The 922746-nt window shown below is 42.9% G+C and carries 859 protein-coding genes, 1 tRNA gene, 2 other RNA genes, 28 pseudogenes, 11 riboswitches and 1 other annotated feature (2 of these 902 only partly in view); of the genes and pseudogenes, 531 read left to right on the plus strand and 359 right to left on the minus strand.

Annotated features, from left to right (window positions below; translation table 11 throughout):
• The 4 genes in view from xepA to GYO_RS29280 are tightly spaced (at most 52 nt apart) and all read left to right on the plus strand, a layout consistent with a single transcriptional unit that may run on beyond the window.
• On the plus strand, positions 1 to 407 hold the end of the coding sequence (xepA, locus tag GYO_RS29265) for a phage-like element PBSX protein XepA (RefSeq protein WP_014113494.1). It extends 433 nt beyond the left edge of the window; 407 of the gene's 840 nt are visible here — the last part of the coding sequence; its start codon lies beyond the left edge, outside the window; it ends in the stop codon at positions 405 to 407.
• Positions 408 to 459: 52 nt separating this feature from the next.
• On the plus strand, positions 460 to 729 hold the full coding sequence (locus GYO_RS29270; RefSeq protein WP_014113495.1) for a hemolysin XhlA family protein: 270 nt from the start codon (positions 460 to 462) through the stop codon (positions 727 to 729).
• 12 nt (positions 730 to 741) lie between these two features.
• Entirely contained in the window at positions 742 to 1005 is a 264-nt protein-coding gene (locus GYO_RS29275; protein ID WP_014113496.1) for a phage holin, read from the plus strand.
• A gap of 12 nt (positions 1006 to 1017) precedes the next feature.
• On the plus strand, positions 1018 to 1911 hold the full coding sequence (locus GYO_RS29280) for an N-acetylmuramoyl-L-alanine amidase (RefSeq protein ID WP_014113497.1): 894 nt from the start codon (positions 1018 to 1020) through the stop codon (positions 1909 to 1911).
• A gap of 37 nt (positions 1912 to 1948) precedes the next feature.
• Here GYO_RS29280 and spoIISC read toward each other — a convergent pair whose 3' ends face one another.
• The 6 genes from spoIISC to steT form a co-directional block, all read right to left on the minus strand.
• Positions 1949 to 2086, minus strand: coding sequence for a three component toxin-antitoxin-antitoxin system antitoxin SpoIISC (spoIISC, locus tag GYO_RS43690; RefSeq protein WP_136654612.1), 138 nt, complete (start codon positions 2084 to 2086; stop codon positions 1949 to 1951).
• Positions 2087 to 2171: 85 nt separating this feature from the next.
• Positions 2172 to 2342: a three component toxin-antitoxin-antitoxin system antitoxin SpoIISB gene (spoIISB, locus tag GYO_RS29285; protein WP_003239095.1), complete on the minus strand. Its 171-nt coding sequence runs from the start codon at positions 2340 to 2342 to the stop codon at positions 2172 to 2174.
• On the minus strand, positions 2342 to 3088 hold the full coding sequence (gene spoIISA / locus GYO_RS29290) for a toxin-antitoxin-antitoxin system toxin SpoIISA (protein ID WP_014113499.1): 747 nt from the start codon (positions 3086 to 3088) through the stop codon (positions 2342 to 2344). Before spoIISA ends, spoIISB begins: the two co-directional genes overlap by 1 nt.
• 109 nt (positions 3089 to 3197) lie before the next feature.
• Positions 3198 to 4199: an inorganic phosphate transporter gene (locus tag GYO_RS29295; RefSeq protein ID WP_014113500.1), complete on the minus strand. Its 1002-nt coding sequence runs from the start codon at positions 4197 to 4199 to the stop codon at positions 3198 to 3200.
• Positions 4200 to 4211: 12 nt separating this feature from the next.
• Positions 4212 to 4829, minus strand: coding sequence for a DUF47 domain-containing protein (locus GYO_RS29300; RefSeq protein ID WP_014113501.1), 618 nt, complete (start codon positions 4827 to 4829; stop codon positions 4212 to 4214).
• Between the two features lie 276 nt (positions 4830 to 5105).
• Positions 5106 to 6422 carry a serine/threonine exchanger gene (steT, locus tag GYO_RS29305; RefSeq protein WP_014113502.1) on the minus strand — a complete coding sequence of 439 codons (1317 nt, stop codon included), beginning with the start codon at positions 6420 to 6422 and terminating at the stop codon, positions 5106 to 5108.
• Positions 6423 to 6806: 384 nt separating this feature from the next.
• Between steT and GYO_RS29310 the strand changes: the two genes are divergently transcribed.
• The 4 genes from GYO_RS29310 to GYO_RS29320 all read left to right on the plus strand — a co-directional run bounded on the left by GYO_RS29310 (position 6807) and on the right by GYO_RS29320 (position 11183).
• On the plus strand, positions 6807 to 7757 hold the full coding sequence (locus tag GYO_RS29310; RefSeq protein ID WP_014113503.1) for a ring-cleaving dioxygenase: 951 nt from the start codon (positions 6807 to 6809) through the stop codon (positions 7755 to 7757).
• 100 nt (positions 7758 to 7857) lie between these two features.
• Complete coding sequence (locus GYO_RS43695; protein ID WP_120698821.1) at positions 7858 to 8004, plus strand: hypothetical protein; 147 nt, start codon at positions 7858 to 7860, stop codon at positions 8002 to 8004.
• Between the two features lie 6 nt (positions 8005 to 8010).
• On the plus strand, positions 8011 to 10200 hold the full coding sequence (locus GYO_RS29315) for a glycosyltransferase family 39 protein (protein ID WP_014113505.1): 2190 nt from the start codon (positions 8011 to 8013) through the stop codon (positions 10198 to 10200).
• A gap of 11 nt (positions 10201 to 10211) precedes the next feature.
• Complete coding sequence (locus tag GYO_RS29320) at positions 10212 to 11183, plus strand: glycosyltransferase family 2 protein (RefSeq protein WP_014113506.1); 972 nt, start codon at positions 10212 to 10214, stop codon at positions 11181 to 11183.
• A gap of 173 nt (positions 11184 to 11356) precedes the next feature.
• Here GYO_RS29320 and GYO_RS43960 read toward each other — a convergent pair whose 3' ends face one another.
• Complete coding sequence (locus GYO_RS43960) at positions 11357 to 11533, minus strand: hypothetical protein (protein WP_041520925.1); 177 nt, start codon at positions 11531 to 11533, stop codon at positions 11357 to 11359.
• 158 nt (positions 11534 to 11691) lie between these two features.
• A complete protein-coding gene (htrA, locus tag GYO_RS29330) occupies positions 11692 to 13050 on the minus strand; it encodes a serine protease HtrA (RefSeq protein ID WP_041520926.1) in 1359 nt (452 codons plus the stop codon).
• 171 nt (positions 13051 to 13221) lie between these two features.
• Here htrA and proG point away from each other — a divergent pair, with 171 nt between their 5' ends.
• The 10 genes from proG to GYO_RS29385 all read left to right on the plus strand — a co-directional run bounded on the left by proG (position 13222) and on the right by GYO_RS29385 (position 23851).
• Positions 13222 to 14040: a pyrroline-5-carboxylate reductase ProG gene (gene proG / locus GYO_RS29335; protein ID WP_014113509.1), complete on the plus strand. Its 819-nt coding sequence runs from the start codon at positions 13222 to 13224 to the stop codon at positions 14038 to 14040.
• 379 nt (positions 14041 to 14419) lie between these two features.
• Positions 14420 to 15244: a D-aminopeptidase DppA gene (gene dppA / locus GYO_RS29345; protein WP_014113510.1), complete on the plus strand. Its 825-nt coding sequence runs from the start codon at positions 14420 to 14422 to the stop codon at positions 15242 to 15244.
• A gap of 15 nt (positions 15245 to 15259) precedes the next feature.
• Positions 15260 to 16186, plus strand: coding sequence for a dipeptide ABC transporter permease DppB (gene dppB / locus GYO_RS29350; RefSeq protein ID WP_014113511.1), 927 nt, complete (start codon positions 15260 to 15262; stop codon positions 16184 to 16186).
• A gap of 5 nt (positions 16187 to 16191) precedes the next feature.
• Positions 16192 to 17154: a dipeptide ABC transporter permease DppC gene (gene dppC / locus GYO_RS29355; RefSeq protein ID WP_014113512.1), complete on the plus strand. Its 963-nt coding sequence runs from the start codon at positions 16192 to 16194 to the stop codon at positions 17152 to 17154.
• A gap of 4 nt (positions 17155 to 17158) precedes the next feature.
• The gene (gene dppD, locus GYO_RS29360) at positions 17159 to 18166 is read left to right on the plus strand and encodes a dipeptide ABC transporter ATP-binding subunit DppD (RefSeq protein ID WP_014113513.1); all 1008 of its coding nucleotides are present in this window, start codon (positions 17159 to 17161) and stop codon (positions 18164 to 18166) included.
• A gap of 2 nt (positions 18167 to 18168) precedes the next feature.
• Positions 18169 to 19818, plus strand: a complete 1650-nt coding sequence (gene dppE / locus GYO_RS29365) for a dipeptide ABC transporter substrate-binding protein DppE (RefSeq protein ID WP_080010126.1) — start codon at positions 18169 to 18171, stop codon at positions 19816 to 19818.
• 87 nt (positions 19819 to 19905) lie between these two features.
• Positions 19906 to 20865: a S66 peptidase family protein gene (locus tag GYO_RS29370; protein ID WP_014113515.1), complete on the plus strand. Its 960-nt coding sequence runs from the start codon at positions 19906 to 19908 to the stop codon at positions 20863 to 20865.
• On the plus strand, positions 20862 to 21962 hold the full coding sequence (gene ykfB, locus GYO_RS29375) for an L-Ala-D/L-Glu epimerase (protein ID WP_014113516.1): 1101 nt from the start codon (positions 20862 to 20864) through the stop codon (positions 21960 to 21962). The genes GYO_RS29370 and ykfB overlap by 4 nt, the downstream gene beginning before the upstream one ends.
• Positions 21959 to 22849: a gamma-D-glutamyl-L-lysine dipeptidyl-peptidase gene (gene eepC, locus GYO_RS29380; RefSeq protein ID WP_014113517.1), complete on the plus strand. Its 891-nt coding sequence runs from the start codon at positions 21959 to 21961 to the stop codon at positions 22847 to 22849. Before ykfB ends, eepC begins: the two co-directional genes overlap by 4 nt.
• A 12-nt stretch (positions 22850 to 22861) precedes the next feature.
• Positions 22862 to 23851, plus strand: coding sequence for an ABC transporter ATP-binding protein (locus tag GYO_RS29385; RefSeq protein WP_014113518.1), 990 nt, complete (start codon positions 22862 to 22864; stop codon positions 23849 to 23851).
• A gap of 38 nt (positions 23852 to 23889) precedes the next feature.
• Here the strand turns inward: GYO_RS29385 and pgl are convergent, their stop codons facing one another.
• Together pgl and GYO_RS29395 are read right to left on the minus strand one after the other, a co-directional pair.
• A complete protein-coding gene (gene pgl, locus GYO_RS29390; RefSeq protein ID WP_014113519.1) occupies positions 23890 to 24936 on the minus strand; it encodes a 6-phosphogluconolactonase in 1047 nt (348 codons plus the stop codon).
• Between the two features lie 87 nt (positions 24937 to 25023).
• Positions 25024 to 25884, minus strand: coding sequence for a dimethylarginine dimethylaminohydrolase family protein (locus tag GYO_RS29395; RefSeq protein WP_014113520.1), 861 nt, complete (start codon positions 25882 to 25884; stop codon positions 25024 to 25026).
• Between the two features lie 188 nt (positions 25885 to 26072).
• Here GYO_RS29395 and GYO_RS29400 point away from each other — a divergent pair, with 188 nt between their 5' ends.
• Both GYO_RS29400 and hmpA read left to right on the plus strand, forming a co-directional pair.
• Positions 26073 to 26591, plus strand: coding sequence for an acyl-CoA thioesterase (locus GYO_RS29400; protein WP_041520929.1), 519 nt, complete (start codon positions 26073 to 26075; stop codon positions 26589 to 26591).
• Between the two features lie 246 nt (positions 26592 to 26837).
• Positions 26838 to 28037 (plus strand): NO-inducible flavohemoprotein, encoded by a 1200-nt coding sequence (hmpA, locus tag GYO_RS29405; protein WP_014113522.1) that lies wholly within the window; start codon positions 26838 to 26840, stop codon positions 28035 to 28037.
• Between the two features lie 76 nt (positions 28038 to 28113).
• Here the strand turns inward: hmpA and GYO_RS29410 are convergent, their stop codons facing one another.
• Positions 28114 to 28344: a hypothetical protein gene (locus GYO_RS29410; protein ID WP_014113523.1), complete on the minus strand. Its 231-nt coding sequence runs from the start codon at positions 28342 to 28344 to the stop codon at positions 28114 to 28116.
• A 153-nt stretch (positions 28345 to 28497) separates the two neighbouring features.
• Between GYO_RS29410 and GYO_RS29415 the strand changes: the two genes are divergently transcribed.
• The 9 genes from GYO_RS29415 (at position 28498) to GYO_RS29455 (ending at position 35477) form a co-directional block, all read left to right on the plus strand.
• Complete coding sequence (locus tag GYO_RS29415; RefSeq protein ID WP_014113524.1) at positions 28498 to 29229, plus strand: DUF421 domain-containing protein; 732 nt, start codon at positions 28498 to 28500, stop codon at positions 29227 to 29229.
• A 92-nt stretch (positions 29230 to 29321) separates the two neighbouring features.
• Complete coding sequence (locus GYO_RS29420; protein WP_014113525.1) at positions 29322 to 29849, plus strand: DinB family protein; 528 nt, start codon at positions 29322 to 29324, stop codon at positions 29847 to 29849.
• Positions 29839 to 30354, plus strand: a complete 516-nt coding sequence (locus GYO_RS29425) for a GNAT family N-acetyltransferase (RefSeq protein ID WP_014113526.1) — start codon at positions 29839 to 29841, stop codon at positions 30352 to 30354. The genes GYO_RS29420 and GYO_RS29425 overlap by 11 nt, the downstream gene beginning before the upstream one ends.
• 32 nt (positions 30355 to 30386) lie before the next feature.
• Positions 30387 to 30498: riboswitch (guanidine-I (ykkC/yxkD leader) on the plus strand.
• Between the two features lie 77 nt (positions 30499 to 30575).
• Complete coding sequence (ykkC, locus tag GYO_RS29430; protein WP_014113527.1) at positions 30576 to 30914, plus strand: multidrug efflux SMR transporter subunit YkkC; 339 nt, start codon at positions 30576 to 30578, stop codon at positions 30912 to 30914.
• Entirely contained in the window at positions 30914 to 31231 is a 318-nt protein-coding gene (ykkD, locus tag GYO_RS29435; protein ID WP_003218500.1) for a multidrug efflux SMR transporter subunit YkkD, read from the plus strand. Before ykkC ends, ykkD begins: the two co-directional genes overlap by 1 nt.
• A gap of 70 nt (positions 31232 to 31301) precedes the next feature.
• Positions 31302 to 32204 carry a formyltetrahydrofolate deformylase gene (gene purU / locus GYO_RS29440; RefSeq protein WP_014113528.1) on the plus strand — a complete coding sequence of 301 codons (903 nt, stop codon included), beginning with the start codon at positions 31302 to 31304 and terminating at the stop codon, positions 32202 to 32204.
• Between the two features lie 362 nt (positions 32205 to 32566).
• Positions 32567 to 33664, plus strand: a complete 1098-nt coding sequence (proB, locus tag GYO_RS29445) for a glutamate 5-kinase (RefSeq protein ID WP_014113529.1) — start codon at positions 32567 to 32569, stop codon at positions 33662 to 33664.
• Positions 33665 to 33675: 11 nt separating this feature from the next.
• Complete coding sequence (proA, locus tag GYO_RS29450) at positions 33676 to 34923, plus strand: glutamate-5-semialdehyde dehydrogenase (protein ID WP_014113530.1); 1248 nt, start codon at positions 33676 to 33678, stop codon at positions 34921 to 34923.
• A 128-nt stretch (positions 34924 to 35051) separates the two neighbouring features.
• Complete coding sequence (locus GYO_RS29455; RefSeq protein ID WP_014113531.1) at positions 35052 to 35477, plus strand: organic hydroperoxide resistance protein; 426 nt, start codon at positions 35052 to 35054, stop codon at positions 35475 to 35477.
• A gap of 34 nt (positions 35478 to 35511) precedes the next feature.
• Here the strand turns inward: GYO_RS29455 and ohrR are convergent, their stop codons facing one another.
• Positions 35512 to 35955, minus strand: a complete 444-nt coding sequence (gene ohrR / locus GYO_RS29460; protein ID WP_014113532.1) for an organic hydroperoxide resistance transcriptional regulator OhrR — start codon at positions 35953 to 35955, stop codon at positions 35512 to 35514.
• Between the two features lie 141 nt (positions 35956 to 36096).
• On the opposite strand from ohrR, the gene ohrB reads away from it, so the two are divergent.
• Positions 36097 to 36507: an organic hydroperoxide resistance protein OhrB gene (gene ohrB / locus GYO_RS29465; RefSeq protein WP_014113533.1), complete on the plus strand. Its 411-nt coding sequence runs from the start codon at positions 36097 to 36099 to the stop codon at positions 36505 to 36507.
• 124 nt (positions 36508 to 36631) lie between these two features.
• Entirely contained in the window at positions 36632 to 37735 is a 1104-nt protein-coding gene (locus GYO_RS29470; RefSeq protein WP_014113534.1) for a glycosyltransferase family 2 protein, read from the plus strand.
• A 5-nt stretch (positions 37736 to 37740) separates the two neighbouring features.
• Here the strand turns inward: GYO_RS29470 and guaD are convergent, their stop codons facing one another.
• Positions 37741 to 38211 carry a guanine deaminase gene (gene guaD, locus GYO_RS29475; RefSeq protein WP_014113535.1) on the minus strand — a complete coding sequence of 157 codons (471 nt, stop codon included), beginning with the start codon at positions 38209 to 38211 and terminating at the stop codon, positions 37741 to 37743.
• Positions 38212 to 38345: 134 nt separating this feature from the next.
• Between guaD and GYO_RS29480 the strand changes: the two genes are divergently transcribed.
• Positions 38346 to 38972: a histidine phosphatase family protein gene (locus GYO_RS29480; protein WP_014113536.1), complete on the plus strand. Its 627-nt coding sequence runs from the start codon at positions 38346 to 38348 to the stop codon at positions 38970 to 38972.
• Positions 38973 to 39010: 38 nt separating this feature from the next.
• Here the strand turns inward: GYO_RS29480 and metE are convergent, their stop codons facing one another.
• Entirely contained in the window at positions 39011 to 41299 is a 2289-nt protein-coding gene (gene metE, locus GYO_RS29485; protein ID WP_014113537.1) for a 5-methyltetrahydropteroyltriglutamate--homocysteine S-methyltransferase, read from the minus strand.
• Between the two features lie 127 nt (positions 41300 to 41426).
• Positions 41427 to 41582: riboswitch (SAM riboswitch) on the minus strand.
• Positions 41583 to 41713: 131 nt separating this feature from the next.
• Positions 41714 to 42673, minus strand: a complete 960-nt coding sequence (gene isp / locus GYO_RS29490; protein ID WP_014113539.1) for a serine protease Isp — start codon at positions 42671 to 42673, stop codon at positions 41714 to 41716.
• 222 nt (positions 42674 to 42895) lie between these two features.
• Between isp and rsbRB the strand changes: the two genes are divergently transcribed.
• Complete coding sequence (rsbRB, locus tag GYO_RS29495; RefSeq protein ID WP_014113541.1) at positions 42896 to 43729, plus strand: RsbT co-antagonist RsbRB; 834 nt, start codon at positions 42896 to 42898, stop codon at positions 43727 to 43729.
• Positions 43730 to 43761: 32 nt separating this feature from the next.
• Here rsbRB and thiX read toward each other — a convergent pair whose 3' ends face one another.
• The 4 genes from thiX to thiU are packed head-to-tail and all read right to left on the minus strand — an operon-like array spanning position 43762 to position 47331.
• On the minus strand, positions 43762 to 44526 hold the full coding sequence (gene thiX / locus GYO_RS29500) for an HMP/thiamine ABC transporter permease ThiX (RefSeq protein WP_014113542.1): 765 nt from the start codon (positions 44524 to 44526) through the stop codon (positions 43762 to 43764).
• The gene (locus tag GYO_RS29505; protein WP_014113543.1) at positions 44501 to 46141 is read right to left on the minus strand and encodes an ABC transporter ATP-binding protein; all 1641 of its coding nucleotides are present in this window, start codon (positions 46139 to 46141) and stop codon (positions 44501 to 44503) included. Before GYO_RS29505 ends, thiX begins: the two co-directional genes overlap by 26 nt.
• Positions 46128 to 46727 carry an ECF transporter S component gene (locus GYO_RS29510; RefSeq protein ID WP_014113544.1) on the minus strand — a complete coding sequence of 200 codons (600 nt, stop codon included), beginning with the start codon at positions 46725 to 46727 and terminating at the stop codon, positions 46128 to 46130. Before GYO_RS29510 ends, GYO_RS29505 begins: the two co-directional genes overlap by 14 nt.
• A 1-nt stretch (position 46728) precedes the next feature.
• On the minus strand, positions 46729 to 47331 hold the full coding sequence (thiU, locus tag GYO_RS29515) for an HMP/thiamine ABC transporter substrate-binding protein ThiU (RefSeq protein WP_014113545.1): 603 nt from the start codon (positions 47329 to 47331) through the stop codon (positions 46729 to 46731).
• A gap of 96 nt (positions 47332 to 47427) precedes the next feature.
• Positions 47428 to 47539, minus strand: a riboswitch (TPP riboswitch).
• A gap of 101 nt (positions 47540 to 47640) precedes the next feature.
• Here thiU and ykoG point away from each other — a divergent pair.
• From ykoG to mgtE, 7 genes are all read left to right on the plus strand, one after another.
• Positions 47641 to 48327, plus strand: a complete 687-nt coding sequence (gene ykoG / locus GYO_RS29520; protein ID WP_014113546.1) for a two-component system response regulator YkoG — start codon at positions 47641 to 47643, stop codon at positions 48325 to 48327.
• A gap of 3 nt (positions 48328 to 48330) precedes the next feature.
• The gene (ykoH, locus tag GYO_RS29525) at positions 48331 to 49695 is read left to right on the plus strand and encodes a two-component system sensor histidine kinase YkoH (protein WP_041520930.1); all 1365 of its coding nucleotides are present in this window, start codon (positions 48331 to 48333) and stop codon (positions 49693 to 49695) included.
• Positions 49692 to 50372, plus strand: coding sequence for a PepSY domain-containing protein (locus GYO_RS29530; protein WP_014113547.1), 681 nt, complete (start codon positions 49692 to 49694; stop codon positions 50370 to 50372). Before ykoH ends, GYO_RS29530 begins: the two co-directional genes overlap by 4 nt.
• Positions 50373 to 50463: 91 nt before the next feature.
• A complete protein-coding gene (locus GYO_RS29535) occupies positions 50464 to 50979 on the plus strand; it encodes a PepSY domain-containing protein (protein ID WP_014113548.1) in 516 nt (171 codons plus the stop codon).
• A gap of 83 nt (positions 50980 to 51062) precedes the next feature.
• Positions 51063 to 51200, plus strand: a complete 138-nt coding sequence (locus GYO_RS29540) for a transcriptional regulator SplA domain-containing protein (RefSeq protein WP_003218541.1) — start codon at positions 51063 to 51065, stop codon at positions 51198 to 51200.
• Between the two features lie 107 nt (positions 51201 to 51307).
• Positions 51308 to 51475, plus strand: a riboswitch (M-box (ykoK) riboswitch).
• A gap of 91 nt (positions 51476 to 51566) precedes the next feature.
• Positions 51567 to 51689 (plus strand): hypothetical protein, encoded by a 123-nt coding sequence (locus GYO_RS44230; RefSeq protein WP_014113549.1) that lies wholly within the window; start codon positions 51567 to 51569, stop codon positions 51687 to 51689.
• Between the two features lie 17 nt (positions 51690 to 51706).
• Positions 51707 to 53062 (plus strand): magnesium transporter, encoded by a 1356-nt coding sequence (gene mgtE / locus GYO_RS29550; protein ID WP_014113550.1) that lies wholly within the window; start codon positions 51707 to 51709, stop codon positions 53060 to 53062.
• Between the two features lie 43 nt (positions 53063 to 53105).
• Here mgtE and GYO_RS29555 read toward each other — a convergent pair whose 3' ends face one another.
• Positions 53106 to 53438, minus strand: a complete 333-nt coding sequence (locus GYO_RS29555) for a MerR family transcriptional regulator (protein WP_014113551.1) — start codon at positions 53436 to 53438, stop codon at positions 53106 to 53108.
• A 193-nt stretch (positions 53439 to 53631) separates the two neighbouring features.
• Here GYO_RS29555 and ykzB point away from each other — a divergent pair, with 193 nt between their 5' ends.
• The 3 genes from ykzB (at position 53632) to GYO_RS29570 (ending at position 54655) form a co-directional block, all read left to right on the plus strand.
• The gene (ykzB, locus tag GYO_RS29560; RefSeq protein WP_003218545.1) at positions 53632 to 53787 is read left to right on the plus strand and encodes a protein YkzB; all 156 of its coding nucleotides are present in this window, start codon (positions 53632 to 53634) and stop codon (positions 53785 to 53787) included.
• A gap of 87 nt (positions 53788 to 53874) precedes the next feature.
• The gene (gene ykoL / locus GYO_RS29565; protein WP_014113552.1) at positions 53875 to 54057 is read left to right on the plus strand and encodes a stress response protein YkoL; all 183 of its coding nucleotides are present in this window, start codon (positions 53875 to 53877) and stop codon (positions 54055 to 54057) included.
• 133 nt (positions 54058 to 54190) lie between these two features.
• Positions 54191 to 54655 carry a MarR family winged helix-turn-helix transcriptional regulator gene (locus tag GYO_RS29570; RefSeq protein ID WP_014113553.1) on the plus strand — a complete coding sequence of 155 codons (465 nt, stop codon included), beginning with the start codon at positions 54191 to 54193 and terminating at the stop codon, positions 54653 to 54655.
• Between the two features lie 41 nt (positions 54656 to 54696).
• Here GYO_RS29570 and GYO_RS29575 read toward each other — a convergent pair whose 3' ends face one another.
• On the minus strand, positions 54697 to 55791 hold the full coding sequence (locus GYO_RS29575) for an MGDG synthase family glycosyltransferase (RefSeq protein WP_014113554.1): 1095 nt from the start codon (positions 55789 to 55791) through the stop codon (positions 54697 to 54699).
• Positions 55792 to 55881: 90 nt separating this feature from the next.
• Between GYO_RS29575 and GYO_RS29580 the strand changes: the two genes are divergently transcribed.
• The gene (locus GYO_RS29580) at positions 55882 to 56433 is read left to right on the plus strand and encodes a YkoP family protein (protein ID WP_014113555.1); all 552 of its coding nucleotides are present in this window, start codon (positions 55882 to 55884) and stop codon (positions 56431 to 56433) included.
• 27 nt (positions 56434 to 56460) lie between these two features.
• On the opposite strand, the gene GYO_RS29585 is transcribed toward GYO_RS29580, so the two are convergent.
• Positions 56461 to 57273, minus strand: coding sequence for a metallophosphoesterase (locus GYO_RS29585; protein ID WP_014113556.1), 813 nt, complete (start codon positions 57271 to 57273; stop codon positions 56461 to 56463).
• A 197-nt stretch (positions 57274 to 57470) separates the two neighbouring features.
• On the opposite strand from GYO_RS29585, the gene GYO_RS29590 reads away from it, so the two are divergent.
• Positions 57471 to 59165, plus strand: a complete 1695-nt coding sequence (locus tag GYO_RS29590; RefSeq protein ID WP_014113557.1) for a DUF6044 family protein — start codon at positions 57471 to 57473, stop codon at positions 59163 to 59165.
• Positions 59166 to 59177: 12 nt separating this feature from the next.
• Positions 59178 to 60191 carry a glycosyltransferase family 2 protein gene (locus GYO_RS29595; protein WP_014113558.1) on the plus strand — a complete coding sequence of 338 codons (1014 nt, stop codon included), beginning with the start codon at positions 59178 to 59180 and terminating at the stop codon, positions 60189 to 60191.
• 130 nt (positions 60192 to 60321) lie between these two features.
• Here GYO_RS29595 and GYO_RS29600 read toward each other — a convergent pair whose 3' ends face one another.
• The 3 genes from GYO_RS29600 to GYO_RS29610 all read right to left on the minus strand — a co-directional run bounded on the left by GYO_RS29600 (position 60322) and on the right by GYO_RS29610 (position 65536).
• Positions 60322 to 62157: a DNA ligase D gene (locus GYO_RS29600; RefSeq protein ID WP_041520931.1), complete on the minus strand. Its 1836-nt coding sequence runs from the start codon at positions 62155 to 62157 to the stop codon at positions 60322 to 60324.
• Between the two features lie 3 nt (positions 62158 to 62160).
• Positions 62161 to 63045, minus strand: coding sequence for a non-homologous end joining protein Ku (gene ku, locus GYO_RS29605; RefSeq protein ID WP_014113560.1), 885 nt, complete (start codon positions 63043 to 63045; stop codon positions 62161 to 62163).
• Positions 63046 to 63133: 88 nt separating this feature from the next.
• The gene (locus GYO_RS29610) at positions 63134 to 65536 is read right to left on the minus strand and encodes an EAL domain-containing protein (protein WP_041520932.1); all 2403 of its coding nucleotides are present in this window, start codon (positions 65534 to 65536) and stop codon (positions 63134 to 63136) included.
• A 179-nt stretch (positions 65537 to 65715) separates the two neighbouring features.
• Here GYO_RS29610 and GYO_RS29615 point away from each other — a divergent pair.
• The 4 genes and pseudogenes from GYO_RS29615 (at position 65716) to GYO_RS29630 (ending at position 69598) form a co-directional block, all read left to right on the plus strand.
• A pseudogene (locus tag GYO_RS29615) lies at positions 65716 to 66382 on the plus strand (DedA family protein).
• 259 nt (positions 66383 to 66641) lie between these two features.
• Entirely contained in the window at positions 66642 to 67436 is a 795-nt protein-coding gene (locus GYO_RS29620) for a TerC family protein (protein WP_041521158.1), read from the plus strand.
• Positions 67437 to 67700: 264 nt separating this feature from the next.
• Positions 67701 to 68456 (plus strand): RNA polymerase sigma factor SigI, encoded by a 756-nt coding sequence (gene sigI / locus GYO_RS29625; RefSeq protein WP_014113564.1) that lies wholly within the window; start codon positions 67701 to 67703, stop codon positions 68454 to 68456.
• Positions 68453 to 69598 carry an anti-sigma-I factor RsgI family protein gene (locus GYO_RS29630; protein WP_014113565.1) on the plus strand — a complete coding sequence of 382 codons (1146 nt, stop codon included), beginning with the start codon at positions 68453 to 68455 and terminating at the stop codon, positions 69596 to 69598. The genes sigI and GYO_RS29630 overlap by 4 nt, the downstream gene beginning before the upstream one ends.
• Positions 69599 to 69608: 10 nt before the next feature.
• Here the strand turns inward: GYO_RS29630 and sspD are convergent, their stop codons facing one another.
• Together sspD and htpK are read right to left on the minus strand one after the other, a co-directional pair.
• Positions 69609 to 69803 carry an acid-soluble spore protein SspD gene (sspD, locus tag GYO_RS29635; protein WP_003218568.1) on the minus strand — a complete coding sequence of 65 codons (195 nt, stop codon included), beginning with the start codon at positions 69801 to 69803 and terminating at the stop codon, positions 69609 to 69611.
• Between the two features lie 131 nt (positions 69804 to 69934).
• The gene (gene htpK, locus GYO_RS29640; RefSeq protein WP_014113566.1) at positions 69935 to 70636 is read right to left on the minus strand and encodes a transcriptional regulator HtpK; all 702 of its coding nucleotides are present in this window, start codon (positions 70634 to 70636) and stop codon (positions 69935 to 69937) included.
• Between the two features lie 170 nt (positions 70637 to 70806).
• On the opposite strand from htpK, the gene htpX reads away from it, so the two are divergent.
• The 4 genes from htpX to ykzE all read left to right on the plus strand — a co-directional run bounded on the left by htpX (position 70807) and on the right by ykzE (position 73714).
• Positions 70807 to 71703 (plus strand): protease HtpX, encoded by an 897-nt coding sequence (gene htpX / locus GYO_RS29645; protein ID WP_014113567.1) that lies wholly within the window; start codon positions 70807 to 70809, stop codon positions 71701 to 71703.
• Between the two features lie 174 nt (positions 71704 to 71877).
• Complete coding sequence (ktrD, locus tag GYO_RS29650; protein ID WP_014113568.1) at positions 71878 to 73227, plus strand: Ktr system potassium transporter KtrD; 1350 nt, start codon at positions 71878 to 71880, stop codon at positions 73225 to 73227.
• Between the two features lie 158 nt (positions 73228 to 73385).
• On the plus strand, positions 73386 to 73541 hold the full coding sequence (gene ykzP / locus GYO_RS29655; RefSeq protein ID WP_003232510.1) for a protein YkzP: 156 nt from the start codon (positions 73386 to 73388) through the stop codon (positions 73539 to 73541).
• Between the two features lie 2 nt (positions 73542 to 73543).
• Positions 73544 to 73714 carry a protein YkzE gene (gene ykzE / locus GYO_RS29660; RefSeq protein WP_014113569.1) on the plus strand — a complete coding sequence of 57 codons (171 nt, stop codon included), beginning with the start codon at positions 73544 to 73546 and terminating at the stop codon, positions 73712 to 73714.
• Positions 73715 to 73756: 42 nt separating this feature from the next.
• On the opposite strand, the gene GYO_RS29665 is transcribed toward ykzE, so the two are convergent.
• On the minus strand, positions 73757 to 74779 hold the full coding sequence (locus tag GYO_RS29665) for an acyltransferase family protein (protein WP_014113570.1): 1023 nt from the start codon (positions 74777 to 74779) through the stop codon (positions 73757 to 73759).
• A gap of 252 nt (positions 74780 to 75031) precedes the next feature.
• Here GYO_RS29665 and kinE point away from each other — a divergent pair, with 252 nt between their 5' ends.
• The 3 genes from kinE to GYO_RS43700 all read left to right on the plus strand — a co-directional run bounded on the left by kinE (position 75032) and on the right by GYO_RS43700 (position 77957).
• Positions 75032 to 77248: a sporulation two-component system sensor histidine kinase KinE gene (gene kinE / locus GYO_RS29670; protein WP_014113571.1), complete on the plus strand. Its 2217-nt coding sequence runs from the start codon at positions 75032 to 75034 to the stop codon at positions 77246 to 77248.
• Complete coding sequence (ogt, locus tag GYO_RS29675; protein ID WP_014113572.1) at positions 77245 to 77742, plus strand: methylated-DNA--[protein]-cysteine S-methyltransferase; 498 nt, start codon at positions 77245 to 77247, stop codon at positions 77740 to 77742. The genes kinE and ogt overlap by 4 nt, the downstream gene beginning before the upstream one ends.
• Positions 77743 to 77831: 89 nt before the next feature.
• A complete protein-coding gene (locus GYO_RS43700) occupies positions 77832 to 77957 on the plus strand; it encodes a hypothetical protein (RefSeq protein ID WP_003218585.1) in 126 nt (41 codons plus the stop codon).
• A gap of 33 nt (positions 77958 to 77990) precedes the next feature.
• Here GYO_RS43700 and mtnA read toward each other — a convergent pair whose 3' ends face one another.
• The 3 genes and pseudogenes from mtnA to GYO_RS29695 form a co-directional block, all read right to left on the minus strand.
• Positions 77991 to 79052 (minus strand): S-methyl-5-thioribose-1-phosphate isomerase, encoded by a 1062-nt coding sequence (gene mtnA, locus GYO_RS29685; protein WP_014113573.1) that lies wholly within the window; start codon positions 79050 to 79052, stop codon positions 77991 to 77993.
• Positions 79053 to 79059: 7 nt separating this feature from the next.
• Positions 79060 to 80253, minus strand: coding sequence for an S-methyl-5-thioribose kinase (gene mtnK / locus GYO_RS29690; RefSeq protein WP_014113574.1), 1194 nt, complete (start codon positions 80251 to 80253; stop codon positions 79060 to 79062).
• Between the two features lie 109 nt (positions 80254 to 80362).
• Positions 80363 to 80517, minus strand: a riboswitch (SAM riboswitch).
• A gap of 83 nt (positions 80518 to 80600) precedes the next feature.
• Positions 80601 to 81381, minus strand: a pseudogene (locus GYO_RS29695) (carbon-nitrogen family hydrolase).
• 94 nt (positions 81382 to 81475) lie between these two features.
• Between GYO_RS29695 and mtnE the strand changes: the two are divergent.
• From mtnE to mtnD, 5 genes are all read left to right on the plus strand, one after another.
• Positions 81476 to 82669 carry a methionine-glutamine aminotransferase gene (mtnE, locus tag GYO_RS29700; protein ID WP_014113576.1) on the plus strand — a complete coding sequence of 398 codons (1194 nt, stop codon included), beginning with the start codon at positions 81476 to 81478 and terminating at the stop codon, positions 82667 to 82669.
• Between the two features lie 41 nt (positions 82670 to 82710).
• Positions 82711 to 82811, plus strand: a riboswitch (SAM riboswitch).
• 83 nt (positions 82812 to 82894) lie between these two features.
• The gene (mtnW, locus tag GYO_RS29705) at positions 82895 to 84112 is read left to right on the plus strand and encodes a 2,3-diketo-5-methylthiopentyl-1-phosphate enolase (RefSeq protein WP_014113577.1); all 1218 of its coding nucleotides are present in this window, start codon (positions 82895 to 82897) and stop codon (positions 84110 to 84112) included.
• A complete protein-coding gene (mtnX, locus tag GYO_RS29710; protein WP_014113578.1) occupies positions 84109 to 84816 on the plus strand; it encodes a 2-hydroxy-3-keto-5-methylthiopentenyl-1-phosphate phosphatase in 708 nt (235 codons plus the stop codon). The genes mtnW and mtnX overlap by 4 nt, the downstream gene beginning before the upstream one ends.
• A complete protein-coding gene (locus GYO_RS29715; RefSeq protein WP_014113579.1) occupies positions 84774 to 85403 on the plus strand; it encodes a methylthioribulose 1-phosphate dehydratase in 630 nt (209 codons plus the stop codon). The genes mtnX and GYO_RS29715 overlap by 43 nt, the downstream gene beginning before the upstream one ends.
• A 14-nt stretch (positions 85404 to 85417) precedes the next feature.
• Entirely contained in the window at positions 85418 to 85954 is a 537-nt protein-coding gene (gene mtnD, locus GYO_RS29720) for an acireductone dioxygenase (protein WP_014113580.1), read from the plus strand.
• Between the two features lie 39 nt (positions 85955 to 85993).
• On the opposite strand, the gene GYO_RS29725 is transcribed toward mtnD, so the two are convergent.
• Positions 85994 to 86314 (minus strand): YkvA family protein, encoded by a 321-nt coding sequence (locus GYO_RS29725; protein WP_014113581.1) that lies wholly within the window; start codon positions 86312 to 86314, stop codon positions 85994 to 85996.
• 202 nt (positions 86315 to 86516) lie between these two features.
• On the opposite strand from GYO_RS29725, the gene spo0E reads away from it, so the two are divergent.
• Both spo0E and GYO_RS29735 read left to right on the plus strand, forming a co-directional pair.
• Complete coding sequence (gene spo0E / locus GYO_RS29730; protein WP_003218598.1) at positions 86517 to 86774, plus strand: aspartyl-phosphate phosphatase Spo0E; 258 nt, start codon at positions 86517 to 86519, stop codon at positions 86772 to 86774.
• An 85-nt stretch (positions 86775 to 86859) separates the two neighbouring features.
• Positions 86860 to 87291: a hypothetical protein gene (locus tag GYO_RS29735; RefSeq protein WP_014113583.1), complete on the plus strand. Its 432-nt coding sequence runs from the start codon at positions 86860 to 86862 to the stop codon at positions 87289 to 87291.
• Between the two features lie 27 nt (positions 87292 to 87318).
• On the opposite strand, the gene kinD is transcribed toward GYO_RS29735, so the two are convergent.
• Positions 87319 to 88839, minus strand: coding sequence for a sporulation kinase KinD (gene kinD / locus GYO_RS29740; protein ID WP_072566188.1), 1521 nt, complete (start codon positions 88837 to 88839; stop codon positions 87319 to 87321).
• A gap of 191 nt (positions 88840 to 89030) precedes the next feature.
• Here kinD and mhqR point away from each other — a divergent pair, with 191 nt between their 5' ends.
• Positions 89031 to 89468, plus strand: a complete 438-nt coding sequence (gene mhqR / locus GYO_RS29745; RefSeq protein WP_003232475.1) for a MarR family transcriptional regulator MhqR — start codon at positions 89031 to 89033, stop codon at positions 89466 to 89468.
• Positions 89469 to 89506: 38 nt separating this feature from the next.
• On the opposite strand, the gene motB is transcribed toward mhqR, so the two are convergent.
• From motB to clpE, 3 genes are all read right to left on the minus strand, one after another.
• The gene (gene motB / locus GYO_RS29750; RefSeq protein WP_003218604.1) at positions 89507 to 90292 is read right to left on the minus strand and encodes a flagellar motor protein MotB; all 786 of its coding nucleotides are present in this window, start codon (positions 90290 to 90292) and stop codon (positions 89507 to 89509) included.
• Entirely contained in the window at positions 90264 to 91076 is an 813-nt protein-coding gene (motA, locus tag GYO_RS29755) for a flagellar motor stator protein MotA (protein ID WP_014113585.1), read from the minus strand. The genes motB and motA overlap by 29 nt, the downstream gene beginning before the upstream one ends.
• A gap of 388 nt (positions 91077 to 91464) precedes the next feature.
• Positions 91465 to 93564 carry an ATP-dependent protease ATP-binding subunit ClpE gene (gene clpE / locus GYO_RS29760; protein ID WP_041520935.1) on the minus strand — a complete coding sequence of 700 codons (2100 nt, stop codon included), beginning with the start codon at positions 93562 to 93564 and terminating at the stop codon, positions 91465 to 91467.
• A gap of 367 nt (positions 93565 to 93931) precedes the next feature.
• Here clpE and GYO_RS29765 point away from each other — a divergent pair, with 367 nt between their 5' ends.
• The 10 genes and pseudogenes from GYO_RS29765 (at position 93932) to GYO_RS29805 (ending at position 101327) form a co-directional block, all read left to right on the plus strand.
• Positions 93932 to 94975: a YkvI family membrane protein gene (locus GYO_RS29765; protein ID WP_014113587.1), complete on the plus strand. Its 1044-nt coding sequence runs from the start codon at positions 93932 to 93934 to the stop codon at positions 94973 to 94975.
• A gap of 141 nt (positions 94976 to 95116) precedes the next feature.
• Positions 95117 to 95161, plus strand: a riboswitch (PreQ1 riboswitch).
• A 128-nt stretch (positions 95162 to 95289) separates the two neighbouring features.
• On the plus strand, positions 95290 to 95949 hold the full coding sequence (gene queC / locus GYO_RS29770; protein ID WP_014113588.1) for a 7-cyano-7-deazaguanine synthase QueC: 660 nt from the start codon (positions 95290 to 95292) through the stop codon (positions 95947 to 95949).
• Entirely contained in the window at positions 95942 to 96391 is a 450-nt protein-coding gene (queD, locus tag GYO_RS29775) for a 6-carboxytetrahydropterin synthase QueD (RefSeq protein WP_072182858.1), read from the plus strand. The genes queC and queD overlap by 8 nt, the downstream gene beginning before the upstream one ends.
• Entirely contained in the window at positions 96384 to 97115 is a 732-nt protein-coding gene (gene queE, locus GYO_RS29780) for a 7-carboxy-7-deazaguanine synthase QueE (protein WP_014113590.1), read from the plus strand. The genes queD and queE overlap by 8 nt, the downstream gene beginning before the upstream one ends.
• Before the next feature lie 17 nt (positions 97116 to 97132).
• Positions 97133 to 97630 (plus strand): preQ(1) synthase, encoded by a 498-nt coding sequence (queF, locus tag GYO_RS29785; RefSeq protein ID WP_003218613.1) that lies wholly within the window; start codon positions 97133 to 97135, stop codon positions 97628 to 97630.
• A gap of 392 nt (positions 97631 to 98022) precedes the next feature.
• Positions 98023 to 99219 (plus strand): spore protein YkvP, encoded by a 1197-nt coding sequence (gene ykvP, locus GYO_RS29790; protein ID WP_041520936.1) that lies wholly within the window; start codon positions 98023 to 98025, stop codon positions 99217 to 99219.
• Between the two features lie 15 nt (positions 99220 to 99234).
• On the plus strand, positions 99235 to 99462 hold the full coding sequence (locus tag GYO_RS29795; RefSeq protein WP_014113592.1) for a LysM peptidoglycan-binding domain-containing protein: 228 nt from the start codon (positions 99235 to 99237) through the stop codon (positions 99460 to 99462).
• A 90-nt stretch (positions 99463 to 99552) separates the two neighbouring features.
• On the plus strand, positions 99553 to 100488 hold the full coding sequence (locus GYO_RS29800) for a glycosyl hydrolase family 18 protein (protein WP_014113593.1): 936 nt from the start codon (positions 99553 to 99555) through the stop codon (positions 100486 to 100488).
• 132 nt (positions 100489 to 100620) lie between these two features.
• Positions 100621 to 100759: pseudogene (locus tag GYO_RS43705) on the plus strand (preQ(1) synthase); the annotation flags it as partial.
• Positions 100760 to 101036: 277 nt separating this feature from the next.
• On the plus strand, positions 101037 to 101327 hold the full coding sequence (locus tag GYO_RS29805) for a DUF3219 family protein (RefSeq protein WP_014113594.1): 291 nt from the start codon (positions 101037 to 101039) through the stop codon (positions 101325 to 101327).
• 120 nt (positions 101328 to 101447) lie between these two features.
• Here the strand turns inward: GYO_RS29805 and GYO_RS29810 are convergent, their stop codons facing one another.
• Entirely contained in the window at positions 101448 to 101633 is a 186-nt protein-coding gene (locus GYO_RS29810; RefSeq protein WP_003232446.1) for a YkvS family protein, read from the minus strand.
• A 164-nt stretch (positions 101634 to 101797) separates the two neighbouring features.
• On the opposite strand from GYO_RS29810, the gene ykzS reads away from it, so the two are divergent.
• The 5 genes from ykzS (at position 101798) to pfeT (ending at position 107073) form a co-directional block, all read left to right on the plus strand.
• Positions 101798 to 101992, plus strand: coding sequence for a protein YkzS (ykzS, locus tag GYO_RS29815; protein WP_003218622.1), 195 nt, complete (start codon positions 101798 to 101800; stop codon positions 101990 to 101992).
• A gap of 298 nt (positions 101993 to 102290) precedes the next feature.
• Entirely contained in the window at positions 102291 to 102920 is a 630-nt protein-coding gene (locus tag GYO_RS29825) for a cell wall hydrolase (RefSeq protein ID WP_014113595.1), read from the plus strand.
• Positions 102921 to 103037: 117 nt separating this feature from the next.
• The gene (ykvU, locus tag GYO_RS29830; RefSeq protein ID WP_014113596.1) at positions 103038 to 104375 is read left to right on the plus strand and encodes a sporulation protein YkvU; all 1338 of its coding nucleotides are present in this window, start codon (positions 103038 to 103040) and stop codon (positions 104373 to 104375) included.
• A gap of 50 nt (positions 104376 to 104425) precedes the next feature.
• On the plus strand, positions 104426 to 104923 hold the full coding sequence (gene stoA / locus GYO_RS29835; protein ID WP_041520938.1) for an endospore biogenesis thiol-disulfide oxidoreductase StoA: 498 nt from the start codon (positions 104426 to 104428) through the stop codon (positions 104921 to 104923).
• A 236-nt stretch (positions 104924 to 105159) separates the two neighbouring features.
• Positions 105160 to 107073 (plus strand): metal-transporting ATPase PfeT, encoded by a 1914-nt coding sequence (pfeT, locus tag GYO_RS29840; RefSeq protein ID WP_014113598.1) that lies wholly within the window; start codon positions 105160 to 105162, stop codon positions 107071 to 107073.
• Between the two features lie 37 nt (positions 107074 to 107110).
• On the opposite strand, the gene GYO_RS29845 is transcribed toward pfeT, so the two are convergent.
• Positions 107111 to 107314, minus strand: a complete 204-nt coding sequence (locus GYO_RS29845) for a hypothetical protein (RefSeq protein ID WP_014113599.1) — start codon at positions 107312 to 107314, stop codon at positions 107111 to 107113.
• A 164-nt stretch (positions 107315 to 107478) separates the two neighbouring features.
• On the opposite strand from GYO_RS29845, the gene papB reads away from it, so the two are divergent.
• The 8 genes from papB to splB all read left to right on the plus strand — a co-directional run bounded on the left by papB (position 107479) and on the right by splB (position 116591).
• Positions 107479 to 108573, plus strand: coding sequence for a di/tri-peptidase (papB, locus tag GYO_RS29850; RefSeq protein ID WP_014113600.1), 1095 nt, complete (start codon positions 107479 to 107481; stop codon positions 108571 to 108573).
• A 281-nt stretch (positions 108574 to 108854) separates the two neighbouring features.
• Positions 108855 to 109820, plus strand: coding sequence for a LacI family DNA-binding transcriptional regulator (locus tag GYO_RS29860; RefSeq protein ID WP_014113601.1), 966 nt, complete (start codon positions 108855 to 108857; stop codon positions 109818 to 109820).
• Positions 109821 to 109903: 83 nt separating this feature from the next.
• Positions 109904 to 110749, plus strand: coding sequence for a glucose PTS transporter transcription antiterminator GlcT (gene glcT / locus GYO_RS29865; protein WP_014113602.1), 846 nt, complete (start codon positions 109904 to 109906; stop codon positions 110747 to 110749).
• Between the two features lie 229 nt (positions 110750 to 110978).
• On the plus strand, positions 110979 to 113078 hold the full coding sequence (ptsG, locus tag GYO_RS29870) for a PTS glucose transporter subunit IIABC (RefSeq protein WP_014113603.1): 2100 nt from the start codon (positions 110979 to 110981) through the stop codon (positions 113076 to 113078).
• Positions 113079 to 113176: 98 nt separating this feature from the next.
• Positions 113177 to 113443, plus strand: coding sequence for a phosphocarrier protein HPr (locus tag GYO_RS29875; RefSeq protein ID WP_003218637.1), 267 nt, complete (start codon positions 113177 to 113179; stop codon positions 113441 to 113443).
• Positions 113443 to 115155, plus strand: coding sequence for a phosphoenolpyruvate--protein phosphotransferase (gene ptsP / locus GYO_RS29880; protein ID WP_014113604.1), 1713 nt, complete (start codon positions 113443 to 113445; stop codon positions 115153 to 115155). Before GYO_RS29875 ends, ptsP begins: the two co-directional genes overlap by 1 nt.
• A 90-nt stretch (positions 115156 to 115245) precedes the next feature.
• Positions 115246 to 115485 carry a splAB operon transcriptional regulator SplA gene (splA, locus tag GYO_RS29885; protein WP_003218644.1) on the plus strand — a complete coding sequence of 80 codons (240 nt, stop codon included), beginning with the start codon at positions 115246 to 115248 and terminating at the stop codon, positions 115483 to 115485.
• A 77-nt stretch (positions 115486 to 115562) separates the two neighbouring features.
• Positions 115563 to 116591: a spore photoproduct lyase gene (splB, locus tag GYO_RS29890; protein WP_014113605.1), complete on the plus strand. Its 1029-nt coding sequence runs from the start codon at positions 115563 to 115565 to the stop codon at positions 116589 to 116591.
• Between the two features lie 14 nt (positions 116592 to 116605).
• On the opposite strand, the gene GYO_RS29895 is transcribed toward splB, so the two are convergent.
• Entirely contained in the window at positions 116606 to 117286 is a 681-nt protein-coding gene (locus GYO_RS29895; protein WP_014113606.1) for a GNAT family N-acetyltransferase, read from the minus strand.
• A 134-nt stretch (positions 117287 to 117420) separates the two neighbouring features.
• Between GYO_RS29895 and mcpC the strand changes: the two genes are divergently transcribed.
• Together mcpC and GYO_RS29905 are read left to right on the plus strand one after the other, a co-directional pair.
• The gene (mcpC, locus tag GYO_RS29900; protein ID WP_014113607.1) at positions 117421 to 119388 is read left to right on the plus strand and encodes a methyl-accepting chemotaxis protein McpC; all 1968 of its coding nucleotides are present in this window, start codon (positions 117421 to 117423) and stop codon (positions 119386 to 119388) included.
• A 150-nt stretch (positions 119389 to 119538) separates the two neighbouring features.
• Complete coding sequence (locus tag GYO_RS29905; RefSeq protein ID WP_014113608.1) at positions 119539 to 120405, plus strand: NAD(P)-dependent oxidoreductase; 867 nt, start codon at positions 119539 to 119541, stop codon at positions 120403 to 120405.
• A 39-nt stretch (positions 120406 to 120444) separates the two neighbouring features.
• Here the strand turns inward: GYO_RS29905 and GYO_RS29910 are convergent, their stop codons facing one another.
• The gene (locus GYO_RS29910; protein WP_014113609.1) at positions 120445 to 121245 is read right to left on the minus strand and encodes a CAP domain-containing protein; all 801 of its coding nucleotides are present in this window, start codon (positions 121243 to 121245) and stop codon (positions 120445 to 120447) included.
• A 337-nt stretch (positions 121246 to 121582) separates the two neighbouring features.
• On the opposite strand from GYO_RS29910, the gene GYO_RS29915 reads away from it, so the two are divergent.
• Together GYO_RS29915 and kinA are read left to right on the plus strand one after the other, a co-directional pair.
• A complete protein-coding gene (locus GYO_RS29915; protein ID WP_014113610.1) occupies positions 121583 to 123697 on the plus strand; it encodes a peptidoglycan D,D-transpeptidase FtsI family protein in 2115 nt (704 codons plus the stop codon).
• 164 nt (positions 123698 to 123861) lie between these two features.
• A complete protein-coding gene (gene kinA / locus GYO_RS29920) occupies positions 123862 to 125682 on the plus strand; it encodes a sporulation histidine kinase KinA (RefSeq protein ID WP_014113611.1) in 1821 nt (606 codons plus the stop codon).
• Positions 125683 to 125691: 9 nt separating this feature from the next.
• On the opposite strand, the gene GYO_RS29925 is transcribed toward kinA, so the two are convergent.
• Together GYO_RS29925 and GYO_RS29930 are read right to left on the minus strand one after the other, a co-directional pair.
• Positions 125692 to 126873 (minus strand): aminotransferase A, encoded by a 1182-nt coding sequence (locus GYO_RS29925; protein WP_003218653.1) that lies wholly within the window; start codon positions 126871 to 126873, stop codon positions 125692 to 125694.
• 201 nt (positions 126874 to 127074) lie between these two features.
• Entirely contained in the window at positions 127075 to 127236 is a 162-nt protein-coding gene (locus tag GYO_RS29930) for a protein YkzT (RefSeq protein WP_003218655.1), read from the minus strand.
• A 205-nt stretch (positions 127237 to 127441) separates the two neighbouring features.
• Between GYO_RS29930 and cheV the strand changes: the two genes are divergently transcribed.
• Positions 127442 to 128353: a chemotaxis protein CheV gene (gene cheV, locus GYO_RS29935; protein WP_014113613.1), complete on the plus strand. Its 912-nt coding sequence runs from the start codon at positions 127442 to 127444 to the stop codon at positions 128351 to 128353.
• A gap of 41 nt (positions 128354 to 128394) precedes the next feature.
• Here the strand turns inward: cheV and GYO_RS29940 are convergent, their stop codons facing one another.
• The 4 genes from GYO_RS29940 to GYO_RS29955 all read right to left on the minus strand — a co-directional run bounded on the left by GYO_RS29940 (position 128395) and on the right by GYO_RS29955 (position 131764).
• Positions 128395 to 128859 (minus strand): YkyB family protein, encoded by a 465-nt coding sequence (locus GYO_RS29940; RefSeq protein ID WP_003232406.1) that lies wholly within the window; start codon positions 128857 to 128859, stop codon positions 128395 to 128397.
• 125 nt (positions 128860 to 128984) lie between these two features.
• The gene (locus GYO_RS29945; protein WP_014113614.1) at positions 128985 to 130277 is read right to left on the minus strand and encodes an MFS transporter; all 1293 of its coding nucleotides are present in this window, start codon (positions 130275 to 130277) and stop codon (positions 128985 to 128987) included.
• A 75-nt stretch (positions 130278 to 130352) separates the two neighbouring features.
• Complete coding sequence (locus GYO_RS29950; RefSeq protein ID WP_072182876.1) at positions 130353 to 130847, minus strand: L,D-transpeptidase family protein; 495 nt, start codon at positions 130845 to 130847, stop codon at positions 130353 to 130355.
• Positions 130848 to 130903: 56 nt separating this feature from the next.
• Positions 130904 to 131764: a metallophosphoesterase gene (locus GYO_RS29955; RefSeq protein ID WP_014113616.1), complete on the minus strand. Its 861-nt coding sequence runs from the start codon at positions 131762 to 131764 to the stop codon at positions 130904 to 130906.
• Between the two features lie 141 nt (positions 131765 to 131905).
• Between GYO_RS29955 and fadH the strand changes: the two genes are divergently transcribed.
• The 14 genes from fadH (at position 131906) to GYO_RS30025 (ending at position 141646) form a co-directional block, all read left to right on the plus strand.
• A complete protein-coding gene (gene fadH, locus GYO_RS29960; protein WP_014113617.1) occupies positions 131906 to 132670 on the plus strand; it encodes a 2,4-dienoyl-CoA reductase in 765 nt (254 codons plus the stop codon).
• 63 nt (positions 132671 to 132733) lie between these two features.
• Positions 132734 to 133957, plus strand: coding sequence for an EAL domain-containing protein (locus tag GYO_RS29965; RefSeq protein WP_014113618.1), 1224 nt, complete (start codon positions 132734 to 132736; stop codon positions 133955 to 133957).
• A gap of 235 nt (positions 133958 to 134192) precedes the next feature.
• Positions 134193 to 134516 carry a hypothetical protein gene (locus tag GYO_RS43910; protein WP_162470378.1) on the plus strand — a complete coding sequence of 108 codons (324 nt, stop codon included), beginning with the start codon at positions 134193 to 134195 and terminating at the stop codon, positions 134514 to 134516.
• Positions 134517 to 134580: 64 nt separating this feature from the next.
• Positions 134581 to 134820, plus strand: a complete 240-nt coding sequence (locus GYO_RS29975; RefSeq protein WP_003218671.1) for a YkuJ family protein — start codon at positions 134581 to 134583, stop codon at positions 134818 to 134820.
• A 108-nt stretch (positions 134821 to 134928) separates the two neighbouring features.
• Positions 134929 to 135447 (plus strand): ribonuclease H-like YkuK family protein, encoded by a 519-nt coding sequence (locus tag GYO_RS29980; RefSeq protein ID WP_003218672.1) that lies wholly within the window; start codon positions 134929 to 134931, stop codon positions 135445 to 135447.
• Positions 135448 to 135580: 133 nt separating this feature from the next.
• Complete coding sequence (gene abbA, locus GYO_RS29985) at positions 135581 to 135778, plus strand: AbrB antirepressor AbbA (protein WP_010886502.1); 198 nt, start codon at positions 135581 to 135583, stop codon at positions 135776 to 135778.
• Between the two features lie 138 nt (positions 135779 to 135916).
• Positions 135917 to 136360 carry a cyclic-di-AMP-binding protein CbpB gene (gene cbpB, locus GYO_RS29990; protein ID WP_003218674.1) on the plus strand — a complete coding sequence of 148 codons (444 nt, stop codon included), beginning with the start codon at positions 135917 to 135919 and terminating at the stop codon, positions 136358 to 136360.
• Positions 136361 to 136506: 146 nt separating this feature from the next.
• A complete protein-coding gene (gene ccpC, locus GYO_RS29995; protein WP_014113620.1) occupies positions 136507 to 137388 on the plus strand; it encodes a transcriptional regulator CcpC in 882 nt (293 codons plus the stop codon).
• A 110-nt stretch (positions 137389 to 137498) separates the two neighbouring features.
• Positions 137499 to 137975 carry a flavodoxin gene (locus tag GYO_RS30000; protein WP_014113621.1) on the plus strand — a complete coding sequence of 159 codons (477 nt, stop codon included), beginning with the start codon at positions 137499 to 137501 and terminating at the stop codon, positions 137973 to 137975.
• Positions 137965 to 138858 (plus strand): hypothetical protein, encoded by an 894-nt coding sequence (locus GYO_RS30005; protein WP_014113622.1) that lies wholly within the window; start codon positions 137965 to 137967, stop codon positions 138856 to 138858. The genes GYO_RS30000 and GYO_RS30005 overlap by 11 nt, the downstream gene beginning before the upstream one ends.
• 15 nt (positions 138859 to 138873) lie before the next feature.
• A complete protein-coding gene (locus GYO_RS30010; RefSeq protein WP_014113623.1) occupies positions 138874 to 139329 on the plus strand; it encodes a flavodoxin in 456 nt (151 codons plus the stop codon).
• Between the two features lie 105 nt (positions 139330 to 139434).
• A complete protein-coding gene (dapD, locus tag GYO_RS30015) occupies positions 139435 to 140145 on the plus strand; it encodes a 2,3,4,5-tetrahydropyridine-2,6-dicarboxylate N-acetyltransferase (protein ID WP_003218680.1) in 711 nt (236 codons plus the stop codon).
• 69 nt (positions 140146 to 140214) lie between these two features.
• A complete protein-coding gene (locus tag GYO_RS30020; RefSeq protein WP_014113624.1) occupies positions 140215 to 141339 on the plus strand; it encodes an N-acetyldiaminopimelate deacetylase in 1125 nt (374 codons plus the stop codon).
• 61 nt (positions 141340 to 141400) lie between these two features.
• Entirely contained in the window at positions 141401 to 141646 is a 246-nt protein-coding gene (locus GYO_RS30025; RefSeq protein WP_003218684.1) for a YkuS family protein, read from the plus strand.
• A 35-nt stretch (positions 141647 to 141681) separates the two neighbouring features.
• Here the strand turns inward: GYO_RS30025 and mscT are convergent, their stop codons facing one another.
• Positions 141682 to 142485, minus strand: a complete 804-nt coding sequence (gene mscT / locus GYO_RS30030; protein WP_014113625.1) for a small-conductance mechanosensitive channel protein MscT — start codon at positions 142483 to 142485, stop codon at positions 141682 to 141684.
• A 243-nt stretch (positions 142486 to 142728) separates the two neighbouring features.
• Here mscT and ahpA point away from each other — a divergent pair, with 243 nt between their 5' ends.
• The 3 genes from ahpA to rok all read left to right on the plus strand — a co-directional run bounded on the left by ahpA (position 142729) and on the right by rok (position 144834).
• A complete protein-coding gene (gene ahpA / locus GYO_RS30040; protein ID WP_003245371.1) occupies positions 142729 to 143271 on the plus strand; it encodes a biofilm-specific peroxidase AhpA in 543 nt (180 codons plus the stop codon).
• A 69-nt stretch (positions 143272 to 143340) separates the two neighbouring features.
• The gene (gene ykuV / locus GYO_RS30045; protein ID WP_014113626.1) at positions 143341 to 143799 is read left to right on the plus strand and encodes a thiol-disulfide oxidoreductase YkuV; all 459 of its coding nucleotides are present in this window, start codon (positions 143341 to 143343) and stop codon (positions 143797 to 143799) included.
• A 450-nt stretch (positions 143800 to 144249) separates the two neighbouring features.
• Positions 144250 to 144834, plus strand: a complete 585-nt coding sequence (gene rok / locus GYO_RS30050; RefSeq protein ID WP_014113628.1) for a transcriptional regulator Rok — start codon at positions 144250 to 144252, stop codon at positions 144832 to 144834.
• Between the two features lie 40 nt (positions 144835 to 144874).
• Here the strand turns inward: rok and GYO_RS30055 are convergent, their stop codons facing one another.
• Positions 144875 to 145840, minus strand: coding sequence for a coiled-coil domain-containing protein (locus GYO_RS30055; RefSeq protein WP_014113629.1), 966 nt, complete (start codon positions 145838 to 145840; stop codon positions 144875 to 144877).
• Between the two features lie 135 nt (positions 145841 to 145975).
• Between GYO_RS30055 and GYO_RS30060 the strand changes: the two genes are divergently transcribed.
• From GYO_RS30060 to sipT, 16 genes are all read left to right on the plus strand, one after another.
• On the plus strand, positions 145976 to 146575 hold the full coding sequence (locus GYO_RS30060; RefSeq protein ID WP_014113630.1) for a molybdenum cofactor guanylyltransferase: 600 nt from the start codon (positions 145976 to 145978) through the stop codon (positions 146573 to 146575).
• Between the two features lie 50 nt (positions 146576 to 146625).
• A complete protein-coding gene (locus tag GYO_RS30065) occupies positions 146626 to 147645 on the plus strand; it encodes a MoeB/ThiF family adenylyltransferase (RefSeq protein ID WP_014113631.1) in 1020 nt (339 codons plus the stop codon).
• Between the two features lie 17 nt (positions 147646 to 147662).
• A complete protein-coding gene (locus GYO_RS30070) occupies positions 147663 to 148955 on the plus strand; it encodes a molybdopterin molybdotransferase MoeA (protein ID WP_014113632.1) in 1293 nt (430 codons plus the stop codon).
• Positions 148916 to 149449: a molybdopterin-guanine dinucleotide biosynthesis protein B gene (mobB, locus tag GYO_RS30075; protein WP_014113633.1), complete on the plus strand. Its 534-nt coding sequence runs from the start codon at positions 148916 to 148918 to the stop codon at positions 149447 to 149449. Before GYO_RS30070 ends, mobB begins: the two co-directional genes overlap by 40 nt.
• A complete protein-coding gene (locus tag GYO_RS30080; protein WP_014113634.1) occupies positions 149436 to 149909 on the plus strand; it encodes a molybdenum cofactor biosynthesis protein MoaE in 474 nt (157 codons plus the stop codon). The genes mobB and GYO_RS30080 overlap by 14 nt, the downstream gene beginning before the upstream one ends.
• A complete protein-coding gene (moaD, locus tag GYO_RS30085) occupies positions 149902 to 150135 on the plus strand; it encodes a molybdopterin converting factor subunit 1 (protein ID WP_014113635.1) in 234 nt (77 codons plus the stop codon). Before GYO_RS30080 ends, moaD begins: the two co-directional genes overlap by 8 nt.
• A 224-nt stretch (positions 150136 to 150359) precedes the next feature.
• Entirely contained in the window at positions 150360 to 152117 is a 1758-nt protein-coding gene (locus GYO_RS30090) for an ABC transporter ATP-binding protein (protein WP_041520941.1), read from the plus strand.
• 10 nt (positions 152118 to 152127) lie between these two features.
• Entirely contained in the window at positions 152128 to 153942 is a 1815-nt protein-coding gene (locus tag GYO_RS30095) for an ABC transporter ATP-binding protein (RefSeq protein WP_014113637.1), read from the plus strand.
• 114 nt (positions 153943 to 154056) lie between these two features.
• Positions 154057 to 154752 (plus strand): YknW family membrane protein, encoded by a 696-nt coding sequence (yknW, locus tag GYO_RS30100; protein ID WP_014113638.1) that lies wholly within the window; start codon positions 154057 to 154059, stop codon positions 154750 to 154752.
• A 4-nt stretch (positions 154753 to 154756) separates the two neighbouring features.
• Positions 154757 to 155890: an efflux RND transporter periplasmic adaptor subunit gene (locus tag GYO_RS30105; protein ID WP_014113639.1), complete on the plus strand. Its 1134-nt coding sequence runs from the start codon at positions 154757 to 154759 to the stop codon at positions 155888 to 155890.
• A complete protein-coding gene (gene yknY / locus GYO_RS30110) occupies positions 155891 to 156583 on the plus strand; it encodes an ABC transporter ATP-binding protein YknY (protein ID WP_014113640.1) in 693 nt (230 codons plus the stop codon).
• Positions 156580 to 157773, plus strand: a complete 1194-nt coding sequence (gene skiZ / locus GYO_RS30115) for a sporulation-delaying-protein transporter subunit SkiZ (RefSeq protein WP_014113641.1) — start codon at positions 156580 to 156582, stop codon at positions 157771 to 157773. The genes yknY and skiZ overlap by 4 nt, the downstream gene beginning before the upstream one ends.
• 279 nt (positions 157774 to 158052) lie before the next feature.
• Entirely contained in the window at positions 158053 to 158808 is a 756-nt protein-coding gene (locus GYO_RS30120) for a DeoR/GlpR family DNA-binding transcription regulator (protein ID WP_003218720.1), read from the plus strand.
• The gene (gene pfkB, locus GYO_RS30125; RefSeq protein ID WP_014113642.1) at positions 158805 to 159716 is read left to right on the plus strand and encodes a 1-phosphofructokinase; all 912 of its coding nucleotides are present in this window, start codon (positions 158805 to 158807) and stop codon (positions 159714 to 159716) included. The genes GYO_RS30120 and pfkB overlap by 4 nt, the downstream gene beginning before the upstream one ends.
• Positions 159717 to 159730: 14 nt before the next feature.
• A complete protein-coding gene (locus tag GYO_RS30130) occupies positions 159731 to 161635 on the plus strand; it encodes a PTS fructose transporter subunit IIABC (RefSeq protein WP_014113643.1) in 1905 nt (634 codons plus the stop codon).
• A 143-nt stretch (positions 161636 to 161778) separates the two neighbouring features.
• Positions 161779 to 162360, plus strand: a complete 582-nt coding sequence (gene sipT / locus GYO_RS30135) for a signal peptidase I sipT (RefSeq protein WP_014113644.1) — start codon at positions 161779 to 161781, stop codon at positions 162358 to 162360.
• Positions 162361 to 162395: 35 nt separating this feature from the next.
• On the opposite strand, the gene GYO_RS30140 is transcribed toward sipT, so the two are convergent.
• Positions 162396 to 162665 (minus strand): hypothetical protein, encoded by a 270-nt coding sequence (locus GYO_RS30140; protein WP_003222329.1) that lies wholly within the window; start codon positions 162663 to 162665, stop codon positions 162396 to 162398.
• Between the two features lie 181 nt (positions 162666 to 162846).
• On the opposite strand from GYO_RS30140, the gene GYO_RS30145 reads away from it, so the two are divergent.
• Together GYO_RS30145 and GYO_RS30150 are read left to right on the plus strand one after the other, a co-directional pair.
• A complete protein-coding gene (locus tag GYO_RS30145) occupies positions 162847 to 164466 on the plus strand; it encodes an ABC-F family ATP-binding cassette domain-containing protein (protein ID WP_014113645.1) in 1620 nt (539 codons plus the stop codon).
• A 61-nt stretch (positions 164467 to 164527) separates the two neighbouring features.
• Positions 164528 to 165439: a ketopantoate reductase family protein gene (locus tag GYO_RS30150; RefSeq protein ID WP_014113646.1), complete on the plus strand. Its 912-nt coding sequence runs from the start codon at positions 164528 to 164530 to the stop codon at positions 165437 to 165439.
• Between the two features lie 31 nt (positions 165440 to 165470).
• Here GYO_RS30150 and GYO_RS30155 read toward each other — a convergent pair whose 3' ends face one another.
• The 3 genes from GYO_RS30155 to mreBH all read right to left on the minus strand — a co-directional run bounded on the left by GYO_RS30155 (position 165471) and on the right by mreBH (position 168058).
• Positions 165471 to 166703, minus strand: a complete 1233-nt coding sequence (locus GYO_RS30155; RefSeq protein WP_014113647.1) for an aminopeptidase — start codon at positions 166701 to 166703, stop codon at positions 165471 to 165473.
• 111 nt (positions 166704 to 166814) lie between these two features.
• The gene (locus tag GYO_RS30160) at positions 166815 to 166949 is read right to left on the minus strand and encodes a protein YkpC (protein ID WP_003238865.1); all 135 of its coding nucleotides are present in this window, start codon (positions 166947 to 166949) and stop codon (positions 166815 to 166817) included.
• A 101-nt stretch (positions 166950 to 167050) separates the two neighbouring features.
• Positions 167051 to 168058, minus strand: coding sequence for a cell shape-determining protein MreBH (mreBH, locus tag GYO_RS30165; RefSeq protein WP_014113648.1), 1008 nt, complete (start codon positions 168056 to 168058; stop codon positions 167051 to 167053).
• Positions 168059 to 168341: 283 nt separating this feature from the next.
• Here mreBH and abhA point away from each other — a divergent pair, with 283 nt between their 5' ends.
• The 5 genes from abhA (at position 168342) to ade (ending at position 173566) form a co-directional block, all read left to right on the plus strand.
• Positions 168342 to 168620, plus strand: coding sequence for a transcriptional regulator AbhA (abhA, locus tag GYO_RS30170; protein ID WP_041520942.1), 279 nt, complete (start codon positions 168342 to 168344; stop codon positions 168618 to 168620).
• Positions 168621 to 168809: 189 nt separating this feature from the next.
• Positions 168810 to 170096: a two-component sensor histidine kinase KinC gene (gene kinC / locus GYO_RS30175; protein WP_014113650.1), complete on the plus strand. Its 1287-nt coding sequence runs from the start codon at positions 168810 to 168812 to the stop codon at positions 170094 to 170096.
• A 16-nt stretch (positions 170097 to 170112) separates the two neighbouring features.
• On the plus strand, positions 170113 to 170940 hold the full coding sequence (locus GYO_RS30180) for a gamma-glutamylcyclotransferase family protein (protein ID WP_014113651.1): 828 nt from the start codon (positions 170113 to 170115) through the stop codon (positions 170938 to 170940).
• Positions 170941 to 171011: 71 nt separating this feature from the next.
• A complete protein-coding gene (gene ktrC, locus GYO_RS30185; RefSeq protein ID WP_003222311.1) occupies positions 171012 to 171677 on the plus strand; it encodes a Ktr system potassium transporter KtrC in 666 nt (221 codons plus the stop codon).
• Positions 171678 to 171832: 155 nt separating this feature from the next.
• Entirely contained in the window at positions 171833 to 173566 is a 1734-nt protein-coding gene (gene ade / locus GYO_RS30190; protein WP_014113652.1) for an adenine deaminase, read from the plus strand.
• 33 nt (positions 173567 to 173599) lie between these two features.
• On the opposite strand, the gene rnjA is transcribed toward ade, so the two are convergent.
• Entirely contained in the window at positions 173600 to 175267 is a 1668-nt protein-coding gene (rnjA, locus tag GYO_RS30195) for a ribonuclease J1 (protein ID WP_014113653.1), read from the minus strand.
• Positions 175268 to 175272: 5 nt separating this feature from the next.
• On the minus strand, positions 175273 to 175482 hold the full coding sequence (gene rnpZA / locus GYO_RS30200) for an RNA polymerase subunit omega 1 (RefSeq protein WP_014113654.1): 210 nt from the start codon (positions 175480 to 175482) through the stop codon (positions 175273 to 175275).
• Between the two features lie 382 nt (positions 175483 to 175864).
• Here rnpZA and GYO_RS30205 point away from each other — a divergent pair, with 382 nt between their 5' ends.
• Entirely contained in the window at positions 175865 to 176638 is a 774-nt protein-coding gene (locus GYO_RS30205; protein ID WP_014113656.1) for a Cof-type HAD-IIB family hydrolase, read from the plus strand.
• Between the two features lie 35 nt (positions 176639 to 176673).
• Here GYO_RS30205 and def (GYO_RS30210) read toward each other — a convergent pair whose 3' ends face one another.
• Positions 176674 to 177228 carry a peptide deformylase gene (gene def / locus GYO_RS30210; protein ID WP_014113657.1) on the minus strand — a complete coding sequence of 185 codons (555 nt, stop codon included), beginning with the start codon at positions 177226 to 177228 and terminating at the stop codon, positions 176674 to 176676.
• Positions 177229 to 177337: 109 nt separating this feature from the next.
• Entirely contained in the window at positions 177338 to 177490 is a 153-nt protein-coding gene (locus GYO_RS30215) for a YjcZ family sporulation protein (protein WP_003222298.1), read from the minus strand.
• A 212-nt stretch (positions 177491 to 177702) separates the two neighbouring features.
• Between GYO_RS30215 and GYO_RS30220 the strand changes: the two genes are divergently transcribed.
• The 5 genes from GYO_RS30220 to lpdA all read left to right on the plus strand — a co-directional run bounded on the left by GYO_RS30220 (position 177703) and on the right by lpdA (position 183752).
• Positions 177703 to 178374, plus strand: coding sequence for a YkyA family protein (locus tag GYO_RS30220; protein ID WP_014113659.1), 672 nt, complete (start codon positions 177703 to 177705; stop codon positions 178372 to 178374).
• 421 nt (positions 178375 to 178795) lie between these two features.
• Positions 178796 to 179911 (plus strand): pyruvate dehydrogenase (acetyl-transferring) E1 component subunit alpha, encoded by a 1116-nt coding sequence (gene pdhA / locus GYO_RS30225; RefSeq protein WP_003222294.1) that lies wholly within the window; start codon positions 178796 to 178798, stop codon positions 179909 to 179911.
• 3 nt (positions 179912 to 179914) lie between these two features.
• Positions 179915 to 180892 (plus strand): pyruvate dehydrogenase complex E1 component subunit beta, encoded by a 978-nt coding sequence (pdhB, locus tag GYO_RS30230; RefSeq protein ID WP_014113660.1) that lies wholly within the window; start codon positions 179915 to 179917, stop codon positions 180890 to 180892.
• Positions 180893 to 181006: 114 nt separating this feature from the next.
• The gene (gene pdhC, locus GYO_RS30235) at positions 181007 to 182335 is read left to right on the plus strand and encodes a pyruvate dehydrogenase complex dihydrolipoyllysine-residue acetyltransferase (RefSeq protein WP_003222290.1); all 1329 of its coding nucleotides are present in this window, start codon (positions 181007 to 181009) and stop codon (positions 182333 to 182335) included.
• A gap of 4 nt (positions 182336 to 182339) precedes the next feature.
• Positions 182340 to 183752: a dihydrolipoyl dehydrogenase gene (lpdA, locus tag GYO_RS30240; RefSeq protein ID WP_014113661.1), complete on the plus strand. Its 1413-nt coding sequence runs from the start codon at positions 182340 to 182342 to the stop codon at positions 183750 to 183752.
• 44 nt (positions 183753 to 183796) lie between these two features.
• Here lpdA and slp read toward each other — a convergent pair whose 3' ends face one another.
• On the minus strand, positions 183797 to 184171 hold the full coding sequence (gene slp / locus GYO_RS30245) for a peptidoglycan-associated lipoprotein Slp (protein WP_014113662.1): 375 nt from the start codon (positions 184169 to 184171) through the stop codon (positions 183797 to 183799).
• Positions 184172 to 184593: 422 nt separating this feature from the next.
• Here slp and GYO_RS43315 point away from each other — a divergent pair, with 422 nt between their 5' ends.
• Positions 184594 to 184713: a GapA-binding peptide SR1P gene (locus tag GYO_RS43315; protein WP_003232305.1), complete on the plus strand. Its 120-nt coding sequence runs from the start codon at positions 184594 to 184596 to the stop codon at positions 184711 to 184713.
• Positions 184714 to 184747: 34 nt separating this feature from the next.
• Here the strand turns inward: GYO_RS43315 and speA are convergent, their stop codons facing one another.
• Positions 184748 to 186220 carry an arginine decarboxylase gene (gene speA / locus GYO_RS30250; protein ID WP_014113664.1) on the minus strand — a complete coding sequence of 491 codons (1473 nt, stop codon included), beginning with the start codon at positions 186218 to 186220 and terminating at the stop codon, positions 184748 to 184750.
• A 184-nt stretch (positions 186221 to 186404) separates the two neighbouring features.
• On the opposite strand from speA, the gene GYO_RS30255 reads away from it, so the two are divergent.
• Positions 186405 to 186671, plus strand: a complete 267-nt coding sequence (locus GYO_RS30255) for a UPF0223 family protein (protein ID WP_003221303.1) — start codon at positions 186405 to 186407, stop codon at positions 186669 to 186671.
• A 31-nt stretch (positions 186672 to 186702) separates the two neighbouring features.
• Here GYO_RS30255 and GYO_RS30260 read toward each other — a convergent pair whose 3' ends face one another.
• Positions 186703 to 187341, minus strand: coding sequence for a YktB family protein (locus GYO_RS30260; protein WP_014113665.1), 639 nt, complete (start codon positions 187339 to 187341; stop codon positions 186703 to 186705).
• A gap of 239 nt (positions 187342 to 187580) precedes the next feature.
• Here GYO_RS30260 and GYO_RS30265 point away from each other — a divergent pair, with 239 nt between their 5' ends.
• The 3 genes from GYO_RS30265 (at position 187581) to GYO_RS30275 (ending at position 189158) form a co-directional block, all read left to right on the plus strand.
• Positions 187581 to 187769: a YkzI domain-containing protein gene (locus tag GYO_RS30265; RefSeq protein ID WP_009967148.1), complete on the plus strand. Its 189-nt coding sequence runs from the start codon at positions 187581 to 187583 to the stop codon at positions 187767 to 187769.
• Positions 187770 to 187906: 137 nt separating this feature from the next.
• Complete coding sequence (suhB, locus tag GYO_RS30270; protein ID WP_014113666.1) at positions 187907 to 188704, plus strand: inositol-1-monophosphatase; 798 nt, start codon at positions 187907 to 187909, stop codon at positions 188702 to 188704.
• Positions 188705 to 188729: 25 nt separating this feature from the next.
• Positions 188730 to 189158, plus strand: coding sequence for a GNAT family N-acetyltransferase (locus GYO_RS30275; RefSeq protein ID WP_014113667.1), 429 nt, complete (start codon positions 188730 to 188732; stop codon positions 189156 to 189158).
• Between the two features lie 76 nt (positions 189159 to 189234).
• Here the strand turns inward: GYO_RS30275 and GYO_RS30280 are convergent, their stop codons facing one another.
• Both GYO_RS30280 and nprE read right to left on the minus strand, forming a co-directional pair.
• A complete protein-coding gene (locus GYO_RS30280) occupies positions 189235 to 190149 on the minus strand; it encodes a class I SAM-dependent methyltransferase (protein WP_014113668.1) in 915 nt (304 codons plus the stop codon).
• A gap of 438 nt (positions 190150 to 190587) precedes the next feature.
• On the minus strand, positions 190588 to 192153 hold the full coding sequence (gene nprE / locus GYO_RS30285; protein ID WP_014113669.1) for a neutral metalloprotease NprE: 1566 nt from the start codon (positions 192151 to 192153) through the stop codon (positions 190588 to 190590).
• A gap of 286 nt (positions 192154 to 192439) precedes the next feature.
• On the opposite strand from nprE, the gene GYO_RS30290 reads away from it, so the two are divergent.
• Genes GYO_RS30290 through GYO_RS30305 form a run of 4 tightly spaced genes read left to right on the plus strand, consistent with a single transcriptional unit; the run spans position 192440 to position 195450 of the window.
• On the plus strand, positions 192440 to 194380 hold the full coding sequence (locus GYO_RS30290; protein WP_080010071.1) for a hypothetical protein: 1941 nt from the start codon (positions 192440 to 192442) through the stop codon (positions 194378 to 194380).
• Positions 194370 to 194639: a hypothetical protein gene (locus GYO_RS30295; protein WP_014113671.1), complete on the plus strand. Its 270-nt coding sequence runs from the start codon at positions 194370 to 194372 to the stop codon at positions 194637 to 194639. The genes GYO_RS30290 and GYO_RS30295 overlap by 11 nt, the downstream gene beginning before the upstream one ends.
• Positions 194639 to 195160, plus strand: a complete 522-nt coding sequence (gene ylaC, locus GYO_RS30300; protein ID WP_041521160.1) for an RNA polymerase sigma factor YlaC — start codon at positions 194639 to 194641, stop codon at positions 195158 to 195160. Before GYO_RS30295 ends, ylaC begins: the two co-directional genes overlap by 1 nt.
• Complete coding sequence (locus tag GYO_RS30305) at positions 195157 to 195450, plus strand: zf-HC2 domain-containing protein (RefSeq protein WP_014113673.1); 294 nt, start codon at positions 195157 to 195159, stop codon at positions 195448 to 195450. The genes ylaC and GYO_RS30305 overlap by 4 nt, the downstream gene beginning before the upstream one ends.
• A 40-nt stretch (positions 195451 to 195490) precedes the next feature.
• On the opposite strand, the gene GYO_RS30310 is transcribed toward GYO_RS30305, so the two are convergent.
• Both GYO_RS30310 and GYO_RS30315 read right to left on the minus strand, forming a co-directional pair.
• A complete protein-coding gene (locus GYO_RS30310; RefSeq protein ID WP_014113674.1) occupies positions 195491 to 196102 on the minus strand; it encodes a hypothetical protein in 612 nt (203 codons plus the stop codon).
• Positions 196103 to 196374: 272 nt separating this feature from the next.
• On the minus strand, positions 196375 to 196563 hold the full coding sequence (locus tag GYO_RS30315) for a YlaF family protein (protein ID WP_003221324.1): 189 nt from the start codon (positions 196561 to 196563) through the stop codon (positions 196375 to 196377).
• A 112-nt stretch (positions 196564 to 196675) separates the two neighbouring features.
• On the opposite strand from GYO_RS30315, the gene typA reads away from it, so the two are divergent.
• The gene (typA, locus tag GYO_RS30320) at positions 196676 to 198514 is read left to right on the plus strand and encodes a translational GTPase TypA (RefSeq protein ID WP_014113675.1); all 1839 of its coding nucleotides are present in this window, start codon (positions 196676 to 196678) and stop codon (positions 198512 to 198514) included.
• 56 nt (positions 198515 to 198570) lie between these two features.
• Positions 198571 to 198888 carry a YlaH-like family protein gene (locus tag GYO_RS30325; protein ID WP_014113676.1) on the plus strand — a complete coding sequence of 106 codons (318 nt, stop codon included), beginning with the start codon at positions 198571 to 198573 and terminating at the stop codon, positions 198886 to 198888.
• A gap of 57 nt (positions 198889 to 198945) precedes the next feature.
• Here GYO_RS30325 and GYO_RS30330 read toward each other — a convergent pair whose 3' ends face one another.
• Complete coding sequence (locus tag GYO_RS30330; RefSeq protein ID WP_072183306.1) at positions 198946 to 199155, minus strand: YlaI family protein; 210 nt, start codon at positions 199153 to 199155, stop codon at positions 198946 to 198948.
• 82 nt (positions 199156 to 199237) lie between these two features.
• Complete coding sequence (locus GYO_RS30335) at positions 199238 to 199867, minus strand: YhcN/YlaJ family sporulation lipoprotein (RefSeq protein ID WP_014113677.1); 630 nt, start codon at positions 199865 to 199867, stop codon at positions 199238 to 199240.
• Positions 199868 to 200022: 155 nt separating this feature from the next.
• Here GYO_RS30335 and GYO_RS30340 point away from each other — a divergent pair, with 155 nt between their 5' ends.
• A complete protein-coding gene (locus GYO_RS30340) occupies positions 200023 to 201351 on the plus strand; it encodes a PhoH family protein (RefSeq protein ID WP_014113678.1) in 1329 nt (442 codons plus the stop codon).
• A 2-nt stretch (positions 201352 to 201353) separates the two neighbouring features.
• On the opposite strand, the gene GYO_RS30345 is transcribed toward GYO_RS30340, so the two are convergent.
• Positions 201354 to 201839: a hypothetical protein gene (locus tag GYO_RS30345; protein WP_014113679.1), complete on the minus strand. Its 486-nt coding sequence runs from the start codon at positions 201837 to 201839 to the stop codon at positions 201354 to 201356.
• Between the two features lie 102 nt (positions 201840 to 201941).
• Between GYO_RS30345 and glsA the strand changes: the two genes are divergently transcribed.
• From glsA to GYO_RS44320, 5 genes are all read left to right on the plus strand, one after another.
• The gene (gene glsA, locus GYO_RS30350) at positions 201942 to 202871 is read left to right on the plus strand and encodes a glutaminase A (protein ID WP_014113680.1); all 930 of its coding nucleotides are present in this window, start codon (positions 201942 to 201944) and stop codon (positions 202869 to 202871) included.
• A 97-nt stretch (positions 202872 to 202968) separates the two neighbouring features.
• Positions 202969 to 203250 (plus strand): Fpa/YlaN family protein, encoded by a 282-nt coding sequence (locus GYO_RS30355; RefSeq protein WP_003221339.1) that lies wholly within the window; start codon positions 202969 to 202971, stop codon positions 203248 to 203250.
• 200 nt (positions 203251 to 203450) lie between these two features.
• Entirely contained in the window at positions 203451 to 204662 is a 1212-nt protein-coding gene (ftsW, locus tag GYO_RS30360; protein WP_014113681.1) for a cell division protein FtsW, read from the plus strand.
• A 74-nt stretch (positions 204663 to 204736) separates the two neighbouring features.
• Positions 204737 to 208183, plus strand: a complete 3447-nt coding sequence (pyc, locus tag GYO_RS30365) for a pyruvate carboxylase (RefSeq protein ID WP_014113682.1) — start codon at positions 204737 to 204739, stop codon at positions 208181 to 208183.
• Between the two features lie 61 nt (positions 208184 to 208244).
• Entirely contained in the window at positions 208245 to 208376 is a 132-nt protein-coding gene (locus GYO_RS44320) for a deoxyribodipyrimidine photo-lyase (RefSeq protein WP_079287708.1), read from the plus strand.
• 257 nt (positions 208377 to 208633) lie between these two features.
• On the opposite strand, the gene ctaA is transcribed toward GYO_RS44320, so the two are convergent.
• Entirely contained in the window at positions 208634 to 209554 is a 921-nt protein-coding gene (gene ctaA / locus GYO_RS30370; protein WP_014113684.1) for a heme A synthase CtaA, read from the minus strand.
• Between the two features lie 354 nt (positions 209555 to 209908).
• Here ctaA and cyoE point away from each other — a divergent pair, with 354 nt between their 5' ends.
• From cyoE to ctaG, 6 genes are all read left to right on the plus strand, one after another.
• Positions 209909 to 210826 carry a heme o synthase gene (gene cyoE / locus GYO_RS30375; RefSeq protein WP_003221348.1) on the plus strand — a complete coding sequence of 306 codons (918 nt, stop codon included), beginning with the start codon at positions 209909 to 209911 and terminating at the stop codon, positions 210824 to 210826.
• Positions 210827 to 211056: 230 nt separating this feature from the next.
• Entirely contained in the window at positions 211057 to 212127 is a 1071-nt protein-coding gene (gene coxB, locus GYO_RS30380) for a cytochrome c oxidase subunit II (RefSeq protein ID WP_014113685.1), read from the plus strand.
• Between the two features lie 32 nt (positions 212128 to 212159).
• Entirely contained in the window at positions 212160 to 214028 is a 1869-nt protein-coding gene (gene ctaD / locus GYO_RS30385) for a cytochrome c oxidase subunit I (protein WP_003238747.1), read from the plus strand.
• Entirely contained in the window at positions 214028 to 214651 is a 624-nt protein-coding gene (ctaE, locus tag GYO_RS30390; protein WP_003221354.1) for a cytochrome c oxidase subunit III, read from the plus strand. The genes ctaD and ctaE overlap by 1 nt, the downstream gene beginning before the upstream one ends.
• A 2-nt stretch (positions 214652 to 214653) precedes the next feature.
• Complete coding sequence (gene ctaF, locus GYO_RS30395; protein WP_014113686.1) at positions 214654 to 214986, plus strand: cytochrome c oxidase subunit IVB; 333 nt, start codon at positions 214654 to 214656, stop codon at positions 214984 to 214986.
• A 26-nt stretch (positions 214987 to 215012) separates the two neighbouring features.
• The gene (ctaG, locus tag GYO_RS30400; RefSeq protein ID WP_014113687.1) at positions 215013 to 215906 is read left to right on the plus strand and encodes a cytochrome c oxidase assembly factor CtaG; all 894 of its coding nucleotides are present in this window, start codon (positions 215013 to 215015) and stop codon (positions 215904 to 215906) included.
• A 30-nt stretch (positions 215907 to 215936) separates the two neighbouring features.
• Here ctaG and GYO_RS30405 read toward each other — a convergent pair whose 3' ends face one another.
• Complete coding sequence (locus GYO_RS30405; RefSeq protein ID WP_014113688.1) at positions 215937 to 216299, minus strand: YugN family protein; 363 nt, start codon at positions 216297 to 216299, stop codon at positions 215937 to 215939.
• A gap of 139 nt (positions 216300 to 216438) precedes the next feature.
• Between GYO_RS30405 and GYO_RS30410 the strand changes: the two genes are divergently transcribed.
• From GYO_RS30410 to coaD, 8 genes are all read left to right on the plus strand, one after another.
• A complete protein-coding gene (locus GYO_RS30410; RefSeq protein WP_014113689.1) occupies positions 216439 to 216885 on the plus strand; it encodes a CBS domain-containing protein in 447 nt (148 codons plus the stop codon).
• 84 nt (positions 216886 to 216969) lie between these two features.
• Positions 216970 to 218010: a CAP domain-containing protein gene (locus GYO_RS30415; protein ID WP_014113690.1), complete on the plus strand. Its 1041-nt coding sequence runs from the start codon at positions 216970 to 216972 to the stop codon at positions 218008 to 218010.
• Positions 218011 to 218300: 290 nt separating this feature from the next.
• Positions 218301 to 218699 (plus strand): YlbD family protein, encoded by a 399-nt coding sequence (locus GYO_RS30420; RefSeq protein WP_014113692.1) that lies wholly within the window; start codon positions 218301 to 218303, stop codon positions 218697 to 218699.
• 15 nt (positions 218700 to 218714) lie between these two features.
• A complete protein-coding gene (locus GYO_RS30425; RefSeq protein WP_014113693.1) occupies positions 218715 to 218954 on the plus strand; it encodes a YlbE-like family protein in 240 nt (79 codons plus the stop codon).
• Positions 218955 to 219073: 119 nt separating this feature from the next.
• Positions 219074 to 219523: a regulatory iron-sulfur-containing complex subunit RicF gene (gene ricF / locus GYO_RS30430; RefSeq protein WP_003221370.1), complete on the plus strand. Its 450-nt coding sequence runs from the start codon at positions 219074 to 219076 to the stop codon at positions 219521 to 219523.
• Positions 219524 to 219577: 54 nt separating this feature from the next.
• Entirely contained in the window at positions 219578 to 219850 is a 273-nt protein-coding gene (locus GYO_RS30435; RefSeq protein ID WP_003221373.1) for a YlbG family protein, read from the plus strand.
• A gap of 324 nt (positions 219851 to 220174) precedes the next feature.
• Positions 220175 to 220729 (plus strand): 16S rRNA (guanine(966)-N(2))-methyltransferase RsmD, encoded by a 555-nt coding sequence (gene rsmD, locus GYO_RS30440; RefSeq protein ID WP_014113694.1) that lies wholly within the window; start codon positions 220175 to 220177, stop codon positions 220727 to 220729.
• Positions 220730 to 220733: 4 nt separating this feature from the next.
• Positions 220734 to 221219: a pantetheine-phosphate adenylyltransferase gene (gene coaD, locus GYO_RS30445; protein ID WP_003221378.1), complete on the plus strand. Its 486-nt coding sequence runs from the start codon at positions 220734 to 220736 to the stop codon at positions 221217 to 221219.
• 10 nt (positions 221220 to 221229) lie between these two features.
• Here coaD and spoVV read toward each other — a convergent pair whose 3' ends face one another.
• Positions 221230 to 222456: a dipicolinic acid transporter SpoVV gene (gene spoVV / locus GYO_RS30450; protein ID WP_014113695.1), complete on the minus strand. Its 1227-nt coding sequence runs from the start codon at positions 222454 to 222456 to the stop codon at positions 221230 to 221232.
• 179 nt (positions 222457 to 222635) lie between these two features.
• On the opposite strand from spoVV, the gene GYO_RS30455 reads away from it, so the two are divergent.
• Together GYO_RS30455 and ddcP are read left to right on the plus strand one after the other, a co-directional pair.
• Positions 222636 to 223418, plus strand: coding sequence for a patatin family protein (locus GYO_RS30455; RefSeq protein ID WP_014113696.1), 783 nt, complete (start codon positions 222636 to 222638; stop codon positions 223416 to 223418).
• 1 nt (position 223419) lies between these two features.
• Complete coding sequence (ddcP, locus tag GYO_RS30460) at positions 223420 to 224445, plus strand: protease DdcP (RefSeq protein WP_014113697.1); 1026 nt, start codon at positions 223420 to 223422, stop codon at positions 224443 to 224445.
• Positions 224446 to 224461: 16 nt separating this feature from the next.
• Here ddcP and GYO_RS30465 read toward each other — a convergent pair whose 3' ends face one another.
• Complete coding sequence (locus GYO_RS30465; protein WP_014113698.1) at positions 224462 to 225709, minus strand: nucleotidyltransferase; 1248 nt, start codon at positions 225707 to 225709, stop codon at positions 224462 to 224464.
• Complete coding sequence (locus tag GYO_RS30470; RefSeq protein WP_041520944.1) at positions 225706 to 225891, minus strand: hypothetical protein; 186 nt, start codon at positions 225889 to 225891, stop codon at positions 225706 to 225708. The genes GYO_RS30465 and GYO_RS30470 overlap by 4 nt, the downstream gene beginning before the upstream one ends.
• A gap of 27 nt (positions 225892 to 225918) precedes the next feature.
• Between GYO_RS30470 and GYO_RS30475 the strand changes: the two genes are divergently transcribed.
• From GYO_RS30475 to gerR, 3 genes are all read left to right on the plus strand, one after another.
• Entirely contained in the window at positions 225919 to 226437 is a 519-nt protein-coding gene (locus tag GYO_RS30475) for a YceD family protein (protein WP_014113700.1), read from the plus strand.
• A 21-nt stretch (positions 226438 to 226458) separates the two neighbouring features.
• A complete protein-coding gene (rpmF, locus tag GYO_RS30480; protein ID WP_003154457.1) occupies positions 226459 to 226638 on the plus strand; it encodes a 50S ribosomal protein L32 in 180 nt (59 codons plus the stop codon).
• A gap of 145 nt (positions 226639 to 226783) precedes the next feature.
• On the plus strand, positions 226784 to 227365 hold the full coding sequence (gerR, locus tag GYO_RS30485; protein ID WP_014113702.1) for a sporulation-specific transcriptional regulator GerR: 582 nt from the start codon (positions 226784 to 226786) through the stop codon (positions 227363 to 227365).
• A 57-nt stretch (positions 227366 to 227422) separates the two neighbouring features.
• Here gerR and GYO_RS30490 read toward each other — a convergent pair whose 3' ends face one another.
• Complete coding sequence (locus GYO_RS30490) at positions 227423 to 227905, minus strand: N-acetyltransferase (protein WP_014113703.1); 483 nt, start codon at positions 227903 to 227905, stop codon at positions 227423 to 227425.
• 159 nt (positions 227906 to 228064) lie between these two features.
• Here GYO_RS30490 and GYO_RS30495 point away from each other — a divergent pair, with 159 nt between their 5' ends.
• From GYO_RS30495 to sirC, 53 genes are all read left to right on the plus strand, one after another.
• Positions 228065 to 228961 (plus strand): 2-dehydropantoate 2-reductase, encoded by an 897-nt coding sequence (locus GYO_RS30495; RefSeq protein WP_014113704.1) that lies wholly within the window; start codon positions 228065 to 228067, stop codon positions 228959 to 228961.
• Positions 228962 to 229031: 70 nt separating this feature from the next.
• Positions 229032 to 230651: a bacillithiol biosynthesis cysteine-adding enzyme BshC gene (gene bshC, locus GYO_RS30500; RefSeq protein ID WP_014113705.1), complete on the plus strand. Its 1620-nt coding sequence runs from the start codon at positions 229032 to 229034 to the stop codon at positions 230649 to 230651.
• Between the two features lie 125 nt (positions 230652 to 230776).
• The gene (gene mraZ / locus GYO_RS30505; protein ID WP_003221402.1) at positions 230777 to 231208 is read left to right on the plus strand and encodes a division/cell wall cluster transcriptional repressor MraZ; all 432 of its coding nucleotides are present in this window, start codon (positions 230777 to 230779) and stop codon (positions 231206 to 231208) included.
• Positions 231209 to 231277: 69 nt separating this feature from the next.
• Positions 231278 to 232213: a 16S rRNA (cytosine(1402)-N(4))-methyltransferase RsmH gene (rsmH, locus tag GYO_RS30510; RefSeq protein ID WP_014113706.1), complete on the plus strand. Its 936-nt coding sequence runs from the start codon at positions 231278 to 231280 to the stop codon at positions 232211 to 232213.
• Positions 232214 to 232252: 39 nt separating this feature from the next.
• Complete coding sequence (gene ftsL, locus GYO_RS30515; protein WP_003221405.1) at positions 232253 to 232606, plus strand: cell division protein FtsL; 354 nt, start codon at positions 232253 to 232255, stop codon at positions 232604 to 232606.
• A gap of 5 nt (positions 232607 to 232611) precedes the next feature.
• Positions 232612 to 234753: a penicillin-binding protein 2B gene (gene pbpB / locus GYO_RS30520; RefSeq protein WP_014113707.1), complete on the plus strand. Its 2142-nt coding sequence runs from the start codon at positions 232612 to 232614 to the stop codon at positions 234751 to 234753.
• 134 nt (positions 234754 to 234887) lie between these two features.
• A complete protein-coding gene (locus GYO_RS30530) occupies positions 234888 to 236828 on the plus strand; it encodes a stage V sporulation protein D (RefSeq protein ID WP_014113708.1) in 1941 nt (646 codons plus the stop codon).
• Between the two features lie 175 nt (positions 236829 to 237003).
• Entirely contained in the window at positions 237004 to 238488 is a 1485-nt protein-coding gene (locus tag GYO_RS30535) for a UDP-N-acetylmuramoyl-L-alanyl-D-glutamate--2,6-diaminopimelate ligase (protein WP_041520946.1), read from the plus strand.
• A gap of 111 nt (positions 238489 to 238599) precedes the next feature.
• On the plus strand, positions 238600 to 239574 hold the full coding sequence (mraY, locus tag GYO_RS30545) for a phospho-N-acetylmuramoyl-pentapeptide-transferase (protein ID WP_003238695.1): 975 nt from the start codon (positions 238600 to 238602) through the stop codon (positions 239572 to 239574).
• Positions 239575 to 240930 (plus strand): UDP-N-acetylmuramoyl-L-alanine--D-glutamate ligase, encoded by a 1356-nt coding sequence (murD, locus tag GYO_RS30550; protein ID WP_014113710.1) that lies wholly within the window; start codon positions 239575 to 239577, stop codon positions 240928 to 240930.
• A 60-nt stretch (positions 240931 to 240990) separates the two neighbouring features.
• Positions 240991 to 242091 (plus strand): stage V sporulation protein E, encoded by a 1101-nt coding sequence (spoVE, locus tag GYO_RS30555; RefSeq protein WP_014113711.1) that lies wholly within the window; start codon positions 240991 to 240993, stop codon positions 242089 to 242091.
• 119 nt (positions 242092 to 242210) lie between these two features.
• On the plus strand, positions 242211 to 243302 hold the full coding sequence (gene murG, locus GYO_RS30560) for an undecaprenyldiphospho-muramoylpentapeptide beta-N-acetylglucosaminyltransferase (protein WP_014113712.1): 1092 nt from the start codon (positions 242211 to 242213) through the stop codon (positions 243300 to 243302).
• A 31-nt stretch (positions 243303 to 243333) separates the two neighbouring features.
• A complete protein-coding gene (gene murB, locus GYO_RS30565) occupies positions 243334 to 244245 on the plus strand; it encodes a UDP-N-acetylmuramate dehydrogenase (RefSeq protein ID WP_014113713.1) in 912 nt (303 codons plus the stop codon).
• Between the two features lie 130 nt (positions 244246 to 244375).
• The gene (gene divIB / locus GYO_RS30570) at positions 244376 to 245167 is read left to right on the plus strand and encodes a cell division protein DivIB (RefSeq protein ID WP_003221428.1); all 792 of its coding nucleotides are present in this window, start codon (positions 244376 to 244378) and stop codon (positions 245165 to 245167) included.
• On the plus strand, positions 245164 to 245859 hold the full coding sequence (locus GYO_RS30575) for a DUF881 domain-containing protein (RefSeq protein WP_014113714.1): 696 nt from the start codon (positions 245164 to 245166) through the stop codon (positions 245857 to 245859). The genes divIB and GYO_RS30575 overlap by 4 nt, the downstream gene beginning before the upstream one ends.
• 22 nt (positions 245860 to 245881) lie before the next feature.
• Entirely contained in the window at positions 245882 to 246589 is a 708-nt protein-coding gene (locus tag GYO_RS30580) for a DUF881 domain-containing protein (protein ID WP_014113715.1), read from the plus strand.
• Positions 246590 to 246606: 17 nt separating this feature from the next.
• Positions 246607 to 246972, plus strand: a complete 366-nt coding sequence (locus GYO_RS30585) for a small basic family protein (RefSeq protein ID WP_010334164.1) — start codon at positions 246607 to 246609, stop codon at positions 246970 to 246972.
• 174 nt (positions 246973 to 247146) lie between these two features.
• The gene (gene ftsA, locus GYO_RS30590) at positions 247147 to 248469 is read left to right on the plus strand and encodes a cell division protein FtsA (protein ID WP_014113716.1); all 1323 of its coding nucleotides are present in this window, start codon (positions 247147 to 247149) and stop codon (positions 248467 to 248469) included.
• Positions 248470 to 248504: 35 nt separating this feature from the next.
• Positions 248505 to 249653, plus strand: coding sequence for a cell division protein FtsZ (gene ftsZ, locus GYO_RS30595; RefSeq protein ID WP_003232167.1), 1149 nt, complete (start codon positions 248505 to 248507; stop codon positions 249651 to 249653).
• Between the two features lie 300 nt (positions 249654 to 249953).
• Positions 249954 to 254255 carry a S8 family peptidase gene (locus GYO_RS30600; protein WP_014113718.1) on the plus strand — a complete coding sequence of 1434 codons (4302 nt, stop codon included), beginning with the start codon at positions 249954 to 249956 and terminating at the stop codon, positions 254253 to 254255.
• 192 nt (positions 254256 to 254447) lie between these two features.
• Positions 254448 to 255377, plus strand: a complete 930-nt coding sequence (spoIIGA, locus tag GYO_RS30605; RefSeq protein ID WP_041521162.1) for a sigma-E processing peptidase SpoIIGA — start codon at positions 254448 to 254450, stop codon at positions 255375 to 255377.
• Between the two features lie 62 nt (positions 255378 to 255439).
• Positions 255440 to 256159 carry an RNA polymerase sporulation sigma factor SigE gene (gene sigE, locus GYO_RS30610; protein WP_003221446.1) on the plus strand — a complete coding sequence of 240 codons (720 nt, stop codon included), beginning with the start codon at positions 255440 to 255442 and terminating at the stop codon, positions 256157 to 256159.
• A gap of 139 nt (positions 256160 to 256298) precedes the next feature.
• Positions 256299 to 257081 carry an RNA polymerase sporulation sigma factor SigG gene (sigG, locus tag GYO_RS30615; protein ID WP_003221449.1) on the plus strand — a complete coding sequence of 261 codons (783 nt, stop codon included), beginning with the start codon at positions 256299 to 256301 and terminating at the stop codon, positions 257079 to 257081.
• Positions 257082 to 257231: 150 nt separating this feature from the next.
• Positions 257232 to 258026, plus strand: coding sequence for an ABC transporter ATP-binding protein (locus GYO_RS30620; protein WP_014113720.1), 795 nt, complete (start codon positions 257232 to 257234; stop codon positions 258024 to 258026).
• A 13-nt stretch (positions 258027 to 258039) separates the two neighbouring features.
• Positions 258040 to 258141: riboswitch (TPP riboswitch) on the plus strand.
• A gap of 87 nt (positions 258142 to 258228) precedes the next feature.
• The gene (locus GYO_RS30625) at positions 258229 to 259509 is read left to right on the plus strand and encodes an acetylornithine deacetylase (RefSeq protein WP_014113721.1); all 1281 of its coding nucleotides are present in this window, start codon (positions 258229 to 258231) and stop codon (positions 259507 to 259509) included.
• An 82-nt stretch (positions 259510 to 259591) separates the two neighbouring features.
• The gene (locus GYO_RS30630; protein WP_003221455.1) at positions 259592 to 259837 is read left to right on the plus strand and encodes a YlmC/YmxH family sporulation protein; all 246 of its coding nucleotides are present in this window, start codon (positions 259592 to 259594) and stop codon (positions 259835 to 259837) included.
• Between the two features lie 161 nt (positions 259838 to 259998).
• On the plus strand, positions 259999 to 260835 hold the full coding sequence (gene pgeF, locus GYO_RS30635) for a peptidoglycan editing factor PgeF (protein WP_041520947.1): 837 nt from the start codon (positions 259999 to 260001) through the stop codon (positions 260833 to 260835).
• A 6-nt stretch (positions 260836 to 260841) separates the two neighbouring features.
• Positions 260842 to 261534 carry a YggS family pyridoxal phosphate-dependent enzyme gene (locus GYO_RS30640; protein WP_014113724.1) on the plus strand — a complete coding sequence of 231 codons (693 nt, stop codon included), beginning with the start codon at positions 260842 to 260844 and terminating at the stop codon, positions 261532 to 261534.
• Entirely contained in the window at positions 261531 to 261986 is a 456-nt protein-coding gene (gene sepF, locus GYO_RS30645; RefSeq protein WP_014113725.1) for a cell division protein SepF, read from the plus strand. The genes GYO_RS30640 and sepF overlap by 4 nt, the downstream gene beginning before the upstream one ends.
• Positions 261987 to 261992: 6 nt before the next feature.
• A complete protein-coding gene (locus GYO_RS30650; RefSeq protein ID WP_003221463.1) occupies positions 261993 to 262265 on the plus strand; it encodes a YggT family protein in 273 nt (90 codons plus the stop codon).
• A gap of 60 nt (positions 262266 to 262325) precedes the next feature.
• Positions 262326 to 263099 (plus strand): YlmH family RNA-binding protein, encoded by a 774-nt coding sequence (locus GYO_RS30655; protein ID WP_014113726.1) that lies wholly within the window; start codon positions 262326 to 262328, stop codon positions 263097 to 263099.
• A 93-nt stretch (positions 263100 to 263192) separates the two neighbouring features.
• Positions 263193 to 263687 carry a septum site-determining protein DivIVA gene (gene divIVA / locus GYO_RS30660; protein ID WP_003221468.1) on the plus strand — a complete coding sequence of 165 codons (495 nt, stop codon included), beginning with the start codon at positions 263193 to 263195 and terminating at the stop codon, positions 263685 to 263687.
• A 62-nt stretch (positions 263688 to 263749) separates the two neighbouring features.
• Positions 263750 to 263976: a binding site (T-box leader), on the plus strand.
• 52 nt (positions 263977 to 264028) lie between these two features.
• The gene (gene ileS / locus GYO_RS30665; RefSeq protein WP_014113727.1) at positions 264029 to 266794 is read left to right on the plus strand and encodes an isoleucine--tRNA ligase; all 2766 of its coding nucleotides are present in this window, start codon (positions 264029 to 264031) and stop codon (positions 266792 to 266794) included.
• 145 nt (positions 266795 to 266939) lie between these two features.
• On the plus strand, positions 266940 to 267311 hold the full coding sequence (ylyA, locus tag GYO_RS30670; protein WP_014113728.1) for a sporulation-related RNA polymerase-binding protein YlyA: 372 nt from the start codon (positions 266940 to 266942) through the stop codon (positions 267309 to 267311).
• Positions 267312 to 267416: 105 nt separating this feature from the next.
• Positions 267417 to 267896, plus strand: coding sequence for a signal peptidase II (gene lspA, locus GYO_RS30675; protein ID WP_014113729.1), 480 nt, complete (start codon positions 267417 to 267419; stop codon positions 267894 to 267896).
• Positions 267883 to 268794, plus strand: a complete 912-nt coding sequence (locus tag GYO_RS30680; protein ID WP_014113730.1) for an RluA family pseudouridine synthase — start codon at positions 267883 to 267885, stop codon at positions 268792 to 268794. Before lspA ends, GYO_RS30680 begins: the two co-directional genes overlap by 14 nt.
• Positions 268795 to 268976: 182 nt before the next feature.
• Positions 268977 to 269522: a bifunctional pyrimidine operon transcriptional regulator/uracil phosphoribosyltransferase gene (gene pyrR / locus GYO_RS30685; protein ID WP_003221477.1), complete on the plus strand. Its 546-nt coding sequence runs from the start codon at positions 268977 to 268979 to the stop codon at positions 269520 to 269522.
• A gap of 174 nt (positions 269523 to 269696) precedes the next feature.
• Positions 269697 to 271004 (plus strand): uracil permease PyrP, encoded by a 1308-nt coding sequence (gene pyrP / locus GYO_RS30690; RefSeq protein ID WP_003221479.1) that lies wholly within the window; start codon positions 269697 to 269699, stop codon positions 271002 to 271004.
• A 145-nt stretch (positions 271005 to 271149) separates the two neighbouring features.
• Positions 271150 to 272064, plus strand: a complete 915-nt coding sequence (locus GYO_RS30695; RefSeq protein WP_014113731.1) for an aspartate carbamoyltransferase catalytic subunit — start codon at positions 271150 to 271152, stop codon at positions 272062 to 272064.
• Complete coding sequence (gene pyrC, locus GYO_RS30700) at positions 272048 to 273334, plus strand: dihydroorotase (RefSeq protein WP_014113732.1); 1287 nt, start codon at positions 272048 to 272050, stop codon at positions 273332 to 273334. Before GYO_RS30695 ends, pyrC begins: the two co-directional genes overlap by 17 nt.
• A complete protein-coding gene (locus GYO_RS30705; RefSeq protein WP_014113733.1) occupies positions 273331 to 274425 on the plus strand; it encodes a carbamoyl phosphate synthase small subunit in 1095 nt (364 codons plus the stop codon). The genes pyrC and GYO_RS30705 overlap by 4 nt, the downstream gene beginning before the upstream one ends.
• A complete protein-coding gene (carB, locus tag GYO_RS30710) occupies positions 274410 to 277625 on the plus strand; it encodes a carbamoyl-phosphate synthase (glutamine-hydrolyzing) large subunit (RefSeq protein WP_014113734.1) in 3216 nt (1071 codons plus the stop codon). Before GYO_RS30705 ends, carB begins: the two co-directional genes overlap by 16 nt.
• Positions 277622 to 278392: a dihydroorotate oxidase B electron transfer subunit gene (gene pyrK / locus GYO_RS30715; protein ID WP_014113735.1), complete on the plus strand. Its 771-nt coding sequence runs from the start codon at positions 277622 to 277624 to the stop codon at positions 278390 to 278392. Before carB ends, pyrK begins: the two co-directional genes overlap by 4 nt.
• Positions 278392 to 279327 carry a dihydroorotate dehydrogenase gene (locus GYO_RS30720; protein WP_014113736.1) on the plus strand — a complete coding sequence of 312 codons (936 nt, stop codon included), beginning with the start codon at positions 278392 to 278394 and terminating at the stop codon, positions 279325 to 279327. The genes pyrK and GYO_RS30720 overlap by 1 nt, the downstream gene beginning before the upstream one ends.
• Positions 279296 to 280015, plus strand: a complete 720-nt coding sequence (pyrF, locus tag GYO_RS30725; protein ID WP_014113737.1) for an orotidine-5'-phosphate decarboxylase — start codon at positions 279296 to 279298, stop codon at positions 280013 to 280015. Before GYO_RS30720 ends, pyrF begins: the two co-directional genes overlap by 32 nt.
• The gene (gene pyrE / locus GYO_RS30730) at positions 280012 to 280644 is read left to right on the plus strand and encodes an orotate phosphoribosyltransferase (protein WP_014113738.1); all 633 of its coding nucleotides are present in this window, start codon (positions 280012 to 280014) and stop codon (positions 280642 to 280644) included. The genes pyrF and pyrE overlap by 4 nt, the downstream gene beginning before the upstream one ends.
• A gap of 144 nt (positions 280645 to 280788) precedes the next feature.
• Positions 280789 to 280894, plus strand: a riboswitch (SAM riboswitch).
• A 164-nt stretch (positions 280895 to 281058) separates the two neighbouring features.
• Positions 281059 to 281760, plus strand: coding sequence for a phosphoadenylyl-sulfate reductase (locus GYO_RS30740; protein WP_003221498.1), 702 nt, complete (start codon positions 281059 to 281061; stop codon positions 281758 to 281760).
• 11 nt (positions 281761 to 281771) lie between these two features.
• On the plus strand, positions 281772 to 282836 hold the full coding sequence (gene cysP / locus GYO_RS30745; RefSeq protein WP_014113739.1) for a sulfate permease: 1065 nt from the start codon (positions 281772 to 281774) through the stop codon (positions 282834 to 282836).
• A 48-nt stretch (positions 282837 to 282884) separates the two neighbouring features.
• Positions 282885 to 284033 carry a sulfate adenylyltransferase gene (gene sat, locus GYO_RS30750; RefSeq protein WP_014113740.1) on the plus strand — a complete coding sequence of 383 codons (1149 nt, stop codon included), beginning with the start codon at positions 282885 to 282887 and terminating at the stop codon, positions 284031 to 284033.
• Between the two features lie 12 nt (positions 284034 to 284045).
• On the plus strand, positions 284046 to 284639 hold the full coding sequence (gene cysC / locus GYO_RS30755; protein ID WP_014113741.1) for an adenylyl-sulfate kinase: 594 nt from the start codon (positions 284046 to 284048) through the stop codon (positions 284637 to 284639).
• 98 nt (positions 284640 to 284737) lie between these two features.
• Positions 284738 to 285511, plus strand: coding sequence for a uroporphyrinogen-III C-methyltransferase (gene cobA, locus GYO_RS30760; protein ID WP_014113742.1), 774 nt, complete (start codon positions 284738 to 284740; stop codon positions 285509 to 285511).
• A 2-nt stretch (positions 285512 to 285513) separates the two neighbouring features.
• Positions 285514 to 286299, plus strand: coding sequence for a sirohydrochlorin chelatase (gene sirB, locus GYO_RS30765; RefSeq protein ID WP_014113743.1), 786 nt, complete (start codon positions 285514 to 285516; stop codon positions 286297 to 286299).
• Positions 286280 to 286768: a precorrin-2 dehydrogenase gene (gene sirC / locus GYO_RS30770; protein ID WP_014113744.1), complete on the plus strand. Its 489-nt coding sequence runs from the start codon at positions 286280 to 286282 to the stop codon at positions 286766 to 286768. The genes sirB and sirC overlap by 20 nt, the downstream gene beginning before the upstream one ends.
• 39 nt (positions 286769 to 286807) lie before the next feature.
• On the opposite strand, the gene rqcH is transcribed toward sirC, so the two are convergent.
• A complete protein-coding gene (gene rqcH / locus GYO_RS30775) occupies positions 286808 to 288520 on the minus strand; it encodes a tRNA modification protein RqcH (RefSeq protein WP_014113745.1) in 1713 nt (570 codons plus the stop codon).
• Positions 288521 to 288641: 121 nt separating this feature from the next.
• On the opposite strand from rqcH, the gene GYO_RS30780 reads away from it, so the two are divergent.
• The 17 genes from GYO_RS30780 to spoVM all read left to right on the plus strand — a co-directional run bounded on the left by GYO_RS30780 (position 288642) and on the right by spoVM (position 306199).
• On the plus strand, positions 288642 to 291314 hold the full coding sequence (locus GYO_RS30780; RefSeq protein ID WP_014113746.1) for a calcium-translocating P-type ATPase, SERCA-type: 2673 nt from the start codon (positions 288642 to 288644) through the stop codon (positions 291312 to 291314).
• 82 nt (positions 291315 to 291396) lie between these two features.
• Complete coding sequence (locus tag GYO_RS30785; RefSeq protein ID WP_041520948.1) at positions 291397 to 292272, plus strand: YicC/YloC family endoribonuclease; 876 nt, start codon at positions 291397 to 291399, stop codon at positions 292270 to 292272.
• A gap of 76 nt (positions 292273 to 292348) precedes the next feature.
• The gene (gene remA / locus GYO_RS30790) at positions 292349 to 292618 is read left to right on the plus strand and encodes an extracellular matrix/biofilm regulator RemA (protein WP_003154355.1); all 270 of its coding nucleotides are present in this window, start codon (positions 292349 to 292351) and stop codon (positions 292616 to 292618) included.
• 7 nt (positions 292619 to 292625) lie between these two features.
• Complete coding sequence (gmk, locus tag GYO_RS30795; protein ID WP_014113748.1) at positions 292626 to 293240, plus strand: guanylate kinase; 615 nt, start codon at positions 292626 to 292628, stop codon at positions 293238 to 293240.
• A gap of 3 nt (positions 293241 to 293243) precedes the next feature.
• Positions 293244 to 293447 (plus strand): DNA-directed RNA polymerase subunit omega, encoded by a 204-nt coding sequence (gene rpoZ / locus GYO_RS30800; RefSeq protein WP_003221520.1) that lies wholly within the window; start codon positions 293244 to 293246, stop codon positions 293445 to 293447.
• Between the two features lie 81 nt (positions 293448 to 293528).
• Positions 293529 to 294749 (plus strand): bifunctional phosphopantothenoylcysteine decarboxylase/phosphopantothenate--cysteine ligase CoaBC, encoded by a 1221-nt coding sequence (coaBC, locus tag GYO_RS30805; protein WP_014113749.1) that lies wholly within the window; start codon positions 293529 to 293531, stop codon positions 294747 to 294749.
• Positions 294746 to 297163, plus strand: coding sequence for a primosomal protein N' (priA, locus tag GYO_RS30810; protein ID WP_014113750.1), 2418 nt, complete (start codon positions 294746 to 294748; stop codon positions 297161 to 297163). Before coaBC ends, priA begins: the two co-directional genes overlap by 4 nt.
• Before the next feature lie 26 nt (positions 297164 to 297189).
• Positions 297190 to 297672 (plus strand): peptide deformylase, encoded by a 483-nt coding sequence (def, locus tag GYO_RS30815; RefSeq protein ID WP_014113751.1) that lies wholly within the window; start codon positions 297190 to 297192, stop codon positions 297670 to 297672.
• 4 nt (positions 297673 to 297676) lie between these two features.
• Entirely contained in the window at positions 297677 to 298630 is a 954-nt protein-coding gene (fmt, locus tag GYO_RS30820) for a methionyl-tRNA formyltransferase (RefSeq protein ID WP_014113752.1), read from the plus strand.
• Entirely contained in the window at positions 298617 to 299960 is a 1344-nt protein-coding gene (gene rsmB, locus GYO_RS30825) for a 16S rRNA (cytosine(967)-C(5))-methyltransferase RsmB (RefSeq protein ID WP_014113753.1), read from the plus strand. The genes fmt and rsmB overlap by 14 nt, the downstream gene beginning before the upstream one ends.
• 2 nt (positions 299961 to 299962) lie before the next feature.
• Entirely contained in the window at positions 299963 to 301054 is a 1092-nt protein-coding gene (gene rlmN, locus GYO_RS30830) for a dual-specificity RNA methyltransferase RlmN (protein ID WP_014113754.1), read from the plus strand.
• A 6-nt stretch (positions 301055 to 301060) separates the two neighbouring features.
• On the plus strand, positions 301061 to 301825 hold the full coding sequence (prpC, locus tag GYO_RS30835; protein ID WP_003221533.1) for a protein-serine/threonine phosphatase PrpC: 765 nt from the start codon (positions 301061 to 301063) through the stop codon (positions 301823 to 301825).
• Positions 301819 to 303765, plus strand: coding sequence for a serine/threonine protein kinase PrkC (gene prkC, locus GYO_RS30840; protein ID WP_014113755.1), 1947 nt, complete (start codon positions 301819 to 301821; stop codon positions 303763 to 303765). Before prpC ends, prkC begins: the two co-directional genes overlap by 7 nt.
• 14 nt (positions 303766 to 303779) lie before the next feature.
• Positions 303780 to 304676 carry a ribosome small subunit-dependent GTPase A gene (gene rsgA, locus GYO_RS30845; RefSeq protein ID WP_014113756.1) on the plus strand — a complete coding sequence of 299 codons (897 nt, stop codon included), beginning with the start codon at positions 303780 to 303782 and terminating at the stop codon, positions 304674 to 304676.
• A 4-nt stretch (positions 304677 to 304680) separates the two neighbouring features.
• Positions 304681 to 305334, plus strand: coding sequence for a ribulose-phosphate 3-epimerase (gene rpe / locus GYO_RS30850; protein WP_014113757.1), 654 nt, complete (start codon positions 304681 to 304683; stop codon positions 305332 to 305334).
• 70 nt (positions 305335 to 305404) lie between these two features.
• Positions 305405 to 306049, plus strand: a complete 645-nt coding sequence (locus GYO_RS30855; protein ID WP_014113758.1) for a thiamine diphosphokinase — start codon at positions 305405 to 305407, stop codon at positions 306047 to 306049.
• Positions 306050 to 306118: 69 nt separating this feature from the next.
• The gene (spoVM, locus tag GYO_RS30860) at positions 306119 to 306199 is read left to right on the plus strand and encodes a stage V sporulation protein SpoVM (protein ID WP_003221545.1); all 81 of its coding nucleotides are present in this window, start codon (positions 306119 to 306121) and stop codon (positions 306197 to 306199) included.
• 72 nt (positions 306200 to 306271) lie between these two features.
• Here spoVM and rpmB read toward each other — a convergent pair whose 3' ends face one another.
• The gene (rpmB, locus tag GYO_RS30865; protein WP_003221548.1) at positions 306272 to 306460 is read right to left on the minus strand and encodes a 50S ribosomal protein L28; all 189 of its coding nucleotides are present in this window, start codon (positions 306458 to 306460) and stop codon (positions 306272 to 306274) included.
• Between the two features lie 278 nt (positions 306461 to 306738).
• On the opposite strand from rpmB, the gene GYO_RS30870 reads away from it, so the two are divergent.
• The 13 genes from GYO_RS30870 to ftsY all read left to right on the plus strand — a co-directional run bounded on the left by GYO_RS30870 (position 306739) and on the right by ftsY (position 321804).
• Complete coding sequence (locus tag GYO_RS30870; RefSeq protein WP_003221550.1) at positions 306739 to 307101, plus strand: Asp23/Gls24 family envelope stress response protein; 363 nt, start codon at positions 306739 to 306741, stop codon at positions 307099 to 307101.
• 15 nt (positions 307102 to 307116) lie between these two features.
• Positions 307117 to 308778, plus strand: coding sequence for a DAK2 domain-containing protein (gene fakA / locus GYO_RS30875; RefSeq protein ID WP_014113759.1), 1662 nt, complete (start codon positions 307117 to 307119; stop codon positions 308776 to 308778).
• Between the two features lie 138 nt (positions 308779 to 308916).
• Positions 308917 to 309579 (plus strand): L-serine ammonia-lyase, iron-sulfur-dependent subunit beta, encoded by a 663-nt coding sequence (gene sdaAB, locus GYO_RS30880; protein WP_014113760.1) that lies wholly within the window; start codon positions 308917 to 308919, stop codon positions 309577 to 309579.
• A 23-nt stretch (positions 309580 to 309602) separates the two neighbouring features.
• The gene (sdaAA, locus tag GYO_RS30885; RefSeq protein ID WP_014113761.1) at positions 309603 to 310505 is read left to right on the plus strand and encodes an L-serine ammonia-lyase, iron-sulfur-dependent, subunit alpha; all 903 of its coding nucleotides are present in this window, start codon (positions 309603 to 309605) and stop codon (positions 310503 to 310505) included.
• On the plus strand, positions 310483 to 312531 hold the full coding sequence (gene recG, locus GYO_RS30890) for an ATP-dependent DNA helicase RecG (RefSeq protein WP_014113762.1): 2049 nt from the start codon (positions 310483 to 310485) through the stop codon (positions 312529 to 312531). Before sdaAA ends, recG begins: the two co-directional genes overlap by 23 nt.
• Positions 312532 to 312639: 108 nt before the next feature.
• On the plus strand, positions 312640 to 313206 hold the full coding sequence (fapR, locus tag GYO_RS30895) for a transcription factor FapR (protein WP_014113763.1): 567 nt from the start codon (positions 312640 to 312642) through the stop codon (positions 313204 to 313206).
• A 13-nt stretch (positions 313207 to 313219) separates the two neighbouring features.
• Positions 313220 to 314221, plus strand: coding sequence for a phosphate acyltransferase PlsX (plsX, locus tag GYO_RS30900; protein ID WP_014113764.1), 1002 nt, complete (start codon positions 313220 to 313222; stop codon positions 314219 to 314221).
• 18 nt (positions 314222 to 314239) lie between these two features.
• Positions 314240 to 315193: an ACP S-malonyltransferase gene (fabD, locus tag GYO_RS30905; RefSeq protein ID WP_014113765.1), complete on the plus strand. Its 954-nt coding sequence runs from the start codon at positions 314240 to 314242 to the stop codon at positions 315191 to 315193.
• Positions 315186 to 315926 (plus strand): 3-oxoacyl-[acyl-carrier-protein] reductase, encoded by a 741-nt coding sequence (gene fabG, locus GYO_RS30910; RefSeq protein ID WP_014113766.1) that lies wholly within the window; start codon positions 315186 to 315188, stop codon positions 315924 to 315926. The genes fabD (GYO_RS30905) and fabG overlap by 8 nt, the downstream gene beginning before the upstream one ends.
• An 84-nt stretch (positions 315927 to 316010) precedes the next feature.
• Positions 316011 to 316244: an acyl carrier protein gene (gene acpP, locus GYO_RS30915; RefSeq protein WP_003154310.1), complete on the plus strand. Its 234-nt coding sequence runs from the start codon at positions 316011 to 316013 to the stop codon at positions 316242 to 316244.
• Between the two features lie 139 nt (positions 316245 to 316383).
• On the plus strand, positions 316384 to 317133 hold the full coding sequence (rncS, locus tag GYO_RS30920) for a ribonuclease III (RefSeq protein WP_014113767.1): 750 nt from the start codon (positions 316384 to 316386) through the stop codon (positions 317131 to 317133).
• Between the two features lie 101 nt (positions 317134 to 317234).
• A complete protein-coding gene (gene smc, locus GYO_RS30925; RefSeq protein WP_014113768.1) occupies positions 317235 to 320795 on the plus strand; it encodes a chromosome segregation protein SMC in 3561 nt (1186 codons plus the stop codon).
• A gap of 19 nt (positions 320796 to 320814) precedes the next feature.
• A complete protein-coding gene (gene ftsY, locus GYO_RS30930; protein ID WP_014113769.1) occupies positions 320815 to 321804 on the plus strand; it encodes a signal recognition particle-docking protein FtsY in 990 nt (329 codons plus the stop codon).
• 37 nt (positions 321805 to 321841) lie between these two features.
• Here ftsY and GYO_RS30935 read toward each other — a convergent pair whose 3' ends face one another.
• Entirely contained in the window at positions 321842 to 322327 is a 486-nt protein-coding gene (locus GYO_RS30935; protein ID WP_014113770.1) for an Ig-like domain-containing protein, read from the minus strand.
• 179 nt (positions 322328 to 322506) lie between these two features.
• On the opposite strand from GYO_RS30935, the gene GYO_RS30940 reads away from it, so the two are divergent.
• From GYO_RS30940 to mutL, 108 genes and pseudogenes are all read left to right on the plus strand, one after another.
• Entirely contained in the window at positions 322507 to 322839 is a 333-nt protein-coding gene (locus GYO_RS30940) for a putative DNA-binding protein (protein WP_003238590.1), read from the plus strand.
• 13 nt (positions 322840 to 322852) lie between these two features.
• Positions 322853 to 324193, plus strand: coding sequence for a signal recognition particle protein (gene ffh, locus GYO_RS30945; RefSeq protein WP_014113771.1), 1341 nt, complete (start codon positions 322853 to 322855; stop codon positions 324191 to 324193).
• 105 nt (positions 324194 to 324298) lie between these two features.
• Entirely contained in the window at positions 324299 to 324571 is a 273-nt protein-coding gene (gene rpsP / locus GYO_RS30950) for a 30S ribosomal protein S16 (protein ID WP_003220815.1), read from the plus strand.
• Positions 324571 to 324816 (plus strand): KH domain-containing protein, encoded by a 246-nt coding sequence (locus tag GYO_RS30955; protein ID WP_003220817.1) that lies wholly within the window; start codon positions 324571 to 324573, stop codon positions 324814 to 324816. The genes rpsP and GYO_RS30955 overlap by 1 nt, the downstream gene beginning before the upstream one ends.
• A gap of 121 nt (positions 324817 to 324937) precedes the next feature.
• Entirely contained in the window at positions 324938 to 325324 is a 387-nt protein-coding gene (locus tag GYO_RS30960) for a YlqD family protein (protein WP_014113772.1), read from the plus strand.
• 4 nt (positions 325325 to 325328) lie between these two features.
• Positions 325329 to 325853 (plus strand): ribosome maturation factor RimM, encoded by a 525-nt coding sequence (gene rimM, locus GYO_RS30965; RefSeq protein WP_014113773.1) that lies wholly within the window; start codon positions 325329 to 325331, stop codon positions 325851 to 325853.
• On the plus strand, positions 325850 to 326581 hold the full coding sequence (trmD, locus tag GYO_RS30970; protein WP_014113774.1) for a tRNA (guanosine(37)-N1)-methyltransferase TrmD: 732 nt from the start codon (positions 325850 to 325852) through the stop codon (positions 326579 to 326581). Before rimM ends, trmD begins: the two co-directional genes overlap by 4 nt.
• A 139-nt stretch (positions 326582 to 326720) precedes the next feature.
• Positions 326721 to 327068, plus strand: coding sequence for a 50S ribosomal protein L19 (rplS, locus tag GYO_RS30975; RefSeq protein WP_003220825.1), 348 nt, complete (start codon positions 326721 to 326723; stop codon positions 327066 to 327068).
• 144 nt (positions 327069 to 327212) lie between these two features.
• Positions 327213 to 328061 (plus strand): ribosome biogenesis GTPase YlqF, encoded by an 849-nt coding sequence (ylqF, locus tag GYO_RS30980; protein WP_009967235.1) that lies wholly within the window; start codon positions 327213 to 327215, stop codon positions 328059 to 328061.
• Positions 328062 to 328131: 70 nt separating this feature from the next.
• Positions 328132 to 328900: pseudogene (gene rnhB, locus GYO_RS30985) on the plus strand (ribonuclease HII).
• A 29-nt stretch (positions 328901 to 328929) separates the two neighbouring features.
• Entirely contained in the window at positions 328930 to 330657 is a 1728-nt protein-coding gene (locus tag GYO_RS30990; protein ID WP_041520949.1) for a hypothetical protein, read from the plus strand.
• On the plus strand, positions 330654 to 330935 hold the full coding sequence (locus tag GYO_RS30995; protein WP_014113777.1) for a FlhB-like flagellar biosynthesis protein: 282 nt from the start codon (positions 330654 to 330656) through the stop codon (positions 330933 to 330935). The genes GYO_RS30990 and GYO_RS30995 overlap by 4 nt, the downstream gene beginning before the upstream one ends.
• Positions 330936 to 331108: 173 nt before the next feature.
• Positions 331109 to 332266 carry an ADP-forming succinate--CoA ligase subunit beta gene (gene sucC, locus GYO_RS31000; protein ID WP_014113778.1) on the plus strand — a complete coding sequence of 386 codons (1158 nt, stop codon included), beginning with the start codon at positions 331109 to 331111 and terminating at the stop codon, positions 332264 to 332266.
• A 28-nt stretch (positions 332267 to 332294) separates the two neighbouring features.
• Positions 332295 to 333197, plus strand: a complete 903-nt coding sequence (gene sucD / locus GYO_RS31005) for a succinate--CoA ligase subunit alpha (RefSeq protein WP_003238566.1) — start codon at positions 332295 to 332297, stop codon at positions 333195 to 333197.
• A 60-nt stretch (positions 333198 to 333257) separates the two neighbouring features.
• On the plus strand, positions 333258 to 334151 hold the full coding sequence (dprA, locus tag GYO_RS31010; RefSeq protein WP_041520950.1) for a DNA-processing protein DprA: 894 nt from the start codon (positions 333258 to 333260) through the stop codon (positions 334149 to 334151).
• Positions 334152 to 334337: 186 nt separating this feature from the next.
• On the plus strand, positions 334338 to 336413 hold the full coding sequence (gene topA / locus GYO_RS31015; protein ID WP_014113782.1) for a type I DNA topoisomerase: 2076 nt from the start codon (positions 334338 to 334340) through the stop codon (positions 336411 to 336413).
• Positions 336414 to 336488: 75 nt separating this feature from the next.
• Positions 336489 to 337796, plus strand: coding sequence for an FADH(2)-oxidizing methylenetetrahydrofolate--tRNA-(uracil(54)-C(5))-methyltransferase TrmFO (gene trmFO / locus GYO_RS31020; RefSeq protein WP_014113783.1), 1308 nt, complete (start codon positions 336489 to 336491; stop codon positions 337794 to 337796).
• Positions 337797 to 337863: 67 nt separating this feature from the next.
• Positions 337864 to 338778 (plus strand): tyrosine recombinase XerC, encoded by a 915-nt coding sequence (xerC, locus tag GYO_RS31025; RefSeq protein WP_014113784.1) that lies wholly within the window; start codon positions 337864 to 337866, stop codon positions 338776 to 338778.
• A 12-nt stretch (positions 338779 to 338790) separates the two neighbouring features.
• On the plus strand, positions 338791 to 339336 hold the full coding sequence (clpQ, locus tag GYO_RS31030) for an ATP-dependent protease subunit ClpQ (protein WP_003238555.1): 546 nt from the start codon (positions 338791 to 338793) through the stop codon (positions 339334 to 339336).
• Between the two features lie 16 nt (positions 339337 to 339352).
• Complete coding sequence (gene hslU / locus GYO_RS31035; RefSeq protein ID WP_014113785.1) at positions 339353 to 340756, plus strand: ATP-dependent protease ATPase subunit HslU; 1404 nt, start codon at positions 339353 to 339355, stop codon at positions 340754 to 340756.
• 39 nt (positions 340757 to 340795) lie between these two features.
• Complete coding sequence (codY, locus tag GYO_RS31040; protein ID WP_003220850.1) at positions 340796 to 341575, plus strand: GTP-sensing pleiotropic transcriptional regulator CodY; 780 nt, start codon at positions 340796 to 340798, stop codon at positions 341573 to 341575.
• A 381-nt stretch (positions 341576 to 341956) separates the two neighbouring features.
• Positions 341957 to 342346 carry a flagellar basal body rod protein FlgB gene (gene flgB / locus GYO_RS31045; protein WP_014113786.1) on the plus strand — a complete coding sequence of 130 codons (390 nt, stop codon included), beginning with the start codon at positions 341957 to 341959 and terminating at the stop codon, positions 342344 to 342346.
• Positions 342346 to 342798 (plus strand): flagellar basal body rod protein FlgC, encoded by a 453-nt coding sequence (flgC, locus tag GYO_RS31050; RefSeq protein WP_014113787.1) that lies wholly within the window; start codon positions 342346 to 342348, stop codon positions 342796 to 342798. Before flgB ends, flgC begins: the two co-directional genes overlap by 1 nt.
• Positions 342799 to 342809: 11 nt before the next feature.
• Positions 342810 to 343130 carry a flagellar hook-basal body complex protein FliE gene (gene fliE, locus GYO_RS31055; protein WP_003238544.1) on the plus strand — a complete coding sequence of 107 codons (321 nt, stop codon included), beginning with the start codon at positions 342810 to 342812 and terminating at the stop codon, positions 343128 to 343130.
• Positions 343131 to 343175: 45 nt separating this feature from the next.
• A complete protein-coding gene (fliF, locus tag GYO_RS31060) occupies positions 343176 to 344786 on the plus strand; it encodes a flagellar basal-body MS-ring/collar protein FliF (protein WP_080010075.1) in 1611 nt (536 codons plus the stop codon).
• A gap of 12 nt (positions 344787 to 344798) precedes the next feature.
• Complete coding sequence (fliG, locus tag GYO_RS31065; RefSeq protein ID WP_003220860.1) at positions 344799 to 345815, plus strand: flagellar motor switch protein FliG; 1017 nt, start codon at positions 344799 to 344801, stop codon at positions 345813 to 345815.
• Complete coding sequence (gene fliH / locus GYO_RS31070; protein ID WP_014113789.1) at positions 345808 to 346560, plus strand: flagellar assembly protein FliH; 753 nt, start codon at positions 345808 to 345810, stop codon at positions 346558 to 346560. Before fliG ends, fliH begins: the two co-directional genes overlap by 8 nt.
• Positions 346557 to 347873: a flagellar protein export ATPase FliI gene (fliI, locus tag GYO_RS31075; RefSeq protein WP_041520951.1), complete on the plus strand. Its 1317-nt coding sequence runs from the start codon at positions 346557 to 346559 to the stop codon at positions 347871 to 347873. The genes fliH and fliI overlap by 4 nt, the downstream gene beginning before the upstream one ends.
• A gap of 2 nt (positions 347874 to 347875) precedes the next feature.
• The gene (gene fliJ, locus GYO_RS31080; protein ID WP_003220866.1) at positions 347876 to 348319 is read left to right on the plus strand and encodes a flagellar export protein FliJ; all 444 of its coding nucleotides are present in this window, start codon (positions 347876 to 347878) and stop codon (positions 348317 to 348319) included.
• Positions 348320 to 348330: 11 nt separating this feature from the next.
• On the plus strand, positions 348331 to 348945 hold the full coding sequence (locus GYO_RS31085) for a MotE family protein (RefSeq protein WP_014113791.1): 615 nt from the start codon (positions 348331 to 348333) through the stop codon (positions 348943 to 348945).
• A gap of 12 nt (positions 348946 to 348957) precedes the next feature.
• Positions 348958 to 350421 (plus strand): flagellar hook-length control protein FliK, encoded by a 1464-nt coding sequence (locus GYO_RS31090; RefSeq protein WP_014113792.1) that lies wholly within the window; start codon positions 348958 to 348960, stop codon positions 350419 to 350421.
• A complete protein-coding gene (gene flgD, locus GYO_RS31095; protein ID WP_014113793.1) occupies positions 350418 to 350840 on the plus strand; it encodes a flagellar hook assembly protein FlgD in 423 nt (140 codons plus the stop codon). Before GYO_RS31090 ends, flgD begins: the two co-directional genes overlap by 4 nt.
• A 21-nt stretch (positions 350841 to 350861) precedes the next feature.
• Entirely contained in the window at positions 350862 to 351656 is a 795-nt protein-coding gene (flgG, locus tag GYO_RS31100; RefSeq protein ID WP_014113794.1) for a flagellar basal body rod protein FlgG, read from the plus strand.
• A gap of 39 nt (positions 351657 to 351695) precedes the next feature.
• Complete coding sequence (gene swrD / locus GYO_RS31105) at positions 351696 to 351911, plus strand: swarming motility protein SwrD (RefSeq protein WP_003220876.1); 216 nt, start codon at positions 351696 to 351698, stop codon at positions 351909 to 351911.
• Positions 351908 to 352333: a flagellar basal body-associated protein FliL gene (gene fliL / locus GYO_RS31110; RefSeq protein WP_014113795.1), complete on the plus strand. Its 426-nt coding sequence runs from the start codon at positions 351908 to 351910 to the stop codon at positions 352331 to 352333. Before swrD ends, fliL begins: the two co-directional genes overlap by 4 nt.
• Positions 352334 to 352366: 33 nt before the next feature.
• The gene (gene fliM, locus GYO_RS31115) at positions 352367 to 353365 is read left to right on the plus strand and encodes a flagellar motor switch protein FliM (RefSeq protein ID WP_003220879.1); all 999 of its coding nucleotides are present in this window, start codon (positions 352367 to 352369) and stop codon (positions 353363 to 353365) included.
• Positions 353355 to 354491: a flagellar motor switch phosphatase FliY gene (gene fliY, locus GYO_RS31120; RefSeq protein WP_014113796.1), complete on the plus strand. Its 1137-nt coding sequence runs from the start codon at positions 353355 to 353357 to the stop codon at positions 354489 to 354491. Before fliM ends, fliY begins: the two co-directional genes overlap by 11 nt.
• A 25-nt stretch (positions 354492 to 354516) precedes the next feature.
• A complete protein-coding gene (gene cheY, locus GYO_RS31125; protein WP_003220882.1) occupies positions 354517 to 354879 on the plus strand; it encodes a chemotaxis protein CheY in 363 nt (120 codons plus the stop codon).
• A gap of 14 nt (positions 354880 to 354893) precedes the next feature.
• Positions 354894 to 355553 (plus strand): flagella biosynthesis regulatory protein FliZ, encoded by a 660-nt coding sequence (gene fliZ, locus GYO_RS31130; protein ID WP_014113797.1) that lies wholly within the window; start codon positions 354894 to 354896, stop codon positions 355551 to 355553.
• On the plus strand, positions 355546 to 356211 hold the full coding sequence (fliP, locus tag GYO_RS31135; protein WP_003220886.1) for a flagellar type III secretion system pore protein FliP: 666 nt from the start codon (positions 355546 to 355548) through the stop codon (positions 356209 to 356211). The genes fliZ and fliP overlap by 8 nt, the downstream gene beginning before the upstream one ends.
• Before the next feature lie 14 nt (positions 356212 to 356225).
• Positions 356226 to 356495 (plus strand): flagellar biosynthesis protein FliQ, encoded by a 270-nt coding sequence (fliQ, locus tag GYO_RS31140; RefSeq protein ID WP_014113798.1) that lies wholly within the window; start codon positions 356226 to 356228, stop codon positions 356493 to 356495.
• A gap of 7 nt (positions 356496 to 356502) precedes the next feature.
• Complete coding sequence (fliR, locus tag GYO_RS31145; RefSeq protein ID WP_014113799.1) at positions 356503 to 357282, plus strand: flagellar biosynthetic protein FliR; 780 nt, start codon at positions 356503 to 356505, stop codon at positions 357280 to 357282.
• Positions 357282 to 358364: a flagellar biosynthesis protein FlhB gene (flhB, locus tag GYO_RS31150; RefSeq protein ID WP_014113800.1), complete on the plus strand. Its 1083-nt coding sequence runs from the start codon at positions 357282 to 357284 to the stop codon at positions 358362 to 358364. The genes fliR and flhB overlap by 1 nt, the downstream gene beginning before the upstream one ends.
• 32 nt (positions 358365 to 358396) lie before the next feature.
• Positions 358397 to 360430 carry a flagellar biosynthesis protein FlhA gene (gene flhA, locus GYO_RS31155; protein ID WP_014113801.1) on the plus strand — a complete coding sequence of 678 codons (2034 nt, stop codon included), beginning with the start codon at positions 358397 to 358399 and terminating at the stop codon, positions 360428 to 360430.
• Positions 360430 to 361530 (plus strand): flagellar biosynthesis protein FlhF, encoded by a 1101-nt coding sequence (locus tag GYO_RS31160; RefSeq protein ID WP_014113802.1) that lies wholly within the window; start codon positions 360430 to 360432, stop codon positions 361528 to 361530. Before flhA ends, GYO_RS31160 begins: the two co-directional genes overlap by 1 nt.
• The gene (flhG, locus tag GYO_RS31165) at positions 361521 to 362417 is read left to right on the plus strand and encodes a flagellum location/number ATPase FlhG (RefSeq protein WP_080010076.1); all 897 of its coding nucleotides are present in this window, start codon (positions 361521 to 361523) and stop codon (positions 362415 to 362417) included. The genes GYO_RS31160 and flhG overlap by 10 nt, the downstream gene beginning before the upstream one ends.
• A 1-nt stretch (position 362418) precedes the next feature.
• Positions 362419 to 363489, plus strand: a complete 1071-nt coding sequence (gene cheB, locus GYO_RS31170) for a protein-glutamate O-methylesterase CheB (RefSeq protein ID WP_014113804.1) — start codon at positions 362419 to 362421, stop codon at positions 363487 to 363489.
• 5 nt (positions 363490 to 363494) lie between these two features.
• Complete coding sequence (cheA, locus tag GYO_RS31175; protein WP_014113805.1) at positions 363495 to 365510, plus strand: chemotaxis protein CheA; 2016 nt, start codon at positions 363495 to 363497, stop codon at positions 365508 to 365510.
• Between the two features lie 21 nt (positions 365511 to 365531).
• On the plus strand, positions 365532 to 366002 hold the full coding sequence (gene cheW / locus GYO_RS31180; RefSeq protein WP_014113806.1) for a chemotaxis protein CheW: 471 nt from the start codon (positions 365532 to 365534) through the stop codon (positions 366000 to 366002).
• Positions 366003 to 366020: 18 nt separating this feature from the next.
• Positions 366021 to 366650 carry a CheY-P phosphatase CheC gene (cheC, locus tag GYO_RS31185; protein WP_003220907.1) on the plus strand — a complete coding sequence of 210 codons (630 nt, stop codon included), beginning with the start codon at positions 366021 to 366023 and terminating at the stop codon, positions 366648 to 366650.
• Positions 366647 to 367147, plus strand: a complete 501-nt coding sequence (gene cheD / locus GYO_RS31190; RefSeq protein WP_003220909.1) for a chemoreceptor glutamine deamidase CheD — start codon at positions 366647 to 366649, stop codon at positions 367145 to 367147. The genes cheC and cheD overlap by 4 nt, the downstream gene beginning before the upstream one ends.
• 22 nt (positions 367148 to 367169) lie before the next feature.
• Positions 367170 to 367934 (plus strand): RNA polymerase sigma-28 factor SigD, encoded by a 765-nt coding sequence (gene sigD / locus GYO_RS31195; protein WP_003220911.1) that lies wholly within the window; start codon positions 367170 to 367172, stop codon positions 367932 to 367934.
• 29 nt (positions 367935 to 367963) lie between these two features.
• Positions 367964 to 368467, plus strand: coding sequence for a hypothetical protein (locus tag GYO_RS31200; protein WP_041520953.1), 504 nt, complete (start codon positions 367964 to 367966; stop codon positions 368465 to 368467).
• Between the two features lie 143 nt (positions 368468 to 368610).
• Entirely contained in the window at positions 368611 to 369351 is a 741-nt protein-coding gene (rpsB, locus tag GYO_RS31205; RefSeq protein ID WP_003220918.1) for a 30S ribosomal protein S2, read from the plus strand.
• A 101-nt stretch (positions 369352 to 369452) separates the two neighbouring features.
• Entirely contained in the window at positions 369453 to 370334 is an 882-nt protein-coding gene (tsf, locus tag GYO_RS31210; RefSeq protein ID WP_014113808.1) for a translation elongation factor Ts, read from the plus strand.
• A gap of 145 nt (positions 370335 to 370479) precedes the next feature.
• Positions 370480 to 371202 (plus strand): UMP kinase, encoded by a 723-nt coding sequence (gene pyrH / locus GYO_RS31215; RefSeq protein WP_003220923.1) that lies wholly within the window; start codon positions 370480 to 370482, stop codon positions 371200 to 371202.
• A gap of 1 nt (position 371203) precedes the next feature.
• The gene (gene frr / locus GYO_RS31220) at positions 371204 to 371761 is read left to right on the plus strand and encodes a ribosome recycling factor (RefSeq protein ID WP_003220926.1); all 558 of its coding nucleotides are present in this window, start codon (positions 371204 to 371206) and stop codon (positions 371759 to 371761) included.
• 130 nt (positions 371762 to 371891) lie between these two features.
• Positions 371892 to 372674, plus strand: coding sequence for an undecaprenyl pyrophosphate synthase (gene uppS, locus GYO_RS31225; protein ID WP_014113809.1), 783 nt, complete (start codon positions 371892 to 371894; stop codon positions 372672 to 372674).
• A 3-nt stretch (positions 372675 to 372677) separates the two neighbouring features.
• Complete coding sequence (gene cdsA, locus GYO_RS31230; RefSeq protein ID WP_079287750.1) at positions 372678 to 373487, plus strand: phosphatidate cytidylyltransferase; 810 nt, start codon at positions 372678 to 372680, stop codon at positions 373485 to 373487.
• A 61-nt stretch (positions 373488 to 373548) separates the two neighbouring features.
• Positions 373549 to 374700 (plus strand): 1-deoxy-D-xylulose-5-phosphate reductoisomerase, encoded by a 1152-nt coding sequence (dxr, locus tag GYO_RS31235; protein WP_014113811.1) that lies wholly within the window; start codon positions 373549 to 373551, stop codon positions 374698 to 374700.
• A 6-nt stretch (positions 374701 to 374706) separates the two neighbouring features.
• Positions 374707 to 375975, plus strand: a complete 1269-nt coding sequence (gene rseP / locus GYO_RS31240) for an RIP metalloprotease RseP (RefSeq protein WP_072182690.1) — start codon at positions 374707 to 374709, stop codon at positions 375973 to 375975.
• A gap of 32 nt (positions 375976 to 376007) precedes the next feature.
• Positions 376008 to 377702, plus strand: a complete 1695-nt coding sequence (gene proS / locus GYO_RS31245) for a proline--tRNA ligase (protein ID WP_014113813.1) — start codon at positions 376008 to 376010, stop codon at positions 377700 to 377702.
• Positions 377703 to 377810: 108 nt separating this feature from the next.
• Positions 377811 to 382124: a PolC-type DNA polymerase III gene (locus GYO_RS31250; RefSeq protein ID WP_041520955.1), complete on the plus strand. Its 4314-nt coding sequence runs from the start codon at positions 377811 to 377813 to the stop codon at positions 382122 to 382124.
• Positions 382125 to 382452: 328 nt separating this feature from the next.
• Positions 382453 to 382923, plus strand: coding sequence for a ribosome maturation factor RimP (rimP, locus tag GYO_RS31255; protein ID WP_003220940.1), 471 nt, complete (start codon positions 382453 to 382455; stop codon positions 382921 to 382923).
• Positions 382924 to 382957: 34 nt separating this feature from the next.
• Positions 382958 to 384076 (plus strand): transcription termination factor NusA, encoded by a 1119-nt coding sequence (gene nusA, locus GYO_RS31260; RefSeq protein ID WP_003220941.1) that lies wholly within the window; start codon positions 382958 to 382960, stop codon positions 384074 to 384076.
• A 13-nt stretch (positions 384077 to 384089) separates the two neighbouring features.
• Positions 384090 to 384365 (plus strand): RNase P modulator RnpM, encoded by a 276-nt coding sequence (gene rnpM / locus GYO_RS31265; RefSeq protein WP_003220944.1) that lies wholly within the window; start codon positions 384090 to 384092, stop codon positions 384363 to 384365.
• A gap of 1 nt (position 384366) precedes the next feature.
• Positions 384367 to 384669, plus strand: coding sequence for a YlxQ family RNA-binding protein (locus tag GYO_RS31270; RefSeq protein WP_003220946.1), 303 nt, complete (start codon positions 384367 to 384369; stop codon positions 384667 to 384669).
• A gap of 19 nt (positions 384670 to 384688) precedes the next feature.
• A complete protein-coding gene (gene infB, locus GYO_RS31275) occupies positions 384689 to 386836 on the plus strand; it encodes a translation initiation factor IF-2 (RefSeq protein ID WP_041520956.1) in 2148 nt (715 codons plus the stop codon).
• Entirely contained in the window at positions 386833 to 387111 is a 279-nt protein-coding gene (locus GYO_RS31280) for a DUF503 domain-containing protein (RefSeq protein ID WP_003220950.1), read from the plus strand. The genes infB and GYO_RS31280 overlap by 4 nt, the downstream gene beginning before the upstream one ends.
• Positions 387112 to 387127: 16 nt before the next feature.
• On the plus strand, positions 387128 to 387481 hold the full coding sequence (gene rbfA / locus GYO_RS31285; RefSeq protein WP_019258420.1) for a 30S ribosome-binding factor RbfA: 354 nt from the start codon (positions 387128 to 387130) through the stop codon (positions 387479 to 387481).
• 83 nt (positions 387482 to 387564) lie between these two features.
• Positions 387565 to 388494, plus strand: coding sequence for a tRNA pseudouridine(55) synthase TruB (truB, locus tag GYO_RS31290; RefSeq protein WP_014113818.1), 930 nt, complete (start codon positions 387565 to 387567; stop codon positions 388492 to 388494).
• Positions 388495 to 388512: 18 nt separating this feature from the next.
• On the plus strand, positions 388513 to 389463 hold the full coding sequence (gene ribF / locus GYO_RS31295) for a bifunctional riboflavin kinase/FAD synthetase (RefSeq protein WP_014113819.1): 951 nt from the start codon (positions 388513 to 388515) through the stop codon (positions 389461 to 389463).
• A gap of 156 nt (positions 389464 to 389619) precedes the next feature.
• A complete protein-coding gene (gene rpsO / locus GYO_RS31300; protein WP_003154182.1) occupies positions 389620 to 389889 on the plus strand; it encodes a 30S ribosomal protein S15 in 270 nt (89 codons plus the stop codon).
• Positions 389890 to 390061: 172 nt separating this feature from the next.
• Entirely contained in the window at positions 390062 to 392179 is a 2118-nt protein-coding gene (gene pnp / locus GYO_RS31305) for a polyribonucleotide nucleotidyltransferase (protein ID WP_014113820.1), read from the plus strand.
• A 117-nt stretch (positions 392180 to 392296) separates the two neighbouring features.
• The gene (locus GYO_RS31310) at positions 392297 to 393256 is read left to right on the plus strand and encodes a polysaccharide deacetylase family protein (protein ID WP_014113821.1); all 960 of its coding nucleotides are present in this window, start codon (positions 392297 to 392299) and stop codon (positions 393254 to 393256) included.
• A gap of 39 nt (positions 393257 to 393295) precedes the next feature.
• Positions 393296 to 394525 (plus strand): M16 family metallopeptidase, encoded by a 1230-nt coding sequence (locus GYO_RS31315; RefSeq protein WP_014113822.1) that lies wholly within the window; start codon positions 393296 to 393298, stop codon positions 394523 to 394525.
• 78 nt (positions 394526 to 394603) lie between these two features.
• A complete protein-coding gene (locus GYO_RS31320) occupies positions 394604 to 394861 on the plus strand; it encodes a YlmC/YmxH family sporulation protein (RefSeq protein ID WP_003238478.1) in 258 nt (85 codons plus the stop codon).
• Positions 394862 to 395052: 191 nt separating this feature from the next.
• Entirely contained in the window at positions 395053 to 395946 is an 894-nt protein-coding gene (gene dpaA / locus GYO_RS31325; RefSeq protein WP_014113823.1) for a dipicolinic acid synthetase subunit A, read from the plus strand.
• 2 nt (positions 395947 to 395948) lie between these two features.
• Positions 395949 to 396551: a dipicolinate synthase subunit B gene (dpaB, locus tag GYO_RS31330; RefSeq protein ID WP_014113824.1), complete on the plus strand. Its 603-nt coding sequence runs from the start codon at positions 395949 to 395951 to the stop codon at positions 396549 to 396551.
• Between the two features lie 125 nt (positions 396552 to 396676).
• Positions 396677 to 397717: an aspartate-semialdehyde dehydrogenase gene (gene asd / locus GYO_RS31335; RefSeq protein WP_014113825.1), complete on the plus strand. Its 1041-nt coding sequence runs from the start codon at positions 396677 to 396679 to the stop codon at positions 397715 to 397717.
• Positions 397718 to 397808: 91 nt separating this feature from the next.
• Positions 397809 to 399023: an aspartate kinase gene (gene dapG / locus GYO_RS31340; protein WP_003220974.1), complete on the plus strand. Its 1215-nt coding sequence runs from the start codon at positions 397809 to 397811 to the stop codon at positions 399021 to 399023.
• Positions 399024 to 399053: 30 nt separating this feature from the next.
• The gene (gene dapA, locus GYO_RS31345; RefSeq protein WP_014113826.1) at positions 399054 to 399926 is read left to right on the plus strand and encodes a 4-hydroxy-tetrahydrodipicolinate synthase; all 873 of its coding nucleotides are present in this window, start codon (positions 399054 to 399056) and stop codon (positions 399924 to 399926) included.
• 178 nt (positions 399927 to 400104) lie between these two features.
• Positions 400105 to 401772, plus strand: a complete 1668-nt coding sequence (rnjB, locus tag GYO_RS31350) for a ribonuclease J2 (protein ID WP_014113827.1) — start codon at positions 400105 to 400107, stop codon at positions 401770 to 401772.
• 116 nt (positions 401773 to 401888) lie between these two features.
• Positions 401889 to 402626, plus strand: a complete 738-nt coding sequence (gene tepA / locus GYO_RS31355) for a translocation-enhancing protein TepA (protein WP_003220980.1) — start codon at positions 401889 to 401891, stop codon at positions 402624 to 402626.
• Positions 402623 to 402835, plus strand: a complete 213-nt coding sequence (locus GYO_RS31360; RefSeq protein WP_041520957.1) for a YlzJ-like family protein — start codon at positions 402623 to 402625, stop codon at positions 402833 to 402835. Before tepA ends, GYO_RS31360 begins: the two co-directional genes overlap by 4 nt.
• A 129-nt stretch (positions 402836 to 402964) precedes the next feature.
• On the plus strand, positions 402965 to 405325 hold the full coding sequence (gene spoIIIE / locus GYO_RS31365; RefSeq protein ID WP_014113829.1) for a DNA translocase SpoIIIE: 2361 nt from the start codon (positions 402965 to 402967) through the stop codon (positions 405323 to 405325).
• Between the two features lie 143 nt (positions 405326 to 405468).
• The gene (locus tag GYO_RS31370) at positions 405469 to 406194 is read left to right on the plus strand and encodes a GntR family transcriptional regulator (RefSeq protein WP_014113830.1); all 726 of its coding nucleotides are present in this window, start codon (positions 405469 to 405471) and stop codon (positions 406192 to 406194) included.
• Positions 406195 to 406331: 137 nt separating this feature from the next.
• Entirely contained in the window at positions 406332 to 407543 is a 1212-nt protein-coding gene (gene bcbE, locus GYO_RS31375) for a bacillibactin exporter BcbE (RefSeq protein WP_079288159.1), read from the plus strand.
• Positions 407544 to 407795: 252 nt separating this feature from the next.
• The gene (yfmF, locus tag GYO_RS31380) at positions 407796 to 409076 is read left to right on the plus strand and encodes an EF-P 5-aminopentanol modification-associated protein YfmF (protein WP_014113832.1); all 1281 of its coding nucleotides are present in this window, start codon (positions 407796 to 407798) and stop codon (positions 409074 to 409076) included.
• The gene (gene yfmH, locus GYO_RS31385; RefSeq protein WP_014113833.1) at positions 409073 to 410359 is read left to right on the plus strand and encodes an EF-P 5-aminopentanol modification-associated protein YfmH; all 1287 of its coding nucleotides are present in this window, start codon (positions 409073 to 409075) and stop codon (positions 410357 to 410359) included. The genes yfmF and yfmH overlap by 4 nt, the downstream gene beginning before the upstream one ends.
• Before the next feature lie 53 nt (positions 410360 to 410412).
• Positions 410413 to 411141, plus strand: a complete 729-nt coding sequence (gene ymfI / locus GYO_RS31390) for an elongation factor P 5-aminopentanone reductase (RefSeq protein ID WP_014113834.1) — start codon at positions 410413 to 410415, stop codon at positions 411139 to 411141.
• Positions 411142 to 411221: 80 nt separating this feature from the next.
• Positions 411222 to 411479 carry a DUF3243 domain-containing protein gene (locus GYO_RS31395; RefSeq protein WP_003220996.1) on the plus strand — a complete coding sequence of 86 codons (258 nt, stop codon included), beginning with the start codon at positions 411222 to 411224 and terminating at the stop codon, positions 411477 to 411479.
• Positions 411480 to 411608: 129 nt separating this feature from the next.
• Positions 411609 to 412400, plus strand: a complete 792-nt coding sequence (locus GYO_RS31400; protein WP_003220998.1) for a DUF3388 domain-containing protein — start codon at positions 411609 to 411611, stop codon at positions 412398 to 412400.
• 18 nt (positions 412401 to 412418) lie between these two features.
• Positions 412419 to 413333 (plus strand): cell shape determination protein RodZ, encoded by a 915-nt coding sequence (gene rodZ / locus GYO_RS31405; RefSeq protein WP_041520958.1) that lies wholly within the window; start codon positions 412419 to 412421, stop codon positions 413331 to 413333.
• A gap of 49 nt (positions 413334 to 413382) precedes the next feature.
• Positions 413383 to 413964, plus strand: a complete 582-nt coding sequence (pgsA, locus tag GYO_RS31410) for a CDP-diacylglycerol--glycerol-3-phosphate 3-phosphatidyltransferase (RefSeq protein ID WP_014113836.1) — start codon at positions 413383 to 413385, stop codon at positions 413962 to 413964.
• Positions 413965 to 413981: 17 nt separating this feature from the next.
• Positions 413982 to 415232: a competence/damage-inducible protein A gene (locus GYO_RS31415; protein WP_014113837.1), complete on the plus strand. Its 1251-nt coding sequence runs from the start codon at positions 413982 to 413984 to the stop codon at positions 415230 to 415232.
• 172 nt (positions 415233 to 415404) lie between these two features.
• Positions 415405 to 416451 (plus strand): recombinase RecA, encoded by a 1047-nt coding sequence (gene recA, locus GYO_RS31420; protein ID WP_014113838.1) that lies wholly within the window; start codon positions 415405 to 415407, stop codon positions 416449 to 416451.
• Between the two features lie 168 nt (positions 416452 to 416619).
• A complete protein-coding gene (locus tag GYO_RS31425) occupies positions 416620 to 417795 on the plus strand; it encodes a serine hydrolase domain-containing protein (protein WP_014113839.1) in 1176 nt (391 codons plus the stop codon).
• A gap of 275 nt (positions 417796 to 418070) precedes the next feature.
• Positions 418071 to 419633, plus strand: a complete 1563-nt coding sequence (rny, locus tag GYO_RS31430) for a ribonuclease Y (RefSeq protein ID WP_003221010.1) — start codon at positions 418071 to 418073, stop codon at positions 419631 to 419633.
• A 69-nt stretch (positions 419634 to 419702) separates the two neighbouring features.
• Positions 419703 to 420497 (plus strand): 2',3'-cyclic-nucleotide 2'-phosphodiesterase, encoded by a 795-nt coding sequence (gene ymdB, locus GYO_RS31435; RefSeq protein ID WP_003221012.1) that lies wholly within the window; start codon positions 419703 to 419705, stop codon positions 420495 to 420497.
• A gap of 198 nt (positions 420498 to 420695) precedes the next feature.
• Complete coding sequence (gene spoVS, locus GYO_RS31440; RefSeq protein ID WP_003154135.1) at positions 420696 to 420956, plus strand: stage V sporulation protein SpoVS; 261 nt, start codon at positions 420696 to 420698, stop codon at positions 420954 to 420956.
• A gap of 264 nt (positions 420957 to 421220) precedes the next feature.
• Entirely contained in the window at positions 421221 to 422264 is a 1044-nt protein-coding gene (gene tdh / locus GYO_RS31445) for an L-threonine 3-dehydrogenase (RefSeq protein ID WP_041520959.1), read from the plus strand.
• 12 nt (positions 422265 to 422276) lie between these two features.
• Positions 422277 to 423455, plus strand: a complete 1179-nt coding sequence (locus GYO_RS31450; protein ID WP_014113842.1) for a glycine C-acetyltransferase — start codon at positions 422277 to 422279, stop codon at positions 423453 to 423455.
• 144 nt (positions 423456 to 423599) lie between these two features.
• On the plus strand, positions 423600 to 425129 hold the full coding sequence (gene miaB / locus GYO_RS31455; RefSeq protein WP_003221018.1) for a tRNA (N6-isopentenyl adenosine(37)-C2)-methylthiotransferase MiaB: 1530 nt from the start codon (positions 423600 to 423602) through the stop codon (positions 425127 to 425129).
• Position 425130: 1 nt separating this feature from the next.
• The gene (gene ricA, locus GYO_RS31460) at positions 425131 to 425562 is read left to right on the plus strand and encodes a regulatory iron-sulfur-containing complex subunit RicA (protein WP_003231834.1); all 432 of its coding nucleotides are present in this window, start codon (positions 425131 to 425133) and stop codon (positions 425560 to 425562) included.
• A gap of 259 nt (positions 425563 to 425821) precedes the next feature.
• The gene (gene cotE, locus GYO_RS31465) at positions 425822 to 426367 is read left to right on the plus strand and encodes an outer spore coat protein CotE (RefSeq protein ID WP_003221022.1); all 546 of its coding nucleotides are present in this window, start codon (positions 425822 to 425824) and stop codon (positions 426365 to 426367) included.
• A gap of 132 nt (positions 426368 to 426499) precedes the next feature.
• Entirely contained in the window at positions 426500 to 429076 is a 2577-nt protein-coding gene (mutS, locus tag GYO_RS31470; RefSeq protein WP_041520961.1) for a DNA mismatch repair protein MutS, read from the plus strand.
• 15 nt (positions 429077 to 429091) lie between these two features.
• Positions 429092 to 430978: a DNA mismatch repair endonuclease MutL gene (gene mutL / locus GYO_RS31475; protein ID WP_041520962.1), complete on the plus strand. Its 1887-nt coding sequence runs from the start codon at positions 429092 to 429094 to the stop codon at positions 430976 to 430978.
• 590 nt (positions 430979 to 431568) lie between these two features.
• Here mutL and GYO_RS31480 read toward each other — a convergent pair.
• Positions 431569 to 432003: a regulatory YrvL family protein gene (locus GYO_RS31480; protein WP_079287761.1), complete on the minus strand. Its 435-nt coding sequence runs from the start codon at positions 432001 to 432003 to the stop codon at positions 431569 to 431571.
• Positions 432004 to 432158: 155 nt separating this feature from the next.
• Positions 432159 to 432716 carry a hypothetical protein gene (locus GYO_RS31490; protein WP_014113846.1) on the minus strand — a complete coding sequence of 186 codons (558 nt, stop codon included), beginning with the start codon at positions 432714 to 432716 and terminating at the stop codon, positions 432159 to 432161.
• Between the two features lie 119 nt (positions 432717 to 432835).
• On the opposite strand from GYO_RS31490, the gene GYO_RS31495 reads away from it, so the two are divergent.
• The 16 genes and pseudogenes from GYO_RS31495 (at position 432836) to GYO_RS31570 (ending at position 509548) form a co-directional block, all read left to right on the plus strand.
• Positions 432836 to 433453 carry a TetR/AcrR family transcriptional regulator gene (locus GYO_RS31495; protein WP_014113847.1) on the plus strand — a complete coding sequence of 206 codons (618 nt, stop codon included), beginning with the start codon at positions 432836 to 432838 and terminating at the stop codon, positions 433451 to 433453.
• Between the two features lie 191 nt (positions 433454 to 433644).
• Positions 433645 to 434322, plus strand: a complete 678-nt coding sequence (locus GYO_RS31500) for an MBL fold metallo-hydrolase (RefSeq protein ID WP_014113848.1) — start codon at positions 433645 to 433647, stop codon at positions 434320 to 434322.
• A 111-nt stretch (positions 434323 to 434433) separates the two neighbouring features.
• Positions 434434 to 434705, plus strand: a pseudogene (locus tag GYO_RS31505) (hypothetical protein).
• Positions 434702 to 435568 (plus strand): ACP S-malonyltransferase, encoded by an 867-nt coding sequence (gene fabD / locus GYO_RS31510; protein WP_014113849.1) that lies wholly within the window; start codon positions 434702 to 434704, stop codon positions 435566 to 435568. Before GYO_RS31505 ends, fabD (GYO_RS31510) begins: the two are co-directional and overlap by 4 nt.
• A gap of 504 nt (positions 435569 to 436072) precedes the next feature.
• On the plus strand, positions 436073 to 437047 hold the full coding sequence (locus GYO_RS31515; RefSeq protein WP_014113850.1) for an acyltransferase domain-containing protein: 975 nt from the start codon (positions 436073 to 436075) through the stop codon (positions 437045 to 437047).
• The gene (fabD, locus tag GYO_RS31520; protein WP_014113851.1) at positions 437044 to 439326 is read left to right on the plus strand and encodes an ACP S-malonyltransferase; all 2283 of its coding nucleotides are present in this window, start codon (positions 437044 to 437046) and stop codon (positions 439324 to 439326) included. The genes GYO_RS31515 and fabD (GYO_RS31520) overlap by 4 nt, the downstream gene beginning before the upstream one ends.
• Positions 439327 to 439414: 88 nt before the next feature.
• The gene (locus GYO_RS31525) at positions 439415 to 439663 is read left to right on the plus strand and encodes an acyl carrier protein (RefSeq protein WP_014113852.1); all 249 of its coding nucleotides are present in this window, start codon (positions 439415 to 439417) and stop codon (positions 439661 to 439663) included.
• The gene (pksF, locus tag GYO_RS31530) at positions 439641 to 440888 is read left to right on the plus strand and encodes a polyketide biosynthesis malonyl-ACP decarboxylase PksF (RefSeq protein WP_014113853.1); all 1248 of its coding nucleotides are present in this window, start codon (positions 439641 to 439643) and stop codon (positions 440886 to 440888) included. Before GYO_RS31525 ends, pksF begins: the two co-directional genes overlap by 23 nt.
• Positions 440889 to 442151, plus strand: coding sequence for a polyketide biosynthesis 3-hydroxy-3-methylglutaryl-ACP synthase PksG (gene pksG / locus GYO_RS31535; protein WP_014113854.1), 1263 nt, complete (start codon positions 440889 to 440891; stop codon positions 442149 to 442151).
• Positions 442139 to 442918 carry an enoyl-CoA hydratase/isomerase gene (locus tag GYO_RS31540; protein WP_080010078.1) on the plus strand — a complete coding sequence of 260 codons (780 nt, stop codon included), beginning with the start codon at positions 442139 to 442141 and terminating at the stop codon, positions 442916 to 442918. The genes pksG and GYO_RS31540 overlap by 13 nt, the downstream gene beginning before the upstream one ends.
• A gap of 41 nt (positions 442919 to 442959) precedes the next feature.
• Complete coding sequence (locus GYO_RS31545; RefSeq protein ID WP_014113856.1) at positions 442960 to 443709, plus strand: polyketide synthase; 750 nt, start codon at positions 442960 to 442962, stop codon at positions 443707 to 443709.
• A gap of 45 nt (positions 443710 to 443754) precedes the next feature.
• A complete protein-coding gene (locus tag GYO_RS31550) occupies positions 443755 to 458898 on the plus strand; it encodes a non-ribosomal peptide synthetase (RefSeq protein WP_014113857.1) in 15144 nt (5047 codons plus the stop codon).
• The gene (locus GYO_RS31555; RefSeq protein ID WP_080010079.1) at positions 458882 to 472591 is read left to right on the plus strand and encodes a type I polyketide synthase; all 13710 of its coding nucleotides are present in this window, start codon (positions 458882 to 458884) and stop codon (positions 472589 to 472591) included. The genes GYO_RS31550 and GYO_RS31555 overlap by 17 nt, the downstream gene beginning before the upstream one ends.
• A 15-nt stretch (positions 472592 to 472606) precedes the next feature.
• On the plus strand, positions 472607 to 485389 hold the full coding sequence (locus GYO_RS31560) for an SDR family NAD(P)-dependent oxidoreductase (RefSeq protein WP_014113859.1): 12783 nt from the start codon (positions 472607 to 472609) through the stop codon (positions 485387 to 485389).
• Between the two features lie 118 nt (positions 485390 to 485507).
• On the plus strand, positions 485508 to 501902 hold the full coding sequence (locus GYO_RS31565; protein ID WP_238528875.1) for a non-ribosomal peptide synthetase: 16395 nt from the start codon (positions 485508 to 485510) through the stop codon (positions 501900 to 501902).
• 14 nt (positions 501903 to 501916) lie between these two features.
• Complete coding sequence (locus GYO_RS31570; protein WP_014113861.1) at positions 501917 to 509548, plus strand: beta-ketoacyl synthase N-terminal-like domain-containing protein; 7632 nt, start codon at positions 501917 to 501919, stop codon at positions 509546 to 509548.
• A gap of 42 nt (positions 509549 to 509590) precedes the next feature.
• On the opposite strand, the gene GYO_RS31575 is transcribed toward GYO_RS31570, so the two are convergent.
• The 4 genes from GYO_RS31575 to aprX form a co-directional block, all read right to left on the minus strand.
• Positions 509591 to 510808, minus strand: coding sequence for a cytochrome P450 family protein (locus GYO_RS31575; RefSeq protein ID WP_014113862.1), 1218 nt, complete (start codon positions 510806 to 510808; stop codon positions 509591 to 509593).
• A 238-nt stretch (positions 510809 to 511046) separates the two neighbouring features.
• On the minus strand, positions 511047 to 511403 hold the full coding sequence (gene ymzB / locus GYO_RS31580; protein ID WP_014113863.1) for a protein YmzB: 357 nt from the start codon (positions 511401 to 511403) through the stop codon (positions 511047 to 511049).
• A gap of 78 nt (positions 511404 to 511481) precedes the next feature.
• Complete coding sequence (locus tag GYO_RS31585) at positions 511482 to 512306, minus strand: MBL fold metallo-hydrolase (protein ID WP_080010130.1); 825 nt, start codon at positions 512304 to 512306, stop codon at positions 511482 to 511484.
• 108 nt (positions 512307 to 512414) lie between these two features.
• Positions 512415 to 513743, minus strand: a complete 1329-nt coding sequence (gene aprX / locus GYO_RS31590) for a serine protease AprX (protein ID WP_014113866.1) — start codon at positions 513741 to 513743, stop codon at positions 512415 to 512417.
• 215 nt (positions 513744 to 513958) lie between these two features.
• Here aprX and GYO_RS44075 point away from each other — a divergent pair, with 215 nt between their 5' ends.
• The 3 genes from GYO_RS44075 to GYO_RS31605 all read left to right on the plus strand — a co-directional run bounded on the left by GYO_RS44075 (position 513959) and on the right by GYO_RS31605 (position 515706).
• Complete coding sequence (locus GYO_RS44075) at positions 513959 to 514192, plus strand: hypothetical protein (RefSeq protein ID WP_041520966.1); 234 nt, start codon at positions 513959 to 513961, stop codon at positions 514190 to 514192.
• Positions 514193 to 514471: 279 nt separating this feature from the next.
• Positions 514472 to 515179: a poly-gamma-glutamate hydrolase family protein gene (locus tag GYO_RS31600; RefSeq protein WP_014113869.1), complete on the plus strand. Its 708-nt coding sequence runs from the start codon at positions 514472 to 514474 to the stop codon at positions 515177 to 515179.
• A gap of 74 nt (positions 515180 to 515253) precedes the next feature.
• On the plus strand, positions 515254 to 515706 hold the full coding sequence (locus GYO_RS31605; RefSeq protein ID WP_014113870.1) for an OsmC family protein: 453 nt from the start codon (positions 515254 to 515256) through the stop codon (positions 515704 to 515706).
• Positions 515707 to 515717: 11 nt separating this feature from the next.
• Here the strand turns inward: GYO_RS31605 and ebrB are convergent, their stop codons facing one another.
• The 3 genes from ebrB to ymaG all read right to left on the minus strand — a co-directional run bounded on the left by ebrB (position 515718) and on the right by ymaG (position 516792).
• Positions 515718 to 516071 (minus strand): multidrug efflux SMR transporter subunit EbrB, encoded by a 354-nt coding sequence (gene ebrB / locus GYO_RS31610; protein WP_014113871.1) that lies wholly within the window; start codon positions 516069 to 516071, stop codon positions 515718 to 515720.
• 13 nt (positions 516072 to 516084) lie between these two features.
• Entirely contained in the window at positions 516085 to 516402 is a 318-nt protein-coding gene (gene ebrA / locus GYO_RS31615) for a multidrug efflux SMR transporter subunit EbrA (protein ID WP_041520967.1), read from the minus strand.
• Between the two features lie 141 nt (positions 516403 to 516543).
• Entirely contained in the window at positions 516544 to 516792 is a 249-nt protein-coding gene (ymaG, locus tag GYO_RS31620) for an inner spore coat protein YmaG (protein ID WP_041520968.1), read from the minus strand.
• Positions 516793 to 516881: 89 nt separating this feature from the next.
• On the opposite strand from ymaG, the gene GYO_RS31625 reads away from it, so the two are divergent.
• The 9 genes from GYO_RS31625 to GYO_RS31665 all read left to right on the plus strand — a co-directional run bounded on the left by GYO_RS31625 (position 516882) and on the right by GYO_RS31665 (position 523756).
• Positions 516882 to 517295, plus strand: a complete 414-nt coding sequence (locus GYO_RS31625; RefSeq protein WP_014113873.1) for a YmaF family protein — start codon at positions 516882 to 516884, stop codon at positions 517293 to 517295.
• Between the two features lie 99 nt (positions 517296 to 517394).
• The gene (gene miaA, locus GYO_RS31630) at positions 517395 to 518339 is read left to right on the plus strand and encodes a tRNA (adenosine(37)-N6)-dimethylallyltransferase MiaA (protein ID WP_014113874.1); all 945 of its coding nucleotides are present in this window, start codon (positions 517395 to 517397) and stop codon (positions 518337 to 518339) included.
• Positions 518340 to 518378: 39 nt separating this feature from the next.
• Positions 518379 to 518600, plus strand: a complete 222-nt coding sequence (hfq, locus tag GYO_RS31635; protein WP_003221097.1) for an RNA chaperone Hfq — start codon at positions 518379 to 518381, stop codon at positions 518598 to 518600.
• Positions 518601 to 518796: 196 nt separating this feature from the next.
• Positions 518797 to 519069, plus strand: coding sequence for a YmzC family protein (locus GYO_RS31640; protein WP_014113875.1), 273 nt, complete (start codon positions 518797 to 518799; stop codon positions 519067 to 519069).
• 81 nt (positions 519070 to 519150) lie between these two features.
• Positions 519151 to 519381, plus strand: coding sequence for a hypothetical protein (locus GYO_RS31645; RefSeq protein ID WP_003221102.1), 231 nt, complete (start codon positions 519151 to 519153; stop codon positions 519379 to 519381).
• A 243-nt stretch (positions 519382 to 519624) separates the two neighbouring features.
• Positions 519625 to 520017 (plus strand): class Ib ribonucleoside-diphosphate reductase assembly flavoprotein NrdI, encoded by a 393-nt coding sequence (gene nrdI, locus GYO_RS31650; RefSeq protein ID WP_014113877.1) that lies wholly within the window; start codon positions 519625 to 519627, stop codon positions 520015 to 520017.
• Entirely contained in the window at positions 519977 to 522079 is a 2103-nt protein-coding gene (nrdE, locus tag GYO_RS31655; protein WP_014113878.1) for a class 1b ribonucleoside-diphosphate reductase subunit alpha, read from the plus strand. Before nrdI ends, nrdE begins: the two co-directional genes overlap by 41 nt.
• 17 nt (positions 522080 to 522096) lie before the next feature.
• Positions 522097 to 523086, plus strand: a complete 990-nt coding sequence (gene nrdF / locus GYO_RS31660) for a class 1b ribonucleoside-diphosphate reductase subunit beta (RefSeq protein WP_014113879.1) — start codon at positions 522097 to 522099, stop codon at positions 523084 to 523086.
• A 49-nt stretch (positions 523087 to 523135) separates the two neighbouring features.
• Positions 523136 to 523756, plus strand: a complete 621-nt coding sequence (locus GYO_RS31665) for a hypothetical protein (protein WP_014113880.1) — start codon at positions 523136 to 523138, stop codon at positions 523754 to 523756.
• 63 nt (positions 523757 to 523819) lie between these two features.
• Here the strand turns inward: GYO_RS31665 and cwlC are convergent, their stop codons facing one another.
• Positions 523820 to 524587, minus strand: a complete 768-nt coding sequence (gene cwlC / locus GYO_RS31670) for a sporulation-specific N-acetylmuramoyl-L-alanine amidase (RefSeq protein ID WP_014113881.1) — start codon at positions 524585 to 524587, stop codon at positions 523820 to 523822.
• Between the two features lie 817 nt (positions 524588 to 525404).
• On the opposite strand from cwlC, the gene spoVK reads away from it, so the two are divergent.
• From spoVK to GYO_RS31705, 6 genes are all read left to right on the plus strand, one after another.
• On the plus strand, positions 525405 to 526373 hold the full coding sequence (gene spoVK, locus GYO_RS31675; protein WP_014113883.1) for a stage V sporulation protein K: 969 nt from the start codon (positions 525405 to 525407) through the stop codon (positions 526371 to 526373).
• A 133-nt stretch (positions 526374 to 526506) separates the two neighbouring features.
• Positions 526507 to 527769 (plus strand): GTPase HflX, encoded by a 1263-nt coding sequence (hflX, locus tag GYO_RS31685; RefSeq protein ID WP_041520970.1) that lies wholly within the window; start codon positions 526507 to 526509, stop codon positions 527767 to 527769.
• Between the two features lie 17 nt (positions 527770 to 527786).
• Positions 527787 to 529052, plus strand: coding sequence for a methionine gamma-lyase family protein (locus GYO_RS31690; RefSeq protein ID WP_014113885.1), 1266 nt, complete (start codon positions 527787 to 527789; stop codon positions 529050 to 529052).
• Between the two features lie 109 nt (positions 529053 to 529161).
• The gene (glnR, locus tag GYO_RS31695) at positions 529162 to 529569 is read left to right on the plus strand and encodes a transcriptional repressor GlnR (protein ID WP_014113886.1); all 408 of its coding nucleotides are present in this window, start codon (positions 529162 to 529164) and stop codon (positions 529567 to 529569) included.
• A 58-nt stretch (positions 529570 to 529627) separates the two neighbouring features.
• Positions 529628 to 530962, plus strand: coding sequence for a type I glutamate--ammonia ligase (glnA, locus tag GYO_RS31700; RefSeq protein ID WP_014113887.1), 1335 nt, complete (start codon positions 529628 to 529630; stop codon positions 530960 to 530962).
• 316 nt (positions 530963 to 531278) lie between these two features.
• Entirely contained in the window at positions 531279 to 532112 is an 834-nt protein-coding gene (locus GYO_RS31705; RefSeq protein WP_044059172.1) for an SMI1/KNR4 family protein, read from the plus strand.
• 475 nt (positions 532113 to 532587) lie between these two features.
• Here the strand turns inward: GYO_RS31705 and GYO_RS44080 are convergent, their stop codons facing one another.
• Positions 532588 to 532770, minus strand: a complete 183-nt coding sequence (locus GYO_RS44080; protein WP_238528868.1) for a hypothetical protein — start codon at positions 532768 to 532770, stop codon at positions 532588 to 532590.
• Between the two features lie 128 nt (positions 532771 to 532898).
• Between GYO_RS44080 and GYO_RS31710 the strand changes: the two are divergent.
• The 5 genes and pseudogenes from GYO_RS31710 to xynB all read left to right on the plus strand — a co-directional run.
• Positions 532899 to 533086 (plus strand): annotated as a pseudogene (locus GYO_RS31710) (hypothetical protein); the annotation flags it as partial.
• Between the two features lie 43 nt (positions 533087 to 533129).
• A complete protein-coding gene (locus tag GYO_RS31715) occupies positions 533130 to 533324 on the plus strand; it encodes a hypothetical protein (RefSeq protein ID WP_041520971.1) in 195 nt (64 codons plus the stop codon).
• A 106-nt stretch (positions 533325 to 533430) separates the two neighbouring features.
• On the plus strand, positions 533431 to 533811 hold the full coding sequence (locus GYO_RS31720) for a UPF0715 family protein (RefSeq protein WP_014113891.1): 381 nt from the start codon (positions 533431 to 533433) through the stop codon (positions 533809 to 533811).
• A 943-nt stretch (positions 533812 to 534754) separates the two neighbouring features.
• Positions 534755 to 536146: an MFS transporter gene (locus GYO_RS31725; RefSeq protein WP_014113892.1), complete on the plus strand. Its 1392-nt coding sequence runs from the start codon at positions 534755 to 534757 to the stop codon at positions 536144 to 536146.
• A 42-nt stretch (positions 536147 to 536188) separates the two neighbouring features.
• Positions 536189 to 537790 carry a xylan 1,4-beta-xylosidase gene (xynB, locus tag GYO_RS31730; RefSeq protein ID WP_014113893.1) on the plus strand — a complete coding sequence of 534 codons (1602 nt, stop codon included), beginning with the start codon at positions 536189 to 536191 and terminating at the stop codon, positions 537788 to 537790.
• A 173-nt stretch (positions 537791 to 537963) separates the two neighbouring features.
• Here xynB and xylR read toward each other — a convergent pair whose 3' ends face one another.
• A complete protein-coding gene (gene xylR, locus GYO_RS31735) occupies positions 537964 to 539118 on the minus strand; it encodes a transcriptional repressor XylR (protein ID WP_014113894.1) in 1155 nt (384 codons plus the stop codon).
• A gap of 258 nt (positions 539119 to 539376) precedes the next feature.
• On the opposite strand from xylR, the gene xylA reads away from it, so the two are divergent.
• The 3 genes from xylA to GYO_RS31750 all read left to right on the plus strand — a co-directional run bounded on the left by xylA (position 539377) and on the right by GYO_RS31750 (position 543349).
• Positions 539377 to 540714 carry a xylose isomerase gene (gene xylA, locus GYO_RS31740; RefSeq protein ID WP_014113895.1) on the plus strand — a complete coding sequence of 446 codons (1338 nt, stop codon included), beginning with the start codon at positions 539377 to 539379 and terminating at the stop codon, positions 540712 to 540714.
• Positions 540715 to 540885: 171 nt separating this feature from the next.
• Complete coding sequence (gene xylB / locus GYO_RS31745) at positions 540886 to 542385, plus strand: xylulokinase (RefSeq protein WP_014113896.1); 1500 nt, start codon at positions 540886 to 540888, stop codon at positions 542383 to 542385.
• Positions 542386 to 542641: 256 nt separating this feature from the next.
• A complete protein-coding gene (locus GYO_RS31750; RefSeq protein WP_014113897.1) occupies positions 542642 to 543349 on the plus strand; it encodes a glycoside hydrolase family 11 protein in 708 nt (235 codons plus the stop codon).
• Between the two features lie 419 nt (positions 543350 to 543768).
• Here the strand turns inward: GYO_RS31750 and GYO_RS31755 are convergent, their stop codons facing one another.
• Positions 543769 to 544470: a thermonuclease family protein gene (locus GYO_RS31755; RefSeq protein WP_014113898.1), complete on the minus strand. Its 702-nt coding sequence runs from the start codon at positions 544468 to 544470 to the stop codon at positions 543769 to 543771.
• Positions 544471 to 544909: 439 nt separating this feature from the next.
• Here GYO_RS31755 and GYO_RS31760 point away from each other — a divergent pair, with 439 nt between their 5' ends.
• On the plus strand, positions 544910 to 546322 hold the full coding sequence (locus GYO_RS31760; RefSeq protein WP_041520972.1) for a sugar porter family MFS transporter: 1413 nt from the start codon (positions 544910 to 544912) through the stop codon (positions 546320 to 546322).
• A 151-nt stretch (positions 546323 to 546473) separates the two neighbouring features.
• Here the strand turns inward: GYO_RS31760 and alr are convergent, their stop codons facing one another.
• A complete protein-coding gene (gene alr / locus GYO_RS31765) occupies positions 546474 to 547658 on the minus strand; it encodes an alanine racemase (protein ID WP_014113901.1) in 1185 nt (394 codons plus the stop codon).
• A gap of 405 nt (positions 547659 to 548063) precedes the next feature.
• Between alr and GYO_RS31770 the strand changes: the two genes are divergently transcribed.
• Positions 548064 to 548528 carry a DUF2691 family protein gene (locus GYO_RS31770; protein WP_014113904.1) on the plus strand — a complete coding sequence of 155 codons (465 nt, stop codon included), beginning with the start codon at positions 548064 to 548066 and terminating at the stop codon, positions 548526 to 548528.
• A 27-nt stretch (positions 548529 to 548555) separates the two neighbouring features.
• Positions 548556 to 548990, plus strand: coding sequence for a dUTP diphosphatase DutA (gene dutA, locus GYO_RS31775; protein WP_014113905.1), 435 nt, complete (start codon positions 548556 to 548558; stop codon positions 548988 to 548990).
• Positions 548991 to 549078: 88 nt separating this feature from the next.
• On the opposite strand, the gene GYO_RS43870 is transcribed toward dutA, so the two are convergent.
• The gene (locus GYO_RS43870; RefSeq protein ID WP_014113906.1) at positions 549079 to 549252 is read right to left on the minus strand and encodes a hypothetical protein; all 174 of its coding nucleotides are present in this window, start codon (positions 549250 to 549252) and stop codon (positions 549079 to 549081) included.
• A gap of 266 nt (positions 549253 to 549518) precedes the next feature.
• Positions 549519 to 549782: a spore coat protein CotU gene (gene cotU, locus GYO_RS31780; protein ID WP_014113907.1), complete on the minus strand. Its 264-nt coding sequence runs from the start codon at positions 549780 to 549782 to the stop codon at positions 549519 to 549521.
• 460 nt (positions 549783 to 550242) lie between these two features.
• Here cotU and GYO_RS43715 point away from each other — a divergent pair, with 460 nt between their 5' ends.
• Together GYO_RS43715 and GYO_RS31790 are read left to right on the plus strand one after the other, a co-directional pair.
• Positions 550243 to 550356 (plus strand): hypothetical protein, encoded by a 114-nt coding sequence (locus tag GYO_RS43715; protein ID WP_120698786.1) that lies wholly within the window; start codon positions 550243 to 550245, stop codon positions 550354 to 550356.
• Positions 550357 to 550623: 267 nt separating this feature from the next.
• On the plus strand, positions 550624 to 551463 hold the full coding sequence (locus tag GYO_RS31790; protein ID WP_014113909.1) for a thymidylate synthase: 840 nt from the start codon (positions 550624 to 550626) through the stop codon (positions 551461 to 551463).
• A 153-nt stretch (positions 551464 to 551616) separates the two neighbouring features.
• Here the strand turns inward: GYO_RS31790 and GYO_RS31795 are convergent.
• The 5 genes and pseudogenes from GYO_RS31795 to GYO_RS44325 all read right to left on the minus strand — a co-directional run.
• Positions 551617 to 551829, minus strand: a pseudogene (locus GYO_RS31795) (hypothetical protein); the annotation flags it as partial.
• A 158-nt stretch (positions 551830 to 551987) separates the two neighbouring features.
• On the minus strand, positions 551988 to 552710 hold the full coding sequence (locus tag GYO_RS31800) for a YrpD family protein (protein WP_146881501.1): 723 nt from the start codon (positions 552708 to 552710) through the stop codon (positions 551988 to 551990).
• Between the two features lie 179 nt (positions 552711 to 552889).
• Entirely contained in the window at positions 552890 to 553246 is a 357-nt protein-coding gene (locus tag GYO_RS31805; protein WP_014113912.1) for a YoqO family protein, read from the minus strand.
• Positions 553247 to 553484: 238 nt separating this feature from the next.
• Complete coding sequence (locus tag GYO_RS31810; RefSeq protein WP_014113913.1) at positions 553485 to 553709, minus strand: hypothetical protein; 225 nt, start codon at positions 553707 to 553709, stop codon at positions 553485 to 553487.
• A gap of 176 nt (positions 553710 to 553885) precedes the next feature.
• Positions 553886 to 554038 (minus strand): annotated as a pseudogene (locus tag GYO_RS44325) (Sec-independent protein translocase family protein).
• A 336-nt stretch (positions 554039 to 554374) separates the two neighbouring features.
• Here GYO_RS44325 and GYO_RS31820 point away from each other — a divergent pair.
• Positions 554375 to 554773: a YndA family protein gene (locus tag GYO_RS31820; RefSeq protein WP_041521167.1), complete on the plus strand. Its 399-nt coding sequence runs from the start codon at positions 554375 to 554377 to the stop codon at positions 554771 to 554773.
• 61 nt (positions 554774 to 554834) lie between these two features.
• On the opposite strand, the gene GYO_RS31825 is transcribed toward GYO_RS31820, so the two are convergent.
• Positions 554835 to 555278, minus strand: a complete 444-nt coding sequence (locus GYO_RS31825) for an SRPBCC family protein (RefSeq protein WP_014113916.1) — start codon at positions 555276 to 555278, stop codon at positions 554835 to 554837.
• Between the two features lie 154 nt (positions 555279 to 555432).
• On the opposite strand from GYO_RS31825, the gene GYO_RS31830 reads away from it, so the two are divergent.
• The 11 genes and pseudogenes from GYO_RS31830 (at position 555433) to pghL (ending at position 566002) form a co-directional block, all read left to right on the plus strand.
• Positions 555433 to 555693 (plus strand): hypothetical protein, encoded by a 261-nt coding sequence (locus GYO_RS31830; protein WP_014113917.1) that lies wholly within the window; start codon positions 555433 to 555435, stop codon positions 555691 to 555693.
• Between the two features lie 21 nt (positions 555694 to 555714).
• Positions 555715 to 555903, plus strand: coding sequence for a hypothetical protein (locus tag GYO_RS31835; protein ID WP_014113918.1), 189 nt, complete (start codon positions 555715 to 555717; stop codon positions 555901 to 555903).
• 161 nt (positions 555904 to 556064) lie between these two features.
• The gene (chrA, locus tag GYO_RS31840; protein ID WP_014113919.1) at positions 556065 to 557261 is read left to right on the plus strand and encodes a chromate efflux transporter; all 1197 of its coding nucleotides are present in this window, start codon (positions 556065 to 556067) and stop codon (positions 557259 to 557261) included.
• A gap of 235 nt (positions 557262 to 557496) precedes the next feature.
• Positions 557497 to 559062 (plus strand): spore germination protein, encoded by a 1566-nt coding sequence (locus GYO_RS31845; protein WP_080010080.1) that lies wholly within the window; start codon positions 557497 to 557499, stop codon positions 559060 to 559062.
• Between the two features lie 29 nt (positions 559063 to 559091).
• Positions 559092 to 560183, plus strand: a complete 1092-nt coding sequence (locus tag GYO_RS31850) for a spore germination protein (protein ID WP_014113921.1) — start codon at positions 559092 to 559094, stop codon at positions 560181 to 560183.
• 43 nt (positions 560184 to 560226) lie between these two features.
• Positions 560227 to 561387 carry a Ger(x)C family spore germination protein gene (locus GYO_RS31855; protein ID WP_238528876.1) on the plus strand — a complete coding sequence of 387 codons (1161 nt, stop codon included), beginning with the start codon at positions 560227 to 560229 and terminating at the stop codon, positions 561385 to 561387.
• A gap of 154 nt (positions 561388 to 561541) precedes the next feature.
• Positions 561542 to 562345 (plus strand): hypothetical protein, encoded by an 804-nt coding sequence (locus GYO_RS31860; RefSeq protein ID WP_014113923.1) that lies wholly within the window; start codon positions 561542 to 561544, stop codon positions 562343 to 562345.
• Between the two features lie 4 nt (positions 562346 to 562349).
• Positions 562350 to 562967: a DUF4166 domain-containing protein gene (locus tag GYO_RS31865; RefSeq protein WP_014113924.1), complete on the plus strand. Its 618-nt coding sequence runs from the start codon at positions 562350 to 562352 to the stop codon at positions 562965 to 562967.
• Positions 562967 to 564602 (plus strand): annotated as a pseudogene (locus GYO_RS31870) (YndJ family protein). Before GYO_RS31865 ends, GYO_RS31870 begins: the two are co-directional and overlap by 1 nt.
• Before the next feature lie 92 nt (positions 564603 to 564694).
• A complete protein-coding gene (locus tag GYO_RS31875) occupies positions 564695 to 565009 on the plus strand; it encodes a membrane protein (RefSeq protein ID WP_014113926.1) in 315 nt (104 codons plus the stop codon).
• A 234-nt stretch (positions 565010 to 565243) separates the two neighbouring features.
• A complete protein-coding gene (gene pghL, locus GYO_RS31880; RefSeq protein ID WP_014113927.1) occupies positions 565244 to 566002 on the plus strand; it encodes a gamma-polyglutamate hydrolase PghL in 759 nt (252 codons plus the stop codon).
• A gap of 22 nt (positions 566003 to 566024) precedes the next feature.
• Here pghL and GYO_RS31885 read toward each other — a convergent pair whose 3' ends face one another.
• A complete protein-coding gene (locus GYO_RS31885; protein ID WP_014113928.1) occupies positions 566025 to 566477 on the minus strand; it encodes a YndM family protein in 453 nt (150 codons plus the stop codon).
• 196 nt (positions 566478 to 566673) lie between these two features.
• On the opposite strand from GYO_RS31885, the gene fosM reads away from it, so the two are divergent.
• Positions 566674 to 567096, plus strand: coding sequence for a FosM family fosfomycin resistance protein (fosM, locus tag GYO_RS31890; RefSeq protein ID WP_014113930.1), 423 nt, complete (start codon positions 566674 to 566676; stop codon positions 567094 to 567096).
• Positions 567097 to 567172: 76 nt separating this feature from the next.
• The gene (locus tag GYO_RS31895) at positions 567173 to 567601 is read left to right on the plus strand and encodes a hypothetical protein (RefSeq protein WP_014113931.1); all 429 of its coding nucleotides are present in this window, start codon (positions 567173 to 567175) and stop codon (positions 567599 to 567601) included.
• 395 nt (positions 567602 to 567996) lie between these two features.
• Here the strand turns inward: GYO_RS31895 and lexA are convergent, their stop codons facing one another.
• Complete coding sequence (lexA, locus tag GYO_RS31900; protein WP_003238209.1) at positions 567997 to 568614, minus strand: transcriptional repressor LexA; 618 nt, start codon at positions 568612 to 568614, stop codon at positions 567997 to 567999.
• 150 nt (positions 568615 to 568764) lie between these two features.
• Here lexA and yneA point away from each other — a divergent pair, with 150 nt between their 5' ends.
• From yneA to GYO_RS31930, 6 genes are all read left to right on the plus strand, one after another.
• A complete protein-coding gene (yneA, locus tag GYO_RS31905) occupies positions 568765 to 569082 on the plus strand; it encodes a cell division suppressor protein YneA (RefSeq protein ID WP_080010081.1) in 318 nt (105 codons plus the stop codon).
• An 18-nt stretch (positions 569083 to 569100) separates the two neighbouring features.
• Positions 569101 to 569754 (plus strand): YneB family resolvase-like protein, encoded by a 654-nt coding sequence (locus GYO_RS31910; protein ID WP_014113933.1) that lies wholly within the window; start codon positions 569101 to 569103, stop codon positions 569752 to 569754.
• Positions 569755 to 569817: 63 nt separating this feature from the next.
• Positions 569818 to 570051: a DUF896 domain-containing protein gene (locus GYO_RS31915; protein ID WP_014113934.1), complete on the plus strand. Its 234-nt coding sequence runs from the start codon at positions 569818 to 569820 to the stop codon at positions 570049 to 570051.
• 168 nt (positions 570052 to 570219) lie between these two features.
• Positions 570220 to 572223 (plus strand): transketolase, encoded by a 2004-nt coding sequence (gene tkt, locus GYO_RS31920; RefSeq protein WP_014113935.1) that lies wholly within the window; start codon positions 570220 to 570222, stop codon positions 572221 to 572223.
• A gap of 154 nt (positions 572224 to 572377) precedes the next feature.
• Positions 572378 to 572824, plus strand: coding sequence for a sporulation inhibitor of replication protein SirA (sirA, locus tag GYO_RS31925; RefSeq protein ID WP_014113937.1), 447 nt, complete (start codon positions 572378 to 572380; stop codon positions 572822 to 572824).
• Between the two features lie 85 nt (positions 572825 to 572909).
• Positions 572910 to 573128, plus strand: a complete 219-nt coding sequence (locus GYO_RS31930; RefSeq protein WP_003221221.1) for a YneF family protein — start codon at positions 572910 to 572912, stop codon at positions 573126 to 573128.
• Between the two features lie 73 nt (positions 573129 to 573201).
• Here GYO_RS31930 and ynzD read toward each other — a convergent pair whose 3' ends face one another.
• Positions 573202 to 573375, minus strand: a complete 174-nt coding sequence (gene ynzD / locus GYO_RS31935; RefSeq protein ID WP_024121579.1) for an aspartyl-phosphate phosphatase YnzD — start codon at positions 573373 to 573375, stop codon at positions 573202 to 573204.
• Positions 573376 to 573594: 219 nt separating this feature from the next.
• On the opposite strand from ynzD, the gene ccdA reads away from it, so the two are divergent.
• The 3 genes from ccdA (at position 573595) to GYO_RS31950 (ending at position 575323) form a co-directional block, all read left to right on the plus strand.
• Positions 573595 to 574302, plus strand: coding sequence for a cytochrome c-type biogenesis protein CcdA (gene ccdA, locus GYO_RS31940; RefSeq protein ID WP_014113938.1), 708 nt, complete (start codon positions 573595 to 573597; stop codon positions 574300 to 574302).
• A gap of 88 nt (positions 574303 to 574390) precedes the next feature.
• Positions 574391 to 574753 carry a response regulator gene (locus GYO_RS31945; RefSeq protein WP_014113939.1) on the plus strand — a complete coding sequence of 121 codons (363 nt, stop codon included), beginning with the start codon at positions 574391 to 574393 and terminating at the stop codon, positions 574751 to 574753.
• Between the two features lie 78 nt (positions 574754 to 574831).
• Complete coding sequence (locus tag GYO_RS31950) at positions 574832 to 575323, plus strand: CcdC family protein (protein WP_072566335.1); 492 nt, start codon at positions 574832 to 574834, stop codon at positions 575321 to 575323.
• A 30-nt stretch (positions 575324 to 575353) separates the two neighbouring features.
• Here the strand turns inward: GYO_RS31950 and GYO_RS31955 are convergent, their stop codons facing one another.
• From GYO_RS31955 to sspO, 4 genes are all read right to left on the minus strand, one after another.
• A complete protein-coding gene (locus GYO_RS31955) occupies positions 575354 to 575782 on the minus strand; it encodes a DUF2621 domain-containing protein (protein WP_003221232.1) in 429 nt (142 codons plus the stop codon).
• A gap of 232 nt (positions 575783 to 576014) precedes the next feature.
• A complete protein-coding gene (cotM, locus tag GYO_RS31960) occupies positions 576015 to 576407 on the minus strand; it encodes an outer spore coat protein CotM (RefSeq protein ID WP_079287803.1) in 393 nt (130 codons plus the stop codon).
• 80 nt (positions 576408 to 576487) lie between these two features.
• Positions 576488 to 576634: a small acid-soluble spore protein P gene (locus GYO_RS31965; protein WP_003221237.1), complete on the minus strand. Its 147-nt coding sequence runs from the start codon at positions 576632 to 576634 to the stop codon at positions 576488 to 576490.
• 32 nt (positions 576635 to 576666) lie between these two features.
• Complete coding sequence (sspO, locus tag GYO_RS31970; RefSeq protein WP_003221239.1) at positions 576667 to 576813, minus strand: small acid-soluble spore protein SspO; 147 nt, start codon at positions 576811 to 576813, stop codon at positions 576667 to 576669.
• 225 nt (positions 576814 to 577038) lie between these two features.
• Between sspO and acnA the strand changes: the two genes are divergently transcribed.
• The 7 genes from acnA (at position 577039) to GYO_RS32005 (ending at position 581872) form a co-directional block, all read left to right on the plus strand.
• Entirely contained in the window at positions 577039 to 579768 is a 2730-nt protein-coding gene (acnA, locus tag GYO_RS31975; RefSeq protein WP_014113941.1) for an aconitate hydratase AcnA, read from the plus strand.
• Between the two features lie 72 nt (positions 579769 to 579840).
• Positions 579841 to 580353, plus strand: coding sequence for a redoxin domain-containing protein (locus GYO_RS31980; RefSeq protein WP_014113942.1), 513 nt, complete (start codon positions 579841 to 579843; stop codon positions 580351 to 580353).
• Between the two features lie 79 nt (positions 580354 to 580432).
• Positions 580433 to 580558: an FbpB family small basic protein gene (locus GYO_RS31985; RefSeq protein WP_003244964.1), complete on the plus strand. Its 126-nt coding sequence runs from the start codon at positions 580433 to 580435 to the stop codon at positions 580556 to 580558.
• 64 nt (positions 580559 to 580622) lie between these two features.
• Complete coding sequence (gene sspN, locus GYO_RS31990) at positions 580623 to 580769, plus strand: acid-soluble spore protein SspN (RefSeq protein ID WP_003221249.1); 147 nt, start codon at positions 580623 to 580625, stop codon at positions 580767 to 580769.
• A gap of 36 nt (positions 580770 to 580805) precedes the next feature.
• Positions 580806 to 581057 carry a small acid-soluble spore protein Tlp gene (gene tlp / locus GYO_RS31995; protein ID WP_003221250.1) on the plus strand — a complete coding sequence of 84 codons (252 nt, stop codon included), beginning with the start codon at positions 580806 to 580808 and terminating at the stop codon, positions 581055 to 581057.
• Between the two features lie 83 nt (positions 581058 to 581140).
• Entirely contained in the window at positions 581141 to 581557 is a 417-nt protein-coding gene (locus GYO_RS32000) for a YbgC/FadM family acyl-CoA thioesterase (protein WP_014113943.1), read from the plus strand.
• 15 nt (positions 581558 to 581572) lie between these two features.
• Positions 581573 to 581872: a hypothetical protein gene (locus tag GYO_RS32005; protein ID WP_003221255.1), complete on the plus strand. Its 300-nt coding sequence runs from the start codon at positions 581573 to 581575 to the stop codon at positions 581870 to 581872.
• 31 nt (positions 581873 to 581903) lie between these two features.
• On the opposite strand, the gene GYO_RS32010 is transcribed toward GYO_RS32005, so the two are convergent.
• Together GYO_RS32010 and plsY are read right to left on the minus strand one after the other, a co-directional pair.
• Positions 581904 to 582191, minus strand: coding sequence for a HesB/YadR/YfhF family protein (locus tag GYO_RS32010; protein ID WP_014113944.1), 288 nt, complete (start codon positions 582189 to 582191; stop codon positions 581904 to 581906).
• Between the two features lie 79 nt (positions 582192 to 582270).
• A complete protein-coding gene (gene plsY, locus GYO_RS32015; protein ID WP_003221258.1) occupies positions 582271 to 582852 on the minus strand; it encodes a glycerol-3-phosphate 1-O-acyltransferase PlsY in 582 nt (193 codons plus the stop codon).
• A gap of 166 nt (positions 582853 to 583018) precedes the next feature.
• On the opposite strand from plsY, the gene GYO_RS32020 reads away from it, so the two are divergent.
• The 3 genes from GYO_RS32020 to parC all read left to right on the plus strand — a co-directional run bounded on the left by GYO_RS32020 (position 583019) and on the right by parC (position 588212).
• Positions 583019 to 583426 carry a CoA-binding protein gene (locus tag GYO_RS32020; RefSeq protein ID WP_014113945.1) on the plus strand — a complete coding sequence of 136 codons (408 nt, stop codon included), beginning with the start codon at positions 583019 to 583021 and terminating at the stop codon, positions 583424 to 583426.
• 395 nt (positions 583427 to 583821) lie between these two features.
• Positions 583822 to 585789: a DNA topoisomerase IV subunit B gene (gene parE / locus GYO_RS32025; protein WP_014113946.1), complete on the plus strand. Its 1968-nt coding sequence runs from the start codon at positions 583822 to 583824 to the stop codon at positions 585787 to 585789.
• 2 nt (positions 585790 to 585791) lie between these two features.
• Positions 585792 to 588212, plus strand: a complete 2421-nt coding sequence (gene parC, locus GYO_RS32030) for a DNA topoisomerase IV subunit A (protein ID WP_041520973.1) — start codon at positions 585792 to 585794, stop codon at positions 588210 to 588212.
• A gap of 47 nt (positions 588213 to 588259) precedes the next feature.
• Here the strand turns inward: parC and GYO_RS44235 are convergent, their stop codons facing one another.
• Positions 588260 to 588385, minus strand: a complete 126-nt coding sequence (locus tag GYO_RS44235) for a hypothetical protein (RefSeq protein WP_014113948.1) — start codon at positions 588383 to 588385, stop codon at positions 588260 to 588262.
• 25 nt (positions 588386 to 588410) lie between these two features.
• Complete coding sequence (locus GYO_RS32040; protein ID WP_014113949.1) at positions 588411 to 588764, minus strand: hypothetical protein; 354 nt, start codon at positions 588762 to 588764, stop codon at positions 588411 to 588413.
• A gap of 481 nt (positions 588765 to 589245) precedes the next feature.
• Between GYO_RS32040 and GYO_RS32045 the strand changes: the two genes are divergently transcribed.
• From GYO_RS32045 to uptA, 6 genes are all read left to right on the plus strand, one after another.
• Positions 589246 to 590643, plus strand: a complete 1398-nt coding sequence (locus GYO_RS32045; RefSeq protein ID WP_014113950.1) for an alanine/glycine:cation symporter family protein — start codon at positions 589246 to 589248, stop codon at positions 590641 to 590643.
• Positions 590644 to 590960: 317 nt separating this feature from the next.
• Positions 590961 to 592460, plus strand: coding sequence for a cellulase family glycosylhydrolase (locus GYO_RS32050; RefSeq protein WP_014113951.1), 1500 nt, complete (start codon positions 590961 to 590963; stop codon positions 592458 to 592460).
• A 74-nt stretch (positions 592461 to 592534) separates the two neighbouring features.
• A complete protein-coding gene (locus GYO_RS32055; RefSeq protein WP_014113952.1) occupies positions 592535 to 592798 on the plus strand; it encodes a YnfE family protein in 264 nt (87 codons plus the stop codon).
• A 293-nt stretch (positions 592799 to 593091) separates the two neighbouring features.
• Complete coding sequence (locus GYO_RS32060; protein WP_014113953.1) at positions 593092 to 593496, plus strand: GtrA family protein; 405 nt, start codon at positions 593092 to 593094, stop codon at positions 593494 to 593496.
• 24 nt (positions 593497 to 593520) lie between these two features.
• Positions 593521 to 594411 (plus strand): UTP--glucose-1-phosphate uridylyltransferase GalU, encoded by an 891-nt coding sequence (gene galU, locus GYO_RS32065; protein WP_014113954.1) that lies wholly within the window; start codon positions 593521 to 593523, stop codon positions 594409 to 594411.
• Between the two features lie 70 nt (positions 594412 to 594481).
• The gene (gene uptA / locus GYO_RS32070) at positions 594482 to 595078 is read left to right on the plus strand and encodes an undecaprenyl phosphate transporter UptA (RefSeq protein ID WP_014113955.1); all 597 of its coding nucleotides are present in this window, start codon (positions 594482 to 594484) and stop codon (positions 595076 to 595078) included.
• A gap of 48 nt (positions 595079 to 595126) precedes the next feature.
• On the opposite strand, the gene nrnB is transcribed toward uptA, so the two are convergent.
• The 19 genes from nrnB to GYO_RS32160 all read right to left on the minus strand — a co-directional run bounded on the left by nrnB (position 595127) and on the right by GYO_RS32160 (position 649603).
• The gene (gene nrnB, locus GYO_RS32075) at positions 595127 to 596326 is read right to left on the minus strand and encodes an oligoribonuclease NrnB (protein WP_014113956.1); all 1200 of its coding nucleotides are present in this window, start codon (positions 596324 to 596326) and stop codon (positions 595127 to 595129) included.
• A 170-nt stretch (positions 596327 to 596496) separates the two neighbouring features.
• Positions 596497 to 598032 (minus strand): acyl-CoA carboxylase subunit beta, encoded by a 1536-nt coding sequence (locus tag GYO_RS32080; RefSeq protein WP_080010131.1) that lies wholly within the window; start codon positions 598030 to 598032, stop codon positions 596497 to 596499.
• Positions 598033 to 598042: 10 nt separating this feature from the next.
• Positions 598043 to 598825 (minus strand): enoyl-CoA hydratase, encoded by a 783-nt coding sequence (locus GYO_RS32085; RefSeq protein WP_014113958.1) that lies wholly within the window; start codon positions 598823 to 598825, stop codon positions 598043 to 598045.
• A 17-nt stretch (positions 598826 to 598842) separates the two neighbouring features.
• Positions 598843 to 599745, minus strand: coding sequence for a hydroxymethylglutaryl-CoA lyase (gene ldeG / locus GYO_RS32090; RefSeq protein ID WP_014113959.1), 903 nt, complete (start codon positions 599743 to 599745; stop codon positions 598843 to 598845).
• Between the two features lie 14 nt (positions 599746 to 599759).
• A complete protein-coding gene (locus GYO_RS32095) occupies positions 599760 to 599981 on the minus strand; it encodes an acetyl-CoA carboxylase biotin carboxyl carrier protein subunit (protein ID WP_014113960.1) in 222 nt (73 codons plus the stop codon).
• Between the two features lie 14 nt (positions 599982 to 599995).
• Complete coding sequence (locus GYO_RS32100) at positions 599996 to 601324, minus strand: acetyl-CoA carboxylase biotin carboxylase subunit (protein WP_014113961.1); 1329 nt, start codon at positions 601322 to 601324, stop codon at positions 599996 to 599998.
• 9 nt (positions 601325 to 601333) lie between these two features.
• Positions 601334 to 602983, minus strand: a complete 1650-nt coding sequence (locus GYO_RS32105) for an AMP-binding protein (protein ID WP_014113962.1) — start codon at positions 602981 to 602983, stop codon at positions 601334 to 601336.
• 42 nt (positions 602984 to 603025) lie between these two features.
• A complete protein-coding gene (locus GYO_RS32110; protein ID WP_014113963.1) occupies positions 603026 to 604168 on the minus strand; it encodes an acyl-CoA dehydrogenase family protein in 1143 nt (380 codons plus the stop codon).
• A 97-nt stretch (positions 604169 to 604265) separates the two neighbouring features.
• The gene (locus GYO_RS43350) at positions 604266 to 604400 is read right to left on the minus strand and encodes a hypothetical protein (protein ID WP_014113964.1); all 135 of its coding nucleotides are present in this window, start codon (positions 604398 to 604400) and stop codon (positions 604266 to 604268) included.
• A gap of 84 nt (positions 604401 to 604484) precedes the next feature.
• A complete protein-coding gene (locus tag GYO_RS32115; RefSeq protein ID WP_014113965.1) occupies positions 604485 to 605051 on the minus strand; it encodes a GNAT family N-acetyltransferase in 567 nt (188 codons plus the stop codon).
• Positions 605052 to 605164: 113 nt separating this feature from the next.
• Entirely contained in the window at positions 605165 to 606697 is a 1533-nt protein-coding gene (locus GYO_RS32120) for a glycoside hydrolase family 10-like protein (protein ID WP_014113966.1), read from the minus strand.
• A gap of 154 nt (positions 606698 to 606851) precedes the next feature.
• Positions 606852 to 607244, minus strand: a complete 393-nt coding sequence (locus GYO_RS32125) for a DUF1360 domain-containing protein (protein ID WP_003220186.1) — start codon at positions 607242 to 607244, stop codon at positions 606852 to 606854.
• 154 nt (positions 607245 to 607398) lie between these two features.
• Positions 607399 to 615234, minus strand: a complete 7836-nt coding sequence (locus tag GYO_RS32130) for a non-ribosomal peptide synthetase (protein WP_014113967.1) — start codon at positions 615232 to 615234, stop codon at positions 607399 to 607401.
• 97 nt (positions 615235 to 615331) lie between these two features.
• Complete coding sequence (locus tag GYO_RS32135) at positions 615332 to 631429, minus strand: non-ribosomal peptide synthase/polyketide synthase (RefSeq protein ID WP_014113968.1); 16098 nt, start codon at positions 631427 to 631429, stop codon at positions 615332 to 615334.
• Between the two features lie 56 nt (positions 631430 to 631485).
• The gene (locus tag GYO_RS32140; protein WP_014113969.1) at positions 631486 to 643401 is read right to left on the minus strand and encodes a non-ribosomal peptide synthetase; all 11916 of its coding nucleotides are present in this window, start codon (positions 643399 to 643401) and stop codon (positions 631486 to 631488) included.
• Positions 643402 to 643421: 20 nt separating this feature from the next.
• Positions 643422 to 644621: an ACP S-malonyltransferase gene (fabD, locus tag GYO_RS32145; RefSeq protein ID WP_014113970.1), complete on the minus strand. Its 1200-nt coding sequence runs from the start codon at positions 644619 to 644621 to the stop codon at positions 643422 to 643424.
• Positions 644622 to 645591: 970 nt separating this feature from the next.
• Positions 645592 to 647067 carry a D-alanyl-D-alanine carboxypeptidase/D-alanyl-D-alanine endopeptidase gene (gene dacB, locus GYO_RS32150; RefSeq protein ID WP_014113971.1) on the minus strand — a complete coding sequence of 492 codons (1476 nt, stop codon included), beginning with the start codon at positions 647065 to 647067 and terminating at the stop codon, positions 645592 to 645594.
• Between the two features lie 34 nt (positions 647068 to 647101).
• Positions 647102 to 648079, minus strand: coding sequence for an aldose 1-epimerase (gene galM, locus GYO_RS32155; protein ID WP_014113972.1), 978 nt, complete (start codon positions 648077 to 648079; stop codon positions 647102 to 647104).
• 132 nt (positions 648080 to 648211) lie between these two features.
• Complete coding sequence (locus GYO_RS32160) at positions 648212 to 649603, minus strand: MATE family efflux transporter (RefSeq protein ID WP_014113973.1); 1392 nt, start codon at positions 649601 to 649603, stop codon at positions 648212 to 648214.
• A gap of 286 nt (positions 649604 to 649889) precedes the next feature.
• Here GYO_RS32160 and iseA point away from each other — a divergent pair, with 286 nt between their 5' ends.
• Positions 649890 to 650435 carry a DL-endopeptidase inhibitor IseA gene (gene iseA, locus GYO_RS32165; RefSeq protein WP_014113974.1) on the plus strand — a complete coding sequence of 182 codons (546 nt, stop codon included), beginning with the start codon at positions 649890 to 649892 and terminating at the stop codon, positions 650433 to 650435.
• An 87-nt stretch (positions 650436 to 650522) separates the two neighbouring features.
• Here the strand turns inward: iseA and GYO_RS32170 are convergent.
• The 3 genes from GYO_RS32170 to GYO_RS32180 form a co-directional block, all read right to left on the minus strand.
• A tRNA-Arg gene (locus tag GYO_RS32170) sits at positions 650523 to 650595 on the minus strand.
• Positions 650596 to 650647: 52 nt separating this feature from the next.
• Positions 650648 to 651193 (minus strand): site-specific integrase, encoded by a 546-nt coding sequence (locus GYO_RS32175; protein ID WP_003220317.1) that lies wholly within the window; start codon positions 651191 to 651193, stop codon positions 650648 to 650650.
• Between the two features lie 315 nt (positions 651194 to 651508).
• Positions 651509 to 651739: an excisionase family DNA-binding protein gene (locus GYO_RS32180; RefSeq protein ID WP_014113976.1), complete on the minus strand. Its 231-nt coding sequence runs from the start codon at positions 651737 to 651739 to the stop codon at positions 651509 to 651511.
• A gap of 183 nt (positions 651740 to 651922) precedes the next feature.
• Here GYO_RS32180 and ggt point away from each other — a divergent pair, with 183 nt between their 5' ends.
• On the plus strand, positions 651923 to 653686 hold the full coding sequence (gene ggt, locus GYO_RS32185) for a gamma-glutamyltransferase (protein WP_014113977.1): 1764 nt from the start codon (positions 651923 to 651925) through the stop codon (positions 653684 to 653686).
• Positions 653687 to 653874: 188 nt separating this feature from the next.
• On the opposite strand, the gene yofA is transcribed toward ggt, so the two are convergent.
• Positions 653875 to 654729: a LysR family transcriptional regulator YofA gene (gene yofA / locus GYO_RS32190; RefSeq protein ID WP_014113978.1), complete on the minus strand. Its 855-nt coding sequence runs from the start codon at positions 654727 to 654729 to the stop codon at positions 653875 to 653877.
• 128 nt (positions 654730 to 654857) lie between these two features.
• Here yofA and GYO_RS32195 point away from each other — a divergent pair, with 128 nt between their 5' ends.
• Positions 654858 to 655847 (plus strand): zinc-binding dehydrogenase, encoded by a 990-nt coding sequence (locus GYO_RS32195; RefSeq protein WP_014113979.1) that lies wholly within the window; start codon positions 654858 to 654860, stop codon positions 655845 to 655847.
• Between the two features lie 55 nt (positions 655848 to 655902).
• Here the strand turns inward: GYO_RS32195 and gltD are convergent, their stop codons facing one another.
• Together gltD and gltB are read right to left on the minus strand one after the other, a co-directional pair.
• Positions 655903 to 657384 carry a glutamate synthase small subunit gene (gltD, locus tag GYO_RS32200; RefSeq protein ID WP_014113980.1) on the minus strand — a complete coding sequence of 494 codons (1482 nt, stop codon included), beginning with the start codon at positions 657382 to 657384 and terminating at the stop codon, positions 655903 to 655905.
• Between the two features lie 16 nt (positions 657385 to 657400).
• Positions 657401 to 661963 carry a glutamate synthase large subunit gene (gene gltB / locus GYO_RS32205; protein WP_014113981.1) on the minus strand — a complete coding sequence of 1521 codons (4563 nt, stop codon included), beginning with the start codon at positions 661961 to 661963 and terminating at the stop codon, positions 657401 to 657403.
• A gap of 145 nt (positions 661964 to 662108) precedes the next feature.
• Here gltB and gltC point away from each other — a divergent pair, with 145 nt between their 5' ends.
• Entirely contained in the window at positions 662109 to 663011 is a 903-nt protein-coding gene (gene gltC, locus GYO_RS32210; RefSeq protein ID WP_014113982.1) for a glutamate biosynthesis transcriptional regulator GltC, read from the plus strand.
• Positions 663012 to 663062: 51 nt separating this feature from the next.
• On the opposite strand, the gene proB (GYO_RS32215) is transcribed toward gltC, so the two are convergent.
• The 3 genes from proB (GYO_RS32215) to rtp all read right to left on the minus strand — a co-directional run bounded on the left by proB (GYO_RS32215) (position 663063) and on the right by rtp (position 665583).
• On the minus strand, positions 663063 to 664178 hold the full coding sequence (gene proB, locus GYO_RS32215) for a glutamate 5-kinase (RefSeq protein WP_014113983.1): 1116 nt from the start codon (positions 664176 to 664178) through the stop codon (positions 663063 to 663065).
• Positions 664175 to 665068 carry a pyrroline-5-carboxylate reductase gene (gene proC / locus GYO_RS32220; RefSeq protein ID WP_079288164.1) on the minus strand — a complete coding sequence of 298 codons (894 nt, stop codon included), beginning with the start codon at positions 665066 to 665068 and terminating at the stop codon, positions 664175 to 664177. The genes proB (GYO_RS32215) and proC overlap by 4 nt, the downstream gene beginning before the upstream one ends.
• A 146-nt stretch (positions 665069 to 665214) precedes the next feature.
• Positions 665215 to 665583, minus strand: coding sequence for a replication termination protein (rtp, locus tag GYO_RS32225; protein ID WP_003220337.1), 369 nt, complete (start codon positions 665581 to 665583; stop codon positions 665215 to 665217).
• Between the two features lie 303 nt (positions 665584 to 665886).
• Between rtp and GYO_RS32230 the strand changes: the two genes are divergently transcribed.
• Complete coding sequence (locus GYO_RS32230; protein ID WP_014113986.1) at positions 665887 to 667104, plus strand: cytochrome P450; 1218 nt, start codon at positions 665887 to 665889, stop codon at positions 667102 to 667104.
• A 31-nt stretch (positions 667105 to 667135) separates the two neighbouring features.
• Here the strand turns inward: GYO_RS32230 and GYO_RS32235 are convergent, their stop codons facing one another.
• Entirely contained in the window at positions 667136 to 667852 is a 717-nt protein-coding gene (locus GYO_RS32235; RefSeq protein ID WP_014113987.1) for a 3-ketoacyl-ACP reductase, read from the minus strand.
• A 150-nt stretch (positions 667853 to 668002) separates the two neighbouring features.
• On the opposite strand from GYO_RS32235, the gene GYO_RS32240 reads away from it, so the two are divergent.
• The 3 genes and pseudogenes from GYO_RS32240 (at position 668003) to GYO_RS32250 (ending at position 669727) form a co-directional block, all read left to right on the plus strand.
• Positions 668003 to 668308, plus strand: a complete 306-nt coding sequence (locus tag GYO_RS32240; RefSeq protein ID WP_014113988.1) for a DUF948 domain-containing protein — start codon at positions 668003 to 668005, stop codon at positions 668306 to 668308.
• A gap of 69 nt (positions 668309 to 668377) precedes the next feature.
• A pseudogene (locus GYO_RS32245) lies at positions 668378 to 669150 on the plus strand (hypothetical protein).
• Positions 669151 to 669193: 43 nt separating this feature from the next.
• Positions 669194 to 669727 (plus strand): annotated as a pseudogene (locus tag GYO_RS32250) (GNAT family N-acetyltransferase).
• A 183-nt stretch (positions 669728 to 669910) separates the two neighbouring features.
• Here GYO_RS32250 and GYO_RS32255 read toward each other — a convergent pair.
• From GYO_RS32255 to GYO_RS32285, 7 genes are all read right to left on the minus strand, one after another.
• Complete coding sequence (locus tag GYO_RS32255; RefSeq protein ID WP_014113990.1) at positions 669911 to 670903, minus strand: ABC transporter permease; 993 nt, start codon at positions 670901 to 670903, stop codon at positions 669911 to 669913.
• Entirely contained in the window at positions 670897 to 671643 is a 747-nt protein-coding gene (locus tag GYO_RS32260; RefSeq protein WP_014113991.1) for an ABC transporter permease, read from the minus strand. Before GYO_RS32260 ends, GYO_RS32255 begins: the two co-directional genes overlap by 7 nt.
• 9 nt (positions 671644 to 671652) lie before the next feature.
• Positions 671653 to 672591 (minus strand): ABC transporter ATP-binding protein, encoded by a 939-nt coding sequence (locus GYO_RS32265; RefSeq protein ID WP_014113992.1) that lies wholly within the window; start codon positions 672589 to 672591, stop codon positions 671653 to 671655.
• Between the two features lie 13 nt (positions 672592 to 672604).
• A complete protein-coding gene (locus GYO_RS32270) occupies positions 672605 to 673156 on the minus strand; it encodes a MarR family winged helix-turn-helix transcriptional regulator (protein WP_014113993.1) in 552 nt (183 codons plus the stop codon).
• Between the two features lie 440 nt (positions 673157 to 673596).
• Positions 673597 to 674841 (minus strand): MFS transporter, encoded by a 1245-nt coding sequence (locus tag GYO_RS32275; RefSeq protein WP_014113994.1) that lies wholly within the window; start codon positions 674839 to 674841, stop codon positions 673597 to 673599.
• A 94-nt stretch (positions 674842 to 674935) separates the two neighbouring features.
• On the minus strand, positions 674936 to 676399 hold the full coding sequence (locus GYO_RS32280; RefSeq protein ID WP_014113995.1) for an FGGY-family carbohydrate kinase: 1464 nt from the start codon (positions 676397 to 676399) through the stop codon (positions 674936 to 674938).
• Positions 676400 to 676416: 17 nt separating this feature from the next.
• A complete protein-coding gene (locus GYO_RS32285) occupies positions 676417 to 677442 on the minus strand; it encodes a 2-hydroxyacid dehydrogenase (protein ID WP_080010082.1) in 1026 nt (341 codons plus the stop codon).
• Between the two features lie 93 nt (positions 677443 to 677535).
• A riboswitch (SAM riboswitch) is annotated at positions 677536 to 677627 on the minus strand.
• A gap of 147 nt (positions 677628 to 677774) precedes the next feature.
• Between GYO_RS32285 and GYO_RS32290 the strand changes: the two genes are divergently transcribed.
• Positions 677775 to 679817 (plus strand): molybdopterin oxidoreductase family protein, encoded by a 2043-nt coding sequence (locus GYO_RS32290; protein WP_014113997.1) that lies wholly within the window; start codon positions 677775 to 677777, stop codon positions 679815 to 679817.
• A gap of 106 nt (positions 679818 to 679923) precedes the next feature.
• Complete coding sequence (locus GYO_RS32295) at positions 679924 to 680217, plus strand: hypothetical protein (protein WP_014113998.1); 294 nt, start codon at positions 679924 to 679926, stop codon at positions 680215 to 680217.
• A gap of 176 nt (positions 680218 to 680393) precedes the next feature.
• On the opposite strand, the gene GYO_RS44240 is transcribed toward GYO_RS32295, so the two are convergent.
• Positions 680394 to 680522: a hypothetical protein gene (locus GYO_RS44240; RefSeq protein WP_014113999.1), complete on the minus strand. Its 129-nt coding sequence runs from the start codon at positions 680520 to 680522 to the stop codon at positions 680394 to 680396.
• A 123-nt stretch (positions 680523 to 680645) separates the two neighbouring features.
• Complete coding sequence (locus GYO_RS32305; protein ID WP_014114000.1) at positions 680646 to 681059, minus strand: UPF0715 family protein; 414 nt, start codon at positions 681057 to 681059, stop codon at positions 680646 to 680648.
• A 294-nt stretch (positions 681060 to 681353) separates the two neighbouring features.
• Between GYO_RS32305 and GYO_RS32310 the strand changes: the two genes are divergently transcribed.
• Positions 681354 to 681476: a hypothetical protein gene (locus GYO_RS32310; protein WP_003220370.1), complete on the plus strand. Its 123-nt coding sequence runs from the start codon at positions 681354 to 681356 to the stop codon at positions 681474 to 681476.
• Between the two features lie 56 nt (positions 681477 to 681532).
• Positions 681533 to 681826 (plus strand): YozQ family protein, encoded by a 294-nt coding sequence (locus GYO_RS32315; RefSeq protein ID WP_014114001.1) that lies wholly within the window; start codon positions 681533 to 681535, stop codon positions 681824 to 681826.
• A 151-nt stretch (positions 681827 to 681977) separates the two neighbouring features.
• On the opposite strand, the gene GYO_RS32320 is transcribed toward GYO_RS32315, so the two are convergent.
• Positions 681978 to 683663 carry a methyl-accepting chemotaxis protein gene (locus GYO_RS32320; protein WP_014114002.1) on the minus strand — a complete coding sequence of 562 codons (1686 nt, stop codon included), beginning with the start codon at positions 683661 to 683663 and terminating at the stop codon, positions 681978 to 681980.
• A gap of 312 nt (positions 683664 to 683975) precedes the next feature.
• Between GYO_RS32320 and hpaB the strand changes: the two genes are divergently transcribed.
• Positions 683976 to 685427, plus strand: a complete 1452-nt coding sequence (hpaB, locus tag GYO_RS32325; protein WP_014114003.1) for a 4-hydroxyphenylacetate 3-monooxygenase, oxygenase component — start codon at positions 683976 to 683978, stop codon at positions 685425 to 685427.
• A 64-nt stretch (positions 685428 to 685491) separates the two neighbouring features.
• Here hpaB and exlX read toward each other — a convergent pair whose 3' ends face one another.
• Together exlX and GYO_RS32335 are read right to left on the minus strand one after the other, a co-directional pair.
• The gene (gene exlX / locus GYO_RS32330; protein WP_014114004.1) at positions 685492 to 686190 is read right to left on the minus strand and encodes an expansin ExlX; all 699 of its coding nucleotides are present in this window, start codon (positions 686188 to 686190) and stop codon (positions 685492 to 685494) included.
• 263 nt (positions 686191 to 686453) lie between these two features.
• Positions 686454 to 687131 (minus strand): YoaK family protein, encoded by a 678-nt coding sequence (locus GYO_RS32335; protein WP_014114005.1) that lies wholly within the window; start codon positions 687129 to 687131, stop codon positions 686454 to 686456.
• A gap of 170 nt (positions 687132 to 687301) precedes the next feature.
• On the opposite strand from GYO_RS32335, the gene GYO_RS32340 reads away from it, so the two are divergent.
• Complete coding sequence (locus tag GYO_RS32340) at positions 687302 to 688339, plus strand: polysaccharide lyase family 1 protein (protein ID WP_014114006.1); 1038 nt, start codon at positions 687302 to 687304, stop codon at positions 688337 to 688339.
• A 246-nt stretch (positions 688340 to 688585) separates the two neighbouring features.
• Here GYO_RS32340 and GYO_RS32345 read toward each other — a convergent pair whose 3' ends face one another.
• From GYO_RS32345 to GYO_RS32355, 3 genes are all read right to left on the minus strand, one after another.
• Positions 688586 to 689359, minus strand: coding sequence for an acetoin reductase (locus GYO_RS32345; RefSeq protein ID WP_041520975.1), 774 nt, complete (start codon positions 689357 to 689359; stop codon positions 688586 to 688588).
• A gap of 245 nt (positions 689360 to 689604) precedes the next feature.
• The gene (locus GYO_RS32350; protein WP_014114008.1) at positions 689605 to 690036 is read right to left on the minus strand and encodes a hypothetical protein; all 432 of its coding nucleotides are present in this window, start codon (positions 690034 to 690036) and stop codon (positions 689605 to 689607) included.
• A gap of 154 nt (positions 690037 to 690190) precedes the next feature.
• A complete protein-coding gene (locus tag GYO_RS32355; protein WP_014114009.1) occupies positions 690191 to 690907 on the minus strand; it encodes an NPP1 family protein in 717 nt (238 codons plus the stop codon).
• 256 nt (positions 690908 to 691163) lie between these two features.
• Between GYO_RS32355 and GYO_RS32360 the strand changes: the two genes are divergently transcribed.
• Positions 691164 to 691847: an SOS response-associated peptidase gene (locus GYO_RS32360; RefSeq protein WP_014114010.1), complete on the plus strand. Its 684-nt coding sequence runs from the start codon at positions 691164 to 691166 to the stop codon at positions 691845 to 691847.
• A gap of 398 nt (positions 691848 to 692245) precedes the next feature.
• On the opposite strand, the gene GYO_RS32365 is transcribed toward GYO_RS32360, so the two are convergent.
• The 6 genes and pseudogenes from GYO_RS32365 to GYO_RS32390 form a co-directional block, all read right to left on the minus strand.
• Positions 692246 to 692548 (minus strand): hypothetical protein, encoded by a 303-nt coding sequence (locus GYO_RS32365; RefSeq protein WP_041520976.1) that lies wholly within the window; start codon positions 692546 to 692548, stop codon positions 692246 to 692248.
• A 268-nt stretch (positions 692549 to 692816) separates the two neighbouring features.
• Positions 692817 to 693995 (minus strand): oxalate decarboxylase, encoded by a 1179-nt coding sequence (gene oxdD / locus GYO_RS32370; RefSeq protein WP_080010083.1) that lies wholly within the window; start codon positions 693993 to 693995, stop codon positions 692817 to 692819.
• A gap of 122 nt (positions 693996 to 694117) precedes the next feature.
• Positions 694118 to 694606 (minus strand): DUF4944 domain-containing protein, encoded by a 489-nt coding sequence (locus GYO_RS32375; protein ID WP_014114013.1) that lies wholly within the window; start codon positions 694604 to 694606, stop codon positions 694118 to 694120.
• Positions 694607 to 694932: 326 nt separating this feature from the next.
• Positions 694933 to 695131, minus strand: a pseudogene (locus GYO_RS43915) (hypothetical protein); the annotation flags it as partial.
• 136 nt (positions 695132 to 695267) lie between these two features.
• Positions 695268 to 695761: pseudogene (locus GYO_RS32385) on the minus strand (YozF family protein).
• A gap of 49 nt (positions 695762 to 695810) precedes the next feature.
• Complete coding sequence (locus GYO_RS32390; RefSeq protein ID WP_014114015.1) at positions 695811 to 696725, minus strand: VanW family protein; 915 nt, start codon at positions 696723 to 696725, stop codon at positions 695811 to 695813.
• 378 nt (positions 696726 to 697103) lie between these two features.
• On the opposite strand from GYO_RS32390, the gene GYO_RS32395 reads away from it, so the two are divergent.
• The 3 genes and pseudogenes from GYO_RS32395 to GYO_RS32405 all read left to right on the plus strand — a co-directional run bounded on the left by GYO_RS32395 (position 697104) and on the right by GYO_RS32405 (position 698742).
• Positions 697104 to 697586, plus strand: a complete 483-nt coding sequence (locus GYO_RS32395; RefSeq protein ID WP_014114016.1) for a DUF2975 domain-containing protein — start codon at positions 697104 to 697106, stop codon at positions 697584 to 697586.
• 10 nt (positions 697587 to 697596) lie between these two features.
• Positions 697597 to 697841: pseudogene (locus GYO_RS32400) on the plus strand (helix-turn-helix domain-containing protein).
• Positions 697842 to 697944: 103 nt separating this feature from the next.
• The gene (locus GYO_RS32405) at positions 697945 to 698742 is read left to right on the plus strand and encodes a DUF817 domain-containing protein (protein ID WP_014114017.1); all 798 of its coding nucleotides are present in this window, start codon (positions 697945 to 697947) and stop codon (positions 698740 to 698742) included.
• A 233-nt stretch (positions 698743 to 698975) separates the two neighbouring features.
• On the opposite strand, the gene GYO_RS32410 is transcribed toward GYO_RS32405, so the two are convergent.
• On the minus strand, positions 698976 to 699848 hold the full coding sequence (locus GYO_RS32410) for a LysR family transcriptional regulator (RefSeq protein ID WP_014114018.1): 873 nt from the start codon (positions 699846 to 699848) through the stop codon (positions 698976 to 698978).
• A 100-nt stretch (positions 699849 to 699948) separates the two neighbouring features.
• On the opposite strand from GYO_RS32410, the gene GYO_RS32415 reads away from it, so the two are divergent.
• Complete coding sequence (locus tag GYO_RS32415) at positions 699949 to 700827, plus strand: DMT family transporter (RefSeq protein WP_014114019.1); 879 nt, start codon at positions 699949 to 699951, stop codon at positions 700825 to 700827.
• 317 nt (positions 700828 to 701144) lie between these two features.
• On the opposite strand, the gene ynzI is transcribed toward GYO_RS32415, so the two are convergent.
• The 4 genes from ynzI to GYO_RS32440 all read right to left on the minus strand — a co-directional run bounded on the left by ynzI (position 701145) and on the right by GYO_RS32440 (position 704132).
• Entirely contained in the window at positions 701145 to 701309 is a 165-nt protein-coding gene (gene ynzI / locus GYO_RS32420; RefSeq protein ID WP_014114020.1) for a small membrane protein YnzI, read from the minus strand.
• A gap of 437 nt (positions 701310 to 701746) precedes the next feature.
• On the minus strand, positions 701747 to 702043 hold the full coding sequence (locus tag GYO_RS32430) for a hypothetical protein (protein ID WP_041520977.1): 297 nt from the start codon (positions 702041 to 702043) through the stop codon (positions 701747 to 701749).
• 329 nt (positions 702044 to 702372) lie between these two features.
• Positions 702373 to 703263, minus strand: a complete 891-nt coding sequence (locus GYO_RS32435; protein ID WP_014114023.1) for a CPBP family intramembrane glutamic endopeptidase — start codon at positions 703261 to 703263, stop codon at positions 702373 to 702375.
• A gap of 239 nt (positions 703264 to 703502) precedes the next feature.
• Complete coding sequence (locus GYO_RS32440; protein WP_014114024.1) at positions 703503 to 704132, minus strand: type 1 glutamine amidotransferase family protein; 630 nt, start codon at positions 704130 to 704132, stop codon at positions 703503 to 703505.
• Between the two features lie 340 nt (positions 704133 to 704472).
• Between GYO_RS32440 and bla the strand changes: the two genes are divergently transcribed.
• The gene (bla, locus tag GYO_RS32445) at positions 704473 to 705393 is read left to right on the plus strand and encodes a class A beta-lactamase (RefSeq protein ID WP_080010084.1); all 921 of its coding nucleotides are present in this window, start codon (positions 704473 to 704475) and stop codon (positions 705391 to 705393) included.
• A 28-nt stretch (positions 705394 to 705421) separates the two neighbouring features.
• Here the strand turns inward: bla and GYO_RS32450 are convergent.
• Together GYO_RS32450 and GYO_RS32455 are read right to left on the minus strand one after the other, a co-directional pair.
• Positions 705422 to 705855, minus strand: a pseudogene (locus GYO_RS32450) (SMI1/KNR4 family protein).
• Positions 705856 to 706239: 384 nt separating this feature from the next.
• On the minus strand, positions 706240 to 706860 hold the full coding sequence (locus tag GYO_RS32455) for a lytic polysaccharide monooxygenase auxiliary activity family 9 protein (protein ID WP_014114028.1): 621 nt from the start codon (positions 706858 to 706860) through the stop codon (positions 706240 to 706242).
• A gap of 715 nt (positions 706861 to 707575) precedes the next feature.
• Between GYO_RS32455 and GYO_RS32460 the strand changes: the two genes are divergently transcribed.
• The gene (locus GYO_RS32460) at positions 707576 to 708079 is read left to right on the plus strand and encodes a DinB family protein (RefSeq protein WP_014114030.1); all 504 of its coding nucleotides are present in this window, start codon (positions 707576 to 707578) and stop codon (positions 708077 to 708079) included.
• 937 nt (positions 708080 to 709016) lie between these two features.
• Here GYO_RS32460 and GYO_RS32465 read toward each other — a convergent pair.
• Both GYO_RS32465 and xynA read right to left on the minus strand, forming a co-directional pair.
• On the minus strand, positions 709017 to 709529 hold the full coding sequence (locus GYO_RS32465) for a GNAT family N-acetyltransferase (RefSeq protein ID WP_014114031.1): 513 nt from the start codon (positions 709527 to 709529) through the stop codon (positions 709017 to 709019).
• 104 nt (positions 709530 to 709633) lie between these two features.
• Complete coding sequence (xynA, locus tag GYO_RS32470; RefSeq protein ID WP_014114032.1) at positions 709634 to 710275, minus strand: endo-1,4-beta-xylanase XynA; 642 nt, start codon at positions 710273 to 710275, stop codon at positions 709634 to 709636.
• A 307-nt stretch (positions 710276 to 710582) separates the two neighbouring features.
• Here xynA and GYO_RS43355 point away from each other — a divergent pair.
• Positions 710583 to 710782, plus strand: a pseudogene (locus GYO_RS43355) (ATP-dependent DNA ligase); the annotation flags it as partial.
• 482 nt (positions 710783 to 711264) lie between these two features.
• The gene (locus GYO_RS44090; RefSeq protein ID WP_014114035.1) at positions 711265 to 711513 is read left to right on the plus strand and encodes a hypothetical protein; all 249 of its coding nucleotides are present in this window, start codon (positions 711265 to 711267) and stop codon (positions 711511 to 711513) included.
• Positions 711514 to 711548: 35 nt separating this feature from the next.
• On the opposite strand, the pseudogene GYO_RS44095 reads toward GYO_RS44090, so the two are convergent.
• A pseudogene (locus tag GYO_RS44095) lies at positions 711549 to 711757 on the minus strand (DNA polymerase); the annotation flags it as partial.
• A 115-nt stretch (positions 711758 to 711872) separates the two neighbouring features.
• On the opposite strand from GYO_RS44095, the gene bglS reads away from it, so the two are divergent.
• A complete protein-coding gene (gene bglS, locus GYO_RS32485; protein WP_014114036.1) occupies positions 711873 to 712604 on the plus strand; it encodes a beta-glucanase in 732 nt (243 codons plus the stop codon).
• A 183-nt stretch (positions 712605 to 712787) separates the two neighbouring features.
• Here the strand turns inward: bglS and GYO_RS43360 are convergent.
• The 4 genes and pseudogenes from GYO_RS43360 to GYO_RS43115 form a co-directional block, all read right to left on the minus strand.
• Positions 712788 to 712898: pseudogene (locus tag GYO_RS43360) on the minus strand (DNA polymerase); the annotation flags it as partial.
• A 138-nt stretch (positions 712899 to 713036) separates the two neighbouring features.
• Positions 713037 to 713145: pseudogene (locus GYO_RS43725) on the minus strand (hypothetical protein); the annotation flags it as partial.
• 275 nt (positions 713146 to 713420) lie between these two features.
• On the minus strand, positions 713421 to 714656 hold the full coding sequence (locus GYO_RS32490; RefSeq protein ID WP_014114038.1) for a cytochrome P450 family protein: 1236 nt from the start codon (positions 714654 to 714656) through the stop codon (positions 713421 to 713423).
• Positions 714657 to 714788: 132 nt separating this feature from the next.
• A complete protein-coding gene (locus tag GYO_RS43115; protein WP_014114039.1) occupies positions 714789 to 715421 on the minus strand; it encodes a GNAT family N-acetyltransferase in 633 nt (210 codons plus the stop codon).
• A gap of 70 nt (positions 715422 to 715491) precedes the next feature.
• On the opposite strand from GYO_RS43115, the gene GYO_RS32505 reads away from it, so the two are divergent.
• Entirely contained in the window at positions 715492 to 715860 is a 369-nt protein-coding gene (locus tag GYO_RS32505; protein ID WP_052303542.1) for a TetR-like C-terminal domain-containing protein, read from the plus strand.
• 651 nt (positions 715861 to 716511) lie between these two features.
• Here GYO_RS32505 and pdxT read toward each other — a convergent pair.
• Positions 716512 to 717105, minus strand: coding sequence for a pyridoxal 5'-phosphate synthase glutaminase subunit PdxT (gene pdxT, locus GYO_RS32510; protein WP_014114043.1), 594 nt, complete (start codon positions 717103 to 717105; stop codon positions 716512 to 716514).
• Between the two features lies 1 nt (position 717106).
• Positions 717107 to 717994, minus strand: a complete 888-nt coding sequence (gene pdxS / locus GYO_RS32515) for a pyridoxal 5'-phosphate synthase lyase subunit PdxS (protein ID WP_014114044.1) — start codon at positions 717992 to 717994, stop codon at positions 717107 to 717109.
• Between the two features lie 129 nt (positions 717995 to 718123).
• Between pdxS and pdxR the strand changes: the two genes are divergently transcribed.
• Positions 718124 to 719524, plus strand: coding sequence for a MocR-like pyridoxine biosynthesis transcription factor PdxR (gene pdxR / locus GYO_RS32520; RefSeq protein WP_041520978.1), 1401 nt, complete (start codon positions 718124 to 718126; stop codon positions 719522 to 719524).
• Between the two features lie 353 nt (positions 719525 to 719877).
• A complete protein-coding gene (locus GYO_RS32525; protein ID WP_052303543.1) occupies positions 719878 to 720357 on the plus strand; it encodes an asparaginase in 480 nt (159 codons plus the stop codon).
• 335 nt (positions 720358 to 720692) lie between these two features.
• Here the strand turns inward: GYO_RS32525 and GYO_RS43730 are convergent.
• Positions 720693 to 720818, minus strand: a pseudogene (locus GYO_RS43730) (LacI family transcriptional regulator); the annotation flags it as partial.
• Between the two features lies 1 nt (position 720819).
• Between GYO_RS43730 and GYO_RS43370 the strand changes: the two are divergent.
• From GYO_RS43370 to GYO_RS32550, 5 genes and pseudogenes are all read left to right on the plus strand, one after another.
• Positions 720820 to 721185: pseudogene (locus tag GYO_RS43370) on the plus strand (GH32 C-terminal domain-containing protein); the annotation flags it as partial.
• Positions 721160 to 722152, plus strand: a complete 993-nt coding sequence (locus GYO_RS32535; RefSeq protein WP_041520979.1) for a carbohydrate kinase family protein — start codon at positions 721160 to 721162, stop codon at positions 722150 to 722152. The pseudogene GYO_RS43370 and the gene GYO_RS32535, both read left to right, overlap by 26 nt.
• Positions 722153 to 722403: 251 nt before the next feature.
• Entirely contained in the window at positions 722404 to 722964 is a 561-nt protein-coding gene (locus tag GYO_RS32540) for a sugar O-acetyltransferase (RefSeq protein ID WP_014114051.1), read from the plus strand.
• Positions 722965 to 723048: 84 nt separating this feature from the next.
• A complete protein-coding gene (locus GYO_RS43375) occupies positions 723049 to 723246 on the plus strand; it encodes a DUF8096 family protein (RefSeq protein ID WP_080010086.1) in 198 nt (65 codons plus the stop codon).
• 199 nt (positions 723247 to 723445) lie between these two features.
• Positions 723446 to 723676, plus strand: a complete 231-nt coding sequence (locus tag GYO_RS32550) for a membrane protein (protein ID WP_014114053.1) — start codon at positions 723446 to 723448, stop codon at positions 723674 to 723676.
• Between the two features lie 9 nt (positions 723677 to 723685).
• On the opposite strand, the gene GYO_RS32555 is transcribed toward GYO_RS32550, so the two are convergent.
• From GYO_RS32555 to GYO_RS32565, 4 genes and pseudogenes are all read right to left on the minus strand, one after another.
• A complete protein-coding gene (locus tag GYO_RS32555) occupies positions 723686 to 724063 on the minus strand; it encodes a UPF0715 family protein (protein ID WP_041521173.1) in 378 nt (125 codons plus the stop codon).
• Between the two features lie 598 nt (positions 724064 to 724661).
• On the minus strand, positions 724662 to 724862 hold the full coding sequence (locus tag GYO_RS44100; RefSeq protein WP_041520980.1) for a hypothetical protein: 201 nt from the start codon (positions 724860 to 724862) through the stop codon (positions 724662 to 724664).
• 211 nt (positions 724863 to 725073) lie between these two features.
• A pseudogene (locus tag GYO_RS44105) lies at positions 725074 to 725327 on the minus strand (UV damage repair protein UvrX); the annotation flags it as partial.
• 36 nt (positions 725328 to 725363) lie between these two features.
• Positions 725364 to 725916, minus strand: a pseudogene (locus GYO_RS32565) (SMI1/KNR4 family protein).
• Positions 725917 to 726002: 86 nt separating this feature from the next.
• Here GYO_RS32565 and GYO_RS32570 point away from each other — a divergent pair.
• On the plus strand, positions 726003 to 727439 hold the full coding sequence (locus GYO_RS32570; protein ID WP_146881500.1) for a flavin monoamine oxidase family protein: 1437 nt from the start codon (positions 726003 to 726005) through the stop codon (positions 727437 to 727439).
• A gap of 259 nt (positions 727440 to 727698) precedes the next feature.
• On the opposite strand, the gene csaA is transcribed toward GYO_RS32570, so the two are convergent.
• From csaA to GYO_RS32605, 7 genes and pseudogenes are all read right to left on the minus strand, one after another.
• Entirely contained in the window at positions 727699 to 728031 is a 333-nt protein-coding gene (csaA, locus tag GYO_RS32575; RefSeq protein ID WP_014114058.1) for a chaperone CsaA, read from the minus strand.
• A gap of 64 nt (positions 728032 to 728095) precedes the next feature.
• The gene (locus GYO_RS32580; RefSeq protein ID WP_072183765.1) at positions 728096 to 728821 is read right to left on the minus strand and encodes an AraC family transcriptional regulator; all 726 of its coding nucleotides are present in this window, start codon (positions 728819 to 728821) and stop codon (positions 728096 to 728098) included.
• Between the two features lie 14 nt (positions 728822 to 728835).
• Positions 728836 to 729578, minus strand: a pseudogene (locus GYO_RS32585) (GNAT family N-acetyltransferase).
• A gap of 77 nt (positions 729579 to 729655) precedes the next feature.
• Positions 729656 to 730231 (minus strand): TetR/AcrR family transcriptional regulator, encoded by a 576-nt coding sequence (locus GYO_RS32590; protein WP_014114060.1) that lies wholly within the window; start codon positions 730229 to 730231, stop codon positions 729656 to 729658.
• 5 nt (positions 730232 to 730236) lie between these two features.
• Positions 730237 to 730938 carry an MBL fold metallo-hydrolase gene (locus GYO_RS32595; protein WP_014114061.1) on the minus strand — a complete coding sequence of 234 codons (702 nt, stop codon included), beginning with the start codon at positions 730936 to 730938 and terminating at the stop codon, positions 730237 to 730239.
• Positions 730939 to 731010: 72 nt separating this feature from the next.
• Complete coding sequence (locus GYO_RS32600; protein WP_014114062.1) at positions 731011 to 731493, minus strand: GyrI-like domain-containing protein; 483 nt, start codon at positions 731491 to 731493, stop codon at positions 731011 to 731013.
• 53 nt (positions 731494 to 731546) lie between these two features.
• On the minus strand, positions 731547 to 732485 hold the full coding sequence (locus tag GYO_RS32605; protein WP_014114063.1) for a helix-turn-helix transcriptional regulator: 939 nt from the start codon (positions 732483 to 732485) through the stop codon (positions 731547 to 731549).
• Positions 732486 to 732683: 198 nt separating this feature from the next.
• On the opposite strand from GYO_RS32605, the gene csk22 reads away from it, so the two are divergent.
• Positions 732684 to 733229: a mother cell-specific sporulation protein Csk22 gene (gene csk22 / locus GYO_RS32610; RefSeq protein WP_014114064.1), complete on the plus strand. Its 546-nt coding sequence runs from the start codon at positions 732684 to 732686 to the stop codon at positions 733227 to 733229.
• 25 nt (positions 733230 to 733254) lie between these two features.
• Here csk22 and czrA read toward each other — a convergent pair whose 3' ends face one another.
• Entirely contained in the window at positions 733255 to 733578 is a 324-nt protein-coding gene (gene czrA, locus GYO_RS32615) for a Zn(II)-responsive metalloregulatory transcriptional repressor CzrA (protein WP_014114065.1), read from the minus strand.
• 192 nt (positions 733579 to 733770) lie between these two features.
• On the opposite strand from czrA, the gene GYO_RS32620 reads away from it, so the two are divergent.
• Entirely contained in the window at positions 733771 to 734448 is a 678-nt protein-coding gene (locus GYO_RS32620) for a lysozyme family protein (protein WP_014114066.1), read from the plus strand.
• A gap of 91 nt (positions 734449 to 734539) precedes the next feature.
• Here GYO_RS32620 and GYO_RS32625 read toward each other — a convergent pair whose 3' ends face one another.
• A complete protein-coding gene (locus tag GYO_RS32625) occupies positions 734540 to 735076 on the minus strand; it encodes a DUF420 domain-containing protein (protein ID WP_014114067.1) in 537 nt (178 codons plus the stop codon).
• Positions 735077 to 735213: 137 nt separating this feature from the next.
• Positions 735214 to 735996 carry a VLRF1 family aeRF1-type release factor gene (locus GYO_RS32630; RefSeq protein ID WP_014114068.1) on the minus strand — a complete coding sequence of 261 codons (783 nt, stop codon included), beginning with the start codon at positions 735994 to 735996 and terminating at the stop codon, positions 735214 to 735216.
• A 170-nt stretch (positions 735997 to 736166) separates the two neighbouring features.
• Between GYO_RS32630 and GYO_RS32635 the strand changes: the two genes are divergently transcribed.
• The 5 genes and pseudogenes from GYO_RS32635 to desR all read left to right on the plus strand — a co-directional run bounded on the left by GYO_RS32635 (position 736167) and on the right by desR (position 740787).
• Positions 736167 to 736664: an N-acetyltransferase gene (locus GYO_RS32635; RefSeq protein WP_014114069.1), complete on the plus strand. Its 498-nt coding sequence runs from the start codon at positions 736167 to 736169 to the stop codon at positions 736662 to 736664.
• 63 nt (positions 736665 to 736727) lie between these two features.
• Positions 736728 to 737707: pseudogene (locus GYO_RS32640) on the plus strand (S66 family peptidase).
• Between the two features lie 168 nt (positions 737708 to 737875).
• Positions 737876 to 738934 carry a Delta(5) desaturase DesA gene (gene desA / locus GYO_RS32645; protein ID WP_014114070.1) on the plus strand — a complete coding sequence of 353 codons (1059 nt, stop codon included), beginning with the start codon at positions 737876 to 737878 and terminating at the stop codon, positions 738932 to 738934.
• A gap of 121 nt (positions 738935 to 739055) precedes the next feature.
• On the plus strand, positions 739056 to 740168 hold the full coding sequence (gene desK, locus GYO_RS32650; protein WP_014114072.1) for a two-component sensor histidine kinase DesK: 1113 nt from the start codon (positions 739056 to 739058) through the stop codon (positions 740166 to 740168).
• A 19-nt stretch (positions 740169 to 740187) separates the two neighbouring features.
• Positions 740188 to 740787: a two-component system response regulator DesR gene (gene desR, locus GYO_RS32655; protein ID WP_014114073.1), complete on the plus strand. Its 600-nt coding sequence runs from the start codon at positions 740188 to 740190 to the stop codon at positions 740785 to 740787.
• 34 nt (positions 740788 to 740821) lie between these two features.
• On the opposite strand, the gene GYO_RS32660 is transcribed toward desR, so the two are convergent.
• The 8 genes from GYO_RS32660 to GYO_RS32690 form a co-directional block, all read right to left on the minus strand.
• Positions 740822 to 742411, minus strand: coding sequence for a solute:sodium symporter family transporter (locus GYO_RS32660; protein WP_041520981.1), 1590 nt, complete (start codon positions 742409 to 742411; stop codon positions 740822 to 740824).
• Between the two features lie 186 nt (positions 742412 to 742597).
• Positions 742598 to 743461 (minus strand): LysM peptidoglycan-binding and 3D domain-containing protein, encoded by an 864-nt coding sequence (locus tag GYO_RS32665; RefSeq protein ID WP_014114077.1) that lies wholly within the window; start codon positions 743459 to 743461, stop codon positions 742598 to 742600.
• Between the two features lie 247 nt (positions 743462 to 743708).
• A complete protein-coding gene (gene recQ, locus GYO_RS32670) occupies positions 743709 to 745484 on the minus strand; it encodes a DNA helicase RecQ (protein WP_014114078.1) in 1776 nt (591 codons plus the stop codon).
• A gap of 141 nt (positions 745485 to 745625) precedes the next feature.
• Positions 745626 to 745811: non-coding RNA, 6S RNA (gene ssrS, locus GYO_RS43385), on the minus strand.
• A gap of 231 nt (positions 745812 to 746042) precedes the next feature.
• A complete protein-coding gene (gene azoJ, locus GYO_RS32675) occupies positions 746043 to 746669 on the minus strand; it encodes an FMN-dependent NADH-azoreductase AzoJ (protein ID WP_014114079.1) in 627 nt (208 codons plus the stop codon).
• A 150-nt stretch (positions 746670 to 746819) separates the two neighbouring features.
• Positions 746820 to 747311 (minus strand): TraR/DksA family transcriptional regulator, encoded by a 492-nt coding sequence (locus GYO_RS32680; protein WP_014114080.1) that lies wholly within the window; start codon positions 747309 to 747311, stop codon positions 746820 to 746822.
• A 253-nt stretch (positions 747312 to 747564) separates the two neighbouring features.
• Positions 747565 to 747909, minus strand: coding sequence for a PH domain-containing protein (locus GYO_RS32685; RefSeq protein WP_003220141.1), 345 nt, complete (start codon positions 747907 to 747909; stop codon positions 747565 to 747567).
• A gap of 331 nt (positions 747910 to 748240) precedes the next feature.
• Entirely contained in the window at positions 748241 to 748444 is a 204-nt protein-coding gene (locus tag GYO_RS32690) for a DUF6501 family protein (protein ID WP_003241656.1), read from the minus strand.
• A gap of 230 nt (positions 748445 to 748674) precedes the next feature.
• On the opposite strand from GYO_RS32690, the gene dhaS reads away from it, so the two are divergent.
• The 3 genes from dhaS (at position 748675) to GYO_RS32705 (ending at position 752996) form a co-directional block, all read left to right on the plus strand.
• Positions 748675 to 750162, plus strand: coding sequence for an aldehyde dehydrogenase DhaS (dhaS, locus tag GYO_RS32695; protein ID WP_014114083.1), 1488 nt, complete (start codon positions 748675 to 748677; stop codon positions 750160 to 750162).
• A gap of 100 nt (positions 750163 to 750262) precedes the next feature.
• Entirely contained in the window at positions 750263 to 752161 is a 1899-nt protein-coding gene (locus GYO_RS32700) for a terpene cyclase/mutase family protein (RefSeq protein WP_014114084.1), read from the plus strand.
• The gene (locus tag GYO_RS32705) at positions 752151 to 752996 is read left to right on the plus strand and encodes a superoxide dismutase (RefSeq protein ID WP_014114085.1); all 846 of its coding nucleotides are present in this window, start codon (positions 752151 to 752153) and stop codon (positions 752994 to 752996) included. Before GYO_RS32700 ends, GYO_RS32705 begins: the two co-directional genes overlap by 11 nt.
• A gap of 32 nt (positions 752997 to 753028) precedes the next feature.
• On the opposite strand, the gene GYO_RS32710 is transcribed toward GYO_RS32705, so the two are convergent.
• Positions 753029 to 754366, minus strand: coding sequence for a sodium-dependent transporter (locus GYO_RS32710; protein ID WP_014114086.1), 1338 nt, complete (start codon positions 754364 to 754366; stop codon positions 753029 to 753031).
• Between the two features lie 230 nt (positions 754367 to 754596).
• Between GYO_RS32710 and GYO_RS32715 the strand changes: the two genes are divergently transcribed.
• Positions 754597 to 755562 (plus strand): bile acid:sodium symporter family transporter, encoded by a 966-nt coding sequence (locus GYO_RS32715; RefSeq protein ID WP_014114087.1) that lies wholly within the window; start codon positions 754597 to 754599, stop codon positions 755560 to 755562.
• 49 nt (positions 755563 to 755611) lie between these two features.
• Here the strand turns inward: GYO_RS32715 and odhB are convergent, their stop codons facing one another.
• The 8 genes from odhB to cdaS all read right to left on the minus strand — a co-directional run bounded on the left by odhB (position 755612) and on the right by cdaS (position 767225).
• Positions 755612 to 756865 (minus strand): 2-oxoglutarate dehydrogenase complex dihydrolipoyllysine-residue succinyltransferase, encoded by a 1254-nt coding sequence (gene odhB, locus GYO_RS32720; RefSeq protein WP_014114088.1) that lies wholly within the window; start codon positions 756863 to 756865, stop codon positions 755612 to 755614.
• Between the two features lie 15 nt (positions 756866 to 756880).
• Positions 756881 to 759715, minus strand: coding sequence for a 2-oxoglutarate dehydrogenase E1 component (sucA, locus tag GYO_RS32725; RefSeq protein ID WP_014114089.1), 2835 nt, complete (start codon positions 759713 to 759715; stop codon positions 756881 to 756883).
• A gap of 228 nt (positions 759716 to 759943) precedes the next feature.
• Entirely contained in the window at positions 759944 to 761860 is a 1917-nt protein-coding gene (locus GYO_RS32730; protein ID WP_014114090.1) for a vWA domain-containing protein, read from the minus strand.
• Positions 761861 to 761870: 10 nt separating this feature from the next.
• Positions 761871 to 762761 carry an AAA family ATPase gene (locus tag GYO_RS32735; protein ID WP_003220117.1) on the minus strand — a complete coding sequence of 297 codons (891 nt, stop codon included), beginning with the start codon at positions 762759 to 762761 and terminating at the stop codon, positions 761871 to 761873.
• Positions 762762 to 762848: 87 nt separating this feature from the next.
• Positions 762849 to 763439, minus strand: a complete 591-nt coding sequence (locus GYO_RS32740; RefSeq protein ID WP_014114091.1) for a superoxide dismutase family protein — start codon at positions 763437 to 763439, stop codon at positions 762849 to 762851.
• Positions 763440 to 763532: 93 nt separating this feature from the next.
• Positions 763533 to 764768, minus strand: a complete 1236-nt coding sequence (cwlS, locus tag GYO_RS32745; protein ID WP_014114092.1) for a D-gamma-glutamyl-meso-diaminopimelic acid endopeptidase CwlS — start codon at positions 764766 to 764768, stop codon at positions 763533 to 763535.
• Between the two features lie 381 nt (positions 764769 to 765149).
• Positions 765150 to 766367: a macrolide family glycosyltransferase gene (locus tag GYO_RS32750; RefSeq protein WP_014114093.1), complete on the minus strand. Its 1218-nt coding sequence runs from the start codon at positions 766365 to 766367 to the stop codon at positions 765150 to 765152.
• 234 nt (positions 766368 to 766601) lie between these two features.
• Entirely contained in the window at positions 766602 to 767225 is a 624-nt protein-coding gene (gene cdaS / locus GYO_RS32755) for a cyclic di-AMP synthase CdaS (RefSeq protein WP_072183469.1), read from the minus strand.
• Between the two features lie 265 nt (positions 767226 to 767490).
• Between cdaS and GYO_RS32760 the strand changes: the two genes are divergently transcribed.
• Complete coding sequence (locus GYO_RS32760) at positions 767491 to 768849, plus strand: MATE family efflux transporter (protein WP_014114094.1); 1359 nt, start codon at positions 767491 to 767493, stop codon at positions 768847 to 768849.
• 15 nt (positions 768850 to 768864) lie between these two features.
• Positions 768865 to 769713, plus strand: a complete 849-nt coding sequence (rsbRC, locus tag GYO_RS32765; RefSeq protein WP_014114095.1) for an RsbT co-antagonist RsbRC — start codon at positions 768865 to 768867, stop codon at positions 769711 to 769713.
• Positions 769714 to 769738: 25 nt separating this feature from the next.
• On the opposite strand, the gene bshB2 is transcribed toward rsbRC, so the two are convergent.
• From bshB2 to rarD, 4 genes are all read right to left on the minus strand, one after another.
• The gene (gene bshB2 / locus GYO_RS32770; protein ID WP_003220099.1) at positions 769739 to 770404 is read right to left on the minus strand and encodes a bacillithiol biosynthesis deacetylase BshB2; all 666 of its coding nucleotides are present in this window, start codon (positions 770402 to 770404) and stop codon (positions 769739 to 769741) included.
• Positions 770405 to 770422: 18 nt separating this feature from the next.
• On the minus strand, positions 770423 to 770773 hold the full coding sequence (locus GYO_RS32775; protein WP_014114096.1) for a YojF family protein: 351 nt from the start codon (positions 770771 to 770773) through the stop codon (positions 770423 to 770425).
• The gene (yoyC, locus tag GYO_RS32780; protein ID WP_003220095.1) at positions 770770 to 771048 is read right to left on the minus strand and encodes a protein YoyC; all 279 of its coding nucleotides are present in this window, start codon (positions 771046 to 771048) and stop codon (positions 770770 to 770772) included. Before yoyC ends, GYO_RS32775 begins: the two co-directional genes overlap by 4 nt.
• Before the next feature lie 75 nt (positions 771049 to 771123).
• The gene (gene rarD / locus GYO_RS32785) at positions 771124 to 772020 is read right to left on the minus strand and encodes an EamA family transporter RarD (RefSeq protein ID WP_014114097.1); all 897 of its coding nucleotides are present in this window, start codon (positions 772018 to 772020) and stop codon (positions 771124 to 771126) included.
• 98 nt (positions 772021 to 772118) lie between these two features.
• Between rarD and GYO_RS32790 the strand changes: the two genes are divergently transcribed.
• The gene (locus GYO_RS32790; protein ID WP_014114098.1) at positions 772119 to 772580 is read left to right on the plus strand and encodes an Hsp20/alpha crystallin family protein; all 462 of its coding nucleotides are present in this window, start codon (positions 772119 to 772121) and stop codon (positions 772578 to 772580) included.
• Between the two features lie 32 nt (positions 772581 to 772612).
• Here GYO_RS32790 and GYO_RS32795 read toward each other — a convergent pair whose 3' ends face one another.
• Positions 772613 to 772849 (minus strand): hypothetical protein, encoded by a 237-nt coding sequence (locus tag GYO_RS32795; RefSeq protein ID WP_014114099.1) that lies wholly within the window; start codon positions 772847 to 772849, stop codon positions 772613 to 772615.
• A gap of 85 nt (positions 772850 to 772934) precedes the next feature.
• Positions 772935 to 774269: pseudogene (locus GYO_RS32800) on the minus strand (gluconate:H+ symporter).
• A 353-nt stretch (positions 774270 to 774622) separates the two neighbouring features.
• On the opposite strand from GYO_RS32800, the gene GYO_RS32805 reads away from it, so the two are divergent.
• Positions 774623 to 775012: a tautomerase family protein gene (locus GYO_RS32805; protein WP_041520982.1), complete on the plus strand. Its 390-nt coding sequence runs from the start codon at positions 774623 to 774625 to the stop codon at positions 775010 to 775012.
• 328 nt (positions 775013 to 775340) lie between these two features.
• Here the strand turns inward: GYO_RS32805 and yodB are convergent, their stop codons facing one another.
• A complete protein-coding gene (gene yodB / locus GYO_RS32810) occupies positions 775341 to 775679 on the minus strand; it encodes a transcriptional regulator YodB (RefSeq protein WP_004399427.1) in 339 nt (112 codons plus the stop codon).
• Positions 775680 to 775808: 129 nt separating this feature from the next.
• Here yodB and GYO_RS32815 point away from each other — a divergent pair, with 129 nt between their 5' ends.
• Positions 775809 to 776417 carry a nitroreductase family protein gene (locus tag GYO_RS32815; RefSeq protein WP_014114104.1) on the plus strand — a complete coding sequence of 203 codons (609 nt, stop codon included), beginning with the start codon at positions 775809 to 775811 and terminating at the stop codon, positions 776415 to 776417.
• 43 nt (positions 776418 to 776460) lie between these two features.
• On the opposite strand, the gene GYO_RS32820 is transcribed toward GYO_RS32815, so the two are convergent.
• Both GYO_RS32820 and GYO_RS32825 read right to left on the minus strand, forming a co-directional pair.
• Positions 776461 to 777063 (minus strand): alpha/beta hydrolase, encoded by a 603-nt coding sequence (locus GYO_RS32820; RefSeq protein ID WP_014114105.1) that lies wholly within the window; start codon positions 777061 to 777063, stop codon positions 776461 to 776463.
• Between the two features lie 15 nt (positions 777064 to 777078).
• Positions 777079 to 777999 (minus strand): ring-cleaving dioxygenase, encoded by a 921-nt coding sequence (locus tag GYO_RS32825; RefSeq protein ID WP_014114106.1) that lies wholly within the window; start codon positions 777997 to 777999, stop codon positions 777079 to 777081.
• Between the two features lie 183 nt (positions 778000 to 778182).
• On the opposite strand from GYO_RS32825, the gene GYO_RS32830 reads away from it, so the two are divergent.
• Positions 778183 to 778383 (plus strand): DUF3311 domain-containing protein, encoded by a 201-nt coding sequence (locus GYO_RS32830; RefSeq protein WP_014114107.1) that lies wholly within the window; start codon positions 778183 to 778185, stop codon positions 778381 to 778383.
• Positions 778383 to 779873, plus strand: coding sequence for a sodium:solute symporter family protein (locus GYO_RS32835; RefSeq protein ID WP_003220083.1), 1491 nt, complete (start codon positions 778383 to 778385; stop codon positions 779871 to 779873). Before GYO_RS32830 ends, GYO_RS32835 begins: the two co-directional genes overlap by 1 nt.
• 32 nt (positions 779874 to 779905) lie before the next feature.
• Here GYO_RS32835 and ctpA read toward each other — a convergent pair whose 3' ends face one another.
• Positions 779906 to 781306, minus strand: coding sequence for a carboxy-terminal processing protease CtpA (ctpA, locus tag GYO_RS32840; protein WP_014114108.1), 1401 nt, complete (start codon positions 781304 to 781306; stop codon positions 779906 to 779908).
• A 152-nt stretch (positions 781307 to 781458) separates the two neighbouring features.
• Here ctpA and GYO_RS32845 point away from each other — a divergent pair, with 152 nt between their 5' ends.
• Both GYO_RS32845 and GYO_RS32850 read left to right on the plus strand, forming a co-directional pair.
• Positions 781459 to 782160: a class I SAM-dependent methyltransferase gene (locus GYO_RS32845; RefSeq protein ID WP_014114109.1), complete on the plus strand. Its 702-nt coding sequence runs from the start codon at positions 781459 to 781461 to the stop codon at positions 782158 to 782160.
• 87 nt (positions 782161 to 782247) lie between these two features.
• A complete protein-coding gene (locus GYO_RS32850; protein WP_014114110.1) occupies positions 782248 to 782499 on the plus strand; it encodes a KOW domain-containing RNA-binding protein in 252 nt (83 codons plus the stop codon).
• Positions 782500 to 782581: 82 nt separating this feature from the next.
• Here the strand turns inward: GYO_RS32850 and ldcB are convergent, their stop codons facing one another.
• The gene (gene ldcB / locus GYO_RS32855; protein ID WP_014114111.1) at positions 782582 to 783403 is read right to left on the minus strand and encodes an LD-carboxypeptidase LdcB; all 822 of its coding nucleotides are present in this window, start codon (positions 783401 to 783403) and stop codon (positions 782582 to 782584) included.
• Positions 783404 to 783485: 82 nt separating this feature from the next.
• Positions 783486 to 784187, minus strand: a complete 702-nt coding sequence (gene deoD, locus GYO_RS32860; protein WP_014114112.1) for a purine-nucleoside phosphorylase — start codon at positions 784185 to 784187, stop codon at positions 783486 to 783488.
• A gap of 202 nt (positions 784188 to 784389) precedes the next feature.
• Here deoD and yoyE point away from each other — a divergent pair, with 202 nt between their 5' ends.
• Positions 784390 to 784515, plus strand: a complete 126-nt coding sequence (yoyE, locus tag GYO_RS32865) for a protein YoyE (RefSeq protein WP_003218142.1) — start codon at positions 784390 to 784392, stop codon at positions 784513 to 784515.
• A 38-nt stretch (positions 784516 to 784553) separates the two neighbouring features.
• Here yoyE and yodL read toward each other — a convergent pair whose 3' ends face one another.
• The 3 genes from yodL to GYO_RS32880 all read right to left on the minus strand — a co-directional run bounded on the left by yodL (position 784554) and on the right by GYO_RS32880 (position 785796).
• The gene (gene yodL / locus GYO_RS32870) at positions 784554 to 784868 is read right to left on the minus strand and encodes a shape determination protein YodL (RefSeq protein ID WP_003218144.1); all 315 of its coding nucleotides are present in this window, start codon (positions 784866 to 784868) and stop codon (positions 784554 to 784556) included.
• Positions 784869 to 784928: 60 nt separating this feature from the next.
• Positions 784929 to 785540 (minus strand): phosphatase PAP2 family protein, encoded by a 612-nt coding sequence (gene pgpB / locus GYO_RS32875; RefSeq protein ID WP_014114113.1) that lies wholly within the window; start codon positions 785538 to 785540, stop codon positions 784929 to 784931.
• 79 nt (positions 785541 to 785619) lie between these two features.
• Entirely contained in the window at positions 785620 to 785796 is a 177-nt protein-coding gene (locus GYO_RS32880; protein WP_003241581.1) for a YozD family protein, read from the minus strand.
• 121 nt (positions 785797 to 785917) lie between these two features.
• On the opposite strand from GYO_RS32880, the gene GYO_RS32885 reads away from it, so the two are divergent.
• Positions 785918 to 786061, plus strand: a complete 144-nt coding sequence (locus tag GYO_RS32885; RefSeq protein ID WP_003218150.1) for a hypothetical protein — start codon at positions 785918 to 785920, stop codon at positions 786059 to 786061.
• Here the strand turns inward: GYO_RS32885 and yodN are convergent.
• From yodN to cgeC, 14 genes and pseudogenes are all read right to left on the minus strand, one after another.
• On the minus strand, positions 786058 to 786738 hold the full coding sequence (gene yodN, locus GYO_RS32890) for a germination protein YodN (protein ID WP_014114114.1): 681 nt from the start codon (positions 786736 to 786738) through the stop codon (positions 786058 to 786060). The genes GYO_RS32885 and yodN overlap by 4 nt on opposite strands.
• A gap of 150 nt (positions 786739 to 786888) precedes the next feature.
• On the minus strand, positions 786889 to 787113 hold the full coding sequence (locus GYO_RS32900) for a YozE family protein (RefSeq protein ID WP_014114115.1): 225 nt from the start codon (positions 787111 to 787113) through the stop codon (positions 786889 to 786891).
• A gap of 86 nt (positions 787114 to 787199) precedes the next feature.
• Entirely contained in the window at positions 787200 to 787478 is a 279-nt protein-coding gene (locus GYO_RS32905) for a YokU family protein (protein ID WP_014114116.1), read from the minus strand.
• A complete protein-coding gene (gene kamA / locus GYO_RS32910) occupies positions 787475 to 788890 on the minus strand; it encodes a lysine 2,3-aminomutase (RefSeq protein ID WP_014114117.1) in 1416 nt (471 codons plus the stop codon). Before kamA ends, GYO_RS32905 begins: the two co-directional genes overlap by 4 nt.
• Positions 788891 to 788919: 29 nt before the next feature.
• Positions 788920 to 789747, minus strand: coding sequence for a putative beta-lysine N-acetyltransferase (gene ablB / locus GYO_RS32915; RefSeq protein ID WP_014114118.1), 828 nt, complete (start codon positions 789745 to 789747; stop codon positions 788920 to 788922).
• On the minus strand, positions 789725 to 791035 hold the full coding sequence (locus GYO_RS32920) for a peptidase (RefSeq protein WP_072566440.1): 1311 nt from the start codon (positions 791033 to 791035) through the stop codon (positions 789725 to 789727). The genes ablB and GYO_RS32920 overlap by 23 nt, the downstream gene beginning before the upstream one ends.
• Before the next feature lie 8 nt (positions 791036 to 791043).
• On the minus strand, positions 791044 to 791697 hold the full coding sequence (locus tag GYO_RS32925; protein ID WP_014114120.1) for a 3-oxoacid CoA-transferase subunit B: 654 nt from the start codon (positions 791695 to 791697) through the stop codon (positions 791044 to 791046).
• Positions 791682 to 792371, minus strand: coding sequence for a CoA transferase subunit A (locus GYO_RS32930; protein WP_014114121.1), 690 nt, complete (start codon positions 792369 to 792371; stop codon positions 791682 to 791684). The genes GYO_RS32925 and GYO_RS32930 overlap by 16 nt, the downstream gene beginning before the upstream one ends.
• A 6-nt stretch (positions 792372 to 792377) precedes the next feature.
• A complete protein-coding gene (locus GYO_RS32935; protein ID WP_014114122.1) occupies positions 792378 to 793712 on the minus strand; it encodes an aspartate aminotransferase family protein in 1335 nt (444 codons plus the stop codon).
• Positions 793693 to 793830 (minus strand): annotated as a pseudogene (locus GYO_RS43735) (hypothetical protein); the annotation flags it as partial. The pseudogene GYO_RS43735 and the gene GYO_RS32935, both read right to left, overlap by 20 nt.
• 10 nt (positions 793831 to 793840) lie before the next feature.
• Entirely contained in the window at positions 793841 to 793990 is a 150-nt protein-coding gene (locus GYO_RS44110; RefSeq protein WP_371864098.1) for a YjcZ family sporulation protein, read from the minus strand.
• Positions 793991 to 794033: 43 nt separating this feature from the next.
• Positions 794034 to 794813 carry a spore maturation N-acetyltransferase CgeE gene (gene cgeE, locus GYO_RS32945; RefSeq protein WP_014114123.1) on the minus strand — a complete coding sequence of 260 codons (780 nt, stop codon included), beginning with the start codon at positions 794811 to 794813 and terminating at the stop codon, positions 794034 to 794036.
• Between the two features lie 28 nt (positions 794814 to 794841).
• The gene (gene cgeD / locus GYO_RS32950) at positions 794842 to 796122 is read right to left on the minus strand and encodes a spore maturation glycosyltransferase CgeD (protein WP_014114124.1); all 1281 of its coding nucleotides are present in this window, start codon (positions 796120 to 796122) and stop codon (positions 794842 to 794844) included.
• Positions 796123 to 796187: 65 nt separating this feature from the next.
• Positions 796188 to 796493: a spore maturation protein CgeC gene (cgeC, locus tag GYO_RS32955; protein ID WP_014114125.1), complete on the minus strand. Its 306-nt coding sequence runs from the start codon at positions 796491 to 796493 to the stop codon at positions 796188 to 796190.
• Positions 796494 to 796699: 206 nt separating this feature from the next.
• Here cgeC and cgeA point away from each other — a divergent pair, with 206 nt between their 5' ends.
• Together cgeA and cgeB are read left to right on the plus strand one after the other, a co-directional pair.
• A complete protein-coding gene (cgeA, locus tag GYO_RS32960; protein WP_014114126.1) occupies positions 796700 to 797092 on the plus strand; it encodes a spore crust protein CgeA in 393 nt (130 codons plus the stop codon).
• A gap of 6 nt (positions 797093 to 797098) precedes the next feature.
• Entirely contained in the window at positions 797099 to 798052 is a 954-nt protein-coding gene (cgeB, locus tag GYO_RS32965) for a spore maturation protein CgeB (protein WP_014114127.1), read from the plus strand.
• A gap of 69 nt (positions 798053 to 798121) precedes the next feature.
• Here the strand turns inward: cgeB and GYO_RS32970 are convergent, their stop codons facing one another.
• Positions 798122 to 799270, minus strand: coding sequence for a phytase (locus tag GYO_RS32970; RefSeq protein ID WP_014114128.1), 1149 nt, complete (start codon positions 799268 to 799270; stop codon positions 798122 to 798124).
• Positions 799271 to 799638: 368 nt separating this feature from the next.
• On the opposite strand from GYO_RS32970, the gene GYO_RS32975 reads away from it, so the two are divergent.
• A complete protein-coding gene (locus tag GYO_RS32975) occupies positions 799639 to 800664 on the plus strand; it encodes an SDR family NAD(P)-dependent oxidoreductase (protein ID WP_014114129.1) in 1026 nt (341 codons plus the stop codon).
• Positions 800665 to 800707: 43 nt separating this feature from the next.
• Here the strand turns inward: GYO_RS32975 and msrB are convergent, their stop codons facing one another.
• Positions 800708 to 801142, minus strand: coding sequence for a peptide-methionine (R)-S-oxide reductase MsrB (gene msrB / locus GYO_RS32980; protein ID WP_014114130.1), 435 nt, complete (start codon positions 801140 to 801142; stop codon positions 800708 to 800710).
• Positions 801143 to 801676, minus strand: coding sequence for a peptide-methionine (S)-S-oxide reductase MsrA (msrA, locus tag GYO_RS32985; protein WP_014114131.1), 534 nt, complete (start codon positions 801674 to 801676; stop codon positions 801143 to 801145).
• Between the two features lie 131 nt (positions 801677 to 801807).
• Here msrA and GYO_RS32990 point away from each other — a divergent pair, with 131 nt between their 5' ends.
• The gene (locus GYO_RS32990) at positions 801808 to 802233 is read left to right on the plus strand and encodes a MarR family transcriptional regulator (protein WP_003241533.1); all 426 of its coding nucleotides are present in this window, start codon (positions 801808 to 801810) and stop codon (positions 802231 to 802233) included.
• 51 nt (positions 802234 to 802284) lie between these two features.
• On the opposite strand, the gene GYO_RS32995 is transcribed toward GYO_RS32990, so the two are convergent.
• From GYO_RS32995 to ilvA, 7 genes are all read right to left on the minus strand, one after another.
• Positions 802285 to 803622: an MATE family efflux transporter gene (locus GYO_RS32995; RefSeq protein ID WP_014114132.1), complete on the minus strand. Its 1338-nt coding sequence runs from the start codon at positions 803620 to 803622 to the stop codon at positions 802285 to 802287.
• A gap of 72 nt (positions 803623 to 803694) precedes the next feature.
• Positions 803695 to 803889 (minus strand): protein YpmT, encoded by a 195-nt coding sequence (ypmT, locus tag GYO_RS33000; protein WP_014114133.1) that lies wholly within the window; start codon positions 803887 to 803889, stop codon positions 803695 to 803697.
• Between the two features lie 12 nt (positions 803890 to 803901).
• On the minus strand, positions 803902 to 804465 hold the full coding sequence (locus tag GYO_RS33005; RefSeq protein WP_014114134.1) for a YpmS family protein: 564 nt from the start codon (positions 804463 to 804465) through the stop codon (positions 803902 to 803904).
• A gap of 9 nt (positions 804466 to 804474) precedes the next feature.
• Positions 804475 to 805242, minus strand: a complete 768-nt coding sequence (locus GYO_RS33010) for an SGNH/GDSL hydrolase family protein (protein WP_014114135.1) — start codon at positions 805240 to 805242, stop codon at positions 804475 to 804477.
• Between the two features lie 77 nt (positions 805243 to 805319).
• Entirely contained in the window at positions 805320 to 805901 is a 582-nt protein-coding gene (scuA, locus tag GYO_RS33015) for a cytochrome c oxidase assembly accessory protein ScuA (RefSeq protein WP_014114136.1), read from the minus strand.
• A gap of 151 nt (positions 805902 to 806052) precedes the next feature.
• Entirely contained in the window at positions 806053 to 806304 is a 252-nt protein-coding gene (locus GYO_RS33025; protein ID WP_003218212.1) for a YpmP family protein, read from the minus strand.
• 86 nt (positions 806305 to 806390) lie between these two features.
• Positions 806391 to 807659: a threonine ammonia-lyase IlvA gene (gene ilvA, locus GYO_RS33030; RefSeq protein ID WP_014114137.1), complete on the minus strand. Its 1269-nt coding sequence runs from the start codon at positions 807657 to 807659 to the stop codon at positions 806391 to 806393.
• Between the two features lie 247 nt (positions 807660 to 807906).
• On the opposite strand from ilvA, the gene GYO_RS33035 reads away from it, so the two are divergent.
• The gene (locus GYO_RS33035; protein WP_041520983.1) at positions 807907 to 808902 is read left to right on the plus strand and encodes a sigma 54-interacting transcriptional regulator; all 996 of its coding nucleotides are present in this window, start codon (positions 807907 to 807909) and stop codon (positions 808900 to 808902) included.
• A 20-nt stretch (positions 808903 to 808922) separates the two neighbouring features.
• Positions 808923 to 809564, plus strand: a complete 642-nt coding sequence (gene trhA, locus GYO_RS33040; RefSeq protein WP_014114139.1) for a PAQR family membrane homeostasis protein TrhA — start codon at positions 808923 to 808925, stop codon at positions 809562 to 809564.
• 33 nt (positions 809565 to 809597) lie between these two features.
• Here trhA and GYO_RS33045 read toward each other — a convergent pair whose 3' ends face one another.
• The 11 genes from GYO_RS33045 to GYO_RS33095 form a co-directional block, all read right to left on the minus strand.
• Positions 809598 to 810218 (minus strand): lysophospholipid acyltransferase family protein, encoded by a 621-nt coding sequence (locus GYO_RS33045; protein ID WP_014114140.1) that lies wholly within the window; start codon positions 810216 to 810218, stop codon positions 809598 to 809600.
• Positions 810219 to 810725 (minus strand): dihydrofolate reductase DfrA, encoded by a 507-nt coding sequence (gene dfrA, locus GYO_RS33050; protein WP_014114141.1) that lies wholly within the window; start codon positions 810723 to 810725, stop codon positions 810219 to 810221.
• Complete coding sequence (locus GYO_RS33055) at positions 810722 to 811516, minus strand: thymidylate synthase (RefSeq protein ID WP_014114142.1); 795 nt, start codon at positions 811514 to 811516, stop codon at positions 810722 to 810724. Before GYO_RS33055 ends, dfrA begins: the two co-directional genes overlap by 4 nt.
• Positions 811517 to 811599: 83 nt before the next feature.
• Entirely contained in the window at positions 811600 to 812133 is a 534-nt protein-coding gene (locus tag GYO_RS33060; protein ID WP_014114143.1) for a phosphatidylglycerophosphatase A family protein, read from the minus strand.
• A gap of 17 nt (positions 812134 to 812150) precedes the next feature.
• Positions 812151 to 812765, minus strand: coding sequence for a YpjP family protein (locus tag GYO_RS33065; RefSeq protein WP_041520984.1), 615 nt, complete (start codon positions 812763 to 812765; stop codon positions 812151 to 812153).
• 259 nt (positions 812766 to 813024) lie between these two features.
• Positions 813025 to 813810, minus strand: coding sequence for a class I SAM-dependent methyltransferase (locus tag GYO_RS33070; RefSeq protein ID WP_014114145.1), 786 nt, complete (start codon positions 813808 to 813810; stop codon positions 813025 to 813027).
• A gap of 41 nt (positions 813811 to 813851) precedes the next feature.
• A complete protein-coding gene (gene brxA, locus GYO_RS33075; protein WP_003218231.1) occupies positions 813852 to 814286 on the minus strand; it encodes a bacilliredoxin BrxA in 435 nt (144 codons plus the stop codon).
• A gap of 105 nt (positions 814287 to 814391) precedes the next feature.
• Positions 814392 to 816068, minus strand: coding sequence for a dihydroxy-acid dehydratase (gene ilvD, locus GYO_RS33080; protein WP_014114146.1), 1677 nt, complete (start codon positions 816066 to 816068; stop codon positions 814392 to 814394).
• 290 nt (positions 816069 to 816358) lie between these two features.
• The gene (locus tag GYO_RS33085) at positions 816359 to 817492 is read right to left on the minus strand and encodes a conserved virulence factor C family protein (protein ID WP_014114147.1); all 1134 of its coding nucleotides are present in this window, start codon (positions 817490 to 817492) and stop codon (positions 816359 to 816361) included.
• A gap of 59 nt (positions 817493 to 817551) precedes the next feature.
• A complete protein-coding gene (gene hdhQ, locus GYO_RS33090; RefSeq protein ID WP_014114148.1) occupies positions 817552 to 818169 on the minus strand; it encodes an Mn(2+)-dependent (deoxy)ribonucleoside pyrophosphohydrolase in 618 nt (205 codons plus the stop codon).
• A gap of 12 nt (positions 818170 to 818181) precedes the next feature.
• A complete protein-coding gene (locus GYO_RS33095) occupies positions 818182 to 818664 on the minus strand; it encodes a glutathione peroxidase (RefSeq protein ID WP_014114149.1) in 483 nt (160 codons plus the stop codon).
• A 354-nt stretch (positions 818665 to 819018) separates the two neighbouring features.
• On the opposite strand from GYO_RS33095, the gene metA reads away from it, so the two are divergent.
• The 4 genes from metA to cspD all read left to right on the plus strand — a co-directional run bounded on the left by metA (position 819019) and on the right by cspD (position 821746).
• On the plus strand, positions 819019 to 819924 hold the full coding sequence (metA, locus tag GYO_RS33100) for a homoserine O-acetyltransferase MetA (protein WP_041520985.1): 906 nt from the start codon (positions 819019 to 819021) through the stop codon (positions 819922 to 819924).
• 230 nt (positions 819925 to 820154) lie between these two features.
• Complete coding sequence (locus tag GYO_RS33105; protein ID WP_014114151.1) at positions 820155 to 821303, plus strand: diglucosyl diacylglycerol synthase; 1149 nt, start codon at positions 820155 to 820157, stop codon at positions 821301 to 821303.
• Positions 821304 to 821383: 80 nt separating this feature from the next.
• Positions 821384 to 821530, plus strand: a complete 147-nt coding sequence (locus GYO_RS43745) for a hypothetical protein (protein WP_120698826.1) — start codon at positions 821384 to 821386, stop codon at positions 821528 to 821530.
• Between the two features lie 15 nt (positions 821531 to 821545).
• A complete protein-coding gene (gene cspD / locus GYO_RS33110) occupies positions 821546 to 821746 on the plus strand; it encodes a cold-shock protein CspD (RefSeq protein WP_003153604.1) in 201 nt (66 codons plus the stop codon).
• Positions 821747 to 821797: 51 nt separating this feature from the next.
• Here the strand turns inward: cspD and degR are convergent, their stop codons facing one another.
• Positions 821798 to 821980: a transcriptional regulator DegR gene (gene degR / locus GYO_RS33115; protein ID WP_003218247.1), complete on the minus strand. Its 183-nt coding sequence runs from the start codon at positions 821978 to 821980 to the stop codon at positions 821798 to 821800.
• 155 nt (positions 821981 to 822135) lie between these two features.
• On the opposite strand from degR, the gene GYO_RS33120 reads away from it, so the two are divergent.
• Positions 822136 to 822405 (plus strand): DUF2564 family protein, encoded by a 270-nt coding sequence (locus tag GYO_RS33120; protein ID WP_014114153.1) that lies wholly within the window; start codon positions 822136 to 822138, stop codon positions 822403 to 822405.
• A 28-nt stretch (positions 822406 to 822433) separates the two neighbouring features.
• Here the strand turns inward: GYO_RS33120 and GYO_RS33125 are convergent, their stop codons facing one another.
• Positions 822434 to 822616, minus strand: a complete 183-nt coding sequence (locus tag GYO_RS33125) for a zinc-finger domain-containing protein (protein WP_004397944.1) — start codon at positions 822614 to 822616, stop codon at positions 822434 to 822436.
• Positions 822609 to 823289 carry a ribonuclease H family protein gene (locus tag GYO_RS33130; RefSeq protein WP_014114154.1) on the minus strand — a complete coding sequence of 227 codons (681 nt, stop codon included), beginning with the start codon at positions 823287 to 823289 and terminating at the stop codon, positions 822609 to 822611. Before GYO_RS33130 ends, GYO_RS33125 begins: the two co-directional genes overlap by 8 nt.
• A gap of 83 nt (positions 823290 to 823372) precedes the next feature.
• Between GYO_RS33130 and GYO_RS33135 the strand changes: the two genes are divergently transcribed.
• From GYO_RS33135 to sspL, 3 genes are read left to right on the plus strand one after another with little or no spacing between them, the layout of a single operon-like run.
• Positions 823373 to 824062, plus strand: a complete 690-nt coding sequence (locus tag GYO_RS33135; RefSeq protein ID WP_003218253.1) for a queuosine precursor transporter — start codon at positions 823373 to 823375, stop codon at positions 824060 to 824062.
• Positions 824062 to 824517, plus strand: coding sequence for a reverse transcriptase-like protein (locus tag GYO_RS33140; protein WP_014114155.1), 456 nt, complete (start codon positions 824062 to 824064; stop codon positions 824515 to 824517). Before GYO_RS33135 ends, GYO_RS33140 begins: the two co-directional genes overlap by 1 nt.
• Complete coding sequence (gene sspL / locus GYO_RS33145) at positions 824501 to 824629, plus strand: small, acid-soluble spore protein L (protein WP_003218255.1); 129 nt, start codon at positions 824501 to 824503, stop codon at positions 824627 to 824629. Before GYO_RS33140 ends, sspL begins: the two co-directional genes overlap by 17 nt.
• Before the next feature lie 5 nt (positions 824630 to 824634).
• Here the strand turns inward: sspL and exnP are convergent, their stop codons facing one another.
• The 14 genes and pseudogenes from exnP to kdgR all read right to left on the minus strand — a co-directional run bounded on the left by exnP (position 824635) and on the right by kdgR (position 839271).
• Entirely contained in the window at positions 824635 to 825525 is an 891-nt protein-coding gene (exnP, locus tag GYO_RS33150) for a 5'-3' exonuclease ExnP (RefSeq protein ID WP_014114156.1), read from the minus strand.
• A 99-nt stretch (positions 825526 to 825624) separates the two neighbouring features.
• Positions 825625 to 825771, minus strand: coding sequence for a protein YpzF (gene ypzF / locus GYO_RS33155; protein ID WP_003230761.1), 147 nt, complete (start codon positions 825769 to 825771; stop codon positions 825625 to 825627).
• A gap of 74 nt (positions 825772 to 825845) precedes the next feature.
• Entirely contained in the window at positions 825846 to 826103 is a 258-nt protein-coding gene (locus tag GYO_RS33160; protein WP_003218262.1) for a YpbS family protein, read from the minus strand.
• 64 nt (positions 826104 to 826167) lie between these two features.
• Complete coding sequence (gene dynA, locus GYO_RS33165; protein WP_014114157.1) at positions 826168 to 829749, minus strand: dynamin GTPase; 3582 nt, start codon at positions 829747 to 829749, stop codon at positions 826168 to 826170.
• Between the two features lie 176 nt (positions 829750 to 829925).
• Complete coding sequence (fbpC, locus tag GYO_RS43750) at positions 829926 to 830015, minus strand: Fur-regulated basic protein FbpC (RefSeq protein ID WP_109491777.1); 90 nt, start codon at positions 830013 to 830015, stop codon at positions 829926 to 829928.
• 70 nt (positions 830016 to 830085) lie between these two features.
• On the minus strand, positions 830086 to 830592 hold the full coding sequence (gene bpsB / locus GYO_RS33170; RefSeq protein ID WP_014114158.1) for an alkylpyrone methyltransferase: 507 nt from the start codon (positions 830590 to 830592) through the stop codon (positions 830086 to 830088).
• Between the two features lie 3 nt (positions 830593 to 830595).
• Positions 830596 to 831694, minus strand: a pseudogene (locus GYO_RS33175) (type III polyketide synthase).
• A gap of 72 nt (positions 831695 to 831766) precedes the next feature.
• Positions 831767 to 833083: a xanthine permease PbuX gene (pbuX, locus tag GYO_RS33180; protein WP_014114160.1), complete on the minus strand. Its 1317-nt coding sequence runs from the start codon at positions 833081 to 833083 to the stop codon at positions 831767 to 831769.
• Entirely contained in the window at positions 833080 to 833664 is a 585-nt protein-coding gene (gene xpt / locus GYO_RS33185; RefSeq protein ID WP_014114161.1) for a xanthine phosphoribosyltransferase, read from the minus strand. Before xpt ends, pbuX begins: the two co-directional genes overlap by 4 nt.
• 89 nt (positions 833665 to 833753) lie before the next feature.
• Positions 833754 to 833853, minus strand: a riboswitch (purine riboswitch).
• 142 nt (positions 833854 to 833995) lie between these two features.
• The gene (gene ypwA / locus GYO_RS33190; protein ID WP_014114162.1) at positions 833996 to 835501 is read right to left on the minus strand and encodes a carboxypeptidase; all 1506 of its coding nucleotides are present in this window, start codon (positions 835499 to 835501) and stop codon (positions 833996 to 833998) included.
• A gap of 110 nt (positions 835502 to 835611) precedes the next feature.
• Positions 835612 to 836604, minus strand: a complete 993-nt coding sequence (kdgT, locus tag GYO_RS33195) for a 2-keto-3-deoxygluconate transporter (RefSeq protein ID WP_014114163.1) — start codon at positions 836602 to 836604, stop codon at positions 835612 to 835614.
• A 43-nt stretch (positions 836605 to 836647) separates the two neighbouring features.
• Complete coding sequence (gene eda / locus GYO_RS33200) at positions 836648 to 837238, minus strand: bifunctional 4-hydroxy-2-oxoglutarate aldolase/2-dehydro-3-deoxy-phosphogluconate aldolase (protein WP_014114164.1); 591 nt, start codon at positions 837236 to 837238, stop codon at positions 836648 to 836650.
• A 1-nt stretch (position 837239) separates the two neighbouring features.
• On the minus strand, positions 837240 to 838214 hold the full coding sequence (kdgK, locus tag GYO_RS33205; protein ID WP_014114165.1) for a 2-dehydro-3-deoxygluconokinase: 975 nt from the start codon (positions 838212 to 838214) through the stop codon (positions 837240 to 837242).
• A gap of 37 nt (positions 838215 to 838251) precedes the next feature.
• Complete coding sequence (gene kdgR, locus GYO_RS33210) at positions 838252 to 839271, minus strand: pectin utilization transcriptional regulator KdgR (RefSeq protein ID WP_014114166.1); 1020 nt, start codon at positions 839269 to 839271, stop codon at positions 838252 to 838254.
• Positions 839272 to 839492: 221 nt separating this feature from the next.
• Here kdgR and kduI point away from each other — a divergent pair, with 221 nt between their 5' ends.
• Complete coding sequence (gene kduI / locus GYO_RS33215) at positions 839493 to 840320, plus strand: 5-dehydro-4-deoxy-D-glucuronate isomerase (RefSeq protein WP_014114168.1); 828 nt, start codon at positions 839493 to 839495, stop codon at positions 840318 to 840320.
• A 1-nt stretch (position 840321) separates the two neighbouring features.
• Positions 840322 to 841086, plus strand: a complete 765-nt coding sequence (kduD, locus tag GYO_RS33220; RefSeq protein WP_014114169.1) for a 2-dehydro-3-deoxy-D-gluconate 5-dehydrogenase KduD — start codon at positions 840322 to 840324, stop codon at positions 841084 to 841086.
• Positions 841087 to 841128: 42 nt separating this feature from the next.
• Here the strand turns inward: kduD and GYO_RS33225 are convergent, their stop codons facing one another.
• Positions 841129 to 843054: an ATP-dependent DNA helicase gene (locus GYO_RS33225; protein ID WP_014114170.1), complete on the minus strand. Its 1926-nt coding sequence runs from the start codon at positions 843052 to 843054 to the stop codon at positions 841129 to 841131.
• 103 nt (positions 843055 to 843157) lie between these two features.
• On the minus strand, positions 843158 to 843349 hold the full coding sequence (locus GYO_RS33230; RefSeq protein ID WP_014114171.1) for a hypothetical protein: 192 nt from the start codon (positions 843347 to 843349) through the stop codon (positions 843158 to 843160).
• Positions 843350 to 843511: 162 nt separating this feature from the next.
• On the opposite strand from GYO_RS33230, the gene GYO_RS43400 reads away from it, so the two are divergent.
• On the plus strand, positions 843512 to 843664 hold the full coding sequence (locus tag GYO_RS43400) for a YpzG family protein (protein WP_010327933.1): 153 nt from the start codon (positions 843512 to 843514) through the stop codon (positions 843662 to 843664).
• 52 nt (positions 843665 to 843716) lie between these two features.
• On the opposite strand, the gene GYO_RS33235 is transcribed toward GYO_RS43400, so the two are convergent.
• The 9 genes from GYO_RS33235 to GYO_RS33270 form a co-directional block, all read right to left on the minus strand.
• Complete coding sequence (locus tag GYO_RS33235) at positions 843717 to 844874, minus strand: THUMP domain-containing class I SAM-dependent RNA methyltransferase (protein ID WP_014114172.1); 1158 nt, start codon at positions 844872 to 844874, stop codon at positions 843717 to 843719.
• A 100-nt stretch (positions 844875 to 844974) separates the two neighbouring features.
• An RNA gene (gene rnpB / locus GYO_RS43405) (RNase P RNA component class B) lies at positions 844975 to 845356 on the minus strand.
• A 65-nt stretch (positions 845357 to 845421) separates the two neighbouring features.
• Positions 845422 to 845718 carry a cell division regulator GpsB gene (gpsB, locus tag GYO_RS33240; protein WP_003225629.1) on the minus strand — a complete coding sequence of 99 codons (297 nt, stop codon included), beginning with the start codon at positions 845716 to 845718 and terminating at the stop codon, positions 845422 to 845424.
• A 75-nt stretch (positions 845719 to 845793) separates the two neighbouring features.
• Positions 845794 to 846339: an SLOG family protein gene (locus GYO_RS33245; protein WP_003225627.1), complete on the minus strand. Its 546-nt coding sequence runs from the start codon at positions 846337 to 846339 to the stop codon at positions 845794 to 845796.
• Between the two features lie 88 nt (positions 846340 to 846427).
• A complete protein-coding gene (cotD, locus tag GYO_RS33250) occupies positions 846428 to 846652 on the minus strand; it encodes a spore coat protein CotD (RefSeq protein ID WP_003225625.1) in 225 nt (74 codons plus the stop codon).
• Positions 846653 to 846735: 83 nt separating this feature from the next.
• A complete protein-coding gene (locus GYO_RS43755; RefSeq protein WP_014114173.1) occupies positions 846736 to 846864 on the minus strand; it encodes a hypothetical protein in 129 nt (42 codons plus the stop codon).
• 99 nt (positions 846865 to 846963) lie between these two features.
• On the minus strand, positions 846964 to 848214 hold the full coding sequence (locus GYO_RS33260; RefSeq protein WP_014114174.1) for a ribonuclease H-like domain-containing protein: 1251 nt from the start codon (positions 848212 to 848214) through the stop codon (positions 846964 to 846966).
• A 15-nt stretch (positions 848215 to 848229) separates the two neighbouring features.
• Positions 848230 to 850479, minus strand: a complete 2250-nt coding sequence (mrfA, locus tag GYO_RS33265; RefSeq protein WP_014114175.1) for an ATP-dependent helicase MrfA — start codon at positions 850477 to 850479, stop codon at positions 848230 to 848232.
• Between the two features lie 102 nt (positions 850480 to 850581).
• Positions 850582 to 851088: a PTS sugar transporter subunit IIA gene (locus tag GYO_RS33270; protein ID WP_014114176.1), complete on the minus strand. Its 507-nt coding sequence runs from the start codon at positions 851086 to 851088 to the stop codon at positions 850582 to 850584.
• Positions 851089 to 851225: 137 nt separating this feature from the next.
• Here GYO_RS33270 and GYO_RS33275 point away from each other — a divergent pair, with 137 nt between their 5' ends.
• On the plus strand, positions 851226 to 851645 hold the full coding sequence (locus GYO_RS33275; protein WP_013308008.1) for an Hsp20/alpha crystallin family protein: 420 nt from the start codon (positions 851226 to 851228) through the stop codon (positions 851643 to 851645).
• Between the two features lie 20 nt (positions 851646 to 851665).
• Here GYO_RS33275 and GYO_RS33280 read toward each other — a convergent pair whose 3' ends face one another.
• Complete coding sequence (locus tag GYO_RS33280) at positions 851666 to 852034, minus strand: YppG family protein (protein WP_014114177.1); 369 nt, start codon at positions 852032 to 852034, stop codon at positions 851666 to 851668.
• 186 nt (positions 852035 to 852220) lie between these two features.
• On the opposite strand from GYO_RS33280, the gene GYO_RS33285 reads away from it, so the two are divergent.
• Positions 852221 to 852409, plus strand: coding sequence for a YppF family protein (locus tag GYO_RS33285; protein WP_003225611.1), 189 nt, complete (start codon positions 852221 to 852223; stop codon positions 852407 to 852409).
• Positions 852410 to 852448: 39 nt separating this feature from the next.
• Here the strand turns inward: GYO_RS33285 and GYO_RS33290 are convergent, their stop codons facing one another.
• On the minus strand, positions 852449 to 852820 hold the full coding sequence (locus GYO_RS33290; protein ID WP_003225610.1) for a YppE family protein: 372 nt from the start codon (positions 852818 to 852820) through the stop codon (positions 852449 to 852451).
• A 45-nt stretch (positions 852821 to 852865) separates the two neighbouring features.
• Positions 852866 to 853111, minus strand: a complete 246-nt coding sequence (locus GYO_RS33295) for a DUF5446 family protein (protein WP_014114178.1) — start codon at positions 853109 to 853111, stop codon at positions 852866 to 852868.
• A 198-nt stretch (positions 853112 to 853309) separates the two neighbouring features.
• Between GYO_RS33295 and sspM the strand changes: the two genes are divergently transcribed.
• Positions 853310 to 853414 carry an acid-soluble spore protein SspM gene (gene sspM / locus GYO_RS33300; RefSeq protein WP_003225606.1) on the plus strand — a complete coding sequence of 35 codons (105 nt, stop codon included), beginning with the start codon at positions 853310 to 853312 and terminating at the stop codon, positions 853412 to 853414.
• Between the two features lie 24 nt (positions 853415 to 853438).
• Here the strand turns inward: sspM and GYO_RS33305 are convergent, their stop codons facing one another.
• A complete protein-coding gene (locus GYO_RS33305; protein WP_014114179.1) occupies positions 853439 to 854401 on the minus strand; it encodes a DUF2515 domain-containing protein in 963 nt (320 codons plus the stop codon).
• 40 nt (positions 854402 to 854441) lie between these two features.
• On the opposite strand from GYO_RS33305, the gene recU reads away from it, so the two are divergent.
• Together recU and GYO_RS33315 are read left to right on the plus strand one after the other, a co-directional pair.
• On the plus strand, positions 854442 to 855062 hold the full coding sequence (gene recU, locus GYO_RS33310) for a Holliday junction resolvase RecU (protein WP_014114180.1): 621 nt from the start codon (positions 854442 to 854444) through the stop codon (positions 855060 to 855062).
• Between the two features lie 21 nt (positions 855063 to 855083).
• Entirely contained in the window at positions 855084 to 857825 is a 2742-nt protein-coding gene (locus tag GYO_RS33315) for a transglycosylase domain-containing protein (protein ID WP_014114181.1), read from the plus strand.
• Positions 857826 to 857898: 73 nt separating this feature from the next.
• Here GYO_RS33315 and GYO_RS33320 read toward each other — a convergent pair whose 3' ends face one another.
• The 18 genes from GYO_RS33320 to GYO_RS33405 all read right to left on the minus strand — a co-directional run bounded on the left by GYO_RS33320 (position 857899) and on the right by GYO_RS33405 (position 874123).
• The gene (locus GYO_RS33320) at positions 857899 to 858393 is read right to left on the minus strand and encodes a YpoC family protein (protein WP_014114182.1); all 495 of its coding nucleotides are present in this window, start codon (positions 858391 to 858393) and stop codon (positions 857899 to 857901) included.
• Positions 858390 to 859049, minus strand: coding sequence for an endonuclease III (gene nth, locus GYO_RS33325; protein WP_003225594.1), 660 nt, complete (start codon positions 859047 to 859049; stop codon positions 858390 to 858392). The genes GYO_RS33320 and nth overlap by 4 nt, the downstream gene beginning before the upstream one ends.
• Positions 859050 to 859067: 18 nt before the next feature.
• On the minus strand, positions 859068 to 859766 hold the full coding sequence (gene dnaD, locus GYO_RS33330) for a DNA replication protein DnaD (protein ID WP_003225592.1): 699 nt from the start codon (positions 859764 to 859766) through the stop codon (positions 859068 to 859070).
• 94 nt (positions 859767 to 859860) lie between these two features.
• Positions 859861 to 861153: an asparagine--tRNA ligase gene (gene asnS / locus GYO_RS33335; RefSeq protein ID WP_014114183.1), complete on the minus strand. Its 1293-nt coding sequence runs from the start codon at positions 861151 to 861153 to the stop codon at positions 859861 to 859863.
• Between the two features lie 141 nt (positions 861154 to 861294).
• Positions 861295 to 862476: an aspartate transaminase AspB gene (gene aspB, locus GYO_RS33340; RefSeq protein WP_014114184.1), complete on the minus strand. Its 1182-nt coding sequence runs from the start codon at positions 862474 to 862476 to the stop codon at positions 861295 to 861297.
• Positions 862477 to 862498: 22 nt separating this feature from the next.
• Positions 862499 to 862984: a cell wall elongation/penicillin-binding protein regulator TseB gene (gene tseB, locus GYO_RS33345; RefSeq protein WP_014114185.1), complete on the minus strand. Its 486-nt coding sequence runs from the start codon at positions 862982 to 862984 to the stop codon at positions 862499 to 862501.
• Positions 862985 to 862992: 8 nt separating this feature from the next.
• Positions 862993 to 863163 (minus strand): YpmA family protein, encoded by a 171-nt coding sequence (locus GYO_RS33350; RefSeq protein ID WP_003225588.1) that lies wholly within the window; start codon positions 863161 to 863163, stop codon positions 862993 to 862995.
• A 141-nt stretch (positions 863164 to 863304) separates the two neighbouring features.
• Positions 863305 to 866100: an ATP-dependent DNA helicase DinG gene (gene dinG / locus GYO_RS33355; protein ID WP_014114186.1), complete on the minus strand. Its 2796-nt coding sequence runs from the start codon at positions 866098 to 866100 to the stop codon at positions 863305 to 863307.
• A gap of 125 nt (positions 866101 to 866225) precedes the next feature.
• On the minus strand, positions 866226 to 866609 hold the full coding sequence (gene panD, locus GYO_RS33360) for an aspartate 1-decarboxylase (RefSeq protein ID WP_003225586.1): 384 nt from the start codon (positions 866607 to 866609) through the stop codon (positions 866226 to 866228).
• 1 nt (position 866610) lies between these two features.
• Entirely contained in the window at positions 866611 to 867471 is an 861-nt protein-coding gene (panC, locus tag GYO_RS33365; protein WP_014114187.1) for a pantoate--beta-alanine ligase, read from the minus strand.
• A 1-nt stretch (position 867472) separates the two neighbouring features.
• Positions 867473 to 868306, minus strand: a complete 834-nt coding sequence (panB, locus tag GYO_RS33370) for a 3-methyl-2-oxobutanoate hydroxymethyltransferase (protein WP_014114188.1) — start codon at positions 868304 to 868306, stop codon at positions 867473 to 867475.
• 244 nt (positions 868307 to 868550) lie between these two features.
• Positions 868551 to 869528, minus strand: a complete 978-nt coding sequence (locus GYO_RS33375) for a bifunctional biotin--[acetyl-CoA-carboxylase] synthetase/biotin operon repressor (protein ID WP_014114190.1) — start codon at positions 869526 to 869528, stop codon at positions 868551 to 868553.
• Positions 869513 to 870706: a CCA tRNA nucleotidyltransferase gene (locus GYO_RS33380; protein ID WP_014114191.1), complete on the minus strand. Its 1194-nt coding sequence runs from the start codon at positions 870704 to 870706 to the stop codon at positions 869513 to 869515. Before GYO_RS33380 ends, GYO_RS33375 begins: the two co-directional genes overlap by 16 nt.
• A gap of 4 nt (positions 870707 to 870710) precedes the next feature.
• Positions 870711 to 871844 carry an N-acetyl-alpha-D-glucosaminyl L-malate synthase BshA gene (gene bshA, locus GYO_RS33385; RefSeq protein ID WP_014114192.1) on the minus strand — a complete coding sequence of 378 codons (1134 nt, stop codon included), beginning with the start codon at positions 871842 to 871844 and terminating at the stop codon, positions 870711 to 870713.
• Positions 871841 to 872551: a bacillithiol biosynthesis deacetylase BshB1 gene (gene bshB1, locus GYO_RS33390; RefSeq protein WP_014114193.1), complete on the minus strand. Its 711-nt coding sequence runs from the start codon at positions 872549 to 872551 to the stop codon at positions 871841 to 871843. Before bshB1 ends, bshA begins: the two co-directional genes overlap by 4 nt.
• Positions 872544 to 872957, minus strand: a complete 414-nt coding sequence (gene mgsA / locus GYO_RS33395) for a methylglyoxal synthase (protein ID WP_003225572.1) — start codon at positions 872955 to 872957, stop codon at positions 872544 to 872546. Before mgsA ends, bshB1 begins: the two co-directional genes overlap by 8 nt.
• Before the next feature lie 15 nt (positions 872958 to 872972).
• Positions 872973 to 873776, minus strand: a complete 804-nt coding sequence (gene dapB, locus GYO_RS33400) for a 4-hydroxy-tetrahydrodipicolinate reductase (RefSeq protein WP_014114194.1) — start codon at positions 873774 to 873776, stop codon at positions 872973 to 872975.
• 11 nt (positions 873777 to 873787) lie between these two features.
• Positions 873788 to 874123 carry a nucleotide pyrophosphohydrolase gene (locus tag GYO_RS33405; RefSeq protein WP_003225569.1) on the minus strand — a complete coding sequence of 112 codons (336 nt, stop codon included), beginning with the start codon at positions 874121 to 874123 and terminating at the stop codon, positions 873788 to 873790.
• A gap of 139 nt (positions 874124 to 874262) precedes the next feature.
• Between GYO_RS33405 and GYO_RS33410 the strand changes: the two genes are divergently transcribed.
• Positions 874263 to 875135 (plus strand): YitT family protein, encoded by an 873-nt coding sequence (locus tag GYO_RS33410; RefSeq protein WP_003230635.1) that lies wholly within the window; start codon positions 874263 to 874265, stop codon positions 875133 to 875135.
• 40 nt (positions 875136 to 875175) lie between these two features.
• Here GYO_RS33410 and ypjB read toward each other — a convergent pair whose 3' ends face one another.
• The 36 genes from ypjB to GYO_RS33595 all read right to left on the minus strand — a co-directional run bounded on the left by ypjB (position 875176) and on the right by GYO_RS33595 (position 907004).
• A complete protein-coding gene (gene ypjB / locus GYO_RS33415) occupies positions 875176 to 875970 on the minus strand; it encodes a sporulation protein YpjB (RefSeq protein WP_003225565.1) in 795 nt (264 codons plus the stop codon).
• 68 nt (positions 875971 to 876038) lie between these two features.
• Entirely contained in the window at positions 876039 to 876632 is a 594-nt protein-coding gene (gene lhaT, locus GYO_RS33420) for a lipoprotein heptaprenylglyceryl N-acetyltransferase LhaT (RefSeq protein ID WP_014114195.1), read from the minus strand.
• Between the two features lie 110 nt (positions 876633 to 876742).
• A complete protein-coding gene (locus GYO_RS33425; RefSeq protein ID WP_014114196.1) occupies positions 876743 to 877510 on the minus strand; it encodes a menaquinol-cytochrome c reductase cytochrome b/c subunit in 768 nt (255 codons plus the stop codon).
• Between the two features lie 34 nt (positions 877511 to 877544).
• Positions 877545 to 878219 (minus strand): menaquinol-cytochrome c reductase cytochrome b subunit, encoded by a 675-nt coding sequence (gene qcrB / locus GYO_RS33430; RefSeq protein ID WP_003225560.1) that lies wholly within the window; start codon positions 878217 to 878219, stop codon positions 877545 to 877547.
• A 1-nt stretch (position 878220) separates the two neighbouring features.
• Positions 878221 to 878724, minus strand: a complete 504-nt coding sequence (locus GYO_RS33435) for a Rieske (2Fe-2S) protein (protein WP_003225556.1) — start codon at positions 878722 to 878724, stop codon at positions 878221 to 878223.
• A gap of 142 nt (positions 878725 to 878866) precedes the next feature.
• Positions 878867 to 879313, minus strand: coding sequence for a YpiF family protein (locus GYO_RS33440; protein ID WP_014114197.1), 447 nt, complete (start codon positions 879311 to 879313; stop codon positions 878867 to 878869).
• A gap of 54 nt (positions 879314 to 879367) precedes the next feature.
• The gene (locus GYO_RS33445; RefSeq protein WP_003225551.1) at positions 879368 to 879907 is read right to left on the minus strand and encodes a ReoY family proteolytic degradation factor; all 540 of its coding nucleotides are present in this window, start codon (positions 879905 to 879907) and stop codon (positions 879368 to 879370) included.
• A gap of 71 nt (positions 879908 to 879978) precedes the next feature.
• Positions 879979 to 881250 carry a tetratricopeptide repeat protein gene (locus tag GYO_RS33450; RefSeq protein WP_014114198.1) on the minus strand — a complete coding sequence of 424 codons (1272 nt, stop codon included), beginning with the start codon at positions 881248 to 881250 and terminating at the stop codon, positions 879979 to 879981.
• A 346-nt stretch (positions 881251 to 881596) separates the two neighbouring features.
• Positions 881597 to 882883, minus strand: a complete 1287-nt coding sequence (aroA, locus tag GYO_RS33455; protein WP_014114199.1) for a 3-phosphoshikimate 1-carboxyvinyltransferase — start codon at positions 882881 to 882883, stop codon at positions 881597 to 881599.
• Positions 882884 to 882894: 11 nt separating this feature from the next.
• Entirely contained in the window at positions 882895 to 884010 is a 1116-nt protein-coding gene (locus tag GYO_RS33460) for a prephenate dehydrogenase (protein ID WP_014114200.1), read from the minus strand.
• A gap of 48 nt (positions 884011 to 884058) precedes the next feature.
• On the minus strand, positions 884059 to 885141 hold the full coding sequence (gene hisC, locus GYO_RS33465; RefSeq protein ID WP_014114201.1) for a histidinol-phosphate transaminase: 1083 nt from the start codon (positions 885139 to 885141) through the stop codon (positions 884059 to 884061).
• A gap of 11 nt (positions 885142 to 885152) precedes the next feature.
• A complete protein-coding gene (gene trpA, locus GYO_RS33470) occupies positions 885153 to 885956 on the minus strand; it encodes a tryptophan synthase subunit alpha (protein ID WP_014114202.1) in 804 nt (267 codons plus the stop codon).
• On the minus strand, positions 885949 to 887151 hold the full coding sequence (trpB, locus tag GYO_RS33475) for a tryptophan synthase subunit beta (RefSeq protein ID WP_014114203.1): 1203 nt from the start codon (positions 887149 to 887151) through the stop codon (positions 885949 to 885951). Before trpB ends, trpA begins: the two co-directional genes overlap by 8 nt.
• On the minus strand, positions 887132 to 887779 hold the full coding sequence (locus GYO_RS33480) for a phosphoribosylanthranilate isomerase (RefSeq protein ID WP_014114204.1): 648 nt from the start codon (positions 887777 to 887779) through the stop codon (positions 887132 to 887134). Before GYO_RS33480 ends, trpB begins: the two co-directional genes overlap by 20 nt.
• A 4-nt stretch (positions 887780 to 887783) precedes the next feature.
• Positions 887784 to 888536 carry an indole-3-glycerol phosphate synthase TrpC gene (trpC, locus tag GYO_RS33485; protein ID WP_014114205.1) on the minus strand — a complete coding sequence of 251 codons (753 nt, stop codon included), beginning with the start codon at positions 888534 to 888536 and terminating at the stop codon, positions 887784 to 887786.
• A complete protein-coding gene (trpD, locus tag GYO_RS33490; RefSeq protein WP_014114206.1) occupies positions 888529 to 889545 on the minus strand; it encodes an anthranilate phosphoribosyltransferase in 1017 nt (338 codons plus the stop codon). Before trpD ends, trpC begins: the two co-directional genes overlap by 8 nt.
• Positions 889517 to 891064 carry an anthranilate synthase component I gene (gene trpE, locus GYO_RS33495; RefSeq protein ID WP_014114207.1) on the minus strand — a complete coding sequence of 516 codons (1548 nt, stop codon included), beginning with the start codon at positions 891062 to 891064 and terminating at the stop codon, positions 889517 to 889519. The genes trpD and trpE overlap by 29 nt, the downstream gene beginning before the upstream one ends.
• Before the next feature lie 215 nt (positions 891065 to 891279).
• Positions 891280 to 891663: a chorismate mutase gene (gene aroH, locus GYO_RS33500; protein WP_014114208.1), complete on the minus strand. Its 384-nt coding sequence runs from the start codon at positions 891661 to 891663 to the stop codon at positions 891280 to 891282.
• Positions 891660 to 892748, minus strand: a complete 1089-nt coding sequence (gene aroB / locus GYO_RS33505) for a 3-dehydroquinate synthase (RefSeq protein ID WP_014114209.1) — start codon at positions 892746 to 892748, stop codon at positions 891660 to 891662. The genes aroH and aroB overlap by 4 nt, the downstream gene beginning before the upstream one ends.
• Positions 892748 to 893920, minus strand: coding sequence for a chorismate synthase (aroC, locus tag GYO_RS33510; RefSeq protein WP_003225524.1), 1173 nt, complete (start codon positions 893918 to 893920; stop codon positions 892748 to 892750). The genes aroB and aroC overlap by 1 nt, the downstream gene beginning before the upstream one ends.
• 74 nt (positions 893921 to 893994) lie before the next feature.
• The gene (gene cheR / locus GYO_RS33515) at positions 893995 to 894765 is read right to left on the minus strand and encodes a protein-glutamate O-methyltransferase CheR (RefSeq protein WP_014114210.1); all 771 of its coding nucleotides are present in this window, start codon (positions 894763 to 894765) and stop codon (positions 893995 to 893997) included.
• 238 nt (positions 894766 to 895003) lie between these two features.
• The gene (gene ndk, locus GYO_RS33525; protein ID WP_079287909.1) at positions 895004 to 895453 is read right to left on the minus strand and encodes a nucleoside-diphosphate kinase; all 450 of its coding nucleotides are present in this window, start codon (positions 895451 to 895453) and stop codon (positions 895004 to 895006) included.
• Positions 895454 to 895568: 115 nt separating this feature from the next.
• On the minus strand, positions 895569 to 896531 hold the full coding sequence (gene hepT / locus GYO_RS33530; RefSeq protein WP_003246013.1) for a heptaprenyl diphosphate synthase component II: 963 nt from the start codon (positions 896529 to 896531) through the stop codon (positions 895569 to 895571).
• Positions 896532 to 896556: 25 nt separating this feature from the next.
• A complete protein-coding gene (gene menG / locus GYO_RS33535; protein ID WP_014114213.1) occupies positions 896557 to 897258 on the minus strand; it encodes a demethylmenaquinone methyltransferase in 702 nt (233 codons plus the stop codon).
• A gap of 6 nt (positions 897259 to 897264) precedes the next feature.
• Entirely contained in the window at positions 897265 to 898020 is a 756-nt protein-coding gene (gene hepS / locus GYO_RS33540; protein WP_003225519.1) for a heptaprenyl diphosphate synthase component 1, read from the minus strand.
• Positions 898021 to 898183: 163 nt separating this feature from the next.
• Positions 898184 to 898411 (minus strand): trp RNA-binding attenuation protein MtrB, encoded by a 228-nt coding sequence (mtrB, locus tag GYO_RS33545; protein WP_003225517.1) that lies wholly within the window; start codon positions 898409 to 898411, stop codon positions 898184 to 898186.
• Positions 898412 to 898432: 21 nt separating this feature from the next.
• Entirely contained in the window at positions 898433 to 899005 is a 573-nt protein-coding gene (folE, locus tag GYO_RS33550; protein ID WP_003225516.1) for a GTP cyclohydrolase I FolE, read from the minus strand.
• 187 nt (positions 899006 to 899192) lie between these two features.
• Complete coding sequence (gene hbs, locus GYO_RS33555; protein WP_003153447.1) at positions 899193 to 899471, minus strand: non-specific DNA-binding protein Hbs; 279 nt, start codon at positions 899469 to 899471, stop codon at positions 899193 to 899195.
• A gap of 374 nt (positions 899472 to 899845) precedes the next feature.
• A complete protein-coding gene (gene spoIVA / locus GYO_RS33560; protein ID WP_041520986.1) occupies positions 899846 to 901324 on the minus strand; it encodes a stage IV sporulation protein A in 1479 nt (492 codons plus the stop codon).
• 188 nt (positions 901325 to 901512) lie between these two features.
• Positions 901513 to 902241, minus strand: coding sequence for a YphF family lipoprotein (locus GYO_RS33565; RefSeq protein ID WP_014114215.1), 729 nt, complete (start codon positions 902239 to 902241; stop codon positions 901513 to 901515).
• A gap of 21 nt (positions 902242 to 902262) precedes the next feature.
• A complete protein-coding gene (locus GYO_RS33570) occupies positions 902263 to 902466 on the minus strand; it encodes a DUF2768 domain-containing protein (RefSeq protein WP_003225508.1) in 204 nt (67 codons plus the stop codon).
• A 338-nt stretch (positions 902467 to 902804) separates the two neighbouring features.
• Entirely contained in the window at positions 902805 to 903842 is a 1038-nt protein-coding gene (locus tag GYO_RS33575) for an NAD(P)H-dependent glycerol-3-phosphate dehydrogenase (protein ID WP_014114216.1), read from the minus strand.
• Positions 903843 to 903859: 17 nt separating this feature from the next.
• Positions 903860 to 905170, minus strand: coding sequence for a ribosome biogenesis GTPase Der (gene der / locus GYO_RS33580; protein ID WP_014114217.1), 1311 nt, complete (start codon positions 905168 to 905170; stop codon positions 903860 to 903862).
• A gap of 153 nt (positions 905171 to 905323) precedes the next feature.
• Positions 905324 to 905518, minus strand: a complete 195-nt coding sequence (locus tag GYO_RS33585; RefSeq protein WP_014114218.1) for a capping complex subunit for YIEGIA — start codon at positions 905516 to 905518, stop codon at positions 905324 to 905326.
• The gene (locus tag GYO_RS33590; protein ID WP_014114219.1) at positions 905515 to 906408 is read right to left on the minus strand and encodes a YIEGIA family protein; all 894 of its coding nucleotides are present in this window, start codon (positions 906406 to 906408) and stop codon (positions 905515 to 905517) included. Before GYO_RS33590 ends, GYO_RS33585 begins: the two co-directional genes overlap by 4 nt.
• Positions 906405 to 907004, minus strand: coding sequence for a YphA family membrane protein (locus GYO_RS33595; protein WP_014114220.1), 600 nt, complete (start codon positions 907002 to 907004; stop codon positions 906405 to 906407). The genes GYO_RS33590 and GYO_RS33595 overlap by 4 nt, the downstream gene beginning before the upstream one ends.
• A gap of 77 nt (positions 907005 to 907081) precedes the next feature.
• On the opposite strand from GYO_RS33595, the gene GYO_RS33600 reads away from it, so the two are divergent.
• Positions 907082 to 907213: a YpzI family protein gene (locus GYO_RS33600; protein ID WP_003225499.1), complete on the plus strand. Its 132-nt coding sequence runs from the start codon at positions 907082 to 907084 to the stop codon at positions 907211 to 907213.
• 42 nt (positions 907214 to 907255) lie between these two features.
• Here the strand turns inward: GYO_RS33600 and fni are convergent, their stop codons facing one another.
• The 17 genes from fni to GYO_RS33685 all read right to left on the minus strand — a co-directional run.
• Positions 907256 to 908305, minus strand: a complete 1050-nt coding sequence (gene fni, locus GYO_RS33605) for a type 2 isopentenyl-diphosphate Delta-isomerase (RefSeq protein WP_014114221.1) — start codon at positions 908303 to 908305, stop codon at positions 907256 to 907258.
• A 12-nt stretch (positions 908306 to 908317) separates the two neighbouring features.
• On the minus strand, positions 908318 to 909466 hold the full coding sequence (rpsA, locus tag GYO_RS33610; protein WP_014114222.1) for a 30S ribosomal protein S1: 1149 nt from the start codon (positions 909464 to 909466) through the stop codon (positions 908318 to 908320).
• Positions 909467 to 909700: 234 nt separating this feature from the next.
• A complete protein-coding gene (cmk, locus tag GYO_RS33615; RefSeq protein ID WP_014114223.1) occupies positions 909701 to 910375 on the minus strand; it encodes a (d)CMP kinase in 675 nt (224 codons plus the stop codon).
• Between the two features lie 78 nt (positions 910376 to 910453).
• Positions 910454 to 910630 (minus strand): YpfB family protein, encoded by a 177-nt coding sequence (locus GYO_RS33620; RefSeq protein WP_014114224.1) that lies wholly within the window; start codon positions 910628 to 910630, stop codon positions 910454 to 910456.
• Between the two features lie 44 nt (positions 910631 to 910674).
• A complete protein-coding gene (gene dgrA / locus GYO_RS33625) occupies positions 910675 to 911328 on the minus strand; it encodes a cyclic di-GMP receptor DgrA (RefSeq protein WP_014114225.1) in 654 nt (217 codons plus the stop codon).
• Positions 911329 to 911421: 93 nt separating this feature from the next.
• Positions 911422 to 912774, minus strand: coding sequence for a germination protein YpeB (ypeB, locus tag GYO_RS33630; protein WP_014114226.1), 1353 nt, complete (start codon positions 912772 to 912774; stop codon positions 911422 to 911424).
• A 35-nt stretch (positions 912775 to 912809) separates the two neighbouring features.
• Positions 912810 to 913721 (minus strand): spore cortex-lytic enzyme, encoded by a 912-nt coding sequence (gene sleB, locus GYO_RS33635; protein ID WP_014114227.1) that lies wholly within the window; start codon positions 913719 to 913721, stop codon positions 912810 to 912812.
• Between the two features lie 154 nt (positions 913722 to 913875).
• Positions 913876 to 914532, minus strand: a complete 657-nt coding sequence (gene prsW / locus GYO_RS33640) for a glutamic-type intramembrane protease PrsW (RefSeq protein ID WP_014114228.1) — start codon at positions 914530 to 914532, stop codon at positions 913876 to 913878.
• A gap of 119 nt (positions 914533 to 914651) precedes the next feature.
• On the minus strand, positions 914652 to 915626 hold the full coding sequence (locus GYO_RS33645) for a YpdA family putative bacillithiol disulfide reductase (protein ID WP_014114229.1): 975 nt from the start codon (positions 915624 to 915626) through the stop codon (positions 914652 to 914654).
• A gap of 109 nt (positions 915627 to 915735) precedes the next feature.
• The gene (gene gudB, locus GYO_RS33650; protein ID WP_014114230.1) at positions 915736 to 917010 is read right to left on the minus strand and encodes an NAD-specific glutamate dehydrogenase; all 1275 of its coding nucleotides are present in this window, start codon (positions 917008 to 917010) and stop codon (positions 915736 to 915738) included.
• A gap of 157 nt (positions 917011 to 917167) precedes the next feature.
• Positions 917168 to 917752 (minus strand): genetic competence negative regulator, encoded by a 585-nt coding sequence (locus GYO_RS33655; protein WP_014114231.1) that lies wholly within the window; start codon positions 917750 to 917752, stop codon positions 917168 to 917170.
• 159 nt (positions 917753 to 917911) lie between these two features.
• Positions 917912 to 918691, minus strand: coding sequence for a metallophosphoesterase (locus tag GYO_RS33660; RefSeq protein WP_014114232.1), 780 nt, complete (start codon positions 918689 to 918691; stop codon positions 917912 to 917914).
• 83 nt (positions 918692 to 918774) lie between these two features.
• Positions 918775 to 919218, minus strand: a complete 444-nt coding sequence (locus GYO_RS33665; protein WP_014114233.1) for a YpbF family protein — start codon at positions 919216 to 919218, stop codon at positions 918775 to 918777.
• Positions 919219 to 919279: 61 nt separating this feature from the next.
• A complete protein-coding gene (locus tag GYO_RS33670) occupies positions 919280 to 920032 on the minus strand; it encodes a LysM peptidoglycan-binding domain-containing protein (protein ID WP_014114234.1) in 753 nt (250 codons plus the stop codon).
• The gene (locus GYO_RS33675) at positions 919983 to 920585 is read right to left on the minus strand and encodes a CPBP family intramembrane glutamic endopeptidase (protein ID WP_014114235.1); all 603 of its coding nucleotides are present in this window, start codon (positions 920583 to 920585) and stop codon (positions 919983 to 919985) included. The genes GYO_RS33670 and GYO_RS33675 overlap by 50 nt, the downstream gene beginning before the upstream one ends.
• Positions 920586 to 920611: 26 nt before the next feature.
• Entirely contained in the window at positions 920612 to 922102 is a 1491-nt protein-coding gene (locus tag GYO_RS33680) for a RecQ family ATP-dependent DNA helicase (RefSeq protein WP_014114236.1), read from the minus strand.
• Positions 922095 to 922746: the 3' portion of a YpbB family protein gene (locus GYO_RS33685; RefSeq protein WP_014114237.1), read on the minus strand. It continues 407 nt past the right edge of the window; only the last 652 of its 1059 coding nucleotides appear in the window; its start codon lies beyond the right edge, outside the window — the gene reads right to left on this strand; the stop codon is at positions 922095 to 922097. The genes GYO_RS33680 and GYO_RS33685 overlap by 8 nt, the downstream gene beginning before the upstream one ends.

Genomic DNA, 922746 nt, shown 5'->3' on the forward strand with positions numbered 1-922746 from the left:
ACGTGCGTGTAAATGAAAAAGCCCCTTTGCAGATAGACTTTTCGGAGCTTCAGACAGACGATGGCCGGCTGAAAGTGGAGGCTGGCAAGACGTTTGACTTTGTCTTTCATGAAAATGCCGAGTCCGCGGGTGAGGGTGCCGCTTTACCCGTGGATGGCACCGCACATTTACTCGTTGAAGTATACGGCACAGCGGAAACGAGTGAGGTGAAATTTTGGGGGAAATCAATGTCAGGACAGAAACTTCCGATCAGAGGCGTGAAATCTGATGATGCGTCCTCTGCCTCGAGTACGTTAGGGAAAGCTGAGGCGTGGGCCTTTAATATTAAAGGGTTTAAGGAGATCATCATGGAGATTGCCAGTATCACCGGCGGGACTCTTTCGATAAAAGGAACCGTGGTTTCATAACCATTTCGGCCCTCGGAAGGGAGGTGATCCGCATGTAAAGGAGGAGTGAGTGATGCAGCAAGAGATAGATGTAAATGTGGTTCAGCAGGATTTAGCAGACATGAAAGGTGAGCACAAAGCGCTGGAGCAGAGGGTTTCCGTATTAGAACGAGTGTCTGACCGGCAAGATCAGCAAATCATGACGCTGAACGAAAAATTAAACAAAATTGATGAAAATACAACGTGGATTAAACGCACCATCACAGGTGCCATCATTACAGCAGTATGCACAGGGATCATTGGCGGAGCCATCGCCATTATGTACAACCTGCTGCAGCATTAAAGGGGGATTTTTATGAAAACGTTTGACAAAGGCACGGTCATTAGGACGGTGCTTCTTTTGGTTGCATTAATCAACCAGACCATGCTGATGCTTGGCAAATCACCATTGGACATTGAAGAGGAGCAGGTCAATCAGCTTGCTGACGCTCTTTATTCTGCCGGATCTGTCATTTTCACAATTGGAACGACACTTGCCGCTTGGTTTAAAAACAATTATGTAACAGAAAAAGGGAAAAAACAGCGTGACTTGTTAAAGGAAAACAATCTGACCAAATAAGGAGAGATCTAAATGGTAAACATTATTCAAGACTTTATTCCAGTTGGTGCAAATAACCGTCCAGGCTACGCAATGACGCCGCTTTACATTACAGTGCACAATACAGCGAACACTGCAGCCGGAGCGGATGCTGAGGCGCATGCCCGCTATTTGAAAAATCCTGATACGGCGACAAGCTGGCATTTTACAGTTGATGATACAGAAATTTATCAGCATCTGCCTTTAAATGAAAACGGCTGGCATGCAGGAGACGGAAACGGCAGCGGCAACCGGGCTTCTATTGGGATTGAAATTTGTGAAAATACCGATGGGGATTTTGTACAAGCAACAGCTAATGCCCAGTGGCTCATCAAAACATTAATGTCTGAACACAATATCAGTCTCGCCAATGTCGTCCCTCATAAGTATTGGTCTGGGAAGGAATGTCCGCGCAGACTATTGGATACGTGGGATACATTTAAAGCAGGGATTGGGGGAGGCGGCAGCCAAACTTACGTTGTGAAACAAGGTGACACGCTTACATCCATAGCGAGAACGTTCGGTGTTACTGTTGCTCAGCTGCAAGAGTGGAACAATATCGAAGACCCGAATTTCATCAAGGTCGGTCAAGTGTTAATTGTAAGTGCGCCATCGTACGCTGAAGAACCAGAACTCTATCCGCTACCTGACGGCATTATCAAACTAACAACGCCTTACACCTCAGGAGAACACGTCTTTCAGGTGCAAAGAGCATTGGCGGCCCTTTATTTTTATCCTGATAAAGGAGCTGTTAACAACGGAATTGACGGCATTTACGGACCGAAAACAGCTGATGCAGTTGCGCGTTTTCAGTCTGTTAACGGTCTAACCGCCGACGGTATTTACGGACCGGCGACTAAAGCGAAGATCGCTGCACAATTAAGCTGATCACAGCGCACGGAAAATCCCGGAGTTTCTCCGGGATTTATTTTTTCTTCTTTAACTTTTTTAAAATTCCTGCACTCCGCTCTCTCACCCGAAGCGAATACCCGGAAAGGCCAAACTTTCCGTAATCAACAAACTTCACACGCCTCACCAATTTTTTCACTGTATCACCTGACAATATCCTCTGTTTGTTTTATTATATGTAACCCTTATAAGAAAAGGAATAAGGACAAGAGCTGTTTTCTCTTGTCCTTTTAGTGTGATCATGCTTTTTTTCGTTTATACTCGTCAATCAGCCGTTCGTTTTCTTTGAAGATTCTTGCAGTATGCGGACTGACTTGATAGCTCGCGACACTGGTAGTTGAACGTTTTTTCAGGATTTTAAACGGCTTCGCCGCTCGGGGCTCGCATCCGTTTTGAAATGCGCGTTCCATTATCCTTCACCTTCCTCCTCAATTGGCAGCACTAAATCATATATGCTTGTTAATGATGTGAAAAGCAAATAATCAAATTCCGTGACAATGCTGTCAGACGTCAGCTTGATGACGTAACTCTGTGTCTCGATGGTAAAAGGGGTGAGAACCACTTTTCCGTATTGGTCGTAATAAACATCCTTTCGATCAAGCCGAGTTTGCACGTCAGCCGGATCGTCCATATGCTCGGTTAACCGGTCTTTATCAGCCTGTGTCGAATAGTGACAAAGGGAGGCCGTTAAGTTCATTTTATCGGCATAGGTTTTCAGCAGTTTATCAATACCTTCAGCATATGCTTCTATACTTCCATAATAAACGTGGATCGGTTCGTTTTTCAATAGGTATTGGTATGTTTTCAGCCGATTGAGATACATGTGGAGCATTTCGTTGTTTTCTTCGAGGATTTCTCTTGTGTCTGTTTCGAGTTCGCTGCCGGCCAGTTTTTTGACGTATGCGCTTAAGAAGATGAAAGCGTCAATTAAAGCAAAACTGACGGCGACAATGAGATACCGTTCCCAGTGAGTAAACAGGGAAGAGGAATCATATGTCCAGTATACCATAGCGCCCAGAACAAACAGCAAATACCATGTTTTCCGGATGGCGGACATTTTTTCTTTGACCTTCGATTCGAAACGCCACGTGGCATACACGTATAAGCCCAATCCGCCCATGATGCACCAGACCATGATCTGAAAGAATAAAAGCATACATCAATCCCTCACATCTGAAATAGGTTCTGCTTATTGTATTCGAGAGATACGGCTGGTTTTCCTGTTCCATCAAAAAAACCGCTCCTTTGACAGAAGCGGTGTAACATTAAAAAATCATATTTAAAATAAAGTAGGCAATGGCACCAAGTGTCGCTGAAATCGGAAGTGTGATGATCCATGTAATGAGCATCCGCTTGGCCGTACCCCAGTTTACGCCTTTTACCCGGTGTGACGCGCCGACGCCAAGGATTGATGAAGAAATGACGTGGGTTGTACTGACCGGCAAATGAATAAATGTGGCGCCGAAAATAATAGCTGCACCGGTTAAGTCAGCAGAAACACCGTTTACCGGACGAATTTTCATGATCTTTCCGCCAACGGTTTTGATGATTTTCCAGCCACCGATTGATGTTCCGAGACCCATGGCTGTCGCGCAGGCGAATTGCACCCAAGTTGGAATATCGTTAGACGAAGTATGTAAATTCGCTGTGATGAGAGCCATTGTGATAATTCCCATTGCTTTTTGAGCATCGTTTGTTCCGTGTGTATACGATTGCAGGGCAGCTGTTACAATCTGCACTCTGCGGAATTGCTTGTTCGTTTTCGCCAAATTGCTGTCCTTGAAAATCAGCTTGACGATGCTGTAAAGAATAAAGCCAAGGACAAAGGCAATAATCGGTGAAAAGATAAGTGCTTCAATGATTTTAATGAATCCCTTATAATTTAACGCAGCAAATCCGGCTGACGCAATGGCGGCACCGGCAATAGCTCCGATGATGGCATGGGATGAGCTGCTTGGGATGCCGTAGTACCATGTGATCAGGTTCCAGGCAATCGCAGCGATTAATGCAGCCAAAATTACGACAGAGCCATTTTCTAATGTATAAGGGTCTACAATGTCTTTCGTAATGGTTTTGGCAACACCTGTAAATGTCATTGCTCCGATAAAGTTCATCACAGCCGCCATTATAATGGCATGGCGCGGTTTCAGCGCTTTTGTCGATACTGAAGTCGCAATTGCGTTCGCCGTATCATGAAACCCATTGATGAAATCAAACGCCAGAGCACAAATGACTATTAGTATCGTTAATATTAATAGAATATCCATTTTAACCCCTCGTTACGCGTTTTTCATAATGATGGTTTCAAGATTATTGGCAACACTTTGGCAAGAATCGGCTATTTCTTCAAGCGTTTCGTAAATTTCACGATATTGAATGACTTTGATCGGATCTGTTTCATTTCCGAAAAGATTCTTTAATGATTTTCTGTGCAGGTTGTCACAGCTGTGCTCATACTCTTTAATTTTGATCGCGTGAGGCTGAATATCTTTTAAGCGGTTTTCTGCCAGCAGCTCAATTGTAATTAAAATTTCTTTGGCACATTCTCTGATGTATCCGCTGAATTTATCGATATGCTCGTCTGATGAAGTAATCGAGAAAATCTCCATCATGGCAGAGAAGTGTTCGATTCCGTCGAGCACATCATCCAGGCTGTTTGTCAGCTGAAGGATATCTTCGCGTTCAATAGGAGTGATGAACGCTTTGTTAAGCTCTTTAATCATGACATGAACATGATTGTCACCTTTTGTTTCAAATTCTTTTAACGTATCTGCGAATTCTTTAAGCGTCGTTTGGTTTGTGACCTTAAAGTTCACAAAATATTCGGCAGTTTCGTCTATATTTTTTGCGATTTCTGTTAAAAGGAGTGAGAACTTATCTTTTTTTCTTCTTATCATTAAAAACCCTCCATAGTTTGAATGAGACAATGCACACATCAAATTATTATATAGCCTTTTGTCGAAAAAAAACAGGTTAAGTCGAAAAAAACACGGCTTGACTTTTTCAGCAAATCATGTCCACTTATTTTGGCCTACTTCGGTTTAAAAAAACGACCCAAGTTTGCACAATCTTTCAGCTTAACGTAAAAAGTATATCAAAAGTTGTATTTTTCCTGTCAACTTTTATCTTCTGTTTCACCAAAAAACGGTTCCCTAAACAAGGGAACCGTTTTATCAGCTTGCTTTTCGTTTTTTCATCCAGTAGTAAACAGGCAGTCCGGCAAGGCCGATGAGGATGGATAAACCGCAGCTCAGTGTATCTGTAATGAGTGTGCTTCCTAACACAAAGAATGAACCTGCGATGGCCAAAATCGGCATGAATGGGTATAGCGGAACACTGTAAGCGCGCTTTTCTCCCTTTGTTCGCTTGCGGAGGATAAATACCGCAAAAAAGGCCATCACATAAAAAATGTAGATCATGAAAATAGAGATTTCCGAAAGCTTATCAGGGTTGCTGATCAGCATCAAAATCAAAGCCACGATAATTTGGAAGGAAATCGCAATCCATGGTGTGCGGAACGTCGGGTGTACTTGTGACAATTTTTCAGCAAATGGCAGCTGTTTACGTTCTGCCATCGCAAATGATACACGCGGGAAAGAAAGGACCTTTCCGTTTAAGCAGCCGAAGATGCTGACAATAATCCCGACACTGATCAGCTTTCCGCCAATTGACCCGAACAGCATGGTGGCAGCAGTGCTTGTCGCATTTTCACCAAGTGTGACAATTTCGTTCGCAGACAGGATGTGAAGCAATGCAAAATTAATGAAAATATAGATGGCTGTTACGATTAATAATCCGCCCGTCATTGCGCGTGGCAGCAGCTTTTCGGGATTTTTCATTTCTCCGCCGAGAGCGGCCAGGAGAATCCATCCGTCGTAAGCAAACAATGTAGCCAAAATCGCTGCTCCGAAATTCATATCGGCAATGCTTTCGTTTACTGCTGTGAAGATGTGCTGATCGCCTTTCCAAAGGCCAAAGATGATGATGCATGCAATCGGAATCAGCTTTCCGACCGTTGTCAGTGTTTGGACAAAGCCGCCGTATTTTGTACCGATAATATTAATGACACATAAAAAGAGAACTGCTATAATTCCGATTACTTTTGATAGTCCAGATCCCCAGCCGAAAAGATTGGCCATTAAAGATCCAAAATATAAACCCAGCGCACCGATAATCGCCGGACCGTAAATGATAATCTGCACCCAGCCGCACAAAAATCCCCAAAACTCGCCGTATACTTCCTCAAGGTACGTATAAAGCCCGCCGGTTTTTGGAATCTGCGTTCCGATTTCCGCGATTGTCAAACCGCCTGCCAATGTTAAAATACCGCCTAACAGCCAGGCGAACAGCGCTGTCTTTGAATCACCTGAATAAGCGAGCACAGCGCCAGGCTTCATAAAAACACCTGAACCGATAATGGTTCCGATGACAAGAGTAAGGGCAAACAAGAGGCCTATCTCTTTTTTCAAACCGTTGTCTTCAGTATGCATGTCATTAACCTCCTATGATGTTGAAGCTTCATGAGAAGAATCTTTTTTCATATTGTAAACCCTATTTTAGAAAAGTGAAATAAAATAAATTTTCTGATTTTCGATATTTGCTTTGTTTGTGGTTAGTAAACCTGTGAAAACGTCTGATTTAATAAGTGATAAGCGAATGAATATATGGTTTTTTAGTTAGAAAGTTCGTGTTTTTCGGGCGGGATTTAACCGAAACTGAGGATGCGATGAGAACCCAGCAAAATAACGAACCTTCGCTGAAGCTGATATGTTGACTTTCCCATGCGAATAAAATACCTTGTAATTAGAACAATAAATATACAACTATGATACGATATCTCGAAATCGAGATAAAATGACCTGGAGGGACAGTATATGAAAGTTAATGGCATTCACCACGTGTCGGCATTAACGGCCGACGCACAAAAAAACTTAGATTTCTATAAGAAAGTATTAGGATTAAAACTTGTCAAAAAATCCGTCAATCAGGATGAACCGACAATGTACCATCTGTTCTACGGAGATGAAGTGGCAAATCCGGGAACTGAGCTGACGTTTTTCGAGATCCCCCGCATTGCGCCGTTTCATGCGGGAACAAACAGTATTTCTTCTATTGGTTTGCGCGTTCCAAGCACAGAAGCCCTGCATTACTGGAAAGAACGTTTTGAAGAGCATCAGGTGGCGCATAGCGGCATCACCCAAAGAGCGGGACGTGACATATTGGCATTCCAAGATCATGAAGGACAGCGCCTTGTGCTGACTGCTGATGAGAAAGGAAAAGGATATGGCCTGCCTGTTAAACAAGGCGACATTCCAGAAGAATTTTCGTTTCGCGGGTTAGGGCCGGTTGAACTGACTGTGCCATATGCTGAACCAACCTTACACGTATTGACGAATATTCTTGGATTTACAGAAAACAATCGTGAAACAGTCGAAGGACAAGGAACCGCCGTTATTTTGGAATCTGGAGAAGGCGGTGCTGCAACGGAAATCCATTTAATAGAAAGAAACGATCTTCCCCGCGAGCGCCAAGGCAAAGGAAGTGTTCACCATGTTGCATTTCGGGTAAGAGATGAAGAAGAACTTGCCGGGTGGCACCAGATCATCAGCCGGGAAGGCTTTAGCAATTCCGGCATCGTTGAACGCTACTACTTCAAGGCGCTGTATTTCAGAGAGCCGAACGGCATTTTGTTCGAGTTATCAACTGACGGTCCGGGCTTTATGGTTGATGAAAACCTTGATGAGCTCGGCCAAACGATCGCACTTCCGCCGTATCTTGAGCATCGAAGAGCTGAAATTGAAGCAAAACTAAAACCGATTCAATAAATTGTAATTGATTTGCCTTCCGGCGCTGCCGGAAGGCTTTTTTTAATATCGTCATACATTTTGACATGAACAGGATGGCTTATTTGGGAGGAAATATCAGATGCCGATTGGGAGAAATGGCTTAAACCCCGTTGTATATATGGGCGATTGGCATGAAATGGTCTCGGCAAAAATATTGTCTTTGTTTATTAATAGTTTATTCATATTTGCTTGTTACACTATTTCAAAGTTAGACAAAAAGGAGTGAAAAAAAGTGGAAAAGAAAAAACGCGAGCTGGATATTGTCCTCATCCTCATTTTGCTCGCATCTGCATTCTTAAATATCTATAACATTTGGACGGACGACACGGTGAATCCTTATTACACCGCGGCAGTTACAAGTATGATGCAAAGCTTTCATAATTTCTTTTATGCTTCGTTCGATGCTGCCGGCTTTATAACAGTTGATAAACCGCCTATTACATACCAAATCCAAACGATCAGTGCATTGATATTTGGTATGCATGGGTGGAGCGTCATTCTGCCTCAGGCATTAGCGGGTGTAGGTTCAGTCCTCCTTATGTACTTGCTGATTAAGCCGACATTCGGAAAAACAGCGGCGCGCATTGCCTCATTTGTTATGGCATGTACACCGATTGCTGTAGCTGTAGCACGTACAAACAATGTTGATGCATTACTAGTATTTTTCTTATTGCTGGCCACATGGCTTCTCTTTAAAGCGATCAGAAAAGGAAAGCTGATCTGGCTGTTAGCAGCATTTTTCGTTGTTGGAGTAGGCTTCAATACAAAAATGCTTCAAGCTTATATGATTTTGCCGGCCTTCTTATTGTTCTATCTGATTGCGGCAAACGCCACAATCAAGAAAAAAATCATTTCCTTGGTAAGTGCTTTAGCTGTATTAACAGCCGTTTCCTTATCATGGCCGCTCATTGTTGACAATATCCCTGCAAGCAAGCGGCCTTATATCGGAAGCAGCCAGACCAACTCCGTTTTGGAATTGGCTTTCGGATATAACGGGATTCAGCGGCTGACAGGCCAAAATTCCGGCGGCGGCCAGGGCGGACCAAACGGAGACGCTTCAAAAGAAATGTCTTCTTCTGATAACAGTTCAACACAAAATCAAGCACCGCTTAATCAGTCATCAAGCAGCAGCTCATTAAGTGATGACAAATCATCAAATGGCAATATAACGGCACCTCCATCCAATGGTGAAATGCCAAGCGGCGGTCAAGGAGGCCCTCCAAGCGGCGGAGATGGCGGCCAAGGCGGTCCTGGTGGAGACGGAGGGAAAGGCGGTGCAGGAACCAGCTCGAAAATGCAATCAGGTTCAGGAATGTTCGGAACGGGAACACCTGGTCCGCTGCGGCTTTTCCAACAAGAATTATCTGATCAAATCAGCTGGCTTCTGCCATTTGCGATCTTTGGAATCGCAGGCTTACTGATCGCTGGGGCAAGAGAAAGAAGAAGATTATCTGCAGAGCAGAAGGAAACGGTGTTCTGGGTTGCATGGCTTGTTCCGATTGCCGGATTCTTCAGTGTTGCAGAATTTTTCCATCATTATTATCTCATTATGCTGGCACCGCCGATAGCGGCTCTTGTCGGTGCGGGATGGGTTGCCCTTGTTCACCTGCACCGCAATCAGACAGGCTGGAAATCATGGCTACTGCCGGCAGCGATTATTGCGACAACTGGATTTGAATTGTTTATTCTCAGAAACTACAACGATCAAATTGGTGCAGGCTGGAGCATTGGCGTAGGAATTATCGGCGTGATGTCAGCGATTGCTCTGCTGCTGTTCAAACAGCGCCAAAAACCGATCAGTTATTATGTATCACTTGCAGCTCTTCTCGCATTGCTGGTGATGCCGATTTATTGGGCAAGCACACCGCTTCTGTACGGGGGCAACAGCTCACAGCCTGAAACAGGTCCTCAGCTTGCATCCACCATGAGCGGAAAAGGCATGGGAATGTCTGATGCAACTGTAAATGAAAAACTGATCAAATATTTAGAGGAGAATAACTCCGGAGCTGAATACCTGTTCGCCACAACCGACTCGAACACAGCGGCGCCATATATTATTAAAACGAAAAAAGCTGTCATGGCTATTGGCGGATTCAGCGGTTCTGACCCGGCTATCACGCTGACTCAATTCAAAAAGCTTGTAAAAGAAGGAAAAGTGAAATACTTCTTAGCTTCTGGAAGAGGAAGAGGCGGAAACAATGACATTGTTGAATGGGTTGAGAAAAATGGGAAAGAAGTGTCTTCAGATAAGTGGCAATCAAGTTCTGATCAACAATCATCATCTGATCAGAAAACAGAAAATACTGATTCAGCTGATACTTCAAACAACAGCAAGTCTTCAGGCGAAAACAGCCAAATGGGTGGCGGACCTGGCGGAATGAATCAGTCAGCTACATTATACGAACTACATGCTGATGAATAGGAGGAAAAAGCATGAGCAGACATATTCAATATTCAGTTGTTGTACCTGTGTATAACGAAGAGCTTGTCATTCATGAAACCTATCAGCGCTTAAAAGAGGTCATGGATCAAACGAAGGAAAACTACGAGCTGCTTTTTGTCAACGATGGAAGCAAAGATCGCAGTATTGAGATTTTAAGAGAACACAGCCTGATCGATCCGAGAGTGAAAATCATTGATTTTTCAAGGAACTTTGGGCACCAGATCGCCATTACAGCGGGTATGGATTATGCACTGGGGAATGCAATCGTCGTCATTGACGCCGATTTGCAGGACCCTCCTGAACTGATTTTAGATATGATTGACAAGTGGAAGGAAGGCTATGAGGTCGTATACGCCGTACGGACAAAACGAAAAGGGGAAACCTTTTTCAAAAAACAAACTGCGGCTATGTTTTACCGGCTTCTAAGCAGCATGACGGATATTGATATCCCGATTGATACAGGGGATTTCCGCCTCATGGACAGAAAAGTCTGTGATGAAATGAAGAGATTAAAAGAAAAAAATCCTTTTGTCAGAGGGCTCGTCAGCTGGGTGGGCTTCAAACAGACAGCGGTCGAGTATGTACGTGATGAAAGGCTTGCTGGAGAAACAAAGTACCCGCTGAAGAAAATGCTGAAGCTTTCAATGGATGGCATCACGACATTTTCGCACAAACCGCTGAAGCTGGCGAGCTATGCGGGGATGTTAATGTCAGGTGCTGGATTTCTGTATATGTTTATCGTGCTGTATCTGAAGCTATTCACAGACAGCACGATTACCGGCTGGTCATCACTTATTGTGATCCAGCTCCTGTTCAGCGGCATCGTTCTTCTAATTCTGGGCATGATCGGCGAATATATCGGCAGAATCTACGATGAAGCTAAAGACAGGCCGCTTTACATCGTTCAGAAATCATATGGAATTGAAAATAAAAGACTCTATAGAGACCAGCATATGTCGTAACCTGAAACCCCTGTCCGTGACGGACAGGGGCTTTTTATGTTCTGCGCGATGATCAAAGCAACAGATGCTGATCGTTTGATAGGACTAAGGGATTGTGAACTTGCACTGCGGTTCAGTCATGCTGAAATAAAAACAGCAAAGCTTAAAGATTTCGTCTTCGGCTTTGCTGCATGTCAGCTGTTATATTGAGGGGCTTTTAAGAAACGCATGATCACTGCCGTACCAGTGACGTTTAATAGAATACTGGTACCCAGTACAACTCCCCACGTCAACGTCGATTCAGAGAGAAGAAAGCTTAGCAAGAGAAAAGCCAATCCTGCGCAGATCATACTCAATCCCACGGTTTTCATGTTCATACCTCCTTGCAAACGATGTCTCAAGCATCGGATGAGAATGATGTCAGTCTGTCATATATACGGATGCCTCGGAAGAAAGTTTCATAGAGCAGTTAGGTCTCTAGTCTAATAAAAAAGCCTCAGACCGCTTTTGCGGCCTGAGGCGTTATGTCTTACGAAGTTGTTTCTTCTTTTTGGTCGAGTTTGATTTTTTTCGTCATTTCTTTGCCGTTTCTGAGAATTTTCACTTCAACAGTGTCACCGATGTTTGCGTCCTTATATAAGATATTGCGCAATTCACTGCCTGTATCGATTTCTTTGCCTTTCAGGCTGATGATAATATCCTCCGCTTTCAATCCAGCCTTTTCAGCAGGAGAGCCTGAAGCGACCTCACGGATGTATACGCCCTTATTTAGCTGATTGCCGAACAGGCCGAGTGTGCCTTCTTGGTAGTTTTGCGGCACTTGTTCTAAATCAAGCATGCTGACACCGATATACGGACGTTCAATTTGTCCTTTAGACAGCAATTCTTCTGCAATCGGTTTTACGTCATTGCTTGGAATTGCAAATCCGATGCCCTCTACATCATCTTCACTGATTTTCATACTGTTAATGCCGACAATTTTGCCGGAAGTATTTAACAATGGGCCGCCGCTGTTACCTGGGTTAATTGCCGCGTCAGTCTGTATCACATTAATGCTTGTTTGACCGGCTGATGTTGACATTGAAACCGTTCTGTCCACACCGCTTACAATTCCTTGTGTTACTGTGCGGGACAGGTCTTTTCCGAGCGGATCTCCAATCGCAATGACGGTCTCGCCTGTTCTGAGATCAGATGAATCACCGAAGCTTGCCACTTTTGTTACGTGGTCATCACTGATTTGGAGGACCGCTAAATCTGTTAAGGAGTCACTGCCTACCAGCTTTGCTGTCACCTCAGTGCCGTCATATAAAGAGACCTTCAGTGAAGATGCCCCTTCTACGACGTGGTTATTCGTAATAATATAAGCCTTGCCGTTCTCTTTTTTGAAAATGACACCAGATCCTGAACCGCTTTCTGTATCTTCGCTGGAACCAGATGAACTAGAGCCGAACAAAGAGCTGTTTGACTGAGCTTGAAGATTTGTAATACCGACAATCGCCGGTGAAATGTCTTCCACCATATCTGAGATTTTAGAAGAATCCTCGCTCTTAAATGCAGATGAGCTGCTTGTGCTTGACGTGCTTTTGCCAGATTCAGAGGACGTGCTTTTAGCTGTAACAGATTGTGTTTGCTGCTGGCTGGCTGATTGTTTTGCAGTGTCCTGAGAATCATGGTCGCCAAGCGGTGTAAACGTGTAAATGCCAAGGGCGAGACTGCCGCCGATCACTCCGCCAAGCAGCGGTCTGAACCATCCGAACCCACGTTTTTTCTTCTCCTGATCATGAATGACATTGCGGGCTGAGTAGGAGGTGCTCTGATCGTTCTCTTTCGCTAGAAAGACCTCACTCTCATTGCCTTCCGTTCTGTTTTCGTCACGATAGTTATCCATCATGTTCACTCCGTTTCTCTATTTTCACTAATTTCTTTTTGATTATGATAGGTTTATGACTTGAGTTTATCATAAACAAAAACTGTGGGATAAAAATGAAAAGATTATGGGAAATTGTGAAAAAGTGCGGAAAACGGTACACTTCATATTGTATATGAAAGGACTGAGTCGATGGAACAGATTGGATTGATTGGATATGGCAGCATGGCCGATATGATCGCCAGGCAGCTGTTGAAGCATGAACAAATCAAGGAGCATGAGCTCTTTATTGAAACAAGAACGAAGGGGGAGCGGCTGCAGGCGCTGATGTCAGATTATCCAAATGTATCGGCTGATTCGCTCGAGAACTGGGCGGCAACGTGCCGTTTGATTTTTATATGTGTCCCGCCGCTAAATATGATTGAAACGCTGCGCCGTCTGCACCCGTATGTGAACAGGAATACGCATATCGTTTCCATTGCTGCCGGTGTGCCGTTGCGTCTTTTGGAGGCTGAAACGGAAGCCGGTATATCACGTTTCATTCCTGCGATTACATCCGAAGCAGGAGCGGGCATCTCGCTTGTCGTTCACAGTGAAACACTGACAGCGGATAAAAAAGAACGCCTGAATGAACTGTTATCGGTTTTCAGCCGTGTACGAGAAATCAAAGAATCGAATTTGGATGCCGCCAGCAATTTGACGAGCTCGGCACCAGGGTTCATAGCTGCAGTCTTCGAAGAACTGGCTCTGTCTGCAGTCAGAAACAGCAGCCTGTCCAAAGAAGAAGCCTTTGATTTTCTGATTCATTCACTATACGGAACTGGCAAGCTGCTGATCGAAAAGAAGATGTCTTTCGAGGAAACGCTGGAACGTGTCGCAACGAAAGGCGGAATTACAGGTGAGGGAGCTGAAGTGATACACGCCTCTGTGCCGGACGTTTTTGATGAGGTGTTTGAAAGAACCTTGAAAAAATATAAGCTTCTTACAGAACAGGCGGAGAAACAGACATGAATCCTTTGAAAGAGGATTCTTCAGCGTGTCGACAAAGCCTCGCATTCTTTGTCAGATCTGTGCGTTGGTGTTCACATTCTCAAAGGAACGGCGATGTTCAGGCGTCCTGCCTGAACATCGCCGTCATCACATCCTGTGAAAGGCCTGCTCCAATGCTCGTCCTTCCTAGACTTCAAGGGTTTTCAATCACGCTGAAATGATGACAACATCCCAAAACGAAAACCGTTTTAGGATGTTGTCAACTATCTGTTGAATCCTTAAAAGAGGATTTTTTTTATCATTGAATCGTTGTGATTTCCTTCAGTTATATTGCATTTTTCCTCTTTTTTTAATATAATTTGTTAGAATATTCATAATTTAGTAAAAAAGGAGGAACGTTATGAAACTGTACATGTCAGTAGATATGGAAGGTATTTCGGGTCTTCCGGACGATACCTTTGTGGATTCCGGCAAGCGCAATTATGAACGCGGGCGGCTCATCATGACTGAAGAAGCAAACTACTGTATTGCCGAAGCGTTTAACAGCGGGTGTACCGAGGTGCTTGTCAATGACAGCCATTCGAAGATGAATAATCTGATGGTTGAAAGGCTTCACCCTGAAGCAGACTTGATATCCGGTGACGTCAAACCATTTTCAATGGTAGAGGGGCTGGATGATACGTTTACAGGCGCTTTGTTTCTCGGTTATCATGCGAGAGCTTCAACCCCCGGTGTGATGTCACACAGCATGATTTTCGGCGTCCGTCATTTTTACATAAACGATCGGCCTGTCGGTGAGCTCGGGTTAAATGCATACGTTGCCGGTTATTATGATGTCCCGGTCTTAATGGTAGCCGGAGATGACCGGGCGGCAAAGGAAGCGGAAGAGCTCATTCCGAATGTTACGACAGCCGCTGTCAAACAAACCATTTCAAGATCCGCAGTGAAGTGTTTGTCCCCTGCGAAAGCCGGCCGGCTGCTGACAGAAAAAACCGCATTTGCCCTGCAAAACAAGGACAAAGTCAAACCGCTCACACCGCCTGACAGACCGGTTCTGAGCATTGAGTTCGCCAATTACGGCCAAGCAGAATGGGCGAATCTGATGCCGGGAACTGAAATAAAGCCGGGAACCACAACCGTTCAATTTCAGGCGAAGGACATGCTTGAAGCCTATCAGGCGATGCTTGTCATGACTGAGCTTGCGATGCGGACATCATTCTGCTAAAGGGGTGTTGAGGCTTTGGCGCGATACATGATGAAGCGTTTTTGGGCAATGGTAGCTACGATTTTGGTGATTACCACCCTGACTTTTGTTCTCATGAAGGTCATTCCCGGATCTCCTTTTAACGAGGAGAGAGGTACAAATGAAGCCGTTCAAAAAAATCTCGAAGCCTACTATCACTTAGACGATCCTCTCATTTTCCAATACATCATCTACCTAAAATCCATCATTACATTCGATTTCGGACCTTCAATTAAAAAACCGTCAGACAGCGTAAATGATATGCTGGAACGCGGATTTCCCGTTTCCTTTGAGCTTGGAATGACAGCCATTGTCATAGCCGTGATCTCTGGGCTGGTGCTGGGCGTAATCGCTGCGCTCCGCCGCAATGGCTTTTTGGACTACGCCGCGATGAGTCTCGCGGTACTCGGCATCTCCATCCCGAATTTTATTCTGGCAACATTGCTCATTCAGCAATTTGCCGTCAATCTCAAACTATTTCCCGCTGCCACATGGACGAGCCCGGTCCATATGGTGCTTCCGACCGCAGCGCTTGCTGTAGGACCAATGGCGATCATTGCTAGGCTGACACGGTCAAGCATGGTCGAAGTCCTGACACAGGATTATATCCGCACTGCAAAGGCAAAAGGGCTTTCTCCGTTCAAAATTATCGTAAAACACGCACTCAGAAATGCACTCATGCCCGTCATTACCGTCCTGGGCACACTCGTCGCAAGTATTTTAACAGGAAGCTTTGTCATTGAAAAAATCTTTGCCATTCCGGGAATGGGAAAATATTTTGTTGAAAGTATTAATCAGCGGGACTATCCCGTGATTATGGGAACGACCGTTTTTTACAGCGTCATTCTGATCATCATGCTGTTTTTGGTCGATTTGGCCTACGGTCTGCTGGACCCGCGCATTAAACTGCATAAGAAAGGGTGAAGCGTGTGAATCTCCCTGTACAAACAAATGAACGCCAGCCAGAGCAGCACATTCAGGTGCCGGATGAGTGGTTTGTCTCGAATCAGGAAAAAACTCGAGAAGCCGATTCGGTCAAGCGGCCGAGTTTGTCATACACGCAGGATGCTTGGAGGAGGCTGAAGAAAAATAAATTAGCGATGGCGGGACTCTTTATTCTTTTATTTCTTTTTGTCATGGCAGTTATTGGGCCCTTTTTATCGCCCCATAGTGTCGCGCGCCAATCGCTGACCGAGCAAAATCTCCCGCCTTCAGCCGATCATTGGTTCGGCACCGATGAGCTCGGCCGGGATGTGTTTACCCGAACATGGTATGGAGCGAGGATTTCGTTATTTGTCGGAGTGATGGCAGCGCTGATTGATTTTGTGATCGGTGTCATTTACGGAGGCGTTGCCGGCTATAAAGGCGGCAGGACTGACAGCATCATGATGCGGATTATCGAAGTGCTGTATGGCTTGCCGTATCTCCTTGTTGTCATTTTGCTGATGGTGCTGATGGGGCCGGGACTGGGCACCATTATTGTGGCACTGACTGTGACCGGATGGGTCGGGATGGCGAGAATTGTAAGAGGACAGGTGCTTCAGATTAAAAATTATGAATACGTACTCGCATCGAAAACCTTTGGTGCGAAAACCTTTCGCATCATCCGGAAGAATCTGCTGCCGAATACAATGGGAGCGATCATCGTACAAATGACATTAACCGTACCTGCCGCTATATTCGCAGAATCTTTTTTAAGCTTTCTCGGCCTCGGCATACAGGCTCCGTTTGCAAGCTGGGGTGTGATGGCGAATGACGGCCTGCCTACGATTTTGTCCGGGCATTGGTGGCGCCTGTTTTTTCCGGCCTTTTTCATCTCCTTGACGATGTATGCGTTTAATGTGCTGGGGGACGGATTACAGGATGCGCTCGACCCTAAGCTGAGGAGGTAGCTGTATGGAAAAAGTTCTGTCAGTCAAAAATCTGCACGTTTCTTTTACGACTTACGGCGGGACGGTTCAGGCGGTCAGAGGGGTGAGCTTTGATTTGTATCAAGGTGAAACCTTTGCAATCGTCGGCGAATCCGGCTGCGGCAAAAGCGTTACCTCCCAAAGCATCATGGGCCTGCTTCCGCCCTATTCGGCGAAAGTGACGGACGGCAGCATCCTATTTAAAAACAAAGACCTTTGCCGTCTCTCTGACAAAGAAATGAGAAGCATAAGGGGAGCCGACATATCTATGATTTTTCAAGACCCGATGACAGCATTAAACCCGACGCTGACTGTCGGAGATCAGCTGGGGGAAGCGCTCCTGCGCCACAAAAAAATGAGCAAAAAGGCGGTACGGGAAGAGGTACTGTCCATGCTGTCATTGGTCGGCATTCCTGATCCCGAAGAGCGTCTCAAACAGTATCCCCATCAATTCAGCGGCGGCATGAGACAGCGGATTGTCATTGCGATGGCGCTGATTTGCGAGCCAGACATCTTAATCGCAGATGAACCGACCACTGCCCTTGACGTGACCATTCAAGCGCAGATTTTGGAGCTGTTTAAAGAGATTCAGAGAAAAACGAATGTGTCTGTCATTTTGATTACACACGATTTAGGGGTCGTTGCCCAGGTTGCTGACAGAGTTGCAGTTATGTATGCCGGTAAAATGGCGGAGATCGGCACGAGAAAAGATATTTTTTATCAGCCGCAGCACCCTTATACGAAAGGGCTGCTGAACTCTGTCCCGCGGTTGGATATGGAGGGCGCGGAGCTGATTCCGATTGACGGAACGCCGCCGGATTTATTTTCACCTCCGCCAGGCTGCCCGTTTGCCGCCCGCTGTCCGAACAGGATGATCGTATGTGACAGGATATACCCGGGCAAGACCATCAGATCTGACACGCACACCGTCAACTGCTGGCTGCAGGATCAACGGGCTGAACATGCAATGCTGTCCGGAGGTGCGAAGGATTGATCATGAAAAGGGGGAAGAGGATGAAACGAGTGAAAAAGCTATGGGGAATGGGCCTTGCATTAGGACTTTCGTTTGCACTGATGGGATGTACAGCGAACGAACAGGCCGGAAAGGAAAGCGGTAATGATAAGGCAAAAACAAGCGGGGAAAAGGTGCTGTATGTAAATAACGAAAATGAACCGACTTCGTTCGATCCACCGATCGGTTTTAATAATGTGTCGTGGCAGCCGTTAAATAACATCATGGAGGGGCTGACACGTCTTGGCAAAGAGAATGAGCCTGAACCGGCAATGGCGGAAAAGTGGTCTGTATCAAAAGATAAAAAAACCTACACATTTACGATTCGAGAAAATGCGAAATGGACAAACGGAGATCCGGTAACGGCCGGAGACTTTGAATACGCGTGGAAACGGATGCTTGATCCGAAAAAAGGCGCTTCATCTGCGTTTCTCGGCTATTTTATTGAAGGCGGCGAAGCGTATAACAGCGGGAAAGGGAAAAAAGACGGTGTGAAGGTGTCGGCAAAGGATGATCGAACCCTTGAAGTAACACTTGAAGCACCGCAAAAATATTTTCTCAGCGTCGTGTCCAATCCGGCGTATTTTCCAGTAAACGAAAAGGTCGATAAAGAAAATCCAAAGTGGTTTGCTGAGGCAGATACATTTGTCGGGAACGGTCCGTTTAAGCTGACGGAATGGAAGCATGATGACAGCATCACAATGGAGAAAAGCGACACGTATTGGGATAAAGATACCGTGAAGCTTGATAAGGTGAAATGGGCGATGGTCAGTGACAGAAATACAGATTATCAGATGTTTCAGTCTGGTGAACTGGATACCGCTTATGTCCCTGCTGAATTAAGCGATCAGCTGCTGGATCAGGACAATGTCAGTATTGTTGACCAGGCGGGCCTCTATTTCTACCGGTTTAATGTGAACATGGAGCCGTTCCAAAATGAAAACATCAGAAAAGCCTTTGCGATGGCTGTCGATCAGGAGGAAATTGTAAAGTACGTCACGAAAAATAACGAAAAACCGGCACACGCCTTTGTATCGCCTGGATTTACGCAGCCTGACGGCAAGGATTTCCGTGAAGCGGGCGGAGACCTGGTCACACCAAATGAAAGCAAAGCGAAGCAGCTGCTGGAAAAAGGCATGAAGGAAGAAAACTATGATAAGCTTCCTGCGATTACTCTTACTTACAGCACAAAGCCGGAGCATAAAAAGATTGCTGAGGCGATCCAGCAAAAATTAAAAAATACCCTTGGAGTCGATGTGAAGCTGGCCAATATGGAATGGAACGTATTTTTAGAGGATCAAAAAGCGCTGAAATTCCAATTCTCTCAAAGCTCATTTTTGCCTGACTACGCGGACCCTATCAGTTTTCTGGAAGCCTTCCAAACAGGAAATTCGATGAACCGCACAGGCTGGGCCAATAAAGAATACGATCAGCTGATCAAGCGGGCGAAACATGAAGCCGATGAAAAAACGCGTTTCTCCCTAATGCATCAAGCGGAAAAGCTGCTGGTCAATGAAGCGCCGATCATTCCGGTTTATTTCTACAACCAGGTCAACCTGCAAAACGAAAATGTAAAGGGAATCGTCCGGCATCCTGTCGGCTATATCGATTTAAAATGGGCGGATAAAAACTGACGCCGGCGATTGGGAAAATACTGCTTCTTTATGCGAAGGAGCGGTATTTTTTCTCTTTCTTGCACGTATACGTAGGGTGCAGAGCAAATGAAAGGAGTGATTCAGTTGAATCACAAGCCGCAAGCGCTGAAAAAGGGTGACACAGTCGGAGTGATCGCGCCTGCAAGCCCGCCGGATCCAAAGCAGCTTGACACCGCGCTTTTATTTATAAAAGAGCTCGGACTTCAGGTGAAATTGGGCAAGGCACTGAAAAACCAGCACGGCTATTTAGCGGGACAGGATGATGAGCGGCTGGCTGATCTCCATGAGATGTTCAGAGACGAGGAGGTAAAAGCAGTGCTGTGCGCATGCGGGGGTTTTGGGACAGGACGTATCGCCGCCGGCATTGATTTCAGCTTAATCCGCAAACATCCTAAAATCTTCTGGGGATACAGCGATATTACGTTTTTACATACTGCCATTCATCAAAACACAGGTCTTGTCACCTTCCATGGCCCGATGCTCAGTTCAGATATTGGTCTCGACGACGTTCACCCGCTGACAAAAGCGTCGTATGAGCAGCTCTTCCAAGAGAGGGAATTCACCTATACAGAAGACCTTTCTCCGCTGACCGTGCTTGTTCCTGGAAAAGCGGAAGGCGAGCTTGTCGGAGGAAATCTCTCTTTACTGACGTCTACGCTGGGCACGCCGTTTGAAATTGATACGAGAGGGAAGCTTCTGTTTATTGAAGATATTGACGAGGAGCCATATCAAATCGACCGGATGCTGAATCAGCTGAAAATGGCGGGAAAGCTGACGGATGCAGCCGGAATTCTTGTTTGTGATTTTCACAACTGTGTCCCGGTGAAGAGGGAAAAATCTCTGTCGCTTGAGCAGGTGCTTGATGACTATATTGTATCCGCGGGCAAACCTGCTCTGAGAGGTTTTAAAATCGGCCACTGTTCACCGAGTTTCGCCGTTCCGATCGGTGCGCAAGCTGCTATGAATACAACACAAAAAACAGTCGTGATCGAGGCGGGCGTTTCAGAAGGGGCGCTGAAGACATGAAAATCACGCGAATAGAAACAAGCCGAATCGCCGTACCGCTGACAAAGCCGTTTAAAACTGCGCTTCGCACTGTGCATACGGCTGAATCGGTTATAGTAAGAATCACTTATGACAGCGGCGCAATCGGATGGGGAGAAGCGCCCCCGACGATAGTGATTACAGGAGACAGTATGGATAGCATTGAAAGTGCAATTCACAATGTCTTGAAGCCGGCACTGCTTGGAAAAAGCCTGTCCGGCTGTGAGGCCATTCTGCACGACATCCACCACCTCCTGACAGGAAATATGAGCGCTAAGGCGGCTGTGGAAATGGCGGTATACGACGGTTGGGCGCAGATGTGCGGACTGCCGCTTTATCAAATGCTTGGCGGATACCGAGAAACGCTGGAAACGGATTATACCGTCAGTGTCAACTCACCTGAAGAGATGGCAGCTGATGCCGAGAATTATCTCAACCAAGGCTTTCAAACGCTGAAAATAAAGGTCGGAAAAGATGAAATCGCAACAGATATCGCTCGTATCCAGGAAATCAAAAAACGTGTCGGATCAGCCGTGAAACTGCGTTTAGACGCCAATCAGGGGTGGACGCCGAAGGAAGCGGTAACTGCTATTCGTAAAATGGAGGATGCCGGTCTTGGGATTGAGCTTGTCGAGCAGCCTGTCCATAAAGATGACCTCGCTGGGCTTAAAAAGGTAACAGATGCGACAGACACGCCGATTATGGCCGATGAAAGTGTTTTTACGCCGCGGCAGGCGTTCGAAATTCTTCAAACCCGGAGCGCTGACTTGATCAATATTAAATTGATGAAAGCGGGCGGCATCAGCGGAGCAGAGAAAATCAATGCCATGGCTGAGGCGTGCGGAGTAGAGTGCATGGTCGGCAGCATGATTGAAACGAAGCTGGGCATTACGGCCGCGGCGCATTTTGCGGCAAGCAAAAGAAACATCACACGCTTTGATTTTGACGCGCCGCTGATGCTGAAAACAGATGTCATCAAAGGCGGCATAACATACAGCGGCAGCACGATTGCGATGCCTGACAGACCGGGTCTCGGAATCACCGGAGCTGCGCTTTTGAAAGGGGAAATAGAGCAATGATGCACACTGTCATATCAGCAGTGGCCAACATCTGGACAGCGCCTGATTCACCTCGGTCATCTGATCAAGCGATGCTTCGTCCGACCGTATTGATCAGAGACTGGCTGGAGCGCATGACGTATGATGAGCGGCTTGGATTATGTACAGACAATGTGATCCAAACTCAGGTTCTCTTTGGCGAAACAGTACTGGTGACAGCGGAACAGGGTGAATGGGTTTCTGTGATCGTGCCGAGCCAGCCATCCCGAAAAGATCCACGCGGATATCCGGGCTGGATGAAAAAGAACCAGCTGAAAAAAACAAGTCCCATCCATACACAAAAAGATGTCATGATCAGCAAACCTGCTGCCTTTTTGTACAAAAGCAATGGAGAAAAGGAGATCGAACTGAGCTTTTTGACGGTTCTTCCCCTCATTGCAGAAGAAAACGGATATTTTAAGGTTTCGACCGTTTTTGGGGAAAGGTTTGTGAAGCAAACTGATGCAGTGCCTGTCCGCGAACAGAAAGGGACTGCTGAAGACATCATTCAAACGGGGGCGTTTTTTCTCGGGCTTTCCTACCTGTGGGGAGGGATCAGCGGGTTTGGGTTTGATTGCTCCGGGTTTATGTACAGTATATTTAAGGCCAATGGATACAGCATCCCCCGTGATGCAGGAGATCAGGCAAAGGCGGGGGAAGAAATCCCGCTTGATGATATGAAAGCCGGTGACCTGCTGTTTTTTGCTTACGAGGAAGGAAAAGGAGCGATTCATCACGTCGGTCTGTCCGTCGGCGATGGGAAAATGATTCATTCTCCAAAGACGGGAAAATCAATCGAAATTCTTACATTAAAAGAGACAATCTATGAAAAAGAACGATGTGCGGTGCGCCGCTGTTTTTCAGAATAAGGAGGGAGACAAATGACGCCACTGCCTTTGTTAGAGGTCAGCCAGCTGAAAATGCATTTTGACGCAGGAAAAAAGCGGACAGTTAAAGCCGTCGATGGGGTCACCTTTCAGATTCATGAAGGAGAAACGTTTGGGCTAGTCGGTGAATCAGGGTGCGGGAAATCAACCTTGGGGAGAGTGCTGATGCGCCTTTATCAGCCAACAGAAGGAAGTGTGAAATACCGCGGCAACAACCTCCACTCACTGAGTGAGAAAGAGCAGTTTGCTTTTAACCGCAAGCTGCAGATGATTTTTCAGGACCCTTATGCTTCGCTTAACCCGCGTATGACCGTTCGAGAAATCATTTTGGAGCCGATGGAAATCCACAACCTTTACAATACCCACAAAGCGCGGCTTCTCGTCGTGGACGAGCTGCTTGAGGCAGTAGGGCTTCACCCTGATTTTGGCAGCCGTTATCCTCATGAATTCAGCGGCGGGCAGAGACAAAGAATCGGGATTGCCAGAGCGCTGTCGCTGAATCCTGAATTTATCGTGGCAGACGAACCGATTTCTGCACTTGATGTCTCGGTTCAAGCGCAGGTGGTCAACCTGCTGAAGCGGCTTCAAAAAGAGAAAGGGCTCACGTTTTTATTTATTGCCCATGATCTTTCAATGGTGAAGCATATCAGTGACAGGATCGGTGTGATGTACTTAGGGCACATGATGGAAATTACAGAGAGTGGCACCTTATATCGCGAACCGCTACATCCCTATACAAAGGCGCTTTTATCCTCGATTCCGATTCCAGACCCTGAATTGGAGGACAAGCGTGAGCGCATCCTCTTAAAAGGAGAGCTGCCGAGCCCAGTCAATCCGCCGAGCGGCTGCGTGTTTCGGACCCGCTGTCCGGAGGCGATGCCTGAATGCAGCGAATCCCGTCCTCAGCTTCAGGAAATTGAAGCCGGCCGATTTGTCGCCTGCCATTTGTATCGAAATGCTGAGACGACAGAAAAGGTGAGATAATCAAAAAAGACTGGCTCCGGAGCCAGTCTTTGCTTTTATCATTGATGTAAAAATTTCACACAAACCGGGTAAGGGACAGAGACAGTTGATGGAAGCACTGTCAATCGGCCGGTTTCTTTGTCTCTTTCAAACAGGACAAGGTTGCCTGTTTCTTCATTTGAAGCAACAAGGAATGCTTCCGTTGGATCAAATACAAAGTCCCGAGGCCAGTTTCCTTCTGTCGAAACTCTTTCCACAAAAGCCAGCTCGCCTGAATATTGATTCACTTCAAATACAGCGATACTGTCATGGCCGCGGTTTGCGACGTAAACAAAACGGCCGTCCTGTGTGACATGAATTGCACTTCCCTGGCTGTTATCTGTAAAATCATCAGGGATGGCAGAGACGACTTGGATTTCTCTGAATTCGCCGGCTGTCGGATTGTATTCAAGCGCAACCACTTCATTGCTTAATTCTGTCATCACATAAGCGTATTTTTCTTTCGGGTGAAAAGCGATATGGCGAGGCCCTGCGCCGGGAGCGAAGGAATGGCTTCCGGATTCAGCCAATACGCCGTCTTTCAGCTTATAGGTGTACAGCTTATCGGTCCCTAAGTCAACCGCTACGACATAGTTATGTTCAGGTGTGAACCCTGCGTAGTGTGTATGCGGCTTTTCCTGTCTTTCGTGCGGTCCTTTTCCTGTGTGAGCGGCTTCTGCAGCAGGAGATTGCAAGCTTCCGTCTTCCTGAACCGGAAAAGCGTGTACCTTCCCGCTGTGATAATTGGCAGTTAGTACGAACTGATTTTGATCATCGACGCTTACATGGCATGGCGATGGCCCATCAATTAACTGATGATTCAGAAATGTCAATTCACCGCTGTTTTTATCGATTTGATAGGCAGCAACTCCGCCTTGGCCGTCTGCTTTTTCAATTGAATAAAGAATGGTGTTGTCTTTATTCGGTGTTACATATGTCGGGTTGCCCAGCTTAGCGGCAAGCTTTGGATCGCTAAGTGTTTTTTTCTCAGTATCAAGCTCAAATGAATAAATCCCTTCGCTTCCGCCTTTTGTATATGTTCCGACATATCCTATGTACTTTGTCATGCGATTTCCCCCTTAAAATGATGTCATCTCTATATTAACGTATCTTGATAAAATAAGCTGTTCAAAACATGAAAAAGGGGAATTTCTTCACTCGCCGCGAATCAGCGGCATCGTACAGCATCTGAAGGAGCCGCCTGATTTAATAATTTCTGACAGGTCAATTTCGATGATATGATAGCCTCTTTTCGTTAGCTGTTGATTGACATGGCGGTTGCAAGGGAGGCTGATGATCGTTTTTCTACCGATTGAAAGGACATTGGTGCCAAGCGTAAATTGTTCGTCCTCGGGCACTTCAATGAGATCGTAACGTTTTGCAAGCATATGAACTGCCCCTGGTTCAAGGGCTTTAGGATAAATTAACGCTTCGTTTTCAGATACGATGTTAAATACGCAGTCCAAATGCAAAAATTTTTCATGCAGCTGCACGGGAACGACTGTATATTCAGGTAGCGCCTCTTTTAGCTGGCCAATGGCTGACATGTCGGTGCGCTGGCTGATGCCGACGTAGACGATATCTTCATCGATAATGACGTCACCGCCTTCAATGCTTGTATCAAGCATACGGGTGTAAGAAATGCCTTGGCTGTGAAAAAAATCTTTTATGATGGCTTCTTCCCCTTGGCGAATCGGTTCAGTCATGCTTGAGAGGAAGGCTTTTTCTCCGATGACAAACCCTATGTCCCTGGTGAAGACCTGCTCGGGGAGCCCATCGCGCACGGGCAAAAGAATGACTTCAATGTTGTGTGATCTGAGTGCTTTAATTAAGCGGCTGTGCTGATCTGTGGCGGTTTTGACATGAATATTGTCATCTTCAAAATGTTTTTGGGTTTCGTTTATGACATCTTTTATGGTCATGTGCTCGGGTCTGCATAAAATGACTTTCTGAAGTGTGCCGTATTCCGTTCGGCATACCGTTTTGTGCTGATGTTTCGGGATGGATACGTCCATTGTTTGTCCTCCTGACCGTGTGAAGAATACATTTATTATTCCCTCATCATGAAAATCATTAAACGTTTTAGCAAGAAATCCTGACAGACACAGCATTTTAAATTTTAGACAAATGGCAGAGAATATTGTTTAATAGGAGAATATGAGTGCATTTAACTAAACGATCAGACATCAAAGGGGAGAAAGGTATGGAAACACCGGAAACAAAATTTTGTAAAGAGTCAAAGGTTGTAAAAACCAGCAGGGTGTTCCCGCTTGATACAAACAATCATAATACGCTGTTTGGCGGAAAATTAATGAGCTACATCGACGACATCGCTTCTATTTCCGCGGCGCGCCATTGCAGACGGGAAACAGTAACAGCTTCGATGGACTCTGTAGATTTTTTGAAGCCAATCGGGCAAAAGGATTCTGTCTGCCTGGAGTCATATGTGACATGGGTCGGCACATCTTCCATGGAGGTGTTTGTAAAAGTCATTAAGGAGCACCTGATGACTGGCGAAAGGGAGCTCGCTGCGACATCCTTTTTGACGTTTGTCGCATTAGATTCAAATGGCAAGCCGGTGCCTGTACCGAGAGTTGTACCGGAAACAGAGGAAGAAATTATGCTGCATAATACAGCGGTTCAGCGCGCTAATGAACGAAAGAACCGCAAAAAACACAGCCAAGCGCTTGCAAATGCGCTCGGAACTGAAAAGCCTTGGTAAACGTTAAACCCAAAACTTATGTTGTTTTGGGTTTTTTTGTGCTTTTCACTTTTCTGATGGTGATAATTACAATGGTTAGTCCGTTTTTGCTAGGGGATTTTATAAAAAGCAACAATTGTCACGTTAAATTGATAATTTTGTGACAACTTTATTAAAGATTCATTTTAAATATATCTTTTATTCGTGAGATCATGTATTTTAAAGATATATTTTAAATACATCTTTTTGGAAGGGATTGTTTATACGATGTTAGATAATAAAACAATCGAAATCATTAAAAGCACTGTACCCGTATTACAACAACATGGAGAAACCATTACTGGCCGTTTTTACGATTTGATGTTTCAAGATCATCCAGAGCTTTTGAACATTTTTAATCAAACAAACCAAAAAAAGAAAACACAGCGCGCTGCACTTGCAAATGCCGTTATCGCCGCTGCGGCAAATATTGACCAGCTTGGAAATATCATTCCAGTCGTCAAACAAATCGGCCACAAGCACCGCAGTATCGGAATTAAGGCTGAACATTACCCAATCGTTGGAAAATATTTGCTGATTGCGATTAAAGACGTTCTGGGAGACGCTGCGACACCTGACATTATGCAGGCATGGGAGAAAGCGTACGGAGTAATCGCTGACGCGTTCATCGGAATTGAAAAAGAAATGTATGAGCAGGCGGAGCAGCAAACTGGCGGCTGGAAGGAGTATAAGCCGTTCGTTATCGCGAAAAAAGAGCGGGAAAGCACAGAAATTACATCCTTCTATCTGAAGCCGGAAGACGGCAAGCCGTTACCTGATTTTCAAGCAGGGCAGTACATCAGCATTAAAGTGCAGATTCCTGATTCTGAATATATGCAAATCCGTCAATACAGCCTGTCAGATATGCCGGGAAAAGACTATTATCGCATTTCAGTGAAGAAAGACGGTGTCGTGTCTTCCTATTTACACGATGGACTGCATGAGGGAGATTCAATAGAGATCAGCGCACCGGCAGGGGACTTTGTTTTAGATGCTTCATCTCAAAAAGATCTCGTTCTGATCAGTGCCGGAGTTGGCATTACACCAATGATAAGCATGCTGAAAACGTCTGTTTCCAAGCAGCCTGAACGGCAGATTCTGTTCATTCATGCCGCGAAAAACAGTGAGTATCACGCATTGCGTCATGAGGTGGAAGAAGCGGGAAACCATTCTTCTGTCAAGACAGCATTTGTGTATCGCGAGCCGACAGAGGAAGACCGTGCAGGTGATCTTCAATTTCATGAAGGACAGATTGATCAGCAGTTCCTAAAAGAACTGATTGCCAATACAGATGCTGATTATTATATTTGCGGTTCACAGTCATTTATTACAGCAATGCATAAACTTGTGTCAGACCTTGGATCAGCGCCGGAGTCTATCCATTACGAGCTGTTCGGCCCGCAATTAAGTATGGCACAGTCCGTTTGATCACATAAATGAAACTCTTCTCTTTTCTGAGAAGAGTTTTTTATTGAGATAGAAGAAGGCGGACAAGCGCCTGCTTCTACATCCGGACAATCACTGACCCGCCTCCGCCGCTTGTGCATACACGGTTTTGCTGTTCTTGCATCGTTCTCAGCAATTCATTGTTTATCTCAATCGCTCTGATTAATTGCTCCATTTTCAGCTCTAAACCGGCTAGCCTGTCGAAAGACTGCTGTTGCTTATAGCCGGCGGGATGAGGAGCCGATGACAGATCATAGGGCCAATGGGTATTCGTTTTCTGATGTTTCATTTTGCGCCTCCAATCGATGTCATTTTCTATTATGTTATGTGCCGCCGATCTGCACGTTCGCCTATTTAGAACCGGATAAAAGGGAATAATGCATAGAGGGTCTGCCTCGGGGAACAATAGGCTCAAAATGACCAGCGGATGGAGGTAAGATCGGTGTTGTGGATGGTATGGGCATTTTTACTGAAGCCAATTATCGTATTTTCGATTGCGTATATTCTGTTTCGGCTTGCTGGTAAAAAAGCTGTGTCACAAATGAACAATTTTGATCTGCTTTTGACCTTCGCAATCGGAACCATTATCAGTGAGCCGATTCTTACATCCAGGCTGCCGATGTCGATTTATTACGCGGGCTCTTTTTTGGTGCTTTATCTTCTGATGAGCAAGCTCTCTCTTTCTAATAAATGGCGCTGGCTGCTGGTCGTAAGCCCGACTGTCCTAATCCGAAACGGGGATATTGATGAACGCGGACTGCGTAAAGAAAGGCTGACGGTTAATGAACTGCTCGGAAAACTAAGGGAAAAGGGCTATGCCGATCCGGCTGACATTGATCTTGCCATCATTGAAGAAACAGGAGAAGTAAGCGTCATTCCAAAAGAGGAAGCGAGAGCGGTGCAGGTGCGGGATTTGAATATGGAAGCTGAACGGAATTTTATCCCGATTCCTCTCATACTGGACGGCGAAATCCTTGATCATAATTTGAAATACCTCCAAAAAAACCGAACCTGGCTGTTTGAGAAGCTTGAGGAAAAAGGATACAGCCCAAAACGGCTCTCCTTGATCACGCTTGGCACGATGAATGCCCGCGGTGATATATCGCTTGATTTGAATACCTCAAACGAACCGCAGCATGATCCTTATTTATATAAACCGGGAAATAACAATTAAGATTGCTCTCTATTTTTAACGAGAGCTTTTTTCTTTTTTAAAGGGAATTTTTGTTTGGTGTCAAATGTACCTAGTTAGGAGGGGAACTGAACATGAAGGACTTATTCATTAGAAACGATATGGCACCAACGGTCAGTCTGTTGTATTCAGCAGTGGAAGAAAACAGTCTCCGTCTAGCTTCTATCGTAAGTCACATGACACACAATGAACTTTACTATAAGGGGCGCTGCCAAACAAAAAACAGCACAGCTCAGCTTTTGCACCATATCTCAAATGTTGATATCAGATGGGTCTGGCGTATCAAGGAAAACCGGCTACCAGATCATATTGAACAGGTATACGGCCCGATGACAGATGAAAGCGGACGGCTTCCTGAACCGGAGAATCAGCCCGGATTAGATGAACTCCTGAAAAGACATCAGCATGTGGTAAACGAGCTGAAATCGGTATGTTACACCTTAACTGAAAATGATTTGCATCAGCCGCTTTCTTACGATGGTGACACCGCGACCATACGGTGGGGCATTTGGCATATGGCGGATCATAACCGCTATCATCAAGCACACATTGAAGCCCTCAAAAAAGAATGGAAGCAGGATGTAGCGAAATATGAGCGCTAAAACGAAGCTGCTGACCGATCGAATTCGTTTGCGCTGTATGGAAGATCGGGATCAAGCCTCTTTGTTTGAGCTTTTTAACGATCCTGACGTCATGAAATATTATTCCGGTTTAAAAGATAAAAGGCAAACCCGCGAGTGGATCAATTGGAACAAAAGAAATGAAAAAGGGTACGGCGTCAGTCTGTGGATCGCCGAAGATAAGCGGACAGGGGACTTTTTGGGGCAATGCGGCATCGTTCCTCAGCAGGTCGAAAATCAAACAGTAATGGAAATCGGCTATATGTTTGCCTGCCGCCACTGGGGGAACGGCTATGCGCAAGAAGCGGCTCGGGCCTGCCTGGACTACGGCTTCAACGAGCGGCAGTTCGGCAAAATGGCGGCTTTGATTGACCCTAATAACAAAGCGTCCATACGGGTAGCAGAGAAAATTGGCATGCTTTATGATAGAACGATCAGAAAATGGAATAAACCAATCGCAGTATATGAAAGAAAATCTTACAATTGAAAGATAGAGCTGAGTTTAGTATCATGATGTCAGGTAAAGTTTTCTAGGGTTCCGCGTGTCAATGGACATGGACTGGTCCGAGAGAAAACACATACGCGTAAATAGAGGCGTGTATGCACACGGAGGGAAAAAAGCCCGGGAGAGTCAATCTCATGAGAGACGACTGTCCGGGGTTTTTTTGTTTTCGGAGAATCTTACTGGAAAGAAAGGAATGACTTGAAATGAAATGGGGATTAGTCGTGCTTGCCGCCGTTTTCGAGGTGGTTTGGGTGGTAGGCTTAAAGCATGCTGACTCAGCTTTAACATGGAGCGGCACTGCCGTTGGCATCATAGTCAGCTTTTATCTTTTAATGAAGGCGACAAACAGTCTTCCTGTCGGAACCGTGTATGCCGTTTTTACCGGACTCGGAACGGCAGGGACAGTGCTGAGTGAAATCATTCTGTTTCATGAGCCGATTGGATGGCCGAAGCTTTTGTTAATCGGCGTGCTCCTCATCGGTGTAATCGGATTGAAGCTTGTGACACAGGATGAGACAGAGGAAAAAGGAGGCGAGGCATAATGCTGCACTGGATCAGTTTATTGTGCGCGGGATGTTTGGAGATGGCCGGCGTGGCCCTTATGAATCAATATGCGAAAGAAAAAAGCGTGAAATGGGTGCTGTTGATCATTGTTGGTTTTGCCGCTTCATTTTCCTTGCTGTCGTATGCCATGGAAACCATTCCAATGGGCACGGCTTACGCTGTCTGGACAGGCATTGGCACCGCCGGCGGAGCGCTTGTTGGCATCCTCTTTTACAAGGAGCCGAAAGACGCCAAACGGATCTTTTTTATCGCTTTGATTTTATGTTCAGCGGTCGGTTTAAAAATTCTGTCATAAATTGATTTTTATCAAATCTTCAGTATAATGGATAAATAGTTTAGACTTACAAAGATAAGAGGGATTATTCATGAAATCATATATGACACAGCGGTTGAACGAATACCGTGACGGAAATGAGGATAAAGGGCGTCTTTTGGTCAGCTGTCCCGATCAGCCTGGTATCGTCTCTGCGGTTTCCGCGTTTTTATTTGAACACGGCGCTAATATTATAGAATCCAATCAATATACGACAGACCCTGAAGGCGGCCGATTCTTCCTAAGAATCGAATTCGACTGCGAGGGTATTCGTGAGAAAAAAGAAACACTGCAGGAGGCGTTTGCGTCTGTTGCGGAAAATTTCGACATGACATGGAGCTTAACATTGGCAAGCGAGCTGAAGCGTGTCGCCATTTTTGTCTCAAAGGAGCTTCACTGCCTGCATGAGCTGATTTGGGAATGGCAAACCGGCAACCTGATGGCGGAAATCGCTGTTGTCATCAGCAACCATGAGGAAGCGAGAGAACTGGTTGAACGGCTGAACATTCCATTCCACTATATGAAAGCGAACAAAGACATCAGAGCGGAAGTCGAAAAGAAGCAGCTTGAACTGCTTGAGCAATATGAGATTGATGTGATCGTGCTTGCACGCTATATGCAGATCTTAACCCCTGACTTTGTTTCGGCTCATCCGAATCGCATCATCAATATTCACCATTCGTTTCTGCCTGCTTTTATCGGTGCGAATCCGTACAAACGGGCTTACGAGCGTGGCGTGAAACTGATCGGAGCGACATCTCACTATGTCACAAACGATCTTGATGAAGGGCCGATCATTGAACAGGATATTGAGCGCGTGGACCACCGCGATAATACGGAAGCACTGAAAAACATCGGAAGAACAATTGAACGCAGTGTGCTTGCCCGTGCTGTAAAATGGCATTTGGAAGACCGCGTTATCGTTCACGAAAATAAAACAATCGTCTTTAACTAGACGGCAAGATGCCCGCTCCATGCGGGCTCTTTTTGGTGACAAAAAACCTTGACAAGTGTCCTTTTTCTTTGCATAATATAAAAAAATCATTGAGCGTTGAAGAGGATTAGTAAGCAGACCTTTCTGTGACAGAGAGCAAAATGAACCGCTGAAACATTTTGCCGCATGAAACCTGCCGAACCTGCCTTGGAGTCTTAGGGGGAAAACCTAGGCGCGTAACCTGGCGTTACAGGAAAGCGGAGCGTGCATAAGCGCGTTCAATCAAGGTGGTACCACGGAAACCCATTTCGTCCTTATGAATCAGGATGAAATGGGTTTTTTTTATTGTAAGTTGGCTGGCAAAAAGCCGCGGAGGAGAATAAATGAAAAAACAAAGAATAGTAGTGAAAATAGGAAGCAGTTCGCTCACAAATAGCAACGGAAGCATTGATGAGGCAAAAATCAGAGAGCATGTCCAAGCCATTTCCCTCTTGAAGAAAGCGGGACATGAAATGATTCTGATTACTTCGGGAGCCGTAGCGGCGGGGTTTTCCAGCCTCGGTTATCCGTCCCGCCCCGTTACCATTAAAGGAAAGCAGGCGGCGGCCGCGGTCGGACAAACACTGTTAATGCAGCAATATATGAATCAATTTAAACAATACTCATTGACTCCGGGGCAAATCCTTTTAACGAGAAATGATTTTTCGAAAAGAGAACGGTATCGAAACGCGTATGCAACGATAATGGAATTACTGGAGCGCGGCGTCATTCCGATTATCAATGAAAATGACTCTACATCTGTTGAAGAATTGACATTCGGGGATAATGACATGCTTTCTGCGTTAGTCAGCGGATTGATTCATGCGGACCAGCTCATGATTCTCACTGACATTAACGGACTGTATGATGCCAATCCGAATGAAAATACTGAGGCGAAACGATTTGATTATCTGCCGGAGATCACGCCTGAATTATTGGGATATGCGGGCTCAGCCGGATCAAAGGTCGGCACCGGCGGTATGAAATCAAAGCTATTAGCCGCTCAAACTGCGCTGTCTCTTGGAGTGAAAGTGTTCATTGGAACAGGCAGCGGAGAGAAAAAGCTGGCGGACATTTTGGAAGGCAGGGGAGACGGCACTTATATCGGAGACAAAGAACTATCCTCGGTTAACAACACGAGACAGTGGATTCAGTTCCACTCGCCGATAGCAGGAGAGATCCTCATTGATGCGGGTGCCGAGGAGGCGATGATCCATAACGGAAGCAGCCTGCTGCCGGCTGGCGTAGTGGGCGTAAATGGAAGCTTTCCGAAAGGGGCGGTCGTGGAAGTCAGGGGACCGGGCGGCGTGATCGGCAAAGGCCAAACTCATTACTCCTCCGAGGAGATTATGGAGGCCAAAGGCAAACGAAGTAATGAACTTGATTTTGAGAGAACGTTTGAGGTTATTCATAGGAATGACTGGGTCAATTTAAAAGACTAGGAGGCAGAAAAATGAGTGAAGTTTCTGTAAAAGCGAAGCTGGCGAAAGAAGCAGCAGCCGAAATGATCATGAAAACAACGGTCGAGAAGGATGAGGCGCTCAGTCTCATTGCAAACGGACTCCGCAACGAACTGGACTTTCTCTTGTCGGAGAATGCAAAAGACATTAAGAACGGAAAAGAAAATGGTTTAACACCGGATGTCATTGACCGTCTCACGCTGGATGAGAAACGCATTCGTGACATTGCGGACGCGGTAGAGCTCTTAATCGACTTGGCGGACCCGGTCGGCGAATCTCTTGAAACGATTGAAAAGGAAAACGGCCTGTTTATTGAAAAAATCCGTGTGCCGCTCGGTGTCGTTGGAATGATTTATGAGGCGAGGCCAAACGTCACAGTTGATGCGGCTACCCTCTGCCTGAAGACAGGGAATGCGGTTGTCCTGAGGGGGAGCTCCTCAGCCATTCACAGCAATAAAGCACTCGTCAATGTTATTCACAGAGCACTCGAGCAATCAGCGCTTCCGATCAACGCTGTGCAGCTGATTGAGGATACGAGCAGAGAGACAGCAAAAGAGCTCTTTACGTTAAATGATGGCTTAGACGTATTGATTCCGCGCGGTGGCAAGAAATTGATCGATCTCGTTGTCAGAGAATCAACAGTGCCTGTATTAGAAACCGGAGCAGGAAACTGCCACATTTTCATTGACGAAACGGCCAAACCGCAAATGGCAGAAAAGGTTGTCGTAAATGCCAAAACGCAGCGCCCTTCCGTATGCAACGCGATTGAATCACTCCTGATCCATAAAGCATGGGCGAAGCAACACGGGAAAGAATTGCTGGCTCAGCTAGAAAACGCAGGAGTTGACATTCGCGGTGATGAATTTGTATGTGAACTTCATCCTTCAAGCAAACAAGCGTCAGAAGAAGATTGGGAAACGGAATTTTTAGCGCCAGTCATTAGCGTAAAGACGGTTGAGAACGTCCAAGAAGCTGTGAAGCATATCCAACAATACGGCACCAATCATTCTGAAGCAATTTTAACTGAAGATGACAAGCACGCGGCTTATTTTCAAACGGCTGTCGATGCTGCCGCTGTCTATCATAATGCGTCAACCCGTTTCACCGATGGATTTGAATTCGGCTACGGAGCCGAAATCGGCATCAGCACGCAAAAGCTTCATGCAAGAGGGCCGATGGGACTTCCAGCACTGACTTCTACAAAATTCATTATTAAAGGAACAGGGCAAATCCGCGAATAGCGAGGCAATATTCGATGAAAAAGCTTATCTCTAACGGGATAAGCTTTTTTTGTGCGCAGAAAAATTGACACTGTAAATTAGATTGTGTACAATTTAATTGTATAAAATATATTTAGGGGGATACAAAAATGAGTCAGCCATTATTTACAGCCACTGTTTCAGCGGTAGGAGGAAGAGAAGGAAAGGTGATTTCATCAGACCGCGTTCTCGAGCTCGATGTCGCAATGCCGGGGACACCGAGAGCAAAGAAATTAGAAAAAGCGACAAATCCGGAGCAGCTGTTTGCAGCAGGTTACGCAGCTTGCTTTGACAGCGCACTTCAGCTTGTAGCAAGAACAGAACGAGTGAAAGTGGAGACAGAGGTTACAGCGCATGTCAGCCTGTTAAAGGATGAAGCAGATCAAGGCTACAAACTGGGTGTGACGCTGCAGGTGAAAGGAAAAGGAGTCAGTGCATCAGAATTACAGGCACTTGTGCAAAAAGCGCACGGCGTCTGCCCGTATTCAAAAGCAACCTCCGGAAATATCGATGTTACGCTTGAAGTAGCTGAATAATAGAAAAAAAGAGGATACCTCGTATAAGGTATCCTCAATTTTTTTGATGAAGTGTTTCCAGCAATGTATATAGAGCGGATTTTAACTGTTTCAGGTCCTCTCCGGACAGATTTGAAAGCCCCAGGATCGTCCCTGGAATGTCAGCCGCTTTTTCTTTTAGTAACTTCCCGTCCTCTGTCAGGCTGATCAACACGGACCGCTCATCCTCTTCAGATCTTTTTCTCGTAATCAAACCCTGCTGTTCCATTCGTTTTAGCATCGGAGTGAGCGTTCCCGAATCTAAATACAGCAGCTCGCCCATTTTTTTGACAGTTAGCGTTTCGTGTTCCCATAACAAAAGCAAAACCAAATATTGAGGGTACGTCACATTTAGCTTTTCAAGCAGCGGCTTGTATTGCTTTGTCATTTCCCGCGAGCTCGCATAAAGCAAAAAACATAGCTGATTCTCCAATTTCATATGGTCAAATTCATTTTCCATCTTGTTCACCAACTCTTTTTGTCATTCGTTTCTATTGTATCTGAAAAACTTCACTTTTCCTATTATCGGCAAACATAGTATGTTTAAAAAGATCAGAAAGGGAAATATAACAACTAGATACAAATAAGGAGGTTAGGTAATATGGCACTATTTACAGCAAAAGTAACCGCGCGCGGCGGACGGGCAGGACATATTACATCAGATGACGGTGTTCTTGATTTTGATATTGTAATGCCAAATGCCAAAAAAGAAGGACAAACCGGCACAAACCCGGAGCAGCTCTTTGCGGCAGGATACGCTGCTTGCTTCGGCGGCGCGCTCGAACATGTGGCCAAAGAACAAAATATCGAGATTGATTCCGAAATTGAAGGACAGGTCAGCCTCATGAAGGATGAGAGCGACGACGGGTTTAAAATCGGCGTCACACTTGTTGTGAACACAAAAGATTTGGATCGCGACAAGGCGCAAGAGCTTGTCAATGCTGCTCATGAATTCTGTCCTTATTCAAAGGCAACCAGAGGAAATATTGATGTAAAATTAGAATTAAAATAATGAACGGCATCCTGAGGGTTCTCAGGATGTTTTTTTGTGGGGAAGCATGCGGGGCGGGCATGATCTTTTCGAAGTGTGAATACATGTAATATAGGTGAATTCAGACTAGAGAAAAGGTGAGTACATGAAGAGACCAAAGCTGTCAGTATGTATGATTGTGAAAAATGAAGAACGCCATATTGCCCGCTGTTTAGAGAGTGTGCAGCCTATTGCCGATGAAATCATTGTGATTGATACCGGGTCAAACGATCGTACGGAAGACATTTGCACAAGCTTTCATGCCCAGGTGTATCATCATAAATGGGAGCAGGATTTTTCACAGGCGAGAAATGTCAGCCTGCAGCATGCCAAGGGTGAGTGGATATTGATCTTGGATGCCGACGAAGAATTAGATCCGGACACAGGCAGCCTATTGCCTTCGCTGCTGACTGACAGCCTGCCATCTCTCGGCTGCATGAAGGTTGTGAGCTATACAGGGAAGGAATGGGATGAAAACGAAGCGTTTGAACAAAGGCAGATCAGGCTGATCCGCAATCAGCAAAACATAACGTTTACGGGAAGGGTTTGCGAAAGGCCTGAGGGAGAAGAAGAAAGCAGTATTTTCTCACTTCCATGTATCATTCACCATTACGGGTATTTAGAGCAGGAGGCACAGCAAAAGCTTAAACACAACATGAGCTTATTGAATATGGAATTGCTGACATCCAGTACTGACCCGTCTCTCCTTTATCAGAAAGCAGCTGAGTATGATAGAGGAAACGAACATGATAAAGCCCTCAGGCTGGCAGTGGATTGCATCAAGGAGTATAAAAGAAAAAAGCAAATTCCGCCGCCTGCTATCTATTATTTAAAGTATAAATTATTAATTGACGCAGAACGGTACGAAGAAGCGGAACGGGATATCCATGAAGCGCTGAGACATTATCCGGATTACTGCACGCTTCACTATTATAAAGGAATCATCATGTATCAGCTTAAAAAAGTCAGAGAAGCGATCACAGCCTTTGACACTTGCCTGCAAACCATTAATGAAAACCATCAGTACGTACAGGTGAAAGGAGCAGCCGATTTTAGATCAAGCTGCTGGCTCGGTGTCTGCCATGCTGAATTGCATCAGCATATGACCGCTGTTTTGTATTTGCAAAAAGCGCTGAAAGTCAATCCGAAGTGCGCACGGGCACAGCGGCTTCTCACCGAATTAACAAAGGATCAGGCCGCACATGCCTGATCCTTTTAATATTCTTTCTTATTGGCAAAATCCCGCCATGCCTGGAATGGGGATAAATGCTCCTTCAGGGTCACCTGATAAAAAGGTATGTTTCTTTTTTCTGCCGGTTTATCAATTTCTTCATATATGAATGAATCATCAAATCCGGCTTCAGCAGCGTCTGTGTGCTCCGCTGCATAGTAAACGGCTTTCGGCCTGGCCCAGTAGATGGCGCCTAAGCACATGGGACACGGCTCGCAGCTCGCATATAAAATGCAATCATCAAGCTGATAGGTGTCAAGTGCCCGGCAGGCATTTCGAATAGCTGTCACTTCTGCATGGGCAGTCGGGTCATTGCTTGTTGTGACGTTGTTCTGTCCCTCGGCAATAATGGCTCCGTCTTTCACGATAACGGCTCCGAAAGGCCCGCCAACTCCCGCATTCACTCCTTCACGAGCAAGATCGACAGCCCGTTTTAAGAACTTTTTATGATTCATCCCAAACCCTCCTGTCAATTGAGTGTTATAAGTATAGCCGAAAAAGGGGCAAAGAACATTCTCAAAAAAGTGCAAAATAAACAAAGTATTTGGGGGATTTGCTAAGATAAAAGGAGAATAGAGGAGGGGTAATCATGCTGCATTTATATATTGCCAGACACGGACAGACCCAATGGAACGTAGAAAAACGGATGCAGGGCTGGCTGGATTCTGATTTAACAGAACTTGGACTGTACAACGCCCGCGCTCTTGGGGAGCGTCTGAAGGATATTGAATTGAATCAGGTATACATCAGCCCGAGCAAGCGGACAGAAGAGACAGCAAAAACCGTACTGGGATCGCGGAGGCTCCCGCTGGTTAAAGATCATATGTTCAGAGAAATGTCACTGGGCTCATGGGAAGGGAAAAAACAAGAAGATATTGAAAGGGACGAACCAGATCTTTTTCATGCTTATTTTCATTATCCCGAAGCTTATCGCCAGCAGGGATGTGAAACGTTTTTTGACTTTGAAAACCGGGTAAGGCTAGCTCTCCAAACTATTTTAGACAGCCATTCTTCCGGTAATGTTCTCTTGGTTACCCATTCTGTCTTTATATTAATGCTGTTAAATATCATAAAGGGAAGACGCGTTCATGACATATGGAATTCTGCTTACATACATGATACATCATTGAGCCTTGTGGAATTTGATGAAAATGGAACAGCCAAAATATTAATAGAAGGGGACGGGAAGCATCGGAAACCGATTTCCGCTTTCTAATAGAAAAAACCATCTGCCAAAGACAGATGGTTTCTATTTTATACAAGCTGTGTCTGCTGAGCTCTTGCCTGTTTTGCGGCTTCAACCATGTTTTTCAATGCGGCAACTGTTTCTTCCTGCTGTCTTGTTTTCAATCCGCAGTCTGGGTTTACCCAGAAGCGGTCAGTCGGACAGACGGCAAGCGCGTCAACGATAATGTTGTACATTTCTTCAGTTGACGGTACACGAGGGCTGTGAATGTCATATACACCAAGGCCTAGCCCTTTCAAATACGGATGGTCTTTTAAATAATCTAAAAATCCTCCGTGGCTTCTGCTGTGTTCGATTGTAATCACATCGGCATCAAGATCATTGATTGTATCGACGATGTCTTCGAAGTTGCTGTAGCACATATGTGTATGAATTTGCGTCTCGTTTTTCACGGAAGAAGTGGTTAATCTGAATGCTTCTGCCGCCCAAGTCAAATACTCATCCCAATCTTGGATTTTTAATGGAAGGCCTTCGCGCAGCGCCGGTTCATCCACTTGAATAATTTGAATGCCTGCGTCTTCAAGCGCTTTTACTTCTTTGCGAAGGGCAAGCCCGATTTGGAAGGCGATTTCTTTTCTCGAAATGTCGTTTCGAGGGAAAGACCAGTTTAAGATTGTAACAGGACCGGTCAGCATTCCTTTCACATGCTTGGATGTCAGGGACTGTGCATATACCGTGTCTTTCACTGTCATCGGTTCAATGAATTCAACATCTCCGTAAATGACTGGCGGGCGGACACAGCGTGAGCCGTATGATTGAACCCAAGCGTATTTTGTGAAGGCAAAGCCGGCCAGCTTTTCACCAAAGTATTCGACCATATCTGTCCGTTCAAATTCACCGTGCACTAGCACATCAAGATCCAATTCTTCCTGAATATCAATCCATCGTTTTGTTTCCGCATTGATAAAGTCTTGGTACTGTTCATCAGACCACTCATTTTTCCGCCATTTTTGGCGTGCGCTCCGCACTTCAGCAGACTGCGGGAAGCTTCCGATCGTAGTTGTCGGCAAAAGCGGAAGGCCGAGAGAGTCATTTTGCAGGGCTAAACGTTCTTCAAACGGAATCGGGCGTTTGAAGTCTTTATCGGTTAATTGCTCAAGTTCTTTCTTTTGTTCAGAATTTGCGCCTGTTGCAAACTGTTTGAGCGCCTGAATATCAGCTTTCGCCTGCTGAATCTGTTCGCTGATCGCCGCTTTTCCTGATACTAAACCTTCTTTCAAAGCTGTCAGCTCGGCTAGTTTTTCTTTTGCGTAGGATAATCCGTTCAGCAGATCCTTTTCCAAATGCTCATTAGGGTGCTTCGCTACCGGAACATGCAGCAGGCTGCTGGAAGGCTGAATCCACAGTTCATCAACCTTTGCAATGCTGAGAATATCAAGAACGGCATCGAGACGTTCTTCAAGATCCGCTTTCCAAATGTTGCGTCCGTCGATAACGCCGGCTGCCAGCACTTTGTCTGTTGGGAATCCGTGTGTTTTCAGCTGTTCCAGGTTTCTGCCTTTATCGTGAACGTAATCAAGGCCAATTCCCTGTACCGGGTAAGAGATCAGCTCTTCATAAGCATCAACAGAATCAAAATACGTCTGCAAAAGCACATTCAAGGATGAAAGCTCGTTAGTCATGCTTTCAAATAATTCTTTTGCGCCGCGGACATCTTCGGCAGAAGCTGTAACAAGCGCCGGCTCATCGATTTGAACCCATTTTACGCCTTCTTCTTCAAGCTCTTTCAGAAGCTGTACATATAACGGCACAAGGCGTTTTTGGATCGCTTTTGCTTCAGACGGTTCATAGCCTTTAGCAAGCGTGACGAATGTATAAGGGCCGACAATCACAGGTTTTGTTTCAACGCCGTATTCCTGTTTGATCCGGCGGTAATCTGTGAGCTGTTTGTTTCTTGTCAGGCGGAATTCAATGCTCTCGTCATATTCCGGAACGATGTAATGGTAATTTGTATTAAACCATTTTGTCATTTCACTGGATACGGCGTCTTTTATTCCGCGGGCGATAGCAAAGTATGTATCGGTAGCGTCAGTCAAATGTCTGAACCGTTTCGGAATCCAGTTGAAGCTGACTGCTGTGTCGAGTACATGGTCATACTGTGTGAAATCAGAAACAGGCACAACATCAATCTGCTGGTCAATTTGTGTTTTTGCTGCGGATAAAAATAGGTCGTCGATTTGCTTTAAAAACGTATCTTTATCAGTGCTGCCTTTCCAATACGCTTCAAGTGCTTTTTTCCATTCTCTGTTCAGTCCAATTCTCGGGAATCCTACATTCGATGTTTTGATGGTTGTCATTGTTTCTCCTCCTTTATATGTAAAACACTCTCGTTAACCCGCGGATACAGGCCGCTAAGAGGTTTTCTCACAATAAAAAGCCTCTTTCCCATGAGAGAAAGAGGCTTTTCTGCGTAAAACACTGCCTCTCTCATCTCTCAGACACAATCTGATGGAATTAGCACCGTGCCTTATGAGACATCAGTCTCGGCGCGAAAAGCAGTGCGCCCCATTTCACAATGGAATTACGGTCGGTTGCTGTTGGGGTCAAAAGGCCAATCCCTCGCCCAACTCTCGATAAGAGAAAATGTTATTAATTTTTTGAAAAGTTGAATCATTTGTTGGTAATCTTAACAGTAATTCAAATTCGCTGTCAACATAGAATTTGAAATTTTATTTACAATATTTGGTTTATGTTATATAAGAAAAATAATTTTATAGGGTCATCAAATGTGATTGCTCTGCTCTTTCTGCCAGCTCATCAGGAGCAGTTAAATACAGGAATCCATTGCCTGCCAGCGTTTTAGCAATATCAAGCGGAAGAGTCCTGCGGATCAGCTGTGCATAAACCTCAGATTCAGAAAGCTTTCTTTGAAATGATTCTTCTTCATAGCTTTTGATTAAAGCAAGCGCTCCGCTGACATGGGGAGCAGCCATTGAAGTGCCGGTAAGCTTACCGTACTTCTTGTTAGGAAGAGTGGATAAGATATTTTCTCCGGGAGCCACAAGGTCAATCTCTTTATTCGCGTTAGAAAATTCTGATAATTCTCGCGCTACCGAAACAGATCCGACCGCGATGACTTCATTATAAGCCGCAGGGTAGGAAAGCTCTTCTGTGCGTTCGTCTCCGTCACCCTCATTTCCCGCTGCGCAAACGACAAGCACTCCGTTTTTGACGGCGTTTTTCACTGCTTCTGCCAGCTCTGGCACATCGCTTGGTCCGCCAAGGGACATTGAGATGATATCGACTTTCTGTTCCACCGCGTAGTTAATGCCGTTAATAATCCATTCGTATTGTCCGCTGCCGTTTTCACCGCCAAGAACCTTCACAATCAATAGGCTTGCCTCAGGCGCGACCCCGGTAATGCCGCCGTTTGAATCGTTAGCTGCAATTGTTCCAGCGACGTGTGTGCCATGTCCGTTGTAGTCGGAGATCGCATCTTCCTTGCCGCCGTCATCATCCGTGAAGTTCTTTCCGCCGATGATTTGGTTCTTTAAATCAGGATGGCTTGTGTCGCAGCCCGTATCCAATACAGCAATTTTTACATTTTTGCCTTTTACCCCTTTTGCCCACATTTCTGGCGCCTTAATCACTTTAATGCCCTCAGGAAGCTCGTTTACATCCATGATCTGCTCATTCGTCACATACGGGATCAAGCGGATTTCACCATTCATAAAAAAGCCCTCCTTTTTTATGCTTTCAAGTGGATTCAAGGGTGTTGCCTCATATTATATGAAAAAAACAACCGCTCGGACAGAGCCATTTGAAGCATTTTGAAAAAATAGGATACAACCCAAAGAATTAGTAATTTTCAAAATATTGGATGGCTTCAGCATGTATGACTGGGATTCAGCTGTTAGTCAAGTTATAATAGTGTTGGGGAAAGGAGCAGTGTGATGAAACTGAATGAAAAATTATATGCATTTTTTTCAGAACATGTTGAACAAATGGCCGAGGAATGGATTGAAACGATGGAGGAAAGCGATCCGAATTCGCTTTACGCCTTACATAATGCTTCTGTAACGGAAGAATTGAAAGAGCAGGATAGAGAATTTTATCGGCATCTGAATTACATGTATGTTTTACCGGAAAAACAATTTCTCGAAGAATTTCAAGAGTGGGTCATTGAGCTGACGAACGATCAAAAGCATCTTGACACTCCGGTTCAGTATGTCATTCGGGAGTTTATGAGAAACCGGAGATTATATACGAAGTATTTTGAGAAGTTCGCAGAAGAAAACGAGTCGGCGTTTGAATCGGGAGAGAAACAAAAATGGGCAGATTTGATTGTAAAAGTATTTGATTTTACCATTTATACCTTCGTCGATCACGCTGAAATGAATGCCAAACAGCAATTAAACGCCCAAAGAGAAATGATACTAGAATTAAGCTCGCCTATCATTACCCTGAGCAAATCAACAGCTCTGCTTCCGCTTGTCGGTGACATTGATACAGAACGGGCAAAGTTTATTCTGGAAAACACGCTTCAGGCTTGTGCAAAAAGACGCGTGGAGCATCTGTTAATCGATCTGTCAGGTGTTGTGGTGGTTGATACGATGGTAGCACACCAAATCTTTAAATTGATCGAGGCGCTCAATTTGATCGGTGTTAGGTCAACCCTGTCAGGAATCAGGCCTGAAATTGCGCAAACCGCTGTACAGCTGGGGATTGATTTTTCGAATATTACAATTAAAACCAATCTTGCCCAGGCATTAAACTATCATCAATAAGAAAAAATCCGCTATCCCCGATAGCGGATTTTTTATGAGGCAAAACAGAAAGATATGAGAAAAGATCCTGCGAATAACAAGAGAACGAGGCAAAAGAACAGCCAGTCGCGCCGGTTGACGGTTAGTGTCCGGTAATATGTCCGGTTTCTGCTTCCAGTAAAACCTTTCGATTCCATCGCAAGCGCTGTCCGTTCCGCTTTTCTAATGGCGCTTGCCAAAAGCGGGATGGTATACCGCTTTAACGCGCTGATTTTCTCAATGAAGCCGCTCTCCGCCGCTCCTCCTCTGATCTTGTGAGCCTGCTGGATCAGCTGGACCTCATCCTTTAACAGCGGAAGAAAACGAAAGCCTGCAATGACGCCATATGCGAGCTTTGGTGAGAGCTTGCACTGCTGGACAAGGCTCAGCATAAATAAAATCGGATCGGTTGTAAAAACAAACATCATCGATAAGGCAGAAAAGCACAAAATACGAAACCCGAGAGAGATGCCGACAGATACATTATCGCTGTTGATCGAGATAGGACCAGCTTGAAATAAGAAATTATCCGGAGTTGTCGGAACCTTGCCAAAAACAGCGGCTGTCCATACGCATCCGAATGCCAAAATCAAAAACGGAATCGTAAACAAAAACCATTTTTTCAATGGGATTTTGGCCGCCAATAGAATACCCGCAACAATGATGATATAAAAACACGCAGGAGTGTAAGGATTGTAAATAAACGACAGCATGACAACACAGCAAAAAACGGCGGCCGCTTTCACTGTCGGATTAATGAGATGTAACGGCTGTTTCATCACGCACCTCCTTTTGATATGCCATCCATTCATATAAAAGGGGAAGGGTGAGCTTTGCTTTTTGGACAAGCCCTGTTTCCTGAGAAAATAACTGCGCTGGAGATCCGTCAAAGGCCAGGCCCGTATCGTGAAGCACTAGCACGCTGTCGGCATACGAAGACACAAGCTCCATATCGTGTGTAATCATGAGGACAGCGGTTCCTTCTGCCTTGATACGCTGAATCATGTCCATGCATTCAGCCGCCGTACGGGCGTCCTGGCCAAAGGTTGGTTCGTCTAATAATAAAACCTTTACGTCATGCATGAGCATGGTAGCGACGCTCAGGCGCCGTTTTTGCCCTTGGCTGATTGCAAACGGATGATGATCAGCCAAATGCGCAAGACCGAAACGATGTAGCAGGTGCTGCGCTTTTTTCTCAGTTTCAGCATTTACTTTCTGGCCGAACAGCAGCTCGTCATATACTGTGCCGGCGACGAACTGATGCTCCGGGTTTTGAAAAACAAATCCCATTCGTTTTCGCAGTTCAGTTTCTTTATACGATTGCAGCGGCTTATCATATAGAAGAATCTTGCCGTTTTTCGGCTTCATCAGACGGGCGAGGACGGATAAAAGTGTTGATTTTCCAGTGCCGTTCGGGCCGACAAGCGCCGTCAAAGAGCCTTCGCGCAATGAAAAGCTGATGTTTTTGAAAATCGTCTGCTGTCCTCTTGCGAACGAAAGGCCGCTGATTTCCAGCACACTCTTCCCAGAAGGAGCTTCCTTCTTTTCGGCATGCCCGGCAAAGGGTTCTTTGAAAAGCGTTTCTTTTGATAAAGTAAACGGCATACTGAGTTTTTCCTGCAGGTCACACACTTTTGGAATCGCGATGCCCAACTCCTTTAGGCTTTCCGCTTCGTGCTGAAATAGATCTTTCGTCCGGCCATCGAGCGCTTTTTTCCCTGATTTGTCCAGTACAATCGTTCTCTCAATCCAAGGCGTCCATTCTTCAAGCTGGTGCTCAATGACGAGGAGGCTGAAGCCTTTTTCTTGCTGAAGATCTTTCATCATGTGAACGAATTCCCGAGCTGAATAAGGATCTAATAAAGAAGTTGGCTCATCTAACATAATAAGCTCAGGCTCCATCGCCAAAATACAGGCGAGAGCCACTTTTTGTTTTTGTCCTCCTGACAGTGCAGATATTGTTTTTTCTTTTAAATGGGTAATGCGTAATTTTTCTAATACGGCATCAATCTTCTCCGCCATCTCTTCTTTCGGAACCTGCAGATTTTCTAGCCCGAAAGCGATTTCGTCCTCCACCGTCAGCATGCAAAACTGCTGATCCGGGTCCTGAAAGACGACCCCGGCATGCTGAGCAATTGTTTCGGAGGTTTCAGCACCAGTGACCGGCTTTTGAAATAAAAATACATGTCCGGACTGTATGCCGTCGCAAGCCTCCGGGTAAAGACCGTTTAAACAAAGGGCGAGCGAGCTTTTTCCGCACCCGCTCGGCCCTAACAATAAAGCGCATTCTCCTTTTTGAAGCTCAAACGAAATGTTTTGAAATACCGGTTTCTCGTCTTCTTCATAAGAGAAGCTGAGCTGGTCAACCGTCAGGAGGTCATCAAAGGCTTGCATGTTCTGATGCCTGCTTCCGTTTCTTTTTCAGTTCCTTTCCGAGTGCCATTCCGTTTAACACACCCGTATAAGCGAGAGAGTCACTGATCGCTTTTCCGAGCAGCCCCGCAAGCAACGCGCCGGAAATCAGACGGATGACGAGCATGATAAGAAGATAACCTGGTGAATAGGCTGCATAGCCAGAAACAAAGAGATCGTAGATAAAGCTGGCTACTGAAGATCCCATTCCTGCCAGCAGAAGTACAGGCAGAGAGTATACTTTCCAGCGTGTCGCGAGAAATACAGCCTCAGCCCCGAGACCTTGTACAATGCCGATGACGATGACCATCGGGCCAGACGGATTTCCCAGCAAGCATTCTACGAGAGCGGCAATGATTTCAGAAACTAGCGCCGCACCCGGTTTTCGAATAATGTACGCGGCGATGACAGAAACGATAAACCAAATGCCGTAAATCGGTTCATAGGCGATTGGCCCGAACATACCTGCAAGTACGTTTCCGAAATGCGTGAATAATAAATAAACAACGGCAAAAACGATACTGATAACGGACATGATGACAATTTCTTTTACTTTCCAGCTTTTCATTTTATCCCTGCTTTCTGTTTTTTCTTGATGGACTGTTAGCCGAGAGATTCACAGTCATGGTTACGTGGTTTGTTTGCTGTTCAGCCATGCGGAAAACGGCCTCCAGTGTTCTGAACACGTCATGCGCATCCCCGTCAAGCTCGCTCGCATAATGGACACCTTGTACGAAGGTGCCTTCTGCTTTCGCAATATCGACAGCTTCCATGATCAAGCCCATATAATCCGGCTCATTCATCGGATAAAGCGCAAATTGGCACGGCGCTTCCGCGTTTAGGCTTCGGACAGCATCTTCATTGACACGCTTATCGTTCGCGGAAAGATATGTATCTCCCTGTGTATCGCCCAGGCATCCGATGGAAAACGTGCCGTTCATGACGATGTGTTTTTCGCTGTTCGCCGCATAAAGATAAATGGCTTTGGCAGCGTCGAATACATGATCAATCGATCCGCGCAGAACTGTGCTGATATGGTCGGTTTTCGTCCAAACTTTAGATGTGTCTGTTTTTTTTAGCGCAGACTTGATCACACCGATAAAATCATCCGTCATCGGGTATAAAGAGAACCGAAACCCGGCAATTCTGCTTGTACCACAAATATGATCCATTTCTCCGACCTCCTGTTTTTTTTGTAAAATAAAAAACTGCATATCCTAAGGGAATATGCAGTCATAGATCGATTAAGCGCACAAAAAAATACACCATTCGGTCAACCTGCACTTCCCCACGCTGGTATTATCCAGATCGGGTCATAAGGGATCAAAGCGCGTGTTTGCACGCTTTATCTCAGCCAAAACAGCACCCCTAGTGCTTTCCGTATACAATTTTTTATTTTGACATCATAATAGATGATAAGACTCATTTTGTAAACAATGAAATCATTTTTTTCATATAGGGACAGGAGAGGATGATCAAATTTGGAAAAAGGGCACATATTAATTGTGGAAGATGAAGAGAAAATTGCCAGGGTGCTCCAGCTTGAATTGGAATATGAAGGATATAGCGTCACTATTAAACACGATGGCACAGAAGGACTGAATGCGGCCGCGGAAGGCGGGTATTCCTTAGTGCTTCTTGATGTCATGCTTCCGGGACTTAGCGGCCTGGAAGTGCTGCGCCGCTTGAGAAAAACGGATCAGCAGACACCGGTCATTTTATTAACGGCACGCGACAGTATCCCTGATAAGGTAACAGGGCTGGACATCGGTGCGAATGATTATGTCACCAAGCCGTTTGAAATCGAGGAATTGCTTGCGAGAATCAGGGCGGCGCTGCGCCAAAATGGAACAAAAACAGAAGATATCGGCACCTTTCTTACATATGACGACTTGCGGGTGAACGAAAAAACCCGTGAAGTGAGACGCGGAGACAAAGAGGTGGAATTAACGCCCCGGGAATTTGATTTGCTCGTGTATATGCTGAAGCATCCGCAGCAAGTGCTGACACGGGAGCAGATTCTAAACTCGGTATGGGGATTTGATTATATCGGTGATACAAATGTCGTGGACGTCTACATCAGATACATTAGAAAAAAACTGGACTATCCTTACGAAAAACAGCTGATACATACCGTTCGCGGGGTCGGCTATGCCATTAAGGGGTAAACGATGAAGCTGAAGACCAAGATTCATCTGTACACATCAATATCGCTGTTGATTTTATTAATTTTGGTCCATACCGCAGTCTATCTCATTTTTTCGTCCGCGCTGACCTCAAAGGATGCGGCCCGGCTTGCAGATGAGACGGATAACATTGCCGAAGCGCTGCATGCTGCTGAAACAGAAGGAGTGGCTTTGCAGGACATGCTGCAGGCCTATCTTCCAGCAAACGGCATGGTTCGTGTAGTGAATGGTGACCAAAAAGCCGTCATGACCATGACAAAAGAAAAAGGGTATAAAGATTTTCCACTCTCTTTTCACAGCGGGGAAACGTCAGATGTAAGGAAACATGACGGCAAACTGTTTGCTGAAGCTGCTGTTCCGGTTATTTGGACCGATGGGCAAGTGGTATCTCTTCAGCTGGTTGAAAGGCTGGAGAACACAGAAGAGAGTCTGTTTCTGCTGAAAATCATTTTAATCGCTGCAAGTGCTGCTGTTTGTATCGCTTCTTTTTTTGCCGGCAGCTTGCTGGCCCGCCATATCATCAATCCGATCAGACGATTAATGATGACGATGAAAGACATACAGCGGGAGAAAGCATTCAAAACGATTTCCTTGGAAGGACAGTCGCATGACGAGTTATATCAGATGGGGCTGACATTTAATGAGATGGCGATGATGCTGAAAGAGCATTACGATAAACAGCAGCAGTTCGTTCAAGATGCTTCACATGAATTGAAAACTCCGCTCACGATTATAGAAAGCTACAGCAGCCTGATGAAGCGGTGGGGGGCAAAAAAGCCGGAAGTGCTTGAGGAATCGATAGAAGCCATTCACTCAGAAGCGGTGCATATGAAAAAATTGACCAATCAGCTTCTGGCGCTGGCCAAAAGCCATAAAGGACTTGAGCTTGACCTGAAAACAATCGATCTGATTAAAGTATCGCGCGCCGTCATGCAAACGCTCCAGCCCGCCTATCAGCGTGACATTTTGCTTGAAACAGATAAGGAGAGCCTGCTTGTAACAGCTGATGAAGAACGGATCAAGCAGCTGCTGACCATTTTGCTTGATAATGCCATAAAGTATAGTGAAAAAGCCATTGTGATGTCAGCCGGAACGAGGAATGGACGGCCGTTTCTGTCTGTGAGAGATGAAGGCATCGGAATACCTGAGGAGCATATCCCGCACCTGTTCGAACGGTTCTACCGGGCGGATGAGGCACGAAACAGAAAAACAGGCGGGACGGGTTTAGGCCTTTCCATTGCCAAGCAAATCGCCGATGAACACGGCATTGAGCTGTCTGTCAAAAGCAAGCCGGGACAAGGAACAGCTGTCACCATACAATTCAGAGAACAGAATGGGGGAGGCCGATGAACAAAACAATCAAAGTAGCATCTGCTGCGGCAGCAGCGGTTTTAGCCGTCATCATCTGTGCGTTTCTCATCATTCGGCAAACCCATGAGGATGTACTGTCAAAGGAGGCTGTCGTAAAAAAAGTCGAAGCCTCTTATGAAGGTGAGGTCACGAAAGTAACACAATCAAAGGATAAAAAAACATATGATATGACCCTTGAAAATCCAAAGGGAACTTATTTTATAAAAGCTGACGCAAAATCGGCTGACATTCTTTCGATGAACAGAGTAAAAGCGTTGAATCCATCTGCCTTGACAGAAAACGAAGCCGAGCATCTCGCGCTTAAACGGGTGCCGGGAACCGTCAAAAAACAAACCCAACAGAATCGTGTTGCCACATATACCATTCAAAAAGAAGATGGAGAAACATACGAAGTGAAGGTAGACATGCAGGCAAAAGCAGTCGTGTCTGCCGATCGAATCATCGGTGAAGATCAACCAAAAACACCGATTACGAAAAAAGAAGCCAAAACAATTGCTGAGCGAGAAACGGGCGGGACAGCGGATGACGCAGATCTCGAAAAAAGTGAGGGCACTCTCATCTTTGAAGTGGATGTTGATCTTCCGGATGATAAAGAAGCGACTGTGAAAATAAATGCCTACACGGGAAAGGTTGCAAACATTGTGTATGAAGACTGATGATTTCTCATCAAATTCTCATCTTTCTCTCGTTTTCCTTTCATGTTGAGTGTGTAAACTGTACTCATACAAAACAAAGGAGGAATCACATATGCTTAAGAAAAGATGGATGGTTGGTCTTTTAGCAGGGTGTTTAGCGGCTGGCGGATTCAGCTACAACGCGTTTGCAAAAGAAAACAATGAAAACACACAGCCTGCTTCTTCAAAGACTGATGCACTCACTGAACAGGAAGCGAAATCAATAGCCAAAACGGTTGTTGACGGAACAGTGGACGACATCGACAGAGACATTTACAACGGCAAAGAAGTCTATGAAGTGGAGATCGAAAAAGACGGTGAAGACTACGACGTTTATGTAGATATCAATACAAAACAAGCGCTCAATGACCCGTTAAAGGAGAAAGCAGAACAAGTCGTCATCACAAAAGAAGAAGCTGAAAAAATTGCCTTAAAGCAAACAAATGGTACCGTAACAGAAAGCAAGCTTGACGAAAACGACGGCGCTTACACATACGAAATTGAGATCCAAACGAAACAAGGAACCGAGGAAGAATTTGACATATCCGCAAAGGATGGACGTATCATCAAGCAAGAGATAGACGACTAATCAAAACCCCGCAGCAGCGGGGTTTTTTCATGATAAGAAACCTTCTTTTGGACAATCTAAGTAGAAAAGGAGGCGAAAAACGCATGGAAAAGAAAGAGGAGCAATACATCAATCAGGCTGAATATGTCCCTCATCCGACGAAGGAAGGAGAGTACGCTTTATTTCTTCATGAAACATATCATTTGCTCTCTGAAGATGATGAGACGCAAACAACAGAATAAGGGCTTAGGCCCTTGTTTTGTTCCGTAATTGTGATGAAAGCGCATTAATTACTTTTTTGAGTTGACACAGCTTGTTTTTTTCTGTAATCTCAGTGTGTCAATTCAATTAGGAACTTCGTTAGGTGAGGCTCCTGTATGGAGATACGCTGCTGCCCAAAAATGTCCAAAGACGCCAATGGGTCAACAGAAATCATCGACATAAGGTGATTTTTAACGCAGCTGGATGATTAGATCCTATGCCATACAGTGCTAAAGCTCTACGATTGAAGGCGCCCGCACGCTTTTTTTGCCGTGCTTCTTTCTCCTTCAATCCCGAAGGCTTTTTTTATGCCTTGAAAACGAAACTGATCAAAGGAGGTGCGGAGTATGGACTCTCCCCATTCGAGTCAATCTGAAGAAGTACCCATATACTATGACAGCAAGGCAATTGATTACACGATGAGGAGACGATCTGCCGCACCTTCAGGCGAGGCCGGCACGTCTCCGTAGAGGAGGTACGAGTCCCGATGGTTCAAAACATGACCTATGACGAACTCATTTTACGCATCATTATTTTATTGCGAGACGGGAAAATTAAGGATTTCAGAAGCGTGATTGATGAGCTTCAGCCCTATGATATGGCATTTATTTTTAAGGAAATGCCGGAAAAACACCGTGCCCGCTATTTATCATATTTAACTGTGGATGATATCACTGATATGATTGGGGAGCTGGAACGCGAATATCAGCTTGCCGTCTTAAATAAAGTTGGAAAAACAAAAGCAACACTGTCGATGAACAAAATGGACAACGATGACCTCGCTCAATTGCTAGAAGAAATGGACGAGGAACTGAAGGAACAGCTTTTGTCCAGCATGGAAGCATCAGAGTCAAAAGCTGTACAGCTTTTGATGAATTATCCGGCTGACACAGCGGGACGCATGATGACAAACCGGTATGTATGGATTCCTCAGCATTATTCGGTAAAAGACGCGGTCGTCAAATTGAAAAGCTTTGCTGAAATAGCTGAATCGATCAACTACTTATACGTCATCAATGAAAGCAAACAGCTGGTTGGCGTACTTTCCTACCGCGATTTAATACTGGGCGAGCCTGAAGAAAAGGTGCAGGATCTAATGTTTACCCGCGTCATATCAGCAGACGCTCTTCAGGATCAGGAGGAGGTTGCCCGCCTGATTGAACGTTACGATTTCTTGGCCATCCCGGTTGTGGAAGAAAACAACGTGCTTGTCGGTATTGTAACGGTCGATGATATTATCGACGTCGTCATTCGGGAAGCTGATGAAGACTACGAAAAATTTGCCGCTTCAGGTAAAGACATCACCTTTGACACAAAGGCATACGTGGCGGCGTATCGGCGCCTGCCATGGCTGATTTTGCTCTTATTTATCGGATTGATTTCTGGGAGCATTATCAGTTATTTTGAAGATGCACTGCAGCAGGTTGTCGCGCTGGCGTTTTTCATGCCGATGGTGACAGGGATGACAGGAAATACGGGAACACAATCTCTTGCGGTTGTCATCCGAGGGTTGTCTAAAGAAGAATTGAACAAAAAAACGATTATGCGCCTGATTTTCCGGGAATTCAGAACCAGTATTTATATCGGAGCGGTTTGTTCAGTGCTGATTGCAATTATTTCTATTTTATGGCAGGGGGACGCGTTGCTGGGATTTGTTGTCGCTTCTTCACTGTTCTTCACTTTGATTATCGGCACGATGTCAGGTACGATTATCCCTATTATTTTGCATAAGCTAAAAGTAGACCCGGCGATTGCTTCAGGACCGCTGATTACAACGTTATGCGATATTTTGTCTTTATTAATTTACTTTGGCATTGCCACTACATTCATACACTCATTATAAAATGATAAAAGTCCGTCTCAATTCCGAGTCGGACTTTTATCATTTAACGGTTTTTGTACCGAAAGTGAGCATTAAGCTGCCCCTCCAGCATTTTTTTTCGAACTTGCGGATCGTTTTTTAACAGTTGCTCTTTTTTGCGCATATCCTTTAAAATCTCTGCCGTTTGTACGCCGTCTTCACGCTTATTGGCAATATCCATCAGCCGCTCCACATCGGCAAAAGAATATTTTCTCGTTCCCCTTGAAGAACGCTGCGGATAAATGAGTTTTCGTTCCTCATAATACCTGATCTGTCTTACGGACAATCCTGTCAATTCACTCACAATCCCGATTGAAATCACTTTTTTGTCTTTATAAGAATGATCTTCTGTGGCCATTTTTCCACCCCTGGATGTCTTTTGATAATAGTATATAAAAAGCAAAGCGAAAAAACCTGACGCTTGTCATATTTTCTAACATCAAATAGAAGATTTTTGAAAAAACACGGAAGAAAAATTAACAAGAATAATGCGTAACACACAATCGCGTTTTATCCTTTATGTAACGAATAACTGAGGAGGAAGGATAATCATGGAGGAAGAAAAAGCGGTCTCGCTGGCAAAAGAAATTATAGAGTTGGATATCAAGCGTGATGAAATGCTGGAGACGTTTATGCAGCTTGCCGGAGAACATGCTTTTCAATTATTAAGATCGGTTCAAAACGGACTTTACCGAAAATCTTCGTAGACATAAATTCTTTACATTAGATTCATACCACGTTCATTTAAAAAGAGTATCTTGTGTATAGGATACCTCAAAATGAAGGAGGACGCTATGAGTAATTTATTGAAATCCGCTTTAGAAAAAGAACGACGCCATTATTCTGAAAAACTCTGTCAAATTGGAGTTTATAATAAAGAAGTCATGAACAAAATGACGATTTCTGAGCTTCGGAAGGAATATGCTTATTTCTTTCGAAGCATTCAAAATCACAAAAAATATCCTTATACAAGATAATGTATGAGGATTTTTTTTGCTTTCAGAAGGAATTTCTCGAATTATAGCGAATACGTATAGTAAGGGACTGAACTCTTATTATATGTAAGGGTTTTCATTATTTTTTTATAAAAATCCTATATACGAGGTAGATATGATGAGATTATCGTTTAACGAAGAAGAAGTTGAGCGTGCGATGAATTTGTACAGAGTTTTTGCAAGGGCTTTCAAAAGTGTGTCTGAACATAGTATCCGTGACAGCAAAGAGCACGGCTTTAATCCCACTGAGTTTGCTGTACTAGAGCTCCTGTACACAAGAGGCCCGCAAAAATTACAGCAAATTGGGTCGAGACTTCTGCTTGTGAGCGGAAACGTCACATATGTCATTGACAAATTAGAAAGAAACGGATTTTTAGTAAGGGAGCAGGATCCGAAAGATAAACGCTCCGTTTACGCGCATTTAACTGACAAGGGAAATGAGTATTTGGATAAAATTTATCCGATTCATGCACTGCGTATTGCGAGAGCGTTTTCAGGCCTTTCGCCTGATGAACAGGATCAGCTGATCGACCTGCTGAAAAAAGCAGGCATTCACAGCCAGCATTTGCTGTTTCGTTAACTATTCTACACTCTCTGTTTCAGGGAGTGTTTTTTTTTATGTCATATCATTCTTTTTAAAACATCTACAATCTTCCGGTCAGATATTTCGCCAAGATATCCATTGACATGTTTTTCATATTCTTTCATCTGTTCATTCGATTGAAAAAATGCCGCAATACGCTCCTCTGCTTTCTGTATGTCCCAGTTTCTCATATCTGTGACAAGCTTCCGTTCCTTTAGAAGGTTCAAATTCATTTCCTCCTGTCCCGGCAGCGCATGATAAATAAATACTGGAAGCCGTTTCTGTAAGCATTCGCTAATGGTCACGCCTCCGGGTTTTGTCATGATGCCTGCTGCTTGATCGTATAAACGGTTCATCTCTGCTTTGCTGTGAAGGTAGGGAATCGCCTCAATAAAAGGGTGGCGTAAACTTTTGACATAGCAGTAGAGCTTTTCGTTTCTGCCGCATAATATTTTGTATAAGATGTTTCCGCCTGGCGACAGATCCTGAACCCATTTTAAAATACCCCCGACCCCCATGCTGCCGCCTGTGATAATGATGGTATATGGCGGATGATGCTGACAGGTGTCTGCTGATTCCATTTCAAACATCCGGTGAACGGGAATGCCGGTCAAGTATATGTTTTTCTGATCGATTCCTTCAGACATGAGCTGCTTCTTGACATCCATGATCGGCACAAAATGGTAATCAATATTCTCCCGCCCCCATAATTGATTCACAAAAAAATCAGTATAAACATTCACAACCTTCATATTCGGATATTCCGGCTTTAGCCGGTTCAGCAGATAAGAAGGCAGCGCGTGTGTGCAGAAGGCAATATCAGGCTGTTTTTCTTTTAGGATGTGTCTCATTTGTTGTGTGAACAGCCATTCGTACATGGCATAGCGTTTATCATTCTGATATTTTCCGCAGGCGAGGAGCCTGTAAATGCCGCTGTACGTTTTCGGGAAATATTGAATCCATTTTAAATACGCCTCAGAGGACAGTTTTTCTAACCGTCTATACGTATGTGAAAAGATATCAATTTTCTCAGCTGCCAGTCCTTGAGACTCCAGTTCAGCCTCCAAGGCATCTGCAACATGGTGATGCCCGGTAGATATACTTAAAAAAGGAAAAATGAGAATGTTTGTCATGATGTCCTCCTAAAAAAATATGGCAACTATATTTTGGGGAGAACGTTCACAAAATATAAGGGTGTTTTTGATCATAAGGAAGGTGAAGAGATGAAAACCTGTTTCCTTTCTATTTGGAGAGTGGTTGACCCGATTTATTTCTTTTTTTCAAGACTGACCTTGATTGACAAAGATCGAAAAAGCGTCTTTCGAGTCAGGCTGACAAAGTACAAAGGACATCATGTTGTACTGAGCGATGGAACGCATATAAGAAAAAATGATGTGCTTGTTAAAATACACCTGCACAACATTAAGCTGGTCAGGGAGCTGCAAAGCATTGAGAGCGCAGTCAGAAAGGGAATCATTATCTATCAAAAAGTATATCAATCGATGCCGATTCTTTTGGATTACATCAATAATCACAAAAAAAGTGAAAAAATTAAAGGGATTGTGGGCATTACAATGCTTGACAAAGGTGTGGAAAGGCTCGGTTTTGATGTGGTCACCCCGGTCAACCCTTTTTACAGGTGCTTTAAAAAGATCACACATATACCGATTTTTTATCTCACTTCAAAGCAGGTGAGCTTGCGGCGTTTACCGAATACATCCTATTTGTTTATTTCGAAAGAAAAGCTGCAGAAAACCTATCAAAAAAAAGACTGATGCCTTGGTCAGCACAGTCTTTTTTGATTATATCTGATGAAATGTCACTTCAGGGCGGCTACCGACACGGATATTTACACCGGTTTGTCCCAAGCCTTCGCTGATATAAAACGGTTTATCATGGTGATAATGAAGGCCTTTAACCATGTTCATGCGCACAAGCTTGCCCATTTTCGCCAAATGGTACGGTTTTGGCCAGTGAATTTGCCCGCCGTGAAAATGGCCTGAAAGCAGGTAATCATAATGAACATCTTTCATATCCAGAATAATGTTTGGGTCGTGTGTTAATACAAGATGGTAGCCGTTTTCTAGATTTTGATAAGAGCCGGTAATATTACTGCGATTCGTGCTGTAATCATCAATGCCGATAATATTGACAGGCCCTGCAGCCGTCTCGATTTGAACATGTTCATTTTGCAGTGTGATACAGCCGTTTTCCTCTAAAACATGCTTCAAACTCTGAAAGTCCTTTTCTTTCAATACATAATCGTGGTTACCGAAAACCGCGTACATTCCATATGCAGGCTTCAGCTTTTGCAATGCGTTCAAGTAACCTGCCAGCTTCGGGATATTACGTTTCCGATCTAGAAAATCCCCGGTAAGGGCGATGATGTCCACAGGCTGGTCCTTTGTTAAATGATATAGCTCTTCAGGTGAAACAGAAATGTTTTCTAAGTGAAGATCTGATAAATGAAGGATATTTAATTTTTTTCTGGCTGAAAGGCCGTCTTTTTGATCGATTGAAATGGTGTTGACCTTTACATCTTTTGTATTGCGGTTCGCTTTATATATAAATGGCACAGATACGAGTATGGCCAATGAAAGTAAGATTGTAAACAAAATATATCCCCTCCCCACCTATCAGTATAGTAAGTAATCGAGCCTTATGGATAGCGGGAATTAATGGGTAAGAGACAGGTTGAAAAACGGATTGTCATCTGATGAATGTTTTGGAAAGGAAAAGGGATAATAAATTTTGACACATGAGGCAGAACATGCCGGATATGGTGTCAGAATAACAGATGGATGTGTAAGCGATGTTACGATTAATGAGACAACACAAAAAAGAAACATATTATCTCTGGATCGCATTATTTCTCCTTTTGCTGTATGTATCCCCGCTTTTTATTTTAAAGGAAGATGCCCATATTCGCGTCCACGACAATTTAGATTCCAATATCGCTTGGTACAAGGTACTGGCTGATAGCGGAGAAATCATTGGCAAGGTTGACGCGGCCATTCCGCAAATCATTAACGGGCTGCCGCGGGATGCCTTTGGCACTGAGTTGAGCGGAATTGTTTGGCTGCACGCTTTCTTTTCTTCCATGACCGCCTATGCAATAAGCCAGACGATTACAAGGGTTGTCGCTTTTTTTGGAATGTATATGCTGCTGAAGAAACATGTAATTCCGGAGCCAAAAGCGGCTTTCATCCGGATAGGCGTATCACTGGCCTTTGCCTTAACACCTTTTTGGCCTTCGGGAATGCTAAGTACGCTTGGATATCCTTTGGCACTGTGGGCTTTTTTAAATATCCGAAAAGGGGATATCTCTTGGAGAGAGTGGCTGACGCTCGGGTTGCTTCCTTTATATTCAAGCTTTGTCTTAGGCTTCTTCTTTTTCTTGGCAGGAATGGCGTGTTTTTGGCTGTATGATGCCATCACAAATAGAAGATGGAACCTGATTTTTTTAGGCAGTATTGCATTTATGACGAGTATTTATCTTTTCGTTGAATATCGGCTTGTCTATTCGATGCTGTTCTCGCACGCACCGATGCATCGGATTGAATTTATTTCATCAAGGCATGACGTTTGGCATTCTCTCCGTCTATCCGTCAAAAACTTTGTCTATGGGCATAATCATGTGATGACCGTTCATACCGTTGTCATCCTTCCGATCCTGCTGCTCGTATTTGCAGCTGTACTGTTCAAGCGAAACCGGACAAAGTTAGAACATGTTTATCTGTTTTTATGTGTGCTTAATTACGGACTGTCATTATGGTATGCATTTTGGTTCAACAAAATATGGGCGGTGCCAAAGCAGAAATTTGCCTTTTTAGCCGAATTTAATTTTGCCCGTTTTCATTTTCTGCGGCCGCTTGTCATATACGTAAGCTTTGCGCTTGCTTTGTATCTCATTTGGCGGATGGGAAGAGGATGGAAATGGCTTGTATATGCTGCGGTTGCTGCTCAGCTGATGGTGTTGGCGCCTTTTAATGAAGAATATACGTATGGCGTTCACTACAATGCGCCGACATTCCGGGAGTTTTATGCATCCGAGCAATTCAAAGAGATTAAGGAATATATCGGGCGTCCTCAAGATTCGTACAGGGTGGCAAGCATCGGACTGCATCCGTCTATTGCCCAATATAACGGGTTTTACACGTTAGATACGTATAACAATCTATACCCGCTCTCATATAAATATGAATTTAGGAAAATCATTGAAAAAGAGCTGGAAAAAAACGCTCGGCTGAAACAATATTTCGATGAATGGGGCAGCCGCTGCTATCTTTTCGTTGATGAACTCGGGAAACGATATGATTTCAAAAAGAACTCGAAGAAAACGATTAACAATCTTCAATTAAATACAGATGTATTTAAAAAAATGGGCGGGCGTTATATTTTTTCTTCAGTTCCGATCAAGAATGCTGAGCAAAACCATCTTGCGCTCGTTAAGACGTTTGACCATAAAGATTCTGCCTGGCGCATTTATTTATATGAAACAAGATAAGGAGGATATCGATTGAAACAGTCACAGCCAGTATTAACCATCGTCGTTCCGTGTTTCAATGAAGAGGAAGTGTTTCAAGAGACAAGCCGTCAGCTGACAGAGGTTGTAGACAGCTTAATTGAAGAGAAGTTAATCGATGAAGACAGTAAAATTCTGTTTGTCGATGATGGCAGCAAAGACCGCACCTGGGCCTTGATTGCTATGGAGAGCATAAGAAACAAGAAGGTTACGGGCTTAAAATTAGCCTGCAATGTCGGACACCAAAAAGCGCTTTTAGCCGGGCTGCATAAAGCGAAGAACAGGTCAGACTGCGTCATTTCGATTGATGCTGATCTTCAGGACGACATCTCTGTGATCCGGGATTTTATGCTGAAATATCATGAGGGCTGCGAAATCGTTTACGGTGTCCGCCGCAGCAGAAAAACTGATACCTTTTTTAAACGTACGACCGCTTTAGGGTTTTATCGCCTCATGAATAAGCTTGGGATTAAATTAATTTATAATCATGCTGATTTTCGTTTAATGAATAAAAGATCGCTTGAAGAGCTCGCTCGTTATCCGGAAGCGAATCTGTTTTTAAGAGGCATTGTTCCCATGATCGGCTTTAGATCAGCCGAAGTCTTGTATGACCGTAAGGAACGCTTTGCCGGCAAAACGAAATATCCGCTGAAAAAAATGCTATCATTCGCTTTTAACGGGATTACATCATTCAGTGTCGCGCCGATCCGATTCTTTACGATTTTAGGTTTTGTTTTATTTTTCTTCAGCGCTGTGGCAGGAGTTGGCGCATTTATACAAAAGCTGCTAGGCCATACAAATGCAGGATGGGCGTCGCTCATCATTTCCATTTGGTTTTTGGGCGGGCTGCAACTAATGGGAATCGGGATCATCGGAGAGTATATTGGAACGATTTTTTCTGAGGTGAAAAGACGGCCGAAATATGCGGTTGATATCGATTTATATAATGAGCCGCTAAGCCCGCTCCAGCGCCAGGAAAAAGAGCGGTTAGAAAAAAAGTACAGTTGAATGGAAAGAGCTGACTTCATTAGTCAGCTCTTTCAGCGTGCCCGACAAACTTTACTTTTGATACAACGTACTTGAATGATAGGTGGCTAATGACTCGCCTAAACGGCACTTCCATCACATCTGGTGAAAGTCAGCTCTTTTTCTTCAACTGATGTAAAATGGCGTTAAGAGGTTCGTCTTGCGGGTTACGGTAAAAATCAAAAAATGGGCAGCCCTGCTTCTTAATCCGATCAACGACGGTGTCAATTGTAAACATAGCGGGTGTCAAGGAGGTTTGTACCTCGTGCCAATAGAGCGGTGCCGCGACAGTGCCAAGGTCATTCCCTCTTGTCGAATAAGGACAAATAATCGTTTTTCCTTCTGCATGCTGCAAATAATCAAGATACAATTTGCCGTGCCTGTTTTTAATCAAGCGTTCAGTGGTAAATAGCTCGGGAAATGCATTGGTGCAGTACTCAGCGATCAGCTGTGTAAACTGGCGTGTTTCTTCATACGTAAATGCCTCAGGGGACAAGGGAATATAAAGCTGGATGCCCTTGTTGCCGGACAGCTTTGGAAACGATGTGATGCCGAAGGAGTCAAACAGCCGCTTCAACTCATTTGCAGCCTGTACAGCCATGAGAAAGTCATCTCGTGAAGGCGGGTCCAAATCAATCACAATCTCAGCCGGACGCCTGCTTTGAATGGTTTGAAAAGGGACATGAAACTCCAAAGCAAGCTGGTTGGCAAGCCATAATAAAGTGGACATATCCTCGCAGACAATATGTTCATGGCTTCCGTCATAGAAAGATTGAACAAAATCCGGCGCATAGTCCGGCTTGTTTTTTTGGAAAAACGATTCGCTCCTTGAGCCATGCGGATAGCGGATGACCGTGACAGCACGGTTTTTCAGAAATGGGAACAGGTAGTCACTGACTTCAATCATATACTGAATAAAATCTTCTTTAGTTTTTTTATTCTTTTCAAATATGATTTTATCCAGGCTTGTGAACTGAAGCTTTGGATGGACCGATTTGGAGTGGCGTATGACTTGCGCATAAGTACATTCGGTCCAGTCCATATGGAATTCAAAACCGACAAACGATACCTCTCTCAATGTGCCTTGGAGAATCGTTAAGTATTGAACGGTTGCACAAATCGATGGTTCAAGCGTAAATTCGCCTGAAGATGTTTTATGTCCGTGCTGTTCCATAATCTCACGTATGGCGTTTTTTTCCTCATCACGCATTCCGTGTGAGACAGAGGCAATCGGTGTCATTACGCCGTTTTTTAACACAGACACCGTCAGAAATCCATTGTTTGGGTTGAACCCTGTTATACAAACATAAGCTTGTTTAAAGTTTTTATATTTGAGCCAATCGGACGACCGCTTTCTTTCAAGCCATTTGCTGTTTGTTTTCTTCGCTACGATTCCTTCTCCGTCAAATTTCGTAACCATTCTCCAAAGCGGATCAAAATGATCATAGCATGGGATATATTGGATAGTTTCCTTAGCATAAGGGTCTGGAGAAGCAGGAAGCTTTGCCGCAGACATGAGATCGTACAGCGATTTTTTCCGGTCCAGATACGAAAGAGGCGAAATATCTTCTCCGCGGCGCTCTAACAGATCAAAGGCGAGAAAGCAACACGGACGCGCGTTTGCCGATTCCTGAATCTTATCTGGTCTTTTCAAACGTCCCCGCACCTGAATGTGTTCAAAATCTGAACGGCAAGGGTTCACCAAACAGACGATTTCGCCATCAAGTGTCAGCGGAAGATCTTTTTCCATATGCAAAAAGGCGGTTTTGGCGAATTGCGTGATTTCAGGAAAGCTACTGTTAAGCTCCAAGCCATTTCTGCTGGTTAAGGTCACACCTGCTGAATGGATGCGGAGAATACAGCGGTACCCGTCATATTTTACTTCGTAGCGCCATTCTGCTCCTATTGGCGGTGACGAAGTAAGGACGGGCTGCATGGTGAACGCCATGGGCTATGACGTGCCGGAGGCTTTTTTTCTAGTCGTTTTTCGTTTTTTATCTCCGGCTCCTTTCGGTTCAGCGTTTTGTGCTGGTGCGGCTGCCGGGGTTTCCCGGTTCGGCTTTCTGGTGCGGTCAATGCTGGCTTGCAAGGCGCTGACCAGGTCAATGACATCTTCACGAGGAGGCGCTTTATCAGGAGTGACGGCTGTTTCTTTATTTTCAAGCTTGTCGTTGACTCTTTGCAGCAGGGCGTGCCGGTACGTGTCCTCATATTTCTCAGGCTCAAACTCAGCCGTCAGCTCGTCTATTAATGTGATAGCGGTTTGCAGTTCCTTCTCGTTTACATTCGATTGATCCGGTACACCTGGGACATGGGCAGCGCTTCTGACCTCATCCGGATAATGGATAGACTCCATCACGATACAGTTTTCATAAACGCGTAGAATGGCTAGCTGCTGCTTCGACCTGATTGTCATATTGGCGATGCCGATCTTTCCGGTTGAGCGCAGCGCCTCACGCAGCAGGGTATAAGCTTTTGTGCCGTTATCCCCGGGTCCGACAAAGTAGGAGCGGTTAAAATAAATCGGGTCAATTTCCTGAAGCTGAACAAAATCAACAATCTCAACCGCTTTCTCCTCATGCTCCCGCTTTAAGCTTTTTAAATCTTCGTCTGTCAGCACCACATATTTTCCTTTTACATATTCATATCCCTTCACAATTTCATCTGGACCGAGTGTTTTTTCGCAATTCGTGCAAATCTTTTCGTATTTGATTGGCGCGTGATCCTCTTTATGAAGGCTGCGCAGCTTAATGTCTTTATCTTCTGTGGCCGCATAAAGCTTGATGGGGATGTTTACTAATCCAAAACTGATCGATCCCTTCCACATTGTATGCATATCGATAAACCCCTTTTTTTCTTTAGTGTGAAGAGGAGGAGTATGATTCATGTGTAGTAACTTATGGGTGAAAAAACAGCCATCGCTGTTATTGCGACGGCTGTTCGAGAATTAATTGTTCGAGTTGTTCCGGCGGTATCGGCCTGCTGAAAAAGAAGCCTTGTAAATGGTCACAGCCTTTTTCGTAAAGAAGCTGTTTTTGAGCGGAATTTTCCACGCCTTCAGCAATCACCTGCAAAGACAGCTGATGTCCCATGGCAATAATGGCCCCGGTAATTTGCTCTGATTTCGGATGGGTCTGAATATCGTCGATAAATGATTTGTCGATTTTCAGCCTGTGAATCGGAAAGTCCTTCAAATAGCTAAGGGAGCTGTGTCCCGTTCCAAAATCGTCAATACTGATTCTGATGCCTAATTCCGTTAAAGATGACAAAACCTTCTTGGAGTGATCGAGATTGTCCATTGTCATGCTTTCTGTCACTTCCACTTCAAGAAGCTGCGGAGGGAGCTGGTATTTATCAAGCGCGTCCTTGATCAGGGGAATCAGATCTTCAGATTGAAATTGTCTTGCGGAAATATTAATGGCGACAGAAAGGTCATAGCCTTTGTCATACCAAACCCTTGCCTGCTTGCATGCTTCATCTACAATCCACTTCCCGATATCAATAATGAGACCCGTTTCTTCAGCAACACCGATGAATTCTCCGGGCGGACACAGCTGCCCATCGGGTGTGACAAGGCGTATCAGCGCTTCTGCACCTGTCATTTTTTGATTTTTTGCACTGAATTGCGGCTGATAATGCAAGACAAATCTATTGTTATCGATTGCTTCTCTTAGTACCATTTCTTGGTTAAGCTTAACGGTTTCTTTGTTGCCGATCGAAAAAGAATAGTATCTGTATTTGCTTTTGTTTCGTTCTTTAGCGGCATACATCGCCATATCAGCCTTTTTCATCAATTCAAGACCATCCGTCCCGTCTTTCGGTGATATCGCAATCCCGATACTGACAGATATAACAAGCGTGTGATCCTGGATTTTAAATGGTTTTTTGAATTTTTGGATAATTTTTCTTGCTAAAACATCTGCTTCTCCTGTTCTGGTATTGGCGTCCGTCAAAATAATAATAAATTCATCACCACCAAGACGGGCGATAAATCCATTATCAGGGACAACAGATGACAGACGTCTGCCTGCCAGCTGGAGCAGCTGATCGCCGACATTATGTCCTAATGCATCGTTAATCACTTTAAACCGGTTTAAGTCCAGAAAGAATACAACTGTGCTATTGTTCAACGTATGCTCGCGATTCATCACCGCTGTTAAGTGTGAAATGGCATGTCGTCTGTTGGGTAAATCTGTAAGTGAATCATAATGAGCCATTCTATGGATTTCTTTTTCTGCCCTGTGCTGCTTTGTCATGTCCTTGCAAATGACATAAATGCTGTCCAGCTCTTGATTCACCTCAACGGGTATGAGCGTAATATTTAAGTGAAACTGGCCTTTTTCAGTGATAAGATCGCTATCACTGTTAATGGCTTGTTTTTCTTTTTTGACTTGCTCAAAAAGGCGATTAATCTTCTTTGATGTATAATGTCTCCAATCGTGCATGCTAAAGCCAAATTTTCTGATCATGTCTTCACCAGCATGATTGGATGATATAATGTCTCCATCTAATGACAAAATAAAAATCGCATCAATATTGTGGACGATTAAAGACTGAAACCTCTGTTCGTTATCCTTTATGCGTTCGCTCTGTTTAATAAACTTTCGGTCCGCATGGGAACTGAATAATAATAGCGTTTGTATACAGAAAACGATTAACGTAACAAAAATCGACCAATGAAACGTTTGCACCTCCATATGGCTTCCGGGCGGTCCCATGTCCTCGTGGAAAGATGCCGCAAGCATCCCTGTATAGTGCATGCCTGAAATCCCGATACCCATGACAAACGAACTGATGACTTTATAAAACATAAGATGATCAGAATGTTTTTTTAAGGCCAAGTCAAAGAATATTTTTAACGAGACGAAAGATGCCGCAATCGCAATGATAATGGAAACTGTAAAAAGAATCGGTTCGTACATAATCATTACCCGGGAAATGGCAGACATTCCGATATAGTGCATTGATGCTATAGATGCGCCAAGCACAACTGATCCAGTAAGCAGTCTGTAATATGTAAGAATGTTCCGGCTGACAAAATATAATGACACAAATGATCCGGAAACAGTTGCGCCAATGGATGCAATTAAAGGCATGAATTCATATTGCATCGGCATCTCCATATGGACGGCCATCATCCCTACAAAATGCATTGACCAAATACCGAATCCCATAATAAGTGAGCCGGCGATCAGCCAAACTATGCTTTTTAAACCTGTGTTGATAGTGACTTTCCTTGACAGTTCAAGGGAAATGTACGATGCGGCACAGGCAATAAGAATAGATAAACATATGAGCGTTGTATTATATGTAACGTGTATTTCCAAATGGAGATTCCCCCCGTGTCGTGAGTTCCAGTCTTGTTGACCTTCTTTATTATCGGCTGCTTAACCGCAGAGTTCCAGCCTTTAAGACCATAGAAATAAGGTAAGATCTATTTTTAGTTCAGCTGACCGTGAAAAATGTGTTAAAATCATGTTGACGTTTGCCGAAAAAACAAAAATGCATTATACATAAATATGGGAAAAGGGGAAGTGATGGCTATCGAAGAGCTGGTTATGTCATGGATAGAAGCATTTAAAAGCTTATCTTATTTTGGAATATTTCTAGCGCTCTGCATTGAGTTTATCCCTGCTGAAATCGTCCTGCCGCTTGCGGGCTATTGGGTATCTAAAGGTGATATGACACTTTTTGGCGCTGTTTTGGCAGGATCACTTGGAGGAGTGGCCGGCCCGCTTACGCTGTATTGGATAGGCCGGTACGGAGGAAGGCCGTTTCTTGAACGTTTCGGGAAGTATCTCTTTATTAAGCCTGAAGCGCTTGATAAGTCTGATGAATTTTTCAAAAAGCATGGGGGATTTGTAGCCTTCAGCGGCCGTTTCTTGCCAGGCATCCGGACATTGATCTCCATACCGTGCGGAATTGCAAAAATGAACGTTTGGGTGTTTTCGTTTTATACGTTCATCGCCATGCTGCCGATTACATTTGTATATGTTTATCTCGGTGTGAAACTCGGTGAAAATTGGAAGGAAGTCGGCTCTATTCTCGATCAATATATGCTTCCCATCGGGATAGCGATTTTGGCACTGTTCCTGCTCTATATGCTGATAAAAAAGAGGAAGAAACGCACCCATTCCGAACAATTATCTGTATTTTTTAAAAATAAACGTTGACAAAGTATCGCGCTGCGCATATCATTGACGTATAATATCATATTTCTTGAAATCCCAAAGGGGAGTAGCGTCCGGAATGTTTTCCGGAAACAAAGTCGTCATTTCATGGATTGCGATATCCATCGGCTTTGTTGGCATGCCTGAATTCATGTCTAGCAAGACCTTTGCCTTATGTCGGCAAAGGTCTTTTTTGCATGGTCCGGCCGGCATAAGATCGGATGAAGAGAAAGAAAACAACTTTTTTGGGAGGGTATCATTTATGGATGCAGCATTATTATTAGAGTATGGTTGGGTTCTTCTCGTCTTGATCGGGCTGGAAGGGATTTTAGCCGCCGATAACGCGCTGGTTATGGCGGTAATGGTAAAACATTTGCCGGAGGAAAAACGAAAAAAGGCGTTATTTTACGGGTTGGCAGGGGCTTTTGTTCTGCGGTTTGGCTCTTTATTCGCGATTTCTTTTTTAGTCAACGTATGGCAGGTTCAAGCGATTGGCGCGATCTACTTGCTGTATATCTCAGCAAGCCATTTATTAAAAAGATATGTATTTAAGAAAGAAGACACGCATAAAGAGACAAAGCAAAGCGGTTTTTGGCCGACTGTTTTAAAAGTTGAATTGGCAGATATCGCGTTTGCGGTTGATTCTATCTTAGCGGCAGTCGCGTTGGCAGTTACGCTTCCTGGAACATCGCTTCCGAAGATCGGCGGACTTGACGGAGGACAATTTCTCGTTATTTTGGCCGGAGGTATCATCGGCCTGGTGATTATGCGGTTTGCCGCTTCAATGTTTGTTAAGCTATTAAAGGAACGTCCAAGCCTAGAAACAGCAGCCTTTGTGATTGTCGGCTGGGTCGGAGTGAAGCTTGCTTTATATACACTTGCCCATCACGACATAGCGGTTGTTTCTGAGCACTTTATCCATTCTGGAACATGGAAGCTCATCTTCTGGGGTGTTTTAGCGGCAATCGCGGTTTGCGGCTGGTTCATGTCAGGTGGAAAAAAACAGCCGGAGGGCGCACAAAACGAACAAAAAAACAGCAGCCGGGAACGGGCGTAATCTGAAAGACTCTGCTTAAAAAGCAGAGTCTTTTCATGTTTAAAACGTTTTCATGAACGAAATAAAATAACATTTTTATAACAGCTTTGTTACAAAAAACACGGATAAAACCCCCTTAATTCTCTAGAAAGGCACGAAATCATGTATAGTACGTCAGAATGGTTTGTCACAATTGAGACATTGGAAATCAATATTTCTTTTTCTCCTTTGCGAATCCCTATCAAATTAGCTATCATTAATGAGTAGTTATAGGGAGGAACTGAGGTGAAACCAGTGCTTAGCCTTTTGTTTAAATTGGGAAAAAAGAAGCAAACGCTTGAAAAAACTGTTGAAAGTATACAAAAAGGCAATAAAGATCTTCAAAATGAATTAATACAGCAATATAAGCCATTTATCGCAAAGACGGTTTCATCCGTTTGTAAACGATATATAGATGAAAAAGACGATGAGTTCAGCATCGGACTGATCGCGTTTAATGAAGCTATTGAAAAATACTCACCTGAAAAAGGCAATTCTCTGCTCGCATTTGCTGAGCTAATCATAAAAAGAAAAGTCATTGATTACATCAGAAAAGAAGCCAGAAGCGCACAAAATATAAATATCGATTTACAGGAAGGAGACGATCAGGAGTCATCACAAAGCCTGATTGAAGCCGAGCTTTCTATTGATGAATACCGCCGTCAGATTGAGCAGGAGCAGAGGCGGGAGGAAATCATCTATTTTCAGAAGCAGCTCAAAGATTATGGTTTATCGTTTAAAGAACTGCTTGAAAACTCTCCAAAGCATTCGGACGCTAGGCAAAACGCCATAAAGGTGGCAATGACCCTTGTTGAACATGAAGAGTTGGCCGCTATCCTGTATACAAAGAAACAGCTTCCGGTGAAACAGCTAGAACAGCTTGTCTCTGTAAGCCGAAAAACGATTGAGAGAAACAGAAAATATATTATTGCGATGTGTATTATCATTACGGGTGATTATATTTATTTAAAAGATTATCTTAAAGGGGTGCTGCACTCATGAGAAGAGGGATTATAGTAGAGAAAAATAGAAAATTCGTCACGTTGCTGACCCCTGACGGACAATTTTTAAAAGCCAAAAATGATCGCCGCAGCTATGAAATTGGAGAAGAAATCATGCTTCCGAGTGAATCACGCATGGGCAGAAGGGCCAGCTTTTTTGATTTTTTAAAACTGCGCCCTTTCAAAATGGGGATTGTTACGATGACTGCTATTATGCTTTTTATTTTTATAGTTCTCCCTGTTTTTTCTAATAATAAGGCCTATGCGTATATGACAATCGATATCAATCCAAGCTTCGAAATGGCGTTAAACAGCGATTACGAAGTGATTGAACTGACTCCTCTAAATGATGAGGGAAAGAAAGTCGTGAATGATATAGATGATTGGGAGAAGACTGATTTTAAACAGGTGATTGACGATATTATAACCGACTGCAGTGAGCACGGGTATGTAAAGAAATCGAAAGAAATATTGATTTCCACTGTTTATGAAAATACGGAAGACAATACATATAAAAAAGCTGTGAAAAAACAGCTGAATGATGTGACGGAAAAATATAAAACGACATACCGCATGGAATCTCTCGAGTCAGATATGCAGACGAGGGAAAAAGCGAAAAAGAAAGGCGTTTCAACAGGCAGCTACATCAAATCAAATGAAAAAAATGACACTAAAGAGTCAAAAGATGACTCCAGCAATCCATCCGGGGAAGAGGATCAAAAGAATACCGGAAATGAGGATGAAAATATCGATCCAACTGACGCCCAGGACGGCAAGCAAGGAGATAATGAACAGCTGGATGATACGGATTCCGGAGACCAGAAAGAAGATAAAACGGATGAACAGACTGATGATAGTGACAAAGATCAGAATGTAAAGGAATCAGATGAAAACACAAATGCCGAAAAAGATGGGGATCATGAGCAAACCCCAATACAAGATCCTCAAGATAAAGGAAATGAAGACAGCCGCACTGATAAGGGGCAAAGCCAATATCACAGGGACTGGAATAACGGTGAACAAGGCAGAAATCGTTCTTCGTCCAGCAGGGATAACGCTTCTGACCGCCGTAATCCAAACGGCTACAGCAGTGATAATAATTCAGCTCAAACTGAAGATTCGCCGAGTGACCCCGGCGAATAAAGACCTGAATTTATTTAGTTGTGCCATTTAATTGTGATTGTGCTTGCTGCACCAGCCGCTTTGTCATTTCCCCGCCTACAGAGCCGTTAGCGCGTGCGACTGTATCAGAACCAAGGTTCACACCGAATTCTTGAGCCACTTCGAGTTTAAATTGGTCTAGTGCCTGCTCCACCCCTGGAACAACGAGTTTATTTCTGCTCGCCATCTTTTTCATCTCCTTTTTCTATAAAGAAATTCTTAACGCGTACTTAGTTTGAAATGTACGGGGGTTATTTATGCTGGCAATTGTTGTGGAGAATAAGAAACCCCCGGCCTCTAAGCCGGGGGTGACGCAGACTATATAATGTCTGCTGTCATTTTATGTGCGGTTGCCTGAATATGGAACGTCAAAATGGAGAGGACTGTAATGGCGATAATCTGTCTGATTTTAAGCCATTGGCTGTCATTCAGTTCTTCAAAACGGTGGCGGAGACGCTCTGTCTCCTGTTCGACGATCTCCTGCAGATTCGATTCTTTCATAGAAGGCGTGTCTTGGTGATGAACGGCATCAAGCACATATGCACAGCTTTCATAATAAGCAATCGGGCTGATGACATCATCGGATCTGTCTGAGATTGTGTTAAAGGCCACTTTTAAAATAGCCCGTATGTGTTCAAAGTCATAAATGGATTTTAAATCACGTACAATTAAAAGAATGACTGCCTGTTCAACTGAGTATTTTTTGCCCAGCTCAGGGTGTCCGATCAAATCCTTAATATCACGCTTTACCCAGTTTTGAATTGCAGTTGACTTTAACGAAGTCAGCTCACATAGGTTGCCAAGCTCTACGATTTCGTTTGTAGAGAGACCGTATTCTTTTCTCTGCTTTTTTCGTTCGTATCTTGTAAGAAATTCAGGAATTTCAAGATGATTGGCTGCTTTTTCTGCTGACATGTTTGCTGATTGGATGAGAATGTCGAGCGGGCTTATTTCTCCTTTCCCTTTTAGGGAATAGAGCAGCCGCACCATATCGGTTCGAGTGAGTTTAAAAATGTTCATTGTTCACCTCTTTAAAACAATTTGACGCGGATATAAGTCTATGTATGAATTTAAAATTGAAGCGTCAGCAATTACATTAACATCATACGTCGAATTCCTTGCATTTTCAAACGGATGATTTATAATTTAAGTATACGGGTTCTTTTGAACTTAAAATAACGGAGGTTGTCATGGCGAAAAGAATTTTTCTGTTTATTTTAACGAATATTTTAGTGCTTACAACAATCGGGATCGTTTTGTCTGTTTTAAGCTCGGTTACCGGAGTCGGGACGTACTTTACAGCTGATGGCGGTATCGACCCAATTGCGCTCCTTGTATTCAGTTTAGTCGTTGGTTTTGTCGGTTCCTTCATGTCTCTTGCGATGTCCAGATGGATGGCAAAGACGATGATGGGTGTCAGAGTGCTGAATCCGAAAAAACACACGCTCAGCTATGAGGAACAGCAATTGGTTGACCGTGTTCACCGATTAAGCCGCTCTGCCGGTTTAACGAAAATGCCGGAAGTCGGAATTTACCGTTCACCTGAAGTGAACGCGTTTGCGACTGGGCCGTCAAAACGCCGTTCTCTTGTGGCAGTGTCATCAGGGCTGCTGGAGCAAATGGATGATGCAGCAGTTGAAGGTGTGCTTGCCCACGAAGTCGCGCATATCACTAATGGTGATATGGTAACAATGACGCTTTTGCAAGGTATCGTCAATACCTTTGTCGTCTTTTTATCGCGTATCGCAGCATGGATTGCGAGCCGTTTCGTCAAGGAAGATCTTGCGCCGATCGTTCATTTTATTGCAATGATTGTCTTTCAGATTGTCTTTTCCATTCTCGGCAGCCTGGTTGTGTTTGCGTACTCACGCCATCGCGAATTTCATGCTGACAGGGGAGGAGCGGATCTTGCCGGCAAGGATAAGATGATTCATGCGCTTCGGACGCTTAAGAGCTACTCTTCCCGCATTATGGAAGACGATCAGACAGCTGTCCAAACATTAAAAATTAATGGCAAGAAGCGTTCTTCGCTTTTCTCAACTCACCCTGATTTAGATGAGCGAATCAGACGGTTAGAAGCTAAATAATACAAACACATTGTTCCTCTGAGAGAATCTCTCAGAGGTTTTTTATTTTATCCTTTGACTAAAATAATAAAAAAATAAGCAAGTTAAGAAAATGTTTCGTAAAAGCCTTTAAAAATGGGTCCAATATCTTTAGAATAATTACCGTACTTAAAAAGAGAGGCAGAAGGATTTTACATGAAATTAAAGTTTGGAAAATTGATACAGGCATTGTCGCCGGCCCAGCTGATTGCTGTATATTATTTTCTTGCGGTGACGGTTGCAGTTATTTTATTAAGTCTTCCTGTTGCCCATAAACAAGGAGCAGAGTGGTCTTTTATCGATGCCTTGTTTACAGCAGTCAGTGCCGTGAGCGTGACGGGTCTTTCTGTTGTGAATACTGCTGATACATTTAACACAATAGGAATTGTTATTCTTGCGTTTGTTCTGCAGTTTGGCGGAATTGGCATTATGACTTTAGGCACTTCTGTTTGGCTGCTAATGGGCAAAAGAATAGGTTTAAAAGAACGGAAATTAATGATGATCGATCAAAACCAATCACAATTTTCTGGGATCGTTAATCTCATGAAACAGATTCTCTTTCTCATATTATGGATTGAGTTTTTTGGCGGCATGATACTTGGGACATATTTTTTAACCTACTACGATTCCATTCAAGATGCTTACTTACATGGTTTTTTTGCGAGTGTCAGTGCAACCACAAATGCCGGTTTTGATATAACAGGAAGCTCTCTGGTTCCATTTCGGCATGATTATTTTGTGCAATTTATAACACTGTTATTGATTGTTTTCGGAGCCATTGGTTTTCCTGTTCTAGTGGAAGTGAAAGACTTTTTGTTTTCAAAAAACCGAAGATATCCGTTTAGCTTATTTACAAAAATTACAACCATTATGTTTGGCTTACTTGTTTTGTTTGGCTCTATAGGGATCTATGTGCTTGAAGCAAATCATTTGTTTGCAGGTAAATCGTGGCATGATATTTTATTCCTTTCTCTATTCCAATCAACCACAACAAGGAGTGGAGGGCTTGCTACGATTGATATAAGCCAGCTGACTGACCCCACTTTGCTTTTTATGAGTGCGCTGATGTTTATCGGAGCGTCGCCAAGTTCAGTAGGGGGAGGCATACGGACAACGACTTTCGCTCTGAACCTTCTTGCGCTGTTTCATTTTGCCCGCGGCAATAAGTCAGTCAAGGTATTCAAACGGGAGCTGCATCCTGCTGATCTCATGAAGTCGCTTGTTGTCACAATGATGGCGATTCTGCTCGTTTTTGGCTCGACACTCATTCTTACGATTACAGAAAAGCACTCCCTGCTGGAGCTTTTGTTTGAAGTGTGCTCGGCATTCGGCACAACCGGTCTGTCACTTGGAATTACTGCTGATTTAAGCAACGTTGGAAAATGTGTCATTATGATTGTCATGTTTATCGGGCGAATCGGTATCCTGACCTTCCTGTATCTGATCGGAAGAAAGGAAATTGAAGCGAATTATCATTATCCGAAGGAACGAGTGATTATCGGATAGAAAAAACACCGCATGTTTTGCGGTGTTTTTTGATTGCCAAAAAAAAGATGTGTGGCGCCGTTTCAGTTGGAGAACCTAACATCAACAGGTGCAGTTTTTAACGCTCCTGCATCTTTAAGTGAAATAAAATGTTTGAAAAACTGGCGAGGAGGATTCGTATGAAGCGAAAAGCTGAAGTGAATGAAGCCATTAAAAATAACAATACACCTACTGAGAGCATGGACCCAAATTCTTATAAGACACAGTATCATGACGACCCGAACTTTAGGGGTGCAAACCGCAATTCCAAACAGGGTCAGCAAGGAGGCATGTGATTTTGAAGAAAAACCGTCATAGCAGAGATATGCAAAATCATAAAAAGCCTATGAATAAGAAAGTGCTGGAGGAAGAATTCTCAAGTGAACTTGGGGATTACAATGCCGGCAAGATCATCGAAACGCTAGAAGTCACAAAGCCTAAAAAGAAAAAAGAGAAGAAACAAAAATAAAAAAAGACCTCTTAGGCGGCGTCCCGCTTAAGAGGTGCTTTTCTATTTTAAATAAGCATTTTTGCCCGTTCCTCTGACAAATTGCAATAAGTTGGTCATTCTCAGCTCAATGAAGGGCTGAGCAACTGTCTTAACAAAATTGCTGGAGAGTACTGATGTCAGGGCTGCTGTTAAAAGTAAGAGAATCACTAAGCTCTGATAGTCAGTAAGCGAATCCTCAAGCCCGGCCTGTCTCAGCGTTTTAATAATAAACCCATGAAGCAAATACACGTAAAATGTCCGGGTTCCCCATTTCGTAAAGAAGAACCGTTTTTGCGGAACGAGCGCTAAAAAGCTGAAGGTCGCCGCAAAGGCGAGTACATACCAGCCGATTCGGGAAAGTCCGCTTGCCAAGGTAACGTCTCCAAATGAAGAATACGGTTTTGAACCAAACAGAAAAGAATAGTCAAAGTCGATGCCCCAGCAGATGACGAATACGGCGGCAAGTACCCCGATCGCAATTTGTTTGCCTCGTTTTGATCTCAATAAATCAAAATGATGTTTATTTAAATAAAACCCGACAAGGAACATCGGTAAGAATACAAATGTCCGCGACAGGCTCAGCGTGCTGCTGACAAAGTCTAAATAGCCGATCAGCACGGCGATTCCGCAGCTGACAAACAGCGCCCACCGCTTTGAAAGCTTTGAAAAAGGATAAAGCAGCAGGTTCCAAAAAAATAAGCTTACGAGAAACCATAACGACCATTGCGGATCAATCGGATTCACATTTGCCATGCTTTCGTCTTGCATAATGTAGTAGAAGACAGAATAGATGATTTGGAAAATCAAATACGGAATAATCAGCTTGACCGCCAGCTTTTTCACATATCCAGCGCGTTTAAAGCCTTTTGCGAAATAACCGGATACGAGAATAAAGGCAGGCATGTGGAATGTGTAAATGAACTTGTAGAGGTAGAGCATAAAGTTGTTATCATTAATAAAGGAACGAAGAATATGACCGAATACAACAAGGAATATCAATAAGAATTTTGCATTATCGAAATAACTGTCCCGCGATTTACTCATAGCATCACCTTCTCTTTAATCAGTCACTAAGAGATTATTCCCTGCTGGTATATATTTTAAAATAAAAGATGAAAAAGGAATTGAAAAAATGGCTGATTGTTAGGACGATGTAAAGTGGCGGTAAGGATCGTAGAAAATGTCTTCGTTATGTAATCGCGCTGAAATTTTCTGAAATTTATAGGGCAAATGAAGGAAGTTCCCGCATTTTGTAGAAATATTGAGGGATAGGTTTTGAAGAAGGAGTGTACACGCATGGAAACTCTTAGTGTCCAGACAAATTCGGAGCTGCGGGAAGAACTGAAGCGTCTCAAAGAAGAAAATGTCCGGCTGAAAAAGGAATTGAATCAGCATCAAGTGATTGTTAACAATACGCTCGATGCTATTTTTATATGTGATAATGAAATGCGAATCGTTCAGGCGAATGAAGCAACAGAGAGGATGCTTCAAGTTGATTCGGAAGATTTGAAAAAGCGTTCCGTTTTGGATTTTTTGTTTTCAATCCCAAAGGATGAACTGAATCTTGCCGTAAAGAAGTTTTTTAAAAAAGGTTTCCTATGGAAGGAGGTCCCGATCAGGCTTGATGGCGGGGCGACAAAATACATAGAGTTTCTGGCCAAAAGAGGGATTGGCGAGGATTTCTTTTTTGTTGTCATGAGAGACATATCTTCAAAGAAAATTCTGGAGCGGGAATTCTCTATGAATGAACAGCTTTTTAAGGACTTGTTTGACAGAGCTGTTGACGGAATCGTCCTTTTTGATAAAGATGGCGGTTTTATTGATGCCAATTTGTCCTTCTGTAAAAGCTTTGAAATCAATCAAAATGAGCTGTCTCATTTATCGTTGTATGAGTTCATAGACAGCGGCTCACGAAAAGATTTTGATAATATCTGGAAGATACTCAACCGCAAGGGAAAAGCAAAGGGGGAGCTGCCCGTCAAGCTTCGTTCAGGAGTTCAAAAGCTATTTGAATTCACGATTACATCAAACATCATCAGCGGGTTTTATATGTCCATTATGAGGGATATCACAGAGAAGCGGTCTATGGAGCTTCAGCTCTTTAAAAGTGAGGAGCGCTTCAGAGAAATATTTGAAAATGCGATGGACGCTATTATTATCTGGTCGAATGACGGAAGAATCGTGAAGGCGAATCAGTCAGCCTGTAAAATCTTTGAGCTGCCGATGAATTTGCTGTTGAAACGAAGGCTGTGTGATTTTCTCGTTGACTCGCAGCAGAAATACAGCATAACGAAGAGGAAATACGCAAAATACGGAGAGATCAGAGAAGAGCTGCTGTTTCAAATGGGGAATGGCCAGTTCAAAGAACTTGAATTCACTTCAAAGCGGACAATATTAGAGAACCAGCACTTGACGATTTTAAGAAACGTCAGTGATAGAAAGCGGATGGAAAAGGAGCTTCGAGAAAGTGAGCTGAAATTCAGAAAAGTGTTCAACGGCTCAATGGACGGCAATGTATTGTTCGACAATCAATACAGGATCATCGACGCCAACCCGTTAGCAAGCCATATTTTAGGCCTGTCACATGAAGAGATTAAACAGCACAGCCTGTTAGATATTATTTCTTCGTATGAAATAGAAAATCTTGCATCACCGGCAAGGCAGATTAATTTTGATGAAATGGACAACGAAATTCCATTTTTGCTGAGCAGCAGTGACAACAGAAAACTGGAATTCTCATTTAAACGAAATATTATTCAAAATATGAACCTGGCTATCTTTAAAGACGTAACGGAGCGAAAAGAACTGGAGGAACGCCTGCGCAAGTCAGATACCCTTCATGTTGTCGGCGAACTCGCTGCCGGCATCGCTCATGAAATCAGAAATCCGATGACAGCTCTTAAAGGCTTCATTCAGCTCCTGAAAGGAAGTGTGGAGGGAGACTACGCCCTTTACTTCAACGTGATCACCTCAGAACTAAAGCGCATCGAATCCATCATCACCGAATTCTTGATTTTAGCCAAGCCCCAGGCCATTATGTATGAAGAAAAACATGTTACCCAAATTATGAGAGACACCATAGACCTTCTAAACGCGCAAGCTAATTTAAGCAACGTACAAATGCATCTTGATTTAATGGACGACATTCCCCCAATCTACTGTGAACCGAATCAGCTGAAACAGGTATTTATCAATATATTAAAAAATGCCATCGAAGTGATGCCTGACGGCGGAAATATTTTTGTGACGATAAGGACACTGGATCAAGATCATGTTCTCATCTCCTTAAAAGACGAGGGAATCGGAATGACAGAAGATAAATTAAAGCGCCTTGGTGAACCGTTTTATACGACAAAGGAACGGGGAACTGGACTTGGGCTTATGGTAAGCTATAAAATTATTGAAGAACATCAAGGCGAAATCATGGTAGAAAGTGAAGAAGGGAAGGGCACCGTTTTCCACCTCACGCTTCCCGTCAGACAGAATGCTGAAGAAAGAAGGATTGATGAATGAACTACTACACAACAGCGGAAACGCCGCTCGGGGAACTCATAATTGCCGAAGAGGATGGCCAAATCACCCATCTATTTCTCAGTCAGGAAGATTGGATGGATTGGAAAGAAACCGTTCAGAATACAGAGCACAAGGAAACACCTTATCTGGCAGAAGCGAAAAAACAGCTTCATGAATATTTCGCCGGCGAAAGAAAGACATTCTCACTGCCGCTGAGCCAAAAAGGCACTCCTTTTCAGCAAAAAGTGTGGGAGGCGCTGGCGATGATACCATACGGAGAATCCCGAAGCTATGCTGACATTGCCGCTGCGGTCGGCAGTCCGAAAGCGGTGCGAGCAGTCGGACAGGCTAATAAACGTAACGACTTGCCTATTTTTGTCCCGTGCCACAGAGTGATCGGCAAAAACAGCGCGTTAACGGGGTACGCCGGGAGCAAAACCGATATCAAAGCATTTTTGCTGAACATCGAGCAAATCTCCTATAAAGAAAAATAAAACATATGGCACGTTCCCTTTTTTCACGGCCGACATATCATTTTATTAAGTTAAAAAAGTTGGTCTGATGAAAAAGGAGGACAAAGCAATTGAAGCCGAGCCGCTCTGAGAAAATAGCCGTTTTTGCCAAACTGTTTGTGAAACTGCATATCTTATCAAGCGCTCAAAAAGATGAAATCATCAATATCAATAAAAACAAACAAAAAAACCGCTGACTCGGCCCGAAATGAGCAAAGTCCAGCGGTTTTTTAATGAACTTTTTCGCCTCTAAACAGCTGTTCAATTTCTTCTTCGTAGTTACCGGTCATAATCCCTTTTTCTGTGATGATTCCTGAAATGAGGTCATGAGGTGTAATGTCAAAAGCGGGATTAAAGACAGGCACATTGGATGGAGCGGTCCGGACTCCGGAAATCTGTCTTACTTCCTCAGGATCCCGTTCCTCTATCGGGATATCAGCGCCGCATTTCACTTTTGGATCAAATGTAGATAAAGGTGCGGCGACAAAAAACGGAATATCAAAGGCGTTTGCTAAAATCGCGAGACCGTATGTTCCGATTTTATTTGCCGTATCACCGTTCTTTGCAATTCGATCGGCTCCGACGATGACAGCGGAAATTTGTTTTTCCTTCATCGTATGGGCGGCCATGCTGTCTGTGATCAGAGTGACATCAATGCCTCCCTGCATCAGCTCCCACGCAGTCAGGCGTGAACCTTGAAGGACAGGCCTTGTTTCACAGGCATAAATATGCAGTCCCAAATCCTTTTGTTTGGCCAAGTAAAATGGAGCGAGCGCCGTTCCATAGCGGCTTGTCGCGATAGAGCCGGCATTGCAGATCGTCATAATCCGGTCGCCTTTTTTGAAAAGCTGCAAGGCGTTTTGGCCGATCATCCGGCACGTCTCCTCATCCTCGACCTGAATCTGAATCGCTTCATGGACAAGGTTTGTTTTTGCTTCATTTACGGAAATGGCGTTTTCGATTGAACGACTCAGTCTCTCAAGCGCCCAAGATAAATTAATGGCAGTAGGCCGTGAGCTGTTTAAATATTGTTTGATATCTTCCAGTCTGCGGCGGAATTCGGTGACATCATCTGTTTCAATGTCTTTTGCAGCAAGCGCAAGTCCGAAGGCAGCCGTAATGCCGATGGCCGGGGCGCCTCTTACTTTGAGCGTGACGATGGCGTCAAATACATCCTCTTTCGTCGTCAGCTCCAAATATTCTGTCACGTCAGGAAGCTTTTGCTGATTTAAAATGGTAATGGCTGTTTCCTTCCATTCAACAGAACGGGGAACAGCAAATGAATGGGTCATGAATGGATCATTCCTTTACAAGTAACTGAAATAATTCAATAACATCCGTTATCGTTTTGAATTCCGAGCGTTTTTCGATAAAGGCTGTGCCTGTTTCGAGCGCCAGCCGTTTTCTGCCGATTCGTTTATCAAACGGCACGATTGTATCCAGATCAGCCACATGGGCAAGGCCGATCGCGCGGCGGATCAGCTCGCAGCCCGCAAACCCGATCGCCTCTTCAAAAATATGACTGAGCGTATCAGTAAGGTACCCGTCGATTTTGGCGTAAACATCCAGACTGTCCTTTTCCCACGCTTCAGTGAATGTCTTTTGAAATGTTTCCCAGACCTGTTTGACATGGTGATATAACGGCTCTCTGTCACCCCCGTCACGGCCGAGTGCGTTCAAAAATAAGTTGGCAATAAATTGGCCTACATCAAAGCCGATCGGTCCGTAAAAAGCAAATTCAGGATCAATCACCTTTGTTTCATGTTCGCTGGCAAAAATGCTTCCTGTGTGCAGATCACCATGAATCAGCGTTTCTGCCGATGTTAAAAACGACTTTTTCAGCTTAGCGGCTTCGATTTTGACGTTGTCATTATTCCAAAGCTTCTCGACAAAAGGATGAAGCTCTTCTTCAAAATCATTTGTGTCATGGTCAAAGAAAGGGTCTGTAAAGACAAGTCTTTCCGTAATGTCGCACAGCTCCGGATTTGTAAACTGTTTAACAAGCTGTTTTTTTACCTTGGGTTCAAGCGCGTAATCTGATGAATAGAAAAGGGTCTTTCCTAAAAATTCACCGATGTGCTGTGACAGATGCGGATAATGTTCACCCTCAATGAGTCCTTTTCTTACGATTTTCAGGTGAGAGAGATCCTCCATGACGGTAACCGCCATTTCTGTATCAGAATAAAACACTCTTGGAACGAGATGAGGGACATGCTCGCCCTGTCGGATGAGAGCGCTGCTTTCGATTCTTGCGCGATCGATTGTCAGCGGCCAGCTTTCTCCGACGACTTTTGCATAAGGAACCGCCTGTTTAATGATCAAAGCTCTATCATGTTCTTGATCATAAATATGAAAAACGTAATTTAAGTTGCCGTCGCCGATCTCCTGGCATGTCAGCGTGCTTTTGCTTGGAAATAAGCCAAGCTTCACCGCCAACGCCACAGCGGAGCTTTCATTTAACGTTTCGTATAAAGGTGTTTTTGTGACTGCCATTGTCATAACCTCCAATTATGTAATCTCTTGATATGTTTGCAGCTGTATGGTATGGCCGTAAAAAAGCCTCCTTCTCAGAGAGAAGGAGGCTTAACATGTATGTCCGCCTCTCTTATCTCTCAGATCAGATCTGATGGAATTAGCACCGTGCCTTAGAGACGAGCGTCTCGGCGCGAAAAAGATGCGCCCCATTTCGCAATGGAATTACGGTCGGTTGCTGTTGGGGTCAAAAGGCCAAATCCCTCGCCCAACTCTCGATAAGAGAATATATTCACTTGTTAAACAATTCTAATTTATCAGTTGATGAACATAGTAACAGGTGTTTTATCAAGTTGTCAATATATTTTTTAATATAAATCTTTTCTGATATCATCGAAAACAGGAAATGCTCTCTCGTACCTTAACGCTTTCCTTAAGGTCGATTTCAGCTCGGACAATGCCTTCTTCCCGGCCGCCTTCAGCAAGTACACGCCCCCATGGATCAATAATCAGGCTATGCCCGGCAAATTCATTATCTGGATTTGAACCGGTACAATTGCAGGCAGCGACAAAGCATTGATTTTCAATGGCTCGGGCAATAAGCAGGCTTTTCCAATGATCAAGGCGGGGAAGAGGCCATTCCGCAGAAATAAACAGCACGTTGGCACCTTTTATCGTATGTTTTCTGATCCACTCCGGAAAACGGATATCGTAACAGATCAGTCCTGAGCTTTTGACGCCATCAAGCTCAAAGTATCCGTCTTCGGAACCGGCTGATAAATACACATGCTCATCCATCAGCTGAAAAAGATGGGCTTTTCGATACTCTTTAATGATTTGTCCTTCCTTATCCGCGATGTACATTGTATTATAAACATCAGAATCATTTCTGACTGCGACCGATCCGGCGACAATATGAACGCCATGTTTTTTTGCTGTTTTCTTCAGCCAGCTCTGAGCAGAATGCCCGTCTTCATCAGCGAGCTTATCAAGGTTGGCCAAGTCATATCCAGTTGTCCATAATTCAGGAAGAACAAGAACATCAGCATGTTTGCTTTCTTTTTCAATCAAAAATTCAGCCTTTTTTATATTTTCCGAAGGTTTACCGTATGAAATATCAAATTGAAGACAAGATATCGTCCATTTCATCTTTTTAACACCCCAAATTTTTCTTTACTTTTTTCATTTAACCATATATGATGATGGACTATCATTTCAAGATTTTTTTAGAAGGTGAGAATAGATGAAATTTGAACAGTCTCATGTATTGAAAGAATTGCCTAAACAATTCTTCGCTTCTCTGGTGCAGAAAGTGAACCGAAAGCTCGCAGAAGGACACGACGTCATCAATCTCGGACAGGGAAATCCGGATCAGCCGACTCCGGAACATATCGTCGAGGAAATGAAACGAGCCGTTGCGGATCCTGAAAATCATAAATACTCGTCTTTTCGCGGCTCATACAGTCTGAAATCAGCCGCAGCAGCATTTTATAAACGAGAATACGGTATCGATCTTGACGCGGAAACTGAAGTCGCTGTATTATTCGGCGGGAAAGCCGGTCTGGTCGAGCTCCCGCAATGCTTGTTGAATCCGGATGATACGATTTTAGTTCCGGATCCGGGCTATCCTGATTACTGGTCAGGTGTCACACTCGCGAAAGCGAATATGGAAATGATGCCGCTCGTAAAGGACAGGGCGTTTCTTCCTGATTACAGCAGCATCGCGGCTGAAGTAAGGGAACAGGCGAAATTGATGTATTTGAATTATCCGAATAATCCGACGGGAGCTGTTGCTACCTCCGAGTTTTTTGAAGAAACCGTGAGTTTTGCGAAAGAAAACGGGATCTGTGTCGTTCATGATTTTGCTTACGGCGCTGTAGGATTTGACGGCTGCAAGCCGTTAAGCTTTTTGCAGACTGAAGGTGCGAAGGATATCGGAATTGAAATTTATACGCTGTCAAAAACGTATAACATGGCAGGGTGGCGGGTCGGTTTTGCTGTCGGAAACGCTTCGGTCATTGAAGCGATCAATCTTTATCAAGACCATATGTTTGTCAGTCTTTTCAGAGCGACTCAGGAGGCTGCAGCGGCGGCACTGCTAGCTGATCAGACGTGTGTGGCGGAGCAAAATGCCCGATATGAGAGCAGGCGAAACGCTTGGATTGCGGCATGCCGGGAAATCGGCTGGGATGTGACAGCTCCGGCAGGTTCATTTTTTGCATGGCTGCCTGTGCCTGAAGGCTATACTTCCGAGCAGTTCTCAGACCTTTTGCTGGAAAAAGCGAATGTGGCGGTTGCGGCTGGAAACGGCTTCGGTGAATATGGCGAGGGCTACGTCAGAGTCGGACTGCTGACAAGTGAAGAAAGACTCAAAGAAGCCGCTTATCGAATTGGGAAACTGAACCTGTTTACCCAAAAAAGCATTGACAAGATCTGATAACGATGGGATAATTCAAAATAATTTATAAAATCTATATTTTCTTATCAAGAGCAGGCAGAGGGACGAGCCCGATGAAGCCCGGCAACCGACTTATAAAGCACGGTGCTAATTCTTGCAGCTGGCGGCTGAGAGATAAGATTCGGACGAGAAACGAAACCTCTTTAGACGCGATTGCTGTTTGAAGAGGTTTTTTTATATGGATGAAATGAAAGGAGCTCTGGCATGAGTGAGTTATTAGCAACATATCTCCTGACCGAACCGGGAGCCGATACAGAGAAAAAAGCAGAACAAATCGCAACAGGATTGACAGTAGGCTCATGGACAGATCTGCCCCTTGTAAAACAGGAGCAAATGCAAAAGCACAAGGGGCGGGTGATAAAGGTCGAGGAAAGAGAGGGAACTCCTGCATCAGGGAAACAAGCGGTGATCACAATTGCCTATCCTGAAATCAATTTCTCTCAGGATATTCCGGCTTTGCTGACAACAGTGTTTGGCAAGCTGTCGCTGGACGGAAAAATCAAATTACTCGATCTTCACTTCTCTGAAGCATTTAAGCGCACGCTGCCGGGACCGAAGTTTGGCGTATACGGCATCCGGAAGCTGCTGGGAGAGTTTGAGAGACCGCTGTTAATGAGCATTTTTAAAGGGGTTATCGGAAGGGATCTGAGTGATATTAAAGAACAGCTCAGGCAGCAGGCGCTTGGCGGAGTTGATTTGATTAAGGACGATGAAATTTTCTTTGAGACAGGTCTGGCGCCTTTTGAAACAAGAATTACAGAAGGAAAGCAAATATTGAAAGAAACGTATGAGCAAACCGGGCATAAAACGCTGTATGCGGTCAATTTGACTGGACGTACGGCTGATCTGAAAGACAAAGCGAGACGCGCTGCCGAATTAGGAGCAGATACGCTTTTGTTTAATGTCTTCGCTTACGGCTTGGACGTCATGCAAAGCCTAGCGGAAGATCCCGAAATCGCAATCCCGATTATGGCACATCCAGCTGTCAGCGGGGCGTTTACGTCTTCTCCGTTCTACGGATTTTCTCATGCTCTTTTGCTCGGAAAATTGAACCGGTATTGCGGTGCTGACTTCAGTCTCTTCCCATCTCCATACGGTTCGGTTGCGCTTCCAAAAGAAGATGCGCTGGCGATTCACGAAGAATGTGTAAGAGAGGATGCCTTTAACCAAACATTTGCCGTTCCGTCAGCAGGCATTCATCCCGGTATGGTTCCGCTTTTAATGCGGGATTTCGGCATAGATCATATTATTAACGCCGGGGGAGGCGTACACGGACATCCGAACGGCGCCCAAGGCGGGGGCAAAGCGTTCAGAGCCATAATTGATGCGGTCTTAGAAGCCCAGCCGATTGATGAAAAAGCCGAACAATGCAAGGATCTAAAGCTTGCCCTTGATAAATGGGGAAAGGTTGAAGCTGTATGACGACTCGAAAGCCTTTAATTATTTGTGATTTTGACGGAACCATCACGATGAACGACAACATTATAAGCATCATGAAAACATTTGCTCCGCCGGAGTGGACGGCATTAAAAGATGGCGTGCTGTCCAAAACGCTGTCGATCAAGGAAGGTGTCGGACGGATGTTCGGCCTTCTGCCAAGCAGTTTAAAAGAAGAGATTACAAGATTTGTATTGGAAGATGCAAAAATCAGGGAAGGCTTTCGGGAATTTGTAGCGTTTGTCAAGGAGCATGAGATTCCGTTTTATGTCGTAAGCGGAGGAATGGACTTTTTTGTATATCCATTGCTTGAAGGCATTGTGGAGAAAGACCATATTTATTGCAACCATGCTTCATTTGACAATGACTATATTCATATTGACTGGCCCCATTCTTGCAAAGGGACTTGCAGCAATCAATGCGGGTGCTGCAAGCCGTCAGTGATACATGAACTCGCTGAACCGAACCAATATATCATCATGATCGGTGATTCGGTTACAGATGTAGAGGCAGCAAAGCTGTCTGATCTTTGTTTTGCAAGGGATTATTTATTAAACGAATGCCGGGAGCAGAACCTGAATCATCTCCCGTATCAAGATTTTTATGAGATAAGAAAAGATATTGAGAATGTAACGGAGGTACAGGAATGGCTGCAAAACAAGAACGCTGGAGAGAACTCGCTGAAGTAAAACGGGAATTGGCTGAACGAGATTGGTTTCCGGCGACTAGCGGCAATCTGTCTATTAAAGTTTCTGATGAGCCTTTAACATTTCTCGTCACTGCAAGCGGAAAAGATAAACGCAAAGAGACGGATGAAGATTTTCTGCTGGTGGATCAGTACGGAGAGCCTGCCGAAAGCGGGCATTCTCTGAAACCGTCAGCCGAAACGCTTTTGCACACACATTTGTACAATAAAACCAATGCCGGATGCTGCCTGCATGTCCATACGGTAAACAATAATGTGATCTCAGAGCTATACGGAGATCAAAAGAAAATCACATTCAGAGGCCAGGAAATAATAAAAGCGCTCGGCCTGTGGGAAGAGAATGCAGAAGTGACCATTCCGATCGTTGAAAATCCGGCTCATATTCCGACGCTCGCGGCACTGTTTGCCGAAGAGATTTCAGAAGATTCAGGAGCTGTTCTGATCCGAAATCACGGTATTACCGCTTGGGGAAGAACAGCATTTGAAGCAAAAAGAGTGCTTGAAGCATATGAATTTTTGTTCAGCTACCATTTGAAATTGAAAACACTCCAGCACCAGCTGGTTAAATAAAAGGAGGAACTGAAATGGCAACAATTCGAATTCATGATGAGGCAAATACAACGATTGAAAATCAAGAGGAAGTAGCAAGCTTTCTGGACAGTCAAGAGGTTATTTATGAGCAATGGGATATCGCGAAGCTCCCGGAACAGCTTTCAGAGAAATATGATCTGACAGAAGAAGAAAAACAGCAAATCCTTGATACCTTTGAAACTGAAATTAAAGATATCTCAGCCCGCCGCGGCTACAAAGCACAGGATGTTATTTCTTTGTCAGATAGCAATCCGAAACTTGATGAACTGCTTGAGAACTTTAAAAGAGAGCATCACCACACAGACGATGAGGTCCGTTTTATCGTAAGCGGACACGGCATTTTTGTCATTCAGGGCAAGGATGGCACGTTTTTTGATGTCTGTTTAAACCCTGGAGATTTAATCTCCGTGCCTGAAAATATCCGCCATTATTTCACACTTCAGGAGGATCGCAAAGTTGTCGCGGTGAGAATCTTTGTCACAACTGAAGGCTGGGTTCCAATTTATGAAAAAGACAGCGTGAATCAATAAGCAGGAAAAGCCCCGTTCGAAGAACGGGGCTTTTTATATTTATTGCAAACGCCACTTTTCATATTGTGACATTTCTTTTTTAATCAGCATCCAAATCAAACCTAAAACAGCTGCATCGTCAATGATCCCAAGACCGAGTAAAACATCTGGAATGATATCGAGCGGCATGGCGATATATAAGATGGCAGCAGTTAGAAGAAAAAGCGTTTTAACCTGGGAACGTGGATAGTCGCCGTTTCTCCAATCGCGAAGCATTTGAAAAAAAACAGTAATGTGCTGGATACATTTTTTTCGGTTTTTCCTTTTTAACATCGCTTTTCCGCCTGCCGCTCCGAGCATCATTGCTTTCTTTTTCTTCATCGGGCATCCCTCCTGCTTGGCGGTGTGTTTAAGATATTCTTCATCTGGGTATTGTTCTTCTAATCCTATCAATATATCTATTATACCTGAAAAAATAACTTATTTAATGAAAATATGTTTACAAATAAAGTATAATCTGTAATAATGCACAATAACCCAATCAAACTTGTTTCCTATTTCTTAGCGGCGAGGGGTGAAGTGAATGGGCGGTTCTTCTGAACAAGAAAGATTGTTGGTGTCTATTGATGAAAAAAGAAAGTTAATGATAGATGCCGCTAGAAAGCAGGGATTTACAGGGCATGACACGATCAGACACAGTCAGGAGCTGGATTGTTTAATAAATGAATATCACCAGCTCATGCAAGAAAACGAACATTCTCAAGGGATTCAAGGCCTTGTAAAGAAATTAGGCTTGTGGCCCCGCAGAGATGTTATGCCAGCATATGATGCAAATAAATAGCGGCGCTGTCAAATGCATATATAAAGAGAGAGCTTTTCAGAAGCGCTCTTTTTTTCTGGAAAAATTCATATGAAAGAGGGAACTGATGAAAGAACTGGCGATTCTCATTACTGAAATGGTCAATCAATTTCATGACGCTTTTATCTCATTATGCGGAATGTTTGGCATTCATTTAACCGACAAAGAGATGCATTTTTGGGTGATCGGCATTTTTGGCATAATCTTTTTCGGCGTCACTCACGCTGTGTTTTCATGGCTTTCTAAATGGAGCATGACAGCCTTGTCCTTTATCTATACCGTTACAGTGATCATTGTTATCGTATTTGCGATTGAAATTCAGCAAAAAGTGACGGGGAGAGGGAACATGGAGTTTTTAGATGCCACGGAAGGGTTAAAGGGTTTTTTAGTATTCTTTATGTTTTTTTTGCTTCTGAAATTGCTGTTCCGCTTCATCAAAATACTTTTTTCTGGCAGAACAGCAAGCAAGTCGACTGGCAATCCACGGTCACGAAGATAAAAAACCCTCCTGACACGGTCAGGGGGGCTATGAAGCGGATACGGGGAGGGTGATCGTCACCTCTGTGCCTCTTCGCACTTCACTTTCGATATGAATAGAGCCACCGTACATCAGAACGATCCGTTTACATACGACAAGGCCGAGACCGGTTCCTTTTTCTTTAGAAGTAACAAAGGGAAGGAAGATATGATCCAGCATTTCCTGAGAAATCCCTTCACCGTTATCCACAACTTTGATAATGGCCTTTTTATCCAAAGCTCCCACTGAGATCGTCAGTTTGCCTCCTTCAGGCATTGACTCGAGGCCATTTTTTGCTACATTTAAAATCACTTGTTTAATATGATCTTTGGTGCATTTTACGAGCAAAGGCTGCTCAGTTAAATACTGTAATTCGACTTCAACATTGTATAGGTTGCCCTCAGAATAGATGATCGGCATAATTTCACCGATAATATCCTGGAGCGAGTTCAGCTCCCATTTTTCAGCTGTCGGCTTGCCGAGAACGAGAAACTCACTCACAATTTGATTAATGCGCTTTATCTCTTGTTCGATAATGGAGAAGTAAAGCTGATCTTCTTCACCTTTATATTTCTTTTGCAACAGCTGAATAAAGCCGCTTATGCCGGTGAGCGGGTTACGGATTTCATGGGCTGTGCTGGCAGCAAGCGTTCCGATCAGCTCTAATTTTTGCGCCTCATTTTCTGAGCGCTCCAGCTGTGTCTGCCGCTTCAGCAAATAATACAGCACGAGAATAAAAAGGATATTCAGCAGAACAATACTACATGAAAGCGGAAGCACAAGGCTTTTCGTCAGTTCTTCTATTGTAACCGGGTTCGGATATACTTTCATATTCCAGCTGATATCATCCAGATATCCGCTGACAGGTTTCTGATCTATTGCATGTGAGGCCTGTCCGCTCGTAAAAATTATTTTTCCGTCTTGATTCACAACTTCAATATAAACATCAGGGCTAAGTAAGTTAATGAGATTTTTCAGATAATCAATTTGAATAGCTGCGACGAGATAATTTGTCACATTTCGTTTTGAGTCCAAAACAGGGACACAAATTGTAAAAATCGGCTGGCCTGTAATTCTGCTCGAATAACTATCTGAAATGACTGTCTTTTTTGTTTCCTTCGCTTTTGTAAAAAAAGATCTGTCGGCCAGGTTTACTTTCATTTTTAACTCTGTTGTGCTTGCGGTGACGTCTCCTTTGGCATTTAGAAAATAGAGACCGGAAAATCTCGGCTCTGAATCAAAGGTTTTTTCCAAAATCGACTGCATTTTCTTTATATCAACCGGTCTGTCGATGGCGATGGACAAGGAAGTCATTCTCGCCTCTGTTTCTCCGATTAAATAATTGATTTTGTTGCGGTGAAGATTCAGCATTACACTCGCTTCTTGCTTATGTTCTGCAGCTATTGTATCTTTTTCTTTTTCATATACGAAAAAGCTGATGACGATTGCCGGAATCACGACCAGTATAATATAAAGTTTGACTCTCCCGCAGGCGCCTTTTAGTATTTTCAATTTGCATCGCTCCAACATACACCTGATTAGAGGTATTATATCATTGTTTCTTCTTCTTTAATAAGAAAAAATAACCAAAAAAATTAGAAAAGATGTTGAGCAGCTTATAATATAAAAAAGAAGAGAAATATTGGAAAGATTTTTATTGACATTTCGGTCTTTGTTTATTAATGTTTCTCTGTAACGGTTTCTAAAAGGATGATTGAGACATGACAGAAAAATCACTGAAGTTATTTATCGTGCTGTCGCGCGCGTATCGGTCCATTAACGATCATATGAATAAGCATATTCATAAGCATGGACTAAACCCGACTGAATTTGCTGTGCTAGAGCTGTTGTACCATAAAGGCGATCAGCCGCTGCAGCAGATAGGAGATAAAATTCTCTTGGCTAGCGGGAGCATCACATACGTTGTAGATAAGCTGGAACAAAAAGAACTCCTCATTCGGAAAGCGTCTCCTACAGACAGACGTGTGACATTTGCACAAATTACTGAAAAAGGCATCGGTCTTTTGAATGATATTTTTCCTGATCACGCTGCTGAAATTGATGAAATGATCAGCGTATTAAGCGAAGAAGAGGTAGAGATGTGCACGGAAATGTTAAAAAGAGTAGGATTAAACGCAAAACAGTTTCATAATAAGTAAAAAAAGGAAGCCTGATATGTCACAGGCTTCCTTTTTAACTATTTTTCATTTGTTTCCGCTGCGCCTCTCGGCAAGATGAGAACTTCAACACGCCGGTTTTTGCTTCGGCCTTCCGCTGTTTTGTTGGAAGCAACCGGTTTATACTCACCATACCCCTTGGCACTGAATACTTTTGCATCGAGCTTAGGGTTTTCAATCAGTAGCCCCATAAAGTTGACCGCTCTCATGACGCTTAAATGCCAGTTTGATTGGAATTCAGAATTTTTAATTGGCATATTATCAGTATGTCCGCTAATAATGATATTTCTTGGCGGATTAATCACAAGAAGATTTGAAATCTCTTTTGCAAGCGGAACATCTTCCTTACGGATGGTCGCTTTCCCAGAATCAAAGAAGATACTGTCTTTAATCGTAATCAGAAGGCCTTCACTAGTCATCTTCGTTTCCAGCTGATGTTCCAGCTTTTTATCTTTGATGAACTTTTCCACCTGGCTCTTCACATTTTCAAGTTCTTTTTGATCAGCGGCTTTTTCTTTTTCTTTCTTGTTTTTCTCTTTCTCTTCTTTATCCTTTTCAACTTCATCGATTCCGTCTGACTCGTTTTCTGGAGGGGTGACACTGGAGTAGTCCATTACGCCGGTGCCGCCTGTAAAGACTTCATTAAATGATTTTGAAAGCATCTGAAACTTAGCTGCGTCAATCGAGCTGCTCGCGTACAGCACAATAAATAATGCCAGGAGAAGAGTAAGGATGTCGGCGTAAGGGACGAGCCATGATTCATCAACGTGTTCGTCCTCATGCTTCTTCTTCTTTTTTCTCGCCATTTTGCGCCTCTCCTTGTTCTGCAAATTTCAAGCGGTCCTTCGCAGGAAGATACATTAAAAGCTTTTGTTCGATGACTTTCGGTGCCTGTCCTTCTAAAACGGATAAAACACCTTCAATCATGACCTCACGCAGTTTTACTTCTTGTTTTGATTTGCGTTTTAATTTATTTGCGAAAGGATGCCATAATACATATCCCGTAAAGATACCGAGAAGGGTGGCGACAAAGGCTGCACTGATAGCGTGTCCAAGCTCATCTGTATTGTCCATATGAGAGAGGGCGGCAATCAGTCCGATTACAGCGCCTAGTACTCCAAGTGTCGGCGCGTACGTTCCCGCCTGTGTAAAAATAGCGGCTCCGGCTTGGTGCCTGTCCTCCATCGCTTCGACTTCCTCTGTCATGATATCTCTGATAAATTCCGCACTTTGCCCGTCAACAGCCATGCTGAGCCCGTTTTTCAGGAAAGCGTCATCTACATCCTCAATGCTTGCTTCTAAAGCAAGCAGGCCTTCGCGGCGTGCAAGCTGGGCCCATTCAGAGAACATAGGAATGAGCTCCTCTATCGTCAGCTGTTTGTTTTCTTTAAATAACACTCGGAACAGCGCAGGCACTTTTTTAATTTCTTTTGTTGGGAACGCAATAACGACTGCTGAGATTGTCCCGGCGATAATAATTAAAATGGCAGCTGGGTTTGCAAGCGCACTGAAACTGACGCCTTTCAGAACCATCCCCACGCTCAATGCCACAAAAGCAAGAATAACACCTATTAACGAAGTTTTATCCATAGTTTTCACCAAATCCTTTTTTACTAGCTTGTCTATGGTTAATATCGGTTTTGGTGCCCGGAACTTTAGGGACATTGTGAATTTGTTCATGAAATATTCAAGGAAGAGGCATAGTAGGGAGAAATAAACAAAAACGGGCCTTTCGAAATTGAAAAGCCCGAGAGTTTAGCGGTATTGAATTTGGCAGTTTGTTTGCAAGCTGTCCTTCAGACAGTTTTCATATAATAATAGAAATAAATATTCACTGTATATAAACATGTTCCATCCCTCCTTAAGAAAAGTGTAAAGGATGAAGGGAAGTAACGCTTCGGAGGAAGGAACGGTATTTTCTCAGTAAAGAGTATGAATCCGCAAAAAAGCGGCTTCCTAAATAGGAAACCGCTGATTATTATTTCGCTTGCACTTTGATTGTATGATCTTCTGCAATGACGTGAAAACTTGTGATCTCGCTATTGTCAAGCAGCAGATCGGTCATTTTATCCTCAATCCATTCTTGGATGGTTCTTCTGAGCGGACGTGCGCCGAATGATGGGTGGTAGCCCAGCTCAGCGATTATTTCTTTCGCTTCGTCTGTCACACTCAAGCTGATGCCGCGTTCTGACAATGTTTCTTCAAGTTCTCCAAGCAGCAGGCTGACGATTTTGACCAAATGTTCTTTTTCCAGTGAGCGGAACTCAATAATGCTGTCAAAACGGTTGAGGAACTCAGGTTTAAAGAACATGCTCAGTGAATCAATCAATGTTTGTTCTTCGATTACACTGTCATCTGATTGGAAACCGACTTTCGTTTGTTTCTCACCAGCACCCGCGTTGCTTGTCATGATAATCACAGTGTCTTTAAAGCTTACGGTTCTGCCTTGGCTGTCTGTCAGACGGCCGTCCTCCATAATTTGCAGGAACATATGCTGAACGTCAGGGTGTGCTTTCTCAATCTCATCGAGCAACACGATGCTGTATGGATTGCGGCGCACTTTTTCTGTTAATTGCCCAGCTTCCTCATGGCCGACATATCCAGGCGGTGAACCGATGATTTTAGAAACGGCATGTTTCTCCATGTATTCGCTCATATCGAGTCGGATCATAGCGTCTTTTGTGCCGAATAATTCATCTGCCAGCGTTTTAGAAAGTTCTGTTTTCCCTACGCCAGTAGGGCCGACAAAGAGGAAGGAGCCTACTGGTCTGTTTTTGGATTTTAATCCGGCGCGGCTTCGTCTTACCGCTTTTGCCACTTTTTGAACAGCGGCTTCTTGTCCGATCACGCGTTCACGAAGTTTTGCTTCAAGCTCTTTCATTTTTGTTTGTTCATCTGCCTGCAGTTTGCCGACAGGGATGCCTGTTTTTTGTTCAATGATATCCTGAATGTGCTCAGCTTTCACAGTGACAGCGGAATGAGCAGAAGAGCTGTTCAGCTTTTTCTCTAATGCAATTTCTTCATCACGGAGTTTTGCCGCCAGTTCGTAATTTTCTTCTTCCAAGGCTTTTGTTTTTTCGGCTTCAATCGCAGTTAAGCGTTCAGCCGCATCTTCGTCATTCAGCTCATCAATTAACAGATTGGCTTTTGAACCTGCTTCATCTAATAAGTCAATTGCTTTATCCGGCAGGTGTCTGTCCTGAATGTAGCGGGATGATAAAGTCACACATGCTTTGATTGCTTCATCACTGAATGTCACGCCATGATATGCTTCGTATTTGTCTTTGATCCCTTGCAGAATGAGGATGGCCTGTTCAATTGAAGGCTCCTGCACCATAACAGGCTGAAAACGTCTTTCCAGCGCGGCATCTTTTTCGATTTGACGGTATTCTTTCAGTGTTGTCGCACCGATGACTTGCAGTTCACCTCTGGCAAGTGCAGGTTTAAGAATGTTGCCAGCGTCCATTGATCCTTCAGCAGAGCCTGCGCCAACGAGAAGATGAATTTCATCAATGAACAGAATGACATTTTTTCGTTCTTTCAGCTCAGTGATCAGCTGTTTCATTCTCTCTTCAAATTGGCCTCTGATTCCTGTGTTTGCAACAAGGGATGCAACATCAAGCAAGTAAAGCTCTTTGTTTTTCAGTTTGTTTGGAACATCACCTTCAGCAATTTTTAAAGCAAGTCCTTCGGCGATGGCGGTTTTCCCAACACCCGGCTCACCAATGAGAACTGGATTGTTTTTGTTGCGGCGGTTCAGAATTTCGATCACGCGCGCCACTTCTTCATCACGGCCGATGACGGGGTCAATGAGACCTGCTTTTGCACCGTTTGTAATATTTTGAGCCAGCTCATCAAGCAATCCTTTTTTCTCGCTTTGTTTTGCTGCGCTATGTTCTTTCGGCTGGAATGCTTGTTCAAACGGAAAACCGAAAGAGTGAGGACCCATGCTCATTGAGGGTTTACGAGTCAGTTCGTTATAGCAGGTTTCACATAGAACCATATGTTTATGAACGGAATTTATTTGCATGTTAAGGCGAATCGTCGCCTCGTTTTGATGACAATGTTGACAACGCATTTGCCAAAACCTCCTTAAAAGTTTGATCTTCTTTGACCAATGAATGTGAATAAAAAGGTCGTTTGTATTTGACCTTCTTTGACTATTAGTATACGGCAAACTTAACGGCTTTCAAAACAATTTGCTCAGAGCAGTCTGACTATTTGACTAACTTTGACCAATTGGTTTTTAAAAAAGGCCGGTTCATTTTGACCAACTTTGATTAATAGTATACTCTGACCATCTTTGACTTTCAAGTCTTTTGCGTAAAAAATTTTTGATTTGTTTACACAGTAAAACATGTTTTCTTCGTCTTTTCAAGGAACTTGTCTCATAGGTTATAAAAAGGCATATATGGACAAAACTGCGGTTCGTTCGGAGGGGAGAAATGGAACAATCAAAAGGGTCTGCAAGTCAGCTTGCTTTTGTGTATGTCGGTACAGTAGTCGGAGCTGGATTTGCGACTGGCAGGGAAATTGTTGAGTTTTTTCTGAAGTTCGGCTGGTTCGGTTTATTCGGTATTATCATCAGCGGCGGGATGTTTACGTTTTTGGGGGCCAAGCTGATGATCATTTCAAAGCGAATCAATGCCAAGTCATATCAAGAAATGAATATATTTTTGTTCGGTGCGACAGCTGGGCGGATTATCAATGTGTTTATGCTGTTTGTTCTCCTCGGTGTCACATCTGTTATGCTTTCTGGGGCAGGGGCGCTTTTTGAGGAGCAGCTGGGGATGTCTGCTCAGATTGGGATGCTGATTACAATTGGATTGAGCTTAATTGTGATGACTAAAGGGGTAAAAGGCATTTTCGGTGTCAATGTGTTTGTTGTTCCTCTTTTGATCATCTTTTCTATGATTGTGGTGGCCGACTCTTTTATTTTCAGCGAGTCGCGGAACGCAGCTCAGTGGGTCTGGCCACATCGCTGGGACTGGCTGTTGTCAGCGGTTTCTTACGGCGCTTTGAATTTATCGCTTGCCCAAGCGGTTTTGGTTCCACTGGCGAATGAAATGCCATCGGAAAAAGTAATAAAAAAAGGCGCTTTAGTTGGAGGCACGATGCTGACGATTGTGCTGTCCGCGAGTTTTCTGTCATTGTCGACACTCCCGGATGTATTTTTGTATGATATACCGATGGCTCAAGTGGTTTATCTCTTTGCGCGATCTGTCCATTTGATTTATTTGCTCATTATTTTCGGTGAAGTGTTCACATCAGTTATCGGCAATCTATATGGGTTGGAAAAACAAGTGCAGAGCTTTCTGCCAATGAAAAGCAAATATATCTTTGCAGCCATTATGATTACGGCTTATATCACGAGCCAAATTGGATACGGCAAGCTGATTTCAACGATTTATCCTTTGTTTGGCTATGTGAGTTTGGCCTTCATAGGCGCCCTGATTTGCAAAAAGTCTCCCCGGCGGCGCAGTTTGTAACATACATATATAATGAAGCGAGCCGTCATTGCAGAACGATGCTTGAACGGAAAGCTAGGGGCTGACTTTTTTTATTGTCAAGAAAAACAACATTATGGTAAGATAGCAGAAGTGAAAAATTGAAGAAAATCCGTACGATATGCGGGAGAGGTTCTAGCTACACCCTCTATAAAAAACTAAGGACGAGCTGTATCCTTGGATACGGCCTTTTTTATGTTTTTCTAGAGCACCTTCCGAAAAGGTGTTTTTTTGTGTAAATCAGCTGTAGCGATGTCTCTCGCCGAAAGTTTTTATTGCGGAGAAGGAGAGGAATCATGAAAAAAGAAAAAGCAATTGTCGTATTTAGCGGCGGTCAAGACAGCACCACATGCTTACTGTGGGCTCTAAAGGAATTCGAAGAAGTCGAAACGGTGACTTTTCATTACAATCAGCGTCATTCGCAGGAAATTGAAGTGGCAAAATCCATTGCAGAAAAGCTTGGTGTGAAAAACCATTTGCTCGATATGTCACTTTTAAATCAGCTTGCACCGAATGCTCTGACAAGAAATGATATTGATATAGAAGTAAAAGACGGCGAACTGCCATCCACATTTGTTCCGGGCCGCAATTTGGTATTCTTATCTTTTGCGTCTATCCTTGCATACCAAATTGGCGCGCGCCACATTATTACAGGAGTTTGCGAGACAGACTTCAGTGGTTATCCTGACTGCCGTGATGAATTCGTGAAATCTTGCAATGTAACAGTAAACTTGGCGATGGAGAAGCCGTTTGTGATTCATACGCCTCTCATGTGGCTGAATAAGGCAGAAACGTGGAAGCTTGCAGATGAGCTTGACGCGCTTGATTTTGTAAAAAACAACACGCTGACGTGTTATAACGGCATCATCGCAGACGGCTGCGGCGAATGTCCGGCATGCCACCTTCGTTCAAAAGGGTATGAAGAGTATATGGCGATGAAAGGAGAGCGTGCATAAATTGTTATCTCAAATTTATCCGCAGGCCCAGCATCCTTATTCATTTGAATTGAATAAGGACATGCACATCTCAGCTGCTCATTTTATCCCTCGGGAAAGTGCTGGAGCGTGCAGCAGGGTTCACGGGCACACGTATACCGTAAATATAACCGTTGCCGGTGACGAACTTGACGACTCCGGCTTCCTTGTCAATTTCAGCGTACTCAAAAAACTGGTGCACGGAAACTATGATCATACGCTTTTAAATGATCATGAAGATTTTTCTCAGGACGACCGGTATTCGCTGCCGACAACTGAAGTCGTGGCGAAAACGATTTATGACAACGTACAGGCTTATTTAGACACATTGGAGAATAAGCCGAGCTGTGTACAGGTGTTTGTCCGTGAAACACCGACAAGCTACTGTGTCTACCGTCCGAAAAAGGGTGGTTTGAATGGCTAAAGGAATTCCTGTATTAGAAATATTCGGCCCGACGATTCAAGGAGAAGGCATGGTGATCGGACAGAAAACGATGTTCGTCCGTACAGCCGGCTGTGACTATTCCTGCAGCTGGTGTGACTCCGCCTTCACTTGGGATGGGTCAGCTAAAAAAGATATTCGCTGGCTGACGGCTGAGGAGATTTTTGCAGAGCTTAAGGACATTGGCGGAGACGCGTTTTCCCACGTGACGATCTCAGGCGGCAACCCGGCCCTGTTAAAGCAGCTGGATGCTTTTATCGAACTGCTGAAGGAAAATAACATCCGTGCAGCGCTCGAAACCCAGGGGACCGTTTATCAGGATTGGTTTACGCTGATTGATGATCTGACAATTTCTCCAAAACCGCCAAGCTCAAAAATGGTGACAAACTTTCAAAAGCTTGATCACATTTTGACTTCGCTTAAAGAGAATAACAGACAGCATGCTTGCAGCTTGAAGGTAGTCATTTTTAATGATGAAGATCTGGAGTTTGCCAAAACGGTGCACAAACGTTACCCGGGAATCCCGTTTTATTTACAAGTCGGTAATGATGATGTGCATACGACAGATGATCAGTCACTGATTGCACATTTGCTTGGAAAATATGAAGCGCTTGTTGATAAGGTAGCTGTCGACGCGGAGCTGAATCTGGTCAGAGTGCTTCCGCAGCTCCACACCCTGTTATGGGGCAACAAACGCGGAGTATAATAGAAAGGAAGATAAATATGACGACAAGAAAAGAATCAGAATTAGAAGGTGTCACACTGCTTGGCAACCAAGGAACAAATTATTTGTTTGAATATGCGCCGGACGTGCTGGAATCCTTCCCGAATAAACATGTAAACCGTGATTACTTTGTAAAATTCAACTGTCCTGAGTTCACATCTTTATGCCCGAAAACAGGACAGCCTGACTTTGCAACAATCTACATCAGCTACATTCCTGATGAAAAAATGGTTGAAAGCAAATCATTAAAGCTGTATCTGTTCAGCTTCAGAAACCATGGTGACTTCCACGAAGACTGCATGAACATCATCATGAATGACTTGATCGAATTAATGGACCCGCGCTACATTGAGGTATGGGGCAAATTCACGCCAAGAGGCGGAATTTCCATTGACCCGTACACAAATTACGGAAAACCGGGCACGAAGTATGAGAAAATGGCCGAATACCGTATGATGAACCATGACTTGTATCCGGAGACGATTGATAATCGTTAATGAGAAGTCAACAAAATTAGGTAAGGTCACACTTGAAAATGGTTCATTTTATGGGGGAACGTGTGACTTTTATGCAATGAAAAATTGATCGTTCAGAAGTTATTTAAGGCGTACAAATGTGTACGTCTTTTTCTTTTTATGCACAAAAATAAACTATTAACTACGTCAGAAGGCTAGTCAAATCAAAGAAAAAGTGTTTTGTAAATCGCTTGCTTTTTCTGTGCTGGCGAGAGAAACGATTCATTTTCATTCTCTTACAATTTCATTTTGCAGGAAGCTATCACGTTATCTCGCACTTGAACATTTTTTATAGACTGGTACCGCGACATATTATTTTACTTATACATACCAATAAAGTAGACATTAAAAGGTGAAAGAGAGGGCGAAAATGTGTGAAAATTCTTTTCCTCGAGAGTCATCCCATGTGGCTCTATGGTTTACCGAATGGGTTTAGGGAAGCAGGACATATCGTAATGATTTCGGGTCCTGTAAGTCGGGAAAATATCACTGAAATGATAGACGAATTTAAACCAGATCTAATAGTATCTATGGGATGGACACCAGAGCATTCAAGGGAAAAGCAAATCTGGATTCGCAACGCAACTAAAAAGGTGAATATCCCCCTTGTTTATTGGGCAACTGAAGACCCACTGCACACTCAAAACTTTACCATCCCGTTAATTAAAAAGATGAAACCGGATTTTGTTTTCACGGTTACGCCTTCTCTGTGTAAAACTTATGAAAGCATGGGGATTAAAGCAGCCCACTTAGACTTTGCCTATCACGAAAGTATACATCACCAGATTAAACCATTAGCAAAATACAGTTGTGATATAGCAGTGGTAGCTAATGCTTACCCTAATTTTCTTGAAGAACATCCGGAAGTGTTCCGTTCGTCCTCTTTAAAAACGCTTATTCGTCCTCTTATACGAAAGGGTATTCGCATTGATTTTTGGGGGAGAAATTGGGAAAACATGAGTAAATATATAGGAAGAGAAATTCCCCGCAATTGGATCCATGGATACCTTGATTATACTGAAGCGTATAAAGTTTACAGTTCAGCAAAAATCATTATCGGATTGCAAAACTGTGAAAGCCAACTTACGCAACGCACCTATGAGATTCTTGGTTCCGGGGGGTTTTTATTGACATCGGATACACCAGCAGTTCGAGATAAATTCAAACCTGGTCGCGATCTTATCGTTTCTTCCTCACCCAAAGAAACATTGGAAAAGGTTAAATACTATTTGAATCATGATAGCGAGAGAAAAAAGATTCGGATAAACGGTAAAAAGGCTGTAAAGAAAGATTCCTATCGGCATAGAGCTGAGAAAATGATTGAGGTGCTAAAAAGCAGAGGAATCTTAAGAAACGTAGGGGAAACCATTCATTATGTAGATGTCCTCAAAGAAAAATACGAGATTCATCATGTTACTCCCGGTGAAACATTATCAAAAATTGCAAGGAAGTATAATGTTTCCCTTCAGCAGATCATGGAGCTTAATCATTTCAAATCGGATCAAATATATGCTGGACAAATTATTAAGATTAGAGAGAAACGGTCTAGAGATGTAAACAAATTTTTCTAAAGGAGAGTCATATGAATGAAGGGAAAAATACCTAAAACAAGAAATCAAGCGAATAAAGTAAAAAGAACGCCTCGTTATATGGAATTTCCCGTAACATATGAAGTTTATCATGTGGAACCTGGCGATACATTATGGGCGATTTCCAAATCCTTTAATATTCCGGTACAACAACTTATGAATCTTAATAAAATTTCTTCAGATAGAATTTATCCAGGACAAATTATAAAGATAAGAGAAAGATAATCTTTGAGAAACGAAACAAATTGAAATGATCAGTCTTCATTTTTTTATTTGTTGGGAACTTGATATTTTTGGGGGTGAAGGGGTTATGAGATGTTTCAAATGAGCTATTTCTATTCTGGATTAGGTAGCGATTTTATTCAACACGTTGATCAAACGAACGGAGTATTAAATGTCGTGTCTCCTGATTTTTTCTATATCAGAAAAGATGGATTATTACTTCTCCGTTCAGCTGATCCCGATGTGATTAAAACTCTTCATAGAAGAAAATTAAAAGTAGTTCCTTTTCTAAGCAATCATTGGAATCAGGATTTGGGACGATTTGCATTAAAGAACCGAGTGCTTTTGGCTAAACAAATTTCTCATGCAATAGAAGAACTAGATTTGGACGGAGTTAATATCGATATAGAAAACCTTACAGAAAAAGATCGGAAGGCATTTACGGATTTTGTTAGACTGGTAAGAAAAAGTATTCCTGGACATAAAGAGGTATCAGTTGCAGTGGCGGCAAATCCTTTTGGCTGGACGAAGGGCTGGCACGGATCATATGATTACGAAAATTTAGCAAAATATGCAGACTATCTTATGGTTATGGCCTATGATGAAAGCCGCCTTGCTGGGCCTACTGCAAGTGTAGGATGGGTGGAAAGGTCCATTCAATATGCTCTAACCCAAAAAATCTCCCCTCAAAAACTAGTTTTAGGATTGCCATTCTATGGCCGCTGCTGGATGAATGGCGAATCTAATTCCCAAGCCATTCCCCTTTACCTTGTTGACTCATTAGTAAAAAGACATAACGGGACAATTATTTTTGACACAAAGAGTCAATCTCCAAAAGCGGTGTTTACGATCAATCACGACAAGAAGGGTCCATTACCTTCAGGAACATATACATTATGGTTTGAAAATGAACAGTCACTCAGAGCAAAAATAAAAATCGTTCAAAAATATAATCTGAAAGGCCTTGGCAGCTGGAGTCTTGGACAAGAGGATTCGTCAGTCTGGAATAAAGTGTTTAAAAATATATAAGGATTTATAGTTCTAAGCAAAATCCAAGATAATTGTAATGAATCTCTAAATCTTGGACATACTGAAAAGCATTTATTACGGGTACAGGTAAAACAGTGAGGACAAGGGTTGAATTCCAAAGGCCCTTGTCCCATGAACAACTTGATTGAATTAGAGGACCCGCTACATTGAAGTATGGGGCAAATTGATCCGTGGTCCGTACACAAATGACGGAAAGCCTGGAACAAAGTATGAGAAGATGGCTGAGTACTGCATGCATGATGGATCATGACTTGTTAATAATCGTTAATATAGTTTCTTCTGAAAAATGCAGGGGATTTTTTACATAAAAAAGACGAGTGAATTCGGGGGGGATTCCACTCGCCGCTTTCTAATGAAAAGACGGGATGCTGGATGGCAGCTCGTCTGTTTTATTATAGTTGATCGAACATATGTTTGTAAAGGTGTCTTTTCTAAAGAATTGGTTAACATAATAGGTCAGAACAGATTCATTGTAAACGTTCGCTAAGGTATGCTAAGATGCATGAACTATAAAGGAGTGAAATGAAGTGAAGACATTGCGATTAAACGATGTAACATTAGAAATGGCTGCATATCAAAAGGAGAGCGAGCCGAAGCGCAAAATTGCATTTACCCTAAACGTTACGAGCGAGACTTACCATGATATCGCTGTCCTGTTGTATGAAAAAACGTTTAACGTCGAGGTTCCGGAACGAAATCTTGCCTTCCGGGGGGAAATTACAAATTATTCAACGTCATTGACCAACCTGTATGAAGCAGGATCTGTCAGCGAGTTCTATATAGAAATAACGGAAACAGACCAAAACGCCGATTCATAATCGGTGTTTTTGATGTAAAAAAGCTGCCGGCCGGCAGCTTTTGAGAAAGCGAATTTCATATGTAAGGTGTTTAATTGTCCGTCTTGCAGTTTTTGCGAATGAATGTGGAAATGAGGAGGTTTAATAGGAGTCTCTGATGATCTTATAATTTTTATGATTAACAACTGTCAATGAATCTAACTCAAGATCCCGATAGTTATCCATAATCGTGACATCAACGATTACAGAATTCTCATTTACTTTTTCAACAACACCGGTTAATCCGTTTTTAAATTCAATGACGTTTCCAACCTTAGCGATTTTCACAAGCTTCCTCTCCTTTAAACATAATAATGCCTTTTGAAAGTATTTTGCAGTATTTTCATTGAGAAGTAAAGCGATAAGGAGTTTTATCTCCCTAATGAATTGTCCTGACGTTATAAAGATGGTATATTGATTTTCGTCAAAAGAAAGAAAAGGGGGAATTTTCGTTGCGTCCCGAAGAGATTACAGAAATGATTGAACAGCTGCGCACCGGCGCAATAAACGAACTGAGAGTCCAGAAAGAGCATTTCCTGGATTTCAGGGCTGTGTTATCTAAACAAGATGATTTTAAACATTTCCGAGGAATTGCCCAGCAAGGCGGAGATGTTATATTTCAATACTTAGAACAGCCAAGAAGCTGAAGGTTTCTCATACGTGAGAAGCCTTTTTATCATATATGACAGAATACAGGCTCTTTATTACACTCAGTTGTAACAGATGTAAACAAAATGTAAAACGCCAAAAATGGATAAACATGTTTTGAATTGACAAGATTTATAGAATTTCAAGCTGTTTTTCTTCCATTAACCAGCCTGTCATCCGGTATATTCCATCCTGATGCCTCCTTGGGAGAGTTGGAAAATCTTTTTCCGTGAAAATGAATGGATCTCTTGTTAAGGTTATGAAGTGTTTTTTTGAGCACTTTAAGGAGGAAACTGTATGACGACGAAATTCACTGCTCTGGCTGTTTTTCTTCTTTGTTTCATGCCTGCAGCAAAAATTGAACATACACAAGCTTCACTACTGAGCACAAAGAAGACAAAACATGAAGAAGCGAAATGGCTTACACATATAGATCAAGACAAAGACGAATCTTTCCCTTCACTGTCTGCTGATAAGGACCAGAAAAAAATAAAGCCGATCAAGCTATCAGCACACACTGAAAAGAAAGAGAAAGACAAGCCGACCAAAACAACTGAAAAGAAAGAAACATATACACAGTCTGAAAAAGATCTGCTGTCCCGTCTCGTTCACGCAGAGGCTAAGGGAGAATCCTATAAAGGCAAGGTCGCCGTAGCAAGCGTTGTGCTGAACAGAACGGAGAAAAAAGGTTTTCCTGATACAATTAGAGGGGTTATTTATCAGAAAAATGCCTTTGAACCGGTTGCAAACGGAAGCATTAATCAAAAGCCTGATAAAGAATCGATTGCTGCTGCTGAAGAAGCGCTGTCCTCAAAAAATAGAGAAACAGATGCCATATTTTTTTATAATCCGAAAACAGCGTCAGATGATTGGATTCGTTCAAGGAAAATCATAGAAAAAATCGGCAGGCACGTTTTTGCCATCTAAGCATAGAAGAGACAATTTGTCTCAGCTGTGCTTTTTTACATATAAAGAGTAAAAATAAAATAATTTTTGAACTTGTCTCATATGATGTTGGTAGTACAAGAGACAAGGAGAGACATCATGAATCGATTTGTGAAAGGGATCATTCTTTTATCCATTGCCGCCTTTTTCGCTGAATGCCTTGAATTTGTCGTGAATATGATTTTGGCGCGGGAGCTTGGCGAGCACGGGATGGGGCTTTACATGAGTATTTTGCCCACGATCTTTTTAATTATAGTCATCGCAAGCCTGGAACTGCCGATCTCAATTTCTAAATTCATTGCCGAATCAAACCCTAAGCTTCATGAAAGCATGCTGAGGCACGCATTCAGAATGACGGTCGTTTTTACAGCGTTTTCTACTGCTGCTGCCAGTATTGCGCTTCCGTTTATTCCGGTATTTGATACATACCACCCGTTTATTAAAGGGATTGTCATCGGCTTAATTCCTATTGTCGCCTTTACTTCAATCGCCAGGGGCTATTTTATGGGTGTACAAAAAATGGGGAAGATCGCAATCGCCAATGTGCTGAAAAAAATCATCCAGCTCTTGTGCTTATTCCTCTTTTTTCAATGGTATTCATTTGAATTGGATATGGCTGTGCTGATTTCCTTGTTTGTCCTCGTCGTGAGTGATGTGGTTGTGCTTGTTTATTTATATTCACAATTTATCATGGCGAGGCGAGCGGTATCCGGCCAGCAGCACATTCATTTGCGTGGAAAGGATGTAAGAAAAAGACTGCTTGCCGTTTCCATTCCTACAACAGGGCTGCGCATTTTTCATGCGGTTGTCAATGCGATTGAACCCTTTTTAGTAAAAGGAGCGCTTTTGGCTGCGGGCGTTGCCGGGACAGCGGCGATCGATCAATATGGAATGCTGGCCGGTGTGGCTGTGACGATAGGGTCGTTCCCTGCTTTTATTGCCCATTCGTTAATGGTTGTCATGATACCGAGTATCTCGGAAGCTTATGCGCTTTCGCAATATGACGTCGTATTAAAAAGACTGAAGCAGTCGATTTTCATTACGTTTGGCTACGGCATACCGGCCGTCTGGATCATGTTCCAGTTTGCGGGACCGCTCACACATTTGTTTTTTCACTCCCCCGAAGCGCAGTATTACTTGCAGCTGTTGTGGCCTTACTTTCTCTTTCATCTGTTTGTCATGCCGCTGCAGGCGTGCTTAATCGGGATGGGGTTTGTTAAAGAAGCTTTTTATCACAATGTCTGGAGCCATATCGTGGCCCTAAGTATGATGTATGTGCTGGGATCAATGGAGAATTTGCAAATGCTCGGGATTATCCTAGGGATGAACACTGGCATGATTTTGCTGACGAGCCTTCACTATACACAGATTTGCAAAGCGCTGCGGGTATCTGTTTTCCTTACGGGAGGAAACAGAACACCGCGAATTGAAGGATGATAAAGAAAAAGCAGGGGCAAGCTAATTGAAAAGCATGAAAGGAAGATTCCATGTTGACGAAGCGCTTGCTTACTGTATGCCTTATGTTATTGGGGATGATTGCATGGTTTCCTGATGTGGCAGCCGCTGGGGATAAACAGCCTGCAGTTCCCGCTGTTTTTCTTATGAAAACGATAGAAGGGGAGGATATCTCGATCCCGCATAAAGGGCAAAAAACCATCCTGCATTTTTGGACATCTTGGTGTCCGCCCTGCAAAAAGGAGCTTCCCCAGTTTCAATCGTTTTATAATGCCCATCAATCCGACGGCGTAAAGCTGGTAACGGTGAATTTAGTGAACTCAGAACAAAATCAGCAAGCCGTTGAAGACTTTATTAAAGCAAACAAGCTGACGTTTCCGATCGTTCTTGACTCAAAAGGAGAATTGATGAAGGAGTATCATATCATCACGATCCCAACATCATTTTTGCTGAATGAAAAGGGAGAAATTGAAAAAACAAAAATTGGCCCGATGACGGCGGAACAACTGAAAGAATGGACGGAAGAATAGGCTGAGAGCATAGACTCTCAGCTTTTTTCATGTAGTGAAGAATTGGATGAATGTTAATGATAATTATTATCAAGAAGAAATTAAAATAATTATAATTGAAATTCTCATTGCGCATGCTATAATAAAGGAAGACATCAAGAAATAACTGACGATAAAGCTGCCTTTTGGGCGGCAATTTTGTTTTTATAAGAGAAATGATGATGATTTACGTTCTCAATTAGAGAGGAGAATTTGATATGAATGAACAAGTTATCGTTCAACACGATCCGCATGAGCCATTAAAAACAGAGCAGAGAGAAAAAAACTGGGCACAGCATGCAGAGCTTATCGCAGCACTCGTGTCAGGCGCTCTTATTTTGGCAGGCTGGCTCTTATCCGGATATCAAGTATTATCAATAACACTTTACTTGCTGGCTTTTGTGATCGGCGGATTTGCTAAAGCAAAGGAAGGAATCGAAGAAACGCTCGAATCCAAAACGCTGAATGTAGAACTTTTAATGATTTTCGCTGCAATTGGTTCCGCCTTGATCGGATACTGGGCGGAGGGTGCTATTTTAATATTTATTTTTTCCTTAAGTGGAGCTTTAGAAACATACACGATGAATAAAAGCAGCAGAGATTTAACATCTTTAATGCAGCTTGAGCCTGAAGAAGCAACGCTGATGGTCAATGGTGAAACCAAAAGAGTACCGGTATCGGACTTGCAGGCCGGTGATATGATTGTGATCAAACCCGGAGAACGTGTAGCGGCAGACGGTATCATTGAATCGGGCTCAACAAGCATTGATGAGTCAGCATTAACAGGTGAATCAATGCCTGTAGAAAAAAACAACGGTGATGCTGTATTTACGGGAACTGTGAATCGCAACGGCTCCTTGACCGTCCGTGTCACGAAAGCAAATGAAGATTCGTTATTCAGAAAAATTATCAAACTGGTTGAATCTGCGCAAAGCAGTGTTTCGCCCGCACAAGCTTTCATCGAACGATTTGAAAATGCTTATGTAAAAGGTGTGCTGATCGCGGTGGGGCTCTTGTTATTCGTGCCGCACTTTGCGCTGGGCTGGAGCTGGAGTGAAACCTTCTACCGCGCAATGGTGTTTATGGTTGTCGCTTCACCTTGTGCGCTTGTCGCTTCTATTATGCCGGCAGCTTTGTCCTTGATTTCAAATGGCGCCCGCAACGGTATGCTTGTGAAGGGCAGCGTCTTCCTTGAACAGCTGGGCTCTGTGCAAATGATCGCCTTTGATAAAACGGGCACTGTAACAAAAGGCCAGCCTGCCGTTGAGACGATTAGAATTGCAAAAGGATTCAGTGAAGCGGAAGTGCTTGAGGCCGTCTATGCAATCGAAACGCAATCAAGCCATCCGCTTGCTCAAGCAATAACAACGTACGCTGAAAGCCGAGGCGTAAATCAGTCCGGCTACATATCTATAGAAGAAACATCAGGGTTTGGCGTTATGGCAGAAGTGTCGGGCGCGAAATGGAAGATCGGTAAGGCGGGTTTTATCGGCGAGGAAATGGCAGCACAATTTATAAAACAAACAGCATCAGATATCATTCAAAGCGGCCATACGATTGTATTTGTGAAAAAGGATGACCAAATAGCTGGCTGTATCGCACTGAAAGATCAAATCAGGCCCGAAGCAAAAGAGGTCATGGAAGAATTGAACCAACTTGGCATTAAAACGGCCATGCTGACAGGGGATCATGAGGACACGGCTCAAGCGATAGCGAAGGAAGCCGGAATGACAACTGTTGCTGCAGAATGCTTGCCTGACCAAAAAGTGAATGAAATCAAACGGTTAAAAGAAGAATTCGGAACGATTGCAATGGTCGGTGACGGAATCAATGATGCGCCGGCACTCAAAGCGGCGGATGTTGGCATTGCAATGGGCGGGGGAACAGATGTCGCTCTTGAGACCGCTGATATGGTACTCATGAAAAACGATTTGAAAAAGCTCGTAAACATGTGCCGCTTGTCACGGAAAATGAACAGGATTATCAAACAAAATATCGTGTTTTCTCTAGCTGTGATCTGCTTGCTGATTTGTGCAAACTTTTTGCAGGTGATGGAATTGCCATTTGGCGTGATCGGTCATGAGGGAAGTACAATTTTGGTGATCTTAAACGGGTTAAGACTCCTAAAATAAAATCAGCAGTCCAATTGGGCTGCTGGTTTTTTATGTATCAAGCTTTTCCTTCTTTTTTGTCTTTATCGGATCTTTTCGTAACCATGATGAGAGCGAGGATGCAGCATAGGCACCCCGCTGCACAGCCGATGATAGAGCTGTAATAATAAAAATCGACCATCTTCATACCGATAAAAGGAGCGGAAATTCCCAAAACCGTTAAGAGCATAACTGCTTTTCGTCTGAAAAAATTCATCAGCAAAACGGAACAACTCCCTACGCTAGAACTCTACTGTCAGTATACAGGAAGCGGGGCAGGAAATAAAATGGATTGAAAACGAAGGTGCCGCGGAAGGCAAACACCTGTAAAACCTGTTACAATGAAAGACAGAACAAAGCATTGCAAATGGCAGGGAGGAACTAGAAGTGAATAGAATACAACGCGTCTCTTCATGGCTGAAGGAAGCGGGGCATACTGCCGCATTTATTCATACGAAAGAGAATGTTTTTTACTTAACCGGTTTTTACACAGAGCCGCATGAAAGATTAATGGGTTTATTTATTTTCCAAGAAGAGGAGCCTTTCTTTGTTTGTCCTGGAATGGAAGCAAACCAGGCCCGCAACGCAGGTTGGAATCATGAAATCATTGGTTATGCGGATCATGAAAATCCGTGGGAGCTGATAGAGAAAGCCTTGAAAAAGCGAAATATCAGCATACATACACTCGCGGTAGAAAAGGATTCAATCTCACTATCACGCGCAGAACAGCTGAAGCATTCAGTGGGCGGGGCTCAATTTGTTTCAGCAGAAGAAACACTCAATCAATTTCGCCTGATGAAAGACGACAATGAAATTCGTTTGCTGAAAGAGGCGGCAAAGCTTGCTGATTACGGTGTTGAAGTCGGCACAGCCGCTTTGCGTGAAGGCATCAGTGAAGTGGAAGTGCTCGCTCAAATCGAGTATGAGCTGAAGAAAAAAGGAATTCAGGGCATGTCTTTCTCCACAATGGTTTTATTTGGAGAAAAATCAGGCCAGCCTCATGGAAATCCGGGTACAGCCACGTTGAAGAAAGGTGATTTTGTTTTATTTGATCTCGGTGTTATTCTTGACGGTTATTGCTCTGATATTACAAGAACGTTTGCATACAAGACCATCAATCCGAAGCAAGAGGAGATTTATGAGACCGTGCTTCAAGCGGAAAAAGCCGCGATTGAAGCAAGCAAACCAGGTGTCAGAATCGGAGATCTGGATTTAACTGCCCGCGGAATCATTGAAAAAGCAGGGTACGGAGAGTATTTTCCTCACCGGCTGGGACACGGACTCGGGATTTCTGTCCATGAGTACCCATCAATGAGTCAAGCCAACGATACACTGCTGCAGGAAGGCATGGTCTACACGATCGAACCGGGGATTTATGTACCTGAGATTGGCGGCGTGCGCATTGAGGATGACGTTCATGTAACAAAGGACGGAGCGGTTGCTCTGACCCAATATCCAAAGGAATTAATCATACTGCCGTAACTGGAAATAAAAAAGGACTTTGTTCTCGACATCGTCCTTTTTTATCTGCATTAAATAAAAAAATCATCAAATGTTCGAAAGGGTTTAATTTCATGTTTTTGGTTGAGAGGTTTTACTGCAAGACAGCTGCCGCCAAGAACAGTCAGACATAATCCAATTAAAATGAAGAAACCCATATGATCTTCTCCTTTCAGCTAAAAATACAAAATATGTCTGGTATGTTCATATCATATTGTATGAAACGCATTCCAGATCAAGGGAATTTAGAAAGAAGGGAATCTATGGCTAATATTAAAGACATTGCAGAAAAAGCCGGTGTCTCCGTTACAACGGTTTCCCGAGTCATAAACAATCACCCTTATGTCAGTGAAGACAAAAGAAATAGAGTGCTTGAGGCAATGGAAGCATTGGAGTACACGAGGAATATCCATGCCGTGCATTTGTCGAAAGGATTTTCAAACATGATTGGCGTTGTCTTGCCGACGATTAATCTGCCTTATTTTGCAGAGCTGATTGCAGGAATAGCCGACGCAGCCGCGGAATCCGGGTTTCACCTCTCTTTATTCCAAACAAATTATGATGTACAGAAAGAAATCTTTGCGCTGACCCAATTAAAGCAGCGCCAGGTTGACGGGTTAATTTTTTGCTCAAAGGCGCTTGCTGATGAGAAACTCATGGAATGGGAGGGACCGATATTGCTTTGCCAGAATTCAGATATCGGCCGTTTTCCAACCATCAGTATTCCTCACCAACAAGCATTCCGGTACGGCTTGGACTATTTAATTGCCAAAGGGCATAAAAAAATAGCCATCTGTTTGGCAAGAAAAAAAGGCATGAACAGCCATTTTCGAATCAAAGCCTATAAAGAAGCATTGGAAGAGATCGGAGAGGCATTTCATGAAGACTGGGTGGTTGAGAAAGCGATTACAATTAATGATGGCAAAGCGCTTTTTCATAAGTGGAAAAAGTGGAAGGAAAAGCCGACGGCTATTTTCGTTGCCAATGATCAAGTCTCAGCAGGGCTTTTACTTGAAGCAAAGGCCCAGCGGGTATCGGTACCGGATGAGCTTGCCATCTTAAGCGTTGATAACCATGAAATCAGCCAATCACTTGGTATCACAACGATCGATATTCAAACAAAGGAAATGGGAAAGCAGGCGTTTGCCATGCTGGAAAAAAGAATTCAGGGACAGCCTATTGAAAGGAAGGTTCTGGATTACCGTCTCATCGAAAGATCGACTGTTTAGTGAAAGCGTTGAAAAAAGGTTTGACGTGCATTCCGTTCGTTATGTACGATATGAGGTATTGAATGACAAAGGAGCTGAGGATCGTGAATGGGTCCTTCACAGTGAAAAAGGTACTGAATAATAACGTCTTAATTGCTTCTCATCATAAATACAGCGAAGTCGTTTTAATCGGAAAAGGTATTGGTTTCGGAAAAAAACAAGATGATGTCATTGAAGATAAAGGCTACGATAAAATGTTCATTTTAAAGGACGAGAAGGAACAAAAGCAGTTTAAAAAGCTCCTTGACTATGTTGATGAAAAGCTCGTTGATATTTCAAACGATGTCATCTATCACATCAGTAATAGGACAAACCACTCATTAAATGAACATATTCACATTGCACTGACAGACCATATCGCATTTGCGATCAAAAGGCAGCAGCAGGGCTTTGATATGAAAAATCCATTTTTAATGGAGACTCAGTCACTTTATCCTGAAGAATACCAAATCGCCAAAGAAGTCATAGATATGATCAATGAAAAAGCGGGAATCTGCCTTCCGGAAGGGGAGATCGGCTTTATTGCTCTGCATATCCATTCAGCTCTGACAAACCGTCCGCTGTCCGAGGTCAATCAGCATTCGCAGCTGATGGCACAGCTTGTTGAGGTGATTGAAGACTCGTTTCAAATGAAAGTAAACAAGGAAAGTGTCAACTATTTGCGGCTGATCCGGCATATCAGATTTACAATAGAAAGAATCAAAAAAGAAGAACCGACTAAAGAACCAGAAAAATTAATGTTGTTATTGAAAAATGAATATCCGCTATGCTACAATACAGCTTGGAAATTGATTAAAATCTTGCAGCAAACATTGAAGAAACCAGTTCATGAGGCGGAAGCGGTTTACCTGACGCTTCATCTGTACCGATTAACCAATAAAATTTCATAAATTCAGTTTATCCTTATAACGTGTTACTGATCCGATCAGGCATGAGTGATTGAGGGGAAAAAACGGGAAGTCCATTCTCGTTCTTTTGCGCACCCAATTTTGCTCATGCCCTTTTTGTTGTGTAAAAGGGCAAATGTAAACGGTTAAACTGGAAGACTTACGCCTGTGAATTCGTTGTCATGATTTTTAGCTGTAAGGTCAGACTAGTAAAAAGAGGAGGTCAATTCTTATGTTTAAAGCATTATTCGGCGTTCTTCAAAAAATTGGGCGTGCGCTTATGCTTCCAGTTGCGATCCTTCCGGCTGCGGGGATTTTGCTTGCGATCGGGAATGCGATGCAAAATAAGGACATGATTCAGGTCCTGCATTTCTTGAGCAATGACAATATTCAGCTCGTAGCGGGTGTTATGGAAAGCGCTGGGCAGATTGTTTTTGATAACCTTCCGCTTCTATTCGCAGTAGGTGTAGCCATCGGGCTTGCCAACGGTGATGGAGTTGCAGGGATTGCAGCAATTATCGGTTATCTGGTGATGAACGTATCCATGAGTGCGGTTCTTCTTGCAAACGGAACCATTCCTTCCGATTCAATCGAAAGAGCCAAGTTCTTCACGGAAAACCATCCTGCATATGTAAACATGCTTGGTATACCTACCTTGGCGACAGGTGTGTTCGGCGGTATTATCGTCGGTGTGTTAGCTGCATTATTGTTCAACAAATTTTACACAATTGAACTGCCGCAATATCTTGGTTTCTTTGCGGGTAAACGTTTTGTTCCAATTGTGACGTCAATTTCTGCACTGATTCTGGGTCTTATTATGTTAGTGATCTGGCCTCCGATCCAGCATGGATTGAATGCCTTTTCAACAGGATTAGTGGAAGCGAATCCAACCCTTGCTGCATTTATCTTCGGGGTGATTGAACGTTCGCTTATTCCATTCGGTTTGCACCACATTTTCTATTCGCCGTTCTGGTATGAATTCTTCAGCTATAAGAGTGCAGCAGGGGAAATCATCCGCGGGGATCAGCGTATCTTTATGGCGCAGATTAAAGACGGCGTACAGTTAACAGCAGGTACGTTCATGACAGGTAAATATCCATTTATGATGTTCGGTCTGCCTGCTGCGGCGCTTGCGATTTATCATGAAGCAAAACCACAAAACAAAAAACTCGTTGCAGGTATTATGGGTTCAGCGGCCTTGACATCCTTCTTAACAGGGATCACAGAGCCATTGGAATTCTCATTCCTATTCGTTGCCCCTGTCTTGTTTGCGATTCACTGTGTGTTTGCGGGACTTTCATTCATGGTCATGCAGCTGTTGAATGTTAAGATTGGTATGACATTTTCCGGCGGTTTAATTGACTACTTCTTATTCGGTATTTTACCGAACCGGACGGCATGGTGGCTTGTTATCCCTGTCGGCTTGGGACTTGCGGTCATTTACTACTTCGGATTCCGATTTGCGATCCGCAAATTTAATCTGAAAACACCGGGACGCGAGGATGCTACGGAAGAAACAGCAGCATCTGGGAAAACTGGTGAAGCAGGAGATCTTCCTTATGAGATCCTGCAGGCAATGGGTGACCAGGAAAACATTAAACACCTTGATGCTTGTATCACTCGTCTTCGTGTGACTGTAAACGATCAGAAAAAGGTTGATAAAGACCGTCTGAAACAGCTCGGTGCATCCGGGGTGCTGGAAGTCGGCAACAACATTCAAGCTATTTTCGGACCGCGTTCTGACGGTTTAAAAACACAAATGCAAGACATCATTGCGGGACGCAAGCCAAGACCTGAACCTACAACATCTGCTCAAGAGGAAGTAGGGCAGCAGGTTGAGGAAGTCATTGCAGAACCGCTGCAAAATGAAATTGGCGAGGAAGTCTTTGTTTCTCCGATTGCTGGAGAAATTCACCCGATTACTGATGTTCCTGACCAAGTCTTCTCAGGAAAAATGATGGGTGACGGTTTTGCGATTCTCCCTTCTGAAGGTATTGTCGTATCACCGGTTCGAGGAAAAATTCTAAATGTGTTCCCGACGAAACATGCGATCGGCCTGCAATCCGACGGAGGAAAAGAAATTTTGATCCACTTCGGCATTGATACGGTCAGCCTCAAGGGCGAAGGCTTTACGTCTTTCGTATCAGAAGGGGACCGCGTTGAGCCTGGACAAAAGCTTCTTGAAGTTGATTTGGACGCAGTAAAACCGAATGTACCGTCTCTGATGACACCGATCGTATTTACGAACCTTGCTGAAGGAGAAACAGTCAGCATTAAGGCAAGCGGATCAGTTAACAGAGAGCAAGAAGACATTGTGAAGATTGAAAAATAAGGGTATATAGTACGCTGTGCTTGTCAGATGACAAGTACGGCTGTATGATATAATATTGTGAAGTAATAAAGCTTTAAGTTAAAAGGAGAATGATAAAAATGGCACAAAAAACATTCAAAGTAACTGCAGATTCTGGAATTCACGCTCGTCCTGCGACAGTTCTTGTACAAACTGCAAGCAAATACGACGCTGACGTTAATTTAGAATATAACGGCAAAACAGTTAACCTTAAATCTATCATGGGTGTTATGTCTCTAGGTATCGCTAAAGGCGCTGAGATCACAATCTCTGCTACTGGCGCTGACGAAAACGATGCTCTTAACGCTTTAGAAGAAACAATGAAAAGCGAAGGACTCGGCGAGTAATGCAAGAATTAAAAGGGATTGGCGCTTCAGCCGGCATCGCGATTGCAAAAGCGTACCGGCTTGAAGAACCAGATTTAACGGTTGAAAAGAAAAACATCTCTGATTCTGAAGCGGAAGTAAGCCGTTTTGATGAAGCGATTGCACGTTCAAAAGAAGAGCTCGAAAAAATCAAAGAGCACGCTTTGAAAGAACTGGGTCAGGATAAAGCTGATATTTTTTCTGCTCACCTTTTAGTTCTCAGTGACCCTGAGCTTCTGAACCCTGTGAAAGAAAAAATCAGCACTGATTCAGTGAATGCTGAATTCGCTTTAAAAGAAACGTCTTCTATGTTCGTTACTATGTTTGAGTCAATGGACAACGAATATATGAAAGAGCGTGCGGCAGATATCCGCGACGTAACAAAACGCGTAACCGGCCACCTGCTTGGCGTCGAAATTCCGAACCCAAGCATGATCTCAGAAGAGGTTATTATTGTAGCTGAAGACTTAACACCGTCTGACACAGCTCAATTAAACCGTGAGTTCGTAAAAGGATTCACAACTGATATCGGCGGACGCACATCTCACTCTGCCATCATGGCGCGTTCTCTTGAGATTCCTGCAGTTGTTGGAACGAAAGCGGCTACAGACACGATCCAAAACGGCGTGACTGTTATCGTTGACGGTATTAATGGCGATGTCATTATCGATCCTTCTGCGGAAACTGTAAAAGAGTATGAAGAAAAACATAATGCTTATTTGGCTCAAAAAGCAGAGTGGGCGAAGCTGGTCAATGAACCGACTGTCTCAAAAGACGGACATCATGTAGAGCTTGCAGCTAACATCGGTACTCCTGATGATGTGAAAGGCGTTCTTGAAAACGGCGGAGAAGCAGTTGGTCTTTACCGTACAGAATTCCTTTATATGGGAAGAGATCAGCTGCCTACAGAAGATGAGCAGTTTGATGCTTACAAAACGGTTCTTGAGCGTATGGAAGGAAAATCAGTTGTCGTGCGGACACTTGATATCGGCGGAGACAAAGAGCTTCCTTACCTGCAGCTTCCTAAAGAAATGAACCCATTCTTGGGATACAGAGCGATTCGTCTTTGCCTTGAAGAGCAAGAAATCTTCAGAACACAGCTTCGCGCGCTGCTTCGTGCAAGTACATACGGAAACCTGAAAATCATGTTCCCTATGATTGCGACAGTTAACGAATTCAAAGAAGCAAAAGCGATTCTTCTTGAAGAGAAAGAAAAGCTTGTAAAAGCGGGACAGGCTGTATCTGACGATATTGAAGTCGGTATGATGGTTGAAATTCCGTCAACTGCAGTCATCGCTGATCAGTTTGCTAAAGAAGTTGATTTCTTCAGTATTGGAACAAACGATTTGATCCAATACACAATGGCAGCTGACCGTATGAATGAACGTGTATCTTACCTGTATCAGCCATACAACCCAGCAATCCTTCGTTTAATTACACTCGTAATTGAAGCGGCACACAAAGAAGGAAAATGGGTTGGCATGTGCGGAGAAATGGCAGGAGACGAGATTGCGATCCCGATCCTTCTTGGCTTAGGCTTAGATGAGTTCTCAATGAGCGCAACTTCAATCCTTCCGGCAAGAACACAAATCAGCAAATTGTCTAAACAAGAAGCTGAGTCATTCAAAGAGAAAATCTTATCTATGAGCACGACAGAAGAAGTTGTCGCGTTCGTAAAAGAAACATTCAAGTAATGTCCAAAAACCAGACGGCCTCCGGCCTGTCTGGTTTTTTTCATAAGTAAAGGTATAGAAGGGCACAATAACATGGCTAGGAGGGATAGCATGTCAAACCAATTTAACGCAGGAGATACAGTTTACGTGATCTACAGAAATCCGCACGCCGCCAATGTTGCCCATATAAAGGAAGCTGAAATTGTGCACCATCCATACCATGAAGGCGAGCTTTCACTGTTTATTTATGAAACCTATCATCCGTTTGCAGAGGATGATGCTGTATTTGCAAGCTATGAAGAAGCTAAATCACTCTACAAAGAACTATTTGATATCGATCCGTATGAGTAACAAGGAAATCATTACAACTCATATCCTTTCCGCCTTAAGAGAAAAGTAACGTTAGTAAAGGAAAAGGATGTGGCATTATGCAGAACCCATTTGTTCCTCAGCTTGTGTATATTGAACCGAGAGCGCTGGAATATCCGCTGGCCCAAGAATTACAAGATAAATTTGAGAAAATGGGCATTGAAATCAGAGAAACGACATCCCACAATCAAGTTCGTAATATTCCTGGAAAAAACCATCTTCAGCAATATCGCAACGCGAAGTCAACTTTAGTCATTGGTGTCCGGAAAACATTAAAGTTTGATTCTTCTAAACCATCGGCTGAATATGCCATTCCGTTTGCAACAGGCTGCATGGGGCATTGCCATTACTGCTACCTGCAAACAACAATGGGATCAAAGCCGTATATCAGAACCTATGTAAACGTCGAAGAGATTTTGGATCAGGCAGATAAGTATATGAAGGAGCGCGCACCAGAATTCACAAGGTTCGAGGCCTCATGTACGTCAGATATTGTAGGAATCGATCATCTGACACACACGCTGAAGCGCGCCATTGAACATTTTGGGCAAAGTGACCTCGGAAAGCTCAGATTTGTAACGAAATTCCATCATGTCGATCACCTATTAGATGCAAAGCATAACGGGAAAACGAGATTCAGATTCAGTATTAATGCCGATTATGTGATTAAGAACTTTGAGCCGGGAACCTCACCTCTTGATAAGCGGATAGAAGCGGCAGTAAAAGTTGCAAAAGCAGGATACCCGCTAGGCTTTATTGTTGCGCCGATTTATATTCATGAAGGCTGGGAAGAAGGATACAGACATCTATTTGAAAAGCTTGATGCTGCTTTGCCGCAGGACGTTAGACATGATATTACTTTTGAATTAATTCAGCACCGTTTTACAAAACCGGCCAAACGAGTGATAGAGAAGAATTATCCGAAGACGAAGCTCGAATTAGATGAGGAAAAGCGTCGTTATAAATGGGGCCGTTACGGGATCGGAAAGTATATTTATCAGAAAGATGAAGAGCATGAACTTCGGGAAACGCTTGAATCCTATATTGATACCTATTTCCCTAACGCGAAAATTGAATATTTCACTTAAACGGGCTGTTGTGATCAACAGCTCGTTTTTTTATAAAAAGGATTTTTCCATTCCATTAAAACGCCGAAATTCAATGATTCTTTATCGTCTAAATAATTGCTGACTACTCGAATCGGTGAACGGCCGCAATGGAGAAGAAAGGACAGCACAGGGTCTTTTTTCTTGCCCTCCATTACATCTTCAACGTATTGAACAGCGCTGATCTCGTGTGAGTATTTATGATAAAAAGGAATGCGTCCGCCGCCGAGCAGGCGCTCCAGCCGTTTGTAAACAGTCAGCTCATACATCGTATTCATCAGCCATTTTCCGATTCCAAGCTTTCGATAATGAGGAGAAACAGAAATATCTACTACATATAAAGTATTTCCGTAAGGATCATGATTTTTAATAGATCCGTTATCTGTTGCCTGCACCCATGTATGGTCAGGAGATTCAGGCTCAAAATGTATGATAAGGGCAGTCATAGAACCGACAATTCTGCCATTGACCAGCGCGCATAAAGCGCCTTCCGGAAAGGTTTTGATATGGCTGTCAAGCTGTTCCTCCGACCATAGCAATTCCTGTGGGAACGGAGGAGGGAAACATTCTCTTTGAAGAGAAATCAGCCCCTTTACGTCAGTTTCAGTATAGTTTCTGATGGTCAGGGTCTCAAATTTTCTGCCGTTGTGCACATACATTTGTTTTAGTATGATCATCACCCTCCTTATATTGTTTCATTATAACGAAGATTGAATTTTCAGTAAATATATTCCGTTTTTCATATAATTTATTTTTTGATTATTCATTTTTCAAACGAAGGGGCCGATATAGAAATTAGGAGGGGATTGGTTTGTTTAAAAAACTTCACATGAAGATTGCTGTTTTTGTTTCAATCATGTTAATCGTCACAGTTGTTCTTTTAATGCTGTCTTCTTATTTGACGCTAAAACCGATGATTACAGAGGATGGGAAAAATACAACTCAAAACGTGACACAGTCACTTGAACAAAATATTGAATTGCAATTAAAGAGTTATGCCATTTCGTTATCAAGATTGGCTAATGGGGAATTAACTCATACATTTGTAACAAAACCAAGTAAAGAAGCTTCTCGGCTATTTAACGATGACATTAAACAAATCAAAGATAACGATGATTATGTTGCGATGGCTTATGTTGGCACCGCAAAAAAAGAAATGTTTACATACCCGAAAGCCGATTTTGCCGATGATTATGATCCAACAACAAGACCATGGTATAAGCTTGCAGCTGAAACCCCGGGTCAAGTCGTTTGGACGCAACCTTATAAAGATGTCGTGACGGGAGACATGATTGTCACTGCATCGAAAGCGGTCCTTGACGGGCAAAAAGTGATCGGGGTTGCCAGCTACGACTTGAAACTCTCTGCTATCCAGAGTATGGTCAATAAGCAAAAGGTGCCTTACAATGGATTTGCCTTTTTAGCTGATGCCAGCGGCAATCTTTTAGCACACCCGTCAAACCAAGGAAAAAATATATCAAAGGATCAAACACTGAAAACCATTGCATCTGAGAAAAAAGGGATACAGGATGAAAATGGGAAAATGGTTGTGTACCAAACGATTGGGGAAACGGGCTGGAAAGTCGGAACGCAATTTGATACCGATAAATTAATGTGGATTTCAGATAAAATGAATCGGGCGAATCTTTGGATATCACTGATTGCGCTTATCATAACAATTATTCTCAGCTACTTTCTGGCCAAAACGATAACCGGTCCGATACAGCAGCTGATCGCAAAAACGAAGGCAGTTTCCGCGGGCGATTTAACAGTGCACGCAGAATCAAAATCCAAGGATGAAGTCGGTATTTTAACAAAAGACTTTAATCAGATGGTTGAAAATATGAAGGAAATGGTTGAGCAAGTGAGACTCTCTTCAGGGAAAGTATCTGATACCTCTGAGCAATTAACGGCTGTCTCTGCGGAAACAAATGAAACAAGCGGACAAATTGCAAAAGCGATTGAAGAAGTAGCCGCTGGGGCATCAGAACAGGCTTCTGAAGTCGAGACCATTAACGAAAAATCAGAAAGCCTGTCAACGAAAATCAGGCAAATTGCTGAGGAGGCAGGCGGAATTAAAGAACGGTCAAAATCGTCTGAGGATGCAAGCTATAAAGGACTTGACGCGCTCGGCCAGCTGCTGATGAAGTCAAACGAAGCCAACATGGAAACGAAAAAGGTTGAAACGATGTTGCTTGATTTGGAAAATCAAACAAAGAATATTGAAGAAGTCGTTACAGCGATTTCGAATATTTCTGATCAAACCAACTTGCTTGCCTTAAATGCCAGCATTGAGGCAGCCAGAGCCGGAGAAAGCGGACGCGGCTTTGCCGTCGTAGCCGATGAAGTGCGGAAGCTTGCTGAGCAATCAGCCCTTTCTACAAAGCATATCAGCGAGACTGTGAAGCTTATCCAGCTTGAGACAAAAGAGGCCTCTCACGCCATGGTTGAGGCAAGCAGAATGAATGATGAACAAAACAGTGCCATTCATGAGACAGGAGAGGTATTAAACACGATAACCGCGGAAATGCAATCGCTGGTACAAGGCATTGATCACATTTACGAAGAAATTCAAAGAATGAGTGAAGAACAGCTAGCGATTTCTGAAGCCATTCAAAGCATTTCAGCCATATCGCAGGAATCGGCTGCCGCAGCAGAGGAAGTGAACGCATCAACCGATGAACAGCTGATCACTCTTGATAAAGTCAAACACTCAACGGAGACGTTAAAACATGCAAGCCAAGAGCTTATGAACACAATTGCGAAATTCACATTGTAATCCAATTACATTCCCAAAACATGATTTGTTTTGGGGATTTTTTTATTTTAAGAGTATACTATATGATGAATAGATATGGTAGTCTAGAAAATGAAGGAAAAATGATAAATTTTAACTAAAATCAAAACGAAACATCTGGGAGGAATGACCTTGAAGAAAACAATTGGTTTTATCGGCCTTGGAGTGATGGGAAAAAGCATGGCGTCACATATTCTCAATGACGGCCATCCTGTTTTGGTGTACACCCGGACAAAAGAAAAAGCAGACAGCATACTGCAAAAAGGCGCGGTATGGAAAGAAACGGTCAAAGATCTTTCAAAAGAAGCGGACGTTATCATTACAATGGTCGGCTATCCCAGTGATGTTGAAGAAGTGTATTTCGGAAGCAACGGAATTATTGAAAACGCAAAAGAAGGCGCATATCTCATTGATATGACGACATCTAAACCTTCACTTGCGAAGAAGATTGCTGAAGCGGCTAAAGAAAAATCATTGTTCGCTTTAGATGCCCCTGTTTCCGGCGGAGATATCGGCGCGCAAAACGGAACACTCGCAATTATGGTTGGAGGAGAAAAAGAAGCATTTGAAGCCTGCATGCCGATTTTCTCTTTAATGGGAGAAAACATTCAGTATCAAGGACAGGCTGGAAGCGGCCAGCATACCAAGATGTGTAATCAGATTGCAATCGCAGCTGGTATGATCGGTGTTGCTGAAGCGATGGCATATGCTCAAAAATCAGGCCTGCAGCCGGAAAATGTCCTGAAAAGCATCACAACGGGCGCAGCCGGAAGCTGGTCATTATCAAATCTTGCTCCCCGTATGCTGCAAGGCAACTTTGAACCAGGTTTTTATGTGAAACATTTTATTAAAGATATGGGAATTGCGCTAGAGGAAGCGGAATTAATGGGAGAAGAAATGCCAGGCTTGTCGCTTGCAAAATCCTTATATGACAAGCTCGCTGCACAAGGCGAAGAAAACAGCGGAACACAGAGTATATATAAGCTCTGGGTGAAATAAAAAAAGATTGCCTGTACGAAACAGGCAATCTTTTTTTTATTATTTTCCGATGAATTGCTGTGTCCAGATGCTTCCAGACTCAACGTAGCCTACACCGATGTGAGTAAAGTTAGGGTTTAGAATGTTTTTTCTGTGTCCTTCACTGTTCATCCAAGCTTTTACTACTTCTTCTGGTGTTTTTTGGCCTTTAGCAATGTTTTCACCTGCTGTTTTGTAGCTGATTCCGAAAGATTTCATCATGTCAAACGGTGAGCCGTAAGTTGGGCTTTGGTGATCAAAGTAATTCTTGTCTTTCATATCCTGAGATTTTGCTCGTGCAGATTTGCTTAACGTTTCATCAATTTGAAGCGGTTTTAAGCCTTGTTTTTGTCTTTCTGCATTTGTAAGCTCAACAACTTTTTTCTCATATGCACTTACAGATGAAGGTGCAGATGTTGTTGTGTTTGTTTTTTCAGCTGCAGGTGCTTTAGAAGCAGCGTTTTGTTCAGTAGCTGCAGGTGCTTTAGAAGCAGTGTTTTCAGCTGCTTTTTCTGTAGTTTTTTGCGCAGGTTTTGCAGTGTCTGTCTTTTGAACATCCTGAATGTTCATGTTAGATTGCTTCGCATGTTTTTTAAGAAGCTGCTTGATCTCTTTTTCGTTTGCAGCATTTAATGTTTTAATATTTGTGTTAATATGCAGCTTTTTCACTACATCGTTAAGAGACATGTTTTGTACTGTATTCCCTGTTTTTACTGTTACCACATGCTGGCAGGAGAGTTCTTTCGCTGATGCTTGCTGTACGCCCCCGAATGTGAATAATCCAACCGCAGCGGCAGCAGATAAAATAAATGCTTTCTTCATTAGTTCATAACCTCCTAGAGTTGTTTGTTTCTACAAAAAAATCATAACATAGCTTTTTTGTCATAAAGTATCCATTACTTTCCTTTGACAAAGAGAGATTGTCATTTTCGTAACCAATATGCGTTAAACCGCTGAAGTGAAGGGAATCAGCTGTATTTCATGATATTATCGTACAGTTACATAGCTTCCTTTTATTTGAATCGTTAGTTATATTTTAATGTGTTTTTATATTGACAGCTTTTTTTATCCTTTTTTGCTGTAACAACTGTTACAAAGGTGTTACAATTAATCTCAGTATATGTAAATATATTGAATGATTTGAGAGGGGTAACCAGAAGTGACTGAAATAGGACGTGAACCAAAGAAAAAAAGCAAAGGAAACAGGGCAATCAGAATGAACCTTTTTTTCCTTGCTGTCTTTGTTCTATTCACTGCATTAATCTTTAAGCTTGGCGTTGTTCAAATTGTTGAAGGTGAACAGCATGAAGAAAACGCTGAGAAAGCAAATGCAAAAACAGCGTACTATCCGGCGCCTCGAGGGAAGATGTACGACAGAAACCAGAAAGTGGCTGTCGATAACCAGAGCGTGCCTGAAATTGTGTATGTTTCAACATCGAGCACAAAAACAGAAGACAAAATCAAAACAGCGAAGCGGCTTGCTGCTTTAATTCATATTGATACCGAATTTTTGAAGGAAAGAGATTTGCGTGATTACTGGCTCGCATCTCATCCGAAAAAAGCCGCCGCTCTGCTCAAGGAATCTGAAAGCAATTTGAAAGGGGCCCAGGCTTACAAGCTTCAAATTGAGCGTGTACCGGATCAAGAATTGAAGGCGATTCAGCAAGATAACGAAGAAATGGAAATCGCTGCGATTTATACAAGGTTTTCAAGCGGAAATGCTTACGAACCTCAAATCGTAAAAGCGATGAATCCAAATGAAAGCAACAGCAATGGAAAAAACGGAACATTGCTTGATGAGAAGAAAAGCTCCACGCAACGACCAAAAAATGATTTAACATATGATGAAATTTCAATTGTTTCTGAGCATTTAGAAGAGCTTCCGGGAATCGACATCGTAAACGATTGGACACGAAAATATCCTTATGACAAAACCCTCTATTCCGTTTTCGGCGGCGTCACGACACCTGATCAAGGCCTGCTGAGCGACCGGAAAGATTTCTACTTAACAAGAGGCTATGCGAATAATGACAGGGTGGGGAAAAGTTATATAGAGTATCAATATGAAGACTATTTAAATTCCCAAAAGGAAAAAGTGCAATACGTAGAAGACAATAAAGGGAATGTCGTCAGCCAAAAAACCATTGATAAAGGCAGCAGGGGATACGATCTTCAGCTTTCTTTTGACATGGAGCTTCAGGCAGAAGTGGAAAAGATCATTGAAGAAGAAGTGAGAAACAGCCGTGCACGCGGAAACTATATGCTTGACAGAGCCTTTGTCGTGATGATGGACCCGAATAACGGCGATATTTTGTCCATGGCAGGAAAAAAGATAGATTTAGAAACAAACAAAATTCAAGATTATGCGATAGGGGCATTTACAACCCAATATGAAATGGGTTCAGCAGTAAAGGGTGCCACAGTGCTTGCCGGTTATCAGGACGGAATTCCGCACTATAAATATTTTCTCGATGCTCCAATGTATTTAGGAACAAATCTCATAAAAAAATCTTATACCAATATGGGAACGATCAATGAATTAACCGCTCTGCAAAAAAGTTCTAACGTATATATGTTTAATGTTGCCATGCATATTGCGGGTGTAACATACAAGCCGCATGGGTCTCTTCCGGCTGATCAGAAGGATTTACTGAAAATGAGAAACTATTACAGCCAGTTTGGCCTAGGGGTAAAGACAGGTATTGACCTGCCTCAGGAATCAGCTGGTATGCAAACCACACCTGAAACTGTAGGGGGATTAATTTTAGACTTGGCAATCGGTCAATACGATACATACACACCGCTTCAAATGGCCCAGTACATCTCAGTAATCGCCAATGGAGGCTATCGTGTGCAGCCTAGAATCGTCACAAGTATTCATAAGCCAGGAAAAAAAGACCAGATTGGTAAGGCGATTGAACATAGAAAACCTAAAGTGCTAAATAAGATCAACAATTCAGAGAGTGATTTGAAGCAAGTGCAAACAGGTATGAAATTAGTCACTTCTTCAGGGACAGCTAAAAATACGTTTACAGAAGACGTATCAGGAAAAACGGGAACAGCGGAAACATTTTACTACGGCACGAATCGTAATTGGTGGGGGAAAAGCACATACAACCTTACTTTTGTCGGTTATTACCCGTCGAAAAATCCAAAAGTGGCTTTTAGTGTTGTTGTTCCATCAGTAGATGATGATGATAAGATCAATAAAATTATTGCCAAAAGAGCTATACATGCTTACGCAGAGCTCGAAAAGAAACACAGTAAAAAATAAAAAAACAGGGTGCACAACTGAAAGGTTGTGTGCCCTTTCTTTTATTCAAAAATTGACGTTCACCATAAGAATAGAAGGAGAATACTCATTTTCTAGCGAATCATACTAGGTAAAAGTCAATCTGTATATGTCGAAATACGATGATCATGCAAAGGAGGGATTCTGTGGAACAGGATACGCAGCATGTTAAACCATTTCAAACAAAAACCGATATTCATGCAGTCTTGGCCTCTAATGGACGCATCATTTATATATCTGCCAACTCTAAACTGCATTTAGGCTATCTCCAAGGAGAGATGATCGGATCATTCCTCAAAACGTTTTTGCATGAGGAAGACCAATTTTTAGTTGAAAGCTATTTTTATAATGAACATCATCTGATGCCATGCACCTTTCGTATTATTAAAAAAGATCATACGATTGTGTGGGTGGAGGCTGCGGTAGAAATCGTTACGACAAGAGCTGAGCGGACAGAACGGGAAATCATTCTGAAAATGAAGGTTCTTGAAGAAGAAACAGGCCATCAATCCCTAAACTTCGAAAAACATGAAATTGAGCCTGCAAGCCCGGAATCGACTACATATATAACGGATGATTATGAACGGTTAGTTGAAAATCTTCCGAGTCCGCTATGCATCAGTGTCAAAGGCAAGATCGTCTATGTAAACAGTGCGATGCTTTCAATGCTGGGAGCGAAAAGCAAGGATGCTATTATTGGCAAATGGTCCTATGAATTTATTGAAGAAGAATATCATGATATCGTGAAAAACAGGATTATACGAATGCAAAAAGGAATGGAAGTTGGAATGATTGAACAGACGTGGAAAAGGCTTGATGGCACACCTGTTCATTTAGAAGTGAAAGCGTCCCCGACCGTCTACAAAAAACAGCAGGCTGAGCTGCTGCTGCTGATCGATATCTCTTCAAGGAAAAAATTCCAAACCATCCTGCAAAAAAGCCGTGAACGATATCAGCTGCTGATTCAAAATTCAATCGATACCATTGCGGTGATTCATAATGGAAAATGGGTGTTTATGAATGAGTCGGGAATATCCCTGTTTGAAGCGGCTACCTATGAAGATTTAATTGGCAAAAACATATTTGATCAGCTGCATCCTTGCGATCATGAGGATGTAAAAGAAAGAATCCAAAACATCGCCGAGCAAAAAACACAATCAGAAATTGTCAAGCAATCATGGTTCACCTTCCAGAACAGGGTCATCTATACGGAGATGGTCTGCATTCCGACGACCTTTTTTGGAGAAGCGGCTGTCCAAGTCATTCTTCGGGACATTTCTGAGAGAAAACAAACAGAAGAATTGATGCTGAAATCGGAAAAATTATCAATAGCAGGGCAGCTCGCGGCGGGAATCGCCCATGAAATCCGCAACCCGCTGACGGCGATCAAAGGATTTTTGCAGCTGATGAAACCGACGATGGAAGGAAATGAACATTACTTTGATATTGTCTTTTCTGAACTCAGCCGTATCGAACTAATACTCAGTGAACTGCTTATGCTGGCGAAACCCCAGCAAAATGCCGTTAAAGAATATTTGAACTTGAAAAAATTAATTGGTGAGGTCTCGGCCCTGTTAGAAACACAGGCAAATTTAAATGGTATTTTTATCAGAACAAGCTATGAAAATGACAGCATTTATATAAACGGGGATCAAAACCAATTAAAGCAGGTATTCATTAATTTAATTAAAAATGCAGTTGAATCAATGCCTGACGGGGGAACAGTAGACATTATCATAACTGAGGATGAGCATTCTGTTCATGTCACTGTCAAAGATGAAGGGGAAGGCATACCTGAAAAGGTGCTGAACCGGATTGGAGAACCATTTTTAACGACAAAAGAAAAAGGCACGGGGCTTGGACTGATGGTGACATTTAATATTATCGAAAATCATCAGGGAGTCATCCACGTTGACAGCCAGCCGGAAAAAGGCACAGCATTTAAAATTTCATTTCCGAAAAAATAAAACAACGGCTTAAACGCCGTTGTTTATCGTCTGCATTGATTCCCGTTTTTTTAATACAAATAATTCTAAGCGGTCCAGGCCTTCTCTTAGCGTATCCAGCGAGTATGCGAAAGACAGCCTCACATATCCCTCACCATACTTTGAGAATGAGCTGCCCGGCACGAGTGCCACACCTGAATCTTCCAAAAGAGCCATACTAAAATCAAAAGAAGACATTCCAAATGATTTAATAGATGGGAAGATATAAAACGCGCCAGACGGTTTCACGACGTCAAGTCCCATGGAAACAAGACGGTCATACACATAGTCCAGACGTTTTTTGTATTGTTCCCTCATAATTAGGGCGTCGTCAAAGCCGTTTGTCACAGCTTCAAGGGCGGCTTTTTGAGAAATGGATGACGCACACGACACATTGTATTGATGAACCTTTAAAATGTGCTTTGCTATGTCTTTCGGTGCGAATAAAAATCCAATTCTCCAACCGGTCATGCTGTGTGATTTTGACAAGCCGTTAATGACAATTGTTTGATCTCGCAAATGGGTTGCGATGGAGTAATGGGGTCTGTCATATGTTAATTCACTGTATATTTCATCAGACAATACGAAGACATTTCTGCCTTTTAAAAGGGCAGCGATGCTTTTCAGTTCTTCTTCAGATAAAGTCACGCCAGTAGGATTTGACGGATAAGGAAGCACGACACACTTAGTGTTAGGAGTCAGAGCATCTTCAATCAGCCGGGCAGTAAGCTTAAAGCCATGTGACGTAGTATCAACAATGACAGGCTTGGCGCCGCACAAATTGATAATAGGTTCATAGCCTGGATAAATCGGGCCTGGCATAATCACCTCATCACCGGGAGATAAAATCGTCCGGAATGCAGCATCAATGGCTTGGCTTGCACCTGTTGTGATGATGATTTCAGATTCAGCATCATAGTTAAAATCCGCTTTTTTCTTCATATAAAGCTGCACAGCTTGTCTCAGCTCCAGGTAGCCGGCGTTCGGAGTATATGACGTCACGTTTTCATCAATGGCTTTTTTTGCGGCAGCTTTCACGTGATGCGGCGTGAAAAAGTCAGGCTGGCCGATTGTAAGTGAAATTACGTCTTCGTGTTGAGCTACAAGATTTGAGAATTTGCGTATTCCTGAAATTTCAATCTCTCTTGCTTTCGGATTCAGCAAATGTTCCATAATTCATCACCTTAACAAATATAATGAGTTTATCCTATTTTACCACTAGCTGATCATTTGTCACCTTTTTAGCCGATATATTTCGATTGTATGCGCCTTTTTTCTAAACATACCTTTCTTTTCAGAAAAAAAGAAGACAACCAGCGATTTGATTGTCTTTATTGTATCATGTTCTATTATTGTTTATATGTGCCAATTTCATTAATAACCATAATCAAAATGAAGGTCTTCGTGCCAAATCATATACGATGGATGCTCTTCTTGAAGGTCAGCTGATTCTTTCTTCATATGCAGGTAAGTCTCTTCACTGATATCTTCTAAAACAGTCATTTCATTTTCTTTAAATATTACTAAGGTACCCATTATTTACACCCTTCTTTGGAAAAATCCTTGACTATTTTATCACTGTTAGTTGGAAAGTCAATGGTTATTAGGAAAAAAGTTTCTTTTTTAAAGAACCGCGGCTTGACGCTCCCAGAATCGATTTTGAAGAGCCATGCCATTCACTTTTTACAATTTACGCCGATATATACAGTACAATACTGAATGCGAATAGCGAGGGATTGAAGTGTCGTTACAACAATACGAAATTTTATTGGATTCTGGTACAAATGAATTAGAAATTGTGAAGTATGGCGTAGGCGATAATGCTTTCGGAATTAACGTCATGAAGGTAAGGGAAATTATTCAGCCAGTCGAGGTGACATCAGTGCCTCACTCCCATCAGCATGTAGAAGGAATGATTAAGCTCAGAGGAGAAATTCTCCCTGTGATCAGCCTCTTCTCATTTTTTGGAGTTGAGCCTGAGGGATCAAAAGACGAGAAATATATCGTGACTGAATTTAATAAACGGAAAATTGTTTTCCATGTCGGCTCTGTTTCTCAAATTCACAGAGTATCCTGGGAAGCAATTGAAAAGCCCACATCATTAAATCAAGGAATGGAGCGGCACCTTACCGGAATTATTAAGCTCGAAGACCTAATGATCTTTTTGCCTGACTATGAAAAAATTATTTATGACATCGAATCAGACTCAGGTGTGGATACGTACAATATGCATACCGAGGGCTTCGATGAAAGAAGAGCTGATAAAAAGCTTATCATTGTAGAGGACTCACCGCTCTTGATGCGCCTCTTGCAGGATGAGCTAAAAGAAGCAGGGTACAACAATGTTTCTTCGTTTGAAAACGGAAAAGAGGCATATGACTACATTATGAACCTTGCTGAAAATGAAACTGATTTATCAGAACAGATTGATATGATTATCACTGACATTGAAATGCCAAAAATGGACGGACACAGGCTCACAAAGCTGCTGAAGGAAAACCCGAAAAGCTCAGACGTACCGGTTATGATTTTCTCATCGTTAATTACAGATGATTTGCGTCACCGCGGAGAAGTCGTTGGCGCAGATGAGCAAATCAGCAAGCCTGAGATCAGTGACTTGATTAAAAAAGTGGATACGTATGTCATCGAATAAATAAAAACAGCCGATGCCTGAGTGGCACGGCTGTTTTTATTTTAAAAGTAACTCTCGCCAAGCTTTTTAAAAACAGGTTTATGATAAGCTGGCTGCTGGCGATTTGGCACAAGCGGTTTTTCTTTCATGCCGACATATTCTTGCAACAGGTGTTTCGCTTTTGTTAAAGACATTTGAGCTTTAGGATTTCGGTACGATTGATTAAGTGTACCTAAATGCGGAAGATGTTCGAAGTCTTCTTTAGTTGGAGGCATGTGAAAATAGTAGTCTCCGATTGAAATAAGCACGTCCGATTGCTGTTGGCTAAACCTTGGGTTTTTTGAAAAATGAAGCCCTATTTTCTTTCCTTTACCTTCTTTGACAAGCTTTTGCAAAGCCCGTTTTTTCAGCAGGTATAGGTATTTAGGGTTGGGGGCGGTTTTTGCATGGCGGTTCACAGTGTAAACTGCTTTTGAAAGATTTTCTACGGTTGGTTGCAGATCTTTCGTATATGCATGGTCGTCCATTATTTCTCTCCTTTGCTCTTATCAAATTCTATATGATTAGATTATACTTTTTTAAAGTTGAAATGCAAATATTGAATGTAAAAATGCGCTTTTTTCTGAGAAAAAAAGCGCATTTTTAACGTATATTATACAGATCTTGCTTTCTTTTTCGGTTGCTCTTGAAATGCTTCCTGAACATTCACTTCCACAGCCTGTGCGCTGTATTTTGGCAGTGCAACAAAATAAAAAATAAAAACAAGCAGGATGATAACGCCCATGCCGTAATAAAGATAATCAATGTTTGAAACGAACTTAGGGAATAACAGCGCAACTAAGCCGAGTGTTAAAGACTGTGCAAACATCATAAAAGGGTCCTGCAAGCCGCTTACACGTCCCATCAGCTTTGGATGAACAATCTTTGGCATCCATCCTCCGATTGCAATGTTGATCGGTCCAATGCACATTCCCAGGGCAAAAGCTGCCGCATAGTACACCCATAAAATATTCGTGTAGCCGAGAACGAAAATCAGCAAGCCTGCAATGAAAATCGGTATCGACATTAAAAAATGCGGCTTCACTTTTTTAGAGATGATCGTGCCGATTACACTTCCCGCCAGCAGCCCAAACCCGAGTGCGATCGTAAATACCGACGTATGCCACTCATAACGGTCAGGCGCCAATCCGTATTTCATTGTAAACATTGGCAATACGGCGAATCCTCCGTTGACAAATCCGAAAATGAAGAAACCGAATATAAGAGATGCCAGCAGTTTGTTTTTAAAAATATAGAGAATACCTTCCCTAAAATCATTTATTGAATCTTTAACAGAAGTTTTTCTCCAGCTGAATGCGCCGTTTGGCTGTCGGGCTTCTTTCGGAATCCGGCAGCTGCGGATCAGCAGCCCGGAAATGATAAAGCTGACAAAATCAAGAATAATGGCGCCTTCAATACCGATGGTGTTGTACATAACAGCGCCAATTCCGACTCCGAACACCATGAAAATACTAAAAAGCATCTGGTTAAGCCCTGCCGCTTTCGCATAATGCTCCTTCGGCAGGATGGCTTGTACCAAACTGTTTTCTGCCGGAAAGAAAAACTTCGTTACAGCGCTTCTGACAAATAAAATACAGAAAACAAGAGGAATATTGCCGGTAAATAAAGTGAAAAAAAGAACGACAGTCAGGCCGGCTCTGATCCAATCACAGTTTTCCGCTACCTTTTTTCTGTCAAACCGGTCCGCGACAACTCCTACGATCAAAAATACAAATACGGTCGGGAGAGAATACATCAGCTCCGCCAAGGTCGTATATGAAGGCTGGCTGCTGAAGCGGTCCAGCAAGAAAAAAGCAAAGGCCATGTTGCCTACTGTCGTGCCCATTTGAGAAGCGAGTGCTGCGAAAAATAGGCGAACAAAATTACGATTTTTAAATATATCCATAAAAACGCTCCTTACCCTAAAGGTCCCACTTTATCATATTATAAACCGCCTGTTTTTGAAACAAATAAGAAAACATTACCGGTTAATAGTGACTCTTGTTCCGTTTGGCACAATTGAAGCGAGTTCGATTACGTCTTTGTTATGCATGCGAATGCAGCCTTTAGAAACAGCCTTACCAATCGAAGAGGGATTATTCGTCCCGTGTATTCCGTAGTGCTGCTTTGAAAGGCTCAGCCAATAAGCGCCAAATGGGCCGCCGGGATTGCGCTGGCGGTTAATAATATAAAACTCGCCAGTGGGCGTTTGCGTCAGTATTTTACCAACGGCGATGGGGTAGGTTTTCATTACCCGATTGTTTTGGAACAGCGTAAGGGTCTTCGCTCCGATTGAGACTGCGATATGATACGGAATCGTATTAGGGTCCGGCAGGCCGGGTATGACTATGGACTGTCCTGCTGTGAGCCCTGCCTGCAGTGACGGATTAGCCTGGAGTAACGCAGCGGTGCTGATTCTGAAATCAGCCGCGATGCTGTTCAGTGTATCACCTTGCTTCACCTGGTACGTAAGCAGTTTCCTCATCCTCCTTTTTTACTTATAAGTATTGATAAGGAGCCCATCCTGCTACATTAATTTGTGCTTTTTAAGGTAAAGACAGTGATTTCAGGCTTGGCTAGAAACCGCAAAGGCAGTCTGGTCATCCCGAGGCCGCGGTTTACATAAATATGAGTGCTGCCTGTTTGATACATTCCTTCTATGTAGACTTTTCCATATGGAGGCGTAATGATCGGTCCGTAAAAAGGCAGCTGAATCTGGCCGCCGTGTGTATGGCCGGAAAGCTGAAGATTCACCGGATATCCTGTTGTTTTTAAGGCTGCATCAGGTTCATGGACGAGCAGAATGGAAAAAAGTCTGTCGCTTAGCCTTGATAGGATGCCTTCATAATCTGGGTTTCCGAGCATTAAGTCATCAAGCGATGCAATCTCGATTTCACTGCCATCTGCAAGCGACAATGTTTGATAACCATTGCGGTATACCGTAAAACCGCCAGCCGTCATCAGGCTTTTGTAAACAGCAGTTCCATAGCCTCCGTGATCATGATTGCCGTAAATACAAAGCTTGCCGAAGGGAGCATGTAGTTTTCTCAATAATGGAATGACTGCCTGGTGTTGCTGGTACGTATTAGGATTATCGATGATATCCCCTGTAAAAACTATGAGATCAGGTTTAGATTCATTAATTGATAGGATGACAGTTTTTAAATCTTCAAGAGTAAAATAATCACTCAAGTGTGTATCACTGAACTGCACGATTTTAAAACCGTCAAATCCGTGCGGGATGAGAGAGCTTTTTATTGTGTGTTCGGTTGTCTCGATCATATGCGGCTCCAGATATCTGGCATAGCCGTATCCTCCGCCAGCTGTTAAAGCCCCGGCAGCAAGAGTGCCGAACATTCCTTTCAGAAATTGCCTTCTGGACATCTTTTTCATTTCAAACCAACCTTTAATAGAGTTTTTCTATTATAGCATCTGTATCTTGAAAAAATCTCATATCAGCATGTACTGACAGAGCAGGCATATAATGATAGAATAATATTGAATGAACACTCATTCATAACGGGAGGGAGAAACATGGAAAAAAAAGCGGTTATTATTACCGGCGGGTCAAGCGGCATGGGAAAAGCAATGGCAAAAAAACAGGCTGAATTAGGCTGGCACGTCATGGTGACAGGACGGAACCAGGAAGCACTTGAGGAAACGAAAAGAGAAATTGAGACCTTTGAGGGGCAGGTCACTTGTTTTCAAATGGATGTCCGCTCTGATTCCGCTGCTTCAGACATGATTACAGAAGGGATAAGAGCCTTTGGCCGGCTTGATGCGCTGATCAATAATGCGGCCGGAAATTTTATTTGCCCGGCAGAAAAGCTGACGCCCAATGGATGGAAAGCCGTTATTGAGATTGTTTTAAACGGCACATTTTTTTGCAGCCAAGCTGCGGCAAGGTATTGGATCGAGCAGCAGAAGAAGGGCGTCATTTTAAATATGGCCGCCACATACGCTTGGGGAGCGGGAGCGGGGGTCGTTCATTCCGCTGCAGCCAAAGCAGGGGTATTGTCACTGACAAGAACCTTGGCCGTGGAGTGGGGGAGCCAATACGGAATCCGCACAAACGCGATTGCACCCGGTCCGATTGAACGAACAGGCGGTGCGGAGAAGCTATTTGAATCAGAAAAAGCGATGGCTCGCACGCTAAACAGTGTGCCGCTCGGCCGGCTCGGCACGCCGGAGGAAATCGCCGCCTTGGCAGCGTTTATGCTTTCTGATGAAGCTTCCTATATGAATGGAGAATGTGTCACTCTGGATGGGGGGCAATGGCTGAATCCTTATCCGTTTTAAAGCATATTAAACTTTGGATTCAATGTGGTATAATCAGACAAAGATAGAGAAGCAGGTGATAACATGTTGGATCCACTTGATATTTTAACGAACATTGATGATGTCCTCCCATATTACCAGGCGATTTTCAGTGCCGAGGAGCAGAAAATCGTCGGGTATGAGGTGCTGGGGCGTATAATGGCAGATTCGGAAATTCAAAGTCTCGGACCCTTCTTTTTAGATGGGGGAATACCCGAAGAATATAAATTAGAGGTGGATAACAGAATTATCCGCCAGGCTCTAGACCGTTTTTTAGAGGCCGATTCTGATCTGCTGATTTTTATGAATCAGGATGCCAATCTGCTGATGCTTGATCACGGCGAAAGCTTTCTGGAGCTTCTGAAAGAATATGAAGCGAAAGGAATTAAACTTCATCGTTTCGTGCTTGAAATTACGGAGCACAATTTTGAAGGGGATATTGAGCAGCTTTACCATATGCTTGCCTACTATCGTACATACGGAATTAAAATTGCAGTTGATAATATCGGAAAAGAAAGCAGCAACCTGGACAGAATTGCATTACTTTCGCCAGATCTGTTAAAAATCGATTTGCAGGCGCTGAAAGTATCACAGCCGTCACCGTCATATGAGCATGTGCTATATAGCATATCTTTACTAGCGAGAAAAATCGGTGCTGCGCTGCTGTATGAAGACATTGAGGCGAACTTCCAGCTTCAGTACGCTTGGAGAAACGGAGGCCGCTATTTTCAGGGCTATTACTTGTTGTCTCCGTCTGAAACGTTTCTAGAGAGAGATGTATTGAAACAAAGACTTAAAACTGAATTTCACCAATTTATCACACATGAGAAAAAGAAGCTTGAAACCGTCTATGAACACTCTGAACAGTTTTACAGACGGGTTCATCAAGCGGTGACATCTTTGAGAAAAAACAACCTGTCTTCTGATGATGACTTTATTAAAAAGCTGGCGGAAGAGCTGACCGATTGCAGCTTTAGAATTTACATGTGTGATGGAGAAGGCGATCAGCTGACGGGAAATGTGTTTAAACAAGATGGAGAATGGATTTACCAGCCGGAATACGCGGAAAAGAATTGGAGCTGGCGTCCTTATTTCCTGGAGAACATTATGAGAATGAGAAATCTCAGAAAAGGGTTTTTCAGTGATCTGTACAGTGATTTGGAAACAGGTGAAATGATCAGAACGTTTTCGTATCCGATGGATGATCAGATGTATTTATTTATAGACTTGCCCTATTCTTATTTATATGAGCAGGATGGATTGATTTAAGCGGCTGAAAGGCCGTTTTTTTTTATGAATTGAAAAAAATATCAAAAAACGATTGACATTGATACTGAGAATCATTATCATTTAATTATAGAGAGAAGCTACTCTCTGTTCCCCAACCCCTCTATCAGATCAAGATCCGAAAAAGCTTGGCGCTACCCCCGCCAAGTTTTTTTATTTGCCAAAGCATAAGACAATCAATAAAACAATAAACCTAACTAGGGGAAAACGTTGAACAATGGGAGGAACAAAATGTTCTTTCAGCGCCCGAACACCCGTACCAATGCTGCACGGCTGTGCAAGAGATATTAGACGGCAAATGCGGCGAGATGTTCACTCTGAATCATTACATATTGCAAAATTTCAAAAGAAGATTTTGATGAAATTGCAAAAAAAAAGCTTTCCTGACTCTGCGGGCATACCAAAAAAAATCATAATTGTGTGCATGACATTCAAAAAAAGCCTCAAACTAATAAAAAATAGTTTTTTCACTTTTTTTCTTTTCTTAAATTCAGCAGTGAAAATGCCATCCTGTCCGACTTTATGGTATGATGCTCAATAGAACTTGTATTATAATAAATACTTGTTGATTTGAAGTTGCTTTTTGAAAGGAGTCTTTTTTTAGAATGTCACAATTAATGGGTATCATCACACGGCTGCAAAGTCTGCAAGAAACAGCGGAAGCGGCTAACGAGCCAATGCAGCGTTATTTCGAAGTAAATGGTGAGAAAATATGCAGTGTTAAATATTTCGAAAAAAATCAAACGTTTGAATTGACGGTTTTCCAAAAAGGTGAAAAACCTAACACATATCCGTTTGATAATATCGACATGGTTTCCATCGAAATCTTTGAACTTCTTCAGTAAGATTCCTGAAATAGTGGGAACAAGCTTCCGCTTTTGCAAAAGTAATCGAAATAAACGGTAAGGAACATACTTGTTTCATGGTTGTAAATTTTGAAAAGGAGTGTCGCTATGGCTGATTCTTTTCTGTTTTATAATCTTTCAGAAGCACAGATGACCTTTCAAGATGTGATGGAACGGCTTAAAGCCTTTGTTCGAAAGGACCCCCGTTCTTCTTATGTGTTATCGATCGGAACCGATTCACAAGTGTACCGCGATTACACAAAGTTTATTACCGCATTGCATTTGCATCGTACAGGCAAGGGAGCTTGGGGCTGCTTGAAAAATCATACAGTCGACAGACCCATACATAGCCTTCGGGAGAAGATTTCGTTAGAAACGGCGTACAGCCAAGAAACGGCCGCTCATATTCTTGATGGGCACTTAATGGATATTACCGATCTGCTCCTGCCCTTTACCGGTGAGGGGGCGGATCTTACCTTTGAGGTTCACTTGGATATTGGGAAAAAAGGGCTTACAAAAGAACTAATTCAAGAAATGACAGGACGTATCACTTCCATGGGGATTGAGGCAAAAATAAAACCGGATTCATACACTGCCTTCAGCTATGCAAATCGTTTCACAAAATAATTCCGGCTGAAAAGCCAAGGGAAATGTCGAATTATGCGGTTGACGTTTGTTTTCTGATTACTTATTCTAGCGGTAGAGCTGAAAGTAAGTTGTCTTGCTTTCAGAGGTATTCAGTATAAAACAGGGGGCCTGATTGCGAATGAGTCTTATCGGTGAACGATTTACAGAAGAAGAACAAAAACTTCTGCTGAATATCCTGATCAACCATGAGTATGCCATCGAGCTATTAAGCAGTGAGATCAACGATATAGAGACAGGAACCAAAAACGTTGACGGAACCACCTACAAAAAACTTGTAACGCTATACGACCGATTTCGATTTGAAAATTAATGGAGCACCCTATAATTGATACTCGCTCAAAGAGTATCTTTTTTATTGAAACGAAACTTTTCGACAAATACTGATAAAGTTTATATTATTGTAATATAGGGAATGTATTGTTGAGGAAAATGAAAAGGGGTCGAAAACATGATAAGCTTACAATCAGACCAGCTTCTTGAGGCAACAGTCGGACAATTTATGATTGAGGCGGACAAAGTAGCGCACGTTCAAGTCGGCAACAACCTTGAGCACGCATTATTAGTGCTGACAAAAACCGGATACACAGCCATCCCGGTTCTTGATCCTTCCTATCGTTTACATGGTTTAATCGGTACAAATATGATCATGAACAGCATTTTTGGGCTTGAGCGAATCGAGTTTGAAAAGCTTGACCAGATTACTGTCGAGGAAGTCATGCTGACTGATATTCCGCGCCTCCATATAAATGATCCGATTATGAAGGGGTTCGGCATGGTCATTAATAACGGATTTGTTTGTGTTGAAAATGATGAGCAGGTGTTTGAAGGAATTTTTACGAGAAGAGTGGTTTTAAAGGAATTGAATAAGCATATACGCTCATTGAACAAGTAGGCTTCACGGCCTATTTTTATTATATCCCCAGATCAAGAAAGAAAGCGCATACATAATTTAAACCAGAATAGGGCTTGAATCAGAAACAAAGATTTGATTAGAATGGGAGATAAGAAAAACTTATTGATCATGAAAAGGAGGACGACATGCAGCTTCAAGAGCTTCATATGCTCGTAGTTTTAGCTGAGGAGTTAAATATGAGAAAGGCGGCGGAGCGGCTTTTTGTATCTCAGCCGGCTTTATCTCAGCGCTTACAAACAATTGAAAAGGCGTGGGGCACAAAAATCTTTTTAAGATCCCAAAAAGGGTTAACGGTAACGCCGGCCGGTGAGAAAATCATTCAGTTTGCGAATGATGTGACGTTAGAGCAGGAAAGAATAAGAGAAAATATTGATGAACTTGAAGGTGAAATTCACGGCACACTGAAGCTTGCCGTCGCCTCCATAATCGGCCAGCATTGGCTTCCTAAAGTCTTAAAGACGTATGTGGAAAAGTATCCGAATGCAAAGGTCTCACTCATTACGGGCTGGAGCAGCGAAATGCTGAAAAGCTTATACGAGGATCAGGTTCATATTGGCATTATTAGGGGCAACCCAGAGTGGAAGGGCCGTAAAGATTACTTAATGACAGATCACCTGTATTTAGTGGACACTGAAATTTCCTGCATCGAAGATATTGCCCATACAGAACGGCCGTTTATCCAATTTAAAAGCGACAGCACTTATTTTCAGGAAATTCAGCACTGGTGGCATCAAAAATTTAAAACGTCGCCAAAACAGACGATATTGGTTGATCAGATTGAAACGTGCAAACAGATGGCGCTGCACGGAATCGGTTATGCCATTTTGCCGTCTGTTACCCTTCAAAACGAAGATAAAGTCAATAAAATGCCTCTGTTAGACATGAAAGAGCATCCGATCGGACGGGATACATGGCTATTAGGCTATGAACCTGCCTTTGAGCTGAAGCAAGTTCAAGCTTTTGTTCAAGTGATAAAGGATATGCTGGATCAAGAAAATCCATTTTAAAGACAGCGATGTGCTGTCTTTTTTTATTTACACATTGACAATGAAAATCATTATCAGTTAAAGTGATACATATGATATTGAAAATCATTATCAATTGATGAGGTGATAACATGGCTAAAGCCTTGATTACATATGCCAGCATGTCAGGAAATACAGAAGACATTGCCGTAATTATAAAAGAAACGCTTCAGGAATATGAGTTGGATATCGATTGTGTCGAGATAGATGATGCGGATGTGTCTGCTTTGACATCCTATGATTATGTGCTGATTGGCACCTATACATGGGGCGACGGCGATTTGCCTTACGAAGCGGAAGATTTTTTTGAAGAGGTCAAACAGCTTCAGCTTAATGGCTTAAAAACAGCCTGCTTCGGATCTGGAGATTATTCTTATCCGAAGTTTTGTGAAGCGGTCAATTTGTTCAGTGTCATGTTGCAAGAGGCGGGGGCTGCCGTTTACCAGGAAACATTGAAAATCGAACTAGCGCCTGAAACAGATGAAGATGTGGAAAGCTGCCGAGCGTTTGCGAGAGATTTTCTTGCATGGGCAGATTATATGAACAAGGAAAAAATCCATGTTTCATAAAGGAGCGACTGCTGTCACGGCATCGGCATTTCCTGGTTATTTTGTGGCGGTACAAAGAGAAGGCATTTTTCATTATTCTTTGGAGCAGGGCTGGAGAAAGCTTTTTCGTTTGAAAAGCAAAATTCATTGCATCAGTTACATAGGGTCTTACTTATTTGGCGTCGGTGAAAAGGGGACGGTCATTCGCTCGTCTGACGAAGGGAAAACCTGGACGATGTCGAGCTTTCCGACAAATGCAACAGTGTGGGCGATTACCGGCCGAAATGATGGATTTGTCTGTGCCCATGGCAAGCATTGCATTTATGTATCGGATGATTTTGGTGTTTCATGGCGCGTAGCCAAACCTTTTGCGGAATTTGATAACCCCCCTGTAATCCGTTCGTTGTGCCTGCACGGCGGCAGTCTTTTCATCGGCACGCAAATACACGAATATTTTGGGGGCATTTGGGCTTACGATTTTAAACGTGATACTGTCCAAATGGTAAAGAAAGAAGAAAACCGGATGACGGCATCCATGCTTGTGTTCAATGAAAATTGGTTAGTGGCGGCGACGGGGTCTGTGAAAGGAAAGCACGGTGCTGTCACTGTACGGAATATTTTGACTGATGAAGAATTCACCATACAATCCAGCATGATCAGAAAAGAAGAATCATTTCTTGATATTTCAGAGGATGATGGAATTATATATGTCACAACGACGCAAGATGAAAATGGTTATTCGAGAATTTACCAGGCTGATCTCGAAGCCCGAGCGTTAAAATGGTTCGATACCATTAAGGGGCATGGGTGGAGAGTGGCTAATCAGAAAGAGAATTTCTTTTGTGCAGGCTTGTATGAATGTAAATTTGTCCAGCCGTACGAAGTTTCAGCAATGATTCATTAGAGGAGGAATAAGGAATTGGGGAAGATTTTGCTCGTTTATGCAACAATGTCAGGCAACACTGAAGCGATGGCAGATTTGATTGAGAAGGGGCTTCAGGAGGCGGAAGTGGAAGCGGACCGTTTTGAAGCGATAGATATTGATAATGCACAGTTGTTTAACGATTATGATCATATTATTATGGGAACCTATACGTGGGGAGACGGAGATCTGCCTGATGAATTTTTAGACCTTGCTGAAGATATGGATGAGATTGATTTTTCCGGCAAAACATGCGCCGTATTCGGGTCCGGTGATACAGCATATGAATTTTTCTGTGGAGCAGTTGATACGCTCGAAGCAAAAATAAAAGAACGCGGAGGCGAAATTGTGCTGCCTTCGGTAAAAATCGAAAATAATCCAGAAGGTGAAGAAGAGGAAGAATTAATGGAGTTCGGGAGACAATTCGCAAAGAAAAGCGGAATCGCTGTCTGACTCACCCACTGGGAACTGCTAAAGCCGCTGTTCCTTTTTTTCTTGTCTTTGTATCTTTCCTTTGATACAGTAATGAGGTAGAAAATCAGGAGGAGGACTATACATATGAAAATGATGGACGCAAATGAAATTATTTCATTTATTCAAAATAGTACAAAATCTACACCGGTAAAGGTTTACGTGAAAGGTGAGCTGGAAGGAATCAATTTCGGCGAATCTGCGAAAGCTTTTATCAACGGAAACACTGGTGTCGTTTTCGGTGAATGGAGCGAAATCCAAACAGCAATTGAAGAAAATCAAAGCAAAATCGAAGACTATGTGGTTGAAAATGACCGCCGCAATTCTGCGATTCCAATGCTTGATCTTAAAAATATCAAAGCGCGTATCGAGCCGGGCGCGATCATCCGCGACCAAGTTGAAATCGGTGATAACGCAGTCATCATGATGGGTGCTTCTATCAATATCGGTTCAGTTATCGGCGAAGGCACAATGATCGATATGAACGTTGTCTTGGGTGGACGAGCTACTGTTGGTAAAAACTGCCATATTGGAGCGGGTTCTGTACTTGCGGGCGTTATTGAGCCGCCATCCGCTAAACCGGTTGTCATTGAAGACGACGTTGTGATCGGCGCAAATGCTGTTGTGCTTGAAGGCGTAACAGTAGGTAAAGGAGCGGTTGTTGCTGCGGGCGCGATCGTGGTAAACGATGTTGAGCCATACACTGTCGTTGCAGGAACACCTGCTAAAAAAATCAAAGACATTGATGAGAAAACAAAAGGCAAAACTGAAATCAAGCAGGAATTACGCCAGCTGTAAGGAATGGTTTGATAAAAAAGGCGTGGATAATATATCCACGCCTTATTCGTATAGGCAGGAGGAATGAAAATGAAGAAAGAGGAGCTCATCGCAATCCGCAGAGATCTGCACCGTATACCGGAGCTTGGATTTCAGGAGTTCAAAACCCAGCAATATTTATTAAATGTTTTGGAACAATATCCGCAAGACAGGATTGAAATTGAGAAATGGCGAACAGGGCTTTTTGTAAAGATCAACGGAACGGCGCCGGAAAAAATGCTGGCGTACAGAGCGGATATCGACGCGCTTTCCATTGAAGAGCAAACCGGTCTTCCGTTCGCATCAGAGCATCACGGTAACATGCACGCCTGCGGACACGATTTACATATGACGATTGCACTCGGCATTATTGACCATTTTGTTCACCATCCGGTCAATCATGATTTGCTCTTTCTGTTTCAACCGGCAGAGGAAGGACCTGGCGGTGCGGAACCAATGCTTGAGAGCGACGTTTTAAAAAAGTGGAAGCCTGATTTCATCACTGCGCTGCATATTGCTCCAGAGCTGCCAGTAGGCACTATCGCGACAAAAAGCGGCCTTCTTTTTGCGAATACATCAGAGCTTGTCATCGATCTGGAAGGCAAAGGGGGACATGCAGCCTATCCGCATTTGGCCGAGGACATGGTTGTAGCCGCAAGCACACTTGTCACCCAGCTGCAAACGATCATCTCTAGAAACACAGATCCGCTGGACAGTGCCGTTATTACAGTTGGTACCATTACCGGCGGCTCAGCACAAAATATCATTGCGGAAACGGCCCACTTGGAAGGCACGATCCGCACGCTTTCTGAAGAATCAATGAAGAAGGTAAAGGAGCGGATTGAAGATATAGTGAAAGGAATCGAAATCGGGTTCCGCTGCAAAGGGAAAGTGACATACCCGTCAGTGTATCACCAAGTTTACAATACGAACGGACTGACAGAAGAATTTATGTCTTTTGTTGCTGAACATCAACTGGCAACAGTAATCGAAGCAAAAGAAGCAATGACTGGAGAGGATTTTGGCTACATGCTGAAAAAATATCCCGGCTTCATGTTCTGGCTCGGTGCTGACTCTGAACATGGGCTTCATCACGCAAAGCTGAATCCCGATGAAAATGCGATAGAGACAGCGGTTAACGTCATGACAGGTTATTTTTCTGTTTATGCCAATTAAGTATAAATGAAAGAATAAAATTCCATAAAATGAGCACTCTAGTAAACGGAGGTGTTCAATAATGGCTAAAAAAATTGGAATTGAGCAATCGTTATCAGATGTAGAAGCTGCATTAAAAGAAAAAGGATATGACGTTGTAATGATGAAAAGCCCTGACGATGCAAAAGGCTGTGACTGCTGTGTCGTAACAGGTCTTGATAATAATGTGCAAGGAATAGCCGATACGGTAACACAAGCACCTGTCATTACAGCTTCCGGGATGACTGCTGAAGAAATTTGCAGCGAAGTTGAAAGCAGAATTCAGTAAATAAAAACCGAAGCAAAAAGCTTCGGTTCTTTTATTTATTCTGTTTCTTTAGGAAAAGCACGGTCAAGTGCAGTTTTTATTTCCTTTCTAAGCACTCGCTCAACCCGCCACTGTTCCATATTTTCTGTTTTGGCAATGACTCTGATCACGATTTCAGAAGTTCCCAGTTCTTGAATTCCGATGACATTAGGGCCTTCTTTTATTTGCGGGAGAGCGGCTGCTGTCTCATCACATACTTGCTGTAAAATGTGAATCGTTTCATCAATATTTCTTTCAGCCGGCACTTTAATATCAACCAGAGCCTGCATTGTTCCCCGCGAATGATTGCTCACGTTTGTAATGTTTCTGTTTGGGATATAATGCAGGGTTCCGTCAAAGCTGCGGATTTGAGTGGTTCTTAAGCCAACCTGCTCAACAATCCCGTCAAAGGTGGAAACAGTAATATAATCTCCGACATCCAGTTGTTTTTCAAGCAATATAAAAAAACCTGTCACAATGTCGCTGACAAGTCCTTGGGCGCCAAATCCGACAGCCAGTCCGACGATTCCTGCTCCCGCTAAAAGAGCACTTGGATCGTAATGGAACAAATCAAGAACCATGACAAAGAATATAAAAATTAATATGTAAGCAAATATGTTAAGAGTCAGGCTTCGGAGCGTATGTGCACGTCCGATAGACAAGCTGTGCTGCTCCTCGAATTTTGCAAACAGATGTTTAATGATTTTTATGCCTAAAGATCGAACGATAAAATAGAGCAATACCATAATGACGAGTTTAATGAGCAGAATACCGGCATTTGTAATCAGTCCCGCCCAATCGTATTGTTTAATAAAATACATGTTGGAGCTCCTTTTCTGAATTGATTGCTGCACATTGAGATGAGTTACCCTATACATGAATATGTTAAACTCTTTATTCCAAAATATCGAAACCAAAGACATACAAGATTTGTTAAAAATTGACTCTGAAAATCGGCTCCTATATAATGGGCATTGTGATGTTATTAACGAAATATGGGTAAACATCCTTTACTTTCATGTGAGTCCGGCTTTTAAGCCAAACTATAAATTGGAGGGATACATATGGCAGAACGTATGGTAGGTAAACAGGCTCCTCGTTTTGAAATGGAAGCAGTCCTTGCAAGTAAAGAATTTGGCAAAGTAAGTCTTGAGGAAAACATGAAAAACGACAAATGGACAGTGTTGTTCTTCTATCCAATGGACTTCACTTTTGTTTGTCCGACTGAAATCACAGCAATGTCTGACCGCTATGACGAATTCGAAGATCTTGATGCTGAAGTCATCGGGGTTTCAACTGATACAATCCATACTCATTTGGCGTGGATTAATACAGACCGTAAAGAAAACGGCCTTGGCCAGCTGAAATATCCGCTTGCTGCTGATACAAACCATGAGGTATCCCGTGAATATGGCGTTTTAATCGAAGAAGAAGGTGTGGCCCTGCGTGGATTGTTTATTATCAATCCTGAAGGCGAGCTCCAATATCAAACTGTTTTCCACAACAACATTGGCCGTGACGTTGATGAAACGCTTCGTGTTCTTCAAGCGCTGCAAACTGGCGGACTCTGCCCGGCTAACTGGAAACCAGGCCAAAAAACACTTTAATTCTTTCTAAGGACGAAAAAGGGTCTAACATATTCGTTAGGCCTTTCTGTTTAATAGGAGGGAAAAGCAATGAAATTACGTCAGCCAATGCCTGAATTGACTGGGGAAAAAGCTTGGTTCAATGGTGAAGTAACGAGAGAGCAATTGATCGGGGAAAAGCCGACGCTTATTCATTTTTGGTCCATCAGCTGCCATCTGTGCAAAGAAGCGATGCCGCAAGTGAATGAATTTCGTGATAAATATCAAGATAAATTGAACGTTGTAGCTGTGCATATGCCTCGTTCCGAAGATGATCTTGACCTCGGCAAAATTAAAGAAGTAGCTGCTGAACATGACATCACTCAGCCGATTTTTGTCGACAGTGATCATGTTTTAACCGATGCATTTGAAAATGAATATGTGCCTGCATACTATGTGTTTGATAAAACAGGACAGCTCCGTCACTTCCAAGCCGGCGGGAGCGGTATGAAGATGCTTGAAAAACGTGTGAACCGTGTACTGGCTGAAACAGAACAGGCATCTGAATAGTTCTTCATAAAAACCTGATCTCATCAGGTTTTTTTATTTGTGAAAGAAAGCAATCGAAGAAGAGTAAGAAGCTTATTTTTCCAAATTTGGGTATAGGAAATGATGATTTGTTTGATTGATACGCTAAAAAAACAGCTCATTTTTGATGTTTTTCCTCAATTTTAGATAAATTTCATATCCCATAACTCGAAAATTGTAGATATTACACTAAATTTCATTAAAGAAGTAAGTAATATATATATTTTCAACATTATACCAAATGAATTTGAAAGCCCCTCAATCCCTTGTGAATAAAGGACTCTTTTGAAAAATAAAACATTTTCAGAAAATAAGGAATTTTTCATAGAGTAAATATAATAGTAAAATGATAAAATAATAGTTGATAAAATTACTTTTGTAATCTAATATCTTAATTAAAGATGTTAATTTTGATAGGGGGTACATTGAGGAATGTTTAATGAAAGAGAAGCTTTGCGCTTGCGGTTAGAACAATTAAATGAAGCTGAAGTGAAAGTCATTCGTGAATATCAAATTGAACGTGATAAAATATACGCAAAATTAAGAGAGCTAGACAGAAATGGAAGCCCTTCCGAAATCAAAAAGGATTTCCGTTCTGAAAAAAAACCTGACTCTCTGCCGGTTCTCGCTGAGCTTGCGGCTCAGGAAATCAGAAGCTATCAGCCGCAATCACAGCAGCAGTCTGTTCAGCCTCAGCTTCAATCTATTTCCTCTCTTCCTGCCGGTATACCAGACGGAACAACACGAAGAAGAAGAGGGACAGCAAGACCGGGATCAAAAGCAGCTAAGCTGCGTGAAGCTGCCATTAAAACATTAAAACGCCACAATGCGGCGATTAAGAGCTCTGAGCTTCAAAAAGAGATTGAAAAAGAAAGCGGTCTTGAAATCCCTAATATGACAACGTTTATGCAAAGCTTAATTAAAATGTACCCGGAAGTGAAAAAGCCGTATCGCGGTCAGTACATTTTAGAAGGCGAAATTGAATCAGCTGAATCTGCAGAATCAGCAAATGAATAAAGATACAGAAAAACTGCTTGGCATGGCTCAAGCAGTTTTTTTATTGAGTTTTTTTCTGTGAAGGTTTGTTTTCTTTTTCAAGATTAAGCTTATATACCCACTTTTGATATGGCTTTTCTTCAGCGGCTCTGTTTTTCAGCTCTTCGATTGTATGGCTCATGGCTTGGTCTGATGATTGGGCGCGGGCAAGCTGTTTTTGAAGCGCATGTATCTGCTTGGTGACATCATCAAGTATGGTTTCTACATGATTTGGCTGCGTGTAGACCGCTGGAGTTTCTTCTGCCGTTTTTTCTTTTTGTTTCGTGCCGCCATCAATATCGGCAAAATGAGAAGCAATCCAGGCATCGCTTTCATCAAGCTGCCGTTTATACGATATAATAGTTTCGTGAAATAATTTTTCTTTCGTTTTTTCTATTTCGAGCAGCCTTTCTTTCGTTTCTATGATTCGATCTTTCATATGATCAACTTCTATTTTAATATGTTTTAGCTGATATTCTTTTTCTACCATTTGCTCTTTTAGACGGCCATTTTCGGCTTTTATCAATTCGGTTTGCTGTTTTGCCTGAAGGAGTGCGCCTTGTTCCTGCTCAATAGAGGCCTGAAGATGGCTGATTCGTTTATGAAGATTTTTATTTTCTTCTTCAATTTTGATATTAGCAATATGAAGTTTATGTTTTTCTTCTATTTCGGCTTTGCGTTTATAGGTTTCAGCAGAAAGAAGCTCCTGCAAAGCAACGATTTTATCAAGCAGTTCAGCTCTTATTTGGTGCAGGGTTTGGCTGGTATGGGAGGCGTGTTTTTCCTTCGTTGACATTTGTGTTAATTCGGCAGACAGCTGCTGGAGTTTTTCTTTCATATCATTATTTTCTTTGAGAAGCTTGTTATTTTTCTGATGGAAGTAGCTTGCTTCAAGTTCGGCAATTAGCTTATGGCACCTTGATAGCTCTGATTTTAAATAAAGGTTCTCCTGAGACACGTCGTGGAAAAAAGGACCTGATCTTTTCATTCGAACCATCTCCCTCATGATGTTAACACTACAATATGCAAATACTGAACAGCTATTCCTCTTTAATAAACAGACAAGCATTGGCATTGGGGCTGTGCTTTTGCTATGCTTTTAACGAACTAGAGGTGAGATGACATGAAGCATACAAATGTACTGCTGGCAGGAGGAGCCTCACGCCGCTTCGGAGAACCGAAGGCGTTTGTGAATTGGAGAGGCAAGATGTTTTACGAATGGGCTAAAAAGGCGCTTGGAGAACATATGGTTATCATCAGCCGTCCTGAGTTTATTGATAGATTTCAAGAAAACGGTGAAATCGAAGTGTATCAAGATGCTGAGCCGTTTCAAGGAATGGGGCCTTTGGCTGGTATATATACCGCTTTTAAAAAGACAGACGGTGATCTTTATACTGTTCTTTCCTGTGACACGCCGCTGATACAAAGAAGGACGATGCTGGAGCTCAAGCGTCTGATGACTGAGGGTATAGACGCGGTCGTCCCGATTTCAGACGGACGGGAGCAGCCGCTTATTGCAATTTACCATAAACGAATCATGCCCATTCTATATGATCAGCTCTCTGAGAAGAGATTAAGAATATCAGATTTGTTAGGCCGAATTTCGGTTTGTTACGTACAGGCTGAAGAGATCGGGGCAAATCCGGCAGAGTTTATCAATGTTAATACACGTGATGATTTTAGGCGTTTGGAAGAAAAAACGGACTCCTTCAGGTGGGACTGATGGAGCAAAAACATGTTAAGATGACATAAAAGATAAGGAGAACAGGTTTGATGGAGGAGCGTTATTCACGGCAAATCAGATTTAAGCAAATAGGCGAAATAGGCCAGAAAAGAATGGGAGACAGCCATGTGCTGGTTGTCGGAGCTGGAGCGCTTGGGACTGCAGGTGCTGAAGGGCTTTCTAGAGCGGGGGTCGGTACTATTACCATTATTGACCGTGACTATGTGGAGTGGAGCAACCTGCAAAGGCAGCAGCTTTATACAGAAAGCGATGCCAAGCTCCGTATGCCGAAAGCCATGGCTGCCAAAGAGCATCTATCAGCGATTAACAGCGGAATACATATTGAGGCGTATGTTGCCGAAGGAACAGCCGAAACGCTTGAGCCGCTGATTGAAAAAGCAGATGTCGTGATCGACGCGACAGATAATTTTGAAACCCGCATGCTGATAAATGATCTAGCCCAGAAAACAAAGACACCGTGGGTCTATGGTGCTTGTGTAAGCAGTCAGGGGATGTTCATGACGATTATTCCGGGAGAAACCCCTTGTCTGTCTTGTTTGTTTGAGCAAATTCCTGTCGGCGGGGCGACGTGTGATACTGCTGGCATCATTCCGCCCGCTGTGCATATCGTTTCGGCTTATCAGCAGGCTGAGGCTTTAAAGCTGTTAACCGGACAAACAGACGCGATACAGCGCGGTTTTGTGACATTCGATGTCTGGAACAACTCACATATGAAAATTAACGTTGATCATGTACGCCGTGAGGATTGCCCGTCTTGCGGAGCACATGCGGTTTATCCTTATCTCCAAGACTGGAACACACCAAAAGCCGCTGTACTGTGCGGCCGTGATACAGTTCAGGTAAGATCGGAATCATTAAAAAGAATTCCGAAACAGGAGCTCATCAAGCGGCTGAAAACAATCGGCAAGGTCGAGACCAATGCGTTTTTGCTGCATATTTTTTACGAAGATTTCAGAATCGTCATTTTCAATGACGGACGGGCACTGGTGCATGGCACAAATGATGTGAAAGAAGCCAATTCCGTGTTGGCAAGAGTAATTGGATTGTAACAACAGGAGGGGTCAGAATGCTGGAGAAAAGAACACCGATACCGGTAGACGAGGCAGTTCGGCGTGTCAGCTATTTTCAAAAACAAGGGGAAACGGAATGGGTGGCGCTTGAAGAAAGCCTTCATCGATTTTTAGCTGAAGATGTAACAGCGGATCACCACGTACCTGCATTTGACCGTTCGCCATATGACGGTTTTGCTGTCAGAGCGTGCGATACGGCTGAAGCTTCACGTGAGAACCCAGTTCGGTTTGAGGTTATAGATCATATTGGAGCGGGGGCTGTATCTGAAAAAGAACTTGGCCCGTTTCAGGCCGTGCGGATTATGACTGGAGCTCAAATCCCTGAAGGAGCAGATGCTGTCGTCATGATAGAGCTGACTCAACCCTTTGAGGAGAATGGGAAAGCGTTTATGTCTTTAAAACGCCGCTTCCAGCCGGGGGATAATATTTCAAAAACAGGTGAAGACGCTCAAAAAGGGAGTGTTTTATTGAGAAAGGGCACCCGGGTAACACCAGGAGTGTCTGCGCTTTTGGCAACCTTCGGATACGCATCTGTGCCTGTTGTGAGAAAGCCTGTTGTCGGGATTATCGCAACTGGTACCGAATTGCTGAATGTTAGTGATCCGCTGGAGCCGGGGAAAATCCGCAACAGCAATGCCAGTATGGTGTATGCGCAAGTGATAGAAGCAGGCGGATCACCACTTTATTTAGGGAAAATTTCTGATGATCTGGATAAAAGCTTTGCCGCGATCAAAGAAGCAATGAAAAAGGTTGATTTTCTGATTACAACTGGCGGCGTGTCAGTGGGTGATTTTGACTTTTTGCCTGCGATTTATGAAAAACTCGGAGCGGACGTGCTCTTTAATAAAGTTGCCATGCGCCCGGGCAGCGTGACAACGGTGGCGCATGCAAACGATATGCTGCTGTTTGGCCTGTCAGGTAATCCGTCAGCATGCTATGTCGGTTTTGAACTGTTTGTCAAACCGATGATCCAGACTTGGCTGTTCAATGAAAAACCGCATTCAATTTGTGCAGAAGCTGTTTTGACAAAGGATTTTCCAAAGCCGAACCCATTTACCCGATTTGTTCGTGCGTTCGTGTATCACCAGGAAGGGAAGCTGTTGGCGACACCCGTCGGATTAGATAAGTCGAGCTCTGTTACGTCACTTGCAGAAGCAAATGCGTTTATTATCCTGCCGGGCGGCACGAGAGGGTATGAATCAGGCCGAACGGTTCAAGTGCTGCTCATCAGAGAAGAGAATGGAAGTGAATGGCCTTGGTCTGTCCTTTCCCGATCGTCCAAGTTGTAGGATTTCAAAACAGCGGGAAAACAACGTTTATTGAGCGTATTCTTGAAAAAGCCTCTGAACAGGGGCTCAATTTAGGCTGTCTGAAGCATCACGGTCACGGCGGTGAACCGCAAACGTTCACTGAAGGAAAAGACACTGATCGTTACCAAGCGGCAGGTGCTGATGTGACAGCGGTAGAAGGTGCTGGTGTGTTACAGCTGACAGCCCGCCGCAATTGGGATTTGCCGCGGCTGATCGAGTTATATCAGTTTCTCGAAACAGACTGCCTTCTGATAGAAGGCTTTAAAAAAGCGCCTTATCCTAAAATAGTTATACTAAGCGAAAAGGAAGATCTAGAAGCGCTGCAGACTGTAAATACAATCGCCATCATCTATAGAAAAAAAGAGCATATGACAGAGCAGCAGGAATTACCCGTTTTTCATGCGGATGATCCGGTTGCGGTGGATTTTGTGCTCTCACAGCTGAAGGGGGAATCGCATAATGGAACGGTTTGAGGTTACGAAAACACCCATTATTACTGAAGACATCGTCAAAAAAGTGGAGAAACGGGAAGCAGGGGCAATTACTACATTTATTGGCACGGTTCGGGAATGGACAAACGGAAAAAGAACGGTTCGCCTTGAATATGAGGCATATGAACCGATGGCCGTACAGATGCTGGCTCAAATCGGGGCTGAAATCGAAGAAAAGTGGGAAGGCGCTTCAGCGGCGATCACGCACCGCATAGGTGTGCTGGATATCGGTGAAGCAGCGGTCGTGATCGCTGTATCTTCTCCCCATCGAAAAGCTGCTTATGAAGCCAATGAGTATGCGATCGAACGAATTAAACAGATTGTGCCGATTTGGAAAAAAGAAATTTGGGAAGACGGTGAGCAATGGATCGGCGACCAGCTTGAAACAACAGCTTATCCGAACGGAAAACCAGATTTAAGCGAGGGAGAGCAGCATGATTAAAATTCTTTTATTTGCAGGGCTTGCCGAACAGGCCGGCACACAAGCATTGGAAATAGATATGGAACAAGCAACAACAGATGAAATAAAAGTGAGTCTAAAAGAACAATACGGCCTCGAATCTATTGATACAGCTATGATTGCCGTTAACGAAAGCTATGTAAAAGAAAATACCTCCGTATCTTCAGGTGACACGGTAGCTATCATTCCGCCGGTCAGCGGTGGATGAAAACCGGACGGCATTCAGCCATCCGGTTTTTCTGTGTTTTTTTCGCATATCCCCAAGCATCCTCAGCATACAATGATTTTCTGTAAGCGTTTATTCTACATATAAGTGACTCCCTATAAAGTAAGAGACCCACTCCATCATTAGACTGAATTTTTGAAAAACAATAGAAATTTATTTCGGGTATCGATATAGTAAAGATGATAAAAATTGGAAAGGTGCTGGATATGGAGACATTTAAAAGGTTAAAAATGTTTTATTGGCCGTACAGAAAAGTGTTTATGTGGTCGCTTCTGGCCATGCTTTTGATGACTGCGATTACTGTCGTTTACCCGATTATCCTGCAAATTACGATTGATGAAATCGTACTGGGACGGCAGTATCAGCTTGCAACATGGGTCAGCTTAGGATTTATTGCGGTAATGGCCTTGAAAGGAACCGCCACTTTTTTTCATCAATATTTAGGTGATATGTTTGGAATCAAATCCGTTTATCGGCTGAGAAATGGTCTGTATGAAAAACTGCAGCGGCTTTCTTTTTCTTATTATGATAATGCGAAAACAGGAGATTTGATGTCCAGGCTGACAGCTGATGTTGAAGGGCTTCGTTTTTTCTTATCATACGGTCTCGCTGAGCTCATTCGATTCGGCCTGCTGGTCGCCATCAGCCTGTCAGTCATGTTTTACTATTCTGTTCCACTTACGCTTGTGACCATAGCTGTTCTGCCATTTCTCGCTGTTGCGGTATATCAGTTTGACAAAAGGGTCCATCCTGCCTTTAGAGGCATCCGCAAATCGTTTGCGAAACTCAATACAAAAGTCCAAGAAAATATCAGCGGCATCAATACGGTTAAATCTCTTTCAAGGGAAGATTTTCAGATCAGCACTTTTAATAAAGCCAATGCGGAATACAGGGCACAATATTTACAAACATCATCCATTTGGTCTGCGTATTTCCCTTTAATGGAGTTCATCGGGAACATTTGTATTGTAGCTCTCCTCTCATACGGCGGCTACTTGGTCATGCAAAATCAGCTTAATCCCGGCGAGCTTGTCGCTTTTTTCAGCCTCGTCAATTATATGATGTGGCCGATTATGAACTTAGGCTTTGTAATCAATATGTTCTCTCAAGCAAAAGCGTCAGGTGAACGCCTGCTGGAAATTCTGGAAAAAGAAGAAGACATCACAGACCATGCTCATGCTTTGCATAAACAAAAATTAACCGGAAATGTCCATTTCAAAAATGTTTCTCTTGCATACGGAAAAGAACAAACAAACGCGCTGTGCAATGTAAGCTTTGAGGCAAACAGCGGGAAGATAATCGGACTATTGGGCCCGACAGGTTCAGGCAAAAGCTCAGTTACACAGCTCCTCACCAGATTTTACAGCCCTGTTGGCGGAATGATTACCATCGATCACAAACCCATCACAGATTATTCGTTAAAAACCCTTCGCTCCAATATCGGGGTCGTACTTCAAGAATCTTTTCTGTTTTCATCTACGATTCGATCAAACATTTCGTACGGGAGGCCGGATGCCTCAATGGATGGCATCATCGAAGCGGCAAAAAGGGCGCAGGCTCACGACTTTATTATGGAGCTTCCTGATGGATATGACACCATGCTGGGAGAGAGGGGAATGGGACTTTCCGGCGGACAGAAACAGCGTATCGCCATTGCGAGAGCCATTTGTTTGAACCCGAGCGTTTTAATATTGGACGATGCCACAAGCGCAGTAGATATGCAAACGGAGCACAGCATACAGCTTGCCTTAAAAGAAGTCATGAAAAATCGCACAACCTTTATCATCGCTCACCGCATTTCTTCATTGAAACACGCCGATGAAATTCTCGTTTTTGATAAAGGGCGCATTTGTGAAAGGGGAACACATCACGAGCTTCTTGAAAAAGGCGGCTACTATAAAAAGATTTACGATTTGCAATACCGTGATGTCAAAATGATCAATGAGCCGCATCAGGTCGGATAGGGAGGGCCATATGAAACAAGCAAAAAAACAGGGGATTTTGGAGCGTTTCTATTATTCTTCAGATGAAATCATTGAAAAGCCGTTTAACTGGGCTCAAATGTGGCGGCTGCTGAGTTATGTCAAACCTTATCGAAAAACAATTTTGCCGCTTTCCTTTCTCACTGTATTGATTGGGACTGCTGTGAAGCTTGTGATTCCTATTCTGATCGGTGTTTATGTTCTCGATCAAGCGATTACAGCGAGAAACTCGGAGCTGCTGACCCAGCTCATTTTTATCATTAGCGGTTTATATGTGCTCAATTATGCCGCCAATGTGTTAAGAATCAGGTGGATGAATCAGCTTGGCCAGCATGTGATTTACGATTTGCGCCAGCATTTATTTACCCATGTGCAGCGCTTATCCCATCGATTTTTTGATCAGCGGTCGGCCGGATCGATCTTGGTCAGGATTATGAATGATATTAACTCTCTTCAAGAGCTCTTTACAAGCGGAGTCATCAACTTATTGACCGACTTGCTCCTTCTGGCCGGTGTTATCATCATTTTGTTTACACTGAGCCCTGAGCTGACTATCGCCATTATGGTGACACTGCCGATCATGTTTTTTATTTCAACAAGTCTCAGAAAAAAAATACGCCGCTCCTGGCAAACGGTGCGCCTTAAGCAATCGAAGCTTAATTCTCATCTGAACGAAAGCATTCAGGGTATCCGTGTCACGCAGGCATTTACACAGGAAGAAGAAAACATGGCGTATTTTGACGGCGTCAATCAGGAGAACTATCAATCATGGCGGGAAGCAACAAGAAAAAATGCCATGTTCCGTCCGTTGGTAGAAATGACGAATGCGATAGGAACTGCTGTTTTGATTTGGTATGGCGCCACACTCATCATGAATGAAACCATCACGATTGGCGTCTTCGTTTCTTTTGCCTTCTATCTGGGCATGTTTTGGGAACCTATTTCGAGACTGGGCCAGGTTTATAACCAGCTGTTAATGGGGATGGCATCATCCGAACGGATTTTTGAGTTTCTGGACGAACAGCCAAATGTCAAGGAGAAGCCGGATGCCATTCATAAGAAAAAGATAAGTGGGGAGATCAGTTTTGAAGAGGTTGAATTTTCGTATGATGAAAAACGAAAAGCCCTTCACGCGGTTTCCTTCTCTATCCCCGCGGGCTCGACGCTTGCGCTTGTCGGACATACGGGGAGCGGGAAAACGACGATCGCCAATTTAATCAGCCGTTTTTATGATGCTACGGGAGGCACCATTAAAATAGACGGCATTCCGATAAAGGACCTCTCCCTTGCCAGTCTGCGCACTCAAATCAGCATTGTGCTGCAAGATACATTTATTTTCTCCGGGACCATCATGGAAAATATTCGTTTTGGCCGGCCGGGTGCTTCAGACGAAGAAGTGATGAAAGCAGCCAAAGCGGTCGGAGCGGATGAATTTATTTCTGGTTTAGCAGAAGGATACAAAACAGAGGTAGAGGAAAGGGGCAGCGTACTGTCTGCCGGACAGCGCCAGCTCATTTCCTTTGCAAGAGCATTGCTCGCCGATCCAGCTATTATCATCCTTGACGAAGCAACGGCCAGTATTGATACAGAGACGGAGGTGAAAATTCAGCAGGCGTTAAAAACGCTGCTGAATGGGCGTACAGCAGTGATGATCGCCCACAGATTGTCCACAATCCGCGACGCCGACCGCATCATTGTTCTTGATCACGGCAAGAAAATGGAAGAAGGAAACCATGAGCAGTTGCTCGCTAAAGGGGGCATCTATGCCGGGCTTGTAAAAGCGCAATACAGTGCAGCGATAGAATAATATAAAAAGCCTTCAGTTATATATTGAAGGCTTTTGGAAATTTATTAGAAAAACATGAAACTTTTTGATACCTCTCCCGTACTATTTGTTAGATATTCTAGAGGAGGTTTTATAATGGAAACAAATGTAGAAAAAAACAGCGGAATGGCGACTGAAAAGCCATCACTTTTCGGAGTGATCACAAGTCCGTCCGTTCAATTTGAAAGAATAAGAGAAAGACCGGCTGTATGGGGACCGCTTTTTATTGTTGCAGCGATTATCATCGTCGGCGCGGTACTGCAATCACTCGGTACGGATTATAGTGAGCTTTTGAAAAGCGGGGACACTCAAGGGCTATCAGCTGAACAAATTGAAACTGTCGCAACAATAACCAAATTTGGAGGAATGGCAGGCGCTATTTTCGGCGGTATCGCAGCGTTATTTATTGCCCCTCTTATTTATTGGCTCTGTGTAAAAATATCAGGCGGAGTTACGACATACAAAAAAATGCTTTCTCTCGGTCTGTTTGTCTCTTTGATTAGCAGTCTTGGATTATTGGTTAACGGAATTGTTGCTTTTACGACTGACGTGAATCCTCTTTACAGCACGACGTCACTGGCAGGGATTATCCCATCTGACGGAGCTCTCGCCAGCGTGTTAAATACCTTTGAGATATTCAGTATATGGAGCTATGTATTATTGGCAATCGGACTTCACAAAACAGGCGGCATCTCAAAAAAAGCAGGATGGATTTCAGTGATTGTTCTTTTCGGGATTCTGATTGCATTTTCGTTCTTTTCAGGTTTAATCAATTCTGTGGCGGGTGCATAAACTTATGAAAAAAGTCTGGATCGGAATTGGAATCGCAGTTTTAGTCGCTCTTTTTATTGGAATGAATATTTACCGGTCTGCCGCTCCGACAAGCGGCAGCGCTGGCCAGAAGATACAGACGGGAGGCCTCGAAGAAAAAGAAATCTCGTCAACGGTTATGGTTCCCGGCACACTTAAATTTTCAAATGAACAGTATGTGTTTTATGAAGCGGATAAAGGGACATTAGAAGACATTAAAGTAAAGGAAGGCGATAAAGTTAAAAAGGGCACGCCTTTGATCACCTATACAAATGAGCAGCTGAGCCTGGAAAAAGAACAGAACCAGTTAACGGCTCAATCGAATCAGCTTCAAATTGACCAAATACAAGAAAAGTTAAAAGCCTTAGACAGCAAAGAAAAAGAACTGGAAAAACAGGTTGGCAAGAAAGAAGCAGAAAAACAAATTGAATCTGAGCGGACGGAGCTTCAAATGCAGGAAAAAGCTGCTGAGATCGAATTAAAACAAACCGAGCTTCAGCGGCAGTCACTTGCCAATCGGGTGTCAGATCTTCAAGTGAAAAGCGAAATCGAAGGCACCGTTATTTCTGTCAACCAAGAAGCGGCATCCAAAAAATCAGATATTCAAGAGCCTGTCATACATATCGGCAACCCGAAAGACCTTGTCGTCTCAGGGAAATTGTCTGAATACGATACACTGAAAGTCAAAAAAGGCCAGAAGGTCACACTCACTTCAGATGTTATTCAGGATAAAACATGGAAAGGCACAGTTTCCGCAGTCGGACTTGTTCCGGACCAGCAGGAAAGCACTGCGGCACAAGGAACAGAACAAGCGGTCCAGTACCCGCTTCAAGTGAAAATAAAAGGGAATCTTCCAGAAGGAAAGCCAGGGTTTAAATTCATCATGAATATTGAAACAGATAAGCGGAAAGCAAATACGCTTCCTTCAAAGGCAGTCAAAAAAGAAGATGATCAATATTATGTGTATACAGTAAAAGACGGAAAAGCAAAACGAGTGGATGTCAAAATCGGTGAAGTAACAGATGATCTGACAGAAATTAAAGAGGGAATTTCTCAAGATGATCAAGTCATTTTGAATCCTTCTGATCAGGTAACCGATGGAACGGAAGTGAAAGCATAAATGATTCAGCTTTCTAATGTGCGAAAAAGCTACCAGATCGGCAAGGAAACGTTTGATGTTCTCCATTCTATTGATTTGGACATTCATCAAGGGGAATATGTCTCGATTATGGGGCCGTCAGGATCAGGGAAATCGACGATCATGAATATTATCGGATGTCTTGACCGGCCGACTTCCGGTACGTATAAAATAGACGGCGAAGATATTTCTTCATATAAAGATAAAGAATTGGCGGCAGTCCGTAACCGGTCTATCGGTTTTGTATTTCAGCAATTTCAGCTTCTTCCGCGGCTGAACGCAAAAAAAAATGTTGAGCTGCCGATGATTTATTCCGGTATAGGCAAAAAAGAACGGCAAGAACGGGCTGAGAAAGCGTTGGAAAAGGTCGGGTTAGCCGATCGAATGTTCCACATGCCCAATGAGCTGTCGGGCGGACAGAAGCAGCGGGTGGCGATTGCGAGGGCGATCGTGAATGAGCCAAAATTGATTTTAGCTGATGAACCGACCGGCGCGCTGGATACGAAAACAAGCGAGGCGATTATGGATCAATTTACAGCATTAAATGCCGAGGGAACGACAATCGTTCTTGTTACTCACGAGCCGGAAGTTGCAGATTGCACGAATCGGATCGTCATGGTGCGTGACGGAAACATTGTTCCTGCCAGCTCCGGACAAAGGAGTGTGGGAGAATGAGCCTGTTAGAAAACATCAGAATGGCTCTAAGCTCTGTCCTTGCCCATAAAATGCGTTCGATTTTAACGATGCTCGGCATTATCATCGGTGTAGGCTCTGTCATTGTTGTCGTTGCGGTAGGACAGGGCGGCGAGCAAATGCTGAAGCAGTCGATCAGCGGCCCGGGAAATACCGTGGAGCTGTACTATATGCCAAGCGATGAGGAGCTTGCAAGCAATCCGAACGCCTTAGCAGAATCTACTTTTACAGAAAACGATATTAAAGGTTTAAAAGAGATAGAGGGCATCAAACAAGTCGTTGCCTCGACTTCTGAAAGTATGACAGCACGTTATCATGAGGAAGAAACCGATGTTACGATTAACGGCATAAACGATGGATACATGAATGCTAATTCTTTAGAAATCGATAGCGGCCGAACCTTTAATGACAATGATTTTCTCGCGGGGAAAAGAGCCGGAGTCATCTCTCAAAAGATGGCTGAAGAGCTGTTTAATAAAACCTCCCCTCTCGGTGAAGTAGTCTGGATCAACGGACAGCCTGTTGAAATTATCGGCGTGCTGAAAAAAGAAACAGGCTTGCTTTCTTTCGGTTTAAGTGAAATGTATGTGCCATTTAATATGATGAAATCCTCTTTTGGCACAAGTGATTTCAGTAATGTATCATTGCAAGTTGAATCAGCAGATGACATAAAATCAGCTGGAAAAGAAGCGGCACAGCTGGTAAATGACAATCATGGCACAGAGGATTCGTATCAAGTGATGAACATGGAAGAGATTGCTGCCGGGATTGGCAAAGTAACGGCGATTATGACGACGATTATCGGCTCAATTGCAGGGATCTCTCTTTTGGTGGGCGGAATCGGTGTCATGAATATTATGCTCGTATCAGTCACAGAACGGACGCGAGAAATCGGAATCAGAAAATCACTCGGTGCGACGAGGGGGCAGATTCTGACTCAGTTTTTAATTGAATCAGTCGTATTGACGCTTATCGGCGGACTGATTGGGATTGGAATCGGATACGGAGGGGCCGCGCTTGTTTCTGCCATTGCGGGCTGGCCGTCACTCATATCCTGGCAGGTTGTATGCGGGGGCGTGCTGTTCAGTATGCTCATTGGTGTTATTTTCGGCATGCTTCCTGCAAATAAAGCCGCAAAGCTTGATCCGATTGAAGCGCTGCGTTATGAGTAACCTCATGCAACATGCATGAGGTTTTTTTATGTTTAATGGTTTCTACTATGAATATAAAAGACTTTTTTCATTAAAATAAGAAGAAAATGTCGTACAATTGTCCTTATTTTTGTCGAATTTACAGTTTACAAACCCTATAGACATACGTTAATATGGAGAAACGTGAAAGATTTTGATAGTTATTGAATGAATTTGAATGATTTTAGTTGCCTAAATTGAAAAGAGCGTTTACAATGAAATTGTATTCAAAATGAATACGTTTTCATTAGGAGGTGAAGCATGTTAACTCCTGAACGGCATCAATTGATTATTGATCAAATAGAAAAGTATGATGTGGTAAAAATTCAAGAGCTCATAAATCTGACAAATGCTTCTGAATCAACAATCAGAAGAGATTTATCGACACTTGAAGAACGCGGTTTTTTAAAGCGTGTTCATGGGGGAGCGGCCAAGCTTTCCGATATCAGACTTGAACCCGATATGCTTGAAAAATCATCCAAAAACCTTCACGACAAATTGAAGATTGCTGAAAAAGCTGCTTCACTTTTAGAAGAAGGGGACTGCATTTACCTTGATGCAGGCACGACGACTTTGCACATGATTGATTTTATGGATAAAAGCAAAGATATTGTCGTTGTCACAAACGGGGTGATGCATATCGAAGCATTAATAAGGAAAGAAATTTCTTTTTATCTGCTTGGAGGATACGTAAAGCACAGAACGGGCGCGGTTATTGGAGGCGCTTCACTGATTGCCATGGATCAGTACAGATTCGACAAGAGCTTTCTGGGGACAAACGGTGTGCATACAGAGGCTGGCTTCACAACGCCGGACCCTGATGAGGCCCTTTTAAAACAGAAAGCTGTCAAACAGGCAAAACACGCTTACGTCTTAGCAGACCCTTCGAAATTCGGAGAAATTTCATTTTCGGCATTCGCCGGAATAGGCGACGCAACAATCATTACGACTGACGCTGAAGAGCTTACATTCGATAATTACCAAGAAAAAACTGTCGTAAAGGTAGTGAAACCATGATTTACACTGTAACACTTAATCCATCTGTCGATTATATTGTTCACGTTGAAGATTTTACTGTAGGAGGCCTGAACCGTTCCGTATACGATACAAAGTATCCAGGGGGCAAAGGCATCAACGTATCGAGACTGCTGAAAAGACACCATGTACCGTCTAAAGCGCTCGGATTCGTCGGCGGATTTACCGGAGAATATATCAAAACATTTTTGCGGGAAGAGAACCTGGAAACAGCTTTTTCTGAAGTAAAAGGAGATACCCGTATCAATGTAAAGCTGAAAACTGGTGATGAAACTGAAATTAACGGGCAGGGACCGACAATTTCGGGTGAAGATTTCAAAGCCTTTTTAGAACAGTTCCAATCTCTGCAAGAGGGAGATATCGTCGTCCTTGCGGGAAGCATTCCATCTTCACTGCCTCACGATACTTATGAAAAAATCGCAGAGGCCTGCAAACAGCAGAACGCACGAGTTGTTCTGGATATCTCAGGCGAGGCGCTTTTGAAAGCGACAGAAATGAAACCGTTTTTGATGAAGCCAAACCATCATGAGCTTGGAGAAATGTTCGGCACGACAATTACATCTGTTGAAGAAGCCGTTCCTTATGGGAAAAAGCTTGTAGAACAAGGTGCTGAACATGTAATCGTATCCATGGCAGGAGACGGAGCGCTTCTGTTTACGAACGAAGGTGTTTATTTTGCTAACGTGCCAAAGGGGAAATTGGTAAACTCAGTCGGAGCGGGAGATTCCGTCGTTGCAGGGTTCCTTGCCGGTATTTCCAAACAGCTGCCGCTTGAAGAAGCATTCCGCTTAGGAGTGACATCAGGCAGCGCTACCGCGTTCTCCGAAGAACTTGGAACAGAAGAATTTGTCCAGCAGCTTCTTCCTGAAGTTAAGGTCACACGTCTATAGAGGAGGAAACAAAAGTGAAAATAACTGAGCTTTTAACGAAGCATACGATAAAGCTTAATATTGAGAGCAAAGAAAAAGAAAATGTTATTGACGAAATGGTCACTGTTCTTGATAAGGCTGGAAAGTTAAATGACCGACAAGCCTACAAAGAAGCCATTTTAAATCGTGAGAGCCAAAGCTCAACGGGTATCGGTGAAGGAATCGCTATCCCGCATGCGAAAACGGCAAGCGTTATCAACCCGGCGATCGCGTTCGGACGTTCAAAAGACGGTGTCGATTATGAATCATTAGACGGCCAGCCGGCTCACCTGGTGTTCATGATTGCGGCGACTGAAGGCGCGAACAACACTCACCTTGAAGCATTGTCAAGACTTTCAACGCTGTTAATGCGTGAAGAAATCCGCAAGCAGCTCCTTGAAGCTGAGTCTGAAGATGCCATCATCGACATCATTAACCAGCACGATAAAGATGATGACGAAGAGGAAGAGGAAGAAGAAGCGGCACCAGCACCTGCCGGAAAAGGAAAAATCCTAGCGGTGACTGCATGTCCGACAGGTATTGCACACACATTCATGGCTGCGGATGCCCTTAAAGAAAAAGCGAAAGAGCTTGGTGTGGACATTAAGGTCGAAACAAACGGTTCAAGCGGTATTAAACACAAGCTGACTGCCCAAGAAATTGAAGATGCACCTGCAATCATTGTCGCAGCGGACAAGCAGGTTGAAATGGAGCGCTTTAAAGGCAAGCGCGTGCTTCAAGTACCTGTTACAGCAGGTATCAGACGCCCGCAAGAGCTTATCGAAAAAGCGATGAATCAAGATGCGCCGATTTATCAAGGCAGCGGCGGTTCTTCAGCTTCAAACGATGAAGATGGTGCGAGTGGAAAATCTGGCGGCGGCATCGGAAGTGCGTTTTATAAACATCTGATGAGCGGTGTCAGCAACATGCTTCCGTTCGTAGTCGGCGGCGGTATCCTCGTTGCGATTTCATTCTTCTGGGGAATTAATTCTTCCAATCCGGATGATCCTACTTACAACACGTTTGCTGCAGCTCTTAAGTTTATCGGCGGTGACAATGCATTAGGATTAATTGTGGCTGTTCTTGCCGGATTCATCGCAATGAGTATTGCAGACCGTCCTGGTTTTGCGCCTGGTATGGTCGGCGGATTTATGGCTACTCAAGCAAATGCTGGATTCTTAGGCGGATTAATTGCCGGATTCCTGGCTGGTTATATCGTTGTTCTTTTGAAAAAAGCATTCGTCTTTATTCCGCAGTCACTTGACGGACTGAAACCTGTATTAATTTATCCGCTGCTTGGTATTTTCTTAACTGGTATTATCATGCGTTTCGTTGTGAATACACCGGTAGCAGCATTTATGGATTTCTTAACAAACTGGCTTGAAAGCCTTGGTACTGGCAACCTTGTATTAATGGGTATTATCTTAGGCGGTATGATGGCGATCGATATGGGCGGTCCGCTTAATAAAGCAGCCTTTACGTTCGGTATCGCGATGATCGATGCAGGCAACTATGCGCCTCATGCAGCGATTATGGCCGGCGGTATGGTTCCTCCGCTTGGTATCGCACTTGCAACAACAATTTTCCGAAACAAGTTCTCTCAGCGTGACCGTGAAGCAGGTATTACATGCTACTTCATGGGTGCTGCATTCGTAACAGAGGGAGCGATCCCGTTTGCTGCGGCTGATCCACTTCGCGTCATCCCAGCTGCTGTCGTTGGTGCAGCTGTTGCCGGCGGATTAACTGAATTCTTCCGTGTAACGCTTCCGGCACCTCACGGAGGAGTGTTCGTAGCCTTTATTACAAACCATCCGTTGCTTTACCTATTAAGTATCGTGATCGGTGCTGTCGTGATGGCAATTATCCTCGGCGTCGTTAAAAAACCTGTAACAGAGAAATAAGAAAAAAAGCGTCCTGATTCAAAAGGACGCTTTTTCTTTATCCTGCTCGCTGGAGCGCGGTTAAGTTATGTATTTTATTATCTTTTATGATAAAGTAAAAGAAGGGAAACAACTGACATAGCAATCGTCTAGGAGGAAACACTTTGACCGAGGAAAAAAACACGAAAACTGAAAAAACGGCGAAGAAAAAAACCAATACGTACTTGGAATGGGGAAAAGCGATTGTCATCGCGGTTCTGCTGGCTCTCCTGATCCGTCACTTTTTGTTTGAACCCTATTTAGTTGAAGGTTCATCTATGTATCCCACATTACATGATGGAGAAAGGCTGTTTGTGAATAAGACAGTCAACTATATCGGCGAGCTGAAGCGCGGAGATATCGTCATTATCAACGGTGAGACTTCGAAAATCCATTACGTAAAACGATTGATCGGAAAGCCCGGAGAAACCGTTCAAATGAAGGATGACACGCTTTATATAAACGGAAAAAAAGTAGCCGAGCCTTACTTGTCTAAAAACAAAAAGGAAGCAGAAAAACTTGGTGTCAGTCTGACAGGCGACTTTGGACCGGTTAAGGTTCCGAAAGGCAAATATTTTGTCATGGGAGATAACCGGCTGAATTCAATGGACAGCCGAAACGGGCTGGGACTGATTGCGGAAGACCGGATTGTCGGCACATCGAAGTTTGTCTTTTTCCCGTTTAACGAAATGCGTCAAACAAAATAAAAACGCCTTGCTGGCCTTTGGACAGCAGGCGTTTTTTAATTTGAAAAAGAAGCGACCAATGCAATGCATAATACAGTAATGAACACTGAACCGATAATGGCCAGTACACTGAAGAAAAGGTGAACCTGTTTGTTCTCTTTTCCGCGCTTTTCTAAAAGTCGTTTAGAGAAAATGTGCGAAAATATGTAAATTAGGGCTATTCCAATATATAGGCCGATATCTTTGGCGGTAAAGCCTGTTACGGCAAGGTAAAAACCCGTAAAAAAGATCAATAAACAGTATTCAGTAAGTGTTAAAAGCCTCAACGTGTTCCTCCATGAGAGTGTGTAATTTTCCAGCCGGATGCATTCTCTCTGTTCAATTGTAACATAGCCGGCCGGTTTGAGTGTATAAGTGTTTTCTCTCTTGTTTTATCAGGGAATCATTTCTCTTGCCCTGCATTCATGGTATACTTTTATTGATGATAGACATGATGGAGGATAATAAATGATTGCTGTAAATAATGTAAGCTTGCGGTTTGCGGATCGCAAGTTATTTGAAGATGTTAATATTAAGTTTACCCCAGGCAACTGCTATGGGTTAATTGGTGCAAATGGTGCCGGTAAATCAACGTTTCTGAAAGTGCTCTCAGGCGAAATCGAGCCTCAGACAGGCGATGTTCATATGAGTCCTGGCGAGCGTCTTGCCATCTTGAAGCAGAACCATTTTGAGTACGAAGAGTATGAAGTGCTGAAAGTGGTTATTATGGGCCACAAACGCCTGTATGAAGTCATGCAGGAGAAAGACGCCATTTACATGAAGCCTGATTTCTCAGACGAGGATGGAATTCGTGCTGCTGAGCTCGAAGGTGAATTTGCGGAGCTGAACGGATGGGAAGCGGAAAGTGAAGCTGCGATTCTTTTAAAAGGCCTTGGTATCTCAGAAGACCTTCATACGAAGAAGATGGAAGACCTTGGCGGTTCAGAGAAAGTAAAAGTGCTCTTAGCACAGGCATTATTCGGCAAGCCGGATGTTCTGCTGCTTGATGAACCGACGAACCACTTGGACCTTCAGGCGATTCAGTGGCTGGAAGAGTTTCTGATTAACTTCGAAAACACTGTTATTGTCGTATCCCATGACCGTCACTTTTTAAATAAAGTGTGTACGCACATTGCTGACCTTGATTTTAACAAGATCCAAATCTATGTCGGAAACTATGATTTCTGGTACGAATCAAGCCAGCTGGCGTTAAAGCTTTCTCAAGAAGCGAACAAGAAAAAAGAAGAGCAAATTAAACAGCTTCAAGAGTTTGTCGCTAGATTCAGCGCCAATGCGTCTAAATCTAAGCAGGCTACATCAAGAAAGAAACTTCTCGAAAAAATTACGCTGGATGATATTAAACCATCTTCCCGCCGCTATCCTTATGTTAACTTTACGCCTGAAAGGGAAATCGGAAATGATGTTCTTCGGGTGGAAGGCTTAACGAAAACAATCGATGGCGTAAAGGTGCTCGACAATGTCAGCTTTATTATGAATAGAGAAGATAAAATTGCTTTCACTGGCCGCAACGAATTGGCTGTTACTACGCTGTTTAAAATCATTTCCGGGGAAATGGAAGCTGACAGCGGAACGTTTAAATGGGGCGTTACGACATCTCAAGCGTATTTTCCAAAAGACAACAGCGAATATTTCGAAGGCAGTGATCTGAATCTTGTAGACTGGCTTCGCCAATATTCTCCTCATGACCAAAGTGAGAGCTTTTTACGCGGATTCTTAGGTCGCATGCTGTTCTCCGGAGAAGAAGTCCACAAAAAAGCAAATGTACTATCCGGGGGAGAAAAGGTTCGCTGTATGCTGTCGAAAGCGATGCTTTCTGGCGCTAATATTTTAATTTTAGATGAGCCGACCAACCATCTAGACTTAGAATCCATTACAGCGCTCAATAACGGCTTAATCAGCTTTAAAGGCGCTATGCTGTTCACTTCCCATGACCATCAGTTTGTACAGACAATTGCCAACAGAATTATAGAAATTACACCTAACGGCATCGTCGATAAGCAAATGAGCTATGATGAGTTCCTTGAAAATGCTGATGTGCAGAAAAAACTGGCTGAACTATACGCGTAATAAAAGAAGCAGAGATTCCTCTGCTTTTTTTTGATACATAGAGTTGAAAGGAGATCACAGCATGAAATGTTTAGTTGTCGGAGCAGGAGGAGTAGGCGGATATATTGGCGGTCGGCTTGCAGAGAAAGGCAATGATGTAACATTTCTCGTACGCCATAATAGAGCTGAGCAGTTAAAAGAAACCGGGCTTGTCATCCATAGTGAAAAGGGGGATGTATCATTTCAGCCCGCATTAATCAGTGCCGGAGAAACCGGGCATTTTGACATCGTTATCATTGCTTCTAAAGCATATTCACTTGGTCAGGTGATAGACGATGTCAAATCGTTTGTCGATCGCGAATCTGTCATTATCCCTTTCTTAAATGGGTACCGCCACTACGAGCAGCTGTTTACGGCATTTTCAAAAGAACAGGTGCTGGGCGGCTTGTGTTTTATAGAAAGTGCTCTAGACAATAAGGGAGAAATTCATCATACGAGTGCATCGCATCGTTTTGTATTCGGAGAGTGGAACGGTGAGCGTACGGAACGAATAACAGCGCTTGAAGAGGCATTTTCAGGCGTGAATGCAGAAGTCATTATCAGCGGGCATATCGAGAAGGACATTTGGAAAAAGTATCTGTTTATTGCGGCGCAAGCGGGGATCACAACGTTATTTCAAAGACCGCTTGGCCCGATCCTTGAGACAGAAGGCGGACGTCACACGGTCCAAACCCTTATTGCGGAAATTGGCGCTATTCTGCGAAAAGAAGGCGTTCCTGCAGATCCGGATCTTGAAGAAGAGAGCTTCCGTACGATGACAAGCATGTCTTATCATATGAAATCATCCATGCTTCGTGATATGGAAAACGGACAAACGACTGAAGGCGACCACCTGCACGGCTTTTTGCTTGAAAAAGCAAAGCGTTTATCTCTTGCAGCACCTATATTAGAAACGGTTTATGCCAATCTGCAAATGTATGAAGCAGAAAAATAAAAAGGAGGCGAAAAGCCTCCTTTTGTTTTATTTAAAAAGCCCAATTTCCGTTTCTGAAGATAGGCTCTCTTTTTCCGTCTGACGTAATTCCGTCAATATTCATATCCTTAGAACCAATCATAAAGTCCACGTGTGTAATGCTTTCATTTAAGCCTTCTTTAACAAGCTCCTCACGAGACATCTGTTTTCCGCCTTCAATGTTAAAGGCATATGCACTTCCGATCGCCAAATGATTTGACGCGTTTTCATCAAACAATGTGTTATAGAAAAGAATATTTGATTGTGATATAGGTGAATCGTATGGAACAAGCGCCACTTCACCTAAATAGTGAGAACCCTCATCTGTTTCCACCAGTTCTTTTAAAATGTCCTCACCTTTTTCGGCTTTAATATCGATTATACGGCCATTTTCAAACGTGAGGGTGAAGTTTTCAATAATATTTCCGCCATAGCTTAACGGTTTTGTGCTTGATACCACTCCGTCGACCCCGTCTTTTTGCGGAAGTGTGAATACTTCTTCTGTCGGCATATTGGCCATAAACTCATGGCCGCTTTCACTCACGCTTCCAGCACCAGCCCAAAGATGCTTCCTAGGGAGCTTAATTGTTAAATCAGTTCCTTCTGCTTGATAATGTAAAGCGGCATAATGCCTCTCGTTCAAATGGTCAACTTTTTCATGAAGATTTTGATCATGATTAATCCACGCTTGCACCGGATTGTCTTCGTTTACGCGCGTCGCTTTAAAAATTTCTTCCCACAGAAGCTGAATCGCTTCCTCCTCTGATTTGCCTGGAAAAACTTTTTGAGCCCAGCCCGCTGACGCCGCACCTACGACAGTCCAGCTGACTTTGTCCGATTGAATATATTGTCTGTATGTATGTAATGCTTTGCCTGCTGTTTTTTGGAAGGCAGCAATCCGTTTAGAATCTACACCTTTTAGTAAGTCTGGGTTTGACGACACAACAGAGATGAAAGCGGCACCTTTTTTAGCAAGCTCTTCTCTGCCTTTTGCCTCCCATTCAGGGTATTCTTCAAAAGCTTCAAACGGCGCGAGTTCATATTTTAATTTGGCGACTTCGTCATCCTGCCAATTCACCGTGACATTTTTTGCACCTTTTTCATATGCATGTTTCACAATTAAGCGGACAAAATCCCGTACATCTGTTGAAGCATTTACGACTACATACTGGCCTTTTTGGACGTTTACCCCGACCTCTACAGCCAGCTGCGCATATGTATTTAATTTCTGTGAAAATGAATCCATGAATTATTCCTCCTTAAGCTTTTTTCTCATCATATCAAATATGATCCTATAAAGGAAAGAAAGGAGGCCAAAGTGAAAAACCCAAAACAACATGTCTTGGGTCTTTCGATATTACGGATGATTCAGTTTTACAGTGCCGCCTGCAGGCGAATGAGGCATATTTGCTAAAGAAATGCTCATGCCTCCAAGAATAATTCCGCTTAAAATGGCTGCGATCGCTACTCTTCTTCCTAAATCTCTTAGCATCAGTTTCCTCCTTAACGTTTCTCCATTTCCCACAATATGAAGGGAATGAGGAAAAAAGAAGCAAGAAATTTGCTGTATGTGAGATTTTTTTCAGGAAAAGACTATTTAACCGCCTTTTGAAGCTTATCAATCACTTCTAAAGAACGGCCGGTGCCGATTGCGACACATTCAAGCGGGGTTTGCGCCACGTGTACAGGCACGACAATCTCTTCTGTGAGCCATTCTTTAATCCCGTTAAGGAGCGCGCCGCCGCCTGTTAAAATAACGCCGCGGTCAACAATATCTCCGCTTAATTCAGGCGGGCAGTCCTCAAGTGTAGCTCTGATGGCTTCGAGAATATGGAGGAGAGATTCACGCATTGCATCTTGAATTTCATTAGATTGAAGCATAATGGTTTTTGGAAGGCCTGTCACGAGGTCGCGTCCCCGAATTTCCATTGCTTCAGGAACATGCTCAATCAGGGCATGGCCAATTTCCATTTTTACCTGCTCAGCTGTGCGTTCGCCGATCAGTAAATTGTATTTTTTCCGAACGAAAGAAACGATATCCTCATCAAGCTGGTCTCCGCCTATTCTGATAGAGTGGCAGGAAACAACGCCGCCGAAGGAAATAATCGCGACTTCCGTCGTCCCACCGCCGATGTCTACCACCACATTGGCAACCGGCTCATCTACCGGCAAATCCGCTCCGATCGCTGCTGCTACTGGCTCTTCAATTAAATGGACGTTTTTCGCGCCGCAATTTTTCACCGCATCACTGATGGCGCGGCGTTCTACTGCGGTTGAGCCTGAAGGTGTGCAAACGACTACGTTCGGTTTTCTGAACGACATGCCGATGCTTTTTGCGGCTTTTTTCATAATGTGTTTTAGCAGATCGGTTGTCATATCATAGTCTGCGATTACACCATCTTTCATTGGTCTGACAGCGACAATTTTTCCCGGTGTTTTACCGATCATGTTTTTCGCGTCAGCCCCGATCGCAAGAACTGCTTTTGTCGTTGTATCCACTGCGACAACAGATGGTTCATTTAAGATAATCCCTTTATTTTTGCTGTAAACAAGTATATTAGCTGTTCCTAAGTCAATCCCGATTTCAGTTGATTGAAACATGTTTTCACCCAATCTTTATCCTGATTTTATATGATTCTACATTTAAAGTTTCTAAGAAATGAAGCGATTTTTGGGGGTGTGCGTCGGTAAAGAAATGTTTTTGTAAAAAATCGCGGAACTGTGTAACAGAAGTAATACATTTTTCGGTTTTATGGAAAAAATATCTTGTACTTCTTTATAGAAAGCGGGAAACTTTTTCTAAGTTTCGTACGTCTACGATATATTGAGGTACATCCTTAAACATTACATGAGAAAAGAAACATTTAAAGGAAGAAGGGTTTTTATGAAATCAATAGGTGTTGTAAGAAAAGTAGATGAATTAGGGCGTATTGTCATGCCGATAGAATTAAGACGGGCACTTGATATTGCTATAAAAGACAGTATTGAGTTTTTTGTTGACGGAGAAAAAATTATCTTGAAAAAGTACAAACCTCATGGCGTCTGTTTAATGACCGGAGAAATCACTTCAGAAAATAAAGAATACGGCAACGGTAAAATTACGTTAAGTCCTGAAGGTGCACAGCTGCTTCTCGAAGAAATTCAAGCCGCTTTAAAAGAATAATATCATGTTTGAAAAAGGCGGAGCGATATCATCTCCGTCTTTTTTCGTGCCAATTTCTGATTACCGCCCCTAAGATATGACATCATGAACATTAGGTAATGAATGATTTGGGATACTTTACATATTTTACTCAATTATTTGTCGAAGAATGGTACAATAAGTAGAGAAACACAAGCGGCAGGTGGTCATATGAGAAAATATCAAGCTCGTATCATTTCCATCATTTTGGCAATGATTTTTATAATGTTTTGGGATTATTTATTTTATTTTATAGGCAAAAACCCGATTAATTGGCCTGTTGATATTGTGTATACTGCAGTCACGCTGGTAAGTGTCTGGATGCTGGCTTATTATATTGATGAGAAACAGCAGCTGGTTAAGAAAATGAAGGATAATGAATGGAAGTATAAACAGCTTTCTGAAGAAAAAAACCGCATCATGGATAATTTGCAGGAAATCGTATTTCAAACGAATGCAAAAGGCGAAATTACATATTTAAACCAAGCGTGGGCATCCATAACCGGCTTTTCAATCAGTGAATGTATGGGAACGATGTATAATGATTACTTCATAAAAGAAAAGCACGTAGCCGACCACATTAACAGCCAAATTCAAAACAAAGCGTCTTCTGGCATGTTTACGGCAAAATACGTGAAAAAGAGCGGCACGATTTTTTGGGGAGAAGTTCATTATAAACTTTACTACGACCGAGATGACCAATTTACAGGCAGCCTGGGTACAATGTCAGATATTACTGAGCGGAAAGAGGCTGAAGATGAGCTCATTGAGATTAATGAACGGCTGGCGAGAGAATCTCAAAAACTGTCAATCACGAGTGAACTTGCCGCTGGCATTGCACACGAGGTCAGAAACCCTTTAACATCTGTCAGCGGTTTCCTTCAGATTATGAAAACACAATATCCGGACAGAAAAGGCTATTTTGACATCATCTTTTCAGAGATTAAAAGAATCGATTTGGTGCTCAGTGAGCTGTTGCTGCTTGCAAAACCGCAGGCGGTCACATTTAAAATGCATCAGCTCAACGAGATCCTGAAACAAGTCACGACATTGCTTGATACCAATGCTATTCTGTCCAATATCGTCATAGAAAAAAATTTCAAAGAGACAGATGGCTGTATGATTAACGGAGACGAAAATCAGCTGAAGCAGGTCTTTATCAATATCATTAAAAATGGGATTGAGGCAATGCCAAAAGGCGGTGTCGTAACCATTTCGACTGCTAAAACAGCCTCTCATGCAGTGATAAGCGTCAAAGATGAAGGGTACGGCATGCCGCAGGAAAAGCTGAAACAGATTGGCAAACCTTTTTATTCAACAAAAGAAAAGGGAACCGGACTCGGACTTGCCATTTGTTTGAGAATTTTGAAAGAACATGACGGGGAATTGAAAATCGAAAGTGAAGCTGGAAAAGGCAGCGTCTTTCAAGTTGTTTTGCCTTTAACTTCAGACAGCTGAGAGGGGAAAAATGAAGATGAACTCGCTTCTGTTTGTATACGGGACATTAAGAAAACATGAAGAAAATCATCATCTGCTTGCACAATCGGCATGTATCAGTGAGCAGGCCAGAACGAAGGGATGTCTGTTTGCTGCAAAAGAGGGGCCCGCAGCCGTTTATGAAGATGAGGGCTATATATGCGGCGAGGTATATGAAGCAGATGAATTGTGTATACATAAGCTCGATCAATTTTATCAAGGCTATGATAAACAAACGGTGCTTGTAGAAACGGATGCCGGGATCAAAAAAGCGCTTGTTTATTTTATGAACAAAGACGAGTGTGCCGGCTTTCCGATAATAAGCAGCGGCGACTGGAAAGAACATCAGATGATCAGTAAATCGCAAAATCCTGTTTATTATTTTGCCTATGGGTCCTGCATGGACAATGCCCGCTTTCAAAAGGCAGGAGTCGATCACTATTTTCAAGATCCAGTGGGAAGAGCTGTTTTAAAAGGTTATACAACCCGCTTCACCCTAAAAAGGGAAGACGGCTCAAGAGCGGATATGATAGAAGACGGAGGAACAACAGAAGGCGTTTTATATCGTATTCCTTTCTCTGCTCTCTCCTATCTGTATAAAAGGGAAGGCGTTGAATCTCTTACGTATCGGCCGGCATTTGTAGACGTTGAGGCAGGCGGAAGGCGCTACACAGACTGCTTAACTTTTCTCGTCCTCCAAAAAGAAGCGGAAACTGCCCCACCTCAGCACTATCAGATTGAAATTGAACGCGGAGCGGAGCTGTATTTGTCACCGGGGTTTGCTGAAAAGCTCAAGCAGCATATGAATTCGCTTCCAAAAGGGTAACGAAATTAACACTGTTACAAAAGAATATGATAAAATTTGATCAATATGAAGTCAGGTAAAGGAGCACCATTATGAAAAAAGAATTTGCGGTAATTGGACTAGGCCGTTTTGGTGGCAGTATTTGCAAAGCATTAAGCGAAGAAGGCGTCGAAGTTATGGCGATGGATATCGATGAAGATAAAGTCAACGAGTATGCCAAGATCGCATCCCACGCCGTTATCGGTGATTCAACAGACGAATCTGTCCTGAAAAATTTGGGTCTGCGAAATTTTGACCACGTTATTGTTGCAATCGGAGAAAATATTCAAGCGAGTATTTTAACGACTCTCATTCTGAAAGAACTTGGCGTTCATACCATTACAGTTAAGGCACAGAATGATTATCACGAAAAAGTGCTGTCTAAAATCGGTGCAGATCACATCGTCCACCCAGAACGCGATATGGCAAAACGAATTGCACATAACATCGTGTCCAACAACGTACTTGATTATTTGGAGCTGTCTGAAGAGCATAGTCTTGTTGAAATCGTAGCTAACAGCCGTCTGGCTGGAAATACGCTTCTCGATTTAGATATTCGTGCGAAATACGGTATTAACATCGTAGCCATCAAAAGGGGCAAGGAAGTCATCGTATCACCTCTTGCGACGGAAGTTATACATCAAGAAGATATTCTCATCGTCATTGGATCAGTTACAGACATTTCCCGTTTTGAAAAAAGAGTTCTTCATACAAAATAGCAGTAAAACAAGCCGTCCCCAAAGGGCGGTTTTTAATATTATCAGAATATAACAACTTTAATGAAATGAGCGTCAATTTCCTAAAATTTTATTGACTAAGCATAGGCGTTCCGATAGCATATTGTACCATATAATAAAAAAGAGGAGGGGCCTATTTGAATAAAGAAGAGCTGGTCAATAGGCTGAATGCTTCAGCCCGAAGACAAAAAGCTGATATCGTCATTAAGAACGGAAAAATCATGGACGTATATAATCAAGGGTGGATATATGAAGATATTGCGATTACAGATGGAGTCATTGTAGGCCTCGGCGAGTATGAAGGCGAAAATATCATTGATGCAGAGGGACAAATGATTGTTCCGGGTTTTATTGATGGACATGTACATATTGAGTCATCAATGGTTACACCAATAGAGTTCGCTAAAGCGGTACTACCGCATGGCGTGACGACCGTTGTTACCGATCCGCATGAGATCGCGAATGTATCTGGGGAAAAAGGGATTGCATTCATGATTGAACAGGCTCGGCAAACACCGCTGAATATCCATTTTATGCTCCCCTCCAGTGTGCCTGCCGCAAGCTTTGAGCGATCAGGCGCAGTGCTCAAAGCTGCCGATTTAAAGCCTTTTTACGAAGAGGAAGAAGTATTGGGGCTGGCTGAAGTTATGGATTATGTGTCGGTTCAGCAGGCTGAAGAAGATATGGTTCAGAAACTGCTCGATGCCCGTGTAGCAGGAAAGCGGATAGACGGTCATTTGGCGGGTTTATCTACAGACCTCATTAACATATATAGAACCGCATTGGTCTTAAACGATCATGAAGTAACGACGAAGGAAGAAGCCCTTGATCGTATTAGAAGGGGAATGTATGTGATGATGCGTGAAGGGTCAGTCGCAAAAAACACTCTCAATGTGCTGCCGGCGGTGAATGAAAAGAACGCGCGCCGTTTCTTCTTCTGTACGGATGATAAGCATGTGGATGATTTATTGTCAGAGGGTAGTGTGAATCATCAGGTGAAAATGGCGATTCAAGCCGGACTAAATCCGTTTTTAGCCTATCAATTAGGAAGCCTTAACGCAGCCGAATGCTATGGATTAGATACAAAGGGAGCGATTGCCCCAGGTTTTGACGCTGATTTGCTCTTTGTATCTGATCTGGAAAACGTCACTGTCACAATGACGATGGTAAAAGGACAGACTGTTGCTGAAGGCAGCAAAGCAATCTATCAAGATTGTGCTTCAACGGCGGCACCAGAACCAGCACTGCTTGATTCTGTTAAGCTTGCTGCTCCTCTTAACAAACAGAATTTTTATATGCCAATTGATTCACAGCAGCAGATCAATGTGATTCAAATCATTCCAAATCAGCTTGAAACACGATTGATACATGTCGAGGCACCTAATGCTCGCGATTTTGAGTCTGACATTGAGCTCGATTTGTTAAAGATTGCAGTTGTTGAGCGGCATAATGGTTTAAAAGAAATCGGGCTTGGTGTTGTGAAAGGATTTGGATTTAAGAGCGGAGCGATTGCTACAACCATCTCGCACGATTCCCATAATATGATTGCAGTCGGAACAAATGATGCCGATATCACGGCTGCAGTTAATAAGCTGCAGGAAATTGGCGGAGGATTAACGGTCATAAAAAATGGAGAAGAGCTTCATTCAGTTCCGCTGCCGATCGCGGGGTTATTATCCGACCAATCTGCAGAACAGGTAAATCAAAGCTTACTGACGCTGCATGATAAATTGTCGTTAATCGGTTTCACAGGCGGGTTTAATCCATTTTTGACGCTGTCGTTTTTAGCTTTGCCAGTCATTCCTGATATCAAAATGACGACAACGGGATTATTTGATGTAAAGTCATTTCAGCATATTGCATTGCAATAAAAAAGATGCACTCCTAAGAGAGTGCATCTTTTTTTAAACCTCCATAATGATCGGAAGGATCATCGGACGGCGTTTCGTTTTTTCATATAAGAACGGCGCAAGCGTGTCTGTAATCTCATTTTTGATTTCAGACCATTGAGTCGTTTTTCGTTCCATCACTTTTTGTAAGTGGTTTGAGATAAGCTCTTGAGCGTCATTGATCAAGTCGCCAGATTCTCTCATGTACACAAATCCTCTGGAAATCAAATCAGGTCCCGCTGAAATCTTAAAGCCATCCATGTCAATGCTGACAACCACAATGACAAGACCTTCTTCAGAAAGAATTCTGCGGTCACGAAGCACGATATTCCCAATATCACCGATACCGCTTCCGTCAATGTATACTGAACCAGACGGGATTTTGCCAGCAACTGAAGCTTCATCGCCTTTAAGCGCCAATACTTCACCATTATCCATGATAAAGCAGTTTTCTTCAGGGATGCCGCAATCTGTTGCAAGTTTGACATGCATCTTTTGCATTCTGTACTCACCGTGAATCGGCATGAAGAATTTAGGCTTGATTAAACGAAGCATCAGCTTCTGTTCTTCCTGTCCGCCGTGACCGGATGTATGGATATCATTAAGAGGTCCGTGAATAACCTCGGCCCCCGCGCGATACAGCTGGTTGATCGTCCGGCTCACGCTGATTGTGTTGCCTGGGATAGGGGACGAAGAAAATACGACTGTATCCCCAGGATTAATTGAAATCTGGCGGTGTGTGCCGTTTGCAATTCTTGATAACGCCGCCATCGGTTCCCCTTGGCTTCCTGTACATAAAATTGTTACTTTATTGGCAGGCAAACGATTGATTTCGTTATGCTCAATAAATGTATTTTTAGGACAGTTAATATATCCGAGAGTTTGTCCGATTTCGATAGCCGATTCCATACTGCGTCCAAATACGGCAACTTTTCTTCCATTTAATACAGCAGCTTCAATTACCTGCTGCAAGCGGTGGATATTCGACGCAAATGTAGCGAAGATAATTCGACCGTCTACCTTGCGGAAAATGTCATGAATGCTTTCTCCGACACGGCGTTCAGACATAGTGAACTCTGGGTTCTCACTGTTTGTGCTGTCTGAAAGGAGGCACAGAACGCCTTCTTTTCCGATTTCGGCCATTTTCGTCAAGTTTGCTGGCTCGCCGACTGGAGTAAAGTCGAATTTGAAATCTCCAGTATGTACGATGTTTCCTGGCGGCGTCTTTACAACTATACCGTAGGAATCCGGAATACTATGTGTTGTTCTGAAGAATGACACAGCCGTTTTGCGGAACTTTACGATATCATCTTCACCGATAATGTTCAGTTTCGTCTGTCTTAATAATCCATGCTCTTCAAGTTTATTCCGAAGTAAGCCGATCGCGAGTTTACCGCCGTAAACAGGAATATTCACTTGTCTGAGCAGGTACGGAATACCGCCGATGTGGTCTTCGTGCCCGTGGGTGATAAAAAGCCCTTTAATTTTATCTTCATTTTTGACTAAATACGTGTAATCAGGGATAACGTAGTCAATGCCGAGCAGTTCATCCTCGGGAAACTTGATCCCCGCATCAATCAGCACAATTTCATCCTGAAATTGAACTGCATACGTATTTTTACCGATTTCGCCCAAACCTCCGAGGGCGAAAACAGCAGTCTGATCATTTTTTACAAATTTCATACCGCTCATAACTCCAATACTTTAAAATTTTCGCTCTGTTGTTCATATTCTAAAAATGCACCATCAACAGGTGTGATAAACTCAATATTAAATTTCTTCTCTTTCAGCTTTGTTCTGACGTCACGTTCAGATACGCCTTCAACATAAAGTGAATCTGTCTTTTCCCGAACAGGTACTTCGTCAGCCTTTTCTTGATAAAATACCTTATAAATCATCCAAATCTCTCCTTAAATGCCGTATGTTAGACTCGCTTACTCTATTATATTCGAAAACGGAATATAAGGAAAGCCTTGAGCAAAATAAGGATCTCTCGAAAAGTGAAAGATCCCTTGTCAGGCAATGGCTTTCTTGCGGAGCATTCCGTTCCATTGCCTTCTGAGTTTCTTTCTTAATTTGCGCAGCATTTGTCAGTCCCTCCTTTTATAAACATTTGTCCAGAGTTCTTTTATACAAATAGTATACGGAGGTTGAGGAAGACTTTTCGTGGTTATTAATGGAATTTAATATGATTTTTGAATGAAATAGTTTGCTGAATGGCAATCTTTTTGTATGATGAGGGTGGGAATTGCAGATCAAGACGATAAAGGGGAAGTTACAATGGATTCAAAATTAATCTTTTTTGATATTGACGGTACGATATATGATCATGACAAGAATATACCGGATAGTACGAGAAAAACGGTAGCGGAGCTGCAACGCCAAGGGCATCATGTGTTTATTGCCAGCGGGCGGTCTCCTTTTTTGGTTAAGCCGATTTTGGAGGAGCTGGGCATACACTCATTTATCTCCTATAATGGGCAGTATGTTGTCTTTGAAAATCAAGTAATTTATAAAAATCCGCTGTCTGAGGAGGCAATCAGGCGATTATTAAAGCAGGCGGGAGAGGGCAAACATCCTGTCGTGTTTATGGCTGAGGACACGATGAAAGCGACTGTTGCGGATCACCCTCATGTTTTGGAGGGAATCGGCAGCCTTAAAACCGATTATCCAGAAACTGATGACCTTTTCTATGAAGGTAAAGAAATTTTTCAGCTTCTTTTATTTTGCCAGGATGAAGAAGAAAAAGCTTATGCCGCTTTTCCTGAATTTGATTTAGTGCGCTGGCATGAGTATTCGACTGATGTTCTGCCGCATGGAGGTTCGAAGGCGGAAGGGATCAAAAAAGTGATCGAGCGTCTACCGTTTGATATCAGCGATACATATGCTTTCGGCGACGGATTAAACGATCTGCAAATGATTGAGTATGTCGGGACAGGTGTAGCTATGGGAAATGCTGTTCCTGAATTGAAAGAAATCGCGGACTTTGTAACAAAGCCAGTAGACGAGGATGGAATTGCATACGCTGTGAAAGAATTAGGTCTTTTAAAATAAAGAAACGGCTGGCACTGTGCCAGCCGTTTTTCTTTTTAGCGCTCAATCGCGATTGCATTTTCAGGTTCTTTGAAAGGATTCTCCTTATCAATATGATCATAGAACATAACGCCGTTCAAATGATCAATCTCGTGCTGAAACACAATAGCCGGAAATCCTCTTAAACGAATATCAATGTTTTCGCCTTCAAGGGTTGTTCCTTTTACTCTGACGCGAGCATAGCGGGGAACATAACCGGGAATCGCTTCATCAACAGACAGGCAGCCCTCGCCGCTTGTTAAGTAGCTTTTTTCAACAGAATGGCTGACGATCTTAGGATTAAACAAAGCATAGCTGTATAACTTACCGGAAGCATCTTCCGCATGAACAGCGATCATTCGTTTTTTGATATTAATTTGAGGAGCTGCGAGTCCTACGCCTGGACGCAGCCTGTATTTTTCGGCTAATTCCGGATTTTGACTGTTCTTAACGAATTCGATCATGTCGGCCAGCTGCTGTTTTTCTGCATCAGTCGGAGGCAGCTCAACAGGTTCGGCTGTCTCTCTGAGGGCTGGATGGCCGTCACGTACGATGTTTTCCATAGTAATCAAGAAACTTCACTCCTAAAGCTTAATATGTAAATTATATCGGATTTCTTCACAAAGGTGCAACGAAACAAATGACCAGCCGAAGATGGCTGGTCAAGTTCAAGCTGTGTAATTAGCAACAGCCTCCGCCTAAATAAGCAGCTCCGACAATGATTAACAGAATGAATAAAACAACGATTAGCGCAAAGGTGCGGCCGTAGCCATAACCGCCATATCCGTAACCACCATAACTGCAGCAGCCTCCGCCGTAACCATATCCATACATATTACAAAACCTCCTCTTTTAATTACGCCAGAGCCTTTAGAAGTAGGCATAGCGTCTACTATAACCTATGTAAAAACAAAAAAGTTGTATGGTCATCTGTCCTGATTTTTCATTTTTTGATTTGATTTCAGAGCTGCCTCATACAGGTACAGCTATTGCCAAACGTCCCCATGGATTTTATAGTAGAAACTGTCAAGATTGGGGGATTTAACGTGAAAGACGCAATAAAACGGCGGCCTGGAATGAAAATCGGAGCTTTTTGTGCGATGACACTGATATTAACAGGATGCATGGGACAAGACCCGGTTGATTCACTTCATCATTCATTAGAAAAAGCCGCGGAATCTGAAAAGCCGTTTCTAGAAGAACAGAAAACGCTCGAAGAATTAGAGGCGAAGGAAAATCAGCTTTACGATGATGTTATGAAGCTCAATATGGATGATTATAAAAAAATTGTTGCTTTATCTAACGAAGCGCTAGAAAATGTCAGCAAGCGTGAAGAACATTTGAAGATTGAAAATGACAGCATCAAAAAATCGGAATCAGAATTTGAGGAAGCAAAAACGTCTGCTGAACAAATTAAGGATAAACACATAAAAGAAAAGGCTGATGCCGCAGCAAGCCATATGAAGAAAAGATATACATCATACGGCTCCATGTATGAAGAATATAAAAAAGCGCTTCAACTTAATAAAAAGCTGTATATGCAGCTGAAAGATAAAGACTTGGCACGAGATGATCTGGACAAGCAGATCGATAAAGTCAATGCTTCTTATGAAAAGGTCCTTAAATACAGCGGAGAATTTAATGAACAAACAGAAAAATATAATAATGCCCGGGAAGATCTATATGATGCCGCAGGCTATCACGTGAAAAAGAGCTGACTTTGAACAGCTCTTTTTTTTAATAAACGCGACGCCAATTTCATTCAAAATTTTCATTTCTATTGTAGTACAGTGTAGTGGTGTATACTAGTACAGTTTTGGGTACAGCTGGCATCTGTTTTTTTATTGAAAATGTAAAGCGAATACATTTATTGAAAATCAGCGATGAAAACGATTGACGGCTCTTCTTTATTTGGTGTAAACTAATCCATGTTAAGCGGTGTTGTATTAGTTTTTTACAACTTCGAAATAATACAGTTCAAAGCAGAGTGTAACTATCCTACATAAAGGTTTTGGCAAACTGGGGATCGGCTAAAATATATACGACTTACTGCTAATACTTTAGGGTACCCTAAGTTTGTATGTATAAAAGGAATGCACGTCTAATGACTGTTTAAAAGAAAGGAAGAGGTGACTTAGTATGGCTGCAAAAACGAAAAAAGCTATCGTTGATAGTAAAAAGCAATTTGATGCCATTAAGAAGCAGTTCGAAACGTTCCAAATTTTAAATGAAAAGGGAGAAGTCGTGAATGAAGCGGCGATGCCTGATTTAACAGATGATCAATTAAAAGAGCTAATGCGCCGCATGGTATTTACGCGTGTGCTTGATCAGCGCTCTATCTCATTAAACCGTCAAGGACGTCTCGGATTCTACGCTCCTACTGCGGGTCAAGAAGCTTCTCAGATTGCAACGCATTTCGCGCTTGAAAAAGAAGACTTTGTTCTTCCTGGATACCGTGATGTGCCTCAGTTAATTTGGCACGGCCTTCCATTATATCAAGCGTTTCTTTTCTCTCGCGGACATTTCAGAGGAAACCAAATGCCTGATGATGTGAATGCCCTTTCTCCACAAATCATTATCGGTGCTCAATACATTCAAACTGCCGGTGTTGCGCTAGGTCTTAAAAAACGCGGTAAGAAAGCTGTCGCAATCACTTACACTGGTGACGGCGGAGCTTCACAAGGGGACTTCTACGAAGGAATTAACTTTGCCGGCGCTTATAAAGCACCTGCAATCTTCGTAGTACAAAACAACCGCTACGCGATTTCAACTCCGGTTGAAAAACAATCTGCGGCTGAAACAATTGCACAAAAAGCTGTAGCTGCAGGTATTGTCGGCGTACAAGTAGACGGAATGGATCCGCTTGCTGTATACGCTGCAACTGCTGAAGCACGCGAGCGCGCAATCAACGGCGAAGGCCCGACACTGATTGAAACACTTACATTCCGTTACGGCCCGCACACAATGGCTGGTGACGATCCGACTAAATATCGTACAAAAGAAATCGAAAATGAGTGGGAACAAAAAGATCCGCTTGTGCGCTTCCGTGCGTTCCTTGAAAACAAAGGCTTATGGTCTGAAGAAGAAGAAGCAAAAGTAATTGAGGATGCGAAAGAAGAAATTAAACAAGCGATCAAAAAAGCTGATGCTGAGCCGAAGCAAAAAGTAACTGATTTAATGAAAATCATGTACGAAAAAATGCCTCACAACCTTGAGGAGCAATTTGAAATTTATACACAGAAGGAGTCGAAGTAAGCCATGGCGCAAATGACAATGATTCAAGCAATCACGGATGCGTTACGCACAGAACTGAAAAATGACGAAAATGTCTTAGTTTTCGGAGAAGACGTTGGTGTTAACGGCGGCGTATTCCGTGCGACAGAAGGATTGCAAAAAGAATTCGGTGAAGACCGTGTGTTTGACACGCCACTTGCTGAATCTGGTATCGGCGGTCTTGCCCTTGGTTTAGGCTTAAACGGCTTCCGTCCGGTAATGGAAATCCAATTCTTCGGATTTGTTTACGAAGTAATGGATTCAGTTTCTGGCCAAATGGCTCGTATGCGCTACCGTTCTGGCGGACGCTGGACTTCACCTGTAACAATTCGTTCTCCGTTCGGCGGCGGCGTTCATACTCCTGAGCTTCACGCTGACAGCTTAGAAGGTCTTGTTGCACAACAGCCTGGTATCAAAGTTGTTATTCCATCAACTCCTTACGATGCCAAAGGACTTTTAATTTCTGCGATCAGAGACAATGATCCTGTTGTTTTCTTAGAGCACATGAAGCTTTACCGTTCTTTCCGTCAGGAAGTTCCTGAAGAAGAATACACAATTGAGCTTGGTAAAGCTGACGTAAAACGTGAAGGTACTGACCTTTCAATCATCACTTACGGCGCAATGGTTCATGAATCATTAAAAGCTGCCGAGGAGCTTGAAAAAGACGGCATTTCTGCTGAAGTTGTCGACCTTCGCACTGTAAGCCCGCTTGACATTGATACAATCATCGCATCTGTAGAAAAAACAGGACGCGCGATTGTTGTTCAAGAGGCACAAAAACAAGCCGGAATTGCTGCAAATGTAGTAGCAGAAATTAATGACCGTGCGATCTTAAGCTTGGAAGCACCTGTACTTCGCGTGGCAGCGCCTGATACAGTATTTCCTTTCTCTCAAGCGGAGAGCGTATGGCTTCCAAACCATAAAGATGTTCTTGAAACAGCAAGAAAAGTTCTTGAATTTTAATCAAACTGCATAATCGAGAGGGAAGATGAACGTTTTCCCTCTATTATATATCTGTTTTCAATTCTTACGTTGTAAACTTTAAAATTGCTTAATCAAACTAGGAGGTCGAGAACTGTGGCATTTGAATTTAAACTTCCAGATATCGGGGAAGGTATCCACGAAGGCGAAATCGTAAAATGGTTTGTCAAGCCTAACGATGAGGTAGACGAGGATGATGTACTGGCTGAAGTCCAAAATGATAAAGCAGTAGTAGAAATTCCTTCACCTGTTAAAGGAAAAGTATTAGAATTAAAAGTTGAAGAGGGAACGGTTGCAACTGTTGGACAAACGATCATTACGTTTGATGCACCTGGTTACGAAGACCTTCAATTTAAAGGCAGCGAAGAGTCAGATGATGCGAAAACTGAAGCACAAGTTCAGTCAACAGCAGAAGCTGGACAAGACGTTGCGAAAGAAGAGCAAGCTCAAGAGCCTGCAAAAGCAACTGGCGCAGGACAGCAGGATCAAGCTGAAGTTGACCCGAACAAACGCGTGATCGCTATGCCTTCTGTACGTAAATATGCTCGTGAAAAAGGCGTAGACATCCGTAAAGTTACTGGTTCAGGGAACAACGGACGTGTTGTAAAAGAAGATATCGACAGCTTTGTAAACGGAGGAGCGCAAGAAGCTGCGCCGCAAGAAACAGCTGCACCACAAGAAACAGCTGCTAAACCGGCTGCTGCACCAGCTCCAGAGGGCGAATTCCCAGAAACACGCGAAAAAATGAGCGGTATCCGTAAAGCAATTGCGAAAGCGATGGTTAACTCTAAACACACAGCTCCTCACGTAACGTTAATGGACGAAGTGGACGTAACAAACCTTGTTGCACATCGTAAACAGTTCAAACAGGTTGCTGCTGATCAAGGAATCAAGCTGACTTACTTGCCTTACGTTGTAAAAGCTCTTACATCTGCACTGAAAAAATTCCCTGTTTTAAACACGTCAATTGACGATAAAACAGAAGAAGTAGTCCAAAAACATTACTTCAACATCGGTATCGCTGCTGACACTGAAAAAGGCTTGCTTGTACCGGTTGTGAAAAATGCAGATCGTAAATCTGTCTTTGAAATTTCTGATGAGATCAATGGCCTTGCAACAAAAGCTCGTGAAGGCAAGCTTGCTCCAGCTGAAATGAAAGGCGCATCTTGCACAATTACAAACATCGGTTCTGCCGGCGGACAATGGTTCACTCCGGTTATCAACCATCCAGAAGTTGCGATTCTTGGTATCGGACGCATTGCAGAAAAAGCGATTGTTCGTGATGGCGAAATCGTAGCAGCTCCAGTCTTAGCTCTTTCTCTCAGCTTCGACCACCGTATGATCGACGGAGCAACTGCGCAAAATGCATTAAATCACATCAAGCGTTTACTGAACGATCCACAATTAATTTTAATGGAGGCGTAATGTTATGGTAGTAGGAGATTTCCCTATTGAAACAGATACTCTTGTAATTGGTGCGGGACCTGGCGGCTATGTAGCTGCCATCCGCGCTGCACAGCTTGGACAAAAAGTAACAGTCGTTGAAAAAGCAACTCTTGGGGGCGTTTGTCTAAACGTTGGATGTATCCCTTCAAAAGCGCTGATCAATGCAGGCCACCGTTATGAGAATGCAAAGCATTCTGACGACATGGGGATCACTGCTGAGAACGTATCAGTTGATTTCACAAAAGTTCAAGAATGGAAAACTTCTGTTGTAAACAAGCTTACTGGCGGTGTTGCAGGTCTTCTTAAAGGGAACAAAGTAGATGTTGTAAAAGGTGAAGCTTACTTTGTAGACAGCAATTCAGTTCGTGTTATGGATGAGAACTCTGCTCAAACATACACGTTCAAAAATGCAATTATTGCAACTGGTTCTCGTCCTATCGAATTGCCAAACTTCAAATATACTGAGCGTGTCCTAAATTCAACAGGCGCTTTGGCTCTTAAAGAAATTCCTAAAAAGCTCGTTGTTATCGGCGGCGGCTACATCGGAACTGAGCTTGGAACTGCGTATGCTAACTTTGGCACTGAGCTTGTTATTCTTGAAGGTGGAGATGAAATTCTTCCTGGCTTCGAAAAACAAATGAGTTCTCTTGTTACACGCAGACTGAAGAAAAAAGGCAACGTTGAAATCCATACAAATGCGATGGCTAAAGGCGTTGAAGAAAGACCAGACGGCGTAACAGTTACTTTTGAAGTAAAAGGCGAAGAAAAAACTGTTGATGCTGATTACGTACTGATTACAGTAGGACGCCGTCCAAACACTGATGAGCTTGGTCTTGAGCAAGTCGGTATTGAAATGACGGACCGCGGTGTTGTGAAAACTGACAAACAGTGCCGCACAAACGTACCTAACATTTATGCAATCGGTGATATCATCGAAGGACCGCCGCTTGCTCACAAAGCATCTTACGAAGGTAAAATCGCTGCAGAAGCTATCGCTGGAGAGCCTGCAGAAATCGATTACCTTGGAATTCCTGCGGTTGTCTTCTCTGAGCCTGAACTTGCATCAGTTGGTTACACTGAAGCACAGGCGAAAGAAGAAGGTCTTGACATTGTTGCTGCTAAATTCCCATTTGCAGCAAACGGCCGTGCACTTTCTCTTAACGAAACAGACGGCTTCATGAAGCTGATCACTCGTAAAGAGGACGGTCTTGTGATCGGTGCGCAAATCGCCGGCGCAAGTGCTTCTGATATGATTTCTGAATTAAGCTTAGCGATCGAAGGCGGCATGACTGCCGAAGATATCGCGATGACAATTCACGCTCACCCAACATTGGGCGAAATCACAATGGAAGCAGCTGAAGTGGCAATCGGGAGCCCGATTCACATCGTAAAATAATGCTCATATCAAAAACAGCCTTCGCTTAAAGCGGGGCTGTTTTTTTATTTTGACAGCACATGCTGCAATGGTTTAATGATGTCTTCTTTCTCTTTCACACATCCCTCTATTTTCACCACGACATGACGCTCATCAACGACCATAAGGGTAGGGACGGTTTCAATCTCATCTTCCCAGCCTTCTTTGTTAGCATAGACCTTCATTTTATCTATTTGCTCGGGATAATCTTTTTCTAAATCAAGCAGTGCATCGTAATATGGCGCTTCCTGGTCAATTTGGTTCTCATCAGAAAAAAACAGGATTTGTGTATGATGAATGTTGTCAATCCGGCTTTTTTTCACCGGATTGATGGTGGAAAGCGTACAGCCCGATAAAGCAAATACTATTATCAGTATGGGGAATACCGCGCGATATCGCATCTATCTTCTCCTCTGTATAAACAATAGTAAACTAGCTTTAGTTTATCATGAGAGGCAGCGTAATCTGCTCCTTGTTACCTAATTGTTATATAATTGAAACCGTTTTTAAAGTGAGATTACATATCATATCCATCGTTTAAAATAGCAATCTGGGGGTATATAGAATTTATTGCTGCGTTCTTTCATAAAAGTTCAAAAAAACATGAAATCATGTTATGTGTTTTGGCATATGTATCGATTAACGCTGCTGTATGAAAAGAAAATATTATATGATGAAAAATGAAAAAATACGCTATATATAACGACATACAAATTAAATGTGTTATACAGTTTGTTGTTGACATTTTAAATGTGACATATTAATATAATAGCAACAAAAGAAATTAAGCGTTTTCAAATTTCAAAGAAATGGGGAATGAGAGATGGGTACAATTGTTTGCCAAGATTGCAACGAAGCCATTCATTACTTTGAAGATGAGAAAGTGACTACATTATACGGAACATGCTGCGGACAATGTCAATGTCCTGTTGATGAAGAGTAAAAAAAGCATGCGGCTCAAGCCGCATGCTTTTTATTTATTGAATCGCTTTTTGTTCTTTGATGACCCGGATCATGTTTAAAGTTGAGTCTTCAGGTCCTTGAACAGGGAGACCTGCGTCAAGGTTCTTGAAAATGTAGCTGATGTTGTCTTCTGTAATAATTTCACCTGGAATGAAGATTGGAATACCAGGAGGATATACCATTACAAATTCAGCGATAATCCGTCCGGATGCTTCTTTTAAGGGGATGACTTCCGTATTTGCATAGAAAGCATCACGCGGAGTCATTGCCAATAAAGGAATTTCCGGGAGAAGAACTTCAGTTTGCTGATGTGTTACATCTTTTTCTGACATATGATGTGCAATCTCTGTTAAAGCCTCTACAAGCCGGTCTGCATCATTTTGGCTGTCACCAGGGGTGAAAATACACAAAATATTGTACAGATCAGAAAGCTCAACTTCAATATTAAAGGATTCACGAAGCCATTTTTCAACGTCATGACCTGTGAGTCCAAGGTTTTTAACAGAGATAATCAATTTTGTCGGGTCATAGCTGTAAGCTGCTTTTGAAACAAGAATCTCAGAACCGACACAATAAATGCCTTCAATCTGATTGAGGCGATCTCTCGTCTGGTTGGCAAGCTTCAGTGTCTCCTCAGCAAGCTGATGGCCTTCTGTCGCAAGGCGTTTTCTGGCAACATCCAGAGAGGCGAGAAGCAAATAAGAAGTTGACGTTGTTGTCAGCATGCTGAGAATGGATTGCACTCTGTCTTTGGATACAAGGCCCTCTCTCATGTTTAAAATAGAGCTTTGCGTCAGTGATCCACCCAGCTTGTGTACACTAGTCGCTGCTATGTCTGCTCCTGCCTGCATGGCTGAAAGCGGCAATTCATCGTGAAAGTGAATGTGAACGCCGTGTGCCTCATCAACAAGCACCGGCACATCAAACGAATGAGCGAGTTCTACGATGCTTTTTAAGTCGGCTGCAACACCGAAATATGTCGGGTTGATGACGAGAAGCCCTTTTGCATCTGGATGCTCGGTAAGCGCCCGTTTGGCAGATTCAAGTGTAATGCCGTGGGAGATGCCCAACTCATTGTCAATTTCAGGATGAATAAAGATTGGGATCGCTCCGGAAAATACAATAGCTGTCATAATTGATTTGTGCACATTTCTTGGAATAATAATTTTATCCCCAGGTCCGCAAACAGCCATCACCATTGTCATAATGGCGCCGCTTGTTCCTTGAACAGAAAAAAATGTGTGGTCTGCGCCAAATGCTTCAGCCGCCAGATCCTGTGCCTGTTTAATGATGCCTTTTGGCGCGTGCAGGTCGTCTAATGGTTCAATATTGATTAAATCTATGCTTAACGCGTTTTCACCGATAAATTGTCGGAATTCTGGGTCCATTCCTGCCCCTTTTTTATGGCCGGGAATGTGGAATTGAACAGGCTGTCTGCTTGCATGCTTTTTCAGTCCTGTGTATAAGGGTGTTTCATGTTGCGACAATTGTTTTCCCACCTTTGTAATCATACCTATGCATAATAGTGTGTATTAAAATCAGTTTCTCAACCGTTTTTTAGACGTAAAACAAATGAATTATATTATGAACTTGAAAGAATGTAAAGAACAATTTATGATCAAATGAAGATGCTTTCTCCTAAGGGAAGCAAATCTATAAGGAGTGAAGAAAATGGAATACCAATATCCGATGAATGAAGATTGGACAACCGAAGAAGCAGTGGATGTGATCGCGTTTTTCCAGCAGGTTGAGCTTGCATATGAAAAAGGTGCAGATCGTGAAGAACTGCTTAAAGCTTACCGCCGTTTCAAGGAAATTGTACCGGGAAAGGCTGAGGAAAAAAAGATATGCGGCGAGTTTGAAGAACAAAGTACATATTCTCCTTATCGCACGGTCAAACAGGCGAGGGAATCTGATCAGGCGAAGATTAAGATGTAAGAAAAGAGCCGGGGGATACTCCGGCTCTTTTTTATGCTTGTGATACTTTTTGGGTGAAACGGTACAGAAAAGCAAGCTGCTTAAAGGCATCATCGATACGCTGAAGGAATTCATGGTTATTCATATTCAGCACTTCTTCTTTTTGAAGCTGGATGCCGCATAACAGCTCAGCTTTTTTTACAGTCTGCAAACGCTCAAACAGCGTCTTCAGCTGTTCCTTGTCCATTTCAGACTGCTTATGTACTCCCGGTTTTGTGTGATCTGCGGACCAAACGAAGCTGTCAGGGATATTCTTAGTAATGGTTTCCTGATTCGCTTCAAGCAATTTGCCGTATTCTTCTTTAATAGGGGATTCATATATAATCGCGAACCACACAAATACGTGGGTTTCCCATAAACCAATCTGAAAATGCGGCAGTTTTTTATAGCCTCTTTTGCTGTTTGCGAATGCGACCCAGCTGTCAGCAGGGGGATTGACGGATCTTCTTGCGTGCTTGGCCACATGAGGAAACATTTCATCTCCGGTTAAAGCTGATAAAGTTGGGGCAAAATGTTCGCCTAGAGCTGTTAGCTTTGGACGGACCGTCTCTTTTAATACCTCCATGCGCGCGTCTAAGCCTTCTATTGTAAATGTGTTAAAGTCTTCTTCCGTAAAACGCATTTGTGTCATGATTTTCCTCCTTCATGCTAAGTAAACATATTTTATCACAGTTCATACGAGCGTCAAAAAGATTGAGCGCGTTTGAAGAAAGGAGAAATGAGGTAATAAACGAATAGGTAAACACACAATTTTCAGAATCATGTTACGCGTAAATAGAACAATCATACGATATAAGAAGTAATCATTGTTGAATGGCAAAATGGGATGCTTTTTTACAAACAAATGATCTCTGGAAGGGGCGAAAGACAATGAGGCAAGTTGTAAAAGAGGGATTTAAGGAAGAGAAAAACAATCGTGTAGCTGTCTGGAGACTAGAGGTTGATTATGAATTGGCAACCCTATATGAAGCAATGCAAAAAGAAAATGAAGAACAGATTGAACAAAGCAAAAACAAACTTGAGCGACTCAGAAAAGAATGGATTCGTCTTAACGGGTAAAAAGCGATAGTGAAAACGAACCGCATGAATGGTTCGTTTTTACGTGAGAAGGGATATTTTTCATTTTCCTTGCTTTTTCACCGCCGTTATCAGTATCCTATAAAATAAAGGTCTACATAGAAGAGAGGTACGCACGAATGACAAATTGGACGGAAATTGATGAGATTGCAAAGAAATGGGTAAGAGAAGCAGGCACGAGAATTAAACAATCCATGAATGAAAGCCTGACAATTGAAACGAAATCAAATCCGAATGATTTAGTCACCAATATTGATAAAGAAACGGAAAAGTTTTTCATTGAACGCATTCAAGAAACGTTTCCGGGACACCGTATACTCGGCGAAGAAGGACAAGGAGACAAACTCCACTCACTGGAGGGAGTCGTCTGGATTATCGACCCGATTGACGGGACGATGAATTTTGTGCATCAGCAAAGAAATTTTGCGATTTCAATTGGAATTTTTGAAAACGGAGAAGGAAGAATCGGTTTAATTTATGATGTGGTGCATGATGAGCTCTATCACGCATTTAGCGGCAGAGGAGCTTATATGAATGAAACGAAGCTGGCTCCTTTAAAAGAAACTGCCATTGAAGAAGCGATTCTTGCCATTAATGCGACATGGGTAACGGAAAACAGAAGAATTGATCCAAGTGTGTTAGCGCCCCTTGTAAAAAGAGTCAGAGGCACACGCTCCTACGGTTCTGCCGCTTTAGAGCTGGCAAATGTCGCGGCAGGAAGAATAGATGCTTACATCACGATGCGGCTTGCACCATGGGATTATGCAGCCGGATGTGTGCTGTTAAATGAAGTTGGGGGCATCTATACGACCATAGAGGGAGAGCCGTTTACCTTTTTAGAAAATCACAGTGTGCTGGCCGGAAATCCATCCATACATAAAACGATATTTGAAGAGTATCTTCATGCTCAAAAGTAGGCCGTTTGAACAGGATGACCTCTGCTTGTTAGAGAAGCTCGCGGAGGCTCATCCTGTATGGAAAGAGGAGGAGTTTGGGGAGAAAGATGCAGAAAGCTATATGATCTCCTACTCCATGTACAACGGGTCATGGCTTATATGGGAAAAAGACGGTCAGCCTGTTGCCGTCAGCTATCATCTCGAGTGGGCGCCTTCCAACGGAAAGCCGTGGCTTGGAACGGTGCTGATTGACCCGGCTGAAGAAAAAAAGGGGCATGCGAGGATGATCATTGAACAGATCAGCAAATTGCTCGGAGCCAAACATAAAGCGATGTTTGCGGCAGTTCCCATTGACCGGAGTGAATGGATACTGTTTTTGAGCCAATGCGGCTTTGAACAGCTGAAAACGGAGAAAGATGAGACAGGCAAATCATTTATGATCATGGTGAAGCCTTTAGCAGAAGCTGCCGTCTGATAACGGCAGCTTATTTGTTGTATGCCAGTACCATAAAAAGCCTCCCAAAAATTGAGAGGCATCTGATGATAAAAAATTATTTTTTCACCGCATGAATATAATGAATCGTTTCAAACGCTGACAAATCGTCTGTTCGATTGTTGAAGAATTGGTCATTAATATCGTCTGGTGATAGATGTTCATAGATAAGTAAACCTGATGATTCTAACTGAATTTCAATTTCTTGATAAGTGAAACACGATTTCATCGGTTCTCCGCTTGCGGCAGCCATTTTTACCATATGTTCAACTCTATTTGACGTTCCTTTTGCTGTAAAAAGTGTTTCGTCAGCATAATCAAAAACGATAGAGCTTCCTGATGGGACATGAGAAAATAAATTTCTGACCAAGCTTGCATTTTCTTCTCTCGTTAAATAATAAGACACTCCCAGAAGGCTGAAGAATGTTTTTGTGTTTTCAAATCCTTCATCTATAAGAGGCTGATACGAAAACGTTTTGGTAAAATCCATAGGAACAAAGTGAAGATGTCCCGGAATTGTCAGATTTGCATCTTTCAGCTTATTTTTTTTGAATTGCTGTGTAGCCGGATGATCAATCTCGAAAACTTGTAAGCTGTTTTCCAATTCAGGATGCCGAAAACAGAAAGTATCCAGTCCGGCCCCAAGAATGACATATTGTTTTGCCCCCAGCATCAATTCGTTGTGTAAAACTTTTTCACAATACGCAGCACGTGCTAAGGGCGTAGGCGACAGCTGGATTTGGGTAACCCATTTTAATATTTTTTCAGGATCATTTTGCAGACGTTCGGCCATCTCTTTGCTGAAAAACGATATTCCTTGAATCATATTCTCGCTGATGTTTGTAAACTCTTTTTCATTAATGAGGTCTTTTGCAATAAAATCATCAAAAATGAGAGACGTGTCATATCGGCTATGATATGAACGGGCAAAAGCTGAAACCAATGACGTTAAGCTGGACTCATTATTCCTCATGAAATGATCCTCCCATAAAAAAATAAGATTCCCCTGGCCAGGAGAATCTTATTATACCTACAAATATATTAATAGTAAATTATAGCATAAATAAAAATTTTTGTCAATGTTTTTGCTCTTTCTTCGATCGTGTGATCTTCATTTATTTCACCTGAGCCAAGTGTCTGCCGGAAGAATCTCCCTTAGCCCGGATTAATATTGTATACTGCAGCGTTGGCTTACTGCTGCTTTCGCATCTTTGCAGCTGAGCGGGGAAGACAGCATCGCTGCTTCCTGTACTGCACGCTTGCGGCTGTGTACTTCTCTTTTGCAAATCAGCAGCGGCTGCTGATTCTCATGGTATCATCCTTTCGGGGTGAATGATGATGCTTACAACGAAGAGAGAAAGCAAAACATGTAACGAAAAAAAGCCTGAGGGATCTCAGGCTTTTTTTAACATTACAATCCAACAGCATTCCAGGCTGCTTCAACTTTAGCGGCATCAGTTGACCCGTACAGATCACGGGCAGATTGAATAAGAGCTGCCTTGGCATCTTTGAACGTCGAAGAAGGCGTGAGATACGTTGTTAACGCGCGGTAATAGATCTGCTGTGATTTAGAGACACCAAGCTTTGTTATGGTATTGTAAGCGGCTTTATTTGGAATTCCGCTGTTTATGTGTACGCCGCCATAATCGCCTTCATCTGTATTTGGGAGGTTTCTGTAATTGGCGTAATTGTCAGGCTGATCGTATTTTGTTGGATTGGACAGGCTGCGGAGAGCAGGCTGGCTGACTGTAATGTCTTCACCGATATCCCAGTCTTCTGTATCGTTAAAATAACCGAATACGTCAGAGAAAGATTCGTTTAATGCCCCTGGCTGATTTTCATAAATCAGGTTGGCTGTTTCTTGAGTGACGCCATGTGTCATTTCATGTGCTGTCACATCTAATGAGCCGGAAAGCGGAGAGAAGAATGAACCGTCGCCGTCACCGTAAATCATTTGGTCTCCTGTCCATGCAGCATTATTGTACCGAGTGCCGTAGTGAACGGAAGAAACGATTTTACTGCCTTTGTTATCATAGCTGTTCCGTTTAAATGTCGAATAAAAATAATCGTACACTTTACCGAGATTATAGTGGGCGTCAACGGCTGCCCGCTGTGATGAAGATGTGAATGTATTTGTTGTACTTGAGACAAGCGTTCCCGGAAGGCGGCTTTGTCTGTTTTGCAAGTCATATGTGATGATTTGAGTGCCTGTTGGTTTTGAAAGATCTCTTAGAACGTATTTTCCGCTTTCATAAGAGATGTTCAAAGGAACAGTTGCGCCCTTTAGCGTTGTTCCGCTTCCAGTGGCAGCAGCATGTTCTACTTTGTTTTGCTGTTTTACTATACTGCCTGTTTCAGCATCCACTAAGACTTCCCAGTTGGCAGGTTCAGGTTCGATATAGCGAATCGTCACGTCGTAAGCAAGACGATAGCTGCCGTCCTTTGTTTCTACGGCTTTTAACTCGGCTTTATTGCTGTTTTTGGCTGTTCCGTTAGAAACAGCGTCTGGTGATTTGCCGATGGCTTTGAAAGCGAGTGCCAGCGCTTTTTCAGAAGAGACTTTTTGGCTGTTTTCTGTTTTTGCAGCAGATTGATTTTGTAATTCACCATTGACCGCATAGACATTATCGGATTTATCGACGTGAACGATCACTTGTGAATCTTTAATAGGCACTCCGTTGATTACAGGCGCATATCGAAAGTGCTTGTACCCAAGGGCGTCAGTCGTGCTTTCAACAAGCTTCAGCCTTTTGGCAGGATCACCTTTGAAAATGTTGCTGTTCTTTTTCAAAAACTGTTTGACGGCCTTGTCATTTGGTGCAGAGAGCTCTGATTGTGCAATTGCATTTTTGGAGAGGAAATTTGTTTGATTCTCTTTAAGCTGATGACTTTCAGCAGCCTGAACACCAGGAAGGCTGATTGACAAACTCATAAACGAAGCAGCGACAGCAACAGACAATTTCTTACCTAAACCCACAATAAATCCCCCTTTTTGAAAATACTGAAATCTTTATATTGTTATATTAAACTAGCATTCTGGAATACTCAACAAAAACTAACATAACTAGACAAAATTGATAGAATTGTCCTGTGTTTATTTTTGTTAAATAATTTCAAGATGAGTCAAGTGTCATGTGATGGCTCATTGCAAGTGTTGTGTTTATTTACATATCAAAGGAAAGAGAAGAAATGTTCGTTGATTATTGAAACTTTTTGAAAAGCCGGCTGTCTAACCGGATGAGGCCTTAATAAGAAGTAAAGGATTGTTGTTCGTGTTGGAGTTATTCAGTCATTATGTATTGCATTTCGAACGTTATTTTATATTAAGCCGACAAAGCACCTTGCTGATCCAATGGTCAATTGTTGTTCTGGCGGGCTTATATCTATCGGTGCATCATCCTAAAATAAACCGGTACCGCACAATGTTCTTGGCAGGTGTTATATTGCGGATTGTGTTGCTGACGGGGGTGTCTGTTGAACTCATTCACCAGGTGCAAGCAACAAACTTTACCAGCGCTTACATTAGAGAGGACGGAAATGAACTGCTGCCGCTGCTGCATTTTTTGTTATACGGGTATGTTCTGCTGACGGCTTTTCACTATATGCTGATGCTTCGTGATCATGGCGGAAAAGGCATGTTTTATACATTCGATCTTGCCGTTGTCAGTTTGCCGATCGTACAAATGGTATTCAGTTTCTTTTCGTATTGGAAGGAATATCCTGATGGGATCGAGCCGATTGAATTCGTGTTTCTGTTTTTCATCATCATTCTTCCTATTGTTTTGAATGTACTGTTTTTCAAACAGTATTGGAGAACAAATAAGATTTTATTAGGTTTATTTTATACGATGATTATCGCCCTGCTTGTCCTGCTGCTTGCGCCGTATCCCAGTCAAATCTCGAAAGACTATGGTGCAGTGATGCCATATACAATTTATTTGACAATGGCGGGATTTTTGATGAGTTATCATCTGCTCAATAAGTCGGGAAAGATTTATGTGCGCGTGTATAAGTGGCTGACGATGGCTGTTATTGTATTTTTTATCTTGCTCTTAAATCCAATATATAACTTAGGAACAGCTGCTTTCGCTTTATCAAAGCCAGCAAATGTCCATGATTCATTCAATTTTGTAGGAGAACACATTTCATCTGAAAAAGCGGAACAGATTCTAAAGACATTTTTTCCTGCGGATGAGACATTGTATTTGCACGATACAAACATGGATGTGCATTATTTCTACTCATTTGAAAGTATGAGCTATGAGGCAGACGTCGATGAAGTATCCCAAATGATTCGCAATTATCAGTACTTGAAAAAGCCGAAGGGGAAGACGCTGGCTGATCAGGAGTACGTACGGAAGTCCATCGCTTTCCTTGAGCAACACGGACGTGTGTTAAATAAGGATCATATTGAAACAAAAGTATCTAAAGAAGACGGCCAGACAGTCGTTCGTATATTCCTGAAAAATCAATTTCATAAAAAAGATAATGCTGATGATGGCACAGTATTTTATTGGGAAAAGGAAACCTTAATGGGCTTTAGTGAAGACCCTTCGATTTATCAGCTTGATTCTCTTCGACATGTTCATATCACAGAACAAGATATACACGATAAAGTGAAGGGAATGTTTACAGCTTTAAAAATACCGAAACAGCCTTATCAAATCACAGATATTGAAAGCGACAGCCTGCTTGGAAGCTTAGTTCGAGTTGAAACAAAAGATGGAATTGTTTTGAACTTTGAGACCGACTCCGGCTGTTTACAAAATCTTTCGCTTCCTGTGAAAAAGAATATCTCATTGACAAACGGCCGGCTGCTGCAGCAGATGTTATTGGTCTTCGGTGCTGATGTATCAGAAATCAAGAAAAAAAGTAGGCAGAGTGATAAGGTGGTATATTCTGATTCTTCTAATGCGTATGAGTTTTATGAAGATCAAGGGATGCTAAACGTTTATGTTTACAGCGATTCACCCGATAAGGCATTTCCGTATACGTATCGTGATGGAAAATTGGCTTATGAAAAAGTAGCTTCTGCATACCAGGATGTTATTTACAAAAAACGAATGCGTCCGATCATCGTTCAAAGAGGGAATGAATGCTATTATGCATGGCTGATCATTATTCAGCCATTTGGCTCAAACCGCCATGATGCTTATGTGGTGGATGGAGAAACACAAGAGGTGAAAAGTCTTTATGAAACATAAAGAAAAGGAGTCTGTATTTTTAGATTTATATGACCTATATAAAGAAGGAGAGCTAGAGGACGAATCAATGGAATGGATGAAACAGCATGAGCCCCTATACCAAAAGAATGCGGAATCCTTAAAGAGTGAATCTTGTTCAGAGAGAAGCCCGGGTGCTAAAGAAGAGAGCCAAATAAGACATATGAAAGTATACCTGTCTTCCATGTATATCTGTTTCATATTATTGGCCATTTGGATGACGGTGTGGTTTTACTTTTAATGAAGCGTAGGGATTCTATTGAAGATTTGTATCGACAGTATTACCAAGAAATTTTAAATTATTTATATAGAAGGACTCATCACCTTGAAACAGCCAAGGACTTAGCGCAGGACACGTTTTTGAAAGCTCTTAACGGCTTGGCTTCGTTTAGGGGACATTCTTCCATCAGAACGTGGCTTTACACCATTGCACATCACACCTTTGTCAATTGGTACCGCAGGGATGTCAAATACCAATTTACTGATATCAGCAAGAATGAAGGATTAACGCAAACAACTTATGAGCAGCCTGAACAGTATTTGTCGCGGACGGTAAAAAGTGAAACCCTAAGGCAGGAACTCCTCCAGTTAAAGGATCAGCATCAATCCGTTTTGATTTTAAGAGAATTCCAAGAGCTTTCTTATGAAGAAATCGCTGAGATATTAGGATGGAGTCTTTCAAAGGTGAAAACCACACTTCACCGGGCCAGATTAGAGCTAAAGAAAAGCATGACGAAAAGAAGAGAGGAGGAGCGGATATGACCTGCTTTCTAGTAAGAGACCTGCTTCCTCTGTATCTTGAAGGTGATTGTAAAAGAGAAACGGAACACGTCATTAAAGAGCATATAAAGACCTGCAGCAGCTGCAGAGAAATGTATGACATGATGGCTGAGCCTTTTGAATTGGAAGGCGGACTGGCCGTTGTGGAGGCTTTTCTGCTGGAAGAAGAAATGCGGTTTAAACAGAGGTACTACGGTTTGCTAATCGTTAAAGCTGCCTGCTGGTTTGGAGCGGCGGTTGCCGTGATGCTCATCATCAAACTGCTGAAATAAAGAAAAGCGCTTGTCCGGTTCCGGCAAGCGCCTTTTTAGTTTAAGCTTGAGGATGAATCATGTCGTAGATTGCGGCAAGCTGTTCTTGTGACAGAGCACTGAATAATTTTTCAAAAACGTCAGCTTCCAGAGGTGTTGCCCCTGCTTGTACCGCTGCATCTATATCATAGCTGTACACACCGTCTTGTAATACAATTGCTGCTTGAAGAATGTGAATCTTTAAAGAAACAGCGGAGAAAAATTGTTCAAGTGCGAGTGCTTCTTTTTCTGTGAAGCCAAGTTCAATTGCTTTTTCTGTATCAAATTTGTAATGTCCATCTTCGACATACACACATTGTGAAACAACGCTGAAAAATTCTGATGTCGACTCCCAGAGAGTTGCGATTACTTGAGCCTCTTCTTTTGTCATTCCTAACTCGACAGCTTTTTCACTGTCAAAATAATACACACCGTCTTGTTCGTATATACATTGATTTAATAAATCAATGTATGTATTGAGATCTTCATTTGTGATTGTCTGATGCTGCACATGAACATTGGAGTTATCAACCATTGTTTTTGCGCTGGCTGCATCAGGGCCGAACGTTAATAGAGCAGCTGAGGTCATTGCGGCAGTCGTTAGCATCGCTTTTTTTACAAATGTTTTCTTCATGTTTCTTCTCTCCCTTTTATGAATTGTGCTACGAATTCCATTATAGGGATAGATTGGCGTCGGAAAAATAGGTTTTATGGTATTTTATGTATATCGTTGCCGAACTACTTTTTGCCGGTCACATGTGTCATTGTTAGAACGATTGTCTATGTATGAATGCTGTTTTGCACCTTCCCGACTAAGAAACAGGGGAGATAAGACTTAATGAAATGAAAAACACCGCTTCTTTGCGGTGTTTTTTTGATTACAATGTCTTCAGCGGGGCAATGCTTTTAATCAAGCAAGCCTTGCTCGCGCATTTTCTTTTTTAATGTAAATCCGCCGCCCATTACGGCACAAACAAGCACAATGCTGGCGATAATGCCTGCAGCGCTTTTTTCAGCGATAAAGACGCCGATCAGCATAATACTGAAAACTGCTGCAAATGCAAATAATAGTAAAAGCCAATTCATTTTTTTCATGTTTTCCATCCCCTTTTACGTCTTATATTAAGTTTACAGAAAAACGTGACGCTTTTAAAGAGGATGTGTGGTATAATATGAAAGTTATTTAATTTTATTAGGAGATGAAAAAGTGAAACTTCGAAATGATCTTCGCAACATCGCGATTATTGCCCACGTTGACCATGGGAAAACGACTCTAGTCGATCAGCTTTTACATCAGGCTGGTACGTTCCGTGCCAACGAACAGGTTGCTGAACGCGCAATGGACTCTAATGATCTTGAACGCGAACGCGGCATTACAATTTTGGCGAAAAATACTGCGATTAACTATAAAGATACACGCATTAATATTTTGGATACCCCTGGACACGCAGACTTTGGGGGAGAAGTAGAACGAATTATGAAAATGGTTGATGGTGTACTGCTTGTCGTTGACGCATATGAAGGCTGTATGCCTCAAACACGTTTCGTTCTGAAAAAAGCTCTTGAACAAAATCTGAACCCGGTTGTTGTTGTAAACAAAATTGACCGTGACTTTGCCCGTCCTGAGGAAGTTATCGATGAGGTTCTTGATCTGTTCATTGAGCTTGATGCCAATGAAGAGCAGCTCGAGTTCCCAGTGGTATATGCTTCCGCGATTAATGGAACTGCGAGTCTTGATCCGAAACAGCAGGATGAAAACATGGAAGCTTTATATGAAACCATCATTAAGCATGTTCCGGCACCTGTTGATAATGAAGAGGAGCCGCTTCAATTCCAAGTTGCCCTTCTTGACTACAACGACTATGTAGGCCGTATCGGAATCGGACGCGTATTCCGCGGCACGATGAAAGTCGGTCAACAGGTTTCTCTTATGAAGCTTGACGGAACGGCTAAGTCATTCCGTGTAACAAAGATTTTCGGTTTCCAAGGCTTAAAGCGTGTGGAAATTGAAGAAGCAAAAGCAGGAGACCTCGTAGCGGTTTCCGGCATGGAAGATATTAACGTTGGTGAAACGGTCTGTCCTGTAGACCATCAAGATCCGCTTCCAGTGCTTCGCATTGATGAACCGACACTTCAAATGACATTTGTCGTGAATAACAGTCCGTTTGCAGGCCGTGAAGGCAAATATGTAACGGCCCGCAAAATCGAAGAGCGTCTTCAGTCTCAGCTTCAGACGGATGTGAGCTTGCGTGTTGAGCCAACCGCTTCTCCTGATGCTTGGGTTGTTTCCGGACGCGGTGAACTTCACTTGTCAATTTTAATTGAAAATATGCGCCGTGAAGGCTATGAGCTTCAAGTTTCAAAACCTGAAGTTATCATCAAAGAAATCGACGGCGTACGCTGTGAGCCTGTTGAGCGTGTACAAATTGATGTTCCGGAAGAGCATACAGGCTCAGTTATGGAATCAATGGGTGCCCGCAAAGGCGAAATGATTGATATGATCAACAATGGAAACGGCCAAGTCCGTCTCATCTTTACAGTTCCTTCCCGCGGATTGATCGGGTACTCCACAGAGTTCCTATCATTAACACGCGGATTCGGTATTCTGAACCATACCTTTGACAGCTACCAGCCGATGCAGGCGGGCCAAGTCGGCGGACGCCGCCAGGGTGTGCTTGTATCAATGGAAAACGGAAAAGCGACATCTTATGGTATTCAAGGAATTGAAGACCGCGGTGTCATCTTCGTTGAGCCGGGTACTGAAGTATACGAAGGAATGATCGTTGGAGAGCATAACCGTGACAACGACCTTGTTGTTAACGTCAGCAAAATGAAACAGCAGACGAACGTCCGCTCTGCGACAAAGGATCAGACAACTACAATTAAAAAAGCGCGCATCATGTCTCTTGAGGAATCTCTAGAGTACTTAAACGAAGATGAATACTGTGAAGTAACGCCTGAATCCATCCGTTTAAGAAAGAAAATCCTCAATAAAAACGAACGTGAAAAAGCGGCTAAAAAGAAAAAAACAGCAGGATTGTCTTAATCTCTTGCAGAATTTGAAAAGATAGAACCCGCACTTTGCAGGGGAGGGGAATCTTTTTGAATGATGTAAGCGAACGCCTGTCGTTCTTCGCCGCTCTATATCAAGTAGACCGGCAGCCTGCGGCAGGCATGTGGCTGCTGTACGGCACGATTTTTGTGTTGGCTGTTATTGTATTTAAGCTTGGATTTGCTAAACGGCTTCCGGTATTAAAATCAGCAGTGGTGTATGTATTTCTGGCTTTGGGCTGCACTGTTTTGACCTTTTTAGGAGTGTTTTTGCCCGTGGCAGAGGGATTGGTCGTCGCTGCGATGATTTTAATCATTTACAAAATTCGGCTGTATCAGTCGAAAAAGGGACAGTCTGCAAAATCATAAAAAGACTCAGCTGAGAAGCTGAGTCTTTTTTGTGTTGTGTATGGTAAAGCGGCTGCTTTATTTTTTGACTTTTTCTTTTTTTTGCTGTCCCGGGTGAAAAGTGAATTTTCCCGTTTTCAGCCGTTCTTCTGTTTTTTGGGCAATCCGGTCGTGGCATTCCTGGCACATATATGTATGGATTGGGCGGTTTCGAAGCCGTTTCGCGATCAGGGTATCATCATCAATTGTTTCAATTTTATCGCAAATAGAACATTGGACCCTCATCATATCACCTCTTTCACTAATATGTATTATAGCACGGATCAGAAGCTGTCCAAAATAAGAAAAAGCTAAAGCGCGAGGCTATAGCTTAATCATTGTTATTCTTTTTCATATGATGATCAGATTGATCGTTTTGCTCCTTTTCCATTTCCTGCTGCTGCTTTCTGTTTAATTGGTCATTTTGCTGCTTTGTTTGCGGCTCGTCTTCATTGTCAATCACATCGTTAGGCACTTCTGGAAGCACTCGGCCGACAATCGCAGCTAATTCATCTAGTATGCCTGTTACCGGACGGCCTTTACTGATTTCTCTGCTCATTTCATTCAGGCGGCTGACCGTATCTGGGTCAGCAATGACAACTGCGTTGGCACCATATCGATCATTTTTTAAAGCCTGTGCCACAGAATATTTAATCGTTTCCACTTTGCTTCTATCCAAAGTATCATCGACATCAATTCCAACAACGGCATAACCTCCAAGCACAACGGCTGTTGCATCCTTGACATCGGGATTTTTTTCAGCAACGCTGACAAGATGCTTGGCAATATCCGTTCTTGTTCCATTGTCTTTTGTCTCCTGAGTTGTGTCCTTTACGTGAATCGGTTTGGTTTCCTGCTGTCTTGTTGATTCTTTTTCAACATTCTGATCCTGTTTTCCTTGTTGGTAGGCACATGCGGACAGGATAAGCGTCAGCTGTATGAGAATGAAAAGAATTCGCACTTGCGGGTTCCCTCCTTGAAATGCATTCATTAATTTTATTGTTGAATTAACCTTCTATCTTTATGCACAAAAACATATATTTTAGCAGGCATTCACCTTTTTTCATCGTAAGAGAAGCAGGAAGAACTTTGACCCTTATATCAGGAGGCTGAGACTTGAGTAAAATTTATGTGTTAGATACGAATGTGTTATTACAGGATCCTAACGCGATATTTTCTTTTGAAGAAAATGAGGTTGTCATCCCTGCTGTCGTATTAGAAGAGGTTGATTCAAAGAAACGGTATATGGACGAAGTTGGGAGGAATGCAAGGCACGTATCTAAGCTGATTGATGCGCTAAGACAAAAGGGCAGGCTGCATGAGCATGTTCCGCTCGACACGGGCGGCACACTGAGAATTGAACTGAATCATCGTTCGTTTCACCAGCTGCAAGAGATCTTTATTGAAAAGACGAACGATAATCGCATATTAGCCGTTGCGAAAAACTTAAGCCTCGAGGAAGAAACGAAGGAGAATGGCAGACCGGTTATCCTCGTCAGCAAGGATGTACTTGTCAGAGTGAAAGCGGACGCAATCGGACTGCTTGCCGAAGATTTCTTAAATGACCGGGTCGTGGACAATGATGAAATGTACAGCGGCTATAAGGATTTATATATCAGCCAGCAGCTGTTCAACTCTTTTTATGGTAAAAATCAAATTTCAGTAAATGATATAAAACAGCACGCGTTTTATCCGAATCAATTCGCATTAATGAAGGATGAGCTGGGAGGATCCTCCTCTGCAGTCGGAATTGCAGATAAAACCGGAACGGTATTAAAAAGACTCGTATTTGATGATGAACATATATGGGGAATCAGACCGAAAAATGTTCAGCAGACAATGGCATTAGAGCTTTTGCTGCGTGAAGATATTCCGCTTGTCACCCTGATCGGAAAAGCGGGAACCGGCAAGACGCTTTTAGCATTGGCAGCGGGACTATTACAGACAGAAGACTTAGGAATATACAAAAAGCTGGTCGTGGCGAGACCGATTGTTCCTGTTGGCAAAGACATCGGATACTTGCCGGGCGAAAAAGAGGAAAAGCTAAAGCCTTGGATGCAGCCGATTTTTGACAACTTGGAGTTTCTGTTTAATGCGAAAAAACCGGGGGAGCTTGAGGCCATTCTGGCAGGTATTGGCTCAATTCAGGTAGAGGCGCTGACTTATATCAGGGGGAGAAGCATTCCAGATCAATTTATTATTATTGATGAAGCGCAAAATTTGACCAGGCATGAGGTAAAAACACTGCTGACGAGAGTCGGTGAGGGGAGTAAAATTGTCTTAATGGGCGATCCTGAACAAATTGATCACCCATATTTAGACAGTCTGAACAATGGTTTGGCCTATGTGGTTGAGCGGTTTAAAGGACAACCCATCTCAGGCAGCGTGAAGCTGTTAAAAGGTGAGAGATCAGGCCTCGCCCAGCTTGCAGCTGACTTGCTGTAATACTAAATGATTTCGATTTCTTTTATATCGGTGATGGGCTGTTTGTGATCAACTGGATCTTCAAAGTAAATATGAACGGGGCCACCTTCTTGAATCGGCTTGCCTGCCTCACTGAAATGGACAATACTGTTCAAAGCGGTTTCCAGAGGAACGGCGGCCTTTCCCGAACTTGTGACAAATACGCATTGTGTCGCAGAGCTGGGCGGCTCGGCATTTTTCAGCACAGTCCCAAGTTTCATTGCAAAGCTGCCGTTCATCAGTTTTTGCTTCTCGTATTGTTTTTCCGTCTTTAATGTCGGCGGCGCAATCCGGCCCTCTCTGATGACGCGTTCAGGATCAAGATCGGATTCATCCCCGGCTGATTGTAAATGTGAGTCTTGACTTGCCCCTTTGCGGTCAAACGAAAATTTGCGATCATCAAAAATCCATACGCTTGGATCAATGGTGATCGGATATGTAACATTGCCTTTTACTTGTATAACGCTCATGATATAACCCCCTTCTCTCAAAATTATAAAAGTTTTCGCATGAATTGTCACTTTGTGTACAAATTATGTGTATTGAAATGCTCAGGGAGCGAGGGTGGTTGCATGGTATGCCGGCATAATGACGAGCTTGAAGCCTTAGTGAAAGAGGCGAAAAAGGTGACGGACAAGGGGGAGGTAGCCAGCTATATTCCTGCCTTGGCAAAAGCCGATAAACACGATCTGTCAGTGGCGATTTATTATTCCAATAATATTTGTCTGTCAGCAGGTGATGTAGAAAAAACATTTACACTTCAAAGTATATCGAAAGTCCTCTCACTTGCTTTGGTATTAATGGAACACGGCAAAGATAAGGTCTTCAGCTATGTTGGACAGGAGCCGACCGGTGATCCGTTTAACTCAATTATCAAGCTGGAAACAGTGAATCCGAGTAAGCCGTTAAACCCTATGATCAATGCCGGGGCTTTGGTAGTGACAAGCTTGATTAGAGGGAAAACGGTGAAAGAGAGACTTGATTATTTACTTTCTTTTATCAGAAGACTGACAAACAACCAAGAGATTACTTACTGCCGGGAAGTGGCTCAATCCGAATACAGCACATCAATGATTAATCGAGCAATGTGTTATTATATGAAGCAGTACGGCATTTTTGAGGATGATGTAGAAGCGGTAATGGATTTATACACGAAGCAATGCGCGATAGAGATGAACAGTCTGGATTTGGCGAAAATCGGATCTGTATTTGCGCTGAACGGCAGACAACCTGAGACTGGAGAGCAAATCATCCCAAAAGATGTCGCCAGGATTTGCAAAACATTTATGGTGACGTGCGGAATGTACAATGCAAGCGGGGAATTTGCAATTAAGGTCGGAATTCCTGCAAAAAGCGGCGTATCCGGAGGGATTATGGGCCTTTCACCCTACGATTTCGGGATCGGTATTTTTGGCCCGGCATTGGACGACAAAGGGAACAGCATTGCAGGTGTAAAGCTTTTGGAAATAATGTCTGAGATGTACAGGCTGAGTATTTTTTAATTTATCTCATCTGCTTAAATCCTCTTGCATTTTCTGCTGATACCCTTTATGATAAATAGAAGAATTAGGTACTCGCCTGGGGAACGGAGGGATACTTTTGGCTTCAGAGATGATAGTTGACCATCGGCAAAAAGCTTTTGAACTCTTAAAAGTAGACGCTGAGAAGATTTTGAAGCTGATCCGAGTACAAATGGATAACTTAACGATGCCTCAATGTCCTCTATATGAAGAGGTTTTAGATACTCAAATGTTCGGGCTTTCGAGGGAAATCGATTTTGCTGTCCGCCTGGGATTGGTTGATGAAAAAGACGGTAAAGACCTTTTATACACATTGGAGCGCGAATTGTCTGCTTTGCATGACGCGTTTACAGGTAAATAAATGATAAAACTCAAACTTATTAACAGTTTGGGTTTTTTTATAACCGCTAATTTTCTCTCATTAAAGACGGTCTTTTTTTACACATTCCTTCCGAATCGTATAGAGATTCTTCGTCTCGTTTGATAAATTGTAGTAAAATAAAAAAGATAAATACATAAAAACCATAGATAATGGAAGTTAGAAGTAGGGAAGAGGATGTTATGTTAAAAAAAATGCTCAAATCTTATGATTACTCACTGATATTCGCAATTGTTTTACTATGCGGATTCGGTTTAGTGATGGTATACAGCTCAAGCATGATTACGGCTGTCTCTCGATACGGGGTAAGCAGTAATTTTTTCTTCATGCGGCAGCTGTTTGCTTTAATTGCGGGTGGCGCTCTTTTTATTCTCATGGCTGTGTTTCCTTACAAAGCACTGGCCCATCAAAAGTTTCAGAAGATGATACTGCTTGTTTCTGTTTTTGCGCTTATCTCGCTGTTTGTATTCGGGCATGTCGCCGGAAACGCGCAAAGCTGGTTTAAAATCGGCGGAATGAGTATCCAGCCGGGGGAATTTGTTAAACTGGTCGTGATTTTATATCTTGCAGCCGTATATGCCAAAAAACAAAGCTATATCGACCATCTGTTAACGGGAGTAGCCCCTCCGGTTGTCATGACGCTTGTGATTTGCGGGTTAATTGCCATGCAGCCAGATTTTGGTACAGCCATGATTATCGGCCTAATTGCGACGTGCATGATCTTGTGCTCCGGTTTCAGTGGAAAGACGCTGGTGAAGCTTGTTTTGCTGGGCGGCATTGTTTTAATTTTAGTCAGCCCGATTATTTATTTAAATCAGGACAAAATTTTAACTGAAGGCCGTTTGGCACGTTTTGAGAGTCTTGAAGACCCATTTAAGTATGCAAATTCATCAGGTTTACAAGTGATCAATTCTTATTATGCGATCGGCTCAGGCGGCATTTTCGGTCTGGGGCTCGGTGAAAGTATCCAAAAATACGGATATCTGCCTGAATCACACACTGACTTTATTATGGCTGTCATTGCTGAAGAACTAGGTATTTTTGGGGTATTGTTTGTGATTTTTCTATTGGGCTTTATCGTAATAAAAGGGTTTTATATAGCCAGAAAATGCGAGGACCCGTTTGGGAGTCTTCTAGCGATCGGCATTTCGAGCATGATTGCCATACAATCGTTTATTAACCTTGGCGGAGTCAGCGGATTAATTCCGATTACAGGGGTTACGCTGCCATTTATCAGTTACGGGGGCTCTTCTTTAGTACTGCTGCTAGCGAGTATGGGGATATTAGCGAATATCAGCATGTTTGTGAAATATTCAGAGAATAAGAAAAAGAGAGAGCCCTTGGCGCCGAAGGGAATGAAAAAGAAACAGCTCAAAAAAACTGTTTATCTGTAAAAAACAAGTGTGTACAGGGGAAGGGTATTCCGCTATGATAGATTATATTCCATTCGGGTAAGGGGGAGAAACGTTTGTCACAGCAATCGATACAAAAAGTATTAGTAGCAAACAGGGGAGAAATTGCAATCCGAATATTCCGGGCGTGTACCGAGTTGAATATTCGTACAGTTGCGGTCTATTCAAAAGAAGATTCCGGTTCCTACCATCGGTACAAAGCGGATGAAGCATACCTGGTCGGTGAAGGGAAAAAACCGATTGATGCTTATCTGGATATTGAAGGTATCATAGATATTGCGAAAAGAAACAAAGTCGATGCGATTCATCCGGGATACGGTTTCTTATCTGAAAATATCCATTTCGCGAAACGATGTGAAGAAGAAGGCATCGTGTTCATTGGTCCAAAGTCCGAACATCTAGATATGTTTGGTGACAAGGTAAAAGCGCGTGAGCAGGCAGAAAAAGCTGGAATCCCTGTGATTCCCGGAAGCGACGGCCCTGCAGAAACGCTTGAAGCAGTCGAACAGTTTGGACAAACTAATGGTTATCCGATTATCATTAAAGCTTCACTGGGCGGCGGCGGCCGTGGTATGCGGATTGTCAGATCTGAAAGTGAAGTCAAAGAAGCATATGAGCGTGCAAAATCAGAGGCAAAAGCAGCCTTTGGCAATGATGAAGTGTATGTAGAAAAATTGATTGAAAATCCGAAACATATTGAGGTTCAGGTGATTGGTGACAAGCAGGGCAATGTCGTCCACCTTTTTGAGAGGGACTGTTCTGTTCAAAGACGCCATCAAAAAGTCATTGAAGTGGCGCCGAGTGTCTCCCTGTCACCTGAATTAAGAAACCAAATTTGTGAAGCGGCAGTTGCGCTTGCGAAAAATGTAAACTATATAAACGCTGGTACGGTAGAGTTTCTTGTTGCAAACAACGAATTCTACTTTATTGAAGTAAACCCTCGCGTACAAGTTGAACACACGATTACAGAAATGATTACAGGTGTCGATATCGTTCAAACACAGATCCTTGTTGCCCAAGGACACAGCCTTCACAGCAAAAAAGTAAATATTCCTGAGCAAAAGGACATTTCTACAATCGGCTATGCCATTCAGTCACGGGTTACGACTGAGGATCCGCAAAATGATTTCATGCCTGATACAGGAAAAATCATGGCTTACCGCTCAGGCGGCGGTTTTGGTGTCCGTCTTGATACCGGAAACAGCTTTCAAGGCGCCGTGATCACGCCATATTATGATTCACTTCTCGTTAAGCTTTCAACTTGGGCTTTAACGTTTGAACAGGCGGCGGCCAAAATGGTCCGAAACCTTCAGGAGTTTAGAATCAGAGGCATTAAAACAAACATTCCGTTCCTTGAGAACGTTGCAAAGCATGAGAAGTTCCTGACAGGGCAATATGATACGTCTTTCATTGATACAACACCTGAATTATTTAATTTCCCTAAACAGAAAGACCGCGGAACAAAAATGCTCACTTACATCGGCAATGTGACAGTGAACGGTTTCCCTGGAATCGGGAAAAAAGAAAAACCGGCGTTTGACAAACCAATAAACGTAAAAGTAGACATAGATCAGCAGCCTGCCAGAGGAACAAAGCAAATTCTCGATGAAAAAGGTGCTGAAGGGCTTGCAAATTGGGTTAAGGAACAAAAATCTGTCCTTTTAACTGATACGACATTCAGAGACGCTCACCAATCATTATTGGCGACGAGATTCAGAGCGCATGATTTGAAAAAAATCGCGAATCCGACGGCTGCGCTATGGCCTGAGCTATTCAGTATGGAAATGTGGGGAGGCGCGACCTTCGATGTAGCCTACCGATTCCTGAAAGAAGATCCGTGGAAGCGATTGGAGGACCTTCGCAAAGAAGTGCCGAATACCTTATTCCAAATGCTACTTCGTTCATCTAACGCGGTCGGCTATACGAATTATCCGGATAATGTGATTAAAGAATTCGTGAAGCAATCTGCTCAATCCGGTATTGATGTGTTCCGTATTTTCGACAGCTTAAACTGGGTAAAAGGGATGACGTTAGCCATTGATGCCGTTCGGGATACCGGCAAAGTGGCAGAAGCTGCGATTTGTTACACGGGAGATATCCTTGACAAGAACCGTACGAAATATGATCTTGCTTATTATACGTCGATGGCGAAGGAGCTTGAGGCTGCCGGAGCCCATATCCTTGGAATTAAAGATATGGCAGGGCTGTTAAAACCGCAGGCTGCATATGAACTCGTTTCTGCTTTGAAAGAGACGATCGACATTCCGGTTCACCTTCATACGCATGATACGAGCGGCAACGGTATTTATATGTACGCAAAAGCTGTTGAAGCCGGCGTTGATATCATAGACGTGGCGGTCAGCTCAATGGCAGGATTAACGTCTCAGCCAAGCGCGAGCGGATTTTATCATGCGATGGAAGGGAACGCCCGCCGTCCGGAAATGAATGTCCAAAACGTTGAAATGCTGTCTCAATATTGGGAGTCAGTTCGTAAATACTATAGCGAATTTGAAAGCGGAATGAAGTCTCCGCATACTGAAATTTATGAGCATGAAATGCCTGGGGGCCAATACAGCAACCTGCAGCAGCAGGCGAAGGGAGTAGGCCTAGGCGACCGCTGGAACGAAGTCAAAGAAATGTACAGACGCGTCAACGATATGTTCGGCGACATCGTGAAGGTCACGCCTTCCTCTAAAGTAGTCGGAGATATGGCGCTCTACATGGTGCAAAACAATCTGACTGAAAAGGACGTTTACGAAAAAGGCGAACAATTAGATTTCCCTGATTCTGTCGTGGAGCTTTTCAAAGGAAACATCGGCCAGCCTCATGGCGGATTCCCGGAAAAACTACAAAAGCTGATCTTAAAAGGACAGGAGCCGATTACGGTCAGACCGGGAGAACTGCTTGAGCCGGTATCCTTTGAAGCGATCAAACAGGAATTTAAAGAGCAGCATAACTTGGAGATTTCAGATCAAGATGCTGTGGCGTATGCCCTTTATCCTAAAGTCTTCTCTGATTATGTGAAAACGGCAGAAAGCTATGGAGACATTTCGGTATTAGATACGCCGACATTCTTCTATGGCATGGTATTAGGTGAAGAAATAGAAGTGGAAATTGAGCGCGGAAAAACACTGATCGTTAAGCTGATTTCAATCGGTGAGCCTCAGCCTGATGCCACTCGCGTCATTTATTTCGAACTGAACGGACAGCCGCGTGAAGTTGTCATCAAAGATGAAAGCATTAAGTCTTCCGTTCAGGAAAGACTGAAAGCGGACCGGACAAACCCAAGCCACATCGCAGCCTCCATGCCTGGAACGGTTATTAAGGTATTGACTGAAGCAGGTACAAAAGTCAATAAAGGTGATCATTTGATGATCAATGAAGCGATGAAAATGGAAACAACGGTTCAGGCGCCTTTCTCAGGAACAATCAAGCAGGTTCATGTGAAAAATGGCGAGCCGATCCAAACGGGAGATCTGCTTCTCGAAATTGAAAAAGCATAAAAAACAAGAGTGTATATCATTTGATATACACTCTTGTTTTTTATGAAAAAAGCGTAGGGAAATGAAAATTGTGTGGTTTAGAAGAGATCTAAGGCTTGAAGACAATACAGCACTGTCACAAGCCATTTCCTATATAAAACAAAAACAGGCTTATCTGCTGCCGGTCTTTCAGATACTTTGTAGTATGATATGAGCCATAAATATTTCTTAAAGGCACTATCTTTGTATGAAGCATGGCAAAAGGGCTCTATCTGCACATTTTTATCATGAAGCAATACTTATGTTTCGCAGGCTGTGCGGTTTTTTAGCATGATGACAAAAAATACGGAGCGCAGCGAGCCGCTCAATGATCATCAAGTCCAGCGGAGAGGCTGGCCATTGAAACGTATGAAGCGGCAAAAAACATGATACAAAAAAGACCAAAGCGCAGAAAGCTTTGGTCTAGAGTTATTATGATTGTCTTGATTCATAACGGAAGCGTGCAATCAATAATAAGAAGTAGCATAGAACACCAAATAGGCAGGCAATAAAGAACGAGTGGGCAAGTGCAAAGCCCAGAGCCAGTTCAGAGTATACGATCATAATACCGGACAGCGCCTGTAATGTAATAAAAATAAGACATGAGATCCATCCCAAAAAGATCTGCTTTTGATCTTTATAGGAAGTAATAGCATGAACAGCGGCCACAATAATCCATACAAACAACAGCAATGCTGCTGCTCTATGGCCCATTTGCACCCATTCATGGAATTGGGTCGGAAGTCCATTGTTCAGCGGGCTGCACAGCGGCACATCAGGACATGCCAGACTTGATTCGGTATGTCTTACATATGCGCCTGTATACACAACGATATAGGAGTATATTAAAATCCCTATCATGTGAAATTGCATTTTTTTGCCGATTTGAAGCGGCTTAACCAGTTTTCTAACTGATTTGTCGGCTTCAAATATGAGCAATGTCAAAATGAGCACTGAAGCAAAAGAAATCAATGAGATGCCAAAGTGAAGCGCCATAATCAGCGCGTTTGAACCGAATACGACAGCCAATGCGCCAAGCAGTGCCTGTAAAAATAAAAAGATAATAGACATGATCGCGAGAAACGTTGTTTCACGGAAAATCGGTGTGATTTTTCTCCATGACCAAAACGCAAGGCTTAACACAAGGATAATAGAGATCCCGCTTGCGAACCTGTGGCTCCATTCAATAATTGAAGCCGGATTCATTTCAGGGAAAAAACGGCCGTGACACAGCGGCCACTGTCTGCCGCAGCCTTGGCCGGAACCTGTTTTTGTAACGAGAGCTCCCCCGATTAAAACAATAAGCATGACAAATGTTGTCAGAACACCGAGAGCTTTTAATGCTTTATTCATACAATATTCACCTTCTCAACATACTGCTGCGATTTTATATACGTTCCAAGTGTAAGCGAATATGTGTTTTGTGGCAATTCTTAGAGCCTTTTGTTCACAAAAATATAATAGAATGACGGCTATCGGAAAATGTACACTTGATTATTCATGCCGGGTCTGATAGAAATAAGGTAAACGCACTGCCAATTTGGCGATTGCCTTCATCTTTGGTAAAATTCATAAAAAGTTCACAAATAAATTCCTGTTTGTCGTTTAATATTTAATAGGATGTTTTTTTACAAGATGTTATCTTGTATGATAGAGTTGCAGGTTTTTTTATTCTCCTGCGTTAGGTTTGTAAGGGAGGTTTACGTTATGGCTAACTCCAGAATCTTAAATGATACAGCTATAGACGGACAAATTGAAGAAACAACGGCGTGGAAAGATTTTCTGTCCCTTATTAAAATAGGGATCGTCAATTCTAATCTCATCACGACTTTTACTGGAATGTGGCTTGCACTGCATATTTCCGGTTTGAGTTTTTTAGGCAATATAAACACCGTTCTTCTTACATTAATCGGGTCTTCTCTGATTATTGCGGGCTCCTGCGCGATCAATAACTGGTATGACCGGGACATTGACCATGTTATGGAGCGTACGAAAGTAAGACCGACGGTTACGGGTAAAATTCAGCCGAATCAGGCGTTATGGTCTGGAATTTTGCTGGTTGCTTTAGGGTTGATCATGCTGTTGATGACAACTGTTATGGCTGCTGTTATTGGTTTTATCGGAGTCTTTACGTATGTTGTATTGTACACAATGTGGACGAAGCGCCGCTATACGATTAACACAGTAGTAGGAAGTGTTTCCGGTGCAGTGCCGCCGCTTATTGGATGGACGGCAGTGGAAGGAAATATCGGTGTCGTAGCGTGGGTATTATTCATGATTTTATTTATTTGGCAGATTCCTCACTTCTTAGCATTGGCTATTAAGAAAACGGAGGATTACAGAGCTGCAAATATTCCGATGCTTCCTGTCGTATACGGATTTGAAGTGACAAAAAGACAAATTATTGTGTGGGTTGCGTGCCTGATGCCGCTTCCGTTTTTCCTTGGAAGCCTGGGCCTTCCGATTGTCATTCTCGGCTTGCTGTTAAATATCGGCTGGCTGATTCTTGGCTTAATGGGCTTCCGCTCCAAGAATATCATGAAGTGGGCAACGCAGATGTTCGTTTATTCGCTTAACTACATGACAATCTATTTCGTTGCCATGGTTGTCTTGACGCTTTTCTAAAAAATAGATATGATGCTTGTTTTATCGCTTCAAAATAAACGATGACAACTAGTAAATGCCGCCTTGACCTCTTGTTTAATCAGGCGGCTTTACTTTTATACATAGATGGCATTTTGAGTAAAAAAACTCATAATTTAAGAGAAGAGGAAATGTAAGTGCTTTATTGGTGATAGGCTGGATTGCGAATCTGCTTTCCGCCTTTGTATTGACCAGAAAAGGGGTTGGGTGAAATGGTAAAGCATTGGCGTCTTATTTTATTATTAGCCTTGGTGCCGCTTCTATTAAGCGGATGTGGAAAACCTTTTTTATCCACGCTCAAGCCTGCTGGCGAGGTGGCTGATAAACAGTATGACCTGACAGTGCTCAGCACATTGATTATGGTGGTTGTTGTTGCAGTAGTATCTGTTATCTTCTTTTATGTAATTGTGAGATTCAGAAGATCACGGGTCGGTGAGAACACGATACCGAAACAGGTAGAGGGGAACAAAATTTTAGAAATCACATGGACCGTGATCCCGATTTTGCTGCTCATTATTCTTGTGATCCCTGTCGTATTATATACGCTTGAGCTTGCAGATACATCACCAATGGATAAGAAAGGCCGAAAAGCCGAGGATGCTCTCGTAGTCAATGTCCGGGCAAATTTATATTGGTGGGAGTTTGAATATCCTGATTACGGCATTATCACAAGCCAGGAGCTGATTGTGCCGACAGACCAGCGTGTATATTTTAATTTAAAAGCTTCAGATGTAAAACATTCCTTCTGGATTCCTTCTGTTGGAGGAAAACTTGATACGAATACGGATAATGAAAATAAGTTTTTCCTGACATTTGATTCAAAACGAAGCAAAGAGGCAGGAGATATGTTTTTTGGGAAGTGTGCAGAGCTTTGTGGCCCTTCACACGCGCTGATGGATTTTAAGGTAAAGACGATGTCTGCAAAAGAATTCCAGGGCTGGACAAAAGAAATGAAAAACTATAAGTCTACAACAGAGAGCGATTTGGCTAAGCAGGGCGAAGAACTGTTTAAAGAGAAGAACTGTCTGAGCTGCCATGCAGTAGAGCCGAATGATAAGCGTGCAGAAGCAGCGAGAACGGCTCCTAATTTGGCGACCTTCGGTGAAAGGGCAAAAGTGGCAGGGGTGAAAGACGCCAACGAAGAAAATGTGAAGGCTTGGCTGAAGGATCCTGAGAGCATAAAACCGGGTAACAAAATGACAGGAACTTATCCGAAGCTCTCAGACAGTGAAACAGATGCGCTTTATGAATACTTAAAAGGCTTAAAAACGGAAAGCAAGTAGGGAAGAAAGGGAGATATTGGGGGAGGTCACATATGTTGAATGCGCTTACAGAAAAACGGACGCGCGGATCTATACTTTGGGATTATTTGACGACGGTGGACCATAAAAAAATTGCAATTCTTTACTTAATCGCCGGGGGATTCTTCTTTCTTGTCGGGGGAATTGAAGCGATGTTTATCAGAATTCAGCTTGCAAAGCCGGAAAATGCTTTTCTCAGTGCCCAAGCGTACAATGAAGTAATGACAATGCACGGGACGACAATGATCTTTCTGGCTGCGATGCCGCTTTTATTTGCCTTGATGAATGCGGTCGTTCCCTTGCAGATTGGGGCTCGTGACGTTTCATTTCCATTTTTAAACTCGCTCGGTTTTTGGCTCTTCTTTTTCGGGGGCATTTTCTTAAATCTAAGCTGGTTTTTGGGCGGAGCGCCAGACGCGGGTTGGACGTCATACGCCTCACTTTCGCTTCATTCTGAAGGGCACGGCATAGACTTTTTCGTCCTCGGGCTGCAAATATCGGGGCTCGGGACACTGATAGCCGGGATTAACTTTTTGGCCACGATTATCAACATGAGAGCTCCCGGCATGACGTACATGAGGCTGCCTTTGTTCACATGGACGACATTTGTAGCCTCAGCATTGATTTTGTTTGCATTTCCTCCGCTTACGGTCGGATTGGCTCTGATGATGCTGGACCGGCTGTTCGGCACCAATTTCTTTAATCCGGAGCTTGGCGGAAATACGGTCATTTGGGAGCATTTATTTTGGATCTTTGGCCATCCGGAGGTTTATATCTTAATTTTGCCTGCATTCGGTATATTTTCAGAGGTCATCCCTGTGTTTGCCAGAAAGCGTTTGTTTGGGTATTCATCAATGGTTTTTGCCATCGTGCTCATTGGCTTTCTGGGCTTTATGGTTTGGGTGCACCACATGTTTACGACAGGTCTGGGGCCGATTGCAAATGCGATTTTTGCGGTTGCCACAATGGCTATCGCGATACCGACCGGGATTAAGATTTTTAACTGGCTTTTGACGATCTGGGGAGGAAATGTGAAGTATACGACAGCGATGCTGTATGCTGTCTCATTTATTCCGTCCTTCGTGCTCGGCGGTGTGACGGGTGTCATGCTGGCAGCAGCAGCTGCTGATTATCAGTTCCATGATACGTATTTTGTGGTGGCGCACTTTCACTATGTCATTATTGGCGGCGTGGTATTCGGCCTTTTAGCCGGCGTTCATTTCTGGTGGCCGAAAATGTTTGGTAAAATTCTGCATGAGACGATGGGGAAAATTTCATTTGTATTGTTTTTTATCGGCTTTCACCTCACGTTTTTCATTCAGCATTTTGTCGGTTTAATGGGGATGCCGCGCCGGGTTTATACGTTTTTGCCAGGCCAGGGTCTTGAAACCGGCAACTTGATCAGTACAATCGGGGCGTTTTTTATGGCGGCAGCTGTTATTCTTCTGCTGGTCAATGTCATTTGGACATCGGTAAAAGGCGAATATGTCGGAGCTGATCCATGGCAGGACGGACGTACCCTTGAATGGACCGTTTCTTCACCGCCGCCTGAGTATAACTTTAAACAGCTTCCTTTTGTCAGAGGGCTTGATCCGTTTTGGATCGAGAAGCAGGCAGGACACAAATCAATGACGCCGGCTGAACCGGTTGATGATATTCATATGCCAAACGGCTCAATCCTGCCGTTCATCATTTCCTTCGGCCTTTTTGTCGCAGCGTTCGGGCTGTTGTACAGAACCGATCACGCTTGGGGGCTGCCGGTGATCTTTATCGGACTCGGCATCACATTTATTACGATGCTGCTTCGTTCAGTAATTGATGATCACGGCTATCATATTCATAAAGAGGAACTGCCGAATGATGATAAAGGGGTGAAGGCATAATGCAAATTGAAGAAAAATTCACCGCAGAAACCTTTCCAGCTTCTCCCGAAAAAGTAACGCTGGAAGGGAAAAATAAATTTTTAGGCTTTTGGCTTTTTCTTGGGGGAGAGACAGTTTTGTTCGCGTCTCTCTTCGCAACGTTTCTTGCACTCCGGAATTCAAATGCCGGTGATCCGCCTACGACGGAAATGTTCGATGTAACACTTGTGTTTATCGCCACAATGCTGCTATTAACGAGCAGTTTAACGAGTGTGTACGCGATGTACCACATGAAGAACTTTTCTTTCGGCAAAATGCAGCTTTGGCTGGGAATTACGATCTTATTGGGGGCTGGCTTTTTAGGACTGGAAATTTATGAGTTTAAGCATTACACCCATGAGTTTGGCTTTACGATCACAAGCTCTGCGCTCGGTTCCGCGTTTTACACGCTTGTCGGTACACACGGCGCCCACGTGGCATTTGGGCTTATGTGGATCAGCACGCTGATGATCCGTAATGCCAAGAGGGGGCTGAACTTGTATACGGCGCCTAAGTTTTATGTTGCCAGTCTATATTGGCACTTTATTGATGTCGTGTGGGTCTTCATCTTTACCGTTGTATATTTAATGGGGATGGTGGGATAAACATGGTCGGTAAAAAAAGCAGAGGGCATATCAACAGCGACCTTGAATTTAAGAAAAAGAAGCACGCTCAGGAGATGAAATATCAGGTTCTGTCTTTTGGTTTAATGATCGGTCTTACGATTGTTGCATTTCTGACAGTGGCAACGGACGGTGTAGGCAGCTGGTTTACGATTCCTTTCATTATTTTGCTAGCTGCAATTCAAGTCATTTTCCAGCTGTATTATTTCATGCATATGAATCAAAAAGGGCATGAGGCGCCGGCAATGTTTTTGTATTCAGGCATGTTTGTCGCGTTCATCACTGTGCTTGCGTTTGTCACAATTATATGGTGGTAATTTGAACAGCCGCCGGAGGTGAAGAAATGAATCAGCTAGAGGTATTTGGGTTTCGCGCGATGTGGAGCCCTTATCTTTTTTGTATCTTGTTAGGCATTACAGTGCTTTATCTCTATTTTTACAGGCGAATGTCTTCAAAGCCAAATCGAATAACGGGTAAACAGATGGTGTGCTTTCTATCGGCGATGCTGTTTTTATATGCAGCCGAGGGAAGTCCGGTTGATCTGCTCGGACATATTATGTTCAGCGCGCATATGGTGCAGATGGCTGTCCTGTATTTGGTCGTCCCGCCGCTATTGATCGCGGGAATTCCTGCATGGCTTTGGGAGAAAATCATTTTCAGGCCTGCCATTAAACCGGTTTTTTCATTTTTCACGAAGCCATTAATTGCTTTGCTTTTGTTTAACGGCATTTTTTCTTTATATCATGTTCCGCTTATATTTGATACTGTCAAAACAGATTCGTTATACCATACATTAATGACTTGGCTTATCTTTGTGCTTGCGTTTTTGATGTGGTGGCCGCTTGTTCATAAGGTCGAGCGTCTCGGGCAGCTCAGCGGCTTGATGAAGCTGGGATATATTATGGCGGACGGTATGCTGCTTACGCCTGCTTGCGCGCTGATCATGTTCAGCGGCGCGCCGTTATATGCCACCTATACAGATCCGTCTGCGTGGGCTGAGGCAATGAAGCTTTGTGTGCCTGCGGATATGATGGGGCAGGTCCCATTAACAGGACCAGAGATGTTAAATACACTGCCTTTGTTAGAGGATCAGCAGCTCGGAGCAGTTATGATGAAAATCATTCAGGAAATTGTGTACGGTACTTTTTTGGCGATTGTTTTTTTCCAATGGGTGAAGAAAGAAAGGGAAAAGGACGGGCAGGAGGAGCCACCGTATATTCAGCAAACGATATCATAAAAGGTACAGCGAAAATGCTGTACCTTTTCATTACATTTGAACTGTTTTTAACATGTCGGATATGTCCTGAATCAGTGCTTTGCTTTTTGTCACAACCTGTACGGGAAACTCTTCCGTTTCTCCATATTCTACTCCGTGCGGGTAATAATGCTTGCCTAAGAGAGGGGACATTAATTGAATCACGGCGCGGCCGCTTCCAACATCGCCCTCTGCCGCAATGCCCTGTATCCGCAGGTAAAACGTACCCTCAATCGTCGAAAACTTCTTGTCATAGGTGACTCTTTCGTAATCCCATTGACCCGCTCTGACGAGGCCTTTGCTTTCCATCAAGTCGTCTAGCCAGCTGAGCTCAGCCTTTACCCCTTCAAGTCCGCTTTCAGTAAACTTCAACACTGACCCCTCCTTATAAAAATTACCTTTCCTGACAATCATAGTATGAAAGCGTTAAACTTTCAATGAATCTTCTTCTTTTGAAAGTATGCAAAAATTAAATTTTGACGACAATAGCACTAGACTAAAGGAGGTTATACGGATGACAAAAATAAAAGATCTGATGACAGCCGACTTGCAATATTGCACGGTATTAGATAATGTATATGAAGCTGCGGTAAAGATGAAAGACGCGAATGTAGGGGCGATTCCGGTAGTTGATGAGGATGGAGAAACACTGGTCGGCATCGTGACCGACCGCGATCTCGTGTTAAGAGGAATCGCCATAAAAAAACCAAACTCGCAAAAAATCACTGACGCGATGACCGAAAAACCTGTCAGCGTAGATGAAGATGCTTCAGTCGATGAGGTTCTTCATTTGATGGCATCCCATCAGCTCAGAAGGATACCTGTTACAAAAAACAAAAAGCTGACTGGAATTGTCACGCTTGGTGATCTTTCTTTATCTGAGCAAACGAATGAACGTGCCGGCAGCGCCTTATCGGATATTTCCGAGGGGGATAATAGAGAAGAAGGCTTTTTTCATTAACACATAAATCTTTGACATGTTAAATAGGCTGTATTGTAATGAGATGTAAGGCAAGACATAGTGATTCGCTACGGGGGTGATAGATTGAAAAATATCTTGAGAGCGATGGTTATCCTCTTGATTATCTGCGGAACTTATGTTCTGTTTATTCAATATGGATCTGTTCCTGAAAAAAAATCAAATGACAGCGAGCCTCAAGTGTCTAACGAGGAAGCGCAAAGCGGCAAACGAATACATATGCCGACCTCAGGATTATTGTCCTTTATGGGCAAGTCCGCCGATGATGTAATGAAAAAGCTTGGGGAACCAGAACGCATTGACCCTTCAGCTTATGATTACGATTGGTGGGTATACAATCAGGGAAAGGACCAGTATGTCCAAATTGGGGTATTAAACAATAAAGTGGTCACATTATTTGCTACTGGGAATGATATTAACGCGAAGCCTTTCAAAATTGGTGAAACAACCGGAGAAGTATTCAAGACGACCCAGGTGGCACCGTTTGTGAATGTAGAGTATAAAGGAAATTCCTATCGGTTTGAGTTTTCTGAAGAGGATATCAATACCAGGCCGACTGTTAAGGTAGGAAAGATGTATGTCCAGCTGTATATGGACAAATTTGAGGGGAAGCTATCCAGCATCAGGGCGTTTGATGCGCAAACCTTTGTAAAGCAAAGACCTTATGAGGTTGTGTACCGCGGTGAATTAATGAAACCGGAATCTGTTTCAGATGATAAGTGGAAAAAGATCCAAACGACGAGTGAAAAGCAAATACTTGATTTGACGAATGTCATACGCGTCAAACATGGGCTTGCAAAGCTTGAGTGGGATCAGCCGACGGCGGAAGTGGCCTTTGGACATAGCCAGGATATGAAGGAAAATAATTATTTCTCCCATGTCTCTAAAAAATACGGCACGCTGAAAGACCGCTTAGAAGAAGGGCATGTTGACTTTCAGCAAGCGGGAGAAAATATTGCATATAATTATGTGGACGGCCCGGCTGCTGTAGAAGGCTGGCTGAATAGTGAGGGCCATCGAAAAGCGCTTCTGAATTCAGATTATACGCATCTCGGTGTCGGAGTAGACCGAAAATATTACACTCAAAATTTTATTAAGCGATGGTAATGAAAAGCCGCGGAGGAATGGTTCCGCGGTTTTTCTAATTTTCACAAAAGCTTAATGATCTGAATGCATGTGTCGTAGCGTGCATAAGAGCTGCAGCGGAATAAATGTGTTGTTTTCCTTTTCTGACAACATGGCTGCTGAGGAGGCAGATTCCCATTCCTTCAGTAAGGCTCTTTCACGAGTGTATGGGGCAAAGCTGAAAATTCATTCGGGAACGAATATAGGCGAACACAATGCCTGACAAAACGATACATTGTAGTAGGTATCGATTTTCGGAGGGGGTGAGGATTGTGGCGAATCAACATGCCAATCATTCAATCAATGACTTTAAACAATTCGTCAAAAAGCATCCCAAGCTGATAAAAGAAGTACGCAAAGAACAAAGAAGCTGGCAGGACGTATATGAAAATTGGGTCCTCTTCGGGGAGAGCGACCCGATTTGGGATCCGTATCGGGAACCGGAAGAAGCTGCAGAAGCTGTGCCTGAAACAGAGCAAAAAAATGATTTTGTCTCTAAAATGGTGACTGCGGTGAAAAAGATGGATGTCAACCAAATGAACGAACAAATCAATAAAATGAGCCAGTCGATCTCATCGTTGCAAAGTCTTCTTCATACATTTTCCGGGAGCAGCCAGAAGCAATCTCAGCCAGGCTCTGGACAGCATCCTTTTTCTTTTCGAAAGGATTAAAAAAGGGGAGCTCATATGCGCAAAGAGGTTCAGGAATTTATTTTAGCAAACGAAGAACGGAAACGATTCATCAGAGAACAGCCGATATGGTACCGCAGACTTTCGAGAAAACCGGATGATCTGTCCTCCTTTCAGCTTGAGATGATGAACTTTTATGAAAAAACCATACCGCACCGGGTGAACCAATTTACGAACGGGATTCAAATGGCGCAAATGATGATGCAAATGTTTCAAGCGATGCGGACAAAAGATTAAAAGGCCCGAAAGAGGGTCTTTTTTCATGCTGTAAATGCAGGGAGATTGTTTTCGGGCTGCGGTTAAGCATTTTCCAATTGGCTGGTTTCGTGGTAAACTAACAACTGGAGGTGCGTGCTATGTATGCGACGATGGAATCCGTGCGGCTTCAAAGTGAAGCTCAGCAGCTTGCCGAGATGATTCTGCAGTCGGAGACGGCTGAGAACTACCGCAATTGTTACAAGCGTCTCCAAGAAGATGAAGAGGCAGGGCGGATTATTCGTTCTTTTATCAAAATAAAAGAGCAGTATGAGGATGTACAGCGTTTTGGCAAATATCATCCTGACTATAGAGAAATATCCCGGAAAATGAGGGAGATCAAGCGGGAGCTGGACCTGAACGATAAGGTGGCTGACTTCAAGAGAGCTGAAAATGAGCTTCAGTCTATTCTTGATGAGGTTAGCGTCGAGATTGGGACAGCTGTTTCGGAGCATGTTAAAGTTCCGACTGGGAACCCTTATTTTGACGGTTTGTCTTCATGCGGAGGCGGCTGCGGTTCAGGCGGAAGCTGCGGATGCAAAGTGTCCTGACGAGACTGGCCGTCTCGTCTTTTACATATAAGAGAAATCAGGCAGGTGATTGTATTGGAGAATAGGCGCCAGGGCATGATTGTGTATCTGCATTCCCTAAAGCAAAGCAAAATGCTGAGGAAGTTCGGAAATGTGCACTATGTATCAAAACGCTTAAAATATGTCGTGCTGTATTGCGATATGGACCAAATTGAAAAAACAATGGACAAGATTGCGTCTTACTCTTTTGTGAAAAAAGTAGAGCCTTCTTATAAACCGTTTTTAAAATTGGAATTCGAGTCAAAGCTTGATAAAGCAAAAGAATACGATTATAAAATCGGCATATAGCTGTATAAAAAAATCCCCGCAGACTTCTGCGGGGTCCTTCTATTCCTTAACATGTTAAGGAGAAGGCAAAGGGAGAGGAGAAACCGGAGGAAGAACTTATGGGGAAACGTAAGTCTTCTCCGCGGTTGGCAACAACATCCTCTAGATGCTGTTGCTTATAGTATGGACAAGGATCAGTCCGCCTATACACCTGTTTATTAGAATTAGCATTCATTGTTTGAAAGAATGCTTTATGTTAAGATAGGATTGATTTTTTTCTATGTACATAGCGGCGTCCGGCCGAACAAAGAAACAAAATAGCTTTTAGAAAAAGTGGTGTGGAACATGAGAGTAATTTCTGGATCAAAAAAAGGCCGTTCACTAAAGGCTGTGCCGGGAACATCAACTAGACCGACAACCGACAAAGTGAAGGAATCCATTTTCAATATGATCGGCCCTTATTTTGATGGGGGCAGGGGACTTGACTTATTCGCAGGGAGCGGAGGTCTTGGAATCGAAGCGCTTTCACGCGGGTTTGAGCATTGTATATTCGTTGACCGTGATTTTAAAGCGATTCAAACGATAAAATCAAATTTAAAAACGCTGGAGCTTACAAAACATGCCCAGGTATACCGGAATGATGCGGAACGGGCTTTGCACGCTGCGGCAAAAAGAGAAACAGGCTTTCGCGGAATTTTTCTTGATCCGCCGTACAAGGAACAAAAGCTAAAAGCGCTTTTAACGATGATTGATGAATATCAAATGCTGGAAGAAGACGGCTTTATCGTTGCTGAGCATGACAGAGAGGTCGAGCTTCCCGAAACCGTAGGAGATCTTGTGATGGCAAGAAAAGAAACCTATGGACTTACAGGTGTAGCGATTTATAAAAAGAGGGGGTAGTGATGTGGCGAGTATAGCTGTCTGTCCCGGCAGTTTTGATCCGGTGACCTATGGGCATCTGGATATCATCAGACGCGGGGCGCATATTTTTGAACAAGTGTATGTATGTGTGCTGAATAATTCTTCGAAAAAGCCTTTGTTCAGTGTGGAAGAGCGGTGTGAGCTCCTGAGAGAAGTGACAAAAGACATTCCGAACATAACAGTTGAAACGTCGCAGGGACTGTTAATAGATTATGCAAAAAGAAAAAAGGCGAAAGCGATTTTAAGAGGCTTGAGAGCGGTATCTGATTTTGAATACGAGATGCAGGGGACTTCCGTAAACCGTGTGCTTGATGAATCCATTGAGACGTTTTTTATGATGACCAACAATCAATATTCGTTTTTAAGTTCAAGCATCGTAAAAGAGGTGGCGAGATACAATGGCTCGGTATCAGAGTTTGTTCCGCCCGAAGTAGAGCTGGCGCTTCAGCAAAAATTCAGACAAGGATGAGGGTTTTGACTCATCCTTTTTTTGTTCCGTTTGTCAGTCTGTAAGAAAAAATGATAATGTACGTAAACAGCGCGCATAATGTGACAGCAGGTCCAATCTGCACAAGCAGATTCCAGCCGTTTATAAATGCAATTGGCATCTCGCTGCTATTAAGAGATTTAAATACATACTGATACGGATTATGCCATGCCGTGTAAAGCGGTTTCCATAAAAGCATGACGAAGACGGCGGCATAAACGCCCTGCAGCAAACGTGCGATAAAGAATGGTTTAAATCTGATATCGGTTTCCGATAAAATACCTGCCACCTGAGCTTGAACGGAAAAGCCGCTAAACCCGAGAATAAAACTGACCACAATGGCTTTTTGAAGAAGAGAGACATCTGCCTCGCTGACAAGCTTGCTACCTAACGTGATTTCAAACATCCCTGATAAAAGGGGAATGTCCAATTGAGCCGGAAGCTGAAACAAAGTCAGCACGCCTTTTGTGAAAACAGACAGAATATCAGTCAGCTGCACCACGGACAACAGCCGGTTAAAGACAGAAAATAAAATAATAAAGCCGCCAACCATAAGAAGGGTTTGAACAGAAGAGGTCACGGCGTCGCCTAAAATTTTGCCCAGAGGCCGTTTTTCCGCAAGTCTGGCGGTATGCAGAGCGTGTAAAGCATCTTTGATCGAAGGAAAAGGTATTGTTTTCTTCCCCCTGAGATGTTGCTCTTCCTTGCGGCCATAGGAACGCATCGTTAAACCGACAGCCAGATTCCCCAAATAGTGTGCAGAAGCCAATAAAATGCCCAATGACGCGTTTTGAAAGAAACCGACGGCAACAGCGCCGAAAATAAAGAGCGGGTTTGAAGAATTGGTAAACGACGCAAGCCGTTCTGCTTCTACTCTTGAAATCTGTTTTTCCTGCCGCAGACGGGCAGTGAGTTTTGCTCCCGCTGGGTTTCCGGATGCCATTCCCATAGCAAGAACAAAGCCGCCAACACCGGGCACGCGAAAGATCGGACGCATAAAAGGTTCAAGCAAAACACCGACAAACCGCACAATGCCAAAACCAATTAAGAGTTCAGACAGAATAAAAAATGGTAGCAATGACGGAAATACAACCTCCCACCACATAGAAAGCCCGGTTTTAGAGGCTTCGAATGAGGCCTGCGGATGTGAGATGACAGTCGCTGTTAAAAAAAGAAAAAACGAAGCAATCAAAAGTGTATTAATCTTCGACAAGTTCATTCTTACCTCCCCGATGCTAAAAATGCCCAATGACATGTATTCATGATAAAATAATGTATGACACGAAACGGCCAAGCAGTACCTGTCCTCTTGATTCTTTGTACTAATATACGAGCATAGGGGTGCAGTTTAGACCATAGAATTCGGTATACAGGGAATTCAGGCAGGAGGTTAACGCGTTGGCCAAACCTAAAATCGGGTTAGCGTTAGGATCGGGAGGGGCCAGAGGGCTCGCTCATCTCGGTGTGCTTTCCAGTTTACATAAGCACCAAATTGAAGTAGATATGATTGCGGGGAGCAGCATGGGCGCTTTGGTGGGCAGTTTCTATGCCGCCGGCCATGATGTGGCAACGATGAGAAAAGTCGCCAAAGCCTTTAAACGGCGGCTTTATGCTGATTATACGATGCCCAGACTCGGTTTTCTAAAAGGTGACCGCGTCAGGCAGCTTGTACATGCTTATACATTCGGAAAACCGATCGAAGAGCTCCAAATCCCGCTGGGTATTGTTGCGTGTGATTTACAGACAGGAGAAAAGATTGTGTTCCGTAAAGGGTCAGTATCAGATGCGGTGCGGGCCAGCATCAGCATACCGGGTATTTTTATTCCGCAGAGGCTGGACGGACGCCTTCTTGTAGACGGCGCGGTCGTCGACCGAATTCCGGTTTCTGTTGTAAAAGACATGGGGGCTGACATCATCATCGCCTCGGATGTCTCCAGGGTTCGAAAAACCGAAACGGCGGCGCATATTTTTGATGTGATTATGCAAAGTATGGATATACTGCAAAATGAATTGGTGCGACATCAAACAATCGCCGCAGATATCATGATTCGCCCTTCTCTTGAAACATACAGCTCAAGCTCGTTTGCCAATATTGAAGCAATGATATCGGCAGGCGAGGAGGCGACAAACCGAATGATCAGCAAGATAAGACAAGAAATAGAGAATTGGGAGGGCTCATAACTTGCTACGTAAAAAACATTTTAGTTGGATGCTTGTCATCCTCATTCTGATTGCCGTTTTATCATTTATAAAACTTCCATACTATATTACAAAACCGGGAGAAGCGACAGAACTTGCTTCACTGATAAAAGTGGAGGGAGGCTACCCGGAAACAGGGAGTCTGTCCTTAATGACTGTCAAAGTGGGGCCGGCTAATCCGTTTACATATGTGTGGGCAAAGATGCACCCTTATTATGAAATTGTTCCTGATGAGAGCATCAAGGAAGAAGGTGAATCAGATAAGGAGTATATGAAAAGGCAGCTCCAAATGATGCAAAGCTCGCAAGAAAACGCGGTTATAGCCGCCTATCAACAGGCAGGAAAAAAAGTCAGCTATTCTTTTAACGGCATATACGCAAGCTCGGTTGTAGAAAACATGCCTGCAAAAGGGAAAATAGAAGTCGGTGATAAAATCATCAGTGCAGACGGCAAAAACTATCAGTCTGCTGAAAAGCTGATTGATTATATCAGCAGCAAAAAAGCTGGAGATAAAGTCACGTTAAAAATCGAAAGAGAAGAAAAAGTAAAGCGTGTCGCCCTTACGTTAAAACAATTTCCTGATGAGCCAGATCGGGCAGGAATCGGAGTTTCGCTCTATACGGACAGAAACGTCAAAGTGGAACCTGATATTGATTTTGAAATCGAAAATATCGGCGGTCCGTCAGCAGGTTTAATGATGTCACTTGAAATCTATAATCAGCTGACAAAAACAGATGAAACAAAAGGCTACGATATTGCGGGAACAGGTACGATTGATGTTGATGGAAAAGTAGGCCCGATCGGCGGCATTGATCAAAAAGTCGTCGCCGCAGATAAAGCTGGAAAAGACATTTTCTTCGCGCCAAATCAAAATGGCGCCAGCAATTCCGATTATAAAAACGCAGTAAAAACAGCAAAAGATATTGACTCAAATATGAAGATTGTGCCTGTTGATATGATGCAGGATGCGATTGATTATTTGAATAAGCTGAAAGCGAAAAGCACCTGATCCTCAGGTGCTTTTTCTATATATTTAAAAAACGTTGTTCATCCTCGTCATATCGAATCGGTGCATGTCCGTATTCTTGCAGGTCAAACTCAGTTCTTAGCGGCTCTTCTATCGGCATGCTGTAGATTCTGCTTGCTTTTATGTCCAGATCGAGAGCTGGATGGGAGAAAGAGGACAGTTTGCTGACAAGCGGAACAGACAGCGCTTTTTTCTTTTCCGATAAATAAGCCTGTCCTTTTTTCGTCATGCCGAGCAGCCTGATATAAGGCACCTCTTCGTCTTTAAGCAGCTTGTGCATATCCTGTTTTTTCGTTCTGGTTAAAATGTGAGTGTTCATCCGCTGGAGTCTTGTCCACGTATAACGTTTTGTTTTCAGCAGCTCCATAAATTCCTGATAGGAGCTGGCTTTTCTGATCGAACGTAGAATTCTGTGCTCTAAGCCTTCCTCCACCTCGTATACTTGCTGTAATTCCTGTGATGTTACAGTTGAAAGGCTGTATTTTAAGTAAGAAAAATAGCTTTCAGGTGTATGCCACAGTCCGAAAGATTTGCGGTAATGTGCTAATTCACGTGCAGATGCAGCAGGAAGAAAACGAAGGCAGGCATCAAGACTCTGTTCAATCATCGCTTTTCTGATGCTTGTGGCACTTGCGATATAGTTTTCGCCTTCAGGAAGGTCGGCATCATGATAGTCCGAGGAGATGCGTGCTGTAGTACTAGGTTTCATCGAATATCCCCCGGAAAGAATAGAAGTTACATAATGATATCCCAGAATGTTATTTGGTTTTGACAAATCAAGTGCACTTTCGGTATGTAAAATGGAGCTGAATGCGATAGCTGCCGCGGCTGGATAACTGGCACCCTTTTTAAGTTCTTCTTTAATACGCTGATCAAATGTATGTTTATGTTCATCAATAAGCCTTGCTGTTTCTAAAAACGGCTCAATATCACCATTTTCACTCCCGAAAAACAGCGCCTCGCATCCAAGTTTGTTCAGGATGGAAACACTGCCGCGTGCAAAAATGTCCGCTTTTTGCACCGCATAAAGATATGGCAGCTCAATGACAACATCGACTCCGTTTTGCAGCGCCATTTTTGTTCGGGCCCATTTTGATACTACAGCCGGTTCTCCGCGCTGTAAAAAATGTCCGCTCATTACCGCAACAGCCGTGTCGCATCCGGTTTGCCGCTTTGCTGTTTGGGCATGATAAAGGTGACCGTTATGAAAGGGATTATATTCAACCACCAATCCGACAGCTTTCATATTTTTTCCGCCTTTCTTGCTATGTTTAAAAACGTATGGTACATTTGCAAATGAAAACTCTTACGTCTTATTTTTATTTTAAGTGTATGCATCGTATATTCCGCTGTCAACGATACTTCAATGGCAGCATTATGCTGTAAAGAAAAAATATTGACAAAAACAATCTTAAAAGCTATAATCATGTTTGTTGCTTTCATGAGGTGATACAAATGAAATGGACGATTTATCAGCTGCATCAAATGCCGAAACAAAGTTTTGAGTTTGATGAAACAGTTGAGTTAAATGAGCTGACAAAGGTGAATTCTGACATTCGCCGCATTTCTCCCGTTCGGGTGAAGGGCAGAGCGGATATCAAATCCAAACAGGTTTCGTTTGATTTTACAATTTCAGGCGAAATGATTTTGCCATGCTCAAGAACACTCGTTGATGTTCCGTATCCATTTGAAATTTCAACAAAAGAACTGTTTATATTTCATCAGACGGATGATATAGAAGATGATGACGTTCACATTGTTGAGGACGATACTATCGACTTAACTCCGATCGTGAAAGAAGAAATTCTTTTAGAAATCCCTATGCAAATCTTTTGTGAATCTGAACAAGAAAAAGGAGCTGCTCCTCAAGAAGGAAAGGACTGGCAAGTCATTTCGGAGGAAGACAAGAAGAATCAAGTTGATCCGAGACTTGCAGCCCTAGAAAAGCTCTTAAAACAAGATGATGAATCTTAACTCTTTAAGGAGGTGGGAATAATGGCTGTACCTTTTAGAAGAACTTCTAAAATGAAGAAAAGATTGCGCCGTACACATTTCAAACTTAATGTACCTGGTATGACAGAATGTCCGTCATGCGGAGAGATGAAATTGTCTCACCGTGTATGCAAAGCATGCGGATCATACAACGGCAAAGACATAAATGTAAAAAGTAACTAATAAGAAAAGCGCAGGGTGAAAGCCCTGCGCTTTTTCTTTTTCTCTCCCTGCCAGCTTGCGGAAAATTTGTGAGTGCAAATAGTCTATCTAATCTATTACCGGCATATGTATGAGATAAATAAGCTGACATGGAGGGAGATTGAATTTGACCATTACAAGACAAGATGCTTGGACTCAGGATGAGGATTTGCTGCTGGCAGAAGTGGTGCTTCGTCATATTCGAGAGGGAGGAACACAGCTTTCCGCCTTTGAGGAGGTTGGAAGGGCGCTGACCAGAACCGCGGCAGCCTGTGGTTTCAGGTGGAACTCGTATGTGAGAAAACAATACCAGTCAGGCATAGAGCTTGCGAAAAAGCAGAGGAAAGAACTGAGAAAGCAAATCGGCGTTCATTCGGTCAATATGCCGAATTCCGTCAAGCAGACTGCTGCGGCAGCGTCAGAAGGAAAACGAGATTTGTCCATTCAGGATGTGATTCAATTTCTCGAACAATTCAAAGAAGCGCCGTCTGCACAAGAATTTCAGCTCGAAAGGGAAAAATTGAAGGAGCAAATCCAAACGCTGCAAAACGAGCTTGAGGATTTACGGAGTGAAAATCAAACATTGAGGAACCAGCTAGAGATGACAGAAGAGGATTACAAGGCACTGATCGATATCATGGATCGGGCGAGAAAAATGGTTGTTTCAAAAGAAGACGGAAGAATGAAAAAAGCGGCTCAAGAAACGTAATGAAACGGCTTGAAATGAACCGGCCCTAGAGTAAGAATAGGCCGGTTGTTTTTATTTCTATGCAGATTCTCCGGGTGTCATTTCATGATCCATATCAGGATGCCAGATGAGCGGGTTTTCCCCTTTGTCCCGCGCCATATCATATTTAACAGTTTCAAAGTTCATTTTATTCCAAAATTCCGCTGATTTCATTCGCGGATTTGTCCGAATCGGCATTTTGAATGATTTAGCGAATTCAACCAGCGCTGTCCCGTATCCTCTGTTCTGGTAGCCCGGAAGAACCTCAAGCTTCCACAGTTCCAAGTAATCCTGGCGGTTGTCGAAATAAGGATTCGATTTGCCGTTAACTTGATATAGACTCATTCGCGCTACAAGTTTATCCCCGAAATAAATCCCGTAAAAAGGCGAGGTGCTGTCATTTTCAATAATATTATCCTGAAGATCTTCAAGCATTGAAAGCTCCTGAATGCCGTATTCTTTGAATTTCTTGAATTCTTCAAGTGTTTTATAGTTGATGAGCAGACGTTCTACCTTTACCAAACCAATCTCCCCCTTTGTTGTTTCTACATATATTGTAAACGCTTTATTTAAAAAATCCAAATATTTAAACTTTAATTTTAAGCACACGATATCTTTGAGCGGTAATTTCTTCGTACTTCTGCTATGATAATACGTAAATGCTAAATTGGGTGTGACATCATGAAAATTGGAATTATCGGCGGAGGTTCCGTCGGTCTTTTATGCGCCTATTATTTGTCACTTCATCACGAGGTGACTGTTGTGACAAGGCGGAAAGAACAGGCTGCGGCCATTCAGTCTGAAGGGATACGGCTTTATAAAGGCGGAGAAGAATTCAGCGCTGATTGCAGTGCGGACACGAATATCAATTCGGATTTTGATCTTCTTGTCGTGACAGTGAAGCAGCATCAGCTTCAGTCTGTTTTTCCGTGGCTTGAACGGATCGGGAAAACGAACATATTATTTTTGCAAAACGGCATGGGACATATCCACGACCTAAAAGACTGGCGCGTTGGCCATTCCATTTATGTTGGAATCGTTGAGCACGGAGCTGTAAGAAAATCAGATACAGCTGTTGATCATACTGGCTTAGGTGCGATAAAATGGAGCGCGTTCGACGAAGCTGAACCAGATCGGCTGAACATCTTGCTTCAGCATAACCACTCGGATTTTCCAATTCGTTATGAGACGGATTGGTACCGCCTGCTGACGGGCAAGCTGATTGTAAATGCTTGTATCAATCCGTTAACCGCGTTATTGCAGGTGAAAAATGGAGAACTGCTGACAACGCCAGCTTATCTGGCTTTTATGAAACTGGTTTTTCAGGAGGCTTGCCTCATTTTAAAGCTTGAAGACGAAGCTGAGGCTTGGGAGCGGGTTCGGGCCGTTTGCGGGCAAACGAAAGAAAATCGCTCTTCTATGCTGGTTGACGTCATTGAAGGCCGGCAGACAGAAGCTGACGCTATTATCGGATATTTATTGAAGGAAGCAAGCCTTCACGGCCTTGATGCCGTCCATCTGGAGTTTTTATACGGCAGCATTAAAGCTTTGGAGCGAAATACAAACAAAGTCTTTTGAGCTTTTTCTGTAACATGCTATACTCATTTCGGATAACTAACTATTTATTGGAGAAAGGAAGTTCTAGAAGATGCAGCTAACTGAACTTTCCATCAAAAATCAGAATGTGTTTGTACAGCACTATATAGATGGCAAAGAAGAAATGTCTTCTTTTTTTGATTACAGCATTCATAATAAGGACATCTGGCGCGAAAGACTGAAAGACTTATCTTCCCGTTTTTTCGCAAGAGAGGAATTGGCGGCGTACTTAACCTCATACCATAACAAATTCGGTTCAAGTGCCATGCAGTCTGCTATTGAGAAGCTGAAGGACCCGTCAAGTGCCGCTGTTGTCGGCGGACAGCAGGCCGGACTTTTAACAGGACCGCTTTACACGATACATAAAATCATTTCAATCATTGTGTTAGCAAAGGAACAAGAAAAGCAACTGCAAGTGCCTGTCATACCGATTTTCTGGGTGGCCGGAGAAGACCACGATTTGGATGAGATTAATTTTGTTCATACATCTGAAGAGAACGGGCCTGTGAAAAAAAAGCTGCCTCAGTCTTATTGGAAGAAATCTTCGGCAGCGAGCACATCGCTTGATCAGGAAAAATGTGCCGCGTGGATAGATGATGTATTTGCCGCTTTTGAGGAAACTGACCACACGAATGCACTTCTCGACAATGTAAAACGATGTTTAAGGGAATCCGTTACATTCACTGACTTCTTTGAACTGTTGATCGCGGATCTGTTCCAAGAGGAGGGTTTAGTTTTATTAAATTCTGGAGATCCAGGGATTAAAAAGCTGGAAACGGCCATGTTCCAAAAGATTCTTCGGGAAAATGATGAACTCGCCCGCGCGGTTTCAGATCAGCAGGCCTTCATGCGTGAAGCAGGCTACAAGCCGATTATCGAGTCCGGAAAAGAACAGGCGAATCTGTTTTATGAATATGAAGAAGAGCGTTTTTTAATTGAAAAAGACAACGGCCGTTTTGTCATCAATGAGCTTGATCTCGGATGGACGATGGATGAACTTTATACACATATGGAAGAGCATCCTGAGCGCTTCAGCAACAATGTTGTGACGAGGCCGTTAATGCAGGAATACCTCATTCCGACTTTAGCATTTATTGCAGGGCCCGGAGAAATCAACTATTGGGGTGAGCTCAAACAGGCCTTTGCGGTGATGGGCTTTAAAATGCCTCCTGTTATGCCAAGGCTGAACATTACGATACTTGAACGGCATATTGAGAAAAAACTGCTTGAACGGAATATCCCATTACAAGACGCGATTGAACGCGGAACGGAGAATCAAAGAGAGACATACTTTGAGCATCAGATTCCGGAAGAGTTTACCGCAGTGATGGATCAGGCGAAAAGCCAAATTGAAGCGATTCACAAAACGGTCCGGCAGGAGGCGTTAAAGGTTGATCAAAGCATGGAACCTTTACTCCTGAAAAATGCCGCCTTTATTCAGGATCAGCTTCAGTTCTTAGAGCGTACTGTGACGAAGCGAATTGAAGAAAAAGAAGGCTACGTCTTGAAGGATTATGAGAGAATCCAAAATAGTATTAAACCGCTTCTTGCACCGCAAGAACGAATTTGGAATATTATGTATTATTTAAACAGGTACGGTCCAAAATTCTTCACATCATTCAAAAATCTGCCATTTTCTTTTCAAAATCAACATCAAGTTGTCAAACTTTGAAATAAAGTTTTAAAGAACCCTGACTAGTTCAGGGTTTTTTTTTATGGGTAAACAGTGTAAAATGAAGTTGTGGAGAGAAGTGGTGGATAGTGGTGAGTTAAGGAGAGAAAGTGGGGCAAGAGATCATGTTTATGGGTGAATACCAGCATACCATCGATGCGAAAGGCCGCATGATCGTACCCGCTAAATTCAGAGAAGGCCTGGGTGAGCAATTTGTGCTGACTAGAGGGCTTGACCAATGTCTCTTCGGCTACCCTATGCACGAATGGAAACAAATTGAAGAGAAACTAAAAGCACTTCCTCTCACTAAAAAAGATGCCCGCGCGTTTACCCGTTTCTTCTTTTCAGGGGCGACTGAATGCGAACTGGACAAGCAAGGCAGGGTAAATATCGCATCATCTCTATTGAATTACGCCAAACTGGAAAAAGAATGTGTTGTTATCGGGGTTTCTAATCGAATTGAATTGTGGAGTAAAGTAATTTGGGAACAATACACAGAAGAGCAAGAAGATTCATTTGCTGAAATTGCTGAAAACATGATTGGGTTTGATATATAATGATTCTTCGTGTATAACACTCTAAAAACAATTTCAATTCATCCTGATAAAAGGTGGGACCAACACATTATGTTTCAACACAAGACAGTACTTCTTCGTGAAACCGTAGACGGGCTCAATATTAAACCGGACGGTACATATGTAGACTGCACACTCGGCGGAGCTGGGCACAGTACATACTTATTGCAGCAGTTATCCGAGAAGGGGCGTTTAATCGCTTTTGACCAAGACGATATGGCATTACAGCATGCGAAAGAAGCGTTGTCCGATTATAAAGGGCAGCTTATTCTGATTAAAAGCAATTTCAGGTATTTAAAAGAATGTTTGAATGAACAAGGCATTACTGAAGTAGACGGTATTTTATTTGATTTAGGGGTGTCTTCTCCGCAGCTGGATACACCGGAACGCGGATTCAGTTACCATCATGACGCACCGTTGGACATGAGGATGGACCAGTCGGCCACACTTACGGCGAAAGAAGTCGTTAATGAGTGGCGCTATGAGGATCTCGTTCGTATCTTCTTTAAATACGGCGAAGAAAAGTTCAGTAAACAGATCGCCAGAAAGATTGAGGAGGCAAGAATCAAATCTCCTATTCAAACTACGGGCCAACTGGTCGATCTAATAAAAGACGCGATTCCCGCTCCAGCGAGAAGGAGCGGAGGACATCCTGCTAAACGCGTGTTTCAGGCAATCAGAATTGCCGTGAACGATGAACTTAAGGTGTTTGAAGAGGCTTTGGAGCAAGCAATTGAGGTTCTGAAGCCAGGGGGAAGGGTATCAGTCATTACCTTCCACTCGCTTGAAGACAGAATTTGCAAATCCACTTTTAAAGAAAAGTCGTCACTTCCGGAACTTCCTCCGGGTCTTCCAGTCATACCGGAAGAATTTGAACCGGAGTTAAAGCTCATCACACGAAAACCGATTACGGCATCTCAAGAAGAGCTTGAAGAAAACAACCGGGCTCGTTCTGCAAAGCTTCGGATTGCCGAAAAAAGAAAATAACAAAACGCGAAAGCAAAATTAAAAGGAGGTCATCAGCCTATGAGCAATTTAGCTTACCAACCAGAGAAACAGCAGCGGCATGCGATCAGTCCTGAGAAAAAAGTGATTGTCAAGAAAAGGGCTTCCATTACTCTCGGAGAAAAAGTGCTCCTTGTCCTCTTTGCTGCGGCGGTGCTCAGCGTATCGCTTTTGATTGTATCGAAGGCGTATGCGGCATATCAAACCAATATTGAGGTGCAAAAACTTGAGGAGCAAATTTCAGCCGAAAACAAGCAAATTGGTGACCTCGAAAAAAATGTTGCTGATTTAAGCAAACCGCAGCGTATTATGGACATTGCGAAAAAGAACGGCTTGAATTTAAAAGATAAAAAAGTGAAAAACATACAGGAATGATTCAAATGCCAAAAAAGAATAAATTTATGAATAGAGGAGCAGCGATTCTAAGTATTTGTTTCGCTCTCTTTTTCTTTGTCATCCTGGGCAGAATGGCATATATTCAAATAACCGGAAAAGCGGACGGCGAAGTGCTTGCGACAAAAGCGACAGAGCAGCATGAAAAGAAACGGACCATTGAGGCGAGCCGCGGCTCGATTTTAGACCGAAAAGGAAAAGTGATTGCGGAGGACACAGCGACGTATAAGCTGATTGCCATTCTCGATAAAAAAATGACGACTGATGTTAAGCATCCTCAGCATGTCCAAAACAAAGAAAAAACCGCGGAAGCGCTGTCTAAAGTGATAAAGATGGACAAGGCTGACATCCTTGATATCTTAAATAAGGATGCGAAACAAGTTGAGTTCGGCTCAGCGGGCCGGGATATTACGTATTCGCAAAAGCAAAAAATCGAAAAGCTGAACCTTTCGGGTATTTCATTTTTACGGGATACAAAACGCTACTATCCAAACGGAGTATTTGCGTCTAATCTAATCGGCTATGCCGAGGTTGATCAAGAAACAAATGAAATTTCCGGCGCGATGGGATTAGAAAAAGTGCTGGATAAGTATTTGAAGGAGCGGGACGGATATGTGACATATGAAAGCGACAAATCCGGCTGGGAGCTCCCGAACAGCAAAAATAAAATTACAGCGCCAAAAAATGGTGACAATGTATATTTAACCATTGATCAGAAAATTCAAACCTTTTTGGAAGACAGCATGACAAAAGTAGCGCAAAAGTATAATCCGAAAAAAATCATGGCCGCAGTCGTCGATCCGAAAACGGGCAAAGTGCTTGCCATGGGGCAGCGCCCAAGCTTTGATCCGAACACGCGCGATGTGACGAACTACTATAATGATTTAATTTCATATGCGTATGAGCCTGGATCAACGATGAAGATCTTTACACTCGCTGCTGCCATACAGGAGAATGTGTATAACGGCAATGAAAAGTACAAGTCCGGAACATATAAAGTAGGCGGAGGAATAGTAAAAGACCATAATGACGGGGTAGGCTGGGGGGCAACAACATACCATGATGGTGTAGTAAGGTCTTCTAATGTGGCTTTTGCCAAATTGGCTAATGAAAAGCTGGGCTATACCCGTCTTGATGAATATCTTCATAAATTCAATTTCTATCAAAAAACAGGTGTTGACTTGCCGAATGAAGTATCAAGTAAAATAAACTTTAAATATGAATTTGATAAAGCATCGACTGCATATGGTCAAGCTTCTGCTGTTACACCAATTCAACAGCTGCAGGCTGCGACTGCAATAGCAAATGACGGTAAAATGATGAAACCTTACGTCATAGACCATATTGTTGATCCTGATACGAAGAAAACCATTTATCAAAATAAACCTCAGTCAGCTGGTACGCCAATCTCTGCAGGCACCGCTAAAAAGGTTCGTAATATTTTAGGTGATGTTGTTACATCTGATATCGGTACTGGACAGCCTTATAAAATTGAAGGTTTTGATGTAGCTGTTAAAACTGGAACCGCACAAATTGCCGGACAAAACGGTTATCTATCTGGCCGCGATAATTACGTATTTTCTGTAATGGGAATGGCGCCTAAAGATGATCCTCAACTGTTGATCTATGTTGCAGTGCAGCAGCCGCAATTAGAGAATGATGAAACAGGTTCAAATCCAGTTTCTGAAATCTTCAACCCAACAATGAAAAACAGCCTGCACTACCTGAACATCGAACCAACTGAAAAATCTGACTCAGATAAGGAAGAAACAAAAGCGCAGACGATGCCTGATTTAACAGATCAAACGGTTACTGCTGCTCAAAAGAAAGCAAAAGAAGAGAATCTCACACCGATTGTCATCGGCAGTGATGTCGCTGTAAAAGAACAGTATCCGAAAGCGGATGAGGAAGTTCTCACCAATCAGAAGGTCTTTCTGAAGACGGGCGGTAAAATCAAAATGCCTGATATGACAGGCTGGTCGAGAAGAGAGGTTCTTCAGTACGGCGAGCTGTCGGGAATTCATATTGAAGTAAGCGGACAAGGCTACGCTGTCAGCCAAAGCGTCAAGAAGGACAAAGAAATAAAAGGAAAAAACGTTATCAAGGTTAAGTTTAAAAACCCTGATTAAAAAGAAAGAAAGCTTGCCGGGGATTTTCCCCATTATGCAGGCTTTCTTTTTTTATACCTTCAGAGGAGCATCGTTCTACCTGTCCAATTACAGGCATAAAATGAAACAAGCCTAAATAAGGAGTGAACGGTCTCTTGCGCGTCTCGAATGTAACGGTTAGAAAACGTTTATTATTTGTTTTGCTTTTTGGCGTGATCGTGTTTCTGATCATTGATACTAGGCTGGGGTATGTTCAGTTTGTGATGGGCGAGAAACTGACTTCGCTGGCGAAAGATTCCTGGAGCAGGAACTTGCCGTTTGAGCCGGAGAGAGGCGAGATTCTGGATCGGAACGGTGTGAAACTCGCAACAAACAAAAGTGCGCCGACCGTATTCGTCGTGCCGCGCCAAGTTCAGAATCCAATGAAAACGAGCAAGCAGCTTGCGGCGGTTTTAAACATGTCAGAAGAAAAAGTATATAAGCATGTGACAAAAAAAGCGTCAATCGAAAAGATAACTCCTGAAGGAAGAAAGATTTCAAATGAAAAGGCGAAAGAAATCAAAGCGCTTGATTTAAAGGGAGTGTATGTAGCGGAGGATAGTATCCGCCATTACCCGTTCGGCAGCTTTTTATCTCATGTGCTTGGATTTGCCGGGATTGACAACCAAGGGCTCCTTGGACTTGAAGCCTATTACGACGATGATCTAAAAGGGGAAAAAGGTTCTGTTAAGTTTTATACAGATGCCAAGGGGAAGAAAATGCCTGATGAAGCGGATGACTACACGCCGCCTAAGGACGGGCTTGATATGAAGCTGACAGTTGATTCAAAGGTTCAAACGATAATGGAAAGAGAGCTTGATAACGCTGAGGCCAAATATCACCCTGACGGTATGATTGCTGTGGCCATGAATCCGAAAAACGGAGAAATATTGGGAATGGCTAGCAGGCCTGACTTTGACCCGGCTGATTATCAATCGGTCGATCCGTCCGTCTACAATCGGAATCTGCCGGTATGGAGCACGTATGAGCCGGGATCTACCTTTAAGATTATTACACTTGCAGCAGCACTTGAGGAGCAAAAAGTAAATTTAAAACGTGATCAATTTTATGATAAAGGGCATGCGGAAGTGGACGGAGCTAGACTGCGGTGCTGGAAAAGAGGCGGGCATGGGCTGCAGACGTATCTAGAAGTTGTACAGAACTCCTGCAACCCGGGGTTTGTTGAATTAGGCGAGCGCTTAGGAAAGGAGAAGCTTTTCAAATATATCAAAGACTTTGGTTTCGGCCAAAAAACGGGAATTGATCTGCAGGGCGAGGGAACAGGAATCTTATTCCCGCTTGACAGAGTAGGTCCGGTGGAGCAAGCGACGACGGCTTTCGGACAGGGGGTATCTGTCACGCCGATTCAGCAGGTTGCAGCCGTATCCGCCGCTGTAAACGGAGGAACGCTCTACACACCTTATATTGCAAAGGAATGGATCGATCCTGTAACGAAAAAAACCGTTAAAAAACAATCACCAATCGCAAAGAAACAAGTTATTTCTGAGGGGACATCAAAACAAATCCGCTATGCATTAGAGAGCGTCGTCGCAGAAGGCACAGGCCGCAATGCATTTGTTGAAGGGTATCGTGTCGGCGGAAAAACGGGAACTGCACAAAAGGTTAAAGATGGAAAATACCTTGAAAACAACCATATTGTATCATTTATCGGTTTCGCGCCGGCTGACGATCCGAGTCTTGTCGTCTATGTCGCGGTGGATAACCCTAAAGGCACGATTCAGTTTGGCGGAACGGTTGCAGCGCCAATTGTCGGGAATATTATGAGAGACAGCCTGCCGGAGCTTGGTGTGAAGCCTCGGAAAAATCAAATCGAGAAAAAATACCAATGGAACGACACAAAAACAGTAGAAGTTCCGAATGTTGTAGGGATGTCTGTCTCAGATCTTGAGTCACTTTTGGTGAATCTCAATGTAGATGCTTCCGGGAAAGGGAGCAAAATCGTTAAACAATCGCCAGCTGCCGGAACGAAAGTAAAAGAGGGCTCAAAGATACGCGTTTATTTGACTGAAGAAGATGAAAAGGAGGCAGCCGATTAATTCGGGCTGCCTTTTATTTTATTGCAGAAAAAATGCTGATATCTTTCAAGATTAGCTGGATGTATCCTTTTATTTACGCTAAAATATGAACTGTATGCTTAAAATCATTATCACATCAGTTGACGTGACTTTAATGATAAAAAGAACGAACTAGAATGTTGAGAGGTTTGATACGATGAAACTTACAAAGCTGCTTACATATTTAACAACCGAACCTTCTGTAAACGACTCACAAGACCCTGAAATAACTTCAATTGAGATGGACTCCAGAGAAGTAAAGAAAGGGAGTCTTTTTGTATGTGTAAAAGGGTATACGGTGGATGGGCATGATTTTGCGCAAAAAGCAGTAGAAAGCGGCGCAGCGGCTATTGTGGCAGAAAAAGAGCTCGATGTGGATGTGCCTGTCATTATTGTCCGGCGGTCACTGCGTGCGCTAAGCGTTTTGTCTGATGCGTTTTACGGACAGCCGACAAAGAAGCTTCAGCTGATCGGAATCACAGGCACAAACGGCAAAACATCAACGACCCATATGGTCGATGAGATTCTGAAAAAAGCGGGAAAACGCACAGGCTTGATCGGTACCATGTACATGAAAATCGGTGATGAAACACTTCCCGTTAAAAACACGACTCCGGAAAGCGTCACGCTGCAGAAAACGTTTAAGAAAATGAATGACAAGCAAGTAGACACTGCCATCATGGAAGTTTCTTCTCACGCTTTGTCTTTAGGACGTGTTCATGGGTGTGATTATGATATTGCCGTGTTTACGAATTTAACGCAGGACCATCTGGACTATCATAAAACGATGGATGAGTACCGACAGGCAAAAAGCCTGCTCTTTTCTCAGCTTGGCGGGGCTTTCAACCACGAGCACCCAAAGCGTGCCGTACTGAATGCTGACGATGAGGCGAGCGCTTATTTTGAAAAGGTGACCGCAGCGCATATCTCTACATACGGAATTAAAAACAACGCTGATGTGATGGCGAAGAACATCACGATCACTGCACAGGGAACAAGCTTTGATCTTGTGACAAACAAAGGCACTAAGCACATTACAATGTCGCTTGTCGGACAATTTAATGTGTATAATGTGCTGGCAGCTGTTGCAACATGTATCGCAGCAGGCATTCCGTTTGAAACCATCACTGCAGCTGTTGAAGAATTGCATGGCGTAAGAGGCCGATTTGAATTGGTCAATCAGCAGCAGGAGTTTCCGGTTATCGTTGATTACGCACACACGCCGGACAGCCTTGAAAATGTGCTGAAGACTTGCAGAGATATGACGGAAGGAAAGCTTTTTGTCGTTGTTGGCTGCGGGGGAGACAGAGATAAGACGAAACGCCCGAAAATGGCTAAAATCGCTGTGGAGCTGGCTGACGAACCGATTTTCACTTCGGATAATCCGAGAAGCGAAGATCCCCGCGCGATTTTAAGAGATATGGAAGCTGGAGTAGAGAACGAATACTATCACAGCATTGCAAACCGCGAGCAGGCGATCTTTTTCGCGATTGCCAATGCCAAAAAAGGCGACGTTGTTCTCATTGCCGGAAAAGGGCATGAAACCTATCAGCAGATTGGAAGCGAAACTTTCGATTTTGACGATGCTGAAGTGGCGGCGAGAGCCATTGTCGAACTCAATAAAAATAAGACGAATTCATAGGAAAGAGATGTTATGGAATAATGGAGCTTGAAAAGATGTTTCATATGGAAAAAAATCATGAATATGATAACTACGTATGTCGTTTGAAAGAAACAGGAGGAGAAAAGGACAATGCTTGAGCAAGTCATTCTATTTACAATTTTAATGGGTTTTTTAATTAGTGTTCTGCTCTCTCCGATTCTTATTCCGTTTTTAAGAAGATTAAAATTCGGCCAGAGTATTAGAGAAGAAGGACCGAAATCACATCAGAAAAAATCAGGGACGCCGACAATGGGCGGGGTCATGATCATACTTTCTATCATTGTGACAACAATTGTTATGACACAGAAGTTTTCAGAAATAAGCCCGGAAATGGTGCTGCTTCTGTTTGTTACACTAGGCTACGGTTTGCTTGGCTTTTTAGATGATTACATCAAGGTCGTCATGAAGCGCAACCTTGGATTGACGTCAAAGCAAAAGCTGATCGGACAAATTATCATTGCGGTTGTATTTTATGCCGTGTACCATTACTACAATTTTGCGACGGACATTCGCGTGCCTGGAACTGACTTATCATTTGATCTTGGCTGGGCTTACTTTATCCTGGTGCTCTTTATGCTTGTCGGCGGATCAAATGCAGTTAATCTGACTGACGGTCTTGACGGTTTATTATCCGGTACGGCTGCGATTGCTTTTGGCGCCTTTGCTATCCTGGCATGGAATCAGTCTCAATATGACGTAGCCATTTTCTCAGTTGCCGTTGTCGGTGCAGTGCTGGGCTTCCTCGTATTTAATGCTCATCCGGCCAAAGTCTTTATGGGAGATACGGGATCGCTTGCATTGGGAGGAGCTATCGTTACCATTGCCATTTTAACGAAATTGGAGATCCTGCTGGTTATCATCGGCGGTGTATTCGTTATCGAGACATTATCCGTTATTCTGCAGGTTATCAGCTTTAAAACGACAGGTAAACGAATCTTTAAAATGAGTCCGCTTCATCACCATTATGAGCTTGTAGGCTGGTCTGAATGGAGAGTAGTCGTGACGTTTTGGGCTGCGGGACTTTTGCTTGCCGTTTTAGGAATTTACATCGAGGTGTGGTTATAAGTGGAAAATGATCAATTTTTACAGAATCAGCATTTTTTAATCCTTGGGCTCGCGAAAAGCGGGTATGCGGCGGCATCCATTCTTCATGACAAAGGCATTTACGTTGCAGTCAACGACCAAAAGCCTTTTGAAGAAAACGAACCAGCCCAAAAGCTTTCTGAAAAAGGAATCGAGGTTGTTTGCGGAGAGCATCCAGTTTCTCTGTTCGATCAGCATCAAATCACAGTTCTGATCAAAAACCCGGGAATTCCTTATGAAAATATTATGGTTCAGGAAGCGGAAAAAAGAGGCATCCCGGTTTGGACGGAAATTGAGCTCGCTTACTACCTGACAAACGCCAAGTTTATCGGGATTACCGGATCGAACGGAAAAACGACCACGACAACGCTGATTTATGAAATGCTCAAAGCTGACTCGCAAAAGGCACTGATTGCCGGAAACATCGGCACAGTCGCAAGTGAGGTTGCCTATCATGCTGATGGGGATGAATGGATCGTTACTGAACTGTCTTCGTTTCAGCTGATGGGAACACACGCTTTTAGACCGGAAATCAGCCTGATCTTAAACGTGTTTGACGCTCATTTGGATTATCACCATACGCGAGAAAACTATGAAAAAGCGAAACAGAAAGTGTATCTTCATCAGGTTGCTTCAGATAAAGCCATTGTCAACCAGGATGATGAAACTGTCGTGCGTCTGGCTGAAGCAGGAAAAGCCGAAATCATCCCATTTTCAGTCAGCAAAACGCTTGAACAGGGCGCTTATGTAAAAGACGGTATGATTATGTTCAGCGGCGAAGCCATTATTCCTCTGGAAGAGGTTGTGCTGCCCGGCGCTCATAATTTGGAGAACATTTTAGCTGCCATTGCAGTTGTGAAAACGGCAGGAGTGTCCAGCGAAGCAGTTAAAAAGGTGCTGACAAGCTTTACTGGCGTGAAGCACCGTCTGCAATATGTCACAACAGTGAAAGACCGCAAGTTTTATAATGATAGTAAAGCGACAAACATTTTGGCGACAAGCAAGGCGCTTTCAGCTTTTGACAAACCGGTCATTCTGCTTGCGGGCGGACTGGATCGCGGAAATGGTTTTGACGACTTAAAACCGTATATGAAACATGTCAAAGCAGTGCTTACATTTGGCCAGACAGCGCCGAAACTTGAGAAGCTCGGCAATGAGATGGGAATACAACATGTCAAACGTGTCGATAATGTTGAACAAGCAGTATCTGCGGCGTTTGCGCTCTCAAATGAAGGAGATGTCATCCTGCTGTCACCTGCGTGTGCGAGCTGGGATCAATTCAAAACATTTGAAGAACGCGGTGACATGTTTATAGATGCCGTGCATATGCTTAAGTAAGGGCTTGTCTTGGAGTAAATCGGCAGCCCTAATGACTTTAAGCTTGGGGTGTCGATTGCTTTGACTACTAAAAAAACATCGCCTGATTTCTTATTGGTCATCATTACGTTATTATTATTAACAATCGGATTAATTATGGTGTACAGTGCGAGTGCGGTATGGGCGGATTATAAATTTGACGACTCATTCTTTTTCGCGAAACGGCAGCTGCTGTTTGCGGGAATCGGTGTCATTGCCATGTTTTTCATCATGAATGTTGATTATTGGACTTGGAGGACATGGTCCAAGTTGCTGATGGTTATCTGCTTTTTCCTTCTGGTGCTTGTTTTGATACCAGGCGTCGGCATGGTGCGAAACGGTTCAAGAAGCTGGATCGGAGTCGGGGCATTCAGCATACAGCCTTCAGAGTTTATGAAGCTTGCGATGATCGCATTCCTTGCTAAATTTCTCTCTGAAAAACAAAAAAACATCACATCGTTCAGACGGGGGTTCGTCCCGGCACTTGGCATCGTGTTTTCAGCGTTTTTGATTATCATGTGCCAGCCTGACCTCGGAACAGGGACGGTGATGGTCGGAACTTGTATTGTCATGATCTTTGTAGCCGGCGCGCGAATCGCCCATTTTGTCTTTCTCGGGCTGATTGGCCTCAGCGGATTTGTCGGGCTCGTACTATCGGCTCCATATCGGATTAAGCGGATTACCTCCTACTTAAATCCGTGGGAAGACCCGCTCGGAAGCGGTTTTCAAATCATTCAATCGCTTTATGCAGTGGGGCCCGGCGGATTGTTTGGAATGGGTCTTGGACAAAGCAGACAGAAGTTCTTTTATCTGCCTGAGCCGCAAACAGACTTTATTTTCGCCATCTTGTCAGAGGAGCTTGGCTTTATCGGGGGAACACTTATTTTGCTTCTCTTCAGCGTTCTGCTGTGGAGAGGGATCAGAATTGCGCTCGGTGCCCCTGATCTGTACGGAAGCTTTGTCGCAGTCGGCATTATTTCAATGATTGCCATTCAAGTCATGATTAATATCGGCGTAGTAACGGGCCTTATTCCGGTAACAGGCATCACGCTCCCGTTTCTAAGCTACGGAGGTTCTTCATTGACCCTGATGCTGATGGCTGTCGGCGTGCTGCTGAATGTGAGCCGCTACTCGAGGTATTAATGAATGTATTGCCAGGCGTCCTGTTAACAGGAGGCTGGGAAACAATTGATGCGATAACCCTGTCCAACAAAACAGGGTTATCGTTATGTTATAGAGAAACTTAGACTGGGGGAAGAGATATGCGAATTGCAATAAGCGGAGGCGGTACAGGGGGACATATTTATCCTGCGCTTGCTTTTATTAAAGAAGTGCAGCGCCGTCATCCTGATGTGGAATTTTTATATATCGGAACAGAAAACGGACTGGAGAAAAAAATTGTTGAGCGGGAGAATATACCGTTTCGTTCAATTGAAATTACAGGGTTTAAAAGAAAGCTGTCATTTGAAAACGTCAAGACTGTGATGCGTTTTCTGAAGGGTGTAAAAAAGAGCAAGTCGTACTTAGCGGAATTTAAGCCCGATGCCGTGATTGGAACGGGCGGTTACGTCTGCGGGCCTGTTGTCTATGCCGCTGCGAAAATGGGAATTCCGACTATTGTCCATGAACAAAACAGCCTGCCGGGCATCACGAATAAGTTTCTTTCAAAATATGTTAATAAAGTAGCGATTTGTTTTGAAGAAGCAAAATCACATTTTCCTGACGAGAAAGTTGTATTTACGGGAAACCCGAGAGCCTCTGAAGTCGTCTCAATAAAGACGGGCCGATCAATGGCTGAATTTGGGCTTTCTGAAGAGAAAAAAACGGTCTTAATCTTTGGCGGAAGCCGAGGCGCTGCACCGATTAACCGTGCTGTCATTGACATGCAGGATGAGCTGAAAACAAGAGACTACCAAGTGCTGTATATCACCGGTGAAGTTCACTATGAAAAAGTGATGAATGAGCTGAAAAGCAAGGGTGCCGCTGATAATATGGTCACAAAGCCGTTTCTTCATCAAATGCCAGAGTATTTAAAGGCCATTGATGTCATTGTGGCCAGAGCCGGTGCGACGACGATTGCCGAAATTACTGCTCTCGGAATCCCAAGTGTTCTGATCCCAAGCCCATATGTAACAGCGAATCACCAGGAGGTCAATGCCAGATCTCTCGGCCAGCATGATGCGGCGATTGTTCTGAAAGAAACAGAGCTCAACGGTGAAAAGCTGATTGATGCGCTTGACCGGATTGTATTGAATGAGCAAACGTTAAAGGAAATGAGCGAACGGACAAAGTCACTCGGTGTTCCTGACGCGGCTGCCCGTTTATACAGCGTACTCGAAGAATTGAAAAAATAATAGAAAAGCAAATGGAATGCGGAGGTTTACGATGGAGAAAGTGATACAGGAATTAAAAGAACGCGAAGTCGGCAAGGTTCTTGCAAACGAACCGCTCGCGAATCATACAACGATGAAAATCGGCGGACCTGCGGATGTATTGGTCATTCCAAGCAGTGTAGATGCTGTCAAAGATATCATGGACGTTATTAAAAAATATGATGTGAAGTGGACAGTCATCGGCCGTGGATCAAATCTTCTTGTTTTAGATGAGGGAATCAGAGGCGTAGTGATTAAGCTGGGTGCAGGCCTTGACCATCTGGAGCTTGAAGGGGAGCAAGTGACGGTCGGAGGCGGTTATTCAGTGGTCCGTCTTGCTACCTCATTGAGCAAAAAAGGCCTGTCCGGTTTGGAATTTGCTGCCGGTATTCCAGGATCAGTCGGCGGAGCGGTTTACATGAATGCCGGCGCTCACGGCTCTGATATGAGCGAAATCCTCGTCAAAGCACATATTTTGTTTGAAGACGGCACGATTGAGTGGCTGACAAATGAGCAGATGGATTTCAGCTACAGAACATCTGTATTACAAAAGAAACGCCCGGGCGTTTGCCTTGAAGCCGTTCTGCAGCTGGAGCAGAAGGATAAAGAATCAATCGTTCAGCAAATGCAAAGCAATAAAGACTACAGAAAAAATACACAGCCGTATTCAAGCCCTTGTGCGGGAAGCATATTCAGAAATCCGCTTCCGAATCATGCCGGAAACCTTGTTGAAAAAGCAGGCTTGAAAGGATATCAAATCGGCGGTGCAAAGATATCGGAAATGCACGGAAACTTCATCGTCAATGCGGGCGGAGCATCAGCAAAAGATGTGCTTGATCTCATTGACCATGTGAAAAAGACAATCCGTGAAAAATACGAGATTGATATGCACACAGAGGTTGAAATCATCGGCGAAAATCGCTGATTCAAGTTCTGACTGAAGCTGTTCATATGATATACTGTAAGCAAACGACAAACGGCATCCATAGTATGCCGTTTGTTTTGGAATAGACAGACTTTTAACAGCTGTTTCATTTGAATGAGGTGAACAGGCAATGAACCCGGGTCATGACCGAGAAAAAATCGTAAACATTGAAGAACGGATTCCTAAAATTAAAGAGCAGCGGAAACAGAAGGCCAACCGACGTCTCATTTCATTTATTATGCTCTTTTTTATTATGGTGCTGATCATCGTGTACCTGCAGACGCCAATCAGTAAAGTATCAACAATCTCTGTTACAGGGAATGAGAATGTATCCAAAAAGGAAATTATCGAGCTTTCCGATATTAACAGCGGAGATACTGAGTTTTGGAGTTTGGACAAGAAAAAAACAGAAAAGAAGATTCAGCAAAATAAATTAGTGAAAAAAGCGGAGATCAGCAAATCGCTTCCTAATAAAATCAACATTGCGATCGAAGAATATAAAGCGATTGCTTATTTAGAAAAAGACGATGTGTACTATGAAGTGCTTGAAAACGGTTCAGTTCTGCCAAACGAAGTAACGCCGGATGATGCCGGACCGATACTGGTAAATTGGACAAACGCGAAGAAACGGTCTCAAATGGCCAAGCAGCTCGATGCTTTGTCAAATTCGTTAAAACAGTCGATTTCAGAAATTTATTATACGCCTGTAAAAATGGATGAAAACCGTATTAAATTGTATATGAACGACGGTTATGTTGTCACTGCGTCTATTAAAACTTTTGCAGACCGAATGAAAACGTATCCTTCTATCATTTCGCAGCTTAGCAGCAATAAAAAAGGAATTATTCATTTAGAAGTTGCCACCTATTTTGAAGAGTTTGGCAAAAACGATAAAGCTGCTAAAAAGGAAGATGAAAATTGAGGGGTAAATCAGCAGTCCTCCTTTCTTTAATTATGCTTATCGCAGGCTTTTTGATTTCATTTTCTTTTCAAATGACAAAAGAAAACAACAAAAGCGCGGCTGAGACGGAAGAGTGGAAAAAAGAATATGCGCTGAGGGATGAACTCCTGAAACAGGAGAAAGAAAATAAGAATCTTGAAAAAGAATTGTATCAAAAGCAAAATAAAGTCCGTCAGGCGGAAAATAAGCTGAAGAAAGAAAAGACGGAATACTATAACGTCCTCGAAGATACAGAAAAATACAGAATGTATATTGGGGAAGTCGGTGTGCAGGGAGAGGGCGTTGAGGTGACCTTGGAAGATGCGTCGTACATACCGGAAGGGGAGAATGTGAACAGTTACATCGTTCACGAAAGCCATATCTTTCAAGTGGTAAACGAACTGTATATCTCGGGTGCGGCGGCCGTCGCCGTTAATGGCCAGCGTTTGACACATGATTCCTATATCAAGTGCAACGGTCCTGTTGTAACGGTAGACGGGGTGCAACATCCCGCCCCATTTACGATATCTGCCATTGGAGATCCTGATGTCCTGCTGCCTTCGTTAAATATAGCAGGAGGCCTGATCGATCAGCTGTCAATGGATCATATTTCTGTTTCCGCAGAAAAAGAGAAAAACGTACAAATGAAACCGATTCTGAAAACGAAGGAATGACTGAAAAAGCGGGTGAAACAGATTGAAAATAAAGCGTTCCTTCATAAGCATCAGTGTGCTTATGGTCATCTTCGGCCTCATGATAGCTGTTCAGTTTAACTCATTAAAGCACCCTCAAGTCCGAGACACAAGAGATATGTGGGATATAAGGGAAGAGCTGACTTCAGAGCAGAAGAAGCAGGAAAAGCTGCTGGCTGAAATAAACAAATATGATAAACTGCTCAATAGCTATTCGCAAACGAAAGAAATGACAAAAGAAACCGCGCTCAATAATACCTTGCAAACCTTAAAAAAAACAGCCGGCATGACCGATATAACAGGTAGCGGAATTGTCATCACCATTTCCCCGCTTTTTTCTGAAAGCTTAACAGGAGAGCCGATCGAAAATCCGCCTCCGGATTTGCTGAAGAAGCTGATCAATGAACTCAACTCCTTCGGTGCAGAGCATATCTCGATTAATGAGCGAAGAGTTGTGAATCATACCGTCATAAGGGATATAAACGGCACAACGAAAATAGACGGATACGGCCTTGACGATTATCCTTTAACAGTAAAAGTGCTTGCCGAAGATCCGGACATGCTGTACAGCAGAGTGAAGGGGTCAGGACTTGAGGACCTTTTTGCATCTGAAAATTTAGCATTAAAAGCCGGTAAATCTGACAGCAACCTGACACTAAAAGCATATGACAGACCATTAGACGTACAACAGCTGAAACCGCTTAAAGACTGAAAAGGAGGAGAATTGTCATGTGGCTGCCCGTGCTGGGACTGGTGCTCGGAATAACGATCGGACTGATGACAAACTTAACGATTCCGAGTGAATATTCAAACTACTTATCGCTTGCGGTGCTTGCCGCACTTGATACATTAATCGGCGGAATCAGGGCGCATTTACAGGGTACATATGATGAAATGGTATTTGTTTCCGGTTTCTTTTTTAATATTATATTGGCAATAAGTTTAGCTTTTCTGGGAGTCCATCTTGGTGTAGACTTGTATTTAGCAGGTATATTCGCATTTGGAGTCAGATTATTTCAGAATATAGCCGTTATCAGAAGAAATCTACTAACAAAGTGGACTCTTTCTAAAAAAAATAAAAAAAATGTGATATAAAAGAGGATATACATAGGATATAACGAATATTTTCAATAAACATAAAATGTGAAGAGCACATAAGGAATATTCCGTTGTTATTTTTTGTTACACACTTGTAAAGCCACATTCATTGTATTGTTGTTCCGCAAATAATAGAATAGAAATGATCGAAATGTGAGGAGGTGCCATAGAATGAACAACAATGAACTTTACGTCAGTCTTGACATCGGTACGTCCAATACAAAAGTGATCGTCGGAGAAATGACAGATGATTCCCTTAATATTATCGGTGTGGGAAATGTACCGTCTGAAGGGTTGAAAAAAGGCTCAATCGTTGATATAGATGAGACCGTTCATTCTATAAGAAAAGCGTTTGACCAAGCTGAAAGAATGGTAGGTTTTCCGCTTAGAAAAGCTATTGTCGGCGTTAATGGAAATTATATCAATATTCAAGATACAAACGGTGTTGTAGCAGTTTCCAGTGAAAATAAAGAAATTCAAGTTGAAGATGTGCGCCGTGTCATGGAGGCGGCACAGGTTGTTTCAATACCGCACGAACAGCTGATTGTAGACGTCATTCCTAAACAGTTTATCGTTGATGGAAGAGATGAAATCACCGATCCGAAAAAAATGCTGGGTGTGCGTTTAGAAGTTGAGGGCACCTTGATCACCGGTTCAAAAACAATCTTACATAACTTGCTCCGCTGTGTTGAAAGAGCCGGTATTGAAATAACTGATATTTGTCTTCAGCCGCTGGCAGCCGGTTCTGCTGCATTATCAAAGGACGAGAAAAACCTTGGTGTGGCTCTCATTGATATAGGGGGAGGGTCAACAACCATTGGCGTATTCCAGAACGGACATCTCACTTCTACCCGTGTCATTCCTCTCGGAGGCGAAAATATCACCAAAGATATCTCCATCGGATTGAGAACGTCAACAGAAGAAGCAGAACGTGTGAAAAAGCAATTTGGACATGCCTACTATGACGAAGCCTCGGAAGATGAAGTATTTGAGGTAACCGTAATAGGCACCAATCAAAAACAAACATTTACACAGCAGGAAGCAGCGAATATCATTGAAGCAAGAGTAGAAGAAATTCTTGATATTGTTTCAGAAGAGCTTAGCAGTATGGGAATTACCGATCTGCCGGGAGGCTTCGTGCTGACAGGGGGACAAGCAGCAATGCCGGGTGTCATGTCATTGGCACAAGATGTGCTGCAAAACAATGTCAGAGTGGCAAGCCCGAATTATATCGGTGTAAGAGATCCTCAATATATGACGGGAGTGGGCCTGATCCAATTCGCCTGCCGAAATGCAAGAATCCAAGGCAGAAAAATAGGCTTCAAGATGCCTGAAGAAGCGATACAGGAAATTGCAGTCTCATCATCAGAGGAACAAGAGCAGCATCATCACCAAAATGAGGTGCAGCAGCGGCCAAAAGGAAAACAAAAAACACAAGCCGAACATAATAAACAGAGCAAAATGAAAAAACTATTAAGCATGTTTTGGGAATAGATAGATAGTCATTCGGCAGATTAGGAGGATTTAGCATGTTGGAGTTCGAAACAAACATAGACGGCTTAGCATCAATTAAAGTAATCGGAGTAGGAGGCGGCGGTAACAACGCCGTTAACCGAATGATTGAAAATGAAGTGCAAGGAGTAGAGTACATCGCGGTAAACACGGACGCTCAAGCTCTTAACCTGTCAAAAGCAGAAGTGAAAATGCAAATCGGCGCAAAGCTGACTAGAGGATTGGGAGCAGGTGCGAATCCGGAAGTCGGAAAAAAAGCCGCTGAAGAAAGCAAAGAACAAATTGAAGAAGCGTTAAAAGGCGCTGACATGGTATTCGTGACAGCTGGTATGGGCGGCGGAACAGGAACAGGTGCTGCACCAGTTATTGCACAAATCGCGAAAGACTTAGGCGCATTAACAGTCGGAGTTGTTACAAGACCGTTTACATTCGAAGGACGCAAAAGACAGCTTCAGGCTGCAGGCGGAATTTCAGCAATGAAAGAAGCGGTAGATACACTGATCGTGATCCCGAACGACCGTATCCTTGAAATTGTTGATAAAAACACACCGATGCTTGAAGCATTCCGTGAAGCGGATAACGTACTCCGCCAAGGGGTTCAAGGTATTTCAGACTTGATTGCTACACCTGGTCTTATCAACCTTGACTTCGCTGATGTGAAAACAATCATGTCAAACAAAGGATCTGCTTTGATGGGTATCGGTATTGCGACTGGAGAAAACCGCGCGGCAGAGGCAGCGAAAAAAGCAATCTCCAGCCCGCTTCTTGAAGCGGCCATTGACGGTGCGCAAGGCGTCCTTATGAACATCACTGGAGGAACAAACCTCAGCCTATATGAAGTTCAGGAAGCAGCAGACATTGTCGCTTCTGCATCTGACCAAGACGTAAACATGATTTTCGGTTCTGTTATTAATGAAAATCTAAAAGACGAGATTGTGGTGACAGTGATTGCGACTGGTTTTATCGAACAAGAGAAGGACGTGACGAAACCTCAGCGTCCAAGCTTAAACCAAAGCATCAAAACACATAATCAAAGTGTTCCAAAGCGTGAGCCAAAACGTGAGGAGCCTCAGCAACAAAACACAGTAAGCCGTCATACTTCACAGCCGGCTGATGATACGCTTGACATCCCGACATTCTTAAGAAACCGCAATAAACGCGGCTAATGTAAAGGACAAAATCGTTTTCGATTTTGTCCTTTTTGTTTTTCTCCAAGATTTTTCTTCTTGTAAAGTCTTTTTCCCTATGTCTTCCTTCGTATACCAACAAATCGGACTATTAGACCCATTCATATCACGTGACAATTATATCATTTTCATATATATGGAAATCAAATGACATGAAACGACAATATCTGTAATGCGGATTGTCTACAGTTAACGTACAGCGATGTTCTGACAAACAATTCATTTTTAAAAGGAGGGACGACATTTTTTTACAAAGCATTTTGAAAAAGGGGGATAAAAATGAGGAAAAAAACGAAAAACAGACTCATCAGCTCTGTTTTAAGTACGGTTGTCATCGGTTCACTGCTGTTTCCGGGTGTAGCCGGGGCAAGCAGCAAAGGCGCCTCAACTTCTGTTAAACAGGAACTTCAATCTGCTGAATCCATTCAGAACAAGATTTCGAGTTCATTAAAGAAAAGCTTTAAGAAGAAAGAAAAAATGACCTTTCTGATTAAATTTAAAGATCAAGCTGACACAGAAAAAGCGGCAAAAGCGGCTGTTAAAAAAGCGAAATCGAAGAAGCTGACTGCCGCTAAGACGGAATATCAAAAGCGTTCTGCCGTTGTGTCATCTTTAAAAGTCACAGCCAATGAATCCCAGAGAGATGTCTTAACATACTTGAAGAGCCAGAAAAATAAAGGAAATGCAGATCAAATTCACTCTTATTATGTAGTGAATGGGATCGCTGTTCATGCCTCAAAAGAAGTGATGAAAAAAGTAGCGCAGTTCCCCGACGTGGAAAAGGTGCTTCCAAATGAGAAACGACAATTGTTTAAGTCATCCTCTCCATTTAATATGAAAAAAGCGCAAAAAGCTGTCAAAGCAATTGACGGTGTAGAATGGAATGTAGACCAAATTGACGCCCCGAAAGCTTGGGCACTTGGATATGACGGAACAGGTACAGTTGTCGCGTCCATTGATACAGGCGTGGAATGGAACCATCCGGCATTAAAAGAGAAATATCGCGGATATAATCCGGAAAATCCTGATGAGCCTGATCATGAAATGAACTGGTATGATGCTGTAGCAGGGGAAGCAAGCCCTTATGATGATTTGGCTCATGGAACCCACGTGACAGGTACGATGGTGGGATCTGAACCCGATGGAACAAATCAAATCGGTGTAGCGCCAGGCGCAAAATGGATTGCTGTTAAAGCGTTCTCCGAAGATGGTGGAACTGATGCTGACATTTTAGAGGCCGGTGAATGGGTTTTAGCTCCAAAGGACGCAGAGGGGAATCCTCACCCAGAAATGGCTCCTGATGTTGTCAATAATTCATGGGGCGGGGGCTCAGGACTTGATGAATGGTACAGAGACATGGTCAATGCCTGGCGTGCGGCCGATATTTTCCCTGAGTTTTCAGCGGGGAATACGGATCTCTTTATTCCTGGCGGTCCTGGTTCTATCGCAAACCCGGCAAATTATCCGGAATCGTTTGCAACTGGAGCGACTGATATTAATAAAAAGCTTGCTGACTTTTCTCTTCAAGGGCCATCTCCATATGATGAAATAAAGCCGGAAATTTCTGCACCGGGCGTAAATATTCGTTCTTCCGTTCCCGGCCAGACATATGAGGACGGATGGGACGGCACATCAATGGCAGGGCCGCATGTGTCCGCTGTTGCCGCACTGCTGAAACAGGCGGATGCCTCACTTTCTGTCGATGAGATGGAGGATATATTAACCAGCACGGCTGAACCGCTGACGGATTCAACATTTCCTGATTCTCCGAATAACGGATACGGCCATGGTTTGGTGAACGCTTTTGATGCTGTATCAGCTGTTACAGATGGTTTAGGAAAAGCAGAAGGACAAGTTTCTGTAGAGGGAGATGATCAAGAGCCTCCTGTTTATCAGCATGAGAAAGTAACAGAAGCCTATGAGGGCGCGAGCCTGCCGCTTACTTTGACAGCTGAAGACAATGTAAGTGTGACATCTGTAAAACTGTCTTATAAGCTGGATCAAGGTGAATGGACAGAAGTAACGGCTAAGCGGATCAGCGGTGATCATCTGAAAGGGACCTACCAGGCAGAGATTCCAAACATAAAAGGAGCTGCACTAAGCTACAAGTGGATTATTCAGGATTTTGGCGGCCATGTCGTTGAGTCTGACACATACGATGTACCAGTGAAACCAAGCATCACGGTGGGATATAAGCAGGACTTTGAAACTGCACCCGGCGGCTGGATTGCGAGCGGAACAAATAATAGCTGGGAATGGGGAGTTCCTTCAACAGGCCCAAATACTGCAGCATCCGGAGAAAAAGTATACGGAACAAATCTGGCAGGAAACTATGCCAACACAGCAAACATGAATCTCGTGATGCCTCCTGTTAAAGTGCCGGATTCAGGAAACCTGTTTCTTCAATTTAAAAGCTGGCACAATTTAGAGGATGATTTTGATTATGGCTACGTTTTTGTTTTGCCTGAAGGTAAAAAGAATTGGGAGCAGGCTGGTGTCTATAATGGAAAGACATCAAGCTGGACGGACGAAGAAATTGATTTATCCGCTTATAAAGGTCAAAACATTCAAGTGATGTTTAACCTCCAATCTGATGAAAGTATTACAAAAGAGGGCTGGTACATTGATGATGTAGTGCTTTCTGACAAAACAGCCGGAAAAACAGCTAAAAAGAATAAGCTGGGTGTCGAAAAGCCGTCTGGAAAGCAAAAGAAAAAGCCGGTAAATCCGAAAAAAGCCAAGCCATCTGCAAACACAACGGTAAAACATCAGAGTAAGGATATACAGCCTCAAGTTTTGCCGCTGAGGGCACAAGTCAGTGTGGTGGAAACAGGAAAATCAACATATTCAGATCAATCTACAGGGCAGTACACGCTGACGCACAAAGTGGGAGACTATACGCTTATGGCAGAAGCATATGGCTATCAATCGAAAACACAAAAAGTTTCTCTGCAGGCAGATCAGACGACACAAGCTAATTTTACGTTAGAGGAAATGCAGAAGGGCACATTAAAAGGAACAGTCATCAATAAAACGACAGGCGATCCGGTAAAAGGAGCCTCCGTTTATGTTGTAGAGGATGCTGCGGTTGAACCGGCTACGACAAACGACAAAGGCGAATATACGCTTGAGGCCTATGAAGGCGCTTATACGATTAAAGTCGCTGCACCGGGGTATTACAGCGATGAATTCTCCGTTGATTTAAAAGGTGATGTGACAAAAGAAACTGTACTGAAGCCTTTCGTCGGTTATCCAGGTGAGATTGCATATGATGACGGAACGGCGGAGAATGCCAATTCCTATTTTGCTGCCGGTAACGGATGGGCCGTCAAAATGACGCTGGCTGACGGCAAGGAAAAAGGCATGCTTACAGGAGGACTGTTCCGATTCTGGGATACAGAGTTCCCTGATCCTGGCGGCACAGAGTTTAAGGTTGAGGTATACGATGCTACAGGAGAAAACGGAGCACCGGGTAAGAAAATTGCCGGGCCATTTAACGCTGAAGCCCTTCGCAATGGCGAATGGACCAAGGTAGATCTCAGTTCAAAAGGGATTATGGTCGATAAAGACTTTTATCTTGTGTATATCCAGTCGAAACCTGATCCGTATTCACCTGGACTGGCAATGGATGAAACCGGTCAGAATTCCGGCCGCAACTGGCAGTTTATAGACGGAAAATGGCAGCCAGGTGACGAAGCAGACGGCAACTATATGATCCGCGCATTAGTTGATTATGAAGCTGCTGTACCTGAGATTACTTCACCGGCAGACAAATCATATACAAATAAGGAGAACGTCACCGTAAAAGGAAAAGCCTCTCCTGGTACAACGGTACACATTTATAATGGAGAGAAAGAAGCAGGAGAAACGAAAGCTGCTGCGGATGGCACGTTCCAGACAGGCATCACACTCAGCAAGGGCGAAAATGAGCTGACAGCAACTGCATCAACAGACAACGGGACAACGGATGCCTCCAGCCCGATCAAGGTCACGCTTGATCAAGACAAGCCTGAATTAACGCTGGACAATCCAAAGGATGGCGAGAAAACAAATAAAGAAGCGCTGACTGTCAAAGGGTCTGTATCCGATGACAATCTGAAAGAAGTCAAGGTGAATGGCAAAAAAGCAACGGTAACTGATGGTTCATACTCGGCCCGTATTCTGTTGGAGAACGGAAGCAATGAAATCAAGGTGACTGCTACAGACTTAGCAGGCAACAAAACGACGAAAAAGGCTGTCATTGATGTCAACTTTAACCAGCCTGTCATCTCCGAATTGACTCCGGGAGAGGACAAAATCTTAAAAGCCGGTGAATCTGTGAAAATCGCTTTCTCAAGCGCTGAAGATTTGGATGCAACGTTTGTCATTCGTCTGCCTCTGACAAATGCAAGAGCGAGTGTACAAAATGCCACAGAGCTCCCGCTAAGAGAAATTTCTCCTGGGAAATATGAAGGCTATTGGACAGCAACTTCTTCTATTAAAGCAAACGGAGCAAAAGTAGAAGTGATTGTACGAGATGATTATGGAAATGAAACAAGAAAAACAGCGAACGGAAAACTTTATATCAATACTGAAAATTAAGTGTGAAAAAAGCTGCCGTGAAAGGCAGCTTTTTTTATAATCCTCTCATTCATTTCCTCGACAAATTAAGCAGATATCCCTGAAAAATTGTATTTTCCTCTCAACATTAATTGACAGACTTTCCCACAGAGCTTGCTTTATACTTGAAACAAGAAGGGGAACAGCGTGATGCAAGATAGAAAGGAGTCAGATGTGAAAATCTATTTAGATGTCATTTGGCTGTTAAACTTTTGTTTTGATGCGCTTTTGCTTTTGCTCACGGCATTTATTTTAAAACGGCATGTGAAAAAAAGAAGACTGATAGGCGGAGCGTTCATCGGTTCCAGTATTGTCCTTTTGATGTTTACTCCTTTTTCGCCGATCGTTGAACATCCGGCAGGTAAGCTGGCTTTTTCAGTTGTTATTGTGATGGTGACATTTGGCTTTAAGAGATTCCGCTATTTCTTTCAAAATTTGTTTTCCTTTTATTTTGCGACTTTTTTAATGGGGGGAGGAATTATCGGAGCCCATTCTTTGCTGCAGTCAAATTCTGTTGTTCAAAACGGTGTCATGATTACCAATCAAACTGGGTTTGGAGACCCGATCAGCTGGTTGTTTATTGTTGCTGGCTTTCCAGCATTATGGTTTTTTTCTAAGAGAAGAATTGAAGATATTGAAACAAAAAACATTCAATATGAGGAACGAGTAAGCGTACAGGCGGATTTGGGCGGCCAAACGCTTCATGTCAGAGGGCTGATTGATTCCGGTAATCAGCTGTACGATCCGCTTACTAAAACGCCGGTCATGATTATTCACATTGATAAACTGGAACCGATTTTCGGAGCAGCCGAAACGATGATCATTCGAAACACAGATCCATTGGAAGCCACCCAACAGCTCGATGATTCGTTTCGCTTTTTAGATAAACTGAGGCTGATTCCATATAGGGGAGTAGGTCAGCAAAATCAATTTTTACTATGCGTTAAACCGGATCACGTAACGATTATAACAAAAGAAGAAATGGTTTCTGCGGATAAATGCTTAATCGGCATCAGCACAACAAAGCTATCGGCAGATGGAGAGTTTGACGCAATTATTCATCCGAAAATGCTTTCGGGCAAGGCCATCAAACACGTTTCATAATGTTCGCAAATGTCCGTTACTAATCATACTCAAACGACGTGACATTTAGAAGGGAGAGGAAGATGAAAAAACTGAAATTGCGATTGACGCACCTCTGGTATAAGCTGCTGATGAAACTTGGGCTGAAAAGTGATGAAGTCTATTACATAGGCGGGAGTGAAGCTCTGCCGCCTCCATTATCTAAAGATGAGGAGCAGGTTCTGTTAATGAAGCTCCCAAACGGCGATCAGGCGGCTCGCGCCATTTTGATTGAACGCAATTTGCGCCTGGTCGTCTATATCGCCCGTAAATTTGAAAATACGGGAATTAATATAGAGGATTTAATCAGCATCGGTACCATCGGATTAATCAAAGCTGTGAATACGTTCAATCCAGAAAAGAAAATCAAGCTGGCGACCTATGCCTCCCGCTGTATAGAAAACGAAATCCTGATGTATTTAAGGAGAAACAACAAAATCCGTTCAGAGGTTTCCTTTGATGAGCCGCTTAATATTGATTGGGACGGCAATGAGCTTTTGCTTTCTGATGTGCTCGGCACTGACGACGACATCATCACAAAAGACATAGAAGCTAACGTAGATAAAAAGCTTTTGAAAAAAGCGCTTGAACAGCTCAATGAGAGGGAAAAACAAATCATGGAACTACGTTTTGGCCTTGTCGGCGAGGAGGAAAAGACCCAAAAGGATGTAGCGGATATGATGGGGATTTCCCAGTCCTATATTTCTCGTCTTGAGAAACGAATCATTAAAAGATTGCGAAAAGAATTCAACAAAATGGTGTAAAAAAATTTTTACGGGTAATCCCTTGATTCTACAAGGATTTCCCAATTATGACTATTTTTCGGTCTGAACGCAGTGCATATTTTTCCCACCCAAGGAGATACTTAACGTTGTACAGCAGCTCCTGTAGGGAGGGAAAAAAGTGTCGAGAAATAAAGTCGAAATCTGCGGGGTGGATACCTCCAAATTACCAGTACTCAAGAATGAAGAGATGAGAAAGCTGTTTAGGCAGCTGCAGGATGAAGGCGATGATTCAGCAAGAGAAAAGCTTGTAAACGGGAACTTGCGTCTTGTCTTAAGTGTCATTCAAAGATTTAATAACAGAGGAGAGTATGTTGATGACTTATTTCAGGTCGGCTGCATCGGACTAATGAAATCCATTGATAATTTTGACCTAAGCCACAATGTTAAGTTTTCAACATACGCTGTACCTATGATTATCGGAGAGATCCGCAGGTATTTACGCGATAATAACCCGATCCGTGTCTCAAGATCACTCCGGGATATCGCTTATAAGGCACTTCAGGTAAGAGAGCGGTTAATCAGTGAGACAAGCAAGGAGCCGACTGCAGAAGACATCGCAAAAGTTCTTGAAGTACCGCATGAGGAAATCGTATTTGCGCTTGATGCCATCCAGGATCCGGTTTCTCTATTTGAACCGATCTATAACGACGGCGGAGACCCGATTTATGTGATGGATCAAATCAGTGATGAACGCAATAAAGATTCACAATGGATTGAAGAGCTGGCTTTAAAAGAGGGCATGAGAAGGCTGAATGATAGGGAAAAAATGATTTTGAGAAAGCGATTCTTCCAAGGGAAAACTCAAATGGAAGTAGCCGAGGAAATCGGGATTTCCCAAGCGCAGGTGTCCAGACTTGAAAAAGCGGCTATCAAACAAATGAATAAGAATATTCATCAATAATGAAAGAAAAGCCTTTAAAACGATTTTGTTTTAAAGGCTTTTCTATTGATTGCGGGCGGTTTACGTTTTGGAAAAAATAAGGTATCCTAGTTCGTACAAAGTTTTATGAAAATTTAAATAATTATAAAGGCAGTAAAGAGGAGGACCACGATGATTTTGCAGCTTGACAATGTCTCACTAAAACGGAATGGAAAATGGATACTGAGAGATATTCATTGGAAGGTGGAAGAAAAGGAAAATTGGGTGATTTACGGACTGAATGGCGCTGGAAAGACAGCGCTGTTAAATATGCTTTGCTCTTATTATTTTCCAACATCGGGCGAGATGCAGGTGCTTGGCCATGAATTTGGTAAAACGGAGCTTGGGGAGAAACTTAGACGGAAAATTGGCCTCGTCTCAGCGGCTCTTCAGCAAAAATTTTATCCGGCAGATTCGGCATTTGAAATTGCTTTGAGCGGAGCTTACGCTTCGATTGGATTATATGAAACACCAAGTGCAGAAATCAGGGAAAAAGCGATTGGTTTGTTAGAGGACTTGGGAGCAATTGAATATGCCGACCGCCGCTATGAAACCCTTTCTCAAGGAGAAAAACAAAGAGCCTTGATTGCAAGAGCGCTAATGGCTGATCCGGAGCTGCTGATACTGGACGAACCGGTCACAGGACTGGATTTTATTGCCCGGGAAAAGCTGTTAGACACGATTACATACATTGCAAATAAAGAAAATGCGCCATCGATCCTTTACGTGACTCATCATGCGGAAGAAATTTTGCCGGTCTTTGACAAAGCCCTTTTGTTAAAACAGGGAGAGGTCTTTAAATCGGGAGAAATAAAGGAAATGCTTACTGATCAAATACTTTCCGCTTTTTTTGATACGCCAATCCATGTATTATGGAATCAGGATCGGCCGTTTTTAACAAGAGCCGAGCCGATAACGAATGCCTGACAAACACATATCGATTCATCACTAGGGGTGCTTTGCGAAGCTGAGAGAGACTTTGTCTTAACCCTTTTGACCTGATCTGGATCATGCCAGCGGAGGGAAGCGGTGAAAAAACGGAGTACATAGGACTCTGTTTGTTTTTATTAAGCCGTTTCATAACATTTGAAACGGCTTTTTTGATATTAAAGAATAGGAGCGGATCACATTGAATCAACAAATAGACTCTCTGTTAACAAAGGTGGAAGATCAAAAGGAGGAGCTTATTCAGCTAGCAAAAACGCTGATGTCCTATAAAACACCTGCTCCGCCTGCAAGAAATACCGACGGCATTCAGTCCTGGATTGCTGGGTTTTTAAATGAAATGGGATTCTCGATCGATAAATGGGACGTGTACCCAGGAGATCCCAATGTTGTAGGTCTACTAAAGGGAACAGATTCAGCAGATTATCATAGCTTGATCATCAATGGCCATGTAGATGTGGCAGAGGTAAAAGAGGATGAGGAGTGGGAGCATGATCCGTTTCATCCAATTGAAAAAAACGGTCTCTTAATCGGGCGAGGCGCTTCTGATATGAAAGGCGGAATGGCGTGTGTGCTGTTTGCGGTGAAATTGATTCGTGAAGCCGACATTGAACTTCCCGGTGATTTGATTCTGCAATCGGTTATCGGGGAGGAAGTCGGAGAAGCCGGCACGCTTGAATGCTGCAAGAGGGGCTATCATGCTGATTTTGCAGTTGTCGCGGATACGAGCGATATGCATATTCAAGGTCAAGGCGGTGTCATTACAGGCTGGATTGAAATCAAAAGCAGTCAAACGTTTCATGATGGGACGAGGCGGAATATGATTCATGCAGGCGGAGGAACATTCGGAGCAAGCGCAATTGAAAAAATGGCAAAAATCATTGCGGGGCTCGGGGAACTGGAGCGCCACTGGTCTATCATGAAACGTTATCCCGGTTTTAAACCAGGCACAAATACGATTAACCCGGCTGTCATAGAAGGCGGCAGACATGCGGCTTTTATAGCTGACGAGTGCCGGCTGTGGATCACAGTCCATTTTTACCCGAATGAAACCCATGAACAAGTGGCAGCGGAAATAGAAGATTACATTAACCGGCTGAGTGACAGTGATATTTGGCTTAGGGAAAACCGCCCTGTCTTCAAGTGGGGAGGCTCATCTATGATTGAAGACAGAGGAGAAATTTTTCCGGCACTGGAAGTTGACCCTGGCCACCCAGGCGTCTCAGTGCTTACAGCGTCTCATCAGAAAGTGAAACTGGAGCGTCCGGTTATTGACGTTTCTCAATCCGTTACAGACGGAGGATGGCTGTATAATGCCGGCATTCCAAGCGTGATTTACGGACCTGGAGATCTTCACAATGCACACTCCGTGAACGAGGAGGTATCGATTGAGCAGCTGGTAGATTATACGAAAATTATGCTCAATTTTATCATCGGTTGGTGCAGCTGTAAAAAAGAACAGTGACCATGAAAATTTTTTCTTGCTGACAAGGTTCAGCCCGCCCGTTCATATACTTGAAAAAAGGACGGAAAAAGGACGTGATGGAATGATCAGCATTTCAGAATTTCAGGTGAAGGATGTCGTCAATGTCTCAAACGGAAAAAAGCTGGGGAGCATTGGTGATATAGATATCAATGTGACCACTGGCAAAATTCAGGCGATCATACTAGGAGGAAATGGGAAAGTTCTCGGATTTTTTGGAAAAGAAGAGGAATTGGTCATTCCATGGCGAAATATAGTAAAAATCGGGGAAGATGTAATCTTGGTCCGATTAAATGAACCGCATGCATAACCTGCTCGTCTGCCGCGGATTGGCAAATGCCGGAAGTCTGGATTCTTCCGGCACATTTCATTTAGAAATATGCAAATCGGCGCTCAACGAATGCAGAAAGATGTGGTAAAATAAGTGGGAAATTCCGCTTTTTTAAATGTTTGTCGAAAGGTTGGATCATCATGAATACATATCACCCATTCAGTCTTACCACACCCTCGACACTCATGATACAAGACTGGACACAAACGAATCAAAACAACAGAGAAGTCATTGCCGGATTTACTACGAAAAACGGCGGTGTCAGCCAAAAGCCTTTTGAATCGTTAAATACAGGATTGCACGTTCATGACAAAGATGCAGATGTAGTTAAAAATCGTGAATATATTGCCGATATGTTTAATATTGATTTGCAGTCTTGGGTATTTGCTGATCAGACACATGATAATCGCGTTCAGAAAGTGACGCAGAGGGATAGGGGAAAAGGCGCCCGTGAGTATCACACAGCTCTAAAAGCAACGGACGGGCTCTATACAAATGAAAAGAATGTGTTTTTGGCATTATGCTTTGCTGATTGTGTGCCTCTTTTCTTTTATGATCCGGTTAAATCGCTTGTCGGGATCGCCCATGCCGGGTGGAAAGGCACTGTCAAACAGATTGGCAGAGAAATGGTGAAGCAATGGACCGAGCAGGAAGGTTCAAATCTCTCAGATATTTATGCTGTTATAGGACCGTCTATCAGCGGAGCATGCTATACAGTAGACGACCGTGTCATGGATGCTGTCCGAGCATTGCCAGTTTCAGCAGAACGTGCCGTAAATCAGACGGCACAGGCACAATATCAGCTTGACCTGAAAGAGCTGAACCGCCTTATATTGATCGACAGCGGTTTGGCAAATGAACAGATTTCTGTCAGTGGTTTATGCACGGAAAGTGAGCCGTCTCTTTTCTATTCTCACCGCCGCGATCAGGGGAAAACTGGACGGATGATGTCCTTTATCGGAATGAAGGAGGCATAAAAGATCTTGCGTGTTGTTGATAATTTACGACATATAAACGAACGAATAAACGAAGCATGTAACAGATCGGGCCGCAGCTCCGATGAAGTTACGGTTATTGCAGTCACAAAATATGTATCGCCTGAAAGAGCACAGGAGGCAGTGGATGCGGGCATCACCTGCCTCGGAGAGAATCGGGATGCGGAACTGCTCCGCAAACAGGAAATGATAAAAGGGGATCCGGAATGGCATTTTATCGGCAGTCTGCAATCAAGAAAAGCAAAAGCTGTCGTCAATTCGGTTTCCTATATCCATTCCTTAGACCGGCTCTCATTAGCGAAAGAAATTGAAAAACGGGCTGAAGGTACTGTGCAATGCTTTGTGCAGGTCAATACCTCTCTTGAGCCTTCTAAACACGGCATGAAAAAAGAAGAAGTCATTCCATTCATACAGGAGCTTTCCGGTTTCGAACACATCGTTGTGGCCGGACTGATGACTATGGCTCCGCTGACTGATGATCAAGATGAGATCAGAAGCTGTTTCAGAGCGCTGAGAGAACTCCGTGATCAGGTTCAGGAGCTGAAACAGCCGAACGCTCCGTGTACTGAACTGTCGATGGGCATGTCAAATGATTTTGAAATTGCAATTGAAGAAGGGGCTACTTATATTAGAATCGGCTCATCGTTAGTCGGAAATGAAACAGGGGGTGTACAGCAATGAGTATGAAAAATAAACTGAAAAACTTTTTCTCAATGGAAGATGAAGAATACGAATATGAATATATTGAGACAGAGCAAGAATCTCATGAAGAGCATGAGCAAAAAGAAAAACCGGCTTATACCGCAAACAAACCTGCGGGCAAACAGAATGTAGTGAGCTTGCAAAGTGTTCAGAAATCCTCTAAAGTGGTGTTGAGTGAGCCGCGCGTTTATGCGGAGGCGCAGGAAATAGCCGACCATTTGAAGAACCGGCGGGCAGTTGTCGTCAATCTTCAGCGGATACAGCATGACCAGGCTAAGCGGATTGTTGACTTTTTAAGCGGAACCGTTTATGCCATTGGCGGCGATATTCAAAGAATCGGCTCGGATATTTTCCTCTGCACGCCTGACAACGTAGATGTATCAGGCACAATTTCTGAGCTCATATCTGAAGACGAACATCAGAGGTGGTAAAGCGAGATGATCCTTTATCAAGTTTTTTCGGTTTTAAGCTTATTAATCACAATCTACTCATTTGCCCTGATCATATATATTTTTATGTCATGGGTGCCGAGTACAAGGGAAACGGCAGTCGGGCGTTTTTTAGCTTCGATTTGTGAACCATATCTCGAACCATTTAGAAAAATCATCCCTCCGATCGCAATGCTGGATATTTCACCGATCGTAGCTATACTTGTGCTTCGGTTTGCGACAACCGGCTTGTGGGGGCTTTATCGCATGATTGCGTTTTAATGTGACAGTTTGATAGGGGCTTGGCAGCAGCCAAGCCTCTTTACATAGAAGGGAAAGACGATGAGCGATATATATCAGCACTTCAGAAAAGACGAGCGGGCCTTTATTGACCAGGCGCTCGAATGGAAAGGAATTGTCCAGGAGCAGTACAGAATGAAGCTGACCGACTTTTTAGACCCCCGAGAGCAGGTCATCCTTTCTGCTGTTACGGGACAGGCTGACGTTGGGCTTGCTTTTTCCGGCGGCTATGACAGAGCGGAGCGAAAACGGGCGATTCTGTATCCAGAGTACATCACTCCGGAAGAATCGGATTTTGAACTGCAGGCGTTTAACGTCCGTTATGCTGAAAAGTTTGTCTCTGTAGATCATCGTTCTCTGCTTGGTGCATTAATGGGCATAGGCTTAAAGCGGCAAAAGTTTGGTGACATCGTGTTTTCTGAGACATCAGTGCAATTGATTGTCTCAGCCGATACCGCTGATTTTGTGGCGGCACAGCTGACCCAAGCAGGCAAAGCGGCGGTCAGCCTAGAGAAAATTGACTTGTCAGACCTTAACATTCCAGCAGTTGATGTCGAAATAAGAGATGACACGGTTTCTTCTTTAAGGCTTGACGCCGTCTGCGCCTCTATGAGCAGACAATCCCGCCAGAAATCACAGACGCTTGTGAAAAACGGCCTCGTGAAAGTGAACTGGAAGGTAGTTGAAGACCCTTCATACATGGTGGCAGAAGGGGACATGCTCTCTATCAGAGGCTTTGGCCGATGCAGCTTAACAAAAATCGAAGGAAAAACCAAAAAAGACAAATGGAGAGTTACGTTTGAGCGACAAAAATAGTCGGTTTTTCAGTTTTTTTCTCCATCTGTGCGAAATTTGTTTTATAATGTGAACTAGATAACCGTACTGAAATGTAAAAATGGAGGTGGCATCATGCCATTAACGCCAAATGATATTCACAACAAGACGTTTACAAAAAGTTTTCGCGGATATGATGAAGATGAAGTAAATGAATTCCTAGCGCAAGTCAGAAAAGATTACGAAATTGTTCTCCGTAAGAAAACTGAGCTTGAAGCGAAAGTCAATGAACTTGATGAAAGAATCGGACACTTTGCCAATATTGAAGAAACGCTGAATAAATCGATTTTAGTTGCTCAAGAAGCGGCTGAAGACGTAAAACGCAATTCTCAAAAAGAAGCAAAGCTGATCGTTCGGGAAGCGGAGAAAAATGCTGATCGCATTATCAACGAATCTTTATCAAAATCAAGAAAAATTGCCATGGAAATTGAAGAGCTGAAAAAACAGTCTAAAGTTTTCAGAACACGTTTCCAAATGTTGATTGAAGCTCAGCTCGATCTTCTGAAAAATGACGATTGGGATCATCTGCTTGAGTATGAAGTCGACGCAGTATTTGAGGAAAAGGAATAAATTCTCTGATTATCTTGACATTTTCTTAGCTTTTCGAATATAATACGTTCATAAATTCAGATGAAAAAACGGTTGAAAGGGACAGTCATGTTTCCTTCAGGCCTTTATAGCGACCCGGAGATGGTGAGAGTCCGGGATGGCCGGAATCATGTAGATCAGCCCTTAAGTTTCCTTTCTGAACTCACAGTAGGTTAGGACGTTCATCACGTTACGATGCTCGAGAGGAAAAAGCGTATGCTTGCTTTTTCTAAAAGGGTGGTACCGCGAGATAAGCTTTCTCGTCCCTTATGGGATGAGAGGGCTTTTTTTATTTTCTGAAAAAATGCAGTGGAGGAATGAAAATGGATTTTAAAGACACGCTCTTAATGCCGAAAACAGATTTCCCGATGCGTGGAAATTTGCCAAACCGTGAGCCTGACATTCAAAAGAAATGGGAGGGAGAGGATATCTACCGTCTTGTACAGGAACGGACGAAAGACCGCCCGAAATTTGTTTTACATGACGGACCTCCGTATGCAAACGGCGATATCCATATGGGCCACGCGCTTAACAAGATTTTGAAGGACTTCATTGTCCGCTACAAATCAATGAGCGGCTACAACGCGCCATATGTACCGGGCTGGGATACACACGGATTGCCGATTGAAACGGCTCTCACAAAAAACAAAAAAGTCAACCGCAAAGAAATGTCAGTAGCGGAATTCCGCAAACTGTGCGAAGAGTACGCTTGGAAGCAAATCGAGGGACAGCGTGAGCAGTTTAAACGCCTTGGTGTCCGCGGTGATTGGGAAAACCCATATGTGACATTAAAACCGGAATACGAAGCGCAGCAAATCCGCGTATTTGGTGAGATGGCAAAACGAGGCTACATTTATAAAGGCCTTAAACCGGTTAACTGGTCACCTTCAAGTGAATCTGCTTTGGCTGAAGCCGAGATCGAATATCAAGACAAACGTTCAGCATCTATTTACGTTGCTTTCGGTGTGAAAGACGGAAAAGGCGTTCTTGAAAACGGCGAGCGCATCATCATTTGGACAACAACACCTTGGACAATTCCGGCGAACCTCGGAATTTCAGTGCACCCTGATCTTGAGTACAGCGTGATTGCAGTAGGTGAAGACCGCTTTGTCGTAGCAAGTGCTTTAGTCGAAAATGTTGCATCTGCATGCGGATTTGATCAATATGAAGTGACAAGAACGATCAAAGGGAAAGACCTTGAGAACATTATCGCTGAACACCCGCTATATGGCAGAGACTCTCTCGTTATGCTTGGCGAACACGTAACAACTGATGCCGGAACAGGTTGCGTTCATACAGCGCCGGGGCACGGGGAAGATGACTTTATCATCGGCCAAAAATACGGTTTAGATGTGCTATGCCCAGTTGATGCAAAAGGTGTAATGACAAGCGAAGCTCCGGGCTTTGAAGGCATGTTCTATGATGACGCGAACAAAGCGATCACACAGCAGCTTGATGAAAAAGGCGCGCTTGTGAAGCTTGAATTCATTACACACTCTTATCCGCACGATTGGAGAACAAAGAAACCAACCATTTTCCGAGCGACAGCGCAATGGTTTGCGTCTATTAAAGATTTCAGATCAGATCTGCTGGATGCCATTAAAGAAACCAAATGGGTTCCTGAATGGGGCGAGCAGCGTTTGCACAACATGGTTCGTGACCGCGGAGACTGGTGTATTTCCAGACAGCGTGCATGGGGGGTTCCGATTCCGGTATTTTATGCTGAAAACGGAGAACCGATTATTACGGATGAAACCATTGAACATGTTTCTGAATTGTTCAGGCAGCACGGATCAAACATTTGGTTTGAAAAAGAAGCGAAGGATCTTCTTCCGGAAGGCTTTACACATCCTGGCAGCCCGAACGGCACATTTACAAAAGAACAGGACATCATGGATGTTTGGTTTGATTCAGGATCTTCTCATCAAGCGGTGCTTGAAGAGCGTGAAGATCTCGTTCGCCCGGCTGATTTATATCTAGAAGGATCGGACCAATATCGCGGCTGGTTTAACTCATCTCTTTCTACAGCAGTAGCCGTAACAGGAAAAGCGCCATATAAAGGTGTGCTCAGCCATGGGTTCGCACTGGATGGAGAAGGACGCAAGATGAGTAAATCGATCGGTAACGTCGTTGTTCCAGCTAAAGTTATGAAACAGCTTGGTGCCGACATCTTGAGATTATGGGTGTCTTCAGTTGATTATCAGGCGGACGTTCGCGTGTCTGATGCCATTTTGAAGCAGGTTGCTGAAGTATACCGTAAAATCCGCAATACGTTCCGTTTCCTTCATGGCAACCTATTCGATTTTGATCCAAAAACGAATGCGGTGGCTGTCGAAGATCTTCGCGAAGTGGACCAATATATGCTGATTAAACTGAACAAACTGATTGATAAAGTGAAAAAAGCGTATGATGAGTATGAATTTGCGGTTGTGTATCACAGCATCCATAATTTCTGCACAATCGAATTGAGCTCATTCTATCTTGATTTCGCAAAAGATATTGTGTACATCGAGCATGCGGATCATCCGGATAGACGCAGCATGCAGACAGTATTCTATGAAACGCTTCTTGCATTAGTGAAGCTTTCAGCGCCTATCCTTCCTCATACGGCTGACGAATTATGGTCTCATTTAACATTTGTTGAAGAGCAGAGCGTTCAGCTGACAGATATGCCGGAAACAATCACGGTTCCAAACAGCGAAGCGACAGAAGATAAATTTGACCGCTTTATGGCTTTCCGTGATGATGTGCTAAAAGCGTTAGAAACTGCGCGGAATGAAAAAATTATCGGTAAATCATTGGAAGCCAACCTGAAATTGTATCCAAACAAAGAAAACCAAGAGCTCTTGGCTTCCATTAAAGAAAATCTTTCTCAGCTGTTTATTGTTTCTGAATTGACAATCAGCGAAGAAAATGAAGCACCGAACGATGCGCAAAGCTTTGCGACAGGTAAAATCGCTGTCGAGAAAGCCGAAGGCGAAATGTGTGAGAGATCCCGTGTGATTTCAAAAGATGTAGGTGCAAATCCAAAATATCCTACACTTTCACTGCGAAACGCTGAAATCGTTGAAAAATACTATCAAAAATAATGGAAAAGGGGCCCGGCGTAAAAGCCGGGCTTTTTTTGTGCCAAGAGTGACATCGTTTAGAACGGCAGGAAAAATCTTATGGGCTTTAGATCATCATTCACAGGCAACAATATAGGTATTACGTTAAGAGCAGGAGTTGTGATGAATGAATGATCAACTGACCGCAATATATACGGAACTTCTTCTGACGAAAGAAGAATTACAGTCGAGATTATTTGAGTATTCTTGCTTTCAGGCTTCAACAAGCCCGCAAGCAGCAATCAATCATAAACAAAAAGCAACTCTGATCTATCACATTAAAGAAGAGCTTCAAGATGTACTCCTCGCATTGTCCAAAATCGAAAACGGCACTTTCGGATACTGTGAAGAAACCGGGGCTCCCATTCCTCTTTCAAAGCTTGCTGTGCTGCCGACTGCCCGCACAGCAAACGATTTTCTTTACTCTGTCCAATTTGAAAAAAAATCGCTTCCGCTGTGGAAATCAACGGATATCGAATATGGTCAGGCACTGTATTAATAACAGTGTCTGGCCGGTTAATATGCCTGATATTTCTTTACTCCAGTGCTTTTTATTGATAAAATGCATAATGGATTAAAGTAACCGTAAACTGGAGGAACGTTTGTGCTGTATTATGTGATCGCACTACTTATTATTGCAGCCGATCAATTGACAAAATGGCTTGTCGTTAAGAACATGGAGCTTGGACAAAGCATTCCGATCATTGATCAGGTATTCTATATCACCTCCCATCGCAATACGGGTGCTGCATGGGGGATATTAGCCGGTCAGATGTGGTTTTTCTACCTCATTACAACCGCGGTTATTATTGGCATTGTTTATTACATACAGCGTTATACAAAAGGACAAAGGCTTCTTGGCGTGGCCCTCGGACTTATGCTTGGCGGTGCCATCGGCAACTTCATTGATCGCGCTGTCAGACAGGAAGTTGTGGATTTTATCCATGTCATTATTGTGAATTACAATTACCCGATTTTTAACATCGCAGACTCTTCATTATGTGTCGGCGTAATGCTTTTATTTATACAAATGCTGTTGGACAGCGGGAAAAAGAAAAAGGAGCAATACCATGAATCAAATTGATATAACCGCTTCAGAAGAACAAAAAAGTGAGCGGATTGATAAATTTCTGGCATCGACTGAGAATGATTGGTCGAGAACACAGGTGCAGCAATGGGTGAAAGACGGACAAGTTGTCGTGAACGGAAACCCTGTAAAATCGAATTATAAAATTCAGCCGGGGGATCAGGTGACCGTCACTGTGCCTGAGCCGGAAGCGCTCGACGTGCTGGCAGAACCTATGGATCTGGATATTTACTATGAAGATCAGGATGTGCTGGTCGTCAATAAACCTCGCGGAATGGTTGTGCACCCAGCTCCCGGGCATCTTACGGGTACGCTTGTAAACGGCCTTATGGCTCATTGTACGGATCTTTCCGGAATAAATGGCGTGATGCGTCCGGGGATCGTCCACAGAATCGATAAGGACACGTCCGGCTTATTAATGGTGGCGAAGAATGATATGGCGCACGAGTCACTTGTAAACCAATTGGTCAACAAAACGGTCACGCGGAAATATACGGCAGTTGTCCATGGGCTTATTTCTCACGATGACGGAACAATTGACGCTCCAATTGGACGGGATAAGAAAGACCGTCAAAGTATGACTGTGACGCGTGATGGCAAAAATGCCGTCACTCATTTTCATGTGCTTGAGCGTTTTCAGGAGTTTACGTTGGTGGAATGCCAGCTTGAAACAGGAAGAACACATCAAATTCGTGTTCATATGAAATATATTGGATTTCCATTAGCCGGCGATCCAAAATACGGTCCGAGAAAAACGATCGATTTTAACGGACAGGCCCTTCACGCCGGAATTTTAGGTTTTGATCATCCTCGCACTGGCGAATATGTTGAATTTGAAGCGCCGCTTCCGGAGGATATGGCAGAATTAATCGAAAGCCTTAGAAATAACGATTGACAGACTGTTTCTTTTCTGAAATAATAAATGAAGCTGAATAGATTCTTTAAAACAGTCCAGAGAGGCTGAGAAGGATAACGGATAGACGGGATGCGTGTATATGCGCGCACCTTGTCCTAAAACCCCTCTATGCTCTGGCAGGAGGGGTTTTTTCTTCTATATGAACTGTGAGGTGTCACACATTGAATCAAAAAGCTGTCATTCTCGACGAACAGGCAATCAGACGGGCGCTGACCAGGATTGCTCACGAAATGATCGAACGCAATAAAGGAATGAATAACTGCATCCTTGTCGGCATCAAGACAAGAGGGATTTACTTGGCAAAACGCCTTGCGGAACGAATCGAACAGATTGAAGGGAATCCTGTAACAGTCGGTGAAATTGATATTACTCTTTACAGAGACGATCTTTCCAAAAAAACGAGCAACGAAGAACCGCTTGTGAAAGGCGCAGATATTCCAGTAGACATCACAGATCAAAAAGTGATCCTCGTAGATGATGTTCTGTACACCGGAAGAACGGTCAGAGCAGGTATGGATGCGCTTGTGGATGTAGGCAGACCTTCCTCCATTCAGCTGGCTGTACTAGTTGACAGAGGACACCGGGAGCTGCCGATCCGAGCGGATTACATCGGGAAAAACATCCCGACATCAAAGGCTGAGAAGGTTATGGTTCAGCTTGATGAGGTAGATCAAAACGATCTCGTCGCCATTTATGAAAATGAATAATAGATCACCTTTTTAAAGGCAATCCAGAGAGGTTGCAAAGAGGTGCACAACAAAGTCCCGAAAGTATTCGGCAGGTCTTTGTATGCCTCTTTGCGTAAAAATAGCAAAGAGGTTTTTTTATACAGTCATTGAGTCATCCTAAAATGAAAGTTAACAATCAGGGGGAAAATCATCATGAGTAAGAAAAAAGTAAATTTAGGAGTCAGGGATGTCCCGACACCTTTCTCTTGGGTTTCATTCAGCCTGCAGCATTTGTTTGCCATGTTTGGCTCAACGATTTTGGTACCGAAGCTGGTCGGAATGAGTCCTGCTGTGGCACTGGTGACAAGCGGCATCGGGACACTTGCATACCTTCTTATTACGAAAGGGCAAATTCCGGCGTATCTCGGTTCATCCTTCGCCTTTATTTCTCCGATCATACTGGTAAAAGCGACCGGCGGGCCGGGAGCGGCAATGGTCGGGGCGTTTCTTGCAGGGCTAGTATACGGGCTGATTGCCTTATTGATCAGGCAGCTTGGAACCGGTTGGCTGATGAAGATTCTCCCGCCTGTAGTCGTAGGCCCCGTTATTATCGTCATCGGGCTGGGGCTGGCAAGTACTGCAGTAAACATGGCGATGTACGCTGATCCGAACGCGAGTGAATTGGTCTACAGCTTAAAGCACTTCAGTGTCGCAGGAGTTACGCTGGCGATCACGATTATTTGCGCGATTTTCTTACGAGGATTTTTAAGCCTGATTCCGGTTCTGATCGGAATCATCGGCGGATACCTTTTTGCCCTTACTCAAGGGATTGTCAACTTCCAGCCGGTGCTTGACGCGAAATGGTTTGCGGTGCCTGAATTTATCATCCCGTTTAAAGACTATTCACCGTCAGTAACACTCGGCATCGCAGCAGCGATGGTTCCCGTCGCGTTTGTGACAATGTCGGAGCATATCGGCCACCAAATGGTGCTGAGCAAGGTTGTTGGACAAGATTTCATTAAAAAGCCGGGGCTGCATCGCTCCATTATGGGTGACAGCGTGGCAACAATTCTTGCTTCCCTGATCGGGGGTCCGCCGACAACGACTTACGGGGAAAACATTGGCGTGCTGGCCATCACAAGAGTGTTCAGCGTCTTTGTCATCGGCGGCGCAGCGGTGATTGCCCTTTGCTTCGGCTTTATCGGCAAAATCTCAGCACTGATCAGTTCAGTGCCGTCAGCGGTCATGGGAGGCGTCTCCTTTCTGCTGTTCGGAATCATCGCTTCGAGCGGTCTGAGAATGCTGATTGACAACAAAATTGATTATGAAAACAACAGAAACCTTATTATTACCTCAGTTATCCTTGTGATCGGTGTAGGAGGCGCTTTTATCCAAGTGTCTCAAGGAGGATTTCAAGTGTCAGGAATGGCGCTTGCCGCAATTGTCGGTGTCATCTTAAACCTGATTCTTCCGCAGGCGAAGGAAGAGCAGGCTGACACATCTGAACAACATCATATCTAAAACCTTTTAATGAAAGTCCAGAGAGGCTTGGAAGGGTTATAAAGAGAAGGAAGCTTTCAATGCTGCCCTCTATTTAACCATACCCCGAGTCTATCTAAGACCGGGGTTTTTTCAGCCTTAAAGTTGAAACGAGAGGGGAAAGAACATGAAGCATTTAACGACGATGAGTGAACTTAGCACTGAGGAAATCAAAGAATTGCTTCAAACAGCACAAGACCTCAAAAGCGGAAAAACAGACAATTGGCTTACGGGCAAATTTGCAGCGAACCTGTTTTTTGAACCGAGCACGAGAACCCGGTTCAGCTTTGAGGTCGCAGAAAAAAAGCTGGGCATGAATGTGCTGAACCTTGATGGAACAAGCACAAGCGTGCAAAAAGGCGAAACCTTATATGACACTATCCGAACGCTCGAATCAATTGGTGTGGACGTGTGCGTCATCAGGCACAGCGAGGATGAGTACTATAAAGAGCTTGTCAGCCAGATAAACATCCCGATTTTGAATGCGGGAGACGGATGTGGCCAGCATCCGACACAATCACTACTTGATTTAATGACGATTAATGAAGAGTTCCATACGTTCAAAGGGCTTACCGTCTCCATTCACGGCGATATCAGGCACAGCAGAGTGGCTAGATCTAATGCGGAAGTGTTGACAAGATTGGGTGCCCGTGTCCTGTTTTCAGGTCCTTCGGAATGGCGGGATGAAGAAAATCCATTCGGCACGTATGTCTCAATGGATGAAGCAGTTGAGTTTTCCGATGTCGTCATGCTGCTTCGCATTCAAAATGAAAGACATCAGTCCGTTGTCAGCCAGAACGGCTATTTAAACAAATACGGCTTGACCGTAGAGCGGGCTGAGCGTATGAAGCAGCATGCGATCATTATGCATCCTGCTCCGGTAAACAGAGGAGTGGAGATTGATGACAGCTTAGTAGAAAGCGAAAAATCAAGAATCTTCAAGCAAATGCAAAATGGCGTATTTATCAGAATGGCAGTGATACAGCGTGCCTTACAAACCAAAGTGAAAAGAGGAGAAGCAGCGTATGTCATATCTCATTAAAAACGGCTGGATACTTAACGAAAATGGTGAAAAAACAGAAACGGATATTCGAGTGACGGGAGAAATCATCTCCGAAATCGGTCAGCTTGATGCAACGGATGAAGAAACGGTAATTGATGCAAAAGGATTGCTCGTTTCACCAGGGTTTGTTGATCTCCACGTACACTTCAGAGAGCCGGGCGGAGAGAAAAAAGAAACCATTGAAACCGGTGCAAAAGCAGCGGCGCGCGGCGGCTATACAACAGTAGCAGCAATGCCGAATACGCGGCCGGTTCCTGATACGAAGGAGCAGATGGAATGGGTGCAAAACCGTATTAAAGAAACATCATGCGTAAGAGTTCTTCCATATGCATCCATTACGATCAGACAAATCGGTGATGAGATGACAAACTTTGAAGCTTTAAAAGAAGCCGGAGCATTTGCTTTTACAGATGACGGTGTCGGTATACAGACAGCAGGAATGATGTATGAAGCGATGAAACGGGCAGCTGCGATCGACAAAGCGATTGTCGCACATTGCGAAGACAACTCCTTAATTTACGGAGGCAGCGTTCATGAGGGGACATTCTCCAAAGCGAACGGGCTCAACGGCATTCCTTCTGTGTGTGAATCAGTTCATATTGCCCGCGATGTATTGCTGGCTGAGGCTGCAGACTGCCATTACCATGTATGCCATATCAGTACGAAAGAATCTGTCAGGGTCGTACGTGATGCGAAAAAAGCAGGAATCAGAGTGACAGCAGAAGTGTCACCACACCATTTGCTGCTTTGTGATGAGGACATTCCGGGACTTGACACAAATTATAAAATGAATCCTCCTCTCCGCAGTGCAGAAGACAGAGCGGCTTTAATCGAAGGTCTTTTAGACGGAACGATTGATTTTATCGCAACAGACCATGCGCCGCATACAGAAGAAGAGAAAAATACAGACATGAAGCTGGCGCCATTTGGAATTGTCGGCTTAGAAACAGCGTTCCCGCTCCTATACACACACTTTGTCAAAAATGGCAGCTGGTCGCTGAAACAGCTGATTGATTACATGACAATCAAACCATGCGAAGCGTTCGGTCTCCCATACGGAACATTACAAACGGGGCGAGTTGCTGACATTACGTTAATCGATTTGGAAAAAGAAGCAGTTATAGACAAAGAGACATTTTTATCAAAGGGAAAAAACACACCATTTAACGGCATCAGCTGCACCGGCTGGCCGGTCGCTACAATTGCGGCAGGGAAGCTTGCTTATGAGGAAGGGAGACTTGTCAAATGAAGAGACGATTAGTATTGGAAAACGGAGCGGTATTCGAGGGAGAAGCCTTCGGAAGCTTAGAACACAGCATGGGAGAAGTCGTTTTTAACACTGGGATGACAGGCTATCAGGAAATTTTATCTGACCCTTCTTACTGCGGGCAGATCGTAACATTAACGTACCCGCTCATCGGAAATTACGGCATCAACCGTGATGATTTTGAATCCATTACCCCTTTTGTGAAAGGGCTGATCATCAAAGAATTGTGTGAACTGCCTTCCAACTGGCGTTCAGCATACACATTAGATGAGTATTTAAAAATGAAAAACATTCCGGGACTGCAGGGAATTGATACAAGAAAGCTGACAAGAATGATCCGCACGGCAGGCGCGCTAAAAGGAACATTCGCTTCACCTGATGAAGATATCGAAGCAGTGCTGAAAAGACTGAACGAAACTGAACTGCCGAGAAATCAAGTATCCCAAGTATCGGCCAAAACCGCATATCCGAGCCCTGGAAGAGGCAAACGCATTGTCTTGGTTGACTTCGGCATGAAGCACGGCATTCTTAGAGAGCTGAACAAACGAAAATGTGACGTCATCGTTGTGCCTTACAACATTACAGCGGAAGAAGTGCTCCAGCTGAAACCGGACGGCATCATGCTTTCTAATGGACCTGGAGATCCGAAAGATGTGCCTGAAGCGATTGAAATGATTAAAGGTGTTCTCGGAAAAGTGCCATTATTCGGAATATGTCTCGGCCACCAGTTATTCGGGCTGGCGTGCGGAGCGAATACTGAAAAAATGAAATTCGGCCACAGGGGTTCAAACCACCCGGTAAAAGAGCTGGCTACCGGAAAAGTCGCCTTAACATCTCAAAACCATGGCTATACAGTCTCATCCGTCAGCGAAACAGAACTGGAAGTGACGCATATCGCAATTAACGACGATACGATTGAAGGGCTGAAGCATAAAACACTGCCGGCATTTACGGTTCAATATCATCCTGAAGCCTCACCTGGTCCTGAGGATGCCAACCATCTATTTGACAGATTCATCGAAATGATCGAAACAACAGAGAAAGAAGGGGAAGCGGTATGCCAAAACGCGTAGACATTAACAAAATTTTAGTAATCGGATCTGGACCGATCATCATCGGCCAAGCAGCAGAATTTGACTATGCGGGAACACAAGCCTGCCTTGCTTTGAAAGAAGAAGGCTATGAGGTCATCCTTGTCAACTCAAACCCTGCCACGATCATGACAGATACAGAAATGGCTGACCGGGTTTACATCGAACCGCTCACTCCTGAATTCCTGACGCGAATCATCAGAAAAGAGCGCCCGGATGCCATTCTTCCTACTCTCGGAGGCCAAACCGGTTTGAATCTTGCGGTTGAGCTTTCTGAAAGAGGCGTGCTGGAAGAGTGCGGCGTCGAAGTGCTTGGCACGAAGCTGTCTGCGATTCAGCAGGCTGAAGACCGCGACTTGTTCAGAACACTTATGAATGATCTGAATGAACCGGTGCCAGAAAGTGAGATTATCCACTCTCTGGAAGAAGCAGAAAACTTCGTCAGCCAAATTGGTTTCCCTGTTATTGTCCGCCCGGCATATACATTAGGCGGAACAGGCGGAGGCATCTGCTCGAATGAAACAGAGCTGAAAGAAATTGTTGAGAACGGCTTAAAATTAAGCCCGGTGCATCAATGTCTGCTTGAAAAAAGCATCGCCGGCTATAAAGAAATCGAGTATGAAGTCATGAGAGACAGCCAGGACCACGCCATTGTCGTTTGTAATATGGAGAACATTGATCCAGTCGGAATCCACACTGGAGACAGTATTGTTGTCGCGCCAAGCCAAACGCTCAGCGACCGCGAATATCAGCTCTTGCGGAATGTATCGTTAAAACTGATCCGCGCGCTTGGAATCGAAGGCGGATGTAACGTACAGCTCGCTTTAGATCCAGACAGCTTTCAATACTACATTATTGAAGTAAACCCGCGGGTCAGCCGTTCATCTGCCCTTGCATCAAAAGCAACGGGATATCCGATTGCAAAGCTTGCTGCTAAAATCGCTGTCGGCCTTTCATTAGATGAAATGATGAACCCGGTGACAGGAAAAACATATGCAGCATTTGAACCGGCTCTTGACTACGTCGTATCAAAAATTCCGCGCTGGCCGTTTGATAAGTTTGAATCAGCAAACAGAAAGCTCGGCACGCAAATGAAAGCGACAGGAGAGGTCATGGCGATCGGCCGCACGCTTGAAGAGTCATTGCTGAAGGCTGTGCGTTCACTGGAAGCGGATGTGTATCATCTTGAATTGAAAGACGCTGCTGACATTTCCGATGAGCTTCTTGAAAAACGAATTAAAAAGGCCGGTGATGAACGCTTATTCTACTTAGCTGAAGCGTACAGAAGAGGCTACACGGTAGAAGACCTCCATGAATTTTCCGCGATCGATGTCTTCTTCCTGCATAAGCTGTTCGGAATCGTACAGTTTGAAAAAGAACTGAAGGCGAATGCGGGTGATACTGACGTACTGAGACGGGCAAAAGAACTCGGATTCTCTGATAAGTACATCAGCCGTGAGTGGGAAATGAAAGAATCGGAGCTTTACAGCTTAAGAAAACAAGCGGGAATTGCGCCGGTATTCAAAATGGTGGATACGTGCGCGGCGGAATTTGAATCAGAAACGCCATACTTCTACAGCACATACGAAGAGGAAAATGAATCTGTCGTTACAGATACGAAAAGTGTGATGGTTCTTGGTTCGGGGCCGATTCGAATCGGTCAGGGTGTTGAATTCGACTATGCGACTGTTCACTCTGTATGGGCAATTAAACAAGCAGGCTATGAAGCCATTATTGTCAATAACAACCCGGAAACCGTTTCAACAGACTTCAGTATCTCAGACAAGCTGTACTTTGAGCCGCTTACGATTGAAGATGTCATGCACATCATTGACCTCGAACAGCCGGTGGGCGTTGTCGTACAGTTCGGCGGACAAACTGCCATTAACCTTGCTGACGAGCTTTCTGCACGCGGAGTGAAAATCCTTGGGACTTCGTTAGAAGATTTAGACCGTGCGGAAGATCGGGATAAATTCGAACAAGCGCTTGGAGAACTCGGTGTTCCGCAGCCGCTTGGCAAAACAGCGACATCAGTTGATCAGGCGGTAAGCATCGCGAGTGATATCGGCTATCCGGTACTGGTGCGCCCTTCCTATGTACTTGGCGGCCGGGCGATGGAGATTGTTTATCATGAAGAAGAACTGCTTCATTACATGAAAAACGCAGTCAAAATCAATCCGCAGCACCCTGTATTAATTGATAGATATTTAACTGGGAAAGAAATTGAAGTGGATGCAGTATCTGATGGTGAAACAGTCGTCATTCCGGGAATTATGGAACACATTGAACGTGCGGGCGTTCACTCCGGAGACTCAATCGCTGTATATCCGCCTCAGTCACTTACAGAGGACATTAAGAAAAAAATTGAACAATACACGATCGCACTTGCTAAAGGGCTGAACATTGTCGGTTTGCTCAATATTCAATTCGTCTTATCACAAGGCGAAGTGTACGTGCTCGAAGTAAATCCGAGATCAAGCAGAACCGTACCGTTCTTAAGTAAAATCACGGGTATCCCAATGGCGAACATTGCTACAAAAGTCATTCTCGGCCAAAAGCTGGCTGCGTTTGGCTATACAGAGGGCCTTCAGCCTGAACAGCAAGGTGTATTTGTAAAAGCGCCGGTCTTCTCCTTCGCTAAGCTGAGAAGAGTGGACATTACGTTAGGGCCTGAAATGAAATCAACAGGTGAGGTCATGGGGAAAGATTCCACCCTTGAAAAAGCGCTCTATAAAGCTCTGATTGCTTCAGGCATTCAAATCCCTAACTACGGATCCGTGCTTTTAACAGTGGCTGATAAGGATAAAGAAGAAGGGCTTGCCATCGCTAAGAGGTTCCATGCGATCGGCTACAACATTTTAGCGACTGAAGGAACGGCAGGTTACCTGAAAGAAGCTTCAATTCCAGCGAAAGTCGTCGGGAAAATCGGCCAGGACGGCCCGAACTTGCTTGACGTGATCAGAAACGGAGAAGCGCAGTTTGTCATCAATACGCTGACAAAAGGAAAGCAGCCGGCAAGAGACGGATTTAGAATCAGACGTGAATCAGTAGAAAACGGTGTTGCCTGCTTAACATCTTTAGATACGGCAGAAGCGATATTGCGAGTGCTGGAAAGCATGACATTCCGTGCTGATCAAATGCCGGCAGTCAACACAAATCAGGAGGCGGCAGTCACTATATGAAAAAAGCGTATTTGACAGTATGTTCTAACCAGCAAATTGCAGACCGGGTGTATCAAATGGTTCTGAAAGGGGAGCTTGTCCAAGGGTTTACAACCCCGGGACAGTTCCTTCATCTTAAAGTGAGCGAAGCGGTTACGCCTCTTTTGAGAAGACCAATCAGCATCGCCGACGTCAACTTTGAAAAAAATGAAGTCACCATCATTTATCGAGTAGATGGGGAAGGAACAAGACTCTTGTCACTGAAGCAGCAGGGAGAACTTGTGGATGTCCTCGGGCCTTTGGGAAATGGCTTTCCTGTCAATGAAGTCCAACCCGGAAAGACGGCTTTGCTGGTAGGAGGCGGTGTAGGTGTGCCGCCTCTCCAAGAGCTGTCGAAACGCTTGAACGAAAAAGGGGTCAAGGTCATACACGTTTTAGGATTCCAATCGGCAAAGGATGTTTTTTACGAAGAAGAATGCCGGCAGTACGGAGACACGTATGTGGCAACAGCTGACGGAACCTATGGGGAAACCGGGTTTGTTACAAATGTGATTAAACAGAAAAATCTAGAGTTTGACATTCTCCTCAGCTGCGGGCCGACACCGATGCTGAAGGCATTAAAACAGGAATATGCCCATAAAGAAGTTTACCTGTCCATGGAGGAACGAATGGGCTGCGGAATCGGCGCCTGCTTCGCGTGTGTGTGCCATACAAACGAAAGTGAGACATCCTACGTAAAAGTATGTCTCGACGGACCTGTATTTAAAGCTCAGGAGGTGGCGCTGTAATGCTAGAGGTGAAATTGCCGGGACTTGATTTGAAAAATCCGATCATTCCTGCATCAGGCTGCTTCGGTTTTGGAAAAGAGTTTGCGCGTTTTTATGATTTATCTTGTCTCGGAGCAATTATGATCAAAGCTACGACAAAGGAGCCTCGCTTCGGGAACCCGACGCCTAGGGTAGCTGAGACTGGCGCCGGAATGCTCAATGCGATCGGTCTCCAAAATCCGGGGCTGGAAAGCGTTTTGCAAAATGAGCTGCCGTGGCTTGAGCAGTTTGATACGCCGATCATTGCAAATGTCGCAGGTTCTCAAGTCGAGGATTATGTTGAAGTTGCAGAGCATATCAGCAAAGCGCCTAATGTTCATGCACTTGAATTGAACATTTCCTGTCCGAATGTGAAAACAGGCGGAATCGCTTTTGGCACGAACCCTGAAATGGCTGCTGATTTGACGAAGGCGGTTAAAGAGGTTTCAGAAGTACCCGTTTATGTAAAGCTTTCCCCGAACGTGGCAAATATCACAGAAATTGCATCTGCGATCGAAGAGGCGGGAGCGGACGGTCTTACGATGATTAACACATTAATCGGCATGAGGCTTGATTTAAAATCAGGCAAGCCGATATTAGCGAATAAAACAGGGGGGCTTTCCGGCCCTGCCGTGAAGCCGGTTGCCATTCGCATGGTGTATGAAGTCAGCCAAGCGGTCAATATCCCGATTATCGGAATGGGAGGCGTGCAGACGGCCGAAGATGCACTGGAGTTTCTTCTCGCGGGAGCAAGCGCGGTCGCTGTCGGAACAGCAAACTTTGTGAATCCTTTTGCATGCCCGGACATGATTGAACAGCTTCCATCTGTTTTGCGTCAATACGGCTATCAATCAATTGAAGAATGCATCGGAAGGAGCTGGAACCATGAAAAACAACCTGCCCATCATCGCGCTTGATTTTGCATCAGCTGAAGAAACACTTGCGTTCTTAGCGCCTTTTCAGCAAGAACCGTTATTTGTAAAGGTTGGAATGGAACTTTTTTATCAAGAAGGGCCTTCTATAGTTAAACAATTAAAAGAAAGAAATTGCGAGCTGTTTTTAGATTTAAAGCTTCATGACATCCCGACCACTGTAAACAAAGCGATGAAGCGCCTTGCCGGTCTCGGGGTGGACCTCGTCAATGTTCATGCGGCCGGAGGCAAAAAAATGATGCAAGCAGCTCTGGAAGGCTTAGAAGAAGGAACGCTTTCCGGAAAAAAACGCCCGTCACTTATCGCGGTAACCCAGCTGACAAGCACATCTGAACAAATGATGAAGAATGAACTGCTGATCGAAAAGCCTTTGATCGACACGGTCGTGCACTACAGCAAGCTGGCAGAAGAAAGCGGACTTGATGGAGTGGTCTGCTCTGTTCATGAAGCAAAAGCCATTTACCAAGCGGTGTCGCCTTCATTTCTGACTGTCACTCCGGGGATCAGGATGTCAGAGGACGCTGCGAATGACCAAATCCGCGTAGCGACACCTGCAATTGCAAAAGAGAAAGGTTCATCAGCGATTGTGGTAGGACGCTCGATTACCAAAGCGAAAGACCCAGTAAAAGCCTATGAAGCTGTCAGACTCGAATGGGAGGGAATCAAATCATGAAACAAATCATCGCAAAACATCTATTAGACATCCAAGCTGTATTTTTACGCCCGAACGAGCCATTTACATGGGCAAGCGGCATTTTATCGCCAATCTACTGTGACAACCGCCTTACGCTATCTTTCCCGGAGGTCAGAAATGATGTCGCCTCAGGCATCAGCAAGCTTGTCGAAGAGCATTTTCCTGAAGCTGAAATGATTGCGGGAACAGCTACAGCCGGTATTCCTCATGCTGCTCTGGCGGCTGACCGTTTGAATCTTCCGATGTGTTATGTGAGAAGCAAGCCGAAAGCGCACGGAAAAGGCAATCAGATTGAGGGAGCTGTTCAAAAGGGGCAAAAAACTGTCGTTATTGAAGACTTAATCTCCACAGGAGGAAGCGTACTTGAAGCTGCGGCAGCTTTACAAGCGGCTGGCTGTGAAGTGCTCGGTGTCGTCTCCATTTTTACGTACGGGCTCCCTAAAGCGCAGGAAGCCTTCGCAAAGGCAGAACTTCCATACTACTCTTTAACTGATTACGATACGCTCACAGAGGTCGCGCTCGAAAACGAAAATATTCATTCAGACGATCTAGAAAAGCTGAAAACGTGGAAACGAAATCCCGAGTCAAAAGATTGGTTTAAAAAATAAGAAATAAATTTCGGTGATGTATAGAGGCTTCAAAGCCTTGTTGTACTTGAAAACAGGCCACTCGGCCTGTTTTTTTATTAATCCTATAAAAAAAGTCGGGTTGACTTATGTTAGAATTGTGCTAAAATTTACTACAAATCTAAAAACTTATCAAGAGCGGCTGAGGGACTGGACCTATGAAGCCCGGCAACCTGCATAGTTTGTAAGGTGCTACTTCCAGCAAAATGAATTCCATTTTGAAAGATAAGGGCTACATGCTGTTCCTGTCTTTCTTTCCGCCGGATTGAAAGTTTTTTATTTTAAGAGGAAAAAAGGCTGTTTGTGATAACAGCAGCCGCGCATCACATTACAATTGGGAAAAGACAACCGGCAGAAAGCTACTGTTTGTTTGTCTCCGAAAGGAGGAAAGAAGAAATGTTAACGTACGATAATTGGGAAGAACCAACGATTACATTTCCGGAAGACGACCCTTATAAAGGAGCGCTTTCAGTTTTAAAGTGGGCATACGGCCATTACGGCAATCAGCTTGTTTATGCCTGCAGTTTCGGAATTGAGGGAATCGTTCTGATTGACTTAATTTATAAAGTAAAAAAAGACGCAGAGATTGTGTTTCTTGATACAGGACTTCATTTTAAAGAAACCTATGAAACGATTGAACGAGTGAAAGAGCGTTATCCGGGTCTGAATATCATCCTGAAAAAACCAGACCTTACCCTTGAGGAGCAAGCCGAAGAACATGGTGACAAACTGTGGGAAAGAGAGCCGAATCAGTGCTGCTATCTTAGAAAGGTTGTTCCTTTAAGAGAGGCGCTTTCAGGACATCCAGCCTGGCTTTCCGGTCTGCGCCGCGATCAAGGGCCAAGCCGTGCCAATACGAATTTCTTAAACAAAGATGAAAAATTCAAATCAGTAAAAGTATGCCCGCTTATCCATTGGACTTGGAAAGACATTTGGAGATACACATCCCGGAATGAGCTGGACTACAATCCGCTTCATGATCAAGGATATCCTAGTATTGGCTGCGCGCCTTGCACGGCTCCTGCTTTTACCGCAGAGGATTTACGTTCAGGCAGATGGAATGGTATGGCGAAAACAGAATGCGGACTGCATGAATAAGGAGCTGCAAAATGGAACTAGCCGCTATTTTATTTAGCTTGTTTTTCGCGATGAATATTGGTGCAAGCGGCGCTGCAGCTTCGATGGGAGTTGCTTACGGCTCTGGAGCCATCAAAAAGAAAACCTACGCTTTGATCCTATGCGCAGTCGGTGTGCTGGCCGGGGCGGTCATTGGCGGGGGCGAGGTTGTAAAAACCATCAGCTCCGGGATTATCCCCGAGCAGACGATTACACTGACGATTGTTTGCATCATTATTGGAGCCGCTGCGCTGTCGCTCTTTACGGCTAATCTTCTCGGCATTCCTTTGTCGACAAGTGAAGTAACAGTCGGCGCAGTTGTCGGCGTGGGAGTGGCTTACAAAGTATTGTTTGTGAACAACCTGCTGGTCATTGTGTCGTTTTGGGTTTTTGTCCCGCTGTTCGCTTTCGGTTTCACATATTTTGTATCTAAGCTGTTTCGTTATTTTAAGATTGAAATTAAATCTTCTAAAAAGCAAAAAATCCTTGGCATTGTTTTGTTAGGTGCCGGATTTTTTGAAGCATTCTCTGCCGGTATGAACAATGTGGCGAATGCCGTTGGCCCGTTAGTGGCGGCCGGTGTGCTGGATGTAACGAAAGGAACCTTGTACGGGGGAGCTTTTGTTGCTCTTGGCGCGTTGTTATTAGGCCGGCGGGTGTTAGAAACAAACGGGAAGAAAATTACGAGATTCTCAAAAGGAGAAGGCATTCTCTTATCCGGTACAGGAGCCGGACTGGTGATCATCAGTTCTGTATTTGGGATGCCAGTGCCCTTGGCGCAAGTCACGTCATCGTCTATTATCGGAATAGGCATGGCAAAAAACGGTCCGAACGTGTTCCATAAACAAGTTGTTCAAACGATGCTGAAGGTATGGATTGTATCGCCGTTTTTATCTTTATCAATTTCTTATCTGCTTGTATCCTTGTTTTTAAAAGCGGATTATTATTCAATCTTTATCATGGTAAGTGTGCTTTTAGCGGCGGGCGGTGCCGTCAGCCTGACGAAGGCCATACGTAAAGAGAGACGCTCTGTCCACGAACAAGGCGGGGGAATCTGATCATTAATCTGAGTTATTTTATATGTTAACTAGGAGGAAATCGATATTATGAGCTTAGCACCACACGGAGGAACATTAGTAAACAGAGTAGATGAATCATATGATGTGAGCAGCATTCAAAAAGAAATTGAACTTGATTTGATTTCTTTCGCAGATTTGGAATTAATCGGAATCGGTGCATACAGCCCGATCGAAGGCTTCTTTAATGAAAAAGATTACGTATCTGTTGTCGAAAGCATGCGTCTTTCTTCCGGCGTTGTCTGGTCCCTTCCAATCACGCTTCCGGTTGATGCGCAAAAAGCAGCGGAACTGTCAGTCGGTGAAACGGTAAAGTTAACGTATGAAGGAGAAACATACGGCGTTATCCAAATCGAAGACCTATACGTGCCTGACAAACAAAAAGAAGCTGTCAATGTGTATAAAACGGATGAGCAGGAGCACCCGGGTGTTAAAAAGCTTTTCAGCCGCGGCAATACATACGTCGGCGGACCAATCACATTGACTAAAAAAGCTTCAAAACAGTTCCCTGAGTTTACGTTTGAACCGGCGGAAACAAGACGCCAGTTTGCGGAAAAAGGCTGGGAAACCATTGTTGGTTTCCAAACAAGAAATCCTGTTCACAGAGCGCATGAATACATTCAAAAAACGGCTCTTGAAACAGTAGACGGCTTGTTCTTAAACCCGCTGGTAGGTGAAACAAAATCTGATGACATCCCAGCTGATGTGCGGATGGAAAGCTACCAAGTGCTTCTTGACAATTATTACCCGAAAGACCGCGTGTTCCTCGGCGTCTTCTTAGCGGCGATGCGTTATGCGGGACCGAGAGAAGCCATTTTCCACGCACTTGTCAGAAAGAACTACGGCTGCACGCATTTTATTGTCGGCCGCGATCACGCAGGTGTAGGTGACTATTACGGAACATACGAGGCACAGGAGCTGTTTGACACATTTAAACCTGAAGAGCTCGGGATTACACCGCTGAAATTCGAGCACAGCTTCTTCTGTGAAAAATGCGGAAATATGGGAACGGCGAAAACGTGCCCTCACGGCAGAGAACATCACGTCATCTTATCAGGCACTAAGGTAAGAGGCATGCTGAGAGACGGTGTGCTGCCTCCTGCAGAATTCAGCCGCGCAGAAGTCGTAGAAGTGTTAATCAAAGGTATGAAGAAAAAAGAAGAAGCAGGCGTATCTTAAGGAGGACTGGCAGTGACAAATCGCGATATCGTATGGCATGAAGCCTCTATTACAAAAGAAGAGTATCAGAAAAAAAACAAGCACAAAAGCTCCATTCTCTGGCTGACAGGGTTAAGCGGTTCAGGCAAATCAACCATTGCCAATGCAACTGCGAGAGAATTGTTTGAGCAGGGCTACCAAGTCATTGTGCTGGACGGGGATAATATCCGTCACGGCTTAAATAAGGATCTTGGTTTTTCTGATGAAGACCGAAAAGAAAACATCCGCCGAATCGGAGAGGTGGCAAAGCTTTTTGTTCAGCAGGGCACCATTGTGATTACTGCTTTTATCTCTCCTTTCCGCGAGGACAGAGAACAGGTTCGCCAGCTTGTGGAAGCAGGCGAATTCAATGAGGTATACATTAAATGCGACCTCGATATTTGTGAACAAAGAGATCCGAAAGGGCTCTACAAAAAAGCTAGAAACGGGGAAATTCCGTTCTTTACGGGAATTGATTCTCCTTATGAAGAGCCGGAAGCACCGGAGCTCGTTCTTGATTCAGGACAGCATGACCGTGAAGCGTGCAAAAATCAGCTGATCGAGTTTGTCAAACAAAAATTGAGCTAAATGTGATCTGCTGTGTTCTTCTCAGATGCCGGAATGCAAGCGAGAACAACATCACAGCGAATGTTCTGGAAGAACTCGAATAGATCGGGGGAAATACGATGGGGAAAATATATATTGTAGGAGCGGGTCCCGGAGACCCTGATCTGCTCACAATTAAAGCGCTGAAAGCCATTGAAAAAGCTGATGTCATCTTATATGACAGATTAGTAAATAAAGAGATTTTACAATATGCCAAAGAGCAAGCAGACCTGATCTACTGCGGGAAGCTTCCAGATTTTCATACGATGAAGCAGGAAACCATCAATCGATTTCTTGTGAAGTATGCGCAAAAAGGGAAAACCGTTGTCAGACTGAAGGGCGGAGACCCATTTGTGTTCGGCAGAGGAGGGGAAGAAGCGGAATGCCTCTCTGAAAACGGAATTCCGTTTGAAATCATCCCCGGCATTACATCAGGAATTGCGGCAGCCGCTTATGCCGGGATTCCTGTTACTCATCGGGATGCGGGCTCTAACGTCGCTTTTGTAACGGGGCATTATAAAAAAGACGAAGATTTTGAGGAAAAGTGGAAAGCGCTGGCTACAGGAATTGATACACTTGTCATCTATATGGGTATCAAAAACGTGCAGCAGATTGAAAGAAAACTTCTTGAAAACGGCCGGGACGGTTCTACGCCGGCAGCCTTTATTCACTGGGGAACAACGGACAAGCAAAAATCTGTTTTTTGTACAGTTGACACCCTTTCAGAAACGGTGATAAAAGAAGACATTAAAAATCCGAGTTTAATTGTCATTGGAAATGTTGTAAATTATCACTATAAGCTGGAATGGTTTGAATCTGAGCTGAAAAAACAAGATTTAAGCGAGGCGTTGTAAAAATGAAGCAAGCAATTTTATATGTCGGTCACGGCAGCCGGATAAAAAAGGCGCAGCAAGAAGCCGCAGCCTTTTTGGAAGGATGCAAGGCGCACGTCTCTGCGCCTGTACAGGAAATCAGCTTTTTAGAGCTTCAGGAGCCGACAATTGAGACAGGGTTTGAAGCATGTGTGAAGAAAGGCGCCACTCATATCGCAGTGGTGCCTCTGCTTCTTTTAACAGCTGCACATGCAAAACATGATATTCCCGAAGAAATTGCGCGTGCTGCATCCCGATATCCTTCGGTCCGCGTTTCATACGGAAAGCCGATCGGGATTGACGAAGAAGTAGTCAAAGCTGTATATCATCGAATGAAAGACATAAGTGTTCCGTATGAAAATGCCAGAGTCGTGCTCATCGGGAGGGGGAGTTCAGATCCCGATGTAAAAAGAGACGTAACCGGTATTGCCAATCTCCTTCAAAATATGATTCCGGTGAAGGAAGTCATCCCGTGCTTTTTGACAGCATGCGGCCCGAATTACAAAGAGGTTTTTTCAGAACTTAAAAAAGATGACGGCGTGACAACCTTTGTCGTTCCATATTTGCTTTTTACCGGCATGCTGATGAATGAAATCGAACGAGAGGTTCAGACATTAAAGGCTGATAATCCGAATGTCTACCTTTCTTCCTATATCGGTTTCCACCCTCATGTGAAAAACGCATTTTTGAACCGTGTAAGAGAAACTGCCGAAAATCCCGAGGGACAATTTGATTTTGACGGAGGTTCATATGCTCCCGCTGCACATTAGCCTGGAAAAGAAAAAGGTTGTCATTGCGGGCGGCGGCAGCATCGCTCTCAGAAGGCTCAAAACGGTGCTTTCTGAGGGAGCTGATATTACGCTTGTCAGTCCGGATGTTGAACCGGAAATCAAGCAGATGGCAGACAATCGCCGCATCAGATGGGTCAGCCGCACGATTGGAAAAGAAGATTATCTCGATGCTTTTTTGATTATTGCCGCGACGGATAATGCGGCAGTGAACAAAGAAATTGCTCAAACCGCTTCGCCTTTTCAGCTTGTCAATTGTGTCAGTGAAGCTGAGCTTGGCAACGTGTACATACCGAAAATCGTAAAAAGAGGGCATGTCACGGTGTCAGTTTCTACAAACGGAGCCAGTCCAAAGCACACAAAGGAGCTGGCAGAAAAAGTGGATGAGCTGATTGACAGCGATTTTGTCACTGAAGTTGACAGGCTTTATCAGGTAAGAAGAAAGAAATAAGCCAGAGCACACAATGCCCTGGCTTTTTCTTTATGATGCTCAGTTTTTTTTCAGCTTGATGACAGTATCTGCATCAGGTGTGACAAAGACGGTATGCTGGCTGTCATAGGTGACGAAGCCGGGCTTCGCGCCGTTCGGTTTTTTGACATGCCTGATTTTTGTATAATCTACAGGCACTGAACTTGAATCTTTGGCTTTTGAAAAATAAGCTGCAATTGTCGCGGCTTCAATAATTGTTTGCTCATCCGGTTCGCTGCTTCTGATTACAACGTGGGAGCCTGGAATATCCTTCGTGTGAAGCCAAATATCGTCTCTGGCTGCCGCTTTTGTTGTTAAATATTCATTTTGGCGGTTGTTTTTCCCCACTAAAATCGCCAGGCCTGAAGAGGATTCATATGTTTCTAAAACCGGGTTATGCGGTTTTTGTTTTTTCTGTCCTTTTTGCTGCTTAGGGCGTAAATATTTGCCCTCCACAAGCTCCTCCCTGATTTCGCTGATATCTCGAGGAGAAGCGGACGAAAGCTGCTGAATCAGCTGATCAAAGTATTCGATCTCTTCCTGCGCCAGCCTGATTTGCTCCTGGACAACTGCGACCGAATTTTTCGCTTTCTGATACTTCGTGAAGTAGGCCTGAGCGTTTTCAGAAGGCGTTTTGTTCGGGTTTAAAGGAATCGTGATTGTCGGGCTTTCTTCATCGTAATAGTTGATGACCTCAGCCTGTTTATCACCTTTTTTCAGCATATATAAATTAGCAGTTAAAAGCTCCCCGTAAAGCTGAAATTCCTTCGCGTTTTCCGAATACTCCAGTGTTTTCTCTAATTTTTTGATCTTGTTTGCATTTTTCTTCCGTTCATTGACAACAAATCGTTCAAGATCCTGGGCCTGCTGTTTGACCCGGTCTCGTTCAGCTTTTCCGAAGTAAAAACGGTCGAGCAGCTCGCTTAATGAATCAAAACGGCGCGCTTCGCCTTTTAGATGAGTCAGCTCCAGCAGGTAAAAATATTCCTTTCCGTTTACGGTTGTAATGTTGGGAATAAAGCTGTGCTCTTTTACTTCGGCAAAAAGCTCCAGCAATGCTTTTGGCAGTGTGACTTTGTTGGCTAGACCCGCTCTGTGAACCGCTTCTTTGGCAAAGAGCGGAGACACACCTGAAAAGTGTTCAACAATTTGTTTATCCAGCCGTCCTTCTTGAAAACTGAGATGACGTAAAATATCGTCTTCTGTCGCCTCAAGCGGCGAGATTTTGTTCTGGGCTGGCGGAAGCTTATAATCTTGGCCAGGCAGTACTGTACGGTAGCTGTTCATTGACGGCGATAAATGCTTAAGCCCGTCGATGATCACATTTTCTGCTCCGTCTGTCAAAATGATATTACTGTGGCGTCCCATAATTTCTACATAAAGCTTTCGGACGGTTTCATCGCCAATTTCGTTCCGGCTTTTGATATGAAAAATCATAATGCGGTCTAAGCCCGCTTGTTCAATTTTTTCAATAAATCCGCCTTCGATATGCTTTCTCAGCAGCATGCAAAACATTGGCGGTTCGCTTGGGTTTTCATAAGCTTGCGTCGTGATGTGCACCCGTGAATAGCTCGGGTGTGCCGATAATAATAGTTTTTGGTTTTTTCCATTGGCGCGGATGTGAAAAATCACATCGTGCTTATATGGCTGATGGATTTTCGTAATTCGTCCGCCCGTCATTTTCTCGTTAAGTTCGTGTGTCATTCCGTATGTAAACATGCCATCAAACGACATATGCAATACACCCTCTCATTCTTCCTGCATTCGATAATTATAGCATGAAATGGGACGAGTCAGAATAAGCATGCTTATAGAGTGATATCTCTATAAGAGAGCAGGGGAGTGGACGAGCGGAATGAAGTTTCATGAAATGGGACAAACAGATTTACTAGAGGCAACCAATACGTCCATGAAACAAGGATTAACAGAAAAAGAGGTGAAAAAACGCCTCGATAAGCATGGACCAAACGAGCTGCAAGAAGGAAAAAAAACATCAGCGCTTCTCTTGTTTTTCGCGCAGTTCAAAGATTTTATGGTGCTTGTGCTTTTGGCGGCAACGTTAATCTCAGGATTTCTTGGTGAATACGTAGACGCGGTTGCGATTATTGCGATTGTGTTTGTGAATGGCATACTCGGTTTCTTTCAAGAAAGGCGGGCTGAGCAATCTCTTCAGGCTTTAAAAGAGCTTTCAACACCGCATGTCATGGCGCTCAGGGAAGGAAGCTGGACAAAGATTCCTTCTAAGGAACTTGTGCCGGGCGATATTGTGAAATTTACGAGCGGTGACAGGATTGGAGCAGACGTTCGAATTGTCGAAGCAAGAAGCCTTGAAATAGAAGAATCAGCGCTGACTGGGGAATCCATCCCGGTTGTGAAGCATGCCGATAAATTGAAAAAACCGGATGTTTCGCTCGGCGATATTACGAATATGGCATTTATGGGAACGATTGTGACCCGTGGCAGCGGTGTCGGGGTTGTCGTCGGCACCGGAATGAATACGGCAATGGGCAAAATTGCCGACATGCTTGAATCGGCAGGGACACTGTCAACCCCGCTGCAAAGAAGACTGGAGCAGCTCGGGAAGATTTTAATTGTTGTTGCATTGCTTCTGACGGTACTTGTCGTTGCTGTCGGTGTCATCCAGGGTCATGATCTGTACAGCATGTTTTTAGCGGGTGTGTCGTTAGCAGTAGCCGCGATTCCGGAGGGGCTCCCGGCGATTGTAACTGTGGCGCTGTCGCTTGGCGTACAGCGAATGATTAAGCAAAAATCAATCGTAAGAAAGCTCCCTGCGGTTGAAACGCTTGGGTGTGCGTCTATCATTTGTTCGGATAAAACAGGGACAATGACGCAAAACAAAATGACGGTGACACATGTCTGGTCCGGAGGGAAAACATGGAGAGTGACGGGGGCAGGCTATGAACCGAAAGGAAGCTTCACACTGAACGAAAAAGAGGTCAGTGTGAATGAGCATATACCGCTTCAGCAGATGCTCCTGTTCGGAGCGCTTTGTAACAACTCCAATATTGAGAAAAGAGACGGTGAATATGTGCTTGACGGAGATCCAACAGAGGGAGCGCTGCTCACCGCGGCAAGAAAAGGCGGTTTTTCCAAGGAATTTGTTGACTCTCATTACCGGGTGATTGAAGAGTTTCCGTTTGATTCAGCACGGAAAATGATGACTGTCATTGTAGAGGATCAGGACAGAAAGCGGTATATCATTACAAAAGGTGCACCAGATGTACTGATGCAACGCTCTTCCCGTATTTTTTATGACGGCTCAGCAGCTCTTTTCTCAAATGAGAGAAAAGCAGAAACAGAGGCGGTATTAAGACATCTGGCATCCCAGGCGCTCAGAACGATAGCGGTCGCCTACAGGCCGATAAAAGCAGGTGAAACACCGTCTATGGAGCAGGCTGAGAAAGATCTGACGATGCTCGGTCTTTCGGGCATTATTGATCCGCCGCGGCCGGAAGTCAGACAGGCGATTAAAGAATGCCGTGAAGCAGGAATTAAGACCGTTATGATTACAGGCGATCATGTGGAGACAGCTAAAGCGATAGCGAAAGACTTGCGCCTCCTTCCGAAAAACGGCAAAATCATGGACGGCAAGATGCTGAATGAACTTTCTCAAGAAGAACTTTCTAATGTGGTGGAGGATGTGTATGTATTTGCCCGCGTTTCTCCTGAGCATAAACTGAAAATCGTAAAAGCCTATCAGGAAAACGGGCATATTGTGGCGATGACGGGAGACGGCGTCAATGACGCCCCAGCCATTAAACAAGCTGACATCGGAGTCGCTATGGGTATTACAGGGACAGATGTGGCCAAAGAAGCGTCATCCCTTGTTCTCGTGGATGATAATTTTGCAACGATCAAATCTGCGATAAAAGAGGGCAGAAACATCTATGAAAATATCAGAAAGTTTATCAGATATCTGTTGGCTTCTAACGTCGGAGAAATTCTTGTCATGCTGTTTGCGATGCTGCTTGCCCTTCCTTTGCCGCTCGTGCCGATTCAGATTTTGTGGGTCAACTTGGTGACGGACGGATTGCCGGCAATGGCTCTCGGCATGGATCAGCCGGAAGGAGACGTGATGAAACGGAAGCCCCGTCATCCGAAAGAAGGGGTGTTTGCCCGCAAGCTTGGATGGAAGGTCGTCTCCAGAGGTTTTTTGATCGGAGCTGCCACTATTTTAGCGTTTATCATTGTGTATCACCGGAATCCGGAGAATTTGGCTTATGCCCAGACGATTGCGTTTGCCACTTTGGTGCTGGCTCAGCTTATTCACGTTTTTGACTGTCGCAGCGAGACCTCTGTTTTTTCCAGAAATCCGTTTCAAAATCTATACTTACTCGGCGCAGTATTGTCATCAATTTTGCTGATGCTTGTTGTGATCTACTATCCGCCGCTTCAGCCAATTTTCCATACCGTTGCCATCACGCCTGGAGACTGGATGCTCGTCATCGGCATGTCCGCCATCCCTACTTTTTTGCTGGCTGGGTCACTTTTGACAAGAAAAAAATAAATTCATATGATATAATCTTAGGGGTAATAGCATGTCTATTGCCCTTTTATTATGAGAACAGGGAAGAATTGGGTGTTTTAAAATGATACGAAGTATGACAGGCTTCGGCAGTGCAAGCAAAACACAAGATGATCTCTCTGTAAGCGTTGAACTTAAATCTGTGAACTACAGGTTTAAAGAAGTGAACGCTCGTTTGCCAAGGCCTTTGCTATATTTTGAAGATAAGCTGAAACAGACCATTCTGCAGCATATCCAGCGCGGAAGAATTGAGCTTTTCGTATCAGTTGACAGCGATATGCTTGTAGAGAAAAGGCTTGAAATTGATTGGCCGCTGCTTGATGAGTTTGTCGCAGCTGCGGGAAATATGAAGAAGCGGTATCAATTGTCTGCAGAGCCTGATGTAATGGATTTCTTTAAGCTTGACCATGTCGTCCAGATTCATGAAGAACAAACGCAAAATGACAAGCTGGAGGCGTTAATCACCGCTGCTGCAGAGGAAGCGGTAAAAGGTCTCTGTAAAATGCGTGAAAAAGAGGGGCTGCTTTTAGCGAAAGACTGCCTGAAGCATATTGATCAGCTTGAAGAGCTGGTGAAAGAAACTGAATTGCTGGCAGCGGATGTCGTATCTCGTTATCGGGAACGGCTGTACGCCAGAATAAAAGAATGGACTGAAGATGTATTAGACGAGAGCCGGCTTGTAACAGAATGTGCAATTTTTGCAGACCGCTCTGATATTACTGAAGAGATTACCAGGCTGAAGAGCCACTTCGCCCAGTTTCGTGATATATTAGCTGGTGGCGGAGCTGTCGGGCGCAAACTCGACTTTCTCGTTCAGGAGCTGAATCGGGAAGCAAATACAATTGGCTCAAAAGCAAATGATCATCAGATCACAAAGCTTGTCGTCGAAATGAAAAGTTCTATTGAAAAAATAAAAGAACAAGTGCAAAATATAGAATAGTGACTGTGCGTATTGTTTACAGACGGTCTTACTAGGCTAAACTAGAGACGTCTATTTTACAGGGGGAACGTAGAAGATGACGATTAAACTGATTAATATCGGATTTGGCAATATTATCTCCGCTAATCGGATGATTTCGATTGTCAGCCCGGAGTCTGCGCCAATCAAACGGATGATTCAGGATGCAAGAGACCGCGGAATGCTAATTGACGCTACATACGGACGAAGAACCCGTGCAGTTGTCGTCATGGATAGTGATCACATTATCTTATCTGCCGTCCAGCCTGAGACAGTTGCACACAGACTTTCTGTTAAAGAAGAAATTATGGATGAAGGGCAGGGATAATTGCCGCATGAAAGAAAGAGGGTTATTAATCGTTCTCTCAGGTCCCTCAGGAGTTGGTAAAGGAACGGTTCGGCAAGCGATTTTTTCGCAGGAAGACACAAAATTTGAATATTCGATTTCAGTAACCACAAGAAGTCCGCGAGAGGGCGAAGTGAACGGAGTCGATTATTTCTTCAAAACGAGAGAAGAATTCGAGCAAATGATTGCAGACAACAAGCTGCTTGAATGGGCAGAGTATGTCGGCAATTATTACGGCACGCCTGTCGATTATGTTGAACAGACGCTTCAAGATGGAAAAGACGTCTTTTTAGAAATCGAAGTTCAAGGCGCTCTTCAAGTGAGAAATGCTTTCCCGGAAGGCTTGTTTATTTTCCTTGCGCCTCCAAGCCTTTCTGAACTGAAGAACAGAATTGTGACAAGAGGAACGGAAACAGACGCTCTGATTGAAAATCGAATGAAAGCCGCAAAAGCTGAGATCGAAATGATGGATGCTTATGATTATGTCGTTGAAAACGATAATGTCGAAACGGCTTGCGATAAAATCAAAGCAATCGTTCTCGCTGAACATTTGAAGCGCGAGCGCGTTGCGCCTAGATATAAGAAAATGCTGGAGGTTGAATAACCAATGTTAGATCCATCAATTGACTCTTTAATGAATAAATTAGATTCCAAATACACGCTCGTGACTGTTTCTGCGAGACGTGCCCGAGAAATGCAAATCAAAAAAGACCAAATGATTGAACATACGATTTCACACAAATATGTAGGCAAAGCTTTAGAAGAAATTGATGCAGGCCTGCTTTCGTTTGAAAAGGAAGACCGCGAATAGTAGCACAAGTAGCAACCTATATCATGTAGGTTGTTATTTTTTTCCGTGCGGTTTTTGTAAAGTGCAGAGGGGGAGAAGTCATTGCTTAACAATCGAAATGTGTTACTTTGCGTGAGCGGGGGCATCGCTGTTTATAAAGCCTGTGCGTTAACGAGCAAGCTGGTTCAGGCAGGAGCAAATGTCAAAGTGATTATGACTGAATCAGCTTGCCGATTCGTTTCACCGCTGACATTTCAGGCATTGAGCCGCCACGAAGTCTATACAGATACATTTAAAGAACAAAATCCAAGCGTCATTTCTCATATTGATGCCGCAGACTGGGCCGAATTGGTTATCGTGGCGCCGGCTACGGCTAATGTGATTGGAAAACTGGCAAACGGTATCGCTGATGATATGCTGACGACAACATTGTTAGCAGCAACGGCTCCCGTGTGGATCGCGCCGGCGATGAATGTTCACATGTATGACCATCCGGCAGTTAAACGAAATATCTCTGTTCTTTATCAGGATGGCTATCGTTTTATTGAGCCGAGCGAGGGTTATTTAGCATGCGGTTACGTAGGAAAAGGCAGATTGGAAGAGCCTGAAAATATCGTGAAGCTAGCCGAAAAGCATTTTGCTGAAGAAAAAATCGCTCCTTTAGAAGGCAAACATGTGGTCATTACAGCTGGCCCGACACGGGAAGCGATTGATCCTGTTCGATTTTTCACCAATAAATCAACGGGCAAGATGGGATACGCATTAGCGGAGGCGGCTGTCCAGCTCGGCGCACGGGTAACTTTAATCTCTGGCCCTGTTTCGCTGGATCAGCCGAAAGGCCTTGCTCAGTTTATCCCTGTTCAATCGGCTGCGGATATGCGCGAAGCGGTGCTCTCCGTGTATGACTCGAGTGATATTGTCATCAAAACAGCTGCGGTAGCCGATTTTACGCCGAAAACAGTATTTGACCATAAAATGAAAAAACAAGACGGCGGTATGACCTTGGAACTGGAAAGAACGGTCGATATTTTAAAAGAATTAGGCGAGAGAAAGAAGCAGCAGCTGTTGATCGGATTTGCAGCTGAAACACAAGACGTTGAACACTATGCCCGTAAAAAGCTCGCTGCCAAAAATCTTGATATGATAGTGGCAAATGATGTGAAAGCAAATGGGGCCGGTTTTGGTGCTGATACGAATATCGTAACAATTTTTTTCAAAGACGGGCGCAAACGCAAGCTTCCGATCATGTCGAAGCTTGATGTTTCTTTTGAAATCCTTCAGGAAATCGCAGCCCTCTCAAAACAAACCGGAGAGCGCTCATGAATTTTGCCGAAGTCATCGTTGATGTCAGCACCAAAAATATAGACAGGCCTTTTGATTACAAAATCCCAGACCATCTCAAAGGCATGATCAAAACGGGCATGCGAGTCATTGTCCCGTTTGGTCCCCGTAAAATTCAAGGGTTTGTGACAGCTGTGAAAGAAGCATCTGATCTCTCGGGGAAATCTGTCAAGGAGGTAGAGGATTTATTAGATCTTACACCTGTTTTGACAGAGGAGCTTATGAATTTGTCATCATGGCTGTCCGACAAAACGCTGTCTTTTAAAATAACGGCGCTTCAAGCGATGCTGCCTGCCGCATTAAAGGCGAAATATGAAAAAGAATTAAAGATCGCACACGGTGCCGATCTACCACCGCAAGTGGAACGGCTGTTTTCTGAAACAAAGACTCTTCTGTATTCGGATATACCCGATCACGATACGCTGAAACTGATTCAAAAGCATGTTCAAAAAGGCAGCATTGATGTGACGTATAAAGTTGCGCAAAAAACCAATAAAAAAATGGTCAGGCATATTCAGGCAAATGCCAGTAAAGAAGAGCTTAGCAAGCAGGCTGAGGGATTATCTCGCCAAGCAGCCAAGCAGCAGGCGATTCTTCACTTTTTCACCGCTGAGCCGGAAGGGGTGAAAATCCCTGCAGCGGATTTGTGCAAAAAAACGGACGCGAGCTCTGCGACCATCAAAACCCTTATCCAAAAGGGGCTTTTGAAGGAAAGCTATGAAGAGGTTTACAGAGATCCCTATCAGGACAAAATGTTCAAAAAAACAGAGCCGCTCCCGCTGACAGACGAACAGAGCGCTGCCTTTCAGCCAATACGCCAGACGTTGGACAACGATGAACATAAAGTGTTCCTTCTTCACGGCGTAACAGGCAGCGGAAAAACAGAAATTTATCTGCAATCAATTGAGAAAGTACTGGCGAAAGGAAAAGAAGCCATCGTCCTCGTGCCGGAAATCTCGCTGACGCCACAGATGGTCAATCGCTTCAAGGGCCGTTTCGGCTCTCAGGTGGCAGTCATGCACAGCGGATTATCCACAGGGGAAAAATATGATGAGTGGCGTAAAATCCACCGGAAGGAAGTACGGCTTGTCGTCGGCGCCAGATCGGCTATTTTTGCACCGTTTGAAAATCTCGGAATGATTATCATCGATGAAGAGCATGAGTCCTCTTATAAACAAGAAGAAATGCCGCGCTATCATGCGAAAGAGGTGGCGATCAAGCGGGCTGAGCATCACAGCTGTCCTGTTGTGCTGGGCAGCGCTACGCCGACATTAGAGTCATATGCACGGGCGCAAAAGGGTGTGTACGAGCTTCTTTCGCTGAAGCACCGCGTTAATCATCAGGTGATGCCTGAGGTTTCGCTTGTTGATATGAGAGAGGAGCTCAGAAGCGGCAATCGCTCAATGTTTTCAGTTGAATTGATGGAAAAGCTTGAAGAAACGATTGCCAAGGGCGAGCAGGCTGTGCTGTTTTTAAATAAAAGGGGCTATTCTTCCTTTGTGATGTGCAGGGATTGCGGATATGTCCCGCAATGCCCGCACTGCGACATTTCCATGACGTATCATCGTTATGGCCAAAGGCTGAAATGCCATTATTGCGGACATGAAGAGCCTGTCCCGCATACTTGTCCAGAATGTGCAAGCGAGCATATCCGCTTTTTCGGGACGGGGACACAGCGTGTGGAGGAAGAGCTGACAAAAGTGCTGCCAAATGCGAGAGTGATTCGAATGGATGTTGATACGACTTCAAGGAAAGGCGCCCATGAAAAATTATTGTCAGCTTTCGGAGAAGGAAAAGCGGATATTCTTCTCGGAACGCAAATGATTGCGAAAGGGCTTGATTTTCCGAATGTCACACTTGTCGGAGTGTTAAGTGCTGATACAACACTCCATATTCCTGATTTCAGATCGGCCGAAAAAACATTTCAGCTGTTAACGCAAGTCAGCGGCCGGGCAGGCAGGCATGAAAAACCCGGCCATGTCATCATTCAAACGTACACACCGTCCCATTACAGCATCCAGCTGACGAAGACGCACGATTATGAAACGTTCTATCAGCATGAAATGGCTCACAGGAGAGAGCAATCCTATCCGCCTTATTACTATTTGGCTCTTGTGACTGTTTCTCATGAAGAAGTAACGAAAGCAGCTGTTACGGCTGAAAAAATCGCTCACTTTTTGAAAGCAAACTGCGGAGCTGACACGAAAATTCTTGGGCCAAGCGCGTCGCCTATAGCCAGGATCAAAGATAGATATCGCTATCAATGCGTGATAAAATACAAACAGGAAACCCAGTTATCCGCTTTATTGAAGAAGATACTGGAACATTATAAACGAGAAATTGAACAAAAGCATGTAATGATTTCAATTGATATGAATCCTTATATGATGATGTAAGATCTCACGTCTTGGAGGGTAACAAATTGGCAGTAAAAAAGATCGTCACACATCCAGCGGAGGTTTTGGAAACACCGACGGAAAGCGTGACTGTTTTTGATAAAAAGCTAAAAAAACTGTTGGATGATATGTACGACACCATGCTTGAAATGGATGGTGTCGGACTGGCAGCGCCGCAAATCGGCATCTTAAAAAGAGTGGCTGTCGTAGATATCGGGGATGACAGCGGCAGAATTGATCTCGTTAATCCCGAGATTTTAGAGAAAAGCGGTGAGCAAACCGGAATTGAAGGATGCCTGAGCTTTCCTGGCGTCTATGGTGATGTCACACGTGCTGATTATGTCAAAGTACGTGCGTTTAACCGTCAGGGAAAACCGTTCATTCTGGAAGCGCGAGGCTTTTTAGCGAGAGCCGTGCAGCACGAAATGGACCACTTAGACGGTGTGTTGTTTACATCTAAAATCAGTAAATACTATACAGAAGATGAACTAGCGGATATGGAAGGATGATTTGATGACGAGAATCGTATTTATGGGGACGCCGGATTTTTCAGTTCCTGTTTTAAGAACCCTGATAGAGGATGGTTATGAAGTAGTGGGGGTCGTCACACAGCCGGACCGTCCGAAGGGCAGAAAAAAAGTGCTGACTCCTCCTCCGGTAAAAGAAGAGGCAATGCGTAACGGCATCCCGGTTCTTCAGCCGGAAAAAGTAAGATTGAAAGAAGAAATTGAGAAAGTGCTGGCATTAAAGCCTGACCTTATTGTAACAGCAGCATTTGGACAAATTTTGCCTAAGGAGCTTCTCGACAGCCCGAAATACGGCTGCATTAATGTTCACGCGTCTCTTTTGCCGGAATTGCGCGGCGGTGCTCCGATCCATTACTCCATTCTGCAGGGAAAGAAAAAAACCGGGGTTACTATTATGTATATGGTAGAAAAATTGGATGCCGGCGATATGATCTCAAAAGTGGAAGTGGACATTGAAGAAACCGACAATGTCGGAACGCTGCATGATAAATTAAGCGTAGCTGGCGCGAAGCTATTATCTGAAACGGTTCCAAACGTCATTGCCGGCAGCATATCACCTGAAAAGCAGGATGAAGAGAAAGCGACATATGCGCCTAACATCAAAAGAGAGCAAGAGCTGCTCGACTGGTCAAGAACGGGTGAAGAGCTTTACAACCAGGTCCGCGGGTTAAATCCTTGGCCTGTTGCCTATACGACTCTAAATGGCCAAAACTTAAAAGTGTGGGCGTCGAAAAAAACACCCGCACCAACAAAAGCTGAGCCCGGCACAGTCGTTGCGGTTGAAAAGGAAGGGATTATCGTTGCCACAGGTAACGATACGGCCCTGTTATTAACCGAACTTCAGCCAGCCGGCAAAAAACGCATGAAAGGCGAGGATTTTGTGCGCGGCGCTCATGTTGAAGCTGGTGAAAAGTTAGGAGTAAACAATGAAAAAAAATAGTGTTCGTGATATCGCCCTTGAGGCGCTGATCAAACTAGAACAAAACCAGGCATACAGCAACCTGCTACTGAAATCGGTCATTAAATCAAATGAACTGAGTGATCAGGACAGAGGGCTTTTGACTGAACTTGTCTACGGGACATTGCAAAACAAAATCGCGCTTGATTATATGCTCAAACCGTTTATTAATAAGCCTCAAAAAGTAAAGCCGTGGGTGATTCAGCTTCTTCGCCTATCCTTATATCAAATGGAGTATCTGGAGAAAATTCCAGACAGGGCTGCTATTCATGAAGCGGTCGAGATTGCTAAAATCCGCGGACACAAGGGCATTGCTTCATTTGTCAACGGTGTGCTTCGTTCCATACAGCGCGAAGGTGTTCCAACCTTTGACGCCATCGAAGATCCTGTCCGCCGGTTGGCGACAGAGACAAGTCATCCGGAATGGCTCGTAAAAGAGTGGACGGATGCGTATGGATTTGATGCGGCTGAAAAGATTTGCCGCATCCATCTCATTCCGCCGAGGCAGACACTGCGTGTCAATCAAATGAAAGCAGATAGAGCGGATTTGCTTGATCAAATGGCTGCTGAGGGAATCGAAGTTGAAAATGGCGACCTCGCAGAAGACGCGGTGAAGCTCTTGAAGGGGTCAATCGCTGGAACTCATTTCTTCCAAACCGGTGAAGTTTCCATTCAGGATGAGAGCTCCATGCTCGTCGCCCGTGCCCTTGATCCTAAGCCCGGTGAAACGGTGCTTGACGCGTGTGCTGCGCCCGGCGGAAAGTCAGCTCATATCGGAGAATTAATGGAGAACAAGGGAAGCGTTACATCGCTTGATCTTCACAAACATAAAGTGAAGCTGATTAAAGAAGCGGCAGACCGGCTTGGCCTTACAATCATTGACGCGAAAACAATGGATGCGAGAAAAGCAGGAGAAACGTTTGAAAATGGACAATTTGACCGGATATTGGTCGATGCCCCGTGCTCAGGTTTTGGCGTGATCCGAAGAAAGCCGGACATGAAATACACGAAAAAGCCTGACGACAGCGCACGGCTTGCTGAAATCCAGCTGTCGATCTTGAGGGAAATCGCACCATTAGTAAAAAAAGGTGGCACTCTTGTCTACAGTACGTGTACAATGGACCGGACAGAAAATGATGAAGTAATACATGCGTTTATACAAGAACATCCTGATTTTGAACCCGATTTGTCTCTTGAAAAGCGGCTGCCCGAAAAGGTGAGACCCTTTGTTCGGGATGGAAGGCTGCAAATCCTTCCTCATTATTTCGGAACAGATGGTTTCTTTATTTGCAGCATGAGAAAGAAGGGATAACAATGGCAGAACTGAAAAAAACAAAAGCAAGAAAAGAATTGCGGACAGAGCGTCCGTCTATTTATTCTTTTGAATTAGATGAAATCAAACAATGGCTGACAGACAACGGAGAGAAACCGTTCCGCGCGGCACAGATCTTTGAATGGCTATATGAAAAACGCGTATCTTCTTTTGAAGAAATGACAAACCTGTCAAAGGATCTGCGTGAGAAATTAAGCACTCATTTTGTGTTAACAACGCTGAAAACGGCTGTTAAGCAAACCTCCCAAGACGGTACGATGAAGTTTTTGTTCGAGCTTCATGACGGTTATACAATCGAAACCGTTTTAATGAGACACGAGTATGGCAATTCTGTATGTGTAACGACACAAGTCGGCTGCCGTATTGGCTGTACATTCTGCGCGTCAACGCTCGGGGGTTTGAAACGAAACCTTGAAGCGGGTGAAATTGTCGCTCAAGTACTCAAAGTTCAAAAAGCTCTGGATGAAACGGATGAACGCGTCAGCTCTGTCGTGATCATGGGAATCGGTGAACCTTTTGATAACTTTAATGAAATGCTCGCTTTCTTGAAAATCATTAACCATGACAAGGGCCTGAATATTGGCGCTCGCCATATTACGGTTTCTACAAGTGGAATCATCCCGAAAATTTACGAATTCGCTGATCAGCAAATGCAGATTAACTTTGCGATTTCTCTGCACGCCCCGAATACAGAAATCAGAAGCCGTTTGATGCCGATTAACAGAGCATACAAGCTGCCTGAGTTAATGGAAGCCGTTAAATATTATATTAACAAAACGGGACGCCGTATCAGTTTTGAATACGGGCTGTTCGGAGGCGTAAACGACCAGGTTGAGCACGCTGAAGAGCTTGCTGACTTATTGGAAGGAATTAAATGCCACGTGAACTTGATTCCGGTAAACTACGTGCCTGAACGGGACTATGTGCGTACACCGCGTGATCAGATTTTTGCTTTTGAGAAAACGCTGAAATCCCGCGGAGTAAATGTCACAATCCGAAGAGAGCAAGGCCATGACATTGACGCAGCCTGCGGTCAGCTTCGCGCGAAGGAGCGTCAAGACGAGACGAGGTGATGAGGGTTGTTAACAGCCTTAAAAACAGATACAGGAAAAATCCGCCAGCATAATGAAGATGATGCGGGGATATTCAAGGGGAAAGATCAATTTGTATTAGCGGTTGTCGCTGATGGCATGGGCGGCCATCTTGCTGGAGATGTTGCAAGCAAGATGGCTGTGAAAGCCATGGGGGAGAAATGGAATGAAGCAGAGGCGATTCCAGTTGCGCCTTCAGAATGTGAAGAATGGCTCATTGAACAGATTCTTGCGGTAAACAGCAAAATATACGATCATGCCCAAGCCCATGAAGAATGCCAAGGCATGGGGACGACGATTGTATGTGCGCTTTTTACGGGGAAAACGGTTTCTGTTGCTCATATAGGTGACAGCAGATGCTATTTGCTTCAGGACGATGATTTCATTCAGGTGACAGAAGATCATTCGCTTGTAAATGAACTGGTTCGCACTGGAGAGATTTCCAGAGAAGACGCCGAACATCATCCGCGAAAAAATGTGTTGACGAAGGCACTCGGAACAGACCAGTCAGTCAGCATTGACACACGTTCCTTTGACATTGAAGCCGGGGACAAACTGCTTCTATGTTCTGACGGACTGACGAATAAAGTGGAAGGCACTGAGTTAAAAGACATCCTGCAAAGCGATTCAGCTCCTCAGGAAAAAGTAAACCTGCTTGTGGACAAAGCCAATCAGAATGGCGGGGAAGACAACATTACAGCAGTTTTGCTTGAGCTTGCTTTACATGTTGAAGAGGGTGAAGATCAGTGCTAATCGGCAAGCGGATCAGCGGGCGTTACCAAATTCTCCGCGTTATAGGCGGCGGGGGAATGGCCAACGTGTATTTAGCTGAGGATATCATTCTAGACCGTGAAGTCGCAATCAAAATCCTGCGGTTTGACTATGTGAACGACAATGAGTTTGTCAGGCGTTTCCGCAGAGAAGCCCAATCCGCATCAAGCCTCGATCACCCGAATATTGTCAGCATTTACGATTTGGGCGAGGAAGATGATATTTATTATATTGTCATGGAATACGTTGAGGGCATGACGCTTAAAGAATACATAACAGCAAACGGGCCGCTTCACCCTAAAGAAGCGCTGAACATCATGGAGCAAATTGTCTCAGCCATTGATCATGCCCATCAAAATCAGATTGTTCACAGAGACATTAAGCCGCATAACATTTTGATTGACCACATGGGAAATATCAAAGTGACGGATTTCGGAATTGCGACAGCACTAAGCTCGACCACAATCACCCATACAAATTCTGTGCTGGGCTCAGTCCATTACCTATCACCTGAACAGGCGCGGGGCGGTTTGGCAACAAAAAAATCGGATATTTATGCGATTGGAATCGTTCTATTCGAGCTCTTAACCGGCCGTATCCCGTTTGATGGAGAATCGGCAGTCAGCATCGCCTTAAAGCATCTACAGGCGGAAACCCCTTCGGCGAGAAGGTGGAATCCGTCAGTACCCCAAAGTGTTGAAAACATCATACTAAAGGCAACTGCCAAAGATCCTTTTCATCGCTACGAAACGGCTGAAGACATGGAAGCAGATATCCAAACAGCTTTTGATGCCGACAGACTCAATGAAAAGAGATTTACGGTTCAAGAAGATGAAGAAATGACAAAAGCGATTCCTATCATTAAAGATGAAGAGCTCGCTAAAGCTGCTGGCGAAAAAGAAGCTGAATTGACATCCGCCCAAGACAACAAAACAAAGAAAAACGGCAAAAGAAAAAAGTGGCCGTGGGTTTTGCTCACGATATGCATCGTTTTCATCACAGCTGGAATTCTCGCTGTCACCGTTTTTCCGTCGCTTTTTATGCCTGAAGATGTCAAAATACCTGATGTCTCCGGAATGGAATACGAAAAGGCGGCAGACCTCTTGGAAAAAGACGGTTTGCAGGTTGATTCAGAGGTTTTGGAAATCTCAGATGAGAAAATTGAAGAAGGCCTGATGGTAAAAACGGATCCTAAAGCGGATTCGACAGTGAAAGAAGGCGCAACGGTCACGCTTTATAAGAGCACCGGAAAAGCTAAAACAGAGATCGGTGATGTAACAGGCCAAACGGTCGATCAGGCAAAAAAAGCCTTAAAGGACCAAGGGTTTAAACATGTAACGGTGAATGAAGTGAATGACGAGAAAAGCGCTGGCACTGTCATTGAACAGAATCCGTCAGCAGGGACTGAACTTGTACCGAGTGAAGATCCAATCAAACTCACAGTCAGTATCGGACCCGAAGACATTACGCTTAGAGACTTGAAAACTTACAGTAAAGAAGCAGCGTCTGGATATCTGGAAGACAACGGACTGAAGCTGATCGAAAAAGAAGCATACTCAGATGACGTTCCAGAAGGACAGGTTGTCAAACAAAAACCAGCAGCAGGAACGGCAGTAAAGCCGGGAAACGAAGTTGAAGTGACATTCTCTCTGGGACCTGAGAAAAAACCTGCGAAAACAGTGAAAGAAAAGGTCGAGATCCCCTACGAGCCAGAAAATGAAGGGGACGAGCTTGAAGTGCAAATCGCGATTGACGATGCAGATCACAGTATCTCTGACTCTTACGAAGAATTTAAGATAAAAGAGCCGACTGAACGGACGATCGAACTAAAGATTGAACCTGGCCAAAAAGGGTATTATCAAGTGATGGTAAACAATAAAGTCGTCAGCTACAAAACCATTGAATATCCGAAAGATGAATAACAAGGAGGGAAAATATGCCTGAGGGCAAAATTATTAAGGCGCTAAGCGGCTTTTACTATGTACTGGATGAATCAGAGGATTCAGATAAAGTAATACAATGCAGAGGAAGAGGCATTTTCAGAAAGAACAAAATTACCCCTCTTGTCGGTGATTACGTTGTGTATCAAGCTGAAAATGACAAAGAGGGATATCTATTAGAAATTAAAGAAAGAACCAATGAGCTGATCAGGCCGCCAATTTGCAACGTTGATCAAGCGGTCCTTGTTTTCTCAGCGGTTCAGCCTTCTTTCAGCACGGCATTGCTCGACCGCTTCTTGGTTCTCGTTGAGGCCAATGATATTCAGCCGATTATATGCATTACAAAAATGGATCTGATTGAAGATCAAGATACACAAGATGCGATTCAAGCCTATGCAGAAGACTACCGGAATATTGGTTATGACGTGTATCTCACCTCCTCTAAGGACCAAGACAGTTTAGCGGACATCATCCCGCATTTTCAGGACAAAACAACGGTATTTGCCGGTCAGTCCGGTGTTGGAAAATCCTCGCTCCTCAACGCGATTAGTCCGGAGCTCGGTTTAAAAACAAACGAGATTTCTGAGCATTTGGGCCGCGGGAAACACACAACTCGCCACGTGGAGCTGATTCACACGTCCGGAGGCTTGGTTGCGGATACTCCGGGATTCAGCTCGCTTGAGTTTACAGACATTGAGGAAGAAGAGCTGGGCTATACCTTCCCGGATATTAGAGAAAAAAGCTCTTCATGCAAATTTAGAGGCTGTTTACACCTAAAAGAGCCGAAATGTGCGGTGAAACAAGCCGTTGAAGACGGGGAATTAAAGCAGTACCGCTATGACCATTATGTTGAATTTATGACGGAGATTAAAGACAGAAAGCCGAGGTATTAGCATAATGATAAAGGTTGCACCATCTATTCTTTCCGCTGATTTTGCCGCTTTAGGCAATGAGATTAAAGATGTAGAAAAGGGCGGAGCCGATTGTATTCATATTGATGTCATGGACGGCCATTTTGTCCCGAATATCACGATCGGTCCGCTGATTGTAGAAGCTGTCCGTCCGGTAACAGATCTGCCGCTTGATGTTCATTTAATGATAGAAGAGCCGGATCGTTACATCCCAGCTTTCGCAAAAGCGGGCGCAGATATCCTGTCTGTGCATGCTGAGGCATGTCCGCACCTGCACCGTACCATCCAGCTTATTAAAGAGCAGGGTGTAAAGGCCGGTGTTGTTCTAAACCCGCATACGCCTGTACAAGTCATCGAGCATGTTTTCGACGACCTTGATCTTGTTCTTTTAATGACGGTGAACCCGGGATTTGGGGGGCAGAAATTTATTCATTCCGTCCTTCCTAAAATCAAAGAGGTTAAGCGAATGGCGGATGAAAGAGGAAAAAAAGATCTGTTAATTGAAGTAGACGGCGGCGTCAACAAGGAAACTGCTCCGTTAGTTATTGAAGCGGGTGCAAATTTACTCGTTGCCGGTTCAGCTGTTTATGGCCAGTCCGACCGCAAAAAAGCAATTTCTGAAATCAGAGGAAGTAAATAAGCAGCAAAAAAAAGAGCTGGGCGTACAGAGCCTAAGCTCTTTTTCCTGTATGCAGAGAAAGGAATAAGAGATGAAAACAATCAATATCGTTGCGGGAGGCCCTAAAGATCTCATTCCTGATCTAACCGGCTATATGGCTGAGCACATCCTTTGGATCGGTGTTGACAAAGGCACCGTCACTCTTTTAGATGCCGGGATCATTCCTGATGAAGCCTTTGGAGATTTTGACAGCATAACAGAGCAAGAACGTCTCCGAATTCAAAAAGCCGCTCCCGCACTCCATGTGTATCAAGCAGAAAAAGATCAAACAGATTTAGACCTCGCCCTTGATTGGGCGCTGGAAAAACAGCCGGATATCATTCAGATCTTCGGCATTACAGGCGGCAGAGCTGATCATTTTTTAGGCAACATTCAGCTTCTGTACAGAGGTGTAAAAACGAATATAAAAATTAGGCTGATAGACAAACAAAATCATATTCAAATGTTCCCTCCCGGTGAATATGATATTGAGAAGGATGAAAACAAGCGATATATCTCCTTCATACCGTTTTCCGAAGAAATACATGAGCTGACCCTGACTGGTTTTAAATATCCGCTAAATAAGTGTCATATTATGCTCGGTTCAACACTATGTATTAGTAACGAACTCATTCATTCACGAGGTACTTTTTCGTTTGCAAAAGGCATATTAATAATGATAAGAAGCACGGATTAGCATGTGCTTTCATTCATTTGCTGAAATCAATGAACAGGCGGTTACGGGACGTTATAGGAGGGGACAAAAATGAAATTTTACACCATTAAATTGCCGAAGTTTTTAGGAGGAATTGTCCGGGCGATGCTGGGCTCATTTAGAAAAGATTAATGCCCAGGGGTTCAAAGCCCTCTTTCACCACATAAAAACGCCTGCCACTTATCGAGGCAGGCGTTCATTTTGTTATACACGCTCAACTTTACCGGATTTCAAAGCTCGAGCAGATACATATACTTTTTTAGGTTTTCCGTTCACAAGGATACGAACCTTTTGAAGATTCGCGCCCCAAGTGCGCTTAGAAGCGTTCATTGCGTGAGAACGGTTATTCCCAGCTGTTGTTTTTTTACCTGTGATAACGCATTTACGTGCCATTTGTTTCCCTCCTCACTTGCACAAAACATCTACTTTTTAACATTCATATGGTCTTAGATGCTTTCGATATGGATACTTTAAATAATTTACCACAGCTAAAAAACGTTTGCAACTATTGTTTCATCATCTTTCAAGAAAATTCACTTGACATCTTGCAGAAACAGCGGCGCTATAGTATATGTAGAGGGACGGGCAGCAATAGCCAGGTCTTTTCTTTTCATAATGGAAACCATATAGTAGAATAGCTGTAACTCTATGCATTCGAAGGAGGAACTAGTGTGTCCATTGAATTAAGAACGAAGTACGGACAGATTGATATATCTAATGAAGTCATTGCGATGGTTGCAGGAGGCGCGGCGATTGATTGTTACGGCATTGTCGGCATGGCCTCTAAAAACCAGATTAAAGACGGACTGACTGAAATCCTTCGGAAAGAGAATTTCAGCAGGGGTGTCCAGGTTCGCCAAGAAGGAGAACAGATACATATTGACATGTATATCATTGTCAGCTATGGCACGAAAATTTCTGAAGTGGCACATAATGTCCAAACAAAAGTAAAGTACACAGTAAATCAAACCATCGGACTGGAAGTGGACTCTGTTAATATTTATGTCCAAGGTGTCCGAGTGACGAACCCGTAGTTAGGAGGAGTAGGATTGTCTATCAGAACATTAGACGGCAGAACCTTTGCCGAGATGATTCTTGCGGGAGCGCAGAATCTGTCTCAAAATGCGAGTGCGGTTGATGCGCTGAACGTGTTTCCGGTGCCGGACGGCGATACTGGAACAAACATGAATCTGTCGATGACTTCCGGAGCTAGAGAAGTGGAGAAAATGAATACGGATGATATCGGGAAGGTGGGCTCCGCGTTATCTAAAGGACTGCTCATGGGAGCACGCGGAAATTCAGGAGTGATCCTGTCCCAATTGTTCCGCGGATTCAGTAAAAGCATTGAAACCAAAAAAGAAATTAATGCACTGGAGTTTGCCGCTGCGCTGCAAGCAGGTGTTGATATGGCGTATAAAGCTGTCATGAAACCTGTAGAGGGCACCATTTTAACAGTTGCAAAAGACGCTGCGAAAAAAGCGATAACCCTGGCAGAAAAAGAAACCGATATCACAATGCTAATGACTGCAGTGAAAGAAGAAGCAGAGGCGTCTTTAAACCGGACCCCTGAATTGCTTCCTGTCCTGAAGGAAGTAGGAGTCGTCGACAGCGGCGGCAAAGGCCTGCTTTGTGTGTATGAAGGTTTCCTTGCTTCATTAAAAGGTGAAACTGTGCCTCAGAAAGCTGTTCTTCCATCACTTGATGACATGGTCAGCGCAGAGCATCATAAGAGCGCGCAAAGCCTGATGAATACCGAAGATATTGAATTTGGTTTTTGTACCGAAGTGATGGTAAGGCTCGATCAGACAAAACGAGAATTTGACGAAGGTACGTTCAGACAAGACCTCAGCCAGTTTGGTGATTCTCTGTTAGTTATTGCGGATGAATCACTGGCGAAGGTGCATATTCATGCTGAAGAGCCGGGAAATGTATTAAACTATGCCCAGCATTACGGTGAATTAATCAAAATTAAAATAGAAAATATGAGAGAACAGCATACCTCCATCATCAGTCAAGAAAGCAAGCCTGCTGACAACGAAAAACCGCCGGCAAAGCAGCCGTATGGCATTGTAACTGTGGCGATGGGAGAAGGCATTTCTGACTTATTCAAAAGCATCGGCGCTTCTGTTGTAATTGAAGGCGGACAGACTATGAACCCGAGCACTGAGGATATTGTCGAGGCTGTGAAATCTCTAAATGCAGAAACGGTGTTTATCTTACCAAATAACTCCAACATTATCATGGCGGCTAATCAAGCGGCCAGTGTAATGGATGAACAGGTTTTTGTCATACCGTCCAAAACGGTTCCGCAAGGGATGTCAGCCCTGCTGGCATTTAATCCGGATCAAGAAGCTGAAGCGAACGAAGGCAATATGCTCAGCGCCATTCAGCAAGTAAAAAGCGGGCAGGTGACGTATTCAGTCAGAGATACTCACATTGACGGCAAAGACATTAAAAAAGGCGACTTTATGGGGATTCTGAATGGAACGATTATCGGCACTGCTGAAGATCAGCTGTCAGCCGCGAAAATGCTGTTGTCAGAAATGATCGGAGAAGACGACGAAATTGTCACCATCCTATATGGTGAGGATGCGTCTCAGGAAGAAGCTGAGGAGCTTGAAGCGTTTCTTAGTGAAAAGTACGAGGAGATTGAGGTTGAGATCCACAACGGAAAACAGCCGCTGTATTCATATATAATTTCTGCAGAATAGAAGGGCAATTTGCCCTTCTATTCTTATGTCTGCTTTTAAGTGCGGCAGCGCTGTAACGCGCCCGCTTGCCATTTTATATCTGATCAATTAGTCTAGAAGCAAAGCGCTTATAAGCTCTGGTTCATAAGGAGGAATAGCATGAAATACAGAAGCGTTTTTGATATTATTGGCCCGGTGATGATCGGTCCGTCCAGCTCGCATACCGCGGGAGCGGCGAGAATCGGGAGAGTGGCCAGAAGTTTATTTGGCAGAGAGCCTGAGTGCATCATTGTATCCTTTTACGGCTCTTTTGCGGAAACGTATAAAGGCCACGGCACAGATGTCGCGATTATCGGCGGATTGCTTGATTTTGATACATTCGACGAACGGATTAAAACCGCTATACAAATTGCAGAAGATAAAGGAATTGATATAGAGTTTAGGGTTGAAGACGCTGTCCCAGTCCATCCGAACACAGCCAAAATCACCATTTCTGATGAAAAGGGAGAGCTTGAGCTGACGGGTATTTCGATTGGCGGAGGAAAGATTGAAATCACAGAATTAAATGGTTTTGAACTCCGGCTGTCAGGAAATCACCCGGCCATATTAGTTGTTCATAATGACAAGTTTGGCACAATTGCCGGTGTTGCCAATGTTCTGGCGAAATTTTCAATCAACGTAGGACATATGGAAGTAGCCCGAAAGGATATCGGCCAGCTCGCGCTGATGACAATAGAGGTCGATCAAAATATTGACGACCACGTTCTCGACGAGCTGTCGAAACTGCCGAATATTATTCAAGTGACAAAGATTGCTGACTAGCGAAAGGTCAGGAGGAGCCAGCTATGTTTCGTAATGTAAAGGAATTAATTGAGATTACTAAAGAAAAGCAAATATCCATCTCTGATGTAATGATCGCACAAGAGATGGAAGTAACAGAAAAAACAAAAGAAGAGATTTTTCAGCAGATGGATCACAATCTGACTGTTATGGAAGCTGCGGTTCAGAAAGGACTCGAGGGAGTTACGAGCCAAACGGGCTTAACAGGCGGTGACGCCGTTAAATTACAGGCCTACATTCGATCAGGTAAAAGCCTGTCTGGCCCGCTAATTTTGGATGCTGTATCGAAAGCTGTTGCAACAAATGAAGTAAATGCAGCCATGGGAACGATCTGTGCGACACCGACTGCAGGTTCTGCCGGTGTGGTGCCTGGCACGTTATTTGCTGTAAAAGAAAAGCTGAACCCAACAAGAGAACAAATGATCCGCTTTTTATTTACAGCCGGTGCTTTCGGATTTGTCGTGGCTAATAACGCAAGTATTTCCGGCGCCGCCGGAGGATGTCAGGCAGAGGTTGGATCAGCCTCAGGCATGGCAGCTGCGGCGATTGTTGAAATGGCAGGGGGAACACCCGAACAAAGCGCGGAGGCCATGGCCATTACATTAAAAAATATGCTCGGCCTAGTGTGCGATCCTGTTGCGGGGCTTGTTGAAGTACCTTGCGTGAAACGGAATGCAATGGGCGCGTCAAATGCGATGATTGCTGCTGATATGGCATTGGCAGGCATTACAAGCCGCATTCCATGTGATGAGGTTATCGATGCCATGTATAAAATTGGCCAGACGATGCCTACTGCACTTAGAGAAACAGGCCAGGGCGGTTTGGCAGCAACACCGACAGGAAGAGAATTAGAGAAAAAAATTTTCGGAGGAGCGCTAGGTTCAAGTGAAACAACATCAGCAAACTAGTATAGCTAACATTAAGGGTATTGGGCCGGAAACAGAAAAAACATTGAATGAACTCGGTATTTATGACATTTCTGATCTTCTGAATTATTTCCCTTATCGCTATGATGACTACGAGCTGAGGGATTTAGAAGAAGTAAAGCATGATGAAAGAGTTACAGTCGAAGGGAAGGTTCATTCAGAGCCTTCTCTTACCTATTACGGAAAGAAACGAAACAGGCTGACATTTAGGGTTCTCGTCGGCCACTATTTAGTTACAGCCGTATGTTTCAACCGGCCTTATTTGAAGAAAAAGCTTTCTCTGGGTTCTGTCGTGACGGTCTCCGGTAAATGGGACAAGCACCGCCAAACCATCTCTGTTCAGGAGTTGAAGAACGGTCCGCACCAAGAGGATAAGAGCATTGAACCAGTGTATTCTGTGAAAGAAAATGTTACCGTCAAAATGATGAGACGCTTTATTCAGCAGGCGCTGACTCAATATGCAGATGCACTTTTAGATCCTCTTCCGGAAAAGCTAAAAACACGCTATAAGCTGCCGGACTATCAGCAGGCGTTAAAAGCAATGCACCAGCCTGAAACAAGAGAAGCGTTAAAGCTTGCCAGACGCCGGTTTGTTTACGAAGAATTTTTGTTGTTTCAGTTGAAAATGCAGGCGTTCCGAAAGGCGGAAAGAGAGCAGACACAAGGGATACGGCAGCGTTTTTCAAACGAAGAACTCATGAGATTTATCAAAAGCCTCCCGTTTCCCCTCACAAACGCCCAGTCGCGCGTGCTTCGCGAAATAACAGCAGACATGTCTTCTTCATACAGAATGAACCGTCTTCTTCAAGGGGACGTTGGATCAGGAAAAACGGCAGTCGCCGCCATTGCGCTGTATGCCGCGATCCTATCCGGATATCAGGGAGCGCTCATGGTACCGACAGAAATTCTGGCGGAACAGCATGCGGATTCGCTCGTTTCACTATTTGAAAAGTGGGATGTCAGTGTCGCCCTTTTGACAAGCTCTGTTAAAGGGAAGCGGCGAAAAGAACTGCTTGAACGTCTTGAGGCGGGAGAGATTGATATTCTTGTAGGAACCCACGCTTTAATTCAGGATGAGGTGGAGTTTAAGGCGTTAAGTCTTGTCATTACAGATGAGCAGCATCGATTTGGAGTTGAGCAGCGTAAAAAGCTTCGGAACAAAGGGCAGGATCCCGATGTTCTCTTTATGACAGCCACTCCAATCCCAAGAACGTTAGCCATCACAGTGTTCGGAGAAATGGATGTATCTGTCATAGATGAAATGCCGGCGGGACGAAAACAAATCGAAACCTATTGGGTAAAGCATGATATGCTGGACCGTATTTTGGCATTTGTCGAAAAAGAATTAAAGCAGGGCAGACAGGCTTATATCATCTGCCCGCTGATTGAAGAATCAGACAAGCTTGATGTGCAAAACGCCATTGACGTGTACAATATGCTTTCTGAGATTTTCCGGGGGAAATGGAACGTCGGCCTTATGCACGGAAAGCTGCATTCCGATGAAAAAGATCAGGTCATGAGAGAATTCAGCGCAAATCAGTGTCAAATTCTCGTATCAACCACTGTGGTGGAGGTTGGCGTGAATGTTCCGAATGCAACCATCATGGTGATTTATGACGCCGACCGTTTTGGGCTGTCACAGCTTCACCAGCTGCGCGGCCGTGTCGGACGGGGCGAGCACCAGTCTTTCTGTATTCTGATGGCCGATCCTAAATCAGAAACAGGGAAAGAACGGATGAGAATCATGTCCGAGACCAATGATGGCTTCGAGTTGTCTGAAAAGGATCTGGAACTGAGAGGCCCGGGAGATTTCTTCGGGAAAAAACAAAGCGGAATGCCTGAATTCAAGGTGGCGGACATGGTTCATGATTACAGAGCACTTGAAACGGCAAGGCAGGATGCTGCGAATCTTGTGGCTTCTGATGCGTTCTGGAAGGAGCCGGAATATGGTGTGCTGAGAGAGCAATTGCTGAAGAGCGGAGTAATGGACGGGGAAAAATTAAGCTGAGCACCAGAAGTTTTTGGTGTTCAGTCAGAAACAATCGTTGCATTCCAATCTATGAAATTATATACTACTATTAGTACCTAGTCTTAATTGTCCGGATGGTGTTTAGATATGAGAAGAAATAAGAGAGAACGCCAGGAATTACTTCAGCAGACGATTCAAGTAACCCCCTTTATTACAGATGAAGAATTAGCGGGTAAATTTGGGGTGAGTATCCAGACGATACGTTTGGACCGCTTAGAGCTTTCCATACCGGAGCTGAGAGAAAGAATTAAGAACGTGGCAGAGAAAACACTTGAAGATGAAGTGAAATCCCTGTCACTTGATGAAGTTATCGGAGAGATTATTGACCTTGAGCTGGATGATCAGGCGATATCCATTTTAGAAATAAAACAGGAGCATGTGTTCAGCCGGAATCAGATTGCGAGAGGCCACCATTTATTTGCGCAGGCGAATTCCTTGGCTGTTGCAGTCATTGATGACGAGCTGGCGCTGACTGCAAGTGCAGACATCCGCTTTACAAGACAGGTAAAGCAGGGTGAACGTGTCGTAGCGAAAGCGAAAGTGACGGCGGTCGAAAAAGAAAAAGGAAGAACAGTTGTCGAAGTGAACAGCTATGTCGGCGAAGAAATTGTTTTTTCTGGACATTTTGACATGTACCGTTCAAAACATTCATAAAGGTGGAGCATGCATGAGAATATCTGTAGATGCAATGGGAGGAGACCACGCTCCCAAAGCCGTTATTGACGGAGTTATAAAAGGTATAGAGGCATTTGATGATCTCCATATCACACTTGTCGGTGACAAAACAACGATAGAATCACATTTAACAACAACATCAGATCGCATCACGGTGCTGCACGCAGATGAAGTGATTGAGCCTACGGATGAACCGGTCCGCGCCGTGCGAAGAAAAAAGAACTCATCTATGGTCCTTATGGCGCAGGAAGTTGCCGAAAACAGAGCTGACGCCTGCATCTCAGCAGGGAATACCGGTGCGTTAATGACAGCCGGTCTGTTTATCGTCGGAAGAATTAAAGGGATTGACCGCCCGGCGCTTGCCCCGACACTTCCGACCGTTTCAGGAGACGGATTTCTTCTCCTTGATGTCGGCGCCAATGTCGATGCCAAACCGGAGCACCTTGTTCAATACGCCATCATGGGTTCTGTTTATTCTCAGCAAGTGCGCGGTGTCACTTCACCGAGAGTCGGGCTTTTAAATGTCGGAACAGAAGATAAAAAAGGAAACGAACTGACGAAGCAGACGTTTCAAATGTTAAAAGAAACAGCAAACATCAATTTTATCGGAAATGTGGAAGCACGAGACCTTTTAGATGATGTGGCGGATGTTGTAGTAACAGACGGCTTTACCGGGAATGTTACACTCAAAACGCTGGAAGGTTCTGCGTTATCTATTTTTAAAATGATGAGAGAAGTAATGACGTCTAATCTCACATCAAAGCTTGCAGCAGCTGTGCTGAAGCCAAAGTTGAAAGAAATGAAAATGAAAATGGAGTATTCGAATTATGGCGGAGCAAGTCTTTTCGGCTTAAAAGCGCCTGTGATCAAGGCGCACGGCTCTTCAGATTCGAATGCTGTATTTCATGCGATTCGTCAAGCAAGAGAGATGGTCACCCAAAATGTGGCTGCGCTCATTCAGGAAGAAGTTAAAGAAGAAAAAACAGATGAGTAGTCTGGAGGTTTTTACATCATGAGTAAGATTGCATTTTTATTCCCGGGTCAAGGATCACAATTTATCGGCATGGGAAAAGAGCTTTATGAGCAGGTGCCTGCTGCAAAGCGTCTGTTCGATGAAGCGGATGAAACATTGGAAACAAAACTCAGCTCACTGATTTTTGAAGGTGATGCTAAAGAGTTAACACTTACATACAATGCGCAGCCTGCTTTACTGACGACAAGCATTGCTGTTCTTGAGAAATTTAAAGAATCAGGCATTACACCTGATTTCACAGCAGGACACAGCCTTGGTGAATATTCCGCACTGGTTGCATCTGGCGCACTATCTTTCAAAGATGCTGTTTATACCGTCAGAAAACGCGGAGAGTTTATGAATGAAGCAGTGCCGGCTGGCGAAGGAGCTATGGCTGCGATTCTTGGCATGGATGCCGAAGCATTAAAGCAAGTAACCGATAAAGTCACGGAGGAAGGCCACCTTGTACAGCTTGCAAATCTCAACTGTCCTGGACAAATCGTTATTTCCGGAACAGCCAAAGGTGTAGAGCTTGCATCTGAACAGGCAAAAGAGAACGGTGCAAAACGCGCCATTCCGCTTGAAGTAAGCGGTCCGTTCCATTCCGAACTGATGAAGCCTGCTGCTGAAAAGCTGAAAGAAGTATTGGACTCCTGTGATATAAAAGACGCTGGCGTTCCGGTCATCTCAAATGTTTCTGCTGATGTCATGACTGAAAAAGCAGAAATCAAAGAGAAACTCATTGAGCAGCTTTACTCTCCGGTTCGTTTTGAGGAAAGCATTAACAAGCTGATTGCAGAGGGTGTGACGACTTTTGTTGAAATCGGTCCCGGAAAAGTGCTTTCAGGCCTTGTAAAAAAAGTAAACAGACGCTTAAAAACAATTGCTGTATCAGATCCGGAAACGATCGAGCTGGCAATTCAAACGCTTAAGGAGGAGAATGAAAATGCTTAATGACAAAACAGCTATTGTCACTGGCGCATCCCGCGGAATCGGCCGCTCAATCGCCCTTGACCTGGCAAAAAGCGGCGCGAACGTTGTCGTCAACTACTCCGGCAATGAAGCGAAAGCAAATGAAGTGGTAGATGAAATCAAATCAATGGGCAGAAAAGCAATTGCTGTCAAAGCGGATGTATCAAATCCCGAAGATGTACAAAACATGATAAAAGAAACGCTTTCTGTTTTTTCTACGATTGATATTCTAGTTAATAATGCCGGAATCACAAGAGACAATCTCATCATGAGAATGAAAGAAGATGAATGGGATGATGTCATTAACATTAACCTGAAGGGTGTTTTCAACTGCACGAAAGCTGTTACAAGACAAATGATGAAACAGCGTTCAGGCCGGATTATTAACGTATCGTCTATCGTCGGCGTCAGCGGAAATCCTGGACAAGCCAACTACGTGGCTGCAAAAGCCGGCGTGATCGGTTTAACAAAATCTTCTGCTAAAGAGCTCGCAAGCCGCAATATTACTGTAAATGCGATTGCGCCTGGATTTATCTCAACTGATATGACAGATAAGCTTGCAAAAGACGTTCAAGACGAAATGCTGAAACAAATTCCGCTCGCACGCTTTGGCGAACCTGGTGACGTCAGCAGCGTTGTCACGTTCCTTGCTTCAGAGGGAGCTCGTTACATGACTGGCCAAACGCTTCATATTGACGGCGGAATGGTGATGTAAGTTTTTTTCTCAAAAATTTCATCATAGTTTCTCTAGTTTTTTAAAAACGAATCCACTATAATACTTGAGGGGAGGTGAATTGCTATGGCAGACACATTAGAGCGTGTAACGAAAATCATCGTAGATCGCCTTGGCGTTGATGAAGCAGACGTCAAACTTGAAGCTTCTTTCAAGGAAGACTTAGGTGCTGATTCCCTAGATGTAGTTGAGCTTGTTATGGAACTTGAAGACGAGTTTGATATGGAAATTTCTGACGAAGATGCTGAAAAGATTGCAACAGTCGGCGACGCTGTGAACTACATACAAAACCAGCAATAAGCTGATGCTAAAAGTCCCGCCGAAACGCGGGGCTTTAGCCCTTTATTCGTGCAGTTATTACAGCATGCCGCTTTTACGCGCGCTGTATCCGGTTTAGTCAGAGAAGCGCGGTGAACCTGATGTGCCTATGGAGGTTACTATGTCAAAACACTCACATTATAAAGATAAAAAAAAGTTCTATAAAAAAGTAGAACAGTTTAAAGAGTTTCAAGAACGGATTTCGGTTCACTTTCAAAATGAAAAGCTTTTGTATCAAGCATTTACACATTCATCTTATGTGAATGAGCATCGGAAAAAGCCGTATGAGGATAATGAAAGGCTTGAATTTTTAGGTGACGCTGTTTTGGAACTGACGATCTCCAGATTCTTATTTGCCAAGTACCCGGCTATGAGTGAAGGAGATTTGACGAAGCTGAGAGCTGCGATTGTATGCGAACCGTCTCTCGTTTCATTGGCTCACGAATTGTCATTCGGCGACCTTGTCCTGTTGGGGAAAGGTGAGGAGATGACTGGCGGAAGAAAGCGTCCCGCACTATTGGCGGATGTTTTTGAGGCATTTATCGGAGCCTTGTATCTTGACCAGGGATTAGAGCCGGTCGAAAGTTTCTTAAAAGTCTATGTGTTCCCTAAAATTAACGATGGTGCTTTTTCTCATGTGATGGATTTCAAAAGCCAGCTGCAGGAATATGTGCAGCGGGACGGCAAAGGCTCTTTGGAGTATAAAATCTCCAACGAGAAAGGACCTGCGCACAACCGTGAATTTGAAGCCATCGTATCTCTAAAAGGTGAACCACTCGGAGTCGGAAACGGCCGTTCAAAGAAAGAAGCCGAACAGCACGCTGCTCAGGAAGCTTTAGCTAAATTGCAAAAACACCATACGAGACAATAAAATCCCCCTGAATCATAAGGGGGATTTCAGTATGTATGCCGTCTTATTTTATCCATGTTTTATGATAGAATTGAAATACTTATTACATAAGGAGGATCGCTATGTTCCTCAAACGTTTAGACGTTATAGGATTTAAATCATTTGCAGAACGGATTTCCGTAGATTTTGTAAAAGGCGTGACAGCGGTTGTCGGCCCAAATGGAAGCGGAAAAAGCAACATCACAGATGCCATTCGCTGGGTTCTCGGTGAACAATCGGCACGGTCTCTTCGCGGCGGAAAAATGGAAGACATCATTTTTGCCGGCAGTGATTCGAGAAAGCGATTAAATCTAGCTGAAGTTACGCTTACTCTTGATAATGATGATCATTTCTTGCCGATTGACTTCCATGAGGTCAGTGTCACAAGACGTGTATACAGATCAGGCGAGAGTGAGTTTCTGATTAACAATCAGCCGTGCCGCTTAAAAGATATTATTGATTTATTTATGGACTCTGGTCTGGGTAAAGAAGCATTTTCTATTATCAGCCAAGGGAAAGTGGAAGAGATCCTGAGCAGCAAAGCGGAGGATCGCCGCAGTATCTTTGAAGAAGCGGCCGGGGTGCTTAAATATAAAACAAGAAAGAAAAAAGCAGAAAATAAACTGTTTGAGACACAGGACAATTTAAACCGGGTAGAAGATATATTACATGAACTTGAAGGACAGGTTGAACCTCTTAAAATTCAAGCATCAATAGCGAAAGACTACTTGGAAAAAAAGAAAGAGCTAGAGCATGTTGAAATCGCGCTGACTGCCTATGATATCGAAGAGCTGCATGGCAAATGGTCAACTCTTAAAGAGAAAGTGCAGCTCGCGAAGGAAGAAGAGCTCGCTGAATCATCTGCGATTTCTGCCAAAGAAGCAAAGATTGAGGATACGCGCGACAAAATTCAAGCGCTTGATGAATCAGTAAATGAGCTCCAGCAGGTCTTATTGGTGACGAGTGAAGAGCTGGAAAAGCTTGAAGGCCGTAAAGAAGTCCTGAAAGAACGCAAGAAAAACGCTGTGCAAAACCAAGAACAGCTTGAAGAAGCTATTGTACAGTTTCAGCAAAAAGAAACGGTGCTGAAAGAAGAGCTTGCGAAGCAGGAAGCTATCTTCGAAACACTTCAGGCAGAGGTGAAACAGTTAAGGGCTCAGGTAAAAGAAAAGCAGCAGGCTCTCAGTCTTCACAATGAAAATGTCGAAGAGAAAATCGAACAGCTGAAAAGCGATTACTTTGAACTGTTGAACAGTCAGGCTTCGATTCGCAATGAGCTCCAGCTTCTGGATGACCAGATGTCCCAATCGGCTGTTGTATTGCAAAGGCTTGCGGACAACAATGAAAAGCATCTTCAGGAACGGCGCGATATTTCTGCGCGAAAAGCCGCATGTGAAACGGAGTTTGCCCGACTCGAGCAGGAGATTCACAGCCAAGTCGGTGCATATCGTGATATGCAGGCGAAATATGAGCAGAAAAAGCGCCAATACGAAAAAAATGAATCTGCTCTGTATCAGGCGTACCAATACGTTCAGCAAGCGAGATCGAAAAAGGACATGCTTGAGACGATGCAGGGGGATTTCTCCGGCTTTTATCAAGGTGTTAAAGAAGTGCTGAAAGCGAAAGAGCGCCTTGGCGGAATTCGCGGAGCGGTCCTTGAGCTGATCTCAACAGAACAGAAGTATGAAACGGCCATTGAAATTGCGCTCGGCGCTTCTGCCCAGCATGTCGTGACCGACGATGAACAGGCTGCCCGTAAAGCGATTCAATATTTAAAACAGAATTCCTTCGGCCGGGCGACGTTTCTGCCTCTTTCTGTTATTAGAGACCGCCAGCTTCAAAGCCGGGATGCGGAAACAGCAGCCCAGCACTCGTCATTTCTCGGGGTCGCCAGTGAACTTGTCACATTTGATTCTGCGTATCGGCGTATCATCCAGAACCTTCTTGGAACCGTTCTGATCGCAGAGGATTTAAAGGGAGCAAACGAACTAGCGAAGCTTCTCGGGCACCGGTACCGTATCGTAACCCTTGAGGGAGATGTCGTGAATCCGGGTGGATCAATGACGGGCGGCGCGGTTAAAAAGAAAAATAACTCGCTGCTAGGAAGAAGCAGGGAGCTTGAAGATGTGAGCAAACGGCTCGCTGAAATGGAAGAGAAAACAGCACTGCTTGAACAAGAAGTCAAAACCCTTAAGCAATCCATTCAGGATATGGAGAAAAAACTGGCTGACTTAAGAGAGACCGGAGAAGGCTTAAGATTAAAGCAGCAGGATGTAAAAGGGCAGCTGTACGAGCTTCAAGTTGCTGAGAAAAATATCAACACCCATTTAGAGCTCTATGATCAAGAAAAATCTGCTCTGTCAGAAAGTGATGAAGAGAAGAAAACGCGCAAACGCAAGCTGGAAGAAGAGCTTTCTGCCGTGTCAGAAAAGATGAAACAGCTTGAAGAGGATATTGACAGACTAACGAAACAAAAACAAACACAATCCTCAACAAAAGAGTCTCTCTCCAACGAGCTGACTGAGCTGAAAATCACAGCTGCCAAAAAAGAGCAGGCATGTAAGGGTGAAGAGGACAACCTTGCCAGATTAAAGAAAGAGCTCACAGAAACAGAGTTTGCGTTAAAAGAAGCGAAAGAGGACTTAAGCTTCTTAACGTCAGAGATGTCATCAAGCACCAGCGGTGAAGAAAAGCTTGAAGAGGCCGCAAAACATAAATTGAATGACAAAACGAAAACGATCGAACTCATTGCGTTAAGACGCGATCAGCGTATCAAGCTTCAGCATGGGCTTGATACATATGAGCGTGAGCTGAAAGAAATGAAACGCCTGTACAAACAAAAAACAACGCTCTTAAAAGACGAAGAAGTCAAACTCGGCCGAATGGAAGTTGAGCTTGATAATTTACTCCAGTACTTACGGGAGGAATACAGCCTGTCCTTTGAGGGGGCAAAAGAGAAATATCAGCTTGAAACTGATCCAGAGGAAGCAAGAAAGCGCGTGAAGCTGATTAAACTCGCAATCGAAGAGCTGGGTACCGTAAACCTCGGAAGCATAGACGAGTTTGAGAGAGTCAACGAACGGTATAAGTTTCTGTCAGAACAAAAAGAAGATTTGACAGAAGCGAAAAATACCCTGTTCCAAGTGATTGAAGAAATGGATGAAGAAATGACGAAACGCTTTAACGACACATTCGTCCAAATCCGCTCACACTTTGATCAAGTCTTCCGCTCCTTATTCGGAGGAGGGCGCGCTGAACTTAGGCTCACTGATCCTAACGATCTGCTTCACTCAGGAGTCGAGATTATCGCGCAGCCGCCGGGGAAAAAACTGCAAAACTTAAACCTTCTGTCAGGCGGAGAGCGTGCGCTTACTGCAATAGCGCTCTTATTCTCAATCTTAAAGGTTCGTCCTGTGCCGTTTTGCGTCCTTGACGAAGTAGAGGCTGCGCTTGACGAAGCGAATGTGTTCCGATTTGCGCAGTATTTAAAAAAATACAGCAGAGATACCCAGTTTATCGTGATTACCCACAGAAAAGGAACGATGGAGGAAGCGGATGTGCTATACGGCGTAACAATGCAGGAATCCGGTGTTTCCAAGGTAATCTCAGTTAAGCTGGAAGAAACAAAAGAATTCGTTCAGTAACGAGGAAAGAGGTTAAAAGATGAGCTTTTTTAAAAAATTAAAAGAGAAAATCACCAAACAGACAGATTCCGTATCTGAAAAGTTTAAGGATGGCCTTGAAAAAACAAGAAACTCCTTTCAAAACAAAGTGAATGATCTTGTATCCCGTTACCGTAAAGTGGATGAGGATTTCTTCGAAGAGCTAGAAGAGGTTCTCATCAGCGCGGATGTCGGTTTTACAACCGTTATGGAATTAATAGATGAGCTAAAAAAAGAAGTGAAACGCAGAAATATTCAAGATCCGATGGAAGTCCAATCTGTTATTTCTGAGAAACTGGTCGAGATTTATAACAGCGGAGATGAGCAAATTTCTGAGTTGAACATAGAGGATGGGCGTTTAAATGTAATCCTTCTGGTAGGTGTAAATGGAGTCGGCAAAACGACAACAATCGGAAAGCTTGCCCATAAACTGAAGCAAGAAGGAAAATCTGTTGTACTTGCTGCTGGAGACACATTTAGAGCAGGAGCCATTGAACAGCTGGAAGTATGGGGAGAGCGTACGGGAGTGCCAGTCATTAAGCAGACGGCCGGAAGCGATCCTGCGGCTGTCATCTACGATGCTGTACATGCTGCGAAAGCAAGAAATGCCGATGTATTAATCTGTGATACGGCAGGGCGTCTCCAAAACAAAGTAAACCTGATGAAAGAGCTTGAAAAAGTGAAGCGCGTCATCGAAAGAGAAGTGCCTGAAGCGCCGCATGAGGTACTGCTTGCCCTTGATGCCACAACTGGCCAAAATGCAATGGCTCAGGCAAAAGAGTTCTCTAAAGCAACAAATGTTACCGGCATTGCATTAACAAAGCTTGACGGTACGGCTAAAGGCGGTATCGTCCTCGCGATCCGCAACGAGCTTCAAATCCCGGTTAAACTAGTCGGGTTAGGTGAAAAAGTTGATGATCTCCAGGAATTTGATCCTGAATCGTATGTGTACGGACTCTTTTCAGATTTAGTGGAAAAAGCCGACGATTAAGAAAAAGGCCCTCACATTTTGGGGCCTTTTTCTTTTTTTATCTTCTCACTTGATAGGCGAAATGATAAAGGCTATTATCAGTGGATACCAGTCTTGAATCTCCTGAATAAACTCTGAATGGGATGATGTCATAGTAATGGACGGAAACAGATGTGTAATATGTGTAGTACCCAGCAGCTGGCCCCAAATACATTGGAACTTCAAACGCTCCGTTTCCATCGGTTGTTCCTGATGCTGTTTGTGTTGTATTTCCGACTTTCGTATCTGCTTCAAATCGTACTGGAGCGTTCGGCACCGGCTGCCCGTTTTGGTCGAGTAATTTGCCGCTTATTGTAATATTGTACTTGACTCGCCAAAATTGACCTTGGCCGTAATTGATTTTACCGTAAACCCCTCCATCTGTGCTGATATTTGTGATCGAAGCCTTATAAGGCGCCTCAGCAGCGTCTGCTTGATGTACCGGGACAAGGATTGTAAACACGGCTGCCAAGCACAACATAAACAAAAAACTGATTTTTTTCATAAAAAATCCTCCTTTAAAATAGGGATCATATACAATATCGGAATAAGTTGGATTATATTTAGCTTATTTTGGAAAAAGGTAATCACTGCTTTGACAAGATAAAAACTTGACAGTCTCAATAAAACCGTGTAAACTAAGTTATCGTAAAGGGATTTGACTTAACAAAGGGGAGAGCTCAAATGTCACTCGAAAAGACAACGAGAATGAACTATCTGTTTGATTTTTATCAGTCGTTGTTGACTTCAAAACAGAAGAGCTATATGTCGCTTTATTATTTGGACGATTTCTCCCTAGGCGAAATAGCCGAAGAATATGAGGTTTCAAGACAAGCTGTTTATGATAACATCAAACGAACAGAAGCGATGCTTGAACAATATGAAGAAAAGCTGCTCCTTTTGAAAAAGTTTCAGGAGCGTAAAGAGATGTTTAATAAGCTGAAGGAGCTTGCTTCCGGTTCAAAAGAAGAGGAAGAAATTACAGCTCTGATTGAAGCGCTTGAGAAATTAGATTAGGAGGCGGCAAACTATGGCATTTGAAGGATTAGCCGACCGACTGCAGCAGACGATTTCTAAAATCCGCGGAAAAGGGAAAGTCAGCGAACAAGATGTAAAAGATATGATGCGTGAGGTTCGTCTTGCGTTGCTTGAGGCTGACGTTAACTTTAAAGTAGTCAAGGATTTTGTCAAAAAAGTAAGTGAACGCGCTGTAGGCCAAGACGTCATGAAAAGTCTGACGCCCGGCCAGCAGGTCATTAAAGTTGTTAAAGAGGAACTGACTGAGCTGATGGGCGGCGAAGAGAGCAAAATCGCCGTCGCAAAAAGGCCGCCGACTGTTATTATGATGGTCGGTCTCCAAGGTGCCGGTAAAACGACAACAAGCGGTAAGCTTGCGAATCTGCTGCGCAAAAAGCATAATCGCAAACCGATGCTGGTTGCTGCCGATATTTACCGCCCAGCCGCAATTAAACAGCTGGAAACGCTCGGCAAACAGCTTGACATGCCTGTTTTCTCTCTTGGTGATCAGGTCAGCCCTGTAGAAATAGCTAAACAGGCTATTGAAAAAGCCAAGGAAGAACATTATGACTATGTCATTTTGGATACGGCGGGCCGCTTGCATATTGACCATGAACTGATGGATGAACTGACCAACGTGAAAGAAATCGCCAATCCGGAAGAAATCTTCCTGGTCGTCGATTCAATGACCGGTCAGGACGCTGTAAATGTTGCCAAAAGCTTTAATGAACAGCTCGGTTTAACCGGTGTTGTGTTAACTAAGCTTGATGGAGACACACGCGGTGGTGCAGCGCTTTCTATTCGCGCAGTCACAAACACGCCGATTAAGTTCGCTGGTTTAGGCGAAAAGCTTGACGCATTAGAACCGTTCCATCCTGAACGCATGGCATCAAGGATTCTCGGCATGGGCGACGTGCTGACATTGATTGAAAAAGCACAGGCCAGCGTTGATGAAGACAAAGCCAAAGAGCTGGAACAAAAAATGAGAACAATGAGCTTCACATTGGACGATTTTCTGGAGCAGCTCGGGCAGGTCAGAAACATGGGGCCGCTTGATGAGCTTCTGCAAATGATGCCGGGTGCAGGTAAAATGAAAGGCCTGAAAAACATCCAAGTTGATGAAAAGCAGCTGAATCATGTGGAAGCAATCATCAAATCAATGACTGTTCTTGAAAAAGAACAGCCGGATATCATCAATGCCAGCCGGCGGAAGCGGATTGCGAAAGGAAGCGGGACATCCGTGCAGGAAGTCAACCGTCTGCTTAAGCAGTTTGACGAAATGAAAAAAATGATGAAGCAGATGACAAACATGTCAAAAGGTAAGAAAAAAGGGTTTAAGCTACCTTTTATGTAATCGGTTATACATGATAAAACCGTTGTTAAGAAAAAACACTTTACAAACACTTTTATCATTGTTAATATACTATCTTGTTGAAATATTTTCGGAGGTGCTAGTAAAATGGCAGTAAAAATTCGTTTAAAACGTATGGGAGCAAAAAAATCTCCTTTCTATCGTATTGTTGTAGCAGATTCTCGTTCACCACGTGACGGCCGTTTCATCGAAACAGTCGGAACTTACAACCCGGTTGCAAAACCAGCGGAAGTAAAAATCGACGAAGAGCTTGCTCTTAAATGGCTTCAAACTGGAGCGAAACCATCTGATACAGTTCGCAACTTGTTCTCTAGCCAAGGAATCATGGAAAAATTCCACAACGCTAAACAAGGCAAGTAATGACTGATCAACACTTGGAAGATTTGATTGTCCGAATTGTGACGCCGCTTGTTGATCATCCAGATGACATTCGCGTCATAAGAGAAGAAACCGATCAAAAGATTGCGCTGCGCTTATCTGTCCATAAGTCAGATACCGGTAAAGTTATCGGAAAGCAAGGCCGGACTGCAAAAGCGATTCGAACAGCTGTATTTGCAGCTGGCGCACAGTCTTCTAAGAAAGTTCAATTTGAGATATTTGACTAAAAGGGAGAGGGCCGGCACCTCCCCTTTTTTTACACGCAAAAAAAGGGTAAACTGATAGAAGCTTAGGCAAAATAGAAAAGCCCTGAGCCAAAAAAGTTTTAAAAGCGGGGAGCTTGGTGCGATGCAAATTATTCACCGTGTAGCCGTTATGCAAGTCTTAACCGAGCGCAGCAAAGAAAAGCTTTTAGCTTCTTTTGCCGAAAAGAAACAAATGCTTGAACGAGAATGCAGCCAGCTCTATTTTCAGCTTAGAAAACATGAGAAAGAACAGCAAAACCCAGATATGATTGAACAATTTAAAAAGGCAATAGAAAAGCGAAAAGATAACATAAAAATAATCGATTTTCAAATTGCTCAAGTACATACATTGCCGCTTGGCAGTGAGATGAAAGAAAAGGAAGTCGATGCGCTGCTGACGATTGAAGCCGGGGATGACTGGCATGAGAAAACAGCAGCAAACACCATCGTCATAAAAGACGGAAAAGTAATTGAAATTCGCCAGAGGTGATCATATGACAAAGCGATGGTTTAATGTAGGTAAAATCGTAAATACCCACGGAATTAAAGGCGAAGTGCGGGTGATTTCGAAAACAGATTTTGCCGAAGAACGGTATAAGCCGGGCAACACGCTGTATTTGTTTATGGACGGACGTAACGAGCCAGTGGAAGTAACAGTAAACACGCACAGACTGCATAAGCAATTTCATCTGCTGCAGTTTAAAGAAAGACAAGGCCTGAATGAAGTAGAGGAACTGAAAAACGCAATCATTAAAGTGCCTGAAGAAGATTTAGGAGAGCTGAATGAGGGAGAATTTTATTTCCACGAAATCATTGGGTGCGAAGTATTTACCGAAGGCGGCGAACTCATTGGAAAGATTAAGGAAATTTTGACGCCTGGAGCTAATGACGTTTGGGTTATCGGGCGAAAAGGGAAAAAAGACGCGCTGATTCCTTACATTGAATCAGTGGTCAAACATATCGATGTCAGCGAAAAGAAAATTGAGATTGAACTCATGGAAGGATTAATAGACGAATGAAAATCGACTTTTTGACGCTGTTTCCCGAAATGTTCGAAGGTGTGCTCGGTTCATCGATTCTTCAAAAAGCCCAGGACAAAGATGCGGTACAGTTTCAGGTCGTAAATTTCCGGGAGTATTCTGATAACAAGCACAATACTGTTGATGATTATCCTTATGGCGGCGGCGCAGGCATGGTTCTCAAGCCTCAGCCTGTTTTTGACGCGGTCGAGGACCTGACATCAAAGGCAGCTGCTGCTCCGCGTATTATCCTCGTCTGTCCGCAAGGTGAGCGTTTTACCCAAAAAAAAGCAGAACAATTAGCGAAGGAAGAGCATTTGCTGTTTATTTGCGGCCACTATGAAGGTTATGATGAACGCATTCGTGAGCATCTGGTGACAGATGAAATATCCATTGGCGATTTTGTTCTGACGGGCGGTGAGCTTCCTGCAATGATGATTGCAGACAGTGTGGTCAGACTGCTTCCGGGTGTGCTGGGCAAAGAAGCTTCCCATATTGAGGATTCATTCAGCACCGGCCTTTTAGAACACCCGCATTATACAAGACCGGCAGATTACAAAGGTTTAAAAGTGCCTGAAACACTCCTGTCAGGAAACCATGCAAAAATCAAAGAATGGCGGAATAAAGAATCGATTAGAAGGACCTATGTAAGACGTCCGGATCTTTTGAAAGACTACCCGCTTACAGAGCAGCAAAGAAAATGGATTTCTGAATGGGAAAAAGAATAGATTTTATTGCATAGGCTATGAAATTGTGATAAGATACTACTTGTGGCTTAAGCGGGCTTATCCGCTGCAAGCTTGAAAACGATGTTCCGCTGTGCCGGGTTTTGTGGCCAAGAGCATCTGTTGGAAGGAGTTGAAAACGATGCAAAAACTAATTGAAGATATCACAAAAGAACAGCTTCGTACTGATCTTCCTGCGTTCCGTCCTGGTGACACTTTACGTGTACACGTTAAAGTTGTTGAGGGTAACCGTGAGCGTATCCAGATCTTTGAAGGTGTTGTGATTAAGCGTCGTGGTGGTGGAATCAGCGAAACGTTCACAGTTCGTAAGATTTCTTACGGTGTTGGCGTTGAACGTACTTTCCCTGTACACACACCAAAAATCGCGAAAATCGAAGTTGTACGTTACGGTAAAGTACGCCGTGCTAAGCTTTACTACCTGCGTGAACTTCGCGGAAAAGCGGCTCGTATTAAAGAGATCAGACGATAATAATAACGAACGAAAAGAGCTTGTTACCTGTAACAAGCTCTTTTTTTATACAGAATTTGAAAATGCCGGACAGGCATCGTAAAATACATAAAGGACAACAAAGAATCATACATACTGAAGAGATAAAGGCGGTGTTCGTGTCACATGACAATTCAATGGTTCCCGGGCCATATGGCAAAGGCAAGAAGGGAAGTAACCGAAAAATTAAAATTAATCGATATAGTATATGAATTGGTAGATGCCAGAATTCCAATGTCGTCAAGAAACCCAATGATTGAAGATATTCTAAAAAATAAGCCGCGAATTATGCTGTTAAACAAGGCGGACAAAGCAGATGCGGCAGTTACACAGCAGTGGAAAGAGCACTTTGAGAACCAGGGGATCCGCTCCTTGTCCATTAATTCTGTGAACGGACAAGGCTTAAATCAAATTGTGCCGGCATCAAAAGAGATCCTTCAAGAAAAATTTGACCGGATGAGGGCAAAAGGTGTGAAGCCGAGAGCAATTCGCGCTTTGATTATCGGCATTCCAAACGTCGGAAAATCAACGCTTATCAACCGGCTGGCAAAGAAAAATATAGCAAAAACAGGAGACAGACCTGGTATTACGACATCTCAGCAGTGGGTCAAAGTCGGGAAAGAATTAGAACTATTAGATACACCGGGGATTTTATGGCCTAAATTTGAGGATGAGCTTGTCGGCTTGAGGCTGGCCGTCACCGGGGCTATTAAAGACTCGATTATCAATCTGCAGGACGTGGCTGTGTTTGGTCTTCGTTTTCTCGAAGAACACTATCCTGAACGGCTGAAAGAGCGTTACGGCCTTGATGAGATCCCAGAGGACATTGCAGAGCTGTTTGATGCAATAGGTGAAAAGCGCGGCTGTCTCATGAGCGGAGGGCTCATTAACTACGATAAGACGACTGAAGTCATTATTCGCGATATCCGCACTGAAAAGTTCGGCAGGCTGTCATTTGAACAGCCGACTATGTAAAGGCGCGCAGAAATGCGGGTCTTTATTTTTTCGTGACCGAACCGATACATAAAGTAAGGGAGAAGAGAAAGTGAATACATTAACCGTAAAGGACATTAAAGACCGTTTGCAGGAAGTGAAAGATGAACAAGACCCATTTCTTGCCCAATGCGAAAAAGACCCGAGAAAAAGCGTTCAAACGCTTGTAGAGCAATGGCTTAAAAAGCAGGCGAAAGAAAAAGCGCTGAAAGAACAATGGGAGAATATGACTTCCTATGAAAGACTGGCAAGAAACAAAGGATTTCGTTTGATTGCAGGTGTCGACGAGGTCGGCCGGGGGCCATTGGCAGGACCCGTTGTCGCCAGCGCAGTCATCCTTCCAGAGGAATGTGAAATACTTGGGCTGACAGACTCCAAAAAGCTCTCAGAGAAAAAGCGTGACGAATATTACGAGCTTATTATGAAAGAAGCACTGGCGGTCGGAACAGGAATTGTAGAAGCCTCTGTCATTGATGAAATCAATATATATGAAGCTTCAAAGATGGCAATGGTGAAAGCGATACACGATTTGTCAGATACACCTGATTATTTGCTTGTTGACGCAATGACGCTACCGGTCGGCATAGACCAGTCGTCAATTATAAAAGGGCGATGCTAAAAGCGTGTCTATTGCGGCAGGTGCGTGTATCGCGAAAGTGACGAGAGACCGGATGATGAGCGCTTATGCCGAAACATACCCCATGTACGGCTTTGAAAAAAATAAAGGCTATGGGACAAAAGAGCATCTCGAAGCTCTCGCCGCATACGGCCCAACTGAATTGCACCGTAAAACTTTCGCTCCTGTTCAATCTTTCAGATAAACCAATGGACAAGGAGGCACCTCTTTTACATGAATATACGAAATGATGTGCAAAAGGCGCTACAGCACCTTTTTGGAAATACAGCAGTCCCGCAGGAAACATCAAATGTCAGCGAAGCGCTAAACGGGGAGAAGCGTCTCCTTTTAGGAAAAGTGCTTCGTTTATTAGGAGATCAGCATGCGCTGATTCAAGTCGGCAATCAAACTGTCCAGGGAAAACTTGAAGCTCAGCTTCGTCCTCAGGCGTACTATTGGTTTTCCTACGAAAAAACAACAGCAGAACAAGGCCGTCTTCAGGTCGTTCAAAGCTTTGACCAAAATCCCAAATCCATTCAGGATGCAGCTGGCAAGCTTTTAAATGCCATTTCAGTAAAACCTTCAAACGCCGCTCTGATGATGACAGGAGCGATGCTGAAGAGCAAAACACCCGTAACAGAAAATGATATCAAAACAGCTGTCCGCTGGATGGAGACACTGCCTGCGCCAGATACAAAAAAAGCGATTGAAACCGTTCTGTTCGCTTTAAAGCGTGAGCTTCCCATTCACCCCGAAGTTTTGAGCGGTGTTAACGCTGTGAAATCGCCTGTTCCGCTGCATCAGCACGTATCCCGGCTGCTTCGGGCAATCAACCAAAACCCTCAGCAGAGCCAAATGACGGCAAAGCTAAAAGCAGCAGTTGCGGCACTTTTTAATAGTGAAATTGATGTCCATGCAGAACGTCTGATTGATAAGCTTATCTCTCTAACGGATAAGACCAAAGCACCTTCTTCAGGCCATACAGCTGGAAACATGGAGCTTAGCGCACGATCTGGTTCCCCCGGAAAGGCCGGCTTATCGCCCGTAAATGACACAGCGGAACAGAGAAGCATACAAGGAGAGCTTGTCAAAACAGCAGCAGACATTCCCATCAAAGAAGTCCGCCAGCTGCTGACAAAGCTGACGGAATCTGCTGAAAAAAACAGTCTTCACATTGTGAAAGAAGCAGCAAATTGGATTAAAGCGGCTGCTTCATCGGGTGATAGTAACTCACCTGCACCTTCAGCTGTTTTTCAGGCGTCACAAGTCACAGATCGGGAAGCCGAAGTCTTTTTAAAGGCTGTTCAGCAGACAGCACCTAATTTGGCGGATAAGGCAGATGTTCTTTCTTTCTTATCCAAAGTGAAAACGGCAATCGGCGCAAGGGACGAGCTTGCATTCATTAAAGCGTTAGAACAAGGAAGCGCAGTCACACCTGACGAAATACAATCCATCAAGCTGGCTCTTCATGCCGCAAGATCGTCGCATGAGGTAGCTGAACCTGTCAAACAGGAAGCCGATCAGCTTTTTCATAAATTAAACGGGCAGCTTTTCATGCAGCAGGACCATCCGTCATACAGCCAAATTGTAATGTCATTTCCGCTGTTTTCGAAGTCAGGGGTTCAGGACATGACTGTTCTGTTTAAAGGAAAGAAGGAAGCGGATGGAAAGCTTGATCCTTCTCATTGCCGCCTTTTGTTTTTGCTGCAGCTGGATACGTTAAAAGAAACTGTCGTTGATTGTTTGATACAGCAAAAAGTCATGACCATTACAATTGAGACTGATTTCGAGCTTCAGGCTGCCATCGATCCGATGGTGCCCGCACTTAAACAGGGTCTGAAGGAAATGGGATACAGCCTTTCAGGGGTAAACGCTAAAAAAAGGATTCACTCCGAAGAGAAGGCTACAATCGATCAATATGTAACAAGCATCAGTGACCAGGAAGTGGACGTGAAAGTATGAAAGAGCAGACGCCGATCAGAAAAGCTGTGGCTCTCCATTATAACGAACAAAAAGACAAGGCGCCGAAAGTGATTGCGACAGGAAAGGGCCATGTAGCCGACAACATTATCAAAGAAGCGAAAAAGGCAGGGGTCCCGATTCAAGAAGATCGGACCCTTGTCGAATTAATGCGCCATTTGACTGTAGATGATCAAATCCCGGAAGCTCTTTATGAAACAGTAGCCGAGATTTTTTCGTTCATTTACAGATTGGACGAAAGTGTAAAAAATAAAAAATAGCTAAAATATTCCCCATCCTCCGTTTGAAATTTATGTTTTTAATAAAATAAAAGTTTGAATGTTTAGAAGGATTTAAAGATTTTGCATCGAACTCTAGACAATTCTTCCAGTATTATTATAGAATGAAAGCGCAGTCTATTTTAGTTTTGTTACATAAGTTAGGAGGATGGGAAATGAATATCCATGAGTACCAGGGAAAAGAAGTCCTCAGAAAATATGGGGTATCTGTTCCTGAAGGTAAAGTGGCTTTTACAGCAGAAGAAGCAGTTGAGAAAGCAAAGAACTTATCCAGCTCGGTTTATGTCGTAAAGGCTCAAATTCATGCTGGCGGTCGAGGCAAAGCTGGTGGGGTAAAAATAGCAAAATCGTTAGACGAAGTGAAAGCGTATGCCGACGAACTCTTAGGGAAGACCCTAGTTACACATCAGACGGGTCCGGACGGCCAAGTAATAAAACGCTTACTTATTGAAGAAGGCTGCGATATTAAAAAAGAATACTACGTGGGGCTTGTGCTTGACCGCGCCACTTCTAGAATCGTTCTTATGGCTTCTGAAGAAGGCGGAACGGAAATTGAAGAAGTAGCGGAGAAAACACCGGAAAAAATCAAGAAAGCTGTCATTGATCCGGCTGTCGGCCTCCAAGGCTATCAAGCTAGAGAAATCGCATTCGCTATTAATATTCCAAAAGAGCTTGTGGGAAAAGCTGCTAAATTTATGCTTGGACTATACAAAGCATTTGTTGAGAAAGACTGCTCAATCGCCGAAATCAATCCGCTCGTTGTTACTGGCGACGGAAATGTGATGGCGCTTGATGCGAAATTGAATTTCGACAGCAACGCGTTGTACAGACAAAAGGACATTATGGAATACAGAGATTTGGATGAAGAAGATCCGAAAGAAATCGAAGCGTCCAAATATGACTTAAGCTACATTTCTCTTGATGGAAATATCGGCTGTATGGTAAACGGCGCGGGACTTGCAATGTCCACAATGGATATTATCAAGCATTATGGAGGAGAACCCGCCAACTTCCTTGATGTGGGCGGCGGTGCAACCGCAGAAAAAGTCACGGAAGCATTTAAAATCATTCTTTCTGATCAAAACGTTAAAGGGATTTTTGTCAACATTTTCGGCGGCATTATGAAATGTGATGTCATCGCAGAAGGGGTTGTTGAAGCGACAAGACAAGTCGGTTTGACATTGCCGCTTGTCGTCCGTCTTGAAGGCACAAACGTGGATCTAGGGAAGAAAATCCTTAGTGAATCAGGATTAAATATTACATCTGCGGAATCAATGGCTGACGGCGCGCAGAAAATCGTATCCTTAGTTTAGGAAAGAATGAAAGGCAGGGGACCAGATAATGAGTGTTTTTATTAATAAAGATACAAGAGTTATTGTGCAAGGGATTACAGGTTCTACCGCTTTATTTCATACGAAGCAGATGCTCGAATACGGCACAAATATCGTAGGCGGTGTAACACCTGGAAAAGGCGGAACTGAAGCGGAAGGTGTTCCTGTATTTAATACAGTGGCTGAAGCAGTTCAAACGACTGGCGCTAACGCGTCTGTTATATATGTGCCGGCACCGTTTGCAGCTGATGCCATTATGGAAGCGGTAGATGCGGAGCTTGATCTCGTGATTTGTATCACGGAGCATATTCCGGTTTTGGATATGGTAAAGGTCAAACGCTTCATGGAAGGCAAGAAAACGAGACTGATAGGGCCAAACTGCCCTGGTGTCATCACGCCTGAAGAATGTAAAATCGGCATTATGCCTGGATATATCCATAAAAAGGGTCATGTAGGCGTTGTATCGCGTTCAGGAACATTAACATACGAAGCGGTGCACCAGCTGTCAGAAGCGGGTGTAGGACAATCTACAGCTGTTGGAATCGGCGGCGATCCTGTAAATGGAACAAACTTTATTGATGTTTTAAAAGCGTTTAACGAAGATCCTGACACACACGCTGTCATCATGATTGGCGAAATCGGCGGTACTGCCGAAGAGGAAGCGGCAGAGTGGGTAAAAGCCAACATGACAAAACCGGTAGTCGGTTTTATCGGCGGGAAAACAGCACCTCCAGGGAAGCGCATGGGGCATGCAGGCGCCATTATTTCCGGTGGAAAAGGGACAGCTGATGAAAAAATCAAAACGCTTAATGCATGCGGAATCGAAGTTGCAGAGACACCTTCTGTAATGGGTGAAACCTTAATTAAGGTGCTGAAAGAGAAGAACTTGTTCGAAACTTGCAAAACGCATTAATAAAGAAGGGACAGCCGTCAAGGCTGTTCCTGCTTTTTCTGTCAAAAGGAGGTCAATATATTGGATCAGGCCGCTGCCTGTTTAATGATTTGCAGAATCAATCAATTATTATCCCCATCCCTTCTATTAAAATGGTGGAAAGCTGATCCGTCTATGTCGCTGACGTCACCCGTGTTAGAAACTGTTACTCGAGGTAAAATAAAGGCAGCTGCATTAAAAAATAAAATAGAAGAACAATATCCAAAGCTTCAGCGTGTACTTGCTGCTTACCATGAGCAAGGAATTAACCCCATCCCGATTTCTTCAAAGCAATATCCTTTCTGGCTGAAAACCATTTATGATCCCCCCGCTGTCCTGTTTGCAAAGGGTGATATGACCCTTCTTTCTAAAGGGAGGAAAATTGGAATTGTAGGGACAAGAAATCCAACAGCTTATGGGATACAAATTGTCAATCATCTTACAAAAGAGCTCTGCCGTAAAAATTGGGTGATTGTCAGCGGACTGGCGTCTGGGATAGACGGAATGTCCCATGCTGCAAGTATTAAGGCGAAGGGGCGGACAATCGGCGTCATTGCAGGCGGATTTCAACACATATATCCCCGGGAAAACCTTCAGTTAGCAGATCATATGGCTAAACACCATATCCTTCTGTCAGAGCACCCACCTGAAACCAAACCCCAAAAATGGCATTTCCCTATGAGAAACCGTATTATCAGCGGATTAAGTGAAGGCGTTATTGTCGTGCAGGGCAAAGAAAAAAGTGGTTCGCTGATTACTGCATATCAAGCACTGGAACAAGGAAGAGAAGTATTTGCCGTACCCGGCTCATTATTTGATCCTTACGCCGGAGGTCCTATAAAACTGATCCAGCAGGGGGCTAAAGCTATATGGTCAGCAGAGGATATTTTCGAGGAGCTTCCTGAGAGAAACGTTCAATATACGGAACCCTTTTGAATTATCGTTTGACAAACGGTATTGTAATATTTAATAATAGTGAGGATTTAAAGTTGCATATTGTTTTCTATTTAAATAATGACGTTCATCATAAAGAATGAAATGTTGAAAGCCAAATAAAGACAGCTGCAAAAACAAAATTGAAATACTTGAAAAGAGAGAGAACACCTCTTGAGGGGGATGAAAATGTCTGATTATCTAGTCATCGTGGAATCGCCCGCTAAGGCGAAAACGATTGAACGTTACTTAGGTAAAAAATATAAAGTAAAAGCATCAATGGGACATGTCCGGGATCTTCCAAAAAGTCAAATGGGAGTTGACATAGAACAGAATTTTGAACCGAAATATATTACCATTCGAGGTAAAGGGCCGGTATTAAAAGAGCTGAAAACGGCTGCGAAAAAAGCCAAAAAAGTGTATCTCGCAGCCGACCCCGACAGAGAAGGGGAAGCGATTGCATGGCACTTGGCACACAGCCTTGATTTAGATCTTAATTCAGACTGCCGTGTGGTGTTTAATGAAATTACAAAAGACGCCATTAAGGAATCGTTTAAGCATCCTCGCATGATCAATATGGATTTAGTGGATGCACAGCAGGCGAGACGTATTTTAGACCGGCTTGTCGGATATAAAATCAGTCCTATCCTATGGAAAAAAGTCAAGAAAGGGCTTAGCGCAGGCCGCGTTCAATCCGTTGCCCTCCGTTTAATTATTGATCGCGAAAAAGAAATTAACGACTTTAAGCCGGAGGAATATTGGACAATTGACGGTACGTTTTTGAAAGGACAGGAAACGTTCGAAGCGAGCTTTTTCGGAAAAAACGGCAAAAAACTTCCTTTAAAAAGTGAAGCCGATGTAAAAGACATTCTTTCTCAGCTCAAAGGCAATAAATATACAGTTGAAAAAGTAACGAAAAAGGAACGCAAACGTAATCCAGCTTTGCCTTTTACCACTTCCACCCTGCAACAGGAAGCGGCTCGCAAGCTCAATTTCAGAGCGAAGAAAACGATGATGATTGCACAGCAATTATATGAAGGAATTGATCTTGGAAGAGAAGGAACAGTCGGTCTGATCACGTATATGAGAACGGATTCAACCCGTATTTCAAATACGGCGGTGGATGAAGCTGCTGCATTTATTGATCAGGCATACGGCAAAGAGTTCTTAGGCGGCAAACGAAAGCCTGCGAAAAAGAATGAAAATGCTCAGGACGCTCACGAAGCAATTCGCCCGACATCAGTTCTCAGAAAACCAAGTGAATTAAAAGCAGTACTTGGCAGAGATCAAATGAGATTGTATAAATTAATTTGGGAGCGCTTTGTTGCCAGCCAAATGGCCCCTGCTGTTCTCGATACAATGAGTGTCGACCTGACAAACAATGGTTTGACATTTCGTGCAAATGGAAGTAAAGTCAAGTTTTCCGGGTTTATGAAGGTGTATGTTGAAGGAAAAGACGATCAAATGGAAGAAAAAGACCGGATGCTGCCTGACCTACAAGAAGGCGACACGGTATTATCAAAAGATATAGAACCGGAGCAGCATTTTACCCAGCCGCCTCCGCGTTATACTGAGGCACGGCTCGTGAAAACTCTTGAAGAACTCGGTATCGGCCGTCCTTCCACATATGCTCCGACGCTTGATACCATTCAGCGACGCGGCTACGTAGGACTGGATAATAAACGGTTTGTTCCCACAGAATTAGGGCAGATCGTGCTTGAGCTGATCATGGAATTTTTCCCCGAAATCATTAACGTTGAGTTTACGGCAAAAATGGAAAAAGACCTAGATAATGTTGAGGAAGGCAATATAGAATGGGTACAGATTATTGATAACTTCTATACCGATTTTGAAAAGCGCGTGAAAAAAGCCGAATCAGAAATGAAGGAAGTTGAAATTGAACCAGAATATGCCGGAGAAGATTGTGAATTGTGCAGTTCTCCAATGGTATATAAAATGGGCCGATACGGTAAATTCTTAGCTTGCTCCAACTTCCCGGACTGCCGGAACACAAAACCGATTGTGAAACAAATCGGTGTGAAGTGCCCGAGCTGCGGTGAAGGAAATATTGTTGAACGAAAATCGAAAAAGAAACGGGTTTTTTACGGCTGTGACCGTTATCCGGACTGTGAATTCGTTTCCTGGGACAAACCAATTGAACGAAAATGCCCGAAATGCGGAAAAATGCTCGTCGAGAAAAAACTCAAAAAAGGCATACAAGTCCAATGCGTGGAATGCGATTATAAGGAAGAACCACAGAAGTAGCGGTGAGCAGGGTCTTGCTCACCTTCTTTGTGTGTTAAAAGAAGGCCTTGAATAATAAACTAGGAGATGTGAAAGATGAACCAACAAACAGTGAATGTAATCGGAGCCGGACTCGCAGGAAGTGAAGCGGCGTGGCAGCTTGCCAAACGGGGGATTCAAGTCAGATTATATGAAATGCGCCCTGTTAAACAAACGCCTGCGCACCATACAGATAAATTTGCCGAGCTTGTGTGCAGCAACTCTCTGCGTTCCAATACGCTTGCTAACGCTGTCGGTGTATTAAAGGAAGAAATGCGGGCGCTTGATTCAGCCATCATCGCGGCTGCTGACGAATGTTCGGTGCCTGCTGGCGGCGCTCTCGCAGTGGACCGTCATGAATTTGCCGCAAGCGTGACAAATCGGGTGAAAAATCATCCAAACGTAACCGTTATTAATGAAGAAGTGACTGGAATTCCTGAAGGTCCTACCATTATCGCAACGGGTCCGTTAACATCTGAATCACTGTCTGCCCAACTGAAGGAGCTAACTGGCGAGGACTATCTGTATTTTTATGACGCAGCGGCGCCAATTGTAGAAAAAGACAGCCTTGATATGGATAAAGTGTACTTGAAATCTCGTTATGATAAAGGTGAAGCGGCATATTTGAACTGCCCGATGACAGAAGAAGAGTTTGACCGTTTTCATGAAGCATTAACATCAGCAGAAACAGTTCCATTAAAAGAGTTTGAAAAAGAAATTTTCTTTGAAGGCTGCATGCCGATTGAGGTCATGGCAAAACGGGGAAAGAAAACAATGCTTTTCGGACCGATGAAACCTGTTGGATTAGAGCATCCTGTTACAGGAAAACGTCCACATGCTGTCGTTCAGCTCAGACAGGATGATGCAGCGGGAACACTCTATAATATTGTAGGATTCCAGACTCATTTAAAATGGGGAGACCAAAAGGAAGTTCTCAAATTGATTCCAGGGCTTGAAAATGTAGAAATCGTCAGATACGGCGTGATGCACAGAAATACATTCATTAACTCTCCAAGCCTGTTAAAGCCGACATATCAATTTAAAAATCGCAGTGATTTGTTCTTTGCAGGCCAAATGACGGGAGTAGAAGGATATGTGGAATCCGCTGCCTCAGGACTGGTAGCAGGTATTAATGCGGCTAAACTTGTTTTAGGAGAAGAGCTTGTCACTTTCCCTCAGGAAACAACAATAGGCAGTATGGCTCACTATATTACAACAACAAACCAGAAGAACTTCCAGCCGATGAATGCAAACTTTGGGCTTTTAAAAGAATTGCCTGTTAAAATTAAAAATAAAAAAGAGCGTAATGAACAATACGCGAACCGTGCAATCGAGACAATTCAAACAATTTCGAAAACAATATAGGTATTGATTGCAACCTGAACGCGATTTGTGATACCATTTAAAAGCCCTTCCTGGGGAGGTATTAGGCATGGAGAATGTTAAGAATTTCGTAAAGTTATTCGTTGAATATTTACAAATTGAAAAAAATTATTCACAATATACTATTGTGAATTATGTGGATTCAATTGAAGAATTCGAGACTTTCCTGCGCGTTCAAGGTATAAATGGATTTGAAAAAGCTGCATATCAAGATACTAGGATTTTTTTGACAGAAGCCTATGAAAAAGGTTTATCGAGAAGAACAATAAGCAAAAAGATATCTGCATTAAGAAGCTTTTATAAGTTTCTGATGCGGGAAAAACTTGTTGAAGAAAATCCGTTTCAGCTTGTTCATCTGCCGAAACAAGAGAAACGAATACCAAAGTTTCTATATCAAAAAGAGCTTGAGGAGCTGTTTGAAGTTTCAGATATAAGCCAGCCGACCGGAATGAGGGATCAAGCGCTGTTAGAGCTTCTCTATGCCACCGGAATGAGGGTCAGTGAATGCTGTTCCATAACTGTTAACGACGTTGACTTATTTATGGACACTGTGCTTGTTCACGGTAAAGGCAAGAAGCAGCGCTATATCCCCTTTGGGTCTTACGCCCGCGAAGCGTTGAAGGTTTATATGAATAGCGGAAGACAGTGCTTGCTGATGAAAGCAAAAGAACCTCATGATCTATTATTCGTAAATCAAAGAGGCGGACCGCTTACAGCCCGAGGCATCAGGCATATTTTAAGCGGGCTTGTTCAAAAAGCGTCCGGCACTTTACATATCCATCCGCATATGCTTCGACATACGTTCGCCACTCATCTGTTAAACGAAGGGGCAGATTTGAGAAGCGTTCAGGAACTGCTCGGGCATTCCAATCTGTCTTCGACACAGATATACACGCACGTTTCGAAGGAAATGTTGAGAAACACATATATGTCTCACCATCCAAGAGCTTTTAAGAAAAATTAAAGGAGGCCCTTTATGTCATCTTTTCATGCGACCACAATATTTGCCGTACAGCATAAGGGACGAAGCGCTATGTCCGGAGACGGCCAAGTGACATTTGGTCAGGCTGTTGTCATGAAACACACTGCAAGAAAAGTGAGGAAACTGTTTAACGGTAAGGTTCTTGCCGGGTTTGCAGGATCTGTTGCAGACGCTTTCACATTATTCGAAAAGTTTGAAGCTAAGCTTGAAGAATATAACGGCAACTTAAAACGGGCAGCTGTTGAGCTTGCGAAGGAATGGCGTAGCGATAAAGTGCTTAGAAAGCTTGAAGCCATGCTGATTGTTATGAATCAGGATACTTTGCTTCTCGTATCGGGAACAGGCGAGGTGATCGAACCAGATGACGGCATTCTCGCGATTGGATCAGGAGGCAATTACGCTCTGGCAGCCGGAAGAGCTTTGAAAAAGCATGCCGGTGAAAGCATGTCTGCAAGTGAGATTGCTAGAGCCGCGTTAGAAACAGCAGGCGAAATTTGTGTTTACACGAACGATCAAATCATACTGGAAGAGCTTGAATAGAAAGGACTTGAGGCGCATGGAAAAACAACCGTTAACACCAAGACAGATTGTAGATCGGTTAGACCAATATATTGTCGGTCAGCAAAACGCGAAAAAAGCTGTCGCCGTGGCATTAAGAAACCGCTATAGAAGAAGTCTTCTGGATGAAAAGCTGAAGGACGAGGTCGTTCCGAAAAACATTTTAATGATGGGGCCTACCGGCGTTGGGAAAACTGAAATTGCAAGACGAATCGCCAAGCTTTCAGGTGCGCCATTTATCAAAATTGAAGCAACAAAATTTACTGAAGTCGGCTATGTAGGCAGAGATGTTGAATCAATGGTCAGAGACCTTGTGGAAACTTCTGTTCGGCTTATAAAAGAAGAGAAAATGAATGAAGTAAAGGAGCAGGCAGAAGAAAATGCAAACAAACGCATTGTTCGTCTGTTGGTTCCTGGGAAGAAAAAACAATCAGGCGTTAAAAATCCGTTTGAAATGTTTTTTGGCGGCAGCCAGCCGAATGGTGAAGATGAGGCGGAGAGCCAGGAAGAAGCAAACATTGAAGAAAAAAGAAAACGCATGGCGCATCAGCTGGCTTTAGGAGAGCTCGAAGACTACTATGTAACAGTAGAAGTCGAAGAGCAGCAGCCTTCTATGTTTGACATGCTGCAGGGCTCGGGTATGGAGCAGATGGGCATGAATATGCAAGATGCGCTGAGCGGATTAATGCCAAAGAAAAAGAAACGGCGCAAAATGACAGTCAGAGAAGCCAGAAAAGTCCTGACGAATGAAGAAGCAAGCAAACTCATCGATATGGATGAAGTCAGCCAGGAAGCTGTTCAGAGAGCAGAAGAGAGCGGAATTATCTTTATCGACGAGATTGATAAAATTGCAAAAAACGGCGGCGCGTCATCTTCTGCCGATGTATCTAGAGAAGGCGTTCAGCGGGACATCCTCCCAATCGTTGAGGGTTCAACCGTTGTCACTAAATATGGTTCGGTAAAAACAGACCATGTGTTATTTATTGCAGCAGGAGCGTTTCATATGGCCAAACCGTCAGATTTGATTCCTGAACTGCAGGGGCGTTTCCCGATTCGTGTAGAACTGAGCAAACTCACGGTAGACGACTTCGTGAGAATTTTGATTGAGCCTGATAATGCACTGCTGAAACAATATCAGGCATTATTGCAGACAGAAGGTATATCTCTTGAATTTTCTGACGAAGCTATTCATAAGATTGCTGAAGTTGCTTATCATGTGAACCAGGACACAGATAATATCGGTGCGAGACGCCTTCATACAATACTTGAACGCTTATTAGAAGATCTGTCGTTTGAAGCTCCTGATGTAACAATGGAGAAAATAACGATTACACCACAGTATGTCGAAGAAAAGCTCGGAACGATAGCAAAAAACAAAGATTTAAGTCAATTTATTTTGTGAAAAATTTAATAAGAGGAACGTTTAGGAGGATTATTTATCATGGCTTTATTACAAAAAACACGAATTATTAACTCCATGCTGCAAGCTGCGGCAGGGAAACCGGTAAACTTCAAGGAAATGGCGGAGACGCTGCGGGATGTAATTGATTCCAATATTTTCGTTGTAAGCCGCAGAGGTAAGCTCCTTGGATATTCTATTAACCAGCAAATTGAAAATGATCGCATGAAAAAAATGCTTGAGGATCGTCAATTCCCTGAAGAATATACGAAAAATCTGTTTAATGTCCCTGAAACATCTTCTAACTTGGACATTAATAGTGAATATACTGCTTTTCCTGTTGAAAACAGAGACCTGTTCCAAGCTGGTTTAACAACAATTGTACCGATCATCGGAGGCGGAGAAAGATTAGGAACACTCATTCTTTCACGTTTACAGGATCAATTTAATGACGATGACTTAATTCTCGCTGAATACGGCGCTACAGTTGTCGGTATGGAGATCCTGAGAGAAAAAGCAGAAGAAATCGAAGAGGAAGCAAGAAGCAAAGCTGTCGTTCAAATGGCTATCAGTTCTCTTTCTTACAGCGAGCTTGAAGCAATTGAGCACATTTTTGAAGAGCTTGACGGAAACGAAGGTCTTCTCGTTGCAAGTAAAATCGCTGACCGCGTCGGCATTACCCGTTCTGTTATTGTGAACGCACTCAGAAAGCTGGAAAGCGCGGGTGTTATCGAGTCAAGATCATTAGGAATGAAAGGTACTTATATCAAAGTCCTAAACAATAAATTCCTAATCGAATTAGAAAATCTAAAATCTCATTAATCACGCAAAGAACCCCCTCTTAAGGGGTTCTTTTTTTATTTCAAATAAAGGAAATCAATAAGCTTTATTTCCTGGGTTGAAAGTCTTTCTTTGTAATAATTTTAATAAATCTTATAAATTTCTTCAAAAAGACTCAAAAATGACGAAAAGAATATAGAAAAAACAGAAATTCTGCTATTTTCAGGCTTATATAAAGGCGGAAAATGTAGTTCTAACAATCTAGGACTATATACCTAGTTGTAAAATAGATAATTGTGAGGACATTTTTTTACACGATCTTCATAGACTTTATGCCTGTTATTTCTTACAATAAGCATATAGTTTTACAATTCTCGACAAGGATATTGAGGGTGAAAAAAACTGAAATGGAGGTAAGTGGATTTGAGCTTATTTTCTGGAACGATACAAAATCTTGAAAATGCCTTGGGCAGAGCGAATATTAAGCAAAAAGTCATAACTAATAATATTGCCAATATAGATACACCGAACTATAAGGCAAAAAAAGTCTCTTTCCAAAATTTATTAGATCAAGAATCCTCTCGTCTTGAAGCGATAAAAACAGACTATCGTCATATTGATTTTTCTGGTACTGATTCGAATTATTCAATTGTAACGAGCGGAGATACATCGTATCAGCAAAACGGAAACAATGTTGACGTTGACAAAGAGATGACAGAATTGGCACAAAATCAAATCAACTATCAAGCTTTAGTTGAAAGAATGAACGGTAAATTTAATTCGCTGAAGACCGTATTAACAGGAGGAAAATGATGACAGCTTTTCATAGCTTAAATGTTTCAGCATCTGCTTTAACAGCTCAGCGAGTCAGAATGGACGTTGTATCGTCTAACTTGGCAAATATGGATACGACAAGAGCTAAGCAGGTGAACGGTGAGTGGGTGCCTTACAGAAGAAAAATGGTTTCCCTCCAGTCAAAAGGTGAATCGTTCTCTTCTATTCTCAATTCTCAAATGAGCGGAAGCGGCAATGCTGGAAACGGTGTAAAGGTTTCTAAAATTACGGAAGATGATTCAGAATTTAATCTTGTCTATGATCCGACAGACCCTGATGCAAACGCTGAAGGATATGTACAAAAGCCTAATGTTGATCCGTTGAAAGAAATGGTTGACCTTGTCAGCAGCACAAGATCATATGAGGCGAATGTCACAGCGATGAATGCCACAAAGGGAATGCTGATGAAGGCGTTAGAAATCGGAAAGTAAGGTGAATGAAAGTGATTAATGCAATTTCTCCTTTTCAGGTTCAAAATACTCAAAACACTCAAAATGCAACAAATCAAGTAAACAATAGCCAAAAAACAGATTCTTCAAATCAAACAAGCTTTTCGGAGCTTTTAAAAAACTCTATTAGTTCGTTAAATGAGTCCCAAGTAGCTTCTGACAACATGACTAATGCCTTGGCTGCAGGAAAAGATGTAAATCTTGATGAGGTCATGATCGCCGCTCAAAAAGCAAGCATCTCTCTAACTGCAGCAACAGAGTTCCGCAATAAAGCTGTGGAAGCTTATCAGGAGATTATGAGAATGCAAATGTAGGGGGTCTGACGATTAAGAGAAAGAGTGGAATGACCGGGGGTTAACATGAATCGTACTCTAATGCAAATGAAAAACAAAACGAGTGAGTTTTGGAAAAATAGATCTAAATTACAAAAGGTTTTAATGATTAGTGCTTTAGCGGCAATTATTATTATTGGAATTATTATTAGTGTTTTTGCTTCAAGTTCTAAAATGGCGCCGCTATACAAGGATCTGTCTGCCGAAGAAGCAGGGCAAATCAAAGAAGAACTGGATGCGAAAAAAGTGCCAAACGAACTTTCGAATGGCGGTACAGTGATTAGTGTTCCAGAGGATCAGGTTGATTCTTTGAAAGTGCAGCTGGCTGCAGAAGGACTTCCCAAAACTGGATCAATTGACTATTCATTTTTTGGGCAGAATGCCGGCTTTGGTTTGACAGACAATGAGTTTGATATGGTGAAAGTGAAAGCCACACAGACAGAACTGTCAAATTTGATCAATGAAATGGACGGTATCAAAAATTCAAAAGTAATGATTAACCTCCCGAAAGACGCTGTGTTTGTCGGTGAGGAGCAATCTGCAGCATCCGCATCAATCGTTCTGCAGATTCAGCCGGGCTATACACTTGAGCAAAGCCAGATCAACGGATTGTATCATCTGGTATCGAAAAGTGTGCCGAACTTAAAAGAAGATAACATCGTGATCATGGACCAAAATTCTACATACTACGACAAATCAGACAGCGATGCAGGGTCCTACGCGGATAGTTATTCTTCTCAGCAAGGAATTAAGTCCCAAGTTGAAAAAGACATTCAAAAACATGTTCAGTCACTGCTTGGAACAATGATGGGCCAAGATAAAGTCGTTGTCTCTGTTACAGCAGACATTGATTTCACAAAAGAAAATCGCACAGAAGACATTGTCGAACCTGTTGATAAAGAAAACATGGAAGGCATTGCAGTTAGCGCTGAAAAGGTATCTGAAACATACCAGGGTGACGGTGCAGCCAATGGCGGAACTGCCGGAACCGGCGACGAAGATGTAACAAATTATAAAGCTGACGGTGAAAATGCCGAAAGCGGGAACTACGAAAAAAGCAGCAATAAAATCAATTACGAGGTTAACCGAATCCATAAAGAAATCGCTGAAAGCCCTTATAAGGTCAGAGATTTAGGGATTCAAGTAATGGTTGAGCCGCCTGATGCCAAAAATACAGCGTCGCTATCAACTGAAAGACAGGATGATATACAAAAAATCCTCTCAACTGTAGTCAGAACATCATTAGATAAGGATGCAACAACAAACCAGAATCTTTCTGATGAAGATATTAATAATAAAATTGTGGTCTCCGTTCAGCCATTTGACGGGAAAGTCAACTTGGATACAAATACGGAAAAATCTTCAGGTATCCCGCTGTGGGCATATATCGTAGGCGGTGTTTTAATCGCAGCGATCATTGTTCTGATCATTATGCTTGTCAGAAAGAAACGGGCGCAAGAGGATGAATTTGAGGAATATGAGTATGAGGTTCCTCAAGAACCAATCAATTTGCCTGATATCAATGAAGAGGAAAATGAAACAGCGGAAACAGTCAGACGAAAACAGCTTGAAAAGATGGCGAAAGACAAGCCGGAAGATTTTGCAAAACTGCTGAGAAGCTGGCTGGCCGAGGATTAGGAGGAATTAGAAATGGCGAGACGTGATCAAGATAAGCTTACAGGAAAACAAAAAGCAGCCATTCTCATGATTTCCTTGGGGTTAGATGTGTCAGCTTCTGTATATAAGCACTTAACCGATGAAGAAATTGAAAGGCTTACCCTGGAAATATCAGGTGTTCGAAGTGTCGATCATCAAAAAAAGGATGAAATAATAGAAGAATTTCATAATATAGCCATTGCGCAAGATTATATTTCTCAAGGCGGCCTAAGCTATGCGAGACAAGTTCTTGAAAAGGCGCTTGGTGAGAATAAGGCGGAAAACATTCTAAACAGGCTGACTTCTTCTTTACAAGTTAAACCATTTGATTTTGCCAGAAAAGCGGAGCCCGAACAAATTTTGAATTTTATACAGCAAGAGCATCCGCAGACGATGGCTTTAATCTTGTCTTATTTAGATCCTGTGCAAGCTGGGCAAATTTTATCCGAGCTGAATCCTGAAGTACAGGCTGAGGTTGCGAGAAGAATCGCGGTCATGGACAGAACGTCTCCTGAAATTATTAATGAGGTAGAACGGATTCTGGAACAAAAATTATCTTCTGCATTTACTCAGGATTATACACAAACAGGCGGAATTGAAGCTGTTGTTGAAGTGTTAAACGGGGTAGACAGAGGAACAGAGAAGACGATCTTGGATTCATTGGAAATTCAGGATCCTGATCTTGCTGAAGAAATTAAAAAGCGGATGTTTGTCTTCGAAGATATTGTTACACTTGATAACCGCGCAATTCAGAGAGTCATTCGCGATGTTGAGAACGACGATCTGCTCCTTTCATTAAAGGTTGCAAGCGAAGAAGTCAAAGAAATTGTATTCAACAATATGTCACAGCGTATGGTTGAAACCTTTAAAGAAGAAATGGAATTTATGGGCCCTGTACGTTTGAAAGATGTAGAAGAAGCTCAATCAAGAATTGTAAGCATCGTCAGAAAGCTTGAAGAAGCCGGAGAAATTGTGATAGCAAGAGGCGGAGGGGACGATATTATTGTCTAATATCATTAAACAAGAATCATCTTTTTCTCCACAAAAGGAAAGAAGAAAACTCTCTGTACAAGAGGTGCGTATCGATCATTCTCATCTTTTGCAGGCTGAAGAGAACCCAGAAGCGCTTATGGCTCGAGTGAAAGAGGAAGCTGACCGGATTTCTGAGCAGGCAAACAGCCATATAGAAAATATTCGCCGTCAAATTGAGCAGGAAAAAAATGATTGGTCGGCTGAAAAACAGAAGCTTATTGAGGAAGCAAAAGCCGAGGGCTTTGAACAAGGTGTGGTATTAGGAAAAGCTGAGGCGCTTCAACAGTATGGCGAGCTGATCGACCAAGCAAACAGCATAACTGAAATGTCCAGAAAAGCTGTTGAGAATAAGCTTGAAGACGCTAATGAAGAAATCGTTGAGCTTGCCGTTGCACTAGCTAAAAAAGTTTGGCAGCAAAAATCTGATGATAAAGAGGCTTTTCTCCTGCTAGTGAAACAGGTCATAAACGAAGTAAAGGAATATGACGATATCTCAATATATGTGGATCCATATTACTATGAGACAGTCTTTCAGCAAAAGGATGAAATTCAGCAGCTGCTTTATAAAGAATGCCGGCTTGGCATATATGCTGATGAAAAAGCTCAAAAAGGATCTTGTTATATTGAAACACCTTTTGGCAGGGTAGATGCGAGTGTTGACACACAATTGATGCAATTGAAAGATAAACTTCTGACAGCGCTGGAAGCGGGTGCAGCTGAATGAAGACACAGAGTCTGATAGATTGCATAGAAATGACGGACTCGTATAAACGGTACGGAAAAGTCAAGCGGGTGATCGGCCTGATGATTGAATCAAAAGGGCCTGCAAGCTCAATTGGCGACGTGTGCCTGATTTATGCAAAAGGGCAATCTGGGAACGTCATAAAAGCTGAGGTTGTCGGCTTCCAGGAAGAAAATATTTTGCTTATGCCTTATTTAGAGGCTGCAAGCATTGCACCCGGCAGCATTGTAGAAGCCACCGGTGAATCTCTTCGGGTTAAAGTCGGAGCCGGGCTGATCGGACAAGTCATCGATGCTTTTGGAGAGCCGCTTGACGGCAAGCTTTTGCCGAAAGGGCTTTCGCCTGTATCGACGGAGCAATCACCGCCCAATCCGATGAAACGGCCGCCTATCCGTGAAAAGATGGGTGTCGGAGTCAGATCAATTGACAGCTTGCTGACAGTCGGTAAAGGCCAGCGGATTGGCATTTTTGCAGGAAGCGGTGTCGGAAAAAGCACACTAATGGGGATGATCGCCAAGCAGACAGAGGCTGACTTAAACGTCATTGCACTTGTTGGGGAACGCGGGCGAGAGGTTAGGGAGTTTATTGAAAAAGATCTTGGGGATGAGGGTCTGAAACGATCGATTGTAGTCGTTGCCACCTCAGATCAGCCAGCACTAATGAGATTGAAAGCGGCATATACAGCAACGGCAATTGCTGAGTATTTCCGCGATAAAGGCCAAAATGTCATGTTTATGATGGATTCTGTTACAAGGGTGGCAATGGCGCAGCGTGAGATTGGACTGGCCGCCGGAGAGCCTCCGACGACAAAAGGCTATACACCTTCTGTGTTCGCTATTTTACCTCGTTTATTAGAACGAACGGGTGCAAATGAGCACGGAACCATTACCGCGTTTTATACAGTATTGGTAGACGGGGATGACATGAATGAGCCGATTGCTGACACTGTTCGCGGAATTTTAGACGGACATATTGTATTGGACAGGGCGCTTGCCAATAAAGGCCAGTTTCCTGCAGTTAATATACTAAAAAGCATCAGCAGGGTGATGTCAAACATATCGACAAGGCAACACCTAGATGCAGCAAATAAATTCCGTGAACTTTTATCGACATATCAAAATTCGGAAGATCTCATTAATATCGGAGCTTACAAAAGAGGATCCTCAAGAGAAATTGATGAAGCGATACAATTTTATCCGCAACTTATTCAATTTTTAAAACAGGGAACAGACGAATCAGCATTATTAGAAGAAAGTATTGCTGCATTAACTAGTTTGACAGGAAATGAGGAATAAACGTGGCTTATCAATTTAGATTCCAGAAGCTGCTGGAACTAAAAGAAAATGAGAAAGATCAATCCTTATCCGAATATCAGCAATCCGTTTCTGAATTTGAAAACGTTGCTGAAAAGTTATATGAGAATATGAGCAAAAAGGAATTGCTTGAACAAGATAAGGAAAAGAAATTGAAAAGCGGCATGAGTGTACAAGAAATGAGGCATTACCAGCAATTTGTCTCAAATCTTGAAAATACGATTTATCACTACCAAAAGCTAGTTATTATGAAAAGAAATCAAATGAATCAAAAACAAGAAATTTTGACAGAGAAAAATATTGAAGTGAAAAAGTTTGAAAAAATGCGTGAAAAACAGTTTAAAATGTTTGCTATTGAAGACAAAGCTGCAGAGATGAAAGAAATGGATGATATTTCGATTAAGCAGTTTATGATTCAAGGCCATTAGGAGCGAATGTAATGTCCGGCAAAAAGAAAGAATCAGGTAAGTTCCGTTCGGTTTTGCTTATCATTATCCTTCCGCTGATGTTTCTTCTAATCGCAGGGGGGATTGTTCTTTGGGCTGCTGGTGTCAATGTTTTAAAGCCGATACAGGAAGCGGCGGCAAAAACGCCGGTTCTAAAAGAATTGGTTCCTGAAACCGAAAATAAAAAAGACACAGCATCAAGTAAGGATAGCAGTAATACGGCAGCTCTGGAAAAGACCATTAAGGATCAAAAAAGTGAAATCAGTATATTGAATAAAGATTTAGAAACGAGTAAATCTGAAATCGACAGACTCAATCAAAAGATCCGTTCACTTGAAAAGACGGCGGAGGATCAAAAAAAGTCATCAAAAGATAATACTGAAAATGCATCAGGCTCGAATTCTTCTTCTGAAAATGACAAAGTGATCAGTGTATATAAAAGCATGGACAGCGGAAAGGCCGCTAAAATTATTGCCCAATTAAAGGAGCAAGAAGCGCTGAAAATATTGAATGGCCTAAGCAAAAAGCAGCTTGCTGACATATTGGCGAAGATGACTCCTGAGCAAGCAGCAACTTATACAGAAAAAATTGCTGCCAGCCAAGAATAGGGGGAATTAAAGGTGAAGCTGCTTGAATTGGCAGGACCTTTGCTGCAAACCACAGCGGGTACTGCGGCTAAAACCATGAAAAGCAACCAGGGAGTTTTTCAAAACTGGCTTATGTCTGAGACCGGATTGAGTGAACTCTCAGAACAAGGAAAGGGAGCTCCTGATTTCAGTGATCAGCTTTTAGCAGATGCGCTTAAAAAAATCAGTGATTGGCTAAATGCAAGTCCTGAAGATCAAGACAAACAAAAAGCGGAACTTCTGCAAACATTAAGCAAACTAACAGGGAAGCAGTTGGATGAAACCGCTCAGCAAATGCTGCAGCATCTGTTGCAAGCAGTTGAATCAAAAATGTCCGGCGGGATGGATCAATTACTCGCTGAAGCGGAAAAAATCATTTCAGAAGGTAAAACGGCTCTTGCTGCCAATGATTCTGCTGCAGACATTAATGGAGAACTGAAGTTTGATACAGAGCAACCAAATCAGGAGAATGAAGTATCTGAGGATGATAAAGAACTTGTCCTTATCCAGATGTTCATTAGTCAGCTGCTAGAAGGGAATAAGCTGTCTGACCGTGGGAATAGCAATGAAGCTCATGTCATTTATCAGAATAGAGATCAATTTCTTTCTGCATTAGAAAAAAAGGGCGTATCTCAGCAGCTGATTCAGGATCTTAAACAGCAAATATTCACTAAAGATGAGTCAAGTTCAAAACTTTATTCGATGACAGCGTCAGAGCTGAAAAGTTTTCAAAGCTTAATGGAACAAATGTCTATGCTTCCTCAAAAAGGGACTAAAGAATGGAATTTAGCTGAAAGTCAGCTGAAAGCTTTCTTGTTATCGAAATCATCCGAATCATCGCAAGACTTTGGAAAGCGTGTCCTCGCACCGCTCTCGCAACACTCATCCAGCAAAAGTGCATCCGATGTTTCTGGAAGTATTCAGCCTGTAGATAGTAAATCAGGACTCCAAATGCTGTTTTCAGGATACCGGGGCACTGGAGGAGTTCAAACACTTGATCTGCACCAGCTCTCATCTGATTTACCGGCTGCCGAAACAAAAACGGTGGCTGATCAAGTGATCAATGCGTGGAAGCAAATGAAATATACGCCATTCGGCAGATCGACGGGAAGTTTCACCATTCGGCTGAACCCTGAACATTTAGGATTTGTCACAATCAAGCTGACAAATGAAAATGGGATGTTTCAGAGTAAAATCATTGCATCGAGCCAATCAGCAAAAGAACTGCTTGAACAGCATCTTCCTCAGCTGAAGCAATCATTGCCGAATATGGCCGTCCAAATTGACCGTTTTACTCTCCCTGTCCAAAGCGGGGATCAGCCGATATACGGCCAGCTTGCTGATGAACAGAAACAGCAGCAAGAGGGGCAGAGACAGCAAAAACAGAAAAAGCAATCAAATGATTTCGGCGATCTCCTCGATGAAGTGTCGACGGTTGAAATGGAGGAAGAAGAATGACTTCTATAAGTTCAGAATATAAACTGCCTGAAAAAACAAGCACTGTGAAGACTAGCAATAGCAGCTTGGGGAAAGATGAGTTCTTAAAAATATTAATGACCCAAGTCCAAAACCAAGATCCGCTCAACCCGGTTGATGACAAAGAATTTATCAGTCAGATGGCGACTTTTTCAAGCCTGGAGCAAATGATGAACATGAATAAGACCATGACTCAATTCGTTGAAAATCAAGATCCGTTTACTTCGTATGTTGATTGGCTGGGAAAAGAAGTATCTTGGACTGATGGTCAAAGTACTACAGATAAAACTGGCACAGTTAGCTCTGTTAAGCATTCTAAAGGAAACTATTATCTCATTCTGGATGATGGGACCGAGATTAATCCGTGGAATGTAATGTCTGTAGCACAGTCTTCTAAATAAAAAAATCTGGGGGAATTTATTATGTTACGTTCACTTTATTCTGGAATTAGCGGTATGAAAAACTTTCAAACAAAGCTTGACGTTATCGGCAACAACATTGCCAACGTGAATACAGTAGGATTCAAAAAGAGCCGTGTTACCTTTAAAGATATGGTAAGCCAAACGATTGCCGGCGGTTCTGCGGCTGGTGCAACTATCGGCGGTACGAACTCTAAGCAGATCGGTTTAGGTTCATCTTCTGGCACAATTGATACAATTCATTCAACAAGCGCAACACAAAGTACAGGAAGAACACTTGATTTAGCGATTGACGGCGATGGGTACTTTAGAATTGATACAGGCGACGGAACAGCTTATACAAGAGCAGGAAACTTCTATTTAGATAATACCGGAACACTGGTTACAGGTGATGGCTACCATGTATTAAATATGAATGGTGGAACAATTCAAATACCTACAGATGCACAAAGTTTTAGTATTGGTTCTGATGGAAAGGTGTCAATTGTTGATGCAGGCGGTCAAACGCAAGACGGAGGACAAATCGGGATTGTCACTTTTGCAAACAGTGACGGTTTGGATAAAATCGGAAGCAACTTATACCGTGAGTCTTTAAACTCTGGGACTGCCAGTGCAGCCAACCAGCCTGGTGATGGAGGTACAGGTTCACTTAAATCAGGATTTCTCGAAATGTCTAACGTTGATTTAACTGACGAATTTACTGAAATGATCGTTGCCCAGCGCGGATTCCAATCAAACTCAAAAATTATTACAACATCTGATGAAATCCTTCAAGAACTGGTTAACCTTAAACGTTAAGGAGGGAGGGGAGGCGAGTAATCGCTTCTCCGCTGTTTTATGATTAAAGTAACCCGTTTGAATGGGCAGCCCTTTACACTGAATGCGCTATTTATTGAACAGATTGAATGCTTTCCGGATACTACAATCACTCTGTCAAATGGTAAGAAGTTTGTAGTAAAAGAAGATGAAGAAGCTGTTCTGGAAAAGATCGCATCTTTCTACCGAAAAATACAAATATTTTCAATGGATCAAGGAATAGAGGAACCGGAATGAAGAAAAAATTAATTGTCATTTTACTAATTATTCTTATCGTAATTGGTGCTCTCGGGGCGGCGGCTTATTTTGTTTTAGGCGGAAAGTCCGAAGAAAAAAGTGAAGCGAAAAAAAGTATTGATGAAATCGTTGCATCTTCTGTTGATGTAGAAGAGATCACAACAAATTTAAAGTCTGATAACATTATCCGGCTTGCTATTAAACTTGAAACTGACTCTGATAAATCAAAAGAAGAACTTGAAAAACGTGATTTTCAAGTGAAGGATGCTGTGATATCACTGCTGGCTGATACGAATGCTAATGAGATTGAGGGAGACAAGGGAAAAGAAGCCTTTAAGAAGGAACTAAAAGATAAATTAAATAGCTACCTCCAAGAAGGAAAAGTAGAAAAAGTGTATATTACCTCCTTTAATCTGCAATAAACAATCATTTGACAGAATACGGAGGTGAGGAAAATGTCAGGAGAAGTTCTCTCCCAAAATGAAATAGATGCACTACTTTCTGCAATATCAACCGGTGAAATGGACGCTGAAGAGCTGAAAAAAGAAGAAAAAGAGAAGAAAGTGAAAGTTTATGATTTCAAACGTGCACTGCGGTTTTCAAAGGATCAGATCCGCAGTTTAACGAGAATTCATGACAATTTTGCAAGACTTCTTACTACTCACTTTTCTGCTCAGCTAAGGACCTATATTCACATATCTGTCAGCTCTGTTGACCAGGTCCCGTATGAGGAATTTATCAGATCCATCCCGAACATGACGATACTGAATCTATTTGATGTCCATCCGATGGAAGGCAGAATTATGATGGAGGTTAATCCGACAATTGCATATACGATGATGGATCGGGTAATGGGCGGAATTGGAATCAGTCATAATAAGGTTGACAGCTTGACAGAAATTGAAACAAAAATCATTTCTAATTTATTTGAAAATGCACTGGGAAATTATAAAGAAGCTTGGCAGTCAATTGCTGATATTGAACCGGAAATGACTGAGTTTGAAGTGAATCCGCAATTCGTTCAGATGGTATCACCTAATGAAACAGTCGTGGTAATCTCACTCAATACCCAAATCGGTGAAATCAGCGGTGTTATAAATCTTTGTATCCCGCATATCGTCCTCGAGCCGCTCATACCGAAGCTTTCAGTCCACTATTGGATGCAATCAGATAGAAATGAGCCAAAGCCTGAGGAAACAAAGTCGCTTGAAAAACGTATCATGACAGCACAAATACCTGTCGTGGCCGAGCTCGGCACATCTGAACTGACAATAGAAGAGTTTTTAAGTTTAGAAGTCGGAGACTGCATAACTTTGGACAAATCAGTCACGGATCCTCTTACTGTATTGGTCGGAGATAAGCCGAAATTTTTAGGACAAGCCGGCCGGGTGAATCGAAAACAGGCAGTGCAAATTTTAGATCACGACATAAGAGGTGAACAAGATGGAGAATAATAGATTATCTCAAGATGAGATTGACGCGCTTCTTAACGGCACAGGCAGCACGCCGGATGAGCCAGAGGTTCCGGAAGTACATGACTTATCGGAAATGGAGCGTGATGCGATCGGTGAAATCGGAAATATTTCATTCGGCAGTTCTGCGACAGCACTATCAACGCTTTTAAATCAAAAGGTCGATATTACGACTCCAAGTGTAACTGTCATTCCTAAAAGTAAAATCAGCGATGCGTTTCCTGAACCGTATGTAGCGATTGAAGTGAATTATACGGAGGGCTTCAGCGGCAGCAACCTGCTGGTCGTGGAACAAAATGACGCGGCCATCATTGCTGACTTAATGATCGGGGGAGACGGAAAAGGCGCCGACCCTTCACTGGGTGAAATCCATTTAAGTGCGGTTCAAGAAGCGATGAACCAAATGATGGGGTCGGCAGCTACATCAATGTCTACTGTATTCAGTAAAAAAATTGATATTTCACCGCCTCGGGTTGAATTGCTCGATGTTACTGAAGAAAAGGGAACTGACCGTATTCCTGATGATGAAATGCTGGTGAAAGTTTCTTTTAACTTAAAGGTGGGGGAATTAATAGACTCCAGCATTATGCAGCTTTACCCGCTGACATTTGCGAAAGATTTAATTTCAAGCCTTATGAATACAGGAAATACAGAGGAAGAAACAACGTCGCAGCCTGATGTTACATATGAGCAGCCGAAAGAGCCTGTGACGCCAGAGCCGCGTATTGAACCACAGCAACAGCAGCAGCCGCCAAAAAGGCAGGGAACACCGAAAAAAGCAGCGCCGGTTCAGGTTTCGCCGGTTGAATTTTCCGCGTTTGATCCAAACGAGGCTTCGCAAGCCCCTATTAACAATCTGGATATGCTTTTGGATATCCCGCTTTCGATCACTGTTGAGCTTGGCAGAACGAAGAGAAGCGTAAAAGAAATTTTGGAGCTTTCTGCCGGAAGTATTATTGAGCTTGATAAATTAGCCGGTGAGCCGGTAGATATTTTAGTTAATCAGCGTATCGTTGCCAAAGGCGAGGTCGTTGTCATTGAAGAAAACTTCGGAGTAAGAGTCACTGACATTTTAAGCCAGGCAGAGCGCATTAATAATTTAAAATAACGAAACACAAGGAGAGAGATAGATTATGGCACACAGAATTTTAATTGTAGATGACGCAGCATTTATGCGAATGATGATTAAAGATATTTTGGTGAAAAACGGTTTTGAAGTAGTAGCGGAAGCTGAAAACGGAGCACAGGCAGTAGAAAAATATAAAGAGCATTCTCCTGACCTCGTTACTATGGATATCACGATGCCAGAAATGGACGGTATTTCAGCATTAAAAGAAATTAAACAAATTGATGCACAGGCAAGAATCATTATGTGTTCTGCTATGGGACAGCAATCAATGGTTATCGATGCTATTCAGGCAGGCGCTAAGGATTTTATCGTAAAACCTTTCCAGGCGGACCGTGTGCTTGAAGCAATCAACAAAACATTAAGTTAAAGGGTGTACGACTGTTGAAAAAGAGTCAATATTTCATTGCTTTTATTTGTTTTTTCGTTTTATTCAGTGTACATCCGATTGCTGCTGCCGCGGCAGACTCTGATAATTCAACTGTAAACGAATGGTTTCAAAAGAAAGATGAAAAAACTGCAGATAAGTCAGAGCAAAAGGAAGAAAAAACAACACAAACTGCTGATGAGACGGAGGGAGCGGCTGCTCCTTCTGTCTCAGCTTTTGACTTTGTGAAGATGATTTTCGCTTTATTGTTTGTTGTCGTGCTGATTTACGGGCTGGTTAAGCTCATGAACAAAAGAAATCGGCTCCTAAAGCCTTTTCAATATGTTGAAAATATTGGCGGCACATCGGTCGGCCAAAACAGATCCGTCCAATTGATCAAAGTCGGAAAAAGTGTGCTCGTCGTCGGTGTAGGAGAGACGATCCAGCTGCTGAAAGAAATTGAGGATGAAAAAGAGATTGAAGTCATTCTCAGCCAGCATGAAGAGGCAATGTCAAGCAAAATAGAGTGGCAAAAGTTTGTGAAGCCGCTGAAGGGTTCTGAACATCAGCCGCAGCAAAAACTGCCTTCATTTTCAAAAGCATTAAAAGAGCAGCTTGAAGAGTTAAAACAAAACCGTTCTGAAGGAAAGAAGAAAGGCCCACGTCATCATGAATGAGTTTATAAATATTTTCAGTTCAAGCGATCCGGAAAACGTAAGTTCAACTGTTAAATTACTATTATTGTTAACTGTATTTTCAGTGGCGCCGGGAATATTGATTCTTATGACTTGTTTTACTCGCATCGTCATTGTTCTGTCATTTGTCAGGACTTCACTGGCGACGCAATCTATGCCGCCAAACCAGGTTCTTATCGGACTTGCGCTGTTTTTAACGTTTTTTATTATGGCTCCTACTTTTTCAGAGATTAATAAAGAAGCGCTGACCCCATTGATGGACAACAAAATCAGCTTGGACGAAGCGTATTCGAAAGCTGAAGAACCGATTAAAGAATTTATGAGTAAACACACAAGGCAGAAGGACCTGGCGCTGTTTATGAATTACGCGAAAATGGATAAACCCGAATCATTAAAGGATATTCCGCTTACAACAATGGTTCCCGCTTTTGCCATATCGGAGCTTAAAACAGCGTTTCAAATAGGTTTTATGATTTTTATTCCATTTTTAATTATAGATATGGTAGTAGCGAGCGTCCTAATGTCAATGGGAATGATGATGCTCCCTCCAGTTATGATTTCTCTGCCCTTTAAAATATTACTTTTTGTTTTAGTAGACGGCTGGTATTTAATTGTGAAATCTTTGCTTCAGAGCTTTTAGGGTAGGTGCTAAACGTGAGTTCAGAATTTGTAATTTCTATGGCGGAAAAAGCCGTATACGTAACGCTGATGATCAGCGCGCCATTACTGGCTATTGCTTTACTGGTCGGTTTAATCGTAAGTATCTTTCAGGCGACAACTCAAATCCAGGAACAGACTTTGGCGTTTATTCCAAAAATCGTGGCGGTTCTCCTAGCCCTGATTTTTTTTGGTCCATGGATGCTATCAACCATTCTTTCATTTACAACAGAGCTGTTTTCTAATTTAAATCGTTTTGCAGGGTAATGTAGAGATGAATTCGATTATTGATTTATTTCCTGCTTTTTTATTGGTTTTTATTAGAATCTCTGCTTTTTTTGTAACGATTCCGCTTTTCGGACACCGGAATGTGCCAGCTGTTCATCGTATTGGATTTGCTTTTTTTCTCGCGGTCATTTGTTTCAGTACCATTGATAAACCTCCCTCTTTGGAGATAGATGGGCAATATATGCTCTTGACGTTTAAAGAAGCTTTGGTTGGCCTTTGTCTAGGCTTAATTGCTTATATGATGATTGCTGCAGTACAGATTGCCGGCTCGTTTATTGATTTTCAAATGGGATTTTCAATTGCGAACGTTATTGATCCCCAAACAGGTGCACAAAGTCCGTTAATCGGCCAGTTTATCTATACGATGGCACTTTTGTTTATGCTGAGTGTCAATGCCCACCATTTGCTGCTGGACGGTATTTACTATAGCTTTCATTATATTTCAGTTGATCAGGCATTTCCGAATTTCGGCGATGAAAAGTTTGCTTATTTGATCGCGAAAAGCTTTAATGCGATGTTTATTATCGCTTTTCAAATGTCAGTGCCGGTTGTGGCCAGTTTGTTTCTTGTTGACTTAGCATTAGGTATCGTGGCTCGAACTGTTCCGCAATTAAATGTATTTGTGGTCGGTCTGCCTTTAAAGATCGCTGTCAGTTTCATCATGCTCATTGTGTGTATGTCCGTTATGTTCGTCGTTGTGCAGAATGTCTTCAGTTTAACGATTGAAACGATGCGGAATCTTTTAGCATTGGTCGGTGTTTCTTAATGAAGCTTAGAATTGACCTGCAGTTTTTTGCGGGAGAGAAGACAGAGAAAGCTACTCCGAAAAAACGGAAGGATACGCGAAAAAAAGGACAGGTAGCCAAAAGTTCGGATGTCAATACCGCCATTTCTTTACTAGTAGTATTCCTTTCATTTATTGCGATTGGTCCGTATATGAGAGACAGACTGCTGTCATTTATAGAAACATTTTATACCGAGTCGCTCACAATGAAGCTCTCAGAATCAAATGTTCATACACTGTTTATCAGCTTATTAAAGGATATGGGCATGATACTTGCACCGATTTTGCTTGTCGCTCTTGTTGCAGGGGTCGTCAGCAACTATATGCAGGTTGGGTTCTTGTTTTCTGCTGAAGTGATACAGCCTAAGCTTGAAAAGCTGGACCCGATCAAAGGCTTTAAACGAATATACAGTATGAGGGCGATTGTAGAGCTAATTAAATCCATATTGAAAATCACTGTTGTCGGTTTTGCGGCTTTCGCTGTGCTTTGGCTGCATTATGGGGAAATTCTCCGGCTCCCGCTCCTGACACCCGAAGAGGCACTTTCTTTTGTTTCGAAACTCACCTTGTGGATGGGGCTGAGCGGTGCAGGGGCTTTGTTGATACTTGCTGGTCTCGACTATTTATATCAGAGATTTGACTATGAGAAAAATATCAAAATGTCAAAGCAGGATATAAAAGATGAGTACAAAAAATCTGAAGGAGACCCGATTATCAAGTCAAAAATTAAACAAAGACAGCGGGAAATGGCGATGAGGCGGATGATGCAAGAAGTTCCCAAAGCAGATGTCATTATCACAAACCCGACCCACTATGCGATTGCCCTGAAATATGATGATGAAAAAATGGATGCTCCTTATATTGTTGCAAAAGGTGTCGACCACCTAGCGTTAAAAATCAGGAAAATTGCTAAAGAGCATGATGTCATGATGGTAGAAAACAGACCGCTTGCCCGTGCGTTATATGATCAGGTAGAAATTGACCAGGCGGTGCCGGAAGAATTTTTTAAAGTCTTGGCAGAAATTCTGGCTTACGTATATAAAACAAAACAAAAAGTATATTGAATTTTTCGAGTTAAAAGGAGAGAAAAAACAGCATGTCAACAAGAGATTTATCCGTTTTAATAAGTGTTGTCCTCATTGTGGCGATGCTGGTGATTCCATTTCCTCCATGGCTGTTAAGTATTTTGATCATTATTAATATTTCTCTTGCGTTGATCGTGCTTCTTACCACAATGAATATGCAGGAAGCGCTTCAGTTTTCGATTTTCCCGTCACTGTTGCTGCTTTTAACCTTATTTCGTTTGGGCTTGAACGTCTCAACTACCCGTTCAATTCTTTCACATGGTGAAGGAGGAAAAGTCGTCGAGACTTTCGGAAATTTCGTTGTCGGCGGAAATGTATTAGTTGGACTCGTTGTATTTATCATCCTTATTATTATTCAGTTTATCGTCATTACGAAAGGTGCTGAACGTGTTTCCGAAGTTGCAGCAAGGTTTACGCTGGACGCAATGCCGGGGAAGCAGATGAGTATTGATGCTGACTTAAACGCAGGGATGATTACCGAACAGGAAGCGAAGCACCGCCGCGAAAAAGTGGCAAGAGAAGCAGACTTTTATGGAGCAATGGACGGTGCCAGTAAATTTGTAAAAGGCGACGCAATTGCCGGAATCATCATTGTGATGATCAATATTATTTTTGGTATCGTGATCGGAATGCTTCAGCAGGGAATGTCCATTCAAGAGGCCGCTTCACAATTTACGATGCTGACTGTCGGGGATGGAATTGTTTCGCAAATTCCGGCGCTGTTAATTTCTACAGCTACGGGTATTGTCGTGACAAGAGCTGCCTCTGAAGGAAACTTAGGGCATGACATTACAGGTCAGCTGTTTGCTTATCCAAAGCTTTTATACGTCGCAGCATCTACGATTCTGCTTCTTGGTATTTTCACTCCGATTGGCATTTTTCTGACGGGGCCGCTTGCAGGGCTGCTTGCTTTCGGCGCTTATATGCTATCTAAATCAGGTAAGGAAAAAGAAGAAGTGGATGAGATTCTCGAAGAAGAGGCTGAGGTTGACGACCTTAAAAGCCCTGAAAGCGTTGTTCAGCTTCTGCACATCGATCCGATAGAATTTGAGTTTGGATATGGTCTGATACCGCTTGCTGATGCCAATCAAGGCGGTGATTTATTAGACCGAATTGTCATGATTCGCCGTCAGTTGGCTCTGGAACTTGGGCTTGTCATTCCTGTCGTGCGAATCAGAGACAATATAGCGTTGCAGCCAAATGAATACCGATTGAAAATTAAAGGCAACGAAGTAGCAAAAGGCGAGCTGTTGCTTGATCATTATTTAGCGATGTCGCCTACACCTGAAGACGATCTCATCGAAGGGATTGAAACAGTGGAACCGTCATTCGGACTGCCGGCCAAATGGATTAGCGAATCGGTAAAAGATGAAGCTGACATGCTTGGTTATACAGTTGTCGATCCTGCTTCAGTCGTTTCGACTCATATTACGGAGAAAATTAAGCAGTATGCCCACGAATTAATCGGAAGACAGGAGACGAAACAGCTGATCGACCATTTGAAAGAAACGTATCCAGTCCTTGTTGAAGAGGTTACGCCAAATCCGTTGTCTGTCGGTGATATTCAAAAGGTGCTGGCCAAGCTTTTAAAAGAAAAAGTTTCAATCCGAAACTTAGTAACGATTTTTGAAACGCTTGCTGACTATGGAAAATTAACAACAGATTCTGATCTTTTGACAGAGTATACAAGACAGGCACTGGCAAAACAAATTACAGCCCAGTTTGCTAAAGAAAATGAAGTGTTGAAGGTTGTTACTTGTTCGGGTCGTGTAGAAAAGGCAATTGCAGATGGCGTACAGCAAACGGAACACGGGAATTATTTGTCGCTTGAACCAGATGTTTCAGAAAGTATTGTACGCTCTGTCGCTAAAGAAGCCGAACAGCTGTCATTACGTCAGGAAACTGCGATTCTTCTCTGCTCGCCGCCTGTCAGAATGTATGTGAAACAGCTTCTGGAACGATACTTCCCTGATCTTCCGGTACTTTCCTATAACGAACTTGAGGCGAATGTTGAGGTACAAAGCATTGGAGTGGTGGATATTTGATGAAAATAAAAAAATTTACTGCTGCTTCAATGCAAGAAGCGGCACTTCTCATCAGAAAAGAGTTAGGTAATGAAGCGGTCATATTAAATTCGAAAAAAATTAAAAAGCGAAAATGGTTTGGACTCATCAACAAGCCTGCTGTTGAAGTAATTGCCGTATTGGATCAGGACTTTCTTGAAAACAAAACGCCTCAGAAAGCAGCTGAGCCGAAACAAACATTAAAAACTCCGGTCAGCAGTCCGAAAATAGAGGAGAGGATATATCCCCCTCAAACTCCGGCGCAACATGAGCCCGGTGATTTTTCAGTGTATCAATCTGTACTTCCTGAGCCGCTGCAAAAAGCAGAAAAGCTTTTGCAAGAAACGGGGATTAAAGAGTCAACGAAGACGAGCGCTCTGAAAAAATTGCTTCGATGCTCTGTGGAAGCGGGCGGTCTGACGGAAGAAAACGTGGTTGGCAAACTTCAGGATATACTATGCGATACGCTGCCTTCAGGAGACAAGTGGCAGGAGCCTATTTACTCAAAGTATATCGTGCTGTTTGGTTCAACAGGGGCAGGAAAAACAACTACGCTGGCTAAGCTCGCAGCCATATCTATGCTTGAAAAACAGAAAAAAATCGCTTTTATTACAACAGATACGTATCGGATAGCAGCTGTTGAACAGTTGAAAACATACGCCGAACTGCTGCAAGCTCCTCTGGAAGTTTGTTATACAAAAGAAGAATTCCAGCAGGCGAAGGAGTTATTTTCTGAGTATGATCATGTGTTTATTGATACAGCCGGAAGAAACTTCAAGGAGCAGCAATATATTGATGAATTGAAAGAAACGATTCCTTTTGAGAGTAGCATTCAGTCATTTCTCGTTTTATCCGCGACTGCAAAATATGAAGATATGAAGCATATTGTCAAACGGTTTTCATCCGTCCCTGTCAATCAGTTTATTTTTACGAAAATAGATGAGACTACTTCCTTAGGTTCTGTATTTAATATACTGGCAGAATCAAAAATAGGTGCCGGGTTTATAACGAATGGCCAGAATGTGCCGGAGGATATACAGACTGTATCTCCACTTGATTTTGTAAGGATGCTGTGCAGATGAACAGATTTGACCAAGCAGCAACTTTACGGGCGAAAATGGAAAAGCGTCAGCGTGTTCTGCCAATGGTTTATTCACAAAAAGCGAAGACACTTGCTGTCATCAGCGGCAAGGGCGGTGTCGGCAAATCCAATATTACTTTAAACATGGCCCTTGCGCTGCAGGATAAAGGTAAGAAGGTACTGCTTATTGATCTTGATATTGGGATGGGGAACATTGATATATTAATGGGAAACTCATCTTCCGCCACGATTATCGATGTATTAACCGATCGCAAGCCTTTGATGCAGTCATTATCCACTGGGCCAAAGGGTTTGCGGTATATATCAGGGGGAACCGGTCTGGATGTAATGTTTCAGCTGGATCAGAGAAAATGGGCGTTTTTTGCTAATGAGCTTTCTCATGCGTTAAGCCAGTTCGACTATGTGCTGTTTGACATGGGAGCGGGCTTATCAAAAGATCAGCTGCCTTTTATTTTATCGGCAGAAGATATTTTGATCATAACAACTCCCGAACCGACGGCCATCATGGACGCATACAGCGCTGTCAAGCACTTGGTTTTGACAGAAAATAAACTTTCGATGAAGGTGGCTGTCAATCGGTGCCGTGATCAAAAGGAAGGGCTAGACGCCTTTACCCGCCTTTCCCGCACGATTCATATGTTTTTGGATGCTCAGGTTCATTTTGCCGGTTCCGTTTCTGACGATGCGATCGTGAGCAAAGCAGTTGTCGAACAGGTTCCTTTTTTCATAAAAAGTCCTCAGGCAAAAGCCAGCCGGTCAGTCCGTGTTTTAGCGGACGCCTTGTTTGAAAGAGAAGAAACAAGACACAAAGAAAACAAACAGACATTTATTGAGAAATTATCTTCTTTTTTAATGAGGAGGGCTTAATTTGATTCGTGTGCTTGTAGTTGATGATTCAGCTTTCATGAGAAAAATGATAAGTGATTTTTTAACCGAGGAAAAGCAGATAGACGTAATCGGAACTGCGAGAAACGGAGAAGAAGCGCTTAAGAAGATTGAATTACTAAAGCCAGATGTTATTACTCTTGATGTTGAAATGCCGGTCATGAACGGGACAGACACACTGCGCAAAATTATCGAGATTTATAACTTGCCGGTCATCATGGTGTCAAGCCAGACAGAGAAAGGCAAAGAGTGCACAATTAATTGTTTAGAGATCGGCGCCTTTGACTTTATCACAAAGCCATCAGGCTCCATATCTCTGGATTTGTACAAAATTAAAGAACAATTAGTTGAGCGTGTCATCGCGGCTGGGCTTTCCGGCAAGCGGAAACATCCTGTTTCACAGGCAGTTCGGCCTGAACCTATAGTGCGTGCTGTAAAGCCTGAATTAAGCAAGCCGAAACCCGGCACAGGCAGACAAATTGTATGTATCGGCACATCAACAGGCGGTCCAAGGGCGTTACAAAAGGTGATACCGAAGCTCCCTAAGGATTTGAACGCACCAGTGGTTGTTGTTCAGCACATGCCTGAAGGTTTTACTGCTTCTTTGGCTGAGCGGCTGAATCATTTATCCGACATTCAAGTAAAAGAAGCAAAAGATGGTGAAGCAGCTCTTAACGGCTGTGTTTACATAGCACCGGGAGGAAAAAACATATCCGTTATTAAAAACAGCGGAGGACTCCAGATCGTGCTTGATAATCTCGATACGCCAAGCCGTCATAAACCATCAGCTGATTATTTATTCCGTTCTGTCGGTAAACTGGCAGACTATGAAAAAGTAGCGGTTATCATGACCGGAATGGGCAGTGACGGCACTGCCGGCTTAAAGGACATGCTTATGGCCGGCAATGTGAAAGCCATTGCGGAGTCTGAAGAATCTTGTGTCGTATATGGGATGCCGAAAGCAGCTGTTAAAGCGGGCCTCATCCATGAGATTAAACATGTGGAAGATATCGCAGCATCCATCACAAGCTGTGTGAAAAAAGAGAGGATGTGATTCAAATGGATATGAATCAGTATTTAGATGTCTTTATTGATGAGAGTAAAGAACATTTACAAACATGTAATGAAAAGCTTCTCCTTTTAGAGAAAGACCCGACTGACCTTCAGCTCGTTCATGATATATTCAGGGCTGCCCATACATTAAAAGGAATGAGCGCAACGATGGGCTATACCGACTTAGCACATCTAACCCATCTGCTTGAAAATGTGCTGGATGCAATCCGAAACGGAGACATGGCAGTTACCTCAGAATGGCTGGATATTTTGTTTGAAGCCCTGGATCACCTGGAAGCTATGGTTCAGTCTATTATTGACGGCGGGGATGGTAAAAGAGATATCTCAGAAGTGAGTGCCAAGCTTGATGTGAATGGTGCACACGCTGAAATGGCTGCCTCAGCGGAACCTGCAGAAGCACAGAATTCAATATCTGATTGGGAATATGACGAGTTTGAACGGACTGTCATACAAGAAGCGGAGGAGCAAGGTTTCAAACGATATGAAATCAAGATTTCTCTGAACGAAAACTGTATGTTAAAAGCAGTTCGTGTCTATATGGTGTTTGAAAAGCTTAATGAAGTCGGAGAAGTAGCCAAAACAATTCCAAGTGCGGAAGTGCTTGAAACAGAAGATTTCGGCACTGACTTTCAAGTTTGTTTCTTAACACATCAATCAGCGGAAGAGATTGAACAATTAATCAATGGCGTTTCAGAAATTGAGCATGTTGAAGTCAGTCAAGGGGCTCCTTTAACATCAGCTGAAAAGCCGGCAGAATCTAAGCCAGCAGATTTACCAGCACCTGTACCTGTGAAGCAGGAGAAACAAAAACAGCCTGCTAAAAACGAAGAACAGGCGAAGCACACAGCCGGCGGATCTAAAACAATTCGTGTCAACATTGACAGACTTGATTCTTTAATGAATTTATTTGAAGAGCTTGTCATTGACCGCGGGCGACTCGAGCAGATTGCAAAAGAGCTTGAGCACAATGAACTGACTGAAACGGTTGAACGAATGACGAGAATTTCCGGAGATTTGCAATCGATTATTCTTAATATGAGAATGGTTCCGGTTGAAACTGTTTTTAATCGGTTCCCGAGAATGATTCGCCAGCTTCAAAAAGAGCTGAATAAAAAAATCGAACTCTCGATCATCGGTGCGGAAACTGAACTGGATCGAACAGTGATTGATGAAATCGGAGATCCTCTCGTTCACTTGATCAGAAACAGTATTGATCATGGTATCGAGTCGCCGGAAACACGTTTGCAAAAGGGAAAACCGGAATCAGGAAAGGTTGTGCTTAAAGCTTATCACAGCGGCAACCATGTCTTTATCGAAGTAGAGGATGACGGTGCAGGCCTTAATCGCAAAAAAATTCTCGAAAAAGCGCTTGAGCGCGGGGTCATTACGGAAAAAGAAGCTGAAACCTTAGAAGACAATGAAATTTACGAATTGATCTTTGCTCCAGGGTTCTCAACTGCTGATCAAATTTCTGATATTTCCGGCCGCGGTGTTGGACTTGATGTTGTAAAAAACAAACTGGAGTCTCTGGGCGGTTCAGTCAGTGTGAAATCTGCAGAAGGTCAAGGCTCTCTATTCAGCATCCAGCTTCCACTTACCTTGTCCATTATTTCAGTTCTCCTAATCAAATTGGAAGAAGAGACATTTGCCATTCCAATTTCTTCAATTATTGAAACGGCAGTTATTGACAGAAAAGACATTTTGCAAACGCATGACCGTGAAGTGATTGACTTTAGAGGGCACATTGTCCCTGTCGTTTATTTAAAAGATGAGTTTAAAATAGAAGATACAAGACAAGATGCGGAACAGCTCCATATCATTATCGTGAAAAAAGGCGATAAACCTACTGCATTTGTAGTGGACTCCTTTATTGGCCAGCAGGAAGTTGTGCTGAAATCACTCGGAGATTATTTAACAAACGTCTTTGCAATTTCCGGAGCTACTATTTTAGGAGACGGAGAAGTAGCGCTCATTATTGATTGTAATGCACTGATTATTTAACCATTCGAGGAGGTGTCCCACATGACTGCAGAAATTAAAACAGGCGAAAAAATGATTGTCTTTATGGTAAATGGCAAAGAATATGCCATTTCCGTCACTCAGGTGAAATCAATTGAAAAATGGCAAAAACCAACGAGAGTGCCTGGCGTCGAACCATATATTTGCGGGGTAATCAATTTGCGCGGGGTAGTGACTCCGGTAATTGATTTAAGAAAGCGCCTGAATTTGCCAGAGTATGAAATTACCGATGAAACACGAATTATCATTATTGCTTATCGTGATACTGAAATCGGCTGGATAGTGGATGAAGCTAATGATGTGATTACCGTACACGAAAGTGAAATCGAATCCGCTCCAGAAAGCATCCAGAAAGATACGGATGTGTCGATCGAACAGATTGTGAAACAAGAGAACAGGCTCTTAAATATTATTGATGCGAACGCGGTTTTGGATAAAGAATCATCTCAGTCCGCTGTGCCCGATCAAGCTTAATCTTAAAGGGGTTATGACATGAGTATTTTTAATGGAATCAAAGAAGAGCAGATGGACATTTTGCGGGAAGTCGGCAATATAGGAGCCGGCCACTCCGCCTCTGCAATGGCCCAGCTGTTAAATAGAAAGATAGATATGGAAGTCCCGTTTGCAAAGCTGTTGTCTTTCGATGAGCTTGTCGATTTTTTCGGCGGCGCCGATATCCCGGTTGCCAGCATCTTTTTAAGAATGGAAGGCGATTTAACGGGCTCGATGTTCTTTATAATGCCTTTTTATCAGGCGGAGCAGTTTATCAGAGAGCTGATTGGAAACCCCGATTTTGATATAGAGGACTTAGGTGAAGATCATATGAGCTCATCCGCTTTGCATGAACTGGGCAATATTTTAGCAGGATCATATTTAACAGCTTTGGCGGATTTGACGAAACTCCAGCTTTATCCAAGTGTTCCTGAAGTTTCTTTGGACATGTTCGGCGCTGTGATCAGCGAAGGGCTGATGGAGCTAAGCCAGGTTGGAGAACACGCCATTGTTGTGGACACGTCAATTTTTGACCAAAGCCATCAGCAGGAGCTGAAAGCGCATATGTTTATGCTGCCGGACTATGATTCATTTGAAAAGCTCTTTGTCGCCTTGGGTGCATCATTATGAGTACAACTGAGGCTGTCGTAGTAAAGGTTGGAATTGCTGACGTGAAGATCGCCCGCTTCCCGGACACCATCAGGACCTCTGGGTTGGGATCATGTGTGGGACTGGTGCTTTATGATAAAGAAAAGCAGACGGCGGGGCTTGTTCATGTCATGCTTCCGGATTCGACGTTATCGAAAACTGCCGAACTCAATCGGGCTAAGTATGCTGACACAGCCGTAAAGACCACGATTGATATGCTGATAGAAGCGGGATGCCGGAAGTTTGCATTAAAAGCAAAGCTGGCCGGCGGATCAGAGATGTTTAAATTTAAATCAACAAATGATTTGATGAAGATAGGACCGAGAAATGTATTAGCGATAAAGGAACAGCTGTCTTTATATAATATTCCTATTATTAGTGAGGATACGGGCGGCTCAAGCGGCCGGACGATAGAATTTGAACCGAAGTCCTGCATGCTGCATATTCGAACTGTTAAACAAGGTGAAAAAACGATTTAATTAAGGTATTAGGGGGATAACAATGCAATCCTTGAATTATGAAGATCAGGTGCTTTGGACGCGCTGGAAAGAGTGGAAAGATCCTAAAGCCGGTGACGATTTAATGCGCCGTTACATGCCGCTTGTTACATATCATGTAGGCAGAATTTCTGTCGGACTGCCGAAATCAGTGCATAAAGACGATCTTATGAGCCTTGGTATGCTTGGTTTATATGATGCCCTTGAAAAATTTGACCCCAGCCGGGACTTAAAATTTGATACCTACGCCTCGTTTAGAATTCGCGGCGCAATCATAGACGGGCTTCGTAAAGAAGATTGGCTGCCCAGAACCTCACGTGAAAAAACAAAGAAGGTTGAAGCAGCAATTGAAAAGCTTGAACAGCGGTATCTTCGGAACGTATCGCCCGCAGAAATTGCAGAGGAACTCGGAATGACGGTACAGGATGTCGTGTCAACAATGAATGAAGGTTTTTTTGCAAATCTGCTGTCAATTGATGAAAAGCTCCATGATCAAGATGACGGTGAAAACATTCAGGTCATGATCAGAGATGACAAAAATGTTCCGCCTGAAGAAAAGATTATGAAGGATGAACTGATTGCACAGCTTGCTGAAAAAATTCACGAACTCTCTGAAAAAGAACAGCTGGTTGTCAGTTTGTTCTACAAAGAGGAGTTGACATTGACAGAAATCGGACAAGTATTAAATCTTTCTACGTCCCGCATATCACAGATTCATTCAAAGGCACTTTTTAAATTAAAGAATCTGCTGGAAAAAGTGATTCAATAATGAATTTCAATGATTAGCGAGTGAAAAACATGTCAACACTATTATGGCTTTTAAGCTTTACGCTCCACGGCGTTCTTCTGTACGCTGTCATTATCCTGTATATGAGACTCGCAGCTGTGAAAGAAACAGAAAAACAGCAAAAGAAATTACTTGAAGAGACGGAAAACACCTTGGCAGCATTTCTTCTTGAATTAAAAGAAGAAAATGAGAAACTGATAGAAAATACCGGTTCACCTTCAAGTCAAGCGGAAGAAGAAACCCAAAAGCCAGACCTTCGGCACTCTGAAAAAGATTCAGAGCGGGGTGCAGTTCAAGAAGAAGAAAATCTTCTTGAACATATCGAAGGTCTGATTACTGAGGTTGAGCGTCAGGAAGAGAGCATAAACAGCAATGCCCAATCATTTGAAGACCAGGTCATAGCTTTATATGAGCAGGGGTATTCGGCCAATCAAATTGCTCAGAAACTGAAGAGCGGAAAGACAGAAATCGAGCTGTTTTTAAAATTTCGCTCCAAAGGTGTAAAGGATTCTTGATTGTCGGATAAAGCTGTGTTATATTATGTCTTGGTGTTAAATACACACGCTTAACGATTTATGCAGAGGGTGCTGCAGGCGGCAGTTCTGCACAAAAATGACCTAAGCGGAGGAAAAAAACCATTATATTAGGAGGAAATAACATGTCAGTCATTTCTATGAAGCAATTGCTTGAAGCTGGTGTTCACTTCGGTCACCAAACACGCCGTTGGAACCCAAAAATGAAGCGTTACATTTTCACGGAGCGTAACGGAATCTACATCATTGACCTTCAAAAAACAGTCAAAAAAGTAGAGGAAGCTTACAACTTCACTAAAAATCTTGCTGCTGAAGGCGGGAAAATCCTTTTCGTCGGAACAAAAAAACAAGCTCAAGATTCTGTTAAAGAAGAAGCTCAGCGCTCTGGCATGTACTATGTCAACCAACGCTGGTTGGGCGGTACATTAACAAACTTTGAAACAATCCAAAAACGTATTAAACGTCTTAAAGACATTGAAAAAATGCAAGAAAACGGTACGTTTGATGTACTTCCTAAAAAAGAAGTCGTTCAATTGAAAAAAGAATTAGAGCGTCTTGAAAAATTCCTAGGCGGAATTAAAGATATGAAGGATCTTCCTGATGCATTATTCATCATCGATCCTCGTAAAGAGCGCATCGCTGTTGCGGAAGCTCGCAAATTAAACATCCCTATCATCGGTATCGTAGATACTAACTGTGATCCAGATGAAATCGATGTTGTAATCCCAGCGAACGATGACGCTATCCGCGCTGTTAAACTTCTAACTTCTAAAATGGCAGATGCAATCTTAGAAGCGAAGCAAGGCGAAGAAGAAGCGGAAGTTGCTGAAGAAACTGCACCAGAAACAGAAACAACAACTGCGTAACCTATTCAAAAGGTGATAAGAGGGACTGCCTTTTATCACCTTTTTTCAAGAAAAATGTGTAATATACATACTCTTGTTTTAACATATAAGGAGGAATACAAATGGCAATTACTGCACAGCAAGTAAAAGAACTGCGTGAAAAAACTGGCGCGGGCATGATGGATTGTAAAAAAGCGTTAACTGAAACTGACGGAGATATGGACAAAGCAATTGACCTTTTAAGAGAAAAAGGGATTGCGAAAGCAGCGAAAAAAGCTGACCGTATCGCGGCAGAAGGTTCTACTCTTATTAAAACTGACGGCAACAAAGGCGTTATCTTAGAAGTAAACTCTGAAACTGACTTCGTTGCGAAAAACGAAGGCTTCAAAGAGCTTCTTAACACTTTAGCTGACCACCTTCTTGCAAATGCTCCAGCAGATGTTGAAGAAGCTATGGGTCAAAAAATGGAAAATGGCTCTACTGTTGAAGAGTACATCACAAGTGCAGTTGCTAAAATTGGTGAGAAAATCACTCTTCGCCGCTTTACAGTTCTTACAAAAGACGACAGCTCTGCATTCGGTGCTTACCTTCACATGGGCGGCCGCATCGGCGTATTAACTGTTCTAAACGGTACAACTGACGAAGAAACTGCGAAAGATATCGCAATGCACGTTGCTGCGGTTAACCCTCGTTACATTTCTCGTGATCAAGTATCTGAAGAAGAAAGAAATCATGAGCGTCAAATCTTAACTCAGCAAGCCCTTCAAGAAGGTAAACCTGAAAACATCGTAGCGAAAATGGTTGAAGGCCGTCTGAACAAATTCTTCGAAGAAATTTGTCTTTTAGACCAAGCGTTCGTTAAAAACCCAGATGAAAAAGTGAAACAAGTGGTTGCAGCGAAAAACGCAACTGTTCAAACTTATGTACGCTATGAAGTTGGAGAAGGCATCGAAAAACGTCAAGAAAACTTTGCTGAAGAAGTAATGAACCAAGTGAAAAAATAATGGCGAAAAGATTTCGCGGCCAAGTCGCGTCTTTTCAGGCAGTATAGGGGACACACTTTGTGTTCCCTATTTTTAAAACTATATTTACAAACCTTTTTTTCTCTTGCATAATAGAAAACGGCAATGTTTACACTTGGAGGTTATCATGGAAAAACCAAAATACAAACGTATCGTATTAAAGCTTAGCGGGGAAGCATTGGCAGGAGAACAGGGAAACGGAATTAACCCAACTGTCATTCAATCCATTGCAAAGCAAGTGAAAGAAATCGCTGAGCTTGAAGTCGAAGTGGCTGTTGTAGTAGGCGGCGGCAACTTATGGCGCGGAAAAACAGGAAGTGACCTGGGCATGGACCGTGCAACTGCTGACTATATGGGAATGCTGGCGACAGTTATGAATTCGCTTGCTCTTCAAGACAGCTTGGAAACACTCGGAATCCAGTCCAGAGTGCAAACATCCATTGAAATGAGACAAGTTGCTGAACCGTACATAAGAAGAAAAGCGATACGCCACTTAGAGAAAAAACGTGTCGTTATTTTCGCTGCGGGTACAGGAAACCCATATTTCTCAACTGATACGACAGCTGCACTGCGGGCTGCTGAAATTGAAGCAGACGTTATTTTAATGGCTAAAAATAATGTTGACGGTGTGTATAATGCTGATCCTAGAAAAGATGAATCAGCTGTTAAGTATGAATCACTTTCTTATCTTGACGTTCTTAAAGACGGTCTGGAAGTCATGGATTCAACAGCATCATCTTTATGCATGGATAATGACATTCCGCTTATCGTCTTTTCTATTATGGAAGAAGGAAACATCAAACGTGCCGTTATCGGTGAATCAATCGGAACGATCGTGAGGGGGAAATAACGTGTCAAAAGAAGTATTAACTCAAACAAAAGAAAAAATGGAAAAAGCAATTGCTGCTTATCAACGTGAATTGGCTACTGTACGCGCAGGGCGTGCAAATCCATCTCTATTAGATAAAGTAACGGTTGAATATTACGGAGCACAGACACCTTTAAATCAGCTGTCTTCTATTAACGTGCCTGAAGCTCGTATGCTCGTTGTAACGCCATACGACAAATCAGCAATCGGCGATATCGAAAAAGCGATTTTAAAAGCTGATTTAGGTATTACGCCAACAAGTGACGGCAATATGATTCGAATTGCGATTCCGGCGTTAACGGAAGAAAGACGGAAAGAATTAGTGAAAGTTGTAAAAAAATATGCTGAAGACGCGAAAGTAGCTGTCCGTAACGTTCGCCGTGATGCTAACGATGATCTTAAAAAACTTGAGAAAAACGGAGACATTACTGAGGATGAACTGCGTGCTTCAACTGAAGACGTTCAAAAACTGACAGATGAATATGTGTCAAAAATTGACAGTGTCACAAAAGACAAAGAAAAAGAAATCATGGAAGTTTAATGAAAAACTATGTACAATAGATAATAGTGAAAAGACCCTCTCATGTTTACAGGGGGTTTTTTTGTTAATACTGTTGATTACATTGATTATCAGCAGGGAATGCAACCTTTTTGGGTGACGGAGGAATCTCATGCTCAACATACTCAAAAATTGGAAGAATCAGCAAACTGCGGCTTCCAACTTAGAACGTTATACAAAAGAAGACATACTTAAGGGAGAAATTCCCGAACACATCGCCATTATCATGGATGGAAATGGCCGTTGGGCTAAAAAACGCTCTCTTCCCCGAATTGCAGGCCACCATGAAGGGATGAAGGTGGTAAAAAGGACAACGAAGCTTGCAAACGAATTAGGTGTAAAAGTACTGACATTGTATGCATTTTCAACAGAAAACTGGAAGAGACCGAAAATGGAAGTCGATTTTTTAATGAAGCTTCCGGAAGAATTTTTGAATACGTATCTTCCAGAGCTTGTTGAGGAAAATGTACAGGTTCGGATCATTGGAGATGAAACGGCTTTGCCGGCACACACATTACGTGCGATTGAAAAGGCAGTACAGGATACGGCACAAAACGACGGAATGATTCTTAATTTTGCTCTTAATTATGGAGGCCGTACTGAAATTGTCGCTGCTGCAAAAACACTCGCGGAAAAAGTGAAGGATGGCTCTTTGAATATTGAAGACATTGATGAATCGCTTTTTTCTAATTATTTAATGACTGAATCTTTGCAGGATCCTGAACTTTTAATTCGAACGAGCGGCGAGATTAGACTGAGCAATTTTATGCTATGGCAGGTTGCCTACAGTGAATTTGTCTTTACTGACGTCTTGTGGCCTGACTTTAAAGAAGATCACTTCTTACAGGCTTTAGGAGAATATCAGCAGAGAGGCCGGAGGTTTGGCGGAATTTAGAGGATGGTGGACATGAAACAAAGAATTTTGACAGGTGTTCTGGCAGCAATTGTATTTTTATTTTTGGTTATTGTCGGGAAATTGCCGTTCACCATATTAATTTATGCTATGGGCAGTGTGGCGCTTTTTGAACTTTTACGGATGAAAAAGCTGAAGCTGGTTTCACTGCCGGGTTTGATCGGTCTTTTATTATTGTGGATGTTCTTATTGCCAAGCCAGTATTCGTTTTTTGAAGCGAACGGTATTTCAAAAATGGAAATCGCTTTGTTTGCGGTACTGCTTTTGCTGACTTACACAGTGTTGGTGAAAAACACCTTTACTTTTGATGAAGTCGGTTTTATTACGCTGGCAGCAATTTACATCGGAATGTGTTTTCATTATTTTATAGAAATCAGAAATATTGACCAATACGGATTAACATACATTTTTTACGCGTGTGTTGTGATTTGGTCCACTGATTCCGGTGCATATTTTGTCGGGAAAGCGCTTGGTAAGCGAAAACTGTGGCCTGAAATCAGTCCGAATAAAACAGTGGAAGGATTTGTAGGTGGAATTGTTATCGCGCTTGTATTGGCGACGATTTTTCAGCTTGTTGCACATCTTCCGGTCCCGTATATCTATCTGCTGTTGATCACGCTGTTTTTGTCTGTTTTCGGACAACTTGGAGATTTAGTGGAATCCGCCTTAAAAAGACATTACGATGTAAAGGATTCTGGGAAGATTCTTCCCGGGCATGGCGGTATCTTAGACCGTTTTGACAGTTTCTTGTTTGTCATGCCTTTCTTGTACTTTCTGCTTGCCCTTTTTTCATAAAAAAGTCTAATATGAATATAAGACTGATCATGCAGCAAAAAGAATAGGAGTAGTGGCAACTTTGAAAAATATTTGTCTTTTAGGAGCAACAGGATCAATCGGCGAACAGACACTTGACGTACTTCGTACACATCAAGATCAATTTCAGCTGGTATCTATGTCGTTTGGCAGAAATATTGATAAGGCCGTTCCAATGATAGAGGCCTTTCAGCCGAGGTTTGTCTCTGTCGGTGATCTGGATACATATCATAAATTAAAACAAATGTCTTTTTCTTTTGAATGCCAAATTGGGCTGGGAGAAGAGGGACTGATAGAAGCAGCAGTGATGGAGGAGGTTGACATCGTTGTCAACGCCTTGCTTGGAAGTGTCGGTCTCATCCCGACGTTAAAGGCAATTGAACAGAAAAAAACAATCGCGCTTGCAAATAAGGAAACTCTTGTCACTGCAGGGCATATAGTAAAAGAACACGCTAAGAAATACGATGTTCCGCTGCTGCCTGTTGACAGTGAGCATTCGGCCATTTTTCAAGCGCTACAAGGCGAACAGGCTAAAAACATTGAACGCCTCATCATTACGGCATCCGGCGGAAGTTTTCGAGACAAGACGCGGGAGGAGCTCGAATCAGTAACGGTTGAGGACGCATTAAAACATCCAAATTGGTCAATGGGTGCAAAAATTACGATTGATTCGGCTACAATGATGAATAAGGGGTTAGAGGTGATCGAGGCGCATTGGCTTTTCGATATACCATATGAACAAATTGATGTGGTTTTACATAAGGAGAGCATCATCCATTCAATGGTTGAGTTTCATGACAAAAGTGTGATCGCACAGCTCGGAACTCCGGATATGAGGGTTCCAATTCAATATGCGCTCACTTACCCTGACCGGTTGCCATTACCTGATGCGAAAAGGCTTGAATTATGGGAAATCGGCAGCCTCCATTTTGAGAAAGCTGATTTTGACAGGTTCCGATGCTTACAATTTGCTTTTGAATCAGGTAAAATAGGAGGAACAATGCCGACAGTGCTAAATGCGGCAAATGAAGTAGCTGTCGCTGCCTTTTTAGCCGGCAAGATACCGTTTTTGGCTATTGAAGACTGTATCGAAAAGGCATTATCTCGCCATCAGTTAATGAAAAAACCGAGCCTGGCGGACATTCAAGAAGTGGACAAAGATACCCGGGGATACGTCAATTCAATACTCACATAAGGTGGTATGTTCGTGAATACAGTTATAGCGTTTATCATTATTTTTGGAACGCTCGTTTTCTTCCATGAACTGGGCCATTTATTGCTAGCCCAAAGAGCGGGAATTCTCTGCCGTGAATTTGCGATCGGATTCGGTCCAAAGATTTTTTCTTTCAAAAAAAATGAAACAGTTTATACGATCAGGCTCCTTCCAGTCGGCGGATTTGTCCGTATGGCCGGCGAAGATCCGGAAATGATTGAGGTGAAACCTGGTTACACGGTTGGGCTTCTGTTTAATAAAGAAGATCAAGTTGAGAAAGTCATCATTAATCAAAAGGAAAAATACCCGGATGCTTTAGTCATCGAAGTGGAAACAGCGGATTTAGAGCATGACATGAAGATCACCGGCTATGAACAGGGGAAAGAGGATGAGCTTTCCAGCTTTACTGTCAGCGAAACATCCTTTTTCATTGTAGACGGAGAAGAAGTGCAGATTGCGCCGTATAATCGCCAATTTGGTTCCAAACCAGTGTGGCAGCGGATTAAAGCGATTGCTGCAGGGCCGATTATGAACTTTATTTTAGCTTACGTCATTTTAGTGATGCTTGGGCTGATTCAAGGTGTACCGTCTAATGAGCCTATGCTCGGGCAGCTGACAGACAATGGACGGGCGGCCGAAGCAGGGCTAAAAGAAGGGGATTATATCCAAAGCATTAACGGAGAGAAAATGAGGTCTTGGACTGACATTGTCTCCGCTGTAAAAGAAAATCCGGAAAAAGAAATGGATGTTGCGGTAAAAAGAGATAACAAAACGCTTCATATTGCAGTGACTCCGGAAGCTGTGAAAGATGAGAACAAAAAAACAATCGGACGTTTCGGTTCCTATGCGCCGACTGAAAAAGGTGTTCTCTCAGCAGTTGCTTACGGCGCGACATCAACAGTTGATGTCACCAAAGCGATTTTAACCAACTTAAGCAAATTAGTAACAGGCCAATTTAAACTTGATATGCTGTCAGGTCCTGTCGGCATATATGACATGACAGACCAAGTGGCGAAAACAGGGTTAGTGAACTTATTCCAGTTTGCTGCGTTTCTAAGCATTAACCTTGGGATTGTCAACCTGCTTCCAATTCCGGCACTTGACGGAGGAAGACTGCTATTTCTATTTATTGAAGCGATTCGGGGCAAACCGATTAACAGGGAAAAAGAAGCATTTGTTGTGTTTATCGGGGTAGCTTTCTTAATGCTTCTTATGCTGGTCGTCACATGGAACGATATCCAGCGGCTGTTCTTGTAAACGAAAAGTAAATCAATCAGAGGTGCGAAGAAATGAGACAAAGCTTGACGCTTATTCCTACGCTCCGTGAAGTTCCAGCTGATGCCGAAGCAAAAAGTCATCAGCTTCTTCTGAGAGCAGGATTTATCAGACAGAATACGAGCGGGGTATACAGCTATATGCCTCTTGCGTATAAGGTGATTCAAAACATTCAGCAGATTGTTCGTGAAGAAATGGAGAAAATAGATGCCGTAGAAATGCTTATGCCCGCATTGCAGCAGGCTGAGACATGGCAGGAATCAGGCAGATGGTATACGTATGGTCCTGAACTGATGAGACTAAAAGACCGTCATGGCCGTGAATTTGCTTTAGGGGCAACGCATGAAGAAGTCATCACTTCACTTGTTCGCGATGAAGTTAAATCTTATAAGCGTCTCCCTCTGACTCTGTATCAAATCCAGTCTAAGTTCAGAGATGAAAAACGTCCTCGCTTCGGTTTGTTAAGAGGGCGCGAATTTATTATGAAGGATGCGTATTCTTTCCATGCATCTGAAGAGAGCCTCGATGAAACGTATCAAAAAATGTACGAGGCCTATTCTAATATTTTTGCCCGCTGCGGCATTAATGTAAGACCTGTCATCGCCGATTCAGGCGCAATGGGAGGAAAGGATACGCACGAGTTTATGGCACTTTCTGCAATTGGTGAGGATACAATTGCGTATTCTGATGAATCACAATATGCGGCTAATATCGAAATGGCTGAAGTTCTTTATCAAGAAGTCCCTTCTGATGAAGAGCCTAAAGCTTTAGAGAAAGTCCACACGCCTAACGTAAAAACAATTGAAGAACTGACTGCGTTTTTACAGGTTTCCGCTGAAACCTGCATTAAATCGGTTTTGTTTAAAGCAGATGACCGTTTTGTCTTAGTGCTTGTAAGAGGCGACCATGAAGTCAACGATATTAAAGTGAAAAACTTGCTTCATGCAGAAGTAGTGGAGCTTGCCACACATGAAGAGGTCATTCAGCAGCTCGGAACAGAGCCAGGCTTTGTCGGCCCTGTCGGTGTCAATCAAGATGTTGAAGTATATGCCGATCATGCTGTGAAAGCAATGGTCAATGCTGTTGCCGGTGCGAATGAAGAAGATCATCATTATAAAAATGTCAACGTGAACCGTGACGCGCAAATTAAAGAATTTGCAGATCTTCGTTTTATTAAAGAAGGCGACCCTTCACCAGACGGTAAAGGCACGATCCGTTTCGCGGAAGGAATCGAGGTCGGACAAGTCTTTAAGCTCGGAACACGCTATTCAGAAGCGATGAATGCGACATACTTAGACGAAAACGGACGCGCGCAGCCAATGCTGATGGGCTGTTACGGAGTAGGTGTGTCAAGAACGCTTTCTGCTATTGCTGAACAGCATCACGACGAAAAAGGATTAATATGGCCAAAAAGCGTTGCACCGTACGATCTTCATATTCTTGCTTTGAACATGAAAAACGATTCGCAAAGAGAGCTTGCTGAAAAGCTGTATGCCAATTTAAAAGCAGAGGGCTATGAAGTGCTCTATGACGATCGTGCTGAACGCGCAGGCGTAAAATTCGCTGATTCAGATCTAATCGGCCTTCCAATCCGCATCACTGTCGGAAAACGTGCGGACGAAGGAATTGTCGAAGTGAAAATCCGTCAAACGGGTGAGTCAACTGAGGTTTCAGTAGATGAATTATCTACTTTTATCAGCAAGCAGTAATCACCATAACGATTTAGCAAAAAACATGTTAAAATAGAAATAATAGAAGGTACCTCATTGCCTGAGGTACCTTCACTTATGATGTTTTTAGGGAGGGATACTGTCTTAATGGAACAGTTATCAGTAAACAGAAGGCAGTTTCAAATTCTTCTGCAGCAGATTAATATGACAGATGATACCTTCATGACATATTTTGAAGATGGCGAGATTAAAAAGCTGACAATACACAAAGCTTCTAAGTCTTGGCATTTTCATTTTCAATTTAAATCTTTGCTGCCTTTTCAAATATATGACACATTAACAACGAGGCTGACGCAATCGTTTGCCCACATAGCAAAAGTGACATCTTCAATTGAAGTGCAGGATGCCGAGGTCAGTGAAAGTATCGTTCAAGACTACTGGTCACGATGCATTGAAGAATTGCAAGGCATTTCGCCGCCGATTATCAGTCTCTTAAACCAGCAAAAACCGAAACTGAAGGGCAATAAACTGATTGTCAAAACAAAAACAGACACAGAAGCGGCTGCTCTTAAGAACAAATACAGTTCCATGATTCAAGCTGGCTACCGTCAATTTGGTTTCCCAGACCTTCAGCTTGATGCCGAAATATTTGTATCCGAGCAAGAAGTTCAAAAGTTTCGGGAGCAAAAGCTTGCAGAAGACCAAGAGCGGGCCATGCAAGCGCTGATTGAAATGGAGAAGAAAGATAAAGAAAGTGATGAAGATCAAGTGCCATCTGGGCCTCTTGTCATCGGTTATCAAATTAAAGATAACGAAGAAATCCGGACGCTTGACAGCATCATGGACGAAGAACGGAGAATTACAGTCCAAGGTTACGTGTTTGATGTGGAGACCCGCGAGCTGAAAAGCGGGCGTACGCTGTGTATCTTCAAAATTACAGACTACACAAATAGTATTTTAATCAAAATGTTTGCACGTGAAAAAGAAGATGCGGCACTAATGAAGTCTCTGAAAAAAGGAATGTGGGTAAAAGCACGCGGAAGCATTCAAAACGACACTTTCGTCAGAGATCTCGTCATGATCGCAAATGACGTAAACGAAATAAAAGCAAAAACCCGGGAAGATTCAGCTCCTGAAGGAGAAAAAAGAGTGGAATTGCATTTGCATTCCCCAATGAGCCAAATGGATGCTGTTACGGGTATTGGAAAGCTTGTCGAACAGGCGAAAAAATGGGGGCATGAGGCCATCGCTTTGACGGACCATGCTGTTGTTCAATCTTTCCCTGATGCGTATTCTGCCGCCAAAAAGCATGGAATTAAAATGATTTATGGGATGGAAGCGAATCTCGTTGATGATGGCGTGCCAATTGCTTATAACGCTGCACACCGTCTGCTTGAGGAAGAAACATATGTTGTTTTTGACGTCGAGACGACGGGACTGTCTGCTGTATACGATACCATTATTGAGCTGGCTGCAGTAAAAGTAAAAGGCGGAGAAATTATTGATAAATTTGAGGCGTTTGCGAACCCGCATCGTCCGCTTTCAGCAACAATCATAGAGCTGACTGGCATCACCGATGATATGCTTCGCGACGCTCCGGATGTCGTAGATGTGATAAGAGATTTTAGAGAATGGATTGGCGATGATATCCTTGTCGCTCATAATGCGAGCTTTGATATGGGATTCTTAAACGTAGCTTATAAAAAGCTTCTTGAAGTTGAAAAAGCTAAAAACCCAGTCATTGATACACTTGAGCTTGGCCGTTTTCTCTATCCGGAATTTAAGAACCACCGTTTGAACACACTTTGTAAAAAGTTTGATATCGAACTCACACAGCATCACCGTGCGATCTATGATACTGAAGCGACTGCTTATTTGCTTCTGAAAATGCTGAAGGACGCAGCTGAAAAAGGCATTCAGTACCATGATGAGCTGAATGAAAATATGGGTCAGTCCAACGCTTATCAAAGATCTAGACCGTATCATGCAACATTACTCGCTGTGAACAGCACGGGGCTTAAAAATTTATTTAAGCTTGTGTCACTTTCTCATATTCATTATTTTTACAGAGTGCCTCGTATCCCGAGATCTCAGCTTGAGAAATACAGAGAAGGGCTTCTGATCGGTTCAGCCTGTGACAGGGGAGAGGTTTTTGAAGGGATGATGCAAAAATCGCCTGAAGAGGTTGAAGATGTCGCAGCATTCTATGATTATCTTGAGGTTCAGCCGCCTGAAGTGTACCGTCACTTGCTAGAGCTTGAACTGGTCCGCGATGAAAAATCGCTGAAAGAAATTATTGCGAATATCACGAAATTGGGTGAAAAGCTAAATAAACCGGTTGTTGCTACGGGAAATGTTCATTACTTGAATGATGAGGATAAAATTTACAGAAAGATTTTAATATCCTCTCAAGGCGGGGCCAATCCGCTGAACAGACATGAACTGCCGAAAGTGCATTTCAGAACGACAGACGAAATGCTTGAAGCATTTTCTTTTTTAGGCGAAGAAAAAGCGAAGGAAATTGTTGTTACCAATACCCAAAAGGTTGCTTCTTTAATCGATGACATCAAGCCGATTAAAGATGATTTGTATACACCGAAAATCGAAGGCGCCGATGAAGAAATCAGAGAAATGAGCTATCAGCGTGCAAGAAGCATTTACGGCGAACAGCTGCCTGAAATTGTCGAAGCGCGGATTGAAAAAGAATTAAAGAGTATCATTGGCCACGGCTTCGCTGTTATTTACTTGATCTCTCACAAACTTGTAAAACGTTCACTAGATGACGGGTATCTCGTAGGTTCCCGTGGTTCCGTAGGATCTTCATTAGTTGCGACGCTTACTGAGATTACTGAGGTCAACCCGCTGCCGCCACACTATGTCTGCTCTGAGTGCCAGCATTCTGAGTTCTTTAATGACGGTTCTGTCGGTTCCGGTTTTGACTTGCCCGACAAGATGTGTCCTCATTGCGGAACACCTTTGAAAAAAGATGGCCATGATATTCCGTTTGAAACGTTCTTAGGATTTAAAGGGGACAAAGTACCTGATATCGATTTGAACTTCTCAGGGGAATATCAACCGCACGCACACAATTACACAAAAGTATTGTTCGGAGAAGACAATGTATATCGAGCAGGAACAATAGGCACAGTTGCAGAAAAAACAGCCTACGGTTATGTAAAAGGCTATGCCGGAGACAATAACCTCCACATGCGCGGGGCCGAAGTAGATCGGCTCGTACAGGGATGTACAGGTGTAAAACGTACAACTGGACAGCACCCTGGGGGTATTATCGTAGTTCCGGATTATATGGATATCTATGATTTTTCACCGATTCAGTTCCCGGCAGATGCCACAGGTTCAGAGTGGAAAACGACTCATTTTGATTTCCACTCCATCCATGACAACCTGTTAAAACTGGATATTCTCGGACACGATGACCCGACCGTCATTCGGATGCTTCAAGACTTAAGCGGCATTGATCCGAAAACAATTCCAACCGATGATCCAGAAGTGATGAAGATTTTCCAGGGAACCGAATCACTCGGTGTTACAGAAGAACAGATCGGCTGTAAAACAGGAACTCTTGGAATCCCTGAATTCGGAACACGATTTGTCCGTCAGATGCTTGAAGATACAAAGCCGACAACTTTTTCCGAGCTCGTTCAGATTTCAGGCTTGTCTCACGGAACTGATGTATGGCTCGGCAATGCGCAAGAGCTCATCCACAATAATATTTGTGAGCTGAGTGAGGTTATCGGCTGCCGTGACGACATTATGGTTTATTTAATCTATCAAGGCCTTGAGCCGTCCCTTGCCTTTAAAATCATGGAATTTGTGCGTAAAGGAAAAGGATTAACGCCTGAATGGGAAGAAGAAATGAAAAATAACAATGTCCCAGACTGGTATATTGATTCTTGTAAAAAGATTAAATACATGTTCCCGAAAGCCCACGCCGCAGCTTATGTATTAATGGCAGTCCGCATTGCTTACTTTAAAGTACATCATGCGCTTCTGTATTATGCGGCTTATTTTACCGTTCGTGCAGACGACTTTGATATCGATACAATGATCAAGGGCTCTACAGCAATCAAGGCGGTAATGGAGGATATTAACTCTAAAGGACTTGATGCTTCACCGAAGGAAAAAAACCTTCTGACTGTTTTAGAATTAGCGCTTGAAATGTGTGAGAGAGGCTATTCATTCCAAAAAGTCGATTTATATCGCTCCAGCGCTACAGAGTTTATTATTGACGGCAACAGTCTTATCCCGCCGTTTAACTCCATTCCTGGATTAGGGACGAACGCCGCTCTGAACATTGTAAAGGCTCGTGAAGAAGGCGAATTCCTCTCAAAAGAAGATTTGCAAAAGAGAGGGAAAGTGTCAAAAACGATTCTAGAGTATTTAGATCGTCATGGCTGTCTCGAATCACTGCCTGATCAAAACCAATTGTCATTGTTCTAACATAGAAGCAGAATTTCTCTCGAAATTCTGCTTCTATGCATATATAACCGCAAAAAGTGCCATCGTAACATTAGAGTTTCTGTCATTTGCTTAGGTATGAAAGTAGCGTATATCCATTTGCAATAAAAATATGGTTATGGTATAGTTTTATTGGAAATGCTAACGATTACCGAGGCAAAGAGTGGGGAAACCCGCTCTTTTGTATTGAACAAGAGAATTTTGTCTCGACATGTTCATCGTTTACTTTTTAGCCCCTGCTCTCTTGAAGCAGGGTTTTTATGCAGAGTGACGAGACGAATATGATATCGACAGCACAAGGAGGAAGAACATGAGCAAAAAAGTGACTGACACCGTTCAAGAAATGGCTCAGCCAATCGTAGACAGCCTTCAGTTGGAACTCGTTGACATTGAATTTGTCAAAGAGGGTCAAAGCTGGTTCCTTCGCGTGTTTATTGATTCCGATGACGGTGTGGATATTGAGGAATGTGCCAAAGTAAGCGAAGCTTTAAGCGAAAAGCTTGATGAGGCAGATCCAATCAGCCAAAATTACTTTCTTGAAGTCTCATCTCCGGGAGCTGAGCGTCCGCTAAAGAAAAAAGCCGATTTCGAAAAATCACTTGGAAAAAATGTGTATATTAAAACTTATGAGCCTATTGAGGGCGTAAAAGTGTTTGAAGGTGAGCTGGCTGAATTTGATGGACAAACAGTGACAGTTGAGATCACGATCAAAACAAGAAAGAAACGGATCAATATTCCGTATGAAAAGATAGCTAATGCAAGATTAGCTGTTACATTCTAATGAATACAAATGTTTTAAGGGGGGAGACCGTTAAATGAGCAGTGAATTATTAGATGCTCTCACGATTCTTGAAAAAGAAAAAGGCATCAGCAAAGAAATTATCATTGAAGCAATCGAAGCTGCGTTAATTTCTGCTTATAAGCGGAATTTTAATCAAGCGCAAAATGTACGGGTGGATTTAAACCGTGAAACAGGCTCCATCCGTGTATTTGCAAGAAAAGATGTCGTTGACGAAGTTTACGACCAAAGGCTGGAGATCTCTATTGAAGAGGCGCAGGGCATCCATCCGGAATATATGGTCGGCGATGTCGTTGAAATCGAAGTAACGCCTAAGGATTTCGGGCGCATAGCTGCTCAAACAGCGAAGCAGGTCGTCACACAGCGTGTGCGCGAAGCTGAGCGCGGTGTGATATATTCTGAATTTATCGACCGTGAAGAAGACATCATGACAGGTATCGTTCAGCGCCTAGACAATAAGTTTATCTACGTGTCTTTAGGCAAAATTGAAGCCTTGCTGCCGGTTAATGAGCAAATGCCGAATGAAAGCTACAAGCCTCATGATCGCATTAAGGTATATATCACAAAAGTAGAAAAAACGACGAAGGGCCCGCAGATTTATGTGTCAAGAACACATCCAGGCCTGTTAAAGCGTTTGTTTGAAATCGAAGTGCCTGAGATTTATGATGGAACTGTCGAGCTGAAATCTGTTGCCAGAGAAGCTGGCGACCGTTCAAAAATTTCTGTTCGCACAGACGATCCTGACGTGGATCCTGTTGGCTCATGCGTAGGTCCTAAAGGCCAGCGTGTTCAGGCGATCGTCAATGAATTAAAAGGCGAAAAAATTGACATTGTCAACTGGTCCAGTGATCCTGTAGAATTTGTCGCGAATGCGCTCAGCCCTTCGAAAGTGCTGGATGTCATCGTTAATGAAGAAGAAAAAGCGACAACTGTTATTGTTCCTGATTACCAGCTGTCTCTGGCGATTGGCAAAAGAGGACAAAACGCACGCTTAGCTGCTAAACTGACAGGCTGGAAGATTGATATTAAGAGCGAAACGGACGCAAGAGAACTTGGAATCTATCCGAGAGAACTTGAAGAAGAAGACGATGAGCCGCTCTTTACGGAGCCTGAAACTGCTGAATCGGATGAATAAGAGGTGACCTTAGGTGAATAAACACAAAAAGATCCCGTTACGCAAATGTGTAGTGACTGGTGAAATGAAGCCTAAAAAGGAACTGATCCGAGTTGTACGTTCGAAAGAAGGCGAAGTCTCAGTAGACCCGACCGGAAAAAAGAACGGGCGGGGTGCTTATTTAACGCTGGATAAAGAGTGCATCTTAACAGCAAAAAAGAAAAACACTTTGCAAAATCAATTTCAATCACAAATCGATGACCAGATTTTCGAAGAATTGCTGGAACTGGCGGAAAAGGTGAAAAAATAAAATGTCTGGAATGGAATGGTTTCCCTTGCTGGGTCTGGCCAATCGAGCTCGTAAGGTCGTGTCAGGCGAAGACTTGGTAATAAAAGAAATCAGGAATGCGCGTGCAAAGCTTGTCCTGCTTACAGAGGATGCATCATCTAACACAGCGAAAAAAGTAACCGACAAGTGCAATTATTATAAAGTCCCTTATAAAAAAGTCGAGAGTCGCGCGGTTCTTGGACGCTCTATCGGTAAAGAAGCCCGTGTCGTTGTCGCCGTCACTGACCAAGGTTTTGCGAATAAGCTGATCAGCTTGCTCGATTAATATTTTTGGGGGTGAACGAATGGCTAAAATGAGAGTATACGAATATGCAAAAGCGTTAAATGTTTCAAGTAAGGAAATTTTGACCGCACTGAAAAACATGGATTTAGAAGTGAATAATCACATGGCCATGCTTGAGGAAAAGGCCATTAAACAGCTTGATGCCAAATATAAAAAAGGCGGCGCAGCCGCTAAATCTCAAAAGCCAGCAGAAACGAACAAAAACAAACAGCCGCAAGGGATCAATCAGCAATCAGCTGGAAATCAACCAAATAAAATTCGAGACGGAAAGAAGAATGACGTGCAGAATAATCAATTTAACAAAAACAAGAAGAATAACAACAACAAAAAAAATAAACGCAACCACAACAATAAAAACCAACATCAGCAAAAGCCTGTAAAGCCGAAAAAAGAGCTTCCTGAGAAAATTACATTCTCTGGAACATTAACAGTCGGCGCACTGGCTGAAGAGCTTGGCAAAGAGCCTTCAGAACTCATTAAAAAGCTGATGCTTCTTGGCGTAATGGCAACCATTAACCAAGAGCTTGATAAAGACACAATTGAACTCATTGCATCAGAATATGGTGTTGAAACAGAAGAAGTTATTGTGCTTGAAGAAACAGAGCTGGAAAAATACGAAGAGCCTGATAATGAAGAGGATCTTGAAATTCGTCCTCCTGTCGTTACGATCATGGGTCACGTTGACCACGGGAAAACGACGCTTCTTGACAGCATTCGTAAAACGAAGGTTGTTGAAGGAGAAGCAGGCGGAATCACTCAGCATATTGGTGCTTACCAAATTGAAGAGAACGGCAAGAAAATTACGTTCTTGGATACTCCGGGCCACGCCGCATTTACAACGATGCGTGCACGCGGTGCAGAAGTAACTGATATTACAATTCTCGTTGTTGCTGCCGATGACGGTGTAATGCCGCAAACAGTAGAAGCGATCAACCATGCAAAAGCAGCTGAGGTTCCTATTATCGTTGCTGTGAATAAAATTGATAAAGAATCCGCAAATCCTGACCGTGTGATGCAAGAACTGACGGAATACGGTCTTGTCCCTGAAGCTTGGGGTGGAGAAACCATTTTTGTTCCGCTTTCCGCTTTAACTGGAAAAGGCATTGATGAACTCGTTGAAATGATTTTGCTTGTCAGTGAAGTAGAAGAACTGAAAGCGAATCCGAACCGCCAGGCAAAAGGAACGGTTATTGAAGCAGAACTCGATAAAGGCAGAGGGTCAGTTGCGACATTGCTCGTACAGACTGGAACACTGCATGTCGGTGATCCGATCGTAGTCGGCAACACATTTGGCCGTGTCCGTGCAATGGTTAACGACATTGGACGCCGTGTGAAAACTGCCGGCCCGTCAACTCCGGTTGAAATTACCGGTTTGAATGATGTCCCTCAAGCGGGAGACCAATTCCTTGTCTTTAAAGATGAAAAAACAGCTCGTTCTGTCGGGGAAGCCCGTGCTTCGAAACAGCTTGAAGAGCAGCGCAGCGATAAAGCGAAGCTTAGTCTTGATGACTTATTCGAGCAAATTAAACAAGGTGATGTAAAAGACATCAACATCATCGTAAAAGCTGACGTTCAAGGATCTGCTGAAGCTTTAACAGCCGCACTTCAAAAAATTGAAGTAGAAGGCGTTAAAGTGAAAATCATCCATACAGGCGTTGGTGCAATTACCGAATCTGACATTATCTTGGCATCTGCTTCCAATGCAATTGTTATTGGGTTTAATGTGAGACCGGACGGAAATGCTAAGAGTACGGCTGAAGCTGAAAATGTAGATATTCGACTTCACCGTATCATTTACAAAGTAATCGATGAGATTGAAGCTGCCATGAAAGGTATGCTTGATCCTGAATATGAAGAAAAAGTAATTGGTCAAGTAGAGGTACGCCAAACATTCAAAGTATCTAAAATCGGTACAATTGCCGGCGGATATGTTACTGAAGGAACCATTACGCGCGACAGCGGCCTCCGTTTAATTCGTGACGGCGTCGTCATCTTCGAAGGCGAAGTAGACGTTCTGAAACGCTTTAAAGACGATGTGAAAGAAGTTTCACAAGGCTATGAATGTGGTATTACAATTAAGAAATACAATGACATTCGTGAAGGTGACATCCTTGAAGCGTTTGTCATGCAAGAAATTGAAAGAACGTGATCGGATTTGCGGAGTGTGAATGCATCATTTATGATGCAGGATCGCTAAAAGAAAAGCGTGCCGTTCTGAAGCGGATTTTAACCAGGGTTCAAAACAAGTTCAATGTTTCGATTTCGGAGATTGGCTATCAGGACACATGGCAAAGGACCAGCTTCGGAATCGCCGCTGTTTCTTCCTCTCGCGTTCAAACAGAAAAAGAACTGCAGCGCGTTCTGGCGTTTATCGATTCTTTTCCTGAAATTGAACGGACGATCACTAGAACAGAGTGGTTTTAACTTAGAGGTGATTGAATTGAGTATGAGAGCAAACCGTGTTGGCGAGCAAATGAAAAAAGAACTCGGTGACATTATCAGCCGCAAGCTGAAAGATCCGAGAATTGGTTTTCTGACAGTAACGGATGTGCGTGTATCAGGTGATTTGCAAATTGCAAAGGTGTATATCTCGGTTCTCGGTGACGAGAAAAAACGGGAGGAAGCGCTGAAAGGGCTGGCAAAAGCGAAAGGATTTATCCGATCCGAAATCGGCAGCCGCATCAGACTTCGAAAAACGCCTGAAATTGAATTTGAGTTCGATGAATCAATCGATTACGGAAATCGTATCGAAACACTGATTCACGAAATACATTCAGAGAAACCATCTGAATAAAAAATGGAGAGGATAGGCGTATATCGTCTGTCCTCTTTTCTATGTTTTAAAGAGAAAAACTCAAAAGAAGGAGTGAAAGACAAATGGTTAACGGAGTTCTCCTTTTACATAAACCAGTTGGCATGACATCGCATGACTGTGTCATGAAAATCCGAAAACTGTTAAAAACAAAAAAAGTAGGACATACGGGAACGCTCGATCCAGAAGTATCAGGCGTGCTTCCGATTTGTGTGGGAAGGGCGACAAAAATTGTCGAATACTTAACTGAAAAGTCTAAAACGTATGATGCGGAAATAACGCTTGGCTTTTCAACGACAACTGAGGATCAAACGGGCGAAACGGTTGAAACAAAGCCTGTCAATCAAGACATTGATAAAGCGGAAGTAGAAAAGGTGTTAAACAATTTAAAGGGTAAACAAGAACAAATTCCTCCCATGTATTCCGCTGTAAAAGTAAACGGCAAAAAATTATACGAGTACGCAAGAGCAGGGATTGAAGTAGAACGTCCGAAACGCATGATTACCATTGAAGACATCGCCCTGACGACAGAGATTACACATAATGAAGAAACCGCAAGCTTCCGATTTACAGTGACATGCTCCAAAGGGACCTATGTAAGGACGTTGGCGGTCATGATCGGCGAAAAACTCGGATACCCGGCTCATATGTCTCATTTAATTCGTACGGCATCCGGAGATTTTTCTCTCGACGAATGCTTTACCTTTGAAGAACTGGAAGCACAGGTCCAGTCCGGAACCGTGGGAGAGCATACAGTTCCTATTGAACGTGCGCTCAATCATTTGCCGAAATGGATCATAAGTGATACATTAGCTAAGAAAGTAGAAAATGGGGCTTTGCTTGAGACGCCCGAGCAGTTTTCTGAAATGACAAGCGAAGACCGCATTGCCGTCTTTACTGAATCCGGAAGCTGTTTGGCGATCTATTTCCCCCATCCTGCAAAAAAAGGGCTGTTAAAGCCGGCAAAAGTATTGATGCAAAAAAGCGAACAATAGAAAAAAGGTGACCGTTCTGTGAAGACGATACATATTACACATCCTCATCATTTAATCAAAGAGGAGCAGGCAAAGTCTGTGATGGCGTTAGGGTATTTTGACGGCGTTCATCTTGGGCATCAAAAGGTAATCGGCACAGCGAAGCAAATAGCCGAAGAAAAGGGTCTGGCATTAGCTGTGATGACCTTTCATCCTCATCCTTCTCATGTATTGGGCAGGGATCAGGAGCCAAAGGATCTGATTACGCCTCTGGAAGACAAAATAAACCAAATTGAACAATTAGGCACAGAGATTCTGTATGTCGTTAAATTTAATGAAGTATTTGCCTCTCTTTCTCCTAAGCAGTTTGCAGACCAGTATATTATCGGCCTTAATGTACAGCACGCAGTGGCGGGCTTTGACTTTACGTATGGCAAATATGGCAAGGGAACAATGGAAACCATGCCGCATGATTTAGACGGAAAAGCAGAGTGCACAATGGTAGAAAAATTAACGGAGCAGGATAAAAAAATCAGCTCCTCATATATCCGTACCGCGCTTCAAAACGGAGACGTTGAATTGGCGAATATCTTGCTCGGACAGCCTTATTTTGTAAAAGGAATTGTCATTCACGGTGATAAAAGAGGGCGGACCATCGGGTTTCCGACAGCAAATGTCCGTTTAAATAACAGCTATATCGTTCCGCCGACGGGTGTATATGCCGTGAAAGCGGAAGTGAACGGCGAGGTTTACAATGGCGTTTGCAATATCGGCTATAAGCCGACGTTTTATGAAAAACGTCCGGAGCAGCCTTCAATCGAGGTCAATCTGTTTGATTTCGATCAGGAAGTATACGGAGCCGCTATAAAAATCGAATGGTATAAACGGATTCGGAGCGAGCGGAAATTCAATGGCATCAAAGAATTAACAGAGCAAATTGAGAAGGATAAGCAGGAAGCCATCCGTTATTTCAGCAATTTGCGGAAATAACATGCAACGCACACAAATTTTATTCTAAAATATTTGCATATGGGCACGATTTTTAGTATGATAGTTTTCGTAGTCTTAAAACCATTGCTTGGCAATCCGAAGTCACCGACGGTTGCTAGGTAACTGGGGCTAAATATGATTTGGAGGTGAAACAGGATGGCAATTACTCAAGAGCGTAAAAACCAACTCATCAGTGAGTTCAAAACACACGAATCTGATACTGGATCTCCAGAAGTTCAGATCGCTATCCTAACTGACTCAATTAACAACTTGAACGAGCATTTACGTACTCATAAGAAAGACCACCACTCACGTCGCGGTCTTCTTAAAATGGTAGGTAAGCGTCGTAATCTTCTTACGTATCTACGTAATAAAGACGTAACTCGTTATCGTGAGTTAATTAACAAACTAGGCTTACGTCGATAATCGTAAAAAGCGGGAGGATTCCCGCTTTTTTATCGTATTAAAGCGAAATTACTTATAACAAATCATTGAAATCCTTTTACATACTACTTTGACATTGATATGTTCAATTCATTTCGTTCATAATAGGAGTAATTGATTATTTCACACAACGAAGAGAGGAGTTCGTAATCGTATGGGACAAGAAAAACATGTCTTTACCATAGATTGGGCCGGAAGAACGCTTACCGTTGAAACCGGCCAGCTTGCCAAACAGGCAAACGGTGCTGTGATGATCCGCTACGGTGATACAGCAGTACTTAGTACAGCAACCGCTTCAAAAGAACCAAAACCGCTTGATTTCTTCCCGCTTACTGTAAACTATGAGGAAAGATTATATGCGGTAGGAAAAATTCCGGGCGGATTTATTAAAAGAGAAGGACGTCCAAGTGAAAAAGCGGTTCTTGCCAGCCGTTTAATCGACCGTCCGATCCGTCCTTTGTTTGCCGATGGATTCCGTAATGAAGTACAAGTCATCAGCATTGTCATGAGTGTTGACCAAGACTGCTCTTCTGAAATGGCTGCCATGTTCGGTTCATCTCTTGCTCTTTCTGTATCGGACATTCCGTTTGAAGGACCGATTGCAGGGGTTACTGTCGGACGCATTGATGATCAATTTATTATTAACCCGACAGTCGATCAGCTTGAGAAAAGCGACATCAATCTTGTTGTTGCCGGCACGAAAGATGCCATTAACATGGTAGAAGCGGGAGCGGACGAGGTTCCTGAGGAAACCATGCTTGAAGCCATTATGTTCGGCCATGAAGAGATTAAACGCCTGATTGCATTCCAAGAAGAAATTGTAGCAGCAGTTGGCAAAGAGAAATCAGAAATTGCGCTTTATGAAATTGATGAAGAGCTTAGTGAAAAAGTAAAAGCTTTAGCAGAAAAAGATCTGCTGAAAGCTATTCAAGTTCATGAAAAGCATGCCCGCGAAGATGCCATTAATGAAGTGAAAAACACAGTTGTGGCAAAATTCGAGGATGAAGAGCATGATGAAGACACAATCAAGCAAGTGAAGCAGATTTTATCCAAGCTGGTGAAAAATGAAGTGCGCCGCCTGATTACTGAAGAGAAAGTAAGACCGGACGGCCGCGGTGTCGATCAAATTCGCCCGCTTTCTTCTGAGGTCGGCCTCTTGCCAAGAACGCACGGATCAGGTCTGTTTACAAGGGGACAAACACAAGCCCTCAGCGTATGTACGCTAGGTGCTCTAGGAGATGTGCAAATCCTTGACGGCTTAGGTGTTGAAGAGTCAAAACGGTTTATGCATCACTACAACTTCCCGCAATTCAGCGTTGGGGAAACAGGACCAATGCGTGGGCCGGGACGCCGTGAAATCGGACACGGAGCACTGGGTGAGCGTGCGCTTGAGCCAGTTATTCCGTCTGAAAAAGACTTCCCTTACACTGTCCGTCTTGTATCAGAAGTGCTTGAATCAAACGGTTCTACGTCTCAAGCAAGTATTTGCGCAAGCACACTTGCAATGATGGATGCCGGTGTACCAATCAAAGCCCCAGTTGCGGGTATTGCGATGGGTCTTGTCAAATCAGGCGAACATTACACCGTTCTGACTGACATTCAAGGCATGGAAGACGCGCTTGGAGATATGGACTTTAAAGTAGCAGGAACGGAAAAAGGCGTAACAGCGCTGCAAATGGACATTAAAATCGAAGGCCTTTCCAGAGAGATTCTTGAAGAAGCGCTTCAGCAGGCGAAAAAAGGAAGAATGGAAATCCTCAACAGCATGCTTGCGACATTAAGCGAATCAAGAAAAGAGCTTTCTCAATATGCGCCTAAGATTTTAACAATGGCCATTAATCCTGATAAAATCCGCGATGTCATTGGGCCAAGCGGAAAACAAATCAATAAGATCATCGAAGAAACCGGTGTTAAAATTGATATTGAGCAGGACGGCACAATCTTTATTTCTTCAACAGATGAAAGCAGCAACCAAAAAGCGCAAAAAATCATCGAAGACCTTGTCAGAGAGGTTGAAGTCGGCCAGCTTTACCTAGGTAAAGTGAAACGAATCGAAAAATTCGGGGCTTTCGTTGAAATTTTCAGCGGAAAAGACGGTTTGGTGCACATTTCAGAGCTTGCGCTTGAACGCGTAGGAAAAGTTGAAGATGTTGTGAAAATCGGAGACGAGATTCTTGTCAAGGTCACTGAAATTGATAAACAAGGACGAGTCAATTTGTCTCGTAAAGCGGTGCTCCGTGAAGAGAAAGAAAAAGAAGAACAACAATCTTAAATGAAAACATAAAAAGGAGCCTGGGAGACCCGGCTTCTTTATTTTGAAGCTTTTAAAAAGCAGGCGGGTTCTACCTTGTCCTTCTCCTTCATAATGTGAGGTGAGGGGGGACAGAACATGTACAAAAAATTTGTGCCGTTTGCCGTTTTTCTATTTCTTTTTTTTGTCTCATTTGAGATGATGAAAAATCCGCACACACTTGATTATATAGGGGCAATGAAAAAAGATACGGTGACTGTCACGGCGTCCAAAGACCCGTTATATGAAGAATTGCTTCAAAAAGCGCCGGAGTACGAAGTCAAGCCCCAGGATGCCAGAGTCGATAAAGTGTGGAAAAGCATTCCCGGCTACAATGGACTGAAGGTCAATATTGAACAATCATATAAAAAAATGAAAAAACACGGCGAGTTTCGGGAAAACGATCTGGTGTACAGCCAAGTAAAACCAAACGTTCATCTTGAGTCTCTTCAGCCTGAGCCTATTTATAAAGGAAATCCTGACAAACCGATGGTGGCTTTTTTAATCAATGTGGCATGGGGAAATGAGTATTTGGAAAAAATGCTCCCTATCCTGCAAAAGCACCAAGTCAAGGCTACGTTCTTTTTAGAAGGCAATTGGGTGAGGAACAATAAACAGCTCGCTAAGAAGATTGCGGAAGACGGACATGAAATCGGAAATCATTCATACAATCATCCAGATATGAGCAAACTGACTACAGGAAGAATTTCCGAGCAGCTCGACAAGACAAATGAGCAAATAGAACAAACGATTGGCGTTAAGCCGAAGTGGTTCGCTCCGCCGAGCGGAAGTTTACGAAAAGCGGTTGTCGACATTGCAGCTGAGAAACAGATGGGAACAATAATGTGGACAGTTGATACGATCGATTGGCAAAAACCGGCTCCGTCTGTACTTCAAACGAGAGTGTTAAGCAAGATACATAATGGTGCCATGATTTTAATGCATCCGACTGACTCCACGGCGGAAAGTCTTGAAGTGCTGATTACAAAGATAAAAGATAAAGGATACGCGCTTGGAACAGTCACTGAACTAATGGATGAAACAAGACTGTTGAAGTAACAGATGCAGGCAGCTTGTCTTTGAATAGGAGGAACAAATTTGATTAAACGATATACGTGTCAAAATGGTGTAAGAGTTGTGCTGGAAAATAACCCGACAGTCCGTTCTGTTGCGATCGGCGTATGGATCGGCACAGGTTCGCGGCACGAAACGCCGGAGATAAACGGGATTTCTCACTTTTTAGAGCACATGTTCTTTAAAGGGACGAGCACAAGATCTGCACGCGAGATAGCAGAATCTTTTGATCGTATTGGCGGTCAGGTCAATGCGTTTACTTCAAAGGAATATACCTGCTACTATGCAAAGGTGCTTGACGAGCATGCGAATTACGCGCTTGACGTATTAGCAGATATGTTCTTTCATTCAACGTTTGATGAAAACGAGCTGAAAAAAGAAAAAAATGTAGTATATGAAGAAATTAAAATGTACGAAGATGCGCCAGACGACATTGTGCATGATTTACTGAGCAAAGCCACTTACGGCAATCATTCTTTAGGCTACCCAATTCTAGGCACGGAAGAAACGCTTGCTTCTTTCAATGGTGACTCTCTCAGACAATACATGCATGATTATTATACGCCGGACCGAGTGGTCATTTCGGTAGCGGGCAATATATCTGACAGTTTTATCAAAGATGTAGAAAAATGGTTCGGGTCATACGAGGCGAAAGGCAAAGCGACAGGCCTTGAGAAACCCGATTTCTACACAGAAAAACTGACGAGAAAAAAAGAAACAGAGCAGGCTCATCTGTGCCTTGGATTTAAGGGCCTTCAGGTTGGCCATGAACGCATTTATGATTTAATTGTCCTGAATAATGTGCTCGGAGGCAGCATGAGCAGCCGGCTGTTCCAAGATGTCCGAGAAGACAAAGGCCTCGCTTATTCTGTTTACAGCTATCATAGCTCTTATGAGGACAGCGGAATGCTTACCATTTACGGAGGAACGGGTGCCAATCAGCTTCAGCAGCTGTCAGAAACCATTCAAGAAACCCTTGCTACATTAAAGCGCGACGGCATTACCTCAAAAGAGCTGGAAAATAGCAAGGAGCAAATGAAGGGAAGCTTAATGCTGAGCTTAGAAAGTACAAACAGTAAAATGAGCCGAAACGGGAAAAATGAACTGCTGCTCGGCAGACATAAAACATTAGATGAGATCATCAATGAATTAAACGCCGTGAACTTAGAGCGTGTCAACGGCCTTGCCAGACAATTGTTTACTGATGATTATGCACTGGCACTCATCAGCCCTTCCGGCAATATGCCGTCTTAAAAAGGAAAAGCCTGCCCCTTAACGGAGCAGGCATTTTTTTATCCCTTTGATCATACATAGTACAAGGGGGTGACAGACATGCGGCTCAGTGAATTATCAGGAAAGGAAATTGTAGACATCAAAAGAGCTGAACGGCTGGGAGTGCTTGGCCAGACCGATTTAGAAATCAATGAACAGGATGGCCAGATTACAGCACTCCTCATTCCGACAGTTAAGTGGTTTGGTTTGAGAAAACACGGTCAAGACATTCGTGTCCCCTGGCATCATATTCAAAAGATCGGATCAGATATGATCATATTAGATGTACCTGAGGAAATGTCTCCTCGACAAGAGTAAATGAAAAAGCCCAAAATGACTGTGGTGCGGGCTCTAAAGTAAACATCTGAAACATCGGCTTTTGGCAGCCGATGTTTTTTTATATGAAAAAACCGCATGTTTTAATTCACCGGTATTTCCTTTTGATCATAAGATGAAGGGGAGCTTAACAACTAGAGATCCAGTATATACAAAGAAGGTGAACGTTTAGAATGTTAACCGGATTGAAAATTGCAGTTATCGGCGGTGACGCAAGACAGCTCGAAATTATTAGAAAGCTCACTGAACAGCAGGCTGACATCTACCTTGTCGGTTTTGACCAATTGGATCACGGTTTTACCGGAGCAGTAAAATGCAACATTGATGAAATTCCTTTTCAGCAAATAGACAGCATTATTCTTCCAGTGTCTGCGACAACAGGAGAAGGTGTCGTATCGACGGTATTTTCGAATGAAGAGGTTGTGTTAAAACAGGAGCATCTCGACAAAACGCCTGCACACTGTGTCATTTTCTCAGGAATTTCTAACGCCTATTTAGAAAACATTGCAGCTCAAGCAAACAGAAAACTTGTTAAGCTGTTTGAGCGGGATGACATTGCGATATACAATTCTATTCCGACAGTAGAAGGAACGATCATGCTGGCTATTCAGCACACGGATTATACGATACACGGATCTCAGGTGGCCGTTCTTGGTCTAGGACGCACCGGGATGACGATTGCCCGTACATTTGCCGCGCTTGGAGCGAATGTAAAAGTGGGGGCAAGAAGTTCAGCGCATCTGGCACGTATCACTGAAATGGGGCTCGTTCCTTTTCACACCGATGAGCTGAAAGAGCATGTAAAAGATATAGATATTTGTATTAATACCATACCGAGTATGATTTTAAATCAATCGGTTCTTTCTAGCATGACACCAAAAACCTTAATATTGGATCTGGCCTCACGTCCCGGGGGAACGGATTTTAAATATGCCGAAAAACAGGGGATTAAAGCACTTCTTGCCCCTGGCCTTCCAGGGATTGTCGCACCTAAAACAGCCGGGCAAATCCTCGCAAACGTCTTGAGCAAGCTTTTGGCTGAAATACAAGCTGAGGAGGGGAAATAAGGATGTCGTCATTAAAAGGAAAAAGAATCGGGTTTGGACTGACCGGATCGCATTGCACATATGAAGCGGTTTTCCCGCAAATTGAGGCGCTGGTCAACGAAGGAGCGGAAGTGCGTCCGGTTGTCACATTTAACATGAAATCCACAAATACCCGATTTGGAGAGGGAGCAGAATGGGTTAAAAAAATTGAAGACTTGACTGGATATGAGGCAATTGATTCAATTGTAAAGGCAGAGCCCCTTGGGCCGAAGCTTCCCCTTGACTGCATGGTCATTGCTCCTTTAACCGGCAATTCAATGAGCAAGCTGGCAAATGCCATGACGGACAGTCCGGTGCTGATGGCGGCAAAAGCGACAATCCGAAACAATCGGCCGGTCGTTCTTGGCATCTCGACAAATGATGCTCTCGGTTTAAACGGAACAAATTTAATGAGGCTCATGTCAACAAAAAATATCTTTTTTATTCCATTCGGGCAAGACGATCCATTTAAAAAACCGAATTCAATGGTAGCCAAAATGGATCTGCTTCCGCAAACCATTGAAAAGGCACTAATGTATCAGCAGCTTCAGCCGGTTCTGGTTGAGAATTATCAGGGAAATGACTAAATTTACAGAAAATCTTTCCCAAACTAAAAAATTCGGTCATCACCCGCATATTCTATGGTAAAATAAAACGTAAAATCATAGTCAAATCAATTCAATGAGGCTGATTGGCGGAAGGAGTTTTACAGATGGGAAGAGGTTTACACGTAGCTGTTGTCGGAGCGACAGGAGCTGTAGGACAACAAATGCTTAAAACACTTGAAGACAGAAACTTTGAAATGGACACACTTACATTGCTATCTTCAAAACGCTCTGCGGGGACAAAAGTCACGTTTAAAGGCGAAGAGCTGACTGTTCAGGAAGCTTCTCCTGAGAGCTTTGAAGGGGTAAATATTGCTTTGTTCAGCGCCGGTGGAAGCGTATCACAAGCATTGGCACCAGAAGCTGTAAAACGCGGCGCTATTGTTATAGATAATACGAGTGCGTTCCGTATGGACGAAAATACACCGCTTGTTGTGCCTGAAGTGAATGAGGCAGACTTGCATGAACACAACGGCATCATTGCCAATCCTAACTGCTCTACAATCCAAATGGTTGCGGCTCTTGAACCGATCCGCAAAGCATACGGCTTAAACAAAGTCATCGTATCAACGTACCAGGCGGTATCAGGAGCGGGAAATGAAGCTGTAAAAGAGCTTTACAGCCAAACACAGGCGATTTTAGATCAAGAAGAAATTGAGCCTGCGATCATGCCTGTAAAAGGTGACCAAAAACACTATCAAATCGCCTTCAACGCGATTCCGCAAATTGATAAATTCCAAGATAACGGCTATACGTTTGAGGAAATGAAAATGATAAATGAAACGAAAAAAATCATGCACATGCCAGACCTTCAAGTAGCGGCTACATGTGTGAGACTGCCAATTCAAACTGGGCACTCAGAGTCAGTCTACATTGAGGTAGACCGTGATGACGCTACAGTTGAAGATATTAAAAATCTATTAAAAGAAGCTCCGGGCGTGACACTTCAGGATGACCCAAGCCAACAGCTTTATCCGATGCCTGCTGATGCCGTCGGCAAAAACGATGTGTTTGTAGGCCGCATCCGCAAAGACTTGGACAGAGCAAACGGTTTTCATTTATGGGTTGTTTCTGATAACCTATTAAAAGGCGCGGCATGGAACTCTGTTCAAATTGCAGAAAGCCTGAAAAAACTAAACCTCGTATAATAGAGAGAATTTCCTAAAGACGAATAGAAGAGAGTAAGGCACTATCAGCCTGCTCTCTTCTGTTACGTCCGAATAATTTGGAGTGAAAACAGTGAAGATAATTGTTCAAAAGTTCGGCGGAACATCTGTAAAAGATGATAAAGGCCGTAAACTGGCTTTAGAGCATATTAAAGAAGCAATCAGTGAAGGATATAAGGTTGTCGTTGTCGTTTCAGCGATGGGCCGGAAAGGAGACCCGTACGCTACAGATTCTTTGCTGGGACTGCTTTACGGCGATCAGTCAGCGATTTCTCCACGGGAGCAGGATTTGCTTTTATCTTGCGGAGAGACCATTTCCTCTGTCGTCTTTACAAGCATGCTGCTTGATAACGGTGTGAAAGCTGCTGCGCTGACAGGGGCTCAGGCTGGCTTTTTAACGAATGATCAGCATACCAATGCGAAAATCATTGAAATGAGACCGGAGCGTTTATTCGGTGTGCTCGCGAATCATGACGCTGTAGTCGTCGCAGGATTCCAGGGCGCAACTGAAAAAGGTGATACAACAACGATCGGCAGAGGGGGCAGCGACACGTCCGCAGCCGCACTCGGAGCAGCTGTTGACGCGGAATACATCGATATTTTCACCGATGTAGAAGGTGTGATGACTGCTGACCCGAGAGTGGTGGAAAATGCGAAACCGCTTCCTGTCGTGACATATACAGAAATTTGCAACCTGGCGTATCAAGGGGCGAAGGTCATTCATCCGCGGGCTGTGGAAATTGCGATGCAGGCCAAGGTTCCGATCCGTGTCCGTTCGACTTATTCGAAAGATAAGGGCACATTGGTGACATCGCATCACTCTTCCAAAGTCGGAAGCGATGTTTTTGAAAGGCTGATTACGGGAATTGCCCATGTCAAAGATGTCACTCAGTTCAAAGTGCCTGCCAAAATTGGCCAGTATAACGTTCAGACTGAAGTGTTCAAGGCGATGGCGAATGCGGGAATCAGTGTCGATTTCTTTAACATTACACCTAGTGAAATCGTATATACGGTGGCTGGGAATAAAACAGAAACAGCTCAGCGTATTTTAATGGATATGGGCTATGATCCGATGGTAACCAGAAATTGCGCGAAAGTATCGGCGGTCGGAGCGGGCATTATGGGTGTTCCTGGTGTCACATCGAAAATCGTTTCTGCTCTTTCAGAAAAAGAAATTCCGATCCTTCAGTCGGCTGACAGCCATACGACGATATGGGTGCTTGTCCATGAAGCCGATATGGGACCTGCTGTAAACGCTTTGCATGAAGTGTTTGAACTTTCCAAGTAAATGTGATTGAATCATGATGAGGTGAATAAAATGAATTTCGGAAATGTGTCTACAGCGATGATTACACCCTTTGACAATAAAGGGAACGTAGACTTTCAAAAACTGTCTACACTGATTGATTACTTGTTGAAAAACGGAACGGATTCTTTAGTAGTAGCGGGAACAACTGGAGAATCTCCGACCCTTTCAACTGAAGAAAAAATTGCGCTTTTTGAATATACGGTAAAAGAAGTGAACGGTCGGGTGCCGGTTATTGCGGGTACTGGAAGCAACAACACGAAAGATTCCATTAAGCTGACAAAAAAAGCTGAGGAAGCGGGCGTAGACGCAGTCATGCTTGTTACGCCTTATTACAATAAGCCTTCTCAAGAAGGAATGTACCAGCATTTTAAAGCAATTGCGGCTGAAACGTCTCTTCCGGTTATGCTTTATAATGTGCCGGGCCGTACGGTTGCTTCTCTTGCTCCTGAAACGACGATCCGTTTGGCGGCAGACATTCCGAATGTTGTTGCGATTAAAGAAGCGAGCGGAGACCTCGAAGCGATTACAAAAATTGTTGCAGAAACGCCGGAAGACTTCTCTGTCTATTCAGGGGATGACGCCCTGACGCTTCCTATTCTCTCAGTTGGAGGAAGAGGAGTTGTGTCAGTGGCGAGCCATATCGCAGGCTCTGATATGCAGCAAATGATCAAAAATTATACGAATGGGCAAACAGCTAATGCGGCACTGATTCATCAGAAACTGCTGCCGATTATGAAGGAACTGTTTAAAGCGCCTAATCCTGCTCCTGTCAAAACAGCGCTTCAGCTGAGAGGCCTTGATGTCGGTTCAGTGCGTCTTCCTCTTGTTCCGTTAACCGAGGATGAACGTCTGAGCTTAAGCAGCACGATCAGCGAACTGTAAGAAAAATTTCATACAGTGAAACAAACGCGGTCATTCTCACATTCAGCTGAGTTTGACCGTTTCTTATACATATTGGTTTTCCCTAAACCTTCTGCTTTATCTTGTTTTCTAAATTTACTTTCAGTTATAATAGGAACAAGTGATGATGGACGGGTATGAGACTAGGAGGATATAGATTTTGAAAAAGAAAAATACAGAAAACGTTAGAATTATCGCCCTTGGCGGTGTCGGAGAAATTGGGAAGAACCTTTATGTCATCGAAATTGACTCAGACATATTTGTTGTAGATGCCGGCCTTATGCATCCAGAAAACGAAATGCTCGGTATTGATGTGGTGATTCCTGACATATCATATTTGATTGAACGGGCTGACCGCGTCAAGGCAATCTTTTTAACGCACGGGCACGATGAAAATATCGGCGGCGTTTTTTACTTATTGAACAAGCTGTCCGTTCCAGTGTACGGAACAAAGCTGACGCTTGCGCTATTAAGAGAAAAATTAAAACAATACGGACATAACCGAAAAACTGATTTAAGAGAAATTCACTCCAAATCTGTCATTACATTTGAATCGACTAAAGTATCGTTCTTTAGAACGATTCACAGCATCCCTGATTCTGTAGGTGTGAGTCTTAAAACATCACTTGGATCTATTGTATGCACGGGAGACTTCAAATTTGACCAAACGCCTGCACTTAACCAAACGTGCGACATTGGCGAGATCGCCAAGATCGGCAATAGCGGCGTACTTGCCCTGCTTTCCGACAGTGCAAATGCGGAGCGCCCGGGCTATACACCTTCGGAAGCTGCTGTCAGCGGAGAAATTTCGGACGCGCTGTATAATTCAGTGAACCGGGTGATTATTGCTGTTTTTGCATCCAATATTAACCGGATCCAGCAAGTCATTCATGCAGCGGCTCAAAATGGCAGAAAGATTGCCGTTGCCGGAAAAAATCTTCAATCTGTCCTGCAGCTGGCAAGAAAGCTCGGATATATTGAAGCAGATGATGAAATGTTTATTTCTGTACAGGATGTCAAGAAATATCCGAAGCGCGAAGTGGCCATTATTACAGCCGGCAGCCAAGGTGAACCGTTAGCTGCACTGACAAGAATGGCAAACAAAGCCCATAAACAGCTGAACATTGAAGAAGGGGATACGGTTGTCATTGCGTCAACTCCAATCCCTGGGCAGGAACTCATTTATTCTAAAACAGTAGATCTTCTTGCGAGAGCCGGTGCACAAGTCATCTTTGCACAAAAGCGTGTCCATGTATCTGGCCACGGCTCACAAGAAGAGTTAAAGCTGATGATCAATCTGCTTAAACCAAAATATTTAATTCCTGTAAACGGCGAATACAGAATGCAAAAAGCTCATTCAAAAATCGCTGAAGAAATCGGCATGAAGCGCAGTGATATCTTCTTAATTGAAAAAGGAGACGTCGTTGAATTCCGCGGCCAAAACGTAAAAATTGGGGATAAAGTTCCGTACGGCAATATTTTAATTGATGGTTTGGGTGTCGGTGATATCGGCAATATCGTATTAAGAGACCGCCGCTTGCTTTCACAGGACGGAATTTTAATCGTTGTCATTACACTTGATAAACAAAAGAAACATCTTGTATCAGGACCAGAAATTATCACTCGCGGTTTTGTTTATGTAAGAGAATCTGAAGGCCTTATCGTACAGGCTACTGAGCTTGTCCGTTCCATCGTGACAGAAGCGACTGAAACATCAAATGTTGAATGGTCAACGCTGAAGCAGGCAATGCGAGATGCTTTGAACCAATTCCTATATGAAAAAACGAAACGCAAACCGATGATCATCCCAATTATTATGGAAGTATAATGTCTGACTAAAGACCGGAGCTGCTCCGGTCTTTATTTTTTTGCCTTTCAAGCCGGGATTGAATTGAGTATCTTTGTTCATAATACAAAGAGAAATTCGGAAAGGGTGAAAGCGAAATGGATCATCGTATGGAAAACGCAGAAGAAGAGCGTCCTGAAAAAAATGACGCGAAAGACAGCATTATGAATAAAATACAGCAGCTTGGTGAAACGACGCTTCCGCAGCTGCCCCAAGATACAAATATTCATTGTCTGACCATTATCGGACAAATAGAAGGCCATGTTCAGCTTCCTCCGCAAAACAAAACAACAAAATATGAGCATGTCATCCCGCAGATTGTGGCAATTGAACAGAATCCCAAAATTGAAGGCCTGCTGATTATATTAAATACTGTCGGAGGAGATGTTGAGGCGGGTCTCGCAATAGCGGAAATGCTGGCATCATTATCAAAACCGACCGTTTCCATCGTGCTTGGCGGAGGGCATTCCATCGGCGTTCCGATTGCGGTATCCTGTGATTACAGCTATATTGCTGAAACAGCAACGATGACGATTCATCCCGTTCGGCTGACAGGGCTGGTAATTGGTGTGCCGCAAACGTTTGAATACCTGGATAAGATGCAAGAAAGAGTTGTTAAATTTGTAACAAGCCACTCAAATGTAAACGAAGATAAGTTCAAAGAGCTGATGTTTTCAAAAGGAAACTTAACACGCGACATCGGAACAAATGTCGTTGGTAAGGATGCTGTCGAGTACGGATTGATCGATCACGTCGGAGGAGTCGGACAAGCGATCAATAAACTGAACGAGCTGATCGAGGAAGCAAGAGCAGAAGAAGGACGGATGATTCAATGATTCTGTATACTATGATGCCGCAGGAAATTGTTTTTGCTGAACAGAACCAACAGACAAGCGCACATGAGCAAATTGAATATAGAGGTGTGCCGCTTCTTGTCGAGATGAAAGGCAATGAAGCGGAAGTTATTCAAATCATGAGCACAAATCCAATGCATTTTCTGCACCCGGACATTTCACCGGGACAAAAGCTGAAATTAAACGTATAAGATCCACCCCTTTTTTAAGGGCAAAATATGCTATAATAGGGGAATCCTACAGAAAAAACGCAGCCTGTAATCGGCTGCTTTCTTCATTATGTATGAACTTATATTTTTTAACGCAGTAAGGTGATGAGTGTGGCAAAGAAAAAACGAAAATCAAGAAAAAAACAGGCGAAACAGCTCAATATAAAATACGAACTCAACGGATTGCTGTGTATAGCCATTTCAATTATTGCGATTCTGCAGCTGGGGGTAGTCGGGCAAACCTTTATTTACTTGTTCCGCTTTTTTGCTGGAGAGTGGTTTATTTTATGCTTGTTAGGTTTATTAGTGTTAGGAGTCTCGCTGTTTTGGAAGAAGAAAACGCCAAGCTTATTAACGAGACGAAAGGCCGGATTGTACTGTATTATTGCAAGCATATTGCTGCTTTCTCACGTGCAGCTGTTTAAAAATTTGACGCACAAAGGGTCTATTGAGTCCGCAAGCGTGGTGCGCAACACATGGGAATTGTTTTTGATGGACATGAAAGGCAGCTCCGCTTCACCTGATTTAGGCGGAGGGATGATCGGTGCGTTGCTATTTGCGGCTTCACACTTTTTATTTGCGTCAACTGGTTCTCAGATCATGGCGATTGTTATGATTTTGATCGGAATGATTTTAGTCACAGGGCGCTCTCTTCAAGAAACGCTGAAAAAGTGGATGAGCCCGATTGGCCGCTTTATAAAAGAACAATGGTTTGCATTTATTGATGATATGAAATCCGTCAAAACCAATATGAAGTCATCGAAAAAAACGAAAGTGCCGAGCAAAAAACAAAAACCGGCCCGCAAAAAACAGCAAATGGAACCGGAGCCTTCTGATGAAGAGGGGGATTTGGAAACGGTATCGCCTCTTATTCATTCAGAGCCGATTATCTCGAGTTTTTCAGATCGTAATGAAGATGAAGAGCCTCCAGTCATAGAAAAACGAGCTGAACCTGTACCAGAACCGATTCAGGACATCCAGACTGAGACAGGTGATCAGGAAACTGTTTCTGCTCCGCCTATGACCTTTACGGAGCTAGAAAATAAGGATTATGAGATGCCGTCACTTGATTTACTGGCAGATCCGAAGCATACTGGCCAGCAGGCAGATAAAAAGAATATTTATGAAAATGCGAGAAAGCTCGAACGCACCTTCCAAAGCTTTGGCGTAAAGGCGAAAGTCACACAGGTTCATCTCGGGCCGGCCGTAACAAAATATGAAGTGTATCCTGATGTCGGAGTGAAGGTTAGCAAAATCGTCAATTTAAGCGATGATTTAGCGCTTGCACTTGCTGCAAAGGATATCAGGATCGAAGCGCCAATACCAGGCAAATCAGCAATCGGAATTGAGGTTCCGAACGCAGAAGTGGCGATGGTATCGCTGAAGGAAGTGCTGGATTCTAAATTGAATGACAGACCGGACGCAAAGCTGCTAATTGGACTCGGCCGCAATATTTCAGGTGAAGCTGTGCTGGCTGAGTTAAACAAGATGCCCCATCTTTTAGTCGCAGGCGCAACCGGAAGCGGGAAGAGCGTCTGTGTCAACGGCATTATTACGAGTATTTTGATGCGCGCGAAACCGCATGAAGTGAAAATGATGATGATCGATCCTAAAATGGTAGAGCTGAATGTCTACAACGGGATTCCGCATTTGCTTGCTCCGGTTGTAACTGATCCGAAGAAAGCGTCACAGGCTTTGAAAAAGGTTGTCAATGAAATGGAGCGGCGGTACGAATTATTTTCTCATACGGGTACAAGAAATATTGAAGGATACAATGATTATATAAAACGTGCCAACGAAGAAGGAGCGAAACAGCCGGAGCTGCCGTATATCGTTGTGATTGTGGACGAGCTTGCCGATCTCATGATGGTCGCTTCATCTGATGTGGAGGATTCAATTACGAGATTGTCCCAAATGGCGCGGGCTGCCGGCATCCATCTCATTATTGCGACACAGCGGCCGTCGGTTGACGTTATCACAGGGGTCATCAAAGCGAATATTCCGTCACGAATCGCGTTCAGCGTATCTTCACAGACGGATTCAAGGACGATTCTTGACATGGGTGGCGCTGAGAAGCTGCTCGGCCGCGGCGATATGCTGTTTTTGCCTGTCGGGGCTAATAAACCTGTCCGTGTGCAGGGAGCATTTTTGTCGGATGACGAAGTGGAAAAGGTCGTCGACCATGTGATTACGCAGCAGAAAGCGCAATATCAGGAAGAAATGATTCCTGATGAGACAACGGAAACTCATTCCGAAGTTACCGATGATCTTTATGATGAAGCTGTTGAATTAATCGTCGGCATGCAGACGGCATCTGTTTCAATGCTGCAAAGAAGATTCAGGATCGGTTATACGAGAGCGGCGCGCCTGATTGACGCCATGGAGGAACGGGGCGTTGTCGGGCCGTATGAAGGCAGCAAACCTAGGGAAGTCTTATTATCAAAAGAGAAATATGATGAGCTCTCTTCTTAATGAAGGGAGTTCAGCTTTCTCCAGTTATCAATAATAACATTATGTAAACTGATAACCTTGCTATTTATTTTTTCGACAAAACATGATATAGTTGTCCCAATTGTTCAATAATTTTTATCGAAAGTGGTTTACGGAGGGGAAACATGTCTACAAAAGCTGATAATCGGCACTTGTATTTGAAAGTAATTGAACGAATTAAAGAGGATATAAAAAATGGCATCTACACTGAGAAGGAAAAGCTGCCTTCTGAATTTGAGCTTTCCAAAAAGCTTGGTGTCAGCAGAGCGACGCTTAGAGAAGCCTTGCGGATACTGGAAGAAGAGCATGTCATTATCAGAAGACATGGTGTAGGCACTTTTGTCCATTCTAAGCCGTTATTTCTTTCGGGCATTGAACAGCTGAACAGTGTAACGAAGATGATAGAACAAGCAAATATGACGCCTGGTACGATTTTTCTATCATCCCAAGTGCTTATGCCGTCTGAAGATGATATTAAGAGATTTCATTTGGAAGATGAGCAAGAACTTTTTTACCTCGAACGAGTCAGAACAGCTAACGGACAGCCGATTGTGTATTGTATAGACAAAATTCCGATGGATATTTTGCCGAATTCTTTCTCTCATCAACAAGAATCCATGTTTGACCTGCTTGAGAAAAATTCAGGCTCCGTGATCAGCTATGCCGTGACTGATATTGAACCGATCGGCTATCATGATACCATTTCTCCAGTGCTGGAATGCGATCCAGAAACAGCTCTTTTGCTGTTAAAACAAACCCATTACGATCAGCACGATAAACCGGTGCTTTACTCATTAAACTATTTTAGAGCTGACAAATTCAGATTTCATGTTTTGCGTAAACGATTCTAAAACGGGCGCTGTGATGTGTCTGTTTTTTTATTTGCACTGATTCGTGTTTCTTTGTACATACTTTCACTTCAGTTAACGCAACATATAAGGGATGACAAGAAAGTGAATGGGTGAAAATGTTGAGAGAGAAAAATGGAATGAAAAATATTATTGCATTGTCTTCCGTACCGCTTGTGATGACACTAGGGAACTCCATGCTGATTCCTGTTCTTCCGATGATGGAGAAAAAGCTGTCAGTGACTTCATTTCAAGTGTCTTTAATCATTACTGTATATTCAGTAGTAGCGATTATTTGCATTCCGATTGCCGGATATTTGTCGGATCGATTCGGGAGAAAAAAAATATTGCTTCCATGCCTCCTCATTGCAGGATTAGGTGGGTTGGTGGCTGCTTTTGCCTCAACCTATATGAAAAATCCTTATGCTATGATTTTGGCGGGTCGGGTTCTTCAAGGTATCGGCTCTGCAGGGGCAGCTCCTATCGTTATGCCGTTTATCGGCGATTTGTTTCAAGGAGACGATGAAAAGGTCAGCGCCGGCCTTGGTGATATTGAAACTGCCAACACGTCAGGGAAGGTATTGAGTCCGATACTTGGCGCCTTACTGGCTTCCTGGTACTGGTTTGTCCCATTTTGGTTTATTCCGTTTTTCTGTTTGATCAGCTTTTTGCTCGTGTTGTTTCTGGTGGCCAAGCCTGAAGAAGATGAAGATGCGCCAGCAGTTTCTGAATTTATCAAGAGTGTGCGGAAAATCTTTAAACAGGATGGGCGCTGGCTTTATACGGTCTTTATTATCGGGTGTGTGATTATGTTTTTGTTATTTGGCGTATTATTTTATTTGTCAGATACGCTGGAGAACAAGTATGACATTGACGGAGTGGCTAAAGGCGGATTACTGGCAATCCCACTTTTATTTTTGTCAACCAGTTCATTTATAGCAGGCAAAAAGATTGGCAAAGATAAAGTCCGAATGAAATTTTGCGTTGTTACGGGAATGATTCTGTTAACCCTGTCGTTTATTGCCTTGTGGTGGAACCACAGTTTTTATTTTTTATTTGTCTTTTTAAGCTTTGGCGGGATTGGGATTGGAATGGCGCTTCCTGCTTTAGATGCACTGATAACCGAAGGAATTGAAAGTGAGCAATGCGGAACCATTTCCTCCTTTTACAATAGCATGCGCTTTATAGGAGTAGCTCTCGGTCCACCTGTGTTTGCGGCATTAATGTCTAATGCAAACTGGCTGATTTTCATTCTATCGGCGTTTTGCAGCATCATTGCTTTATTCTTAGTGCTTTTTACTGTGGATGCTAAAAAAAGTGAAGAGGAAGAAAAAAACTTAGGGACGGTCTAGCCAACCGTCTTTTTTGCTGTGATAGCGAAAAATCTTTCTCTCTTGCAGTTTACAACTGTCGTTCTGCAGGCGCAAACAGAGGTCTTTCAGGTAGAAAATGGATTAACCTATACAGCCTCCGTCCTGTCGTGCGGAGGTTATTGTTTCCTTATAAATCCTACAGTTGCTATAATTACATGAAAGAGTGTTTCTGCGGATGCTGAAAATTGGTCATAATACATACTAATAAGAAATGAACGAAGGAGGTTCCATATGTCATATGTAAATGAAATCAAAACAAAGCACGGCGGTTTAACCGCACACATTGTAAAAACAGAAAAATTCAAAACCGTCTCGCTTATTTTTAAAATGCTTGCACCGCTGACAAAGGACCAAGTCACCAAAAGAGCGCTGCTTCCGCATGTGCTTCTTCGCGGAACAAAAAGCCATCCGAAAACCGCAGAGTTGCGTTCTTATTTGGATGAACTATACGGCACGTCCGTTTCGGCGGATCTTTCGAAAAAAGGAGAGCGGCACGTCATTACGTTCAGGCTTGAAGTCCCGAATGAAAAATATTTAAAAGATCAAACGCCGCTTCTTGAAAAAGGACTGCAGCTTCTTGCAGAAATCGTCTTTTCACCTGCTTTAGAAGGAGGCGCTTTTCAATCACAATATGTGGCTCAGGAAAAACGGACGCTCAAGCAAAGAATCCAAGCCGTCTATGACGATAAAATGCGCTACTCGAATTTAAGGCTGATACAGGAAATGTGCAAAAATGAGCCTTACGCGCTCCATGTCAATGGGGAAATCGACGATGTCGATGCCATTACGGCCGATCAATTATATGAAACATATCAAAGCGCTATCCAAAAAGACCAGCTCGATCTTTATGTCGTTGGCGATGTGGACACTAACCAAGTGCAAGCGGCAATTGATAAGTATTTCCAAGCAAAAGAGCGCAACCTCGGCACGCCTGAAAACAATCACGCTGAGCAAAAAGCCCAGCCTAAAGAAGTAATTGATGAAGAAGACGTCAAACAAGGAAAGCTGAATATCGGCTACCGCACCAGCATCACTTATACGGATCAGGATTATCCTGCTTTGCAAGTGTTTAACGGATTGTTTGGCGGATTCTCTCATTCCAAGCTTTTCATCAATGTTCGGGAAAAAGCCAGTCTTGCATACTACGCCGCTTCGCGTATAGAAAGTTTTAAAGGCTTGTTAATGGTGATGTCGGGCATTGAAGTGAAAAATTACGAACAGGCTGTTTCTATTATTGCTGAGCAATTTCAGGCAATGAAAAACGGCGACTTCAGCGAGCAGGACATCGCTCAGACAAAGGCTGTCATTCGAAATCAAGTGCTGGAAACCATTGATACAGCGTACGGTTTATCTGAATTTTTATATCAGCAGGCCGCTGCCCAAGTCGATATTCCTATCGAAGAATTTCTTGCCAATATTGAGCAGGTCACAAAAGAGGATATCGTGAAAGCCGGCGAAAAGATTCAGCTTGATACGACTTATTTCTTAAAAGGGACGGAGGGTGCATCTTGATCAAACCAATCGAATACGAACAGCTTCAGGAGACGCTGTACCATGAAAAAATGCCGAACGGACTTGACGTTTACGTTTTGCCGAAAAAAGGTTTCAACAAAACATATGCGGTCTTTACAACAAAGTACGGCTCTATAGATAACCGGTTTGTCCCTTTAGATAAAAATGAGATGGTTCACGTGCCAGACGGCATTGCCCATTTTCTTGAGCACAAGCTGTTTGAAAAAGCGGACGGAGATGTTTTTCAAGATTTCAGCAAACAGGGCGCTTCTGCTAATGCGTTTACGTCATTTACAAGAACGGCTTATCTTTTCTCAAGCACATCAAATGTTGAACGCAATTTAGAGACGCTCATCGATTTCGTACAGGACCCGTATTTTACTGAAAAAACGGTTGAAAAAGAAAAAGGGATTATCGGGCAGGAGATTAACATGTATGACGACAACCCCGATTGGAGGCTTTACTTCGGGGTCATTGAAAACATGTACAAAGAACATCCTGTCAGAATTGACATAGCAGGAACAGTAGAAAGCATTTCACATATTACAAAAGACCTTCTTTATGAATGCTATGAAACGTTTTATCACCCGAGCAACATGCTCCTCTTTATTGTCGGGCCTGTAGATCCTGAAGCGATCATTTCTCAGGTAAGAGAAAATCAGGAGAGAAAGCCGTATACTGACCAGCCGGAGATCAAACGGGAAGAAGTGAAAGAGCAAGAAGCTGTTTTCCGAAAAGAAAAAGAGATCAAAATGAATGTGCAGGGACCGAAATGCCTTGTCGGGCTGAAATCAAAGAATCCGTTTAAATTAGGCAAAGAGCTGTTAAAGCATGAACTTTCAATGAACTTATTGCTTGAATCTCTTTTCGGCAAAAGCTCTGCCCAGTACGAATCACTTTATGAAAAAGGGTATATTGACGAAACGTTCAGCTTTGATTTTACTGCTGAATATGGGTTCGGTTTTGCGGCGATCGGCGGCGATACGCCGGAGCCTGATCAATTGGCAGAAGACATTTCAAGCATGCTTTTGCGCGCCGGTGAACTGATTACTGCTGAAAAGATTGAACTTGCCAGAAAGAAAAAGATCGGTACATTCTTAAAAGCGCTGAATTCACCTGAATACATTGCCAATCAATTTACCCGTTATGCTTTCTTGGATATGAGCCTGTTTGACGTCGTAACGGTTCTCGAGCAAATTACCCTCGAGGATGTCCAGAAAGTCATACAAGAGGAAATTGCTGCAGACAGACTGACTGTCTGCAAGGTTGTTCCTAAATCATAAACAAACATCCCTCCAGTGTGAGGGGTGTTTTTCTGCGGAAAGAAGGAAAGAGGATGAACAAAACAGCACTAATCACCGGAGCAAGCGGCGGCATCGGCAAAAGCATAAGTGAAACCCTTGCGGCAGAGGGATACAATCTGCTTCTGCATTATAATACAAATCAAAACGCGGCAGCGGAGCTTACTGAAAAACTAAGAGAGACGTTTGGCGTGCATGCTGAAACTTTGCAAGCCGATCTGTCCGCGCCAGAAGGAGCAGATAAGCTGACAAGTTCAATTGTTCAGCCGGTTGATGCGATTGTTTTAAATAGCGGAAGAAGCCATTTCGGACTGATTACGGATGTGGATAATGCAACAGTTCAGGAAATGGTTCAGCTCCATGTGGCGAGTCCGTATATGTTGACGAGAAACCTTCTTCCAGGCATGATCCGGAATAAATCAGGAGCGATTGTGGCTGTCAGCTCTATTTGGGGCGAGACTGGAGCATCTTGTGAAGTGCTGTACAGCATGGCAAAGGGAGCTCAGCACTCGTTTGTAAAAGGACTGGCTAAGGAGCTGGCGCCAAGCGGAATCAGAGTAAACGCCGTAGCGCCGGGCGCGGTTGATACAAATATGATGAATCAATTTACCCTGTCTGAAAAAGAAGAGATTGCTGATGAGATCCCGATTGGCCGGCTTGCCCGGCCGCAAGAAATTGCCGATGCAACAGCATTTCTCTTGTCTGAAAAAGCGTCATATATTACCGGCCAAATTCTGTCGGTGAATGGCGGTTGGCACTGCTGATTCGAAAATATTCGGTGTATAGTTTCTTTTGCGAAGGACACAATAATCTTGTAACTTCACATGAAATGGAGGAAACGAGCATGTCAGTATTAGAAAACTGGGATAACTGGAAAAACTTCCTTGGCGACCGTCTGAACTATGCGCAAGATAAAGGTATGAGCCAGGATACTATTACAGATCTTGCGACAGAAATCGGCAGTTACTTGGCTAATGAAGTGGAATCTAAGAACGAGCAGGAAAAAGTGCTGGCAGATCTTTGGAGCGTAGCATCAAAAGATGAACAGCACGCAATTGCCAATATGATGGTTAAGCTTGTTGAAAATAACAGCACTCACTAAGAAGAGAGGGGATTTTTCCTCTCTTTTTTATGTTTTCCTCATCACAGCAACATTCTTCTTTCTAATTAGAGAAAAATGCTTTATGATAAAGGAAGGTAAAATTTTGCCACAATGAAGGGGGTATATCATTTGGCAAAGCTCGAATGGTATTTTGAATATGAAATTCAAGTGAACCGCCCCGGACTGCTCGGGGATATTTCATCTCTTCTTGGGATGCTTTCTATTAACATCGTAACGATAAACGGCGTCGATCTTTCCAGAAGGGGAATGCTCCTCAGGTGCCGCCATATAGATCAAATTAAACGATTAGAATCAATCTTAAAAACGATGGAAACAATTAAAGTAACGAAGCTGAGAGAACCGAGGCTTCGCGACCGTCTTGCCGTACGTCACGGCCGTTACATTCAAAGGGATGCCGATGACAAGAAAACGTTCCGCTTTGAACGGGACGAGCTAGGCTTATTAGTCGATTTTATGGCCGAACTGTTCAAAAAAGAAGGCCATAAATTAATCGGGATCAGGGGGATGCCGCGTGTCGGAAAAACGGAATCGATTGTGGCCTCCAGCGTGTGTGCAAGCAAAAGGTGGCTGTTTGTGTCATCAACCTTGCTGAAGCAGACGATAAGAAGCCAGCTGATTGCCGATGAATACAGCACTGAAAACGTCTTTATCGTGGACGGAATTGTGTCAACACGAAGAGGATCAGAACGCCACCTCCAGCTGGTCAGAGAAATCATGAGGCTGCCTGCAACAAAAGTGGTGGAGCATCCGGACATATTCGTTCAAAATACAGAGTATACACTAGATGACTTTGATTATATTATTGAACTTAGAAATGACCCTGATGAGGTTATTACATATGAACATGCCGAAGAACCCCAAATGTTTGACCAATCCGGGTTTTCAAGCTTTGATTTTTAAAATTGGAAGGTGTTTGTTGTGACTGAACTAGGAATCCGGCTCAAAGAAGCCAGAGAGGAAAAAGCAATGTCATTGGATGATCTCCAAGCGGCAACAAAGATTCAAAAAAGGTATTTAACCGCCTTGGAGGAAGGAAACTATGACATTATTCCGGGGAAGTTTTATGTTCGGGCATTCATCAAGCAATATGCGGAAGCTGTCGGGCTTGATGCGGATCAGCTGTTTGAGGAGCATAAAAAAGATATTCCAAATACGTATCATGACGATGTGTCTGAAAAGATCTCCGGCATGAATCTTCAAAAGGAAATGCCAAAGCCAGCATCTAAGGCGCTGGAGCTGCTGCCAACGATACTTGTCATTCTCGGCGTGATTGTCGTGATTGCGATTGTGTACGCGATCATTCAGTTTGCGAATCATAAAAACAGCGATGATAACAATGCCGCATCTGAAAAATCAATTACGCAAAGTGAAAGCAAGTACGAAATCCCAAAAGATTCATCACTAAAAGAGTATCAAAGCAACAGCTCTGAAAAAGAGACAGACACTAAAAAAGAAACGAAAGAAAAAGAAGATAAAAAAGAAGAAAGCGACAGTGATAAACTGGAGATTAAAGCAACTGGCACTGAAGGATCATTAACAACTTATGAAGTGTCCGGCGCTGATAAAATCGAGCTCGAACTGAAGGCATCAGACAGTTCTTGGATTCGAGTACGCGATGAAAACAGCAGCTCGTTAAAAGAGGGAACGCTGAAAAAAGGCGAAACCTATAAAAAAGACATAACTGATCAGAAACAAGTTGAAATCCGCACCGGATATGCACCTAATCTGAAAATAAAAATCAACGGTGAGGTTCTTTCATATGAACTTGACCCGAAAAAAGTGATGGCACAAACCATAAAGATTGTAAATAAAAAGGAAGAAAAGTCATCTTAATTACCAGATGACTTTTCTTCACGTCCGAGTATGAAATTGGAGGGGCTTTATGTTTAACTTACCAAATAAAATCACACTTGCTAGAATCGCATTAATCCCAATCTTCATGATTATCATGCTGGCACCGTTTGACTGGGGCAGGCTCGAATTTGGAGACGAATCGATTCCGGTCGCACACTTGGCGGGGGCTATTCTATTTATTATTGCATCCACAACAGACTGGATAGACGGATATTATGCCCGAAAACTGAATCTCGTTACAAACTTCGGAAAATTTCTAGATCCGCTTGCGGACAAACTGCTTGTATCCGCAGCGTTAATTATCCTTGTTCAATTTGATCTTGCTCCAGCCTGGATGGTCATTGTGATTATCAGCCGAGAGTTTGCCGTGACAGGTTTAAGGCTTGTCTTAGCCGGAACAGGAGAAGTCGTAGCTGCTAACATGCTTGGTAAAATTAAAACCTGGGCACAAATCATTGCGGTTTCCGCATTGCTTCTTCATAATCTTCCGTTTGAACTTGTGTCATTCCCGTTCGCTGACTTAGCGCTGTGGGTAGCCGTCTTCTTTACTGTCGTCTCAGGCTGGGAATATTTCGCTAAAAACTGGGAAGCGTTAAAAACATCTAACTAAGAAAGAAGGACTTCGTCATGGAATTTCCAAAAAAAGCAGAAATTATTGCAGTCGGTTCAGAGCTATTGCTTGGCCAGATCGCCAATACAAATGCTCAATTTATCAGCAAACAGCTCGCTGAAATCGGAGTGAACGTATTTTATCATACAGCAGTCGGAGATAACCCGGACCGGCTGAAGCAGGTCATCCGCATTGCTGAAGAACGCTCTGACTTCATTATTTTTTCAGGAGGTCTCGGACCGACAAAAGATGATCTGACGAAAGAAACGATTGCAAATGCGCTGGGACGTCAGCTTGTGTTAAATGATGAGGCGTTCCAATCCATTGAGGACTATTTCAAACGAACAAAACGGACGATGTCACCTAATAATAGAAAACAGGCGCTTGTAATCGAAGGATCTGACGTACTGGCAAATCACTTTGGAATGGCACCGGGAATGCTCACAGAACATGAATCGCGCTTTTATATGCTTCTTCCTGGACCGCCAAGCGAATTGCGTCCCATGTTTGAAAACGAGGCAAAGCCTCTTCTGCTGAAAAAGATGGGTTCAAATGAAAAAATTGTGTCAACCGTTCTTCGCTTTTTCGGTATTGGTGAATCTCAGCTTGAAGCCGATTTGGAAGATATTATTGATGCACAAACCAACCCGACAATCGCTCCTTTGGCGGCAGATGGAGAGGTGACGCTGCGTCTGACAGCCAAGCATGCTGACGAAAAGGAAACAGAGCGTCTGTTAAAAGAAACAGAGGCTGTTATTTTAGAACGTGTCGGTGAATTTTTCTATGGTTACGATGATACTTCCCTTGTAAAAGAGCTTTCTAAAGCATGTAAGGAAAAAAGCATTACGATTTCCGCGGCGGAAAGTTTTACCGGCGGGCTGTTTTCTGAATGGCTGACGGATCTTAGCGGTGCTTCAAAACGATTTGCCGGCGGCGTCGTTTGCTATACAAACGACATGAAGCAGAATGTGCTTGGCGTTAAGAAGGAAACATTAGATCAATTTGGCGCGGTCAGCAAGGAGTGCGCATCAGAGCTGGCAAAGGGTGTTCAAAAGCTCACTGGTAGCGACATCGGCATCAGCTTTACCGGTGTAGCAGGACCTGATACTCAAGAAGGGCATGAGCCTGGGCATGTGTTTATCGGTATTTCAGCTAATGGAAAAGAAGAGGTTCACGAGTTTCACTTTGCGGGCTCCAGAACGGGAATCAGAAAACGCGGTGCCAAATACGGCTGCCATTTAATCTTGAAGCTTTTAGAGCAAATATAATATTTTCAGCACATTATCCTCCTAAAAAAACATGATTTCTCTGATACATTATGATATTTTGATAGAAATCACGCCAAGAAAAAATCCGAATATGCGTTCGCTTTTTTCTTGGCAAATCCCTTCAAACAGGGTATAGTATATGTAGTGGTAACATAAAGGAGGAAAAAATAGAATGAGTGATCGTCAGGCAGCCTTAGATATGGCTCTTAAACAAATAGAAAAACAGTTCGGCAAAGGTTCCATTATGAAACTGGGAGAAAAGACAGATACAAGAATTTCTACTGTCCCAAGCGGCTCCCTCGCTCTTGATACGGCATTAGGAATTGGCGGATATCCGCGCGGGCGGATTATTGAAGTATATGGTCCTGAAAGCTCAGGTAAAACAACTGTGGCGCTTCATGCGATTGCTGAGGTTCAGCAGCAGGGCGGACAAGCCGCGTTTATCGATGCGGAGCATGCGCTAGATCCGGTATACGCGCAAAAGCTCGGAGTCAATATCGAAGAGCTTTTACTGTCTCAGCCTGATACAGGCGAGCAGGCGCTTGAAATTGCGGAAGCGCTGGTTCGAAGCGGTGCAGTTGACATTGTTGTTGTCGATTCTGTGGCAGCTCTCGTGCCGAAAGCGGAAATTGAAGGCGACATGGGAGATTCGCATGTCGGTTTACAAGCACGCTTAATGTCTCAAGCGCTTCGTAAGCTTTCAGGGGCCATTAACAAATCGAAGACAATTGCGATTTTCATTAACCAAATTCGTGAAAAAGTCGGCGTTATGTTCGGGAACCCGGAAACAACTCCTGGCGGCCGTGCGCTGAAATTCTACTCTTCCGTGCGTCTTGAAGTGCGCCGTGCTGAACAGCTGAAACAAGGAAACGACGTAATGGGGAACAAAACGAAAATCAAAGTCGTGAAAAACAAGGTAGCTCCGCCGTTCCGTACAGCCGAGGTTGACATTATGTACGGAGAAGGCATCTCAAAAGAAGGCGAAATCATTGATCTTGGAACTGAACTTGATATCGTGCAAAAAAGCGGTTCATGGTATTCTTATGAAGAAGAGCGTCTTGGCCAAGGCCGTGAAAATGCAAAACAATTCTTGAAAGAAAATAAAGATATCATGCTGATGATCCAGGAGCAAATTCGCGAACATTACGGCTTGGATAATCACGGAGCAGTTCAGCAGCAAGCTGGAGAGGCACAAGAAGAACTCGAATTTGAAGAATAAAAATAAAATAAGTTTGAAATGATACAAAAGGCTGAGTGAAAAACTCAGCCTTTTTGTATTTTTACAAAAAAACGATAAAAATATTGCTTTTTTTGACAACTTTTTTAGTGCTTTATTCGTCTAACAAAACGTGTGCAAAATGGAATTTATTTCGGGAGGAAAAAATGAATGACAAGCCCAACCCGCAGAAGAACTGCGAAACGCAGACGGAGAAAACTAAATAAAAGAGGCAAACTTTTGCTTGGTCTTTTAGCAGTGATGATTTGCTTCACGATTTGGAATGCGCTTCAACGAAATAGTGAAGAGAACGAGCCATCACAAGAAACTGCAGCAGTTTCAGATACCAGCCAGAAAAAAGAAGTCAAAAAGAAAACCACCAAAAAAACAGACGAACAAATCAAAATAGTCGACCGTAATCAAAAAATCAGCAATTATTTAAAAGAGATCGGTTTCAGCGGAACAGCCATGATTGTCAGAAATGGAGAAATCGTAACAAGTAAAGGTTTTGGTTATGCAGACCGTAAACATCACATTCAAAATAATCCATTGACATCTTTTTATGTCGGTTCGTCACAAAAAGCGTTGATTGCAACCGCTATTTTGCAGCTTGAGGAAAAAGGGAAACTTCAAACAAGTGATCCTGTAAGCACATATTTACCTCATTTTCCCAATGGACAAACAATTACTTTGAAGAACCTGCTTACACATACATCGGGAATAAATGGACATATTGAAGGCAATGGCGCAATCACTCCGGACGATTTAATAAAAGACATAGAACGTCAGGGAATCAAACGTCAGCCGGGCGTATGGGACTATAAGGATTCCAATTATTCTGTTCTCGCTTATATTATTGCTGAAGTAAGTGGTGAGTCTTATGAACAATACATAACGAATCATATTTTTAAACCGGCGGGAATGACGCATGCAGGCTTTTATAAAACATATAATAAAGAACCTTATCCTGCTGTCGGGTATAAGCTGAAGGGCAGCAGAACGGTTACACCGTATATGCCTGATCTATCTCAGTTGTATGGAGCCGGTGATATTTATATGAGCGCTATAGATATGTACAAATTTGACCAAGCGCTGATAGATGGCAAACTGTATTCGCCAAAAAGCTACGAAAAGATGTTTACGCCAGGGAGCAGCTCTACATATGGTATGGGATTTTATGTCGCTCCCGGAAGCTATTCAAACCATGGTGTCATGCCGGGCTTCAACATCTTGAACAGCTTTAGCAAATCTGGGCAAACCATTGTTGTTTTGTTGTCAAACATTCAAAATAACGCTAAATTAGGCCAAGTGAACAATAAAATATACCAGCTTCTGAATCAAGAATGATTTATGATCTTCTTTGGAAGGATTGCATTCGGCACGTTAAAAGACGGCAGTCGGCAAACGTTAAGATGGCAAGCTTGACAAGTATTTCCGACACATTTACAATGAAGTTGTAACATTTGTTTTTTTAACATGATTGTTAAACCATTTTAAACTTGACAAGGGCGATGAAAATACTCATTCCCTGTGAAGGTTCTGTATGTTGAGAAAACTAGACAATGTACATGCCGACACTTATTTAAGCAACAACCAAGTTCATAGCAAGAGGAGGTGAAAGTATGACCCCAATTATGATGGTTCTCATCTCCATTTTGCTGATTCTACTCGGTTTAGTTGTTGGCTACTTTGTTCGTAAAACCATTGCCGAAGCGAAAATTGCGGGCGCACGCGGTGCAGCCGAGCAAATTCTTGAAGATGCAAAGCGTGATGCTGAAGCACTGAAAAAAGAAGCTCTGCTTGAAGCAAAGGATGAAATCCACAAACTTCGAATAGATGCTGAACAGGAAGTTCGTGAAAGACGAAATGAGCTTCAAAAACAAGAAAACCGTTTACTCCAAAAGGAGGAAAACCTTGATCGCAAACATGAGGGAATTGATAAACGGGAAGCGATGTTGGAGAAGAAAGATCATTCTCTGAATGAACGACAACAACATATTGAAGAGATGGAAAGCAAAGTGGATGAGATGATTCGTATGCAGCAGTCAGAGTTGGAACGAATTTCGAGTCTGACTCGTGATGAAGCAAAACAAATCATTCTTGAGCGGGTTGAAAACGAGCTTTCACATGACATCGCCATCATGACAAAAGAAACTGAAAACCGCGCGAAAGAAGAGGCGGATAAGAAAGCGAAAAACATTCTTTCACTCGCCTTACAGCGCTGCGCAGCGGACCACGTTGCCGAAACAACGGTATCAGTTGTCAATCTTCCAAATGATGAGATGAAAGGACGTATCATCGGACGGGAAGGGCGTAACATTCGTACGCTTGAAACGCTGACAGGTATCGACCTGATTATTGATGATACGCCTGAAGCTGTCATTCTTTCCGGATTTGATCCGATCAGACGTGAGACAGCAAGGATTGCTCTTGATAAACTCGTTCAGGATGGCCGTATTCATCCGGCACGGATTGAAGAAATGGTTGAAAAATCTCGCCGCGAGGTCGATGACTATATTCGTGAGATGGGTGAGCAAACGACATTTGAGGTTGGCGTTCACGGCCTCCACCCAGATCTTATCAAGATCCTCGGCCGCTTAAAGTTCCGTACAAGCTACGGTCAAAATGTGCTTAAGCATTCCATGGAAGTCGCATTCTTGGCCGGTCTAATGGCATCGGAGCTTGGAGAAGACGCAAAGCTTGCTAAACGTGCGGGCCTTCTTCACGACATCGGGAAAGCAATTGACCATGAAGTAGAAGGAAGCCACGTTGAAATCGGGGTAGAGCTTGCGACCAAATATAAAGAGCACCCAGTCGTGATTAACAGTATTGCATCACACCACGGGGATGAGGAGCCGACTTCCATTATCGCTGTGCTGGTAGCTGCAGCAGATGCGCTTTCCGCTGCAAGACCTGGCGCGCGAAGTGAGACGCTCGAGAATTATATTCGAAGACTTGAAAAGCTCGAAGAAATTTCTGAGTCCTACGAAGGTGTTGAAAAATCATTTGCCATTCAGGCTGGACGCGAAGTGCGTATTATGGTGAAGCCGGATTCAATTAATGATCTTGAAGCTCATCGACTGGCGCGAGATATCCGTAAGCGAATTGAGGACGAGCTCGATTATCCAGGTCATATTAAAGTGACAGTAATCAGAGAAACTCGAGCCGTAGAGTATGCAAAATAAAGTGATGCGCTAAGCATCACTTTATTTTTTTGATGGTCAAGGAATTTTTAAGAAGAAAGGATTTACAAAATGAGAATTTTATTTATCGGAGATGTTGTCGGTTCACCGGGCCGTGACATGGTAAAAGAATATGTACCAAAGCTAAAAACAAAATATAAGCCTCACTTTACCATTATTAATGGTGAAAACGCCGCACATGGAAAAGGCCTGACGGAAAAAATTTATCACAGCTTAATCCAGTCCGGCGCAGATGCAATCACGATGGGGAACCACACATGGGATAAAAAAGAAATTTTCGATTTTATAGATGACGTTCCGAACTTGGTTCGCCCGGCAAACTTTCCTGAAGGAACACCGGGAAAAGGGATCACATATGTGAAAGCAAACGGCAAAGAGCTTGCCGTCATTAATTTGCAAGGACGTACGTTTTTACCGCCGCTTGATGATCCGTTTTTAAAAGCGGATGAATTGATTGCCGAAGCTTCGAAAAGAACACCGTACATTTTTATCGACTTCCATGCCGAAGCGACAAGTGAAAAGCTTGCACTCGGCTGGTACACAGACGGTCGGGCATCAGCTGTCGTCGGAACTCATACACACGTGCAAACAGCGGATAACCGCATTTTACCGAAGGGGACGGCATATATTACTGATGTAGGAATGACTGGCCCATATGATGGTATACTGGGGATGGACAGAGAGACGATTATTAAGCGATTCAAAACGAACCTTCCAGTCCGCTTCACTGTCGCTGAAGGAAAAACAACGTTGAGCGGAGTTGTCATTGACATCGACGATCAAACGAAAAAGGCTGTCAAAATTGAACGTATTCTGATCAATGATGATCACATGTTCTTTGAATAATTAGCATAGGGTTATTTTATAAAAATATTAAAAAGAAAAGCAGGAATATAGCAACTTCTTAGTGAATATAGTAAAAATGGAAGGTAGCCCGCTATTTTTGAAAAGCATTGTGGGGATGGCTTTTTGGATAGCAACATCTAATAATGATTGTTCTAATGAACACTCACTTATCCATTGTAAAACTAAGGGGGAGCAGAAATGGAAATCTTAAAAGTTTCAGCAAAATCGAGTCCAAATTCAGTGGCAGGTGCACTTGCAGGTGTGTTAAGAGAGCGAGGGGCCGCCGAGATTCAAGCGATTGGAGCGGGTGCATTAAACCAGGCTGTAAAAGCTGTGGCGATTGCCAGGGGATTTGTGGCGCCAAGCGGCGTTGATTTGATTTGTATTCCGGCTTTTACTGATATTCAGATCGATGGGGAAGAAAGAACGGCGATTAAATTAATCGTGGAGCCTCGGTAAAAACAAATAAAGCATTCTCAACCTGTTTGCGTGAGCAAACAGGTTGTTTTTCATTTGTTGTGATATTTTCTTCCAATAGTATTTTCAGCATATAAATGACGGATATACACAAGTCAGAAATGTTTTAGAACGTTTCAGAAAAAAATTCCGCCCATTTTTCAAGACAGATACTTTTGTCTTTCTCAGAAAGACAGTGCTGTTTACGCTTATTCCATATCATGGTACAATCCGAATGTAATAAGAATTTTTCAAGGGGGATTGTACATGCGGAGTGGAAAGATGGAAGCTCTAATGAAAAAGGAGGGGTCGTTCGGTGCTGTACTGACTGAAGTTCCCATTCCTGAGATCGATAAACATGAAGTCCTCATAAAAGTGAAAGCTGCTTCCATATGCGGCACGGATGTGCACATTTATAATTGGGATCAATGGGCACGCCAGAGAATCAAAACTCCCTATGTTTTCGGCCATGAGTTCAGCGGCATTGTTGAAGCTGTAGGAGAGAATGCCGGCAATGTAAAAGTAGGGGAGTATGTGTCTGCTGAAACGCATATTGTCTGCGGTGAATGTGTCCCTTGCGTAACCGGAAAATCTCATGTTTGCATCAATACAGCTATTATTGGGGTGGACACGGCAGGCTGTTTTGCGGAGTATGTGAAAGTCCCCGCTGATAACGTTTGGAAGAATCCCGCCGATATGGACCCGGCGATTGCTTCCATTCAAGAACCTTTAGGAAATGCGGTTCACACAGTACTCGAGAGCCAGCCCGCAGGAGGAACAACTGCAGTCATCGGATGCGGACCGATTGGTCTTATGGCTGTTGCGGTTGCAAAAGCAGCAGGTGCTTCTCAAGTGATAGCGATTGATAAAAATGAATACAGGTTGGCGCTTGCCAAACAAATGGGAGCTACACGTACTGTTTCTATTGAAAAAGAAGATCCGCTCAAAATTGTAAGCGCTTTAACGAATGGGGAAGGAGTGGATCTCGTTTGTGAGATGTCGGGTCATCCCTCAGCGATTGCCCAAGGTCTTACGATGGCTGCGAATGGCGGAAGATTTCATATTCTCAGCTTGCCGGAACATCCGGTGACAATTGATTTAACGAATAAAGTAGTATTTAAAGGACTTACGATTCAAGGAATCACAGGAAGAAAAATGTTTTCGACATGGCGGCAGGTGTCTCAATTGCTCAGCTCAAACGTGCTCGATCTTTCACCTGTTATTACCCATCAGTTTCCGTTAGAGGAGTTTGAGAAAGGATTTGAACTGATGAGAAGCGGCCAGTGCGGAAAAGTGATATTACTTCCATAAAGGGGGATAAAAATGATGAAGGAATTTGAGTTTTTAAAAACAGAGCTTGATAAAATGAAAGAAAACCATACATGGCAAGAGATCAAACAGCTTGAATCAATGCAGGGCCCAGCTGTCACAGTGAATCACAAAAACGTCATTCAGCTTTCTTCTAATAATTACCTCGGTTTTACTTCACACCCAAGACTCATCAAAGCCGCGCAGGAGGCCGTTCAGCAATTTGGGGCAGGCACCGGATCAGTGAGAACGATTGCCGGTACATTTACAATGCATCAAGAGCTTGAGAAAAAGCTGGCAGCCTTTAAAAAAACGGAGGCGGCACTTGTATTCCAATCAGGCTTCACAACAAACCAAGGCGTACTTTCAAGTATTCTTTCAAAAGAGGATATTGTCATCTCAGATGAATTGAACCATGCCTCTATTATTGATGGAATCCGACTGACAAAGGCGGATAAAAAGGTGTATCAGCACGTCGATATGAGTGATTTAGAGAGGGTGCTGAGAAAGTCAATGAATTATCGGATGCGTCTGATTGTGACAGACGGCGTATTTTCCATGGATGGCAACATAGCTCCTTTGCCTGATATTGTAGAACTCGCTGAGAAATATGACGCATTTGTAATGGTGGACGACGCCCATGCATCGGGAGTGCTGGGTGAAAACGGCAGGGGAACGGTGAATCACTTCGGTCTGGACGGCAGAGTCCATATTCAGGTCGGAACGTTAAGCAAGGCAATCGGAGTGCTCGGTGGCTACGCTGCAGGTTCAAAGGTGCTGATCGATTATTTGCGCCATAAAGGCCGTCCGTTTTTATTCAGCACATCCCATCCGCCGGCTGTCACTGCAGCTTGTATGGAAGCGATTGATGTCTTGCTGGAAGAGCCGGAGCATATGGAGCGCTTGTGGGAGAATACGGCCTATTTTAAATCAATGCTTGTGAAAATGGGTCTGACGCTCACGCAGAGTGAGACGCCAATTCTTCCTATTTTAATAGGTGACGAAGGAGTGGCAAAGCAATTTTCTGATCAGCTCCTTTCTCGCGGCGTTTTTGCCCAAAGCATCGTTTTCCCGACTGTAGCAAAGGGAAAAGCCAGAATTCGCACGATTATTACCGCTGAGCACACTAAAGAAGAACTGGATGAGGCGCTTGCCGTCATCGAAAAGACGGCTAAGGAGCTCCAGCTATTGTAAGAGGAAGAGTATACTCTTCCTCTTTTGATTCCTTATTGATTATTATTCTCAATGAGTGTACAATGATAGGTTGCCAGTTGTGCAGAGCTTCAATAACCTTTATACTGAAGGGTGGAAGTTTGGTTTGAAAGGAGAAATCATGACATGAATGAAAAGCAAAAATTAGAGAGCGGACAAGTTAATCCATCGGACAAAAAATCCGAGAAGGATTACAGCAAGTACTTTGAAGCTGTTTATATTCCGCCTTCCTTAAAAGATGCGAAAAAAAGAGGCAAGGAAGCCGTTACTTATCATAATGACTTTAAAATTTCTGAACAATTTAAAGGATTGGGAGACGGAAGAAAGTTCTATATCCGTACGTACGGCTGCCAAATGAATGAACACGATACAGAGGTTATGGCAGGGATCTTTATGGCGCTCGGTTACGAAGCGACAAACTCTGTTGATGATGCCAATGTCATTTTGTTAAACACATGTGCGATCCGTGAAAATGCCGAGAACAAGGTGTTTGGTGAGCTGGGGCACTTAAAAGCGCTGAAAAAAAACAATCCCGATCTGATTTTAGGAGTGTGCGGCTGTATGTCCCAAGAGGAATCAGTCGTGAACCGGATTTTGAAAAAGCATCCGTTTGTCGATATGATTTTCGGAACGCATAACATCCATCGCCTGCCAGAGCTTTTGTCAGAAGCATACCTTTCAAAAGAAATGGTCATAGAAGTTTGGTCCAAGGAAGGGGACGTTATTGAAAACCTTCCGAAAGTCCGGAACGGAAAAATTAAGGGCTGGGTCAATATCATGTACGGCTGTGACAAATTCTGTACGTATTGCATTGTGCCTTACACACGCGGAAAAGAAAGAAGCCGCCGCCCTGAAGAGATCATTCAGGAAGTGAGAAGGCTCGCAAGTGAAGGCTACAAGGAAATTACACTATTAGGTCAAAACGTAAACGCGTACGGAAAAGACTTTGAAGATATGACGTACGGCCTCGGTGATTTGATGGATGAGTTGAGAAAAATCGATATCCCGAGAATCCGTTTTACAACGAGTCATCCGCGTGACTTTGACGACCGTCTCATTGAAGTGCTGGCAAAAGGCGGAAACCTGCTTGATCACATTCATCTTCCGGTTCAATCAGGAAGCTCAGAGGTTCTGAAGCTGATGGCCCGCAAATATGACAGAGAGCGTTACATGGAGCTCGTGCGAAAAATTAAGGCAGCAATGCCGAACGCATCTTTGACAACGGACATTATCGTCGGATTCCCGAACGAAACGGACGAACAGTTTGAAGAAACGCTTTCTCTATACCGTGAAGTAGAGTTTGACAGCGCCTATACGTTCATTTACTCTCCGCGTGAGGGCACTCCGGCTGCCAAAATGAAGGATAATGTACCGATGCGCGTGAAAAAAGAACGTCTGCAGCGTCTGAACGCACTGGTGAATGAAATTTCTGCTAAAAAAATGAAGGAATACGAAGGCAAGGTTGTCGAAGTATTAGTTGAAGGTGAAAGCAAAAATAATCCTGATATTCTTGCCGGCTACACTGAAAAAAGCAAGCTTGTCAATTTCAAAGGGCCGAAGGAAGCCATCGGCAAAATCGTCCGCGTGAAAATCCAGCAAGCGAAAACATGGTCGCTTGACGGAGAAATGGTAGGAGAAGCAATCGAGGTGAAATAAGATGACGCTCTACTCAAAAAAAGACATTGTGCAGCAGGCACGAAACCTTGCAAAAATGATCTCTGAAACAGAAGAGGTTGATTTTTTCAAACGGGCTGAGGCGCAAATCAATGAGAATGACAAAGTGTCTACAATTGTTAATCAGATTAAAGCCCTGCAAAAGCAAGCTGTCAATCTGAAGCATTATGAAAAGCATGAAGCGCTCAAACAAGTAGAAGCAAAAATTGACGCGCTGCAAGAAGAGCTTGAAGAGATTCCTGTCATCCAGGAATTCAGAGACTCGCAGATGGAGGTAAATGACCTTCTGCAGCTCGTTGCACACACCATTTCCAATCAAGTCACAAATGAAATCATCACGTCAACCGGAGGCGACCTGCTGAAAGGGGAAACCGGTTCGAAGGTGAAACATTCAAATAACAGCTGTTCTCTCTAAACACGGTGCCTTTACTGGCCCGTGTTTTTTTTATTCAAGCGGCTAAAAATGAACTAAATAATCTATGTACCAAATGTTTAATTTGTTTTTCTCTGCTCAGCCGCGAGTAAACTTTATCGCACTTAAAAGTAAAGTTTCTAGGCACGCCTGCATACAATGGAACAGAAACTTTGTATTTTTATATTTTATTTATAAAAATGCACACTAGACAAATGCCCAGCATAAGATAACACGAAGAAGAACAAGGAGGCATGCCGGAATGTCTGAATACAGGGAAATTATTACGAAGGCGGTAGTAGCGAAAGGCAGAAAATTCACCCAATGCACCAATACCATCTCCCCTGAGAAAAAACCGAGCAGCATTTTGGGTGGTTGGATCATTAACCACAAGTATGACGCTGAAAAAATCGGAAAAACAGTAGAAATTGAAGGGTATTATGATATAAACGTATGGTACTCTTACGCGGACAACACAAAAACAGAGGTTGTCACAGAACGGGTGAAATACGTAGATGTCATTAAACTCAGATACAGAGACAACAATTACTTAGATGATGAACATGAAGTAATTGCGAAAGTCCTTCAGCAGCCTAACTGTCTAGAAGTGACCATTTCACCGAATGGAAATAAAATTGTTGTGCAGGCAGAAAGGGAGTTTTTGGCGGAAGTGGTAGGAGAAACAAAGGTAGTGGTTGAGGTCAATCCTGATTGGGAAGAGGAAGACGAAGAAGATTGGGAAGATGAGCTTGATGAAGAGCTGGAAGACATCAACCCGGAATTTTTAGTGGGAGATCCTGAAGAATAAAAAAGGGACTAGGGGAGACAGTACCCCCAAGTCTCTTTTTTATATTGATATATCATTCTTTTATCACCTTTTGTTTATGTTATAATGAAGGTTGGAAAATAGAAACGTTGATACATAGTGAGGGATAAAACAATGGCCGGTTATACGCCTATGATACAGCAATATTTAAAAATAAAGGCAGAGCACCAGGATGCCTTTTTATTTTTTCGCCTTGGTGATTTTTACGAAATGTTTTTTGAGGACGCCAAAAAAGCGTCACAAGAGCTGGAAATTACGTTAACAAGCAGAGACGGCGGTGCGGCTGAAAAAATACCGATGTGCGGTGTGCCGTATCATTCTGCTTCCGCGTATATCGAGCAGCTGATTAAAAAAGGGTATAAAGTGGCTATCTGTGAACAGACGGAAGATCCGAAAGCCGCAAAGGGCGTTGTGAAACGAGAAGTGGTTCAGCTTATTACACCCGGAACTGTAATGGACGGCAAAGGCATCCATGAATCAGAAAACAACTTTATCGCGTCTGTTTCCGTCTGCTCGAATGGATACGGGCTGGCGCTGTCTGATTTAACAACGGGAGAAAATTTGGCTGTTTTGATTGAACGGCTCGAAGATGTCATATCAGAAATTTATTCAGTCGGCGCACGGGAAATCGTCGTTTCAGGCAGCTTGGATGCCGATACGGTCGCACAGCTGAAAGAGCGGTGCGGTGCAACGATCTCAATTGAAGATGGTGAAACAGACGAACACGTAATGATCATTGAGCATTTAGATAATGAAGATGTAACAAAAACATTTTTGCGCTTGTATACGTATCTGAAAAGAACCCAAAAGCGCAGTCTTGATCATCTTCAGCCCGTACAGGTGTATGAGCTTGAGGAAGCGATGAAAATTGATTTGTACTCAAAGCGAAATCTGGAGCTGACTGAAACGATCCGTTCGAAAAATAAAAAAGGTTCCCTTTTGTGGCTGCTGGATGAAACAAAAACTGCAATGGGAGGCCGGCTGCTTAAACAGTGGATTGACCGGCCGCTTATCAGAGTCAATCAAATCGAAGAGCGCCAAGAAATGGTGGAAACATTGATGTCCCATTTCTTCGAACGGGAAGACCTGCGTGAACGGTTAAAAGAAGTATATGACCTAGAACGTCTTGCAGGCCGTGTTGCATTTGGAAATGTCAATGCACGGGATTTAATTCAACTGAAGGAATCGTTAAAGCAAGTGCCTGGCATTAAACAGCTGGTTGTTTCACTGGCTCATGACAAGGCCAAGGAACGTGCCGAACGGATTGATCCTTGCGGGGATGTGCTTGAATTGCTGGAAGAAGCGCTGTACGCAAACCCTCCTTTATCGTTAAAAGAAGGGAACCTGATTAAAGACGGATACAATCAAAAGCTTGATGAATACCGTGACGCAAGCAGAAACGGAAAAGACTGGATTGCCCGCTTGGAACAGCAGGAGCGCGAATATACGGGCATTCGCTCTTTAAAGGTCGGCTTCAATAAAGTTTTCGGTTATTATATTGAAGTGACAAGAGCGAATTTGCATTTGCTTGAGGAAGGGCGATATGAGCGGAAGCAAACGTTAACGAATGCAGAGCGCTACATTACACCTGAATTAAAAGAAAAAGAAGCGCTTATTTTAGAAGCGGAAAATAACATCTGTGAACTGGAGTATGAGCTGTTTACCGAGCTGCGCGAGAAAGTGAAGCAGTATATTCCGCGGCTGCAGCAGCTTGCCAAACAGATGAGCGAGCTGGACGCACTGCAATGCTTTGCGACAATCAGTGAAAATCGTCACTACACGAAACCGGAGTTCTCTAAAGATGAAGTCGAAGTGGTAGAAGGCAGACACCCGGTTGTTGAAAAAGTCATGGACAGCCAGGAATACGTCCCGAACAATTGTATGATGGGCGATAACAGACAAATGCTTCTCATTACCGGTCCAAACATGTCAGGGAAGAGCACGTATATGAGACAAATTGCGCTCATTTCCATCATGGCGCAAATCGGCTGCTTTGTACCTGCGAAAAAAGCGGTGCTTCCGATTTTTGATCAAATTTTTACGCGAATCGGCGCTGCGGATGATTTGATTTCCGGACAAAGTACATTTATGGTGGAAATGCTTGAAGCTAAAAATGCGATTGTAAATGCGACGAAAAACAGTCTGATTTTGTTTGACGAAATCGGGCGGGGAACGTCCACTTATGACGGCATGGCGCTGGCACAAGCCATTATCGAATATGTTCACGATCATATCGGCGCCAAGACGCTGTTCAGCACGCACTATCACGAGCTGACTGTGCTTGAGGACAAGCTGCCGCAGCTGAAAAACGTTCATGTTCGCGCTGAAGAATATAACGGAACGGTTGTCTTTCTTCATCAAATTAAAGAAGGGGCCGCTGACAAAAGCTATGGTATCCATGTAGCCCAGCTTGCTGAATTGCCGGAAGATCTTATTTCGCGCGCTCAAGATATTTTAAAAGAGCTTGAGCATTCAGGGAACAAACCGGAAGTGCCGATGCAGAAACCTCAGGTGAAAGAAGAGCCGGCACAGCTGTCCTTTTTTGCCGAAGCGGAAAAGCGGGTGGAAGCGCCAAAGCTTTCAAAAAAAGAAAAGCAAGTGCTCGATGCTTTCAAATCACTTAATATATTGGATATGACACCGCTTGAAGCGATGAATGAAATGTATAAGCTGCAAAAGAAATTACATTAAAACGGGGTGATGAATGTGGCAAAAGTCATCCAGCTGTCAGATGAGCTTTCAAATAAAATAGCGGCAGGCGAGGTTGTGGAGCGGCCCGCCTCAGTCGTCAAAGAGTTGGTGGAAAATGCGATTGACGCTGACAGCACAGTCATTGAAATCGATATTGAGGAAGCAGGCCTTGCATCCATTCGGGTACTGGATAACGGCGAAGGAATGGAAAATGAAGATTGCAAGCGTGCTTTCCGCCGCCACGCAACGAGTAAAATAAAAGATGAAAATGATTTATTCAGGGTGAGAACGCTTGGTTTTAGGGGAGAGGCACTGCCGAGTATCGCGTCAGTCTCTCATCTAGAGATTACGACAAGCACCGGTGAAGGAGCAGGGACGAAGCTCGTACTCCAAGGAGGAAACATGATTTCTGAATCGCGTTCCTCAAGCAGAAAGGGAACTGAAATTGTCGTTTCCAATCTGTTTTTTAACACACCGGCCCGTTTGAAATATATGAAAACCGTTCATACAGAGCTTGGGAACATTACAGATGTGGTCAACCGTATTGCTCTGGCCCATCCGGAGGTATCAATCCGCCTGCGCCATCATGGGAAAAATCTTCTTCAAACGAACGGAAACGGAGATGTGCGCCATGTCCTGGCGGCGATTTACGGCACGGCTGTCGCCAAAAAAATGCTTCCGCTGCATGTGAGCTCATTGGATTTTGAAGTCAAGGGATATATCGCCCTCCCAGAGATTACACGGGCGTCGAGAAACTATATGTCGTCTGTCATCAATGGCCGTTATATTAAAAATTTCCCGCTCGTCAAAGCGGTGCATGAGGGATATCATACGCTTCTGCCGATTGGACGCCATCCAATAACCTTTATAGAAATTACGATGGACCCGATTTTAGTTGATGTCAACGTGCACCCATCGAAGCTTGAGGTCCGTCTCAGCAAGGAAACAGAGCTTCATGACTTAATTCGTGACGGAATAAAAGATGTATTTAAACAGCAGCAGCTGATTCCAAGTGCCCAGCTCCCGAAAAAATCGGCACCTGCCATCAAAAATGAGCAGCAGTTCATAACCTTTGATGAAAAGCCTGCGGAAAGAAAAGTACCGGAAAAAGCGCCTGCGCCATCTTATTCACCAATGAAGCTCAGCTCAGTCGTGAAAGAGCGGGTTAATACGGAGGAAGAATTGCCCTCTGCTCAATTTGATACTCCACCTAGCTTTGATCAGGAACATAGGATTGAAGTGCCTGATGTTTCAGAAGATCAGCCTGTGGCTTTTGAGCAGGAACACCATCAAGAAGAACATCCTGAGCCAACGTCTGAGCGGGTTCCGATTATGTACCCGATCGGCCAGATGCATGGGACTTATATATTGGCACAAAACGAAAACGGCCTGTATATTATCGACCAGCACGCCGCCCAAGAGCGTATTAAGTACGAATATTTCCGCGAAAAGGTGGGAGAGGTTGAGCCTGAGGTGCAGGATATGATCGTGCCGCTGACGTTCCACTACTCCACGAACGAGGCGCTGATTATTGAACAGCACAAACAAGAACTGGAAAGCGTCGGTGTCTTTTTAGAGTCATTCGGCTCTAACAGCTATATCGTCCGCTGCCACCCGGCCTGGTTTCCAAAGGGAGAAGAAGCTGAGCTGATAGAAGAAATCATTCAGCAGGTGCTCGACTCCAAACATATTGATATTAAAAAACTGCGCGAGGAAGCGGCGATTATGATGAGCTGCAAGGGCTCCATCAAAGCAAACCGCCACCTTAGAAACGACGAAATCAAAGCGCTTCTGGACGACCTCCGAAGCACATCAGACCCATTTACATGCCCGCACGGCCGTCCGATCATCATTCACCATTCCACTTATGAGATGGAAAAGATGTTCAAACGCGTGATGTAGCGGGATTGGGCGAAGAGGAAAATTTAGCATTGAGACATTCTTTGAATGGATCAATGCTTTTTTTGTACTGATTTGAAGTAATCAATTAAAAGAAACTATTGTAAACGTGTGAACAGTGTTAATGCATAATAGTTCATGGATACATTCCTCTGCATAACAAAATTGTAATTTACAAGTAATTGAAATTAATGTATATTTTGGGCAAGGGGGTGGGAACATGGCATGTGGTCCAAATATGATTATCGTTTTGAATGAACTCGATGATCCGAATGTAAGAATAATTGTAGAATGCAGAATTTAAATTAAATCATTGTGGTTTGCTTCCTGTTCATGTGAACAGGGAGTTTTATTTTGAATTATGAAAGGAAAATACTTGTTTTTATCCGCTTTTATAACTGGTAATGTCAAAATAAAAGGAGTTGTGGAATTGTACTTTGTTTTCTGCCATATCTATCATTATCGATTCTATGATTCCACTCATCATTTTACATTTTATTGTAGACTATCTTCCAAATTAGACGATGAGAATGATATAAAAGCAAAAAACACTTAAATTATCACAGGCAATTTTAAGCTGCTTCCCCATTAGGCTAGTCATCAAATGCAAGTTCAATGAAAGCCATCAAAGCTGATATCACAACAAGCAAGACATCTGGAATATATATAGACTGCATATAGTAATCTGCAAAACAGATCGTTATGAAATTGCTCACAAAGTACAGTATAAAAGCAAAAAGTGCAGTTTTTTTCAATGAAAGTGATCTTGCCAAAATCATAGAGATAATCTTTGTAAGCGGGTCTATGATCAAGCCGACAGCAAAACAGACTAAAATAAATAAAACTAATGTTTGATTTGAATCATATGTGACGCCCAGTATAGAGAATAATCCTTTGATCCCAAAGAAATAGCCGCCGAAGATTACTACAAGTGCAATAGCAACGATAAAAGTGATAGAGACAATTTCGATTAATTTTGATCTTAGGTTAAAATCTTTAGAGTGTTCGTTCTGTTCTTTTTGGCTCAAGTATAACACTCCCTTCACCTGCTTACTCATACAAACAGTTACTCTTGAATTAGCCCAAAATATCTATAAGTCTGTTTTCTAATGAAAATAGTATAACATATTTTGACAAAACCAAAAAAGGTCCTTTCCGCTGGGGAAGGACCTTTTTCATCATGTTAACTCCTGAGATTCGCCGAAGCTTTCTTTTTTTTTGGCCAAATAAAATAGCTGGCAGTAATGAGAAAGTCAATGCCTATGATGACAGTCCACAGTTTAAGAATGCCGCTCAATGCCTCGGTTCGGGCGGAATCATTAATAAAATAGATCATCCCTGCTAATAGTCCTGCACCAATTAGGTAGGCCAGCACATGTCTTATCCAGCCTTTCGCATAGTGCTTGGCATGATCCATTCCAAAACGTTTCAGCGGTTTTACGCCTTTTTTTGTTACATAATATTGAAATTTTTCATCTGCCCATTGAATCATTTGTTTCCCATAGGCGATCGATATCCCGATGTAAACAGCAGCAATCCCGTGGGCAGCAGTCGCTGAGGCTCCGCGGTAAAGGTCCACACCAGTTGCCGCTAATAAGATCAAATCGATAACTGGAGTTAAGGCAAGGAATAGCAGTCCTAATGTATGCTGTTTGAATAGGTAGCGTACAGCAAGCCCTAAAACAATCACAACCCAAAACGCAATTTCACAGAAGACAATCATCCATGCGATACCGTTCAATCCATTCCCCTCTTTTCAATACAGTTGTATTATTTAAATAATATGTTACCATCTTTGTTTTTGCAATACAACTGTATTATAAAATTGCTCTCTTATTTTTTTCTTGTTACAATAAAGCTATGCCAAAACAAATTGACCATGAGAAAAGAAGAAAAGAAATTGCAGAAGCAACGTGGCGGGTGATTTTAGAACGGGGGATGGAGGGAGCCTCAGCCAGGAACATTGCAAAGGAAGCAGGATTGTCATTAGGTGCGCTGCGCCATTATTTTTCTACTCAGGATGAACTGCTTGTTTTTGCAATGAAACTCGTTCAAGAAAAGGTGATGGCCCGAATTAAGGACATTACAATGAGGAATGTGCCCCCTAAGGAAAAAGTGTTACATATTTTGCTTGAAATTGTCCCAACGAATGAAGAAACGGTAAGAGAGATGGAGGTGTGGTTTGCTTTTACGGTTTACGCCAGACATAAAAAGGATATGTTTGATGCGAATCATGACGGAATTTACAGCGGCATGCGGAATCTGATTGCCTATTTAGATGAATTCGATTTACTGAGGCAGGATGCTGATAAAGATATTGAAGCTGAGAGACTTTACGCGCTTATTGATGGCTTGGCTTTACATGCGATGCTTGATCCTGTGAGAGTGAATAAAGACAGGATCAAACGTGTCATTATGCAGCATGTAGAATCAATTTGCGTGAAAGAAACAAATGAGACAGAAGAAAGAAATCCCTAAGATATAGTGCGAAAAAGCTATTCTCGTTGGACATGTTTCCAGAAGAATAGCTTTTTTATATGCAGAAGGAACAAGGGTCTCTGAAAAAAATGGAAAACAATCATGCTGTTTGGTAAAGTGGAATGAAAGACGACTGAGGGTTGAACAGTTTGCCCATCATTTAAGAACTTTACATGATAGGAATGGTGTAAATGAATCTTACGTATAAGGTACATCCAATTAAAACTAGGTATCAGGGCTGGACGAATTATTGCTATATCATTGAAGATATTGTAAGCAGATCTGCAATTGTTGTTGACCCCTCATGGGAACTGAGTAAAATAACAACTAAACTTTCCGAGCTGGAAGTTGAATTAACAGCAATCGCATTGACACACTCTCATTATGATCACGTTAACCTGGTAGAGCCGCTGACGAAGATGTTTAACGTTCAAGTTTATATGTCGAAAAAAGAAATTGATTATTATCAATTCAGCTGCCGAAATTTAATTGGCTTGCATGATCATCAGACGATCAGCATAGGCAACACAAGAGCGCAATGCCTTCTCACACCGGGGCATACAGCCGGCGGAATGTGTTATTTGTTTTCTGAAAGTATGTTTACCGGAGATACGGTATTTACAGAAGGGTGCGGCATATGTGAGGATGATGGAAGTTCTGCAGAAGAGATGTTCAGAAGCATTCAAAGGATTAAGTCGGAGGTTTCTCCCTATGTACGGGTTTATCCTGGTCACTCATTTGGCAAAACACCCGGCCATACGATAGAGGATCTTTTTCAGTATAATATTTACTTTCAAATTGATAAAAAAGAATACTTTGTGAAATTTCGCACTCGTAAAAACCAAAAAGGTATTTTTGATTTTAAATAAGCCTTCTGAATCTATTATCCTATTTTCCTTCGAATATCTAAATGATTGGTCATTTTTAAAATGATTATATAGAACGATTTTATTTATTTCGAACAAGGCTCAGGAGATAAGATAAAGCGTATTCTCATCATATCCGCGCCCTATACGTGATACAGGTCATTTTTCTTATGTTCTGCTATAACCCCTGATCCTTTATGCCTCAATTGAAAAAATCAGGAAAACAATCGAGTAAACTGTAGGAAAAATTAACTTGACGGATAATATTTACAGAGGTTACCATCAACATGAACATGCTACTATTTATCCGGTCATCACTATTTTTTATAAAATGATACAGAAGTGAAACACATCTACTAATCGGAAAGGTGGCTTTGAGAGAATGATCACATATGTTTTTCCGGGCCAGGGTTCACAGAAACAGGGAATGGGCAGCGATCTATTTGATGAATTTAAAGAACTGACGGCTCAGGCAGATGAGATCTTAGGATATTCAATCAAACGTCTTTGCATGGAAAATCCTTATTCCAATTTAAACAAAACGCAATTTACCCAGCCGGCATTATATGTGGTAAACGCATTAAGCTATCTGAAAAAAATCAGGGAAGCAGAAGCTAAGCCTGACTTTGTCGCCGGGCACAGCTTGGGTGAGTACAATGCGTTATTTGCAGCTGGAGCCTTTGATTTTGAGACAGGTTTAAAGCTTGTCAGAAAAAGAGGCGAGCTGATGAGTATGGTGAGCAACGGCGGTATGGCCGCTATTATGGGATTAAATGAAGAGCAGGTTGCAAAGGCTCTGAAAGAATATCATTTACACGATGTTGATATCGCCAATGTGAACGCCCCATATCAAATTGTGATTTCAGGAAAAAAAGATGAGATTGAAAAAGCCGCATCTCTTTTTGAAACGATGACTGAAGTTACAATGGTACTCCCCTTAAACGTAAGCGGCGCGTTTCATTCCAGATACATGAATAAAGCAAAAGAAGAATTCGAACAGTTCCTTCAAACCTTTCATTTTTCACCTCTGTCTATCCCGGTTATTTCGAATGTGTATGCCAAACCGTATACATACGAATTAATGAAGCAAACGCTGGCTGATCAAATCAATCATTCAGTGAAATGGACTGAGAGCATAAGCTACTTAATGAAAAAAGGCCAAATGGAGTTTGAGGAAATAGGACCTGGAAATGTTTTAACAGGGTTAATTCATCGCATAAAAAAAGATGCGGAGCCAATGCCCCGCTAAAACGAATTGTTCCTGAGACCCATGCACCGTATGAACAGGCTAAGGACAGATTTTCTTTTATTAAGGTATAAAGTTTTGGAGATGTAATCGTTCTAAAGACACTGTTTCTGAATGAATAAGTTTATATACTGTTACATAAAGAGGCTGATAAAACATATCCGCACGATATTTGAACTATGTCCAGTCAGCCGGCATATCATGACAGACCATCGCTCTCACATCAAGATGGCCTTCTATTTAACCGCACCCAAATCATAGAGTCGATGTTCTTTGCTGATCCTGTCATTATGTTATATCAATTTTGAGATATCAACATACACCTAGACCACTTCAAATAGAGCCGCATCCAGAGCACCAAAAGCAATCCTCCTAAAAGTTGATTCTTCTTATTTTTTACATTATGTCTTTTCAATTAAATATTACATTTCACTCGCTGCTGTGTATTGTATACATTGAGAGAAATCTAAATAGCCGTCATAAATATAAAAAAAGTAGGTTATGCATATGAATGAACCGCTCGTTTTTATGTTTTCCGGACAAGGTTCCCAGTACTATCATATGGGGAAGGAATTATTTAAGGAAAATATCGTGTTTCGTCAATCGATGCTTGAAATGGATGCCATTGCAGCGCAGCGAATCGGAACATCCATTGTTGAAGAAATTTATCATCCGGCTAAACGTGTGGCGGAACCGTTTGACAGCCTTCTTTTTTCCCACCCTGCAATCTTTATGGTTGAGTATTCTTTATACAAAGTTTTAGAAGATAGGGGAATCTATCCTGATTACGTATTGGGATCAAGTCTGGGAGAATTCACATCGGCCGCTGTTTCAGGTGTGTCAGACGCAGAGAATATACTGGATTGCATACTTGAACAGGCTATAGTCATCCAAAAATCTTGCGATAAAGGGAAAATGCTTGCCATTCTTGATAAACCGCAATTACTGAATGATTATCCGCAGCTGTTTGGAAATAGTGAACTCATTTCTATCAATTATGATTCGCACTTCGTCATTTCTGGTGAAGAAGAAAACATAAAGCAGATCATGGAGGCTTTAAAAGAGAAACAGATTCTTTGCCAGCTGCTGCCTGTGTCTTATGCCTTTCATTCTTCGCTTATTGATCCGGCAGAAAGCGCCTATGCAGAATTTTTGAGATCAATCTCTTTTAAAAAACCTTCAATACCGGTTATATCGAGTTTAACGGGAAGCTGCCTTCACGAAATGGACAAGCATTTCTTTTGGAATGCGGTCAGAGAGCCAATGAAATTTCGCGAAGCGATTCGATATTTGGAAAGCCAGCATACATGCCGGTTTATCGATTTAGGTCCGTCCGGCACCTTAACTGCTTTTGTGAAACAGCTGATCCCGGGAGATTCAACTAACCGCTGCTGCTCGATTATGACACCATTTCATCAGGAGCTGAAAAATCTGAATACGGTTGAGTGTTTCCGTAAACCAGAAAGGAAGTTTGCAAGATGATTACATATGTTTTTCCAGGGCAAGGCTCCCAGCAAAAGGGGATGGGACAAGGGCTATTTGAACACTATCAGGATTTGACTGACCAAGCAGATCAAATATTGGGCTATTCAATAGAAAAGCTCTGTACCGAAAAATCCTATTTGGATTTAAACCATACCCAGTACACGCAGCCGGCTTTGTACGTCGTCAATGCACTCAATTATTTGAAGAGGGTAGAGGAGACCGGCAGAAAACCTGATTTTGCGGCCGGACATAGCTTAGGAGAATACAATGCGCTGTTTGCAGCGGGTGCATTTGATTTTGAAACAGGATTAAGACTTGTCAAAAAAAGAGGCGAACTGATGGGACGAATTACAGGAGGCGGAATGGCTGCTGTGATCGGCTTGAATAGGGAACAAGTTACAGCCGTTTTAGAAGAGCACCGTCTCCATGACATTGATGTGGCAAATGAAAATACGCCCCGGCAAATTGTGATTTCCGGCCAAAAAAAAGAGATTGAAAAAGCCCGAACGGTTTTTGAAAACACCAAGGATGTAAAGCTGTTTCATCCTTTAAACGTAAGCGGAGCTTTTCATTCCAGATATATGAATGAAGCAAAACAGGAATTTAAGCAATTTATTGACTCATTCCATTTTAGGCCTTTGGCTATCCCGGTTATCTCGAATGTCTATGCAGAGCCGTATCGTCAGGACAGGTTAAAAGAGACGTTATCTGAACAAATGGACAGCACAGTGAAATGGACGGGCAGCATACGTTTTCTGATGGGAAGAGGAGAAATGGAGTTTGAAGAGATCGGGCCTGGAACTGTGTTAACCGGCCTCATCCATCGTATTAAAAATGAAGCAGAACCGTTAACACATGCACCCGAAAAGAAACATGCTTCAAGTCATCCAGAAGCTGCTGACCATCGACCTAATGTTCAAGCTGGGATTACGGCAGAGTCATTAGGAAGTGATGAGTTTAAACGGGATTATCATCTTACATATGCTTATCTTGCAGGAGGAATGTACCGCGGCATTGCTTCGAAAGAAATGGTAGTAAAGCTGTCAAGAGCGGGAATGTTGGGGTTCTTTGGCACAGGCGGCCTGAGCCTGAATGAGGTTGAAGATGCCATCCTCACCATTCAAGGGGAGTTAGGGGAAGGACAAGCCTATGGCATCAATCTCGTCCACAATATGAAACATACTGAATCAGAAGAAAAAATGATTGATCTGTTATTAAAGCATCAAGTGAGAAATGTAGAAGCTTCAGCATTTTTAAGTGTCACTCCCGCATTGGTAAGGTATCGCGCAAAAGGAGTGAAACGAAACCACAATGGTGAAATTATACGCTCAAATCGTATCATTGCGAAAATATCACGGCCGGAAGTTGCAGAATCATTTCTGAGTCCTGCGCCTGAGAATATGCTGCAAAAGCTTTTAAGAGAAAATAAAATCACTGTGAATGAAGCTGAATTATTACGGTGCATTCCGATGGCTGACGATATTTGTGTGGAAGCTGATTCAGGCGGTCATACAGATGGCGGTGTAGCATACAGCCTGATGCCGGCGATGACATCATTAAGAGATGAAATGATGAAAAAATATCAATATCCGAAAAAAATAAGAGTTGGTGCAGCTGGAGGAATTGGAACGCCTGATGCAGCGGTGGCAGCTTTTATGCTTGGTGCGGATTTTATTGTTACAGGCTCAATCAATCAATGTACGGTTGAGGCGGCAACAAGTGATAAAGTAAAGGATTTGCTTCAGCAGATGAATGTACAAGATACAGCCTATGCGCCTGCAGGCGATATGTTTGAATCGGGCAGCAAAGTGCAAGTGCTGAAGAAAGGCGTGTTCTTTCCAGCGCGGGCAAGCAAATTATATGAACTGTACCAGCGATATGGGTCAATACGTGAGCTGGATGCAAAGACGTTGACTCAGCTTGAAGAGAAATACTTCAAACGCAGTATAGAAGATATATATGAAGATATTACATTACATTATCCCGCGGCAGAAATTGAGAAGGCTGAACGAAATCCGAAACATAAAATGGCTCTGATTTTCAGGTGGTACTTCAGATACAGCTCCAACTTGGCAATCAGCGGAAGCGAACATTCGAAGGTCGATTATCAAATTCACTGTGGTCCGGCTTTAGGAGCTTTTAATCAATGGGTCAAAGGATCGGAATTAGAAAACTGGCGCAATCGCCATGTGGATGAGATCGGAAAAACATTAATGACAGAAACGGCAGCATTGCTTCATGAACGGATGCAATCAATGTATCAACCTTCGTATTAATCAGATAGCAGAAGATCAATAGTTAGAATATTGCGTAAATATACCTATAAAAATGGCTAAAATGATCCCTTGAAGGAGAGAGCGCGTTATGGATAAACAGAGAATCTTTGAAGTGTTAGTCACCAATATTTGCGAGGTACTTCCTGAATTAGACGGACACAGTTTTGCGCCTGAAGATCAGTTAGTTCAGTTAGGAGCTGACTCTGTAGACAGAGCAGAGATTATCACAATGGTGCTCGAGGATCTATCATTAAAAATTCCCCGTATTGAGCTGTCCGGGGTGAAAAACATTGGCGAATTAGCTGAGGTGCTTTATGACAAAGTGCAATCTGTCTGAGGTGGTGGTGACCGGTGTAGGCGTCACTGCCGCCATTGGTCAAGGGAAAGAGGACTTTGCTTCCTCGCTGCTGTCTGGCAGGCATGCCTTTGATGTCATGAAGCGTCCAGGCAGACAAAAAGACAGCCAGTTTATCGGAGCTGAAATTGCGTCATTGTCCTATCCCGACCGACTCTCTAAAAAATTGTTGCGAAAAGCGTCATTTTCCAGCCGTGCTGCATTGGTAACTCTCTCAGAGGCTTGGGAGGAGGCTAAATTAGACGATACCGATTCTGCACGTATCGGACTTGTAGTCGGTGGATCAAATTTTCAGCAGAGAGAAACCTTACAGCTTTATGAAAGTTATCAAGATCGCCCTGGCTTTATTTCGCCGTCGTATGGCCTGTCTTTTATGGATAGCGACCTTTGCGGGCTATGCACAGATCAGTTTGGCATCACGGGCTTAGCTTATACGGTGGGAGGAGCCTCCGCCAGCGGCCAATTAGCAGTCATTCATGCGATTCAGCAAGTCTTATCAGGTGAGGTTGATGTTTGCATAGCACTGGGTGCATTAATGGATCTTTCTTACATGGAATGCGAAGCGCTCAGGGCTTTAGGCGCTATGGGAACGGACAAATATGCTGATGAGCCTGAAAAAGCGTGCCGCCCCTTCGATCAGAACAGAGACGGGTTTATTTATGGAGAATCATGCGGCGCATTGGTGATAGAACGAAAGGAGACGGCTGTACGCCGAGGTGTTAAACCTTATGCAGCATTGTCTGGATGGTCAATCAAACTAGACGGGAACCGGAATCCCGATCCTTCTTTAGAAGGAGAGATTCATGTCATCCAGGAGGCGCTGGAGCGTGCAGGTCTTTCACCAGAAGAGATTGATTATATTAATCCCCATGGAACAGGTTCTTTTATTGGAGATGAAATTGAATTAAAGGCACTGCATGCATGCCGGCTTTCCCATGCTTATATAAATGCAACTAAATCGATAACCGGGCACGGCCTTAGTGCTGCGGGCATTGTAGAGATTATTTCTGTTCTGCTGCAAATGAGAGAATTTGCCCTGCACCCGAGCCGGAATTTGGATCATCCGATCGATGATTCCTTTCATTGGGTAAATGAGAAATCGATTTCATACCGCATCAAAAATGCGCTGAGCTTAAGTATGGGGTTTGGCGGAATGAACACCGCGGTTTGTATACAAAACATTGAGAAATGTGGAGGCGAATCATAAATGGTTTCAGCCGGAATAGAAGCGATGAATGTCTTTGGCGGAACGGCATACCTTGATGTCATGGAACTGGCCAAATACAGACACTTAGATACTGCCAGATTTGAAAATTTATTAATGAAAGAAAAAGCGGTAGCACTGCCTTATGAAGATCCAGTAACCTTTGGAGTCAATGCAGCTAAGCCGATTATTGATGCTTTATCCGAAGCAGAAAAAGAACGGATTGAATTGCTGATCACTTGCTCTGAATCCGGGATCGACTTTGGGAAATCGTTAAGTACATATATCCATGAATATTTAGGACTTAACCGCAACTGCCGTTTGTTCGAGATTAAACAAGCATGTTATTCAGGAACCGCGGGATTTCAGATGGCGGTGAATTTTATATTATCCCAGACTTCTCCGGGTGCCAAAGCACTGGTTATCGCCAGTGATATTTCACGTTTTTTAATCGCTGAGGGCGGAGACGCTTTAAGTGAAGACTGGTCTTATGCCGAACCGAGCGCCGGAGCGGGAGCGGTGGCTGTTTTAGTAGGCGAAAATCCCGAGGTGTTTCAAATAGATCCAGGAGCAAATGGCTATTACGGCTATGAAGTGATGGATACCTGCCGTCCCATTCCCGACAGTGAAGCGGGAGATTCTGACCTGTCTTTAATGTCATATCTGGATTGCTGCGAACAAACCTTTCTGGAATACCAAAAACGTGTACCCGGTGCGAGTTATCAGGACACGTTTCAATACCTTGCTTACCATACACCATTTGGCGGGATGGTGAAAGGTGCGCACCGAACAATGATGCGCAAGGTGGCGAAGATGAAAACAGCTGAGATTGAAACGGATTTTTTAAATCGGGTTATGCCAGGTTTAAACTACTGCCAACGGGTTGGAAATATTATGGGAGCTGCCTTGTTTCTGGCATTGGCAAGCACGATAGACCAAGGGCGGTTTGATTCGCCTAAACGAATCGGCTGTTTTTCCTACGGATCAGGCTGCTGTTCTGAATTTTACAGCGGAATTACAACTCCGCAAGGCCAGGAGCGCCAGCGCTCATTTGGCATTGAGAATCATTTAGATCGCCGGTATCAGCTCTCTATGGATGAGTATGAGCTGCTGTTTAAGGGGAGCGGGATGGTGCGGTTCGGGACACGCAATGTAAAGCTGGATTTTGAGATGATACCGGGCATCATGCAGTTTACAAAAAAGAAGCCGCGCTTGTTTTTAGAAGAAATTTCTGAGTTTCATCGGAAATACAGGTGGATCTCGTGACCTATCAAACGATAAAGGTCCGCATTCAAGAGTCGGTTTGTTATATCACATTTCACCGTCCTGAAGCGAATAATACGATTAATGACACACTTATTGAAGAATGTTTACAAGTGTTAAACCAATGTGAAACATCATCAGTTACGGTTGTTGTTTTAGAAGGGCTTCCCGAGGTATTTTGCTTCGGCGCGGATTTTCAAGAAATCTATCAGGAAATGAAAAGTGGCAGAAAACAGGCAAGGTCCCAAGAGCCTCTCTATGATTTGTGGCTGAAATTACAGACCGGACCTTATGTCACGATTTCGCATGTCAGGGGAAAAGTGAATGCCGGCGGCCTTGGATTCGTATCGGCCACAGATATTGCCATTGCTGATGAAACGGCGTCATTCAGTCTCTCTGAGCTGTTGTTCGGTCTGTATCCGGCTTGTGTTTTACCGTTTCTGATCCGCCGGATTGGCAGACAGAAAGCACATTATATGACCCTGATGACAAAGCCGGTTTCCGTTCAGGAAGCCAGTGAATGGGGATTAATAGATGCGTTTGATGCTCAAAGTGAGGTTCTGCTGAGAAAGCATTTATTGCGTTTGCGGAGGCTGAATAAAAAGGGAATCGCGCGTTATAAACAGTATATGAGCTCACTTGATCATCAGGTCAGCCATTCGAAAACCCTCGCTTTAACTGCAAATCAAGACATGTTTTCTGATCCTCAAAACCAAATGGGACTCATCAGGTATGTTGAAACAGGGCAATTTCCATGGGAGGATAAGTAATCATTTGAAACGTTGACAATCAGAACCGTTAGGAGGACATCATGACGCATTCTGTTGTAGAGCTCATCGAAATCGAGCCCGCCATTATTCAGGTAAAGATGCATGACCGCACTCATAAAAACGCGTTTTCACAAGAACTTACAGATGGTTTAATTCAAGCGTTTGAATTCATTCGTCAGCAACCCAATTATAAAGCGGTCATTTTGACAGGATATGATAATTATTTTGCTTCAGGAGGAACGCAAGAAGGTCTGCTTCGAATTCAGCAGGGATTAACCAAGTTCACGGATGACAATCTTTATTCTCTGGCGCTGGATTGCGAGATTCCGGTCATTGCGGCCATGCAGGGCCACGGAATTGGAGGCGGCTTTGTCATGGGGCTCTTTGCTGACATTGTCATTTTAAGCAGAGAGAGTGTGTATACGGCTAATTTTATGAAATACGGATTTACGCCTGGAATGGGCGCTACCTTTATCGTGCCTGAAAAACTGGGATTCAGCCTGGCCCAGGAAATATTAATGAATGCGGGCAGCTATCGCGGAGCTGATCTTGAAAAAAGAGGGGTTCCTTTTAAAGTGCTGCCCCGAGCGGAAGTAGTAGATTATGCGGTGGAGCTGGCGCATGAACTGGCGGAAAAGCCGAGAAACTCATTGATTACATTAAAAGATCATTTGGTGGCCCCGCTTCGTGAGCAGCTGCCGCGCGTCATAGAACAGGAAGTGATAATGCATGAGAAAACATTTCATCATGACGAAGTCAAAACGAGAATCAAAGGTTTGTATGGAAATTAACTGAGAATCTACATAAAAATTCGCAGGTGAAATGGAGGCAGCGCGATGAGAAATAATGATAATACCCGCAATTTAGCTAATCCTTCTGTCAGCTATGGTGAGACTTTACATATATCTGAAGAGCAGCCGGCAACAATACCTGAGGTTTTATACAGAACGGCTGCGGAGCTGGGGGATACAAAGGGAATCATTTATTTGCAGCCGGATGGAACTGAAGTGTACCAATCATATGGACGATTGTGGAATGATGCGTTGCGTATCGTGAAGGGTCTCCGCCAATCAGGCCTGAAAGCAAAACAAAATGTGATTTTGCAGCTTGGCGACAATTCACAGCTTCTCCCTGCATTCTGGGGGTGTGTTTTAGCAGGAATTGTTCCGGCTCCGTTAGCCGTTCCGCCAACATATGCTGAATCGAGCAGCGGGACTCAAAAGCTGAAAGACGCATGGACGCTTCTTGATAAGCCGGTGGTGCTTACGGATCGGGACATGCACCAGGAAATGCTCAATTGGGCAAAAGAGCAAGACCTTGAAGAATTCCGTGCAATTGCTGTAGAGGATCTGCTCAGTGCTGAAGCGGAGACGGATTGGCATCAATCCAGTCCTGAAGACTTAGCGCTTTTATTGCTGACTTCAGGCAGTACGGGAACGCCCAAAGCAGTTATGCTGAATCATCGAAACATTATGAGTATGGTGAAAGGGATTATTCAAATGCAAGGCTTCACCAGAGAAGATATCACGTTTAACTGGATGCCGTTTGATCATGTCGGAGGCATTGGGATGCTACATTTGCGGGATGTCTATCTCGGCTGCCAAGAAATTAACGTCTCAAGTGAAACGATCTTAATGGAGCCGCTGAAATGGCTGGATTGGATTGATCATTACCGTGCTTCTGTTACGTGGGCGCCGAATTTTGCGTTCGGTCTTGTCACTGATTTTGCAGAAGAAATGAAAGATCGGAAATGGGATCTGTCCTCAATGCGTTACATGCTCAATGGCGGTGAAGCAATGGTAGCCAAGGTAGGGCGCAGAATGCTTGAGCTTTTAGAACCTTATGGACTGCCTGCTGATGCCATCCGACCTGCATGGGGAATGTCCGAAACTTCATCGGGCGTTATTTTTTCTCATGAGTTTACCCGGGCTGCAACAAGTGATGATGATCATTTTGTCGAGATAGGTTCTCCAATTCCTGGATTCTCTATGAGAATAGTGAATGACCATAATGAAGTGGTTGAAGAAGGCGAGATTGGCCGTTTTCAAGTCTCTGGTCTTTCCGTTACAAGCGGTTATTATCGGCGCCCGGATTTAAATGAGAGTGTGTTTACAGAAGATGGATGGTTTGAAACCGGAGATCTTGGCTTTTTGCGAAACGGGCGCTTAACCATAACGGGGCGCACGAAAGATGCAATTATCATTAACGGCATTAATTATTACAGTCATGCGATTGAGTCTGCTGTTGAAGAATTACCGGACATCGAAACTTCTTATACTGCTGCCTGCGCAGTCCGCGTGGATCAGAATTCTACAGATCAGCTGGCTATCTTCTTTGTTGCTTCCGCAAAAATGAATGATGAGCAGATGTCTCAGCTTCTTCGAAACATACAATCCCATGTCTCACAGGTGATCGGAGTCACCCCAGAATATTTGCTGCCGGTCCAAAAAGAAGAGATTCCGAAAACGGCTATCGGAAAGATTCAGCGCACTCAGCTGAAAACTTCATTTGAAAATGGGGAGTTCGACTCCTTGCTTCATAAATCCAATCGGATGAACGGTGCGGTTCAGGACGGGGAGACGCAGCAAGCAGATCATGCGAAAAGAATAAGGGAAGAGGTACAGGAGCATCTGCTCAGCTGTTTGACTGAGGAGCTGCATGTTTCCCGTGATTGGGTAGAGCCAAATGCAACTATCCAGAGCCTTGGAGTGAATTCTATCAAGATGATGAAGCTCATTCGGTCGATCGAGAAAAAATACAGTATCAAACTCACAGCCAGAGAGATACATAAGTATCCTACGATTGAACGCTTGGCTCATTATCTATCTGATCATGAAGACATAAACAGCTTGTCTGCTGACAGGAAGGGTACTGACACATTTAAAACGGAACCGGAAAAGAGTCAGGCATCTTTTCAGCCCCTATCTGAGGTTCAAAAAGGATTATGGACATTGCAAAAAATGTCACCTGAAAAAAGTGCATATCACGTACCTCTCTGTTTTCGATTTTCGTCAGGGCTTCACCTTGAAACATTACAGCAGGCTTTCGGCCTTGTATTGAATCAGCACCCGATCTTAAAGCACATCATCCAAGAGAAAGATGGAGTACCATTTCTAAAAAATGAGCCAGCGATTTCGCTTGAAATCAAGACAGAAGACATTTCTGGTATGAAAGAGTCTGCCATTCCTTCTTTTCTTAGAAAGAAAGCAAAGGAACCGTATGTAAAGGAAAACAGCCCATTAGTGCGTGTCATGAGTTTTTCCAGATCTGAACAAGAGCATTTTTTGCTTATTGTCATTCACCATATGATTTTTGACGGGGTTTCATCTGTAACATTTATACGCTGTCTGTTTGACAGCTATAAGCTTCTTTTAGAAGGACGACAGCCGGAAGTGTCAGTTTCTCCTGCCATGAATCATGATTTTACGGCATGGGAGCAGAACATGCTAGCCGGAGAAGACGGCGCGAAGCATCGTTCATACTGGCAGAAACAGCTATCGGGAACTTTGCCGAATCTGCAGTTGCCTAAGGTCAGCACGAGTTCAGCTGATTCTGAGTTTGAAGAGGATACATACACCCGGCAGCTGCCCAGCGGCTTCATGAATCGGGTGAGGGCGTTTGCGAAAGAGCATTCTGTGAATGTTTCGACGGTATTCTTGAGCTGCTATATGATGCTGCTTGGCCGTTATACCGGCCAAAAGGAACAGATTGTCGGCATGCCGGCAATGGTGAGACCGGAAGAAAGATTTGATACTTCCATTGGACATTATCTCAATATGCTCCCGATTCGCAGTGAGCTGAACCCGGCAGACACTTTTTCTGAATTTATTTCAAAATTGCAATTAACGATGCTGGATGGGCTTGATCATGCAGCTTATCCTTTTCCGAAAATGGTGAGGGATTTGAATGCTCCTCGCAGCCAAACGGGTTCACCAATATTTCAAACCGCTTTTTTCTATCAAAATTTTCTTCAATCCGGAAGCTATCAAAACTTGTTGAGCCGCTATTCTGACTTCTTTTCTGTCGATTTCATTGATCGTATTCATCAAGAGGGCGAATACGAACTAGTATTTGAACTGTGGGAAACAGAAGAAAAAATGGAGCTGAACATCAAGTACGTAACTACGCTGTTTGATGCGGCTTCTATATCCGCGATGTTCGATCATTTTGTTTATGTAACAGAACAGGCGATGTTGAATCCTTCTCAACCTTTAAAAGAGTATTCTTTATTACCTGAAGCAGAGGAGCAGATGATTCTCAAAACATGGAACGCCACTGACAAAACGTATCCATATACATGTTTTCATGAATTATTTGAGCAGCAGGCGAAAAAGACACCTGATAGGGCAGCTGTCAGCTATGAAGATCAAACATTGACGTATCGGGAGCTCGATGAAAGAAGTACACAGCTGGCCATTTATTTGCAGGCGCATGGAGTGGGACCTGACCGTCTGGCGGGAATCTATGTGGATCGATCGCTTGACATGCTGGTGGGATTATTGGCGATTGTTAAGGCTGGAGGAGCATATGTGCCGTTAGACCCGTCCTATCCGGCTGAGCGACTGGAATACATGCTGGAGGACAGTGAAGTATCCATGACGCTGACGACATCAGAATTAGTAAATACGTTGAATTGGAACGGCATCAAGACTGCTCTGTTAGATCAAGACTGGGATGAGATCGCACAAACAGCCTCTGATCGAAAAGTGCTTACACGCACTGTCACGCCGGAGCATTTGGCATATGTCATTTATACATCCGGCAGCACAGGAAAGCCAAAAGGCGTCATGATACCGCATAAAGCTTTGACAAATTTTCTTGTTTCAATGGGAGAAACACCGGGTCTTTCGCCAGAGGATAAAATGCTCGCTGTCACAACCTATTGTTTTGATATCGCAGCTCTGGAGTTATATTTGCCTTTGATAAAGGGCGCACACTGCCATATTTGTCAAACGGAGCATACAAAAGACGTTGAAAAACTGAAACAGGACATCCAAACGATCAAACCGACAGTGATGCAGGCAACCCCCGCTACATGGAAGATGCTCTTTTATTCAGGCTGGGAAAATGAAGAGAGAGTGAAAATTCTATGCGGAGGCGAAGCTTTGCCTGAGACGTTAAAACGATATTTCTTACATACAGGCAGCGAAGCTTGGAATATGTTCGGGCCAACCGAAACAACAATCTGGTCAGCGGTTCAGCGCATTAACGAAGAATGCTCTCATGCCACGATAGGAAGGCCAATCGCCAATACACAAATGTATATTACGGATTCTCGGCTTGTTCCAGTACCGGCTGGAGTCCCGGGTGAGCTTTGCATTGCAGGGGACGGCGTGGCGAAGGGCTATTACAAAAAGCAAGAATTAACGAATTCGAAATTCATTGACAGCCCTTTTGAGCCTGGATCGAAGCTTTATAGAACAGGAGATATGGCGCGCTGGCTTCCGGGAGGACGAATTGAATATATAGGCCGTATCGATAATCAAGTGAAAATACGCGGATTCCGTATTGAACTTGGCGAGATTGAAAGCAGGCTCAGTGAGCATCCCGGCATTCAGGAATGCGTCGTGGTTGCAGCTGAAGAGAATGGAATGGATAAGCTTGCTGCCTATTATACAGCTCAACATGCAAATGCTTCTCTTGCGGCAAGGGAGCTGCGTCATTATGTAAAAGACGTTTTGCCTGCCTATATGGTGCCTTCTTATTTTATTCAGCTTGACCATATGCCGTTAACACCGAACGGAAAAATAGACAGAAACAGTCTTCAAAATAACGAACTTACAGCGAAGCAGCCAAAGCAAAGGGAGATCTCTCCTAAGAACATTCAGGATGCGGTTTTCACCATTTGGCAGGATGTGCTGAAAATGACTGACATTGAATGGGAAGACGGATTTTTCGATGTGGGCGGGGATTCGCTTCTAGCGGTTACTGTCGCTGACCGCATCAAACATGAACTATCCTGTGAGTTTTCTGTCACAGACCTGTTTGAGTACTCAACGATCAAAAATATCAGCCAATACATCACTGAACAACGGATGGCCGATACAAGTGCCCCGATGCCAACAGAACCTGCAGTTCATATAGATCAGTCCACCCAGATGAGCGAACTCCCAGATTATTATGAGGATAGTGTGGCGGTTATTGGCATATCGTGTGAATTCCCAGGGGCGAAAAACCATGCTGAGTTTTGGGAGAACCTCAGAGACGGCAAGGAAAGCATTACGTTTTTTAGTAAAGAAGAGCTTCAGCGTTTTGGCATTTCAGAGGAGATAGCGGAGAATGCCAGCTATGTCCCGGCTAAATCTTCAATTGATGGGAAAGACAAATTTGACCCAGGCTTCTTTCAAATCTCTCCTAAAGACGCTGAATTTATGGACCCGCAGCTTCGAATGCTGCTGACTCACTCATGGAAAGCAATAGAAGATGCCGGTTATGCTGCGAAGCAGATTCCGCAAACCAGTGTTTTTATGTCGGCAAGCAATAATTCTTATCGCGCGCTGCTGCCGTCAGATACAACAGAGAGTCTGGAAACGCCGGATGGCTATGTCTCGTGGGTGCTTGCGCAGAGCGGGACGATTCCGACAATGATTTCCCATAAGCTCGGGCTGAAAGGGCCAAGCTATTTCGTCCATGCCAATTGCTCATCGTCCCTGATTGGATTGCATTCTGCCTATAAAAGCCTGCTGTCAGGTGAATCTGCTTATGCTTTAGTTGGCGGTGCAACGCTGCATACCGAGTCAAATATCGGATATATGCATCAGCCGGGTCTTAACTTTTCGAGCGACGGACATATTAAAGCTTTTGACGCTTCAGCTGACGGAATGATAGGCGGTGAGGGTGTTGCCGCAGTATTGCTGAAAAAAGCGGCTGATGCTGTAAAAGACGGGGATCATATCTATGCTTTGCTGAGAGGCATAGGTGTAAATAACGATGGCGCCGACAAAGTCGGTTTTTATGCTCCTAGTGTCAAAGGACAGGCTGACGTGGTGCAAAAGGTCATGAATCAAACGAAGATACAGCCTGAATCCATCTGCTATGTGGAAGCGCACGGAACTGGAACGAAGCTGGGAGATCCAATCGAGCTGGCGGCTTTAACGAACGTTTACAGGCAATATACAAATAAAACGCAATTTTGTGGCATTGGGTCGGTGAAAACCAATATCGGACATTTAGATACAGCTGCCGGTCTGGCGGGCTGCATTAAGGTCATGATGAGTCTTTATCATCAGGAGCTTGCACCGAGCATCAATTATAAGGAACCGAATCCAAATACAGACTTAGCCAGCTCTCCTTTTTACATCGTTGATCAAAAGAAAACGTTAAGCCGTGATATCAAAACGCACAGGGCTGCACTAAGCTCGTTCGGGCTTGGCGGGACAAACACTCATGCGATTTTCGAACAGTACAAAAGAGATTCTGACAAAAGAAAGATAGACGGGACCTGCATCATACCGATCTCGGCAAAAAATAAAGAGAGGCTGCAAGAGTATGTGCAGGATATTCTGGCCTATTTGGAAAGAAAAGGACTTGAGGACGGACAGTTGTCTGATTTTGCGTATACCCTACAGGTCGGGCGGGAAGAGATGGAGCATCGCGTTGCCTTTACTGCCGATCATGTGAATGAGTTAAAACAAAAGCTCACAGATTTTATCAATGGAAAAACAGCGATTGAAGGCTGTTTTCAAGGAAGTAAGCACAATGACAGGGAGATTTCATGGCTGACGGAGGATGAGGACAGCGCGGAACTGATCCGTAAGTGGATGGCCAAAGGAAAAGTGAACAAGCTCGCGGAAATTTGGAGCAAGGGAGCGCATATGGATTGGGTGCAGCTTTACAAAGGTGAGCGTCCATACAGAATGAGCCTGCCGACATATCCATTTGCAAAGGAACGATACTGGCCATCGCAGGATGACCGCAAGCCGTCGGGTCAAATATCATCCAATCAGACAGAGACCGGTTTCATTCATCCGCTGCTCCATCAGAATACATCTGATTTTTCTGAACAGAAATTCAGTTCGGTTTTCACTGGTGAGGAATTCTTTCTGAGAGACCATGTAGTAAGAGGAAAACCGGTGCTCCCTGGTGTTGCGTACCTTGAAATGGCGCACGCGGCTGTCAAGCAGGCGACTGGAAGCAATAATGTTCAAGGGGTCAGAATCAAATTGAATCATACAGTCTGGGTTCAGCCTGTTGTGGTTGACGAACATTCGGCTCAAGTCGATATCGGTCTCTTTCCTGAAGAAGATGGGAAAATCACTTTTGACATATACAGTACACAGGAAGACGGGGCCGACCCGATTATTCATAGTCAAGGCAGTGCGGAGCTGGTATCTGCCGCCGAAACGCCGGTCGCAGATCTCACTGAAATTTCAAGCCGCTGCGGCAAAGGAAAGATGTCACCTGATCAATTTTACGAAGAAGGCAGAAGCAGAGGGATGTTCCATGGTTCGGCCTTCCAAGGAATTAATAATGTGGATATAGGAAACAGAGAGGTTTTGGCGCAGCTACAGCTTCCAGAAAACGTTTCTGAAACGAGAGAACAGTTTGTGCTGCACCCGAGTATCATGGACTCCGCCTTGCAGACGGCAACAATATGCATCATGCAGGAATTGACGGATCAAAAGCTGATTTTGCCATTTGCGCTTGAACAGCTTGAGGTGATTAAAGGATGTTCTTCTTCTATGTGGGCTTATGCCTGCTTAAGTGACGGTGATCACGCCGGAGATATGGTTCAGAAAGCGGATATCGATGTCATTGACGAGAGCGGAGACGTATGTGTCAGGATTAAAGGATTCTCCACGAGAGTATTGGAAGGAGAGGTTCATTCATCAAAGCCTTCATCACGGCATGAACGCTTAATGCTCGAGCCGGTATGGGGAGAACAGAAGGGCGGATTTGAGGACGAAGACCTTTCATTCGCAGAGCAAATTGTTGTTCTCTTTGAAACTGAACGAAGTGTCACAGACAGCCTTGCATCAAACTTGAAGGATGCCCATGTCATAACTCTGAATGAAGCTGAAGGGCATATTGCTGAACGTTATCAGTTTTACGCGCAGAACGTGTTTGAGCTAGTGCAAAGAAAGATCCGTGAGCATTCTGCCGGCCGTATTATGATTCAAGCCATCGTTCCACTAAAAAAAGAGAAACAATTGTTTGCCGGTGTTTCCGGTCTGCTTAAAACAGCTGAATTAGAGTTCAGCAAACTGACAGCTCAGGTCATCGAAATCGAGAAACCTGAAGAGATGAATGATCTTCATGTCAAGCTGAAAGACGACAGCCGGAGGCCTGCGGATAAACAGATTCGATATGAGGCTGGAAACCGTTTTGTGAAAGGTTGGCGGGAAATGGCGCTGCCTTCCGCTGAAGAGCTTCATATGCCGTGGAGAGACGAGGGTGTTTATCTAATTACAGGCGGAGCAGGAAGATTAGGCCTGCTGTTTGCAAAGGAAATTGCTAATCGAACCGTTCGATCCACTATTGTGCTGACGGGACGCTCTGTTTTGAGTGAGCGTAAGGAACATGAACTGGAGGCTCTGCGAAGCATGGGAGCAGAGGTCGTCTATCGAGAGGCTGATGTAAGTGATCAGAGGGCGGTTCGGCGTCTCATGGAGGAAATCAAAGAAAAGCATGGCACTCTTAACGGAATCATTCACGGTGCAGGCAGCATTAAAGATCACTTCATCGTTCATAAAACGAATGAAGAGTTTCTAGAAGTGTTACAGCCAAAAGTGAGCGGGTTGTTACATGTAGACGAATGCAGCAAGGATTTTCCATTGGACTTTTTCATTTTATTCTCATCTGTTTCCGGATGTTTAGGAAACGCTGGACAAGCCGATTATGCCGCAGCCAATACGTTTATGGATGCATTTGCTGCATACCGCAGTTCTCTTGTGTCATCCAAGAAGCGATTCGGCTCAACTATTTCCTTTAACTGGCCGTTATGGGAAGAAGGGGGCATGCAAGTCGGCGCTGAAGTTGAGCAGAGAATGCTGAAAACGATGGGAATGGTCCCGATGCCAACAGATAGCGCCTTGAAAGCATTTTATCAAGGAATAGCATCTGAAAAATCGCAAGTTTTTGTGATGGAAGGGCAGCTTCAGAAAATGAAGCAAAAACTGCTTTCTGCAGGAGAGAAAGCCAAACGGAACGATCAGAGAAACGCGAATCAGGATCACGGACAAACCCGAAAATTGGAGTCGTCTTTGATTCAAATGGTTGGCGAGATTTTAAAGGTAAACACTGGCGATATCGATGTCAATACAGAGCTGAGTGAGTACGGATTCGATTCGGTTACATTCACTGTCTTTACAAACAAGATCAACGAAGCATACCAATTGGAACTAACGCCGACCATTTTCTTTGAATACGGGAGCATCCAAAGCTTGGCTGAATATGTAATGGCGGCGCATCCGGGAGAATTGAATCAAGATGCTGCTGTTAATGACACAGATGAAAGATCAAGCTCATTGCACAGTTTAAACAGCTTGAGTGCATCATTAGGCAACATGGTCAGTGCGATTTTAAAAGTGGATAGTGAAGATATTGATGTCAATACAGAGCTGAGTGAATACGGATTTGATTCGGTTACATTTACGGTCTTTACAAACAAGATCAACGAAGCATATCAATTGGAGCTTACGCCGACCATTTTCTTTGAATATGGAAGCATTCAAAGCTTGGCTGGATATTTGATAGATGAATTTGAGGAAACTTTTGTTCAGGAGAGCAAAAAATCAGAGGGGCAAGAAGAGTTACAGACTAATATATCATCTGAAGTTCCGAAAATGACAGCGCGTAGAAAGCACCGCTTCCAACAGCCTGTTATTGCAAAAGAAGAAAGCAGCAAAAAGCAGACTGCCGATTTTGAGCCGATTGCAATTGTGGGCATCAGCGGCCGATTCCCTGGCGCTATGGATATAGATGAATTTTGGAAAAACCTAGAGGAAGGCAAAGACAGCATCACAGAAGTTCCAAAAGATCGATGGGATTGGCGGGAGCATTATGGAAATCCTGACACTGAAGTCAATAAAACCGACATCAAATGGGGCGGGTTTATTGATGGTGTCGCAGAGTTTGATCCATTGTTTTTTGGTGTTTCGCCGCGAGAAGCCAATTATGTAGACCCTCAGCAACGTCTGTTAATGACGTATGTGTGGAAGGCGCTGGAAGATGCGGGCTGCTCGCCGCAAAGCCTTTCGGGTACAGGGACGGGTATCTTTATCGGTACAGGAAACACAGGTTACAAAGACCTATTCCATAGAGCGAATCTTCCAATTGAAGGCCATGCGGCTACAGGTCATATGATCCCTTCGGTTGGCCCGAATAGAATGAGTTATTTTTTAAATATCCACGGTCCGAGCGAGCCAGTCGAAACAGCTTGTTCCAGCTCTCTTGTAGCCATACACCGTGCTGTGACCGCGATGCAAAGCGGCAATTGTGAAATGGCGATCGCAGGAGGCGTGAATACGATCCTAACCGAGGAGGCGCACATTAGCTACAGCAAGGCCGGCATGCTAAGCAAAGACGGCAGGTGTAAAACCTTCTCTGCCGATGCGAATGGTTATGTCAGAGGTGAAGGTGTCGGAATGGTCATGCTGAAAAAGCTGGCAGACGCCGAGCGCGACGGGAATCACATTTACGGTGTTATTCGGGGGACGGCGGAAAATCACGGCGGAAGAGCCAATACCCTGACATCACCTAATCCGAAAGCACAAGCTGATTTGTTAGTGCGTGCATATCGCCAGGCAGGCATAGATCCAAGCACGGTCACATATATCGAAGCGCATGGAACGGGGACGGAATTGGGCGATCCAATTGAAATAAACGGGCTGAAAGCCGCGTTTAAGGAATTATCCAATAAGAGAGACGGCAGACAGCCGGACATTCCGGATCACCGTTGCGGCATCGGCTCAGTTAAAAGCAATATCGGCCATTTGGAGCTTGCCGCAGGTATCTCAGGTCTGATCAAAGTATTGCTGCAAATGAAGCATAAAACGTTAGTGAAAAGCCTGCATTGCGAGACGCTTAATCCTTATCTTCAGATGGCTGACAGTCCGTTTTACATCGTTCAGGAAAAACAGGAATGGAAGGCTGTCACAGATCGTGACGGAAACGAGCTTCCGCGCCGCGCCGGAGTCAGTTCGTTTGGAATTGGCGGAGTAAACGCACATATTGTGATTGAAGAATATACGCCAAAAGCCAATTCAAAACAAACGGCACCAGAACAGCCAAACGTGATTGTGCTGTCGGCTAAAAATAAAAACAGGCTAATGGATCGTGCTTCGCAATTACTGGAGGCGATTCGCAAGCAAAAATATACAGATAAAGATTTGCACCACATCGCTTACACCCTGCAAGTTGGGCGAGAAGAAATGGATGAGCGTCTGGCGTGTATTGCGGGGACGGTGCAGGAACTTGAAGAAAAACTGCAGGCGTTTGTTGACGGTAAGGAAGAAACTGAAGCATTCTTCCGGGGACAGTCGAATCGAAATAAAGAAACCCAGGCCATTTTTACAGAAGATGAGGATATGGCGATAGCAATTGATGCTTGGATCAGAAAAAGAAAATACGCTAAACTTGCTGATTTATGGGTCAAAGGCGTGACGATCCAGTGGAATACATTATACGGCGAGACCAAACCGCGCCTGATCAGTCTCCCTTCATATCCATTTGCGAAAGATCGCTATTGGGTACCAGTAAAGGAACATTCAGAATCGGACAAGGAAGAACTAGTTGATGCTAGAGAAAAGCGCACCGCATGTATTTTGACAAAACAATGGAGTTTGAGCCCGGTTGGCTCAACAGTGCCAGTGACACGAACGGTTGCCATCCTGAGCAATCAAGAGACAGCAGATTTGGCAGCTGAAGTGTCTACGTATTTTCCGAACCATCTTATATTAGATGTGAGCCGGATAGACTGGCACCAGCCAGACATTGATTGGAAAGAGTTTGACGGCCTAGTGGATGTCATCGGCTGCGGAGAAGATGATGAAGACCAGCTGGATTGGATTGAATGGGTGCAGAGACTGGTTGAATTCGGGCATAAAGAGGGGCTCAGGCTGCTTTGTGTGACGAAGGGGCTCGAATCGTTTCAAAACACATCCGTCCGAATGGCAGGCGCCTCACGAGCTGGTTTGTATCGGATGCTTCAAAGCGAGTACAGCCACCTTACATCAAGACATATGGATGCAGAGGAGGTTATTGATCATCATCGTCTCGCGAAGCAGATCGCTGATGAGTTTTATTCAGATTCTCATGATACGGAGGTTTGCTACAGAGACGGTTTGCGGTATCAGGCTTTTCTAAAAGCGTCTCCTGAAACAGGTGAGGGAGCCGAACAAAGGATGACCTTCCCTAAAGATCATGTGCTTATTATTACAGGCGGGACACGAGGCATCGGACTATTATGCGCCCGGCATTTTGCGGAGCACTATGGAGTGAAAAAGCTGGTGCTGACCGGGCGAGAGCAGCTTCCACCGCGAGAGGAGTGGGCTCGTTTTGAGACATCAAACACATCCGCGGCACAGAAAATTCAGGCAGTGCGGGAGCTGGAAGCGCAGGGTGTGCAAGTGCAAATGCTGTCGCTTACGCTATCTGATGATGCTCATGTTGAGCAAACGCTGCAACATATCAAGCGAACATTAGGACCGATTGGCGGTGTCATTCATTGTGCAGGTCTAACGGATATGGACACTCTGGCGTTTATCCGAAAAACTTCCGATGATATTCAGCGGGTGCTGGAGCCTAAAGTTGCTGGGCTGACGACGCTATATCGCCACGTGTGTAACGAGCCATTACAGTTTTTTGTATTATTTTCTTCTGTTTCAGCCATTATTCCGCAGCTTTCGGCGGGACAAGCTGACTACGCTATGGCCAATAGCTATATGGATTATTTTGCGGAAGCACATCGGAAAAATGCGCCGATCATCAGTGTTCAGTGGCCGAATTGGAAAGAAACCGGTATGGGCGAAGTGACAAATGATGCATATCGAGAAAGCGGCTTGCTGAGCATTACGAATTCAGAGGGGTTACGTTTTCTAGATCAAATCTTATCAAAAACGCTCGAACCGGTTGTTCTCCCTGCGGTGGCGAATCAAACAAATTGGGAGCCGGAGCTACTGATGAAGCGGAGGAAACGGCATGAGGACGGTTTGCGGGAATCGACTTTGCAGAGCCCGCTGGCCAAAGATAACGAAGGGATCGATGCAATTTCTAAAAGTGAGGGGCTATTATCTGAAACACAGTCCTGGCTTGTTGATTTGTTTTCCGAAGAGCTGAGAATTGATCGTGAAGACTTTGAGATTGACGGATTATTTCAAGATTATGGGGTGGATTCGATCATTTTGGCACAGGTGCTTCAGCGTATAAACCGCAAATTAGAAGCAGCGCTCGATCCATCTATTCTATATGAATACCCGACAATTCAAAGATTCGCAGATTGGCTGATCGGCTCTTATTCCGAAACGCTGTCTGCTCTATTCGGAGGCGGGATATCGGGTACATCAGCAACTTTGGAGAACAAAATGGAAGCAGGCGTATCGGCCCCTGCGAAGGAGCGTGCTCTTGCCGCCCAGATACAAGCGCCGACGACTTTTTCACCGGGTCCTCATGCAGAAGATATTGCTGTTGTCGGGCTGTCTTGCCGCTTTCCGGGAGCAGATACGCTGGAAACCTATTGGTCGTTATTATCTGAGGGACGTTCATCAATCGCTCCGGTTCCGGCAGAGCGCTGGGGCTGTAAAACGCCATATTATGCCGGCATGATTGATGACGTCATCCATTTTGACCCTGATTTCTTTCTGCTTCATGAAGAAGACGTAAGGGCGATGGACCCGCAAGCATTACTCGTATTGGAAGAGTGTCTGAAGCTCTTGTATCACGCCGGATATACACCTGAGGAAATAAAGGGGAAGCCAGTCGGCGTTTATATTGGAGGCAGAAGCCAGCACAAACCTGATGAAGAGAGTCTTCATCATGCTAAGAATCCGATCGTGACAGTCGGCCAAAATTATTTAGCGGCTAATATTTCACAGTTTTTTGATGTCCGCGGCCCGAGTGTTGTAGTAGATACAGCCTGTTCGTCAGCTTTGGTCGGCATGAATATGGCCATTCAAGCTCTGCGTAGCGGTGATATTCAATCTGCCTTAGTCGGCGGTGTCAGCTTGCTGAGCTCAGATGCCTCTCACAGACTATTCGACCGGCGCGGCATTTTAAGCAAACATTCATCCTTCCATGTGTTTGATGAGCGTGCCGATGGAGTTGTGTTGGGTGAAGGCGTCGGAATGGTCATGTTAAAAACAGTAAAACAGGCGCTGGAAGACGGAGATACCATATATGCTGTCGTGAAAGCAGCCTCGGTCAATAACGACGGAAGAACGGCAGGCCCGGCCACGCCTAATCTGGAAGCGCAAAAGGAAGTCATGAAAGACGCGCTTGTCAAAAGCGGAAAAAAACCAGAGGACATCAGCTATCTTGAAGCAAACGGGTCAGGTTCAATGGTAACCGATCTGCTTGAACTGAAAGCGATCCAATCGGTGTACCGTTCCGCTCACTCATCGCCTCTTTCTCTCGGCTCCATCAAGCCGAACATCGGGCATCCGCTATGTGCTGAAGGGATCGCCAGCTTTATTAAAGTTGTACTGATGCTGAAAGAGCGCCGCTTTGTCCCATTTTTATCAGGTGAAAAAGAGATGGCGCATTTCGATCAACGGAAAGCGAATATTACGTTTGCCCGAACGCTGGAAAAATGGACAGATTCGCGGCCTGCGGCGGCCATCAACTGTTTTGCCGATGGGGGGACGAATGCTCATGTCATCGTAGAGGCGTGGGAAGAAGATGAAAAACGCGCCAGCAAGCGCAGTCCAATATCGCCTCCGCCATTAAAGAAACGGGCGTTTTCGCCCGGCGAGTCAAAGCCGGTAGCGGAGACCTTAAAAGTGGATGCGGCAAACATATGGGATACTTATGAGGTGGAGGTCTAACGTGAAAAATATAACGAAACAACTCACATTATCGTTAAAAAATCCGTTTATTTATCACCATGTGGTTTACGGACAAAATGTCCTGCCGGGATTAGCCTATATTGATATGATCTACCAGATATTCAGAGAACACGGCTACGCCTGCTCAGAGCTTCAGCTGCGGAATTTATCCATCTATCAGCCGCTGACTGTGGAACAGAATGCGGTGATCATTCTCGATGTCCAATGTACGGAGAAAAAAGAAGGAAAGTGGCAAATCACAGCCAAAGGCTTTGAAAAACGTGGCGGGAATAAAGTTTCAGAAGAAAAGGTCTATATGAAGGCTGACATGCACGCCCACTCCCCGGCTGTATTTGAAGAAACACTGGATCTTAATCAGATTAAAGCAGCTGCGCAAAACGTTATTCAGCTTGATGATGTATATGAACAATGCAGACGTCAGGAGTTAGTGCACAGCGAATATATGAAAGCCAGCGGTCACATTTATGAAGACGAAAACGGCGTCCTTCTTGATCTTTCTCTCGGTTCTGAAGCCATGCATCACGCAGAAGGCTTTATGTTTCATCCGACTCTCATAGACGGGAGCGGGGTGGGTGCCAACAATTTGCTCACATCTTTGCTTAAAGGAGAACAGAGGCTGTATTTGCCTCTGTTCTATGAATCCTTTTCCGCTTCAGCACTTTTGCAGACACATTGCATGACGAGAATTAAGCGCTCCTCCGTCCGGCAGGAAAAAGAGCTGATTTATGTAACACTTGAATTTTTCAACGCTTCGGGAGAAAAAGTGGCTGAACTGAAAAACTTCACAAGCAAACTAGTGCGGGAAGCAGAGCTGATTAGCGGAAAGCAACAGGATGTAGAGGAGAAACAAGAGACGGGAAAGGGCACAGTCGAGCATACTCAAGCTGCTGACACCGTATCTTCATCCGGCAGTATGGGGTCCTATGGCGAGGCTGAACAGTTCGTAAGCCAATTAATTGCAGGCAAAATAAATAAGCCGATCGAACAGATTGAAAAGCAGGTCGGCTATTACCAAATGGGACTGAATTCATCAGGCTTGCTTGAAGTGGTAGAAACCATCAGTGACAAGATCGGTGAGAGCCTTTCGCCGACTCTCTTGTTTGAGCATACCACCATTGCCGAATTGTCAGCGTTTCTTGCCGAGGAATATGCTGAGCATTTTTGTGCCGCTGGTTCCCTTGATCAAAATGAAAGAGAGCACGTCTCCGATAGCATAATCGGCGATAAGGCTGCCGAAGGCCGAAAGACAAGCGGACCTGCTGACTTTTCTCATATTGCACCTTCTGAGACAGCAGGCGACATTGCGATTATCGGCTTGGCGGGCAGGTATCCGAAGGCAAACAATATTCATGAATTTTGGAACAATCTGAAAGAGGGCAAGGATTGCATTAGCGAGATTCCAGAGTCGCGCTGGGATTGGCGGCGCCTTGAAGGAATCACATCTCCTTCGGGTAAGGACATTTCCAAATGGGGCGGATTTATTGATGATCCAGACTGCTTCGATCCTCAATTTTTCAGAATCACGCCGAGAGAAGCAGAGACCATGGACCCTCAGGAGCGACTGTTTTTAGAAACCTGCTGGGAAACGATTGAGGATGCAGGCTACACGCCGAAGACTTTGGCCAAGCCTAAAGGACGGAACAAAAGGCAGCATGTAGGCGTTTTTGCAGGCGTCATGCATAAGGATTATACATTAGTCGGCGCTGAAGAAGCATCAGCGGAAAATGTGTTTCCTCTCTCGCTCAACTATGCGCAAATCGCCAACCGTGTATCTTACTTTTGTAATTTCCACGGCCCGAGCATGGCGGTCGATACGGTATGCTCCTCATCTCTGACTGCTGTACATCTGGCGTTGGAAAGCATTCGCCACGGTGAGTGTGATGTCGCGTTAGCAGGCGGAGTGAACCTGTCCCTGCATCCTAATAAATATATGACATACGGGGTCTGGGATATGTTTTCCACTGACGGGCACTGCCGTACATTCGGCAAGGATGGAGACGGTTATGTGCCGGCAGAAGGAATCGGTGCGGTTTTATTAAAGCCATTGCACCAGGCAGAGAAAGATGGAGATCGCATTTATGCAGTGATTAAAGGAAGTACTGTGAATCATGTGGGCACTGTAAGCGGCATTTCAGTGCCGAGTCCAGTTTCTCAAGCTGATCTGATTGAGGCATGCTTAGAGAAAACGGGAATTGACCCGCGGACGATCAGTTATGTAGAAGCACACGGAACCGGTACGTCCTTAGGAGATCCGATCGAATTACAGGGGTTGATGAAAGCATTCCGCCAATATACACAGGATCGGCAGTTCTGTTCAATCGGTTCTGTTAAATCGAACATCGGGCATGCTGAATCCGCTGCGGGTATCAGCGGTTTAAGCAAGGTTGCCCTTCAGCTTCACCATCAAACACTCGTGCCTTCTTTACATTCAGAAGAACTGAATCCGTACGTGGATTTTGAAAAGTCTCCATTTTATGTACAGCATGAAACAGAAACGTGGAAACAGCCTGTTATCAAGGAGAAAGAGGAAGACATTCTTTATCCGCGCCGGGCGGGTATTAGTTCCTTCGGGGCAACCGGTTCAAACGCACATATTATCCTTGAGGAATACATTCCTCAAACAGCGGAGCAGGACGTTTCATTGCCGTCAGATTCTGACATGCCGGCGGTTATCCCGCTTTCTGCCCGTAATCAAGAACGTCTTCGTGTATATGCAAAACGTCTCTTGGAGTTTCTTCACGACGGGATTCAGATTAGAGATTTGGCTTATACATTGCAGATAGGTCGTGAACCTATGGAAGAGCGGGTTGCTTTTGTAGCAGCCGGAATTCAAGAATTATCAGGTCAATTGAAGGCTTTTGCAGAAGGGCACGAATCCATTCAGCATTGCTGGATGGGCCGAATATCAAGAGGAAGCGATTTATCGCTTTCTGCCGAAACGGTACATAAATTGCTGGAGCAAAGAAAACTCGATCAGATTGCGGAGCAGTGGGCGAACGGATCTGCGGTTGACTGGAAGCTTCTATATGAGGAAAAGAAACCAAAACGGATCAGCTTACCGACATACCCTTTTGAGAAAGTGCGTTATTGGGTACCAAAAGCTGAGGCGGCGACTAATCGTTCTAAGCAGGAAGGACACATCCTACATCCTCTTCTGCATCAAAATGTGTCCGACATGTCGGGAGTCCGCTTTCGGTCAGCGTTCACCGGACATGAATTTTTCTTAAAGGACCATGTCATTAATGGCGAGCGGGTTTTACCCGGTGCAGCTTTATTGGAAATGGTACGGGCGGCTGTGGAAAAGGCAGCTGCAGATCAGTTCCCGACAGGATTCCGACTCCGGAATATCGTCTGGGTTCGGCCGTTTGCCGTCACAGAACAGCAAGCAGACATACACATACGTTTATATCCTGAGGACAATGGTGAGATTGCATTCGAAATCTGCCAAGAGCCTGAAAGCGCAGAGAAGGCGCCGGTTGTATATGGACAAGGGGTCGCAGTGCTTTGTGAGGCTGATGAACCTCGGGTAATCAACATTGAAGAACTGAAGGCAAATGATAATGAGCGGATTCTGTCACCTTCTGATTGCTACGAGGCTTATGCAGAAATGGGCATTCATTATGGTGACAGCCACAGAGCGATTGACAGCATATATATCGGCAAAAACGGAGTTCTCGCGAAATTGACGATGCCTCCTGTGATCTCCGACACGGAAGACCATTATGTCCTGCATCCAAGCATGATAGATTCGGCATTTCAAGCATCTATCGGTTTGAGGCTGGGAAGCGATACGCGTTTAGCAGACAGAAAGGCCATGCTGCCTTTTGCATTGCAGGATGTCCAAATCTTCAAAGGCTGTGAGGCGTCTATGTGGGCGCGGATCACATACAGCGAGGGCAGTGGAGCTGGGGATCGCATGCAGAAGCTTGATATCGATTTGTGCAATGAAGAGGGGCAGGTTTGCGTGCAGATGAAGGGCTATTCTGCAAGAGTGCTAGAAACAGATACAGAAAATCCTTCTGAGACAATTGACACGCTGCTGTTTGAACACGTTTGGGAAGAAAATGCTCCTGACGAGAAGAAAGAGTTTATAGCGTACGAGACACATAAAGTCGTTATCTGTGATTTTGGAGAACAAATGGAAAACATCCGAAACGATCTTGACTGTATAGTCCTGCATCATCATACAGCGGCAATTGATGAACGGTTTGAAGCATACGCCGTACAGTTATTTGAAGAAATCAAACAGCTGCTGCACTCGAAAACCGGGGGACATACATTCATTCAAGTGGCGGTGCCTGCGTTGAACGAGCCGCAGCTATTAAGCGGCTTAACCGGACTGCTCAAAACGGCTGAACTGGAAAATCCCAAACTGACGGGACAGCTGATTGAATTAGATACCGGGATATCTGCTAGTGGCCTATACGAAATATTGGAAGAAAACAGACGCTGTCCTCTTGACACACATATCCGCTACTGGCAAGGAAAACGTATTGTAAGCAAATGGAAAGAAACGTCTGGTGAGCACCTAAGTGCTGACATGCCATGGAAAGATAAAGGGGTTTATCTGATGACAGGCGGTGCAGGCGGCCTTGGCTTCATCTTTGCAAATGAAATCGCAAACCAAACGAATGATGCTGTTATGATCCTGACTGGTCGCTCTCCTCTCGATGAAAGGAAGCAGGTGATGCTTCAAGAGCTGCAGAAACTTGGCGTCCGAGCGGTTTACAGACAAGCGGATCTGACAGAGAAACAAGCTGTTGATGCCTTAATAATAGAGATCCAAAACACTTACGGCGGCCTGGACGGCATCATTCATAGCGCCGGTATGATAAAAGATAATTTCATTATTAAGAAAAAGAAAGAAGAAGTTCAAACCGTGCTCGCTCCAAAAGTAGCCGGTCTGATTCATCTTGATGAAGCAACGAAAGATATTCCGCTTGATTTCTTTATCCTTTTTTCTTCAGGTGCAGGAGCAGTGGGAAGTGCGGGACAGGCTGATTATGCAATGGCGAATGCATTTATGAATGCATTCAGCGAATATCGAAATGGTCAAGCAGCGCTGGACAAACGTTACGGAAAAACACTTTCGGTATGCTGGCCGCTGTGGAAAGACGGGGGCATGCGTATTGATGCTGAAACTGCGAGGATGCTGACAAAAGAAACAGGCATGGTAGCCATGGAAACAAGGCGAGGGATTCAGGCGCTATATCATAGCTGGGTGTTAGGAAAGCCGCAAGTATTAGTGGCTTCCGGTGTTGCCAATCGGATACGTGCATTTTTATATGAAACGGGACATGGTCAAGACCCATCTCACAATATGAAGAATAGAAATGTCAATCAGAATACGGAAAGAGCGGACATTGTCCTGGGAGTCGAGGAAGAGACATTGAGAGAAAAAGCTGAGAATTATGTGAAACAAGTGCTTTCTTCGGTTATCAAGCTGCCGGCCGGCCAGATTGATGCTGAAGCTCCTCTCGAGGATTACGGGATCGATTCTATTATGATCATGCATGTAACGGGTCAATTAGAAAAAGTATTTGGATCTTTGTCTAAGACATTGTTCTTTGAGTACCAGGATATTCGGTCATTAACCCGGTATTTTACTGATTCCCACCGAGAAAAGCTGCTGGACATCTTGAAAATTGAAACAGACAAACCTTCTGCTGCGGAGAATAGAAAAACAGATTCAGAGCCTGAAAGGAGAGAAATCTCTGTTGCCCCAAGAAAGTCCGGATTCTTTCCTTTGCAAGAAAAAGGGCAGAAGCAGCCGAGAAAAAAGGAAACAGAGAAAATTGCAATCATTGGTATCTCAGGGCGCTATCCTCAGGCAGACAACATCTATGAATTGTGGGAAAACCTGAGGGACGGACGAGACTGTATTACGGAAATTCCTGAAGATCGCTGGGATCATAGTCTCTATTATGATGAGGATAAGGACAAGCCTGGAAAAACCTACAGCAAGTGGGGCGGCTTCATGAAGGATGTAGACAAGTTTGATCCGCAGTTTTTCCATATTTCGCCCCGTGAAGCAAAATTAATGGACCCTCAAGAGCGTTTATTTTTGCAGTGTGTGTATGAAACGATGGAAGACGCAGGATATACAAGGGAGCATCTTGGCCGTAAGCGTAATTCGGAGCTTGGCGGAAGCGTCGGGGTGTACGTCGGGGTCATGTACGAAGAATACCAGCTGTACGGAGCGCAAGAGCAGGTGCGCGGTAGGTCTCTGGCGTTAACAGGGAATCCATCATCCATCGCGAACCGGGTATCTTATTATTTTGATTTTCATGGGCCGAGTATTGCTTTGGATACCATGTGTTCTTCTTCCTTAACTGCTATTCATTTGGCCTGCCAAAGCTTGCAGCGCGGAGAGTGTGAGGCGGCATTCGCGGGCGGCGTGAATGTTTCAATCCACCCCAATAAGTATTTGATGCTTGGGCAGAACAAATTTATGTCCAGCAAAGGCCGATGTGAAAGCTTCGGAGAGGGTGGAGACGGCTATGTGCCGGGTGAAGGCGTTGGAGCAGTTCTTCTTAAGCCATTGTCTAAAGCCGTTGAAGATGGCGATCACATATATGGAATCATTAAGGGGACAGCCATTAACCACGGAGGAAAAACAAACGGTTACTCAGTTCCCAACCCGAACGCCCAAGCAGATGTGATCAAAAAGGCATTTGTGGAAGCAAAGGTTGACCCGCGGGCAGTCAGTTATATCGAAGCGCACGGCACGGGAACGTCTCTCGGAGATCCTATTGAAATGACAGGGCTGTCCAAAGTGTTTACGCAACAAACGAATGACAAACAATTTTGTGCAATAGGCTCAGCCAAATCAAATATCGGGCACTGTGAGAGTGCAGCAGGTATCGCAGGATTAACGAAGGTATTGCTCCAAATGAAAAACAGGCAGCTCGCGCCTTCCATACATTCAAACGTGTTGAACCCGAATATTGATTTCCATAACTCAGCGTTTAAAGTACAGCAAGAGCTAGAAGAATGGAAGAGGCCAATCATTTCTGTCAATGGTAAAGACATCGAATATCCGAGAATCGCAGGCATCTCTTCATTTGGCGCTGGGGGAGTTAACGCCCATATTTTAATAGAAGAGTATGTTCCGGAATCTGGGCAGGAACGTTCCCTAGCAGGGAAACAGCCAGCTGTCATTGTGCTCTCAGCAAAAAATGAGGAAAAACTTCAGAAACGGGCGGAACGATTGCTGCATGCCATTCGTGAACAACGATATGATGAAGCTGATTTGCACCGAATCGCCTATACGCTGCAAGTCGGGCGTGAAGCGATGAATGATCGCCTGGCGTTCGTTGTGGAAACGATGCAGGAGCTTGAAGAAAAGTTGAATGAATGTGTCTCAGGAACAGAAGATCGTGAATCTGTCTATCGAGGACAAGTGAAACGCAACAAAGAATCCATTGCCGCTTTTGCCGCTGATGAAGATATGTCAAAAACAATCGAGGCATGGATGAAAAAAGGAAAGTACGCGAAGGTTTTAGACCTTTGGGTAAGAGGCTTGCGTATCGACTGGGACACGCTTTATCAGGATCAGAAACCGCGGCGCATCAGTCTACCTGCCTATCCTTTTGCAAGAGATCGCTATTGGATAGAAGTTAATGCAACAAAGGCTGAGGAAAAAAGAACGGTGGACCCAGCTGCTGAGGTACAGCCGGTCATACAAAAGCCGTCTATAGTGAGAGAAGCCAGCGGCAAGCCTGCCAATATCACGTTACAGCCTTTAATGGCCAATCAGGATCGTTTGCAGCGTACAGCATCTCTGGTTCCATCAGATACAGAATCAGAGACGATCTCGGCGGAAGAATTGTGCGATGCACTAACGGCGAGCTTAGCGGAAGTGCTGTACATGGAACAAAACGAGGTTGACCCAGACGACGCATTCATAGACATCGGAATGGATTCGATTACAGGACTCGAATGGATAAAAGCAATAAATAAACAGTATGGGACATCACTAAATGTCACCAAGGTTTATGATTATCCGACAACACGTGATTTCGCTGTTTACTTAGCACATGAGTTAAGCGCACAAGCCAGAGAGAAAACAGAAGAAAGCGAAGCCCCGAAGCAAACGGGGACGTACGCACCGATGAAACAGAAAACAGCAGCACCTGCTGCTAAACCGGACAATATCTCCCTGCAGCCGTTAGAGCATCATCAGCCGTTGCAGGAAGAACCTGCAGCAACTATTCAATATGCAGCAGCCCAAATATCCGCAACAAGCCAAAATACTGGGGCAATTGAAACGCTGTATGAAGAATTGAGGGAAAGCATAGCAGACGTGTTATTCATGGAGCCGCATGAGGTGGATATTGACGAAGCATTCATTGATATCGGAATGGACTCGATTACCGGGCTCGAATGGATAAAAGCTGTGAATAAGCAGTATGGCACGTCCTTTTCAGTCACCAAAGTGTATGATTATCCAACGATACACGATTTTGCCGAGATGCTAAAGTCTGAGCTTGGAACTCATCTCGATAGAAAACAAGAATTGACAGAACAGAATGATCCCTCTGAAGCTGTTAAACAGCCGGCGGCACTGCCTAAGGCAGAGCCGTCAGAGCGTCCGCTTCAGTCTGTTCAATATCCAATAAAGAAAGAACATGAGAAGAAACCTGCCCCTATTCATCAAGATCACCGGGAGGATGCGATAGCCATTGTCGGGATGTCGGGAAGGTACCCGGGCGCAAGTAATGTAAGAGAGTATTGGGATAACCTGGTTCATGCGAGAAATGCCATTCGGGACATTCCAACATCACGGTGGGATGTTGATCAGTACTATGATCCTGCCTTGAACAAAAAAGGGAAAGTCTATTGCAAATCAATGGGGATGCTTGATGATATTGAACATTTTGATCCGTTGTTTTTTAATATCCCGCCGTCAGAAGCTGAACTGATGGATCCGCAGCACCGAATATTTTTGCAGGAAGGCTATAAAGCCTTTGAGGACGCTGGATATAACGCCCGAACATTAAATGAGAAAAGATGCGGCGTTTATCTCGGCATTATGAGCAATGAGTATGGGGTCATGCTGAATCGGCAGGCAAGAGCAAACGCCACCGGGAACAGCTTTGCGATCGCCGCGGCGCGTATTCCGTATTTTCTTAATTTAAAAGGGCCTGCTATTCCTATTGACACCGCATGCTCATCTTCTTTGGTCGGCACACATTTAGCTCGACAGGCACTCATAAACAAAGAAATTGATATGGCGCTGGTTGGCGGTGTCAGCTTATACCTGACGCCGGAATCTTACATCAGTATGTGTGAGGCTGGCATGCTTTCACCTGATGGACAATGTAAAGCATTTGATAATGGTGCGAATGGTTTTGTGCCCGGCGAGGGTGCGGGTGCGCTGGTTCTGAAAAGGCTGAAAGATGCAGAAGCAGACCGTGACCATATTTATGGCATCATCATTGGCTCAGGTATTAATCAGGACGGGAAAACAAACGGAATCACGGCACCGAGTGTGAAAAGCCAAATGGATCTGGAAAGAGATATATATGAAACATATGGCATAGATCCTGAGAGTATCAGTTATGTAGAAATGCATGGTACCGGAACGAAACAAGGAGATCCAATTGAATTAGAGGCTTTATCCACCGTATTTCAAGAAAAAACAGACAAAAAACAGTTTTGTGCAATCGGCTCAGTCAAAAGTAACATTGGCCATACATCCGCGGCGGCCGGAGTAGCTAGTGTTCAAAAAGTGTTATTGTGTATGAACCACAAAACCCTGGTGCCAACATTGAACTTCACGACACCGAATGAGCATTTTCAATTTGAGCATTCTCCTTTATATGTAAACACGGAGCTTAAGCCTTGGGAATCGGCCGATGGAAAACCGAGGAGAGCCTGTGTCAGCTCTTTCGGATATAGCGGGACGAATGCCCACATCGTTATAGAAGAATATCAGCCTGAACAGAGGAATGATCAATTAACAAAGCAGCATCATTCAACATTATTTGTACTCTCAGCGAAAAAAGAGCAGCAATTGAAGGCCTATGCAAAAGTAATGAAAGATTACGCAAATTCAATAGAAGAAATTGATTTGGAGGATATGGCATATACGCTACAAACCGGCCGGGAAGCGATGGATTATCGGATGGCGTTTTTGGCGGATTCGAAAGAAGCGGTTATCAAAGCTTTAGGTGATTATTTAGCGGATGTGCCAAACAACAGCATATTTGCCGCTCACGTGAAAGCGAAGAAAAGCGAAATCAAGCTATTTGAAACAGATCATGATGCCAAAGCATTGCTGCAAACATGGATAGAGAAGAAAAGGCTGGAGAAAGTAGCGGAATTATGGGTGAAAGGGCTGCAGATCGATTGGAACGGACTTTATGGAGCTCACATGCCTCGCCGAATCAGTCTGCCTGCTTATCCGTTTGCAAAAGAGTATTACTGGCTGCCACATCAAGAAGACAAGCCCGAAAACAGTGGTTCAGCACAGCCTTACTCCGAACCGATTACTAAGCACTGCTTTCTGCGCAAACAGTGGCAGCATTGTCCGATTGAATCAGTAGAACGTACGAATCAAACCGTTGCCATTTTAGCAAACGAGGAGACAACGGCATTAGCGGCAGAGCTTTCGAAGTATTTCTCGAATTACCGTATATTTGACAGTCAAGAGCTCGGTCATGTATCTGCTGCAGGCTTTGAACATATCTCTGGAGCAATCGATCTGATCGGGTGCGGTACGAGCCATGAGCAGTCGATAAGCTGGATAAACTGGCTCCAAAAGCTGATCGAGCAAGGACGTACAAGTAAGTATCGTTTGACGATCTTGGGTGTAACGAAAGGGCTGGAGTCTTTCGAAAATAAAGCTGTTCATTTGTCTGGTGCTTCACGGGCCGGTTTATATCGCATGCTTCAAAGCGAGTACAGCCACCTTACATCAAGACACGCAGATATGGATTGCGCAGCCTCTCATGAGGAGCTGGCCAAACAGATTGCAGACGAGTTTTATGCCAATAGCACAGAATCAGAAGTCTGTTATCGAGACGGCAAGCGTTATCGCGCATATTTGGCAGAGCAGCCAGCAGACGCTGCCGGCCTTTATCAGAAGCAAGTATCCTTTTCAGCAGAAAAAGTCCTGCTCATTACAGGCGGGACAAGAGGTCTCGGTTCGTTGTGTGCGCGGCATTTTGTGAAAACATACGGTGTTAAGCACCTGGTGCTCATCGGCCGTGAAGAGCTGCCGCCGCGTGACCAGTGGAATTCAGTAAAAAGTGCCTCGATTGCTGAGAAAATAAATGCGATTCAAGAGCTAGAAGCCATGGGTGCGGATGTTCAAGTGCTGTCTCTGGACCTGGCCGATTCATTTGCTGTCGCACAGAGCCTGAAGACCATACACGAAACAATGGGGCCGATTGGCGGAGTCATCCATTGTGCCGGGAAGGTGAACAAACATAATCCGGCATTTATCAGAAAATCACTAGAAGAGATCGAACAGGTGCTTGAACCGAAAGTCGAAGGCCTGCAAACGTTGTTTGATCTGCTCAAAGGTGAACCGTTGGCGTTTGTTGCCTTGTTTTCATCAGTATCAGCGGCCATTCCTATTCTTGCAGCCGGACAAGCTGATTACGCGATGGCGAATGCATTTATGGATTATTTTGCAGAGGCGCATAGAGATGAATGTCCAATTGTCAGCATTCAGTGGCCTAACTGGAAGGAAACCGGTTTAGGTGAGGTTCGCAGCAAAGCTTTAGAACAAACGGGATTGGTAAGCTTGAGAAACGATGAGGGATTACAGCTGCTGGATCAGATTCTATCCGATACACAGCATGCTGTCGTGCTGCCGGTAATCCAAGATACAAATGTATGTAAGCCGGACAAGCTTATACAGCCGTCACGGCCTGTTGAAGCTCTCTCACATCCTGAGACGAAAAAGCAAGCTGACACTCAAAACCTGTTCCTTGAAACAGTCGACTGGCTTGTAACTCTATTTTCAGATGAATTGAAGATAGCAGCTGAAGATTTTGAAACGGATGAGCCTTTCCAAGAATACGGAATCGACTCGATTATATTGGCTCAGCTGGTACAGCAGATGAATCAAACATTAAATGGAGATATTGATCCGTCGATTTTGTTTGAATATCCGACAATAGAATCCTTTGCAAACTGGCTCATATCGAAATATGATGTATCAGCTATTTTGCATCGATCTGTTCCTGAGAAACAGACACCTGTCAAGGCACAACCAGCAATGAAACAGACGCCACTGCCAGAACAGCAGCCGCAACAGATAAGTCATGTAAAAACAGCGAGTCTTACAGAAGATATCGCCATCATCGGTCTTACTTGCAGGTTCCCTGAAGCGGAAACGCTTGAGGCATACTGGGATTTAATACGTGATGGACGGTCTGCGATTAAACCTGTACCGCCTGAACGATTCGGGCATTCCAGCTCGAATTACGCGGGTCTCATTGATGAAATGAACCGATTTGATCATGATTTCTTCATGATGTCCGAGAATGATGTCAGAGCGATGGATCCTCAAGCTTTGGCTGTATTGGAGGAAAGCCTGAAACTGTGGTATCACGCCGGTTATACAGAGAAAGAAGTGAAAGGCATGAGGACTGGTGTTTATATAGGAGGCCGCAGCCAGCACAAGCCTGATCCGTCCAGTCTTTCAAAAGCAAGAAATCCGATTGTGGCTGGCGGACAAAACTATTTAGCAGCTAACATTTCACAATTTTTTGACTTAAGGGGCCCAAGTATTGTCTTGGATACCGCTTGTTCCTCTGCGCTGGTCGGGCTGAATATGGCCATTCAGGCTCTCCGAAGCGGAGATATTGAGGCAGCGGTTGTGGGCGGCGTCAGTTTGCTTGATGCTGATGCGCATCAAATGTTTCAGGAGCGCGGACTTTTATGTGACAAACCGTCATTCCATATTTTTGATAAGCGGGCAGACGGTGTCATTTTAGGAGAAGGCGTGGGTATGGTTCTCGTCAAAACCGTCAGCCAAGCACTCGAAGACGGAGATTCCATATACGCAGTCATTAAAGCCGCTGCTATTAACAATGACGGAAGAACGGCAGGCCCATCTTCACCGAATCTCGAGGCGCAAAAGGATGTCATGCAGACAGCGCTTGAAAAAAGCGGCAAAAAGCCTGAAGAGATCAGTTATCTCGAAGCGAATGGTTCGGGATCAGCAGTAACAGACTTACTTGAACTGAAGGCGATTCAAGCCATTTACCGCTCTGGGTCAAAGGCGCCATTAGGGCTTGGATCAGTGAAACCTAACATCGGCCACCCTTTATGTGCTGAAGGAATAGCGAGCCTGATTAAAGTTGCTTTAATGCTGAAACATAGACAATTGGTTCCATTCCTGTCAGGTGACGAAAACATGCCGTATTTTGATATAGAAGAGACAGATTTGTATTTTTGTAAATCGCAAACCGAGTGGAGCGAAACAACGCCAGCTGCGGCAATCAATTGCTTTGCCGATGGCGGAACAAATGTCCATCTGATTGTAGAAGCTTGGAAAGACTCGGCTGGGCGTCCAATCAGAAGAAAACCTTTGCCTCTGCCGGAATTGCATCGTCAGCCCGTTTTAACAGAACCATCAGCTCAAACCGTGCAGAAAAAAGTGCTTTCAGACACGGGGGCTCCTAAAGATATGTTTTGGAAAACTTTCAAATAAGAGAGGAGTGGGAAAATGATAACTGAACAACTGACCATTTCAATAAATAATCCTATTATGTCCAACCACAAGGTATATGGACAAGCGTTATTACCCGGCCTTGCTTATATAGATTTGATCTACCAAGTATTCCAAGAACATGGTTATGCATATCAAGAGCTTGAATTGAAAAACCTGACCATTTTTTACCCTTTGATCGCAGACGAATGGTATGACATTGCTTTGACCATTCACGTGTCTGAAAGCAAGAAAGGGAAATGGTCCATCATCATCGACGGACAAAAACAGCGTGGTGAGTCGCTATCGGACAAAAGACAATATGTGACGGCTGACATGCATCGTAAAGAGCGAACTGCTTTTGCCGAATCAATAGACCTTAATCAGTGGAAACGTACAGCTGACAGGATTCTGAATTTGGATGAAATATATGAACAATGCTGCTCTCAACAATTAGTGCATACTGGCATGATGAAAGCGAAAGGGCAGATTTTTGAAACCAAAGAGGGTGCTTTGATAGATTTATCAGTCGGACAGGAAGCGTTGCTTCATTCTGAAGCGTTTCTGTTTCATCCGACTCTCATTGACGGCAGCGGCATAGGTTCAAGCTGCCTGCTCTCAGATCAAACGATGTATCTGCCATTGTGTTATGAATCGTTTTCAGCTTCGGAACGATTGCAAAAAGGATGTACAGCCCGGATACTTTCTTCATCTGTGCGCCAGAAGAAAGAACTCACATATATGACGATTGAATATTTTAATTCATCAGGACAAAAAGTGGCCGAGCTGAAACAGTTTGCAGGCAAGTCTGTACGGGATGCGGCAGTCTTTCCTTCTGCAAAAGAAAGTCAAGAAGAAAGACAAGCTGTCTCTCAAAACCCTGGTCAGGACTATACCGCAATTGAAACGTATTTGCGTCAATTGCTTGCTGAACAGCTTGAAAGGCCGGCAGAACAAATGGATATCCATGCCGGATACTATGAGCTTGGGCTGGATTCACCATCCCTCCTTAATGTGGTTCAGGAGATAGGGGCTAAGATTGGAGCGGACCTCTCTCCAACACTGCTGTTTGAATATACAACGATTGCAGAACTAGCTGCGCATCTTGCTGATTACTATTCAATTGGAGAGGTGGACGATACAGTCCGCCAGTCTCCTGTACCAATGCAGAATTCTTCAGCAGCCGCTATCTCTTCACGAGAAATCGGGGAGGATATTGCGATTATCGGAATGGCAGGCCGTTATCCTAAGGCAAAAAACATACAGGAATTTTGGGAACATCTTAAGGCAGGTACCGACTGCATCACAGAGATCCCCAACTCGCGGTGGGAATGGAAGGAAAACAATGGGCTGGAGTCACCTTCAGGCAAGCCATTCTCGAAATGGGGCGGGTTTATCGAGGATGCTGATTGCTTTGATCCTCAATTTTTCAGGATCTCACCCCGTGAAGCGGAAACCATGGACCCTCAGGAACGCTTATTTTTAGAGACGTGCTGGGAAGCTATTGAAGATGCGGGGTATACACCAGAAACAATTGCTTCACAGCAGGGAGAAAATAAAAGGCAGCATGTCGGCGTATTTGCCGGTGTTATGCATAAGGACTACTCCCTTATAGGAGCGGAGGCTCTATCAGAGCACAATCCATTTCCTTTATCGCTGAATTATGCGCAAATTGCCAACAGGGTCTCTTACTATTGTAATTTCCACGGCCCAAGCATGGCGGTGGACACGGTCTGCTCTTCTTCATTAACTGCGGTTCATCTGGCTATAGAGAGCATCCGGAATGGAGAATGCGAGGCCGCGCTTGCAGGAGGCGTCAATTTATCACTGCATCCGGCCAAATATATCAGCTACGGCAGTGTGGGGATGCATTCGAGTGACGGCTATTGCCATACATTCGGCAAAGGCGGGGACGGCTACGTATCTGGAGAAGGTGTCGGAACAGTATTGTTAAAGCCGCTCCGAAAAGCTGAACAGGACGGTGACCGGATTTATGCTGTCATCAAAGGCAGTGTCATTAATCACGTAGGAAAAGTAAGCGGAATTACAGTTCCGAGCCCTGTCGCTCAAGCTGATGTTATCGAAGCGTGTTTAGAGAAAACGGGAATTGATCCACGCACCATCAGCTATGTTGAAGCCCATGGCACTGGAACCTCATTAGGGGATCCGATTGAAATACAAGGATTGGTGAAGGCTTTCAGCCGCAATACACAAGACAAGCAATTCTGCTCAATCGGTTCTGTGAAATCAAACATTGGCCATGCCGAATCTGCAGCCGGCATCAGCGGCTTAACAAAGACTGTCCTGCAGCTGCATCATAAAACATTGGTGCCATCATTACACTCAGAAGAGCTGAATCCATATTTGCAGCTCGATCAAACCCCATTTTTTGTCCAGCATGAAACGAAAAAATGGGAGCAGCCTTCAATGGCAGAAAACGGGATGGACGTCACATATCCCCGCCGCGCCGGTTTAAGTTCGTTTGGGGCCTCAGGGTCCAATGCGCATCTTATTTTGGAAGAATATATTCCGGCAGAGAGCTTTTCAGAGCCGGTTTTATCGAAAAATGAAGAAGTAATGATTCTATTGTCCGCGAGAAACAAAGACCGTCTGCAGGCTTACGCTGTTAAACTCCTTGCTTTTCTGAGCGAGGACGTCAATCTTGTAGCGTTAGCTTATACATTACAGACGGGCCGGGTGGAAATGGAGGAGCGGGCAGCCTTCATCGTGAAGGACATAAAGGATTTAACTGCTAAGCTTCGGGCGTTTACAAATGGTGAAGAAGAGATCGATGGTTGCTGGACTGGGCAAGCCATGGAGGATCAGGAGGCTGCAGAACCAACATCAACAAACAGCGAGTTGAAGAAAATGGCGGAATCATGGGTTCAAGGAAAGCGGGTCATCTGGGACGGCTTATACGGCGATCGCAAGCCGCTTAAAATCAGCGTTCCGACCTACCCGTTTGCTAAGGAGCGCTACTGGATACCGGCTCCTGAAACGAAAACCAGCACTGTGAATCATACCTTACATCCGCTTGTGCACCGCAATACGTCAGACTTTACTGAGCAGCGCTTTAGCTCTGTTTTTACAGGCAAGGAATTTTTCCTTTCTGATCATGTTGTGCAGGGACAGAAAATCTTGCCGGGTGTTGCCTATTTAGAAATAGCAAGAGAAGCAGCGGAAAAAGCTGCGGGCGATCTGGAAGATGAACAAAGAGTTGTGTCGCTTAAAGACATCGTCTGGGTCCGCCCTATCACGATAGGAAGTGAACCAAAAGAAATACATATTGGCCTTTATCCTGAAGATAACGGGGACATTTCCTTTGACATTTACAGCATTTCTGAAACTAAAGAAGAAACCCCAATGGTACACAGTCAAGGCCGTGCAGTCATTTCAGCTGAAGCGGACACCCCAGTTTTAGACCTTGCATCAATCCAGACAGAATGCAGTCTGGACACAGTAACGTCAGAACAATGCTATACGGCGTTTCGAAAGATTGGGCTTGACTATGGCGAGGGCTATCAAGGGATAGAAAAAGTACTCGTCGGACAAGATCAATTGCTTGCCAAAATCTCATTGCCCGATTCTCTAAAAGACGGTAAGCAGCAATTTACGCTTCACCCGAGTTTGATGGATTCCGCCTTCCACTCCACAGTCGGTTTTATCGTTAGCTCAGTCAATGCTGACAGACAAGCTCATCAGCTTTCTCTCCCGTTTGCATTGCAGGAGCTTGACATTTTCAGCCCGTGTCCAGAAGAGATATGGTCTTATATTCGATACAGTTCAGATAGCAAAGCGGAGGACAAAGTCAGAAAATATGATATTGATTTATGCGATGAGAACGGGAACGTTTGTGTTCGAATGAAGGGTGCTTCGATGCGAGCACTTGATGGAGAGCAGGCCAAGCCTCAAACAGTAGCTGATTCCCCGCTGACAGGGCATACGATGATGATCCCTGCCTGGGAACCGGTTTCTCCAGATAAGGAGGGCGATGCTTCGTTTATCGGTAAGCGTGCTGTTTTATGCGGCGGTACTGAAGGTGAACGGGCATTAATAAAGCAGCATTATCCTCAGGTTTCCTTTATCGATATTCGGCCTGCAGATGATATTGATGCAATAGCAGACAAACTGCAACCGTGCGGCAGCATTGACCATGTATTGTGGATTGCTCCGTCATACTCGGAGAATATGTTTAGTGAGGGACAAGAAGAGGCTGTTCTTCAGGCGTTTAAGCTTGTGAAGGCATGTCTTCAATTAGGTTATGGTGAGAAACAGCTAGAATGGTCTCTTGTGACCGTCCAAGCGCAGCCGGTTACGCAACATGAAACTGTACAGCCAGCTCATGCAAGCATTCACGGACTCGCCGGCACAATCGCTAAGGAATATCCGCATTGGAAAATTCGTCTTCTTGATCTTGAAGAAGGCTGCACATGGCCGGTAAAACAAATGTTTACCCTTCCTGCTGATCGTCTCGGCCACGCTTGGGCCTATCGGAATCAGCAATGGCATCAGCAGCAATTGATCCCATATCGGCACTCACCGTCAAATGACACGCTATATCGAAAAGGCGGAGTCTATGTGGTCATCGGAGGCGCCGGGTACATCGGGGCGGCATGGAGTGAGTACATGATCCGCCGCTATCAGGCGCAAATCGTTTGGATTGGACGCAGTCAAATCAATGATGCCATCAAGGCAAAAGTAGACCGTCTTTCCGCTCTTGGCCCTGAGCCTTACTATATTGCTGCCGATGCAGCGGATATGCATTCATTGCAGCAGGCTTATGATCAAGTGAAAAAGCGTTATCCTCACATTCACGGAATCGTTCACTCTGCAATGGTTTTATCTGAACAAAGCCTGGAAAAAATGACGCTGGAAGAATGTAGAGCCGGACTGGCGGCAAAGGTGGATGTCAGTGTTCAAACGGCCCAAGTGTTCCGTCAGGAGAATTTGGATTTTGTTTTATTTTTCTCTTCGCTTGTAGCCCATATCAAAAATGTGAAACAAAGCCATTATGCCTCTGGCTGCGCATTTGCAGATGCTTTTGCTCACCGTCTTTCTCAAAGCTGGGCTTGCCCTGTAAAAGTCATGAACTGGGGATATTGGGGGAACAGTGAAGCGGCTGAGGATGAACAATATGTACAGCTCATGAATCAAATTGGCTTAGGCTTAATTAAGCCTGCGGAAGGCATGAAGGCGCTGGAAGCACTGCTTTCTGGGCCAGTCAGCCAAACGGCTTTCATTCATACGACAAAACCTGTCGCAGTCGAAGGCGTGAATCAGAATGAATTCATCACCCTTTATCCCGAGCACCCTTCAGCTAACGATGAAAGCCTGAAGGAGCGCCTGCCGAAAACAGGACAATTACAAAGAGTCACACATGAAGAGCTGGACGATCTTCTTTACAGGTTGTTGTTAGGGCAGCTACAAACGGCCGGACTGTTTGATGGTCATAGATTATCAGTTGAACGCCTTCAACAATACAAGACTCGTGAATTTTATGAAAAATGGCTTCAGCAAAGCAGTGAATTCCTTCTGCAGCATGATTATCTTAAGAAACATGGAGATTCATTGATGAGGAAGGATCAAGCAGAGGATATTGGGCTGCTTTGGCAAGAATGGAATGCGAAAAAAGAAAAGTGGCTCAATGACAGCAATACAAAGGCGATGGTTGTTTTAGCAGAGACCATGCTGAAAGGATTACCGGATATTTTGACAGGAAAAGTGCCTGCCACGGATATCATGTTCCCGCATTCCTCGATGGAATTGGTGGAAGGCATTTATAAGCATAACCAAGTGGCAGACTATTTTAATAAAGTGCTTGCCGATACGTTAATCGCTTACGTGGATGAACGGCTGAAGCACGATCCTGAGGCATCGATTCGCATTATGGAAATAGGCGCAGGCACAGGCGGCACGAGTGCCGGAATCTTTCAAAAACTGAAAGCCTATCAAAACCATATCAAAGAATACTGTTATACAGATCTGTCGAAAGCATTTTTGCTGCATGCTGAAAAGGAATATGGGGCGGAAAATCCGTACCTGACGTATCAGCTTTTTGACGTGGAAAAACCAATTGACCAGCAGGAAATCGAGGCTGGCGGCTATGATGTCGTCATTGCCGCTAATGTCCTTCACGCGACAAAAAATATCCGTCAAACCCTGCGGCATACAAAAGCAGTGATGAAAAACAACGGAATGCTGCTGCTGAATGAAATGGCGGGAAACAGCCTGTTCCCCCACATCACCTTTGGTCTCTTGGAAGGCTGGTGGCTGTATGAAGATCCTGCAGTGCGGATTCCCGGCTGTCCAGGCTTATATCCTAACAGCTGGAAAGAGGCACTAGAAAGCGAAGGCTTTGAATCTGTCTTCTTCCCGGCCGAAGCTGTCCATGATCTCAGTCACCAAATTGTCGCAGCCTCAAGCAATGGGCTGGTTCGCCGTATGATGATGGAAAGTGTGATCGTGCCAGAGAAAGATATGTCTCAGACATCATTTAACGAGCCAGCCAATACACAAAACATAGCTTCGGAGAAAGCGGGACAATCCAATACTGATGCTCTTAGAGAAAAAAGCACAGAATATATGAAAAAACTAATCGGAGAAACATTGAAAATTCCTGCAAGCAAAATTGAGTCATCTGAACCGCTTGAAAAATACGGTATCGATTCTATCGTCGTCGTCCAGCTGACGAATACATTGCGTAAAGAATTAGACCATGTAAGCAGCACTTTATTTTTCGAGTACCAGACCATCGACGCGTTAGTAGAACATTTAATCAAAACAAAAACAGAAGCACTCATGAAACTGACAGGTCTTGACCGTCAAGTTCACCAACAGCCACCGGCCGCAAGCAAGAATGAATCTTCACAGAAGTCTGGACACGCCGTTAAAAGATCGCAGCGCTATCGCAAGCTTGGCTTCAGCAAGGAGAAAGAAACGCCAACACACGCTCTTGCCAGCCGTGACGTTGCCATTATTGGCATATCCGGACGTTATCCTCAGGCGGAGACAGCAGAAGACTTTTGGAATAACCTAAAAGAAGGAAGAAACTGTATTGAGGAAATTCCGAAAGAACGCTGGGATTGGAGAGCCTATTACGATAAAGAAAAAGGAAAAGAAGGGTCGATTTATACGAAATGGGGCGGATTTATCAAGGATATGGACAAGTTTGATCCATTATTCTTTCAGATTTCTCCGCTCGAAGCAGAAAGAATGGACCCTCAGGAGCGATTATTTCTGCAAACCGCTTATGCAAGTATTGAAGATGCGGGATACACGCCTGACACGCTCTGTACAAGCAGAAAAATCGGCGTCTTTGCCGGAGTCATGAACAAAAATTATCCGACCGGCTACGGCTATTGGTCTATCGCCAACAGAATATCCTATTTGCTGAATTTCCAAGGTCCGAGCCTTGCAGTCGATACAGCCTGCTCCTCTTCTCTGACAGCGATTCATTTAGCGCTGGAAAGTATTTATAGCGGATCAAGTGATTGCGCCATTGCCGGCGGTGTCAATGTAGTTGTCGACCCGGTCCATTATCAGAACTTATCTGTCATGAATATGCTCTCTGCAAGTGATACATGTAAATCATTCGGCGATGACGCAGATGGATTTGTCGACGGTGAAGGCGTAGGAGCCATTGTGTTAAAGCCGCTGCAGCAAGCAATAGCAGACGGCGACCATGTTTACGGTGTGATAAAGGCCAGTGCGATTAACAGCGGAGGAAAAACAAATGGATATACGGTTCCAAATCCTCATGCACAGGCACAGCTGATTAAAGAAGCGATTGAGCGCGCCAACATTCCTGCCCGGACCATCAGTTATCTGGAGGCGCACGGAACAGGCACCGCATTAGGAGATCCGATTGAGATAGCGGGATTAACAAAAGCATTTGAGGAAGATACGCAAGAGAAACAGTTTTGCGCGATTGGCTCCAGCAAATCAAATATCGGCCATTGTGAAAGTGCAGCCGGCATCGCCGGGCTGACAAAAATTCTTTTTCAGTTTAAATACGGCCAAATTGCGCCATCTTTGCATTCTCAGCGATTGAATCCAAACATTGAATTCAGCCATACTCCGTTTGTCGTTCAGCAGCATCTTGGCGAATGGAAACGCCCGGTGATTGACGGGCAAGAGGTGCCGAGACGTGCCGGATTGAGCAGTTTTGGCGCCGGAGGGTCCAATGCACATATGATTCTGGAAGAATATATTCCGAGAACAGAAGCGCAGACTCCTGAAGCTCATTCTCCTGCGTTGATTGTGCTGTCAGCGAAAAACAGGGAACGGCTGCAAGAAAAAGCGGAACAGCTGCTCACAGCCATTCAAGAAAAAAGGTACAGCGAAACAGATCTGTTCAGGATCGCCTATACTTTGCAAACGGGCCGTGAAGCAATGGAGGAACGGCTGGGCTTTATAGCGGAATCATTAGAGGATCTTGAGAGAAAGCTGAACGATTTTATCGAAAACAAAGCAGACAGCCTGTACCTGGATCGCATCGATGACAACAAAAAAGCATTAGCCGTCTTATCAGCTGATGAAGATACGGAAAAAATCATAGAGGCATGGATGAGCAAAGGAAAATACACGAAACTGCTGGATCTTTGGGTGAAAGGCTTGTCTTTTGACTGGGGCAAGCTGTACGGAAGCCAAACGCCTGTCCGGATCAGTCTTCCGGCATATCCATTTGCAAAGGAACGTTACTGGGTACCAAGCCCGGCAAAGGATCCGGCGCGTATAGAACAGAATCATGAACTGCAACCAGAAGAGCATTTCGAGGTTATGACTTTTCAAGAAGTGTGGAAAGAAGAGCCGGCAACTCTCACATCGAAACGTTTCAAAACGCTCATCTGTTTTCTGACGGATAGAGAAAAGCAAAACGCATTCGCTGCATCTGTGAAAAATGTTGATCAGGACACCAAGATCATTTTTATTTCACAGGGCGAGGTGTACAGCAAACAATCTCAAAACAGCTATCAGATTGTGCGGCAAGAACCCGTCACTTTTGAAAAAGCCTTCCAGAGCATTCAGGCGGAACATGGAGAGCCAGATGCAATCCTCTATTTGTGGCCTGCGGAAGACGCGAGCTGTATAAAGGACCATTCCTGTATTGTCTATCTATTACAAGGTATGACTGCAGCAAAGCTTCACCCTTCACGGCTGCTGCTGGCAGGACGTTTTGAAAATGGTCTTGACCGGAGCTATCTGGAATCATGGATTGGCTTCGAACGTTCACTCGTGCTTGTCCTTCCACACACAAAAGTGACTGGGATCTTTCAGCCGGCAGATCAAGAATCGATGGAGGATTGGGCGCGAAAAATCTGGACGGAATTACAGGCTTCAACTGAACAAACCGTTTTGTATCAAAATGGGAAACGATGTGTGTGTCACATTGAACAGACCACGATACAACCGAACAACAGCAAATTGAAATTTGGCGGTACTTACCTAATGACAGGCGGTTTAGGAGGGCTCGGTTATTTATTCGCCAAGCATTTGGCTAAACACTATGCCGCAAACCTGATTTTGACAGGGAGGTCGCCTTTCAATGACGAAAAGCAAAAGAAATTAAAAGAATTAAAGGATCTAGGCGGCGAAGCCATGTATGCAGAAGCAGATGTTTCAGATCCTATCGCGATGGGAGACTGCGTAAAAAGAGGGAAAGATCGATTTGGTACCATCAATGGTGTTATTCATGCAGCCGGGATCGAAAGCGATTCTACTATTTTTGACAAAGAGATCGAAAGCTTCCGGCGCATCATTGAACCGAAAGTCAACGGCACGATAGCGCTTGATGAATGGCTTAAAAATGAAGCCCTTGATTTTATTTGTTATTTTTCTTCGTCTTCTGCTATTTTAGGAGATTTTGGCTGTTGTGATTATGCAATCGGGAATCGGTTCCAAATGGCTTATGCACAATACAGAAATGAGCTTCATAGCGGAAAAACGTTTGTCATCAACTGGCCTGTATGGAAGGATGGCGGAATGAAGATCGGTGATGAAGGAACAACCGATATGTACCTGAAATCAAGCGGTCAGCGCTTCTTAGAAGCCGATGAAGGCATCCGTCTATTTGAACACATCCTGTCTCAGCAGGATGCTCAGCATCTCGTGATCGCTGGCCAGTCCAGCCGGGTCAGCCGCTTTTTAGGAATGACTGAACCAGCTGTTCCGGAACCGGCCATTCAAGCACCTGCAGCACAAGAAAAAAGGGAAGAGATCAAAACGCTAAGCATTGAAAAGCGTTTAGAACACGATCTGAAAGAACATATTCACGCATTGCTTAAAATCTCAAAGGACAAGCTGAATTTGAACAAAAATTGGGCCGACTTCGGATTTGATTCGATCTATTTGGCTAAATTCTCGAATGTGCTATCAAAGCATTTCAACATCGAAGTGACACCGGCTTTATTTTTTGGCTATTCGACTTTACAAGAATTGATCGGCTTCTTCTTAACGGATCACAAAGAGCTGATCGAAGCACTTTACCGGGATGATGCATCTGAGGCACAAAAGCCCCCTGAAGCTGATGTGAAAATTCCTGCAGTTCCTGTACCAGAAAGCAATCATAAGAGCGACAGGCAGTCTCACGCCGAGCCTATCGCCATTATCGGAATGAGTGGCAGGTTTCCTCAAGCTGATTCGATCCATGAGCTATGGGACAATCTGAAAAACGGCAAACATTGTATCTCTGACATCCCGAAAGAACGCCGCGACTGGGGTGGTGCTGACGGAGATCCAGAAAAAGCAGTCCCAAAATGGGGCGCATTTTTGAAGAACATAGACCGATTTGATCCACTGTTTTTTCAAATATCGCCTAAAGAAGCCGAAAGCATGGACCCGCGCCAGCGCATTTTTCTAGAGGAAGCATGGCACACGTTTGAAGACGCTGGCTATATGGGACATCGGATAAAAGGAAAATCCTGCGGTGTTTACGTAGGTGTGGAAGAAGGGGAATATGCGCATTTAATCGGAGATACGGATTACATTAATGGTACGCAAAACGCCACATTATCTGCGCGAATCGCATACGCATTAGATTTAAAAGGGCCTAATATGGCGTTGACAGCGGCATGTTCATCTGGACTTGTGGCGATTCATCAGGCATGTTCAGCCCTGCGTCAGGGAGATTGTGAAATGGCTTTAGCCGGCGGCGTCAGCCTGAATATTTCTCAAATGTCTTTTGAAGCGCTGACAAGAGCCGAAATGCTTTCTCCAAATGGACAATGTAAAGTGTTTGACCAGGATGCCAATGGTCTGGTGCCAGGTGAAGCAGTAGCTGCTGTTCTCCTGAAACCATTATCAAAGGCCATTGAAGATAAAGATCACATTTATGGCTGCATAAAGGCCAGCGGTGTGAATTACGATGGCAAAACCAATGGCATTACTGCACCAAATCCTTTTAGCCAGGCAGAATTGATCGAAAACATTTATGAAAAAAATGAAATCAACCCACTCGATATTCAATATGTGATGGCGCACAGTACCGGCTCAAATCTTGGAGATCCGCTTGAGGTCCAAGCGTTAACGAGCGTGTTCAGCAAATATACGAAGCAGAAGCAATTCTGCATGATCAGCTCGATTAAACCGTTAATCGGACACACATTTGCAGCGTCAGGGGTGGTTGCTTTAATCAGTATGCTGATGGCAATGAAAAACAAGACCATTCCGGCTACTCATCATTGTGAATCGGACAACCCGTATATTCAGTTTAAAGAAAGCCCGTTTGTGCTATGCAAAGAGAACCGTCCATGGATCAGGAAAAATCAGAAGCCGAGGATGGGAACAATCAGCACGACAGGAATCAGCGGCACCAATGCGCATGCAGTCATTGAAGAATACATCACGGATGAGCAGCCGATCACACAACGGCATAAAGAGTCAGCTGAATCCCCGCAGGTCATCGTGCTTTCAGCCCAAAATGACGATCGGCTTCAGGATGCTGTCAGCCGCATGATTGCGTATCTTGAGCAGAATCAAAACCTTTCTTTACCTGATGTTGCATATACACTTCAGGCGGGGAGAAAAGCCATGGAAGCAAGGCTCGCGATTGTTGTGAACAATCAGGAGCAATTGGTGCGAATATTGAAGGAATATGCGGAAGCAATGAAGAATGGTGGGGTATCAGGCCAACAGGCATCTCTTTATACAGGACATACGGAAGGGATGATAGAAGAACAGGATGAAGCAGTCCTGCAAATTCTCGCAAAAGAAAGAAATTTGGAAAACATTGCGGAATGTTGGGTGAAAGGATATCAGATTCCTTGGGAGCTCCTTCATGAAGGTGATGACGTTCGGATGCTCCCTTTACCTGGCTATCCATTTGCAAGGGAGCGGTATTGGGTTTCGTCAGGCAATCATCAATCAGAGGCCGCTAAACCGCATACACAAGACATGAAAAAAGAGGTTGACGAGCCTAATGGGGAAACGCACATGCAAAAGATCATTGTTCAATTTTTAGCACGAGAGTTGGGCATATCTGAGGATCGCATCAATTTCAAAAGAAACTTTCTGGATTATGGGATGGATTCAATTCTTGGCCGAAAATTGATGCGTCATATCGAAAAAACCACGCAGATGAAGATGACCGGCCGGGAAATCCTTGAATGTCAGACAGTTCAAACTCTATCCGCTCATTTGGCATTAAAAGCAGAAAGACAGAATCAAAGCGCGGCAGCACATCAAACAAAGGGCACGTATACAGACGAGCAAATCATCGGATTGATGCAAGGGGTGGCGCAAGGAAAATTGGATTTTAAGAGTGTGCAAAACATCATAGAAGGGAGTAAATCGTATGAATCATAAAGAAATTCTCGATGCCTTCAGATCAGGAGAATTAACCATTTCTGAGGTAGAAGAACATCTTCAAGGCAAGAAGCGGCAGTTGAAAAGCCCGCTTTCAGAAGGACAAAAAGGACTGTGGATGCTTCAGAAAATGTCTCCTGATATGAGTGCATATAATATTCCTTTATGCTTTCGCATCAGCAAACGAATACATGCAGAGACGTTCAAGAAAGCCCTTCTGTTTGTGCAGAGACAATATCCTGTTTTAACCAGTGTGATTCAAGAGGAGAATGGCATTCCATTTCAAACGGTTCAGTCGTCAGAAGCTCTTTGTTTTGAGGAAGAGGATATTTCAGCGATCAAATCAGCAGAGATATTGCCTTTTCTAAAAGAAAAAGCAAAAGAACCTTTTCATTTGGAAGCTGGTCCGTTATTGCGCACACATCTTTTTCATCGATCAAAAGAAGAATGCATTGTGCTCATAACGATTCACCATATCATATTTGACGGTGTGTCGATGCTGACATTGATATCGGAACTTTTTAAGGCGTATCAAGAATTAGTGAATGGGATTGAGCCCGTGCCGCAGCCGCTAACAGCTGATTATTACGATTTTGTCGATTGGGAAACCCGGATGCTGAATAGCAGAGAAGGGGAAGAGCATCTCGCTTACTGGAAAGAACAGTTGTCTGGGAATCTGCCAGTTCTTGATCTTCAAGCTGACCGCCCGCGGTCTTCAGCACGAAAATTCAAGGGGCAAGCATATAAAAGCTTGCTCCCTCATCACCTGAGAAATCAAATCAAATCGTTTGCCCGCACCAATCATGTGAATGAATCGGTTGTGTTTCTCTCCATTTACAAGGTCCTGCTGCATCACTATACAAAACAAAAAGATATCATTGTCGGCGTTCCGACAATGGGGCGGCATGAAGATAGCTTTGAAACCCTTATCGGTTACTTTATCAACATGATGGCTGTTCGAAGCAAGAATATCGGATCTCAGCCATTTACAGCATTTATTCGGGAACTGCAGCTGACAATGGCTGACGGTCTGGACCATGCGGCATATCCGTTCCCAGCATTGGTAAGAGAGCTGAATGTAGACCGCTCGGCCGCGGATTCGCCGGTTTTTCAAACAGCCTTTCTGTACCAAAACTTCTTTCAGACAACAGGCTTGCAAAAAGCGCTTGAACCATATCAAACGCTTGGCATTGAATATATTGAGGATATTCGGCAAGAGGGAGAATTTGAGCTGGCACTCGAGATATATGAGCAAGAAAATGAAACAGTGCTTCACCTTTTGTACAACCCTGATCTATATGAATTGTCCTTCATTGAAAGCATGATGGAGAACTATATGAAGCTCGCGCAACACATGATGGAGGATCCGTCTTTGCCGCTTGAAACCTACTCTTTACAGTTACATCAAGAACAAAACAGTTTACTGGAACAATGGAATGCGACAAGCACAAACACGCCAAATGACAAGTGTATACATGAAGTGTTTGAGGAAAAAGCGAAACAAACCCCGGATGCGGTTGCTGTGATTTTCGAAGACAGGTCTCTTACATATAAAGAAGTAGATGAAAAAAGCACATCTTTGGCAATCTATCTTCAACATCAGGGGGTTGGACCTGAACACCCTGTTGGAATTTGTGCAGAGCGTTCGTTTGATATGATCATCGGGATTTTAGGAATACTGAAAGCCGGCGGAGCGTATGTGCCGTTAGATCCAAGCTTCCCGCAAGAACGGTTGGAGTACATGCTCAAAGACAGTCAGGCATCCATTGTCCTGACCCAACCTAACGTTCATCATACGATCAGCGGATTAATTGGCAGCCATGTAAAAGCTATCAATATCGAGTTGGCTTGCCGGAATGATTATACAGATCAGCAAAGCAGCGGTTTAAAACGGGAAGTAAAACCGGAGCATCTCGCTTATATCATTTACACATCGGGAAGCACTGGACAGCCTAAAGGGGTTATGGTCGAGCATAGGAGCATTATGAATACCCTAAATTTTCTTGAATCTCACTATCCCGTGACTGCTGAGGATGCATATTTACTGAAGACGAACTATGTGTTCGATGTATCGATCTCGGAATTATTTGGATGGTTTATCGGAAACGGCCGCCTTGTGATTCTTCCGCCTAATGGAGAGAAATCACCGCAGCAGTGCATGGATTATATTGAAAAATACAAAGTGAGCCATATTAATTTTGTACCGGCTATGCTCCATGTTTTTTTAGAAACGGCGAAAGACAACAAGCAGTTCACAGAGGATGGACCGCTCAAGTATATGATGGTTGCGGGTGAAGCTTTCCCTAAAGAATTAGTGAAAAAGGCGGTATCAATCCTTAAAAACTGCCGTGTTGAAAATATTTACGGACCTACGGAAGCCTCCATTTATGCTGCGTATTTCGGATGTGGAAACGGGGATATTGCAAGTCACCATACGCCGATTGGAAAACCTGTCTCCAACGTGAAACTTTATATTGTGGACCAGCATTTGATGCCTGTGTCGATTGGAAAGCCTGGTGAGCTTTGCATCGCGGGAGCCGGCTTGGCAAGAGGCTACTATAATAAGCCTGGCCTCACGGCTGAAAAATTTATTGACAATCCATTTGAACCAGGGACCAAGCTTTATAAATCAGGTGATTCAGCAAGATGGCTTCCTGACGGCAACATAGAATATTTAGGTCGGATTGACAGCCAGGTCAAAATACGCGGTTTTCGCGTCGAACTGGGCGCAATAGAAACAAAGCTGAGTGAATATCCGGGCATTTTAGATCAGGCGGTCGTGGTGAAGCAGCTGGAAGGCCATCAACAGCTCGCTGCTTATTATACAGAGGAAAGCGGCCATTCCTCTGCAGATCCAAAAGAGTTGCGCCGTCATCTAAAATCCAGTCTGCCGGAATATATGATACCTTCACACTTTATCCGCTTAGATGAGCTGCCGTTATCGCCCAGCGGGAAAGTGAACCGTAAAGAACTGGAAAAACGCGAGATCGTTTTCAATAAAAAGAAACCAAATCGCTTGCAGTTAACGGAAATAGAGGATCAGGTGCTTCGCATTTGGGAGGAAACGCTCAAGGTCAGCGGATTTGGACCGGGAGAAGGATTTTTCGATGCGGGCGGTGATTCGCTTCTGGCTGTAGCTGTGGCTGAACGAATCAAAAAAGAATTGGATTGTGAATTTAGTGTTACCGAGCTATTTGAATATTCCACAATCCGTGCAGTGAGCCAATACATTTTGGAGATGAAAAACTCAGAAAAAGCCATAACTCGAAATGAAGACGATGATGATCTCAAAAGAGATGGAAAATACCAGCAGCAGACGATCCCTCCTTATTTTGACGATAGTGTTGCGATTGTGGGGATATCCTGCCAATTTCCGGGTGCGAAAAATCATCATGATTTTTGGAATCACATCAAGGAAGGCAAAGAAAGCATTCAGTTCTTCTCTGAAGAAGAGCTTCGCGAAAACGGAGTTCCGGAAGAATTGATTCAACATCCTGACTATGTGCCTGTGCAATCTGCGATCGAGGGGAAAGACTTATTCGACCCTGGTTTCTTTCAAATTTCTCCGAAAGATGCTGAGTATATGGACCCTCAGCTCCGCCTCTTATTGCTGCATTCCTGGAAAGCGATTGAGGATGCAGGATATGTGGCAAAGGAGATTCCGGGCACAAGTGTATATATGTCTGCGAGCAACAATTCATACAGAACGTTATTGCCGAAGGAGGCAACAGAAGGGCATGAATCACCGGATGGCTATGTCTCATGGGTTTTAGCCCAAAGCGGAACCATCCCGACGATGATCTCACATAAGCTCGGATTAAAAGGGCCAAGCTACTTTGTTCATTCTAATTGTTCTTCATCACTAGTCGGCTTGTATCAGGCATACAAAAGCCTGACATCAGGCGAATCTCAATATGCGCTTGTCGGAGGCGCGACATTGCACGCTCAATCAGCGATCGGCTACGTACACCAAAACGGATTGAATTTTTCAAGCGACGGTCATGTTAAGGCGTTTGATGCTTCAGCGGATGGAATGGCCGGAGGTGAAGGCGTAGCGGTTATCCTGCTGAAAAAAGCTGTGGATGCCATAAAAGACGGAGACCATATTTATGCCATTATGCGCGGAATAGGCATTAATAATGATGGGGCAGATAAGGCAGGCTTCTACGCGCCAAGTGTAAAAGGCCAAACAGAAGTGATACAGCATGTATTGGATCAAACCAACATCCATCCCGAAACGGTCAGTTATATTGAAGCGCACGGAACGGGAACGAAATTAGGCGATCCTATTGAATTGTCTGCTTTAAATAAAGTGTACAAGCAATACACCGACAAAACACAATTTTGCGGAATTGGTTCAGTGAAAACGAATATTGGCCATTTAGATACGGCTGCTGGGTTAGCCGGATGCATTAAAGTTGCGATGAGCTTATACCATAATGAACTTGCACCGACTATCAACTGTACGGAGCCGAATCCGAATATAAACTTTGAAAGCTCTCCCTTTTATGTTGTCCGCGAACGAGAGCCGTTAAAGAAAAGTGAAGGTGTCCACCGGGCGGCTCTGAGTTCATTCGGTCTTGGCGGCACTAACGCCCATGCTATATTTGAGCAATATGAAACCCTTTCTGCATGGGCAGGGAACGAAGGCGATCAGCCCTATATCATTCCTGTATCAGCAAAAAATAGTGAACGGCTCCAAGCATACGTAAAGGAGCTGCTGACCTATATCAGTCAAAACAAGCAAACGCATATCTCTCTAAGAGATTTTGCATACACCTTCCAGGTCGGCCGGGAAGCAATGGACAGCAGGGTCGTTTTTATAGCGAACGATCTGGAAGAATGGAAACAGCAGCTGGAAGCTTTTGTGAATGGAAAGCCGCTCGCAGAAGGCTGTATTCAAGGAGAAAAAACGAGAATGACATCCGCTGAACAGTTGCTTGGAAACGCTGAAGCGGAAGAACTGGCTGCATCACGGATATCAAAAGAAGAATTGAAAAAGCTTGCCGAGATGTGGGCAAAAGGCTTTCACGTTGAATGGCGGAGGCTTTACCAAAATACGACGCCGCGCCGCATCAGCTTGCCGACATACCCTTTTGCTGAAGAACGGTACTGGCCTGAAAGCGGCACCAGCGCTATCACAACAATTGAACCATCGCGTTTGCATCCTTTGGTGCACCATAATACATCGATTCTGTCAGAGCAGCGGTTCAGCTCCACCTTCACAGGACAAGAGTATTTTATTGCCGAGCATATCATTAAAGGCATGGCGATTTTGCCGGCGGCGGTCACGCTTGAAATGGCAAGAGCCGCTATAGAACAAGGAATTGGCGAATTGGAGGATCATGAAACTGGAATCAGGCTGAAAAATGTCGTGTGGGTTCGTCCGGTTGTAGCAGGAGATGAGCCGGTTCACGTAAACATCGGACTTTATGATGAAGACGGCGGACACATTCTTTATCGGATGTATGGTGAGCCGGAATCTGTTGATGCAGAACCAGTTGTATATAACCAGGGTATAGCGGAATTGATGCAGGTAAAGCAAGAAAAAGCGCTGGATCTTTCTGAGATCAAGACCCGATGTGATCAAAGCAGAATGGACGCTGCCTTGTTTTATGAAGGAATGATCGGAGCCGATTACGGTCCCGGTTACAAGAGTGTAGAGGCCGTATATAAAGGCGAGGGTCAGCTGCTTGCCAAATTATCACTGCCAGAATCTGTCATGCATACGTTGGCCGATTATATTCTTCATCCAAGTGTAATGGACGGGGCGTTACAGGCGGCTGAATATTTGCAAAACGTCGTCAGAGCGGAGCTGTCAGACAGTAAAGACTTTAAGGCAGCACTGCCGTTTGCCCTGGAGGAGCTTGAGGTCTTTCATCAATGTGTCACTGACATGTGGGTTTATGTTCAATTCAACGCGAAAAATAAACCAGGGGATCTGATACAGAAAGTCGATATTGATCTATGCGATGAGCATGGCACGATTTACGTGCGGATGAAAGGATTTTCGACGAGAGTGATGGAGGCTGATATACAAACCGAACCATCAAAAATAAACGCTGAAACTTTATTGCTTCAGCCCGTTTGGCAAGAACAAAAGGCAGCTGAAGGCGCGGCGGCAAATAAATATGCAGAGCATCTCGTGTTCCTATGTGAATATGACAATGAGGCGAGAAGACAGATTGAAGCAGCGATCGAGGATGTCCATGTATATAGCTTGGAAGCAAGGCCTTCTTCAGTGGATGGGCGTTTCCATTCTTATACGGAACAAGTGTTTAAGAAGGTACAAGAGATCATTCGCACGAAACCGAAAGGCGGTATTCTCATTCAGATCGTAACCTTTGCCGAAGGAGAACAGCAATTGTTTTCAGGGTTGACTGGACTGCTGAAAACGGCCGAGCAGGAAAATGCCAAACTAACCGGCCAAATGATTGAAGTCAGCAGTGAAGAAAGCGGAGAAGGCATTGTTGGCAAACTGATAGAAAATCAAATGAGCAGCGATTCATATATCAAATATCACAACGGCACACGATACATTGCTGATTGGCGTGACATCAAAACGGCAAACCAAGACATCAGCAAGCCGTGGAAAGATGATGGCGTTTATCTCATTACAGGTGGTGCCGGAGGCTTAGGCCTTATTTTTGCAAAAGAAATCACGGAACAAACGAAGAATGCGACAGTGATTCTGACAGGCCGCTCGCCTCTTAGCGAAAGTAAAAGCAATAAGCTTAAAGAGCTTCACGGCAAGGGGGCTGAGGTCACCTATCAGCAAACAGATGTTACCGATAAGATTGAAGTCTACCAGCTTATTGACAGAATTCAGAAAACATACGGCCGTTTGGACGGCATTCTTCACAGCGCGGGAATCATCAAAGACAGCTACATGGTCAATAAATCAGCCGAAGACCTGCACGACGTACTGGCGCCTAAAGTAAAAGGACTTGTTTACCTAGACGAAGCAAGCAAGGATTTGCCGTTGGACTTCTTTATTCTCTTTTCATCACTTTCTGGAAGTTTAGGAAGCATCGGTCAGTCTGACTATGCGGCTGCCAATGTATTTATGGATATGTATGCAAGCTATCGAAATAGACTTGCCGACCTCAGCCAGCGGCACGGGAAGACACTTTCTATAAACTGGCCGTTATGGAGCGAGGGCGGCATGAAGGTCGATCAAGAAACAGAGAAAAGACTTGTGCAAATGGCCGGGATTGTTCCTATGAGAGCAGAAAAAGGAATTCAGGCATTATATCAAGCGTTTCATTCCGAAGCAAACCAAGTAATGGTGATCGAAGGCGATGTGCAGAAGATAAAACAAAACATGCTGGCAAAAACCGCCTCGGCACCTATGGAAAAGAAGGAAACAGAGAGCATGACTGAACAAGCAAAGAACATTGATACAGACAATTTGCTGGATAAAGTAAAGGCGATGTTAAAGCGGGAGGTCGCCAAGCTGTTAAAGGTTAAGCTTGAAACGATTGATGATCATGCCGAGATGACGGTGTATGGATTTGATTCTATCTCAATGACGGAATTCACCAACCATATCAATCGCGCCTATAAATTAGAGCTGACGCCAACCGTCTTTTTTGACCACCCGACGATTCATGCGTTTGGCAAGCATTTGTCAGAAGAATATCAAGCGGTGTTTGCGAAGACATTTGCTGTGCGCGCAGCATCGGCCCAGGTTCAGCCTGCTGCCAAACAGGAGCAAGCCTTACATGTCAAAGCTAAAAGACGCCGGAAGCAGCAAGTCACGCTGCCAAACGCCGCACAGAGTGATGCTGGGCATGAGCCTATTGCCATTGTGGGCATTAGCGGGATTTTCCCTATGGCGAAAGATGTTGATGCATACTGGAAGATCTTAAAAGAGGGCAAAGACTGCATGACGGAAATTCCGAAAGACCGCTGGGATTGGCGGGAATATGAAGGTGACCCGGCGAAGGAAGTCAATAAAACGAACGTAAAATGGGGCGGTTTTATTGACGGAATTGCAGATTTTGATCCATTATTCTTCGGCATTTCCCCGCGTGAAGCGGAACAAATGGAACCTCAGCAGCGCTTACTGTTGACTTACGCCTGGAAAGCGATCGAAGATGCAGGATATTCGGCGAAACGTCTGTCTGGCACAAAAACAGGCGTCTTCATCGGAACGGGAAATACAGGATACAGCTCCCTTTTGTCAAAAGCCAACTCGGCAGTAGAAGGCTCAGCGGCGGCCAATACAAGCCCTTCAGTCGGTCCGAACCGGGTCAGTTATTTTCTTAATCTGCATGGGCCGAGCGAACCGATTGATACAGCTTGCTCCAGCTCATTGGTGGCTATCCATCACGCCATCTCCTCAATTGAGGAAGGCACTTGTGACATGGCATTGGCCGGCGGCGTGAATACAATTATCCTTCCTGAGGTGTATATCAGCTTTGATAAAGCGGGGGCACTGAGTAAAGAAGGAAAATGCAAAACGTTTTCGAATCAAGCCGATGGTTTTGCCCATGGAGAAGGGGCCGGCATCCTGTTCTTGAAAAAATTAAAAGCGGCTGAAGAAGCGGGAGACCACATTTACGGAGTCATAAAAGGCAGCGCAATCAATCACGGCGGCCGTGCAGCATCTTTAACGACGCCTAATCCGAAGGCGCAGTCGGATGTCATTCAGTCGGCATATGAAAAAGCGGGAATCGATCCGAAAACCGTAACCTACATTGAAGCGCACGGAACCGGGACGGAGCTTGGAGATCCGGTTGAAATTAACGGATTGAAATCAGCTTTTAAAGCACTGGGTGTGAATGAAGGAGATCCATCAGCCAATCCTTATTGCGGATTAGGGTCTGTGAAGACAAACATCGGCCACTTATCGCTGGCAGCCGGTGCAGCAGGCATCATTAAAATATTATTGCAGCTTAAGCACAAAACCTTAGTGAAAAGTCTTCACTGCGAAACCGTGAATCCATACATTCAGCTGAAAGACAGTCCGTTCTATATCGTACGGGAAACGGAAGAATGGAAAGCGATGAAAAATGAACGGGGAGAAGAGCTGCCTCGCCGAGCAGGTGTCAGTTCATTTGGGATCGGCGGCGTAAACGCCCACGTGATTATTGAGGAATATATTCCAGAAGCAGCCGATGAGATTATACCGTCCATCACACCTGAACATCCGGGTATCTTCGTTTTATCGGCTAAAAACGAAGCGCGGCTAAAAGAATATGCACAGCAGCTGGCAGATGCGATTGATAAGGAAACATATAGTGACGTAAATCTCACCCGCATCGCTTATACACTGCAAGCCGGACGGGATGCGATGGAAGAACGTCTCGGGATTATTTCTGGTTCCATTGAGGATTTACAGCAAAAGTTAAAAGACTTTGCAGCAGGCAAAAGCGATGTGGAGGATTTATTTAGAGGCAGGATTGATAAAGGCACGCTGCAAATGCTGACAGAGGACGAAGAGATTCAAGAAGCCGTTGAAAAATGGATGGAACGGGGAAAGTACGCAAAACTGCTTGAGTTATGGGTAAAGGGGCTTGATGTAGACTGGACGAAACTGTATGGCGAGAATCTACCAAAGCGCATCAGCTTGCCGACATATCCTTTTGCAAAAGACCGTTATTGGATCTCTGATCATATTCAAAAAAGCGGCAGCCCTGAAGCAAACAAAGCAGCCTCCCGCCTTGGGGGAGCCGTGCTCCATCCATTAATGCATCAAAACACATCGAACCTCTCGGAACAAAGATTTAGCTCCATCTATACGGGAGAAGAATTTTTCCTTGCCGATCATGTTGTCAAAGGCCAACGGATCTTGCCGGGTGTGGCACATCTTGAATTGGCGCGGGCGGCTGTCGAACAGGCAGCAGAGGTACAAGGTGTTCCGTGCACCATGAAGCTAAAGAATGCGGTTTGGGTGCGGCCTATTGTTGTAGAGGATCAGCCGCAGCACGTACACATCAGGCTTTTACCGGGAGAAAATGGTGAAATCTCTTATGAAATCTACGGTAATCCAGACGCTGCAGGCGAACAGTCAATCGTCTATAGCCAAGGCAGTGCTGTAATAAGTCCTGCTGAAAACCTGCCGGTGGTTGACTTGCAATCCTTGCGGGAGCAGTGTCAGCAAAGCGATTTCAGCGTTACTGAAGTATATGACACCTATCAAATGATCGGTTTTGAATATGGTCCTGCTTACCGCGGGATGAAAAAAATCTATACAGCCGAACATTTTGTTTTAGCAAGATTGTCATTACATCCGTCTGCTTTAGATACGCTCAGCCAATACAACATGCACCCGGGGTTGATGGACTCTGCTTTGCAGGCATCGAGCATTTTAACAGACGCGGGGGATAACCAGCTGACACTGCCTTTTGCGGTCCAAGAGCTTGAAGTCTTCGGAGCATGCTCTTCAGAAATGTGGGTATATGCAAGATACAGTCAAGGCAGCAAGGCAACTGATAAAGTACAAAAACGGGATATTGATATGTTAGATGAGAACGGCAATGTTTGCGTACGGATGAAAGGATTGTCTTTCAGGGCAGCTGAAGGCGGCTCTGGATCGGCAAAACCTGATCAAACGCTGGAAACCCTGATGTTTGAAGAACAATGGGTGCCTAAGGCTTGTGAAAAAGAAAATCCTGAGCCTCATTACGAACGGCACATTGTCATGCTTTGTGACATGGATGGCCTCTCAAAAGACAGCATTGAATCAAGAATGATAGGAGCGGAATGCATCGTTTTGGAGTCTTTCCGCGAAGGACTGGCAGAGAGGTTCCAAGATTATGCCGAACAAGCGCTTGAGACAGTACAGAGCCTTCTCAAAAGCAAGCCGCAGGGCAATGTCCTGATCCAGCTTCTAACTTCTGCCCAAAGAAAACAGTACTCATTCTCAGGGCTATCGGCGCTCCATAAAACCGCCAGCCTGGAGAACAAAAAATTGATCGGCCAGACGATTGAGATCGATTCAAACGAAAACATTGAAAGTGTGATAGAAAAACTGAAAGAGAATAAAAGACACGCAGGAGATCAGCACATCAAATATGAAAATGGCATACGGTACATCAATGAATTACGTGAAATGCAAATGGCTGATCAGGACATAAGCCTGCCGTGGAGAGATAAGGGCGTATACCTCATCACCGGCGGTGCAGGAGGACTCGGGTTTATTTTTGCAAAAGAGGTTGCTCGTCAAGCCGAACAGCCTGTGCTCATTCTGACAGGCAGATCTGCGTTGAATCCGGATCAGCAGGTACAGCTAAACGAACTTCAGCGCTTAGGGGCTCGCGCAGAATACAGACGGATTGATGTGACACAAGCAGAGGAAGCCTCCGAGCTCATCACAAGCATCACATCTGATTACGGGGACTTGAATGGCGTCATTCACAGCGCAGGGCTGATTAAAGATAACTATCTCGTGAACAAAACCAATGAAGAGCTGACACAAGTTCTCGCACCTAAGGTAAAAGGACTTGTGAATGTGGATGAGGCAACCGAGCATCTCGCATTAGATTTCTTTATCCTCTTTTCTTCAATATCAAGTGTTGCCGGCAGCGTAGGGCAGGCGGATTATGCGATGGCTAACGCGTTTATGGACAGCTATGCAGCTTATCGAAATGCGCTTGTGACCGCCATGTACAGGCACGGGCAAACGTTGTCGATCAATTGGCCGCTCTGGAAAGAAGGCGGCATGCGCGCGAATAAAGAAATTGAAAACATGACTTTGAAAAACACAGGTGTGACTCCAATGCGGACCGAGACCGGCATTCAGGCGCTGTATAAAGGTTTGGCATTTGGCAAAGATCACGTCATCGTCATGGAAGGGTTCAGAGACATGATGAGGGAAAAGTTGACTCAAAAACCGTCTTCTAATGATGTTCCAATGAAAACAGTGCAGGTACCGGTGACATCGGAAGCAAGAATCGACCAAGACAGTTTGTTTGACCATATTCAAGAAGCTTTAAAGCAAGCAATCTCTCAATTGCTCAAAATCAAACCTGAAGAGATTGACCCGGATATGGAATTTAATCAATATGGATTTGATTCGATAACGTTGACTGAATTTGCAAATACACTGAATGAGCAGTACAAGCTGGATCTCACGCCTACGATCTTCTTCGAACACGCAACTGTTTATGCATTTGCAGCGTATCTGTCAGAAGAATATCCAAATGCCTTTACAGTTCAAACGCCTGTCAAAGCTGAGCAGCCTTTACAACCTGTAGAAAAAAACATGACATTTTCAGCTGAAAACCGCTTTGCAAAACCTTCGGTAACGCCAGTGCAAAAGGCAGCTGATCACGGGCCTGAGCCTATTGCGATTGTGGGGCTGAGCGGCGTTTTTCCGAAGGCAAAGGACATCGAGGAATACTGGAAGAATCTGAAAGCGGGCGTAGATTGTATTACAGAGGTTCCAAAAGACCGCTGGGATTGGCAGGAGTATTACGGAGACCCTCTAAAAGAAGCGAATAAAACAAACGTCAAATGGGGCGGTTTTATAGATGAAGTAGCTGACTTTGATCCATTGTTCTTCGGCATATCTCCGCTTGAGGCGGAACAGATGGAGCCTCAGCAGCGCCTGTTAATGACCTATGCGTGGAAGGCGATAGAAGAAGCGGGATACTCAGCGCGAAGCCTGTCAGGAACCAAAACGGGTATCTATATCGGGACTGGAAACACGGGGTACAGTTCGCTTTTGTCAAATGTAGACATCGAAGGCTCGGCAGCTGCGAACATGAGTCCTTCTGCAGGACCGAATAGAGTCAGTTATTTTCTGAACATTCATGGACCGAGCGAACCGATCGACACTGCATGCTCAAGCTCTTTGGTCGCCATTCATCATGCGGTTTGCGCAATTGAAAACGGAAACTGTGAAATGGCGATTGCAGGAGGTGTCAACACAGTTGTAACACCGCAAGGCCATATCGCCTATGATAAGGCCGGGGCGCTGAGCAAAGAAGGAAGATGCAAAACATTTTCTGATAGAGCCGATGGATTCGCAGTCAGTGAAGGTGCCGGCATTCTCTTCCTGAAAAAGCTGACAGCGGCTGAACGAGACGGTGATCATATTTACGGTGTCATCAAAGGAAGTGCGGTAAACCACGGAGGCCGCGCAAATTCTCTGACGACTCCTAATCCGAAGGCTCAGGCGGATGTCGTGAAAACAGCATATGAAAAAGCGGGAATTGATCCAAGAACCGTGACCTATATTGAAGCGCATGGAACTGGAACAGAGCTTGGTGATCCAGTAGAAATCAACGGCTTAAAAGCGGCATTTAAAGAGCTTTATGAAAAAACGGGAGACCCGGCAGTTCGTAGCAGTCATTGCGGACTTGGATCTGCAAAGACAAACATCGGTCACTTATCGCTCGCGGCCGGTGTGGCGGGTGTCATTAAAGTGTTATTGCAGCTGAAACATAAGACGCTTGTAAAGAGTTTGTACAGTGAAACGATAAATCCGTATATCAGACTGGAGGACAGCCCGTTTTATATTGTGCAGGAATCCAGAGAGTGGCAGGCGCTGCAGGATGAAGCCGGCCGAGAGCTGCCGCGGCGCGCCGGCGTCAGTTCATTTGGCATAGGCGGCGTCAATGCCCACGTGGTCATTGAGGAATATATTCCAAAAGAAGCAACTCATCCTGCACAAGCGCCAGCTGTGACAGCACAACATCCGGGCATCTTTATCTTGTCGGCAAAGGATGAAGATCGTCTGAAAGACCAGGCCCGTCAATTAGCAGACTTTATCAGCAGTCAATCTATCACATCTTGTGATCTCACTGATATTGCCTACACACTCCAAGTGGGGCGTGATGCAATGGAGGAGAGATTAGGGATCATCGCTGTCTCGGCAGGGGACTTGCTGAAAAAACTGAACCTCTTTATCACTGGACATGCAAGTGCGAAGTACATGTCAGGCAGAGCAGACAAAGGGATCGTACAGACATTGAGATCAGATGATGAAATACAGAAAATCCTCAATAACAGCTGGGAGCCCGTGATATATGAAAGACTGCTTGAATTATGGATAAAAGGCATGGAAATAGATTGGAGTAAACTGTATGGCGGCAAACAGCCGAAACGCATCAGTCTCCCAACCTATCCATTTGCAAAAGAACGCTACTGGATAACGGATATGAAAGAGGAGGCAGTCACACATCATGCAGCACCTAGTGTCGAAATAGCAGCTTTGCACCCATTAGTACAGTCCAACACATCCGATCTATCAGAGCAGCGTTTCAGCTCGACCTTTACAGGTGCTGAGTTCTTTTTCACCGATCATAAGGTGAAGGGAAGCCCGGTCATGCCGGGTGTGGCATATCTTGAGATGGTTCATGCTGCCGTTACGAGATCAGTGAGAGGAATCATAGAGACACAATCTGTTGTTCACATCAAAAATGTTGTGTGGGTGCAGCCGATTGTGGCGGATGGCCAGCCTGTTCAAGTCGATATCAGTCTGGATCCCCAGCAGGACGGTGAGGTTGCTTTTAACATCTTTACAGAGGATGCGCACAATGGGCGGAAAATACACTGTCAAGGCAGTGCTGCAATCAGCGGGGCAGGAGACATTCCAGTTCAGGATATCAGCGAGCTTCAAGATCAATGCTGCCTAAGCACACTCTCACACGAGCAATGTTATGAATTATTTAAGGCGATCGGCATTAAATACGGACCTGGTTTTCAAGGAATAGATCGGCTTTATATCGGCCGCAATCAAGCCCTGGCAGAGCTTTCCCTGCCTCCTGGTATATCTCACACGCTGGACGAATTCGTTCTTCATCCAAGTATGGCAGACTCTGCTTTACAAGCGTCAATCGGGTTGAAGTTGAATTCCGGCGACGAACAGCTTTCTCTGCCTTTTGCGCTGCAAGAGCTAGAAATATTCAGTCCGTGTACAGATAAAATGTGGGTGTCTGTCACATCTCGTCCAAATGAGGACAGAATACAGAAACTGGATATGGATCTATGTGATGAACAAGGCCGAGTGTGTGTACGAATCAAGGGTATTTCCTCAAGGGTACTGGAAGAAATACAACCGCAAGATGAGCCGAAGTCACCAGATATCAAGGCATCTCTTGATGGAGCGCTTCTTATGGCGCCGGTATGGGATCAAGTACAACTGGAGAAGAACAGCATTCCGCCTGCTGATGAGCGTGTTGTCATCCTCGGAGGGGATCACAACAGCAGAAAAGCTGTTCAAAGGCAGTTCCCGTTTGCCGAGGAGCTGTATATTGAGCCGAGCGCATCGATTCATGAGATTGGGAGCCAGTTTGAAACACTCGGATCGTTTGACCATATTGTGTGGCTGTCCCCTTCCCGTGTGACAGAAAGTGAATTCGGCGACGAAATGATTGAAGCCCAAGATCAAGGCGTGAATCAAATGTTCAGGCTCATTAAGGCAATGCTCTCTTTAGGCTATGGAGAAAAGAAGATGAGTTGGACGGTCGTGACGGCAGATACGCAATGTGTTGATCAGTATGATATTGTCGACCCGGTCGACGCCGGTGTACACGGCCTGATCGGTTCGATGGCAAAAGAATATCCAAATTGGCAGACAAAGCTGATCGATGTCAGGAAGCATGAGGATTTGCCGGTGTCTGAGATCGTTTCCTTGCCAATTGATCAAGAAGGGAATACTTGGGCCTATCGAAATCAGCACTGGCATAAACTGCGTTTGATTCCAGTGCACAACAATCAACCAGTGCATACGAAGTATAAGCACGGAGGCGTTTATGTCGTCATAGGCGGCGCAGGCGGTATTGGCGAAGCCTGGAGCGAATATATGATCAGAACGTACCAGGCACAGATTGTTTGGATTGGCAGAAGGAAAATGGATACAGCGATTCAAAGTAAGCTGGACAGACTTGCGCGTCTAGGGTCAGCCCCATTTTACATTCAAGCTGATGCGGCTAACCGCGAGGAATTAGAACATGCTTATGAAACAATCAAACAAACGCATCGAGAAATCAACGGCATTATACATTCTGCGATTGTCTTGCAAGACCGAAGCCTGATGAATATGAGTGAGGACTGCTTCAGAAACGTTCTTGCTGCAAAAGTTGATGTAAGTGTGCGAATGGCACAAGTTTTCCGGCATGAACCACTGGACTTTGTTTTGTTTTTCTCTTCCGTACAATCGTTTGCGAGAGCTTCCGGACAAAGCAATTACGCTGCCGGCTGCAGTTTTAAGGATGCTTTTGCACAGCGGCTTTCTCAAGTATGGCCTTGTACAGTATCCGTGATGAATTGGAGTTATTGGGGAAGCGTCGGTGTTGTTTCCTCACCGGAATATCAGAAGAGAATGGCTCAGGCAGGCATTGGTTCGATTGAAGCCCCTGAAGCGATGGAGGCATTGGAATTGCTGCTTGGGGGGCCTCTGAAGCAGCTAGTGATGATGAAAATGGCAAACGAAACGAATGATGAAGCGGAACAGATAGAAGAAACAATTGAAGTGTACCCGGAAACTCATAGCTCCGCCATTCAAAAGCTGCGAAGCTATCACCCGGGTGACAGCACAAAGATTCAACAACTGTTATAGGAGGGGAAACGCCAATGCTGAACACAGAAGACATTCTCTGTAAAATGCTTTTCGCACAATTGCAGTCCATAGGGTTTTTCACAGAACGTAAATCCCAGCCGGTATTGGAGAATTTCTATGGCAGATGGTTTGAAGAAAGCCAATCGATTTTAGAACGGCATCAATTTCTCAAGCGAACGAAGAATGGACATATTCCAACGCGCTCAATAGGGACCGTAGGTGAGCTGTGGAAGGAATGGAATGAACAAAAGTCGGACCTGCTTCAAGACAATAATATGAAAGCCATGGTGACATTGGTGGAAACAGCACTTAAAGCCTTGCCGGATATCCTGACCGGCAAGGCGTCTGCCACCGATATCCTGTTTCCGGATTCTTCTATGGATTTAGTAGAAGGGGTCTATAAAAACAACCAAGTCGCAGACTATTTTAATGATGTGTTAGCCGACACGTTAACAGCCTATCTGCAAGAACGCCTGAAGCAAGAGCCTGAGGCGAAGATTCGAATATTAGAAATCGGGGCCGGAACCGGCGGTACAAGCGCGGCGGTTTTTCAAAAATTGAAAGCCTGGCAGACACATATAAAAGAATATTGCTATACAGATCTGTCGAAAGCATTTTTGATGCATGCAGAAAATAAGTACGGTCCGGACAATCCATATTTGACATATAAACGATTTAATGTGGAGGAGCCGGCATCTGAACAGCATATTGATGCAGGGAGCTATGACGTGGTCATTGCAGCGAATGTGCTGCATGCCACGAAAAATATCCGGCAGACATTGCGAAATGCAAAAGCAGTTCTGAAAAAGAATGGGCTGCTTCTCTTAAATGAAATAAGTGATCATAATATATACTCGCATTTGACGTTCGGCCTTTTGGAGGGCTGGTGGCTGTATGAGGACCCTGATCTCCGTATACCGGGCTGCCCGGGCCTGTATCCGGACACTTGGAAAATGGCGCTTGAAAGTGAGGGATATCGCTATGTTTCCTTTATGGCTGAACAATCACATCAGCTTGGCCAGCAGATCATTGCTGCTGAAAGTGACGGAGTCGTCCGTCAAAAGAAGAGAACTGAGTCGGCAGAAGATACAGGACCTACACAAATGAATGCTGTAAAAGCTCATTCACAGGAAAGCGATTCTCTCATTGAACAAACTGCACAATTTGTCATGCAGACGCTGGCAAAATCAATCAAACTATCACCAGAGCGTATTCATGAAGATACAACATTCGAGAAGTATGGAATTGATTCGATTTTGCAGGTGAATTTCATTCGTGAATTAGAAAAAGTGACGGGGGATCTTCCAAAAACCATTTTATTTGAACATAACAACACAAAAGAACTCGTTGATTATTTAGTAAAGGAGCACGAAAGCAAGCTCCGGACAGTACTGTTAAAAGAAACACCACAGCCTGCCAAAAACGAAGCTCTTGTTCAAACGGAGCGTGCAACTGCTAGTAAGCCGTTTTCTTTTACTACACGCCGTTTTGCTGGAGATCAGCAGGTTAAAGAAACGCAGCAAGCATCAAATAGCGAGGTAAAAAAGGAAACGACAAGCAATGTCCAAGAGGCCCAGACGAAAGATTCTGGTACAGAAGATATCGCAATTATCGGGATCAGCGGACGCTATCCGATGTCTGATAGTTTAGAAGAGCTATGGGTGCATTTAATCGCTGGAGACAATTGTATTTCAGAGGCTCCGGAATCCAGATGGCGCACATCGTTATTGAAAACATTATCAAAAGATTCAATAAAGCCTGCAGATAAGAAGCGTTATGGCGGATTTTTACAAGACATTGAAGCATTTGACCATCAGCTTTTTGAAGTGGAGAAAAGCCGAGTGATGGAAATGACACCGGAACTCCGCTTATGTTTAGAAACCGTCTGGGAAACATTTGAGGACGGCGGCTATACCCGCACCCGGCTGGATGAACTGCGGGATGGCGACACCGGAGTGGGTGTCTTTATCGGGAATATGTATAACCAGTATTTTTGGAATATCCCATCAATAGAGCAGGCAGTCCTCAGTTCAAATGGAGGAGACTGGCATATCGCGAACCGCGTTTCCCATTTTTTCAATCTGACCGGACCGAGTATCGCTGTCAGCTCTGCATGCTCCAGTTCATTAAACGCCATTCATCTTGCCTGTGAAAGCTTGAAATTGAATAGCTGCTCTATGGCAATTGCTGGAGGGGTCAATTTAACACTTGATCTCTCAAAGTATGATTCTTTGGAGCGAGCCAATCTGCTGGAAAGCGGAAATCAAAGCAAAAGTTTTGGCACAGGAACCGGGCTTGTTCCCGGGGAAGGCGTCGGAGCTGTTCTGTTAAAACCACTATCGAAGGCAATTGAGGATCAGGATCATATTTATGCTGTGATCAAAAGCAGTTTTGCCAATCATAGCGGAGGAAGACAGATGTATACAGCTCCAGACCCGAAGCAGCAAGCAAAATTAATTGCCAAGTCGATTGAAAAGTCGGGCATTGATCCGGAAACTATCGGCTATATTGAATCAGCGGCAAACGGTTCAGCACTCGGCGATCCCATTGAAGTAATTGCATTGACAAACGCGTTTCAACAATACACAAATAAGAAACAGTTTTGTGCGATAGGCTCTGTCAAATCCAACTTGGGGCATTTGGAGGCGGCCTCCGGCATTTCTCAGCTGACAAAAGTGCTGCTACAGATGAAGAAGGGCACGCTGGTGCCGACAATCAACGCAACACCTGTCAATCCAAATATTAAACTGGAAAATACGGCTTTTTATCTTCAGGAACAAACGGAGCCATGGCATCGCTTGAATGATCCTGAAACCGGAAAACAATTGCCTCGCAGAAGCATGATCAATTCCTTCGGAGCGGGGGGAGCCTATGCCAATCTCATTATAGAAGAATATATAGAGACGGCTCCTGAGAGACAGATTGCTTCCCGCCAACAGGAATTTACAGCCGTTTTTTCAGCAAAAACAAAATGGAGCCTGCTCAGCTATCTTGAAAACATGCAATTGTTTTTAGAGAAGGAAGCTGCTCTGGGTATTGAACCAATTGTACAGGCTTTACACAGGAGAAATCACAATTTAGAGCATAGGGCTGCATTTACAGTAAAATCGACTCAGGAACTGATCGAAAAACTAAAGATGTTCCGAACATCAAAAGAAAGCTCACTCCAGCAAGGTATTTATACATCATTCGATTTACAGCCATGTGCGGGATCAGCCCATAAGGATAAAGAAACAAACCCAGCAAAGCAATGGGCACAAGGGGCATCCATTGCTTTTAAAGAAGCAACTCAAGGGAACCGATCCGGCTGGGTTCACCTGCCACACTATGCATTTGATCATCATACAGCATTTCATTTCGATGTTCCGTCGGGTCAGGGGAAACCACCGGCTGTCGAAAGCAATATCAATCATCCGGTCATACAAGATCAATTCACATATGATGAGCCTTACGTGCGAGGCCACGTCTTCAACAATGAACGGGTGCTTGTCGGTGCAACATACAGCAGTCTGGCCATTGATGCATTTTTTAACTTGTTTCCTGAGGAAACCAGCGGCCGTATCAGCAAATTAAGCTATATCAATCCAGTTGTCATCAAACAAGGCGAGACCATTGAACTACAGGCAAACCCGCTTCAAATAGATCAAGTCATAGAATTACAAATCATGTACCGTGAGCTGGCCTCTGATACATGGAAGTCTGCCGCCATCGGGCAATGCCAAAAAAGTTTATTTGAAACAAAAAAAGTCAATATCGAGAGCTTAAAGCAGTCATTAACCGAGCTTCATCACATCGAACAGATGTATAAAGCCGGAAACGGGCCTGAGTGGGGAGAGCTATTTAAGACGATTACTCATCTTTACAGAGACAATAGGTCGATACTGGCAAAAATTCGCCTTCCTCAAAGCGGTCTGGCAAACAGGCATCTGTACACTGTAAGCCCATTGGTAACAAACAGCGCCTACTTGGCTATCCTCAGTTTCTTAGAGCAATTTGACATTGAAGGCAGCTTCCTGCCATTTGGAATCAATGATATCCAATTTACAAAACATACGATACAAGAGGATTGTTGGTTTCTGATTACATTGGTTAAAAATACAGGTGACATGCTGCTGTTCGATGTAGATGTAATCAATGAATCGTCAGAAACAGTGCTGCGCTATTCGGGCTACTCGTTAAAGCAACTACGTATTTCAAATCACAGAGAAAATGAAAATCAGCCCATCAAAGTCAGCAATCTAAAAGACCGTATCAGAAGCTATGTAACAGATAAACTGGCAGTAAACATGGCCGACCCGTCAAAACTGTCTCTTTCAAAAGCGCATATTATGGATTTGGGGGTTGATTCCTCTCAATTGGTTGCGCTGACAAGGGAGATGGAATCAGAAACAAAAATCGAATTAAATCCGACGTTGTTTTTTGAATATCCAACTGTTCAAGAGCTTATCGACTTTTTTGCGGACAAACATGAAGAATCATTTGTCCGGCTGTTTGGTGAAGCTGATCAGCTGCAGGAACGCCCGGCTAAAATCGATAACAAAATGAAACAGATCCCGGCACATGAGGTGAAGACGGATAAAACAATTGAACATGCGACAGACGGAATAGCCATTATCGGCATGTCGGGGCAGTTTCCGAAAGCAAACAGCGTCACGGAATTTTGGGACAACATCATTCACGGAAAGAACTGTATCTCTGAAGTGCCGAAAGAACGCTGGGACTGGCGTAAATTTGCTTCAGCTGATAAAGAGGAACAATCTAGCCTTCAATGGGGCGGATTTATAGAGGGAATAGGTGAGTTTGATCCGCTGTTTTTTGGCATATCACCTAAAGAAGCGGCACATATGGATCCGCAGGAGTTTCTGCTCTTGATACATGCATGGAAGGCGATGGAAGACGCAGGCTTAACAGGACAGGCCTTATCTAGCCGTCCGACAGGAGTGTTTGTCGCGGCCGGCAATACAGATACAGCTGTGATTCCTTCCTTAATTCCTAACCGTATCTCCTATGCACTGGATGTAAAAGGGCCAAGCGAATATTACGAAGCTGCCTGCTCCTCAGCTCTTGTGGCTTTGCACAGAGCCATACAATCAATTCGATACGGCGAATGTGAGCAAGCCATTGTCGGGGCTGTGAATTTGCTGCTTTCGCCAAAAGGCTTCATTGGCTTCGACTCAATGGGATATTTGAGTGCAGAAGGACAGGCCAAATCCTTTCAAGCAGATGCGAATGGCTTTGTCAGAAGTGAAGGAGCAGGGGTTCTTATCATTAAACCTTTGCAAAAAGCCATTGAGGATTCAGATCATATATATTCGGTCATTAAAGGGACAGGTGTATCACATGGCGGCAGGGGAATGTCACTTCACGCGCCAAATCCGGTTGGTATGAAGGAGGCACTGCTGAAGGCTTATCAAGGAGCGCAAATCGATCCAAAAACGGTGACCTATATAGAAGCGCATGGGATTGCTTCTCCATTAGCAGACGCGATAGAAATGGGGGCATTAACTTCAGGCTTAAGCCAGCTTGAATTGGAACTTCCACAGGAAGTACAGGAGGAAGCGCCATGTTATATCAGCAGCTTAAAGCCAAGCATCGGACACGGTGAACTGGTCTCCGGCATGGCTGCTCTCATGAAGGTCAGCATGGCAATGAAGCATCAAACAATACCAGGCATATCCGGATTTGATTCATTGAATGATCAGGTGTCAATAAAGGGCACCCGTTTCCAAATGACTGCGGAGAACCAGCAGTGGGAGGATGTAAAGGACGGCTCAGGCAGAAAAGTCCCGCGCAGAGCGAGTATCAACAGCTATGGCTTTGGAGGCGTAAATGTGCACGTCATTTTAGAAGAATACATTCCTTCACCAAAAGCACCGATTCATATGAATGAGAATGAAGCTCACATTGCGGTTCTTTCTGCAAAGAATCAAGACAGGCTAAAAGCAGTTATTCAACAGCAGCTTGATTATGTGAACAAACAACAAGAACTGTCATTACAACATTATGCTTTTACACTTCAAACCGGACGAGAGGAGATGGGAGACCGGCTGGCGCTGGTCGTCCGCAATAAAGAAGAGCTGGTAACCGGCTTGCAAGACTGCTTAACAGCCGCGGAAAAAGGCGAAAAGCCGAAAAGTTCTGTACCTGTCTTTAGGGGAAATGCGGAAGAGGGCTCGTCAGATATAGAAGCCTTGCTGGATGGTCCATTAAGAGAAATGGTGATAGAGACTTTGTTGTCTGAAAACGACCTTGAAAAGATTGCATTTTGCTGGACAAAAGGGGTGCAAATCCCGTGGGAGCAGCTTTATCAAGGAAAAGATGCTTGCAGAATACCGTTGCCAACCTATCCATTTGAAAAGAGAAGTTGCTGGAATGGCTTTCAAGCAATAGAGAATACGCCTTCTGTTTCATATGATGAGCATATCAACATCCGCGATCATCACATGTTAGCTGATGTATTAGGGATGGCTCCAGAAGAATTGCATCCTCATAAGCAATTGCAACATTACGGATTTGATTCGATTTCTTGCATACAGTTATTACAGCAATTGCAATCAAAGGTTGACCCTCTCATCACCTTGGCGGAGCTGCAAGCATGCCAAACTGTACAGGACATGACGGACTTGATCGCAAAGAAACAGGAGGATGCATCTTTACAAAATGATCATGCTCGCACGTTTGCGGAATTGATACCGTTAAATGACGGCAAGCGGGGGCGCCCTGTATTTTGGTTTCATGGCGGGGTGGGAGGCGTTGAAATCTATCAGCAATTTGCACAAAAAAGCCAGCGCCCTTTTTATGGTATTCAAGCCAGGGGATTTATGACTGATCATGATCCTTTACATGGAATTGAACAAATGGCTTCCTATTATATAGAGATCATTCGAGCTATACAGCCGGAAGGCCCTTATGATGTAGGCGGATATTCCTTAGGCGGAATGATTGCATATGAAGTCACACGCCAGCTCCAAAATAAAGGTCTTTCTGTCAAAAGCATGGTGATGATTGACTCTCCATACAGTTCTGAGACGAAAGAGTATGAGGCTTCTATGAAAGCGTCAATGCTGCAAACAATCAATACGATGCTGGCATCGATTGCAAATCCGGATAAGCTTACTGACGTTCTCATCAGCCGTGAAGAGGTAGACACCAGCACAGAGGAAGAAGAATTCCTGTCTGAGCTGATTGATTTGGCAAGAAAACGGGGATTAAATAAACCGGAGAAGCAAATACGTGCGCAGACGAAGCAAATGATGAAAACACAGTGTGCCTATGATGTTGAATCGTATACTGTACAGCCTCTGCCTGACCCTGAGGCGGTAAAATGTTATTACTTCCGTAACAAAAGCAGGTCTTTCTTTGGTGATTTAGACATTTATTTCACTTTCTCAAATGAAAAAACATCGTTCGATCAAGCTGCCTACTGGGAGGAATGGGAGCGGCAAATTCCCCATTTCAACCTGATAGATGTCGATTCAAGCAACCACTTCATGATATTAACGGAACCTAAAGCGTCCAAAGCCATGTTAGAATTTTGCGAAAAACTCTATTCAAATAAGGGAGTAGTAAACGCGAATTTCCTTAAGGCTTTCCGGAAAAAACATGAAGCGAAAGAAGAAAAAGAAGATGAATTGGTGAAGCGCTGAGAAACACAAACGCCCCCTATTTAAGGGGGCGTTTTGAATATGTTATTTTGAAAGTGAAACAGGGAGACATTCTAACCCTCTTAAAAAGACATTTTTTCTCCATTGAATGTCATTAGGCGCTGCCGCGAGTTCAATATCCGGAAATCTCTTTAGAAGCGCGTTGAACGCAATGTGGCCTTCCAGTCTGGCAAGCGGTGCTCCTAAGCAGAAATGAATGCCAAAGCCGAAAGAAATATGTCTGTTAGGCGATCGATTTAGATTTAATGTTTCCGGGTTCTCAAAAAAGTTTGGATCGCGATTGGCAGATCCGATGCCTATAAAGATCATGTCTCCTCTTTTGATCGAATGCCCCTTGTATGTAAAGTCCTCGATGGCCCACCGATTTGCCATCATAACGACAGGCGAGGTGTATCGCAGCAATTCTTCAACTGCTGTAGCGATCATTTCAGGATGCTGCTTCAGTTTTTCGAACTCCTCCTTGTGCTGAAGCAATGCGAGGGTGCCTGATCCGAGTAAATTAACGGTTGTTTCAAGGCCCGCTACAACCAGCAAAAACAGCATCGAATAAAGCTCTTTTTCACTTAACTTGCTGCCGTTTTCATCAGCATGCACAAGCTTACTGATTAAATCGTCTCTTGGCTGTATCCTTCTGTCATGGATCAGCTTGGCGATATAGTCTTTAAATTCACGAAGGGCTTGATTTGTCAGCTCTCTGTTACTTTCAGAGGTATCAACTATCGCATTGGTCCAGATTTGAAACTGTGCCCGATCCTCTTTAGGAATTCCCATCAATTCAGATATAACAATAAAAGGCAAAGGGGATGCGAAGGACTTCATGATGTCCGCTTTATTTTCTTTTTCCATTTCATCTAAAAGCTGTTCAGTAATTTGTTCGATGCTGCCGCGCAGATTTTCAATGGTGCGGGGAGTAAATGCTTGATGAACAAGTGATCTTAAGCGGGTATGGTCAGGTGTGTCTTTTGCCAGCATATGATCGGATACGAAATCGATATCCTCGCTGACGTTGAGCATTTTGATTTGTTCTTGGCTCATCACGTTTTTAACGTCTCTTGTAATTCGATTGTCTTTTAAAAAGGCCATACAATCATCATATCGGGTGATTAACCAAGCCGGATATGTGCCTCCGAATCGTTTTAATTCAAATCGGTGAATGGGATCTTCCTCTCTAAATCGGCCCAATACTGAAAAAGGATTTTGATGAAATTCTTTACCATGCGGATGAAACATCAATTTTTCCATGTGCATTCTCCTCGCCTAAAATAGGGTAAATTGGTAATTTCATTTTGTTATACAAGTTGCAGGTTGCAAAAAACAGAATTGTTTGAAACTTGATCCTGTCTCTAAAACTATATATCTATTCTAGGCGGCATTCAATAGGGTGAAGAACGAAAAAATGAAAAAGTGGCGCCATGTAAAGCAGCGCCTTTGAATGAAAGCTCAAAGGCGCTAAGCTGTATTATTTTGATGAAAGTGACTATCAGCTGTGCTGGACATCAAATGTATATACTGCACGATCTGTTACAACCTTCAATCCTTCGTTTTCTTGGTGAATATGAATATCGCCTAATAAAGGAATCTCATAGGCATTTTGCGGAAGCGGTACGTCGCCGTCCTCAGTGAATGTTGTTCCTTCGCCTTCTAAAACGAGTTCTTCTTTTGCAACATAGTCATCAGGATGATTCGTGCTGCGTATACCCACTTTTTGAAGGTGGAGAACAATCTGATCCAGGTCTGAAATCTCTTCATCATGGGTCAATTCACCTTTTCTAATATCAAGGGTTTGGCCGACTTTTGATTCCAGCCATTGAGAAAGCTGTGTATTCGTGTGTGCCATCAATATTCCTCCTTTTGATCTACACGATACTATTCCCAATTGCTGCATCTTTTACACGGAAAAGAGCCGCCTCACTCTCTATGTATGAAACAATTCGCTGTTCAGAGCCTTGATATAACGTACGGCAGAACGCTGGACTGCTTCGCCGGCATTCTCTCTGACAACTTTAGAAAAAGCATTATAAATCCGGTTAAATTGAAGCGGTTTCACTTTGGCTGCTATTTCTTCAACTTTGGAGGCGGGGAGGGGAATGAGATTTGGATAGCTGTACATAAAGCTGACCCAGTTCCGGTCGGCCGCAACCGTAATGACATCCCCGGTCAACAGACAGCCTTTCCCTTCATTGCCGTTGCTCCAATGGAGAACAGCACCGCCTTTAAAATGTCCGCCCAGTCGGTAAAGATCCAGTCCCGGCTTCATGTTGAGAGTTTCCCCTGACCAGAAGTGAATGTGATTGCTTGGCCTTGCCACCCAGTCTTTGTCATCCTCGTGAATATAAATCGGAGCCTGAAACGCTTCAGCCCACTCAACCTGAGCAGAGTAATAATGTGGATGAGACAAAGCGATGGCTTGAATACCGCCTAATTCGTTGATTTGGTCAATTGTCTTTTGGTCAAGATATGTAATGCAATCCCACAGCACATTGAAGCCCTTATGCTGGATCAAATGTGCTGTTTGTCCGATCGCAAACTCTGGTTCAGTTTTGATGCTGTAAAGATGCTCTTCTTCCTTTTTGAGGATGTTTTGAAGGTTTTCTTTCTCACGCATGTCTTCAAGGGTTGTCCAAGATTGTCCATCCGGATGAACATACTGCCTTTCGTCATCGCAAATCAGACATGAGTTCGGCGAATTTACAGTCTGCGCATGTTGTACTCCGCATGTTTTGCAGATATAATATGGCACTTTTTCACTTCCTTCATCCATTTTCTATTATTTTATCCCATTATTATGGAAAATCAAAACATAAAGCCGGCAGTTCTGCAGAGAGAATTGCCGGCTTTATGGTACTGTCTATTGGCCAGGAACGGAATTTTCTGCGTTGACGGCGCCCGCTCCGTAAACATTCGGATCTTCATCTTTCCATTTGTCCGTGCCGTTTTTCAAAAGCTCTTTCACTTCATCAGGTGTAAGATCCGGATTTTGCTGAAGGATTAAAGCTGCAATTCCTGCACAGATCGGTGTTGCCATCGATGTTCCTGACATTGTAAAATACTGAGATCCTACACGGCTTGATTTTTGAAGCTTATCGATATAAGAATTGGGAGAGCGCAGGGAAATAATATTAACACCCGGCGCTAAAATATCGGGCTTTTCTTTCCCGTACACTGTCGGCCCGCGGCTTGAGAAGGAAGCGACCGTATCATCATCGCTGTTTGCGGTATTGTTATCGTCAAGGGCACCTACTGTAATCACCTTTTCGCTCACGCCCGGGCTTGCAATGGTTTGTGGATCAGGCCCTGAGTTTCCGGCAGCGACACAGACGACAATCCCTGCGTTCCACGCTTCTTCAACCGCTCTGACTAACGGGTCTTCTTGTTCATTATCATATCGAAGCGCATCGCCACCGAGCGACATACTGATAATATCAATCGGTTCATTCGGGTTGTCCTCATTGTATTGAATACACCACTCTACACCTTCAATAATATCAGCTAACGTTCCCGAACCTTGCTTGTTCAAAACCTTCACACCGATTAGATTGGCTTCCGGTGCAGGCCCGCGGTATTGGCCAGAAGAGGATGCGCCGCTGCTTGCAACATCACCTGCACAGTGTGTGCCATGACCATTATCATCATACGGTTCTGTTTTTTGATTGACCATGTCCGCGAATCCGATAATTCTGCCTTCTAAATCAGGATGCGGGTAGATTCCTGTATCGACAACAGCGACAGTAACACCTTTTCCAGTCAGGGTCTGCCCGTTTCTGACGACTTCCTTCGCGTGGCTTGCTTCGGTTGCCGTGTCCAGTAGCGCTTTGACTTCGCGGTTTAAATACACTTTGCGGATATCACTGCATTCAGAAAGAAGGGAATGTAACGCTGAAGGGGTCACCTCGGCGCTGCAGCAATTGATTTTATTGAATCGGCTTTTTAACTTGCTGCGTTTTTCTTTTTGCAGTACCTCTCCAGCCATTTGACAGCCGGTCTCGTGACAGCCTTCTTCAAATTCAATAATGACTGACATTTTTTTTCTGTTTTTCAATTTGGTTTCGAAAAACTGATGCAAGAAGCAAGGAGTCCATTTGAAGGGCTTGTAAAGCTGCAAGACGCTTTCCCGTAACGGCCAATCTAGCTTATGAGCATTTGCTCTCACCATTTGTACCATAGAGTACCCAAACATGTATTTTCCTCCTATTATAAGGTTCACTGTATACTCTATGAACAGATGATAGTTTTGGTAAGTTTGTTTGTCCTTTATAAGAGGCGGACAAGAGTTGGTTTTTATGAATCTTTCGAATTAGATTCAGGAGTTGTGGCAATCATTGGGGATTGAAAAGGAACGTTTGTTCGTATTATAATAATGTCATATTAAACTGGCAAAGGGAGAGCAGCTGTATGAATTTCTTCTTTCATCGGTCTTTGGAAAGCCAAATACCAATTAGCATTATATATATGAAGAAAGACGGAACGATTAGTAAAAGAACAATTATTGTAAGACAGAAAAGCCAAACGCAAATCAAAGCATTTTGTTTTTCGAAACAACAGATCAGAACGTTTTTGTTGGATTCGATCCTCTCCTGTGACTTTGTGAGAACAAATAAACAAAACCTCTATTTGGCAGACAGATAACAGGCTGTCCGTCTCAGCAACTGGGCAGCCGCTAATAAAACCCTCCTTAAACCTCTATACATGTAATTGCCAAGTGAGGTTATTCCTACCTTTTTTATCTTTCCTCTCAATCTTTTTTCACTCATATTTCAAATGAACCGCTATTAACCGTGACAATCAATTGATTTTTTGAAACCGGGAACTTTTTCACTGATGATATAGCGTATACAATGGTAAGATAAAACCTATTGGCTAAACCTCATATAATGAACCGTGCCATTCTTATGAAAGGAGTTAAACATGAGAAGATTTATACTAAATGTCATATTAGTCTTAGCCATTGTCTTATTCCTGAGATATGTTCATTACTCATTAGAACCTGAACCATCTAATCAGCCAGATACATATTCAAATTTCAGCAGCTTGGCAGAAAATGAGAGCCCAGCCGATTATGATATTTCTTATAGTGAGAAAAAAGGAAGCAAAGTGTTAATTATGTCTCCACACGGCGGAAGAATTGAAGGCGGAGTAAGCGAGCTTGTGCGGTATTTCAATAATGAATTCTCTACATACCTGTTTGAAGGGTTGAAGTCACACGATAACCAAACGCTTCACATTACAAGCACCAACTTTGATGAGCCATTGGCCGAAAAGAAAATCAAGGAGCATCAATATGTTGTGGCTTTTCACGGATATAAAGGAGAGAACAAGAATACACTTGTTGGAGGCACAGATCGAAAGCGGGCGAAAATGATCGTAAGAGCCCTTGAGAGAAGAGGGTTTTCCGCTGAGTTAGCGTCGTCTAAAAGCGGTCTTGCTGGGTTGAGTGCCGAAAACATTAACAACCAAGGGGAAACGGGGCTGAGTATCCAGCTGGAAATTAGCCGCGAGCAGAGAGAAGCATTTTTCGATGATTTTTATTATAAAAATAGGAAATACACAAAGAACAGTGAATTTTATGCTTATGTGAGTGCGATCAAAAGTGTCCTTGAAAAAGAGTATTCGTAATAAGCAGATCAGAAGACAAAATAAGAGAAGATCAGTAGACTGAAATAGGATTATAAAAGGAGGCAAAACATACGATGGCAGATCATCATTTTTATTTAAAAGCGAACTGGCCAGGCAACCGCAATGATGTCGGTACGATCGAAAGCGGGAACTTAATCACATCGATTTCCATTCCTAAAGAAATGGATGGACCGGGAGAGGGGACCAACCCAGATGAAATGCTTCTCGGGGCGGCAGCGACCTGTTACATTATTACACTTGCTGCAATGATGGAAAGAAGCGGGCTGGAAAAGGAAGACTTGCAGATGGAGTCAGAAGGTATTGTCGACGTCACAAAAGGAGTTTTTACATATAAAAAGATCATTCATCGTCCCTCTGTCGTGCTCAAACATGATGCCTCACAAGAAGATGTCACATTGGCGCACAAGCTTTGTGAAAAGGCGGAATCGTCATGCATGATTTCACGCGCAATTCAAGGAAATGTCGAGCTGCAGCTTGAAGCCTCCGTAAAACGGGCTGGAGAATAAGAAACAGACGGTCACTCACAGACCGTCTGTTTTTTTTCTTTAGCAGGGGCTTTCGACTGATTTAACACGACGACGCCTGCAATGACAAGCGTGAGCCCGAACACTCCCTTTAAGCTGATGGTTTCGCCAAAAAGCAAAAACCCGACAATGGCTGTAAGCGCCGTTCCAACGCCAGACCATGTCGCATACGCGCTTGATAAGTCAATTGTTTTTAAAGAAAAGCTTAGAAAGGTAAAAGCAGAAAGAAATCCGGCAATGACTCCGACAATGGGCCAGGCTTGTGTAAATCCTTCTGAAAGCTTCAGCATTGTGCTCCCGAAAACCTCAGATACAATGGCAAGAGCCAAATAAAGCAATCCTTTCATCATTATCACTCCTTTACTGCCAGTTAAGTAACACGACCCCTGATATTAATAAAAGAATCCCGATAAGCCCTTTGACATTCAATTCTTCCTTAAACCATTTCACTCCGATCACTGCCGTCAGCACCGTGCCTACACCGCTCCAAGTCGCATACGAGAGGCTGAGGGGGATATGGTTTAAGGTCAGCGACAGCATATAAAAGGCGAGGGAATAGCCAATCACAACTAAAGCGCTTGGCTTCCACTTTTTGAAACCGTCAGATACTTTCAACATGGCCGCTCCTATCGATTCCGAGCATATGGCAATCGTGAGGAATATATATCCTACCAACATCGTAAATTCTCCTCACTTCAACTGCATTTTTGATTTGAAAAGATCTACAGCTAGAAAAATATTAGTGTATACCTATGTATGAGTCAAGAGATTCATTTTCAATCACCTAAAAAGACCCCTTTTTGAAGAGGCCTTTTGTGTTTAATAGTAGTAAGGGAATGGGGCGTACGGATAATAGGGATATCCGCCATAAAAATAAGGATTAAATAAAGCGCTTCCTACAAGCCCGCCAACTAGGCCGCCGAAAAAAGGTCCCCCGTAAAAACCGAATGGCCGGCCAAACCCAAATCCAGGTCTTCCAAACCCGTAGCCGAATCCAGGTCTTCCAAATCCGAAAGGTCTTCCAAATATTCTTGTATCTTCAGCAGTGAAATGTTCTATCTCGTTCATTTTTTCTTTCCTCCTGTAATAAAGTGTAGATGATGCAGTGTATTCAGCCTACCCAGATTTGATTGGGCGTTTGATGAAAAAGAAGGGATGTGATCACATTGGGCCTGTATCCGTCTGACTGGTCAAAAGCGCCGCCTCACGCACATGCTTATCATGTCAAAACGACGAGAGAACAGGGACATTATCATCTCATTGAAGGATTTACTCAGCCGGCTAATGGATCGAATACCGATCAGCATACACATTACTTTACAGGGATCACTTCTTTTGAAAACGGCCATTTTCACCGGTATTACGGAATCTCAGGGCCTGCGATTCCCTTAGCGGACGGCACCCATTATCACGAAATCGAAGAAACGACGTATCTGGCCTATAATGAACCGATTGAGATCCGGTACGGAGGCGTGGTGTATGATCCGAAAGATGACGGAAGAAAAACGCATCGGCATGCCCTGAAAGGAAAGACGAGAGAAATCGTCGGCAATGAGCCGCTCGGGTGGTAGAAGAATGTTTACCAGTGCAAAAAAAGGGCAAAATGGATAGGTGGTTGTACATGATGAATGCTATAATGGGGGGAGATTTATAAAAGAGAGTGATACACATTGAATAATACGAAGCAGCCCGTTGTCATTTTAGTCGGACCGACGGCAGTGGGGAAAACAAATTTAAGTATTCAGCTAGCCAAATCCTTGAACGCGGAAATTATCAGCGGTGATTCGATGCAGGTTTATAAGGGGATGGATATTGGAACAGCTAAAATTACTGAACAGGAGATGGAGGGAGTGACCCATCATCTGATTGACATTTTAGATCCCCAAGATTCCTTCTCCACCGCCGATTACCAAGGCTTAGTGAGAAACAAAATAAGTGAGATTGCAAAAAGAGGAAAGCTTCCGATGATTGTCGGCGGTACAGGGCTTTATATACAGTCTGTGCTTTACGATTATACATTTACGGAAGAGGCGAACGATCCTGCGTTTCGACAGAGCCTGCAAGTCGCTGCCGAGCGGGAAGGCGCTGACTTTCTTCATGCCAAACTTGCAGAAGCAGATCCCGAGGCAGCAGCTGCGATTCATCCCAATAATACAAGAAGAGTCATTCGCGCGCTGGAAATTTTACATACGTCTGGAAAAACGATGTCTCAGCATTTGAAGGAACAAAAACGAGAACTTCTGTACAATGCAGTGTTAATCGGACTGACAATGGATAGAGACACGCTTTACGCAAGAATTAATCAGCGGGTCGATATGATGATGGAGGCAGGTCTTCTTCCAGAAGTGAAACGCCTCTACGACAGGAACGTGAGAGACTGTCAATCGATACAGGCGATAGGCTATAAGGAGCTATATGCATATTTTGACGGTTTTGTGACACTTTCTGATGCCGTCGATCAGCTAAAGCAGAACTCAAGGCGGTATGCGAAACGCCAGCTGACGTGGTTTCGCAACAAAATGCAGGTTACCTGGTTCGATATGACACCGCCCGTTGATATGGAGCTGAAAAAAAAGGAAATTTTCACACATATAGCAGGAAAACTCGAACTTTAATCGAAACTGTATGATATAGAGAATCAAGGAGGACGAAACATGAAACCGATTAATATTCAGGATCAGTTTTTGAATCAAATCCGGAAAGAAAATACGTATGTCACTGTTTTTTTGCTGAATGGCTTTCAGTTGCGTGGCCAGGTGAAAGGCTTTGATAACTTTACCGTATTGCTGGAATCGGAAGGTAAGCAGCAGCTTATATATAAACATGCGATCTCAACGTTTGCGCCGCAAAAAAACGTCCAGCTTGAACTCGAATAGATCAAAACATACCATGTCAAGGCATGGGGAGGCTGTCGGGGGAATCCCGGCAGCCATTTTTTAAAATTGATCCACTTCCGTTCCTAGCTTTTTTGTAAGCTGACCATGCCAAGGCACGGTCTTTTTTTATGAAATCAACATATGCAAGACTAACTCGAATATCATGTAAAAATCACAATCTGGGAGTGACGCGACCTTGTTTGAAAGTGAAGCAGAACTGAGACGAATCAGGATTGCGCTTGTGTGGATAGCTGTATTTTTGCTGTTCGGGGCGTGCGGGAACCAAGAAACCATCATTGAAACAGACAGCGGCAATTCAGACTATGAAACGCCTCAGCCAACCTCGTTCCCGCTTGAACATAATCATTTTGGCGTTGTGAAGGACGGCTATATCAAAATTTATGAGTATAATGAGTCCCGCAATGAGGTAAAGCTGAAGAAAGAATACGCGGATGATGAGCTTGAATAAAATTCACAAGCATCCGAATTTACAAAGCGGATGCTACCCGCTAAACTAAATACAGACACAGATCAAACAGAGGGTGAAAAAATGAAGCATAAAGTGATCGTGAATCATTGGGAAGAAATTTGCGAAGATGATTCTTGCTATGAATACGGAACAAGCATCATTGTGAACGGAAAAGAATTAGTCAGAGAAGCGTCAATTATCAGCGCTTTGAAGGCGGTTTTAGAAGAGATCGGTGCGGATGTTGAAATAGAAGAAACAGTAGAGAGCGAAAAATGCTGTGATAGCTTAAGAAAAAAAAATCTAGACTACTAAGCAGTTTTTTTTCATGTTATGATATACATCGGCTTAAAAACGACACCCCGAGTAGGACGAGAGATGATTCTCGTTCTGCTCTCTTTTTTGGGCCCTAATGAGTCTGCCCATTTGCCTGATTTGATCAAAATATGAATTTTTCATAAAAACAAATCTATATATTGTGTTTTTGATAGAGGATAGTATACTATATATAGTGTTAGTGATGAGAGATTCATATTTTTTGATAGGTCGTGATAAAACGTGGTACAAATCATATTTGATTCGAAAACAGGGAATGTTCAGCGGTTTGTGAATAAAACTGGCTTTCAGCAGATACGCAAGGTGGACGAAATTGATCACTTGGACACTCCGTTTGTTTTGGTCACCTACACGACAAACTTCGGTCAGGTACCGGCATCAACACAATCATTTCTCGAAAAATACGCCCATCTTTTATTAGGAGTCGCTGCGAGCGGCAATAAAGTATGGGGCGATAACTTTGCAAAAAGCGCCGATACCATTTCAAGACAATATCAGGTGCCGATCTTGCACAAATTTGAACTCAGCGGCACATCTAAAGACGTTGAATTGTTTACTCAGGAGGTAGAAAGAGTTGTCACAAAATCAAGTGCCAAAATGGATCCAGTTAAATAACGAAATCATGATCCAAAAAGATGGAAAATTCCAGTTTGATAAGGATAAAGAGGCTGTACATAGCTATTTTGTAGACTATATCAATCAAAACACAGTTTACTTTCACGATTTAAAAGAGAAGCTGGATTATTTGATTGAAAACCAATACTACGAAGAGGAATTCTTAAGCCTTTATTCTTTTGAAGACATTAAAGAAGTGTTTAAGACAGCTTACGCTAAGAAGTTTCGTTTTCCTTCCTTCATGAGTGCGTTTAAATTCTATAATGACTATGCTTTGAAAACGAATGACAAAAAAAGAATCCTCGAGCGTTATGAGGACCGGATCTCAATTGTTGCGCTGTTCTTCGCAAACGGCGACACTGAGAAAGCAAAAGAATATGTGAACCTGATGATCAATCAGGAATACCAGCCGAGCACACCCACATTTTTGAACGCCGGCAGAAAACGCCGCGGAGAACTTGTGAGCTGCTTCCTGCTCGAAGTCAATGATTCATTAAACGATATTTCAAGAGCGATCGATATCTCTATGCAGCTTTCTAAACTGGGCGGCGGGGTTTCTCTTAACCTGTCCAAGCTTCGCGCGAAGGGTGAAGCCATTAAAGATGTTGAAAACGCCACAAAAGGCGTTGTAGGCGTCATGAAGCTTCTAGATAACGCGTTCCGTTATGCTGACCAAATGGGGCAAAGACAAGGATCTGGCGCGGCGTACTTAAACATTTTCCACCGCGATATCAATGATTTTCTCGATACGAAAAAGATTTCAGCGGATGAAGATGTGCGTGTCAAAACGCTATCTATCGGTGTTGTCATTCCGGATAAGTTCGTTGAGCTTGCACGTGAAGACAAAGCGGCTTACGTATTTTATCCGCACACGATTTATAAAGAGTACGGCCAGCACATGGATGAGATGGATATGAACGAAATGTACGACAAGTTTGTCGACAACCCTCGGGTGAAAAAGGAAAAGATCAACCCGCGGAAATTGCTTGAAAAACTGGCGATGCTTCGCTCTGAATCAGGCTATCCATACATCATGTTCCAAGATAATGTGAATAAAGTGCATGCAAATAACCATATTTCCAAGGTGAAATTTTCTAACCTTTGCTCTGAAGTGCTGCAGGCATCTCAGGTTTCTTCATACACAGACTATGATGTAGAAGATGAAATCGGTTTGGATATTTCCTGCAACCTGGGTTCGCTTAACATTCTCAACGTCATGGAGCACAAATCAATCGAAAAGACAGTTAAGCTTGCGACAGACTCTTTAACACACGTGTCTGAAACGACTGATATCCGCAATGCGCCTGCTGTAAGACGGGCAAACAAAGCGATGAAATCAATCGGTCTCGGCGCTATGAACCTTCACGGCTACCTTGCGCAAAACGGTATTGCGTATGAAAGTCCGGAAGCGCGTGACTTTGCAAACACGTTCTTTATGATGGTGAACTTCTACTCTATCCAGCGTTCTGCGGAAATCGCAAAAGAGAAGGGCGAAACGTTTGATCAATATGAAGGATCAACCTATGCGACAGGTGAATACTTCGACAAATACGTTTCAACTGATTTCTCACCGAAATACGAAAAAATTGCTAACCTGTTTGAAGGTATGCATATCCCGACGAGAGAAGACTGGGAAAAGCTAAAAGCATTTGTAGCTGAAAACGGCATGTATCACAGCTACAGATTATGCATTGCGCCGACAGGCTCGATCTCATACGTTCAATCAAGCACGGCGTCTGTTATGCCGATTATGGAACGGATTGAAGAAAGAACATACGGCAACTCAAAAACGTACTACCCAATGCCTGGGCTTGCATCTAATAACTGGTTCTTCTATAAAGAAGCCTACGATATGGACATGTTCAAGGTTGTAGATATGATCGCGACTATCCAGCAGCACATTGATCAGGGAATCAGCTTCACATTGTTCTTAAAAGACACAATGACGACTCGTGATTTAAACCGAATCGATCTGTATGCACATCACAGAGGAATTAAAACCATTTACTATGCAAGAACGAAAGATACTGGGCAAGACAGCTGCCTTTCTTGTGTTGTTTGATTAAAGGAGAGTTTATAGTGACGAAAATTTATGACGCAGCAAACTGGTCAAAGCATGAAGACGATTTTACCCAAATGTTCTATAACCAAAACGTGAAACAGTTCTGGCTTCCGGAAGAGATTGCTTTAAACGGCGATCTCCTCACATGGAAGTATCTCGGAAAAAACGAGCAGGACACTTATATGAAGGTACTGGCCGGACTGACTCTTCTTGATACAGAGCAGGGGAATACGGGGATGCCGATCGTGGCTGAACACGTTGACGGCCACCAGCGGAAAGCGGTGCTGAACTTTATGGCGATGATGGAGAACGCTGTCCATGCGAAGTCGTACTCTAATATTTTCATGACCCTGGCACCGACTGAAACGATTAATGAAGTATTCGAATGGGTTAAACAAAATAAATATTTGCAGAAAAAAGCGCAAATCATCGTCGGACTTTACAAAGCGATTCAAAAAGATGACGAGATTTCACTGTTCAAAGCGATGGTTGCTTCCGTCTATCTGGAAAGCTTCCTTTTCTACAGCGGTTTCTATTATCCGTTATATTTCTACGGACAAGGAAAACTAATGCAAAGCGGGGAAATCATTAACTTGATCCTTCGTGATGAAGCGATTCACGGCGTCTATGTGGGTCTCCTTGCTCAGGAAATCTACAATAAGCAGACAGAAGAGAAAAAAGCAGAGCTTCGCGAATTTGCGATCGACCTTCTGAATGAGTTATATGAAAATGAGCTTGAGTATACAGAAGACTTGTACGATCAAGTTGGACTCTCACACGATGTAAAGAAATTCATCCGCTATAATGCCAATAAAGCGCTGATGAACCTTGGATTTGATCCATATTTTGAAGAAGAAGATATCAATCCGATCGTTTTAAACGGATTAAATACAAAAACAAAATCACATGACTTCTTCTCTATGAAGGGGAACGGTTATAAAAAGGCGACAGTTGAGCCGCTCAAAGACGATGACTTTTATTTTGGAGATGAAAAAGAGCAGATATAATATCTGCTCTTTTCGGCTTGAAGGTTCAAATGAGGAGGACGCAGTAACCATGGGAAAAATGGACGAAATGATTTTAGTCGCCCCGCGCGATGACGTGTTTAAGAAAGAAAGCTTAACCTTCCAGGGTGTGAACAGTGAAGATAGCAAAGTAGCAGAAATCATGGCTCAGATCGAAGCAGGCTATCGTGAAATGAGAAGGGGAGACGCAGAAGAAGATCCGCATTTCAAGCAGCCGATTCCTTATGTCGTCATTAAGCGCGAAGATGAAGTTTTCCTTTACGAGCGGCTGGCTGGCGGAGGGGAATCACGTCTGCACAATAAGCTTTCTCTCGGCTTTGGAGGCCATATGAACTCCATCGAAGGAGCAGCCTCATTTGCTGAAGTCTTAAAGCTGAACACAGACCGTGAGCTTGACGAAGAACTGCAAATAAATGAAGAGGATAAACAGGCGATTGTCACACTGGGACTCATCAATGATGATGAAAACAGTGTCGGCAAAGTGCATATCGGTATTCTTTCTGCGCTTCAATTACAGCCAGGCTCACAAGTGGAAGTGAAGGAGAAAGAACAAATTGCTGGAAAATGGATGAAAGTCTCTGAATTAAAACAGGACGACATCTATAACCGTCTGGAAACATGGTCACAATTTGTTGTTGATATCCTTGAATAAAAAAACCCGGTTTCTCGTGATGAGGAGCCGGGTTTTTTTATGAGACGCTCGTCCGCGTTTAGACTATGATTCTAGAATCACAATAGCGTCAAAGCCGGCATTTCTCGCTTTGGCAGCAAGAGCGTCTGCATTGTCTTTGGATGAAAATGCGCCAATTTGTACTTTGTATAATCCATCCTTTAAAAGGACAATCGTGTCAAAGCCTTTAGCTTCGGCACTGCTTGCAAGTGAGTCCGCATTCGCTTTGACTTTAAATGCGCCAATTTGAACCTTATATAACCCTGAGCTGGATGTCTTTTTAAGGCTAAAGGCTTGCTCCAGCCCGTTTGCATGGCCTCTCGCTAAGCTTTGAATAAAGCTGTTTGTTTTCAGCTTATTTGCATCCGCAACGGTATCAATGAAGCCGTTCTCGGTTAATAGGGCAGGCATTGCCGACTCCCTTAGAACGTGGAAGTTTGCTGTTTTTCTGCCGCGGTCTGCAAAGTCGACAGCTTGTATCACATTAGAGTGAATTGCCGATTGGTAAGTCGTCGTCGGGGCACCGACACCCGGGTAAATATAGCTTTCAAAACCTGTGCCGCCCCCGGAATTAATGTGAATGGACAAAAAGAAGTCTGCTCCCCAGTTATTTGCAGCGTTTGTCCGGTCGCTTAAGCTGACATATTGGTCGCTTGTCCTGCTCAGCAGCAAAGAAACGCTTTCATACTCATTTGTCAATATCGTACGTAAAGCTAAAGCGATTTGCAGGGTTAACGTTTTTTCTTGAAGGCCATTTCCTGTTGCGCCTGGATCAGACCCGCCATGGCCAGGATCAATAAAAATCTTAACCATTCTTCATCACCTCATTACAGGATATGAAAAAGCACGGCTCCTGCTTGTACGATTATCATTCGTCTGAAAAATGAGGAAATAACCCTTTCACATGAGGAAATTATTTCTCGGGAAAGCGCACAATTCAACATGAAGCGACAGCAGATTCTATCTGAATGAAAAATGTGAATATGTCATTTGCTTGTGAGAATTATGGGTTCGGCTTTATTTCAACTGATTCCGTCTGGTCTTCGGTTTTGCGTCAGGCATTCGGAACGTAAATTCATACGCAAAGCTCCTTTCATATGCTGAGAAGAAAAAGGGGGGGGAAAACGTGTCGCTGAAGACATCTCTTTATTAATAGAAGAAAAAGAAATGTCTCAGGTATCTTACGAATGAGAACAGCAAATTAACCGCGATCCATATGCTGACAGGTGTGATCGATTCGTATTTTTGGCTCGCTCCCTGTTCAAAACCGAAGTGTCATGCCAAACAGGGTGAGCAACGGACAAAGAACACAGCTTGGGAAGGGATCTTCCGCTGAGAGATTCGTTTGAGCTGTTAAAAGCGATATAGGAAGTGTCCGTGATAAAGAGATTTATATGTCAAAGGCATATCACCATATTCATCGCTCAGTGTTCCTTACAAAATTGTTAAAAACAAAATCTCTTGGTTTGTCCACCCCATGTCCGTGAATACAATAAGAAATAAAGTATTTCTCGGGAAAGCGCAAAATTCCTTATCATTCCCGAAAAAAGCAATTGTTTCGACACATGATAGGCGTTTGTCACAAACGGCATCCGCTTGAATATCATATAGAGAGAACAGAGAGGTGAAAATGTTGGAGCGCGCTGTGACATATAAAAACAACGGACAGATCAACATTATTCTTAACGGGCAAAAGCAGGTGCTGACGAATGCTGAGGCAGAGGCGGAATATCAAGCTGCATTGCAAAAAAACGAAGCAAAGCACGGCATTTTGAAGGAAATCGAAAAAGAGATGAGCGCACTGGTTGGGATGGAGGAAATGAAACGCAACATCAAGGAAATATACGCCTGGATTTTTGTGAATCAGAAACGCGCGGAGCAAGGCTTGAAGGTGGGGAAGCAAGCGCTGCACATGATGTTTAAAGGAAATCCGGGAACAGGAAAAACGACGGTTGCACGGCTGATCGGCAAGCTGTTCTTTGAAATGAATGTTCTGTCAAAAGGCCACCTGATAGAAGCGGAGCGGGCTGATCTGGTCGGGGAATATATCGGCCACACCGCCCAAAAGACGAGAGATTTAATCAAAAAGTCATTAGGCGGCATTTTGTTTATAGACGAAGCCTACTCGTTGGCAAGAGGCGGCGAAAAGGACTTTGGGAAAGAAGCGATCGACACACTCGTAAAGCATATGGAAGACAAACAGCATGAGTTTATTTTGATCCTTGCCGGATATTCTCGTGAAATGGATCATTTTCTCTCATTAAATCCAGGTCTCCAATCAAGATTTCCTATCTCCATTGATTTTCCGGATTATTCTGTCACACAGCTCATGGAGATTGCGAAACGCATGATCGCTGATAGGGAATACCAGCTCAGCCAAGAAGCGGAATGGAAATTGAAAGATTACTTAATGACAGTCAAAAGTACGACAAGTCCCATTAAATTCAGCAATGGCCGTTTTGTCAGAAATGTGATCGAAAAATCAATCAGAGCGCAAGCCATGAGGCTTTTAATGGGCGATCAATACTTAAAATGTGATTTAATGACCATTAAAAGCCAAGATCTTTCCATTAAAGAAGAAGCATCTGGCTCTGCATAGACCTCTCGGTTTTCGAGAGGTCTGTTTTTTGCTTGTATTTCTTGCTTTTCAAAGCAATCGATTTGTGGTATACACATGCAGGGTTTGGTATGATAATACTACTGCCCAATATGCAAAAGAAAGGAACATCCATTTGAACGAACAGGAAACAAGACAGGAAAAAGCTATTTTAGTCGGATGTCAGCTGCCGCATATCACGGATGAGCATTTTGAAAATTCTATGGAAGAGCTTGCATCTCTGACAAAAACAGCAGACGGAAAAGTATTGACCAGCGTCACACAAAAACGGAACAGGGCTGACGCCGCTACATATATAGGAAAAGGGAAGGTAGAAGAGCTGAAGGCACTGGTTGAAGAGCTTGAAGCTGATCTCCTCATCTTTAATGATGAGCTGTCGCCAAGTCAGCTAAAGTCATTAGCAACAGCAATTGAAGTGAAGATGATTGACCGTACGCAATTGATATTAGATATTTTCGCAAAGCGGGCGAGAACGAGAGAAGGCAAACTCCAAATTGAGCTGGCTCAGCTGCAATATGCACTTCCGCGCCTGACGGGGCAAGGGATCAATCTTTCCCGGCAAGGCGGTGGAATTGGGGCGAGAGGTCCCGGGGAAACGAAACTAGAAACTGACCGCCGCCATATCAGAAATCGCATTCACGAAATCAACACACAGCTTTCAACTGTTATTCGCCATAGAAGCCGATACCGTGAAAGAAGAAAGAAAAACGGTGTGCTTCAAATTGCGCTTGTCGGATATACAAACGCGGGGAAATCAACATGGTTCAATCGCCTGACAAGTGCTGACAGCTATGAAGAAGATCTCTTGTTTGCCACACTGGACCCGATGACCAGAAAAATGGTCCTGCCAAGCGGGTACAGCGTGCTTCTGTCAGATACAGTAGGATTTATTCAGGATCTTCCGACGACATTGATTGCTGCATTCCGGTCAACGCTTGAGGAAGTCAAAGAAGCGGATTTGATCCTGCATTTAATTGATTCCTCAAATGAGGATTACCCGGGACACGAAAAAACGGTGCTTCGGTTGCTTGAGGAGCTTGAAGCCGATGACATCCCGATGCTGACGGCTTACAATAAGCGAGATCAAAAGCTGCCTGATTTTATTCCGTCCGCCGGAAAGGATCACATTATGGTCAGTGCGAAATTTGAGGAAGACGCTGAAACGTTTAAAGAAACGATTCAACGCTATTTGCGCCAAGAGCTGTTAACGTCTTTTGAAGCGCATGTGCCGGCAAGTGAAGGCAAGCTCCTTTCGAGAATCAAATCGGAAACGATGGTTGACCGCTTCTATTTTAATGAAGAAAATGAACGGTACGACATATCAGGCTATGTACAAGAAGAGCAAAGCATCATTGGTGAATTAAAGAAGTATATGTAGGAAGGAAATTCAAAAACATGTTTGACACATTAACACACGGAGAGTTATTGAAAAAAACGGCAATGGAAGTGGAAGCGGACATTGCCGGTGTTCATAAACAAATAGAAGAAATTAGCGAGCGCAATGAATGGAGAGTGCTTCAAAGCTATAGAAAACACAAAGTAAGCGACACTCATTTCACGCCGTCTACTGGATACGGCTATGATGATATCGGAAGAGACACGCTTGAAAGCATTTATGCGGATGTGTTTGGCGGAGAAGCGGGACTTGTAAGGCCGCAAATTATCTCAGGCACGCATGCCATCTCGATTGCTTTGTTCGGTGTTCTCAGACCGGGGGACGAGCTTCTTTATATAACGGGCAAGCCATATGATACGCTAGAAGAAATTGTAGGCGTCAGAGGCGGAGAAAACGCTGGATCGTTAAAGGATTTTCAAATCGGCTACAATGCGGTTGATCTGACGGAAGACGGAAAAATAGACTATGATGCAGTCGCCGCTGCGATCAATCCGAAGACGAAAGTAATCGGCATTCAGCGCTCAAAAGGATATGCGAATCGTCCTTCTTTCTTAATCAGTGAAATAAAAGAGATGATCCGTTTTGTAAAAGAAATCAATGAAAACCTGACCGTCTTTGTGGACAACTGTTACGGAGAATTTGTGGAAGAGCTTGAGCCTTGCCATGTCGGAGCCGATCTGATGGCGGGATCTCTCATTAAAAATCCCGGCGGCGGTCTTGCGAAAACAGGGGGCTATCTCGTCGGAAAAGCGAAATGGATTGAAGCTTGCTCTTACCGTATGACGTCACCTGGTATCGGCAGAGAAGCAGGAGCATCTCTTTACTCGCTCCAAGAAATGTATCAAGGCTTCTTTTTGGCGCCTCACGTTGTGTCCCAAAGCTTAAAGGGAGCGGTGTTTACAGCGAGATTCCTTGAAAAACTGGGCTTCACTTCAAACCCGAAATGGGATGCGAAAAGAACAGATTTGATACAATCCGTTGAGTTTTCTGACAGAGAAAAGATGATTGCCTTTTGCCAGGCCATTCAATATGCATCACCGATCAATGCCCACGTGACGCCTTATCCAGCCTACATGCCGGGATACGAAGATGATGTCATTATGGCAGCAGGCACATTTATTCAAGGAGCAAGCATCGAATTATCAGCAGATGGCCCTATCCGCCCGCCATATGTAGCGTATGTTCAAGGTGGATTAACCTATTCGCATGTGAAGAATGCCATATGCAGTGCAGTGGATTCACTCATGGAAAAGCAATTAATTTAAATTTTTTAAAAATTTCACTGAATTACATGTTAAGAATCCTTACATCATATTGACACAAAATATAACATGACCTATAATGAAACTAAGTTAAGAAAAGGAGGAAATTGAGATGAGTGATAATATTCGCCGCTCAATGCCTTTATTTCCAATAGGAATTGTCATGCAGTTAACGGAGTTATCAGCAAGACAAATTCGATATTATGAGGAAAATGGATTGATATTTCCAGCCAGAAGTGAAGGGAATAGACGATTATTTTCATTTCATGATGTAGATAAACTGTTAGAAATCAAGCACCTGATAGAACAAGGTGTAAACATGGCAGGAATTAAACAGATTCTGGCGAAAGCGGAAGCCGAGCCGGAGCAAAAACAAAACGAGAAGACGAAAAAAACAATGAAACATGATCTGTCCGATGACGAACTGAGACAGCTCCTGAAAAACGAGCTCATGCAAGCCGGCCGTTTTCAAAGAGGGAATACATTCCGCCAAGGCGACATGTCCCGCTTCTTTCATTAATCCGTTAGCAACTGTTTTGCTATATACATTTACCTTTTAAGAGGAGGAGTTTTACGAAATGGCAAAGTACACTAGAGAAGATATCGTAAAATTAGTAAAAGAAGAAAACGTGAAGTATATCCGTCTTCAATTTACTGACATTCTTGGGACAATCAAGAATGTTGAGATTCCTGTAAGCCAGCTTGAAAAAGCGCTTGATAATAAAGTCATGTTTGACGGTTCTTCTATTGAAGGATTCGTTCGCATCGAAGAGTCAGACATGTACCTGTATCCAGATCTGAATACATTTGTTATCTTCCCATGGACAGCTGAAAAAGGTAAAGTAGCACGTTTCATCTGTGATATCTACAATCCGGATGGCACACCTTTCGAAGGTGACCCGCGAAACAACTTAAAACGGATTCTGAAAGAAATGGAAGACCTCGGCTTCAGTGATTTCAACCTCGGGCCTGAGCCTGAATTCTTCTTATTCAAATTAGACGAAAAAGGCGAGCCGACGCTTGAACTAAACGACAAAGGCGGATATTTCGACTTGGCTCCAACTGACTTGGGAGAAAACTGCCGCCGCGATATCGTTCTTGAGCTTGAAGAGATGGGCTTTGAAATCGAAGCGTCTCACCACGAAGTAGCACCTGGCCAGCACGAAATCGACTTTAAATATGCTGGTGCAGTCCGCTCTTGTGACGACATCCAAACGTTTAAACTAGTTGTCAAAACAATTGCCCGCAAACACGGCCTGCATGCGACATTTATGCCAAAACCATTATTCGGTGTGAACGGTTCCGGTATGCACTGCAATCTATCACTCTTCAAAAATGGTGTTAACGCATTCTATGACGAAAACGCAGATCTTCAGTTAAGTGAAACAGCGAAACACTTCATTGCAGGTATCGTGAAGCACGCAACAAGCTTTACAGCAGTAACAAACCCGACAGTAAACTCTTACAAACGTCTTGTTCCTGGCTATGAAGCACCTTGCTACGTTGCATGGAGCGCGCAAAACAGAAGCCCGCTTATCCGTATCCCGGCTTCCCGCGGCATCAGCACACGCGTTGAAGTCCGCAGTGTAGATCCAGCTGCTAACCCGTACCTTGCACTTAGCGTATTGCTTGCTGCAGGCTTAGATGGAATCAAAAACAAACTGGAAGCGCCAGCTCCAATCGACCGCAACATCTATGTGATGAGCAAAGAAGAGCGCATGGAAAACGGAATCGTTGACCTTCCAGCAACTCTTGCGGAAGCGCTAGAAGAATTCAAATCAAACGAAGTCATGGTCAAAGCACTGGGCGAGCACCTCTTCGAACACTTCATCGAAGCAAAAGAAATCGAGTGGGATATGTTCCGCACGCAAGTTCATCCTTGGGAGCGCGAACAGTATATGTCTCAATATTAATCTTTCAATCCCTTGGCACTATTGGTGTCAAGGGATTTTTTGATTTTGATTAATAGAATGAGAAATTAGCATTTTTGGTCAATGACCAAATTATGACCAAAAATATTTGAAGTTAGAAATCTAACTCTACGATTGACGACGTAATTTTCTTAATTCTTTATCCGGTTTTGGTCAAGTTTTTTACTTACATGGGAATAAACATTCGCGGTTACCTTTATGACCTAAGCGCTCTCATGTCTGCACCTGGCTCTAAAAGTAATACAGCATGCGTGTGAATGCATGGATTGGCATTTTATCAATTTTTGCTCGTTTTAAAATGCGATTAAACGCATTGAAGAGAGTAGACTTACGTATAAGGTTAAAAGACATCAGTGAAGACGAAATAAAAAAAGTCGAAAAAAAGTTAAACTTAACTTTGCCTCAACAATATAAAAAATTGATTATTCAACAAAATGGTGGATTGATTAATTTTAATGCGTTCCCAACAAATCAGGAAACGTCTTGTGCAGACGACCATATTGAAGTTGATCACATTAGAGGGATAGAAAAAGATTTGGGAATCTTAGAGAGTGAATACCTAATAAAAGAATGGGGTCTACCGCAAAAACTGTTGTTAATACAGGGAGATGGACACAATTGGGTTGCATGGGATTATCGCCAAACGAATGAGAATCCACCTGTTCATTACTTTGACCTTGAATTAAATAATGACTTTAAGATTGCAGATTCATTTGATGAATTTTTATCTAAGCTATATACATATGAAGATGAAACTCATGAATACGATAACTTAGATTTTGATATTCATACGATTGATCCAAATGATCCTGATGCTATACAGAAGGAAGAAGTCGAAAAAATACTGATTAGTAAGAATCCTTTAGAGATTCATAGGATTTCTCTTTTTCCAATCCAAAGTCTTGAAGACCTAGAGTGGATACTGCACATTATTAAAGAAAATTCCATAGAAATAAAAGGTGACATGGCTTTTGAATTGGCTGATGTATTGATGTCAATTGTTTCTTCGTACACACATCAAATAAAGTCGGCAAATTTAAGAAAGATAGTTCGAGAAGCTGCTCAGGAGTTAGGGAAGTCCAAAAATGCAGATACTGAAATTCTATTAGATCAATTTAAAGACTTCATGTAAAACAAACCTTCATATCCTCTCTTTGTTTATTTTTAATATCATCTTGAGTAATGTGTTAAAATCCTAAAGAATAGAAGGAATCAATAAAAAGCTATCGGAATATTTTGAGTGTTGTTTTGACTTTGCTGAAGCCAGTCAGTTGCATAATCGATTTCTGAGATAGTGGCGGTTCAAGATTCAGATGAAAATCCAGTGGATTCTGAGTATGAAGATGATTTTAACTGCGAAGAGGATACATTCGAGGATTACTAAAAACTTCGGGGGAGGGAAAAGTTGAATAGCACATTCACACCTACGAGCAGCTGTTGACAAGATGGTTTAGACGATCTTTTAAATGTCATTATTAAAGTCTACAACCAGAATTTGTCTAAAAGACAAAATCAAAATACGTGATTAGCCGCAAAAGGTGAAGCAACTCACCAATGGCCAATGTTCCAACAATAAGAAAAAAAATCCTCCCACAAAGGGTGGATTGCTAATACATATTAACTAAAGTGTAAGTCAATGAAACAATGAATAAAAAATACGATATATAAGAAATTGCTTTTGAAGAACTTGTTTTATGTCTATGGAATGTATAGATAAGTGCAAAACCCAGGAAGAAAACTGTTACAAACCAAGAAGTGTATTGAGGAAAGATGACGACCAGCAATACCATGATTGTTGAAAAAATAAACGAAGATTAATGAGTAACTTTATGATCATTATTCAAAGAAATCTCACCTCTACAAATTCTTACCCAATTTAGTGTGTATTAAAACATGATACATAAAGGAGATTAGAAAAATGCCAAACATTATTTCTAAAGAACAAGGTGAAGCAATTAAATACTTTAGAAACAAATTAAACTGATAAACAAAGATTTATACATACCATTGATTAATTTCGAATTACTTAAAGACAAGAACGAACAATATGCGAACGCTTATGAGCTGTACAAAAATGATCCTTATTTGTTTATCAGGGCACTAAAGGCATTATTTTTTTGTTTAATTATTTTTATAAGGAGAAATAAGTATGAAACAATTTCGATTTAGGGGTACAGTAGTGTTATTAGATAATGAATTGTGGTGTGTAAAAGATGAAAATGGGATAATTCAAGATGCAGGTGAGTTATTAACCGGAATTGATATATTAACGGAAAATAATGTACCAGGCAGCTTTGAACTCATTGAAGGCGATGAAATCGAAGTCATTGTTAAAAGAAAATAAACTGAAATTTTCATATTAATCAAATAAAACATGTTTTATTAAGTAGTTTAAAGAAGGAGTGGTTTAAACAATTGAAGAAACATTCATTAAGAAAGGGGCAATAAACATGCAAGTTTTAAGGATCATATTTGTTCATGTTTTGTCTGCATTATCAGCTGCTGTTGTTTATATTTTTGGCATTGATTATGATGGCTACATTCCATACTTCTTAATAAGTGTTATTCTCTTTATCTTTTATTTAATTTTTGCAGCACCTGTCCAATATTTCTTAAATCGCAAATCAAAAAGGTTTAACCTGAAATATTTACTCATATACATATTCTTTTCCTTCTTAGTATGGTTAGTCTTCGCTGTGATTACTGATCCAAAGAACACCTTAGACTTTCTAATGGGGTACGAAATTTACTTATTTAGCATTTCATTTGCTATCATCTTTTGGATATGGGACTCAGTGTTTCTGCAAAACAGAGCAAAGACAGCAGCTTAAATTATCACAATCCTTGTCCTTATACACGCTGAAACAATCCTGATAGTTACCAAAAATCCAGACTCTGTTTTGACTGAGGAAACAACAATTTTCTCTATGGCAGTAAATTCGACCGGGATTTTGATCGCACTTAGCTATTCTATAATTCTCAATACACAATGATGAAGGCTGTACTCTAAATATGAAACTTAGCAGAATAACTCTAATTGGATGGATATTTCCAAGAAGCGAGAAAGAATTCACAGGAAGTTAGTTGGACTTCAGTGCAAGCAGATCGAGTAGAAGGTGATGCTAATCTCTGCGATCACCTTCATCAAACTTCAATTACAGCTTGCCACTGCTAACCAATTACTGCTAACCAATTACTGCTAACCAATTCCTTGTTTCGCTTAGGTGAATCTTTGCCACTTGTTTCATAGTCTTAGAAATGTTTACGAAACTATATCAAGAAGGACTGGGCATTAATTGATACGTGACATTTCTTAAATATTTAAGAAACTGAATAAAGAAAATGAAGGCAAATCTCAGACGAATTCGATTTTTCTGAAAAAAACGTTGAAAAAGGCGAAAGGATTTTATAATATTAAATCAAGTTAGTTTGTTTGATCAACAAACTAATGAGACGAATTTTAATTGTCCATAAGAAAAAGGTTCTTACTAAATATGGATGGAAGGGAGATGAGGCTCGATTTAATTGGAGCTAAACAATGTATGAACGAAAGAACGAGGCTTTTTTCCTTTTGCAGGCATATAAGGTATGACGAAAAAAGATGAGTTTACTGCTTGTTGATCACCATTTAGATGATGAAAATGCTCTGTGAACGTAAATCACTATAATTCTCTTTGAAAGCGCTTTTATAAACACTTCCTGTCCATAAGTTTAAGGGAATTGTTATACCATTTCATACTGTTCCTTATTAAAGGATCGAAAAGGGGAGAAATCATGCTCAGTGAAAATGTAAAGAAGATTAGCATGGTTGAAAAAGTTGGATATGCGTCTGGAGATTTTGCATGTAATTTAATTTATGCAACAGTGTCTACTTATCTTTTGTTTTTCTATACAGATGTATTTGGTTTATCGGCAGCAACAGCCGGTACTATGTTCTTGGTGGTTAGAATAATCGACGCTCTTGCTGATCCTTTTATTGGAACAATAGTTGACAGAACGAATAGCAGGTTTGGACGCTTTAGACCGTATCTTTTATTCGGAGCTTTTCCATTTGTCATACTGGCAATACTCTGTTTTACAACCCCAGATTTTTCGGATATGGGGAAATTAATATATGCCTATATGACCTATGTTGGCTTGTCGCTTACATACACAATGATAAACGTTCCATATGGCGCGTTAACTTCTGCAATGACTAGAAATAATCAAGAAGTTGTTAGTATAACATCTGTCCGTATGTTATTTGCGAATCTTGGGGGACTTGTCGTTGCATTTTTTGTTCCCTTACTGGCTGCCTATTTAAGCGATACTTCCGGCAACGAATCTCTTGGCTGGCAACTAACCATGGGTATTTTGGGAATGATAGGCGGGGGCCTTTTAATCTTTTGTTTTAAAAGCACAAAAGAGCGTGTCACTCTTCAAAAATCTGAAGAGAAAATTAAATTATCTGATATATTTGAGCAATTTCGTGTTAATCGTCCACTTGTTGTATTAAGTATTTTCTTTATTATTATTTTTGGAGTGAATTCAATCAGTAATTCGGTTGGCATTTATTACGTAACGTATAACTTAGAAAGAGAGGATTTAGTGAAGTGGTACGGTTTGATAGGAAGTTTGCCCGCTTTGGTCATTTTACCGTTTATTCCAAAGCTACATCAATTATTGGGGAAGAAGAAATTACTAAACTATGCATTATTACTGAATATTATCGGCCTCTTAGCTTTACTGTTTGTTCCGCCAAGTAATGTATACCTCATACTTTTCTTTCGATTAATCGCTGCTGCTGGAAGTCTCACTGCCGGAGGATATATGTGGGCGCTCATTCCTGAAACAATAGAATATGGAGAGTACAGGACTGGGAAAAGAATGGGTGGGCTCATATACGCTATCATCGGATTTTTCTTTAAGTTTGGTATGGCCCTGGGAGGAGTTATTCCTGGGCTGGTTCTAGACAAATTTGGGTATGTGGCAAATCAGGCACAAACTCCGGAGGCATTAACGGGAATTTTAATTACAACAACCATTATTCCAGTGTTTTTGCTGGTTCTAGCCATGATTGATATTAATTTCTATAATTTAGACGAGAAAAAATATAAAAACATGGTACGAGAATTAGAGAATAGAGATAAAGTTTATTTGGATCATATTGATGATTTCAAGGCTTAAGAAATAATGAGTCAAAAGAAAATAGCTGAGGAGGAGTTCCAAATGAAGATTATCAATCCAGTACTTAAAGGATTCAATCCCGATCCAAGTATTTGTAGGGCAGGAGAGGATTATTATATCGCTGTGTCTACATTTGAGTGGTTTCCAGGTGTCCAGATACACCATTCAAAAGATTTAGTGAATTGGCACTTAGTCGCACATCCATTACAGAGAGTTTCACAATTAGACATGAAAGGGAACCCTAATTCAGGCGGGGTTTGGGCACCATGTTTAAGTTATAGTGACGGAAAGTTTTGGCTGATCTATACTGATGTTAAGGTAGTAGATGGCGCTTGGAAAGATTGTCACAATTATTTAGTTACTTGTGAAACCATTAATGGTGATTGGGGGGAGCCGATTAAATTAAATAGTTCGGGGTTTGATGCTTCTTTGTTCCATGATACGGATGGAAAAAAATATTTATTAAATATGTTATGGGATCAGCGTATTGATCGGCACTCATTTGGAGGAATTGTCATACAGGAGTATTCTGATAAGGAGCAAAAATTAATCGGTAAACCGAAAGTTATATTTAAAGGAACTGATAGAAAACTAACAGAAGCTCCGCACCTTTATCATATCGGGAACTATTATTATTTATTAACTGCAGAAGGAGGAACACGGTTCGAACATGCTGCTACAATTGCCCGTTCTACAAATATTGAAGGCCCATATGAAGTTCATCCCGATAATCCAATCCTAACGTCATGGCATGATCCAGGAAATCCACTGCAAAAATGTGGACATGCATCGATTGTTCAAACACATACAGGTGAGTGGTATTTGGCTCATTTAACGGGACGTCCTATTCATCCTGACGATGATTCAATTTTTCAGCAAAGAGGATATTGTCCTTTAGGCAGAGAAACAGCTATTCAAAAACTCTATTGGAAAGATGAATGGCCTTATGTAGTAGGTGGAAAAGAAGGAAGCTTGGAGGTAGAAGCGCCTTCTATACCCGAAAAAATGTTTCCAGCAACGTACCCGGAAGTTGATGAATTTGAGGATTCGAAATTAAATATTAATTTTCAAACTTTAAGGATCCCGTTTACGAATGAATTAGGTTCATTGACTCAAGTGCCAAGTCATTTGCGATTATTCGGTCATGAATCATTAACCTCGACATTTACTCAGGCATTTGTAGCAAGACGTTGGCAAAGTCTCCATTTTGAAGCGGAAACTGCTATTGAGTTTTATCCGGAGAATTTTCAACAAGCCGCTGGATTGGTGAACTATTACAATACAGAGAACTGGACGGCTCTTCAAGTCACGCATGATGAAGAACTTGGCCGGATTCTTGAATTAACAATATGTGATAACTTTTCTTTTTCACAACCATTAAAAAATAAAATTGTTATTCCTCGTGAAGTAAAGTATGTATATTTAAGAGTAAATATTGAAAAGGAAAAATATTATTATTTCTATTCTTTTAACAAGGAAGATTGGCACAAAATTAACATTGCATTGGAATCGAAAAAATTATCTGATGATTACATCCGGGGAGGAGGGTTCTTTACAGGAGCCTTTGTAGGGATGCAATGTCAAGATACCAGTGGTAATCATATTCCGGCCGACTTTAAATATTTTCGCTATAAAGAAAAATAATTTGTACGTGAAAAAGGAGACTTCTATTTTAGGACTCCTTTTTCATATGAGAAGGTATCATACGTAAATATTCCTTAACAAAATTGTCCTATTCAACATTAAAATAACAAAACAAAAAACTCATCTTTGAAGATGAGCGTAGAACATAGAGATTTGTACATTTTAATAATGAATTACATTTTAACGATATCTAGAAAATGTTCAATAACAATGGAAGACATCCCTAATGCCGGTGCATTCTTTCCTAAGGAAGATGGTAATAATTCATAGCTATTGCCTAATTGGGGATAAACCCTGGACGACACTTCACTTCTAATTGAATTTAAAACCATAGGATGCAATTCAATTATGCTGTTTCTTAAAATGATGGCTTGTGGATTGAATGTATTAAGAATATTGGTAAGGCCTATTCCTAAATAGAATCCGAAATTCTGTAATGCATTTAAGGTGCCGATATCATTCAGATGGGCGAGGTCTATGATATCTTGATAGGACACTTTTTTCTCTTTAGTCTGAAGAGATTTTAATAAAGCCTTCTCTGAAGCATACAATTCCCAGCAGCCTCGGTTTCCGCAACTGCATTTAGGGCCATTAAAGTCTATTGTCATATGTCCCATTTCTCCAGAGAATCCGCTTACCCCTCTATATAATTGATTGTTGATAATAACACCGATCCCTATACCTGTACTGATACTTGCATAAATAATGTTATCGTGATTTTTTGCAGCACCAAATACTTTTTCTCCATATGCACCAGCATTTGCCTCATTTTCAATAAAAACAGGCACATTGAACTTCTCTTGTATGAAAGATTTTAAGTCAATTTCTCTCCAGTTGGAGTTCGGAGTGAAAACAATTTTTTGATTTTTATCAATTAGTCCAGGCACGCATATGCCTATACCAATAAGCCCGTACGGAGATTGTGGCATATGCGTAATAAAGTGATGAATCATATCAATTAAAATGTCTTTCGTTATTTCTGGAGAATTGCATTCCAAATGGTGGTGTTGATCAAGAATGATCGTTCCTTCAAGGTCTGTTAAAATGCCATTGATATAATCCACACCAACATCTATTCCTACGGAGTATCCTGCCTTTTTATTAAAAACAAGCATGACAGGTCTTCTTCCGCCGCTTGATTGTCCCTGACCTATCTCAAATACAAGATTTTCTTTCATCAGCGTGTTAACCTGTGATGAAACAGTTGATTTATTTAATCCAGTCATTTCAGATAATTTTGCTCTTGAAATAGGTGAATTCTTAAGTATTTCTTTTAATAATAACTTTTGATTTACTTTTTTGACAAAGGTTTGATCTGCGATATCCACTTCATCCACTCCATTTGTATAACCTTTAAATTAAGTTGAAATTTTTGTGTTTTCAGTATGAAACATAGTACATAGCGAATCTTACCTTTATTATATCGAATGTGTTCATAAATAACTAAAAAAATATTGAAAATACTGATGAGGTTATATAAGATTAAAATAAGTTAGTTTGTTTGGGCAACAAACTAATGTACAACTTACTTACAATATGACATACAATGCGCCTGTATTTGAATTTATTTTTAAGGGGGAAATCACATGGCTCAATCTCATTCTGGTTCGGTTAACTATTTTGGAAGCGTAAACAAAGTGGTTTACGAAGGGAAAGCTTCCACTAATCCTTTAGCATTTAAATATTATAATCCTCAAGAAGTAATCGGCGGAAAAACGATGAAAGAGCATTTGCGATTTTCTATTGCCTATTGGCATACATTTACTGCTGATGGCACAGACGTTTTTGGAGCAGCTACAATGCAAAGACCATGGGATCACTATAAAGGCATGGATCTAGCTAGGGCGAGAGTAGAAGCAGCATTTGAGATGTTTGAAAAACTAGATGCACCATTTTTTGCTTTTCATGATCGAGATATTGCACCAGAAGGAAGTACGTTAAAAGAGACAAATCAAAATTTAGATATTATCGTGGGCATGATTAAGGATTACATGAGAAATAGCAACGTTAAGTTATTATGGAATACTGCGAACATGTTTACAAACCCCCGTTTCGTCCATGGTGCCGCGACTTCTTGCAATGCAGATGTGTTTGCGTATGCTGCAGCACAAGTAAAAAAAGGGTTAGAAACAGCAAAAGAGCTTGGCGCCGAGAACTATGTATTTTGGGGCGGCCGTGAAGGATACGAAACATTGTTAAATACCGATTTAAAATTTGAGCTTGATAATTTGGCAAGATTTATGCATATGGCAGTAGATTATGCGAAGGAAATCGAGTATACAGGGCAGTTTTTGATTGAACCAAAACCAAAAGAGCCGACCACCCATCAATATGATACAGATGCAGCAACAACCATTGCCTTTTTGAAGCAATATGGCTTAGACAATCATTTTAAATTAAATCTAGAAGCCAATCATGCCACATTAGCCGGGCATACATTCGAACATGAATTACGCATGGCAAGAGTACATGGTCTTCTCGGCTCTGTTGACGCGAACCAGGGGCATCCTCTTTTAGGCTGGGACACGGATGAATTTCCCACAGATTTATATTCTACGACATTAGCAATGTACGAAATCCTGCAAAATGGCGGCCTTGGAAGCGGTGGATTAAACTTTGACGCGAAGGTCAGAAGATCTTCTTTTGAGCCTGATGATTTAGTATACGCCCATATTGCAGGGATGGATGCATTTGCAAGAGGATTGAAAGTAGCCCACAAATTAATCGAAGATCGTGTGTTTGAAGATGTGATTCAACATCGTTATCGCAGTTTTACTGAAGGAATTGGTCTTGAAATTACAGAAGGAAGAGCTAATTTCCATACTCTTGAGCAATATGCGCTAAATAATAAAACAATTAAAAACGAATCTGGAAGACAGGAGCGATTAAAAGCGATATTGAACCAATACATCTTAGAAGTATAACAGAAGAAAGAGGAGCCCCAGATCCATCTATAAGAAGATATAGCAAGATAGCCAAGTCACCTAACTACCCGTCATGATTCCTTTACTATTTCTTATTGTTATGACGGGTAATTTCTATAATTGGGATTTATTTAAAGTGAATGGTTTTTTAAAAGGTTAAGGAGTGAAAAAATGAAGTATGTCATTGGAATAGATCTTGGAACGAGTGCTGTTAAAACCATTTTAGTCAATCAAAACGGCAAAGTTTGTGCAGAAACGTCCAAAAGTTATCCGCTCATCCAAGAGAAGGTGGGATATAGTGAGCAAAACCCTGAAGACTGGGTGCAGCAAACAATTGAAGCATTGGCTGAATTGGTTTCTAAATCCAATGTTCAAGCCAAGGATATTGACGGGATAAGCTATTCAGGACAAATGCATGGGTTAGTACTGCTTGACAAAGATCGTCAGGTGTTACGTAATGCCATTCTTTGGAATGATACCAGAACGACGCCTCAATGTATCAGGATAACCGAGAAATTTGGCGATAACCTGCTTGACATCACAAAAAACCGTGTTCTAGAAGGGTTTACATTACCTAAAATGTTATGGGTGAAGGAACATGAACCTGAACTTTTTAATAAAACTGCTGTTTTTTTGCTTCCGAAAGACTATGTGAGATTCCGTATGACTGGTGCGATTCACACCGAATACTCCGATGCAGCAGGAACTTTACTTTTACATATTACTCGCAAGGAGTGGAGCGATGATATTTGCAATCAATTTGGTATTTCTGCAGATATTTGTCCTCCGCTTGTTGAATCTCATGAATGTGTAGGATCGCTGCTTCCGAACGTTGCGGCGGAGACAGGGCTATTGAAAAAAACAAAAGTGTACGCTGGGGGAGCAGATAATGCCTGCGGTGCTATTGGAGCGGGGATTCTTTCTTCCGGAAAAACATTATGCAGTGTTGGGACGTCAGGGGTCATACTTTCCTACGAAGAAGGCAAAGAAAGAGACTTTAAAGGGAAAGTGCACTTTTTTAATCATGGAAAAAAGGATTCTTTTTATACGATGGGAGTCACGCTCGCTGCAGGATACAGCTTGGACTGGTTTAAAAGAACGTTTGCACCAAACGAAGCGTTTGAGCAATTATTGCAGGGGGTGGAATCTATTCCGATAGGGGCCAATGGACTGCTATACACTCCTTATCTGGTTGGTGAAAGAACGCCACATGCAGATTCTTCTATTCGGGGAAGCTTGATCGGAATGGATGGAGCCCACAAAAGAGAGCACTTTTTGAGGGCAATAATGGAAGGCATCACATTCTCTTTACATGAATCAGTTGAGCTATTCCGCGAAGCAGGAAAATCAGTTCATACTGTTGTTTCTATTGGTGGGGGAGCTAAAAATGAAACGTGGCTGCAAATGCAAGCTGATATTTTCAATGCGAAGTTGATTAAGTTAGAAAATGAACAAGGTCCAGCCATGGGGGCCGCTATGCTAGCTGCCTTTGGAAGTGGATGGTTTGAATCCCTTGAAGAATGCGCAGAGCAGTTCATTCGTGAAGCTGCTGCATTTTATCCAAAGCAACAAAATGTTCAAAAATATAAAACACTATTCGAGTTGTATAAGAAAATTTACACACACACAAAGGATCTAAATGCAGCTTTGAAGAGCTTTCGAAAAAACTAATCATAAGTGTGATTCGTAAAGAGTGTATTTTTTGTCAGGAGATCAACGAAAGAACAATTAACGATTAATCATCATCAAAGACCTTTAATGACATAGCAATATTTTTAATCACAAAACACTAAGCTATTACAATAGTAACTTAACTGATAGCAGGAACAATAATATAACTACTATGGCTGCCTTTTTTTGAGAAATGGTGAGAACAAACATTACGGTAAGGTCTAAATACAACCTAATCAAACAGGAGGAATACCGAATGAAACAAAAAAGAATGAAGTTTTTGTTAGCGGTTTTATTTAGTCTAGCGCTGACATTACCTGCATGGCCCGCACAGGCGGCAACTACTATTACCTCAAATCAAACTGGCTCTCAAGATGGCTATGATTATGAATTGTGGAAGGATTATGGGAACACCAGTATGACGCTCAATAGCGGCGGCGCATTTAGTGCCCAGTGGAGTAACATTGGGAATGCTTTATTCCGAAAAGGCAAGAAATTCGATACAACCAAGACTCACTCAGAGCTTGGAAACATATCAATGAATTACAACGCAGCCTTCAATCCGGGCGGAAATTCCTATCTATGTGTTTATGGATGGACGAAAGATCCGCTCGTAGAATATTACATCGTAGATAATTGGGGCACCTATAGACCGACCGGAACGCCAAAGGGTACTTTTACTGTTGATGGGGGCACATATGATATTTATGAGACCACTCGAATCAACCAACCTTCCATTATAGGTATCGCAACCTTTAAACAGTATTGGAGTGTCCGGCAGACAAAACGAACGAGCGGAACCGTATCTGTCAGCGAACACTTCAAGAAGTGGGAAAGCTTAGGAATGCCAATGGGTAAGATGTATGAAACCGCGCTAACGGTAGAGGGATATCAAAGTAATGGCAGTGCTAATGTAACTACTAATGTACTGACTGTTGGAGGGAAAAGTAAATCATCCTTTTAAGTTTTGATTCAAACCTGATTTGGTATCAGTCCAAACTCTTGATTGAATTCGGGAGTATATTTGCACACAAATAACCCCTCACATTAACGTGAAGGGGTGTTTTTTATTATCTACACGATCTAATAGCTATTTTTATATTATTCAACAAGATTCATGTTTAAAAAGCACGATCAACTCTATCTTGTAGGAGTTACTAAACCAGATAAAAACATATAGGATAATATAGTATCTCCTGGAACTACTATACAGCAGAAAATTTCACAGGCATAGTTGCATGACCTCTGTCTATTTTAGATTGGTAAGCAGAATGGAAACTAGACACGCCAGCTACATCTTCCTTAACTCAGTTTGCAAACGTTTCTGTTCCTCGAGTTGACGATGGAGCAGAAGAGGTTTCATTTTCATTTGTACTGGAAGTTTCACTCAATTCTTTCTTTGGGAGATGCATTCTGATACGTTGCTGCTTTTTTACCCTTAGTGTTTGTCTGTTTCACGCAACCATTAAATCCTCTGTTAGTCACATAACCATTCCTGCTCCAGATTGAAAGTTTTTCTGATTTCGCTTCTTGCTCATCTTTCGTAAATTGGTCTATGTATTTTGTGTTAGGCTCATATACATACGCTACTCTGGCCAATCCTTCTTTCAATAATGTCTCTTGAACAGACTTGCCATCGACATAAACGTAAGCTAACAGTCTTCCATACTTATCTCTGCGATCGCCTTTATCAAATTCCAGCTGAAGCTTACCGCTGTTGACCAATTCTTTATTTCGTTTTGACGCATCTTCACCGTATGGTTGAACACAAGAATGTGGTTTCTTCGTCTCAGGTGTATCAACGAGCAAGTAGCGAACTGTGTCTTCCTTTCCGTTGTAAATAACCTTAATCGTATCTCCATCAACTGCTCTATCTAATGTAACATTCACCAATTTCTTATGATTTTTTGAATGAGATGTGCCAGCCTTTTGTTCTGGCTGTTTATTTTCATTAGATTGAGTATCTTGAGAGACTTGCTCTGTGTCATTAGAATCTGAATGGCTTTTTTCTGCGTGATTTGATTCACAAGCTGCCAAAGTAATGCTTAAAACGAATGCGATAATACTGACCAAAACTTTCTTCATATGATTTCCTCTCTAGAATGTAAGTTCTTGTATGCTCTCCTTTAAATCGGTTAAACATCATCATTATAACGAGTTGTACATTTTTTGTGAATGAAAAATATCCATAACGCTAAGGGAGATTACATTGAATGCTTACAGTCAAAATGTAAACTTCACAATGAAGTGACAAAAACATACCTATCACACAAAGGAAACAAACAATTCTGAAGATTATATTGATTGAAAACGCTTTTGGAATTATGATAATATCAGATATGACAATAATGTGACAAAAACATCACTACAACATAACAATTCATCGCTTATGTGTATTCTATCGATGAAATATGAAAGCGATTACAAACCCAGAGGCAGAAGTCTAAGATAGAGATGACTTTAGTTTTGTATCAATATCCACACTGAAAGAACTTATTAAGTATTCTTAATAAAGGCAGGGGAAATGGATATGAATGAACATCGAAATCGAAGATTGAAATTAATAATGATTTCAGCAACATTTGGAGGGCTTCTCTTTGGATATGACACCGGAGTTATAAATGGAGCTTTGCCTTTTATGGCAAGACCAGATCAGCTTCAGTTAACACCGGTTACAGAAGGGCTTGTTACAAGCATTCTTTTATTAGGTGCGGCGTTCGGAGCGTTGTTATGCGGCAGATTAGCTGATCGCTATGGCCGCCGTAATATGATCCTTAATCTTTCTTTTTTATTCTTTCTGGCATCACTTGGAACAGCGTTAGCACCTAATGTTTTAATCATGGTGGTCTTTCGTTTTTTGCTCGGGCTGGCTGTTGGGGGAGCTTCAGCGATGGTACCGGCCTTTTTAGCAGAAATGGCACCGCATGAGAAGAGAGGACGAATGGTAACTCAAAATGAGCTAATGATTGTCGGCGGGCAATTTCTAGCATATGTTTTTAATGCGATTCTTGGTGTTACAATGGCAAATACCGGACATGTTTGGAGATACATGCTGGTCCTTTGTGCCGTTCCGGCTTTAATGTTATTTGCCAGTATGCTCAAGGCTCCAGAAAGCCCGAGATGGCTAATCTCCAAAGGCAAAAAAAGTGAGGCGCTGCGTGTTCTTAAACAAATTCGAGAAGAGAAACGTGCAGAGGCTGAATGTAGAGAAATACAAGCAGCGGTAGAAAAAGATACCCTGGAGAAGGCATCACTCAGCGACTTTTCTACACCATGGCTGCGCCGTCTTTTACTGATTGGAATCGGTGTTGCCATGGTGAATCAAATTACAGGCGTGAACTCGATTATGTATTATGGCACTCAAATCCTTAAAGAATCTGGTTTTGGTACAAAAGCGGCTTTAATCGCTAATATTGGAAATGGTTTGATTTCAGTCATTGCAGTTATATTTGGGATTTGGCTGGTTGGAAAAGTGAGCCGGCGACCAATATTATTGATTGGTTTGGCGGGGACCACGACAGCACTTTTATTAATAGCAGTATTCTCAATAGTGCTTGATGGATCTGCAGCACTCCCTTATGCTGTACTTTCTTTGACCGTTTTATTTCTTGCCTTTATGCAAGGATGCGTAGGGCCTGTGACTTGGCTGGTCATAGCAGAAATATTCCCTCAAAGATTAAGAGGGCTTGGTTCTGGAATAAGTGTTTTTTTCCTTTGGATATTAAACTTTATGATCGGCTTTGCATTTCCGATATTGCTTAGCTCTGCAGGTTTGTCTTTTACCTTCTTTATATTCGTGGCGTTGGGTATATTGGCAATCGGTTTTGTTTACAAATTCATGCCGGAAACAAAGGGGCGTACACTTGAAGAACTAGAAGAGCATTTCCGTTCTCAACACGATAAAGATACCCCTGAAAAATCAGCTATTGAGGTATAATAAAATCATTATACTGATGCATGAAATCTCTCTGCTTATAGGAGGGATTTTTTGTTTGGTTTCAGAAAAGTAAAACCCCTCCGGTAGCGGAATCTTGATTCAGCATAAAAGAGAGATTTTGGGGTATTTACAAAAAAACGCAAATGCAAAACTACACGTATAATACTGGAATTGATACTTTAAAAATCTCGCCATCTCTTATATAAAAACGAGGGATGCGGCGGCTTAATGTAGACACGACTTCATAGTTAATCGTATTGAGCATTTCAGCCACTTCATCAACGGAAATCTCGGCTCCTTTTTGCTTACCGTAAATCACGACTTCTTCTCCTTGTTTGCCTTCACCGTTCTCTCCTAAACTGACCATGATCATATCCATTGTTACTCTTCCCGCCACTGGGACTCGTTTTCCGCGATGAAGAACAAACCCGCGATTTGAAAGTGCACGGGAATAACCGTCAGCATATCCGATCGGGAGTGTAGCAATGACTTCGTCGGGTTCTGCGATGTATGTAGCACCATAGCTAATGGTTCGGGGTTCTGTCCGCATGGTTTTCACATAAGCGATACGCGCCTTTAAACTTAATGCAGGAACAAGCTTCACGAGGTTTAGTTGTTTGATATAGGTTGAAGGATATAACCCATATAAGCCGATACCTAAACGAATCATATCAGCACTAAATTCCGGAAAAGCAATAGCTGCAGCCGTGTTGCTCATGTGCACGGTGGGCAGTTCAATGCCCTGGTTCTTTAAAAAGCTGAGAAAACTAATGAATTTATCGTGCTGCAGCTTGGTTAGTGTGGTGTCAGCTTCATCAGCTGTAGAAAAATGTGTAAATATCCCTGTCCACCTGAGGGATTTGCTTGCCTTTAGTGCCTTCACTACTGCTAAAAGTTCTTCCTTTGTGCGTACACCTAATCGTCCCATCCCAGTATCCACGTTAATATGAATAGCCAGCCGGTCAGTACTCGCTTCTTTTTCCAATATCTCGTTAGCTTCTTTCATCCAATCAACCTGAAATGCTGATAATGTTATATTCCAAGCTGCTGACTTTTTCACACAACTAAGGGAGGTAAAACCAAGCACAAGGATAGGTGCTGTAATCCCCGCTTTTCGTAAAACGATTCCTTCCTCCACGCTGGCAACAGCGAGCTCACTCGCCCCGTGTTCCAGTGCATGGCGCGCCACTTCTACAGACCCATGACCATAACCATTCGCTTTTACGACAGCCATAATTTTGCTTTTATTTGGAATATGACGGCGAATTGTTCGCAAATTTTTTTTTATGGCATCAAGATTGACTTCAATCCAAACTTCTCGGCAAAGCTTTGTCATTAATGCTTCCTTCCTTCTTATGGAATAGTAAAAACCGCATTTAGCCGCAAAATAAATGTTAATTGTTGGATGGTTTCGATCTTATTTTATTCAACTTCATTTGAAATCATTCAACAGCAAATCTATGATATATGAGAAGGTGTCATCGATGCCGAAATATTTGCTTTCAATGTTCTATAATCCAAACGTGAAACTGAAGATACTGGCCGGGCTAACTCTTCTTGATAAAGAACTGGGGAACGCCTATTGTTACTGAACATAGGAAGAACTTTTTAAATGGGAAGGCTGAGAAAATGTGTAAAAGAAGGCGGGTATCAAACCGCACTTGATTCCTGTTCCACAAACCTAACATCTGAGTATATAATTAAATTCATGTTCAGAAAATCGTTTAAGTGAGGAGTATACATGAAAAGGGGAGTTAGTTTTCAAATACCGAATGAATATGGAAATTATCTATGGAGAATACTGCAGCCGTTAGAAATAGCTAATTATATGTGGCAAACGAGTGGGGAATCTTATTTTGTTGTAGACGGAGAGCTAGATAATGAGGAGCTCTTTAATGATTACGCAATTGTTGAAGGGACTGACTTTGCGAATCGATTAAAAACAAATCAGTACTACATCATTTTCGTTGAATTGAAAGCATTTCCATTTGGAAAAACGGTTAATGAAGTCCAGACATATGAAGAGTTTGTTGACAGTGATTGCGAACTTGTCCTTTTGATAGCAGATAATAGCTATGTTTCGATTTACTGTAAAAACAAAAATACCATTGAAATACTTTACTTCAATGCTTTAAATAATGATTTTGAAGAAGTTCTATTTATAACTGATGAAAACGACACAAGAACAGGCCTTACCGTATGGTAATTCAATAATGTTAAAGGAGTAATACATATGACAATGCAAATTAAAATCAAATATCTAGATGAAACACAAACAAGAATCAGCAAAATTGAGCAAGGAGATTGGATTGATCTTCGAGCAGCTGAAGATGTAGCAATTAAAAAAGGTGAATTTAAACTTGTCCCATTAGGTGTAGCTATGGAATTGCCCGAAGGTTACGAAGCACATGTCGTTCCTCGTTCGAGTACATATAAGAACTTTGGCGTTATTCAAACAAACTCAATGGGTGTTATCGATGAGTCTTATAAGGGAGACAAAGATTTTTGGTTCTTTCCTGCTTATGCGTTACGTGACACAGAGATTAACAAAGGGGATCGGATCTGCCAGTTCAGAATCATGAAAAAGATGCCGGCAGTTGAATTAATTGAAGTCGAGCGTTTAGGGAATGAAGATAGAGGAGGACACGGTTCAACGGGAACGAAGTAAATAATAAAAACCTTGGCTGTATTCATGCTTTGATCTGAACAATGGAAGTTTCAGCCAAGGTACATATAATAATATGTATAAACAAATTTTAAAAAGGGAGGTTTTGGAAAAGAGAAATAGTAATAACTAAAGTAGATAAAGAACCTAAAGATGTCAAAGAAACAATTTTTCGGGTGCTTTGCTTTTTTGAAGGTTTACTTAGTTCATGAACAACTGCACCCCATAAAAGCATGGATGCTAAAACTATAATACTAATATACATATAGATGCTCCTTTTCTTATTTACAGTTTTTACATTTTTATCGATTTTACCACATTTAGGATTGAGATGTCGATGAAACAAGCATCTCTATAAAAGAATACTTTTATCTAAATTTTTATAAGTAGGGGAAGGCAGCCATGAGACAAGTTCAAAATATAAGATGAAATGAGACACAAGACTTCACAAAAAAATCTGAGTATCGTCGACAAATATCATAAAAAAAGCCCCCGGTATGTCGCCGGGGAATAAATAGATGTTTAAGAGATTTAGTGATGTTTTTTATATGATTCGACAAAATCATAATAATGATCATCGTCATCATAATACTTTTTGTCGTAATGATAATCGTGATCATCGTAATACTTTTTATCATGGTCATAATACTTTTTGTCGTAATCATAATGTTTTTTATCATGATCATAATACTTTTTGTCGCAATCATAATGCTTCTTATCATGGTCGTAATACTTTTTGTAATACGTTTTTTTCCAAGTGTAATACTCTTCTTTATATTTTTTATAATAACCCAATTAAATTCCTCCTTTTATTTGATTCGAAATTAATTTATGAAGTTTAAATGATATGGTATGGTCAAATGAAATAAGAATAGTAAAAAGAGGCTGTTTAAAAAACTTTCTGAAAAACAAAATGGATAACTGCTTATTAAAGTAAGAGCGGGAGAAGGACTCAATCACTGTAAAAGAATAAAATAATATAGTGTATGGAGAAGATTAATATACGTAAAGAGAGACTTTCTCTAATATAAGAATATTTGAACGTCTTGGTTAAGATTCAAGAACTCTATGTTGTGATTCCTGATGCTGCTTTTAAAGGATTTATAGTTAGACCTTAACAAACAGCAAACCGGTCAGAAACGGATTAAAGAAGGAATGATCTGCTGCCAAATATCATAAAAGAAAGTGTTAATGATCAACTGAATGAAAATTAGAGGGGATTTGTTTTAAAGAAAGCCCAATTGCACATGGACAAATGACAATTGATATTGAGGTAAAATACAATGCATTAAATCAGAGGGAGCGATTGGAGGATTTAATGTGTTTAGACAATATCCAATTTGGTATACACAAACACCTTACTATTTGAATGTTCATGTGCCTCAATATCAAATCATTTCTTATAATCCTCAACAATGTTATCAACGGTGTATGTATCAAACTGGCGGTAACTATGAGCAATGTGACAGACTATGTTATGGTGAAATACAGGTGTAAAAGAGGGGGTTAACTCCTCTTTTACAGTAATTAGAATAAAAATCTCATTTTATCTGCACGTGCTTAGTATTTGCGTTAATATTGTTTTCGTAATAAATTATGCCAAGTAACTGAAAATGAAAGAAGGATATGAATAGTTATGACTCAATTCGATAAACAATACAATTCAATCATAAAGGACATTATGAATAATGGAATCTCAGATGAAGAATTTAATGTAAGAACCAAGTGGGACTCTGATGGAACACCGGCTCATACACTAAGCGTGATTAGTAAGCAAATGAGGTTTGACAACTCAGAGGTTCCTATTTTAACGACAAAAAAGGTTGCCTGGAAAACAGCCATTAAAGAGTTGCTCTGGATTTGGCAGCTAAAATCTAACGATGTTACTGAATTAAACAAGATGGGCGTACATATTTGGGATCAGTGGAAACAAGAAGACGGCACCATCGGAAATGCTTATGGATTTCAGTTGAGCAAGAAAAACAGAAATCTAAATGGAGAAAAAGTGGATCAAGTTGATTATCTTCTTCATCAATTGAAGAACAACCCATCTTCACGCAGACACATTACAATGCTATGGAATCCAGATGAATTAGATTCAATGGCCTTAACGCCATGTGTATACGAAACTCAATGGTATGTTAAGCAAGGAAAGCTCCACCTCGAGGTAAGAGCACGGAGCAATGACATGGCGTTGGGAAATCCATTCAATGTATTTCAGTATAATGTGTTGCAGCGCATGATTGCTCAAGTGACTGGTTATGAGCTTGGTGATTATATCTTTAACATTGGTGATTGCCATGTGTACACACGTCATATCGACAATTTGAAAATCCAAATGGAAAGAGAGCAATTTGAAGCACCTGAATTATGGATCAATCCTGAAGTCAAAGATTTTTATGACTTTACGATTGATGATTTTAAGTTAATTAACTATAAGCATGGGGACAAGCTTTTATTTGAGGTAGCAGTATAATGCTGCCTCTTTATTGATCACTATATTGTAGTAGGCAATCCTAATTTTATTTTTAAGACATCCGGAAGATGAATGAATTTGGATTATCGAAGAAGTTAAAAAGATAAATACATATATTCTAAAGACTCAAATAAAAAAGATTAACTTTACAAGTTAATCTTTTTTATTTAGAAGAAAATATCCTAATTTTGAAACTAGATACAACGTGAAAGCGATCATTAAGGTTCTTGATATTACAATTCCATGAATGGCCAGATCATATCCAGCAGGTATCAACGCTTTTGTATTAAACATAAAATACATTGATATTAGAAGCGCTATAATAACCAAAAGCATTCCAAAAGGACCTGCCTTTCCATATTTCATACAATTTCCACCCTATATTAAAATATGATATAACAAACAAATGAGCTGAAGATTCTGATGATTATTTCTAAAATAATGCGAGCTATGAACACACGTGCCATTTTTTGTGTAATTGTCCTAATAAAACCGCCTGGCAATGCCGGCGGCCTTTTGCTGCTTTATTTATTAACAGAAATCGAAACGTTATTTCCTGAAACAGAAACCTTTGCGAAATCCTGTGTATCTACCACAGGAGTGACGGCTTTATTGTCGATTGTAATGTTGTTAAAAGATGTCGAAAAGGTTGCTTTGATGGCATTACGCTGACTTTCATACGAAACAGCCGCGGTAGCAAGTGTTTTCCATTTTGAAATCGTGCCGATGTTGGTTCCTTGGATTTCTGTGATAATCCGTCCGGTATAACCATCATTGTTCGTTCCCCAAAGAGTCATGCGTGTATTGCCGTTCAAATTTTTATAAATTGTCATTTGGACTGTGCTTCCAGGGCGGAAGCCTTTATTGTATGTGAATTTGTCTTTTCCTTCGATATACGTTTCTTCATTTTTGGCACCAACCTTCATGAGGGGCTTCCAGACGTTGTATTGTTTGCTGTACTGGAGCCCGATGTCTGCCTCAGTTCCGCTTGTTGCCCTGAAGCCTGAATAAATATAAGGCGTAGAGACCGAGTCATCATGTTTTACGGTGTCGGGAAGCTTGATTTTAGCTGTGAAAACGGCGCCAGTACTGTTCAGATAGGCGCGGCCGCCGATGCCTTTAGGCAGCTGGGTGGCTGCTTTTGCGACCTGAGTGTCTGCCGCGGGCAACCCTGGAATACCCGCTGAAAGTGTTCCGAAAAGAACTGCTGTTCCTACTGTACTTGCAATCAATACTTTTTTCATCAAAATTCCCCCTTTTAATAGTGGTTTCGTCATTCATTATACCTTATTTTGGAACTGGATTTATGTATATCAATCGACAAAATATTTCATTTCACCAATCAGTTTCATGTTGGATGGTTTATGGGACGAAACGGCTCCTCCAATTTGAAAACTATATACATTTATTAGATGAAAGGGTTAGCTCACAATGGTTTTAACCGATTTGAAATCTTCCTCAAAATAAAAACACAAATGCTTAAAGAAACGATAATCAAAAGAATGACCGCTATTGTTTCCCAGCCGGTTAAAAAGGGGTGATCTTTAATTACTGCTTGTCCTTGCAAAATCATAAAAGTACAGGTACCGACTAAGAAAAGAAAACAAATACTTAGAATCGCCAACGATTTACGTGTATATGTTTTCAATTCGTCTTTAACATACAGCAAAACGAAAACAAAGCAGCTAACATTGGCAATCGTTTTTACCACATCAAAGTTTTTCATGACAATTGATATAAATAGACAAAGTAAAATAAGATAAAATACGATGTTTTTAGACAAAGAATCTCTCCTTTTATGTATGGCCCTTAAAGAGCTTACAAAAGTTCCTTTATCACTGCAATACTTGGAAGCAGAACCAATCGCACTTTCATAAACTAATTAAACTATGTACTAAATATTCAACATGAATTTAGATTCAGTCATTAAGGAAAACTTCAAATTATACCAACAGTAGATCAAACAAAAAAACCCGGCATTAGCCGGGGAAAAAGTGAAATCGAGGAGATGTTAATGGAGTTTAGTAATGTTTCTTATGCTTTTTATACTCTACAACATAATCATAGTCTTTTTTGTCGTGATCATAATATTTTTTATCATAGTCGTAATATTTTTTGTCATAATCACAGTCATAATATTTTTTATCATGGTGGTCATAGTATTTTTTATCATATTCGTAATACTTCTTATAATACGTTTTTTTGACCGTATAATACTCTTCTTTATATTTTTTGTAATAACCCATATTTACTCCTCCTTTATTATTGATACGCTTTATTATATGGCGAATTGATTGTGCGGCTTGGACAGTTACTATCATAGAAGAAAAAAAGGGCTGTCCAAATCATAGAAAAAGAGGCAGATGACACAGAAACAAATCAACATAAAAAGCCGATTTTTTATCGTCCCAAATCATTTATCTTATATTAGTTTGTCTTCTTTGTTTTCTGAATCACTTTTTCTTACATCCTGAGTCAGTCCGCTGGCCGCTTGTTTACATCTTGATAAGGCTTTTCTGGCAGCACGGCCAACAGGTCCAAATACGAAAAAAACCTACAAATAAATAACGAGTATTTTTGTGAAGCTTACTTCATGTTTTTTTCCTCCTGATTAAAGTACAACCTGCGAAACAAATGATAAGAGATGACGATTCAAATGGAAATGCGCTTATTTTGAACAAGAATTGATTCATAAAATGGCTGCAGCCGAATATAATGTCCAATGCCATTTGTAAAAAAAGCGGAGAGGTGATCTGGATCAATGTTGTTTACGCTGGCCAGTATCTATGGCTTTTGCGAACAAGGCACGGGGGTATAGGGATCATATCGGCCATAATGGGTGGCATATTAGATTCAAAGAAATGATAGTACTGTGACTTGCTATGATTGAAAGAGAGGAGAGATCTGGTTGATACGATTCAATAAGGTAATTGGATTCCTGTCTGTTTTAGGATTCACTGCGGTTTTACCATTAACAGCACAAGCAGAACAAGCGGGAACTGCTGGGGCTGGGGAGTGGGATAAGTTGGGGACTTACACATATACTTATTCAAGTCCGACGGTATATTCGAGCGGAGGAGATTTTAGAGTCTGCCTTTCAGGAAGCACTCCTTTTTCTGTCTCGCTGCACTTATATGAGGATGATGCCGGTGACAATCCTGATGATTATGTAGGGGCAAACTATTTTTCTCCCGGAGAATGCCACACTTTTAGCAGTATTGGAAAATTTGTAGATGGGAGCAATAACAAGGCCGAGTTCTTTGTTACCGATTACTCTGGTAAATCTAAAACAGTTACGTTTTATGATTGATGGACTCAAACTGTGAAGTATAACCTTTGAAAACAAAAGAGAGAGACACCTCTCTCTTTTTCTATTCTTCGACAGTCTTACGAAGCCGTTCATTTACAATGCTTGTCCAGCCTCCATCCATCTTATCGCGTATGATGGAGCTTTTCTCGTTTGCTTTGCCAATCATTTCATTTGGCTCCTTCCAGCCGCCGTGAATAAGGGTAAACCTCGTCTTTTCTCCTAAGTCTTCTAATTGAAAGGTAACGATCCATCCATCTGTATCCCATTCAAATGAAAGTTCAGTGGGAACTTGAACAGTCAAAACTTTACAAGGAGATGGCCCAAACGGTGATTGTAAGTGGAATTCTTGTCCTTCTTTCAGCTGAAAATCATTGGGCATAAACCACTTGGCAATGCCTTCTGAAGTGGAAACCGTTTCCCAGACTTTCTGAATAGGTGCCTCTAGGGTAATATTTTTCGTAATATCCGGTAATGTATTTTCGCGATTTTCACGATTTTGATCCATTTCGTTTACCTCTAACATATGATGTTTTTTTCAATTAAATCATATAATAACTAATAAGATCATGTCCATATCTTACATGATTTATGCTGCAGCCTGTTGTTGAACATTGTATCAGTCCCATCCAGTTTGATCTGTTAAAGGGGGGAGTTCCTGCGTGTACGAGAAAGAAAATACAGTGAGAGAGTGGAAAGTGTATCTTTTCGTCTTTTCATTCATGATTGTTTGTGCAGTTGCATTTGTTATTTTTGAACCGAAAATTTTGTTCAGCCAAATCGTTCTGCGCGGATTTGATGCCTTCATCAGTTTTGTTTTATTAACGAATGTGCTGTTTTTCTGGAGAAGGAGCAAACGTATAGCATATGTTTCAGGAGTTTTAGCCGTTATCAATCTCATTATGGTTATTTCTCTGGTTTAATCTAAAACAGGAGGTTTTTTTATGCTTGGAAAAATTAAAGCAGCCATTGATAATAGTCCGGGAAAGCCGGCTAGAATTGTAGTCAGTGAAAAAACGTTTCAGCAACTAGAAAAAGAGATGCGTTTTGTTTACGTTTCCAAACCGAAAACGATAATGGGAATACCTGTGGAAGTGTCAGATCAGGCAGAAAGCTTCAAGCTGGAATTTTAATCTATTCCGAACTGCAAAAAGGCTCATTTTGAGCCTTTTAATTATAATAAAGTTAAGATTCGTTATCATTTCAAACAAGCGCTTGCAAACATGTTTCAGTTTTTTATACTTAAGTGGAGTATTTCAGCTTTTTTAGAATGCTGAGAACATGGGAGGGAGCAATGCACAAACATAAGCGCAACAGCTTTAAAACTCTGATAGAAATTTTAATTGTTTCGACAAGACTCGGGTTTACATCATTCGGAGGTCCCATTGCTCATCTGGGCTACTTTTATGAAGAATATATTCGCAAAAGAAAATGGCTGGATGAAAAAAGCTATGCTGATTTGGTTGCTTTGTGCCAGTTCTTGCCCGGACCGGCGAGCAGCCAAGTTGGGATTGGGATTGGTGTTATGCGTGGCGGGTTACTCGGCGGTATCGTTTCATTTCTCGGCTTTACGCTGCCCTCTGTTTTGGCACTTATCATATTTGCCCTTTTGTTAAAAAGTACCGATATAGAGCAAGCCGGCTGGATTCATGGTTTAAAAATCGTGGCGGTTGCAGTTGTTGCACATGCTATAACAGGAATGGCTCAAAAACTGACGCCTGATGTTAAGCGAAAAACGATGGCTTTGTTTGCATTGGTTGTTTCACTTTTATGGCAAACCGCGTTTACCCAATCAGGTATTATAATCATCTCAGCAGCGATTGGTTTTCTGCTGTTTAAAGAGTCTATCGACAAAAAAGAATCAGCATTCCATTTTCCTATTTCTAAGACATTCGGAAAAGTGTGTCTTTCATTATTCTTCGGATTGCTTGTTCTTCTGCCTGTTCTGCGAGAAACTGCGGATTTGCGCTGGCTTTCTATGTTTGACAGTTTTTACAGGGCAGGTTCCTTGGTTTTTGGCGGGGGACATGTTGTATTGCCGTTATTGGAACAGGAATTTGTACCAACTGGAATGGTCAGCAAAGAAGCATTTTTAGCAGGATATGGTGCAGCACAAGCTGTGCCGGGACCGTTATTTACATTTGCCGCCTATCTTGGTGCAGTCATGGGCGGCTGGCAGGGCGGAATGTTAGCAGCTATTGCCATTTTCCTGCCTGCGTTTTTGCTGATTTTAGGTGCGTTGCCCTATTGGGATATTTTGCGGAGGAATCCCAACCTAAAGGGAGCTCTTGCAGGAGTGAATGCAGCGGTAGTCGGAATTTTAATTTCAGCTTTTTATTTTCCGATTTGGACAAGTGCGATTTTGAATCCGATTGATTTTGCGTTTGCGGCTGTATTGTTTAGTATGCTTGCTTATTGGAAGCTGCCTCCTTGGGTGATTGTAGTCACCGGTGTCATTGGCGGTTTTCTTCTGAACCTTCTTTATATTTGACTTCTTTAAAGCGTGATGAAGACGTTCATCATGCTTTTTTTATTGGGAAAAAAGACGAACATAAAAAATAGATATATGGGAAAAATAATCCTATTAGACAGAAGGGAATTGACAGATGGATAATATGATATCAACACTTACTGACTGGAATGTGTGGTTTCAAGCGTTAGTTGTATTTCTCGTTCCATATGCAATCTATAAAGTGTTTACTTGGATTCATATATAAGAGGGTGCAATTATGAGGTGGCGGAGTAATCAGTACAAAACACAGAAGCAGCATCAAGAATCAGATCATTCAAAAACTAAAAAGCAGGACAATGATGTGTTAACCGGTAACGTCGGATACGACATTGAGCAAGTAAAAAGAAAGATCGGACATAACGGAGACGTTCATTTCCGTGAACTTGAGATCACTCATTTACATGTGAAAGCGGCATTGATCTTTGTTGATGGACTGTCTGATCAGGATTTGATTAATAAAGGACTATCAGCGTTAGTCATGAATCAACCTCATCAGGTAAGTGATGAAATGTCTCAATCCGGCAAAGGCATTTTGACTTCGCAGTATATAAAGAATCAAATCGGATCAATCGGTGATGTCATAGAATCAGAGAAAATCAGTGATATCGTACTGAATGTTTTCATGGGTTCAACAGCGCTTCTTATCGACGGAATGCCGCAGGCCTTTCTTCTGGGAACAGTGAAAAAACAAAATCGAAGTATTGAGGAGCCGCTTTCAGAAGCGCTTGTCAGAGGGCCGCGCACGGGTTTTACAGAAGAGTTGAGTACGAATACAGCGCTTTTAAGACAGCAAGGAAAAAATGATCAATTAACATTGCAGAAATTTGAAGTAGGGACACGGCTAAAAAAAGATTTAATCATTGCTTATATGAATGACATTGCAGATCCAAAAGTGGTCGAGGAAGTAAAAAAAAGAGTAAGAGGGATTGAGATAGATCATCTGCCGGAATCAGGCTACGTTGAACAGCTAATTGAGGATAATTATTTGAGCCCATTCCCGCAAGTACAGAGTACAGAACGGCCTGACCGCGTCATAAGCGGATTAATGGAAGGAAGAGTAGCCATTCTTCTTGATGGCACTCCGTTTGCTTTGCTTGTTCCAGTCACTTTCAGCATGGTGCTTCAATCGCCTGAAGATTATTATGAGCGGTGGTTCCCAAGCTCGCTCATCAGATTGTTGAGGTTCATTGCGGCAATCATAACGTTATTTGCACCGGCTTTATATATATCATTTATTTCTTTTCATCCGGGGTTAATTCCGACCAAACTGGCAATTTCAATTTCCGGGACGCGTCAGGGTGTTCCGTTCCCATCCCTCATTGAAGCCTTATTTATGGAAATTGCGATCGAAATTTTACGGGAAGCGGGGCTTCGCCTGCCAAAACCCATCGGACCTGCGATAGGAATAGTTGGCGGATTAATCATCGGGGAAGCAGCTGTGCAGGCGGGGATTGTCAGTCCAATCATGGTCATTGTTGTTGCGCTCACAGCAATATCTTCATTTGCCATCCCGCATTACAGTACAGGCATAGCACTTCGGATGCTTCGGTTTGGCGCAATGTTTTGCGCGGCGGTGTTTGGATTATTTGGTGTCATTATGTATTATCTACTGCTAAGCAGCCATGTCGTAAAGCTAAAGAGTTTTGGTGTCCCATACGCAAGTCCGGCAGTGCCTTATCACTTGAAAGATTGGAAAGACTTCGTCATCAGAATGCCTCTTTTAGTCATGAAGCGCCGGCCTAAAATGATGAATACGGATAATACAAAACGGGTGAAGTGATGAACTCGACAGGATGGTGATTAAGTCTCGTGTTCAGCTCAACAAGTAAAATTACAACCGCTCAGGCAACGATTATCATCATTAATTATATGCTTGCTGCCGGAGTTCTTACGCTCCCCCGGACAGTAACAGAACAAACGAAATCTCCTGATGGATGGATTTCAGTTTTATTAGGCGGGATCATCGCCGTAATAGCTGGGATCATCATAGTTAAATTAAGCCAGCAGTATCCTAAGGAAACGTTTTATGAATATTCCAGACATATTGTAGGAAAATGGGCCGGCAGCTTGATCAGTATCGTTTTTATTGCTTATTTTTTGATACTAGGTGCATTCGAAGTCAGAGTCATGTCTGAAATCGTGGAGTTTTTTCTCCTTGAAGGGACACCGTCTTGGGCCATTATTATGACAGTTCTTTGGCTTGGGCTTTATTCGATTACACAAGGGCTTGATCCAATTGCCCGGCTTTTTGAAATGATCTTTCCGATTACGGTCATCATCTTTTTAACGATAGCCCTCATGAGTATAGGCATATTTGAGATCAACAATTTACGCCCTGTATTTGGAGATGGAATCATGCCGATTCTCAAAGGAGTGAAGACAACGACCCTTTCATTTACGTGTTCAGAAATTATGCTCATTTTAGTAGCGTTTATGAAGAAGCCGAAGCATGCAATGAAAGCGGTTGTGTTCGGGACAGGTGTTGTGACCTGTTTTTATATCATTACGCTGATTATGGTCATCGGTGCACTATCAGTTGATGGAGTTGTGACGAGAACATGGCCGGGACTTGACCTGATGAGAAGTTTTGAAATACCTGGTTTAATATTTGAACGGTTTGAATCATTTCTGCTTGTCATTTGGATTATGCAGCTTTTTGCCACGTTTATTATCACTTTTTATGCAGCTTCTTTAGGAGTTTCGCAAGTTTTTAAAAAGAAACCGCTTTCTTGTATGTTTGGGCTGCTTCCTGTTATTTATATCTTCTCTTGCATGCCGAAAAATGAAAATGACGTGTTTATTTTGGGCAATATGGTCAGTCATTTTGCTTTGTATATATTTGGCGCTTTGCCGATTTTGCTTTTAGTCATATCGAAATGGAGGAAAAGAGGTGAAACGTAACATAAAACATCCAGTGTCCGTTCTCGTCATAGTATGTCTGCTGATGGTTTGCGTAACAGGATGCTGGAGCAGCCGGGAAATAGAGGAGTTGGGTCTGACATTCGCTATTGCAATTGATAAAGGAAAAGAAACAAATACTGAAAAAGAGTTAAAAGAAGAGGGAGGGAGCTATCCGAAAAAAGACAACATTACGCTGACCTATCAATTTGTTAATGAAAAAGCGGCAGGTGCAGGTACAAGCGGTGGAGGCGGTGGCGGACAAGGGGCACAGAAAGCGTATATTAATATTAGTGAAACAGGGGATTCGTTACAGCAGATCGGAAGCGAGATTGCGTTAAGAAGGGACCGTGAAGTGTTTAGCCCGCATTTAAAAGTTATTGTCCTGAGTGAAGATGTGCTGGGTACATATCCTATCGACAAAATGCTGGATCAATTTTTTCGTGATAATGAAATCAGGCTGAGCTGTCTTGTTTTATCTGCAAAAGGGGAGGCGAGAGAAGCCCTCCAGCTGAAAGAGAGCGGTGAAATTCCGGCATTTCGGCTGATTGGATTAGGTGAAAATGAACATAAAGTTTCCAGAATTCTTCCCCCTGTGACACTCGCGAAACTAATCGGAAAACTGCATTCTGGCAGCAGTTTTTTACTGCAAAATGTAGTCTCGGTAAATGGAGCGATCAAGTATTCCGGAGCAGCGGTAATCAACGGGAAGTCTAAAAAAATGATCGGTAGTTTAAATGAATATGAAACGGAGGGGATTACATGGATTGCCGGGGAGGGAAAAGGCGGAGTTGTCAAAAGCTATGATAAAAAGAGCCAACAGGTGATTGCATACGATATCAATAATATTAAAAGCAAAATCAAGCCCATAGTAAAAGGAAGGGATATTTCATTCCATGTCGATATTGAAACAGAAGGGGATTTGGTTGAAAACTGGAACACAAAAGAGACGTTGGACACTCAGTTTTTAGAACGTATTGAAACAAATACTGAAAACGAAGTAAAGAAAATAGTCGGTAATGTATTAAAAAAAATCCAGCATGAATATAAAGCAGATGTTGCGGGTTTTGATGAATCTTTAAGACTTGAGCATCCGGACTTATGGAAAAAGGTGAAAAATAATTGGGGTGACACATTCAGTAAGGTTGCCATCACGTACAGCGTAAACGCCACAATTACTCATTATGGAACGGTTAAAACACAGTGATGAATCAAATAGATGCTTAAAAAGAAGAGAAGGCAAATACCTCTTCTTTTTTATGTGTTTTTAGGATTAGTATACTTTTTTTGGAGGTAATGGATTTTTTTGAATGGTCAATATGCTAATATAGAATTGCTTCAAATCGAAGGGAGGAGGGGCTGTGAGACAGAAACCGATTTATGTAGAAATCGAAATGAGATCTGATCTGGATAAGCTTTGGGAATATACACAAAACCCATCGCTGCATAAGGAATGGGACCTCCGGTTTTCAAATATCACGTATTTGCATAGGCAGCCATACCAAAAGCAGAAGTTTCTTTACGAAACAAGGATAGGCTTTGGATTAAAGGTATCGGGTACAGGAGAAACAGTCGGTGTTTTCGACAAATGTTCATCTGAAAGAGTTTCCTCACTGGCTTTTGGCTCTGACCATCCGTTATCTCTGATTCAGCATGGCAGCGGGTACTGGAAGTATATACAGCGAGACAACGGGAAAATGATGTTTTTAACACAGTACCAATACAAAACAGCCTACGGGCTGCCGGGAAGATGGATCGATCGTTTATTATTTCGGCCGCTTCTTGGCTGGGCGACTGCATGGAGCTTTGATGCATTAAGGCTTTGGATTGAGCAAAATAAACATCCGAAACACACAATTCGATCGGCTATCGTCTATGTGTTAATGTGTCTGTTTTTCAGTCTGTTTTGGTTTTATCAAGGCTTTACAGGTTTTGACACAAGGATTTTTGCAGGGGCAGCGGAGATAGGTATGGGTATTTTATGGCTGATTCCATTAAAGAGAAAATGGATCATTCATGCTGTACAGGCTTGTATCTTTGCTGGATTCGCTTTTCGAGGTTCCGAGATATTATGGATACTATTGAGTGTGTTTTCTGCGGCAAGTGGCGTTCTTAGTCAGCAGCTCCCCAGTGCCCGGCACACAAAACGAAAGAGAAAGAAGTGACATTGTGAGTTCGATTTATGAAAAAACGATCAAGAACTATCATTTACTGCATCCCAAGCTGCGAGAACGGTATCAATTAGACGAATCTCATGCATTCAGCGGGACAGGAACGATGTCAGAAATAAGCGGAGGCTCTTTTCTGGTCAGAATGCTGTTAAAGCTGGGTGTTTTTTTCAGGTGCTTTTTTTCAGAAAGAGGCAAAAACATCCCATTTACCATTCAAAATAGAACTTGTCTTTTGAATCGGGAACATACTGGGATAGAATGGAATCGTACATTTTTCTTTAAAGGCAAAAAACGTTTCTTTGACGCGATCATGGTATACGACGAAAAAGAAGATAGAATACTTGATTTCTTCGGCAAACCTCATCTTCTGCTGTCTGTTTTAGCGTTCGAGGCATCTCCTGACGGCTCTCTAACGATTACAACGGGAAAGCAATGGCTATTGATATGCGGAAAAAGAATACCGCTTCCAAAATGGCTGACCGGTACATCCGCTGTTTGCGAAACGTTTGATGAAAGAAAGAATTGCTTCACCATTCAAGTGCATGTCCAAAATACAATTCTCGGCACTCTTTTCTTTTATAAAGGAATGTTTCAGGAAGAAGAGAGAGAATCATGATAAAACGAAATGGCATGATCAGTTCGCTTTGCTTTATAGGATTTCTTGCAGCGGAAGCGCCTCATATATCAGTGGCAGAGGCACTTGTTTTGTTATCCATTCTTTTTTTCGTGCCGGGAATTTTTCTTTTTGTCTTTCAATCGCAACTTCGGGCTGCTCCATTTCTGGAATCTGTGTTAATCCAATGCTATCCGGCAGCCGCTTTCTTTGCGGTGCTGGCTCTTGTGACAGACATCGGTGGTTTCGCGCTGATCTGGTGGATGTACACAGTTTTTATGGCGCTGTATGCGATCCTTCGTCTTTGGGAAAAAAAGATACATAGAATCGAAGAGACATCAGTTCTGTTCGGGCTTATCTATTTGGCGGGAGGAGGTTTTTGGTTTTTTGCTTATGCTGCACATTTGCAGATAATGCAATTTGGCCCTCTCATCATTTTGCTGACTGCTGTCCACTTTCACTATTCAGCTTTTCTTATCCCGATCTTTAACGGCTTGCTCGGGAGAATCACCAGAAAAAATCGAATGTTGTACAGTTGGATAACATGGGTGATTTTGTTTTCGCCCCTTCTTATCGCGCTTGGCATCACATATTCAAAAACACTAGATGTCATTGCGGTTGGCATCTATATGGCGGCGCTTTATCTTCACGCATTTTTGGTGTTCACCACATCTTTTCGCAGCAAGACGGGAAAATTTCTTATTCGGTTCTCTTCTGCCGTTCTAATGATAACGATCTCTTTCTCGATGATTTATTCATTTGGTGTATTTCGGCAAGACGTTACACTGACCATTAATCAGATGATTTGGATTCACGGTTTTGTTAACGCGTTTTTTGTTATATTGCCCGCTCTCATAGGATGGAGAATAGAAGATCCGAAGCCTTTTGATGCAGACAGCGTAAAGACATTCAGCCGTATCTACGGAAAAAGAAGGATTGGAAAAGACTTTTTAGCTAACATTCAAGCTGAAAATAACGTTCAGTACAGAGGGCTCGTGGATGATATGGGAAGCCTTCGATCAAAAGATTTTTCACCTGAAAAACTGGCGCCGTTCATTCTTTCGTTTTATGAACAAACCATTGATTATGATGTAAAAGCAAAAGTGACGTGGAGCACGTGGTTTAGGCCGCTTGCAATGGTTTACGAAAGGTTCAGCAGAAGAACCGGCCAAATCCATTTGTCGACGAACCCTGACTGGTATAGGATGTACAGCACGATAAAGGGTGTTCATTCGAAAAAAGACGGAAGAAAAAAAGTGCGTGCCTGGATCAGAACAAATGAAAAAAACGAAACCATTTTTACCGCTCTATATTCAGTATATCGTTCGAATGGAGAAGGGTATATGAACATTTCTCTACCGCTTCCATTCAGCAGTATGACAGGCATTTTAAAGCCTTATCATCATCGTGAGAAGCTGGTTTTGACAAGCCGGCGGAGAAAAAGCGGAGCCGGGGATGAGGGGATTTATCTGCAAACAAGAGCGGGAACTTGTCCGCTGCCTTTATCTGAAACCTTTCTGATAGAAGCTATACATGACAACAAGTTAACTGCTGTTCATCACATGTGGCTGTTTGGAATAAAATTTCTAACTGTACATTACATCATTACATATTGTCCGTCCAAATGAAAGAACCTAATACATAGAAGAGGATTCATCGGCCAGCTGTTTAATGATTAGATCTGCTACATTCCAATTCTGCGCCGCATCTAGACGGGAAAGGAAGGATTAATGATGTTTTATATCAGTTGTTTTCTGATTCTTTGGCTGGCTGCGGGATTTACAGTGGGAATGAAACAAGTGTATGTCGATCAGCTGTTTGATAAAGACGTAACCGAAAGACTGGAAAAAGAAGCGGATGATCGTGGCCACGCTGACCGGATGATCAAACAGCGTGTCCTTTACATTGCAGCAGTGACATTAAGTGGGTTTATCGCTGTTTATTATGAAGTGAAAACAATCCCGCAAAGGCGAAAAATAAGAAAAATTGAAAAAAACATCATGAAACTGAATAAAGAAAATAAACGAAGAATGAAAAGAAAATAAAAATGCACAGGCCAAAGGGCAGGTGCGTTTTTTTTCTGTTTGATATGCGAATTGGGAAAAAGGTAGTTGGTGCCAACTTACTTTTCATAAATTCAGAAATGGGAAGAACAGCGCCCGGGCCAATGGTATATAATATTGTGAATTTAACAAAAATTTAACAAGGAGGACGAGAAATTCGTGCTAAAGCCTCAAAGAAACCGACATCCTGTTGATTTGGACTTAGAGGCGGAGTAGATGAAACCGGCCAAAGTATCCCTGCTCCGCCGTTTGCTCCATTCCTTGAAGCATGTTGATTGTAACATAGCCAAACGTTTTCCATCAACTCTTAAAATTGTAAAATTATTGTTTATTTTTATGGTGTTTACTCCGATTTCTTCAATATATGCTGAAGATGTATATCAGAATTTTGAGGAATTAAAAAACAATGAAGATCCTTCTGATTACGGCATTGTTACGAAAGAAACCGGCAGTCCTGTTCTTGTTTTAGCCATTCACGGAGGAGGTATTGAAGGCGGGACAAGTGAAATAGCGAGAGAGCTCAGCAAAGAGTACTCGATGTATTTATTTGAAGGCTTAAAATCGTCAGGAAACTCAGTGCTGCATATTACGAGCACGCATTTTGATGAGCCTCGGGCCCTGAAAATAACGGGAAGTCATGAATATGTCATTTCATTGCACGGATATGCAGAAGAAGATCAGCAGATCGAAGTCGGCGGTACAGATCGTGTAAGAGCGTCAGATTTAGTTGAAAAACTGCAAAATGCCGGTTTTCCTGCTGTATTGCTCGGTATGGACCATCCGCATGCAGGTGTAAGTCCGAATAACATTGCAAATAAATCAAAAACAGGTTTGAGTATCCAGTTAGAAATGAGCACAGGTTTTAGAAGATCTTTGTTCGGCGTTTTTTCTTTAAAAAGCAGATCTGTTACTCAAAATGAGAGGTTTTATGATTTCACAGAAGTGATGTCCCGTTTTATCAATAATAGCTACTGAAAAATAGGAGGCACTAAGCCTCCTATTCCTCATGCTTCTCATTCGTAACGTCAGGAAACAGCTCGTCTGCGGCTTCTGTTTGATACTGCAGTGTGTTATCCCTGGCTGACAGTTCATTTCGGAAGGTTTCATCCAGCACATTTTTTAGCAAATACCGATGAAAAAAGTATTCAAAAACAGTAAGACAGAGGGCGGAAAGTAGAGCAGCTGCAAACGGTGGGAAATCATTTCTTGTTTGGGTTAAAACAAAGACCCAAAGAATAACGAATGAAAGTCCAAAGTCAGCCAATGAAGCTGTAATATTGTTTGTTCGCGGAAGGACGAGCATGTCACCGGATAGATAGGAAACAAAACCTAGGAAAAGTGCAATAAACATTACACTTAAAAAGGGCGCGTGATAGACTCTGTCCAAAATCACATATAAAAGGGCGAGAGTGAAAGCAACCTTTGAAGCAAGAGCAATGATATGTTTCATTTGACCACCTAAATTGTTATTTTTGAAGAAAGCCCTTGGCTGTAAACAAATTATAAAAACATAAGTAATTCAATTCGACAATCATTATTTTAAACAATCCGATTTTGTTTACACTGGTATTTTTTGCTGACTGCATGAAACTTTTTTGGAAAAAAGTCGTACATATGGATGATCAGCTTTCAAGGGGGAATGATTTGTGAAGGTGAAAGGAATCAATCACTTATTATTTTCAGTTTCTCATCTGTATACATCGATTGATTTTTATCAAAAAGTGTTTGATGCCAAGCTTCTGGCAAAGGGAAAAACAACAGCATATTTTGATTTAAATGGCATTTGGCTTGCGCTTAATGAAGAACCTGACATTCCGAGAAATGACATTAAGGCGTCTTATACCCATATTGCATTTACTATTGAAGATCAAGAGTTTGAGGAAATGTCAGCAAAATTAAAAAGGCTTCATGTCAATATTCTGCCTGGCAGAGAACGAGATGAACGCGATCGAAAATCAATTTATTTTACCGACCCTGACGGCCACAAATTTGAATTTCATACCGGAACCCTTCAAGACAGGCTTCGTTATTATAAACAGGAAAAAACGCATATGGATTTTTATGATTGAAACGACCTCTTGATATTACACAGAACATATACATAAATCTCATGTAGGGTTAAAATGTGGTAAAGGAGGGGTGTAATTGAAAATAAAAATCTTAGGCTTAACAGCAGTTTTGATGTGTTTTTTTGGCATTGGCAGTACCCATGTGTCAGCTTTAGATTTTGATCACAAAACAGACTTTATTTTAAATGACAGCACAAAATCGTTTGTTCTGGAAAATATCAGTGATGTCCCGGCGATCGACTATATTTTAGGCTATCAGTTTACGATCTTGGGAGCCAATACTTGTTCAGTTGAGATTAAACTTCAGCGAATGGGGCTTACGGGAGAATATACCACACTGAGCACGAAGCAATTCAGCGGCAGCTGGTTTGATTTTAGTGCTCAGGATAAGGTTTCTATCGATCCATTTCACCGATACCGTATATTAGCAGAAGAACACTCAGAAAACTGCACGAGTGTTCGGGTAAAGGGCAGTTATGGTATACAATATTTTCATTTTGATTGAAGCTCACGTTGATCAAGAGAAGTGAGCTGTTTTTTTAGAAAATGTTGAACCAACTATACTATGTACTAAATTTTCATTAAAATTCAATTGCTGCCGTTGCTCCTTACATAAACATGAAGCCGCGTCATTCCACGACCTAAGAAAATGAAACATTTTTAAGGACATAGCGTCTAATGTTTTAAACGGACAATATTCAGATGAAAGTTTCCTAAAGGAAAGAAAATTTCTTGACTTCAACAATTGTTTGGTGGATAATTATGGTGTAAACATGATGTTCTTTTTCCTCCTATTCAGGCTCGCACCCATAAGTCAGGGCGAGCCTGCTTTTTTGTACAATAAACCCCCTCTCCATAAAGGAAGAGGGGGTTATTTCATGCATTTGATAGATCAATAGGTTAATGGACGGTTCTGAACACGCCAATCACTTTCCCTAGAATGCTGACATTCTGCAAGATGATAGGTTCCATCGTTGGGTTTTCAGGCTGTAAGCGAATGTGAGTATCCTCTTTATAGAAACGTTTTACCGTAGCTTCATCATCTTCTGTCATCGCAACTACAATTTCCCCGTTGTTCGCTGTATTTTGCTGTTTAACGATGACATAATCCTTATCGAGAATACCAGCATCAATCATACTGTCTCCCATAATCTCCAGCATAAACACATGCTCGTCCGGAGGAACCATACGGTCAGGAAGCGGAAAATATTCTTCAATATTTTCTACTGCTGTAATAGGAGATCCCGCCGTGACTTTCCCGATGACCGGTACATTAACGACCTGACTTTGCGGAATGTCTACTTCTTCATCAAGTATTTCTATTGCTCTAGGTTTTGTCGGATCCCGTCTGATCAGCCCTTTTGTTTCCAGACGGGCCAAATGGCCGTGGACAGTTGAGCTGGACGCAAGCCCAACAGCCTCTCCGATTTCTCTCACGGAAGGCGGATATCCTTTTGATTTAACCTCTGCTTTAATAAACCGGAGGATATCAAGTTGCCTTTTTGATAGCTTCGTCATTTTTCGCACCTCAAAACGTCGATTTTAAGAAGATTATAGCATGATTTTCCTTACAGTACAAACATAGGTTCGAAAAAAACAATTGACAGAAACGTTTGTTCGTATATACTGAAATTATAAAAAAGCGAACAAACATTCCTGTTGGAGGTTATGATCATGAGTAAAGAATCTATTATTTTTGTCGTTCTATTCTCAGTGATTTTGAGCGCGGTTATCCTTTTGCTGTCATATACAAGCAGCGGTCAGGAGCTTAATCAGTATGCTAAAATAGAAGTCCAGCAAGGCGACACACTTTGGTCAATTGCTGATCAGGTAGCAGATACAAAAAAGATAAACAAAAACGATTTTATTGAATGGGTAGCTGATAAAAATCATCTTCAGACGTCTGATATCCAGCCGGGAGATGAGTTGGTGATTCCATTGAAAAAGAAGCATCAGGATGCATATGAATTGGCAACTGTAAGATAGAGAGGAAAGATAGAAAAAATGAAAGCACTCATATATGCCCGCGTAAGCACAAATAAAGAACAGCAGGAAACTTCATTAAAGCGGCAGGTGGAGGAGCTAACGGCCATTGCAGCCGAGAACGGCATGGAAGTCGTCAAAGTGATTTCTGAAAAAGCCAGCGGATATGAAATGGATCGGGACGGTGTATTTGAGCTGCTTGATGAGATCAAGAATTCGGGAATTGATGTTATTTTGGTTCAGGATGAGACTAGGCTCGGTCGGGGAAATGCAAAAATCGCCCTGCTCCATTGTATCTACAGAGAAGATGTGAAAGTCTATACAACGGCTCACAGAGGTGAACTGGAGTTATCGGAGGCTGACTCGATGGTGCTGGAGATCGTCAGCATTGTGGAAGAGTACCAGAGGAAAATTCACAATATGAAAATCAAGCGGGGAATGAAGCGTGCAGTAAAAAACGGTTTTAAACCGCAAAAAAACCTGAAAAACCAACATGAAAACAGCGGAAAGGAAAGAATAGAGGTCCCAATCTCAGAGATCGTCCGCCTAAGAGCGAATAAACTGACGTTCGCAGAAATTGCCGCAACGCTAAGAGGGTTTGGCTATGATGTGTCTAAAGCGACCGTCCACCGGCGGTATCAGGAATACATAGAGAATGACGAGACAGCCGAGTGAATCAGTTGTAAAACTCTTTTTGATCTAGTACTATATAGACAAAATGCAATAAAGGAGTTTAACATGATTTCAAACGCTAAAATTGCCAGAATTAATGAACTTGCTGCTAAAGCCAAAGCTGGCGTTATGACAGAAGAAGAAAAAGCCGAACAGCAAAAGCTTCGTCAAGAGTACTTGAAAGGTTTTCGCTCTTCTATGAAAAACACGTTAAAAAGTGTGAAAATCATAGACCCAGAAGGCAATGATGTAACACCAGAAAAGCTAAAAAAAGAACAACAAAATAACAAACTTCACTAATATAAGAGGAATACGGAAATATCGTATTCCTCTTTTGCATATACTATAAGCAAAACTCTTATGTGACAAAATTCAACAAGTTTCTCTCAAATTTAAGCTGAAACAGTTGAGAAAAAGTCGTCAGACATTTATGATGTAAGGGTACAACACATAAGGAAGGGGATTTTTATGGATACAATTGAAAAGAAATCAGTTGCTACCATTCGCACACTGTCAATAGACGCTATTGAAAAAGCAAATTCTGGTCACCCAGGGATGCCAATGGGGGCCGCTCCAATGGCATACACGCTGTGGACAAAATTTATGAACGTAAGTCCGGCAAACCCTGGCTGGTTTAACCGTGACCGTTTTGTTTTATCTGCTGGACACGGATCAGCACTTTTATACAGCATGCTTCATTTAAGCGGGTTTGATCTTAGCATCGAAGATCTTAAGGGATTCCGCCAGTGGGGCAGCAAAACACCTGGACATCCTGAATTCGGACATACTGCCGGTGTTGATGCGACAACAGGTCCGCTCGGCCAAGGAATTGCCATGGCGGTCGGAATGGCTATCGCTGAACGCCATTTAGCAGAAACTTACAACCGCGATTCATTTAACGTAGTCGATCATTATACATACAGTATTTGCGGTGATGGTGATTTAATGGAGGGCATTTCTTCTGAAGCTGCTTCACTCGCAGGCCATCTTCAGCTTGGCCGTCTGATCGTATTATACGATTCTAATGACATCTCTCTTGATGGAGATCTCGACCGTTCATTCTCTGAAAATGCAAAACAGCGTTTTGAAGCAATGAATTGGGAAGTTCTTTATGTTGAGGATGGAAACAACATCGAAGAATTAACAGCGGCTATCGAAAAAGCACGCCAAAATGAAAAGAAACCTACATTAATTGAAGTGAAAACGACAATCGGTTTCGGTTCACCTAACCGTGCCGGCACATCCGGTGTTCACGGTGCTCCGCTTGGTAAAGAGGAAAGCAAGTTAACAAAAGAAGCTTACGCGTGGACATATGAAGAAGATTTCTACGTACCGTCAGAAGTATATGAGCATTTTGCTGCAGTGGTTAAAGAATCAGGCGAGAAAAAAGAACAAGAATGGAATGCTCAATTCGCTAAATATAAAGAAGTTTATCCTGAACTTGCTGAACAGCTTGAGCTGGCAATCAAAGGAGAGCTTCCGAAGGACTGGGATCAAGAGGTTCCTGTTTATGAAAAAGGAAGCAGCCTGGCATCCCGTGCCTCTTCCGGTGAAGTTCTCAACGGACTTGCGAAAAAAATTCCATTCTTTGTCGGAGGATCTGCTGACCTAGCGGGATCAAACAAAACGACAATTAAAAATGCCGGTGATTTTACAGCGGTTGATTACTCAGGCAAAAACTTCTGGTTCGGTGTTCGTGAATTTGCGATGGGTGCAGCCTTAAATGGTATGGCGCTCCATGGCGGACTGCGTGTATTCGGCGGAACTTTCTTTGTCTTCTCTGATTACCTGCGTCCGGCAATTCGCCTTGCAGCGTTAATGGGTCTTCCTGTCACTTATGTCTTCACACATGACAGTATTGCGGTAGGTGAAGACGGCCCGACGCACGAGCCTGTTGAACAGCTTGCTTCACTCCGTGCGATGCCTAACCTTTCCTTGATCCGTCCTGCAGACGGAAATGAGACAGCGGCAGCATGGAAGCTTGCAGTGCAAAGCACTGATCAGCCAACAGCGCTAGTATTGACACGCCAAAACCTTCCTACGATTGACCAAACTGCTGAAGAAGCATTGGCAGGAGTAGAAAAAGGAGCATATGTCGTTTCTAAATCTAAAAACGAAACACCTGACGCTCTTCTTATCGCTTCAGGCTCTGAAGTAGGTCTTGCGATTGAAGCACAAGCTGAATTGGCAAAAGAAAATATCGATGTTTCTGTTGTCAGCATGCCTTCAATGGACCGTTTCGATAAACAATCTGTTGAATACAAAAACTCTGTCCTTCCTGCAGATGTGAAAAAACGTCTTGCGATTGAGATGGGCGCATCATTTGGATGGGGCAAATACACAGGGCTTGATGGAGACGTGCTCGGCATAGACCGATTCGGTGCATCTGCTCCTGGCGAAACCGTCATCAATGAATACGGCTTCTCAGTTCCAAACGTAGTGAACCGAGTTAAAGCATTACTCAATAAGTAAAAGTCTTTTAAAGAGGATGAGTCAAATCATCCTCTTTTTCTTGTTTATCCGACAAAAATAGTATTGGCTGTTTAACAGTAATAGACAATTCTTTCTTTTCTTCTTTTGTATAATAGAGAGCAAATGAAATGCTGCTGGAAAAGGGGATGAAAAGATGGAACGTCACTACTATACGTACCTGATAAAAGAGGAGTTTGCTAATCACTATTTCGGGCGGGAATCGGTTATGTTTGAGCTGTTTCAAGACTATCATTGGACAAGCCTGACAAAGCAGCAGTATGAAATGACAGAGAAACAGATTCAATATATTACACAGCCAATCCCGATTCTACATATGCATCAGCGGTTAAAAATGAATTTACACAATACGGATTACAGGCAGCTAGATTATATTTATAGATTAGCTTTGCCGAAAGCAAAAGGCCACGCGACGTTTATGATGAAGGAGCACATGATAGAATTAGTGGCTTCGGGGGATTACGAGGCAGAAACGATTTTCTTTGAGGTGTTGAGAAAAGTAAGCCCTTGCTTTCTGGCTATGGATTTTAATTCGAAGCGTTATGGATGGCTAAATCCGGTGAAAGAAAGAAATTTTGTCTAAAACCGAAGAAAAAGAGATGTAAATGTTGTATAATAGCTTTTGGTTTAGTACACTTTAAACTAGACAACATGAAGGAGGAAATAAAATGACTTTATGGGTTGGCATCCTAGTGGGCGTAGTTGCATTGCTCATAGGTGTTGCACTCGGGTTTTTTATTGCTCGTAAATATATGATGAGCTACCTTAAAAAGAATCCGCCTATTAATGAACAAATGTTACGCATGATGATGATGCAAATGGGAATGAAACCTTCTCAAAAGAAAATCAATCAAATGATGAAAGCCATGAATAATCAAACGAAATAATACGTAAAGATTATGATATAGAGAAACATGGTTATAAAATAAAAAACCCTTATACGGGTTTTTTATTTTGCAATCATTCATCACCCGCTACTGCTCTAAGGCGCTGCTTTTGATATTGTATGAGAAGATGGTCAAGCTCCTGACTGAGCTCTATCGTAATATGAGATGTCATTCCGTTCGCCATGACAATTTGCAGCAGCTCTGCTCTTTTTTTTTCAATTTCATTTAATAGATGCTCTCTAATCACAGGGATGTATCCTTTCATACATTAGATCTTCAAAGTGAATGTTTATATTATATCCATATTTATACTAATTTTCAAATGAGAAGGAGTACAATATCTCAATGTCAAATTAAATTATATAAGTTTTTTCTGTAAATAGAAATCCTTCAAGTGAAAGTGTTAAAAAAATGAAATGATTTTGTCATAACTTGAAGGAATGTCAAATCATGAAGGGATGATGACATGGGAGACGTGAATTATTTTTTGACATTCGGAGCGGGATTTTTATCCTTTATTTCGCCTTGCTGCCTGCCGCTTTACCCAGCTTTCTTGTCATATATTACAGGGGTCAGCATGGATGATGTGAAAACAGAAAAGCTGCTGCTGCAGAAAAGAAGCTTGTTTCATACTTTGTGTTTTTTGCTTGGCTTTTCAGTCATTTTTATCGCTTTAGGCTATGGAACATCTTTTGTTGGCAGCCTGTTTAGGGATTATCACGATGCAATTCGGCAAATTGGAGCGTTGCTTATTATTTTGTTCGGTTTCATTACGCTCGGCGTGTTCCGGCCTGAGGCTATGATGAAAGAGCGGAGAATCCACTTTAAGCATAAACCAAGCGGGTTTTTAGGTTCCGTCTTAATTGGAATGGCATTTGCGGCGGGATGGACGCCATGTACCGGTCCGATATTAGCTGCTGTTATCACACTTGCAAGCACAAATCCAGGCTCAGCGGTGCCGTACATGATGTTATATGTACTCGGTTTTGCTGTTCCGTTTCTTTTATTGTCTTTCTTTATCACAAAACTGAAGTGGATAAGAAAGAACCAGCTTTTGATCATGAAAGCAGGCGGCGTTTTGATGATTGTGATTGGTGTGCTGTTATTCTTTAATTGGATGAGCCTGATCATTATTTTGCTGTCGGATCTTTTTGGAGGATTCACTGGTTTTTGACGGTAAATTACTTTCGTACTACTACTAGTCCTTTTGTTTTTGGTACAATAAGACTATTATCTGTGGAAATCGATTGTTGGAGGGGAATATGACAAGAGTTTTAGTTGTAGACGACGCCAAGTTCATGAGGGTGAAAATCAGAGAGATCTTGGAAGAGGCAAATTACATAATCGCAGGCGAAGCCGCGGACGGTGAGCAAGCAGCGGACCTGTATAAAAAACTGCGGCCGGACATCGTGACAATGGATATTACAATGCCAGTGAAAAACGGCATTAAGGCGCTTCGTGATATCTTAACCTTCGATCCTAAAGCGAAGGTCATCATGTGCACCGCCATGCGCCAGCAAAGAATTGTAACGGAAGCGATTGAGCTGGGGGCAAAGGACTTTATTGTCAAGCCGTTTGAGGAAACAAAAGTGTTAGAGGCTGTCAGCCGCGTTATGGGATATTAACGTCATTTCTTTTCAAAATGGTTTTTTTTATTGTTTTGGAGTATAGTATATAGTATCAACACTCCTAGAAACAAAGGAATGATAAGTATGATGATTATAGTTTCATCGATTATTGCTGTGTTAATGGCTGTAGCTGTGATGGTGGTCAGAATAAAGTCCTCTGACAAGCCCGTTTCACCGAAAAAAATCATTCTTCCGCCGATTTTTATGAGTACGGGAGCGTTAATGTTTTTATTTCCGGTATTTTGGGTCACTGGTGCAGAGTTTTTAGAATCAATCACTTTAGGCGTGATTTTTTCTATTTTTCTCATCAAAACTTCTAAGTTTGAAATTAAAAATAATGAAATTTACATGAAACGCTCTAAAGCATTTGTATTTATATTAGTCGGTCTTTTGGTGATCAGAATCGCGATGAAATCGATTTTGAGCACATCAATTGATTACGGCGCATTGAGCGGAATGTTTTGGATTCTGGCTTTCGGTATGATTGTGCCGTGGAGAATCGCCATGTATTTATCATATCGAAAACTTCATAACGAGCTGCAGTCAGCTAATATTCAAATGAATTAAAAAACCTTTCCTTCTATCAGGAAAGGTTTTTTATTTGAGAAGGGTCTGATAAGGTTCGAGATCGATTTTTTTGTCCTGCAGATGTCTTTTTAAGAAGGTATGGTCTCTTTTAGGAGTTGCGAGAATATAGCCTCTGATCATCAGTTGCTGATCAATCTTTGATACCTTTTCTTCTAATGCAAGCTCACCGATTTTACCTGCGATTTTGGCTTTTGCTGCATCTCTGAACAGCTCCGGAACCGGCGAAACCAATTCATTAAGAAATTGTTTGTTTTCATTGCTCCACAAATGCATGCTGTTTTCGATATAGTAATCCTGCCAATCAAGCTCTGACCTGCCGTCTTCTTTCGGTAAACGCTTTAAAAACTTTCGAAACATAAAAAAACCGCCGATTGATAATAAGACAACCATCATGATCACCCAAAACAGAATAAACCACAAAAACCAGCCTTCCAGCATCAATCATTCCCCCCTTATTCTAACCATATTGTATACGAAGAGAGATTAGAAGAACACAGTAAAAAAAGAATAGAAAGAAATGATAGACGTCTAGTCAAAAGAGATAGTAGATCATATTCTATTGTATAGTGAATCTGCTATTTGGCCATGGGAGAGTCACTAGAGGGTATTTGACGATAAATGGACGGAAAAAAGTCACTTTCATAATAGGGGATGAAAGTGACTTTTTATATTAGCTGAGAGGAAATTGAAGAGAAAAAGAAGAACCATCTTCTGTTTCTTTATTGACGGCAACTGTGAGTATTTGATTTTCGCATTCGGTTTGAATGGTTTTGTCATTAAAATAAAAAGGAAGCATCATTTGTTTTTCAAAAGTCTGCCCTGACGATTTGACTGTTAAGATGAACTCGCAGCCAGACAGAGTAACCGTTACTTGTGTCGGCTGTAAAAAAGTCAGATCCGCTTCAATAATATACTGCTGACTTGTTTCATATAAATCAATAGGCAATGTTTCATCGTACCAGGCGAAGGGGTCTTCAAAAAATTGCCGAAGCCATTCATCCATACTATCGAAATCATTAGCGTCATTACGTTTTGAATGGGTCATGGAAGCATTCCTCCACATATCAACCTTGCTTTACATCATATGCGGAATATCAGAAATGGGTGAACGCATAAAAAAACAGACACTAAGGTCTGCTTTTCTTACATATCATGGCTTGAGTTGTGCTTCTGTCTTGTGTGGTTTCGGTTTTTTACTTTTTTGCTACCGCTGAGAGGCTCCGGCTGACCCGGATTGTGTCCTTTAGGGGCGTTTTTATGCATATCTTTACTTGTATTTTTATTGGTCATAAAATGAGAACCTCCTTAAAAAGAGTCCGGTGCTATTGATTGGTTTTTCTTTTTTTATTATTTTGGCGTTCAGCTTCAGTCAGTACAAGCTGGTCGTTTTCGACGTAGCCGGCGCCTTTGCCTTGGCTTTTCGCGTCATTCATTCCGTTAATGACGTGATTCGCTTTTCTTTTGACCATCATTATCACCTCAATCATAATATGGCTCCTTTTGTTGTGTTATATGAGAGAGCATAAACAGTAATAATTACCGGTACATTTGTCTGATAAGCCGAACTTATTGTATTTAATAAAAACATTGATATTTACTTATGTATGATTTTGTTTTAATATGAAATTGTGAGAAAATTGTGATGGAATTTACTTCATCTGAGAATGATCTGATCTGAAGGGGGATTTTGGAGAATGGCAAACGAGCAAAAAACTGCAGCAAAAGACGTTTTCCAAGCGAGAAAAACGTTTACTACTAATGGGAAAACATATCATTACTACTCTTTAAAGGCGTTAGAAGATTCAGGAATCGGGAAGGTTTCGAAGCTTCCTTATTCTATCAAAGTTCTTTTAGAATCAGTATTGCGTCAAGTTGACGGATTCGTCATCAAAAAAGAACACGTAGAAAATTTGGCAAAGTGGGGAACTGCCGAATTAAAGGAAATCGACGTTCCGTTTAAACCGTCTCGTGTTATTTTACAAGACTTCACAGGGGTTCCGGCAGTAGTAGACCTTGCTTCACTGCGTAAAGCGATGGCAGCTGTCGGCGGAGATCCTGATAAAATTAACCCTGAAATTCCTGTTGATCTCGTTATCGACCACTCTGTACAGGTTGATAAAGCGGGCACAGAAGATGCGTTAGCTATTAATATGGACTTGGAATTCGAAAGAAATGCAGAACGCTACAAATTTTTAAGCTGGGCAAAGAAAGCGTTTAATAACTATCAGGCAGTGCCGCCTGCAACAGGTATCGTGCACCAGGTAAACCTAGAGTTCCTGGCAAGTGTCGTCCATGCCATTGAAGAAGACGGTGAACTTGTAACGTATCCTGATACGCTTGTCGGAACAGACTCACATACCACAATGATTAACGGTATCGGTGTTCTTGGCTGGGGTGTCGGCGGAATTGAAGCTGAAGCGGGAATGCTTGGACAGCCTTCTTACTTCCCAGTTCCTGAGGTAATCGGCGCGAAACTTGTCGGCAAGCTTCCGAACGGAACAACAGCTACTGACTTGGCGTTAAAAGTGACACAGGTGCTGCGTGAAAAAGGCGTTGTCGGCAAGTTTGTTGAATTCTTTGGACCGGGAGTTGCAGAACTGCCGCTTGCAGATCGCGCAACTATTGCGAACATGGCTCCGGAATACGGTGCTACATGCGGATTCTTCCCAGTAGATGAAGAAGCGCTAAACTATCTGCGCCTGACAGGCCGTGATCCTGAACATATTGATGTAGTCGAAGCATACTGCAGAAGCAATGGCTTGTTTTACACTCCAGATGCGGAAGACCCTCAATTTACTGATGTGGTTGAAATTGACCTGTCTCAAATTGAAGCAAACTTATCAGGTCCAAAACGCCCTCAGGATTTGATCCCGCTTTCTGCTATGCAGGAAACGTTTAAAAAGCATTTAGTCAGCCCTGCGGGTAACCAAGGATTCGGTTTACATGCAGAAGAAGAAGAAAAAGAAATTAAGTTTAAACTCCTTAATGGCGAAGAAACAGTTATGAAAACGGGTGCGATCGCCATTGCTGCGATCACAAGCTGTACGAATACATCCAACCCGTTCGTTCTGATCGGCGCCGGACTCGTAGCGAAAAAAGCGGTTGAGTTAGGGCTTAAAGTGCCTAATTACGTAAAAACGTCACTTGCACCGGGCTCTAAAGTCGTTACAGGATATCTTGTGAATTCAGGCCTTCTTCCATACATGAAAGAGCTTGGTTTTAACCTCGTTGGGTACGGATGTACAACATGTATCGGAAACTCAGGTCCGCTTTCACCAGAAATCGAAGAAGCGGTTGCGAAAAATGATCTTCTGATTACATCTGTCCTTTCCGGAAACCGTAACTTTGAAGGGCGTATTCACCCGCTGGTTAAAGGTAACTATCTTGCTTCTCCGCCGCTCGTTGTGGCATATGCGCTGGCTGGAACGGTAAACATTAATTTGAAAACTGATCCGATCGGTGTGGGCAAGGATGGTCAAAACGTATACTTTAACGATATTTGGCCATCAATGGACGAAATCAATTCACTTGTTAAGCAAACTGTTACGCCTGAGCTCTTCCGCAAAGAGTATGAAACAGTATTTGATGACAACAAGCGATGGAACGAGATTGAAACAACAGATGAAGCCCTATATAAATGGGATAACGAGTCAACTTACATTCAAAACCCGCCATTCTTCGAAGAAATGTCTGTTGATCCAGGTAAGGTTGAGCCATTAAAAGGTCTGCGTGTTGTCGGTAAATTCGGCGATTCAGTCACAACTGACCATATTTCTCCTGCGGGGGCAATCGGAAAAGACACGCCTGCCGGAAAGTATTTGCAAGAAAAAGGCGTTTCTCCTCGTGACTTTAACTCCTACGGTTCCCGCCGCGGAAACCATGAAGTTATGATGAGAGGAACATTTGCAAACATCCGCATCAAAAACCAAATCGCACCGGGTACAGAAGGCGGATTTACAACGTACTGGCCGACTGGTGAAGTAACGTCCATCTATGATGCGTGCATGAGATACAAAGAAGATAAAACAGGTCTTGTCGTATTAGCAGGAAAAGACTACGGTATGGGATCTTCACGTGACTGGGCTGCAAAAGGAACAAACCTTCTCGGCATCAGAACGGTAATTGCTGAAAGCTTTGAAAGAATTCACAGAAGCAACCTTGTATTCATGGGTGTGCTGCCGCTTCAGTTTAAACAAGGTGAAAATGCGGAAACACTCGGTTTAACAGGTAAAGAAGTTATCGAGGTTGATGTGGATGAAACAGTTCGCCCTCGTGACCTTGTGACAGTAAGAGCAATCAATGAAGACGGTAATGTAACAACATTTGAAGCAGTCGTCCGCTTTGATAGTGAAGTGGAAATTGATTACTATCGCCATGGCGGCATCCTGCAAATGGTGCTTCGTGAAAAAATGAAGCAGTCCTGATGAATCTATAGGAAGAGAAGGCATTTCTGCTTTCTCTTCTTTTTATGACAAAGTGTGCTGCGGAGGTGGCATATGCTGAAAAAATGGCTCGCAGGTATCCTGCTTATCATGCTTGCCGGTTATATGGGATGGAATTTGTATCAAACATACAGCAAAAAAGAAGTGGGGATTGAAGAGGGACAGCAAGCACCTGATTTTTCTTTGAAAACGCTATCAGGAGAGAAAAGTTCCTTACAGGACACAAAAGGCAAAAAAGTGCTGCTCAATTTCTGGGCAACTTGGTGTAAACCGTGCCGTCAGGAAATGCCGGCGATGGAACAGCTGCAAAAAGAACACGCTGACGAACTTGCGGTTGTTGCGGTAAATTTCACTTCAGCTGAGAAAAGCGAGAAACAGGTCCGGGCATTTGCTGAAACGTATGATTTAACGTTTCCCATTCTGATTGATAAACAAGGGATCAATGCTGACTATAACGTGATGTCATATCCAACGACGTATATCTTAAATGAAAAAGGTGTTATTCAAGACATACACATTGGCACCATGACAAAAAAAGAAATGGAACAAAAACTGGATCTTGATTAGATTCAGTTTTTTTATGTTCAGATATGCTTACAAGTTTTCAGAATTGGAAAAAATAAAAGAATATGCGGAGGTGAGAAGAGTGAAGAAGATGAGAAAGCGTTCTTTTCATGAGCTCGTCATGGAAAACAAAAAAGAGCTGATGACCAATACGGAGTATTTAAATCAGCTTGAGGAAAAGCTTGAACAGCGATTTAAGCAAAAATAACCTTTAATTTGTATTCATGTTTACCCCTCCTTTTGAGAATCCTATCTGTTGAGGAGGGATAAACATGGGAAACAACAAGAAAAACGGTCAGCCTCAATATGCTCCAAGCCACTTGGGTACAAAGCCTGTAAAATATAAAGCCAATAAAGGGGAAAAAATGCATGATACTTCAGGGCAGCAGCCGATCATCATGCAGACAAAAGGCGAGTAGCGCCGAATCAAGTTTATTTCTAGGGGGTACATCCGAATGACAAAGAACCAAAATCAATACCAGCAGCCTAATCCTGATGATCGTTCTGATAACGTAGAAAAATTGCAGGATATGGTTCAAAATACAATTGAAAACATAGAAGAAGCAGAGGAATCAATGGAGTTTGCTTCAGGAGAAGATAAACAGCGTATCAAAGAAAAAAATGAAAGACGCGAACAGAGTATCGAAGCGTTTCGTAATGAAATTCAAGACGAATCTGCAGCGAGACAAAACGGATACCGTTCATAAAAACCAGGGAAACCTGGTTTTTTTCTTTCTGATTTGATTATGGTAAAATGGGGCTAAATTGACGTTAAGGGAGCAGAGTAATCTTGCATGTATCAAAAAAAGAAATAGAAGTGCGTTATGCAGAAACAGATCAAATGGGGATTGTTTATCACGCAAATTATCTTGTATGGATGGAGGTCGGCAGAACGGCCCTCATTAAGGACTTAGGCTTTTTATACAGTGATATGGAAAAGAGAGGCGTTCTGTCTCCAGTCGTTGATATCAATATTTCCTATAAAAAGCCGCTTCATTACGGAGAAACCGCGGTTGTGCAAACATGGATAGAGGAATACAACGGTTTTAAAACCGTCTATGGTTATCACATTTATAATCCGGCCGGTGAGCTTTCCATCAAAGCCACCTCATCTCATATTTGTGTAGATAAAGAAAGCTTTAAGCCTATTCAGTTTCGTAAAGCTTTCCCTGATTGGCACGAGGCATATGAAAAGGCCAAAAAATAGGGAAGTGAACGAGATATGGCGTTTGGTGTGAAACGTGAGGAACTCAACCGGTGGAAACAAGCAGTGAAAAGAGGAGAAATCGCATTTTTAACACATTACTGGCTGGATGACCGGTTTCCGGAAGCAAAGACTGTGACAAAAGCAGGCTGTGCAGATATTGATAAGCTGATTCAGTGGGGAGCGGCGTACGGTTTAAAAAAAGAATGGATACATAAAAAAAGTGAATTTCCTCACTTTGATCTGCTGGGTGAGACACAAAAATATATTTTGGAGCAAGAAAACCTGACAGATCATCTTATCAGATTTCATTTATAAAAAAAGAGCGCACATAATGTGCGTTCTTTTTTTATTGGTATTCAAAAACCGGTTCATCAGCGTCTGCTGAATAGCTGACTAGTAGGTCGTGGTTATCGAAGTACCAAAGATCACTTTCTTCAATAAAGAAGGTGATGCCGCCGGCTTCTGCAGTGGCTCCAGCCTCTTGTGGGGCATCTTTCGCCACTCCGAGGGAAAATCCCTTTTGAACGTTGCTGCAGCCGCCGTAGCGGACGAAAAAGCGAACCTGGTCTCCGCTTTCTAAATCGAGCTCTTCCTTATACCAGTTCAGTGCGTCTTCGTTAATTGTCATATTCATAACAGAACACCCCTTTGTTCTTCATTTGAATTTTCTCTATTATAAACGTATTAGGCTATTCTGTGTCAAAAGAGAAGGTTTATAACCATTTCACTTTAGGTTCTGTTTTATTAATAATTCGTTTAATGTTCGCCCGGTGTCTGTATATCACAAAAATAGTGAGCAAGGTAACGACAATCAATAAATACTTATCATGGACAAAGAGACTATATATAACAGTATAGATCCCTGTTAACATCGATGACAGAGAAACAAATTTAGTTAAGTATAAAAAGATGAAAAATACCGCGACCATCGTGATAAATAACAGAGGTGCGTAAAATAGCAAAACGCCTCCGGACGTTGCCACGGCTTTGCCGCCTTTAAATTTAGCGAAGACGGGAAACACATGGCCCAAAACTGCAAAGACTCCTGCTAGAAGCGGGTGAATATCAACATGCATGAGAAAAGGCAATGCAGTTGCCAGCGTACCTTTCAAAATATCTCCGGCTATCACGATCGAACCAGCTTTTACGCCCAACGTACGGAATGCATTGGTAGCTCCTAAGTTGCCGCTCCCGTGCTCCCGGATATCAATTCCCTTGGCAAGCTTGCCAACAATTAAGCCAGATGGAATGCTGCCTATCAAGTAGGCCAAAATAATCAATAAAGCAATTAACATCTACATTTCTCCTTTTTCAAAATCCCTTCTTTCTATTTTAACATGAGATATCATAATCTGATGATAAGTTTTTTAAAGTTTGCTTACAAATAAAATCAAACATGCATCATATTTTGATTTCTTACATTTTGATCGTGTAAAATAGATGAAAAAGGAGTGGTACATGATGCAAAACCCTTCCAAAGCGGAAATTAAAGAGATTCTTGATCAAAGCAAGCGAATCGCGGTAGTGGGGCTTTCTGACCGCCCGGATAGAACGTCGTATATGGTTTCCAAAGCGATGCAGGATGCGGGCTATGAAATCATTCCCGTCAATCCTACAATTGATGAGGCACTTGGTGTCAAAGCTGTTTCATCTTTACAGGAGATTGATGGTCCGATTGACATCGTCAATGTATTCCGGCGCTCAGAACAGCTGCCAGGCGTGGCGGAAGAGTTTTTGGAGACAGACGCTCCAGTATTTTGGGCACAGCAAGGGCTGGTAAACGAAGAAGCTTACCAGATGCTAAAGCAAAAAGACAGAACGGTTATCATGGATCTGTGCATAAAAGTGGCGCACGCTGTAACAAAATAGATGCAGAACTGCAAAAATCCTTGTGAATTCAAGGATTTTTGCTTTTTAATTTTAAGATATTGTTTGCGTATTACGGTGAAACAGATACAATAAAGCTTGAACAGCTTTTTTTGAATACCTTGTCTAGCTGGGTTTCGGCCGTTCGATTTGCGAAGGTCTGCTGCTTTATATATAATAAACAAACATACGTTCTCATAGTGTAAAAACAGCACTATCCGATGTTTTGCGAACTGATTCGTTAGCTCTATGTTGCGATTGCAAACATATTGGTTATAATGAGGAGTCCAAGGCAGTACTGGCTCGAGGCGAGGTTTATAACAAATACTTTATACTATTGATGGTGTAACACTGAAAAAGAGAAAGACAATGTTAGTTTTTGAAAGGGGTTTGTACGTTTGGCTAGAAAACAGCAATTTGATTACAACGAAGATGCCATACAGGTGCTCGAAGGCCTTGAGGCTGTCAGGAAAAGGCCGGGTATGTATATTGGCTCTACTGACGCACGGGGCTTGCACCACTTGGTTTATGAAATTGTAGATAACTCTGTCGACGAGGTGCTTGCCGGCCATGGAGATCACATAATCGTCAAAATACATAAAGACAACAGTATATCTGTACAGGATAGAGGCCGCGGCATGCCAACCGGAATGCATAAGCTCGGCAAACCAACCCCTGAAGTGATTTTAACGGTGCTTCATGCCGGAGGAAAGTTCGGTCAAGGCGGCTATAAGACAAGCGGAGGGCTGCACGGAGTTGGTGCATCAGTTGTGAATGCTTTATCTGAATGGCTGACGGTTACCATTGAGCGGGACGGTTTCGTCTATCAGCAGCGTTTTGAACACGGAGGAAAGCCAGTCACATCTCTCGAAAAGATCGGCAAAACAAAAAAGACAGGAACGCTAACACACTTTAAGCCAGATCCAACGATGTTCAGCACAACGACTTATAATTTTGAAACGCTTTCTGAACGCTTAAGAGAATCTGCGTTTTTGTTAAAAGGATTAAAAATTGAGCTGATTGACGAGCGCAATGACCAGCAAGAGGTCTTTTATTATGAGAACGGCATAGAAGCGTTTGTCGCTTACTTAAATGAGGAAAAAGACGCCTTGTCTGAAGTGGTCTCATTTGAGGGAGAGCATCATTCAATAGAAGTGGACTTTGCGTTCCAGTTTAACGACGGCTATTCTGAAAACATTTTATCGTTTGTTAATAACGTCAGAACAAAAGACGGCGGGACTCATGAGTCAGGTGCAAAAACAGCGATGACACGTGCTTTTAATGAATATGCGCGAAAAGTGGCTTTGCTGAAAGAAAAGGATAAAAACCTGGAAGGCACTGATATAAGGGAAGGGCTTTCAGCCATTATTTCTGTTCGGATTCCTGAGGAGCTTCTTCAATTTGAAGGACAAACAAAAGGAAAGCTGGGTACGAGTGAAGCGAGATCAGCAGTTGATGCGATTGTTTCGGAGCAGCTTGCTTACTTTTTAGAGGAAAACCGGGATACTGCAACGCTTCTTGTCAAAAAAGCTATCAAAGCGAGCCAGGCACGCGAAGCGGCACGCAAAGCCCGTGAAGAAGCAAGAAGCGGCAAAAAACGAAAAAAATCAGAAGCGACATTAAGCGGGAAGCTGACGCCTGCGGGTTCGAGAAACCCGGCAAAAAATGAATTGTATCTCGTTGAGGGGGATTCTGCAGGCGGATCAGCCAAGCAGGGAAGAGACCGCAGATTCCAAGCAGTTCTGCCTTTACGCGGTAAAGTCATTAATACGGAAAAAGCTAAGCTTGCTGATATCTTTAAAAATGAAGAGATCAATACAATCATACATGCGATCGGCGGGGGTGTCGGAGCTGATTTCTCAATCGATGATATCAACTACGACAAAATCATCATTATGACCGATGCGGATACGGACGGCGCTCATATTCAAGTGCTGCTTCTTACCTTTTTCTATCGCTATATGAAGCCGCTCATTGAACATGGCAAAGTGTTCATTGCACTGCCTCCTTTATATAAGGTCAGCAAAGGAAGCGGAAAAAAGGAAATCATTGAATATGCATGGTCTGATGAAGAGATGGGTGATGTCCTGAAAAAAGTCGGCAAAGGTTATACCATTCAGCGATATAAGGGTCTTGGAGAGATGAACGCAGACCAGCTGTGGGAAACGACGATGAATCCGGAGTCACGTACGCTTGTAAGGGTCAAAATCGACGATGCGGCACGTGTAGAGAGACGTGTCACGACGTTAATGGGAGACAAAGTAGAGCCGCGCAGAAAGTGGATTGAGAAAAACGTCGCTTTCGGCTTAGATGAAGAAAGCAATATTTTAGAAAATGAAAACTTATCGGTCGCTGAGGAGGTTTAATGTTGTCACAGCCAGAATTATTTCATGATTTACCATTAGAAGAGGTGATCGGCGACCGTTTTGGACGCTATAGTAAATATATTATTCAAGACAGGGCGCTTCCTGATGCAAGAGACGGCTTAAAGCCGGTACAGCGCAGAATTCTGTACGCGATGCATACAGATGGAAACACGTTTGATAAAAACTTCAGAAAAGCGGCCAAAACGGTCGGTAACGTCATCGGTAACTATCATCCGCACGGTGATAGTTCGGTTTATGAAGCAATGGTGCGGATGAGCCAGGATTGGAAAGTGCGAAATGTGTTAATTGAAATGCATGGGAACAACGGAAGCATCGACGGAGATCCCCCGGCAGCTATGCGTTATACAGAAGCGAGGTTATCTCCGATCGCTTCTGAGCTTCTTCGGGATATTGACAAAAATACAGTTGAATTTGTGCCGAACTTCGATGATACAAGCAAGGAGCCTGTTGTACTCCCGGCGATGTTTCCTAACCTATTGGTCAACGGATCTACCGGGATTTCAGCAGGATACGCAACCGACATTCCCCCTCATCATCTGGGAGAAGTCATTGATGCTGTCATCAAGCGCATTCAAATGCCATCTTGCTCTGTTGATGAACTCATGGAAGTCATTAAAGGGCCTGATTTTCCGACAGGCGGGATTATTCAAGGCGTTGACGGCATAAAAAAAGCTTACGAAACCGGAAAAGGAAAAATTATTATCCGCGGAAAAGCTGAAATTGAAACAATCAGAGGCGGACGAGAACAAATTGTCATTACGGAAATTCCATTTGAAGTGAATAAAGCAAACCTTGTGAAAAAAATGGACGAGTACCGCATTGATAAAAAGGTTGAAGGCATCTCAGAGGTTCGCGATGAAACGGATCGAACTGGGCTGAGAGTGGTCATTGAACTGAAAAAAGAAGCGGATGCCAAAGGCATTTTGAATTTCTTATATAAAAATACTGATTTGCAGATCACCTATAACTTTAACATGGTGGCTATTCATAATCGCCGTCCGATGTTGATGAGCCTGCCGTCTATTTTGGATGCATATATCGGCCACCAAAAGGAAGTCGTCACAAACCGGTCCGTTTATGAGCTTCAAAAAGCAAAAGACAGACATCACATCGTAGAAGGACTCATGAAAGCTTTGTCCATTTTGGATGAAGTCATTGCAACAATTCGTTCTTCAAGCGATAAACGTGACGCTAAAAACAACTTGATAGCGAAATATGAATTTACAGAGCCTCAGGCTGAAGCCATCGTGTCACTGCAGCTATATCGTTTAACCAATACAGATATCACAGCACTGAAAGAAGAAGCAGAAGAGCTCGGCAAAAAAATTGAAGAGCTCGAATCCATTCTGAGCAATGATAAAAAGCTGTTAAAAGTGATCACAAACAGCTTAAAAGCACTGAAAAAGAAATATGCAGACACGAGGCGCTCCGTGATTGAAGAAAAAATTGAGGAAATTAAGATTAACCTTGAAGTCATGGTTGCGTCTGAGGATGTATATGTGACCGTTACGAAGGATGGCTACCTAAAACGGACGAGCCAGCGTTCATTTGCCGCTTCCAACGGCCAGGATTTCGGAATGAAAGATACGGACAGGATGCTCCATCAGTTTGAAATGAATACGACGGATGTGCTGCTGCTCTTTACGAACAAAGGAAGCTACATTTATTGTCCGGTTCACCAGCTGCCTGATATTAGATGGAAGGACATGGGCCAGCATTTTTCAAATATAATCACCATTGACCGTGATGAAACGATTGTAAAGGCCATACCGATAAAAGAATTTGATCCGTCGGCGTATCTATTGTTCTTTACGAAAAACGGAATGGTGAAAAAGACAGAGCTCACCCATTATAAAGCACAGCGTTATTCTAAAGCGCTTGTGGCCTTAAATCTGAAGGGTGAAGACGAACTGATTGATGTACATGTAACAAATGGGGAAAGCCAGATCTTTATGGCCACTCACCTAGGGTATGGCTTATGGTTTGGAGAAGACGAAGTAAATGTAGTTGGCGCGCGTGCCGCTGGTGTCAAAGGGATTAACTTAAAAGAAGATGACTTTGTTGTCTCTGGAGAAATCCTTCAAGAATCTGATTCAATTGTATTGTTCACACAGCGGGGAGCGGTGAAACGCATGAGTCTTTCCGAGTTTGAAAAAACATCCCGTGCAAAACGTGGTGTTGTTATGCTAAGGGAACTGAAGAAGAATCCTCACCGGGTCGTAGCGCTGTTCGCTTGCGGTCTTGAACAGCGGCTTATGGTGGAAACAGAAAAAGGCGACAGAAAAGAACTGCAGGCAAAAGACTTGCGGACAAACGACAGATACAGCAATGGCTCTTTCTTTATTGATGAAGAGGAATCAGGCAAGGTTACAGCTGTCTGGCGCCTTCATACAGAACAATAATAAAAAACCCGCTCATATCATGTGAGCGGGTTTCGTTTGTATTTCAATTAGCTTTCATGGCTAGTGAAAAGATCTGTAAAGGCATGAACAAATTCGATTCCTTGCCATACAAATAAATTCAGCGCGGTGAAAGAAAATAAGCCTAAAATCACCATTCTTAAGATAAACAACATGTTTAACAGCCTCCTCATATTTTCGTTATATAATCGGGTGATGTTGAACATGAAGTTTGCCGAAATAAGACGATTGATAAAATTTGGCCAGTATAAAGCTTTTTTTCCGCTGGCGCCTGCGGGAGTATCCCGTACTTTTGCTTTCAGCGGTCAGAAGCAGAACAGCCATTGCCCATAGAGCAGTCAGCGCAAATGCCCCTGTGATGGATTTCTTCTCATCATCTGCATTTTGCCCGGCTTTCATCTCATGCATTTCCTGCTGGTCGGCTACGGCTTTATAATGATGGCCTATATCAAAGGCGTGGGGAATTGAGAACAAATGAAAGCTGGCAATCGCCAAAAATAAGATGGACGCTTTTAGTATCGTTACTTTTTTCAAATGATCTCCCCCTCCTTTAATATTACTGAATATTTTTATAATAATACCCTAACCCATCCTAAAAGTAAACCGATTTATTAAATTTAAAAATAAATTTCACTTTGTTAAGTATATATCTTTTTGCTTATTTTTAAAGAGAAATTTCTTTTATTAGTGTATGTATACTAAGATGTGAATAAAAACACATTTTAAAAGATATGTTTGTTGTTTAGGAATTATGATTTTATTTATCAAAGGAAACGGAAGGTGGCAGGAAAGAAATTCTTACTTTTAAAAGAGAAATCTTGCTTATAAGAAATATTTTTATTCATAGGAAAATAATAGAGAGGGAGACCAAAGGAGTGAAGCATCAATCTAGGACAACAATCTTCACGAAAAAACTTCCTAATTCGACATATTGTGATATAATAAAACTCGTTATGTTAAAAAATCTAACATCAAATATGAATTCACAATGAATTGATGAAAACGGGAGGTCAATATGGAGTCTTTTTTCAACAGTTTGATCAATATTCCAAGTGATTTTATCTGGAAATATTTATTTTATATTTTAATAGGACTTGGACTATTTTTTACACTTCGTTTTGGTTTTATCCAATTCCGTTATTTTATTGAAATGTTCAGAATAGTAGGTGAGAAGCCTGAAGGAAATAAAGGTGTTTCGTCTATGCAGGCGTTCTTTATTTCTGCTGCATCCCGAGTCGGTACAGGGAATTTGACTGGTGTTGCCTTAGCAATTGCGACAGGCGGACCCGGCGCTGTATTTTGGATGTGGGTTGTAGCTGCTGTAGGTATGGCTTCAAGCTTTGTTGAGAGTACGTTAGCACAGCTTTATAAAGTGAAGGACGGAAACGATTTCCGCGGCGGACCGGCCTACTATATTCAAAAAGGTCTTGGAGTCAGATGGCTCGGCATCGTATTCGCTGTCTTAATTACCGTATCATTCGGTTTAATCTTTAACGCTGTTCAATCCAATACAATTGCGGGAGCGTTAGAAGGCGCATTTCATGTGAACAAAACAGTTGTGGCTACTGTTCTTGCTGCTTTAACGGCTTTTATTATTTTCGGCGGTTTAAAACGTGTAGTCGCAGTGACACAATTGATTGTTCCAGTGATGGCTGGTCTTTATATTCTCATTGCACTATATGTTGTATTCACCAATATTTCTGCATTCCCAAGCGTTATTGCGATAATTGTCAAAAATGCTTTGGGATTTGAACAAGTTGTCGGCGGCGGACTGGGAGCTATCATCGTCATCGGTGCACAGCGCGGGCTTTTCTCTAACGAAGCGGGAATGGGTAGCGCGCCTAACGCTGCTGCGACAGCTCATGTTTCGCATCCGGCAAAGCAGGGCTTTATTCAAACATTAGGCGTGTTTTTCGATACATTTATCATATGTACGTCTACAGCGTTTATCATCTTACTATACAGTGTAACACCAAAAGGTGACGGCATCCAGGTTACACAAGCTGCTCTGAGCCACCATATTGGAGGCTGGGCGCCTGGTTTCATAGCAATTGCAATGTTCTTGTTTGCCTTTAGTTCAGTTGTCGGAAACTACTATTATGGGGAGACAAACATTGAATTTATTAAAACAAGCAAAACATGGCTGAATATTTACCGCATCGCGGTTATTGCTATGGTTGTCTTTGGATGTGTAGCAGGGTTCCAGATTGTGTGGGACATGGCGGACCTCTTTATGGGTATCATGGCGCTGATTAACTTAATTGTTATTACACTGCTGTCGAACGTTGCTTACAAAGTGTATAAAGATTACGCGAAACAGCGTAAACAAGGACTTGATCCTGTATTCAAAGCGAAAAACATCCCGGGTCTTAAAAACACTGAAACTTGGGAAGATGAAAGACAAGAAGCATAAGAACACGGCTGCATTCAATCAATTGAATGCAGCTTTTTATTTGGCGAAAAGAAGCGGAATGTTTTGATTTCATAAAAAAATAACGTGTAAAGTCCTGGTTACATACTTTTATATGTGGTCCGCATGTATCAGCAGTATCTGAAACAAGACAAAAAGAGCAAATTGGCAGGTTTTTAAACCGCCTAAAAACAAGAAATTAGGTTGATAGACAATCATAAGAAAGATTTTTACAATGAGTCCGTGCTAAAAAAGCGAAAGGGAGGAGAACGGTACTAGGCATATGTTTTACATAATCATTTGAAGGAGGAAAGAATATTATGAAACGTTCAGTCTCTATCTTAATTGTATGTTTATTTATTGCATTACTAGCAAATAGCGGCTTGACTGCTCCAGAAGCATCTGCAGCAGTGACAAAAACGCCAGTATCCATAAATGGCCAGCTTAGCATAAAAGGTACACAGCTAGTCAATCAAAACGGCAAAGCGGTGCAGCTGAAGGGGATCAGTTCACACGGATTGCAATGGTATGGCGATTTTGTCAATAAAGACAGCTTAAAATGGCTGAGAGACGATTGGGGCATTACGGTTTTCCGCGCGGCGATGTATACGGCCGACGGCGGTTATATTGATAATCCGTCTGTGAAAAACAAAGTAAAAGAAGCGGTTGAAGCGGCAAAAGAGCTTGGGATATATGTCATCATTGACTGGCATATCTTAAATGACGGCAATCCAAATCAAAATAAAGAGAAGGCAAAAGAATTCTTCAAGGAAATGTCAAGCCTTTACGGAAGCACGCCAAACGTCATTTATGAAATTGCGAACGAACCAAACGGCGATGTGAACTGGAAGCGTGATATTAAACGGTATGCGGAAGAAGTGATTTCCGTTATCCGCAAAAACGATCCCGACAACATCATTATTGTCGGTACCGGTACATGGAGCCAGGATGTGAATGATGCTGCCGATGATCAGCTAAAGGATGCAAATGTCATGTACGCGCTTCATTTTTATGCCGGCACACATGGCCAGTTTTTACGGGATAAAGCAAACTATGCACTCAGCAAAGGAGCACCTATTTTTGTGACGGAGTGGGGGACAAGCGATGCTTCCGGAAATGGCGGAGTATTTCTTGACCAGTCGAGGGAATGGCTGAATTATCTCAACAGCAAGAACATCAGCTGGGTAAACTGGAATCTTTCTGATAAGCAGGAATCATCTTCAGCTTTAAAGCCGGGAGCATCTAAAACAGGCGGCTGGCCGTTATCAGGTTTATCCGCTTCAGGAGCATTCGTAAGAGAAAACATTCTCGGTACCAAAGATTCGACGAAGGACATTCCTGAAACGCCAACACAAGATCAACCCACACAGAAAAACAGCATTTCTGTGCAATACAGGGCAGGTGATGGAAGTGTGAACGGGAACCAAATCCGCCCGCAGCTTCACATAAAAAATAACGGCAACACCAGAGTTGATTTAAAAGATATCACTGTCCGTTACTGGTATAACGCAAAAAACAAACCTCAAAACTTTGACTGTGACTACGCGCAGATTGGATGCGGCAATGTGACCCACAAGTTTGTGGCGTTACATAAACCTAAGCAGGGTGCAGATACCTATCTGGAACTAGGGTTTAAAAATGGAACGCTGTCACCGGGAGCAAACACAGGGGATATTCAGCTTCGTTTTCACAATGATGACTGGAGCAATTATGCACAGGGTGAGGATTATTCCTTTTTCCAATCAAATATGTTTAAAACAACGGAAAAAATCACATTATATAATCACGGAAAACTGATTTGGGGAACAGAACCCAAATAGTTTAGCTTTTGGCGGGCATCAGCAATGATGTCCGTTTTCATCATCTTATACAGCAAAACAAGGAGGTTTAGGTTGTGGATGAAACACTGAAGCAGTATATGATGCTGTTCAAAGAAATGAATAATGCGATAAATGGTCCGGACTATCCTGGTAAGGAAAAAGACATCCAATATCAAAAAGAACAGATCGAAGCTTACGAAAAACAGCTACAGCAAGGTTTTTCTACAGATTATGACTACGATGTATTTGCTGACTCGGTTATCAAATGCGCATATGGCGATATGACGCTGGAAGATTTGGAAGCAGTTTATTATGGATTGACAACGCCATTTTTTTGATTAGACTTCCAACAGTAAAATTTCAATTTCTGTCTCACTAACTTAAGTATACTTTTGTATTGAGATGGAAATTCATTTATTTTGTTTACTTCCTAGAATATATATTATGTAAACTAAAAAATGAAAACAGGCAGCAGTTGTATTTCATTATCGTCCTCCCCTTCTTTTTTAATGGTTTGTTCATATTTTAGTAATTGTTTATTCAACTCTCTTCTTTAAAGTGATTTGTACATAAGATGGCTTCCGCGGCCACTACTGAATTTCTTCGATTGGAGGTAAAATGGAATGCCGTTATGCTGAAGAAACAAATGACTACGCTTATACGTTTTGGTACCGTCGGAGTTGGCAACACGCTTATTGACTTTTGTGTATTTTTCCTTTTAACCGCTTTACAGGTGCCATATCTCATTGCCCAGGTTTGTTCTTATACGTCCGGAATCGCCAACAGTTATATTTGGAATCGGATTTGGACGTTTGAAGTGAAGAAAAAAGCCGACAAACAGGAAATGATTCGGTTTATCGCCGTTAATCTCGCAGCGTCCGGTATGACGTTTTTGCTGCTATTCGGCCTTCAAAAAGCCGGATTGTCTCTTCTGATCAGCAAATTGATTGCAACTGTCGGCGGTATGGTGATTAATTTTATCGGGAATCGCCTCTGGGTCTTCCGCGATCCGTTGAAAAAATCAGAATCAATGTAAGAAAACTGAAATGGAGTGAAGGAAATGAAAAAAATCAGAAAAGCCGTCATCCCTGCAGCAGGTCTAGGAACACGTTTTTTACCTGCAACGAAAGCTCAGCCTAAGGAAATGCTCCCTATCGTTGATAAGCCTGCTATTCAATATATCGTTGAGGAAGCGGTTCAGTCAGGTATTGAAGATATTTTGATTATTACAGGGCGAAACAAGCGCGCGATTGAAGATCATTTTGACCGTTCCATTGAGCTTGAACAGAATTTGATTGAAAAAGGGAAAACAGACATCTTAGGCGAAATGCAGGACATTGCAAATCTTGCGAATATCCATTATATTCGTCAGAAGGAGCCGCTTGGCTTGGGACATGCCGTTTTGTGCGCGGAGCATTTCATTGGCGATGAACCGTTTGCCGTCCTTTTAGGTGATGATATTATGGTGTCTGAAACACCGGCTCTTCGGCAATTAATGGATGTATATGACGTTTATGGCACAGAGGTTGTCGGTGTACAGTCAGTTCTCCCTGAGGATGTCAGCAAATATGGTATTATCAATACATCAGGGTCTCAAGGGCATGTATACGAAGTGAACGATTTAGTGGAAAAGCCTTCTCCTGAAGAAGCGCCTTCGGAAATCGCCGTGATGGGACGTTATGTGCTGAATTCATCGATCTTCCCCGTTTTAAAGTCCATTGGCAGAGGCGCGGGCAACGAAATTCAGCTTACAGATGCGCTTCGTGAGGCTTGCCGTAAGCAGCCTATCCATGCCCGGCTGCTGGAAGGAAATCGATATGACATTGGCGATAAGCTGGGTTGTTTTAAAGCGAGCACTGAAATCGGCTTAATGCGCCCCGAAATGAGATCTCAGCTTTTGGCCTATTTAGAAGATGTGATCAAACGGGAAACGAAAGAAATGCTGCGATAAAAAATTGTAACCATCTTGCTCGTCAATCAGTCATATAATAGAGAAAAAGATTAGGACAGGTGTGAAGAATGTGGGCAGTTTGATAAGCGAAATTTTAACATGGCTGACGAACATGGGATATGCGGGCATTGCGATTGGCTTGATGATTGAAATCATTCCGAGTGAAATTGTATTGGCCTATGGCGGCTATATGGTATCGGAAGGCACGATTGGGTTTATTGGCGCCATCATTGCGGGTGTTATCGGGGGCACCATTGCCCAGATCTTTATTTATTGGATCGGACGCTATGGCGGCAGACCGTTTTTGGACAAATACGGGAAGTACTTATTGATTAAAAAGCATCATATCGACATGTCAGAAAACTGGTTTCAAAAGTACGGCACGGGTGTTGTCTTCTCGGCACGTTTTATACCAGTTGTCAGACATGCGATATCCATTCCCGCAGGCATTGCCAAAATGCCGTTTCTCAAATTTGTGGTACTGACTGTACTTGCTATCATTCCGTGGTCTATCCTCTTTGTTTATTTAGGCATTCAGCTCGGAAGTCAGTGGGATGACGTTGAGAACATTGCGGGCACTTATACAACGCCGATAATGATATTGGCTATTGTCGTTATCGCCCTTTATTTTGTGATTAAAAAACGTACAGCGATATTTAAACGATAGCTAGCGGATATGCATAAGGATGATTGATTCATCCCTATGCATATTTTTTTATCTGCGATGCTGGTTTGCCAGCTTCAAATGCTCCGCTAAAAAAGCGACAAATACTTCATCCCGCACGAGCGTTGCGGCATAATTTCTTTTAATAAACCATTCTGCTTCTTCAAAAGCTGCGAATGTTTCATCCTGTGTTTCTCCGTTAATTTGGATATTCCACTCGTTGTCTAAAGGAAACAGAAAAAATCTCATTTGTGCGCGATTTTCATATAATGATCCGTTCGCCGATCCCTTTAGGTTATAGATATTACGGAAAGCATCTGGACGGACAGGTTCAATCCGGAATGCTTCAGCAACAAACAATTCGTATACTTCGTCGGTGATTGAACATCCGGATGCCTTTGCATGCCCCCCGCCTCCGTATCGGCCGGCGATTTCTGACACATCGATGTAATCATGAATGGTGCGCAGGCTGACTCGTTTTGACCCCATGCTTAAAATCGCAATGTAATCGAGGTGGGGATTTTCTTTTCCTAGTCTGTTTCCAAGCTCTGAATGATACGACTCTGCGTGGACAATGCCCACACAATGTTCATGAACAAAGGTTTGCACCATCTCCCTTTTCTTTCTGCGGAGGTAGCGCTCGATTTTTGCATCTTCTAAATCAAGCAGTTTCTCTTCAAAATCATCAAAGAAAAATTCATCATGCGCAGAAAGACGCTGAATCATTTTTTCTTCAAATTCATCGATTGACAGCAGAAAGAAAAGATCATTAAGCCGCTTCGCCTGTTTTTGATCATACTGCTCCCACTCCCATGTATCATATTGGCGGACGAGCTCTGTAAATTGATCTAAGGCATTTGTCGGTTTCATAAAACCATTTTCAACGAGATAGCCATATAAAAGCGATGTGGCCGATGAGAGCCTTCCATCATCATACTCCACTTGGACAAATCCCCATTCATGCTCATTCAAATGAAGCGCTGTTTTATGATGGTCAATCAGCTTCACTTTTCCGCCCGCATGAACATACTTATTTAATCTCTCTTCGTTTTCTTCGTTGACGGCGAGATCGGTGATGAATAATGCGTCTTGTCTGTTGCTCTCCTTCGCTTTTTCTAAAAAGTACTGCACTTGAGCGTTTAAGCCGTTGACAGAGTTATACCGGACCTCAACATCTTTCCCGAATGCCAATTTTGCTACGATTCCGCATCCTACTCCGTCCAAGTCGTTATGTGAATATAAATGATACATAATGTAGGCCCCTTTTTATGATGAACTGACAATTGCCGCTAGAGGTGCGGCACCCTTTATTTACTATTCTAAAAACCATGGTGTTTTATGCAAAGTTAATTGGTTTACATAATATTATTATTGCAAATATAAAAAAGAGCGCTTTTTGCGCTCCTTAAGTCCTTGCTTTTTTATACAGGGTAAACCGGATGCTTTCGATTGGTAAATGTCATTTCCTTTGTCATGTATGCCTTGAGCCGTTTGGCCAGCTCATCACGCAGCGAATTGGCTGGGATCACGGCATCAATGATCATTTCTGAAGCCAGGCGGTAGATATTGATGTCCTCTTTGTATTCCTCCCGTTTGCTGCTGATAAATGATGCCCTCTCTTCTTTCGGCAGCTCAGCGATTTTTTTTGCATAGACGGCGTTTACAGCTGCTTCAGGGCCCATGACGGCAATTTGGGCGGTTGGGAGCGCTAAGCAGCAATCCGGTTCAAACGCAGGCCCTGCCATTGCGTACAACCCCGCTCCGTACGCTTTGCGGACAATGACAGAGAGCTTTGGAACAGTTGCTTCCGACATCGCTGAAATCATTTTTGCTCCGTGCCTGATAATGCCCGCTTGTTCTACCTTTGTGCCGATCATAAAGCCGGGGATATCCGCTAAGAACAGCAATGGAATATGAAACGCGTCACATAAGGTAATAAATTTAGCCGCTTTGTCTGCTGAATCGTGAAATAAGACGCCTCCTTTTACCTTTGGTTGATTAGCAACAATGCCGACAGACTGTCCGTGAATTCGTGCGAGGCCCGTTATTAATTCCGGTGCGAATAAAGCTTTGATTTCAAAAAATGAATCTTCATCAATAACCCGCTCAATCAGCTCATGCATATCAAAAGGCGCATTTTGATTTTGCGGAATGATGTCGGCAAGCGGGATGTCGAAGTGTTTTGGCGGGCGTTTCTCTTGCATAGGCGCTTTTTCTTGATAATTAGCCGGAAAATACGATAAATAAGCCCGTGCCAGACGTATGGCTTCTTCTTCAGTTTCTGCAAGAATATCTCCGCAGCCGGAGATTGAGCAATGCATACGTGCCCCACCCATTTCTTCGAGAGACACTTTTTCGCCAATGACCATTTCCGCCATCCTCGGCGAGCCTAAATACATGGAGGCGTTACCCTCTACCATAACGACAATGTCACAGAAGGCTGGAATATAAGCGCCCCCTGCCGCAGACGGTCCGAAAAGCAGGCAGATTTGCGGAATGCGTCCCGATAATTTGACTTGATTGTAAAAAATTCGTCCTGCTCCACGTCTCCCTGGAAAGACATTGATTTGGTCAGTGATTCTGGCGCCAGCCGAATCGACTAAATAAATGAGCGGACAGTTTAACTTTTCAGCTGTTTCTTGAATTCTGATGATTTTTTCAACCGTTTTGGCTCCCCATGAACCTGCTTTCACTGTTGAATCATTGGCCATCACACAAACGGTTTGGCCACCGATTTTGCCGATAGCCGTCACCACTCCATCAGCGGGAAGCCCGTCTGACATACATTCCGCAAAAAAAGCGTCTTCAAGCTCGATATCATCGTCAAACAAACGAGCAAGCCGCTCTCTGACAAAGAGCTTGCCTTTTTCCAGGTTGCTCTGATGATACTTTTCCGCCCCGCCTTTTCGAATCTGTTCGGCCCGTTCTGTTCGTTCCTTTTCATAATCCATGAGCATTGCCTCCCTTTTATATTCCCTTATATACGGCCCGTCTTTTTTCTTGAAACGCTTCAAGTCCTTCTCTCCTGTCTTTTGTCGGAATGGTATGTTCATATGCTTTTTGTTCAATTGCCAGGCCTGTAGCAAGATCTGTCTCCAACCCTTTATTAATTGCGAATTTAGCCTGACGGACAGCAATCGGCCCGTTGGCAGAAATAGCTGCGGCCAGTTCCTCTGCTTTTGGCATGAGGTCACGAGGAGCCGTGACATGCTCTACAAGGCCTATCTCTTTTGCTTCGTGTGCGGTTACGCGTCTGCCTGTATAAATTAATTCTTTTGCTTTTCCTCTGCCAATCAGCCGGGGCAGCCTTTGGGTCCCACCAGCGCCTGGGATAATAGCTAACCCTGTTTCCGGGAGGCCCAGAACAGCTGATTCAGCTGCGATTCGAAGGTCGCATGCCAATGCCAATTCTAGCCCGCCGCCTAATGCGCTTCCGTTTATCGCGGCTATGACCGGCTGCGGCAAGGCTTCAAGGAAAGCCGCCGTTCTTTGAATGAGAGATACACTTTCCAGAACCTGATCTTCTTTTAGTTTTATCCGTTCTTTCAGGTCTGCGCCCGCGCAAAACGCTTTTTCACCGGTGCCTGTGAGGATGACGCAGCGGATGTTCGAGTTGAATTCAATTTCCTGAAGAATCAATTGCAGGCTTCTAAGCATTTCCGCTGAAAGAGCATTTGCCGCCTGAGGCCTGTTTAAGGTGATCAACGCAATATGTTCATTTTGGACAGTAAAAAGAACCGATTCTCCCATTGTATTTGCCCTCTCTTTTATGAAGATGATTTAAATACCTGTAAATTTCGGCTTGGCAGCTGCTTGCCCATTTTTTCTTCTATCCATTTGGCTGCGGATAGCAGTTTATCAAGATTTACATTTGTTTTGATGTCCATCTGTTCAAGCATGTATACGATATCCTCAGTTGCAGCGTTTCCGGAGGAACCTGGGGCATATGGACAGCCTCCGAGTCCGCCTGTCGAGCCGTCGAACACAGTGATGCCCATTTGGAGAGCTGTGACCATGTTGGCCAGCGCCGTTCCTCTCGTATCATGAAAATGCAGGGCAATTTGATTGGCCGTGAATCGTGCCAAAAGAGCTTCAAGCACGGTTTCAACTTGGGCGGGATTTGCCGCTCCGATCGTATCTCCAAGCGATAGTTCAGAAATCCCGAATTCAAATAGGGCTTCAGAAAGGCGGATGACTTGTTCAATGGGGACATCTTTCTCGTACGGACAGCCGAAAACGGTTGAGAGGTAGGCTCTTGTTGAGAGGTTTGCTTTTTTTGCGTCATCGTTTACTTGTTTTAGAATATGAAGGGTTTCAGTAGTAGATTTGTTGATGTTCTTTCTGTTGTGCGTCTCGCTGGCGGACATAAAGACGCAAGCTTCGTCAATGCCTCCTTCAAGCGCATTCTCCAGCCCCTTTTGATTCGGGACAAGTGCCGCGTACGTTACCCCTTTTGCACGGTCGATGCCTTTTGCCACGTCTATGGCATCTCGAAGTGCCGGAATCCATTTCGGGTGAACGAAGGATGTGATTTCAATATACGAAAGCCCTGTCCGGGATAGCTGGTTGATCCAAGCGATTTTATCTTCTGTTTGTATCCATATGGGCTCGTTTTGTAAGCCGTCACGCGGGCCGACCTCTTTGATTTTCACTTTTTTAGGATATGACATGGTCTTCCTCCAAATTATTGAGTGGAATCGCTCAATTCGAGCAACACGTCTCCTTCATTTACAAAATCGCCTTCATTTTTTTTGACTTCTATTACGGTTCCGCTTCTGTCTGCAACGATCGGGATTTCCATTTTCATTGATTCCAAAATGGCAACTTCCTGGCCTTTTTCAATGTGGTCGCCGGCTTTGACGTGCACTTTCCACAGGTTTCCCGCCATTTGTATCATAACCGTCATGACAACTGCCTCCTTTATAGGTGTTGTTTCAAAAAGTCAGTCGTGACATCCCCTTCTTTAAATGCTTTTGATGCCGCAGCCTGTATGAGAAGCGGAAGATTTGTTTTGATTCCCTCTATCCGATAGTCGCGGAGCGCTGTCTCCAGCTTTTCAATGGCTTCCGCTCTGGTTTGGCCTTTGACAATCATCTTGGCGATCATAGGGTCATAAAAAGGGGTAACGGTGCTGTCTTTTGCTACCGCACATTCGTGTCTGACCCCTTTTGGGAGTGAAAACGCAGTGATTGTACCTGGTGACGGATAGAAGGTCTTGGGATCTTCCGCGTATATTCTAACCTCTATCGCATGCCCGTTTCGTTTGATGTCTTGCTGGGAGAATGTGAGAGTATGGCCCGCAGAAATCCGTAACTGATGCTCCACTAAGTCCAGGCCCGTTATTTCTTCAGTCACGGGGTGTTCAACTTGCAATCTCGTATTCATTTCGAGGAAATAAAAGTTTTGATTCGGGTCAACTAAAAATTCGATTGTGCCTGCATTTGTATAGCCGATCGCTTTCGCTGCTTTTACGGCCGTTTGCCCGATCTTCATTCTTAGTTTATCGTCTAAAAATGGTGACGGCGCTTCTTCAATGACCTTTTGATGCCGCCTCTGAACAGAGCAATCGCGTTCAAACAGGTGTATTGTATGGCCATGCTGATCGGCCAAAAGCTGAACTTCGATGTGGCGGGCATGTTCAATGACTTTCTCTATATACATTGAACCGTCACCGAAAAAATCTGCTGCGCGCTTTTTGTTCCCCTCGTACGCCTTTCTTAATGCTTCCTCGTTTTGAACAAGCTGCATACCGATGCCGCCTCCGCCTGCTGAAGCTTTCAGCATGACAGGATAGCCGATTTGTCTTGCAGTGCGGCAGGCTGCCTCTATGTCTCCGAGGGATTCTGAAACGCCGGGCACCACAGGGACACCTGCCGCTTCCATTGCTTTACGTGCTTCAATTTTGCTGCCCATCTTTGCGATGATATCGGGTGCAGGGCCGATAAACACGATGTTTTCTTGCTTGCAGCGTTCAGCGAATCGGCTGTTTTCTGATAATAACCCGTATCCCGGGTGGATGGCGTCGGCGTTTGCTTTTTTCGCTGTCTCTATGATTCTCTCTATATTTAAATAACTTTCACTGACTCTTGATTCCCCGATCAAATAAGCCTCTGTGGCCGCCTTTGTATGGGGAGCATCTCTGTCTGCTTCAGAATAAACCGCGACCGTTTTGATGCCGAGACGGCTGCACGTTCGGATAATTCTCATTGCGATTTCTCCACGATTGGCGATCAGTACTTTTGTAAACATGACTTCACCTCATTGACATGATAATAAGTTGAACATTTCAATCGTTTTTTCACGCAGTTTATATTTTTGAATTTTGCCTGAAGCCGTCATCGGGTACTCGTCTGTAAAAATAACATAACGCGGAATTTTGTGGCGGGCGATTTTCCCTTTGCAATAGTCCTTAATTTCTTCAGGTGAAGCGGTTTTCCCGTCTTTCAGTTTAATCCAGGCTGCGGCCTCCTCCCCGAATTTGGCGTCAGGCACACCAACGACCTGTACATCTAAAATATAAGGATGCCGATATAAAAATTCTTCGGTTTCCCGCGGGTAAATGTTCTCACCGCCTCTAATGAGCATGTCTTTTAATCTTCCGGTGATGCGGCAGTACCCGTCTTCATCCATGACAGCAAGATCTCCGGTAAACAGCCATCCATCGGGATTGATTGCTTTTCTGGTCGCTTCTTCGTCTTTATAATAGCCTTTCATAACGTGATAGCCGCGGGTGCAAAGCTCTCCCTGCACGCCTCTTTGAACTTCTTGACATGTCCCGGGTTCTACAATTTTCACTTCTGCATGAGGCAGGGCACGGCCGGTTGTTTCGACTCTCCTTAAGAAGGAATCATGCGCCCTCGTTTGCGTAATGACCGGTGAGGCTTCGGTTTGTCCATAGGCGATCGTAATGTCTTTCATGCCCATCTTTTCAATAACAGCTTTCATCACTTCACTTGGGCAGGGAGAGCCGGCCATGATGCCTGTTCGGAGCGTCGATAGATCATATGCATCAAAATCCGGATGATGCAGCTCGGCGATAAACATGGTCGGCACACCGTGGAGCGCTGTGCATTTCTCTTTTTCTACCGTTTTAAGGACGGTAACGGGATCAAATTCTTGTACAGGTATCATGGCTGCCCCGACGGACACACACGCTAAAACCCCAAGCACGCATCCGAAGCAATGGAAAAACGGAACCGGGATGCACATGCGGTCTTGCGAGGTTAATGCCATACATTCAGCGATATTGGCAGCATTATTGATGACATTAAAATGGGTCAGCATTACCCCTTTAGGGAACCCTGTCGTTCCTGATGTGTATTGCATGTTAATCACATCGTCTTTTTCAAGGCTGTTCATTCTGGCTTCCAGCTCAGCATCCGACACTGTTTTCGCAAGTATCTCTGTATCGTTCCAATGATACATGCCCGGCAAACGTTTATCGCCAATATAGATCAGCGTTTTTAAAAAGGGATATCGTTCTGATTTCAGCTGGCCAGGCTCTGTTTCTTGCAGCTCTGGAATGAGGCTCTTCAGGATGTCTGTGTATGAAGTGCCCCGGTATGAATCCATGACAATAAGAGCGGCAGCATCCGATTGCTTTAACAAGTAATCGAGTTCGTGTGCTTGATAATTAGTATTGACGGTCACGAGCACAGCTCCGATTTTTGCGGTGGCGAACTGAACGGCAAGCCATTCGGGGATATTCGAAGCCCATATGGCTACATGGTCTCCTTTCCCAATCCCCATCCGCATGAGTCCTTTAGCGGTTTGACGGCACAGACTGTCAAATTGGGCGTACGTATAGCGAATTTTTCTGTCTGGATAAACAACCGCTTCTTGATCGGGATAGGTTTCAGCGATTTGTTCCAGCAGTCTGCCGATTGTGGAATGGATGAGTTCAGCCATGCATTGTTCCTCCTTTCTAAGTAATTGGAAAGCGTTTACATTTTATTTCAATAGCTGTCTGGCAATCACGATACGCTGAATTTCAGAGGTGCCTTCACCGATTTCCATTAATTTTGCGTCCCGCAGCATCCGTTCTACCCCATATTCCTTCATGTAGCCTGAACCTCCATGGATTTGAATGGCTTGATTACAAGCTCTTGTCGCCATTTCAGATGCAAACAGCTTGGCATATGCTGCTTCTTTTGTGAACGGACGGTTATGGTCTTTCAGCCAAGCGGCTTTTAACACCATTTGCCGTGCAAGATCAATTTCCATCGCCATGTCAGCAAGCTTAAATTGGATGGCCTGAAAGGAAGAAATCGGCTGTCCGAACTGCTTTCGTTCTTTCGCATATGCCAATGATGCTTCAAGTGCCGCTTGGGCGATGCCGACTGCAAGAGCAGCGATGGAGATTCGTCCCCCGTCCAGCGTGTATAGAAACTGCTTAAACCCTTTTGTTGGATCGCCAAGTAAGTTGCCCGCAGGCACTCTCACATCCTCAAGCAAAATTTCCGCTGTATTTGAACCGCGGACACCCATTTTATCGTACGGGCTCGTAATCGTAAGTCCGGCTGTGTCAGTTGGCACGATCAATGCGGAAATGATGTTTTTTCCTTCTTTGTTTTTGCCTGTTACTGCGGTTACAATCACCGTTCGTGCGTAACTTGCATTCGTGATCCAGCACTTTTCGCCGTTGATTACATACTCATCACCATTTGTAATGGCTTTCGTTTGAGTCCCTCCTGCATCTGAGCCGGCATTTGGTTCCGTCAGGCCGAATGACCCGAGTGCTTTGCCTGAAGCCAGCGGAGTCAAATGCGCCCGTTTTTGTTCTTCTGTTCCGAAGTAATAAAGAGGACTTGCGCCTAGCGAGACCGCTGCAGCGTAGCTTAATCCAGTACTTCCGCAGGCTTTGCCGATTTCTTCAACCGCTAAGGCATATGAAATCGTATCGCCGCCTGATCCGCCGTATTCTTCGGGAAATGGAATACCCATCAGCCCGAGCTCACCCATTTTTTTAAATGTTTGTATCGGGAACTCGCCCGTTTGATCTACATGTTCAGCGTGAGGAGCGATTTCTTTTTTCGCAAAATCCTTTACCATTTCACGAACCATTTGTTGTTCTTTTGTCAGCTCAAAATTCACTTGATTTCCTCCTTCACATCTTTGTAACATCCTATTAGGCGAGTTCTGTAATCATTCCCTGACAAAAGAAGTCTGAAAATTAAAACCGATTCATTTTTTACGTGAAAACATCAATGGGATTGGCTTGTTTCGCAACTGATTTTAATGTCAGTTTTTCTAAACCGTTTTCTACGATACATGCTTTGGCTGATTGAATGAGTGCTTCTTTGGAAATGATATTTGGTTTTGCCATGGTGCTCCTCCTTAAAAGTTAGTTAGTTCAATAACTGACTTTTTAAATCTTCTATCCGTAGGGTTTTTTTGAAAAAGAAAAGACTTATATGTATTCGTTCTTAAGAATGCCGTACATTTCTAAATCGACAACTCCTATACCGGACCAATAGGAAGCTTGTCTGACTAATCCTACTTTCATAAAATTGTTTTTTAAGAGGACGTTTTTTGAATTCTCGTTTGCTGGCATGACTTCAGCTTGAATTCTATTTACATTGACTTTCTCAAATAAAAATGAGACAAGCATGCGGACGGATTCAGTGGCAAAGCCTTTCCCCCAGTATTCTTCAGCAAAATAGTATCCAATCGTTACCATGTTTACTTTTTGGTTAAAATCCATCGCTTCAATGATTCCCGCCATTGTATTCTCTTGACTCTTCGGAAAAATTCCCCACTTGATTCTGCTTTTTTTGTTGTAATCCCTATCAAAATGGCTAATCATTTTCTCTACTGTTTTCATGTTATGTTTCGGAATGATGCCGCAGTATTCGAACACTTTGTCATTATCGTAGATTGAAAATACATCCTGTACGTGCTCCTCTTTGATGTTACTTAAAACTAGACTTTCAGATTCCAATACTGGGAAATGTGCAAAAACCGCTTCCATATTCATTTGAGTCCCTCCCTTGCTTTTCTTTAACAAATTCAGCGGCTCATCATAAGTATCTTATCTACCAAAATAACTTTTTAAAAAAAGACGACTTAGAAAGCCGTCCTTCTCATTTCTTATTTAATCTTACGTTTGGAAGCCTTGCTTTCGTTATGGAGCCGGTCTGCTGAAGTGACATAATACGTATATTTCTTGTTTGGTTCTGCCGTCTCATCTAAGAAGGTTTGCTGCTCATTTGTTTTTCTAGCGGTTGCCAGCAATGTTTTGTGCTTTTTCCCTTCGGCTCTGTATATCGCATAATAGGCTGTTTCTTTCGTTTCTTGATTTGATGGGTGGTCTTGTATGTGCAGAAGATTGCCGTTTTTGTCTTCGGTGACCTTCGTAAGCTTCGGTTTATTTGGGGCGGTACTGTCAAGCCAAGGCATTTGCGGAACCAGTGCCGGTTTGCTGTAAAGCTCGATAATGAGCCTGTCTTTGATGCCAAGCGGATTTTTGTTGAGGTCTTTGAGGCTGAAATGCATGCTTCCTTTCACAAGCTCAAGCTGACGGTTCAAGGTGATTTGTCTTACATACTCCTCCGGGTCGGACCATGGCGGATCAAAGTTATTATTGATTTTATAGGCTGCCTGGCCAATATATAAATGAACAGGCCTATTTTTGACTTCATTGCTCCACCAATCAGCCAGTACGTCGTAAGCTGCTGCATTGAAGCCGATGCTCCAATAGATTTGCGGAGCAATATAATCGATGTCGCCTTCTTGGATCCAATGTCTCGTATCTGCATAAAGGTCGTCATAGTTCCTGACGCCTGCTTTGGTATTCGATCCGGTTGGGTCATCTGCCGCGTTTCTCCATACACCAAAGGGACTGATGCCGAATTTGACATATGGCTTTGCAGCTTTAATTGTTTGGTTGATTTGTTTGACAAGCTGGTTCACATTATCCCGCCGCCAGTCATCAATATTGGAAAAAGTGCCTATTCCGTATTGTTCATACTGTGTTTGATCAGGAAATTCCTGTCCCGCTATTTTATAAGGGTAAAAATAATCATCCATATGAACGGCGTCGATATCATACTGTTTTACCACTTCTTCAATACCTTTGACGATAAAATCTCTCGCTTCAGGAATGCCCGGATGATAATAAAGCTGGTTTCCATAAGCGGCAACCCAGTCTGGATGCTGTCTTGCCGGGTGATCCTTAGACAATTTATTGAGGTCCGTATGATTCATTGTAATGCGGTAAGGATTAAACCATGCGTGAAATTCTAAATTTCGTTTATGGGTTTCTTCAATCATAAATGCAAGCGGATCATAGCCCGGGTCTTTCCCTTGGACACCGGTTAAGTATTCAGACCAAGGTCCGTAAGCGGACGGATAAAAGGCATCTGCCGTCGGTTTAATCTGAACAATAACGGCATTCATCCCCATTTTTTGTACATCGTCCAGCAGTTTGATATACTCCTGCTTTTGCTCTTCCACCGATAAACCTTTTTTTGACGGCCAATCAATGTTCAATACGGAAGCAATCCATACGGCTCTCAGTTCCCTGTCAGGCTGCGCATTGGCCATAAACGGAACGGAGATGACAAACGTTCCGATGATCAAGCTGACAAGGAAACGGACAATCGACTTTTGACAAACCTTCATTCTGTTTCTTCTCCCCCATTACATCACTTTCACTATTCGCTATTACGGTATTCCCGGGCTGTAAAAGGGTGCTTAATCGGATTGAAGAAATCAGGATTTATGTCTATATCACCAGATAAACGAAAAAAGTCCTGAAGCATTTTGTTCCGCTGCTTTAGGACTTTTTATCATTTATCATGGTTTGCAGGCTCTTTAACACATCAATGAGTTTTACGCCGACACCGACAGCTGTTTCAAGAATCGCCTGTGCTCCTGCGATGGCTAAAATAAAGATGACTGGAACTGCAATACGAGGCAAAAAGAGATAACCCAGTCCAATCAAGATTGCACACCAAACGCCGGCACACCAGTAGCAATTGAGCATGTACCCAAAGTTAGAAGCCGGCACGCTTTTTTCGTCTACATGTCCGTTTTGATCAACGATCCTTTTCTTTTTCATAAAAGGTTTTCGGATAAATTCCGTGATTTTATCGAAGACAATCAAATGTGTCAGCCTGTAACTGGCTAGAATCAACATGATAAAAGTAAGCAAAGAAAGACGATCCATGACAAGCCTCCAAGAAAAAGGATGATGTTATCATTCCCAAGTGTCTGCTATCCATTCTTAATACAAAAAGAAAGACGGACAGAGAATGGCCCCTGTCCGCTAATCTGCTGCCTCAACTTTATGGGTGAAGTTAAAGCGTTCTTCAACCAGCACCTTATTTTCGCTCAGATTTTGTGCGACTCGTATATGGCAATTGTTCATGAGGTACAAGCTCACCAAAATGCCGTTCTTCAATACTTTTCATGATAGACCGAATCGTATTCACGTTCTCTTCAATATATTGAGGATCAAATATTGTAACGTGGCCTCCCTTTAATTCATATTCCTGGTAATTGTGAGCGGTTGAGTGCGTCCAACCTCTTTCGGTCATATCGTCGCATAACAAGTGATGAATGTTGGCATTGACGGTGCCGGAATTGATCAGTTGATTATGATATGCAAGATAGCCTCTAATTTTTTCTTTTATTGAAGGAATGGTTAATATCTCTCTATAATAAATCGGAATAATATCCAGATTTAGATGGACGATCTCTTCTACTTCCTTTTCAGATAAATGAGTCAACGAAGTGGTGATTTGAGAGTCCAGCATAATCACATCAGATACGGTGCGTCCTCGCTGCTCCAAGGCTTTGGCCACTTCAAAAGCCAAATTCGATCCTGAAGAATATCCAAGCAAAACAAATGGTCCCTGTTCTTGAATGTCTATCATGCTTTCTGCATACCGGTCAATTATCGATTTCTCATAGGATGGGTCTTCTGTAAAATCAGCGGCATAGACAACGCAGTCGCCATCAAGCCTGTTCGCCATTTCATTATAAACCAACCCATATCCAATTAATGGAGGGAAACAGAACACAGGGATCGAACCGTTTTGATTCAACTTGACGAATACGTTTTCCGTCTTGGACGGTAAAGCCGCGGCTTGAATAGCCCGTGCCATTGTTTCGATGGTAGAGGCTTCATAAACGACGTGATAATGCAATTTGATTCCCATAACTGCTTTAATTTGATCAACTAATTGTAATACTTTGAGTGAATGGCCGCCAACGTCAAAGAAGTTATCTTTAATCCCCAGCTCAGAATGAGCCAAAACGTCTTTCCATATCTCAGCCAGCTGCTTTTCAATCAACGTTCGGGGAGCAGCATATTCGGTTCCGGCCAGCATATTTCCATCAGGAGCGGGCAAAGCTTTTCGATCGATTTTGCCATTGGCGGTTAAAGGCATTTCATCTACCCGTACAAAGTAGGCTGGAATCATATAAGCGGGCAGTTTGTTCTGCAATTGCTGCTTGAGCTGGAGCGTTTTTAATGATTCGTCTCCTGTCACATAAGCACACAACTGGTTGGAGCTCTCTTCTTCGACCGCGAGGACGACCGCTTCTTTAACAGATTCCACTTGCAATAAAGCCGCTTCGACCTCGCCGAGTTCAATACGGTAGCCTCGGACTTTCACCTGATGATCGATTCGTCCCAAATACTCCATATGTCCATCCGGCAACCAGCGGGCGGCATCGCCCGTTTTGTACATTTTCTCGCCTGCGGCAAACGGATGTTCAACAAATTTTTCAGCCGTTAAGTCAGGACGGTTCAAATATCCCCTGGCTACTCCGGCTCCGCTAATATACATTTCTCCGGGGACACCGATCGGCACCGGTTTCATACCCGAATCCAGCAGATAAATGTTCATATTGGCCGCAGGCTTACCAATTGGCACCGATTCCTGTCTGTCTTTCTTCGGATCGTAGAGATAAATCATACATCCGACTACAGTTTCCGTTGGCCCGTATTCGTTAAAGATTTCAATTTGATCTTGAAATTGTGCGCTGATGCTTTTTGCCAGCCGTGTACTTAAATTGTCGCCGCCGACAATCATTTTCCGGATCGTGCACTCAGGCGAGATGTTCATTTCTTTCAATAACTGCAAATGAGCCGGGGTCAGCTTGATAATATCAACCCTAGAATCCTCAACAATGGATGAAAGCAAAGTCGTCCTGTCTTTATCTCCGTAGACAATGATGGCATTTCCGCTGATGAGCGGTGTAAAAATAGATGTTACCGTTAAGTCGAAAGCAATGGATGAATATAGCGGAAAGGTCGTTTTCTCACCTTTTACATACACCCTGTCAGCCCACCAAATATAATTGGTTAAGCCTTGATGCTCGATTAATACCCCTTTAGGCTTTCCTGTAGAGCCCGATGTATAGATGACATACGCCAAATCTTTTATATTGCTTATCCGCTCAAGATTAGAGCGCTCTTCGTGATAAGAATTTTCATCATCCAATAGAACGATCGTGCCTTCAAGAGCCAATCGCTGCTGAAGATGGCTCTGTGTCAAGACAATTTCTGTTTTGGAGTCGTCTAATATATACTGTATGCGCTGCTCTGGATAATCCGGATCAATAGGCACGTAGGCGCCGCCGGCTTTTAATACGGCCAGAATTCCCACAACCAGTTCAATGCTGTGGTCGCTGACGATAGCTGCGGTTTGGTCCGGCCTCACTCCCTTGGCCCTTAAGGTTCGTGCCAATTGATTGGCTTGTTCATTTAATTGCCGGTAGGTCAGTTTCTGATCCTCAAAAACAATTGCGACCTGCTCAGGCGTTCGCTCCGCTTGTTCCTCAAACAATTGATAAATTGTTTTTTCCTTTGGATACTCGGTCGCTGTATCGTTACATTTTTCGATAAGGAGCGATCGCTCATCTGCCGAAAGGATATCGAGTTCTTGAACATGCATCGCCGTATCGTTTACCATTTGCTTGATGATTTCCATAAAATGCGCTTGTATCCGTTCAACAGTTGCTTGATCATAAACATTGGCATTGTATACAAAATGCATTTCCATATCTTCTGCCGGCATCACAATGAAATTAAAATCGTAATGAGTATGTTCTTCCAAATGGAAATCACTAATGTCTAAGACGTCGTGATCCCGCTTCATATGCTCCATTTGTTTCTCGACCGGGTAATTCTCAAATACCATAATATGATTGATCAACTGCTGCTTTTGTTCGGTTTGAGCCTGAATTTCATACAATGGAAATGTATCGTATGGTTGAGATGCCAGTGCATGCTCCTGGTTCATTTTCAATACTTGTGCAACTGTCATCTCTGGTTGAGCACAAACACGTATGGGAATGGTATTAATAAATAGGCCTACCATTGATTCAATACCCGGAATGTCTGCCGGCCGGCCGGATACGACAGTGCCGAAAACGACATCCTGAGTACCGTTATATCTTTGCAGCAACAAGCCCCATGCGGTTTGCATCCATGTATTAACGGTGACATGATGTTGGCTTGCGGCTCGTTTGATTTCCTCTGTGAGCTGCTTTCCGAGACGGCACGCAAGCTTTTGTTTTTGATATCCTCTGGCCTGATCGGAAAATGGTTCTTTCAACAAAACAGTTTGCCCTTCATAACCGTCCAAATAATCCCGCCAATAGACTGCAGCTTGCTCGTGATCTTGTTCATCCAGCCATTCGATATATCGTCTGTACGGCGTCACGGCGTCACGCTTCGGTTGCCTACGCTCAATAATCGCATAATAGGTTTCAAACACTTCTTTCGTAATCAGCGGCAAGCACCAGCCATCCATTAAAATATGATGAAAGCTCCAAATCAATCGCGCTTTGTCTTCATCGGTTCGCAGGATCGATACGCGCATTAAAGCATCGCGGGTAAGATTGAATCCCCGCTCCTTATCTTTTCTCGCAAAAGCAGCAATGAACTCGCTGCGTTGATCAACATTCATATTGCGAATATCTTCAACGACAGTTTCAATCGGCTTATGCCGGAGCACAATTTGCAAGGGCTGTTCTTTCCATTCGGTATAAAATTGAGTTCGCAGAATGTCATATCTTTTGGCCAACTGCGACAAACTCATCATAAAAGCCTCGATATCCAAGAGGCCCTTCAAATCAAAAGCCGCTTGTTCAAAGTAAGCTCCGGAAGCCGAATCAATTAAACTATGGAACAACATTCCCTTCTGCATAGGGGTTAACGGATATATATTTTCAATTTCGCCAAGATGCTGTGCTTGTTGTACAAATTGATCTAGTTCGTCGATAGATATTTCTTTTAACGAAATATCGCTTGGTGTCAGCTGAACTTGATCCTGGGCCGTACAATGTTCGATGACTTGTCGCAAACTGCTTTTGAACAGATCGGCGCATGTTTCCATTGTTTCTTTATGATATTGTTTACCGCAGTAGCTAATTGCCAGTGACAATTGTCCGTTTGAAATCATGCCGTTAATATCAAGGGCATAGGTGATGGGATGCTTGTCGCTGGCTATTTTTCCGCTGGAGTAAGGTGATACCTCAATACCCCCTTTTTGTAAATCTTGATCAAATTGCCCCAGAAAATTAAAACTAATTTCCGGTTGTCCGGTAAATTCCCGAGCCTCTCGGTGATCGGATAAATACTTGATCAGGCCGTAACCTATTCCTTTTTGGGGAATCTTACGCAAATGTTCTTTCACGGTTTTAATCCGCTGCGAGATATCTTGGTCCGCCTTGATGGGAAGGAATACCGGGTATTGGCTCGTAAACCAGCCCACTGTACGTGAAATATCGAGGTCTGGAATAATAGACTCTCTGCCATGTCCTTCAAGATGAATGAGAATGTCTTCGTGTCCAGTCCAACGATGAATAGCAATTCCCAGCCCGGTCAGCAATAAATCGTTTATTTCAGTCGTATAAGCTCGATGAGCGTTTTTTAATAACCGCTCTGTTTCCTCTGCCGTCCATTGGACGATGATCGTTTCCCGGTCTTCGGCTAGGCCGATTTCCTGCTCGTTATCCTTTGGCAGTTTAGGTGCTGGAATATGTTCATGCTGGAACCAGTATTGATTTTTCATTTCAAACTCCGGACTTCCTGCATAACGTTTCAACTGTTCCGCCCATAACAGGTAGGAATCCGTTTTCTTTGGAAGCTGGATCGCTTCTCTGTTTTGCAGCTGCTCGTAAGCAGCCGCTATATCTTCGATTAATATTCTCCATGAAACGCCATCGATGACTAAATGATGGGCCACAATCAGCAAATGATCTCCATCATGACACTGAAACAATCCCAGTTTAATGAGCGGGCCTTCAGCTAATTGAATGGATTGCTGAATCTCATTGGATAATGTTTCAATCGCTTGGGCAACATTGTTTTCTTCGAGTAACGAGAACACTTCAAGACTGAATAGATCCCCTTCGTCGATCCCCCGATTTCGAGCTTCGTATCCATGTTTTGCAGGAACATAGACCATGCGCAAAGCATCATGATGCTCGACGATCTTTCTCATGACTTCCTGAAGCATCGGTACATTCAATCCCTCTTTCCAATAAAGCATGACCGCTTGATTATAGTGGTGCAGATCGGGGTGTTGCTGGTCAAAAAACCAATGTTGAATAGGCGTCAGCAAAGCCGGACCTTTGATTTCCCCTTGTTCTGCAACTCGGGTGACCGGTTCTACATAGGGAACAAGTTCAGAGATCGTTGGGTATTTAAACAAGTGTTTGATTTCAAACTTATACCCGGCTTGGTATAATCTTGAGGACACTTGAATCGACTTAATGGAGTCTCCCCCTAATTCGAAGAAATGATCCGAGACTCCGACCCGCTCTAAGCCTAATACTGACTCCCACGTTGCGGCTAGTATTTTTTCCAGTTCTGTCCGCGGAGCTGTATAGTTCATACCTGTGAGATTCTCTCTCGGAGAAGGCAGTGCCCGGCGATCTATTTTTCCATTCAAAGTTAGCGGCATCGCTTTCAGCTGAATGAAATAAGCAGGTATCATATAGGAAGGCAGCTGTCTGGATAGATGTTCCCGAAGCTCGCCTGCCGTTAAAGTATCGTTTGCGGTGTAATAGGCGCACAGGGATGTTTCCCCGTTGATTTCTTGTGCTAGAACGATGGATTCCTGAATTGACGGGATATGGAATAAAGCGGCCTCGACTTCGCCAGTTTCAATCCGATAACCCCGAATTTTCACCTGGTGGTCGATTCGGCCCAAATACTCGATATTTCCATCCGGCAGCCACCTTGCTAAATCTCCCGTCCGGTACATCCGCTCTTCCGCTGAAAACGGGTTATCTACAAATTTCTCCGCCGTCAGCTCTGGGCGGTTCAAATAGCCCCGCGCAAGTCCATCTCCCGCTATGCACAGTTCTCCTGCCACACCAACTGGCTGCATATGTCCGGCCTGTAATATATACAATTGAATGTTTGAAATTGGCTTGCCTATAGGAACCGAGGTATACCTTTTGTCCGCCTTGCATTCAAAGTACGATACATCGATCGTTGCCTCAGTCGGTCCGTACAGGTTGATGATTTGAGCATGGCTCACCGGTGCTATAATGCGCTGAAACCCGTCCACATGTTTGGGCGTTAAGGCTTCGCCGCTTGCAAACACATATCTTAACGACGCCAGCTTTCGCTTTAGCTTTTCGCCGGGCTTCTGTTCCATTGATTCCAGAAAAGCATGCAGCATCGCTGGTACAAAATGCAATGTGCTGACACCTTTTTGTGCAATTGTATCCAATATCAACTCAGGGTTCTTTTCTCCTCCGTTTGGCAACAATACCACTTTAGAGCCTACGATTGACCACCAGAACAGTTCCCATACCGATACATCAAAAGTGATCGCGGTTTTTTGCAGAATTGCATCCCGTTTATCCAGCGGGTAATTTTCCTGCATCCACACCAGTCGATTGATCACTGAGCGGTGCTCCACCATAACCCCTTTCGGCTTACCTGTTGATCCTGATGTATAGATGACATATGCCAACTGATTCGGGCCGGAAGTCGATTCCAAGTTTGAACCGTCTTCGCTGAAGGTTTGCGGATCTTCCATATCCAGCACTTTCCCCGTAAAAGGCACTTTCTCCCGCAAATGACTTTGCACTAATAGCAACTTCGTATCTGAATCTTCCAATATGTATCGAATCCGTTCCTCAGGATAGCTCGGATCAATCGGCACATACGCACCACCAGCTTTCAAAATCCCAAAGAGCCCTACGATCATTTCCAGGGAGCGTTCGGCCATAATCCCAACCGGCTGATCCGGATGCACACCTTCGGATTGCAGCGTTCGAGCGATCCGATTCGCCTTTTCATTAAGTTCCTTGTACGTCAGCTGGCTTTCCTCGTACACGACAGCCACTTGATCCGGCGTACGATTCGCTTGTTCCTCAAACAATTGATGAATCGTTTTTTCTCGCGGATACTCGGCCGCCGTTTGATTATAGTCCTGAAATGTATTAATTTCCGTGTCAGTCAAAATATGAAGCTGGCTAATGGTGATGTCAGGTTGAAATAGTATGATTGAATAAAGGCGATTTAAATGTTCGATCACTTGCATCATATACTGATGATCATAAGCTTGTTCGTTGTAAGTTACTTTTAAATGAATAGCGTCATTCTTGATGTCAAATTGAAATAATGTATCTGAAGCAGCTGTCTCTTTAAAATGGGTGAGGTGAATTTGATCTAATGATACGATCGCAGGGATCATTGGCAAATGGTTGGAATTGTAGGTTAGATTTAATGGACCGACCATTTTATCAAAAGGAACATCCTGATTTAAGATGGCATCGTTCAGCGTATGTTTGAATTCATTAAATATGGATTTAAACGTACTGTTCTCATTTATGTTTTGTTTGAGCAACATGATTTGATCCAAACGAAGGTCTTCATCGGTTTCGTCTTCGAAGGTTGGGACACCTACAATAATACTCTCTTCCCCTGTATATTTGTGCAAAAGGCACTTGATACCAACCAGGAGAACCAAATAAACGGCCATTGGTGATTGATTCGCCATCGTCATGATGCGCAGGGATACATCGGATCGCAATGAAGTATGAATACTGTTAGAGGTGTTTAAAGCATCGTGCTCTAATGCTGATGAGTCCGACATGTGAAACGAAGGGAATGCAATGGGACGATCTTCCGCGTCGAACATGTTGCTCCAGAACAGTTCCTGTTGTTTAAATTCTGACATTTAAATCCCTCCAGTAAATTTAAATTCTTGCTTCGAAGGCGGCTGACGGCTGTCCCCGCATGATCAACATGATGGAGACAGCTGCTACCGACTGTTTTTAGAAATCTAATTCGATTACGCTTGCAAAGTGTTCCTTTTTGTTTACTTTCTCGCTTAATTGGATCTCTTTTAATGGAATTGATGAGTTTTGTATAACTGCTGATAGGATCATCACGTAATCCTGTGCCAGCGTAGCAATGGTTCTCTTTTTAAATAGCTTCGTACAGTAGTCAAAGCTGCCTTGAATCTCGTGCTGGTTCATCTCGAAGGTCAGCTGCAAATCAAATTTTGCCACTGTATGTGTTTCTTCATAAGGTCTGACGGCAAGAGAATCTATTTCAATATCCGTTTGCTCTGTATTTTGCAGAACAAACATCGTATCGAATAGCGGATTACGGCTTAAATCTCGCTGCACTCCCAGCTTCTCAACCAATTCCTCAAAAGGATACTCTTGATTTTCATAAGATTTTAGCATTGTTTCTTTGGTTTCTGTTACATAATCTATAAAGGTCTTTTCTCCAGCCGGAGCCGTGCGAATGGCTAATGTATTCACAAACATCCCGATGATATGTTGTAAATCTTCATGCACTCTTCCCGCAACAGGTGTACCAACAACGATATCTTCTTGACCGCTATATTTGGCCAGCAGTATGGTATAGGCTGCGAACAAGATCATATACGTAGTCGATCCCGTCAATTCTTCCAGCTGTTTAACACCTTGGACAACAGACTCGTCGAGAACAAAGTTGTATCGTTTCCCATCAAAGCTTCGAACTTGCGGTCTGGCAAAATCTTTCGGCAACTCAAATGACGGAAGCGCCTCGTGAAATACATCCAGCCAATAGTCTTCCTGCTTCTTCATCCGTTCTTTCTGCGCTGCTTGCTGCTGCCATGCAGTGAAGTCTTTGTATTGAATCCGGAGCGGTGCTAATTCTTTACCGTCATACAATTGAATCAGTTCTTCGACAAAAATGTTCATAGAAGCGCCGTCCGTAACGATATGATGCATGTCAAACATGAAAATATGCTTTTCTTGTTCCAATTCAATAAGTCCAACTCGAAGCAATGGGGCCTTGCTTAGATCGAATGTACGTACGAAGGTGCGGAACAGCTCCTCGACCTCCTCAGTCGTTGCCTTGTACCTTTCGATAGTGAACTCCACCTCCGGCTTGACCATCTGCATCGGTTCTCCACGGATCATTTCAAATCCGGTTCGCAGCGATTCATGGCGCTGAATCAGTCTATGGAACGCAGTTTGTAAACGATCCATGTCGATCCTTCCCTCCAGCGTCAAAATCCCCGGCATGTTGTAACTTAGTTCTCCGCCTTCAATTTGTGTGGATAGGTAAACCATCTTTTGTACGGAAGATACAGGATAAACATCCTTCACTTCTACAGCAGGGATATAATCCGGTCCGCAGGTTTCCGAGTTTGCGATGACTTTTGCCATTTCCTCAATGGTCGGCCCTTGAAACACTTCTCTTAACGAAATCGTTTTGTTGAATTGCTTATGGATTTTGCCAACGAGCGTCATCCCCCGTAACGAATGCCCGCCCAGATCGAAAAAGTTATCTTTCACGCCTACTTGTTCTACCTTCAATACTTCTTTCCAGATGAGAACTAACTGTTCTTCCAGTCTCGTTCTTGGAGCAACATAGTCAATCCCGGTTTGCATGCCTGCTACGGGCAGCGGCAATGCACTGCGATTCACCTTTCCATTTGATGTTAACGGCATTTGCTCCAGCTGCATCAGGTATGAAGGTATCATGTAGCCAGGTATTTGCTGAGCAAGCTTTTCTTTGAGTTGACTGATTGGCAGTGCTTGCTCCGCTACAAAATAGGCATACAAATCGCTTTGCCCTTCTGCGTTTTCTCTGGCCAGAACAACTGCTTCCTGTACACGCTCAATGTTGAGAAGAGCTGCCTCCACCTCGTTTAGTTCGATACGGTAACCGCGAATTTTGACTTGATGGTCCATTCTTCCCACATATTCAATGTTGCCATCAGGAAGGTAGCGGGCAAGATCCCCAGTTTTATACATCCGTTTATTTGCATCATAGGGATGCGGAACAAATTTTTCGCGTGTTAAGGATTCCCGGTTATGATAACCTCTTGCCAAACTGACCCCTGCAATACAAAGCTCACCAACGATACCAATAGGCTGTAGCGTCCCGGCTTCATTCAGGATTAGAATTTCTGTGTTCGAAATCGGTTTACCGATTGGCGGCATCTCCTGATGAATTTCCGGATCGACGGTACACATGGTCACGACATGCGTTTCTGATGGACCGTAATGATTATGCAGCGTAACTTGGTGACGCATCAGCATTTCACGCAGCGTATTCGTCATAATAAGCTGCTCTCCCGCTGTGATAATATGATCCACACATTCGGCAAACGGTTCAAAATATTGTTTCTCCGATGCAAGGAGCTTGAGGAACGCAGTCGGGAGAAATGCCGTTTGTATCCTGTGTGTCTTGACAAATTCGTTGAGCTCACGAATCTCCCGTTTTGCCTCGTTGTCGATAATATAGAGTGTCCCTCCGCTTAAGAGCGTGGAGAAAATCTCTTGATAGCAAACATCGAAACTCATTGCGGCAAATTGCAGCACTCTGTCAAAGCGCAGCTGTGTATATTCCCGCTCATAAGCGAGTAAATTCAACATGGTTTTATGCTCTAATTGAACCCCTTTAGGTTTTCCGGTAGTACCTGATGTGTAAATGACATAGAATAAATGATTTTCCGCATAGGAAAGGTTAAGGTTGCTTGCATCACCCTGATATACCAATGGATCGTCAAGCAGAACTACAGATCCTTCGAAGGAAGGAGGAACGGTATGCCCTACACAAGTCACAAGTACATCGGCGCCGCTGTCTTCCATTAAATAAGCACGCCGTTCATCAGGGAGTTCCGGGTCTATAGGAAGAAATGCCCCACCGGCCTTTAATATCGCTAATATTCCGATCATCATATTTGCCGAGCGCTCCGTGAGAATGGCAACCACCCGATCGGCACCTACGCCTTGATTCCGAAGCACACGCGCCAGTTGGTTGGAGCGTTCATTCAACTGACGATAGGTAAAGGTTTGATTTTCAAACAAAATGGCGACACGATCAGGAGTATCCTCAGCCTGCTGCTCGAATTGTTGATGTATTGTTGTTGGCATACGTTCATCGATTACTGCAGTATCATTAAAAAGATTCCAAATTTCATTCTTTTCTCGCGGTCTCATCATCTCCAAAGAAGCGAGCCTTGCCTCAGGATGTTCGATGATCGCATCGATCAGCTGCACAAAATGCCGCATCATTCGTTCTACCGTTTCCGGTTTGAACAGTGTCGTCAGGTATTCCATTGTGCAATGAATGTGTGTCTCTTCTTCTACAGCCGTTAAGGTTAAATCAAATTTAGCCATCGTATGCTTGCTAGGATAAGGTTTAAACGTCAAACCATCCATCCCTAATTGTTCTTGCTCTGTGTTTTGCAACACAAACATCGTGTCGAACAACGGATTACGGCTTAAATCCCTGGCGATGTTCAGCTGGTCGACGAGCGCTTCAAACGGATAATCTTGATGCTCATAAGCTTTTAATGCATTTTCCTTCACTTCAGCGAGGTACTGAGAGAATGTCTTCTCTTTGGCAGGATAATTTCGCATCGCCAGTGTGTTGACGAACATCCCGATGATGGAATCCAAATCCGCATGCGGTCTTCCTGCTATGGGACTCCCCACAACAATGTCTTCCTGGCCGCTGTATTTGGACAGCAATAAGGTGTAGGACGCCAGCAGCACCATATATAAAGTGGATTCGGTTTTGAGTGCCAGTTGTTTTAATCCCTCGCTTCTTTTCTCATCAATCGTAAAGTGCAGCGTCGCCCCGGTAAAATCCCGTGTGGAAGGCCGTATATAATCGGTTGGCAAATGAAGGACAGGGATATCGCCGCTGTACAGCTCCAACCAATAGTCTTCTTGCTTTTGGATTTGTTCTAATCGCGCTTCTCCGGTTTGCCATACTGAGTAGTCTTTGTATTGGATTCGCAGGGGCGGTAATTCCGCTCCTTGATATGCTCTTACAAATTCTTTGATCAGTACATTCATGGATGTTCCGTCAGAGATAATATGATGCATATCAAACATCAGTATTGCGTGACTGGGTTGAAGCTCAATCAGCCCGACACGAAGGAGCGGAGGCTCCTCCAGTTGAAATGCACGAACAAATTGACTGATACAATGATCGATTTCATCTTCCTTGGCATAATACGACTCTACTGCAAATTCAACGTGATCTAAGACGTACTGAACAGGTTCTCCGTCCACCATTTTGAAGCCGGTGCGTAAAGATTCATGGCGATGAATCAATTTGGCAAAGGCCTGCTGCAGCTTATCCCGATCCAGCTCACCTTTGACAGTCATCAGGCCCAGCATGTTGTAGCTCAGCTCTCCGCCTTCCAAATGGTTGAGAATATAAAGTCTTTTTTGTGCAGAAGAAACTGGATAATATGGCCTCTTTTCAATTAGAGGAATAGAAGCATACCCGGTTTCCTCCATCGTCATGATTGCCTGTGCGAGCTGTTCAATTGTTGGGAACTGGAATATGTTTCGCAATGGAATTTGAACATGCAATTGCTTTTGAATTTTTGCAATGAGCGTCGTCGCTCGCAGGGAGTGTCCACCTATATCAAAAAAGTTATCTCGAATCCCCACCTGTTCTAAACAGAGAACATCCTGCCAAATCCTTGCGAGCTTCATTTCTGTTGAATTTCGCGGCGGCACATATTCCGAGCCCCCATATCGCTTTCCATCCGGTTCTGGTAATAAGTTGCGATTCAGCTTTCCGTTTGGCGTTAATGGCATTTGATCCATTTGCACAAAATAAGCCGGAATCATATATCCTGGCAAATGCCGGGTGAGGCGATCCCTAAGCTGACTCGTCGGGAATGGCTTGTTCGCTACATAGTACCCGCATATATAATGCTCGCCATCTGCATCTTCAAGGACAGAAGCGACGGCTTCTTGAATCTCAGGAATGTTCAACATTATCGATTCAATTTCACCGAGTTCAATCCTAAAACCATGAATTTTCACCTGATGATCGACGCGCCCAATAAATTCTATATTGCCGTCCGGCAAAAGACGGGCCAGATCTCCGGTTCTATACATTCGACCCGAAGGAACAAACGGATCGTTAACGAATTTTTCATTCGTTAATTCCGGCAAGTTCAAATATCCGCGCCCCACGCTATCCCCAGCAATGTACAACTCGCCTTGAACGCCCACTGGCTGTAATCGCTGCTGCGAATCGAGAATGTACATGCGATTGTTGCCCAGCGGCTTGCCTATAGGGACATGAACTTGACTGCGAGTCCAAGCGTCCGCAGAAACTTTGATGTTGAACAAGGAAGCATCGACACAAGTTTCGGTTGGTCCATATACATTTGTGATGGCAGGTACTGCGCCATCAGCGCCAAATAAGTGCATGAACTTGGTTACCGTCGTTTTCGGAAGTGCCTCTCCTCCGATTAACAGATGACGAAGCGGTACTCCTTCCCTATCATCTGCAGCTACCAGCAGCTTCAAATGGGCGGGCGTCCCGTCGGTTACGTCAATGTGATGCTGTCGATAGTATTGGCATAAGGCCTCGCCATCAGACACAGCCTCTTTGGGAACGATAAACAAGGTATGTCCTAACAACAAGGAAGCATACATTTGCTGGACCGAAGCATCAAAATAATATGGAGCGAGCATGGCCACATGCAAAACCCCATCATAAGCGGAGTAAACCTCATTACGCAGTCCTTCGATGAGATGAATCACCTGGCGATGTTCAATCAACGTGCCTTTCGGCGTACCTGTCGTGCCAGAAGTGTAAATGCAATAGGCCAGTTGATCGAACTGGCATGGCACCGCCAGATTGATATCTGTTTCATGGTAGGCTTGTTCCTCTTTCATATTGATACATGTTCCGGAAAAGTTGAGTTTTTCAGGCAGTTCGCCGTGTGTAAGCAATACGTTAATGCTTGAGTCCCTTGCGATATAATGAATTCGTTCTACAGGAGAATCAGGGTCTATTGGCAAATACGCCCCGCCCGCTTTTAAAATCCCGAAGATCCCTACAATCATCTCCAGAGAACGTTCAGCCATAATGCCGACGAGTTGACCCGCTTGTATTCCTTCGACTCGCAAGGCTTGCGCAAGCTGATTGGCTCGTTTGTTCAGTTCGCCATAGGTTAACGATTCTCCCTCGAATACAACTGCTGCACGATTTGGCGTACGGAGCGCTTGTTCCTCGAACCGCTCATGAATTGTTTGTTCGTGTGAGTAGCGCATTTCTCTAGTCTGAAAACGGCTGAGCAGCTGTTCCTTCTCTTGCTGAGTCAAAAGCTCCAATTCTTCTATTTTGATGTTTGGGTGCTCTAATACCTGATGCATTAGCTGTTCAAAATGCCCGCTAATCCGCTTCACTTCTGATTGTTCATATACGTTTTGGTTATAGCCAAAATGAACGTTCAGTTGTTCGCCAGGAATGACAACCATATTAAAATCGTAATGTGAATGCTCTTCCATATGAAAATTCATAATGTTTAGCTCTGCAGCATCATGGCCTTGCTCCACCTGTTGTCCTATCGGATAGTTTTCAAAGATCAGAATATGATCAATTAAGTTTTGCTTTTGCTCCGTTTGTGCCTGAATTTCATATAACGGATAGGTATCGTATGATTGGGAAGCCAGTGCCTTGTCTTGAACCATTTTCATCGCTTCAACGAAAGAGCTGCCCTCGTCACAGCAGATTCGAACTGGAATTGTATTAATGAACAGACCGATCATTTGTTCCACTCCAGAGATTTCTGCAGGCCTTCCCGACACGACACTGCCAAAGACAACGTCTCCGGTCCCACTATATTTTTGTAATAAAATTCCCCAAAGTGTTTGAATCAACGTATTTACCGTGACATGATGCTGGTTTGCGATCCGCTGCAATTGTCTTGTTTGTTTTTGATCGAATCGGCTGATCTCATTGGCATAAGCATACGCTTTTCGTTCATGCTGCGGTCTTTTGTGAAGAATACGGTTTTCACCTTTGTAGTCTTCAAGATACTTACTCCAGTACCGTTTGGCCGCATTTTGATCCTGCTGATCAAGCCATTCGATATATTTACTGTAAGGATCAGTATACGCAAGGTCTGTTTCCCTGCCCTCTTGCAAACCGATATAGTGTTCAAATACTTCCTTCGTAATAAGAGGCAGGCACCAGCCGTCCATAACAATATGATGGAAACTCCAAATCAAATGATACTTGCGCTCTTCGATACGGAAAATCGCGATGCGCATCAATGGATCCCTAGCCAAGTCAAATCCTTTCGCTTTATCCTCACTTTGGTAGGATGCGATTTTATCCTTACACCGGTTCTCATCTATGTCACGTAAATCTGTAAAATGAACTTCCATTCTTTGTGTCTTATAGACAATTTGTAAGGGGATATCATTCCAGCCGCTATAAAAACGGGTTCGCAGCACGGCATACTTAGCAAATAAATGATCCAAGCTTGCTTCAAACCTGTCGATCTTTAATTCTCCCTGTAAATCAAATGATGCTTGTTCGAAATAAGAATTTGAATCCTCATCCAGCAAGCTGTGAAACAGCATCCCCTTCTGCATCGGAGTTAACGGATACACATTCTCGATCTCGCCTGAATTCGGCAGTTGGATCAAAAGCTGGTCTAATTCGTCAATGGTCATGCCTTTTAACAAAATATCGCTTGGCGTCAGTTCCGTTTGTTTTTTATGAACACAATGCTCAATGACTGTTCGAAGGTTGTTTTGAATAACTGCCGATAACTGGTCGATCGTTTCTTTTGCGTATTGTTTGGTGCTGTAGCTAATCGTCACCATCAATCGATCATTGACAATCATCCCGTTCATATTCAATACGTATGGTCTGATTTGATTTCCGCTCGAGTCTGAACCGCAGGAGTAGGAAGATAATTGAACCGCATGATTTTGAAAATCTTGATCAAACTGCCCCAGGTAATTAAAACTGATCTCTGGAGTCATTTTCGCTGGGAGTGTCGCTGTTAAGCCGCTTAAATACCTTAGTACTCCATAGCCGATCCCTTTATGCGGGATTTGGCGCAGCTCTTCTTTGGCCGTCTTGATGTAATAAGATATTTCTTTGCCTGGTTCTATGTGAAGCACAACCGGAAACAGACTTGTAAACCAGCCCACCGTGCGAGAGATATCCATATCTGGGATCACTTCTTCTCTTCCGTGTCCTTCTAAATGAAATGCAATCTGTTCAAGTCCTGACCAATGTGATATGGAAAGTCCTAAGGAGCTTAACAGAAGATCGTTTATTTCAGTGTTATAAGCGCGATTCGCTTGTTTTAATAATTGCTCCGTCTCTTCTTTGGTCCATTCCACAGTTACTGTTTCACTGTCTTTTGAATACGTATGCGATTCCTGAAAATCTTTAGGCAACGGTTTCACATCGGTTTGTTCAATCCGTGCCCAATACTCTTGTTCTTGCTTTATGGCATCACTTTGCGCATATGCCGAGAGCTTTTCGGCCCATAGCCGGAAAGAGTCTGTTTTGTACGGCAATTGAATGTCTTGCCCTTTAACGGCTTGCTTGTAGCCGCTAACGATATCCTCCATTAAAATGCGCCAGGAAATCCCATCTACAATTAAATGATGGATTGCAATGAGCAAATGATCCCCATCCGCACATTGAAACAATCCTGCTTTCATCAATGGCCCATCGCTTAACTGCATGCTGTTCTGTATCTGGTTAGCCTTGGCTTCAATGGCCGGACCTGGGTCGGCTTCTGCTTTTAGATTGATGACGTCAAGATGATATAGCTCGCTTTGAGCGATCTCTGCATTCCAGGCCTTGTATCCGTGTTCTGTCGCATGGAACGTCATGCGGAGCGCATCGTGATGCTCTCCAAGCTTTTGCAGCGTTTGGCGAAGCGGCGATTCCTGAAAGCCTTGCGGCGCATACAGCATGACAGCTTGATTATAATAATGCGGATCTGTCGTTGTTTGCTCAAAGAACCAGTGCTGGATTGGAGTCAGGCTTACCTTTCCTTTGACTTCATCTTGATCGGGAATGCGCACGTTCTGCTCGATATGCGGACTCAATTCTGCAATCGTCGCATATTGAAACAAGTGTTTGATTTCCATTTTGTATCCCAGTTGATTTAGTCTGGAAGACACTTGAATCGACTTAATGGAATCCCCGCCAAGATCAAAGAAATTATCCAGAATGCCAATCTTTTCAGCGCCTAATACTGACTCCCAAGTCGAAACTAATAGTTGTTCCACCTGAGTGCGAGGAGGCTTATATGCTACTCTGTCATGCAGCTGTAAATCAGGTGCCGGCAGCTCTTTTCGGTTTATTTTTCCATTCGGCGTTAAAGGCATTTTCTCCAGTTCGGTAAAATAGGCTGGAATCATATAGCCAGGCAGGGATTGAGACAATTGCTCCCGGATCTGGGATACCGTTATGGATTGGCCGCTCACGTAATACCCACACAGCTGCTTCAATCCATGTGCATCTTCTCTGGCTATGACAACAGCTTCTTTGATCTCTTCTGCTTGAAGCATCGCTGTTTCAATCTCGCCTAATTCAATGCGATAGCCTCTGATTTTGACTTGCTCATCCATTCGTCCCAAGTATTCAATGTTCCCATCTGGGAGCCACTTCGCCAAATCCCCGGTCTTGTACATTCTGGCTCCGGTTACAAACGGGTTTTTAACAAATTTCTCAGCTGTTAATTCCGGCCGGTTCAAATATCCTCTGGCAACGCCGGCTCCACTTATATATATTTCTCCAGGTACGCCGATCGGCACCGGTTTCATATCCTCGTCCAACACATAAATGCTCATGTTGGCCGCTGCTGTACCGATTGGCACCGATTCTCTCATGTCTTTGACTGCATCGTAACGATAAAGCATGCATCCGACAACAGTTTCCGTCGGCCCATATTCATTGCATATTTCAATTTGGCCGTCGAATTGCTCATGAATGCTTTGGGCTAACTGAGTGCTGAGATTCTCTCCTCCTACGATCATTTTTCGGATCGCTGTCTTATTGGCGATATTCATTGCTTTCAATACGTGCAAATGAGCCGGGGTCAATTTAATGATATCCACCCTTTGGTCCTGCACAATCGATGAAAGCAAAGCAGTTTTGTCCTCTCCGTCATAGACAATAATCGTATTGCCTGTGACCAAAGGTGTAAAAATAGAAGTTACTGTTAAATCAAAAGAGATGGACGAGTATAATGGGAAATTGGTTTTCTCTCTCTTCACATAGACCTCTTTCGCCCACCAAATATAATTGCTCAATCCCCAGTGCTCGATTAATACGCCTTTAGGCTTGCCTGTGGAACCAGACGTGTAGATCACATAAGCCAAATGGTTCGCATTGCTGAGCGGTTCAAGGTTAGAGGCTTCTTCGTGATAGGCGCTTTCCTCATCCAATAAAATCACGACGCCTTCATAGGTAATCTGCTGTAGGATGTCACGCGGCATCAAGATGATTCCGGCTTTTGAATCTTCCAGAATGTACTGAATTCGGTCTTGCGGATATTCTGGATCTATTGGGACGTAGGCGCCCCCGGCTTTTAGAATGGCAAGTATCCCAGTCACCAATTCGATGCTGTTCCTGCTGATGATGGCCACAGGTTGGTCCGCTTGCACACCCCTAGCTCTCAATGTTCGTGCCAGCCGGTTTGCTCGCTCATTGAGCTGATGGTAAGTAATCTGCTTGTCCTCATCAATAACAGCAGCTTGATCTGGTGTTTGCTGCGACTGCGCTTCAAACCATTGATAAACCGTTGTCTGCGGATATGGCGCGGCTGTATCATTCAGGGTCTGAAGAAGCTGTCTTTTTTCGCCTTCCGTCAACAATTCCAATTGTTCCACCCGGATATCCGCATCAGCAACGACTTGATGCAAAATTTGCAAGAGGTGTCCGCGAACCCGCTCCATGCTTTCGCGATCATACACCTTAGCGTTATATTCAAAATTAATATTGATTACATCACCCGGTATAACAGTTAAATTTAAATGGTAGTTGGTTTGCTCTTCCATTTTAACGTTTGAAATTGCGATAGGCGATTCGTGATGTTGACCGATACTTTCCATGTACTGATCTACAGGGTAGTTTTCAAATATCATTAAATGTGTAATTAAATTTTGTTTTTGGGTCGTAAGAGCTTGTATATCGTACAACGGATACGTCTCATACTTTTGAGAGGCTACTGCCCTTTCCTGCGTCCGTTTCATGAGCTCAGCAAAAGTGGTTCCAGCTTCACATTGGATTCGCACAGGAATGGTGTTAATGAATAAGCCAATCATGGTTTCCACGTTTGGAATCGCCGAAGGCCTTCCGGATACAACACTTCCAAAAACGACGTCACGGCTTTGATTGTATTTCTGCAGCAAAATCCCCCACGCCGTTTGCAGCAGTGTGTTCAGTGTGACATGGTGCTTGCTGGCCGTTTGCTTCATTTTCAAAGTGAGATCGGTGTCGATGGCACATGACACTTTCTCCGGAAAATAATGCTCATCCTCTGCTTGGTGACTGTCCTTGAGAAGGACGGTTTGTTCTTCATACCCTTCCAAATATTGATCCCAATAACGCTTGGCCTCTTCTTCATCTTGACGATCAAGCCATTCAATATATTGACTATATGGTGTAATCGCTGATTGTTCGGGCTGCTTTTGCTGGAGCAAAGCAAAGTAATGATCAAATATTTCTTTCGTGATAAGCGGCAAGCACCATCCGTCCATCAAGATATGATGAAAACTCCATATAAAGCGATATGTCGTATCATCCGTGCGAAGGACAATTACGCGCATTAACACGTCTTTCGCTAAGTCGAACCCCCGAAGCTTATCTTCTTTGGCGTATGCACAAATCCGGTCATCTTGCTGCGCTTGATCCATCTCACGCAAATCGATGAATTGGAAACCAATCTTTTTCGTTTTACATATGATTTGCAGCGGCTGATCTTTCCCTTTGAGAAAGTTCGTGCGGAAAATTTCATATCGTTTTGTTAAATCATCCAAGCTTTTTGAAAATGAATCGATATCCAAATCTCCATGCAAATCAAACGTCGTTTGCTGAAAATATGCGCCGGAACTTGAGTCAAACAAGCTGTGAAACAGCATGCCTTTTTGCATCGGCGTTAACGGATATATATTTTCCACTTCGCCTAATTCACGCGTTTGGTCCAAAAGCTCTTCCAATTCGTCTATTTTGATATCCTTTAACAAAACATCACTTGGCGTCAATGACGTCTGCTGCTGGCTTACGCAATGCACAATGATTTCTTGCAGACTTTCTTTTATATTTCGGGCAAATTGCTCCATGGTCGATCTTTCATATTGCTTATGGCTATAGCTGAGTGTCAGCGATAATTTCCCCTCTGCAATCATGCCATTCAAATCAAGTACGGCCGTTCTCGGCTGGTTTTCATTCATCGATACACCTGTCGAATAAGGAGATACCTGTAAAGCATGCTGCTGCAAGTCTTGGTCAAACTGCCCTAAGTAATTAAACCGAATTTCGGGATGAAGCTGCAGGCTGTCAGCTTCCGCACGGCCGGATAAATATTGAATGATACTATAATTCATTCCTTTATTGGGAACCAGGCGCAGCCCTTCTTTCACAGTCTTAATGCGCTGTGACAGCTCTTTTCCTGCTTCAATCTTCAGTACGACAGGGTACTGGCTCGTAAACCATCCTACCGTGCGAGTGATATCCACATCTGGAATAACCGGTTCTCTTCCGTGACCCTCTAAGTTCACGACAACTTCCTCCATGCCTGTCCATCTGTGAACGGCCAGCCCTAGTGAAGTCAGCAAAAGATCATTAATTTCTGTGTTATAAGCGCGATTCGCTTGTTTTAATAATTGCTGTGTTTCTTCTCTTGTCCATTGAATCGTTACGTCATCGCTGTCTTTCAATAATGAATCTTCAACAGCGTTATCCTTAGGCAATGGTTTCAGCTCTAACCTTGTAAGCTCGTTCCAATAGGCAAGCTCTCGCTCCATATCGGTTTCCTGTGCATACTTGGACAATTGCTCCGCCCAGAATGGAAACGAGTCTGTTTTTTGCGGAAGCCGAACCATTTTCCCGCGCTCCGCCTGCTCATAGCCGCTTGCGAAATCCTCAAGTAAAATGCGCCAGGATACCCCGTCAATAACTAAGTGATGAATCGCAATAAGCAAATGATCTCCGTCTGCACATTTGAACAAACCAAGCTTCATCAAAGGTCCTTGGCTCAATTCCATACTGCTTTGAATCTGATTCGCTTTATTGGCAACAGCATGAGCCGGATCGGCATCCTCTTTACAATTCATCACTTCCAGCTCGTACAATTTACTTTCTTCTGTGCCCGCAATTCGAGCAGCATATCCGTTCGGCGATTCTTCAAAAACCATCCGCAATGCATCGTGATGCACAGCAATACTTTCTATGGCTCGGCGAAGCGGAGACTCTTTAAATCCTTGCGCTGAATATAACATTACGGCCTGATTATAATGGTTCGCATGAGGCATATTTTGTTCAAAAAACCAATGCTGAATCGGGGTCAGGCTTGTCCTTCCCTTCACTTCTCCTTGATCCGCCATTCTGCTAACCGGCTCTACAAATGGGCTTAGCTCCGCAATGGTGGGATATTTAAACAAGTGTTTCATGTCAATCTTGTATCCGGATTGATACAATCTTGAAGAAACCTGAATTGATTTAATTGAATCTCCGCCAAAATCAAAGAAATTATCTAGAATTCCTATACGCTCAGTGCCTAGTACCTCCTGCCAAATGGACGCCAGCAGTTCTTCTATTGAGTTTTGCGGTGCTATGTATTCATTTTCCATCCGCGTTTTTTCATCAGCAACAGGTAAAGCTTTCAGATCGATTTTTCCATTAGAAGTGAGTGGTATTCGTTCTAAATGGATAAAGTAAGAAGGAATCATATAATCCGGCAGCTCTCGTGATAATATCTCTCTGAACTGCCCTGTACTTAAAGATGGTTCTCCAACATAATAGGCATACAATTGCTTGGTTCCGTCTTGACCCTCTCGCGCAACGACTGCCGTCTCACGAACCTCTTCCAGGTTGGATAGGGCCGCCTCCACCTCGCCAAGCTCGATACGGTAGCCGCGGATTTTCACTTGATGGTCGATTCGTCCCAAATATTCGATTTTTCCATCGGGCAGCCATCTAGCAAGATCCCCCGTTTTATACATCTTGCGGCCGGGGATAAGCAAATGGTCAACAAATTTTTCTTCAGTTAAATCAGGTTGATTAAGGTAGCCGCGGGCCACTCCAGATCCTCCGATATACAGTTCTCCGGGTACGCCTATCGGCTGGATTTGGCGGTGTGCTCCTAAAATATAGACTTGGTGATTGGCCACCGGCTTGCCAATTGTGATCTGTTCATCAGCAGAATAAACAGGTTGAAACGTAGAAACCACGCTATTTTCCGTAGGGCCGTATTCATTATTGATGCGAATCTGAGGCTGCAGAGAAAACAGCCGCTCTACCGTGTCGGGTTCAAGTTTCTCTCCGCCTACAACGACATGTTGAACATGAAAGAAGTCCTCTGCGCTCATCTGTTCGGTCATTGCTTGTAACAGCCGGGGAGAAGTCGAGAAATGGGTAATCCTCTCCTGCTTCAGAACGTTTTGTATTGCAAAAAGATCTTTGTTGTCTTCATTAGGCAAAAGATACAAAGCAGCGCCAGAGATTAGCGGACCGAAGAAATTTAAAATAAACGCATCGAAAACATAGGGATACAAAACAAGGACGCGATCCTCAGCAGAATGCTTAAAAAACGCCTTTTTCCACTGGAGCGAATTCACAATCCCGCCGTGTTCGACCATAACCCCTTTCGGCTTCCCTGTTGTGCCTGAGGTATAGATGACATAGGCCAAATGGCTGTGTTCTGCAATCGGCAATAACAGTGAGCAATCAGCATGGTAAGATGTTTCGTCATTTAGATCGATCATCGGGCCGTCAAAGACAAGGCTGTTTTTGAAATGCCGCTGAACAACAAGCACATCTGCATTCGCATCATTCAGCACATATTGAAGCCGCTCTTCCGGATATTCAGGGTCAAGAGGCACATAAGCGCCCCCTGCCTTCCAAATGGCCATGATGGACACGATCATTTCTAATGAACGCTCTGACATGATGGCGACCAATGTATCGGCTTGAACACCGTAGTTTCGCAACGTTCTTGCCAAACGATTAGATTTCTCATTCAATTCTCTGAATGTCATATGGTTGTTATCGAACTTAACAGCTACATAATCAGGCGTTCTTTCCGCCTGCTCTTCAAATAATTGACTTACAGTCTTGTTTCCAGGATAATCTGCGGCGGTGTCATTAAAGTCAAACAAAATTTCCTGTTTGACCGCTTCGGGTATGACTTGTGCTGTATGGATTGCAGCTTGGGGCTGGAACAAGATCACGGACAGCAGCTGATCGAGATGGGACACGATTTGGTCCATATAGTCCTCATCATAAAGATTTCCGTTATAAATAAGTTTCAAATGAATCTCGCTACTCTCCAAGTCAAAATGAAACAACGTATCAGTTGCAATGTCTTCCTTAAATTGCAAGGAATGAATTTCATTGAGCGAAACAACGGTATGAATTAACGGGATGTTCTCATTGTCGTATTGCACATTTACATGCTGGACGATTTTTCGAAAAGGCAGGTTTTGATTTTTTAGCGAATTATTAACCGCTTTTTTTAGTTGTTCGAACACAGTTTTAAATGTACTTTGGCAGCTAAGCGTATTTTTCAATAGGACAATGGTATTGACAGCTGAAGAGCTGCTTTTTTGCTTAGATACCGTTGGAATACCCAGAATCGTGCTCGCTCGATCCGTATATTTATACAACAAACATTCAATGCCTGCCAATAAAATCAAATAGGTTGCCATTTCGGAATGATTGGCCATTGTCAATATTCTTTGAGATACTTCTGGAGATAAGGAACGATAGATGCTTTTTTCCTGGTAGCCAACACGGGTTAATGATGCGTTTTCCGCTGTTTTAAAATACGGGATTACACTAAGGCTATCCTCTTCATCAAACAGATTATCCCAGTACGTTACTTGATTTTTAAACACCGACATTGGAGCACCTCATTTTTTAGAGTATAAAGAAAATAATGTATGCTTTCCCATGCTTTTTAAAAGTTCAGTTCAATAGAATGGATCATGTTATCATCTTCCGCGGTGCTGCCGTTTAATTCGATATGTTCGATTTGAATACTTGGCTGTTGACTGATAGCGGATAAGATGTGTAAATAGTCTTTTGACAAAGCTTCGATTCTGCTTTTCTTAAATAGTTTCTTCGAATATTCGAACAGACCGTGATGTTTGTCTTGACCTGTCTGAATCGACAAGGTGAGATCGAATTTTGCAACTGTATGATGAAGCTTATAAGGCGTGAATCGAAGGGAATCAAGCGTTAATTCAGCCTGATCAAGATTTTGCAGCACAAACATCGTATCGAACAAAGGGTTGCGGCTTGAATCTTTTGGAAGATGTACATGTTGGATCAATTCTTCCAATGGATAGTCTTGATTTTGATAGGCATGTAGCATGTTTTCCTTCACTTCGTTTAAGTAATCCTCGAATGTTTTACGGCCTGCCGGGTGATTGCGAATGACTAAGGTATTGACAAACATTCCCACAACAGACTCTACATCCATATGACTTCGGCCGGCGACCGGGGTACCTACGACGATATCTTCCTGTCCGCTGTATTTGGATAAAAGAATCATATAAGCTGCCATTAAAATCATATACAATGTTGTTCCTGTAGCTTCTTCCATTTGACTTAAGCGCTGTTTTAATTCTGTCGGTATAAGAAATTCAAATGATTCGCCTTCGTAATTGCGTATGGCAGGTCTCTCGTAATCCGTTGGCATATCCAATACAGGAATCTCATCATGAAAATGATTGAGCCAATACGCTTCCTGTTTTTTGATGTTTTTCCTTTGAGTTTCCGTTTGCTGCCAAACCGCATAGTCCTTATATTGAATGGGAAGCGGATCCGGTTCGTTTCCCTCATAAAATTGGTTTAAATCTTTCATCAGAATGTTCATAGACACGCCATCGGAAATGATGTGATGCATATCGACCAGCAGCACATGCTTTTCAGGTGTAAGTTCAATCAGTCCGACTCGCATTAACGGCGGCTTGGTTAAATCAAACGATTTGATAAAATCAAGCACACGGTCTTCCACTTCCTCTTCTCTCGCTTGAATCTGTTCTATTGTAAATTCAACGCTTGGATGAATTCGCTGTGCCGGTTCGCCTTCGTATAGTTCAAAGCTGGTCCGCAAAACTTCATGACGTTCAATTAATTTTTGAAAAGCAGACGTCAATCGGTCTAAATCAATAGCCCCTTCTACACTCATGGCGCCCGTCATATTGTACGTCAGCTCGCCTCCTTCTGCATGACTTAACAAATACATCCGTTTCTGTGCCGAAGAAACCGGATAATAGGACATTTCCTGTGCAGACGGAATTGATACATATCGAATTTTCTCCATGCGTAACGCCATGTTAGCCAACTGTTCAATAGTAGGAAACTTAAATATGTCTTTTACAGACAGATTGACATCCAGTTCTTTGTGGATTCTGGCAGCTAAGGCCGTCGCTCGTATGGAATTTCCTCCAAGATCGAAGAAATTATGCTTGATCCCCACACGATGTATTCCGAGCACCTCTTGCCATAAGGCTGCAAGCTTAGATTCAACCTCATTGCCTGGCGGTACATATTCAGCTATCTGCTCTAAACTTACCTCTGGTGCAGGCAGTGCTTTACGATTTATTTTCCCGTTGGACGTTAACGGTAATTGCTCAAGTTGGACATAATGGGACGGAATCATGTAGTCCGGGAGCTCCTGTGATAATTGTTCTCTAATCTCCGCAATTGTTATAGGTTTATTGCTCACATAATACGCACACAATTGTAGTAAGCCATCCTCTTCTTCTCTGGCTATAACTACAGCCTTTTGGACCGCTTCCACTTTATGCATGGCAGCTTCAACTTCACCAAGTTCAATTCGATGTCCTCGGATTTTGACTTGTTCATCGATTCGGCCTAAATATATGAGATTTCCATCACGTAATCGTTTTGCCAAGTCCCCCGTTTTGTACATGATCGTTCCCGGAGCAAACGGGTTGTGAACGAACTTCTCTGCTGTTAAACCCGGACGATTCCAGTATCCTCTGGCTACACCGGCTCCACTGATATACATTTCACCCGGTACGCCAATCGGAACCAAGTTCATGCTGGCATCCAACACATAAATGCTCGTATTGGCGGCCGGTGTGCCTATTGGCACAAATTCTCGCCTGTCACGTTCAGCGTCGTACCGATAAATCATACATCCGACGACCGCTTCTGTCGGCCCGTATTCATTGAATATGTCCAGTTGGCCTTTAAACTGCTCACTGATACTTTGGGCAAGCCGGGTGCTTAAATTTTCTCCGCCGACAATCATTTTCCGAACTGTTGTTCCCTCTGCTATATTCATTTCTTTAAGCACATGCAAATGCGCCGGCGTCATTTTGATGATATCTATTCTCGGATCCTGCATAATTGTTGATAGCACCGCACTTTTGTCTTCGCCATCATAGACAATAATGGTATTTCCTGTGATCAGCGGTGTGAAAATCGACGTCACCGTTAGGTCAAAAGAGACGGACGAGTATAAAGGGAAGTTGGTTTTCTCATCATTCACATAAACCTCTTTCGCCCATCCAATATAATTGGCTAACCCTCGGTGCTCAATGAGTACACCTTTCGGGTTCCCTGTGGAGCCAGATGTATAGATCATGTAAGCCAAATCATTTGCACCGCAGATCGGTTCAAGATTGGAACGATCCTCATGATATGAGCTTTCCTCATCCAAAAGCACAACGTCAGCATCAAGCGTTAAGTGTTTATGCAAATCGAGCTGTGTCAAAACGATCTTAGCCTCTGAATCCTTCAGCATATACTGTATCCGGTCCTCAGGATACTCCGGATCAATTGGCACATATGCTCCGCCGGCTTTTAGAACAGCCAAAATCCCAACAATCAGCTCGATGCGATGCGGGCAGATGATGGCAACGAACTGATCCGCTTGAACACCCTTTGTTCTTAACGTTCGCGCCAATTGGTTTGCCCGCTCATTTAGCTGTCTATACGTGCACCGCTCATTGCCGAATATAACGGCTTCATAATCAGGCCGCTGTTCTGCTTGCTTTTCAAACCATTGACATACTGTGTCGCTGTGCGAAAGCGGCGTCTTTGTGTCATTACACTCCATCAGAAGCTGGTGCCTCTCGATGTCAGAAAGCATAGGAACGGAAGACAAGGATTTCTCCGGCTCCTTAACAAGGCTGTCTAAAATACGGGTGTAGTGCTTTATGATTTGCTCCACCGTTTCTTGTTCAAACTGGTTTGGATTAAAATCGAAATGAATATCTAACTGTTGTCCTGCATCCTCGATCGTTAACATCAAATCATATAAAGAGACTCCGGGATTACGTTCTTTTACCCTAAATGTACACCTATCTTGATGAATCTCTTGGAATTCAATATTTTGATACACGAACATTGTGTTAAACAGTGACTTACCCGTTGTTTCCCGTTGTACGTTTAATTTTTCTACTAGCCAGTCAAACGGATAATCCTGGTTTTCGAAAGCATCAAGCGTTTGCCGTTTTACTTCCTCCAAATAATCCGTAAACCTTTTATTAGCCTGTGGTTTCGTGCGAATCCCCATGGTTTGAATGAATATACCGATCATGCTTTCGATATTCGGGTGATTTCTTCCGGAAACAGGCGTGCCTACGACGATATCTTCTTGGCCCGTATATTTGTGAAGCAGCACGTTGTAAGCAGCCAGAAGCACCATATACAGAGTCGTTCCCGTCTGTTGCGACATTTCTTGAAGCGAACGGATTAAACTCGACTGCAAGGAGCAGGTCACACGCTGTCCTTCGGAAGACCATTCCATCGCTCTTGAACCGTCTGTCGGCAGTTGAAGGACAGGAACTTCTTCCTTGAATTGCTCGAGCCAGTATGTTTCCTGCTGCTCCATGACCTCTCCGATTAACAGCTGGTTTTGCCACTCTGCGAAGTCTTTATATTCAAATTTAATTTCCGGTAATGGGTTACCATGATAAAAAGCGAACAATTCATTTGTAAGTATGCTCATGGAATAGCCGTCGGAAATGATATGATGCATATCGATGAGCAATTCAGCCTGTTCATTATCGATCTTGATCAGCTCCGCACGAACCAAAGGAGCTAGTTCCAGACGGAAAGGTTGTACAAACCCATCTGCGTAGGCTTCAAATTCTTTACGGTCCATCGAATGGACACGAACGTTAAAACCAAGCTCGCCAGCAATCTGCTGCACAATTTCACCATCTATGATGTGAAAAGAAGTGCGAAACGCTTCATGCCGCTTCATGACCTGTTGAAGGGATGCGATCAAGGCTTTTTCATCGTACTTCCCTATAATCGATATTTGGCCAAACATGTTTTGTGAAACTTGATTCGGTTCCATTTGATGGAGGAAATATACTCTTTGCTGAGCTGGAGATGTCCGGTAAAAGACTTTCTGCTCAACAGGCTTCATCGGGGGATACTTGACATTCTTTTCACCCCGGATGACATTCGCCAACTCCTTAACAGTCTGATGGCTGAAGAATTGCCCTATAGATACCTTTTGATTAAATGTTTGCTGAATCTTAGAAAGCATAAGCGTCGCTTTTAGCGAGTTTCCTCCCAAAGACAGAAAGTGGTCAGATCTGCCCACTTTCTCCAGGCCGAGAAGCTCCGCCCAAATCTGCGCAATTTGCCGTTCTGTTTCATTTTCCGGCTCTTCGTAAACGGCACGAACACCCTTATGGTCTAATGTTGAAGAGATACGCAGCTGATGATCGGCATACAGCTCAAGCAAGTCGAATTGATCTTCCTCGGAAAACATGATTAAGGCATCAAGAGGAGCCGAGTCTCCCTCAACCATTTTTTTCAGCAAGTTTACAAAGCCCGCTCCCCACTTGTTCATGATTTCCGGACTGATGACGTTCGTATTAAAATCGAAATCAAGAACATACTCTTGATCCAACTCCGTTACGTTAAGAAATAAATCGTATGAAATGCATTTTATAGGGTACGCAATGAGCTCAGCCTCCATCTGTCCAAAGTCAAGCTTTCGAAAAGGTCTGTCCAAATTAAAAATAATACGCATATCCGGCATTTGATCGTGCGGAAGCTGGCTGGCCACTAATGTCATCGGAACATCTTGATGTCGCATGACTTGATCCATGGTTTCCTTCATATGACCCAGATAATCGGCTAATGTGCTTTCTGAAGAAGCAGTGTTCTTCACGGGAACCATGTTGACACAATTTCCAATCAGCTTATGTTGTTTCATATGCAATTGGCCTGCGGTTGGAATCCCAATTACAAGGCCAGCCTGCTTGGTAAGCTGCTGCAAAAAAAGATGAAATGCTCCCAGAATAGTTACAAATACGCTATTTTTTATCCGAATGCTTAATGACTTTATCGCCTCGCTCAATGGACGGTCCAGTGTAACTGTATAGCGATCTCCCTCGTAACCATGCGGATAACGGGAAGAACTCATGCTGGGCAAGAATGCCTGCGGTATTGGTTCAGAGAGATGCTGCCGCCAATAACGAACTCCTTCTTCATAATGACCATTCTCTATCTGAGCTTGCTGCCAATCTAAATATTGGCGAAACGAAGCAACCTCATGAGATGGAAGCGGGCTTCCTTGTACGATGGCAGCGTACGTGCTCTCTAGCTCTTGTACAAAAACAGCGATCGACCAGCCATCGGCGATGATATGATGAAATGTCAGCACTATCAGATGTTCGTCTTGATTCGACGTAAGCACATGAACTCTAAACAAGGGCTTCTGTTCCTGGAAATGAAACGGGCGCTTGGCATCTTCCGTCAGCCATTTTTGAACCTCCGACTCTCGCTGTTCATTCGGGTAACCGGTAAAATCGATGACAGGAATTTCAACATTTATTCGAGCCTGCACTTGCTGTACTTCGTCATCGACATGAATGACCGTGCGTAAAGCGTCATGGCGTTTTACAATATTTCGCACCGCTTGTTCTAACAGCGTATGCTGCACCGCCCCTTTCACTTTGAGCATAATAGATTGATTCAATGCCGCAGAAGCATCATTCCCATACTGGGATACTACAGCCAATTGTTTTTGTTCAGGAGAAAGCTCGTATATTTCGGGTTCTTTATGGCCTCCGTCATCAGGAGAATTCGGCCCTTCTGGAATAAATCCGCCGCGGCGAAGATCTTTCACCGTTTCTTGAACGGCTTGAATGATATAAGCAATATCATCCGAAGTATGAGCCGTAGACAAGAAGCAGTTGCGTCCTTCCCAAACATAGACTCCTTTATAATTGAGATGGTAAAAGAACAAATCATTATCAACCGAAGAGACAAACCGGAATAAGGAACCAAATTGAACCATACGAATGGGCACTTGCGATTGTTCAAAATAGGAATTCAATTGATCAACCAAGTAGGCTGTCTTTTGATTTAACCGTTCATACAAAGTTTCTCCCTCGGCTTGAAGATGTCGAAGCACGGCTAATGACATTCTCATCGTAAGCGGGTGAGTATTAAAGGTGCCCGCTACAAACGTGCGTTTTGCCTCATCCGTTGGATAGGAGTCGTCTCCATACTGCCATGTTCCGCCATCGATCGTATTCATGAACTCAGATTTTCCGGCAACAATACCTAGAGGCTGGCCGCCGCCGATGATTTTCCCATAAGTGACCAAATCGGCTTGAATGTCGAACCATTCCTGCGCGCCGCCGAGACCGATCCGAAATCCTGTAATAATTTCATCCATAATCAGGGCTGTTCCGGATTGCTGTGTGATTGCCCGTAGTTCTTTCAAAAATGATTCCGGCTGCAAATCCGGCCTGCGGCTTTGTACCGGTTCCACCAGGACGGCTGCCAATTCATTTCCCAAATTGCGAATCACGTCCAATGAATCAGGATTGTTGTAATGCAAAATAATCAAATCATTCATAAAGCTTTGCGGTATCCCCGGAGCCAGCGGATTCGCAGGCGCAGACCCGCCTTTTGTGTTGGCAACACCTAATACGCCGTCAAATGTGCCGTGATAAGAGCCCGCAAACACTACCACTTTCGTTCTTCCTGTTGCCGCTCTCGCCAAACGTAGGGCAACCATGACTGCTTCCGTGCCGGAATTATAGAAAGCGACCCTTTCAACTCCTGTGCATGCACGAATTCGATCCGCAACTTCTCCGGCAACATTCGACATCGGACCAAGCGGCGGCAATGCAGAATGTGTTGAATCAACGACAGTTTGAGTAATAAAGGACGGATGATGTCCAAAAAGGTTCACCCCAAATCCCATGGTGATATCGATATATTCGTTTCCATCAATATCCCACATTCTAGAACCATCCGAACGTTCAGCGATGATCGGGTAAACCATTTCCTTCCAATAAGATCGGAAGCTGGACAAGTTGCGGTTATTGGCATGAGCAAATCGGGTTTCGTCCGTATATTGCTTGGAACCTTTCGTTTTGTCTACGTATTTTTCTATAAATGATTCTAAATATTGTCTTTGCTTCGGAGTATAGTTGACCTGTTCATTCAAGGTCTGACGCTGAAAAGGAACATAAGGTTTTGCTTCTTGAGCCGAATTCTTTTTTACAGTGACAGGTTTGGGAGAAAAGCTCGACTTATCTTGCGAAATCTCGTATTCTTTCGATACAGAATGGCTGTTGTTTCTCAACAAATTAAAGCTTTCCAATTGAGCTTGTAAAGTTTGCTGGATTAATTGATTCTGTGAAGCAATAATTTTGTCCAACATATGCTCTTGATGTTCCAACTCGGGCTGTGCTTCTGAAATAACAAGCTCTTCCTGCGCCGTAACACTTTTTTGAGGTGGAGTGAATGCAGCTGATGGAACAGCCTCTGCCAAATAATCGACAACATTTTGAATGTTGTTCATCGTATCAAAAAAACGTTCCATCGGAATATCCACATTAAATTCATCTGCGATCGCTTTTTTGAACTGTGTCAGCATGATGGAATCCAATCCGAACCCGATAAAATGGGCATTCGAATCGATCTCATCCGCTCTGATTCCCGATGCATTGCTGATGACAGTCTTCAGAAAGGATTCAATATGCGTCTTCGTATGATTTATATCCAATGCTACTTCCCCTTTCTCTTTTCTTTCCTTGGCGCTTTCATGGACAGCCTCAACCCAACAGCGATTCCGTTCAAATGGATACAAAGGCAATGGCGTTTTTTGTACAACTTCATTGGAATAAACCGCTCGCCAGTCAATCACGGCTCTTTGCACATATAATTCCGCAACACGATTCAACCAAATGATTCGTTCATCCTTTGTGCAGGCCCGATGCTGCATGAGATCAGAGACTTGTTTACTCAGATCGTCTTTTTCGGCAGGCTGCATTTCCTTGATGTTTTTATAGCCAAAGTGTACTTGGGGAAGATTTCTTTCGCCTTGAATCAAACTGGTCAGCTTATCTATTAATTCTTGTTTGCTGGATACAATCAGGGCTAAACAATAATCTAAATGAGCCCTTCCTGTACTGGCCGTATAGCAAATTGACCTCAATGATGATTGACTGTCATCCGAAATATATTGCCGATACTGATGAGCCAGTTCATATAGTGAAGCTTCAGTATGGGCGGATAACACAAATAAATGCGGATCATTCCCTTCCTCCGGTGCATACTCACTTTCAGGAGTATATTCTTCCAGTACTACGTGTGCATTCGTTCCGCTAAAACCGAATGAACTGATACCACCCCGCAGCGGTCGGTCTTCAGGTGTGAAATCCATCACTTCTTGATTCACATAAAATGGAGAAGAGTGAAATGGAATTAATGGATTCGGTTTATTAAAGTGAGCCAGCGGAGGGATTTTTTTGTGATTCAACATAAGGACAGATTTTATCAGTCCAACGATGCCTGCCGCTTCAAACAAATGACCAATGTTTGCTTTAACAGAGCCGATCGCACAAAACTGTTTCTTTTCCGTAACCTTCTCAAACGCTTTACAAAGACCGTTAAATTCAACAGGATCCCCGAGCTTGGTTCCGGTGCCGTGCGCTTCGATGAAAGACAGCGTTTCAGGAGTAATGCCAGCGTCTTTCCAGGCCATCTCAATCACCTCGGTCTGAGCTGCCGGGCTCGGTGCGGTGATTCCAACAGTTGTCCCGTCTTGATTCATCGCGCTTCCCTTGATCACACCATAAATATGATCTCCATCGCGAATCGCAGCCTGCAAAGGTTTCAACAGGACTGCTGCCACGCCTTCGCCAGAGCCTGTTCCGTCCGAATCCTCGCTGAACGTTTTCGTGAGCCCGTCGGAAGATTCCATATCGAGACCGATACGCATCGGTAATAGCGAAGTTCGAATACCCCCGGCAAGAGCCATTTCACAATCGCCTGTAAGCAATGCTTTACATGCCATATGAACAGCAACAAGTGATGAAGAGCAAGCTGTATCCACGGTAACCGCTGGCCCTTTCAAATTTAGAAAGTAAGCAATTCGGCTCGCCAACACCGAGGGAAGATTGCCCACAATATAATGATGAAGCTCCTCCGGATAATTCGCAGAAAGGAGACGTTCGTAATCGTAACCCACCTTCGAGTACCCTACATATACCCCGACATGACTCCCGCTAATGGTGTCGCCGGCATAGCCTGCATCTTCAATCGCATGCCATGCGGATTGCAAAAATAGCCTTTGATTGGGATCCATGAATTTTGCGGTTTTGGGAGCTAAACCAAAGAACGAATAATCAAAACGGTCGATTTCATCTAAATAGCCGCCCTTTACAAATTGTTTTTCATTAAATTCGCTTTGAATGGATCGTAAATAATCCATCGCATCTTTAACTCTTGGTGCAGGATATTCCCGAATGCCATGCTCGCCGTTTTCGAGCAGGTGCCAAAAATCACTCTTACCCGATGCTCCTGGAACATTGAGAGACATTCCAATAATGGCAATGTCTTTTGACGAGGAGCGGCTTGGCTTTGCTGTATCAGTTTGTTTGATTGCGGAATGGCTTTCGACAAGAAATGCCGCTAAATCAGCGATTGAAGGATACGTAAAGAGATCAGCAACCGTAAGCTCGCAACCAAACCTTTGTTCAATGCGTTCGGCAATTTGAGATAACTGTATTGAAGTTGCACCCATGTCAAAATATTGATCATTTAGGTGAATCTTTTTTCCATCCATCACTTCGGAAAAGATAGACAGCAATGCTGTTTCGATTTCATGAATAGGAGTCTGTACCGGTTCCGTCGAATGACTCTCCAGAAATTCCTTGATTTTGGTTGACTCTAGCGAAAATTTCCCCGACTCATACTGCTCAGCCAGCTCATAGCGTTTAACTTTCCCGCTTGTCGTTTTTGGCAGCTTTCGGATCGGCAGGACTTCTTTGATGCTCCATCCGCCTCGCTGGTACAAGTGCTTTTTAATGTCTTTAACAAGTGGTGCAAACTGCTCCGCTGATTTTTTGTAAACAGCAAAAAGTACGATTTCTCTGCTTCGTGACTCTTGATCATATACACCGCAGGCTGCAACTCTTCCTAAATCAATGTCTTTCATCTCAAAGGCGACTCGTTCAATATCGTGGGGGTACACATTTTTTCCGTTCACAAAAATAATGTCTTTTTCCCTTCCGGTTACGACTAAATTACCTTTTCTAATGAAGCCAAGATCTCCCGTTTTCACCCATCCATCAGGAGTCAGCGCTCTGTTCGTACTTTCGGGGTTGTTATAATACCCTTGGGTTACATTCTCACCCTTAATCTGGATATGACCGATAAATCCGTCTTCCAATCTCTCGTTTGCTTCATTACAGATTCGAATTTGGCAGTAATCAATAGGCTTTCCCACTTCGACGAATGAAGCACAATTTTGATCCTCTTTGCTTACTTCAACGGCTCTTTCACCTAGATTTAGATGATCGCGATGCAAATAAACAGGGACAAATTCTTCTCCAATTTTAGAGAATGTTGCGCCAACCGACGCTTCAGCTAAACCGTAAACATTTAAGATGGCAGATCTTTTCATATTGAACGCTGCGCATCTGCTCAAAAATTCATCACATAGCTCTGGCAATATAGGTTCTGCTCCGTTTGCAATGACCCTGATATGGGATAAATCCCAATCGTAACTTTTTTTGTCTTTCAAAAATTTAAGGAAGTAATTGTATCCAAAATTAGGTGACGATAGAATGCTGGCTTTATGTTCATGAGCTTTTTTCATCCAGAGAATAGGTCTTCGAATAAATAATTCTGTCGGCATTAAATTTTGATTGATGCCGGCCAAGGCAGGAACAAGGTGGCAAGCAATGAGCCCCATGTCATGGGTTAAGGGCATCCAAGATAAAAGAGTGTCTTTTAAGTCGATAGCCAGCGCATTCCGGATTGCACATGTATTATGTATTAAGTTATGATGGGTTAACATGACTCCTTTCGGGTCTCCTGTCGATCCGGAAGAAAATTGAATAAAGGCCAATTCATCGGCCTCAGGTTCATATAGCGAAGCGGGGTGGTCGTAGATTCGATCCTGAATGATGTCGGATTTCTCGATTAATTGATGATGGAAATCTTGTAAATCGTGATCAGCAGCAAATTTTTTCATTTTATCTAATACTGTTTCAGAGGCAATCAAGAATGGATTGTTTAAGATATTCCAAATACGCCATACCTTTAGCTTGTGGTCATCATCTTCTCCGATACTGACGGGTACCGGAATCATTCCTCCTAATAAACAAGCCCAAAAAGCGACGACAAATGATTTGTTTTCTTGGATTTGAAACACAATTTCTTGCTTTGGCTGAATGCCGATATGTTGTAAGTAGCCAAGAAAACCTTGCGCCTCGTCAAACAATTGGCGATAAGAGACAAATGTCTCGATTTTATCGGATTCGATAAAACGGATCCCGCGATCTGATATATTGCTTCTTTCCCGAATAACATCGACTAAGGTTTGAAATTGACTGGTATACATAGGTCCCCTCCTGGGCAGCTTTATTTTAAAATCCGCAATTGTTCCCAAGTCGGAAGTTGTTTAGCCTCACAAATTAATTGGCATAAATGGATCGAATGTTCGAGTTCTTCTGCTGAAAGCTCTTCTTTTCTTTCCACTCTCTCTTTGAGCAGTTGTATTTGCGGAAATAATGGGGTCGTCAGGTTGGAATAGGTCTTTGCATCCTTGTTATAATTTCGCGCAATGATGGATTGAAGCATCATTTTATTCAATTGCTCCTTACGTAAATTAACAATATTTTCATTTCTTTCCGCCGAATCGGAAAGCAAATGCAAGTCAGATGTTTGACCAAAAGGGTAAGCTGCAATATGCTTCGTTATTTTTTTCAATAGACCGACCAAGACGTTCTTGGGACCCATTTCGATGACTTCCGTGACTCCATGCAAAAGCAAGTAGTGCATCGACTCCACCCATCTTACCGGCATAGTCATGTGCGATTGCAAATGTTCCCTGACCGAATGCCCATTGTTATACGGAACCGCTGTAACATTCGAAATGATCGGCCATGCAGCATCTTGGAAAGAATATTGATTTAATGCATTCTGGAATTGTTCAGACGCTGATCTCATCATTGAACTATGAAAAGGGGCGCTGACGTTCAAATAAGTGTGATTAGCCCCCATTCTCTCAGCTTTTTTAATGACCAATTCCACAGCCTGCCGATGTCCTGAGATGACATGCTGTTGATCCGAGTTCATGCATGCCACGCCTACTGGAAAGTCTTCCGTCGAAATTTCCGTACACAGGTCTTGCAGTGGTTGGATATTGATCTGTGTGATTGCGGCCATCGTGCCCAGTTGCTCAGGATCTGCATTTTGCATGAGTACCCCTCGCTGCCTTACAAGCTTAACGGCATCCTGAAAAGAAAGGACACCTGCACAGACAAGCGCTGAATATTCGCCCAAGCTGTGACCTGCCAAAAAGTGCGGTTTAATTCCTATTTCCTGCATATATACTTGATAAGCGATGACACTAACCGTTAAAATGGCAGGCTGGGCATTCATTGTCCTTGTCAATTCAGTCATATCGCCATCAAAGCACAGCTTTTTTACATCCATGGAGATGGCATCGCTTGCCTCTTCAAATAATCTCTTCGCCAGCACAAAATCATTCCAAAAACTTTTACCCATCCCAACAAACTGAGAACCTTGTCCCGGAAATAAAAAGGCAAGATTATTCATTAGCTCCCTCCAATCTTTTCGAACGGATATACGTCATATACTTTTTGTACCGTCATAGCATCATCATCACAAAACATGCATATGGGATCATTGTCATAATTGCAGCTAAATGGAAGCCTAACGATTAAACGTCTTTTTTTAGTTGATGCGTTTGTATGTCTCTGAGGGTGTTCAAGATTTGATTGTGTTTGATTATAGTTGAATAGCTCTAGGTGGAGGAAAACAAAAGCAAGGGTGAAAACCCGCGGCAGATAAAACTGCCAGGGGCGGACAAAGATGTCGTTGCAAATCGGCCCAAAAACTTTACTGAATTGAGCCACGCGACATATGGAGTATCTACTTTAGAAGCTATTGTTTGCGGAAGCTTGTCCTGCTAGTCTTGGGAGAGGCCTATAACTTACCACGCTAAAATGAGACCGGCTAAGGCGATACAGGTTTAACCATGGCTTGGGTAGTACATCTACAACTATGGATGCTGAAATCACCTGCAAAAAACACTGAAACAAACCAGCGAGTCGATAAACTGTACTTTCCTTTGGGCATAGGTTAAAGAATAAGGATGTTCAGCTCAATAATTCCCTCCAGTTCTAATAATAAGAGGTTAAGAAAGTGAAATAATGACAGAAAAAGAAATTATATGGCTATATAATCCATATATGCACTATATTAACGTATATTTTTTAAAGTACAATGAAAAATGTAAAATTTTTATAACGTTTTTTTAAAAATAGTATTATTTCTTTAGTTTTTACTTCTTTTTTTGTCGTAATTTTGAATATAACGTGATAAAAGTATCGCTTTTTGTCAGGTCTTCTAAACTAATTTTTTGGTTGTGACAATTTTCTAAAACGTGTAAATGCTGTTATGTGTTATATGTATACTATTGGTTTATATATAATTTTAAGGAATAATTAATGTGATAGGAGACATAAAAAAACCTGTTTTCGCTTGGAAAACAGGTCTGACGCTATTATTGATTTGCCAAGATGACAGCGATTTGATCCTCAATATCTTTTCCATCCTCGTCATCAATCAATCCGTTTAGAAGAATTGAAAAAACAAGGGTTTTTCCGCTCTTGGTTTCTGCGTACCCGGATAGAGAGCTGACCGTGCTTAGCGATCCGGTTTTTGCCCTTATTTTTCCTTGTGCAGGAGTGTCTTTCATCCGGTTCCTCAGCGTTCCGCCTATCATTCTGTCACTGTTGCCCGCAACAGGCAGAGATTTTAGATAAGCTGAGAACCATTTTTTATCTTGAATGTCATATAACAGCTTTGAGATTTGATCTGAGGATACAGCATTAATATGAGAGACTCCTGAACCGTCCCTTAACACAAGTGATTTAGGATCAACACCGAATTCGGGAAGCGTACTGTTTAATACTTCGAGTCCCTTTTTCCAGCTCCCCTCTTCTTTTTTCACTTTCCCCATTTCTTTTACGAGCACCTCGGCATGTCCGTTATTGCTTAATTTCATAAACGGAACAAATAGTTTTGACAAAGGCATTGAACGATGAGAGATTAACACGTCTGAAGAATCGGGTGCAGCGCCCGTCTTGACGTTCCCTTTTACAGTAATTCCTTGTTTTTGTAGTGCCTGCTTAAATAAATCCAAGGCGTATCCGGCCGGCTCCCAGACAGCAATCCATTCCTTTGTCTTGCTTGCGCCAACCGGTACGCTTCCTTCAATGGTGATCGTGTTTTTCCCATGCTCTCTTTCGATCGTGAGGTCTTTCTTTTGGCCGGCCGAAGTCGTTTCTGCATTGTTCTTAATCGTTACATAATCTGTCTTTGGAGATACAGAAACTGCAGGCTTTTCCCCTTCTTTTTTACCTGGGGTTACCTCTACAATTACAGTGCCTGCATCATAGTCTTCATTCGGAGACGCTGTTAAAGCAGAGACTTGCGCGCCGTAATACGTGTATTCATCACTCCATGGCATATCAGGTGATAATCGGATGTCATCATACCACGTTTCATCACCGATCAGATTGCCTTTAATCACGTTCACGCCGGACTTTTTCAATTTCTCAGCCATTTCTTCAAAATCGGATGGTAAAAGTGTCGGATCTCCTTTTCCTTTCAGATAAAGGTTTCCATTCAGCTTTTTCCCTTTAAGTGTGCCGTCTGTCCGGACCTCGGTTGTAAAGGAATAGTCCTCACTAAGGATAGAAAGTGCCGCGGCAGCTGTCAAAAGCTTCAGAGAAGAGGCGGGCCTCATTCGGATATCTCCTGAATGCTCATATAGAACAGCGCCTGTATCCGCAGAGCGAACAGTGATGCCGGCCATTGCGCCCTCGAGTGCAGGATGATCAGCTAAAATCTTATCGATCTGCCCGGCAAGTGCATCTTGTTTTTCAGCCGCTTGCGCAGCCTGATGCATATAAGGTACCGAAGCAACCACGAAAAGCAGCAAAACAGCAACATAAAGCTTTATGCTTTTTTTCATTTTTTTACCCCGCCTCTCTGCGCCTCATCATTGGCTATTGATGATTCAATTCGATGGTGATACTGCTTTTGGCTGTCGTTTCTTCTCCTGGCTCAAGCACTTGTAAACCAGTGAGTGATGAAGACAAATCAAGATTCACTGCGTTTGTCACCCATGTGTAAGGTTCAGGGCATAAATACCCCTGTTTTCCGTCCGCATTGTATACAACCCAATGTTTAAATTGTTCATCTGCCTTATAAATAATGCTTACATGTGCATGCTGATGATAAATGACTGCCTGATTTTCTCCGCCTCTTTTCTGATAAGCAGATAAAAAGACATCATCCAGCTGCTTGTGGCGTAAATCCATCCCTTCATGCAAGGCTTCTTTATTCGGTACATCCATCAGCTTTCCGGTCGGCAGCAGGCGTTCATCCAACTCCCATTGCTGATCTGCTGTCAGGGAGAATAATGAGCTTTCTTCTGGAAATACAAATGTAGTATGATAACCGATTCCCCAAGGAAACGCTTCCTTTCCTTTGTTCATGACGGTCGCATATTTAAGAAGAGTATTCCCCTTTAGCGTGTATGTCATCCGAACGACGGCATGATGTGGAAATTGCTTATACACATGGGGAAGCTCTGAAAGATCAATTTCCGTTTCAACGATCACTTCTTCATCAGTTTGCTTCATGGTCACTACGTTCCACTTTTCTTGATAAAGAAACCCGTGAAGATGGTTGTGTTTATCCTTTTCGTTGATATCAAAATGATATGTTCTGCCCCGGAAACTGAATGTACCGTCACTTATCCGGTTAGGCGGAAACAGGATCGGAATGCCATACAATGTTGGTGTGTCATGAAAGCTTTCTGCTGTTTCCGGTTCACGCAAAAGCTGGATCTTTGTTGCTTTGTCCATGAGAGAAATGACGTTGCTCCCCCACTCGGGAACGACAATCATTTCTATATGTTCGTTACCTGCTTTGATGGCAGGTGTTCCTAAATGCGTAATCTTCTCAATATAGTTAGCCATGTGTCCTCAACCTCTCCTTGATTCATTGCTCGTATAAGAATTCAATGTACTGTGCCATATTTCCTCCATTTTATGTTTTCCCTATCAAATAAAAAAACACCGTTCAAATCATGAACGGTGTGATTCGGGAGTCTATTGGATGAGACGTGTAATCTGTTTCTTCTTCCACACGAATTGATAATACCCATAAATCAACAGCAAGCTGACGGCAAACGCAGCCGGATAGCCAACCCAGACGCCGAGTATTTCAAGCTTTGTGTAGTGGGATAGTACGAATGCGACAGGCACCTCTACTCCCCAGATGGCAAAAATGCTGATAACGGTCGGCCATAAAACCGTTCCGCTTGCCCGCATCGTCGCAGAAATAATTTGGGCATTTCCAAACAGCAAATAGCTCCACAATGTAATCATCAAGAGACGGTGCGCGATGTAAAGTGTGTCTTTCTCGGTTAAAAATAACGCTAAAATCTGCTGTGAAAACACATAGATCAGAATGATCAACACGCCGCCAATGATATAATTCAGCCAAATCCCGACGCGGATGACCTGCTTTAAGCGGTCAGATTCGTTCGCTCCGATCGATTGCGCGGCGAAAATAGACACCGCAATACCAAGGCTGACGGCCGGCATCTGCACATAGCTGGCTACCTGGTTGACCACGCCGTATGCAGCTGTCGCATTAGAGCCGTAATGGTTGACGAATGAAATAACCGCTATCTCTGATAATGAGACGAGAATCATATTGATGCTTGATGGAATCCCGAGGCGCAGCAGGAGAGCCAGCAGTTCCTTATCCATTTTCAAATAACGCCGTACCGTTTTATCAAATTGCAGCGGATGGTTTCGTTTTCGTAAATACACCATTAACACGAGAAATGTCGCAATCGTGGAAAAGACGGTTGCATATGCGGAGCCGTATATGCCCAGTTTCGGAAAACCGAACATGCCAAGGATTAAGACGGGCAAAAGCGCTATGTTGATGACCGTGCTCACAATCAGCGTATAAAACGGTGTCTTAGAATCCCCTGTTCCGCGCAAAAATGTTGTATATGCAAAATATAAAAACATAAATGGCATAGCGTAAAATAAGATACGTGCATAGCTGGCGCTGACATGAATTACATTTTCAGGCGTGCCCATTAATCGAAGAATATCCAAAGTGAAAATACTGCCGATGACGGCTAATACAACCCCTAATAAAAACGTAAACGTGAGCGTCGTTCCGACAACAGCCTTTAACCGCTCCTCATTCTTCGCCCCGTAGGCTTGTCCGATCAGGATCGAACTTCCTGAACCGATCCCGATTGTAAATGAGATTAAAAGAAAAAATAACGGGAAAAAGGATGATACAGCTGCAACCGCATCAACACCAAGCCATCTGCCTACAGCCATCATCCCGACTAGCTGGCCGACTGATTGCAGCACATTGCTTAGCAGAAGCGGCACTAAAAAGAGTGACATAGACCGCCAGACAGATGGATTGCTTTTCTTCTGAGTGACAAGTTGTTCTTGTGATGTTTCCATATTGAAAGCTCCTTTATTTGAATTCGTTTGTAAACATGCCCCTATTCTTTTGACAAAAACAGGATATGCAACATGTTATTATTCATCACTGTACATATGAAACCCTTCCCGATTCTTCTAATTTTACACATCTTTTTAGCTTATGAAGAATAAACTAGCAAGTAACAGCCTATTTCTTTGTAAGGAAAAGAATAAAAAATAATTTATGCAAAAGTATTGTAATCTATCCGTAATTATTGTAACATTTGTAACATAAGAGAAAGAGATTTTGAAGGAGTGAACCACAATGAAAAAATGTCTTCTATTTCTAACAACTATTGCACTTATTCTGTCATTAAGTACAAATGCATTTGCGAAAAATAATTCAGGCGATTTATCACAAAAACAAGCACTGCAGCTGGCATTATCAGCAAGAGAGCATTTTTGGAACACAATGAGCGGCCACAATCCAAAAGCGAAAAAAGCAGTTTGTCCATCAGGCACATTTGAGTATCAAAATCTTCAATATGTGTATATGTGCAGTGATCTAGGCACTAAAGCAAAAGCAGTGAATTACTTAACTCCTATTTTCACAAAAACAGCAATCGAAAAAGGGTTTAAAGACTATCATTTCACTGTTTCAAAAGGAAAACTTGCGGTTCCAATCGGTGATGGAGACAACCTATTAAATTGGAAAAAATCAACCGCTAAACTGATTTCTAAAAAAGGCGGCACAGTCACATACGAATTTACCGTTCCTACTTTAGACGGATCACCTTCAGCGAAACGGAAAGTGACATTTGTAAAAGAAAATAAAAAATGGAAAGTCAATCAATTTGACGCAGTTATATAAGAAAAACGCCCGGTATAAGCGGGCGTTATTTATTTGGCATACAAAAAGACAACAGACGAAAAGCCTGTTGTCTTTTTGTAAATATAACGCTCTAGGAGAGATTCGAACTCCCGACCTGCAGTTTAGGAAACTGCTGCACTATCCGCTGTGCTACTAGAGCTTTTTGTATTTATATAGTAGCTCTGATGAACAAAATTTTCAAGCGGTTTGTATTAAAGCCCTCCAAAAACCTTATACGCGGCCCTTGTCGTGTCTTCATCAATACCGATATACCGCATTGTAATCGAGGGTGATGAATGATTCAGTATTCTCTGCAGCTCGGCAATGTCTTTTGTCCGCTGATAAAAATGATAGCCGAACGTTTTCCGGAGCGTATGCGTCCCTATCTCCTCAAGTCCGCACGCCGCGGCGGCTTCTCTTAAAATCCTGTAGGCCTGAATGCGGGAAATCGGTTTCCTGGTCCGGACAGACTTAAAAAGATATTCGTTTTCTTTCATGTCTTTTGTATACTCGTATATTTCCTGTTTCAGTGATTCTAAAATGAGAATCTTCCTTTTCTTTTTCGTTTTGCTTTCAGTCGCCCATAAATGATCTTTGTTTTTAACGTCCTTCACTTGCAGCGGCAGAATATCAGAAATGCGGAGCGCGCTGTTGATGCCGAAAATAAACAGAAAATAATCCCGCTTGTTTTTGTTTAGCAAATACTGTTTTACATCTTGAATTTTCTCTAAGCTGCGAATCGGCTGTACAATATGCATCAAAAAACTCCTTAAAAACCGTTATGTAACGTTTTGAGGTCTATGTTACTATTATAGCTGAAAAACGTTGAATGTCAAAGTACGGCGGCATTTATGTAACATAATATACATAGTGTTACATAAGGAGATGAAGTAGTTTCTAAAAACTCTCTCCCTCTTAAATGTATTTTAAAGCTTCATATAAAGCTTTTGATCTATTCGATACATATCCCTCTAGATATCATCAAAAAACCTCTTAAAACAAAATCTGACGATTCGGTTTTTCTGATGTTTTTAAAAGGATATACAAAAAAAGACACAATTTGAAATTGTGTCCTAATCCTCATCCTTTACATCAATATCTTCCGGGATCGGTTCATTTAATATTTCCTGCACGAGTGTTTTGTAATTTTCCAGCTGTTCGAGATGCGTTTTGAACTGTCCCTTATAAATCAAAAATTGCTCACCGTCATGAACGACCCTGATTTTTCCTTCGAGCACCATGCTTTTAATATAATCCTCTGAAAGATTTGCATATTCTGCTGTTTCTTTAATCGTTAAATACATATAGCAGTCCTTTCTTAATCCGTAGCTGATTCTAATATAGCACATGGCTCGTATCAATATAATCAATTTTGCACAGAAAAACTGGTTAATGTTCTATATAATATACCATTTGTCACTTGTGAAAACGCTGTAAATTTTTTACGCTAAGATTGTAACATAACAGCTTCATATAGGAGGGAGAACATGAAAAGAACGTGGAATGTCTGTTTAACAGCTCTGCTTAGTGTTCTGTTAGTCGCTGGAAGTGTCCCTTTTCACGCGGAAGCTAAAAAGCCGCCCAAAAGCTACGATGAGTACAAACAAGTAGATGTAGGGAAAGACGGCATGGTTGCCACCGCGCATCCTCTCGCTTCGGAAATCGGTGCTGATGTGCTGAAAAAAGGAGGAAATGCGATTGACGCGGCAGTTGCCATTCAATTTGCACTCAATGTAACAGAGCCGATGATGTCAGGCATTGGCGGCGGCGGTTTTATGATGGTGTATGACGGAAAAACAAAGGATACAACGATCATTGACAGCCGTGAACGTGCTCCAGCAGGCGCAACCCCCGATATGTTTCTCGATGAGAACGGCAAAGCCATTCCTTTCTCTGAACGTGTGACAAAAGGTACTGCCGTCGGTGTTCCAGGCACGCTGAAAGGCCTGGAGGAAGCCCTGGATAAATGGGGAACCCGATCGATGAAGAAATTAATCACCCCTTCTATTAAACTCGCTGAAAAAGGATTTCCGATTGATTCGGTGTTGGCAGATGCTATTTCTAATTATCAGGAAAAGCTGTCACGGACTGCCGCAAAAGATGTATTTTTGCCAAATGGCGAGCCGCTTAAAGAAGGCGATACATTGATTCAAAAGGATTTGGCAAAAACGTTTAAGCTCATTCGCTCAAAAGGCACTGATGCTTTCTATGAAGGAAAATTTGCCAAAGCACTTTCTGACACTGTACAGGATTTCGGCGGATCAATGACGGAAAAAGATTTAGAAAATTATGACATCACAATCGATGAACCGATTTGGGGAGACTATCAAGGCTATCAAATCGCCACTACTCCTCCTCCAAGCTCTGGCGGTATTTTCTTATTGCAAATGCTGAAAATACTTGATGATTTTAACCTTTCACAATACGATGTCCGCTCATGGGAAAAATATCAACTGCTTGCTGAAACGATGCATTTGTCTTATGCCGACCGTGCGTCTTACGCAGGTGATCCCGAATTTGTAAACGTTCCTCTCAAAGGCCTGCTTCACCCCGATTATATTAAAGAACGCCAGCAATTAATCAATTTAGATCAAGTCAATAAAAAACCGAAAGCCGGTGATCCTTGGAAATACCAAGAAGGATCGGCAAACTATAAGCAAGTCGAACAGCCGAAAGACAAAGTAGAAGGCCAAACAACCCACTTTACAGTTGCCGACCGCTGGGGAAATGTTGTTTCTTATACGACGACAATTGAACAGCTATTCGGAACTGGTATTATGGTCCCTGATTACGGCGTCATTTTAAACAATGAATTAACAGATTTTGATGCGGTTCCTGGCGGAGCTAATGAAGTACAGCCAAACAAACGGCCTTTAAGCAGCATGACCCCGACCATTTTATTTAAGGATGACAAGCCTGTCCTCACCGTCGGATCTCCTGGCGGGGCCACCATTATTTCATCCGTCTTGCAAACCATTCTCTATCACATCGAATACGGCATGGAATTAAAAGCTGCTGTTGAAGAGCCGAGAATTTACACAAACAGCATGAGCTCCTACCGCTACGAAGACGGAGTTCCTGAAGACGTCCTCAGTAAACTAAACGGCATGGGCCATAAATTCGGCAAAAGCCCAGTAGAAATCGGAAACGTACAAAGCATTTCTATCGACCATGAAAATGGCACCTTTAAAGGCGTAGCTGATTCAAGCAGAAACGGCGCGGCGATCGGCATTAATTTAAAACGGAAATAAAAGATAAAAACTGTACTCGCTTCAAATGAGTACAGTTTTTTGTATGCAGTCCTTTTTTATATAAGAACGGAAACAATATCCACTTCCATTTAATATGCTTTTGTGTGGTATTCCGTATGCCAGCTTTCTTGACAATCGGCTACGCTTTTGTTCAGCATAACAGACCGAAACCAATGCATCTTTCTTCATCATTTTATTACGCTTATCTCATCAATAAATCTCTGAAACGCACTCGTAATAAAAAAGTCTTTCCTGTATATAAATACGATCTCTAAGTCTTGATACGCTGCTGGCAGCTGATGAATCCATACATTCGTAGGACGCTCGGAGCAGTCTACAGCGGACTTAGGAAGCAGCGCCGTGCCCAACCCGGCGGATACTCCTCTTATAATGGCTTCCAATGTGCCAAACTCTATGATTTTTTGATGTTGAATGCCTGCTTCCTCCAGCAATCTTTTGACCCTGGCGCGATGAGAACAGCCAGCTCCAAAAAAGAGCATCGGCTGGCGAAGCATGTCTTCTGCCGTTCCTTCCCGTGATGAAATCAATACCAATTCATCATGGGAAGCATGGATTTGTCTGACATCAGGGTGCTCAACCGGCCCGTATACAAAAGCGCCATCAACTTTATGATCAAGAACCTGCTGAATCAAATTGTGTGTATCAGCTGTGTTTACTGATAAATCTACTTCAGGAAAGCGCCTGAGGAAGGAGGCCGCATGCTCGGGCAGATGCGTTACCGCCGTTGTTTCCAACGATCCGATCCGCAAAGGCCCTTTCGGATGCTGGCTCATCTGTGCTGATTTTTCAGCTTCGTCTAATAGCAATAATACTTGATCAGCATATTGCAAAAGATTTTCTCCAGCAGCGGTCAGCTTCATCCCCCGATTCGTTCGATGAAAAAGCCTGATATTCAAATTTTCCTCAAGGTTATGTATTCTAGCTGTCACATTCGACTGAACATAATTCAGCATTTGGGCTGCTTTCGTTATGCTTCCTTCCCGGGCAACAGCCCGAAAAATCTTTAAATCTCCGCTTTCCACGGGCTCTCACCTTCTTGCTATGATTAAAAGTGATATCGGCTATCATTTTTGTTCATTTTACTTGAAGAAAACCGCTATGTAAAATATGTAAAGATATGAAAATACAATTCAATGAGGAGGCAGACAGCATGAAAGCTGTAATTCACAACGGAAAAACCGGACTTCAGGGATTATCATTTCAAGAGGTTCCATCAAAAAAGCCCGGATACGGAGAGGTAAAGGTAAAATTAAAATCGGCAGGTCTAAATCACCGTGACCTGTTTCTTATGAAAAACAAGTCTGAACGAGATCCTCATGTGATACTGGGATCTGACGGCGCCGGGATCATTGAAGAGGTTGGTGAAGGCGTCAAAAACGTTGCTATTCAAACAGAAGTAATTATTTTCCCGACATTGAACTGGGATTTGAAAGAGAACGTACCGGCTGTACCTGAGATTCTGGGAGGCCCTTCTGACGGAACGCTTGCTGAATACGTGAACATCCCTTCACAAAATGCGATCAAAAAACCTTCTTATTTATCCTGGGAAGAAGCAGGCGTTTTACCTTTATCAGCTTTAACTGCATATCGAGCCCTGTTTACGAAAGCCCAATTGAAAAAAGGCGAGCATCTATTGATACCCGGCATCGGCAGCGGTGTTGCAACCTACGCTATGTTCATGGCTAAAGCGATTGGAGCAACCGTAAGCGTGACTTCCCGCAGTGAGGAGAAAAGAAACAGGGCGCTGCAATTAGGTGCTGATTATGCATTTGATAGTTACAGCAATTGGGATGAACAGTTGCAGGAAAAAAGGGCTGATGTTGTTCTTGACAGTATAGGCCCTGCCCTCTTTTCGGAATACTTCCGCCATGTAAAACCGAACGGCCGTATTGTCAGCTTCGGGGCAAGCTCAGGTGACGATCTCTGTTTTCCAGTACGTTCTTTATTCTTTCCTCAGATCAATATATTGGGAACATCAATGGGGAGCTGTGAAGAATTTCACGATATGCTGGCTTTTATTGAAAAACATAAGCTGCGACCTGTAATAGACCGCACATATCCTTTAGAAAAAGTATGTGAAGCATATACGAGAATGCAGGAAGGCAGACAGTTTGGAAACATCGGAATCATAATGGAATAAAAAAGAAACCGGCTGGCAATCAGACCGGTTTCCTTTATATCATAATCCCCTTTATTTACGGAAGAACTGAACTCCCCATCAAGTATCGATCCACTTCACGCGCCACTTCACGGCCTTCATTAATCGCCCATACGATTAAGCTTTGGCCTCTTCTTGCATCCCCTGCGGCGAATACGCCATCGATATTTGTTTGATAATCCCCATATGTTGCGCTGATTTTGTTATTTACAGAATCAACACCGAACTGTTTCAACAGCGGCTGTTCTGTGCCTTCAAAGCCAATAGCGATGAAGACAAGCTGAGCAGGCCATACTTTTTCCGTTCCAGGAAGCTCGCGGAACTCGTATTTTCCGTGCTCATTTTTCACTTTCTCCATTTGAATAGTATGAAGCTCTTTCAGCTTGCCATGTTTATCCGCAACCAATTTTTTCGTTTGAATGGAGTATTCCCTCGGATCTCTTCCGAATTTTGCTTCCGCTTCTTCATACGCATATTCAAGCGTAAAGATGTGCGGCTGTTCAGGCCACATATTGTCATTCGTGCGGGCTGGCGGAAGTTTCGGGTGTTTGCCGAATTGATGCACGCTTTTGGCTTTTTGTCGGAGAGCAGTAGCGACACAGTCAGCTCCTGTGTCTCCTCCTCCGATTACGATGACATCTTTCCCTTTGGCATCAATGAATTGCTTGTCTTTAAAGTTAGAATCTAAATAGCTTTTTGTTGCGAGTGTCAGGTAGTCCATCGCATAATGAACTCCTTTTGAGTCGCGTCCTTCAATTAATAGATCCCGCTGTTTTTGAGCGCCTGTGCACAGAATCACAGCGTCAAATTGCTCCTTCAGCTCATCAGCTGTAATGTCAACGCCGATTTCTGTGTTCGTGACAAAATCAATTCCTTCTTGCGTCAGCAATTTAACCCGGCGTTCTACAATCCCCTTCTCAAGCTTCATGTTCGGAATGCCGTATGTTAAAAGGCCGCCGGCTCTGTCTGAGCGCTCAAAAACAGTGACGGAATGTCCTGCTTGATTCAGCTGGTCTGCACTCGCCAGTCCGGCTGGGCCCGACCCGACGATGGCCACTTTTTTGCCTGTTCGTTTTTTGGGAATTCTAGGCTGAATCCAGCCGTTCTCAAATCCTTTGTCGATAATGGTCCGCTCAATGTTTTTAATTGATACGGCCGGGTCTGAAATCGCTAATGTACATGAACCTTCACAAGGAGCGGGACATACCCGCCCAGTGAATTCAGGAAAGTTGTTTGTTTTCAAAAGACGTTCCAATGCTTCTTTCCATCTGCCCCGGTAGACAAGATCATTCCATTCAGGAATTAAGTTGTAAATTGGACAGCCGGATGTAAATCCGTTAATGTCCGCACCGATCTGGCAAAACGGCGTACCGCAATCCATACACCGCGCCCCCTGACGTTTCGATGCTTCTTCTGAAAAAGGAGCAGAATATTCTTTCCAATCCTTTAAGCGAGTGAGAGGGTCCCGCTCAGCAGGTTTTTCTCGCTTGATCTCCATAAATCCAGTTGGTTTCCCCATGTTCCTCTCCCCTTCCTTACTGCACTACCGCTTGTTTTTGTCCCGATGTTGCTGTATTCTGCTTTGGCTTCGTGTTGGCTTCAAATGCGAACATGACGGCTTCTTCATCTGATAAACCTGCAGCTTTTTGCTCTTCGATGCTCGCCAGCATTTGTTTATAGTTTTTCGGAATGACTTTGACAAATTTTTTCACGCTGTTTTCCCACTGATCAAGCAGGTCTGCCGCTTTTTGGCTGTTTGTATACCCAGCATGTTTTTCAAGCATTGCTTTAATTTGTTCGATTTCTTCCTCATCCTCTAATGATTCAAATAAAATCATTTCAAGATTGCATTTGCGTTTAAACGCTTTTACATCTTCGGCGAGAACATAAGCGATTCCGCCGGACATACCTGCAGCGAAGTTTTTGCCTACATCACCGAGTACGACAACACTGCCGCCAGTCATGTATTCACAGCCGTGGTCACCAATACCTTCTACAACCACGTTCACACCGCTATTCCGAACGGCAAAGCGTTCACCCGCACGTCCGTTAATGTATGCTTCTCCGCTTGTCGCACCGTAGAAAGCCACGTTGCCGATAATGACGTTGTCATCTGAAGCGGAATTGAATCCTTCCGGTGACTTGACGATGATTTTTCCGCCAGAAAGCCCTTTTCCGACATAATCATTTGAGTCTCCATCCAAATAAAGCGTCATTCCTTTAGGAACGAAGGCTCCAAAGCTTTGTCCGGCTGATCCGGTAAACTGCAGCTTGATCGTATCTTCAGGAAGCCCTTCTTCTCCGTAGCGTTTTGAAATTTCACTGCCTGTTATCGTTCCGGCTACACGGTTTGTATTGTTAATTGCGATAGAAACATCCGCTTCTTTTCCAGACTCGATGGCTTCTTGTACGGCCGGGAGAATCGCTGTGATATCAAGTGATTGATCAATTTTATGATTTTGTGGCGATTGGAATGTTCGTACGCCTTCAGGCTGATAAAGAAGTGTAGACAAATCAAGCTGGCTTGCCTTCCAGTGCGCCTTCGCGCGTTCACTCACATGAAGTACGTCAGTGCGGCCGATCATTTCATCAAATGTCTTGAAGCCTAACGCAGCCATGTACTCACGAACTTCTTCAGCAATGAACAACATATAGTTCACAATATGATCAGGATCTCCCATGAACTTTTTGCGAAGCTCTGGATTTTGTGTCGCTACCCCGACAGGACATGTATCCAAATGGCAGGCACGCATCATGACACAACCGAGTACAACTAATGGAGCCGTTGCGAAACCGAATTCTTCAGCTCCGAGCAAGGCAGCCATCACAACGTCTCGGCCCGTCATGAGCTTTCCGTCTGTTTCTAATACAACACGGTCACGGAGTCCGTTCAGCATTAATGTTTGATGTGCTTCTGCGAGGCCAAGCTCCCACGGAAGCCCTGTATGTTTAATACTGGTTTTCGGAGAGGCACCTGTACCTCCATCGTAACCGCTGATTACAATGACATCGGCAGTCGCTTTGGCAACACCTGCAGCAATTGTGCCTACGCCTGCTTTTGACACCAGCTTCACGCTGATTCTTGCGTCACGGTTGGCATTTTTCAAATCGTGGATCAGCTGGGCCAAATCCTCAATCGAATAAATGTCATGGTGCGGCGGTGGTGAGATTAATCCGACACCAGGCGTTGATCCACGGACATTGGCAACCCAAGGATATACTTTATTGCCAGGCAGCTGCCCGCCCTCACCCGGCTTAGCGCCTTGCGCCATTTTAATCTGCAGCTCATCTGCATTGACGAGGTAATGGCTTTTGACACCGAAACGTCCGGATGCAATTTGTTTGATTGCACTTCTTCTGTCATCACCGTTTTCATCTGGAACAAAGCGTTTTGGATCTTCTCCGCCCTCACCGCTGTTGCTTTTTCCGCCAAGACGGTTCATTGCGATTGCTAAAGCTTCGTGCGCTTCCTTACTCAAGGATCCAAATGACATCGCACCTGTTTTAAAGCGTTTGACAATCGATTCAGCGGATTCGACTTCTTCTAATTTCAGCGGCTTTCGGTTTCCGTCAAATCCAAACAAGTTCCGTAAAAATCCGATTCGCTCTTCATCTGCCGCTTTTGTATATTGTTTAAACAGATTGTAATCATTTCTGCGGCATGCCCATTGCAAGGTATGAATCGTTTTCGGGTTAAACGCATGATGCTCTCCGCCGTTTCTCCATTGGAAGTCACTTCCTGATTCAAGCGTTTTGCTGAAATCATCCTGATACGCTTCCCGGTGGCGGCGCTGCGCCTCTTCCGCAATTGTTTTTATGTCGATGCCGCCGAGCTGTGATGCAGTACCTGTGAAATAGCGGTCAATTACATCACGGCTGATTCCTACCGCTTCAAAGATTTGGGCGCCTCTGTAACTTTGTACAGTTGAAATCCCCATCTTGGACATGACTTTTACGACACCTTCAGTAATGCTTTTTCCATATTTGCTGACCGCTTCTTCATAGCTGATATCCAAACGTCCTTCATCAATTTCCTGCTTGTAGGTCGCATAAGCGAGATAAGGATTAATCGCATCTGCGCCGTAACCGATTAATGCTGCAAAGTGATGTACTTCACGCGCTTCTCCTGATTCCACAATAATGCTGACTTTCGTACGCAGCCCTTTGCGGATTAAATGCTGATGCAGCGCGCTGACTGCCAGAAGCGGCGGAATTGGTGTCAGGCGTTCATTCATCTTTTTATCTGATAAAATTAACAGGCTTACGCCTTGGCTGATGGCTTTCTCTGCCTGTGTGAACATGTCCTTTAATCCGCGTTCAAGATCCTCTGAAAACAGCACATCGATTTTTTGGCTTTTTAAATCAGGATGAACAATCGTTTTTAATGCGTAAAATTGTTCGTTTGATAAAACAGGTGTATACAGTTTAATCCGGCGAACGTTTCGCTCACTCGGGTGAAGAAGATCGCCTTCTGCACCGAGCCACGTCATCGTTGATGTCACAAGCTGCTCACGAATCGCGTCGATTGGGGGGTTCGTTACTTGTGCAAACAGCTGCTTAAAGTAGTTAAACAGTGATTGCGCATGGTCTGACAGAACAGCAAGCGGCGCGTCATTCCCCATTGAACCGAGAGGATCTTTGCCTTCTTTAATGACAGGAATTAAATATTTTTGGATATCTTCATATGTGTATCCGAATGCCTTCTGGCGAGTAAGAAGATCTGTAAACTGTTCTTCCTCTCTTGATTCCGGATCAGGATTCACTTGCACAAGCTCTTCTTCAAGCCACTTTTGGTACGGGTACTCCGTTGCAATTTGTGTTTTGACTTCTTCATCCGAGATAATGCGGCCTTCTTCTAGGTCTATTAAAAGCATTTTTCCAGGTTCGAGACGGTTTTTATATAAAACGTTCTCCTGTTCAACTTCAATAACGCCTACTTCAGATGAGAAAATAATATAATCATCTTTTGTTACATAATAACGGGCCGGACGGAGACCATTCCGGTCAAGGATCGCACCGATTTGTTTTCCGTCAGTAAATGAAATGGCTGTCGGTCCGTCCCAAGGCTCCATCAGGGAACTATGGTACTCGTAAAACGCTCTTTTTTCCTTAGACATATGCGTATTTTCTGTCCAAGGTTCAGGAATGAGCATCATTGCTGTATGTGCCGGTTTGCGTCCAGCCATCACGAAAAATTCAAATGCGTTATCCAAAATGGAAGAGTCACTGCCGTCAGCATTTAAAATCGGCAGAATCTTGTTTAAATCCTCACCGAAGCTTTCAGATACAAATTGCTGTTCACGCGCTCTCATCCAGTTGATGTTTCCGCGAAGGGTGTTGATTTCACCGTTGTGAACCAAATAGCGGTTAGGATGCGCTCTTTCCCATGTAGGGAATGTGTTGGTGCTGAAGCGTGAATGGACAAGCGCAAAAGCAGAAACGAATGCTTCATCCTGCAGATCAGAATAAAACGCATCAACTTGTTCAGGTGTTAAAAGGCCTTTGTAAACGATGGTCTGGCTTGAAAGACTGGCAAAATAAAAATCAAAACCTTCCGTTACTCCCCAGTTTTCAGCCTGTTTACGAATGACATACAATTTTCGTTCAAAAGACAAATTGTCCTTCAGATCAGAACTTGCGCCAATAAATACTTGACGGACAAACGGACAGCTTTTTTGCGCTACTGTTCCGATTTTTCCGACATTTACAGGTACAGTTCTCCAACCAAGAACGACTTGGCCTTCTTGTTCAATCAGTGCATTGATTTGCTTTTCGATTTTTTTTCTTTCATCTTCCTTCTGTGAGAAAAAGACCATTCCTACCCCGTAACGCCCTTTTTCCGGCAGATTGATGTCTTTGCACTTTTTCCTAAAGAAAGCATCAGGGATTTGAACCAGTAAGCCGGCTCCGTCTCCTGTATCCGGATCACTGCCTTGGCCTCCTCTGTGGTCTAGCTGGCAAAGCATCTTAAGCCCTTGTTTGACGATGTCGTGAGTCTGCTTGCCCTTTAAGTGCGCATATAGGCCGATTCCGCATGCATCATGTTCAAATTCAGGACGGTAGAGACCTTGAGCTTTTGGCATTTGATTGTACGTCATAATTCCTCTCCCCCGATCAATTTCCGATAATACCGGTCATAAAATCTAACACTCTATAATCATTGTAGGTTTTCAAAACGATATAAACAATATATAATTTAGATCAAAAGAATCTCAAAATGAGATAGATGGATGTGAGACAAACATGGAGCTGCGCCAACTGCGTTATTTTATGGAGGTGGCTGAAAGAGAACACGTTTCAGAAGCCGCTGATCATTTGCATGTGGCCCAATCAGCAATCAGCAGACAAATTGCAAATCTTGAAGAAGAATTAAATGTGACTTTATTTGAACGTGAAGGGAGAAATATCAAACTCACGCCGATCGGAAAAGAATTTTTAATTCATGTGAAAACGGCGATGAAAGCCATCGATTATGCGAAAGAACAAATTGATGAGTATCTCGACCCGCATCGCGGAACGGTAAAGATCGGCTTTCCTACAAGCCTTGCCAGCCAGCTTTTGCCGACTGTCATTTCAGCATTTAAAGAAGAATACCCGCACGTCGAATTTTTGCTGCGCCAAGGCTCCTATAAGTTTCTGATTGAAGCTGTCAGAAACCGCGATATTGATTTGGCTTTATTAGGGCCGGTGCCGACGAATTTCCCTGACATAGCAGGGAAAATTTTATTCACAGAAAAAATTTACGCGCTTGTTCCATTAAATCATCCGCTTGCCAAACAAAAAACGGTTCATTTAATTGATTTGCGCAACGACCAATTTGTATTGTTCCCGGAAGGATTTGTACTCAGGAAGATGGCAATCGATACTTGCAAACAAGCCGGCTTTGCTCCTCTCGTTTCTACGGAGGGTGAGGATTTGGATGCGATCAAAGGATTAGTGTCCGCAGGAATGGGCGTTACCCTTCTGCCTGAAAGCACTTTTGCTGAAACGACACCTCGTTTTACTGTGAAAATTCCAATTGAGTTCCCTCAAGTAAAACGGACTGTCGGGATCATTAAACCAAAAAACAGAGAGCTTGCTCCGTCTGCGAATGACTTTTATGAGTTTGTCATTCAATTCTTCTCTAAGCTGGAGCAGTATCAATAAAAAAACGAACCCGAGCTTCTATAAAAGAAGCTTCGGGTTTTTTACTGCAAATTAATTTACAGGCAAAGATAAATCTACATGGCAAACAAATGCTTCCTGATCAATCACAGCTTTGTTTATCAATTCTTCCTTCTTTTCCGGTTCTTGAAGCTGTACAGAAGAATAATTGACGATTCCGAGCCCGATTTCTGCCCCTTGTGAATCCATCAGCCGAACAACTGATCCGCTTTTGAATTTTCCTTTAATCTCCTGTACACCGTCCAGATATAAACTCGATTGGCCGTTTGTTATTTTTCGGGAATAATCATCTGATAAAATCATTTCACCTTCCGGGCCGGAATTAAAAGCGATCCACTGCTCCTTTTGATTCAACGGAAGCGTTCCCTCTGCTTCAAAATAGGTGCCTTCCGCTACTTCATGAACGGCTTGATATAAAATATCACCTGCATCTGCCTGACCAAGAAATCCTTTAATTCCGGATGCCATTACGATTTTAAACGCATCAAGCTTAGAGCGCATACCGCCAGTGCCGACGCCGCTGCCAGTGTCACCTGCACACGCTTCGATGTCAGGCGTTATTTCACTTACCCGCTCCATCCTTTTCGCTTCTGGATTTGTACGCGGATTGCCGTCATATAATCCGTCGATATCTGATAAAATCACAAGCATATCTGCATCAATTAATCCGGCGACTTTTGCGGCGAGCGTATCATTGTCGCCAAACTTGAGCCGATTGACGGTAACTGTATCATTTTCGTTGATAATCGGGATGATGCCGCGTTCGAGGAGTACATTCATTGTATTCCGGACATTGTTATACCGATATTCATCAGAAAAATCGCTTCTCGTAATTAAAATTTGGGATGCAACATAGCCGTGTGCCAAAAACAGCTTTGAATAAGCTTCCATCAGCAGGCCCTGGCCGATTGAGGCTGATGCTTGTTTTTCCGGAAGTTTTTCGGGTCTTCGGATAAATCCGAGCTTCCGATATCCCGCCGCCACTGCGCCTGAGGAAACCAAAATCACTTCATAGCCGGCGTCTTTGAGTTTGACGACTTGGTCGACCAACGCTTCTAATTTTCGAATGCTGATTTCTCCATGAAGGCTTGTTAATGAACTGCTTCCAATCTTCACAACGACTCTTTTCATGTTTGTATCAGGCGTCACTTTATCACTCCTGATAGCGGTGCCGCTGTTTTTTCGATATCGTCGCTGATTTCCTTTGAACGCTTAGCCGCATGCTTAATCGCTTGAGAAATCGCTTCTCCGCCGCCGCTTTTTTTCAAGGCTTGCAGCCCGGCAGCAGTCGTTCCGTTCGGTGACGTGATATTGTCTCTTAAGACCTCAGGCTGTTCTCCTGTTTCCATGAGCATTTTTGCGGCACCTAAAAGCGTCTGTGCGCCGATGCTTCGAGATAACTGTTTATCGAGGCCCGCTTCCTCGCCTGTCTTTTCAATGAATTCCATTAAATAATAAAAATACGCGGGGCCGCTGCCGGCAATTCCGGTGAATATGTCCATTTGATTTTCTTGGATGGTATAGACTTCACCCATGCATCCGAGCAATGCTTCAGCCAGCTTTTGCAGGTCTTCTGACACATACTTGCCAAGCGCAATGGCTGTTGCAGAAGCACCGATCATACTGGAGGTGTTGGGCATCACCCTGACAACCGGCTGTTGATTAAGCAATGATTGTTCAATAAAAGAGGTGGTTATGCCGGCAAGGACCGACAAGATTAATTGATGGGGTTGAATACGTGTTTTTAGTGATGACAGAGCGCTTTCGGCGTCTTTTGGCTTCATTGCCAAGATGAGCACATCCATGTCTTCAATACACATTTGGTTCGGTGAGGCGCCTTTGATTCCATATTGAAGTTCAAGTTCAGCTAATCGCTCTGTATTGCTGCGGTTTGTAACGCAGATGTTTTGTTTCGGGATTTTGTTGGCACGAACGATACCTGATATCATTCCTTCCGCCATAGATCCTGCTCCTATAAAGGCTACTTTTTTTTGATCAAAGATCGGTAACATCTCCTTTGTTCGCTTTTTTGTTCGCATTTTCACACGTTTAAAATGTTACCACGTGAGGAAATGATGTCAAGTGTGAAGGTCATCATTGATTTGTATTGTTTCTTTTCGACAAATATGTATAATGTAAAGCAGAAAACACCCGATGCACACTGCTGCGCGGGTGTTTGTTTCTATTAAAAATTATCTGAGAGCGCTTTTTCAATCAGTTTTTTACAGCGGTCCAGCTCAACCTTCAGCTGTTTTTTATATAGTTTGGCAGCCTCGTAATCTTTAAATTGATAGAGTACGACTTCCTGGAGCTTAGCCCCTTCTTTTTTTACTTTGATTTGCTTTAATATCCCGTCATCAAGAAGCTCATGCAAAGACCGGTATACTTCTGTGTGATTTGGTTTAAATCCAATCTCTTTAAATTCAGACCGAAGCACCTCAAGCAGCTTTAGTCCGTAAAGTCTTTCTTGCTCTGTCATCGTTATCATATAAAGTTTTAAAAATGCGCGCTGTTTAACTAAAAAGCCAGTTGAACTTCTTTTTTCCTCTTTCATCATATGCACCCCTTCTTCTGTCACTGAGAACACTATGTACTAAATATTCAATTTTATACTATTGGTTTCCTTCTTTATATTAAGGACTGTTAATCCAGTAATCCTCATATTTGCTGTTTATCATTGCAGCGGAATATAAAATAGATATTGAACATTTGGTACACAGTTCATTTAGTTTTATTATAGCCGATCTTCACCGTTATCTTCAATGTGAAACGATTGTCCGATTTACATTTTCTTTATTTTATGTCCATTGAATTGAAAAACAGGGTTTGGTAACGTATGGAGAAAGGAGATGATAGAATGACAAATCAAACTGCACGCCCTTCAAAGGAAGAACGTTACGCCAACCTTATTCCGATGGAAGAATTGCACTCCGAAAAAGACCGGCTTTTTCCTTTCCCAATTTATGATAAGCTCCGGCGTGAGTCCCCTGTCCGTTATGACCAACAGCGGGATTGCTGGGATGTTTTCAAATACGATGATGTTCAGTTCGTCCTGAAAAATCCCAAGTTCTTTTCATCAAAACGCGGCATACAGACTGAAAGTATATTAACAATGGACCCTCCGAAACACACCAAATTACGGGCTCTCGTCAACAGAGCGTTTACCCCAAAAGCAGTAAAGCAACTCGAAACCCGCATAAAAGACGTGACAGCATTTCTCTTACAAGAAGCACGGCAAAAGAGTACAATCGATATCATTGAAGATTTTGCAGGTCCCCTCCCTGTTATCATCATAGCTGAAATGCTGGGCGCTCCGATTGAAGACCGCCACTTGATTAAAACATACTCCGACGTACTTGTAGCTGGAGCAAAGGATAGCTCCGACAAAGCTGTTGCTGACATGCTCCATAATCGGCGTGATGGCCACGCTTTTTTAAGTGACTATTTCAGGGACATCCTGTCAAAACGAAGAACTGAACCAAAAGAAGATTTAATGACAATGCTTTTACAGGCGGAAATCGACGGAGAACATTTAACAGAAGAACAGCTGATCGGTTTTTGTATTCTTCTTCTCGTCGCAGGGAATGAAACGACTACAAATTTGATTGCAAATGCAGTTCGCTATCTGACAGAAGACTCAGTGGTCCAACAGCAGGTAAGACAAAATACAGACAATATTGCCAATGTAATAGAAGAAACGCTTCGCTACTATCCGCCTGTGCAGGCCATCGGGCGTGTCGCGGCGGAAGACACAGAGCTTGGCGGAGTGTTCATCAAAAAGGGATCTTCCGTTATCAGCTGGATCGCGTCAGCCAACCGCGATGAAGACAAATTTTGTGAACCTGATTGTTTTAAGATTGACCGCCCTTCCTATCCTCATCTCAGCTTTGGATTCGGGATTCACTTTTGCCTCGGCGCTCCATTGGCCAGGCTTGAAGCGAACATCGCTCTTTCCTCCCTTTTATCAATGTCAGCCTGTATCGAAAAAGCTGATCATGATGAAAAGCTTGAAGCGATCCCTAGTCCCTTTGTGTTTGGCGTTAAACGTTTACCAGTGCGGATTACATTCAAATAAAAAAGCCTGTCGTAAGACAGGCTTTTCATTTTTACGGATTTGTTGACCATAATCCCGCTGTTTTGATGAAAATTCGCGGATCTAATTTCAATTGTGCCACCATATATTCAGCAAGATCCTCTGGCTGCATAACCTTTTCAGGATTACCGTCAGTTAAGTTCAATTCAATAGACATATCACTAGCGACAGTGCTCGGCGTTAACGCGCTGACTCTGATATTATGCTTTCTCACTTCTTGCATAAGAGATTCTGTTAACCCGAGAACCGCAAATTTAGAAGCGCTGTAAGCACTAGTTGCAGCAGCTCCTCTTTGGCCCGCTGTAGACGAAATATTAATAATGTCTCCAGCTTTGCGTTCGATCATTTCCGGAAGCACCGCGCGAGTGACATGATACACACCCATTAGGTTGACTTGTATAATATTTTCCCACTCGTCAGCTGACAGATCTAAGAATCCGCCAAATTTGCTGATGCCAGCGTTGTTAATGAGGATATCGATATCACCGAGCTGTTCTTTCACTTGAGCTACAGCTTGGTTAACCTCTTCGGCATCTTTTACATCTGCAGCGGCAAATGCTGCTTTTACACCAAGCGCTTTGACTTCTTCAGCCACTTTTTCAACATTTGCGGCAGTCCGGCCGATTAACCCGATATTCACGCCTTCTTTTGCAAGCGCAAGAGCTGTAGCGCGGCCTATTCCTCTGCCTCCGCCTGTGATAAGAGCGGTTTTATTTTGTAAGCTTTGCAATTGAAGCACCCTTTCTTTGTTTACATATGTACGATATCACATTATAAGTACAATAAATCCAATACGCAAATCAAACGAACTGTAAAAACATCATTTCTTCTGATTAAAAAAACGCAAACAGGGTAATGACATAAGAAAAGGAGTGAACATATGGTTATTGTTTATATCAGTCTCGCAGTATTGGCTATTTCTATCATTTATTTAGGGGCTAATGTGATTCAAAACAAGAAAAAAATAGATCCCGCACTAAAGGAGCTCACCTCTGTTACGCAGGCTATGCAAAAACAAGTCGAAGGATTAAAAACAGAAGCGCAGCTGCTGACACAGAAACAAAAGAAGATTCAGCAGGATGTCCAAATGAAAAAAAACGCATTTCAGCAGACAGCTGCTGAGGTAAAAGAAGTTCCTCAAGCAGTCAAAGAGGTGTGGCAGGCAGGCCATTTAAATAGCAGATAAAAATGAATGATATCCCATTGTTACGATCAGAATGGACAATGGGATATCATTTTTTGAGGAGGCTTGCGCATGATTGTAAACCCAAGCTGCTTAGAGGAGTTCAGAGAGAAACTGCATTCTCTTCCTTCGTCGCTTACAAAGTCTGATTTACTTGCTTCTCCATTTCGTCTCCATCAAGAAAACGAACTTTGCATCTACTATTCACCTCATAATGAATATATCAACCGGGCTGCCTCTATTGTGATTGCCGGAATCACGCCAGGTTTTTCCCAGATGAAAACAGCGTACAAAACAGCCGCCGAAAGCCTGCGGCAAGGCCGGTCTCTTGAGCAAATGGCAGTAGACACGAAAAAAGCAGCGGGTCTCTCCGGTTCGATGAGGCATAACCTTATCACGATGCTGGATTTTTGCGGGCTGCCGCAGGCGTTCGGCATTCAAAGCGCCGCACAGCTTTTTGGAGACTTACGGCATTTGCTTCATACAACTTCCGTTATCAAATATCCTGTCTTCATTCAGCAAAAAAACTATACCGGTTACAGCCCGGCTATCACTCGATCACCTATCCTAAGCACCTATGCTTTTGGGCACTTCCCTGCGGAGCTCAATAAAGTGACGGGACCGGCTCTTCTCATTCCGCTAGGAAAAGCAGCCGAAGCAGTCTGTGAAACACTGCTCAGCCAGCACAGCCTCCGGAATTTTTTTTACCTACGCGGATTTCCCCACCCATCAGGCGCGAACGGCCATCGTTTGAAACAATTCAGTAAAAACAAAGAGCAACTAGAAAGACAAATTCGTTCCTTTGCTTCCTCAGGTTTGAATTCACTATAGAAAAGAGGAAATAAAAGGGATATGATAAACGAAAACACAAACTTGGGGAGTGGTGGAATGTTTCCTGTATTAGAAACGGATCGGCTTACACTTAGACAAATCAAAGATCAAGATGCAGAAGCCATTTTTGCTTGTTTTTCAAACCATGAGGTGACACGCCATTACGGAATTGAAAACATGGGATCTATAGAATAGGCCATGTCAATGGTTCAATCGTTTGCCGGCCTTTATCAAGAAAAACGCGGGATACGGTGGGGAATTGAAAGAAGAGACACCAAAGAACTAATCGGAACAATCGGATTTCATGCTTTGGCTCAAAAGCATAGGCGTGCAGAGATCGGTTATGAAATCATCCCGGCGCATTGGCGAAACGGATTTGCATCAGAAGCCGTGTCAGAGGTTGTATCCTACGGGTTTGCCGCCCTTGGACTGACACGTATTGGCGCAGTTGTATTTACTGAAAATGAAGCCTCAAATCGACTGCTCGTAAAAATGGGATTTCAAAAAGAAGGTATCCTAAGACAGTACATGTATCAAAATGGAAACCCTTATCATACAAATGTGTATTCTCTTTTAAAATTAAGGGGATAACGGTATTATCTTGCTCTGTACGTACATCCCCTTCCCTTTTAAATGTCCGATTCATGACCTGCACCAGCTTTGACGTCTTGATTCTTGATCACTTCCTTCCAGATGTTCACCCCTTATGCGCTCACATAACTTACAAAATAAAAAAGATGCATAGTGGTCTATACATCTCATGTTCTATTTCCCCTATTCATAAATCCCTTTATTGATCCTTCTTCTTGTGATAAAACCCCCAAGGAAACAAAACACAGCCGACCACATCAAAATGTAGACAACCTGAATCTTGTATTCCCACATTGTATGTCCCATTTCTACCCCATGAATGAAAGTCATATACGCTTTTTGCGGCAGTATCGCACAAAGGGCATTTAATATTGGATAATGTGGAGTAAAAGAAATAAAACAGCCTGACAATACACATGTGATCACACTGATACCGCTTGTCATCAAACTGATGTTTCGCTCCATCACAGAAGCCATAAAGATAGCGAATGCTGTTGCAAGCACTGTAAGAACACCCAGTAATCCAGCAAGAATATCCAAACGGAAACCAATTTCAGCATGAAAGAGTACATTTGTAATCACGATGGCCAAGTAAGTGGGTATGTATAAACATAAAAACGTAAAGATAAACTGAACCAATAAATATTTCCCCACATGCACGGGAGACACTAAAATCCTTCTGAAGGTTTTGAGCATCCGGTCTTCTGGATATAACCCAGTCAATGCCACACCTTGCATCAATACAAGCATCACGATAAAGCCTACTATATTCGTTCCCCTTCCCCGTTCAGTCCTTAATTCGTCCTCTCCCCGGTAGCTGCCTGGCATTTTTCCAGTCTCAAAAAATTGCTGGATCATTTTTTGATCCGCTTTACTTTTCAACGTGGTCACTTTGTAATCACGTTGATTTTTTTCTACGATGGCTGCATATTTCCCTAACACCAGATCAGAAAACTTCGGCTTCTGATGTACCGTTACCACTCTAAATGCAGAATCACTCGGCATATGTTGCACGTCGTCCTGTTCTGTAACAAAAGCGATTGTTTCTTTGAAAACCGGCTTCCCGGAAAACATAATCGCAACGCCGATCATCAGAGGGATAATGATCACTGCAATAATGATAATGGCTTTTTTGGACAGGATTCGCTCCCACCTGTTTCGGAATAAACTCAGCATACATATCCCTCCGGCTTAAATACAACATGCGAAACGGCAATACAAATGATTGAAGCCAATAATAGTCCTGACATAACAGGCAGCAGCATACTGAAATCGTGATCATAAATGAGGCGATATGAACATTCTGTTACCCATTTAACCGGAGAAAGAAGCGATATGTTATTGACGGTATCTCCAAATCTGTGAATCCCGAAAAATACACCGCCAAAGAAAACAAAAGAAGCTATCGGAATTTGCATGATCCCGTTCGCCTGTTCTTCATTTTTGAACAAACAGCAGAACATTGTGCCAAAACAGCAGCCGAAAAATAAAAATACATACAATAAGAGCATGAAATACGGGAGTTCCTGTCCTCCAAAGTTCAAATGAAAAATCGTCTGGGCAATCAACACATTCACGCTGTACATGATGACACTGAATATCCAAGTTGATAGTAATTTAGAAAGATAAATACTAGTGGTCGAAACCGGCGCATACACAATGCGGATGTTTGCTTTCTTCACCTTCTCCTCCATAAACGTATTAGAGGCCGTCATAGCGATCAAAGCCGCAGCGAAAATCATCATATTTACTCCGTAATAATCGTACGAACTGACACCGCCAGCTCCAAAGCTGTTTTTCGAAACAAAGCCCATGACCAGAATGAGAACGAATGGAAAAGCCGTATTGGCGATCACGAGAACCGGATTCCTTACAATATTCATAAAATCAAACGTTATCAATTTTAACAAACTCATTTTGCTCTCCTAATCTCTTAAATTTCTTCCCGTCAGCTCTAAAAATACCGTTTCTAACGATGCCTCTTTTTTGTTCATGCTTAGAATGCCGCAGCCCTGGGCACCCAATTCTGCTATGATTTCACTCAGGTAATCTTGGTTCTGCCGAACGGTAACTTTTAGTTGACGGTCTGAGAAATCAACTCCTGTCACTCCTTTGACTCCTCTAATTGAGTTTTTATTTAATTGCTGAGCATGCGTCAACTGAAAAGCATATGTCATTTCTTTATTCACTTCTCTATATAGCTCTTCTTTTGTTCCATTGGCAATGATTTTTCCTTCATTCATGATGATAATGCGATCTGAAATAGCCTCGGCTTCTTCCATATAGTGTGTTGAGTAAATAATGCTCGCGCCTCTTGTTTTCAGCTCTTTTATCGATACCAAAATGTGATGCCGGGATTGCGGATCGATTCCTACTGTCGGCTCATCCATGATAATCAGTTTCGGCTGATGGGCAATAGCGCACGCAATGTTTAATCTTCTTTTCATCCCGCCAGAAAACGTCTTAGGCTTGTCATCTTTCCTGTCATAAAGCTGCACAAGCTCCAAAGCCTCTTTTACTCGGGTTTTCAGTTCTTCTCCTTTAAGCGAATAAAGGCTCGCAAAAAAACGAACATTTTTCTCAGCGGAAATTTCCTCATAAATCGCGATATCTTGAGGCACAATCCCGATGCCTTTCTTCATTTCCTTTGACCATTTTTTCACATTATGGCCCAAAATCGTAACGTTTCCGGAACTGGCCGACAATGCCCCGGATAACATATGAATGGTTGTGCTTTTCCCTGCACCATTTGGACCTAGTAAGCCAAGTACTTCCCCCTCTCTCACTTCAAACGAAATCCCATCTACCGCCGTTTTGTTTCCGTACTGCATTTTTAAATCTTTTACTGCCGCCACGTTGTTCATACGTTTCTCCTTTTTACATTCTCCGTTTTGCGAATTCCTGCAATAAATTTGTTTTCAAATGATCCCGATTTTGTTCAATATCAAAATCAGCAGCGTTTTCTTCAAAACCATCCTGTTCTTCTCCATCGAAACTGTATAGCTTCTTCAATAAAACCCACAATATTTCCAGCTCTTCCGTAGAAAACTCTTTAAATAGATCTGCCATAAAGTACACCGCTTTTTCACCGCATTCCTCCATGACACGTTTTCCTGAATCAGTAATCTTCACATTAACCGCTCGCTTGTCGCGTTTACTTGGTACAGTGGTGACATAACCTCTTTTTTCAATGCTACTGACAAGCCTGTTGATGTTTTGTTTTGAAGTGCCTAATTTTTTTGCAATGTTGTTGAATGTCGTTTCTTCTTCCGGTAAATGCAGTATGGCAACCATCGTCATAAATTGTCTTGACGTTAAGCTTTCATAATAATCGTCCCCGCGTGATTGAATTTTGTTTAAGACGGAAAAAAGTGTAGCGTAAGACTGCTGCATTAAAAATAAATCTTTCAGTTCTTTAGAATAATCCATGATGCTCCCTCCATAAAAGACAATATATTGTCTTTATAATCATAACATTTCGTACTCTATTGTCAATATGTTGTCTATTTTTATTTAGAAAAGTTTTACAGCCCCCTCAACAATTCATACAATAATAACATACTGAACGATACGAAAAGAGGTAATGTTGATGGCTCGTCATCGTGAATTCAATGAAGATCAAGCGTTGGAAGCCGCTATGAATCTGTTTGGGAGAAAGGCTACGAAGCCACTTCAAGATACGTCGTTCAGGCGAGTTAAAAAGCAAGATCAACGCTGAACAAAGGCGCAGACCTTTATTTTATTCTCATCGGGCTGACTGTGATGATGAAATCCCGCCCAGATCAGCCATTTGTACAGCATTCCGTATCGGAAATCCTTGCATTACTGAACAAATGATAAAAAGCGCCCTGAGACAGGGCGCTTTCTGATTAAGATGCATATTGAGGAGACGTTTCCTCCTGTACTGCTTTTTCCTCAGGTATATGAATGCATTTCGTCATGACTGCACTCGCAAGATAAAGGACCGCAAAGATCCAGACGACGCCTTGCGCACCGACGAGACCGATGAACAGCCAAGCGAGCGCAGGACCGACAAACGCTGATAAACCTGCAGCCAAATTCAACACAGACATGGCCGCTCCTTTGTCTTTTCCGGCCACCGTCGGCACAATCGCACCGATCGGTACATAGCCTGCCAACAAACCTCCCCAAATAAAGCCGATCACGCTGACAACCGCTACACTTCCGCCGGAGAAAACAGGTGCATAATATAATAGGATGGTGAAAATACCGCAGCCGACTCCACCAAACCAAATAACGGTATTTTTCCAGCCGAATTTATCGCCGACAATTCCAAAGATAAGGTTAAACACAATGTTCCCCAGAAAAATCGTTCCCCAAACCTGCAGCCACACATTGGTTGAAATCCCGTGCTGAGCCATGTGCATCGGTAAAAAGACTGGGAAACCATATGTACCAATGCTGTTGATGATTCTGATGATTCCGCCTGTAAGCACCTGAGGATTCGTAAAAAGAATGGTAACTCCTTTTAAAAGTTCCTCGGCTGTTTCCGATCTTTTTCGTTTCTTCTTTTCAAAACGGTCTTTATTGATAAACAATGCGAAGATGGCACCGAGACATACCCAGAATATCGAGCTCCAAAGCGTATTCAAATAGCCGAATGCTTTGATCGCATAGCTTGAGTACCAAGCACCAAACACAAACATGCCGAGGCAATATGCAATCCAAAACCAGCCGACAGCAGTGCTCAGTTTGTTTTGGGGTGTTCTGTAAATGACCCATGTCAAGAAAGAATAAGCAAAAAGCGGGTAGCCTAACCCTTTTACGAAGTAAGTCACATACATCACAGGAAGGTTCAGCTGTTCAAATCCAAACACGATAAAGGCAGTTGTACCGATCACATAAAACAACAGCCCCATAAACATCGTCCGTTTTGCGCCAAATGCTTCGAGACATACACCTGAAAACCAGGAAGCTATGGCAAGCGCAATCCCGTAAATGCTAAAAATTGAAGCGGATTGCTGAACCGTAAGTCCGTTTTCGATCAGAAACGGGCTGAGCCAGCCTTGTTCAAGCCCGTCTCCCATCATAAACAAAACAACCCCTAAAAACCCCCAGGCAAGCCGCTTCGGTATTCCCATTTTATCTAACATATCTGTCTCCTCCTTAGATGCTGATATCAATTACCGTATTACCTTGTTAAAGCCGAAAATTAGTTCATTCCTTAAAACAGCAGCACATACCGCCTTATATCAACACTTTGCTTTCTGACTCTGAAAAAAAACGCTGTGTTTGCTTCCATTCCTCATATAAAGCCAGTTCGACCCGACAGTCCTGCGGTTCGATCACCCGGATATTTGCTGACATCTCTTCCGTCAATTGAAAGGTTTCATTGCAAATGACTGCAGCGCCAACGACAGATGCCTGATGATATCCCTCTTGGACATAGATTTTTTTCTGAAGAAGGTCCGCGATATATTGAGTGAGTGCTTTGCTTTGGAATCCTCCTCCGCACACCCAAACAAAGTCACGTTCAAACGGAGTAACCTTTGTTAAAATGTCAAAGTTCCATTTGATCGAAAATGCGATCTCTTGCAGCGCCGCACGTACAAAATGTGCTCTCTTTAAATTTGAGGAAAGCGGGGCATCAAAAAGAAATCCGCCTCTCGTTAACGCATTCTTTTCTGCCGATAAGTAAGAACCGAGAGCCGCCACACACGCATTGTCTTCTTTAGCAAGGGCAGAAATCTCTTCCTCCATCACTTCGTACGATTCATTTGGATAAAATATCTGTTTTAATTTTTGATAATTCAGGCCGGTAATTCCCGGATTCGTTTCCACAAGCCAATGTCCTTGATCTGTATGGCAGTTCAGCCATGCTTTATGTTTTGTGTCGCCATGATCAGCAGTAATTTTGGTTATTGGCGTTGTTGTCCCTGATACGATGACAATGTCCTCAAGCGCAGCGCCAGTGCTTTTCACAGCCAGTTGTGTATCACCGCCCCCTGCTATAACCTTAGCAGTTATAGAAAGGCCTAATTCGGACGCATATTCATTTGTTATCGTTCCAATCGCTGTTCCCGCTCTTACAAGAGGCGGAAGGATGGATGGTGAAAAGCCGAATATGCCGCACATCTCTTCTGACCAAGTGTTTTGCTTCACGTCAAACAACAGGGTTTCGGTTGCCTGCGATGGTTCATATGTCAAAATTCCGCTCAGCTGATATGTCACCCAATCACTGATGCTTGTAAAACTAGCAGTCTTTTCCCATAAAAAGGGCTGACGCTGTTTTAAACCATAAAGCTTGAGCGCAGAAAAAAGTGCAGTCGGGAGGCGGCCTGTGCGGCTGTATATCTCTTCCTGATTGGGTATACTCTCCTCCCACTCACGGCCGCGATTATCAATGTTCGGCAGCCCGAGAAAAGAGTCGCCGTTTTGATCGATCAGAACAATCCCCTGTCTTTGACTTGTCGATGTCAAACCAATAATGTCAATATCACCTGAACGAGAAAGCGCACGTTTTGCCAGTTTCATCACTTGCTTCCACAGCACCTGAGGAGAAAAATAACGGCTGTCCGGGTAAAGCGTCTCGGTAGCATACACGATGTCCTCCCTTTCAACCGTTTGAACGCTGCCCGATACACTTACGACCGCTACTCTCGCATTCCCTGTGCCGATATCAAAAACGAGATAGCCTTTTTGTTTTTTCATTCCTGTAACCTCCTCTCTTAAACCTCTGTTTTCAGCTCATCTTTGTTATACAGTGTCGGAATATTAAGAGTTTTTCCAACCTTCCACCTTTTGAGGGCTTCGTTCAGGATCGTCACGTGATGATCTTCTACTTCAAAGGTTGCTCCAGCGAGATGCGGTGTTGCCAGAACATTAGGCAATGAAATGAATTCGTAATCTGATTCCTCTGGAGGTTCATGATAAAAAACGTCTAAAATCGCTCCTCTGATTTTATGTTCTTTTAATACAGATAAAAGATCTTCACGGTTTACCACAACTGCTCTTGAAGTATTGACGAAAATCGCACTCTCTTTCATCAGATTAAAATACTTCCGATCAATAAGTCTCAGTGTTTTCTCAGTACGAGGCAGATGGACAGAAACGATATCACTGTCTGAAAACACCGTTTTGAGAGATACTTTTTCATACAGCGGATGATCGTCTTGTACGTATGGATCGTAATACTTTACTTTACAGTCAAACGCTGTCAGCAGTTTTGCAATCCTTTGACCAACCGCGCCGAACCCAACCATGCCGACCGTTTTTCCCGTTAATTCGTTCCCTCTAAATTTGACATAAGCCTGCAAGTAATCGCTGTCCCATTTTCCATCCTTCAGCCATTGATTAGAGGAGCTGGTATGGCGGAGAAAGGAAATCACATTACCGATAAACATTTCAGCAACCGCTTGTGCATTCCGCCCGGGTGTATAGAAAACGGGTATACCTCTTTTTGATGCTGCGGCCACATCCACATTGGATGGCATTCCTCTGCACACGCCCACAAATGAAAGTTCTGGAGCAGATGCAAATACGCTGTCTGTTACTTGATCAAGCTCAGTAATCAAGCCTAACGCATGTGTTTCTTTTAGGAGCTGAATGAGTTCATCTTCCCGGTATGCCCGGCCTTGTTCCTTCCAGGGATGATAAGTAACTGAGCCGAACAATTTTTCAAGCTCTTTTCGTCCTTCTTCGTTGTACGGTGCCGTAACCAAAACCGTCATGGTGCAAAACATCCTTTTCATCATATTTTTCCATAAAAAAATCTCTTTCCGAAGATGGAAAGAGATTCATGTATAAGCGTGTCCTGTTTACAGACAGACGCCGGTTTAAACCTTGCTTTCCTATCTTTCAAGCTGACGCTTGCTGGAATTGGCACAATAATGTTGCCGAGGTTTCATAGGGCCAGTCCCTCCACCTCTCTGGATAGAAAATGTTGAGTATGTAATTTTCAGAATGAAGAATACGTTTATCATAAAGAAGTCTCAGATTGATGTCAATCTCTTTTTTCAGAATTGACGTTATCATCCGAAATGTTATAATTCTTACAAAATATCTAACTAGAGAGAGGAACTGGGCCATGAAATCTTTTGCCACACAACAAAACGGCATTTTTAAATCCGTTTGCTCGCTTGACTGCCCGGATCAGTGCGGATTGTTAATACATAAAAAAGACGGAAAAATTGTGAAAGTCCAAGGTGATCCTGATCATCCTGTCACAGCCGGAAACATATGCAACAAAGTCCGAAACATGACGGAGCGCATCTATGATGAAAAGCGGCTGACTACACCGCTTAAACGGACAGGTGCGAAAGGCCAAGCGATATTCGAACCGATTTCTTGGGAAGAGGCAATCGATACCATTACCTCCCGCTGGAAACAGCTGATTGATGAAGAGGGAGCTGAAAGCATACTTCCGTACAGCTTTTACGGAAATATGGGGAAATTAACAGCTGAAGGTATGGACCGCCGCTTCTTTTACCGCATGGGTTCAAGCCAGCTCGAAAGGACGATTTGCAGCAAAGCAGGATCAGAGGGCTATAAATATACAATGGGTATAAGTGCGGGAATTGATCCTGAGGAAACCATTCATACGAAACTATTTATTTTTTGGGGAATCAACGCAGTCAGTACAAATATGCACCAAATTACTATCGCCCAAAAAGCACGAAAACAAGGTGCCAAAATTGTCGTGATTGATGTTCATAAAAACCAGACAGGCCGTCTTGCAGATTGGTTTATTCCCATAAAACCCGGAACCGACAGCGCACTTGCTCTTGGCATCATGCACATCTTATTTAAAGAAAACCTTCATGATGAAGCATTTCTGTCTGAATACACGGTCGGCTATGAAGAGCTCCGTGAACACGTGAAACAGTATGATCCGGAGAAGGTATCACTGATCACCGGTGTCAGCACCGAAGATATGTATCAGCTGGCAAGAATGTACGGCGAAACCTCCCCTGCTTTTATTAGAATCGGAAACGGACTTCAACACCACGATAACGGCGGGATGATTGTACGGACGATTGCCTGTCTTCCGGCGGTCACTGGCCAATGGCTGCACACAGGGGGCGGCGCAATTAAGCATAACAGCGGAATTTTAGAATATAACACAAATGCCTTGCAGCGGCCTGACTTACTGAAGGGGCGCACACCGAGATCATTTAATATGAATCAGCTGGGCAAAGTGCTTTTGGAAACAGATCCGCCGATTCGTTCTCTTTTTATTTACGGGACGAATCCAGCCGTTGTCGCTCCAGAAGCGAACAAAGTCGGACAGGGCTTGCTGCGGGAAGACCTGTTTACTGTGGTTCATGATTTATTTTTAACGGAAACGGCTGCATATGCGGACATTGTACTGCCTGCAACATCCGCTTTTGAAAATACTGATTTTTATACCTCCTACTGGCACCATTACATTCAGCTTCAGCAGCCAGTAATTGAGAAATATGGAGAAAGCAAGTCTAACACTGAGGTGTTCCGATTACTGGCTGAAGCAATGGGGTTCACAGACCAGGAGCTCAAAGATTCAGATGAAGAATTAATCCGCCAGGCGCTTGACCATCCAGATAACCCATATTTGGCGGAGATTGATTACGATTCACTTACTAAGCATTCATTTATGAAAGCGAAACGCGAAAAGCCGCTGTTTCCAGGCGAACTTCCGACTCCAAGCGGAAAAATAGAATTATACTCAGAGAAAATGAAACAAGCCGGTTTCCCGGCTTTACCGACACATACGCCTCTTACATGCGATAACGAATATCCGTTTATGTATGTTCCGGGGCCAAACCATAATTTCTTAAACTCAACGTTTTCCAACAATGCGAAGCACATCAAGCTTGAAAGGACGCCAAAGCTCTTTATCAACACAAAAGATGCTGAAGAACATGGAATCATTGATGGGGATCCTGTACGAATTTGGAACGGTCGGGGAGAATGCGAGCTGGCCGCTGCAGTCGGAGAACAAGTGCTGCCCGGGGTCGTAGTCAGCCAAGGATTATGGGCGGATGAAACAGGAAAAAAACAGCTTGTAAACGCGCTTACCCCAGACCGCTTGTCCGATATGGGCGGCGGCGCCACCTTTTTTTCAGGACGTGTACAGATTGAAAAAGCATGAACAAAAAAACGCCCAAATCACGTTCTGGCAGTTTTTTTGGTTGAAAATGAAACCCGGAGTATGCCAAGCCCGTATAACATAACATCGACATAATGGAGGCATGCATATGGACGTTTTTTTAGGAATCGGTGTTGCTTTAGCTGGATATTTTATCGGTGAAGGCTTAAAGCAAATGAACCATCCAAAAGCATATGAAAAAAGTGATACCTTTCTTATAAAAGAACGAGATATTCACTTTTACATCGGACATTTTTTAGGAATAACGACAACTGAGGCAAAACAGTTAGCTGGAGACATGACAGACATTCCATACATTGAAATAAACGGAAAAAAATATGTACAGAAACATATGTTAAAAGAATGGACATTCACATTAATTGAGAAACATCAGGGTGAATAAAGCAAATCTGAGGAGAGCGAGATTCATTGTCACGCTCTTCTCAGTTCAGATGTATAGTCAGCTGATCATCCTCTCAGTTCAAACATCGATTCTATTTTAAGTAAACTTGTAAAGATACATTCTGATTGCCGTAAGACCAAACGGTGTTTTCAATTTTGAGGTTCTGGCTGAATGTTTCAATCCATACCTGTTTTGAGTTTAATAAAAGACAATTGCGCTGAGTTAAGCGTCACTTCTTCAATCTGCTCGTTTTTTTGATACACAAATACAACTTTTATGGTATCTCCGTCTTTCGCCATATTCATCTTCAATGTCTCCCCTTTATGATACGTAGAATGCCACTCTTCTAAAATTTTTTAAACTTTATTTCGATATCCATGTCATTTCTCGTACAGCGCCCCCCCTTTTTTCTAAAACGCGAACCTGATTTACTTTATTTTCCCGGTAAGCTGCACACGTTTATAAAGGATTAGAGAATCCCAAAACCAGTAAATCACTGCTGATGCAATACTCAACATATAATAAATATTTGATTGGAATATCCATGATATTGAAGCAGGCTCATTGATAGCATAAAACAGGAATACAGAAATGAAAGCGAGTACAATGTAAAACGATAGATACATTAAACTGAATGTTCTTGCTGTTTTCTGCAAGATCATTTGCAGCGGAAAAGCAAAAAGCCCAAACATCATAAAACCATATAATAAAGCAAGTGCTCCTGTGAATAAAGCGATCATCAGCATGTGATAGGTGACGAGAGAATAAAATCCGAAAAGCAAACCAAAAGAAAGGCTGGATAGTCCTAACGTCATAAGCTGATATGATACCATTTTGTTCATTTTTTCACCTCCTAACTGACTTTTTAATGGTGGCTGTTATGTTTACATGCAGATTCCTTCCCTAACCTGTCCTAATCTCTGCTTCTTTTTCAAACGTTTTGTACAGTGTTTCCCAGCTTTAGACAGCTTCTTCATATACGAAGTGTGCTAATAAAAGGTTTCAAAAACGACCGAAGGTAAAGCCTCTCTGGCTTAAATGGGAAAGGGTCAACGAAAAAAAGCGAATGAATACCTGCCTAACAGACAGAATAAGAAGAGTTGATATTCAACACTTTTCGTAAAGGGGTGACACCAATGAGTAAAAAAGGAATTCAAAATTCAAGTATTGAGCAAATAAGAAATGACCATGAGACTGAAACAGCTTTTAAAGTAGATGATCCTAAAAAACATGGTTCTGATCCTAAAAGAACGAAATAAGTTTCGACTTAATCCCATATGACACAGTTAAATTTCAATAATCTGGAGTGAGTAAAGTGACTCAAAAAAATGGAGCAGACAGACCGGATGACTACAAAAGATTTTCTTCAATTGACAAGGACTATGATTTTCAGCAGACTTTAAATGAAAGTGGTAAGACAGAAAATGCAAACGCTGAAACTCAAACTCATAATAAAGAAAACATAAATGACACCACAGATGTGGCTGGAAAATATTTCGATCCCTCAGATTATAAAGGAACCACGCAATTGGAAAAAGGATTGGCTGAAACTCATGAACAAGTCAGCGATGACTATTTTGAAGGGACTATTGATCAAAATTTGGACTAGTCATTTAAAACGGAGCTAACTTTAAAGAAGTAAGTTAGCTCCGTTTTCACAGTGAAAATACCTGTCAATGCTAACATCATACCAGCTTCTGATATTGAGGAAGCTTAAAACCCCACCGAATAAGATGGGGTTTTAACGTCATGTAACCTAATTAATATTTAAAACGATGAATGACCGTTTGAAGTTCTTCCGCCAACTTGGATAGAGATTCTGCAGCATAAGAGATTTCCTCCATTGAATGAAGCTGTTCCTGTGATGATTTTGCAACCGCTTCTGTATTTGCTGACGTTTCTTTTGTACCAGCGGCTAATGTATGAACTGTATGCTGAATTACTTCAACGCCTGATGTAAGCTGCTGTGTTGCCGCTGCCACTTCTTGTATTTGAGAAGTGACCTGTTCCACCAAATTCAGTATTTCATTGAAATTCCCTGTTGTCTCTTGAGAAAGAACAATACCTGAGCCCACATTTTCTTGAACAACCTTAATGTTATTCACCGTTTCAATTGATTCATTTTGGATGGTTGTGACCACCGATTGGATGTGATGGGCTGATTTATTCGTTTCATCGGCCAATTTCCGAACTTCTTCTGCCACCACAGCAAATCCTTTTCCTTGTTCTCCGGCTCTGGCCGCCTCGATCGCTGCATTCAGTGCCAGCAAATTTGTCTGCTCTGAAATATTTGTGATTAGCGAAGAAATATCGCTGATTTCTGCTGTGCTCGCTACCAATGCCTGCAAGCCACTGCCGGCTGAATCGACAGATTTATCAATGAACTTCATCTGATCTAACATTTTGTTGACGGATTGAGATCCTATTTCAGCCTTGTCTCTCATCGACGAAGAAAGATCCGCTATGTTACCTGTATTTGAAGCAACAGATGATATACTGTCTAATAATTCAGTAATGGATTCCGCGCTCTTTTCTGTCATTGAGCTTTGCTTCACATTGCTGTCGGCAGCCATCTGCATTGCTCCGGAAATATGTTCAGAAGTTGATTTCGATTCTTCCGCGCTTGCCGATAATTCTTCGGAAGATGCAGCGACTTGTTCAGATGAGCTGCTGATCTGCTTCACAATTTGAGTTAATGAATGGGTAAAAGAATTGAAAGATTGAGCAAGCTGCCCAAATTCGTCCTTATTTTTCACAATGACTTTTTTGGTTAAATCCGCCTCGCCATGAGCAATTTCCTCCAGCTGCCTATTCATACTTCTTAATGGCACCATAATGGACTTTAACAACAATAAGCTTAAAACAATGCCTACCATTATTGATACCACTGTGACAATGATGATGAACCATTGACTCATTTCCCCATTGCTGTGTATTTCACCTTTTAGATCCTCCACCTCTTGATCCAGGCGATCAGACAGCTTATTGACAGCTGGATCTACAACTTCTTTTCTTAACGTTCTTTCTTCTCCAAAATGAATGGTTTCTGCTTTTTTAGGATCTGAAGAATAGGCTTTTAATACTTGCTGATTTAAAGCTCTATACTGAATAATACTTGTTTTAATGTCTTCAATATTTGATTGATATTTCTCTTCATCAATCAAGTCATTGACTCGATCCAGGCTCATTAAGGCATCGTCTGCTTTTTCCTTCATTCCCTCTTCATATTCTTTGTCTCCGGTAATCAGAAAGCCTCTTTCATCATTTGATAAACCGGCCAATCGATATTGGATGTATTTCATTTCTTTTTGGAATTCCATTTTGTCTTTAAGTTCTTCATTCTTTTTCACAGTAGAAGAAATCATAAAAACGGAGGAACCTCCAATTCCAATCATTGAAAGAACTAATATTGATACAATCCCCAGCAATTTTGTTTTCACTTTCATGTGTCGTTTTCCCTTTCTGCACTATGTATGATCGAAATAGCTATTCGCTTACTCCCATGTCAATAATATCGACATGTTTTATCAAGTTTTATAGTGATGTCTTATCCAGTACATAAGCAAATTGTTTACATCTCTGGACAATGCAGAAAAACACGAAAGACATTTACTGCCTTGTCTACATAGTATTTCAATTTGCTCTTTTCTATTCAGGCATACTAAAAAAGGCTTTTCCTATCTCAAATTAGCTGAACAGGCTGTTCTTTCGAAAATATAATACAATACGCAGCATGATGTGAAGGAGCGAAACGCCAAATGGGGATCATCAATGGAAAAGAATTCATTGACCGATTAAATAAACTAGAAAACGAAATATGGTATGATGGCGAAAAATTAGAGGGTAACATTTCTGATCATCCTGCATTTAAAGGAATACTCAAAACGAAAAGCTCGCTTTATGATTTGCAAACGAAGGATGAGTTAATCAATGAAATGACTTATCACCTTCCTGGAGATCTTGATCGAATCGGTCTCTCATATCTTCAGCCTAAAACCAAAAGTGATTTGAGAAAAAGAAGGAACATGATAGAACATTGGGCTAGACATACTCACGGAATGATGGGGAGAAGTCCGGATTATATGAATACGGTCATGATGAGCTTTGCATCCTCAGCAGAGCTTTTAAGAGATAAAGAAAATTGCTTTCCGGAACATATACTAGACATGTATCAGAAAGCTGCTAAACACGATCTTTCCTTTACCCATACATTCATTACCCCCCAAGTGAACCGGTCACAGTCCTATTTGGGGCTAAGTGAAAAACCGATATCTGCTAAAGTGATCGATAGAACTGAAAAAGGATTAATTATACAAGGTGCACGTTTGCTTGCGACTCAAGGCGGGTTAACTGATGAAATCTTGGTTTTTTCGGCACCGAAATTTTATTTTGAAAAGGATGAAGCTTTTGCATTTTCGATTCCATCTAATACAAAAGGTGTCAAATTCATCACAAGAGAATCATTTGTATTAAGCGATTCTGCCTTTAATCATCCCTTAAGCTCAAAGTATGAAGAAATGGATTCAATCGTAGTTTTCGATCACGTGTTAGTGCCATGGGATCGTGTGTTTTTTTACGATAATGTTGAAGCAGCTAAAGACTTTATGACGAAAAGCTCCTTTCATGCCTTTACCTTTCACCAGGTCGTCATTAGGCAAATGATCAAAATTGAATTTCTATTAGGAGTTGCACAGCTTCTGGTCGACACTATTAATGTTTCTGAATACCAGCACATACAAGAAAAGCTCTCTGAAATCATTGTTGGATTGGAAACAATTAAAGCACTTATTGACAAATCAGAAAATGATGCTCAGTTAGATGAATACGGCTATATGCGTCCCAGTTTGATTCCTCTTCAAGTCATCAGTACGATCATTCCTGCTCTATATCCTCGATTTACTGAAATCATACAATTAATTGGCGCTAGCGGAATGGTGACGCTGCCGACAGAAAATGCGTTTGACTCAGAGATACGGGAAGATCTTGACCAATACCTACAAGCAACTAATACAAACGCTGAAGAGCGTGTGAAAATGTTCCGCTTGGCGTGGGATTTAACCATGAGTTCATTCGGAACAAGGCAAACACACTACGAAAGATACTTTTTCGGAGATCCTATTCGGATTTCAAGCAGACTGTACACCAGTTATCCAAAGCAGCAGCAAGTAAACATGATTAAAGCGTTTTTATATGCAGATGTTGATGATTGATATCTAATCTCTTCATGTAACGAAATGAAAAAAACAGCGGGAAAGGTCCGCTGTTTCGTATTTTTTATTCAGGAAACTGTACATGGCCCGGCACTGTATATGCATTAGACGTTCCGCTTTCAGGCAGCTTCGGAATGGTATCTTTCACAATTTTTCCGCGGATGTCAGTCATTCTGACTTTGAGAGAGCCTGTCCCTACATTAGTGCTGACAAAATGGTTATAGTCCATTTTCTCCATGTTAATCCACTTACCATCCTTTTCATATTCCATTTTCATCACAGGATACTTGTGATTTCTGACTTGAATTGCAGCCCACCATCTGCTGCTGCCTTCTTTGATCCGGTACGTGAAGTTGCCGCTGATTGGGGCTTTGACAACACGCCATTTAATATTGATTTTTCCGTCTTTCATATCGCCGATTTTTCGGAAGGCATTAGGTGACAGATCAAGAGCTCCCCGAGCGCCTTCAGGATACAGATCGGTAACGTAGACAATTGTTTTTCCTTTTGGCCCTTCAACTTCCAAATAAGAGCCTGCAAGTGCCGCTTTCACTCCCCCGTAATTGAGATCTGCAGGATTTATTGCTGTAATCTCCATATCGGAAGGAATGGGATCCAGTAGGAAAGCTCCTCCTGAATAACCTGACCCTGTATACGTTGCATAGCCTTCATGCAGGTCGTCATATGCTGCCGAAGCTTGCGGGGAAAAACAAAGGATCATCAACAAAACCATACCAACAATTGCACTGATATTCTTTTTCATAAATCTCCTCCTCAATCCAGACTTCAAATGAGAATCATTATCATTATAAGACTCAATCCATCTGGTTTGAAAGAGGAAATAGATTCATAGATGATTTTAAGACAGATTCACTATCATTCATATATCAAAGGAAGGGTTTTTATGAAAAAGTCAATACGAATGAATGAGTATACCCATCAGCCAAATTCCTTATTTTTATTTGCTGAGCTGTATTCTCATAGCCATAAACGAAATGAAACGAGCTGTTGGCCTGATATCAGCTATTATTTTTCCCCGCTCAGTTTCAACTTAGCTGTCATCATGATGCCAAATATCAGCACAATCGGAACCCAAATGATGATGTCATAAAAATCAGGCTCAGCTAAAGCTACAATAATAGCCCCCACACAATATAAGATAATAGCCAGCGCTCTTAACACAGCATCTCTTAAGAATGTCTTCTTCTGCTTCTTAAAAAACAAACGGCCGGATAAATCCTCTAAAAAAGAAGCCAATGTTCCGGTCAACACAGTTGAAGAAATACCTGCGATCCCCAGCTTTTTCGCTGCTATTGTTTGAATCCCCATGGAAATGCTCAAGAGTGTAATAAGAATATATACAGGAACAAAAGCCGAATAAAAAGAAAGACAAGCAAAGACAAACAAAATGAATGCTTCAAGTGCCAACGCTTTTGTCACAGCAGAAGGCCAAAGGGTATTCTCTGCCTTTCCGACCATCAGTGTTGAAATAATCACGCCGCATATAAATCCGATTAGCGCAGTCAAAGAATTAAAAACTGTAACCTGAAGGGATTTGCCGATCGCTAACCCAAATAATACAATATTTCCAGTCATATTCGCTGTGAACACATGTCCCAGGCTTAAATACCCGATTACATCCACGATTCCAGCTGTTAAACATAAAAGTGAAAGCAAGGTGTTTCGATAAGCTGCTGCAGTCAACGGTGCATCAATCCTTTCTTCTGTTTCAATTGTTAGTGTGTCTTTTAGCGCAATCTGTATTTTAAATAACCCGGCATTAATTAGGAAGATAGAACCTATCATTCCTTTTTATTTACTGTAATAATAATCCTTGCGAGGAAATTATTACATTCGAAAGGAAGCATATTGTGATGAAACGATTTTGTTTATGGTTTGCCATGTTCAGCTTGTTATTGGTTCTCTTGCCTGGAAAAGCGTTTGGAGCCGTCGATTTTCCAAATACCTCAACGAATGGCCTTTTAGGATTTGCCGGAAATGCTAAAAATGAAAAAGGCATTTCTAAAGCGAGTACAACGGGTGGAAAAAACGGTCAGATTGTTTACATTCAAAGCGTAAATGATTTAAAAACCCATCTAGGAGGATCCACTCCGAAAATTTTAGTGCTTCAAAATGATCTTTCCGCATCTTCGAAAACAACAGTTACCATTGGCTCTAATAAAACACTCGTAGGCTCTTACGCGAAAAAAACGCTAAAAAATATTTACTTAACAACTTCATCTGCCTCTGGAAACGTCATTTTTCAAAATCTAACATTTGAACACAGTCCACAGATAAATGGAAATAATGATATCCAGCTTTATTTAGATTCCGGCATCAACTATTGGATTGACCACGTCACATTCTCAGGCCACAGCTATAGTGCAAGCGGTAGTGATTTGGACAAACTCTTGTATATCGGAAAATCAGCAGATTATATCACCATCAGCAACTCAAAATTCGCGAATCATAAATACGGTTTGATTTTAGGATACCCAGATGATTCACAGCATCAATATGACGGCTATCCTCACATGACAATCGCCAACAATTATTTTGAGAACTTGTATGTAAGAGGACCGGGTCTCATGAGATACGGATATTTTCATGTTAAAAACAATTACAGCAACAACTTTAATCAGGCGATTACGATTGCCACAAAAGCAAAAATATATTCCGAATATAATTACTTTGGGAAAGGCAGTGAAAAAGGCGGAATCCTCGATGACAAGGGCACTGGTTATTTTAAGGATACAGGCAGCTACCCTTCTCTCAACAAGCAAACCTCTCCGCTGACTTCCTGGAATCCCGGATCTAATTACAGCTACCGTGTCCAAACGCCGGAGTATACAAAAGAATTTGTCACGAAATATGCCGGATCACAAAGTTCAACTCTGGTATTTGGCTACTGACACAAAAGAGGCCTGCGTAAAAAAACGCCGAGCCTCTTTTTGTACTTATAGGCTATTTTTAAGCGATCTTGTTACACTCCTTCAAGTCAAGGGCCGGTCAAACCAATCTTACCAAAAAGCGTATTTTCTTTTTCACAATAACTTCTCAACCGGCTTTCTTATTATATCAGGTTATCGCAAGTAAATAGAATCCATATGACAAAGTTTCAAAATAGATTCTTCTTTTTGAATGACATTTGTTTTTTATCATCTATAAATTAGACCGCCATCAGTTAATATCGCCTGGCCTGTAATGTAATCTGAATCATCTGAAGCTAAGAATGATACCAGATTAGCAACATCCTCAGGTGTTTGATATCTTTTAAGGGCTATTTCCGAAGAAAATTTTTCAAAAGCTTCCCCCAGCTGCAAATCATCACTGTGTTTCACCATTTCTTCATCAATTCTGTCCCACATTTTCGTTTTTGCGACTCCGGGACAATATGCATTCACTGTTATTTTATACTTCGCCAGTTCTTTAGCAGCTGAATGTGTAAAAGACTTTACCGCGTGCTTCGTCGCTGAATAAGTGCCCAGCATGTCAAATGATTCGTGGCCCGCTATGCTGCATGCGTTAATGATTTTTCCCTTTGTTTTTTGTTTCATAAACTGATCAGCGGCTGCTTGAGTGCCAAAGACAACTCCATTCACGTTAACCTGAAATAATCTATTCAGCTGTTCTTCTGTGATCTCCAAAAATGGTGAAACAGCTTCAATACCCGCATTGTTTACAAAAACATCTAAACGGCCAAACTGATCTACTGCTTCTTTAACCAAATTGTATTGGTCATCACGTTTCGATACATCACCTTTCACTCCAATCACATGAAACTGTTTCTCCTTGAAATCTGAAACAGTTTCATGTAGCAGTGCATCATTGATATCATGCAACACTACACGAAAACCATCTTGACATAGTCTCTCTGCGATGCCTCTTCCTAATCCTCCTGCAGAACCCGTAACTATCGCTGTCTTGGACATAAACATTCCCCTTTCGCAATGAGTTATCGTGACTATATATTTATTTTAACAAATCATTTTTTCTCTACTTCATTTAAACTGCAGAGACAAAAGAAAGCTTGGCTCTAATGCTTCCCGCCCTAGATGCCCATATCAGAGCTTTCTGCGCATAAAAAAACAATTGAATCAATGCCCTTTTCATTCTTATCTTTAGACAGTAAAAAAAGGCCACGCGTTTTAGATCGGCCTTCACATTCAAACTTTTATCAATATTCGTATACATTATCAAACTGATAACCGTATAAACCTTTAACTTTCACTTCTCCACAGTCTTGATCTTTCGTTAGCTCTAAATAATGATTTTTGAACGGCATTGCTTCGGCTTGATCAGTTGCACTTAAATCAAAATGGTTGCCTGTGAAATTTTTCTCACTTAGCGTGATTTCATATCCTGATAAAGACAGGCGGAACATTCTAGCATGAATTGTGCATCCTTCTGCATCATAAATTGTGAATCGGTATCCGAACTGAGACGGAAACCTATTTGGATTTGACTCATCGTACATCATGAACGATTTTTGATTTTCTGTCATCGTAAAACTAACTTTTTCCTCATTTTTCACAATAGCTGCTGAAGCATTCCCTGCATGGATTGTCATCAAAAACAAAGCTAAGATTAACATTAAAAGCTTTTTCATTTCGTTTCCTCCAACCTTTTTATTTCAATCTATTGGAATTGGAAACTTTGATCAATATAAACTTTACTAAATAAGTCTTTAGGGTCAGTTCCTTCAGCTTGTCATGAAAATGCTGAATGAATCTAATGACTAATCCAGCATCATACTTTATGAATTATCTAAACCATGCCTTTTCTAAATGATTTGTGAAATTAGGATCCTTAAAAGGGACATTCGCTTTACCGAAATCCGTTATATTTAAAGCATTTCTCGCTACCGGTGTTAAGTCTTCCCACCCGATTAATGGCTGAGTGCCCCCTGCATGATCACTAATATGCAGTTCATGATTTAAAGGCCATGTGCTGTCATAGGCAATTAATGGATGTGTATCCTTCATATTGCTTTCATTTGGTTGAACATTCGTAAATTTTCCGTGTCCGGAGTATGCAATTGATAAAACTTTCGGATTTTGATTAGCCGGATTGTCGATCCAAACTACGATTCCTTCCCAGTCATGTCTATGACCCAAACCTGGGGAAGCCTCATCCTTTGGAAAATACCAAGCATACATAATTGCCCACACATCATTGTACCAGGTAGAACGTGAATAAACTTGTCCAGTATGTTTGCTGCAACCCCCTTCAGGCGCTCCAGTTGGCTGTAACCCGCCACTCGTATTGCCTTGTGCATCTACTGCCGGAAAGGGCACACAGCCGCTATAAACCTTCAAATACGGCTGGAACCGTTTTGCGGCTTTTTGAGTAACAGAGGTTGGAGCCACTTCATTGAACCCTACTACTTTGTCATGATCGATGACAGCAGCATCAACTGTTGGAACTAAGCTGATAAAAGCGAAAAATGTCATCAAAACAGCAAACACTATCTTCTTCATTTCATTTTCCTCCTTATCGCATTCGTTATGTAAAGCCTAAGCTGCAAAGTCATTATACAAATAATGGAACCCCCATTCAATCAAGTTTACAGAATCTTAAAACCAATAAACATAATCTCTACAATTGTTCTGCCACTCTATTGAATGAATACATTGCTTCTTTACATTCAACTGTTAGCCAGCAACCGTTTCGCCTTTTTGATTTTCATGTTTCCAGCCTGTACAATATTCTAAAACCCGAAAAAGGATGATGGACATGTGCGGCAGGTTTACTTTATTCTCTACATTTGATGATATTATTGACCAGTTTGACATCGATCAATTTTTGCCTAAAAACGAATACCATCCAAGCTATAATGTCGCACCATCACAAAACATCCTGGCAATCATCAATGACGGATCACATAATCGCCTAGGCAAGCTTAGATGGGGTCTTATTCCTCCCTGGGCAAAAGATGAAAAGATCGGCTATAAAATGATCAATGCTCGGACTGAAACAATAACCGAGAAACCGGCCTTTCGAAAACCGCTTGTCAGTAAACGCTGCATCATTCCAGCCGACAGTTTTTATGAATGGAAACGGCTTGATCCCAAAACCAAAATTCCGATGCGGATCAAACTGAAATCATCTGCTCTTTTTGCGTTTGCCGGGTTATACGAAAAGTGGAAAACACATCAAGGGGACCCTCTTTACACCTGTACAATCATCACAACTACGCCTAATGAACTCATGAAAGATATACACGACCGAATGCCGGTTATATTGACTCATGATCATGAAAAAGAATGGCTGAATCCTCTGAATACAGATCCGGATGATCTGCAAAGCCTACTCCTGCCTTATGATGCAGATGACATGGAAGCATATGAGGTTTCACCATTAGTGAACTCACCTAAAAATAATTCACCTGAGCTTCTTGATGCACAGAATCGTATGTAGTGATAGAACTACTATAATAAGATTATGTAAAAAAGCTTTGTTTCTTAATGCCAATCCACCCTAGATATAATGAATATTTAGTACATAGATCAATTAGTTATTTTATACGATTGATTTAAAATAATATTATTATGTAAACAGAAATAAATAAGCAATGTAAACTCCTTCAGACAATGGGGTTTACATTGCTTATTCATCTAACCCTTTGCAGAACAGCAAAGGGTATTGTAGCATCTAGAATGAAAATCTCTTTACTTTTCAGCTTTGTCAGAAAAATAACTGAACCACATTAAACTTACGAAACCTGCAGCACCCATGATTGTAAATATGATATAAGCCCATGTGGATAAATCCATACACTTCCCCACCTAAGAAATAAATTAAGGAAGCTTTTATCTTCAATTAAGATCTACTTCTTTCTTTTTCGTGTCCAATTTTATACTAATAAAAATGTTGATGATTGCAGCTGGAAGATATAAAATTCCTACTCCCAGAATGCCTGAAATGGTACTTAAACTTACTATGTAACTTTTTGTCAAGGCTTGACTGTCAATCAAAATTAGAAGTGTAATCAATCCAGCTAAAACACCTACAAACCAAGCATTACCAAAAGCATAAGAATCATCCAACACTCCTAGCCATTGCCCCAATATTGAGATTCCAATAGCAGTAAAACTGGATAAGAAAGTGAGTGCTTTCATTCTCGCCCTCCGTATTAAAGCCATTGTCATTTTACGTAATCAACTGATTAAATATTTTGAAAACCGCTATCAGTAATGGTTATCATTTCCACATAAACATTTTAAAGCCCATCACAATACAATGCAAGCAGAAAAACCCTACATAACGTATACATAGGGATTTAATAACTGTTTATTTATTTTAATGAAATACGCATGACCACATTCAGCCTTACTGTAGCTTTTAACTTAACAATAGTGAAAGCCATTGTATGATCGGTTAACTTCTTTACGTGTCGGGATATTTCACAACAGGCACTTTCTTCTTACGCAGAGAATCGAGCATGACTGATCCAGCATTCAAGTTGCTTTGCACTAATTCTTTAGGCGTCAATGCCATCCACTGATTGAGGGATATATCTGCATAGCGGTCACTTTTGAACATTTCTAAAAACCATAACGTTTCTGTACCAGTGTTTTGTACATAATGTCCAGCATTAGAAGGCACGTATCCAACGTCGCCTGCTCTATAATCAAATGTGCGGGCAGTCCCATTCCCGATAAATACTGTCATGCGTCCCTGCCCTGTCAGATAATACTGCCACTCATCGCTATTGGGATGCCAATGAAGCTCTCTCATCGCGCCAGGCTCAATCTGAACAAGTGCTGCCGCGATGTTTTTAGAAATCGGAAAGTTGGAAGAGTCAACAATTCGTACGCTCCCCCCAGGCGTTTGAATGGGGGTTTGATTCAACAACTCATATTTAAAGGGCAAGGGGACTTTTCCGTATGGTGACTGAATGTCTTCACTGGCGGTTGATCCCGGTACATTACCTTGATAGATATAGACTTGTTCTGAAGGAAGAGAGTGAAAAGCATTCTCCGGCACACCAAAATTTGCAGACAGAACATCTTTTGGCGTGTGCGCAAGCCAATCTGAAATGGTTAACGTTGAAAACTCAGAAAAGTTTCCATCATCGAAAACGAGGAGAAATTCGCAATGTTCCAATCCTTGAATGGAATGCGGAATTCCTGCGGGAAAGTACCAAAGATCGCCAGGGCCAACATCAGCAATGAAATTTCGTCCTTCTTGGTCAACAGCTGTAATACGGGCCCGTCCCAAAAGCATATAAGCCCATTCCGCTTGTTTATGCCAATGAAGTTCGCGTACTCCTCCCGCAGTTAAGCTCATATTTACTCCTGCAATTGCGGTCGAAATCGGAAGCTGCCTGACGGTGATTTCACGTGACCAGCCGCCGTGATCTAATTTCATGGGAGCATCTGAGAATGAAAATCTCAAGTTAGGAATCATACCTTCGTCTGTAAGAGGCGGAACAAGTATATTCGGATTTTGAATATCCCGCATCATATTTCGCGGACCCGCATCAATAGCTCCGGCTCCATCACTTCGAATAGGCTGCTGCACGTTTCTGTCATCATGATTGATTGGTTGTTTTTCCAACAGCAAGCACCTCGTTTTAGAAATTAACAAGTTTTTATTCCAGCCTATGCAGGGTTTCATATTGCTGTGCCTAGAATTCCGCAAATAAAAAAGTGACCGCCAATGTGGTCATCTATTCATCAAATAAGCTATCTTTTATACCATGGCTTCTTATGTAATTTGATTTCTTCTGTCTGTTTTTTCTCGCCTGTTTTCCACTCCACTTTCACCAATACATCATGTCCTATCACTTCATCTTCAGGCATATAATTAAAGGTAGCGATGTGGTCCTCCATATGTCCTCCCCCTGGCATTTCTTCACCAGTGTATTCTGATAAGTCGTACTCATCTATGTTATCATCTTGATACTTTTTGCCATCTACATACAGAGTAATTCTTTCAACAACAGTCCTTTTCTCGTCTTTCTTACTCCCCTGCCAATACAAATTTAAAAAGTAATTAGGTCCAATTGACGTCTTATCTGATTTTTCAAGGTTAGAAACCCACAGTCCGCTTCTTCCGCTACCCTCATATTTCACTTTGTTTCCTGAGATCATTACATTGATTGCTGCGATGCAGATTATCAAGAATGCAGCAATCATCAACAGCCATTTTTTCATGTTGTTCTTTTTTCTCATGTTTTTCCCCTCTTTCTTCACTCTTTAGTAGAAAAATGTGATCAAAATGTTACTGAAAAGAAAATAAAAAAGGAGCCAGTGATTCAACAGATGGCTACTCTACACTTTTTGAACTTAAATTAAAGGGTTAGAGACAAAATTATAAACATGCTCTTACATACATTTTTTGCTTAGTCAATAACCTCCAAAATTATTACATTATTTAACAAAAATCCCTATGATTATGGTAATATCTTAGAAAGAGGAGTTAGGTGAGTAGGATTGCTTTAGAAATGGTTGCTACTGCGCTGACAAGAAGTGATTCAACTGCTTGTTCATTTTAATACTTCTCTATTCGTATTCAATAAAGACTTTGTGATCATCAACAAACATTTCACTTCCATCAGATAAGTGTATCCAAAAAGCTTTCTCTGGTTCTTCTCTATAGTCAAAAATTGCAGTAACTTTGACGCTTGACTCATTTTTGATTGGTTTTCCAACTGTTATTTTCGTTTTTTCCTCTGGCAAAGTAATGGATCTAATCATAAAACCATCCCATCTTATTAGTTTTACTCTCCCTCTCCCCTTTCCTTTCTCCGCAGTATGCTTGCTTATCTATATAAGAAATATGAATATTCTATTTCAATGACTGACAAATTTTAAAATAAGCTGCTTTTAACACTTAATGAACACCATCTTCAGTGAACTTAAAGGTCTGTTTTAAACGGCGTCCTTCTTGCCCCTTTTGCGTCCAGATAATCACAACTTCTAATTCAGAGGCTTTATCTGCCAGCATAAAATGCTTGAACCTCAACGGCGAGCCATCGTTTAAACTTTCAGCTAACGTTTTAGCATCCTCTATTTGATTTACACAATTTTCATCGGGGCATCCAAAAAGTGAAAACCTTGTGATTGAATCAGGATCATTTCTATACAATTGCACATCTACTGTAGCTGCTTCTTTCCCATGTTTTTGACTTCCAAGGAATAAACATTATATTTCCCTTTCTTAGGTGAAGCAAAATCCTTTGCATTTTTTGCTTCACTTACTTCTACAGACCACTGTTCTGTTTTTTGTGTAATGGGCAACACCGTAAAAGTAAGGGCGTGCGCTTTTAATTGAACAAAAGCAAACGCAAATAATATAACATATAAGAAAAATAATACCTTCTTCACTTCATTTATCCCTCCTTTCTTTTTCAATAGCTTGTCCTATAATAGTATCCTATTGCCGCTCAGCATTTATTTCTCTCGGTATTTGAGATGGGGCTTTAGGAACTTTTCTCAGCTTGTTGTTGATCACATCAGAAGAGTAAAGCGTAACAATCATACTTCCCCCATGTCGTTTTGCCCGAATGAGTATTGGCTGGTTATATTGGTTTTGAAAGAGAAAGTCAGGACCTCCCCAGCTTACTGTAGCATCACGTCCGGGCGGAACATATGGCACGCTTCTTGTATGAGAATAGCGCTGAACGATTCGCAGCCCTGCGCGATCGACTGCATTAAATAGTGTAGATGATACCTGACAAATTCCTCCGCCCACACCTTCCGACAACTCACCTTTAACAATAATGGGCGCACTCTTATATCCTTTGTCCCGAGTTCTCATTCCGACAACTTGGTTAAATGAAAATGTCTCATTAGGGAAAACAACATGATTGTCAATCGCTTTTGCAGAAAGAGAAATATTATGTGATCGGCTTTTATTATTCGAATTAAAATATGTTACGTACTGACCAAGCCGCTGCGTACTAATGTGAGCAAGCATTTCGCTGTCAACTTTCGGATAAATGTTCAATTCCGGCACTTCTATCTTGGAGGGGCCTTGGCCATAGAAATATGCATAAAACTTTTCCATAAATGCCTGTTGATAGAGTTTGTAACCAACCCTGCCCGGGACGATGCTTCCCTGTTCGTTAAGCACAGCATTTATCGGCTCCCGGTAAACTTGCTGATCCAGCTGTTCGATGAATTTACGGTACTTTTCATGGTCAATCATCGGAGTACCGGGAAGAGGCATTGTAAAGTTTTCACGATTAACAGTAGCAATCGTCCGTCCTTGCTGTGTGACCGTTAAGCTGTCAGGCGGCCCGCTCGGTTGAGCAAATAATAAAAGACCAGTGATCCAAATTTGTATCATAAGCGGTTTACCTCCCGACCATTAGTATGAACAGCAGCTTATCCTTTGATGTATTTCTTCCCATCGTTTGTTTGAATATTTAGATGTTGATTCACTTTTTTTAGAGAAAATAGAAAAGCCCTCATAAGTGAGCTCTCTAATTATTCTTACCAATTCCCTGAGCTGACTGAAGCACACAGCTCAATTCGTTGCACAAGTTTAAAATCGACTAAAGTTATAGAGCATCTCCCTGGAATGAGGAATGCTTTTTTTGCTTGTCTAAAATGAAAAAGATCCCTTATAACAACAATAAAATAATCTATTTCAATACTTTTTTATTGTAAAACGATAAATTTCATGTTAAATTCAAAATGACAATAAATCAGTGAGGTGCTTTTTATGAATCGAGTCTCAACACTCTTTTTAAAGATTGCCGTTATTCTTATTGGAATTCCGATTCTTGCTTTGTGCATTTTTGTGGTGCCTAAGATCGCCAATTATGCAGCAGAATTATTACCAAATATGGCTTATATACAATATCTCGTTTTCGTCTTTTTGTATGTAGCGGCGATACCTTTTTACTTTGCTCTTTATCAAGCGTTTAAACTTTTAAGCTATATTGACAAGAATAAAGCTTTCTCTAAAATGTCTGTAAAAGCTTTGAAGAATATAAAATACTGTGCGGTCACTATCAGTATCTTGTTTGCGGCAGGCATGCCATTCTTTTATCTGATGGCCGAGATAGACGACGCCCCGGGTATCATAGTCATCGGATTGGTCATTATTTTTGCTTCAATGGTGATTGCAGTCTTTGCTGCTGTTCTTCAAAAACTCTTAAAAGAAGCGATTGATATAAAATCAGAAAATGACTTAACGGTCTGAGGTGATGAACATGGCAATTATTATCAATATTGATGTGATGCTTGCTAAAAGGAAAATGAGCGTAACAGAGCTTTCGGAGAGAGTTGGCATCACGATGGCTAATCTTTCGATATTGAAAAACGGAAAAGCAAAGGCCATTCGATTATCAACTTTAGAGGCGATTTGTAAGGCTTTAGAATGCCAGCCCGGAGATATTTTGGAATACCGAAGTGATGAAGACACACAGGATTCATAAAGAAAACAAAAGAAAAATAAAGTGATTTGGTGGTGATCCTATGGACGCAATCCTATGTCCATTTAGCTGCTATACGAAGCGTGCCTTACATATATTCAGAATATACCTTTGGAGGCACACATCATGAGAGCCTTAAAACAACTCGTTCGTTTTGGTTGGGAACAGGCCCTTTCATGTTTGTTTCCTGTCGTTATTTTTGCCTCTTTGGCTAGTACACAAATCATCCCTCTTCCCTTCTTGCCACGGTATGATTGGCTGCTCATCATCTGTGTTCTCATGCAGTGGTGGATGGTGCGTTCCGGTCTTGAAACACGGGATGAATTAAAAGTGATCACATTGTTCCACCTTATTGGACTTGCTCTTGAACTTTTCAAGGTGCATATGGGCTCCTGGTCTTACCCAGAGGAAGGATATTCCAAAGTTTTCGGGGTGCCTTTGTATAGTGGATTCATGTATGCAAGTGTAGCCAGTTATCTATGTCAGGCGTGGAGGAGACTTAAGGTTGAATTGATTAAGTGGCCGCCGTTTTATGCAGTTGTTCTGCTTGCCGCTGCGATTTATTTGAATTTTTTCACCCACCATTATTCGATTGACATTCGCTGGTGTTTATCTGGACTTGTCATCATTGTCTTTTGGCAAACTTGGGTCATATACGAGGTGAATGGAACTCGTTACCGTATGCCTCTCGCACTTTCTTTTGTGCTCATCGGATTTTTTATATGGATAGCAGAAAATATCGCAACATTTTTTGGGGCCTGGACGTACCCAAATCAAACCGAGGCATGGAGTCTCGTTCATTTAGGAAAGGTGAGTTCATGGCTTTTATTGGTAATTGTTAGCTTTCTTATAGTAGCGACGCTAAAACAAGTTAAGGGACAGAGTCATATAAAGGCAGAGACCGGTGAACCTTTTTTGGGTTGAAGTTACCCCAGCGTACAAAGACCGAATAAAATGAAAAAGCAACGTTCAATTGTTGCTTTTTTCTTTTAACTCTGCCGGTGAATATTCATCTTCCTCTAAGGTTAACCCGCAGAATAATAGTTAGAAATGTCATTTGCCACTAGATCTTTTTACTGCATTCTTCCTTTAATAACATCGATAAAGCTCCCCGACACTTTTTATAGAACGTTCATAAGACTTGAACGATTACGGATTCAGATGACGACTGCTTTCAACACCTTGATAAATTCATGCGCCGCCGGCGTTACATCATCAAATGAATGCGCGATGACGCCAATATCACGGGTGATCCGGGGAAAGATGTCCTTTTTAATCAATTGATGCGGGACAGATGAAAGTGTAAAGTTTGAAATAATGCCTACGCCCAAGTTGTTTTTGACCATATTGATCAAGGTTTCGGCATTTTGCACAGTCAAGTTTTCCTTTAATTCAATGTGATGCTGCTGCAACGTATTTGACATTGCAATTTCATGACCGCCTTTGCAAAAAATAAGGTCATCTTGATATGTGTTGAGGTCGACATGCTTTTCCTGTTTTAATTCGTCATCTTGCGGAGGGATGACTGCCACCATATAGTCGTTGCACAATAGTTGATTGTCAAACGGTTCAAATGGAGATGCTGCGATCCCAATATCAACCGCCCGATCCTCGACCCAACCTTTGATTTGATCAGAGGTCCCCTCGACCAATTCTATGCGGATCAGCGGGTATTTTGCTCTGAATGCCGCAATCGCCTGCGGCATGATATTTGTTGAAACAGCAGGAAATGAACCGATTTTCACCTTCCCGCTTAACAGCTTGTTTTCCCTGTTGGCTACTTGATATATTTTGCTTTCAATCCCCTTCATTTGCCTCGCCAGCAGTAAAATGTCCTTTCCGACGTCAGTCAGCATTAAACCATGATGTTTATCCCTGATCAGCAATTTGAGCTGCAGCGAGCTTTCCAGGTTTTTAATCGCTTTGCTTACCGCCGGCTGAGAGATGAACAATTCTTTTGCCGCTTCTGTAATGTTCAATTTCTCCCCGACTTTTACAAATATGTGAAGATGGTTCATGTTCATAACCATATGGTTATACCCCCGATAATAAAAATGTATTTCAGTTATATACAAATGTAACATATGATTGAAACCAGCACGATATTTAAACAAGAAAGGCGGCTTAATAATGGTAAAAGTCATGCTGGGAATCATTTCTGTCACACTTATCTGGGGCTATACTTGGGTTGCGATGAAAGTAGGAATTCATGACATCCCCCCGCTTTTATTCTCGGCTTTGCGCCTGTTCATCGGAGCGGTTCCTTTATTTCTCATTCTCTTCATTAAAAGAAAAAAACTTTCAATGGGAAAAGAACATATCAAAAGCTATATCTTCATGAGCCTGCTTATGGGTTTGGGCTATATGGGGATCTTAACGTATGGAATGCAGTTTGTCGATTCAGGAAAAACCTCTGTTTTGGTGTATACGATGCCTATATTTGTTACGGTGATCAGCCATTTTACATTAAACGAGAAAATGAATGTGTATAAAACGATCGGGCTGATAAGCGGCTTCTTCGGACTTTTATTTATATTTGGAAAAGAAATGCTGAATGTCGATCAAAGCGCTTTATTTGGAGAACTGTGCGTCCTTGGGGCAGCGCTTAGCTGGGGAATTGCGAATGTGTTTAGCAAGCTTCAATTCAAGCATATCGATATCATTCATATGAATGCCTGGCATCTTCTGATGGGAGCCGTCATGTTGTTGGTGTTTTCCTTTATATTGGAACCGGTTCATTCAGCCGAATGGACATATCAGGCGGTTTGGTCATTGCTGTTTAATGGTTTGCTTTCTACAGGTTTTACATTTGTCGTATGGTTTTGGGTGCTCAATCAAATCGAAGCATCAAAAGCATCCATGGCATTAATGTTCGTTCCCATACTGGCTCTATTCTTTGGATGGCTGCAATTGCACGAACAGATCACCATGAACATTATGATCGGGGCTCTGATGATATGCTGCGGCATTTTTATGAATACATTTACATTTTCACGACAGAAAGTGTAAATTTTTAAAGAAATACTTTTTCCCTTTCGATGTTGGCCTCGTATGACAGGAGACGGCTAGTATGAGAGCGTCTTCTAAGTCCTGACGGCAGTCTATTAAACAATGAAAAAAGCTAATGTCTGAATGTGAGACATTAGCTTTAATGGCTGGCGTTTAGGTTGGTGAGCAGCTACTTGCAGACAGCTTTATTTGCAAAACCTTGTTGCTTTTTATCATATAATTGTACTGTGCTTAAAATCATTTATTTGATTTAAAAAAGTGTCTAATTCGGCAGAATTCAAATAATAATTGCTTATGTATAAAAAGGATTCTTTTATCTAAAAATTCTTAAATACTGAATGAAAGAAAAACATCAAAATAATGATGGCTAGTACAATCACAATCTCAAAAGTATGTGAACTGCCATCTTCTTTTTCTTGCTCAGTCTTCTCCCTCATTTGTTCCCTATATTTTCTTTGTATTTCATCTTTTTTCTTATCCATCTTACTCGACTCCTTTCAAAGTAAAGCCAAGCAATTCTGAATTAGTAAAAATCAACCATCACCTTTCACCTTCATTTTTTTCCATTATTTTTGTGAAAGGCAATTAAAATCACTGTTGCCAATATTGTTAAGATTGATGTCTTTGTTTATTTCTCGTGCATACGGTTTAATGAAATCCACAATAGGTGTCATATCAAAAGGAAAATCAAAGTCCAGCAACTCAGAATTTGATTTATATACCTGTTCTTTAACAAAGAAGTGACAATCTGGTTTCATGTTTAACAGACCATCTATAATAGAAAAGGTATCAGCTGTAAAGTCTTCAAGATATCTTTCTTCAGTGAATGTAATGATAAACCTCACTCTGAATAAAACGATTATTCATTTACTTTTACGCCACAATTCTTCACTACATTCTTAAACAAAAAGCAATCTATTCAGATATAATCCTTAGTGTTTTCTTCTCTCATCTTTTTGTTTAGTTCGAAACCAATTAAGACATTGATAATCGCAGCTGGAAAATATAAAATTCCTGCACCCATAATTCCTATCGCCGTACTTGAACCAACGATAAATGATTGCATTGCTACACTTCTTGCCTTCAAACTAAGTAACACAAGAATTCCTGCTAAAACACCTATAAACCGAGCATTACCCGAAATAAAGAAATCAGATAAGATCCCAAATAATTGTCCAACGATTGATAACAGAATTCCTATAAAGCTGGAAAGCACAACTAGTTTTTTAATGACTTGACACCCCTTTCAAAGCCTTTCATTCAACTACTTAAACCGTTTTTGATATAGATTTTTAAGTATAGAATCCCACGCTACAAACACTTCAGCAATCCACCACTCTCTTTCCGTTCAGTCCAATACCAAATGATCCTAATATCCAATATGGTCGCTATGACAATTGGATTACACATTGTTTAAAAGTTCTGTAAACAGGTATTAAAATGAAAAAACTTTTTTACATGATGTATTCTCATTAGTAAAGGTTAACATTTTCACAGTAAACAATTCTATACTTTTGTGTATAAAACTGCCGTTTCATTCAGATATTAATCATCTTGGCCGTTTCCCTTATTTCTACGCCACCAACGAGCTACTACTGCAGGTATTAGCAGTAGAGTACCGACAATAAGCAACATAAACAAGATTACAAACAGTGCTCCTGTTCCCGGAACAATTTCTTCATAGGTAATAAAGCGTTCATCCCCCTGCAGGACGAAGAACCGAGAATTTTCGAGAAAGGCTAGATGAAAGGCTATAGACGTCCATAAGCTTTTTGTTACAATACGCAGGAGTTGAAGGATGAATCCAAAAAACAACAATAAAACAATATAATCTAATGTGATAGCAGGTGATTCAATTCCTGCTATATATTGCAAACCACTTACAGTTAATGGTGCAAGCACAAATAGGATCGGCTGTAGGAGTAAGGCTATGAAACAATTAAATCTCCTGTTCAGAGCATTGTACACCGTCCCACGAAAAGTTAATTCCTCTGGAAAAGCTTCATAAAAAAAAGCGATCATCATGTTTAAGAGCAATACAGTAACTAAATGGGCAGAGAAGTGAAATTGTGTAACTTTGATCCAGCCCAATAAATGGGCGATAGCGAATCCAGATGCTGATAGAACAATCACATACATTGCGCCCATAATGGCTTTCGGAATGGCTTGCCGCCACCCAGACAGTCCGATAGAGTAGAATGGTCTACTAGAAAACCGCTTAAGAAGAATGTAGAGCAACGGGACAGTAATTAATGTCACTAAACCTGCTTGGATACCTTGCTTCAAAAGCTTGGAAGCTCCCGCTTGGCTAGCCATTGAACCGACTAAAGTAGCAAAAAACAAAGCAAAAACAAACGTTCCCCAGCTGAGCAAGATCGTTGCCAACCATTTTGGATGATTGTTTTGTTTTCCGCTTTGGTTATGATAAGTATTCATTTGGATGCCCCTTTCACATCATTCATATAAGCACTAAACAAGAAAATAAATTGCGCAACTTATTTAAACTTTATTATTACGATACGTTCTAGATGCTGTTATTGTTTCAAATTTCTTCCTTACCCTACTTCAGTTGCGTCGATTTTTTTTAATAAATAGACATAATCCAGCATTCAAGGTTATTTAGACTTTAACAAAAAAATGCCCTTCCAGTTCAAGGGCATTTGGTAACGATTCTATCAATTTATTGTATTCATTAACTCGAAGAAGTATTCAGGTTTATGGGTCTTATTAAGCTTATACCACGAATGCAATGTATCTGGTGCAAATACATCTAGTTTTTTCAGTACTTCCATCGCAAATTCCAGGGGAGCTATTCCTGATGCAGTTACCAAATTTTCATCAGATACTGCAGGTCCCATCTCGTAAAATGTTTCTCCTTTATAAGTAGGACAGACCATTTTCATATACTCTAAATCATTGCTTGTATGCTTTCTAGAATCTAAGTATCCATGATTCGCGAGGCCTAGGGTTGCACCACAAATGGCAGCCACAATCGTGCCAATCTTTAAAGCTTCGCCAACTTTTTTCAAGATCGGTTGATGAATATCTTCTCCCCAAGTATTCCCTCCGGGTAAAATGATAAGATCATTACTCTCAAGAGTACACTCATCAAGCGAAATGTCTGGTTTTATGCTTAGCCCTCCCATCGTCGTAATCATTTCTTTATTAGCTCCTACTGTAACTACTTTTAAAGGTGCAACCTCTTTTTTAAAATATCTCCCTGAATGAAGTTCTGCAATTAAATATCCATATTCCGAGTCTGACATTGTATGAAATACATAAAGATAAACTTTTTTTGTTTGCATCCATAACACTCCAATCACAATTGATAAAGCCCATTAGAATGACTTCGTGCCCATCCTTTAATGCCGTATGGGTGGCAATAGGAACAATTATAAACATCTCATGCTACACCTGCCCTATTATCATTGATGTAACATTTCGCATAATGTTTACCTTTAAATTGGTGTTTTTCTATTTTCTTGTTCCACTCTTTCCCCTTGTTCTCTTAACTTACTAAAAATCAAAAAAAGATGAACGAATAGGTTTTTATTTAAACATCTCATTGGAAATATATCGATTTCACTCCTATTTTTGTGGTATTAATAGAAGGTGAATACAAAATAAATTGAATGAGGAGGCCCGATTCATTTGAAAAATAAAGCGACATTAAAACTTGGAATATGTATTGGACTTTTATGTTTAAGCCTTACTGGTTTCAAACCCTTTTACGGATCAACGCATGCTGAAGCAAAAGGTATAGGAGACACAAAAATGACAAGCTGCATAACGAATAAAAAATTTGTTCAACTTGAGAAAAAATTTGATGCCAGGCTTGGCGTTTATGCAATTGACACAGGTACAAACAATACGATCGCTTACCGTCCGAATGAACGGTTTGCTTACTCATCAACCTATAAAGTTCTAGCCGCAGCTGCTGTCCTGGAGAAAAACTCAATTGAAAAACTTAATGAAGTCATCTACTACAGCAAAGACGATCTTGTTACATATTCTCCAATCACAGAAAAACACGTAGATACAGGTATGAGCCTGAAGGAAATCTCAGAGGCTGCTATCCGTTACAGCGATAATACTGCTGGGAACATATTGTTGCAACAACTTGGCGGCCCTAAAGGTTTCGAAAAGTCACTGAAACAGATTGGGGATCATGTAACCAAGGCAAATCGATTCGAGACGGATCTAAACTCTGCCATTCCTGGAGATATTCGTGACACAAGCACCGCAAAAGCATTAGCAACCGACCTTAAAGCTTTCACTGTGGATAACACTCTCACGACTGATAAGCGCACGATCTTAACTGATTGGATGCGGGGGAACGCTACTGGTGACGAACTGATTCGGGCAGGCGCTCCTATAGGATGGGAAGTCGGCGATAAATCTGGAGCCGGAAGTTACGGAACACGAAACGACATTGCTATCGTTTGGCCGCCTAATAGAGCTCCTATTGTTTTGGCAATCCTATCAAAACGGTTTACGAAAGATGCTAATTATAATAATGCTCTTATCGCTGAGGCTGCAAAAGTCGTCCTTAACGATCTGAAATAGTAGATGAAGACTCCTTTTTGGAGTCTTCTTATTCTGAAACCGGTTTATAATACTCTTGGTTTATTCGGACTCACTTCCCAATATTTCGTATCGTTAGAAGACACTAACATATCAAATATATCTCAAAATTAGAATCTAAGTTAACCGCATCTTCAAAATCATCAATTGAATCGAGGTATAACATATATTCTAATCCATTTCTTGATTTGTGTGTACGTATCTTCCACCATAATAATACCCAATTAAAACGTACCCCTCGGAGAAATCTTGAACTTCATTATATTCAATGATTCCTTCTATACTGAGTATTTCAACCCCTTCAAACATTTCCATCCCATTATGTTGTAACAAAAACTCTTTAAAATCATTAGGAAAAGTAACACCTAACTTCTTTTCTAAATTGCTAATTTCTTTAGGACTTGCTGGATCTTTGAAGTGAATGGTTTTTCCATTAGTATCCATCTTGTTTGATTCCATCAATGAAGCATATACCAATAGACTTTTGGAGTACACTTCTATTAAGGTTAAAAAAAGATCGGCAGATGCACGAATATCTAACCGATCTGCAATAGAATAGCTCCTCTTAGAAGCTTCCAACACCATTTGATTCTGGAACTTCCATACTCAAACACTCTGTGTTCTCCCAGTTCCGTTACATTTTCCTTCGTTGTTACAGTCAACATTTCACTAGCTGGTGATGCCTTACCTGAAACACTAATCGCTTTTACCGTATCGTCATAACTAAGCTATTAAAAACGTATCGTTATACACTGTACCAGATGCGGTGCGAATTTTCTGATTAGCTCTGTATACCTCATATTCTTGTCCATTATTGGAGGTTCGACATCATCGCATTAGGTTTACATCAATTACGTTATAAAAGGCATTAGAGGTATCCGCAACATCCCACACCCCTAGTATGACATGATAACCACTGCGATCAGTTGGTACATAAATCTTATGAGATAGATTAGTATCAGCCTTTGAGCCATCATGATCTACAGTTCCAATTAATTCAAACTCATCTCTTGTTAAAGGTTTGTTTGGATTCCAATCTTTCTTGGTTATATAATAGTGCCACTTTGATGTTGCATGAGGAGCAGTATAGTGCCAAGTAAAGGTGTTTAGACCCCCACGGATGTTTTGTTTTACCCAATGATCTGCAGTCTGCCTGTCTAACCCAAAGTCAATTTGACCCGAGCCTCCATTTGCTGATGCAATTTTCCCATCTGGCGGACCCGCGGACGGAAACCCTTTTGGTCCCTCTACCGATTGAGGATTATCAATTACGGAACCATACTTTTGATTAGCTGCCGTCCAACCAATTATTTGTTTTTCTAATGAACCCATGTACGCTCTACTAGCAGGTTCTTTTATATACCCGTGTGCAGATACATCACCTGCAAATAAAGTAGCACCAACACCTAGAATAGCAGTTAGAACAGCCCCCTTGATAAAACCCTTCATTACTAAATCATTCCTCCCTTTATTGTGAAATTTTTCTCTTTCCTACTATAATAATTCATTACGTGTGAGGTAATCTCCTTCTTTATCATTGAAGGCGTAAAATTTAAAGAATTTCATGCTCTCCAGTTCCTTTGTTCTTCAGCTTTTTGACAAAACCTCCTTGCATACAGCTTTCCATTTTTGCCACAGATACCGAACACTTTATCAATCTCTACCTGATCTTTTGGAAACTCTATAAAACTCATATCATCTGCAGTATTATTTAACCCTGCCGCTCGATATGTGTGGTATTGATTCCTCTACACCAATTTTTAATAAAACACTGCAACTTGAATCAAAAACTGCAGCTGGGTTCTTTACTTGTTATATACTTCCCCTGAATCGTCTTAATTAGAAACAAGGCATTTTCCTCTTTCTCTTTAAAACACTTGTTTTTTTCAGAATCCTTGTAAAAAAGAATCCATTTTGCAATTCAACATCAAGAAAATCTAATTCTTCTTTATTGTCATTTTATTTGGTCTTGATCGCACGTATTCTAAATGTAGCTTTGACATAAAGTCACCGATGTTATTAATAAATTCCCTGACGTTTAAAAGAATGTCGGCGATGCATTTTTCCTTAGATAATGCCTAAAGTTTTGTTCTTTTTAACTAAACTGGGCACTATAATTGAGCTATAGGTTCATAGAAAGAAAACAATTAAAAGGAGGATTTTTGTGTTTCAAACCTTAGACCATTTTTTAAAATCTTGGGAGTTCGAAGCCGATGCAACACAGAAAATACTAAATAGTCTAACTGATGAATCACTTAAACAGGAAATAACTTCACAAAATTGGACTTTAGGCCGTATTGCTTGGCATACTGTCGCTGCCATTCGCATCATTACCTCAAACACAGACTTAACATTTCACGCTCCAGCTGAAGATTATCCTGTTCCTGCTTCGGCTCAGTTTATAGCAGACAGCTATCATCAAGCCAGTAATGCATTTGTACAGGCATTAAAAAACCAATGGACTGACCATACACTTCAAGAACATATCAACTTTATTGGCCAACAATTGCCAAATGGTTCACTTTTGATGTTTTTGATTCAACACCAAAATCACCATCGAGGACAAATGACGGTTCTTATGAGACAAGCAGGATTACCTGTTCCAGGTATTTATGGGCCAGCAAAAGAGGAATGGACAAAATTTGGTTTGGAACCCCCGCAAATGTAATCAAACTTTTTTTATAAAGAAGTTAACCCATTACAATATATAAAAGCATGTTTTGAACAATCTTATTTCAAAGCATGTTCTTTCCTTTTGTTCATTTATCAATATTGTTATAAACATAAATTTAATTAAGTTTTATTCCAAGCTTAGACTAAATAATATTGCCTGAGTGATCGGATTACTAAAAAACACTGATAAGGTGACTATATTCGACTTCTTCCATTTTCGTTGAGAACGGCTTTTCACATTGTTTACACTTTATTTGACCTCACCTTATTTAATCCATATTTTCCACGTCTCTTTTCTGATTAAAATTGTTGTTTTATTGGGATTCTTCATCAAAAAAGCGCTCTGCTTTCTGCTGCAGATGCGCTTCATCTCTCGAAATATGGGTATGGACATATACCATCATTCCAGATTATTTGGACTTAATAACTCTATCTTCTAGTTGCTGAATCTTTCTTAAAAGCTTCTAACTCTCAAATTTTTAAAAACGTAGACGGGTAGACGGTAGCCTCCAATATAGTTACAACATAAGCTAAGAAAATCCTATAACATTGTTCCTCGGGTTTGCATATGGAGGGCTAATTTATTCCTCGAGAGATCCCACAAAGAATGGATCTCCCCTGTATATAACTTTTCTCCGTCATAAGGAATTGAGTAATGGTAAAGTCAAATGTATCTACTAACAATTCAACGCACATAAAAGTTGATCTTAACTAATTGAATCACCCTTAGCTTATTTTTAATATCAATTAAGTAAGTCTCCTGATGGTCAGTTTATTAGATAATTTTCCACCCTCTTTTTTGATGTGTTTATAAATGCTGCTAAAGATTCTATGTTCTAAGTAGGAGGTGATATTTTGTTTGTATCGCCAATGTTGCTACATCCAATAAAGACCTTTTGTTGAAGAGGTAAGATTTAAAAATTTCTATTAGTTCATTTCCACTCTTCCTCTAAAATAGCGTAATAATATTCATCCCACCATTCATTGCCTTTGGGAATACATTTTTTAAAGAAGCCTTCTCTTCTCATACCGATTTTCTCCATAACTCGGTATGATGGAATATTCTCAGGTTGACACGTAGCTATAATCCTATGTAAGTTCATTTCTTTAAATCCATATTCCAAAATAGCTTCTGCTGCTTCAGAAGCATACCCTCTATTTTGATAACTCGGATTAAACACCCACCCAATCTCATACGTATGTTCACCAAAATACTTATAAAAAACAATATGGCCTATAAGAGAACCTTCATCTATTAGTACTACAGGAAATTTTTCAGCGTTATCACCTCTGTTTTTATTTACAAATTCTTTTGCATCTTCTACAGTAAAAACCCCTTCTGGTATATACTTCATAACATTAGCATCTGATGTATACTCATATACAGCTTGCCAATCTTTGAATTCAAATTCACGTATCAATAACCTTTTTGTTGTTATATGCATTAAAGTAACTCCCATCACCGTCGCCTCTTAGTAACTCACAATAACAAAAATTTCTCAAGGAACGATCAGCAGCCCGTTAGCTATCCCTGATTAAAGATGATCTGTTACCACACTGTTACGTTAGAACTTCCACTACTTTGATATCCCTCTGTCGCTAAGACTTGGTAAGACCAATTGCTACCCAGATTCATTCCATGACTCTTCCATGCGTTAACATGATTGCTGAAAGTGATTGTAGCGTTGCTTCCAGTTGGTCTCTTCGACTGACGAACACTCCAGTACTGCGTAAAAGTAGTGCTTGGGCCATCAATGGAAGGTGCGTTATAACGTGTAGTTGTATATATGTCATATGTACCCCCATCACTGTTTACAGTACCTTTATACGTTCCTGTTGGTCTATAAGTACCCCATGAATCCACTACATAATATTCTATGAGAGGTGATCTCGTCCAACCATATAAAGTCAAATATCCATTGCCATTCGGCGCCCAAACTCCGGCATTATAGTTTATTGTCCTAAATGGCGAACCTGTAGTCCAACCTTTACCAACAACGAAATTTCCGGTATTAGACCAATTAACACTGTAATTCCCGCCAGACCCATTGACAGCGTTTACTATTCCGCCCCCATCAGTCCAATTTTGCCAGTAGTCTGTGCTAGCTGCAGAGGCGGTTGCCGAAAACAAGCTAATACTCATTAAAGCTGCCGTTAATCCAACTAAGAAATTCTTTTTAAACTTAAACATATGTTACCTCCTTAATATTTTTTCTGACTTTGACATGAGGTAGCACTCGTATATATTTAAAACATTATTAATTACCGACGTCAAAGCTTTAGATCGTCCCCTTCAATATAATACCATGAATTCATGAGCGAATATTAAGAATAACTGTAATTTAATTACAAATACCTAAAAAATCACATTATAAGTGGTCTTGTTTCACCATAGCCTTATCCTTTTTTCATAGAATCACAATTCTTGTTTCTAAATCTGATGGAGTAATATCTGTAATTAATCCCCATTCGAACCATTTCGTATAAAGGAGATATACATTAGAGATTGTGAAGTCTTTTTAGCTGCTTCAGGCAGTGCTCCTGACTTTGAAGCTGTATGGAACGTTTCATGTCCAGAAAATCTGCTCATAAGATTGTTTACTGCGTCTTTGATGTTATCTACAAAGACGGTCAGTCAATTGCAGCTAGGCCCCTCACTGAGCATAAGACAGTTCTGAACTCACTTGAACTAAATCATCGGTCTGAACTATTTGGATATGGACTACCCTGAAAAAGCGATCCCTCATTTTAAGGATGCTCTAGACAAAGCACGAGAAATCGATATGTCACGATTAATCGGATCATCTCTGTACAACCTTGGCTTATGTTCATTTGCCGAGGAAGCTTATGAAAAGACAGCTGAGTACTTTAAGGAGGGGATTAGAGTATACCAGGATAATGGGTATGAGCACTCAAATCGGTTATTAGACATCAATGTTGACAAAAACCACATTCAAAATGAGGAACAATCAGAAGAAATCTCTTGGTGTGCACACGGGTGTCTTTGTCCAAAAATTTAAACGATGAGATTATGGCCAAAATGTTTGAATTCATTCATGCCTTATATGTAGATAGCGGCAAAGAAAAATTAAATTCGATTCTAAATTATATAGAATTAAAGTCAATGCTTTCAGACGTAGAGGATTTAGCTGCAGCGAAGTATTAATAGAAGACCATAAAGTGGCTGTTGCTTATTATGAGAAAGTGCTTTATGCCCGTAAACAAATTCAGAGAGAGGATTGTCTTTATGAAACTCTTAAGCGTGCATCTGTCTTTATTTTAGCCATTGTTTTAATTGAACTCGTCAGCATTTATTTAACTAACACTCAAAAAGATGTCCAAGATGCTTGTAGAGGACATACAGCCAGTATTGGATACTTTACTGATGGTCATTCATATGAAATGGCTAGTAGAGGCCATACTTCTTGAATATGTATTATCCCCCCTGAAAATTTTGAAAGGGGTTATTTTTCTGATTTATGTCCACCAGTAAGCCCAGCTCTGTGAAGCGCAGTTCCTGCAGGTGTATAAGAAACTATTCTTAGAATCGCTTTCGATCCGTATTTGTTTCTATCCCATCCATTACAAACCCGAGCTTTCTTCTTTCAAATAGGCTTATTTGCTGATTAGAGTCATCTTCAATATTAGACAGAGTGAACTGAATACTTCGTACTTACATGATTCTAGTAAAAAAATTCGTTATTATCATTATTTTGACTGATGTTCCCTTTTAAAAGAATCATGTATGATCGTTAAAGAAAACGATTTCAAAGAAAGGGGATGCCAACATGGCTTATCGTATGAAACGAGTGTTGTTGCTTCTTTTTACTGGATTGTTTATGAGTTTGTCTGCAGTCACTTCTACTGCCTCGGCTCAAACAGGTGGATCGTTTTTTGACCCTTTTAACAGCTATAACTCCGGATTATGGCAAAAAGCAAATGGTTATTCGAATGGAAATATGTTCAACTGCACTTGGCGTGCAAATAACGTATCAATGACGTCATTAGGTGAAATGCGTTTGGCGCTAACAAGTCCATCTTATAACAAGTTTGACTGCGGGGAAAACCGCTCTGTTCAAACATATGGCTATGGACTCTATGAAGTCAGAATGAAACCAGCTAAAAACGCAGGGATCGTTTCATCGTTCTTCACCTACACAGGTCCAACGGATGGAACTCCTTGGGATGAGATTGATATCGAATTTTTAGGAAAAGACACAACAAAGGTTCAATTTAACTATTATACAAATGGTGTAGGAAACCATGAAAAGATTGTGGATCTCGGATTTGATGCAGCCAATGCCTATCATACGTATGCGTTCGATTGGCAGCCAAACTCTATTAAATGGTATGTCGATGGGCAATTAAAACATACTGCGACAAGTCAAATTCCGACAACACCAGGAAAGATCATGATGAACTTGTGGAATGGTACGGGTGTAGATGAATGGCTCGGTTCCTACAATGGTGTAACACCTCTATACGCTCATTACGACTGGGTCCGTTATACAAAAAAATAATGTCTAAGAGCCTGCTACCCTGATATAGCCAGGCTCTTATGATTGTAATGAGAAGTTGTTGGCATTCCCTATAGTGAAACTGAAGAGCAAATTAAAGAAACAATTCTATACTTTTTAAATTTATATGAATTTGTTTCTTAACTAAATGATACAAAAAGCGATTGTATTTTTAGTCGCTTTTTGTTATGACTTATGCCCACCAGTAAGGCCAGCTCTATATAATGCCGTCCCTGCAGGCGTATAAGAAACAGCCCATAATATCGCCTTTGCATCGTACTTATTTCTTATCCCGTCCCCCTGTATAGAAAAGGATGTCTTGAGGTATGCGGATGAAGGATTTTCAAACCAGCACTAAAAAGCCCTTTGAGTCGCTTGAAAGAGGACAACTTTTACATAATTCGTGATCACTTGTTCCTCTGTTGATACCTTACATATATTGCTATCACCCTGGATCTCCTTCCTATAAAGTTTTATTAAATAATGATTGCCATCGCTAATGCATTTGTCAGCTTTGCACTCCCTCGATGATTTTTACCTTCATAAAATGCATCACCCTTGGGTAAGGCTATGTAACAGCTGTTTGTCCAAATGAGGAGAATTTAAATGAGGTTGAAAACAAAAAAACACCGATAGTATGAAACCATTGGTGTTTACAAGACATTTTCACTCCCAGTAAACTTAAATAAATCCTAAACTTTGTTTCTGAAAAGCTCTATCATCTAATATTTTTTTATGTTGATTGCAGCGTTTATAATAATTAATCTTATTGGGGAGTAAAAACGAAATATGTTTGAAAATCACTCGTCCCTCAAAAAATTAAAAACTGAGCGGCAGTTCTTCGAGTGCTCTCATCAGAAAATTCCCTTTCCATTTAATTTGTTCCTTTTCGCCTTTTATCTGTATATTTGGACAGCGGCGTAATAAGGTGGAAATAGCAATCTTTGATTCTAAGCGGGCAAGCTGTGCACCAAGGCAAAAATGGCTGCCATGGCCAAAAGCAATATGGCGGTTGTTCTTTCTTTCAATATCAAATATGTCAGCATTCGAAAATATCTTTTCATCACGGTTTGCTGATGCTAAGGAAATGATGATCACATCTTTCCGTTTAATCTCCTGCCCATGCAGTATAAACGGTTCAGCGGTCCAGCGAATAGTCGTTAACTCAACCGGGCTGTGAAACCGCAATGCTTCTTCTATGGCTGAATTAATCAAGCCCGGCTGTTGGCGGAGCTTTTCTAATTGATCATGGTGACACATCAGAGCATATGTCATATTGGTGATTAAGTTTACGGTTGTTTCATGACCTGCAACGATAAGCAGCATAATCATCGAGTACAATTCTTCTGTACTCAATTGTGTGCCTTCACTTTCCACTTGAATTAATACACTGATTAAATCTCCTGCAGGTTCGCTCCTTTTTATACGAACTAAGTATTCCAGATATTCAACAAATTCTCCTAACAAATGGTCATTCTCCTGAAGTCTTTCAGGGGCATCTGAAAAATCAATAATTGCTTGCGACCAAACTCTGAATCTTTGACGATCTTCTAGGGGAATGCCAAGCATTTCACTTATCACGATAATCGGCAAAGGAAACGCATAATCGTCTACTAGGTTCATGAATTTGTTGGGCTGTACTTTATCCAATAAAGAATCTGCTATATGTTGAATTTTGTCTTCCAATTGCAAAATCATCCGATGAGTAAATGCTTTCTGAACAAGAGTTCGCAGACGATTGTGATCAGGGGGATCTGAATTAAGCATATGCTTTGTTAAAGGCTCTTCATTCTTCAATAGAACAGGACGTTTTTCTTCTTTTGCGGTAATTACATTTTCATAGTTTTTCTTTAATTTTTCATTCTTTAATAAATGTATTGCATCATCATATCTCGATATGAGCCAGCCTTCTCCCAGTTTTCCTAAAGATAATGGGTAGAGTGGGTGTGATTTTCGTGATTCTTTGTAAAAATCATATGCTTCATCTTTAAATGCACTCGAACACAATTGGCTTTCAGTCAAAATGGTTAAACTCTTTTTTTGTTTTGAAGACATGCATTCAACCTCCATCTTCATAAGGGTTATGATAATCTTTACATATAAACAGAACGATTTGTAAAACTATTTCTATTGGTCTCAATTGAAAAATATAAATTTTCGAGTCATTATCTATCACAAAAAAGAAATCTAATTATATGTTTGAAGGACTTTTCTTTTAAAACCCCAATTATAAATTTCATGATCAAATCGCCTGATACGGGATTCACTAAATTCTTCAAAGCCGTTCTTTTGGTAAAATGATCTGTTGAGATCAGTATTGGTGATAAGGGCTAAGACGCCGCCCCCGCTTTTTGAAATAAAAGGTATTAGACAGTCATTGATCATTTTGCTGCCCAAACTCTTTCCCTGATAAGATGGCGAAACTCCTAATACTTCTAAGTACCATGCTGGCTCTTTTAAGGATTTGTAAGATTTTTTAGCCTCATTAGCCACTGTCAACATGTTCAATACTGAAAATCCCCCTATTTTGATTAATTTTATCCCCCCTGCTGCTATATAATCGATCAAGCTAATATCAGGTTTATCACGATGTTGTAATAGAGCAGCAACAACAATTTCACCATTCTGAATACCAACAAAACAGAAATGCTTTTTAAAATATGCTTTTGTTAGTACTTTATGCATTTCAAAAATAAATGAACGATCTTTTTTTCCGCGTTTTACGAGTAAATCCATAAAAGGATATTGCTTGAAAGATTCATGGAATAGCTTTGCCACTTTGTTTAATTCATCAGCTCTTGCTTGTCGAAAAAGAAACATTGATACACCCCCTTTTCCAATAAACATTTTTTGACTCATGAACACATGTTCATTATAATGGTAAGAAAATTTGAGTATCAATCTGCAATTTAGCTGTACATTTCCAAGTGAGGATCCACTGAACATACTGACCTTTATAGAAAAAACTACAGAATACATATATCAAAACGTCGAAATTTTCACATTGTTATCAAAACCAAAAATGAATGTTCTTTCAATCAACAAACTTAAAGAATTTTTTAAAACGAAAATGATTGAGGAATTGAGCATGTTACGACAATCAGCAAAATCAATTACGGAAACTGAGAAATTCGAAACAACATTTATCGTTTCAGGTGTAGCAGGAGTTATAGAGGAATGGATCAAGAACGGCATGGTACAAACACCATCGAGTGTTTCCGGTATCATACAACAATTACTGTTGAAAATCGAAGCATAGAGACAAAAGGGTATATATACTTTTTTACTATCCTTAGTACTTTCTTGCTTTACATGAGACTAATCTGGCTATATTGAAAGAATCCGTTTACTCCACAAAGCATGTTTTTAAAAATTCAAGTAATACGTTTTTAATATTAAAGACAGAGTTAAAAAAGAAGCTGATTAATGTCGATCTGACAATACTCAGCTTCTTTTGTTAACTATATTTTTAATTATTTATTGCCAACCATTAATTTGCATCCAAGTCCAATAAACACTATACCTGAAACTTTATTTAGAATTGAATTTCTTATTATCTTTAAGAGTTTTTGTGGCTAATGTTGAAAAGTATGTTACAAACATGTAACACAGCAACACTATTGTAGCGAAGGTAGCCCCTAAAGCAGAAAGGACATTGATACAGATTGTCCTGATGTTGATGCAAACTGAGGTAAAAATGATAAATAGAACAGAATATTTTTAGGCATTGCGATATTAGTGATAATCCCTTGCATATAATGTTTTTTAAGCGTTTCGTTAGCTGTATTCTTTAAGCTTATTCCATCACCTTTTTTAAAAGGTAGGAAATAGTTTTCCTTGTATTAACAATTAACAACCAAACAATATATTAGCTTAAAAAAGCAACCACACTGGTGGCTGCTTACATAATTTAACTAACTTTCCCTTCCTTTTGCTTCTGTTCCTCAACCATTTCCACAAATAGCTGAAGAAAACGAGTATCAGCAGTCAACTCTGGATGAAAAGCACAAGTAAGAACATTTCCTTCTCTTGCTGCAACAATTTTCCCATCATATTTTGCTAACACTTCTACATTTTGCCCCGCACTTTCAATATAAGGAGCCCGGATAAAAACAGCTTTAAAAGGATCCTCAAGTCCAGTTATATCAAGATCCACTTCAAAGCTGGCAATTTGCCGGCCAAACGCATTTCGCTTTACTGAAATATCTATAATTTCCAAGTAAGATTCATCTGAAGCAAGCTCCTTAGCGACTAACACCATGCCAGCACAAGTTCCAAAGATAACTTTTCCAGCCTTGTAAAATTCTTTTAATGGATCAAAGAAATCGTAACGGTCGATAAGCTTTCTCATCGTTGTACTTTCACCACCAGGAAGAATTAACCCATCATTTTGTTCAAGTTGCTCAGGTTTCTTGATGACAACAGCCTCTAATCCCAATGCTTTAATTTGTTTCACATGCTCTGAAACGGCACCCTGTAGTCCTAAAACTCCAATTATTGCCATCTTACCAACCTCGCTCTTGCATTCTTTCTTCAAGAGATAATTTTGAAATGTCGATTCCTTTCATCGCAGTTCCAAGCTCTTTAGAAAGCTTGCTGATTAGATCATAATCAGTGTAATAAGTTGTAGCTTGAACAATAGCATTTGCAAATTTTTCAGGATTTTCAGATTTAAAAATACCTGAACCAACAAACACTCCATCAGCGCCAAGCTCCATCATTAACGCAGCATCAGCAGGAGTAGCAATCCCTCCAGCAGCAAAGTTTACAACCGGAAGCTTACCCGTTTTTTGAATTTGTTTTAAAACCTCAAAAGGTGCTCCAAGTACTTTCGTTTCAGTCATTAATTCATCTTCGTTCATCACAGAAATTTTGCGGACCTGAGCAGTTACTTTACGCATATGGCGAACGGCTTCCACAATGTTACCTGTACCAGGCTCACCTTTAGTACGTAGCATTGCAGCACCTTCACCAATACGGCGTGCAGCTTCTCCAAGATCACGGCAGCCGCATACAAAAGGTACAGTGAAATCGCTCTTCAATAAATGGAACTCTTCATCAGCAGGTGTTAACACTTCACTTTCGTCAATGTAATCAACCCCCATTGCCTCAAGTACTTTTGCTTCTACAATATGACCAATACGAGCTTTAGCCATTACTGGGATGGATACTGCATTCATTACTTCTTCAACAATACGGGGATCTGCCATTCTTGCAACCCCACCCGCAGCCCGGATGTCAGAAGGAACTCTTTCTAATGCCATTACAGCAACAGCACCTGCTGCTTCTGCTACTCTTGCTTGTTCTGCATTGACAACGTCCATAATGACGCCGCCTTTTTGCATTTGAGCCATGCCTCTTTTTACAGTTTCAGTACCTAATGTTTTTTTCATTTGTTACACTCCATTCCATCAACTATTGTATTTAAAGAATATGTTGATTAGTATAAAAAGGAATTGACCACATTGAAAGTGCCAGTTTCTTAAAAAACAGAATGTCAGTTTTAAGGAGATGCAATGAAAATGGAAATGCTATCATGTCATTTAGATAGATCAAGTGATATACCTTTATATGAACAATTATATTTATATATAAAAAAAGAAATTATAGCAGGTCGCATACCATACGGGACAAAACTGCCCTCTAAACGAAAATTAGCTGATTTTTTAAAAATCAGTCAAAACCCAGTTGAGACAGCATATGAGCAATTGGTAGCAGAAGGATATATTGAGGCTTCTCCCCGCAGGAGCTATTTTGTTATGACGTATGAAGATTTAGAATATGTACAAACAAATCAATACTTACAAGAAAATACAGAAGAAGCTCAGGAATATATAAAATACGATTTCCACCCAAGCGCTATTGACACAAAGAATTTTCCATTTTCCGTGTGGCGCAAATATGCCCGAAATACAATCGACAAAAAGAATCATTCCTTGTTACTGCTCGGAGACTCACAAGGAGAGATGGTGTTGCGGCAAGAAATCGCTCATTATCTTTATCATGCAAGAGGAGTACATTGTTCACCAGATCAAATTATTGTTGGCGCAGGCATAGAAATTTTATTGCAACAGCTATTGCTCTTATTAGATAAAAAAATGGTATATGGTGTAGAAGATCCTGGTTACCATTTAATTTTACGAATTCTGAAGAGCTATCCAAATGAAGTGTACGCTCTTGAAGTAGATGAGGAAGGAGTAAAAGTAGATACGATTCATCATAAAAATATAAATGTCGTTTATATAGCACCATCCCATCACTTTCCATACGGAACTGTACTATCGGTAAATCGCAGGACTAAGTTGTTAAAATGGGCTGCAGCGAAAAAAAACCGCTATATTATAGAAGATGACTACGATAGTGAATTTCGCTATATCGGAAAATCAATTCCTTCCTTGCAAAGCATGGGTCTTGCTGAAAAAGTGATTTATTTAGGAGCATTTTCAAAATCATTGATGCCATCGATCAGAATTAGTTATATGGTGCTGCCAAGACACCTCTTGAAGCAATATAAAGAAAAGTTGTCATTCTATCACTCCCCCTCTGTCTCAAGAATTGACCAACACATTCTGGCTCAATTCTTGAAGGAAGGAGATTTCGAAAGGCATCTAAATAGGATGCGAAAGCTTTATCGCCGTAAGCTCGAAAAAGTTATAGAATTGCTAAAACCGTATGAAGATAAGCTCTCAATCATAGGAGAACACTCTGGACTTCACATAGTTCTTGTTGTTAATAATGGTATGAGTGAGGATGAACTGGTCAAAAAGGCATCTGAGGCACACATGAAAATTTACCCGATATCCACTTACTCACTCGAGAAAAAGTCTGAAAGTCCTCCAAAAATCATTCTTGGATTTGCCGGTATTCATGAAGATGAATTAGAAGATGCAGTGCAAATGTTGTTAAAGTGCTGGAGACTTTGATTTATTTTCATTCAAACAGAATACCCCTAGACATCCTTATCGGTTGGGATAAAAAAACAAAATAAACGTAGATACTGTGGTTTCCCCTATATTTTTATAAGTATGATACACATCTCCTGGGAAAACCACAGCTTCTCACAGAAGAAGCTCTGTAGACTTTATCTTCTATTTCAATTTCTATATTTCCAGTGGAAATGAAAACATATTCTTTAACGCCCTTATAATGAGGATTGGACTTAGGTACGCCACCTGATTTTATTTCCATTTTATAAACCTCAAATTTAGTTTCATTATCAAAAAGAATAAATGGACAAGTCATATAATTTCCGTCATCTTCTATCAAGTGGGTAGAATTGTCTGATTTCACTATTTTTATAGATGGTTGCGGCGTTCCTGTACATGGTATTCCTCTTTATAATGCAGCATTAGGTTACGCAAAGCTTGCATGCCCAGATGGACTGAAACCTGAGTTAAAAGATTCATGTGAGAGAGTTTTCTCAGCAATGAATAATGCACCTGAGATGGTAGCTGGTACAGGCGGATTCTGCACTGAACTTATAAAGAAGACTAACGGGAAACTTATTGGAAAGCTCGGATCTGACGGGGTATATTGTGTAGCAATTAAAGGATTGGACATTTGTATTGCAATAAAAATTGAAGATGGGAATTACTCTAGAGCAATAGCTCCGATTGTTATAAGATGTCTCGAGGATCTTGGTGTGTTAAATCCCTCGGAAACGAAAAATTTGAGATCATTTAAAAGTATGAATATAACCAATGCTTCAAATAGCGAAGTTAATGCTGCGTTTCACCTTGACGAGGCAGTTCATTGATCTAAAGTTATGACTCGAACTATAAACGAAGCATCCCGGAATGTTACTCTAGCACCTAATCATGAATTCCTCGATTGATTTTACTTCTAAATTAACCGTTAATGTAACGGCTTTTTCTCATCTCTAAGAAGATAAGCGAATCTTGTTTTACAATAGTAATACATTTTTCACTATTGTCTCCTCTGCCCTGCACCATGCAAATAAAACGGCAGGAATTATATTCCTGCCGTTTCATATCGTGTACGTTTCCCAATGAGATCGAACCAGATATCCCTTCCCTGATTATGTGAGAAATAATATTACTCCATTAAATAGAGTACGTACTCCAGCAATTTTTAAGTCGTCCCACCTTCAAAAAGCTGTACGGGCAAATACGTTTCAAGCGGCAAATCATCAAATTCGCCTTCAATTTGTTTTTCTAAAATCTCAATGGCTGTTTCGGAAATTAATTCGATCGGCTGATCAGTAGGTTTGAAGATTCTCGGCCTTGAAGAAGAAGAAACAGCTATCAAATACAGCATAACTGATCAAAAGCTCTCACTCGATTGCTCTAAGATGGGGAAATCGCGAGACAGTGTGAGAAATGCGCCGCTAGACGCAAATGGAAAGCTGACACTGCGTATATTTATCGACAGATCCTCGATCGAAGTATTCGCAAACCATGGAGAAATAACGATGACTAGCCGCATTTATCCGAAAAAAGATCGATTGGGAATTGAGCTTTTTTCTGAGAAAGGCGCTGTAAGGGTTGAGGAATTCACCTATTGGACTTTAAAAGACATCTGGAAGGAAGATGAATCGCTTGAAAAAGATATTTTGCATCGGTGAAACACTGATTGATTTCATTCCAGTCCAAAAAGAAAAGGCTTTACAAGATGTCACATCCTTTGAACGCGTTGCCGGCGGCGCGCCGATGAATGCGGCAATCGCTGCTGCAAAATACGGCGCACATGCCGTCATGCTGACGAAGATTGCTAACGATCATTTCGGGGATTATATAGTTGGCGTACTTAAAGAAAATGGCGTAGATACTTCTTTTATTATTCAAAGCGATCAAGGTGAAACCGGATTGGCATTTGTATCTGTAGACAAGTCTGGGGAAAGGAGCTTTCATTTTTATCGAAAAAATGCCGCCGATTTGCTGCTTTCACCGGATGAGTTGATGTCGGAAAGATTTAATCAAGGAGATATGCTTCACTTTTGTTCAATCGATTTAGTTGACAGTCCAATGAAACAAGCCCATATCAAAGTTATTGAGGACTTTCAAAGAATCGGTGGAATCATTAGCTTTGACCCCAATATCAGGCTTCCTTTATGGCCTGATGAGGCAAGCTGCCGTGAGACGATTCTGAGGTTTTTGCCTCTTGCGAATATCGTAAAAGTGTCCGATGAGGAATTGCAGTTTATCACAACCATTGATGACGAACAAGAAGCAGTCACATCGCTTTTTACCGGACTTGTTAATGTCGTTGTTCTGACAAAAGGAAACGACGGTGCGGCGATTTATTTAAAAAATGGCGAGTCGTACGAACATAAGGGATTTAAAGTAGCTGTTTGCGATACAACCGGTGCGGGCGATGCCTTTATCGGCGGCTTTTTATCTGAATTGATGTCAATCGGCATATCAAAGGAGACGCTGTGCGAACAAATAAGTAAACATCACCGGCGCTTGCTGACGTTTGCAAATGCAAGCGGAGCTCTCACTGCTTCTGTAAAAGGAGCAATTCACGCTGCACCGGGCAGACAGCATGTACTGAACTTTATTTCGGCTAGGACGGAAATCCAAGAAAAATAAGAACTTAGAAATAATCCACTCATATTTACTAAAGAAGAGTGGATTATTTCTCTTGCACTGCCCAACTCTTACAGTAGTTTAATGTAAACGTTCTGCCATGAAATAAAAAATACTGGTGACTTATCTACTGAACTACCTCAATAAAGACTTGCTTATGAGGATAACAAAGTCGTTTTACAGGAACTAACTTAATTTAATTTAAACCTTTTTTAAAATCAGACATTATTAAAACATAACAAGGGGAGATATTAATGATAAAAGAAAAAGAGAAAATGTTAGCCGGGGATTTATATAATCCGTCGGACCCCGAGTTAGCAAAAGACAGACAAAACGCAAGCCAACTTGTTAGAATTTACAATCAATCTACAGAAACCGAAGTAGTTAAACGGGTTAATTTATTGAAAGAGTTACTTGGTTCATCAGGAGAAAACGTATATATGCAACCCAATATTAGGTTTGATTATGGATATAACACTTATGTAGGCGATAACTTTTTCGCAAATTTTGATTGTACAATTTTAGATGTATGTGAAGTCCGATTTGGTGATAACTGTATGCTTGGACCTAGTGTGCAAATCTATACGGCTACACACCCACTTCATCCAACAGAACGCAATTCAGGGTTAGAATATGGAAAACCCATTACTTTCGGAAATAATGTATGGATTGGGGGAAGTTCAGTAATAAATCCAGGAGTTACGATAGGTAACAATGTGGTTATTGCTGCTGGTTCTGTTGTTACTAAAAATGTGCCAGATAATGTTGTTGTTGGGGGCAATCCAGCTCAATTAATTAAACATCTCGAAATATAATACACTAGCGTTTTCGATCAGTAAAAGAGGTATGATCCTTAAATCAGTTAGGCTTTATTCTGTTTCAACAGCTGGAACCAGCATATCGCATCTTTTATAATTAACGGGAACGATACTTCAATAATTTATGATTACAAAGATTATCCAGATGTGAAATACGGTCGCTGCGACAATTGCGATTACACTTTGTTCAAAAGCACTGTAAAAAGTGGTGTATTCTTGCGTGAATGCCGGCGTTGTGGGATGAAAAAGAGCATTTATTTTAATGCTCTTTTTGCTTAAGCCCTTTCTTTCTATTCCTTCTGTAACCTGCATAAGAGCCGCCAAAAATAGCGATAAACATTGCAATCCAAATGAATATATTCAAGTCAAATCCCCCAATTTTAAATAAAACACTTCTTTTATCTTGATTCTTTATGCTCTCGGATTAAGACGCGTAATCATGTTAAGGTTAATTCATGACTGCATAAGGAGTGATACCTTGCTAAAAGTTGCAAAAATTTCGGTTTCTTGCATTGCATTAGTCTTGTGCGTATACTCACTGTTCAATCAAAATGAATTATTGTTGATTGTTGTGCAATTATTTGTTGCCGCCCTTTTATCATTAGTCGGAGTTGAAGCGATATTAAGCAAACAAAAACTGTCTGGATATTTACTGTTTGGATCAGCAGCCTTCTTACTTGTTGTAAACGGTGTGAAATTCATGATTTAATTTAATGTGTTAATTTCGTAGGAATATCGAATCCCAAAACCAATAAATAAACGCAGCTACAATACTCATAATGTAATACTCAAAGCTTCTGAACACGGTAAGAGCATTTGGCGGATAATCAACAAACCAGAACAAAAACACAGCTGAAAAGGCCACTGCAATATAAATTAAAAAATTGATCAAACTGAATTTTCTGCGCCTTCTTCTTAGCCACACTTGCAAAGGGACAGCAAACACCAAGTAAGTGATTAAAGCGTAAAATGCAATGATGCCGATAGTGACTAATGCGATTGCCATAAAACCGGAGTAAACAAACATATACAGACCAAAGATTAGACCATATGACAAACTTGAAATTGCCAGAGTATAAACATAACTGTTTACCATTTTATTAGATAGCAATTTTATCCTCCTGTCGTAGAAAAACCTATAACAGTGCAGAACTTTACTTAAGCCAAATAGCTTTAGCAGCATCTATTTTTGACGTCATGGTGGATGCCCGAATCCAAATTCAAAGAGGATGAAATTTAAACTTGCATTAGCCACCTTGTCAGTTGTCGTAGGGTTAGCAATTTTTAGTGGCTTTCCATCCTCGAATGACAAAGGATTCCATGAAGCTAAAAGGAACATTACTTCTATTCAACCAACCAAGTTTTTTGTCTAATGTTTAACCGGTTAGAAGCATTATTGAACAATGGGTGCTACTAATTTGTCAACTCTTGATTAATCATTAGCTAATTAAATTAAAAAGGCTGCACTACAAAATACAGTTTCAAAATAAAATTTTAATGGTTAACTTTCAAAAAGGCTTATATGAAATGAATCAGAGGACTATTGAAAAATTGAGTACATGATTCTTCAGTAAATCTTGTACAAGTGATGGATAACATGATATTGCCCGCCCGTACCTGGATCATCAGAAACCGGATTTTATTTTAGAGTTAATATGATTAGACATAATAAGTCATATATCGACGAAAGTTTGTTACCACAAATGCAAAGCAAGAAACGAAAGCGCCCATGCCAATATGCCGAACATTACAAAGAACCTTAGAAAAGTCTCATATTTTGTAAGTCTTCGTTCTCTTTTTGTTTTACCCAATCTCCAATAAAGGGCGTAGCCGGAGAACAATAAAATTATTTGTCCAAGTTGCGACACAGATTCTAAAAATTCTATACCATTCATTGATTTTCACCTCGTTTATTTATGAGAATAGTAAAGTAGATTTTTATTATCTCAGATGAAAAATCCATTTCCAACAGTTTATGTAAAAACTAGAAATCTGTCTAATGGTATGTTTTCTTTATCCAGCAGAACCATAAGTGTACGGTGGCAGAATACGTTATGTTTCTCCATTAAAGCAACAAATTAACATTGAAGATTTATCATCTTATTTTTATGATTTATGTCCACCAGTTAGCCCAGCTCTATGAAGTGCTGTCCCTGCCGATGTATTAGAAGCTGCTATCGGAATCGCTTTTGATCCGTATTTGCTTCTAATCCCATCCATAACGAATCCAGGCTTCTTCTCTTCTCATTATCCGCTTCAAGTAAACTCAACTGTTGATTAACATCATTCTCAATATTAGAAAGAGTGACTGAGATACTTCGCACTGTCTTTCCCGAATAAAACTTATTGAAGGGCATCAAGCTGAAAAGCCAAACCTGACTGTCTTTTACATTGCACTATCTTGTTCTATAATAATTCTCTGCGGTATAATAGCGCCATTCCCAAAAAGTTGCCCCATTAGATTGTATATACCGGTCTATAAATATCTCAAAGTTTACATTTAATGGTGTATACTCACCCAATTGAAATATAAAAAGATAGTTGGGATCACCTTTGTCCAATTTATCTTTGTCGATCATCAAATGACAACCTTCTAATAAGTGACCAATTGGGATGCCATTGATGCCTTCAAACAAATCCTCATATTTTAATTCTTCTTCAATCTCTTCAAGACTAAATAAATAAAGTCCTCCACCTATATTCTCCCCATCAGCAAGAACCTCAAAAATTTTCGCACTATTATGTTGTGTAATAAACTTCTGATAATCATCTGGAAGTTTAAGTTGATACTTCGCTTCAAAGTTGAGAATTTCATTAAGTGCTGCTTGGTTCGGAGAAAAAGTAACAAGACATTCCATGATATACCCTTCCGAACAAAACAATTTAATAGCCCCCTTTTTCATCTAAGAGACTTTTCAAACCATTTGTTCTTTTAACGAGAATCAACAAATTCCAAAAGATGTGAATAGATCGTGATAGCTGCCCTTTTCACTGAATATAATGCAATAAATTCAAAAAAGAGGTGCCCCCCAAAAGTGAATTCTCTAATGAATGAAGATATGATAAAGATCATTAGAAATGGCCTTAGCGCATCACATCATCCAAAGCATATTATTGTTGTGGGAGCTGGATTGGCCGGGCTTGTATCAGCATCTTTGCTAAGAAATGCCGGTCACAGAGTAACGATTCTTGAAGCGAGCGGTAGAGCAGGCGGCCGTGTCTGCACGTTGAGATCTCCCTTTAGTGATGGGTTGTATTTCAACGTTGGTCCGATGCGCATACCGAATATCCATATGTTAACCTTAGAATATATAAAAAAATTCAGGCTGCCAACAAATGTATTTATCAACAGAACCCCAATGGACATCATTTACACGAATGGAGTCAAAACACGTCTCCATCTTTTTGAACAAAATCCTGGAATATTAAGATACCCCGTTGCACCAAACGAACAAGGGAAAACCGCTGAAGAGCTGATGCTTTCTGTATTGCAGCCTATATTAAATTTTATTAATCAAGATCCTGCAAGAAATTGGCGGATTGTTGAAAAACAATACAAGAATTATTCGTTAAGCTCTTACTTAAACACTTTCTTTTCATATGGCGCGATCGATATGATAGGTATACTTCTCGATATGGAAGCGTATATGGGTATGTCCCTTGTTGAAGCGTTACGGGAATCCGTCTTTTTTACATCACCAACTCACTTCTATGAGATAACAGGCGGCATGGATCGGCTTCCTCATGCGTTTCTTCCTCAATTAAAAACAAATATTCTATACCATCAAAAAATGATGAAAATTTCTCAAAATGAGAACAGTGTTACGATCCATTGTCAGCATCAACAAACAGCAGAACATGTAACGTTCACAGCTGATCTCGCTATTGTAACCATTCCTTTTTCAACATTGCGATTTGTGAAAGTCGAACCATACCATTCTTTTTCCTACTATAAACGGAGGGCAATTCGCGAACTGAACTATATGAGCGCAACAAAAATCGGCATAGAGTTTAAAAGTCGATTTTGGGAAAAAGCCGGGCAGCGCGGCGGCAAATCTATTACTGATCTTCCGATTCGATTTTCGTATTATCCAAGCACTGGTATTGGAGCAAATGGACATGCTGTTGTTCTGGCGAGTTATACTTGGGCAGATGAGGCACTGATGTGGGACAGTCTTTCAGAAGGAGAGCGTATTCAGTATACTTTACTGAATTTATCTGAAATATATGGCGATATTGTATGGTCAGAATTTGTGTCCGGCGCCTCTTTTAGCTGGAGTCAGAACCCTTATTCTGCGGGAGCCTTTACAGCTTTCGAACCAGGACAAGAATTAGAGCTGTATCCTTATATCCCTGTCCCTGAGGGAAGAGTTCATTTCGCTGGAGAACATGTCTCACTTACCCATGCGTGGATGCAAGGTGCGATTGAATCTGGAATACGTACCGCTTATGAAGTTAATCGTTTATCTTAGATCCTGCTCTCATCTTGTACTAAAGCTCGTTGAATAGCAGAATTTCATATAATCAAGATCATAATCAGATGTACAAATTCAATTACAATAACAAAGTAATCCTTGCATTCCTTCACCCGCCATGCTATATTCATATAGCGATGAGCTGAATTGTGTAAGCCGATGTACATGCCCTTTGCGGCGCACACGAATGTGGCGTGTGGTGCATCGCCTCAATACGCAAAGACGTTTGCCTTAGGCAAACGTCTTTTTTTGTGTGTTATCCGATTATTGTGCCGTTTGGAACGGGCTGATCTGGCTGCAATAGGACGACATCCCTCTGGCCGGGGATGCCCCCAAGAACCAGCACTTCCGATTTAAATCCGGCGATCCGGCGCGGCGGAAAGTTGACGACTGCTATGATTTGCTTGTTGATAAGATCTTCGGGCTGATAGCGGTTCGTGATTTGCGCGCTCGATTGCTTCATGCCGATTTCTGCTCCAAAATCAATCACAAGCTTAATCGCCGGGACTCTTGCTTCAGGAAATTCCTCCGCTTTTACAATAGTGCCTGTTCTAATATCCAATTTCTCAAAGTCCTCAATGACTGCCATATCAATAACTCCTTTTTCTCCTATTATAAAAGAGATATCCAAGGTTCGTTTAACCAAAGAACCATCATTTTTTATCCGAATATAAGGTGTTTCGATATAGCCGGGGCGGCATGCCTGTACTTTTTGTGAACCATCTTGTAAATGAAGAAAGATTTTGAAAGCCCAGCGCCTCGCTCACGACGGTAAGGGTTTCATTTTTCTCTATCAGCATTCGTTTCGCTTCCTCAAGCCGAAGATTGGCAATATAGTGCTGCGGAGACTTCCCCGTCTGCTTTTTGAACCAGTTTGAATAGTAAGCTGGGTGGTAATGCTCGATTTCTGCCAGCTTCTTAATTGTCAGCCGCTCAGATAAATGGCTGTGGATATAAGCAATTGAGGCGTAGGTATGGGATTGCAGCTTTTCTTTTATGTATTGAACAAGCATATGCAGCGAGTTCGCTGTTCCGGCCTTTGCTTCCTCTGTCAGCAAGTACCTGATCGAAGACCAGAAAGGATCAATCGCAGCTTCAATGCCCGATCCTGCATGATACTCATCAATTTTCATTGCATGAAGCGGAACATCCAGTACAAGACATTCATTTCTACCGATTGAACGGAAACGATGCTCGCACTCCGGCGGAATATATAAAAAATGATCCGGCTTTAATTTCACCTCGCGTCCCTCTGTCTCAAGATCAATACTCCCTTCAAGCGGAAAAAGAAATTGGCTGTACCCGTGCTTATGTGAATGATAAAGGCGTGTGTATGTCCGTTTTTCGCAAATAATCTCTTGAAGCGAGTCCATCAGCAAGCTCCTTTCTTTGATCATCTTTTAATCCGATAATGGTGTTCAGATATAGGCGAAAATCCGATTTTTTCATATAAAGAAACTGCCGCCAGGTTTTCTTTTAGCACTTGTAAAAACATGTGCTTTGCCCCGTTGCTGATTGCCCATTCAGTCAACGCCCTGATCACTTGGGTCCCTGCCCCTTTTCCTCTATGCTCCTTGGCTACAACGATTTACTGAGTCCGCCATAGCCATCAATGACAGAAGCCGTTCCAACTGCTGTCAGGCTCTCTTGGTCATACATCGTGAAAAAGGTTTTACACGACGGCATACGTTCGAAAATGTTTGTGTAGCCTTGATGCCGCTCCGGAGAAAATTCTTCCAATTGAATAAAATGATCAATCCAAACAGAAGACGGCTCCTCCTCCCACTTGTATGTAAATCGACTGTTGTCATCAGTATGGCTCATAATGTCCCAGCCCAATGCTGTCATCTGAAAGCACTCGTCTGCCTTTTCATATCCGCTGTCTGCCAATACGGCATCAAGCCCTTTCGGAGATGCATTGCTGATATGAAAACAAACAGGCAAGCCTAAGCTTTTGTAAAAATGCTCGGCCTCTTGCTGGAAATCTCCTTCAGGCGTATCCGCAGAGGTCCACACGCTGTTCGCCCTTTTGGTTACGCCAAAGTTCGCTCGAAGAAGCCATTGTCCCATGTTTTTCTGAATATAAGACGGCCATGAAGCTGCCGCTAACTGCTCAATTTTATGAATGTCATCCATAGCCTGATGTCTCTCCTCTGTGTATACTACCATGACATTATACAATATTCAGAAATATAAGACATCTATTTCTTAGTTTACATAACATTTTTATTGTTTATTGATAAGCCGGACAAAAACGTCCGAATTGAAAATGACAGACTTTCTGAAATATCCTCTTCACGTTCAAATGCTTCTTTTGCGATTAAAGTCGTAAAGCCATGCAGCAGGCTTCTAAGCCCCCTTGTCGCATGAATGGCAGTCTTTTCGCTTGCATAGCCGTTTTCAATGAGCAGGTTCGTAACAATCCGGACAATTTGGTCTGACACGATTTCCGCCCTCTTATCCTGAACCTTAAGCAAAGCCGCTTCATAATATCCGGGATTTTCAACTGCAAAATCAACATATGCCTGAGCTAAAGAAAGCATAGCGGAATCTCCTTTTTGTTCGGTTACGGAGTCTGCCATTTGATCTAAAAGCCTTGTCAGCCCGCTGACAGCAAGCTCTGTTCTGATCGCTTGCAGCCCGTTGATATGATTATACAGCGACGGAGGGCGTACATTCATTTTTTTAGACAGTGCGGCAAGCGTGACACCATTCAAGCCTTCCTGATCGGCAATCTCCGCTGCGGCGTCTACAATCATTTTTTGGCTCAATCCTATTCTCGGTGACATGCTCATCATCCTTTCTTTGCTTTTTGGATTGCCTGTCTCATCCGCTCTGAGGGTGATTTCAGGAAATTCCCATGTCCGACTGCTAGACAGGAAGGCGCCTTGTCGGCAAGCAATTGTGCGCTTTTAATGGCTTCCTCCTTATTCCATGTGGCGAAGGCTGGAAAAGGAAACGCCCATTTTATCTGGCCTGATACAGCGATTCCTCCGCGCAACTGAAACGCATCTCCTGCTATGATCGTGCCGTTTCTTGTATCAAGAAATGACATGCTGCCCGGTGTATGGCCCGGTGTAGAAATTGCAAGCAAAGAACCAATTGTTTCACCGCCCGTCAACAGATGGTGTGGCTTTGTTTGCACGTGTTTCGGAATACCTCCTTTTATAGGAGTATGCGGCTCATCATGACGCAAAGATGTGTCACCTTTCAGCAGGAAAGAATCCCGTTCTGAGATCATCACCTTTGCATGAGGAAATGCTTGTGTCAGTGCATCCAGTGATCCGACATGATCCCCATGAGCATGGGTCAGTAAAATATGATGAAGCGGTTTTCCTAACTGGTTTACAGCTTGAATAATTCCTTTATAGCTGTCCGGAAGTGCGGCATCAACAAGGGTGACTTCGTTTTCTTCCTCTACTAAATAGCAATTGACCGGAAACAAAGCTGGAAAAAAAGTCAGCTGCCAAACTGTTTGATACTGGGTAATTCTCATTTATTTATCCCCCTAATAAAAACTAATGGTGTTAGTTTTATTATTAACTAACACCATTAGTTTTTCAAGAGTTTATGAATGTTTTATGGCAACATATATGTTAACTTGTGCTCTCTGAGGTACTGTTGCACTTTGATCATACATTTCAAAGTCACCTGTAAATGTACGCAGATGACGCTTATCCCAAGTCCAAATTTCCTTCCAGGTTTCGTACACAACCTCTTCAATAGGGCCGATTTTTGAAGTAAAAACGGCATACGCGGAAGCCGGCAAATCAATGTTTTCATATGGTTCCGGAAGAGTCCGGCTGTCCGCCTGAAACGTTCCGATTGAAAACGTGTAAAACCCTTTCGTCTCCTGTTCGTAATTGGAATATAAGGAAATAATGCTCTGATCTGTTGCCTGTGAGAAAAGAACGCTCATATCCTTCTTCCAGAATTGGTCCCATAGTGCCGGGATCCGCCTTTCTTCCGTCATTTCCAATGCGTTGCTTGTCCGTTGTGACAGTCCGGCAAACCATTTCTGTTCTAAGTGTGTCATATGTGAAAAACTCATAAGATCCCTCCTTTTTACCTAGATTATAAAAAAAGAAACCTGACAGCAGTGTGTCAGGTTTCATATACTTTTTGCATTTGGCGAATGGTATCTTTTACTTTATCCCGTATATGAAGAGGTTGCAGAACCTCAATATCCTTTCCGAACTGCAGCAAAAAACCGATCAGCCATTGATCTTCAGGAAGAGAAATCACTGCCCGGCAGTTTTCATCTTCATCGTAAAGAAAAACGTCATGTCCGAACCATTCAAATATGCGCTGACGTGCTGACGGCTGAACGAGAATAACCAGTTCAGTTACACGGTCCTTTTGGTACCAGTTCTTATCCCACGGCAAGGTCTCCAGCTGGATTTCTTTTCTGATAAAGGACTGATGTAATATGGTCAGATCTTTCATTCGGTTAAGTTTAAAAAAGCGAAAATCATGTCTAACCAGACAATAGGCATATAAATACCAGTGTCCCGCCTTGCAAACCAATGTATAAGGTTCCGTTTCACGCTGAAGTGTTTCCCCGCTTGCGTTAGTATATGTAAATGATATCGTTGACAATCGATCGATGGCGGCGCTGATTTTCTCACGAAGCGCCTTTTGATCTTCAGTCTGGCCCCAAGCCGTCATGTCAATAAACCATTTTTCAGTTTGGTGCTTAAATGCTTCAGCTGACTGCTCAGGTATGAGGTGCTTGATTTTTTGATAAGCTGTGCTGTGAGAAACAGGTTCATACATAGATGAGACACTCTGCAAAGCGGAAGCGATCGCAAACAGCTCCTCCTCTTTCAGCCACTCTCTCTCAAGCCGATACGTCTCCATAATGCCAATTCCGCCCCCGGAGCCCTGTGAGGTCACAATTGGAATACCAGCTCTATTGATCGTCTCAATATCACGGTAAATTGTTCTGACGGATACTTCAAACAGCTCAGCAAGTTCAGCTGCCTGCACTTGTTTTTTGCTGATTAATAACACAACCATCGCTAACAAACGTTCCAGTTTCATTATGCGCACCTTTTCTTTCTTTTATTTTACAATCCTAACATTTTTATAAAGCTTGGGCATATCTATTATGCGGCCAAATACACCTTGCATATGTTATGAAAACAGGGGTTTCCCCTTCTTTTTTGTGTTCAGTATTGATTTCAGCTACTATTTCGAACCGGATAAGCATACACTTCTCATCGGAGGGGATTTCACATCATGCATCTTACACTTCAAAGCGTTTATCCTGCCATGATTATCATCTTTTTTCTGTATAAAAAAATTAAAAGGTCCATCGGATATCAGCCGCTGAAGCCTCGCTGGCTGTTCACCCGTATGATTCTTTTCTCGCTGTTTGCTTTTGGTCTTTCAATATTCAGCGTCATTCACCCTTTTTTATATGGATATCTCATTTTCGGCATTCTTGGCGGATGGCTCCTTGTCGTTTTCGCAAAGAAAAACATCTCCTTTGAAAAGCGCAGAGGAAAAATTTATTTTCGGACTCATATTTGGGTAGAAGTCATTCTTTTAACCTTGTTTCTATCAAGATTTCTGTATCGAGTGACAGAGCTTTATCTTACCTCGCCTGATCTCAACAGCCTTGGATCTTACAGTCAGTCAATTGGAACGGACCCTCTGACAATTGGCGTTTTTTTTCTGATAGCCGTTTATTATATCGGTTTTTCTTCTTTTGTCATCAAGCTCAGCAGAAACGAACTCGATCAGAACGGACACAATAAAGAAAAAGACATCCTTGCCCGCTAACAGCGATTAAGCAAGGATGTCTTTTTTAATCATGTTGTGTATGATGGATCATTTGTTGAAGAACATCTAACACGTGTTCATCCTCCGGTGAGTAATAAATGGATGTTCCTTCTCTGCGCGATTTGACAAGCCGGAGATTTTTTAAGAATCTGAGCTGGTGGGAAACAGTGGATTGCAATAAATTCAGCTTTTCTGCAATTCCGTTCACTGCATGTTCACCTTGGGATAATAAATGGAGAATTCTGATTCTGGTAGGATCAGAAAGCGCTTTGAATGTTTGCGCGACTAGAAACAAGGTTTCCTCATCAAGATCAGCAGCCGTTCGGTCCGTTTCTCTAAATTCAGTCATCTGTATCACCTTTCTTTATTCATAGTTTTATCTTATAACAAATGTGCTTGGGTGCAAACCAGCCTGCTTATGTTCCAATTCAATCTCTTAGTTTAAATTTATGTTTCAAATCAGGTTTTTACTTGGTCTGATATATCGTTCTATGTCATAATAAAAAGGTCATACTGCTCCAAACATTGAGGGTGAAACACAGTGAAGAAAAAGAGAAAAGGCTGTTTCGCTGCTGCGGGTTTTATGATGATTTTTGTCTTTGTCATCGCCTCTTTATTATTGGTCTTGCTTTTTTTCAACCGGGATTTGATCAAAAAACTTCCAATCGATACGAAAACGATAGTTTTGGAACGTTTAACCGATTATAAACCGCTGGTGGAAGACGAGCTTGAAAACCAAGGACTCTCTAATTATACATCACTCATTCTAGGCATGATGTATCAGGAGTCAAAAGGAAAAGGCAATGATCCCATGCAGTCCTCTGAATCTCTGGGGTTAAAACGCAATGAGATAACAGACCCTCAACTCAGTGTTAAACAAGGCATCAAGCAATTTACCCTCATGTACAAGACCGGTAAGGAAAAAGGTGTGGATTTGGATACCATTATTCAAAGCTACAACATGGGGGCAGGTTACATTGATTTTGTAGCTGAACATGGAGGAACGCATACTGAGGAATTGGCAAAACAATACTCCGAGCAGCAAGTCAAAAAAAATCCTGATCTGTATACGTGCGGGGGAAATGTGAACAATTTCCGCTATCCGTATTGCTACGGTGATTACACGTATGCGGAAAAAGTAAAAGAAAAAACAAAAACTGTTGAAGAATCTTTGCAGGTTGCAACACTTGAAACCATGGAATCAAAGGCTCATAAATAAGAGTCTATCAATTTACTGACAAAAGCCCAAAACAGATTTGGGCTTTTGTCATGTTTAAAAACGTTTAAAAAAGCCATACGGAGTATGGCTTTTAATAATAAGGTGATATCATCAGATATACAACAACGCCTGTAAGGCTTACATACAGCCACAGGGGCATTGTCCATCTGGCAATTTTTTTATGGCGCTCCACCTGCATGCTGAAGCCTCTGATCAGCGTAAACAGCGCAAGCGGCACAATGATCGCAGAAAGGCAAATATGCGTAATTAAAATAAAGAAGTAGATCGGGCGCATAATCCCTTCTCCGCCATACAGCGTATTCTCCGCAATCGAGTGGTAAACAACATAGCAAATCAAAAATAGTAATGTTGTTGTGAATGCGGCTAAAATAAAGCGTTTATGAGCTTTGATATTTTTCTGTTTAATCATAATCAGCGCGGCCAATAAGAAGATAAACGTAAAGCTGTTGAATATCGCATTCAGCATTGGCAAAATGTGAATATTCGCATGGCTGAACTGATCTAATTTAGGCATAAAAAACAGCACTGCGATTAAACCGTTAATCAGAACTGTCAGCGTAAGGACAATCCCCGTATAATTTTTCGGTTTATTTTCTGTTTGATTCATTTGGTGACCTCTCCTAATTTGTACTGGCTATCCAAATCGTATGCAAATTCAAAGAAGATGTCAACGTTTTCGACTGCTTCGTCAGAAATTAGACACACTTCAAAGGCCGGCGGCTTTTAGCCCCGGCCCTGTTAGGTTTACGCCTCTTTGATCAAATGCTCAACGGCCTTATATTCATTTTCATTCAGCAGGTTCTTTTGAATTTTCGAATGAATAGGTTTATTCATGTGCTGATCCAAGATATCCGCCGTTTCTTTATCACCGGCGATAACCATTCGTTCCCATCTTTTCGCGGCCGCTTTTTGATCTAGATTGGCAGCCAGTCGCTTATACAGTCTCGTTTGGTTCTCCCTTACATGTTCCCTCATCCGGTTCTCTTCAAATGGTACCGCTTTTTTTGCAGAGGAATGGCAATTCTCCCAAGACTCATTGATGATATCGTACTCATAATGCTCAACCGCCTCAATTTTGCCTAAAACGGTTTCAATAATTTTCACTTCATGCTGCTGAGTTAAAATAAACGCCGTACTTGGGTACGTTTGGCGCAAATCCTTCAACTGATCCAGAACAGCTGTTTCTTCCCAGTAAAATCTTGTTTCTACAGGGATTTGAAGCTTAATTGGTTCCCATATACCGCTATCGGAAACAAAAAATACGAGACTGCGGGGCATGTCTTTTCCCATTTCATTGAGGTATTGATCAATTTTCGTTCTGATTCCATCCAGACACTTCTCTTCCACTGGATCACTTGCTGCCAAATACTCTTTCAATCTGCCGAATCCTGATTTTAGGGCAATTTTCCATTCTCCCCCCTGTTGCTCTGGATCTCTCATGTCTGTATTAAGATATAGGGAGAGAATTTTATCCGGCGGTTCCAATTGGACATACTGTAATTTATTAATCAATGAATCAATCGCCATTCCGATTCCTCCTTTTTCACAGGTTAGTTTTCTTTATCCTCTCTTAAAAACGATCAAACCTTACTTTGCGCTAATTTCTAGTAATAATGGATTTGTTATTTACAATGCCCCTCTCATCTAATACAATTGGTAACTGTGTTTCTAAGCTGATTTTTGAAAGGAGATTGATCTTGTTTACTGTTAAAGAAAAAAATCGTCAAGAACTTGAGGAAGAACTACATGATTTAGAATTTCAAATTTACCGCATGCAGGAGAATATGAAGGATCTATCCAAAGACGCCAAAGTGCTTGGTATTGATCAATCGAAACATGAAGAGTGGATGATCGTTTCCTCGATTGATGATGGCCAAACATGCAAAATTATGCTTACCGATTGTAAAACGGCTTATAGAGGAAAAGGCTGTTTTTCACTTGTAGCGTCTTACAAGGACGATGCCATTCATATCGGCGACATAAAAGGCCCTCCGAATCACGGATTTGGTTCCATTTGCATGAAATATTTAAAAGATATCGCCAGAGAACACAATATACCGAAAGTCACCGGCGACATTGCCAAACGGGACTGGAATCATGTAGACCGGCTGATTCATTTTTATGAAAAACATCAATTCAAAGTATGCGTCGATCATGATACACAATCAGGCTGTATTAAGTGGGTTGATTTGTAAAAAAGTCTGGATGAATGTGCCAAGATGTGCTGTAATGGTGTAAAACCATTGATGGAGGGTCCTATGTACGCTTCAAAACTGAAAAAGGGAGACGAAATTCGGATCGTGTCTCCCGCGACTAGCATGTCCATATTATCAAATGAAGCAAAAATGCAAGCAAAAACGGCGTTAGAACGCTTAGGTTATCGGGTAACCATATCGCTGAATATGCAAATGAAATAAACGAATTTGATTCATCTTCTATCGAATCAAGAGTCCATGACCTGCACGCTGCCTTTTTCGACCCCGGAGTCAAAGCGATTTTAACGACACTCGGCGGTTTTAATTCAAATCAGTTGCTGCGTTATCTTGATTACGAGAAAATCAAACAGCATCCAAAAATTCTGTGCGGCTATTCCGATATAACGGCTCTTTGCAACGCCATTTATCAAAAAACGGGCCTTGTTACGTATTCAGGCCCCCACTTTTCAACATTTGCAATGGAAAAAGGACTCGATTATACAACAGAGTATTTTCTTTCTTGCTGCGCTTCGGACGACCCGTTTGACATTCATCCTTCTAGCGAGTGGAGCGATGACCGCTGGTTTTTGGATCAAGAGAACAGGCACTTTTACCCTAATAACGGCCCTGTTGTGATCCATGAAGGTTATGCTGAAGGCACTTTGATTGGCGGAAACCTTTGCACACTTAATTTGCTGCAGGGAACAGAGTATTTTCCTGAAACAGAAAATGCCATTTTATTGATTGAAGATGATGATATGTCAGACATCCATATGTTTGACCGCGATCTGCAATCACTCATCCACCTCCCCGCTTTTTCTCATGTAAAGGCGATTTTGATCGGCAGATTTCAAAAAGCATCAAACGTATCAATAGAACATGTAAAAGCCATGATTGGAACAAAAAAAGAATTATCCGGCCTTCCAATCATCGCAAATATAAATGCCGGACATACCTCACCAATTGCCACGTTCCCTATAGGTGGAACATGCAGGATTGAAGCTGTTTCGGGAACATCACGAATATGGATCGACAAACATTAATCAGCTTGTAAATTTCTTTTTTTACAAGCTTTTTTAGCGCAAACATTTATGCAAGCTACACGAGGAGACATGACAAATGTCATATATGATGCATGATGTGTGCTACTACAAACGACTTCTCTCATTGACGTATACTGAACAGAGACACACAATGAGAGGATACTTACTATGACTGAACAAACCATTGCACATAAACAAAAACAGCTGACAAAGCAAGTCGCCGCTTTTGCTCAGCCCGAAACAAAAAACAGCCTGATTCAGCTTTTGAACACGTTTATTCCTTTCTTCGGACTCTGGTTTCTGGCTTATTTCAGCCTCAATGTCTCCTATCTCCTTACGTTAGCATTAACAGTGATTGCCGCAGGATTTTTGACAAGAATTTTTATCATCTTCCATGACTGCTGCCATCAATCATTTTTCAAACAAAAGCGCTATAACCATATTTTCGGTTTTCTGACAGGTGTGCTGACTTTATTCCCGTATCTTCAGTGGCAGCACAGCCATTCAATTCACCATGCCACAAGCAGCAATCTGGATAAACGCGGAACAGGAGACATCTGGATGTTAACAGTAAACGAATATAAAGCTGCATCCAGACGAACAAAGCTTGCATACAGACTTTATAGAAATCCGTTTATCATGTTTATTCTCGGACCAATTTATGTTTTTCTGATCACCAACCGTTTTAACAAAAAAGGTGCAAGACGTAAGGAGCGTATAAACACATACCTTACGAATCTGGCAATTGTAGCGTTGGCTGCTGCTTGCTGTCTGATCTTTGGATGGCAATCGTTTTTACTGGTGCAAGGCCCTATTTTTCTAATCTCAGGTTCAATCGGTGTATGGCTGTTTTATGTGCAGCATACATTTGAAGATTCTTATTTTGAAGCAGATGAAAACTGGAGCTACGTTCAGGCTGCTGTGGAGGGCAGTTCATTTTATAAACTCCCGAAACTGCTTCAATGGCTGACAGGTAATATCGGGTACCACCACGTCCATCATTTGAGTCCAAAGGTGCCTAACTATAAGCTTGAAGTTGCTCATGAACATCACGAACCATTAAAAAACGTACCGACAATTACCTTAAAAACAAGTCTGCAGTCACTTGCATTCCGCCTATGGGATGAAGATAAAAAACAATTTGTATCATTTCGGGATATCAAACATATACCTTCCAGCCTTCCGCCTGATTCAACAGAAAAACAGAAACTGCGGAATTACGCCTGATGATGAAGGAGGTCTTCTCTTATATACAAGAAGGCTTCCTTTTTATTGTTTTGAGGGTGCATTCTGGCTTTCGCAATGATAAAGTTACATGTAAGATGAAAAGCGAAAATGAGGTAATATTATGATTAAAAAGCATTTTACATTTCAAAAACTAAGCGGGATTACGCCCTATATATGGACGATATTTTTCATCCTCCCATTCTACTTTATATGGAAATCATCATCTACAGTTGTTATCATCGTCGGCATCATTTTGACACTTTTATTTTTTTCGGTATATAGATTTGCTTTTATCTCAAAAGGCTGGGCCATTTATTTATGGGCGTTTTTGTTAATCGGCATTTCAACCGCCTCCATTACTCTGTTCAGTTATATTTATTTTGCTTTTTTTATCGCATATTTTATTGGAAACATAAAGGAACGCGTCCCCTTTCATATTTTATATTACGTCCATTTAATAAGCGCAGCCGTCGCAGCTAATTTCAGTCTCGTATTAAAAAAGGAATTTTTTCTGACTCAAATTCCTTTTGTCGTCATTACCCTCATCAGCGCGATTTTATTGCCCTTCAGTATAAGAAGCCGCAAGGAGCGCGAACGACTGGAAGAAAAACTCGAGGATGCAAATGAACGGATTGCCGAGCTGGTGAAATTAGAAGAGCGGCAGCGAATTGCCCGTGACCTCCACGATACACTTGGGCAAAAGCTTTCTCTAATCGGTTTAAAAAGCGACTTGGCAAGAAAATTGATATACAAAGATCCTGAACAAGCAACACGTGAACTGAAAAGCGTTCAGCAAACTGCGAGAACGTCTTTAAATGAAGTCAGAAAAATCGTATCCTCCATGAAAGGCATCCGGCTCAGGGATGAAATCATAAATATCAAACAAATTCTTGAAGCAGCCGGCATTACGTTTATCTACGAAGAAGATAAATTGCCTGAAAATATCTCATTGCTTAATGAAAACATATTGAGTATGTGCTTAAAGGAAGCTGTCACTAACGTCGTTAAACACAGTCAGGCTAAAACCTGCCGAGTTGACATTCAGCAGCTCTGGAAGGAAGTCGTCATTACAGTGACTGACGATGGAACGTTTCAAGGTGAAGAGAAGTACTTTTCAAAAGGACATGGCCTGCTTGGCATGAGAGAACGGCTTGAATTTGCAAATGGGAGCCTTCACATCGATACAAAAAATGGTACCAAGCTTACCATGTCAATTCCTAATAACTCAAAATAAACAAAAAAGGATGGCTTACATGATTAGTATATTTATTGCGGAAGATCAGCAAATGCTCTTGGGCGCTTTAGGATCACTTCTAAACTTAGAAGACGATATGGAAGTCGTAGGCAAGGGTACAAACGGTCAAGATGCTGTTGATTTTGTCAAAAAACATCTGCCTGATGTATGCATTATGGACATTGAAATGCCCGGTAAAACCGGGCTTGAAGCTGCTGAGGAGTTAAAGGATACAGGCTGCAAAATTATTATCTTAACCACTTTTACCAGGCCCGGCTACTTTCAGAGAGCCATTAAAGCAGGTGTTAAGGGTTATTTGTTAAAAGACAGTCCGAGCGAAGAGCTCGCAAGCGCCATCCGAAGCGTCATGAACGAAAAACGCATCTATGCACCTGAGCTGATGGAGGACATATACAGCGAGGCTAATCCTCTTACAGACAGAGAAAAAGAAGTGCTCGAACTAGTGGCTGACGGTAAAAACACAAAAGAAATCGCTCAGGAACTCAGCATCAAAAGCGGGACGGTGCGAAATTATATCTCAATGATTCTAGAAAAGCTTGAAGTGAAAAACCGAATAGAAGCCATTACCAGGTCAAAGGAAAAAGGTTGGTTTAAATAAAAAGGATCTTGGCATCTGCCAAGATCCTTTTTATTTAGCCAGCAATTCCCCAAGGAGAAAACAAAAGGTACGTCGCCGCAACCAGAATCAGAATGATACAGGACACCAGCTTTACATGTTTCCAAGGTGTTACATCCACTTGCGGATTGTGATCAAGCTTATAATCCGTTTCCCTCGGATACAGCTTTCCTGTCAGAAGCATCACAGCCACTGAAAATGGAAAGAGTACGGCAAGGATGTACAGAAAATGAATGTGCCCTAAATAGATTTTTGATAAGCCGTATAAAACAATATGGGCTGGTATCGCTATTTTCACAGCTAATGCCGGCACTTTTTTTGTAAAGAAACCAACAACGACCGCTGCTAATATCGGTACATTAAAAAATCCGAACATCTCTTGAAGATAGCTGTACAGCCCTGATGGCGCATATAAAATAAAGGGTGCGATGACAATCGATACTAGCCCGAGAACTGCGACGAAAATTCGCCCTGTTTTGACGAGCTCAGCTTCATCTGCATGAGGCTTACATAACGGTTTGTATATGTCCAGAGTAAACAACGTAATGGTACTGTTCAGAGAGCCGTTAAACGAGCTCAAAATCGCTCCGAATAAAATAGCGGCGAATACACCGGTAAGGGATGCCGGCAATAGATCGACGATTAGCCGGGGATATACACTGTCAGCATTTTCAATGCCGCCCCCATATAAATGAAAGGCAATCACTCCAGGAACGACTAAATAAAAAACGCCGATGAGTTTAAAGAAACCTGCTAAAAGAGCGCCCTTTTGTCCTTCAGCCAAATTTTTCGCTCCTAATGCCCGCTGAACGATCGCTTGGTTAACAGCCCAATAAAAGAGATTATTCACTAATAGCCCTGTTAAAATCGTCGGCCACGGCACATCTGCCGAATTGCTAATATCAATTGAATTGAGTTTTTCCGTATGTAAAGCCGTCAGTTGAGCAACTCCGCCCCCAAAGCTGCCTTGTCCGACTGTAAGAATACCTAATATCACAATAAAAAAACCGCCGAAAATTAATCCGATTCCGTATATGGCATCTGCTGAGGCAGCGGCTTTCAATCCGCCAAAAAAGATATAACAGCAGCTCGTTACGCCAATAATTAAGGATATCAGAAAAACTGCCATAAATGTGCTGATGCCAAACGTCTCTGTAATGCGGAATACTTGATTTAACACAAGAGCCCCTGAATACAGTACTGTCGGCAGGAATGAAACAGCGTAGCCAATGATAAGTAGTACAGAAACGATCTGCCTTGTTCTTTGATCAAACCGCTGCTCTAGAAAATCAGGTATCGTGGTAATTCCCGTTTTCAAATAACGGGGCAAAAAGACAAGTGCCAGGAAAATCAACGCAAGCGGTGCACTCGCTTCCCATGACATCGCTGTCATAGACCCTGCATAGCTTTGTCCATTTAACCCGACCATCTGCTCGGTTGATAAATTAGTTAACAGCAGCGAGCTCCCGATATATAACGCAGTAAGGCTTCTTCCTCCGAGAAAATATCCATCGGACGATTGCAAGTTAACCCCCTTTGTTCTCTGCCATGAAAATAGAAATATCCCGATATTGATAACCAGAAAAGATACAATGATCCAAAGCAACTGCCAGCAACTCCTTCTGCAAATAGATAGATGATAGGGGCATTTACCATCTACCCATTTTTCACACGTGAAAAACATCGGAACCGCTTTTCTTTTATCAGCATATGATACATTATATACATCTCTAAACAGAACGAAAAAAGACACAAGCCAAAAAGCTCGCGTCTTTTATCACAATCTATATGATTAGTTTAAGATTTTTACATTTACAGTTTTGACGCCCCAATTAGATGCATCACTTTTATTAGGTACAAATACGTCGATTTTATTTCCTTTAATAGCGCCGCCAGTGTCTGCTGCTGTTGCTTCACCGTAACCTTCAACATAGACTTTAGAACCTAGTGGAATCACATTAGGATCAACCGCGATAACTTTCGCGTTCGGGTTCTTATTTAAGTCAACGCCTGTTGCTGTAACGCCGGAGATGCCGCCGTCGTTAGCAGTGTAAGCAGTAGCAGTAACTGTTAGTTCTTTTGAAGCTTCTTGATTATTTGTATTAGATTGAACAGCCTTTTCTTCTGTAGGAACAGAAGTTTCTGCTGCAGCCTTTGTTTCTTGTTTTGGTTGTTGTTGAACTGTTTCTTGTTTAGGTTGCTCTTTTTGCACAGCTTCTTGTTTTGTTTCAGTTTGAGGTGCGCTTGTTTGCGTATTCTCAGTAACTGTGTTTGCTGCTGTTGCCTGACCTTTTACTGAAAGTGTTGATCCAGCATAGATCATGTCAGAGCTTAGGTTATTCCAAACTTTCAGGTTATTGACTGTTGTTCCGAATTGCTGAGCAATCTTTGTCAGCGTGTCCCCCGCTTTAATTGTATATTGCCCAGTAGTGGTTGTTTCTTCTGAAGAAATGGTCAGTTTTTCTCCTGCAATGATTTGATCAGAAGTTAACTTGTTCCATTCTTTTAAGTCCTTTAGGTTCACTCCGTTTTTCTGAGAGATCCCCCAGAGCGTATCACCCTTTTGCACCGTGATTTCTTTTGCAGAAGCGTGAGCTCCGAATGCAGTTGATGAAAGTGCAGCAACTGCTACAAAGGACATAATCGTCTTCTTCATAAGTAAATCCTCCCTTGTTAGCTTTTTATTGGCGGCTAACAGGTGATATCGTAACACACGTAAATGTCAAATCAATAACAAAAAGATATGATTTAGATTACAGTTCCTTTACATGAAGGATTTCTCTCTGCTGGAAAGACTTGCTGAACCCTTGATATAATAGGCTTCGCAAGTCTTTTTATTTTGAGGAAAAAAAGAGAAAATAAAATGTGTTTTTTATAGAAAAAAAGATTGATTTACTGTTTTTTTAGTCTGTCATCCCTGCATAAGCTTGTATTTCTTGTAAAAAAAGCCGGCCGTATTTTGCTCTTTTTTGTTCTCCGACTCCTTTTATAGACAAAAGTTCCTCATCATTTACGGGCTGTTTTCCTGACATTTCTTTTAACGTTTGGTCAGAGAAAACGACAAAAGGAGGAACACCCTGCTCTGCCGCGATTTCTTTGCGAACGATGCGCAATCGTTCAAACAGCTCGTCATTTTCAGTAATCGCTGCCGCTTTTAACGCTTCTTTTCTCGTTACTGATAATTCTCCTCTCAGCACATTCCTTCCTTTACTGCTGACAAAAAGAGTCGGAAACGTTCCGTCTGACATCTTGATGAAATCGTCAGAAATAAGAAATTCGATAAAATCACTGATTTCCCCTACTGATTGGTGTTTTAATATCCCGTATGTTGAGAGATCGGAAAAGCCGTTTTCAAGAACTTTTTTATTTTTGGAGCCGGCCAACACCTGGGCAACCATCGTCTTGCCAAATCGTTCTTTCATGCGAATGATACAAGATAAGACCATTTGCGCCTCCCGGGTCACGTCATGGGACGTCCTTGTATCAGTGCAGTTTCCGCACTGTCCGCACGCATCAGGCTCCGTTTCTCCGAAATACATAAGGATAAAACGCTGCAGACAGTCTTCCGTGTGACAATAGTCGACCATTTGTCTCAGCTTTTTTAAATCTTGCTTTTGTTTCTCTTCATGCTCTGATTGTTCAATTAGGAAACGCTGCACCATAATATCCTGCGGTGAAAACAGGAGAACACATTCGCTGGCAAGACCATCCCGTCCAGCTCGTCCAGCCTCTTGATAGTAGCTTTCCATATCTTTCGGAATTTGTGCATGTAGAACAAATCTGATATTTGATTTATCAATGCCCATTCCAAAAGCAGAGGTTGCCACCATCACTTGCAGCTCATCATTAAGAAACCTTTCCTGCTGCTCTTTTCTCACATCATCTGCCAAGCCCCCGTGATACCGGCCTGCACTGATCTGATTTCGTTTCAATCTCTCATAAATTCGATCAGCTTCTTTTCTGGTCGCTGTGTAGACAATCCCTGCTTCATGTTTGTTGTTTTGCACATATTCATCAATAAAACGATCCTTATTTTCTCCTTTTGCTACTTTAAAGGTTAAATTGTCTCGGGAAAATCCGGTATGTACCGTATTTTCTTTTTGAATATGCAGCTGTTTGCAAATATCCTCATGAACCTCAGGTGTTGCTGTTGCTGTTAATGCCATGATGACAGGCTTGTCATGTAATTCTCGGAACAAAATTTCAATATTTCTGTAGCTTGGCCTGAAATCGTGGCCCCATTGAGAAATACAGTGCGCCTCGTCTATTGCGACCAAAGGAACATCAATGTCCTGCAAAATCCGTATAAACTCCGTGGACGTAAGTCGCTCCGGTGTAATGTAAAAAAGCTTATAAGCCCCTTCTTTGAGTCCGTTCAGCCTCTCATATATTTCCTGATTGGATTGTGTGCTGTTAATGTAGGCGGCGTTAATCCCCGCTTCTTCTAATGCATCGACTTGATCCTTCATCAAGGAAATCAACGGTGAAATGACGATCGTTGTCCCTTCAAACATTAGTGCCGGAATTTGATAGCAAATCGATTTGCCTCCTCCCGTCGGCATAATGCAGGCCGTATTTTGTCTCGCTTCCGTCACCGAGCGGATCGCTTCTTCTTGTCCGCTGCGGAGCTTTTCATAACCGAAATAATGGGCCAGAAGGGATTGGGCTCTATGTAACATAACGTGTAAACCTCGCTTTTCCTTGAATTTCTCCCATCATATCATAAAAAAGCGGCCTTCATTTCTTTCACACAGAAATTGAATTTTCACTATACCTATCTTTTTTAGATAAAATAAAAAGCCATTTCCAAAAAGGAAATGGCTTTCGCTACGTCTTGCCGTATGCAAGTAAGAAAGTTTTAAACCACCACTCCTCAAAGTGGGTGTTTGCAGAAACGTTCCTGTCGTCCTCTACAAGGAGGCATGACATTCCAGCTTCGATATAAAACTCCCTATTACAGCTTAAAGGTTAAAACTTAATTAACAATACGCACAAAGTAGCTTCTTTTATATAGTACACCATCAGCCGTTTTTTATCAAGGGGCCAGAACAATTGTTTAGAAAAACTTTTTCCAGCGATTAAAACTGCTTTTTCGCTATTATATCTGATGATTCGACAATCCGAAAAATATATTACAATAAAAAAACAGCCTTTTTCGCTAAGAGGAATGATTACTTTCTTCTATATAATATGTATACAAAAAAACTCCTATCGCAGTGATAGGAGTCTTTGTTCCATTAGAATTTTGCAGCAAGATCTTTTGCTTCTTGTAAACCTTTTTCAACGATTTCTTGTGCTTGATCAGGCGCTGCGTTATGTCCTTCGATGACAACTGTGTGCAAGTCTTGAACACCCCAGAAACCAAGAACTGTTTTCATGAAGTTTAATGACATTTCAAGTGCAGCCATTGGTCCTTCAGAGTAAATGCCGCCGCGCGCGTTAAGGAGTGCAACTTTTTTGTCGCCCATTAAACCAACTGGTCCTTCTTGTGTGTATTTGAATGTAACGCCTGCACGAGACAGGTAATCAACATAAGTATGAAGAACGGCTGGCACTGTGAAGTTCCAAAGCGGGAATGCGAAAACAACTTTGTCAGCTTTTACAAACTGATTCAGATATTTGTCAGCAATTGCTGCTTGTTTTTTCTCTTCTTCTGTCATTTCCATTCCTTGACCTGCTTTAAATGTTCCGTTAATCATATCTCTTCCAAGGTAAGGAAGGTTCTCTTTATGAAGATCTAATTCAACCACTTGATCAGCAGGGTTGTTTTCTTTATAAGCAGCTAAGAAAGCTTCGTAAAGTTTAGTTGAAACGCCTTCTTCAGCTGTACGGTCGCTTGATTTTACAAATAATACTGTAGACATTTGTATTCCTCCCGGTAAACTTTTTATATTTACTTACAAATAGTATGTTACTTTCTTTTTTACGCAAAGTCAATCACTTTATTTTGAATATGAGATTTTTTTTCAAAAAAAAGCAAGTACATCTAATATCGGTGTACTTGCTTGCCATTTTCACTTTGAATCTTGTTCACGATCCAAAATCTCATACGTCTGAGAGCTTTTTTGATCAATGGTTTCTTTATTGGATAGATCTTTTACCTGCTCGTGAAACTCTCTTTCAAATGACGGAGCGTCTGTCTCTACATCATCCTCCATATCAGCTTGGGCCTCCACTGTCATTCTTGCATAGGGAACAGCTTCAAGCCTTTCGTAAGGAATGTCTTGGCCGGTTCTTTCACACACTCCGTATGTTCCATCTTTCATTTTTTGTAATGCATGGTTGATCTCCTCTAACAGCTCCCGGTCGATCTCTCTCACCGTTTGGTCTGTCATCCGGTCTGTGACGAGCGTGCCGTGGTCTGCCATGTGGTTGTCAACCCCATTGGAAAGCTCCCCCACTTCTTCAGTCATTGATTCTGTTTCCTTCTTCTCGCCAGACAATTCTTTTTGCATATCGAGCAATTTATAATAGAGATGCTTCTTTTGTTCTTTTGTCAGCGCCATGTGTATCCTCTCCTTTCTATCCTGTTTCCCGTTTTGCCCCTTGTCAAACATGAGAACTTGATAGAAAGATGAGCGACTGCATCTTTGCACGGATCGCAACCGTTGGCGATAATAGTGTTTCAGGATTTCTTTGGCAGTTTTTTGTCTTCTCTTCTTTCGTAGTTGTAAAAACAGAACAGGGCATGTACGCTCTGCTCTGTTTTTTATATAAAAAAAGCCTAACCATTTTTTGAACGGCTGGCTCATCAAATATTCAGCTGCACAAGTGCTTTGTCAGCACCGCTTGAACTTCGCTTAAATCGGTGTCTTTCGCAAATTCTAATTCGAACGTTTTGCTTCTAGTCATCAATAAAAGCCCAGTGTCCGGGTCAAACATGCCCGCTTCTTGGATCGCAAAGCTTTCAATTGTTTTATATGGAAGAAATACACGAACCTTCTTTTTAGAAAACATTTTATTGTCAAAGAAAATGATCCGCTTATTTGTAAAGCAAATTTGGTCCACTCGGAGCTTATAAATCGATTCTATTCTTTCCCCTTCAACGAGCAAAGCTTCAAGCTTCTTTGCATCCGTTGATCTGCTAACAGAAAAAATACCCAATGAAGAACCCCTCTTTCTGCATTTATCTATTTGTTTATTCATTCACTACATAAAAATAAGTCCTTTATCCCTATATAAGAATACGACATAGAAGACATTTAAACCATTACGAACAGATTACATTTTTCAAATTTTTGATTTGTTTTTCGTCTTTTGTGCTTTGTCATCAAGTAATACGCACGTATAGAGAAAAAAGTTTCAATATTCAGCATTATTTTTTTAAAAAAAGTGGTTTTTAAAGTTTTCATTGATTTTGTTTTATTTTTCCTGTTTTAATTATAAAAAACCGCAGCTGAGCTGCGGTTTTTTTATCCTCTGCTTTCTTCAGGCTTTAAACCTCTTCGAAGTATTCTTTATAATAGCCACCGACTTTATTCGTATTGTCGATCACAAAGAGAAATTCCTCTGTTTCATTTTTCACTTCATATTCTTTTCCCGGAGTTAAAACGCGGTTCACGATATATTTTTTTGCGTTTGTCTGCACACATTTTACCTTTTTGATTGTTTCTTTTTCAAGCCAATTGTTATGAATCATAAATGAAATCTCCTTTTCATATCTATAAGCTTATTGTAGCTTTTTTCTTTTGTAAATTGCAATATCGGTTATTCATTGATTTTGTCTTGTTTTCTATTATAGAATGTTTGTATACGCTTACTCTTACAGCAAATATCACAGCTTATTTCTGCTATTCAAACAATGAATCAATGTGCTATCACCAAGAATCTCAAAACAGACCATAAAAAATGACTGGAGGTTTGTTACAGATGAGTTCTTTAACGATGCAAGTGACGAAAAGGCTGGAGACATTTTTACAGGGAACAAAGAAGCTTTATATTGACGGAAAGTTTGTTCCGAGTGCCTCAGGGGCAACCTTTGACACACCCAACCCGGCGACCGGCGAAACCTTGATGACGCTGTATGAAGCCCAAGCTGCGGATGTGGATAAAGCGGTTAAAGCTGCCCGAAAAGCCTTTGACCAAGGCGAATGGAGAACAATGTCTCCGGCTTCTAGAAGCAGACTGATGTATAAGCTGGCAGACTTAATGGAAGAGCATAAAACTGAGCTTGCTCAGCTTGAAACACTTGATAACGGGAAACCGATAAATGAAACGACGAATGGAGATATACCTCTGGCTATTGAGCATATGCGCTATTATGCCGGCTGGTGTACAAAAATAACAGGACAGACGATTCCGGTTTCCGGCGCTTATTTTAATTATACGCGCCATGAGCCTGTCGGCGTCGTCGGCCAGATCATTCCATGGAATTTCCCGCTCCTGATGGCGATGTGGAAAATGGGCGCTGCTCTTGCAACAGGCTGTACAATCGTGCTCAAACCGGCTGAACAAACACCGCTTTCAGCTCTTTATTTGGCAGAATTAATTGATCAAGCCGGCTTCCCTGACGGTGTCATCAATATCATTCCGGGATTCGGTGAAGATGCGGGAGAAGCGCTGACGAATCATGAAGCGGTTGATAAAATTGCCTTTACCGGTTCCACTGAAATCGGAAAGAAAATCATGTCCACCGCTGCGAAAAGCATTAAGCGGGTTACATTGGAGCTGGGCGGAAAATCACCTAATATTCTTTTGCCGGATGCGAATTTGAAAAAGGCGATCCCAGGCGCTTTAAACGGTGTGATGTTTAATCAGGGCCAAGTCTGCTGTGCGGGCTCGCGCGTTTTCATTCATAAAGACCAATATGATGAAGTTGTTGATGAGATGGTGTCCTATGCTGAATCACTCCGCCAAGGAGCGGGACTTCATAAGGATACACAAATCGGGCCTCTCGTGAGCAAGGAACAGCACGAACGCGTTCTTTCCTATATTCAAAAAGGAAAAGACGAAGGAGCAAAAGCAGTGACTGGCGGAAGCTGTCCTTTTGAAGAAGGATATTTTGTCGCACCGACTGTGTTTGCGAATGTTGAAGACGAGATGACCATCGCAAAAGAAGAAATTTTCGGACCGGTGCTGACTGCTATTCCATACGAAACAGTCGATGAAGTCATTGAACGAGCGAATCATTCAGAATATGGACTCGCAGCCGGACTATGGACAGAGAACGTCAAGCATGCCCACTATATCGCGGACCGTCTTCAAGCCGGAACCGTCTGGGTGAACTGCTATAATGTGTTTGACGCAGCATCCCCGTTTGGCGGTTATAAACAGTCAGGACTCGGACGAGAAATGGGATCATATGCCTTAGATAACTACACAGAAGTCAAAAGTGTATGGATAAATCTCGAAGACTAACATGTATGTCAAAAAAACTGCTGCCTGCCAGCAGTTTTTTTCTTTCTGTAATGGCGGTAAAAGACGCTGAATATATATGCTTCTGAAGGAGTTGAGCGTGATGGGCACACTTCAGGAGAAAGTAAGACGTTATCAAAAGAAAACCATTGCAGAGTTAAAAGACAGGCAAAATGCTGACGGTTCGTGGACATTTTGCTTTGAAGGACCAATCATGACAAATTCCTTTTTTATTTTGCTCCTCACCTCACTAGATGAAGGCGAGAATGAAAAAGAACTAATATCAGCGCTTGCAGCAGGCATTCGCGAAAAACAGCAGCCCGACGGCACATTCATCAATTATCCCGATGAAACGAGCGGAAATATAACGGCTACCGTCCAAGGATATGTCGGGATGCTGGCTTCAGGATGTTTTCACAGATCTGATCCGCACATGAGAAAAGCTGAACAATTTATCATCTCACATGGCGGTTTGAGACATGTTCATTTCATGACAAAATGGATGCTTGCTGTGAACGGGCTGTATCCTTGGCCTGTTTTGTATTTACCATTATCACTCATGGCGCTCCCCCCAACGTTACCGGTTCATTTCTATCAATTCAGCGCATATGCCCGAATTCATTTTGCTCCTATGGCTGTAACACTCAATCAGCGATTTGTTCTTAATAACCGCAATATTCCATCTCTTCGCCATCTCGATCCGCACATGACAAATAACCCTTTCACTTGGCTTCGATCTGATGCTTTTGAAGAAAGAGATCTCACGTCTATTTGGTCACATTGGAAGCGCATTTTTCATGCACCCTTTGCTTTTCAGCAGCTAGGCTTACAGACGGCTAAAACATATATGCTGGACCGGCTTGAAAAAGACGGAACATTATACAGCTATGCGAGCGCAACCATATTTATGGTTTACAGCCTTCTGTCGCTTGGTGTGTCACGCTACTCTCCTGTTATCAGGAGGGCGATTAACGGCATCAAATCACTGATGACAAAGTGCAACGGGATTCCTTATCTGGAAAACTCTACTTCAACTGTTTGGGATACAGCTCTGATCAGCTATGCCCTTCAAAAAAACGGCGTGACCGAAACAGACGGCTCTATTACAAAAGCAGCTGCCTATTTGCTAGAACGCCAGCATACCAAAATAGCAGATTGGTCTGTTAAAAACCCGAGTGCAGCACCCGGCGGCTGGGGATTTTCAAACATCAATACAAATAACCCTGACTGTGACGACACTGCAGCCGTATTAAAAGCGATTCCCCGCAGTTATTCTCCTTCAGCTTGGGAGCGAGGGGTGTCTTGGCTTTTATCGATGCAAAACAATGACGGCGGATTTTCTGCTTTTGAAAAAAATGTGAACCATCCTCTGATCCGCCTTCTCCCGCTTGAATCCGCCGAGGACGCGGCAGTTGACCCTTCAACCGCCGACCTCACCGGACGTGTGCTGCACTTTTTAGGCGAGAAAGCTGGTTTCACTGTGAAACATCAACATATTCAGCGCGCTGTGGGCTGGCTTCTCGAACATCAAGAACAGAATGGGTCATGGTACGGGAGATGGGGTGTTTGCTACATATACGGCACATGGGCTGCTCTTACGGGTATGCATGCCTGCGGGGTTGACCGAAAGCACCCTGCTATACAAAAGGCCTTGCGCTGGCTCAAATCGATACAGCATGATGACGGCAGTTGGGGAGAATCCTGTAAAAGCGCTGAAGTCAAAACGTACGTCCCGCTTCATAAAGGAACCATTGTACAAACGGCCTGGGCTTTAGACGCTTTGCTCACATACGAAAATTCCGAACACCCATCTGTTGTGAAAGGTATGCAATACCTTACTGACAGCAGTTCTCATGGCGCCGATAGCTTGGCCTATCCAGCAGGAATCGGATTGCCAAACCAATTTTATATTCTTTATCACAGTTATCCATATGTATTCTCTTTGCTGGCTGTCGGAAAGTATTTGAATTTTATTGAAAAGGAGACAGCAAATGAAACGTGAATCTTATCAAACGGAGATGTTCAATTGGTGTGAAGCCTTGAAGGATCAGATTCAAAAGCGAGGACAGCTTGAACAGTTTGAAGATCAATTTGACAAAATGATTGAAGCACTGGAAGATGACCAAACAACTGAAGAAGATTGGTATAAGCAGGCCGCTGCCCTTTATCGGGATATTACAGAATCAGAGGATACAAGTGAAAGACGCGCTTACGTCCCTATAGGAAAACATGTGCTGCCAAAGCTTCCGTACAAATATTCCGCCTTAGAACCTTATATATCACGCGACATTATGGTCCTTCATCATACGAAGCATCACCAAAGCTATGTTGACGGTCTAAACAAAGCAGAAACAGAGCTAAAAAAAGCGAGAGCGTCAAAGAATTATGATTTGATCACTCATTGGGAAAGAGAGCTTGCATTCCATGGAGCAGGGCATTATTTACACACTATTTTCTGGTTTTCGATGCATCCAAACGGAAAAAGGCGTCCTACAGGGGCATTGTTCCAAATGATCGATATTTCATTTGGAAGCTACTCGGCTTTTAAAGAACATTTTACTCAGGCCGCTAAAAAAGTGGAAGGTGTCGGCTGGGCCATTCTGGTCTGGGCTCCCCGATCAGGACGGCTGGAGATTTTAACGGCAGAAAAGCACCAGCTCTTCAGCCAATGGGACGTGATCCCTCTTTTACCGCTTGACGTATGGGAACATGCCTACTATTTGCAATATAAAAATGACCGGGCAAGCTATGTCGATCATTGGTGGAATGTCGTGGATTGGCGCGAGGCAGAAAAACGTTTCGAGCAGGCAAAAGAAGTCGTTTGGAAACTCTATTAAAAAAAGCCCCCTTTTCCCGGGGGCTACGTGTTTTAAAAAATGCCTATCACATGCAAAAATACGATGATGATGGCAACAGGAGATAGGTAACGAATGAGCAGCAGCCAAACCGCAAACCACTTTCGTTTGAGATTGGAACCGCTTTTCAGCTCGTCAAACAAATCCTGTTTCGGTATTTTTAACGGGACAAAAATAGAAATCAATAACGCGCCTAACGGCATTAAAATATTGCTTACAAGATAGTCGGCCGCATCAAAAATAGACAAGTGAAATAGAGAGACGTCACTTAAGACACCGTAGGATAATGCAGACGGCACACCGACAATAAAAATAGCAATTCCGCCTAACCAAGCGAATCGTTTTCTCTTATTGACATCGCCTTTTGAAAGCACTGCGACCAAAATTTCCAGCATTGAGAAAGCGGATGTCAGTGCCGCAAATAAAAATAGAATTAAAAATGCTAATAAAAAGATAATTCCAAACGGCATTTGATTAAACACAGTCGGCAGCACGTTAAATAACAGGACCGGCCCTTGGTCTGGTTTGAGGCCGAATGAAAATACAGCTGGAAAAATCGCAATTCCTGCCATTACAGCAACAAGCATGTTTAATACAGTTACTGATACAGCGGACTGCACAACGTTTTCCTGTTTCTCTAAATAAGAGCTATACGTTACCATGACTGATACACCGACACTTAATAAGAAAAAGGATTGGCCCATCGCATATAAAATTGTATTGGCGTCAATCGCGGTTAAATCAGGCATCAGGAAAAACTTGAGCCCTTCCATCGCTCCATCAAGTGTAACGGAACGCACCATTAAAATAACAAATAATATAAAAAGCGCCGGCATTAATATTTGGCTTGCTTTTTCAATTCCGCTGCTAACCCCTTTTGCAACAACTAAAATTGTCACCACCATAAAGAGCAGCTGGCCTCCAACAGCCAGGTAAGGATTTGAAATCGTACTTGCAAATATCGTATCAAAACCAGATGTTTGCGATAAACCGCCAGTGAAGCCTTTTGTAATATAAATTAAAATCCACCCGCCGACGACACTGTAAAAAGATAAAAGAATAAAGCACGTCGCCATTCCTAAATAACCGATCCAATGCCACTTCGTTCCCGGAGCAAGTGTTTTATAGGATTGTACGGCATCTTTCTGTGTTTTTCTGCCTATGATGAATTCACCTAACAATAAAGGCAGTCCGATTAAAACCGTAAATAAAATAAAAATAAGTAAAAATGCGCCTCCTCCGCTGGTTCCCGCTACATATGGAAATTTCCATATTGCACCAAGCCCGATAGCTGATCCTGCCGCGGCTAAAATAAAGCCGAGCTTCGAAGACCATTGATTCGCTTCCTTCACCCTATCACTCCTATTATATCTAACCATTATAAAGATTCATTGTAAGAATATCTTCCTATATAGTCAAGAACATTTTAATTAGTTTACATAATGTAATTATTGTTTTCTATTTAAAACCAATCCATCTATTAATATTGAATTATTCAGAAAATTAATTATAATAAGAGAATGCTTTAAAATCTGTGAGAATTTCTGCTGAAGTTCTTGATAAATGTGTAAGGAGTGTTTTTATGGACATCATTAGAAAAATAAGTCATTTCGCGGGACAAACCTTTGGCATATGGGTCATTGTTTTTGCCGTGCTGGGATTTACTTTCCCGTCTTTTTTTACATGGATCAGTTCTTATATTACGATTTTTCTTGGCATTATCATGTTTGGAATGGGTCTTACACTGCAAGCCGATGATTTCAAAGAGCTGATCAGAAAACCTTGGCATGTCATTATCGGGGTAATTGTTCAGTATACTATCATGCCGCTCGTTGCTTTCGGCCTCGCATTTGGGCTGCACCTTCCAGCTGAAATCGCAGTGGGTGTTATTCTTGTCGGCTGCTGTCCTGGCGGCACAGCCTCTAATGTCATGACATTTTTAGCAAAAGGAAATACGGCCCTTTCTGTTGCTGTTACAACAATTTCTACCTTGTTGGCGCCTGTTTTAACACCGATTTTGATTATGCTGTTTGCCAAGGAATGGCTTCCTGTCTCGCCAGGGGCTTTATTTATTTCAATCTTACAGGCTGTTTTATTTCCGATCATTGCAGGCGTGATCGTTAAAATGTTTTTCAGAAAACAAGTGGCAAAAGCCGTACATGCCCTTCCGCTTGTTTCTGTCATTGGCATCGTTGCGATTGTCTCAGCTGTCGTCAGCGGCAATCGGGAAAATCTGCTTCAATCAGGATTCCTCATTTTTTCTATTGTCATCCTGCATAACGGTATCGGTTATTTGCTTGGATTTCTTTGTGCAAAGCTTTTAAAAATGGATTATCCGTCTCAAAAAGCAATTGCAATCGAAGTCGGCATGCAAAATTCAGGACTCGGTGCTGCACTCGCTACGGCTCATTTCTCACCGCTATCTGCCGTACCCAGCGCGATATTCAGTGTATGGCATAACCTTTCGGGTTCCATGCTTGCAACATACTGGTCAAAAAAAGCGAAAAAGAAACAAACAGCAGCCAACAGCAGCAATCTGTCTCTTTAAATACGCATCAAAAAAGGTACATCACTTTATCGTGATGTACCTTTTTTTATTATCCCTCTAATAAAAGCTGTTCAGGATCTTCCAGTAAATTTTTGATTGTCACTAGGAAACCAACCGCTTCTTTACCGTCTACAATCCGGTGATCATAAGATAAAGCGATATACATCATCGGACGGTTTTCAAAACGCTCTTCATCAATTGCTACAGGGCGCAGTTGAATCTTATGCATGCCCAGTATACCGACTTGAGGGCTGTTTAAAATCGGAGTCGACATCAGTGAACCGAAAGTCCCTCCGTTTGTAATAGTGAAGGAACCGCCCTGAAGCTCGCTAAGGGTCAATTTATTGTTTCTTGCTTTTTTCGCAAGTTCGCCGATTTCTTTTTCAATTCCTGCAAATGTCAGACGGTCCGCATCCCGTACAACCGGAACGACAAGGCCTTCATCAGCTGCAACAGCAATCCCGATATCGTAGAACTTCTTAACGATCAGCTCATCGCCTTGAATTTCCGCATTCAGCAGCGGATATTTCTTCAATGCAGCAACGACCGCTTTCGTAAAGAAAGACATAAAGCCGAGCTTCACTTCGTTTTGCTCAAAGAATTGATCTTTGCGGCGTTTTCTAAGGTTCATGACAGCCGTCATGTCTACTTCATTAAATGTAGTCAGCATCGCTGATGTTTGCTGTACCTCTACAAGGCGTTTTGCAATCGTTTGTCTGCGGCGTGACATTTTTTGCACTTCGACAGGTTTGTCGAAGCTTTGCTGTGTTTTTTGAGCCTGAGGCTGCTGTTGTTTCTGAAGAGCCGGTTTTGACGCTGGTTTTTCGTACGCTTCGACATCCTGCTTGCGCACTCTTCCTAACGGGTCTCCCGTCGGAACCTGAGACAGGTCAATTCCTTTCTCTCTTGCCAGCTTACGGGCTGAAGGAGAAGCGATCGTTCTTGATTTTGCTTCGGCTTGCGCTTCCTCGCTAACCTCTTTTGCAGCTGGTTCAGCCTGCTTCTCTTCTTTCTCGCTATCTTTGCTTTCAGCTTTCTCTGAAGGTGCAGGGGCAGAACTTTCACCCGCGCCTTCTGAAATCGTACCGATAATTTCTCCAACTTGGACGGTATCACCCGAATCTTTCAATACCTCTTGAAGTACACCCGATTCTTCTGCTGTCAATTCAACATTTACTTTGTCCGTTTCTAGTTCAAGCAGATATTCACCCTGTTCTACATAATCACCAGGCTGCTTCAACCATTGGGCTATTGTTCCTTCTGAGATTGATTCTGCTAATTCAGGTACCTTAATTTCCGCCATTTTTTCATTTCCCCCTTAGTTTTTGCGAGTCAAGCTATCAGATACAATACGTTCCTGTTCTTTTTTATGAACTGTCGGATCTCCCTCTGCAGGGCTGGATCGTCTTCTTCGTCCAATATATTGAACGCTTACGCCCTGTGGTGCAATCTCTGTCAAATATGGGCTGATATAACTCCAGGCCCCCATGTTCTGCGGCTCTTCCTGTACCCAAACGATTTCTTTCAGGTTCGGAAGTTTTGCAAATAATTCTTTGACTCCTTTTGCCGGGAATGGATACAGCTGTTCAATTCTCGCAATGTGAAGCCACTCTTTACCGTCTTCTAGCTTATTGAAATCGTCGCTGATGTCTATGGACACTTTACCGCTGGATAATACAAGTCTGGTTACTTTTTCATAGTCATGAGAAAGTCCGGACTGTTCGTATACAGGCTGGAAGCGGCTTTCGCTGAGCTCCTGCACTTCCGAAACCGTATTCGGATTACGAAGAAGGCTTTTCGGCGTCATAATGACGAGCGGCCTGATTTCTTCACGAAGCAGCATTTTGGCCTGTCTTCTTAAAATATGAAAATATTGTGCAGCGCTTGTCAGGTTGGCAACCGTCCAGTTGTTTTCCGCGGCAAGCTGCAGGAACCGCTCGATTCTTCCGCTTGAGTGCTCGGGCCCCTGTCCCTCGTAACCGTGCGGAAGAAGCATGACTAATCCGGATTTTTGGCCCCATTTGGCGCGTCCGGCAGAAATGAATTGGTCAAAATACACTTGAGCAGCGTTGGCAAAATCTCCGTACTGCGCCTCCCACATGACAAGCGTTTCCGGTGAATGCACGTTATAGCCGTATTCAAAGCCGAGAACCGATCCTTCAGACAGCGGGCTGTTATGAACAGCAAAAGATGTGTCACAGTCAGATAAGTGATGCAGCGGCACAAATTCTTCGCCCGTCTCACTGTCATGAAGCACAAGGTTTCTTTGGGCAAACGTTCCGCGCTCGGAATCCTGTCCAGTTAAACGAATCGGTGTTCCGTCTTTCAAAATAGAAGCAAACGCAAGTGATTCAGCCAAAGACCATTCCACTTTTCTATCGTCATCGAATGCCTTGGCGCGTCTTTCTAAAATACGCTTAAGCTTGCCGAAAACGTTAAATGACTCCGGCCAGTTGATTAATTCGCCATTCAGCTTACGGAGCACATCAAAATCAATGGATGTGTCCACATCAGGGAAACCGTTTGAAACAGGCTCTGGAAGTTCAATTTCACAGGCGGTATGTTCCTTTTTAGCCGGCACTTTCTGATAAGCATCCTCAATGCGCTTCGTTACCGATTTTTCGATGTTTTGAACAACTTCTTCGGTAAGCACGCCTTCATTTACAAGCTTTTCAGCGAAAATTTGTTTGACGGTCGGATGCTTTCTGACAGCCTCATACAGCATCGGCTGAGTAGTAGACGGCTCATCCATTTCGTTATGTCCGTAGCGTCTGTACCCGATCAAGTCAATCAGAAAGTCCTTGTTAAATGTTTTTCTGTATTCGACCGCAAACTTAACAGCTGAAAGACAGGCTTCAGGATCATCCGCATTTACGTGAACAATCGGAATTTCATAGCCCTTCGCCAGGTCACTGGCATAGTTTGTCGATCTTGATTCAGCGCTTTCTGTTGTAAATCCGATCATGTTATTGGCGATAATATGAATCGCACCGCCTACTTGATACCCTTTTAAAGAACTTAAATTCAATGTTTCAGCGACGATTCCTTCCCCAGGGAATGCAGCGTCTCCATGAATTAAAATGGCAAGCGATTTTGTTTCATCCTGCACCGGGTATCCGCTTTGTGTTCTCGTTTCCTGTGCCGCTCTCGTGCTGCCTTCAACAATCGGATTGATAAATTCCAAGTGGCTCGGGTTGTTTGCTAACGTAATGCGCGCTGATTTTGTTTCAGCGTCTTGAAGCTCCCGATTCGCCCCCAGATGGTATTTGACATCCCCTGTCCATCCGTAGCTGATTCCGATTGATCCCTCAGACGGGACAAGATCTTTGTTCGGCGCATGCTGGAATTCGGAGAAAATAATTTCATACGGTTTGCCGAGCACGTGTGCCAAGACATTCAGGCGCCCCCTGTGTGCCATCCCGATGTTGACACTCGTCGTGCCAGATTTGACAGATTGTGCAATAATGTCATCAAGCACTGGAACAAGTGCGTCCAGCCCCTCGATGGAAAAGCGCTTCTGTCCAACGAATGTGCGGTGCAAAAACTGCTCGAAGCCCTCTACTTCTGTCAGTCTTTCCAGAACAGCCGACAGCTTTTCAGATGAGTTCTTCTGGAACAGCTCGCCGGATTCAATCATCTTTGTCAGCCACTCGCGCTCTTTGAAGTCATGCACATGGTCAAATTCAAATGAGATGGTTCTTTTATACGTATTTCGTAAATACTGAATGGCTTCTAAACCGTTCGTAATGTTTTTAGGAGCGTCTTTGCAAATCACTGACGCAGGTATTGCTTTTATTTCTTCTTCAGTTAGCCCGTAATCGGATAGTGGAAAGAGTTCGCTCTTTTTCCCATCCTTTCTGAGCGGATTGACGGAAGCGTTTAAATGGCCATAGGTTCGGATATCTTCTGCAAGTCTGACTGCGGATGCGATCTTTTGTATCAGATCGGCTGTAACACGTCCCTTTTCTTTTGTTCCCGAGGCCTCTTTTATATCGCTTGGCGGAGCACCGAGCTCGTCGAACATTTCCTTTAGATCCGGATCAATGCTGTTCGGATCCTGGGTATACTGATCGTAAAGCTCCAGCGCATAGCCGAGGTTCGGACCGTAAAAATCTTCCCAATTCATTCGTTGTTTCATACTATTTTGAAACATTTGAATATTACCCCCAACTTAGATAATCAAGTGAATGATTCACTATCTTAAAATAACTTTCGAACGCTGTGTCCAAAATTATGTAATAAAAACGCTTCCAACGATATTTTACCACTGTTTGCAATTTGATTCTACCTTGATTGTTCACAAAATAGTAAAAAACCTTTATAAAAAACAAAAAATTTAATCATTTGAAAAAAGAAACGCCAAAAAGCATAGGATAAAGGACTATCCTATGCTTTTATGGAGCAGTTTTTTCAGCAGCGGATACAGAACATCCGGGAGCTGATCAACATCCGGGACAAATATACTGAATTTTCCGTACATATCCTGAATGGTCTTCATTTGCGATTCTTCTATTTCTGAGTTGGAGAGAAAAACATTTATCACTTCTATTCCTCTCTTTCGGGCTTCAATAACCGCTTCACTTGTATCAACAATCCCGTTTTGTTCATAGCCAAACGCGGCCGGCTCTCCATCTGAAAAAACGATCAAGAACTTTTGTGCTTCGCTGCGCTGCAGCATTTTTTTCGTCATCTGCCGGATCGCATAGCCGTCACGGTTATCTTCCTCAGGCTCAAGCTGCATAATTGCCGGTCCAGCCTCTTGTCTTAATGATGATTGGAAGGGAATAACCGTATTGAAATAGTTTGGCTGGCTTGTTTCGGTCGCATCGTTTGTGTCCTCCCAAAAGCCGACAATCTGATGCGGAACCGCTACCGATTTCAACGCTTCGTGAAACAGCACGATTCCCCGCTTTGTTTCATCCATTTTGTCGAACATGCTGGCAGAACAATCGACCAGCAATGTAAAAACCGCGTCAATTTCTGATGATGGTTCTTGTTTTTTGTAGAAAAGACGCGGATTTCGCTCAGTGAAGTAACGAAGAAGCTTATTGTTCAGCCGTCCGGCATGAAGGTCTGTTCTAGGCAATGTTTTTTTATGCTCCAGCGTTTTTTGAATCATTTGTTTTAAACGCTTTTGATACGATTCAATCGTTTTTGCCTGCTGTTTATAAGAAAGCACTTCTTCACTCGTTGCCGGCTGCGGTTCTTTATAAATCGGAAATGCGTATTTATTTTCTTTGCCGTCAGCCATACCCGCACCGTTCGGCTGGTCTTTTTGGGACTCCATCGCTTCCAGCTTGGAATAGTCTTTCCGTTTTGTTTGTCTGGCTGATCCTTGGACAGAGCCAAGGGCTTGATCTCCATCGTCGCCTTCCCTTGAAGCGTCTTTTCCTAAATCTGATTTTGCTCCGTGTTCAATATCAAATTGAAGGAAGCTTTTAGACGGTGCTTCTGTTTCCCTGTGCCATGTCGGCATTTCTTCTTCATGGATATCCTCATCACCGTCTGATTTTTTTGGAAGCGTGATGTCATCACTCAGCTTCGGCGCTTTTTTCTCTTCTTCAAATAACGGTTGTTCTGCAGCTTTTGCGTAGTCAAGCTCAGGCAAAAAGAAGTAGGTGTTCAACATGTCTTTATCAAGCACCTCTTCAAGTCCGTCCATAAGGTCTTCAACAATTTTAAGAACCTGCCGTGTCGAATCTGCTTCATACACGCGCAGGAGCTGCTGCTCAATAAACGGGCGCATCAGATCGATATCTTCACGCATAGACGGAAGGGTCTCGAGCGGCGATTCCGTTGTTAGCTTGACATAGATCGCGCAAAAGAGGGCATCCGTAAAAATGCTTCGCTCTAAATTTAAAGTCAGCTGGGTGGAGAAATGTTTTCTGTACATGTCTTTTCGCTTCGCAAATACATGTTTCGTACCGGGGCGCTCGTGTTTGATACATTCCTCAATCCTGATGTCCTCAAGCAGCATAAACAGCTGCTTGGCAAAGCTTTTGAACGTAAGATGCTGATGGATATCATTCAAAAAGTTTGCAAACTCGTGCAGCGAGCTATATCTCGTTCCGACCGAACGCAGGTAGACGTCGCTTTTCAGACCCGCTTCCATGTCCTCCGCTGCCCTGTCTTTCCAAAAGTGGCTCATATAGATTTTCTTTTCAAATGGATTGTAATAGGACTGAACGCCATATTCCACTTCTACCGCTTCACTCTTGGTGAGTGTTTTGGCCAAATCAGTGAGCATCATAAATAAAAACGAATCTATTGTGCTGTCGTTAAATTTGATAAATTTCATCGCAGCTCCCTCATTCAAACAGAGTTTCTGCGATATTTCGAACGGCCGCCTTTTCCCGGTCATCATCAAGCTTCTCTACAATTCCCCGCTCAATGGCACGACGCGGCGGAATATAAGCGGCTAAATCACATGTATCAATTAACGCTCTAATGGATGCCGCTTCTTCAGACACCTGTCCGTTATTGGCCTGAACGATCAGGTCAGAGGAAAGCGTGATAAACCGGTCAATCAATTTCTCATCTTGCAGGGCTGACTGAGACATGAGAACTTGTTTCAGCAGCTCGCCTTTAATATAAGGCACATCAATGATGACAAAACGGTTTTTCAATGCTTCATTCAGCGGAACAGTACCGACATAGCCTTCATTGATGGCTGCAATGACTCCGAAGCCTTCTTTAGCCCGAATGACCTCGCCTGTAAACGGATTTGTCATCATTTTTCTGTAATCTAATACGCCGTTTAAAATGGGCAGTGTTTCCGGCTTTGCCATATTGATTTCATCTATATAAAGAAAATGGCCTTCTTTCATGGCTTTTGTGACAGGCCCTGAAACAAACTCGATCGTCGCCTGGCCAGATTGATTTTCAATCGTTTTGTAGCCGACCAAGGCTTCTGCGTCCAAGTCAACTGAACAGTTGACACTGTGCATCGGTTTATGAAAATAGCTGGACAATGTTTCTGCCAGCTTTGTTTTTCCTGAGCCTGTAGGCCCTTTCAGCAGGACATTTTTTCCCATGGCTAATGCGATAATGGCGTCGAATAAAATCGCTTCATCGTCCGCCTCATAGCCTGATGTCCCGATGAGCGACTGAAACTCTGGGGAAATCGGCTGATCTTTATATGATAATAGCTTTTGTTGTATATCTTCCGGCAATGTTAAGTGCTGTAATTGAGTTGTCATAGACAGGTTCCCTTTCCTATTCGTATTCCATTAACGAGTATACTAAAAAAGCCCCTGTATGCTCAATACAAAAGGGCTTGGATGATATTACTGCTTCTCGTTATTGCCGGAAAGGGCTCCGCAGACGATACGCGCACCTGAATTGCCGCTTGGATTTGTCAAATAATCGTCGGCATGCTCATGAATAATAAACGCACTTCCGTCCTGGTCGAGAATATTTAGTTTACTTCCTTTTTTCAGTGAGGTGTCCGGCGCATTCATAATGACATCTACTTTTCCATCAGCACCGACTTCAAGGTTCGGCAGATCTCCGGCATGATGTCCCATCGGATTATTGAAGCCGTGTTCTTTGTTCAGCGGATTAAAGTGGCCTCCCGCTGATTCAAAATCCGGCCTGACACATGAACCTTTCTCATGGATATGAAAACCGAGAGAAGCGCCGGGGCGCAGGCTGTTTGCGGAAATATGAATGTCGAGTCCTTCGTCTTCTGATTCTTTGATTTCTATAAAACCGACTGCTTTGCCTTCACGATTAACCAGCTGGACATGATGACCAAACGCTGACGTTTCAATCACTTCTTTTTCCGGTACCCGCTTAGGAGGGTCATGAGGTTTTTTTTGTCCGCATCCCGCAACTCCCAGTGCCGTCACCATCATCAACAGCAAGAGACGGTACATACTGTCTCCCCCTTGTTTTTTCTAACAGTGTGGTCAATCATTTTCTGATATAAACAAAAAAGCCTATAAAAAGGCTTTTTGTCATACTCATTTTTAAAAATAGCTTCTTGCGCCCAAGTAGCGCTGTTTCCAATATGAATTGCTGAGATTGGAAATGTCGACGCCTGATGAGCTTGCATGAATAAAGTCTCCGCCGCCTAGATAAATCCCCATGTGAGACGGGCCAGATTTATATGTGGTAAAGAAGACAAAGTCTCCGACTGACGGCTGGCTGACTTTTTGCATGACATTCCAATATCCTGCCGTACTCAATCTCGATATCGATGATACATTATTAATGAGGTAATAAATGAAGCCGCTGCAATCAAAACCTGCAGGCGTGTTTCCACCCCAGCGGTATGGCACCCCGACATATTTTTTCGCTTCTGTTATCATTCTGTCAATCTTCGAACCTATTTGAATGTTTGATCCTGAGTTGTCTTTTGGCTTTGTTTGATTTGAATTGTTAGACTTTGTTGTTCCCGAGATGGTCAGAACCTGTCCAATTTGCAAGACATCAGATGACAAATTGTTTTTATCGCGGATACTTTGCACAGTGACTCCGAGCTGATTCGCGATTTTCCACAGCGAATCGCCTGCTTTTACCCTATATGTAGTTGTTTTTGAGGAATTGGAGTTTGACGGCTTCTTGGAACCGCTGTTTCCGCTCTTAGGTGAACTGTTCCCTTTTATTTTGAGTACCTGCTTAGGGTAAAGGGTATCTGATGTTAAGCCATTTAAGGTTTTCAATTCAGCTACAGTCATATTTAAGCTGTTTGCGATTTTCCACAGTGAGTCACCAAGCTTAACCGTATATGTACTTTTCGAAGAGCCTGAAGAATTGGAACCGCTGTTTTTCTTCGATCCGTTTGAGCCGCTTGAACTGCTTGTCCCTTTGATCTTAAGCTTTTGCCCGGGACGAATCAGGTCGCTGGTCAGGCTGTTTAAGCTTTTAAGCTCAGAAACACTCATTTTATGATTTTTAGCAATCATCCATAGCGAATCACCATATGCAACTGTGTATGTTGATGTTTTGCTTGAGCTTGATGAGGATGTCGTGTTTTTTTTGCTGCTTTCAGGAATTTTAAGGCTTTGTCCGACATAAAGCACTGTTGATTTCAATTTGTTTTCGGATTTCAAAGCTGATATTGTCGTATCATATTGACGGGAAAGCTTCCAAAGAGAGTCACCGCTTTTTACTTTTATCGTTTTTGCTTCCACGGGGGCTGCGGCCATCGATGACCCGACAACTGCGGAAACAGCCAAGCCGGCTACAATCTTTTTTTTCATTCATTCAACCTCCTAAACTGTTTATAGCACAAAAACAGTTAGTATTTTGTTTCCAAAAATGGCACACATCAGTTTTATCGTCACTTTTTCAGCAAGTTACATCCTTTTCAAACATTTGGCTGCGATTTCAGCATCTTTCGACCTTTAAATCTTCAAATAAACACCTAACATTTTACATAAGCTGCATATGTTTTTCGAAAGTCTAAGGAACTAATTAAGCGGGGGTAAAAATGATGGTTTTCTATTGATGAATGGAGCAGATTTTCCTCCTTTCTTGTCTGTTTTTCTAATCAATTCTCTATCGATGTGTCAAATCCCTTCCTCTGCTTTCTTACGAAAATGCCAAAATGCCTGTTCTTTTGATAAGAACAGGCATTTATATTATGCGTTGGCTGATTGAGTTTTGAGTTTCACAACTTCTAGAATGCTGTCGGCCGCTTTTTTAGAGCCGCCTGCCGCTTTCAATGATTGTCCAATGTCTTTCGCCTTTTTAGCATACACAGGATTGTTCATCACTTCTTGAATCGTTTCTTTCAGAAGGCTTTCAGATAATTGTTCTTTTTTCAGCACTTTTCCTGCGCCTATTTTTTCCACTTGATTTCCTACAGCAAATTGGTCAGCTCCCATCGGAATGACTACCAGCGGGGTTTCAAAATACAAACCTTCACTTGTGCTGTTCATTCCCCCGTGTGTTACAAATAAACTGGCTCTTTTCAGGATCTCAAGCTGAGGGACATACGGGCGTACAATGAAATTCTCCGGAATGTCGTTTAACTCATTTGCTTTAATATGTTTGCCTATGGAAAGCACAACTTTACCATCAAAGTCTTTACATACCTCGAGACATTGATTAAAAAACTGTTTTTGATTGTTAAAAATGGTCCCCATTGAAATAAACAGCACGTTTTCATTGTCAATCTGATCAAATGGGAAATCATTGTTCCCGGCTCTTTCTGTAATGGAAGGGCCGACAAATACATATCGATCGCCGAATTGCTCAGCCATTGGCTGAAATTCCCTTGATGTGAAGACAATTGTCAAGTCCCCATCTGAAGAAAAAACGTCAAAAGGCTTCTTGATCTCTGTTTGAAAATCAGCATTTAATGTTTCTACAAGCTGCTGGTATGATTCATAATGAGGCGATTCTTCAATTGACCCTTTCATGTAAGAACCCATCATTTCCTTTAGAAATTCCTCATTCATTGCAAAGGTAGTACACAATGAAAATCTCGGCAGCTTCAGCAAGTTGGCAATGATTTTACCGGCCAGTAAATGGTGATCATATATGACATAATCATACGATTCATGTTTGACTTCATCATATATATGAGTCGCAATATCCTTACAGCCTTTCAAAAAGGCGCAGATCATTTCTGTGAAATCTCTTTCTTCATCTCCTGTTGCGTTTTTTCCGAAGTAGTCTTCTCGAAAATCATGATACTCACGAAACCCAATATCAAGAGCTGCAATTTTTTCTTTGTATTCCTTCACTGCGTAGTAAGTAATATGTTCTCCCCGTGATTTCAGCTCCTTCATTACACCGATAGACGGATTAATATGCCCTTCACCGGGAAAACCGATCATTAATACATTAGCCATGCGGCAGCACCCTTCCTTTAAAATTTATGTAATATTTTATACGGTACTACAAATACAAAATCAGGTAAAGTATTTAACTTAATTAATATTAACGTAATGTAACTTTTCTACCGGTTTATATTTCCTGCTTTCAAGACAAAAAGCATTCAGCTTAAAGTGAATGCTTTAAAAAAGACCCGAATTCAGTCATTTTGTCTCATGATAGGATTCCTAATCAGGCCCTTTTATTTATTTTTACGTTCTTGGCGAAATTAACGGATATAATACACCATCTTTGGCAAACGACATCTTCCCTGTCTCCTCTGAAACAACGAGCACAAGCGCATCCGTATACCCCGACATACCAAGAGCCGCGCGATGCCTTGTTCCCAAATGGACATCCACTTCCTTTGTTGTCAGCGGGAGGACATTGGCTGCTGAGACAAGTTTATTTTCCCTCACCAATAAAGCGCCGTCATGTAGAGGATTTCCGGGGAAAAAGATGCTTTCAATTAATGATGCGCTGATCTCCGCATGCAGGGAGGTTCCTTTTTGAATAAAATGCTCAACAGGGTCCGCTCTTTCAATCACAATTAAAGCACCATGCTTATGCTCCGATAGGGCTTTAATCGCCTTGGCCAGTTCGATAAATGCCGGTGTAAATTGCTCAATGTATGTTTGCAAATAAAAGGATGATGCGATGCCCTGCATGTCCTGAAAAATGTGGCCCAATTCATCTAATTCACAAAGAAGGCACTGGTCTTTTTCGTGTAGCGTTTTCAAGATTAGCGACGCATCACCTAATATTTGCTCTAAATACACTTGTATTTTTCCCTTAAATGCATTTTCTGATATCTGTTCATAACGCATAGACCTCATCTCCTTTTCAAATTTCCAACTTTTCACGCATGCTAATCTTATTGATGCACATTCTATTGGTAAAGGAGGGATGTAAAGAATGGAAATCGAAAGAATCATTCAGTATGTTTGCACCTTTTTAGGCGTGATTTCGCTTTCTTTTATTTATGCCCAAATGTTTAGAAAAACGAAACCGACAAAAAAAGAATAGGTCCGGCGTTCATTGCTTTTTATACATAAAATGTTATAATTTCTCTCGTTATGAAAAAGAAACGGAGATCAATGTATGAAAGAAACTCGAAACGCCCGTCAAAAGATCAAACAGCTTTTGCACATTTTAATTCCGATATTAATTACCCAGGCGGGGCTTTCTCTTATGACCTTTTTAGATACGGTGATGTCAGGGAAAGTCAGCCCCGCTGATTTAGCTGGTGTCGCTATTGGCTCAAGCCTTTGGACACCTGTTTATACAGGACTTGCAGGTATATTAATGGCAGTCACCCCGATTGTCGCCCAGTTTTTAGGCGCTGAAAAAAAACAGCAAATTCCCTTTACTGTTTTACAAGCTGTATACGTGGCCGCGCTTCTTAGCATCGCCGTTTTAGCGATTGGATATGCTGTAGTTGACCTTATTCTTGGCCGATTAAATCTTGAAACTCATGTCCATCAGATTGCCAAACACTTTTTAGGCTTTTTATCGCTCGGAATTTTCCCTTTATTTGTTTACACTGTTTTGAGATCATTCATTGATTCATTAGGGAAAACGAGAGTCACAATGATGATTACACTCAGTTCTCTTCCGATCAATTTTGTATTGAATTACGTATTCATTTTCGGGAAATTCGGAATGCCGGCACTTGGCGGCGTCGGCGCCGGGCTAGCGTCCGCGCTTACATATTGGTGTATCTGCATCATCAGTTTTTTCATTATTCATAAATCCGCACCGTTTTCCGAATACGGGATTTTCCTTACAATGTATAAATTCTCTTGGAAAGCATGCAAAAATATGCTCAAAATCGGGCTGCCTATTGGGTTCGCCGTGTTTTTTGAAACGAGCATTTTCGCAGCTGTCACGCTTCTGATGAGCCATTTTAATACAGTGACTATCGCGTCCCACCAGGCAGCCATGAACTTTGCTTCACTTTTATATATGCTGCCGCTCAGCGTGTCCATGGCATTAACAATTGTTGTCGGTTTTGAAGCCGGTGCAGCCCGTTTTAAGGATGCGCGCTCATATAGCTTGATCGGCATCATGATGGCGATCGGTTTTTCTTTGTTGACAGCAGCCTGTATCCTTTTATTCAGAGAGCAAATTGCCGGCATGTACACTTCTGACCCCGATGTGCTCCTGCTGACACAGCACTTTTTAATTTATGCCCTGTTTTTTCAGCTTTCTGATGCTGTTGCAGCACCGATCCAGGGAGCGCTCCGAGGGTACAAAGATGTGAACTATACGCTTGCGGCCGCATTTGTCTCTTATTGGGTCATTGGCCTTCCGGTCGGTTATGCGGTCGGTACGTTTACAAGCCTCGGCGCGTTTGGCTATTGGATCGGATTAATTACAGGACTCGCCGCAGGAGCAGTTGGACTGTTTTTCAGGCTGGCTAAACTGCAAAAACGTTATTCGCAAAAACAATACATTTAAAAGAGGTGATCAATCATGGCAAAAAATAAGAAATTATACGAATATCTTTCTCAGCATGCGGAGACGATCAGTTCAACATGGTACGAAACAATCGAGGAGACTGATCCGAATTCCATTTATGCATCAACAGACACTGCTGTCATTCACAATTTAAAGAGCCAGAATCTCGCCTTCAACTATAAGATAAACCGTATTTTTATAGATGATGAGGAGGTATACCTGCCTATACTGAAAGAATGGGCTTTTGAAGTGACACAGGATCAAGAGCATTTAAAGACTCCTATCCACTATATTATCCGGGAGTTTGTTAGAGTGAGAGATTTATATGTTTCCTATTTGAAAGAATTTGTCCATCACAATCAGGACACTGTGAAAGGCGAAGAAGCCGAAGATTTGTATCACTCCCTTATAAAAGCGTTCGATCTTGTGATTCATATTTTTATAGAAGAAATGTACAAAAACACAAGCCTTCAGCTTCAGGCTCAAAAAGATATGATTACTGAATTAAGCGCACCGGTTATTGTGCTGTTTCACAGCGTCGGACTGTTGCCTTTAATCGGAGATATTGATACAGTACGCGCCAAACTTATTATGGAAAACACCCTGCATCAATGTGCGGAGAAAAAGGTGACACAGCTGTATATTGATTTGTCAGGAGTAGCTGTTATTGATACAATGGTTGCCCACCAGCTGTTCAGTCTGATTGAAGCGCTCCGTTTAATCGGCGTTTCATCCACATTGTCGGGAATCCGCCCGGAAATCGCGCAAACCGCGGTTCAGCTAGGCTTGTCTTTCGAAGATATTTCCTTGAGATCCACCCTCGCTTCGGCGATTGCATCTGACTTAAAATTAAAAAAGGTATAAGGCTTAAGGCCTTATACCTTTTTGATTAATCATTCCATTGATACGTCCAATATACTTCTTCTTCAAACCATGTTGCCATAACAGGTTCATTGTTTTTCAATTTTTCTTCAAGCTCTCTGAGCATGCCTTCTGTTTGAGTGCGGTGAGCTCTTAACGCATTCATCTTAATATCAGCTACTTCTTTGATATCAAGTACGACATCAGCTTCGCCAAGAACCTCTTCTCTGTTGCGTGTAATAGCCATGCAGAGCGTGCGCGGACGGTCTTCTTTCTTTTTGCGGTACAATGCACGAATAACCGCTTCCCCGCATGCATCATGGTCGGGGTGCACACCGTGTCCAGGATAAAATGTGACAATTAAACTTGGTTTTACATCATCTATGATCTCTTCCATGATATCAGCTAAATACTCATCGTCTTCAAATTCGAGCGTTTTGTCACGGAGCCCCAGCATCCGAAGATCATTGATATCCATTTCTTTGCAAGCGTTAATGAGCTCTTGTTTTCTTAGCAGCGGCAATGTTTCCCGATTTGCGAAAAATGGATCGCCCATATTTCTGCCCATTTCACCTAAAGTGGCACAGGCGTACGTAACGGGTATGTCTTTTTTTCTGTTTAAGGCGATCAGGCCTGCCACTCCGTATGATTCGTCATCAGGGTGAGGCAGGATTACAAGTACGTGTTCTTTCATTATTTTTCACCCTTTTCTTTAAACTGTGAACGGTTTTTCACTGATTTGTAGAGAAATAGCCAGTTTACCGCCCGGCAGGTGTCCCGCCATTAATAAACGGTTATCTTCATCTATCGTGTATTCAGTCAAGCCTTCAGCATAAATCCAGCCTTCTTCTGTTTTTAAGCCAACACGGTAAGGTCCGCTTCCTTTGATTTTTGCCTGATGATAGGTGACTTTTGCATTGCGGATATATGCAACAACCGTCATGTTTTTTTCATTTAAGTGCGCTGAATAAGAACCGGTTGTGGTTTCCAAATGGATATATACAGGGCGGTCCGCATATCGTTCTAAAGATGCTTGCACATCTTCCTTTATGATTGCTTTCATGATTGCTCCCCTCTTTCTTCTTTTAAATGCTCTGCACGTTCTGTATGTAATTTGACCAGCTGATATTTCACAGCCGGTTCGAGCTGTGAATTCACAATGCGCTGAATCGCGGCAAAATATTTTTCCAGCATCGGTTTCCGGAGTCTCGGATGTGTTCGTTTATCCAAGAGCTCAAGATCAATCGCCTCTGCTACCGCTTCTGCGTCATCACTAGTGAGAGATCTGTTGTTCCAAAGTGAAGCGTAGGCTTTCACTATCTCTTTATCATTGTCCATCGTCTTGCTCCTTTATGTCTTACATACATGAAATGATTATACATAATATATGCTTCAGCTGAAAAGCCAAAGGCCTCAATGGCTTTTTGACGCCCGTTTCCACTTTACTTGTGAAAACGTAAACAACAGCAGCGCAGCCCATATACAGCTGAATGTAAAAGCCTTCGAGCTTGAAAATGGCTCATGGTAAACAAACAGCCCGATCAGCAAGGTAATGGTCGGTGCAATATATTGCAAGATTCCGACTTGATACAGCGGCAGCCGTTTCGCCCCTTCCGCAAACAATAATAGCGGCAAAGCAGTAAACACACCAGCAAAAAAGAGAAGCATCCACGTGCCCCCGCTTTCTGCACCAGCTGGCTGAACATGGCCGCTTAGCAGCAAATACCCCAATGCAATCGGCATAATCATGAATGTTTCCAGCGTTAAACCGATGGCGCTCGGCAGACTTGTTCTTTTTTTGCTTAACCCGTACAGACCGAAGCTGAATGCGAGCAGAAGCGCAACATACGGAATGGAGCCGTACTGGAACGCTGAGATGATGACGCCGGCCGCAGCAATCGAAACCGCCACCAGTTGCAGGCGATTCAGTTTTTCCTTTAAAAATAAAATTCCAAGGAGCACTGACACAAGCGGGTTAATGTAATAGCCAAGACTAGCCTCAAGCAAAAACCCATGGTTGACAGCCCATATGTATACAAACCAGTTAATCGAAATCAGGATAGAAGCGAGAAATAAAGAAAGGATGCCTCCGTTTTTTTTCAAAGAGCGCAGCTCCTGCCACCCTGTTTTCCATTGCCGCAAGAAAAAAAGCACGATACACATAAAAACAAAAGACCATATAATACGGTGAGCCAAAATATCAAGAGCTGGCAGCTGTTCGAGAAGCTTCCAATAGAGCGGAAACAGCCCCCACATGATAAAGGAAACGGCTGTATAAAGAACGCCTTTTTTTGTTTCTGAATATTGCATGTAAATCCCTGCCTTTCTTTAGAGCATCTTATATTATATCACGTGAAAGATCTGCCGGGCATATACTATTTTGTCCATGAAGAAAGGGTGTGACGACGATGTTTGAATGGAACAAGTACTTTCCTTTCCACAATCAATTTTCCAAGGAAGCATTAAAAAAAGCAGATCCAAAAGAAGTTGAAACATATGTAAATCGTGTGATGGAAAGTGTGTTCGGCAGTGATTATGCAGCTCAATTTCCTTTCCGCGATCCCCTCCCAAAAAAAGAACAGCCCGCCAAACCGGATGCCAAACCTGATATTGATATATTCGAAACAGCAGACCATGTGTTTGTAAAGGTGCCAATCAGCGAAGGCCTACTGGAACAGGTGAGAATCAAACACACATCTCACGAATTATTGTTAGAAAACTTTCCTAGTTCAGAGCATCCAAAAAAAGTAAACCTTCCTTGTTTAGTCAAACGCAAAGGAACAAAAGCCGTCTATAAGGATGGCCTTCTGGAAGTCATGTTTCAGAAGCAGCAAGACTACAATATGTCCGAGGTAGAAATCATCCGATAAAAAACGGCCTGCACCGATGCAGGCCGTTTTTATTAATAGAAGCCGGGGTAACCCCCGTATGGCGCGCCGGCACCAAAACCGTACGGTGCGCCTCCGTATCCGTAAGGACCAGGCGGATAAGCATAGGGACGAGGATAGTTAAACAGCGCACTCCCGAGAAAACCACCTAATAAACCACCAACTAAAGGAGCTCCAAACAAGAAAGGATTACGCGCCGGGTATCCGACTGGATCTGGGTTCCCGCGATAATACGAATGGTGAGGGTACATGATTTTTCCTCCTTTATGACTGCCTATACATAAGGTATTCAACAAGGAAGAAAAACGATTGGGCTATGAACTGAATCTATGGGTGTTACATCACAAGCCCTGCCAATAACACACAGCCGAGCCCGGTTACTGAGAGAACTGTTGTAAGCAGCGTCCAAGTTTGAAATGTTTCTTTCATGCTCAAGCCGAAAAATTCCTTTACCATCCAAAATCCTGCATCATTTACATGACAAGCGATGACACTTCCCGCTCCGGTTGCCAGTACCATTAATGCCGGGTTTACACTGCCCGCCTGCATAAGCGGAGCTGCCATTCCCGCAGTGGTAAGCGCAGCCACGGTAGCAGAGCCCAAACACAGGCGCAGAACCGCAGCAATGATCCATGCAACGAGCAGCGGCGACATATTTGTTTGACTGAAAAGATCAGCAACATAATCACCGACCCCGCCGTCAATCAGCACCTGTTTAAACGCCCCTCCCCCACCTATGATGAGCAGCATCATCGCGATTTGTGAAATTGATTCCGATAATGATTTGCTGATCTCCTTCATAGATATTTTACGCGCATATCCCATCGTATAGAGCGCAAGTATAAGCGAAATAAGCATTGCCGTTCCCGGTGTACCGATAAATTCTATGATATCTTTTTCTTTTGAATGTTCTTTCAATAATAAAGAAAAAACAGTCGCAATCGCCATAAAGATAACCGGAAATAAAGAAGTGGCAACACTGATTAAAAAGCCTGGTGTTTCATCCAGCTGAAATTCTTTCCGCGGCCCTAATGCTGATAAGTTTCCGCGTTTTTGATACGCACCGGGAAATCGCTTCATCGCAAATTTATTGAATAAAGGCCCGGCGATGACAGTCGTCGGAACAGCGATGATGATTCCCAAAAGCAGCACCTGGCCAATATGGGCGCCGTATGCAACTGAGATGGCAGTTGGCGCAGGGTGCGGAGGCAAAAATCCGTGGGTAACATTTAAGGCGGCTGCCATCGGGATTCCCAGATAGAGAAAAGGCATTTTTAATTCTTTTGCAATTGCATACACAATCGGAATCAACAGTACAAGACCGACTTCAAAAAACAAGGCAATGCCGATGATAAACGAGGCAATAACCACCGCCGCCTGTATTCGTTTCCTCCCGAATTTGTCAATCAGCGTAATGGCAATCCGATAGCCGCCCCCAGCGTCTGAGACAAGCCTCCCGAGCATCGCGCCAAGTCCAAACACTAAAGCTAAATGCCCCAGCTGCCCGCCGATTCCCGCTTCAATTGAAAGAACAATTTTATTGATATCCATCCCAAGTCCGATGGCTACTAAAAAAGAAACAACAATAAGTGAGACAAAGGTATTTCATTTTACTTTAATAATGAGAAATAACAGAATCAGCACTCCGACAGCAACAATTAAAATCGGCATGGTACCCCTCCACCAAATGTGTTTTAAAATGAATATCATGACAATGTTTCGGCACTTTAAAAAGAAAACGCTTTCGCCAACAACTAAAAAAACGTCTTGGTTATATAATTGTCATCTTTTGGTTAACTAGTATATTCATACTAATCTCCTAATCTAGGACTGTCAATTGTTTTATGAGTTTTTCTCGATTACCTATCGCCTGTCTAAATATTTTTAGTTATATGTTGATTAACTTTTGGTTATGTGTTATGTTTTTTATCAAGTAAGCAGCCAATCTAAATCTATTTATTGTCTGAAAGCAAATCACAATGTGAAAACAAACGGATTACAACTTCACAAGAGGAGGAATTCACATGCCATTATTACGTTTTGATTTAATTGAAGGCCGTGACGAAAAATCACTGCAATTATTATTAGATACTGCCCACCAAGCAATGGTCGAAGCGTTTGGTGTTCCGGAAAGAGACCGTTATCAAATTGTCCATCAGCATCCCGAAAATGAGCTTATTATCCAGGATACAGGATTAGGGTTTCAAAGAAGCAAAGATCTAGTCATCATCAGTATGACAAGCAAAACAAGAACAGAAAGCCAAAAGGAAAAATTGTATGCCCTGCTGGCTGAAAAGCTAGAAGCAGAATGCGGTATTTCCCCAGAAGACCTAATGGTTTCCATTACCGAGAATGGTGGCGCAGACTGGAGTTTCGGACTCGGTGAGGCGCAATTTTTGAATGGAAAACTATAAAATAATGAAACATAGTAAAAAGAGAGCTTCAGCAGAGGCTCTCTCTTTTATTCTCTCATTTCTTTTTGACAAAAGCGGAAATCATCAGAACGAAAACAGCCAGCAAGAAGAGGTATAACGGAGTGATCCAAATTTGGTGGATAGAGCCTAGATCTCCTTTTTTACATCCAGTTTCGATGCCAATGTAATTCCAATGGAAGCTGACCGGGTTTAAATATAAAATTTCAGAATTCATTCTGACAAATATAAAAAGTCATGTAAACGGTATGAACCACCCCTTACATGACTTTATCATTGAAACATAGGCTCGTTCCCCGACGCCCTTTCCTTATTTCTCTTCTTCGCACACTGTGTCACCGGGCTCGCAAAATTGGTCGGCCCATGCCTGCATCTCTTGGAATACAGCTTGAAGCGCTGTTCCTTTTTCAGTCAGCGTGTAGATGACTTTGACCGGCGTTTCAGGGAGAACCTGCCGTTCGACGATCTCGTTTTGTTCAAGCTCCTTAAGGCGCTCTGCGAGCATTTTTTGGCTGATCATCGGAATTGTTTCCGTTATCTCTTTAAACCGTTTCGGCCCATCCATAAGCACATGGATGATCAGACCGTTCCATCGTTTTCCCAACAATGAGAAAGCGGATTCCATTTTAGGGCACATTGTATTTCCCACAAGTTCTCATCCCTTCATCTATTGATTGACATGTATTCAATGATCCATTACAATAATCTTTCAAGTTACATTTAGTAAGCTTCTAACTTTTCTATTATCATACCACGTTTATCCGAAGGAGGAAACACTATGACGAATACTCTGGATGTTTTAAAAGCACGTGCATCTGTAAAGGAATATGATACAAATGCCCCGATCTCTAAAGAGGAGCTTACCGAGCTATTGGACCTTGCCGTTAAAGCGCCTTCAGCTTGGAACCTTCAGCATTGGCATTTCACTGTATTTCACAGCGATGAATCAAAAGCAACGCTTCTTCCTATAGCGTATAATCAAAAACAAATCGTTGAGTCTTCTGCTGTTGTTGCCATTTTAGGCGATTTAAAAGCAAATGAAAACGGTGAAGAAGTTTACGCTGAATTAGCAAGCCAAGGCTATATTACAGATGAAATCAAACAAACATTGCTCGGCCAAATCAACGGTGCCTACCAAAGCGAGCAATTCGCACGTGATTCCGCTTTCTTAAATGCTTCTTTAGCAGCTATGCAGCTTATGATTGCCGCAAAAGCAAAAGGTTATGACACTTGCGCAATCGGCGGATTTAACAAAGAGCAGTTCCAAAAGCAATTTGATATCAGTGAGCGCTATGTACCGGTTATGCTTATTTCAATCGGAAAAGCAGTGAAACCTGCTCATCAAAGCAATCGTTTACCGCTTTCAAAAGTGTCAACTTGGCTGTAAGGATATGAAAAAACCTTAGTCCGAATTACGGACTAAGGTTTTTTTAAACAATCGCATCTTTGTACCATTTACGAGCCTGTTCAGCTTCATGCTGAGTCAGCTGATGGCCCCCATCCTGCCAGTAAACGGAGGCTGATGCCCCGCTGTCACGTAAATAGCGGTGAAGCTCTTCTGATTCTTCCTTCGTGCAGAGAGGGTCGTATTTCCCGGCACCGATAAAAACAGGGAGTCCAGTCATATCAGGTAGCTTGATACCGCGAATCGGAACCATCGGATGATGCAGAATAGCCCCTTTTAAAACATCTTTATAATGGAAAAGAAGGCTTGCCGCAATATTTGCGCCGTTTGAATAACCGACCGCAATCACTCGGCCGCGGTCAAATTGATGCGTTTCTGCAGCCTCATCGATAAAATTTTTCAATTCCCTTGTGCGCTCCACGAGGTCCTTTTCATCAAAGACACCTTCACTCAGGCGTTTGAAAAATCGCGGCATTCCATTTTCAAGCACCGATCCTCTAACACCAAGCAAATGGGCATGAGGGTCTATAAACCGTCCTAATGAAAGCAGATCGTGTTCATTTCCGCCAGTGCCATGTAACAGCAAAAGCACATTGTCAGATGTCCCTTTTTCATAAATATACTTCATTGTAAAATCCCCTTTCTAAAGTTCAGGCAAAATGTCTGTAATTTGTTGTCTATGTTTCTCCAGCCATTCAGGCAGTTTTAATGAGGTTCCCAGCTCATCAAACGTTTCATCTGTCATAAAGCCAGGTTCATCTGTGGCGATTTCAAATAAGATACCGCCTTTTTCCCTGAAATAAATGGATGTAAAGTATTCTCTGTCAAGGATTTCTGACGAAGGAAGATGGTTTTCCGCAATAATCGGCAGCCAATTCGCCTGTTCCTCTTTTGTTGTCCGAAACGCTACATGGTGTACCGTGCCATAACCTCCTACCCCTCTTTTTTCAGGGTGTAGATGCACGTCAATGACGCCACCAATGGTCGCTGAGGATGTCAATCTGACAATCTGGCCTTCTTCCGCCGCTTTGGTGTATCCAAAGCTTTCCGTTAACAATTGAATGGTCGCCTGCGGGTCATAGGAATACAGCAGCACGCCTTTCATTCCCGTAATCGCTTCATATTGTGAAATGCCGTCAGGCGTCCACTCGCTTTTCTCGCTTTTCCCGCTTTTCGCATCCTCCATAATCGCTAGCGGAAGGTCTTCCGTATCATCAAAAATAAGACCCTTTTCACCGAATAACGTTTTCTCCTCTAAGTTCAACCCGTTTTTCTCAAGACGTTCCTTCCAAAAAGACAGGGAGCCCTTAGGAACTGAAAAGTACACCCGGCCCGCTTGGCCTTTGCCTACCGTTCCCTGTCCGCTTCCTTGGAACGGAAAAAAGGTCATAATTGTACCGGGATCTCCATTTTGATTCCCGAAGTAAAAATGATACGTTCCGGGATCATCAAAGTTTACTGTTTTTTTAACAAGCCGCAGCCCGAGCACTTCTGTATAAAATCGCAAGTTTTCTTGCGGATCTCTGGCAAATGCTGTGACATGGTGCAATCCTTCTGTTTTCATTTTCCCACTCCTATTTATCTCGATTTCAAGATATTTATTATTTTAAACCTTTATTGAAGAGGATGCAAACCATGTGTTTTGATTAAATAATTGAAAAAATCATTTTTTTCTAATAATTATCTTGTGATCTTTTCTTACAACTGCTATTATAGTGAGCATTATCATGATTCAGGAGGAAAGTAAATGGTTAAAAAAGCACTTATTGTTATTCTCATTCTTTTGCCATTCGTTCAGCTTGCGCTATTGCCGCTTGTGAATCGAATTGAACCGATTATTTTCGGCCTTCCGTTTTTCCACTTTTGGCTGCTGCTGTGGATTATCATTACGCCGTTATGCTCGTTTGGCATTTACCAGATGCAAAAAAAAGATGGAGGACTTGAATAATGCAAGGGAATCTGACTGCACTTCTCATTACAGCTATTATCGTTTTAACCGTTGTCTGTATCGGGTTTCTCGCCGGAAGAGACAAATCCTCACGCACTTCGGTGGAAGAATGGTCTGTCGGCGGCAGACGCTTCGGCGGTCTTCTCGTCTGGTTTTTAGTAGGCGCCGACCTCTATACGGCCTATACTTTCTTAGGGTTAACCAGTACTGCTTTTACAGGCGGAAGTGTTGCATTTTTCGCCATTCCTTATTCTGTCTTGGCCTACTTTATCGCCTACTTCTTCCTGCCGAAACTTTGGAAAGTTGCGAAAATTCACAAATTAACAACACTCGCAGATTACGCACGGGAACGTTTTGACAGTAAGCTTTTAGCAAGCCTTGTTGCCATCGTCGGTGTGCTCATGCTTATTCCGTACATATGCCTTCAGCTGAGCGGCATTCAAGATACGCTCCAAGTTGCCGGCACCGGGTATATTAACGTAAAATTCGTTGTCATCATCTCATTTATTCTTGTTGCTCTTTACACGTTTTTCAGCGGGATTAAAGGGCCTACCTTTACAGCCATCATTAAAGACATTTTAGTATGGGTTATTATGCTGTTTATGGTGGTGTCCCTCCCTCTCATTCATTTTAACGGCTGGACACCAATGATTGACACGTTAGTGAAGGAAGCGCCGCAAATGCTGACGATACCGGCAGAAGGGCCAAAAGGCATTCCTTGGTTTATCACAGCATCTATTGTTTCCGCCCTGGCACTTTTTATGTGGGCACATGCCGCTACAGGAGTTTTCACAGCGAAAAGCGCCGATGCAGTAAGAAAAAACAGCATGTTTTTGCCGCTTTATAACATTGTGTTAATTTTGGTCATTTTTCTTGGCTTTATCGCCTTTCTTGTCCTGCCGGAAGATACAAACCCAAGACTGGCGCTGCTGCATTTGATTCAAACATCTTACGGCGGCGTGGCACAAGGTTTTGCATATGCCACGATCGCTCTTGCTTCTTTGATTCCTTGTTCCATCATGGCAATCGGGGCATCAAATTTGTTCGCCAATAACTTGTACCGCGATTTGATTCATCCGAATGTGTCTCAAAGCAAGCTGACCCTTATCACACGTTCAATGGTGTTTGTTGTCATCGGCCTTGCGCTTCTGTTTGGAATGCTGTTCCCGACTGCCTTAGTGACACTTCAGCTATTAGGTGTATCAGGCATGGTGCAAATCTTCCCGGCAATTGCTGTCAGCCTATTCTGGAAGCATCAAACGAAAGAAGCGACGGTTATCGGATTATTAGTCGGCCTTGCAGTAACGTTTATTGTGTATACCACTCAATCCGCACATGGCATTTATGAAGGGTTCTGGGGATTGGCTGCCAACATCATCGCTGTGGTTATTCTGAATCCGCTGTTCGTCAAGAAGGCAGGATCCAATCCTGTCATTGAAGGTTTATTTGGTAAAAAACAAGACGCTGACCCGAATCAAAAGGGTGCATAAAAAACCATACGCGGTAGCCGCGTATGGTTTTTTTACATTTCTTTTTTCAGTGTTTCAATTGCCTTCTCCATTTGCGTATCATTATTTGCGAGCTTCTTTTGAAGTTCTGTCATTAATTTCGTTGTTGTATCACCAGTCAGTACACCTGTTTCTTTCAGCTTCTCTTTTTTCTGGAACTGTTTAACCACAGATACAAAATCCTGGTCATACGTACTGTTAACCTTTACCTTGTAGCCAAGTGCTTTGAACATTTTCTGAGCTACTTTGACGTTTGTGCCTGAATCACCTGATTTGTACGTTTTATCCGCGTCCAAATACGGCAGCTTCGCGTAATCAGGCAGCTCTGCTTTCACTTGAGGCTTGATGCCTTTTTTGTGAATCCATTCACCGTCGGCAGTCAGCCATTTGGCGACTGTCAGTTTGACGGTAGAGCCATCATCATATTCTTTTGCTGTTTGAACCGTGCCTTTGCCAAATGTCGTTTCGCCGATTATCGGTATGCCTGACGATTCATGAAGGGCAGCGGCCATAATTTCCGCGGCGCTGGCTGTGCCGTCATTTACTAAAACAACAGTCGGCTTGGTCACTTTTCGATCTTTTTCGGCCTTCATGACTTCTTTTGAACCGTTTTTGTATTCAACCTGCATGATGTTTTTCCCTTTATCAATAAACAGGTTGCTCATCGTAATCGCCTGGTCCATTAAGCCGCCCGGGTTGCCCCTCAAGTCTAAAATATAGCCTTTGGCGCCTTTTTTCTCTAAACTGTCAATCGCATCTGTCAGCTCTTTAGCAGTTGTTTCAGAGAAAGAAGTGATTTGGATTTCGCCGATGTTGTTGTCTTTCATCTCGGAATAGACGGTTTCTACAGGAATGGTATCGCGCTTAATGGAAAGATCGATATTTCCAACTCCCGCTCTGTTCAGCTCAAGCTTCACTTTTGTGCCCTTTTTGCCTCGGATTAAAGCGACGGCTTCATTTACATTCATGCCTTTAACGCTTTTTCCGTTCACCTTTAGGATTTGGTCCTTCGGTTTGATTCCGGCTTTTTCAGCAGGTGAACCTTTAATTGGCGACACAATAAGGATTTCTCCGTCTTTCTCCTCTACTTGGGCTCCGATTCCTTCAAAGGATGCAGAAATCGTCTCGTCGAATGATTTTGCTGCCTCTTGATCCATATATGTGGAATACGGATCATCCAGAGATTGAATCATTCCTTTAATTGCTCCGTCTACTAATTTGTCATCATCTGTTTTTTGGTAATAATCACTTTTGATTTGCTCATACGCTTTATTTAATTTGTCGAACTTGCTGTCTCCCATGCTTGCTGATGTTTGGCCTAGGATGCTGGAATTGCCCGTAATAAATAAAGTAAGCGCCGAAGCGACAACCGCAGTGATCAGCACAATAAAAAACAGTTTTAATTGCCGTTTCAATTAAACACCACCTTTTTCTTCTTACAATATTATCATGGACGAATACTTATTCGTCAACTCGGAGCAGAAATGAAAGAGAAACGCCCTTCTTTCGCTTTTCATAAACCTATGTCTCTATACGACATATGATAAAGAAAAAGGAGGATTTGATATTGAGCCGATATTTAGAAATGCTGTCCTTATTCGGTGTCGCAGGAGCACATCCAGGTGGGCTCGCTTTTTCAAAAGCGGTCTTGCAAAAGGCTGCGCCCTCCCCGAATCAGCCGATTCTTGATGCCGGATGCGGAATAGGCCAAACTGCGGCTTATTTAGGACATTTGCTGTATCCTGTAACAGTCGTTGATAAAGACCCTATCATGCTTGAGAAAGCAAAAAAAAGATTTGCAAATGAAGGGCTTGCCATCCCTGCATATCAGGCGGAGCTGGAACACCTCCCGTTTTCTTCTGAGTCCTTTTCCTGCGTCCTGTCAGAATCGGTCCTCAGTTTTTCCCATCTGACATCCTCTCTTCAAGAAATTTCAAGAGTATTGAAGCCCGGCGGGATGCTGATTGGTATAGAAGCAGCTTTAAAAAAACCGATGCCCCCCACAGAAAAACAGCAAATGATGGATTTCTACGGCTTTACTTGTTTACATGAAGAAACCGAGTGGCATAAAACTCTGAAGTCTTATGGCTTTCAAAGTACTAAAGCGATAACACTACTCCCGGATGACATGGAATTTGAGCCAACGACAGAAATGGATTTATCGCAAACGATTGCTCCTATTTATTACGATACGCTTCAAACACATTATGAACTCATGCAGATATATAGTAAGTATATGGGTCATTGTATCTTTATCGCGTATAAGTAAAACGGCGTATCGCCCCCTGTTTTCGTCCAACCTTTTTTCCCTATCTATCATATGCTGATAGAAAGTCAGTTTAGGAGGGAAACAATATTGGAGAGATATTACCATCTTTGCCGAAACCATCAAGGTAAAGTCGTCAGAATTACAGAGAGAGGCGGAAGAGTTCACGTCGGCAGAATTACCCGTGTCACGAGAGACAAAGTTTATATAGCTCCGACCGGCGCAGGGCCAAGAGGCTTCGGTTACGGATATTGGGGCGGTTATTGGGGATATGGAGCAGCTTACGGTATTTCCCTCGGTTTAATTGCAGGAGTGGCTCTGGCTGGTTTATTCTTCTGGTAAGCATAGAATAAATATCTGATCAATTGCTAGATTCACCAGACACAATGAAGCCCGCTTATCAATTGTAAGCGGGCTTTCTCTTTTAGATTTTCTTCACTTTTTCAAAGTATTCTTCGAGCGTTAAATCATTATCTTGCATGACCTTTGCGGCCTTTTTGCCTACATAACGCAGGTGCCATGGCTCATATTCATATTTCGTGATATCCTCTTTATTTTTCGGATAGCGAATGATAAAGCCATATTTATAAGCATTGTCCTGTACCCATTTTCCGTCGGCCGTGCTTCCGAACGCTTCATTTAGCTCAAAGCCATTGCTCCGGCTTGAAATGTCCATCGCAAGGCCTGTTTGGTGCTCGCTTTCACCCGGGTAAGCGACCGCTTCCTTTGCCTTCTTTTCCCCTTTTAGGCTTACTTCATTGTCAAAAATGACTTTCTGTCTATCGTACGAACGGTACCCCGAGACAGCTGCCAATTCATAGCCTTCCTTTTTCGCAGCATCGAACATCGTTTTTAATGCGTCGGCCGCTTCCTTTCTGATGTAACGCTTTTGAATCTTTTCTTCAAAAGAAAACTCTACATCAGGTATGACTAGATCGCTAGGTTCATAGTTTCCGGGCAGTGCGTATTGTTTATTGACAAGCGCGAGTATATTTTCTGGATTTTGAATGGTTTCCAGACCGTCTACTTTTTTAGTTTCATTGAAATATTTGCTTTCCAATGAAAACTCACTGTCTTGAGTGTTTGTTTTTTTGCTCTCAGTTGTTTTTTGATCTGTTTGTTTTGTTTCTGCTGTGGTTTTCGTATCCTTTTGAGCATCTCCATTCGACATGCTGCAGCCGGCTCCGACTATTGCCGTTACACTCAGAGCAGCAGCCAGTGAGAACCATTTACCGGACTTTTTCATATTACATTACCTTCCTTTTATCAATCGTTTCCGTATTCACAAAGAAGAGGCTGCCGGCACCCAGCACGCCTCTTGATTTATTTTATTGTGATACGGAATGTAAAGCCACTTCTATCATATCATGAAAAGTAGTTTGACGCTCTTCCGCTGTTGTTTCTTCTCCTGTTAATACGTGATCACTCACGGTGAGGATTGACAGCGCTTTTCTTCCGTGCTTCGCTGCTAATGTATACAATGCAGTTGTTTCCATTTCAACGCCCAGCACACCGTATTTTGCAAGCTTTTCGATTTGCGAATCGTCGTTGTAGAACTGGTCAGCTGTAAATACGCTTCCTACCGCCACAGGGACGCCTTTATCTTTTGCAGCATCATAGGCATTTTTTAAAAGCTCGAAATCTGCGCAAGGCGCAAAATCAATGCTTCCGAAAGCGACTCTGTTCATTTGTGAATCAGTTGAGGAGGTCATCGCCAAAATGACGTCTCGCACTTTGACATCTTTACGGATAGCGCCACAAGAACCTACTCTTATTAGATTTTGCACGTCATAGCTTTGAATTAATTCATTCACATAAATTGAAATAGACGGAACGCCCATTCCCGTGCCTTGCACGGAGATTTTTTTGCCTTTATATGTACCCGTAAATCCATACATGCCTCTGACTTCATTGTAGCATTCTACATTTTCAAGATACGTTTCAGCAATAAATTTTGCTCTGAGAGGATCTCCCGGCAAAAGCACTGTGTCCGCAATCTGTCCTTTTTCAGCACCTATATGTACACTCATCTCATATCCTCCTGTAAATCTAAATTATCATCCAGTCCGTTCATTTTACAACGAATGTCATGATGTGACAAACTTCAGCATTGATTATAAAGGAATCTGGCGAAAAAAGAAATGTTCCAAGGCCGTTTGGGCACTTCCTGAGAAAAACGGGATAATCGAGGTGTTTATTTGAAAACCTAACCGCAGGAAGGAGGGATGAGACATGGGTAAAAAACAGCGCAACCGGATCACCGGCCAAAAAAAGAACAATCATATACCCGCAAAAGATGTAATTGCAGCTGAAGAGGCGCACGGGAAAGAGTATTCCGCGGCCAAACGCAAGCCTTAAACTGCAGAAAACTGCGGAAATCCGCAGTTTTCTTTTCATTATGTCGTTTGTACAATTAGACGATTAATTTTCCTCCATCCGGCAGGAAGCAGCTTGTAATATGTTTTCCCTTTTCTGCCTTCATCAATCAAAATCACGTCCCCTGTGGCCATAAATCTCGCATCATAATCACTTGGAACGGTGTCAAATACATTAAATAAAGAGAATGCTCTTTTCAGTACGTCTTGATGATCGCTCCCGTTGAGTTCAGTTCGATAGACGGCTCTGTAGCCCTTTTTTTCGCCAAATCGGGGTGTCTGAAATATTGTCACGTCATAGGAACAAGACTTCTTTTTAAACACGGATAACATCATCAAGATCCCCTCCCTTTTATTTCTTTAACATATTGGCGTTTTTGTCACGTTTTCCTCTCTCTATTTTTGTCGAAACCGCTCCATCTTTTCGTCAAAACCTTTTACTAGGAAAAACAGCAGCAAACCAAGACTAAAGCCTCCTAACACGTCGGTTACAAAATGAACCCCAAGATAGACTCTGCTTATGCCGACCAAAACTGTAATTAAACCGGCTATGGTATATACTATTTTTTTATGTTTGGACAAAAATGGGAGGTGTTTCACTAAAAAGTAGGCAATGACAGGATAGACACAGGCAGCATTCATGGAATGGCCGCTCGGAAAGCTGAAGGATGATTCATGAACCAGTGGTGCAAAATCAGGCCTCACTCGTTCGATCCATTCTTTTAAGACTTTGTTTAACAGCCGATCCGCACCGAATACCAAGAGCATCCAAAGGCCGTCCCATGTTTTTCTGTAAAAAAACAGACCCGCTCCAATGATCACGATAAGAGGGAGCAGAATAGAAGAAGCACCAAGCTGTGTTATCCCTGTCATGACATCATTAAGCCATGGCTGACGGATCAAAACAGCTGCCTTGCTTATCGCTTCATCCGCTGATTGAACAGCATTTGTATGAATGGCCACAGCTAGAAAAAGAAAGAAAAGAAACAGACTAACGGGCTTGTACAACAATTTAACCACCTCGATTTTCACAGAAGTCATAGATCACGAATAATAAAACCGGAGCTGATCGCTCCGGTTTTAAACCTCAATCATCTTCATCCAGCTCTTCATCTATCATACATTTTTCTATCAAATAATCAAAGGTAATATCAGCGATTTCAAACAGCTCATCCTCACTCGGTATGTAGCCCCGTCTTGCAAGCTCTCTGTAAAAAAATTCAGCGATTTCTTCCGTATCAATCACAAGATCTATTTCTTTCATCTCCGTACCGCCTCCTTTTTTATGTTTTATGAAAAAACAGGCTGAATTATACCCGGTGTTCTAAACAATTCTTTCAGTCATATACATTGAATAAAAAAACTAGCCATGGGAGGCTGACACAATGATTGCTAAAATGATGGAAGCACTGGACGGAGAAAGATTTGATATCATAATGGAAAAAACGCTCAAAGGAATGACGCATGTGATGATTTGGGGCTGTCTTCCTTATTTTTTATATGTCTTGATCCGTATGTTCACAAACTAACTGAAATGCTCTTTTAAACTTTCCAGAACAAACATCATCATATCTTTATATTCTTCATCTCGAAACATTTCGTACAGAATTTTGTAATCATTATAAATATCCAGAAGTTCATCAACAATTGATACAGCAAGGATGTGAAGGGTATCTTGATCTTCATCATCGCCTTCAAACTGAAGAAGAGCAGACGATGCGATATCTTCGCCGATCTCATGGCCAGTTTCTCCGACATAGTGGACAAACAAAAGCTGGTGGACAAACTGGTCCATTTCATATTTTCTCAGCACCAGTGTGAGATCCTCTTCCTCCGTTTCAAGCCACTCTCCATCCTTTAAACGGGTCAGCTCATAAATGATATCTTCCCAGCCATCTTCTAAATATCTCCAAATTTCTGTTCTGTGGCCGATAATGCGAAAGAGTTCTTTTCCATAATCTTTTACATAAACAACGTCCCCAATAAGGAATTCATACTCTATATCAAGCTTTTCCATGTCGACAATGACACCCTCATAATCTTTATAAAGCTGAATGGACGATTCAAAGTATAAGACTTCATTATGATTCACTTCATAAAGATAGTGTTTATCAATTTGGTGTACTTTTGTGATGGTGCCGACTGTTCCATACATAATGACGACTACGATATCCCCTACTTGGAATTTCGGTTTATTTTGCTTCATGGTGTCTCCCCCTCGCCGCAACATTTCTCATACGCTATCGTATGCCGGGTGACGCCAATTCGCATGGGCATGAAAACCAAAGGAAATATCCAATTATGGTATGGGTGAGGACATAAAAAAATCCGCAGTAATCTGCGGATGAAACAGCTATTATCTGCCGTGCACTTCAGCCTCGTATTGATCCCAAGCTTCATCAAACGTCGCCATCGTGTGAAGATAATCAGCGTTCAGCTCCAAATATGAACTGATTTCATGATAATCGGTTGAGGTTTTCGGGAAGCTGTGATCCTCATACGCCTGATTGGCAAATTCACTGATGTCGTCCTTCGGCTTCGGGTGTCTATATTTCAATAAGTAATGATAAAAGGATTTCATGGGTTTCCCCTCCTGGTGTCTGTCTTTTGTTGTTCTATTATACAGTTCAAGTGTAAAATTACAACAAAAGAATAACGAAACATCATTCAGGAGAAGTCAAAATAGTTGCGTTTCAGAATCCTTTCTGTCTCCATGAGCTGCTGATACGTCAGGCTTTCAGGCAGTTTTTTTGTTTGAATCAAAAGCAGCTGATCCTCAATCTCCTTAATCGTGGCTTCCTCTTGATAGGTCATTCCGCAGGAAGCACACACCATGGCGGGAGTGTCTGTCAGTTCTATAGCTCTTGTTCCGTCAGGGAGCTCCCAGTACACCGTGTTCCTGCCGGATACCGCTTCAAGCTCGCCGCACCATTCGCATGCTTTCATGAAGAATCGCCTCCGATTTCAGCCTCTCTCTGTTTTTTCTGCTGTGCCAAAAATTTCTTTTCTTTTAGCTGGTCTCTTTTCTCACGCCGGTCTTTTAATGTTTCATGCTCGGGATTCGATGTGTAGGCCTCTCTCCTTTTGATTCTGGCTACATTTTCCGGTGTAAATGATACCTCTTTGTCAGCAAAAATAGCACTGAGCCCGATCGGCTCCTTTTTGTCAGCGATTTCAGGGAAAACGGACTCAAAATAGGCGTCGGCCTGGTTAGGGATATAATTCTCCGGTTCCGGATATGACGTAATCACACCTTCAAAATTTCTTAAGATGACTTTGTCAGGGCTTTGCGACAGTACATAGTTTGGCTGCAGGGCGATTTTCCCCCCGCCGCCTGGTGCGTCAACGACAAAGGTAGGAACCGCGTAGCCTGAGGTATGGCCTCGCAGCCCTTCAATAATCTCCAAACCTTTGGAAACAGGAGCTCTGAAATGCCCAATGCCCTCTGACAGATCACATTGATAAATATAATACGGACGGACCCTGATTTTTACCAAGTCGTGCATGAGCTTTTTCATGATGGGAACGGAATCATTAATACCGGCTAACACGACGGCCTGATTTCCGACCGGCACTCCTGCGTTCACCAGTTTTTCACAGGCCTCAACTGATTCCTCTGTCATTTCGATGCTAGTGTTGAAATGGGTGTTCAGCCAGACCGGATGATATTTTTTCAAAATCTCGCATAGCTGATCGGTGATGCGCTGCGGAAAGACGACCGGCGCCCTTGTTCCGATTCTGATTACTTCCAGATGCGGAATGCTGCGCAGCTCTTTTAAAATGTATTCTAAAATTTGGTCATTGATTAGCAGTCCGTCACCGCCTGAAATTAAACAATCGCGGATTTCGGGTGTTTCCCGGATATAAGCAATTGCAGCATCAAGCTGTTTTTTAGGGACTCCCATTCCGATTTGTCCGGAAAAACGCCTTCTTGTGCAGTAGCGGCAGTACATGGAACATTGATTGGTGACAAGAAACAGCACACGGTCGGGATAGCGGTGTGTCAGGCCGGGTACCGGTGAATCTTCATCCTCATGGAGGGGGTCTTCCAGATCGTATTTTGTTTTGTGCATTTCTTCAGAAAGCGGTACAGACTGCATGCGGACCGGGCATCTCGGGTTATCGGGATCCATTAAAGAAGCATAGTAAGGTGTAATATTTAAGGGGATCGTTTTGGTTGAGATTCTGACGCCTTCCTCTTCATCCTCGGTCAAATTGATGACTTTTTTCAAATCATCTAACGTTCTTACCGTATGTGTAAGCTGCCAAAGCCAATCGTTCCATTTCTCTTCCGGAACGTCCTTCCATAACTCTATCTCCTTCCAATGCCGTTTCGGTTTATACCATTTGCTTTCCAAATGAATTCCTCCTCGTGCATCATTTTGACTTACAGGTGCTTGCACCAAATATTCATGTTTTCAAGACCTTCCGCTATATAGCAATTATTGATCAGCCTTCCTCCGTACTGATAACCGGAATGGTACAACACAGCATTCATCCCAAAAGACGCAGCGCGGGCGAGAGAAAATACATGAAAGATATTCTCTTCAGCCATTTCTTTTTCTAATGCCTCGATTAAAAAGCTTGTCAGCGAATGGCCTCGATATTCCGGAAGCACAGCGCAGTCGGTTATTTCTGCATGCCCGAGCTCTGGGTTGATTTCTGCGCTTGCTGCGCTGATCAGGCGGTCATGGTCAAGCATGACATAATACATCGTATTTGTATTCATCGTCTTTTCAATATAAGCAGGGTCAAATACCGGGGTCGGGTACGTGCGAAATACTTTTTTATACAGCATCGATAGCTGGTACATGTCGTTTGTTTCCGCTTTTCTCATCGTAAAGGCGGGTGTATTATCACTGCGGAGGCGAGGTGCTATGCGATATAAAGCTTCGATCATTTCCTGTTCCTCTATATAAGAATGTGTTCGTCTCCGGTTTTCTGTGAGGTAACGGACCATGACACAAGCCGGGTGGCCGAGATAATAGCCCTTAAGAAAACCCTCCGGCACAAACAATTGTTGGGCAAGCACGGCCTCATCATGCTGTTTCGTATAGACGATGATTTTTTCCGCATCCTCTTCTCTTGCCGCTGCCACGATATCAGGCAGAGCCTTCTCAATGGCTCCGTCATAACGAACCACTCTGATTCGTTTATTAAAGCCGTCATGGTCCAGAACTGCTGTAACACCGTTACTCTTTATGGACTTGAGCATCCGCATCCTCCTCGTCTGTATGAAGCCCGCACCAATCCATAACAAAAAGTGCAATAATTTTAGCAGATTCTATCATGGCTTCAACCTCAATGTATTCATTTGCCTGATGAGCCGTTTTTGTTTCCCCAGGACCGAAGACAATCACTGGCGTATCTCCTGCATGGTATAAAAGCCCTCCGTCCGTTCCCCATGGCGAAGCTTCGATGATTGGCTCTGTCTGTTTCGTTTTTTCATAGGCTGATTGCAGCACTGAAATTAAAGGGTGATCATCAGGTAAATCATTCGGCAGCCATTGAGCGCCGAACCATTCTACTGTTACAGGATGGCGTTTAAACCATTCGTCACGGTATTCTAAATCCTTCAGCCAGTTTTCCAATTCAAGTTTTACTGCTTCTGGTTTTTCATGGGGAGCAATTCCGCATCTCCCTTCTATGACGACACGGTCTGCAACTGACGAAGGCCATGCTCCCCCTGAGATGGTGCCGATATTCACTGGTACCGGTATTGGGACATTGTCATACAGCGGATCCGAAATTCTGGCATTGCGCACTTTCTCCAGCTCTTGTATCGCTGTGATCACGTGCACGCTTTTTTCAATTGCGCTTACTCCCTCATAGCGTGTGCCTCCATGTGCCGCTAGCCCCTTCACTGTGATTCGAAACCACATCGAGCCCTGCTGCTTTATAAAAAGTTTCATATTCGTCGGTTCCGGAATCAGCGCACCGTCAGCACGATACCCTCTCATGATGGCAGACAGTGTTCCCGCGCCGCCGCACTCTTCATCTACAACACTTTGAAACAATACATCTCCCTTTAATTTAACATCGCAGGCGTGCAGGGCTTCTAAAGCAAAAAGAAGGGCTGTATTGCCTCCCTTCATATCCGTTGAGCCGCGGCCGTATATTTTACCGTTTTCTTCTACAGCTTGAAACGGTTCATACTTCCAATCCTTTACGCTTCCTTCAGGCACAACATCGATATGACCGTTTAAAATCAGCGACCTGCCCCCGCCCGCTCCCGTTTTTTTTGCAACGATGTTCGGGCTCTCATGAAAATCGGAGCGGTCTGATTTAAAGTAGGGATGCTGTTTTAATTGCTTTAGGCTTGGCTCCCACACGTCAATGTCCATATGAAATTGCCGCAGCTTTTCAAGCACAACAGCTTGGGCGTTAAATTCTGCGCCCAAAGTGCTTTTTTCTCCAACCAGTCTTTTGAGAAGACGAATGGCTTTGGCCGAATGCTGATCAAGCCACCCGATTACTTTTCTCTCAATGTCTTGCATCCTCATTCCCCCTTTTAAGAAAAAGGCATATCTATTTTGATTTCAGCTTCAGTCAGCCTCGTCACCTCGTCGATAGTCGAGCCATTCATCAGCTCTTTTAAAATAAAATGACGTCCATTGACCTCAAGAACGGCTTTTTCAGTAATGATCATATCTACACAGCCTGCTGCGGTTAATGGAAGCGTGCATGTTTCCGTTAATTTAGGCCTTCCCTTTTGATCTGTATGACTCATGACGACAACCACTTTTTTCGCTTTTTGGGCCAGTTCCATCGCACCGCCCATGCCCGGCACCTTTTTTCCCGGGACAAGCCAATTTGCCAAATCGCCTGACTGACTCACCTGTAGGGCGCCTAAAATCGTAATGTCAATTTTGCCTCTTCTGATCATCGCAAAAGACATCGTTGTATCAAAATAAGACGCCCCTTTTACAGCGCGGACAGGATACCCCGCGGCGTTGCACAAATGTTCATCCTCTTCACCCTTTTCAGGGCTTTCACCAATGCCGAGCACACCGTTTTCCGCCTGCAGCATGACCTGCATGTCAGGCGGCAAAAAGTTCGGCACCAAGGATGGGATGCCGATACCGAGATTCACAATCATGCCCGGCTTGATTTCAGAGGCGGCCCGTTTTGCGATCTGTTCTCTCTCTGCTACTCCCAAGCCCATTTCCACTTCACTCCTTCGCTACTCACAACCCCCTCGACAAAAACCCCCGGTGTGACAATCATTTCTTCAGAAATCTCTCCCATCGGGACGATCCGCTCAGCTTCGGCAAAGGTTCTCCTGGCAGCCATTGCCATAAGCGGATTCATATTGCGCGCTGTTTTGTCATACGTTAAATTGCCGAATTCATCGGCAATGTGCGCATTGATGAAAGCAAAATCAGCCGTCAGCGCCTCTTCAACCAAATATCGCTTTCCAGCCACAGACACGATGTCCTTTTCCTCACAAACCATTTGATTATCAATACCGACGTCGGTTAAAATGCCGCCGAGTCCCGATCCGCCGGCGCGAATCCGTTCCGCAAGCGTTCCCTGCGGTGAAAATTGAACCTCTAACGTCCCGTCTGTCATCTGTTTTCCGGCTACAGGATTGGAACCGATATGCGATGCGATCAGAGTTTTGACTCGTTGATTGACAATAAGCGGGCCGACCCCTATTTCCGGGAACCCGGCATCATTGCAAATGACGGTTAAATCCGTTACACCGCTGTCCAATATAGCTTCAATCAATGAAGGAGGCGAGCCGACTCCCCCAAAACCGCCAAACATCAGGACCGATCCGTCCTGAACATCTGCAATTGCTGTTTCGATGCTGATTGTTTTTTGAAATGGCGCCATTTGATTTCAATCCTTTTTCAGTATTTTTTCGACCGCTCCAACTGTTTCTGAAAAAATAGATATCAGCTCTTCAACTTCACCGTCTGAAATGGTAAAAGGAGGAGCAATAATGATAGCATCTCCTTCCCCGCTGTCTATTCCCGCTTTGGCAGGATAGACAATCAGCCCGCGTTTTTTCGCCTCGCCTACAATACGCTGGGTAACCGCCTGCTCTTGAGGAAAAACGTTCTTCGTATTCTTGTCTGCTACAAATTCAACCCCTAATAGCAGTCCTTTTCCGCGCACATCACCAATGATCTCGCTTTGAGACGCTGCCTCAACAAGCTTCTTTTTCAGTACAGCGCCCTTTTTCTCTGATTGCTTGATCAAGCCGTGCTTTAACACATACCGCAAAACTTCAAGAGCGGCTTTGGCTGAATAGGGATGTGCACTATATGTGTGGCCGCTCATAATCACACCGGAGCCTTGTTTTATCGTTTCAATAATCGAATCAGATACAACGGCAGCGGCAATAGGTGCATACCCGGCACCGAGACCCTTTCCCAGTACAGCAATATCAGGAACGGTGTGCCAATGCTCTGTCGCGAGCATCCTTCCCGTTCTTCCAAGCCCTGTCATCACTTCATCTGCAATAAAGAGCACTTCGTGTGTGCGGCATACCTCACTTAATCTCTCATAATATCCCGGAGGCGGAGTAATCGCTGCTCCTGCGGCACCAATAATAGGCTCAGCCACAAAGCCGGCGATAAATTGGCTTCCGATTCTTTTGATCGCAGTTTCCAGTTCATCAGCGGCAGTCTGAACAAAGTTTTCTTCCGTCCCATGATTCCGCCGATAAACATGAGGAGCTGAAATAGCGGGATATCGCTCAATCAGATGGGTGAATCGGTATCTCCTTTCATAGAAACCAGATAATGAAAGCGCTCCCAAAGTTATTCCGTGGTAACTGCTCCACCGAGACAAAAAGATGGATTTTTGTGTTTGCTTTTTTTCCTGCCAGTACTGAATGGCGATTTTCATAGCTGTTTCTATCGCTTCTGATCCGCTGTTGACAAAAAAAGACCAATTCACATTTCCCGGAAGCTCCTGCGCCAAGAGAGCGGCTAATTGCTCGGCAGGCTCGCTCGTAAACTGTGAGCGGTAAGCAAAAGACACTTGATCAAGCTGGTCTTTCAGCTTCTCAGTCACATCACGAACCCCGTGTCCGATATTGCATGTCACTGCACCTGATGAGCCGTCAAGATATCTTTTTCCGGTCTGATCATAAACATATGAACCCTTTGCATAGCTAACCACCGGATAGGCCGAACTAAGCTCCGGCTTAATCAAATAACTGCTCATGCTCCCACCTCAAAAACCCTTTTGATATATTGTATGAGTGTCCAAATTGGGGCATGACGTTCCCCGCAAAAACTTTTTCACACAAAAAGAGCCTTCCTGACCGGAAAGGCTCCTTTGAATTTCAACATTTAGCAAATGAAAGCGGCTCCGACAATAATTAATAAAATGAACAAGACAACAATCAATACAAACGTATTGGTCCCGCAACCAAATCCGTAACCGTATCCAGAGTATCCATACATGTTGTTTTCATCCTTTCTTATCACGATATACGGCATTTTATGCGGGCCAAGTCCCAAATGGTTTGTGCAAACGCCTATTTCATGTAAGGAAATAATGAAAAACAGTATGCACCCGCTCATATTTTTTAAATGTCAGCTTTTCGTAAAAATGGGTTGCGCCGTCAGTGCTTGTAGCCACTAAATAGGCTGCTTCCATTCCTAATGATTTGGCGATGGACAGCATTTCTTTTACTAAGATACTGCCATAGCCCCTCCTTTGAAACTGATCCAAAATTGCCACTTCTTCAATTTTAGCCGTTTTCTCTTGCGAATGAATGAACAGCTCGCCGCACCCAATAGGAATCTTCTGTGCCTGGTCGCTGTAACAAACAACAAGGATGATCGTACCCGATTCGTAAAAATGATATTTTCTTTTTAATTTTTGTTCAGCGATCGCTTCTCCAATATAAATGGAATCATAAATCTTCATGATAGAAGAGCCATCGCTAAGGCTTTTTGCCGTTCCCCATGCCGTTAACGGATGTCCCATCTGCCCCTTCCAGTCACTAAGCTTCATGTCATATAACAGCTCATCCTCGACGACAAACCCGCTTTTGACAAGTGATTGCTTCAAACCGAGCGGAAAAACATGCTGCGGCGACGCTTTTAAATGGAGATAATTCGCTTCAAGCAGCTTTGGTACGGAGGGCAAAAAGTCCAGTAACCGTTCCAACGGAAACGTATCATGGAGCTGAACAAAGTTATGAGAAAAAATTTGCGGAAGCTTCGGATCTCTGTAAACACTGTAATGATCAAACGATGCCGATTCAGACGTTAACAATATATATTGATGTTCCGTTTTTGAATAATGTCCTGTCATGTACGTCTCCTTTTTATGACCTATACCTTTATTCAGTTGCAATATTCAATTTCTTTATAATCTCATCGTACACCGGATAAAACGGCTTTCCAATTGGAAATTGCTGAATATTTCGGAAAGAAGCGGATATTGGCTTCTGATGTAAAAAGAACTTCCTTGTTACTTGTTCACTAATCGGATGAAAGACGCCGTTTAGAAACAAAAACGGCTCGCGATCTATAAAAAACAGCCTTCGCCCAGGCGGATTTTCGATCCATCCAGATCGTTCCCGCGTAATCGGCAGCCCTTCCGGCAGCGCCTTCAGTTCTTCTTTTTCAATTGTCAGGATGTCTTTTCTTTTAAATTGATAAAATTGAAAAGCATACTGATCCACAATCAGTCTTTTTTTTCCGGCTTCGATATAAAATATTGCAGGATGGTCAGCTTCCTTTACTAAAATGTAATTCGGAATGTTTAAAATTTTTTCAATCCTATATTGGAATAAATACGGGTCTGGAACAGCCACAGTCCGATTTAGATACAAAGAACTCCACCTTTCCCCGACAGGATGTCTTACACCCTGATCAAGAAAATACACATTTTGATCTGATCCTTTTACAAAAGAGCCGTCAATCAAATCGGCGGGCAGAAACCGATATGCATTTTGAAATGAATCGGGGGTTTTATAGGTTGTATCTAATACTTCATTTATCGGCAGAAATGGGGCAAAGTTGTTGATCCTTGCCCAAAAAATTGAGTCACCATGATTCCAATGCTGCATATCATCATCCCAATAGCTTCCATATTTATGTTGAATACGATCAAGTAACGAACGGCGATGCATAACTGAGCAATGATCGACTTGAAAAGCGGCCTGATCTAGCACTGCATTGGCATTTCTATAGAAATGCGAGATTTCCTCTCCCCGTTCGTTTACATGTACAACTTTTTGTTTTGAATAGACAGCCTGTGCTTCAGGCTTATCTAAAAACGTCTGCACCATACGGCTCAGCCGCTCAGGATGATAAACAGTGTCATCGGTGAGATAGGAAATGTAATCGCCGTCAGCAAATGGGAGCGCTGCGTTAATTAATGTGGCATAACGGGTTGTTTTTAATCGTTCTGCAGGATGTATGAAACTATTTTCATAACGAATGCGTTGGTCATGAAGGTACTTGTGAATCACCGCAGTTGTTTCTTCATTAGAATGATCATCCATGATAAAAAGCTCCCAGAGATCATGCGTTTGCTTCATGACACTTTCAATCGCTTTTTGCAGATAATCAGGTTTGTTGTAACTTGTTAAAATAATAGACACTTTCTCTCCCATCTATACAACCCCCCTATCGTCAAACATAAAAACGGCTCCGCAGCAAGCAGAGCCTCTGTCTTCATTTAAAAAGCACCCCAGCTTACAATACTTGAGAGTGCGACATTCGATCTCGTGTGATTTAACGGGTTTTGAAAAATAACCAAATCAGTCAGAACCTCTTTTACGATGACGTTTTGAAGCGTATCTCCATTCGACAGATGAACTGTTGAAACAGGTACGCCAAGCTCTTTTGCAAATACAAGCTGCCGTCTGAGATCAGATGGATTTCCTTCAGAAGATGATTGACGTATGAGCAGAATCAGCAAAAGCAGAATAAAATGCAGTTCATCTTGATTTTCTTCTGGATTCACGTGTTTCTCTAAATCCAAACAATCCCTCTCCCTTATCCTTATACTCTGTTTCACAATATGAACTGACTTTGATTTGTGGTATAGGCTATGTCCACTCTTTTAAAAAATCAGCATTTTCCTTAAATGTATGAAAAATAGATCAGGTACGGCGTTCGACTCATACCGATTGGCAATCAGAAGAATATGATTAACGTGAGTTCACTATTGGATAGGAGGTGTGTGTAATGAGCTCTGAAAAAGCACAGTTAAAAAAGGATTTGATTAAAACCCTTTTAAGTCCTTTATTCCCAACTGCAACAGAAGGAGGAGATAACGTGGAGAATCATCTTAAAGACTTGCTTGAAGCTGCGATCGATCAAAAAGTAGATGAAAGTGAAATGATTACAGCTGAATCTACTTCCCTTCCGGCAAGATGGATTTTTGCCAGAGTTACGCCAGGCACGACAATCAGCATTGTGACTGATTCTGGTGATATGATCGGGCCGGTTGTGTTCGTTGCTTTCGATCAAGTTCATGGTATCGTATTTGTAACACAGGAAAGTTCCGTCACTCCGGCAGGTCAAGCTACAACATTAATTGATGTAGACAAAGTAGAAAGCGTTACGTTCTTTTCATAACATCTGATGAAAGTCTTGTATATCCAGTCGGGATACGGAGGAATTTACAGTTATTTTGATCGCTGGGTTGAAGAATGTTTTCGGATCACTCATACAGAGTATATGTCTGCAGATATACCGGAAGCAGAATCTCTGGTGAAGATCGAAGCGTTTCAGCCGGCCTTCGCACTTATGATGGTTGGAGATGCCGTTCCTCACGACTGGCTGACCTGGTTAAAGGGTAAGGGTATACCCGTGTATGTTTGGCTGACCGAAGACCCATTTTATATTGATATCAGTCTTCAGGTGATTAAGCACGCTGACGCCATATTAACGATTGAACAAAATGCCGTTCTCTATTATCAGGAGCTTGGCTTCCAGCACGTCTATTATGTTCCGATTCCAGTTAATCATCGGCTGTTTAAAAAAATGGACACCGAACATTCCTTTCATTCAAATCTGCTTATCATCGGCTATCCTTACCCTAATCGGGTTCAGCTTATGAAAGAAGCGGTACATCTGCCTTTCACGGTTCGAGTAATCGGAAAGGAATGGAGAAAATATCTGCCTAAAAAAGTGCTCAAACAGCCGCATATCGATGTCGTCAGCACATGGATTCCACCCGAACAGGCCGTTCATTATTATAACGGGGCAGACATTGTGATCAATGCGCATCGGCCTTATCATTTTGCTTTCAACAAAAATCATATCCGCATCAAAAATGCCAGTTTTAATAACCGAACGTTTGATATCGCTGCATGCGAAGCATTTCAATTAACAGATTTACCCGCAGCCCATCCTTTTTCATCCTTTATTTCTTATTACAGCATCAACGACTTTAAGGAAAAAGCCGCTTATTATATCAACCATCCTGAGGAACGGCATAAAGCTGCAGCATCCAATTACAAAGAGACCATACCCGCAAATACGTATGATGAGCTTCCTGAAAAACTAAAGGCGATTTACCTGGCGCTTTCTTAAAAGATCGTTCATTGATATGAACGATTTTTTCATTCACAGAAAAAAGCAGCTGAGCAAGCTGCTTTTTTTCTAGCCGTCAGAACGGTCCTTCAGCTTCCGCGGATTCACCTGTTTATGAAGATCAGGCTTTCCGCCAAGATGCTGTGCAATCTGTTCCCATGACACAATTTTGAAGTTTTGATTGACGGCTTGTCCATTGTCGATATTTTCGCCGTCCTGCGCCACAAAAATCCCGTACGGATATTTTGGGCCAAGTCCGAAACCGAGAACATCAATACCGTCTGTGTCACTAGTACCGTCTATCTTCTCGCCATCTGTGATGTCAAAGTTGGCTACATAGCGATTGCTTCCCTGCCGTTCATACATTGCATAGCTGTTATTTCCCTGACTTGAGGCCATGAGATAACCTTTGCCGTCTGGCGCATAGTAGATCGTCAGTCCTTCAATATCAGCTGTCACATGTTCTCCTGTCGCACGGTCGACAACCTGCCCCTTTGATCCTCCGTCTGGCTCAGCATGAAATTTCCAGATGGCCTCATCTTCCTCTGCTATATACAGGTGCCCGTACTCATCATCCGCAACAAGGCCTTCAGTTTGAGAATTCAATTTAAATTCACGCACTTTTTTCCCTGTTACATAACCCTTTCCATTATCAACAATGTCATACTGCTCAAATTCGCCTTGCTTGCCTGTCACTAGTGCGTAAAATGCTCCTGTTTTCTGGCTGTGATACAGGCTGAATCCGTAAACTTCAGAAATATCAGTGGAAATAGGATGTTTCGGGTCTGTAATGCTTTTCAATTTCCCTTTATCCCCGTCAATTGCATATACTTCGATTGTATTCTTTCCTTCAGACCGATTGGAGGCGGCAGCAATATCAATTTTTTCGCCGTTAAATGGAAAATCATAACGCAGATCGACATTATTGAGCTTGCCAAACTCGTAAGAATGAAGCTGTTTGCCGTCTAAATCATACACGACGAGCCCTGACTTCTTATTTGTCGTGATCAGTTTGCTTTTTTCCGGATGCTTTTCATGAACCCAAATGGCCGGGTCATCTGCTGCGTCATCGCTAGAAGCGACAGGATCTGTCTCCATTTGCGCTGTCACTTTAAAATGATGTTCCGCATTCACATGATGAGCCGACACCGAGTTTGCTGTCAGGCTAAGCAATAAACCCGCGGCAGTGCTTAGCAGTATTGTTTTTGAAACCTTCATTTGGTACCCTCCTCTTTATTACTATCACTTCTATTGTAAAATATATACAGGTATTTAACTGTGAGGAAAATGAACCTTTTTTGATAGTGTTTCTGACTCATAAACCACTTGTGCCTACGAGGTACGTGAAATGGCTCTGTAAGATTTGCTTTTGCGGCGCGAAATAAAATTATAATGAATATTTAGTACATTGTTTATTTAGTTATTCTATTCCCCGGCTGCGTCTATTTTTCCATTTTCTATTAAAATAGAACACTTTGTGACATGATCATTCCCCTAAATTTTGTTTTATTGGTTGCTTTCATTAACTCGATTAAAAAGTTGAACATATGATGCATGGTAGAGAAACGAGAGTTGGAGGATAAGCCATGCCTAAACAGCAAACAGCAGAACTAAAACCATTTTTCCATAACAAAACAGTTTTAGTCACTGGCGGAACGGGTTCAATCGGGAGTCAAATTGTCAAACGCCTTTTGCTGCTTACTCCGAAACAGGTGATTGTATTCAGCAAAGACGACAGTAAACAGTATGTCATGAGCCAAAAGTATGCGGAGGATAAGCGGCTTTTATTTGTACTCGGAGATGTGCGCGATTACAGAAGGGTGAATCAGGTGATGAAAGGCGTCGATATCGTCTTTCACGCTGCTGCGCTGAAACAGGTTCCGACCTGTGAAGAACATCCATTTGAAGCGATCCAGACCAATCTCATCGGCGGACAGAATGTGGTGGAAGCTGCCCTTTCACACCGAGTGCAGCATGTCATCAATATCAGTACAGATAAAGCTGTATCTCCTGTGAACACAATGGGTGCCACCAAGCTGTTATCTGAAAAGCTGTTTCATCAAGCAAACCGCCACGTTCAAAACAGAGGAACCGTGTTTTGTTCGGTCCGCTTCGGAAATGTTCTCGGCTCAAGGGGTTCGGTCATCCCTATTTTATTTGAACAAATGATGGAGGGTGAACCGCTGACCATCACAGACAAGAACATGACCAGATTTTTCATGTCAATAGACGATGCGGCTACACTGACACTGCAATCAGCTGCTATTACAAAAGGCGGAGAAACCTTTATTTTTAAAATGGAATCACTGAAACTTGAAGAACTGATTCACGGGTTTGAAGAATATGCATCGCAGCACGGGCTCCCGCGGCCGGCTGCAGTAGAAGTCGGCAAACGTCCAGGTGAAAAGCTTCACGAAGAATTAACATCCCCTCATGAAATTGAATCACTGTATGAATGGGGCAATCTTTATGCGATCCTTCCAGAGCCGGAAAAACATCCTGATTTTCGCAAAGTCAATCTGCCCGGGTATCAATCAGATCAAGCCCCTCTCATTACAAAAGACAGAATTGCCCAGATTATCGAAGAATTGCATCAAGAAAAAAAGGCATAAAAACAAGCCTGTCTATCCATTAGGCAGGCTTGTTTTTTGTGTTTTATTTATGAAAGAGATGCAGATAGCTTTCGTATCCTTCTTCTTTCAGCTTATCTTTCGGCACAAACCGCAGCGCCGCTGAATTTATGCAGTAACGAAGCCCGCTTGGCCCCGGTCCATCATTAAATACATGGCCAAGGTGAGAATCCGCAGTACGGCTTCTCACTTCTGTGCGAATCATGCCGTGGCTCGTGTCTAGTTTTTCTTCCACCTCTTCTTCTTCAATCGGCTTTGTAAAGCTTGGCCAGCCGCAGTGGGAATCAAATTTATCCTTGGATGTAAACAACGGCTTGCCTGACACAATGTCTACATACAGCCCTTCTTCCTTATGATTCCAATATTCATTTTGAAACGGCGGCTCCGTGCCATTATTTTGCGTCACCTCATATTGTATGCGGTTTAGTGACTGAATTTTTTCTTCTTTATTGTTCGCCATTTATTTCGCCCCCCAATGCTCGCTGATAAATCCGGCACGTCCAGAACCTGTCCGGTAGCGCTGATAATGTCCTGGATTCTTTTTATAAAAATGCTGATGATAGCCTTCCGCTTCATAGAAAGGTTCAGCTTTTAAAATATCCGTTACAATCGGATCTTTAAATATTCCGCTTTTCGCCAGGCGTTGCTTGGAAGCCTCCGCAAGCTCCTTTTGTTTATCGTTATGATAAAAAATGGCTGCACGGTAGGAACTGCCGCGATCGGCAAACTGGCCGCCGGCATCTGTCGGGTCAATTTGCTGCCAAAATAATTCAAGCAGTTTTTCATAAGGGAACACATCAGGATTAAACGTGATTTGAACGGCTTCACGATGTCCTGTCGTTTCACTGCACACCTCTTCATACGTAGGGTTTTCAGTATGGCCGCCTGTATACCCGGACACCACTTTTTCAATTCCCGGCTGTTCGTCAAAGGGTTTAACCATACACCAAAAACAGCCTCCAGCAAATGTGGCGATTTCTTTTTTTTCAGACATACTGGTGCCTCCTTTGTTAATACGTGGTATTATTATATTATAGCATGTAAAAATAGAATGAAAATGATTCTGCTTTTCAATAAAATCTATAGGTTTTAAGCAATATGCTTATGTAATGGAGGTTCACAAATTTGAAAGTAAGAACACAGATGATGTACGATATGGAAACTTTACTCCGTAAAGTCTTTAAACAAATACGCAATGAAATCAATGAGATTCTAGATAAAGAGCTGTCACGGAATGAATTCACCATTCTGCGAATCCTCAGTGAACAAGGGCCTAAAAAAGTCACCGAATTTGCGCCTATTTTAGAGGTATCGGCAAGCCACATTACGGCTGTGACTGATGCGCTGGTAGAAAAGGAATGGATTACGAGAATCAGATCGAAGGAAGACAGACGCATCATCCGCATTCATATCACTGAAGCGGGCGAAAAAGTCCTTCAGCATTTCAACGAGAAAAAAACGGAATATTTCTTTAAACGTTTTGACTGCTACAGTGACGCCGAACTTGCCTCATTAATCGAGCTCTTCAGCAAACTAGATAAAAAACGGTGAAAAAAAGCACATACCGCTATATATGGGTATGTGCTTTTCTCAGCGCCTCACTTATTTTTCAGTGAACAGTTTCATTGTTTTCCAGCGGCCGTATCTGTAATACAAAAACGCCGCACAGCTGCTTAATAAAAAACTCATTCCGATTCCGAGCCCGATCCCTTTCTGTCCAAGCCAAGCTGAAAATAGAGCTGTGAAAGGATATCTCAAAACCCAAAACGAAATCAAATTTAAAACCAGAACCTGCAGCATCGCTCCCGCAGCTCTGACGATTCCGTTCAGTACGAAATTAATCCCGATAAAAGGGTAGAAAAACGCGATCCATCGCAAATATTGTTCACCAAACGCAACCGCATCTGGCTCACTGATAAATAACCTCATGAGGTATTTACCAAATACCCAAATCATAACTGCAATCACCAGCATGCAAGAAATAACAGCCATTACACCTAGCCTTGCAATCGTTCCCACTCTTTTATAGTTTCCGATTCCGATATTTTGCCCTGCCATACTGTTGACCGCCGTACCGGCAGCCATTGCTGGAAGCGTGATGATGCTGTCGAGCCGCTGTACCGCGCCGAAGCCTGATACCACGTGCTCCCCGTATGAGTTGACAACACTCATAATCGCCATCATTCCGCCTGTGATCACCATCATCTGCAGACCGGCTGGAATCCCGAGTTTCATAATCAGCGCGGACTCTTCCCACTTGGGCACTCGCGGAATTGAGAACGGCACAAGCTTGTGTTTGATGACATAGAACAATCCATACAGAAACGCAATGCCCTGTGACAAAATCGTCGAATAAGCAGCTCCCGCTATTCCCATGCGGAACACAGAAATAAAGAGCGGTGCCAACACTGTATTCAGCACAACGGCAAACGCAATAAACCGGAGAGGTGTCTTGCTGTCGCCGAGCGCCCGAAGCACAGTACTGATAAAGTTATAACCAAACAAAAATAAAATGCCGATAAATTGAATCTGTAAATAGGTTTCAGCAAGCGGTATCATTGACTCCGGCGTTTTTAGAAGACGAAGCAAGTGCTCTGACAGAAAAAAACCGGCCGCGCCGAATCCGATGCTTAGGCCTGTTAATAAAACGACAAAAGCGTTAATATACGACGCCATTCCTTTTTCATCATCTTTTCCCTTTTGCTGTGACAAAATGGTTAACGTCGCATTGTTAAGGCCCAAAATAAAAGAAAGCACGGTTAAAACAATCGTGCTTGATACTGCTGCTGCCCCTAGAGCCTTTGCCCCCAGTAAATTGCCGATCCACAAACTGTCTATAAATTGAAAGGAAACCTGCAATGCGTTTCCAAGCATAATAGGCGTTGAAAACAGCACAAGCTGTTTCAGCACGTTCCCCTGTGTAAAATCATATGCTTTCATTTTTTCTCCTTGTGTTCTCAAATTTTCGTCAGACCGCACGAAAAAAGAGACGTTGTTTCATGTCTCTTTTTTTCATGATTCATCGGTTTTTTTCCGGTCTCTCATACCGAATGTAAACACCATCACACTTAGGAACAAGGCACAATAGGAAATGTTCAAGTACATTTGGTCCATATCTTCAGCAGCTAGATGATGATAAGCAAGCCAGCCGAAATACAGGGAAAATGTAAAGGATAATAAACTGAAATACTGGTAAATCCGTTTCATTTTCAGTCACCTCTATTGTTTAGGATGGTAATAGGAAAACTCAATTTCATCTTTTTCTAAATTTATTTTATCCGCTTTGACATACATTCCATTCGTTAAAGGCATTTCTGACAGGCGCACTTCAATGCTTTTATCGCCGGGATGAACGTGGACAAATGACGGCAATTCGTAAAAGCTGTCCATATAATTTAACACAAAGCTAATCGGTATACTCAATTTCCCTAACGAAAATTTCGTAACATTCAACTCCACATCGCCATTTTTTTTCACGGTCGGTTCAAAAGCGACAAACGCATCAATGGACGTGGAAAAAGCCTTGATTTTCCCTGCGACATGAACATCATCATCTATCTCTACTTTATAATCAAGCTTGTTTGATGCTTTATCGTTTAAATATGAGTTGACAAACGCAGCTAATGATTCTTTTGTGCTTGTCACTTGAAATCCATACTCGCTCTCAGATGAATCCTTCACCTGGGCTTGTTCTCCCGGCAGCATAACAAGTGCCATAAAACCAACAGCAAGGATAATATTGATTGCAAGCAATATAAAAAACAGTCGTTTCCACTTATTCATGATGTCACCCTACTCTTTCGGTAATCCTTCTTTTTTAATGGCTTGATAGACGCGCTTCGCGATAAGGGAATAACCCGTACCATTAGGATGAAAATCATCTTCCTCAGAAATTCGGCTGCTGTCACTTTTTTCATTAAACAAGTCGTCGATATGAATGATTTTTGCATGTTTATCTTTTTTCAGCTCTTTTTCAGCAATATGGTTCCAATCAGTGACAACTCCGTTTATTTCATTTAATTCAGATAACGTAAACGTAAACGGATTATACATGCTGACATAAATCAGCTCAGCGTGATCATTCAGCTCTCGAATTTCAGAAATAATTTTTTCAAAACGCTTTTCAAACGGCTTTTCCGCTTCCTCAAACGGTTCAACGGTTAATTGAAGAAAGTTTTGGCGAAGGACTTTCATCAAATCATTACCGCCAATGGTAAAAAAGACATAATCTGCGTCCTTTATGCCTTTTTGAACCTTTTTATCTTTTAGTTTCTCTAATAAATCATCCGAACGGTTCCCTTTCACGGCATAATTTTTTACGTCTACCGTTTTTACTTGCTTATCTGAACGGATGGAATCCGCCACCTTGCCGACATATCCTTTTCCGTCGGGATCTCCGACTCCTTCTGTCAGCGAATCTCCGACAGCAGCAATGACAATGTCCTCTTTCGTTTTCGGTTCATGAGCTTTTTGCTTTCCCTCAGATGCTGTACGTATACTCGTACAAGCAGTAAGAAGCAAAATCAAACTGGCCATGAGTGAAAAAATGCGCAGCTTCAATCTTGTTGCTCCTTCCCATTCTACTAGTGGAAAGTGTATCATGTTTTAGAAGATTTGCAAATGCCTAGTCTTCTAGCTTACTTGAGTGTACTGGCTGACTTCACATCGGCGATAATATCATCGTACGGTGTATTTTCCACTCCATTGTAATCTTTCAGCACCTTGCCGTTTGGACCTACCAAATAAAAAGAAGATTGATGAATAACTTGGTCCTCTCCCTCCGGTTTCTTCACAATCGCTTTAAAGCTCTTAAGCGCGAACGCCTCAATATCACTCTGGCTGTATCCCGTGAGGAAATCCCAATTATCAAAAGTTAATGGATAATTTGCGGCGAATTTCTTCAGCTGTTTCGGCTTATCGTTTTCTGGATCAACACTAAACGATACGATGCGGACATCTATCTTCTCGGCTTTCAGTTTTTTTTGCAGATCGGTCATATGAGCGGTCATCGGCGGACATACAGTTTCACAATTGGTGAAAATAAAATCCGCCAGCCATACTTCTCCTTTTAAACTCTCTAAAGAAACGTTCTTGCCGTCTTGGTTTTGAAATGTAAAAGGCTCCACTTCGTAATTGAGCGGATCTTTAATCTGTTGTCCCCCGCAGGCACACAAAAGCAGAAAAAACAGCCCTGCCGTTAAACCCTTGATAACCTTCATGACATTCACCCTTTCCAGCCAGCATAAAAGCGCTTTCTAAAATCGTTCTTACCTGCTGCGTCCCATGTTTGTATTCGATACTGGGCAAAAAAATCCTGCATGCCTCCCAATCACTGATTACAGAGGGAGACATACAGGTATAAACGTCATATTACGCGTTGTGCTTTAACACCTCTTGATGAAAAACAGCCTGATAATCTGCCCATTTCATCCGGCGCTTCATATAATGTCGGAAAGAATACACTTTTGCCCTGCTGTTTGATGAAAACACTTCTTTTAAGTAGAATTGCAAATGGTGATGTAACATAAAGAAATAGTGCTCATCTTCCTTTAATACAGGTATTTCTGTCACTTTCACCTGAATCCCGTCACTGCGTTTGAACTCTAGGCTTTTGAGTAACAAGCTATCAATCCTCTTTTTTTGTTTTTCTTCTATTATATACAATGCCAGCCGGGCTGTCTGTCATTTTGCGCGGTTGTGTAAAAAAATTAGATCAGCAAATGGAACAAGTCCTCATCCTTATTCACCTCTACATAATGAAACGGTTTTCTGTTCATCCGTTCAATCAGCGGCCCATAGTCGGCCTTGTTCTGCAGCTCGATGCCGACAAGAGCAGGTCCGTTACTTTTATTATTTTTCTTCGTATATTCAAATCTTGTAATGTCATCATTAGGCCCGAGAACTTCGTCAAGAAATTCGCGGAGCGCCCCCGCTCTTTGCGGAAAATTGACGATAAAATAATGCTGAAGTCCTTCAAAAATCAAGGACCGCTCCTTCATTTCCTGCATTCTTCCGATATCGTTATTGCCCCCGCTGACCACACATACCACATTTTTGCCTTTAATTTCATTCTTGTACAAATCAAGCGCTGCGACAGAAAGAGCTCCAGCCGGTTCAGCAACAATCGCACATTCGTTATATAATTCAAGAATGGATGTACATACTTTTCCTTCAGGCACAAGGAGAATGTCATCAACGACAGATTCCAGCGTTTGGAACGTTTCCTCCCCAATTTTTTTAACAGCTGCTCCATCTACAAACTTATCAATTTTATCAAGTGTGACGACATGTCCAGCTTTGTTTGATTCAAAATAGGATGCCGCTCCCGCCGGCTCAACAGCAATTACCTTTGTATCAGGAGACACATTTTTTAAATATGTACCTACTCCTGAGAGAAGGCCGCCTCCTCCGACACTTGCAAAAAGAAAATGCGGTTCTGTATCAATGTCGTTTAAAATCTCGACTGCCAACGTTCCCTGTCCGGCCATCACATCCGGATCATCGAACGGGTGGATAAACGTCCGGGATTCCGCCTCACAGCATTCAACAGCGCTTTTATACGCATCGTCAAACGTATCACCTGTCAAAATAATATCGATAAACCCTTTACCGAATAGTTCAACTTGAGATACTTTTTGTCTCGGTGTTGTAGACGGCATAAAAATTTTCCCGTGAATGCCAAGATGTTTACACGAGAACGCCACACCTTGAGCATGGTTTCCGGCACTCGCACATACAACTCCGTTCTCAGTCTGCTCGCTGGAAAGCTGTTTCATTTTATGATAAGCCCCTCTGAGCTTAAAAGATCTGACAACTTGCAAGTCTTCACGTTTCAAATAGATATTGCATTCATATCTCTCAGAAAGTCTGTCATTCCTTTGCAAAGGTGTGTGAATGACAATGTCCTTCACGTTTTGATGAGCCTTCAAAATGTCTTTCACTTGGATGAGAGAGTTTTCTTTAAGCAACGGTTTCATGTACAGATTCCTTTCTTGTTTTAAATCCCTATTTAATATGCCATTATAACACGAATATTCAAAAAATAAGACAATTATTTTTATTTAATAATTAAAAAAATACTGACTATGTTTATCACATCTTGTGTAAAACTTGCTTCACCAATATCCTGGGAGTCCTAAGAAAAAAGATGATCGTAAATAAAACGTGTTTTCAGCCAACAGGCATGATATAATAAAACCAATTAGAACCAAAAGGAGCCAATTGATGAATACCGCAACAATACCTAGCACATTTCAACATCTCATCGGAGAACATCAAACATTCCTGGAAGCGAAGCGAATCGCCAAGCAGTTCTCACTATCAGAGCTTCCTGTCCTGATAACAGGAAAAATCGGAACAGGAAAAGATCATTTCGCACAAGCAATACACCAGGGATCTTCGAGATACAGCGAACCCTTTATTAGCGTCAATTGCAGCACCCATTCGGAAGAAAGCCTTATGCGTGAGCTTTTTGGCCCTAACGGAAACTCAGGTGTGTTTCAAAAAACGGCTCGAGGAACCCTTTTTCTTGATGAAGTATGGCGCATGCCTGCCTCTGTACAAGCTCATCTGCTAAAAGTGCTAGATTCAGACACGGAGAAACCGCGAATCATCTGTGCTTCCGCAGATGGATGCGCGGAACATACATTCAGGCAAGACTTATTTTACAGACTGAATATTTTAACGCTCACACTGCCCGAATTGTCTGAACGCAAAAGCGATATACCGCTTTTGACACAATATTTTCTCTCACATTCCGGTCAGCAATTGTTAATTGATCCCTCAGTCTTTTCGATGCTTGAGCAACACACATTTGAAGGCAATGTCAGGGAGTTAAAAAACGCCGCAGATTATATGGCGGCAGTCGCAAACGGGGGAACGATTCATCCATATGACCTGCCTCCATATATTAGGGGCACAATAGACGAAAAAGCGTCGAAGAAAAAAGCGAAGCTGTTGACTTTAATGGAAAAAGCCGAGTTTTTGTTTATTTTGGAAACAATAAAAGCGTTAAACGAAAAAGGAGAACCAGCCAGCAGACGGATCATCTCGGAACACAGCAAAAACACCCAAACCTCGTTATCCCCGCAGCAGGTCAGAAGCCGTCTCGATTATTTGGAGAAAAAAGATTATGTCACAAAAAGCCGCGGACGCGCCGGCACTAAAATTACGTTAGAGGGTTTGAACTTTTTAGAAACACTGAAAAATCAAATGATCTAGCGATCGAAAGGAGAATGCACTTGTTTACAATCAAAGAAGAGATTGCCAATGCGATAACACACGGCATCGGTGTGCTCTTATCCATACCAGCATTAGTGTTTTTGATCATATTTTCGGCTCATTACGGGTCTGCATGGGACATTGTCAGCTTTACAATATTCGGCGTCTCTATGCTGCTGTTATATTTGAGCTCCACACTGCTTCACAGTATCACACATAAAAAGACGAAGGATATTTTGGAGATTATTGACCATAGCGCCATTTACGTACTCATCGCCGGAACCTATACGCCTTTTTTGCTGGGGCCGCTGAAAGGCACACTCGGCTACACCCTTTTGATTATCGTTTGGTCTCTTGCCCTAGGCGGAATCGTTTTTAAAATTTTCTTCGTGAAACGCTTTATCCTATTGTCGACCTTAGTGTATTTGATTATGGGATGGCTGATGATTATCGCGGTTAAACCTTTATACGCTTCGCTGAGCGGAGCGGGATTCAGCCTTCTTTTTCTCGGCGGCATTTTATACTCTGTCGGAACCATCTTTTATATTTGGAAAAAGATCCCCTTCCATCACGCCATTTGGCACAGCTTTGTATTAGGCGGAAGCGCTGCGATGTTTTTCTGTGTGCTGTTTTATTGTGTGAAGGTGCCGTTTATTTCGTAACAGAAAAGCGCAGTCTTAAAGACTGCGCTTTTTTCATGCACGTAATTGTTTTTCATTTGCAGGTATATAAGCTTTTGAAAAGGACAATTCAATGTCTGCTGGTTTTAAACGTTTAAAAAACGATCCCTTTTGCAGGTCATCTGTTCCTTTCGTTTCCACCATCACCAACGGAAGATGATAGCGGATTGCAAGCTCTACAGGATCTATAGGACCATCTAATGAAAGAATCAGGCTTTGTCCTTTTTCCAGCTGTTTCGTCACATCTTCATATACCTTTTCTGAATCACCGTCTGAAATCACATCCATCCGATCTAGCCATTGCCCGATAAAAGGCAAGCGAAATACTTTTGGATTGGCAATAAAACCGGCCGGTTCTTCAATATATCCAGCAATTAAGGCCAGTTCAGCCAAACGCAAACGAGGATGCACATACAAAACAGGACCGCGCGGTATTGGCTCAGGCTGATGGATCGTCACAACTGAACCGGTGATGCCGATACAGCCTTCCAAAAACGCCTTTGGCTGCTCGTAGACAAGAGTCATCTGTTTTTTGTATGACAGACGGGGATCAAGCATCCTTTGATTAAATAATTGTTTCATATTTTTTAACAGCATATACACAATATAAACCACTAGCAAGCTGTAGCGAACCAATTAAAATCCTCCCACTTCAGAAGAATTCTTTTTTTCAAACACCAGAAATTCATAATCGTACGGGTTTTTTTCGTCCTTGATCCCCCGTTCAGAAGAAACCAGCTTCCAATTGGTTTCATCAAATTCGGGGAAGTGGCGGTCACCCTCAAACTCGTGATGAATTTTCGTCATATACAGTCTGTCCGCATAAGGGAACAGTGCTGTATAGAGCTGAGCCCCTCCGATCACAAAGCATTCCTCAGAGCCTGAACAAATGTCCAAAACATCCTTTAACGAACTGACAACCGTGCATCCCGGAAATTCTGAAGCCGGCGCTGATGTGACGACAATATTTTTCCGGTTTGGAAGCGGACGTCCAATCGATTCATATGTTTTCCGGCCCATAATGATTGAATGGCCCGATGTTACTTTTTTAAAGTACGCAAGATCATTGGGCAAATGCCACGGCAAATCATTGTCTTTGCCGATCAGCCTGTTGGCATCCATCGCAAAAATGAACGAAATCATACGCTGACCGCTCCTTTAATATGAGGATGCGGATCATAATCCTCGATGATAAAATCCTCAAATGCAAAGTTGAAAATAGAATCAATCTCTCTGGCGAAACGAAGCTTCGGCAGCGGGCGAACGTCTCTTGTCAGCTGCAAATTGACCTGTTCAATATGATTTTGATAAATATGAGCATCGCCAAATGTATGAATAAACTCGCCCGGTTCAAGCCCAGTCACATGAGCAATCATCATGGTTAACAGGGCATAAGAAGCAATATTAAACGGCACACCGAGGAAAACATCAGCAGAGCGTTGATACAGCTGACAGGACAGCTTGCCGTCAGACACGTAGAATTGGAACAGGCAATGGCACGGCGGCAACGCCATTTTATCAATTTCACCAACATTCCATGCGCTCACGATTAAGCGTCTGGAGTTCGGATTTGTCTTAATATCTTCAATAAGTCGCGAAATTTGATCAACGGTTTCCCCGTCAGCTCCCCGCCAAGAACGCCATTGTGAACCGTATACAGGTCCGAGTTCCCCGTTTTCATCAGCCCACTCATTCCAGATCCGCACTCCGTTTTCCTGCAGATAGCGTACATTGGTATCCCCTTTTAAAAACCACAGCAGCTCATGCGCAATTGATGTAAAGTGGAGTTTTTTTGTGGTCAGCATTGGAAAGCCTTCCTGTAAATTAAATCTCATTTGATACCCGAAGGTGCTGATTGTTCCGGTCCCTGTCCGGTCTCCTTTTTTTTTGCCATGCTCTAATACATGTCTGCATAAATCCTTATACTGTTTCATTTTTTTCATCCTTTAAAAGTAGTCTTCTAGTAGTGTAACACAATAAAAAATCATTTCTGAACCCAGAAATGATTTTTTTATAGTCAGCTGATGACAGGTTTTTCATCCTGTTCTTTTTCTTCATCTTGAAGATCCTGATGCGTATGAGCAATTCTGCTCGCCGCTGCTGCCGCAAGGGCTGCCACAATATCATCCAAAAAGGTATGAATACCGTCTGGACTTTCATCAAGTTCCTTAATGATTCCAATCTTCTCTTTATCCAAATAACCGAAGTTGGTCAAGCCGATCGATCCGTACACATTAACGATTGAAAGAGGGATAATTTCATCTATGCCGTAAAGCGGTTCATCCGTTTCAACAAGGTGCTGCAGCGGTTCCGGAAGAAGTTTCTGCTCAGCGAGCTGATCAAGCGCAAGACCTGTTAAAACAGCATGAATAATTTCACGTTTGTTCAGCACTTTATTTACATTCTCCATGCACACACTGAGCGGCAGATTTGGATTGTATTTTTCCTGAAGTTTTTGAACAATCCGCGCAATATCTTCTATCATAACGCCCCGTTTATTTAGCATATCTTTTGTTATATCGACCATTTCATTCATTGTGTACTTTTTCATGTCTAATGGCATCTCCTTTACGCACTCATCCAGTTGGGAGGCGTGTTGCGGTCCCAGTAAATGCTCCCAAGCTCATGATGTGATTGAAATCCATCTTCTGCTGTATGATAGTGAAAATTAAACCAGTAGCCGTCGTGAGGCGGGTGGTCTCTTCGCACATGAAATCTGAGGAGATCTTCTCCAGTCGTCCGATTGTAAACGTTGAAAATTTTTTCCGTTTTGCCCGCTGAAGGCATGCTTGAAATCACAACATCCTGATACGCCTCATCATCTTGCAATGTTGCTAAATAATCACTAATCACGTTTTCAATTTGCGGCAGGATCTCTTTCCGATAGTCATCCTCAATGACCGGAGCGATTTTGCTGCCGAATTTCAAAAAGGACTGATCCTCAGCACTGTCAAAGAGCTGTTCCTTGTAGGATTGAAAAAGCAGTTCAGGGTCTTGCCTGTCTTCCGACTCATCATCATCGTACAGATCATGCTCATCATAAAAAGCGGTGTAATCATTCTGCTCAAGACTGCTCGGCTGTCCGGAGGGCTTGTCCGCCATAAGAGCAGCCGGAGGAGATACGAGCCCGAATGTTACGATGGTAAATAAAACTACAAGAGTCTTTCTCATCCACAATTTCATGACTGCTTATTCCTCTCTATTTTATTGTCATGTTTCTCTTATTTTAGCACACCCGAAACATGCAAGTCATGTATGATATGAAACTGATATGCAAATTAGGAGATTTGTTGCTTTGCGGTTTGTGTAAAAACGCTTACAATATTATGTGAAAGGAGGCTTTCCGCATGATTGACGCCCTGTTTGCCACAGTTTCACTCTTAACATTGTTATACTTTGTCGTCATGGAAGTCACCGATTAACAGAAAGCCCGTGATATCAATCACGGGCTTGTTTTGCTTGCGACTTGAATAACGCCATAATGGAACAATGCTGTTTTTCTTTTCATGACGTTAAAACCAAACTGTTCAAATCGCGGGCTTTTCCAGTGGTCTTTTAGCACAACGCTTTTTCTGGCAGCGCGCATCGCTTCTTTGATACACCCTTCGTGCAAAACTGAATCCTCTGCCAAATCCCGTAAAGGCGCGATGCCGTCAGACGTCTCTACAGGCTCATGAAACATTGGATCGAAATAAACCACATCAACAGAGTTGTCAGGAAGCTGCTTGATGTATTCAAAGCAATCCCCATTCTTCACTTGGATTCTTCTCATTGCAGCTTGAAGCTCTTCTATGCCCGTTTCCCATGAATGCAGTCCCGTCCTCACGAGAACGGACACAAGATGGTTTTTTTCAATCCCAATCACAGAACCCGTTTCGCCTACTGCCATACTTGCGATAATGGCATCCGAACCCAGCCCGAGTGTGCAATCTAAAAACGTGTCCCCTTCCGATAAACCAGCTGCCCGAAGCATCGGCTCCTGCTCCCCCCGTATGAAGCGTTTAGCTCTGAACATCGCTGTATTCGGGTGAAAAAAGAATTTGGCACCTTGTTTCGTATAAAGTTCAAACCGCTCTTTGCCGACCACAAGCACATCACGTTCAGCTGACTTCAGCAGGTTTTCAACCGTTTGTTTATTTCGGCCGCAGTATGGCATATCCAGCTCTAAGGAAAGCTGCGTTGCGGTTTTTATGGTGTGTTCAGACGGTCTATAGCTTGTTGTTATCATCTTCAGTACTCCTAAAAAGAAAATGCCCGGAAAACGGGCATTTAGCAGTGTGCATCAAAGGCAGCGGTCAAATTTTTCATAATCTCTTCCATATCGTGTCCTTCAATTTCATGACGTGGAATAAAATGTACGACTTCTTTGCCTTTCAAAAGAGCCATTGACGGTGAAGAAGGCTCCTGGCCAGTAAAATACTCACGCATTTTTGCAGTAGCTTCTTTATCTTGACCCGCAAATACAGTCACCGTATTGTCAGGTGTTTTGTCATGCTGGAGGACTGCCTGTGTTGCTGCAGGACGCGCGAGGCCTGCCGCACAGCCGCACACAGAGTTAACGACTACAAGTGTTGTGCCCTCTGCCTTTTCCATAAAGTTTTCTACTTCTTCCGCTGTTGTTAATTCATCAAAACCTGCACCAGTCAGCTCGCGGCGCATCGGTACGACAAGCTGGCGCATGTATTCTTCATAAGCCATTGACATAAAAAAAGCCCCCTCTATTATCCTTCATCTGAAGTAAGGATACTATAGAGAGGGCCGGATTTCAAATGTTCACGCCTTAAAATAGAAGAAAGAGTTCCCCGCTGTCTAGATTTTCATGATACCGCCGGTGTTGGCGCTTGTCACAAGTTTAGAATAACGTGCCAAGTAGCCGGTTTTCACTTTCGGTTCAAACCCTTTCCAGTTGGCTTTCCGTTTTTCCCATTCTTCCTCTGGCACTTGTACATCCAAGATACGTTTTTCAATATCAACGATGATATGGTCTCCGTTTTCAACAAAGGCAAGCGGTCCTCCCTCTGCGGCCTCTGGTGATACGTGACCGATTGAGAGTCCTCGGGAGGCTCCGGAAAAACGTCCGTCTGTAATCAATGCCACTTTCGGTCCGAGTCCCATTCCAACGATTTGAGATGTAGGCGCAAGCATTTCCGGCATGCCAGGTCCGCCTTTTGGCCCTTCGTATCGGATGATGACAACGTCGCCTTCTTTTACTTTCCGGTTGATAATGCCGTCAAGCGCCTCATCCTGAGAATCAAATACGACAGCCGGCCCTTCGTGTCTCGTGATACCGTTTTGTACGCCGCCTGTTTTAATGATAGCGCCGTCTGGAGCCAGATTACCGAATAAAACAGCAAGGCCGCCCTTTTCAGTGAATGGTTGATCCAGCGGATGGATGATGTCATAATCCTTTACTTCATGTCCAGCAATGGTTTCTCCAAGTGTTTTTCCTGTAACAGTCAGCGCGTCCAAATGAAGCGCGCCTTCTTTCTTGGAAAGCTCATTCAGCGCTGCTGACACACCGCCCGCTTCATGAAGATCTTCAATAAACACATCAGATGCAGGAGCCAGCTTGGCCAAGTGCGGCACGCGCTCAGCGACTTCGTTAATGCGTTCTAAAGAGTATTCAACGCCGGCTTCGTTTGCAAGGGCAAGCGTATGAAGAACGGTATTTGTTGAACCGCCAAGCGCCATATCGAGTGCAAACGCGTTATCAATCGCTTTTACAGTGACGATATCACGCGGTTTGATATCTTTGCGAATGGTTTCCATTAATTGCGCAGCCGACTTTCTGACAAACTCTTTGCGTTCCGGTGATGTCGCGAGAATGGTCCCGTTACCCGGCAAAGCAAGTCCAAGTGCTTCGGACAGGCAGTTCATTGAGTTCGCCGTAAACATCCCAGAGCAAGACCCACATGTTGGACATCCGAACTGCTCTAATTCTTGAAGTTCGTTTTCATTGATTTTTCCGGCTTGGTAAGCGCCTACCCCTTCGAATACTGAGGAAAGGGAGATTTTCCGTCCGTCACTTGTTCTTCCTGCCGCCATCGGCCCTCCGCTGACAAAAATCGTCGGAATGTTGATGCGCATTGCCGCCATGAGCATTCCCGGCGTGATTTTGTCGCAGTTCGGAATACAGACCATTCCGTCAAACCAGTGTGCGGATACAACCGTTTCCACAGAGTCAGCGATGATTTCACGGCTCGGCAGCGAATATCTCATACCGATATGCCCCATCGCGATGCCGTCATCTACTCCGATGGTATTAAATTCAAACGGTACGCCCCCAGCTTCTCTGATTGCTTCTTTTACGATTTTTCCAAACTCCTGCAAGTGAACATGACCAGGAACGATATCAATGTATGAATTACAAACCGCAATAAACGGCTTGCCAAAATCCTCTTCTTTTACGCCTGCTGCACGAAGCAAACTGCGGTGCGGAGCTCTATCGATTCCTTGTGTGATCATGTTACTGCGTAATTCTGCCATGGTGATCCCCCTAAATTCTTTCAATTGTTAGATTGGATTTTATTTTAACAATTTTCAGTTTATTTTTGGGCTGTTTTTGCAAAAAGATAAAATACAGGCCGCCCTCGCCTTGATTATTTCCTTCATGTTTTTATATTTATATAGCTTTCTATCGATGTGAACCCTCCAACTATTAATATTGTTACTTACTATAAATAGTTTTCGGGTATTTTTCAACAATATTCGAAATAATTTTTATAAAAAGTGAATTCATATAAAAAAGGTGCATGATCTGCACCCTTTTCTTTCTTTTATTCACCTTTATTTCTACTCTCTGTCATTTGTTTCCAAACAGAACCTTTTGCTTCTTCTCCATGCTCAATACGCTCAAGCGCCATTTTCACTTGAAGGCTGACCTCAAATTCGGGATCATCTTCGGCAGCGCGCAAAGCTTCAATTGCACTTTCATCGCCTACTTCGTACAGGAACATAGCCGCACGCCAGCGGACAAGCTTGCTGGAGTCGCTTAACGACTTGATCATAGCAGGAATAGCTTGAGGGTCGCCGATATCAGATAGGCAGTCTCCGGCCGTTCTTCTGACTGAGACAGCTTTGTCCTCAAGTGCTTTATACAATAGAGGAAGAACATCAGGTGTTTCAATCATTCCTAAGTACACAACAGCCTGTCTTCTGATGGACACCTTGGGATCATCCAATGCCTTTTGTAAAACCGGGATATCCTCCTCTTTCGGGTCCATCTGTTCCAGATGTGCATAACGCTTTTTCCAGTCCTCATCATCCAGCATGTCGAGCGTTACTTTATACGCTTTGCGCTGTACTGCTTGTTTTGCTTCGCCCTTTCCTTGAGCGGCTGCTTCTGTCAGCCGTTTCAGCCGATCATCACTGTATGCGGCCTGAAGCTCTTCTGTCACGTCATGACCGATTTCATTAAAGTCGCCGAATCTAACGCCTTGTTCTTTCCAGGCCCGCTCAAACACAACATTTGAGGCTTCAGATCTGAGTTTTAAGATCGCCTGCTGAAAGCGTTCAGGTAAGCCGAAGCGCTCTTCCCGCTCCCCATCCGTCAATTTGACCTGCATAGGAATGCCGCTGAACATCTGTACAAAAACTTTCACCTCTCCAAAAGACTCTTGATCAGAGCGGTTTTCTTCTGCGCTTTCAGCACTTTCCATCCCAAATGCAGTGCGGACTTGCGGTAAAATGTCTTTCCAGTCGTATCTTGCATTTCGTTCAACAGCAAGAAAATCAGCGACGTGATAAACCCCTTTAATCCCTTCTATTTTAAGGATTTCCGCTATAACAGGCGGTGCGCCTTCTGCTTGATCCGGTTTATAGTTATTGCTTTTGCCCGCCGGAAGCTCTTCCGTTAAGATAACCTTCATTGTATTCGGGCTTGGCGTAGGTTCAATTGATTTTATCTTCATGATCGTCCTCCTATAGCATATCTGTGACTTATTCTATCATAGTCGCCCTAAGCCTTCTATTACGACGTTTTGGCATCAATCCCGGGTATATCTTTTTCTAATTGACGGACAAACTGAAGCATAAAATCGTGTCTTTCTTCTGCCAGTTCCCGTGCGGTGTCTGTATTCATCATATCTTTCAGCCGCAGCAGCTTATGAAAAAAATGAGCGTAGGCGCTTTGATCATCTCCATAAAGGCCGTGCCCTTTTGCACCCGCAAACATGAAAGCTCTCGCAATGCCGACAGCACCAATTGCATCAAGCCTGTCAGCGTCCTGTACGGCCTTTCCCTCTATGGAGAGCGGCTCCCCCTCAAACTTTTCCCTGTCCCGAAAGGACATCCTTGTGATAATGTGAATCACTCTGTCAGCATCCTCTTTTCCAATTCCGAAAATAACGAGCTGATCATATACTTCGCTCACAGAGAGCCTGACCGTATCAGGAAGTTTGACATCAATTAAATCATGAACCAACGCCGCTGTTTCAACGATGAACAAATCCGCGTTTTCCTTTTCTCCAATATACAAAGCAAGATCTGCAACTCTTGATACATGAAGCCAATCATGTCCAGAACTTTCGCCTGTTAGGACAGATTGCACCCATGTTCTGATTTGCTCAGCCTGCTTCAATTCCTTCATAAAAACACCTCTTTATTGCCCTAATAGCTTCATGATAACGTCTTCCAGCTCTTTCGGATTTGTATTTGGTGAATATCGGCCAACGATTTCTCCGTTTCTGTCCACTATAAACTTCGTGAAATTCCACTTGATCGCCTTAGTTCCCAGCATCCCTTTCGCGTGCTCCGTCAAATACACAAACAGCGGGTGGGCGTTTTTTCCATTTACTTCTACTTTTGAAAACATAGGAAACGTAACACCGTAATTTGTTTCGCAAAAATCCTGTATGTCTGCCTCGTCACCAGGCTCTTGGTTCATAAATTGATTGCAGGGGAACCCTAAGATCTCCAGGCCCTCCTGCTGATATGTATCATATAACTCCTGAAGCTGCTTCAATTGGGGAGTAAAGCCGCATTTACTCGCTGTATTCACGATCATCAATACCTTTCCGGCAAAAGGCTGAAGTGTCATGTCTTTCCCTGTTATTGTGCGTACCTTCATATCATATATAGACATGTAAGTCCCTCCTATGTCCCTGCTGCTGATTATTTTACCTTTTTTCTATCTCAATTCAAAATGCAAACACCTTTTATCAGAACTCTTAAGAAATGAATCAAATAAGTGGTGAGCATCTGCTCATTATAAATTCATGTGGCTCATATTTTTACTTATCATTCTATAAAACAATACAATTCCCTTCTGAGATACATCATGGAAAATCATTTTACTGTGAAACCAAATGATGTATCTATGCGTTTTATTTAAAGAGTTTTCTGTTGTTTCCCCTCAACTCTTATAGATAGATTGAAAATTGGCGTGAAAATTCCTATAATGAAGAAAATCAAACGGGGAAATGATGGAGGTGGCACGTTGCCTATTAATATACCAACACACCTGCCGGCAAAACAGGTGCTTGAGAGTGAACATATATTTGTAATGGATGAAAGCAGAGCATTTCATCAGGATATCCGGCCGCAAAAAATTATCATATTGAATTTGATGCCGAAAAAAATCCAAACAGAGACTCAGCTTCTCAGATTGCTTGGAAATTCACCTTTACAGGTTCATTTTACATTTTTAATCCCAAGCACACACACGCCGAAAAATACTGCAAGAGAACACCTTGACGAATTTTACACGACTTTTTCCAATATCCGTCACAAGAAGTTTGACGGCATGATTATCACCGGTGCGCCGATCGAGCATTTGGCGTTTGAAGATGTTTCATATTGGGAAGAGCTCAAAGAGATCATGGAGTGGAGCAAAACAAATGTCACTTCAACCTTGCATATTTGCTGGGGCGCTCAAGCAGGTTTGTATTACCATTACGGTGTGGAAAAAATTCAAATGCCGAAAAAAATCTTCGGTGTGTTCGAACATTCAGTTCTTTCAAAACACGAAAGATTGGTAAGAGGTTTTGACGAGCTATACTATGTGCCGCATTCCCGGCATACAGATATAAATATGGAACAGCTTCAAGCAGTGCCCGAGTTAAATATTCTTACCGCATCGAAGGAAGCTGGGGTTTGCTTAATTGTGTCTAAAGACGAAAAACAAGTCTTTTTAACAGGGCACCCTGAATATGATACAAATACGCTTCTTCAAGAGTATGAAAGAGATCTTGAACGAAACCTTTCTACTGTCGAGGCGCCTAAACATTATTTTGCAGAAGACAGCAAGCAGCCGGTGAATCGCTGGAAAGCGCATGCGACATTATTGTTTATGAACTGGCTGAATTATTACGTTTACCAAGAAACTCCTTATGAATGGGACTAATTTTTCTTTTTTTAGTGATACGCTGAGCAAAAAATATGATAAAATACATCTGATTCAGTATGCGTATAACAAAAATTTAAAATAATGGAATCCAAATCTTTTAAAATTAGCTTAATTTTTTCACTGCATTAATAATTTGATTATGTATTTGTGTTATGTTTATGTATAGACAATAACTCCTTACGATGCATGAAGCTTGCTTGTTGTTGATTACATTGAGGTGAATTTACTTGAATACCAATAAAAGAGTATTAATTTTGACTGCAAATTACGGAAATGGACATGTGCAGGTAGCCAAAACGCTTTATGAGCAATGTGTACGTCTCGGCTTTCAGCATGTAACAGTTTCTAATTTGTACCAAGAGTCAAATCCGATTGTTTCAGAGGTAACTCAGTACCTTTATTTAAAAAGCTTCTCAATCGGGAAACAGTTTTATCGTTTGTTTTATTACGGAGTTGACAAAATCTATAATAAACGTAAATTCAATATTTACTTTAAAATGGGTAATAAACGATTGGGCGAACTTGTCGATGAACATCAGCCTGATATTATTATTAATACATTTCCGATGATCGTCGTGCCGGAATACAGACGCCGAACAGGCAGGGTCATCCCTACCTTCAACGTTATGACTGATTTTTGCCTTCATAAAATTTGGGTTCACGAGAACGTGGATAAATATTATGTGGCGACAGATTATGTGAAGGAAAAATTGCTGGAGATCGGTACTCATCCAAGCAATGTAAAAATCACCGGAATCCCAATAAGGCCACAATTTGAAGAATCCATGCCAGTGGAGCCGATATATAAAAAGTATAATCTTTCACCAAATAAAAAAGTGCTTCTAATCATGGCAGGCGCCCACGGTGTATTAAAGAACGTAAAAGAGCTGTGCGAAAACCTTGTCAAAGATGATCATGTGCAGGTGGTTGTCGTGTGCGGAAAAAACACGGCTTTAAAAGAATCTTTAAGTGCGCTTGAAGCAGAAAACGGTGACAAATTAAAAGTTCTTGGCTATGTGGAGCGCATTGATGAGCTGTTCCGGATCACAGATTGCATGATTACAAAACCTGGAGGCATTACTTTGACAGAAGCAACTGCCATCGGTGTGCCTGTCATTCTGTACAAACCCGTGCCTGGCCAGGAAAAAGAAAATGCAAACTTCTTTGAAGATCGCGGAGCTGCGATCGTCGTGAACCGTCATGAAGAGATTCTCGAGTCAGTCACTTCCCTTCTCGCAGATGAAGATACTTTACAGCGCATGAAGAAAAACATTAAAGACCTTCATTTAGCAAACTCATCTGAAGTGATTTTAGAGGATATCCTGAAGGAATCAGAAATGATGACGGCCAAACAAAAAACCAGAGCGCTATCTTGATGATGTTTTGGAGAGCACACGAAAATCGTGTGCTCTTTTTATTTATATTCATTCATTTATAAAAGCGGTTACATTTTTTTGTGAAACTTGCTCTTCTTTTGAAAAATAAGCAGTTTCGAAACTTGACGGGTGCTCCCAGATGGTGTATAGTTGAACCATCATTTAACAATGAATCAACGTTAAATGGTGACAAAATTTTTTTTAGCACACGGGTGCTACAGTACTAGGAGGAATTAAGCAATATGCAAAACGGTAAAGTAAAATGGTTCAACAACGAAAAAGGATTCGGCTTCATTGAAGTTGAAGGCGGAGACGATGTATTTGTTCACTTCACAGCTATCGAAGGAGAAGGATACAAATCATTAGAAGAAGGACAAGAAGTTTCTTTTGAAATTGTCGAAGGTAATCGTGGACCTCAAGCTTCTAATGTTGTAAAACTCTAAACTCAATACATGATGATGAGATGACAAATATAGGAGAGGCATTTGCCTCTCCTATTTGATTTTCATCTGGATCTCAATCGCCAAAATATTTTGTTTGCACCTCTGTTCAATCTCTTCAACGTGTTTTTCCATTGACGGCTTCCCTTTTTTTGCGATATCCGCCAGTTCTTCTAAATCACTGTATATTTCTATAAATGTTTTGTGAAGGATCGACTTCAAGTCTTTATCATCCATAGCTGCGTTCCCCTTCTCTGCCAAGATACCTCAAATAGTAAAACAGCCCTATTTATTCTGGTTCAATAGTTATATCGGCTTATTTTCATTTTATTTTCTATTTTAGTACATAAATTTTAAAGAAACTCTGCAAAATAATCGCGGAGGTGTTTGTTGTGACTTCAGAATTTCATGATGAGGATCAGACTGGCTTTACGGATAAGCGGCAGCTGGAACTGGCGGTGGAAACAGCGCAGAAAACGACAGGAGCTGCGACGAGAGGCCAAAGCACAACATTAGTCGATTCCGCATACCAAGCCATTGAGGATGCAAGAGAACTGTCACAATCTGAAGAGCTGGCAGCTCTCGATGATCCTGAATTTGTACAGCAGCAACAGCAGCTGCTGGATGACAGCCAGCATCAGCTTGATGAATTTAAAAAATAAAAACCGCAGCTTCTGCGGTTTTTATTTTTTAGTGATTGGTTAAGACATCTCCGTATGCTTTCAGCTTTTCACCAACCGTACATTTATTAATACAAAATGAATGCGCATAGGTTTTGCCAAATTCTTTGCGAAACTGCTTCTTAATAAAACAGTCCTTGCAATATTCATCGTGCAGTTCTGTCAGTTCTTTAAAGATCATTTTCTTATCCAAGATCGTCATCTCCGTTACGGTCTAATTTCGTGTGGCTTTCTACGAATTGATGGGATAGAATTTTTTTAGCGAGCCCGTCAGCTTCCTGGTTGTCTTTCCGCTGTATGGTTTCGTAGGTTGGAGTAAGCTTCATCGATTCAAGGAGTGCTTCTATTTTGTCCAGCCATTCATTATGAGACGGATCATAGCAAGGCCAGCTGCCGTCAAGCTGATTCAGAACCACAAGCGAGTCCCCTTTGATCGTAATTGAATTTCTGCTTGCCCCAAGCTCTCTTACTTCTCTTATTGCTTCATAAAGCGCCGCGTATTCAGCTTCATTATTGGTTTTCAGCCGGAAGCTTTTATTTTTTCTCAAACGATGCCGGATTCCTCCCAATGAATAATAAATGACGATTCCGAGTCCGGCCAGTTCGCTCTCCTTATCGAAACTGCCGTCAAAATAAACAATAATGTCATCAGGCTCTTGAGCAAGCTCCTCTGTCAGCTTTTCCAATTCCTTCAGCGACCAGCTGCCGCCTTTCTCGTCTTCGAACTCGAGTTCTTTCATGTATGGATAACGGCCAAGTTCTCTTGCGAGCATACGTGCTTGCTGTGCTGTCAGCCAGTCTTCGCCCAAAAATGAGACGGTTCCCGTCCCTTTTGCTTCTATTTTCATATGCGGTCTGAGCTTCATTACAATCACCTTACCATTCATTAGTTGCCGGGCTTGTGCTATAATCAAACCAATCTTAACCCCGGAAAGGAAGCATTTTCATTTTGTTTAATAATTCGTTTTGGATCATTTTTGCGATCATTCATTTTATCATTGTTCTTTTATTTTATAAAGGATTTGGCAAAATGGGACTATTTGTTTGGATCGGTTTTGCGACAGTCTGCGCCAACCTTCAAGTCGTAAAAACAGTCGAACTGTTTGGCTTAACAGCAACGCTCGGGAATGTGATGTACGGCACAATCTTTTTTGCGACAGATGTGCTGAATGAAAAATACGGACCGGCTGAAGCCAAAAAAGCGGTATGGCTCGGATTCTCAACGCTCCTGACGCTGACATTTGTCATGCAAGGCGTGCTGCTTTTCGAACCGGCTTCCAGCGACATATCACAAACAGCACTGGAAACGATTTTCGGATTCCTTCCACGAGTCGCGTTAGGAAGTCTGCTTGCCTTTATCTTCAGCCAAACGCTGGATGTTTATGTATATTCGGCAATTAGAAGGATATTTCCTTCTGATCGGCTTTTATGGCTCAGAAACGGCGGCAGTACAGCAGTCAGCCAGCTGTTTGATACATTTATATTTACTGGTGTCGCTTTTTTCGGCATTTATCCTGCAGGCGTTTGGCTTCATATTTTTATTTCTACATATTTGATTAAGTTTGCGGTATCTTTGATTTCATTGCCTTATGCCTATGCAGCAAAAAAAATGATACCGAATGATGAAAGGAGTTCCTAATGCCTACAGAAATATATGTAGATGGCGCAAGCGCCGGTAATCCCGGACTTTCCGGCATCGGCATTTTTATCAAACATGAAGGAAAAGCAGAATCTTTCTCTATTCCAATCGGAATGCATACAAACCAGGAAGCCGAATTTCTTGCATTAATTGAAGGGATGAAGTTATGTGCAAAGCGCGGGTATCAATCTGTTTCCTTTCGAACCGATTCAGATATTGTGGAACGGGCCGCTGAGTTTGAAATGGTTAAAAATAAAACGTTTCACCCGTATGTGGAAGAAATCATCCGATTAAAAGCGGCCTTCCCTCTTTTTTTCATCAAATGGATACCGGGCAAACAAAACCAAAAAGCCGATCATCTGGCAAAAGCAGCGATCCGGCTGAATGACAAGAATGAAATCTCGATCAATGGTCATCCTAATGACGAGGTGAACAAACATGAAAAAGAAAGATAAAGGCCGGCTGACCGGCGGTGTTACTCCGCAAGGCGATCTGGAAGGCAATACACATAATGACCCTAAAACAGAGCTTGAGGAAAGAGCCAAAAAAAGCAATACAAAACGCTAGAAGATCTACACGATCTCTCTAGCGTTCAGCTTTTCAAGCATGCGCTCAATTCCTTTGATTTGGTGGCGGCGAAGCATGTCAGCCGCCTGCTCCATTTGCAGGGTAAATAAAGCGTCTTTCAGTGTGCAGACCAGCGGAACAGAGCAATGAATTTCCGCAAGCTTCCTCGACATCTCCAAATCGCTTAAACCTTGCTGAATTTTCCCCTGCTGTCCCTTCGGAAGAAGAGAAAGATTTTCTAATAAGCGGTCAATTGTTTCATATTCACGAATCAGTTTGTAGGCTGTTTTTTCTCCGATCCCTTTGACGCCAGGATAGTTATCACTGGAATCACCCATAAGCGCTTTAATATCAATCAAAGCCCTCGGCAGAACGCCTGTTTCTTCATAAAAAGTCTCTTTTGTATAGACTTTATAATTTCCTATTCCTTTTTGGAGCAGAGCCACGCTTACTTTATCCGTTAACAGCTGAAGTAAATCTCTGTCCCCTGTTACGATCGTAATGTCAGCTTCATTCGCAAACAAAGCGGCAAGAGTTCCGATACAATCATCCGCTTCATACCCAGCAAAACCGATATTCATGATACCAAGCTCAGCGGCCGCTTCCTTTGCCAAATCAAACTGCGGGATGAGCTCCACAGGCGGTGCACTGCGGTTCGCCTTATAATCTTGGAACAGGTCATTTCGGTACGTTTTGCTTCCCATGTCCCAGCAGCAGACGACGTGTGTTGGCTGGAAAGTTTCAACAGCTGTGATCAAATGCTTTAAAAATCCGTTGACGCCGTTCGTCGGCATCCCGCTGTCATTTATCATAAAGTTGCGATGCACGGCCGTGGCAAAAAACGCCCGGAATAAAAGAGCCATGCCGTCAACTAGCAATAGTTTATTATTATTCATAAGATATACTCCCTTTTCTTTCATTCTTTCTATTTTACCATAAAGCGCGCAAAAATAAAAAACAGCATCTCTTCAATTAGAGATACTGTTTTAATATCATCAGTCGTTGTGTCTTTTGTTGCTGGCGATCAGCTTTTCAGCTTCGCGTCCTGCGTAAGAGTCAAAATGGGTTTGAAATCCGTTTTTCTTTTTGGCATTGTTATTCGCCTGTGCATTTCTGTTTCCCAGTTTTGTTCTGCCCAACATGAATCCCCCCTTACATCGGATACATATAGTATATGCTTCCGGCAGGAGATTCACTCGCGACAGGATCATCCAGCTTACATACGGCTTACGTATTCTCTGACCATTTCTTTTGATACAAGGCGTCTTGTAGGGACGATGCCTTTTTTGGCGAGCTGATTGATCTGCTCGGTAATTTCATTAATTGCATCTGTAGTAAAAGGCTCATCGTTTTTGCATTTTGAAACCGCTTCTTCAATGGCCATTTCACGCATGTTTTCAAGACGCATAAATGCTTTGATATGCTCGTGCTGTTTTGATGAATGTGCTGAAATTGCTTTATGTACCTCTGACATGAATCGTTCATCTCGCTTTTTTCTATTTAGTCTATCATGACTTGAAATACAAGCCAACTGAATTTTACATTTTTATTGTATGGTCTGATCTTTGCCAGGAGATGCATGCTTGGTATGCCTTTTCAATCTCTTTCGCATGCTCCCCTTCCCCATATCCACCTAAATACGTGTCTTTTTGATCCTTTATTTGTTCCATTGCTTTTTCAGCCATATCCTCCTGTAAACGTCTGAGATGATCTGTGTAATGAGAGATAAGGCTTTCTTCTTCGTTTTTCACCCAAACCTCTGTGATTTTCGTGAGTTTCATCCGAACAGCTTCGATGAAGGCCGCTTTTCCTTTCTGTTCAAAAAACTGCTTCGGTGATTTGATCTCTTTTTGTTCCTGCTCAAAGGCACGTTCGTCTAATTCAGGTTCAACTTCCTTAAGCTGTATGCCGTTCGAATGCTGATGGCCCGCATAAATGGAAAAATAACCATCCTCGTTTAATGTTTTTTGAAAGCTTTCCAGCCACTCTTCGGCAATATGCCGCTCGATGAAACCGCTCATGCGTACATCAAGCGTTTTGATTTCCTGAACATATTCAAACTGATATTCATGTAAGGCGGTTGTCATCGCCTTGCCGACGTTCTTTTTCCAATCTCCGTTCTGAAGCCCGGGATGAAATGCCGATTTTAATAAATCATTTGCAAAAAAGGATAATCGCTGTGTAATGTGATAAAGCTGCTCTTTTGTGTCTTTTTTTACTTTCTCAATAATGGTTTCTGAGTTCCGCCGTTTCTCGATCTCGGCTGCAGTCCGCTCAAATGACAGCATAAGGCGCTGTTTCTGTGCTTCCTTTTCCTCCCTGGACTGATGCTGGGATTGGTAAAGCTGGAAAACAGTTTCGCATAGTTTGTCTGCTTCCGAACTGAGCTGTGCAGCTGACGCTTTTTTTACATCCACTTCAATAAATCGGTCTAAGTGTTTTCTTACTTTCGGGAACTGGTTATAAAATGATTCCGGTTTGCCGAGCAGTTCCTCTTTACTTGATACAGTAAAGAGCTGCGGTTCTTGAATCCCCTCTTTTACAAGCTCTGCGCTGACATAATCGGTCACTGTTTCGAGCTCTGTTTTATCTTTCGCAAGGTCTGCCGCATTAATGACGAAAAACATTTTATCCATACTGAGCGATTCTTTTACCAGCCCGAGCTTTCGCAAAAATGAACGGTCTCCTTTCGAGAAGGAATGCTGATAATATGTCATATAAAAAAACGCATCGGCATCTTTAATATATTGGAACGCCAGCTCTGTATGCCGTTTATTCATGCTGCTCGCGCCGGGCGTATCAACGATCGTAATCCCTTTTTCAGTCAGCGGACATGTATAATAGACTGTTACCTCTTTCACAGCGCAGGCCGTTGTCTCCTCTGCCACATAGGGTTTTAATTCAGACAGCGGAATTGTTAATTTTTTTTGTTCCTGTATATATTGCTGAACCTTTTCGTATGCAAGCAGGAAATTGCTGATCAATTTGATATGTTCTTCCGGCAGCTGGCTTTTTTTGACTGCCTTTTCCCATTTCTCTGTGAAAGAACGGCCTGCTGGTTCTTCTTTTATTCCGGTGAGCTGTAAAATTTCAGCCGTTATGTCATCTTCCGTCTTAAACACCACATCCGCCGTCTTGTTTATATTTCCATTGGTTGGTTTTGTAATTTTGTTAATTGTCGCTGTGGTTGGCGTTGGTGAGGATGGCAGCACCCTTTCGCCGACAAGCGCATTGGCAAATGATGATTTCCCCGAGCTGAAGCCTCCAAAAAGCGCAAGTGTAAATTTCCGTTCTTCAAGCCTTTTAATTCTTTCCCGAAAGGCTGAAGTTTGCTTTGATAACATGCTGTATTCGCCTAAAAGGTCAGACAAGATGTGAAAGCGTTTGATTTGGTCTTGAAGCGGCAGCTCTTGCTCCATTTTGATTTCTGGTTTCTGCATCGACTGCTGCGTCTGCCGGTCTTGGCTTCGTTTCTGTTTTGGAGCCGCTACTATTTTTTTCTTCGTTTTAAACCAGTCGGTGTCTATGTGCATCGGGTATACGGACTTCTCTTCCCAAATGGCCCACATGCAATCAGCTTTCTCGCGGGCATTATTCTCTAAACGGGCCTGTTCTTGGAGGTGGGAGAGTTTTTCTGATTCCTGGATGAGACGGCCATTGATGGTTTGCAAGTCTTTGGAAACACGCTCTTTCACCATCGCGGTAAGCTCCTTTATGATGTCTGCCGCTTTTCTTTTCGCCTCTTTGCGGATGAGCTCTGCCAAGTCTTTTGTATATTGCAATACATATTCAGAGGAAAGAGCTGCACCTTGCTTGACCGCGCGCTCAATGATGTCAATTTCAAGCGGAGTGCGGAAGGCCTGAATCAGCTTTTCACTTTTAGCTGTATGAACATCAAATGACTTGGCGAGTTTATGGAACGTGTCTATTATGTGCCAATCCGCTTCGGCCTCTGTTCGTTTTTTCACATCAGAGAAAAAAGCATTCCTTCTTCTATCTCTTTCCTGTGCAGTTTTTGCTTTAGAAAAGAAAAAACCGGTTTTAAAAGAAGGCTCTCGCGATTCTAGGAATGCAGCTGCCAACTCACGCATGTCAAAGGGGGTCAGATTGGCGTTTTTTAAAATGCGATTGATTTCTTCCTGCATCCTGTTTTCTGCCTCAGTCGCTTGTTTTGCCGCCTCATCCAATTGATCACGCAGCGATTGGACCAGATCAGTTTGTGTACCAAGCTGTTCAGCAAAGGTTGGACCGTCTGTTTCGTCTTTCAAAAGGATTTCCGTATGTTCCTTCAGCAGATTACGGACTTTTTGTTCTGTTAAAGCCTGCAAATTGCTTTTTGTTTGCTGTTCTATTCTTCTTAATTCTTCTCTCAGGACCCCAATCTGATTGAACGGGTGGTTCAGTTCTGTCACTGACGTAAAATAAAGTGATTCCTTTGAAATGCCTTCATTGCAAAGCATCTCCTCTACCTGTGCTTTATAGTCTCCGAAGTGTGTCTCCGCCTCATCGTGGCGGTCAATTTGATTGACGATAAAATACACATTCTGAATGCTTTCTTTTATCGACCTGAGAAACTTTACATTTTCCTCAGAGTGCACGTGATTATAGTGAACGACGTAAAACAACGCATCCGCCTGATGGAGAATAGACGCCGCTGATAGAAAATGGGCATCATCTGTTGAATCAATCCCAGGGGTATCAATATACGCAACCCCAGAATCGATCTCAGTATACCGGTCAAAAATTTCAACGCTTTCAATCTGCTCCCCATCTTTGCAATATTGCTGCACCTTGTCTTTCTGGTAAGCCCCCTCCAGCTCAGCACACGCTCCGTCTGTTGTATGAAGCCGAACACGCTTTTCCCCGTTTCTGATCACAACAAGGTTAGCGCTTGTCGGGATCGGGCTTGTCGGCAAAATATTCTCCATTAACAGGCAGTTCAGCAGTGACGATTTGCCCGCTGAATAATGCCCGGTAAACGCGATATAAACCTCTCCATCTACCGCTTTTTTCATGACTGCAGCCAGTTTAGCAGCTCTTTCTTCATCTTGATTCTCGATGAATTGCTTATAAAGTTCCCCTGTTTTGTGCATAAGCTCTTTTCTGTTATGTTCTGTCATAAATCTGAACCCCTTTGTGCCGTTTCAATTGTGAATCTTTTTCGAAGATCTGAATACATTCCTCTTTCATTTTACACAAGAATGAGCCAAATTTCTTTAAGAGAATAGAAAAAAGCTGCCATTACGGCAGCTTCTATAAAAGAAAATCTGCAACTTTGACAAGTTCCAGATTCATTTTAAACAGATTTATTAGAGATTCCTTTTAATACAAAACCAATTAATATACTATATGTACAAACCGCCCCAAGCAAAAACAGCATTGTCATTTGCTTCACCATCCTGATTGAGAATCTTTTTCAAATTCATTTTAACATGGATGAGAATGATTTTCAATCTCTATTTTATACTGTATTCCTCTAATGCTTTGTCTTCTGTACGTATCCTGACGGTTAACAACACGGCGTTGACAACGGAAAACAGACACATGGTGACGTACGCTTGGTACAGCAGCGGAATCAATAAGATTTCTAATATAACAACGGTATAGTTTGGATGCTTCATCCATTTATAAGGGCCTTTTTTTACAAGCTCCGCACCTGGAACGACAAGGATTTTCGTATTCCAATATGCTCCTAAGGAACAAAGTGCCCAATACCGTACTGCCTGCACGCTTAAAATAGCCGCAGCGATACAGATCCACCAGCTTGACGGCTGTTTGTTCATCAGCAGCACTTCCGCAATTAAAGACAGGAAAAAAAGGATATGCATGATGATGATATACGGATAGTGGCTCTCGCCGAATTCGATCGCCCCTTGTTTCTTTACCTTTTGTTCGTTTTGTCTGGCTACTGCCATTTCAGCTGCTCGTTGAGCAATGAGAATGGCGATTAACAACCAAAACATGAATCAAGCCCCCTTTTCCCAGTTGAATAACAGCAGCTCTGATGAAAATCCCGGTCCCTAGTGCGCCAATCAGTCCCCGTTCTGCTTCTTTTTTATGTCCGTTCAGCAGATGCTCTTTGATCACATACAATATTGTGGCTGAAGACATATTTCCGTGCATTTGCAATATGCTTTGTGCAGATAAAAGCTTTTCTGATGTCAGCTCAAGACTTTTGATGTATGCATCGATCACTTTCTTTCCGCCTGGATGTGCCAAAAAAACACTGATATCACTGAATGACAGCTGATGTTTGTCTAAAAAAACCTGTACATTCGTTTTGAGCCATTTTTCCACCAAAGTCGGAATATCTCTTGAGAAAATGACTTTGAATCCTTGCTCAGTAAAGTCCCAGCCCATAACATCTTCTGATTGTTTCATCAACACAGATTGAGAATCTGTTATCTTCGGTACAAGCTTCAGTTTTGATGTCCTGCGGTCCGCCTTCTCTCCGCATAATAATGCTGCGGCAATGCCGTCGCCAAAAAGCGAAGTGCCGATAAGATTGCTTTTCGTTTTATCTTCCGGCTGGAATGTCAGACTGCACAGCTCAGCAGCAATGACAAGCACGAAAGCCTCAGGATACGCTTTGCAGTATTCGGCTGCACGCGCGAGTCCGCTGGCTCCTCCTGCACAGCCGAGCCCCCAAAGCGGAATCCGCTTCGTATATGGAGAAAACGGGAGTTCATTCATGAGCCGCGCATCGATGCTCGGTGTGGAAAGGCCCGTGGTGGAGACGAAAAAAACAGCATCCACTTTCTCATAAGGGATGGCTTCTTGAAAAAACTCAGGATGAGAGAGGCACTCGCGAACAGCCTCACTACTGTGCTTAAGTGTTTCTTCTATGTATATTTGATTTTTTTCTTCGAAGCTGTGACCCTCTTTATACCATTCAATCGGCTTGACAAATTGTCTTGAGTGGATTTGCCCATTTTTAAATGAGGTTAACAGCCGGTCAATATCTTTAAAGGAATGCTGAAACATATAGCGGGCGAACTCAGTCGCTCTCTCTTGGTTTACATCGTACGCAGGAAGACTTGTTCCGATGGATAAAATAAACGCCATGCGATCACCTCTTTGCATACATTGTGCCGCAATGATCTTTTTTATATGCAAAAAACTCCGCCGCGGCGGAGTTTAGACTGCTGTTTTTTGCTCAGTGATGTCAGCTTTTTGTTCTGTTTTTTTGGCTTTAGAAAATACGTTATATATAATATTTAAGACTACTGCAGTGAAGCTGCCTGCGACAATGCCGTTTGTTGTAAGAAGCGTTAAGGCACTCGGAAGCTGCTTAAAAATATCCGGCACAACTGTTACACCGAGACCCAGACCCACTGAGCAGGCAACAATCAGCAGATTTTCCTGTTTGGCAAAATCAATGCGGCTGAGCATTTTGATTCCGTAAGCGATCACCATTCCAAACATCGCCACCATCGCACCTCCTAAAACAGCAGATGGAATAATGGTCGTGAAAGCAGCAATCTTCGGAAACAGCCCAAATGCCATTAAGATTACACCCGTGACAACAATTACGGCATTTTTCTTGATTCCTGTCAGCTGTACAAGCCCGACATTTTGAGAGAATGCCGTGTAAGGAAAAGCGTTAAAAATACCGCCCAGCAGCACAGCCAGCCCTTCAGCGCGATAGCCTTTTGACAAATCTTTCTCTGTCAGACGGCGGTTCGTCAGGTCACCTAAGGCAAAGTAAACACCAGTTGATTCTACAAGGCTGACAATCGCAACGATGGACATCGTAATAATAGGCGCTGCGTGAAAAGACGGCGCTCCGAAGTAAAATGGCTGAATCATTTGAACAACTGCCGCGTCCGAAACGTTATCAAATTGGACTTTTCCCATAAAATAAGCGATGAAAGTACCAATTAAAATACCGATCAAAATCGAGATGGATTTGATAAAGCCTTTCGTAAAACGGTATAGAAGCACAATGATACTCAAAACGATAAAGGCGAGAGCAAGATTGGAAAGGTCTCCGAAATCTGCACTTCCTTCACCGCCGGCCATGTTATTCATGGCTACCGGCATAAGTGTAATGCCGATTATCGTAACAACTGATCCTGTCACGACCGGCGGAAAAAATGATACGAGCTTTCCAAAGAAAAATGAAATCAGAATGACGAGAATACCTGAAGCGATAATGCTTCCGTAAACCGCTGAAACCCCGTATTCAGATCCAATCGCAATCATCGGCGATACAGCGGTAAATGTACAGCCAAGCACTACCGGAAGCCCGATCCCGAAAAATCGGTTGCTCCACACTTGCAGAAGTGTAGCCACACCGCACATAAAAATATCAATCGATACTAAGTAGGTCAGCTGTTCGACAGTCAGGCCCATTGCTTTTCCAACTATGAGAGGAACGACAATGGCACCAGCATACATGGCGAGCACATGCTGTATCCCTAAAGACAGCGTTTTGCCAAATCCATTTTTCATGAATGAACCTCCTGTACGAAGGACACTTTTCCTTCTTCCAATGATTGAATTCTTGCCAAAGATTCCACTCGGTAGCCTAAGTTCACAAGTTCATCTCTTCCCGGCTGAAATGACTTTTCAATGACAATGCCAAGTCCCGCAATAGAAGCTCCTGCCTGCTTCACAATCGACACGAGCCCGTGCGCTGCTTGCCCATTTGCCAAAAAATCATCGATAATCAGCACATGATCCTGATCCGACAGGTGGGTTCCTGAGACTGCGATTTGGCTTTCTGTTTGCTTTGTAAAGGAATAAACAGACGCTGTCAGCAAGTTGTCGGTGAGTGTTAATGATTTATGTTTTCTCGCGAAGACAACCGGCACACCAAGCTTCAAGCCTGTCATTACAGCGGGAGCGATTCCGGATGATTCGATTGTCACAATTTTAGTAATACCGTCTTTAGCAAATCTGGCGGCAAATTCGTCACCGATTTTCTGCATAAGCAGCGGATCAATTTGGTGATTCAAAAAAGAATCCACTTTCAATACCTGATCAGATAATACGACGCCTTCTTCCTCTATTTTCCTTTTCAGTGCTTCCATCCTGCTTACCTCCGTTATGAGAATAAAAAAAGCATTGCCCGCTCAAAAAAAGAGCAAGCAATGCTGATATAACAAAAAACCGTACACATGCGGTCTCATTGCTCACTCATAGTCGGACATTTACGGTGCCCGGTAGAAACTTGCGTGCCATATCCACGCGATTATATGAGTGTTCTTATGATATTGTAATAAATTATATCAAGATTCTAATCTCTTGCATAGACGAAAAATGAAAATTTCCGAACTTTATTTTCATTTTCTGAAATATCATTCGTCTTTCAAGGAATTCCGATCATAAAAGAGCCTGACGGCCGTGCCGCCAGGCTTTTGATTACGACAGATAAAGATTTGAATATTTGTTTGACAAATATTCAATTAAATAGCGTACATTCAGCTCTTCTCCTGTTGCATCCTTAATAATGTCTAACGGCTTTTTCCGTTTTCCGTGAATGTGCACCTTTTCCGTCAGCCATTGCTTTATCGGATGAAATTCCCCTCTTTCCAAGAGAGTGTCAAATTCAGGAATATCCTCAAGCATTTTTTGTTTCAGCTGAGCCGCATACATGTAACCGAGCGCATAGGATGGGAAATAGCCGAAATCTCCTCCTGCCCAATGGACGTCCTGTAAAATTCCCTCTGCGTCCGTCTGCGGTGTAATCCCTAAATAATCCTGGTATTTTTGATTCCAAAGCGACGGCAGTTCTTCCACTGACACTTCATTGCTAAAAATCGCCTTTTCAATTTCATATCGGATGATAATATGAAGAGGATACGTTAATTCATCCGCTTCAACCCTGATAAATGAAGGTTTTGATTCATTGATTGCCCGGACAAAATCATCCAGAGAGATGTCCTTGAACTGTTCAGGTGATGCTTCTTGAATCTTCTTATAGTACGGTGTCCAAAAATGCTTGTTGCGGCCGATAAAATTCTCGTAAAATAATGATTGAGATTCATGGATTCCCATTGATGCACCGTCTGATAAGTTCGTGCCGCTCAGTGCTTCGTCAATATTTTGCTCGTATACCGCGTGGCCACACTCATGAATGGTGCCAAAGATCGCCGTACGAAAATCTTTTTCGTCGTATCTCGTCGTGACGCGAACGTCTCCGCGGTTCATCGTGGTCGCAAACGGATGAACAGTTTCATCAAGCCGTCCACCATCAAAATCGTAGCCAAGCTCCTGTAAAAAATACAAGCTGAGCTCTTTTTGCTTTTCTTTAGGGAACGCTTTTGTGATAAAGCTTGTATCTGGTTTATTTCCGGAAGCTGTCACCTGTTTAACAAGAGGAATAATCGCTTCCTTAAGCTCGGAAAACAGCTGATCAAGCACCTTTACCGTGACACCCGGCTCAAACAAATCAAGCAATGCATCATAAGGATGCTCTTGATAACCCCAATACGTAATAAAACGTTTATTGCATTCAATCAGCTGCTCTAAATAAGGGGAAAACAAGCTGAAATCAGATTTTCCTTTCGCTTCTTCCCACGCAGTTTCTGCCTTTGAACACAGAATTACGTATTCCTTGTATTCAGCCTCAGGGATTTTTTTATTCTCTTCATACTCTTTTTTCGCCAGCTCTACTGCCTTTTTCGTATCTTCAGACAAGTCATCAAATCGTTCATACAGGGCATCGATTAGCTCCTTCATCCGATCTGATGTCTGGATATTGAATATATCTGTTGAAAGCTGGCCGATGCTTTCGGCACGGTCCTCTGAGCCGTTTTTTGGCGCGCCTGTTCTGGAGTCCCAGTGCATTAACGCAACTGCTTCGCTATAATGTGAGATTCTTTTTAAAAGATCAAAAAATTCCTTTTCATATGTATGTATCTCCATATCCATTCCCTCCCTATTCTAGCCGTTCCATTACAGGCTAATGGAAGGGGGTATGAAAGTCAACTTGTTTGTATAAGAGGCTGCCGGCATTTGGCGGCAGCCTTCTTTGTTCAGTTGATTGTCATTTGATTTTTTGGCGGCGGTGTTTTCCGTTTTTTCTCATTGATTTTTTTATCCACCCATACTGTTGCCAGCGGGGTTAACAGCGAGGTGACGATAACGCTTGTCGCTATGATTGCGGTTGCTGATTCGGCAACTGGCGCAAACGAAGCATTCGCTTCCGCTAATGCGTATGGCACGGCTACAGCTGCCCCCGCCGTAGAAGAAGCCGCCACTCCCGCGACACCATCTCCCCGCGCGACAAAACGATCAAGCAAAAACAAGGAGCTTCCCGATAAAATGACGACAGAAACACCGATAAAAATGCCGAGAAGCCCTGATTGGATCAGCATTCCAAAATTCAAGGTGTTTCCGAGGGAAAAGGCAAAAAACGGGATGATCGCCGGTACAACCTTGCTGAATAAGTCTCTGAGGTCATGATCAAGATTTCCAAGTATACACCCGAGTAAAAACGGGATGACTGTCGCTGCCAGTGTTTCCCACGGAAATGCGGCAAGTCCCGTCACACCAAACGTCACCATGGTCATAAAAGGCCCTGATTCTGTACTAATAAACGCGAAAGCGCCAGCATCCTCTTTTCTTCCCATATGATTCATGAGCGCCAAATACAGGCCGCCGTTCGTTTCATTCATCACTGCGACAATTGCTAAAACAGAAAGACCTGCAAAGAAGCCGGATTGTATGCCTTCATCAGGTATAAATTGCGCTGCGATCACGCCAAGCAGCGCCGCAAATCCGACCTTCCCCAATAATAATGTGATTCCTTTCCTTGCGATATAGCCTGAAGAACGAAAATCAATCGTCGCTCCTACGCAAAAAATAAAAACACCCAGTATCGGCAGCGTTCCGGTAATCAAAGCACCCGTAAACCCTCCAAAGAACTCCGCTGTTCCAGGCGCAAACGTATTGAGCGCTGCTCCCAGAAACAGCGGAATAATCATCATTCCGCCAGGTACCCGTTCAATTGTCGCTTTGATTTTCATATGTGGATTCTCCCATCCTCCGGTTATGAAAAAACAATCTCACTTACACTTGGAAAACAGCCTGCAAATCATCTTTTGAACAGCTGCCCAGCTGGCTTCCGACGCCGACGGCGCCAGCTCCGGCTTTGAGCCAATTCGGCACTTCAGACGGATGTATCCCGCCTGTCGGAATAAAGGTCACCTGCGGGAAAGGGCCCGCTAAATTTTTCATAAATGGGATGCCAAACACACCGCTTGGGAATAGCTTCAATGTAGTAAAACCACATGTCAGCGCTTGCATGATTTCGCTCGGAGTCAATACGCCAGGGATATAATGTGTCTTTAAAAAAGAAAGGTGTTCAGCAAGGTCAGCTGAAAAACCCGGACTGACAATAAACTGTGCGCCAGCCTCAGCAGCTTCTCCCGCTTGCTGTGCAGTGATGACCGTGCCCGCGCCGATTAAGATATCTTCTCTATTACGGAAGGAATCGATAATATCTGAAGCCCCAGGCGTCGTATAAGTCACTTCAACCGCACGAATCCCTTTATCTAGTAAACTCTCAATCTGCTGACAAGCCTCCTGTTTATCATTTGAGCGGATGACTGCAATCAGCCTTGCTTCTTTCAGACGGTTTTCAACGATTTTAGACTCCATATTAATAATCCCCTTTCTTTTGGTAAACCGTTCTTTGAGCAGATAAATACGCGGCTAATTTCTCCCTGGTCGGCAGGCCGTCCATATCCCCCGGTGCCTGCACTTGCAAAGCGCCAATCGCATTTCCCCTTTGCACCGCATCCTTGTACGATAAACCGTCGAGGATACCACTGATCACACCGACTGCAAATCCGTCTCCGGCACCGACTGTATCAACCACCCGGTCGACCCGGAAGCCTTCTGCAAATCCTTCACTTGTCTTCGTTTTAAAGTAAGCGCCTTCTTTTCCGAGTTTAATAGCGACAAAGCTTACACCTTTTTTCAGATAATAGTCTGCAATGCCTTCAGGTGTTTTTTCTCCGGTCAATAGCTCTCCCTCTGCGATCCCCGGGAAAAACCAGTCTGCAAGCCCAGCCAAATCATTGATTGTGTATACCATTGTTGCTTGATCAGGCCAAAGTGAAGCTCTCAAATTGGGGTCGAGTGAAATCGTCTTCCCGGCGTTTCTCATGTCGTTCATAACATGATACGTGAAGTCTTTCATATCGGCTGATAAGGCAGGCGGAATACCTGTTACATGCAAATGGCCTGCGGATTGAAAATAATCTCTCGGATATTCAGCAGAAGTTAATGTGCTTGCAGCTGAGTTTTTCCTGTAATAGGTAACTTGCGGATCGCCTTCTTTCACTTTTGACTTCAGCAGTAGACCAGTGGGATTTCCGTCCTGCGAGCGGATCACGCGGGACACATCCACTCCCTCTTTTTTAAGCTCCTGTAAAATAAATGTTCCGAGCTGATCATTGCCTACCTTGCTCATCCAGCCCATCTGAAATCCGAGTCTGGCCAGGCCGCAAGCGACATTGCTTTCCGCTCCGGCCAGCCCTTTAGAAAAAGTGGATACTTCATGAAGGCCTCCATACTCATTTGCGTAAAACATGGCCATCGATTCCCCGAATGTCACCGCATCAAGCTTCATCTCTTCCTAACCTCCTCTTAGTTGAGGGCACCTAGGATTAAAGTGACTGTCTCATGATGACTTCTGCCTCTAATTCAATGGTTTGAGGCGCTCCCTTGTCACCTTCAATCCTTTTTAATACACGTTCCATCGCCGTCCTGCCCATATCATGTGACGGCTGGGCGATCGTTGTAATGCCCGAACCAATCAGTTTATACCATTCCGTATCATCAAACCCAGCAATCCCTATATCTTGAGGGATGCGCAGGCCAAGCTCTTCCATACAGCTGATGATTTTCAGCATAATTAAGCCGTTCAAAGCCAGAATCGCTTTTTTTTGCTCCGGCATCTCCTTGTGAAAAGAACGAAGCGCCACCTTAAGCTTCTCCTTGTTTTTCACGTCAATTTCATACATTCTTACAAGCCCGTTCGCATTTTGGGCCGAAGCCATTTCCTGATACACAGCTGCTCTTTCTGCACGAGGGCTGATTGATGAAATCGGTTCGGTAAACAGCGCGACATCAGTGTACCCTTTGCTGTAAATCTTCTGAAGAATCTCTTTTGTGATCCTTCTGTTGTCAGTTGTTACCGTATCCAGTTTCAGATCCGGAAGTTTCCGGTCAATTAATATCGTTGGAATTTGCTGTTCGGCAAAGGCGTGCAGCACATCCTTGTTTTCTCCGGTTGCGTTTAAAATCAGCCCTTCAACCGAATGGGCTTCAAGCTTTAAGAGCATTTCCCGCTCTTTTTCAGGACTGTTATCTGTGTTGCACACCATAATGCTGTAGCCATATTGATCACAAACCTCTTCGACTCCCCTGAAAGCCGCGACCGAAAAAGGATTTGTAATGTCAGCTACAACAAATCCGATTAATTTGCTTTTTTTTATTTTCAAACCTTGTGCCATTTTACTTGGTCGATAATTCAATTCTGCAATTGCCTTTTTAATGTTTTTCACTTTTTCAGGAGAAATCGCATCAATTTTTCCGTTGATATAGCGGGAAACTGTCGATTTCGAAACTCCTGCATATTCAGCTACGTCTTTGATGGTCGTATGGCCAGTTGTTTTCTTTTTCATTCAAGTGCTCCTGTATCTCATATATTTGAAACCGATTTCAAAACCGTTACAACAAAAGAATACCATATTTTTAAAATTTGGAAAGAGTTTTTTTAATAATGTGCTTATTCACAATTTTCCCGTTGACTCTTTTCACTATTTATCCTAAAATTTTCTTTGAAACCGTTACCAAAATATTTTCATTCAAGTGATGCCGAAATCCTAACCAAGGGGGAAATACAATGGAAAACCGTTATTCTGTACACCCTGAACAAGTAAAACGCTTTACAACAGAGGAGCTTCGCAGTCATTTCTTAATGGATACTTTATTTACGGAAAACAAACTTACGATGTATTACTCACATGAAGACCGGGTTGTCATCGGCGGCGCCGCTCCTGGGCAAAGTGACCTGAAGCTTGATGCCGGGGATTTCCTTAAAACAGATTTCTTTTTAGAACGGCGTGAAATCGGGATTATTAATGTCGGCCAGCCTGGCGCTGTCAGGGTTGGTGATGATGAATATGTGCTTCAAACAAAGGATTTTCTCTATATCGGAATGGGCAATCAGGATGTAGCATTCACAAGCCTGAACGGAGAACAAGCTAAGTTTTACTTCGTCTCCGCTTGTGCCCATCAAAGCTATCCGACGCAAAAAGCCGCTCTTTCTGAACTGACACCGGACCGGCTTGGCGATGATGCAGCGTCTAACGTCAGAAGCCTGTACAAAGTCATTCATCAAGATGGCATTAAAAGCTGTCAGCTTATGATGGGAATTACGATGTTAGATCAAAACAACAATTGGAATACTATGCCGGCACACGTCCATGACCGCCGGATGGAGGCTTATCTTTACCTTGATCTTGAGAAGGATTCGAAGGTGTTTCACTTCATGGGCCAGCCGGACGAAACCCGCCACCTAGTTGTCGGAAATGAGCAGGCTGTCCTTTCTCCTGCTTGGTCTATTCACTCTGGCGCAGGAACATCAAACTACAGCTTTGTGTGGGCAATGGCTGGAGAAAACTACACATTCACGGACATGGATGTCGTTCCGATGGATGGGCTGAAATAAGATGAGTTATCTACATGACGCCTTTTCATTAGAAGGAAAAACAGCGCTGGTAACAGGACCGGGAACGGGAATCGGTCAAGGAATTGCCAAAGCGCTGGCCGGGGCCGGCGCTGATATTATCGGCACATCACATAAAAGCAGCCTGTCTGAAACACAGCAGCTTGTGGAACAAGAAGGCCGAACGTTTATGTCTTTTACATTGGACATGAGCAAGCCAGAAGCGATAAAGGATTCTGCAGCTGAGCTGTTCGAAAGCCGGCAGATCGACATTCTTGTCAATAATGCCGGTATTATTCACCGAGAAAAAGCGGAGCATTTTGCAGAAGAGAACTGGCAGCATGTACTGAATGTCAATCTAAACAGCTTGTTTATTCTGACACAGCTGGCAGGCAGTTACATGCTGAAAAGAGGTTATGGAAAGATTATTAATATCGCCTCTCTCCTATCTTTTCAAGGCGGTATCCTCGTTCCCGCTTACACAGCGAGCAAACACGCGGTTGCCGGTTTGACAAAATCATTTGCAAATGAGTGGGCGGCGTCCGGTGTTCAGGTCAACGCAATCGCCCCGGGCTATATTTCTACCGCGAATACACAGCCTATTCGGGATGATGAAAAGCGAAATGAGGACATTTTAAAAAGAATCCCTGCCGGCCGCTGGGGCAAAGCAGATGATATCGGGGGAACTGCAGTCTTTTTGGCATCACGTGCTTCAGATTATGTAAATGGGCATATTTTAGCAGTTGACGGCGGCTGGCTATCCCGCTGACACATTAAAAAAGCTGACGAACACGATCGTCAGCTTTTTCTATTACATCATATGCGGTTTAACAGGCAAGACCTTTTTGACTTCATCAATGATGCGTCCATTTTCTCCGCCAGCGTAAATGTGAATCGAGCCGCTGTCTTGATTCGAACGAATCAGGCGCCCGATGCCCTGCCGTACGCGTAATAACATATATGGCAGATCAACTTCTTCGAACGGATCTTTTTTCGCCCCGTTGCGTTTCGCTGTAAATACAGGATCATGAGGCGGGAATGGCAATGACCAAATGGTAACATTCTTCAATGCGTCACCAGGAATATCGAGTCCTTCCCATAAGTGAACCGAACAAAGTACTGTTTCCTCTTCCTCTTGGAATTTCTCCACTAAGCTGCTGATTTCCTCATCACCTTCAAAGAAAATCGGATACGGCAGCTCCCAAGCCGCCGATAGCTGCTTAAACTCGTTTAATTCTTCAAAAGAAGGGAAAAGCACCAGCGTTCTGCCTTTATAACGTTTGATTGTTTCAATCGTTTCAGCCGTTTTTTGTTCAGCAGCCATATCTGTTTTTGCATATAGATTAACGGTCATTTGCTCGTCATAATCATAAGGAGAATCAACGGTTAATGATAAATAATCGTGAATCCCGAGACTGTCGGCAATATAATCAAACGAACCGCCTTCTGACAGCGTGGCAGAAGAAAAGATATAAGGAATTTTCTTAGAAAACACTTTTTCGCCAAGCACTTCCGCTACCGTTCTTGGCATCACAACAAAGGTTGATTCAGCTTCCTTTTTCTCAAGCCAGCTGATCGCATCCTTTTGATATAGAGATAATGAATACGCCATTTGTTCAACATATTCTTCCACAACTGACAGCTCGTATTGATCAATCGTGTACATCTCAGACTCGAACACAAGAGCCTCACCGATTTTATCAAGCAAACGGCAAAGCTCGTCCGCCGCCTTTTTGACACGCTGGTCATTTTTTATTTCTAAACGGTGTGAACCGGCTACTTCTTTTGATTCTTCAGAAAGAACATAGAAAAATTCATCGTTTGCAGCAAGCGCATCTTCAATCAGTTCAGCAAACTCTTCTCTGATGTCATTTTGAAGCAAACGTTCTAAAAACAATTCAAGAGTAGACTGCTTCACTCTGTAGGTTAACGCTTTTTGTGCAGCAAACTCTAACAGATGTCCTTCATCAAATACAACAGCACTATGATCAGGCAAGAGCGGCAGCTGGCCTTCTCGTTTGCGCGATTCTTCCGTCCACACATGCTCCATATAAAAATCATGGGAACAAATGATCAAGTCCGTTGACTTGCGGTAATAATCTCTGGAAAGTGTCAAACCGCATCTATGTCTCATATCACAAGTCAGACAATCCTGAAACGAGTCGTAGCTTACTTCAGACCATTCTTCATTTGATAGATTTGCGTACTGCTTACGGTCGCCATACGGATAAAAGCGCTGCATCGCCTGTGATTCATGAACAAATGAGGGTAATGACTCATAAAGATCCAGCCATTTATCATCATCAGATCGCTGCATCGTTTTTTCAAGCTTCTTCAAGCATAAATATTGCTCATGTGACTTCGACAGCCTTGTATCAATTTTCAGATCCAAATGCTCAGCCAGCTTTGAAATATCGCCCTCTTTTTTCACTAGCTGTTCGATTAATGTTTCATCAGCACAAGCGATAATGGCAGGTTTGCCGACATATCTTGCATAGCTGATCGCGAAAAGAAGATAAACCAGCGTTTTCCCCGTTCCCACTCCAGCTTCGGCAAACATGACTTTTTTCTCTTTAAACGCCCGCTCCAGCTGAAAAGCCATAAATACTTGCTCATCCCGAAGATCAAACCCTTTTTCGGGAAGGATATCGTAAAACACGTCACCAATCCAATTGTTCAATTCTTCATAAAAATTCTTTGTTTTCGTTAAAGAAAAAGGCAAACGTGATGTTGTCACCTAGTTTCAACCCCCAACTATTCGACATTCAGACCACCAATAATATCATTTCCTACTGATGAATACAATAAAAAAACTTGGCAATGCCAAGTTTTTTTACAACTTACTTTCGATTGATCACATGCGCCGATAAAAAAGGATGGTCTGTTGAATAAATATGTTCCACCGCTTTTTCTAAATCATTTAGTGCATGCGACATCACAGACGGAGACGAATCAGCCCCGTGCTCCTTCAGCTCGTTGGCTGTTGCGTCAAGCGCCCTTTGAATGAGATTAAAATGTTCGCTGTTCAGCATGAGATCACCTCTGATGGAAATAATCATCATTGTATGCGAACTTTTCATTTTATATACATGCTTTCCGCATGTTATCGCCGAAATATGCACAAACTACACTCGATATCCCGTACCCGGAATATCCGTCTTATCAACAATATTCTATCAGGGAGTGATGTTGACATGAGTTATAGAAATCGATTAGATCAGCATTCTGAACTGTTTCATCACAATTGGACGCGGCCTAAACGTTCTAAGTCTCAAGTAAACGGTCACACTGAAATGTCCCAAACCAACATTATATTGAGAAGCAACGCGAAAGCGCACCGTTGGTAACGATAGAATATGGCTGAAAGATGAAAGAAGACGCATGTAGAGCGTCTTCTTTTTATGCGTTTTCTGTTTTCTTGCGCTGCGGCCTTACTTTTGACCAGTATTGATAATAATCCGTTTTAATAAATCCGTTAAAGAGCTTTCGTTTCTTCGTCGCTTTTCTGCCGTATGCTTCCTCAAAATTCTCATTTGATGTCAGCATATACACAGACCAGGTATCAAGCGGTTCGAACGCCTGTCCCATTTCTTTGTACATGTGCTCAACGGCTTTTTTCTCGCCGAGACGTTCTCCATAAGGCGGATTGCCGACAATTACGCCAAACTCCAGATTTGTCGTGAAGTCTTTGACCTGCATCTGCTTAAATTGGATTAAATCCCCCAAGCCTGCTTCCTCTGCATTCTCTTTTGCGATTTGAACCATACGGTGGTCTATGTCGCTTGCGAAAATCGTAAGCGGCTGGTCATAGTTCGCCTTTTCTTCGACTTCGAGCCGTGCTTTGTCCCACCGATCTTTTCCGATCCATTCCCAATCCTCTGAGACAAAATCGCGGTTAAATCCGGGGGCGATGTTTTGGCCGATTAACGCGGCTTCAATCGCAATCGTTCCGGAACCGCAGAAAGGATCGACAAATGGACGGTCCGGGGTCCAATTGGTTAATTGCACTAAAGCGGCAGCAAGTGTTTCTTTAATCGGCGCGCCGCCCTGGTCGACACGGTATCCTCGTTTATGGAGCCCTGTCCCTGACGAATCCAGCGTAATAACCGCTTGATCTTTCAATAAAGAAATTTCCACCTTATACTCGGCACCTGTTTCTTCAATCCAGTCATTGGCTTTGCCGGACTGCAGCTTGAGCTTTTCGACAATTGCTTTTTTGACGATCCGCTGACAGTCAGGAACGCTTGCAAGTGTTGATTTTACCGATTTCCCGATGACAGGGAATTTCCCATTCTCAGGTATAAATGAGCGCCAGTTAATCGCTTTCGTTTTTTCAAACAGTTCATCAAATGTTTTCGCTTTAAAAGAAGCAACCTGAACCTTTATGCGGTCGGCTGTTCTAAGCCAAAGGTTCGCACGGCAAATGGCAAGCGCATCACCTTCGAAAATAACTTTTCCGTTATCAACCTTGCATTCGTATCCTAAATCTCGTACTTCCTTTGCGACAACAGCTTCAATGCCCATCGGCGCCGTTGCAATTAGTGTATACTTCTTCATCGTATCACCCTGTCTTTTAAAACTTTTCTCTTTTCAAGATAAAAGCTCTCCTTATACGGGAGAGCTTGTTTTCATCATTTTAAATGTAAGTGATCTAACGTTCTGTAAGCCATGTTTTGTTCCGTCGTACTGCAAACGGCTCATCACCTCGTACTCGGGCGGCAATCATCTATCTACAGAAAGCTTTCTGTCCTTCTCTCCGTTGAATTCCGTCAAGAAGGTTCCCCTACCAAAATTTGGGTTTCTCGCTCGAGGGGTTTACCGCGTTCCACTCTCACCATTTCTAGTGAGACTTCGTCACTGTGGCACTTTCAAGGATACTCAGCCATATCCAAAGGACGTAGGCTTTTTTCCTGCCGTCAGCCTATCAAGGCTGCCCTAGCTTATGACTTCGCTAGGCACGAACACTACGGGCATCTCAGCACCGTGCGAGCATGGACTTTCCTCTACAGATTCAAGATCTACAGCGATTACCCGAACGTTAAGAACATGAATTATTATATAACAACTGATTGCAATTTACAAGCGCCATTTTTTTCAAGCGCGATCAATCATAAAGCTTGCTGCCAAAAACGTGTTTTTCTAAGTTGGACAGCCGTTTTAAAATATCAAAATTCGTTGTGTTAGATTGCACAGGCTGTTTTTTGCTGGCTTCTTCAAGCTGTTTTTTCAGCTGCAGATTTTCCTGCTGCAGTTCTTCAATTTCTTGATGGAAGGTTTCATAATCCTTAATAATCATATCTAAAAATTTGTCAACGTCTTCTTGCTTGTAGCCTCTAACGCCTGTTTTAAATTCTTTTTCCAAAATTTCTTTCGCAGAAAGCTTTACTTTATCAGCAAGCATCTTTTTCACCTCGTATCGTGAATCATTACATATATTTTTTCAGAAATCTGTACGGTTGTCAAATTTCTCTTATTGCTATGAGTAGCTGTCTTCCTCTACTGTCACTCTCAAGTCATCCATTGTGATAAAGTAAATGGGATAGCCATCCTGTTCGCGTCTCTTTTCAGCCGTCTCAAGCATGTACCTTGGAGATCCTTCCCTCTCAGGATCATATAAAAGCATCAGCGCATCTGATTTTTCTATGAAGAACTGATTTTTTTGTTTAAATTGTAGCGGGCTTTCATACGGCCTGTGAGTCAGGCTTTCTTCATAGTCAGCCTGTGCCAGAACAGCTTCATAAAGCTCTTTATTAGGCTCTTTCCAGTTCTTTTCCTGATCGTAAAAAGGAGTAATCACAGCTACCTTTAAATCAGGGTATTCCTCCTGCAGATCATATGCAGCTTCAGCCGCCCACAGTTCCGCTCCAAGCTGGCCCGATATTAAAATCCATTCTAAGCCCTCATCTAAAAGTCCGATCAACCGGTTTTTGATCGCTTTTTTTATGTAATACAGTGCCTTATCATCCTGTTTAAAAATCCCGAGTTCAAATGGCTTGTATCCTGTTACTGCCAATACTTTCATTACTTCACCTGCTTTAAAAAATGGGGCTCCCATTGGGCCCCATTTTGATGTGCTGTTTGTTTACACCATCAAGCTGCACGTTTCCATACTAGTCGCAGCAAGGTTTTCCTGCTTGAAAATGCTGATGCGTTGCCGGATCAACATTTGAGAAAGTATGTGGAAAGTAGTGAACGTGCTGAAAATGCTGGTGATTTACGTTTGTTGTGTGCTGTGGGTGAATATGCGGCACGATAGTATTTGAAAACGTATGGTGTTCACAGCAATGAGTAGGATGGACAATCGGCGCCATCATGTGCGGTCTGCAGTGATGCATGTTTAAATCCCCTTTCCATAAACTTTATTACAATACTAAGATATGAAAAATAAGGGGTACATGTTCTAATGCAAAGACCTATTTTAAAAGTGTACAATTAAACTGTCTTTAAAGTTTGAAAACACAAAAGCAATCAAAAATACCACAACAAAGAACAAGTAAAAAACACCCTTATACATACCAACTCTCCCTTTAAAAATAACTACCGTCATTTTACAGGATTCGCCGCTATTCTACAACAAAATCAATGTGAATTCAGCAAAAAAATTCATGGCGAAACAAGTCGTCTTTTGCGCTTTCCCGGGGAATATTTAAGAGGAATATTTCCTCTTCAGCCGGGCAATTCTTACTTGCAGTTTTTCTGATTCTTTTTCTGATAAGAATGCCGCATCACTATGTAATTGTTCTGCTATATACAATGCTTTGCCAAACTCTTTTTTCTTATGCTCAAAATATTTCGCGAGCTCTATCACAGCAGTGTATCTGCACTTCTGATTTTGGGAGCGGGACAACTTTTCCCAAAGCGGCACTGCTTCTTCCAATCGGTTTTGTTTTTTGTACAGGAGCGATAAATCCAGCCGTGCTCTGTCCTGATCCTCAAACGACTTTTCTTTAAGCCTTTCCAGCTGTTTGACCGCTTGATCCGTTTCTTTATGGGCCATAAACCATTTCGCCATGGCATAAGCTTCACTGTGCTCAATGTGCTCTTTTGGCGTATAAGATGCTGATAGAATTTTTTTAGACATATGAATGTACAATGAAATGAGCGATAGCACATCCATTTCATTATGATGCAGGACACCTTTTAAAAGATCAGGCTCTTGCGCCTTGATAAAATGAAAGTAAAGCATTGGCGCCAAGTAGCCCGGTGTGTCTTCTTGTCTGTGAATGCCGAGCTCCTCTTTTTCAACCGTGCCAAGTGATACGCGGTCCATTTTGTGTTTCCACAGGCGTCTTGCTCCATGCAGAAGGTCAAAGTGACCGAACTCCGGGAGCTTCGGAAGTCTGTCACGGATCAATGTGTGCCTTGTTTTCACCTGCGGCCAATCAAAGGCTTTTCCGTTGTAGGTTACAAGTGATGTAATGTCAACCTCACTTAAAAAGCTTTGATACAAGGCGACTTCATTCCCCGGTTTGGGCAAAAGATGCTGTTTGACTGTCACTCGGTCTTCATATACTCTCGCATGGCCAAGCAAAAAAATGGTATTTCCGGCTCCGCCTCCAAGACCAGTTGTTTCTGTATCAAAGAAAAAGAGACTGTTTTTGTTATACCCTTTTGCTGACAAAGTATGCGACAGGCTGCTTTGATTCCACAGTGTAATCACTTCATCAAGCTCAGAAAAACGGTATAACCCATGGCGGTGAGAAAGCGGATATTCTACTTCTCTGATGAGGCAGTATTCATCTTCGAAGAAAAAAGGCTTCATGCCAAAAGCCTCCCACTCTTCTAAAAACGGGATTTCAGCAAAATTGTTTTCTCGTTGGCCTGCTTCTATTTTATGTTCTCCTTCGTCGAGCACCATATGCTTTTTCATTCGCTGGAGTTTCCCTTTTAATGACATATCTGACCTCCCTCCTTACGCCATTTGATCCAACAGCTGCAAAATTCTTTCCTTTGCTTTTATCCCTTCTATTTCGGTACCTATACAAGACGGACAGCCGTCATGACAAGGACATTGCTTAATGAGCTGTTTTGCCGCTTCATTAATGTCTGAAAAACGTTTGAAGACTTCCTCAGCCAAACCGATGCCGCCCGGATAATGATCGTACAAAAAGATCGTCGGCAATCCGGTATGGGCTGCTTTGATTTGAGAAATGACATGAACATCGTTTCGGTCACACATAATATACACAGGGACAATATGCTGCAGCACATTTGAGATGCCAAGAAGCAGCTGTTCCAGCGTCTTTTCCCCGATGTCTTCATCTGCTGTTTTGATTTCGAGCCAAGCTGCACTTGTATGCAGTTCTTCTTCCGGCAAATGAATAGGACCAGACCCGATATTTTCAAAAGTGGTCATTTTAATTTTTTTAAAAATGGTCGGCAGGGCATTGACAGTGACGTCACCATAGTGCAATGACGTACGGCTTTTTTCCTTCGTTTTATCAATTTCTAATACTTTTAGCTGAACTGCCAGGTTGGCATCCGTGTAATATTCGACATCGACTTTTCTGACATAAGCCTTTTTATGGTCCCAATCGAGCTTCTCTACTTGATATTGAACCCCTTCATGCAAATAAATCGCTTCATCATGCAAAAGCGTCATCGCGCTAAAACGATCCATTTCACCGATAATCCTTACATTTGCAATATCCGATTGATCAACAATAACGACATTTTCCTGTGATGCGGAACGCAAGCTGATATTTGATGCAGGAAATGATTCACTTGCCCAATGATACCGTTCGCCATTCCGGTGAAGAACGGCCTCTTCCTGAAGGTACTCAAGAATATCACTTACATCCATCGGCCCAAACTCTTCATCAGCTCTAAAAGGAAGCTCATAAGCCGCACACTTTAAGTGGTCTACTAAAATAATCAAATTCTCCGGATTGATTCTTGCAGATTCCGGCGAACGGTTAAAGAAATATTCGGGATGCCGCACAATATATTGATCGATCGGCGTTGAATTGGCGACCATGATAATCAAAGACTCACCGTGTCTTCTGCCGGCTCGCCCCGCCTGCTGCCATGCACTTGCCACACTTCCAGGATACCCCGTCATCACACACACTTGCAGCTGGCCGATATCAACACCAAGCTCTAAGGCATTCGTACTGACCACTCCTAAAATTTCGCCTTCTCTCAGACCTCTTTCGATTTCTCTTCGCTCTTTCGGAAGATAGCCCCCCCGATAGCCTCTGATTGACTTTGTCCCAATCTCTTTTTTCACAAGCTCTTGAATATGGCTTAAAATAATCTCCACCCGGACTCTGCTTCTGGCAAAAACAATGGTCTGCACTTTGTTTTTCAGGAACTCTTTCGCCAGTTCATTCACTTCTGCTGTTGCGCTCTTTCTAATATTCAACGGTTTGTTCACAATTGGCGGATTATAAAACACGAAGTGCTTCCGTCCGCTCGGGGCGCCGTTGTCATCGACCAGCCGCATCGGTTTGCCCGTCAGCTGCTCTCCCAATTCCTTCGGGTTGGCAATCGTTGCGGAAGTACAAATAAAAACCGGATCACTTCCATAAAACTGGCAGATCCGCTTCAGCCGCCGGATCACATTCGCCACATGGCTCCCGAAAACGCCGCGATACGTATGAAGCTCATCGATGACGATATACTTAAGGTTTTCAAACAAACTGACCCATTTCGTATGATGCGGAAGAATGGCAGAATGCAGCATATCGGGGTTTGTAATGACAATATGACCTGCTTTTCTCACCTTTTGTCTGATTGCCGGAGACGTATCCCCGTCATATGTAAAGCTTTTAATATCAATGCCCATTTCATCAATGATTTCATTTAGCTCGCTCTTTTGGTCTTGTGCCAGCGCTTTAGTCGGAAATAAATATAGCGCCCGGTTTGTTTCGTCTTGGGCGATGGACTGCAGAACTGGGAGATTATAGCATAACGTTTTTCCTGATGCGGTTGGCGTTACGGTAACGATGCTTTCTCCTTTTTGCACATATTGAAAAGCGGAGAATTGGTGGGTATATAGTTCATCAATGCCCCTTTTCGAAAGGGCTGCTTTTATTCTTTGATCTATACTTTCAGGCATCGGCCTTGTTCTTGCTTCACGAGGCTCAATTTCATGCCAATTCACAACGTTTTCATTTCCTTTTAACTCAGAAATGAGCTCAGTCAGTGATTTCTTTTTCATTCTTTACACCTCTTTGTCAAGTACAGTTTACCGAATATTTGTTTGCATGGCTAGGTGCAAATTTTATACAATCGAACAAAAAAAGCAAGGCATACGCCCTGCTTATTTCGCTTTTATTGTAAGGAGCTTTGTTTTACCTTTGTTAGCAGCCTTTTCCCCTGCCGGCACAATTGATCCTACAGCCTCACCATTCATAATAACGATGGGGATGACGGTACTGCTCGCTTTTTCTTTGATTAATTCCAAATCACACGTAATCAGCGGGTCACCGACCTTCACTTTGTCCCCTTCTTTGATGTGGGCAGTAAACCCTTCTCCGTTCATATTGACCGTTTCCAGCCCGACATGAATTAACAGTTCAATTCCTGAGCGAGTCCGAATGCCAACGGCGTGTTTGGTGTGGAAAATCTGAATCACTTCACCTTCAACAGGTGAAACGATTTCACCGTTTGACGGTTCCACCGCTATTCCTTCCCCCATCATTTTCTGTGAAAAAACAGGGTCCGGCACATCTGTCAGGTCCAATACCGTACCGTCTGCCGGAGAATAAATAACCTCTTCTGTCACTTTTTCCTGAGTTTTGCCCATTCCGAATAATTTTTTCAGCAATGTGTTTTCTCCCTTCTCATTCGCTTCAACCGTTATCCCTTCATTCACCACTATTTAACCACACTTTCAATTTTGCTTCAATTTATAACAACATCTGGCATAGGCGCATAATCTGGATAAAAAAGGCGGTGGCAGATTTGGAATTCAATGATGACAAAAAGAACGAACTGCAAAAGAAAGAAGAAATCATCACGGAGGCAATGGATCATCTGTTTCAATCCTCAGCATTCGGCAACCTATTAAACGGATTTCAAAACCTGATCAACTCGAGTGTAAAGGATGTACAGACGACCATACATGTCAGAGAAAGAGATACTGGGCTGTATGTCGATATTACAATTCCAGCGACGTTTCGTGATGGCGAGATCGTCGTTGATATTAAATCAAGGTATCTGCACGTAACTCTCCAAGAGAAACAGAAACAGCAAAATGAGGCCACTTTTACAAGCATGACGAGAACGGTTCAGCTGCCTTATGAAGTACACCAAGAAGATATGGAAACATCTTGGAACGAGCAGACAATGACACTTTTCTTTCCAAAAAATAAGCATGAATGAACGACTCATTCATGCTTCTATCATTTAAAAAAGCTGGTAAATCCCTTTATTAAAGATCCGACCTGATTCATTGCACTCATCACTTGACCTGTCGTATCCATCATTTTATTAAAATCAAACTGCCCGTTGGCTTTTTTGAACTGCGACATAATATTTTGGAATTGTGAGGGCTGCTGTTGATTAGGCCTTGGGATTGGATAAGGGTTGGAAAATACAGGCGGCTGCATAGGCATAGACTGGTTCGGAACATACGGCTGATAATATTCTTGCTGTCCATAATGCTGCTGCGGGAAGTATTGCCCAGGTGAAACCTGCTGATAATATCCCTGCATTTGCTGTGGATAATAATAGCCCATTTGCCGAGGATAGCTCTGAGAACTCCTGTTCATTGCGATTCCCCCTAAACTCTACATGTTTCTCTTCTATATATGTATGAACGAAAACTATTGTTTGTGTCACAGGTCCTGATTCGCGTTTGTCAAATTGTGTCGAAAGTTTAAATTTTTTAAAAACAGAAAAAAGTCGAATCATTATGGTACCATATTTTCAATACAGATGAGAGGGGATGCACCATAATGAACGTATCATACTTAAGCAAACGTTTTGCAGAAATGAAGAAATATGAAACAGACTGTATGAATAAACTGATGGACTTTGCCAAGTTCCTCTATATTCAAGGACATCTCAGCACAACTGAGTTTCGTAACAGTATGAAGGTTCTCGAAGCAAATGGAGCAGAAAGCCCGGCATATGAGTTGAATTAACGTCCGGCCCCCTATAACAAACTTAAAAGAAGACAGCCTTTACCGGCTGTCTTCTCTTGCAATTTCATCCTTTACTGCGTGCAATGTATAAAGGACTGACTCAGTGATGTCCTTGAATCGTTTTTTATGAATATGATGAACATATGATTGAAGGACCAATTCCAGAAAATTATCCTTTACGGTCTCGATTTGCTCTTTATGCACATATTTCGGACGGCGGGCTTTTATCAATTCAAGCGCCCCTTGCGCCCAGCGAGCCGCCAGATCATCATTCTCTTCAACTGCAGGCTTTATCGTCTCAAAAAAATCATAAGAAAGATCACTGTCTTTTCCTTCCTGATATCGATCAGCACCTTTTTCAGCAGCTTCAATCATTTGCTCGGTCATTTCCAGCAACGTTTGTGATTGCAATACCCTTCACCTCAATGCATATCGTACCAAATTTCACTCGCAAATTCAGCCGATACGGTATACCTTTTCAAACGCATACCTGTGTTGAGGCGATTGACAAAGCTCGTTTATACAAATATGAAGGTCCATGAGTTCTTCTTCCAGCACACTCAGGCGATCGTTTTCCGTTTCCCGCATCTCAGCCTCAAAGGCAATTACAGAATGATTCAGGCTTTGCTCAGCTCGGGTTAATTCATCTTCTATATCAGAAAGCATACGGAGAATATCTGTTTTGCTTACATAACCGGACATTCGTGTACCTCCCTTTCCTCGTCTCTCCCGGTTAACATTCTTTGCTCTTCAGGCTCTTTCCTTCCTCATGACAAAACTAGAAGCAAATCGCCAAACAAACAGGCATTCCACGAAAAGCTGAAGTTTTCGACAAAAAGACCCGCAAAAATTGTATGATCCTCTCCCTTAATGCAAACGATACTTGTGAGGAGGTGCCGTATGAAAACAAGACCGAAAAAAGCCGGCCAGCAAAAAAAGACGGAATCAAAAGCAATCGATTCTTTAGATAAAAAACTAGGCGGCCCGAACCGCCCTTCTACGTAAGAAGCAAGGAAATTCCTTGCTTCTTTATTTTTTCAGCCAATGCTCCAACGCAAAAAGCGCATGAAGCTGGCGTTTTTTATGTAAATACCAGTCTGTCAATTCAATCTGCTTCGGCAATTCCTCACGCCTAAAGAACGCTTTCTTGATCTTTCCATGAAACCAATCTGTCTTCTCTCCGTCTAATGAGTGGATTACCTCAGGATAGCATGTCCTTAACATAGGAGATGTTCTTTTTGTGATCCCGATCATTTTTTCCATATCAAAACGGGAGCCTGTGTGCGGCACTGTATGCAAAAAGTGATAAAAAGAGGAGAACAATTCCGGACTGAACAGCAATTGAGACAGCTGCTTTCCCAGCCTTACCCTTTCCTCTGTCTTTGAAAAGCGTTTCACTGAAATGCCGTAAAGAAACCCGTCTGAAGAAGGAAAAATAACCGTGTTAAAATGAAACCAATCACTTAAATAAAAAGGAATCGTGTCAAAAACATTCTTTTTAAACGAAGGATTTTGTATAATAGGTGTTTGGATAGTGTTTTGTTCATTTATAATGAGGGCATACATCAGCCGCTCCGTGTTTCGCTCATGCCAAAAACGGGCCCATTCTTCCGTCATAAATTGCGAGACCCCAAACACATGCAGGTGATGGAACAGCGGTTTCCCGATTTTTTTTGACCAGTGGTACAAAAGAAGCTGCGGATAGGCATCCGAAAAAATAAGCCAGTTCGCTCTTTCATAGGCTAAAAAGAACCACTTTTGCTGTCTCTCACGGAGTCCAAGCTGAAACAGACTGCCTTTTAAGTCAGTCATTGACCAGCCGGCATTGCGAGAAACGAAGGATGCCAAAAGCGACCATTTAATTTCCGGATGACGGTCATAAAACGCTTTATATGCGTTCGTTCTTGAAATGTTATCTGCGTTTTTTGATTTTGTCTGCCGCTCAATCCGGCACAGAAGCTTTCTGATGGTCTGTTGTTCTTGCACGTTCATTCACTTCCGTCATGAATAGTTTAATAAGGAGGATGAGAAAGTGATTCGTTATCCTAACGGAAAAACGTTCCAGCCGAAACATTCGGTTTCATCCCAAAACAGTCAGAAAAGGGCCCCGTCTTACAGTAATCGCGGGATGACCCTCGAAGATGACTTAAACGAAACGAATAAGTATTATCTGACAAACCAAATTGCCGTCATACACAAAAAGCCGACACCAGTTCAAATTGTAAATGTCCATTATCCAAAAAGAAGCGCCGCAGTGATTAAAGAAGCTTACTTTAAACAATCATCGACAACAGATTATAACGGGATTTACAAAGGGCGGTATATTGATTTTGAGGCGAAAGAAACGAAAAACAAGACCTCTTTCCCCCTGCAGAATTTCCATGACCATCAAATCGAGCATATGAAGCAGGTAAAGGCTCAAGACGGTATTTGTTTTGTTATTATATCCGCTTTCGACCAGGTTTATTTTTTGGAAGCCGATAAGCTGTTTTTTTTCTGGGACAGAAAAGAAAAAAACGGCAGAAAATCAATTCGAAAAGATGAGTTAGAGGAATCAGCATATCCGATTTCTCTTGGATACGCACCTAGAATTGATTATATTAGTATTATTGAACAGCTTTATTTTTCGCCATCTTCTAGTGCGAAAGGTTGATTAACGAAAGGTTGAGATGTTATGTCAGATCAATTTAACAGCCGTGAAGCTCGACGAAAAGCGAACAGCAAATCGAGTCCTTCACCGAAAAAAGGCAAGAAACGAAAAAAAGGCGGATTGTTTAAAAAGACCCTTTTTACTTTACTCATTCTGTTTGTTTTAGGCGTAGTCGGCGGTGCGGTAACATTTGCCGTCATGGTTTCAGATGCTCCATCATTGGATGAAAACAAATTAAAGACGCCTTATTCATCGACAATTTATGATAAAAACGGAAAAGAAATCGCTGAATACGGCTCCGAAAAGCGGACCTACGTCTCGATAGATGAAATTCCCGATGTTGTAAAAGAAGCCTTTATTGCGACAGAGGACGCCCGTTTTTATGAGCACCACGGGATTGACCCTGTCCGTATCGGAGGCGCCTTAGTCGCCAACTTTACAGATGGCTTCGGGGCTGAAGGCGGAAGTACAATCACACAGCAGGTCGTCAAGAACTCCCTTCTTTCTCATCAGAAGACGCTGAAACGGAAAGTGCAGGAAGTTTGGCTATCGATTCAGCTTGAACGCAATTACTCTAAAGATGAAATTTTAGAAATGTATTTAAACCGGATTTATTTTTCTCCTAGAGCATACGGAATCGGAAAAGCGGCGGAAGAATTTTTCGGCGTCACAGATTTAAGCAAATTGACTGTGGAACAAGCTGCGACACTTGCGGGTATGCCGCAAAGCCCGACAGCGTACAATCCCGTTAAAAACCCGGATAAAGCGGAAAAACGGCGGAATATTGTACTCAGTCTGATGAAAAAGCAAGGATTTATTTCTGATTCTGAATATAACAAAGCGAAAAAAGTGGCAGTGAAAGACGAAGGCGTTGTGTCACAGAAGGAATATGAAAAAACAAATTCAAATAAATACAGCGCGTTTATTGAAGAAGTCATGAAAGAAATTGAAGAAAAATCTGATGTCAACCCAGGTACTGACGGATTAAAAATTTATACGACATTAGATACAAAAGCACAAGACAAACTAGATGAATTAATGAACGGAGACACCGTCGGATTTACTGAAGGCATGCAGGGCGGCGTTACGCTTCTCGATACAAAAACTGGAGAAGTAAGCGCGATTGGTGCAGGACGCAATCAGCCTGTCGGAGGCTTTAACTATGCAACTCAAACTGAGGCACAGCCTGGTTCAACCATAAAGCCGATTTTGGACTACGGCCCAGTTATCGAAAACAAAAAATGGTCCACGTACGAACAAATTGATGACTCAGCTTATACGTATTCGAATGGAAAACCAATCCGTGATTGGGACCGTAAATATCTAGGGTCTATCTCTATGCGTTACGCTCTTGCACAATCAAGAAATATCCCAGCTTTAAAAGCATTCCAGGCAGTCGGTAAAGATACTGCTGTAGACTTTGCAAATGGACTTGGACTTGGATTAACAAAAGATAATGTATCAGAGGCCTATTCAATTGGCGGTTTTGGTGGAGACGATGGTGTTTCTCCTCTAAAAATGGCAGGCGCATACAGCGCGTTTGGAAATAACGGAACGTATAATGCACCACATTTTGTAAAGTCTATTGAATTTAACGATGGCACGAAGCTTGACTTAACACCGAAATCAAAATCAGCAATGAGCGATTATACTGCGTTTATGATTACAGATATGCTGAAAACAGCTGTTAAGACAGGAACTGGACAGCTTGCACAAGTACCCGGTGTGGAAGTAGCAGGAAAAACAGGGACAACAAACTTTGATGAAAATGAAGTCCAAAGGTACAATATCGCAAGCGGCGGTGCCCGAGATTCTTGGTTTGTCGGCTACACACCGCAATATACAGCAGCAGTCTGGACAGGTATGGGAGAAAACGAAGCTGGAAAGAAATCTCTTTCAGCTGAAGAGCAAAAAGTTGCAAAGCGCATTTTCGCCCAACTCATTGCCGACGTCGATGACGGAAGCGGATCATTTGAGAAGCCTGACAGCGTAGTGGAAGCCACTGTAGAAAAAGGCTCTAACCCGGCAAAACTGGCAGGACCAAATACGCCGAGCGATAAAAAGCTCACAGAGTACTTTGTAAAAGGCACAGCTCCTTCTACTGTTTCTAAAACATATGAGAAAGAAGAAAAAGAAGAAACAGAAAAACTGTCTGGTTTAAACGTGAAATATGATAAAGACAATCAATCTTTGACATTAAGCTGGAATTACGATGGAGATGCGACCTTTGCTGTTAAGCAATCTGTTGATGGCGGCAGCTACTCAGAAATTCAAAACAGCTCTGCAAAAGAGGCAGTCATTTCGGGCGTGCAGCCAGGATCTGTATACAAATTCGAAGTAACAGCCGTCAGTGATGATGGCAAAAGTACAGCTTCCACATCCTATGAAGTACCGAAAGCTGAAGATGATGAAGATAAAGAAGATCAGCAACAAACGGATGATGAAAATAAAGATGATGAGAAGACTCAGGATGACACACAAACTGATGATTCTCAAACAGATGACAGTCAGACAGATAAAGATAAGACAGATGATTCAACAAACGACCAAGACAAAAAACAAGACAACACGAACACCAATCCGCCCGACAACAATAACCAAGACCAACCTAACAATAACAACAACAATAACAACAACAGCAACAACCAAGATACGTCGGATGGTGATACGAACTCAGATACGAATGATTCATCAGGTTCTGATACAAATAAAAACAAAACAGAAACACAAACGAACTTATCATCAACAACTGAAAAAACAAATTAAACAAAAAGCCATCACCTTTTGGGTGATGGCTTTTCTCTTCATAATAAAAAACCTCTCCTTTTATGGAGAGGTTTTATCGATTCATCGCATGGTATTTATAAAAATGCTTTTTCATTTCAGTAAACAGCTCATCAAGCTGAATAAAGCAATGGTATTGGGTCGGCTTTAGAAGAATAAATTCTACTCGTTCAGCCCAATTGATCGGCTTGGCGGGGAATGATTTCTCCGTCAGTTCTGCCCAATCAAGCGATTTCACCCGCTCACCTGCTGTCCAGTGAAGCGAAGCCAGCAAACACACAATGCCCTTCAGCATATCATTTTGGTCGCATCTCGATTTTCGTGTTTGAAAAACAGGGAGAAGTGATGCTTTAATGTCTTCCCACACATTAAATAATAGCGGAACATACTTACCGCTGTCCTCCCATGGCAAAATGCCTTGAGATTCCGTGCAGAAATCAAAATACACTGGGTTGATCTGCAAGGCTTCTTTCATATCCGAGGAGCTCAGCTGGCCAAGACTGCGCAAGTATTGCTCATAAGAAGCCAACACTTCTTTCGCTTGCGTCATCGTTTCACCAGTCCTTTTTTATCTCTCTTCTGCCCTTCTCTGCACAGAGAAAGCAGCGGGCATTCCGCACAGCGCGGTGACTGGGCCTTACAGTGATATCTGCCGAAGAAAATAAGCCGGTGATGCGTAACGGACCAGTCTTCTTTCGGAACCTTGCGCATCAACGTCTTTTCCACTTCCAGCACCGAGTCCTTCCAACGGCAGATTCCCAAACGCTTGCTGACTCTCTCCACATGGGTATCTACGGCGATGGCCGGCACGCCAAAGGCAACGGATACCACGACGTTGGCGGTCTTTCTTCCGACACCTGGCAGTTTGACAAGCTCATCACGGTCTCGCGGCACTTCCCCGCCGTAATCTTCAATAATCATTTTGCTTAGTTTTTGGATGTTTTTCGCTTTATTGCGATACAAACCGATTGATTTAATATCCTGCTGAAGCTCTTCCAGCGAAACAGCCAAATAGTCTTCCGGCCGTTTATATTTTTGAAATAATGTTTTGGTCACTCTGTTTACAAGTGCATCTGTGCATTGAGCAGATAAAGCGACTGCCACCACTAATTCAAAAGGATTGGAATGAACCAGTTCACACTCTGCGTGGGGAAACATGTCGCCTATCTTGTCTAAACAGAATTCAATTTGTTTTAGATTTAACACGATTGTCACCTTTTCACTTTATTGTTCAAGCCAATTGTAAAAAGGAACCTGCCTTTTATACTCTTTTTGCGGTTCATTCTGCTTTGCTTGTACCTTCCGGAATTTTTGGCTGTGGATTTTAGCCTGTTCTACAGTTTTCAGCCCGTTTTTCTTCCACTCAAACAAAATCCGGTCAATGTAGCGGAAGCTGAGTTTCCCTGAGAGTACAGCCTCTTTTAACGCGTGTTTGATCAGCTGTGCGTCATGCTGATCTTGATCCTGCCAAATGGCCAGTGTTTCACACTCCAAAGGTGATAAGGGTCTGGCGAACTCTTCCTCAAAAATGGTATAAAGGCTTTTTTGTTCCCCTTCTGCTTTTCTTTCCTGTGTTTGAGTCTGTGCAAGCTGTATATACTCGTACAGCTTACCCCATAAAGGCTGAAGAGAATATTTCTCAAATTTGATGCCATTTTGGTCTTCGCATTCTTCAATAAACAGAAAACCTTTTTGAATGAACATCCGCAATCTGTTTGTGCATTCCTCAACAGAAATTGACATCCCTTCCTGCAGCTGATTCGGTGTAGGAAAATAAGAGCCTTTTTCTAAATGCATTTTGATTTTTAACAGCAGGATAAGTTCTGTTTCATTAAGCCCGAGCTGTTTATAATGCGTGAGCAGAAGATTAGGGATTGTTGACGTTCCCTGCTCCTGCATGTCAATAAATTGATGTTTTTTCATTGTCACACCTCTTACTGTAAAGGATCACGAATTCCCCTTTACTGTAAAAAGTCTCCCTTGCAGGAGACTCTTTTTCTTGTTTCATTTGAATGTATTATGGATACAGGCGGTTTAATAGTCTTGGGAACGGAATGGTTTCACGAACGTGAGGCGCTCCGCTGATCCAAGCTACTGTCCGCTCTAATCCAAGGCCGAAGCCGGAATGAGGAACTGATCCATATTTTCTAAGTTCAGCATACCATTTATATGCGTCAGAATCCAGTCCATGTTCTTTAAGACGAGCTTCCAAAAGTTCCATATCGTGAATCCGTTCAGATCCGCCGATGATTTCTCCATAGCCTTCCGGCGCAATCAGGTCAGCGCAAAGCACGACATCATCACGGTCAAAGGCAGGTTGCATATAGAATGGTTTTAAGGACGTCGGGTAGTGGGTGATGAAAACCGGTTTGTCATAGTGTTCGGCAATCGCTGTTTCATGAGGCGCTCCGAAGTCATCTCCCCACTCGATATCATCAAAGCCTTTTTCTTTCAGAAAATCAATCGCTTCGTCATACGTGATTCTTGGGAACGGAGCTTTGATTTGCTCAAGTTTTGACATGTCTCTTCCTAATGTGTTTAATTCAATTTTGCAATTCTTAAGAACTGATTGCACAATGAATGAAACGTAATTTTCCTGTACTTGAAGGTTTTCTTCAAATTCTACAAACGCCATTTCCGGTTCGATCATCCAGAATTCGATCAAGTGGCGCTTTGTTTTAGACTTTTCCGCTCTGAATGTCGGTCCGAAGGAGAATACTTTTCCTAAAGCCATTGCCGCAGCTTCCATGTAAAGCTGACCGCTTTGAGACAGGTAAGCATCTTCATCAAAGTACTTTGTCGCAAAGAGCTCTGTTGTTCCTTCAGGTGCGCTTCCAGTCAGAATCGGCGGATCGACTTTTACGAAGCCTTCATTATTAAAGAATTCGTAAGTCGCGCGAATGATTTCATTACGGATTTTCATGATCGCATGCTGGCGTTTTGAACGCAGCCATAAATGTCTGTGATCCATCAAGAATTCCGTGCCGTGTTCTTTTGGCGTAATTGGATAATCAGTCGCTTCGTGAATGACTTCAATACCTGTCACAGCTAGTTCATACCCAAGCGGAGAACGCTCGTCCTCTTTGACAATCCCTTTTATATAGAGTGACGTTTCCTGCGTCACTGATTTAGCTGTTTGGAAAATGCTTTCTTCCACTTCCGCTTTTACTACGACACCTTGAATAAATCCGGTACCGTCCCGCAGCTGTAAAAACGCGATTTTCCCGCTTGAACGCTTATTAGCGACCCAAGCTCCGATCATTACTTCCTCACCTACGTGCTTGTACACTTGGTTGATTGTTGTTTTCAACATATTTCCCTCCAAAACAAGAAAGACATTCGGAAGCCCATTGCCCCGAACTCTATTATCATCACTTTATTATACCCGCTCTTAACTAACCGGGTCAATGCAGATAAAAAGCGGCTTTTCTTTCAGCCGCTTTTTAATCTGTTAGCTATGTTTTTCGACAAAACGCTTGATTCTTTCAACCGCTTTTTCAAGAAGCTCTAACGATGTTGCGTAAGACAGACGGACATTATCAGGAGAGCCAAAGCCAGATCCAGGAACAATCGCAACTTTTTCCTCCTCAAGAAGCGCTTTAACAAATTCATCTACATCTTTGAATCCGCAAGATTGGGCTGCTTCTCTTGCATTCGGGAACAAGTAAAAAGCACCTTCTGGCTTCACACAGCTGAACCCAGGGATTTCTACGAGCTTTGCATAGATTGTATGTAATCTATGTTCAAATGCTTCTCTCATTTCCTCCAATGGCTCAGAAGGCCCGTTATAAGCAGCAATTGCTCCGTACTGTGCGATTGATGTCGGATTTGACGTACTGTGGCTTGCAAGGTTCGTCATCGCTTTAATAATGTCTTCAGACCCAGCTGCATAACCGATTCTCCAGCCCGTCATGCTGTGTGACTTCGACACGCCGTTAATAATAATCGTCTGCTCTTTCAGACTGTCAGACAGCTGTGCAATGGAAACGTGTTTCTTTCCGCCGTATGTAAGTTTTTCATAAATTTCATCAGACACAATCAGGATGTCATGTTCAAGGCACACTTCACCAAGCGCTGCCAATTCTTCTTCCGTATACATGACACCAGTCGGGTTGCTTGGAGAGTTGATGACGATCGCTTTTGTTTTATCCGTGATCGCATTTTTCAGCTGTTCAGGAGAAATCTTGAAATGATTTTCCTCAAGCCCTTCTACATAAACAGGCTTTCCGCCAGCGAGTTTCACCTGCTCCGGATAGCTTACCCAGTAAGGCGTTGGAATAATGACTTCATCTCCTTCATCCAAAATCACTTGGAAAAGGGTGTACAGAGCATGTTTGGCACCAGTGCAGACAATAATTTGAGACGGTTTGTATTCAATATTCTGGTCACGTTTAAATTTCTCTGCAATGCTGTTTTTCAGTTCAGCCAGACCACCTGAAGGCGTATATTTCGTATGGCCTTCGTTCATTGAACGTACAGCGGCATCAATAATGTGCTGCGGTGTATTGAAGTCAGGTTCGCCTGCTCCTAAGCCGATGACATCATGGCCCGCCGCTTTCAGTTCTTTCGCTTTCGCTGTGATTGCCAGTGTGGTAGATGGTGTTAATGCGGATACTCTTTTTGCCAGTTTCAACTTGAACTCCCCCTAATTCGTCTTAAGGCGTGATATTTTTGAGAATCTTTCCAGTTGTAAAGTCCACATAACTTAAACTGTATTGACCTTCTTTGTCTAAGTACGTCACTTCCCAAAGCAGGACATTTCCTTCTCTTGCCAGGTGAACCTCTTTTTGCTTTGAAACCAGCCCTTCATCCTGTATGATTTTTGCCGCTTTGTCTTCCGAGATACCCTCTTTTGCTTCTTTTGAGAGAATTTTTGCTTTTTTATCAGCAGGAACCCAGACATATAATGTAGTGCCTTTTTTGTCCGTTCCCTTTACGATATAATATTTTTCTTTTCCGACAAATGTTTCGACTTGATCAACGTTGGCGAGATCGGTTTCTTTTTTAGCTTCAGCAGCTGCTGCTTCGTGCCCCTCTTCCTTTTGTGCCATGGCTGATTTATAAATACTTGCCGAGACAAGAAGTACTGCTAAAAAAATAATACCAAAAATGGCGGTAAATATTAATGCTTTTTTTCTCATCTTCTCACCTACGTACGATAAATAGTAAAAACGGCTTGGTTTTTGTTTTCTTCATCCAGCGCAAGGCCGAACATCAGATTGTCTCTCTTCAGTGTCCGATTCAGTGTGTCTACAATTTTATACAAGTCATCAGAATGCTCTACGTTAATTGTTGAAAGAATTTCGATTTTGCTTTCCATTTTTTCATCCTCCAGTTTGAACAAATATTGTTAGTCATACTCCATTTCAGGACACGCCATACTAGTATCACAGAGCGGCAAAACCGCTTTTAAATAAAACACCATCCTACTCCCACACCGGAAAGCCGCTTTATGCGGCTTTTATTCATTTTCCCCGGCAACGTAAGCCTCAAGCTCGCTGTCAGTCATTTCAGATACGGAGGTTGTCGGCAAGGCATCAAGAAACAGCCGGCCGTAACCAGCCGTTTTAATCCGTCGGTCCAATATGACAATCGTCCCTTTGTCTCCGGCTGTCCGCAGCAAGCGGCCGATTCCTTGTCTGAAGGTCAGCACAGCTTCCGGAAGTGATACTGTTTGAAACGGGTTCCGCCCTTTTTTGCGGGCAAGCTCACATTTTGCAGCATGAAGCGGATGATCAGGGGACCGGAATGGAAGCCTCACGATCATTACCGTTGTCAGCTCATCACCAGGGAAATCAACGCCTTCCCAAAAGTGATTCGTACCAAGCAGGATCGCCTGATTAGAGGTTTTAAAAGTCTTCATCAGTTTTCCAGGACTTCCGCCTGTAATTCCTTGCGCTAAGAGCTGAATGCCGGAAGCGCTCATCACGTGCTTAAGTTCCTGATGAACCTTTTTCAGCATATCATGGGATGTTAACAGCACAAGGATTTTAGGCTGTTTTTCCTTTGCCATCAGTTCAATATAACGGGCAGTATCCTGTATAAATTCGGCTTGCCCCGTATCTTGGATTGATTTCATTTCTTTTGGAATCAACACCCGCATGCGCTCATCGTAAGAAAAAGGCGACTCAATTCTCATTGTCCGCGGGAAAAAGTCACCCAGCCCCAGTCGTTCAATCATAAATTGAAAAGAATCTTCGACTGTAAGGGTTGCAGATGTAAGCACCACACTGTTTTTGCGCGCGAAAAACTGATCAGCCAGAAGTTCACCAGGTTCAAGCGGCTGTGCGTAAATGGCCACCGCATTTTTCGCTCCCTTTGCGTCTATTTCAATCCAAACGGCTTCATCGTCTTGAGACTCAAAGAACAGTTTCTGCAACGTCTGACAGTACTGCTGCAAGCCTTTCATGCTTCTTTGATATTCATCCGCTAAAAAGACGGTTTTGCTCTTCATACTCGTCAGATGTTTTTCCATCAGGGCCGACTGTGCCTCAAAAAGCTGCTGCAAATGTGTCAGCATAGAACAAAGCCTCTCCGCTCCATCCGTTAAAATCGACCAGCTTTTATCTTGGCTTTCTTTGTTCACCTTAAAAACTAGACGGTTTAAGTCTTCTTTAGGTTTTCTTCGTTTGACAAAAGAATGCACTGAGCTGAAGAAAGCATCACTTTCTGCTTGAATGTGCTGAATCCACTCTTCCAATTCGAAGAAGGAATCAACCGGCAGGCTGTTTCGCTGGAATAGCTGTCTCATCTTTTTTAGAAGTCCCTGCTCCTTCAAAGTGCCGATTCTGCTCAATTTAGTATGCAATTCTATGTACGTGGCTCTTTTTCCTAAATGTTCGCTTGCCGCACGTTCAAAATGATGTGCTTCATCGATAATAAATGTGCCGCTTTCAGGGAGCCTTTTTTTCTGGCTGCCTTCATCGGTCAGCAAAAGAGAATGGTTGGTGATCACCAAATCGGAACGCATAGCAATCTGTTTGGCCCGCTCATAAAAGCCGGTCACATTCTCATTGCGACTTCTTTTATAGGATTCATCGTCATAAGCCAATCTGTCCCACAGCAATTTTCCGCCTGAAGGCAAATTCAGTTCAGCTACATCTCCTGTGTTAGTCTCTGTCAGCCAAACGAGGAGCTGTGCCTTTGTCAGTACGGCATCATAATTATCATCGTCTTCATGAAGCACCTGCTCGAATTTATAAAGGCATAAATAATGCGATTGCCCTTTTAAAATCGCCGCTGTTACCGGAAATGGAAACAGATCTTGGACAACCGGCAAATCCTTTGTCAGAATCTGCTGCTGCAAAAGCGTTGAATACGTACTGATAATGACCGGCTTTTTTGATTTCTTGGCAAAAAGCGCAGCTGGAATAAGATAGCCAATCGTTTTTCCGATTCCCGGAGGAGCTTCAATCAGCGCATGCTCACGATTGGCAAACGCTTCAGCTACCTCTTTCATCATCATCATTTGGCCTTCTCTTTTTTCATACCCAGGCATTAACTCTGACAGCGCTTTTTCATTTCCCGCTTCCCAATTTTCGATCTCAAATGAGAAGTTCCCCTCTTCATTGGCACGTTCATCGATTGATTGGGGTTCTCTGACAGAAAAAGAGGAAAAGCGCGCATAACCCGGTATTTCGGTATGTCTGTTTTCATAAATGAACATATCCAACAAATGCGTCAGATCACTGATAAAATGCTGCGAGAGCCTTCTTAACTGCTTTAATGTCGGATAAGGAAGCTGCCGCAGCTTTTCAAGGATTTCCAAAAAAATAAGCCCTGTCACTTCAGCGTCGCTGTCAGCCCGATGCGGCTGATCATGCCGCAGTTGAAGCTCCTCGCTTAATTCGGTCAGCTTATATCCCTCAAATCCCGGAAAAACAATACGGGAGAGCTCGACAGTATCCAGCACTTCACAATCTGGGAGATGAAAGCCCGCCTTATGTAACTCATACTTGACAAACCCAAGGTCAAAATGGATATTGTGGGCGACAAAATAAGCGCCGTCAAGCAAATGGAACACTTCTTCAGCGACAGCCTCAAACGGCTGTTCATGCTCTACCATTTGATTAGAGATTCCAGTAAGCTGCTCAATAAAAGCAGGAATGGATTTATTTGGATTAATATATTTTGAAAACCGCTCAGTAATTTGTCCATTTTCGATTACAACCGCTGCGATTTGTATGATTTTATCGCCTTTCTTCGGCGAATTCCCTGTTGTTTCTACATCTATAACAACGAACCGTTGCTTATTCATTAAAATGGACACCTCAATTCTTGCATACGACAAAAGTGTAACACGTTTTGTACGGAAATGGAGCGGCAAAACCGTTTTACTCCCAAAATCTTAAAAGAAAACCCCCGATAAAGGGGGCTTTTCTTCTACAAAATTGTACGAGCTGGTTCGTTCCCCAGCATTTGTTCAATTTTGTTTTGATCGTTCAAAACAGCCACTTTCGGCTCGTGGCTTGCCGCTTCTTGATCAGACATCATTTTGTAGGAAATAATGATGACCTTATCTCCCTCCTGCACAAGGCGTGCGGCTGCACCGTTTAAGCAGATGACGCCGCTTCCGCGTTTACCAGGAATAATATACGTTTCCAGACGTGCTCCATTATTATTATTCACAATTTGCACTTTTTCATTAGGAAGCATTCCCACCGCATCAATGAGATCTTCATCAATTGTAATGCTCCCCACATAATTCAGATTTGCTTCCGTAACGGTTGCCCTGTGAAGCTTGCCGCTCATCATCGTGCGATACATATTATATTCTCTCCATTTCTCGAATATCAATAATGATATTATCTATTAAACGCGCTTTTGAAAAAGCAACTGCTACAGCCAGAATGATCTTTCCTTCAATTTTGTTCACAGGCTCGAGTTCCGGATAGGAATAAAGCTCCACATAGTCAATGGTGCCGCTTGTCGTATCAATGATTTCTTTCGCAGCTTTTATTACCGCTTCAGGGTCTCTTTCGCCGGCTCTGATCAGCTCCGCACTTGTTTGAAGGGCCCGATACAGCTTAGGCGCTTCTTTTCTTTCCTCAGCTGTTAAATATACATTACGGGAACTTTTGGCTAAGCCGTCTTCCTCTCTGACCGTATCGACAGCAACCAATTCAATATCCATGAAGAAATCGCTGATTAAGCCATCAACAACTGCTACCTGCTGTGCATCCTTTAAACCGAAATAGGCGCGGGTCGGCTGCACAAGATTGAACAGCTTCGTCAGTACAATTGCAACACCGTCAAAATGTCCTTCTCTTGAGCGTCCGCATAAAACGCCTGTGCGTCTTTCGACATGAATCGTGACATTCTTTTTACCGGGATACATATCATGAGCATCAGGCGTAAAAAGAATATCGACTCCGGCGTTTTCTGCAAGAGCCGCATCCCGCTCAATATCTCGCGGATATGCCTCAAAATCTTCATTAGGACCAAATTGCGCAGGATTCACAAAAATACTCATAACGACGACGTCATTTTCTTGTCTTGCTTTGTCTGCCAAGGTTAAATGCCCCTCATGCAGAAATCCCATCGTCGGAACAAATCCGATTGACTTCCCCTCTGACTGATATTGTCTTATGGCTTCTTTTAGCTGTGAAATATCTGTAATCTGTCTCATCTTATTTTCCTCCGTACAAGCCGTCCAGCACTGTCTGATTCATTTGAAAGGAATGCTTTTGTTCAGGGAAAGCACGATGTCTTACATCCTGGACATATCCGCTGATTGCTGTTTCGATTGTTTCGTCAATTCGCGTATATTGCTTTACAAATTTAGGTGTTCTCTCAACACCGTGGCCGATAATATCATGATAAACGAGAACTTGCCCGTCTGCTTTCACACCAGCCCCGATTCCGATGACCGGAATGCTTAGCATCTCGGCAATTTTGGCTGTAAGTTCTGCAGGCACACATTCCAGCACAAGCATCATAGCTCCTGCTTCTTCGCATTTTATACTGTCTTCTATTAATTTTTTGGCGCTTTGTTCGTCTTTGCCCTGTACTTTATACCCACCTAATACACCGACTGACTGCGGTGTCAGGCCTAAGTGACTGACTACCGGAATGCCCCCAAGCGTCAATGCGCGAATGGATTCAAACACGCCTTCTCCGCCCTCAAGCTTCAGTGCGTCAGCTCCGCTTTCCTGAACGATAGCCGCTGCATTTTTCAGCGTATCCTCCTTGGACAGGTGATAAGACATAAACGGCATGTCTGTCACAATAAAAGTATTCGGCGCGCCTCTTTTAACAGCTTTTGTATGATGGATCATGTCCGCAACTGTCACACCGACAGTTGAATCAAGGCCGAGGACGACCATTCCGAGTGAATCACCGACTAAAATCATGTCAACTCCCGCTTGTTCAGCAAGCTTAGCTGCCGGATAATCATAAGCGGTCAGCATCACAATCGGTTCTTCATTCTCCTTCATTTTTAGAAAATCGAGTTTTGTTTTCATGTTTTCTCCTCCTCATGTTTAGAGGAGATGAGCTGCCGTTTTCTTATACAAGCCAAAAAACCTTCCGTTTAACGAGAAGGATTCTGCACTTTCTAAAGTTCGGCGAGTTTCATCCCTCTGTCCCAGTCCTTTTTTGGATCAAGGCAGACTGCTGCAATGTCTATCTATTTTTATAATAGGTGCAGTTCGCAGGCGATACTGCCCAATGGAAGTATACCAAAATCAACGTGCTTGTACCAACACATTAACCCAATTCAATATCGGCAGAATAGATTTTTTTAATGCCTTCCTGCGTTTCTAAAAGAAGAACGCCTTCATCATCTATACCTAACGCCTTCCCATAAAAGGTTCCGTTTAACGTTCTGGCTCTCATATTAGTGCCGATTCCCAGCGCATAGCTTTCCCATAAAAGCTTAATCGGCGTAAAGCCGTGTGTCATATAATCCCGGTACCGTTTTTCAAAGCAAAGTAAAATATGCTGGATGATGCCGGCCCGGTCAATTTTTTCTCCGGCAGCTTGGCTGAGGCTTGTCGCGATGTCCTTCAGTTCATCTGGAAAATCATCAGACTGCTGGTTAACGTTAATGCCGATCCCGATGATAACTGAACGTACACGGTCTTCCTCGGCCTGCATTTCTGTTAAGATGCCGACTGTTTTTTTTCCGTTAATCAAAATATCATTAGGCCATTTAATATCCGTTTGGATGCCTGTTGCCTCTTCTATTCCCTGCACAACAGCTACTGCAGCAAGTAATGTGAGCTGCGGTGTTTTTTGGAGCGGAATGTCAGGCCGCAAAATCAGGCTCATCCAAATGCCGTTTCCCTCTTGGGAATGCCATACCCTAGACATTCGCCCCCTGCCGGCTGTTTGTTTGTCAGCCACCACAAGAGTGCCTTCCGGTGCGTTATTATTCGCAAGCTCATGCGCCGTTTTTTGCGTGCTTGAAATAACGTCTTGATAAATAAGATGCTGGCCCATCACTTCCGTTTTCAATCCGAAGCGAATTTCACTTTCACTGATTTTCCCGGGCTTTTTGATAAGCCGATATCCTTTTCTTCTAACGGCTTCTACTTCATAGCCCTCTTTCCGAAGCTCTTCAATATGCTTCCACACAGCAGTTCTGGAACAGCCGAGCGCATCACTTATTTTTTGGCCGGAAATAAATTCATTTCCAGCCTGAGAAAATAATTCAATAAGGTCTTTTCTTAATGTTGACCGCATGTCTTCAGCCACTCCTCTATGTGTTTCTTTTGATTGGAGAGCTTTCCTGTCACAACAGCCTGCTCGATCCGCTGTAATTCTTCCGACACCCATTTCCCGGCAGGCCGGTTACGAAGCGCAAGCAAATCCTTACCCGTGAAATCAAGATCCCTAAGACTTTTGATCGGCAGGCTTTGATAAGTGTTTTGAATGTCCTTTAGTTTTTCGTCATCCAGTTTTTCGTTTTGCCGAAGCTGCGATATTTTGGCCGCTGATAGAAGTGATTTTTCCCCGGCATTGTACATTGACATAGCGTCAAGGCTCTGGCCAAACGTATGGGCTATGTGAATCGCTTCCTTCATCACTTTTCCCGGGAGCTTCCATGCTTTCAGAAAAAGCGGCGCATCTTTCAAATCTATTTCAAGATCAATTAAAAGCGCAGCCCAAAGCTCTTCACGGGATGTTAAAGAGTAAAAAGGAAACTCACTCGCCGCAAGCAGGTTCTCTCGTTTATGATAAAAACCAGGCAGTTCCTCATACAGCCCCGTTTGAATGAGCGTTTGAAGCGCCTGGCGGGACGCTCTTCCCTGCAGCATTTTTTCAAACTCTATTGTTTTTCGTTCAACTGAAACATGGGATAGGAGTGATTTTTCTTTCGTGATGGCTTCTTTTGTTTCTAGTGAAAGCGTAAAGCCAAGCTGGCTCATAAAGCGTACAGCTCTCAACATACGAAGTGCATCCTCTTGAAATCTGTCCTCAGGCTTTCCGACGGTTCGAATCAGTTTCTGATCAATATCTTTCTTGCCGCCGAAATAATCAAGCACCTTCCCATCCGCTGTCATGGCCATCGCATTAATCGTCAAATCTCTGCGTTTTAAATCCTCTTCTAATGATGTGATAAATTGCACGTCTGACGGTCTTCTATAATCTTCATACTCTGATTCAGTCCGGAATGTAGTGACTTCATAGGTTTCATCTTCCCAGAGCACAATAATCGTCCCGTGCTCTTTGCCTACATCAACCGTCCGCTGAAACAACCTTTCTACTTGATCTGGTGCCGCATCAGTCGCGATATCGACATCTCCGATCGTTCGTTTCATATAGCCGTCACGAACTGCACCTCCGACAAAATAAGCCTGGTGGCCCGCTTCGATTAAGGTGCGGAGCACGGGAAGTGCTTTGATAAAAACTTGTTCCATGTTATCACTCCGGTTCTGCTAAATCGGCATAAATCTGTTCATACTGGCTGACAATTTTTTGTGAAGAAAACTCATTTTTGAGCATTTCCATTGCAGCCTCTGTAAAACGCTTGCTTAGCTGTTCATCTTCTAAAATACTCATCGCGCGGTCTGTTGCGGCTGCAACGTCGCCGACATCCACCAAAAATCCGCTCACATTGTTCTTAATAACCTCCGGAATACCGCCAATGTTTGTTCCGATACAAGGCACCCCGCAAGCCATCGCCTCAAGCAGGACAAGGCCGAAGCTTTCTTTTTCAGACAGCAGCAGCTTTAAATCGCTAATGGAATAAAGCTCCTCAACACGATCTTGATTTCCAAGCATTAAAACTTGGTTTTCCAATCCATATTTTCTGACAAGCTCACAGGCTGTCGATTTCTCCGGACCGTCTCCGACTAACAGCAGCTTCGCTTTCGTTTTGCCGGCGATATTCCGGAACACACGGATGACGTCCTGCACACGTTTAACCTTTCTGAAGTTGGACACATGGATGACAACTTTTTCGTCTGGTAAAATACCATGTTTCTCTTTAATTGCCGCAGTGTTTTTCTTCAGATACACGCGCTCGTCTATAAAGTTATAAATCGTTTCAATTTTTTTCTCCGGTTTAATTAAATCGTACGTTTCAGCTGCAAGCGCTGAGGAGACAGCTGTCACCCTGTCTGATGCCTCAATGGCAAAACGGATAAGATCTTTTAAAGAGGGGTCATAGCCTAACACAGTGATATCCGTGCCATGCAAAGTTGTCACAATGCCGATATTGCGTTTCAGCATCTGCTTTGCAAGATAGGCGCAAACCGCATGCGGGAGAGCGTAGTGAGCATGGATAATGTCTAAATTCTCCCGTTCTGCCACCTCAGCGATTTTGCTTGCTAATGTCAAATCATACGGAGGATACTTAAAAACAGCATATTGATTAACCTCAACTTCATGAAAATGAATATTGGGGTGATATGTATTTAGTCTAAACGGAATGCTTGACGTGATAAAATGGATTTCATGTCCCTTTTCAGCAAGCTGCTTCCCCAGTTCTGTCGCAATGATACCTGAGCCTCCGACGCTCGGATAGCATGTGATACCTATTTTTAGTTTTTTCATTGTTCTCCCCCAAGCACATCATGATCGAGCATCAGCATCCGTTTTGAAAAGAAACCTTCGGCATACTCCACACCCGCTTCTTTACCGTAAAGCTTTTCTCTCGCTTCAACGATCTCGATATAGCCATTCGTCAGAGGAGTTGAAACTGAATCCTTTGACGGTATAAACTGGCTTTTGTAGGCATTGAGGCTTTGTTTTTTGGCCTCTATTGTATCCGAGATATCAATGACAAAATCAGGCTGATGAAAACCATTTATCATATAATAGTAAACCTTGTTTACTTTATGCGCGGGAAGGCTTTTTTCGTCTTTATATTTGTGGATTCCTGCGGAAAAGATTGCTTCTTCCACCAGTGCAGCCGCATTGCCGTGATCCGGATGGCGATCCTTTTTATACGGCATGAAAACTGCTCTGGGCCGGCAGGTTCTGATGACACTGACAATCGCCCGAATTGCCTGATCACTCATTATCAGACCGCGGTCTGGAAGTGTCAGCTGAATTCTTTTTTCTGCACCTAATACACGGGCTGCTTCAGCTGCTTCTTCTTTACGTAAACTGACCGTTCCGTTTGAAGAGAGTTCCGCTTCAGTCAAATCACATATCATTACTTTTTTTCCCTGTTTGACAAACTTCGCGATTGTGCCGCCCATTCCGATCTCGACATCATCACTGTGGGCGCCAAACGCAAGAACGTCAGCATTATACATTCGGCTCTTCTCCCCGAAGAAGATCGCGGAATTCGAAAACACCTTCATCAAGTGTGCGGACAAGAATCTCCGCAGTACCCATATTTGTAGCGAGCGGAATGGAATACACATCACATAACCGGATTAATGCCGAGACATCCGGTTCATGCGGCTGCGCGGTCAGCGGGTCGCGCAAAAAGATGACAAGATCGAGTGCATTGGCCGCGATCAGTGCACCGATTTGCTGGTCTCCCCCTAAAGGGCCGGATTGAAAACGTTCAATTTGAAGACCTGTCGCCTCTTGAATTTTCAATCCTGTTGTTCCGGTCGCGTATAGATCATGATGTCTCAAAATATCCCGATAGGCAGTCGTGAATTGAACCATATCCTGTTTTTTCTTGTCATGCGCGATCAAAGCAATTTTCATCATTTATCCCCCTGTCTAATCAATGATATTTTCTAATCCGTACACAAGCTGATCGATCTTCATGACTTGTTCGACTGACAGTTTAACACCTGACATGAAAGAAGCGCGGTTATAGGAATCGTGGCGGATCTGAAGCGTTTGGCCATCCATACCGAACATGACTTCCTGATGTGCGATCAATCCCGGAAGACGGACACTGTGCAAGCGGATACCGTTTTGCTCCGCTCCTCTAGCTCCTGGAAGAATTTCTTTTTCATCCGGGTGTCCTTGCTGCTTTTCTTTACGAACTTCTGAAATCATTTCCGCTGTTTTCAGCGCCGTTCCGCTTGGCGCGTCAAGCTTCTGATCATGGTGAAGCTCAATAATCTCAACATCCTCAAAGTAGTTGGCAGCCATTTTCGAAAATTTCATCATCAGCACCGCACCAAGTGCAAAATTTGGAGCGATGATGGCTCCGATTCCCTTCTCTTCTGTTAAAGACGTAAGCTCTTTTAAATCAGCTTCTGAGAAACCGGTTGTTCCGACAACCGGACGAACTCCGTGTTCTAATGCAATTTTTGTATGTACTTTCCCGATTTCAGGCGTTGTTAAATCAATTAAGACATCCGGCTGTGTTTCCGTAAAGCATGCACAGATATCTGTGTAAATGAGAGCGTCTGACTCAACAGACATCACATCAGATAATTTTTGCTGGTCGTATGTATGGTCTATGGCCCCGACAAGGTCAAAATGAGGTGTTCGTTCTGTCAATTTAACAGCTTCCTGCCCCATTCTTCCACGCGGTCCTGCAATGACTACTTTAATTGTTTCGTTTGACATCTTGATCTCCTCTACTTTCCTTCTTCTTTTCTGGTCCAGCGATCTTTATCTCTAGTATTAAATTTATGCATGACTCGGTCGTGGGCTTCCTCTAAAGAGATATCAAGAGAGTTGGCTAAACAAACCAATACAAACAGCACATCGCCCATTTCCTCTTCCATGCTTTTATCATCTTCAGACGCTTTTTTTGGTTTTTCTCCATAGCGGTGATTCACTTCTCTGGCAAGCTCGCCAAGTTCTTCGGTCAGCCTCGCCATCATGGCAAGCGGGCTGAAATATCCTTCTTTAAATTGGCCGATGTAACGGTCTACTTCAGCCTGTATGTCTTTCATTGTTTTATCACTCACTAAACGAAACCTCCTATCATCCTCTTACATGTTAGCTAATTCAGATACGTTTGACAAATGTTTAAGCACGTTTGCTGTTTTCTTTTTCATCCACTATAATATAAACGCTATCTAATGGAAGGAAAAGGGGTTTTGTGTGATGCTTGGAGAAATTAGATTAAAAAACATATTTTTTATTTTAATCGGAGCGGCAATTTTTTCATTTGGCTTGGTTCACTTCAATATGCAGAACAATCTGGCTGAGGGCGGTTTTACAGGTATTACACTTTTGCTTTATGCCCTTTTCCACATCAGCCCCTCTATCTCGAACCTGGTTTTGAATATTCCGATCTTTTTTATCGGCTGGCGTTTGCTTGGCAGGACAATGTTTGTTTACACCCTTGTCGGCACTGTAGCCCTGTCTTTGTTCCTCAGCATTTTTCAGCGATATGAAATACATATGCCTCTTCAGCACGACTTAGCGCTCGCTGCTTTATTTGCCGGCGTGTTTATCGGAGCCGGATTAGGAATTATTTTTAAGTTCGGCGGTACGACAGGCGGAGTTGATATCATCGCCCGTTTGGTCAATAAGTATTTTGGGATTCCGATGGGCAGAACGATGTTTGCTTTCGATGCCTGCGTTATCATTTTGTCTTTGCTTACTTATCTCTCCTACAAAGAAGCGATGTATACTCTGGTGGCTGTATTTGTAGCGGCAAGATTAATTGATTTTATTCAGGAAGGCGGATACGCTGCTAAAGGCGCTACAATTATCTCTTCAAAAAACGATCTGATTCAGAAAAAGATTCTTGAAGAAATGGAACGAGGCGTCACCATTTTGAAAGGACAGGGTTCTTATACAAAAGAGGATATAGATGTCCTTTATTGTGTTGTGCCGAAGAACGAATTGGTGATGCTGAAAAGTGTGATTAACTCCATTGATCCTCATGCCTTTGTGGCGGTAAGCGATGTCCACGATGTGCTTGGAGAAGGATTTACGCTTGACGAAAATAAAAATCCGCTTCCACGCTGACATTTGATAGAAAAAAGGCGGCAGCAGCCGCCCCTCATACTTATTTAGGGTAGTCCCGTTTTTTCAGCTTGTTTTTCTCCGCTTTGTACTTTCTGTAGCCGACATAGGTCAGAGCTGTAATGATAATACTGCCGGTTGTGATGATCACCCAGAGTAAAGACGGATCGGCATCATCCTCCTCCACCCTGTCAAATACATTTTTTAGATCATGCTGAAGAAGAGAAAGCCGTTCAAGCTTCGTGCTCTCAGTCATTTGCTGAAATTCCTCTTGCTCAATGACGTCTATATGTTTCCCAACTGTTTCAAGCTGATCCTCTGATACATCGATTGTAAGACTGGGGTAAATCAAATCATATAGACTGATAAATTCATTCCATTTTTCATGAAAGCTCGTACTTTCATTCTTTTGGACATCCTGCTTCAGTTCAGCAAAGGCTTCCATAATCGGTCTCTCCAGTGAGCCCCAAAGCGGATCAGATCGATTGTCAACTGCGTCCATCAGCATTCTGAACTGCGCGGCTGCTCTGAGTTTTTGTGTATCTGATGTATCAGCCTGCTTTAAACTCCGTACCATATCGTTATAGCCCAGTGTGATTTGACGGATTTGGGCTCCAGTTAGCATGGTGTCTTGCTTTTTTTTCTCAGCGGATTTTAATGTTTTTTCAAAATAAGCAAGGACTTGCAGCGCCTCTTCATATTTTGACTGGCGGGTCATTTGAAAAACTGTATCGGATAAATCGTTTAACTCTTCGAGACTTCCCCGCTCTGCAGCCTTGGCATTTCCATTATAAAAAATAAGAGCAATCAACAAACAGATCGTCAGCTTTCGTTTCATGCAGGTCCCTCCCACTCTCTCTCCTTACAGAATATGAAGAAAGGGACAAGGATAGACCAACATTGTCTTTACATCAGCTCAAGCTTTGTTTGCTTTTTCGAGACCACGAGAAAGTAAGCAAGCCCAATTGAAAAAATGCTCAGCCAAAATGTTCCGTACCCTATATCAGTCATATAATCAGAAAGCATAGAGTATTGCGGCATCATGTCAAACAAGTAATCAATGACATCGTTGTGGAGCGTCCAGACTGCAGCAATTGCAAGATGCCAAAAAGAAAAACGAAAATACGGACTGTACAACACGCCTTGGACTGCCATGGCAAAATGCGAGGCAATCAGCATATAGCCCTCCCACGGCAAGTCACCTTCTACAGCCAGCACAAGAATATTCATAGCGACCGCCCATAGGCCATACTTTACGAGGGTGACTAACGCAAGCGCCTCAAAGAGCGGAGCGTTCCGTTTCATGATAAAGGCGAGCAGCACAAACAGAAAGAAAAACGTTGCTGTCGGACTGTCCGGAACAAAAATCAGGAAACGGGCCGGTGTCTCCAGAAGCTGCGGCAAGTACCAATAGTATCCGTAAACCGTTCCCAGAAAATTGATGGCTAAGACAAGAATAAGCATCGGCCGCTGTCCTAATACATATTGAAACCATTTCACATTAAATCAACTCTCAGTCTGTAAAAATAATATGTCCATATAAAAAAGCTGACGCCTGGTCAGCTTTTGATAATAAAAGTATATCCTTCCATTTCACAATTCACAACACGTTATTTTGCGGTTGTTTCAGAAATAAATTTCGCAAGTTCTTCGAGCTGCTTATCATTCCCTTTGAATACGCCCGCCGGCATTTTGCCTTTCCCTTCAACAGCTATTTTTTTGATTTCATCCGGCTTCAGCCCGGTGTCAACCAACGAAGGCCCGGCTGCCCCTCCTTGAAGGTTATCCCCATGGCAAGAAATACAGCCCTGCTCTTTAAAAATCTTATATCCTTCTGCATTGGTGTCAATGTCGGCTTCTTTTGTGATTTTCCCCTGTTCTTCTGCCTTAGCCCAGTCGTGAGTAGCAACTGACTGCCACGTCAAAAACACAGCAGCGGAAATCGCTAAAAGCATCATACCGACAGCAACAGGACGCTTCCACGGCCTTCTCTCTGTTCCTCTGTCAAGGAATGGCGCCAAAAGCAGGGCGCCAAAAGCGAGTCCCGGCATAATCATGGCGCCGACCACTGTAAAGCTTCCGGCGGCGTATTCATACTTCAACAGCTGGTATAAGAAAAGAAAATACCAATCCGGCAGCGGAATATAACCTGTATCAGTCGGATCCGCCATCCGCTCCAAAGGCGGCTGATGCACAATCGTCAAAACAAGAAAACCGATCAGAAAGACAGCTCCAACCATCCATTCCTTCAACAAGAAATTCGGCCAGAAAGCCTCTGTTTTACCAGGATACTCCGAATAATCCTTCGGTATATTCGGCTTTTTTTCAGCCGGTATCCTTGAGTCGCCTACAAATTTCATCCCTTTGCCCCGGTGCATGTCATCCCCTCCCTTTTATTCGCAGATCAAGAGTTTAAAGCGGTCCTGAAATCCCCTGCTTCCGGATCATAATAAAATGTGCAGCCATCAGCCCGAACAATGCGGCAGGAAGAAAGAATACATGGATCGCAAAAAACCTAGTCAGCGTTTGGGCGCCTACAATATCCGGGTGCCCCGCAAGGAGTGTTTTGACTTGCGTCCCGATCAAAGGCGTGGCTTCAGCGATCTGCAGCCCGACTTTTGTTGCAAACAGAGCCTTCATGTCCCAAGGAAGCAAGTAGCCTGTAAAGCCCAGCCCGAGCATGACAAAAAAGATCAGTACACCGACAATCCAGTTCAGCTCGCGCGGCTTTTTATACGCCCCTTGGAAAAAGACCCTCAGCGTATGTAAAAACATCATCACAATGACCAGGCTCGCACCCCAGTGGTGCATCCCCCTGACAATTTGGCCGAATGCCACTTCATTTTGCAAATAATATACCGATTCCCAGGCATTTTTGATATCAGGCACATAGTACATCGTTAAAAACATTCCAGATAACACTTGGATAACGGTTACAAAAAACGTCAGTCCCCCAAAGCAATACACAAACGCAGAGAAATGATGGGCGGGATTCACATGTTCCGGTACTTCGTGATCGGCAATATCCCTCCACATCGGTGTAATATCAAGCCGCTCATCTACCCAGTCATAAATTTTGTTCAGCATGTCACCCTTCCCCCTTAGGCTTTGCTTTTCCAAGATACAGGAAGCCGTCTTTTACTTCTTGCTCATAATGATCAAGAGGCGAAAGCGGCGGCGTGCCCGGGACATTGGTGCCGTCCTTTTCATAGAGTCCGTAATGGCATGGACAAAAGAATTTATTCGGATTTTTAGGATCACTATTCCAGTTCACCGTACACCCTAAATGCTTACAAATTGGCGAAAGCGCTACAATCTCATCCCCGCTTTTGAAGACCCAGGCTGATCTTGACTCTTCTGACTCATACCAGGCATCGACTTGGTTAATTTTGAAATCAAAGCGCTGCGGCTCTTTTGTCAGCTCATCTACGCTGACAACCTGAACCATGTCCTGCTTCCCTGTCGATTTTAATACCGGGTCGAGTGCAAAGCGAACCATAGGCATGAGCATACTAGCCGCCATAAAACCCCCTACGCCTGTGAGCGTATAATTCAAAAATTGACGTCTGGATATATCATGTTTTCCGCCCATAACTTCTCCCCCCTCTAGGTCACCCCTGCAAACTGACTAAAATAGAAAATATTGCAATAACTCTAGACACCCTCATAATATATGAATCTCTCAGCAAGGTCAATATAGCCAAAATATTGTTTATAAGGAAATGTAAGTGTTTTTATTGGATGCTCCACAACTGTAACAAAACGTTCAAAATTTCAGCAGTGCGTTCATCCAATATTTTTCTTTTTAAGGAGTCATTTAAATGCTCTAACGGAACAGACGGTGTCACAATGATTTTGCCTAACGCATCCTCACTTTTCCAATTTTCATCAGACGTGAGCAGCACAACATGCGGAAATTCTGATATAAGCTCTTCCCGCAAATCCTTAAGTCCTTGAACGGTTATTTCATTTCTATCAACATATGTATATGGAGGCAGTAAATATACCCGTCCCTTTAACTGCCTTTCCAGTTCTTCTGACAGAAGCTGCGTGAATTCTCCTTTCTCCGCCGCCATTTTGAAATGGTCGCCTACCTTTATGTTAATTAATGGAATGACAGCGGTATCAATGTAATCCTTAGCTTGTAAATAGTCCTTGGCATCAGTCATTCTCCACCTCATCGTTCTCCCCCTTTACGACAACAAGCCTTGCAATACACTGCAAGGCTGGTCAAATTATGTGAGCTGATTCAATTGGCGCGATAGTTGTTCAAATGCTTCTTTATCATGACGATCTAGCGCATCGTCAATGTCTTTTAATAATTTTTCTCTTTGGAATGTGGAAATAGCGTGCTCCAAAATTTGTTCAGCCAACCCCTGATCTTTTTTGTTCTCAAACAGATCCTTCGGAATATGAGGGTTGGATTCCAGTACTGCAGCATACTCAGGTGAGCTGTACGCTGAACGGAAATTAAGCTGGATAAACAAATCCTGCTGTTTATTTAATCTAATATCATGAAAAGATTTTTCCGCGTCGGTTGTCATGACATTCTCTTTATAGAACCGAAACGGAACTTCTTCAACACAATGTGTTGACATTATAATGCCTCTCGGGCAAAATTCTGCCTGCTCTACAAAATGAACCTTCTCCATGAGAGAATCATGGCTCATTAAGTAGTTCAAGATCCAAACGCACTCTCGGCGCTTTAACTGATAATGGTTTAAAAACCAGCGGATAAAATCTTTTTTCTCATTGACAGAAACAGGGGTCTGCATGTAATTCCCTCCTCTATCGTTCGTATAATCTATATACTGATATGTTCCACATGAATGGTGAACATTCCTGCTTATCTAGAAAATTCATCCTCGATTCGCAAAATCGTTTCTTCCAGCTCTTCATTGGCCCCGTCAATTTCAAGAACCTTTTTCAAAAGCGGCAGCGCTTCTTTTTGCAGGCCTTCTTCTAATAGGAAGCTTGCGTATTCGTATAAGAAATCTCTGTCCTCCCGGTAGTGAAGAAAGGCAGCCTCAAAGGATTGTTTTGCTTTCTCGTATTGCTCTAATTCGGTATATGCGCTCGCAAGATACCAATTGTATTTCGGGTCTTCTTCCCCATAACCGCGCACCTCTTGAATAAGATCAATGATCTGTTCATAATCCTCTTCTTTATGATACACGGCAAGAAGTGTATGAAGTGCCTCGACGAAGCCCGGATCAAGTGCAAGCGCCTCCTGAAGCAGCTTTTTCCCATCTTCTGACTTCCCGATTTTTAAAGCCATTTTTGCGGCATAGAGGAAAAGCTCTTTGTTATATTCATCATATCTGATACCCTCTTTTGCCGTTTTTAATGCCTCTTCATACATCCCTTCAGCTTCATAGCTTTTCGAAAGCGGCATATAAAGTGAAGAATAAGATGGATCAAGCTCTTTTAAATCAGACAGCTGTTTAATAGCTGTTTTAACAAGCCCCGCCTGTAAGGCTGTAAACCCATAGCCGAAAATCGTATTAGGATCAGGATTCTCATCAACAGCTTTCTCGTACCACGGAATGGCATCCTCAAATTCACCTGAGGCACTTAACGATTCGGCCAGTCTTTGATGGACATTAACGCCTCCGATCTCACTCTGCTCCTCAGCCGTTGTTTTAAAATATTGAACCGCTTTTGCATAGGCTCCCTGAGTAAAGTAAAGTTCACCCAGTGCAAAATCAATAATGGGTTCATTGTCCAGAATGGACTTTGCCTGTAAAAGCTTTTGTTCACTGACTTCGAATAACCCTTGCATCTGATAAAGATCCGCCATAAGCAGCAAACTTTCCGGATATGATGGATCTGTTTCCGGAATGGTTTCCAGCACAGCGAGGGCTTTTTCTTCTTCGTCAATATCTATTAAAAGTTCAGCGTAAAAATTCGTCAGTTCTGTTTCATTTGGATATAAATCATGTAAATCACTGATCAGTGAAATCGCTTTTTCTACATTGCCCCACTCGTAATAAAGCTGGGCGGCAATGGCTTTGTCTTCATCATGGAGCTGGTTTTCAGCTTTCGAGAGAGTGTTGAGGCCTTTTTCTGTTTCACCTGCTTCAACTAATTTTATGGCTTCTTGAATCAATGTATTCAAATCGGACCGGTCCTTTCTTTTCCTATAGAACATCAACCATACAAAAAAGCTTTATTTGTTCGGGTTAATCTTATCATAATTCAGACGAAAGCCCCCGGCAAATAAGATGCTTGCTGTACGGCAGGGAATTATTGAGTCTTATTAGTTTACCAAAAGTTCTTGAGATAGAAAATGAAAAAAGGAAGATCGCCCTCTGTACAGTAAAGCAGCTCTCTGACCTGCCGGCTTGTAAGTAAAGCGCATCCCCCCTTTTCGTTTTTTCTTTTCTATAAGACAAGCTATGTTTTTTGGTCTCGGATTATGATTCTCACAGGCAATCTGCACAAAAAATCCTGAAGGAAAAACTTCAGGATTTGTTTGAAAGCTTATTTAAATGCTTGAAAAAGGTTGGATAAGAAACGTGAATGGCATCTGTCTGCTCAATTTCAATTGGCTCCTCAGTTATACAGGAAGCGATACCAAGCATCATTCCGATTCGATGATCTCCATGGCTGGACACTGTTGCGCCGCCTTTCAGTGTTTGCTTGCCATAAACCTTCATTCCATCTGCTGTCGGTTCAATCTCAGCACCTAGCTTACGAAGCTCAGAAACCACGGTGTCAATGCGGTTTGTTTCTTTTACTTTAAGCTCTGCCGCGTCCTTAATAACGGTTGTTCCTTCCGCCTGAGTCGCAAGAAGCGCGATGATAGGGATTTCATCAATTAAACGCGGAATGATATCTCCTCCGATTTCAACCGCTTTTAGAGATGACGTTTCTATAACCAAATCTCCATAAGGCTCCGCACTGCTGTCAGCAGACGGTTTGATTTCAAGCTTTGCCCCCATGTTTTTAAGGACGTCAATGACACCTGTCCGAGTCGGATTTAAACCTACGTTTTTTAATATAATCTTGCTGTTTGGAACCATTGCACCCACAGCAAGGAAAAACGCCGCTGAAGAAATGTCTCCAGGAACAAAAATATCTGCAGCTGTCAATTTCTGCCCTCCTGTAATGGAAACACTCGTTTGATCTTCAGAGAGTTTCACGCCAAAAGCAGAAAGCATCCGCTCAGTGTGGTCCCGAGATTTATGAGGCTCTGTGACGGTTGTTGTGCCCTCAGCCTGTAATCCGGCCAGCAAAACAGCAGATTTAATTTGTGCGCTTGCAACAGGTGATACATAATCAATGCCTTTTAATGAAGCGCCGCTCACTGACAGCGGTGTAAATTCTCCGCCGGCTCTGCCGTCGATTTTAGCCCCCATTTGCTTCAAAGGCTCAGTTACACGTTTCATTGGGCGCTTCGCAATGCTCTCATCTCCGGCTACCGCGCTGTAAAAAGGACGGCCCGCCAAAATGCCGAGCATGAGACGAATCGTTGTACCTGAATTTCCGACATCTAAAAGGCTTTCTGGCTCACTCAGGGAATCGATTCCATTTCCGTGAATCACTACATCGCTGCCGTTTTGCTCAATTCGAACACCCATTTTTCTAAAACAATCGATGGTGCTCAAACAATCCGCTCCCGGCAGAAAGTTTTTAACAGTTGTTGTGCCTTTCGCTAGCGCGCCAAACATGACGGAACGGTGAGAAATGGATTTATCACCAGGAATATGTATTTCTCCGTTTAAGGCCTGCACCTTTTCTCTTTTCATTATTTTCCACCTCAATCAGCATAAAAAGTTTCATATTCCGCCCGGGTTTCAATGCATTGTTCTGCCCGTTTGCGGTCATCATCAGACTGAAAACTGATCCTTAAAATCCCGTTAATATCTTCTCGTGTTTCAATAATGCGGATATTCGTGATACTGATGCGCTCCGCAGCTAAGATAGCCGTTATCTCGGAAATCACACCCGGATGATCGGGAACATCCACGTATAAATCGTAAAATGCAGGTATCGCGCCCTTCTGCCGAAGCGGCAGTCCGTCGCGATAATCCTTGGCCGCTTTAAAATAACGAAATAGATTTTCCGCATCTTCTTGTTCTACATATGTCCGGATCGTCTCAATTTCACGAATCCACTCTTCAAAACGGTCCAAGATTTTATCTTTATTATGTAATAGAATATCCCGCCACATTGCGGGGCTGCTCGATGCAATCCTTGTAATATCCCTAAACCCGCCGGCAGCAAAACGCTTAACAAGCGGATAAAGCTCTTCCGAATGATGGGTTTGATGAACTAGGCTTGCTGCGACAATATGCGGAAAATGGCTGATCACACTTGTAACGCCATCATGCTCTTCTGGTGACATTTCCACAAAATGGGCATTCGTCCCCTTCAGCAGGTTTTTCAACTGTTCTACCGCTTGTCTGTCCGTTTTCTGGCCTGGCGTTAAAATATAAAATGCATTTTCAAACAGGAATTCCTTCGCAGCGGCCACTCCTGATTTATGTGAACCCGCCATCGGATGCCCCCCGACAAATTGGTAGCGACCAGGCAGCACTTGCTCAGCGTATCGAACCACTTTTTGCTTTGTGCTTCCTACATCGGTAATCAAAAGCTGATGTTCAATTCCTGAATGAGCCAGCTCATCAAGCATAAGCAGGGTTTGTGCGACAGGTGTCGCAATGATTACTGTAGCTGCCTTTTTTGCACCGCTAATAAACGAATCAGCACGCTCGTCTATCACACCTAATTTTAATGCGGCTACTACCTGTTCATCAGAGATGTCGATTCCGATAATCCGTTTGCCCGGATGCTCTTTTTTGATCGCTAACGCAATCGAACCGCCTATCAATCCGAGACCGGCGAGCAATATTGTATCTTTCATTCGATTCATACGTCATCACCTGGTTTATAGACTAAAGAGGTGATATTTGATCACCTCTTATAAAATTTCAGCTAAAATTGCAAGAATTTCTTCATTTTGCTCTTTTGTTCCGATCGTAATCCGGAGTGATGTCGGGAAACCTAATGCATTTCCTGACCGGACAATATAGCCTTTTTCCAGCAGAGCCTGAAACAGTTCATCAGAAGGACGGTTAAAGTCAATTAACACAAAATTGGTCTGTGAAGGGTAGCACTTTAAACCATGAATCTTCGCAAAATCATAATATTGCTGAAGGCCTGCTTTATTTTGCTCGACACAGGAAGCAATAAACGCTTGGTCATCAAGTGCTGCGATCGCCGCAGCCTGGCCTAGACGGCTCGTATTAAATGGCTCTCTTGCCGGCTCAATCTGGCGAATCAGGTCCTCGTCAGCAATTCCATATCCGACTCTGAGCGCAGCCAGACCGTAAGCCTTTGAAAATGTCCGTAATATGATCAGATTGGAATACTTGTTTAATAACGGCACAGTTTCCGGGTAATCCTCAGCTGTTACATATTCATAATATGCTTCGTCAAGAACAACGAGGACACGAGAAGGAACGCGCTCCAGAAATGCGAGTAATTCCCCTTCTGATGTATAAGTGCCAGTCGGGTTATTCGGACTGCATATCCAAACGACTTGTGTCTGTTCGTCAATTGCTTCAAGCATGGCGTCTAAATCATGTGAGCCGTCAGGACGAAGTGCGATTTCACGAACTTCAGCGCCTTCAATGACCGCATTATGTTTATACTGCGGAAAAGTCGGAGCAGCCGTTATCGTGTTGGTTTTATCGTTTAAAAATGCCCGGCAGATGATCTGAATGATTTCATCTGAACCGTTTCCGAAAATAAGTGATGTTTCACTGACATTGAGGTGCTCACTGAGCCTTGTCCGCAAAGCGGCGCTATACCCGTCCGGATAAAGCGCAAGCTGATGAATCTCATGCTGAAGCGCCTCTTTTGCAGCTTCTGAACAGCCGTACGGATTTTCGTTTGAAGCAAGCTTCACAACTTTATCCAAGCCATATTCTGATTTCACTGCTTCAATCGGCTTACCAGGCTGATAAGGCTTCAGCTGTTTTAAATGTTCTTTGATACGCAAATCCAGTCACCTCATTTTAAGCTGTACAAGCCGCCAAACGCCGTTGCGTAATCTTCAAACTCCTGCAGCGCTTGATCTCTCGTTTCAGCGCTGATGAGCCGGTCCTTTAGCTCTTCTATTTTTCTGACGAGCGCACTTCCCACTACGACACCGTCACAAATTTCATTCATCTTCATGACCTGTTCGCGGTTTGATATACCGAATCCTACAGCAACCGGCACAGTGCTAAGATCCTTCACTGTCCGGATGAACGGATACACGGATGAATTGAACTCATTGCGGACACCGGTCACACCTAGAGAAGATACACAGTAGACGAAGCCCTCGGCTTGTTCAATAATGGTTTTCAAACGGCTTTCGCTTGTCGGCGCAACCAAAGAAATATACGTCACCTCATGGCTTTTGCATTCCGCTTGAAGGCTGGCGCTTTCTTCTAATGGCAGATCCGGAACAAGCAGACCGTCAATATGATTTTCCCGCAGTAAAGCGAAAAAGTATTCTTTGTTCAATTGTAACACAGGATTATAATACGTAAAGAGGATAATCGGAATATTCACTCCGTTTTTTTTCATTTCTCCGCCTAATTCGATTGCCTTTACGATATTCATTCCATGATCAAGCGCCCGCTTTGAAGCACGCTGGATCACCGGACCGTCTGCAAGCGGGTCTGAGTATGCAACACCAAGCTCCAGTGCTGTGGCGCCTGCTTTTTGGAGTGACTTCGCCAGTTTAACCGAAACCTCAGGCGATGGATCTCCCGCTGTAATAAACGGGATAAACAATTTTTCTGATGCTTGAAGATCTAATTTAAACATGCGCTTTCACCTCTTCTTCCAATACATTCATTAATGTGTTGACATCCTTATCTCCCCGTCCTGATAAACAGACGAGAACGGTTTGATCGCGATCCATCTCTTTGGCGAGTTTGAATGCTTTCGCTAACGCATGGGCAGATTCGATCGCCGGCAAAATCCCCTCTTTTTCTGACAAGAGTTTTAATGCATCCACCGCTTCTTCATCTGTGATACTGTCATAAGTGACACGGCCGCTCTTATGCAAATAAGCGTGCTCCGGACCGATTCCAGGATAGTCGAGTCCTGCTGAAATGGAGTAAGGCTCAATAATTTGCCCGAACTCATCTTGAATCAGATAAGTCAATGAACCATGAATAACGCCTACGGTTCCTTTCGACATAGTAGCGGCATGAAGAGGAGTATCAATTCCTTTTCCGGCTGCTTCAGCGCCGATCAGTTCAACATCTTCATCTAAAAACGCCTGAAACATGCCCATCGCATTGCTTCCTCCGCCTACACACGCCACTACTTTATCAGGCAGAGTGCCTTCAATGTGTTTCAGCTGATCCTTCGCTTCCTCTCCAATCATTTTCTGAAATTCTCGGACCACCTGCGGATAAGGGTGCGGTCCGACAACTGATCCAATCATGTAAAAATGATCCTCGCAATGCTGAACCCAGTACCGAATCGCCTCATTTGTGGCATCCTTCAATGTGCCGTTTCCGCTTGTTACAGGCACAACTTCCGCACCAAGAAGCTTCATGCGGAAAACGTTCAGAGACTGGCGGGCAACATCCTCCTCGCCCATAAACACAGTACAGGAAAAGCCGAATTTGGCTGCGACTGTTGCAGCGGCCACACCGTGCTGACCGGCACCGGTTTCAGCAATGATTTTCGTTTTTCCCATTTTCTTAGCGAGCAGCGCTTGACCTAACGCATTATTGATTTTATGAGACCCTGTATGGTTCAAATCTTCTCGTTTCAAATAAATTTTCGCACCGCCTAAATACTCAGTGACTCGATCAGCGAATGTGAGTGCAGTCGGCCTTCCGGAATAGTCATTTAACAGCTTGTAATATTCATTACGAAAAACAGGATCATCCTTGATCTCTTTAAATGCGGTTTCAATTTCTTCTAACGGCTGCATCAGTGTTTCCGGAACAAACTTTCCGCCGAAATCACCGTATCTGCCTATTTCATTCGGATATGGATACATATTGGTTCATCCTTTCTTCTAAAAGCCTCATCAGATTCTGTTCTTTTTGTCCGTTTTTTTCGATTCCGCTGGCAAGGTCAATTCCTGCCGGCTCATATTTCAATAAGTCTGTGATAGTGTCCGGATTCACGCCGCCTGCGATAAAACAGCGTTTGCCTATAGCCGCCTGCTGGTATTCCGGCACACAGTCCCAAGAAAAAGCAACACCAGTGCCGCCTCTTGCCCCTTTGACAGATGAATCAATCACAAAGCCGCCTACATTATCTTTAAAGCGGGCTATTTCTTGAGTTGTGTTCTCATGATGGTGAAGCGCCTTCCATATTTCACAATCTGTCAGCATGCGAAGCGCATCGGCATCCGCCGGTTCCTCATCACCGTGAAGCTGAATGACATCGAGATTCAAGTCGTCGGCAATGCGTGACATCGACTCTATCGATTCATTAACAAAAACCCCTGCAACCCGTTTTTCGACACGAACTTGACTCAGCCACTTCTTCACATCTTGCGGAGATACTTTTCGTTTGCTTTCAGCAAAAATAAAGCCCAGATAATCAGCCTGCGAGTCCGCTGCAAGCTGCAAATCCTGCAGTGACCGTATGCCGCAATATTTTAATGCCGGCTTCTTCACATCCTCACTCCCCGAACAAAGCATGGATTGCTTTTTGCTGTGATGTTTGTCTCATCAATGATTCACCGATAAGCACAGCTCGTGCTCCATGTTCTTTGACAAATGTTAAATGTTCTAAAGAACCGATTCCGCTTTCGCTGACAAGCAGTGATTCTTTCGGAGCAAGAGATGCGATTTGTTCTGTCTGCATTATAGAGGTTTCAAATGTTTTTAGGTTTCGGTTGTTTATGCCGAGAATATCAGGCGTGAACACTTTCAATATTTGTTCTAGCGTTGTTGCATCATGAACCTCGACTAACACGTCCATCTCCTTTTCACCTGCTTCAAGATATAATTCATGAAGGTGTAAGGGATCAAGCACTTCGCCGATTAACAAGATGGCATCCGCTCCGATTCTTCTTGATTCCTCCACTTGAAGAGAATCAATAATAAAATCTTTTCTGAGTACAGGGATCGAAACAGCACGCTTTACGTCTGATAAATAGCTGTTTTCCCCTTGAAAAAACGGGGTGTCTGTTAAAACGGAAAGCGCATCTGCTTTCGCAGTTTCATAGTCTTTTGCAATCCGCACAGGGACAAAATCCTCTTTAATGAGCCCTTTTGACGGCGACGCTTTCTTCACTTCAGCAATCAACCCGATAAACCGATTCGGGCTTGCCAGCGCCTCTTTAAATGAACGTTTTTCGAAAGGCTGCTCTTCCGGCAGGACCAGTGTGTTTACTTCTTCCTTCTTTTGTTTGATGATGTTTTCAAGCATAGATCTCTTCCTCTTTCTGCTTTATTCGTTCAAGCTGCGCGGCAGCGCCTCCGCTTGTAATCGTCTCTAATGCTAGCTCCGTTCCTTCCTTCAGTGAGGCGGTGATCCCCGCCGTGTATATCGCAGCCCCTGCATTAAAAGCAGTAATAGATAAAGCGGAACCGCTGCTTTTATTTTCAAAAATGTTCTGAATAATACAGGCACTCTCTTTCGGTGACTGCACCTGTAAATCTTCAAGTCTGCCATTTGTGAAACCGAAATCTTCCGGTGAAACGGTATATTCCCGGCGCTCCCCGTCCTTTAATTCAATCACGTCAGTCGGTGCTGTAATTGAAAGCTCATCTAAACCGTCACGGCTTGATACGAACATGACGTGCTTCGGCTGAAGCGTCTCCAGTGCGCTTGCCATCACTCCAGCTTTTTCAGCCGAATAGACCCCAATCACCTGACGCTTCGCCTGCAAGGGATTGCTGAGCGGTCCGAGCAGATTAAATACCGTTCTGAAACCCAGTTCTTTTCTAGTACCCGCTACATGTTTCATAGACGAATGATAAAGCGGGGCAAAAAGAAATCCCATGTTGTTTACTTCAATGCTGCTTTTGACTTTTTCGGGAGTCGTTTGAATTGGAACCTCTAACACCTCTAAAACATCAGCACTTCCGCTTTTAGAAGAGACAGAGCGATTGCCGTGCTTAGCGATTTTTGCCCCTGCTGCTGAGGCAACAATTGCTGATGCCGTTGAGATATTAAAAGTGGAAATACCGTCTCCTCCGGTTCCGCATGTATCAACGACATCAGGAAGTCCATCAACTGTAAGAGCGCGTGCCCGCATCGCCTTAATAAAGCCCGTAAGCTCTTCTGGCGTCTCTCCCCGATGAGCAAGAATAGACAATATACCGCCCATTTCAGAAGGCGTCATTTCCGCTGTCATCATCATATTCATCAATGCCTCTGCCTCATCGGCAGTAAGTGTTTTTCCGTCAACGCACAATTGTAGAAATTTGTTCATCAGCTTTATCCTCCTTGCTATGGAACATGTCTTCTGCAATATGAATCGTTTTCAGCAGCGCACCGGCTTTATTACAGCTTTCTTCGTATTCGGCTTCCGGAACAGAATCTGCAACAATGCCAGCACCTGCCTGTATCGATGCAACACCGCCCTTTACGCTCATGGTGCGAATCGTAATACAAGAGTCTATATTACCGTCAAATCCGATGTAGGCGATGCAGCCGCCGTATGTCTCTCTCGGTGTAGGCTCCAGCTCTTGCAAAAGCTGCATGGCACGGATTTTGGGAGCGCCTGTTAAAGTTCCTGCCGGGAAAGCGGACATCAGTGCATCGACTGGGTGAATCCCTTCTTTCAATCGACCTGTAACCACCGAAATAATGTGCATGACATGCGAAAAGGAGACAATTTTTGTGAACTCCGGCACAGAAACAGATCCATACTCTGCTACTCTGCCAATATCGTTCCGGGCAAGGTCAACGAGCATGTAGTGCTCTGCTTTTTCTTTTTCATCCTTCATCAGCTCAACTTTGAGTTTTTCATCTTCCTCCTTATCTGCGCCTCGTTTTCTCGTACCGGCAATCGGATGGATTTCCAAGTGCCCGTCCTTAACATGGATTAAACGTTCCGGAGAGCTTCCGACTATTTCTCTGTCTTTGAGTTTCATATAATACATATACGGAGAAGGATTGACGATCCTAAGCACCCGGTATAACTCAAAGGCATCTGATTTTATCGGAATCTCAAATTTTTGTGACAGAACCCCCTGGAAGATATCGCCTGCTTTTATATATTCTTTTATTTTTTCTACATCAGCCATAAAAGCTGATTTTTCATAATTAGATGATACTGTCTCAAAGCTGGGTGTCTTATATGAATCAGCAGAGAGAAACAGTTCTTTTATGTTTTTTTGATCCATCATTTTTTCTATGAGATCTTGAAGCTCTTGATGATTTTGATGAAATACATCGATTTTTTCGTTTTCTGTTTCCTGTCCATTGAGCCTTGCATATTGGATAAAGTGGACGTTTTTGGTTTGATGATCATACGCAATTAATGTCCGGCAAACAAACAGCATACACTTTTCCATTCCTGCTTCTTTTGAATGCGGAGGAACAGAAGGCTCAATCAGCGGGATCATATCATAGCTTAAGTACCCGACAGCTCCGCCGACAAAAGGAATGCCTAGCTCTGGCGTTTTGATGTTGTAGGTGGTATTCATCCAATTCAGAACTTCTTTAAGTTCAATTCCTGTGTAAAGAGATCTGCCGTCCTGATCTGTAGCTGTAAAACGGCTCTGCTCTTCTTTAATCGTGAGGAATGGATTCAGGCCGATAAACGAATATCTTGACCAGTTGGATGTATCATCCTTGCTTTCAAGAAGATACGTAATCTCCCTGTCGAGCTTCTCTATCATTTGAATGGGTGTCATCGTATCGACTGTGAAGGTCTCCACAATCGGTATGGTGTGGTGGGACAAGCTGTCCTGTAAAAATGAAGAAATATTGGATTGGAAATACATTGCTCTCACTCCTTATGGCAAGGAGAATGAGAAGATGGCATGAGAGGATAAAACATTATATAACAAATAAACCCAAAAGAAAGGCTTCTTTTGGGTAGAATAAACATACATGTCTCAGCTCAACTACACTCATTCTCTGCTACCCTATTCTCTAACTCAACTCAATCAATCGCTTTATACACACTCTTGTGTATTTCTAAGCTGTTCTTATCGTATTACAATTCAGTATTTTTTGTCAATGATAAATCGGGTCTTAATACAACGGCTTTTTCTAAATATACATGTCTGATCTGATCCTGAGGAACATCTGTCTGGACGGTCATCATGACTCTGATGCACTTTTTCAGACCGCCGATTACGTCCATTTCCTGCATACAGGTTACCGGCACATACTGCCATCCTGAAAGCTCACGAACAGCTTTTGCCGGGAAAACGGAGTGCAAATCAGGTGTCGCCGAAAGAAGCATTTGAACAACATCTTCCGGTTTTGTTTTGTTTTCTTCTATGATTTTCTCTAACAGCTGTTTTGTTTTTTGTAAAATTTCTTCTTCAGTATCTCGTTCAACTGTAGTTGCTCCGCGAATTCCGCGAATCATCATGATGTCTCCTCCAATCGCCATTTGTTCAGCCAACTCTCAAGTTCATTTCTGGAAAATGTGTGATCAGCAACTTTTCCTAATTCGTTGAGCACGATAAACTGAATCTTCCCGCCACGGGTTTTCTTATCATTCATCATACGGTCCAATAGAACCGAAGTTTCCGTCTCTTTTTTAATTTGATTTGGATAGCCTAGGCTTATTAGCCAGCTGACCAAACGTTTCCTGTCCATTTCACAGTCCGCTGTCTTTTCGCTTATATATAAAGCAAACTGCATTCCGAGGGCTACGGCATCACCGTGAGTGATCTGTCCGTATCCATATTCGGCCTCAACAGCATGGCCGAGCGTATGTCCAAAGTTTAAGTAAGCTCTAATCCCCTCTTCTTTTTCATCCTGCTGAACGACAGATGCTTTTATTGAAATGCCTTTAAAAATCATGTCATTTAGCTGATCACTGGTGATATCGCGCAGTGAGCGGATATTCAGCAGCTCTTCCAGAAACGCTCTGTCATAGATAAAAGCGTGTTTAATCACTTCTGCCATTCCGGATCGAAGCTCTTTTTCAGGCAGAGAACGCAGGAAGTCTGTATCGTAGAGCACGGCCTTCGGCTGGTAAAACGCACCGATTAAATTTTTTCCGAGCGGATGGTTCACGGCTACCTTTCCTCCGACTGCACTGTCATGCGCCAAAAGCGTCGTAGGCATTTGAATGAAATCAATGCCACGCATAAAAGTGGCAGCCACAAAACCGGCAAGATCTCCTACAACACCGCCACCGAACGCGATGATGCATGAGGAGCGATCCATATGAAAACGAATCGCTTCACTCTGCAGTTTTGTGTACATGTCCATGGATTTCGCCTGCTCTCCACTCGGCACCGTCACTTTTTTCACAGGCCATTTTTCTTGCAGCAAATGAAGCATTTCATCACCATACAGGCGGTCAACCTCTTCATCCGCGACAAGCATAATCCGTGTTAAAGGCCTGTTTAAAGAGGTTAATAGTTCGCAAGCCTCTTTTCTGATGCCTTGCCCGATAAAAACAGGATACGACGAGGAAGCGGTTTGAACATGCAGTGTTTTCATTAAAATTCCCTCGACAGTTTTCTCATATTCTCCACATTTTCTCTAATACGGTCGATTTGATCTAAGCCGAATTGTTCAACGACTGCGTTGGCAATTTCCCATGCGACAGCCGCTTCAGCTACTACACTTGCCGCAGGCACTGCACAGCTGTCTGAACGTTCAATGCTGGCAGAAAAGGGTTCTTTCGTTTCAATATCTACGCTTTTCAGCGGTTTATACAAAGTCGGAATCGGCTTCATGACTCCGCGGACAACAATCGGCATTCCTGTCGTCATGCCGCCTTCCAGTCCCCCGAGTCTGTTTGTAGCGCGGGTATATCCCTTTTCCTCGTCCCAAATGATCTCGTCATGGACTTCGCTTCCATTTCTTCCGGCTGCTTCAAAGCCGATGCCGAATTCCACACCTTTAAATGCGTTAATTGATAGAACAGCAGCAGCAAGCTTGCTGTCCAGTTTGCGGTCATAATGGACGTAGCTGCCCACGCCTACCGGCATTCCCTCGACAATGACTTCTACAATTCCGCCGATGGAATCTCCGTTGGCCTTCGCTTCATCAATGGCAGCCATCATTTTTTTGCCCGCTTCTTCATCGTAGCATCTGACCGGAGACTCCTCCGTTACACGCTGCAGGTCATCAATTGACGTATATTCTGTTTTTTCAGCTTTAACTGCTCCAATTTGCAATACGTGACCTGCCACCTTAATGCCGAGCTCAGAAAGAATCTTTTTAGCGACAGCTCCTGCCGCCACTCTGACAGTTGTTTCCCTTGCTGAAGAGCGCTCAAGCACATTTCTCATATCACGGTGATTATATTTAATCGCACCGTTTAAGTCAGCGTGCCCAGGTCTCGGTCTGGAAATTTGGCGCTTCATTTCCTTTTCTTCATCCTCTGTAATCGGAGCCGCGCCCATGATTTTTGTCCAATGCTTCCAATCGTTATTTTCAACGACGAGAGCAATTGGTGAACCGAGTGTTCGTGCATGGCGCACCCCGCTCATAATTTTGGCCTGGTCTTTTTCGATCTGCATGCGGCGGCCGCGGCCGTGGCCTTTTTGGCGTCTGGCAAGCTCAAAATTGATATCTTCCTCCGTTATGTAAAGCCCGGCAGGCACACCTTCAATAATGGTTGTCAGTTGGGGGCCGTGTGATTCTCCGGCTGTTAAATATCTCATGACTTCTTCTCCCTTCATCGCATTAACGCTTTTAAGTAAAACTACTATAACATATTTTTCAGCAAAAAGTCAGTCTATCTTTTTTGATAAAAGAATGTATCGGCTGGAATCAGGCCAAATTTCTCAGGATTGAAGATTTGCTCGGTGCTGCCGACAAATAGAACTCCATTCTTTTTCAAGCTATGTGCCATTTTTAAATAAAGCTCTTCCTTCGCGCTTTCTGTAAAATAAATAAATACATTGCGGCACACAATTAAGTCAAAGTCTTGTTCATAACGATCAGCCAGTAGATTGTGCTTTTTGAATGTAATATTCTTTTTGATTTCCGGTTTGACTTCATAACTTCTATTTGCGTTTTGAGTAAAATAACGATCCTTCACAGATGACGGCACTTCTTGTAAAGACCTCTCCTGATAGACGCCTTTTTTCGCTTTTTCCAATGCTTTTTCATCAATATCAGTCGCCAGGATCTGAAAGCCGGGAAGACCTTTTTGCTGATCCAAAAGCATGGCAAGCGTATAAGGCTCCTCACCCGTTGAGCAGGCGGCACTCCATATCTTTAAAGGCTTAGAGTTCTTGATTAACGGCAAAATAGCAGTCTCAAGAACTTCCCATCTTTTATAATTACGATAAAATTCTGAAACATTGATCGTCATTCTGTCCAATGTTTCATTTAAGAGGGCTTGATCCTTTTCCAATGCCACCGCAAAGTCCTTAAAGCTTTGAAACCCCTTTTTCTCATAAAGCGACGTCAGCCTTCTCTTCATTTGTGCTTCTTTATATAATGTCAAATCGACTCCGGTTAATTGTTTCCACTTCGTTGTAAATACGCTGTATGTATCCATCTCTCTACTCTCCCAGTCTCGCTGTCTTTTTGTCCTAGTATAGCTTGTTTTATCAGGAAATTGTATTGTTTCAATAAAAAAATCAGCTTTGCAGCTGATTTTAGATCGTTAGGAAAGGCAGGAATCTGATGCATCCTGCCATTAAACTCTTTATTCACTTTAATGTAAACCTTTACAAAAGAAAACGAAAACCGGCGGCATTACATGGTGCCGGCTCTGTTACTTATTTTCATAATGATTAATAGATCCAGCCTGCCATGAGCTGTTGATATGATACTAATTCTTCATTCTTAAAGAAAATGTTAATCTCGCGTTCTGCACTTTCGAGAGAATCAGAGCCGTGGATGATGTTTTTTCCGACAAACATGCCATAATCTCCCCTAATCGTACCAGGCAAAGCTTCTTTAGGATTTGTCTTTCCGATCAGCTGCCTCGTTACTTCAATGACATTTTCGCCTTCCCAAACCATTGCGAATACAGGTCCTGAAGTAATAAACTCAACGAGCTCTCCGAAGAAAGGCTTCCCTTGATGTTCGGCGTAGTGTTTCTCAGCCATTGGTTCAGTCACTCTCATTAACTTGGCACCAGCTAATTGTAAGCCCTTACGTTCGAATCTGGATAAAATATCTCCAATGAGCTGACGTTGGACACCGTCTGGTTTCACCATGATAAAAGTCTTTTCCATCACATTCTCCACCCCATCATTATGTATGTATAGGCTTTCACACTGCACACCGAAATCGTAACATCTTTCTGATAATTAATCAATCCGGGGCGGAGAAATTTCTTAATATCTACAAAAATTAAAATTTTCTTTTACCGATATATTTTGCGATGGCCGCAAGAGACGAACGTGCCCGCCCTCTCGGAAGCGTGTTTAACTTCTGGAAAGCTTTCTGCAAATACATTTCGCTTACTGCCATAGATGCTTCAATTGCATCCGTTTTTTTGATTTCCTCAATGATTGGTTCAAGCTGTTCCTGCGTTGTCTCGCTGTTAATCAATTTAAGCTGATTCTTTAATGCTGGATTTTTCAGAGCATACAGCACTGGCAATGTGACATTCCCTTGAAGCAAATCTCCTCCAACGGGTTTGCCCAGCTCTTCTTCAGTTGAAGTAAAATCAAGGATATCATCAATGATTTGATAAGACATGCCGACGTAATACCCAAACCAGTACAGCGCCTTATGAATCTTTTCATCAGCCCCGGACGCAATAGCACCGAGCTGGCAGCTGACCGCGATCAGGAGCGCCGTTTTTCTTTTGATGCGACGGAGATACGTTCTGAGATTTTGTTCCATGTTGTATTTGTCTTTGATCTGCTCGATTTCCCCAAGACAAACTTCAACAATCGTTTGTGACAAAATCCTATGGGCTTTCGGTTCGTTAATTCTCGTCATCATTTCAAGAGATCCCGCAAGCATATAATCGCCTGTGTACATCGCAATGCGATTATCCCACTTTGCTTTGATTGTCGGCTTCCCTCTGCGAAGCTCCGCATCATCAATGACATCATCATGAACCAAAGATGCCATGTGAATCATTTCCAGAGTGACGGCGACATATTTAATCTTATTAATATCGTAATCGCCAAACATGCCGGAAAGCAGCACGAAAACGGGCCGAATACGTTTCCCTCCGGCCTGCAGCAGGTGAAGACCTGCCTCGCTTAAAAGCGGGTAATCGGAACGTACGGTTTGTTCAAGTTCTCTTTCGATTACATCAATATCGTCATTTAAAAAAGAGTAGGCCATTTTAAATTTCATATCATTCACCCAAACATCTGTGTTTTCATTTCCATCCGATATGCGTGGCAGCGACTCCGCCAGTAAACGAATGATATTTGACATTTTTCAGGCCCGCCTCTTCAAACAGGCCTGCCAGTTCCTTCATTCCAGGGAATTCTCTGGCTGATTCTTGAAGCCAAGAATATTCTTTATAGCTCTTCGCAAACAGTTTCCCGAAAAACGGCATAATATACTTAAAGTACATAAAGTAAGCCTGTCTGAATCCGAACATTTCCGGCTGGGACGTTTCCAGACATACCACCTGGCCGCCCGGCTTTACCACACGTCTCATCTCTTTCAATACGGTCAAGTAATCAGGGACATTGCGAAGTCCGAAGCCAATAGTGACATAATCAAATGTATCATCATCAAAAGGAAGCTCCATCGCATTTCCGTGCAGCAGTTCAATTTGGCTGAATCCGCCGTTTTTCACTTTCTGCTGTCCGACACTCAGCATATTTTCACTGAAATCCAAGCCCTTAATCTCGCCGCTTTTTCCGGCTGCTTTTGCAAGAGCGATCGTCCAGTCAGCCGTTCCGCAGCAGACATCAAGCGCTTTGGCGCCTTCTTTCACATCCATAATGCGCATCGTTTTATCGCGCCATTTTTTATGCTGCTGAAAACTGATGACGGAGTTCATTTGGTCGTAGTTTTTAGATATTTTTTCAAATACTCCATGTACGCGCTGTTCTTTTGATTCCTGCATAATGGTTTACCCTTCTTCCACTTTCTGATGATAGGTTTGATCTTGGCTGATTGTCTTCAGACGGTTTAATAAAATGTGCTGAACAGGTGAATTTAGAGGCAAAAGTGACTCAATGCTGTTTTTCGCTTTTTTAAAACAATCTTCTAATATCTCTTCTTTTGTTTTTCCCAGCTGTATAAAACTGCCGATCACATCCAGAAATGTATCATTTCCGTTCATAAGCCGCTTAAATACAAAAAAATCACTCGACAGCTTTTTCCAGCGCGGAAGATTGAAGTGTTCCGCAACCCTATGGAATAAAGCTGATTCAACGATGCCGACACTTTCGAAAAAATCGTGTTCGTCCTTGAAAGAACGGTCATATAGACGAATTTTATGTTCATTGATTTCTTTGATGGCTGTAGCAAGCGTCCGAATCATGTAGATATCCTTCATTTCAGATAGTAAAGAGTAGTACAGCCCGCTGAAATAATCGCCTGCGAGAACAGTCAATTGGCGGTTTTTGTTTTCGTCTCGTTTTATGACTCTGGCTGTCGTCACTTCATCATGGGTATCAAGGGCGCTTTGTACAAGCATCGCTGTTACAATATAATTTTCTCTGTCGTTGTTTTTTATGTCGGCTTCTTCAAATAAAGCATGAAAAAGAAGAAGCTTATCCTCATCAATTTTTGGCGCAGAAATATGCTTCGCTAAATAAGGATGAGACAGCTTTTGTTTTAATTTCGTGTTCAGATTGGCTAAAGTTCCGTAGATGTCTTGCAAAAATATCACCCTTGTCCCCAAATTCACATTTATTTCTTAATCTATGTATGAGTCTTATTTTTTCATTCACTTACGCAGGTATCATTATAGCATAAAAAAAAGAAATTGGCTGTATCCTCCCGCTGTTTGCGAACATTTGCTTTTAACAGCGGGGACAGCCAGCTTATTTTTTTTCGCTTTTCATTTCTCCGTATGCGGTTTGAATGAGTGCCTCTCCTCTGACTTTAATGGCAGAAGTATGCTCTGTGAACTGAGCGATGATTACTTCTCCCTTGTCGAGTTTTTCGGAGTGGTGAAACTTTGTGTCTGTTCCTCTTGTCAGGCCGATTACATTCACTCCGTCCTCAACCGCTTTAATGACGACAAAATCACTTGAATGCTTTTCGTTCATTTATAGCACCCTCTATCTTTATTAGTCCTGGCGTTTAATATGTTCCAATACTTCAGCGCGGGCAGCGGCATCATCTTTGAAAACGCCTCTGACTGCTGAAGTGACAGTTTTTGCACCCGGTTTTCTGACACCGCGCATCGTCATGCACATGTGTTCTGCTTCAACCACTACCATTACGCCATGCGGGTCAAGCGTTTCTACGATGCTTTCCGCAATTGTAGAAGTGATGCGTTCCTGAAGCTGCGGACGCTTTGCAACGGCTTCAACGGCACGTGCCAGTTTGCTGAGCCCTGTGACCTTTCCGCCTCGCGGTATATATGCAACGTGTGCTTTTCCATAAAAGGGAACAAGGTGATGCTCACACATAGAATGAAACGCGATATCTTTTACAAGAACAAGCTCCTCATGGTTTTCACCGAAGATAGTCTGGAAATGTTCTTTTGGATCTTCATTCAAGCCGGAGAATACTTCGGCATACATCTTTGCGACTCTTTTCGGGGTATCAAGAAGCCCTTCTCTATTCGGGTCTTCTCCGATCGCTTCTAAAATTTGACGAACAGCTTGTTCGATTTGCTCTTTATTAACTTCTTTCATGTTCTATGTCCTCCACCAATGAATACATTTAATTTCGATTCTAGCACACATGCCCCGCTAAAAGCAAAGTGAATGCCCTGTCAGGAAGCCCATGCTCTTGAAATATGAAAAGCCCCTTAGAAAGGGGCTTTTCTGTGAAGAAATAAAGTGTATGTAAGCTAGATGCATACACGATCTATATTCACAATTATTTTCCGGCAACTGCGTCTTTAAGCGCTTTACCTGGTTTGAAAGCAGGTACTTTGCTTGCTGGAATTTCGATTTCTTCACCTGTTTGAGGGTTGCGTCCTTTACGTGCAGAACGTTCACGCACCTCGAAGTTACCAAAACCGATCAGTTGGATTTTATCACCGTTTTTAAGTGCATCTAAGATCGTATCAAAAACAGAGTCAACTGCTTTTGTAGCGTCTTTTTTAGACAATTCGCTTGCTTCTGCAACCGCATTGATAAGTTCTGTTTTGTTCATGCCTTTCACCTCCTCCCAAAAGGAATACATTCAGTTCGTTTATTATCATTTCTTCACAGTTCAGTCTGATTCTAAACCTGTCTCAGAAAAAAATCAGAGCAGGCAAGAGAAAGACAATTAAACGGCTTTTTAAGAAAAACTGCACTCTGAGGAATGTTTGTCCAACAAAGTGAAGAATTTCTGTATGTAGAGTAACACATATAAAAAGCCATATCAAGCATTTTAAAGCGTCAATCCCTTGCTCGTCAAGGATTTAACGTGATTTACCGAACAAATATTCCTTTTTTTCCTTTTTTCATCCTATTCCTTGATCCTTTTCCATTATTAAGAGCATAGAAAAAAGACCTCCCATTCTATAAAGAGGTCTTCCGGTATTACAGGATGATGGCGATTAAGCCGCCTGAACCTTCGTTTATAATTCTTTCTAACGTTTCTTTTAATTTGTACCGTGCATTTTCAGGCATTAATGACAGCTTTGCCTGAATCCCTTCTCTCACAATTGAGCTCAGTGACCTTCCGAAGATATCGGAGTTCCAGATGGAGAGCGGATCATCCTCAAAGTCCTGCATTAAATAGCGTACAAGCTCTTCGCTTTGTTTTTCCGTTCCGATAATCGGCGCGAATTCGCTTTCGACGTCTACTTTGATCATATGGATCGACGGAGCGACAGCCTTCAGCCTCACACCAAATCGTGAGCCCTGCCGTATAATTTCCGGCTCATCGAGACTCATATCAGTTAAAGCAGGCGCCGCAATGCCGTATCCCGTCTGTTTGACCATTTTTAAGGCATCGGACACTTGATCATATTCTGTTTTCGCATGAGCAAAGTCCTGCATGAGCTCAAGCAGATGGTCTCTTCCTCTAATTTCAACGCCAACCACTTCTTTCAGGATTTGATCATATAATTGGTCCGGCGCATACAAGTCAATTTCAGCCACCCCTTGGCCAAGCTCGATTCCGGCTAATCCGGCACTTTCAATGAACTCAAACTCGCTGAATTGGCCGACAACCCTGTCTACGTCCCGGAGACGCTTAATATCCTTAACCGTTTCCTTTACGGATTCCTGATAGCTTTCACGCAGCCAATGGTTTTCTTTCAGCACCATTACCCAGCTTGGGAGATTGACATTCACTTCAAGCACCGGAAACTCATAGAGGGCCTCTCTGAGCACATTCAGCACATCTGATTCCCGCATGCTTTCCACGCTCATTGCCAATACCGGGATATCATATTTTTCGCTTAAATCCTGACGCATGGCTTCTGTTTCCGGGTGATACGGCCTGACTGAATTGATGACCATGATAAAGGGTTTGCCAACCTCTTTCAGCTCTTCAATGACTCTTTCTTCAGCCTCTATATAGTCACTTCTGGCGATATCTCCAATTGTGCCGTCTGTCGTAATGACAACTCCGATGGTCGAGTGTTCTTGAATGACTTTTCGTGTGCCGATTTCAGCAGCCTCATGAAATGGGATCGGTTCTTCGTACCAAGGCGTGTTGATCATCCGCGGCCCGTTTTCATCTTCATATCCTTTTGCGCCGGGCACTGTGTAACCTACGCAATCTACTAATCTTATATTGACATCGAGTCCGTCTGACACATGAACAGACATCGCCTGATTCGGAACAAATTTAGGCTCTGTAGTCATAATCGTCTTGCCGGCTGCGCTCTGCGGCAGTTCATCCTGCGCACGGGCCCGGTCTGCTTCGTTACTGATATTCGGGAGCACCACAAGCTCCATAAATTTTTTAATGAACGTGGATTTTCCTGTACGGACAGCACCTACGACTCCTAAGTATATATCGCCTCCTGTTCGTTCAGCGATATCCTTGAAAATATCGACCTTTTCCAAGTGATCCCCTCCCGGACTTCCTATCCTTATCAATTTTATTAAACTCTTTCAATCAAACACAGGACACTATATGTGTATGACGTTGTCCTATTTCAATATGACATCTTTAGAAAATTTCCCATCCTCAATCTATTAAAGTATAAAAAAACCTTTCTCCCTATTTGTATGCACTGGAGAAAGGTTCATTCCTATTTGATATCATTTTCTAAAAAAACAGGTTCCTGTTTGTCATTTACCGTATATTTCACAGAAAACACGGGGACAAAGGGGGTTTCTTGCCAAATCATATCCTGGATTTCAGACCCGGGTTTAAACGTTTTTTTGCTTTTTTTGAGGAAAGAAGCCAGCTCAGTCCGGTAATCGGCGTATATTTCTCCGTCTCCGTCAATCATAAGCGGCAAGGAATTCCCTGAGATTGGGCTTGTCACTGTAAGAGAGCTTCCATCTCCCAGCTTCTTCTCATCGAGTGTAAATAAATCACGTGATAGCACATCCTTGTAAGGCGGATATTGATGCTCCTGGCGGTACATTTGGACACGCAATTTTACATCGCGGATTTTTTCAGCCATCCTTAGATCAATCAATTTAACAGTTGGATCGTTCTCTACGTCAACAAGCACGTATTGATAGTCTCCCCCGCTTTCATATGCCGTGCTCGGGGGTTCAGCTATATATCTCGGCGCTAAACGGTTAAAGTCTATCGGATACTTTTGATATATCGGTGTCGACATATCTTTTGTTTGAATGGGAAGCAGCCCTCCATTTGCCTTTTGAAATTCATCAATAGCAGACTGGACCTGCTTTAGCTGGTCCTGATAAGGAATGGCATGTACACTGCTTTTCCGCTCATTTGGATATAAACAGCCTGATAAAAACACGACTGCCGCAAAAATCATAGCGCACTTCAGTTTACCCATACAGCACTTCCTTTTACAGCTTTATTCATTGACAGGGCCGCTGAATACCACGACAAACACAATAATTCCAGATATGAGCATACACATGAAAGCGAATGACGAAACCGCAATCTTCAAAAAACGGTTTTGGCACTTAAAGCGGCTTAAATAGATGGAAGCTACAGCCAGAAACATCAGACCCATGGACCCTAGTGCAAACCACATTTTCATCAATGCCAGACTCAATGACCTGCGCCTCCCCGATATGTATGATGTAAGCGTTATATTTTAATTTTAATATACAGCCCCGGAAAAGATCAACCAGATTTTCCATCCTTTGATAAAACAAAAAAACTGAAGCAAAGAGGGGGACCTTCGCTTCAGTCAACTTGACTATATTCACCTGCACGTTTAAGAAACACTCTCTTGGACTTCGATGCTATAGTATGCGACTTGGCATACAGATGCATCCTCTATTGCCTAAATCGGCAAAATGTTTCAGGAGATCCCAAGACTTGGGTGTCCTTCTGTTTTTCGGGCTTTCGTTCAATTAAGATATGCGATCTCCCATACGATTGACACTTTTACTTCACTTGATTTTCAAACGTATTGACAAGATCCTCCATCTCGTGGGTTTTCCCTCTCGCCATTAAAGATTCAACAGCAGTTTCCACTTTTTGTCCGTTAAATAGAACTTGATGGAGTGCTTCTGTAATCGGCATTTTCACATCATATTTCTTCGAAAGCTGGTAAGCCGCTTTTGTTGTGCGGACACCTTCGACTACCATTCCCATCTCTTCAAGAACGTCTTCAAGCTTGTACCCTTTTCCGAGCAAATTGCCGGCACGCCAGTTTCTGGAATGAACACTTGTGCACGTCACAATCAGATCGCCTACTCCTGTCAATCCAGAAAACGTCAGGGGATTCCCGCCCATTTTCGTTCCGAGTCTCGCGATTTCAGCAAGTCCGCGTGTAATCAAAGCGGCTTTGGCATTGTCGCCATATCCTAAACCGTCTGTGATTCCTGCGGCAAGGGCAATAATATTTTTTAAAGCCCCGCCGATTTCAACGCCGATAATGTCAGGGTTTGTGTACACCCGGAAATTGTGATTAATAAATAAATCCTGCACCGCTTCTGCTGCCCTCATGCTCTTTGAAGATGAAGTAACGGTCGTTGGATGCCGCAGCCCCACTTCTTCCGCATGGCTCGGCCCCGAAAGGACAACAATATCTTTTCTGACATCGCTCGGGAGCTCGATTTCCATAATCTCAGAAATGCGCAGGAGTGAATCCGGCTCTATGCCCTTGCTGACATGAACAAAGACTGCCTTTTTCGTCATAAAAGGCACAGCCTGCCTCAGCACTTCCCGAATTGCTTTTGTCGGAACCGCAACGATAATGAAATCTGCGTCCGAAACAGCTTTCCCGATATTCGTTGTTGCCTCTATTGATTCTGGAAGCTTGACGTTCGGCAAATAATCCTTATTTTCATGCTGATCATTAATTTGATGAATCAGCTCTGCACGGTGCCCCCACATGGTTACATCGTGATGATTATCGGCTAACACTAAAGCCAATGCCGTCCCCCAGCTTCCCGCTCCGAGCATAGTGACTCTTTTCATATTTGCTTCACACCTTTTTATTTTCTAGCTCTTGCAAATATTTTGATTGGTGTCCCCTCAAAACCGAACGCATCTCTGATTCGGTTTTCTAAAAAGCGTTCGTACGAAAAATGCATCAATTCCGGATCGTTTACAAACACAACGAAGCTAGGTGGCTTCACCGACACTTGAGTCGCGTAATAAATCTTTAAGCGAGAACCGTTATGAGTCGGCGTCGGGTTCATTGCCACAGCATCCATGATGACATCATTTAAGACATTCGTTTGAACTCGAAGTGAATGGTTTTCGCTTGCTTTGATAATCGCAGGCATCAGCGTATGGATCCGTTTTGTCGTTAAGGCTGACATGAATAGGATTGGCGCATAATCAAGAAATTGAAAATGATCACGGATATTTTCTTCAAATTCTTTCATCGTGCTTTCATCTTTGTCAACAGCATCCCATTTGTTTACGACGATCACGACGGCCTTACCCGCTTCGTGTGCATAACCGGCGATACGTTTGTCCTGTTCAATAATGCCTTCTTCGCCATCCAGCACAACCGCAACGACTTCTGAGCGGTCAATTGCTTTCAGCGCGCGCAGCACACTGTACTTTTCAGTCGTTTCATAGACTTTCCCTTTTTTTCGCATACCGGCAGTATCGACAATGACAAACTCCTGCTGGTTGTACGTAAATGCCGTATCAACAGCATCTCTTGTCGTTCCTGCCACGTTGCTGACAATGACACGCTCTTCGCCGAGCATCGCATTCACAAGTGAGGATTTTCCGACATTCGGGCGTCCGATCAGGCAAAATTGAATAACTTCTTCATCATATTTCGTTTCAGGAATGTTTTTAAAATGCTCTGCAACGGCATCAAGTAAATCTCCTAATCCGAGTCCGTGTGTTCCCGAAATTGGATACGGCTCGCCAAAACCAAGCGAATAAAAATCATAAATATTCGCTCTCATTTCTGTGTTATCCAGTTTATTAACTGCCAAAACAACAGGCTTTTTCGTGCGGTACAAAATTTTTGCTACTTCTTCATCAGCAGCTGTTACGCCTTCACGGCCGTTCACCATAAAAATAATGACGTCCGCTTCATCCATGGCGATTTCAGCCTGCTGGCGAATTTGCGCTAAGAATGGCTCATCACCGATATCAATACCGCCAGTATCAATCAAATTAAAATCATAATTCAGCCATTCAGCCGAGCTGTATATCCGATCCCTTGTCACACCAGGGGTATCTTCTACTATTGAAATTCTTTCTCCCGCAATCCGATTAAAGATTGTGGATTTTCCTACATTTGGTCTCCCGACAATGGCTACGACAGGTTTACCCATAGTACCCTTCCTTTCGATCCAGCCGCTTTCATTTTTACATAAATTTTCAACCGGTTATTAAAATCATTTCATTCACTTTTATGAAAAGAAACCCTTCAGAGGAAGGGCTTAACTCATTTATTATATCAGTTTTTACTGGGATCACAACTATTCTTAGAAATGTTTCACGATCAAATACACGTCATCTCCAATTCTATGCGCTATTCCATCAAGGATCGCCTCAAGATTTTTAGCGAAAAGCTCCATCTCCTTTTGGTCATTGCAAAAAAAGACAGGCGCTCCCCCTGCAGTCCGGTTTCGGTTCGTCGTGATCACAGACAAAATCACTTTCGTGAGAGATTCGCTCATCCTATCACCTTATCCTGGTTCTTGATAAATTCTGTCGGCATTCTGATCGCGTTTTCCAAGGTTGGAACATTGCTGATGATCTGAACAGCCGTTTCGGGGTGGTTAATTTGCGGCAGAACAAAGACTGCTACTCTCCCGTCATTTAAATCACGTTTTGCAATGGGTGTCAGAGACGGCTCGCCTGAATCCCGATAAACCCCGAGCACATTGGAAACATCAAATAAAATCGCCTGACGCTGCCCTAAGTTGGCAATCGTCGCTGCTGAATTAAAGTTTTTTGGCGTTAAAATAAAGCCCATGCCATGCTTTAAAATCAGCTCTTGTTTCTCCGGAAGTCCGATATTCATCATATAAATATTATCAACAAACAGTCCCGGACCGTCAAAGTGAGGTTTTATGTACTCGATGTCGACAATATCCTTCAACACACTGCCCGACATAAATTTCATTGCCAGCAAAAAACAAACAACAGCCGCTAAGACTGCAGCCCATATGGATAAAAACACATACGCAGAGGTTGTTAAAAGCGCTGTAAAGATTACGATATAATTTCTGCTTTCAAACGCAATGGCAATTCCCTCAATATATGTGCTTCCCCTTGAGACAAGTTCATATGAATCCATTTGCGTCAGTGTGTTCCGCTCCATGTTTCGGACATCTCTAAATTGTGTCGCTGCCAACGTTAAAAATGTGATGGCCGTAAATTCCTCCTGCAAAAGCGCCGGCATAATAATTGCCCCTAAACCAGCCGCTATCAGCCCTAGTGCAATGTGAATCACTTTCCCATGAACATAGGTCGGATACTGGCGGTAATCCGTTTTGAGCATATAAAGCCTTGTCGCGACGCCGGCAATGACCCCAGCAATAATCGGATAGATGTAATCACTCATGACATTTTGGTAGCTCCTTTGTTTGATCTTTTGCTTTTTTGACCAATCTGGCTTGCGAGCTGTTCGTATTTGGATATGCCAAACAGCAATATCATGCCTGCAGAACAAGCATTCAGCCATTGAAAGCCGCCGACAGCCAAAGTCCCGGCCAACTTTTGAATCACAAATGAATACACCAGTTCGCCTTGGCACATCCCTAAGACAAATAAGGCAAGCTGCTTCTCGAAATTCCTTTCAACCGAAGCTGTCAAAAGCACTATTAATATAACGGCCGCCCACTCAGGTTTTATGATGAACCAAACCGGATCATATAATGCAAAAAGATAAACAAACGCATACCCGCCAACAAGCGTCAGAAAGACCATGAGATAACGAAAACGATACATTCCCAAATACCCGGCATAGACACACCCGCAGACGAAAAACATCATATAAGCAGCATTTAGGGTAAAATATAAAGTGATGTCATGTATGCTTAAAATAATATTAGTCAAAATAAAGACAGAGACGGCAAATCGTCTTTTCGTCTTTTCAAAAATAAAGGTTGTCAGGACCCACAAAAACCACATTGACCAATAGTAATAAAATTGTTCCATTTTGCTTCCTCCATACTCCCAGTATGGAGCCCAAGCGCATTTTTTAAACAATCCATCTCACATAAAGGAGCATGATCATGGGAAAAGACAGACAGGAGAAAAAACTCAAAGCTTCGGGCAGAGTCGAATCAGACCGCGACCAGTCCATTCACTATGACGGAGCGACAAGCCTTGAACAAAACGGAAGATTTAAAAAGAGAAAATCATAATACAAAAAGCCCAAAACTCATTAGGTTTTGGGCTTTTATCATTTATCTCATACCATAGCTGGACGTATCGATCCCTCTCTCTGTGAGCCAGTGATAGGTTTCACCTTTGATTACAAGAGGGGCCTTTTGCAAATCAGCAATCGTTCTGGCGCCCAGCACGGTCATAATCATTTTTAATTCCTCAAGGATCAGCTGAATCTCCTCAAGCAGTCCTTCCTCTCCGCTATCAGTCAACGCCTTTAAAAAGTGTCCTGCCATTCCGGTGCAAGAGGCCCCTAGCGCAATTGCCTTTGCCACATCAAGCGCACCCTGCAGGCCGCCGGAGGCAATCATTGTGCTTGCAGGAAACGCAGAGCGGATTTCCGCCAAACTTGCAGCTGTCGAAATGCCCCATGAGTTAAAAAAAGTGATTTGCCGCTGCCTTCGGAGATTTTCGATTTTCGAAAAATTTGTACCCCCGTAGCCGCTAATATCAACAGCTGCAGCACCAGCTTCATACAGCTTCCCTGCTGACTCTTTGCTCATACCAAAGCCGACTTCTTTCACAATGACTGGTACACTGACCTGACTGCAAATTTGCTCAATGCGGTCCAGAGCGCCGCTAAAGCTTCTGTCCCCTTCAGGCATCACAATTTCCTGAATCACATTCAAGTGAATTTGCAGGGCATTTGCTTCAAGCATATCAACTGCTTCCTTCGCCTGATCAGCTGTCGCCTCGCTTCCCAGGTTGGCAAAAATCAGTCCGTTTGGGTTTTCCTTTCGAACGATTTCATACGAAACACGCTCTGAGGGATCTTTTAATGCTGACATTTGTGATCCGACAGCAAGAGGTATTCCAGCTTGACGAGCCGCTCGTGCAAGCGATTTATTAATTTCATATGTAAGTTGTCCGCCGCCGCCAGTCATTGCATTGATAAAAATCGGCGAACTGCTTGAAAGTTCGCCGATTTTTGTGGAAATATCTACTTGTTCTAATGCAAGATCGGGCAGACTGACATGAACAAACGTAATATCATCAAGACCTGTTTCCCGCTTTTGACCGGTGGACAGGGCATGATTGATGTGTTGTCTTTTCCGTTCTGCTCGAGTCACGTTTATCACCAATTATTTTAGTTTATTCAGCTTATCTCCGATCAAGTCTCCAAGCTGGAAGCCAGTGCTTGTTTCTTCCTTCGCCTGATATTGACGGTAATCCTCTTGATCGGCTTTAGGTGCTTCTTCAAGTTCACGCATGCTTAATGAAATGCGCTCCTCATTTTCATTCACATCAAGAACCTTCACTTTTACAGTCTGTCCTTCTTCAAGGACTTCATGCGGCGTGCCGATGTGTTTATTGGAAATTTGAGAAATATGAACGAGACCTTCAACACCTGGAAGGATTTCAACAAAGGCACCGAAGCTGACAAGACGCTGTACAGTTCCTTCAAGCACATCACCAGACTTCACTTTCTCGCCGATTTGGCTCCACGGTCCAGGCAATGTATCTTTGATGGATAAAGAAATACGTTCATTATCACGGTCTACAGATAATACTTTCACTTTTACTTCTTGTCCCTCTTCAACAACATCAGACGGCTTCTCTACATGGGAGTGGGAAAGCTGTGAAATGTGTACAAGTCCGTCGATACCGCCGATATCAACAAATGCGCCAAAATCAGTCAGGCGCTGCACTTTGCCATCAAGTACACTTCCAACTTCAAGAGACTGAAGAAGTTCTTGTTTTTTATTCGCTTGTTCACTTTCAACAACTGCACGGTGTGAAAGGATGACGCGGTTTTTGTCACGGTCAAGCTCTACAACGAGCAGAGACAGTGTTTTCCCTTTATAGTCAGTGAAATCTTCAACGAAATGCGCTTCAACAAGTGATGCCGGAATAAAACCGCGAACGCCGATATCAACGACAAGACCGCCTTTCACGACATCTTTCACTTCAGCTTCAAACACTTCTTTTGTTTCAAATTTTTTCTCAAGGTCTTCCCAAGCGCGGTCTGCATCAACAGCACGTTTAGATAAAATCAAAGCATCGTCTTCCACTTTTGTTACTTTCAGGTCAAGCTCGTCGTCTACTTTAACAACATCCGATGCTTTCTCTACATGAAGACTTGATAATTCACTGATTGGAATAATGCCGGACTGTTTGACATTGATAATTTCAACATCCACATGTTTGTCCTCTACCTTTGTCACAATCCCTTTAACTACATCTCCAACCTCTGGCACTTGAACATCAATTTGATTCATTTCCTCTGTCATTTGAATAACCTCCTTGGTCCAAACCTACACAGCTTAATTAAAACGGTTTGAAAGCTGAACATATAAACATGCCCGCTTTTTAGCCGAATATGTATTAAAGAATCATCCAAAAAAGTTTTTTGAATGATCAATAAAAAGTTTTATTAGTATTAACTTCTAATAAAAGGACAGGTTTGTCAAGCAATAACATTCTTTCTTTGTTGAAAAATTCAAAAAAAGTGGCATTTGCCATAATCAGCGGGACTTTTGTTCCACCGCCTCGAGGATTTTATCAGCTACCTCTTGAATAGAAAGGGAGGTCGTGTCGATTTCAAGAGCGTCCTCTGCTTTGCGCAGCGGAGATACTTCACGCTCTGAATCAAGCTTATCTCTTCTTGCAATTTCCTCGATCAATGTTTCATAGTTGACATCGTAGCCTTTTTTCACATTCTCTTCATAACGGCGTTTCGCTCTCTCTTCAACAGATGCCAAAAGAAAAATTTTCACTTCTGCATTCGGCAGCACGTGAGTCCCGATATCACGTCCATCCATAACGACGCCGCCTTTTTCCCCAAGCTGCTGCTGGCGTTTCACCATTTCTTCTCTAACGCTTCTGTGCTTGGCCGCAATTGAAACTTGGTTGCTGACTTCGTCTGTTCTGATCGCCTCAGTTACATCGGTGCCGTTAACGAGCACTTTTTGTCCTTCTTTTGCTGTAATCAGTTCAATGTCTGTCCGCTTTAGCAGCTCAGCCAATTTTTCTTCATTTGTCAGATCAACGTTTTCTTGTAAAGCCGCGTACGTTATCGCCCGATACATCGCTCCTGTATCAATATATATGTACGATTTTTTCTCAGCCACAATTTTGGCAACGGTGCTTTTCCCCGCAGCTGCCGGGCCGTCAATTGCAATCGATAATTTCTTGTCCATAATTCCTCTCCTTGCTCTTTTCTCCTCTATGGATTGTATCACGAACTTTATGAAAAAGGGTGAAAAATTGATGAATAATTAATGTTTGAAGGTTTCAATCCTATTGTTCTCCTCCATTTTATCCACCCCTTCATATTGAATCACTTTTGATACATAAGGTTCAATATGCTGATAGTGAAAAAGAATCTGGACACCAAGTAAAATGATGACCTGAATGAACAATAATTTAATCAGCAGCCGTTCAAATGTTTTCATCGGAGCACCTCCATCACAAATAGTATGGAAGTGTTTGCCGATGTTTATTCCATCCTTGCCTTTCTTCTCTTATTTAACTGGCGCCGGATGCAATATTGAAGCAGAAACTGCTGGTCACTTGCTGCGATTCCTGTATACTCAAGGGTCATTTTACGTTTCCCTGATTTCAGGTCATCAAAAATTCGTCTGACAACGGCTTCTGTTTCTATTTGACGTGTGTTCTCCTCTTCAGAAAGACTGATAATAAGTCGCAATGATTCCCCGGATTGAAGAGAACGGCCTTCAGCTAAAATTACGGCGATGCCGCCTGCGCTGATGTTATAGGAAAGTGTGCAGAACTCTTCTTTATTTGGCGGCTGAATTAGCACATCCAATACCGCATCAGTTCTTACATACTGGCGGCGCTGGATTCGTTTCATTTTTTCACTGGGAGGCATTTCAAGACAGATCATTTGAAGTTTTTCCTTCACTTTACCTTTTATACGGCTTGTAAAACGGTAAGGAACTTCATCTTTGCCCACAAACTCTACCGTTACTTCCATATCGTTATGTAAAATCACAGTTCGCCCTGTAACTACATCAACCGGATATGCTATCAAAAGCTCATTGTTTTCGATGCTGACTGCCTTGCTCTTTGCTTTTTTTAATTCATTTTCTTCTATATATTCTAAAAGTACATTTTCTCCAATCCCTATCATTGACTTCACTCTTTCGTATTCAATATACTCGCTTTTTTATTAAAGCACGTAATGAAAAAAAGGAAAAGACATTTAGTCCTTTCCTCCTGTTTTTTATAGGTCTTTATATATAGGTTCTGCATTTTTTAGTTTTTCAACCTTTTCTTCTGATCCGTCCTTGGCATTTATATACATTCTAAATGTGTCATTTTCAATTGTTCCGAGCATTTCATAGCATAATACTTCTTGGCCGAGTTCATTTGTAATCAAAGCAAGCCTTGTTTCTCTCACTTGTACATTTTTATTTAATTTAGATTTTGCTTCTGCTTCAGTAATAGCCGGCTTTGGTATATCTCTTTTTCTATGGGCTGTTAGGAAGTCTCTTGCTGAAAACCCGACAACTTCACCGTCATCCAAGGCCACTTTCATACGAATCGCTTCCGGGTACATCCGGACTTTATTTTCAACAGGAACATATGAAAATACGCCGATTTTATCATATTGGGCACTTTCATCAATTTCCAAATCTTCTGTCTCATAACCGTTTTTCTTTAAAAAAGCGAGTGCACGGTTCGATCCGTCATTCAAACTGATTTTCTGATCTTTCACTTCTCTGTTTTGAATTAAATATACCGGATGCCCGCCCTTTTTCGTAATATCCATATAAATCGCTGCTTTATGGTCTGGGTCTTTCATGCTGATGCTATAAACGTCGCGATTTGTTTTTTTCCCGCTCTTTACTACTTTAATGGAATAATTATTATCCGGGGCAAAGCGCTCAGCAATTTGTTTTGCTTCCTGTTCGGAAATTTCTTTTCCCTTCAGATGGTCGAAGCCTTTCTCTTCTTTTTTTGTGCTGGTGAAACTCGGGCCAAGATCTGTTCCCGTGGAGAATGCACCAACATTCTTTTCAACAGTTTTAAAGCTGTTGATAATCGTATTATCACTTTGTTTTTCATCAGAAGCCAGCGCCATCTCCACGTCCATCCAGCGAAGGTTTTTGCTCATGACAAGGTGCTGAACATGACGCAGTTCATTTTGTATATCTTCGGACTGCTGATATAGTTTATTTAGTGATGTATACTCGTTTTTATCAAGCGGCTTTTGGTCTAAATCTCTGACTGACGTTTTATAACTGAAATCCCCGATCTTTGATAATAGCTCTTCTGTTTTGTTAAACGGCATTAATGTAAGCGGCAGCTGGCTGACGCTATTATGAGCTTCAGATGTAATCCTCCACACATCTATCAATGCAGGTGATAGTGATTTTTGGCTGTTCATGGCAAGTGTTGTTCCGATTTTATCATGAAGCTGATCCATCTGATAGGTAAGTTCATGAAACGCCCGCTGATAGTTATTTTCAGCATGAAGAAGAACTGCGTCTTTTTCCTGGTGCTCTTTGTATCCCCAGTAGCCTGTACCGACTATTGCAATACCAAGCAGGGCGATTAAAATTCCTCTGATCATTTATCACACCTCTTTTTATGCTTTCTCATGTCCTGCTACTCACAGAAAATGTGTTTACCGATTCTTTTAATCTGCGGACGTCCCCAAATCCAAGCACTTGTAGCCGTATCCGGGTTAAAGTAGTACAGCGCTTCCTCTGATGGGTCCCATCCATTGATGGCATCCAGCACTGCTTCTCTGGCCGTTTCATTCGGCTGCATGTAAATTTGACCGTCGGCTACTGCTGTGAAGGCTAGCGGCTCAAAAATAACCCCCGCTACAGAATTCGGAAATAATGGGCTGTTCAATCGGTTCAAAATGACTGCTGCAATGGCAACCTGTCCCTCGTACGGCTCGCCCCGGGCTTCACCATAAACTGCCTGAGAAAGGAGCCTGATATCATTGTTGGAAAATCCGCCAGGCATGTTAGCTGCGACCGCATCCTGTTTTCTTGCTTTTGCAGGTGTATTGTTTTGCTGTTTATTCGCTTTAGGCTGCTGCGTTGTTTTTTGCGCAGGCTGTTTCTGCCGCGCTTCTGCTTGTTGTCTTGCCTTTTGTGTTGCAGCTTTTGATGGTTTCGTCTGGTATTTCAGCGGAATTTTTCCGTAATGCGTAAAGGTATTCCCTTTATTAAGCTGTTCCATGACATATTCACGATAGTATTTAGATTTAGATATTAAGGTTTGCTTTGTTTTAGCCCCGACAAGGCCGTCAACCTCTTTTAACCCGAATTGATCCTGAAAGTTTCGAACTGCCCAGTACGTTCCCCATCCATAAACCCCGTCAATTTTTCCGTTGTAGTATCCGTTGTACTGAAGGCGCGCCTGGAGTTCGACCACATCATCCCCTGTTGCCCCTCTTTGAATGACCTGATTCGAAAAGGCAGAGATGGTTTCAGTATTGATAAACGTCGTGATTGTAAAGGAAAAAAGGATGAGACATGCCATAATCGATCCTTTGGACTTCATCTTTTCAAGCCTCCTACAGCAAATTTTTAAGTGTAATCGTATTTTCTGTAACGAGGTTATTTTTATACACTCTTTCCTTGTTATCCCTCAGAACATAATATCTGTTTTGATAAATCAACACACACAAAAAAGCCGCACGGTTGCTGTGCGGCTTCTATACTTGCATCATATTGACGGAACGGGCTTTTTTCGCTTTTCGCAAACCAAACCACCATAAAAATAACATAAATGGAAACATATAATAAATCCAATTACTGAGTGCTGTCAGGATAAAATCATACGATCCATGCAAAAGTGACGGGAGAGCTAAAGAAAGAATAAGCCACTTCACACGCGCCTTATCAGCGGAAAAACGGGCTTTCCCAAGGTAAAATCCCATAATAACGCCTATTAATGCATGGCATGAAACAGGCAGGAGCGCCCTGACAAACGCATGCTCCACACCGTGGCCAATTAAATAAAGAATATTTTCGAGGGTTGCAAAACCGAGCGACACACTTGCCCCGTATACAATCCCGTCATAATGCTCATCAAAGTGGGCGTGAGGGTAAACACTGACCATCAGAATAAACCATTTTAATGATTCCTCCAAAAACCCTGAAGATAAAAAAGAAACGAAAAAGCTTCCGCCTCCCACATTCTCTTTTTCAAGCACGTACTGGATAAACATTGTGGGAAATACAAGAACAACCCCTAGAAAAAACGACCGAAGCACCATATGTACAGGTTCATTATCATACTGATCTTTTAAATAAAAATAACTTAACAGCGCGATGCCGGGAGCAATTCCTGCAGAGATGATTGCAAACATCAGGCAACCTCTTTCCTTTATATTCCTAAGTCTATCCTACCATGTTGTTTATGATTTTACATCTGTCAGAACCTAAAAAAACAAAAAGAGCATACGAATTCATCATATGCTCCCCTTCTTTAATAATTTTCTCTTTTTGCGATTTCCGCTGCGATATGTCCTCCGTGAAATCTGCCGTTTTCAATAAATATTTCATTTGCATTGTTACCTGCAGCAATGACCCCGGCAATAAAAATACCCTTAACGTTCGTTTCCATCGTTTCTTCATTGAAAAAGGGGCGTCCTGTTTCTTTATCAATTTCAACACCCATTTTTTCAAGAAATTGATGGTCGGGATGATAGCCTGTCATGGCAAATACAAAATCATTTTTAATGGTAATAAGTTCCTTTTTATCTGAGCAGAATACCACTTCATCCTCGGTGATTTTTTCGACACTAGCGCCAAATTCCATACGGATTGTACCGTTTCTGACGAGCGCTTCAAATTCAGGCAGAATCCATGGCTTAATGCTTGGCGAATACTCCTTGCCCCTGTATAAAACTGTGACACGCGCTCCAGATTTCACGAGTTCAAGGGCGGCGTCTACGCTTGAATTTTTCCCGCCGATGACGACAACATCTTTATCAAAGTATGGGTGGCCTTCTTTAAAATAATGAAATACTTTTGGCAAATCCTCACCGGGTACGTTCATATAGTTTGGATGATCATAGTAGCCTGTTGCAATAATACAATATGGCGTCGTGTAGGTCCCTTTTGACGTCTCTATAACGAATGTATCGTTTTCCGCTTTCGTCACTTTATGCACCATCTCAAACGCATTTACACGGATGTTTTTCCTTTTGACGACTTCCCGGTAATACGACAAAGCCTGAATTCTGACAGGCTTTCTGTTTTCCGTAATAAATGCCACGTCTCCGATTTCAAGCTTTTCACTTGAGCTGAAAAAGGTTTGATGCGTCGGATAATTGTAAATACTGTTAACGACATTTCCTTTTTCGATGACGAGGGCATCAATGCCAATTTGTTTTAGGTGAATGGCAGCAGACAGTCCGCAAGGTCCTCCGCCTATAATTATTGCTTTTTCTTGAATCATTTCCGTCAACTCCTGCGATTGGCATTTCACTACATATTTTTCTATTTCCGAATAAAAAAATCTCCTATTTTATCATAGGAGATTTTTTATTTTTATGCAAATCATCAACTTATATCCAGCCTCTAAAACGCGAAGCTTCAGCCATTTTGCGAACGCCGACCATATAAGCAGCGAGTCTCATGTCAATTCTTCGGTTTTTAGCCATTTCATAAATATTGTTAAATGATTTGACCATCATTTTTTCTAATTTTTCTTCTACCTCTTCTTCACTCCAGTAGAAGCCTTGGTTATTCTGAACCCATTCAAAATAAGAAACTGTTACGCCCCCGGCACTTGCCAGCACGTCTGGTACAAGCAGAATGTCCCGGTCTGAAAGAATTTTTGTTCCTTCAAGCGTTGTTGGCCCGTTTGCCGCTTCAACGACAATTTTAGCCTGGATATTATGGGCATTTTTTTCTGTAATTTGATTTTCAATCGCAGCGGGAACGAGGATATCACAATCCAGCTCCAACAGCTCTTGGTTCGTAATGGTATCGTTGAAAAGCTTTGTTACGGTACCGAAGCTGTCACGGCGGTCGAGTAAGTAATCGATATCGAGACCTTCAGGATCATAAAGTCCGCCATACGCATCTGAAATGCCGACAACCTTTGCCCCTGCATCATGCATAAATTTCGCCAAATAGCTTCCCGCGTTTCCGAAGCCTTGGACAACGACACGCGCACCTTTAATATCGATGCCTTTTTTCTTAGCCGCTTCCTTAATACAGATGGTTACACCTTTTGCTGTCGCAGATTCTCTCCCATGAGATCCGCCAAGCACAAGCGGCTTGCCTGTAATAAATCCAGGCGAATTAAATTCATCAATTCTTGAATACTCATCCATCATCCAAGCCATGATTTGTGAGTTTGTAAATACATCCGGCGCCGGCACGTCTTTCGTCGGGCCGACAATTTGGCTGATTGCTCTGACATACCCTCTGCTCAGACGCTCCAGCTCTCTAAACGACATATCCCTTGGATCACAAACAATTCCGCCTTTACCACCGCCATATGGAAGATCAATTATGCCGCATTTTAAACTCATCCAAATAGAAAGCGCCTTCACCTCTTTTTCTGTTACGTTCGGGTGAAAACGTATCCCGCCTTTCGTCGGACCGACAGAGTCATTGTGCTGCGCACGATAACCTGTAAAAATCTTTACTGAACCGTCGTCCATACGAACAGGTATTTTTACCGTTAATAATCTCATCGGCTCCTTTAACAGTTCGTACACTTCTTCAGGATATCCCAATTTTTCCAGAGCCTTATGTATTACGGTTTGGGTTGATTTTAATACATCAAGTTTGTCCTCTTCTGTATGACCGGTGTTTCGATCGGCTGCCATTTGAGTTAACCTCCTAGAATCTTCTGTTTCTCACATGCTCCCTTTCAGAGAATAGTATACACCTTCATATGATCTGTGCATAGAATAAACGTTATGTTTTTCCATGTTTTTTAACGAAAAAAAACTGCTGTGAAATCAGCAGTTTTCCGTTGCATTCTTATGAAAAATGAGTCTGTATCGTCTCAACGGCATTACCGTCCATTATGATCTTACCATACTCATGCAAGCGATAAATCGTTAAAGTTGTCGGATTGCCGTATTCAGCCAGAACCGCCACAACCCCCTCAGCCGTATGTGACCCCAGATCTTCTAGGCTTAAAAAGTACTGTCCGTCATAGTGGTAGACAGTTCCCCCATTGATACCGATTCGCTGTAAGCTTTCTGAAAGCTGAATGATATCTTCAAAGGAATGGAATTGATAAATGATGTCCGCACTTTCATCAAGCTTGACTTGCATTTCGATGTAATCATCATCATACTCATCGTCTTCTGAATCGGCGCTTTGGTCCTTTGTTACAATCACAACCATCCCTTGTGCTTGGAGAGAATACACTTCCACTGCAATCGGTCCATTCGCTTCAAAGCCGAGCTCTGTATTAGCTTCATTCATCATATCTTTAAATAACTGGTGGACTTTAAATGAGTCCTTCCAGAGGTCTTCTTTTGTCAATCCCCGGTCTGTCAAATCATCGAGGGTCAAAAAGATTTTGATCTTATTATAATTCAGACGCTCAAGCCGCATAACGTTCCCTCCTGCCTCTACTTGCACACAAATCATATAACACATTATATGAGATGATGAGTCATAGGTTCTTAATTGTTATCAGTTTACACTGAGTTCACTAGTAAGACAAGCACAATGCAGTTTTTATTACCTTATGGATTTTTTGCTTTTGAGAAGCTATTCCGGCGCACAAAGCGTCACAATATGCGTTTCCGGCTCAGCACCTAAACGAAGAGGCACTTTTGTTGTGCCGTATCCGTTGCTAATGAGATACGCTGCATTTTTCACGATGCCTGTTTTCCCGAGTTCATACGGGCCGAATTTTCCAAACCTAATCTGACCGCCGTGGGTATGTCCGCTGAATATCGCATCAATACCGTCAGCTTCATTGATTTGTTCATGAATCTCCGGGTTATGGCATATCAGAATATTCAGCTGGTTTTTGTCGAGTTCTTTAATGGCTTCCTCATAATGATCCATCTCCATCCTGATATCATCAACTCCGGCAATCGCAATCGTATGGCCGTTGTACGAAAACGGAATTGACTCATTCCTCAGAGTGATGACACCGTGCGCTTTGAATATGGAATACAGCTTATGCTGCCTGACTTCATAATCATTATTCCCCCACACAAACACGACAGGGACCCCGAAAGCCGTGAGCCTTTTGATGTTTTCCTCGATTCTCGTACTGGGCACACCGCCCTCGGCTAAATCACCGCCGATGATAACCAGCTGAGGGGCATGGCTTCGCGCTTTTTCTAAAAGATCTTCATCGATGAGACGTTTGTGAATGTCCGAAATAAAAAAGATTGTAAGAGGCGGCTTACCCTTCATTTTTGATAAAGGAAACGTATGTGTTTTCAAATGGTTGCCTTTTGCTGTTGAGTACATCTTTGCCGTCATTGCCGCTGCCGCCACAGTTAGCACACCGGCAATTTTCACTGATAGCTTCATAAAAACTCTCCATTCTTTTAGAACTTATCAATAAGACGGACAATAAAAAAAGACGTTTCTATCGTTTGAGAAAACGCCCGATTTTATTTACTTTCAAAATATAGATTAATGTCATATTGGTGCTTCATCATTTGAAAAACAGATTCTCTCGCCTTCCATTTATCCGGCTGCGGCCAAAGATCAGTGCTTTTCTGAATAATTTCGCATCTCAGTTTATGAAAATCGCCCTCAGCTTTTTCTTCCTTTTTCTTAAAATAATATGAAGTGCAGTATGCAAAAGCGGTTGCCATCATCCAAAATAAATAAAAGGTATGGCTAAGCATTTCTTGAAGAACAAGCTGAGGCGCCGGGCTCTTGATCATGATCATAATACATAATAGGCCTAAGCAAATGAGTGAAGTCCATCGCCATCTGCGGCATTGCGTTGCATAATTTTCAAATTTTTGTTTTCGTTTCACCAGCGCTTGGAGCATCTGTTTGGTCGGCGCGTCTGTAAACTGATCCATCTGACTCCATAAGGTTTTCATACGCTTCACACCTTGTCCATTTTCATTTCTACAATATATGAGCGTAAAATAAAAAAATGCCCTATTCATCCATTAAGGGGATGTCCAAAACTTGTCCGGTGTAAACATCATTTCCATTCAGATGATTATACACACGAATTTTTTCTTCTCCCGACCGGCTTTTATAATACTTCATAGAAATGCGGTACAGCGTTTCTTTCTTTTGGACGGTGTGCTTGACAACGCGTTTTGGCTCAGATTGAACTGGTTCAGCCGGCTGCCGCTCTTGCGGTGCCGCTTCTTGTTGAGAAGAGGAAGCAGCCGCGGCGGTTGCTTCCTCCTTATTTGCTGAGACTTCTTTTTCCGCTACAGCAGGCTGTTTCTTATCAGTTGTTGTTTTTGCAGGGTCTTTTGCCTTTGTATCCTCAGACTTTTTTTTTGACTCTTGCTGCAGTGCGGTCTCTTTAGTTTCTTTGGTCTCTTTGGTGTCTGCGGTGTCATTTTTATCCTCTGGTTTCGGCACAACCTCATATTTGCTTTGGCTGCTGTCGATAAAAACATCTTCATAATCGTCATGATTATCCGGATAGTTTTTTAGATAAAATAAGCTGACTAACACGATAACCGGCACAAATACAAATAATACAGCGAGTACAGTGAATAATGGCGTTTTTGTTTTGCCTTGCTTTTTTTTCTGTTCTCTTTGATTTTTTACAGATTGTCTTGTCGGAAGGCTTTCTCCATCATCATCGACATAATCGTCCGCCAATGCGGCGTTTTGATCTTCATAAAGATTCTGGGCTTTTCTTCTCTCTACTCTCGACATGTTCGTCATGTTTATCCCTCCTCACATGTTCAAAACGAATCTGACAGGCAAACACGGCATCAATGATAAAATGCGCCGTCACCGGAACAAATAAGTTACCGGTCCATTCATACATCAGACCGAGCAAAAAGCTGATTGCTGTCACCATGATAAATAACAGCCATTTTGACAAATACCGAAAGTGCAGAACGGCAAATATAAGGCTGGCCGCCCATAGACCGATATGAGTCTGCAGCACTCCTCTGAATAACATTTCTTCCGCAAAAGCAATCAGAAGCGTTAAAAATATAATATGAGGGATTGACCTCTTACTGAATATTTTTTTATTGATTCCGCCGTCATTATATAAATGAGGCGGACACCATTTCATCACTGCCATATCGGCTAAAATAACAATAACCGAAATAGAAACACCATACCATATGATTCGCAGATCGTGAATATCCCAGAGTTTTAGTACGTCTCTTACATCCTCAAAAAAGAACAATCCCGCTAAGGCTGCTGCGATGATGATCAAAAGCTGCGTCAAATATAACTGCTTGAGCATATCACGATCAGACATATGCTGAATGAAATCCTTTTGCTGTTTCAGTTTAGCTCACCTACAGTCTGCAAGCTGAATATCCGGTGCAATTCCGAACTCCAACTGACTAATGGCGCCATTTTACTCCGTTCTCCTTTTTGTTCATACAGGGATAGATCAAAACCGCAATGTGAACAGCACGGAAGATTTCCGTCATCAGGCTCGTATGATTCATCAAAATAGTTTAACAGTGATTGCCTTAAACAGCCGTCATGCTGAAGCAGAAAAGATACGCGGCGCATTTTTTCCAGCTTCAGCTCCATGCGATATGAAATTTCCTGTTTCATCAGTTCAATTGATGTTTTCCCCTGCATAAACAGATGTATCATCATACGTGCTTGTGTCTCTCCGACACCATACTGCATTAATACGTCACGCAACCTTCTCTCATCCTGCTCATCCGTCTTTTCAAGCACACGGATCACATCGGCGATTTCTGCCACTGTGACACTCTCCATTTGGATAATCTGCTCCTGTAATTCAAAATCACCTGGTGCCCGCAGCAAAATGCTGACACTCGGTTTTCCGTCGCGTCCCGCTCTGCCGATCTCCTGCATAAAAGCTTCAGCCGTCTGCGGGATGTGGAAATGAATCACATATCTGATATCAGGTTTATCGACACCCATTCCAAACGCATTCGTACAACATATCACATCAAGCTGATTATGGATAAACTGCTGCTGTATTAAAATCCTGTCGCCAGACTCCATACCGCCATGGTAAAAGTCGGCTCTGCTGCTCGTCTTGCTCTTAATTTCACCCGCTAATTCTTCAGCCCATTTCCGTGTCGGACAATAAACAATTCCGGGTCCTTGCAGGTTTTCAACCAGCTGAATGACCCTATCTATTTTTTCGGCAGTATCCGCCGCATTTTCAACCCGAAGGGCGATGTTTGGGCGGTTGACTGAGTTGAGATACCGTTCGGCATGCTGCAGCTCCAGCAGGTTCGTGACATCTTGCAGCGTATCCTTTGTAGCCGTAGCAGTCAATGCCAGAACCGGAGGATGCCCAAGTTTTTTTCTCAGCTGTCCGAGCTTTGAATAGTCAGGCCTAAAGTCATGCCCCCATTCAGATATGCAATGTGCTTCATCAATAACGAATAGGCTGATCGGGACGTTTTTCAATTTTTCCAATACATATGGCGACTGTAAAGCCTCAGGAGACAAGTACAAAAATTTATAACGATGAATATGTTCCAAAACGAATTGTCTTTCCTGCCTGCTAAGCATGCTATTCAAAGCGGCCGCACGTTTTTCACCCCGTGCTTTCAGCTGCTGTACCTGATCCTCCATTAAAGAAAGCAATGGAGAAACGATTAATACCATGCCGTCAAGCATGTAGCCAGGCAGCTGGTAGCAAAGCGATTTTCCTCCCCCGGTCGGAAGCATCGCAATGGTATCCTTCCCGCTAAGTATGCTTCTAATAATGTCCTCCTGCCCTTTTTTAAAGGAAGTAAAACCAAAAAACTGATGTAACGTTTGCTGTAATTTAGTCATATTGCTGCACCTGCTTTGTCAATGCCAGTCTGATTTGAAAGTAGCTGAACCGCTGCTCCAGCCCGTCTCGAATTTGTTTGATTTTGTTCGTCCGCATCCGTTTGGCAAACTCTGCAATTTGGAGCTGGTCTTCCGCTGATACATAGTCATCAATCACAAACGCAGGCTCGTGAAGAGAAATCTCGACAATATGGTCTTCGATCGTCGCTGTTTTCAGCTTTCTGATTTCAGCAATACGATGTATCGGAACCCCTTGTTTGATCATCTGCCATGTTTTTCTGGTTGACTCTGTCAGAGCATTATCTAAACGCACATCAGAAAGGAGATCCTTTAACAAAGTATCTTCACACTCCGGAAGAGAATGAATAAAATAATGTACCGAAGCCCAAAACATGATATAAACATACCATTCATCTTCTTTCAGCGTGTCAGCAAGCTGCCTGCTCGTATAACCGATCCTATCGTGTGAGGTTAAGGAGTAGACAAAAATTTGCGCTGCTTTGTCACCAACCTCATGCAAATGCGCCTCCAGCATGGCAAAAAGACTGCTTGCCATCTCTATATGATCCGTATGCCGGGACAGGTATCTCTTTACCCAGTGAAGTGTCTTATAATCCTTTGTGACAGGGATATACTGCCTGCTC

Source organism: Bacillus spizizenii TU-B-10, assembly GCF_000227465.1.
In the GTDB taxonomy this organism is placed as follows: Bacteria; Bacillota; Bacilli; order Bacillales; family Bacillaceae; genus Bacillus; species Bacillus spizizenii.

Bases quoted from the DNA above. Each gene is read 5' to 3' on its own strand.
- GYO_RS29715 (WP_014113579.1), top strand. From the start codon at position 84,774: ATGGCTGCAAAACAAGAACGCTGGAGAGAACTCGCTGAAGTAAAACGG.
- ccdA (WP_014113938.1), top strand. From the start codon at position 573,595: ATGGGAGACGTGAATTATTTTTTGACATTCGGAGCGGGATTTTTATCC.
- GYO_RS29795 (WP_014113592.1), top strand. From the start codon at position 99,235: ATGAAGGGAAAAATACCTAAAACAAGAAATCAAGCGAATAAAGTAAAA.
- GYO_RS30345 (WP_014113679.1), bottom strand. From the start codon at position 201,839: ATGAGCGTTATACAAGTAAAAGGCAATGTTACATATCCGATCACCATT.
- GYO_RS32600 (WP_014114062.1), bottom strand. From the start codon at position 731,493: ATGAGTTTTTCACATATGACACACTTAGAACAGAAATGGTTTGCCGGA.
- GYO_RS43960 (WP_041520925.1), bottom strand. From the start codon at position 11,533: ATGAAAACCGTGGGATTGAGTATGATCTGCGCAGGATTGGCTTTTCTC.
- dfrA (WP_014114141.1), bottom strand. From the start codon at position 810,725: ATGATTTCGTTCATTTTTGCGATGGATGCCAACAGGCTGATCGGCAAA.
- GYO_RS30940 (WP_003238590.1), top strand. From the start codon at position 322,507: ATGTCACTCGAAAAGACAACGAGAATGAACTATCTGTTTGATTTTTAT.
- ilvD (WP_014114146.1), bottom strand. From the start codon at position 816,068: ATGGCAGAATTACGCAGTAACATGATCACACAAGGAATCGATAGAGCT.
- panB (WP_014114188.1), bottom strand. From the start codon at position 868,306: ATGAAAACAAAACTCGATTTTCTAAAAATGAAGGAGAATGAAGAACCG.
- GYO_RS33380 (WP_014114191.1), bottom strand. From the start codon at position 870,706: ATGGAACAAGTTTTTATCAAAGCACTTCCCGTGCTCCGCACCTTAATC.
- bshB2 (WP_003220099.1), bottom strand. From the start codon at position 770,404: ATGAAAGAACACGTACTTGTAATCCTGCCTCACCCTGATGACGAATCA.
- GYO_RS31645 (WP_003221102.1), top strand. From the start codon at position 519,151: ATGAAGCATAAAGTGATCGTGAATCATTGGGAAGAAATTTGCGAAGAT.
- rsmH (WP_014113706.1), top strand. From the start codon at position 231,278: ATGTTTCAACACAAGACAGTACTTCTTCGTGAAACCGTAGACGGGCTC.
- rncS (WP_014113767.1), top strand. From the start codon at position 316,384: ATGTCAAAACACTCACATTATAAAGATAAAAAAAAGTTCTATAAAAAA.
- GYO_RS32905 (WP_014114116.1), bottom strand. From the start codon at position 787,478: ATGAAAGCATGCGAATGGTGCGGCGAGCTTGAAGCGGTATCCGGCAGG.
- GYO_RS32925 (WP_014114120.1), bottom strand. From the start codon at position 791,697: ATGGGCTTGGGAGTAGCAGAGAGAGAACAGATCGCAAAACGGGCCGCC.
- fliR (WP_014113799.1), top strand. From the start codon at position 356,503: ATGAATTCGATTATTGATTTATTTCCTGCTTTTTTATTGGTTTTTATT.
- exlX (WP_014114004.1), bottom strand. From the start codon at position 686,190: ATGAAAAAGAATATCAGTGCAATTGTTGGTATGGTTTTGTTGATGATC.
- panD (WP_003225586.1), bottom strand. From the start codon at position 866,609: ATGTATCGCACGATGATGAGCGGCAAGCTTCACAGGGCAACCGTTACG.
- rok (WP_014113628.1), top strand. From the start codon at position 144,250: ATGTTTAATGAAAGAGAAGCTTTGCGCTTGCGGTTAGAACAATTAAAT.
- dgrA (WP_014114225.1), bottom strand. From the start codon at position 911,328: ATGATAGGGATTGGAGAAAATGTACTTTTAGAATATATAGAAGAAAAT.
- cobA (WP_014113742.1), top strand. From the start codon at position 284,738: ATGGGGAAAATATATATTGTAGGAGCGGGTCCCGGAGACCCTGATCTG.
- GYO_RS31945 (WP_014113939.1), top strand. From the start codon at position 574,391: ATGACAAGAGTTTTAGTTGTAGACGACGCCAAGTTCATGAGGGTGAAA.
- ggt (WP_014113977.1), top strand. From the start codon at position 651,923: ATGAAAAGAACGTGGAATGTCTGTTTAACAGCTCTGCTTAGTGTTCTG.
- GYO_RS31955 (WP_003221232.1), bottom strand. From the start codon at position 575,782: ATGCTGGAAGGCTGGTTTTTGTGGTTTATTCTGTTTTGGGTGATCATG.
- proB (WP_014113529.1), top strand. From the start codon at position 32,567: ATGAAAAAACAAAGAATAGTAGTGAAAATAGGAAGCAGTTCGCTCACA.
- GYO_RS33435 (WP_003225556.1), bottom strand. From the start codon at position 878,724: ATGGGCGGAAAACATGATATATCCAGACGTCAATTTTTGAATTATACG.
- mtnW (WP_014113577.1), top strand. From the start codon at position 82,895: ATGAGTGAGTTATTAGCAACATATCTCCTGACCGAACCGGGAGCCGAT.
- GYO_RS29320 (WP_014113506.1), top strand. From the start codon at position 10,212: ATGAGCAGACATATTCAATATTCAGTTGTTGTACCTGTGTATAACGAA.
- aroC (WP_003225524.1), bottom strand. From the start codon at position 893,920: ATGAGATATTTAACAGCCGGAGAATCACACGGCCCCCAACTGACAACC.
- suhB (WP_014113666.1), top strand. From the start codon at position 187,907: ATGACAAATTGGACGGAAATTGATGAGATTGCAAAGAAATGGGTAAGA.
- mtnX (WP_014113578.1), top strand. From the start codon at position 84,109: ATGACGACTCGAAAGCCTTTAATTATTTGTGATTTTGACGGAACCATC.
- menG (WP_014114213.1), bottom strand. From the start codon at position 897,258: ATGCAGGAATCAAAAGAACAGCGCGTACATGGAGTATTTGAAAAAATA.
- ftsL (WP_003221405.1), top strand. From the start codon at position 232,253: ATGAGCAATTTAGCTTACCAACCAGAGAAACAGCAGCGGCATGCGATC.
- miaB (WP_003221018.1), top strand. From the start codon at position 423,600: ATGAATGAAAAGCAAAAATTAGAGAGCGGACAAGTTAATCCATCGGAC.
- GYO_RS30265 (WP_009967148.1), top strand. From the start codon at position 187,581: ATGAGGCAAGTTGTAAAAGAGGGATTTAAGGAAGAGAAAAACAATCGT.
- bglS (WP_014114036.1), top strand. From the start codon at position 711,873: ATGGCTTATCGTATGAAACGAGTGTTGTTGCTTCTTTTTACTGGATTG.
- GYO_RS32555 (WP_041521173.1), bottom strand. From the start codon at position 724,063: ATGGTAAACAGTTATGTTTATACTCTGGCAATTTCAAGTTTGTCATAT.
- sucD (WP_003238566.1), top strand. From the start codon at position 332,295: ATGAGTGTTTTTATTAATAAAGATACAAGAGTTATTGTGCAAGGGATT.
- proG (WP_014113509.1), top strand. From the start codon at position 13,222: ATGGAACAGATTGGATTGATTGGATATGGCAGCATGGCCGATATGATC.
- GYO_RS29965 (WP_014113618.1), top strand. From the start codon at position 132,734: ATGTTGGATCCACTTGATATTTTAACGAACATTGATGATGTCCTCCCA.
- GYO_RS31910 (WP_014113933.1), top strand. From the start codon at position 569,101: ATGAAAGCACTCATATATGCCCGCGTAAGCACAAATAAAGAACAGCAG.
- GYO_RS33620 (WP_014114224.1), bottom strand. From the start codon at position 910,630: ATGAAAACATTTGAACGGCTGCTGATTAAATTATTGTTCATTCAGGTC.
- cheW (WP_014113806.1), top strand. From the start codon at position 365,532: ATGACTGCAGAAATTAAAACAGGCGAAAAAATGATTGTCTTTATGGTA.
- GYO_RS32180 (WP_014113976.1), bottom strand. From the start codon at position 651,739: ATGTATTTAACGATTAAAGAAACAGCAGAATATGCAAATCTTTCAGAG.
- GYO_RS32595 (WP_014114061.1), bottom strand. From the start codon at position 730,938: ATGAGAATTACCCAGTATCAAACAGTTTGGCAGCTGACTTTTTTTCCA.
- GYO_RS31760 (WP_041520972.1), top strand. From the start codon at position 544,910: ATGGATATGAATGAACATCGAAATCGAAGATTGAAATTAATAATGATT.
- pbpB (WP_014113707.1), top strand. From the start codon at position 232,612: ATGCCAAAAAAGAATAAATTTATGAATAGAGGAGCAGCGATTCTAAGT.
- GYO_RS33440 (WP_014114197.1), bottom strand. From the start codon at position 879,313: ATGAGGTGGAGAATGACTGATGCCAAGGACTATTTACAAGCTAAGGAT.
- GYO_RS31200 (WP_041520953.1), top strand. From the start codon at position 367,964: ATGTCAACACTATTATGGCTTTTAAGCTTTACGCTCCACGGCGTTCTT.
- rpmB (WP_003221548.1), bottom strand. From the start codon at position 306,460: ATGGCACGTAAATGCGTTATCACAGGTAAAAAAACAACAGCTGGGAAT.
- sigD (WP_003220911.1), top strand. From the start codon at position 367,170: ATGCAATCCTTGAATTATGAAGATCAGGTGCTTTGGACGCGCTGGAAA.
- rtp (WP_003220337.1), bottom strand. From the start codon at position 665,583: ATGAAAGAGGAAAAAAGAAGTTCAACTGGCTTTTTAGTTAAACAGCGC.
- ymfI (WP_014113834.1), top strand. From the start codon at position 410,413: ATGAACAAAACAGCACTAATCACCGGAGCAAGCGGCGGCATCGGCAAA.
- yoyE (WP_003218142.1), top strand. From the start codon at position 784,390: ATGGGTAAAAAACAGCGCAACCGGATCACCGGCCAAAAAAAGAACAAT.
- ccpC (WP_014113620.1), top strand. From the start codon at position 136,507: ATGCAGCTTCAAGAGCTTCATATGCTCGTAGTTTTAGCTGAGGAGTTA.
- hdhQ (WP_014114148.1), bottom strand. From the start codon at position 818,169: ATGAAGGAATTGAAGCAGGCTGAGCAAATCAGAACATGGGTGCAATCT.
- GYO_RS29665 (WP_014113570.1), bottom strand. From the start codon at position 74,779: ATGAGTAAATCGCGGGACAGTTATTTCGATAATGCAAAATTCTTATTG.
- GYO_RS32975 (WP_014114129.1), top strand. From the start codon at position 799,639: ATGCCTAAACAGCAAACAGCAGAACTAAAACCATTTTTCCATAACAAA.
- lexA (WP_003238209.1), bottom strand. From the start codon at position 568,614: ATGACGAAGCTATCAAAAAGGCAACTTGATATCCTCCGGTTTATTAAA.
- pdhA (WP_003222294.1), top strand. From the start codon at position 178,796: ATGGCTGCAAAAACGAAAAAAGCTATCGTTGATAGTAAAAAGCAATTT.
- GYO_RS32885 (WP_003218150.1), top strand. From the start codon at position 785,918: ATGATTGCTAAAATGATGGAAGCACTGGACGGAGAAAGATTTGATATC.
- GYO_RS33660 (WP_014114232.1), bottom strand. From the start codon at position 918,691: ATGAAGCTATCAGTGAAAATTGCCGGTGTGCTAACTGTGGCGGCAGCG.
- GYO_RS30620 (WP_014113720.1), top strand. From the start codon at position 257,232: ATGATTTTGCAGCTTGACAATGTCTCACTAAAACGGAATGGAAAATGG.
- GYO_RS31085 (WP_014113791.1), top strand. From the start codon at position 348,331: ATGTCCGGCAAAAAGAAAGAATCAGGTAAGTTCCGTTCGGTTTTGCTT.
- GYO_RS31915 (WP_014113934.1), top strand. From the start codon at position 569,818: ATGATTTCAAACGCTAAAATTGCCAGAATTAATGAACTTGCTGCTAAA.
- fliI (WP_041520951.1), top strand. From the start codon at position 346,557: ATGAAGACACAGAGTCTGATAGATTGCATAGAAATGACGGACTCGTAT.
- galU (WP_014113954.1), top strand. From the start codon at position 593,521: ATGAAAAAAATCAGAAAAGCCGTCATCCCTGCAGCAGGTCTAGGAACA.
- ftsZ (WP_003232167.1), top strand. From the start codon at position 248,505: ATGTTGGAGTTCGAAACAAACATAGACGGCTTAGCATCAATTAAAGTA.
- GYO_RS33245 (WP_003225627.1), bottom strand. From the start codon at position 846,339: ATGAAAGTATTGGCAGTAACAGGATACAAGCCATTTGAACTCGGGATT.
- guaD (WP_014113535.1), bottom strand. From the start codon at position 38,211: ATGAATCATAAAAAGTTCTTAAAACGGGCTGTCGATCTTGCTCGTGAA.
- GYO_RS29570 (WP_014113553.1), top strand. From the start codon at position 54,191: ATGATGAGATTATCGTTTAACGAAGAAGAAGTTGAGCGTGCGATGAAT.
- pdxT (WP_014114043.1), bottom strand. From the start codon at position 717,105: ATGGCAATAATTGGAGTTTTAGGACTACAGGGTGCCGTTTCAGAGCAT.
- GYO_RS32140 (WP_014113969.1), bottom strand. From the start codon at position 643,401: ATGTATACCAGTCAATTTCAAACCTTAGTCGATGTTATTCGGGAAAGA.
- GYO_RS30630 (WP_003221455.1), top strand. From the start codon at position 259,592: ATGATCAGCATTTCAGAATTTCAGGTGAAGGATGTCGTCAATGTCTCA.
- GYO_RS30495 (WP_014113704.1), top strand. From the start codon at position 228,065: ATGAAAATTGGAATTATCGGCGGAGGTTCCGTCGGTCTTTTATGCGCC.
- GYO_RS33445 (WP_003225551.1), bottom strand. From the start codon at position 879,907: ATGCAGACCCCTGTTTCTGTCAATGAGAAAAAAGATTTTATCCGCTGG.
- GYO_RS31555 (WP_080010079.1), top strand. From the start codon at position 458,882: ATGAGGTGGAGGTCTAACGTGAAAAATATAACGAAACAACTCACATTA.
- mobB (WP_014113633.1), top strand. From the start codon at position 148,916: ATGGCCTTGGTCTGTCCTTTCCCGATCGTCCAAGTTGTAGGATTTCAA.
- rplS (WP_003220825.1), top strand. From the start codon at position 326,721: ATGCAAAAACTAATTGAAGATATCACAAAAGAACAGCTTCGTACTGAT.
- GYO_RS43115 (WP_014114039.1), bottom strand. From the start codon at position 715,421: ATGTTTCTTTTTCGACAAGCAAGAGCTGATGAATTAAACAAAGTGGCA.
- ykfB (WP_014113516.1), top strand. From the start codon at position 20,862: ATGAAAATCACGCGAATAGAAACAAGCCGAATCGCCGTACCGCTGACA.
- carB (WP_014113734.1), top strand. From the start codon at position 274,410: ATGCCAAAACGCGTAGACATTAACAAAATTTTAGTAATCGGATCTGGA.
- spoVM (WP_003221545.1), top strand. From the start codon at position 306,119: ATGAAATTTTACACCATTAAATTGCCGAAGTTTTTAGGAGGAATTGTC.
- GYO_RS31575 (WP_014113862.1), bottom strand. From the start codon at position 510,808: ATGGAAAAATTGATGTTTCATCCGCATGGTAAAGAATTTCATCAAAAT.
- nrnB (WP_014113956.1), bottom strand. From the start codon at position 596,326: ATGTATCATTTATATTCACATAACGACTTGGACGGAGTAGGATGCGGA.
- ymzB (WP_014113863.1), bottom strand. From the start codon at position 511,403: ATGGCACACACGAATACACAGCTTTCTCAATGGCTGGAATCAAAAGTC.
- sucA (WP_014114089.1), bottom strand. From the start codon at position 759,715: ATGTTTCAAAATAGTATGAAACAACGAATGAATTGGGAAGATTTTTAC.
- isp (WP_014113539.1), bottom strand. From the start codon at position 42,673: ATGAATGGTGAAATCCGCTTGATCCCGTATGTGACGAATGAGCAGATC.
- GYO_RS32700 (WP_014114084.1), top strand. From the start codon at position 750,263: ATGGGCACACTTCAGGAGAAAGTAAGACGTTATCAAAAGAAAACCATT.
- remA (WP_003154355.1), top strand. From the start codon at position 292,349: ATGACGATTAAACTGATTAATATCGGATTTGGCAATATTATCTCCGCT.
- GYO_RS31515 (WP_014113850.1), top strand. From the start codon at position 436,073: ATGAATGAACCGCTCGTTTTTATGTTTTCCGGACAAGGTTCCCAGTAC.
- recA (WP_014113838.1), top strand. From the start codon at position 415,405: ATGAGTGATCGTCAGGCAGCCTTAGATATGGCTCTTAAACAAATAGAA.
- GYO_RS29505 (WP_014113543.1), bottom strand. From the start codon at position 46,141: ATGCAAGCCTTTGATGACCTCCTGACGGTTGACCAGCTCAGCTTCTCT.
- flhA (WP_014113801.1), top strand. From the start codon at position 358,397: ATGTCAACAAGAGATTTATCCGTTTTAATAAGTGTTGTCCTCATTGTG.
- GYO_RS29510 (WP_014113544.1), bottom strand. From the start codon at position 46,727: ATGAAAAGCTGGAAAGTAAAAGAAATTGTCATCATGTCCGTTATCAGT.
- ohrR (WP_014113532.1), bottom strand. From the start codon at position 35,955: ATGGAAAATGAATTTGACCATATGAAATTGGAGAATCAGCTATGTTTT.
- GYO_RS30465 (WP_014113698.1), bottom strand. From the start codon at position 225,709: ATGAAAGCTGTCGGATTGGTGGTTGAATATAATCCCTTTCATAACGGT.
- GYO_RS32995 (WP_014114132.1), bottom strand. From the start codon at position 803,622: ATGAAAGCATATGATTTTACACAGGGGAACGTGCTGAAACAGCTTGTG.
- dppD (WP_014113513.1), top strand. From the start codon at position 17,159: ATGGAAAAAGTTCTGTCAGTCAAAAATCTGCACGTTTCTTTTACGACT.
- ylqF (WP_009967235.1), top strand. From the start codon at position 327,213: ATGACAATTCAATGGTTCCCGGGCCATATGGCAAAGGCAAGAAGGGAA.
- GYO_RS29400 (WP_041520929.1), top strand. From the start codon at position 26,073: ATGGAAACACCGGAAACAAAATTTTGTAAAGAGTCAAAGGTTGTAAAA.
- GYO_RS29370 (WP_014113515.1), top strand. From the start codon at position 19,906: ATGAAAGGAGTGATTCAGTTGAATCACAAGCCGCAAGCGCTGAAAAAG.
- GYO_RS44080 (WP_238528868.1), bottom strand. From the start codon at position 532,770: ATGGTATTGCTGGTCGTCATCTTTCCTCAATACACTTCTTGGTTTGTA.
- GYO_RS30280 (WP_014113668.1), bottom strand. From the start codon at position 190,149: ATGAGGAATAATGAGTCCAGCTTAACGTCATTGGTTTCAGCTTTTGCC.
- pyrE (WP_014113738.1), top strand. From the start codon at position 280,012: ATGAAACAAATCATCGCAAAACATCTATTAGACATCCAAGCTGTATTT.
- GYO_RS33295 (WP_014114178.1), bottom strand. From the start codon at position 853,111: ATGTCCGGTTATGTAAGCAAAACAGATATTCTCCGTATGCTTTCTGAT.
- cheR (WP_014114210.1), bottom strand. From the start codon at position 894,765: ATGGATACATACAGCGTATTTACAACGAAGTGGAAACAATTAACCGGA.
- cgeE (WP_014114123.1), bottom strand. From the start codon at position 794,813: ATGACAGGACATTATTCAAAAACGGAACATCAATATATATTGTTAACG.
- ogt (WP_014113572.1), top strand. From the start codon at position 77,245: ATGAACTACTACACAACAGCGGAAACGCCGCTCGGGGAACTCATAATT.
- GYO_RS33645 (WP_014114229.1), bottom strand. From the start codon at position 915,626: ATGATTCAAGAAAAAGCAATAATTATAGGCGGAGGACCTTGCGGACTG.
- GYO_RS31855 (WP_238528876.1), top strand. From the start codon at position 560,227: ATGGTTTGCGTAACAGGATGCTGGAGCAGCCGGGAAATAGAGGAGTTG.
- GYO_RS32130 (WP_014113967.1), bottom strand. From the start codon at position 615,234: ATGTCAGAATTTAAACAACAGGAACTGTTCTGGAGCAACATGTTCGAC.
- GYO_RS32105 (WP_014113962.1), bottom strand. From the start codon at position 602,983: ATGGCTGAACTCATCCATTCCACAATCGGCAGACTGCTGGAACAAATC.
- tlp (WP_003221250.1), top strand. From the start codon at position 580,806: ATGACAAAGAACCAAAATCAATACCAGCAGCCTAATCCTGATGATCGT.
- GYO_RS32100 (WP_014113961.1), bottom strand. From the start codon at position 601,324: ATGTTTACAAAAGTACTGATCGCCAATCGTGGAGAAATCGCAATGAGA.
- GYO_RS32540 (WP_014114051.1), top strand. From the start codon at position 722,404: ATGATAAAAGAAAAAGAGAAAATGTTAGCCGGGGATTTATATAATCCG.
- divIB (WP_003221428.1), top strand. From the start codon at position 244,376: ATGAACCCGGGTCATGACCGAGAAAAAATCGTAAACATTGAAGAACGG.
- GYO_RS29270 (WP_014113495.1), top strand. From the start codon at position 460: ATGCAGCAAGAGATAGATGTAAATGTGGTTCAGCAGGATTTAGCAGAC.
- GYO_RS32060 (WP_014113953.1), top strand. From the start codon at position 593,092: ATGCTGAAGAAACAAATGACTACGCTTATACGTTTTGGTACCGTCGGA.
- abhA (WP_041520942.1), top strand. From the start codon at position 168,342: ATGAAATCAATAGGTGTTGTAAGAAAAGTAGATGAATTAGGGCGTATT.
- ebrA (WP_041520967.1), bottom strand. From the start codon at position 516,402: ATGTTGGTAGGATATATATTCCTCACGATTGCCATATGCTCGGAATCG.
- ahpA (WP_003245371.1), top strand. From the start codon at position 142,729: ATGGCAGAACGTATGGTAGGTAAACAGGCTCCTCGTTTTGAAATGGAA.
- coxB (WP_014113685.1), top strand. From the start codon at position 211,057: ATGGTAAAGCATTGGCGTCTTATTTTATTATTAGCCTTGGTGCCGCTT.
- GYO_RS30740 (WP_003221498.1), top strand. From the start codon at position 281,059: ATGTTAACGTACGATAATTGGGAAGAACCAACGATTACATTTCCGGAA.
- ileS (WP_014113727.1), top strand. From the start codon at position 264,029: ATGGATTTTAAAGACACGCTCTTAATGCCGAAAACAGATTTCCCGATG.
- htrA (WP_041520926.1), bottom strand. From the start codon at position 13,050: ATGGATAACTATCGTGACGAAAACAGAACGGAAGGCAATGAGAGTGAG.
- acpP (WP_003154310.1), top strand. From the start codon at position 316,011: ATGGCAGACACATTAGAGCGTGTAACGAAAATCATCGTAGATCGCCTT.
- GYO_RS32355 (WP_014114009.1), bottom strand. From the start codon at position 690,907: ATGAAGAAGATAGTGTTTGCTGTTTTGATGACATTTTTCGCTTTTATC.
- GYO_RS33060 (WP_014114143.1), bottom strand. From the start codon at position 812,133: ATGAAAAAGTACACAATGAATGAAATGGTCGATATAACAAAAGATATG.
- GYO_RS32900 (WP_014114115.1), bottom strand. From the start codon at position 787,113: ATGAAATCCTTTTATCATTACTTATTGAAATATAGACACCCGAAGCCG.
- GYO_RS32830 (WP_014114107.1), top strand. From the start codon at position 778,183: ATGGTTAAAAAAGCACTTATTGTTATTCTCATTCTTTTGCCATTCGTT.
- rpsO (WP_003154182.1), top strand. From the start codon at position 389,620: ATGGCAATTACTCAAGAGCGTAAAAACCAACTCATCAGTGAGTTCAAA.
- degR (WP_003218247.1), bottom strand. From the start codon at position 821,980: ATGGATGATAAAGACTTGAAGTCGATCCTTCACAAAACATTTATAGAA.
- cheC (WP_003220907.1), top strand. From the start codon at position 366,021: ATGAGTATTTTTAATGGAATCAAAGAAGAGCAGATGGACATTTTGCGG.
- trpD (WP_014114206.1), bottom strand. From the start codon at position 889,545: ATGAACAAATTTCTACAATTGTGCGTTGACGGAAAAACACTTACTGCC.
- GYO_RS29295 (WP_014113500.1), bottom strand. From the start codon at position 4,199: ATGGATATTCTATTAATATTAACGATACTAATAGTCATTTGTGCTCTG.
- GYO_RS32605 (WP_014114063.1), bottom strand. From the start codon at position 732,485: ATGAAACTGGAACGTTTGTTAGCGATGGTTGTGTTATTAATCAGCAAA.
- GYO_RS30260 (WP_014113665.1), bottom strand. From the start codon at position 187,341: ATGACACAAATGCGTTTTACGGAAGAAGACTTTAACACATTTACAATA.
- GYO_RS29725 (WP_014113581.1), bottom strand. From the start codon at position 86,314: ATGAAGAAAAAGAAAGCAATGATGCTCGGAGCGGCAGGCGGAAAAGCG.
- GYO_RS30935 (WP_014113770.1), bottom strand. From the start codon at position 322,327: ATGAAAAAAATCAGTTTTTTGTTTATGTTGTGCTTGGCAGCCGTGTTT.
- GYO_RS31690 (WP_014113885.1), top strand. From the start codon at position 527,787: ATGTTTGACACATTAACACACGGAGAGTTATTGAAAAAAACGGCAATG.
- GYO_RS33670 (WP_014114234.1), bottom strand. From the start codon at position 920,032: ATGACGAACATGTCGAGAGTAGAGAGAAGAAAAGCCCAGAATCTTTAT.
- GYO_RS44100 (WP_041520980.1), bottom strand. From the start codon at position 724,862: ATGAATGGTATAGAATTTTTAGAATCTGTGTCGCAACTTGGACAAATA.
- GYO_RS31560 (WP_014113859.1), top strand. From the start codon at position 472,607: ATGATAACTGAACAACTGACCATTTCAATAAATAATCCTATTATGTCC.
- proS (WP_014113813.1), top strand. From the start codon at position 376,008: ATGAGACAAAGCTTGACGCTTATTCCTACGCTCCGTGAAGTTCCAGCT.
- trpA (WP_014114202.1), bottom strand. From the start codon at position 885,956: ATGTTTAAATTAGATCTTCAAGCATCAGAAAAATTGTTTATCCCGTTT.
- GYO_RS29385 (WP_014113518.1), top strand. From the start codon at position 22,862: ATGACGCCACTGCCTTTGTTAGAGGTCAGCCAGCTGAAAATGCATTTT.
- GYO_RS32835 (WP_003220083.1), top strand. From the start codon at position 778,383: ATGCAAGGGAATCTGACTGCACTTCTCATTACAGCTATTATCGTTTTA.
- GYO_RS43910 (WP_162470378.1), top strand. From the start codon at position 134,193: ATGGGAGGAACAAAATGTTCTTTCAGCGCCCGAACACCCGTACCAATG.
- ctaA (WP_014113684.1), bottom strand. From the start codon at position 209,554: ATGAATAAAGCATTAAAAGCTCTCGGTGTTCTGACAACATTTGTCATG.
- GYO_RS44230 (WP_014113549.1), top strand. From the start codon at position 51,567: ATGGACTCTCCCCATTCGAGTCAATCTGAAGAAGTACCCATATACTAT.
- GYO_RS31270 (WP_003220946.1), top strand. From the start codon at position 384,367: ATGTCTGGAATGGAATGGTTTCCCTTGCTGGGTCTGGCCAATCGAGCT.
- cwlS (WP_014114092.1), bottom strand. From the start codon at position 764,768: ATGAAAAAAAAGATTGTAGCCGGCTTGGCTGTTTCCGCAGTTGTCGGG.
- GYO_RS32260 (WP_014113991.1), bottom strand. From the start codon at position 671,643: ATGAGTTTGTTAAAATTGATAACGTTTGATTTTATGAATATTGTAAGG.
- ricF (WP_003221370.1), top strand. From the start codon at position 219,074: ATGTATGCGACGATGGAATCCGTGCGGCTTCAAAGTGAAGCTCAGCAG.
- GYO_RS30150 (WP_014113646.1), top strand. From the start codon at position 164,528: ATGAAATGTTTAGTTGTCGGAGCAGGAGGAGTAGGCGGATATATTGGC.
- mscT (WP_014113625.1), bottom strand. From the start codon at position 142,485: ATGTATTTTATTAAACAATACGATTGGGCGGGACTGATTACAAATGCC.
- scuA (WP_014114136.1), bottom strand. From the start codon at position 805,901: ATGAAGGTTATCAAGGGTTTAACGGCAGGGCTGTTTTTTCTGCTTTTG.
- GYO_RS32020 (WP_014113945.1), top strand. From the start codon at position 583,019: ATGCAAAACCCTTCCAAAGCGGAAATTAAAGAGATTCTTGATCAAAGC.
- proA (WP_014113530.1), top strand. From the start codon at position 33,676: ATGAGTGAAGTTTCTGTAAAAGCGAAGCTGGCGAAAGAAGCAGCAGCC.
- dinG (WP_014114186.1), bottom strand. From the start codon at position 866,100: ATGAATAAGCAACGGTTCGTTGTTATAGATGTAGAAACAACAGGGAAT.
- GYO_RS31885 (WP_014113928.1), bottom strand. From the start codon at position 566,477: ATGAAACATATCATTGCTCTTGCTTCAAAGGTTGCTTTCACTCTCGCC.
- GYO_RS43695 (WP_120698821.1), top strand. From the start codon at position 7,858: ATGCCGATTGGGAGAAATGGCTTAAACCCCGTTGTATATATGGGCGAT.
- yneA (WP_080010081.1), top strand. From the start codon at position 568,765: ATGATCATGAGTAAAGAATCTATTATTTTTGTCGTTCTATTCTCAGTG.
- GYO_RS32410 (WP_014114018.1), bottom strand. From the start codon at position 699,848: ATGGTTATGAACATGAACCATCTTCACATATTTGTAAAAGTCGGGGAG.
- czrA (WP_014114065.1), bottom strand. From the start codon at position 733,578: ATGACTGAATTTAGAGAAACGGACCGAACGGCTGCTGATCTTGATGAG.
- asd (WP_014113825.1), top strand. From the start codon at position 396,677: ATGGGAAGAGGTTTACACGTAGCTGTTGTCGGAGCGACAGGAGCTGTA.
- tepA (WP_003220980.1), top strand. From the start codon at position 401,889: ATGGATCATCGTATGGAAAACGCAGAAGAAGAGCGTCCTGAAAAAAAT.
- GYO_RS32750 (WP_014114093.1), bottom strand. From the start codon at position 766,367: ATGGCTAATGTATTAATGATCGGTTTTCCCGGTGAAGGGCATATTAAT.
- mtnA (WP_014113573.1), bottom strand. From the start codon at position 79,052: ATGACCCATTCATTTGCTGTTCCCCGTTCTGTTGAATGGAAGGAAACA.
- pbuX (WP_014114160.1), bottom strand. From the start codon at position 833,083: ATGAAAAATGGATTTGGCAAAACGCTGTCTTTAGGGATACAGCATGTG.
- GYO_RS32680 (WP_014114080.1), bottom strand. From the start codon at position 747,311: ATGGCGCTGACAAAAGAACAAAAGAAGCATCTCTATTATAAATTGCTC.
- GYO_RS30330 (WP_072183306.1), bottom strand. From the start codon at position 199,155: ATGATGAGGGTCCAATGTTCTATTTGCGATAAAATTGAAACAATTGAT.
- GYO_RS32715 (WP_014114087.1), top strand. From the start codon at position 754,597: ATGGACATCATTAGAAAAATAAGTCATTTCGCGGGACAAACCTTTGGC.
- fliG (WP_003220860.1), top strand. From the start codon at position 344,799: ATGGCGAGACGTGATCAAGATAAGCTTACAGGAAAACAAAAAGCAGCC.
- GYO_RS33375 (WP_014114190.1), bottom strand. From the start codon at position 869,528: ATGCGGTCAACATTAAGAAAAGACCTTATTGAATTATTTTCTCAGGCT.
- rpsA (WP_014114222.1), bottom strand. From the start codon at position 909,466: ATGACAGAGGAAATGAATCAAATTGATGTTCAAGTGCCAGAGGTTGGA.
- iseA (WP_014113974.1), top strand. From the start codon at position 649,890: ATGAAAAAATGTCTTCTATTTCTAACAACTATTGCACTTATTCTGTCA.
- trmD (WP_014113774.1), top strand. From the start codon at position 325,850: ATGAAAATCGACTTTTTGACGCTGTTTCCCGAAATGTTCGAAGGTGTG.
- GYO_RS30005 (WP_014113622.1), top strand. From the start codon at position 137,965: ATGTTTCATAAAGGAGCGACTGCTGTCACGGCATCGGCATTTCCTGGT.
- sspM (WP_003225606.1), top strand. From the start codon at position 853,310: ATGAAAACAAGACCGAAAAAAGCCGGCCAGCAAAAAAAGACGGAATCA.
- der (WP_014114217.1), bottom strand. From the start codon at position 905,170: ATGGGTAAACCTGTCGTAGCCATTGTCGGGAGACCAAATGTAGGAAAA.
- GYO_RS43400 (WP_010327933.1), top strand. From the start codon at position 843,512: ATGAGTTATAGAAATCGATTAGATCAGCATTCTGAACTGTTTCATCAC.
- GYO_RS32350 (WP_014114008.1), bottom strand. From the start codon at position 690,036: ATGAAAAAGCTTTTAATGTTAATCTTAGCTTTGTTTTTGATGACAATC.
- GYO_RS32935 (WP_014114122.1), bottom strand. From the start codon at position 793,712: ATGAGCAGTTATTTGATTAAGCCGGAGCTTAGTTCGGCCTATCCGGTG.
- GYO_RS30720 (WP_014113736.1), top strand. From the start codon at position 278,392: ATGCTAGAGGTGAAATTGCCGGGACTTGATTTGAAAAATCCGATCATT.
- cgeB (WP_014114127.1), top strand. From the start codon at position 797,099: ATGAAAGTCTTGTATATCCAGTCGGGATACGGAGGAATTTACAGTTAT.
- GYO_RS33600 (WP_003225499.1), top strand. From the start codon at position 907,082: ATGGGAAAAGACAGACAGGAGAAAAAACTCAAAGCTTCGGGCAGAGTC.
- GYO_RS29980 (WP_003218672.1), top strand. From the start codon at position 134,929: ATGGCTGATTCTTTTCTGTTTTATAATCTTTCAGAAGCACAGATGACC.
- GYO_RS30105 (WP_014113639.1), top strand. From the start codon at position 154,757: ATGAAAAAAGTCTGGATCGGAATTGGAATCGCAGTTTTAGTCGCTCTT.
- GYO_RS31495 (WP_014113847.1), top strand. From the start codon at position 432,836: ATGCCAAAACAAATTGACCATGAGAAAAGAAGAAAAGAAATTGCAGAA.
- pyrH (WP_003220923.1), top strand. From the start codon at position 370,480: ATGGAAAAACCAAAATACAAACGTATCGTATTAAAGCTTAGCGGGGAA.
- GYO_RS31720 (WP_014113891.1), top strand. From the start codon at position 533,431: ATGCAAGTTTTAAGGATCATATTTGTTCATGTTTTGTCTGCATTATCA.
- ykuV (WP_014113626.1), top strand. From the start codon at position 143,341: ATGAAATTACGTCAGCCAATGCCTGAATTGACTGGGGAAAAAGCTTGG.
- cotD (WP_003225625.1), bottom strand. From the start codon at position 846,652: ATGCATCACTGCAGACCGCACATGATGGCGCCGATTGTCCATCCTACT.
- divIVA (WP_003221468.1), top strand. From the start codon at position 263,193: ATGCCATTAACGCCAAATGATATTCACAACAAGACGTTTACAAAAAGT.
- metE (WP_014113537.1), bottom strand. From the start codon at position 41,299: ATGACAACCATCAAAACATCGAATGTAGGATTCCCGAGAATTGGACTG.
- GYO_RS32690 (WP_003241656.1), bottom strand. From the start codon at position 748,444: ATGATTCATAACAATTGGCTTGAAAAAGAAACAATCAAAAAGGTAAAA.
- GYO_RS30410 (WP_014113689.1), top strand. From the start codon at position 216,439: ATGACAAAAATAAAAGATCTGATGACAGCCGACTTGCAATATTGCACG.
- GYO_RS32120 (WP_014113966.1), bottom strand. From the start codon at position 606,697: ATGAAGGTTTGTCAAAAGTCGATTGTCCGTTTCCTTGTCAGCTTGATC.
- dapB (WP_014114194.1), bottom strand. From the start codon at position 873,776: ATGTCAAACGAAACAATTAAAGTAGTCATTGCAGGACCGCGTGGAAGA.
- sdaAA (WP_014113761.1), top strand. From the start codon at position 309,603: ATGTTTCGTAATGTAAAGGAATTAATTGAGATTACTAAAGAAAAGCAA.
- ldeG (WP_014113959.1), bottom strand. From the start codon at position 599,745: ATGTCATATCCTAAAAAAGTGAAAATCAAAGAGGTCGGCCCGCGTGAC.
- ypmT (WP_014114133.1), bottom strand. From the start codon at position 803,889: ATGAAACGGATTTACCAGTATTTCAGTTTATTATCCTTTACATTTTCC.
- GYO_RS29555 (WP_014113551.1), bottom strand. From the start codon at position 53,438: ATGGCCACAGAAGATCATTCTTATAAAGACAAAAAAGTGATTTCAATC.
- sepF (WP_014113725.1), top strand. From the start codon at position 261,531: ATGAGTATGAAAAATAAACTGAAAAACTTTTTCTCAATGGAAGATGAA.
- GYO_RS29910 (WP_014113609.1), bottom strand. From the start codon at position 121,245: ATGAAGAAAGCATTTATTTTATCTGCTGCCGCTGCGGTTGGATTATTC.
- GYO_RS30215 (WP_003222298.1), bottom strand. From the start codon at position 177,490: ATGTATGGATATGGTTACGGCGGAGGCTGCTGCAGTTATGGTGGTTAC.
- GYO_RS30080 (WP_014113634.1), top strand. From the start codon at position 149,436: ATGGAACGGTTTGAGGTTACGAAAACACCCATTATTACTGAAGACATC.
- GYO_RS33005 (WP_014114134.1), bottom strand. From the start codon at position 804,465: ATGAATAAGTGGAAACGACTGTTTTTTATATTGCTTGCAATCAATATT.
- GYO_RS31570 (WP_014113861.1), top strand. From the start codon at position 501,917: ATGCTGAACACAGAAGACATTCTCTGTAAAATGCTTTTCGCACAATTG.
- motB (WP_003218604.1), bottom strand. From the start codon at position 90,292: ATGGCGAGAAAAAAGAAGAAGAAGCATGAGGACGAACACGTTGATGAA.
- spoVS (WP_003154135.1), top strand. From the start codon at position 420,696: ATGGAAATCTTAAAAGTTTCAGCAAAATCGAGTCCAAATTCAGTGGCA.
- bcbE (WP_079288159.1), top strand. From the start codon at position 406,332: ATGAAAAATATTATTGCATTGTCTTCCGTACCGCTTGTGATGACACTA.
- mraZ (WP_003221402.1), top strand. From the start codon at position 230,777: ATGTTTATGGGTGAATACCAGCATACCATCGATGCGAAAGGCCGCATG.
- GYO_RS30120 (WP_003218720.1), top strand. From the start codon at position 158,053: ATGTTAACTCCTGAACGGCATCAATTGATTATTGATCAAATAGAAAAG.
- GYO_RS32310 (WP_003220370.1), top strand. From the start codon at position 681,354: ATGAGTAAAAAAGGAATTCAAAATTCAAGTATTGAGCAAATAAGAAAT.
- GYO_RS31835 (WP_014113918.1), top strand. From the start codon at position 555,715: ATGCTTGGAAAAATTAAAGCAGCCATTGATAATAGTCCGGGAAAGCCG.
- ylaC (WP_041521160.1), top strand. From the start codon at position 194,639: ATGAAGCGTAGGGATTCTATTGAAGATTTGTATCGACAGTATTACCAA.
- rnjA (WP_014113653.1), bottom strand. From the start codon at position 175,267: ATGAAATTTGTAAAAAATGATCAGACTGCTGTTTTCGCCCTCGGAGGT.
- msrA (WP_014114131.1), bottom strand. From the start codon at position 801,676: ATGTCTGAAAAAAAAGAAATCGCCACATTTGCTGGAGGCTGTTTTTGG.
- GYO_RS32440 (WP_014114024.1), bottom strand. From the start codon at position 704,132: ATGCAAACAAAAAAAGTTTATCTTTATGTATTTCATACAATGTCAGAC.
- GYO_RS32345 (WP_041520975.1), bottom strand. From the start codon at position 689,359: ATGTCCAAGACAGCGATAGTTACGGGTTCTGCAGGAGGATTAGGAAGA.
- GYO_RS33140 (WP_014114155.1), top strand. From the start codon at position 824,062: ATGCCTACAGAAATATATGTAGATGGCGCAAGCGCCGGTAATCCCGGA.
- GYO_RS44320 (WP_079287708.1), top strand. From the start codon at position 208,245: ATGAAAATTGTGTGGTTTAGAAGAGATCTAAGGCTTGAAGACAATACA.
- GYO_RS29300 (WP_014113501.1), bottom strand. From the start codon at position 4,829: ATGATAAGAAGAAAAAAAGATAAGTTCTCACTCCTTTTAACAGAAATC.
- ftsW (WP_014113681.1), top strand. From the start codon at position 203,451: ATGTTAAAAAAAATGCTCAAATCTTATGATTACTCACTGATATTCGCA.
- rsbRC (WP_014114095.1), top strand. From the start codon at position 768,865: ATGGCAAAAAATAAGAAATTATACGAATATCTTTCTCAGCATGCGGAG.
- GYO_RS31930 (WP_003221221.1), top strand. From the start codon at position 572,910: ATGACTTTATGGGTTGGCATCCTAGTGGGCGTAGTTGCATTGCTCATA.
- ftsY (WP_014113769.1), top strand. From the start codon at position 320,815: ATGAGCTTTTTTAAAAAATTAAAAGAGAAAATCACCAAACAGACAGAT.
- GYO_RS32730 (WP_014114090.1), bottom strand. From the start codon at position 761,860: ATGAAATTTATCAAATTTAACGACAGCACAATAGATTCGTTTTTATTT.
- rpsB (WP_003220918.1), top strand. From the start codon at position 368,611: ATGTCAGTCATTTCTATGAAGCAATTGCTTGAAGCTGGTGTTCACTTC.
- GYO_RS29480 (WP_014113536.1), top strand. From the start codon at position 38,346: ATGCTGCATTTATATATTGCCAGACACGGACAGACCCAATGGAACGTA.
- GYO_RS33595 (WP_014114220.1), bottom strand. From the start codon at position 907,004: ATGGAACAATTTTATTACTATTGGTCAATGTGGTTTTTGTGGGTCCTG.
- GYO_RS43315 (WP_003232305.1), top strand. From the start codon at position 184,594: ATGGGTACAATTGTTTGCCAAGATTGCAACGAAGCCATTCATTACTTT.
- pyrP (WP_003221479.1), top strand. From the start codon at position 269,697: ATGAGTAAGAAAAAAGTAAATTTAGGAGTCAGGGATGTCCCGACACCT.
- sirA (WP_014113937.1), top strand. From the start codon at position 572,378: ATGGAACGTCACTACTATACGTACCTGATAAAAGAGGAGTTTGCTAAT.
- GYO_RS33130 (WP_014114154.1), bottom strand. From the start codon at position 823,289: ATGAAGCTCAGACCGCATATGAAAATAGAAGCAAAAGGGACGGGAACC.
- cheA (WP_014113805.1), top strand. From the start codon at position 363,495: ATGGATATGAATCAGTATTTAGATGTCTTTATTGATGAGAGTAAAGAA.
- GYO_RS32815 (WP_014114104.1), top strand. From the start codon at position 775,809: ATGACGAATACTCTGGATGTTTTAAAAGCACGTGCATCTGTAAAGGAA.
- mtnE (WP_014113576.1), top strand. From the start codon at position 81,476: ATGAAATTTGAACAGTCTCATGTATTGAAAGAATTGCCTAAACAATTC.
- GYO_RS31500 (WP_014113848.1), top strand. From the start codon at position 433,645: ATGAATCTTACGTATAAGGTACATCCAATTAAAACTAGGTATCAGGGC.
- ktrC (WP_003222311.1), top strand. From the start codon at position 171,012: ATGAAAAAAGAATTTGCGGTAATTGGACTAGGCCGTTTTGGTGGCAGT.
- GYO_RS32405 (WP_014114017.1), top strand. From the start codon at position 697,945: ATGAGAGCCTTAAAACAACTCGTTCGTTTTGGTTGGGAACAGGCCCTT.
- GYO_RS32625 (WP_014114067.1), bottom strand. From the start codon at position 735,076: ATGAATCAAACAGAAAATAAACCGAAAAATTATACGGGGATTGTCCTT.
- GYO_RS30070 (WP_014113632.1), top strand. From the start codon at position 147,663: ATGCTGGAGAAAAGAACACCGATACCGGTAGACGAGGCAGTTCGGCGT.
- spoVV (WP_014113695.1), bottom strand. From the start codon at position 222,456: ATGAACTTGTCGAAGATTAATACACTTTTGATTGCTTCGTTTTTTCTT.
- chrA (WP_014113919.1), top strand. From the start codon at position 556,065: ATGCACAAACATAAGCGCAACAGCTTTAAAACTCTGATAGAAATTTTA.
- GYO_RS32050 (WP_014113951.1), top strand. From the start codon at position 590,961: ATGAAACGTTCAGTCTCTATCTTAATTGTATGTTTATTTATTGCATTA.
- fmt (WP_014113752.1), top strand. From the start codon at position 297,677: ATGACGAGAATCGTATTTATGGGGACGCCGGATTTTTCAGTTCCTGTT.
- glnR (WP_014113886.1), top strand. From the start codon at position 529,162: ATGAGTGATAATATTCGCCGCTCAATGCCTTTATTTCCAATAGGAATT.
- GYO_RS32490 (WP_014114038.1), bottom strand. From the start codon at position 714,656: ATGTCTTCAAAACAAAAAAAGAGTTTAACCATTTTGACTGAAAGCCAA.
- htpK (WP_014113566.1), bottom strand. From the start codon at position 70,636: ATGAACATTTTTAAACTCACTCGAACCGATATGGTGCGGCTGCTCTAT.
- GYO_RS31525 (WP_014113852.1), top strand. From the start codon at position 439,415: ATGGATAAACAGAGAATCTTTGAAGTGTTAGTCACCAATATTTGCGAG.
- GYO_RS29580 (WP_014113555.1), top strand. From the start codon at position 55,882: ATGAAAACCTGTTTCCTTTCTATTTGGAGAGTGGTTGACCCGATTTAT.
- aroH (WP_014114208.1), bottom strand. From the start codon at position 891,663: ATGATGATTCGCGGAATTCGCGGAGCAACTACAGTTGAACGAGATACT.
- GYO_RS29455 (WP_014113531.1), top strand. From the start codon at position 35,052: ATGAGTCAGCCATTATTTACAGCCACTGTTTCAGCGGTAGGAGGAAGA.
- glnA (WP_014113887.1), top strand. From the start codon at position 529,628: ATGGCAAAGTACACTAGAGAAGATATCGTAAAATTAGTAAAAGAAGAA.
- cheY (WP_003220882.1), top strand. From the start codon at position 354,517: ATGGCACACAGAATTTTAATTGTAGATGACGCAGCATTTATGCGAATG.
- xylB (WP_014113896.1), top strand. From the start codon at position 540,886: ATGAAGTATGTCATTGGAATAGATCTTGGAACGAGTGCTGTTAAAACC.
- dynA (WP_014114157.1), bottom strand. From the start codon at position 829,749: ATGACAGAACATAACAGAAAAGAGCTTATGCACAAAACAGGGGAACTT.
- GYO_RS33680 (WP_014114236.1), bottom strand. From the start codon at position 922,102: ATGACTAAATTACAGCAAACGTTACATCAGTTTTTTGGTTTTACTTCC.
- GYO_RS29875 (WP_003218637.1), top strand. From the start codon at position 113,177: ATGGCACAAAAAACATTCAAAGTAACTGCAGATTCTGGAATTCACGCT.
- spoVK (WP_014113883.1), top strand. From the start codon at position 525,405: ATGTTGGAGCGCGCTGTGACATATAAAAACAACGGACAGATCAACATT.
- sigE (WP_003221446.1), top strand. From the start codon at position 255,440: ATGAAAAAACTGAAATTGCGATTGACGCACCTCTGGTATAAGCTGCTG.
- ymdB (WP_003221012.1), top strand. From the start codon at position 419,703: ATGAGAATTTTATTTATCGGAGATGTTGTCGGTTCACCGGGCCGTGAC.
- eepC (WP_014113517.1), top strand. From the start codon at position 21,959: ATGATGCACACTGTCATATCAGCAGTGGCCAACATCTGGACAGCGCCT.
- GYO_RS32740 (WP_014114091.1), bottom strand. From the start codon at position 763,439: ATGTACCGTCTCTTGCTGTTGATGATGGTGACGGCACTGGGAGTTGCG.
- GYO_RS30065 (WP_014113631.1), top strand. From the start codon at position 146,626: ATGGAGGAGCGTTATTCACGGCAAATCAGATTTAAGCAAATAGGCGAA.
- GYO_RS32195 (WP_014113979.1), top strand. From the start codon at position 654,858: ATGAAAGCTGTAATTCACAACGGAAAAACCGGACTTCAGGGATTATCA.
- yfmF (WP_014113832.1), top strand. From the start codon at position 407,796: ATGTCATATGTAAATGAAATCAAAACAAAGCACGGCGGTTTAACCGCA.
- thiX (WP_014113542.1), bottom strand. From the start codon at position 44,526: ATGAAACAGCCGTTACATCTCATTAATCCGACAGTGAAAGCGGCCGCC.
- sirC (WP_014113744.1), top strand. From the start codon at position 286,280: ATGCTCCCGCTGCACATTAGCCTGGAAAAGAAAAAGGTTGTCATTGCG.
- trmFO (WP_014113783.1), top strand. From the start codon at position 336,489: ATGAACCAACAAACAGTGAATGTAATCGGAGCCGGACTCGCAGGAAGT.
- rpsP (WP_003220815.1), top strand. From the start codon at position 324,299: ATGGCAGTAAAAATTCGTTTAAAACGTATGGGAGCAAAAAAATCTCCT.
- GYO_RS44110 (WP_371864098.1), bottom strand. From the start codon at position 793,990: ATGCCGTATATCGTGATAAGAAAGGATGAAAACAACATGTATGGATAC.
- deoD (WP_014114112.1), bottom strand. From the start codon at position 784,187: ATGAGTGTACATATAGGTGCTGAAAAAGGACAGATTGCGGACACAGTG.
- dnaD (WP_003225592.1), bottom strand. From the start codon at position 859,766: ATGAAAAAACATCAATTTATTGACATGCAGGAGCAGGGAACGTCAACA.
- GYO_RS33260 (WP_014114174.1), bottom strand. From the start codon at position 848,214: ATGTCATTAAAAGGGAAACTCCAGCGAATGAAAAAGCATATGGTGCTC.
- GYO_RS30020 (WP_014113624.1), top strand. From the start codon at position 140,215: ATGAAGAAAGAGGAGCTCATCGCAATCCGCAGAGATCTGCACCGTATA.
- ykzP (WP_003232510.1), top strand. From the start codon at position 73,386: ATGAAGCGAAAAGCTGAAGTGAATGAAGCCATTAAAAATAACAATACA.
- GYO_RS30955 (WP_003220817.1), top strand. From the start codon at position 324,571: ATGACTGATCAACACTTGGAAGATTTGATTGTCCGAATTGTGACGCCG.
- csaA (WP_014114058.1), bottom strand. From the start codon at position 728,031: ATGGCAGTCATTGAGGACTTTGAGAAATTGGATATTAGAACAGGCACT.
- GYO_RS32340 (WP_014114006.1), top strand. From the start codon at position 687,302: ATGAAACGATTTTGTTTATGGTTTGCCATGTTCAGCTTGTTATTGGTT.
- GYO_RS31605 (WP_014113870.1), top strand. From the start codon at position 515,254: ATGGCAGATCATCATTTTTATTTAAAAGCGAACTGGCCAGGCAACCGC.
- mtnK (WP_014113574.1), bottom strand. From the start codon at position 80,253: ATGGCAGTCACAAAAACACCTTTATACGAAACGTTAAATGAAAGCTCC.
- GYO_RS32265 (WP_014113992.1), bottom strand. From the start codon at position 672,591: ATGAACAACGTGGCGGCAGTAAAAGATTTAAAAATGCAGTACGGAAAC.
- stoA (WP_041520938.1), top strand. From the start codon at position 104,426: ATGTTGACGAAGCGCTTGCTTACTGTATGCCTTATGTTATTGGGGATG.
- lpdA (WP_014113661.1), top strand. From the start codon at position 182,340: ATGGTAGTAGGAGATTTCCCTATTGAAACAGATACTCTTGTAATTGGT.
- GYO_RS33320 (WP_014114182.1), bottom strand. From the start codon at position 858,393: ATGACGCAAGCGAAAGAAGTGTTGGCTTCTTATGAGCAATACTTGCGC.
- GYO_RS31600 (WP_014113869.1), top strand. From the start codon at position 514,472: ATGAGAAGATTTATACTAAATGTCATATTAGTCTTAGCCATTGTCTTA.
- GYO_RS32115 (WP_014113965.1), bottom strand. From the start codon at position 605,051: ATGAATATGGAAGCGGTTTTTGCACATTTCCCAGTATTGGAATCTGAA.
- rlmN (WP_014113754.1), top strand. From the start codon at position 299,963: ATGGCAGAACTGAAAAAAACAAAAGCAAGAAAAGAATTGCGGACAGAG.
- proC (WP_079288164.1), bottom strand. From the start codon at position 665,068: ATGCGAACAAAAAAGCGAACAAAGGAGATGTTACCGATCTTTGATCAA.
- gudB (WP_014114230.1), bottom strand. From the start codon at position 917,010: ATGGCAGCCGATCGAAACACCGGTCATACAGAAGAGGACAAACTTGAT.
- ffh (WP_014113771.1), top strand. From the start codon at position 322,853: ATGGCATTTGAAGGATTAGCCGACCGACTGCAGCAGACGATTTCTAAA.
- qcrB (WP_003225560.1), bottom strand. From the start codon at position 878,219: ATGCTGAACAAAATTTATGACTGGGTAGATGAGCGGCTTGATATTACA.
- flgG (WP_014113794.1), top strand. From the start codon at position 350,862: ATGTTACGTTCACTTTATTCTGGAATTAGCGGTATGAAAAACTTTCAA.
- GYO_RS33575 (WP_014114216.1), bottom strand. From the start codon at position 903,842: ATGAAAAGAGTCACTATGCTCGGAGCGGGAAGCTGGGGGACGGCATTG.
- GYO_RS33280 (WP_014114177.1), bottom strand. From the start codon at position 852,034: ATGAACAGGAGTTCTCAGAGCTATCCTCGGCAAATGGGCTATTATTAT.
- cwlC (WP_014113881.1), bottom strand. From the start codon at position 524,587: ATGGTTAAGATTTTTATTGATCCTGGCCATGGCGGGTCTGATCCAGGC.
- ftsA (WP_014113716.1), top strand. From the start codon at position 247,147: ATGAACAACAATGAACTTTACGTCAGTCTTGACATCGGTACGTCCAAT.
- priA (WP_014113750.1), top strand. From the start codon at position 294,746: ATGAATTTTGCCGAAGTCATCGTTGATGTCAGCACCAAAAATATAGAC.
- csk22 (WP_014114064.1), top strand. From the start codon at position 732,684: ATGCATCTTACACTTCAAAGCGTTTATCCTGCCATGATTATCATCTTT.
- GYO_RS29310 (WP_014113503.1), top strand. From the start codon at position 6,807: ATGAAAGTTAATGGCATTCACCACGTGTCGGCATTAACGGCCGACGCA.
- GYO_RS30090 (WP_041520941.1), top strand. From the start codon at position 150,360: ATGGAGACATTTAAAAGGTTAAAAATGTTTTATTGGCCGTACAGAAAA.
- GYO_RS33425 (WP_014114196.1), bottom strand. From the start codon at position 877,510: ATGCACCGGGGCAAAGGGATGAAATTTGTAGGCGACTCAAGGATACCG.
- GYO_RS29535 (WP_014113548.1), top strand. From the start codon at position 50,464: ATGCTTAAGAAAAGATGGATGGTTGGTCTTTTAGCAGGGTGTTTAGCG.
- cysP (WP_014113739.1), top strand. From the start codon at position 281,772: ATGGAACTAGCCGCTATTTTATTTAGCTTGTTTTTCGCGATGAATATT.
- topA (WP_014113782.1), top strand. From the start codon at position 334,338: ATGTCTGATTATCTAGTCATCGTGGAATCGCCCGCTAAGGCGAAAACG.
- GYO_RS29590 (WP_014113557.1), top strand. From the start codon at position 57,471: ATGTTACGATTAATGAGACAACACAAAAAAGAAACATATTATCTCTGG.
- cbpB (WP_003218674.1), top strand. From the start codon at position 135,917: ATGATAAGCTTACAATCAGACCAGCTTCTTGAGGCAACAGTCGGACAA.
- hepT (WP_003246013.1), bottom strand. From the start codon at position 896,531: ATGAAATTTAAAATGGCCTACTCTTTTTTAAATGACGATATTGATGTA.
- hmpA (WP_014113522.1), top strand. From the start codon at position 26,838: ATGTTAGATAATAAAACAATCGAAATCATTAAAAGCACTGTACCCGTA.
- GYO_RS32395 (WP_014114016.1), top strand. From the start codon at position 697,104: ATGAATCGAGTCTCAACACTCTTTTTAAAGATTGCCGTTATTCTTATT.
- GYO_RS30060 (WP_014113630.1), top strand. From the start codon at position 145,976: ATGAAGCATACAAATGTACTGCTGGCAGGAGGAGCCTCACGCCGCTTC.
- fabG (WP_014113766.1), top strand. From the start codon at position 315,186: ATGCTTAATGACAAAACAGCTATTGTCACTGGCGCATCCCGCGGAATC.
- mtrB (WP_003225517.1), bottom strand. From the start codon at position 898,411: ATGAACGAAAAGCATTCAAGTGATTTTGTCGTCATTAAAGCGGTTGAG.
- ynzI (WP_014114020.1), bottom strand. From the start codon at position 701,309: ATGGATAAGAAAAAAGATGAAATACAAAGAAAATATAGGGAACAAATG.
- queE (WP_014113590.1), top strand. From the start codon at position 96,384: ATGGCTAAAGGAATTCCTGTATTAGAAATATTCGGCCCGACGATTCAA.
- dutA (WP_014113905.1), top strand. From the start codon at position 548,556: ATGACAATGCAAATTAAAATCAAATATCTAGATGAAACACAAACAAGA.
- GYO_RS29925 (WP_003218653.1), bottom strand. From the start codon at position 126,873: ATGGAACATTTGCTGAATCCGAAAGCAAGAGAGATTGAAATTTCAGGA.
- GYO_RS32435 (WP_014114023.1), bottom strand. From the start codon at position 703,263: ATGAATACTTATCATAACCAAAGCGGAAAACAAAACAATCATCCAAAA.
- GYO_RS33305 (WP_014114179.1), bottom strand. From the start codon at position 854,401: ATGAACGTGCAAGAACAACAGACCATCAGAAAGCTTCTGTGCCGGATT.
- GYO_RS43870 (WP_014113906.1), bottom strand. From the start codon at position 549,252: ATGTATATTAGTATTATAGTTTTAGCATCCATGCTTTTATGGGGTGCA.
- rimP (WP_003220940.1), top strand. From the start codon at position 382,453: ATGAGCAAAAAAGTGACTGACACCGTTCAAGAAATGGCTCAGCCAATC.
- GYO_RS33055 (WP_014114142.1), bottom strand. From the start codon at position 811,516: ATGAAACAGTATAAGGATTTATGCAGACATGTATTAGAGCATGGCAAA.
- GYO_RS31810 (WP_014113913.1), bottom strand. From the start codon at position 553,709: ATGGGTTATTACAAAAAATATAAAGAAGAGTATTATACGGTCAAAAAA.
- pgeF (WP_041520947.1), top strand. From the start codon at position 259,999: ATGAATACATATCACCCATTCAGTCTTACCACACCCTCGACACTCATG.
- mgsA (WP_003225572.1), bottom strand. From the start codon at position 872,957: ATGAAAATTGCTTTGATCGCGCATGACAAGAAAAAACAGGATATGGTT.
- ykzB (WP_003218545.1), top strand. From the start codon at position 53,632: ATGGAGGAAGAAAAAGCGGTCTCGCTGGCAAAAGAAATTATAGAGTTG.
- exnP (WP_014114156.1), bottom strand. From the start codon at position 825,525: ATGAATAATAATAAACTATTGCTAGTTGACGGCATGGCTCTTTTATTC.
- rseP (WP_072182690.1), top strand. From the start codon at position 374,707: ATGTTCGTGAATACAGTTATAGCGTTTATCATTATTTTTGGAACGCTC.
- GYO_RS33285 (WP_003225611.1), top strand. From the start codon at position 852,221: ATGAACGTATCATACTTAAGCAAACGTTTTGCAGAAATGAAGAAATAT.
- gltC (WP_014113982.1), top strand. From the start codon at position 662,109: ATGGAGCTGCGCCAACTGCGTTATTTTATGGAGGTGGCTGAAAGAGAA.
- fabD (WP_014113849.1), top strand. From the start codon at position 434,702: ATGATCACATATGTTTTTCCGGGCCAGGGTTCACAGAAACAGGGAATG.
- GYO_RS31965 (WP_003221237.1), bottom strand. From the start codon at position 576,634: ATGACCAATAAAAATACAAGTAAAGATATGCATAAAAACGCCCCTAAA.
- GYO_RS33350 (WP_003225588.1), bottom strand. From the start codon at position 863,163: ATGGAAAGCAAAATCGAAATTCTTTCAACAATTAACGTAGAGCATTCT.
- ku (WP_014113560.1), bottom strand. From the start codon at position 63,045: ATGCATACAATGTGGAAGGGATCGATCAGTTTTGGATTAGTAAACATC.
- rarD (WP_014114097.1), bottom strand. From the start codon at position 772,020: ATGCAATATTCAGAAACAAAAAAAGGCGTTCTTTATACAGCCGTTTCC.
- GYO_RS30315 (WP_003221324.1), bottom strand. From the start codon at position 196,563: ATGAAAAAAATGAATTGGCTTTTACTATTATTTGCATTTGCAGCAGTT.
- clpE (WP_041520935.1), bottom strand. From the start codon at position 93,564: ATGCGTTGTCAACATTGTCATCAAAACGAGGCGACGATTCGCCTTAAC.
- GYO_RS30000 (WP_014113621.1), top strand. From the start codon at position 137,499: ATGGCTAAAGCCTTGATTACATATGCCAGCATGTCAGGAAATACAGAA.
- fapR (WP_014113763.1), top strand. From the start codon at position 312,640: ATGAGAAGAAATAAGAGAGAACGCCAGGAATTACTTCAGCAGACGATT.
- tseB (WP_014114185.1), bottom strand. From the start codon at position 862,984: ATGAGAAAAAAAGCATTAATATTTACCGCCATTTTTGGTATTATTTTT.
- GYO_RS30095 (WP_014113637.1), top strand. From the start codon at position 152,128: ATGAAACAAGCAAAAAAACAGGGGATTTTGGAGCGTTTCTATTATTCT.
- sirB (WP_014113743.1), top strand. From the start codon at position 285,514: ATGAAGCAAGCAATTTTATATGTCGGTCACGGCAGCCGGATAAAAAAG.
- ctaE (WP_003221354.1), top strand. From the start codon at position 214,028: ATGCAAATTGAAGAAAAATTCACCGCAGAAACCTTTCCAGCTTCTCCC.
- dppE (WP_080010126.1), top strand. From the start codon at position 18,169: ATGAAAAGGGGGAAGAGGATGAAACGAGTGAAAAAGCTATGGGGAATG.
- GYO_RS32360 (WP_014114010.1), top strand. From the start codon at position 691,164: ATGTGCGGCAGGTTTACTTTATTCTCTACATTTGATGATATTATTGAC.
- GYO_RS32920 (WP_072566440.1), bottom strand. From the start codon at position 791,035: ATGAGGATGCAAGACATTGAGAGAAAAGTAATCGGGTGGCTTGATCAG.
- cotE (WP_003221022.1), top strand. From the start codon at position 425,822: ATGTCTGAATACAGGGAAATTATTACGAAGGCGGTAGTAGCGAAAGGC.
- GYO_RS32930 (WP_014114121.1), bottom strand. From the start codon at position 792,371: ATGGCGCCATTTCAAAAAACAATCAGCATCGAAACAGCAATTGCAGAT.
- GYO_RS30310 (WP_014113674.1), bottom strand. From the start codon at position 196,102: ATGAAGAAAACATTTGTAAAAAAAGCGATGCTAACGACTGCCGCAATG.
- dpaB (WP_014113824.1), top strand. From the start codon at position 395,949: ATGTCGTCATTAAAAGGAAAAAGAATCGGGTTTGGACTGACCGGATCG.
- cgeA (WP_014114126.1), top strand. From the start codon at position 796,700: ATGAGCTCTGAAAAAGCACAGTTAAAAAAGGATTTGATTAAAACCCTT.
- rny (WP_003221010.1), top strand. From the start codon at position 418,071: ATGACCCCAATTATGATGGTTCTCATCTCCATTTTGCTGATTCTACTC.
- GYO_RS33565 (WP_014114215.1), bottom strand. From the start codon at position 902,241: ATGGGTAAACTGAAGTGCGCTATGATTTTTGCGGCAGTCGTGTTTTTA.
- GYO_RS33590 (WP_014114219.1), bottom strand. From the start codon at position 906,408: ATGAGTGATTACATCTATCCGATTATTGCTGGGGTCATTGCCGGCGTC.
- GYO_RS43715 (WP_120698786.1), top strand. From the start codon at position 550,243: ATGACAATTGATATTGAGGTAAAATACAATGCATTAAATCAGAGGGAG.
- GYO_RS32590 (WP_014114060.1), bottom strand. From the start codon at position 730,231: ATGTCACCGAGAATAGGATTGAGCCAAAAAATGATTGTAGACGCCGCA.
- trpC (WP_014114205.1), bottom strand. From the start codon at position 888,536: ATGCTTGAAAACATCATCAAACAAAAGAAGGAAGAAGTAAACACACTG.
- GYO_RS29975 (WP_003218671.1), top strand. From the start codon at position 134,581: ATGTCACAATTAATGGGTATCATCACACGGCTGCAAAGTCTGCAAGAA.
- fadH (WP_014113617.1), top strand. From the start codon at position 131,906: ATGGAAAAAAAAGCGGTTATTATTACCGGCGGGTCAAGCGGCATGGGA.
- GYO_RS31750 (WP_014113897.1), top strand. From the start codon at position 542,642: ATGAAACAAAAAAGAATGAAGTTTTTGTTAGCGGTTTTATTTAGTCTA.
- dapD (WP_003218680.1), top strand. From the start codon at position 139,435: ATGAAAATGATGGACGCAAATGAAATTATTTCATTTATTCAAAATAGT.
- GYO_RS29765 (WP_014113587.1), top strand. From the start codon at position 93,932: ATGGAACAATCAAAAGGGTCTGCAAGTCAGCTTGCTTTTGTGTATGTC.
- GYO_RS30695 (WP_014113731.1), top strand. From the start codon at position 271,150: ATGAAGCATTTAACGACGATGAGTGAACTTAGCACTGAGGAAATCAAA.
- GYO_RS30705 (WP_014113733.1), top strand. From the start codon at position 273,331: ATGAAGAGACGATTAGTATTGGAAAACGGAGCGGTATTCGAGGGAGAA.
- GYO_RS32375 (WP_014114013.1), bottom strand. From the start codon at position 694,606: ATGAGAAAAAAGAACAACATGAAAAAATGGCTGTTGATGATTGCTGCA.
- ypzF (WP_003230761.1), bottom strand. From the start codon at position 825,771: ATGTTGGGCAGAACAAAACTGGGAAACAGAAATGCACAGGCGAATAAC.
- mraY (WP_003238695.1), top strand. From the start codon at position 238,600: ATGCTTGAGCAAGTCATTCTATTTACAATTTTAATGGGTTTTTTAATT.
- bshC (WP_014113705.1), top strand. From the start codon at position 229,032: ATGCAGCTAACTGAACTTTCCATCAAAAATCAGAATGTGTTTGTACAG.
- xynA (WP_014114032.1), bottom strand. From the start codon at position 710,275: ATGTTTAAGTTTAAAAAGAATTTCTTAGTTGGATTAACGGCAGCTTTA.
- cheD (WP_003220909.1), top strand. From the start codon at position 366,647: ATGAGTACAACTGAGGCTGTCGTAGTAAAGGTTGGAATTGCTGACGTG.
- pfkB (WP_014113642.1), top strand. From the start codon at position 158,805: ATGATTTACACTGTAACACTTAATCCATCTGTCGATTATATTGTTCAC.
- recQ (WP_014114078.1), bottom strand. From the start codon at position 745,484: ATGTTACATAGAGCCCAATCCCTTCTGGCCCATTATTTCGGTTATGAA.
- aprX (WP_014113866.1), bottom strand. From the start codon at position 513,743: ATGTTTGGGTACTCTATGGTACAAATGGTGAGAGCAAATGCTCATAAG.
- pdhB (WP_014113660.1), top strand. From the start codon at position 179,915: ATGGCGCAAATGACAATGATTCAAGCAATCACGGATGCGTTACGCACA.
- xynB (WP_014113893.1), top strand. From the start codon at position 536,189: ATGAAGATTATCAATCCAGTACTTAAAGGATTCAATCCCGATCCAAGT.
- sspO (WP_003221239.1), bottom strand. From the start codon at position 576,813: ATGGTCAAAAGAAAAGCGAATCACGTCATTAACGGAATGAATGACGCG.
- GYO_RS32270 (WP_014113993.1), bottom strand. From the start codon at position 673,156: ATGGATTATTCTAAAGAACTGAAAGATTTATTTTTAATGCAGCAGTCT.
- rsmB (WP_014113753.1), top strand. From the start codon at position 298,617: ATGAAAAAAAATAGTGTTCGTGATATCGCCCTTGAGGCGCTGATCAAA.
- pyrC (WP_014113732.1), top strand. From the start codon at position 272,048: ATGTCATATCTCATTAAAAACGGCTGGATACTTAACGAAAATGGTGAA.
- GYO_RS31980 (WP_014113942.1), top strand. From the start codon at position 579,841: ATGCTGAAAAAATGGCTCGCAGGTATCCTGCTTATCATGCTTGCCGGT.
- GYO_RS30585 (WP_010334164.1), top strand. From the start codon at position 246,607: ATGTGGCTGCCCGTGCTGGGACTGGTGCTCGGAATAACGATCGGACTG.
- GYO_RS29940 (WP_003232406.1), bottom strand. From the start codon at position 128,859: ATGGACGACCATGCATATACGAAAGATCTGCAACCAACCGTAGAAAAT.
- dapA (WP_014113826.1), top strand. From the start codon at position 399,054: ATGAATTTCGGAAATGTGTCTACAGCGATGATTACACCCTTTGACAAT.
- ctaD (WP_003238747.1), top strand. From the start codon at position 212,160: ATGTTGAATGCGCTTACAGAAAAACGGACGCGCGGATCTATACTTTGG.
- pgsA (WP_014113836.1), top strand. From the start codon at position 413,383: ATGTTTAACTTACCAAATAAAATCACACTTGCTAGAATCGCATTAATC.
- queF (WP_003218613.1), top strand. From the start codon at position 97,133: ATGACGACAAGAAAAGAATCAGAATTAGAAGGTGTCACACTGCTTGGC.
- GYO_RS43755 (WP_014114173.1), bottom strand. From the start codon at position 846,864: ATGACGGTAGTTATTTTTAAAGGGAGAGTTGGTATGTATAAGGGTGTT.
- sucC (WP_014113778.1), top strand. From the start codon at position 331,109: ATGAATATCCATGAGTACCAGGGAAAAGAAGTCCTCAGAAAATATGGG.
- GYO_RS29630 (WP_014113565.1), top strand. From the start codon at position 68,453: ATGAGAAGAGGGATTATAGTAGAGAAAAATAGAAAATTCGTCACGTTG.
- GYO_RS32735 (WP_003220117.1), bottom strand. From the start codon at position 762,761: ATGACAACTCAATTACAGCACTTAACATTGCCGGAAGATATACAACAA.
- GYO_RS32175 (WP_003220317.1), bottom strand. From the start codon at position 651,193: ATGCATATTGTACAGCCGATTCGCAGCTTAGAGAAAATTCAAGATGTA.
- GYO_RS31790 (WP_014113909.1), top strand. From the start codon at position 550,624: ATGACTCAATTCGATAAACAATACAATTCAATCATAAAGGACATTATG.
- GYO_RS29735 (WP_014113583.1), top strand. From the start codon at position 86,860: ATGAAAGAACTGGCGATTCTCATTACTGAAATGGTCAATCAATTTCAT.
- prsW (WP_014114228.1), bottom strand. From the start codon at position 914,532: ATGTTTGCAATCATCTCTGCAGGAATTGCTCCCGGCATCGCGCTGTTA.
- GYO_RS32290 (WP_014113997.1), top strand. From the start codon at position 677,775: ATGAAATCTTTTGCCACACAACAAAACGGCATTTTTAAATCCGTTTGC.
- GYO_RS33070 (WP_014114145.1), bottom strand. From the start codon at position 813,810: ATGATAACAACAAGCTATAGACCGTCTGAACACACCATAAAAACCGCA.
- GYO_RS32045 (WP_014113950.1), top strand. From the start codon at position 589,246: ATGGAGTCTTTTTTCAACAGTTTGATCAATATTCCAAGTGATTTTATC.
- GYO_RS30785 (WP_041520948.1), top strand. From the start codon at position 291,397: ATGATACGAAGTATGACAGGCTTCGGCAGTGCAAGCAAAACACAAGAT.
- gltD (WP_014113980.1), bottom strand. From the start codon at position 657,384: ATGGGGAAACCAACTGGATTTATGGAGATCAAGCGAGAAAAACCTGCT.
- GYO_RS32705 (WP_014114085.1), top strand. From the start codon at position 752,151: ATGAAACGTGAATCTTATCAAACGGAGATGTTCAATTGGTGTGAAGCC.
- GYO_RS29425 (WP_014113526.1), top strand. From the start codon at position 29,839: ATGAGCGCTAAAACGAAGCTGCTGACCGATCGAATTCGTTTGCGCTGT.
- GYO_RS31825 (WP_014113916.1), bottom strand. From the start codon at position 555,278: ATGGATCAAAATCGTGAAAATCGCGAAAATACATTACCGGATATTACG.
- GYO_RS30160 (WP_003238865.1), bottom strand. From the start codon at position 166,949: ATGCTAAGAGATTTAGGAAGAAGAGTAGCGATCGCAGCCATTTTAAGC.
- uppS (WP_014113809.1), top strand. From the start codon at position 371,892: ATGCTCAACATACTCAAAAATTGGAAGAATCAGCAAACTGCGGCTTCC.
- GYO_RS32085 (WP_014113958.1), bottom strand. From the start codon at position 598,825: ATGGGAGAATCGGTTCTTTTTACTGTCCAAAATGAACATATTGCGTTG.
- GYO_RS30305 (WP_014113673.1), top strand. From the start codon at position 195,157: ATGACCTGCTTTCTAGTAAGAGACCTGCTTCCTCTGTATCTTGAAGGT.
- hbs (WP_003153447.1), bottom strand. From the start codon at position 899,471: ATGAACAAAACAGAACTTATCAATGCGGTTGCAGAAGCAAGCGAATTG.
- flgC (WP_014113787.1), top strand. From the start codon at position 342,346: ATGACAGCTTTTCATAGCTTAAATGTTTCAGCATCTGCTTTAACAGCT.
- GYO_RS33665 (WP_014114233.1), bottom strand. From the start codon at position 919,218: ATGAAAACCTTATGGAGTCAGATGGATCAGTTTACAGACGCGCCGACC.
- xylA (WP_014113895.1), top strand. From the start codon at position 539,377: ATGGCTCAATCTCATTCTGGTTCGGTTAACTATTTTGGAAGCGTAAAC.
- GYO_RS32275 (WP_014113994.1), bottom strand. From the start codon at position 674,841: ATGTTAGATAAAATGGGAATACCGAAGCGGCTTGCCTGGGGGTTTTTA.
- thiU (WP_014113545.1), bottom strand. From the start codon at position 47,331: ATGGATCATATTTGTGGTACAAGCAGAATTGCCGGGTTTCGGTTCTCT.
- GYO_RS32760 (WP_014114094.1), top strand. From the start codon at position 767,491: ATGAAAGAAACTCGAAACGCCCGTCAAAAGATCAAACAGCTTTTGCAC.
- yodN (WP_014114114.1), bottom strand. From the start codon at position 786,738: ATGAAGCAAAATAAACCGAAATTCCAAGTAGGGGATATCGTAGTCGTC.
- ypjB (WP_003225565.1), bottom strand. From the start codon at position 875,970: ATGAAACGAAAGCTGACGATCTGTTTGTTGATTGCTCTTATTTTTTAT.
- GYO_RS29540 (WP_003218541.1), top strand. From the start codon at position 51,063: ATGGAAAAGAAAGAGGAGCAATACATCAATCAGGCTGAATATGTCCCT.
- GYO_RS33235 (WP_014114172.1), bottom strand. From the start codon at position 844,874: ATGAAGAAGTATACACTAATTGCAACGGCGCCGATGGGCATTGAAGCT.
- spoIISA (WP_014113499.1), bottom strand. From the start codon at position 3,088: ATGCTTTTATTCTTTCAGATCATGGTCTGGTGCATCATGGGCGGATTG.
- GYO_RS33095 (WP_014114149.1), bottom strand. From the start codon at position 818,664: ATGTCTATATATGATATGAAGGTACGCACAATAACAGGGAAAGACATG.
- plsX (WP_014113764.1), top strand. From the start codon at position 313,220: ATGAGAATATCTGTAGATGCAATGGGAGGAGACCACGCTCCCAAAGCC.
- GYO_RS31715 (WP_041520971.1), top strand. From the start codon at position 533,130: ATGAAACAATTTCGATTTAGGGGTACAGTAGTGTTATTAGATAATGAA.
- galM (WP_014113972.1), bottom strand. From the start codon at position 648,079: ATGGCTAACTATATTGAGAAGATTACGCATTTAGGAACACCTGCCATC.
- GYO_RS29530 (WP_014113547.1), top strand. From the start codon at position 49,692: ATGAACAAAACAATCAAAGTAGCATCTGCTGCGGCAGCAGCGGTTTTA.
- dpaA (WP_014113823.1), top strand. From the start codon at position 395,053: ATGTTAACCGGATTGAAAATTGCAGTTATCGGCGGTGACGCAAGACAG.
- kinD (WP_072566188.1), bottom strand. From the start codon at position 88,839: ATGTTGGAGCGATGCAAATTGAAAATACTAAAAGGCGCCTGCGGGAGA.
- GYO_RS44240 (WP_014113999.1), bottom strand. From the start codon at position 680,522: ATGAATATGGCGAAAGACGGAGATACCATAAAAGTTGTATTTGTGTAT.
- GYO_RS30855 (WP_014113758.1), top strand. From the start codon at position 305,405: ATGAAAACAATCAATATCGTTGCGGGAGGCCCTAAAGATCTCATTCCT.
- dacB (WP_014113971.1), bottom strand. From the start codon at position 647,067: ATGAAAAAAAGCATAAAGCTTTATGTTGCTGTTTTGCTGCTTTTCGTG.
- slp (WP_014113662.1), bottom strand. From the start codon at position 184,171: ATGCGATATCGCGCGGTATTCCCCATACTGATAATAGTATTTGCTTTA.
- htpX (WP_014113567.1), top strand. From the start codon at position 70,807: ATGGCGAAAAGAATTTTTCTGTTTATTTTAACGAATATTTTAGTGCTT.
- pfeT (WP_014113598.1), top strand. From the start codon at position 105,160: ATGAATGAACAAGTTATCGTTCAACACGATCCGCATGAGCCATTAAAA.
- ykkC (WP_014113527.1), top strand. From the start codon at position 30,576: ATGAAATGGGGATTAGTCGTGCTTGCCGCCGTTTTCGAGGTGGTTTGG.
- panC (WP_014114187.1), bottom strand. From the start codon at position 867,471: ATGAGACAGATTACAGATATTTCACAGCTAAAAGAAGCCATAAGACAA.
- rsbRB (WP_014113541.1), top strand. From the start codon at position 42,896: ATGAAACTGAATGAAAAATTATATGCATTTTTTTCAGAACATGTTGAA.
- ohrB (WP_014113533.1), top strand. From the start codon at position 36,097: ATGGCACTATTTACAGCAAAAGTAACCGCGCGCGGCGGACGGGCAGGA.
- desK (WP_014114072.1), top strand. From the start codon at position 739,056: ATGATTAAAAAGCATTTTACATTTCAAAAACTAAGCGGGATTACGCCC.
- sspD (WP_003218568.1), bottom strand. From the start codon at position 69,803: ATGGCGAGCAGAAATAAACTCGTTGTTCCAGGGGTGGAGCAGGCACTA.
- splA (WP_003218644.1), top strand. From the start codon at position 115,246: ATGTCAAACCAATTTAACGCAGGAGATACAGTTTACGTGATCTACAGA.
- GYO_RS30055 (WP_014113629.1), bottom strand. From the start codon at position 145,840: ATGAAAAGATCAGGTCCTTTTTTCCACGACGTGTCTCAGGAGAACCTT.
- sdaAB (WP_014113760.1), top strand. From the start codon at position 308,917: ATGAAATACAGAAGCGTTTTTGATATTATTGGCCCGGTGATGATCGGT.
- yknY (WP_014113640.1), top strand. From the start codon at position 155,891: ATGATTCAGCTTTCTAATGTGCGAAAAAGCTACCAGATCGGCAAGGAA.
- smc (WP_014113768.1), top strand. From the start codon at position 317,235: ATGTTCCTCAAACGTTTAGACGTTATAGGATTTAAATCATTTGCAGAA.
- GYO_RS31875 (WP_014113926.1), top strand. From the start codon at position 564,695: ATGATGTTTTATATCAGTTGTTTTCTGATTCTTTGGCTGGCTGCGGGA.
- desR (WP_014114073.1), top strand. From the start codon at position 740,188: ATGATTAGTATATTTATTGCGGAAGATCAGCAAATGCTCTTGGGCGCT.
- GYO_RS31755 (WP_014113898.1), bottom strand. From the start codon at position 544,470: ATGAAGAAAGTTTTGGTCAGTATTATCGCATTCGTTTTAAGCATTACT.
- fliY (WP_014113796.1), top strand. From the start codon at position 353,355: ATGGAGAATAATAGATTATCTCAAGATGAGATTGACGCGCTTCTTAAC.
- GYO_RS32305 (WP_014114000.1), bottom strand. From the start codon at position 681,059: ATGAACAAAATGGTATCATATCAGCTTATGACGTTAGGACTATCCAGC.
- GYO_RS30650 (WP_003221463.1), top strand. From the start codon at position 261,993: ATGATCCTTTATCAAGTTTTTTCGGTTTTAAGCTTATTAATCACAATC.
- ktrD (WP_014113568.1), top strand. From the start codon at position 71,878: ATGAAATTAAAGTTTGGAAAATTGATACAGGCATTGTCGCCGGCCCAG.
- ilvA (WP_014114137.1), bottom strand. From the start codon at position 807,659: ATGAAACCGTTGCTTAAAGAAAACTCTCTCATCCAAGTGAAAGACATT.
- GYO_RS30655 (WP_014113726.1), top strand. From the start codon at position 262,326: ATGAGCGATATATATCAGCACTTCAGAAAAGACGAGCGGGCCTTTATT.
- ykoH (WP_041520930.1), top strand. From the start codon at position 48,331: ATGAAGCTGAAGACCAAGATTCATCTGTACACATCAATATCGCTGTTG.
- GYO_RS29575 (WP_014113554.1), bottom strand. From the start codon at position 55,791: ATGACAAACATTCTCATTTTTCCTTTTTTAAGTATATCTACCGGGCAT.
- GYO_RS32970 (WP_014114128.1), bottom strand. From the start codon at position 799,270: ATGAAGGTTTCAAAAACAATACTGCTAAGCACTGCCGCGGGTTTATTG.
- rqcH (WP_014113745.1), bottom strand. From the start codon at position 288,520: ATGTCGTTTGATGGCATGTTTACATACGGAATGACACACGAACTTAAC.
- steT (WP_014113502.1), bottom strand. From the start codon at position 6,422: ATGCATACTGAAGACAACGGTTTGAAAAAAGAGATAGGCCTCTTGTTT.
- spo0E (WP_003218598.1), top strand. From the start codon at position 86,517: ATGGGCGGTTCTTCTGAACAAGAAAGATTGTTGGTGTCTATTGATGAA.
- GYO_RS32285 (WP_080010082.1), bottom strand. From the start codon at position 677,442: ATGATGAAAAGGATGTTTTGCACCATGACGGTTTTGGTTACGGCACCG.
- flhB (WP_014113800.1), top strand. From the start codon at position 357,282: ATGAAGCTTAGAATTGACCTGCAGTTTTTTGCGGGAGAGAAGACAGAG.
- fabD (WP_014113851.1), top strand. From the start codon at position 437,044: ATGATTACATATGTTTTTCCAGGGCAAGGCTCCCAGCAAAAGGGGATG.
- GYO_RS32795 (WP_014114099.1), bottom strand. From the start codon at position 772,849: ATGTACCCTCACCATTCGTATTATCGCGGGAACCCAGATCCAGTCGGA.
- kinE (WP_014113571.1), top strand. From the start codon at position 75,032: ATGGAAACTCTTAGTGTCCAGACAAATTCGGAGCTGCGGGAAGAACTG.
- GYO_RS29600 (WP_041520931.1), bottom strand. From the start codon at position 62,157: ATGGCGTTCACCATGCAGCCCGTCCTTACTTCGTCACCGCCAATAGGA.
- GYO_RS33655 (WP_014114231.1), bottom strand. From the start codon at position 917,752: ATGCGGCTTGAGCGTCTGAATTATAATAAGATCAAAATCTTTTTGACC.
- rsgA (WP_014113756.1), top strand. From the start codon at position 303,780: ATGCCTGAGGGCAAAATTATTAAGGCGCTAAGCGGCTTTTACTATGTA.
- GYO_RS32465 (WP_014114031.1), bottom strand. From the start codon at position 709,529: ATGCATATAACAACAAAAAGGTTATTGATACGTGAATTTGAATTCAAA.
- GYO_RS30600 (WP_014113718.1), top strand. From the start codon at position 249,954: ATGAGGAAAAAAACGAAAAACAGACTCATCAGCTCTGTTTTAAGTACG.
- msrB (WP_014114130.1), bottom strand. From the start codon at position 801,142: ATGGCGAACAATAAAGAAGAAAAAATTCAGTCACTAAACCGCATACAA.
- kdgR (WP_014114166.1), bottom strand. From the start codon at position 839,271: ATGAAAAAGAAAACAACTGGCCATACGACCATCAAAGACGTAGCTGAA.
- GYO_RS31360 (WP_041520957.1), top strand. From the start codon at position 402,623: ATGATTCTGTATACTATGATGCCGCAGGAAATTGTTTTTGCTGAACAG.
- GYO_RS32775 (WP_014114096.1), bottom strand. From the start codon at position 770,773: ATGAAAGCAATCATAAAGGAAGATGTGCAAGCATCTTTAGAACGATAT.
- GYO_RS31320 (WP_003238478.1), top strand. From the start codon at position 394,604: ATGCGGCTCAGTGAATTATCAGGAAAGGAAATTGTAGACATCAAAAGA.
- pyrF (WP_014113737.1), top strand. From the start codon at position 279,296: ATGAAAAACAACCTGCCCATCATCGCGCTTGATTTTGCATCAGCTGAA.
- alr (WP_014113901.1), bottom strand. From the start codon at position 547,658: ATGACAAAGCTTTGCCGAGAAGTTTGGATTGAAGTCAATCTTGATGCC.
- ylyA (WP_014113728.1), top strand. From the start codon at position 266,940: ATGAATGATCAACTGACCGCAATATATACGGAACTTCTTCTGACGAAA.
- GYO_RS31395 (WP_003220996.1), top strand. From the start codon at position 411,222: ATGTCAGTATTAGAAAACTGGGATAACTGGAAAAACTTCCTTGGCGAC.
- yknW (WP_014113638.1), top strand. From the start codon at position 154,057: ATGGAAACAAATGTAGAAAAAAACAGCGGAATGGCGACTGAAAAGCCA.
- ctaF (WP_014113686.1), top strand. From the start codon at position 214,654: ATGGTCGGTAAAAAAAGCAGAGGGCATATCAACAGCGACCTTGAATTT.
- GYO_RS32080 (WP_080010131.1), bottom strand. From the start codon at position 598,032: ATGCTCATGGATTATGAAAAGGAACGAACAGAACGGGCCGAACAGATT.
- pksG (WP_014113854.1), top strand. From the start codon at position 440,889: ATGGTTTCAGCCGGAATAGAAGCGATGAATGTCTTTGGCGGAACGGCA.
- mgtE (WP_014113550.1), top strand. From the start codon at position 51,707: ATGGTTCAAAACATGACCTATGACGAACTCATTTTACGCATCATTATT.
- GYO_RS32390 (WP_014114015.1), bottom strand. From the start codon at position 696,725: ATGATACAAATTTGGATCACTGGTCTTTTATTATTTGCTCAACCGAGC.
- GYO_RS32365 (WP_041520976.1), bottom strand. From the start codon at position 692,548: ATGAAAGCACTCACTTTCTTATCCAGTTTTACTGCTATTGGAATCTCA.
- dppA (WP_014113510.1), top strand. From the start codon at position 14,420: ATGAAACTGTACATGTCAGTAGATATGGAAGGTATTTCGGGTCTTCCG.
- bshB1 (WP_014114193.1), bottom strand. From the start codon at position 872,551: ATGTATAATGCTGACGTTCTTGCGTTTGGCGCCCACAGTGATGATGTC.
- GYO_RS32415 (WP_014114019.1), top strand. From the start codon at position 699,949: ATGGTAAAAGTCATGCTGGGAATCATTTCTGTCACACTTATCTGGGGC.
- cyoE (WP_003221348.1), top strand. From the start codon at position 209,909: ATGGCTAACTCCAGAATCTTAAATGATACAGCTATAGACGGACAAATT.
- GYO_RS31770 (WP_014113904.1), top strand. From the start codon at position 548,064: ATGAAAAGGGGAGTTAGTTTTCAAATACCGAATGAATATGGAAATTAT.
- GYO_RS29800 (WP_014113593.1), top strand. From the start codon at position 99,553: ATGTTTCAAATGAGCTATTTCTATTCTGGATTAGGTAGCGATTTTATT.
- swrD (WP_003220876.1), top strand. From the start codon at position 351,696: ATGATTAAAGTAACCCGTTTGAATGGGCAGCCCTTTACACTGAATGCG.
- GYO_RS32295 (WP_014113998.1), top strand. From the start codon at position 679,924: ATGGACGTTTTTTTAGGAATCGGTGTTGCTTTAGCTGGATATTTTATC.
- sat (WP_014113740.1), top strand. From the start codon at position 282,885: ATGAGCTTAGCACCACACGGAGGAACATTAGTAAACAGAGTAGATGAA.
- GYO_RS29275 (WP_014113496.1), top strand. From the start codon at position 742: ATGAAAACGTTTGACAAAGGCACGGTCATTAGGACGGTGCTTCTTTTG.
- bshA (WP_014114192.1), bottom strand. From the start codon at position 871,844: ATGAAAAAACTAAAAATAGGTATCACATGCTATCCGAGCGTCGGAGGC.
- codY (WP_003220850.1), top strand. From the start codon at position 340,796: ATGGCTTTATTACAAAAAACACGAATTATTAACTCCATGCTGCAAGCT.
- GYO_RS32820 (WP_014114105.1), bottom strand. From the start codon at position 777,063: ATGAAGTATATTTATGAAAAAGGGACATCTGACAATGTGCTTTTGCTG.
- GYO_RS30145 (WP_014113645.1), top strand. From the start codon at position 162,847: ATGATTGCTGTAAATAATGTAAGCTTGCGGTTTGCGGATCGCAAGTTA.
- yoyC (WP_003220095.1), bottom strand. From the start codon at position 771,048: ATGGACAATGATAAAGAGATAGTGAAAGCCTACGCTTCACTTTGGAAC.
- mutS (WP_041520961.1), top strand. From the start codon at position 426,500: ATGGCCGGTTATACGCCTATGATACAGCAATATTTAAAAATAAAGGCA.
- GYO_RS31725 (WP_014113892.1), top strand. From the start codon at position 534,755: ATGCTCAGTGAAAATGTAAAGAAGATTAGCATGGTTGAAAAAGTTGGA.
- folE (WP_003225516.1), bottom strand. From the start codon at position 899,005: ATGAAAGAAGTTAATAAAGAGCAAATCGAACAAGCTGTTCGTCAAATT.
- GYO_RS31160 (WP_014113802.1), top strand. From the start codon at position 360,430: ATGAAAATAAAAAAATTTACTGCTGCTTCAATGCAAGAAGCGGCACTT.
- GYO_RS44235 (WP_014113948.1), bottom strand. From the start codon at position 588,385: ATGTTGTTTATCTTAAGAATGGTGATTTTAGGCTTATTTTCTTTCACC.
- GYO_RS33160 (WP_003218262.1), bottom strand. From the start codon at position 826,103: ATGTCAGAGGTACATAAAGCAATTTCAGCACATTCATCAAAACAGCAC.
- GYO_RS30780 (WP_014113746.1), top strand. From the start codon at position 288,642: ATGAAGTTTCATGAAATGGGACAAACAGATTTACTAGAGGCAACCAAT.
- GYO_RS30205 (WP_014113656.1), top strand. From the start codon at position 175,865: ATGGATTCAAAATTAATCTTTTTTGATATTGACGGTACGATATATGAT.
- pnp (WP_014113820.1), top strand. From the start codon at position 390,062: ATGGGACAAGAAAAACATGTCTTTACCATAGATTGGGCCGGAAGAACG.
- brxA (WP_003218231.1), bottom strand. From the start codon at position 814,286: ATGTCAATGGCTTATGAAGAATACATGCGCCAGCTTGTCGTACCGATG.
- infB (WP_041520956.1), top strand. From the start codon at position 384,689: ATGGCTAAAATGAGAGTATACGAATATGCAAAAGCGTTAAATGTTTCA.
- GYO_RS33585 (WP_014114218.1), bottom strand. From the start codon at position 905,518: ATGAGCGAATCTCTCACGAAAGTGATTTTGTCTGTGATCACGACGAAC.
- GYO_RS30155 (WP_014113647.1), bottom strand. From the start codon at position 166,703: ATGGATTCATTTTCACAGAAATTAAATACATATGCGCAGCTGGCTGTA.
- GYO_RS31425 (WP_014113839.1), top strand. From the start codon at position 416,620: ATGACAAGCCCAACCCGCAGAAGAACTGCGAAACGCAGACGGAGAAAA.
- rpoZ (WP_003221520.1), top strand. From the start codon at position 293,244: ATGTTAGATCCATCAATTGACTCTTTAATGAATAAATTAGATTCCAAA.
- GYO_RS29470 (WP_014113534.1), top strand. From the start codon at position 36,632: ATGAAGAGACCAAAGCTGTCAGTATGTATGATTGTGAAAAATGAAGAA.
- GYO_RS32160 (WP_014113973.1), bottom strand. From the start codon at position 649,603: ATGGAAACATCACAAGAACAACTTGTCACTCAGAAGAAAAGCAATCCA.
- GYO_RS30475 (WP_014113700.1), top strand. From the start codon at position 225,919: ATGAAATGGACGATTTATCAGCTGCATCAAATGCCGAAACAAAGTTTT.
- GYO_RS32230 (WP_014113986.1), top strand. From the start codon at position 665,887: ATGACAAATCAAACTGCACGCCCTTCAAAGGAAGAACGTTACGCCAAC.
- aroB (WP_014114209.1), bottom strand. From the start codon at position 892,748: ATGAAAACACTGCATGTTCAAACCGCTTCCTCGTCGTATCCTGTTTTT.
- GYO_RS32010 (WP_014113944.1), bottom strand. From the start codon at position 582,191: ATGAATATGACAATTAACGAAGACGCACTGAACTGGTATAAGGAAGAG.
- rpe (WP_014113757.1), top strand. From the start codon at position 304,681: ATGATAAAGGTTGCACCATCTATTCTTTCCGCTGATTTTGCCGCTTTA.
- desA (WP_014114070.1), top strand. From the start codon at position 737,876: ATGACTGAACAAACCATTGCACATAAACAAAAACAGCTGACAAAGCAA.
- GYO_RS29420 (WP_014113525.1), top strand. From the start codon at position 29,322: ATGAAGGACTTATTCATTAGAAACGATATGGCACCAACGGTCAGTCTG.
- GYO_RS33065 (WP_041520984.1), bottom strand. From the start codon at position 812,765: ATGAAATTGTGGATGAGAAAGACTCTTGTAGTTTTATTTACCATCGTA.
- fliM (WP_003220879.1), top strand. From the start codon at position 352,367: ATGTCAGGAGAAGTTCTCTCCCAAAATGAAATAGATGCACTACTTTCT.
- GYO_RS29930 (WP_003218655.1), bottom strand. From the start codon at position 127,236: ATGGGTACCTTAGTAATATTTAAAGAAAATGAAATGACTGTTTTAGAA.
- murG (WP_014113712.1), top strand. From the start codon at position 242,211: ATGCGAATTGCAATAAGCGGAGGCGGTACAGGGGGACATATTTATCCT.
- cdsA (WP_079287750.1), top strand. From the start codon at position 372,678: ATGGTGGACATGAAACAAAGAATTTTGACAGGTGTTCTGGCAGCAATT.
- aroA (WP_014114199.1), bottom strand. From the start codon at position 882,883: ATGAAAAGAGAAAAGGTGCAGGCCTTAAACGGAGAAATACATATTCCT.
- gltB (WP_014113981.1), bottom strand. From the start codon at position 661,963: ATGACGTACAATCAAATGCCAAAAGCTCAAGGTCTCTACCGTCCTGAA.
- GYO_RS32790 (WP_014114098.1), top strand. From the start codon at position 772,119: ATGTTTGAATGGAACAAGTACTTTCCTTTCCACAATCAATTTTCCAAG.
- GYO_RS31310 (WP_014113821.1), top strand. From the start codon at position 392,297: ATGTACAAAAAATTTGTGCCGTTTGCCGTTTTTCTATTTCTTTTTTTT.
- GYO_RS30180 (WP_014113651.1), top strand. From the start codon at position 170,113: ATGAACTCGCTTCTGTTTGTATACGGGACATTAAGAAAACATGAAGAA.
- GYO_RS32255 (WP_014113990.1), bottom strand. From the start codon at position 670,903: ATGCTGAGTTTATTCCGAAACAGGTGGGAGCGAATCCTGTCCAAAAAA.
- rpmF (WP_003154457.1), top strand. From the start codon at position 226,459: ATGGCTGTACCTTTTAGAAGAACTTCTAAAATGAAGAAAAGATTGCGC.
- fabD (WP_014113970.1), bottom strand. From the start codon at position 644,621: ATGAATAATCTTGCCTTTTTATTTCCGGGACAAGGTTCTCAGTTTGTT.
- GYO_RS31550 (WP_014113857.1), top strand. From the start codon at position 443,755: ATGAGAAATAATGATAATACCCGCAATTTAGCTAATCCTTCTGTCAGC.
- acnA (WP_014113941.1), top strand. From the start codon at position 577,039: ATGGCAAACGAGCAAAAAACTGCAGCAAAAGACGTTTTCCAAGCGAGA.
- GYO_RS30295 (WP_014113671.1), top strand. From the start codon at position 194,370: ATGAAACATAAAGAAAAGGAGTCTGTATTTTTAGATTTATATGACCTA.
- GYO_RS30255 (WP_003221303.1), top strand. From the start codon at position 186,405: ATGGAATACCAATATCCGATGAATGAAGATTGGACAACCGAAGAAGCA.
- GYO_RS29620 (WP_041521158.1), top strand. From the start codon at position 66,642: ATGGATGCAGCATTATTATTAGAGTATGGTTGGGTTCTTCTCGTCTTG.
- GYO_RS29945 (WP_014113614.1), bottom strand. From the start codon at position 130,277: ATGGATATATTTAAAAATCGTAATTTTGTTCGCCTATTTTTCGCAGCA.
- rnpZA (WP_014113654.1), bottom strand. From the start codon at position 175,482: ATGATTTATAAGGTATTTTATCAAGAAAAGGCTGACGAAGTACCTGTT.
- GYO_RS31665 (WP_014113880.1), top strand. From the start codon at position 523,136: ATGGGAAAAATGGACGAAATGATTTTAGTCGCCCCGCGCGATGACGTG.
- GYO_RS32135 (WP_014113968.1), bottom strand. From the start codon at position 631,429: ATGTCGGTGTTTAAAAATCAAGTAACGTACTGGGATAATCTGTTTGAT.
- gpsB (WP_003225629.1), bottom strand. From the start codon at position 845,718: ATGCTTGCTGATAAAGTAAAGCTTTCTGCGAAAGAAATTTTGGAAAAA.
- GYO_RS30990 (WP_041520949.1), top strand. From the start codon at position 328,930: ATGAATATACGAAATGATGTGCAAAAGGCGCTACAGCACCTTTTTGGA.
- GYO_RS33410 (WP_003230635.1), top strand. From the start codon at position 874,263: ATGCTTGGAGAAATTAGATTAAAAAACATATTTTTTATTTTAATCGGA.
- nusA (WP_003220941.1), top strand. From the start codon at position 382,958: ATGAGCAGTGAATTATTAGATGCTCTCACGATTCTTGAAAAAGAAAAA.
- GYO_RS32005 (WP_003221255.1), top strand. From the start codon at position 581,573: ATGGCGTTTGGTGTGAAACGTGAGGAACTCAACCGGTGGAAACAAGCA.
- GYO_RS29860 (WP_014113601.1), top strand. From the start codon at position 108,855: ATGGCTAATATTAAAGACATTGCAGAAAAAGCCGGTGTCTCCGTTACA.
- fliL (WP_014113795.1), top strand. From the start codon at position 351,908: ATGAAGAAAAAATTAATTGTCATTTTACTAATTATTCTTATCGTAATT.
- motA (WP_014113585.1), bottom strand. From the start codon at position 91,076: ATGGATAAAACTTCGTTAATAGGTGTTATTCTTGCTTTTGTGGCATTG.
- mrfA (WP_014114175.1), bottom strand. From the start codon at position 850,479: ATGAAAAAGAAATCACTGACTGAGCTCATTTCTGAGTTAAAAGGAAAT.
- ptsG (WP_014113603.1), top strand. From the start codon at position 110,979: ATGTTTAAAGCATTATTCGGCGTTCTTCAAAAAATTGGGCGTGCGCTT.
- tdh (WP_041520959.1), top strand. From the start codon at position 421,221: ATGCGGAGTGGAAAGATGGAAGCTCTAATGAAAAAGGAGGGGTCGTTC.
- clpQ (WP_003238555.1), top strand. From the start codon at position 338,791: ATGTCATCTTTTCATGCGACCACAATATTTGCCGTACAGCATAAGGGA.
- GYO_RS32805 (WP_041520982.1), top strand. From the start codon at position 774,623: ATGCCATTATTACGTTTTGATTTAATTGAAGGCCGTGACGAAAAATCA.
- GYO_RS29395 (WP_014113520.1), bottom strand. From the start codon at position 25,884: ATGGACGTATCCATCCCGAAACATCAGCACAAAACGGTATGCCGAACG.
- GYO_RS32240 (WP_014113988.1), top strand. From the start codon at position 668,003: ATGGTTATTGTTTATATCAGTCTCGCAGTATTGGCTATTTCTATCATT.
- sspL (WP_003218255.1), top strand. From the start codon at position 824,501: ATGAAAAAGAAAGATAAAGGCCGGCTGACCGGCGGTGTTACTCCGCAA.
- hfq (WP_003221097.1), top strand. From the start codon at position 518,379: ATGAAACCGATTAATATTCAGGATCAGTTTTTGAATCAAATCCGGAAA.
- pghL (WP_014113927.1), top strand. From the start codon at position 565,244: ATGAAACCGGCCAAAGTATCCCTGCTCCGCCGTTTGCTCCATTCCTTG.
- GYO_RS29895 (WP_014113606.1), bottom strand. From the start codon at position 117,286: ATGATCATACTAAAACAAATGTATGTGCACAACGGCAGAAAATTTGAG.
- ymaG (WP_041520968.1), bottom strand. From the start codon at position 516,792: ATGAACGAGATAGAACATTTCACTGCTGAAGATACAAGAATATTTGGA.
- gmk (WP_014113748.1), top strand. From the start codon at position 292,626: ATGAAAGAAAGAGGGTTATTAATCGTTCTCTCAGGTCCCTCAGGAGTT.
- ykvU (WP_014113596.1), top strand. From the start codon at position 103,038: ATGAATCGATTTGTGAAAGGGATCATTCTTTTATCCATTGCCGCCTTT.
- GYO_RS32630 (WP_014114068.1), bottom strand. From the start codon at position 735,996: ATGGCGATTGATTCATTGATTAATAAATTACAGTATGTCCAATTGGAA.
- hpaB (WP_014114003.1), top strand. From the start codon at position 683,976: ATGGGGATCATCAATGGAAAAGAATTCATTGACCGATTAAATAAACTA.
- ebrB (WP_014113871.1), bottom strand. From the start codon at position 516,071: ATGAAAGGATTGCTTTATTTGGCTCTTGCCATTGTATCTGAGGTTTTC.
- ykoL (WP_014113552.1), top strand. From the start codon at position 53,875: ATGAGTAATTTATTGAAATCCGCTTTAGAAAAAGAACGACGCCATTAT.
- pdxS (WP_014114044.1), bottom strand. From the start codon at position 717,994: ATGAAAAAAACATTAGGTACTGAAACTGTAAAAAGAGGCATGGCTCAA.
- trpE (WP_014114207.1), bottom strand. From the start codon at position 891,064: ATGTATTTCCAATCCAATATTTCTTCATTTTTACAGGACAGCTTGTCC.
- mreBH (WP_014113648.1), bottom strand. From the start codon at position 168,058: ATGTTTCAATCAACTGAAATCGGGATTGACTTAGGAACAGCTAATATA.
- GYO_RS30025 (WP_003218684.1), top strand. From the start codon at position 141,401: ATGGCTAAAAAAATTGGAATTGAGCAATCGTTATCAGATGTAGAAGCT.
- GYO_RS32125 (WP_003220186.1), bottom strand. From the start codon at position 607,244: ATGGATCGTCTTTCTTTGCTTACTTTTATCATGTTGATTCTAGCCAGT.
- ldcB (WP_014114111.1), bottom strand. From the start codon at position 783,403: ATGAAAAAGTCCGGTAAATGGTTCTCACTGGCTGCTGCTCTGAGTGTA.
- GYO_RS32095 (WP_014113960.1), bottom strand. From the start codon at position 599,981: ATGACGGTTATGATACAAATGGCGGGAAACCTGTGGAAAGTGCACGTC.
- ypwA (WP_014114162.1), bottom strand. From the start codon at position 835,501: ATGGAGATACATACATATGAAAAGGAATTTTTTGATCTTTTAAAAAGA.
- cmk (WP_014114223.1), bottom strand. From the start codon at position 910,375: ATGGACAAGAAATTATCGATTGCAATTGACGGCCCGGCAGCTGCGGGG.
- glsA (WP_014113680.1), top strand. From the start codon at position 201,942: ATGGTATGCCGGCATAATGACGAGCTTGAAGCCTTAGTGAAAGAGGCG.
- GYO_RS32280 (WP_014113995.1), bottom strand. From the start codon at position 676,399: ATGAAAAAACAAAAAGGCTATCTCGTTTTTGATATCGGCACAGGGAAT.
- kduD (WP_014114169.1), top strand. From the start codon at position 840,322: ATGAGTTATCTACATGACGCCTTTTCATTAGAAGGAAAAACAGCGCTG.
- GYO_RS33085 (WP_014114147.1), bottom strand. From the start codon at position 817,492: ATGAAGATAAAATCAATTGAACCTACGCCAAGCCCGAATACAATGAAG.
- GYO_RS33460 (WP_014114200.1), bottom strand. From the start codon at position 884,010: ATGAATCGAATGAAAGATACAATATTGCTCGCCGGTCTCGGATTGATA.
- ricA (WP_003231834.1), top strand. From the start codon at position 425,131: ATGACGCTCTACTCAAAAAAAGACATTGTGCAGCAGGCACGAAACCTT.
- ykkD (WP_003218500.1), top strand. From the start codon at position 30,914: ATGCTGCACTGGATCAGTTTATTGTGCGCGGGATGTTTGGAGATGGCC.
- hslU (WP_014113785.1), top strand. From the start codon at position 339,353: ATGGAAAAACAACCGTTAACACCAAGACAGATTGTAGATCGGTTAGAC.
- GYO_RS31450 (WP_014113842.1), top strand. From the start codon at position 422,277: ATGATGAAGGAATTTGAGTTTTTAAAAACAGAGCTTGATAAAATGAAA.
- sleB (WP_014114227.1), bottom strand. From the start codon at position 913,721: ATGAAGTCCAAAGGATCGATTATGGCATGTCTCATCCTTTTTTCCTTT.
- rimM (WP_014113773.1), top strand. From the start codon at position 325,329: ATGACAAAGCGATGGTTTAATGTAGGTAAAATCGTAAATACCCACGGA.
- GYO_RS30995 (WP_014113777.1), top strand. From the start codon at position 330,654: ATGAAAGAGCAGACGCCGATCAGAAAAGCTGTGGCTCTCCATTATAAC.
- ctaG (WP_014113687.1), top strand. From the start codon at position 215,013: ATGAATCAGCTAGAGGTATTTGGGTTTCGCGCGATGTGGAGCCCTTAT.
- GYO_RS30535 (WP_041520946.1), top strand. From the start codon at position 237,004: ATGAAACTTACAAAGCTGCTTACATATTTAACAACCGAACCTTCTGTA.
- kduI (WP_014114168.1), top strand. From the start codon at position 839,493: ATGGAAAACCGTTATTCTGTACACCCTGAACAAGTAAAACGCTTTACA.
- kinC (WP_014113650.1), top strand. From the start codon at position 168,810: ATGAGAAAATATCAAGCTCGTATCATTTCCATCATTTTGGCAATGATT.
- murB (WP_014113713.1), top strand. From the start codon at position 243,334: ATGGAGAAAGTGATACAGGAATTAAAAGAACGCGAAGTCGGCAAGGTT.
- tsf (WP_014113808.1), top strand. From the start codon at position 369,453: ATGGCAATTACTGCACAGCAAGTAAAAGAACTGCGTGAAAAAACTGGC.
- mtnD (WP_014113580.1), top strand. From the start codon at position 85,418: ATGGCAACAATTCGAATTCATGATGAGGCAAATACAACGATTGAAAAT.
- GYO_RS32455 (WP_014114028.1), bottom strand. From the start codon at position 706,860: ATGAAGGGTTTTATCAAGGGGGCTGTTCTAACTGCTATTCTAGGTGTT.
- trpB (WP_014114203.1), bottom strand. From the start codon at position 887,151: ATGTATCCATATCCGAATGAAATAGGCAGATACGGTGATTTCGGCGGA.
- GYO_RS33230 (WP_014114171.1), bottom strand. From the start codon at position 843,349: ATGCTGAACAGCGAACATTTTAATCTCATTCAAAGGGCGCTTGACGCA.
- xerC (WP_014113784.1), top strand. From the start codon at position 337,864: ATGGAGAATGTTAAGAATTTCGTAAAGTTATTCGTTGAATATTTACAA.
- GYO_RS30680 (WP_014113730.1), top strand. From the start codon at position 267,883: ATGAATCAAATTGATATAACCGCTTCAGAAGAACAAAAAAGTGAGCGG.
- GYO_RS29410 (WP_014113523.1), bottom strand. From the start codon at position 28,344: ATGAAACATCAGAAAACGAATACCCATTGGCCCTATGATCTGTCATCG.
- GYO_RS29825 (WP_014113595.1), top strand. From the start codon at position 102,291: ATGACGACGAAATTCACTGCTCTGGCTGTTTTTCTTCTTTGTTTCATG.
- GYO_RS30960 (WP_014113772.1), top strand. From the start codon at position 324,938: ATGCAAATTATTCACCGTGTAGCCGTTATGCAAGTCTTAACCGAGCGC.
- GYO_RS30470 (WP_041520944.1), bottom strand. From the start codon at position 225,891: ATGATTATAGCTTTTAAGATTGTTTTTGTCAATATTTTTTCTTTACAG.
- bpsB (WP_014114158.1), bottom strand. From the start codon at position 830,592: ATGTTTTGGTTGTTAATCGCCATTCTCATTGCTCAACGAGCAGCTGAA.
- pyrK (WP_014113735.1), top strand. From the start codon at position 277,622: ATGAAAAAAGCGTATTTGACAGTATGTTCTAACCAGCAAATTGCAGAC.
- fliF (WP_080010075.1), top strand. From the start codon at position 343,176: ATGAATCGTACTCTAATGCAAATGAAAAACAAAACGAGTGAGTTTTGG.
- GYO_RS32665 (WP_014114077.1), bottom strand. From the start codon at position 743,461: ATGAAGAAGACGATTATGTCCTTTGTAGCAGTTGCTGCACTTTCATCA.
- azoJ (WP_014114079.1), bottom strand. From the start codon at position 746,669: ATGTCTACAGTATTATTTGTAAAATCAAGCGACCGTACAGCTGAAGAA.
- kdgT (WP_014114163.1), bottom strand. From the start codon at position 836,604: ATGAAAATCAAAGCGACAATTGAACGGGTACCTGGCGGAATGATGATT.
- pdxR (WP_041520978.1), top strand. From the start codon at position 718,124: ATGGAAATGCTATCATGTCATTTAGATAGATCAAGTGATATACCTTTA.
- eda (WP_014114164.1), bottom strand. From the start codon at position 837,238: ATGGAGTCTAAAATCGTTGAAAACCGTCTGAAAGAAGCAAGGCTGATT.
- GYO_RS31545 (WP_014113856.1), top strand. From the start codon at position 442,960: ATGACGCATTCTGTTGTAGAGCTCATCGAAATCGAGCCCGCCATTATT.
- pksF (WP_014113853.1), top strand. From the start codon at position 439,641: ATGACAAAGTGCAATCTGTCTGAGGTGGTGGTGACCGGTGTAGGCGTC.
- sspN (WP_003221249.1), top strand. From the start codon at position 580,623: ATGGGAAACAACAAGAAAAACGGTCAGCCTCAATATGCTCCAAGCCAC.
- fabD (WP_014113765.1), top strand. From the start codon at position 314,240: ATGAGTAAGATTGCATTTTTATTCCCGGGTCAAGGATCACAATTTATC.
- kdgK (WP_014114165.1), bottom strand. From the start codon at position 838,214: ATGAAGCTTGATGCGGTGACATTCGGGGAATCGATGGCCATGTTTTAC.
- GYO_RS29280 (WP_014113497.1), top strand. From the start codon at position 1,018: ATGGTAAACATTATTCAAGACTTTATTCCAGTTGGTGCAAATAACCGT.
- tkt (WP_014113935.1), top strand. From the start codon at position 570,220: ATGGATACAATTGAAAAGAAATCAGTTGCTACCATTCGCACACTGTCA.
- fliP (WP_003220886.1), top strand. From the start codon at position 355,546: ATGAATGAGTTTATAAATATTTTCAGTTCAAGCGATCCGGAAAACGTA.
- odhB (WP_014114088.1), bottom strand. From the start codon at position 756,865: ATGGCGGAAATTAAGGTACCTGAATTAGCAGAATCAATCTCAGAAGGA.
- cgeD (WP_014114124.1), bottom strand. From the start codon at position 796,122: ATGGGAGAGAAAGTGTCTATTATTTTAACAAGTTACAACAAACCTGAT.
- GYO_RS30425 (WP_014113693.1), top strand. From the start codon at position 218,715: ATGCGCAAAGAGGTTCAGGAATTTATTTTAGCAAACGAAGAACGGAAA.
- GYO_RS29955 (WP_014113616.1), bottom strand. From the start codon at position 131,764: ATGAAAAAGATGTCCAGAAGGCAATTTCTGAAAGGAATGTTCGGCACT.
- pgl (WP_014113519.1), bottom strand. From the start codon at position 24,936: ATGACAAAGTACATAGGATATGTCGGAACATATACAAAAGGCGGAAGC.
- moaD (WP_014113635.1), top strand. From the start codon at position 149,902: ATGATTAAAATTCTTTTATTTGCAGGGCTTGCCGAACAGGCCGGCACA.
- GYO_RS31370 (WP_014113830.1), top strand. From the start codon at position 405,469: ATGTCTACAAAAGCTGATAATCGGCACTTGTATTTGAAAGTAATTGAA.
- flgD (WP_014113793.1), top strand. From the start codon at position 350,418: ATGACTTCTATAAGTTCAGAATATAAACTGCCTGAAAAAACAAGCACT.
- cdaS (WP_072183469.1), bottom strand. From the start codon at position 767,225: ATGAGGTCTATGCGTTATGAACAGATATCAGAAAATGCATTTAAGGGA.
- fbpC (WP_109491777.1), bottom strand. From the start codon at position 830,015: ATGACAATGCTGTTTTTGCTTGGGGCGGTTTGTACATATAGTATATTA.
- ablB (WP_014114118.1), bottom strand. From the start codon at position 789,747: ATGCTCAAGTCCATAAAGAGTAACGGTGTTACAGCAGTTCTGGACCAT.
- GYO_RS31565 (WP_238528875.1), top strand. From the start codon at position 485,508: ATGCTTCAGAAAATGTCTCCTGATATGAGTGCATATAATATTCCTTTA.
- ypeB (WP_014114226.1), bottom strand. From the start codon at position 912,774: ATGATCAGAGGAATTTTAATCGCCCTGCTTGGTATTGCAATAGTCGGT.
- purU (WP_014113528.1), top strand. From the start codon at position 31,302: ATGAAATCATATATGACACAGCGGTTGAACGAATACCGTGACGGAAAT.
- GYO_RS32320 (WP_014114002.1), bottom strand. From the start codon at position 683,663: ATGAAAGTGAAAACAAAATTGCTGGGGATTGTATCAATATTAGTTCTT.
- GYO_RS31250 (WP_041520955.1), top strand. From the start codon at position 377,811: ATGGAACAGTTATCAGTAAACAGAAGGCAGTTTCAAATTCTTCTGCAG.
- cspD (WP_003153604.1), top strand. From the start codon at position 821,546: ATGCAAAACGGTAAAGTAAAATGGTTCAACAACGAAAAAGGATTCGGC.
- spoIISB (WP_003239095.1), bottom strand. From the start codon at position 2,342: ATGGAACGCGCATTTCAAAACGGATGCGAGCCCCGAGCGGCGAAGCCG.
- cotM (WP_079287803.1), bottom strand. From the start codon at position 576,407: ATGTGGAGGAATGCTTCCATGACCCATTCAAAACGTAATGACGCTAAT.
- queC (WP_014113588.1), top strand. From the start codon at position 95,290: ATGAAAAAAGAAAAAGCAATTGTCGTATTTAGCGGCGGTCAAGACAGC.
- GYO_RS32880 (WP_003241581.1), bottom strand. From the start codon at position 785,796: ATGAAAGAAATAGATCTTGTGATTGATACGGAAGAAATCGCTGAATTT.
- GYO_RS31415 (WP_014113837.1), top strand. From the start codon at position 413,982: ATGGAATTTCCAAAAAAAGCAGAAATTATTGCAGTCGGTTCAGAGCTA.
- GYO_RS32825 (WP_014114106.1), bottom strand. From the start codon at position 777,999: ATGAAAACAGAAGGATTGCACCATGTCACAGCATTTGCCAGAGATCCG.
- rsmD (WP_014113694.1), top strand. From the start codon at position 220,175: ATGAGAGTAATTTCTGGATCAAAAAAAGGCCGTTCACTAAAGGCTGTG.
- skiZ (WP_014113641.1), top strand. From the start codon at position 156,580: ATGAGCCTGTTAGAAAACATCAGAATGGCTCTAAGCTCTGTCCTTGCC.
- GYO_RS33675 (WP_014114235.1), bottom strand. From the start codon at position 920,585: ATGTCTGATCGTGATATGCTCAAGCAGTTATATTTGACGCAGCTTTTG.
- GYO_RS43350 (WP_014113964.1), bottom strand. From the start codon at position 604,400: ATGGCAAAACCAAATATCATTTCCAAAGAAGCACTCATTCAATCAGCC.
- truB (WP_014113818.1), top strand. From the start codon at position 387,565: ATGGTTAACGGAGTTCTCCTTTTACATAAACCAGTTGGCATGACATCG.
- xpt (WP_014114161.1), bottom strand. From the start codon at position 833,664: ATGGAAGCACTGAAAAGGAAAATAGAGGAAGAAGGCGTCGTATTATCT.
- splB (WP_014113605.1), top strand. From the start codon at position 115,563: ATGCAGAACCCATTTGTTCCTCAGCTTGTGTATATTGAACCGAGAGCG.
- yodL (WP_003218144.1), bottom strand. From the start codon at position 784,868: ATGATGTTATCCGTGTTTAAAAAGAAGTCTTGTTCCTATGACGTGACA.
- dhaS (WP_014114083.1), top strand. From the start codon at position 748,675: ATGAGTTCTTTAACGATGCAAGTGACGAAAAGGCTGGAGACATTTTTA.
- GYO_RS33035 (WP_041520983.1), top strand. From the start codon at position 807,907: ATGAATACCGCAACAATACCTAGCACATTTCAACATCTCATCGGAGAA.
- GYO_RS33315 (WP_014114181.1), top strand. From the start codon at position 855,084: ATGTCAGATCAATTTAACAGCCGTGAAGCTCGACGAAAAGCGAACAGC.
- GYO_RS44075 (WP_041520966.1), top strand. From the start codon at position 513,959: ATGAATTTCTTCTTTCATCGGTCTTTGGAAAGCCAAATACCAATTAGC.
- ptsP (WP_014113604.1), top strand. From the start codon at position 113,443: ATGCAAGAATTAAAAGGGATTGGCGCTTCAGCCGGCATCGCGATTGCA.
- GYO_RS31950 (WP_072566335.1), top strand. From the start codon at position 574,832: ATGATAAGTATGATGATTATAGTTTCATCGATTATTGCTGTGTTAATG.
- GYO_RS31705 (WP_044059172.1), top strand. From the start codon at position 531,279: ATGCGATTAAACGCATTGAAGAGAGTAGACTTACGTATAAGGTTAAAA.
- plsY (WP_003221258.1), bottom strand. From the start codon at position 582,852: ATGTTAATTGCTTTATTGATTATTTTGGCCTACTTGATAGGCAGCATT.
- mhqR (WP_003232475.1), top strand. From the start codon at position 89,031: ATGACAGAAAAATCACTGAAGTTATTTATCGTGCTGTCGCGCGCGTAT.